Source organism: Pseudomonas sp. MMS21 TM103, from assembly GCF_022132145.1.
Classification (GTDB): Bacteria; Pseudomonadota; Gammaproteobacteria; order Pseudomonadales; family Pseudomonadaceae; genus Aquipseudomonas.
Window position 1 is genome coordinate 56644 of sequence record NZ_JAJISP010000001.1, and the last position, 920144, is coordinate 976787.

Sequence of the window (920144 nt, forward strand, 5' to 3'; positions counted from 1 at the left end):
GGTGCAGAACTACCGCCTGCGCGGCCAGTGGGACATCGACGACACGCGCAGCCTGAGCTTCGGCGTGCAGCGCTATATCGCCGACCTGGACCTGGCCGGCGCCCTCAGCGTCGCCGACTACAAGGACGACCCGCGCCAGTCCACGCGCGAGCTCGACCGTTTCGAAGGCGATAGCGACCGCGTCTGGGGCACCTACAGCCAGTACCTGGGAGCCATCGGCCCCTTCGATGCGGTGGAATTCAGCTGGACCAACTTCGCCCATCACAGCTATCGCAACTTCCAAGTCGGCCTGCCCTTCAACCCGGATGCCGAACCGACCACCTTTCAGGACGCGCCGCGCGACTTCCGCGTCTGGGGCAGCGAGCCGCGCCTGAGCCTGAGCATCGACGGCGATAGCGTCAGCCAGACCTGGCTGCTCGGCGCCCGCCTGGTCAAGGAAGACGTCGACTTTAAGGTCAACCGCGAGAACCTTGGCAGCGGCGCGCAGAGCGTGATCCGCGATTGGACCTTCGACGACGAGGCCAAGGCGGTGTACCTGAGCAACGAGCTGAAACTGCTCGACGGCCGTCTGACCATCACCCCCGGGGTGCGCTACGAACACGCGCGCATGGAGTATGCCGATGGCGTCAGCGGGATCGAGCGCGCAACCGTCGCCGAGGAATGGCTGCCGGGCCTGAGCGCCGGCTATCAACTCACGGACGACTGGTTCGTCTACGCCAACGCCCAGCGCTCGCTGCGCGTGCCGCAGATCACCGCGATCGTCAAGGACGGTGACGTCGCCGCCGAACTGGCCTGGAACTACGAAACCGGCGTGCGCTACACGCCCTGGAACGGCCTGCGCGTCGACCTCGGCCTGTACCGTATCGATTTCGACGATCAGATCGAATACAACCGCAGCAACGACCGCTTCGAGAACCTCGGCAGCACCCGCCACCAGGGCCTCGAAACCGAAGTGTTCTGGACCCCCACCGCGCTGCCGACCCTCGACCTGCATGCCGGTTATGCCTACCTGGACAGCGAACAGCGCAGCGGCGCGTTCAAGGGCAATGAAGTGCCCTTCGCCTCCGCACATCAGCTGACCCTCGATGGCCGCTACCGCTTCGCCGAAGCCTGGACCTACACCCTCGATGGCCTCTACGTCAGCAGCGCCTACACCGACGCGGCCAACAGCCACGCCGAGAATGCCGCCGCGACGGTCGGCGAGTTGCCCGCCTACTGGCTGTGGAATACCGCCATCGAACGCGAATTCAAGCTCGACGACGGCAGCCTGCTGACCACCTCCGCCGGGGTCAGCAACCTGTTCGACCGCCAGTATTACTTCCGCGGCATCGACACCAGCCCCTGGGGTCGTCAGCCGGCACCCGGCCGCACCCTGACCCTGGGCGTCAACTACAGCTTCTGATCCGCCCATTCGTACCCAGGCGATCGGCTGGTGTTTGCGCTGGCCGGAGCTACGCCTGGAATATCTCGCCGCGCGATGTCCTGATGCACGAGCCACCGGCCATGGTGTTTTTGCAAGACGAAAAAAAGCCCCGATGTGCCGGGGCTGAGGGAGTGTTGCGCCGTTGTGCGGCGCCACACTAAAGGGTCAATCAGACCAATGTGGTCAGCGCCTCGCGGCTGAACGGCAGGATGTCGCCTTCACGGCCTTCGCGCACCTTGAGCGCCCAATCCGGGTCGACCAGCAGGGCGCGGCCCACGGCCACCAGATCGAACTCCTGATTATTCAGACGCTCCAGCAGGTTTTCCAGACTGGCCGGCTCGGCGACCTTGTCGGTCTTGACCATGAACTGCAGGAACTCGCCGTCCAGGCCGACGCTGCCGACGGTGATGGTCGGCTTGCCGGTGAGCTTGCGGGTCCAGCCGGCCAGGTTGAGATCGGAGCCGTCGAATTCCGGCTCCCAGAAACGCCGGGTCGAGCAATGGAAGATGTCCACGCCGGCATCGCTGAGCGGCTTGAGGAAGGCTTCCAGGGCCTCCGGGGTTTCCACCAGACGCGCGCTGTAATCCTGCTGCTTCCACTGTGAGAAGCGGAAGATGATCGGGAACTCCGGACCGACTGCGGCGCGTACCGCCTGGATCAGTTCGATGGCAAAGCGCGAGCGCTGCGCCAGGTCACCGCCATATTCGTCGCTGCGCTGGTTGCTGCCGGCCCAGAAGAACTGATCGACCAGGTAGCCGTGGGCGCCGTGGATTTCCACGCCGTCCATGCCGATGCGCTGGGCATCCTTGGCGGCCTGGGCGAAGGCGGCGATGACTTCCTGGATATCGTCCTGGGTCATGCCGTGCACCACGACATTGCCTTCCTTGATCTTCTCGCTCGGACCATAACCCGGCACGGCGGCGTCCGGCTCGGTACCGAGCTTGCGCACATTACCCACGTGCCACAGCTGCGGGACGATCTTGCCGCCTTCGGCGTGCACCGCCTCGACCACTTTCTGCCAGCCGGCCAGGGCATCTTCGCCGTAGAAACGCGGCACGTTGGGGTAGCCGTTGGCGGCCTTGTGGCCGACGGTGGTGCCTTCGGTGACGATCAGGCCCACACCGCCCGCGGCGCGGCGACGGTAGTACTCGATGACCTTGCTGTTGGGCACCCCGCCCGGCGAGAAGGAACGGGTCATGGGGGCCATCACCACACGGGTCGGCAGCTCCAGCGCGCCCAGGCTGAAGGGTTGAAACAAGGCTTTTACCGGATCGTTCATCGTTGTTCCTCTGCCGGCCAGGTGACCGGTCGTCTACTTAATGGGGTTTTAAAAAATCAGGCCCGCAACAACAGCTGCAGGCGCTGCATGAAGTCTTCGAGGGCACAGGTGTTGTTTGCCACTTTCAGGCGCGTCAGGGCGCCCTGCCAGGCGCTGGTGATAAAACTCGCCAGGCCGCGGCAATCCTCATTGGCGGCCAGCTCGCCGGCATCCTGTGCCTGCTGCAGGCAGGCCTGCAGGATGTCCGCCGAGCGCTGCAAAATGGCGTCGATCTCGACACCCAGGGTGGGCGACAGTTCGGCCATCTCGAAACTCAGGCTGCCGATAAAGCAGTGGTATTCGAGCTTTTCCTGGCGGGCGAAATGCTCCACCAGTTCCGCGTAGTAGCCGACGATGCGCGCCCGCGGGCTCAACGCCGAGTTCGCCAGCGCCTGGCTATAACGCTGCAAACGCGGGCCATACACCTGCTGCAAGGCCTGCAGGGCGAACTCTTCCTTGCTGGCGAAGTAGTGATAGAAGGAGCCCTTGGGCACGCCGGCGGCCTGCACGATCTCCTGCACGCCGGCACCGTGATAACCGCGACGGGTCATCACCTCGGCGCCTTTGGCGAGGATCAGGTCACGTTTGTCGAGTCGTTGGTGTGCATTCATGCCGGCAAGGATATGACCGGTCGTCTCGCCCCGCCCAGCACTATTGATTTGCGTGATAAGCGCTTACACGGAGGAAGTAGGGAAAGCCTATAGCCCGGATCAGCCGCGCGATGCAATGCAATCCTAAGGCACGACTTCAGATTGAAGAGGTGCGACTCAACAGCTGGCGGGTTGTCGCTGCGCCATGAGCGGCCGGCGCCCCAAACAGCCCTGGACGCTGCGCGCAAAACGCGATTTGCCGCGAGCGCCTGGAGGTGGCCTAGCGACAACGCTCGATTGTTCCACTGCTGAGAGGCCTTTCAGCTCAGGGCTTTTTCGATAGCCTGGATCAAGGCGGGATCCTCCGGTACCGTACGTGGCGAGAAGCGCGCCAGCACCCGACCGTCCTGACCAACCAGGAACTTTTCGAAATTCCAGGTGATGTCGCCGGGAAACTCGGCGCCCTCGCCCGCTAGCAGGCGGTACAGCGGATGACGATCATGCCCATTGACTTCGATCTTGCTGCCCAAGGGGAAGGTCACCCCATAGTTCAGGCTGCAAAACTCGCGAATGGCCTCTTCACTATCAGGCTCTTGTTCGGCGAACTGGTTGCACGGCAGGCCGAGCACGGTGAAGCCCTGCGCGCGGTACTGCTGATGGAGTTTTTCCAGCCCGGCGTACTGCGGAGTCAGGCCGCACTTGGAGGCAACGTTGACCACCAGCACAACCCGCCCCTTTAAGGGTGCCAGCGGCAGTTCCTGACCATCCAGAGCACGCAGATTTAGGTCGTGAAAGGCACTCATGACTAGCTCCTTGGGAACGCTTCAAATTACCGGCAAAGGACAAAAAAGGCGCCTCTATGAAGGCGCCTTTCTCGTTTAACCCAGCTTAGCAGTCGCTGGCACAGTTGCTACAACCATAAGTCGTATTGCGCCCTCGACATTGCGGCAGTGGATCAGTGCTGATGGCCACCTTCGCCATGCACGTGGCCATGCGCAACTTCTTCATCACTGGCGTCACGCACTTCGATCACTTTGACCTTGAAGTTCAGGCGCTGACCGGCCAGGGGGTGGTTGCCGTCGACGATCACGTCGTCGCCCTCCAGCTCACGAATGGTGACGATCTGCATGCTGCCGTCCGGGCCGGAGGCGTGGAACTGCATGCCGATTTCCAGTTCGTCGACGCCTTCGAACATGCTGCGGTTGAGGGTCGCGACCAGCTCGGCGCTGTACTCGCCATAGGCATCTTCCGGCTCGACGGAGACATCCAGCTCGTCACCGGCCTGCTTGCCGAGCAGGGCTTTTTCCAGACCGCCGATGATGTTGCCGGCGCCTTGCAGGTAAACCAGCGGCGCGCCGCCAGCGGAGCTATCGATCACCTCACCGGCATCGTTGGTCAGGGTATAGTCGATAGAGACAGCCTTATTGGGGGCGATCAGCATGGGGCGAGACCTTCTGCATAGAAAAATAGAACGGACTAGTTTAACCAAGGGTGCGCGCGAAAGCGAACCCAGCCCTGACGGACGGCCGGACGCGGGCCTGGTGCGATTGATTGACTTTGGTCAGGACGCCGACGGTCATTGGCTGGCAATCTTGTCCTGTGGTCATACTCAACACCTGCGCCATCAGCCGCCGTGGCAAAATCGCACCTAGGTGCTCGACGCCAAACAACGCACTAGTCGCCTGGATCAGCCCTTCGCCTGCGGCTGGTGCATGGCAGCTGTCGAATCCGGCGCAGCCAACCCTGGCCGCCTGCCGGACGTGACACTGTCCTAGTGCGGGAAAACAATAATCGATCATTTCCGCACTACTTTCCGTTGCATAGAACGAGCATTCGCAGGGCGGCCTTCCGCCCCAACAGAGCGTAAAAACGGCTGCTATGCGGACCTTTCCTCGCTGCGCAAGGTCAAGTCCAACAGGCTGCTAGCGACACAGACAAGGAACGGTAAATGCCGGCACGCAATATTCTGGTAATCAACTGTGGCAGTTCGTCGATCAAGTTCGCCCTGGTCAATGAAGCCCACTCGCAATTCACCCTCAGCGGCCTGGCCGAACGCCTCGGCAGCCACGACGCAGTGCTGCACTGGCAGCGTGGCGGCGAGAAGGACAGCCTGATGATCCCCAATGGCGATCATCGCGCCGCCCTCGCCCAGCTATTGCCGCTGGTGCAGAGTGCCGCCGGCGGCAAGCTGCACGGTATCGGCCATCGCGTGGTGCATGGTGGCGAGCATTTCACCGCGGCCAGCCGCCTGGATGAAGCCACCTTGCGTGCCATTCACGCCACCGCGCCGCTGGCGCCGCTGCACAATCCGGCCAACCTGCAGGGCATCGAGGCGGCGATCAAGCTGTTTCCAACCCTGACCCAGGTGGCGGTATTCGACACTGCCTTCCACCAGACCCTGCCCGAACATGCATTTCGTTATGCCCTGCCGGACAACCTCTACCGCGAGCACGGCGTGCGTCGTTATGGCTTCCACGGCACCAGCCACCGTTACGTCAGTCATCGCGCGGCCGAACTGGCCGGCCTGTCGGTCGGCGACAGCAGTTGGCTGGTGGCCCACTTGGGCAATGGCTGCTCGACCTGTGCCATCGTCAACGGCCAGAGCCGTGACACCAGCATGGGCCTGACCCCGCTGGAAGGTCTGGTGATGGGGACGCGCAGCGGCGATGTCGATCCCAACTTGCACAGCCACCTGGCGCGCACCCTGGGCTGGAGCCTGGAGCGCATCGACCAGTTGCTGAACAAGGAAAGCGGCCTGCTCGGCCTTTCCGGGCTGTCCAACGACATGCGCAGCCTTGAGCGGGCCCGCGAACAGGGCCATGCTGGCGCCACCTTGGCCATCGAGGTGTTCTGCTACCGCCTGGCCAAATCGCTCGCCGCCATGAGCTGCGCCCTGCCGCAGCTGGACGGACTGATTTTCACCGGCGGCATCGGCGAAAACTCGCCCTTGGTCCGCAGCAAGACCGCGGCCCATCTCAAGCTGTTCAACCTGGCCCTGGATCAGGAGGCCAACGCCCGCACCATCCGCGGCGTTGCGGGCTCGATCCAGGCCTATGGCCACCCGCGTGTGCTGGTAGTGCCGACCAACGAAGAACGCCAGATCGCCCTGGACACCCTGACCCTGCTCGATAACTGACTGCTGATGACCGGGCAGGTTGGATTGCAGAGCGCAGGGACAAGCCCAACCTACGCGCCCACCAACCAGAGCCCGGCCACCACCAACAGCGCCTGCTGCCCAGCGCCCACCTATCTGTAAGCGCTCGCCCGACACGATTGGAGACTCAATGCACACCTTCTTTATCTCGCCCACCGGCTTTGGCGTCGGCCTCACCTCCATTAGCCTCGGCCTGGTTGGCGGCCTGGAGCGCGCCGGCCTCAAGGTCGGCTTCTTCAAGCCGATCGCCCAGCCCCATCAGGGCGACGCCGGCCCGGAACGCTCCAGCGAACTGATCGCCCGCACCCATGGTTTGCATTCGCCCAAGCCGCTGGCCCTGGCGCATGTCGAGCGCATGCTCGGCGACGGCCAACTGGATGAACTGCTCGAAGAAATCATCAGCCTGTATCACCAGGCCGCCGCCGGTAAGGATGTGATCATCGTCGAAGGCATGGTGCCGACCCGTCAGGCCAGCTATGCGGCGCGGGTCAACTTCCATCTGGCCAAGAGCCTGGACGCCGAGGTGATCCTGGTCTCGGCTCCGGAACAGGAAAGCCTGAGTGAACTGTGCGATCGGTTAGAAATCCATGCGCAGCTGTTTGGCGGTCCGCGAGACCCGAAAGTACTCGGGGTCATCATCAACAAGGTGCGCAGCGAAGATGGCGTCGCAGCCTTCTGCGAGCGCTTGCAAGAACACTCGCCGCTGCTCAAGAACGAAGACTTCCGCCTGCTGGGCTGCATTCCCTGGCAGGACGAGCTGAACGCCCCGCGTACCCGCGACATCGCCGACCTGCTCGGCGCCCGCGTGCTCAACGCCGGCGACTACGAACAACGGCGCATGCTCAGGATCATGCTCTGTGCCCGCGCCGTGGCCAACACCGTGCAACTGCTCAAGCCCGGCACCCTGGTGGTGACCCCTGGCGATCGCGACGACATCATCCTCGCCGCGAGCCTGGCGGCAATGAACGGCATGCCGCTGGCCGGCCTGTTGCTGTGCAGCGACTTCGTGCCCGATCCACGCATCATGGAACTGTGCCGTGGCGCGCTGCAAAGCGGCCTGCCAGTGATGACGGTACGCACCGGTTCCTACGACACCGCCACCGACCTCAACCGGTTGAACAAGGAAATCCCGGTGGACGACAAGGAGCGCGCCCAGAAGGTCGCCGACTTCGTCGCCAGCCATGTCGACCACGACTGGCTGCGCACCCGCTGCGGCACCCCACGGGAGCTGCGCCTGTCGCCCTCGGCGTTCCGCTATCAACTGGTCCAGCGCGCCAAGGCGGCGGACAAGCGCATCGTCCTGCCGGAAGGCAGCGAGCCACGCACCATCCAGGCGGCCGCCATCTGCCAGGCGCGCGGCATAGCCCGCTGCGTGCTGCTGGCCAAACCGGAAGACGTGCACGCCGTGGCCCAGGCCCAAGGCATCGAGCTGCCGCCGGGACTGGAAATTCTCGACCCGGATCTGATCCGCGAGCGCTATGCCGCGCCCATGATCGAACTGCGCAAGGGCAAGGGCCTGAATGCACCCATGGCCTTGGCTCAGCTGGAAGACAACGTGGTGCTCGGCACCATGATGCTGGCTCTGGACGAGGTCGACGGCCTGGTCTCGGGCGCCATCCACACCACGGCCAACACCATTCGCCCGGCCTTGCAGCTGATCAAGACCGCGCCGGGCTACAACCTGGTGTCCTCGGTGTTCTTCATGCTGCTGCCGGATCAGGTACTGGTCTATGGCGATTGCGCGGTCAACCCCGATCCGACTGCGACGGAGCTGGCGGAGATCGCCGTGCAAAGCGCGGCCTCGGCCGTAGCCTTCGGCATCGAGCCGCGGGTGGCCATGCTCAGCTACTCCACCGGCGACTCGGGCACCGGCGAAGAAGTCGAGAAGGTGCGCGAGGCCACGCGCCTGGCCAGGCTGATCAACCCGGACCTGCTGCTCGACGGCCCCCTGCAGTACGACGCCGCCGCGATCGAGAGCGTTGGACGGCAGAAAGCACCGAACAGCCAGGTGGCCGGCCGCGCCACGGTATTCGTGTTCCCCGACCTGAATACCGGCAACACCACCTACAAGGCCGTGCAGCGCAGCGCCGACTGCATCAGCGTTGGCCCCATGCTGCAAGGGCTGCGCAAACCGGTCAACGACCTGTCGCGCGGTGCGCTGGTCGACGACATTGTCTACACCATCGCCCTGACCGCAATCCAGGCCGCCAACTTGCCGCAGTAGCCGCCATAGGCAGGGGCTGCGGCATCGTCGGTGGATGGCTCATGTGCCATCCACCCTGGTGTCACGACAACGTTGAGATGTCGGTTAACCGCGGTCTTACCCATGTAGCGCGATCCCCTGGTGGGTGAGTAAAGCCCACGCAGCCGATGGCGATGAACCTGCAAGATCCGACAGTTCATGATTGATACGACACTCGCCACATTTCGGTGGCCTCCGAATTACACCAAGGCTTATTCGGGCTACTGGGTGGATTATTGATAACGAGTAATAGCGACAGCCCCGCAACATGACCTATCGGTCAGCTCCAGCACTTGCAGTCCAGTGCCCAGACGCTACCCTGTGCGCCGACCGACCCGTGGTAGAGAACCTCGGGCTATGAACAATCCGGGGCCGAGCCCCCCCTTTGCGGAGGCATCTGCCCCCATGCTGCATTGTCTGCCTGCCCCCCTGCGCGGCCTGATTGGCGCAAGCTTGCTGGCCCTGAATACCCTGTTCTGGTGCTGGCCGCTGTTTTTCCTGGCGTTGCTCAAACTGCTGTTGCCGATCCCGGCGCTACAACGCAGGGTGCGCGACCTCATGCATGTGATTGCCGAGTCGTGGATTGCCACCAATAAATTCTGGATGGATCTGCTTTCGCAGACCCGCTGGCACATCAATGGGATCGAGCGCTTCGACAAACAGCATACCTACCTGGTGACGAGCAACCACCAGAGCTGGGTCGACATACTGGTCCTGCAATACCAGCTCAACCGACGCATGCCGCTGCTCAAGTTCTTCCTCAAGCAGGAACTGATCTGGGTGCCGGTAATAGGCCTGTGCTGGTGGGCGCTCGAGTTTCCCTTCATGAAGCGCTTCAGCAAGGAATACCTGGCCAGGCATCCGGAGAAACGCGGCGAAGATCTGGCGACCACCCGCAAGGCCTGCGAGCGCTACAAGAGCAACCCGGTGTCGGTCTTCAACTTCCTCGAGGGCACGCGCTTCAGCCCGGCCAAGCAAGCCGCGCAAGGCTCACCGTTCCAGTACCTGCTCAAACCCAAGGCCGGCGGTATCGCTTTCGTGCTGGACGCCATGGGCGAACAACTGCACAGCCTCGTCAACGTCACCATTCATTATCCCCAGGGTAATCCGGGCTTCTGGCAACTCCTCAGCGGCGAGATCAGCGACGTGGTGGTGAGTTTCAACGAACTGCCGATCCCGCCACAGTTCATCGGCAGGAACTACGATCAGGACGAAGCCTATCGCCTCAGTTTCCAGCAGTGGGTCAACCAGTTGTGGCAAGACAAGGACGCCGAGCTGGCTCAATTGCATCGGCAATATGGGCCGCAACCACGTGCCTGAGGGCGGGTGACGCGTCAAGACGGCGCTCGATAGTTTGACAACGCCTGCACAACAAAAAAGGCCTCCCGGTGCGGGAGGCCTTTCGGGTGTCGCTGTGACGCGTTACTGCAGGGGACGCAGGTTGATCTCGACCCGACGGTTCTCCGCGCGGCCGGCTTCAGTGGCGTTGCTGGCAATAGGCTGGCTCGGCCCGGCACCGTAAGCTGAAATGCGTGCCGGCGAAATACCGTTGCTCGTCAGGTAGGAGGCGACACTTTGCGCCCGGCGATTCGACAGGTTCTGATTCAGTTCCATTGAACCGGTGCTGTCGGTGTGGCCAACGATGTCGATACCGTTCTTGTCGAACTCGTTGAAGACCTTGACCAGAGAATTGAGGGTCGGGTAGAAGCCGCTGGAAAGATCCGACGAGTTGCTGGCGAAGGTGATATTGCCCGGCATGATCAGCTTCAGGTCATCGCCATTGCGCTGCACCTGCACACCAGTGCCTTGCAGGGTCTCGCGCAACTTGGCTTCTTGAGTATCGGCGTAGTAACCATAGCCGCCGCCTGCGGCGCCGCCCACTGCCGCGCCGATCAGCGCACCTTTGGCCCGGTCTTTCTTGCTCGAAGTGGCGGCACCAATCACCGCGCCGGTTACAGCACCAATACCGCCGTAGATCCCGGCTTTACCGGCTTCACGTTCGCCAGTGTAAGGATTGGTGGTACAGCCAGCCAAGAGGGTAATGCCAACTGCTGCGAATGCCAGATTGCGCCATGTAGTCATCGTTATTCCTTTATTTTTCGTGTTGTGACAGATCTTCATCGGGTGTTGGAACCCGGACCTGCTGTTAAGTTCCTCACCAGCTTAACAAGATCCGCCACGATGAATGGCCAATCATGCCCGCACGAATGGGTTCTCGCGCATTTCATCGCCCAAACGCGTCTGCGCCCCGTGCCCGGTAATCACGGTGGCGTCCTCGTCCAGGCTATACAGGCGCTGCTTGATCGAACGTTCGATTGTCGGGTAATCGCCGCCCCACAGATCGGTGCGGCCGATGCCACGCCGGAACAAGGTATCGCCGGCGATCAGCAACTTGTCCTGCGGGAACCAGAAGCTCATCGAGCCTGGCGTGTGCCCCGGCGTGTGCAGCGCCACCCCGCAGCCGCAGTCCAGTGCCTGATCGTCGACCAGCCACTGATCGGGCGCGGGGACCGGCACATAGGGCACGCCGAACATGCGGCATTGCATTTCCAGGCTGTCCCAGAGGAACTGATCTTCCTTGTGCAGGTGCAGGGTCGCGCCGGTCTTCTCCTTCATCTGCCCTGAGGCGAGGAAGTGATCCAGATGGGCGTGGGTGTGAATGATGCTGACAACCTTGAGGCCATGGGCCTCCAGGCGCGCCATGATCAGCTCGGGATTGCCACCGGGATCGACCACGATAGCCTGCTTGGTCACGGGGTCACCGATGATCGTGCAGTTGCACTGCAAAGGCCCGACGGGGAAGGTTTCGCGGATTAGCGCGGTCGGCGCAGTAGTGCTCATCGTTTACTCCTCGGTGCGGTAATCACTGGGTAGCTTACCCATGCGCGACAAAAATTGAACGGTTCACGGCCGCCCTGCAGGCAGACAACCTGCATCGACCCTGGCGGGGCAATCGCGCTTGAAGCTGTGTATGGGCGTCAAGGCTGACAGTGTCTCGCAGGGCCGCTCCGCCGACACAGACTCACTGCGCGACTGGAGCCTCTTCGGCCACGCAGCGAACGGCCCGCTTGCGCTGGTCGACCAGCACGCCACTGAGGCCTTTCTGCTCCAGGTCGAACAGCACCAAGACGCCATCGACGCACTGCGCCACCTGGTTTGCCGGTTTGAGCGAGACCTTGTAGTCCTCGCCGGGAACGGTCTTGAGCATGGTGTAGTCGGAGAGCAGCAAGGCATCCTCCGGCTGAGCGAAATGCAGGTAGCCGTAATAAGCGAGGGCCGCCACTGTGGCGCAGATGCTGCCAATGCCAGTGAGGATCAGGGGGATGGGGTTCAGTTCACTCATTACAGACTCTCGAAGTTGGACGTTGCAGAAAAATAATCGCCTGGCGAACCAGATGGCCGGCTGACAGGTGCGCGATGCAGTGACACTGACAGTAGCGACAGGCGGCGCAGCTTGATACAAACGCAAGCCGTTGCAAAGTGGCGATCATTTACCGCCGGCGCGCACTTCTTCGCGGGCCTTGAAGGTCGCCTCGTAGATGCGCTCGGCCAGGCGCGAGAACGGCAGGCTCTGGACCCAGACCGTGCCAGTGCCTTTCAGGGTCGCCAGGACGATGCCCTCGCCGCCGAACAACATGCTTTTCAGCCCGCCCGCCAGGGCGATGTCGTAATCGATACCGCTGGTGAAGGCCACCAGGCAGCCGGTGTCGAGACGCAGGGTTTGGTTGTTCAGCTCCTTGCGAATCACCGTGCCGCCGGCATGCACGAAGACCAGGCCATCGCCCTCGAGCTTTTGCAGGATAAAACCCTCGCCACCGAAAAAGCCCGCGCCCAGGCGCTTGTTGAAACTGATTCCGACCGCGGTGCCGTAGGCGGCGCAGAGAAAGGCGTCTTTCTGGCAGATCAGACTGCCGCCGTGCTCGGCCAGCTGAATCGGCACCACGGTGCCCGGATAGGGCGCGGCAAAGGCGACCCGCGCCGGTGTCTTGCCGGCATTGGAAAAGTGCGTCATGAACAGCGACTCGCCGGTGAGCATGCGCTTGCCGGCGCTCCACAGCTTGCCCAGTACCCCGCTCGCCGCGCCGTCGCCCATGCGCGTTTCAAAGCGCACGCCGTCGGTCATGTAGTTCATCACCCCGGCTTCGGCGATCACCGTCTCCCCGGGGTCGAGGATGATTTCCACACTTTGCGCCGAGGCGCCGAGGATTTCGTAGTCGAGGGAATGGCTGGGCATACAAAGGCTCCTGGCAGTTCGCTTAGGCACTGTCCTGGGTGTTGATCGGGTGACCCTATCGCGCATGATCTGAAAGCGTCGCGAGCGAAGAGCAGGCAAGGCAAAGATGAGGCCGGAAAGCGGAGTTTACTGCTGTAAATGAGCATTTCCGGCCTCACCTTCAACGCAGCATGCTCGAGCGCAGCAGCTTTCAGAGGATGTTGGCGTAGTCGGCTTCGATGCGGTCAAGACTCAGGTGGTTGAGGAAGTTGGAGAAGCACATCCAGGCCGACAGGGCGTTGAGATCCTGGAACTGTGGCGGCAGGTATTTCGGCGCCACCACCAGGCCCTCGTCGACCAGCTGGCGCAGGGTGCGCATGTCTTCCAGGGTGGTCTTGCCGCAAAACAGCAGCGGTATCTGCTCCAGCTTGCCCTTGCGCACGGCCAGCTGGATGTAGTTGTAGACCATGATAAAGCCCTTCAGATAGGACAGATCCTTGGTGAAGGGCAGCCCGTTCGGGGTCGAGCCGCGGAACACCCGGCTGGCATTGCTGTAGCTGACTTCCATGTCGAAGCCCTGTTCGCGGTAGAACTCGAAGACCTGCAGGAAATCCGCCCCTTCCTCGGCCATGTGGATGGTGCGCGTGCGATTGGTCAGCTTGCGCAGACGGGTCGGATAGGACGCGAAGGTGATCACCTCCATCAGGATCGCCAGCCCCTCCTGGGTCACGGTGGATGAGGGCGGCCCCTTGGCCAGGAAGGTGCAGACCGGCTGATTCAGGCCATTGAGGGTGGTGCCGACATGCACCAGCCCCTCGTGTACTTCCAGGGCCCGGACGTCGCGCTCGTTGAACAGCGCGTCGGTGCGAATCTTGATGTAGTCGGCGCCGGCCGCCGCGTCGGCGAGAATGCCGTCGGACTCGAACACCCGAATGGTGTCCTCCGCTTCGCCAAACACCTTGTTCAGCCGTCCCTGCAACAGATTCACGGCCTGTTTGGCACTGAGGTTTTTCGGTTCGTCCTCGAGATCGCCGCGCCTGTCGATATTGTTCAGGTAGTCGGAAAACATCAGGCCCAGATCGGCCAGGGTCGGGTCACCGGCATGGAAGGCATCGGAGGCGGCGCCGTACAGGTCTTGCGAGATCAGGCCGAAATCTTCGGTACCGCGCGCCTCGAGCATGCGGATGACCATGCGGTATTCGCGGCACATGCGCCGCATGATCTGGCCCACCGGATTGAACTGGCCAAGCAGACGGGTAATGTCACGCTCGATGCTCTGGAATTCCTGCTTCTTCGCGGTGGCATCGAATGCCAACGGCAGATTGGCGTAATAGCTGCGGTCGACCGCCGGCATGGCCTTGCCCTTGGCCTTGAGAAAGCCCTGACGAATGCTGTCGTCCCATTTCACCGCATCCAGCACGCGGATTGGCGTCTGCGCCTCGACGATGCGGTCGGACAATGCCCGCACCATCAGCTGATAGTCGTCCAACCCAGTGAGACTGTTCATCGCTCCCTCATTATTTGCTCATTGACTGACTATGGACCGACGCGCTGATAGCGCGCGACCTCGATAAATACATCCGAATTGGCCTGGTCGTCGAGATAGGCGAATAGGGCATCCAGCGGGCTGGTAATCAGGACACCCTCGCCCTGCGTTGTATCGACTGACTTGCCGTGCAACGTGCCCGCCTCGAGTTCCTGGAGGATGCGTTCGACATCCAGGGCGTAGATCACCAGCTCATTGTCGACGGTCAGTTCGAAGCCGGCGATGGCGAAGTTGCCGCCCAGGCTCTGCGGCAGCCCCGCCGACAGGTACCAGCGCCGTCCATGACGGGCCACGGTGAAGCCGTACTTTTCCTCGCTGTCGAGGTTGTCCGGGCTGTCCTTGTAGGTTCTGGCCTCGTAGAGGCTGGGGCCAGCACGGGTAATGTCCAGATAGTACCGCTCACCCCATTCGTCCTTGCGTGACCATTCGCCGAGCAGGGGGATAGGCGCCGCTTCGTTGGCTGGAATCGGGTCGTAGAGGGTCACCAGACAGCCACTCAATAGCAGCAAGGACAAGGCCACCGCTACGCGCCAGGCATTCATTTCGCTCTCCTTGTGAAACAGTTCGATCACGCCGGCAGACAACCCGTGAGAGGCCCCACCCGCAGGGCGCGACTCAGAGTGCCAACACTACATGCATATAACGTTTAAGAATGGCCAACATGTCCTCATTATCCAACTGCTCGAGGCCATCGAGCAGGCCCTGATACTCCATCCAGCCGATAATCGCCGTCAACAGCCTGGCATCCTGCTCGGGCTGCGCCGACCCCAGCACCTGGCAAAACTGGCTGACGCCCTGCAAGAGAATCTGCCGATGGGCACGCACCAACTCGTGCAAGCGCGGATTGAGCAAGGCTTCCTGCTCGAAGGCCTGTTCGGCGAGCAAATGGTCGCGACGGTTAAGCAGTTGATGGCGCACGTACTCCAGCGCCAGGCGGGCAATCTCGTCCGCCAGGTGCTGGCGCGCCTGCACGCTGCCGTCGAGCGCGCCGAGCAACTCCTGTAACACACCCTCGGTGCTGCTCCAGAATTTGGCCATGTAGGCAGCGCTGCGCTCAACGAACTGGGCGAAGGTATCGGTGATCAGGTCATCGATATCCTTGAAGTAATAGGTGGTGGCCGACAGCGGCACCCCGGCTTCGGCGGCTACCGCACGGTGACGCACGGCTCGCACGCCATCGCGCACGATGATGGCCATGGCGGCATCGAGAATCGCCTGACGACGCTGCTCGCTGCCCCGCCGGCTGACTTTGCGACCCTGGTACTGCACGCTCTGGGCAACGGCATTGGCCACACGGGTGGCGCTAGCCGGGATGGGAATGGAGCTCACGTCTGGACGGTCCTCGCGCACGCTGAAAAGCAGCGACATCTCGTGTTAAGCAGTATTGCGCAGAATGAATCCAGCGTCAGATAACAAAAAGCCGCCCGAGGGCGGCTTGGCTTCACGCTTGCGGGCGCATGTGCGGGAAGAGGATCACGTCGCGGATCGACGGCGAATTGGTGAGCAGCATGACCAGGCGGTCGATGCCGATGCCTTCACCGGCGGTCGGCGGCATGCCGTATTCCAGGGCGCGGACGAAATCGGCATCGTAGTGCATGGCTTCGTCGTCGCCGGCGTCCTTGTCGGCCACCTGGGCGTGGAAACGCTCGGCCTGGTCTTCCGCGTCGTTCAACTCGGAATAGGCGTTGGCAATTTCACGGCCGCCGATAAACAGCTCGAAACGGTCGGTGACGCTCGGATCCTGGTCGTTGCGCCGGGCCAGCGGCGACACTTCGAACGGGTACTGGGTGATGAAGTGCGGCTGCTCCAGTTTGTGCTCGACCAGCTCCTCGAAAATCATCACCTGCAGCTTGCCCAGGCCTTCGAAGCCCAGCACTTTGGCGCCGGCCTGCTTGGCGATGGCGCGGGCCTTGTCGATGTCCTGCAGGTCCGCGGCGGTAAGCTGCGGGTTGTACTTGAGGATCGAGTCGAATACCGAGAGGCGCACAAAGGGTTCGCCGAAGTGGAACACCTTGTCACCGTAAGGCACGTCGGTGCTGCCGAGCACCAGCAGGGCCAGTTCGCGGAACAGCTCCTCGGTCAGGTCCATGTTGTCTTCGTAATCGGCGTAGGCCTGATAGAACTCCAACATGGTGAACTCGGGGTTGTGCCGGGTCGACACGCCTTCGTTACGGAAGTTGCGGTTGATCTCGAAGACCTTCTCGAAGCCGCCGACCACCAGGCGCTTGAGGTACAGCTCCGGCGCGATGCGCAGGTACATGCCCATGTCCAGCGCGTTGTGGTGGGTCTCGAACGGCTTGGCCGCGGCGCCGCCGGGAATGGTCTGCAGCATCGGCGTTTCCACTTCGAGGAAGTCACGCTGCATCAGAAACTGGCGAATGTGGGCGATCACCTGGGAGCGCACGCGGAAAGTGTCGCGCACCTCCTCGTTGACGATCAGGTCGACGTAGCGCTGGCGATAGCGCTGCTCGGTGTCAGTGAGGCCATGGTGCTTGTCCGGCAGCGGACGCAGCGACTTGGTCAGCAGGCGCACCTGGGTCATCTCGACGTACAGGTCGCCCTTGCCGGAGCGGGCCAGGGTGCCTTCGGCGGCAATGATGTCGCCCAGATCCCAGTGCTTGACCTCGGCCAGCTTTTCTTCCGGCAACGTCTTGCGGTTGACGTACACCTGAATGCGCCCGGTCATGTCCTGAATGACCATGAAGGCACCGCGATTGAGCATGATGCGACCCGCGACCTTGACCGGGATAGCGGCTGCGGCCAGCTCTTCCTTGGTCTTGTCGACGTACAGTTTCTGCAAGTCCGCGCAGTAGCTGTCGCGACGGAAATCGTTAGGGAAGGCGTTGCCCTGCTCACGCGCTGCGGCAAGCTTTTCCTTGCGCTGGGCAATCAGCTTGTTTTCTTCCTGTTGCAGTTCGTGGTGGTCGAGTTGTTGGTCGCTCATGGTCTCTGGTCTTTCCTGGTAATCGTAGGTTGGTGCTGAGCGCAGCGATGCCCAACATCCGGCCAACGGGCCGGCCTCCTACGCAAATGCAGCGCCGCTCGTTGGGCCTGACCGGCCCAACCTACATTGCGTGTTGTTAAAGCCCCTGTTTCAGGCTGGCCACCAGGTACTCGTCGATATCGCCGTCGAGCACGTTGACGCAGTCACTGCGCTCGATATTGGTGCGCAGATCCTTGATCCGCGACTGATCGAGCACATAGGAGCGAATCTGGTGTCCCCAACCGATGTCCGACTTCGAGTCTTCCAGCACCTGCGAGGCGGCGTTGCGTTTCTGCACTTCCTGCTCGTACAGGCGTGCGCGCAGCATCTTCATCGCGGTGTCTTTGTTGGCGTGCTGGGAGCGTTCGTTCTGGCAACAGACCACGGTATTGCTCGGCACGTGGGTAATCCGCACCGCCGAGTCGGTGGTGTTGACGTGCTGACCACCGGCACCCGAAGAACGGTAGGTGTCGATGCGCAGGTCCGACGGATTGATGTCGATTTCGATGTTGTCATCGATTTCCGGGGACACGAACACGGCCGAGAACGAGGTGTGACGGCGGTTGCCGGAGTCGAACGGACTCTTGCGTACCAGTCGGTGCACCCCGATCTCGGTGCGCAACCAACCGAAGGCGTATTCGCCCTTGATGTGCACGGTCGCACCCTTGATCCCGGCGACTTCACCGGCGGACAGCTCCATGATGGTGGCGTCGAAACCGCGCTTGTCGGCCCAGCGCAGGTACATGCGCAGCAGGATGTTGGCCCAGTCCTGGGCTTCGGTGCCGCCGGAGCCGGCCTGGATGTCCAGGTAGGCATTGTTGGCGTCCATCTCGCCGCTGAACATGCGGCGGAATTCCATCTTCTCGAGGATTTCGCGCAGGCGCTCGACCTCGGCCGCAACGTCGTCGACGGCGCCCTGGTCTTCTTCTTCGGCCGCCATCTGCAGCAGATCGCGGGAATCGCCGAGACTGCCGTCGAGGTCGTCGATGGTGTCGACGATCAACGCCAGAGCGGCGCGCTCACGCCCCAGGTTCTGGGCGTATTCGGGGTTGTTCCAGACGTTCGGGTCTTCGAGTTCGCGGTTTACTTCGACCAGCCGATCATGCTTTTGATCGTAGTCAAAGATACCCCCGAATAGTCTGGGTGCGCTCGGATAGGTCCTTGATGCTGTTCAGGATCGGGTTGATTTCCATGGCTGGCGGCACTCACAGGTAAAACTTTCGGAAAAGCCGGCGAGTATACCGTAGTCGCAGTACCTCTGGCAGCCCGCAAGCGGTCGTGATCGGCCAGCGGGTAGACCAGCGGGCACTTAGCCGGCCACCTCCTCGCTCACCGGCGGCGCCAGGGCAATCTCCAGGCCCGACCCGGCTTGCGACTCGAGAATCAATTGCGCGGCCTTTTCCGCGATCATCAGCACCGGCGAGCAGGTATTGCCGGAAACGATGTCCGGCATGACCGAGGCATCGGCGATGCGCAGCCCCGGCACGCCATGCACGCGCAACTGGGCATCGACCACCGCCGCGCGCCCCGGACCCATCTTGCAGGTGCCGACCGGATGAAAGATCGTGGTGCCGATCTCCCCCGCCGCCCGCTGCAGATCCTCCTCGCTCTGGTAACTCGGCCCAGGCTTGTACTCCTCGGGTTTGAAGGCCGCCAGCGCCGGCGCGGCGACGATGCGCCGGGTCAGGCGAATGGCATCGGCGGCCACCTGCAGATCGCGCTCGTCACTCAGGTAGTTGGGCTGAATCAACGGCGCCTGTGCGACCTCCAGCGAGCGGATTTCGACCTTGCCACGGCTGTACGGCCGCAGGTTGCACACCGAGGCGGTGAAGGCCGGGAAGTCATGCAGCGGCTCGCCGAATCGCTCCAGCGACAGCGGCTGCACGTGGTATTGCAGGTTGGCCGAGGTCTGCTCGGCACTGGACCGGGCAAAGGCGCCCAGCTGGCTCGGCGCCATGGCCAGTGGGCCGCTGCGCTTGAACAGATACTCCAGCCCCATGCCCAGCTTGCCCCGCAGGCTGCCGGCGACCTGATTGAGGGTCCGCACGCCGCTGACCTTGTAGATCAGCCGCAGCTGCAGGTGATCCTGCAGGTTCTCGCCCACCCCGGCCAGTTCGTGCTGCACGCCGATGCCCAGGCGCTGCAATAACGGCCGCGGACCGATGCCCGAACGTTGCAGCAGTGCCGGGGTGCCGATCGAGCCGGCGCACAGGATGATCTCGCGCCGCGCGCGGATCAGCCGTTCGCGTCCTTGCCAGCGCAGACTCAACGCATCGGCGCGTCCCTCGGCGAGCACCACCCGCTGCACCTCGGCGCCGGTCAACACACGCAGATTGGGGCGCTGACGAATATCGCGGAGGAAGGCTTTCGAAGCGTTCCAGCGGACGCCACGGCGCTGATTGACCTGGAAGTAGCTGCAGCCTTCGTTATCGCCCGCGTTGAAATCTTCGATGCTGGCGATGCCGCTCTGCCCGGCGGCCTGACGGAAGGCTTCCAGCACCTGCCAGGACAGGCGCTGGCGCTCGACCCGCCACTCGCCAGCGGCCCCGTGTACCTGGCTGCTGCCGGCAAAATGGTTCTCCGTGCGCCTGAACAGCGGCAAGACATCGTCCCAGGCCCAGCCGGGATTGCCGGCCGCCGCCCAGCCATCGTAGTCGCGGGCCTGGCCGCGCATGTAGATCATTCCATTGATCGACGAGCTGCCACCCAGCACCCGGCCACGCGGATAGTTCAGCGCACGGCCGTTCAGGCCGGGTTCGGCCTCGGTGGAATAGCACCAGTCGGTGCGCGGGTTGCCGATGCAATACAGGTAGCCGACCGGAATATGGATCCACGGATAGTTGTCACGCCCGCCGGCCTCCAGCAACAACACCCGCACCGCTGGATCGGCAGACAGGCGATTGGCCAGCAGGCAGCCGGCCGGGCCGGCCCCGACGATCAGGTAGTCGTAGCTGTCCTCGAGTTGTTGCATGGGCGCCCTCTGCTTGATCGTTACCTATGAATGGCCACCAGCCTAGCCGCTTGGCGCGCGCGACATGATGATCTTTTGGTCTGAGATAGACGCGGTGAATAACCGCACCCCGATGCAACCCGAGGATAGCTGCCCGCCGATAGCATCCGCGATCTCCCTGGGGCACCAGCGATGTCCCGCCGGAGGCTTTTTGCAGGATGAGCGGCCCCCACCATCCGGCGAACAGTATGTAGCCGGAAAATACCCAAACCACCCTCTTCCAAGCTGCATCCGGGCTACGACCGGATTTCAGCCGGCGTTCAGCTCCACGCGCACCTGGGCTTCCAGTTCGCTTTTCAGCGCCGGGTCGAGCTTGAGCTGACGGGCCAACTCCTCCAAGTAGGCGCGCTCCATGAAGTGCTCCTCATCGACCATCAGTACGCTGGCGATATACATCTCGGCGGCCATTTCCGGACTGGTCGCCGCGCGCGCCACGTCGGCCGGATCCAGCGGCTTGTTCAGCTCGGCCTCGAGCCAGCGCTGCAGTTCGGCGTCATGGGTCAACTTGACCAGCTCGCCTTCGATGAGCTGGCGCTCACGCGCATCGACATGCCCATCAGCCTTGGCGGCGGCCACCAGCGCCTTGAGAATACCCTGGCTGTGCACCTCGACCTGCGGCGCCGGCAAGCGATCGAGGGTTTGCGGCTCGCCCTGTGGCGCTTGCGCCTGCTGCGCCTGCCAGTTGCCATAGGCTTTGTAGGCGATCACCCCCAGCGCGGCCAGGCCGCCATAGGTCAGCGCCTTGCCGCCCAACTTGCGTGCGCTCTTGTTGCCGAGCAGCAAAGCCATGGCACCGCCAGCCAAAGCGCCGCCACCCGCACCGGATAGCAGACTGCCCAGACCGCCAGCAGCACCACCTGACAACAATCCATCCAAACCACCGGCGGCGGAACCCTTGCCGGCGCTTTGCCCAGCCTTCTTTTGCAGCAGATCCTGACCGGACTTGAGTAACTGATCGAGCAAACCACGGGTATTCATCGACAAGTCTCCTGGCTAACGAAGGTGCAAATAATAGCGCCAGACTAAATGGAAAATTCCTGTAGCCGCCGACAGATTGCGTCGAGATGTTGCCGCCGCGCGGCCTGGCGAGCCGCACACCGCGCGCACAAAGGAAAACATTTAGCGCTCTACAAAAACGAACGCAATGATGTACTTTCGACAAAACTGTACCGAAAGACTGCTCAGCACCCGGTTGGTAGCCCACGATGATGACCCTGCGCCAGATCCGCCACTTCATTGCCGTCGCCGAGACCGGCTCGATTTCCGCAGCAGCCCAGGCCGTGCACATCTCCCAATCGACCCTGACCCTGGCCATCCAGCAACTGGAGGAGGAGATCGGCGTCAGCCTGTTCAATCGCCACGCCAAGGGCATGTCCCTGACCCATCAGGGTCACCAGTTCCTGCGTCAGGCACACCTGATCCTGGCCACCGTCGACAACGCCAAACGCAGCCTGCAACAGAGCACCGATCAGGTCGCCGGCAGCCTGACCATAGGCGTGACCAGCCTGGTGGCCGGCTATTACCTGGCCGACCTGCTCACCCGCTTCCAGCGCGCCTACCCCAATGTGGAAATCCGCGTGATGGAAGACGAACGCCCGTATATCGAGCACCTGCTGGTCAGCGGCGAGATCGACGTCGGCGTGCTGATCCTGTCCAACCTGGAAGACCGCCACGCCTTGCAGACCGAGGTGCTGACCCACTCACCGCTGCGCCTCTGGCTGCCGCCGCAACATCCGCTGCTGGAACACGACAGCATCAGCCTGGCGGACATCGTCAGCGAGCCGCTGATCCAGCTCAATGTCGACGAGATGGAGCTGAACGCCCAGCGCATCTGGTCCGGCGCCGGCCTGCAGCCCCATATCACCCTGCGCACCGGCTCTACCGAGGCGGTGCGCAGCCTGGTCGCCGCCGGCCTGGGCCTGTCCATTCAACCGGACATGACCTACCGCCCCTGGTCACTGGAGGGCGACATCATCGAAGCCCGCGCCCTGGTCGACCTGACCCAGCCCCTTGACGTCGGCCTGGCCTGGCGCCGCGGCAGCGCACGACCGGCACTGGTCGACCCCTTCCTCAGCGTTGCCCGCGAGCAGCCTGCCGGACGCAAGCTATCTATTTAATCGAACGCAGCCTTCAGTATTAAGAATTTGTGAGCCTAAAGCCCAGGATCTAGTCTCTCCTTCGCACACTGAGAAGAGCGCACCGGGCCCGATCCTGCCTACAACAGCCCGCTGCCCCAAGAATAAGATGAGGGCACACCGAATGGCTGGCGCAACGACTCCCACGCCCCTTTTCCGTGAATTATTGATCGACGGCCAGCTGCTCGCCGGTGAGGGCGCTGGGGAAGCGATCCTCAACCCGGCAACCGGTGAAATCCTGACCCATATCGCCGAAGCCTCAAGCGAACAGGTCGAGGCTGCCATCCTTGCGGCACACCGGGCATTTTCCAGCTGGTCGCGGACCACCCCACAGCAACGCTCGCTGATCCTGCTCGGCATCGCCGACGCTATCGAACAGCGCGCCGACCTGCTCGCTCGCTTGGAAGCGCTCAACTGCGGCAAGCCGCTGCACCTGGCCCGTCAGGACGACCTCAGCGCCACGGTGGACGTGTTCCGCTTCTTCGCCGGCGCGGTGCGCTGCCAGACCGGCCAGCTGTCCGGCGAATACCTGCCGGGCTATACCAGCATGGTGCGGCGCGACCCGATCGGCGTGGTCGCCTCCATCGCGCCTTGGAACTACCCGCTGATGATGGCCGCCTGGAAGATCGCCCCGGCGCTGGCGGCCGGCAACTGCCTGGTATTCAAACCCTCCGAACACACCCCGCTGTCGATCCTGGCCCTGGCCCCGGTGTTCGCCGAACTGCTGCCGCGCGGTGTGCTGAATATCGTCTGTGGTGGCGGCGAAGGCGTCGGCAGCCACTTGGTCAGCCACCCCAAAGTGCGCATGGTCTCGCTGACCGGCGATATCGTCACCGGGCAGAAAATCCTCCAGGCCGCCGCCAAGACCCTCAAGCGCACCCATCTGGAACTCGGCGGCAAGGCGCCGGTGATCGTCTGCAACGATGCCGACCTGCAGGCGGTAGTCGAAGGCGTGCGCACCTATGGTTACTACAACGCCGGCCAGGATTGCACTGCGGCCTGCCGCATCTATGCTGAAGAAGGTATCCACGACCGCCTGGTGGCGGAGTTGGGTGATGCTGTGAACAGCCTGCGCTTTGCCCGCAAGACCGACGCGGATAACGAGATCGGCCCGCTGATCAGCGCGCGCCAGCGCGACCGGGTGGCCAGCTTCGTCGAGCGCGCCCTCGGTCAACCGCACATCGAACGGGTCACCGGCGCCGCCGCACACTCCGGCCCCGGTTTCTATTACCAGCCGACCCTGCTCGCCGGTTGCCGGCAGGGCGACGAGATCGTCCAGCGCGAGGTGTTCGGCCCGGTGGTCACCGTGACCCGTTTCGACGAACTGACGCAGGCGGTGGACTGGGCCAACGACTCCGAATACGGCCTGGCCTCCTCGGTGTGGACCGGCAACCTGGACAAGGCCATGCAGGTCGCCGCCCGCCTGCAGTACGGCTGCACCTGGATCAACAGCCACTTCATGCTGGTCAGCGAGATGCCCCATGGCGGCCTCAAGCGCTCCGGCTACGGCAAGGATCTGTCCAGCGATTCGCTGCAGGACTACAGCGTGGTGCGCCACATCATGGCCCGCCATGGCCAGCAGCTGGATTGAATGAGTAGTACCCACAAGTAGCCCTGACCGGGTGAGCAACACGACGTGCAACTGCCCCGAGCCCAACAATAGAAAAGAGGGAATTCCAATGTTCGTGCAAAAAACCGCTTTGTTCAGTGCGCTGGCCAGCGCACTGCTGGCCAGCACCAGCCTGCAAGCCGCCGAGCCACTCAAGGCCCTCGGTGCCGGCGAAGGACGCCTGGATATCGTCGCCTGGCCCGGCTATATCGAGCGCGGCGAGACCGACAAGGGCTACGACTGGGTCACCGGCTTCGAACAGCAGACCGGCTGCATGGTCAACGTCAAGACCGCCGCCACCTCCGACGAGATGGTCAGCCTGATGGCCAAGGGCGGCTATGACCTGGTCACCGCCTCGGGCGACGCCTCGCTGCGCCTGGTCGCCGGCAAGCGCGTGCAGCCGATCAACATCGACCTGATCCCCAACTGGAAGACCGTCGACGAGCGCCTCAAGCAGGCCCCCTGGCACACCGTCGCCGGCCAGCACTATGGCACGCCCTACCAGTGGGGCCCGAACGTGCTGATGTACAACAGCAGCGTGCTCAAGGACGCGCCGACCAGCTGGAAAGTGGTGTTCGAGGAGCAGACCCTGCCCGACGGCAAGAGCAACAAGGGCCGCGTGCAGGCCTATGACGGCCCGATCTACATCGCCGATGCGGCGCTCTACCTCAAGGCGACCAAGCCCGAACTGGGCATCGACGACCCCTACCTGCTCAACGAGGAGCAATACGCCGCCACCCTGGCCCTGCTGCGCCAGCAACACGACCTCATCCACCGTTACTGGCACGACGCCACGGTACAGATGAGCGACTTCAAGAACGAAGGCGTGGTCGCCTCCGGCTCCTGGCCGTACCAGGTCAACGCCCTGCAGGCGGAAAGCCAGCCGATCGCCTCTGTGGTGCCGGTCGAGGGTGCCACCGGCTGGGCCGACACCACCATGCTGCACGCCGATGCCAAGCACCCGAACTGCGCCTACCAGTGGATGAACTGGTCGCTGGAGCCCAAGGTCCAGGGCGACCTGGCTTCCTGGTTCGGCTCCCTGCCGGCAGTGCCCGCCGCCTGCCAGGGTAATGAACTGCTCGGCGCCGAAGGCTGCAAGACCAATGGCTTCGACAAATTCGACCAGATCGCCTTCTGGAAGACCCCGCAGGCCGAGGGTGGCAAGTACGTACCCTACAGCCGCTGGACCCAGGACTACATCGCGATCATGGGCGGTCGCTGATTGTGGCATCGCGAAGGCTGCGCGGCTCGGTGGAGCGCTGGTGTGAACCCTGCACCCGGACCGAGCTGATGGCGGCTGGATAAACCCTTATCCGGCCGAACATCCCGAGCAGTTGATTTCACCGTTTTACATCCATCCTGTCCTGGCGGTCCCGTGTCGGCAAAACCTGGCAGCCAGGACGGGATGGATGGTTTTTTCTCCTGGAGTTTTTTGACATGACCCTTGCAGTGCAATTCACCGGTGTCTCCCGCGTCTTCGGCGAGGTCAAGGCCGTCGACCGGGTGTCCATCGACATCCAGGATGGCGAATTCTTCTCCATGCTCGGCCCCTCGGGTTCGGGCAAGACCACCTGCCTGCGCCTGATCGCCGGTTTCGAGCAGCCCAGCGCCGGCAGCATCCGCATCCACGGCGAGGAGGCCGTCGGCCTGGCGCCCTATCAGCGCGACGTCAACACGGTGTTCCAGGACTATGCGCTGTTCCCGCACATGAACGTGCTGGACAACGTCGCCTACGGCCTCAAGGTCAAGGGGGTGGGCAAGGGCGAGCGCTACGCCCGTGCCGAAGAGACCCTGGCCCTGGTGGCCCTGGACGGCTATGGCGCGCGCAAGCCGGCGCAACTGTCCGGCGGCCAGCGCCAGCGCGTGGCCCTGGCCCGCGCCCTGGTCAACCGACCGCGGGTGTTGCTGCTGGATGAACCCCTGGGCGCCCTCGACCTCAAGCTGCGCGAGCAGATGCAGGGCGAACTGAAAAAGCTGCAACGCCAGCTCGGCATCACCTTCATCTTCGTCACCCACGACCAGACCGAGGCGTTGTCGATGTCCGACCGGGTCGCGGTATTCAACAAGGGCCGCATCGAGCAGGTCGACAGCCCGCGCAACCTGTACATGAAGCCGGCGACCGCGTTCGTCGCCGAGTTCGTCGGCACCTCCAACGTGCTGCGCGGCGAGCTGGCCAAACGCCTGACCGGCCAGGCCCTGGCCTGCTCGATCCGCCCCGAGCACATCCGCTTCGCCGACGACCAGGCGGCCAGCAGCGACGAGGTGGAAGTCAGCGGCCTGCTGCACGACATCCAGTACCAGGGCGCGGCCACCCGCTATGAGATCCAGCTGGAAAACGGCCAGAACCTCAGCATCAGCCAGGCCAACGATCAGTGGCAGGCCGGCACCCCGGTTTTTCAGCCCGGCCAGGCCGTGACCGCGCGCTGGGCCCGGGCGGCCATGGTGGCGCTGCAGGATCTTGCCTCCGGTGAGGGCCACTGAGATGGAGGCGTCCTTGAAATCCCGGACGCGGCAGCCGGCCCATGGCCCGCTGCACCGCCTGTCCAACCTGCTCTACCGCCGGCCCAACCTGTACCTGGCGCTGCTGCTGGTGCCGCCGCTGCTGTGGTTCGGCGCGATCTACTTCGGTTCGCTGCTGACCCTGCTCTGGCAGGGCCTGTATACCTTCGACGACTACAGCATGATGGTCACCCCGGACCTGACCCTGGACAACCTGATCGCGCTGTTCCGGCCCGCCAACTACGACATCATCCTGCGCACCCTGAGCATGGCCGTCGCCGTATCCCTGGCCAGCGCCCTGCTCGCCTTCCCCATCGCCTACTACATGGCGCGCCACACCAGCGGCAAGACCAAGGCGTTCTTCTATATCGCGGTGATGATGCCGATGTGGGCCAGCTACATCGTCAAGGCCTACGCCTGGACCCTGCTGCTGGCCAAGGGCGGGGTCGCCCAGTGGTTCGTCGACCAGTTCGGCCTGGCGCCGACCCTGCAACTGATCCTGAGCATTCCCGGGATCGGCGGCAGCACCTTGTCGACCTCGCACCTGGGCCGCTTCCTGGTGTTCGTCTACATCTGGCTGCCGTTCATGATCCTGCCGATCCAGGCCGCGCTGGAGCGCCTGCCGCCCTCGCTGCTGCAGGCCTCCGCCGACCTCGGCGCGCGCCCCTGGCAGACCTTCGTACAGGTGATCCTGCCGCTGTCGATCCCGGGTATCGCCGCCGGCTCGATCTTCACCTTCTCGCTGACCCTGGGCGACTTCATCGTGCCGCAACTGGTCGGCCCGCCCGGCTTCTTCATCGGCAGCATGGTCTACGTGCAGCAGGGCGCGGTCGGCAACATGCCGATGGCCGCCGCCTTCACCCTGGTGCCGATCGTGCTGATCGCCATCTACCTGTCCATCGTCAAACGCCTGGGGGCCTTCGATGCGCTCTGATTCCTCCTCCTACGATCGCGCTTCCTGGGGCCTCAAGCTGGCGGCCTGGGCGGGACTGCTGTTCCTCCATTTCCCGATCCTGATCATCTTCATCTACGCCTTCAACACCGAGGAAGCGGCCTTCAGCTTCCCGCCCCAGGGCTTCACCCTGCACTGGTTCAGCGTGGCCTTCGCCCGGGTCGACGTGCTCGAGTCGATCAAGCTGTCGTTGCAGATCGCCTGCCTGGCCACCCTGATCGCCCTGGTCCTCGGCACCCTGGCCGCCGCCGCGCTGTACCGCCGCGACTTCTTCGGCAAGGAAGGCATCTCGCTGATGCTGATCCTGCCGATCGCCCTGCCCGGCATCGTCACCGGCCTGGCCCTGCTGGCGGCGTTCAAGACCCTGGACATCGAGCCGGGCATTTTCACCATCGTCGTCGGCCACGCCACCTTCTGCGTGGTGATCGTCTACAACAACGTGATCGCCCGCTTCCGCCGCACCTCCCACAGCCTGATCGAGGCCTCGATGGACCTCGGCGCCGACGGCTGGCAGACCTTCCGCTACATCATCCTGCCCAACCTCAGCTCGGCCCTGCTGGCCGGCGGCATGCTCGCCTTCGCCCTGTCGTTCGACGAAATCATCGTCACCACCTTCACCGCCGGCCACGAACGCACCCTGCCGCTGTGGCTGCTCAATCAACTGAGCCGACCGCGGGATGTACCGGTGACCAACGTGGTGGCGATGTCGGTGATGCTGGTGACCATGCTGCCGATCCTCGGCGCCTATTACCTGACCAGGGGCGGCGAAGGCGTGGCCGGCAGCGGCGGCAAATGAGCCCGGCGCGGCGCGAACTCGCGACCTCGATGAATTCGTAGAAGCCCAACCAGAGGATTTCGCAATGCAAAGCAAACTGCTGATCAATGGCCAACTGGTACTCGGTGAAGGCGCCAGCCTGGCGGTGCTCAACCCGGCGCTCGGCGCCCCCCTGCTGCATATCAACGAGGCCAGCAGCGAGCAGGTCGATGCCGCCGTGCGTGCGGCCGATGCCGCCTTCGACGGCTGGTCGCAGACCGCGCCGAAAGACCGTGCGCTGTTGCTGCTGCGCCTGGCCGACAAGATCGAAGCCCATGCCGAGGAGCTGGCCCAGCTGGAGTCGGACAACTGCGGCAAACCCTACGCCGCCGCGCTGAACGACGAAATCCCGGCCATCGCCGACGTGTTCCGCTTCTTCGCCGGCGCCAGCCGCTGCCTGAGCGGTAGCGCCGCTGGCGAATACCTGCCGGGCCACACCTCGATGATCCGCCGCGACCCGATCGGCGTGGTGGCGTCCATCGCGCCCTGGAACTACCCGCTGATGATGGCCGCCTGGAAGCTCGCCCCGGCCCTGGCCGCGGGCAATACCGTGGTGCTCAAGCCGTCCGAGCAGACGCCGCTGACGGCCCTGAAGCTGGCCGAATTCCTCGCCGAGATCTTCCCCGCCGGGGTGGTCAACATCGTCTTCGGCCGCGGCACCAGCGTCGGCAGCCCGCTGGTGACCCACCCGCAGGTGCGCATGGTGTCGCTGACCGGCTCGGTCGCCACCGGCTCGAACATCATTTCCAGCACCGCCGCCTCGGTGAAGCGCATGCACATGGAACTGGGCGGCAAGGCGCCGGTGCTGATCTTCGACGACGCCGATATCGCCGCCGCGGTGGAAGGCATCCGCACCTTCGGCTTCTACAACGCCGGCCAGGACTGCACCGCCGCCTGCCGCATCTATGCGCAGAAAGGCATCTACGAGAAGTTCGTCGCCGAGCTGGGCGCGGCGGTCGGCAGTATCAAGCACGGCCTGCAGCACGACCCGGCCACCGAGCTGGGCCCGCTGATCACCGCCGAGCACCGCGAGCGCGCCAGCGGCTTCGTCGAGCGCGCCGCGGCGCTGGGGCATATCGAGGTGGTCACCGGCGGCAAGGCGGTCGCCGGCCCCGGCTTCTTCTACCAGCCCACGGTGCTGGCCGGCGCTCGCCAGGACGACGAGATCGTCCGCCGCGAAGTGTTCGGCCCGGTGGTCTCGGTCACCCCGTTCGACGACGAAGCGCAGGCGCTGGCCTGGGCCAACGACTCCGACTACGGCCTGGCCTCGTCGGTCTGGACCAACGACGTCGGCCGCGCCCACCGCCTCGCCGCGCGCCTGCAGTACGGCTGCACCTGGGTCAACACGCACTTCATGCTGGTCAATGAAATGCCCCATGGCGGGCTGAAGCTGTCCGGCTACGGCAAGGACATGTCGATGTACGGGCTGGAGGACTACACCGCCGTGCGTCACGTCATGTTCAAGCATTAGCCGTTGGTAAAAAAACCGGGCGGCCCCTATCGGGCCACTCACTCTGAGCTGGAGCACCAACAATGAAAAACGCATTGCGCAGTATCAGTTTCTTCATGCTGTTCGCCGCTGCCGGGCTGGCCCAGGCCGCGGATGACGCCAGGGCCATCGTCGATGGCTACATGGCCGCCTGGAATGCCCACGACGCCGACCAGGCCGCGACCTTCCTGGCCGAGGACGCGGTGTACTTCGATGCCACCGTCGGCACCCCGCAGAACGGCAAGGCGGCGGCGCGCGACAATGTGATCAAGGTGTTCATCGACGCGGTGCCGGACCTGACCTGGAAGATGACCAGCGAGCCGATCGTCGGCGCCGATGGCATCGCCTTCCAGTGGCAGTTCAGCGGCACCAACAGCGGCGCCTGGGGGCCGGACACCCCGGCCACCGACAAACCGCTGAGCTTCGAGGGGGTCAGCTTCATCCGCATCAAGGACGGCAAGATCGCCTATCAGGGCGACTACTACGACGCCCTCGGCTTCAACAAGCAGCTGGGCTGGTAAGCCCACCGCGCCGCCGGTCCGAACCGGCGGCGCCCTCCTGCGCAACGACCTCCCCGCCACAGTCACTACCCCCATGCAGTTCGTCGGTTAATCGGGGGAAATCCTCAAATAGTGTTTTCCATCACATACTGCCTCTATGCGCTCACTAATTGACGTCGGTAGGATGACGGCAAAACCGAGTAAAACTCGGCCAAGGCTATGGATGGCTCAACAGTCCAGCGCAGACCGCCTCCGACCATGCCCCGATTTTCCCTCAGCCTCGCCCGCACACTGCCCATTACCCTGGCAATCCTGCTGGCCATGGCCGGCAACCCCAGCCTTGGGGCCTCCCTGCCCGCCGCTTCCGCCCTCGACCAAGCCGTCGAGCAAGCACGACTGAGCAGTTGGCGCAGCCTCATCGAGCAGGGCAGCGCCCTGGGCGAGCGCAGCAAACTGCAAACGGTTAACGACTTCATCAATCGCTCAGTGAGCTATGGCAGCGATCGCGAAATATGGGGCGCGGACGAATACTGGGCGACACCGGCGCAGACCCTGGCGCGCGGCCGCGGCGACTGCGAAGACTTCGCCATCGGCAAGTACTTCACCCTGGTGGAGATGGGCGTGCCCAGCGAGAAGTTACGCCTGACCTTCGTCAAGGCGCTGGCGCTCAATCAGGCGCACATGGTGTTGGCCTACTACCCGAGCCAGACGGCGCAGCCCCTGATCCTCGACAACCTCGAGCCGCAGATCAAACCGGCCGGCGAACGGCGCGACCTGCTGCCCGTTTATGCCTTCAACAATCACGGGATTTTCCTGGCCAAGCAACCGCAGCAGAAGTCCGCGCAATCGCCGCAGCTGCTCTCGCGCTGGAGCGATGTCAGCGAGCGCGTCCTCGCCGATGAGCGGCGCCAGCAGGCGAACCAGGGCTGACAGCCTACGCTCCGCTCCATTACCTCGAGCAAGCCGCGCGCCGGGTGTCGCTCGCCGCCAGCAGTGCACCAGGGTTCAGCGGCGCGGTACAAAAGCTGGCGGGTTGTCGCTTCGCTCCGATCGGAACGCCGCCCGGACCGCCCTACCCGCCGGCAGTGCACTGTCAATTAGCGAGCGACAGCTCAGCGCGGCGCCAGGTGCGCCACCATCAGTTGCACGCTTTCCCGGCCACGGTACTCGTTGACGTCCAGCTTGTAGGCCAGCTCGACCCAGCGCACGGTGGGATTGGGCCAGACCTCGCGGTCGATGTTGAAGGCAATGCCGTCCAGGGTCTGGCCGCCGCACTCGGTCTTCAGCACCAGCTTGAGGTGCTTGTCGCCGACCAGGCGCTGCTGCACCACCTGGAACACCCCGTGGAACAGCGGCTCGGGAAAATGCTGGCCCCAGGGCCCGGCATTGCGCAGCTCCTTGGCCAGGGGCAGATGAAACTCCTCGACCGACAGGGCGCCATCGGACAGCAGGCGCCCGGTCAGGTCGTCTTCGTCCAGCTGGCGGCGCACCTCGGCATCGAAGGCGGCGGCAAAGGCACCGAAGTTGGCCTCGGGCAGCGACAAGCCCGCCGCCATGGCATGCCCGCCAAACTTGCTGATCAGCTGCGGATGCTTGGCCGCGACGGCGTCCAGGGCATCACGGATATGAAAGCCCGGCACCGAACGCGCCGAACCCTTGAGCACACCGTCGCCGGCGTCGGCGAAGGCGATGGTCGGCCGGTGGTAACGCTCTTTCAGGCGTGAGGCGAGGATACCGATCACGCCTTGGTGCCAATCCGCGTCGAACAGGCACAGGCCGAACGGCATATCCTCAAGCGGCAGCTCCTTGAGCTGGGCCAAGGCCTCGCGCTGCATGCCCTGCTCGATGGCCTTGCGATCCTGGTTGAGCTGGTCCAGTTCCACCGCCATGTCGCGGGCCAGGGCTTCATCTTCGCAGAGCAGACATTCGATCCCCAGGCTCATGTCATCCAGGCGCCCGGCCGCATTCAGGCGCGGGCCGAGAATGAAGCCCAGATCGGTGGAGGTGATGCGCTCCGCCTGCCGCCCAGCCACTTCGAGAATCGCGCGCAGACCCGGTCGTGCGCGGCCGGCACGGATCCGCGCCAGGCCCTGATGCACGAGGATGCGGTTGTTGGCATCCAGCGGCACCACGTCGGCGACGCTGCCCAGCGCCACCAGGTCGAGCAACTCGGCCAGATTCGGCTCCGGGCGCTGCGCACTGAACCAGTTCAGCTCGCGCAACCGTGCCCGCAGCGCCAGCAGCACGTAGAAAATCACCCCGACCCCGGCCAGCGCCTTGCTCGGGAACTGGCAACCCAGCTGATTGGGATTGACGATGGCATCCGCGACGGGCAGCTCGGCCCCCGGCAAGTGGTGATCGGTGACCAGCACCATCAGCCCCGCCGCCTTGGCTGCCGCCACGCCCTCGACACTGGAAATGCCGTTGTCCACGGTAATCAGCAAGTGCGGTTGGCGCTGCAGCGCCACCGCGACGATTTCCGGAGTCAGGCCGTAACCAAACTCGAAGCGGTTCGGCACCAGGTAGTCGACATGCGCCGCGCCGAGCATGCGCAAACCCAGCACACCAACGGTACTGGCAGTAGCACCATCGGCATCGAAGTCACCGACGATCAGCATCCGCTGGCCTTGCTCCAGGGCTTGCACCAGCAACTCGACCGCCGCCTCGATGCCCTTCAACTGCTGGTAAGGGATCAGCCGTGCCAGACCCTTGTCCAGCTCGGCCAGCGACTGCACGCCACGGGCGGCATACAAGCGGGTCAACAGCGGTGGCAGATTACCCAGATCGGGCAAGATGGCGGGTAGCGGTCGGGCTTCGATACGCATCTTCAGCTCATGTCAGAGGATTGTGTGGGCAGGAACCAGCTTGCTGGCGATCCGGCGATGGTCTCGGCAGGAACGCCAACCAGAAGCGGGCGTGCGCCCTGGCTCCGACACAAGAGGTCTTATCGCTCGCCTATCAGCCACTCGATCGGCACTTCATGCTGACCGCGCTCATCGGTTACAAACAGCTCGCCGTCGCTGATCATCACGCTCCAGCTCAGCGCCCGCGGCATATCCAGCGCCAGGCTGGCCAGCGCCTCCTGATCCAGCGCCACCACGTTGATGTTCTTCAGGCTGCGCACCGGAGCGAGCACCTTGGTCTGCCACACGCGCAAGTTGCCGTAGGCGACCAGGCTGAACTTCTCGGTGCGCCGTGAGCACCAGGTGATACGGTCGCTATCGGGTTGACCGACTTCGATCCAGTGCAGCACACGGTCGTCCAGGCTCTTTTCCCACAGCGCCGGTTCATCCACGTCCGACAGGCCACGGCCGAAAGCCAACTGCTCGTCATAGAACAGCGCGTAGGCAATCAGCCGCGCGGCCAGGCGTTCTTCGGTTTCCGACGGGTGCTTGGCCACGGTGAAGCGCAGGGTCTGGTAGATACTGCGGTCGATGTCGGTGAGGTTCAGATCGATCTTGTAGGTGGTGGAAGGCAGGGCCATTGGCGGGCTTCTTGGCTGAGCAAATAAGCCGGCAAGTCTACCCGATGCCGCCCGCTCACGTTAGAGTCGCGACCACAGCCTGATAGATGGAAGCGCCATGCACCTGCCCAGCAAACCCCTCACCGGCCTGAAAGTGATCGAACTCGGCAGCCTGATTGCCGGCCCCTTCGCCGCGCGCATCTGCGCCGAATTCGGCGCCGAGGTGATCAAGGTCGAGTCGCCCGATGGCGGCGACCCGCTGCGCAAGTGGCGCAAGCTCTACGAAGGCACCTCGCTGTGGTGGTTCGTGCAGGCGCGCAACAAACGCTCGATCACCCTCAACCTCAAGCACCAGCAAGGCCTGGAAGTGCTGAAGAAGCTGCTGAGCGAGGCCGACATCCTGATCGAGAACTTCCGCCCCGGCGTGCTGGAAAAACTCGGCCTCGGCTGGGAGGTGCTGCATGCGCTCAACCCCAAGCTGGTGATGGTGCGCCTGTCCGGTTTTGGCCAGAGCGGGCCGATGAAGGATCAGCCGGGCTTCGGCGCGGTGGGCGAAGCCATGGGTGGGCTGCGCTATATCACCGGCTTCGAGGACCGCCCCCCGGTGCGCACCGGCATTTCCATTGGCGACTCGATTGCCGCGCTCTGGGGCGTGATAGGCGCGCTGATGGCGCTGCGTCACCGCGAGGTCAACGGCGGCCAGGGCCAGGTGGTCGATGTGGCGCTGTATGAAGCGATATTCGCCATGATGGAGTCCATGGTGCCGGAGTTCGACGTGTTCGGCTTTATCCGCGAGCGCAGCGGCAATATCATGCCCGGCATCACGCCGTCCTCGATCCATACCAGCAGCGATGGCAAGCACATCCAGATCGGTGCCAACGGTGATGCGATCTTCAAGCGCTTCATGCAGGCCATCGACCGCCATGACCTGGCCGAAGACCCGGCCCTGGCCAGCAACGATGGCCGCGACGCCCGCCGTGACGAGCTGTATGGGGTGATCGACCGCTGGGTCGGCGGACTGCCGCTGGAGCAGGTGCTGGCCACGCTGAACCGGGCCGAAGTACCGGCCAGTCGCATCTTCAGCGCCGAGGACATGTTCAGCGACCCGCAATACCTCGCCCGCGAAATGCTCCTCAGCGCCAAGCTGCCGGACGGCAAGCCATTCAAGATGCCGGGCATCGTGCCCAAGTTGTCCGACACCCCGGGCGGTGTCGAGTGGACCGGCCCGCAACTGGGCGAACACACCGAGCAGATCCTCGCTGCGCTAGGCTATAGCAATGAAGTTGTTGCCGAACTGCGCCGCAACGGCGCCATCTGAATCCGCCCAGGAGCAGAGCCATGCTGGCCGATGAACCCTCACTGCCCGAGGACGTGCTGCTGGCTTTGCAGCAGGACAAGCGCGAGGAAGCCATCGAACTGCTGCAGGTACGCCAAGGGATAAGCGCGCAAGAAGCCGAGGAACGGATCAACCGCTATCAGGAGGACAACCCACCGATCTGCCTGCGCGGCCCTGGCATAGTGGCCCGCAGCAAGCTCAATGCCCTGATCTGGCTGGGTCTGATCGTGCTCATGGCGCTGACCTACCTGCTGCTGGTCGGCTGAGGCACCGGCGCGCCCAGATTCCACGCCGACGAAAAAGGCCGGCACCTTGCGGTGACCGGCCTTGGTCCAATCGCGCGCGCCCTTACAGCGGCTTGCCGCGATTGCCGTGCTGGGTGACAAAGCCCTGCACCGCTTTCAGGTCATTGGCCAGCACCGTGCAGCGCTCTTCGCGCTCGAACAGATCAGCCAGATGCGGCGGCAACGCCGGGGCCTGGCCGACACCGGCCTGCTCCACCGCCTCGGGGAACTTCACCGGGTGTGCGGTCCCCAGGATGACCATGGGCGTGGCCAGACTGCGCCGACATTCACGGGCGGCACGCACGCCGATGGCGGTGTGCGGATCGAGCAGTTCGCCGCACTCGGCGAACACTTCGGCGATGGTTTCGCAGGTCGCCTGGTCGTCTACCGCCAACGAATCGAACAACTTGCGCGCCTCGGTCCAGCGGTCTTCTTCCACGCTGAAACCGCCACCCTGCTTGAAGTTGCTCATCAGCTCGGCAATCGCGGCACCATTGCGCCCGTGCAGGTCGAACAGCAGGCGCTCGAAGTTCGACGAGACCATGATGTCCATGGACGGCGACAGCGTCGGGTAGAGATCGCCCTTGACGTACTGATTGCCGCTCATGAAGCGATGGAGGATGTCGTTGCGGTTGGTTGCGACGATCAGCTGGCTGATCGGCAGGCCCATGTTGCGCGCCAGGTAGCCGGCGAAGATGTCACCGAAGTTGCCGGTCGGCACCGAGAACGCAATGGAACGCGCCGGGCCGCCGAGCTGCAGGGCAGCGTGAAAGTAGTAGACGATCTGGGCCATGATCCGCGCCCAGTTGATCGAGTTGACCGCCACCAGACGCGTTCCCTTGAGAAAGCTCTGGTCAGCGAAGCTGTCCTTGACCATCTCCTGGCAGTCGTCGAAGTTGCCTTCAACAGCGATGTTGTGGATGTTCTCGCCGAGAATGGTGGTCATCTGCCGGCGCTGCACCTCGGACACCCGGTTGTGCGGATGGAGGATGAAGATGTCGACGTTGTCGCAGGCCTTGCAGCCTTCGATGGCCGCCGAACCGGTGTCACCCGAGGTGGCCCCCATGATCACCACACGCTCGTTGCGCTTGGCCAGCACGTAGTCGAGCAAACGGCCGAGCAACTGCAGGGCGAAATCCTTGAACGCCAGGGTCGGGCCGTGGAACAGTTCGAGCACCCACTCGTTGCCGTTCAGCTGGCGCAGTGGCGCCACCGCGCTGTGGGCAAACACGCCGTAGGTTTCTTCGAGAATTTTCTTGAAATCGGCATCCGGAATGCTGCCGGTAACGAACGGGCGCATCACCCGGAAGGCCAGCTCATGGTAGGGCAAGCCGGCCCAGGAGGCGATTTCTTCCTGAGTAAAGCGTGGCAGGTTTTCCGGTACGTAGAGACCGCCATCACTGGCCAGGCCAGCCAGCAGAACGTCTTCGAAATTCAGGGCCGGTGCCTGGCCGCGGGTACTGATATAGCGCATGTTTGGCAAACCTTCGGTTTGAGCTGCAAGCTTCAAGCGGCAGGCCGCACGCGCCAGCTGCGCGCGCGGCCTGCTGCGGGTTAGTTCAACTGTTCGACGCGAATGCGCATGACTTTGCCCACGACATCGTCCAGCGCTTCCAAGGCGGCCAGTGCCTCGTCGATACGCGCCTCGACCACACGATGGGTCACCAGAATCATCGGTACCAGGCCGTCGTGCTCTTCGACTTCCTTCTGCATGATCGACTCGATGTTGATGCCGCGCTGCGACAGGATGCTCGCCACCTGAGCCAGCACACCGGGATGATCCTTGGCCTGAATGCGCAGGTAGTAGGCGCTCTCGCACGCGGCGATCGGCAGAATCGGATGATCGGACAGCGAGTCCGGCTGGAAGGCCAGGTGAGGCACCCGATTGGTCGGATCGGTGGTCAAGGCGCGAACCACGTCGACCAGATCAGCGATGACCGAGGAAGCAGTCGGTTCCATACCGGCACCCGCGCCGTAATACAGGGTCGAGCCCGCCGCATCGCCATTGACCATCACCGCGTTCATCACACCGTTGACGTTGGCAATCAGGCGATCGGCCGGAATCAATGTCGGGTGCACGCGCAACTCGATACCGGCCTCGGTGCGACGCGCCACGCCCAGGTGCTTGATGCGATAACCCAGGGCTTCGGCATAGCCCACGTCAGCCGTGGTCAGCTTGGTGATGCCTTCGGTGTAGGCCTTGTCGAATTGCAGCGGTATGCCGAAGGCGATGGAGGCGAGTATGGTCAGCTTGTGCGCCGCATCGATGCCTTCAACGTCGAACGTTGGATCCGCCTCGGCATAGCCCAGGGCCTGGGCTTCTTTGAGCACGTCGTCGAAGGCCCGGCCCTTCTCGCGCATTTCACTGAGAATGAAGTTCCCGGTACCGTTGATGATCCCGGCCAGCCAGTTGATACGATTGGCGGCCAGCCCCTCGCGAATCGCCTTGATCACCGGAATGCCACCCGCCACGGCAGCTTCGAACGCGACTATCACGCCCTTCGCGCGCGCCCGGGCGAAGATTTCATTGCCATGCACCGCGATCAGTGCCTTGTTTGCAGTGACCACGTGCTTGCCATTGTCGATGGCCCTGAGCACCAGCTCGCGGGCCAGCGTATAGCCGCCAATCAGCTCGATGACGATCTCGATCTCGGGGTTGTCGACCAGCACGAAGACATCGTTGGTAATGGGGGTACCGGTAATGTCGCACTGCGGGTTCTGCGAACGCAGCGCAATCTGCGCCACTTCAATGTCACGCCCGGCACGCCGCGCGATTTCCTCGGCGTTGCGCTTGAGCACGTTGAACGTACCGCCACCGACGGTACCTAGCCCACAGATGCCTACTTTGACCGGTTTCACACTGAACTCCCCATCTGCACTGCGTAAAACGGCCGGAGCTAGCTCCGGCCGCAGAAAAGAAAAAAGAGCCGCACCTTACGAAGCGGCTGTTTATTAGTCAATCGGCCTGAGGCCTGCAATCACTCGGCTTCGAGCGCGAGCTTGGCCAGTTGCGGCGCTGGCTGGTAGCCAGGTATCAGCTTGCCATTGGCCAAGACGATCGCCGGCGTGCCACTGACCCCGATCATCTGCCCCAGGGCGTATTGCTTGGCCACGGGATTGTCGCATTCGGCAGCTGGTACCTCCTGGCGCGTCTTCGCCAGGTTCATGGCCGCCTGGCGATCCTTGGCGCACCAAACACTGACCAGTTCCTTATAGGCCGGGCTCTGCAAACCCTGACGCGGGAAGGCCACGTAGCGCACTTCAACGCCCAGGCGATTGAGCGCCGGAACTTCGCTGTGCAGCTTCTGGCAGTAACCGCAATCGGTATCGGTGAACACGGTGATATGGGTCTTGGCCTGCTCCGCCGCGAAGATCACCATTTCCTGGGTCGGAATGCCGTTGATCTCTTTGGCGATCTCTTTGGTTTCATGCTGCTCGGTCAGGTTGACAGCCTTGCCGTCCTGAATCTGGAACAGATAGCCCTGCAGGAGGAACTGGCCGTCGGCACTGGCATACAACTGGCGGCCGCCCTTGAGCTGAATCTGATACACGCCGGGCATCTGACTCTCGGCAATCGCTTCGATTGGCAGGTCTGGCTGGATCGACTTCAGGCTCTTGCGGATCATCTGGTCAGGGTCGGCGGCCAGGCTCAAGCTGCTGACAAGACCGAGGGCCACGGCTGCGAAAATGCGGGTCACGCGCATGCATACTCCTAACGAGCGTCGGGCAAACAAAGGTTGCAACAGCCTACCATAGATGCCCGCAAAGGCAGACCACAGCAGGTCGGACGGCCACTTCAGCCCCTCGGATGGTGCTGGGCATGCAACTCTTGCAGGCGCGCTCGTGCAATATGGGTATAAATCTGCGTGGTCGACAGATCGCTGTGCCCTAAAAGCATCTGCACCACCCGCAGATCGGCACCATGATTGAGCAAATGAGTAGCAAACGCATGACGCAAGGTATGCGGCGAGAGACTCTTGGCGATGCCAGCGACTCTGGCCTGCAGCTTGATCCGATGCCAAAAGGTCTGCCGGGTCATTTGCTCGCCGCGCGAACTGGGAAACAGCACATCACTCGGTTTGCCGCCCAGCAATAGATTCCGCGCTTCTTTATTGTAGCGCTCGATCCACAGGATCGCCTCTTCGCCCAGCGGCACCAGGCGCTCCTTGCTGCCCTTGCCGAACACCCGCAGCACGCCTTGACGCAGATTGACCTGCTCCAGGGTCAGACCGATCAACTCGCTGACCCGCAAGCCGCAGGCATAAAGCACCTCGAGCATGGCCCGGTCGCGCAGACCGATCGGATCATCCACTTCCGGCGCCGCCAGCAGTGCCTCGACATCCGCCTCCGAAAGGGACTTGGGTAGCGATCTGCCGAGCTGCGGCAAATCGACCTGCAGGGTCGGATCGGTGCCAATCAGCCCTTCACGCAACAAGAATCGATAAAAGCCGCGCAACCCCGAGATCAGCCGCGCCGTCGAGCGGGCCTTGTAGCCCTCACTCAAGCGCCAGGCCAGATGATCGAGGATCAGCTCACGGCCAGCGCTGGCCAACTCCAGGTCGCGCGCCTGCAGCCAACCATGGAATAACGCCAGATCGCTGCGGTAGGCCGCCCGAGTGTGCACGGACAAGCCTTTCTCCAGCCACAGGGCCTCGAGAAAACGGTCAATCAGTGGGTGATCGATAGCGGGCATGGGAGGCTATGGTGGCAATTGAAAGCGGGTTAGTCTTTCACAGCCTGGTCATGCCCGACTAGTAGTGTGCGCACAAGGATCACCGATGGACGAGCAACAAATTCTCCTTGCCTTCACGGTTATTGGTGCCGCCTCCCTCGCCTGTCAGTGGCTGGCCTGGCGCCTGCGCCTGCCGGCGATTCTGTTTTTGCTGATCAGCGGCATACTCGCGGGACCAATTCTCGGCTGGCTTGATCCACAGGTGCTGTTCGGCCCACTGCTATTCCCCATAGTCTCGATGTCCGTGGCGCTGATCCTGTTCGAAGGCAGCCTGACCCTGCATTTGTCCGAATGGCGCGAAATCGGCAGCGTGGTCAGACGCCTGGTAACAGTGGGCGCACTGACCACCTGGGCGACTATCGCCGTCACCACCCACTATCTGCTCGACTTCGCCTGGGACATGGCCCTGCTGTTCGGCACCTTGACCCTGGTTACCGGGCCCACGGTGATAGTACCGATGCTGCGCGTGGTGCGCCCGAAAGCCTCGGTGTCGAATATCCTGCGCTGGGAAGGCATTGTCATCGACCCGATTGGCGCACTGCTTGCCGTCGTCGTTTACAGCTTCATTATTGCCAGCGGTGACGGCGACGGCTGGAACCATGGCCTGGGCACCTTCGCCGGGGTGATCCTCTGCGGCAGCCTGTTCGGCGCGGCCGGTGGCTGGACACTCGGACAAGTACTGCGGCGGCAATGGCTGCCAGCCTACCTGCATAATCTCGCCGTACTGGCCACCGTCCTCGGGGTGTTCATTGGCGCCAACCAGGTCATGCACGAGTCCGGCCTGCTCGCCGTCACCCTGATGGGCATGTGGCTGGCTAACATGAAGGGCGTGGACGTCCGGGATATCCTCCACTTCAAGGAAAACCTCAGCGTGCTGCTGATTTCCGGCCTGTTCATTCTGCTCGCCGCGCGCCTAGACCTCGGCGCCCTGCTCGCAATGGGGCCGGCAGTACTGCTACTGCTTGCCGTCATTCAGTTCGTCGCCCGCCCACTCAGCGTGGCGCTATCTACCTTTGGCTCCAGCCTCAACTGGCGCGAACGCGCCCTGCTCGCCTGGATATCCCCGCGCGGCATAGTCGCCGCAGCGGTCTCGGCAACCTTCGCCATCCGCCTGAGCGAGTCCGGCCATGATGGTGCCCAGCTGCTGGTGCCCCTGACCTTTGCGGTCATCATCGGCACCGTGGTGCTACAGAGCGCCACCGCCCGCCCACTGGCGAAACTGCTCAAGGTGGCCGAACCATCGCCTAGCGGCTTTCTCATCGTTGGCGCTAACGCAGTCGCCCGGGCCGTTGGTAAGGCCCTGCAACAACTCAACTGTCGCGTACTGCTCACCGACTCCAGCTGGGAAAACATTCGCGCCGCGCGCATGGAGAACCTGCCGACCTATTTCGGCAACCCAGCCTCGCAACATGCCGAGGCCCATCTTGATCTGGTCGGCCTCGGCCACCTGCTGGCGCTATCGCCGGCCGGCGAACTGAACACCCTGGCGAGCATGCGCTTCCGCCATGAGTTCGGTGCCGCGCGCCTGTTCAGCTTGGCAAGCGGCCAGGAAAGTCGCCGCAGCGACAAACACCGTGCCAGCGATGAACACCGCGGCCGACCACTGGGCAGCCAACCCCTGACCTATCCTCATGCCGCCAGCCGCCTGTCCCACGGCGCCGAACTGTACATCACTGCCTTGACCGACGGCTTCGGCTGGGACGATTACCAGGCCCTGCATGGCACCCGCGCCACCCTGTTGTTCGCTCGCGACCGTGAGGGCTGGGTGCATGTGGCAACTCCAGACCACAACCTGCAACCGCAGACCGGCTGGACCCTGGTATCACTCATCGAAGCGCAAACGGCGAACACCGAGGACGCGGAGGAAAATAGCCTGCAGGCATCATGAGCAGCGACTGAACCAACCGGCACTAGTCGGGTGATCAACCAAAGCAGGCGTATTCATGCCCCGGCCGGAGGCAGATCAAAACGCGCATGACCAGCCCACCTCAGATGTTCCGCTCATCAGGGGCTCGGCAAGCGCCAGGCTCTTGGCAACAGCGAGCGCCAGCAGACGGCACGCCCGCCCCATAAACGCAAAAAGCAGCCCGAAGGCTGCTTTTCATAAGGACGCTGAGACTTAGCCCAGTTTTTCCTTGATACGTGCTGCCTTACCGGACAGGTCACGCAGGTAGTAAAGCTTGGCTTTACGCACGTCGCCGCGACGCTTGACGGCCAGGCTGTCGACCAGCGGGCTGTAGGTCTGGAAAGTACGTTCTACGCCAACACCGTTGGAGATCTTGCGCACAGTGAAGGCGCTGTTCAGACCACGGTTACGCTTGGCGATTACCACGCCTTCGAATGCCTGCAGACGCTCACGGTCGCCTTCCTTCACTTTCACCTGGACGATGATGGTGTCACCCGGGGCGAAGGGAGGGACTACTTTGCCCATCTGCTCAGCTTCGATTTGCTGAATGATCTTGTTGGTCATGCTGCGCTCCTAAGACAAGCCGTCTGGCCGGTCATCGATACATTAACTATCGTCCCGCTGGCGGATGTATTCCTCCAGCAGCTTTTTCTCTTCCCCAGAAAGCGAGCGGCTATCCAGAAGATCGACACGGCGTTCCCAGGTCCGACCAAGGGACTGCTGCAAACGCCAGCGCCGGATGTGTTCGTGGTTGCCGCCGAGCAGCACCTCAGGAACACGTTTATCCGCATACACCTCCGGACGAGTGTAATGCGGGCAGTCGAGCAGGCCATCCGTAAAGGAATCCTCCTCGGCCGAACTTGCATGACCCAATGCACCAGGCAAAAGGCGCGTCACCGCATCGATCAGCACCATGGCCGGCAGCTCACCGCCAGACAGGACGTAATCCCCAATCGACCATTCTTCATCGACATGCGCTTCAATGAAACGCTCATCGACGCCTTCGTAGCGCCCGGCAATGAGGATCAAAGCCTCCTCGTTCGCCAGTTCGCGTACGGCTGACTGCGTCAGCTGACGACCCTGCGGCGATAGGTAAATCACCTTCGCTTTTACACCTGCGGCCTGCCTGGCATCGAGCAAGGCATCCTCAAGCGGCTTGATCTTCATCACCATGCCCGGACCGCCACCAAAAGGCCGATCATCAACAGTGTGATGGCGGTCTGTGGTGTAGCTCCGTGGGTTCCAACAGGTCAATTGCAACAAGCCCTGTTTCACCGCACGGCTGGTGATGCCGTAATCGCTGATTGCGGTAAACATCTCCGGGAACAGCGTAATGACTTCAACGCGCAGATTTGGCATCAGGCTTAGAAGTCCGCATCCCAGTCGACCTGCATTTCGCCAGCATCAAGATCAATCGACAACACGCATTGTTCCGTATAGGGCAACAGGCGTTCACGATCATCCAGACTGTCGGTGCAGGGTTTGACCATAATCACATCGTTGGCACCGGTCTCGAACAAATGGTCGATCTTGCCGAGCAATTGCCCCGCCTGATCGATAACCTTGAGACCTTCCAACTGATACCAGTAGAACTCGCCCTCGCTCAGATCAGGCAACTGGCTTCGCGGCACACAAATCTCAAAACCGGCAAAGGTACGTGCTACCTCGCGATCATCGAGACCCTTGAGCCTTGCTACCAGAACCTTGCCTTGCAGGCGGCCACCAGCCACTTCGACTTGCTTGACCTCGTTGTCACGCCTGAGCGTCCAGCGAGGATAATTGAGCACGTTGGTCAAAGGATCAGTAAAGGAAAACACCTTCACCTCACCTTTTATGCCATGCACCGAGAATATCTTGCCAAGGACTACTAAATCCTCGGCGGGAGCTGGCTTCATGCTCATAAGGTTGCTTAGGCAGCAGCCTTGGCAGCTTCCTTGAGCAGCTGAGCAACACGCTCAGACGGCTGTGCACCTTGACCGAGCCAGTAAGTGGCGCGTTCCTGGTTGATCGACAGCTTGATTTCGGCACCCGAAGCAACCGGGTTGAAGAAACCAATACGCTCAACGAAACGACCATCGCGCGGATTGCGGCTGTTGGTCACGGTGAGGTGGTAAAACGGGCGCTTTTTGGAGCCGCCACGGGCAAGACGGATGGTTACCATTGAACTTCTTTCCTGTAGTCGGTGCTGCAAAACAAAAAAATGCAAGCATAGGGCACTAGGCCCGAAAGGCCGCATATTCTAAGGATTATCACTACTTTTGCAAAGCCTTTTTCCGAGAGGCAGAAAAGGCTTTGCAAAACAGCAGCAACAAGCTGCAGGCCGAGGTCTCTGGCTTGCAGCTTGTCGCTCACAGTTACATCTTCGGCATACCGCCCGGCATCATACCGCCCATGCCGCGCATCATCTTGGCCATGCCGCCTTTGGCCGAGAATTTCTTCATCATCTTCTGCATCTGCTTGTGCTGCTTGATCAGGCGACCAATGTCCTGCACCTGGGTCCCAGAGCCCATGGCGATGCGCCGTTTGCGCGAACCGCTGATGACATCAGGATCACGCCGTTCGCCCGGGGTCATCGAGTTGATGATGGCCTCCATCTGCTTGAACTGCTTTTCGGCTGCGCCCTGGGCGTTGCCCATCTGCGCCAGATTGACCCCACCCATCTGCGGCAACTTGTCCATCAGGCCGCCAAGACCGCCCATGTTCTTCATCTGCTGCAACTGGTCACGGAAGTCTTCGAGATCGAAGCCCTTGCCCTTCTTCAGCTTCTTGGTCAGCTTGTCGGCTTTCTCGCGATCGAGCGTCTGCTCGGCCTGCTCGATCAGGCTGAGCACGTCGCCCATGCCGAGGATGCGCGAAGCGATGCGATCCGGATGGAACGGCTCCAGCGCATCGCTCTTCTCGCCCATACCGATGAACTTGATCGGCTTGCCGGTGACATGCCGTACCGACAAGGCCGCACCACCACGCGCATCACCATCGACCTTGGTCAACACCACCCCGGTCAGCGGCAACGCATCACCGAAAGCCTTGGCGGTGTTGGCGGCGTCCTGGCCGGTCATCGCATCGACCACGAACAGGGTCTCTGCCGGCTTGATCGCCGCATGCAGCGCCTGAATCTCCGCCATCATTTCGGCATCGATGGCCAGACGACCGGCGGTATCGACGATTACCACATCGATGAACTTGAGCTTGGCTTCCTTGATGGCCGCCTCGGCAATCGCCACCGGCTTCTGACTGAGATCCGAGGGAAAGAAGGTCACCCCGATATCGGCAGCCAGGGTTTCCAGCTGCTTGATCGCAGCCGGACGGTAGACGTCGGCGGACACCACCAGCACGGTCTTCTTCTTGCGCTCCTTGAGGAAGCGCGCCAGCTTGCCGACCGTGGTGGTTTTACCCGCACCCTGCAAGCCCGCCATCAGCACAACGGCCGGCGGCGTGACATTCAGCACCAGGTCTTCATTGGCCGCGCCCATCAGCTCTTCCAGCTCGGCGCGTACGATCTTCACGAAGGCCTGACCCGGTGTCAGGCTTTTCGACACCTCGGTTCCGACCGCACGGTCCTTGACCTTGCCTACGAAGTCCTTGACCACCGGCAATGCGACGTCAGCTTCGAGCAACGCCATGCGCACTTCGCGCAGGGTGTCCTTGATATTGTCTTCGGTCAGCTTGGCTTTGCCAGTGACATTGCGCAGCGTCTGCGAGAGGCGGTCGGTAAGATTTTCGAACATGCACGTTCCTTTCGGGCCCTATCGAGCCGAGGGTGGGCTTGCAACAGACCAGCGATTATATCGAAGACTCCCACCGGCCGACACTGTCAGCGGTCTTTCGTGAAATGCTTGTTGTATGCCACACTCAGCGCCTTTCGGGCTTGCCTAACAAGGATTTATGCACCCTCTGCTTCCCAGCCTCGCTGCTGCCAGCCTTTATGCCGGCGCCACCTTCTACCAAGGCTTGCGCCTGAGCCAGCGCAGCACCCCCGACAAACGCCTGCTGGCGCTGCTGGGTGTGCTCGCCCTGCTCTTCCATGGCGCCAGCCTGTTCCTGCAGATGAGCCAGACATCCGGCCTGTCGCTCGACTTCTTCAATGCCGCCAGCCTGATTGCCTATGCCGTGATTGCATTGACCCTGCTCGCCTGCAGCCGCATTCCGGTGGAAAACCTGCTACTGCTGCTATTTCCGCTCGGCTGCCTGACGGTATTGCTGGCGCAGTTCATGCCGTCCGGCACCCTCCAGTCGATCAACGAAGCGCCGGGCATCCTCGCTCACATCCTGCTGTCGATCATGGCCTACGGCATGCTGACCATCGCCGTGTTCCAGGCGCTGCTGCTTTTGCTGCAGGATCATCAGCTCAAGCACAAGCACCCGTCCGGACTGATCAAGAACTTTCCTCCCCTGCAAACCATGGAAAGCCTGCTGTTTGGCTTTCTCTGGGCCGGCTGGATTCTGCTATCGCTGTCGTTGCTGTCCGGCGCGATCTTCATCGATGACCTGCTTGCTCAGCATCTTGTGCATAAGACCATCCTTTCCTTCTTCGCCTGGATCGTCTTCGCCGTACTGCTTTGGGGCCGACACCAGCTTGGCTGGCGCGGGCATAAGGCGATCCGCTGGACCCTGGCCGGTTTCTGCCTGCTGATGTTGGCGTACTTTGGCAGCAAGCTGGTTCGCGAATTCATTCTGCATATCTAGGCCATTTCCGTGGAAAACGCTCACCCTGGCTTTCTGATTGGCCTGTTGATCTTCCTGCTCGCCTGCTCGGCGTTCTTCTCCAGTTCAGAAACCGGCATCCTCAGCCTCAATCGTTATCGCCTGCGCCATATGGCCAAAGAAGGGCACCGCGGCGCCAAGCGGGTCAACGACCTGCTCAGCCGCCCGGACCGCCTGCTCGGCACCATTCTGATCGGCAACAACTTCGTCAACATCCTGGCCTCGGCCATCGCCACCGTGCTGGCCATTCAGCTCTGGGGCGAAGCCGGGATCGCGATTGCCACCATAGGCTTGACCCTGGCGCTGCTGATTTTCGGTGAAATCACCCCGAAAACCCTGGCCGCCCTGCACCCTGAAAAAGTTGCCTACCCGTTCAGCCTACCGCTGCTGATATTGCTCAAGCTGTTCTACCCGCTGGTCATTCTGCTTGGCTGGATCAGCAACGGCCTGCTCAAGCTACTGGGTGTCGACCCGGCCAGTAAAAGCAACGACAGCCTGACCACCGAAGAACTGCGCAGCGTGGTGCGCGAGTCCGGCCATGAACTGCCGAAGAACCGCCAGAACATGCTGCTCGGCATTCTCGACCTGGAGAATGTCACGGTCGACGACATCATGATCCCGCGCAACGAAGTTACCGGCATCGACCTGGAAGACGATATCGAAACCATCATCAATCTGCTCACCACCACCACCCACACGCGCCTGCCGGTGTTTCGCCACAACATCAACCAGGTCGAAGGCATCGTGCACATGCGCCAGATCGCGCGCCTGATGAGCCAAAACCAGCTGACCAAGGATGATTTGCTCGTCGCCTGCAACGAACCCTATTTCGTGCCGGAGAACACACCGCTTTCGACCCAGCTGATCAACTTCCAGAAGCAGAAACGCCGAATAGGCATCGTCGTCGACGAGTACGGCGATGTGATCGGCATCGTGACCCTGGAAGACATCCTTGAAGAAATCGTCGGCGACTTCAGCAACCAGAGCACCCTGCGCAGCCCGGACATTCACCCGCAAGAAGATGGCACCCAGGTCATCGATGGCGCCGCCTACATCCGCGAAGTAAACAAGATGCTCGGCTGGCACCTGCCCTGCGACGGCCCCAAGACCCTCAACGGCCTGATCACCGAAGCGCTGGAAAGCATTCCCGACAGCGCCGTATGCTTGAAGATCGGCCCTTACTGCCTGGAAATTCTGCAGTCGTCGGAGAACCGGGTGAAAAGCGTACGGGCCTGGAAGGCCAACGCCGCTTCGCCGAGCGAAACACCAACAGAGTAGTGGCTGGCGAGTTCAACCGGGGGGCTGCGACGAGTCATAGCCGCCATGGCGAGCAGCGGTAGCGCAGTATCAGGGTCTAGGGCAGCCGAAGCTGACTAATCGAACCGAGCGAACAGGCCACTAGCCGCCAGGCCCTCAGCCCAGACCCGATAACCGAGGCTCGACGGATGGTAGCCGTCGACTGCCAGGTAATCCGCGGAAAACTCCAGGCTCAGTGGATGATGCTCCGCGCCAAGGCGTGCGGCGAGCTGGCGCAAGCAGCTATCCAACAAGGCTGCACGCACGCCTAGCACCTGCCGCAGCAGACAGGGCAAGGCGCTGAAATGCTGCAGAGGCGGGACACCACTGAATGCCACCCGCGTACCACGGCGAGCCAGCGCCTCGGCCATGCTGCCGAGCGCAACGCGCCAGCGCGACAGCGAGGTGAGATGGGTGGCGTCGTTGACGCCGAAAACCAGCAACGCCAGATCGAACGGCTCATCCAGAACCTGTGGCAACAACCGCTCACACGCCTGCACGGCGGTGATGCCATTCTCACCACAGGCACGCCAGGCCACCGGCCGGCCTTGCCGAACGGCCAGCGCCTCGGCCAACTGCCCCACCAGCGCCGCACGCAAGCAGCTCACGCCAACACCCACTACCGTGGACTCACCCAACACCAGCAAGCGCAATGGCTCGCCCGCCAGGGCAGCCCCAGCCAACCCGCGCTGCGAACCTTCAGCTGGCGGCAGCCTGAGCGCCTGCTTGCGCGTGTGCATGGCCAGCGGCACCAGCACAGGCGACAGCGCCAGCACAGTCAGCCACCAGGCATAGGCGCGCAGAGGGCTCACAGCTCGACACTGACCGCCTGCGCCGCACGAGCGGCCTTGGCCCGCGCCGCCGGCAGCGACTCATCGCGCGCCAAGGCCACCCCCATGCGCCGCTGACCACTGACTTCGGGCTTGCCGAACAAACGCAGCGCCGTGTCAGACTCGGCCAGAGCCGCACCGAGATTGGCGAAACTGACCTGACGTGAATCACCCTGCACCAGCAGCACCGCCGAAGCGGAGGGACCGAGCTGACGAATAAGCGGAATCGGCAGACCGAGAATGGCCCGCGCATGCAGGGCGAACTCGGACAGATCCTGGGAAATCAGCGTGACCAGGCCGGTATCGTGGGGCCGCGGTGATACTTCGCAGAACCAGACCTGATCGCCCTTGACGAACAACTCGACGCCAAACAGTCCGCGACCGCCCAGCGAGTCCGTGACAGCCAGGGCAATCCGTTCGGCCTCGGCCTGGGCCTTCGTACTCATCGGCTGCGGCTGCCAGGATTCCTGATAATCGCCCTTGACCTGACGATGACCAACCGGCGCACAGAAGCTGGTGCCGCCGGCATGCCGCACCGTCAGCAGGGCAATTTCGTAGTCGAAATCGATAAAGCCCTCGACGATGACCCGCCCCCTGCCGGCGCGACCACCCGCCTGGGCATACTCCCAGGCAGCCGGCAGGTCTTCGATAGTTTTCAGCAGTGATTGACCTTTGCCGGAGGAGCTCATGACCGGCTTGATCAGACAGGGAAAGCCGATCTGCTGCACCGCCGCCCGGCACGCCTCGAGCGAGTCGGCGAACTGGTAGGGCGACGTTGGCAAACCCAACTCTTCGGCCGCGAGACGACGGATACCCTCGCGGTTCATGGTCAACTGCGCAGCACGTGCGCTGGGAATCACCGTAAAACCTTCGCTCTCCAGTTCGACCAGCGTCGCCGTGGCAATCGCCTCGATTTCGGGAACGATGTAATGCGGCTGCTCCAACTCGATCACCGCACGCAACGCCGCGCCATCGAGCATATCGATCACATGACTGCGGTGCGCCACCTGCATCGCCGGGGCATAGGCATAGCGATCCACGGCGACCACCTCGACGCCGAGGCGTTGCAGTTCGATCACCACTTCCTTGCCCAGCTCACCTGAACCACAGAGCAAGACGCGAGTCGCACTCGGCGACAACGGGGTTCCGATACGGGGCATGAAGACTCCTCGAACTAACAGGGATAAAAGACCACCAGGCGGCGGAGTTAGAGCAGTACACCCTGGGCTTTCGCCCGTGCATGACAGAGCAGCAGCACCTGGCGACGCTCGGCATTGTCCATGCGACTCCAGCGGGTGATTTCGGCAACGGTACGCTGGCAGCCGATACAGGTGTCGTCATCGTCCAGCGCACAGATCTGCACGCAGGGTGAGGCAACCGGGCGCTCGAGCTCCATCAGTCGTCCTGCTCGACCAAGTCGCGGGCGTAACGCTGTGCGTTATGCACATAGTGTGCAGCGCTGGCTTCAAGCATCGTCTTTTGCGCCTCGCTCAGCTCGCGCACCACCTTGCCCGGCGAACCGACCACCAGCGAACCGTCGGGAATTTCCTTGCCTTCGCCGATCAGGGTGTTGGCGCCGATGATGCAGTACTTGCCGATCTTCGCACCATTGAGCACCACCGCATTGATGCCGATCAGGCTGTAATCGCCGACCGTGCAGCCATGCAGCATGGCGTTATGGCCGATGGTCACGCCCTTGCCGAGCGTCAGCGGAAAGCCCATGTCGGTGTGCATCACGCTGCCGTCCTGCACATTGCTCTGCTCGCCGATGTGGATCAGCTCGTTGTCGCCGCGCAACACCGCGCCGAACCAGACGCTGGCGCCCTGCTCCAGCTTGACCTTGCCGACCAGCGTGGCATTCGGCGCCACCCAACTCTCGGGGTGGACGTCGACGCTGGATTGCCCCAGGCGATATTTCATTGATTGACCCTCGTCTCGCGATTGATCTCCGCTCTTGCGCAATTAGCGGAGCGTGATGAAGTGCTCAGGTGGCTGGTGCAGATTGATGTCGGCGTCATAGATCAGGTTGATCAATTCCACCAGCATGATCGCCGTAAGCCCCCAGATCTTGTATTCGCCATACCGGTAACTCGGCACGTACCAGCTCTGTCCGAGGTAGTCGATGCGATGGGTCATCTCGCGCGGATCGCCACGAAAGAATTCCAGGGGCACCGAGAACACCGAGGCGATTTCGTCATCATTGGCCAGGTATTCGACGTAATCCGGCACCAGCCCGACATAGGGTGTGACCTGAATGCCGTGACGCGAAACCAGGGTACTGAGCGGCCCGACCACCTCGACCAGCCCCGGCGCCAGGCCGATTTCCTCTTCGGCCTCACGCAGCGCGGTACGAATCAGATCGGCATCTTCCGGATCCCGTCGGCCGCCGGGAAAAGCCACCTCGCCACCGTGAGTGGACAGGCCACTGGCGCGCAAGGTCAACACCACTTCCGGTTGGTCGTTGCGGGTAACAGGAATCAACACCGCCGCCTCGGGGAAGCTGCGGTCGGTCTCCAGAAGACGCGGGTTGTAGCCGCGCACGCGGTGGAGCAGTTCGTCCAGCATGGAGATTCTCAGTCTTTATTCTTGTTTCGATGATTGCACGAAAGTCACCCTCGTCCCAAGCTCCGCAACGCTCGCGACGATCATTCGGGGTACCGAGGCAAGGTCGGATCACGCTTGCCGCCCAGCACCCTCGCGCGCCAAGATATTGGGTAACAAAGAGGATTCGCCATGAAGTTCTGCAGCCAGTGCGGCAACCCCGTAACCCTGAGGATTCCCGAAGGCGACAATCGCTTGCGCCATGTGTGCGAACACTGCCACACGATTCATTACCAGAACCCGCGCATCATTGCCGGCTGCTTGCCAGTGTGGGGCCAGCGCGTGCTGTTGTGCCGCCGCGCCATAGAACCGCGCCGCGGCTACTGGACCCTGCCAGCCGGTTTCATGGAGAACGGTGAAACCCTGGAGCAGGCCGCTGCGCGCGAAACCCACGAGGAAGCCTGCGCCCGAGTACGCGACCTGAGCCTCTATACCCTGTTCGACCTGCCGCATATCAATCAGGTGTACATGTTCTTCCGCGCCGAACTGGTTGACCTGAACTTTGCCGTCGGCGAAGAGAGCCTCGAAGTGCAGCTATTCGAAGAATCCGAGATCCCTTGGTCCGAGCTGGCTTTCCCGACCGTCGGGCGTACCTTAGAATGCTACTTCGCTGACCGGCAGCAGCATGTTTACCCGGTACGCAACGAGCCGCTGGAAGCCTTGCGCGCGCACTACAAGAAAGTTCATTGATCCCCGGGATACCGCTCCGATGCGCTTGTTGTTCATTCTGCTCTGCTTATCCCTTACCGCTAATGTCCATGCCACCGCCACGCCCGAGGCCCTGTCGATCGACAAGGTGCTGGTGGTCAAATCGGAACGCCGACTGCATCTGATCAGCCACGGCGAAACACTCAAATCCTACCGGGTGTCCCTCGGCAAGCAGGTCAAAGGCGCCAAACGGCGCGAGGGCGATCTGCGCACACCGGAAGGCATCTATTGGATCGATTGGCGTAAAACCAGCGATAAATACCAACTATCCATGCACATCTCCTACCCCAATGCCCGCGACCAGGCCTACGCCCGCGAGCAAGGCGTGCCACCTGGCGGCATGATCATGATTCACGGCACACCGCTGGATGAGGAGTACCCCGAGTGGTTCTTCCACACCCTGGACTGGACCGAAGGCTGTATTGCCCTGAAAAACGACGACATGCGCGAGATCTGGCAACTGGTCAAGGATGGCACCTTGATCGAGATCAGGCCCTAATAGCCGCAGGCCCAGTTCTTGTACACAACGCCGGGTTTCAGACCACTCCGCCCGACAGCTAGCTCGCGTCGCGCCTGCAAGATTTGCACACGCTAATCTTGCGCGATAACTTGTTGTGCTAATCACCTGATCGCGGGACCGCTCCATGACACAGCCGCAACCCTGCGCCGCGCTATTGCTGGACAATCAGCTGTGCTTCGCCCTGTATTCGACTTCCCTGCTGATGACCAAGGCCTACAAACCGCTGCTGCAGAGCATCGGCCTGACCTACCCGCAGTACCTGGCCATGCTGGTGCTGTGGGAACGCGACGGCATCACCGTCGGCGAGATCAGCGCCCGCCTGTTGACCGACCCCGGCTCGCTGACGCCACTGCTCAAGCGCCTGGAAGTCGAAGGCCTGCTCAAGCGCACTCGCAGCAGTGTTGACGAACGCGTGGTCGAGCTATACCTGACCGAGCGGGGGCGCGCCCTGCAGCAGCAAGCCAAGCGCTTCCCCGCCTGCATAGCAGAGGCCAGCGGGCACAGCACGGCCGAGCTAATGGCGCTCAAGGAAGAAGTGCTGGCGCTGCGCAGCAAGCTACAACAGTCGATCTGAGCCAGGTCCGGCGCCCCTGCAGGTCGCTGGCCTTTGCCTCTTTCCCTACCCCGCCAACGCCCCCTACCTCCCGCCTGAAATCCGCGCCCAGCCTGACTTATTCCATAAAATACATATCTGTATATCTAATAGTTCTTATAAATATATTGCGCACAAGATTTTATCGCACTAGATTGCAAGCCACGCACTTACTTAGCGCGCAATACTTTAGACAACAAACATAATCCGGAGACATCGCCATGCAAACCATCCAAGCCCTTTACACCGCTAGCGCCACCGCCACCGGAGGCCGTGACGGCCGCGCCGTTTCCTCCGACGGTATCCTCGACGTGAAACTGTCCACCCCGCGCGAATTGGGCGGCCAGGGCGGCGAAGCGACCAACCCGGAACAGCTGTTTGCTGCCGGCTACTCGGCCTGCTTCATCGGTGCGCTGAAGTTCGTTGCCGGGCAGAAGAAAATCGCTCTGCCGGCGGACACCTCGATCACTGGCAAGGTCGGCATCGGCCAGATTCCCGGCGGTTTCGGCCTGGAAGTAGAACTCGACGTCAGCCTGCCGGGTCTTGAACAGGCCGTCGCCGAAGACCTGGTCGGCGCCGCCCACCAGGTCTGCCCGTACTCCAACGCCACCCGCGGCAACATTGACGTGCGCCTGAACGTCGCCGTCTGAAACGCCCAGCTGCTGGCGTCAGCGGTTAAGTCGGATGCCTGAGGCAGTGGGTAGCGCGGGGCGTAACAGCGGCATGATCCATGACTGCGGCCTGCTCAACCTGATCCCCGCCGCTGCAGCAAGCGCGTGCAACGCTGACGAAACACCCGCACCAAGCCATCAATGCAAAAGCCCCAACTCGCCATAGGCGGGCCGGGGCTTTGGCATGTCTGCTTAGCCGTTCAGAACTGCAGGTCGGACAGGCGCCAGACCTCGAAGGCAGGCGTCTCATAGGGATGGGCCTTTTTCATCGCCTTGACCGAGTCGTGCAGCAGCTCGTCGGCCACCACCAGTTCGACTTTCCATTCCGCGACCTGGTGCACCTGTCCCTGCTGGCCGAGAAAAGGCTCGCTACCCTGCAAGGGCCGGTACTGGCCTTGGCCCAGGGCCTGCCAACAACAGCTGTCGTAGTTACCCATGCGCCCGGCGCCCGCCGCGAAAACAGCCTGTTTGATCTGTTCCAGATGGCTTTCCGGGACGTAGAAACACAGTTTGTACATCGAATTCTCCATAATGCGTTGACGCATATGGCAACCCAGAACCTCAGGATCACCCAGCCACAGCAATAATGGCATTTTGCCTTATTCAGCACCCATGGCCCAGCTCACAACTCTATATTGGAGCGCTGAAAAGACAGATCATCCATTCTCTTGCTAGAGCAATTGGTTATAAGAAACTTACAATCAATCACCCTTAGTGAAACGCCGCCAACGCGCCCACAAACCATCGACCGGTGGGTTGTGGCGGCCATCGCAATAGGGCAGGCGCTGCGACTGGCCACAGCGACAGAGCAAGAGACGCTGCTCGTGCTGCGGCTCGAGGCGCAGTCCAGCGCAGCATCCGGGGGAGCAATCGGGTAGCGCGGACGAATGCCCGCAACGGCACAACAGATGCGTCTCGCCTGGCTTGACCAGGCGGACCTCGGGGAGGATTGGCAAATCGGTTTCAGTCATCGACACCGCAAGCCCGGATGTACTCCGAGGACAATGGTTAGACCAACCCGGACAACATCCGGGTTGCCGCACTGCGCCACAAGGACCGGAGAATGGAGACGCCAGGGTGACGGCTGACCCTCTCCCGCAAGGGAGAGAGGGTCAGCAGAAGAGCCCAGGGCTCGCGGTCAGTCCACCCAGACCCGCGCATTGCGGAACATGCGCAGCCAACCGGCATCTTCCTGCCATTCTTCCGGCTGCCAGGAGTTCTGCACGGCGCGGAATACCCGCTCCGGGTGCGGCATCATGATGGTCACCCGGCCGTCGCGACTGGTCAGGCCGGTAATGCCGCGTGGCGAGCCGTTGGGGTTGGCCGGATAGGTCTCGGTGACCTTGCCGTGGTTGTCGATGAAGCGCATGGCCACGCAACCGGACAGATCGGCTTCGAGCAGGGCTTCTTCGTTCTCGAACTCGGCATGGCCCTCACCGTGGGCGATGGCAATCGGCATGCGCGAACCGGCCATGCCGCGCAGGAAGATCGAGGCCGATTCCTGCACCTGGACCATGGCCACCCGCGCCTCGAACTGTTCCGAGCGGTTGCGCACGAAGTGCGGCCACAACTCGCTGCCCGGGATCAGCTCATGCAGGTTGGACATCATCTGGCAACCGTTGCACACGCCCAGGGCGAAGCTGTCCTTGCGCTCGAAGAAGGCCTGGAAGCCATCACGGGCACGGCTGTTGAACAGGATCGACTTGGCCCAGCCCTCACCGGCACCGAGCACGTCGCCATAGGAGAAGCCGCCGCAGGCGACCAGCCCCTTGAAGGTCGCCAGGTCGACACGACCGGCAAGGATGTCGCTCATGTGCACGTCGATCGCGTTGAAACCGGCACGGTCGAAGGCGGCGGCCATTTCCACCTGGCCATTGACGCCCTGCTCGCGCAGTACGGCAATTTGTGGACGCAGCCCCTTCTTGATGTAGGGCGCGGCGATGTCCTGGTTGACGTCGAAATCCAGCGTGATGCTGAGGCCCGGATTGTCCTCCTCGAGCAGCGCATCGAACTCTTGTTCGGCGCACTGGGCGTTGTCGCGCAGGCGCTGGATCTGGTAGCTGGTTTCGCTCCACTGGCGCTGCAACAAGCGCCGCTGACCGGCGAATACCGGCTGATCGTTGAAGCTGATCCGCACTTCGCCATTGTTGACCGGCTGACCGACCACGGCGACGCAATCCAGCCCCGCCGCACTGAACTGCGTCAGCACCTGCGGCGTGGCGTCCTTGTGCACCTGAATCAGCGCACCCAGCTCTTCGTTGAACAGCACGGCCGCCAATTCCTCGGGGCTGCCGGCCAGTGAGTCGAGCGACAGATGGAGGCCGCAATGACCGGCGAAGGCCATTTCCAGCGCGCTGACCAGCAGGCCGCCGTCGGAACGGTCATGGTAGGCCAGCAGGTGACCATCGGCGTTCAACCCCTGGATCACCGCGAAGAATGCCTTGAGGTCTTCGGCGTCGTCGACGTCGGGGGCCTGCTTGCCGATCTGCCCGTACACCTGAGCCAGAATCGAGGCGCCCATGCGGTTCTGCCCGCGACCCAGGTCGATCAGGATCAGGTCGGTCTCGCCCTTGTCCATGCGCAGCTGCGGAGTCAGGGTCTTGCGGATATCGCTGACTGGGGCAAAGCCGGTGACAATCAGCGACAGCGGCGAGGTGACGCTCTTCTCCGCGCCGTCATCCTGCCAGCGGGTTTTCATCGACATCGAATCCTTGCCCACCGGAATGCTGATCCCCAGTTCCGGACACAGCTGCATGCCCACGGCTTTGACCGTGTCGTACAGGCGTGCGTCTTCACCGGGGTGGCCGGCGGCGGCCATCCAGTTGGCAGACAGTTTGATGTCGGAAATCTTCTCGATCCGGGCCGCGGCCAGGTTGGTCAAGGTCTCGCCAATGGCGATACGCCCCGATGCCGCCGCATCCAGCAAGGCCAGCGGCGTGCGCTCGCCCATGGCCATGGCTTCGCCGGTATAGACGTCGAAACTGGTGGCGGTGACCGCACAATCGGCCACGGGCACCTGCCACGGGCCAACCATCTGATCGCGCGCGACCAGACCGGTGATGGTGCGATCGCCGATGGTGATCAGGAAGCTCTTGCTGGCCACGGCCGGGTGATGCAGTACACGGGTCAGGGCATCGTCGATCGCCAGGCCACTGGCATCGAAATCATCGCCCTGCTCGGTTTCGTGGCTTGCCGAACGGTGCATGCGCGGCGCCTTGCCGAGCAGCACATTGAGCGGCATGTCCACCGCCTTGTTGCCGAAATGGCTGTCGGCAACGGTCAGGTGCGGCTCCTCGGTGGCCTCGCCGACCACCGCGAAGGGGCAACGCTCACGCTCGCAAATCGCCTTGAAGCGCTCGAATTCGGCAGCATCGACGGCCAGCACGTAGCGCTCCTGGGATTCGTTGCTCCAGATCTCATGGGGGGCCATGCCCGGCTCGTCATTGGGCACATTGCGCAGCTCGAAACGCCCGCCGCGACCGCCATCGTTGACCAGTTCGGGGAAGGCATTGGACAAGCCGCCGGCACCGACGTCATGAATAAAGCTGATCGGATTCTGCTCGCCAAGCTGCCAGCAGCGGTCGATCACTTCCTGACAGCGCCGCTCCATCTCCGGGTTTTCGCGCTGCACCGAGGCGAAATCCAGATCAGCCGAGCTGGTGCCCGTGGCCATCGACGAGGCGGCACCACCGCCCAGACCGATCAACATGGCCGGGCCGCCCAGCACGATCAACTTGGAACCAATGGTGATTTCAGCTTTTTGCACGTGATCGGCGCGGATGTTGCCCATGCCGCCCGCGAGCATGATCGGCTTGTGATAGCCACGCACCTCGAAACCGCGCGGAGAATCGACCGCCTGCTCGAAGGTACGGAAATAGCCGGTCAACGCCGGACGACCGAATTCGTTGTTGAACGCCGCGCCACCGAGCGGGCCTTCAAGCATGATGTCCAGCGCCGTGACGATACGCTCCGGCTTGCCATAGGGCACTTCCCACGGCTGTTCGAAACCGGGGATCTGCAAGTTGGATACGCTGAAACCGGTCAGCCCGGCCTTGGGCTTGGCGCCGCGGCCGGTAGCGCCCTCGTCGCGGATCTCGCCGCCGGAGCCCGTAGCCGCACCTGGGAACGGCGCGATGGCGGTCGGGTGGTTGTGGGTTTCCACCTTCATCAGGATATGCACCGGCTCCTGATGGGCGCCGTACTGACGGGTTTCCGCGTTCGGGTAGAAACGACCGGCAGTGTGGCCGACGATCACCGCGGCATTGTCTTTATAGGCCGAGAGCACGCCCTCGCCATGCAACTCGTTGGTGTTCTTGATCATGCCGAACAGCGACTTTTCCTGGCTCTCGCCGTCGATATCCCAGCTGGCATTGAAGATCTTGTGCCGGCAATGCTCGGAGTTGGCCTGGGCGAACATCATCAATTCGATGTCGTGCGGATTGCGCTTCAGGTCATTGAAGCTGCTGACCAGGTAATCGATTTCGTCCTCGGCCAGGGCCAGGCCCAGCTCGACGTTGGCCTGCTCCAGGGCGGCGCGACCACCGCCCAGCACATCCACCACAGTCAGCGGCTTGGGCTCGGCGTGACTGAACAGAGCAGCGGCGCCTTGCACATCGGTCAACACCAGTTGGGTCATGCGGTCATGCAGCACGTCCGCGACCAGCTGCATCTCGGCTTCGTTCAACTCACCGGTGATGTAATAGGCGATGCCGCGCTCGATGCGCTGGATCTTCGCCAGACCGCAGTTGCGCGCGATGTCGCTGGCTTTGCTCGACCAGGGCGAGATAGTGCCGAAACGCGGAATGGTCAGGAACAGACGGCCGCCAGGCTCCTGCACCGGCACACTCGGGCCGTACTTCAGCAGACGGGCCAGCACCTGTTCTTCATCGGTGCTGAGCGCCCCGGTGACATCGGCAAAATGCGCGAACTCGGCATACAGCCCAGTCACAGCGGGTACTTTGCTGGTCAGTTGCTCAAGCAATTTACCGTGACGAAAAGCAGAAAGGGCGGGAGCGCCGCGCAGGATCAACATGGAGAACAGCCTCTGAGAAGGGGGTGTACTTCGAACCGTCCCGGGTCTGCTGCGCGTCGGCCGGCCGGCGCTGAAGGTGGGTTCGGACTGCTCATTTACAACTCGTAAACGCCGCGTCCTCGTCCACCTTCGCCTTGCCAGGCTCTAACTCGCGAGCCCCAGAACAGGTTCTTGGAGGCCGTGCATTCTAGCCTAAAGCGCTCGCCGCGGCACCCATGACGGCGCCAGAACTGTCGTCTTCACTGCCGAGATATGGTGAGCGGCACGCTTTGCGTATACTGCGCCAATGTTTGCTCAATCTGCGTTCCGCACACGCTGCGCCCACTGGCTCTCGGCGATCGGAATCCTCCTAGTGCTCGCCAGCTGCGCTGAAGCCCCCAGCGCCCTCGAGCGCGTCAAGGCGGAGGGAGTACTGCGGGTGATCACTCGTAACAGCCCGGCCACCTATTTCCAGGATCGCAACGGCGAAACCGGCTTCGAGTACGAACTGGTCAAACGCTTTGCCGATGACCTGGGCGTGAAGCTGCAAATCGAGACCGCCGACAACCTCGATGCGCTATTCGCCAGCCTCGGCAAGGAAAATGGCCCGGTGCTGGCCGCCGCCGGCCTGGTAGCAAGCGACGGACGGCAGCAGCTGGCCCACTTCTCCCTGCCTTATCTGCAAGTCACCCCACAAATCATCTACCGCAACGGTCAGCGCCGCCCAACCCGTCCAGAGGACCTTGTCGGCAAACGCATCCTGGTCCTCAAGGGCAGCAGCCACGCCGAGCAATTGGCCAAACTGAAGATCAAACTGCCGGAACTCAATTACGAAGAATCCGCGGTGGAGGAAGTGGTCGACCTGCTGCGCATGGTCGACGAGGGACAGATCGACCTGACCCTGGTCGACTCCAACGAACTGGCGATGAACCAGGTGTACTTCCCCAACGTGCGAGTGGCCTTCGATCTCGGCGACTCGCAAAGCCTGGCCTGGGCCGTCGCCCCCGGCGAAGACAACAGCCTGCTCGAGGAGATCAACCGCTTTCTCGATCGCGCCCAGCAGAACGGCAGCCTGCAACGCTTGAAGGAACGCTACTACGGCCACGTCGACGTGCTGGGTTACGTCGGCGCCTACACCTTCGCCAAGCACCTGCAACAGCGCCTGCCCCGTTACGAGAAGGATTTCCGCAAGGCGGCCCAGATCAATCAGGTCGACTGGCGCCTGCTAGCCGCCATGGGCTATCAGGAATCGCTCTGGCAACCATCCGCCACCTCGAAAACCGGGGTGCGCGGCCTGATGATGCTGACCCTGCGCACCGCTCAGGCCATGGGCGTATCCAACCGTCTCGACCCCAAGCAGAGCATCGACGGCGGCGCCAAGTACATCGTCCACGTCAAGAATCAGCTGCCCGACAGCATCGAAGAACCGGATCGCACCTGGTTCGCCCTGGCCTCCTACAACGTCGGCGGCGGCCATCTGGAAGATGCCCGCAAGCTCACCGAGGCCGAGGGGCTCAATCCAAACAAGTGGCTGGATGTGCAGAAGATACTGCCCCGTCTGGCGCAGAAACAGTGGTACAGCAAGACCCGCTACGGCTATGCCCGCGGCGGTGAACCGGTGCATTTCGTGCGCAACATCCGCCGCTATTACGACATACTCACCTGGGTCACCCAGCCGCAGTTGGAAGGTAGCCAAATGGCCGCCAGCAACCTGCACACGCCCGGGGTGAACAAGACCCCGCCGCAGGAAGAACTGCCGCCGCTGTAACCCGAACCGCTCGCCCCAGCCGCTCGCCCTGCCCGCCTGCTCTAGCGACCCACAGGTTAGCCTTGAGCGAAGCGCATCCGCCTCGCTGCCCGGATCAACTCAAGGGGAACATCTCAGCCGTCGATCATCGCCCGGCTGGCGCTCAGGCTTATTCCGGCAACCCGCTAGCGGGCTGCGGGGAAGGACGACCTCTACCGCGTCGCGCGCCGCATCTTGAAGAACTCGCTGAGCACTGCGCCGCACTCCTCGGCCAGCACCCCACCCTCGATCAGCACCCGATGATTGAGAAACGCCTGGTTGAAGAACTCGCCACGACTCAGCGCCACCCCGGCCTTGGGCTCGGTGGCGCCATACACCACCCGCTGAATCCGCGCATGCACGATCAGCCCGGCGCACATGCTGCACGGCTCCAGGGTCACGTACAGGGTGCTGCCCGGCAGGCGGTAGTTGTCGACGGCCTGCGCCGCGGCGCGGATCGCCACCATCTCGGCATGCGCGCTGGGGTCGTGACTGGATATCGGGCAGTTGAAGCCGCGGCCGATGATCGCGCCATCCTGCACCAGCACCGCGCCGACCGGCACCTCACCCAGGGCTGCGCCTTCGGCGGCCAGGGCCAAGGCCTCGCGCATGAAATGCTGGTCGCGACTACGGTCGATGATCTTTGGCTGGCGCATCAGGCCACCTCGATCGCGGCCATCAGGCCGGTTTCCATATGATCGATGACATGACAATGGAACATCCAGATCCCGGGGTTATCCGCGACCAAGGCAATTCGCGCGACCTCGTTCTTGCCCAATAGATAGGTGTCGGTGAAATACGGAATGATCTTCTTGCGGTTCGAGTCGAGCACCTTGAACGACAGCCCGTGCAGGTGGATCGGGTGCAGGTACTGGGCCATGTTGCGCAGCTCGAAGATATAGTGACCGTCCTTCTTCAGGCTGGCGATGGGGCGATCCGCGCAGGTCTGGTCATTGATATCCCAGGCCTGGCCGTTGACCTGCCAATACTTGGCCGGGCCCTTGTCATCCACACCGGCCAGCTTTGCCGACCACTCGAAGTTGAAACGCAGGGTCTCGGCCCGCGCCAGATCGGGCTCCGCTACCGGGTTGCGCGGCAGCCGCGCCGGCCAGTCACCCGCGCCTTCAGTCGTCGCAGTGCTCTTCAGGGTGGCCAGGCGCATCGGCCCGTTGCGCAGCGACAGTTCCTGGCCGGCCGCCGGTACGCGCACAGCCAGATCGATACGCATACCAGGCCCCAGCCAGTACTCCTTGCCCAGCTCGCGCGGCTCGATCGGGTGGCCGTCCAGCGCATAAATGCGCGCCTCGGCGCCGGGCAGATTGAGCCGGTAGGTCACGGTGTTGTCCAGGTTCAGCACGCGCAGGCGCACCACCTGCCCGGCCGGCAACTCCAGGGTCGGCCGTGACTGGCCATTGATGCTGCTCAGGCGTCCGCGCGTACCCTCGCGGGCCGCCTCGCGCGACACACTGAAGGCGGTGAAGGCGCCCTGCTCGTCGACATGCCAGGTTTTCAGGCTCAGCGTGCGCTCATGCCTGAACCCGCTCGGTTCGCGCTCCTCGACGATCAGCGGGCCGACCAGCCCACGGCCCAGCTGCCCGGCGCTGGACAGGTGCGGGTGGTACCAGAAGCTGCCGGCGTCCTCGGTCTTGAAGCGGTAGTCGAAATACTCGCCCGGCAGTACCGGCAACTGCGAGACGTAGGGCACGCCGTCCATTTCCAGCGGCAAGCGAATGCCATGCCAGTGAATGGTGCTCGGCTCATCCAGATGATTGATAAAGCGCACCCGCAGCCAATCGCCCTGGCGCGAGCGAATTTCCACGCCCGGCGCCTGCCCACCGTAGGCCCAGGCCGGGGTCATGTGCCCGGGCACCAGCTCGATATCCTGGGGCGCAGCGATCAGTTCGTAGTCGTGGGTCGCCGCATTCTGCGGGCGACCCAGCCAGTAACGTACGCCGCCGGCACCGACGCCGACCACACCAAGCCCTGCCAGGCCGGCAATAACTTGTCTTCGGGTAACCGCCATATTCAATCCTGTAACCGAGCCATGTCATCAGCGGTGCAGCTGAGCGAGCTGAACCAGATGCAATTGCTAAATCTTCTCATTTAGAACACTGGTTGGCCAGCGCTTCTCTAGAGGCAAAGCACCGCACACGGCGCAGATAGCACAAGGGCAGCCTGGGCTGCCCTTGTGCTTCAGATCACTCCCACTCGATGGTGGCGGGCGGCTTGCTCGACACGTCGTAGGTGACGCGGGAGATGCCTTCGATCTCGTTGATGATGCGGTTGCTGACCTTCTCCAGCAGCTCGTAGGGCAGGTGCGCCCAACGCGCGGTCATGAAGTCGATGGTTTCCACCGCGCGCAGGGCCACGACCCAGGCGTAACGACGGGCATCACCGACCACGCCGACCGACTTGACCGGCTGGAACACCACGAAAGCCTGGCTGGTCTTGTGGTACCAGTCGAAGTTGCGCAGTTCTTCGATGAAGATATGGTCGGCGCGACGCAGAAGATCCGCGTACTCCTTCTTCACCTCACCGAGGATGCGCACGCCCAGGCCCGGGCCCGGGAACGGATGGCGGTAGACCATGTCGTAGGGCAGGCCCAATTCCAGACCGATGCGTCGCACTTCGTCCTTGAACAGTTCACGCAATGGCTCGACCAGCTTGAGGTTCATCTCCTCGGGCAGGCCGCCGACATTGTGGTGCGACTTGATCACGTGAGCCTTGCCGGTCTTGGCTCCGGCCGACTCGATCACGTCCGGGTAGATGGTGCCCTGGGCGAGGAACTTGATGTTGTCCAGCTTGCTGGCTTCGGATTCGAAGACATCGATAAAGGTGCGACCGATGATCTTGCGCTTCTTCTCCGGGTCGGCCTCGCCGGCCAGATTGCCGAGAAACTGCTCTTCGGCATCGGCGCGAATCACCTTGACCCCCATGTTCTCGGCGAACATGGCCATCACCTGCTCACCTTCGTGCAGGCGCAACAGGCCATTGTCGACGAACACACAGGTCAGCTGGTCGCCGATCGCCTTGTGCAGCAAAGCCGCGACCACGGAAGAGTCGACCCCGCCAGACAAGCCGAGCAGCACATTGGCGCTGCCCACCTGGGCACGCACCTGAGCAATCGCGTCGTCGACGATATGCGACGGCGTCCACAATGCTTCGCAGCCCGCGATGTCCAGGACAAAGCGCGAGAGGATGCGCCCGCCCTGCTTGGTGTGGGTCACTTCCGGGTGGAACTGCACACCATAGTAGCCACGCGTGTCGTCGCACATGCCGGCAATCGGGCAGCTCGGCGTGCTGGCGAGGATATGGAAGCCTTCCGGCAACGCCGTGACCTTGTCACCGTGGCTCATCCACACATCCAGGCCGAACACGCCATCGTCGTCGATGTGGTCTTCGATACCCTGCAACAGGCGACCTTTACCGACGATATCGACGCGGGCATAGCCGAACTCGCGCACATCCGACCCCTGCACCTTGCCACCGAGCTGCTCGGCCATGGTCTGCATGCCGTAGCAGATACCCAGCACCGGCACGCCAAGCTCGAACACCGCATGCGGCGCGCGCGGGCTGTCGGCTTCATGCACCGACTCCGGACCACCGGCGAGAATGATCCCGCGCGGAGCAAAGGCACGGATGTCCTCGTTGCTCATGTCATACGGGTGCAATTCGCAATACACACCAATCTCGCGCACACGGCGGGCGATCAGCTGGGTGTACTGGGAACCGAAGTCGAGGATCAGGATGCGGTGGGCGTGGATGTCTTGATGAGCCATGGCCATCTCTCGTAGCGAAATTCACAAATGACAAGGGGCTGAATCGAACAGCCCCGTGCTTACTTAATCTTCAATAATCGATTTGCCACGTCGCGAGCGCAGGAGCGGCGAGGAGGAAAGAAGCCAGAGCGCGAATTTTGCCAGAGCAAATCAGCATATCGAGCTTCTTTCCAACAGCGCACCGCCAGGCGCAGCAGCGGCAGATCGATTGTTAACCGACCCGGTAGTTCGGCGCTTCCTTGGTGATCTGCACGTCGTGTACGTGAGACTCAGCCATGCCGGCACCGGTGATGCGCACGAACTGCGGCTTGGTGCGCATCTCTTCGATGGTGGCGCAGCCGGTATAGCCCATGGAAGCACGCAGACCGCCCATCATCTGATGAACGATAGCGCTCATGGCACCTTTGTAAGGCACGCGCCCTTCGATGCCTTCCGGCACCAGCTTCTCGGCACCGGCCGAGGAATCCTGAAAATAGCGATCCGAGGAACCCTGGGCCTGGGACATGGCGCCCAGCGAGCCCATGCCGCGATAAGCCTTGTAGGAACGGCCCTGGAACAGCTCAACCTCACCCGGCGCCTCTTCGGTACCGGCCAGCATCGAGCCGATCATGACGCAGGATGCCCCCGCGACGACGGCCTTGGACAGGTCACCGGAGAAGCGGATGCCACCGTCGGCGATCAGCGGAACGCCGGTGCCTTCCAGTGCGGCGGCAACATTGGCCACGGCGGAAATCTGCGGTACGCCGACCCCGGCAACGATGCGCGTGGTGCAGATCGAACCTGGACCGATACCGACCTTGACCGCATCGGCGCCCGCCTCGACCAGCGCCCTGGCGGCATCGCCGGTGGCGATATTGCCGCCGATTACCTGGACTTCAGGGAAGCTCTGCTTGACCCAGCGGACCCGGTCGATCACCCCTTTGGAGTGGCCGTGGGCGGTATCGACGATGATCACATCGACACCTGCCGCCGCCAGTGCGGCAACCCGGTCAGCGGTATCAGCACCGGTACCGACCGCCGCGCCGACACGCAGGCGACCCTGGTCGTCCTTGCTTGCCAGCGGATAGGCCTTGGCCTTTTCGATGTCGTTGACGGTCATCATGCCCTTGAGGCGGAAGCTGTCGTCGACGATCAGCACGCGCTCGATGCGGTGCTTGTGCAGCAGCTTGCGCACCACCTGGGTGTCTTCGCCTTCCTTGACCGTGACCAGACGCTCTTTCGGCGTCATCACGTCGCGCACCTTGGCGCTCATGTTGGTCTCGAAGCGCACGTCACGCGAGGTGACGATGCCAACCAGATCGCCACCGGACAATACCGGTACGCCGGAGATGTTGTTCTGCCGAGTCAGGTCGAACAGATCGCCGACGGTGGCGTCGGCCTCGATGGTGATCGGATCCTTGACCACGCCGGACTCGTAGCGCTTGACCTTGCGCACTTCGAGAGCCTGCTGCTCGATGGTCATGTTCTTGTGAATAATGCCAATGCCACCTTCCTGGGCCATGGCAATTGCCAGACGGGCCTCAGTAACGGTGTCCATTGCAGCAGAGAGCAAGGGAATATTCAGCTCGATACCACGAGTCAAGCGAGTCTTGAGACTGACATCCTTCGGCAGAACATCGGAGTAACCAGGAACAAGTAGAACGTCGTCGAAGGTAAGAGCTTCTTGACTGATACGCAGCATGGCGGGGGCTCCCAGGCGGGAAATTGGAAGCGCGCCATTATACTCAGGCAAGCCCCTTCACTCAATGCAAACAATCGGTCGTAATGCCGCGCCCTGTCGCAGCCAGCGCACGCGGCGGCCAACCGGCTCTACAGCTTGACCTCAACCACGGAGACCGGATACCCCAGCCGGGCAGCGAATTCGTCGAGAAAGCTCTGCTTGAAACCCGCCTCGGCCCAGTTATTGAAGATAAAGCCCAGATTGGAAAAGCCGCAGGGCTGCAGAAACAGGAAGCCATTGATGTCGTCTTCGTGGCCGCATAGCGGGCAGACGAAGGTGTCGCTATGGCCGGGCATCCATTGCTCCAGACGATCGAACAGCTCCACGCCAACTTCCTGGCGACACTGCGGACAACCGGCCTCCTCGCGGAAGTCGTGCAGCGGGGTATAGATGCAGCGCTTGTAGACGATCTCCAGGCCATGGACCGGCCGGGCGAAAGGCAGTAATTGCGGCCGTTCGACCACCTGCCGGGCACCCGGGGCAATGCCATAGGCCATCTTGTTGAACGTGCGGCCACAGGTGCTCAGCTGCTCCTCGATGACATTCTGCTGCACCAGCCAGCGCACGATCGCCCGCGCCCTGGCTTCATGCCCGGGAAAGCTGGAGATTTTCGGCACTAGGATGGCTTGCTGTTCGCTCATGAAAAGACTCTGGTCCGAGGTAATAGCCGCGCAGCTTAATGGCCCGGCGCCGCGGGTCAAGGCAATCGGCCTATGGCAGGCCCGGCAAAGCCTTTATCATGCCGGACATGATCAAAGACCCGTTCCAACGCCTGAACCTCGACCGCGAAGTGCTCAGCGTCAGCCAGCTCAATAACCGCGCACGCTTGCTGCTGGAGGATGTGTTCTCCGGCATCTGGGTCGAGGGGGAAATCTCCAACCTGGCCAAGCCGGCCTCCGGGCATATCTACTTTACCCTTAAAGATAGCCAGGCCCAGGTACGTTGCGCGCTGTTCCGACAGAACGCCGCCAAGGTCCGCCAGGCCTTGCGCGATGGCCTGGCGGTCAAGGTGCGCGGCAAGGTCTCGCTGTTCGAAGGGCGTGGTGACTACCAGTTGATTATCGACAGCGTCGAGCCGGCCGGCGACGGCGCCCTGCGCCTGGCCTTCGAAGCCCTGAAAGACAAACTCAGCAGCGAAGGCCTGTTCGCCACTGAACGCAAAATCGCCCTGCCCGCCCATCCCAAGCGCATCGGCATCGTCAGCTCGCCGACCGGCGCGGTCATCCGCGACATCATCAGTGTGTTCCGCCGCCGCGCCCCGCAGGTCGCCCTGACCCTGATCCCCACGGCCGTACAGGGCCGCGAAGCCAGCGGGCAGATCATCCGCGCCCTGCAACTGGCCGACCGCCAAGGCTTCGACGCACTGATCCTGGCCCGTGGCGGCGGATCACTGGAAGACCTCTGGTGCTTCAACGAAGAAGCCGTGGCCCGTGCGGTCGCGGCCTGCGCCACACCGATAGTCTGTGCGGTGGGCCACGAAACCGACGTCTCCATCTGCGATTTCGTCGCCGACGTGCGCGCCCCTACACCCTCGGCCGCCGCCGAACTGCTGGCTCCCGATGCCAGCGAACTGGTGCAGCGCCTGCACAGCCTGCAGCGCCGCCTGATCATGCGCATGCACAACCGCCTGGAGCGCGAACGCCTGCGCCTGGATGGCCTGACCCGGCGCCTGCGCCATCCAGGCGAACGCCTGCGCCAGCACGCCCAGCGCCTGGACGACCTGGAAATGCGCCTGGCCCGGGCCTTCGAGCGCCAGTTGAACAATCGCCGCGAACGCCTCGCGCGCCTGCAAACCCGCCTGGCCGGCCAGCATCCCGAGCGCACACTGCAACTGCTGCGCCAGCGCCTGGGCAGCCTCGCCGAGCGGCTGCCACGGGCCATGCGCGAAGGCCTGAAACAGCGCCGCCTGCAACTGCAAAGCCAGGTGCAGACCCTGCATGCGGTCAGCCCGCTGGCCACCCTCGGCCGTGGCTACAGCATCCTCCTCGACGAGCGCGGCCGGGCCGTGCGCCGCGCCGCCGACACCCACACCGGCCAGCGCCTGAAAGCACGCCTGGGCGAAGGCGAGCTGGATGTGCGGGTCGAAGACAACTACGTGCAGCCGGCGACCCTGTCGCTGCTGGACTGAACAATCACCAGGTGGATGAGCACAACGGCATCCACCCCACACCCGGGATACCGCATGCGTTTTCTTGCCTTGCTAGCCAGTCTTTGCCTCGCCCTGCCCGTGCAGGCCGAAGGTTTTATCACCCGCCTGCTCAACCAACCGATACCCGGCGGCGTCGCCGTGATCGACCTGGGCCAGCAAACCAGCGCACCCCGCGCCACTTACCAAGGCAAGCCGCTGCTGGTAATCCACGAAGACGGCCAGCGCTGGATCGCCATCGTCGGCCTGCCCCTGACGACCAAGCCCGGCAGCCAGCAGATCGAGGTGAACGATACGCAGAGCCTGAGCTTCCAGGTCGCCGGCAAGCACTACGCCGAGCAGCGCATCACCATCAAGAACCAGCAACAGGTCAACCCAAACGCCGCCAACCTCAAGCGCATCAACCGCGAACTGGCGGAGCAGACCCGCGCCTACCAGCAGTTCAGTGCCCGCCAGCCGAGCAACCTGCTGTTCGACAAGCCGGTCAACGGGCCATTGTCCAGCCCCTTCGGTCTGCGCCGCTTCTTCAATGGCGAGGAGCGCAACCCGCACTCGGGTCTGGACTTCGCCGCCAACCACGGCACCCCGATCAAGGCTCCGGCGGCCGGCAAGGTGATCCTCACCGGCGACTACTTCTTCAACGGCAAGACGGTGTTCGTCGACCACGGCCAGGGCCTGATCAGCATGTTCTGCCACCTGTCGGAGATCGGCGTGAAGCTCGGCGACGAACTGCCGCGCGGCGGCGAGCTCGGCAAGGTCGGCGCCACCGGCCGCGCCACCGGGCCGCACTTGCACTGGAACGTCAGCCTGAATGATGCGCGGATCGACCCGGCCATTTTTATCGGCGCGTTCAAACCCTGAAAGATTGCCGTGCTCCAGTGACTTACCGAGGGACTGTTGATGCGAATCAAAGCCGAGACTTCAACCCTGCTGATCATCGATATTCAGGCCCGCCTGTTTCCGGTCATCCAGGACAGTGCGGCGCTGGCCAAAAATGCCTTGTGGGTGCAGCAGGTGGCGCAGCGCATCGGCGTGCCCGTACTTCTCACCGAGCAGTACAGCAAGGGCCTGGGGCAGACGATCCCGTCCTTGCGCGATGGCCACCCGGCCTCGGCCATCATCGAGAAGCTGCATTTCTCTGCAGTCAGCGAGGGCGAGTTGTTCAAGCGCGCCGGCGGTGAACGAGCGCAGTTCGTGGTGTGCGGCAGCGAAGCGCATGTCTGCGTGCTGCAAACCGTACTCGACCTGCTCGCCCAGGGCCGTCAGGTGTTCGTGGTGGCGGAGGCCGTCGGCTCACGCCAGGCCTCGGACAAGGCGCTGGCCCTGGCACGCATGCAGCAAGCCGGCGCCAGCATCGTCTCGCGGGAAATGGTCGCCTTCGAATGGCTCGAGCAGGCCGGCAACCTGCTGTTTCGCGAGGTGAGCAAGACCTTCATTCGCTGAACCCGCGGCATCCCCTGCCCCCTGAACACCGCGGACTGCCAGGCATGCCCGACGCATGCCCGCCCTACCCGTGCAACCCGGAGTTGAAGCATGCGTAACCAATTCAACGGCTGGCTCGACTGGCTCAACACCCACCCAGAACTGCAAACCCTGATCTTCTCCGCACTGCTGATCATCGCCGCCTGGCTTTCCAACTGGCTGGTCAAGCGCATCCTGGTGCGCGCCCTGTGCCGCCTGATCGACGCAACGACCCTGGGACGCAATGCGCAGGAACTCGATAACCAACTGATCAAGCGCTTGGCCAATATAGTGCCGGCACTGATTCTCTTCACCGGTGTCGGCCTGCTGCCGCATCTACCAGACGCCCTGGTGATCGTGACCCGCAACGTCTGCAGCGCCTTTATCGTGCTGACCGTCGCCCTGGCCTTGAGCACCCTGCTGGATATTGCCAACACGCTCTACCACCTGCGCCGCGATGCCCATCTGCGGCCGATCAAGGGCTACCTGCAGGTGCTGAAGATTGCGGTGTTCGCAGTGGCGGTGATCCTCATGGTCGCCACCCTGCTCGACCGCTCGCCGCTGATCCTGCTGTCTGGCCTCGGGGCCATGGCCGCGGTGCTGATGTTGATCTTTCAGGACACCCTGCTGTCGCTGGTGGCCAGCGTGCAGATCACCTCCAGCGACATCATCCGCGTCGGCGACTGGATAGAGATGCCGCAACTGAATGCCGACGGCGACGTGGTCGACATCGCCCTGCACACGGTCAAGGTGCAGAACTGGGACAAGACCATCACCAGCATCCCGACCAAGCGCTTCATCAGCGACCCGTTCAAGAACTGGCGCGGCATGCAGGAGTGCGGCGGCAGGCGGATCAAGCGCAGCCTGTACCTCGACCAGACCAGCATCGGCTTCCTCGACGCCCAGGCAATTGCCCGCCTGCAGCGCATCAGCCTGCTCAGGCAATACCTCAAGCTCAAGCACAGCGAACTGCTCAGCTGGAACAGCGCACTGGCCGATGATGCCCAGGAACCGGCCAACACCCGGCGCATCACCAATATCGGCACCTTCCGCGCCTACGTGGAATTTTACCTGCGCCAGCACCCGCAGCTTAACCAGGACATGACCCAACTGGTGCGCCAGCTCAGCCCGACGGCCAACGGCCTGCCGCTGGAACTCTATTGCTTCACCAATACCATTGCCTGGGGCAGCTACGAGAGCACCCAGTCGGATATCTTCGACCACCTGCTGGCGATCCTGCCCGAGTTCGGCCTGCGCGTGTTCCAACACCCCAGCGGCGCGGACATGCGCGAACTGGGACGCCGCCGAGCCGCACAAACGGAGTACTGAGACGGCCGCCCCGCGCGACTGGGCGGGGGCAAAGCACTGCACAATCGGCGAGCAGTGCAGCCCGCCTCCACGCAATAAAAATGCGCATAAAACACATACTCGATCGAAATCACTAATTTTATCGCAACGCTTGCCAGCTTTAAGCGCCACGGATAGGGTTTACGCCATGAACACTAACCAAACCCTGATTCTGCTGCGGCAACATGCCAACCTCTGCCTGGTCAGCCAGCGACTGCGTGACTGAACCGAAGCGCCGCAACCACCTCGATTTCGCCTGGCCAGCCTCTGCGGCCGCCGTCAAAAGGATTACCCCATGAGCATGCTCAAAGACCCGTCCAGCAAGTACCGCGCCTTTGCAGCCATCGACCTGCCTGATCGCACCTGGCCGTCGAAGACCATTACCGAGGTACCGGTCTGGTGCAGCTCGGACCTGCGTGACGGTAACCAGTCGTTGATCGAGCCGATGGACGCGGTGAAGAAGATGCGCTTCTTCAAGACCCTGGTGCAGGTCGGCATCAAGCAGATCGAGGTGGGCTTTCCCTCCGCCTCGCAGACCGACTTCGATTTCGTCCGCGAGCTGATCGAGGGTGGTCATATCCCCGATGACACCACCATTCAGGTGCTGACCCAGGCCCGCGAGGACCTGATCACCCGCACCTTCGAATCGCTGGTCGGCGCCAAGCAGGCCATCGTTCATGTCTACAACGCCACGGCGCCGAGCTTCCGCCGCATCGTCTTCAACCAGGACCAGGCCGGCGTGGTCGCCATCGCGGTGAATGCCGCGCAGGTCATCAAGAAACTGGCCGCGCAACAGCCGCAGACCCAATGGACCTTTCAGTACTCGCCGGAGATTTTCTCCTCCACCGAACTGGAGTTCGCCGTGGAAGTCTGCGACGCGGTGCTGGATGTGTGGCAGCCGACCCCTGCCAACAAGGTGATCCTCAACCTGCCGACCACGGTGGAAGTGGCCACGCCGAACGTCTACGCCGACCAGATCGAATGGTTCGGCCGCCATATCAGCCGCCGCGACAGCGTGCTGATCAGCCTGCACACCCACAACGACCGCGGCACCGGCGTGGCCGCCAGCGAACTGGGCCTGATGGCCGGCGCCGACCGCGTCGAGGGTTGCCTGTTCGGCAACGGCGAGCGCACCGGCAACGTCGACCTGGTCAACCTGGCGCTGAACCTCTACACCCAGGGCATCCACCCGGGTCTAGATTTCTCCGACATCGACAACGTGCGCAAGGTGGTCGAGGAATGCAACCAGCTTCCGGTGCACCCGCGCCACCCCTATGTCGGCGACCTGGTCCACACCGCCTTCTCCGGCTCGCATCAGGACGCGATCCGCAAAGGCTTCGCCCAACAGGACCCGGACGGCATCTGGGAAGTGCCCTACCTGCCGATCGACCCCGCCGATATTGGCCGCGATTATGAAGCGGTCATTCGGGTCAACAGTCAGTCGGGCAAGGGTGGGATCAGCTTCCTGCTGGAACAGGAATACGGCATCAGCCTGCCGCGGCGCATGCAGATCGAGTTCAGCCAGGTGGTGCAGAAGGAAACCGATCGCCTCGGCCTGGAAATGAATGCCGGACAGATCCACCAGCTGCTCGACCGCGAATACCTGCAAGCCACCGCGCCCTTCGCCTTGCAAGGCCATCGCCTGCAGGAAGAGAACGGCACCAGCGCGGTGGATGTGGAGGTCACCAGCAAGGGCGAGACTCAGCACTGGCGCGGCATCGGCAAGGGCCCGCTGGAAGCCCTGGTCGCCGGCTTGCCGGTGGCCGTGGAGATCATGGACTACAGCGAACACGCCATCGGTGCCGGCACCAACGCCAAGGCCGCGGCCTACATCGAGCTGCGGGTCAACGGCGGGCGGGCCCTGCATGGCGTCGGCATCGACGAGAACCTGACCACGGCAAGCTTCCGCGCCCTGTTCAGCGCGCTCAACCGCGCCCTCGGCCAGGCAGCCGAACAGGCGGCCTGAGTCAGCCTGCCCCCGCCCTGCCGCGGGGGCGCTGCTGGGCCGCTAGGTAATGCGCGGAGGCCTGCAATCCCTGGGTAATATCCGGCCAATAACAACAACGCCTGCAAGCCAGCGCGGCGCAGCAGTTGGCCTTAAAACAGCAGTCGGGGCACACCGACGCCTGACCCGGCAACTGACAACGCCGCCCGCCAGGTACAGGTTCAGCCGCACAGCTGGTGCAGATCCAAGGAGGATCCGCGCAGGCCAATCATTTAAGATCAAAGGGTTCGATTCGCCGGAAGAAAACCATGAAGCACCCAATTGCATGCTTGGCCCACCTGTCGCTGTTCTGCCTGCTGCACCTGGGCAGCGGCTCCAGCATGGCCGCCAGCGTGGTCATGGCCTTCGGCGAAAATATTCCGCCCTTCAGCTTCCCGGAGAGCGACAGCGGTATCGAACTGGACGTCATAGGCGAGGCGCTGGCCTTGCGCGGGCACACACTCGAACCCCGCTACTTTCCGCTGGCCCGGGTGCCCCTGGCATTTCGCCGTGGCGAGGTGGATGCGGCCATGACCGACCTGGGCCAGGATCTCAGCGATGCCGCCGCGCTCTACGGCAATCCCGCGGTGATTTACCACAACGTGTTCGTCAGCCTGAAGGGCCGCCACCTCGAGATCAAAACGCCTGAAGATCTCAAGGGCCTCAGCGTAGTGGCCTTTCAGGGCGCCGCCCAGCGCTACCCCGAATGGCTCGCCGCCAGCCAGAACGATGGCCTGTATTTCGAGCAGAACAACCAGCAGTTGCAGGTCCTGGGCCTGAACAAGGGGCGCTACGACCTGGTACTCAGTGACAAGAGCATTTTTCGCTACTTCGAGCTGTATCTGGAACGCACCAGCCTGTTCAAGGCCAAGAACACCGAGATGCATCAGTTCATCGAGGAAGATCCGCAGAATTATCGGCCGGTATTCCACGACCCGCAGATCCGTGACGACTTCAATGCCGGCCTCGAAGAGCTCAAGGCCAGTGGCCGCTACCAGGCCATCTATGACCACTACCTGACCCAGTAGCAGTCATTCGCTCACAGCAGGTTGAACGCATCGGCGTCCCGATACGCCGGGAAACGCTCACGGTAGGCCGCCAGCTCGGCGGCCTTGAGACTCAGCCGAAACACGCCATCGGCGTCGACCGCATCGAGCAGGGTCTCACCCTGAAAATCCAGCACCTGGCTATCGCCACTGTAGGCATGGCCCTTGCCGTCCTGACCAATGCGATTCACCGCAGCCACATAACAGAGGTTTTCGATCGCCCGCGCCGGCAGCAAACGGTTCCAGTGCTGGCGCCGCGCCGCTGGCCAGTTGGCGGTATACAGCAGCAGGTCGGTGGTGTGCGGGTCGCGGCTCCAGACCGGGAAGCGCAGGTCATAGCAGATCAGCGGACGAATCTGCCAGCCCTTGAGTTCGAACAGCACCTGCTCCTCACCGGCGGCGTAATGCTTGTGTTCGCCGGCCATGCGGAACAGGTGGCGCTTGTCGTAGTGCGCCAGCGAGCCGTCTGGACGCGCCCAGAGCAGACGGTTGCGGTAAGTGCCATCGGCCGCCTGGATGATCAAGCTGCCGCAGATCACCGCCTGCAGCCGCGCGGCCTGCTCCAGCAACCACTGGCAGGTTGGGCCATTCTCAGGCTCGGCCAGGGCCGCGGAGTCCATGGAAAAACCGGTGCTGAACATCTCCGGCAGCACGATCAGGTCGGCGCCCCGGGCCTGTTCCAGCAAGGCCTGAAAATGCGTGCGATTGGCTGCGGGGTCTTGCCAGGCCAGTTCGGTCTGGATCAGCGCCAGCCCAAGGTCGGGCAATGGGTTTATATCGCGCATAGTTTCTCCGCGGCCTGGCGCAGGGTCTCCTCGCGCTTGGCGAAGCAGAAGCGCAGCAGGCGCAAGCCCTGCGGCGGATGCTGGTAGAACACCGAAACCGGAATGGCCGCCACGCCATGCTCGCGGGTCAACCACTCGGCCATCGCCAGATCATCCAGGTCATCGCGAATCGTCGAATAATCGGCCAGCTGAAAATAAGTGCCGGCGGCGCGACTGAAGCTGAAGCGCGAGTCACCCAGCAGGTCGCAGAACAGGTCGCGCTTGGCTTGGTAGAACGCCGGCAGCTCCTCGACATGCTCGGGATATTCGGCCATGAAGTCGGCCAGCGCCCACTGCAGCGGGGTGACGCCACAGAAGCTGACGTACTGGTGCACCTTGCGCAGCTCGGCGCTCAAGGCCGGCGGCGCCACCACATAGCCGGTCTTCCAGCCAGTGACGTGATAGGTCTTACCGAACGAGCTGACCACCAAGGCGCGCTGGTACAGCTCTTCATGGGCCAGCACGCTGGCATGCCCGACCCCGTCGAATACCAGGTGCTCATAGACCTCGTCACTGACCAGGTAGATATCGCGCTCACGGATCAGCGTTGCCAACTGATCCAGCTCGGCCCGCGAGAGCAATGCGCCACTGGGGTTGTGCGGACTGTTGAGGATGATCAGGCGGGTCTTGTCGCTCAGCGCATCGGTCAAGGCCTGCCAATCGATGGCAAAGCCGGGCAAGGCCAGCGGCACATGCACGCAGCGCCCTCCGGCCAGTTCAACCGAGGGTTCGTAGCTGTCGTAGCAGGGATCGAAAACAATCACTTCTTCACCAGGATGAACCAGCGCCTGGATCGCACAGAAGATCGCCTGGGTCGCCCCCGGTGTAATGGTGACTTCAGTATCGGCATCGACTGTGCGGCCATAGCTGCGCGCGATCTTCGCCGCCACCTGGTCGCGCAGCGCCGGCAACCCGGTCATGGGCGCGTACTGGTTATGCCCGGCGGCTATGTGCCGGCCGACCGCCTCGCGCAAGGCCTGCGGGCCATCGAAGTCAGGAAAGCCCTGGGACAGGTTGAGCGCGCCGGTGGCCACGGCAAGCTGCGACATGCGGGTGAAGATGGTGGTGCCGACATTTGGCAGTTTGCTGATGATCATGGGACTCCAAGCCGGCCTTGAACCAGGCTCGCGGTGCTCAGCCTACGCAGCCCGACCCACGCGGCAAAGCGGCAGGTCAGAATGCTATCGATGCGGCAGGATAGCCCAACCTCGAGAAATGAAAAAGGCACCCGCAGGTGCCTTTATAGAGCGGCTGGGTATCAGCTCAACGCTTATCCTTGCGCTTCTTATCGGCCTTCTTGTGGTGGCTCATCATGCGGCGCTTCTTGTTCACCTGCCGGTCGGTGAGGGTGTTCTTGTTACCCTCGTAAGGGTTTTCGCCACCCTTGAACTCGATGCGGATCGGCGTGCCGACCAGCTTGAGTACACGCCGGTAGGTGTTTTCCAGGTAGCGTACATAAGACTTGGGTACCGCATCGACCTGGTTGCCGTGGATCACGATCAGCGGCGGGTTGGCCCCCCCGAGGTGAGCATAGCGCAGCTTGATCCGGCGGTTCCTGACCATTGGCGGCGCATGATCGCCGACCGCATCTTCGAGAATCTGGGTCAGGCGGTTGGTCGGCCAGCGAGTAATCGCCGACTTGAACGAGTCCTGCACCGACTTGTACAGATGACCAACACCGGTGCCATGCAAGGCCGAGATGAAGTGAATATCGGCGAAGTCGACGAAGAACAACCGACGCTGCAACTCGACCTTGACGTAGTCGCGCTCGCTGGGATCCATGCCGTCCCATTTGTTCAGGGCGATAACCAGGGCACGCCCGCTTTCCAGGACGAAGCCGAGCAGGTTGAGGTCGTGATCGACCACCCCTTCGCGGGCATCCATGACGAACACCACCACGTTGGAGTCCTGGATCGCTTGCAGGGTCTTGACCACCGAGAACTTTTCCACCGCCTCGAAGATCTTGCCGCGGCGACGCACGCCGGCAGTGTCGATCAGGGTGTACTTCTCGCCATCGCGCTCGAACGGGATGTAGATGCTGTCGCGGGTGGTGCCGGCCTGGTCATAGACGATGACCCGATCTTCACCGAGCATGCGGTTGACTAGGGTCGACTTGCCTACGTTGGGGCGGCCGATGATCGCCAGCTTGATACCGTCCTTCTCGCTCGGGCCTGGGATGCGCTTGGCTTCCTGACCTTCGAGGACAATTTCCTCTTCCTCACCCTCCGGCAGCTCGGTTGCATCCTTGGGGAAAGACCCCAGTACGGCTTCGAGCATCTGGGTGATGCCACGTCCATGGGCGCCGGCAATCGCCAGGGACTCGCCCATAGCCATGGAGGCGAACTCGGCACGTGCCATGTCCGGGTCGATGTTGTCGACCTTGTTGATCACCAGGAAGCTACGCTTGTTGCGCTTGCGCAGGTGCTCGCCAATCATCTGATCCGCCGCCGACAATCCGGCGCGGGCGTCCACCATAAACAATACGGCATCGGCCTCTTCAATAGCCTGCAGCGACTGCTCGGCCATCTTCGCGTCGATACCTTCTTCATCACCGGAAATACCACCGGTGTCGATGACGATATAGGTTCGCCCCTGCCACTTGGCCTCGCCGTATTGGCGATCACGGGTCAGACCGGACAGGTCGCCGACAATCGCGTCGCGGCTTTTGGTCAAGCGGTTGAATAGGGTGGACTTGCCGACGTTAGGGCGGCCCACCAGGGCAATTACGGGAACCATTAGGCTCTCCACTTCGTTATTTCAAAAAATACAAAAGCCGCTGCATGGGCAGCGGCCAGAATTTACAGGGCGAAACGGCCAACCGTACGGCATTGCCGTGCAGCATAGCCAAGCCCGTTAGCAGTGGCTCACTTGACGGTCAGTGCGACCAGTTTGCCACCATTGCCGAACGCATACAGCCAGGCCCCGACCACCAGTGGACGAGCACGCAAGCCATCGCTGTCAATGCGCGTACGCCCGACAAAACGCCCATCCACCTGGCTGATCAGGTGAAGGTAACCTTCCAGATCGCCAAAGGCTATATAGCTGGAAAACACTTCCGGCGCCGACAACTGGCGACGCGACAGCGCATCGTTGCTCCATAGCGCCGAGGAGGAACGCTCGTCGATGCCCTCGACCGTGCCATTGGCCAGGCTGACATAGACGTTGCCGAAACCCTGGGCTACGCCAACTGAACTGGAGGCTTCACGCTGCCACAGCACCCGCCCGCTTTCCAAATCCAGCGCAGCCACACGACCTTGGTAGCTGACGACATACAGCTTGCCACCCGAAAGCAGCAGGCCTCCGTCGATATCCACCACGCGCTCAAGCTCGGAGCGCCCTTGCGGAATCGCTACTCGCTGCTCCCAAACCGGAATACCGCGCTGGGCATCGAGGGCAATCACCTTGCCGCTGGACAGGCCGGCAATTGCCAGGCGGTTGGTCAGCACTGGGCTACCGGTGCCGCGCAGGGTCAGAACTGCCGGGGTGTTTTCAAAGATCCAGCGCTGGCTGCCGGTGTCAGCATCCAGGGCGACCAGACTATCATCCTGAGTCTGCACCAGCACGATGTCGCCATTGACCGCCGGAGCCGCGAGCACCTCACTGGCCACTTGCGCGCGCCACTTTTCCTCACCGGAGCTGGCATCGAGGGCAATGATCTCACCCTTGAGCGTGCCAACCACCACCAGGCCGTAACCGGCGCCCACGGCACCCGAAACCGGCAGATCCAGGTCCTGTTTCCAGATCACCTTGCCCGTCATGCGGTCGAGCGCCATGACCAGGCCTTCGACATCGGCCGCATAAATGCTGTCACCCTCGACAGCGGGCACCAGCATGTTGAAGGTTTTGCCCTGGCCTTGACCGATCGAACGGCTCCACTCCTTCTGCAGCACGACTTCCTCTTCGAAGTCGGGCAGATCGGCAGGCGGCAATTCCTTTTTACTGTTGCTGCTGCAACCTACGGCCAAAACGGCCAGGGCCAGCAGTGCGGCATTTTTCCAACGCATCACGTCACGCATCCCCTTTGGCCAAATCGTCGAGCTTCAATTGCAAGCCACCAACAGCGGCATCTTCGGCCAGCGCCGCCTTGGCTTTTACATAGGCGGCATAGGCATCATCGCTGCGGCCCAATTTCACCAACAGGTCGCCTTTAAGTTCTTCTCGGCTGGCGAGGTAGGCTTGATCGGCATCACCCTCGAGCAGCGTGAGTGCCTCATCGACTTTGTCCTGCGCAGCCAGAACCCGGGCCAGACGCTGCCGGGCCAGTTCAGCCAGCGTGTCGTCTACCGGCTTGTCGACAATCGCTTGCAACTCGGCCGCAGCATCATCCAGCTGGCCTGCTTCGACTGCGACCTTGGCCACGAACAGACTGCCGTACTGGGCATAGTGACTGCCGGAAAAATCGCTCTTGAGCTTGTTGGCCAACTCAGCGACCTTGCCCGGATCAGGCTGGCCACTCGGGGTCAACGCGGTCTCGAGCAATTGCTGATAGAGCATCGAGGCGCCATGAGCCTGGCTTGTCTGGTATTTCTGCCAGCCCTGCCAGCCAAACACCACCACCAGCGCCAATGCGCTGCCAGTGAGCAATGGCTTGCCGTTGCGCTGCCACCAATCCTTGATTACCGCCAGTTCTTCATCATCGGTACGCGAAACCACCCCAGATACTCCTATTCGCTAAATCGCTTAACAGCCTGTCAGGCCTGCAAGACGCAGGTCGCCAAATGGTCGGCCAGTGCCGGCCAGGCGATACTTTGTTGTTCGCCCTGGCCCCGTAGCGGCTTGCAACCTACCACTTGCTGGGCCAGTTCGTCTTCACCCATGACCAAGGCGTAAAGCGCGCCGCTCTTGTCGGCCTTCTTCAGTTGACTCTTGAAACTGCCTGCGCCGGCATTGACCTGCAAACGCAGAGCCGGCAGTTGATCACGCAGGCGCTCGGCCAGGGCCAGGGCTGCCAGTTCTGCCGGTTCACCCAGAGCACACAGGTAGACATCGACCTGCCGGGCGATTTCTGCCGGTACCTTGTCCAGGGTTTCAATCAGCAGCACCAGACGCTCGATGCCCATGGCAAAACCCACACCCGGGGTCGGTTTGCCACCCATCTGCTCGACCAGGCCATCGTAACGACCGCCGGCGCAGACAGTGCCCTGGGCACCGAGCTGATCGGTCACCCACTCGAACACGGTCTTGCTGTAGTAATCCAGGCCACGCACCAGCTTGGGATTGATCACATAGGGAACGCCAGCCGCATCCAGGCGCGCCTTCAGGCCGTCGAAATGCACCCGCGATTCGTCATCCAGGTAATCGGCCAGCTTCGGTGCGTCGGCCAGCAGCGCCTGGGTGTCCGGGTTCTTGCTGTCGAGCACACGCAGCGGATTACTGGTCATGCGCCGGCGACTGTCTTCATCCAGTTGCTCGGCGCGGGCCGTGAGGTACTCAACCAGGGCCTCGCGATAGACCGCGCGCGCCGCGCTGGTGCCCAGACTGTTCAACTCCAGGGTGACCGCATCGCGAATGCCGAGCAGGCCCCATAGACGCCAGGTCAGGATGATCAACTCGGCGTCGATATCCGGGCCGTCGATGTTGAAGACTTCGACACCGATCTGGTGGAATTGGCGATAGCGCCCCTTCTGCGGACGCTCGTGACGGAACATTGGTCCGATGTACCAGAGTTTCTGGGTCTGTCCGCCACCGGCCAGGCCGTGTTCCAGCACGGCCCGCACGCAGGCGGCCGTGCCTTCTGGACGCAGAGTCAGGGAGTCACCGTTGCGATCCTCGAAGGTGTACATCTCCTTTTCGACGATGTCGGTCACTTCGCCGATCGAGCGCTTGAACAGCTCGGTGAACTCGACGATCGGCATACGGATCTGCCGATAGCCATAGCCATCCAGCAGGCGCGCCACGCTGTCTTCGAAGTAACGCCAAAGCGGGGTCTGCTCGGGCAGGATATCGTTCATGCCACGAATGGCTTGCAGGGACTTGCTCAATTCATTTCCTTAACAGGGTTAGCTGCGCACGATGACCGCGGCGTCAGCAGCGACCTTCTCGGCCGCCTTCTGGCGTATCAGCTTTTCCAGCTCATCCACCAGGTTGTCGTTGTTCAGCTTTTGCGCTGGTTTGCCATCGATATAGATCAGGTTGCTCGGTGAGCCGCCAGTGAGGCCGATGTCCGCTTCCTTGGCTTCGCCCGGGCCGTTGACCACACAGCCGATCACCGCGACATCCAGTGGCACCAGCAGGTCTTCCAGGCGACCTTCAAGGTCATTCATGGTCTTCACCACATCGAAATTCTGCCGCGAGCAGCTCGGGCAAGCGATGAAGTTGATCCCTCGAGACCGCAGGCGCAGCGACTTGAGAATATCGAAGCCAACCTTGATCTCTTCCACCGGGTCCGCGGCCAGGGAGATGCGGATGGTATCGCCAATGCCCTCGGCCAGCAGCATACCCAACCCCACCGCCGACTTCACAGTGCCCGAGCGCAGACCACCGGCCTCGGTGATGCCCAGGTGCAAGGGTTGTTCGATCTGCTTGGACAGCAGCCGATAGGCCTCAACCGCCATGAACACATCGGAGGCTTTGACGCTGACCTTGAAGTCGGGGAAATTCAAACGGTCCAGATGCTCTACATGGCGTAGCGCCGACTCGACCAGTGCTTCCGGGGTCGGCTCGCCGTATTTCTTCTGCAGATCTTTTTCCAGCGAACCGGCGTTGACCCCGATGCGAATCGAGATCCCGCGATCGCGGGCCGCCTCGACCACCGCCTTGACCCGATCTGCACGGCCGATATTGCCCGGGTTGATGCGCAGGCAATCGACGCCCAGTTCGGCCACCCGCAGGGCGATCTGATAATCGAAGTGGATATCCGCCACCAGCGGCAGGCTGACCTGCTGCTTGATTCGGCCAAAGGCTTCGGCGGCGTCCATGTCCGGCACCGAGATACGCACGATATCCGCACCGGCGTCCTGCAGACGTCGGACTTGGGCCACTGTTGCAGCCACATCGTTGGTATCGGTATTGGTCATGCTCTGCACAGCGATGGGCGCATCGCCCCCCACCGGCACCGAGCCAACCCAAATCTTGCGCGTCAGACGACGCTTGATCGGCGATTCGCAATGCATCTTACTGACCACCCAACTTGATACGTGCGGTTTCACCCGAGATATAGGGCGCCACATCGACTGCCTGACCGTTGTAGCTCACCTGCGCACCACGGGCAAAGCCCAGGCGCAACTCCAGCGGCGCCTTGCCGGCCAGCTGCAAACTATCGCCTTTACGCTTGAGCGCACTGAACAGCACCTTGCCACTGGCGTCGGTCAATTGTGTCCAGCAGTCAGCGACATAGCTGACACTTACCGTGCCCTCGCCGGCAGCAACGACCAGCGACTCAGTAGTGTTGGCCGGTGCGGGACTGTCGGCAGCTGCAGGTTCGACCTGTAGCTCTTCGCCAGCCGGCTCAGCCACTGCCTGCTCGACGGCACCGTCCAATTCCGACGCCGCGGTTTCTTCGGCGATGACAGGCGTCAGGTTCAGCTCAGTCTCTCCCTGAGCCGCCAGCACGGCCTGATCCTCCGGCTCATCCAGAGGATGCAGCTGGGTCATGCCATCGGCACCGTCTACTTCAACCTGCTCGATACTGGTGACAGGCGACTCACCGGTATGCCGCGCGGCCTGCTCTTGCCACCAGTAAAAGCCGACGCCAGTCAGCGCCACCAGCAAGGCAAAACTGACGAATCGCAGGATGCTTTGCGAGTAACGTGCGGGCTCCTCGATATGGCCCAGGCTGTGTACATCACTGCCCACGGCATCACTGCCTGTGAACTGATCGAACTCCAGGACCAGACGACTCTGATCCATGCCCAGGAGTTTTGCATAAGCGCGAACATAGCCTCGGGCAAAGGTATTGCCCGGCAATTTATCAAAAGCGCCCGCTTCGATCTGACTCAGGCGCAGCGGCGTGAGATTCAGTTGGGCGGCCACTTCATCTACGGCCCAGCCCTTGCTCTCGCGCGCTTCGCGCAGTGACTCACCGGGATTGACGCGCTGGGTTGCTACAACTTCAGGATGCGCCACTTTCATCTGTGCTCCGACCGATATTGCTGATATTCCGGCGTACCGGGATAAAGACGTTTCAATTGCAGACCCAGGCTAGCTGCCGTATCGCGATCCTCGAAGATGGTCGCCAGACTCGCGCCGAGCAACAGGCTACGCGCATTCTGCTCGGCCAGCAGGCTGTAGCTATCGTAATAGCCGCGCGCCGGCACATATTGCTTGTCCTCGTAGAGCATGACCGCCATTTCGAGCAGTGCCCGGGGCTGGCGACTGTTCAGGCGTAGCGAGCGCTCGAAATAGGTTTTCGCCTGTTCGCGCTGATTGAGCTTCATGGCAGTCAGGCCAAGGTTCTCGAACACCCGTGAACGCTCGGGGTAAAGGGTATCGCGCGAAGCTTGCTGATAATGCTCGAGCGCCTCTTGATAGCGCTCCTGTTCGAACAGGAAACCACCGTAGTTATTCAACAGCCGGGCATCGTCGCGGCGTTGCGATAACGCGGTGCGATAATGTTCATCGGCCAGCTTGTATTCCATTTCGTGCTGAAATACCAACGCCAGAGCCGCATGCGCGTCCGCGCTGGAAGGGTCGAGGTCAAGTGCCTTTTTCAACGGCACCTTGGCCCGCTCACTTGCGCCTTGCTGCAGATAGCCGAGCCCCAGCTGAATGTAGGCATCACGTGCACCATCACGCCCCTTTTCGGTTCTCATCGGGTCGACGTCACCAGTCGACACACAGCCTGCCAACAGGCTGGCGATTAACAAGAACAGCGCTGGGCGCAGGGTCATGGGTATCCTCTCTTCAAGTTCGATTGGCGGCGGAACTCGGCGTCTCGGCCTCGCTACTCAACTCACGCACGGCAATGTAGCGTTCGCTACGACGAGTACGATCCATGACCTGGCCAACCAGCTGGCCGCAGGCAGCATCGATGTCTTCGCCGCGCGTGGTACGCACGGTGACATTGTGCCCGGCTTTGTGCAGCAGATCCTGGAAACGGCGAATGGCATTGTTGCTCGGCCGCTCGTAACCCGAGAAGGGGAAGGGATTAAACGGAATCAGGTTGATCTTGCAAGGTACATTTTGCAGAAGTGCGATCATCTGCTCAGCATGCTCGGGCTTATCGTTGACATCCTTGAGCAGGGTGTACTCGATGGTCAGTACACGTTTCTCGCCGAGGCGCGAGACATAACGCTGACACGCCGCCAGCAGCATCTCCAGCGGATACTTCTTGTTGATCGGCACCAACTGGTTGCGCAACTCATCGTTCGGCGCATGTAGCGACAATGCCAGGGACACGTCGATGACTTCGCCCAGTTTGTCGATCATCGGCACCACGCCCGAGGTGGACAGGGTCACCTTGCGCTTGGAGATACCATAACCGAGGTCGTCCATCATGATCTTCATGGCGGCGACCACGTTATCGAAGTTCAGCAGCGGCTCACCCATGCCCATCATCACCACATTGGTGATGGCGCGATCGACCCTGGCGGGCACGCTACCGAATGACTTGTTGGCGATCCACACCTGACCGATCACTTCGGCGGCCGTCAGATCGCTATTGAAACCCTGCTTGCCCGTGGAGCAGAAGCTGCAATCCAGAGCGCAGCCCGCCTGCGAGGAAACACACAGGGTGCCGCGCGTACCTTGCGGGATATACACGGTTTCCACACAACTGCCTGACGCCACCCGCACCACCCACTTGCGCGTGCCATCAGTAGAAATATCTTCGCTGACCACTTCCGGGCCACGAATTTCAGCACAGGTCTTGAGTTTTTCACGCAAGACCTTGCTGACGTTGCTCATGACATCGAAATCATCGACGCCAAAGTGGTGAATCCACTTCATCAACTGACCGGCACGGAAACGCTTCTCCCCGATGTCCTCGAAGAATTGTTCCATTTCTGCCTGGGTCAGACCCAGTAGATTGATTTTGCCGGTAGCTTCAGTCATGGCTTCACCCTCGCACGCGTCGCCTTAGCGAATGCGCGCACATACCTCGGTAGCGGAGAAGAAGTAGGCGATTTCACGAGCGGCGGAAGCCTCGGAATCGGAACCGTGTACCGCGTTCTCGTCGATGGATACGGCGAAATCGGCACGAATGGTACCGGCAGCCGCTTCTTTCGGGTTGGTTGCGCCCATCAGCTCACGGTTCTTGGCGATGGCATCTTCACCTTCCAGCACCTGAACGATAACCGGACCAGAAACCATGAAGGCGACCAGATCCTTGAAGAAGCCGCGCTCGCTGTGCTCGGCGTAAAAACCGCCAGCTTCGCGCTCGGACAGCTGGACCATTTTCGAGGCAACGACGCGCAGGCCGGCTTTTTCGAAACGGCTAACGATCTCGCCGATAACATTCTTGGCAACAGCGTCGGGCTTGATGATGGAGAAAGTACGTTGAACAGCCATGTGTAACTCCAGAAACGGTGGGTAATACGAAAAATTAAACCCGCGAATTATACGCGGGTTTGGGGGGAAAACATAAGAGCAGCGCCAAGCGACGCACCAGTAGGGCCAAGCAGGCGTCGACAGCTCGGGGAATCGCCAACTCGATAGAGGCTTGCCGCCTATGGCTTACAACCGGGTCAAGCCGCCTCTTCGATCCAGGCGGCCTGAATGGCTTCAAGCACTTTCTCGCCGCCACGCTGCGGATCGTCGGAAAAATCCGGCAACGCCAGCACCCAGCGATGCAGGTCGACGAAATTGACGAAACGCGGATCGATGTCAGGCTTGCTTTCCGCCAACTGGATCGCGATTTCCAGCACATCGGACCATTTGAGGCTCATGACCTGCTCCTTTGCCGAATATTCAATGTCCTTCGGACACTTGATTGATGGTGTACCTGGGAATCTCGACCACCAGGTCCTGCTTATCCACCACAGCCTGACAAGACAGCCGCGAATTAGGCTCCAACCCCCAGGCCTTGTCCAGCATATCGTCTTCGAGCTCGTCGGATGGATCCAGGGAGGCAAACCCCTCGCGAATCACCACATGACACGTCGTGCAGGCACAGGATTTCTCACAGGCATGCTCGATGTCGATACCGTTGCGCAGTGCGACGTTGAGCACGGTTTCGCCCGGCTGCGCTTCGAGCACAGCCCCTTCAGGGCAGTGGTCGGCGTTGGGCAGAAAAATCACCTGCGGCATACTTACTCCTCGATTTCATTAAGACTACGGCCAGCCAATGCGGCCTTGACCGTGGCATCCAGGCGGCGAGCGGCAAAGGCATCGGTCAACTGGGTCAAACGCTTGGTCTGCTGCTCGATGGCCAGGCCATCGTTACCCGCCATCAGCTCGCGCAACTGCTGCATTTGCGCATCGATAGCCAGGCGCTCATCGGCGTCCAGCAAACGTTCGCCATCGGCTTGCAAGGCAGCCTCTACCGCCTCGAGCAGACGCTGAGCATCCACCTGCAGCTCACGCAAGACACGGGCAACCTTGTCGTCACCGGCATTCTTGAACGAGTCCTGCAGCATTCGCGCGATTTCGCCATCGGTAAGCCCGTAAGACGGCTTGACCTGGATGCTCGCCTCCACACCCGACGCCAGCTCGCGGGCTGCTACGCCGAGCAAGCCATCGGCATCGACCTGGAAGGTCACACGGATCTTCGCCGCACCGGCGACCATGGGCGGAATACCGCGCAACTCGAAACGCGCCAGGGAACGGCAATCGCTGATCAGCTCGCGCTCACCTTGCAGCACATGAATCATCATGGCCTTCTGGCCATCTTTATAGGTGGTGAAGTCCTGGGCACGCGCCACCGGAATAGTGGTGTTGCGCGGAATCACCTTCTCCATCAGCCCACCCATGGTTTCCAGGCCGAGCGACAGCGGAATCACATCGAGCAGCAACAGCTCGTCACCCTCCGCACGCTTGTTCCCCGCCAGGGCATCGGCCTGGATCGCGGCACCTATGGCCACCACCTGATCCGGATCGATGTCGGTCAGGGGCTCGCGGGCAAACATCTCGGCAACCGCCTGGCGCACGCGCGGCACGCGGGTCGAACCACCGACCATGACCACGGCCTCGACCTCTTCCAGCTCGATGCCGGCATCGCGCACGGCACGCCGACAGGCCTTGAGGCTGCGCGCCAGCATCGGCTCGATCAACGCTTCGAACTGCTCACGACTCAACTGCCCCTGCCAGGCCCCATGACTAAGCTGGGCCGCAGCACAACTGGTCAGGGTTTCCTTGGCCACGCAGGCGGCCTGCAGCAGACTGCGCTGCTCGCCCGGATCGAGATCGGCAGACAGACCGGCCTGCTCGATTATCCAGCCTGCAATTGCATGATCGAAGTCATCACCACCCAAGGCACTGTCACCACCGGTGGCCATGACCTCGAAAACCCCGCCAGTCAGACGCAAAATGGAGATATCGAAGGTGCCGCCGCCCAGGTCATAAATCGCCACCACGCCCTCGGCATGCTGGTCCAGACCATAGGCCACGGCTGCGGCGGTCGGCTCATTGAGCAGGCGCAGCACATTCAAGCCAGCCAGACGCGCCGCATCCTTGGTGGCCTGGCGCTGGGAGTCATCGAAGTAGGCCGGCACCGTGATTACCGCACCGACCAGTTCGCCACCCAGGGCGGCCTCAGCACGCAGGCGCAACACCTTGAGGATATCGGCAGACACTTCGACCGGGCTTTTCGGCCCCTGCACCGTATCGATGAAGGGCATGTGCGACTCGCCTTCGACAAAGCGGTAGGGCAACTGCTCGCCCAACTGTTTGACGTCGGCCAGACCGCGCCCCATCAGGCGCTTGACTGACAGCACGGTATTCAGTGGGTCAGCCGACGCGGCCAGCCTGGCGGCCTCGCCGACCTCGACATGGTCGGCGTGATAGCGCACCGCAGAGGGCAGAATGACCTGCCCTGCAGCATCGGCGATCGGCTCGGACAGGCCGCTGCGCAGGGCAGCGACCAGCGAATTAGTGGTTCCCAGATCAATCCCCACCGCCAACCGACGCTGGTGGGGCTGGGGGCTCTGTCCGGGCTCAGCGATCTGCAGTAAGGCCATGAGTAATAAATGCTTATCTGTATATCAGGCGTGCCACGTGGGCTGCGCGAGGGTTAATCGTCGAGGCGCTCTTCCAGCTGGCGCACCTCGTGAGAAAGCTTGTCGAGAAACTGCATGCGGCGCATCAGGCGCTCGGCCTCCGCGCGACGCAACGAATCATCCCAACAAACGGCAAAGCTTTCATGCAACTCATCCTGAGCAATCTTCAGGCGGCACTTGAACGTCGCCACACCCGCCAAGTCAGCGCTGTCCTGCAGGTCTTCCAACTCTTCACGCCAATGCATCTGCTGCAGCAGGAAGTCCGGGTCTTGCACCGTGACCTCCAGCGGCAATTCCGGCCCACCCAAGGCCAACAGGTAGCGCGCGCGCTTGGGGGCACTTTTCAGCGTGCTATATGCCTCATTGAGGCTGGCCGAATGCTCCAGCGCCAGGCGCTGCTCACGATCAGGTGCATCGGCAAAACGATCCGGATGGACATTGCGCGCCAGCTCGCGATAACGCACGGCCAACTGCTCAAGATCCAGACGAAAGCTTGGCTGCAGATCAAACAGGGCGAAATGACAAGGACTACCCACAAATGCCTCAGATATTGAAGCTTTCGCCGCAGCCACACTCGCCGCGCACGTTAGGATTGTTGAATTTGAAACCTTCGTTCAAACCTTCCTTGACGAAGTCCAGTTCGGTGCCGTCGAGGTACACCAGGCTCTTGGGATCGATGATCACCTTGACCCCGTGAGTCTCGAACACCTGGTCTTCGCTGGCAGCCTCGTCGACGAACTCCAGCACATAAGCCAGGCCCGAACAGCCCGTAGTGCGCACGGCCAGACGGATCCCGTCGCCCTTACCGCGCCCTTCAAGCGAACGCCGCACATGCTGGGCGGCAGCTTCGGTCATGCTGATAGCCATCGACAACCTCCTTAGAGCAAACCTTTCTTCTGCTTGTAATCACGCACGGCCGCCTTGATGGCGTCCTCGGCGAGTACCGAGCAGTGAATTTTAACCGGCGGCAACGCCAACTCTTCGGCGAGGTGGGTGTTCTTGATGGTTTCCGCCTCATCCAGGGTCTTGCCCTTCATCCACTCGGTGGCGAGGGAGCTGGAGGCAATCGCGGAACCGCAGCCATAGGTCTTGAACTTGGCGTCTTCAATCACGCCCTGCTCGTTGACCTTGATCTGCAAACGCATCACGTCGCCGCACGCCGGGGCGCCGACCATGCCGGTACCGACATCCGGATCTTCCGCGTCCATCTTGCCGACGTTACGCGGGTTTTCGTAGTGATCAATAACCTTTTCACTGTAAGCCATGCTGGTATTCCTCTCTCATCAGGGGCTGCTCAACGGCAGCTTTAGTGTGCAGCCCACTCGACCTTGGACAGATCGACACCCTCTTTGAACATATCCCACAGCGGCGACAGTTCGCGCAGCTTGGTGACCGCCTCACGAACCTTCTGCGCGGCGTAGTCGACTTCTTCGTCAGTGGTGAACCGGCCGAAGGTGAAACGGATCGAACTGTGCGCCAACTCGTCGTTACGGCCCAGGGCGCGCAACACATACGACGGCTCAAGCGAAGCCGAGGTACAGGCCGAACCCGACGATACCGCCAGATCCTTGAGCGCCATGATCAACGACTCGCCTTCGACATAGTTGAAGCTGAGGTTGAGGTTGTGCGGCACACGCGAGGTCATGCTGCCGTTCACGTACAACTCTTCCAGGCCATTGACCTGCTCGAAGAAACGATCACGCAACGCCTGGATGCGCAGGTTTTCCTGGGCCATTTCTTCCTTGGCAATACGGAAGGCTTCGCCCATACCGACGATCTGGTGAGTCGCCAGGGTACCGGAGCGCATACCGCGCTCATGACCACCGCCATGGGTCTGGGCTTCCAGACGCACACGTGGCTTGCGCCGGACGTAGAGCGCACCAACACCCTTGGGCCCGTAGGTCTTGTGTGCCGAGAAGGACATCAGGTCGACCTTGAGCTTGTCCAGATCGATGGCTACCTTGCCGGTGGACTGCGCCGCATCGACGTGAAAGAACACGCCGTGCGAACGGGTCACTTCACCGATGCCCGCGATATCGTTGATGGTGCCGATTTCGTTATTCACATGCATGATCGACACCAGAATGGTGTCCTCGCGCAGCGCCGCCTCGACCATCGCCGGAGTAATCAGCCCGTCTTCACCCGGCTCGATATAGGTCACTTCGAAGCCTTCGCGCTCCAACTGGCGAGTGGTGTCCAGCACCGCCTTGTGCTCGATCTTCGAGGTGACGATGTGCTTGCCCTTGCCACTGTAGAAGTGCGCAATGCCCTTGATAGCTAGGTTGTTCGACTCGGTGGCACCGGAGGTCCAGACGATCTCGCGCGGATCGGCATTGACCAGTTCGGCGACCTGACGGCGACCATTCTCAACAGCCTCCTCGGCCTTCCAGCCAAACACATGGGAGCGCGATGCCGGATTGCCGAAGTTGCCATCAACCAGCAAACACTCACTCATCTTTTGCGCCACACGCGGATCGACCGGGGTGGTGGCGGAATAATCGAGGTAAATCGGCAATTTCATTGATCTTCTCCTAATCAGGTTTCTGGCCACGCGGGCCGGCACCCTACGTTCAATCGACGGTGGATGCTGCAATCTTGTCTAAGTGCGGCATCCTGCCATTAGTGCGCCGCTGGTCCTGACACTGCGCGATTTCCTGCACTTCGCGGCGCGTCACCAGATCAGCCAAACTGATGCCACTGAGGAACTCATGAATCTGCTGACTCAGGTCGCACCATAAATGATGGGTCAAGCAGGTATCGCCGCCATGGCAATCGCCCTGCCCTTGACAGCGCGTGGCATCGACCGACTCGTTGACCGCATCGATTACTTCGGCTACCTGGATACCCTGCATGTCGCGCGACAACTGATAACCGCCACCGGGACCACGCACGCTGGAAACCAGATTACTCCGGCGCAGCTTGGCGAACAGCTGCTCGAGGTATGACAGGGAGATACCCTGACGCTCGGAGATATCGGCCAGGGACACCGGCCCATGCTGCGCATGTAGCGCCAGATCGAGCATGGCGGTAACGGCGTATCGGCCTTTGGTGGTTAGTCGCATGAGGGAGTTACCACGGGATCACAATTTGCGGCGAGTATGCAATTCCCGAGTATTTAAGTCAACTATAAGACCAAGTGATTTACTCGGGATTGGCCGCAATCGGAGGGCGCCCAGCATAGCAAAGCGCTCGCCCCGACGCATCACACCGCCGGCTTGTCATCCTGATCCTTGCACACACCAACGAAGTCCTCGTCACGCAGCGCCGGCAACTCTTTGGCGCGGTAGTCACTGCCCAACTCGTTGAGCGCCTTGCACATACCCTCCAGACGCCCGTCAACCGCCTGCAAGTGATCGAGCAACTGACCAATGGCGCGCGCCACTGGATCCGGCATGTCCTGACCGACACCATAGGCATCGAAGCCCAATTTTTCCGCCATGGCCTGACGCTTGGCCGCCTGCTCATCATCCACCTTGACGATGATCCGCCCGGGAATACCGACTGCGGTCGCCCCTGCAGGCACCTCTTTGGTCACCACTGCGTTGGAACCGATCTTGGCCCCCGCGCCTACCGTGAACGGCCCGAGCACCTTGGCCCCAGCACCGACCACCACGCCATCTTCCAGCGTCGGATGGCGCTTGCCCTTGTTCCAGCTGGTGCCACCCAGGGTCACGCCCTGATACAGGGTGACATCATTGCCGATCTCGGCCGTCTCACCGATGACGATACCCATGCCATGGTCAATGAAGAAGCGTCGGCCGATTTTCGCCCCTGGATGAATCTCGATTCCGGTCAACCAACGCCCCAGGTTGGAGACCACCCGCGCCAACCACTTCCAGCCGGACGTCCACAGCGCATGAGCCAGGCGATGCAGCCAGACCGCATGCAGGCCCGGATAGCAGGTGACCACCTCAAGCGCATTACGCGCCGCCGGGTCGCGATGAAATACGCCCTGGATATCTTCCCGCATGCGCTCAAACATCAGTTTTCCCCTGCTTATGGTGCTCACCACGCGCCGCCTTGACGGTTTCCGTCAGAATGCCACGCAAGATATTCATTTCCAGTTTACTGATACAACTACGGCCGTACAGTCGCCGTAAGCGGCTCATCAAATGCCGCGGCTTGGCCGGATCGAGGAAACCGATCTCGACCAACGCGAGCTGCAGATGCGTATAAAAGGACTCCAGCTCGTCCGTCGTCACCGGCTGGGAACTCTGAATCGCCGTGGTCTCCAACTTTAGCGTCTTGGTCGGCTTATTCTGCGCCGCCAGCCAGGCCATGCGCACTTCATAGGCCAGCACCTGCACTGCCGCCGCCAGGTTTAGCGAACTGAAATCCGGATCGGACGGAATGTGCACATGAAAATGACAACGCTGTAGCTCTTCGTTGGTCAGGCCTGCATATTCACGACCGAACACTAGGGCCACTTCGCCACCCTGTAGAGCCTGTTCGCACGCTGCCAGCCCGCACTCGCGCGGATCGAGCAATGGCCACGGAATGCGCCGATCGCGCGCACTGGTACCCAGCACCAGACTGCAACCGACCAGCGCCTCTTCAAGCGTACCGACGACCTGCGCGGCCTCGAGAATATCAGTCGCGCCCGAGGCCCTAGCCACCGCATCGCCACTGGGGAAGTCAATCGGGTCGACCAGCACCAGACGCATCAGACCCATGTTTTTCATGGCGCGCGCAGCACCGCCGATATTGCCGGGATGACTGGTATTGACCAGGACCACTCGAATATTTTGCAGCAACGCAAACGCTCACATGGGCAGACAAGGGCAGCAAAGCTTACAGAACCACTCGGGGTAATGCCATGCAAGACACAGACGGCACTTCATCCACCAGCCTTTTCTGCTAATATGGCCGGCTTTCTTTAACGACCCAGGTGAATCACCCATGCACCCCATGCTGAATATCGCCCTGCGCGCAGCCCGTAGCGCCGGTGAAATGATTTTCCGCTCGATCGAACGCTTGGACGTCATCTCGGTCGACGAGAAAGATGCCAAGGATTACGTAACCGAGATCGATCGCTCGGCCGAGCTGCTGATCATCCAAGCCCTGCGCAAGGCTTATCCGACCCACGGCTTCCTCGGCGAGGAAGGCGGCCTGATCGAAGGCAGCGGCGAAGGCGCCGATTACTTGTGGATCATCGATCCGCTGGACGGCACGACCAACTTCATCCGCGGCGTGCCGCACTTCGCCGTCAGCCTGGCCTGCAAATACCGCGGCCGACTTGAGCACGCCGTGGTCATCGACCCGGTGCGCCAGGAAGAATTCACCGCCAGCCGCGGCCGTGGTGCCGCCCTCAACGGCCGCCGCTTACGCGTCAGCCCACGCAAGAGCCTGGAAGGCGCCCTGCTCGGCACCGGCTTCCCGTTCCGCGATAGCCAGTTGGACAATCTGGAAAACTACCTGGGCATGTTCCGCAACCTGGTTGGCCAGACCGCCGGCGTTCGTCGGGCAGGCGCTGCCAGCCTGGACCTGGCCTACGTAGCCGCAGGCCGCTACGATGCGTTCTGGGAATTCGGCCTGTCCGAATGGGACATGGCAGCCGGCGCGCTGCTGATTCAGGAAGCAGGCGGCCTGGTCAGCGACTTCACCGGCGGCCACGAATTCCTCGAGAAAGGCCAGATCGTCGCCGGCAACACCAAGTGCTTCAAGGCAGTCCTGACGGCCATCCAGCCGCATCTTTCCGCCTCAATGAAGCGCTGACTGCACGATAAATAAAAAAACCGGCCGCTGGCCGGTTTTTTATTACCCACAAAAAAGCGCCCCGCAGGGCGCTTTTCCATGTGCAGGGTTACTTGGCCGTTTCAGCCACTACCAACTGCCCATCCTTGACCGGAATCCGACTGCCGGGATCGCTGTCCATGCGCACCTGCCCCTCTTTACCATCCAACTGATACTTCACGTCATAACCAACCACTTTTTCGCTGGTATCGGTCACGGTGCGACAGCGGTTTTCAGTGGCGGTATAGGTGGCACCGGCCTGCATGTTCTCCTGCACCTTGTTGCCGGCGTAACCGCCACCAACAGCACCGGCTACGGTGGCTATCTTCTTGCCGGAGCCGCCACCCACCTGGTTACCCAGCAAACCGCCAACAACCGCACCGATCGCCGTACCGGCAATCTGATGCTGATCCCGCACCGGCTTCTGCCGGGTCACGGTGACATCCTCACAGACCTCACGCGGGGTTTTGATCGTCTGCTTGATCGGTTGCACAGCTAGAACTTCCGCGTACTCGGGACCACTTACCAAGTTGTAAGTGGCCACCGCACCGCCTGCCGTCACACCAACGGCACCCAGCACAGCACCAACGAGCATTGACTTGTTCATATGAACTCCTGGTTTTCGCTTATTCGGCGCATGGCACCTGATTTCCGGGTATTGGACAGACGCGATGCGCGGCAAGTTCAATACGCGAAGATCAGGCACCCACCCAGCTAGACTCAGGGACGCTCATCAACCTCTTCAGTCGGCACTGGCGGAATCAGATCTTCGACAGTCAGGTCGAGCCAGATCAGTGTCGCGTTGGAGATATAGATCGATGAATAAGTACCCACCAACACCCCCACGAACAACGCGATCGCAAAGCCGAACAGATTATCGCCGCCAAAAACCAGCAAGGCGCCAATCGCCAGCAAGGTCGAAATCGACGTGGCCAGAGTGCGCAACAGGGTTTGCGTGGTAGAGATATTGATGTTTTCGATCAAACTGGCCTTGCGCAGCACCCGGAAATTCTCGCGAACCCGATCGAAGACCACGATGGTGTCATTCAACGAATAGCCGATGATCGCCAACAGCGCCGCCAGTACTGTCAGGTCGAACGTGACCTGAAAGAACGACAGGATGCCCAGGGTGATGATTACGTCATGCACCAGCGAGATGAACGCGCCCATGGAGAACTTCCACTGGAAGCGGAAGGCCAGGTAGAGCATGACGCCACCCAGCGCCAGGAGCATGCCCAGGCCGCCCTGGTCACGCAACTCCTCACCGACCTGCGGGCCGACGAACTCGACTTTCTTCACCTGCAGCTTGTCACCAGACTGCTGCAGAATCGTAGCGACCTCGCTACCCAGGTCCGCATCGTCGCCCTGCATACGCACGACCACGTCGGTAGTTGCACCAAAGCTCTGCACCACAGCATTGCCATAACCGGCACCCGCCAGACTCTGGCGAATACTGGCGAGGTCCGCAGGCTGCTCATAAGCCAGCTCGATCTGAGTACCGCCGGTAAAATCCAGACCGAAGTTCAGGCCCTTGACCACCAGACTACCCAGCGCAATGAGCGTCAGCAGTACGGTGACAGCGAGCGCTATGTGGCGCACGCCCATGAAGTTGATTACACGATTCATCTCAGCCCCTCAAATCCACAACTTCTTCAGATCACGCCCGCCGAAGCTCAGGTTGACCATGGCTCGCGTCACCAGAATAGCGGTGAACATCGAGGTGAGAATGCCCAGCGACAGCGTCACCGCAAAGCCCTTGACCGGACCGGTACCCATGGCAAAAAGAATCCCGCCCACCAATAAGGTGGTCAGGTTACCGTCGATAATCGCCGAGTAAGCGCGATCGAAGCCCTCGTGAATGGCCCGTTGCACCGACATGCCATTGGCAATTTCCTCGCGAATCCGCGAGAAGATCAGCACGTTGGCATCCACCGCCATACCCATGGTCAGCACGATACCGGCGATACCCGGCAACGTCAGGGTGGCACTCAGCAGCGACATCAGCGCCAGCAGCAGCACCATGTTGAAGCCCAGGGCAATGGTCGCCAGCACCCCAAAGAACCGATAGATAACGACGATGAACAGCGACACGAACAACATACCCCAGAGGGCGGCATCGACGCCCTTGGCGATATTGTCGGCGCCCAGGCTCGGGCCGATGGTGCGTTCTTCGGCGAAGTACATTGGCGCCGCCAGGCCGCCGGCACGCAGCAACAATGCCAGCTCGGTCGACTCGCCCGGACCATCAAGGCCGGTAATGCGGAACTGGCTACCCAGCGGAGACTGGATGGTCGCCAGGCTGATAATGCGCTTCTCTTCGATGAAACTCTGGACCGCGACTTCCTTCTCGACACCATCGACAACCTGGCGCACGTAGCGCACGGTCGGCTTCTGCTCGATAAAGATCACTGCCATGCTGCGCCCGACATTGCTGCGCGTCGCGCGGTTCATCAACTCGCCGCCATGACCATCCAGGCGGATGTTCACCTGCGGACTGCCATTCTCATCGAAGCTGGCCTGGGCGTCGGTTACCTGATCACCCGTGATGATCAGCTCACGTTCCAGCTGCGCGGGTGGGCGCCCCTCCTCGCGAAACTCGAAGGCCTCGGTCGTGGCTCTCGATGCGTCGGGATCGGCTGCCAGACGAAATTCGAGGTTGGCCGTCTTGCCCAGAATGCGCTTGGCCTCGGCGGTGTCCTGCACACCGGGTAGCTCAACCACGATCCGGTTGGCGCCCTGACGCTGAACCAGCGGCTCGGCCACGCCCAATTCATTGACCCGGTTACGCACGGTCGTCAGGTTCTGCTTGATCGAGTATTCGCGGATTTCCGCGAGCTTGGCCTGAGTCAGGCTCAAGCGCAGCACCTGCAAATCGCTACGCTCGGTCGAACTCAACTCGAAATCGGAGAACTCTTTGCGAATCAGACTCTGGGCCTTCTCCAGGGTCGCCTCGTCGACGAAACCCAACTGAATCGCGCCGTTGAGCTCAGGCAGGCTGCGGTAGCGCACGCGCTCCTTGCGCAGCATGCTCTTGACCTCCCCCTCGTAGACCTTGCGCCGAGCGTCCAGAGCCTTGTCCATATCCACTTCCAGAAGGAAGTGCACACCACCGGACAAATCCAGACCCAGCTTCATCGGACCCGCGCCCAGATTGCGCAGCCAGTCAGGGGTGGTCTGCGCGAGGTTCAAGGCAACTACGAAGTCTTCGCCCAAGGTCTTGCGCACCACATCCTTGGCAGGCAGCTGATCGGCCTGCTTGGTCAAACGGAGCAGGCCGGCGCGGCCTTGCGCAGCCAGACTCGAGGCCTTGACCTCAATTCCTGCGGCCTGCAAGGCACGGGTGGCGCGTTCCAGATCAGCTTGTTCGACCTGCATGGCCGTGCTGGTACCGCTGACCTGGATCGCAGGATCATCTGGATACAGGTTGGGCGCAGAATAAAGAAAGCCGATCGCCAGCACAGCCAGGATCAGCAGATACTTCCAGAGGGGGAATTTATTCAGCATGACGCCGCCCGTTATGACGCGGGGCGCCTTAAGCGCCCCGTCAGATGGTAAGAGTGTGACGCTTAGATAGCTTTCAGCGTGCCCTTGGGCAGGGTCGCGGCGATGGCCACTTTCTGAATCTTCAGCTCGACTGTATTGGACACTTCCAGCACCACGAAGTCATCGCTGACCTTGGTCACTTTGCCGGCGATACCGCCGCTGGTCACGACCTCATCACCTTTCTGCAGGTTGCCGAGCAGGCTCTTGTGCTCCTTGGCGCGCTTGGCCTGGGGCCGCCAGATCATCAGATAGAAGATGACCAGAAAGCCGACCAGAAATACCCACTCGAAACCAGAACCTACAGCACCAGCTGGGGCCGCGGCATCGGCAAAAGCCTCAGGGATCAAAAAGCTCATTTAACACTCCTGTTAGAAACTACTCGAAAAAGTTGATTTATCAGTCCAGCGCCGGGACCGGCAGGCCTCGACGAGCGTAGAAGGCATCGACAAAGGCGGCCAATGTACCCTGTTGAATAGACTCGCGCAAACCAGCCATCAGCCGCTGATAGTGCCGTAAGTTATGGATTGTATTCAGCATACTGCCCAGCATTTCGCCACATTTATCCAAATGGTGCAGGTAGGCACGGGAGAAATGTTGGCAGGTATAACAATCACAGGTTGCATCGAGTGGCGAATCATCATGTCGGTGCACCGCATTACGAATCTTCAACACTCCGGTCTCGACGAACAGATGGCCATTACGTGCGTTGCGCGTCGGCATCACGCAGTCGAACATGTCCACACCGCGGCGCACCCCTTCGACCAAGTCTTCCGGCTTGCCAACCCCCATCAAATAGCGCGGCTTATCGGCGGGCAGCAGGGCGGGCAGATAGTCCAGTACGCGGATCATTTCTTCCTTCGGTTCGCCGACCGACAGGCCGCCAATCGCCAAACCGTCAAAATCCAGCGCATTCAAGCCCTCCAGCGAGCGCATGCGCAACTCTTCATGCATGCCACCCTGAACGATACCGAACAGCGCCGCCGTGTTGTCGCCATGCGCCTCTTTCGAGCGCTTGGCCCAGCGCAACGAGAGCTCCATCGAGCGCTTGGCCACGTCGAACTCGGCCGGATAGGGCGTACATTCGTCGAAAATCATCACGATGTCCGAGCCCAGGTCACGCTGCACCTGCATCGATTCTTCGGGCCCCATGAACACCTTGGCGCCATCCACCGGCGAGGCGAAATACACCCCCTCTTCCTTGATCTTGCGCATCGCCCCCAGACTGAACACCTGAAAGCCGCCCGAATCGGTGAGGATCGGTCCCTGCCACTGCATGAAATCATGCAAGTCGCCATGGCGCTTGATCACCTCGGTGCCGGGACGCAGCCACAGGTGAAAGGTATTACCGAGGATCATCTGCGCGCCAATCGCCTCGATGTCGCGTGGCAACATGCCCTTGACCGTGCCATAGGTGCCCACCGGCATGAACGCCGGCGTCTCGACCACACCGCGCGGAAAGGTAATGCGTCCACGCCGTGCCTTGCCATCGGTCGCCAGCAATTCGAAAGCCATCCGGCAGGTGCGCGTCATACGTGATCCTCTGGCCCGCGTGGCGCGGGGTTGCGGGTGATGAACATGGCATCACCATAACTGAAGAAGCGATAACCTTCGGCGATCGCGCTTGTATAGGCCGCCATGGTTTCGGGGTAGCCGGCAAACGCCGAGACCAGCATCAGCAGGGTCGATTCCGGCAAATGGAAATTGGTCACCAGGGCATCGACCACATGCAGCGGCCGACCCGGGTAGATAAAGATGTCGGTGTCGCCGCTGAACGCCTTGAGCTCGCCATCGCGCGCCGCACTTTCCAGCGAGCGCACGCTGGTGGTACCCACTGCCACCACACGCCCGCCACGGGCACGGCAGGCCGCCACGGCATCGACCACATCCTGGCCGACCTCCAGCCACTCGCTGTGCATCGGGTGATCTTCGATGCGTTCGACCCGCACCGGCTGAAAAGTCCCGGCCCCGACATGCAGGGTGACGAAGGCACTCTCCACCCCCATCCCGGCAATGCTCGCCAGCAGCGCCTGATCGAAATGCAAGCCTGCGGTGGGGGCCGCCACGGCACCGGCACGCTCGGCATAGACGGTCTGATAACGCTCACGATCGGCGGAATCGTCCGGGCGGTCTATATAAGGAGGCAGTGGCATATGACCAACCCGCTCGAGCAGCGGCAAAACCTCTTCGGCAAAGCGCAACTCGAACAGCGCGTCATGCCGCGCCAGCATCTGCGCCTCACCGCCGCCATCAATCAGAATCGTCGAACCCGGCTTGGGCGATTTGCTCGAACGCACGTGGGCCAGGACGCGGTGGCTGTCCAGCACCCGCTCGACCAACACCTCAAGCTTACCGCCAGAAGCCTTCTGGCCGAATAGACGCGCAGGAATCACCCGCGTGTTGTTGAACACCATCAAGTCGCCGGGGCGCAAATACTCCAGCAGATCACTGAACTGACGGTGCGCCAGCGCACCACTCGGCCCATCCAGCACCAGCAAACGGCTGGCACGCCGTTCGGCGAGCGGATGGCGGGCAATAAGAGCGTCAGGCAGCTCGAAATCAAAGTCGGCAACACGCATGTTCGGAGGAGGTCGTCTAGCAGGGCGGCAAAGCTTACCGGAAATAGTGCAATCTCGCCACGCAAGTGCATTGACCAAGGCCACCGGCATCCCTATACTTCGCCGCCATTGTGCCCCGGTGGCGGAACCGGTAGACGCGGCGGATTCAAAATCCGTTTTCGAAAGAAGTGGGAGTTCGAGTCTCCCCCGGGGCACCAATATTCAGCGTCAAGCAGTAGCAGAAACGCCCGAAGAACCGGCCCTAGAGCCGGTTTTTTATTGCCTTTTTTATCGCTCCCCCACCTCCCTCGTCAACCCAGAGGAATCTGAATAGATCTGCGAGCAGATCGCGTTCGGCCTAATAACCCGCTCTCGGCGGAGGCGATTCAAGCAACGGTTTGCGGTAAACATTCACGCACTGGCGAGCAACGCAACCCCCTTGCTGAATAGGCACAAATACCCCTTGATTACGCCTGAAACACCGGCCCGGCGGGGGTTGGCATTTGCCTTTTAGTTAGCGTAGAGTGCTTTCCACTGTGTTTGCATGGGTCGCCGTAATTCGTGGCCTGGTGCAGTAGATCGTCTAGATCCGCTACATCCCGTTCGACGTCGCATTACTCCTTGCAACCAGTCTCAGCCCTCTATCGCGTAGAGGCTGTCATTAACTACGGTTTCAAGGATATTAAGATATGTCGAATCGTCAGAGCGGTACCGTCAAGTGGTTTAACGACGAGAAAGGTTTTGGCTTCATCACTCCAGAAAGCGGTCCGGATCTTTTCGTGCACTTTCGCGCGATCGAGGGCGGCGGTTTCAAGAGCCTGAAAGAAGGTCAGAAAGTCAGTTTCGTTGCCGTACAAGGGCAAAAAGGCATGCAGGCCGACCAGGTTCAAGTCCAGGAATAATCCTGCAGCTTTTAAGAACCCCTGATGGCAACGTCGGGGGTTTTTTTATGCACCCGATTACCGCGAACGGTCCCCTAAAGCCTTAGCGCCTTACTTTGCATATCGAGCCCCACATGCCCAAACACCTGCTGCGCCCGCAGGGTGATTTCCCCCCTGCAGGACTCATCCGCCGCCTGGCCGCCATGTTCTATGACTTGCTGTTGTGCCTGGCCCTGCTGATCGTCGTGACCTTTGCCTACAAGCTGATCCTGATGGGCTTTTACGGCGAAGCGCAGCTCAAGCAGCTCTCCGATGCCGGTGCACTGGATGGCGACCCGGTACTGTCTACCCTGCTGGTACTCAGCCTGTTCGGCTTCTTCAGCAAGTTCTGGACACACAGCGGCCAGACGCTGGGCATGCAGGTCTGGGGCATTCGCATCCAGAACGCCGACGGTACGGCCATCAGCCTATGGCAGGCATTGCTGCGGTTTCTGGTCGCCATCGCCTCCTGGCTGTGTCTGGGCCTGGGGTTTTTCTGGGTGCTCTGGGACAAGGACAAGCGCAGCTGGCACGACATCTATTCCGACAGCCGCACCGTGCAACTGCCGAAGAACGTCCACAAAAACCAGCGATAAGGCTTGCAAACGAAAAAGCCGGCAGTTAGCCGGCTTTTTATCGACTGCAGCAGCTACCCCGCGCGACGCAAAAGCCAGGCACCCGCCAATGCGCAAACCCCTGCAGGGATCAACACAGCAAACAAGGGCGAGAAACCGAACACCAGGCTGGAAGGTCCAAGCAGATCCTGGGCAATGCGGAACACGAAGCCCACGACCACGCCGGTGAAGACCCGCTGACCCAAGGTTACCGAGCGCAATGGACCGAAGATGAAGGAGATCGCCATCAACACCAGTGCGGCAGTCACCACTGGCTGCAGCACCTTGTTCCAGAACGCCAGCCAGTACTGACCATTGTTCAGGCCCTGCTCGCCCAGGTAGTGGATATATCGCCACAGGCCGGTTACCGACAAAGCTTCAGGCTCCAGCACCACAGTACCCAGCAGCTGCGGGTTCAGTTCGACATCCCAGCGCTCATTCGGCGCCTTGACCACCTCGGTACTGCGCTCACGAAAATGTGTGGTTGCCACATTCTCCAGCAGCCAGTGATCGCCCTGATACTGCGCGCGACGGGCAAAGCTGGAAGACAGCAAGTGACGCTGATCATCGAAGCGATAACGGGTTACACCGAACAACACGCCATCGGGCTGCACCGCATTGATATGCACGAACTCTTCGCCCTGGCGATGCCACAAACCGCGCTTGGAACTTTGCGCCTCGCCAGCGCCCATAGCCATGGCGCGATCGGCCTGAGCCTGATTTTCACTCCAGGGGGCCAGGTACTCGCCGATCAGAATGCCTGCCAGCATCAACACCAGCATCGGCTTCATCACTGCCCAGACGATGCGTCTGATCGAAACTCCGGCAGCGCGCATGATGGTCAGCTCACTGCTGCTGGCCAGGCTGCCCAGCCCGACCAGACAACCTATCAAGGCCGCCATCGGCAGCATCTCGTAGACGCGCCGCGGCAGAGTCAAGAAGACATACCAGGCGGCTTCCGGCAAACCATAACCCCCCTCGACATCGCCCATTTCATCGATAAAGGCGAACAGCAAGGCCAGCCCGACGAGGACGCCCAATACGGTGAGAATCGCGAAAAATACTTGGGTGCCGATGTAGCGATCCAATCTAAGCATGAGCCACCTCCGACCCGGTACGGCGGCTCGCCCACTTCAGGCGTATCGGCTCCCAATAAAGCAGTACAAGTCCAATCAACAGAAATACTCCATGTACCCACCACAACCCTATCGCCTGAGGGATTCGCCCTTTATCCAAAGCGCTGCGCGCAGCGATCAGCAGAGCCAGATAAGTCATGTACAAGAGGATTGCCGGCAGCAGCTTGAGAAAGCGTCCTTGCCGTGGATTGACCCGCGACAGCGGCACCGCCAGCAGGGTCACGATGAACACCAGCAGCGGCAGCGACAGACGCCACTGCAACTCGGACTGGAAGCGCGGATTGTCACTGCCGATCAACTCTGCGGTCGTCACGGCCTCACGCTCACTGATCTCGCCACTGACCGAGGGTTTGGGTAACAGCACGCCATAGGTGTCGTACTGAATCGCCCGGTAGTCGGCCTGACCTGGATTGCCGTCGTAACGGTAACCGTTCTGCAGAATCAGATAGCGACTGCCATCGGCCTGAATCTCCTGACGCCCGCTTTCCGCCACCAGCACGGTGATTCCGCGCTCCTTGTCGCCCGTCCGGGAAAACCGCTTCTCGGAGATGAAGATGTCGGCCAGCTCAGCGCGATCTGCCGACAACTCCTTGGTATAGGTCACCCGCGAACCATCCCGCATGGCTTGGAAACGCCCGGGCACCAGGGTATCGAACTCGGTCAGGGCGTCCTGTTGATTGAGAATGGTCGCGACCTGCGCTACCCCCTGCGGCGCCAGGCCCATGCTCAACCAGGCTACCAGCAGGGCCACCAACAAAGCCGGGGCCATGGTGTAGACCAGCAACCGCTGCTGACTCATGCCAGTGGCCGAGAGCACCGTCATCTCGCTGTCGAGATAGAGCCGGCCGTAGGCCATGAGGATGCCGAGGAACAACCCCAGCGGCAGGATCAGCTGCAGGAACCCCGGCAGACGAAAGGCCATGATCAGGAACAGCACACCCGGATCCAGCAATCCCTGGGCCGCCTGCGCCAGGTACTTGATGAAACGGCCACTCATTATGATCACCAGGAGCACGGCACTCATCGCACTCAAGGTAACCAGCACTTCACGAGACAAATAACGGAACACGATCAAACCAGACACTCCAGGGTTGTCAGGCTCAGGCGGCTACGATCACACTAGCCGCACTGTTTGCCGGTCCGCACACAGACGAACCATCGAAAAATAGCCGGCATTATCCTGCAATAACGACTCATTGTCTTGGGAACACCACGCCATGGAATTTATTGTCAAAAGCGCTCGCCCGGAAACCCTGAAAACTGCCACCCTGGTCATTGCCATCGGCGAAGGCCACAAGCTCGGGGAAACGGCGAAAGCGATTGATAACGCCAGCGCCGGCGCGATCAGTGCCCTGCTCAAGCGCGGCGACCTCGCCGGCAAGCTTGGCCAGACCCTGCTCGCGCACAACCTGCCCAATCTCAAGGCCGAGCGGGTACTGCTGGTCGGCAGTGGCAAGGAGGCTGAACTCTCTGACCTCCAGCTGCGCAAAATGCTCAATGCCGTGCATGGTGTATTGAAAACCCTGGGCGGCAGCGATGCCGTGCTTACACTGGGCGAACTCCAGGTCAAAGGCCGTGATGCCTATGGCAAGGCCCGCCTGATCGTGGAAAGCCTGGTCGATGGCGGCTATCAGTTCGACCAGTTCAAGAGCGAGAAGGCCGACGTCCCAGCCTTGAAGAAGCTGACCCTGCTCAGCGACAAGGCCGATTTGGCCGACGTCCAGCGCGCGGCCAAGCATGCCCAGGCGATTGCCTGCGGCATGGCATTCACCCGTGATCTCGGCAACATGCCACCGAACCTCTGCCACCCCAGCTACCTGGCTGAAGAAGCCAAGACCCTGGGCAAGACCTACAAGAACCTCAAGGTCGAGATTCTCGACGAGAAAAAACTCAAGGAACTCGGTGCCGGTGCCTTCCTCGCCGTGGCCCAGGGCAGCGACCAGCCTCCGCGGATGATCGTGCTCAACTACCAGGGCAGCAAGAAAACCGACAAGCCCTTCGTCCTGGTTGGCAAAGGCGTCACCTTCGATACCGGCGGCATCAGCATCAAGCCGGCGTCCGGCATGGATGAGATGAAGTACGACATGTGCGGCGCCGCCAGTGTGTTCGGCACGCTCAAGGCCGTGCTGGAACTGCAATTGCCGATCAACCTGGTGTGCCTGCTGGCCTGCGCCGAGAACATGCCCAGCGGGGGCGCCACCCGACCTGGCGATATCGTCACCAGCATGAGCGGGCAGACTGTGGAAATCCTCAACACCGACGCCGAAGGCCGCCTGGTGCTGTGCGACACCCTAACCTACGCCGAGCGCTTCAAGCCGCAGGCCGTGATCGATATCGCCACCCTGACCGGCGCCTGCATCGTCGCCCTGGGCGCCCACACCTCGGGCCTGATGGGCAACGACGAGGCACTGCTGCAACAGCTCCTCAAGGCCGGCCAGAGCGCCGACGACCGCGCCTGGCAGTTGCCGCTGTTCGACGAATACCAGGAACAGCTCGACAGTCCATTTGCCGACATTGCCAATATCGGCGGACCGAAGGCCGGCAGCATCACCGCCGGCTGCTTCCTTTCGCGCTTCGCTAAGAAGTATCACTGGGCGCATCTGGACATCGCCGGCACCGCCTGGATCAGTGGCGGCAAGGAGAAAGGCGCGACCGGTCGGCCGGTGCCGCTGCTGACCCAGTACCTGCTGGATCGCAGCAACGCCTGATGACGATTATTGCAGGCGCGACCGAACGCCATTCCGCCTCGGCCGCGCCTGCAGCTGCCCACATAACGAAATCACCATGCCCCGAATAGAATTTTATGTATTGTCCTCCGCCACCCCGGCAGACCGCCTGCGGGCCGCCTGCCAACTGGCGATGAAAGCCTGGCGCCATGGCCTGCCGGTGTTCCTGCGCGGTTGCGATACAGAACAATGCACGGCGCTCGACGAACTTCTCTGGCGTTTCAAGGCCGAAGCATTCGTACCGCACAACTTGCATCAGGACGACCCGCAAGCACCGGTGGTGATAGGCCTGGACGAAGAGCCGCACACCCAGCAAGGCGTGCTGATCAACCTGAACCCGACCCTTTCGCCCTTTGTCGAACGCTTCAGCCGGGTGATCGAGATCGTCAACCAAGAACCCGATCTATTGACCGCCTGCCGGGAAAACTTCCGCAGCTACCGCCAGCGCGGCTATGATCCGAAACGAGTCGAACTTTAAGTTCTGCACCATGGACATGCCAAAACCGCCGCAAAAGCCCACCCACCTGCTGGACGACCTCGAGTCGATCCGCCAACTGCTGGGCGACGAAATCCTTGATCCGCCACTGCTGACCGACTCGATCGACCCGGACACCATCCCCCTGCTCTCGGACATCGTCACCCCACCGCCGGCACCAGGCCATCCGCCAGTCGTGGAGGCCGCTCCGCTGCCGCAGGCCGCGCCCCTGCACAGCAGCATCCAGCAGACCCTCGACCGCAACAGCGACATGAACCGCCTGGATAACGAACTGCGCGCCGCCGCCGAGCTGATTCTGCAAGATGTCATCGACGACTTCGTGCCGCAGATCGAGGCCGAGCTCAAACGCCGCCTGCAGGCCCGCCTGAGCCGCCTGCTGCCGCCGCGCAAGTAGAAAAACACCAGTAGCCCAGCTGCAATTCGGGAAGGATTGCCCCACCCGTCAGTCACTCGCCCCACGCCGGCCTTACACCTCATGTGCCAGCCCGCTATACTTGCCGGCTTTTCCGATCAGCCGTCATAAGGGTCCCGCCGCGCATGGACAAGACCTACCAGCCGCACGCCATTGAAACCGCCCTCTACCAGAATTGGGAGGCGAACAACTATTTCGCCCCCCAGGGCTCGGGCCAGCCTTACACCATCATGATCCCGCCGCCGAACGTCACCGGCAGCCTGCACATGGGCCATGGTTTCAATAACTCGATCATGGATGCGCTGATCCGTTTCCGCCGCATGCAGGGCCGCAAGACCCTGTGGCAACCAGGTACCGACCATGCCGGCATCGCCACCCAGATGGTGGTCGAGCGGCAACTGGCCGCAGACGGCATCAGTCGCCACGACCTGGGCCGCGAGAAATTCCTCGAGAAAGTCTGGGAATGGAAGGAAGAATCCGGCGGCAACATCACCCGGCAGATCCGCCGCCTGGGCAGCTCGGTGGACTGGTCGCGCGAGCGCTTCACCATGGACGACGGCCTGTCCGAAGCGGTCAAGGAGGCCTTCGTGCGCCTGCACGAAGACGGCCTGATCTACCGCGGCAAGCGCCTGGTCAACTGGGATACCAAGCTGCACACGGCAATTTCCGACCTGGAAGTGGAAAACCACGACGAGAAAGGCAAGCTGTGGAATCTGCGCTACCCGCTGGCGGACGGCAACACGACGATTGACGGCAAGGACTACCTGATCGTAGCCACCACCCGCCCGGAAACCATGCTCGGCGACAGCGCCGTCGCGGTAAACCCCAACGACGAACGCTACCAGGCCCTGATCGGCACCTTCGTCGAGCTGCCATTGGTTGGCCGACGCATCCCGATTATCGCCGACGATTATTGCGACCCGGCGTTCGGCACCGGCTGCGTGAAAATCACCCCGGCCCATGATTTCAACGACTACGAAGTCGGCAAGCGCCACAACCTGCCGCTGCTCAACATCTTTGACAAGGACGCCGCCGTGCTCGCGACGGCCCAGGTGTTCAATGTCGACGGCAGCGTCAACAGCGAAGTCGATGGCCGCCTGCCCGCCGAATACGCCGGGCTGGATCGTTTTGTCGCGCGCAAACAGATCGTCGCCGCCTTCGAGGCCGCCGGTCTGCTGGAAGGAATCGACGACCATGCGCTGAAAGTGCCAAAAGGCGACCGCTCCGGCACCATCATCGAGCCCTGGCTGACCGACCAGTGGTACGTCTCCACCAAGCCGCTGGCCGAGCCGGCGATCAAAGCGGTGGAAGACGGCGCCATCCAGTTCGTGCCCAAGCAGTACGAGAACATGTATTTCAGCTGGATGCGCGACATCCAGGACTGGTGCATCAGCCGCCAGCTGTGGTGGGGCCACCGCATCCCGGCCTGGTACGACGAGGCCGGTAACGTCTATGTCGGCCGCGACGAGGCCGAGGTACGCACCAAGCACAACCTCGGCGAGATCAAGCTGCGCCAGGACGAAGACGTACTGGACACCTGGTTCAGCTCCGGCCTGTGGACCTTCTCCACCCTCGGCTGGCCGCAGCAGACTGAATTCCTCAAGACCTTCCACCCCACCGATGTACTGGTCACCGGTTTCGACATCATTTTCTTCTGGGTCGCCCGGATGATCATGCTGACCATGCACCTGGTGAAGAACGACGATGGCACGCCGCAAGTGCCGTTCAAGACCGTCTATGTGCATGGCCTGGTGCGCGACGGCCAAGGCCAGAAAATGTCCAAGTCGAAGGGCAACGTGCTCGACCCGCTGGACATCATCGACGGCATCGACCTGGACAGCCTGCTGGTCAAGCGCACCAGCGGCATGATGCAGCCAAAACTGGCAGAGAAGATCGCCAAACAGACCCGCGCCGAATTCCCCGAGGGTATCGCCGCCTACGGCACCGACGCCCTGCGCTTCACCAATCTGGCGCTGGCCTCCACCGGCCGCGACATCAAGTTCGACATGGGTCGGGTCGAGGGTTACCGCAACTTCTGCAACAAGATCTGGAATGCCGCCAACTTCGTCATCGAGAACACCGATGGCCAGGACACTGGTGTCAATGGCGAGCCGGTGGAGCTGTCTTCGGTGGACCGCTGGATCATCTCCGCCCTGCAGCGCACCGAAGCCGAAGTGACCCGCCAGCTCGACGCCTTCCGCTTCGACCTGGCCGCGCAAGCCCTCTACGAATTCATCTGGGACGAGTACTGCGCCTGGTACCTGGAGCTGGTCAAACCGGTGTTGTGGGACGAGAACGCCCCGCTCGAGCGCCAGCGCGGCACCCGCCGCACCCTGGTGCGCGTGCTGGAGGTGGCCTTGCGCCTGGCCCACCCGTTCATGCCATTCATCACCGAAGAAATCTGGCAGCGGATCAAGGTCCAAGCTGGCGTCAGCGGTGAAACCATCATGCTGCAGGCCTGGCCGGTGGCCAACGAGAGCCGCCTCGACGCCGCCGCCGAAGGCGACATCGAGTGGGTCAAGCAGCTGATGCTCGGCCTGCGGCAGATCCGCGGCGAGATGAAAATCTCCATGGCCAAGCGCATCGACATCATCCTGCAGAACGCCAGTGACGAAGATCAACGGCGCCTCGCCGACAACCTGCCGCTGCTGAACAAGCTGGCCAAGCTGGAATCGGTGCGCGTGCTGCAAGCCGGGGAAACGGCACCGATGTCCGCCACCGCCCTGGTTGGCGACATGCAAGTGCTGGTGCCGATGGCCGGGTTGATCGACAAGGACGCCGAGCTGGCGCGTCTGGACAAGGAAATCCAGCGCCTGGAAGGTGAAGTCCAAAGGGTCGGCGGCAAGCTTAACAACCAAGGCTTCGTCGCCAAGGCGCCCGCCGAGGTGCTCGACAAGGAGCGCGCCAAGCTGGCCGAGGCCGAGCAGGCCCTGAGCAAGCTGGCCGAACAGCGCGAGCGCATCGCCAGCCTGTAAGCCATACCCCGGCTGCAAATCCCCAGCCCGCCGTCACCAGACCGCGGGCTTTTGCCTTGCGCCAGCCCGCCGGATTTGTACCCCGCCCATGCGCCAGGATGCGCGGCCTTTGGCGAGCCACTCGGCAGCCAACAGTCCTTTCTTGTCGATCGTCAAGGTGACGCGACATTTAGTCACAATTTACGCCTCCAAGGCTCCCAACGCCTTCCAGTCGCCTGCCTATTGGTGCATTCTGCCGCCCAATATTTTTCTAATCATTTCAAATCTTAAACCTCTGACTGGAAACCTCGCCTATGTATGCCTACATGCTTATGGCCGCGATCTTCGTGCTCGGCTATCTATGCATCGCCTTCGAACACCCACTGAAAATCGACAAAGCCGCCTCGGCGCTGCTCACCGCAGTGCTGGCCTGGACGGTGTTGGTGCTAAGCGCCGACAGCATCCTGCCGCTGATTGAAGCCGGTGCCCACGCGACCAATAATACCGACTTGGTGGTTGGCGAACTGCGTCACCACCTCGGTGAAATCTCCGAGATCCTGTTCTTCCTGATGGGCGCCATGACCATCGTCGAACTGATCGACGCCCACGAAGGTTTCAAGGTCATCACCGACCGCATCCGCACCACCAAACGTGTGCACCTGCTGTGGCTGGTGGGGCTGATCACCTTCTTCCTGTCTGCCGCGCTGGACAACCTGGCCACCACCATCGTCATGATCTCCTTGCTGCGCAAGCTGATCGACGACAAGCACGAGCGCTGGTTCTACGCCGGCATCGTGGTGATCGCCGCCAATGCCGGCGGCGCCTGGTCGCCGATTGGCGACGTGACCACCACCATGCTGTGGATCGGCAACCAGATTACCGCTACCGGCATCATCTATAAGCTCTTCCTGCCGAGCCTGATCTGCCTGCTGGTACCGCTGATCATCATGAGCTTCGTGCTCAAGGGCGATATCAAACTGCCCAAGGTCAAGGAAAGCCGCGAAAGTCGTCGTGACCCGACCACCCCCTTCGAGCGCAACCTGGTGTTCTGCCTCGGCCTCGGCGCCCTGGTATTCGTGCCGGTGTTCAAGACCATCACCCACCTGCCGCCATATATGGGCATCCTGTTCGGCCTCGGCATTCTCTGGGTCACCACCGAAATCATTCACCGCAGCAAGAACAGCGAAGACAAGGACCCGCTCTCGGTGGTCGGGGTACTGCGCCGTATCGACGTCACCAGCGTGCTGTTCTTCCTCGGCATCCTGCTGGCGGTATCCAGCCTGTCCACCGCCGGCCACCTGACCCAGGTCGCGGCTTACCTGAAGGACAGCCTGGGCAACGTCTACACGATTGCCATGTCCATCGGCCTGCTCTCCGCCGTAGTGGACAACGTGCCCATGGTCGCCGGTGCAATGAAGATGTACCCGCTGATCGGCCCCGACGCATTGGCGGCAGCCGGCGGCAACGGTTGGCTGGGCAACTTCGTGGTCAACGGCAACTTCTGGGAAATGCTGGCGTACTGTGCTGGCACCGGCGGTAGCTGCCTGATCATCGGCTCCGCCGCCGGCGTGGCGGCCATGGGCATGGAGAAGATCAACTTCATCTGGTACGTCAAATACATCAGCGGCCTGGCCTTTGCCGGCTATATCGCCGGCGCCCTGAGCTACATCGCCCTGTTCGCCAGCTGACAGCCAACGCCTGACGGATTAAGGTAAGGGGCGCTCACCCTGCAGCGCCCCTTACCTTGCGACAGGAACACTCGGCCCGATGGACGTGAGCAAAACCAAAACCAGTTTCTACCGACGCCTCTATGTGGCCTGGCTGATCGACAGTGGCAGCGCCTGCAGCGTGCCGGCCCTGATGGCCGCCACGGGCATGCCCAGACGCACCGCCCAGGACACCCTGGCCGCACTCGCCGACCTGGATATCGACTGCGTCTTCATCCAACAAGAGGGCGAGCGCAACAACGCCGGGCATTACCTCATTCGCGACTGGGGCGCGATCAATCCACAATGGATCGCGGCCAACCTGGCGCCCATCAAGGCCATACTCGGTTATCCCTGAGCAAGAGGCTCGCCATGCGCAGTTCCCACCGACTGTTAGGCGTAATCGGGTTTCTCCTGGGCCTGTTCCTGCTGTTCGAAGCTCTGGGCATCCGGGCGCAGTTCAGCCTGCAAGCCCTACAAAGTCTGATCCTCATGCATCCGGTTATCGGCCTGCTGCTGTTCATCCTGCTGTTTGCCCTGGGCAACCTGATCCAGATCCCCGGCTGGATCTTCCTCGCCGCCGCGGTGCTGGCGCTCGGGCGGGTCTATGGCGGCATAGCCACCTATCTTGCCGCCATCGCTTCCTGCGTGTTCACCTTCCTGACCATCCGCTATCTGGGCGGCAACGCCCTGCGCGAACTGGATAACCGCCTGGCACAACGCCTACTGGCCGGTCTCGACCGCCATCCACTGGCCAGCATCATCGCCCTGCGCACGCTGTTCCAGACGGTGCCGGCGCTTAACTACACCCTCGCCCTGTCCGGCGTGCCTTTTCGTACCTACCTGCTCGGCACCCTGCTCGGTCTGCCGCTGCCGATCGCGTTGTACTGCCTGTTTTTCGATTACCTGGCGATGTGGCTGCATATCGCCTAGCCGGCAACTGGCTCCACACCCTCGAGCCCACTCTTTTTCAGCACAGCCGCGGCAGCTATGGGAAAATGCCGCGCTCCGCCCCTGCCGATACCGCCAGCATGACATCGCCGACCAAACGCCCCAGCCGTAAACCATCCGCGCCGCGCCCTCCTTTGCCGGCCAGGCCCGATGCCGCCAAGGGCCAGTTGCACCCGCGCAACCGCCACCAGGGTCGCTATGACTTTCCCGCACTGATCAAGGCCAGCCCGGAGCTGGCGGCATTCGTGATCATCAACCCCTACGGCAAGGAGAGCATCGACTTCGCCAACCCGGCGGCGGTCAAGGTGTTCAATCGGGCGCTGCTCAAACAGTTCTACGGCATCAGCCATTGGGATATTCCAGCGGACTACCTGTGCCCGCCGATTCCGGGGCGCGCCGACTATCTGCATTACCTGGCCGATCTGCTGGCGAGCTGCAATGGCGGCGAGATCCCCCGAGGCGCCCAGGTGCGTGCCCTGGATATCGGCGTCGGCGCCAACTGCATCTACCCGCTGCTGGGCAACCGCGAATACGCCTGGAAATTTCTCGGTTCTGACATCGACAGCAATGCCATTGCTGCAGCCAAGGCCATCGTGCAGGCCAATCCGGGGCTCAGAGATGCCATCGAACTGCGCCAGCAGAGCGATGCCGCGCATATTTTCCAGGGCCTGCTGCAGGCCGACGAGCGCTTCGACCTGAGCCTGTGCAACCCGCCGTTCCACGCCAGCGCCGAGGAAGCCAGCAGCGGCAGCAAGCGCAAATGGCGCAACCTGGGCAAGCTCGACCCCAAGCGCAAACTGCCGGTATTGAATTTTGGCGGCCAGGCGGCGGAGTTGTGGTGCCAGGGCGGCGAAGCGGCCTTTGTCGGCCGCTTGATCAAGGAAAGTGCCCAGCATGCCCAGCAGGTGCTGTGGTTCACCAGCCTGATATCCAAGGCGAGCAACCTGGCCGGCGTTTACAGCGCCTTGAAACAAGCCGGCGCGCTCGAAGTGCGTACCGTGGAAATGGCCCAGGGGCAGAAGCAGAGCCGCTTTGTCGCCTGGACTTTTCTGACCGCCGCACAGCAGCAGAGCTGGCGAACAGCCCGCTGGGCGCCAATAGCCCACGGGGCGTAGCGGCGGCTGCAACCTGCTAGGCTCCAGGCGCGCAGCGCTGCAGCTGCTCGAACAGGCTGTCGACCGCCACGGCCAGCAGGCCGATGAGGATGGCGCCCTGCAGAATAAAGGCGGTATTGCCGATGACCAGCCCCGAGATCACTGGATCGCCCAGGGTACTGGCGCCGATGGTGGAGCCGATGGCCGCGGTGGCGATGTTGATCGTCACCGAGGTGCGAATACCGGCCAGGATCACGTTCAAGGCCAACGGCAACTCCACCTGCCAGAGCACCTGCAGCGGCGCCATGCCCATGCCGCGCGCCGCCTCCAGCACCGCCGGATCGATGCCGCGCAAACCCGCCAAACTGTTGCGCAGAATCGGCAGCAGGCCATAGAGCATCAGGGCGAACAGCGTCGGCCCGCTGCCGAAGCCGAGCGCCGGCACCGCCAGGGCCAGCACCGCGACCGGCGGTATGGTCTGGCCGATCGAGGCGACCTGGCTCACCAGCGGCAGAAAATCCGCGCCCCAGCGCCGGGTCACCATGATCGCCGCGCCCACCCCGACCAGGCTGGAGACGCCGGCCGCCAGCGCCACCAGCAGCACATGACTGCCCAGCAGGTCGATGAAGGCGGCGCGGCCGTAGATCACCGTGCGACTGTCCGGCTCGATCAGGCGAAACACTCCTTCCAGTTCGGCCAGCCCCAGTGCCGCCGCCAGCAACAAGGCCAGCCACAGCAGCGGCTGCCAGTCGCCGCGAAGCAACGCGGGCGGGCTCACTGGGGGCGGCTCATCAGCGCATCCAGTTGCAGCACACCAACCTGCAGGCCCTGGGCATCGACCACCGGCAAGCTGCTTCGGCGATGCCAGAGCATCAACGACAGCGCCTGGCGCAGGCTGTCCGTGACCTTGAGCGCGGGACCGGCGGCGGGTATGGCAGCCGTGGCCAGCGCCTGCATCAGGCTATCGACGCGTAACAGCCCGGCCTGCTTCAGGCCACGCTCCTGGCCACCGAGCAGGTTCTCGACGAAGGCATTGGCCGGTTTGGCCAGCAGCGCCTGCGGACTGTCCTGCTGGACGATCCGCCCCTTGTCCATCACCACGATACGGTTGGCCAACTTGAGCGCCTCGTCCATGTCATGGGTGACGAAGACGATGGTTTTGCGCACCTGCTGCTGGATGCGCAACAGCTCGTTCTGCAGGCTTTCACGGGTGATGGGGTCGAGTGCGCCGAAGGGTTCGTCCATCAGCAGAATGTCCGGATCGCCGGCCAACGCCCGCGCCACGCCAACCCGCTGGGCCTGGCCGCCGGACAGCTGGCGGGGGTACTTGTCGGCAAACTCGGCGGGCGCCAGCTCGAGCAGCTGCAGCAGCTCCTCGACCCGCTGCCGGACACGTGCGGTCGGCCAACCGAGCAGGCGCGGCACCACGGCGATGTTGCGCGCCACCGTCCAGTGCGGAAACAGCCCAGTGCTCTGGATCGCATAGCCGATGCCGCGGCGCAGCTGCTGCGGATCGATCTGTTCGATGTCCCGGCCATTGATGCGGATGCTGCCGGCCGAATGCGTGATCAGGCGATTGATCATGCGCAAGGTGGTCGACTTGCCACAGCCCGAGGTACCGACCAGCACGCAGAGTTCGCCGGTTGGCACGGTCAGGGAGATGTCGTCCACCGCCCGGGTCTGGTCAAACAGCTTGCTGACGTTACTCAGCTCGATCATCGACTCACTCCCGAGTAAAAGTGTTCTGCCAACAGACTGAACAGGCTGTCCGCCAGCAGCGCCAGGGCGATGATGGGCAAGGCGCCGAGAATGATCAGGTCCATCGCCGACTGCCCCAGGCCCTGGAAGATAAAGGTGCCAAAACCGCCCGCGCCGATCAGCGCGGCGACCGCCGTCAGGCCGATTGCCTGAATGCTGGTAACCCGCACGCCCTCGATGATCAGCGGCATGGCCAGTGGCAGGCGTACCTGCAGGAACACCTGGGCGGGGCTCATGCCCATGCCGCGGGCGGACTCGATGACCCCGGCCTCGACTTCCTCCAGGGCGACGCAGGTATTGCGCACTATCGGCAGCAGGCTGTAGGCGATCAAGGCCAGCAGCGCCGGCGCCCAGCCGATACCGCGGATATTCAGCTGCTGCAGCAGGGGAAACTGCGCAGACAGGTAACTCAGCGGCGCAATCAGCAGGCCAAACAGTGCCAGGCTGGGAATGGTCTGGATAAAACTCAGCAGGCCGATACTGCCCTTTTGCGCCCCGGGATAACGTTGCAGCAACAGGGCAATGGCACTGCCCAAGAGCACGCTAAGCCCCACCGCCCCGCCGACCAGGCCCAGATGGCTAGACAAGGCCGCGGCAAATTGACTGCGGCGTGACCGGTACTCACGCAACAATGCCAACGGCTCCAGCCAATCCTGCGGGGCCAGCCACCACAGCAGCAGGGCCAGGGCGATGCCGCTGCCGAGCAGCCAGGCACGCGCCAGACGCAGGCGCTGCTGCAGCTCGATCAGCAGCAACCCCAGCAGGAACAGCAGGCTCCAGCAACCCGCGCCTATACCAACCCGCGCATAGGGCATGTCCGCGCCTATATGACGTTCGATGCTCCAGGCCAGGCTCAGGGGTAATTGCAGCACCAGCAGCGACACCAGCAACAGAATCGGCCAGTAGGCCGGATGCTGCGGCCGCAGCGCCAGCAACGCACAGGTCAGCAATGCCCCCGTTAGCGACAATGCCCACGGCAGCCCCACAGCGGCCAGCAGTCCCAGGCCATTGCCCGGGGCGATACGGTTGGGCTGAATACTGACGAAATCCAGGCTCCACAGCAGTGCCAGCGCCATCAGCGCCAGCGCAGCGATGACTCTATTGCCCCGCAGCGACCACCTCATGCCGATATCATTGGCCCAGGCTATCGAGGAACGCTGCCGCCACTTTCGCCGGCTCGGCGCCCTGCACCGCCACCTCGCCATTGAGCCGCTGCAGGGTTTGCAGATCCAGGGCGGCGAAGACCGGCTGGAGCAGCGCGGCAATCTGCGGATAGGCCTCCAGCACATCCGCGCGCACCACCGGCGCTGGCTGATAGACCGGCTGCACGCCGCGGGTGTCTTCCAGCACCTGCAGATCCAGGGCGCTCAATCCGCCATCGGTGCCGTACGTCATGGCCGCATTGACGCCATTGGTCTGCAACGACGCGGCGCGGATGGTCGCCGCGGTATTGCCGCCCGCAAGGATCAGCAGCTGATCGGCTGCAAGTTTGAAGCCGTAGGCCTCCTGGAAAGCCGGAAGCGCCGTTGGCGATTCGACGAACTCGGCGCTGGCGGCGAACTTGAAGTCACCGCCCTCTGCTAGGTAGCGGGCCAGATCATCCAGCGTCTTCAGGCCGTGGGCGCGTGCCAGGTCGCCACGCACGCTCATCGCCCAGGTGTTGTTGGCGTTGGCCGGTTGCAGCCAGACCAGCTGGTTGGCCGCCAGATCCAACTCCTTGACCTTGGCGTACCCCTGCTCGGCGTCTTTCCACAAGCTGCTGTCGGCGCTGTCGAAAAAGAACGCGCCATTGCCGGTGTACTCCGGGTAGATACTGACCTCACCGGCGATCAGCGCATTGCGCACGATATTGGTGGCGCCGAGCTGGGTGCGATCTTCCACCGGCACCCCGCCTCGCTTGAGTGCCTGATAGATCAACTGCCCCAGTACCGCGCCCTCGGTGTCGATCTTGGACGCGACCACCACGTTTGGCTGCGCCTGGGCAGCCCCCATTACGCCCCACAGTGCCAGCAGTGAAAGAACACGACCCAGCTGCTTGCCCAATAAAGACATGGTTTTTCCACCCTGATGGTTGACGATCTGGAACGCTCGACCCGGCAATATGGCCGAGCAGCCCCTTAAGGTTAACTGGCTAGCTGTTTATGACCATAGGCACGCAACATTCACAGAGCAAATCGTCGTCATCGCCGCGTTTTTTAAGCGGCCAGGGCATGCGCCGAATACTGAAGCACTGACCTGCGGGCGATACAGCACAATGCACATTGAGCAAAAATTGGCCAACGTGCCACTATGGCTGCAATGCCAAGCGAGTAGCGCCAATGAATGCAAGACGACTATGCATCAGCCTTTGCCTGCTGCTGTGCCTGAACACTCAGGCCGCCGAACCGCAAGTGCTGAACATCAGCGTCGGCGACTGGCCACCCTATCTGTCTGCCGACCTCAAGCACAACGGCGTGATTGCCCACCTGATCAGCGACCTGTTCGCCGATGAAGGCTATAGCGTCAGCTTCCACTTCCTGCCTTGGCCGCGCGCCTATGCGGCAACGGCCGCTGGCAGATTCGCCGCCAGCGCGATTTGGATGCACAAGAACGAGCGCGAGGCGGATTTCCTCTATAGCGCGCCGATCCTCGATGAACAGTTCGTATTTTTCCACCTGAAAAACTTTCCATTCGATTGGCAGAGCCCCTACGACCTGACCGGCATGACCCTCGGCGGCGGCCTGGGATACAGCTATGGCGCCAAATTCGATGAATTTCTGGACACCGGCAACGTGCGCATGGAACGGGTCTCCAGCGACATGCAGAACTTCGAGAAACTGCTGAAAAATCGCGTGGCGCTCTACCCGCAGGAAATCAACGTCGGCTACGCCGCACTGCACAACCATTTCTCCCCAGCCGACATCGCCAAGATCACCCACCACCGCAAACCGCTGCTCAGCAACTTCAGCTACCTGCTGCTCCCCAGGCGGCTCGAAGGCAGCCAGGAACTGCGCGAGCGATTCAACCGGCGCCTGCAGCAGTATCGCGACAGTGGCCGCTACCAGCAGTATTTTCGCGATCTCCAGCAGGGCAAATACCAACAGACACCCGGCCAGACCCTCGACTCCGAGGCCGATTCAGCCGCGCCCTAAGCCTCGGCCTCGCCTGGGCCGGACCGCGCAGGCGGCGAGTGGCCCTGCGCAAGCGCCATCTGCTCATGCAGCAGATCCGCCAGTGGCAAGGCCACCCCCAGCCGGCTGAGATTCCAGTAATGCCCTTCCAGGGTGCGGTTGACCAGCAGGGTGGCCGGCGCCGGTTGCAGGCTGCCAAGCGCGCCGAATACATCCGGCAACAGCGCCTGCACCTGTTGGTGCAGCGGGGTGGCGGCGAAATCCCAGCGTTTACCGCGCTGCAACAACGGCCCGAGCAATCCATGCAACTGACGATACAGACCATAAGGCGTGGTCGATTGCGGCTGGCGTGTGCCCAGTGCCTGGAAAGCCCGCTCCAGCTGTTCGCCATCGCGCGCCTGCAGCGCCCGGTAGGTTTGCACATAGGCGCCCAGCAACGCGGGCGACAATGCCTGCACGCAGCCGAAGTCATACACCACCAGCTCGCCGCTGGCGGTGTAGGCGAAATTGCCCGGATGCGGATCGGCATGCAGCAACCCCAGCCCGAAGGCCTGGGTACTCAGCCAGCGCACCAGGGTCAGGGCCAGGCGTTCGCGCACCTCGGCACTGGCCTGAGCGACGTCGGCAAAGGGCAAGCCAGGCTCTTCGCTCAATGCCAGTACGCCCGGGCGGCACAGATCTTCCTGCGGCTGCGGCAGGCGCAGCCCCGGCCAATCGGCAAAATACATACGGAACTGCTGCAGGCGGCGCATCTCCGCCGGGTAATCCAGCTCGGCCGCGATCACCGCCGCCAGTTCCTGATAGACCCCCTCCAACTGCTCGGCTGGTGCGCGGAACAAACGCCCCAGCGGCAGCAGACGACGCAGCTGGCGCAAATCCGCCGCGCAGATCTCGGCGATACCGGGGTACTGAATCTTGAGCACCAGCGCCCGCCCATCCAGTGCCACTGCACGATGCACCTGGCCTAGCGAGGCGGCGGCAAACGGCTGCTCCTCGATGCTCTGGAAGAACTGGCTTAAATCATCGCCATAGACCTGCTGCAAATGCCCTTTAAGGGCGCTGAAGGGCAGCGCCGGAACCCGGCTCTGCAGCTTGCCCAGGGCCTGGGCCACCGGTTCGGGGAGCACGTCGTGCCATTGCGAGGCCATCTGCCCAAGCTTGAGCACCGGGCCTTTCATCTCGCCGAGCACAGTGCCCAGTTGCTCGGCCACCGGCTGCCAATCGACAGCCGAGCGCCCCGGGCCAAGTTGTTGCCCCAGCAGCCCGCCACCGATGCGTGTCGCGGTGCCGGCCAGCTTGAAGAAACGCCCGAGCGCGGAGGCCGGGGGTGGAATTACCGGGGGCTTGGCCATGGTCGATGCTCATCAGAACCAACCCTGATCATGCGCCTGCAAGGGCCAGTAACCAACGGGCAAGCCTGTTAGCAAAGATGACAGCGCGGCAATGGCCTGGGCTATCGCGGTTTCCAGAACCGCTGCATTTCCACGAAGAGAAAGGACGCGGTCCAGGTAATCAGCACCAGCCCGGTGAGCGATTCGATGCCGGTCAGAAAGCGCAGATCGCCGTGCGGCTGGATATCGCCAAAACCAAGGGTGGTGAAGGTCGTGAAGGAAAAATACACCGAGTCCATCAAGCTGCCGTTGAAGTTGCCTTCCAGGTAGCCCCAGCCACCGGCGCGGTGCATCAGGTAGTAGGCGAAAGCGAATATCCACACCTCGGCCGCATGCGCCAGCAGAGCGCCGCCGACGCCCAACACGATGCGGAAGCGATGGCGCACCTGGATGCGTGGCAACAGCAGCGTCAGCCGATAGAGAAATTCGTAGTGAATGATGACGGCGACCATCACGATCAGGCTGTTGACTAGAAATACGGCAATCACTGGCAATCCTGCTGTGTAGGGTTTTGATAGGTAGAAGCGCTGCTTCGCTGCACCCACCTCGAGCATAGCCTCAGCAATGAGTCGCGGGTTAGAGCCACTGGCATCTGTGCCGCGACTGGCTGGTGACGCCTCCTGCGGCCTGGGGCCGTCGTGAAGCCTTTACCAGACCAGCATGCTTACCCCCGAGAGCCCTAAAGGCTTGAGGCCAGCGCTGGGCAGGCCCCCCGCCCCGCTGATGCAGCTATATTCATGGCAGTTAACTGACTGTCCAGCAGCACCAACATGGAACAGTTTGTCAGTTTTTCCAGTGAGAGGAACAACCCCATGGAGTTTCTACGCACCCCGGACAGCTGTTTTGCCAATCTGCCGGGCTATGCCTTCGCGCCCCATTATCTGCAGGTGGATGACTGCGAGGGCGGCCAGCTGCGCGTGCACTACCTCGACGAGGGGCCTGCCACTGCCGATCCGGTGCTGCTGATGCACGGCGAACCTTCCTGGAGTTACCTGTATCGCAAGATGATCCCTCTGCTCGTCGCCGCCGGGCATCGGGTGATCGCCCCCGACCTGATAGGTTTTGGCCGATCCGACAAGCCGACTCAACGCCAGGACTACAGCTATCAACGTCACGTTGACTGGATGCAATCGCTACTCGAGCAGCTCGACCTCAAGCGCGTCACCCTGGTCTGCCAGGACTGGGGCGGTCTGATTGGCCTGCGCCTGGTGGCGGAAAACCCGGAACGCTTTGCCCGGGTGGTGGCGGCCAACACCATGCTGCCGACCGGCGACCACAACCCCGGCGAGGCCTTCCGCAACTGGCAGAAATTCTCCCAGGAGGTGCCGGTGTTCCCAGCCGGCGGGGTGATCAAGGGCGGCACCGTGAGCGCCCTGCCCCAGGCGGTGATAGACGCCTACGACGCGCCCTATCCGGACGAGCGCTACAAGGAAGGTGCCCGTCAGTTTCCACTGCTGGTGCCAACCACCCCGGACGATCCGGCCGCAGCGGCCAACCGCGCGGCCTGGGCGGTGCTGGCGAACTGGTCCAAGCCGTTCCTGACCGCCTTCAGCGACAGTGACCCGATCACCGCCGGCGGCGACAAACTGATGCAGAAGCTGATTCCCGGCACCCAGGGCCAGGCCCATACCACCATCGTCGGCGCCGGGCACTTCCTCCAGGAAGACCAGGGCGAACGGCTCGCCGAGGTGGTCCTCGGGTTCATCGCCGCCACGCCCTAACCCGGCCGGCTAGACGGCGAAGCGCCGGTCAAGGGCGCTGTAGCCCATGCCCACGCTCTTGTGCACTTTCAATTGCACAGGAATCCGCTCCTTCATGGCCTCGACGTGGCTGATCACGCCGATCATCTTGCCGCTGGCATTCAGGCTGTCGAGGGCATCCAGGGCGATTTCCAGGGTTTCGCCGTCCAGGGTGCCGAAGCCTTCGTCGAGGAACAGCGAGTCGATGCTGGTCTTGTGGCTGACCAGGTCGGACAGGGCTAACGCCAGGGCCAGGCTGACCAGGAAGCTTTCGCCGCCGGACAGGGTCTTGGTGTCGCGGGCGACATCGGCCTGCCAGGTGTCGATCACCTCCAGTTCCAGTTCGCCGCTGCCACGCCGCGCCAACTGGTAGCGGCCATGCAGGCGTTCGAGCTGCTGGTTGGCCAGGTAGACCAGATGATCGAGGGTCAGACCCTGGGCAAACTTGCGGTACTTGGCGCCGTCGGCCGAGCCGATCAGGCTGTTGAGTTGCTGCCAGAGGTCGTACTCGACCTGCTTGGCGTCGATCTCGGCGAACAGGCTCTGCTGGCCCAGCCGCCGCGCATCGTCACCCTGCAACTGGGCGCGGATTTCGCCCTGGCGCTGGGTCAGGGTTTTCAGCTCGGCAGTCAGCAGCTGCAGGCGTTGTTCAAGCGGTTCGCGCTCAAGCTTGCCGGCCGGATTGGCTTGCAAGGTCGCCACCTGTTGCTCGGCGGCGGTTTTCAGTGCCTGGGCCTCGGCCAGGGATCTGTCCAGGCGCTCCTTGAGCCGGGACAGCGCAGCACGCTGCTGATCGTCCAGCAGCGCGGCCTGGAATGCGCCCTCGTCGCCAAACGGGCTGGCGGCCAGGGCCGCCGCCCACTGCTGCACGTTGACCTGCAGGCCATGTTGATCATCTTTCAGCCGCTGCGCCTGGGTCTGTTGCGTACCGTGCAATTGCTGGTGACGGTTCTGCTCATGGCTTAGCTGCGCCTCGGCTTGCTGCAGCGCGGCCCGCGCATCGGCAACCGCCGGCAGTGCCGGCAGTGCCGGCAGCGGTTCCTGCTGCTCTGCCGCCCAGCGCTGTAGCCAGTTGCCATGCAGTTCGCGGGCTAGGCCGAGGGCATGCTCCAGCTCGCGCTGCTCAGCCTCCAGCTGCTGGCGCCGCTGTTGCGCCTGCTGCCAGCTGTGCCACTCGACTTCGCGTTCGCGCAGCCAGGCGTCACCGTCGGCAGGCAGGCTGTAACCGATCGCGGCCAGCTCTTCGCCGAGGACGCTGTCGCGTTCGCGGCGCTGGCCCTGTAATTGCTCCAGGCGCGCGGCGAGATCCGCCAACTGGGTGTCCTGATGCTGGCGCTGCTGACTGGCCAGGGCCAGCTGTTGCTGCCTGGCGATGCACGCCTGCTCGAGCTGCTGACGAACCGTGCGTGCGCCTTCATGGGCGCACTTCACCTGATCGAGCCGATCCAGGCGGCGCTGGATGGCATCCAGTTCGCCCGCCTGCTGCTGCTCATGCGCGGCCACGGCGACGGCATCGGCCAGCGCGGTGCCGAGCTGTTCGTTCAACTGCTGCCAGCGTTGGTCCTGCTCAGTACGCTCCTGACGGCTGCCTTGCAACTGCTGCCGATGCTGTTCGAGCTGGCTGGTCAAGGTCGCCAGCTCGCTGGCCAGACGTTGACCGCTGCCGGTCAGGGTTTCCAGTTCGGCCTTCTTCGCCAGCAGGGTCTGCTGGGTGGCGGACACGTCCAGCGCCTGGTAGGCGGCAATCGCCGGGTGTTCGTGGGAGCCACACAAGGGGCAGGCTTGGCCCTCCTGCAGTTGCGCACGGTAGGTTTCCAGGGCCTGGATGCGCCGCTCCTGCTCCAGCAATTTTTCCTGGTCGCGCAGCTGTTGCTGCAGATCCTTGTAGCGCGCGCGCAAGGCGAGCACCTCGGCCTCCTTGGCGGTGTGCTGGGCGTGCAACTCGTTCAGCTTGCCGTCCAGCTGCGCCTGCTGTTCGGCCAGTTGCTGGCGAGCGCTGGCCAGCTGCTTGAGCTGGCCCAGCAGGCCGCTGCGCCGGTGCAGCAGCTGCCAGTCCTCGCGCAGGGCGGCTTCGCTGCGCCCGGCCAACAGGTCATCGACCAGCCGCTGCTGCTCGCCTTCCGCCCCTTGCGCTTCAAGCAGGCGCGCCTGCTCGGCGCTCAACTGCGCGGCCTGCTCGAGCAACTGTCGCTGCAGCACCTGCACGGCCTGGGCGGTCTGCTGCTGCTGGCTGCCGAGTTGGTCGATGTCCACGCCCAGCTGCAGGCGCGCCGCAAACTGGCCGCGCCATGCCACCAGCTGCTCACCGAGCCGAGCGTGTGGCGCCTGCTCGGCCAGGCGGGTTTGCAGCTGCTGGCGCTGCGCGGCCAGCTGATCGTAAGCGTGCTGCCGCTCGCCAAGCAGTTGCTGGCTGTATTGGTGAGCCTGCCACAGACACTCGCCGATGCGTTGCGCGGCCTGCTGCTGGGCGACCTGGGTCTGCTGCAAGGCCTGTTCAGCCTGGCCCACGGCCTGCTGCGCCTGCTGCCAGTCGCGATGAATCGGCTGCAGTTTTGCCGCTGGCTCGCTGGCGGCCAGCTGCGCCAGCTGTGCCTGGGCGGCCTGCAATTCGTCCCAGGCACGCTGCTCGGCCAGCGCCGTGCTGTGCTGCTGGCTCTGCGCTTTGGCCAGGTCATCGCGCCATTGGCGTTGGCGTTGCAGTTCGGCCTGCTCGGCATTCAGGCGGGCGTCTTCGGCGCCCAGGCGTTCGGCTTCGAGCTGCAACTGGCTACGCTGCTCGTCACCCAACAACTCGACGCCTGCGGCACGCGCACGCAGCTGGTCGAGCGTGCCTCTGACCTCGCGGGTCTGCTCGAACACCCGCTGGGAAATCTGCCCATAGATATCGGTGCCGGTCAGCTCTTCCAGCAGCTCGGCGCGCTGGTTGGCATTGGCCTCGAGGAAGGCGGCAAAACCGCCCTGGGCCAGCAGCATGGATTTGGTGAAGCGTTCGAAGTCCAGCCCCGTCAGGCGCTCGGTCTCGCGCAGCTTCTCGTTGATCTTGTCGGTGAGGATAGTGCCATCGGCCGCGGCCAGTTCCACCTTGGGCGCCTGCAGCGCGCCGCCGGCCTTGTCGCGGGCGCGGCGCTGGCTCCAGAAGGCGCGGTAACGCGCACCTTTGACCTCGAACTCGACCTCGGCCAGGCAATCGCCGGTGTGCCGGGTCATCAGCTCGTTGGCGCTGGCCGAGACGCTGCTCATGCGCGGCGTGCGGTGGTACAGGGCCAGGCAGATGGCGTCGAGCAAGGTGGTCTTGCCCGCCCCGGTCGGCCCGGTGATGGCGAACAGGCCGTTGTCCTTGAACGGCTCGGCGGTGAAATCGATCCTCCACTCGCCCTTGAGCGAGTTGAGGTTCTTCAGGCGCAGGCTGAGGATCTTCATGTCGGGGTCGATGACCGTCAGAAAAAGGCCATTCTGACATCGTTGGGGGGATTGTGCCGACGACTCATAAGCGGAAAAGTCGCCGGCGCTTGGCCCTGCTGCGAACTACGCAATGATCAGGGCGAAGCGCTGAAGACCTGGCCGGATATACGCATGTAACCCGCACTGACGACAGGGCAGCAAGAGCGTTACGAACTGCTTGCTGGGAGTGTCCAGATGCGCATTGTCAGGTGTTGCATTGTGATCAGCTTTTGCATGCCCACAGAAGCGCAAGGCTTATCAAGGCTAAAGGTGCTAACGGGTTTGCCCCCATCCTCACCTCTTTTCAGGCACCCCTCTGGTCCATTTGACGGTTGCGATCGTTGCGAGATCACCGGCTCCCAGCTAGACATAACAGTAGATGGTGCCGAAAGAGGGTCTTGGCAACCCTCTCATTTCCGGAAAAGCCGAGCCGTGGCGAGGTTTTTGTTATCTGCCGCTGGCAATTCCGAGCAGCGACGCTGGGCGGTTCAAGTATCGATTGAACGCAGGCGTCCTCACCAGATGAACACTTGCCCGCGTCAGCGATCGTGCCAGCTGCAAACGCTGGAGAGCACCGCCGGCGACAACTTGTATATCACTGGATCGATACAGATGTCTGATAAGGAACGGCCGCCCTTCACATCGAGCATCGCTTGGTGGTGGACAGCTGTGGTGATCGTCATCTTGGCTGTTGCCTCCTACATCCTGTTTCGGTTACTGAGTCCTGCGCCCCAGGCGGAGGGGATTCTCTACGGTAGCGGACATATCGAGGGAACGGAGATCCGGGTCAGCGCCGAAACCACCGGGCGTGTGCTCGATAACCGGATGGACGAAGGCCAACCGGTCCAGGCCAACGATCTGCTGGTACGCCTCGATGACCGTGAGCTGAGGATTCGCCAAGCGCTAACCGAAGCCGAACTGACGGCCATCCGCCAGGGGCGCCAGGCCCGGCAGGCACAACTGGATGTCTGGCGCCATCATGCCGATACGGCAGCCTCGGATTACAAGCGTTTCCTGAAACTGCGTCAGACCGGCGTCGCAACGCCTCAGCAGCTGTCCAGCGTCGAAGATCGCCTCAAGGAAGCGCAGGGCCAGGTCAAGTTTCTGCAGGCGCAACTGGCCGAAAGCGATGCCCGGCTACAGGCCGCCGAGCAAAGCCTGCGACTGCTGAAGCTGCAGCTGGAGAAGACCGTCATCAAGGCGCCCGTAGACGGCACCCTGATCGTCAAGGCGATCGAAACGGGAGAACTCGCCACTCCCGGTACCCCGATTGCGATGCTGGTGGACCTGTCGCACCTGCGGCTCAAGGTGTACGTTCCGGAACGGCTTATCGGCAGGGTCCGGCTCGGCAACCAAGCCCGGGTGCGGCTCAACGCCTTCCCCGAACGCTACTTCGAGGCCAGGGTCTCCGCGGTCGATCAGCGTGCCCAGTTCACGCCCCGGGACGTGCATCTGCCGGAGGAACGCGCGCGCATCGTCTTCGGCGTCGAACTCTCGCTGGATAACCCCGAAGGCTTCCTGAAACCCGGCATGCCGGCCGACGCCTGGATACGCTGGTCGTCGGAACAGCCATGGCCGCAACGGCTGGAGGTCCCACGATAGATGGTGACTGAGCTGAGCGCAGAGCGGATCATCGAAGCGCAGGGACTGGGCAGGCGCTTCGGCCACCAGGAGGCGCTGGCGGATATCGATCTGCAGGTGGAGCGTGGCGAAATATTCGGCATCCTGGGTCCCGACGGCGCGGGCAAAACCACCCTGATGCAGCTGCTCGCCGCGATCCTGGACCCCACCGCCGGCCGGTGCCGGGTGCTCGGCTTCGATACTGTGCGGGAGTCCTCCCAGGTAACCGACCGTATCGGTTACATGTCGCAGGGATTCACCCTGTACGACCGCCTGAGCGTCGAGGAAAACCTGGCGTTTTCTGCTCGCATTCGCGGTGTTCCCGATGCGGCTTACCGACTGCGACGCCAACGCCTGCTGCAAATGGCAGGTCTTCACGACGCCGTCGACCGAGAGGCCCGCGTGCTGTCGGGCGGCATGCGCAAAAAGCTGTCCCTGTGCACCAACCTGATTCATGAGCCCGAGTTGTTGTTGCTGGACGAACTCAGCCTCGGCGTCGACCCGTTATCGCGTCAGGAGCTGTGGAAGATGCTTCGCACCTTTCGCGATTCCGGCATGACCATCGTCCTGACGACCCCCTATATGGATGAAGCACAGGCCTGTGACCGGCTGGCCTTTCTGCATCGAGGACACCTGCTGGCGATGGACAGCCCCATGGCCTTGAGCGATCGGGCGCGTGGGCGGGTCTATGAGGTGGTGACAGCCCGTCTGGCTGAGGTACACGCTATTCTCTCCGCAGCCCCCGAAGTCATCAGCGGACAGTGGCTCGCCGATCGCTATCGCTTTCAACTCGACAATGATGATGGCCTGTCGGAAGCGCTGCGCATGAAGCTCCACTATCTGGGCGTCCCGCACCCGACCACGCCCGATCTGGAAAACGCCTTCGTCCAGTTGACGGCCCAGCCGACCGACCGCCTTGCGACAACCGATTCGCTTCACACTGCCTCCGCGCCGGCCGCTCCCGCAACTGCCATTGCCGCCACCGAGATCAGTGTTCGCTTTGGCAATTTTTCCGCCGTGAACCAGGTCTCCTTCCGTATCGCCGCTGGCGAGGTGGTCGGTTGGCTAGGGCCGAACGGGGCCGGCAAGACCACACTCATCCGCGTACTCTGCGGCTTGCAGCGCCCGAGCTCCGGCGAGGCCGAGATCGCCGGCCTGCCATTGGCGACCGCGTCGGCACAGATCAAGGCCCGCATCGGCTACATGTCGCAGCGCTTCTCACTCTATCCCGACCTCAGCGTGATCGAGAACCTGCGCTTTTTCGCCGGAGTGTATGGCCTTTCAGGGCAGCGTCGCCGCGATGCGATCCGCTGGGTCAAACCTCTGGTCGGTATCGACGATCTGGACGTTAGCCGCACCAACGCGCTTTCCGGCGCCATGCGTCAGCGGTTGGCACTGGCCTGCGCCATCATGCACCGGCCCTCGGTACTCTTTCTCGATGAGCCGACGTCGGGTGTCGATCCCATGGCACGCCGCCGTTTCTGGCAGCTGATCCAGTGGCTGGCCCGATCGGGCATGGCGATTCTGGTCACCACCCATTACCTAGAAGAGGCCTACTACTGTCACCGCCTCGGGCTGATGCACAACGGTCGCCTGATCGCCCTGGGTACCCTAGACGAACTACGAAGCGCACTGCAGCCCCCGGACCCAGGGGCACCCATGGACAGCGTTTTCATGGCCTATATCACCCGTCCATCCTCTACTGCCGGGGTGGTCGGATGAATCCCGCCCGCATCCGTGCCGTCATCGGCAAGGAAACGCGGGAAATCCTGCGCGACCCCATCACGCTGGGCGTGGCCCTGCTTATGCCCCTGGTCATGCTGTTTCTATTTGGCTACGCGATATCCCTCGACCTGCGCAGCGCCTCCCTGGGCGTGCTTGACGAGGACTACAGCCCCACCAGCCGAGCATTGATCGAGCACTTCAGCGCCAATGAGTCCTTCCGGCTCAGCCGCTCCCTGGAGTCAGCCCGGGAGGTCGAAGAGGCACTGCAGCGAGGTCAGGTCGATCTGGTGCTGGTGATTCCGGCAGGTCTGAGCAACAAGCTGCTGCGCGGGGAACAGCCGGACGTTCAGGTTCTCATCGACGGCACCTATTCCACCACCGCCCTGCTGGCGGCCGGCTATGCCGAGGCCCTGGTTACCAGTTTCGCCCCCCCCCCTTCCCGGGCGGCACTGAGGCTCGAAACCCGGGTCTGGTACAACCCCTCGTTGAAAAGCGTCAACTACATCGTGCCCGGTCTTTATGCCGTGATTCTGCTGGCCTTCCCACCGCTGTTGACCGCGCTGGGCATAGTACGGGAGAAGGAAACGGGCACCATACAGTCCATTTTCGCCTCGCCGCTGACCTCCAGCGAGTTCATTTTCGGCAAGCTGGTGCCCTACAGCCTGATCGCACTGCTGCAGATGCTCATCGTGGTGGCCTTCGGCTACTTCTGGTTCGGCGTGCCGTTTCAGGGCAGCTTTCTCTTTCTGCTGGCGGCCGGCCTTATCTACGTGCTCTGTACCGTCGGCATCGGACTGCTGGTGTCAACGCTGACCCGAACCCAGTTGACCGCCATGCTGCTGGCCTTGATCGTGACGCTGATGCCGTCCTTCCTGTTTTCCGGTCTGCTGTTTCCGATCTTCACGATGCCGGCGCTGCTACAGCTGTATGCCGCGATCTTCCCAGGGCGTTATTTCGTCGAAATATCCCGCGGCATCGCGCTGAAAGGCACCGGCATCGACATTGTCTGGCTCCAGGTAGCGGTGCTGGCCCTCTACACCCTGGCCGTGTTCCTCCTGGCCAGTCGACGACTGAAGAAAAAGGTGGCCTGATGCGACTCGGCAGCCTGTTGATCAAGGAGCTGATCCAGTTCTTCCGCGACCGGGTCATGCTGCTGCTGATCCTGTGGCTCTACACCGTGGAAGTGGTGATCTGCGCCTACGCATTGGGACTGGATCTTCGACATCTGCCGCTGGCCGTGCTCGATCACGATCGCAGCGCCTACAGCCGCCAGTTGGTCGATGCACTGACCAGTGGTGAGTCCTTCGCGTTCACCGGTTACCCCCGCGACATGAGGCAGGCCGAGGGCTGGCTGCAGGAAGGGCGCACCCGCGCCGTGCTGGTCATTCCCGGCGATTTTGCCGAAGCACTGGTACGCAATGAAACCTCGACCCTCCAGCTGCTGCTGGACGGTAGCGATGCCAATACCGCCGCGACCGCACGCAACTACATCCTGCGGGGGCTCTCGTTGCTGCAGGCCGACGCCGGTCCGAATCCGTCACCGGCCATTCGGCCAGTCATACGCATCTGGTACAACCCGGACCTGACCTACACGCGCTTCATGGTGCTGTCGATGATTGCGCTCGCCGCGCTGATGGTGGGCGTCATTCATCCGGCAGCGACCATCGTGCGCGAAAAAGAACTCGGTACCCTCGAGCAATTGCAGGTCACACCGATCCGAATCGGCGAACTCTTCGTCGCCAAGACGGTACCGACACTGGTGATAGGCACGCTATCGGTGTTTCCGAGCCTGCTGATCGTCCGCTGGTTCGACGTGCCCCTGCGCGGCAGCTTGACGTTGTTCGTACTGCTGACCGCCCTCTTCCTGCTCAGCGCCATCGCCATCGGCGTGCTGGTCGCCGCCGTCTGCCGGACATTGCAGCAGGCGCTGCTGCTGGCGTTCTTCGGTCTGTTTCCGATGATGTTCCTGTCCGGCACCCTGGCCCCGATAGCCAGCATGCCCGCAACACTGCAGTACCTGTCACTGCTCAGTCCCTTGCGCTACTACATGGACGTCATCCTCGGCATCTTTCTCAAGGGCAACGGCCTTGCCGATCTTTGGCCACAGGCACTGGCGCTGGCGGGGATCGGTCTGCTGTTGTTCGCATTGGCGGCGACCGTGTTTCGGCGTCAACAGCCGTGAACACCCACAGCATCACTACACGGCCTGGAGACAGCAGAACTGCCAGTTACCCTGTCAAATCTCCTTCAGGATGCAACGCCGTCGCGAAATGCTGATCTGCAACAGCCTTTGAGCGCATCGCCCCCGTCATGCGAACTACAGAATGGCCAAGGCGCTAGCCCACAACAGGCCGGATATACGCATGCAACCGCGCTGACGACAGGCTGGAAACGCTATTGCTAACCGCTTGTGCGGAGGGTCCATATACGCCTTGTTAGCCGCTTTAGAGCCCGCCAAAATGGATAAACCATGGACGTATATCCCGGCCTTTATGACCTTCATACTCCGACTTTCCTCTGAGCTGCTTCCGGCAACGAAACAGGCTGATCATTGCTGGAATCAATAACAAATTGAACAGCCATTGGCGTGCATCTGTCGACTTGAATACGATTGCTGCAGATGAGCTAATTAGAATAACGCCAATTATTAAAAGGTTGTATCTGATATGCCTGCGCCTGATTAAAGCAAAGCTCTCCCAATCGTAAACCAGCCAATCGTGGGAGAAATTAGCGCATTTAGGGCACTTATGGGTTGGAGGCAGGCTATCTGCGATATAACCACAGCTAGGGCATCTAACTTTCATGGCACTATCCTAATGCTCTCTCTGTAGGCTAACGCCTGAATTAACCGGAGCCGCCAAGCGGTTTCCGGTTGAATTTTTAGGCAGCGGTCTGGCTAGGGCCAACCACCAGGATATAGGAAGCCAGCATTGCCAAGATGAGCCAGCAAGACCAGTACAGCCACCTTTCCCAATGAGTCGGCATGCTACCCGCGGCCCTCTCCAGACGATGCCGGTAGTACATCGCAGCTGCATGCACCGCAAGACCGCCGAGCAAGAGAAGAAGCTTGAACGGCTCCAGCCAGGATTGGAGGAACAGAGCGATGCCGCCTGTGGCAATGCAGGCGCCGATGAGCGACAGCAGCTCCGCGTTCTTCAGTCGGTTGCGAGCATCTTTCATAGGCTGCCTAAGGTCAAAGATCAGGCGCGCCACTTTGCGGCGTCGACTGGAGCGCGTTGTTGGGCGGCACAATGACCACCGAGGGGACGCTCGATCATCATGCCGAGAAAGTCAGCTTGGTGCCCGCCATATTGAGCAAGAACTCCCGGTTCATTTCCTGTTCAATGTGCATCACCGCATTCCTGCCGGTACAGTGCGTGGGCACGATGTAGCGCGGACTGATGTCCTTTAACGCATCGGTGGTCGTGTTGATGATGGAAGCATAGTCGGGGCCAGTGAGATGAAAGCCACCCATCACGACAAAAACCTTCTCGATTCCCGTCACCTCTTGCGCGTACCGAACGGTGTTGATGATTCCGGAATGTGCGCACCCGGACAAAATGACCAGCCCCTGCCCCTTCACATTCGCCACAATCGCTGTGTCATCCTCAATCGAATCATGTTTCGCCTCCCCCTGATCTTCATAGAAGGCGTTTGGCATTCCCCTTTCGAAATCAGATGTCCTTGGTATTTCGCCTAAAAAGAGAATGAATCCATCCGCAAGCAGATGCGGTCCGCTTTTCTCTAGCAACGAAACTCCCATGTCCTTGACTGCCTCACGAGTAAAGGGGGGGAAATTGATTCTAATTTCCTCAGTAAACTTTATGTAGCGAGGATGTCTGAAAGCGGCAGGATGAACTACCAGTTTTATGTCTTTTCTGCCCACCTTTTCAACGAGCTGTCTCATGCCTCCGAAATGGTCAATATGGCCGTGTGAGAGAACGAGGGTCTCAACTTCCTTTAAATCCACATCTAAAGCGTCAACATTGAAGGCTGCCCCGTGTTCCGAAAATCCAAAATCGAAAAGGATACGATGTGTTCTCGCCCCCGTAAAAATGGTCACAAGGGCAGAGAAACCATGTTCGGCTAGGACACTGTTTTTTATTTCAGATCCCTTCACGGGTAAGGCCCGCTTCAGTATTTCTGTGCTGTCTCCGGAAACAAGGTCGATGTAGTTATCTTGAAGCGTCAGGATTTCCACCTTATCTGCTTCATTGACTGAAATCGTCATTGCGCTATCTCCTCATTGTATTTGCGGGTTTAAATTCAGGAGATACAAATATCCCCTCCCGCCCAACAGTGATTAGATGGAGCTCTTGATTAATCCGGTGGTAGTGAATTCTGTATAACCCCACACCACCCTGTCCTCTATTAAATAAAAATTACCTGCTAATCAATGCATTAGGCCATCAGCGCGAGCCTTGATCCGTACTCGTTTGATCACCGCATTTCGCTCTACCACTGGGCCAGGCCTTTACCCGAGTGTAGAGCCCGCTGGGCTAACCTGCGACTCAGTCCCGATCGGCCTGCAACGCTTCCAGCACCCCGCGATAAAGCGTCTGCAGCCGCTGCGCGTCCTCTGCGTCCAGCTGCTCTTGCTCCAACCGGCGGGCGAACACCTCCTCCACGCTCAGTTCGTCCAGGGTTTCCCGGGCTTGGCCCTGCAACGCGGCCACGGCATTGCCGCGCTCGCGTCGGATGCGCAGCACCTCGACCGGCAAGCCCTCGCACAGCGCGGCGATGCGCAGCTGCAGGTCGCTGAGGTAGTCATCGGTGCTCACCAGCACTTCCAGCCACACCGGTAACGCGCTGCTGCCCTGCTGTGCGGCCTCGACAATCGCCGGTTCCAGTTCCTTGAGCGATCCGCGCACGGACAGCAGGGGCTGGAAACGCGGCACCGGCAAGGCCGTGATGCCACGCAAGCCACTGCCATCCAGTTCGACCAGCAACACCTCCTTCTGCTGCCGGGCCTCATCGAAACTCAACGGGATCGGCGAGCCGCAATAGCGGATATGCTCCAGGCCGCCAACTTTCTGCGGCCGGTGGATATGCCCCAGGGCGATATAGGCCGCCGGCGGGAAGGCGCTGGTGGGGAAGGCCTCCAGGCTGCCGACGTAGATCTCGCGTACCGACTCGCTGGCGCTGGCGCCGACCGTGGTCAGATGCCCCGTAGCGATGATCGGCACGTCGCCGCCCAGCTCGGCGCGCATGCCGAGCGCCAGGGCATACAGCGCCTGGTAATGCTGCTGGATCGCCTGCTGCAACGACAGCTGCTTGTTCTGCGCACTCTGCCCGGCCTGGCTCTGCAGCACATCGCGCGGGCGGATAAAGGGGATGCCGCAGAGAATCGCCCCGGGCGCGCCGTCACGCCGGTGCAGCACCAGCAGTTGTTCGCGCAGATCCGCACAGACGCCGGGGATCACCCGGGTATCCAGCTGCGCCAGCAGGGTCTTGCTCTCGCCGAGCATGGCCACCGAATCGTGGTTGCCGCCGAGCACCACCAGCTCGCAGCCGCTGCCGCGCAGCTCGACGATAAAGCGGTTGTACTGCTCGCGGGCGTAGCTGGGCGGCGCGCCGGTGTCGAACACATCGCCGGCGATCAGCAGCGCATCGACCTCATGCGCGTGCACCTGCTCGATCAGCCAGGCGCAGAAGGCCTGGTGCTCGGCCTGGCGGGTCTTGCCCATGAAGTGCTGGCCGAGGTGCCAGTCGGAGGTGTGGAGGATGCGCATGCTCAAGCAATGCCCTTAGCTAGACGGCGGATGAAGGTGCGAACCATGTCATTTCTCTCCGGCCGAGCGCAAATCGGCCTCAACTGCGCCGGCCATCCGAGGCGCTGCCAGCGCCTTAATCACTGGCGCCAGAAACACACTCAGTGATGCCACTTTGCCATTGCGCACTGCCAAAACACGCCCTAAGATCGCCTCGCCCGCTCGCGGGCAAAGGATTAATCCACATAAAGGGAAGCACTACTGAAATGCGCAAACTCAACGTTCGATTCGCCTTGATCCCAGCTGCACTCGCCATTTTGAGTGGATGCGCCAGCATCGTCAGTGACTCGCAGTACCCCGTCAGCGTAATCACCACCCCTGCCGGCGCCACTTTCGAAGTCCGTAACCGCGCTGGCGATGTGATCCATTCGGGTACAACTCCAGGCAGCGTTACGCTCAAATCTGGCGCGGGTTACTTCAAGGGTGAGACTTACACCATCGCCTTTCGCAAAGAAGGCTTTGCCGATCAGCAAACCACGCTGAACTCCAGCCTGGATGGCTGGTACTGGGGCAACATCATCTTTGGTGGACTGATCGGCATGCTGGCCGTCGATCCCGCCACAGGCGCCATGTACAAGCTTCCAGAAAATACCGCGACGAGCCTGGCTCCGGTAACCGCAGACGCAAAAACCGCCGACAGCCTGACGCTAATCACCGTCGATCAGGTGCCCGAGGCACTGCGCGATCAACTGGTGCAGATAAACTAAACCTGCCAGCCGGAGCCTGGCTCCGGCTACCGCCCAGCTTGCGCGGCCCCCGCCTTCGTTTCATTTCAAGTCGTAGCGGTTACGCTCCGCTCACATTGCCCAATCCTTGACCACCACATGGGTCTTGACCTTCTGCATCCCGGGGTAGTTTTCGATCTCCCCGCGGATCTCGCTGAAGCGCTGCATCGAGGCGGCTTCGATATACACCAGCATGTCGGTCTCGCCGCTGATACCGCTGCAGCGACGTACTTCGCTGAAGCTGCGCATGCGCTCCACGTAGTTTTCGCAGCGCCCACCCTGATAGAACAACTCCAGGTAGGCCTTGATGCCCGCATCGGCCGGGTGGGCGATCTGGGCATGGTAGCCGCTGATGATGCCGCGCTGCTCCAGCTGGCGAATGCGCTCGCTCACCGCGGAACGCGACAGGTTGACTTCACGGGCAATCTGACTCACCGGCACACGCGCATCGGCGCGCAACAGGGCGAGAATCTGCTGATCGAACTTGTCCACTTGGGCTCTCGGGCAAAAGGCAATATGACAGTCAATTCCGCCAGTTCGTCGGACAAAGCCGACGCTTCGCCAGCATCCAGCAACAGGCGGGCGAATTATCATGACGAACGAAACCTCAGAGCATACAACATGAGCCGCCTGAACCAAGAACTGGGCCTGCTGCAGGGCATTGGCCTGCTGAGCACCTCGCTACTGGGCACCGGCATTTTTGTCGTGCCGGCGCTGGCCGCCACCGCGGCTGGCGAGGCTTCGCTGTGGGCCTGGATGATCCTCATTGCCCTGGTCCTGCCGATCGCCTTCACCTTCGCCCAGCTGGGCCGGCACTACCCCCATGCAGGCGGTGCGCCGCACTTGATCGGCCGCGCCTTCGGCCCGCGCATGGAGCGCCTCAGCGCCTGGCTGTTCCTCGCCGTGCTGCCGGTCGGCTTGCCGGCGGCACTGAATATCGCCAGCGGGTTCTGGCAGGCGGTGGTCGACTTGAGTCGCGGCCAGGCGCTGACCATCCAGCTCGCCACCCTCGGCGCCATCCTGCTGCTCGGCCAGCGCCCGGCCAAGGCCTCAGGGCTGGTGCAGGGCCTGATCGCCGTGGCGATTGTCGGCAGTGTCGGCCTGATCTGGTGGGTCGGCGACTTGCCGCTCAACAGTCAGCCGCTGCTGCCGCCGATCACGGGCTCCTGGCACCTGCTGCCCGCCGCGCTGGGGGTGATGTTCTGGTGTTTCGTCGGCATCGAGGCATTCACCCACATGGGCGAGGAATTCAAGCGTCCCGAGCGCGACTTTCCCCTGGCCCTGCTGCTCGGCGTACTACTTGCAGGCCTGGTGTACTGGGCCTGCTCGGTCGCGGTGCTGAGCTTTCAGGCATACGGCAATGTGCACAGCGACGCCGCCTCGCTGCCGCGCCTGTTCGACCTGCTGCTCGGCGAGCGGGCGCGCTGGCTGATCGCGCTGGTCGGCTACCTGGCCTGCTTCGCCTCGATGAATGTCTATATCCAGGGTTTTGCCCGGCTGATCTGGAGCCTGGCCGACGAAGGCAAGCTGCCCGCCCGCCTCGCCCAGCGCAATCACCACGGCGTGCCGGCCCGCGCCCTGCTGCTGGTGGTCCTGAGCTGCGCCCTGTGCGCGAGCCTGGCCGGCCTGTTCAACCTCTCGGTGGACGACCTGATCCGCTACGCCAACGGCAACTTCGTGGTCATCTACCTGCTGAGCATGGCCGCCGGCTGGGCACTGCTGCGCGGCGTCTGGCGCTGGCTCGCCGGCTTCAGCGCGCTGCTCTGCACCCTGGTGCTGTTGATGCTGGGTGTGGATGCCTGGTATGCCCTGGGGCTATTGGCCGTGCTGGCGGCACTCGATTACCTGCGCAACCCGCCGATGCAGACGGCAAAGGTGACCTGAGGCCCAAGAAGCTTCTATCCTTGGGGCGAACCCGCCGAAAGGAAGCCCCATGCCTCGCGTACTCACCGACCTGAAGATCATGTTGCTGGCCAATCTGTGGATAGTCCCAGTGGTCGCCGCACTGGTCGGCGCGGTGTTCTATTTCGTTGCCCCGCCGCCGCCGATGCACGCCAGCATGGCCACCGGCGCAGAGGGGGGCAATTACCGGATATTTGCCGAGAAACTCAAGACGCAACTGGCCAGGGAAGGCTTCGAGCTGACCCTGGTGCCCAGCGCCGGCTCGCGGGACAACCTCGAGCGACTGTTGGCGCAGGAGAGTCAGGTCGAGATCGCTTTGGTGCAGAGCGGCCTGGAGCGCCAGCTCAGCGCCGCCGACAAAACCCGCCTGCAAAGCCTGGGGGCGGTGTATCAGGAACCGCTGTGGCTGTTCTACCGCAAGGACATTGCCCTCGATCGCATCGCCGATCTGCTGCCGCTGCGCCTGGCCCTGGGTAGCGTCGGCAGCGGCACCCGCTCGGCCAGCGAGGCGATTCTCGCCGCCAATGCCATCGACCCGCAGCAGTACTCCGCGAACTGGCAGGATCTGGGCGGCAACAAGGCCGCCGCCGCCCTCAGCGCCGGCGAACTGGACGCCGCCTTTTTCGTCGGTCCGGCGGAGAATGCCCGGGTTCAGCAGCTGGCCGCCAATCCCGATCTGCGCCTGGCCAACTTCCGCCGCGCCGCCGCCTATGAAGCCCGCCTGCCGTTCTTCAAGCGGGTGACTATCGAGGAAGGTCTGCTCAACCTGGCGCTGAACAGTCCGCCACAGACCACCGTCACCCTGTCACCGGTAGCCACCCTGGTGATCAACCAGAACTTTCACCCGGGCCTGGTGCCGCTGTTCCTCGAGGCGAGCCGCGAGGTGATGAAGGACGGCACCCTGCTGGATCAGGCCGGCGCCTTCCCCAGCGCCGTGCCACGCACCTTCGAACTGTCCAGCGATGCCGAGCACTACTACAAGAGTGGTCTACCGCTGCTGCAGCGCTACCTGCCATTTCGCATCGCATCCTTGGCCGACCGCTACATCATCCTGCTGATCCCGCTGATCGTGGTGCTGGTACCGCTGCTCAAGGCGGTCGGCCCGCTGTATCGCTGGCGCATCCGCGCGCGCATCTACCGCTGGTACAAACACCTGCGCGAGATCGACCGGCAACTGGATGCCGGCACCCTGCCGGAACGCCTGGGCAGCGAGATCGAGCGCCTGGAACAGCTGCAGGACGAACTGGCCAAGGTCGAGGTGCCGCTGTCTTACTCCAACGAACTGTACGAGCTGCATGTGCACCTGCGCTATGTGATCGAACGATTGCAGACCTTGCAGCAGCGACGGGCGACCGAGGCCGAGACACTCGGGTAAACTGCGCAGCATTCCCGGGGCAGCGAAACCGGCCATCGCCCGTTGTCTGCGCCCCCGTTCACCGCTGAAGATTTTTGAGAGGCCGTCCATGCCGATCCGCCACTGCATCGTCCACCTGATCGACAAGAAACCCGATGGCACGCCCGCCGTGCTGCACGCCCGCGACAGCGAACTGGCTGCCTCGCAGGCCATCGAGAACATGCTCGCCGACCTCAACGAGAGCTACAACGCCAAGCAGGGCAAGGCCTGGGGCCTGTTTCACGCCGAATCCGGCGCCTACCCGTTCAGTGGTTGGCTGAAGCACTACCTCGACGCTGGCCAGGACTTCGCCGCGTTCAGCCGCCAGGCGGTCGAGCATCTGCAGAAGCTGATGGAGGAGTCCAACCTGTCCACCGGCGGCCACGTGCTGTTCGCCCACTACCAGCAAGGCATGACCGATTACCTGGTGATCGCCCTGCTGCATCACAGCGACGGCGTGGCGGTCAACGATGCACTCGACGTGACCGCCGCCAAGCATTTGGACCTGAGCCAGTTGCACCTGGCGGCGCGGATCAACATTTCCGAATGGCAGAACAACGCCAACTCCAAGCAGTACATCTCCTTTATCAAGGGCAAGAACGGCAAGAAGGTTTCGGAGTACTTCCGCGACTTCATCGGCTGCCAGGAAGGCGTCGACGGGCCGGGCGAAACCCGCACCCTGCTGAAAGCCTTCAGCGACTTCGTCGAAAGCGAGGATCTGCCGGAAGAAGCGGCGCGGGAAAAAACCAAGACCCTGGTCGACTACGCCAGCAGCCAGGCCAAGATCGGCGAGCCCATGGGCTTGCAGGAACTCTCCGGGCTGATCGACGAAGAGCGCCCGCGGGCGTTCTACGAGCATATCCGCAACAAGGACTACGGCCTGTCGCCGGAGATCCCGGCGGACAAGCGCACGCTCAGCCAGTTTCAGCGTTTCACCGGTCGCGCCGAAGGCCTGTCGATCAGCTTCGAAGCCCATCTGCTCGGCTCGAAAGTCGAATACGACGAGAGCCAGGGCACCCTGACCCTGCGCAACCTGCCGACCCAACTGACCGACCAGCTGAAACGCCGCAAGGACTGAAAGACTGAGCGCCGATGGCGGCCATCCGCGGGTGCTCGCGCCGATGCTGTGTTTGATGGTTTCATGACCTGCGAGGCACCGCGCCATGTCACGCCTGCCCGACAGTGTGCTCGACGACTGCCTGCTCGATCCGGCGGCCCCTTTTGCCCAGGATCCGGCGCGCGACTTCGGCCTGGAGAGAAAGACCGCGCAACTGGCCTTGGCCGAACTGCGCGCCTGGCTCAACGATCAGCAGCGCCGGCTCTGGGCCAACGGCCAGGACGCCCTGCTGCTGGTGCTGCAAGGCCCGGACTGCGCCGGCAAAGACGGCGTGATCAGGCGCGTGCTCAACAGCATTGACCCGCAAGGCCTGCGCCTGCACAGTTTCAAGCAACCGGATGCCTGCGAGCGACGGCATGATTTCCTCTGGCGCTATCGGCGGCGGCTGCCCGCTCCCGGGTTGCTCGGGGTGTTCAACCGCAGTTACTACGAAGGCCTGGCCAGCGACCTGTTCGACGGCCTGATCGGCACCGCCGAGTTACCCGCTCGACTGCAGCGCGTGCTGGCCCTGGAAGCGGGCCTGCCGGCGCAGCGCCTGCATCCGCTCAAGTGCTACCTGCAGATCTCCCGGGACGAGCAGAAGGCCCGCCTGCTGCAACGCCTGCAGCGCCCGGACAAGCGCTGGAAACTGCGCACCAGTGATCTGCTGGCCTACCGCAACTACGAGCTGCGCCAGCAACACTGGAGCGAGCTGCTGAGCGCCAGCCACAGCGAACAGGCACCCTGGTATGTGCTGCCGGCCGAACATCGTTGGCTGCGCGACTGGTTGCTGGCCAGCCTGCTGGCCCGCGAATTCGAACGCCTGCACCTCGAATGGCCGGATCGCCCTGCGCCTTTCACGGTGGACGATCTGCAAGGCGCGGACTAGGGCCCCTTCCCGCGGCTCGCCCGATCAAGCAGCGCGAGGCGCGCCATGAGCCGGTGCGCCCTAGGGCAGCGCTGCGCAACTGAAGCCGCAGCGGCGTACTCAATCCCAAGCACCACGGACTGCTACAGTCAGAAGTAATGGTTCCACCGTCTGCGCCGAGGAGTCGGGGATGAAACCGCCCTGCAACCAAGCAGGCCCTGCGACCCAGTGTCGCCGCCTGTTGGTGTACGCCACGCTATGCCTGGCACTGCTGGCCGGCGTGGCGAGCATGGCCACTGAAGAACCGCCACCGGAAGCCCTGCTCAGCGACAGCGCCCGGTTCGTCGCCGTGAATACCGGGTTCACCCTCTCCCACGAAATGGGTCACATGCTGATCGCCGAGCTGAATCTTCCGGTGCTCGGCCGCGAGGAGGATGCCGCCGATCAACTCGGCTTCATCAGCCTGTTCCTCTCCATCGGGCGTCAGCGCGACCCCGGTTTCTACGCCAAACTGCTGGACATCGCCGATTACTGGCGGCTGGAATGGCAACGGGCGAAGCCGGGGGATGAGCAAGTGTACGCCTGGGCCAGCCATAGCCTCGACGCCCAGCGTTTCTACAACTTGGCCTGCCTGATCTACGGCAGCGATCCGGATCGGCTGGAATGGGTACCCAAGATCACCGGTTTGCCGGTGGAGCGCGCTCTCTACTGCGACCAGGAATACGCCCAGGTGCGCAAGGCGTTGAGCTGGGTCGAGCAACTGCACGGTCGACGCCCCGGCGAGTCGATTGGCCATCGGATCCGGGTGATCTACGAGCCGCCGAATCTGCGCCCGGAAGAGAGTCAGCGTCTGCTTGAACAGATCCGCCGCTCTGGCGAAGTGGAGGCCATCGCCGCCCGCGCCAGCGAGACTTACCGACTGCCCCGTGACCTGGTACTGCGCCTGGTCAGCTGCGGCGCACCCGACGCCTGGTACAGCCGCACCGGCGGCGAACTGGTGCTGTGCTACGAACGCCTGGCACATTTCCAGCTACTGGCCTTGCAGTTACCGCACCTGCGCCAGGCGGCCATCCAAGCCTGCGACAGCTGTCGCAGGCCTTAGGGTCTGTTGCCGTTTCGTTGCGAGCCGCGTTGCCGCGACAAATTACGTCAGGCAAGGCGCAGGACGCCGGTAATGGTCGCTCCCTTGCCAAGTCCTGCAACACCGCCTGACGTAATTTGCCGCGCAACCCTACGGGCCGGGCCGGCTTTTGTGCGCCGCTGCGTTTCTCGTCGCTCATTTGGAACAACCAAACTACGCTCCTCGTGCCTTGCCGCGCGCAAAAACCGGCTCCGGCGCGGCCGCGACGAAACGGCAACAGACCCTGGGCTAGTGCGCCTCAGCGCGCCTCGATGCGAAAGCCCATGCGCGGGAAATGCACATGCACAAGTCCGGCACGCGGATCTGCGCGACGCAGGATCAGCTCTTCGCTGCCACAGAACAACAACTCGCCCTCGACCGGATCGACGCCGTAATCGATGGCCGCAATGGCCACCTGCTGGCCGAGCGTGAAACCATTCGGGTCAGTCAATGCCTCGTCGGGAAGGGCTGCAGGGGTGGCCTCACGCGCGATCGCCACGGCTTCTTCACCGCTCATCTCGCTGTGCGCACCATGGCCGAAGCCCAGCACCCGGCCGAGCCAGGCCGCCACGGCCGGATACTCGTCAACCAGCGGTGCAGTGACCGGGGTACCACGCAGGAACCACAGCGGATGGGCCATGGCGAAGTCGGCCAGCGACGGTTCGCCAAACAGGAAGTCACCCTGCTCACGCTCGAGTTGCTGCTGCAAACGGCTCATCAGCACCGGCCATTGATGCTTGGCCTGCTCCAGCGGCACGCGGCTGGCATTGCCGCCACTGAAGAGCGCGGTACGGTCGGCGATAAAGGTCTTGAGGAATTCCGGCGGCAGGCTACCGAAGCGCGCAGCGATGGACTCAGGCTGGAACACCAGGCTCACCGCATGCTGGAACACCAGCGCGCTGGCCCAGTGGGCGAAGCTGGCGACATTGAATTCCTGGCCTTCGGGGAACAACGCTGGCGTGGCTTTTTCCGCCTCCAGACGCCGGGCGATCAGCGCGGTATCGCAATAAATGTCGGCGCCGACCTGCAACACCGGCGTCTTGCGGTAGCCGCCGGTCAAGGCGGTCAGATCCGGCTTGGGCATCACCGCAGGGATCATCACCGAGCGCCAGGACAATTGCTTGAAGCCCAGCATCAGGCGCGTCATCTCGGCAAACGGCGAGGTGGGGTAATGGTGCAGGATCAACTCGTGCATGACAGGCTCCGCAACTATTCAGAAGACCCCAGCTTACCTGTGCACACCACTACGGCCTACCCACTCAGGGTGATAGCGTGTCATCAGCCACAGCGATAAGACTGCCGGCGGCCACCAGCACTTCCTTGGCCGGCTTGCCCAGGCGCTTGATCGCCCGCTCCCGGCGCAATGCATCGCCCTTGCCCGCGCAGGCTTCGATATAGACCAGTGCCTGCGCCGGGCTGGAATAGAAGAAACGGGCGCCTTTGCCGCTCTGATGCTGGGCGAAACGCCGCTGCGGGTTGTCGCTGATGCCGCAATACAGCGCGCCGTTCTGCGCCCGCACCAGGTAGACGAACCAGTTTTTGTCAGTGGCCTCAGTCATCGCCGGCACCACCCACCAACCGACTCAGGCGAACCATTCGCGGACCGTACGCCACAGGCAGATAGCGACGAAATAGACCGAGGCCAGACCCCAGACCGCCAGCAGCCAGGCCTGGTTGAGTGGGTACTGCACAATCAGCAAGGCACAGGCCGACATCCACACCAAGGTCACGCCGATATTCAGTGGCATGAACTGCTTGACCCGGAACGGGTGGAGAAACTTCATCGTGGTCAGGGTCAGACCCGACAACAGCACGATGGTGGCGAGGCTTAGCCAGGGGGCGAAGTCCAGCAGGTAGAGGTAGACGATCACCACATTCCAGGCCGCCGGGAAGCCGACGAAGTAGTTGTCCTTGCTCTTCATGCCGAGGTTGCAGAAGCAGAACAACGACGACAGCAGGATCACTGCGACCGATAGCAGCAGGCTGTACTCGGGCAGGGGGATGAAGCGATAGATGAAGATCGCCGGGATGAACACATAGGTGAGGTAGTCGATCACCAGGTCCAGGGTCGATCCATCGAAGTGCGGCAACACCACCTTGACGTTGAATTTGCGGGCCAGGGTGCCGTCCAGACCATCGACCAGCAAGGCCAATCCCAACCAGAGCAGACAGACCTGCGGCCGACCATCGAGCACGGCCAACAAGGCCAGCAAGGCCAGAATCACCCCACTGGCGGTGACCGCATGCGCGCCCCAAGCCTTGGCTTTTCTGGCGGACAGCACTATTACACTCATGATCAGGCTTCCTGGCGCGCGGGCTCTTCTCTGGCGGCTGGAGAACCACTGCACTCGGTGAGTGCCGCGTTCAGCAACGGTCTGTTATTCAACGAATGGCTCAAGTTTACGAGCTGCGCCTGATGTCGCCGGTGGTTCAGACCAGAAAGCCTACCATTAGGTTCGCTATTGCGGCTAAAAGCCCTGCATCGAGGGTTATCGTGAGGCCCTGAACTGCGCCAAGCCCTTGGCCGCCTGACGGCGAATGGCGCGCTGCACCGGCGGCGCCCAGCCCAGCAACAGCCCCTTCATCCCCAAGGCCTGACGCGCCCAACGCCACAGGTCGAAATGGTCGCGGTGCTCGACGATTGTGCCGTCGCGAAAGACGAAATGGGCCTCGATGCGGTTGACCACCGAATTGCCGGTCTGACTGAACAGGTAGGTCGCCACCCACTGCGCACGGCCCTGGCGCTCATCGGCCTGGACATGGTCGAAGGTCAGCGAAAAATTTTGCGCGCGCGCCGTCAGCATTCGCCACATGTCCGCCGCCTCACGGCCGCGCAGATCCTCGAACACCGGGTCACTGAAGCGCACCTCCTCGGCATAGCACGACGCCATGGCCTCGGCGTCACGCTGCTGGAAGGCCTGGTAGAAACGGCTGATGAGTTCGGCGTTGGGGTGAGTCATGGAAACGGCTCCAAGGGTAAGGTTGCCCTCAGTATTGCCGGCGAAGGGATCACTGGCGATTGGCGCGTACGCCAACCTTGTGTCAATAATCGCCACAAACCAGCAACGACTCACTCGCCATGCTCACCATCGCACTCTACGTCTGCCCGCAAACTGTCTGCTCCAGCCTGAGCATGGCCTGTGATGCCTTTGCCCTGGCCAACCGCCTGGCCGACAAGCCCCTGTTCAAGCTGCAGCGCTTCAGCCTGGATGCCCAGCCGGTCGACCTCGACTTCGCGCGGATCCAGGTCGACGGTGGCCTGGCACTGGCCGAACAGGCCGATCTGCTGATGCTGCCGGCCACCGGCAGCGCCATCGACCTGAGCCTCGCCGCCAATGCCGCCTTGCTGCCCTGGCTGGCGCAACGCCCGAGCAGCCAGGCAATCACCAGTCTGTGCAGCAGCGCCTTCCTGCTCGGCGCCGCCGGCCTGCTCGATGGCCGCCGGGCCACCACCCACTGGGCATTGGCCAGCCAGTTCCGCCAACGCTTCCCGCTGGCACGCCTGCAAATCGACGAACTGCTCTGCCACGACGGCAACCTGCACAGCTCAGGGGGCGCCCACGCCGGAGTCGATCTGTGCCTGTACCTGATTACCCGGCATGCCGGTGAGTGGCTCGCGCAACAAGTCGCCAACGCGCTGGTGTTCGACACCCAGCGCGGTCGCCAGTCCCGGTTTGCGCCGCTGCTGCCGGTCAGCAGCGCCGCTGACAGCCCACTGACCCCGCTGCTGGACTGGATGCAGCGCCATTACGCCGAGCCGATCGACCTCAAGCGCCTGGCCGCACAGGCCAATTGCTCGCCGCGCACCTTGTTGCGCCGCTTCAAGACGAGTACCGGACTGACGCCCAACGACTACCTGCAGCGCCTGCGCATCAGCGCCGCACAAAACGCCCTGCGCCTGCCCGCGCATTCACTGGAGCAGGTGGCCGAACAGGTCGGTTATGCCGATCGGGCGACCTTTGCCAAACTATTCAAGCAGCTCTGCGGCGAACCCCCGGGCGCATTCCGCCGGCGCATGCGCCAGGCGCCCTGAACGCCCGAACCGACCGGCGAGCATGGCCGGAGCGCGCGCCGGGGCGGCATTGAGCGCGCCTGTCAGCGCGCGTCGATTTGCTGCTGCAGGTTCTGGATCTGGTTCTGCAGGGTGCTGATAGTGCGGGTCATCTGCGCACGGAAGGCATCGAACTCGGCCGTGTTGCTTTTCGCCGCAGGGCGGTTGTCCAGTTCGCTGCGCAACACCAGCAGATCCTGCTCCAGACGGCCGATGGCCTGATTCGGATTGCCGATCTTTTTCAGCGCCGCGATCTCGTCACTCAGGCTTTGCAGTTGACCGTCGAGCTTGGCCGACCCGGCTTGCGCGGTTTTCAAGGCCGCCTGCTCGGCTTGCAACGACGCCTGGGCTTTTTTCAGCGCGGCCTGCTCGCTGCTCAGGCTTTTCAGGCTGCCATCGACTTGGCTGGTCGCGCCCTGCTGAGCCTTCAGTTCGGCGGCCAACTGCTCGATGCGCTTGTCCTGGCCACTCTGCTGACCGGCCACGCCCTGCTGCTGCTTGCTCAGTTCGGCCAGCTTGCTTTCCAGCTGCTTGACTTGCAGCTTGAGCGCTTCACTGCCGCTGGTGACCGTGGACTCGGTAGCCACCACCTTGCCGTTGATATCCTGGATACGCCCGGCAGCTTCCTCGCTGATACGCGCGAAGCTTTCTTGCGTGGCCACCAATTGCTGCTCCATCAGGCTGATCTGCTGAAAACTCCACCAGCCCAGCCCAGCGAGGGCGATCGTCAGGGCGCCGACCAATGCCCACAGCGCGCCAGTGCCGGCCGCCTTGGGTACTGCTGCCGTAGCGGTGCGCGATTGCGGCCGAAAGTCGGACTCCTGGTGACCCGTATCCAAATAATCACGATCACGCTGGTCGGTGGTCAGGCTGGGCACATGATCGATTTCGTCGTGGGCATCGTTACGCATGAGTAAACCTTTAGAAAACACTGAAGACACGAAATGCCGGCCAGTATAACGGTTAGCGCGCGACGCTTCAGCGTCGCGCCAAGCCAGTGCAAGGCGCACCGACGCAGAGCGCGGCACTGGCACAGAGACCGGCTGCAGGGCGCGCAGTTCCGCGTCATGTGAGCTGGTATGCGCTTTGCATTTATCTCTGGGCGACGCACCCACAGCGCTCGGGGTCAGGATCAATGGCGCTGGAGGCGGCGAGCTGAACGGTTTCTACCGACAGAACGAGCTTCGTGTCCTTCAGGATGAGGGACACCAGCCCACTCCACGCACAGGGGAAGGCATATGGAACTGAACAGAGAAGTGTTGGATTGCATGAAGCGTTTGCGCCGCAGGCTGCGCGAGGAACTGGCAGTGGATATCCGCATGAGCCAGCCGGATGCGATCAGCAGCATGCTCAGCGCTTGCCTGACGTCGACCAGCGAAGAGACGCGCCAGCTCGGCCAGCTCCTCGCCCAGTACAGTGATCGACCGTTCGCCCCTGCGGCCGAGGGTTCGACGCCCCGCTTGCAGGCTGGCCGTCCACGGCTGATTGAAGACCCTCAGGCCAAACCGCCGAGCGGTTCGCTGCGCATGTACCGCGGCCAGCGGGTCTACGCCTGAGAGGCTGCAGCCTGGACTGAGAGTCTTCAGCCGGGATGCTGGGCCTTCCACCACAGACAGAACTCATCCAGCGCCGTCCACAGGCTGACCTGCGGCTCATAGTCCAGGTACTGGCGGGCACGGCTGATATCCAGAGAAAAATCCTTGGCCATCAGCGCCACCCCCAGGCGAAACAGGGTTGGCTCGGGGCGACCAGGCAGCAGCTTGCACAGCCCTTCGTTGAGCGCCGCGGCGCCATAAGCCAGGGCGTAGGGCAAATGCCGGGTCGCCGGCGGCAGCTCGAGCTGGCGCAACACATAATTGATCGCATCCCACAAAGGGACCGGTGCGCCGTTGCTGATGTTGTAGGCCTTGCCCAGCGCCGGCTCGGCAGCCAGCAGGCAGCTGAACAAGGCGTCGTTGAGATTCTGCATGCTGGTGAAGTCGACCCGGTTCAGGCCGTTGCCGATGATCGACAGGCGTCCCTTGCGCTGCATATTGATCAAGCGGGGAAATAGGCTGGTATCGCCGGCCCCCGTGACCGAGCGCGGGCGCAAGGCCAGAACCTCGAGACCGAACTCCTGGGCGGCGAATACCTGCTGTTCGGCCAGGTACTTGGTCTTGCCGTAATGATCGAAGAAATGCGTGGGCAGCTGATCTTCCTTGATCGCCACGTGCGACTGGCCATCGAAATAGATCGACGGCGAGGACAGGTGCACCAAGCGCCGCACGCGCTGCTTCAAACAGCCGTCAATCACGTTCTCGGTCACCACCACATTGGCCTGATAGAAGTGCTGATAGCTGCCCCACACGCCAACGGCACCGGCGCAGTGCACCACCGCCTCGACGTCATGGCAGAGCCGCTGCACCAGCTCGGGGTCGGACAAGTCACCCTGAATGAACTCGGCGCCGCGCTTGACCAAGTGCTCCACCCCCTCTGCGCGGCGACCATTGATCCGCACGCTCAAGCCCTGCTCCAAGGCAAAGCGGGCGAAGCGTCCGCCGATAAAGCCACTTGCACCGGTAACCAGAATCTTCATTGCCACTCCCCGCCGTACTTGACCGTCTGCGCACTCTAGCAGTGCCGACGCGGGCTCGCCGTGTCGCAACTCGCCAGAACAGCGACCGGGCGAACCAGGCGGCTGCCACCGGGATAAACGACAGCCGGCATATAGCTACTACGCTGTTATGCAACGCATCCCCCACAGGAGTCAGGCATGACCGCGAGCAACTGGATGATCTACGGCGCCAACGGTTACACCGGCCACCTGCTGGCCGCCGAAGCGCAACGCCAGGGCCTGACGCCGATTCTGGCCGGCCGCAACCCGGCGGCGGTGCATGCCCTGGGCAGCTTGCTTGGCCTGGAATGCCGGATATTCGACATTGCCCAGCCCGAGCGTGCGCGCGAGGCACTGGCCGACGTAGCACTGGTCGTCCACTGCGCCGGCCCCTTTTCCGCCACCAGCGCACCGATGCTCGATGCCTGCCTGGCCAGCGCGACCCATTATGTCGATATCACCGGCGAGATTGGCGTGTTCGAAGCGGCTCACGGCCGTGACCGGCAAGCCCGAGAGGCCGGCCTGGTGGTCTGCCCCGGCGTTGGCTTCGACGTTATCCCCAGTGATTGCCTGGCCGCCTGCCTGCACCAGGCGCTGCCCGATGCCAGCCACCTGGCACTGGGTTTCGACAGCGTCAGCGGCCTGTCGCCGGGCACCGCCAAGACCCTGGTGGAGGGCTTCAAGTTCGGCGGCAAGGTGCGCCGCGCGGGCATCATCACCGATGTGCCGCTGGGCTATAGGCGCCGCCGGATCGACTTCGGCCGCGGCGAAAAATCCGCGGTCAGCATTCCCTGGGGCGACGTGGCGACGGCCTATTACTCGACCGGCATCGACAACATCGAGGTCTACCTGTCTGCCCCGCCGGCCCTGGCCATCGGCATGCGCCTGTTCGACCCGCTGCGCCCGCTGCTTGGCCTGGATGGCGTCCAGCACTGGCTCAAGCGCCTGGTCGACCAGCGCGTTTCGGGCCCTGACCAGGCCACCCGCGAGCAGCAGCGCACCTGGCTGTGGGGCGAGGTACGCAACGCCGCTGGCGAGATGAGAACCGCCCACCTGGAAACGGCCAACGGCTATGAGGTGACCGTGCATGGCGCGCTGCTGGCGGTACGTCACCTGCTCGCCTACAGCGGCCCCGGCGGCTACTTCACCCCATCCCGGTTGCTCGGCGATCGCTGCGTGGAGCAACTGCCCGGATTGGGCAAGATCATCATTGCCTGAGTACCCGGCTGGGTGGATTGCGCCCAGCCGGAGAGCCATCCGCCGTCAAGCACCGCATCGGTGCAAGGCGCGCTCACCTTGCCCTGAGCCAGCGAGCACCCGCCCCCTCTGTTCCGTCGACGCCGCGCGCCTCCCGACCCTGCGCAGCCAGGCAGGACGGCGACTGCACGAGTGCCGCTGCTTATTTTTTACACTCGTCAAGTAATTCGCACGAATCTTGCAGAATATTCAACAGCCCTCTCACTGTGTAACCCTTCTACCCGCGGAGCCACCCGAACATGCCATTACGCCTCAGACTCGCCCTCAGCTACCTGGCAATTGGCCTGATTCCGGTGCTCGCCATGGCTTTTACCGCCTACCACCAGGCCAGCCAGGCGCTCCAGGAGCAGACCCTCAACGCCCTGGAGGCTGTCGCGAATATCAAACAGCGGCAATTGCTGGACAACTGGCAGTCTCGCCACAACCAGCTCAGCACCCTGGCCAGCAACCTGGCCACCAGTTATCAAGGCCTGAACGATGCGGCTCTGGTCAGCGCGGCCAATTACGACCGGCCGATCTTCGAGAACTTCATCAAGACCTTCGGTTTCAGCGAGCTGAAACTGATCGACAGCGACGCCCGCGTGATCTTCAGCGTGCAGCGCGGCACCGACTACCAGCAGAACCTCGACGACGGTGCATGGCGCGACCTGCCCATGGCCCGGCTGGCCAAGGCCGCCCTGAGCAGCCAGCAGATCCAGATCGGCGACCTGGTGGTCAACCCGCAGAGCGGCGAACCCAGCCAGTTCCTGGCTGCGCCGATCATCTCCGACGGTGAGCTACTGGCCCTGCTGATGCTGGAACTGCCGATCACCCCGCTCAATCAGGTGATGCAGACCCGCCAGGGTCTCGGCGAAGCCGGGGAGACCTATCTGGTTGGGGCCGACGGCCTGCTGCGCTCCGACTCGGCACGCTTCGCCGAGCAACGGGTCAGCCGCGGCGAGCAGCCGGGCACTACACTCGCCGGCGCTGCAATCGCCCAGGCCCTGCAGGGACAGCAGGGCCGCCTGGCCGAACCTGGCCTGGACGGCCAGGCGGCCTTCAAGGCGTTCGTGCCGCTCGAGTTTGGTGGCCAGCACTGGGCGTTGATCGCCGAGATGGACCAGGCCCAGGCTTTTGCCGCGGTGCGCCAGCTGATGTGGCAGATGCTGGTACTCGGTCTGCTGACCATTGGCGCGGTGGCCCTGGCGACCTGGCTGGTCAGTCGGAGCGTGATGCGCCCCCTGGGCGGCGAGCCGAGCAGCATGGCGGCCCTGGCCCGCAGTCTGGCCGCGGGCGAACTGCGCCTGCCCGCGCAGGCGGCCGGTCACAGTGGTCTGATGCAGGCCCTGCATGAAATGGCCGGGGCCTGGCGCACGGTCATCGAACAGCTGCGCCACGCCAGCCAAGCGGTCGGCGATGCCAGTGGCGATATCCTCGGCGCCGCCGGCCAGACCAGCAGCCGCCTCGACCAGCAGCAGGAAGCGCTGGAGATGGTGGTCAGTGCGGTCGACCAGATGGCCGCCACCGTGCAGGAGATCGCCGCCAATGCCAGCCAGAGCGCCGATGGCAGCGCCGCGGCGCGCGAGGCCTTCACCACCATGCAGGACACCCTGCAGCGCATGATCGGCCGCCAGGACCAGCTGCTCGCCGGGCTGCGCCAGGCCGACGGCGTGGTGCACACCCTGGCCGCCAGCAGCCAGCAGGTCGGTTCGGTGCTGGCGGTGATTCGCGGCATCGCCGAGCAGACCAACCTGCTCGCCCTCAATGCCGCCATCGAGGCAGCCCGCGCTGGCGAACAGGGTCGCGGCTTTGCCGTGGTCGCCGACGAGGTGCGCAGCCTGGCCCTGCGCACCCGTACCGCCACCGAAGAAATCGAGCAGACCATCGCCAGCATCGGTGCCTCCTCCAACGAGGCGCAGAGCTGCATGCAGGGCTCGACCGCGCAGGCCCAGGCTTTGGAGGAGGAGACCCAGGCCGTGCTCGGCTCGCTCGCCCACCTCGACGACTCGCTGCAGGGCGTGCATGCCCTGGCCTTCCAGATCGCCGCGGCCGCCGAGCAGCAGGCGGCAACCACCCAGGAGGTCAATCAGCACATGCATCGCCTGCACCAGATGACCGGGGAAAACCGCCAGACCGCGGCCCATACCCGCGACTGCGGCGAGCACCTGAAGAAGGTCGCCAGCAGCCAGCAGCAGCTGGTGGCGCACTTCCAGCTCTAAACCGCGGGCGTCACCAGCCAGGCCTTCGCCGCCTGCCGCAGGTGGCGGGTCAGCGTCGCCATCAGTTCGCCGCCGTTGCGCCAGTGGTGCCAGTACAGCGGCACGTCCAGTGGCCGTCCCGGGAGGATTTCCTGCAGGGCACCGCTGGCCAGCGCCGGCTCGACCTGCAGTTCGGGCACCAGCCCCCAACCCAGGCCGGCACTGATCAAGCGCACGAAGCCCTCGGAGGACGGGCACAGGTGATGGGCGAAGCCGCCCGCCACGCCCAGGCCGGCCAGGTAGCGATGCTGCAGCTGGTCATCCGGGCCGAACACGATCGCCGGCACCCGCGCCAACTGCTGCGCCATCACGCCGTCCGGGAAGTGCCGGGCGATGAAGACCGGACTGGCCAGCGCCCGATAGCGCATGGCGCCCAACGCCAGCGAGCGGGCGCCGGCCAACGGACGTTCGGCGGCGCAGACGCAACCAGCCACCTCGCCGGCGCGCATGCGTTTGAGACCGACCTCCTGATCCTCCACCACCAGGTCCAGCAGGACCCGCTGCTCGGCGCAGAACTCGCCCAGCGCCGGCGCCCACCAGGTCGCCAGGCTGTCGGCATTGAGGGCGAGGCGCAGGCGCTCGGGCAGGCCGCCCTCGTCCAGCGCCGGCACCTGGTCCTGCAGGTCGCGCTCAAGCAGGCGCACCTGCTGCACGTGGTTGAGCAGGCGGCGACCGATCTCGGTCGCCGTCGGCGGCGTCGCGCGCACCAGCACCGGCTGGCCGACCCGTGCCTCGAGCAGCTTGATCCGCTGCGACACCGCCGACTGCGACAGGCCCAGCACCTGGGCGGCGCGCTCGAATCCGGCCTGCTCCACCACGGCAGCCAGGGCCGCCAGCAGCTTGTAGTCGAACAAATCACTTCTCCTAATGTGCGATTAGCAATATTGCTTTTTCTTATACAGGCGAACCCCGCAGACTGGCCACACCCAAACCACTGACCAGGGACCTGACCATGATCGGGGAAACCTCACTACCCACCCTGCTACGCAGCATGCAACCGCTGCTGAATGCCGGCGACTACGTCTTTTGCTGCATCAGCGACCCGAGCCGACTCCAGGGCGTGCAGCCACTGGGCAGCTTCCACGAGCGCGAGGGGCTGACCGTCATACTGCCGCGCCAGCAGGCCGAGCAACTGGGCCTGGACTTCGACTACGTGGCCGCCTGGCTGACCCTCGAGGTGCATTCGGCGCTCAGCGCGGTGGGCCTCACCGCTGCGGTAGCCAGCACCCTGGCCGAGGCCGGGATCAGCTGCAATGTGATCGCCGGCTACTACCACGACCACCTGTTCGTCGCCGCCGCCGATGGCCACCGTGCACAAGCACTGCTGCGCCAGTTGGCCGAACAAGGGGAGTGAGCGCCATGTGGCAGAGCTACAGCAATGGCTTGTTGGTCGCCGCCGGACTGATCATCGCCCTCGGCGCGCAAAATGCCTTCGTTCTGGCGCAAAGCCTGCGCCGCGAACATCACCTGCCGGTGGCCCTGCTCTGCGTGGCCTGCGATGCCCTGCTGGTGACTGCCGGGGTATTCGGGCTGGCCGCGCTGCTGGCGCAGAGCCCCCTGCTACTGGGCGTCGCCCGTTGGGGCGGCGCGGCCTTCCTGCTCTGGTACGGCGCCCAGGCCCTGCTGCGCGCCTGCCGGCCGCAGGGGCTCGAACAAACAGCAGAAGCCACCCCGCGTTCGTTGCGTGCCGTGCTGTTGGCGGCACTGGCGGTGACCCTGCTCAACCCCCATGTGTATCTCGACACAGTGCTGTTGATCGGCTCGCTCGGCGCCCAGCAAAGTGTGCCCGGGGCCTACGCCATGGGCGCTGCCAGTGCCTCGCTGATCTGGTTCCTCAGCCTCGCCCTCGGCGCCGCCTGGCTGGCCCCGCAACTGGCACGACCGCTAACCTGGCGCCTGATCGACCTGGCCGTGGCCTTGATGATGTTTGCCATCGCCTGGCAGTTGCTGGCCGCTCCCGCCGCTGCCTGAGTTAGGTGTCCGACAAGCCCGGGCTGGCTGCTTCAACTTGGTTTTCCACACAGTTCCCGCGTGTTTAAGCCGCGGACCCAATGCTATGATTCCGGGCTCGCGGCGCAAAGAGATAACCCCCGCCGCAGATATGGCCGCCCGTGATCGGCTTCGCGAACACCGCACCTGACCTGATTAGGAGATCAACCATGGCTTTCGAATTGCCGCCACTGCCGTACGCACATGACGCTCTGCAGCCGCACATTTCCCAGGAAACCCTGGAATACCACCACGACAAGCACCACAACACCTATGTCGTGAACCTGAACAACCTGGTGCCTGGCACCGAGTTCGAAGGCAAAACCCTGGAAGAGATCGTCAAGACCTCTTCGGGCGGCATCTTCAACAACGCCGCTCAAGTCTGGAACCACACCTTCTACTGGAACTGCATGAAGCCCAACGGCGGCGGTCAACCGACCGGCGCCCTGGCCGATGCGATCAACGCAGCCTTCGGTTCCTTCGACAAGTTCAAGGAAGAGTTCAGCAAAGTATCCATCGGCACCTTCGGTTCCGGCTGGGGCTGGCTGGTGAAGAAAGCCGACGGTTCCCTGGCCCTGGCCAGCACCATCGGCGCCGGCAACCCGCTGACCAGCGGCGACACCCCGCTGCTGACCTGCGACGTCTGGGAACACGCCTACTACATCGACTACCGCAACATGCGGCCGAAGTATGTCGAAGCGTTCTGGAACTTGGTCAACTGGGACTTCGTAGCCAACAACTACGCCGCCTGAGACCTGCCATTGCGTGGCCCTCAGGGTCCGCGCAAGTAGTAAAAAAAGCCCGGCTTCGCGCCGGGCTTTTACTTTCCACGGCGCGCCGCACAGTCGCGTTACCCGATGGCAGTGCCACCCGCACCTCGCCCTGACTACAGAGCAGGATCGATGCCGGACTCGACATGCCAGCCGGTTCGCCGGGCAGGCCGCGACGCAGTGGTCAATGAACGAAATCTGCAGCTACCGCTCAAGTATTAGGCCCATCGCACCGACATACTGGAGAGGCTGCCAACACCCTGCCGCAACCGTGCCAGCGCGGTTCACCCGGTAGACTGTTGGGTATTGATGTAATGGCCCTTTGACGGCAACCGCGAGTTTGCTAATACTCACAGCGGTCTGACGCCTCTGGCATCGAACAAGGAACCGCCATTTGAAGCTGGAACTCAAGAACAGCCTGTCTCTGAAGCTGCTACGTGTAGTGCTGCTTTCGGCGCTTGCCGTTGGGGTGGTATTGAGCTGCGCGCAAATTGTCTTCGATGCTTACAAGACCCGCCAGGCAGTGACCAACGATGCCCAGCGCATTCTCGGCATGTTTCGCGACCCCTCGACCCAGGCGGTTTACAGTCTGGATCGCGAAATGGGCATGCAGGTCATCGAAGGCCTGTTCCAGCACGAATCGGTACGGGTGGCGTCCATCGGCCATCCCAACGAGCCAATGCTTGCGGAAAAGTCCCGCGACCTGGCGCCACTGCCCACCCGCTGGCTGACCGACCCGATTCTCGGCCAGGAACAGAATTTCACCACCAAGCTGGTGGGCCGCGGCCCCTACAGCGAGTATTACGGCGACCTCAGCATTACCCTCGACACCGCGCGCTACGGCGAGAGTTTCATCACCAGCTCGGTGGTCATCTTCATTGCCGGGGTGCTCCGCGCGCTGGCCATGGGCCTGGTGCTGTACCTGGTCTACCATTGGCTCTTGACCAAACCCCTGTCGAAAATCATCGAGCACCTCAGTCAGATCAACCCGGATCGACCCAGCGCACACAAGCTGCCGATGCTCGCCGGCAACGAGAAAAACGAACTGGGCCTGTGGATCAACACGGCCAATCAGTTGCTCTCATCCATCGAGCGCAACACGCACCTGCGCCGCGAAGCGGAAAACAGCCTGCTGCGTATGGCGCAGTACGACTTCCTCACTGGCCTGCCGAACCGGCAACAACTGCAACAGCAACTCGACCAGATCCTCCATGATGCCGGCCGCCTGCAGCGCCGGGTTGCCATACTTTGCGTCGGCCTGGACGACTTCAAGGGCATCAACGAACAGTTCAGCTACCAGACCGGCGACCAGTTACTCCTGGCCCTGTCCGACCGCCTGCGCAGCCACAGCGGTCGCCTCGGCGCCCTGGCCCGCCTGGGTGGTGACCAGTTCGCCCTGGTGCAAGCCGACATCGAGCAGCCCTATGAAGCCGCCGAGCTGGCGCAAAGCATCCTCGATGACCTGGAGCGTCCTTTCATGCTCGATCAACAGGAAGTGCGCCTGCGCGCCACCATCGGCATCACCCTGTTCCCGGAAGACGGCGACAGCACCGAGAAGCTGCTGCAGAAAGCCGAACAGACCATGACCCTGGCCAAAAGCCGCTCGCGCAATCGCTACCAGTTCTATATCGCCAGCGTCGACAGCGAGATGCGCCGTCGCCGTGAGCTGGAGAAGGACCTGCGCGAAGCCCTGGCCCTCAACCAACTGTTCATGGTGTATCAACCCCAGGTGGACTACCGCGATCACCGGATAGTCGGGGTCGAGGCGCTGCTGCGCTGGCAGCATCCGCAACACGGCCTGGTACCGCCGGACCTGTTCATCCCGCTAGCCGAGCAGAATGGCACCATCATCGCGATCGGCGAGTGGGTCCTCGACCAGTCCTGCAGACAACTGCGCGAATGGCACGACCAGGGCTTCAGCGAGCTGCGCATGGCAATCAACCTGTCCACCGTGCAGTTGCATCACGCCGAACTGCCGCGGGTGGTCAACAACCTGATGCAGGTCTATCGCCTGCCACCGCGCAGCCTGGAACTGGAAGTCACCGAAACCGGCCTGATGGAAGACATCACCACCGCAGCCCAGCACCTGCTCAGCCTGCGCCGCTCCGGGGCACTGATCGCGATTGACGACTTCGGCACCGGCTACTCCTCGCTGAGTTACCTGAAAAGCCTGCCGCTGGACAAGATCAAGATCGACAAGAGCTTCGTCCAGGATCTGCTCGATGACGAAGACGACGCCACCATCGTGCGTGCCATCATCCAGCTCGGCAAGAGCCTGGGCATGCAGGTAATCGCCGAGGGCGTGGAAACGGTCGAGCAAGAGACCTATATCATTGCCCAGGGCTGCAACGAAGGTCAGGGCTACTTCTACAGCAAACCGCTGCCGGCCCGCGAACTGCTGCTCTTTCTCAAGCAGTCCCGGCGCATCAACCAGGCCGTCACCAACCCGGCCACCCTGTAGGCACCGGCTGCAGGCTGGGCCAGGCGGCGATCCGCCTTGGCCCAGCGCAGCGATCCGCGGCAGGCGCAGACCACCCCGGCTACAGCACCCTCACCCCGAGCAACCAGGCCGTCGCCAAAGCCCCGACCAGGCAGAGCGCGGCGGCGCCGACTGCCTGCCAATGGAAATACCGCGCCAGTTCGTCTTCGCCGGCATTGGCCAGGATGAACGGCCGCGACTCGGCAGGTTTGCCCAGATGGTGCTGCGCCGGCTGCGTACTCTGCTGACGGTGCCGGTCTTCGGCCTCCAGCTGCGCAGCCAGACGCACGCGGTGCCACTCCTGTTCGTCCAGCTGACCGTTGCGGTCACTGTCGAAACGCTGCAACAGACCACTGAATTCGCCCTTCCACTCACGGATCACGGCGCTCTGCGCCGCCTCCAGATCGCGGGCCTGACGACCGCCGCCACTGCTGCGGAAATCGCCTATGGCATACAGCGGCTGGCCGACCTGCAAGCGCTCCTCGCTGTAGCGATAACGCTTGCCGCTGCCCAACCAGCTGAGCGACCCACTCTTCGCTGACGCCATCGGGTGGCGCAGGTTGCCTTGCCAGACTTCGCGGATCGCCGGGCGAACCTCGGCGCCGCACGGATCGATCAGGCAGTCGCCGGTGCCATCGCGCAAGCGCAGCCAGGCTTCGCTGCTGGCGCTGTCGACCACCCGCCAACTGCGCTTCTTGCCGCTGGACTGGTACTCCTCGATCTTGAAGCGCCACCACAGGCACGCCTTGCCGGTCAGTGGCGCACGCAGTGGCGCATCGGCCAACTCGGCCAGCACGCCATAGAATTCGGCATAGCCCTGGGCCGCCGAACGGATCTTCGAGGTCGGCGTGTCCAGTAGATGGCGCGCCTGAGACCAGCGTTTAAGGCTCCACCAGGCGCCACCGAGAGTCGCGCCGCCGCTGAACAATAGGCTGAGCAATAGCCCTTCGAACGCCACGGCTTAACTGAACAGCGATTTGAGATCGACGTCAGCCTTCTCCGCATCGCTGAACTCCAGCAACTCGCCCGCCTTGAAGGCAAACCCCCGGGCGATCAATACATCTGGGAACTGCTCGATGCGCACGTTGTTCAGGTTGACCGCCTCGTTGTACAGCTCGCGGCGGTCGGCGATGCCGTTTTCCAGGCCACTGATGCGCAGCTGCAGGTGCTGAAAACTGTCATTGGCCTTCAATTGCGGGTAGTTCTCGGCCAGCGCAAAAAGCTGCCCAAGACCAGCACGCAAACCACTCTCGGCCTTGCCCAGCGCACCCAGATCATGCTGCTCGCGGGCACTGGCGACGGCATTGCGCGCGGCAATCACCCGCTCCAGGGTACGGCCCTCGTACTGCATGTACTGCTTGCAGGTTTCCACCAGCTTGGGCAGTTCTTCGTGGCGTTGCTTGAGCAACACATCGATATTCGCCCAGGCCTTGCTCAGCCCGTGCTTCAAACGCACCAGGGCGTTGTAGAGAATCACCGCGTAGGCGGCGATAAGGCTCAGAATCACGAGGACGGCAACAGTGGTTAGACTCATGCGGCTTGCTCCATAACGGCGGCCATGACTGCGAAGGGATGATGGCATTCTAACGGCACCGGCCTGTCGAGACAGAGACCCGGCGCACGAGTTTATGCGATTTAATCGCAATAACCCTTTGCGCAAAATGCAAATCTTTCGCATTATTGTGAAGCTTTGCGTACGCATCTGCGTATAGCCATCTCCTCTATGCAAAGGATTTCTTCATGATTCGTATGCCCCTGGCTTCCGCCGGCTTGCTGGCCATCGCTATTTCCCTCGCCGGCTGCGGCGAAGACAAGGCACCTGTCAGCCAAACCCCAGCACCTGTCGCCAGCACCCCGGCAGCCGCGACCAACCACTTCGACGAAGCCGCTGCCAGCGCCGTGGTCGCCCACTATGCTGACCTGGCTTTGGCCGTATTCAGCGACGCCGCCAGCACCGGCACGGCGCTGCAGACCGCGATCGACGCACTGCTCGCCAACCCGACTGACGCCACCCTGCAAGCCGCTCGCGCCGCCTGGCTGGCTGCACGGGTGCCCTACATGCAGTCCGAGGTCTTCCGCTTCGGCAATGCCGTGGTCGACGACTGGGAAGGCCAACTCAATGCCTGGCCGCTGGACGAAGGTCTGATTGATTACGTGGCGGCCGACTACCAGCATGCCCTGGGCAACCCGGGCGCCACTGCCAACATCATCGCCAACACGCAGATCCAGGTCGGCGAAGACATGCTCGACGTGACCACCATCACCCCGGAACTGCTCGCCAGCCTGAACGAACTGGGTGGCTCCGAAGCCAACGTCGCCACCGGCTACCACGCTATCGAATTCATGCTCTGGGGCCAGGATCTGAATGGCAGCAACCCGGGTGCAGGCGCGCGTCCAGCCACCGACTTCGTGGTCGGCGCAGGCGCCACCGGCGGCAACAACGAGCGCCGCCGCGCCTTCCTCAAGGCCGCCAGCGAACTGCTGGTCAGCGACCTGAAGGAAATGGTCGGCCAATGGCAGGCCGGCGTGGCGGACAACTACCGCGCCAGCCTGCAAGCGGAGTCGGCCGAGAACGGCCTGCGCAAGATGCTCTTCGGCATGGGTAGCCTGTCCCTCGGCGAACTGGCGGGTGAGCGCATGAAGGTCGCCCTGGAAGCCAACTCCACCGAAGACGAGCAAGACTGCTTCAGCGACAACACCCACAACTCGCATTTCTACGATGGCAAAGGCATTCGTAACGTTTACCTGGGCGAATACCTCAGGGCCGACGGCACAATCCTGACCGGCCCGAGCCTGTCCGCGCTGGTGGCCAAGGTGGATGCACAGGCAGACAGCACGCTGCAAGCCGACCTCGCCGCGACTGAAGCCAAATTGCAGGCCCTGGTCGACAGCGCCAATAACGGCCAGCACTTCGACCAACTGATCGCGGCCGACAACGCCGCCGGCCAGCAGATCGTACGCGACGCCATTACCGCCCTGGTCAAACAGACCGACGCCATCGAACAGGTCGCGGGCAAGCTGGGTATCGGCGATCTCAACCCGGAGACTGCCGACCACAGCTTCTAAGTCCGCCAGCCAGCCCGGGTGATCGCACGATCGTCCGGGCTGTTCTGTCTGCGACTTTTCGCCACCAACGCTAACGCAAATCCGTCTTATTTAATCTCAGGCAGCCTGCTAGGCTTGCCTGCCTGATTTTCCTGCCATGGACTCCTGTCGATGCGTGCCCCGCTCCCCCACCTGCTCCTGGGCCTGTTCCTGGGCCTGGCAGGCTGTGATCAGTCACCCCGTTTTACCCAGGCCGAGCCGGGTGAAGCGCTGTCGGCCGGCAATGCCACCGTGTTCAGGCACGACCAGAATGCCTTCTCCCTGCCCTCGGCCAATCTGCCACCCTCACGTCGCCTGGACTTCAGCGTCGGCAACAGCTTTTTCCGCAATCCCTGGGTGATAGCCCCGGCGACCACCATCGCGCGCGACGGCCTGGGGCCGCTGTTCAACACCAACGCCTGCCAGAACTGCCACATCAAGGACGGCCGCGGCCACCCCCCGGCGCCGGATGCCGTTAGCGCCGCCTCCATGCTGGTGCGCCTCTCGCTACCCGCGGGAAACGAGCACGCGGCAATCATCGAGCGCCTGGGCGTTCTGGCCGAACCGACCTACGGCAGCCAACTGCAAGACATGGCCAATCCCGGCGTTGCCCCCGAGGGCAAAGTGCGGGTCAGCTACAGCCTGCACAAGCTGTACTTGGCCGATGGCAGCGCGATTGAGTTGCGCCATCCGCAACTGGACATCAGCCAGCTCGGCTATGGTCCGCTGCATGCCGATACCCGCGTCTCCGCCCGCATCGCCCCGCCGATGATCGGCCTGGGACTGCTCGAAGCCATCCCCGCAGCGGCAATCCTGGCCAATGCCGACCCGGACGACAGCAATGGTGACGGCATCTCCGGGCGCGCCAACCGGGTTTGGGACGATGCCCTGGAGCAAACTGTCCTCGGCCGCTTCGGCTGGAAGGCCGGGCAACCGACGCTCAACCAGCAGAATGCCCACGCCTTCGCCGGCGACATGGGCCTGACCAGCTCATTGATGGCCGCGGACGACTGCACGCCAGCGCAAACCGATTGCCGTACCGCCAACAACGGCGGCGAACCGGAAGTCAGCGACAGCATTCTCGCCAGCGTGCTGTTCTACAGCCGCAACTTGGGGGTGCCGGCGCGGCGCGATGTCGATGCGCCTGCGGTACTCGAGGGCAAGAGCCTGTTCCACCAGGCGGGTTGTCAGCGCTGCCACAGCCCACAATTCACCACCGCCAGCGATGCCGCCGAGCCAGAGCTGGCTGACCAGCTGATTCGTCCCTACACCGACCTGCTGCTACACGACATGGGGGAAGGTTTGGCGGATAACCGCAGCGAATTTCTCGCCACTGGACAAGAATGGCGCACGCCGCCGCTATGGGGCATAGGCCTCACCGAAAGGGTCAGCGGCCACACGCAGTATCTTCACGACGGCCGGGCGCGCAACCTGCTGGAAGCGATTGCCTGGCACGGCGGCGAAGCCGAGACGGCCAAGCAGCAAGTACTGAGTTTTTCCGCCCAGCAGCGTGCCGCGCTGCTGGCTTTCTTGAATTCGCTGTAAGAGGGTGTTTACACAAGTAGCGAGCGATGGCCGGGCTGATTTCAACGCAACAGGGCCAAGCGCAGTAATGTGTAAACACTCGCCAAGGAGCCGCGCATGATCCGTTCACCCATCACCCTCGCCCTGCTGAGCCTGACACTCGCCGCCTGCACGCCCACTGATCCGCAGCAGGGTGTCAGCAGCGCCCTGGCCAACGGCGTACTGCTGCCGGCCTACAGCACCTGGACCGAAACCAACCGACAGCTGGCCAGCAGCGGCCGGGCCTTCTGCGCCGATGAGCAAACCCTGGGCGAGGCACGCCAGGCCTTCCTCACGGCGCAAAGCGCCTGGGCCAGCCTGCAGCCGCTGCTGATCGGCCCGCTGGCCGAGGGCAACCGTGCCTGGCAGGTCCAGTTCTGGCCGGACAAGAAGAATCTGGTGGCGCGCCAGGTCGAAGCACTGCTCAAGAACAAACCCGAGCTGACGCCCGCCGACCTGGATAAATCCAGTGTGGTGGTGCAGGGCCTGACCGCTTACGAATACCTGGTGTACGACTCGGCCATCGACCTCGGCAATGCCGAGCAGAAGACCCGTTACTGCCCCCTCCTGGTCGCTATCGGTCAGCACCAGCAAGCCCTGGCAGCCGACGTACTCGATCGCTGGCAAGCCGAGGACGGGATGGTCGCGCAGCTGCAAGGCTTTCCCAACGAGCGCTACGCCGAGCCTGGCGAAGCCGTAGCCGAGTTGCTGCGCACCCAGGTCAACGCCATCGACGGCCTGAAAAAGAAACTCGGCACCCCACTCGGCCGACAGAGCAAAGGCCAGCCGCAGCCGTATCAGGCCGAGGCGTGGCGCAGCCAGGCCAGCCTGGCCAACCTGGCGGCCGGCCTGGCCAGCGCCGAACGCATCTGGCGCGGCGCCGAGCAGGACGGCTTGCAAGCCCTGCTGAGCAGTGATCAGTCTGCCCTGCAACAGCGCATCGACGCCGCCTACAGCGATACCCGCCAACGCCTTGCCGCCCTGCAACGCCCCCTCGGCGAGCTGCTCGCCGACCCGGCCGGTCGCAGCGAGCTGAACGCGCTGTATGACAGCCTCAATACCTTGCACCGCCTGCATGAAACCGAGCTGGCAAAAACCCTCGGCATCCAGATGGGTTTCAACTCCCACGACGGCGACTAGGAGAACCCTCTGATGAAGCGCAGAGCCTTTCTCGGCCTGACCGGCGCAGCCCTGGCTGCCGGTGCCTTTGCCGGCTGGACCCTGAGCGACACCGGCGCGCAGCCCCTGCTGCTGTCGGCGCGCAACAATGCCGCCGGTAAACACTTTGCAGTGGGTTATCGCCTGGATGGCAGCCAGGTATTCGCCACCCCGGTCAGCGAACGCTGTCACGACGTGGTGCCACACCCCAGCCTGCCGCTGGCGTTGTTCGTCGGCCGCCGGCCCAGCACCCAGAGCTACCTGATCGATACCCGCGACGGCCACCTGCTGCAAACCCTGCACACACCGGCCCAACGGCACTTCTTCGGCCATGCGGTATTCCACCAAGACGGTGAGTGGCTGTACACCACCGAGAACGACACCAGCGATCCCGGCCAGGGGGTGATTGGCGTCTATCGCCTGCAGGCTCTACAACTGCAACGCACTGGCGAACTGTCGAGTCACGGCCTGGGTCCGCACCAACTGCTCTGGCAGGCCGATGGCGAGACCCTGGTGGTGGCTAACGGCGGTATCCGCACCGAAGCCGACAGCCGGGTGGAAATGAACCTCGACACCATGGAGTCCAGCCTGGTCCTGCTCCAGCGCGACGGTACCCTGCTCAGCAAGGAGCAGCTGCCCGAACGCATGAACAGCGTGCGTCACCTGGCGGTCGCCAGCGACGGCACTGTGGTCAGCGGCCAGCAATACATGGGCGAACCCGGCGACGTGGCGCCTCTGCTGGCGATCAAGCGCCCCGGCCAAGCCTTCCAGCCCTTCCCCCTGGCCGAGGCACAACGCCTGGAGATGAACCAGTACACCGCCAGCCTGGCGATCCACGACGACCTGCGCCTGCTGGCGCTGACCGCACCACGCGGCAACCGGGTGTTCATCTGGGACCTGGACAGTGCCGAGTTGCGCCTGGATGCGGCACTACCCGATTGCGCCGGCGTCGGCGCGGTGCCCGAGGGCTTCGTGGTCAGTGCGGGCATTGGCCGCTGTCGCCGCTACGATTGTCGCGGCGAACGGATTCTGACTCAGCCGCTGCAACTGCCGGCAGGCCTTTGGGACAACCACCTGCGCCTGACTTGACCGGCGGCGTTGATGACCAGCCGAAATCTGACGCGGCCAGCATTTAAGAATAGCCGCGCGATGCCGACATCTGACTAACAGTACCCCGCGCTGCGCTCACCGCACATGGAAGTCACATCGCCTCGATATCCTGACAGCCCGGACCCTGACTTCCTTTGCTACGACGAGGCATAGAGCATGTTAAAAAATTCACTACGCGGCCAGATCCTCACCCTCCTGGGTAGCAGCCTGCTGCTGGTTCTGCTGGTCGCACTGGCCAGCTTCAACTTCCTCTCCAATGGCATCGACGCTTACCGCGGGCTGATCAACGGACCTCTGCATGCCTCCCGGCTGGTGGACACTGCCAACGTTGAATTCAAAACCCAGGTTCAGGAGTGGAAGAACGTGCTGCTGCGCGGCAAGAACCCGGCCGACCTGGATAAATACTGGGGACGCTTCCAGGCGCAGGAAAGCAGGGTTCAGGATGTGCTGGGACAACTGCTGGAGGTCGCCGACCGCCAGCAGATTGCCGGGTTGCAACGCCAGGTCGAGCAACTGCGCAACGAACACCAGAGCATGGGGCGTGCCTACCGCCAGGGCTATGACGCCTTTGTCGCGGCGGGTGCCGACCCGAGCGCGGGCGATGCAGCAGTCAAAGGCATCGACCGGGCGGCCAGCGAGCAGATGAGCGCATTGGTGCAACAGCTGGGCGAGCAAGGGCTGACCCAGGCGGCGACGATCAGCGCCGCGGCCGATCGCACCCTGCAAATCGGTTTGGCGGTCATGCTGCTGTCCAGCCTGGCGGTAGGGCTGTTCAGCCTGTGGCTGGTCAATCGCAACCTGATCAACCCGATTCGCGAGCTGATCAAGCACATTACCCAGCTCAGCCACGGCAACTTCGGCCAGCAGGTCGATACCAGCCGTCACGACGAGCTCGGCCACCTGGCCGTGGCCGCCAACACCTTGCGTGATTTTCTCGCCGACACCTTCGCCCGCCTGCAGCGCAGCACCACCAACCTGGACAACGCCAGCGGCGACCTGAACACCATCGCGACACTGATGGCCCAAGGCACCCGCGATCAATTCTCGCGCACCGACCAGGCAGCCACGGCGATGAACCAGATGTCCGCCACCGCCCAGGAAGTCGCGCGCCATGCCGCCGAGGCCGCGAACGCGGCGGACGACGCCGACCGTTCCGCGCAACAGGGCGGACAGGTCATGCAGTCGACGATCACCTCTATCACCGCAATGCGCGGCGAGATTGCCAACACCGCCGAGGTGCTCCGTCGCCTGGAAACTGACAGCGGGCGCATCGGCAAGGTACTCGAAGTGATCCGCGGGATTGCCGAGCAGACCAACCTGCTCGCCCTCAACGCCGCCATCGAGGCCGCGCGGGCAGGCGAAGCCGGCCGGGGCTTCGCCGTGGTCGCCGATGAAGTGCGCACCCTGGCCCAGCGCACCGCCGAATCCACCGCCGAGATTCACCAGATCATCGACACGGTGCAGACCGGCGCGGTGAATGCCGTGCGCGCCATCGAGAGCGGCCAGAGCCGCAGTGACGAAGGCGTCGAACAGGTTACCGAAGCCGGCGTCATGCTGCAGCGCATCACCCAGGCAGTGGAAGCGATCCGCGACATGAATCGGCAGATCGCCACGGCCGCTGAGGAGCAGACCTCGGTGGCCGAAGATATCTCGCGCAACCTCACCGAGATCACCGCAATCGCTACCACCAACCAGGAAAACGTCCAGCGCACCGAAGCCGCCAGCCAGAACCTGAACGCGCTATCCAGCCAGCTCAGCGAAGTCACCCAACGCCTGAGCGCCTAACCCCAGTCCCTGCCCCGCTCAAGTGCGCTCACCGGTATTCAGCTCGCCCGTTATAAGCACCGGTCTCGACCGTGCGACGAGGCGCCAGCATGCCCAAGCACCTGGCTGGCACAGCAGTGCAACAGCCAAGGAGTGCCCGGCAGTTGATTGCAAAAAGCGGCGTTTTGACTTGTTTCGGCCGGAGTACTAAGGTGCCCTCTAGCCTATTCCCAGGTCCAATCTGTCTCGCCAAGGAACCGGAATATGTTGCTCCGCCGCATGTTGATCATGCTGGGCGTGGTTGCCCTCGTGGTGCTCGCCCTCGCCGCCTATAAAGGCCTGGCCATCTACCAGGAAGTCCAGCAATTTGCCGCCCCGCGGCCGCCGATCAGTGTCAATGCGGCAGAAGCCGTCGAGCGGCCCTGGCAGAGCCGCCTATCGGCCATAGGTACGCTGAAGGCCTTCCAGGGTATCGATCTGACTGTCGAAGTCGCCGGCATCGCGCGCGATGTGCTGTTCCAATCCGGCGAGAAGGTCAGTCTCGACCAACCGTTGATCCAGATGGACAACGAGGTGGAACAGGCCAGCCTGGGCACCGCCCTGGCCGAACTGGGCCTGGCGCGGGTCGAGTACCAACGCGGCCGCAACCTGGTCAACCGCCAGGCCATTTCCAGGAGCGAATTTGATCGGCTCTCCGCTGAACTGCAGAAAGCCAATGCCAGCGTCGCCCAACTGCAAGCCACCCTGGCCAAGAAGCGCATCCTCGCGCCATTCGCCGGCACTATCGGCATCCGCCAGATCGACGTCGGCGACTACCTGGAATCCGGCACCACTATTGCCACCCTGCAGGACCTGTCGAACCTGTTCGTCGACTTCTTCCTGCCGGAACAGAACGTGCCGCAATTGGCTATCGGCCAAGGTGTGCGCGTCCAGGTAGCGGCCTATCCCGACGAGGTGTTCGACGGTCAGGTCGTTGCGCTCAACCCCAAGGTCGAGGCGACCACGCGCAACCTGCTGGTGCGCGCCCGGCTGGCTAACCCGGACGAAAAGCTGTTGCCCGGCATGTTCGCCAACCTGCAGGTGCTGCTCGGCGACGAGACACCGCAGGTGCTGGTGCCGGAAACCGCCATCACCTACACCCTGTACGGCAATTCGGTGTACGTGATCGAAGCACAGCCTGCCGGTGAAGCCAGCCCGGCCAACGCCGCCGACGGTCAACCGATCCTGCAGGTCGAGCGCCGCTTCATCGAGACGGGCGAACGCCGCGAAGGCCAGGTGGTGATTCTCAAGGGCCTGCAGGCCGGCGAACAAGTGGTCAGCGCTGGCCAGCTCAAGCTGGATAACGGCGCCCGTGTAGTGATCGTCGCCGGTGCCGTCGAAACCGCCGAATAGCACAATCCAGCAAGCCGCGCAGGGCGCGGCTGGCGTAAAGGAACTGCCCCATGGCTTTGACCGATCCCTTTATCCGTCGCCCGGTGCTGGCGACCGTGGTCAGCCTGCTGATCATCCTGCTTGGCCTGCAGGCCTTCGACAAACTGACCATCCGCCAGTACCCGCAGATGGAGAACGCCCTGATCACGGTCACCACCGCCTACCCGGGCGCCAATGCCGAGACCATCCAGGGCTACATCACCCAGCCCCTGCAACAGAGCCTGGCCAGCGCCGAAGGCATCGACTACATGACTTCGGTGAGCCGGCAGAACGTCTCGACCGTATCCATCTATGCCCGCATCGGCGCCGACAGCGATCGCCTGTTCACCGAGCTGCTGGCCAAGGCCAACGAGGTGAAGAACCGGCTGCCGCAGGACGCCGAAGACCCGGTGCTGAGCAAGCAGGCGGCTGACGCCTCGGCGCTGATGTACATCAGTTTCTACAGTGATGAACTGTCCAACCCACAGATCACCGACTACCTGTCGCGGGTCATCCAGCCCAAGCTCGCGACCCTGCCGGGCATGGCCGAAGCCGAAATCCTCGGCAATCAGGTGTTCGCCATGCGCCTGTGGCTCGACCCGCTGAAGATGGCCGCCTACCAACTGACCGCCAGTGACGTCAACGCTGCGGTGCGCCAGTACAACTTCCTCGCCGCCGCTGGCGAAGTCCAGGGCGAATACGTGGTCACCAGCATCAATGCCGAAACCGACCTGAAATCCCCCGATGCCTTCGCCGCCATCCCGCTGAAAACCCTCGGCGACGGCCGGGTGCTACTCGGCGATGTGGCACGGGTGGAGATGGGCGCACAGAGCTACGACGCAATCAGCTCCTTCGATGGTACGCCCTCGGTCTATATCGCCATCAAGGGCACGCCGAGCGCCAACCCGCTGGACGTGATCAAGGAAGTCCGCAAGATCATGCCCGAGATTGAGGCGCAGCTTCCGCCCAGCCTCCAGGTGTCCATCGCCTACGACGCCACCCTGTTCATCCAGGTGTCCATCGATGAGGTGGTGAAAACGCTGCTTGAGGCGGTGCTGATCGTCATCGTCGTGGTGTTCCTGTTCCTCGGCGCGTTGCGCTCGGTGCTGATCCCGGTGATCACCATTCCGTTGTCGATGATCGGCGTGCTGTTCTTCATGCAACTGATGGGCTACTCGATCAACCTACTGACCTTGCTGGCCATGGTGCTGGCCATCGGCCTGGTGGTGGACGACGCCATTGTCGTGGTGGAGAACATCCACCGGCATATCGAGCAAGGCAAGACACCCTTCGCAGCCGCCATCGAAGGCGCCCGCGAGATAGCCATGCCGGTGGTGTCGATGACCATCACCCTGGCAGCGGTTTATGCGCCGATCGGCTTCCTCGAAGGCCTGACCGGGGCCCTGTTCAAGGAATTCGCCCTGACCCTGGCCGGCGCGGTGATCATCTCCGGCATCGTCGCCCTGACCCTGTCGCCGATGATGTGCGCCAAGCTGCTGCGCCACGACGAAAACCCCAGCGGTCTGGCCCATCGTCTCGATGTGCTGTTCGCGCGGCTCAAGCGGCGCTACCAGCACACCCTGCACGGCACCCTGGACACTCGCCCGGTGGTGCTGGTGTTCGCCCTGATCGTGCTGTGCCTGATTCCGCTGCTGCTGATGTTCACCAAGAGCGAACTGGCGCCCGACGAAGACCGGGGCATCGTCTTTCTCATGAGCAATGCACCGCAACCGACCAACCTCCAGTACCTGAATCGCTATACCGATGAGTTCGTCGAGATTTTCAAGGAGTTCCCCGAGTACTACTCCTCGTTCCAGATCAACGGGTTCAACGGCGTGCAATCGGGTATCGGCGGTTTCTTGCTGACCCCCTGGAACGAGCGCGAGCGTACCCAGATGGAGATCCTGCCGCAGGTGCAGGCGCGCCTCAGCCAGGTCGCCGGCCTGCAGATCTTCGGCTTCAACCTGCCGTCCCTGCCGGGTACCGGCAGCGGTTTGCCCTTCCAGTTCGTGATCAATACGCCGAACGATTACGAGTCGCTGCTGCAGGTTACCGAGCGGGTCAAGCAACGTGCCCTGGCCTCTGGCAAGTTCGCCTTCCTCGACATCGACCTGGCCTTCGACAAGCCCGAGGTGGTGGTCGACATCGACCGCGCCAAGGCGGCGCAGATGGGCGTGTCCATGGAGGATATCGGCCAGACCTTGGCCACCCTGCTCGGCGAGGGCGAGATCAACCGTTTCACCATCGATGGCCGCAGCTATAAGGTGATCGCCCAGGTCGAGCGCGCCTACCGCGATAACCCGGACTGGCTCGGTAGCTATCAGGTGAAGAGCGAAAGTGGCGAGATGCTGCCGTTATCGACCCTGATCACGGTGAGCGACCGTGCGCGCCCAACCCAGCTGAACCAGTTCCAGCAACTCAACTCGGCGATCATCCAGGGCATGCCTGTCGTCAGCATGGGTGAAGCGATCGCCACCGTGCAGCAGATCATGGCCGAAGAGGCTCCGGCCGGCTTCGCCGCCGACTATGCCGGTACTGCACGTCAGTTCATTCAGGAGGGCAGCGCCCTGTATGCCACCTTCGGCCTGGCCCTGGCGCTGATCTTTCTGGTACTGGCGGCGCAGTTCGAGAGCTTCCGCGATCCGCTGGTGATCCTGGTAACGGTGCCGCTGTCGATCTGTGGGGCGCTGATCCCGCTGTTCCTCGGCTTCTCCAGCATGAACATCTACACCCAGGTGGGCCTGGTGACGCTGATCGGCCTGATCACCAAGCATGGCATTCTGATCGTCGAGTTCGCCAACCAGCTACGCCGCAGCCAGGGCATGTCACGCCGCGCCGCAGTCGAGGAGGCGGCGGCGATTCGCCTGCGGCCGGTGCTGATGACCACCGCCGCCATGGTCTTCGCCATGATTCCACTGATCTTCGCCACCGGCGCCGGTGCGGTGAGTCGTTTCGACATCGGCCTGGTGATCGCCACCGGCATGACGATCGGCACCCTGTTCACCCTGTTCGTCCTGCCCTGCGTCTACAGCCTGCTGGCCAAGCCGGACGCAGAGCCTGCTGCGGTGTCGGCAGCCGTAAGCGGGGACGCGAGCCGGGGGTGATGCCCGGACTATTGGCGCTCGTGCGACTGGCGATATCAGCGCTGCAATGACAACAAGCCGATTGAACAGCCAGATAACCTGGTCAACAGAAAAAGAAATGCCATGCACTCGACTCGAGTGCACGGCATTGGCATGACCGTAGGATTTGTCAGGCGGACCGCTCGCTCACTTCTGCCCGGCCAGACTCTGCGACAGGCTGAACATGAACAGCAGCAAATCCTTATCCGGAGCGAGCTGTTGCGTCGCCATGCTGGCCTTGCGTGGCAGTGGGCAGTGCTCCGGGCCACCGGCACTACCCAGCATGACCGGGCCTGGCTCATGCCAGGCGGCCGCAGCCAATGAAGCCACGCCCAGCGCCGCGACGAGAAAAAAACCTCTAGCAATTTCTAACTTCATGATCGCAACCCCTTGATAGCGCTGCCAAACGCTTGCTGGTAAAGGTAGACCAGCCGCTCCCAATCACCAGCACTCCACGACGAATGGCGCTGAAGCTGCAGCATGTCGTGACGGGCGGCCTGCAACTTACTGATACGCCGCCGGCTTTTCTCCAGATCCAGCAAGGCCGTTTCGACCTCGACCCGCTCACCCACCTGCTCGACTCGCACGAACAGATGCTTTTGATAGAGGGAACCATGCTGCCAGCCCGCCCGATGAAACCGCGCCAGCATATCGGCCACTTGCGCCAGCAATTGCTCGTTCACCGCCTTGCCGAAACGCTCACGGCCACCCTCGGCATACCAGTGATCGAGCTGCTGAAAACCCTTGAGTGCCTCTGTCACCAGCAAACCGCGCCAGAGCCCGGCAGCATCGCGCTGCACGTCGCAATAGAACAGCTTCGCCGCCTTGACGCCAAGCAGCGGCAGGGCCAACAAGGCGTCGCGCTCGCGCAACACCGTGGGTCGTCCAAAGGGGTAACGCAGGCTGCGATAGACGTGCCCGACCTGGCGCTTGGCATAGAGCACTCGGCCATTGTCCTGATACAGACGCTGCACGCCGCTCTCGCCACCGCGCCGATGATTCGGTTCTTCGACCCATTCACCCTGCTGTTGCCACCACGTTTCGAACGCCAGCGCTGCTGTCATTTCATCCGCCTGTAAGCCAAACCTCAAGCTGACCGCACGCGGCCAGTAGACTGAGTCAGTCACCGTCAGTAACAGATAATCGGGTATGTAACCCCCGCCCATCTCTGTGCGTCATCGCCCCAAGCTGACACGGCCCAGCCTGCATGGCCGCAGCGACCCGTGGTTTTGCACTTATACCGGGACTGGAACTCCTAGCAAATTCCGCACCATAGCAAGGCACGCGTAGGCGTCAGGCGTTGAATCGTACCGCCCAGACAAGCGCTTCCAGATTGCACCGACGCGCACCCAGGCGATGAAACACAGCAAGCAATAGGCCGCGTCAGGGTAAATCGGCATGCCGCAGATAACCGAGGGCATCACCGCAAAAAACCAGCTGGCGCGAACCCGCCATGACCAGCACAACCGGCTTTATCTGGCGCACCAATAAAAAAACCCGCGCCGAGGCGCGGGTTTTTTCAAGGACTGCTGAGGAGCAGGCTGGCTTACATCATGCCGCCCATGCCACCCATGCCGCCCATACCGCCCATGTCCGGCATGCCGCCGGCCGCCTTGTCGTCGACAACCTCGGCGATCATCGCTTCGGTGGTGATCATCAGGCTGGCGATCGAGGAAGCCGCCTGCAACGCCGAACGAGTTACTTTGGCCGGATCGAGAATACCCATCTCGATCATGTCGCCGTATTCGCCAGTGGCTGCGTTGTAACCGTAGTTACCCGAACCTTGCTTGACCTTGTCGACCACTACACTCGGCTCGTCGCCGGAGTTGGCAACGATCTGGCGCAGTGGCGCTTCGACGGCGCGACGCAGCAGAGCAATACCAACGTTCTGGTCGGCATTCTCGCCTTTCAGCTCGCTGATGGCCTGCAGGGCACGTACCAGGGCAACACCGCCGCCAGGTACAACGCCTTCTTCAACGGCTGCACGGGTGGCGTGCAGGGCGTCTTCAACGCGGGCTTTCTTCTCTTTCATTTCCACTTCGGAACCAGCGCCGACCTTGATAACGGCAACACCGCCAGCCAGTTTGGCCAGACGCTCTTGCAGCTTCTCTTTGTCGTAGTCGGACGAGGTGTCTTCGACCTGCTTGCGGATCTGGGCAACACGCGCCTGGATATCGGCTTGCACGCCAGCGCCGTCGATGACGGTGGTGTTTTCCTTGCTGAGGATGACGCGCTTGGCATTACCCAGGTGTTCCAGGGTGGCGCTTTCCAGGCTCAGACCAACTTCTTCGGAAATTACGGTACCGCCGGTGAGGATGGCGATGTCCTGCAGCATGGCCTTGCGACGATCGCCGAAGCCCGGTGCCTTGACGGCAGCAACCTTGACGATACCGCGCATGTTGTTCACTACCAGGGTAGCCAGGGCTTCGCCTTCAACGTCTTCGGCAACGATCAGCAGCGGACGGCCGGCTTTGGCTACGGCTTCCAGTACTGGCAGCATTTCGCGAATGTTGGAGATCTTCTTGTCGACCAACAGGATCAACGGGCCGTCGAGTTCAGCGACCATGGTGTCCGGCTTGTTGATGAAGTACGGCGACAGGTAGCCACGGTCGAACTGCATGCCTTCTACAACCGACAGTTCGTTTTCCAGGCCCGAGCCTTCTTCAACGGTGATCACGCCTTCTTTACCGACTTTGCCCATCGCTTCGGCAATGATGTCGCCGATGGAGGTGTCGGAGTTGGCAGAGATGGTACCGACCTGGGCAATCGCCTTGCTGTCGGAGCACGGCTTGGATTGAGCTTTCAGCTGAGCAACGATGGCGATGGTCGCCTTGTCGATGCCGCGCTTGAGATCCATCGGGTTCATGCCGGCAGCGACGGCTTTCAGGCCTTCGTTGACAATCGACTGAGCCAGTACGGTGGCGGTGGTGGTGCCATCACCAGCGTCATCGTTGGCACGCGAAGCCACGTCTTTGACCAGCTGGGCGCCCATGTTCTCGAAGCGATCTTTCAGTTCGATTTCTTTGGCAACGGAAACGCCGTCCTTGGTGATGGTCGGAGCGCCGAAGCTCTTCTCGATGATCACGTTACGGCCTTTTGGCCCGAGGGTCGCTTTAACGGCGTCAGCCAGGACGTTTACACCGGCGAGCATTTTCTTGCGGGCGGAGTCGCCGAACTTAACTTCTTTAGCAGCCATGATGGATATTCCTCAAAATTCGTTTTGGTGGAGCGCGATACGTTGTGGCGGAGACGGAAATCAGGCTTCGACAACGGCCAGGATTTCGCTCTCGCTCATGACCAACAGCTCTTCGCCATCGACCTTGATGGCATTGCTGCCGGAGTAAGGACCAAACACTACCTTGTCACCAACTTTCACGGCCAGCGGGCGCACTTCACCGCTGTCCAGCACGCGACCAGTGCCTACAGCGACGATTTCGCCCTGGTTCGGCTTCTCGGCAGCGGAACCCGGCAGCACGATGCCGCCTGCGGTTTTGGTTTCTTCTTCGCTGCGACGGATCACGACGCGGTCATGCAAAGGACGAAGCTTCATTGTCGATCTCTCCCAAATAGGTTGTTTACATCAGCTGGCGTTCACACCAGCAGGTTGGCAAAGTCCGGCGGGGCCGGTTGCGTTGCACCGAAGTGCGACGCGGAAGTCTGTTCTGCCGAAACCAGCAGAAAACCTTGCGGTGACCGCTACATAAGGGCGCACAAGGGGATTTCAAGGGTTAGCGATGTTTTTTTTGCTATTGAGGGATGCCAACGACGCTGTCTCGACACTGGCCAGACAAGCGAAAATGCCACGCACAGGCCAGCCCCAAGCCCTGGCGTGGCACTGGGTCCTGTACAAGCATGTCAGTCGTGACGCTTGTACTCACCTTCCAGCACATTTGGCTGACCTGCACCCGGCCGGGTTTGCCCGGAGCGTGCCGCCAGATCATCGGCAAAGGCCCGCTGCCGCATGGCTTGCTCGGCCGCCCGCAGGCGAATCTTGTTGACCAGCAAGCGCCGGATGAAGGGGATCAGGCACAGCGCACCGACTATGTCGCTGATAAAACCCGGCAACAGCAGCAGACCGCCACCAACGGCAATCAGCAAGCCTTCGAGCATTTCCTGTTCGGGCAACTCGCCCCGTGCCAGCTTCTCGCGCGCGCGCCAGGCGGTGGCCACTCCGGCAACCCGCAGCAGAATGCCGCCCGCAATAGCCGTACCGATAACCAGCAACACCGTCGGCAGTACGCCAATCGCACTGCCGACCTGGATCAGTAGCGTCAGCTCGATGATCGGGAACAACAAGAATAAAAACAGAAAAACACGCATCAAGGATTCCTTAACGGAAGAACGGCTTCCAATAAGCTAGAAGTATGGGGCATTGCGCTGAATTCAAGCTGAAACGGCACCATCGGTCGGCCAGACTTCTGCCCGAGCCAGCTGAACAAAGGCCTGGCGCACCTCGCCGGGTGTGCTGCAGGGCGTTGGAAAGGCCAGCCAATACACGCCTTGGCCGATGCGCAGATGGAAACCTTCACTGTCGATGCCCACCAGTTCGGCTGGCACCTGGGACGGCAAGCCGGTCAGCGCGACATAATGGCCGATGGCACTGGCGTGGTCACGGTTCATATGTTCCAGCATGCCCTGCTCGCTTTCACCAGCATCGACTGTCGCCGCAAACGGGTTGCTCAGCGCCACTTGCTCCAGCCAGTGAATCGCGCCGAAACCGCCGATGTAGCGCCATCGCACCGGCGCCAGCACCCAGAAGTCGAAATCATGGGCGCGGTGATAATTCTGTGATTCGGGGAAATAGCGGTAATAACGCCGAGCGGCCGCCTCGACTGCGGCCTGGTCACACAATTGTCGTGCTTCGGCGAGTAGCGTGAGGCGACCGACCGCCTGCACGTCTTCGGCGCCACGCTCACCGACAAACAGCGAGCACTTGGCATCCTGCTTGAGGTTATGGGTGTGCTGGGCGATACGGCTGATCAGGATCAACGGCCGGCCCTGAGCGTCCAGGCAGTAGGGCACCACTGATCCGAAAGGAAAGCCCGGCATGGCCTTCGAATGAGTCGAGAGCACCCCTCGGTATTCCTTGAGAAGCAATTCTCGGGCATGCTTAGCGGCTTTCACGCTCACCTTATGACTCCTTGCAAAGAATCCGTCACAAACGGACAGGCGCCCTAGAATAGCTGTTACAGCGCGCCAGCGGGGCTACACGACACACCTTGAGGGGAAACGCGATGCAACTCAAAGACAAAGTTATCATCATCACCGGCGGCTGCCAGGGTCTGGGCCGCGCCATGGGCGAATACCTGGCGGAGAAAGGCGTGAAACTGGCGCTGGTCGATCTCAACCAGGAAAAACTCGACGAAGCCGTAGCCGCCTGCAAGGCCCTTGGCGCCGAGGCGCGCGCCTACCTGTGCAACGTGGCCAACGAAGAGCAGGTGACTCACATGGTCGCCCAGGTCGCCGAAGATTTCGGTGCGATCAATGGTCTGATCAACAACGCGGGCATCCTGCGTGACGGCCTGACCATCAAGGTCAAAGACGGCGAAATGAGCAAGATGAGCCTGGCCCAGTGGCAGTCGGTGATCGACGTCAACCTGACCGGCGTATTCCTCTGCACCCGTGAAGTGGCGGCGAAGATGATCGAGCTGAAGGATCAGGGCGCGATCGTCAACATCTCCTCCATCTCCCGGGCCGGCAACATGGGCCAGGCCAACTATTCCGCGGCCAAGGCCGGCGTCGCCGCCGATACCGTGGTCTGGGCCAAGGAACTGGCGCGTTACGGCATTCGTGTGGCCGGCGTGGCGCCGGGCTTCATCGAAACCGAGATGACCCTGAGCATGAAACCGGAAGCGCTGGAGAAAATGACCCTGGGCATCCCATTGCGGCGCATGGGTAAACCGGCCGAAATCGCCCATTCGGTGGCCTACATCCTCGAGAACGACTACTACACCGGTCGCATCCTCGAGCTGGATGGCGGCCTGCGCCTGTAACTCCAGTAATCGTCCGGCCTGCAGCCCGCACTAAACCGCACAACGCGGGGTAATCCGGGCGGGCCCAAGCGCAAAAAAATGCCGCATTCCCGTCGAAGGGAATGCGGCATTTTCATATAGGCGTCCTGCGCAACTGCTTACTGGCGCTGGCTCAGCTGGGCTGAACCAGATGCACCACGCGCTGCGGGAACGGAATGCCGATGCCGGCTTCGGTCAAACGCTCCTTGGCCAACTCGGTGAAGCTGAAGGTCACCGGCCAGAAATCCGGCGTGGCCACCCAGACGCGTAATGACAGGTTGACCGCACTGTCACCCAGGCCAGTGACGAACACCACCGGAGCCGGGTCGAGATGAATGCGCGGATCCTCGGCGATTTTCAGCAGCACATCGCGGGCTTTCTTGATGTCGCTGGAGTAGTCGATGCCCAGGTTGATGTCGGCGCGGCGCGTGGGTTCGCGGGAATAATTGGTGATATTGCCGTTGGACAGGCTGCCATTGGGCACAATGATCACCTTGTTGTCCGCGGTTTTCAGGGTGGTGTGGAAGATATGGATGCTGTCGACGCTGCCCGACACGCCCTGCCCTTCGATCCAGTCGCCGGCGCGGAACGGCCGGAACAGCATGATCAACACGCCACCGGCAAAATTCGCCAGACTGCCTTGCAGGGCCAAGCCAATGGCCAGGCCTGCGGCACCGATCACGGCGATGAAGGAAGTGGTTTCCACGCCGATCATCGAGGCGACACTGACCAGCAACAGCACCTTGAGAATCATGCTGGCCAGGCTGCCAATAAAGCTGTGCAGGGCGCGGTCGACATTGCGCCGATCCAGTACACCACTGACTCTATGGGTCAGAGTGTTGATGAACCACCAACCGACCAGCAGCGTGATGACCGCCAGGGTAAACTGGCCACTGTATTGCAGCACCGCCGGCAGCCAAGCCTCAGACAGCTTCACCAGTTGCTCGACACTCATCTCCATGTGACTCTCCTTTTACAACGTTTAAAACGCGCCCGCCATGGCAAGCCATGGCGGGCGCTTTACACTCACTGCTGGCGAGCCCGCAGGCCCGACAGGCTTGCCGCATCAGTCGCGGAAGTTGTCGAATTGCAGTGGCATGCCGAAGTCCTTGGCGCGCAGGGCGGCAATCGCTTCCTGCAGGTCATCGCGCTTCTTGCCGGTAATCCGCACCTGCTCCCCCTGGATGGCAGCCTGCACCTTGAGCTTGCTGTCCTTGATGTGAGCAACGATTTTCTTCGCCAGTTCCTTGTCGATGCCTTCACGCAGGGTCATTTCCTGCTTGACGCTCTTGCCCGAGGGATAGGCATCCTTGAACTCCAGGCACTGCACATCGATCTTGCGCTTTACCAGGCAGAGTTTGAGAATCTCGACCATCTGCTCCAGCTGGAAATCCGCATCGGCGGTCAGGTTGACCGTAAGGTCTTTGAGCTCGAAGCTGCCTTTGCCGCGCAGGTCATAACGACGTTCAAGTTCTTTGATGGCGTTGTCGACAGCATTGGTGACTTCGTGTTTGTCCAGCTCGGACACCACGTCGAACGAGGGCATGGGTTTTCTCCAGATAGACGGCGCGACCCAGATCACGGACGGGGCACGCGTGGCTTGATGACGATTGAAAAACCCGGCCATTATATAGCCATAGCGACAAACACTGCCTGGCGATGTACCGGGCTCATGCGAATCCCCCTACGAGCCTGCCCATGCCCAACCCCCATCTCAGTATCCTGGTGGTGGACGACGCCAAGTTCTCCAGCGCCATGATCGGTCGCGCCCTGAGGCAGGCCGGCTATCAGGATGTACGCTTTGCCAACAGCGCCGCAGAAGCCATCAGGCAGCTCGAACTGCGTCCGGCCAGCGTGCTCCTGGCGGACTGGCTGATGCCGGAAATGGACGGCCTGGAACTGACCGGGCGGGTTCGCCAGCTGGATGAAATGGCCGATCACTACACCTACGTCATGCTGCTGACCGGCAAGGAAGGTGAAAACGTACTGGGCGAAGCCTTCGATCGCGGGGTCGATGACTTCATCAACAAGGCGCAGATGAATGAACAACTGGTGCCGCGGGTCTTCGCTGCCGACCGCCTGTGCAACACCCTGCAACGCCTGCTGCAAGAAAACCGCCTGCTGACGGAAAACATCGCCAGCATGGAACAGCGCAACCTGGTCGATACGCTTACCGGCCTGGGCAACGCCCGCTACCTGCGGCAGAAGCTGCTCGATAGCCTGCGCCAGATCGAATCGCGCGGCGGCGCATTGTGTTACCTGTTGATCGGCCTGCAGGAGGCCGGCGAACTGCGCCAGCGTCATGGCAACGGCTTCTACAGCGAGCTGTTGCATGGCGTCGCCCGCCGCCTGCAGCAACTGGTGCGCCCGCTGGACGTGCTGGTGCGCCTGGACGACAACCATTTCGCCCTGATTACCCTGCTCGAAGACCTGCACGAGTGTTCGCCGAGCAGCTTCAAGCGCCTGCACGAAGGGCTCAACCTCAAGTCGTTCAAGACCAGCGAAGGCTTCGTCAACCTCAAGGCCGGGATCTGCCTGGTCGGCCTCGACGCCAAAGCCTTGCCCATCGGCCCGGAGAGCCTGATCGCGCATGCGACCAAGCTGCTGCCGGAATCCTATGTCAGCGGCCGGGTCGCCGCCATGCGCCTGCCGCATGCGACCTAGCAATCCGTTGAAAAACGCAGGCGAGGCCGGCAAGACAAGGCAAAGACGGCCGAGAAACGAACTGGGCTCGTACGCGAGTTCACGTGCTGTAAATGAGCATTTGATTCGCTTCGCTCACCGCCTCCGGGGCCGCGCTAAAGCGCGTTCAACGCTGCGCTTTTGTGAGGCCGTATTTAACGCAGTATTGCCAATGCAGGTAGTTTTCCAACGGTTTGCCAGGCGGTGCCGACAATGAGCTGGCATATCCTCGGCGCCGGCAGCCTGGGCTGCCTGTGGGCCGCACGCCTGGCGCGTGCCGGCGTGTCGGTGCAGTTGATCCTGCGCGACCCGGCTCGGCTCGGCGCCTATCAGCGCGCCGGCGGCCTGACCCTGGTCGAGCAGGGTCAGGCCCGACACTACCCGGTGCCCGGACAGACCGCCGCCGACCCGGCGCCAATTCAGCGCCTGCTGCTGGCATGCAAGGCCTATGATGCCGAAAGCGCCATTGCGGCGGTCCAGCCGCGCCTGGCGCCTGGCGCCGAGCTGATTCTTCTGCAAAACGGCCTGGGCAGCCAGGAGGCCGTGGCGGCCCGGGTACCCAATGCGCGCTGTATTCTCGCCTCAAGCACCGAAGGCGCCTTTCGCGATGGCACCGCCCCTGACGGAGAATGGCGCGTGGTATTCGCCGGCCATGGCCACACCTGGCTCGGCGATCCGCTCGACGACCACCCACCGGCCTGGCTGGCCGACCTCGAGCGCAGCGGCATTCCGCACCAGTGGAGCCCGGATATCCTCAGCCGGCTATGGCGCAAGCTGGCACTGAACTGCGCCATCAACCCACTGACCGTGCTCCACGATTGCCGCAATGGCGGCCTGGGCGAACACCCGGCCGAGGTGGCCACGCTCTGCGCCGAGCTCGGTCAACTGCTGCAAAGCTGTGGCCAGCCCGCTGCCGCACTGGACCTATATGCCGACGTGCAGCGAGTGATCCAGGCTACCGCGGCGAACTACTCCTCGATGCACCAGGATGTCGCCCAGGGTCGCCGCACCGAAATTGCCTACCTGCTTGGCCATGCCTGTGCCGCGGCGCAGCAGCATCGCCTGGCCTTGCCACACTTGGCGGCGCTGCATGAGCGCCTGGTGCAACACCTCGACGCACACGGATTGCCCAGCCATTAAGCCGCGCGTTACCCTGCTCGAACTTCCTCGCCACTGCGACGTGCCCGTCCATGCAATTGCGTCAGCGCCTCGAAAATCTGCCCGTCGGCCGCAAACTGCTCACCGCGCTCCTGGTATTGCTGGCCGCCGTGTTGCTGATGGCCAACCTGGCGTTTATCAGCGCGGCCTACTGGATTTCCCAGCAGAGCGTCGCCCCGCAGGCCTTGCACACCCTCGGCCGCCTGATCGCCGGCCCCACCCTGAGCCGGGAGGCGCTGAGCTCGGCGAGCGCTGCCCAAGCCCTGCTGCAGCGCCTGGATGACTACCCGCCACTGCGCGCCGCGGTGATCTATGACAGCAATGGCGTGAGCCTGGCACAGCTGCAACAAGGAGAATTCCTGGACTTGCCCCAGCGCCTTGAACAACTGGACAGCTGGCGCCACCGCGAATTGCGCACCAACCTGCTGATCGAGCTGCCGCTGCCCGACGCACCGCCCGGCCACCTGCTGCTGGTCGCCTCTGGCGAACTGCCCGGCGCCTTCTATACCGGCACCCTGAGCGCCAGCTTGGCGATTCTCGCGTTCAGCGTGCTGCTCTGGCTGCTGGTAGCGCGGCAGATCCGCCGCCTGGTGACCAAGCCGATTCGCCGGCTGGAAGAACTGTCACGCCAGGTCACCCGCGAGGAGAACTATTCCCTACGGGCCAGGCGCGGCAACCAGGACGAGATCGGCAGTCTGGCCGACGCCTTCAATACCATGCTGATGCGCATCGAGGCACGCGAGCAACAACTCAAACGCGCCCGCGACGACGCCCAGGCCGCGTTCGACCAGGCGCAGAGCCTCGCCGAGGAAACCCGCCACTTCAACCGCAAACTGGAGCTGGAAGTGCAGGTACGCAGCAAGATCGAGAGGAAGCTCACCGGCTTCCAGAATTATCTCAACAGCATCATCGACTCCATGCCCTCGGCCTTGATCGCCCTCGACGAACAGCTCTACGTCACCCAGTGGAACCAGGAGGCCAGCGCCATTTCCGGCACGCGCCTGGCCAAGGCGCTGAACCAGCCGGTGTTCCTCGCCTTCCCGCCGCTGAAACCCTTTCTGCCGATGCTCAGACGCACCGTCGAACAGCACAAGGTGGAAAAAATCGAGCGAGTGACCTGGAGCAAGGACGAAGAACCGCATCACTACGCCCTGACCTTCTACCCGCTGACCGGTGGGGCCGGGCGCGGCGTGGTGATCCGCATCGACGACATCACCCAGCGCCTGAGCCTGGAAGAGATGATGGTGCAGTCGGAAAAGATGCTCTCGGTCGGCGGCCTCGCGGCGGGCATGGCCCATGAGATCAACAACCCGCTCGGCGCCATCCTGCACAACGTGCAGAACATCCGCCGGCGCCTGTCGCCGGAACTGGAGAAGAACCGCGAACAGGCCGAGCAGATTGGCGTGTGCCTGGAAACCATCGACCGTTATCTGCACGCCCGGGAAATCCCGCGCCTGCTCGATGACATCCAGCGGGCCGGCACGCGTGCGGCGAAAATCGTCAGCCACATGCTCAGCTTCAGTCGTCGCAGCAACCGCCAACTGGCACCCTGCCAGCTGAGTGCCGTGATCGACCAGGCGCTGGAAATCGCCAGCAACGACTTCGACCTCACGGACAGCTTTGACTTCAAAAGCCTGGTCATCCGCCGCGAGTTCGACCCAAGCCTCGGCCCGGTGCCTGGCATCGCCAACGAACTGGAACAGGTCCTGCTAAACCTGCTGAAAAATGCCGCCCAGGCGATTCATCAGCGCGAAGACTGCAGCACGCCCGGACAGATCATCTTGCGTACCCGGCTGGCTCCGCCCTGGGCAGAGATCCAGGTGGAAGACAACGGCGTCGGCATGCCTGAATCGGTGCGCAAGCGCATCTTCGAACCGTTCTTCACCACCAAGGAGGTCGGCCAAGGTACCGGGCTGGGCCTGTCGGTCTCCTACTTCATCATCACCAACAACCACAAAGGGCAGATGGAAGTGCAGTCCAAGGAAGCCCAGGGCACCTGCTTCACCCTGCGCCTGCCCCTGGCTGTAGCCATCCCCCACACAGGTCATTGAACATGGGTTATCGACTGTCGAAGATTTACACACGCACCGGCGATGCCGGCGAAACCGGGCTGGCCGACGGCCGTCGGGTGGCCAAGGATCACCCGCGGGTGGAGGCCATGGGCGAGGTGGATACGCTCAACAGCCAACTCGGCCTGCTGCTGGCCGACCTCGCTGAAAACCAGGCGACCTGGCCGGGCTTGAGCGAGATCAGCGCGGTGCTCGCGCCCTGCCAGCACCGCCTGTTCGATCTCGGTGGCGAACTGGCCATGCCCGAGTACCAGGCCCTGCAACAGGCTGAAGTGGAACGCCTGGAAGCCGCCATCGATCGCTGGAACGAAGAACTCGGCCCGCTGCAGAATTTCATCCTGCCGGGCGGTACCCGCCTGGTCGCCCAGGCCCACGTCTGCCGCAGTCTGGCGCGCAGCGCCGAACGCCGCTGCCAGCAGCTGAACGCGCTGGAGCCATTGCGCGGCGTCGGCCTGGCCTATGTCAACCGCCTCTCCGATCTGCTGTTCGTGGCCGCCCGCCTGATCGCCAGGCGCCAGTGCATCGATGAGGTGCTCTGGCAGGCAGCGCCGAAGCAACCGGCGTGATCATCTGTTGATGTGCAAGCCCGGCGACAGCCCAAGGCCTCACGCGCCGCAGACAGCGCACCGGGGCTGATCGGCGGGCTGTCGCGGCACTCCGGACGGAACGCCCTGCAACCTTGAGCGATGGCGCCCCTGCTTCAAGGAGAAACGCTCAGAGCAGACTCAGCCGGCTCTCGAAGCGGCGCTGCTCGCCACTCAGTGGGTCGATGAAGGCCAGGCCCTGGGCCAGCAGCTTGAGCGGCCGGCTGTAATCGTCAGGCGCATCGGGCCCTTCACTGATGTCGGGGTAGAAGGGATCGTTGACGATAGGCGCACCCAAGGCGGCCATATGCACACGCAGCTGGTGCTTTTTTCCCGTTACCGGATAGAGCCCATAGAGCCAGTGCTCGCCCAACTGCTGCGCCACCTCGATGCGGGTCTCGGTATTCGCCATGCCGGCGACTTCCTGCATGCGGAAAAACGGCTCACCGGCCGCCAGTCGCGTGGCTCTTCGCACGGGAAAGTGCAGTCCAGGCAAGCCCGGCGCCAAGGCTTCGTAGCGCTTGTCCATCTGCCGCTCACGGAACAGCGCCTGATACTGGCCGCGGCTCTGCCGGTTACAGGAAAACAGCACCAGGCCGGCCGTATGCCGGTCGATACGGTGCAGCGGCACCAGGTCGGCATTACCCAGGCGCTTGGCCAGACGCGCCTGCAGCGTCTGCTCGACATATTCGCCAGCGGGCATCACCGGGAGAAAATGCGGCTTGTCGGCCACCAGCAGGTGCTCGTCGACATAAAGCACCGTTTCGACGAAGGGAATCGGCGTCTCCGCCACCACCTCGCGAAAGTAATGCACACGCAGGCCAACCCGATAAGCATGCGCCGGACCGATTGGCGCGCCATCGGCATCCAGCACACGCCCACGTGCCATGCGCTGCAGCCATACCTCGCGGCTGATCGCCGGGAAATGCGCACACAAGCAATCGAGCACCGTCGGCCAGTTGCCCTGGGGCAGATGCAGGGTGCTGGGGCGCATGTTGGAGGGGGAACGGGCAGACACAGGCATGAGGGGCTCGGCGGGCAGCGACAAAGGTAACCAGCGCCCATTAGGCCGCAGCCACTCGCCTGGCGTCAAAGGCCGGGACGGTTACAGCAGTATCACCGCCCAGACCAGGGCAATCAGGGTCATGGTAACCAATTGCGCGGCGCTGCCCAGGTCCTTGGCCTGTTTCGACAAGGGGTGCAACTCCAGGGAGATACGGTCCACCGTCGCCTCGATCGCCGAGTTGAGCAACTCGACGATCAGCGCCAGCAAACATACGCTGATCAACAGTGCACGCTCGACCTTGCCAACATCCAGGTAGAACGCCAGGGGCAGCAGCACGGCATTGAGCAGCAGCAACTGACGAAACGCCGCCTCGCCCCTGAACGCGGCCCACAGCCCCGCCCGGGAATAGCCGAACGCATGCACGATACGCCGCCAGCCGCTTTGCCCCTTCAGCGCGCTGCCATCGAGCACGCTGACAGCGACTTCAGAACTCATGGGAAACAGCCCCCACGGTAGCCATTGAACGATGGTAGGCCTCGAGCAACAGCTGCCAATCGGCAGCCGGCATGCCCCCACGATGGCGAGACAGTTGGCCCATGTCGCGCCGCGAAGCGGAGCGGCTGAACAACCGGCGACGACTTTTCTCCAGGTCGAGCAGCGCCACTTCGACACCACCGCCGTCGCCGACGGCCTGGGGCTTGATGAAGATGTGCTTGGGATACAAGCAGCCATGCTGCCAGCCGGCCCGGTGCAGGCGACTGAGCATCGCCGCCAGTTGTTCCAGCATGCACCGATTGAGTGGCGTGCCGCCATGCCGCAGCGCATCGCTGGTGTACCACTGCTCCAGGCTGACGAAGCCCTCCAGCGCCTCGGTGACCAAGAGCGCACGCCACTGTCCGGCTTGTTTTTGCGCAGCCGCATAGACCAGCTTCGGCACGCGGATGCCGAGGCGCTGCAGTTCCTCCATTGCATGCAATTCACGCAACGCCGTGGGCCGGCCCAAGGGGTGCAGCCAGGAGCGATACAGGTGCCCGGTCTGGCGCTTGAGGTACAGCAGCTGCCCCGCCTGGTTATGCCGGCGCTGCACTCCGCTCTCGCCGCCACGCCGCTGATTGGGCGCCTCCACCCACTCGCCCTGGACCTGCCACCAACGCTCGAATGTGCTGGGCACCGGCTCGGTCTGTACTCGCGTAATCAGGCTACTCATCTCTGTTGCCCTTGCGCAGGACATAGACCCGCCACATGGCATAGCCCGGGAGAAAGTCCTTGTGGCCGAGGATATCGAAACCGGCCTGCTTGAACTCCGCCTCGATGGTTGATCGGGCGATGACGAAACGGTTCTGATTGCTCGCCGTGCTGCTCTGCGCCGCACGTCGGGCCTCAAGGCGCCGGCGTTTCCAGGATTTATAGTTGCCATCGACCCACAGCGAAATGATCAGGGTATCGCGCGTCACCCGGTGCAATTCACGCAGCATGATCAGGCGATGTTCGGGCTCGGCGATGTGATGCAGCAGGCGCATGCAGAAAATACTGTCGACCGCATTGTCACCCAGGTCGATGGCGAAAGCCGAGGTTTGAAAGGGCTTTACCCGTGCCACGACATCTGCCGGTTGCCCGGCCATGGCAATTGCCAGCATGTCCGGTGAGTTGTCGGCAGCGAGGATCACCCGGTTCGGCTGCTTAGCCAGCAGCGGCCAGAAGCGACCGGCGCCGCACGGCAAGTCGAGCACCAGGTTGGGCTCGCCCGCCAATTTCAGGGCATGTCGTGCCAGTTGCTCGTCGCGCCAATGGGATAACCGGCGGGACAGGCCATCCTGATGCTTTGCCAAATACTGACGGGCGTGTTCGGGATCGTACTTGCGCGAGAAGTCCAACTCGACGGGTTTAGCGCTAGACATGACAACCTGCTCCACAGAGGAATCCACGGTTGCCAAACTAACGACCAAGGCATCAAGTTATCGTCAAAGGACTGTGAAAAAAACGTGAAGCACCGGTTGCATCGACCGCCGCTCGCGCGGCGGCGCCTTCAGCGGCGCAAGCTGACCTCGAATGCACTCCCCCGCGGGGGCAGGTCACGCATCTGCACCGTCCAGCCCTGATGCGTGCAGATCCGCTTGACCAGGGACAGGCCCAGCCCCAGGCCCTCGCCACGGGACTGGGCGCCGCGCACAAAGGGCTGGAACATCTGTTCCTGCTGATCCAGGGGGATGCCAACGCCGCTGTCCTCGACCCGAAAACCACCGTCCTGGAGGATCAGCCGCACCGTGCCCTGCTCGGTGTAGTGCAAGGCATTGCGCAGCAGATTGGAGATCACCGTACGCAGAAACGTCAGGTTGTAGTGCGAGTCATCCTCGCCCTCCTCGATCAACTGGAACTGCAAGCCCTTCTCGTGCATCAGGGGTGCCCAGCGCTTGCTCTGCTCATCGGCGACCGCAGCCAGGGTCGCGCTGCCGCCCTGGCTCGACTCCTGAGGCCTGGCGCGCGCCAGAATCAGAAAGGTCTGCACCAGATCACCCATTTCCTCGGTCGCGCGAGCGATGCGCTGGATCTGTTCAAGCTGGCGCGCATCCAGGTTGGGCGCCTCCGCAAGCAGCTCGCAGGAGCTGGCGATGATCATCAGCGGCGTGCGCAGCTCATGGCTGACATCACTGGTGAACAGCCGCTCGCGCTCCAGGGAATGGCGCAACTGGCCAAGGGTGCTGTCGAAGGCCGCCGCCAGGTGACCGACCTCATCATCCGGATAGTCCGGCGCCAGGGCCGGGGCCAGCGCATGCAACTGATCGCGATGACGCACCTGATTGGCCAGGCGTATCACCGGTGCCATCACCCGCCGTGCCAACAGCCAGCCAAGGCTCCAGGCGACCAGCATGCTGAGCAGAAAGCCGGCCAGCACCACATTGAACAGTACCTGTTCGCGGGCCTCGAACTCGTGCTGCTCCTGCACCAGCATGAAGTCCCGACCATTTTCACTGCGTTTGAACAGATAAAATGCCTGGTCACCCTCGACCACCTCGGAAAACCCGTCGGCCGCCTCGGCGAACTGCAGCGGCACCTCGAACTCAGGCAGATGCGAGGCGAAAAAACGTGTACTGGAATCCAGCCGCGGCCTTTGGCCACGCCGTAGATCTTCATCAATAACGATGCTCAATTCACGATCAAGCTCCTGGGACACCAGGTGCTCTTCGACGAAGTGCACAATCGCCACGATGCTCAACGAAAACACGCCGCTGACCACCAGTGTCATCAGCACGAAGGCGATCACGATGCGCCTCAGCAACGGTTGCTTAGACACCACTTGCGGACTCCGCCAGGCGATAACCGATACCGTGAATGGTGTGCAGCAAGGGTGTGGCGAAAGGCTTGTCGAGCACTTGGCGCAGCTGATGAATATGGCTGCGCAGGCTGTCGCTGTCCGGGCAATCGTCGCCCCACAGGGCCTCTTCAAGGGCCTCGCGACGCACCACCGCCGGGCTGCGCTGCATCAACACGGCTAGCAGCTTCAGGCCCAGGGGGTTGAGTTTCAACGGCTGACCGGCGCGACTGACATGCAGGGTGTCGAGGTCATAGACCAGCTCGCCGACTTGCAACTGGCGCTTACGATTACCCTGACTGCGCCGCAGGATCGCTTCGATGCGCGCCACCAGCTCGGACAGGGCAAACGGCTTGAGCAGGTAATCGTCGGCCCCCGCACTCAAACCATGCAGACGGTCGTCGAGGGCATCGCGCGCGGTCAGCATGATGATCGGCGTATCACGCCGGGCATCTTCACGCAGACGTTTGCACAACTGATAACCATCGATGCCCGGCAGCATGATATCCAGCACGATCAGGTCATAGTGCTCGGAGGCAGCCAGATGCAGGCCACTCAGGCCATCCTGCGCGCAGTCGACGCTATAACCCTTCAGGGTCAGGTAATCGAGGATATTGGCCAGAATATCCCGATTGTCTTCCACCACAAGAATGCGCATGTCGGTTCAATCCTCAAGCGTGCCGCTACGATTTGATGTTTTTTTCACGCGGCTTCTACATTTACCTCACATCCAGATCGGCAGAGTGCACGGCATCTTTCCGCTGCCGGATCATACGATGCCAGCCTTGAAGTTTGCTCAACTGCGTTACCTGGCGCTGATTCTACTGGTTTGGCTGACGATTTTTACCATGACCCGCAGTGCCTTGCTGTTCAGTCACCTCGGCGAAGCGGATCTCGGCTTGAGCGAACTGGCCCGTGTATATGCCACCGGCCTGGGCTATGACCTGGGCTTTGTGGTGTACGCGGCACTGCCGCTGGCCTGTTACCTGCTGCTGTGCCCACGACGTATCTGGCTGCAGCCCTGGCACCGCGGCCTGCTCCATGGCGTAGTGGCTGTCAGCCTGTTCGCCATGCTGTTTACCGCCGTGGCGGAGTGGCTGTTCTGGGACGAGTTTGGCGTGCGCTTCAACTTTATCGCCGTGGATTACCTGGTTTACTCCGACGAGGTACTCAACAACATCCTCGAGTCTTATCCGATCTACCCGCTGCTGGCAGCGCTTGCCGTCATCGCGGCGGTTGCCGCCATGCTCTTGCGCAGCGCCACAGACGCCGCCCTCAAGGCACCGCTGCTGAGCTGGCGCAACAGTGCCTGGGGCGCGGCCGGCATTGCCCTGATGGCCTGCGTCAGTAGCCTGCTGCTCGACCAGGATTTCCCCCGCGGCGCGGACGGCAATGCTTATCAACGTGAACTGGCCAGCAATGGCCCCTACCAATTCTTCGCCGCCTTTCGCAACAATGAGCTGGATTATCCACAGTTCTACGCCACCCTGGACCAGGACGAAATCGCCAAGCAGTTGCGCGCCGAGCTAAGCGAGCCCAACGCACGCTTTATCGGCAGCGAACCCATGGATATTCGCCGGCTGATAGATAATCCCGGGCAGGTACAGCGGCACAACGTGATACTGGTGACCATAGAGAGCCTCAGCGCCAAATACCTGGGCAGCTTCGGCGACACGCGCGGCCTGACCCCCAACCTCGACCGTCTACGCCAGCAGAGCCTGTTCTTCACCAACTTCTATGCCACCGGCACCCGCACCGACCGCGGACTCGAAGCCATCAGCCTGTCGATGCCGCCAACGCCCGGGCGCTCAATCGTCAAACGCATCGGCCGTGAAAGCGGTTTTGCCAGCCTCGGCCAACAATTCCAGGCCCTCGGCTACGACAGCGCCTTCGTCTATGGCGGGCGCGGCTATTTCGACAACATGAGTGCGTTTTTCAGCGGCAATGGTTACCGCGTGGTCGACCAGAGCAGCGTTAATGAGCAGGACATCCACTTCAAGAATGCCTGGGGCATGTCGGACGAAGACCTTTACTCCGAGACGCTGAAGCTGGCCGACGCCGACCATGCCATTGGCAAACCGTTCTACCTGCAGCTGATGACCACCTCCAACCACCGGCCGTACACCTACCCGAGCGGACGTATCGACATCCCATCGGGCTATGGCCGTGAAGGCGCGGTCAAGTACACCGACCATGCCATCGGCCTGTTTCTCGAGCAGGCGCGGCACAAGCCCTGGTTTGCCAACACCCTGTTCGTCTTCGTCGCCGATCACACCGCAGGTAGCGCCGGCACCGAAGACCTGCCGGTGGCCAACTACCATATCCCGCTGTTCATCTACGCCCCGGCCTTTATCCAACCACGCGAACATGCCGGCCTGGCCAGCCAGATTGATCTGGCTCCGACCTTGCTGGGCCTGCTCAATGTCGACTACACCTCGACCTTCTTTGGCCGCAATGTACTGCGCGCGGATGCAGCGCCTGGCCGCGCCCTGATTGGCAATTACCAGCACCTGGGTCTGTTCGACGGGCTTGACCTGGCGATTCTCAGCCCACGCAAGAGCATGCGCCGCCACGAGGACGCCCTGGGTCTCAGCCGCGAATCGAGTGCCAAGGCCGACGACCCGCTGCTCAAGCGCACTATCAGCTATTACCAGAGCGCCAGTTACGACTTCAGCCATCACCTGCTTGGCTGGCAGCAGACTCGCGCAATCGGCACCGAGCGACTCGCTACCACCCCGACCCGGACCAAGGATCGTGACCATGCGCTTTGAATTTCTCCCGGCCGGATCAAGACCGTTCACCTTCTACCTGGGCTTTGGCCTGCCCCTCGCGCTGATGCTGTTGCTGGCAGATCCAATCGCGCTCGACTTCGCCATCGCCCGCTGGGCCTACGACCCGCAGGCGGGCTTTATTGGTCGGCATAGCCGGTTTCTCGAAGACATCCTGCATGACCGTGCCAAGCAGGCAGTGATCACCATCGGCGTACTGGCCATTGTCGGTTTCGTGCTCAGTCTGCTGATCGGCCGCTGGCGGGCATGGCGACGACCGCTGGGTTATCTGGTACTGGCGATAGGGATGTCGACCAGCTACGTGACGCCGCTGAATGCCCTGACCGGCGTGCATTGCCCCTGGAGCCTCAGCGAATTCGGTGGAGAGGAAACCTACACGCCGCTGCTGAGCGCCCGGGAGCCGACCGACGAGCCCGGTCACTGCTGGCCAGGGCCGCGCTCGCCGTAGCCCTGACCTTGGGCATTACCTTCTCGGTCGGGCGCATGCTGCAGGGGGCGCACTTTTTCTCGCACAACCTATGGACGGCCCTGTTCGACTGGCTGATTAGCCTGGGCTGCTAACGGCTGCTGCTGTACCGACCGCTCCCCGCGCCAGTTGCCAGCCTCAACGCTCAAGCAGCAGCAGGCACAGCGACAAGCTGAGCAACGAGCCGAGCGTCGACAGCAGGATAGTGCTGGAGACCACCGCCGCGTCGCGGCGATAGAACTCGGCCAGCATATAGGGGCCTGTGCCGGTCGGCAGCGCGCTCAACAGTAAAGCCGCAGCGGCCCACATGGGGGGCAGTTGCAGTACATGGAACGCCAGTACCCAGGTAATCAGGGGGTGAGCGACCAGCTTGATCAGCACCAGGCCGACGCTACCCTCACTGCGGCCGACCTGCTTGTGAGCAAGAAACAGACCGAGGGAAATCAGCGCACAGGGCGCGGTGGCACTGGCCAGCAGGTCGATAAAGCGATGCAGCGGCTCTGGCAGCGGCTGGCCGCCCAGTGCCCACAGACCGCCGAGCAACGGCGCGACGACCAGCGGGTTCTTGGCCAACGCCAGCGACACCTTGGCTGTCGCACGCAGCAGGTTCTTTTCATCCTGCAGGGCGACCTCGATGCACACCACCGCCAGGGCGAACAGCACACAGATAACGATCAGACTGGCGATCAGCGCCGGCTGCAGCCCCTCGTCGCCGAATACCAGCAGGCACAGCGGAATGCCCATGTAGCCGGTGTTGGCGTAAGACGCGCTGAGTCCCTGGATGCTGGCATCGGCCAGATTGCCGACCCGGCGCAGACGCCAGAACAACGTCAGCAAGAACACCGCCAGGGTGCCCAGGCTATAGGCGAGGATGAACTGCGGCTGCCAGATCTGCGCCCACACCGCTGTGGCCGTAGCCTCGAATAGCAACGCCGGCAGGCATAGCCAGACCACCAGGCGATTGATTTCCGAGGCAGCGCTCGGCCCGAGAATGCCCGTGCGCCGGCACAGGTAGCCGGCCAGGATCAGGGCAAAGACCGGCAGGATAACGTTCAACACGGAGGCCATGGGCCGGATCACCTGCGAGCGAAAGTGATCGCGCAGGTTAAGGGCAGCCGCTCGATGTGTCTAACAGCAATTGCACGGGCTAGAGCACTTCAGTAGGCCTGCGCCCTCAATCCGCCGGCGATGGCCAAAACGCGCGGATACCGGCGATGCCCTGAGCGCCCACTTGCCATGCGTGAGCCAGGTGCTGCGGGCCAACACCGCCAAGCAGGTAGGCTGGCTGATTGAAACTGCGCAGCAATTCGCCGGCCAGAGCCCAACCCAGTGCAGGTGCATCAGGGTGAGTCTGGGTGGCCTGCAGCGGTGACAGGGTGACGAAATCCACCCCCATCCGCGTTGCCAGTGCCAGCTCTTGCGCCGAATGACAGGAGGCCGCCAACCAACGACCTGGGACCAAGGGTCGCCCCTGGTCGGCATAGCGGCGTAGCTGCTCGGCGGTCAGGTGCCAGCCCGCTGCGGGGAAGTCTGCCAGCCACTCCAGCGGTCCCTTGAGCATCAGCTGCGCCTTGCCCGCGCAGAGCCCCTGGATATCCAGGGCCAAGTCGCGGTACTGGGCATCGAACATACCCGGCGCACGCAGCTGGATCAGCCGGGTGCCGGCGGCCAGTGCCGCTTGCACCCCCTGCAACAACGCCTGCGGGGACAGCCCCTCTGGGGTGATCAGGTAGCGGTCGGGCAAACGGGCTGCGGCAATGATCGGCTGGTTCGCCGCTGGAAACTGATACTCGGTCAACTGCCGCGAACCGACCCAGGCCAGCGCCTGACCTTCGGCGCCGTGGGGTTCGCCGACGAAGGCCGAGACCTCCCAGACATCCAGCAATACCTGCTTGTCCGGGTAATCGTGATGCACCTGAATCAATGGCCGCGCATCGGTTGGGCGAATCCCCAGCTCCTCCTCCAGCTCGCGAGCCAGGGCGGCCTCCACCGCCTCGCCGGGCTCAACCTTGCCGCCAGGAAACTCCCACAGACCGCCCTGGTGCTTGTCGTCCGGGCGCTTGGCAATCAGGATGCGGCCATCTGCCGCGCGGATCACCGCGGCGGCTACATGAATGCGTTTCACTCCAACCGTTCCTCCTGAGCCGCCTGAAACCAGCGCTGGAAGGCCGGCCACTGATAGACCGTAGCCACATACGCCGCCGCCACCTCGGGCAACGCCACCCGGTAACTGCGCAGCCGAGCCGCGACAGGCGCGAAGAAGGCATCCGCCAGGCTGGCGTGACCGAACAGGAAGGGACCGCCCTCGCCGAAGTTGCCGCGGCACTCGGCCCAGAGCGCACAGATGCGCCGGATATCGGCCTCGGCATCAGCCGGCATTTCGTCTAATGCCTGATCGCGTTTGAGATCCATCGGCAGATGTGCGCGCAGCGCAGCAAAACCGCTGTGCATCTCGGCACAGACACTGCGCGCCACCGCGCGGGCGTATTCGCCGCGCGGCCACAGGTAGGCCTCGGGGTAGCTTTCGGCGAGGTATTCGCCAATCGCCAGGGAATCCCACACTGGCCCCTCCTCGGTCTGCAGCAACGGCACCTTGCCGGTCGGCGAGTGCGCAAGGATGCGCGCCCGGGTGTCCGGGCGATCGAGCGGGATCAGCACTTCGCTGTATGGCGCCTCGGCCAGTTCCATGGCCAAGGCGGCGCGCAGCGACCAGGAAGAATAGGTTTTGTCGCCGATGATCAGAACCAGGGACATGGGGGCACTCCTTGCGTGATGCGGTTGCTGAAGGGTCAACGGACATTAAGACGCACCGCCACCCAATAGCAAATTCCCGTTGTGCATGCCCCCATGAACAACGGGAATAGCCGGGCCCGATCGCCCCTACCCTGCGCCCTAAAGGCCGCAGGCTACCCTCAAGTCCTATATTCGGCGTTGATCTTCACGTACTCATGGGACAGATCGGTGGTCCAGATCGTCTCGCTGCAGGTGCCCCGCCCCAGCTCGATGCGAATGGTAATTTCCGCTTCGGCCATCACCGCCGCACCCTGCTCTTCGGTGTAGCTGGCAGCACGGCAACCATGACTGGCAATGCACACGTCGCCGAGGAACACGTCGATCAGGTTGACATCCAGTTGCGCCACACCGGCGCGGCCGACTGCGGCGAGGATGCGCCCCCAATTCGGGTCGGAGGCGAACAGCGCAGTCTTGATCAGCGGCGAATGGGCCACCGCGTAGCCGACGTCCAGGCACTCCTGGTGAGTCGCCCCGCCATTGACCTGCACGGTGACGAACTTGGTCGCGCCCTCGCCGTCACGCACGATGGCCTGGGCCACCTCCATGCACACCTCGAACACCGACTGCTTGAGTGCGGCGAACAGCGCGCCGCTGGCCTGAGTAATTTCCTCCAGCGGTGCCTGGCCAGTGGCGATCAACATGCAGCAATCGTTGGTCGAGGTATCGCCGTCGATGGTGATGCGGTTGAACGACTTGTTCGCCGCATCGCGCAGCAGATCCTGCAACACACTCTGGCTGACCTTGGCGTCGGTAGCGATGTAACCGAGCATGGTCGCCATGTTCGGTTTGATCATCCCGGCACCCTTGCTGATGCCGGTGACAGTGACGGTCACGCCGTCATGCACGAACTGGCGGCTGGCGCCCTTGGGCAGGGTGTCGGTGGTCATGATGCCGGTGGCCGCTTCAGCCCAGTGGTCCGCAGCCAGGTCGTCCAGGGCCGCCTGCAAGGCGCCCTCGATCTTCTCTACCGGCAAGGGCTCGCCGATCACCCCGGTCGAGAACGGCAGCACTGCCCCCTCCTCGACACCGGCCAGCTGCGCCAGGCTGGCGCAGCAGCGCATGGCATTCTGCAAGCCGGGCTCGCCGGTGCCGGCGTTGGCATTGCCGGTATTGGTCAGCAGATAGCGCACGCTACCCAGCACACGCTTTCGCGCCAGGATCACCGGTGCGGCACAGAAGGCATTGAGGGTGAACACCCCGGCCACGCTGGAGCCTTCGGCGCAGCGCATGACTACCACATCCTTGCGCCCGGGGCGCTTGATGCCGGCCGAAGCGATGCCCAGCTCGAAACCTGGAACCGGGTGCAGGGTAGACAGCGGGCCAAGACCAACAGCCATAGGGTGTGCTCCTTGAGGGATTTAAGTGTCGCGCCACAGGGCACGAGCGAATTCGATGGTAAAACGCCGCGAGCGGCCAAGCCGTTCGCGGCGTTGTAGGTAGCATGAGCAATCTACCCGTTCAAGCCGGTGACCAACAGGCCGCTGAGAAACCTGGCGCGCCAAGCCCGCCGTGGTTTATCAACGAGTTTGTCAGTTGACCTGGCCGTGACAATGCTTGTATTTCTTGCCGGAACCGCAGGGACAAGGCTCGTTGCGGCCGATCTTCGGCTCGGAACGCACTGGCGGCGGCGCAATTGCCACATCACCATCTTCAACCACGGCGGCGGCGGGCTGCATCAGGGCAGAAGCCTCGGCGTGTTGAAACTGCATGCGTTCGGCCAGCGCCTCGGCTTCGCGGCGCAGACGTGCCTCTTCCTCGACCGGGTCATCGCGACGCACCTGAACATGGGACAAGACCCGGATAGTGTCGCGCTTGATCGAATTGAGCAGCTCCTGGAACAGGGTAAACGACTCGCGCTTGTACTCCTGCTTGGGGTTCTTCTGCGCGTAGCCTCGCAGGTGGATACCGTGGCGCAGGTGATCCATGGTCGACAGATGGTCTTTCCACAGGTCGTCGAGCACGCGCAGCAGAATCTGTTTCTCGAAGCTACGCAGAGCCTCGGCGCTGGCCAACTCTTCCTTCTCGTTGTAGGCCGCGATCAGCTCTTGCAGAATGCGCTCGCGCAGGGTTTCTTCGTAGAGCTTGTGGTCGTCGTCGAGCCACTGCTGGATCGCTAGCCTGAGGTTGAAGCCGGCGTACAGCGCCTCTTCCAGACCAGCGATATCCCATTGCTCGGGCAACGATTGCGGCGCGATATGTTCGTTGATGATGCCTTCCAGCACTTCCTTGCGGAACTCGGCGATGGTTTCGCCAATGTCATCGGCAGCCAGCAGGTTATTGCGCATGTGATAAATCACTTTGCGCTGCTCGTTGGATACGTCATCGAATTCCAGCAGCTGCTTGCGCATGTCGAAGTTACGTCCCTCGACCTTGCGCTGCGCCTTCTCGATGGCGTTGCTGACCATGCGATGCTCGATCGCCTCGCCGGGCTGCATGCCCAGGGCCTTCATGAAATTCTTCACCCGATCCGAGGCGAAAATGCGCATCAGGTTGTCTTCCAGCGACAGGTAGAAGCGGCTGGAGCCCGGGTCGCCCTGACGTCCGGAGCGACCGCGCAACTGGTTGTCGATGCGCCGCGACTCGTGACGCTCGGAGGCGATCACATGCAGGCCGCCGGACTCGATCACCTGCTGATGGCGCTTCTGCCAGTCGGCCTTGATCTGTGTAATCTGCTCGTCGGTGGGGTTTTCCAGGGCAGCCACTTCGACCTCCCAGTTACCGCCCAGGACGATATCGGTACCGCGACCGGCCATGTTGGTGGCGATGGTCAGCGCGCCTGGACGCCCTGCCTGAGCGATGATCTCGGCCTCTTTTTCATGGAACTTGGCATTCAGTACCTTGTGCTCGATGCCTTCCTTGGTCAGCAGGCGTGAGACATATTCGGAACTGTCGATGGTCGCCGTACCGACCAGAATCGGCCGGCCCAGGGCCTGGCATTCCTTGATATCGGTAATGATCGCCGCGTACTTCTCTTCCTGGGTCAGATAGACCAGGTCGTTGAAGTCCTTGCGTGCCATCGGCCGGTTGGTCGGAATCACGATCACCGCCAGGCCGTAGATCTGATGGAACTCGAAGGCTTCGGTGTCGGCGGTACCGGTCATACCGGACAGTTTGTTGTACAGGCGGAAGTAGTTCTGGAAGGTGGTAGAGGCCAGGGTCTGGCTCTCGGCCTGGATCGGCAAACCTTCCTTGGCCTCGATGGCCTGATGCAGGCCCTCGGACAGGCGCCGGCCCGGCATGGTGCGACCAGTGTGTTCGTCGACCAGCAGTATCTGATCGTTCTGCACAATGTATTCGACATTGCGGTTGAACAGCTTGTGCGCCCGCAAGCCGGAATAGACGTGGGTCAGCAAGCCGAGGTTATGCGCCGAATACAGGCTCTCGCCCTCGGCCAGCAAGCCAACCTCGGTGAGCATTTCCTCGACGAACTGGTGGCCAGCCTCATTCAGTTCGACCTGACGGGTCTTCTCGTCGACCGTGTAATGGCCTTCCTGAGTGACCACGCCTTCCTCTTCCTCGATGTGCAGCTTGAGGGTCGGAATCAGCTTGTTGATTTCGGTATACAGCTTGGAGCTGTCTTCGGCCTGACCGGAGATGATCAACGGGGTACGCGCCTCGTCGATAAGGATCGAGTCGACTTCGTCGATCACGGCGAAATTCAGCTCGCGCTGGAACTTGTCCTCCATGCTGAAGGCCATGTTGTCGCGCAGGTAGTCGAAACCGAATTCGTTGTTGGTACCGTAGGTGATATCGGCGGCATAGGCTTCGCGCTTCTCTTCCGGCGGCATAAAGGGCGTGACGATGCCCACCGACATGCCGAGGAACTCGTACAGCGGACGCATCCAGTTGGCGTCGCGACGGGCCAGGTAGTCGTTCACCGTGACCACATGCACGCCTTTGCCTTCCAGCGCGTTGAGGTAGACCGCCAGGGTCGCCACCAGGGTCTTGCCCTCACCGGTGCGCATTTCGGCAATCTTGCCTTCATGCAAGGTCATGCCACCGATCAGCTGCACATCGAAGTGGCGCATACCCATGACGCGCTTGCCCGCTTCACGGGCTACAGCGAAGGCCTCCGGCAGCAACTGATCGAGGGTTTCACCTTTGCCCAGGCGAGCTTTGAACTCGGCGGTCTTGGCACGCAGTTGCTCATCCGAGAGTGCGAGCATCTGCTCCTCGAAGGCATTGACGATCTGAACCGTCTTGAGCATGCGTTTGACTTCACGCTCGTTCTTGCTTCCAAAGAATTTTTTCAACAAAGGCGCAAACATATAGGCAGGGTCTTCCACGCGTATGGATGGAGGGCGGCCCATGAGTCGCCCATGCAGCCGTCATGGCTGCGTGCGAAGGGGGCATTCTACCCGGAAACGGAGATGAAGAAAGCGGCGTTATTCGACGTCGCTGACTCGAGCGATATAGCTGGTAGGATTGACCACCCGGCCATTTTTACTGACTTCGAAATGCACATGAGGACCGGTAGAGCGGCCGGTGCTGCCAACCTTGGCGATAACCTGGGCGCGCTGCACCAGATCGCCAACCTGCACCAGGTTGGCCTGATTGTGCGCATACAGGGTGACGTAGCCATCGGCATGGCTGATTTCCACGACATTACCGTAGCCCGAGCGCCGGCCGGAGGTGGTCACCACGCCAGCTGCTACGGCGACCACATCACTGCCGGCCTTGGCGGCGAAGTCCACGCCCTTATGCACGCTAAAACGCCCGGTAAGGGGGTCGGTACGTCGGCCAAATGACGAAGACATATAACCTTGCAGGACCGGACGCCCCGCAAGGTATTCGGCTTCATTGAGCTGGCGGTCGGCAAGCAGCTGCTCCAGCACCTCGAGCTGCTGCTCGCGGCTGTCCAGGCGCATAGCCAGGTCATCGAGGGTGCTGATGAATGACGGCGGCGCATAGGCCGCGCCGCCGAACAGTTCTTCGGGACCGCCCTGCCCCACGCTCAAGGAAAAATCAAATTCACTGGCATCCAGCTCGGCCAGCTCGGTCAAGCGCTCGCCCAATGCATCCAGACGGGTCAAACGGGACTGCAACTCGGCAACATGGGCACCGAAGGCATCCAGTTGACGCTGTGCATCGACCCGCACCGCACCCACTTCTGCTCGCTGCCGATTCAGTGCCTCGGTCAACTGCGCACTGCCTGGCGAGAGCTCGACTTGTTGCGGTATGACCCACGCTCCCACCGCGACCCCACTGCCAAGCGCCGCGGCTAACAGTATGAGCAGCGCCACCAGCAGCCAACGTAAATCAAGGCTCAGCGAACGCGCGGCGCCATGGCCGCGACTGAGTAGAATAATGTGCATGGCTTCCCCTTTAAGGTGGAGCCCAAGTCGGCAGCAGAGATTCTGCTACCATGGCGGCTCCACAATCTCAGGCGTCCTGCCATGTCGTTTCGTCCTTTGCCGGCTAAAGCACCCGCCGCGCTACTGCGCGAAGCGAAACCCTTGAAAGCGCTGTTCAACCAGGCGCAACGTATCGATCGCCTGCAGCACTTACTCGAAAGCCAGCTGCAACCCGCGGCCCGCGAACACTGCCATGTAGCGTCCTGGCGCGAGGGTTGCCTGCTTCTTATAGTCAACGACGGCCACTGGGCCACCCGCTTGCGTTATCAACAACGGCGCCTGCTCAGGCAACTGCAGACACTCGAAGAGTTCGCGACCTTAACCAAGATCCTGTTCAAGGTGCAACCGCCAACTGTCGAAAGGCGTGCACCCGGTCGCACAATCAGCCTTTCCAGCAGCGCTGCCGAGAATATCCAGGCAACTGCCGATGGCATAACCGACCCCAAGTTGCGCGCCGCCCTGGAACGCCTGGCCAAGCACGGCCAACCCCGCGAATAGCGCCATACCCAGCCAGGGTCGCGTCACCCCTGAAATGCCGAAACACTGAACGGTCGGCTAGCGGTGCCACGTGCTCAGCGAGCAGACGCCGCCATCGAGGCGCTCCGCGTAACGAATCTTGCCGGATCATCGCCATTGGCAGGGTTTGTCTAACCCACCCCCATGCCAGGCCGGTTACCCGCAGGTGGATCTCAATCGCACACCCGGCCAAAGCACGGGCTTGCGGCTGTTTCGCAGAAAAAAAGAAGCCACCCGCAGGTGGCTTCAAAAACAAAGGAAGAGAGAGTTTTTACTTACACCGCCGCAACCGGACGCATGTAGGAGATAGGCGCATTCTTGATGTCATCGAAGGTGACCACTTCCCAAGCGTCCGTCTGCTCGATCAACGCGCGCAGTAGACGGTTGTTCAGGGCGTGCCCCGATTTGAAGCCGCGAAACTCACCGATCAGGGTATTGCCCAGCAGGTAAAGATCGCCAATGGCATCAAGGATCTTGTGCTTGACGAATTCGTCCTCGTAACGCAGGCCGTCTTCGTTCAACACACGAAACTCATCCACCACGATGGCATTATCCACGCTGCCGCCGAGTGCCAGGTTCTGCGAACGGAGGAACTCGATGTCACGCATAAAGCCGAAGGTGCGTGCGCGGCTAACCTCCTTGACGAAGGAGGTGCTGGAAAAGTCCACACTGGCCGACTGGGTACGATTGCGGAAAACCGGGTGATCGAAATCGATCTCAAAGCTCACCTTGAAGCCTTCGAAAGGCACGAAGGTGGCGCTCTTGTCGCCCTCTTCGACCGTCACTTCGCGAAGGATGCGGATGAACTTCTTGTGGGCGTCCTGCTCTTGCAATCCTGCGGACTGAATCAGGAATACAAAGGGACCAGCACTGCCATCCATGATCGGTACTTCGGATGCGGAGAGCTCGACGTAGGCGTTATCGATGCCCAGGCCAGCCATGGCCGAAAGCAGGTGCTCTACCGTATCCACCTTGACGTCACCATTGACCAACGTGGTCGACATGGTGGTTTCACCGACATTGCTTGCCCGCGCGGGAATTTCCACGACAGGGTCAAGGTCGGTACGACGGAACACGATACCGGTGTCCACAGGTGCCGGCTTCAGGGTCAGGTATACCTTCTCCCCGGAATGCAGGCCGACGCCAGTGGCGCGGATAATGTTCTTCAGGGTACGTTGTCTGATCATGGCTTTGGCCGCTATAGCACTAGTTGCGAATTGTTTTCAACAATGGCCGGCGATAATAGCAGAACCGGCCTTTGCTGAACACCAATCGCCCCAATACTCCTGATACATTCCATCAATCGGCCTGACGACGCAGAAAGGCCGGAATGTCCAGATAATCCAAGTCATCCTGTGGGTTCAGTTTGGCCGCGGCCGCACCGCCAGCGTGGCTTTGACGCTGAACGGTTGGTCGTTCGTAGTCCTTGTAATTGACACTTTGCTCGCCACGCGAAGCTGGAGTCGCAGCCGACGAAGCAGCACTGCTGGTCGTGACCTGCACGGTATTGTCGATCACCTTGACCGGTTTCTCGATTTTCGCGCCCAGGCCAGTGGCGACCACGGTGACGTGCAGTTCGTCGCGCATGTCCGGATCGATCACGGTACCCACCTTGACGGTGGCGTGTTCGGACGCGAACTGTTCGATGATGTTACCCACGTCGGAGTATTCGCCCAGGGACAGGTCAGGACCGGCGGTGATATTCACCAGGATGCCACGCGCGCCCTGCAGGTTGACGTCTTCCAGCAGCGGATTGCGGATTGCCGCCTCAGTGGCTTCACGCGCACGGTTCGGACCGCTGGCGCAGCCAGTGCCCATCATGGCCATGCCCATTTCGCTCATCACGGTTTTCACGTCGGCGAAGTCGACGTTGATCATGCCCGGACGCTTGATGATGTCGGAGATGCCGCGCACGGCACCGGCCAACACGTCATCCGCCTTGGCGAACGCCGACAGCAGGCTGGCGTCTTTACCGAGGATGGTCAGCAGTTTCTCGTTGGGAATGGTGATCAGCGAGTCGACGCTTTCCGCCAGGGCACGAATGCCTTCTTCGGCGATCTGCATACGCTTGCGACCTTCGAACGGGAACGGACGAGTCACCACAGCGACGGTGAGAATGCCCATTTCCTTCGCCACTTGGGCGATCACCGGCGCAGCGCCAGTGCCGGTACCACCACCCATACCGGTGGTAATGAAGACCATGTCGCAACCTTGCAGTACTTCGGCGATGCGCTCGCGGTCTTCCATGGCAGCCTGGCGGCCGATTTCAGGGTTGGCGCCCGCGCCCAGGCCTTTGGTCACGCCAGTGCCCAGCTGCAGAATGGTGCGCGCACCGATGTTTTTCAGTGCTTGTGCATCGGTATTGGCGCAGATGAACTCGACGCCTTCGATGTTGTTCTTCGACATGTGGTTGACTGCATTACCGCCGCCGCCGCCCACGCCAATTACCTTGATGACCGCACTTTGCGGGATGTTGTCTACGAGTTCGAACATTTTCCCTCTCCTTTGCTTTCTAGTTGTAACGCCTACTGCATAAAACACTTTTCAAATCAGAAATTGCTCTGTACCCAGCGCTTCATGCGCTCGAATACGGGGGTCTTGGGTTCATCGTTGTAGCTGCCGATGCTCGACATCGAGATGCCGTCAGCCTGCTTCTGCAGGCCATACAGCAGCAGGCCCACGCTGGTGGAATAAATCGGGTTGCGCACCACGTCCGCCAGGCCCTTGACGCCTTGCGGCATGCCCAGCCGGACCGGCATATGGAAGATTTCCTCGGCCAGCTCGACCGCACCCTCCATCTTCGAGGTGCCGCCGGTGAGCACGATGCCCGCCGGGATCAGGTCCTCGTAGCCGCTGCGACGCAGCTCGGCCTGGATCAGGGTGAACAGCTCGTCATAGCGCGGCTCGACCACTTCGGCCAGGGACTGGCGCGACAGATCGCGCGGCGGACGATCGCCGACGCTCGGCACCTTGATGGTCTCGCCGGCACCGGCCAGCTTGGCCAGGGCGCAGGCATAACGAATCTTGATTTCTTCGGCGTACTGGGTCGGCGTACGCAACGCCATGGCGATGTCGTTGGTAACCTGATCGCCGGCAATCGGAATCACTGCAGTGTGGCGAATCGCGCCTTCGGTGAAGATGCAGATGTCGGTGGTACCGCCGCCGATGTCGACCAGGCATACGCCCAGTTCCTTCTCGTCGTCGGTCAACACCGCATAGGCCGAAGCCAGCTGCTCGAGAATGATGTCGTCGATCTCCAGGCCACAGCGGCGCACACACTTCTCGACGTTCTGCGCCGCATTCACCGCGCAGGTCACCACATGCACCTTGGCCTCCAGGCGCACGCCAGACATGCCCAACGGCTCGCGCACGCCTTCCTGATTGTCGATCACGTAATCCTGCGGCAGGGTGTGCAGCACCCGCTGATCCGCCGGAATCGCCACGGCCTGGGCCGCATCCAGTACGCGCTCGAGGTCGGCCGGGCTGACTTCGCGATCACGGATGGCCACGATGCCGTGGCTGTTGAGGCTGCGAATGTGATTACCGGCCACGCCGACAAAGGCCGAGTGGATGCGGCAACCCGCCATCAGCTGCGCCTCTTCCACCGCACGCTGGATTGACTGCACGGTCGATTCGATATTGACCACCACGCCCTTCTTCAGGCCGCGTGACGGGTGGGTGCCGATACCCACGATCTCCAACTGACCATCGGCAGTCACTTCACCAACCAGCGCCACCACCTTGGAGGTGCCGATATCGAGGCCAACGATCATCTTGCCGCTCTGCACGTTTACCATGGGTCTCGCCTTCTCCTGATTCACTGCACGACAGCGGTATCAGCCGCCGTGGGCGCAACCGGCTCACGCCACGCCACGGCCAGGCCGTTGGCATAACGCAGATCGATTCGCGCGATATTCGCTTGTTGCTCTTTCAACGCCTTGTCGTAGATGGCGATGAAACGACGCACTTTTTCCACCAGGTGATCGCGACCCAACAGCATCTCGATCCCCTGACCGGTGGAGAGGAACCAGCTGCCGCGCTCACGCAGCTCCAGACGCACCACGGAAAAGCCCAAGGGACGCAACATCTGGCTGAGCATCTGGTACTGCTGCATCACCTTCTGTTGTGCCCGCTTGGGGCCATAGAGTTGCGGCAGGTGCTGATAGTTCGCCTGCTCCTTGGGTGCGAAGGCCTTGCCCTGATTGTTCAACAGGGCCTCATCGCCCCAACGGGCGATCGGCAGGTGTTCCTCGAGGCGCACCACCAACTGGTCAGGCCAAACCCGCCGCACCTGCGCACTGGCGATCCAGGGCATCTGTTCCAGTTCATGACGCATGCCCGGCAAGTCGACACTGAAAAAGCTCGCTTTGACGAACGGCTCAATGTGCTGCTGAACCGCCTGCTGGCTGATGTAACTGAGATCGCCCTCGACGCTGATCTTGGCGATCGGCCGGTCCGCGTAGGGCAGCAGGCGTTGCGCCAACTCGTATGCCGCGAAGCCCAACACCAGCAACAACAGCGGCCAGGTGATGCGCTTGAGCAGAACGAAATTGGGTTTCGGCAAACGCAGGCTGATCGACTCCTTGGCCACCGGGCGGCTGGCACCGCGCTGCGCAGGCTTGCCGCGCAACGGTGCACGTGCAGAGCCTGGCTGGTGACGCAGAGTGGCGATCATGGTTTAACCCCGCGCCTCAAGGCTGTCGGCGAGGATCGCCAACACCAGTTGTTGAAAGTCCAGACCGGCAGCACGCGCCGCCATTGGCACCAGGCTGTGGTCGGTCATGCCCGGCACGGTGTTGACCTCCAGCAGCCAGAACTGTCCGGCCGCGTCCTGCATCACATCGACCCGCGCCCAGCCCTGGGTACCGACCGCTTCACAGGCCCGCACACTGAGGTTTTTCAGCTCTTCTTCCTTGGCCGCATCGAGGCCACAGGGAATGCGGTACTGGGTGTCGCTGGCCAAGTACTTGGCGTTGTAGTCATAGAACGAATGGGGCGTGCCCAGGGCAATCGGCGGCAGCACCTGGCCGCGCAGCAGGGCGATGGTGTATTCCGGACCGTGAATCCACTGTTCGACCAACACCTGCGAATCGTATTGACCGGCGTCCTGCCAGGCGGCGATCAAGGCGTCGACATCGGCCACCTTGGCCATGCCTATGCTGGAGCCTTCATGGGCCGGCTTGACGATCAGCGGGAAACCCAGCTCGACGGCGGCGGCGCGGCAGTCCTCGGCACTGGTCAATACCGCATGACGCGGCGTCGACAGACCGAGGCTTTGCCAGACCTGCTTGGTGCGCAGCTTGTCCATGGCCAGGGCGGAAGCCAGAATACCGCTGCCGGTGTAAGGGATACCGGCGCACTCGAGCAGGCCTTGCATGCTGCCGTCTTCACCGCCGCGACCGTGCAGCACGATGAAAGCACGGTCGATTTTCTCGGCCAACAGACGCTGCAGAAAATCGTCACCGACATCGATGCCAAAGGCATCCACGCCGGCACCTTGCAGAGCCTTGAGCACGGCATTACCGGAGTTCAGCGAGACTTCGCGCTCGGCGCTCTTGCCGCCGAATAGCACGGCGACGCGACCGAAAGCAGAAACGGGCAGGTGCGACTTCAAGGTTTCAGCGCTCATTTGGACTCCGCTTCTTTCGACTCGCCGGCAGCCGCGGCGAACAGCGTGCTTTGCAGCAGTTGCGGGGCCAGGCCCCCGATATCGCCGGCACCCTGGCACAGCAGGATGTCGCCAGCGCGCAACAGCGGTTTGACCAGGGGCGCCAGATCGACGCCACGCTCGATGTAGATCGGGTCCAACTGGCCACGCTGACGAATGCTGTGGCACAGGTGCTTGCTGTCGGCACCCGGGATCGGCTCTTCGCCGGCCGGATACACCTCCATCAGCAACAATACGTTGGTGTCGGCCAGGACCTGGACGAAATCCTCGTAAAGGTCGCGGGTACGGCTGAAGCGATGCGGCTGGTAGACCATCACCAGACGACGATCCGGCCAGCCACCGCGCACCGCCTTGATCACCGCCGCGACTTCGCGCGGGTGGTGGCCGTAGTCGTCGACCAGCATCACGCTGCCGCCGGCCACCGGCAGTTCGCCGTAGACCTGAAAGCGTCGACCGACACCCTGAAAGCCGGACAGGCCCTGGACGATGGCTTGATCGCTGATGCCTTCATCGGTGGCGATGGCGATTGTCGCCAGGGCATTTAGGACGTTGTGATTGCCCGGCATGTTGACCGAGACATCCAGCGGCTCGCAGTCGCGACGCAACACGGTGAAGAAGGTCAGCATGCCTTGCTGGCGCACGTTGATCGCTCGCACGTCGGCATCTTCGCCGAAGCCATAGGTCATGGTCGGTCGCGCCACCTGCGGCAGGATCTCGCGCACGATGGGGTCGTCGACGCACATCACCGCCAGGCCGTAGAACGGCAGGTTATGCAGAAACTCGACGAAGGTTTTCTTCAACTTGTTGAAGTCGCCCTCGTAGGTGCTCATGTGGTCCATGTCGATATTGGTGACCACCGCGACCATAGGCTGCAAATGCAGGAAGCTGGCATCGCTTTCATCCGCTTCGGCAATCAGGTAGCGGCTGGCACCCAGCTGGGCATTGGTGCCCGCCGCGTTCAGGCGACCACCGATGACGAAGGTCGGGTCCAGGCCACCGGCGGCAAACACCGAGGCCAGCAGACTGGTGGTGGTGGTCTTGCCATGAGTGCCGGCCACGGCAATGCCATGCCGGTAACGCATCAGCTCGGCGAGCATTTCCGCGCGCGGCACCACCGGAACACGTCGTTCCAAGGCGGCGGCCACTTCCGGGTTGGAGGTATTCACGGCACTGGAGACCACCAGCACATCGACGTTCTCGGCATTCTCAGCGCGATGGCCGATATGGATCTGCGCGCCAAAGCTCTGCAGACGTTCGGTGACCGCCGAAGCCTTGAGATCAGAGCCGGACACTTGATAGCCCAGGTTGAGCAGCACTTCGGCGATGCCGCACATACCGGCACCACCGATGCCGACGAAGTGGATGCGGTGGATACGGCGCATTTCAGGCTGCGGGAAAGTTTTGCGACTCTCAACCACGGGCCACCTCCAGACAAATATCAACAACAGTGCGGGTTGCATCGGGCTTGGCCAGACGCCGCGCAGTACGCGCCATTTCGTTCAATCGTTCAGGGTGCATCAAGACCTCGGACAGCTGTGCAGCCAACGTGGCGGCGTCTGTGGAGCGTTGCGGCAGAAGGACGGCAGCGCCCTCCCTGGCGAGATAGCCGGCGTTACGCGTCTGGTGATCATCGATGGCATGGGGCAGCGGCAGCAGGAACGACGGCAGACCGGCGGCGGCCAGTTCGCTGACGGTCAAGGCACCGGCGCGGCATACCACCAGATCGGCCCAGGCATAGGCGCGAGCCATGTCCTTGATAAACGGAGCGACCTGCGCTTCGACGCCGGCATCGCGGTAACGTTCGCCAGTAATGACATCGTGTTGCTTGCCGGCCTGGTGGAACACTTCCGGGCGCAGCTCGCTTGGCAGCATTGCCAGTGCCGCAGGCAGCAGTTTGTTGAGCGGCTCGGCGCCCAGGCTGCCACCGAGAATCAGCAGGCGCGGCCGGCGATCGCGTAGCGCTGCGCGCGGAGTTTCCAGAAACAGCTCCTCGCGCACCGGATTGCCCGTGGTGCGGCGCTTGGCCGAAGCGCCGAAGGTATTCGGGAAGGCCTCGCAAACGCGGCTGGCAAATGGCGCCAGGCTGCGATTGGCGGTGCCGGCCACGGCATTCTGCTCATGGATGATCAGCGGCGCCCCACCCAGCTTGGCCGCCAGGCCGCCCGGGCCGGTGACGAAGCCACCCATGCCCAACACGCACACCGGCTGCAGCTCACGTACCACTTTACGAGCCTGGAACAGTGCTTTGATAAGCTGGAACGGTGCCTTGAGCAGCGACAGCGTGCCCTTGCCGCGCAAACCCGTGACGTTGATCAGGTGCAACGGCAGGCCGGCGGCCGGGACCAATTCGTTCTCGATGCCGCGCGGAGTGCCCAGCCAATGCACGCGGTAACCGCGCGCCTGGAACTCGCGAGCACAGGCCAAGGCCGGGAACACGTGCCCGCCGGTACCGCCGGCCATGATCAGGACATTACCGGGCATTGGCAGGCTCCTGCGCATGCTTCTCGTCAAAAAAATCAGACTCGGTGAAATCGGCATCCTCGCTGCCCAACTGGGTGCGCCGCTCCCACTCGATCCGCAGCAGCAGCGCCAGGCTGACGCAGCAGATCACCAGGGAACTGCCGCCATAGCTGAGGAACGGCAAGGTCAGGCCCTTGGTCGGCAGCAGCCCGATGTTGACCCCGATATTGATCAGGAACTGGCCGATCCAGAGGAACGCCAGGCCGTAGGCGATATAGGCGGCGAAAAACTGTTTGGCCCTCTCGGCCCACAAGCCGATATACAGGGCACGTACGCCGACAAAGACGAACAAGCCAACGGTAATCAGAGCGCCCAGCATGCCCAACTCTTCAGCGAGCACGGCGAACACGAAGTCGGTGTGCGCTTCAGGTAAATAGAACTGTTTCTGAATGCTGTTACCCAGGCCGACGCCGAACCACTCGCCTCGACCGAAGGCGATCAACGCCTGGGTCAATTGGTAGCCGGAGCCGAACTGATCGGCCCAGGGGTCGGTGAACGTGATCAGGCGCTGCAAACGGTATTCCTGGGTCTGCACCAGGACGAAGATCGCCCCGACGGCCAGCCCGACCATCAGGCCGAAACGCAGCAGGCCGACGCCGCCAAGGAACAGCATGGCTGCTGCGGCGCCCATCATGACCACGGTGGCACCGAAGTCCGGCTCCAGCAGCAGCAAGCCCGCCATCGGCAGCAAGACGACGAAGGGCTTGAAGAACCCCGCCCAGCTTTCGCGCACTTCTGCCTGACGACGCACCAGGTAGCCGGCCAGGTAGATCACCACGAACAACTTGGCGATTTCCGAAGGCTGCACGTTGAATGCACCGAAGCCGATCCAGCGCATCGAACCATTCACTTCGCGACCAATTCCCGGTACCAGCACCAGCACCAGCATGGCGAAGGCGGCCAGCAACGCCGCCCCACTGAGACGCTGCCAGGTCTCCAGCGGGATCAACAGCACCACAATGGCGGCGCCGAGGCCGACCAACAGGTAGATCAGGTGACGGATCATGTAGTACAGCGGGCTACCCACATTCACTGCGGCCACCTCGGTAGAGGCGGAAGCGATCATCACCAGACCCAGGCCGAGCAGGGTCAGACAGCCGGCAAGCAACGGGAAGTCCATGTCCAGGCCACGACGGCTGAACAGCGGGGACGGGGATGGGCGCAGGAAGGCGAGCATCAGGCGAGCGCCTCCACGGCTTGGGCGAACAGGCGTCCGCGTTCTTCGAAATTCCTGAACATATCCAAGCTGGCGCAAGCCGGCGAGAGCAGCACGGCATCGCCCGGCTGGGCCAGTTCGGCAGAGCGCTGCACGGCCTCCTCCAGGCTGGTTACCCGGACCAGCGGCACGCTGTCGTCGAGCGCCGCAGCCAGGCGCTCGGCATCGCGGCCGAGCAACACCACTGCACGACAGTACTGCGCGACCGGCTTGGCCAAGGCGGTGAAGTCGGCACCCTTGCCGTCGCCACCGGCAATCAACACCAGCTTGCCGGCGATGTCCGCGCCCAGGCCCTCGATAGCGGCCAGGGCGGCGCCGACGTTGGTCGCCTTGGAGTCGTCGTAGTAGCTCACGGCGTTACGTTCACCGACCCACTGGCAGCGATGCGGCAGGCCTGCAAAGCGTTTCAGGGCCTCCAGCATCGGCGCCATCGGCAGCCCGACCGCATGCCCCAGGGCCAGCGCCGCCAGGGCATTGGACTGGTTATGCGCACCACGGATTTTCAGCTCGCGCACCGGCAGCAGCGCGTCGAACTGATAGGCCAGGTATTTCTCGCCGTTCTCCTCCAGCAGACCGAAGCGCTTGAAGTCCGGCTTGCCCAGACCGAACGACCAGCACGGCATGTCGTCCGCCACCAGTGGCCGCGACAAGGCATCGTCGCGATTGACCACCACCTGGCGCGCGCCGCGAAAGATCCGGTGCTTGGCCAGGTGATAGGCCGCCAACGAGGGGTAGCGATCCATATGGTCTTCGCTGATGTTCAGGCAGGTCGCCACTTCGGCGTTCAGCTGATCGGTGGTTTCCAACTGGAAGCTGGACAGTTCCAGCACATACAGCTCGACTTCGTCGCCGAGCAGATCCAGCGCAGGAGTACCCAGGTTGCCGCCTACCGCGACCTTCTTGCCGGCTGCCGCCGCCATCTCGCCAACCAATGTGGTAACGGTGCTCTTGGCGTTGGAACCGGTAATGGCCACGATGGGCGCCTTGGCATAACGAGCGAACAGATCGATATCCCCGGAAAGCTTCACTCCACGTCTGGCCGCTTCCTGCAGCGCCGGGGTGGCGATGGCCAGGCCCGGGCTGACCAGCAACTCGCTGGCACGGCAGAGGAAGTCCACGTCCAGTTCGCCGCAACGCACCTCCACCTGCGGGAACTGTTCGCGCAGGGTGCTCAGCTCCGGCGGATTGGCCCGGGTATCGACCACGGCAAAGGCCAGGCCCTGGCGCGCGAGAAAACGCACCAGGGACATGCCGCTCTTGCCGAGGCCGACAACGATGCGGAACTGGTCGGAAGCGATCAGGCTCATAGTCTCCTCAACGCAATTTCAAGGTGGCAAGACCGATCAGCACCAGAATCACGGTGATGATCCAGAAACGTACGATGACGCGAGGTTCGGGCCAGCCTTTCAACTCGAAGTGGTGGTGAATCGGCGCCATGCGGAACACCCGCTTGCCGGTCAATTTGAACGAAGCGACCTGGATGATCACCGACAGGGTTTCCATGACGAACACCCCGCCCATGATGAACAGCACCACTTCCTGGCGGACGATCACCGCAATGGTGCCTAGGGCTGCACCCAGCGCCAGCGCGCCGACATCGCCCATGAACACCTGGGCCGGGTAAGTGTTGAACCAGAGGAAGCCCAGACCGGCACCGACCAGCGCGGCGCAGAACACGATCAACTCGCCCGCACCCGGCAGGTAGGGGATAAACAGGTATTCGGCAAATTTCACGTTGCCCGACAGGTAGCAGAAGATCCCCAGGGCACCGCCGACCATAACGGTGGGCAGGATCGCCAGGCCATCCAGGCCATCGGTGAGGTTGACCGCGTTGCTCGAGCCAACGATGACGAAGTAGGTCAGCACCACGAAGCCGAAGCCCAACTGAATACTGACGTCTTTGAGCAATGGCAGGATCAGGGTGGTTTCTGCCGGGGTCTGCGCAGTCATATAAAGGAACAAGGCCGCAGCCAGACCGAACACCGATTGCCAGAAATACTTCCAGCGACTCGGCAGGCCGCGCGAATCCTTCTCGATCACCTTGCGGTAGTCGTCGACCCAGCCGATCGCGCCGAACAGCAGGGTTACTGCCAGCACCACCCACACATAGCGATTGTTCAGGTCCGCCCAGAGCAAGGTGCTGATCGCGATGGCAGAGAGAATCAGCGCGCCGCCCATGGTCGGCGTGCCCTTCTTCGACAGGTGCGACTGCGGCCCGTCGTTGCGCACTGATTGGCCGATCTGGCGAATCTGCAAGGTACGGATCATCCACGGCCCCAGCCACAACGACAGCGCCAGTGCGGTCAGCACACCGAGAATGCCGCGCAGGGTCAGGTACTGAAAGACCGCGAAGCCCTTGTGGAACTGTTGCAGGTACTCCGCCAGCAGCAGCAGCATTTAGTGACTCTCCCCGGATGTGCCACAGAGCGCCGCCACGACTTTATCCATCGCGGCGCTGCGTGAACCTTTGATTAGAATGGTGGTGTCGCCCTGTTCGCCGCGGAGCGCTTCGATCAGGCTGGCCTGATCGGCAAAGTGCCGGCCATCTGCACCGAATGCGGCAACCGCATGAGCCATCAGCGGGCCAACCGCATAGAGCGCGGCTACCTTGCCCGCCGCATACCGGCCCACCTCGCGGTGAGCTTGCTCGGCCCAGGCTCCCAGCTCGCCCATGTCCCCGAGCACCAGAACGGTGCGACCAGAGAAGCCGGCGAGTATATCAACCGCCGCGCACATCGACGCGGGGTTAGCGTTGTAACTGTCATCGATCACCCGCACGCCATTTGTCGCCAGCTGCGCTACAGCGCGGCCTTTGACCGGCTGCAGGTTTTCCAGGCCATTCTTGATATCGACCAACGGCACGCTCAGGGCCCACGCCGCCGCCGCGGCAGCCAAGGCATTGGCCACATTATGCTCGCCGAGCAGGTTGAGCTGGATACGTGCCAGGCCATCGGCGCAATGCAGGGTGAACGTCGAGCAACCGCGCGCATCGCGCGCCAGGTCGCTGACATGGAAGTCGGCTGCCGAATCGTGCAAGGCGAAACTGAGAACCCGCTTGTCGCCGGCGCGCCGCTGCCAGAGCGCAAAGGCCGCATCGTCACGATTGAGCACGGCAACCCCGCCCTCGCCGAGCCCTTCGAGGATCTCGCCTTTGGCCTCGACGATTTTTTCCGGCCCGCCAAACTCGCCAACATGGGCGGTGCCAGCGTTGGTGATGATCGCCACATGGGGCTGCGCCAGGCTGACGGTGTAAGCGATTTCACCGACGCGCGAGGCGCCCAGTTCGATCACCGCAGCCTTGTGCTGCGGCGCCAGTTCCAGCAGGGTCAGTGGAACCCCCAGTTCATTGTTCAGATTGCCGCGGGTGGCCAGCACGCAATTGCCCTGTTCGACGAACGCCGTGCGCAGAATGCTGGCCAGCATTTCCTTGACCGTGGTCTTGCCGCTGGAACCGGTGACCGCAACCAGCGGGCCGCCATAGGCCTGACGATTCAGGGCACCGAGCCGGCCAAGCGCCAGGCGCGTATCCGCCACCCGCAACTGTGGCAAAGGTGCGTCCGCCACTTCCCGCTCGACCAGTGCAGCCACCGCCCCCCTGGCAGCAACATCGGCCAGGTAGTCGTGACCATCGAAGTTCGGTCCGCTCAGCGCGATGAACAACTGGCCCGCTTGAATCGCACGGCTGTCGGTGCTGACCGCATCGAAGGCGCAATCTTCACCGATCAGGCGCGCATTCAGCGCCACGCAAATTTCGCTCAAGCGCAGGGCTTTAAGCATGTGCAACCTCCCATGCAGCCAGGGCTTTGCCAGCTTCGACCAGATCGGAGAATGGCTGGCGCACGCCGCTGATTTCCTGATAGTCCTCGTGACCCTTACCAGCCAGCACCAGCACATCGGCCGGTTCGGCGGCGGCGATCAACCGGGCAATGGCTTGGCCGCGACCATGGACGAACTGCACGCGGTCGGGCATGGCAAAACCTGCGCGAATATCGCTGAAAATCTGTTCGGGTGCCTCGCTACGCGGGTTGTCGTCGGTGACCAGCACGCCATCGGCGAGACGCTCGACCACGGCGGCCATCAGCGGACGCTTGCCGCGATCACGGTCACCACCACAGCCGAACAGGCACAACAGACGCCCTTTGACATGCGGCCGCAGGGCTTCGAGCACCTTTTCCAGGGCATCCGGGGTGTGCGCGTAATCGACCACCACCAGGGGCTGCGCGATCCCGCCCAAGCGCTGCATGCGCCCGACCGGCCCCTGCAACTGCGGGAGCACCTTGAGGATTTCGTCGAGCGGATAATCCATGCCCAGCAACGCACCGACCACGGCCAGCAGGTTGCTCAGGTTGAAGCGCCCCAGCAGGGCGCTGCGCACGTTGCCCTCGCCGCGCGGGGTGACCAGTTTGACCCGTACACCCTGCTCGTCGAACTGGGCGTCCCGGCAGAACAGATAAGCCGCGGGATCCTCCAGGCTGTAGCTGATCAGGCGCGAGTCATGCTCTATGCGGGCCAGTTCACGACCGAATGGGTCGTCCAGATTGAGCACCCGACAACGCAAACCCGGCCAGGCGAACAAGGCCGCCTTGACCGCGCCATAGGCGTCCATCGAACCGTGATAATCCAGATGATCGCGTGACAGGTTGGTGAAGACCGCCACATCGAACGCCAGCGCGGCGACGCGGCTCTGGTGCAAGCCATGGGATGAGACTTCCATCGCCACCGCGCGGGCACCAGCGTTCTTCAGGTCGGCCAGGGTGGCCTGCACGCCGATCGGATCCGGGGTGGTATGCCGACCGAGGGCCAAGGCGTTGTAAAAACCATTACCCAGGGTACCGACGATGCCGCAGCGCTCGCCCAGCAGATCAAGGGCCTGGGCCAGCAACTGGCTGACGCTGGTCTTGCCGTTGGTGCCCGTGATGCCGACCAGGTGCAACCTGCGGCTCGGTTCACCATAGAAGCGCCCGGCGATGGCCGACAGCTGACCGGCCAAGCCCTTGATCGCCACCAGCTCGGCGCCGCCGGCCGTCATGCTTGGCGCACCCTCGGCCTCATAGGCCACCGCAGCGGCACCGCGAGCAATCGCGTCGGCTATATGCATGCGACCGTCCTGCTGGCCACCCGGAACGGCCAGGAACAGATCACCGGGGCGCACCTTGCGACTATCCAGGGTCAATTCACGGATCAGCACCGCACTGGCGGCTTCAGGCAACAATTGATTCAGAGGCATGGGCATCAGATGCGCCCTCCCTTTACTGCGTTCACCGCCGTCGCTTGCGATTCGACCGGCGGCGCCAGGTTATCCGGTACGACATTCAGCAGCCGCAAGGCGCCCGCCATGACGTTGCTGAATACCGGCGCGGACACCAAACCACCGTAGTAACCACCCTTGCTGGGCTCGTCAATCACGATGGCAACGGCAATCCGCGGATCACTGACCGGACCGAAACCGGCGAACAATGAGCGGTAGGCATTATCTCGATAACCCCTCGAGTCTTTCGAAACCTTGCGCGCGGTACCACTCTTGCCCGCCACGTGGTAGCCCGGAACCTTGGCCCGGTACACGCCCGCAGGCGCTTCGATCACTTCCTGGAGCATGCCTTGCATGATCTTGGCGATAGTTTCAGGGATCACCTGCGCACCATCCGGCTTGCGATCAATTCGCGTCAACGACAAGGGTATGCTGCGACCATCATTGGCCAATACCGAGTAGGCATGTGCCAACTGCACAGCCGTCACCGACAAGCCATAGCCATAAGACAGGGTGGCGGTTTCGGCCTTGTGCCATTCGCGGTAATTGGGCAGATTGCCGACCCGCTCGCCTGGAAAGCCGAGACCGGTGTCCTGCCCCAATCCAACCTGCTGCATCAACGCGTAGATGGACTCGCCGCCAATATCGAAGGCGATCTTGCTCATGCCGACGTTGCTCGACTTGATCAGAATTTCAGTAAGGCTCAACGGCCCAGTGCTGCGTGAGACATCTCGAATCGTGTACCTGCCAATCTGCAGGGTGCCTGGAGACACATCGACGGTATCGGTCGGTTTCCAGCGGCCGCTCTTCAACGCGGCACTCATGGAAAATGGCTTCATGGTCGAGCCCGGCTCGAACACGTCGATAATGGCCCGGTTACGCATGGCGGCCGGCTGCATATCGCGACGGTTATTCGGGTTGTAGGTGGGCTGGTTGACCATCGCCAGCACTTCGCCGGTCTTCACATCAATCATCACCAGGCTGCCAGCCTTGGCCCCGAACTCGACCAGGGCGTTGCGCAACTCGCGATGTGCCAAATACTGCAGACGCAGGTCGATCGATAACGCCAGCGCTTTACCCGCCTTGGCATTCTGGGCGACCTGAACATCCTTGATCAAACGGCCACGGCGATCCTTGAGCACTTGACGCGTGCCCGGCACGCCGGCCAGCCACTCATCGTAAGCCAGCTCCATGCCTTCGCGACCGCGATCGTCGATATCGGTAAAACCGACCACGTGGGCGGTCACTTCGCCGCCGGGATAAAAACGCCGAAACTCTTCGATGGCATATACACCCGCCAGCTTCAGGTCGAGAACTCGCTGTCCTTGCTCCGGCGTCAGACCACGCACCAGATACAGGAATTCGCGCTCGGCATTGGCCTGCAGGCGCACGGCAAGCGCCTTTGGCTCTTGCCCCAGCGCCGCCGCCAAGGCCGGCCAGCGGGCCTTGCCTGCCTGCAACTCTTTGCCATTGGCCCACAACGTGGTGACCGGGGTACTGACTGCTAACGGCTCGCCATTGCGATCGGTGACCAAGCCACGATGCGCAGGAATCGGAATATGCCGCACGCTGCGCGCATCGCCATGGGCCTTGAGGAAGTCATGGTCGAAGACATGCAGATCGATGATGCGCCAGACAATTGCACCAACCATCAGCGCCAGAAGCAGCAGCACCAAGCGGAAGCGCCAGGGATAAAGTGCCCCTTCGAGCTTGATCATCGCGCCACCATGCGCACTTCGGCGGCTTCGGGAAGTCGCATCTTCAGCTGCTCGCGGGCCAGGGTTTCAATACGATTGGGGGCGGTCCAGGTGCTCTGTTCGAGAATCAAACGCCCCCATTCGGCCTGGGCCCTGTCGCGGGTGCTCATCTCGGCATACAGCCCATTGAGCAACTGACGATTCCAGTGCGCACAGTAAGAGACCGCCAACGCCGTACCAAGCACGCAAAGGAACAGCACCAGCATCAGCAGGCTGCCCTTTGGCAATGGCTTGGCGAAGACTGCGTTCATCGCATTTTCTCCGCCACACGCATGACGGCGCTACGCGAACGCGGATTGGCCTTCAGCTCGGCTTCGGACGCGAACTGCGGCTTGCCGATCAGCTTCAAACGGGGCTCGAAGGCCTTGGGGATGATTGGCAGATCGCGCGGATACTCGTCCCGCTCGCCCTTGGCATGCTTGCGCATGAACTGCTTGACGATGCGGTCCTCGAGGGAGTGAAAACTGATCACCACCAAGCGACCACCCACTTCAAGCGTCTCCAGCGCGGCGTCGAGACCACGCTGCAGATCACCGAGTTCGTTATTGATGTAGATGCGCAGCCCCTGGAACGCGCGAGTCGCCGGATTCTTGCCCTTCTCCCAGGCGGGATTGGCCACCGTCAGCACCTGGGCCAAGTCAGCGGTACGCTCAAAGGGCTGCTCCGCACGACGCAACACCACGGCGCGAGCCATGCGCTTGGCGAAACGCTCTTCGCCATACTCCTTGAAGACCCTGGCGATTTCTTCTTCACTGGCGCTGGCGATCCACTGCGCCGCACTGACGCCGCGCGAGGGATCCATGCGCATGTCCAGCGGACCGTCGTTGAGGAAGCTGAAACCACGCTCGGCATCGTCCAGCTGCGGCGAGGAAACGCCCAGGTCCAGCAGGACTCCACTGACCTTGCCAACCAGCCCGCGGACAGCAGCTTCCTCGCCAAGTTCCGCAAAACTGCGCTGCACAACGACAAAGCGGCCGTCTTCGGCCGCTAACTCATTTCCCGTGGCTATCGCCAAGGGGTCCTTGTCAAACCCCAGCAAACGCCCGTCTGGCCCGAGCCTTTCGAGGATCAACCGGCTATGCCCGCCGCGGCCGAAGGTACCATCCAGGTAACAGCCACCCGCACGCACGGCCAACCCATCGACAGCCTCGTCGAGTAGCACAGTAATATGGCGAAAGTTGCTGGTCATAGTCACAGGATCAAGTCACGTAGTTCGTCGGACAGAGCACCCGGCTGCTTGATGGCCGCCAAATCGGCATCGGCGACCGCATTCCAGGCATCTTCGTCCCACAATTGAAATTTATTTAGTTGGCCGACCAACATCGCGCGCTTATCCAGCCTGGCGTACTCGCGCAGACGCGGCGGTACCAGAAAGCGACCGCTTGCATCCAGCTCGAGGTCAACGGCATTGCCGATCAGCAGACGCTGCAAACGGCGGTTCTCTTCACGGAAGGAGGCCAATTCGCGCAGCTTGTTCTCGATCAGCTCCCACTCAGCCAGTGGGTAGACACAGAGGCAGGGGTCGATGGCATCGATAGTCACGATCAGCTGGCCCGCACAACGCGACACGAGCTCGTCCCGATACCGACTTGGCATCGCGAGTCGCCCTTTGGCGTCGAGACTGATGGCGTTGGCTCCACGAAACACAGCTGCGCTTCCCCTTAAATTAGCTATCCATGCCCAAAAAACCCCACTTCATGCCACTTCTTACCACCTGTGCACACTATAGGAACGCCCACACCCCACCGTCAAGGCGCGCCTGGAGGGAAAAACCCTTACAGAACGGCGATTTAGCAAACAAAAGAGGAGTAAGAGCGGAGCATCAGGCGGAGTTTTGCGAGGCAAATTGAGCGTGTACAGCAATCTGCACTTCGAACTTAAAGTGATTTGTTAAGAGTAAGATTTTTTTGGTCTTAGAAAAGCGAAGTAATGAGGGTGTCACGGATAGAGAGAAAAGGTGGAGAGTCGATCTGTAAGCCGGGTTCTGTCGAGGACAGTCATTCCTCTACGACGTACATCACTGCACGCCTTTAGCAACCTACCCGGTTCCAGCGCGGGCCACGCCAATGGAACCCTATTTGGTCTTGCTCCGAGTGGGGTTTGCCTAGCCACGGACTGTTACCAGCCGTGCGGTGCGCTCTTACCGCACCTTTTCACCCTTACCGGCGCCGAGGCGCTTAGGCGGTTATTTTCTGTGGCACTTTCCGTAGGCTCACGCCTCCCAGGCGTTACCTGGCACTCCGCCCTATGGAGCCCGGACTTTCCTCCCCCGCATTTCGCAGAACGAAACACGGCAGCGACTGTCCGATCGACTCTCCGCCGCCAAGGTTACCGGCACGCGCCCGATAGAACAAGGCTCAAGCGTCTTTCTGCCGCTCCAGTGCCGCCTGATAGAGCAAGTTCTTGCGCACCCCAGTGATTTCCGCCGCCAACGCCGCCGCCCGCTTGAGTGGCATTTCTTTGAGCAACAGCTCGAGCACACGCAGCGCTTCGGCACTGACTGCCGCTTCGCCCTCCGGCGCCTGCCAGCCAGCGACCAGGACCACACACTCGCCGCGCTGCTGATTGCTGTCAGCCGCCACCCAGGCGCGTAACTCGGCCAATGGCAGGCCTTTGAGCGTCTCGAAGGTCTTGGTGATTTCCCGCGCGAGCAGTGCCGGGCGCTCATCACCGAACACCGCCTGCATATCTTCCAGGCACTCGAGGATGCGGTGCGGCGCCTCATAGAAGATCAGCGTGCGCGGCTCTTCCTTTACCTGCTCCAGGCGCGCACGACGGCCGGCGGCCTTGGCCGGCAGAAATCCCTCGAAAATAAACCGGTCGGACGGCAATCCCGCCGCCGACAGCGCCGCAATCAACGCACAGGCTCCCGGCACCGGCACTACGGCAACCCCGGCGGCACGCGCCTGACGTACTAGGTGATAGCCCGGATCGGAAATCAACGGCGTACCGGCGTCGGAAATCAACGCCACGTCCTCGCCGGCCAGCAGCCGCGCTAGAAAGCGTCCGCCCTGATCGCGCTCATTGTGCTCGTGACAGGCGGCCAGCGGCGTGGCAATCCCGAAATGCTGCAGCAGACGCACGGAGTGGCGGGTGTCCTCGGCGGCGATCAAGGCCACATCAGCGAGCACCTTGAGCGCACGTGCACTGATGTCGTCCAGGTTGCCAATTGGTGTGGCGACCACATATAGGGTGCCAAGAGTGGAATTCAATGCACCGGGAGTGGTCACAGCACCAGCCTCATCAATCGGAAAAGCGCGCATTGTAGCCCGTTTCACGCCATCGACATCGCGTCGGGGCCAGGCCTTGGGTACAATTCGCCGTTCATTTGATCAAGTATCAGGAACGCTTACATGATCGCCTGCCTGCGTCCACTCCTCGTTCTCTGCCTTGCTGCCCTGCTTACCGCCTGCGCCAGCCCGCCCTCATCCAGCCTGGGAGAACTGCCACGCACGCCTCAAGCCAGCATCGAGCAACTGCTGCTGCAGGCCACCGAAAGCGAACCCGAACAAGCCGCCCTGCTGCGCCTCGCTGCCGCTGATCTGGCTTATCAGCAGAAAAATATCGCTCGTGCCGAGAGCATCCTCGAACAGGTGCCACTCAATGGCCTGAAACCGGCCCCGCAGATCTATGCCAGCACCTTGGCCGCCGAACTGGCCCTGGCGCGCGAAAAACCCAAAGCCGCCTTGAAGGCGCTCAGCCATCCCAGCTTGGAGCACCTAGGGGAACTGCCGGTCGAACAGCAAGTGCGCACCCAACTGGCTCGCGCCAATGCATTGCAGGCCGACGGCCAGATCCTTGCTGCGGCGCGCGAACGCGTGTACATCGCCCCGCTGCTCAGCGGCGAACCAGCCACACGCAACCACGAAACCATCTGGAGCCTGGTCTCCAGCCTGCCAAGCGAGCAACTGCAATCCAGCGACGGAGCCGACCTGACTGGATGGCTGGGCCTGGCCCGGGCCGCCAAGACCCCCGGCACCTTGCAGCAACAGCAAACAGCCATCGATGACTGGCTGGCACAACACCCGCAGCATCCCGCCGCCCTGCAATTACCGCCCGCGCTGCTAAAACTGCAAGAGTTGTCCAGCCAGCCCCTCCAGGAAATCGCCCTGCTGCTGCCACAAGAAGGCCCGCTTGCAGGCGTAGCGCGCGCCTTGCGCGACGGCTTTCTCTCGGCCCACTATCAGGCTCAGCAGGCCGGGCAAAACCCGCCAAACATCCAGTTCTATGACAGCTCAAGCATGGGCTCGCTTGATGAGTTCTACCGCCAGGCACAGACCGCCGGCGTGCAACTGGTTATCGGCCCACTGGAAAAACCACTGGTCAAGCAGCTCAGTGATCGCGAGCAATTACCAATCACCACCCTGGCCCTGAACTACGGCGACCCAGGCCAGGAAGGCCCGGTTCAGTTGTTCCAGTTCGGCCTTGCCGCCGAAGATGAAGCGCGCGAAGCGGCACGCCGCGCCTGGGCCGACGGCATGCGCCGGGCAGCAGCCCTGGTGCCGCGCGGTGATTGGGGCGACCGGGTACTCGATGCCTTCCAGCAGAGCTGGCAAGCCCAGGGCGGCACCCTGATCGCCGCCGAACATGTTGACCAGCCCGTCGAACTGGCGCGGCAAATCGCCAATCTGTTCCAATTGCGCGAAAGCGAAGCACGCACCAAGCAGCTGAAGAACACCCTGGGTGTTGCGGTGGCCGCGCAGCCAGTACGGCGTCAGGACATCGACTTCATCTTCCTTGCGGCCACCCCGCAGCAAGCGCAGCAGATCAAACCGATCCTGGCCTTCCAATATGCCGGGGACGTGCCCGTCTATGCCACTTCGCACCTGTTTACCGGCAACCACAGCGATGCGCAGTACCACGACCTGAACGGCATCCGCTTTTGCGAAACGCCCTGGCTGCTGAACGTCAACGATCCGGTACGCCAGCAAGTCGAAAGCCAGTGGCCACAAGCCGGCGGCAGTCTCGGCCGGCTCTATGCCATGGGTGCTGACGCCTATCTCCTGGCACCGCGCCTGGGTCAGCTCAAGGCCCTGCCGGAGACCCGGATCGACGGTCTGTCCGGCAGCCTCAGCCTCAACCCGGCGCAGCGCATCGAACGCCAACTGCCCTGGGCCGAGTTCCGCGACGGTCGCGTCGAGCGACTGCCAGACAGCCTCAATTGATCGACCATAGCAGCACGCAAAGCAGCGGCAAGGATGCCGAAGAACTGGCCCGCCTGCATCTGCAGCAACACGGCCTGAAGCTCCTGGCGCAGAACTGGAGCTGTCGCCGCGGCGAGCTTGATCTGGTCATGCTCGACGCCGATACAGTAGTATTCGTCGAGGTCCGCTACCGTCGGCACTCCGCTTGGGGCGGCGCCGTGGAGAGCGTCGACGCCCGCAAGCGCGACAAGCTCACGAAAGCAGCCATGCACTTTTTGCAGCAGGAATCGCGCTGGGCCAAACACCCTTGCCGGTTCGACGTGATTGCCATAAACGCCGAAGGCAACTCGACTCCCCGGCTGAACTGGATTCAAAACGCTTTTGATACCTGAACCGGCGCCACACTGAAGGTTAAATCTCTGATGGAAATGCAAGACCGTATCCGCCAACTGTTCCTGGCCAGCATTGAAACCAAGCAACAGGCTCTGGAAGTATTGGTTCCGTTCATCGAGCAGGGCAGCCTGGCCATGGTTCAGGCACTGCTCAGCGAGGGCAAGATTCTCACCTGCGGCAACGGCGGATCGGCGGGCGATGCCCAACACTTTTCTTCCGAACTGCTCAACCGTTTCGAGCGCGAACGCCCGAGCCTGCCGGCCATCGCCCTGACCACCGACAGCTCGACCATTACTTCGATCGCCAATGACTACAGCTACAACGAGATCTTTTCCAAGCAGATCCGCGCGCTCGGCCAGCCGGGCGACGTGCTGCTGGCGATTTCCACCAGCGGCAACTCGGCCAACGTGATCCAGGCCATACAGGCCGCCCATGACCGCGAAATGACCGTGGTCGCCCTCACGGGCCGCGATGGCGGCGGCATGGCCTCACTGCTATTACCGGAAGATGTGGAAATTCGCGTACCGTCGAAGATCACCGCGCGCATTCAGGAAGTTCATCTGCTGGTGATCCACTGCCTGTGCGACCTGATCGACAGCCAATTATTTGGGAGTGAAGAATGACCCGTTCACCACTGATCCTTGCCGGCCTGTTGTGCAGCCTGCTCCTTGCCGGTTGCGGCAGCCGCAGTATCGGCAACAAAATTGATGACCAGTTCATCGCCCCGCAAGTCAGCGCCAATATCTCCCGCGCTCATGCCGACCTGACCGAGCCGACCTCGCACATTGTTGTCACCAGTTACAACGGCGTGGTGTTGCTGGCCGGCCAGACGCCACGCAGTGAACTGAAAAGCACCGCCGAACAGGTGGCGCGCAGGGTCCAGAACGTCACAAAGGTGCATAACGAACTGCAGGTATTGCAGCCGACCTCGCTGCTCGCGCGCAGCAACGACACACTGCTGACCACCAAGATCAAGGCCCAGATGGTAACCGACGCCACCGTACCGGGCTCGCGGATCAAGGTGATCACCGAGAACGGCATCGTCTACCTGCTGGGCCTGGTTTCACGCCAGGAAGCCAGTCGGGCGACCAGCCTGGTACAGGGCACCTCCGGCGTGCAGAAGATCGTCAAGCTGTTTCAATACACCGACTGATCTTTGTCCGAACACAAAAAAGGCGATCCAGTGGATCGCCTTTTTTGTTTACTTGACCACCTTCAGGCTGGGCCGCCCACTGGGACGCGGCGGCTCGCCGTCTGGCGGCCCCTGATCATCCGGGCCATCGCCTTCTTCATCATCCGGCACCGGCGGCTCCAGATCGAAGACCATGCCCTGACCATTCTCCCGCGCATAAATTGCCAGTATGGCCCCAGCCGGGACATACAGACTGTACGGCGTCCCGCCGAAGCGCCCCTCGAAGCTCACCGCCTCGTTATCCATATGCAGATGACGCACGGCACTGGGCGAGACGTTAAGCACGATCTGCCCATCACTGGCAAAGCCTGGCGGGACTTGCACACCAGGAAATTCGGCGTTGACCAACAAATGCGGAGTGCAGTCGTTGTCGACGATCCACTCGTAAAGTGCACGGACCAGGTAAGGACGACTGGAATTCATCAAAGCCTCCTCAGCTTCAGCGCATATCGCGCTCAACGGGGGAAAGACTGACCTGAAAGGCCTCGCGGGCAAACTGACGGTCCATATAATCGAGCAACGGCTTGGCTGGCTTGGCCAATTCGATACCCAGCACCGGCAGGCGCCAGAGCAGCGGCAGCAAACAACAATCCACCAGGCTCATCTCATCACTGAGAAAGTAGGCCTTGTCGGCGAACAGCGGCGAAACGCCGGTGAGGCTCTCACGGAGTTCTTTGCGAGCCAGCACGCGAGCCGGCTCCTTGCTGCGCGGGTCGAGGATCAGGTCGACCTGAGCACACCAATCACGCTGAATACGATGAATCAGCAGGCGGCTATTGGCCCGCGCCACCGGATAAACCGGCAACAACGGCGGATGCGGATAGCGCTCATCCAGATATTCCATCACCACTGTCGACTCGTACAACGCCAAATCACGGTCGACCAGGGTCGGCAAGCTGGCATAGGGGTTCACCTCCAGCAGTCTTGCCGGATAACGGTCCTTTTCGACACTGATGATCTCGGCGCTGACACCCTTCTCGGCGAGCACGATGCGTACGCGGTGGGAATAGTGGTCGGCGGGGTCGGAGTAGCAGGCTAACCGGTTGGTCACGCTCATGGCGGTCCTCCTCGCTTATATAGGTTATTGGAAGCAGAAAAGACTGCGCGCCCAAAGGGGCGCGCAGGACAACAGTGAAGCGACAAAAAGTTAATGCACGTCCTTCCAGTACTCACGCTTGAGCAGGTAGGCGAAGACGAAGAAGAAGGCCAGATACAGCAGCACGTAGCCGCCGATACGCTGGCTTTCCAGCTTCACCGGATTAGCCGAGTAAGCCAGGAAGGTCACCAGATTCTTGATCTTGGTGTCGAACTCTTCTTCGCTGAGGGCACCGCTTTTCGGCTCGACGACCAACTGATCGCAGGCCTCATGCGTTATGGGTGTGCCCGACAACGGATCGAACTGCTTCTTACCATTCTCTACCACCTGAACCTGCTTGCAACCTATGTATTGACGCCCTTGCAGGGAGGCCAACACGTTCGGCATACCGACGTTCGGGAACACCACGTTATTGGCGCCCAGCGGTCGGCTCGGATCGTCGTAGAAAGTACGCAGGTAGGTATACAGCCAGTCGGTGCCCCGCACGCGAGCGACCAGAGTCAGATCCGGAGGCGCTGCCCCGAACCAGACCTTGGCATCTTCGACCTGCATGCCGATCTTCATGTGGTCGCCAATCTTGGCGTCGTTGAAGATCAGGTTCTCCTGCATCAATTCATGCGGAATACCCAGGTCATCGGCTACACGCTCATAGCGCTGGAACTTGGCGCTGTGACAACCCATGCAGTAGTTGGCGAAGGTCCGCGCACCATCCTGCATGCCGGCCTTGTCGGTCAGGTCAATTTCGACTTTGTCCAAATGCACGCCGGCTTCACTAGCGATAGCGAAGACTGGCAGCGCAGCAATAACAAACGCAGCAAATAGCTTTTTCATCAGCCAGTCACCCTTTCCGGAACCGGTTTGGTCTTCTCCATCCTGGTATAGAACGGCATCAGGATGAAGTACGCGAAGTACAGGAAGGTACACACCTGCGACAGCAGTGTGCGCCCCGGAGTCGGCGCCAGTACGCCCAGCACGCCCAGAATGACGAAGGACACGCAGAACACCAGCAGCCAGATCTTGCTCATCCAGCCCTTGTAACGCATCGACTTGACCGGACTACGATCCAGCCACGGCAGCACGAACAGCACGGCAATGGCGCCGCCCATGGCGATGACACCCATCAGCTTGTCGGGGATCGCACGCAAGATCGCGTAAAACGGCGTGAAGTACCAGACAGGGGCGATGTGTGCTGGCGTCTTGAACGAGTTGGCCACTTCGAAGTTCGGCTTCTCGAGGAAGTAACCACCCATTTCCGGGAAGAAGAACACGATGAAGCAGAAGATAAACAGGAACACCACCACGCCGACGATGTCTTTCACGGTGTAGTAGGGATGGAAAGGAATGCCATCCAGCGGTATCCCGTTCGCGTCTTTCTTCTTCTTGATTTCAACGCCGTCGGGGTTGTTCGAACCGACTTCGTGCAATGCCAGGATATGCAGGACAACCAGACCGAGGATCACGATCGGCAGCGCAACGACGTGCAGGGCAAAGAAGCGGTTCAGGGTGATCCCGGAGATAAGGTAGTCACCCCGAATCCACTGCGTCAGGTCCGCACCGATGACCGGAATGGCACCAAACAGCGAGATGATCACCTGAGCGCCCCAGTAGGACATCTGCCCCCACGGCAGCAGGTAACCCATGAAGGCTTCCGCCATCAGCATCAGGTAGATCAGCATGCCGAAGATCCACACCAGCTCGCGCGGCTTCTGGTAGGAGCCATAGAGCAGACCGCGGAACATGTGCAGGTAGACCACCACGAAGAATGCCGAAGCACCAGTGGAGTGCAGGTAGCGCAGAATCCAGCCGTACTCGACGTCACGCATGATGTACTCGACCGAAGCAAACGCCTCTTCAGCCGAGGGCGTGTAACTCATGGTCAGCCAGATGCCAGTGACAATCTGATTGACCAGCACCAGCAATGCCAGGGAGCCGAAAAAGTAGAAGAAGTTGAAGTTCTTCGGTGCGTAATATTTGCTCAGATGGTCTTCCCACATCTTGGTCGCCGGGAAGCGCGCATCCACCCATTCCATGAACTTACTCATCATGCTTGCTCCTGATCCACACCGATGATGATCACATCATCCGTCTCGTACGTGTGCGGCGGCACCGGCAGGTTCAAGGGCGCAGGCTGCGCTTTGTAGACCCGGCCAGCGAGGTCATAGCGAGAACCGTGGCAAGGGCAGAAATATCCCCCTACCCACTCGCTCCCAAGGTCTGCAGGCGCCACTTCCGGACGGAAGGACGGCGCGCAGCCCAGGTGGGTGCACAGGCCGACCAGCAGCAACAACTCCGGCTTGATCGAACGGGTTTTCGGATCGACATAGCTCGGCTGTACAGAGCTCTGCGATTCGATATCGGCCAGTTGCGGCTCGAGTTTTATCAGGTTGCTGAGAATTTCCTCAGTACGGCGCACGATAAAAACCGGCTGCCCCCGCCACTCGGCAACCATTTGCTGGCCAGGCTCGATCTTGCCAACGTTCACCCTCACAGGTGCACCGGCAGCTTTAGCCTTGGCGCTCGGGAACCATGACCCCACGAACGGGACCGCGGCACCCACCGCTCCAGCAGCACCCACCACAGAGGTGGCTGCCACCAAGAAGCGACGCCGGCCTGCATTCACGCCGTCATTGCTCATTCAGTCGTCTCCCATCAGCTTTGTGGCCTGTTGTCAGGCCTCTACTAGGTAAAAATCGAGTCGCGCAAAAAATCCGCCAAATGGTAAAGAAAAGCCCCTATTCTGACAAGGTAATTACCTTACAGGAAATAGCTCAATCCCTTACAGCGCGCGGCGCGCACAGCTGCGGCATGATGTCGCAGAGAACCAGTCGCCCAAAAAAAACGCCCAGCTCCAAAAGGAAACCGGGCGCTCTTGAACGCAGGTAGCGAATTAACGCTTGGAGTACTGCGGACGCTTACGCGCTTTACGCAGACCAACCTTCTTACGCTCAACTTCACGTGCATCGCGAGTCACGAAGCCAGCCTTGCGCAGAGCAGGACGCAGCGATTCGTCGTAGTCCATCAGTGCGCGAGTGATGCCGTGGCGGATTGCGCCGGCCTGGCCACTCACACCGCCACCGAGAACGGTGACGAAGATATCGAACTTCTCGGTCATCTCAACCAATTCCAGCGGCTGACGAACTACCATGCGGGCAGTTTCGCGACCGAAGAAACCGTCGAGAGTGCGGTTATTGATGGAGATTTTGCCAGTGCCCGCACGCAGAAAAACGCGAGCGGTTGCAGTCTTGCGACGGCCAGTGCCGTAATTTTGAGTCGCCGACATAATGAACTATTCCGTTAAATCTTCAGTTCTTGGGGCTGCTGAGCAGTGTGAGGGTGAGCAGCGCCCGCGTACACTTTCAGCTTACGGTACATGTCGCGACCCAGCGGGTTCTTCGGCAGCATGCCTTTGACCGCGGTCTCGATCACACGTTCTGGCGCCTTGGCGATCAACTTTTCAAAGCTGATCGACTTGATGCCGCCCGGAAAACCGGAGTGAGAGTAGTACATCTTGTCGGTGGTCTTGGCACCAGTCACACGTACCTGCTCTGCATTGATCACGACGATGTAATCGCCAGTATCTACGTGCGGAGTGTACTCAGGCTTATGCTTGCCACGCAGACGGCTGGCAATTTCGGTAGCCAGACGACCCAGTGTCTGACCCGCAGCGTCGACGACGAACCAGTCGCGCTTTACTGTTTCCGGTTTAGCAGTAAAAGTTTTCATTCTTTATAGCCTCAGGGGCCGCCCTGATAAATAAGACGGCGGATCTTACTGAATAGTGCTTACTTTGACAAGTCAAAGGCAGCCGAAAACAGGCGCTATCGGGGGCTCGGGTCAGCGCGTCCGTAATACGGCAAGATTCTTCGGCAGGCGGCGCATCACTTCCACTGCAGAAAGAGGTGCGCAATTATGCCGATTGCGAAAATAAATTCAACCTGCTTGTATGGTTGTTTTACAAAAAGGAGCTGCAAATGGATTATCGCCAGCTAGGCCGCACCGATTTGCGTGTCAGCGCCCTCTGCCTCGGCAGCATGACCTGGGGTGAACAGAACAGCGCTGACGAAGCATTCGCCCAGATAGAACGCAGCAAGGCCCACGGCGTCAATTTCCTCGACACTGCCGAGATGTACCCGGTGCCGCCGCGCGCCGAGACCTACAGCAAGACTGAGCAGATCATCGGCGATTACTTCAAACGTCACGGTGATCGCGCTGACTGGGTACTGGCGAGCAAGATCGCCGGCCCGGGCAACGGTATCGACTACATCCGGGGCGGCAACCTGAAATTCAACCGGGCACACCTGGTCGCCGCACTGGACGCCAGCCTGAAGCGCCTGCAGACCGACTGGATCGACCTCTACCAGCTGCACTGGCCCGAGCGCCCGACCAACTTCTTCGGCCAGCTCGGCTATCGCCATCAGGACAGCGAGTTCACCGCCCTGGAGGAAACCCTGGCGGTGCTCGACGAACAGGTCAAAGCCGGCAAGATCCGCCACATCGGCCTGTCCAACGAAACCCCCTGGGGCACCATGAAATTTCTCCAGCTGGCAGAAAGTCATGGTGGGCCGCGCGCGGCCTCGATCCAGAACCCCTACAACCTGCTCAACCGCAGCTTCGAGGTCGGCCTGGCGGAAGTCGCCATGCGCGAACAGTGTGGCCTGCTGGCATATTCGCCACTGGCCTTCGGCATGCTCTCCGGAAAATACGAAGGCGGCGCCCGCCCGGCCAATGCACGAATCAGCCTGTTCAGCCGCTTTACCCGCTACACCAATGCGCAATCCGAGGCCGCCTGCTCACGCTATGTCGCCCTCGCTCGCGAGTTCGGCCTGGATCCGGCGCAAATGGCCCTGGCCTTCGTCACCGCCCAACCCTTCGTGACCAGCAACATCATCGGCGCCACCACCATGGAGCAGCTGGAGGCCAACCTGATGAGCAGCGAACTGACCCTAGACGATGAGCTGCTGGCCGGTATAGAGGCGATCCACCAGACGCAACCCAACCCAGCACCCTGAACACTGCCGGAGCCAGGCGTAGGACGGACCAACACCCGCCCTACCTCCAGGCCCGTCCTTTCCCCTACAACGAACGGGCAATGATTTCCTTCATAATCTCGTTGGTGCCAGCGTAGATGCGCTGCACCCGGGCATCGGCCCAGGCGCGCGCCACCGGGTATTCCCACATGTAGCCGTAGCCGCCATGCAATTGCACGCACTCGTCTAGCACCCTGCACTGCAGGTCGGTGCCCCAGTACTTGAGCATCGCCGCAGTAGGCACATCCAGCTTGCCCTGCAGGTGCAATTCGAGACAGCGATCGACAAAGACCCGACCAATCTGAATTTCCGTGGCTATTTCCGCCAGTTTGAAGCGGGTGTTCTGGAAATCCGCAATGGCCTTGCCGAACGCCTTGCGCTCGCGGGTGTAGTCCAGAGTCCACTGCAAGGCTGCCTCGGCCGAGGCCAGGGCACCGACACCCACGGTCAGGCGCTCCTGGGGCAGCTCCTGCATCAGGTAGGCGAAGCCCATGCCGGCCTGACCCAGCAAATTCTCCTTGGGCACTCGCACATCCTGGAAGAACAGCTCGGAAGTGTCCTGGGCCTTCATACCGACCTTTTCCAGGCGCTTGCCCTTGGCGAAGCCCGGTGTGCTGGCCTCGACCAGAAACAGGCTGGTGCCCTTGGCCCCGGCTTTCGGGTCGGTCTTGGCCACCACGATCACCAGATCGGCCAGGTAACCGTTGGTAATGAAGGTCTTGGAGCCGTTGATCACATAGTCGTCACCATCCAGCACCGCAGTGGTTTTCACCCCCTGCAGGTCGGAGCCGGCGCCCGGCTCCGTCATGGCGATCGCGGTGACCATCTCACCGGACACCAGCTTCGGCAGGTATTTGTGCTTCAGCGCCTCTGAGCCGTAATGCAGGATGTAGGGCGCGACTATGTCCGAGTGCAGGGAGAAACCGATGCCGGTCAGCCCTAGACGACCGACCTCCTCGATCACCACCGTACTGTAGAGAAAATCGGCAGCCATGCCGCCGTACTCTTCCGGGATATGCGAACAGAGCATCCCCGCCTCGCCCGCCTTGCTCCACAGCTGGCGATCGATATGCCCGTCCTTTTCCCACTGCGCATGAAAGGGCACGGCTTCCTGCTCGAGAAACTTGCGTACGCTATCGCGGAAAAGCTCATGGTCGGAGCTGAACAGGGTTCTAGGGATCATGCTGGCACCTTGCGACGAAGCGGATTAAAGAAACCCTGACTTTAACCAAGCAAACGCTTGCTCGCACTGGACACAACCGCCAATAAATAAGACGATCCAGCCAGACGATGACCACTTAGCCTTGATAAGAACCCTAATTATGCTCACCCAGCAGCCACTGCCCTTGCGGCGCGTCAGTATTCTCGCCACCGAAGGGGTATTTGCCTCGACCCTGATGCAGGCCAAGGACTTTTTCCACATGGCCAGCCTGCGCTACGGCAAACAGCAGGGGCTCGGCCTGACCGAAACCTTCGAGATTCGCCTGGTCAGCCCGGACGGCCAGCCGGTGCGCAGCTTCAGCAACGTCATGATCCCGGTTGACGGCGGCCTCGACACGTCCGATGTGATTATCCTGCCCACCTTCTGGGATGATTTCGACGCCCTCTGCCTGCGCCACCCGCAGATACTCCACTGGCTACAAGAGTGCCACGCGGCCGGAAGCGCGATCTGCGGCGAAGCTAAAGGGGTGTTCTGGATGGCCCAGGCGGGCTTGCTCGACGGCAAGGAAGCCACCACCTACTGGCGCTTCTTCCGCGAGTTCGCCGAGCGCTTCCCCAAGGTACTGCTCAACCAGGAGAAACACTTGTCGGACGCCGACAACCTGTATTGCGCCGGCGGCGTGACCTCGGCCTGCGACCTCTACATCTACCTGATCGAGCGTTACTGCGGCGCCAGCGTGGCCCAGGGCGTGGCCCGCGACATCCTCTACGAAGTGCAGCGCAGCTACACCCCCGGCAGGATCGGCTTTGGCGGGCAGAAGCTGCACCACGACCTGACCATCCTGCAGATCCAACAATGGCTGGAAGAGCACTTCGCCGACAAGTTCCGCTTCGAGGACGTGGCCCGCGAACACGGCATGAGCATCCGCAACTTCATGCGCCGCTTCCAGGCCGCCACGGGCGACAAACCCCTGCACTACCTGCAACGACTGCGCATCGAAACGGCGAAAAGCCTGCTCAGTGCCACGCGCAAGAGCATCAAGACCATCAGTTACGAAGTCGGTTACGACGACGCCAGCTTCTTCGCCCGCCTATTCCGCCAGCACACGGAGCTGTCACCCAACCTGTATCGCCGACAATTCCAGCACAAGGACGCCCAGGTGTAAGCACGCCACCAGGGGGATCAGGGCGCGGCGACGGCGCGGCCACGCCCATGACTGGCCCTGAACACTCAAGGACTTGCCGCACAAAACCGTCGGTTACGGCTTATGCGGCCGCGACAGAAACTCATGGGACTGCATCTCGAGCAGCCTGCTCAGGGTGCGCTGGAACTCGAAATTCAGGCGGCCGCCGGTGTAGAGGTCCTTCAGTTCGACTTCGGCGGAAATGATCAGCTTGACGTTGCGATCATAAAACTCGTCCACCAAATTGATGAAACGTCGCGCCATATCGTCCGTATGCACATCCATCTGTTCGACATTGGCCAGCAATACCGCGTGGAATATCTTGCCCAGCTCGATGTAATCGTTCTGACTGCGCGGACCGTCGCACAGCTCGCGAAACTCGAACCAAGCCACGTCATCGCCGACCTTGCGTGCAGTCAGGCTGCGGTTCTCAACCATCAACGCCTCGTGCTCCTGCACCACACAGTGTTCGGGCAACAGGCTTCTGAAACTCTTCTCCAGGCTCTCTTCGGCCGCCGCATCCAGTGGCCAATGAAACAGTTCAGCCTGCTCCAGCGCCCGCAGGCGGTAATCGATACCACTGTCGACGTTGACTATCTCGGTATGCTCTTTGAGCAAGGCGATGGCCGGCAGGAAGCGCGCGCGCTGCAGGCCATCCTTGTACAGGCCGTCCGGCACTATGTTGGAGGTTGCCACAAGGCTTACGCCGTTCTTGAACAGCTCCTCGAGCAGAGTGGCGAGGATCATCGCATCGGTAATATCGGAGACGAAGAATTCGTCGAAGCAGATCACCCGCGCCTCGTCGGCAAAACGCTGGCCGATGATCACCAGCGGATTCTTCTCACCTTTGAGGCTGCGCATTTCTTCGTGCACGCGTTTCATGAAGCGGTGGAAGTGCGTCCGCATCTTGCGCTCGAACGGCAGCGAGTCGAAGAAAGTATCGACCAGATAGGTCTTGCCGCGGCCAACCCCACCCCAGAAATACAGGCCCTTCACCGGCCCCTGCGGCTTCTTGCCGAACAACTTGCCGAACAGACCTGACTTGCCCTGCTCGTCGGCGACCAGATCGTCGTACAGGCGCTGCAGATGACGCACCGCCGTTTCCTGGGCTGCATCATGGAAAAATTCGGGCCGCTCGAGATCGGCCTGGTAGCGCGCAAGGGGAGTCATATTCGTTAGCCGGGCCAGTAAAACGGGGGCGTAACTTTAACGACGCCCCCGCAACTTGGCAATCGGCTAGCCAGGTAGCAAGCACAGAGAAAAAGCCGCGCAGCCCTGGTGAGCTTCGTCGGGCCGCCCCTCAACGGGCACGGCCCGATCCGATCGAGCAGGCCTTATTCCTGCGGCGCCAGGGCCTCGCGCAATCGCTGGATCGCCGCCCGGCAGGCGCTGACATCGGCAAACGCCGGGCTTTGCGCCACGCACTCACCGTCTAGCCACACCGCAAAGCCGTCACCCTCTTCACGCAGATCCAGCGGCTCGCCCGACTGCAGGCGCTTGTTCACCTGCCCGGCAGACTTGCCGTCGGCAAACGACCTGGACAGCAGCAGTTGCTCGCCTGCGGCGTCCAGCAGACGGAAACGGAAGCTGCCGTCTTCGTCGCGAAAACTGACGAACCGCGCACTCTTGCTGGCCTTCTTCTTACCGCTCTCGGCGCCGATGGGCTGGCTGCGGAACGAACGCAGGCCTACCGCCTCGCGCAGCTCGCCGAGGAAGGGCGTGGCAATCCTGCGCGCCTTGGCCGCGCCGGCCAGCAGGATATCTTCCAGCTCGGCGGGCCGCTCGATCAGGGCGTGGTAACGCTCACGCGCCTCGCCCAGCTCGCTATCGAGCAACTGGAACAATTGCTGCTTGGCCTCACCCCAGGCCAGGCCCTTGACCAACTCGGCGCGAAAATCCGCCTGCTGGGTTGGTGCAGCGAAAGCCTGATACAAGGTGAACAGATGGGAACTGTCCGGATCCTTGGGCTCGCCGGGCAGCCTGGAGTCGGTAACGATACGCGCGATGGCGTCCTTGAGCTGTTTGGCAGTGCCGAACAGCGGAATGGTGTTGTCGTAACTCTTGCTCATCTTGCGCCCGTCCAGGCCCGGCAGAGTCGCTACGTCTTCCTCGATCACCGCCTCGGGCAGGGTGAACAGCTCCTTGCCCTGGCCGAACAGGTGATTGAAGCGCTGGGCGATATCGCGCGCCATTTCGACGTGCTGGATCTGGTCGCGACCGACCGGCACCTTGTGCGCGTTGAACATCAGGATGTCTGCGGCCATCAGCACCGGGTAGCTGAACAGGCCCATGGTGATGCCAGCATCCGGGTCCTCGCCCTGCTCGACATTCTTGTCGACCGACGCCTTGTAGGCGTGCGCACGATTGAGCAGGCCCTTGCCCGCGACACAGCTGAGCAGCCAGCACAGCTCGGGAATCTCCGGGATATCGGACTGGCGGTAGAAGGTCGCCCGACTCACATCCAGGCCGCAGGCCAGCCAGGTCGCGGCGATTTCCAGGCGCGAGCGCTGGATCCGCGCCGGATCATCACACTTGATCAGCGCATGGTAATCGGCGAGAAAGTAAAAGGAGTCCGCATCGGCGGCGCGACTGGCGACTATCGCCGGACGAATGGCGCCGGCGTAGTTACCGAGATGCGGGGTGCCGGTGGTGGTTATGCCGGTAAGGATACGAGTGGTCATGGCTATCGCTTATAGGGCTGCAATCAGTTCGAAAGGCGCGGCAGCAGCAGATCCTTGAGATCGGTCAGCTTGCCGTGAAAAAAGTGGCCGCATTCTGCCACTTTCAACAGCTCATGGGCACGCCCCAAGCCGGCGGACCAGGCATAAACCGCCTGCGGATCAATCACTTCATCGGCCTCGGGCTGGATCAACGTCAGCGGACAGCGCTGCGCCGGCGGATTCTCGGCGGTCAGCCGGCTGACCGCTGGCGCCACCATGAATAAATGCGCCAGCTCTATGCCCTGATGTTCCAGGCGCCCACCGAGACTGGCAGCGACAAAGCCGCCAAAGGAAAAGCCCAACAGGGTCAGGGGCAGCTGCGGATAGTGCTGACGCAGCCAATGAGCCACCGCCTCCGCGTCATCCACCTCGCCACTGTGCATGTCATGACCACCGGCACTGGCGCCGACACCCCGATAATTGAAGCGCAGGGTAGCCAGGCCGACGTCGCGGGCGGTGCGCTGCAGGGTCGAGACGACCTTGTTGAGCATGGTCCCGCCCTGCACCGGATTGGGGTGACAGATCAGCGCCACACCACGGGCGTCGGGGGTATCCAGCCACAGGGCTTCTAACTGGCCACAGGGGCCATCGATTAAAACGGGGGTTTCGCGGGTGAGCAACGGTGAACTCCGTGACCTCTTAGAGGGTCGACTCGTCTAGCTGACAGCCTGCGTCGCACAGCTTTACATTGCGGTATACAGCGCAGGTTCCAGCCGTTAACGTAAAGCAAAGCCGTTTAGAGAGGAAGGACTCGTGGAACAGACGCTCACAGCCTGGTTGTTACCGGCCATCACCCTGGTAGCCGGCATCGCCATCGGCTTCCTGATTGCTCGCCTTGCGCCTAATGCAGCCCCCGGCCGCACACAACGCCAGTTGGACGAGATTCAGGAACGCTTCGACGCCTACCAGAGCGAAGTGGTAACCCATTTCAACACCACCGCCAATCTGGTGAAGAAGCTCACCCAGAGCCATCAGGACGTGCAACAGCACCTGTCCGAAGGAGCCAACCGTCTGGCACTGGACGAACTGACCCGCCAGCGCCTGCTCGCCAGCCTGCACGCAGAAGACGGCGGCAGCGAACGACGCGAGCGCCTGAAACCTCCGGCTTCCCAGGAGATGCCCAAGGACTATGCACCGAAAAGCGCCGATGTACCGGGCATGCTCGACGAAAGCTACGGACTGAAGAACAAACGCTGAGCGCATTCGGAGCCGGGTGACAGTCAACCCGGCCCAATAAAGCTCTGGCTGGCAAACTGCTGCAACACGTTGGCGTTACCTGCCGCATGGGCAACCGTGGCCCAGCGGAAGCGCCAGGACGACGCTGCGCTTCAGTCGCGAAATCCGTGCCTAGGCAAATAGCATGGCCCCCCATAAGTACTCACATCCGCTCATCGCCAACAAAAAAGCCCCGCTCAAGAGCGGGGCTTTTTTGTTAGGCGTGCGACCCGTTAGATCGCGCCGCGCTCACGCAACAACACCAGCACCTGCCTGACGCTCTCTTCCAGCGACAAGCTCTGGGTGTCGATGACCAGGTCGGCATCCAAGGGCACGTCATAGGGGAATGACAACCCCGGAATATTGTCGCCAGCCGCCGCGTACAAGCCCTGAGGATCGCGTTCGGCACAGACCTGCGGAGAGGCCTGCACATAGACGGTGATCAAGCGCTCGGCACCGAGCAGCGCCCTGGCCTGCTCGCGGCCTTCGGCATCCGGCGCAACGAAAGCCGCCAGGGTCAGCAGGCCGGCCTCGTTGAACTGACGCGCCACATGGGCGGCACGGCGCCAGTTCTCGGTGCGTCCGGCGCGGTCCTGCGGCAAGCCCTTGTTCAGGTCGTGGCGCAGGTTCTGGCCATCCAGCACGTACACCGCACGCCCCTGATCGAACAGCTTGCGTTCGACGGCATAGGCCAGGGTGCTCTTACCGGCACCGGACAGGCCGCTGAACAGCACGGTGGCCGGCTGCTGACCCAAGCGCGCGGCGCGCTCTTCGGTCGACACGTGGGCCAGCTTGCCGTGGTGGCCATCGGCATGCTGCGCACCGACCGGGTCGGCGATGATCATGCCGGCACCCACGGTGCCATTGGTCAAGCGGTCGATAATGATGAACGAACCAGTGGTGCGGTTGTGCGCATAGCCGTCCAGGGCGATGGGCGCATCCAGGGCCACTCGCACCTGACCGATCTCGTTCAGGTGCAGGCTGCTCGCCGAACCATGCTCCAACGTGTTCACATCGACCCGGTGGGTGATGCTGGCAATCGAGGCCGGCACATAACTGGTGGCGCGCTTGATGTCGTATTTCTTGCCCGGCAGCATCGGCTCTTCGGCCATCCACACCAGCATGGCGTTGAAGCTGTCGACCACCTGCGGGCGGTTATCGGCGTGCACCAGCATGTCGCCACGGGAGACGTCGATCTCGTCTTCCAGGGTCAGAGTAATCGCCTGGCCTGGACCGGCATGCTCAAGCTCGCCGTCATAGGTGACGATGGACTTGACCTTGCTGCCCTTGCCAGACGGCAACACCACCACCTCGTCGCCCTTGCGCACAATGCCGCTGGCCAGGGTGCCGGCGAAGCCGCGGAAGTTCAGGTTGGGACGGTTGACGTACTGCACCGGGAAGCGCATGTCGGTGAAATTGCGGTCACCGGCGACTTCAACGGTTTCGAGGATTTCCATCAGTGACTGGCCGTCATACCAGGGCGATCGCTCGCTCTTGTTGACCACGTTGTCGCCCTTGAGCGCCGACATCGGCACGAAGTGCAGCGAGCTCGGCTTGAGAGCGATACCTTCGGCGAACTTCAGGTAATCGGCCTTGATCTGCTCGAATACGCCCTGATCAAAGCCCTTCAGGTCCATCTTGTTGATGGCCACGACTATATGCTTGATACCCAGCAGCGAGGCGATGAAGCTGTGACGTTTGGTCTGGGTCTGCACGCCATAACGAGCATCGATCAGGATGATCGCCAGGTCGCAGGTGGAAGCGCCGGTGGCCATGTTGCGGGTGTACTGCTCATGGCCGGGGGTGTCGGCAATGATGAACTTGCGCCTGGAGGTACTGAAATAGCGGTAAGCCACATCGATGGTGATGCCCTGCTCGCGCTCGGCCTGCAGGCCGTCGACCAGCAGCGCCAGATCGACCTCTTCACCAGTGGTGCCGGACTTCTTCGAGTCACGGGTAATGGCTTCCATATGATCTTCGTAGATCATCTTGGAATCGTGCAGCAGGCGGCCGATCAGGGTACTTTTGCCGTCGTCGACGTTGCCGCAGGTGAGAAAGCGCAGCAAATCCTTGCGTTCGTGCTGGGCCAGGTAGGCGAGGATGTCCTCGCTGATCAGATCGGATTGGTGCGACATCTTAAAAGTACCCCTGACGTTTTTTCTCTTCCATCGAACCGGCAGCATCGTGGTCGATGACCCGCCCCTGACGCTCGGACGTTCGGGTCAGGAGCATTTCCTGAATGATGTCGGTCAGGCTGGTGGCCGTGGATTCCACTGCACCGGTCAGCGGGTAGCAACCGAGGGTACGGAAGCGCACCATCTTCTTTGTGATACGGGCTTTTTCATCGTCGGAAAGGTGCTCGAGGATGCGATCGTCGTCGATCATGATCAGCGTGCCATTCTTCTCGATCACTTCGCGCTCAGCAGCGAAGTACAGCGGCACAATCGGGATCTGCTCCAGATAGATGTACTGCCAGATATCCAGCTCGGTCCAGTTGGACAGCGGGAAGACGCGGATCGACTCGCCCTTCTTGACCTTGCCGTTGTACACGTTCCACAGCTCGGGGCGCTGGTTCTTGGGGTCCCAGCGGTGCTTGCTGTCGCGGAAGGAGTACACCCGTTCCTTGGCCCGGGATTTCTCTTCGTCACGGCGCGCGCCACCGAAGGCGGCATCGAAGCCGTATTTGTCCAGCGCCTGCTTGAGGCCCTCGGTCTTCATCACATCGGTGTGCTTGGCACTGCCGTAAGTGAAGGGGTTCATGTCCTGGGCCACGCCATCGGGGTTGATGTGGGTGATCAGATCCAGGCCGTACTCCGTGACCATCTTGTCGCGAAACGAATACATCTCCTGAAATTTCCAGCGAGTGTCGACATGCATCACTGGGAACGGCAGCTTGCCGGGAAAGAACGCCTTGCGTGCCAGGTGCAGCATCACGGCGGAGTCTTTACCGATGGAATAGAGCATTACCGGGTTGTCGAATTCGGCGGCCACTTCACGAATGATGTGGATACTTTCCGCCTCCAGCTGTTTCAGGTGGGTCAGTTTTTCGAGCATGGTTACTCACGATTTGCAGTGTGGTTGGGCCGGCGGGCCGTGGACGATGGCGCACTTTAGCACAGCACCCGCTTCTAATCAGGGGGCTAGCTAGATCGAAACGATCTAGCTTTATACCCGCGTAATCGACCGCACACGGACATCAGATTGGATTGGGACAGTCGATAAACAGATGCTCGATGGCAAACCGACGCGCCAGGTAATCACCCAGCGCCTGCACGCCATAACGCTCGGTGGCATGGTGGCCGGCGGCGATGAAGCTGATGCCGTTCTCACGAGCGCTGTGAAAGGTTTGTTCGGACGCCTCGCCGGTCAGGTAGAGGTCAACGCCAGCCGCAATGGCCTGGTCGATATAGCCCTGCCCACCACCGGTGCACCAACCGATCCGGCGAACCACCTCCGGACCTTCGACCAACAAGGGCTCACGGCCGAGCACTTCCTGGACCCGGCGGGCGAAATCGCGGGGGCTCATGGGCTCGCGCAAAGAGCCCAGCAAACCAACTGTACGTGGGTCATCCGGATCGAGCGGCCCCTCGACGGTAATATCGAGCTGGGCGGCCAACTGCACGTTATTGCCGACCTCCGGGTGCAGATCAAGCGGCAGGTGATAGGCCAGCAAGCTGATATCGTTGCTCAGCAGGGTTTTCAAGCGGCGCTGCTTCATGCCGGTGATACAGGGATTTTCGCCCTTCCAGAAATAGCCGTGGTGCACCAGCAGCACATCCGCTTCAGCTTCCACCGCGGCATCGACCAGGGCCTGACTGGCGGTGACTCCGCTGACGACACGCCGCACCTGGGGCCGACCTTCGATTTGCAAACCATTCGGGCAGTAGTCACTGATCCGGGCGGCATTCAAGTAGCGCTGTGCTTCTTCCACCAGGGTGGTCAAGGCAATAGCCATATGGATTCCTCACCTGCGCTGCCTTATTGGCAATCGGCCCTCTATAATGGCGCACCTTAAGGGGCGAATCAGCCTCCCCGCAACCTTCAGGATTCCATTGATGTTAAAGGCCCTGCGTTTTCTCGGCTGGCCCCTGCTGGTCGGTGTGCTATTGGCACTACTGATTATTCAGTACTTTCCACAATGGGTTGGCCTGCCCATGCATGATGTGCGGCTACGCCAGGCGCCTGCCTATGGCCCCACGCAGGAAGGCCCGGTGTCCTACGCCGACGCAGTGGGCACTGCCTCGCCTGCGGTGGCCAACCTCTACACCACCAAATTCATCAACAAACCGCCTCAACCCATGCTCGAGGACGATAAATTCCGCAAGTTCTTTGGCGACAACCTGCCCAAGCAGCGGCGCATGGAGTCCAGCCTCGGCTCGGCGGTGATCATGAGTACAGAAGGCTACCTGCTGACCAACAACCACGTGGTGACTGGCGCCGACCAGATAGTGGTGGCCTTGCGCGATGGCCGCGAAACCATGGCCCGGATAATCGGCAGCGATCCGGAAACCGACCTCGCCGTGCTCAAGATCGATTTGCCTGATCTTCCAGCGATCACCCTCGGTCGCTCGGACAATATCAGGATCGGCGACGTCACCCTGGCCATCGGCAACCCCTTCGGCGTCGGCCAGACCGTGACCATGGGCATCATCAGCGCCACCGGGCGCAACCAGTTGGGCCTCAACACCTACGAAGACTTCATCCAGACCGATGCGGCGATCAACCCGGGCAACTCGGGCGGCGCGCTGGTCGATGCCCACGGCAACCTGGTCGGCATCAACACCGCGATCTTCTCCGATACCGGTGGCTCGCAAGGTATTGGTTTCGCCATCCCGGTGAAACTGGCGCTGGAAGTGATGCGGGCGATCATCGAGCAGGGTCAGGTGATACGCGGCTGGCTGGGCATCGAAGTGCAACCGCTGACCCCAGAGCTGGCAGAATCCTTCGGCCTTGAAGGTCGCCCGGGCATCGTCGTCGCCGGTATCTACCGCGATGGCCCGGCGCAGAAGGCCGGCCTGCAACCCGGCGACCTGATCCTCAACATCGATGGCGAAGCAGCCGGGGACGGCCGCCGCTCGATGAACCAGGTGGCCCGCACCAAGCCCGGCGAAAAGATCCGCATCGATATCATGCGTAACGGCGAACGACAGGAACTGAGTGCCGAAATAGGCGTGCGCCCACCCGTGAAAGAAGACTGACAACTTCCTCGCCGCGCGCTTTATCCCGCCGCTTGGCAACCGCCAAGCCGCGGCCTGTTCGCCTCACTGAGGGGCGGCGCGAATAGGCCGACCCCAGCTCACCCTACTTTGAGTTACAGGCTTGCGAGCGCATCCAGCAACGCCTGGTTCTGCTCCGGCGCCCCAATGCTAATGCGCAGGAACTGGGCGATCCGCGCCTGCTTGAAGTGACGCACGATCACACCCTGCTCACGCAGGCCAGCCGCCAGCGTCGCCGCATCCTTGTGCGGATGGCGAGCGAAGACGAAGTTGGCAGCCGAGGGCAGCACCTCGAACCCCAACGCCTGCAGGCCAACCACGGTGACTTCACGACTCTCGATGACCTGCTGACAGGTACGCTCGAAGTACTCGCGATCGTCGAAGGCCGCCGCCGCGCCGGCAATCGCCACGCGGTCCAGCGGGTAGGAGTTGAAGCTGTTCTTGATCCGTTCCAGCGCCTCGATCAGATCCGGGTGACCCACCGCCAGACCGACGCGCAGGCCAGCCAGAGAGCGCGACTTGGACAAGGTCTGGGTCACCAGCAGGTTCGGGTATTGGTCGACCAAGCTGATCGCCGTGGCACCGCCGAAATCGATATAGGCCTCGTCGACCAGCACCACGCTGTCGGGATTGGCCTTGAGCAGTTGCTCGACAGCCTCCAGAGCCAACAGGCAGCCGGTCGGCGCATTGGGGTTGGGAAAGATGATGCCGCCATTGGGCCGGGCATAGTCCTCGACGCGAATCTGGAACTGCTCGTCCAGCGCGATCACCTCCGAACGGATGCCATAGAGGCCGCAATACACCGGGTAGAAGCTGTAGCTGATGTCCGGGAACAGCAACGGCTTGTCGTGCTGAAACAAGCCATGGAAGGCATGCGCCAGCACTTCGTCGGAACCGTTTCCGACGAACACCTGATCGAGCCGCACAGCATAATAGTCGGCGACGGCCTGCTTCAGGCGCTCAGCATTCGGGTCCGGATACAGCCGCAGGGAGTCGTTGAGCTCGGCCTGCATCGCCGCAATCGCCTTGGGCGACGGACCATAGGGGTTTTCGTTGGTATTGAGTTTGACCAGCTTGGCCAGTTTCGGCTGCTCGCCCGGCACATAGGGCACCAGGTCTTTGACGAAGGGGCTCCAGAATTTGCTCATCTGCCCTTCTCTCCTCGAATTCGTTGGAATCGGCTTATATAGGATAGGAGCCAGCTTGCTGTGGTTCGGCGATCACATACTCAAGAGCATGGCCGGCAAGCTGGCTTCTAGGGATCGGTCTTAGGCCTTGATCCGGTACTCGGCACTGCGCGCGTGAGCGGTCAGCGACTCGCCACGGGCCAGCACCGAAGCGGTCTTGCCCAGCTCGGACGCACCGGCGGCCGAACACTGGATGATCGAGGAACGCTTCTGGAAGTCATACACGCCCAGCGGCGAGGAGAAGCGCGCAGTGCCGGAGGTCGGCAGCACGTGGTTCGGCCCGGCGCAGTAGTCGCCCAGCGCTTCTGCGGTGTAGCGGCCCATGAAGATCGCGCCGGCATGACGGATCTGCGGCAGATACTGCTCGGGATCAGCGACGGACAGCTCCAGGTGTTCCGGGGCGATGCGGTTGGCCACCTCGATGGCCTGGGCCATGTCGACCACCTGGATCAGCGCGCCGCGGGCTTCCAGGGAGGTGCGGATGATCTCGGCACGCTCCATGGTCGGCAACAGCCTGGCGATGCTCTCGGCCACACGGTCGAGGAAAGCCGCATCCGGGCTGACCAGGATCGATTGCGCATCCTCGTCATGTTCGGCCTGGGAGAACAGGTCCATGGCGATCCAGTCCGGGTCGGTCTGACCATCACAGACCACCAGAATTTCCGAGGGCCCGGCAATCATGTCGATACCGACCTTGCCGAATACATGACGCTTGGCGGTGGCCACATAGATGTTGCCGGGACCGACGATCTTGTCCACCGGCGGTACGCTCTCGGTGCCATAGGCCAATGCCGCCACGGCCTGGGCACCGCCGATGGTGAACACCCGGTCGACCCCGGCGATGCAGGCAGCCGCCAGTACCAGTTCGTTGATCTCGCCACGCGGGGTCGGCACCACCATCACCACTTCCGGCACCCCGGCGACCTTGGCCGGAATGGCGTTCATCAGCACCGAGGACGGATAGGAGGCCTTGCCACCCGGCACATAGAGGCCGGCACGATCCAGCGGGGTGACTTTCTGGCCGAGCACGGTGCCGTCGGCCTCGGTGTAGGTCCAGGAATCCTGCACCTGCTTCTCGTGGTACAGGCGCACGCGCTCGGCGGCGACTTCAAGAGCCTGGCGCTGCGCCGGGGTGATGCGGGTCAGGGCCAGTTCCAGACGCTCGCGCGGTAGGATCAGGTCGGCCATCGAGGCGACCTCGAGGCCGTCGAACTTCTGGGTGAACTCGACCAGTGCCGCGTCGCCACGCTCGCGCACGGCCTTGATGATCTCCAGCACGCGATGGTTGACAGCATCGTCCGAGACGCCTTCCCAGCTGAGCAGATGATCCAGATGACGGGCAAAGTCCTGGTCGGCGGCATTGAGTCGGCGGATGGCGATAGCAGCAGTCATAGCGGGCCTCATGATTGGCAAATGCTCGGGCGTCGACAGGCTACCAAGCCCACCGCATGGACGCCCGAGAAAATTGGCTATGACATGGATAGGCAGACGCGGCGTATTGCCGCGTTGAGGGTATTAGCTGGGGTGTCGTGCCTCTACGGCTTCGCGCAGGGTATCGATCAGCTCCTGGATGCGCGCGTGCTGCATCTTCATCGAAGCCTTGTTGACGATCAACCGTGAGCTGATGTGGGCGATCAGCTCCTGCGCTTCCAGGCCATTGGCGCGCAGGGTATTGCCGGTATCGACCACGTCGATGATCTTGTCGGCCAGCCCCACCAGCGGCGCCAGCTCCATCGAGCCATAGAGCTTGATGATATCGACCTGACGGCCCTGTTCGGCGTAATAACGCTTGGCCACATTGACGAATTTGGTGGCCACGCGCAGCCGGCCTTTCGGCTCGGGCGCACCGACGGCACCGGCGGTCATCAGCTTGCACAGCGCGATGCGCAGATCCAGCGGCTCATACAGGCCCTGGCCGCCGTACTCGAGCAACACGTCCTTGCCGGCCACCCCGAGATCGGCGGCGCCATGCTCGACATAGGTCGGCACATCGGTGGCACGCACGATCAGCAGGCGCACATCCGCCTGGGTGGTGGGGATGATCAGCTTGCGGCTTTTATCCGGATTCTCGGTCGGCACGATGCCTGCCGCGGCGAGCAGCGGCAGGGTGTCGTCGAGGATGCGGCCCTTGGACAGCGCAATGGTCAGCATGAAGCATATTTCCTTTGGAACGGGACCAGACCAGCCCTGCCGGGCTGGTTGTTGGGCATCGCTGCGATCAGCATCAACCTAACCCGGCACGCGGCGAATTTTAGCGCCGAGCATCTGCAGTTTTTCCTCGATGCACTCGTAGCCACGGTCGATGTGGTAGATGCGGTCGATCAGGGTATCGCCATCGGCGACCAGTGCAGCGATGACCAGGCTGGCCGAGGCACGCAGGTCAGTGGCCATGACTGGGGCGCCCTTGAGCTTGTCGACACCGGTGACGATTGCGGTATTGCCCTCGACCATGATCTGCGCACCCATGCGAGTCATTTCATAGACGTGCATGAAGCGGTTCTCGAACACGGTCTCGATTACCGTACCGGTACCTTCGGCAATAGCGTTGAGGGCAATGAATTGCGCCTGCATATCGGTGGGGAACGCCGGATAGGGAGCCGTTCGCAGGTTCACGGCTTTCGGCCGCTTGCCTTTCATGTCCAGCTCGATCCAGTCAGTACCGGTAGTGATTTCCGCGCCCGCTTCCTGCAGCTTGGACAGCACCGCTTCCAGCGTGGTCGGATCGGTGTCTTTCAGCTTGACCCGGCCGCCAGTCGCCGCAGCAGCCACCAGGTAGGTGCCGGTTTCAATACGGTCGGGCATCACATTGAAGCGCGCACCGTGCAGGCGCTCTACGCCGTCGATGGTGATGGTGTCGGTGCCGGCACCGCTGATCTTGGCGCCCATGGCGATCAGGCAATTGGCCAGGTCCACCACTTCCGGCTCGCGCGCGGCGTTTTCCAGCACGCTGCGGCCTTTGGCCAGGGTGGCGGCCATCATGATGTTTTCGGTACCGGTCACGCTCACGGTATCGAAGAAGAAATGCGCACCACGCAGCCCGCCCTCGGGCGCCTTGGCCTTGATATAGCCGGCCTCCACATCGATGGTCGCGCCCATGGCTTCGAGGCCGCGAATGTGCAGATCGACCGGGCGCGAACCTATCGCGCAACCGCCGGGCAGGGCGACTTCGGCATAACCGAAACGCGCCACCATCGGCCCGAGCACCAGGATCGAGGCGCGCATGGTCTTGACCAGTTCGTAGGGTGCGATCAGCGTCTTGATCGCCCGCGCATCGACTTCGACACTGAGTTTCTCGTCGATGACCGGCTCGATGCCCATGCGCCCGAACAGCTCGATCATGGTGGTGATGTCGTGCAGGTGCGGCAGATTGCAGATGGTCACCGGCGCATCGCCCAGCAGGGTGGCCGCGAGAATCGGCAGGGCGGAATTCTTCGCCCCGGAAATGCGGATCTCGCCATTCAGGCGCACACCGCCGGTAATAATCAGTTTGTCCATGTCTCTCTCGATTTAGGAGCGCGCGGCCCAATCGGCACGGCTGAAGAATTTCATGCTCACCGCATGGATACTGCCATCGGCAATCCAGGGATTGAGGTGAGCGTAGACCTGCTGTTGACGTTTGACCGGACCCAGGCCAGCCAACTCATCACTAATCAGATTCAGCTGAAAGTTACAGCCTTCGCCTTCAACTTCCACCTGGGTGTTCGGCAGTTTGGCCTCCAGGAGGCTTTTCACTTCTAAGGCCTGCATGCTCAACCTCGATCAACGCATTGAAAAACGACAGCAGAGTCTTGGGAGCTGGAGGACTTTTCCGCACTAGCACGGAGGCAAGCCCGACAGACTACAAAGCTCGCGGTCGCGCATCATACAAAAAAAGCCACTCGCCTGCGAACCCCGCGCGGGGCTATCCCGACCGGAGACGGACTCATTCTTCCAGCGGCAGCACATCCATCAGCCCGGAGACACTGGCTATCTCGCGCATATCCTCGGGCAGACCGCGCACCACCAAGCCCTTGCCTGCTGCCTGGGCATCGCGCATGAATGCCAGCAGCAGCGACAGGCCGACGCTGCTGGACTTGTCCACAGCCCCACAGTCGATCACGCAGCTTGCCGCCTGGCTGGCGGCAATCAGCCGCCCCCCCTGCTCGCGCAAGAGTGGACCACTGAGATAATCGAGCACGCCCGATAGCTGAAACAGCCCGGATGATTGTTCGACGATGGCGGCCCGACTCACGACTCACCCGTAGATTTAGGCTGACGGGCCTTGGCGACGGTATCGGTCCAGCTGTCGATAACCTTGTCCAGGTCATTGCTGTGGTCCTGCATGGACTGGGCGAACTGATCGCGAAACAGCTTGCCGACGTTGATGCCATTGATGATCAGGTTGCGCATTTTCCAGCCGCCATCCTGATTGACCATGGTGTAAGACAGCGGGTAGAGGGTGCCATTGCCGTCCTTGATCTCCATGTTCACCGATGTGCGCTGCGGATTCTGCTTGCCACTGGGTGGCAGCACGCGAATATCCTGATTATTGTATTCGAGCAGGGCGTTGCCATAGAACTGCATCAGACTGCGCTTGAAGCTTTCCTGAAAGCGCTGCATCTGCTCTGGCGTGGCCTGGCGCGAATAACGCACGGTCATCACCCCACGGGAAATGCCGTCAACATCCACCACCGGACCAAGAATCTCGTTCAGCGCGGCATAAAAAGCCGCTGGATCATTGCGGTATTTGTCTTTATTGACCTTGAGGTCTTCCAGCAGAGTGGTCGTGGTTTGCTCCACCACCTGATAGGCACTTGGCGCGGCGACAGCCAGCAGCGGCATGGCCAATAACAGAGTGATCAGACCGTTACGCAGGGTCTTGAGCATAGTGGTAGCCCTCATTAATTAGCCCCGTCTTTATTGACCGAATTGAGCAGGAATTTACCGATCAGATCCTCCAGCACCAACGAAGACTGAGTGTCGTAGATGGTACTGCCATCGACGAGCACCTCTTCATCACCGCCAACGCTGATACCGATGTACTTTTCACCGAGCAAACCGGCGGTCAGGATTGAGGCAGTCGAATCGGTGGGCAGGTTGTCCACGCTGTTATCCAGCAAAAGGGTGACACGCCCGGTGTAGGTGTCGCGATCCAGATCGATTGCGGTCACTTTACCGATGGTCACCCCTGCCATCGTCACCCTGGCCCGTACCGTTAGACCGGCGATATTCTCAAAGTGCGCATAGACCTTGTAAGTATCGCTGCTACCCACCGTCAGACCACTGACGCGCAACGCCAGCAGCAGCAGGGCCAATAGCCCGGCCAACAGGAACAGGCCGACACCAATCTCCAGTGTGCGGTTTTGCATCAGAAGTCTCCAAACATCAAAGCGGTCAGAATAAAGTCCAGCCCCAACACGGCGAGCGAGGCGTAAACAACTGTTTTAGTGGTAGCCCGACTGATGCCTTCCGAGGTCGGCTCACAGTCATAACCCTGGAAAACGGCAATCCAGGTAACGACAAAACCGAAAACGATGCTTTTGATCACACCATTGAGCACGTCTTCACGAAACGAAACACTGTTCTGCATGTTGGCCCAGAACGAACCTTCATAAACGCCGAGCCAGTCGATGGCGACCATCGCCCCGCCCCAGATACCGACCACGCTGAAAATCACCGCGAGCAACGGCATCGAGATGAAACCAGCCCACAGGCGCGGCGCCACGATGTACTTGAGCGGATCGACACCGATCATTTCCAGGCTGGACAGTTGCTCGGTGGATTTCATGTTGCCGATTTCCGCGGTCAACGCGGATCCCGCGCGCCCGGCGAACAACAAGGCGGTGACCACGGGACCGAGTTCGCGCAACAAGGTCAGGGCGACCATCTGCCCGACTGCCTGCTCCGAACCGTAGTCAGACAGGATATTGAAACCCTGCAGCGACAGAACCATGCCGATAAAAACCCCCGACACGACGATGATCGCCAGCGACATGACGCCAACCGCATACAACTGCTTAATCAGCAGCTGCAGCGGGCTGCCGGCAGAGTTGCGACCGAACAGTGCGCGCAGCAGGAACACCGTTGCACGCCCAAGCGTGGCTACTGCATCGATGCCGGCGCGACCAAACAGACGGATCCGCTCGAGCGTAGATGTCTTGCGCATCAGCGCCCCCCCAATAAATCGTCGCGGTAGTCTGCCGCCGGAAAGTGGAACGGCACCGGCCCGTCTGGAATGCCTTGCATGAACTGGCGAACACGCGGGTCATCCGAGTTCATCAACTCGTCTGGCGTGCCCTGACCCAGTACCTTGGTGTCGCCCACCAGGTAGATGTAGTCGGCAATGCTGGCGGTTTCTGCCAGGTCGTGGGACACCACGATACTGGTAATACCCAAGGCATCGCTGAGCAGACGAATCAAGCGCACCAGCACCCCCATGGCAATCGGGTCCTGGCCTACGAAAGGCTCGTCGTACATCAGTATCTGGGGGTCGAGGGCAATCGCCCGCGCCAGCGCTACGCGGCGCTTCATGCCACCGGACAGTTCATCCGGCATCAATTCCAGCGCACCGCGCAGACCTACGGCCTGCAGCTTCATCAGCACAATGTCACGAATCATTTCGGTAGAGAGCTGGGTGTGCACACGCAGCGGAAACGCGACGTTCTCAAACACATCCAGGTCAGTGAATAGCGCACCGCTCTGGAACAGCACGCCCATCTGCTTGCGCATGTCGAACAGCTCGCTGCGCGAAAGGCTCGGCAGGTTCAGCCCATTGACCCATACCTCACCCTTGCTCGGCCTGAGCTGCGCACCGATCAGGCGCAGCAGCGTGGTCTTGCCACAGCCGGAAGGCCCCATGATGCCAGTGACCTTACCGCGCGGAATGCGAATGTCTATATCTTTGAAAATCTCCCGGTCGCCCCGCTGAAAACTGAGGTTTTTCAGCTCGACCGCATATTGCTGCTCGGCACTCATCTCTGCTCCTTGGAATGCAGCCTCCCTGACAGACGCCCGCCAGCGTTGCTAAGACACCGCAGTTGCCGGACCGGGCGAAATGGCCGGGCACTATATCATTGCCAAATTAGCCTGCCCAAGGCCGAACATATGTTTACAAACCGGCGGCTACACAAGTGAACATTTGCCGGCTGGCGACCGTCAAAAATGCTCAAACCCAGCCACCGAACGATTCAAAGGTGAGTGCGCGAATCTTTCCCGCTATAATCGCCGCCTTTTATTCGACCCGCCTAAAAGATGCCGATGCCAATGAGCCAGTCCAACGAGCTGATCAAGTCCGCACAACGCACCATTCGCCTGGAACTCGAGGCGATTGAAGAGCTGCTGCCTCGCATCGACAGCAACTTTACTCGCGCCTGCGACCTCATCCTGGCCAGCAAAGGCCGCGTGGTAGTGGTCGGAATGGGCAAGTCAGGGCATATCGGCAACAAGATTGCTGCCACCCTGGCCAGCACTGGCACCACCGCATTTTTCGTTCATCCGGCCGAAGCCAGCCATGGCGACATGGGCATGATCACCCGCGACGATGTAGTGCTGGCCCTGTCCAACTCGGGCTCGACGGCGGAAATCGTCACCCTGCTGCCGCTGATCAAGCGCCTCGGCATCACCCTCATCAGCATGACCGGCAACCCGGATTCAGCGCTGGCCAAGGCCGCCGAAGTCAACCTGGACGCCCGCGTATCCCAGGAAGCCTGTCCACTCAACCTGGCGCCAACCTCTTCCACCACCGCCTCCCTGGTCCTCGGCGACGCCCTGGCCATTGCCCTGCTGGAAGCCCGCGGCTTTACCGCCGAAGATTTTGCCTTCTCCCATCCCGGCGGCGCCCTCGGCCGCCGCCTGCTGCTGAAAGTGGAGAACGTCATGCATGGCGGCGCCAGCCTGCCTAGCGTGCAGCGCGGCACCTCGCTGCGCGACGCCCTGCTGGAAATGACGCAGAAAGGCCTGGGCATGACCGTGGTAATCGAGGACGACGGACGCCTGGCCGGCGTCTTCACCGATGGCGATCTGCGCCGCACCCTGGATCGCGGCATCGATGTGCGCCAGTCGAGGATCGATGACGTGATGACCGTACACGGTAAAACCGCACGCGCAGAGATGCTCGCCGCTGAAGCACTGAAAATCATGGAAGACCACAAAATCAGCGGACTGGTAGTGGTCGACAGCGACGACCGACCGGTCGGCGCCCTGAATATGCATGACCTGCTACGCGCCGGAGTAATGTGATGAACCCTGTGGCAATGAACCCTGATCTGCAACAGCGCGCCCAGGCCATCAAACTGGCGATTTTCGATGTCGACGGCGTACTCACCGACGGTAAACTCTATTTTCTGGTCGACGGCAGCGAATTCAAGACGTTCAACACCCTCGACGGCCACGGCATCAAGATGCTGATCGCTTCGGGTGTGCGCACCGCCATAATCAGCGGACGCACGACCCCCGTGGTTGAGCGCCGGGCAAAAAACCTGGGCATCCAGCACCTGTATCAGGGCCGCGAAGACAAACTTGTGGCTCTCGACGAGCTTCTTGGCGAACTCGGCCTAAGCTATGAGCAAGTCGCCTATCTGGGTGACGACCTGCCCGACCTGCCGGTGATCCGCCGGGTTGGCCTGGGCATGGCGGTCGCCAGCGCAGACCCTTTTGTCCGCCAGCATGCCCACGGCGTGACCCAGGCCCGCGGCGGTGAAGGCGCAGCCCGTGAATTCTGCGAGCTGATCATGCGTGCCCAAGGCAGCCTCGACGCCGCCCAAGCCGCCTACCTGTAGAGCCCCCCTATGCTGCGCAAACTCCTGCCCCCCATCCTTTACGCTTTCGCGGCCGCACTGCTCGCCGCCGTCGGCTACTGGAACATCAACCCCGACAGCTTTTCCGAGCGCCCGGCCCAAGCCGGCGGCGAAAACGCCATCGACTTCTACGTGGTCAATGCCACTACCGTGCAATACCAGGCCGACGGCAAGCTGCATTACCAGATGACCAGCGACAAGCTGGAGCACATCAAGAGCAGCGACATCACCCTGCTGAGCAAGCCCTTCCTGCATCTGTATCGCGGCACCGAACTGCCCTGGAAGGTCAACAGCGAGCGTGCCGAAGTGGCGCCGCAAGGCAAGGAAGTGGAATTGATCGACAACGTTCGCGTTGAACGCACCGATGCCAAGGGTCGCCCGACGATCCTGACCACCAGTCGCCTGACCGTATTTCCGGATAAGGAATATGCGCAGACCCAGCAAGCCGTTAGAATCGTCGCGGCCAATGGAGTAACAACGGCACAAGGAATGAAAGCGTATTTGAATGACGGCAGGATGCTCCTGCTGTCCAACGTAAGAGGCCTGCATGAGGTTCGTTAAAACCTTCCCACTTTTGCTCAGCTTGAGCGCTGCGCTCGCGAGCACCTGCGCTTGGGCGCTGCCCACTGACCGAGAGCAGCCGATCCGCGTACAGGCCGACAGTGCCGAACTCGACGATCGACAAGGCGTCGCGGTCTATCGCGGCGACGTGGTGATCACCCAGGGCACCCTGAAGATCACGGGCGACACCGTGACCATTACCCAGAACGCACAGGGCGACATCGAAATTTTCACTTCAGTAGGCAAACCCGCCTATTACGAACAGAAGCCGTCCGCGGACAAACAGATCGTCAAGGCCTACGGCCTGACCATCCAGTATTTCGCCCGGAATGAACGCATCGTGCTGATCGACCAGGCCAAAGTGATCCAGGAAGGCAATACCTTCGAGGGCGAGAAAATCGTCTATGACACCCAACGCCAGATCGTCAATGCCGGCCGCGCCACCGGCACCAACATCACTACGCCGCGGCCACGCATCGACATGGTGATCCAGCCGAAGAACCCACCAGCCGAACAGCAGGCGCAGTAGCAATGGCCACTTTGACAGCCCAGCACCTGGCCAAGAGCTACAAAGGTCGCCAAGTCGTGCGCGACGTCAGCCTGAGCATCGACAGCGGGCAGATCGTCGGCCTGCTCGGCCCCAACGGCGCAGGCAAGACCACCTGTTTCTACATGATCGTCGGCCTGGTGCAGGCCGACCAGGGCCGCATACTGATCGACGACCTCGACGTCAGCCACCTGCCGATGCATGGCCGCGCCCGAGCGGGCGTCGGCTACCTACCGCAGGAAGCCTCGATTTTCCGCAAGCTCAGCGTGGCCGATAACATCATGGCCATCCTCGAGACCCGCAAGGAGCTGGACCGGGCCGGCCGTCGCAAAGAACTGGAAAGTCTGCTGCAGGAATTCCATATCAGCCACATCCGCGACAACCTCGGCATGAGCCTGTCCGGTGGCGAACGCCGCCGCGTGGAAATCGCCCGCGCCCTGGCCTCCAATCCCAAATTCATCCTGCTCGACGAACCCTTTGCTGGCGTCGACCCGATCTCGGTCGGCGACATCAAGCAGATCATCCACCACCTCAAGGCCAAGGGAATAGGCGTACTGATCACCGACCACAACGTCCGCGAAACCCTGGATATCTGCGAAACTGCCTACATCGTCAGCGACGGCCAACTGATCGCCGAAGGCGATGCCGATGCCATTCTGGCCAATCAACTGGTCAAAGACGTATACCTGGGACACGAGTTCCGCCTGTAACAGCGGTTTTTCTCTACCGAATAGCAGCCAGAGCTAGGCAAACCACTGCAGATCAGGCATATAATTTGCTTCCTTGTGGCGCCACGGCGCCCTGTAGTGGATTGCGCACAGACGCCGGCAAATAAGGTCTGCAATGAAACCATCGCTAGTCCTGAAAATGGGCCAGCAGCTGACGATGACCCCGCAGCTGCAACAGGCCATTCGCCTACTCCAATTGTCTACCCTGGATCTGCAGCAAGAGATCCAGGAGGCCCTGGAGTCCAACCCGATGCTCGAGCGTGAAGAAGACGGTGACGACTTCGACAACTCGAACCCCTTGGCCGATGGCGCCGAAAACCCGGCGCCCACCCCTCAGCAGGAAGAGTCCTACCAGGACAACAGCCATCAGGAAACTCCACAGACGGTGGACAACCTGGAAGAGGGTGAATGGAACGAACGCATTCCCAACGAACTGCCGGTCGACACCGCCTGGGAAGACGTCTACCAGACCAGCGCCAGTAGCCTGCCGAGCAATGACGATGACGAGTGGGACTTCACTACTCGCACTTCATCTGGCGAAAGCCTGCAGAGCCACCTGCTCTGGCAGCTCAATCTGGTGCCGATGTCCGACAAGGATCGGCTGATCGGGGTCACCCTGATCGACTGCATCAACTATCAGGGCTATCTGGAAGAAAGCCTCGAGGAAGTCGTCGCAGCCTTCGATCCGGACCTGGACATCGAACTCGATGAAGTGGAAGCAGTCCTGCACCGCATCCAGCAGTTCGAGCCGGCCGGCATCGCCGCCCGTGATCTGCGCGAGTGCCTGCTCTTGCAACTGCGCCAGCTCCCGGCCAAGACGCCCTGGCTGGCTGAGACTCAGCGCTTGGCCAGCGACTACCTCGATCTGCTCGGCAGCCGCGACTACAGCCAACTGATGCGCCGCATGAAGCTCAAGGAAGACGAGCTGCGCCAAGTCATCGAACTGATCCAGAGCCTCAACCCCCGCCCCGGCTCACAGATCGAGTCGAGCGAGCCGGAATACGTGGTGCCTGACGTCATCGTGCGCAAGCACAACGACCGCTGGCTGGTGGAGCTGAACCAGGAAGCCATGCCGCGCCTGCGGGTCAATGCGCAATACGCCGGCTTCGTCAAACGCGCCGACTCCAGTGCCGACAACACCTTCATGCGCAACCAGCTGCAGGAAGCGCGCTGGTTCATCAAGAGCCTGCAGAGTCGCAACGAAACCCTGATGAAAGTTGCCACTCAGATCGTCGAGCACCAGCGCGGCTTTCTCGACTATGGCGACGAGGCGATGAAGCCCCTGGTCCTGCACGACATCGCCGAAGCGGTGGGCATGCATGAATCGACCATTTCGCGGGTCACTACGCAAAAATTCATGCACACCCCGCGGGGCATTTACGAGCTGAAATATTTCTTCTCCAGCCACGTCAGTACCTCCGAAGGCGGCGAATGCTCGTCGACGGCGATCCGCGCCATCATCAAAAAACTAGTCGCCGCGGAAAATGCAAAAAAGCCGTTGAGTGACAGCAAGATCGCTGGTTTACTGGAGGCACAGGGCATACAAGTAGCCCGCCGCACAGTCGCAAAATACCGTGAATCGCTCGGCATAGCGCCCTCCAGTGAGCGCAAACGATTGATGTAAGGTGGCACTCGACGAAAGACCCACAAATAAGGCACACAGCATACCCGGCCTCGCTCTCTCGATAGCAGCCACACTGCCAAGACCCGAGCGACAGTGCCAGGCGCGCCTTGCCAGCGTCTTTCACGCCAAAGTATTCCGGTGACAGGCCCGATAGCCTGTCTCTCATACGCGGCAACAAGGAGAAACGGTATGCAAGTCAACATCAGTGGACACCAGCTGGATGTGACCGACGCCCTGCGCGACTATATCGACGAAAAACTCGGTCGATTGGAGCGCCATTTCGACAAGATCACCAACGTGCAAGTCACCATGGAGGTCGAGAAACTCAAGCAGAAAATCGAAGCCACCCTGCATATCGCCGGCGGTGAAGTGGTCGCCAATGCCGAACACGACGATATGTACGCAGCCATCGACCTACTGACCGACAAACTCGACCGTCAACTCATCAAGCACAAGGAAAAGCAGATCGACCGTCAGCAAGGCGCTATGGCCCGCTGAGATCGCCTCCCTCCTATGATCCGACTCGAAAATATCCTGACCCCCGGCCGTTCCCTGGTGAACGTGCCGGGAGGCAGCAAGAAACGTGTACTCGAACAGATAGCCAACTTGGTGGCACGCGAACTGCCTGACCTGGACGGCCAAGACATTTTCGAAAGCCTGATCGCCCGCGAAAAACTCGGTTCGACCGGTTTCGGTAATGGCATTGCCATTCCGCACTGTCGCCTGCCGGGCTGCAACGCACCGATCAGTGCCCTATTGCGCCTGGATTCAGCGGTGGACTTCGATGCCATCGACGGCGCCCCGGTCGACCTGCTGTTCGTCCTACTGGTACCGGAAGCGGCCACCGACGAACACCTGGAACTGCTGCGCCAGATCGCCAGCATGCTCGACCGCAGCGATGTGCGTGAGCGTTTGCGCCAAGCCCAGAGCAGCGACGCGCTGTATCAGGTCGTGGTGGACATACAAAGCCAGCTCAACCAGGCCTGACCATGCGCTTGATCATCGTCAGCGGTCGCTCCGGCTCCGGCAAAAGCACTGCCCTCGACGTCCTTGAGGACAACGGTTTCTATTGCATCGATAACCTGCCGGCCGGTCTGCTCCCCGAACTGGCGGAGCGCACTCTGCAGGATACCGAACTGCTCCACCCGCAAGTCGCCGTGTCGATCGACGCGCGCAACCTGCCCAGCCAGCTCAAGCGTTTCCCGGAAATTCTCGAGGAGGTGCGTGCGCGGCATATCAAGTGTGACGTGATCTACCTGGATGCCGATGAGGAAACCCTGCTCAAGCGCTTTTCCGAGACTCGCCGGCGCCATCCACTGACCAACGAGAACCGCTCGCTGGCCGAGGCCATCGCCGATGAAAGCCTGCTGCTCGGGCCGATCACCGACCTCGCCGACCTGCAGATCGACACCACCCATCTCAACCTCTACCAGTTACGCGACAGCCTGAAACTGCGCCTGCTCAATCAGCCCGAGCCAGGCACGGCCTTTTTGGTCGAGTCGTTCGGGTTCAAGCGCGGCATGCCGGTGGATGCCGATCTGGTGTTCGATGTGCGCTGCCTGCCCAACCCCTACTGGAAGCCGGACCTGCGCGATTTCTCCGGGCTCGATCAGCCGGTGGCCGACTATCTGGCGGCTCAGGCCGATGTCGAAGAAATGTTCCAGGACATCCTTGCCTACCTGAAAAAATGGCTGCCCCGCTTCGCCGCCAGCAACCGCGCCTATGTCACAGTGGCGATAGGCTGCACTGGCGGTCATCACCGCTCGGTATATCTGGCCAATCGCCTGGGCGAGACCCTGAAACCCATTCTGAAAAATGTCCAGGTTCGCCACCGCGACCTTAGCTAAGGATCCTGCCGCGATGCCTTCCTGCGAAATCACCATCATCAACAAGCTGGGCCTGCATGCACGCGCAGCAGCCAAGTTCGTCGGTGTCGCCGGGCGCTTCCCTTGCACGGTCAAGGTCGGCCGCGCACCGGAGAGCCTGGTAGACGGCAAAAGCATCATGGCGGTAATGATGCTTGCGGCTGGCAAAGGCACGCCGATTCACCTGCACACCGAAGGTGAGCAGGATGATGACGCACTCAAGGCCCTGATCGAACTGATCAACAACTACTTCGACGAGGGCGAATAACCGCTCAAATGCCAAGCTGCATACCCCCGCATTGATGCAGCTGAGCTTCTGCCTTGGTTGCCGCATTAGATTGCCTGGGACAGAGAACCTGAAGACACAGCCGAACAAAAGGGCGCCAATGGGCGCCCTTCGCTGTTAGTGCTAGCTGGCCGTCCAGGGCGGGTATCAGCTACCGGCCACCGTCATCTTCTCGATCAACACCGAGCCAGTGCGGATATTACTGCGCAGCTCGAGATCGTTGCCCACCGCAACTATCTGCTTGAACATGTCGCGCAGATTGCCGGCGATGGTCACTTCCTGCACCGGGAACTGGATCTCGCCGTTCTCCACCCAGAAACCGCCAGCCCCACGCGAATAGTCGCCGGTAACCATGTTCAGACCCTGCCCCATCAACTCGGTGACCAGCAGGCCACGGCCCATGCGCTTGAGCAGCGCGTTCTGATCCTCCGCGCCATGGCTGACGAACAGGTTATGTACACCACCGGAGTTGGCCGTACTCGGCATGCCCAGCTTGCGCCCCGAGTAGGTGCCCAGTACGTAGGAGACCAGTTCGCCGCCTGCGACAAAGGGCTTGGCATAGGTCGCCAGTCCATCGCCGTCGAAGGCCGCACTGCCCAGGGCACGCGGAATATGCGGGCGCTCGTCGAGAGTCAGCCAGTCGGGGAACAACTGCTGACCCAGGGCACCCTCGAGAAAGGATGACTTGCGGTACAGGTTGCCGCCGGAAATAGCCGCGAGGAAATGCCCGAACAGCCCGGTGGCCAATTCGGCGGAAAATAGCACCGGCACTTCGCAGGTCGGCACCGGTCGCGCCCCCAGGCGGCTGACCGCACGCTGCGCGGCACGCTGACCAATCCCTGCGGCATCGGCCAGCAGTTCGCCCTGACGATTGACGTCATACCAGTAATCGCGCTGCATCTGCCCGCCGTCCTCGGCGATCATCACACAGCTCAAGCTGTGCCGCGTGCTGGCATAGCCCGCGACGAAACCATGGCTATTGCCATACACCCGGCAGCCCTGGTGGGTATTGAGGGTGGTACCGTCGGCATTCTTGATCCGCTGATCCGCGGCAAAGGCGGCGGCTTCACAGCGCAGCGCCTGCTCGATGGCCTGCTCAGGGCTGATGGCCCAGGCGTGATACAAGTCCAGTTGCGGCAACTCGCGCGCCATTAGCGCGGCATCGGCCAAGCCCGCCGCCTCATCTTCCGACGCATGCTTGGCAATCGCCAGAGCCGCCGCCACGGTTTCCCGGATAGCGGCATCGCCACTCGCCGAGGTGCTTGCCGAGCCCTTGCGTTGGCCGACATACAGGGTGATGCCAAATCCCTGGTCACGATTGAATTCGACCGTCTCGACTTCGCCCTGGCGAACCGAGGTGGACAACCCTTGCTCCACCGACACGGCCACCTCGCAGGCACTGGCGCCTTGCTTCTTCGCCTCGGCGATGATCTGCTCGACCTGGGCCTGCAACTGCGGCACGGCCTCGGGGCCGACACTATCTACTGCACTCATAACAACTCCTAAAAATCTGTCCGGGATCTACTGCGGGCTTCGCACGTGATGCGGCGGGCCGAACGCTTGCGGTTGGATACTTGCTATCATGGCGGCGTTTTCCACTGGACCGCCCCCATGCCTGAATATCTTGATGACTTCTCCGGCGAGAAGAGTAAAACCCAGGTCAAGCGCGAGCTGCACGCCTTGCAAGACCTGGGTCAACGCCTGACCACCCTGAAGCCCGACCTGCTCAACAAACTGCCGATGACCGACGAATTGCGCCGCGCCCTCGAAGAGGCGCCCAAGCACACGGCCAATTCCGCAAAAAAACGCCATGTGCAGTTTATCGGCCGGCTGATGCGCGATCAGGACATCGACGCGATTCTTTCTCTGCTCGACCAACTGGACGCCTCGACTCGCCAGTACAACGAACGCTTTCATGGCCTGGAGCGCTGGCGTGACCGTCTCATCAACGGCACCGACGAGACCCTGGAAGCCTTTGTGGGCGACTATCCTGAAGCAGATCGGCAACACCTGCGTCAGTTGATTCGTCAGGCCCAGCACGAACTGGCGCAGAACAAAGCGCCAGCGGCCTCGCGCAAAATCTTCAAATACATCCGCGAACTGGACGAAGCCCAACGCGGATTGCGCTGATCCTGCCCCAAGGGTGGGTTAGGCCTCTGCCTAACCCACGTCCTAGGAGCCTGTGCCGCCAACGGTAATCGCATCGATCTTCAGGGTCGGCTGGCCGACGCCGACCGGCACCGACTGACCGTCCTTGCCGCAGGTGCCGACGCCGCTGTCCAGGGCCAGGTCGTTGCCGACCATCGACACCCGGCTCATGGCCTCGGGGCCGTTGCCGATCAGGGTGGCGCCCTTGACCGGCGCGGTGATCTTGCCGTCTTCGATCAGGTAGGCCTCGCTGGTGGAGAAGACGAACTTGCCGCTGGTGATATCGACCTGGCCGCCGCCGAGGTTGGCGCAGTAGATGCCTTTCTTCACCGAGCGGATGATTTCTTCCGGGTCGCTTTCCCCTGCCAGCATGTAGGTATTGGTCATGCGTGGCATCGGCAGGTGCGCGTAGGATTCGCGACGACCGTTGCCGGTGCGTGCTACCCCCATCAGGCGGGCGTTCAGCTTGTCCTGCATATAGCCCTTGAGCACGCCGTTCTCGATCAACGTGGTGCACTGGGTCGGTGTGCCTTCGTCATCCACGCTGAGCGAGCCACGCCGCCCGACCAGGGTACCGTCATCGACGATGGTGCACAGACTCGAGGCGACCTTCTCGCCCATGCGCCCGCTGTAGGCGGAACTGCCCTTGCGATTGAAATCGCCTTCCAGGCCATGGCCGACCGCCTCGTGCAGCAGCACGCCGGACCAACCGGCACCCATCACCACTGGCAGGGTGCCGGCTGGTGCGGGAATCGCTTCGAGATTGACCAGGGCCTGGCGCAGCGCTTCGCGGGCATAGCCCATGGCGCGATCCTCGGTCATGAAGTAGCGGTAGTCGCTACGCCCACCTCCACCATGGCTGCCGCGCTCGCGGCGGCCGTTCTGCTCGACGATCACGCTGACATTGAAACGCACCAACGGGCGAATATCGACGCCCAGGCCGCCGTCCTGCGCCACCACCAGGATGCGATCCCAGACCCCGGCGAGACTGACCGTGACCTGCTTGATCCGCGAATCAAGGGCGCGCGTGGCCACATCGATCTGCTTGAGCAACTCGACCTTCTGCGCCCGGCCGATCACGTCCAGCGGATTTTCCGGCGCATACAAGGCGGTGACCTGCGGGCTGCTGAAGGCCTGCACCCGCGCGTTCTGCCCGGCACGGGCAATCGAGCGGGCCGCACGGGCGGCCTGGGTCAGCGCTTCGGCGGTGATGGCGTTGCTGTAGGCAAACCCGGTTTTCTCGCCGGACTGGGCACGCACGCCGACGCCCTGGTCCAGGTTGAAACTGCCTTCCTTGACGATACCGTCCTCCAGCACCCAGGTCTCGGACACCTGGCTCTGAAAATACAGATCGGCAGCATCGATACCGGGGCCGGACAATTCGCCCAGCACCCCTGGCAGATGGTCGAGGGTCAAGCCGCCCGGGCCCAACAGGTGCTCACTGACGGATAACAACATCTCGCTCATAACAGCTTCATCTCGTTCATGTTTGCTCCAAACCAGGCAGCCGTGGTTCGGCCGCTGCAAAAAATCGTTTATGCCGGCTCACCGGCATGCGTTGGCGAATCGCTGCCTGCTCGACGGCATCGCGGCTAGCCAGCAAGACCGCTTCGCCTTGCGCCTGCTCGGCCAACACTCGGCCCCAGGGATCGACGATGGCCGAATGGCCGAACGTCTCGCGCCCGCCGGGATGAGAACCACCCTGGCCGGCGGCCAGCAGGCAACACTGAGTCTCGATGGCGCGAGCCCGCACCAGTACCTGCCAATGCGCCGCACCGGTCAGCGCAGTGAAGGCCGCCGGCACGCTGATCAACTCTGCCCCGGCTTCACGCAGGGCGCCATAGAGTTCAGGGAAACGCAGGTCGTAGCACACCGTCAACCCCAGGCGCCCAACGGGAGTGTCGACCACTACGATCTGACTGCCGTGGGCAAAATCATCGGATTCACGGTAACGGCCCTGGCTGTCGCCGACCTCCACATCGAACAGGTGCAGCTTGTCGTAGCGCGCGACCTGCTCGCCATGCTCGTCGAGCACCAGGCAACAGGCCCGCGCCTTGGCCTCGGACTGACCCTCAGGCGGCAAGGGCAAGGTACCGGCCACTATCCATAACTTGAGGTCACGGGCGGCCTGTTTCAACCAGGGCAGGATCGGCCCCTCACCGCGCGCTTCGCTGCGACCCAGCGCGGCCAAGTCGCGCCGGCCCATGGCGGCGAAGTTCTCCGGCAATACCGCCAGGCGCGCTCCGCCCGCCGCCGCCTGCTCGAGCAGGCGCCGGGCCTGGAGCAGATTGGCCGGCACGTCGTCCCGGCTGACCATTTGAATCACCGCGAGGGTCATGTGCGCTCCAGCTCGGTGAGTGGTTGGGTCTTCAGCTTACAAGCCATGGCCATCGACTGCATCGCCCAGCACAGCGGCTTTTGTTCCATGGCTGGTCAGCGCGACTTCTCGAAAGGCTTGTCGAAGGTAATCTGCGGATCCTGCCAACGGCCAGTGACGCTGTATTGCACACTGGCAAAACGTGCCACGCGATCGCCCAGCAGCTTGTCCACCAGGAATAACGCCCCGCCAATCGCCGGTGCGCCGACGATCAACGCCGCCAGCGGCAAGTTGTTGCTCAAGGGCAAGGTCACCCGCAGCTTGGCATCGACCAGATCATCAGCCAGGTTCAGGGTACCGTCCAGCTCCAGATTGCTCGATGGTCCGGTCAGGGTAATGGGTATGCGGGTGACGTACACCCCGTCGCTGGCGACCAGTAGTCCCTTGACCCGGTCATAGCTCAACCCCTTGTCGAGCAGGTCGGAAAAATCCAGACGCAGACGGCGGCCAATCGAGTTGAAGTTGAGCAGGCCGAATACCCGTAGCGCCGATGCAGGGCCTTGCACTTCAGTGAACTGGCCCTTGCGCAAGGTTGCATCCATGCTGCCGGAAAAACGCTTCAGACTGACCCACGCCGGCGAACCCGGCCAACGCCCGTCGACATCCAGGTGAAAGCTTTCACTGCTGGCCGTCGGCGCGAAGTCCCAAGCCAGCAGCACATCGGCCAGGTCCTCGCCCTGCAGGCGCCCCTTGTACCAACTGCTGCTGGCCTCTGCCGTGCCCTGCCATCCGGCACTGCCGGCCAGCTGCAAGCCTTTCAGATCCAGGTCCAGGTCGTTGAACTGCACCCCCGTAGCATTCGGCCGCGCTTTCAGCGACCACGCGCCCAGCACCTCGGCACCTTGCAGCACCTGATCGATCTGCAGATCGATGGCGGGAATCTGCCGCGGGTCGACGCCAAGTAGCGGATCTGGTCGCTCCTCGACCACGGCATCCTTGGCGGCAGCCGCCGGTAAACGCAGGTACTCCAGATTGACCGCGATAGGCGTCGCGTCGGCGTCCGGCAAGTCGACCCGGCCTTTCAGCAGCGGGCTATCCAGGTTAAGCAACCAGGCGGCAGGCGCACGTTTGAGCTGTACCCCGAGGTTATCGACAGTGCTGCCAAATCCGTGGAATCGACCAATCTGCAGCCGTGCATCCGTGAACACCTGCTGCGTATCCTCGCGCGCCACACCGACATAAGGCTTGAGCGCCGCCTGCCAGGCCGGCCAATCCAGCTCGCTGATTTGCCCACGCAAGCGTACCCCCTTCGCCGCCGGCAACAGCGCCGGGCCGTCGCCCAGGCGCAGTTCGCCGCGGCCCTCGGCCAACTGGCCGGGCGGTGCGGCGAAGGCCAAGCTCGCCAGATCGGCATAATCCAGCCAATAGCGCCGCTCGGCGCCACTCAAGGTCATGTGCCAATCGGCATAACCTTCCTCGGCGGCACTTTTGCCGAAAGGCGCCGGTAGGGCGACGGCTATCCCCTGAAGATTGGAATCCACGCGCAGTTTGCTGTCGACCCCATCCAGCGTCAGACGCAGGCGATAAGGCAAGGTCCCACTCACAGGCAGCGGCTCGGTCACGCCCAGCCAGGCAGTCAGGGTGCTCAGCGGCACCTGGCCACCAGCCTCGATCTGGGTACGCGCATGACCGCGGCTACCTTCTGCCCTTGCCTTGCCACGCACGGCATGACCGAGGACTTGCGCGCGAATATCCGGAGCACTCAAGCCACTGGCCGTGTCATAGCGAAAAGCCCCCTTCAACTGGCTAAGCTCCAGCTCGGGATTGGGCAGCTGCAGCCGTGCACCTTCGGTGGCGAAGTCGACAATCACGCCCAAATCCGAGGCTTGACCCTTGTGCAGCGGCAGGTCGAGTTTGAGCCTGCCCGATAACGGCCCCTCGCCCTGCCAGCCGGCGAACGACTCGGCCGTGCCCATGGGCGCGTCCTGGAGAATCTTCAGGGCATCGCCGACGCTGCTTTCCAGCTCGCTGTTCAACAGCAGCCGCAGTGCCTGCCCCGGCGCTGGGTGGGGAATGTCAGCCGCGGCGTTGCGCACCCGACTGTCGAGGATGCGCGCCTCGGCCACTCGCACCCGTACTCCGCTGTCTTCGATGAACACATCGCCACGCGCCTCGCGCAGTGCCGGCCAACCCGGCTGGAAGGCCAGTTCGGCATCCTCCACGGCGAAGAACAGGCTGAGACTGCGCGCGGCATCGGCAGCGCCCTTGTTCAGCGAACCCTGAAATTGAAAATAGCCTTCATTGACCTTGCCGCCGCGAATCGCGGTTTTCAACCAGTCGGACAGCTGCGGACTGAAGCCAGGGGCGCGGGTCGGCAGGTATTTCTCGGTATAGCGCGCGTCGCCGTTACGCAGTCCCACCCGCAGGTCCATGTAATCCTCGGCCTCGGGATCGAACATCAGGCGAATCAGGAAGTCACCGGCAACCGGCCCCTCCTCGCCGACCACTTGCAGATAGGGGCTGCGCAGGGTGAAGGCCTGCTCATCCAGTTGCCAGGACAGCCGGGCATTGGCCTGGCTGTACAGCCAGGGCTCGGGGAACAACGTGGCCAGATGCAGGGAAAAATTCTCCGCTGCCAGGCGCAGCTCACCCTGTCCGAGGTCACCGACCACACTGCCGCTGATATTTTCTGCCCCGGGCGAGGCCAGATGGGCGGCAAAACCGATGCGCTCGAGATTGGCGGCGAACTGCAGACGTTTGTCGCCTTCGGCCTGGGGCCGGTAATCGACCTGGATATTACGCAAGGCCCCATGCGGTTGCAGGCTAGCGAGCAGTGCCTGAGCCTTGTCCGGCAAGGGTGCCAGGGCCTCGACCAGCGGCAGCAGCGGCGCCAGGTCGAGGCGATCGGCAGCGAGCGACCATTGCTCTTCGACTTCAGCACTGTCCTGACGATGACTGATACCCAGCTGCACTTCGCCCCAGCGGGTCTCGCCCTGGCTCAGCGCCAGATCGTCCAGCAGCAGCTCGAAGCCCTGTTCGGTGCGCTCGAAATAGGCATTGAGGGCGAGGTTCTGCACCTGCGCCGCCTCACGTTCAAGATAGGCCCCCACCACTTGCGGCGCATGCAGGCGGCTGACGGCACGTTGCAAGGCACCATCGGCCCAGTCCAGCCAAACCTCACCACCGGCCTGCAACTGCTCGAGACGCCACTCGCGGGTCACGCTCGGCGGCAACCAGCGCGCCCAATCGCTTTGCGGCAGACTCAGGTACAGGTCGGCCTGCACCTCGCGCCAGCGCTCGGCTTGCATGCGCGTGCGCAGTTGCAAGGCAACCGGCTGGCCATCGGGGAGCAGCAGGCGCGCATCCAGACGCTGCCGACTGGCGCCATTGCGCAGGGTCAGGTTGACGTACGTCAGGGTAACGGCCGGCAGTTCACGGGCTTCCAGGGTCACCTGGCTGTTCAGCAGCGACACACGGTTCACCGCTTGCAACTGCTGCAATACCCGAGCGACATCAAGAGCCAGGGGCTCAGTGCGCTGCGGCAGCCCCTTCAGCGCCCAAGCGCCCTGCTCGTCCTGCAGCAGACTGAACTGCAAGCCTTCCAGTTCCAGATTGGCCAGCCGCGGCTCGCGCGCCGACAGGCTGGCGAGCACGTCCGGCACCAGGCGCACCTGATCCAGGCGCAGTGCGCTGGCACCTGTGCCCAATTGCACGTCATGGGCGATCAACAGTGGCGCCAAGCCCTGCCAGCGCCCTTCCAGACGGCCGATGCGCAGCGGCATGCCGAGTGCGGCGGTGGCCTGGTCTTCTACCTCCAGACGGTACTCGGCGACCCACGGCACCAACTCGCGGCCAAGGCTGACATAGAGCGCGGCCAGCACCAGGCCCAGCGCGCACAAGCTCAGCCCCCAGCGCAACGCCACCACTGACAAACGGGCCAGAAGCGCCATTCAGTTCATACCTTGAACACGACGGACTGATTCACAGAAGCACCACATCGTATTGCTCCTGGGAGTAGATCGTCTCGACCTGAAATTTGATGGTACGGCCGATAAAGGCTTCGAGATCGGCAACATTGCCCGACTCTTCATCGAGCAGGCGATCCACCACTTTCTGGTTGGCCAGTACGCGATAGCCCTCGGCCTGGTAGGCCCGCGCCTCGCGCAGGATCTCGCGGAATATCTCGTAACAGGTGGTTTCCGGCGTCTTCATCTTGCCGCGTCCCTGGCAGCAGCCGCAGGGCTCGCAGAGTATCTGTTCGAGACTCTCGCGCGTGCGCTTGCGGGTCATCTGCACCAGGCCCAACTCGGTGATACCGATGATGTTGGTCTTGGCGTGATCGCGCTCCAGCTGTTTTTCCAGGGTACGTAACACCTGGCGCTGGTGCTCTTCATCTTCCATGTCGATGAAGTCGATGATGATGATGCCGCCGAGGTTGCGCAGGCGCAGCTGACGAGCGATGGCCGTGGCCGCTTCGAGATTGGTCTTGAAGATGGTCTCTTCGAGGGTGCGGTGACCGACGAAGGCCCCGGTGTTGACGTCGATGGTACTCATCGCCTCGGCCGGATCAATGATCAGATAACCACCGGATTTCAGCGGCACCTTGCGCTCCAGCGCCCGCTGGATCTCGTCTTCGACGCCGTACAAATCGAAAATCGGCCGCTCCCCCGGATAGTGTTCCAGACGATCGGCAATTTCCGGCATCAACTCGGCGACGAACTGGGTGATCTTCTGGAAGGTTTCCCGCGAGTCGATGCGGATCTTCTCGGTGCGCGGGCCGACCAGGTCGCGCAGGGTGCGCAGGGCCAGGCTGAGGTCTTCGTAAATCACTGACGGAGCCGGCGCGCTCTGTTTCTGCGCCGCAATCTGATCCCACAGGCGGCGCAGGTAGCGGATATCCACCAGAATTTCGTCGGCACCCACACCATCGGCAGCGGTGCGCAGGATGAAGCCGCCGGCCTCGGCGATGCCTTCGGCCGCGACGCAGTCGGCCACCACTTGCTTGAGGCGCTCGCGCTCGCCTTCGTCCTCGATCTTCAGGGAGATGCCGACATGACTGGTACGCGGCATGTACACCAGGTAGCGCGAGGGGATCGACAGCTGCGTGGTCAGCCGCGCGCCCTTGCTGCCGATCGGGTCCTTAGTGACCTGCACCACCAGAGCCTGGCCTTCATGCACCAGGGCGCTGATGCTTTCCACCGCGCTGCCTTCGCGACTGGAAATTTCCGAGGCATGGATAAAGGCCGCGCGATCCAGACCGATGTCGACGAACGCCGCCTGCATGCCCGGCAACACCCGCACCACCTTGCCCTTGTAGATGTTACCGACGATACCGCGCTTCTGCGTGCGCTCGACATGCACTTCTTGCAGCACGCCGTTCTCCACCACCGCCACGCGCGACTCCATTGGCGTGATATTGATCAGGATCTCTTCACTCATGGCTCTATCTCTGTTCCGACGAAGCAGCAAGCCGGGGGGAACGTAAGCCTTCAGCGAAAGGATTCACTCACCCGCGGCCGGCGCTCTCTTGGCTATGGACTGGCAACGTCTGCCAGCACGGAATGCTAAATTCTGCGAGCAACGCGGCGGTTTCGCACAGGGGCAAGCCCACCACGGCCGAGTAACTGCCCTGCAACTGACTGACGAACACTGCCGCCAGCCCTTGAATACCATAACTGCCAGCCTTGTCCCGGGGTTCGCCGGTGGCCCAATAAGCCTCGATCTCTTCGCGGCTCAACTGCCGAAAGCTCACCCGACTGCTGACCACCCGCGTAGCCACCTTGGCGGTCGACGCCAGGGCCACGGCCGTCAGCACCAGATGCTCGCGACCGGACAGCGCGCTCAGGGTCGCCACCGCTTCGTCGCGATCCTGTGGCTTGCCGAGAATCTGCCCATCGAGGACCACGGCGGTATCGGCACCGAGCACTACAGCCTCACCCGGATCAACCAAGGTAGCCAGTGCGGCCTGCGCTTTGGCGCGGGCCAGACGCTCTACATAGGCGCAGGGAGACTCGTCTGGCAATAAACTTTCATCGACAGGGACGATTTGCGTGATGAAGGGCACACCGATCTGGGCCAATAATTCGCTCCGTCGCGGCGACCCGGACGCCAGGTAAAGGGTGGTCATACGGACTTCTCCCTGTCGGATTCGTGCGGGGCCTGCTGCACTCAATTGACGCTGAGGCGTTTGTGCACACCGCGCAGGATGACACAAACCCATGGCCACAACAGCGCGCTAACCAGTGCCGGCAAGACGAACGCCAGCGTGGGTGGGCGGTTACCGGTCAAGGCATTGAGCCACAGCTGGACCAGTTGAGCCAGACCGAACACCACCAACAGCACCATGCTCTGCTGCCACATGGGGAACATGCGCAAGCGTTGCTGCAGATTCATTACCAGGAAGATCACCAGAGTAAGAATCAGGGCATTCTGACCCAGTAGCGTACCGTTCAGCACATCGGCCAACAGACCGACGCACCAGGCCGTGGTCATGCCCACCCGATGGGGCAAGGCCAGCACCCAGTAGGTCAGGAACAACGCCAGCCACAGCGGCCGGCCAACCTCCATGAACTTGGGCAAGCTGGACACACTGAGCAGCAGGGCCAAGGCCAGGCTTAGCCAGATCACCCAGGTATTGCGCGCACGCAGGGCAATCATTGGCGAGGCTCCGCAGCAGGGGTGGATGAAGTGACTGGCGCAGCGCCCGCAGCCCCTTGGTGGGCGGACGGAAGCGAGGAGCCGCTCGCCGCAGGCTCGAGGGCCTGACGATCCGCCGCCTCCTGGGCCTCGGCCGAATCACTGGCGCGCTGTTCGGGGGTACGCGGGTCGGTGAAAACCAGCAGCATGTAGCGACTGCGATTCAAGTCGGCCGTCGGCATGGCACGAACAATCGCGAACGGCTGACCGGAGTCGTGAATCACCTCGGTGACCACCGCCACTGGATAGCCCGCCGGAAAATGTTGGCCCATGCCGGAGCTGAGCAGCAGATCGCCTTCCTTGATGTCCGCGGTATCGGCCACATGGCGCAACTCCAGGCGCTCCGGATTGCCGGTACCGGTGGCGATCGCGCGCAGGCCGTTGCGATTGACCTGCACCGGGATGCTGTGGGTGGTATCGGTGAGCAACAGCACCCGCGAGGTGTAGGGCATCACCTCGACCACCTGGCCCATCAGGCCACGTGCATCGAGCACCGGCTGGCCGAGCAACACGCCATCTTTGGCGCCCTTGTCGATCAGGATGCGGCGGGTAAAGGGATTGGGGTCGATACCGATCAGCTCGGTGGCCAATACTTCATCGTCGACCAGCGCCGACGAGTTGAGCAACTCGCGCAGGCGCACATTCTGCTCGGTCAACGCCGCCAGTTTCTGCAGCCGTCGCTGCATCATCAGGCTTTCGGCCTTGAGTTTTTCATTCTCGGCCGCCAGGTCGCTGCGCGAGCTGAGCTCCTGAGTGGTGCTGTCCCACAGGGTCACCGGCAAACGGCCGAGCCAGTAGACTGGCTCGACAATAAGCCCCAACTGGCTGCGCAACGGCTGCAACACGGTAAGTCGCGCATCCACCACCATCAGCGCAGCCGATAGCACAGCGAACACCAGCAGGCGTACGCCGAGCGAAGGACCTTTGGCAAATAGCGGTTTTATGGCGAGTTCCTCTCAAGCGTCAAGCAGCAAACAAAAAGCTGCAAGCGAGTGAAAACCCGGCTTGCAGCTCGAGACTTGGCGCAGACGGCTCACTCCGTGGACAGCAGGTCCATGGTGTGGCGATCCATCATGTCCAGGGCCTTGCCGCCGCCACGGGCGACGCAGGTCAGCGGGTCTTCGGCAACGATCACCGGCAGGCCGGTTTCCTGGGCCAGCAACTTGTCCAGATCACGCAGCAAGGCACCGCCACCGGTCAACACCAGGCCACGTTCGGCGATATCCGAAGCCAGCTCCGGCGGCGACTGCTCCAGCGCGCTCTTGACCGCCTGCACGATAGTGGCCAGGGATTCCTGCAGGGCTTCCAGAACCTCATTGGAGTTGAGGGTGAAGGCGCGCGGCACACCTTCGGCCAGGTTGCGGCCACGCACGTCGACTTCGCGTACTTCACCGCCCGGGTAGGCAGTGCCGATTTCCTGCTTGATCCGCTCGGCGGTGGATTCACCGATCAGCGAACCGTAGTTGCGCCGCACGTAGGTGATGATGGCTTCGTCGAAACGATCACCCCCGACCCGTACGGATTCGGCGTAGACCACGCCATTCAGCGAAATCAGGGCAATTTCCGTGGTGCCGCCACCGATATCGACGACCATGGAGCCGCGAGCTTCTTCCACCGGCAGGCCGGCACCGATAGCGGCAGCCATTGGCTCTTCGATCAGGAACACTTCGCGAGCACCGGCACCAAGGGCCGATTCACGGATGGCGCGGCGCTCCACCTGGGTGGATTTGCACGGCACGCAGATCAGCACGCGCGGCGAAGGCTGCAGAAAGCTGTTCTCGTGAACCTTGTTGATGAAGTACTGCAGCATCTTTTCGCACACGCTGAAGTCGGCGATCACGCCATCCTTCATCGGCCGGATAGCTGCGATATTGCCAGGGGTGCGACCGAGCATGCGCTTGGCTTCGGTACCGACAGCAACGACGCTTTTCTGGTTGCCGTGGGTACGGATGGCTACGACCGAAGGCTCGTTCAGGACGATACCGCGCTCGCGCACATAAATCAGGGTATTGGCAGTGCCCAGGTCGATCGACAGATCGCTGGAAAACATGCCACGCAGTTTTTTGAACATGGGAGAGGGACCCTAGGCAACGCGTGGGTAAAAGCAACGCGCGGGTAACGCGCAGATAATCAACCGCGCGGCGACGCGCGAATAAAAAGTGCGGCAAACTCTAACAACGACAGGGATTTTGAGCAAGGCGGCAATATGTTAGATTGCCTGTTTTCGGGGCTTTACGGCCCATCATCGCGGCCTTTGACCACTCGCTCACAAAATCCGTTCCCTGCACAGCTCAGCAGGGCCTTGAAATATGGAGCGGGTGAAGGCTGGGTCGGGGCGCATAGCCAGGCGAAGTCAGCCGAAAAGTGCAGTGTACGAGTTGTACATGCGCATTTTGACTGGGCTCGCACGCGAGGCTGAATTCAATGCCGCATAGCCGAGCTATGCAGTCATAACGGCCTGCTAGGCATGGCGCTCCCCGCACATTTCAATTGGCTGTCCTCTACTGGAGAACCTCAATGGCGCTTGAACGCTCCGAGGTGGAAAAAATCGCCCATCTGGCCCGACTGGGCCTGAATGAAAGCGAAATTCCACGTACCACCGAGACCCTCAACAACATTCTCGGTCTGATCGATCAGATGCAGGCGGTCGACACCACGGGTATCGAGCCACTGGCCCACCCCCTGGAAGCGACCCAGCGCCTGCGCGCCGACGTGGTGACCGAAGAAAACCACCGCGACGCCTACCAGGCGATCGCCCCGGCCGTCGAGAACGGCCTGTACCTGGTTCCCAAGGTGATTGAGTGATGCATCGACTGACCCTGGCTGAAATCGCCCGCGCCCTGGCCGCCAAACAATTTTCCGCCGAGGAGCTGACCCGCAGCCTGCTGCAACGCATTGGTCAACTCGACCCGCAGCTCAACAGCTTCATCAGCGTCACCGAAGAGCTGGCCCTGGAGCAGGCCAAGGCCGCCGACGCCCGCCGCGCCGCTGGTGAAACCGGCGCCCTGCTTGGTGCACCGATCGGCCACAAGGACCTGTTCTGCACCCAAGGCGTGCTGACCAGCTGCGGCTCGAAAATCCTCCAAGGCTTCAAGGCGCCCTATAACGCCACAGTGGTGGAGAAACTCGCCGCCGCCGGCAGCGTGACCCTGGGCAAGCTGAACATGGACGAATTCGCCATGGGCTCGGCCAACGAGTCCAGCCATTACGGCGCGGTGAAAAACCCCTGGGACCTGACCCGCGTCCCGGGCGGCTCCTCCGGTGGCTCGGCCGCAGCGGTAGCCGCACGCCTGTTGCCGGCCGCCACCGGCACCGACACCGGCGGCTCGATCCGCCAGCCGGCCGCGCTGACCAACCTCACCGGGATCAAGCCGACCTACGGCCGCGTCTCCCGCTGGGGCATGATCGCTTACGCCTCCAGCCTCGACCAGGGCGGCCCACTGGCCCGTAACGCCGAAGACTGTGCACTGATGCTGCAGGCCATGGCCGGCTTCGACCCGAAAGATTCCACCAGTGTCGACCAGCCGGTCGATGACTACCTCGCGGCATTGGCCAAACCGCTGAATGGCCTGCGCATCGGCCTGCCCAAGGAATACTTCGGCGCTGGCCTCGACAGCCGGATTGCCGAGGCGGTGCTGAGCGTGGTCGAGGAGCTGAAAAAGCTCGGCGCCACGGTCAAGGACATCAGCCTGCCGGCCATGCAGCATGCGATTCCGGCCTATTACGTGATCGCCCCGGCCGAAGCCAGCTCCAACCTGTCGCGCTTCGACGGCGTGCGCTTCGGCTACCGCTGCGAAAACCCGGTCAACCTCGAGGACCTGTACAAGCGCTCGCGCGGCGAAGGCTTCGGCGCCGAGGTCAAGCGCCGCATCATGATCGGCACCTACGCGCTGTCCGCCGGTTACTACGACGCCTATTACCTGAAAGCACAGAAGATCCGCCGACTGATCAAGAACGACTTCGTCGCCGCCTTCAACGAGGTGGACGTGATTCTCGGCCCGACCACGCCGAACCTGGCCTGGAAACTCGGCGAGAAGAACAACGACCCGGTCGCCGCTTACCTGGAAGACATCTACACCATCACCGCCAACCTCGCCGGTATTCCCGGCCTGTCGATGCCTGCCGGCTTCGTCGACGGTTTGCCGGTGGGCGTGCAACTGCTCGCGCCGTATTTCCAGGAAGGACGCCTGCTCAACGTGGCGCACCAATATCAACAAGTCACTGATTGGCACGCTCGCGCGCCAAGCGGATTTTGAGGACGACTCACATGCAATGGGAAACCGTGATCGGGCTGGAAATCCACGCACAGCTCAGCACCAAATCGAAGATTTTTTCCGCCAGCGCCATCGCCTTCGGCGCCGAACCCAATACCCAGGCCAGCCTGGTTGACCTCGGCATGCCCGGCACCCTGCCGGTGCTCAACGCCGAAGCCGTGCGCATGGCCTGCAAGTTCGGCCTGGCCATCGACGCGCACATCGCGCCGAGCAACGTCTTCGCCCGCAAGAACTACTTCTACCCGGACCTGCCCAAGGGCTATCAGACCAGCCAGATGGATCACCCCATCGTCGGCAAGGGCTTCCTCGACATCACCCTGGAAGACGGCACGCAAAAGCGCATCGGCATCACCCGCGCACACCTGGAAGAAGACGCCGGCAAGAGCCTGCACGAAGACTTCCACGGCATGAGCGGCATCGACCTCAATCGTGCCGGCACGCCGCTGCTGGAGATCGTCTCCGAGCCGGATATCCGCAGCGCCAAGGAAGCGGTGGCCTACGTCAAGGCCATCCACGCCCTGGTGCGTTACCTCGGCATCTGCGACGGCAATATGGCCGAAGGCTCGCTGCGCTGCGACTGCAACGTCTCAGTACGGCCAAAAGGCCAGGCCGAATACGGCACCCGCGCCGAGATCAAGAACGTCAACTCCTTCCGCTTTATCGAGAAGGCAATCAACCACGAGGTACAGCGGCAGATCGAGCGGATCGAGGACGGCGGCAAGATCGTCCAGGAAACCCGCCTGTACGATCCGAACAAGGACGAAACGCGCTCCATGCGCAGCAAGGAGGAAGCCAACGACTACCGTTACTTCCCCTGCCCCGACCTGCTGCCGGTGGTGATCGAGCAGAGTTTCCTCGATGAAATTCGCGCCAGCCTGCCGGAGTTGCCGGTGCAGAAGCGCGCGCGCTTCGAGGCGCAGTTCGGCCTGTCCGCCTACGACGCCGACGTACTGGCCGCCAGTCGCGAACTGGCCGACTACTTCGAAGCGGTCAATGCCGTGTGTGGCGACGCCAAGCTGGCCGCCAACTGGGTCATGGGCGAGCTGTCCAGCCTGCTCAACACCGGAAACCTTTCGATCGAACAGTCGCCGGTTTCCGCCGAGCAACTGGGCGGCATGATCCTGCGCATCAAGGACAACACCATCAGCGGCAAGATCGCCAAGATGGTGTTCGAGGCGCTGGCCGCCGGCGAAGGCACCACGGCCGACGAAGTGATCGAGAGCAAGGGGCTCAAGCAGGTCACCGACTCCGGCGCCATCGAAAGCCTGCTGGATGAAGTGCTGGCAGCCAACGCCGAGCAGGTCGAACAGTACCGCGCCAGCGACGACGCCAAGCGCGGCAAGATGTTCGGCTTCTTCGTCGGCCAGGCCATGAAGGCCTCGAAAGGCAAGGCCAACCCCGGCCAGGTGAACCAACTGCTGAAGAAAAAGCTCGAAGGCTGAACCTGACGCCAACGCATGCGTTGGCCCAGCGAGCGCCCGGCCATGAATGACCGGGCCGGCCCTCCCAGCAGGACACGGATGTCTCGACACACGCAACGCCGGGCCCGCCCGGCGTTGTTTTATCCGCAGGGTGGAAAACCGCGCAGGATTTCCCACCACAAGCCGGTGGATGCTCGACGTGCTGTCCATCCGCCCAAGGAGTCGCCATGCGCCTGCTCTTGATCGTGACCATCGCCCTGCTCCTCAGCGCGTGCGCCAGCCAGGGCCAGATAGACCCGCACGGTTACCGCGCCGAAGGTCAGGCGTCCTATTACGGCGCGCGCCACCATGGCCAGAAAACCGCCAGTGGCGAGCGCTTCGACCGGCACGCCCTGACCGCCGCGCATCGCAGCCTGCCCTTCGGCAGCAAGGTGCTGGTCACCAACCTGCGCAATGACAAGAGCGTAGTGGTGCGCATCAACGACCGCGGCCCCTATGCCAAGAAACGCATCATCGATCTCTCGCAAAAGGCCGCCGAACAGCTGGATATGCTGCGCGCCGGCGTGGTGCCGGTGCGCCTGCAGCAACTGGCCGAGTGAACATAGCTGTTTACAAAGAACACGCGATCGCCCTCTGGCGTCCTGCAAGCCGATGATTAAACTAGCGCCTCTTTTCTGGAGCCCCTTGCAATGACCCCGATAACCTTCGTCTACCTGATTGCCGGCCTGGTATTGCTGGTAGCCGGCGCCGAGGTGCTGGTCCGCGGCGCCGCCAAACTGGCAGCGCAATTCGGTATTCCGCCCTTGGTAATCGGCTTGACCGTGGTGGCCTTCGGCACCAGCGCGCCGGAAAGCGCGGTGAGTATCCAGGCCGCCCTGAACAACAGTGGCGACCTGGCCATCGGCAACGTGATCGGCAGCAATATCGCCAACGTCCTGCTGATCCTCGGCATGACGGCCCTGGTCGCGCCGCTGATTGTCTCCCGGCAACTGATCCGCCTGGATGTGCCGATCATGATCGGCGCCAGCCTGGTGGTGTATGCCCTGGCCTGGGACGGCAGTCTGAGCACGCTCGACGGCGCCCTGCTGTTCGCTGGCGTGGTGACCTACACCGGTTTTCTGATCATCAGCAGCCTGCGCGACAAGAGCACCGCCGAGGATGGTGAATTCGCCAAGGAGTTCGGCCTGCACGAAGTACCCAAACCCTATGCCTGGCTGATCAACCTGGCGCTGATCATCGTCGGCCTGATCCTGCTGGTGAGCGGCTCGCACTTCCTGGTCGAAGGCGCCGTCAGCCTGGCCCGCGCACTCGGCCTGTCCGAACTGATCATCGGCCTGACCGTGGTGGCCATCGGCACTTCGCTGCCGGAGCTGGCCACCTCGATCCTCGCCGCCATCCGCGGCGAACGGGATATCGCCGTGGGCAATATCGTCGGCAGCAACATCTTCAACCTGCTGTTCGTGCTGGGCCTGGCCTCGCTGGCCTCGCCGCTGCCGATCTCGATCTCGCCGAACGCCCTGGCCTTCGACTTCCCGGTGATGATCGCCGTGGCCGTGGCCTGCCTGCCGATCTTCTTTGCCGGGTACCGCATCAATCGCTGGGAAGGCCTGCTGTTCCTCGCCTACTACCTGGCCTACACCCTCTACCTGGCACTGTTCGCCACCGGCCGACCGCTGGCCCAGGTCTTCGGTGACGCCATGCTTGGTTATGTGCTGCCGCTGACGGCGGTGACCCTGGTGGTCATTGCCGGGCGTGCCTGGCAAAAACAGCGCACGGCCTGACCCTCAACCTGGAGCTGCATATGAGCGATAACTACGACAAGGGCCTGCAGGCACGCCGCGAGGTCATGGGCGACGCCTTCGTCGATCGCGCCCTGGGCAATGCCACCGCGTTCACCCAACCCCTGCAGGATTTCGTCAACGAACACGCCTGGGGCGGCGTCTGGACCCGCGAGGGGTTGGACCGCAAGACCCGCAGCCTGATCACCCTGGCGGCGCTGACTGCGCTGAGGTGCCCGCAGGAACTCAAGGGCCACGTGCGTGGCGCCCTGAACAACGGCTGCACGGTCGAGGAAATCCGCGAGGCGCTGCTGCACTGTGCGGTCTACGCCGGGGTGCCGGCGGCCATCGACGCCTTCCGCGCGGCGCAGGAAGTGATCGAGGCGCACCAGCAGCCCTGACCGACTAGCCGGACGCCGCCCGGCATTGCCGGCCTAGACCCAGCCGAGCCACTGCAGCAGGAACAGGCCGAGGTTGATCGTCACCACCCCGGCCAGGGTGGTGATCACGATGATCGCCGCCGCCAGCTGATGGTTGCCATTCACCGCCCGCGCCATGACGAAGCTGGCCGCGGCGGTGGGGCTGGCAAAATAGAGGAAGAGGATGCCCAGGTCGGCGCCGCGAAAGCCGCAGAGCCAGGCGCCCAGGGTGGCCAACAACGGCAGCCAGACCATCTTCATCAGGCTTGAACTGATGGCAATGCCGCTGCTGTTGCGCAACGAGGCCAGCGTCAGGGTGCCCCCGATGCAGATCAATGCCAGCGGCAGGGTCATCTGCGCGAAGTACTGGGTCGAGATCATCAGCCAATCCGGTAGCGGCAGCCGCCAGTAGGCGATCGGTATCGCCGCCAGCACACCGATGATCAGCGGATTACCGAGGATGCTCTTGCCGATGGCCCAGGGCCCGGACTTGACGTGCGGGCTGTAGATCGCCAGGACCATGGCCGACAGGGTGTTGTAGCAAAGGATCACCACCCCGCCCAATACCGCCCCGACCGACAGGCCGTAATCGCCGTACAGGCTGGTGGCCAGCGCCAGACCGACGATGCCGTTGTTGCCGCGAAACGCACCCTGGGTGTAGATCCCCCGATCCACCTGCGGCCAGCGCCAGATCGCCCAGCCCCAGGCGATCAGGAAACACATCAGGGTTGCCAGCACGAAGTAGCCGAGCAGCGCCGGCTGCAGCGCCGTGCTCAGGTCCGCCTTGACGATGCCGAGAAACAGCAACGCCGGCAGGGTGCCGCGAAACACCAGCGACGACGCGGTATTGATAAAGGCATCGTCGATCCAGCCCAGGCGCTTGAGCCCTACCCCGAGAAACAGCATGGAAAAGACCGGCGCAGTGATGGCGAGGGTTTGCTGAACGACGACGAGCATGACAGCCCCTGGCAGACGATTTACTTAGGGGGCTAATCATAGCAACAGAAGAGCTAGGGCAACCTGAGACTATCCACTTCGGCATGAGTCCGGGCTCAGCGTTGGGCAAACCAGGCCTCCGCGCTTGTCAAAATCGAGCGCGGTTACCAGGCCGCAGCCAGGCGTTCGTGGCAAGTCGGCGCGTCGCGCAGTGGTAAGCGGTGTTTTCTCACGGCCTCTCAGCGCTTGACCGGCCGCTTTTGCAATTTGCGCTGCAAGGTGCGCCGGTGCATGCCGAGGGCGCGGGCAGTGGCGGAGATATTGCCTTCGTGCTCGCTGAGCACGCGCTGGATATGTTCCCACTGCAGGCGGTCCACCGACATCGGATTTTCCGGCACCAGGGTATCCAGGTCGGCGTGCTGGGTCAGCAGCGCGGCCAGCACATCGTCGGCATCGGCCGGCTTGCACAGGTAGTTGCAGGCGCCGCGCTTGATCGCCTCCACCGCGGTGGCGATGCTCGAGTAGCCGGTGAGGATCACCACGCGCATCTCCGCATCCAGTTCCAGCAGCTTGGGCAGCAGTACCAGGCCGGAGTCGCCTTCCATCTTCAAATCGAGCACCGCGTAATCCGGCAGATCCTGCTCGGCCAGGGCCAGGCCTTCCTCGGCGGAACCGGCGGTCGACACACGCAGGCCGCGACGGCTCATGGCTCGCGCCATCACCCGGGTAAAAGTCGGGTCATCGTCGACCAACAGCAGGTGGGGCTGCTCTTCGCCTTCGAATAGGACTTCGTCACTCATGTTCAATACTTCCTCAGGCTCGGCCATAGGCGCGCGGCAACTTGAGCTCGGTGAGCGTGCCGCCCTCTTCGTGGTTATACAGCTTTACCGTGCCGCCGGCACGGGTGACGCTGGCCTGACTGAGAAACAGACCCAGGCCGAACCCCTTGCCCTTGGTGGTGAAAAACGGCCGACCAATCTGCTCGGCAATGACCAGAGGCACCCCGGCACCGAAATCGCGAATGCTCAGGCGCAGCCACTGGTGATCCCAGTCGAGGCGAATGTCCAGCTTGTCCGGGCAGGCGTCGGCCGCGTTGTTCAACAGGTTGAGCAGCGCCTGGGTCAGGTCCGCCGGCGGCATCAGGCGTGGCGGCGTGCCCAGCCCCAGGCACTGATAGCGGTAGCTGGCCTCCGGGCGCATCAGGTGCCAGCGATTGAGGGCGGTTTCCAGCCACTCCACCGCGGACTGCTCGACCACCGCCTGACGCCGGTCCGCTTCGGCGGCGCGCACCAGGTGCTGGAGGGTTTCCTTGCACAGCTTGACCTGTTCCTGCAGCACCGCCAGATCTTCCTGCAACAGCGGATCCTGATGCTCGCGGCGCAGCTCCTTGATCAAGACGCTCATGGTCGCCAGCGGCGTTCCCAGCTCATGGGCCGCACCGGCGGCCTGGGTGGCGACCGCGAGCAACTGCTGGTCACGCAAGCCTTCCTCACGGCGCTCGGCGCGCAGCTCCTCCTGATCACGCAGCTCCTCGGCCATCTTGGCGACGAAGAAGGTAATCAGTCCCGCGGCCAGGGCGAAACTCAGCCACATGCCATAGATCAACAGGCTTTCGCGCGGACCTGGCGGCAATTCAAGCGGGTGCGACCACACCAGCAGCAACGTGTAGCCGGCCAGTGCCAGGCCCGACAGGGTGATGGTGAACAGCCAGGGCAAGGTCGCCGCAGCGATCGTCAGCGGCACCAGGTAGTAGGAGACAAAGGGGTTGGTCGAGCCGCCCGAGTAATACAGCAGCACGCTGTGGATGATCAGGTCGCACCCCAGCTGCACCGCATATTCCAGCTCGGTGACCGGCCAGGGCCCGCGCAGGCGCAAGGCGGTCAGCAAGCACAACACCAGCGAGACACCCAGGGTGATGCTCAGCTGCTGCCAGGGCAACGGCAGCAGCCCGGAGTTGTAGGCCAGGCCCACCGAGCCCGCCTGGGCGGCCAGTACCAGGATCCGGATCAGGGTCAGGCGCCAGAGATTTTGCCGGCTGGCCGACAGCAACTGTACGGGTGCGAGCATGGGCTCTCCAAAAAGGTCTCGTGTGCCGAGCTGGCCGAGTATAACCAAGGCTCCGCCTGGCCCGCTGCGACAACTGGCCGCAGCCAAGACCGCCGTCAGCTACCAGGGCGGGGCGGACGGCGATCCGTTTCAGCCCGGCAACAACCGTCATCCAGGCAAACCACCCGCCCCACAGCAACGCATCGCAAGGTGACGGCCCGGGCCAAACAATGAACCGGATTTAACCCGAACAGTCGAATCGCTACGTCTACCCTTAGCAACACCCCGCACACTAAGGGGCCCCATCACGCACAAGGAAACGTCATGCAGTCATTGTCCCGTCTTGCCAGTGCCCTGGTCATCAGCGCCGCCGGATTGCTCAGCCTTGCGGCCCACGCCGAAGAGGTCCGCTACAACCAGATCTCCCTGCGCGCCGAGGTCAATCAGGAAATAGCCCACGACCTGATGCACGTCACCCTCTACAGCGAAGCGCAGGGCAGCGACCCGGCTGCCCTGGCGGCGCAGATCAGCAAGACCCTCAACGCCAGCATCGCCCAGGCGCGCAAGGCCAAGGGCGTCAGGGTGGCCATGGGCGGCCGCCGCAGTTATCCGGTCTACGATGACAAGGGCCAACAGATCACGGCCTGGCGCGAGCGTGCTGAATTGCGCCTGGAAAGCGCCGACTTCAGCGTCCTGTCCAAGCTTACAGGGGAGATGCTGCAAGACCTGAAGATGGGCGGAATGGACTTCAGCATTGCCAGTGCCACGCGCAAAACCCATGAGGATGCCCTGCTCAAGGAGGCCGTCGCAGCCTTCAAGGCCCGCGCGCAACTGGCCACCGAAGCCCTGGGCGGCAGCGGCTACAAACTGGTCAACCTGAACCTGAGCAGCGGCGGCTTTCAACCGCCGATGCCCATGCGCATGAACGCGATGAAAGGCGCGACCATGATGGATGCCGCCGTGACACCGGAAATCGAAGCCGGCACCACCCAGGTGACAATCAATGCCGACGGCGTGATCGAAGTGCAGATGCCCTGAACCACGCCTTGCAAGCATGCAGCGCCGCTATCGGAAGATAGCGGCGCTTTGCCATGTTATCGCCAGCCAATTACTTAGATGCGACAACCACGTACAACTCTCCCGCAGTTGCTACGCTAAATGCGTTACGTCCCTTGCCTGCGGCACATGCCCTGCATAGCTTCAGCCAAGGTCTCCACAAGAGTCCCCTCACGCGAACAACCACAATAATCAATGAGGTCACTATGCGTAAAAACGCCTTCATCCAGGCTTTTGTCATTGCTGGGCTGATTGCCGGCACCCCGCTGGCTCAAGCCGCGAGCAACCTGGTGTTCTGTTCCGAAGGCAGCCCGGCCGGGTTCGACCCGGGGCTGTACACCACCGGTACCGACTTCGATGCCTCCGCGGAAACCATGTTCAATCGCCTGACCCAGTTCGAACGCGGCGGTACTGCGGTCATCCCCGGTCTCGCGGAAAAATGGGACATCGCCGCAGATGGCCTGAGCTACATCTTCCACCTGCGTCCCGACGTCAAGTTCCACAGCACCGCGTACTTCACGCCGAGCCGCACCTTCAATGCCGACGACGTGCTGTTTACCTTTCAGCGCATGCTCGACAAGGAGCATCCGTTCCGCAAGGCCTACCCCAGCGAATTCCCCTACTTCACCGACATGGGCATGGACGCCAATATCGCCAAGCTGGAAAAGCTCGACGACATGACGGTCAAGTTCACCCTCAACGAGGTGGACGCCGCCTTTATCCAGAATCTGGCGATGAGCTTCGCCTCGATCCACTCGGCCGAATACGCCGGGCAGTTGCTTAAGGCCGGCAAGGCCGCCGATATCAACCAAAAGCCAATCGGCACCGGCCCCTTCGTGTTCAGCCGTTACCAGAAAGACTCGCAGATCCGCTTCAAGGGCAACAAGGACTACTGGAACCCGGATGACGTCAAGATCGACAACCTGATCTTCGCCATCAACACCGACGCCTCGGTGCGCATGCAGAAGCTCAGGGCCGGCGAATGCCACGTCACCCTGTTCCCGCGCCCGGCCGATCTCGACGCGCTGCGACAAGACCCGAACATCCAGATGCCCTCGCAACCGGGCTTCAACGATGGCTATATCGCCTACAACGTCAGGCACAAACCGTTCGACCAGCTCGCCGTGCGCCAGGCCCTGGACATGGCGGTGAACAAGCAGGCGATCATCGACGCGGTGTACCAGAGCGCCGGCCAACTGGCGGTCAACGGTATGCCGCCGACCCAGTGGTCGTATAACGACAGCATCAAGGACGCCCCCTACGACCCGGAAAAAGCCAAGCAACTGCTCAAGGAAGCCGGGGTCAAGGAAGGTACCGAGATCACCCTGTGGGCCATGCCGGTGCAGCGCCCGTACAACCCCAACGCCAAACTGATGGCCGAGATGCTCCAGGCCGACTGGGGCAAGATCGGCCTCAAGGTGAAGATCGTCAGCTACGAATGGGGCGAGTACCTCAAGCGCACCAAGGCCGGCGAACACGATGCCATGCTGATCGGCTGGAGCGGCGACAACGGCGACCCGGACAACTGGCTGGGCACCCTGTACGGCTGCGATGCGGTGGACGGCAACAACTTCTCCAAATGGTGCGATGCCGATTACGACAAGCTGATCAAGGCGGCCAAGCGCACCACCGACGTGGCCGAGCGCACCAAGCTGTACAAGCAGGCCCAGGTGATTCTCAAGAACGAAGTGCCGATCACCCCGATCGCTCACTCCACCGTGTATCAACCGATGCGCAAGAGCGTAAAGGACTTCAGGATCAGCCCCTTCGCGCTCAACGCCTTCTATGGGGTGAGTGTCAGCGAGTAACCCGCCCAGCGTGATCCCCCGGGCCGGTTATCCACCGGCCCGGGTTTCGTGCCAGGCGTGACCTATCCCGTGACGCCTGATTCGCACCGTCGTAGTTTGGGAACACCGAAGATGCCGATCCCCCTGTTTCTTCGCCTGCTGCTCTGTGGCGCCCTTGCCACTGCCAGCCAGGCCTATGCCGCCAGCGACAGCCTGGTGGTCTGTACCGAGGCCAGCCCGGAAGGCTTCGACATCGTCCAGTACACCGCGGCAACCACCGCCGATGCCGTGGCGGAAACCGTGCTCGAGCGCCTGGTCGATTTCGCGCCGGGCAGCACCGCGCTGATCCCCGGCCTGGCCGAACGCTGGGACATCTCCGCCGATGGTCTGAACTACACCTTTCACCTGCGCCGGGGGGTGAAATTTCACCGCACCGCCTGGTTCACCCCGAGCCGCGAGTTGAATGCCGACGACGTGCTCTGGAGCTTGCAACGCCAGCTCGACCCACAGCATCCCTGGCACCAGCTGTCCGTGCGCGGTTTCCCCTATGCCGAAGCCATGGGCATGGCGCAGCTGATCGAACGCATCGACAAGCTCGACGAACATAGCCTGCGCGTTGTCCTCAAACACCCCGAAGCGCCCTTCCTGGCCGACCTGGCCATGGGCTTCGCGTCCATCTATTCGGCCGAGTACGCCGGACAGCTACTCGCCCAGGGCAAGAGCGAACAGCTCAACCGCCTGCCGGTCGGGACCGGCCCCTTCATCTTCGAGCGCTATGCCAAGGACGCCCAGGTGCGCTTTCGCGGCAACCCGCAGTACTGGAATGGCGCGCCGGCACTCGAGCGGCTGATCTTCGCCATCACCCCCGAGCCCAATGTGCGCCAGCAGAGGCTCAAGGCTGGCGACTGCCAGATCGCCCTGTACCCGCGGCCGGTGGACATTCCGGCACTGAAGGCCGACCCCGAACTGCAGGTGCTGGAGCTGGACTCGCTGCTCACCGCCTATATCGGCATCAATACCCGTCACCCACCGCTGGACGATGTGCGCGTACGTCAGGCACTCAACCTGGCCTTCGACAAGAGCGCCTACCTGCGCGCGCAATACGGCGAGGGCGGCGCCAGCCCGGCCGTGGCGCCCTACCCGGCGACGCTCTGGGGCCACGACCCGGGCCTTACTGGCTGGCCCCATGATGTCGCGCGGGCCAAACAGTTGCTGCGCGAGGCCGGCCTCGGCGCCGGCTTCAAGCTGTCGATCTGGACCCGCCCCGGCGGCGGCCCGACCAACCCCAACCCGGGCATCGGCGCGCAGATGCTCCAGGCCGATCTCGCCGCCATCGGCATCCAGGCCGATATCCGCGTGTTCGAGTGGGGTGAGCTGATCAAGCGGGCCAAGCATGGCGAACACGACCTGGTGTTCATGGGCTGGGCCGGCGACAACGGCGACCCGGACAACTTCCTCACCCCCAACCTGTCCTGCGCCGCCGCCGAGTCCGGCGAGAACCAGGCCGGCTGGTGCGACCAGCAATTCGAGGCACTGATCAGCCAGGCCCGCCAGGTGCATGAACAGGCGCAACGGGCCGCGCTGTATCGCCAGGCCCTGACGATCTTCCACGAGCAGGCGCCCTGGATCGTCCTGGCCCACCCCAAGCAGTTCAGCGTCCTGCGCAAGGACGTCCGGGGATTCGTCCTCAGCCCCATGGGCTCGAACAACTTCGCCCGGGTGCAACGACCATGAGCAATCCCGCGCTTACTGAACTGCCTTCGCCGTCATTGCCGAATGCCGCCCCACCACAACAGCGCCGGGCCACGCAGCCCGGCGCACCGATCCAACCGTTGGAGTGCTGATAGCCCATGTTGTCCTTTATCGCTCGCCGCCTGGGGCTACTGATCCCCACCTTTTTCGGCATCACCTTGCTGACCTTCGCCCTGATTCGCATGATCCCCGGCGACCCGGTGGAAGTGATGATGGGTGAACGCCGGGTCGACCCGGTCATGCACGCCGAAGCCATGGAACGCCTAGGCCTGAACAAGCCGCTGTACGCCCAGTACATCGACTACATCGGCCAACTGGCTCAGGGCGATCTTGGCGAATCGCTGCGCACCCGCACCAGTGTCTGGAGCGAGTTCCTCACCCTGTTCCCCGCGACCCTGGAACTGGCCCTCGCCGCCCTGCTGTTCGCCGGTAGCCTGGGCCTGATCGCCGGGGTGGTGGCCGCCCTGAAACGCGGCTCGCTGTTCGATCACGGGGTGATGGGCATCTCCCTGGCCGGCTACTCCATGCCGATCTTCTGGTGGGGCCTGCTGCTGATCATGTTCTTCTCGGTGTGGCTGGGCTGGACCCCGGTGTCCGGGCGTATCGACCTGCTTTACGACATCCCGCCGGTGACCGGCTTCATGCTGATCGACAGCCTGCTCAGCGGTGAAGAAGGCGCCTTCGTCGATGCCCTGCATCACCTGATCCTGCCGGCCATCGTGCTGGGCACCATTCCCCTGGCGGTGATCGCCCGCATGACCCGCTCGGCGATGCTCGAAGTGCTGGGTGAGGACTATGTGCGCACCGCCCGCGCCAAGGGCCTGTCACCCGCACGGGTGGTGTTCGTCCACGGCTTGCGCAACGCGCTGATTCCGGTACTCACGGTGTTCGGCCTGCAGGTCGGCGCCCTGCTCGCTGGCGCGGTGCTGACCGAAACCATTTTTTCCTGGCCGGGCATTGGCAAATGGCTGATCGAATCGATCGGCGCCCGCGACTACCCGGTGGTGCAGAACGGCATCCTGCTGATCGCCTGCCTGGTCATCCTGGTCAACTTCGTCGTGGACATCCTCTACGGCCTGGCCAATCCACGCATCCGTCACCAGCGCTAAGGAGGCCTGATCATGACCGCTTCGACCGATACCCAGGCCCTCGACCCGGCCCTGCTCTACCCCTCGCCGCTCAAGGAGTTCTGGCAGGCCTTCGCCCACAACAAGGGCGCAGTAGCCGGAATGCTGTTCATGTGCCTACTGGTGTTTTGCGCGCTGTTTGCCCCCTGGGTGGCGCCGTTCGATCCCAGCGAGCAGTACCGCGACTTCATGCTGACCCCGCCAGCCTGGCTCGCCGGCGGCCAACTGCAGTTTCTCCTGGGCACCGACGAGCTGGGCCGCGACCTGCTCTCGCGACTGATGCACGGTGCCCGCCTGTCGCTGCTGATCGGCCTGGCCTCGGTCGTGCTGTCGCTGATCCCCGGCATCCTGCTGGGCCTCACCGCCGGCTTCTTCCCGCGCCTGCTTGGCCCCGCGATCATGCGCCTGATGGACATCATGCTGGCGCTGCCGTCCTTGCTGCTGGCGGTGGCCATCGTCGCCATCCTTGGCCCGGGGCTGATCAATACCATCTTCGCCATCGCCATCGTCTCGCTGCCCTCCTACGTGCGCCTGACCCGCGCCGCCGTGATGGGCGAGCTGAACCGCGATTACGTCACCGCCGCGCGCCTGGCCGGCGCCAGCCTGCCGCGCTTGATGTTCGTCAGTGTGCTGCCCAACTGCATGGCGCCGCTGATCGTGCAGGCCACCCTGAGCTTTTCCTCGGCGATTCTCGACGCCGCCGCCCTGGGCTTCCTCGGCCTAGGCGTACAACCGCCGACGCCGGAGTGGGGCACCATGCTGGCCTCGGCCCGCGACTATATCGAGCGCGCCTGGTGGGTGGTCACCCTGCCCGGCCTGACCATCCTGCTCAGCGTGCTGGCGATCAACCTGATGGGCGACGGCCTGCGCGATGCGCTCGACCCGAAGCTGAAGAATGCCCAGTGAGGACATCCAAATGAACATGACAGCTTTTGCAGGATCGGAGCCGCGCCCATGAGCCTGCTCGACATCAAGAACCTCAGCGTGCGCTTCGGCGACGCCAACGCCGTGCCGGTGGTCGATGGCCTCGACCTCTCGGTGGACAAGGGCGAGGTGCTGGCCATCGTCGGCGAGTCCGGCTCGGGCAAATCGGTGACCATGATGGCGCTGATGGGCCTGATCGATGCCCCCGGCATCGTCCACGCCGACAGCCTGCAATTCGACGGCACCGACATGCTCAGGCTCAAGGGGCGCCAGCGGCGGCACATCGTCGGCAAGGACCTGGCGATGATCTTTCAGGACCCGATGACCTCGCTCAACCCCAGCTTCACCGTGGGCTTCCAGATCGAGGAAGTGCTCCGCCAGCACCTCAACCTCTCCGCCAAGGCCGCCCGCCAGCGCGCCCTGCAACTGCTCGAACGGGTCGAGATTCCCGCCGCCGAAAGCCGCCTCGGCGCCTACCCCCATCAGCTTTCCGGTGGCATGAGCCAGCGCGTGGCGATCGCCATGGCGATTGCCGCCGAGCCCAAGCTGCTGATCGCCGACGAACCGACCACCGCGCTGGACGTGACCATCCAGGCACAGATCATGGCGCTGCTGCTCGACCTGCAACGCGAGCAGGACATGGGCCTGGTGCTGATCACCCACGACCTCGCCGTGGTCGCCGAAACCGCCCAGCGCGTCTGCGTGATGTACGCCGGCCAGGCGGTGGAGATAGGCCGGGTGCCGCAGCTGTTCGACGCGCCCAGCCACCCCTATACCGAGGCGCTGCTCGCGGCGATCCCCGAACACAGCCTGGGCGCCCGACGCCTGGCCACCCTGCCCGGCATCGTCCCCGGACGCTTCGACCGCCCCCAGGGCTGCCTGCTCGCACCACGCTGCCCCTACGTGCAAAGCAACTGCCAGGCGCAGCGGCCGACGCTGGCCCCCCAGATCCACGGCGCGGTGCGCTGCTTCTATCCGCTCAATCAGGAGGTCACCTGATGACTGACGCCCCGCGCAACAGCAGCGTGCTCAGCGCGCGCGAGTTGACCCGCCACTACGCGGTATCCCGCGGCCTGTTCAAGGGCCACGCCACGGTGCAGGCGCTCAATGGCGTGTCCTTCGAGCTGCAGGCCGGCAAGACCCTGGCCGTGGTCGGCGAATCCGGCTGTGGCAAGTCGACCCTGGCCCGTGCCCTGACCCTGATCGAGGAGCCCTCATCCGGCTCGCTGCAGATCGCCGGCCAGGAAGTCAGCGGCGCCAACAAGGCCCAGCGCAAGCAACTGCGTCGCGACGTGCAGATGGTCTTTCAGAACCCCTACGCCTCGCTCAACCCGCGGCAGAAGATCGGCGACCAGCTGGCCGAGCCGCTGCTGATCAATACCTCGCTGGCGCGCCTCGAACGCCGCGACAAGGTGCAGGCGATGATGCAGCAGGTCGGCCTGCGCCCCGAGCACTACCAGCGCTACCCGCACATGTTCTCCGGCGGTCAGCGCCAGCGCGTGGCCCTGGCCCGGGCCATGATGCTCAACCCCAAGGTGCTGGTGGCGGACGAACCGACCTCGGCGCTGGACGTGTCGATCCAGGCCCAGGTACTCAACCTGTTCATGGACCTGCAGGAACAGTTCGACACCGCCTACGTGTTCATCTCGCACAACCTCTCGGTGGTGCGCCATGTCGCCGACGACGTGCTGGTGATGTACCTCGGCCGGCCGGTCGAGATGGGCCCGCAGGAGCTCATCTATGCCCGCCCGCTGCACCCCTACACCCAGGCGCTGCTCTCCGCCACGCCGACCATCCACCCGGACCCGAGCAAGCCGAAGATCAAGATCGTCGGCGAACTGCCCAACCCGCTGGCGCCCCCCAGTGGCTGCGCCTTCCACCAGCGCTGCCCCTATGCGACCGAGCGCTGCGGCGTCGAGCAACCGCAGTTGCGCCTGCTCGATGCCCGGCAGGTGGCCTGCCATCACGCGGAGACGATCAACGGCTGAAAGGAGCCTGACTCCCCTTGTAGGAGCGGGCCATGCCCGCGAAAAACGCTCGAAGGGTATAGGTCGCGGCTGAACCCAGATCAGCGGCCAAAGAACCGATAGAACTCACGCACCTCGGCCTGGGCCTCGCCAATCTCGACCGGGCGGAAGCGCAGCTGGTGGTGCGGCGGGCACTGGGCCAGGCGCGCCTGGTCGAGCGGATGCAGCCAGCCGAGGATGGGGTAGCCGCCCATGGTCTGGTGGTCGGCCTGCAGGATGATCGGTTGACCGTCGGGCGGCAGCTGGATCGCCCCGCGGCCGACGCCTTGTGACCACTGCCGGCTCGGTGCGCGCAGGGCCTCGCCGAGCAGGCGTGCGCCCATGCGATCGGACTGCGGGCTGAGCTGCCAGTCCTGGCTGAAGAAGGCCTGCAACTGCTCGGGTGCGAAGCGCGGCGCATCGCCGCCGCTGATCACCCGCAAGTGAGCCGGTGCCCGGTAATCCGGCTGATACGGCCAGGGCACGCTGGCGCCGCGCGCCAAGCTGGCCGGTTGGCAGGACAGCAGATCGCCGGCGCGCAACGGCTCGCCCTTGCCCCGCAAGCCGCCCAGCCCTTCACGCAGTTGGGTGCTGACGCTGCCCAGCAGAGGCGGCGCAGCAAAGCCGCCGGCCACCGCCAGGTAGGCGCGCTGGCCGCTGCGGGCAAAGCCCAGGCGCAGGCGCTGCCCGGCCCTGAGCGGGAAGCGCGACCAGGGGGGCAGCGGCGCACCGTCGAGCGTCGCCGCGACCTGCGCGCCGGTCAGCGCCAGCCAGGTATCCAGCTCGCTCTCCAGCTCCAGATGACCCAGGGCGATCTCCAGCAGCGGGGTGCCCCAGGGATTGTCCAGCAGGCGATTGGCCCAAGCGGCGGCATGCAGATCCAGCGGCCCGGCCGGCGATACGCCGAGGTGCTGCCAGCCGTGCCGACCGGCGTCCTGCAACAGGCTCAGCGGGCCCGGTTTGAGTATCCGCAGGCCGCTCATAATGGCCCGCCCTCGGCGCGGAAGGTCTGCTCGTCGACTGCCACGAAACGCACCCGATCGCCCACTACCAGCGGGCACGGCGGCTCGCGCCGGACATCGAACAGCCGCCAGGGACACAGGCCGAGCAGGTGCCAGCCGCCGGGCGAGGCCTGGGGATAGACCGCGGTCTGCCGTTCGGCGATGGCCAGGCTGCCGGCTGGCACCAGGGTGCGCGGCGTGCTGCGGCGCGGCAGGGCCAGGCGCTCATGCAGGTCGCCCAGGTAGGCGAAGCCCGGGGCGAAACCGATGGCGCCGACACGGTACTCGGTGGCGCTGTGCAGTTCGATCACCTGTGCCACGCTCAGCCGGCACAGACGCGCCACCTCGGCCAGGTCGGCACCGGCATACCAGATCGGAATTTCGTGCAGGCGCCCCGGCTCGGCCGGCAGGGGCTCGGCGAGCCAGCGCTGCAGCAAAGGCGTCAGGCGTGCGGTCAGTTGCAGGTGATCGGTACGGGTCAGGTCGTAGTGCAGCAGCAAGCTGGTCCAGCTTGGCTCCAGATCACGTAGCAGCGGACCCAGTTCGTCACGGATGCGCTCGGCCAGCAGGGCGATGCGCAACGGCAACTGCGGGTCGGGCTCCTCGGCCAGCACCAGCAGGAGTGCTTCGGCGCCGGCCGGTTCGAGGCGCATCATGTGGCGTCCAGCAGCGCCCGCAAGCGCCGCAGCACGGCCAACGACTCGGCATTGTCGCCATGCACACAGAGGCTGTCGGCACAGAGTTGCAGCGGTTTGCCGTCGATATCGGCAAAGGCTTCACCCTGGGCGATGGCCAGGCCCTGATCGAGAATCCGCTGCGGATCGCGGTGCAGCGCATCGGCCAGCCGCCGGGGCGCCAACTGGCCGTCGGCCAGGTAGGCACGGTCGGCGAATGCCTCGAAGACCAGCGGCACGTCGGCGGCATCGGCAAACTCCAGCTCGCGACGGTTGTCGACCAGCGCCAGGACCATCAGCGGCAAGCCCTTGCGGTAGCTGGCGCAGGCATCCAGTACCGCCGCGAGCAGGGCATCGTCGCGCACCAGGTCGTTGTACAGCGCGCCATGGGGTTTGACGTAGGCTACCTGGGTGCCGGCGGCGCGGCAGAAGGCATCCAGCGCGCCGATCTGATAGAGCACCAGCGCGGTGACTTCTTCCGGCGAGCAGGCCAGATGCCGGCGGCCGAAGCCGGGCAGGTCGGGATAGGACGGATGGGCGCCAATGCTGACCCCGTGCCGCATCGCCAGGGTGACGGTGCGCTGCATGGTCAGCGGGTCGGCGGCGTGGAAGCCGCAGGCCAGGTTGGCCTGGTCGATCAGGGGCATGGCCAGCAGGTCGTCGCCCATGGTCCAGGCGCCGAAACTCTCGCCCATGTCGCAGTTCAGCAGGATTCGTCTGTTCATAGTTACCAGCTTAGAGCCGCATCGCCGTGGCGTGAAGCCCGGCAGTGCGCTCGGAGCGGGTAAAAGCAACCTAAGGTCGCGCTGGGCGCCAGGCGTCGAGCGCAGTGGGCAGGCGTTTTTTCACAGCCTTTCAGTACAGATCGCGGCGATAGCGGCCCTGCTCCGTCAGTTCGCGGACCCCGGCCGCGCCCAGTACGTCATGCAGCACCGCGTCCACCCCTGCCGCCATCCCTACCCGGCTGCCACACACATACACAGCCGCACCCGCGGCCAGCCAGGCGCGCAGCAGGTCGGCGGCTTCGCCCAGGCGATCCTGCACATAGAGCTTCTCTGCCTGGTCACGGGAGAAGGCCAGGTCCAGGCGCGCCAGCTCGCCGCTGGCCAGCCAGCCCTGCAGTTCGCCCTGGCAATAGGAGTCATGGGCGGCGTTGCGCTCGCCGAACAGCAGCCAGTTGCGCCTGTAACCGGAGGCAACACGCGCCTTGAGCAGGCTGCGCAACCCGGCCAGGCCGCTGCCATTGCCGATCAGGATCAACGGCCGGTCATCCGCTGGCGCATGGAAGCCGCTGTTGCGCCGCACTCGCGCCAGCAACTGGCCGTGCAGCGGTGCATGCTCGGTCAGCCAGCCGGAGCCGAGGCCAAGGCTGCCGTCGACCTGCCGCTGCTGGCGCACTATCAGCTCCAGCACGCCGTCGCTGGGCAAGGAAGCGATCGAGTAATCGCGCGCCGCCAGTGGCACCAGGGTATCCGACAGGGCCTGGGCAGACAGGCCGACCAGCTGAGCGACACTGTCCGGCAGCTGCTTGCCCAGCAGCGCCTGACGCAAGGGTTGAGGCCTGCCGTCGAGGCTGACCGACTCGCTACCCTCCAGGCCATGGGCCCGCAACCAGGCCTGTACCCGGCTCTCGGCCTGACGGGGCAGCACTTCGAGGATATCGCCGGCGCACCAGTCGACCGGCTGGCTGGGATTGAGGCCCAGCAGGTAGGTCGGCGCCCCCTGACTGCCCGGATTGAGCCGCTCGCGCCGACCCAGCGTCCAGCGGGCAAAAGGCGGCGCAGGGTTGCCGAGCGGCTGCGCGCCGGTCAACTCGCCGAGCTGGCGCTGCCACCTGGCCAGCGCGCTGGCGTCGCCGGCATCCACCTGCACCGGGGCGAACAGGCTGCGGGCGCCCTGACGGGCCAACCAGTCCTGCACGCGCAGGGCGAATCCGCAGAACTGCGCGTACTGACGGTCGCCGAGGGCGAGCATGGCGTAGCGCAGGTGTGGCAGCGCCAGGGCTTGGCCGAGCAGCTTGCGCTCGAATCCACGGGCACTGTCCGGCGCCTCGCCATCGCCGCAGGTGCTGAGCACGAACAGCGCGTGCTGCGCCTGGCGCAGCCTCTGTTCGTCGAGCCGGGCCAGCGGCTGCACCTCGACCGCCAGGCCGGCCGCCTGCAGTTGCCCGGCGGTCTGCCAGGCCAGGCGCTCGGCGAAACCGCTCTGGCTGGCGAAGCCGATCAGCCAGGCGCCGGCGCCGCTCGGAGTCGAGACCAGGGCGCCACGGGTCGCGCGCAGCGCCCGCTGGTTGCGCCGGCGCTCGAGGTAGAGCAGCCAACCGGTGATGGCGAACAGCGGCATGGCCAGGCTGGCCAGCAGCATCAGCAGACGCCCGGGCAGGCCGAAGTAGCTGCCGACATGCAGGGCATAGATGCTGCTCAGCAGCTGCGCGCCGAAGGGCTGGTCGGCATAGCGCTGGTGGCGCTTGACCTCGCCGCTCAGCGGGTCGAGCTGGAGCTGGTTGAACGCGCGCGAATGTGGGGCATCGTCGAGCAGGTAGAACACGCTCGCCGGTTGCCCGGCCGCCAGCGGCAGGCGCAGATTATAGGCGCTGAGCCGGGCGCCAGTGCTGCCCTGTATGCCGGCCCAGAGAGCCTGATAGTTGACCTCCGGCGGCTCGCCGCCAGCCGGCGACGGCCCCCGACGGCCGCGCTGCTGCCCGGCCGGCTCGTCACTGAGCAAGCGGGTCAGGCCTTCGCGGTACCAGTCGTAGGACCAGTACAGCCCGGTCAGCGCGGCGCACAGGTAGAACGCCAGGCACCAGGTGCCGGCCACCGCATGCAGGTCCCAGTTGAAGGCACGGCCGCGCTTGGCCCAGTCGAAGGTGAGCCAGACTCGCCAGTTCAGGGCCTGGCGTGGCCAGCGCAGGTACAGGCCGGACAGGCAGAAGAACAGCAGCGCCAGGGTGCAGGCGGCGGTGACCTGCTTGCCGTACTCGCCTAGTGCGAGGAAGCGATGCAGCCGCAGCATCAGGTCGAAGAAGCCCTGCCCGCTTGGCTCGGCGAGCAGCTCGGCGCGGTAGGGGTCGAAATAGCGCATGGGCCCGCGGCGTTCGCCGGGTGCCGGGGCGAAGGCCACCCGCGCGGCCTGGTCGCTGCCCGGCTGCAGCCACAGGCCGACCACCCGCTGGCCGCTGGCCGCCTCCAGACGTGGCACCAGCTCGGCCGGTGGCAGCACGACCGCGTCGCTCACCGCCACCTGCAGCACCTCGGGATTGAGCGCGCGCAGCAGTTCGTCCTGGAACGAATAGGCGGCGCCGGTCACGCCCATCAGGGCCAGCACCAGGCCGGCACTGATGCCGAGCAACCAGTGCAACTGGAACAGGATTTTCTTCACCACGGGATTCACCTTGCAGGAATGTCGGCACCAGAGGCACGGGAGCGCGCAGCGTCAGAGATCAGCCCAGCGCCGCAGCAGGTTGTGGTACACCCCGGTCAGCTGCACGCTGCTGGCATGCCCCGCGCCCAGTTCGCGGTTGAGTTGCTGGATGCTGCTGTCCAGGTCGAACAGCAGGCTGCGCTGGCCGTCGTCGCGGACCATGCTCTGCAGCCAGAAGAACGAACAGACCCGCGCGCCGCGGGTGACCGGATTGACCCGGTGCAGGCTGGTGGCGGGATAGAGGATCAGGTCGCCGGCCGGCAGCTTGACGCTGTGGGCGCCGTAGGTGTCCTCGACCAGCAGTTCGCCGCCGTCGTATTCGTCGGGGTTGGTGAAGAACAGCGTGGCCGACAGGTCGGTGCGCACCTTCAGGCCGCTGGCGCGGTCCTCGCGCACCGCGTTGTCGACGTGCAGGCCGAACGACTGGCCGCCCTGGTAGCAGTTGAACAGCGGCGGGAACACCTTGCTCGGCAACGCCGCGGCGATGAACAGCGGGTTGCGCTCCAGTGCGGCGAGGATCAGCTCGCCCATGGCCCTGGCCTCGGGGCTGTCCTGGGGCAACTGCAGGTTGTCCTTGGCCATCGCCGACTGGAAGCCGGCGGTCTCCTTGCCGTCGACCCACTGCGCCTGCTGCAGCAGCTGACGACACTCGGCCACCTGCGCCGGGCTGAGGACCTGGGGAATGCGCACCATCATGATTGGCGATCTCCGAGTACGCCAAGGCCCCGTCCTGCGACGGGGCCCCGGCTCTATGGCTGTGGCTTAGAAAGAGAAGTTGGCGGCGAGGATCGCCGTGCGCCCCTCACCCGGCACCAGCGCGGAGGATCGGGTGGCCGAACCGGTATTGCTGCGCACGCGGTCGTAGAACTCCTCGTTGAACAGGTTGCGCACGTTCAGCTGCAGGTCCAGCTGCGGGCTGACCCGATAGCCGAGCATGGCGCTGTGCACCCAGTAGTCCGGCACCTTGGTGGTACTGGCCACCGAGACGTTGCGCTGGCTGACGTACTGCGCGCCGTAGCCGAGCTGCACGCCGGCCGGCAGGTCGTAAGTGGTCCACAGGCTGAACGAGCGCGGCGGCGTGTTGGCCAGCGCCTGGCCTTCCTCGGCCGGGGTGTCGGACTTGATGATCTCGCTGTCGAGGTAGGTGAAATTGCTGAACAGCTGCCACTGCTCGGTCAGCTTGCCCGAGGCGCCCAGCTCGAAGCCGTCGACCCGCTGCTTGCCGTCGAGCACCACCGGGTCGGCCAGCGGGTCGTTGCTGTCGATCCGCCCGTTGCTCTTGGTCACCCGGAACAGCGCGGCGTTGAGCGCCAGGCGCTGGTCGAACAGCTCCCACTTGGTGCCCAACTCCCAGGTCTCGTTCTCTTCCGGGTCGAGGTTCTCGGTGCTGGCACTGAGGCCGGCGCCACGGGATACCAGATCTTCCGCCGAGGGGTTGAAGGAGTTGCCCCAGGCCAGGTAGATGCTGCCGTTGCGCACCGGCTTGTAGACCAGGCCGAGGCGGCTGCTGAGTGCCTCGTCGGTGCTGGCGAACCTGGTGTAGGGACCGGTAACGCCGCTGGCGATGGTGGCGCTCCTGGCCGTGCCCTCGATGTGGTCGTAGCGCAGGCTGCCGTTGACCTCCCAGTGCTCGCTGAGCTCGATGCGGTCCATCAGGTAGAGCGCCCGGCCGTCCAGGTCGGCGCTGGTCCTGGCGGTGTCGCGCTTGTTGGTGGTGCCGGCGTAGTAGCCCGGCGGGTTGTCCAGGTCGAACACCTGGCCAGTGAAGTCCAGGCCGTAGGTCAGGTTGGTGCGCTCGTAGCGCTCGCGGGAGACTTCCGCACCGCTGACCAGGGTGTGGGCCAGGCCGCCGGTGTTGAAGCGCCAGGTCAGGTTGGTCTGGTTGATCGCCAGCTTGGTGCTGTAGTCGCGGCCATAGCCCTGGGGCCCGGCCGGCACATACTGACCGGCGGCCAGGCCGTTGGTGTTGACGTGCGCGGCGGAGACCACGGTGAGGCGCTCGACTTCCGAATAGCGGGTCAGGTTCTGCAGGCTCAACTGGTCGTTGAACGCATGGTCGAACTTGACGGTGAAGGTCTCGGTGTCGGTCTCTTCGCTGTCGATGTTGCGGAAGCCGTAGTAGTTGTCGCGGTCGACGCCCGCCAGCACCTTGCCGTCGCGGGCCGGCAGGCCGTAGTCCGGCAGGTCCTGGTCGGACTGGCGGAAGTAGCTGAGGGTGAGCTGGGTCGGGGTGCCTATGCCGAAGGTCAGCGAGGGCGCGATGCCCCAGCGTTCCTGGTCGATCTGATCGCGCTCTGCCACATCGTTCTGATGGCCCATCAGGTTCAGGCGGAAGACCGCGCCGGCACCCTCCAGGGCGTCCAGCGGCTGGTTGATGTCGGCAGTCAGGCGCTGGTAGTGGTCGGTGCCGACGCCGATGCTGGCGTGATTGAAGGCGCGGGCCTGGGGCGTCTTGCTGACCAGGTTGATGCTGCCGCCGGTGGTGCCGGCGCCGCCGTATACCGAGTTCGGCCCCTTGATCACCTCCACCGACTCCAGATTGAAGGTGTCGGAGCGGCTGGTCTGGGCGGCGTCGCGCAGGCCGTCGATCTGAATGCTGCTGTTACCGCTGAAGCCGCGGATATTGATGCTGTCACCCAGGCCGCCCCCGCCTTCGCCGGCGGCGAAGGTGATGCCGGACACGTTGGACAGCACCTGGCGCAGGCTCAGGGCGTTCTGCTCCTGGATCATCGCCTCGGGGATCACCGTGATGGTCTGCGGGGTGTCGAGCAGCGGCGCGCTGTACTTGGGCGAAGACGCCTGGTCGACCTTGTAACCCTCCTCCTGCTGGCCCTTGACCGTGACGCTGCCGAGCTCGAGCGGATCGCGCTCGGCGCTCTGCGCCGCCAGGCTGCCGCCGGCCCAGGACGCCACGACCAGGCCGATCGCCGACGCCAGCAGGCGGCGTTGCGGTAGGCCGGCGAGGGTTCTTTTGTCACACATGCTCATGAGAATTACTCCCAGTTAGATTGGGCGAGATTCTATTCGATAAATGATCTCAATCAAGAATAGTTTTCATCTTTATCAGACTTTTCACCTGCTCTCTCTGCTGGGAAGCCAAAATGCAAAAACCCGCCAGAGGGCGGGTTTTTGTGGGAACGCGATGCTTACAGGTAGTAGGCCTTCAGCGGCGGGAAGCCGTTGAACTCCACCGCGCTGTAGCTGGTGGTGTAGGCCCCGGTGGACAGCCAGTAGAGGCGGTCGCCACTCGCCAGATTGAGCGGCAGGCCGTACTTGTAGTTCTCGTACATGATGTCGGCGCTGTCGCAGGTCGGCCCGGCGATGACCACTTCTTCCATCTCGCCTTTCTTCTCGGTGTAGATGGGAAACTTGATGGCCTCGCCCATGGTTTCGATCAAGCCGCTGAACAAGCCGACGTCGGTGTACACCCAGCGCTCGACTGCGGTACGCGACTTGCGCGCGACCAGCACCACTTCGCTGACCAGAATGCCGGCGTTGGCGATCAACGAGCGGCCCGGCTCGAGGATGATTTCCGGCAGGTCATCGCCGAAATCGTCCTTGAGGAAGCGGATGATTTCCTCGGCGTAGGTTTCCAGGCTGTTGGTGCGGGTGATGTAATTGGCCGGGAAGCCGCCGCCCATGTTGATCATCTTCAACTCGATGCCGTCTTCTTCCTTGAGACGCTCGAAGATCACCTTGACCTTGGCAATGGCCGCGTCCCATACGGAAATATCGCGCTGCTGCGAGCCGACGTGGAAGGATACGCCGTAGGGCACCAGGCCCAGTTGGCGGGCGAGGATCAGCAGGTCCATGGCCATGTCGGTCTGGCAGCCGAACTTGCGCGACAGGGGCCAGTCAGCCGTGGTCGAACCCTCGGTGAGGATGCGCACATAGATTTTCGAGCCCGGCGCGGCCTTGGCGATGTTGCGCAGGTCGGCTTCCGAGTCGGTGGCGAACATGCGCACCCCCTTCTCGAAGAACAGGCGGATGTCCTTGGCTTTCTTGATGGTGTTGCCGTAGCTGATGCGCTCCGGGCCGACACCACAGCTCATGACCCGATCCAGCTCGTAGATCGAGGCGATATCGAAGCTTGAGCCTTTGTCCTTGAGCAGGTTGATGATCTCGACCGCCGGGTTGGCCTTCACCGCGTAGTAGACCTTGGCGAATTCGAAACCAGCGCGCAGGTCGTCGTAGGCCTGATCGATGATTTTGGTATCGATCACCACGAACGGGGTTTCGTGTTGATCGGCGAAGGCCTTCATTTTCTGGAAGGTTTCTCGGGGGTAATAATCTTCGACCTGAATCGGCATGCGCGGGACTCCAAATGGCAAAACACACAAAGGTAATTAGGGGGGCCTTGCCAACTAATAGCAAGGCCGCGAACGCCTGATCAGTTTCCCCACTTTGGTTCGCCTACTTCCCAAGGCATGTCGCCGAGTATCGAAATCGATCTCTCGTCGTCAGTACTTGAGCCGGATGGATCGTTGCCAGCATGGACGTTCGGGCGCGAACTTTAGGACCATGGACAGCTTAGATCAATCAAAAATTGTCGTATTCCCACCCGGTTTTTTCGGCTGACTCATGGGTCGTTGCGGATTCAAAACAAGGCGTCGTGAAATGCTGCACAACGCCCGGCAAATTGCATGTTTCCCGCTCTGACTACAGGTCTCCGCGCTGAGGGCCGTTTACCGTTATAATCGACGCCTTTTTTGACAGACAGACTATCAGTCGACGGGTTCCCCCAGCATGAGCAACCAGGCCGCCGAAGTCGCCAAAAGGCGCACATTCGCCATCATCTCCCACCCGGACGCCGGTAAAACCACGATTACCGAGAAACTCCTGCTGATGGGCAAGGCGATCGCCATCGCCGGCACGGTGAAGTCGCGCAAGTCCGACCGCCACGCGACCAGCGACTGGATGGAGATGGAAAAGCAGCGCGGCATCTCCATCACCACCTCGGTGATGCAGTTCCCCTACCGCGAGCACATGATCAACCTGCTCGACACCCCCGGCCACGAAGACTTCTCGGAAGACACCTACCGCACCCTGACCGCCGTGGATTCGGCGCTGATGGTGCTCGACGGTGGTAAGGGTGTGGAGCCGCGCACCATCGCCCTGATGGACGTGTGCCGCCTGCGCGACACCCCGATCGTCAGCTTCGTCAACAAACTCGACCGCGACATCCGCGACCCGATCGAGCTGCTCGACGAAATCGAGGCGGTGCTGAAAATCAAGGCCGCGCCCATCACCTGGCCGATCGGTTGCTACCGCGACTTCAAGGGTGTCTACCACCTGGCCGACGACTACATCATCGTCTACACCCCAGGCCACGGCCACGAGCGCACCGAGACCAAGATCATCCAGCACCTGGACTCCGACGAAGCCCGCGCCCACCTCGGCGACGAGTACCAGCGCTTTGTCGACCAGCTGGAACTGGTCCAGGGCGCCTGCCACGAGTTCGACCAGGACGAGTTCCTCAACGGCCAGCTGACCCCGGTGTTCTTCGGCACCGCGCTGGGCAACTTCGGCGTTGACCACGTCCTCGACGCGGTGGTCGACTGGGCGCCCAAGCCGCTGCCGCGGGTCGCCAACGAGCGCACCGTCGAACCCGCCGAAGAGAAATTCAGCGGCTTCGTGTTCAAGATCCAAGCGAACATGGACCCCAAGCACCGCGACCGGATTGCCTTCATGCGCATCTGCTCGGGCAAGTACAGCCAGGGCATGAAGATGCGCCATGTGCGCACCGGCAAGGATGTGCGCATCGGCGATGCCCTGACGTTTTTCTCCAGCGAGCGCGAAATGCTCGTCGAGGCCTACGCCGGCGACATCATCGGTCTGCACAACCACGGCACCATCCAGATCGGCGACACCTTCACCGAGGGCGAGACGCTGGGCTTCACCGGCATCCCGCACTTCGCCCCGGAGCTGTTCCGCCGCGTGCGCCTGAAGGATCCGCTGAAATCCAAGCAGCTGCGCCAGGGCCTGCAGCAGCTGGCCGAGGAAGGCGCCACCCAGGTGTTCTTCCCCGAGCGCAGCAACGACATCATCCTCGGTGCTGTCGGCGTGCTGCAGTTCGACGTGGTCGCCAGCCGCCTGAAGGGTGAATACAAGGTCGAGTGTGGCTACGAGCCAATCACAGTTTGGTCGGCGCGCTGGATCGAGTGCAGCGACAAGAAGAAGCTCGAGGAGTTTTCCAACAAAGCGGTGGAAAACCTCGCCATCGACGGCGGCGGCCACCTCACCTACCTGGCGCCAACCCGGGTCAACCTGGCGCTGATGGAAGAGCGCTGGCCGGATATAAAATTCCGCGCCACCCGCGAACACCACTAAGCGCATGACCGGCGAGGGGCAACCCCTCGCCGTGTCCGGTACGGCCGGGCTAGGCCGCGACCGGCGTGGCGAACACAATCACCCCCAGAGCAACCAACAGCGCGGCGGCAAAGCCCCAGGCACGCCACCTGTCCCCCCGATGCTGGGCGGCCAGCGCCGCCTGCAAGGCCTGCAGGGCGTAGTAGATGACGAACATCTTCGAGGCGTAGGTGATGATCTCGTAGATATTCGCCGTCCAGGTGATGGCGATGGCCACCAGCGCAGTGATCAGGTTGCCCAGGCGCACCGGCACCCGCCCGCCCGAAGCACCGGCCAGCAAACCGCCGGCGCCGTTCATGTCGGCTACCGCCGCCGACAGCTGCGAGGCCAGTGCGGTGAGGATCAGTAGCGGCGCCACGGCGGTGCCCAGCGGCCGCAGCAGGTCGATGATCGCGGTTTCCCCACCCTGGGGTGGCAAGCCGTCGGTGAACAGACTGGTAATCAGCAACAGAAACGCCAGGTAGATCGCGGTGGCAATCCATTGTGACCAACGCATGCTGCGCACCCGGGTGGCCGGGTCATATTTGCTGCCCAGGTAGCGTGAAGTCTCGAAGCCCTGTACCAGAATCACCAGCCCCAGGAGAATCTCCAGCGCCTGCCAACCGTGCACATGTTGCTGGCCTACCCAGGCCAGCTCGCCCGCCGTGAACGCCGACAGGTTGACCTGCGCCAACACCGCCAGCAGACCGCCGATCAGTGACAGCTTCAGGGCGACCACCAGCACTTCGAGGCGCTCCAGTCCGGCGAGGCCGCGCAGCGCCCCGAGCAGGCCGATCGAGGCAATCACCGCAGTCGACACCAGGCGAATCCAGAACGGGTCGAGTACCTCGCCGAGACGCAGGCCAAAGGCGGCGAACAGATTGAGGTAGTAGGCCACCGAGACAAAATAGGCCAGCGACAAGGCCAGCTCGGAGAGACGCTCCAAACCTAGCTGATAGCGCGGTGGCTGATTAGTCAGGCTCGGCTCGACATACGTGATGTTGTAGCGAATGGACGCACCGAACCAGTAGCCCAGCGCACACAGGCCAAGTATGGCCAGCCAGGCCCAGTTGCCCACGGTATGCGCCAGGATCGGCCCGGCCACCAGGAAGCCCGAGCCGATGATCGAGGCCAGCGGCGTGACCGTCGCCCGCCACATGGGCGCAGCTAGCAGCCTGGGCCGAAACATCAGACAGGCGAACAACAGGGTCACGCCAATCTGTACGCCATTATTGATGCTCAGCATCGTGCCCTGCCATCCACCCGAATTCAGGGGCCGAATCCTGCCGTTCAGGGGCACGGCAAGGCAAGCGGAGTTTACGCACATCCCCCTGCCGGCCCGTGCTGGCGTTCGGCGCGCTACACTGACCATCCCAGAGCGCCTGCTATCCGGGGAAACCATGGAAACCCCCTCTCCACCTATTGCCCCGACCCCCACCCAGCGCCTGCGTGAGCGCCGCCGGCGGTTGCGCAGCCTGCGTCAGCGTGCGGCTTTCTGGATCGGCGCCTTGCTGGTTGGCTTGATCGCCCTGGCCTTCGCCTGGCTGGCCGACCATGCCTTCGAGCAGTTCGAATGGCTGCTGGAGCAGAGTGTCTACTGGCCCTGGCTGGTTACCCCGCTGGGCTTCGCCCTGCTCGCCTGGCTGACCCAGGGCTGGCTGAAGGAGGCCAAGGGCAGCGGCATCCCGCAGGTAATCGCCTGCCTGGAGCAACCCTCGACGCGCCTGCGCAACCAGCTGCTGGCCGTGCCGGTGGCCGTCGCCAAGATGCTGCTGACGGTGGTGGCACTGCTCTGCGGCGCCTCGGTCGGCCGCGAAGGCCCGACCGTGCACGTGGGCGCGGCACTGATGTATAACTTCGGTCGGCGCCTCGGCCTGCATGGTCGCCATGCACTGTCCGGGCTGATCATGGCCGGTGGCGCCGCCGGCATCGCCGCCGCCTTCAACACCCCGCTGGCCGGGGTGGTGTTCGCCATCGAGGAGCTCAGCCACCGCATGGAGCAGAACTTCAACGGCCTGATCCTGATGGCGGTGCTGATCGGCGGCATGGTCACCCTCGGCCTGATGGGCCACTACAGCTACTTCGGCGAGCTCAGCGCCGAGCTGCCACTGAGCCGCGCCTGGCTGGCGGTGCTGGTCTGCGGCCTGCTCGGCGGCGTGCTCGGCGGCCTCTATTGCCGCCTGGTGCTGCCGGCCAGGCGCGGTCCGCTAGCTGTGCTCGGCGCCTGGCGGGCGCGCCGCCCGGTGCTGTTCGCCGCGGCCTGCGGTCTGGTCCTGGTGGTGCTCGGGGTGATTTCCGGCCAGCACGTGTTCGGCACCGGCTATGCCGAGACCCGCGCCCTGCTCGAAGGCGAGCCGCAGACCGACGCCCTGTTCATCCTGTGGAAGTTCCTGGCCAACGTGGTGTCCTACCTGGCCGGGATTCCCGGCGGCCTGTTCTCGCCGTCGCTGGCGGTCGGTGCCGGCATGGCGCCCTGGCTGGTCGACTGGATTCCCGGGATCGACCTGCAGACCGCCGGCCTGCTTGGCATGGCCGCCTACCTGGCCGGCGTGACCCGCACGCCACTGACCGCCACGGTGATCACCATCGAGCTGTCGCACAGCCAGGACATGGCCCTGCCGATTCTCGCCGCCAGCCTGCTGGCCAGCAGCATCTCCGCACGCATCTCGCCGGTGGCGCTGTACCGCGCCTTCGCCGATCAGTTGCTGGACAGCATCGCGCCGCTGCGAGAAAAATCCAAATAAGCCGGTGAGCGCGCCAGAGGGGCTTTCGCCTCAGGCCACCGCATCGGCGAGCAGCGGCTGCACCTCGCCCCGCTTGATCAACGCATACACCACCCCGGTCAGCAGGCTGCCGGCGACTATCGCCAGCAGATAGAGCAGCGCGTGATTGATCGCATTGGGGATCAGCAGCACGAACAGGCCGCCGTGCGGTGCCATCAGCTTGCAGCCGAAGTACATCGACAGCGCACCGGTCAGGGCGCCGCCGGCGATGCTCGCCGGAATCACCCGGAACGGGTCCTTGGCCGCGAAGGGAATCGCCCCTTCGGAGATGAAGCACAGCCCCAGCACCCCGGCGGCCTTGCCGGCTTCACGTTCGCTCTGGGCGAACTTGTGCCGGGCGATAACAGTGGAGATGGCCATGCCGATCGGCGGCACCATGCCGGCGGCCATCACCGCGGCCATGGGCGCGTAGCTCTGCGACGCCAGCAGGCCGACGGAGAAGGCGTAGGCGGCCTTGTTGATCGGCCCGCCGAGGTCGACGCACATCATGCCGCCGAGCAGCAGGCCAAGCAGGATGGCGTTGGTGCTGCCCATGCTGTCGAGAAAGCTGGTCAAGCCGACCAGCATGCCCGCCACCGGCTTGCCGACCACATAGATCATCACCAGGCCGGTAAACAGGCTGGCCAGCAGCGGGATGATCAGAATCGGTTTCAGCGCCTCGACGCTGGCCGGTAATTGCACCCAGCGGGCGATGGCCTTGGCCGCATAGCCGGCGAGGAAGCCGGCGATGATGCCGCCGATGAAGCCCGCGCCCAGCGAGCTGGCGAGCAGGCCGCCGATCATCCCCGGCGCCAGGCCGGGACGGTCGGCGATCGAATAGGCGATGTAGCCGGCCAGCACCGGCACCATCAATTTGAACGCAGCCTCGCCACCGATCTGCATCAACGCGGCGGCCAGGCTGCCCTCCTGCTTGAACGCCTCGATGCCGAAGACGAACGACAGGGCGATCATCAGGCCGCCAGCCACCACCATCGGCAACATGAAGGACACCCCGGTGAGCAGATGCTTGTAGGCCCCGCCCTGTGCCGCGGGACCGGACTGCGCGGCTTCGGCGCTGCCGCCAGCGGCCAGGGGTTGTGCTTCGAGCAGGGCCCGTTCGAGGGTCTGCCGGGGCTGCTTGAGGGCCACCCCGGTGCCGCAGCGAAAGACCTTCTTGCCGGCGAAGCGGGCGGTGTCCACCTCGATATCGGTGGCCAGCAGCACCACATCGGCGGCGGCGATGGCGGCGTCATCCAGCACGTTGCGCGCACCCACCGAGCCGCGGGTTTCCACCTGCAACTGGTAGCCGAGCTGCTCGGCGGCCTGCTGCAGGGCCTCGGCAGCCATGAAGGTGTGCGCCACCCCGGTCGGGCAGGCGGTCACCGCGACCAGGCGTGGCCGGGCCGGCGCCTCGGCGAGTGCCGGCGCATCCTGCTGCAGGATCTCGGCGCATTCGGCGGCGGCGAGCAGGAACTGCTGCGGGTCGACCAGCGCTTCGGCCGGCGTGGATTGCACCAGGCGTTTGCCGACGAAACGTTGCAGCGACAGCTCGCCGGTCTTGACCACCACCACCAGTTCGGCGGCGGCGATGTCGGCATCGCTCAGCGGCGAACCTATCGCCTTGGGGTCGTGGACCTCGACCCGGCTCGTCCAGCCCAGACGCTGGGCGGCGGCTTCCAGTAAACGTGAGCAGAGCACGCTGGTAACCATGCCATTGGGGCAGGCGGTGACGATCAGCAGATTCATGGCAATGACCTCATTATTGTTTTAATCCAGGGACGCGACAGCCACGCCCGCTTCCAGGCGTGCCAGTTGGTCCCTGTCGTGAATTCCGAAACCGAGCTGGGTGACCGCCTGGGCGGCGATCGCAGTGGCCAGGCGCAAGGTGCGTTCGGCCGGCCAGCCACTCAGCAGGCCGTGCAGGGTGGCGGCCAGCAGCGAGTCGCCGGCGCCCACCGTACTGACCACCTCGACCCGCGGCGGCCGCGCCTGCAGCGCAATGTCCGGACCGAACCAGTAGACGCCCTCGGCGCCGCGCGAGAGCAGCACATGCTCCACGCCGGAGGCACGCAGGCGCAGCGCCGCGGCCCGCAACTCGGCCGCCGAGGACACCGACACCGCGCAGGCCTCGGCCAGTTCCTCCTCGTTGGGTTTGATCAGCCAGGGCGACACGCCAAGCCCGACGCGCAACGCGGCGCCACTGCTGTCCAGCGCCAGCGGCAGGCCGAATGCCTGCAGCTGGCGCAGCAGGCCGCCGAACCATGCCGGGCTGACACCCTGCGGCAGGCTGCCGGCGACCACGATGGCATCGTGACCGGCCACGATCTGCTCCAACTCCTCGAGCAACTCGGCCTGATGCGCCGCCTCGACCTGCGGCCCCGGACCATTAAGGTCGGTGATCCGCCCGCTGTGCTCGGCCAGTTTGATATTGCTGCGGGTTTCGCCGGGCACGCGGACGAAGGCGTCGACGAAACCGCGGCGCGCGAACAAGGCCTCGAAAGGCGCGGTGTTGGCCTGGCCGAGAAAACCGCTGACCGTGACCTTGTGACCCAGGTCGGCCAGCACCTGGGCCACGTTCAGGCCCTTGCCGGCGGCGTGAGTGTGCAGCCCCAGGCTGCGATTGACGGTGCCGGGCTGCAAGGCCACGAGCGACACGGTCAGGTCCAGCGCCGGGTTCAGGGTCAGGCTCAGAATACGCGCCATCAGCCGATCTCCTCGACCAGGGCGCGCACAGCCGCGGCGCTGTCCAGGCCGAGGGCCTGCCGGGCCAGCAGCTGGCTCTGGCTGAAATCCAGCTCACGCACCCGCGCCTTGACCAGGGCGATGCTGCGCGCCGAGACGCTCAACTCGTCCACCCCCAGGCCGACCAGCAGGGGCACCGCGAGCATGTCGCAGGCCAGCTCACCGCACACCCCGACCCACTTGCCTTGGGCGTGGGCGGCCTCGACGGTCATGCCGATCAGGCGCAGCACCGCTGGATGCAGGCCATCGGCCTGGGCCGACAGGGTCGGGTGGTCGCGGTCGATGGCCAGAGTGTACTGGGTCAGGTCGTTGGTGCCGATGCTGAAGAAGTCCACCTCGCGCGCCAGCACCGGTGCCAGCAGCGCCGCCGAAGGCACCTCGACCATGATCCCCAGCTGCAGGTCGGCCAGCGGAATCTCTTCGCGCAAGCGCAGCGCCATGTCGCGCGCGGTGCGCCACTCCTCGACGCAGCAGACCATCGGAAACATGATCCGCAGCGGCCGGCCATCGGCAGCGGCGAGCAAGGCGCGCAACTGGGTTTCCAGGATCTCCGGGCGCTGCAGGCTGAGGCGGATGCCACGCACGCCGAGGAAGGGGTTCACTTCCGCCGGCATCGGCCAGTAAGGCAGCGGCTTGTCGCCGCCGACATCCAGGGTGCGCACCACCAGCGGTCGCCCGTCGAGGGCATCGAGCACGCGCCGGTACTCGGCTTCCTGGGTCGCCTGGTTTGGCGCCTGGGCATGATCCATGAACACCAGTTCGGTGCGCAGCAGACCCACCGCTTCGCCCCCCAACTCGACCGCTGCGGCGGTCTCACCACTGGCACCGATATTGGCCGCCACTTCCAGGCGATGGCCGTCGCGGGTCACCGCTGGCTGCATGCGTTCGGCATGGGCGCGTTCGCGGCGGGCTTCGCTGGCCTCGCGCTGGCGCAACGCCTGCGCCAGGGTCGGCTGATCGGGCGCCACGCGAAGCAGGCCGTGATCGCCATCGAGCAACAGTACAGTGCCCTGGGCCAACCCCAGGACCGCCGCGCCAGCACCCACTACCGCCGGGATGCCCAGCGCGCGGGCGATGATCGCACTGTGCGCGGTGGCGCCGCCGCGAGCGGTGAGGATGCCGGCGACGCGCTGGCGATTGAGGCTGGCGACATCCGAAGGTGCCACTTCGTCCATCACCAGGATGTAGGGTTCATCCGGTTCCTGCTGCGCCTCGACGCCACACAGCCTGGCCAGCACGCGGCGGCCGATGTCCCGCAGATCGGCCGCGCGCTCGGCCAGCAGCGCATCATGCAAGGCTTCCTGCTGGGTCGCCGCCGCCTCGATCTCGCCAGCCCAGGCCGCCTCGGCGCTGAGCCCCTGGTTCAGACGCGCGGCCACGTCCTCGGCCAGGGCCGGGTCGCGCAGCATCGCCTGATGGGTGATGAATATCTCGCGGATATTGGCCTCGGCCGTGGCCTCGACCAGGCGCTGAATGTCGGCGCCGACCTGTTCCAGCGCCGCATTCAAGCGCTGCTGCTCCAGGGTCGCACCCTGGCCTTGTTGCGGATAATCGAGCACCGGCGGCACCCGCACCAAAGCCGGACCGATGGCGATACCAGGCGCGGCGGCAACCGCCTGCAGGCGCGCGCCGGCAGCCGGTGCTGGCAGCGTGGGCTCCGCGCTGAGCACCGGCGCAACGCTGGCGGCCGGCAAACTCGGCTCGGCCAGCGGCAAGGGCTCGAGGCTTTCGCCGAGACCGGCCAGTACGGCCGCTTCCAGGGCCGACAGGACCTCGTCGGCGATTGCCGGTTCGGCGCTGAACTCCAGCGCCTGACCACGCCGCGCGCCCAGTCCCAGCAGCTTGCTCAGGCTCTTGACCGAGACCCCGGCGCCCGCCTCGCCAGCCAGGCGCACCCGCACCTCGCCGGCAAAGGCCAGGGCAATTTCGCTCAAGGCCTTGGCCGGGCGGGCATGCAAACCATGGGTATTGGCCAGGACCACCGAGCGCATCGGCCAGTCGGCTGGCACTTCGCCGCCCAGGGCCTCGAGCACGCTACGGCTGCTGGTGGCCTGGCTGAAGGCCGCCGCACGGCCCTCGATCAGCAGATCGCACAAACGCTCGAGCAACTGCCGGTGCGCCTCACCCAGGCTGGCCAGGCAGAACAGGCCGGTCAATGGCTGGCCCCGGTAGTCGAGCGGCTGCGCCGGGGTGACGAACGCCAGACCGGGACTGAGCACCGCCTGATCGCTGTGCAACCACCACAGGCCATTGCCCAGCGGCAGCGGCTGGCCCTGGGCCAGGCTGTTGGCGAAGCCCGACTCGGCGCAACCGGCCTTCTTCAGCAGCCGCGCGCCCTGCCAGAGCAACTCGTCGAAATCCTCGACCGCCACGCCCAGGCCGATCAGTTGACTGTCCAGCGCCAGTTCCTGCGGCGCGCCCTGCAGCAGCGCGACTATCGCCTCGGGCGTCTGTGCCTCGCGCAACGCGGGGCCGAGATCGCCTTCGCCCAGGGCGCGGGTCAGCAGTTGCAGCAGGCGCAGGTGCTCATCCGAGCGGGCGGCGATGGCAATCGCCAGGTAGACCATCTGCCCATTACCCCAGTCCACCCCGTCGGGGAACTGGATCAGGCGCACCCCGGTGCAATGCACCTGATCGCGGGTTTCTGGCGTGCCATGGGGAATCGCAATGCCCTGGCCCAGGTAGGTCGAACCCTGCGCTTCACGCGCCTGCATCCCGGCGAGATAGCCGGGCGCGACCAAGTCATCGTGCACCAGGCGATCGGCCAGCAGCGCCAGCGCCGTCGGTTTATCCGGGGCGCTACGGCCCATCTGGATCTGCGTGACATTCAACTCGAGCATTGAAGATATCCTCTGGCAACTGACGGCGGCGCTAGCCTGAAGCCCCGACTACTCGCAAAGACTAGTCACTCTGGCGACTTGCTGAATCGTTTCACCTAACGACTGGCACGTTACCTGATAATCGGCGATCCTTGAAGCCCGGTCGTCATCCCACCCAGGACTCCACCTTGAAACTCAGCGATATCGCCCGCCTGGCCCAGGTTTCCGTGACCACCGCCAGTTACGTCATCAACGGCCAGGCCGACAAGCGGCGGATCAGCGCCGCCACCGTGGCGCGGGTGCTGGAAGTGGTCGAACGCCACGGCTACCGTCCCGACCAGCAAGCCGCCGGCCTGCGCCGCGGGCAGAGTCGCTGCCTGGGGTTTATCCTGCCGGATCTGGAGAACCCCAGTTACGCGCGCCTGGCCAAGTTGCTCGAGCAGCGCGCCCGCGCCGCCGGCTACCAATTGCTGATCGCCAGCTCCGATGACGACCCGGGCAGCGAGCGCCAGCTGCTCGAACTGTTTCGCTCGCGCCGCTGCGACGCGCTGATCGTCGCCAGTTGCCTGCCGCAGGACGAGCCGGCCTATCTGCGCCTGCTGGCTGCCGGCGTGCCGGTGATCGCGGTCGACCGCGCCCTCGATCCCGCGCACATCTGCTCAGTGGTCAGCGATGACCAGCAGGCCGGCGCCTTGCTCACCGCCAGCCTGCTCAGCCCACCACCGCGGCATATCGCCCTGATCGGCGCACGCCCGGAGCTGCCGATCAGCCAGGCCCGCGAACGTGGCTTTCGTCAGGCTCTGAACGATTTCGGCGGCACTGTCAGCGTCAGCCATGCCGAACAATTCAACCGCGCCTGTGGGTACCGGCAGATGCGCACCCTGCTGGACAACCCCGCCGACCTGCCGGATGCGCTGATCACCACCGCCTACGTCCTGCTCGAAGGGGTCTTCGATGCCTTGCAGGAACAGTCGGGGCCGGGCGTCGAGGGTCTGCGCCTGGCCACCTTCGGCGACACCCAGTTGCTGGATTTCCTGCCGCTGCGGGTCAACGTCATAGTCCAGCAACATGCCCACATAGCCGACCGCGTCCTCGATCTGGCCCTGCGCGCCATCGAGCAGGATGACTACCAGCCCGGTATCGAAGCCATCCCACGCCTGCTCAAGATCCGCCGCGCGTTGTAACAAGCGATGGCCGGCGCATCACCCATAACTCGAAAGGTTGGCGGCTGAAGCGGAACGCCGCCCGGCCACGCTTACCCGCCGCACCTACATGGGCCGGGCGGCATGCCGACTGGCGCAGCGCCGAGAAATCGCCGATGCTTTGCCCATGCGCCTGATCGATACCCACACCCACCTCGACTTCCCCGACTTCGACGCCGACCGCGCCGAGCTGCTCGCGCGTTGCCGTACCCAGGGTGTCGAGCGCCTGGTGGTGCTCGGCGTACACCAGGGCAACTGGCAGCGGCTGTGGGATCTGGTGCAGGGCGATGCCGGCCTGTACGCCGCCTTCGGCCTGCACCCGGTCTATCTGGACCAGCACCGCCCCGCGCACCTGGTCGAGCTGCGCGAGTGGCTGCAGCGCCTGGCCGGCCACCGGCAACTCTGCGCGGTGGGCGAGTTCGGCCTAGACTATTTCGTCGAACAGCTCGACCGTGAACGCCAACAGACGCTGTTCGAGGCACAACTGCGCCTGGCGCTGGAGTTCGAACTGCCAGCCCTGCTGCACGTGCGGCGCGCCCACGCCGCCAGCATCGCCACCATGAAGCAGCTCAAGCCCCAGCGCGGCGGGATCATCCACGCCTTTTCCGGCAGCTACGAGGAAGCCCGCGAATACCTCAAGCTGGGCTTCAAACTCGGCCTCGGCGGCGCGCCGACCTGGCCCCAGGCCAAGCGCCTGCGGCAGACCCTGGCGCGCCTGCCGCTGGAGGCCGTGGTGCTGGAAACCGACGCCCCGGACATGGCTCCGTCCATGCACCCGCACCAGCGCAACAGCCCGGAATACCTGCCGGAAATCTGCACCGAACTGGCGCGACTGATGAATGTCGAGCCGGAGCAACTGGCCGCAGCCAGCAGCCGCAATGCCGCCGAGTTGTTCGGCTGGGCATAAAAACTGGCGGGTTGTCGCTGCGCTCCGAAGCCGCCCTACCGTCTCGTAGCAATCCGCCCGAGCCGGGATGGCTAGCGATCCGTAGGGTGTACTCGCCGCAGGCAGTGCACCATGGTTCGTCGGCGCGGCACAAAAGCTGGCGGGCTGTCGCTGCGCCCCGAGGCTGCCCTACCCCCCGAACGAAACGCCGTCCGGCCGTGCTGCACAGCGGGCGTAAACGACAAGGCCCGCCAATTGGCGGGCCTTGTCGGTTCTGCAACAACCCTCAGACGCGGAACGCGCCGATCAACTGCTTCAGGCGTGACACCAGTACGGACAACTCGCGGCTGGCCGACTCGGTCTGGCTGGCGCCCGCGGCGGTGCGTTCGCCGGCGCGGTTGATCTCGACGATGTTCTGGTCGATATCGTGTGCCACCGCAGTCTGCTGCTCGGCGGCTGCGGCGATCTGCTGGCTCTGGTCGACGATCATGCCTACCGCGCCGAGGATGTTCTCCAGTGCCAGCTGCACCTTGTCCGACTCGCCGACCGTGCCACTGGCCATCTGATGGCTGGTGCCCATGGCTTTGACCGCCGCACCGACGCCGCCCTGCAGCTTGTCGATCATGTTCTCGATCTGCTCGGTGGACTGCTGGGTGCGCTTGGCCAGGTTGCGCACTTCATCGGCGACCACGGCGAAACCGCGACCCTGTTCGCCGGCCCGCGCCGCCTCGATGGCCGCATTGAGGGCCAACAGGTTGGTCTGTTCGGCGATGCCCTTGATCACGTCCAGCACCTGGCTGATCGAGGCGCTGTCGCTGGCCAATTGATTGATCACCGCCACCGACTGGTCGATCTCACCGGCCAGGCGCTGAATGCTGCCGACCTGGGACGCGACCAAGGCGCGGCCGCTGACGGTTTCGCGGTTCACACTCTGTGCGCTGTCGACCGCCGCGGCGGCGCTCCGCGCGACTTCCTGGGCGGTGGCAGACATCTGGTTCATCGCCGTCGCCACCTGTTCGATCTGGCTACGCTGCCCGGCGACCGCCTGGTTGCTCTCACCGGAGACCAACTCCACGCTGTCGGCCTGCCGCTCGACCTCGCCCACGGTTTGGCCAACCCGCTCGATCAGGTCATGGATCTTGCGCACGGTCTCGTTGAACACTTGCCCCAGCTCGCCCAGTTCATCCTTGCTCTGCGCGGTGAAACTGACCGTCATATCGCCGGCGGCGACCTTATTCATGACCTCGCCGAGGCTCTTCAAGGTGCTGCGGGTCGACACATAGAAGGCGCCATAGAGGTAGCCGATCAACAGGAACACCAGCACCAGCGCCGCGACCAACAGAACCATCTGCCCACGGTTTTCCTGCAGCCGCTCCTGCAGTTGCTGATCGAGGAAAGCCAGCACCGCATCGTTCAGCTCATAGGTCTTGCCCATGGCCGCGTCGACTTCTTCATAGAACTGCGTCCAGGGCGTATCCAGGGTATCGGCAATCACCACCTGGTCTTCGAACAGCACAGCGCTGGTCTTCAGGGTCGCCTGACTGGCCGTGGCCAAGGTTTCCAGTGCCGCGCGCGCAGCCGGGCTGCTGCTCAAGGCCTCCTGCAGGTTCAAGCCATATTCGGCGTGGAGTTTTTCCAGCTCCAGCAGCAAATCGTCGAACTTGGTACTGGTACCCGAATTGAGGAAACCCTGCCCCAGGGAAGCAGCCCCCATCGTCCGGCCTTCGCCCAATGCGGAGACCACCCGCGGCGTGATGCCGACGATCAGCTCGGTCATCTGCCGCACTTCGCGCTGACGATCCTGGCTGAGCCCGGCCTGAGCGGCGATCAGCTTGATAAATACCTGCGAACGGCCCAACAGCTTTTCGGCCATGGCTGCTTTGCCTTGCAGCGACGTCTCGCGCTGTACCGCGCCCAGGTCGGTAATCATTTCATCGCGTTTGGCCGTGAATTCGTCGATCTGCTCGACCTCGAGCGCCACCGGCGTCAAGTCGCGCAGGCGCTCCGCGATGGAGCCGTGGAGGCGCGTGATACGACTCTCGAGATCGCCGGCCTGACCGGACTGACCGATCATCACGTTGATTTCCGCCAGGTCGGAGAAGTCTTCCAGGTCGCGCCTTAAATTCAGCCCCTGACCGAGCAGGTCAATACTCTCCAGAGCCGCCTGGGTACTGACGAACTGGCGATAGGAGTCACGTACCAGATAGAAATTGGTGACCAGCATGGGCAGAAAGAACAGGACACTGATCAAGCTGAACTTCATGCCGAAGCTGAGGCGATTCATTAGCGCGATGGCCGGATACAGCACGGTCTTCACAAGACGTCTCCTGTTCTCATTATTGTTATGAAGCGTTACAAGGTTGACCGCGAATAGGCTCCCGCGGTGATGGTTGCATCCCTTGCAGCCCGCCCTGAAGCGTCCCGATCAATGCGCAACATGCCAGGCCGGCAGTTCCGCCTGAGCAACCGCCAGGCTGATCGATCGAGCACTGTCTGCCTGTATACCCGGTATCGACAGCAAACTCTGTAACTTAAGGTTAAGCGCCCCTTATCTTCTGGTCTGGATCCTCAGCAGGAGCGGAGCACTGGCCGACAGGGGCCGACTGACCGTCGAGCCATAAAATGACGCGACCGCGGAGACTGAGCGCAGCGATCGCCAACACAGCGATCTGGATCAACTGCGGGAAATCTGACGCCCGCGCAGCCGCGCGCCGGAGAGCGCCGGAGCTAATGCGTCGATGGACTGATTTGACCGATGAGGATGCCCGAGCGCCGATGGGTATCGCTACGCTCAGGCACATCCTAGAAAAGCCCGCGACCGCGAGCGATCAGTACAACAGCTCCCACAGGGCGAATACGACGTACCAGAGCACGGCGGCGCGCACCAACAGCTGCCACAAGCTGTCCAGGCTGCGCACCCCGTCTTCGCCGATCACCGGTTCCGGCGTCTCGCAGGCCGCGCGCCCGACGTCGATCACCAGCTGTGCGGCGCTGATGTCCCAGCTCAACAATTCATGCAGCAACGCCCGATTGACCGCCACGAAATGGCCGACCAGGGCGAAACTCGCCGCCAGTGCCCGCACGGGCATCCAGTCGAAGGCATGCCGCAGCTGCACGGCGCGCTCGCGCAAGACTTCCTGCTCGGAATGTTCGGCCAGCAGAGCCAGCAGCCGATAAGCCAAGGCCGCCAAGGGCCCAAGCAGTGCGTACCAGAAGATCACGGCGAAGAAACTCTGATAGGCCTGCCACACCAGATGACCTTGCACCTGTTGCAGCAGCACACCTTCTTCGTCGGCCTCCAGAGCCAGGTCACGCCGGGCGACCAGATAGGCCGCCTCACTGTCGCCGCGCCGCCAGCTGTCGCGAAACGGCCCGAGCGCCGCCTGCAAATCGCCACGCCCAAGGCTATAGATCAGCACCAGCAGGTGCACCGGCAACGCCAACCACCCATAAGCCAGCGGCTCGAGCAGCATCAGCACCAGCCCCAGCACCAGCAGCGGCAGAACCACCAGTATCACGATCGCCAGCCAGGGGCTCTCGATAAAGTCTGCTTGCCGCTCTGACCAGGCCAACAGCCGCAACCAGGGGCCGTCCTGCTGAATCTTGTTGCGCCAGGCCGAGAACTTCTCCACCCATAGCACCAGCAACAACACCAGAAAACTCATGATCTCTCCTTCCTATCCATCAGTGCGGCGCGCAGGCGCGGCCAATCGAACGCCGGGCCGGGGTCAGTCTTGCGGGTTGGGGCGATATCGCTGTGCCCGCAGATGCGCTCCAGGTTGAGCGCCGGATACACCCTTTGCAACTCGGCCGTCAGGCCAACCAAGGCAGCATATTGCGCATCGGTGAAGGGTTGCTCATCGGTGCCTTCCAGCTCGATCCCCAGAGAATAGTCGTTGCAGTTCTCCCGCCCGGCGAAACATGACTGCCCGGCATGCCAGGCGCGCTCGTTGCACGAGACGAACTGGGTGATGGCACCGTCGCGCTCGATCAGGAAATGCGCCGACACACGCAACGTCGCTATCTCGGCAAAGTATGGATGCTCATCGACGATCAGGCGATTCTGGAAAAACTCCTGCACCTTGCCGGTACCGAACTGCCCCGGTGGCAGGCTGATGTTATGGATCACCAACAGGGAAACCTCACCCTGCGGGCGCTCATTGAAATTGGGGGATGGGCAGTGGCGCACCCCTTGGCACCAACCACTGCGAAAATCCAGCTGCATAAAGGCTCCTTGAACGAGCCTCCACTCTAGAGCAGCCGGGTAGCAGGGCCAAGCACTGGTCATGCGCAGATGCACATTGCCGAGCGCCGCAGCCTCGCGAGTCGGTGACTACCTTGCAAGAGGAGCCCGGCGACAATTCGGGCGTAGGCCGGCTCGGCCAGCGATCCGCTCGGAGCGCAGCGACAGCCCGCCAGGAGTTGTGCAGCGCCGAACAACTATCGGTGCACTGCCTGCGGCGAGTACACCCTACAGGTTGTGGATAGCTCCACCAATCCGCCCATGGATCGCAGGCCGGCGCCCCAAGGGATGTGGCAACCGCCCCCGGCGCAAGGGCCAGAGAAACCGAGGGTTTTCAGGCGCCCTTGAGCTTGCGCAGGTTACCGATGACCGACTCCAGCGCCCGGTCGAACAGCAACGCATCGTCGAGCAGGCGGATGGCATCGCGGCGGAACTCGATCGCCAGGCCCATGCGAGTTTTTTCCAGGATCTTCATGCCGGTGCGGTTGACGAAGATGTACTTGCCAGTCGCCTTGATCACCGCGGCCAGCTTGCAGCGCAGCTTGTGTTCCGGGTCTTCCTGGAACTCGACCCAGCTACCTACCCGCAAGCTATCAACCCGCAGCAGGGCTTCGTCGTCATCTGCCAGGCAGATTTCAGGCTTGCCTGCATCGCTTTGCCCGGGGGCCAGCAGGACGATCTCCTCGACCACCTCGATCATCGCCGGCACATCCAGCTCTGCCGCTGACGACAGTTCCAGCGTGGCCAGTTCACTACCAGACTCATGCGCGTCACTGACGAGCATTGCCGGCTCTTCGGCCCGCTGCTGTTCGGCCGCCGGCATCACGCGCTTGAACCGCTGGAAAGCCTGCACATGCAGAATCTCCAGCTGACTGAAAAACTCGCCGGTGGAGAACGGATCGAACGCCGCGCTGGCCATGCCCTCGCGCAACGCCTTGAGCAGTCCCGGCACCAGCTGGAGCAGATGCAGACGCGCCTCCGGATCCTCGTGGGGCTGCGCACTCCAGACCAGATCGTCCATGGTCGCTAACGCCGCCCGCCACTCGGGCGAGTCTACGCCGTGCTTGAGGCAGGTCAGCAGCAGCACCTTGCTCCACGCTTCCTGCAGCAGGCGCACCACCACCTCGGGCAGGCGCTTGCCCAGCAAGCGCTCATTCAGTGCCAACTCGACCTGACGCCGAGCCAGCTCGGCCTTGGCGCTGCCCTCTTCCGCGTCGCGAGTTCGCTGCTCCAGCAGCTCGCTGCGCCGCCGCTCATTGCCGGTGAACGCGAGGAAGTCGGCCAGCAGTTCGGCAAAGATCTGCGGATCATCGACAAAGTCGTTGAGCAAGCGCTGCACCACTTGCTCGATTTTCTGATACAGGCTGCCGCGCTGCGTATCGTCCTGCTCACCCCAGCCCAGAGCCGCCGAGGCAATTTCATTGAGCAAGCGCCGGGCCGGATGACTGCCACGACTGAAGAAGGTCTTGTCCAGCACCGCGACCTTGAGCATCGGAATCTGCAGGCGCGCGATCAGCGCTTTCAGCGAATCCGGCAGGGTACGGTCATCGAGGATGAACTCGAACAGCATCGACACCAGGTTGATTACGTCCTCATCGACCTCGCCGACCATCCGCGCCTTGCCACTCCTGGCGCTGGCGCTGCTGAGCAGTTGTTCGAGCTGCTCGCGCAGATCGAACTGATCGCTGACCGGGGCCGGCGCATGCTGCTGCATATGGGAGAGCAGGCGCAGCAGATCGCGGCTGGTGATCGGCGCCGCATCGGCCGGCGTCTCGCGCCGCGGCAAGGCACGACCGCGCACCTGCGCCAGCAGATCCTGCAGCGCCACGAATACTTCCTGCACGCTGTCGCCAGTCTGCTCGCCAGCAGCGGTGCCCGCCTGGTGCGCAGGGTCGCGCACAGCCGCCGGGGAGTGATCCGGGTTGCGCCGCACCGGGGCCGACTGCAGTTCCGGCAACACCCCGGCTGCGACCAGCAGCTGATTGGCCTCGGCATAGAGCTGATCGAGGTCGGCCAGCACATATTTTTCAAACAGCTTGAGGATGATCAGCTTGACCTTGATCTCCACCCCCAGGCTGCTGCACGCCTCGAGAAAGGCCGCACAGAGCGCCGCGGGGCCGAGCGGGTTGGACTTGTCATCGAGCTTCTTGCTGACTAGGGCATTCAGGCGCGTGGTCAGGTGCCTGACCCCCATGCTGTCGCGGCTCATGACCTTGGCGATCATGGCCTCCAGCGCCACGGACTCTTCCAGCTCGTCGTGCTGGACCAACGCCAGGCTGTCGAACGAGACAGCCCCCAGCGGCGCCCTGCCGATCTCGTATTGATTGAAGGTGGCAAAAGGCTCGAAGACCTTTTGCAGGAAGCCACGCTCGATACTCTTGCGCTTCAAACGCAGATCGCGCATGGCTTCGAAGAAGGCATTCTGTTCGCCATTGCTGGCCGCCCGGTCCGCCATCTCGAACAGCGTATCGTCGGCATTGTCGAACAGGGTTTGCAGGGAATGTTTGAGCTGCTGCGCAGCCTTGTCGCGTAGGTGAATGAGCGCCACGGGCAGTCTTCCTACCGGCGAAGTGGGCGATTGCTCCGCGGCCACCTGGTTCAGGTGCACCACATTCGCATCAGTCTTCATTGCGACTCTCCTGCAGATTGCCCCCTCCTGGGCAAATCGATCTGCACAGCAACCAACCGAGCATCATCCCTAGCGTCAAGGTTATGGCGTCAACAATCATAAAGCTAAACCGATTATAGGTATCTCGGGGACACCCCAAGCAGACTTTTCCTGCAGATATGACACAGGTCACAGATCTACGACCCCAGCCCCGCAACCACGGGCAGCGCCCGACTGACGCACGCATCCAGGCAGATGATCACCTCATGCTGAGTCGCCTTGCGCGTCTCCCCCGCCCGGCCGAGCCCGCCCGCAGCAAGCCACCGAGCACCCACAATCAGCAATCTCGCTGCACCCGCCTTCGGCAATCCCTATAATCGCTCGACCCTGACTGTGGAGCCCATCATGCCGAACCTGACCCTCGCCGACCTGACTGCCGAAATCGAGGCCAATGTGCGTCGCGCGCTGACCGAGGATATCGGTAGCGGTGATATCACTGCCCAGCTGATCCCCGCCGAGCGCCTGGCCCACGCCACCATCATCACCCGCGAAGCTGCCGTGATCTGCGGCACCGCCTGGGTCGACGCAGTATTTCGCCGGCTCGACCCGCGTGTCGCCGTGCATTGGCAGGTGCGCGACGGCGAGCGCGTCAGCCCCAACCAGGCCCTGTTCCACCTCGAAGGCCCGGCCCGCGCCCTGCTCAGCGGCGAGCGCAGCGCCCTGAACTTCCTGCAGACCCTGTCCGCCGTCGCCACCCGCTGCCAGCATTACGCCGACCTGGTGCAAGGCACCGCGGTCAAACTGCTCGACACCCGCAAGACCCTGCCCGGCCTGCGCCTGGCGCAGAAATACGCCGTCACCTGCGGCGGCTGCCACAACCACCGCATCGGCCTGTACGACGCCTTCCTAATCAAGGAAAACCACATCGCGGCCTGCGGCGGCATCGCCGAAGCCGTGCAAGCCGCGCACAAGATCGCCCCCGGCAAACCGGTGGAAGTCGAAGTGGAAAGCCTGGAAGAGTTGCAACAAGCCCTCGACGCCGGCGCCGACATCGTCATGCTCGACGAACTGTCGCTGGACGACATGCGCCAAGCGGTCGCCATCACTCAGGGCCGCTCCAAGCTGGAAGCCTCGGGCGGCATCAATGAAACCACCCTGCGCGCCATCGCCGAAACCGGCGTCGACTACATCTCGATCGGCACCCTGACCAAGGATGTCAAAGCAGTGGATTTGTCGATGCGCCTGAGCCTGTAACTCAGACACTGCCAGGGCAGCGCCCTGCTAGCGGGCGACTCGGGCGGCGTTCCGCTCGGAGCGCAGCGACAGCCCGCCAGCTTTTGCGCCGCGGCGAGCGACCATCGGTCCACGGCCTGAGGCGAGTGACACCCCACGGACGGGTTATGCCGGGGCTTTTTCGGGTGGGGTTGGGGCGGGCTGGGGTTTGTGGGCAGCGTCGTCGAGGATTTTGAAGAACACGCTTTCCAGCGATACCGCCGGTTTTACCGTCAGCAGGTGGCCGCCGACCTGATTGAGCTGGACGATGAAGGCTGGGAGCGCGGCCTGGGTCAGTTCGCATTCGAACTCGCCGTCGCGCAATTGGCGGGTGCCGGGGGCGATGGCGTGTTCAGCATTGAAGCGCACCAGCATGTAATCCGCGCGCTCGGCCGCCAGTTCGCGCGGCGAACGCACAGTCAGCAGTTCGCCCTTGTTGATAAAGCCGAAGCGGTCGGCGATGCGTTCGACGTCGTGCAGCACATGGGAGGTGAAAAAGATCGCACCGCCCTGGTTCTTGTATTCGTTGAGGATATCCACCACGTCTTTGCGCCCGACCGGATCGAGGCCGGACAGCGGCTCATCAAGCACCAATAGCTTGGGCTGCACGACCATGGCATGGGCCAGGGCGACGCGCTGCACATTGCCCTTGGACAGCTCGCGGATACGCCGACTGGCATTCTCCGCCACCGAAAAGCGCTCCAGCCAGCTCATACACCAGGCCTTCTCATCGCGACGACGAATGCCGTACATCGACAGGGCCATACGCAGAACTTCCAGCGGGGTGAACTGCTCGTACAGCGCCGGAGTTTCCGGCACGTAGGCGATGCCTTCACGCGATTTCGGATCGCGCGAGGAGGTGCCGTAGAGCGTCACATGCCCCGAATAGTCGTTGATCAGGTCGAGCATCACCTTGATGGTGGTGGACTTGCCGGCGCCATTGGGCCCGACGAAGCCGAACACCTCGCCCTCGGTCACCCTGAGACTGACATCGCGCAGCGCCTGCACCGCCTTGCCCTTGACGCGAAAGGTCTGGCTGACGCCATGAAATTCCAGTGCAGCACTCACGACTGATCCTCCATACCGGCGATCTTCATTTTCTTCAAGATGATGCGCCCCTCGCGCAATTCGTAGCCGAGCCTGAGCGGGTCATCCGGCAAGGCCGGCAATAGTCCGACTTCAACCAGTTGTTCAAGCCTGACCAGCGCACCGTTTTTCGCCTCGAAGCGACGTTGCGCCTCGCGCAGGGCGACCAGACCTTGCAGGCGAACGACACGTTTGTCCAGCATGTCGCGCAGCTTGGGGTCGCTGGCGGCGTCGCGCTGTTGGGCCAGGTAATCCAGGGCCAGTTGTTCATCGGCGAAGGTTTCCGCCCGCAGCATCACTGCCAGCTTACGAAAGCCGGCGGCATTGCCGGTCGCCCGCTGTGCCGCCAGTTCTAGCGCACGGCTGGCCTCGGCAATATCCTTGTTAAAGAACGCCTGGTTGAAGCCATAAAAGAAGGCAGGCAGCTCATCCCAGAAGCGACACTGCATGGCCCTACGCAACACCTCGGTACCTTCGCGATCCGCGCCACCCCAGGTGAGCAGGCCGTTGGCCAGGTAATAGTTGTCTTCATGACAGGGGTTGAGTTCGGCCACCACCTGCTGGGCACGCACCAGATAGCCGGTATCAGCCTGCCCCCAGTCCACCCCGGTGGCGGCCAGGCGCATGGTTTCCAGGCTGGCCGCGAGAAAGCGGTCGCCGCCGAACAACACCAGCAACACCGGCGCGGCGATGACCACGCGGCCTTCGATCACCGGCGGCACAGGCGCAGGCGTGTGGGCGCGCCACTGCGAGGCGGCGGAGAACAGGGCAAAACCCAGCAGCGCCAGCAACAAGGGCCAGTAACGATGGCTAGGCATGATCAGGCGAAACGCTTGCGTTGCAGCGCCCAGACCGCCAGCGTCAGCAGGGCGAAGGCGTAGGCCAGATTACTCAGAAGTAACCAGGGCCAGTCGGCGGGGAGGAATTCCGGCTGGCCGTAGAGCGCCAGCATGCGCAGATCCAGCGCACCGAGATCCGGCAACAGATAACCCAGCACGCCGAGGCTGGCGCGATAGCCCTCGGTATTGCTCACCAGTCCTGCCTGACTGCCAAGCAGTTCGATAATGGCGCCATAGGAGCGCGCCACCAGCATAAAGCCGAAGGTGCCGATCAGGACGAAGCTCGGGGTCGAGGCGACTACCGCCAGCAGGGTCGCCAGCGCCGCCAGCACCAGCAGGTCGAGGGCCATAAAGGCGATCACGATCAGATAGGGCTGCCCCATGGCCACCGGGGTGGCTTGGGGGTAAACACCACCAATTAAGCCTACCAGCACAATCTGCAACAGGCCCAAGGCCAGCAGCAGGCCCAGCAGCAGCGCCAGCAGCGCGGCAAAACGGCCGAGCAGCAAGCTGCGCCGCCCGCGCGGATAGGTCAGCGAGTTGAGGTAATAGCGCTTATCGAACTCGCGCGACAGCAGCTCCTGCACCAGCAGCACGATCAGCAGCGGCACCAGCAAACGAATGGTCGAGAAGCCCACATCTAGCGCCACAGTCGCCGGTTGGCGGGCGCCGAAATAGGAGGATAAAAGCGTGGCCACCGCCACCACCAACACCACACCAGCGGCCATCCAGAGGAATTTTGCCTTGAACGCCAACCGCAGTGCAGTCAGAAAATCTCGGAAAATAGGCATATTAGACAGGACAAAATCTGAATGAAATAAAAATCGACATAACCCGAGGGGCTATTCGTCGAGCAAGTTGAAAAAAATAAGCATTAATTATTTAAGCAGAGAGCAATCAGATTGCGAAAAACGGATGCACCTCCAGCACTCCCAGTGCCTAGCTCATCAATACCGAAAATTGCTCGATAAGGAAGCCAGCTCGAATAACACCAAGTAAAAAGGGAGAGTTACCTCTCCCTCATCATCAGGACATTAGATAATTACTGTACGGCAGGCAAGTTAGCAGTTGCGCGAGCTTCAGCAAGGGCAGCAGTGCAGGCCGCACCGCCCGGATATTGCGAAGTGACAGTGCCCGCCAAAGTGGTCGCAGAAGCATAAGCCGGCCCAGTTGTTACTGCAGGAGCAGTAGTTGTGCAATCCTCAAGACCACCAACACCAGTATCCACGTTGTTATCTGCGTCAATGCAAACAGGAACAGAGCGCTGAGTTGTTCGGCCGGCAGTATGACAAGCGGTGACCGCAATAGCGCGGGCATTACAAGACACGCCCGCCGCAACCCCAGTACTCACGTTTATAGCGACGTCCTCATTCAACAGAGCACAATCAGCAATACGAACAGCCCCCGAAGCCGCAAGCTGTACAGCCGAAGCCATGCCGGATGCCATCAGGCCCACTAGCAACAAAGTAACTTTTTTCATTTCCATATCTCCAGAATGCCTATTAGCGCAGCGACGAAATGACAGCAGTGATACCGTTCTTGGCATCGGCTACTGCGGACGTATCGTTGGCCTTGGCGCGGTATTCGTTGAACTGCGGAATGGCGATGGCAGCGAGAATACCGATAATCGCGATCACGATCATCAGCTCGATCAGGGTAAAACCTTTTTGCTTCTTGAGAGACTTCATGGACAAGCTCCTGGTGTGGTTAAGGTCAGCGACCTGACAGGGGTAAAGCAGATGGCGTGCCAACTCGACAATACTCGCTGCACAAGGGATTGACTGCCACCCGCCACAAACTGCCCGCCCCCAAGCGGCAACAACTGACGTTTTTTGTCAGGCACGACTGCCGCGCTTGGGCTTGGCGCGCGATTAGGCTATAAGTCAGCAGCATCCGCCCCCTTCGATTAGCAGACTCGCAATGAACGACGCTCCGAATCTGACCGGCCTGGCTCGACAACTGGTTACCGCCGAACTCCTCGATGAACGTGCCGCCGCCCAGGCCCAGGCCCAGGCGCTGCGCAACAAGATCCCACTGGTGTCCTACCTGGTGCAGAACAAGCTGGCCAGCAGCCGGGCGGTGGCGGAAATCGCCTCCGAGCAGTTCGGCGTGCCGCTGTGCGACCTCAAGGCCATCGACAAGGACAGCCAGCCGCACGACCTGGTCAGCGAGAAGCTGTGTCGCCAGCACCGCGTGCTGCCGCTGTACCGGCGTGGCAACAAGCTGTTCGTCGCCCTCTCAGACCCGACCAACCACCAGGCGGTTACCGACATCCAGTTCAGCACCGGCCTGAGTACCGAAGCGCTGCTGGTGGAGGACGACAAGCTTGGGGATGCCATCGACAAGTTCTTCGAGGCGGCCAACAGCGGCATGGAAGACCTGGCCGACGTCGACCTCGACGGCCTCGACGTGCAGGCAGTGGATGACAACAAGGAAGAGGGTGTCTCTGGCGAAAGCGCCGACGACGCACCGGTGGTGCGCTTCGTCAACAAGATGCTGCTGGATGCAATCAAGGGTGGCTCCTCGGACTTGCACTTCGAGCCTTATGAGAAGGTCTACCGGGTGCGTTTTCGTACCGACGGCATCCTGCAGGAGATCGCCCGGCCGCCGATCCAGCTGGCGCCACGCATCTCGGCACGTCTGAAGGTGATGGCCGCGCTGGATATTTCCGAGCGGCGCAAGCCGCAGGATGGGCGGATCAAGATGCGCATCTCGAAGACCAAGTCGATCGACTTTCGCGTCAGCACCTGCCCGACCCTGTGGGGCGAGAAGATCGTGATGCGGATCCTCGACCCCTCCAGCGCGCAGATGGGCATCGATGCGCTAGGCTATGAACCTGGGCAGAAAGACCTGTACATGGCCGCGCTCAAGCAACCGCAGGGCATGATCCTGGTGACCGGGCCGACCGGCTCGGGCAAGACGGTGTCGTTGTACACCGGCCTGAACATCCTCAATACCGTGGACGTGAACATCTCCACCGCCGAAGACCCGGTGGAAATCAACCTGGAAGGCATCAACCAGGTCAACGTCAACCCCAAGCAGGGCATGGACTTCACCGCCGCGCTACGCGCCTTCCTGCGCCAGGACCCGGACATCATCATGGTCGGCGAGATCCGCGACCTGGATACCGCCTCGATCGCGATCAAGGCGGCGCAGACCGGGCACATGGTGATGTCGACCCTGCACACCAACAGCGCCGCGGAAACCCTGACCCGCCTGCGCAACATGGGCGTGCCCTCGTTCAACATCGCCACCTCGGTCAGCCTGATCATCGCCCAGCGCCTGGCACGCAAGCTGTGCGTGCACTGCAAGAAGGAAGTGCAGATCCCGCACGAGGCGCTGCTCGAGGAAGGCTTCCCGCAGGAGCAGTTCGGCAGCTTCAAGATTTATGCGCCGGTAGGCTGTGAAAATTGCAACGGCGGATACAAGGGCCGTATCGGAATCTATGAAGTGGTTAAAAACACGCCTGCCCTGCAACGGATTATCATGGAAGAAGGCAACTCCATTGATATCTCCGCGCAAATGCGCAAAGACGGCTTCAATGACCTGCGTACCTCGGCCCTGCTGAAGGCCATGCAGGGCATCACCAGCCTCGAAGAAGTGAACCGCGTGACAAAGGACTAACCGATGGCGGCCAAAGCATTAGCATCCAGCGTTTTCCTCTGGGAAGGCACCGACAAGAAAGGCGGCAAGATGAAGGGCGAGCTGATCGGACAGTCGCCTGCCCTGATCAAGGCCCAGTTGCGCAAGCAGGGCATCAACCCGCTCAAGGTGCGCAAGAAGCCCAAATCGCTGTTCGGCGAAGGGAAGAAGATCAAGCCCCTGGATATCGCCCTGTTCACCCGGCAGATGGCCACCATGATGAAGGCCGGGGTGCCGCTGCTGCAGTCGTTCGACATCATCGGCGAGGGCTTCGACAACCCAAACATGCGCAAGCTGATCGAGGAGGTCAAGCAGGAGGTCGCGGCGGGCAACAGCTTCGCCGCCTCGCTGCGCAAGAAGCCGCTGTACTTCGATGACCTGTATTGCAACCTGGTCGACTCCGGCGAACAGTCCGGCGCGCTGGAAACCCTGCTCGACCGGGTCGCCACCTACAAGGAAAAGACCGAGGCGCTCAAAGCCAAGATCAAGAAGGCCATGACCTACCCGATCGCGGTGATCGTGGTGGCGATAATCGTCACCGCCGTCTTGCTGATCAAGGTGGTGCCGCAATTCGAGAGCGTATTCGCTGGCTTCGGCGCCGAACTGCCGGCGTTCACCCAGGTGGTGGTCAATATGTCGCGCGGACTGCAGAAATGGTGGTTCCTGTTTGCAATTGGCATCTTCGCCATCGCCTTTACGTTCAAATGGGTGTTCAAGCGTTCGGAAAAATTCCGCGACTTCCTCGACCGCACCCTGCTCAAGGCCCCCATCGTTGGCGACATCATGTACAAGGCGGTGGTTGCTCGTTACGCGCGAACCCTGGCGACCACCTTCGCCGCCGGCGTGCCATTGGTCGAGGCACTTGACTCGGTGGCCGGGGCGACCGGCAACGTGGTGTTCCGCAACGCCGTGCACAAGATCCGCAATGACGTGTCATCCGGCACCCAGCTGAATTTTTCGATGCGCAGCACCGGCATCTTCCCGAGCATGGCGATCCAGATGACCGCCATCGGCGAGGAATCCGGCTCGCTGGACGAGATGCTGGACAAGGTCGCCGGCTATTACGAGGACGAGGTGGACAACGCCGTCGACAACCTGACCACCCTGATGGAGCCGATGATCATGTCGGTTATCGGCGTGCTGGTCGGCGGCCTGATCATTGCCATGTACCTGCCGATCTTCCAGCTAGGTTCGGTGGTCGGCTAACTCATGACGCTAGAGTTCCTGGCCGGCAACTTGCCGGCCTTTACCTTGACCTGCCTGGTACTGGGGCTGCTGATCGGCAGCTTTCTCAATGTGCTGGTGTATCGCCTGCCGGTGATGATGCAACGCGACTGGCAGGCCCAGGCCCGGGAGATCCTCGAGCTGCCGGCACCGCCGGACGCGCCGTTGTTCAACCTGATCCTACCCAACTCGCGCTGCCCGCACTGCGGCCACGAGATTCGCCCCTGGGAGAATATCCCGCTAATCAGCTACCTGTTCCTGCGCGGCAAATGTTCCAGCTGCAAGGCGCCGATCAGCCTGCGCTACCCGCTGGTGGAACTGGCCTGCGGGCTGCTGTCGGCCTATGTGGCCTGGCACTTCGGCTTTACCTGGCAGGCCGCCGGCATGCTGCTGCTGACCTGGGGCCTGCTAGCGATGAGCCTGATCGACGCCGACCATCAACTGCTGCCGGACTCTTTGGTGCTGCCGTTGTTGTGGCTGGGGCTGATCGCCAACTACTTCGGCCTGTTCACCAGCCTGGAAGCCGCGCTGTGGGGCGCGATTGGCGGCTACCTGAGCCTGTGGTCGGTGTACTGGCTGTTCAAGCTGGTAACCGGCAAGGAAGGCATGGGCTATGGCGACTTCAAGCTGCTGGCCATGCTCGGCGCCTGGGGCGGCTGGCAAGTGCTGCCGCTGACCATCCTGCTGTCGTCGCTGGTCGGCGCCGTGCTCGGGCTGATCATGCTGCGCCTGCGCAATGCCGAAACCAGCACACCGATCCCGTTCGGCCCCTACCTGGCCATCGCCGGCTGGATCGCCCTGCTCTGGGGCGAGCAGATCACCGGAAGTTATTTGCAGATCGCCGGGTTCGGCTAAGACCGGCTGATTACAACCCCGAACAACCCACAATCCGTAGGGCGTCACTCGCCGAAGGCAGTGCACCATGGTTGTTCGGCGCGCCACAAAAGCTGGCGGGCTGTCGCTGCGCTCCGAAGGGAACGCCGCCCGGGCCGCCCAACAAGCAAAAGCATCGCGCCGGGGCCGGCCCTCCTTCAAGAGCGGCAAACACCTCATTGGCCGCCTGATTCGCCAGGGCGCCGGCTCCTGCTCTACAATTGTGGCCCTGTTTATGGCCAACGAGAGCCGCACCCGAAGATGAAACCCTGGATTCTTGGCCTCACGGGCGGCATCGGCAGCGGTAAAAGCGCAGTCGCCCAGCACTTTATCGATCAAGGCGTGCATCTAGTCGACGCCGATCATGCGGCGCGCTGGGTGGTCGAGCCGGGCACGCCGGCGCTGGCCAAGATCGTCGAGCATTTCGGCGAGGGGGTGTTGCGGCCTGACGGTCAACTGGATCGCACGGCGCTACGCGGCCTGATCTTCCAGAACCCCGAGCAACGGCAGTGGCTGGAATCCCTGCTGCACCCGTTGATCGGCCAGGAAATCAGCCAATACCTGGCGCGTGCCGAGTCGCCTTACGCGATTCTGGTGTCGCCCCTCTTGATCGAGTCCGGCCAGCACCGTTTGACCCAGCGGGTATTGGTGATCGATGCACCCGAGCAATTGCAAGTGCAGCGCGCCATGCAGCGCGACCAAAGCTCGGCCGAACAGGTGCAGGCGATTCTCAAGGCCCAGGCCAGCCGCGAACAACGCCTGCAGCATGCCGATGACGTGCTGCTCAATGATCGCGACCTGACCTGGCTGAAAAGCGAAGTCGAACGCCTGCACAAATTTTACCTGACCCTGCGCGGAGGCCAATTATGAGCCAACTCACCATCGTCAAATGCCCTACCTGCGGCGCCCCGGTCGAATGGGGCCCGCAAAGCCCGCAACGGCCCTTCTGCTCGGAGCGCTGCAAACTGATCGACCTCGGCGCCTGGGCTTCGGAAGAACACGCCATCCCCGGCGACAACCAGGAAGACGAACTGTTCTCCAGCGATCTGGATCAGCCGCCGCGCCAGCACTGAGAAGCTGGAGCTGCACCAACAAGCCCACGCAGCGAGCACGACAATTGGTGCACACGCAGGACAGTGACATGATCCGGAGTGGTGCAACCGGGATCAGGGGCGCATGAAGCCGTAGTCGCGCTCATCGTCCAGGTTGTCGGCAAGGAACTGCAGTTCGGCGGCCAGATCCTGGGCATCGCGCCCAGCGCGACTGCGCTCAACCACCGCACCGAGCAAGGCGCGCAGGCTGAGCGCGGGATCGAAACCCTGCTCTTGCGCCTGGTGCAGGTTGTGTTCGATTTGTTGTTTGGCCCACTCGTGTACACCCATGAGATTGTCTCCACCGCTATGACCATCGACTGCGGACCCAGGACTGCTTAGGCCCGCAACTTGAATTCAAGGTGACCGGAGCGCCGCCCGACCACCCTCAGCGGCAGCCTGGCAGGCTGGCGATCCGGCCTGTTGATCTGGGTCAATGCCCCCACGCCCATCAGTTTGCTGAAGCCTGCGTTATCCACGCGGCAGGTTGTCGTCCTTCCAGGGCGCCGCCAGGTAGCGAGTGCGATTGAAGGTTTCCAGCCAGTCGGGGTAGAACACCACCAGCGCGGTGACGATCATTCCGTTGATGAAGGCCTCGGGGAAGATCACCATCCACAGGTAGCCGACGAAGTCCCCGAGCCACGGCGGCATCGGGAACAGGCCATCGACCCACAACACCCCCAGCCCGATCAGGATGCACAGCAAGGCGGCGAGGGCCGCGGGAAAAAAGCCGCTGAAAAAGATGTAAACGAACAGATTGCGCGACTGCGCGCGCTCGACCCGCAGCGCACAGAGCTCGGTGACCAGCACCGGAATCAGCACCAGAAGCACGCCGTTCACGCCCAGTGCGGCCAAATCCTGGCGACCCAACAGCAGCATGCCGAGCTGGGCGAAAAACCCGGCGATAATCGCCAGCGGCCAATCGAGCAGCAGGGTCACCGCCGTCATGCCGATGATGTGGTAAGACAGCCCCGAGGCGAAATCGCGACGCACCAGCCACAGCACGAACAGCGCGAGCACCGTACCGAAGACCAGGTGCTGACGCCGCAGGTCGCTGAACAACTCCAGCCACGGCGCCCGTCCTATGGCCCAGCAGACCAGCGGCAGATAAAGTGCCCAGCCGATGACCAGGCTGACGGGCGAGAGCAGTTCGGCAGCGATCATGGGTAGCGCCTACGCCTGAATGATGAACGTCGCCAGTTTACACCGGCGCCCAGGCGACAAAAAAAGCTGCGCGAGCGATCAGACACAACTCGCACTCTGTAGGGTGTCACTTGCTGAAGGCAGTGCGCCATGGTTGCTCGGAGCGACACAAAAGCTGGCGGGCTTTCGCTGCGCTCCGAGGCCGCCCTACCTCTGATCGTAACGCCGTCCGGGCCGCCCTATTTAGGCGTGAAACGATCCAGGGGTACCAAGCCCCCACGACTGCGGGCTAAGCTGTATGCATGGATGATTCCGACTATCTGCGCTTGCTCACGCATCAGGCCGAGCAGGCTAATGCGTTCCTTTCCAACGCCCGCAAGTGGGAGCGTGAGCGCTGGGTGTGCGAGCGTCTGCTGCAAGCCTTGAACGTCAGCCATCGAGTCGAGGAGTTCAGTGCGGCCGAACAGGAACCGCCGGACGTACTCTTTCGCGAAGCCAGCTTCGAGGTGTTTTTCGTGCTCGACGAAGGCCGGCGCCTTACCGAGGAGTGGCGCGCCGAACTGGAACGCCGGCGCAGTGCCTTCTCGCTCAGCCAACTGGTAAAGCGCGAGGCCAAGCCCAGACGTATTGGGGCCGCCGAGCTGCAAGCACTCCTGGCCCCGACCCTGCGCAAGAAAGCCCACAATTACAGTGAACGCGGCCTCGACCTAGGCGAACTGGACATGCTGGCGTTCGTCAGCCTGAAACGCGCCGTCGCCGACTTCAACAGCCACTTCCCGCCGCCCACCGAGTTCCTGCGCCAGGGCTGGCGTTCGCTGTCGCTGGTCGGCCCGACCTTCGCGCGGGTATTGTTCGCTCATCCCGATGCGCCAGAATTTCTGCGCAGCAACCTCGGCCGCAGCGTATTGTTCGATGTCGGCATCAGCCTGTGATGACCCGAGACACTGAAGCGCCCTGCAACCCGGCCCAGCCGATGACCGCACGCGAGAGACACTCTTCCGCCATGAGTCCATTACAAGAACTGCTCGCGGCCGTACCGCAACAAGGCCAGGTGCGCTGGATTGGCGTACGTCCTGCCTCGCGCGGCATCATGCTCGAACTGGAGGCGGTGGAGGCGCGCCGCGAAGCCGGTCTGACCGGCGACCACAGCCGTCCCGGGCCACGCAATGCGCGGCAGGTCACGCTGATCCAGTGGGAACACCTGGCGGTGATCGGCGCCCTGCTCGGCCGACCCGCCACACAACCGATCCAGCCGCAGGATTTGCGCCGCAATATCGCCATCAGTGGCATCAACCTGTTCAGCCTCAAGGGTCGGCGCTTTCGCATCGGCCAAGCCGTGCTGGAAACCACCGGTTGGTGCCAGCCCTGCGCGCGGCTCGAAGAGCGCTTGGGGCCAGGCACCTTCCAGGCGGTGCGCGGCCATGGCGGCATCACCGCCCGGGTACTGCAAGGCGGCATTATCCGTCTGAATGACGACCTGTGCGTTGAGCCCTTGTGAACGCCACGGCTAGAATAGCCACCATCCACAGGCCGGCCGAGAACCGCAGGGTTCCCCCAGGGTCTGATCCTTCGAGGTTTCTATGTCCAGCCGCCTGAATCCCGACGATCAAAAACTCGTCGACCAGTATTTAAGTGCCCCGCAACATCAAGTCGAACGTCAACCCTTCAAGGTGTGGCGCTTGCTGCTGATCATTGTCGGCGTGGTGATCGCCCTGGGCCTGCTGAGCCGCCTTCTAAGTCGCCTGGTGCTATGAGCTGCTTTGCGCTCGCCCAGCAAGACTTAACGAATTTTTTCCAAGCCTTGTGAGAGTGATCCATGTCCCATCGAATCCTGATCGTCGGCGGCGGTGCCGGCGGCCTGGAGCTTGCTACCCGCCTGGGTAGAACTCTGGGTAAACGCGGCAAAGCCAAGGTCACCCTGGTCGACGCCAACCTGACGCACATCTGGAAACCGCTGCTGCATGAGGTGGCCGCCGGCTCGCTGAACTCTTCGGAAGACGAGCTGAACTACGTGGCCCAGGCCAAGTGGAATCACTTCGAATTCCAGCTCGGACGCATGACCGGGCTCAACCGCGCCGAGCAGCGCATCACCCTCAGCGCGACGCTCGACGAGCGCGGCGAAGTGCTGGTGCCCGAACGGCAACTGGGCTACGACAGCCTGGTGATCGCGGTCGGCAGCACCACCAACGATTTCGGCACCGCAGGCGCCGCCGAACACTGCCTGTTTCTCGACACCCGCGAACAGGCCGAGCGCTTCCATAGCCAGTTGCTCAGCCACTATTTGCGCGCCCACGCCAGCCAGAGCGATACCACCGAGCAGATCAATGTGGCCATCGTCGGCGCCGGCGCCACCGGCGTGGAACTGGCGGCCGAACTGCACCATGCAGCGCATCAATTGGCGGCCTATGGGCTGGACAGTATCCACCCGGAAAACATGCGCATCACCCTGATCGAAGCCGGCCCCCGGGTGCTCCCGGCACTGCCGGAGCGGATTGGCAAACCGGTGCACAAGACCTTGGAAAACCTCGGCGTGACGGTCATGACCAACGCCTCGGTCAGCCAGGTGACCCGCGATGCCCTGCACACCGCCCAGGGCGACACCATCCCCGCCAGCCTCAAGGTCTGGGCTGCAGGGATTCGCGCGCCCGCCTTCCTCAAGGACCTCGACGGCCTGGAAAGCAACCGGATCAACCAGTTGCAGGTGCGCCCGACCCTGCAAACCACCCGCGACGACAATATCTTCGCCTTCGGCGACTGCGCCGCCTGCCCGCAACCCGGCAGCGAAGGACGCAACGTGCCGCCACGCGCCCAAGCCGCTCACCAGCAAGCCTCGCTGCTGGCCAAGTCGCTGAAACTGCGCGTCGACGGCCAAGGCCAGACTCTGCCGGAATACCGCTACCGCGATTACGGCTCGCTGATCTCGCTGTCGACTTTTTCGGCGATCGGCAACCTGATGGGCAACCTCACCGGCAGCGTGATGCTCGAAGGCTGGCTGGCGCGGGTGTTCTATGTCTCGCTCTACCGTATGCACCAGATGGCGCTGTACGGCCCACTGCGCACGATGCTGCTGATGCTCAGCGACCGCATCGGCCGCAGCACCGAGCCACGCCTGAAACTGCACTGAGTGTGGCGCGCCAGCGCTACGCGCTGGATGGCGCTGGCTGAGCTTGCGGGAGCGTCCAGGTGGCGTTCCGTGCCCCCGGCTCGATGCTTCCGCTTGTTGGGCGGGCCATATCCGCCATCGCCGCGGATCGCGGGGCCCATAGGGATGCGGAAAATGCCGCGAGCCCGTCGGGAACGGGCGCGGCCCTCCTACCGGGAATTGCGCTGTCGGCTGCGCTTGTAGGAGAGCCCGCGCGGCGCTCCGTGACCCTGGCGCGATGCTTTGGCTTGTTGAGCGGACTACGTCCGCTATCGCCGCGGGTCGCACCTCCTACAGGTAATGCGCTGCCTGCTGCTTTTGTCGGAGGGTCCGGGCGGCATCGCGCGACCCGCAGGGATGTGGGAAATGCCGCAAGCCCGTCGGAAACGGCCCTCCTGCAGTGGAGTTGTAGCGTTGCGGCAAATCGCGCCCATAAAAAAAGCGCCCCGGAGGGCGCTTCCTTTATGGTTGCTGATGAACATCTCATCTCAACCTTAAGATTCAACGCTGCAAACAACTGCAGGTGAAAATGGTGGGTCGTGTGGGATTCGAACCTACGACCAATTGGTTAAAAGCCAACTGCTCTACCAACTGAGCTAACGACCCAAAAATGGTCGGGGTAGGGGGATTCGAACTCCCGACATCCTGCTCCCAAAGCAGGCGCGCTACCGGACTGCGCTATACCCCGGTTGAAAGATTGGCTCCGCGACCAGGACTCGAACCTGGGACCCAATGATTAACAGTCATTTGCTCTACCGACTGAGCTATCGCGGAACTACGTGCTTTCAAATCTCTTTCTACTAGGCTTCGGCGTGAACCGTTTCCCGTGTCTGAGGCGCGCCATTTTACGTTTCCGCAGCCGCCTGTCAACCCCTTAAATTGCTTTTATGACAATGCTTTGCACGTAAGTGGCGTGCCTGCTATATCTTCCTTTAGTCTGATCAGCGCAGGATGTAAGCCACACGGCTCCAATCAGGAAAGTCCATGAGCAGCCAGGACATACCACCGAACCCGCCAAAAACTGCGCAGACCCTCGCCAGCCGTGGCATTCAGCCTCGCTTTGGCGAGCTGGTGCAGAGCTGTCGCACACTGGTGATGAATCGACTGGCAGAGCAACTGACCAGGGTTTTCGGTCAAGTCGATGACACCCTGTTCGAGTGCGCGGAAAAGGCCGAGAACAATCAGGTACAAACCCTGTTCTTCGACAGCATGCGCGAGATTCGCAAGCAGCGGCCGCAGATCGAACGAATCTACCACCAGACCATCTCGCAGAATTTCTCCGACTTTCTTGATGGCAAGCTCAAGCCAGCGCCCAGCACCAAGCAACTGGATGCCGAACAGCTCACCCTGGTGCAGGACGAGGAGTACGAGGAAAGCCTGCTGATCAGCGCCATGATCAGCCAGGTCAAATCACGCTGCACGCAACAACTGTTTGCCCTGGAGCAGCGCCTGGCCCTGCTCAACAATGGCAAACAGCTGATCGAGGAAAACAATCCCTTCGGGCCGCAGATGATTGCCCAGGCATTTCGTCAGGCCTTGGCGCCCAGCCCACTGCCGCTGCGGATCAAAGCCATCCTCTACCGCCTGTTCGACAAGTACGTGATGCTCAGCCTGGATACTGTATATAGCGCCCTGAACCAGCGCCTGATCGACGCAGGTGTACTGCCCACACTCAAGTTCAGCGCCCAGCGCGCCGAAAACTCCAAACGAGCGGACAAGCCACCCAACGCAGCCGCCACCGCGCCGCAACGCCCAGCCGACATTCCGGCCCAGGCCAGCGCCCCCCCCTCGACCAGCGCACCCGACGGCTCAGCCCCGCCACTGCCGTTTGACCTCAATGGCCCGCCCCCGAACAACCCCACAGCGCTGCTGCAGGGTCTGGCCGCGCTGCTCGGCGAGCATCGCCAGCGCGATATTGACGCGCCATTGCTCGGCGGCACACGCAGCATTGCCAGTTTTGCCCCGCGCGATGCCACCAGCACCTACAGCGCCAGCGATCTGCTCGACGCCCTGAACCGCATGCAGCGCCAGTCTGCCGAAGAGTTGGCGCAGCGTCTGCACAGCCCGCAGCAGGTCGAAGGCTTGAAGGCCGACTTGCAGCGGCAACTGGAAGCCTTCAGCCAACGCCCGGGCCAACAGAAACTGTCGGAGCAGGAGGCCGACGTGATCGACCTGGTCGGCATGCTGTTCGACTTTATCCTCGACGACACCTGCCTGATCGACAGCTACAAGACCACCCTCTCCCACCTGCACACGCCCTATTTGAAAGTGGCGCTGCAAGACAAAGCGCTGTTCACCCAGCACCAGCATCCGGCGCGCCGCCTGCTCAACAGCATGGCTCAGGCGGGCGTGCTCTACGGCGGTGAAACCAATGAACGTGCGCTGCTGGCCAAGATGCAGTGGGTAGTGGAACAGGTGGTCGGCGCCGGCAGCGGCGATCTCTTGCTGTTCGAGGGACTCCTCGTCCAATTCGACGCCTACACCGCCACCCTCAAGCACAAGGTCGAACTGCGCGAACGCCGCGCCGTGGAAGCCGTCAAGGGCCGCGACAAGCTGCTCGGCGCCCGCCAGCAGGCCATGGACGTGATTGCCCGCTGCCTGAGCCAGCGCCAGACACCCGCTATCATTCGCAACTTTCTCGAGCTGACCTGGACCGACGTCCTGGTCTTTACCCTGCTCCGCCATGGCGAGAACAGCAGCGAGTGGCAGCGCGCCGGGGAAGTGGCCGAACAACTGGCCTGGAGCGGTACGCCGCTGGATGAAAATGGCCGCCAACAACTGCAAGCGCTGCGCGTGGCACTGCTGGATGATTTGCGCAAAGGCCTGCAACTGCTCGGGGGCTACCACGAGGACGGCATTCGCCGCCTGCTGCAGGATCTGGTCGCCTGCCAATACGCTGCACAGGCCAAGCAACCGCAACTCGCCGATACCTTCGCCCCACAGCTCCAGCCGAGCACGCTGGGCGCCATGCTCGGCGAGGACGCCATGCTCGCCACTCTGGCGCCACGCGAATCCGGCCTGTCTGCCCGCGCGCAGGAATTCGCCCGGGAGCTGAGCCAGATCGAATTCGGCACCTGGTTCGAATTTCTCACCGACAACCAGCCCCACCAGCTCAAGCTCTCCTGGTTCAGCCCGACCACGCGCAATTACATGTTCGTCGATCACAGCGGCCAACGGGCGGCGATCAAACCATTGACCCTACTGGCCACTGAAATGGAACAGGGCCTGGCCCGCATCGTTCCACCCGAAAGCGATGCGCCGCTGGTGGATCGTGCCCTCAACGCCATCTATCGTGTATTGCAGCGCTTTAGCGGCCGCACGAGCAAACCCCGCTAACCTGCCAAGGAGCCTCCATGGAAGATCGTCGCCAGCACAGCCGGCGCAGTACCGAGCTGCAGCTGGAAGTCTTCGAACTGCATACCGGCCAACGCCTCGGGCGGGTGGCAGACCTCTCTGCCGATGGCTTCATGCTGTTCAGCGACAAGCCGCACCGAGCGGACAGCCTGGTCGAATGCCGGCTGGTCAGCGAAGAGGTGATCGAGGGCGTCGGCGAGATCCAGCTGAACGTCGACTGCTTATGGAGCCGCCCCGGCGCCGACGGCCAACACTGCTGGGCCGGTTTCCATATCATCGAGCTGGAACCAGACCAGTCCGCAGCACTGGCTGTGCTGCTCAAGCACCTTTAAGCGCCCGATGCCCCTGTGAGCCGCTGGATGGTGTTGAGCGCATCCAGCGCAGCCGTACCCACAGTCTCGCGACCACCCATGAGCGCATAAAAACGCCCCGCACGGCGAAGGCCGTGACGGGGCGTCGATATTGTGGCGAACTCAGACGAAGACGATTTCGTCGTTCTCGACTGTGCCGGTGATGGTGCTGCCAGGGCCGAACTTGCCGGCGAGGATCAACTGCGCCAGCGGGTTTTCGATCCAGCGCTGGATCGCCCGCTTCAGCGGCCGCGCACCATAGACCGGGTCGTAGCCGATGGCGACCAGCTTGTCCAAGGCCTCGTCGCTCAGCTCCAGACTCAGCTCGCGCTCGGTCAGGCGCTGGCGCAAGCGACCCAGCTGGATTTTCGCGATCCCGGCAATCTGCTCACGGGCCAGCGGCTCGAACACCACCACTTCATCGATCCGATTGACGAATTCCGGACGGAAATGCTTGCTCACCGCATCCATCACCGCCGCATGTTGCGCCTCGCGATCACCGGCCAGCTCCTGGATCTGCGCGGAGCCGAGGTTGGAGGTCATCACGATCACGGTATTCTTGAAGTCGACGGTACGCCCATGACTGTCGGTCAGGCGGCCATCTTCCATGACCTGCAACAGGATGTTGAAGACGTCCGGGTGCGCCTTCTCCACCTCGTCCATCAATATCACCGAGTAAGGCTTACGCCGTACCGCCTCGGTCAGGTAGCCGCCCTCTTCGTAGCCGACGTAACCGGGCGGGGCACCGATCAGCCGCGACACGGAATGCTTCTCCATGAACTCGGACATGTCGATGCGCACCAGCGCCTCCTCGGTATCGAAGAGGAACTCGGCCAAGGCCTTGCACAGCTCGGTCTTGCCCACCCCGGTCGGGCCGAGGAACAGAAAGGAGCCGCTCGGCCGGTTCGGGTCGGACAGCCCGGCGCGCGAACGCCGTACCGCACTGGCCACAGCGACCACCGCTTCATTCTGGCCGATCACCCGCTGGTGCAGCAGGCCTTCCATCTTCAGCAGCTTGTCGCGCTCGCCTTCGAGCATCTTCGAGACCGGGATACCGGTCCACTTGGACACCACCTCGGCAATCTCTTCCTCGGTGACCTTGCTGCGCAGCAGCTGGTTCTCGGTCTTGCCGTGCTGGTCGACCATCTGCAGGCTGCGCTCCAGATCCGGAATGATGCCGTACTGCAGTTCGGCCATGCGACTGAGATCACCCTTGCGCCGCGCGGCCTCCAGCTCCTGGCGCGACTGTTCGATTTTCTGCTGGATCTGTGCCGAACCCTGCACCTCGGCCTTTTCCGCCTTCCAGATGTCTTCAAGGTCGGCGTACTCGCGCTCCAGCCGGGCGATGTCTTCCTTGAGCTTGTCCAGGCGCTTGATCGCCGCCTCGTCGTCTTCCTTCTTCAACGCCTGGGCTTCGACCTTGAGCTGGATCAGCCGGCGCTCCAAACGATCGAGCACCTCCGGCTTGGAGTCGATTTCCATGCGGATACGGCTGGCGGCCTCGTCGATCAGGTCGATGGCCTTGTCCGGCAGCTGGCGGTCGGTGATGTAGCGGTGGCTGAGTTTGGCCGCGGCGATGATCGCGCCGTCGGTGATCGCCACCTTGTGATGCACCTCGTAGCGCTCCTTGAGGCCACGCAGGATGGCAATGGTGTCCTCCTCACTCGGCTCATCGACCAGCACCTTCTGGAAGCGGCGCTCCAGGGCGGCGTCCTTCTCGATGTACTGGCGGTATTCGTCCAGCGTGGTGGCGCCGACGCAATGCAGTTCACCGCGCGCCAAGGCCGGCTTGAGCATATTGCCGGCGTCCATGGAGCCCTCGGCCTTGCCGGCGCCAACCATGGTATGGATTTCGTCGATAAACAGGATGATCCGCCCTTCCTGCTTGCCCAACTCGTTGAGCACCGCCTTCAGGCGCTCCTCGAACTCACCGCGGAACTTCGCCCCGGCAATCAATGCGCCCATGTCCAGCGACAGCACGCGCTTGTCCTTCAGGCCATCCGGCACTTCGCCGTTGACGATGCGCTGGGCCAGGCCTTCGACGATCGCGGTCTTGCCCACGCCCGGTTCGCCGATCAGCACCGGATTGTTCTTGGTACGGCGCTGCAACACCTGGATGGTGCGACGGATCTCGTCGTCACGGCCGATCACCGGATCCAGCTTGCCCTCCTCGGCGCGCTTGGTCAGGTCGACGGTGTATTTATCCAGCGCCTGACGAGATTCCTCGGCATTCGGGTCATTCACCGCATCGCCGCCGCGCAGGTTGCTGATGGCGTTTTCCAGGGCCTTCTTGCTCACGCCCTGGGCGAGCAGCAGTTTGCCCAGCTTGGTGCCTTCGTCCAGGGCGGCCAACAGCACCAGCTCGCTGGAGATGAACTGGTCACCCTTCTGCTGGGACAGGCGGTCGGCCTGATTGAGCAGGCGCGCCAGATCCTGGGACAGGTTGATGTCACCGGTAGGGTTCTGGATCTTGCCCAGGCGATCGAGCTCTTTGCTCAGTGCCTGGCGCAGGCTGCTGACGTCGAAGCCAACCTGCCTCAGCAGCGGCATGATCGAGCCGCCCTGCTGGTCGAGCAGAGCCTGCATCAGGTGCAATGGCTCGATGGCGGCATGATCGAGGCCAACGGCCAGGGATTGGGCGTCGGATAGTGCAAGCTGCAGCTTGCTGGTTAAACGGTCGATTCGCATTGCGTCATCCTTCCTTTAAGAGCAGGCCGGCGCGATGGACACCCCTGTATTGAAAGCCTGCCGAGATGAAGACTAGATGAGGACGATTGTGCAAGTTTCAAGCGCGGCGACGTTGATCTGGGTCATACCCAGCAGTGGATGGGCGTTCCGCGCGGTGCGCCCGGACGGCAACTGGTTCGGCGCGTAGCGACAGCCCGCCAGCGTCTGTGTTGCGTCAATGAACCACGGCGCACTGCCGGCGGCGAGTGACAACCCATGAGAGCAGCAGGATCGGTCTCGCCCATAAAAAATGCCGCGCACTTGAGACAAGTGCGCGGCATCGATGCTGCAGCTCGCTGCTCAGGTATTCAGTCGAACAAGCCGAAGGTCATATAGCTGAACCAGGAACGCTTACGGCCCTGGGTTTTCTGGTTCGGCTGATCTGCGCCTGGCGACTTCAACTCCTCGGGAATCTGCTCTTCGGCGTCTTCATACTGGCGGACCACGTCCTGATTGGCGCGGGTTTCGCCCGGCGGCAACGGCGTATCGCTTTCGATCAGGCCGAGCGTGGCCTTGGTCAGCCAGGAACGGTTGTCGGCTTCCTCACGGGGCACGAACTCGCCATCGACCAGGCTTGGGTGATCCGGATAATTGAGCTTGAGGGCTTCCAGGCTGGTCGCGGCCAGTTCGTCCAGGGTCAGGCGCTGGTATGCCTCGGTCATCACTGCCAGGCCGTCGCCGACTGCCGGGGTTTCCTGGAAGTTCTCCACCACATAACGACCACGATTGGCGGCCGCCACGTACGCCTGACGGGTCAGGTAGTAGTGAGCCACATGGATTTCGTAAGCTGCCAGCAGGTTGCGCAGGTAGATCATGCGCTGCTTGGCATCCGGCGAGTACCGGCTGTTCGGGTAGCGGCTGGTGAGCTGGGCGAACTCGTTATAGGAGTCGCGGGCAGCGCCGGGGTCGCGCTTGCTCATGTCCAGCGGCAGGAAGCGGGCGATCAGGCCACGGTCCTGGTCGAAAGAAGCCAGGCCCTTGACGTAATAGGCGTAGTCGACGTTCGCATGCTGTGGATGCAGGCGGATGAAGCGCTCGGCGGCGGACCTTGCGGCTTCCGGCTCGACGTTCTTGTAGTAGGCGTAGATCAGCTCAAGCTGGGCTTGCTCGGCATAACGGCCGAACGGATAACGTGATTCCAGAGCCTTGAGCTTGGTCACCGCACTGGTGTAGCTCTTGCTGTCCAGATCGCTTTGAGCCTGCTGGTACAGTTCGGACTCGCTCAGGTTCTCGTCGAGTACGTCCTTGGACGAGCAGGCAGCGGTAAGGGCGAGGATGGCGATCAGCAGCAGGTGTCTCACTTGCATGGCGGCTTGCGTCCCTGTGACGGCGGCTGTCTTGAGCAAAGCCGTCCTGTTATGATGAGCGCCCCTGGTGACCCTGGGGCAAAGACGCCGTATTTAACCACAAGCGCGTAGCCGAAACCAAAAGTAGGGCCTGTTGACGCTGCATATTGCCACCACCTTCGGTGGTTATGCGGCAAATGCAGCCAGGCCGTATCGCGGGGCTTGCCACTGTAGCGATCATTCGGCGGCGTCCCACGCCTTGCCTGGGCTAAGTTGTCGCAGCAATGCAGCGTGCAATGAAACATCAACCGACCCACAGGTCCCCCACCGTTGCCGAGCATGTCCTCTATTATTAAGCAGACCATTGAACTGAACGCCGAGGTGCCCACTGACATGGGCGGCCAACGCCTCGACCAAGTCGCCGCCCAACTATTCGCCGAGCACTCGCGTTCGCGCCTGTCGGCCTGGATCAAAGAGGGGCGGCTGACTGTCGATGGTGTCGTGGTACGTCCGCGTGACATCGTGCATGGCGGTGCAGTACTGGCGCTGCGCGCCGAGCAGGAGGCCCAGGGCGAGTGGATCGCCCAGGACATCGCCCTGGATATCGTCTTCGAGGACGACCAGATACTGGTGATCAACAAGCCTGCGGGTCTGGTGGTGCATCCGGCCGCAGGGCATGCCGATGGCACGCTACTCAACGCCTTGCTGCACCATGTGCCGGACATCGTCAACGTGCCGCGTTGCGGCATCGTCCACCGCCTGGACAAGGACACCACCGGACTAATGGTGGTGGCCAAGACCATCGAGGCACAGACCCGCCTGGTCGATCAACTGCAGAAGCGTACAGTCAGCCGGATCTACGAGTGCATCGTGATCGGCGTGATCACCGCCGGCGGCAAGATCGACGCCCCCATTGGCCGCAGTGCGGCGCAGCGCCAGCGCATGGCCGTCAGCGACGGCGGCAAGCCGGCAGTCAGCCATTACCGGGTGCTCGAGCGCTTCCGCTCGCATACCCATGCGCGGGTCAAGCTGGAAACCGGGCGCACTCACCAGATTCGCGTGCACATGAGCCATGTCGGTTATCCGCTGGTCGGCGACCCCGTCTACGGCGGGCGCTTCCGCATCCCGCCTGCGGCCAGCCAGACCATGGTGCAGAGCCTCAAGGAGTTCCCGCGCCAGGCGCTGCATGCACGCTTCCTCGAACTGGACCACCCGATTACCGGGCAACGCATGAAGTGGCAGTCGCCGCTGCCGGATGACTTCGTCTGGTTGCTGACGCTCCTGCGTCAGGATCGCGAGGCATTTATCGGGTGAGCCGCTGGGCCCATGACTGGCTGACGCCAGAGTGGCCTGCACCCGCCTGGGTCAAGGCCTGCATCACGACGCGTAGCGGTGGCATCAGCGCCGCCCCCTTCGACAGTTTCAACCTCGGCGAGCATGTCGAGGACGATCCCGTTGCCGTGACGAAGAACCGCCAGCGCCTGGTCAGCCAGCTGGGCTGCAAGCCGGCCTGGTTGCACCAGGTGCATGGGGTTGCCGTGGTGCCTGCCGAGCCGGGCGAAGTGATTAGCGCCGACGCCAGCTGGACCGCCACGCCGGGGATCGCCTGCACCGTGATGACCGCCGACTGCCTGCCCGTGCTGTTTTGCGATCGTGCCGGCAGTCGCGTCGCTGCCGCCCATGCCGGCTGGCGCGGGCTGGCTGGCGGCGTGCTGGAGGCGACACTGGATGCGCTGGCCGTGGCGCCGGAGGACGTATTGGTCTGGCTTGGACCGGCGATTGGCCCGCAAGCCTTCGAAGTAGGCGCCGAGGTGCGCGATGTGTTCATGGCCGTGCATCCGCAGGCCGCCGACGCCTTCGTTGCCAGCGTCAACCCGGATCGCTATATGGCCGACATCTATCAGCTGGCACGTATCCACCTGGCGGCGCGTGGGGTTACGGCTGTCTATGGTGGCGGGCTCTGCACCTACAGCGACCCGCGCTTCTACTCTTATCGCCGCGCCGCCCAGACCGGTCGCTTCGCTTCGTTGATCTGGCTGGCCAGCTGATTCTTTAACGCCGTTCTTGTCGGCCGTCACTGGCCGCCGACCGTGCACCCTGGTTACTCGACGCGGCCTACAAGGCAGGCGGGCTGGCGCTGCGCTCCGAACGGATCGCCGCCCGAGCCGCCCTACCCGCAGGCAGTGCACCGGCGTGCATCGGCGCGGCGCAAAGCCGGCAGCCTGTCGCGGCGCGCTGGTCGGGACGCCTACATACTGCCCTGCACCTCAATCGCCGATCTGCCAGCCCGAGGTGATCGGGTAACGGCGGTCGCGACCGAAGCCGCGCTGGGTGACCCGTACGCCGACCGCGGCCTGACGGCGCTTGTACTCGTTGAGATCGACCAGGCGTAACACGCGCTTGACCGTATCCGCATCGAAGCCCTCGGCGATGATCGCATCGGCCGACAGGTCGTACTCGATGTACAGCTTGAGAATCTCGTCGAGTACCGGGTACGACGGCAGCGAGTCCTCGTCCTTCTCATCCGGCGCCAGTTCGGCTGAGGGCGGCCGGTCGATGACCCGCTGCGGGATCACCGGCCCGCAGCTGTTGCGGTATTCGCAAAGGCGAAACACCAGGGTCTTGGGCACATCCTTGAGCACATCGAAACCGCCGGCCATGTCGCCATAGAGGGTGGCGTAGCCGACCGCCATTTCACTCTTGTTCCCGGTGGTCAGCACCAGGTAGCCCGTCTTGTTGGAGAGGGCCATCAGCAGCGTGCCGCGGCAGCGCGCTTGCAGATTTTCCTCGGTGGCATCGCGGGGCCGGCCCTCGAAGACCGGAGCCAGGGTGGCCATGAAGGCCTCGACCATTGGCCCGATCGGCAGTACTCGATAGGTCACGCCCAGCGCACGGGCTTCGGCCTCGGCGTCCTCCAGGCTGATCTGCGCGGTGTAGCGGTACGGCATCATCACTGCTTCGACCCGTTTCGCACCCAGCGCATCGACTGCCACCGCCAGGGTCAGGGCCGAGTCGATGCCTCCGGACAACCCGAGCAGCACGCCCTTGAAGCCGTTTTTGCGCACATAGTCGCGCACGCCCACCACCAGCGCCTGATACACGCTGGCCTCCAGTTCCGGCAGCGGCACGCAATTGGCCGGCCGCGGCCTGACCCGCTCGCCATCGCACACCAGGTCCACCGGGTACAGGCCCTCGGTGAAGGCCGCCATGCGCTGACTTATTCGACCGCCGGCGTCGACCACGCAGCTGCCGCCGTCGAACACCAACTCATCCTGGCCACCAACCTGGTTGACGTAGACAATCGGCATCGCCCCTTCACGCGCACGATCGGCCAACTCCTCTTCGCGCTCGCGCTGCTTGTCGAGGTGGAACGGCGAAGCGTTCAGGCTCAGCATCACTTGCGCCCCGGCGTCGCGGGCCTGGGCCATCGGCTCGGCGAACCAGATGTCCTCACAGATACTCAGCGCCACCGCCACGCCCTTGATATCGACCACGCAGGGCTGGTTGCCGGGTTCGAAATAGCGCTTCTCGTCGAACACCCGGTAGTTCGGTAATTTCTGCTTGTAGTAGCGGGCCAGCAACTGGCCGTCGGCGATCACCGCGCAGGCGTTGTAGCGCAGTTCCTCCTCCAGCCAGGGATAGCCGACCACCAGATAGATGCCGCTGACTTCGTCCTGCAGGCGCTGCAAGCCCTGCTCGATACGCCGCTGCATGCTCGAGCGCAGCAGCAGATCCTCCGGCGGATAGCCGCAAAGCGTCAACTCGGGGAACACGATGACATCCGCCAGCCACTGATCACGGGCGTTGCATGCCGCCTCGATGATGCTCTCGGCGTTGCCGTGCACATCACCTGCGCGCAGATTCAACTGGGCCATCACGACCCGCAGGGTTTGGCTCATGGCTGCCTCCACCTCATAAGTCCCACTTCGACTGCGCCCGACGGCTCAGTCGTAACATTGCACCGTCCACTTCTCAGCATAGGGTTTAACCGGCGGTGAAGCATGTTGCGAACGCATTCACAGGCAAAACACCCGATTCCTAGACACCTCAGCCGCAAGGAGAACCGTCGGCCTCGGGTAATCCATGACCTCCGGCACGATCTGCAGCCCTGGCCGATGGTTGTTGCCAACCGGGAAGCAGAATAGCCGCTGTGCTGACGCCACATCCTTGGCTAAACTGCCAGGCTTTCCAATAAACTGCCTTTCCACCCAAGAAGAGAGCGTTATGGGCCTGTTCCGCCTGCTGTTCTGGATAGCCATTATCGCCGCCGCCTTCTGGCTCTGGCGGCGCGTTACCCGCCCCGCGCGGCGCTCCGAGCCAAAGCGGCAAAACCCCGCGCCCATGGTGCGTTGTGCCCACTGTGGTGTTTATCTGCCGCGCGAAGAAGCGTTGACCAAGGCTGACCAGTGGTATTGCAGTCAGGCCCATCTCAAGCAAGGCCCGAAACCTGGTGAGCGCTGAAGCCTTAGCGCTCAGCGGTATCCAGGGCCGTCGCGTACTGCGGCTCTACCACCTGTATCGCCTGACCATCGGCCTGGTACTGGTGCTGTTGATATCCAGCGACATGGATACTCAACTGCTGAAGCTGGCTAACGCCGAGCTGTTTCGCTATGGCAGCTGGTGCTACCTGATCCTGAATATTCTGGTGGCCGTGACAGTCCAGCGGCCCAAGCACCTGGCGCAGATATTCAGCCTGGCCCTGGTTGATGTGATCCTGCTGTCCGCGCTGTTCTATGCGGCCGGCGGCACGCCCAGCGGCATCGGCAACCTGCTGATCGTGGCGGTGGCCATCGCCAACATCCTGCTGCGCGGACGCATCGGCCTGCTGATCGCCGCCGTCGCTGCCATGGCCCTGATCTACCTGACCTTCTACCTCAGCCTGACCCGTCCGGAAGCCAGCGCCCAATACGTGCAGGCCGGGGCGCTCGGCGCCCTGTGTTTTGCTGCCGCCCTGCTCCTGCAGGGGCTGACTCGGCGCCTGCAAGTCAGCGAAAGTCTGGCCGAACAACGCGCGGCCGATGTTGCCAGTCTGGAAAACCTCAACGCTCTGATCCTGCAGCGCATGCGCACCGGCATCCTAGTGCTCGACGAGCAGCATCGGGTACTGCTGGCCAACCAGGGCACGCTACAGCTACTCGGTCGCGAGGCGCTGACCGGCAAGATCCTTGACCCGCATTGCCCGGAGCTGGTCAAACGCCTGCAGCAATGGCTGCACAACCCGACCCTGCGCCCGGCGAGCCTGCAGGCCTTTGCCGACGGCCCGGTGCTGCAACCGAGTTTCATTGCCCTGCAGCGCAGCGAAGAGCGGCACACCCTGGTGTTTCTCGACGATATTTCACAGATTGCCCAGCAGGCCCAGCAACTCAAGCTCGCCTCCCTCGGTCGTCTGACCGCCGGCATCGCCCATGAGATCCGCAACCCGCTCGGCGCCATCAGTCATGCGGCGCAGTTGCTGCAGGAGTCGGAAGACCTGCACGGCCCGGACCAGCGCCTGGCGCAGATCATCCAGGACCACTCGCGGCGGATGAACCTGGTGATCGAGAACGTTCTACAGCTGTCGCGGCGACGCCAGGCCGAGCCACAGCTGCTGGACCTGAAATACTGGCTGCACCGCTTCGCCAGCGAGTTCCGCAGCTCGGCGCCGCCGGGGCAGACACTCCACCTGGAGACCCAGAGCGGCACCGTGCAAACCCGCATGGACCCGCACCAGCTCACCCAGGTACTGACCAATCTGGTAGAAAACGCCCTGCGCTACAGCGCGCAAAAACACCCGCAAGGACAGGTCTGGCTGAAACTGTTCCGCGACGCGAGCAGCGACCTGCCGGTACTGGAAGTACTCGACGACGGCCCAGGCGTGCCGCCGGAGCAACTGCAAGACATTTTCGAACCATTCTTCACCACGGAAAACAAAGGCACCGGCCTGGGCCTGTATATTTCCCGCGAGCTGTGCGAAAGCAACCAGGCGCGACTCAACTACAAACCACGTGAAGGCGGCGGCAGCTGCTTTCGCATCACCTTTGCCCATCCACGCAAACTGAGCTGACCATGACCCGCCAGAGAGCCCTGATCGTCGACGATGAGCCCGATATCCGCGAACTCCTGGAAATCACCCTGGGCCGCATGAAGCTCGACACCCGCAGTGCCCGCAACGTCAAGGAAGCGCGCGAATGGCTGGCCAAGGAGCCGTTCGACCTGTGCCTGACCGATATGCGCCTGCCCGACGGCACCGGCCTGGACCTGGTACAGCACATTCTGCAGCGCCATCCGCAGGTGCCGGTGGCCATGATCACCGCCTACGGCAGCCTGGACACCGCGATCAACGCATTGAAAGCCGGCGCCTTCGACTTCCTGACCAAGCCGGTCGACCTCGGCCGCTTGCGTGAACTGGTGGCCACCGCCCTGCGCCTGCGCTCGGCGGACAGCGAAGAGCTGCCGGTGGACAGCCGGCTGCTCGGCGAGTCACCGCCCATGAAGGCGTTGCGCAAGCAGATCCTCAAACTCGCGCGCAGCCAGGCGCCGGTGTATATCAGCGGCGAATCCGGCAGCGGCAAGGAACTGGTCGCCCGCCTGATCCACGAACAGGGCGGTCGCAGCGAACAGCCGTTCGTGCCGGTGAACTGCGGCGCGATTCCGTCGGAGCTGATGGAAAGCGAATTCTTCGGCCATAAGAAGGGCAGCTTCACCGGTGCCATCGAAGACAAGCAGGGCCTGTTTCAGGCGGCCAATGGCGGCACCCTGTTTCTCGACGAAGTCGCCGATCTGCCCTTGCCCATGCAGGTCAAGCTGCTGCGCTCGATTCAAGAGAAAGCCGTACGCGCGGTCGGCGGCCAGCAGGAACTGGTGGTCGACGTGCGCATTCTCTGCGCCACCCACAAGGACCTGGCCGCCGAAGTCGCCGCCGGGCGCTTCCGCCAGGATCTCTACTACCGGCTGAACGTCATCGAACTGCGCGTGCCACCGCTACGCGAGCGGCGTGAAGACATCGCCCACCTGACCGAGGTGATGCTCAAGCGCCTGGCCGAAGGCCCCGGCCTGAGCCCGGCCAGGCTCGACGCAGAGGCGCTGGACAAGCTCAAGAGCTACCGCTTCCCCGGCAACGTACGCGAGCTGGAGAACATGCTCGAACGCGCCTACACCCTGTGCGAAGACGACCGGATCACTGCCGCCGACCTGCGCCTGGCCGACGCTTGCGGCGCCAGCGAAAACGGTGATGCCAGCCTCGCGCAGATCGACAACCTGGAAGATCACCTGGAAGACATCGAGCGCAAGCTGATCATGCAAGCCCTCGAAGAAACCCGCTGGAACCGCACCGCCGCCGCCCAGCGCCTGGGCCTGAGCTTCCGCTCGATGCGCTACCGGCTGAAGAAACTGGGCATCGATTGAGCGACTGCCGATGGCTATCGCTGCGCTCAACCGCATCCTAACAAGTCCCCAGGCCACCAACCCGCAGGATGGCGTGGAGCGCAGCGATACCCATCAGAGCGATCCGGATGTATCCGCGAAATCCACGCCGACACGAGCACTCCACGGATTATGCGGGGGCTTACTCGAGCCAAGTGATTGGTTGATGATCCGTGCGGCCACCGGTGGGCTGGAGCAGATCGCCGCCCGGCCCACCCATCTATTGCTCTGGTACCCACGCCGCGCGACCTGAGCGGGGTTACCACGCAGAGCATGGGAACCAGGCAAAGCCAAAGCATCGCGCCGGGGCGGCCCTCCTACAAAAAAGCAGCGAACACAGCATTCCCTGTAGGAGGCGCGACCCGCGGCGATGGCGGACAACGTCCGCCCCAAAAACCAAGGCATCGCGCCGAGGCAGCCCTCCTACAAAAGCAGCGAACAGCGCATTCCCCTGTAGGAGGCGCGACCCGCGGCGATGGAGGACAACGTCAGCCCCGAAAATCAAAGCATCGCGCCGGGGCGGCCCTCCTACAAAAAGCAGCGGACAGCACCTCCTCAGCCCAGGCGTCCTGCGGGCGCATAGGGTGCCGGATCGATGATCGGTTCGCGCCCGAGCAGCAGATCGCTCAGCAACTGGCAGGAGGCCGGTGCCAGGACCAGGCCATTGCGGAAATGGCCGCAGTTCAACCAGAGGCCTTCATGCCCCGGCACCGGGCCGATAAAGGGTAGGCCTTTCGGTGATCCTGGGCGCAAGCCGGCCCAATGGCCCACCACGTCGGCATCGGCCAGCGCCGGCAACAGCCCGACCGCCGACGCCTTGAGGCTGGTCAAGGCCTCTTCGGTAGGCGTCTTGTCGAACCCCACGTGCTCGAGGGTACTGCCGATCAGGATATGGCCATCGCGACGGGGAATCGCGTAACGCCCGTTGGCCAGCACGATACTGGTGAGGAAATCCTCGGCGCACTTGTAGAGGATCATCTGCCCCTTCACCGGCTCGACCGGCAACTCGATGCCCAGGCTGCGCAACAACTCGCCACTCCAGGCGCCGGCGGCAACCACGACGCGATCGCCACGCATCTCACCGGCTGAGGTGTGCACACCACAAATCCGCTCGCCCTCGCGGATAAATCCGCGCACCGCCGATTGCTCATGCACGGTCACGTTGGGCATTTGTGCCAGCGCCGCGCGCAACGCCTTGACCAGGCGCGGGTTGCGCACATTGGCCACATCCGGCATGTGCAGCGCCTGTGAGAAGCGCTTGGCCAACGCCGGCACCGCCCGATACACCGCCTCGACCGGCACCGCCCGCATCGGCCGCTGTTCACGCGCGGCCCAGGCCAGGGGGGCGGCTTGTTCCTGATCGAGCCAGTACAGGCCGGTGACATACACCTCGGGATCGATGCCGGTGTCGGCCAGCAACTGCGCCCCCAATTGCGGGTAGAAATCCTGCGACCAGTGCGCCAGGGCCGTCACTGCCGGGCTGTAACGCCAGGGATAGAGCGGTGAAACAATACCGCCGCCGGCCCAGGACGATTCACCACCCACCGCGCCCTGATCCAGCAGGCATACTTCGACACCGGCCGCGGCCAACAAACGCGCCGACAACAACCCGATAGCGCCACCACCCACCATCAAGACTCGCATAGCTTCTCCAAAAAAACGGGCCGCAAAGGCGGCCCGTTATACGTCATAAGCCCGCTAAATTTCTACCAGCACGCTTGCACGGTCCGGCTCGCGTCGTTCAGCGTTTGCGCACCAGTGTGGGCAATCCGGAAATCGCCACAGGGGTCGCCGGCCATGCGATTGACACGCGTGGCCTGCAGCAGGAAGGAGGTCGCGGTGGCTACACCTTGCACCGCCAGGGTGTAGTTAGCCGTGCCTGCATCCGGTACCTGGCTGGCGAATACCGCGGCCAGATCGCCACCCGCATCCAGATAGGAGCCCTGCAGCGAGTAATAGCGTTCCAGCGCCTGAGCGCCCGCCAGCAGCGCGGTCTTGGCCTCGGCGCGCTTGGCCCTGTTCATGTATTCCGTGTAGTTCGGGTAGGCGATCGCGGCGAGGAGGCCGATCACCGCGATCACGATCATCAACTCGATCAGGGTAAACCCCTTCACCCTGCTCATCGGATCTGATTCCATGACTGGCGGCCCTCGATGATGTTCAGGGTGTTGGCCGCCGGTACACAATCATCGATACCGGTGCCGCGACAGAGCCAGTACTTCTTGCCGTCGAGCAGGTCGAAGGAGCCGGTTGGGATGCCGGTGCTCGAACCTATGCCGGAAGCCGGCAGCGGGTTGCCATCAGCGTCGATAATGCTGTCTGCTGCGTCGAATTTGCCGTCCTTGTTCATATCGAACAGCACATATGACAAACGCCCCCCCGTCGCCAGATTGACCACCATGGTCCAGCCGGACCCACCGGCCTGACAGGGATCAGCCGAAGGAATGGCCGTCTCGAACACCAGGCGGTCGAGCAGAATCCGTGGGGCGAAGATCACCCGTTCGCCCTCTGCGCCCTTGACCGGGGATTGCAGATCCAGATACCAACCGCGCTTGCTCGCCCAATCGATGCCGTCAGGGCTTGCCGGCGCATCCAGGGCTCGTACCTCACGGCCGAACGCCGGACCCTCGAAGAGGATGGAGCGACCTTCCAGTTCCGTCCGCCCGCTGAAGGCGATCGAGGCACCCGCACTGCTGGGTTTGTCCCAAATGCCGTAGAAGGTTTGCCCGCTCGTGTCGCTCACATCGCCTGCGGTATACATGCGGCCGGTGCCGAAATAGACGATCACCCCCTTCACCACACCGCCGGGGTGGTAGGCAATTTCCGGCTTGACCGTGATCGGCTGGCGCTTGCCCGCCGCATCGGCCGCGATGTACAGCGGCTGCGGCTGCCCGCCCGATTTGAGGCTGACCTGGAAATCGTCCACCCCGTCACCCGTGCTCTTGAGCTCGAACTTCCACAGATTGCCGCCGAGATCCCCGGCGTAGACATCCTTGACATAGATATTGCCGCTGGCGTCCGCCGCATAGACGAAGGAAGGGCTGGCCAATCCGCCGGTTGCGCTGCCCGCCCTGACCTTGTTTACCGCGCCGCTGGTCAGGTTGACGATGAACAACACCGAGTCATCATTGGTGCTGCCATGACCATTGCCGAAAATCGCCGCCCAGCTACCGTCCTTCATCCGACCGATCAAGGGTTCGCCAAAGTTGTAACCGAGGTCGGCATCATCCTTGATCTCCCAGAGCACCTTGGCCGCGCCGAACCCGGCGCCACTGGTATCGGTCACATCCAGGGCGAACACACTCTTGCCGCCCGCGCCCAGGCTGCCCAACAGCACGGTCTTCCAGCCGCCATCAAGGACAGCATCGCGCACATGCAGTTTGCCGTCGACGTAGTAGCGGTGTTTGTAATTGCTGCTGGCCAGCTCCTTGATCGCAGGCAGGGCGCCATTGGGCATGTAGGCAAACAGTTCATTGCCCGCATTGGCGTTGAACGCATGCAGGAAGCCATCGTTGGCGCCGACGAACAGGGTCGGCACCTTGCTCGCCTTGGCGGCGACAAACTGGGCGTACGTCTGACCGCTGGCCGGCAGCGGCACTCGGCCATTGAAGCCCCAGTCCTGCTTGTTGGCGATGACCAGGGTGGAGTTGACAATATCGCCGAGCAGCGTGCTGCGCTTGCGATACTTGAGGCCGGCCGGCGCCTCATTCACGCGACTGCCCATCACATAATCGAATAACGCTTCGCTATTGTCGAAGTACGCTTTCATTGGCACCGCCAGACTGCCCCAGGACAGGGCTACACCGGCACTGCCATCATGCGAGAACAAGCGCCGTGACGGGTAACTCAACTGGCTGCTCGCCTCCCAGATCTGCTTGAAGTCGATGCCGGTGCTGGTCTGCGTTGGTTTTTTGGCCAGCAACTTGCCGGACCAGTCGGCGCTGGAATAAAGCGCCTCGTAGACCAGGGTATCGCTGTCCAGACGCCGAGCGGTCGGCACCGCGGCCGTACTCGACCCCGTGCGATTGGCGACCGAACTCAGGGTATCGCTCAAGGCGGTGGCGAACTGCTGAGGATCCCGGGCATTGAAGAAATCACCGCGGCTATTGATCCCGGCATGCAGCAGATCATCGATCTTGGCCGCGCTGTTGTCATCTGGCCGGGGATCCAGCCAATTGATCACAGCGCCAGTCTTGACGGCATCAAACCCTGTTTTAGACGCAATCGAGCCGCTGACGCCAAGACCAACGCCGAAGGTCACCATGTGCTGCCAGAAAGCGGGATCGGCCGGATCGGTCGGCACCCGGTTATCCAGCGTGGGATGAAGGTCGCGGTTCCAGTAATACATGGCCACATCGGCCAGGGTGTCGGGGTAGCTGTCGCTGAATGGCGACTTAGGCGCATAGCGGTAGGACTGCCCGTCAGGACCGGAGATGGTCAGGCCATTGAGGTTGTCCACGTTCTTTCGTGCATCGCCTGCCGAGGCGGAATCGCCATTCCAATAACCGTCGGTGGTCAGAATCGTATAGCTCTGCCGACAGGAGAACGATTCGCCCCCGGCCAGCCCTGGAGTCGAACTCCAGGGACCGTACTGGTCCTGTCGGGAAAAATACTCTCCGGCATCGCCAAGCGCCCGACGCAGCGGTGTACCACCATTGGCCTGAGTGGCGAACAGCCAGCTATAGAAATCCGTTCGCCCGGTATCCTCGAAGCGCCGCACCCCACGCTTAACGGTTGTGGTGCCAACCGTATCCACCGATACGCTGCCTTGGTTGATGGAGCCGTAACCAACCCGAATATCGCCGGGTTGTTTGGCAAAGGCATCGCTGACGCCGGCCTTGGCCGCCATCAGACGGGTACGATAATAGGAGAACCAGTTGGCGAAGTTTTGCTCGACAGCAGCGGAACTCGGCAGCGAGACCCGCTGATAGCAGGTGTCGGCGGTGGTGCTGCCGCAACCACTGATAAAGGAATAGTAGAAGGCCCTGCTGGAGCCGGACGCGGGTCCGACCACGAAACCCTTGTATCCATCACGGGACGGCCGGTAGAAGTCATCCATGATGGCCCGGTAGTTGTCACTCAGGTTGATCGCCGTACCCGACTGGGCGTAACCATCCAAATATGCCGAGCTGAAGATGGCATTGCTAGAGCGGGTCCCATCTGCCTTGAGCGGCGGCAGGTAACTGACATCAGGATTGTAATAAATCGTGTTCAGCTTACTGGAGACCAGGTAACGATGGCCCGTCTCGCTGCAGAAGTGGGTATAGGTTCCGGCGTAATTGCCACGATCTCGGCAGCCGCTACTGGAAGCTGGTCGCTGATTCACGTCCAGATAAGAAGGGCGCAACTCATCGGGCATAAAACCCCAGCGCATCGACCCGGAATCATCCAGCAGGAACATGACATTGGGTTCGACCTGCCCGCCCAGGCTCAAGGGCACCTGCGCCGGGGTGAAAGCGGCCACGGCACTCTGGCTGAGCGCGAACGTCAGCAGGCCGGCAAACAGCGCGCGAGCGGCGAACAAGCGTTTCGACATATTCATCTCAGGATCCTTCTGATCAATTCTGACCGCGAATAGCAATGGCAACGGTTGAGCGCAGGCGCACTTCGATATCGCCACTGCCATAGCCAGTGGCGTCGACATTGAACAGATAGGTCCGGCTCAGGCAGTCGAATGCCCGGTTCTCGGCGATCGAACCATCGGTCTCGCAGACATAGGACGTGGGACCGCCGGAGTTGCCGTAAAAGTTGCTTACCGCGCAGACCGGCTGCTTCGGCTTGCCGATCAGCTCGGCGGGCGGCGACCATTGCGCCGCGGTCACCGCCGGACAGGCACTGGCAGCCTGGAACAGCAAGCTCGGGTCGGTACTCGCCTCCACCTGCTGGCGGACATAGTCTTCGCCCACCCGCAACGAGGCCTCGGCGGCTTGAAACGCCTGGTTGTAATCGCGCGCACCGCCGGCCATGCGTTCCTGCAGCGTGCTGTTGGACATGGACGAAACCCCGATCATCGTCAACACCAGCAACATCACCAGGCAGAACAACAACACCGCACCCTCTTGTTGTCGCCTGGCCATCCCTTGTTTTTGCCTGCCCATCCGTTGCCTCGCTAATCGATTCGGTTACGTAGCGCCACCACGGTGCTGAACACCTGACGCATTCGCCCATCAGCCACCACGGCCATGCCATCAAACTCGATCGCCTGCTCCTGCGCGCCGGGTGTCCGACTATCGCTGACCATCAGCAAATCGACTTTCACCGTGCGCACATCGCCCCAGCGATTGGCGGCCTCGACCTCGGCCGGGGTCAGGTAGTCCTGCACCCCGACACTGCTCGCCGCCGCTACCCCGTAGCGGGTGCGCATCGACTCGACGCCCTCGACGACTTCCATGGTTTGCGCCGGAATCGTCGACACATCGCGCACGAACAGCGCGCGAATCGCCTGTCCGGCACTCCCCGTCCGCCCGGTCTCGGCGACATAGAAGATCTTGCTGCTGAAGCCGGAGACACGCGCGGGATCGGTGAAGGCGATATCGGCGAACTTGAAACCGCCACACTCGGCGTCCTTGTCGTTATTGCCGGCCGCGTGACTCAGCACCACCACGCCACTACCAGTGGCATTGGGCACATTGGTGACGCGGATGACCACGGCCTTTTCTATATCCATGACCATCACGGCACGATTCTGCTGCATGCTCGGGCAATAGCCGGTGACCTTGATATTGGCGTTGACGCCGGGCTTGAGAATTTCGCCCGCGGTCAGAAATGCCCCACAGTTGTCATTGATGAACAGGGCCATCTGGTCGGTGCCCACGGCGCCCAAGGCGCCAGTGGCCGTAATCCGCTGTCCCCAGACGGGTCGGTTCATGGCGTTCCATTCGCTCGCGGCACCATTGGTGGCGACCACGCAGATGCTCTCTTCCGGCAAGCGCACGCCCATGCCCACACCAGCCGGACGGATCTCGGCCGCCAGGTACTGCAGGGCAAATCGGCCGTTTTCCTGCAGGTGGCCGCTGGCGTTCTGCAGCAGGAAGGTGTTGTTGTTGCTGATAAACACTTGCAGGACTGCACCGCTGATCACCAATCCGATGACCATGGCCACCATCAGTTCGATCAGGCTCAAGCCTCGCTGAGACTGCATAGACACTCCGTCAGATCCGGGTCACGAAGGAAAAACGTTGGGCCGCACTGCCCTGCACCCGCTCCTCACTCCACTGCACGATGACAGTGAACTGATCGCCGTTCTGCACCACGCCGCCATCGCCATTGGGCAACTGCTGAGCCAGGTTGGCTCGCCACTCGGCCAGGTCGCGCTGAAATGGCAGACAGGCCTCCGCCGCCGGATTGCACGGTAACTCGGCACCCACCGCGATAACGTAATAGCCTGCCAGCGCATCGCCGCGGGCGGCGCGCATACGGTCGCCCATCTCGTAAGCGAGAAAGGTCGCATGGGAACGCACCGTAGCCGTCTGATTGGCCTTCAACGAGGTGAGCTGCATCGCGGCCAACCCCAGCAAGCCGACGGAGAACACCAGCACCGAGACCAGCACCTCGATCAGCGAGACGCCTCGTTGTGATTGCCTGTTCATTAGCAGCCCCTCTTTCTGACGGAGGCCGCACCGGACAACTCGACCACCACCGTGCGATTGAAGGTGGCGCAGTTGAGCTCGGGGTCTTTCACCAGCAGATCGAAAGTGACCGCAGCGCCGCTGATCAACTGCCCCTGTGAATCGAACAGAACCGTCTTCAGGCCTGCCGGATTGACGTCATAGGAAGACAAGGCCGGGAAGACCTGCAGCTCGAGGGCATCGGCATGCCTGAGCACCTGCCAACTGCCGTCGGCAGCCAGCGGTCCCTGCAACCTGGTGGCCTGGGCACGCTGCACGGCCTCGCGACGTGCATAGGCGAACATCCCTGAGAAGGAATTGATTTCAGTCGCCGCCCGATTGCTGCGCAACAACTGGCTGAGATTTGGTGCCGCCAAGCCAAGTAGCACCGCGAGCACTGCCAGCGTGATCATCAGCTCGATCAGCGTGAAGCCTTTCTGCGACATCGCATCCACTCCATAGATGTCATCTTGTATGGCGCGCAGAACCGCCCGCTCCCTCCCCTGCAAACGCCCATCCATGGACAAACGGTCAAAAATCACCGACTAACGGTAATTTTGCGCCTCGGGACTATACCTACTGGTACGCTCGTTTTGAATTTTTATTCCGAAGAACTGCGACATCGCCACACATCGGAGTGTGACCGAAGGCTCAATGCGCGAAGCAGGCTGGGCTTGGGGAAGGCGAAGGGATTATCGGGGGAGAAGGCGGGCACCGTGCCTAAAGGCTGAGGGAAACGGAGCAGTGGGCGGTGGCAGCAAGGGGAATGAGCCAGATCGGCGGAGGCCGGGGCTATGCATGAGGGCAAACAGGTCAGCCGCCCTTTGTGTCGAATCGCTGCTGCTTGATGGAGGGTGTGAAGGCTGCCAGCAGAGGCAGCCAGTTACACCAGTTGAGCGACAGGAAATGGCTCAGGAGCAGGTCGAGGTATTGGTCTTGGTCACTGATGCACGCCCTGTCGCAGTGATATTGACCACGCGCTCCTGAGCTCCAACGCCGGGGGTGGCGCGGCAGGCTGTCAATGTGGCCTGAGTAGCACCTACACCTGTGCCCTGAAAACGTACGCTGGCGACCGTCCCGGTAATTTTAAAACCGGAAGGGGCCGCCTGATGCTGCAGCAGCACCGACTCTCCTGCATCCAGCGCCCCGTCGTCGTCGGCATCGTGAAACACTACCCAGCCTTGCTCCCAGCCCCCAGCGATGCAGTTTTCACCATCGTCAGAGACGCACATCCGGACAGCGGAATTACGCTTGATCGCCTCACTGCGTGCCAGCAGGGTTCCCGCGACCAGATCGTTAGCCTGGGAACGCAGCTTGCTGCCCAGGGTCATGTCAGAGTACGACGGGACCATGATTGCCAGCAGCACCGCGAATACAGCAAGAGTGATCATCAGCTCGATCAGGGTGAAACCGTGCTGCCCAAACCTAGAAGCAGCAGCGCTCTTGGTCTGTCGTCCTGATTCCATGACAAGGTGCTCAATCATTGCTCGATATTCCAATACACACGACTCTTGTTAACTGCTGAGCCACTGGGTTCAGGCGCATAATCAACTTCCACAGGCGACTCTGGATTAGCTCCTATGACAAATGGTACATCAGTGCATACTCCATCACTGGTACACACAGTCACTATCCCTGACACTGGCGAAGGTGGCAGCCCGCCTCCATCAATAACTTGAAAACGATCCACTGCCTTAGCCGGTGAAGCATCCAGGAAGTTAATGTTATAAACCCGAGCCGTCCCCAGATTCGAACCGCAACTGGTCGACGATGCGACAGTTGGAGTATGGGTGCTGAAGGTTACCACCCCAAACACGACCACCGCAGATGTCACCACCTGCTCCTTATCGTGGACGGTATCTGCGGCGCCATATTGCAAATACCAACCTTTATTATCGGCAGCGTTTAGCTCGGCCTCTTGAGCAACCGTTAGCGCCGCACTATTAGCATCGATCTCCAACAACACATTGTCGTCGAGGCTAATCACATCCGGGTCGGCCGAACGATCATCCTTGATCATGAAAAAGGCGTTATTAACAGAAGCAGTTACGGCGTCAGTACTCAATGGATGCTCGCGATCGCCAGAGCCCAACAGCACAGCATTGAAGCCACTGGTAACCACGACCTCTGGAGCGAACAGGAACTTGCGATTGGCCAGCCCGCCTGGACAAGTCTCGGTATCACAGCCAAGCGCAGCGATTTTTTTAACCGCCCAGGTCGACGGAGCGCCGGAGATACTGATCCGATAGACATTACCGCCGGTATCTGCCGCATACGCGTACTGCGCCAATCCACTGCTATTGGTCACAACCGTAATGTCGCCCACTACGCTGCGGTCTGTAACCATAGTGAGAGCGTCATTCAACACGGTGCCGGTGTCTGCATCCAGCACATAGATATTGCTGCCCCGAGACGTGCCAGACGTACACGTATTGAGATCAGAGGCGATAGTGCCATCCTCGCAAGAGTCGTAACCGCCTCCCATGATCAGCATGGGCTTGTAGTTCGTAGTAGACGTTGTGACGCCATCGGCGTCTGTGGAACTGGTTACGCTGGTATACCCTGCCGCCTTAATGACCTTCGGCGCCGACCATGTCTGGCCAATATTGCTCAGCCCTGTTGTCGTACTGTCAGCCTTCCATTTCAGCCTTGGGTCGGTGAGGTTTGTGCCGGCACTGACATCGAATGCGTACACCGCACTGCCACCGCGGCGCATAGCGGCATAGACCCACACATTATCGCCATCTTTGTGCGCAGTGACTGGGCCGTCGAAGAAATAGTCCTTGCGCCTGGTTGTGAGTGTAGGCGTGCCGGGATAATACAACTCCGGGCTGTTTGAGCGCAGCCGCTCGAATTTGCTGTAATGCTCAGGTGCGACAAATGACCAAAGTTCGTTGCCGTCAGTACCGCCCTGATTGCCATTGATGGCACGCAATGTGCCGTCATTGGCACCATAGAACACCACTACGCCAGTACTGCCGCCGTAATCCACTGCTACCGGCCGGGAGTGCACTACGTCGCCATGCACCGACGGGCGCATATCATCCTCAGTCTGACCCGTTTTTTCAGGAGTAGCCGTGTTATCCGCGCCGGTAATCCAATCGGCAAGATCAGCAGGCAAACCAGAGTTGGTTGCGTTCATGTCAGGAAGCGATGCACCAGCTGAGCAGCCGTTACAGGTCTTGATATTGCGTGTAGTCGGCGTAAGCCCCCCACTCCGGAGGCGATATCCAGCCGCGCCCTTTTCGACAATATCGCCGTCAGGCGAGTTGGACCTATCCAAATTAGGGATAACCACTTCGTTGATAGTCGTACAGGTACCTTGCGGCAGGAACGACCAATAGCTGTCCGGGTCTTCAGGTGACCAGAAACTGCGAGCACAGGGCCTAAGGAAGCCTGTATTGGCGGTACTGATGGCAGGCTCGCCATCCGCATCGCCGAGGAACAACTTGAATTGGCCTCCCGAGGTATCCGCGACAAACTTATATTGCTTGAGATTCCCTGCCCAGCGCGGGTTGGCATCCGCGTCCGGGCGGAACATGCCAATAAACACTTGGTTCAAGTAGGTGCCTTGGGTACTGACGCTGATTGGCAAACTGGCCGACGCAAAAACGCTATTGACTGCCTGAATCTGGCTAAACGTATCCAAAATAGCAACCGTCAACTGATCCACATCACTGGCGGCAAAGTAGCTGCCATAGCCATAGTCGGCTATCGCCCTTATGAAGTTGGGGTAATTCCCGTCACTCGAAGCCCCCGTAACGGCAATCCCGTGGGTGATGATGCCCTGCGCGTCATCCTTATCGCTTACATCCGCCCCGCGCATATAGCGCGCATATTCATCGGCCCAGTTCCCCTGGTCACTGTTGCTGACTTCGCTGGTCGGGTAATTGATCTGCGTATAATCACCGCCCAAGCCGCTCAGGAGGTCACGCGCCTCATTGTTAGTTACCTCGCCAGCCCCACCATTGGCGATAAAGATGATGTGATTGCGCCCACAGCTACTAGCAGAGGGGCTCACATACTTTCCATCTTCTACGGCTGCTTCATCCCACTTGCTACCGGCGGTGCCCTTGTAGGGTGTTTCCCCCTTGAAATACAGGTAGGCTTCATGCAGTGTCTTGGCAAAGGCGGCATTGTTGCCTTTATCAGCATCAATGCTAAGGGCAGCAACTTTTGCCTTGAGAACTGCTTTGTTTGCCGTAGTCAGTGGCAAAAAGGCCTGACGTGGATAGCCGCCACTATTGGCAGCCGGAGATTCATTAAAAAGCATAAATCCAACATTGAACTTGGCGCCTCCATCTGCCTCGGTTGGCAAGGCATCAATTGCGTTGTAGAGCGCGCACTTCTCAATGGCTATTTTCTTACCTTGCTCAACACCTGGACTGTCTTTACCTTTTACACTGCCATCCGGCGGGCCGACAGGAGCTCCATCAGAAGTTTCTACAACCACCCCACCATCTTTATAATAACAATCAGCAACAGGAATATTGGCACCCCAATTCGCTGAGTTATCCAATACAAGCAATACATTGGGGAGCCCGGAGTTCGGCGGCGTGATGCCCGCAAACAGGTCAACGTCTTCCGCATAAGAATTGCAGTGCAGAACCAGTGCAGTCATACCCAACACGCTTTTCAGCCAAAAGCCTTTCATTATCCTTCTCCTAAGCGTCTATGCACTGCACTCAACTGCACTTTGCGAAATCCGGGTCAAGTTCACCCATGTACTTGCGCACGCCATGGCGCACGGTCACCGCCGCTCCCGACGCACTGTCGGCTACAACCGACTTGAGCTCCCAGAGTGTATAAAAGCCACTGGTACTGGGAATCCCGGAAGCGACGCCACTCAAAAGAGCCTCATCGACGGGAGCCGGAGTTGCCCTTCGGCAACCTTCCACTGTCACTGTCACCAGATATGGTGGGGTTGCCGGATCCCGATCAAAATCGAGCTCGTAGGGTTGAGCTGCTGTCAGGCTGGTGAAGTTAAGGCTTACCACCTGCTCAATGGCCGCGTTAGCCGCTGCAATAGCTTCGTCGCGAGACTGCATATTACCCACGGCCTTGAGATTGCTCCCGCTCATGGTGAATGCACTGGAAATCATCAGCGTGAACAGAAGCAGCATAATCAGGCCAATGATCAGGGTTGATCCACGCTGGGAATAGAGCGATCTGGGCAAAGTCATGGCGCCTCTCTTCTGCCAGATATATTGTTCAGGCGCACCGTGCTGGAAAATACGTGGCGCTTGAAATTGTCATTGAATGGCCCGAGCGTGGTGGTGCCTAGGCTATAGGTCTTGCCATCGGTATAACCCGGTGTTGCGGTAAGGCTGCGCACCAGCACATATACTTTGACCGCTACCACATTCGCCAACTGGTCTGCGGTACAGACAGTTGCGGCCGGATGGGTCGAGGGAGCAGTCGTATCGGCAGAGATATCTGCCAAGGGGCAACGCACATAGGTATCGGGAGCACCATCGACCGGACCGTCATCGATACCCAGTTCAACCCGAAAACCTTCCACACCTTCAATCATCGGCTCAGCGGCAAGATGCTTGTTTACGTCAAACAGTGAACGCATCAAGGTGTTATCGTCGCGAACATAATAAATATTCGACACAAACTTCCTTCTATCCGCAGAAGTCGCGCAGTCCATCTGGCGAAGATCATGTTCATCGGTATCAAGCACATAGGAATACGCTGTTTCAGGCAAGGTCGAACACGACGATGCCTGGAAATAAACTTTGCCAGCGGCATCGTCACAACCACCCACTCCAGCCACACAAGTTTCTGCGTGGCGCACCACCAAGAAATCGGTGTCGGCTTTTATATCTGTTCCTATCGCCGGTGAGGCACTGGTGCAACCCGTCGGCGCATCGTCGTATACCTGTACAGGGATACCTAGCAGATTGTTCTTATGTTCATCGGTCCAGTTTGAATCACTGTAAGCGACGCAGGGATTAGGCACCAAGGTAGGTGTATCACTAGCCACCGTGGTCAACGTCAAGTCGTCAAACTGCGGGACATAGCCGTCCCAAAACCCGCCATGCGAGAGGTCGCTCTGCAACAACTGAATAGCGAAACGACCATTCTCGATCTGGATATTGGTCTTGGCCATTTCATCGTTGGTGCGAGTGACATCCAGAAACAGTGTGAGTACCGCACCCATGATCAGCAAACTGATGACCATGGCAACCATCAATTCGATGAGACTAAAACCGGCTTGATGGCTCTGCCCAAAGAGCCTGCACAGCTTGCTTTGCACTTTTATTAAAGGTGTTCTCATAGTGTGGCAACCCGCACGATAGTAGTGACCACACGACGACAAACATCATCGGCACAGGTTGAACCGGCAGAACCATAACTATCTGCGCCACAGGCAACACCTGCCGAAGGAGCTGCAAGAGGGAACAAGCCCTGCCAGGCCACCGTGATCAAGTATTGACCACTGCCAAGGGATTCGACACAGCCTCGACCACCTAGCATCGCGCCGATCTTGTTGGCACCAACGTTTTCTGCCGCGCCCTGCAAGGCGGCACACCACTCGCTGGTGTCTCTTTGCTTGCGGCTACCTGAATTGCCTGGGCAAGTCATGCCGACACCAAGTGGGCTGGCCGCCCCCGTAACGTAGGTAGCTGCATTATTGCGATTGCTGGCAATGCGATTGGCCATGTCATTGAGCAGCAACAGAGCCTGGGAGCGCTGATAGGCCTCCATCTCAGACTGCTGCAACCGCGACTGCAGCCCCGCGATACCCAGCAAACCGATGGAAAGAATAATCACGGTGACCAGCACTTCGATCAGGGTGACGCCTCGTTGGTTGCGGAACGTTAGTGGCATAAACATGGTCACCACTTCTCCGGCGGCGTCTTGACCCCTTGACTATTCAGCGTCAGATTGCCATCGCCTGCCTGAGCCCCCGTCGGCACGAACGTAATCGTAAAGGAAGGCTCCGGCCCCGCACCCAGCTCGATTTTGAAGCCATATTTAGCGGACACGTCGGCGGGCAACACGTATCCGGTACTGGCTTGAAAGGCGGCAGCGTCGGCGGCGGCGACATAGGCGCGGTTAGCAAGCAGCAATTGCTGTTCGCGGTTGGCGATATCCATCATCGCCGCCTGCGCCGCGGCGCGGTTGCTCTTGATGATGTATTCCTGATAATTCGGGTAGGCAATTGCGGCCAGGATGCCGATGATCGCGATGACGATCATCAACTCGATAAGGCTAAACCCCCGCTGCCCAGTTCGCTTCACCATATTCCCTCTCGCGCTCGGTTTTAGTCACATGCCCTAGCCATGTGCCGCTAGGGTACGAATCATTGCACTGGAATACCGCTAACCAGTGCGGAGTTTCGACAGTTGGCGCTTTTCCGCTCACGGACGGCCATGTCCATCGACTCAGGCGAATCTAGCAGCTTCACTCGACAGCCTTTCTTGCTCTTTACTTGCAAAAAGCGGTTTACCGGCTAGAGCTTATAGGCCGGACGTTGAAAAGACCCCGGCTTACACGACCACCGGAGCCGAGGCGGAGACGACCGGCGCACTCCCTACCAGGATGGCAGGGTAACTCAAGAAAGAGGCACGGACGCCATGTACCGCCACGCCTTCGGTTTCACCCTTGTCGAACTGCTTACCTCGCTCAGCATCCTTACGTTGCTGGCGACTGTCGGCGTGCCGGGTGCGCAGCAGTTCATGGGCAATCAACAGTTGGTCAGCGCCAGCAATACCCTGGCGGCGAACCTGTCCCTGGCTCGCAGCGAATCGATCAAGCGGCGCCAGCCGGTGCTGGTCGACAACGTCGATGGCGACTGGGCCAGCGGCTGGCGGGTATTCGTGGACCTGGACAACAACGGTCAACTGGATGAAGGCGAACCCTTGCTCAGGCAGGAGCAGTCGCTGCCCAAGGGCGTGATTGCCAAGGGCAATACGCCAGTCAGGCGCTATGTCCGCTACACCTCGCTCGGCAACGCCAAGCTGCTGGGTGGTGCCTTTCAGGCGGGAACGCTGACGCTCTGTCACGCGACCGGCAAACAGGCGGTCAGGCGTTTGGTGTTGAGCGCCAGCGGCAGGCTGAGGCGGGCCAGGGATGAGCCGGATTATTGCTGAAGGGCCATGCAATCCGTAGGTACCGTCCGCCGCGGGCAGTGCACCGTGATTCACGTGATTCACTGGAGAGGCGTAGATCCTGGCGGGTTGTCGCTACGCTCCGAAGCTGCCCTACCCGTATACCGTGCACCACGGGTTGGCGGTGTGGCTTCGAAGTGGGCAAGCTGCTGCCGCGTTCCAAGCGGAACGCCACCCGGACCGCACAATTCGCCGTGCACAGCTCAGGCGGCTCAAAGCTGCTGGACGCGCAGCTCCTTGGGCATGGAGAAGGTGACGTTCTCCGGCCGCCCGGCCAGCTCGCTCTCGCCCGTCGCGCCCCAGGCTTGCAGCTGGCTGACTACGCCACGCACCAGCACCTCTGGGGCCGATGCACCGGCGGTAATACCTATACCGCTAACGCCGTCGAACCACTCGCGCTTGAGGTCTTCGGCGCCGTCGATCAGGTAGGCCGGGGTGCCCATGCGCTCGGCCAGTTCGCGCAGGCGGTTGGAGTTGGAGCTATTGGGGCTGCCAACCACCAGCAGCACGTCGCACTCGGCGGCGAGTTGCTTGACCGCATCCTGGCGGTTCTGGGTGGCGTAGCAGATGTCGTCCTTGCGTGGCCCGCCTATAGCTGGGAATTTGGCGCGCAGGGCGTCGATGACTTTGCTGGTGTCGTCCATCGACAAGGTGGTCTGGGTGACAAAGGCCAGGGCCTCGGGGTTGTGCACCTGCAGGCGCTCGACATCGGCCTCGTCTTCCACCAGATAGATGGCGCCGCCATTGCTGGCGTCGTACTGGCCCATGGTGCCTTCGACTTCCGGGTGGCCGGCGTGGCCGATCAGGATGCATTCGCGACCTTCGCGGCTGTAGCGCACCACTTCCATGTGTACCTTGGTCACCAGGGGACAGGTGGCGTCGAAGATCTTCAAGCCGCGCTGCTCGGCTTCACTGCGCACAGCCTGGGATACGCCGTGGGCGCTGAAGATGACGATGACGTCGTCGGGAATCTGATCCAGCTCTTCGACAAAGATGGCGCCACGTGCGCGCAGGTCTTCGACCACGAATTTGTTGTGCACCACTTCATGACGCACATAGATCGGCGGACCGAAGACTTCCAGGGCACGGTTGACGATTTCGATGGCGCGGTCAACACCGGCGCAGAAGCCGCGGGGATTGGCGAGTTTGATATGCATGGTGACTCTCGGCGCGCGGAAACTTGAGGGTGAAGAGTGTAACGCGAGACGCCTGCACGATCACAGGCTCCGGGTTCGAATCGGCACGCAGGGTGTAGCAACCATCGAAAACAGCAGGCACCGCGCTCCCCTGCAGGAGAGCCACGTCCGCTACCTACGGGCTTGCGGCATTTCCCACATCCATGTGGGTCACGCGCCTGGCGGCGATGGCGGACATAGTCCGCCCACCAAGCAAAAGCATCGCGCCGGGTCGGCCCTCCTACAAGAGCCTCAGAGCGCTTTGACCGCAATGATTTCGACGTCGAAGCTCAGGGTCTTGCCGGCCAGCGGGTGGTTGAAGTCGATGGTCACCTGGTTGTCGTCGAAGACCTTGACCACGCCCGGCAGCTCGGCATTGGCGGCGTCGTTGAAGATCACCAGCAAACCATCGGAGAGCTCCATGTCCTTGAACTGGCTGCGCGGCATGATCTGCACGTTCTGTGGGTTGGGCTGACCGAAGCCATGCTCCGGCAGCACCTGCACGGTGCGCTTGTCGCCGGCCTTGAAGCCGAACAAGGCGGACTCGAAACCCGGCAACAGATTGCCATCGCCGACCTTGAAGGTGGCAGGCTGCTTGTCGAAAGTGCTGTCGACCACGTCGCCGCTTTCCAGCTTGAGGGCGAAATGCAGGGTAACTTCCCTGTCCGGCCCGATACGTACATCAGTCATGGGGTGGTTTCTCCGGACTTGTTGCTTTTGAACATATCCAGCGCCAAGAGGATGGCACCGAGGGTAATAGCGGAGTCCGCGACATTGAAGGCCGGGAAGTACCAACGGTGCTGCCAGTGCACCAGAATGAAGTCGACCACATGGCCGAATATCACCCGGTCGACCAGGTTGCCCAGCGCGCCGCCGAGTACCAGCGCCAGTGCCATGGCCAGCCAGGTTTCATCCGGCTTCAGGCGCTTGAGCCAGACCACCAGCACAGCGCTGACAGCGATGGCGATCAGGGCGAACAGCCAGCGCTGCCAGCCCGAAGCGCCGGCCAGGAAGCTGAACGCCGCACCGGTGTTGTAGGCCAAGGTCCAGCCGAAGTAACCGGGGATCACCTCGATCTGCTGGTACATGGTCAGCGCGTTGTCGAAGTAGAACTTGCTGGCCTGATCGATCACGAACACCAGTAGGCTCAACCACAGCCAGGGCAACCTGCCGAAGCGGGCGCTCATGCCCTGCCTTCCTGCAGGAGCCAACTCGCTGGCGACATACCGCGAATCGCCGGGATGCCGGACAGCATTAGGCTGATTCCGGCGGTTACCGGAGCAATAGCGCGCGCGGCATCACGCATAGTGACGAACCTCGCCAGCGCCTTCGATGTTGTCCACGCAGCGGCCGCAGATTTCCGGATGCGCCGGCTTGATCCCGACGTCTTCACGGTGATGCCAGCAACGCGCGCACTTGGCGTGGCCGGACTTGAGCACTTTCAGCTTGAGGCCCGGCACTTCGGTTTCCACCGCATCGCTCGGCGCACTGCTTAGCGGCGCCAGGCTGGCAGTCGAGGTGATCAGCACGAAGCGCAGTTCATTGCCGAGCTTGTTCAGGTCGGCAATCAGGCTGTCTTCGGCGTAGAGCGTCACTTCGGCCTGCAGGTTGCCGCCGATGGCCTTGGCCGCGCGGAGGTTTTCCATTTCCTTGTTGACCGCGACCTTGACCGCCATGACCCGCTCCCAGAACTCGCGACTCAACTCGAGCCCCTCTGGCAACTCGCTCAGGCCCTGGTACCAGCCGTTGAGCATCACCGACTCGTTACGCTCGCCCGGCAGGTACTGCCACAGCTCGTCGGCGGTGAAAGACAACACCGGAGCGATCCAGCGCACCAGTGCCTCGGCGATATGGAACAACGCGGTCTGGCAGGAGCGCCGCGCCACGCTGTCGGCGGCGGTGGTGTACTGGCGGTCCTTGATGATATCGAGGTAGAAGCCGCCCAGCTCCTGCACGCAGAAGTTGTGCACCTTCTGGTAGACGTTCCAGAAGCGGTAACTGTCGTAGGCCTCCTCGATCTCGCGCTGCAGCAACAGGGCGCGATCCACCGCCCAGCGATCCAGGGCGAGCATGTCCGCGGCGGGCAACACATGCTGCGCCGGGTCGAAACCGCTGAGGTTGGAAAGCAGGAAGCGCGCGGTGTTGCGAATCCGCCGGTAGGAATCGGCGCTGCGCTGCAGAATCAGCTTGGACACGGCCATTTCGCCGGAGTAGTCGGTGGACGACACCCACAGGCGCAGGATGTCGGCGCCCAGGCTGTCGTTGACTTCCTGCGGTGCAACCACGTTGCCCAGCGACTTGGACATCTTGCGGCCGTTCTCGTCGACCACGAAGCCGTGGGTCAATAGCTCCTTGTAGGGCGCGTGACCGTCGATGGCGCTGCCGGTCAGCAGGGAGGAATGGAACCAACCGCGGTGCTGGTCCGAACCTTCCAGGTAGAGGTCGGCGCGCGGCCCGCTGGCGTGGCCGAGCGGATGGGAACCGCGCAGCACATGCCAGTGGGTGGTGCCGGAGTCGAACCAGACGTCGAGGGTGTCGCTGATCTTGTCGTACTGCGCGGCCTCGTCACCGAGCAACTCGGCGGCATCCAGCTTGAACCAGGCTTCGATGCCCGCCTGCTCGACGCGCAGCGCTACAGCCTCCATCAGCTCGGCAGTGCGCGGGTGCAGCTCGCCGCTCTCCTTGTGCAGGAAGAACGGGATCGGCACGCCCCAGTTGCGCTGACGCGAGATGCACCAGTCCGGACGGCCGGCGATCATGCTGTGCAGCCGCGCCTGGCCCCAGGCCGGAACGAAAGCGGTCTGCTCGATGGCGGCCAACGCCCGCTCGCGCAGGGTGTCGCCTTCGTTGGGCTGCTTGTCCATGCCGACGAACCACTGCGCGGTGGCGCGATAGATCAGCGGGGTCTTGTGCCGCCAGCAGTGCATGTAGCTGTGCTGGATGACTTCGTGCTTGAGCAGGCAACCGACTTCGTCGAGCTTGGCGACGATAGCCGGGTTGGCCTTCCAGATGAACTGGCCACCGAAGAACGGCAGCGCTTCGACGTAAACACCATTGCTCTGCACGGGGCTGAGAATGTCGTCATTGCTCATGCCGTAGCCCTTGCAGGAACGGAAGTCGTCTTCGCCGTAGGCCGGCGCCGAATGGACGATGCCGGTGCCAGCGCCGAGCTCGACATAATCGGCCAGGTAGACTGGGGCGAAACGCTCGTAGAACGGATGGCGGAAACGGATCAGTTCGAGCGCTTCGCCCTTGGCGATGGCGATTACCTCGCCCTGCAGGCCATAGCGCTGCAGGCTGCTTTCGACCAGCTCTTCGGCCAGCAGCAGAAGCTTGTCGCCGGTATCGACCAGGGCATAGTTGAACTCGGGATGCACGTTGAGCGCCTGGTTGGCCGGGATGGTCCAGGGCGTGGTGGTCCAGATGACGATGCTGGCGGGCTTGCTCAGGCTGGCCAGGCCGAAGGCGGCGGCCAGCTTGTCGGCGTCTTCGACCGGGAAGGCAACGTCGATGGCGTCGGATTTCTTGTCCTGGTATTCGACTTCGGCTTCGGCCAGCGCCGAGCCACAGTCGAAACACCAGTTGACCGGCTTCAGGCCCTTGAACACGAAGCCATGCTTGACCATCTCGGCCAGGGCGCGGATCTCGCCGGCTTCGTTGGCGAAGTCCATGGTCTTGTACGGGTTGCCCCAGTCGCCGAGCACACCGAGGCGGATGAAGTCGGCCTTCTGCCCTTCAATCTGTTCGCCGGCATAGGTGCGGCAGCGCTCGCGGGTCAGGTCGGACGGCTGGTTCTTGCCAAAGGTGGTTTCGACCTTGTGCTCGATCGGCAGGCCGTGGCAGTCCCAACCCGGCACATAGGGCGCGTCATAACCGGACAGGGTCTTGGAGCGGGTGATGATGTCCTTGAGGATCTTGTTGACCGCATGACCGATATGAATGCTGCCGTTGGCATAGGGCGGGCCGTCGTGCAGGACGAACTTCGGCCGGCCTTCACCCAGCTGCCGCAGCTTCTGATACAGACCCATGTCGTTCCAGCGCTGCAGAATCTGCGGCTCGCGCTGCGGCAGGCCGGCCTTCATCGGGAACTTGGTATCAGGCAGATTTAGCGTGGCTTTGTAGTCGGTCATTTCAGGCTCTTCACTTAAGCGGTTGACCCTGCCAATGGGCACGGGCGGCGGCAATATCGGCAGCAATTGCCGTCTTCAGTGCCTCGAGGGAGGCGAAACGCTGCTCTTCACGCAGCTTGTGGTGGAAAGCCACCGTCAAACGCCGGCCATACAGATCACCGGCAAAATCCAACAAATGCACTTCGAGGTGGGCGCTGCCATCACCGGCCACGCTCGGCCGTACGCCGATATTGGCGACACCCGGCCACGGCTGACCATCCACCTCGGTGCTGACCAGGTACACCCCGGTCAGTGGCACGCGCTTGCGCTTGAGCTGCACATTGGCGGTTGGCGCATCCAGCTGGCGCCCCAGCTTCTGTCCGTGCAGCACGCGCCCGGCGATCTGGAATGGGCGGCCGAGCAGGTGCTCGGCCAGGGCGAAGTCGCCTGCGGCCAGCGCCTCACGCACTCGGGTACTGCTGACACGCACGCCATCCAGCTCCACCGTGGCGGCAGCCTCGACGGTAAAGCCGTGGCGCTCACCGGCCTGCTCCAGAAAGGCGAAGTCGCCGACCCGGTCGCAACCGAAGCGGAAGTCGTCACCGACCTCCAGATGCCGCACATCCAGCCCGTCGATCAGGACTGCCTGCACGAATTCGGCGGCGCTCAACTCGCGCAAACGCGGATTGAAGCTCAGGCACAGCACCCGATCGACACCTTCGGCGGCAAGCAACGCGAGCTTGTCGCGCAAACGCGTCAGGCGGGCGGGCGCCGTGTCGGGACCAAAGAACTCGCGCGGCTGCGGCTCGAAAATCACCACGCAACTGGGCAGCGCCAACTCGGCCGCGCGCTCACGCAAACGCGCCAGAATGGCCTGATGGCCACGATGGACGCCGTCGAAATTGCCAATAGTGGCGACACAGCCCCGATGCTGGGGCCGCAAGTTGTGTAGGCCTCGAACCAGCTGCATAACGCGCTTCTTGCTCATAAAGTGGCCGATTATACCCATGCTCGGCCCTCGGGCGTAGGGTCGATCGGCAGACAAGCACAATGCCGCGCTAAAACCCTGCCACACCGGGCCACTAGCGGATCAATGACGCAGATGACGCAAGCGCAGCCCCAGCGCCAGCAAGGCCGCGACAAACGCCAGCAGACCGCCGCCGACCAGCAGGCTCAACCAGAGCACGCGCTGCTGCCAGCCCCAGACGAACCACTCGGCCGGCGCAACATTTAACCACCAGACCAGCGCCACCATGGCCGAACAGGCGCCCAACAGGCGCAAGCCGTACAACCCCCAGCCCGGAGCGGGGCGATACACGCCAATTTTGTACAGCCCCCAGAACAGCAGCACGGTATTGAGTAACGACGACAGCGAGGTCGCCAGCGCCAGACCAACATGCTTCAGGGGCCAGATCAAAATCAGGTTGAACACCATGTTCGCCACCATGCAGATGATCGCGATCCGCACCGGGGTTTTCAGGTCCTGCCGGGCGAAGAACGCTGGCGCCAGTACCTTGATCAACATGAAGGCCAGCACGCCAAGCGAATAGGCCCGTAGCGCGGCGGCCGACTGCAGCACGTCACGCTCGGTCATCGCCCCATAGTGAAACAGCGTGGCGATCAAGGGCTCGGCAAGGATCGCCAGCGCCAGCGCCGCCGGCACCCCGAGCAGCAACACCATGCGCAAGGCCCAGTCGATGGTGGCCGAAAATGCCTTGGGATCATCGCCGGCGTGCTGGCGCGACAGACTCGGCAGAATCACCGTACCAATGGCGATACCGAACGCCCCCAGGGGTAGCTCGGACAGACGGTCGGCGTAATACAGCCAGGACACGCTGCCAGTCTGCAGCAATGAGGCGAGCACGGTATCGAGCAGCAGGTTGATCTGACTGACCGACACCCCGAACAGCGCCGGCACCATCAACAGCATGATCCGCCGCACACCCTCGTCGCGGTGCACTTTGGGCGTGGGCAGCAGCTTGATCCGGGCAAGGAAGGGCAACTGGAACAGCAACTGGGCAACCCCGGCGATCAGCACCCCCCAGGCCAGCGCCATGATCGGCTGATCGAAATAGGGCGTCAGGTAAACGGCCGCCCCGATCATGCAGACATTCAGCAGTACTGGGGTAAACGAGGGCACAGCGAAACGCCCGTAGGCGTTCAATATGCCGCCAGAAAAGGCCGTGAGCGAAATCAGCAGCAAGTAGGGAAAGGTGATCTGCAGCAGATCCCCCGCCAATGCGAGCTTGGCCGGATCGCTGCGAAAACCGGGTGCGAACAGCATGATCAGATAGGGCGAGCCGACCACCCCCAGAGCGGTCAAAGCGGTCAGCGTCAGCCCCAGGTAGCCCGCGGTGCGATCGACCAGCTGCTTGACCTCGGCCAGACTGCGTTGCGTCCGGTATTCCGAAAGCACCGGGACAAACGCCTGGGCAAAGGCACCCTCGGCAAATAACCGGCGCAGAAAGTTGGGAATCTTGAAGGCAATGAAGAACGCATCGGCCGCCGAACCCGAACCGAAATAGGCGGCAACCACCATATCGCGTATCATGCCCAACACACGCGACAACAAGGTCATTACACTGACCACCGCGCTGGAACGTAACAAGCCGCCCTTCCCGGTACGCTCGGACATATGTAACCCCTTAGAAAAGGTCGCCGAGTTTACCGACCCGCATGGATACTGGGTAGAGCAAGCGGTGTGCCGTCGATTGTTGGCGACCAGCCGACAGACAGCAAGTAGATCCAAGCCAATAGGCTTGACAATGAGCAGAGGCCTCGGCATGATTCGCGGCCTTATTTGTTAGTAACCCCAGATTTCGAGGAGCTTGACGGTGGCCAATACACCTTCTGCCAAAAAACGCGCCAAACAGGCTGAGAAGCGTCGTAGCCATAACGCCAGCCAGCGCTCCATGGTTCGTACCTACATCAAGAACGTGGTCAAGGCTATCGACGCCAAAGATCTTGACGTAGCAAAAACCGCTTACACCCTGGCTGTGCCTATCATCGACCGCATGGCCGACAAAGGCATCATCCACAAGAACAAAGCAGCGCGCCATAAAAGCCGCCTGAATGGCCACATCAAGGCCCTCAGCGAAGCCGCAGCCGCCTAATAAGCGATTCGCGCTTTACTGCTAGTTCTTAAAGAACCGACCTCAGGGTCGGTTTTTTATTGCCCGTGCAAACCCAAAACTTGTCGCCTGAATGGGTCAAGGGCGTAATCCAGGGATTGTCTTGGCCGCAGATCGCGCAGGCGGGACGCAACCGCCACACGGAATGTCGCCGCACGCACGACTCGGTATATCCACCACCTGCCGGGTGCGACTCACCGAAGTGCAGTGCACCATGGCTGCTCTGCCCGCCGCGAAAGCTGGCGGGTTGTCGCCGTGCGCCGATCGGAACGCCGCCCGGACCGCCCTACGAAACACCAGCAAACTGCAAGATGGGCCGGTTCAGCGCTTTTCCGGCCAGGGCAGAATCGGAATAGCGGTTACCGCATTCTGCGGACTGCCCTCGATCACTCGATCGCTGTACACCAGATAGACCAGGGTGTTGCGCTTTTCATCGAAGAAACGCACCACCTGCATGGTCTTGAACACCAGCGAGGTGCGCTCGCGAAACACCTCCTCACCCTCTTCCAGCTCATCCTTGAAGCTGATCGGCCCGACCTGACGGCAGGCGATCGAGGCCTCGGCACGATCCTCGGCCAACCCCAGACCACCCTTGACCCCACCGGTCTTGGCGCGCGACAGGTAGCAGGTGACACCCACCACCTTGGGGTCATCGAAGGCCTCGACCACGATCTTGTCGTTCGGCCCCATCAACTTGAACACCGTGGACACTTCACCTACCTGCTCGGCCGATGCGCACATCGGCAGCACCAGCAGCGCACCCAGCAATCCCTTGAGCATTCGCATCACTACACCCTCAGACCAGAATCAGATTATCTCGATGGATCAACTCGGGCTCATCGACGTAACCGAGCAACCTTTCGATGGCATCCGACGACTGACCGATGATTTTTTGCGCCTCGAGCGCACTGTAATTGGCCAGGCCACGGGCGATTTCACGCCCATCCGGATCGACACAGATCACCATCTCGCCACGCCGGAAGCTCCCCTGGAGCGCCCGGACCCCGACCGGCAGCAGACTCTTGCGCCCAGTCGCCAAGGCCTTGACCGCCCCCGCATCCAGCACCAGGGTACCGCGGGTCTGCAGATGCCCGGCCAGCCATTGCTTACGCGCCGCCAGCAAGCCCCGCTCGGGCGCCAGCAGAGTCCCCAGGCGCTCGCCCGCCTTGAGCCGCGCCAACACCTGCTCGATGGCACCACCGACAATGACCGTGTGCGCACCAGAACGAGCCGCCAGCCGCGCCGCGCGCAGCTTGGTCTGCATGCCGCCGCGCCCCAACGCCCCACCCGCACCACTGGCCACGGCATCCAGCGCCGGATCATCCGCGCGCGCCTCGTAAATCAATTCGGCATCGGGATTATGCCGCGGGTCAGCGGTATACATACCGTCGCGGTCCGTCAGGATTACCAGCAGATCGGCCTCGACCAGATTGGCCACCAACGCCGCCAAGGTATCGTTGTCGCCAAAGCGAATCTCATCGGTGACCACCGTATCGTTCTCGTTGATCACCGGAATCACATCCAACTCGACCAGAGTACGCAAGGTGCTCCGCGCATTGAGGTAGCGCTTGCGATCCGACAGGTCGTCATGGGTCAGGAGAATCTGCGCCGTGCGCCGCGCATGCTCGCCAAAACTCGACTCCCAGGCCTGAATCAGCACCATCTGACCAATGGCAGCGGCCGCCTGCAGTTCATGCATGGCCTTCGGCCGCCCGCTCCAACCGAGGCGACTCATGCCTGCCGCCACCGCACCGGAAGACACCAGCACCAGCTCCACGCCCTGCTCGCGCAACGCCACCATCTGCTCGACCCACACCGCCATGGCCGCACGATCCAGGCCACGCCCGTCGGCGGTGAGCAATGCACTGCCGATCTTCACTACCCAGCGCCGCGCACTGGTCACCTTGTCACGCATGATCATCCAACCTTAGCCAGAAACCGCCCAACGGAACGGAAGCCACTGCGCTCGCAGCCCCCAATCACTCGCTCAAGACAAGAACGCCGCAATTAAGCGGCGTTCAACAAGTTGCTTAATCCCGGACGTAAATGATTTCCGGGCCATCCTCATCATCTTCTTCATCCCAGAAGCTGTCATCTTCCTCGACATCACCGACAGCCTTGACCCCCGTACGACGCAACGCGCGCTTGTCGTCCAGCTTCTGCAACTGAGCGCGCGCCTCATCCTCGATGCGCGTATCCAGCTCGGCCAACTCGGCGGCAAACTCGGGATTCTCCTGAATCCGTTCGGCGCGAGCCTCGAGGAAATCCATGATGTCGTAGCACAGCTGATCGGTGCCCTCGCGCGCCAGGGCGGAAATCACATACACCGGGCCCTGCCAGTCGATCCGCGCGACGATTTCGGCGACACGCGCCTCCTGCTCTTCGTCGAGGATCTGGTCGGCCTTGTTCAGCACCAGCCAGCGCTCGCGCTCGGCCAGGGAAGGACTGAACTTGGTCAGCTCGTCGACGATGGTGGCCGCCGACTCCGCCGGATCGGTCAGATCCAGTGGCGCCATGTCCACCAGGTGCAACAACAGACGGGTGCGCGCCAGGTGCTTGAGGAAGCGAATGCCCAGACCGGCACCATCCGAGGCACCCTCGATCAGCCCGGGAATGTCGGCAACGACGAAGCTCTTGTAGCGATCGACACTGACCACACCCAGGTTTGGAATCAGGGTGGTGAACGGGTAATCGGCGACTTTCGGCTTGGCCGCGGACACCGAACGGATAAAGGTGCTCTTGCCGGCATTCGGCAAACCGAGCAGCCCGACATCGGCCAACACCTTCAATTCCAGTTTGAGGTCGCGCGCATCGCCCGGCTTGCCCGGCGTAGTCTGCCGCGGCGCACGGTTGGTACTGGACTTGAAGCGCGTGTTGCCCAGGCCATGCCAGCCGCCCTGAGCCACCAGCAGGCGCTGACCAGCCCGGACCAGATCGCCAATCACTTCCTGGGTACCCGCATCGATCACGGTTGTACCAATCGGCACCGGCAGGATCAGATCCTCACCCTTGGCTCCCGTGCAATCAGTACTACCACCCTTGTCACCATTCGGCGCCTGGAAGCGACGGGTATAGCGGTAGTCCACCAGGGTATTGAGGTTGGCAAAAGCCTCGATATAAATCGAGCCACCATCACCACCATCGCCACCGTTGGGACCACCGTTTTCGATGAACTTCTCACGACGGAAGCTCATCATGCCGTTACCGCCATCACCGGCCTTTACAGAAATCGATACTTCATCGACGAATTTCATAGGTACGCCTCCCGCAACAAGGCGGGTTATCTAAAACGAAAAACACCAGGTTCTTGCAAAATTGACCTGCATTCAAATCGAACGCTACACCCAGGACAGTTTGGCAAGAACCCCAAGAATACAGAAACAAAAAAGCCCCGTCGCAAGGACGGGGCTTTCCCAGCAGTCGCGCGATTAAGCGGCAACGACGCTCACGTAACGGCGGTTGAACGCGCCTTTTACTTCAAACTTGATCACGCCTTCGATTTTCGCGAAGAGGGTGTGATCCTTACCCATGCCTACGCCGTAACCGGCGTGGAACTGGGTACCGCGCTGACGCACGATGATGTTGCCAGGAATGATTTTCTGGCCGCCATACATCTTCACGCCAAGGCGTTTGGCTTCTGAGTCGCGACCGTTGCGGGTACTGCCGCCAGCTTTTTTGTGTGCCATGAGTTCAATACTCCTATTAGAGGATCAGGCCGAAACGAATCAGGCTTGAATACCGGTGATTTTGATCTCGGTGTACCACTGACGGTGGCCCTGACGCTTCATATGGTGCTTACGACGACGGAACTTGATGATGGTGACCTTGTCGTGACGGCCTTGTGCAACGACCTCAGCAACAACCTTGGCACCTTCAACAACTGGCGCGCCGATTTGCACGTCGTCGCCGTTGCCGATCAGCAACACACGATCGAACGTAATGGCCTCGCCAGTGCCGATTTCAAGCTTTTCGACCTTGAGGAATTCGCCTTCGGTGACCTTGTATTGCTTGCCACCAGTAACAATCACTGCGTACATGGTAAATCTCCGTTAATCCTGCTCACCCAGCGCTTTATAGAAAGAGTTATTGGCTGGCATGGCTGCTTGGGGCCGGATAAGACACCCTTGCAATTGCGTAAGTCAGGGAAATACCCAGGGGGGAAGTTCAGGGTGCGCGATTCTACGCAAGCCATCGTCACGACGCAAGGCCCTCGAGCACTCGCCTTGACAGTCCCCAGCCTGCCCCATAGCATGCCGCGCAACCTTTGAGGAGCACGTGACGCTGATGCAACCCCAGGCTTTCTACCATGTGGTGGCGGATGACTTCACCGCCGTCGACGGCATCATCCGTCAACAACTCGTCTCGCGCGTGCCGCTGGTGGGGAAGATCGGCGACTACATCATCTCCGCCGGCGGCAAACGACTGCGCCCGCTGCTGGTGCTGCTCAGCGGCAAGGCCCTGGGCCTGCAAGGCGACAACCTGCGCTTGCTCGCCGCCACCATCGAGTTCCTGCATACCGCTACCCTGCTGCACGACGACGTGGTCGACATGTCCGACATGCGCCGCGGCCGCAGCACCGCTAATGCCCAGTGGGGCAACGCGCCCAGCGTACTGGTCGGCGACTTCCTCTATTCACGCTCGTTCGAGATGATGGTCGAACTCGGCTCGATGCCGGTGATGAAGATCCTCTCCCGCGCCACCCGGGTCATCGCCGAGGGCGAAGTGCTGCAACTGTCGAAGATTCGCGACGCCAGCACCAGCGAAGAAACCTACATGGAAGTCATCCGCGGCAAGACCGCGATGCTGTTCGAGGCCTCGACCCACAGCGCGGCAGCCCTGGCCGGCGCCACGCCCGAGCAGACCGAAGCCCTGCGTACTTTTGGCGACAACCTCGGGGTGGCCTTCCAGCTGGTCGACGACCTGCTCGACTACCGCGGCGATGCCACGACCCTGGGCAAGAATGTCGGCGACGACCTGGCTGAAGGCAAGCCGACCCTGCCGCTGATCTACTGCATGCGCGAAGGCACTGCCGAACAGGCCGCCCTGGTACGCCAGGCGATCCAGAAAGGCGGCATCGAGGACCTGGAAAGCATTCGCGATGCCGTAGAAACCGCCGGCGCCCTGGACTACACCGCCCGGCAGGCCCGCGACTACGCCGAGCGCGCCATCGCCTGCCTGGACGCCCTGCCCGTCAGCGAATACCGCGATGCCCTGGTCGAACTGAGCCGTTTCGCTGTCGCTCGCACCCACTGACGCCTGACGTAACAAGCGGAGCCCGTCCATGCGACGGGCTTTTTATTGCACGGTCAAGGGCAGCGATTAATACTTGCTATTAATTGAATAGGAATTATTCTCATCTAACCATTTGAAGGGAGATGAGTCATGACCTACTTGATCGACGCCTGGCTGGAGCGGCCACAGCCTTACCTGCGCATTCTCAATCGCAACACCGGCGAAGTCTGCGCGGTACTGGAAGAACAAGCGCTGGATGAACTACGCGATCAGGGCGACCTGGATCTGCATGAGCTGAACTCCAGCGAGCCGCTGGTGCTCAAGGAATTGGTGCGCAGCCTGTTTCTTTACTGCTATGCACGGGCCTTGCGCCCGTGACACAGAGATATCACGCCCCCGGATTGCAGCCGGGCGACGGGACGAACGTGGGGAGGGATGAACAGAGCGTCATCCACCCCACGTGAGCGCCGCTTAGAGAACGTCCAGCAGCTCGACGTCGAACACCAGCACGCTGTGCGGCGGGATGCTGCCAACGCCTTGCTCGCCGTAGGCCAGCTCGCTCGGCACGTACAGTCGCCATTTGCTGCCGGCATTCATCAGCTGCAGGGCCTCGGTCCAGCCGGCGATTACGCCACCAACAGGAAACTCGGCCGGCTGACCACGATCATAGGAGCTGTCGAAGACAGTGCCGTCGATCAGGGTGCCATGGTAGTGAGCGCGAATGGTGTCTTCGTGCGTCGGCATCGCGCCTGTGCCGGTGTTCAGCACTTCGTACTGCAGGCCGGAAGCCAATACGGTGATGCCATCACGCTTGGCATTCTCGGCGAGGAAAGCCAGGCCGGCACCTGCCGCGGCTTCGGCCTGGGCCTGAGCCTGGGCCTGCATGACGTCACGGATCACCTTGAAGCTGGCCGACAGATCGGCCTCGCTGACACGGCTGGGCAGCCCGGCGAAAGCATCGGAGATGCCGGCGATGATGGCTTCCAGGCTGGCACCCGGCGGCGGATTGTCGCGCAACTGACCGCCAAGTTGACGACCGATGCCGTAGCTGACGCGGGTTTCGTCAGTGGAAAGAGTAAGTTCGGACATGCAAAGGCTCCGCTGGGGCTAAAAAAGGGCGACCAGCCTAGCACAGCTGCGTCTACCGCCCTACCGCCGCCACACCCCGCGCGCGCGTCGCCGCGAATCCCGGGCAGTGACGGATCCAGCTTTCAGTGCGATGAGGTTGCCCCCGGCTTTATCCCCGGCTCATCGGCCATGCCGCACATTTCGTCATGCACTTGCGCCTGCACCAGGTGCAGCGATGGCAGTTGCGGCAGGGGCTGCAGCACCTCACGGGCATGCTCCAGCGAGCGCAGATGCAAGAGATGACCGTGGCCATCTTCAAGCGTGAATGGCTGACCGCTCACACGCGCTTCCAGCAGGTAATAGTTGCCCCCTTCAAGGGAGATCAGGTTCAACTCTTCGACATGACCGGCGCGGGCATGACTGGAAAGGTCGTGCAGGTTCATGGGGCTACCTCAGGCTAACGACACGTACAGATTCCATAAGAATAGTCGCTGCACAAGAGCCGAGAAGCACAAGGCACCACGCAAACCGCCCGCCCGTTTTGCAACGGCCGGGCGGCGGGTCAGGCGTATGCGGGGATCAGTCGGCTTGGAATTTGGTCAGCTTATCCAGATAACCCATGGCGAACGCCGATCCGACGAAAGTCAGGTGAATGATCACGTACCACTTGAGGTGCTCGACCTCATAGTTCTTGGCATCCATGAACACCTTGAGCAGATGAATCGAGGAAATCGCCACTATCGAGGCCGCCACCTTCATCTTCAGCGAGCCGGAATCCATCTTGCCCAGCCAGCTGAGCTTTTCGGTGCCCTCGTTGATATTCAACTGAGAGACGAAGTTCTCATAGCCCGACAGCATCACCATCACCAGCAAGCCGCCAACCAGGGCCATGTCGATCAACGACAACAGACGCAAGATCAGATCCGCTTCGCTCAGGGCGAAGATATCCGGCAGGATGTGGTAGACCTCTTGAAAGAACTTGATCGACAGCGCCAGCACCGCCAACGACAGCCCGAAGTAAATTGGCGCCAGCAACCAGCGCGAGGCGTACATCGTGTTCTCGATTAAGCGTTCCATGGGGTCTCGCAAAGGGCCAATAAAGCAGCGGCGAGTATACCCAGCGTTCCTCGGCAGACAAAGGTGCACGCAGGAACCACTGCATTTCGCTTATCCCCAGCAACTGTGGATAACCTTGTGGGCAGGCTCGGGATTAAAGCTGCCACCCCAGCTGCGACCGGCCTTGCTGGCGGCTGGTCAAAAGACGATCAGGCGGCAGTCAGTTATCCGGCTGAAACTGGAAGCAGCCCTGATGGCCGCACCGATCGCCATTCAAACGGCGCAGCTCGGCCTGGATATGCAGACGCCAGATCGGCAGCTCGGGGCATTCGTCGTACCCCTGGACCAGCAGGCTTTCGACAATCCCAGCGAGCACCCCTTCGGCGACAACAGGCCCACAGAACGGGCCTTGCGCCTTAATGACAGAGGGTTGAGCACCGGACAGGCCGGCGGCACAGATCAATGTCCAGAGGCCCTTATCGCCAGCCAGTGGCAATACCACGCACTCGATACGGGTAATCAGACCCAGACATTGACGGGTGAGACAGAGGCTGCGCGACATGACGGCGACCCTCGTGTGACCAGGTCTTCAGCCTACACCCGCATGGGCGGCGCAGGGAAGCCGCCAGTCAGTCCGGCCCTCTGTGGATAACTGTGTGGATGAAATCCTCCGTTCCCCGGGCGGCAGGGCCGCGCCGAAACCGCCGGTTGCGTCCGCAGCCCGCCAGGCAGCGGACGCATGGCGGGGTCAGGCAGCCGGCTTCTTTGCTCGCGGCTTTTTCTCCTTGGGCAGCGCCACCAACACTTCGCTCTTCAGCTCCCTGTCATCCTCGGCCATGTCGATTTCGGCGATCTCGCGCAATCGCTCGACCACACGTGCATTGACGCTGCCAGGCGGAAACTTACCTTCGGCGTTTGGCGTGCCGGCATCTTCGCCGACCAGCAGGCTCAACGCCTCGTCGACCTGGCGCACGGCGTAGATATGGAATTGCCCGGCCCGTACCGCCTGCAGCACGCGCTCATCGAGCATCAGGGTGGCGATATTGGAGTGCGGAATGATCGCCCCCTGCTCGCCCGTCAGACCTCGGGCCTCGCACAGGCGGAAGAAGCCTTCGATCTTCTCATTGGCACCACCGACCGCCTGCACCTCGCCGAACTGGTTGATCGAGCCAGTGATGGCGAAACACTGCTTGAGCGGACGGCGCGACAAGGCGGAAATCAGCGTGCAGACCTCGCCCAGCGAAGCACTGTCGCCGTCGACATAGCCATAGGATTGCTCCAGGGCAATGCTCGCGGAAATCTCCAGGGGAAACTCCTGGGCGTAGCGGCTACCCAGGTAGCCGGTGAGGATCATTACGCCCTTGGAGTGAATCGGCTGACCGAGGTTGACCTCGCGCTCGATGTCGACGATGCCCGAACCGCCGGGATAGACGGTGGCGGAAATCCGCGCCGGCACGCCGAAGGCCGAGTCGCCGACCTCCAGCACGGTCAAGCCGTTGCACTTGCCGACGGCGGCACCCGCGGTGTCGATCAGGATGACCCCCGCCAGCATGTCGTCGATGATCCGCGCCGACACACGGCCGGTACGGGTCGCCTTGGCTTTCAGCGCGCGCTCGATATGGCCGACGTCGGTTACTGCCTCACTGGCCAGCTGGCGGATGAAGTCGGCCTCGCTGACCAACTGGAACAGGTCGCCAATTCGCGCCGACAAGCGCCCCTGGTGCTCAGCCAGGCGCGCACTGAAGGTCGCCAGACGCGCTACCGCCGCTGCCGTCAGCGGCGCCATGCCTTCTTCCATGGTGCGGGTCTTCATCAACTGGGCGAACTGTTCCAGGCTCTCATTGGCCAAGGGAATGTCCTCGTCGAAGTCGACCAGCACGCGGAACATTTCCTGGAAGTCCGGATCGTGATCCTGCAACGCGTAGTACAGCTGGCGCGCGCCAATGATGATCACCTTGACCTGCAAGGGGATAACCTGCGGATTGAGGGTCACGGTAGCGATGCGACCGAGGTCGCCGAGCGGCGACTCCATCTTCAGCTGGCGCGAATGCAGGGCACGCTTGAGGGCATCCCAGACGAACGGCTCGCCGAGCATCTTCTCCGCCTCGAGGATCAGAAAGCCACCGTTGGCGCGGTGCAATGCACCGGGGCGCAGCTGCCGGTAGCTGGTGTAGAGCGCACCCTGGTCGGCGTTATATTCGATGCGGCCGAACAGGTTGTCGTAAGTCGGATGCGATTCAAATACCACCGGCGCGCCGCCATCGGCATGGTGGCCAACCACCAGGCTCGGGCAATACTGCTCTTCCAGCAGCATGCGGGTCTGCGCGTCGGCCTTCTCCACTTCGACCAACTGGTCGACCACGGTCTTCAGCAGGTTGACCTGCACCGCTTGCAGGTAGGCACAGACGCCGGCGTTTTCGGCGTATTTTTCCGACAACGGCGCCAGCAATGGCTGCAGCGCCACGGTGATGGTTTCTTCATTGAGCTGGCGCAGCTGGTTGCTCGACTCGCGCTTCCACTGCGGCAGGCTGGCCAACTCTTCGTTGAGCCGTTCTTCCAGGGCGGAGATGTCGAGATGGAAGCGCTCGCGCTCGGCCTCCGGCAACTGGGCGAACTCCGCCTCATCCAGGGCCTTGCCCTCGAGCATCGGGGTGAAGGCGATATTGCTGCTGTCGCGGTACAGCGCCACGTTCTTTTCCAGCGACAACTTCTCGATCACATCGAGCGCCTGGTCGTAGCGCTTGTTGAAGGCGCGATCGATGGCGCTCTTCTTCTGCTGGTAGGACGGGTGCTCGAACACCGCGGGAAAGGTCGCCAGCAAGTTGTCGATCAGCAGGTTGATGTCGCCGATGAACGCCCCGGCACTACCCGCGGGCAACTCCAGCGCGCGCGGCTCGCGCGGTTCATCGAAGTGATTGACGTAGACGTGATCCGCCGGGGTCGCCAGGCGCTTGGCTTCGGCTTTGAGGTAACGATTGACGAAAGAAAAGCGCCCGGTACCGGGCTCGCCCATGACAAATACGTTGTAACCGGGACGCGGCATCGCGACACCGAACTGCAGGGCTTCAACCGCGCGCTCCTGGCCCAGCACACCGCGAAAAGGCTCCAGGTCATCGGTGTTGGTGAAGTTGAACTGCTCGGGCGAGAACGGACGGGTGAGAGCTTCAGGTGCCAACCGCAAATGGGCTGTAACGGAGTCTGGCATTGGAAATCCTTGAACGGGGGGCTGGTGAAATCATGGCTGCATCGGCCGTCATCCACAAGCCGCATGGTTGGTCACGGGCACGCGAAAAAAGCCTGCGAGCATCACACCAGCAGCCATCCTCATGCGCCTACGCCAGTAAGACGCCATCCTGCGGGCCTTATCCACCCTGGCCTGCGGCATTGCGATCAAGCGGTGCCAGCCACTGGCAAGGCAACTGAAACAGAGCCTATGCAGCTCGGCTAGCCGGCGCTTACGTGATCGGCACAGGCCAGGCAATACTCGGCAGCCGGCAACACCTGCAAGCGCGCCGGCTCAATCGGGTCACCACAGCGCAGGCAGTCGCCATAGCTGCCTTCGGCCAGCCTCAACTTGGCCATGCCCACCTGGCGCATGCCCTTCTCGGCCTCGGCCAGCAGGGCTTCGAGTACCTCATCGTTTTGCCGTTGCAGGGCCTGTTCGGCAAAATCCGGCGAGTGGCTGCGGGCCAAGTCCCGACTAATCGCATTGGCCCGCGCACTGTACTCGGCGAACAGGGCATCGAGCGCCACTTGGGGATCAAAAGCAGGCATGGACATACTCCTCGGTGGTCAACGACGAGACAGCGCGGTCACAGCACCACCCCGCGGGGCACAAGGCAAGGCGTTGCAACTGCCGCCGGCCGGCCCGAAAGGTGTTCAACGGTCTATTCAGTGTGGACGCTGCCACACAGTCTGCATAACCGCCGACGAAAACTTGTGCCAGGAGCCTGCGCCTGGCAGGCCACGGCAGATTCCACCTGTTGGCCGGGGCGGCTTATGGGTGCATGCTGACTCGGTAGCGCCAGAACAATGGGCAAGGCCGGAAAACCCCATGAAGCACAGCTCACCGCAAATCCTCCAAGTCGCCAATGGCAAGCCGGTCAAACTCTGGACCCAGGGCGTGCCGCTCGAGGCGCAAGCCCGTCAGCAACTGCTGGAAACGGCAAGCCTGCCATTCATCTTCAAGCACTTGGCGGTGATGCCGGACGTGCACCTGGGCAAGGGCTCGACCATCGGCAGCGTGATCCCCACCATCGGTGCCATCATCCCGGCCGCCGTGGGTGTGGATATCGGTTGCGGCATGATCGCGGTGCGCACCTCGCTGCAGGCCAGCGACTTGCCGGACAACCTGCACCGCCTGCGTAGCGCCATCGAGCAGGCCGTGCCGCATGGCAAGACCTTCGGCAAGCACGACCAGGGCGCCTGGCAACGGGTGCCGGACGCCGCCGATAGGGCCTGGGCGGTGCTGGCCGGACGCTTCAGGGCCATCACCGACAAGTACCCGCGCCTGGAGAAGACCAATAACCGCGTCCATCTGGGCACCCTGGGCGGCGGCAACCACTTCATCGAGGTGTGCCTGGACGAGCAGGACCGGGTCTGGTTCATGCTGCACAGTGGCTCGCGCGGAGTCGGCAATGCCATCGGCACGTTGTTCATCGAACTGGCCCAGGCCGACATGCACCAACAGCTCGGCAACCTGCCGAACAAGGACCTGGCCTACCTCGAGGAGGGCAGCCGGCACTTCGCCGACTACGTGGAGGCGGTCGGCTGGGCCCAGGACTTCGCCCGGCAGAATCGTGCGCTGATGATGGAGGCGGTGATCGCCGCGGCGCGCCAGGTGATCGGCAAGCCCTTCGAGGTCAACCTGGAGGCGGTGAACTGCCACCACAACTACGTGCAGCGCGAGCACCACTTCGGCCAGGATGTGCTTATCACCCGCAAGGGCGCCTTGTCGGCGCGCAAGGGTGAGCTGGGCATCATCCCCGGCTCCATGGGGGCCAAGAGCTTTATCGTCCGCGGCCTGGGCAATCCGCAGGCGTTTAACTCCTGCAGCCACGGCGCCGGACGGGTGATGAGCCGCAGCCAGGCCAAGAGGCTGTTTACCATCGAGGACCAGATCCGCACCACGGCCCACGTCGAATGCCGCAAGGACAAGGCAGTGATCGACGAAATCCCCCTGGCCTACAAGGACATCGATGCGGTGATGCAGGCCCAGAGCGACCTGGTCGAAGTGGTGCATACCCTGCGCCAAGTGGTCTGCGTCAAGGGCTGAGGCCTGCCGGCCCCATAAAAAACGGAGCCCTAAGGCTCCGCTCCTGCTTGCTGCGGCGGATTACGCCAGCTTCTTGTGCCGGACCCGGTGCGGCTGGGAGGCGGCGTCGCCGAGGCGTTTCTTGCGGTCGGCCTCGTACTCGGTGTAGTTGCCCTCGAAGAACTCGATGTGCGAGTCGTCCTCGTACGCCAGGATGTGGGTGGCGACGCGATCAAGGAACCAGCGATCGTGGGAGATGACGATCGCCGCGCCCGGGAAGTCGAGCAACGCTTCCTCCAGCGAACGCAGGGTTTCCACGTCGAGGTCGTTGGACGGTTCGTCGAGCAGCAGGACGTTGGCGCCCTCCTTCAGGGTCAGGGCCAGATGCAGACGGCCACGCTCACCACCGGAGAGGTCCTTGACGAATTTCTGCTGGTCGCCGCCCTTGAAGTTGAAGCGCCCGACATAGGTACGCGAGGGGATCTCGTAGTTGCCGATGCGAATCTGGTCGGAACCATTGGAAATCATCTCGAACACCGACTTGCTGCCATCGAGGTCATCGCGACTCTGGTCGACGCAGGCCAGCTGCACGGTGTCACCGATCTCAATGCTGCCGGAGTCTGGCTGTTCCTTGCCCATCAGCATGCGGAACAGGGTCGACTTACCGGCACCGTTACCGCCGATCACGCCGACGATGGCGCCCTTGGGCATGCTGAACGACAGGTTGTCGATCAGCGCACGGTCGCCGTAGGCCTTGCTCACATTGACGAAGTCGATGACCTTGTCACCCAGGCGCGGACCGGCCGGGATGTAGATCTCGTTGGTTTCGCTGCGCTTCTGGAATTCCTGCGATTGCAGTTCCTCGAAGCGCTGCAGACGTGCCTTGGACTTGGACTGGCGGGCCTTGGCGCCTTTGCGCACCCACTCCAGCTCTTCCTTCATGGCCTTTTCGTGGGCCGACTGCTGCTTGGATTCCTGGGCTAGACGATCCGACTTGGCCTCCAGCCAGCCAGAGTAGTTGCCCTCGTAGGGAATGCCGGCGCCACGGTCGAGCTCGAGAATCCAACCGGCGACGTTATCCAGGAAATAGCGGTCGTGGGTGATCGCTACCACGGTACCGGGGAAGTCGTGGAGGAAATGCTCCAGCCAGGCCACAGAATCGGCGTCCAGGTGGTTGGTCGGCTCGTCGAGCAGCAGCATGTCGGGGGCCGACAACAGCAGGCGGCACAGCGCCACGCGGCGCTTCTCACCACCGGACAGCACGGCAACCTTGGCATCCCAGGCCGGCAGACGCAGGGCATCGGCGGCGACTTCCAGCTGGCGCTCGAGGTTGTGGCCGTCGCTGGCTTGCAGGATGGCTTCCAGCTTGGCCTGTTCGGCGGCCAGTTTGTCGAAATCGGCATCCGGCTCGGCGTATTCGGCATAGACCTGATCGAGGCGCGCCTGGGCGTCCTTGATCACGCTGACGGCCTCTTCGACCACTTCACGCACGGTCTTGTTCGGATCGAGTTGCGGTTCCTGCGGCAGATAACCGACATTGAGCTCGGGCATCGGCCGGGCCTCGCCGTCGAACTCGCTGTCGACACCCGCCATGATTTTCAACAGGGTGGATTTGCCCGAACCGTTGAGGCCGAGCACGCCAATCTTGGCGCCGGGGAAAAACGACAGGGAAATGTTCTTGAGGATTTCCCGCTTCGGCGGCACTACCTTGCTCAGCCGGTGCATGGTGTAAACGTAAGAGCCTGTTTTGCCTGCTTTGTCACTTTTTGACATGGTTTTACTCGCCTTTAATCCTGTGTTTTCAGTGCTTTATGGTAGCGACAAGTGCTTAAATTCTGGAAGGCAAAACGTTAGGTTTTGCGTTGACCTTAACTTGTTCCTGACTATACTTAAAAAAGTTATTTTTTATGAGGGAGCAATATGGGTCTCCAGGTCATAGAGCAGGTGGTGAATGGTGCTCGTAGAAAGCTGCTGGTGCAAGACTACATCCCGGTTTACTACCCCAACCTCTACATGACCATGGAGCACTCGGGCAAAGCACTGGAAACAACAAAGAAGTACCTTGAGCATCTGGTTGTGCTTGAGCAGTTTCTAGCTTTTTCCTCTATTGATCTGATTTCTCGCATCGAACAGCGCCCTGCCAGCCAATACCTGACAGACAGTGAGCTTTCCAGATTTGTGTCGGACGCGGGGTTTAGCAAGGAAACCTTGGCAATGAAGTATGCGGGGATGCGTTTGCTTCCGACTGCCTACATCTCCGTTGGCAAAGTCCATGCGCGGCAGCGAATCGAGGCGGTACGCGACTACCTGTCCTTCCTCTATGACAAGTTGGGTGATCACTCAACACGATATGAGGCGGTTGACGATGTGAAGAAGCGCATCAACCGCAAGATCAAAGCGGCCAGCCCTGCGTGGAAAAAAACGCGAACGGACGAAATGAAGGGGCTTACGAGTCAGGAGCGAACTCGCTTGCTGGAAATAATGCATCCGGATAGCGCCGAGAACCCCTTTTCAGATGAAGCCATCAGGCTGCGTAACTACATCATTTTGCTGCTGGGTCTCGACATGGGGCTGCGACGCTCCGAGATGCTGCTGATCAAGACCAGCGATATTCACTGGCACAGTCGTCAACTAGCGGTGGTCAACCTGGAGGATGAGAGCCTCGATCCACGAACGATGGCCCCGCAATTCAAAACCCACGAGCGCATGCTGGTGATGACTGACGACCTGTATGACGCAATCACTGAGTACGAATCGAAATATCGCAACAGAAAGCCCCGTAGCGGCGCATCGCAAGCGAGAAGCCATCCGTTTTTGCTGGTGGCGCACAAGCGAAATGAGGGCGGACCTCTGACCATCAAAGCAGTGGATGGCGTTCTGCCCAGGGTCCGAGAAATAGCACCGGAACTGGCTCATGTGCACCCGCATATTCTGAGGCATGACGCGGTCTACACGATGCTGGAAAGCATGCGTGAGGAACTGGCAGCGCTCACGCCGGAGGATCGCACCACGCAAGTTCAAAAGATCCTGACATACATGTTCGGCTGGAGTCCCGATTCGGACATGCCCGGCCGCTACGGCGCGAAATTCTGGAAGGAAGAGGCAGACAAAGCGATACAGAAACGGGCCGAGCGGTTTAAGGCCATCCGTCAGAACGCCGAGGCGACACAAGGAGGCTCAGAGTGAACATCGCCGTCGAAGCACTTCAGGCACCCACGAAGGACAGCCTCGATGCATGGCTGAACACGCCTCGCCTGGCGAAATGTGGGGAGATGTTCACACCCGCCGAACCGATGTGGAAACCGGATAAATCGGCTAGTCATTCAGTCAACTGGAAAGCGGCTATTGCCTGCGTCTCGCCGAATTGGCAGCCCTGGTTGCACGCCGCCCTGGCGTACCGAATGGCCGATATGGCAGCGGGCACGGTTGCTAAAGCCAGCAGTGTGTTGTCGCGGGCTGCTCAGGACGGTATTGACCCGCTCAACGAGGATCACCTGATCGCTCTGCGGGAGCGCTTTCAACCTGGTGAGTTTAGTGCCATTGCCGCTTTCATGGCGTTTTGGCACGACTGCGAATCCCTCGAACAGCGCCCGTCGCAACCCCTGTTCGATGCCTACCAAGCACTGCCCAGGAAAAAGCGTTCCAGCAGCAGTGTGATCCTCAGCCTGGACCCCGAACAAGGCCCGTTCACGCAGGTGGAGCAGGACGCGCTGCATCAATGGATACATGAGCAGTTTTGTCACGGGCAGTTAGATTTCGAGCCGTACCTTTACCTGCGCATGTTGATGATTTACGGGCAGCGTGGCGCTCAGGTGCGAATGATGGTTTTTGGTGATTTCACGAAGAGCGATCAGGGCTGCAAGATCAGGTTTCATTGGGCAAAGCAAAATGATGACGAGGCTGGTTGGCGAGCAAAGGCCGAAACATTCAGTCTGGATGAGGATCTCTACAACACCGTGCAGGCCTACAAGGCAATGGTTCTGGCGCAACTCTGGCAAACGTATCCAGACGGTGCCGACTGGAATGCAGCCATTGAGAATGTGCCCCTCTTTCGTAAGAAGCTGGATGATGATGAAGCAGTAGCTTGGGAGCGGGTGAATCCCCCTGTTTTGCTCGATAGCCCCCTTCAAAAAGCCCTCGAAGACGCGCCGCAGCCGACCTTTCATATCGGATCAAGCACGATCAAGCGTTGGCTTGAGTGCATCGAGCGGATGGAGGGCTTTCCGATTTCGCCTCGCACCCATCAGCCGCTGAAAGTGACGCGGGGGCACCGGTTCAGGCACACCCTCGGCACGGACCTTTCCAATGCGGGGCTGAATGAGTGGACGATGGCCCGCGCATTGATGCACAACAATACTCAGACAGTGCGAAAGTATCGCGCTGTTTCGGCGGAGTTGCTGGCGTTGATAGACGCGAAGATGAGCGACCATCTGGCCTTGGTTGTGAATGCGTTCACAGGGATCATCGTCACGGATCGCACCTCAGCGAAAAACGGGGATCGAGCGGATCGACAAATCGAGGATGTGGCAGTGTGCGGTGCCAGTGCCGCCTGCCATCTCGATGCGCCGTACACCTGTTACGCATGCGGAAAATTCCAACCCCTTCTGTACGCCAATCACCGCGCGATCCTTGAGCGATTGGAACGTCGTCGGGCGCAAACCATTGCCATAGATAAAACGACCGGTGTGCTCTGGGATCGGGCCATTCTGGCCTGCCGCAAGGTGATTCTGGATTGTGAGGCCATGCTCCGTTCATCGGACTCAAGGAGGACAGAAGAATGACCGAAGCGTTTGATTCTGAACCGACGAACAACATTGTTGATTTTAAGCCCAAGAGCCATCTGGATGCGGAGGCTCAACTCGCGGCGTTTATCGAATGGGCAAAACAGACCCTGCCCATAGGCATTCCCAATCGAGTGCACGCGAGTATTCGCTGGGAAGACAGCAGTTGGCACCCGCATGGCGTCCAGAACTGCGCCTTCACGGCGCTGGGATCAACCAGAACGGCCACAAAGGAGATGCAGGCATCCTTCATGGCGTTTGCCAAAGCCATGGCGGTGTACCGGCGAGTGTATTTGCAGAAAAAGTCAATTAGCGGCTTGCTGAATGCCCTGAAGGCGCTGGAAGTCGCCCTGTTCGAGTTGACTGGCACTCGGGATGTGACGCGGGTGTCAGCCGCAGCCTGTAATAAAGCGTGCGATTACCTGAACCTTCACTGTACAAAAGGCAACGCCGCATACGCTTACGGCCGGGCACTTGAGGGCGTCATTACGTTGATGCGGGCAAAAAGACTGCTCAAGTCGGATTTCCAGTGGACCTCTCCGCTGACGCTGAGGCCGCGTGGCACGCTCAAGCAGCAAAAAACGGATCGAGAACAGAAGCTCCCCAACCCTGAAGCGATCAAAGCCCTCGGGGAAGTGTTCAACAACAAATTGACCCGCCCCCTCGATATCGTTGTGACATCTGCCTGTGCGCTGTTGCTGAGTGCACCCAGTCGCGTGGGTGAATTGGCGGATATTGAATTGGATTGCCTAGTATTCAAAGAGGATACCAAGGGCAATCGGCGCATGTTCCTGCGCTGGTACGCGGAAAAGATGAACCAGGTCATGCTGAAGCCCGTCGTTTCGCCTGAGATGGAGCCGGTCGTCGAGCGGGTCCTCACGTTACTGAAACCGATCACCGATGAGGCGCGGGCTTACGCCGCCTGGCTGGAAGACCATCCCGATGAGTTTCCGCCCCATGAAGGACTGCCACCCAGAGGGCCTGATGAACCGCTCACATACGCCGAAGCCTGTGCCGCACTGAAACTCACCGTTAGTGAAGGCATCGGACCGCGAGCCACATTCAATAACACGCTCCTGAAATGCCTAGAGAAGAGAAAGGCGCTCAGCCCCGCCGCCCGAGCCCTCTTGGCCGAGATCCGTGAAGGGTGGGATTCCAGCGCAGGGAAACGCATATATGTTAAGAACAAGACAGGAATCCAGGGGTATGAATTTGACGACCTGTGTGTGATCACGCTGCGCAAACTCAATGTGCTGTTGCGTGAAAAGTATCTCCCGAAGGATTTTCCATACACCACGCCTTACACGGAGGGCAAAGCTCGGGTGAAGTACCGTGAGGCGTTGTTCACCGTGCGCACGGGAGCACTGGCTGAAGACTCAGCTGGCACTGCTGCGACACACAGGTTTGGCGTGGAAATCGCGGCGAACACTGCCCGAATGAATGTGCAATTAGGCGGTTCGAGCGAACCGAGCAGGAAAGACCTGTTCCAGCGCTATGGCTACTTAGGTCTCAAGGTCAGCACGCATGCGTTTCGGCACGAATTGAACACGCGGATGCACCAGGCCGGTCTGTCGCAACTCCTGATTGATGCCTTCTCCGGTCGCACGACGATGGGATCGGTCTACAACCATGAAGCCATCGAGGATCGCACCCAAAGGGTTGCGGCTTACCACCCCAAAACGAAGCACAGCACCGCTGCTCAGCGTCTGGACAAGGTCAAAACCAATCAGCCGCTGAACCTGGTTGAGGTGAGGGAACTGCACGAGGGTGAGCGGGACCGCATTATCCATCAAACCCATCTCGGCGTATGTGTGCATAACTTCGCATCCGAGCCATGCCCGAAAATGGGCGCCTGCTTAGACTGTGGGCGGCTCGGTTGCGTCAAAGGAGATGACGTGAAGCTGGGCAACCTCATGGAAGAACGCGACGACCTTAAACACCGCCTAGATAAAGCCATGGATGCGCAGTCTCGTGGTGTGTTTGGGGCATCGGAGTCGGCCAAAAAACTGGGTGAGAAGCTCTTTAAGTGCGAGTTGCTCATCCAAACACTGGAAAACCCCGAACTCGAAAACGGTGCCATTGTGTGGAACGCCGATAACGGTTGGACGCTGACCAAGAACGCCGCGGCTATGTTGGGGCTGATCGAAGTCAAAGTCATTGAAAAAAATCAGGCGCAAGAGGCGTTGCCATCGTTGGATGACGCCTTGGCCTTGCTGGATGAGATCGAGGGTTAACGATGGGGCATTTAACGCCAAAGGATGAGAAACGCATCATTAAGCTAATTGAGGAATGGTCAGAGCCGAAGCTGACCTGGCCTTTGCTCGTTGAGGCCTGCAAGGAAAAACTGGGTATCAGTCGTGCTCGCCAGTCCCTGATGAATCTACCTGCCGTGGATTTAGCGATGAAGAACTGCAAGGCGGCATTGAAGGCTCAGAAGCTGAAGCCGGGCTGGATTAGCGATATTCAGGCAGCCAACGAGCGCATTGAGGAACTGACAGAGAACAATCAGAAGCTGTCAGCTGCTGTTCGAGATATGTATCGCAGGTTTTTGATCTGGCAAGCCAATGCGGATATGCACGGGCTAACGCAATCGAAGTTGGAGCAGCCGGTTTCACAGCTTCAAAAGAAGACCTGATCCGGTGTTCAGAAACATATACCTGGAAAAACTCATGGCAGCTACACCCGGAAATTCGAGCACTCGGACAATGCTCCGCGCTACGCTCTGGAAGGGGACGAGTTGATGATCCAGGGCGTCGCGCCCCATAGGTGCCCAGAATGTTTGTTCAAGTGGAGTGCGCCAAGCACAGTCGCTTCGTTCAAACAATTGCAGCAATAAGGGCTTGGCCCTGGTTCTTCACATTGCCCACGGACCTGTCCACGCGAAACCAAGTGAACGCATCTGCTGGCAGGCCGGCCAGCGCCACGACCTCTTCAATCCGTTCTGCCGGGGTGGCGTTATCCAGCCACTCCGGCGCAACAGCTGTTGACAGAGCAAGTGGGCAACGGTCGTGAATATCTAATAGGCCTCCGCTTGCAGCGCCTGTCACGATGGCAAAGCCGTCATCATGCTGCTCAGCTCGGGTCTGCGTGGGGAACAGGCCGACAGCAGCGAAGTACAGTGGCGCCTTGTCAGCAGCATGGATGAAGTAGGGCTGCTTGCCCTCGGCCGCCACCCATTCATACCAGCCGTCGGCCGGCACTATAAGCCGATGGTGCCTTGCCGCCGCCCAAAACTTACTGGTCCATAGTGTTTCAGCCCTGGCGTTTATCGCCGGAGGCTTCCCACCTTTTGCCCAATGCGGTTCCCATCCCCAGCGCAGTGTCTGTGACCTGGCGCCGCCTTCCTCACTTGTCAGCACCCATACGCCGGTACTCGGCGCAACGTTGTAGCGCTCGATCGGGGTATCGCTGACCTCTCCGAACAGCTCGCCCTGCAGGCTGAGTGGTTTCACGTAGGCACCAGGTGCCGCTGCCTGCACAAAGCGTCCGCACATACATCCTCCCGTCACTCTCGTTTGACCGCTGCTCAAATGGCGAATACTGTACCCATATACAGTATTAAATTTAGGCAGCATCGCATGGGTAACGCAATCATCCTCGGCCCCATAGGTATCTCGACCACGGAGCTGTCTTTTTATTCGTCCCGCATTCCTGCTGGCTTCCCCAGTCCTGCGCTGGATCACATGGAGCAGAAGCTTTCCCTGGATGAGCTGCTAGATATCGATGCACCGCATACGTACCTGGTGCGCGTGACCGGCGACAGCATGACCGGCGTTGGTATATTCGATGAGGACATCTTGATAGTGAGCAGGGCCATCACGAAGAAGATAGGCCGGATCGTCGTGGCTGACTTGAACGGGGAAACCTTCGTGAAGCGGCTTACCCAACAGGATGACCAGTACGTGCTGCGGTCAGAGAACCCCAAGTACCCGCCGCGCTACATCATGGAAGGGGATGAGCTGGTGGCCTGGGGCGTGGTGAAAGCCAATGTCCACTTTCAACCCTGCCATGCATGAGCCAACCATTGCTCTGATCGACTGCAACTCATCCGGACCCTTACTAACCGTTAGTATTGATTTTATTCTTACAATTCAATGCTTTACTGTTTGTAACTATTTATAGATTTTTCGAGGTCCGTATTCTACTGAATCCAGCCAATGGCAAGGATCTGCATTGCGCTACTCGAAATGCTGCTTCCTTCATCGGCAGCAGTCGACGCAAAGCAGCCGGCCATGACGGACAGCAATCGACCCGGAGCTGCCGGCCGCGGCAGGCAGAAACCGGCCAGAAGCAGCCAATTCATTAACTGAATAATCTAATCTGCCCCCCTTTTCACGGCGTCCTGAATGTTGCTTGGGTGCTTCACGTGTCGCCAGGAACGCGCTGCGGTTCTATTCCGGCATACCACATGCTGCGGGCCGATTTCAGCCGAGCGCGACGCCAGACTGAGCAGACCAGGCCTGACCGTGCATAGCGACAGCCATTGCCAGCCGCCCGATAGGTATTCTGCGGCTCATCGTGATCTCCTTTTCGAGCGTTTCCTCTTGCGGCGTGCCTGTGTTGTGATAAGTTAGTAATTGATTACTTACTTCTGGAAGCGCAAGTGATGAGCGGACACCCTAAGCATCTACCAGCCGATGAGCGGCGTGTGGCCACCATCGAGGCAGTCGTCGACCTGGCTGCCGAACAGAATCCCAACGACATCACAACCACTGCCATCGCGCAGCGCATGGGGCTAACCCAGGGCGCACTGTTTCGTCACTTCCCGAATAAGGACGCCATCCTGCAGGCGGTGATGTCCTGGGTCACGGAACGCCTGCTGGCTCGGGTGGACAAGGCCGCAGAAGGCGCTACGTCACCGCTCGCAGCCCTTGAGGCGATCTTCAAGACGCACATTGACTTCGTGGCCGAACACCCGGGTGTGCCGAGGATGCTCTTCGGGGAATTGCAGCGACCGGGAGAGTCCCTACCCAAGAAAATGGTACAGACATTGACCCGCCAATATGGCGAGCGGTTGCGTCGACTGCTCGAAGCCGGCAAGGCGCGAGGCGAGCTGCATTCAGAACTGGATGTGGACGCGGCCGTCGTCTTATTCATCGGCACAATTCAAGGGCTGGTGATGCAGTCGTTGCTGGCGGGCGATGTGGCGCGCATCCGCCGTGACGCGCCTGGGGTGTTCGCCATCTACCGCCGTGGTGTCCGCCACTCGGAGGCCGGGCAATGAAGATCAATGGCCTTTCCAACAAAGCCAAACGTACCCTCGTCGTTGCCGCCATCGTCGCGATTGCAAGTGGTTCCGGCTTCTTCTTCTGGATGCAGCGCGCAGGTACTGATGACAGTCAGCTGCGCTTGTACGGCAACGTTGACATCCGCGAGGTGCAACTGGCCTTCCGCCAGCCTGGGCGCGTGACTGAAATGGCTTTCGATGAGGGCGATGCCATACGCGCCGGCGAACGCATGGCGGCGCTTGATGCGCAACCCTATCGGGAAGCCCTTGCGGCGGCGCAAGCCCAGGTGCAGGTTGCACAGGCGGAACTGGCCAAGCTGCGCCGTGGTCTGCGGCCGCAGGAAATCACCCAGGCGCGCGGGGCTCTCAGGCAGGCACAGGCGCTCGCCACCGAGACCGAGCGTAATTTCCAGCGCCAGAATGGCCTACTGGCATCGGGCGCCAGCAGCCAGCGTACGGTCGACGCCGCCCGCACGGCACGAGACCAGGCAGCCGCTGGCGTCGAAGCAGCCAAGGCGGCCCTGTCGCAAGCAGCCGAAGGCTTCCGCAAGGAAGACATCGCCGCGGCGGAGGCTCGCCTCGCGGCCGCGCAGGCTGCCGCAGCGCAAGCCACGACAGCCCTGGCGGACACCGAGTTGATGGCGCCCAGTAGCGGAACCGTCATCGCACGAGTGCGTGAGCCCGGCAGCATGGTTGGAAGCCAGAGCGCGGTCTACAGCCTGAGCCTGGACAAGCCGGTTTACGTGCGCGCCTACGTGGGCGAGTCGGACTTGGGGCGCATCGCCCCCGGAACTGTGGTGCGCGTCAAAAGCGATTCATCTGAGAAGCTCTATCGCGGCCAGATTGGCTTCATCTCGCCACGCGCCGAATTCACACCCAAGACGGTCGAGACGACGGATTTGCGCACGGATCTGGTGTACCGCCTGCGCATCGTCATCGACGAAGCCGATAGCGACGGGGCCTTGCGCCAGGGTATGCCGGTGACGATCGAGGTCGATGCGAAAGCCGGCACCAATATCCCGGGGGAGCGTTGAAATGCAGACAAGCCCTGCCATCACCGCCATGCCTGCTGGTGCGGGCGAAAACGCTGCCGTCGTCATCGAAAACGTGGACAAGCATTTCGGCGACGTAAAGGCCCTGCGGGGCTTGAGCGCGCGCATCTACTATGGGCGGCTGACGGGTCTGGTCGGCCCCGACGGGGCCGGCAAGACGACGCTGATGCGGATTCTGACCGGCCTCCTGGTGCCTAACGCCGGCCGCGTCACCCTGGCCGGCTTTGACGTGGTCAAGGACAACGATGCCATTCACGTCGCCAGCGGCTACATGCCGCAGCGCTTTGGTCTGTATGAAGACTTGTCGGTGATGGAGAACATGCGCCTGTATGCGCAGTTGCGCGGCATGGATGCAGACCGCAATGCCGACCTGTTTGCCGAACTGCTCGATTTCACGCGGCTCGGGCCCTTCACCAAGCGCCTCGCCGGCAAGCTCTCCGGCGGTATGAAGCAGAAGCTGGGCCTTGCCTGTGCGCTCATGGCGCGGCCCAAGGTGCTGCTGCTGGACGAGCCCGGCGTGGGTGTCGACCCGGTCAGCCGCCAGGACTTGTGGCGCATGGTGCAGGCGCTGACCGATGAAGGTATGGCCGTGGTCTGGTCCACCGCCTATCTCGACGAGGCCGAGCGTTGCGAGAGCGTGCTGTTGCTGAACCAGGGACAGCTCCTGTTCGATGGTCCGCCGCAAGCACTGACCGCGCAGCTCGAAGGCCGCAGCTTCCGGCTAGAAGACGTTGGTGCCGAGCGCCGAGCGGTCCTGACCCAGGCACTCGATCTGCCCAGTGTCAGCGATGGCGTCATTCAAGGCGCCGGCGTGCGCTTGGTGCTGCGCGACGGTGCACAATCCCGGGAGATCCAGTCGCTGGCGAATCAGGCACAAGTGCGGCTGGCACAGGTGCCTGCGCGCTTCGAAGACGCCTTCATCGATCTGCTCGGTGGCGGCCCCGGCGGCACTTCGACGCTGGCCGAGCGTCTGCCGCCGGTTGAGCTGGGTTCCGACATTGCCGTGTCGTGCCGCAATCTCACCAAGCGCTTCGGCGAATTCACCGCTACCGACAACGTCAGCTTCGAGGTGCAAAAGGGCGAAATCTTCGGTCTGCTCGGTCCCAACGGCGCCGGCAAGTCCACCACCTTCAAGATGCTGTGCGGCCTGCTGAAACCCACTGCTGGCGAAGCGCATGTGGTGGGTCACGATCTGCGCCGCGCCACCGGCGCAGCCAAGAGCCAGCTCGGCTACATGGCACAGAAATTTTCGCTTTATGGACTGCTGTCGGTGCAGCAGAACCTGGAGTTCTCGGCCGGGGTGTACCAGCTGGACGGGAGCACGCGGCGCGAGCGCATCGCCGAGATGATCGAAACCTTCGATCTGGGTGACTGGCTGTCCGCCACGCCCGATTCCCTGCCGCTGGGGCACAAGCAGCGCCTGGCATTAGCCTGCTCGCTCATGCACAGGCCCCCGGTGCTGTTTCTGGACGAACCCACTTCAGGGGTAGATCCCATCACCCGGCGCGAATTCTGGACCCACATCAACGGCCTGGCCCGCAAGGGCGTGACCATCATGGTCACCACCCACTTCATGGACGAGGCCGAATACTGCGACCGCGTGGCGCTGCTCTCACAGGCACAGTTGATAGCGCTGGATACGCCCGACGCGCTCAAACGTTTGGCGATCAACCCCGAACGGCCCGACCCGACCATGGAGGACGCCTTCATTCACTTGGTGGAGTCGGCAGACCGCGAGATGGAGGCCGCCACATGAACGGCGCCACAAAGCACAAAGGCGGGAGTGGACCACAGCAGACCGACTTGCGCCGTTTTGATCTGCGGCGCCTGATGGCCCTGGTCACCAAGGAAAGCTACCAGGCGCTACGCGACCCCTCGACGCTGCTGATCGCGTTCGTGCTGCCGGTGGTATTGCTGCTGCTGTTCGCCTATGCGGTGTCGTTGGATGCGAAGGATGTCCGTGTTGGCGTGGTCCTGGAGTCGCCCGGCGCATCGGCACAGTCGCTGGCCGCAGCGTTTTCGGGCACCCGCTTCCTGAACACGCACTTCGTTCATGACCGGCGCGAAGTGGCCGATAAGCTGGTCTCCGGCGACCTGCGCGGCTACGTGGTGATTCCGCAGGATTTCGAGCAGCGTCTGGCCCAGCGTGGCAGCGAGCCGCTGGTACAGATCATCACCGATGGCTCTTACCCCAATACGGCCAATTATGTCGAAAATTACGCCCGCGGCGTGGTGCAGTCCTGGCGTGCCGGGCTGGACGTTGCAGCACCGGCGCAGTCCATCGTGCTGGAGCCGCGCTACTGGTTCAACCCCGAGCTTGAGAGCCGCCGCGCGTTGATCCCCGGCGCCATCGCTATCGTCATGACCATCATCGGCACCATGCTCACCGCGCTGGTGGTGGCGCGCGAGTGGGAGCGCGGCACCATGGAGGCAGTGCTGTCCACTCCCGCCTCGGTGGCCGAAATCCTGATCGGCAAGCTGCTGCCGTACTTCGTGCTCGGCATGCTATCTACGCTGGGCGCGGCGGCTCTGGCCGTGTTCGTATTCGGCGTCCCGATGCGCGGCTCCTTGCCGGCCCTGCTGCTCCTGTCGGCGGTGTTCATGGTGCCGGCTCTGGGTCAGGGTCTGCTGATCTCGACGCTGGCGCGCAACCAGTTCCTCGCGGCGCAGATCGCGCTGTTCACGGGCTTCCTGCCGGCCTTCATGTTGTCGGGCTTCCTGTACGAAATCGATGCCATGCCCGCACCGATCCGGGCCATCACCCTGCTGGTTCCGGCCCGCTACTTCGTCGACTCGCTGAAGACCGTGTTCCTGGTCGGTGACATCTGGGCGGTATTCCTGCCAAACCTGGCGGCAATGGCGGCAATCGGGGCGCTGTTCTTCATGATCGCCAAGCGCGCCACGCGCAAGAACCTGGAGTGAAACGATGTTGACTTCCGCATTCTCGTTCACCCGCCTGCGCGCCCAGTTCATCAAGGAAGTGTTCAGCGTCCTGCGCGACCCGCGCAGCCGCATGGTCGTGTTCGTGCCGCCCATCCTGCAGTTGCTGATCTTCGCCTTTGCCGCGACGCTGGAAGTGCGCAACGTCGATATCGCCGTCTACAACCAGGATGCGGGGCGCTGGTCGCACGAACTGGTGCAGCGTCTGGACAGCGCAAAATTCATCGCCCGCGTGCGGCACGTGGATAGTCAACGGCACCTGCACGAGCTGATCGACCGGGGCGAGGTGATCGCCGCGCTCGCCATCCCGGTGGATTTCTCGCGCTCGATTGCTGCCGGCGATAGCGGCCGCGCGCAGGTGCTGGTCGACGGTCGGCGCAGCAACTCGGGCCAGATCACCGTGGCCTATCTTTCCACCATCGCCGCCGAGGTCGGCGCCGAGGTCGTGCCCGACGCCCAAGCACCAACGCCCGTGGTCGTGCGTCACTGGTTCAACCCGAACCTGGTCTACCGCTGGTTCATCGTGCCCGGGCTCGCCGGCATCCTGGCCCTGTTCAGCGCGCTCTTGATCACCTCGCTGTCGATTGCACGCGAACGTGAACTCGGCACCTTCGACCAATTGCTGGTGTCGCCCACTTCGACGCCGGAAATCATCATTTCCAAATCACTGCCGGCACTCGCAATTGGCACCGTGCTGGGCCTGTTCATGATCAGCGCAGGCGTATTCCTGTTCGGCATCCCGTTTACTGGCTCGTTTGCACTTCTGCTCGCCAGCCTGGTGCTGTTCATCCTGTCGGTGGTCGGCATCGGCCTGATGATTTCCGCGGTCAGCATGACCCAGCAGCAGGCCATCCTGGGTGCGTTCGCCATCGGCGTGCCGGCGGTGCTGATGTCCGGCTTTGCGACGCCTGTGGAAAACATGCCTGTCGTCCTGCAATGGCTGGCCCAGGCCATTCCGCTAACCCACTTCCTCATCATCGTCGAAGGCAGCTTTCTCAAGGCCATGCCGCCCGGTGACATTCTCGCCAGCCTGTGGCCGCTGGCGGTCATCGCCCTTGCCACGCTGACGATGGCCACCGTATTCGTCCGAGGACGCCTGCAATGAAATCCAAGACCCGCACTCCCTTTCTTCGCGCAACCGTCACCGGCCTGACCCCTGGGCGCGTGCGCCCGCTCGCGCTGGCCCTGTCCTGCGTGCTGCTGACTGCCTGTGCGACCGTGGGCCCCGACTATCGCGAGCCGCCGCCGGTCGACGTCGGCAGCGGCTGGACCTTGCCGTTGGCAAGCGAATCCCAGTCCGCAGACTTGAGCCACTGGTGGTCTGCACTGGACGATCCGATCCTCGACCGCCTGATGGCCACGGCGCTGGCACAGAACCTGGATCTGCGCCAGGCTGCGGCACGCATCGATGAGGCACGCGCCCTGCGCGATCGCGTGGCCGGCGAGGCATTGCCCACCGTCGGCGCTGGCGCGAGCGTCAACCGGCGCCGTCAAAGCGAGAACGGCCCCTTGCCCATCGGCTCCATTCCCGGTCTTGACGCCACGCAGACCATCTACGATGCGGGCTTCGACGCGGCCTGGGAAGCCGATTTGTTCGGGGCCAAGCGGCGCGCTATGGAAGGCGCCAGCGCCCGCCTGGAGGCGACCGAAGCCGAGGCACAGGGCGTACGCATGCGCATCGTGGCCGAGGTCGCGCGCACCTGGTTCACCGCCGCCGGCGCCCGCTACGAGTTGCACACACAACAGGCCACGCTGGATACGCTGCAGCAGACCTTGGAATTGGTGCGCCTGCGGCATGCGCTGGGCGACGCGTCGGCCGCCGACGTGGAGGCGGCGTACGCCCAATGGACAGCAGTCAACGCGCTTATCCCGGATATCCAGGCGCGTCAGCGCGCCGCGGTGCTCAGCCTGGGCGTGCTGTTGGGCACACCGCCGGAGCGGGAGCTGGCACTGCTTGATGGCCCCTTGACGCCGAGCACGCTGCGGGCGCTGCCGGTGGGCGAGCGCGCAGATATGCTGCGCCGACGCCCTGACGTGCTGGCTGCGGAACGTCGCCTGGCAGCGAGTTCTGCCGACATCGGCGTGGCCACAGCCGAGTTGTTCCCCAAACTCTCCATCGGTGTCGGCGGCGGGTTCCAGGCGCTCAGTACGGGCAATTGGTTCGATGCATCCAGCTCGCGTTTTTCCATCCTGCCGCTGATTTCCTGGCGCCTGTTCGACGGTGGCCGCGTGCGAGCCGAAATTCGGGCACGCGAGGCGGCCGAGCGGCAGGCTGCGCTGGCCTACGAGCAGGCGGTGCTGGCGGCGCTGGGCGATGCCGAGCGCGCGCTGGGCGACTATCACGGCGGGCTGGACACACTGGAGCGCCGCGGCATGGCACTGGATGCCGCGCGCGTGAGCTACGGCCACGCCAAGGCCCGCTACGCCGCGGGCGACATCGCCCTGGTCGAACTGCTGGCAGTCCAGCGCAGCCTGCACGAGGCCGAAACCGCAGCCGCGCGGGCGCATACCAACGCCGCCGTGCAATTGGTGGCGCTGTACAAGGCCCTTGGGGGTGGCTGGGGCGAGTCCATGGCTGTGCAGCAGCAAGTCAGCTGGCTCGCCACGGTGCTCGAGGACGGCTAAGCGCTGCGTTGGCTGGATTGTTTAGCGAATGGGCGATGAACATCTCAAGGATTTCGCGCCTCTCCACCATGCGCGAGTTGTCAACGTAGCGCCTTGCGTACGAAGACATCGAGCTTCCCAAGCCTGAATGCTTCTTGCACGAACATAGCAACCGTTCGTCAGACCCAAAGTCTTCATCAACAACATCAACGGAGAAACTCGTGAGTCAGCCCTTAAAACTAGGATCGTTCTTCGCCGTCTCGCTTTCCGTGATTTTGGCAACCTCCGCCACGTCACTTGGTGCGCAGTCCGTAGAGACGGCAAAGCCAATGGAGCTTCGGACCATAATGAAAAGACTTGACCATGATATGCAAGCCGTCACGGGCGCGATCTCCAAAGAAGATTGGTCATTGGTTGCCGAGTTGGCACCAAGAATTGCCAAGCATGCCGAGCCACCTATTTCGGAAAAGATGCGCATCCTCGCCTGGCTTGGAACAGAAGTCGGAAAGTTTCGAGGCTTTGATGGAAGGGTGCATGATGCCGCGACTGCCATGGGTGAAGCTGCTAAGCGGAGTGACGGCCAAGCAGTCATCGTGGCCTTCGCCAAAACACAGCAAAGCTGCCTAGCCTGCCACCAAAGTTTCCGTCCCTCGTTCGTTAAACATTTCTATGGGGAGCAGTAGCATGGGCGCACCTGTGCGGTCTGTAATAGCTTCGAGCCGGCGACGTGAGCCGCTATCCTCTGGCCGATCCCGGCCGGCGGACAGCGCATAATTGACGGTGCCATTTGAGCATTATCAGTAGCGGGTTTAGAGAATGACTGCTATCGGGATTACGTCAGAATATGCACGCGGCCAGATCAACCACCTTGGAGTCGCTCTGCTTTGCCTTTAGAACTCGGTTCTCGGCTATCAAAACCTCGTTGATGGAGGCTAGGCTGGCGACCTTGGCGCGCAGCTCCTCGATCTCCTGGCGAAGCGCGCGATTCTTCTCACGCTCCGCGCGGAGATCCTGGTGCTTCACATCGCGTTGGGCGCGACTGGAGCGCCCCTGAGCATCGCGGATCGCCTCGGCGATTATGGGGTAGTGGTTGTGGATCAGCGCCGTCGAAACGCCCGCCTCGCGCGCCACAGCGGCGATAGTGACCTTGGTTTCCCCAGTATGTGCCCGACCACGCTGGATGCGGGCGAGCGCGAGTTGCAAATCCCGCTCGCGGGCGTCCGAGGGCTTGCGTTTGGTCGTCATACTACATTCGTCTCCGGGGTGTATCCAAGCTGCCCGAGCACGTCACGGCAGCGCTCCAGGTCGCGCAAGACTCGCTGGCGGCCACCGTCACCAATGTCGTTGCAATCCTGCAACCCCTTCAGGTTGTCGTAAAGACGCTGGTATATGCCAATGTGGCTGCGCCCAATCACGGCATTTTGACAGTCGCCGCAGCGAGTCCGCTCTAATGTGTTGCCGACGTAACCGTCGTTGCTGGCGGTACACCAGGCGTGGCCATTGCTGCGGATCGCGGTGCTCTCGGCAATTGAGGTCACCATCGATGCATGGCTCTTGAAGATGGCGAGGTTTGCCGGATCGCGCCGCCAGCGTTTGATCGAGCGACCGTAGCCGCCGGCCAACGGTTCGTCCCCCATCCAGGTGTCAACGACGCCGAACTTGATGTCTTCGAGTTCTGCCTGGATGTCGTTGTACAACTCGATGTCGAGGTGCTGGCCCCAGTCCTGGTCCATGGCGTAGCCCAGCGTCATGTCCATGGACCAGTGCGCGTAGTGCTCGCGCAGGTAGCGCAGGTCGCCGAACTGGCTGTGCGCCGCGTAGTTGGCGAATTTGCGGCGGAACTGATGGCTGGCGAGGTTCCAGTCCAGCCCACCGCCCTGCGCGAACGCCTTGAGGGCATTGTTCCATGCGATGCCCGACAGGGTGCGAACCTGATTGCCCTTTGCAGGGCTCACCCCGAGAAAGAGCGCATGGTGATGCTTATGCGCCTTGGCGATTTCTGGGTCGCGCGGGTTGACCCTTCGCCGCTCGGCGATCTCGGCGGCGATCATAGCCTGATACGGCTCGGCCCAGCGCTCCATCAGGCGCAACACGCGCACGGCGACCTCGGGGATCATCCAGTCGTGGACCCCGGTGTCGGTCTTATCCGACCTGGAACGCATCCAGTGATAGATCGTTCCCTCATCGTCCTCGGTGCGGTGGTGCGCGCCCGACTGGACGTTGGCCAGTTCGTGGTTGCGGCAACCGGAGGTGCTGGCCAGCACGATGTAGCAGGCGGTTCGTAGATCAAGGATCGCCTGATTAAATGCCCCCAGGCCGCCTTCCCAGCCAAAAGCGGCGAGGTGGCGGTTTTTAGCCTCTATGACTGTTCTGGTAACCTGCCTTCTCCGTTCTGCTGCGACGGCATCGAGGGCATCGCGTAGATCGAGCAGGGCCTTGCCGTGCTGAACCTGCTCATAGGCTCTCTCGAACAGGGTGCAGAACACCTCATCCGGCATCAGCGGCGTTTTGCCGCCCTGCTTGCGAGCTGTGCCGCTGCCGGCCATCGCATTCGCCGAGGTATCAGGCCAGGGATGCTGAGGGACTGGGTCGTGGGTGTACTGGCTCAACTCATGAAGCGCCTCGACCGCCATGAAGCGACGCTCAAGGGCGCTCTGAGACAGCGGTTTACCCTGGCTTCGGCGCGTCTGCCGGTACGCCCGACACTCGGCAACGTAGTTCGCGCAGACCATGGGGGTCACCGCGCCGAAATGACCGAGCTTGAGCGCGTTTAGATGCCGTAGGAAGGGCAGCGCATTCTCAAAAAAATTGCGCAAAGTGCTCGCTCTGGGCCGCTTATGCCCCGCGCGGCCGCGCCGCAGGTAGCGGTACAGCAGGGCCTTCATCACCTCCTTAAACGCACAGGGCACGCGGCTGAAGTCCTGGTGCCGCAAGTTGTCTGGCACGTTGCTGGTAAAGCCGTCCAGTTGCCAAATGTCGTCGCCATAGCGGCTGAGGATGACCCAGTGCCCATCGACCTGGATGGCGCTCACGATGAGTGCGTCGCGGTCGCTCTCGGGTAGCTCGCGTACTTCCCCCGGCTGTGACTCGATGTTCGCCCAAGGCAGCGTGACCACGTTGTTGTCGCTCATGCAAAGATCTCCAGCTTCTCCACCACATCGGACGACCAGAACGGGTGCGGCTCGCGGCGCGCACGCTCGCGGGCGGCTTCGACGGCCGCCGGCTTGAAAGTCCCGCGCCGCAGCCCCTCGGCCACGATGTAGTCGTCAATCAATCGAGGAATGTGCGCGTATTCCTGCGCCCAACGCCGCTTGTCCATGCGCGTGCGCTCCGCGAATACACGGAAGTAGAAGCTGAATAGGCGGTGCAGATCTTCCCCCGTCACCGCGTAATGCTTGCAGCGCAGACAGTTGAGGAACGAGAAACACGCTGCCCCTTCACGTTTCGGTGCGTACTGGCCGTTTACCGGGTCGCCACAGCGCCCCATTGGGGTCGTCTGGTAGGTCGCGCCGATGCTGCGGGTCAGTAACTCTTGAACCAGTATCTCGCCCATGAACTGCCAGTTGCGCCTCGCGTCACCGCTAGGTGCCAGATAATTTCTCCCGGCCACCTGCGGCGTGTTGCCAAGCGCGAATGCCGTGGTCGCCAGGTCGCCCGCTAGCAACTCGAAAATTCGGTTGGCGAACGTTTTGCGTAGGCGAGAGACGTTGATGCGCAGCGGCTGGCCGTCGATATCGGTGAGCCCGTGGTCGGCCACGAGTTTCTTGATCGCCAGCTTCAACGTCCCGTCAGTCAGTGCATTGACCCTGCCGAGGCCTGGGCCGCGGTGCACGCGATACAGCCACACACGCTCCTTGAGGTCGTCCGGGGCCTCCGCGCGCAGCGGTTCGCTGTGGGCAAGGACGCGCCGGATCAGGCGCTCGACATTGGTCTTGACGGTTGGCGTGGACTCCAACAGGTGTGCAGCAGCGCTCTCGGCGCGCAGCGCCACCTTGTGGCTGGTGTGCCCGCGGCGCTTCCAAAGGACCAGGAATACGCTGTTATCCTTGGGGTGGGCGCGCAGGCAATCGCGCTCCATCTCCAGCAGCGGCGTGGAATTGCGCCCGGTGTGCAGCGCTACGGTCAGCAGGGCATAAGCCAACAACTCGCCGGTTACCGGGGCGTCGTCGTGCCAGATCGGCATGACCGCTTGCCTGAGCGCGGTGGTGAACGCCTGCCGCTGACGCTTCGGCAGCGGCGTTTCGCCCTTATGCTTGCCTCTGTTTGGGAACGGGTTTCGTGGGAAAGTCGCATCGTCCCCCGTGGTGACCAACGAAATCAGCCCACGCCGGCCCAACGCGTGAAGGACGGACTTCGTGCTGGTGTAGTGGCTCCTCTGACTAGGGGTGGTGATGCCCAGTCCGGCGAGGTGGCCAAGAAACCCGTCAATTACGGCGCGATCAATGTCGTCCAGGGTCAGCCCGCGCCTGAGCGCGGTTGCGCGCAGCACTATGTAGTTGAGGAAGTGACGTAAACCACCTTTACAGATGCTCGCTACGGAACTGGCCTCGAGCCCGCCGTCCTGCCGGGCCAGGAAGCGCTCAATCTGCCGCTGGCAAGCGTAGGTGATCGAATCGATGCCCGTGCCGTACCAGGGTGCGAAGTCGAAGCCCCGGGAGCGCGTGGCATTGCGCCCGAAGGCGACCGTAGTCTTGGCCGGCGGAATCGCCTCGGGGAGAACGACGACACGACCCGCCGAGTCGCGGTTGTGCTCGACCTGCGGGACGCTGAGGTCGGTCCTGTTGAATACCTTACGTTTGCCCATCAGACCGATCCCAACCCTTCGTTCAACTCATCGTCGTAGGCCAGAACCGCGTCGTCGGCCAGTTCGTTGACTAGGTGCAGGTACACCATCGTTGTCTGAATGGAGCTATGACCGAGCTGCCGCTGCACGAACACCAGCGGATCCACGCTGCCGCGGTTGCGCTGGAGCGTGACCAGGGTATGGGTGGCGTAGGTGTGGCGCAGCATGTGGGTATGGACCCTGATACCGGCCCGCTTGCCGATTTCCCGGACGATGCGCGCGATGCGCTTGCCATCATCGGCGAAGGGCTCACCAAACTGGTTCAGGAACAGCGGCTCGTGATTGGTACGGGTGCGGCTCAATGAGGCCCGCTCACCGCGAACCTGCACTACGTAGCGATGCAAATCGGCAAGGAAGCGGCGACTGATGTAGATGTCGCGCGGCTTGCTGCCCTTGGTGCGCATACCATGGCCATCGTGTGGATCGAGGTGAATCCGGATGTTGCGCTCGTGCCTACCGGCTTTATCCGGATCGAAGATGTAGGCAAGCGGGAAAGAGGCGATTTCCTCCCGGCGCAGTCCAGTCTGAAGCCCGAGCCGAATCATCATTCGGTGATGCGGATTTTCCTGCGTCGCCAGCAGCGCCTTGATCTCATCCATGCTCAGAAACTTCGGCAGCGCCCGATGCTTGCGCGGCATGATGTCGTTCACCATAGCCTTGCCGCCGCTGGCATCGACGTGGGCAAGGAAGCCGGGAGCGCGTTTGACCGTCCGTTCCTCATAGCCAAACGGCAGTCTGCTCACCCATCCCTGCTGCTGTGCATACTCGTAGAACTTGCACACATAGTGCAGCCGTTGACGGGTTGTTGATGGGGCAAACTTGCACTCCACCAGGCAGTAGTCCCGGTAGGCCGCTACGACACTCTTGGCCTCGCCACGGTCCACGTCGCGCCAGTCAAGGTCATGCGCTTGGAGGAAACTGAAAAAGTCGTACAGCGCACGCCCCGTGCTTGGCCATGACTTCCGTGACCCAATAGCTCCACGCAACAGGTAGTGGCGAAAGAATTCATTGGCGGGGACGCAACTGTCGAGCGTGTCCCAAAGCAGGATCGGAAAGCCTGGATAAGGACGACCGGCAATCACCAAATCCTCAGTAGCCCACACAAGCTCCATCAACCTACCCCCAACCGCTGACCTATCCCTATTGCTGCTAAAGCTATTTTTTAAATCATTGTTTATAAAGCTACTTAACTCCTAACCTTTAGCAAGCCCCGGAACAACAGCTTCTACGCCAGCTGCGAGCGGGTGTTCAGGCCGGACCTCCGGCGCACCCCGATTGTGGTGCTGAGCAACAATGACGGCTGCGTGATTGCCCGCTCAGCCGAAGCCAAGGCCCACGTAGAGATGGGCGCGCCCTGGCACAAGATTAAGAGGGACGTTCGCCGGCTTGGCATTGCGGTGTTCTCAAGCAACTACGCGCTGTATGGCGACATCAGCGAGCGCGTGATGAGCGTGATTGAAGGTATGGTGCCGGCGCTGGAGGTGTACAGCATCGATGAGGCCTTTGCCGATCTGAAAGGCATGCAAGGCTCAATGGAGGCGTTCGGTCGGGAGATCCGCGCCCAGGTGCTGCAATGCACGGGCATCCCCACCGGGGTGGGTGTTGCCAGCACCAAGACGCTGGCCAAACTGGCGAACCACGCGGCGAAGAAGTGGCAGCGCCAAACGGGTGGGGTAGTAGATATCCGCGACCCTGAACGCCGCGACAAGCTGCTGAAGATCACGCCTGTTGGGGATGTGTGGGGGGTTGGCAGTCGTATGGACGCGCACCTGCAGGGCATGAAAATTAATACGGCCTGGGAGTTATCGCAGGCAGACCCGTGGACCCTGCGCGAAAAATTCAGCGTGGTGATCGAGAAAACCGTGCGCGAGTTGCGCGGCACGGCCTGCCTAGAGCTGGAAGATATGGTGCCGGCCAAGCAGGAGATCTGCTGCAGTCGCGCATTCGGTGAGCGCCAACATGAGATTGAGCCCATCCGTGAGGCGGTGGCCACCTACGCCGCCAGGGCCTGCGAAAAGCTCAGGGCTCAGCACTCCCTCGCCAAGCGGGTGCGAGTGAGCATCCGCACCGGCATGTTTAACCCAGATGAGGTGAAGTATGCGAAGGGCATTGTCTGTGAGCTGCCGTACCCGACCGACGATACGCGGCTGATTACCCGCACGGCTGTGGCTGGGCTTGATCATCTGTTCCGGCCTGGCTTCGCCTACGCCAAGGCCGAGATCCTGCTGCTGGATCTACGCCAGCGCGGTGAGTTCACTGACGATATGTTCGCCGCGACTCAGCCCGTGGTGGCCGAGCAGGTGATGGACGTGCTTGATGAGATCAACGCCAAGTGGGGGCGCGGCACATTGAGGCCAGCTGGTGTGCCGTTGGCGCCAGCCTGGGGGATGAAGCGCGAAATGCTGAGCCCGAGCTATACCACCAGGTGGGATCAGCTGTGGACGGTGAGAGCAGTTTAGGAGAGGGCAAACTGAATCGACCTTAGATACGTAGACACCTTTGAGCAGCCGCTTTTGGCCGGAAGTACTCTCCGCAGAATCCGTGGTGGTTCAAGAAGATCATGAGGCTGGGCGCAGAGAATAGCGCTCAAACAGTGAGCGATAGAATCCAATGAGCATCTCTTCGGCGTCGGGCAGCCCGAGCTCATGAGCGCCAAAGCGATAGACCTCATACCCAGCAAGTCTCAGGACTCTGTCCGCCATCATCATCTCGGCGTAGAGCTTGGGACTTGCGAGCCCCTCCGGGTCGGAATAATGGTGTTTACCGTCGATTTCTATAACAACCCGCACCCCGCCAGGGAGAAGCAGTAGGAAGTCCATGCGAGACCTCAGCAAGGCTTCCTTGCCGCGTTGTGAGACCGTCTGGGGATCCCAGTGAAACCAGACCTCGGGTAACAAGACAGGAAGCTGGGGAATCGCTGTTGTAAAGGCTTTGAAGAAGCTCTCAAAAGCGAGTTCTTGAGGAGGCGACGACTTTGGCAGGCACGCCTTCAGGCGTCGATAAAGACGACTTTTGGCCTGGCTTTCCTCGATGTCGTAAGTCTGGGAGTACCAGGTCTGCAGATCACGCCACAGGAGCCCGGAACTAGCGATCGGGCGGTCATAGATAAGGACATCCGTGGGGTCGGACATTACCTCGATATCGTTATCCAGCGCGTTGCCCAGTCGCAGGTCTGGCTTCTTCGTGGAAGCAAAGATGAGGTTCTTGGGAGATGACTGCTTGCGTGATCCTATGGTGGCTAAAGTGGCCGTCAGGAACGCATCCTCTCCCATTCCGATTACAACGTGAACTCCGCACTCTCTGAGGGCGCCGTTAACTATTTCGATGAATTTTCGCTGAGCGGGCTCACTGGGCAGCACCCGCGATGAGGCCAACGCTTCAATGAATCGGCCAAATCGAGCATGCGAGGACTGAAACGCCCCGATCTTGTCGAGGAGCGTCACCGAATTCCAGTCGGGATTTTCGATGTAGTGACGGACAATTTCTTCACGAAGTGTTGGGGAGGACCAGGTGAAGTCCATGACCGACATCATGTCGAGTCGCCAGAACTCGCTGAGCACTTGCTCGAAGCCAGCCCTGTCCATATACAAGTCTGTGGTTATGAGCGCCTTCGCCAGTTCTCGTCGGTATCGACCAGGGATGACAGGTACTGTGCCATCGTCCCAAACAAGTTCTTGAAGCTGATCGCGTTCAAGAACGGGAAAGTCAATCAGCTCCAATGCCTTATGAGCGGCAGCCACCCTCTGGGCATCATTCGCAGCTTCTACCGATTTTTGCAGATGCTGCCTCTTGGAGCTGTACTCAGTGCAATCATCGAGCCCTAGTGTGAAGAGCAGCTCAGGGATCTGTGTGTCCGTGTAACGGCCTTTCTGATTTCCCAGGATCTGGCTCAGAGTGTCTCTTAGCATCGCGAGGTTTTGCTGGGTACGAGGCATGCGCTAGGAGTCGTCCTGATGTCGTTCTGGCGATGCTAACACTTACAGATAAGACGTTGAGTCGGGCCTAGCTGCCACAACCGCCTTCCACATGGCACCAGGCGAGGGGATGGACGTGATTGATCTGCCAGTGCGTGGATAGTGGCCAATTGCGGCCTGTGATGACCGGCAGCTGCCGGCCAATAGCTGCCTGTCGTAATCGGCTCAAATCGACTCAAAGCAGAAGCTCGATTTGGAAAGTCCGATGGCTGCTTCGCATCGGGAGCGATCGATCGTTAGGGTACTACGAACGCTAGCCACCGGCCGGAAGCTGCCGTCCGGGACAGCCAGCTCGAGCCAGCATGGCCCCCCTCGCTTGACATCGCCGCTGAATCTGCATGGCTTAGATTGAGTAGCCGTTCTTCGCCGTCTTCAAGAGAGACTGCCCGTAGCTGCTCGGTTGCTTGATCTGCCTGCTTGCGAACACGCTGATGTCCAGGTCCGGCTTCCCACGGGCAGTGGTGACCTGTTCGATGCCTACTGACGTCAGAACGAGGTAGCAACCCTCGCCCCACAGGGACTCCGCATCGATATCAACCGGGCCGGCATCACGCCACCAGCAGAGCCTTGCGACCACAGCGCCGCTCGGGTCGAGGAAGACGCTGGGCTCCTCGTCATGCGCGCTCCAGCGAAGCCGCTTCACCCAGTTCGGGCACAAAGCGAACGAATAGGCCGCTGCGTCAAAGCCCATGTCCACCGAGCAAACAACTCTCCTTACCAGCGTTGGCGCCAGATCATTGTCAAATGCGACGTACTGGCCAAGCCAAACAGCGATGGGCAGCCTGGCATAGCAGTCGTCGAAGTCTTCACTGTCAATCTCTGCCGAGGGTGCTCTAAAGCGGTAGAGGCGGTGCTCCGACAGTCGTGGCTTGAGGATCTTGAAGCGGGATACTTCGGCCACGACTTGGCCGTGGCGGTCTGCTGGGAAGGGGGCAACGTCACCGTCGACTTCGTCAATCCACTTCCGTTCTCGCTCGGACCAACCCGCACTTCGGTTCAACAGCGGCATTCGGATCCACTCGGGACGCCCTCTCGGGAGCTTCAGCGGTCGAGGCGGAAGCGGGCAGCCCAAACGTTCCAACAGCGTCGGCATGTCGCTGCCTTTCAATTTGCCGGCCAGCCGCAGTTCTCCCGCGACGTGGCGAAGTGCGGCAATTGCAATGTAGGCGTGGGGCTTCAGGTAAGTGATCTGCATGTCGAGCACGCGAAGCTGAGTCTCAAGCCTTTTGATGCCAGAGGGCCCGAATGCCTCAAGTCCACCCCAATCCTGGATGAACATCGCCGCGCGTCGGCGGACTGTCATCTCCTCAATGCCTGCCGCCTTCGCGATGTGACGTGCCGTCGAGCGCAACATCTCGGTCCAGCCAAGCGGCGACTCGACGCGCATTGCACCAGTTCTTTCGTCCGTGAATGCCTGGTCGCCCTCTGGCGGGTGCTCGAGTTCAAGGCGATAGAAGAGCGGCAGTGGTATCGCGTCCAAGGGGACAGCCTGCCTCCACCGATGCGACAAGAGCGCGGCTGACTCTGCCACCGCGATGTCACGGTGACTGACCAACGCAGCCACGGCGCTGCCCAACTCGGGGGCAAAGTCCGCGCTGTCAGCAGCCAGCAGCGTTCCGAGCGCCTGCAAGGGGGCATCTAATTCGCCGGCTATAAGTCGCCACATAAGGGACTTGAACAAAGCTTGGCCGAGTCCGGCTTGCCTTGCCAGGCTCAACGTGCAATTGCGTGCGTGTCGCTGAACTTCTGCAACGGGCAGCCGATAGGCAAAGTGCAGCAGATCCTCCAAAAGTTCCGTGTCGCTGAGCGGTAGCTCGCTCGGCTGGAAGGGTCGCCCCAGCTGGAACTCGCGAGTGCAGGCCATCTGCTCCTCAAGTAGCGACCAGATGGCCGGCCAATCCGGCGTCGCGCTGATTACCGGCAGTATCGAATCCAGCTCTGTCAGCAGTGACTGGGTGTTCTCCTGGCCCGCCGTTACTGAATCGACAATGTTCTCGAAGGCGGCTGGGCATGTGGATGGTCCCTGCAAGAGCTTCTTCGCCTCAAAGTAGAAGAACTTACCGCCACCCATCCCCTGGCTCCAGGAACTCCAGGGGTCCTTGCTTGACTCGTAGCCTTGCATCAGCTTCTTGGCGTACTCGACCTCCCCCGCCGCAGCCAACCTTTTAACCATCAGGAAGCGGCAGCGCGCGTCGTCTTGCAAGACCTGCCAGCGCTCAAATATCCTCCGCGCCAGATGAAGCGGGGCCGTCTCGGCCAGATCTCTGAAACGGTACGGGGCGTTGTAGTTCAGTTCGTCGCCATCCGCTTCAAACGCGCGCTCAAGCTGCTCGAGAGTGGTCTCCGAGTCGTACTTGCTTGGCGTATACGAGTGTCGAGGTTCCGGCGCTTCTGACGTCCACCGGGCTACGGCGGCGTCGAGCTCGGCAGATGAAAACCCATGTCTTCCGGCAGCGGTGCGAAGGCGCTGGAGCAGTCCGACCCTCTCGTGTGCCCTGCTGGCTACCTCGATCACCGCCAAAAACATCCGCGCGAGCGGTTCAATCTGTCTAGGTCCTGCGGCGTCGGCGGCGATGTCGATGAAGTCACCGACGTGGTGCGGGTCCCGGTAGTACGGTTCCATGTAGAACGGCAGACACAGACCGCACCAGAGCGTCGCGCAAGCCAAGACGAGTTCAGGGCTTCGCCGCACCATCCCCGTCATGAGCAGGTCAACACGGTTCGGCCAGCCAATCAGATTCCAATCCGCCAGTGTCTTTGACACCTCGAAGCCGAAGCGAGGTCCGACCTGCGTCGCTTCCTCGATTAGCGACATCGTCAAACGATGCGCGGCCGACGACCCTTCCGTTTCGGTCATGCCGCCGACCTGGCGCATTAAGGTCGATACTCGCTTGACCCGGTCCTCCGGGTCAGCGGCGTTCGCAAGGACCAGGATGTCTCGCCAGATTGCGTACTGCGGGTCTTTCTTGGGGGCCAACGCGTAGCCAAGGCATTGCTCGGGAACCGTCGCCAGCAACTGTTTGGCCCGCTCTAAGTCCCCGACCGCAGCCAACGCGATGGCCAGATCGGCCAACCCGTCGATCTGCTCGCTCGGCGTGCTCTCCTGAAGCTCCGCCACGAGTGCGTTGAGTCGATCGACGGCCGCCACCCGGTCACCGTCAACCCTATACGCATCGACGGCCAATCTGCGTCGCAGGTACGCAGTGCCCCCCAGCGTCGATGAGGCGATGGCTGCGTCAATTTCCCGAAGTACCGCACGGTACTCAGTCTCGCCGCGCTTGGCGCCGAGCCTCAGCAGCGCTGGCACGAGCATGGGGACCACTTTGAAGGCCTGCTGGATGCGATATGACTCGCTGCCGCCTTCTGATGTCAGACGTAGGACGTACCCAAGGGCAATGCGGGCTTCGTCCTGGATGCTGCCGGCCGGCACGGACGCGTTGTCGACGGCGGCGCGACCTAGAAGCACGCCTATCGTCGAGGCGTGCTGCTGGAACGGATGAAGGAAGGTGTGCTTCGACGGTGTCGCGCTTGGCAGCGGCTTATTGAGCAGCGTGCAAAGCCTCGCGTGATGCATCACCGCACCGACCAGATTACCCAGCCCAGCCAGGTCCGTCTCGTCGTCGCACATAGAGATCATCGGTGCGACCAGCTTGTCGAACAGGGCCTCGGCTAGGTCACGACGGTCAGCTTCGAATGCAATTAGTGCCATACGGCGTCGGTAGCCGTTGGGTACCTCTACGAAGCCAGGAAGGGCGGCGGCAGCATCAAACAGGGCAAGCGCTTGCGCAACGTCGCCACGCCGACTGGCCACAAGACCTGCGTGAACCATCACCGAAGGTTTGTCTTCGTTGGCTACCCCGAGCTTGCTGCAGAGGTCTTGTGGATCGGCGCCAACCTTCTGAAGGAGCATCGCCTCTGCGGCTTCCCTCCTCAGATGCAGTTGCAGCGCGGCGACAGTTTGCGGATCCACCTTTTCGGGCTGGCGTAGCCCCTCTGCGGCGAGGTGGTCAATCGCTATCTGGATCTGCTCGGTGTCTCGGAAGTGGACGGCGCGCCTTGCCCACCTCTCGAATTCCGTTATGTTGTGGTCGTGCCCGTGGTTCTGGAATTTGGACGTATGGAGCTGCGACAGTGGCTCGAGGCTTTCAAACAGTTCCTTCGCCCGCTGGAAGTCCCCTCGCACTAACAGGGCGTCGACGACCTCGTAGCCCTGGCTGGGGAAGTACTGCACGAAGGCCAGGGCTGCATCAATGTCCCCAACCGCCAGCATCGCCAGCGGAAGCTGGTTGGCGTACTCAAGGGCAGTTTCCCGCCGCCCCACTTCGTCACGACACAGCAGCAGCCGTGCGAAGGCGGTCGCGTCGTGCGTTCCACGCACTGCCAGCAGAGCCAGGCGGATATCAGCGTGGATCTCGGCGATAGAACGCCCGTCAGCCAGTTGCTGCCTGAAGCGAGCGGGCATCGCCAGTGCAAGTACATCGGCACCGTCGCCGGCACGGGCGCGGTAGCGCAACTCAAGCCAGTACTGCGCCGATTCGGGCGGCGCGTTCTTCGCCAACTGGGCGAGGTCGCGGTACACGCGCTGCGAGTATTCGGCATCGACGCTTCCGAGGCGGGTTCGAGGTTGAGCGATGACGAACAGCCGAAAGCTGTTGTGGAAGACGCTCCACCCCTGGGATGAACTGCGGAGCAGGTGCCGTGCAACGATCAGAGCGCGTTCAATCGCGGACTCCTTGACCATTGTGGCCAGCAGCCGCAGGTCCACAGGTGCCTCAGCACGAGCGATGTAGCCCAGCACGTCCATGGCATCGACATCGCTTGCGATCTCGCGCCAAGCAGCGGTGTACACGGTCTCAATATCGCCGTCGAACGGCATCCCGCCGCTGAGAAGGTGCTTACGGCCGGCTTCGTCCGCGTGCAACAGCGCATGAATTAAGTAGCGCGTTGCCAGCGGGTGGCCATGCGATAGATTGCTTAGATCCAATCTTGGAATCTCGGCAGGCAGGCCAAGCGCATCTGCCATCCGGGCGACCTCCTCGCGGCCGAGAGGTCCCATGAGAACCTGTCGCTCGCTTTTCTCCGCTTGCTCTCTTACGGCGGGCTTCAGATTCGCGAGATCCAGCCGCTGCGTGCCGAGGATGAACACAACCCCGCTGGGGATGGCAGAGGGAAGAGGCAGCTCGCCCAGAAGCGAATTGGTCGGCCGCTCTTCGCGAGGCACATGGTCGAGCCCGTCGACGACGATGATTGTTCGGATCCCGTCGTGGTAGAAGCGTTCACCAGCCTGCTGTACCAGGGCGCCGAACTGCTCTCGGCGCTCATGCAGCGAGTCGTCGCGAAGACGAAGTCCAACCAAACCGCTGTTGCGTAACTGCGTGCCGACGTCAGTCAGGAAGTTGTCGGCCTCCCCGCGACCCACGCCTTGAGCAGCACCCGGCACGTACGCCAAGTAGCGAACGAGCCGGATATTAGCCTCAGTGGCCAGCGCAACCTGCAGGAGAGTGGACTTCCCGGAGCCAGGCGGTCCTATGAGTGAGACGTAGCCCTGGTCGGCGGCATGCAGCGCGGCTAGCAGCTTGACCTCAGTGTCACGGTTGCGCTGAACATAGGCGCCGACCGGGAACCGGTGGATAAGCAGCGTCTTGGAGGGATCGCGCCAACCAAGCTCACGAAGCAGCTCGTCACGCGTCCACCTGTCTTTGTCGCGGGCATCGGCGACCAGCTTGGGCAGTACGCTTGCAATCTCGGATGCCTGCCGCGCCTGCTCGGCGTTCAATTTGTGCGACTGGATGAAGTCCGCCGCAGCTCCGCACACCACACGGAGGCTGTGCAAAAAATATTCGAAGTCGTCATCGCCCAGGCCGGCTTCACGGCGCAGGTGGTTGATCAGTCGACTCCATTCCTGCGTGTACCAATCCGCTAGCGGCCGATTTGGATGCTGTTGGAGTTCCTCAAGAAATGCCGCGCTGTGGGGCGGCGTGCCATCGCCTGGCTTGTCAGTAATCGACGGAAAGTCATTAACAACCAGGCGAATCTCGACCCGGCTTCCCGGGTTGTCCTTGCGCAGGCACTGCCAAGCATGAACCAGGGGCCTCAAGAGGCCGTTGGCACCAGTAAACAGCGTCTCAACAGTGAAAGTGCCTGGGAACTTGGACGTCTTGAACTGGTGGCCGACCACCAACCCATCGAAACCGAGCACCAAGTCGTCGGCAATACCCGCGTTGCGGTCTGCGACGCCAATCCAGAGCAGCTCGTCGCGCTCGAGCGCAGCATAAATGGCAGCGCCCGCCCGCTCGTACTGGCCAATGTATCCACGGAGTGCTCGACGTTCGCCTTCAGCCGGCGCAGTTGCAGGAGCTACAGAGGTTGATGGATTCGGTTTCTTGGACATTTTTGGAGCCATGTGAATGGACTAGGTAGTTGACGCCAACTGATACCAAGAAAACTGCTTCAGCATAACCCGAGGCGTCCAGCAACAGACGGTAGATGCGGCTAAGTCATTGAGCGCTGCTCTGAAACGAAGCATGGCCAGCCCCAATCGAAGCGGTCATTCACGAGATGGGTCGTGAATGACTAACATCAGCCTATTCCTGCCGTTCAGTCAGGAAATTCGAGCGACAGGTCGTGGCCGCTTTGAGCCTGTCGCATGGTGCAGGGGCCGGCCAAAAGGAGTCAGTCGGATGTGTCTACGAAACCAGGAGCGATTCAGTAGTGGCTTGGCTTCCCGATCCAGCAGCAAAGCGTTACGAATGCCTCAATCGATGCCCACGTAGACGGACGTAAATAGGGTTCATGATCACTGGCTGGCGACCCCAATGGCAGGAAGCTGTTGGAGCTTCCTGCCACGAGCGCGGGGAAATTGTGCCTACCTTTCGTCGGCAGATTTTTTCTGGATGCGAGATGGGATCCGCTTTAATATCTGGGACTCGATGCCGATAACCTCTACGTTGGACGCTTTCCAGGCCTGCCGGCCTTGCGAACGCTAAAGCCTGTGCTTCACTCACCTCGTGAATCGTTTGGATCAAACCTTCAACGCAATTGCGATGTCGTAACGATGAATTCTGTTGCATTCGTCGAGTGGTTCGTAGGAAAGTGAATTCCGGTGATGAGTTTTTGATCAATCGCCAGTAGAATCGTCGGTCGCTTCAGCTCACTGACGCCTGAAGCCACCCTTACTGACAGTTCGATTGTGTTCGATGATGCCTTCGACGCTCGCACCCTGAGTGCGAACCTGACGTGCCCTTTGGACGAGATAGCCATGAGCCTGCAAGCACTGATTTCCCTGTCCCGTAGCCCTAACAAGGTTGACGCTGATCGAAACGTCTCTAGACGCCTAGAGCAATCGCGCCGGCAGATGGAGATATACGACCGTGAAATCGAGACCCGTATCGCTGCGAAGGCAGTGACTAGCGAGCAGTTGGCGAAGACCTGCAGCCTCTAATCCCTATTTCAAGGAAAGCAGCCGAAAGGCTGCTTTTTTTATGTCTATGACTCCGTATCTCGTATCTCAATTTGCTCAGTCCACCATGACCAATCTGGTGCGCGAATGCTTTGGTTACGATTTTCCGGACATCCTGATAAAGCGCCAAGTAGGTTACATCTTCAATTACCTGAACCGGCTCGACGCGAAAACGGTACTGCTCGAATTTCAGTACGTGGACAAGGATTTCCTGGAAGATTTCTCGCGCTACTACGCCAAGCGTTATGGCAACGATGGACACAAATGCGCCCGGATGCATTTCTTCGCCTGCGCCCTGGATCACGGTATGGTTTTCGAGATCCTCGCTGGTGGCCCGAGAGCCGACGAGTTGGTGAAGACGCTGCAAGCTCATTACCTGGGGTTCATGGTGATCAAGCCGCTTCCCAAAACCTTTATTGGCAAAACCTGCCTCAAGGTGATGGAGGATGAGTCCACCGCGGCAAAACGCAAGCGCCGCCTCAGCCGAAAGTACAAGGTCGACCTTTTTGGGATCAGCCTAAGCGTCGAATCCCTCGCCTTCCAAGAGCAGGACAAGGTCATTGCCGCCTGTGCAACGACAGCCATTTGGTCTGCACTGCATGCCTTGCAGTGGCACAGCATTCGAAGCGTCCATTCGTGTAGCGAGATCACGATGAACGCCTTGAACGACCGCAGCGGTTCGTCAAACAGCTTCCCCAACACGGAGCTGAACACCGAGCAGATGCTGCGCTCCATTGATGCTGAAGGATTGAGACATCACCAGGAAAACCTTCGCGGCACCGATGAAAAACGCTTCTTTGAAACGGTAGTGAGCCACATCGATAGCCAGTTGCCCCTAATTTTCATTGGGGACGTTTACTCGTTGAGCGGGCCAGGCAAGAAAAGACCAACGCGTGAAGGTAACCATGCAATTTGCATCGTTGGCTACAAACAGGATCACGAAAAGATCCTATACATCCATGACGACCGGCTCGGTCCCTACGTCCGAGCAAAGCTGATCCCAACTGCTGGCTATTCCATGAAGCGAAAGCCGATGCGGGAGTCTTGGGCGTTGGCGCTTCAAACGATGAACGAGGATGGCACCTGGAGCGATCCCGTTGAGCTCATCGAGCCTGATGTCCTCATCGTGCCGACAGATAAAAAGGTTCGCCTACCCTTCTATTTTGCCTTGGAGACCTGCGACCGCATCAAAAAGCAGGTCGCCCTGGACTGGAAAACATGGTTCCCCGCAGAAGAGACCAATGTTGCAGATGGAATTTCCTTCCGTATTCGCTTAAGGGAAATTTCCCACATTCGTCAGGAGGTGATAGATCGGAACCTGGACTACAGAACCGTAGAAACACACCCAACAGATGATGACGTCATATCAGAATCAACCGAGCCTTTGATTAGCACGGAACCAGCTGAGCAGGGCCCAGTGACTCTTCAAGGCACCTCCGAGCCAACATCAGCAAACTCCGAGGATGCGTCGAAGCCAGAAGCTGAACCACACGCAGCGGAAGAAGAGCTCAACACTCCGCTCACTCCGTCTGCAGAAGAAACCGAACTGTGGCAAAAGGAAAAGGTTAAGTTCCTGACAAAGGGCTTTGCCAGGTTCCAGTGGGAGGCTCAGTTTCTATTCAACGGCCTGCCGATCTTCAAGGTTTTCATCGATGCTACAGACGTTCCTCAAGGTGACGCGGTCTCAGCCGTGTTCACTGATAACCTGATCCTCGGGACAGGCATACTGAGGCTGCTGCGGTTGAACCCAACGGCAGCAAGCTTCAAAGCAAAGGATGGCCAGTTCTTCCCGTCATTCATGCGCCGCCTCGTCGAAGTGGACGCGTCTATAGACGCCTACCTGGAGGAGACCTATGGGGGGCTAAGAGCTCCTCTCTACCTCAAGGCACAAGAAATTCAAGGCCAAGACATTTTCAATAACCCGACAGCTGTCCGGCTCTACGATGCTCCACGTATGCCTATCGTAGAGCTGAACAAAAAATTCGCCTCTCGCAGAACAACCTACCTAATTTGGGCTGTCGCAAAAGATGGAGCACTGCTAATCGGCAAGGAGTTCGAGGTGAAGATCGATGGTCGACTGGAGAAATGCGGGCACCCCAGCATCACCGCATTTCAACCTGCTCGGATTGCCGGAGAAATGCACAAGATTGGTAACGGTACTTGGCAGATCAACGCCAAATCGGGCCGCTACAGCGGGGACTACCCGAACAGGGATGATCTGCTCCAGAACGCCCTATATAAATTCCAACAGTTCTTCCCGGCTGAGGCATTTATTATCCAACCTGCTGCGAGCACTGCCGTTATGCCCTCGACCGGAGCTCCAGAAGACGAGCCAGGCACTGCGAGCGCGTGAAGCGATAAAAATCGGAAGCGAATCGGACGTCCATAATAGGACTCCATAATTGACTATAAACGCCTATAAAGCTCACCCAAGAGCGGTAAGCCCCTAGGCCGGCAAGCCGTGCTCGAGCGCGTGAATCACTTGCAGTACTGCCCTACGGCCCGGCTCAGTAACGAGCAGATCGATCGGCCGCTCGGAGGCTAGCGCCAGAATCGGTGAGGTCAGCCAGCGCAGCGCGCCATCGAGATCTTCCTCATGGAGTTCCAATAGGGCGTCCAAGGTCTCGACGAGACGACAAAACACCTCGCCTGTCCGGGCAGACATCACGGAGTGTCGAAACGAGGTTCCCACCCACCTTGCGACCTGTGTGCGACGCAACCCCAGTTCATGCGCCAGATCCGCAACCAGCGTGACCGGAAGCCCGGCCAGCAACGCCTGATGCATCCGGTAATGCGTTTTTGGCAAACCTAGCCGATCGTAGGGTAATCCCCCCTGAAATCAGTACTCGTCAGAAGTAGAATTTTCTCCTAATCGGATCAAGGAAATTTTGCGTGAAGACATCGCGTTTTTCGGACAGCCAAATCATCGCCATCCTCAAGCAGGCCGAGGCCGGCAGCCCAGTCCCGGAGCTGTGCCGCGAGCACGGCATCAGCTCGGCGACCTTCTACAAGTGGCGCGCCAAGTTCGGCGGTATGGACGCCTCGCTGATGGCCCGCCTGCGTGAGCTGGAGGAAGAAAACCGCCGGCTCAAGAAGATGTACGCCGAAGAGCGCCTGAAGGCCGAGATCATCCAGGAAGCCATGGCAAAAAAGTGGTGAAGCCATCTCAACGGCGAGAGATGGCGCAACAGGCCGTTCATTCTGGCCGGGTCAGTATCAAGCAGGCGTGCCTGGCCTTCGGGGTCAGCGTCACCTGCTATCGCTACCAGCGACGGTTGTCCTCGGAAAATGCCGAGATTGCCGATCACCTGATCCGGCTTACGCACAACCAGCGTAATTGGGGATTTGGCCTGTGCTTCCTATATCTGCGCAACGTGAAAGGCTACCGCTGGAATCACAAGCGGGTGTATCGGATCTATCGGGAGTTGGAGCTGAACCTGCGAATCAAACCGCGCAAATGCATCGTGCGGGAGAAGCCTGAGCCACTGGCGGTACCAGAGGCAATCAATCACTGCTGGTCGATGGACTTCATGCACGATCAGTTGGCCGATGGCCGCAGCTTCCGCCTGTTCAACCTGATCGACGACTTCAACCGCGAAGCCCTGGCCATGGACATCGACCTATCACTGCCGGCAGAACGCGTGGTGCGCGCACTGGATCAAGTGATCGAGTGGCGCGGCAAACCACAGACCATCCGTAGTGACAACGGCCCGGAGTACATCAGCAGTAAGCTTGTTCTGTGGGCGGAAAAGCACGGCGTTCGCCTGGAGTACATCCAGCCAGGAAATCCACAGCAGAACGCCTACGTCGAGCGCTACAACCGCACCGTGCGTTACGACTGGCTGGGGCATTATTTGTTCGAGTCGATCACCGAGGTGCAGGAACATGCCACTCGCTGGATCTGGACATACAATCACGAACGGCCAAACATGGCCCTGGGAGGCATCACCCCCAAACAGAAGCTGGCCCGCGCGGCCTAACCTCTACTTCTGGCGAGTACTAAAAATGGGGGGATTACCGTAGAGCTTTTGCATTAGTAGACCACTACAGTTGTTTCTACCAGCCGGGTCTGGAGTTGGGCGTGAAGCGCGTGTTTCCATGCGACCCCGGCAGCATAGCCCTTGAAGTGCTGAGGCGGATTCCAAACCAACTGAATCGCCCCTTTTTTCGTGGTCACCCACTGACCGGCTGCTTCTGGCCTTGAGGCGTCGGTCTCGACTGGCGGGAACCGGCCAAAAGTGGCCGTTCTCTGTGAGGGCTTTCGGCCCAAGCTCCATAAGGTTGATGAGCAGCATTCTAAGAATGCCTACTTAAAGATGCTGGCTGGTGAGATGTCGAACAACATGGCTCACAAACTCACCATGCGGGCTTCGTGCCTCATCCCATCTATTTTTCACGCATCTGGGTCGTGGGCGAAAATCCACAGTGGTGAGCACAAGTCGGTACTTGGCCCTCGAAACACCTACGAAGAACACACAACGCTCCTCGGCGAGCTTGCCCCAGAACGTCTGTTTCTCAACGCCGAGGACGATCACGGTATGAAATTCGAGCCCCTTACTCTTGTGCATAGTGAGGAACCGAACTGCTGAATCATCTGAAAGGCGTGCTAATGCTTTGATTAGATCAGGCTCGATTGCCAGATGTGCCCTGATACGGTCGCGAATATCACGGACAACCTCTACCAGGCGGGGCTTTGAACGGTAGTCGGCTGAGAGTGCTGTGACTGATGAGGTGCCCATGTTTTTGAGCAACTCGGAGGTCAGCGTCCACCATGATTGGTGCGGGGACTCAGCTTTGCGATCCTGCTTAACTCTCTTGAGATGAGCTAGGTAGGTCTCCTCGAAGATGCGAAGAGCGCTGCTGCGGCTGTCATCATCTTCAAAGGGCGCGAATTGCTCCATCAATCGTGACCATGCTCCAGGCTCGCCCTGGCCGTATAGACAAGTGAGATAGTCGACCACCAAGCGGACTGCTGGCTCTTTCAGCAGATCCTGAAGGTCGTGCTCGTTTCGATAGGAAATACCCCGCTCAGTGAGCTGCTGCATCAGTGACTCGCCATATTCTTCAACCTGGCGAGGCATCAAAATGGCGATTTCGCTGGGCGGAACATGTTCCTGCGTAATCCATTGCTGAATTAGGTTCACCAGAGCCTCAGCCTCTTCAGCTGAACTTGGAAAGTGCCCAGCCAAAATCTCCCCGCCTTCGCCTTGGGCGAGATCATCTGGCATCACTGCCGCGGCCTCGATCTCTCGGATGACATCGTTCTGCATTCGCAGCAGACTGGGCTGCGACCGGAAGTTTAGGAATAGCCTTAGCGGTCGTGCTTGAAAGTCATCAGCGTAGGTTTTGAAGATCCCATCGAGCGCTCCCGCCCACCCCATGATGGTCTGTTTGGTATCCCCTACGGCAGTAAGTATCGTCGGTGTGTCATGGAACAGCAGTTTGATCAATTCGTACTGATCTGCTGTGCAATCTTGGAACTCATCGAGGAACACGTGCGAATAGGTCTGGCGTATCGCATTGCGCGCAATCACGCTCTCTTTCACGATCCGGATGGCGAGCGGGAGAAGGTGCTTAAACGTGATCTGCTTGCCGCGGATGTAGTCAGGGCCAATTTCATAGTCTGGACTCAGGGCCTCGTCCACTAGGACTGGATGGAACCGGTCGATGATCCTCTTGGCAAAACCATGAAAAGTGACGCTGTCGAAGCGTGACGCGTAGTCCCAGCCACAACGAAGCTGCACCCGCTGCTTAAGGTTCCGGCTTGCGTCCGTCTTGAATGAGACAGCCAGGATACGTTTCGGGTAGCGGCATGCGTTCGTACGAAGAAGGAAGTCAGCTCGCTGCGCAAGCACCTCGGTTTTTCCCGCTCCAGGCCCGGCAGTCAGCACGACGGACTTTTCGCGCTCTTGAATAGCTTTCCACGCATTTTTTTCCAGCCGTATGCCTGGGGAGGGGCCCCAGCGTTCAGGCTTGATCATTCCGGCGACTCATCGAGGCGTGCGATGACTTGGTCTGCTAATCGGTTGAGTGATGCAGGCAGGCCAGCAAGAAGCTCCTCATCGGTGAGCCGTCCCAACGCGTTCAGGTGTGCAGCTGGTTTGCTGCTCAGTTTGAAAAGCTTGTGGTAAGCCGCAAACCAGCTCTGTTCCTCTTCGCTGTATTGACCTGGACTGAAATGGCTATCTCCCAATACCGTGGTATGGCTTTTCGGGGTCGCAGGGGCAGGTTCAGCCTCATAGGCAGCTGGGAAGGCACACAGCATGGAAAAATCGAGATCCAGAGGGTCGGAGAAGAAGACGTTTCGTTTTTCGAGCTCATTGAAGAGACTTACCTTCCCACTTTCGAACCAGTTATGAGTCCTCACAGGCGTATTGGGGTCGTTCCATTCATGGTACGGCCAGTCAGAGGGTAGGCTGTCTTGAGGGGCAAACTGGTCTAGCTGATTCCTTACATACTTCACGCGTCCCCAGCCTCCCTGATGACGACCTACGTCTAGATCCAGAAGCGTGATGTAAGGAGTGCCAATCGCCGCAAGCAGGCGCCAAAAATGGTTTACATGCCGACCACCCAACGGCGCAATTGCTACGGCAAACTCATCGACAGGTGCGCCTTTCGCCTGAAGGATTCTAGGGAGCACAATCTCTTCGCTATCTCCCTCTCCCAGAACTACCAAGCGAGCGAAATAGACCTCAGGAAAGGCTTGGACAGCCTCTCGAACAAACTTGTACGCGTCGGTAAGCTTCGGGGGAAGTTGAATAGTTGTGACGTGCGTACACCGATCACCATTGAGTCGAAGGTACCGAATGCTCTCAGGCTCAACCCGTCTAAGCATAGAAGGCGCTTGTGTTGCGATTAGAGCCTGGGCGTCGACGCCGACAGAGGACTTCAGTGAATTGACGATACGCCCTAGGTAGTGCGGCGAAAGGCTGTTCTCGGGTTCCTCCACAGCAAGAATCGTGAATGCCGGCGGTTTCAGCTTATGGGGATCAAAGGCCTTGTTCTTTCCGGATCTCACCTCCCGCCCTATCGTGAGCGCGGACAGCACTAGCGATAGGTAAAGCATGGATTTCTGCCCGTCGCTCAGGCGTGTAAAGTCCACCTGGTTCTCTCCATGCCCTGGGCTGAATGAGACGGTAAGGTGACGAAGCAATGCTTCGATTTCAGAGTTCTCAAAAGTCAGGCGGGGTGAGGCGAAGAAGTCCCCTTTGTGCAGGCGCTGCCAAGCAATGCTGAGGCTCGAACTCAGCGTTTTAACTGACTCGTTCTCGCTAAGGCACTCCGTGATTTGCTCCGTAAGATCTTTTATCGTCTCCCGGTCATCGCTCCAGTTGGCGGCACGTAGGAGCCTGCCCAGGAGTGCTGTCGCACCGTAGGCTACGTGATCGGAAGGGTCGCGCCTGGCAGGAAGGTAGTGGAGATGAATTGCGTCACGATGCCGCTTGGGAACCGTCTGGGTCGATACAGGCTTGTCTTCTTCATCAGTCTTGGTGACGAAGAGGAACCGCTCTTCGATCTCCCCATCTTCGTACATTGTTGCTTCTAGACGAAAGCGTACCCGCGGGAGCTCACCTGCTGTGCGCATCGCCATTTGTCCGAAGAACGGCGGCACTGTGTCGTGGTCCTCATCGTCGAGTGTTTCTTCGAACGTGAAGTCCGCTTCCAGCCAGAGCTGACGCTGTTCTGGCAGTTCCGCCTCGGTGGCAGGGACGTGAAAGTCTGAACGGCGGATTCGGCGCAAATTGGGGTCAAAAGCAAACATCCTGCAGAGCGCCTGCAGTGCGGCAGTTTTGCCCGCGCCATTGGGACCTAAGAGGTACGTTACATCCGAGAACGAAACCTCTTCCATGGTCGGTCCAAAGGATTGGAAGTTACTTACAAACAGACTGCACAGTCTCATCGTTCAGCTTCCCTTCTGATCTGTTTTTGGTTCGCTACTTTTAGGCCTGAAGGGCATGCGGATGACGCATCCGATAGCTTCCTGTTTGTATTCAGGGCTGTATTTCTTGCGCTTGGACATGAACACTCCTTTAGCTCGATGTGAGCTTACTCGAAAGTGTCCGTGTTAACGGGGTAGAACCCGAATGAGTTGGTCGGCAGTAGCATACAGGTGTGTTGAGTAGGGCTTTCTGTTGCATGCGTTAAGGACCGATATTCACCGTTTGCTAACGTCCGGTTTTGGCCGACTTCAGACTGTCACGGCTGGCAGTAGACGGCCATATACGGACTATCAAAGTGCCTGCTGCTGCAGCACCTAGGCGATGACAATCCAGTTCCAGCCCCGCACTAAGCCTTAGTCCCGCCCCGATATGGGGGCTGAAGCCTGACCTCAATGCTCACTTAATTTGCTGGCGCTTGCGCCACCGGACTCTCTGTGGCTATGCTACGGGCGTTCTCGAAAGGGCCCGCTGGAACTGGCCTGATCCAAGTGATACGTGAACAACTTACCCAGATCTTTGTTTCGGAAAGATCCAAAAAGGGCGGTTGCGCCCAGCGATCCAGCAGCGCCATTGCAGCCGTTATGCAGGTTCCCACCTGTGTCATCCCTTTCTGGAGCATCACCATGACACCGAAACGTCCCGTCGTCCGCCCGGTCGACTTCAAGAAATTCCATTCGATTGCCAAAATCTGCTTTGCAGATCTTCCTGAGTTCGACACCACCGACAAGCACAAGCTGAAGGATCTCTTCGCGCGTGCGCTCGGCTACACCAATGGTCTGCACGAGGCGCAGCAATGCGCTGAATCAGCACGACCACTCGCCGCCGGCAGTATCACTCGTTTTGATATCCAATACGCCGTTGCGACGGGGCTAAGTAAGCTCACGGGCCTGCCCCTAGACAAAGCAATGCGCCGCGCCATTCGCGCTCCACTGGAGCTACTGAGCATAGACAAGGCCACAGTTGAGTTCGCCGATGAATTGGCCGCTCGCAGTAGCACTGGGAAGTTGAGCGGTGCAGATAGGCATCGACTCGCGCTCAAACACGCCAGCACCGATAATCGCGGCGAACTGCTGGAAGCAGGCTCGCCTGGGTATCTGTTTGCTGTTCGCCCCGACGGCCTGTGCGTTGACTGGATGGAGCTTTCCGGCGTGATCAAAGCGCTGGAGGCCTCTGAAATGCCTTACCAGATTGGGAGAGTGGAGGCAGAGTCTTGGGTTTCGCTCTCCGAGCGGATGCGACAAGGCATGCGTATGCCGCTGCATGACTTGGTAGCACTGTTTGACGGAGATGGGGAGTACATTGGTTATGTGTTTCGCCACGCGGTTCATGGCGGCATCCTGCCAGACCTTATGGTCACAGCTGAGGATATCCACCAAGGCAAGATCGCCCTGCTGCTTGGAAAGCAAATACGACTCTCCGAGGGGCATAGTGTCTGGGGCGGAATGGGACGAGATGGTTCTCTTCCGATATTTGTCCTGAAAGATGGCATCACCCCGCCGAAACCACCTAGCGAGTCGTGGGATCGCCCCCAGGTTGACACCTCATACCTCGCTCCATTGCATGGAGTGACGGGCGATTACGAGCGCTACGTGAGGCTTAGCGGAGAGCAAGGCCAGAATATCTGGAGCCTCACTGGCAAACGTAAGGTTCGCCCCAGCATTGAAGACTTCAACGGGTACCGGCCGAACTGCACCTACCTAGAGACTGAAGACTGGTTAGGCCAGTCAGATGTCCCTCGGCTATTCACAGGGAGCACGGGCCGAGAGCTGCCTGACCGAGACAGATCGGATCCGTTCGGTCACAAGCAACTCACTTTTGTGCCGGAGTTCGCTCGTGAATTTCAACATGCTGCTGCTGGGCTGCTCGCCGATGAACTTGAAGAGTGCGATGTCATGCTCTCGACCTACGCTCGCGATGTACAGACGAAGTTTGATAGCGTCGACCCCGACAATTACCAACTTGTCGAGAACCTCGCCAAGTGTGCGCTGGGCGAATTAGCGCCTATTGCAAGCCTCACGGACGCCGCTTACCTAGCGATCTGTGATGAGCACCCGCTGTTCTCTCGGTTTGGCCCGTACACTTTCCGGCTTGCCCAGCAGCGCTGCGGTGCTGATTCGAGCCCTGGCCAGATACCAACAACCAGTATCCTGGCGGCACTGATCCTGTTGAGCGGGTGTGCTGCCACTGGCGATCCCGTTCCCGAAACAACAGCGCAGATCCAGTCTCTGGTACTGGGGCGCTGGATTGAGGGCCGGTGCACGCTGGAGGATATCCCTGCGTTGGCAGCAGAGTTCCAGTCGTACAAGGATAAGCTCGACAGGCAGGCCTCTCGCATTGCTGACCTGGACATGATTCTGGAGCATCGCACCAGGACGGATCGACGCGCTCGGGCGCTCCGCTATGCGTTTCTCTACGGCCATGTGATGTCCACTCGCGCCACACTCGGCGTAGACGAACCTGTACCAACAGCTAAATCGGTACAAGGTTGACCTATAGAGCCCCGAAAGGGGCTCTTTTTTACCGTTCTTTGCCCGTTACCTCTGGCAGCAATTGGCCGCTTGTTGCCTGTCGTGACAGGCCGTATGGATCGGTTGCGGTCATTCACGATTGGCCGCTTCCGACCGATTCTGTTGAAAAAGTCCTTTTACGATTTCTGCCCACAAAAGAGCGTTGCCTACGTTGAGATCTGAGCCGAACGGGAGACTGAACTGCCTTGGTTTTCACGCAGCAACGCTCAAGTCGTGCATTTTTTGAGCTCTGGAAAGGCTGCTCCGACCAAGACCGACTTTTTCAACAGAATCGACCCATTGCAGTCATTTGAGGCGCGAACAGGCCGTAACATCAGCAGAAGCTCTGGGAGCTGGGGTTGCCTTTCAACAGAGAGTTAGGATGTCTTTGACCGCGCAATGTGCTCGATAAGCAAATACCAAGGACAGCAATTGAACCAATGGCAATTTGATCTACCAGGGAGTCTGGCTGTAACCAGCGGGGACGAGGGGGCAGACCAAGACGGGGCAAGGGCAGTCGGCGTGCGCGACCGAGGAGAACTCCACCTGCACATGAATGGAGCGATTCCGGAATCGACAATTCGAGAGATCCTGGCCGACGAAGCAACGGTGTTGCCGTCTGGGTTCCTGATCGACCGGGACTTGCTTCGGCATACACCCTGCAAGTCGCTGGCGTCATACCTGTCCCCGTGGCAGGTGCTGCGGCTCTTTCCCAAAAAGCGCGAGAACCTGGATCGCATTTCCCTTGCGATCGTCGCGAGCCTCGTGGAGAACGGAGTACGCTTCGTCGAACTCCGAAGCAGCGTCTTGTACCTTGCCACGCTGCAGAAATGCTCGCCCACTCAAGCATTAGAACGCCTGATCGAATCAACCAGGGACGCCGCGCAGCGCCACGGCATTCGTCGCGGCCTGATTCTCACGGTGACGCGCGGCGACTATGGTGCGGTCGGCCTTTCCACACTTTTGCAGGCCTACCAGGATCTCGGTGAGCCGGACGATGTAGTGGGACTCGATCTTGCAGGCGATGAGGAAATTGCGTATCCAGTGGAATTGCCATCACTTTTTCGGGAGGCGAAAGATCGATTCGGACTTGGAATTACCATACATGCGGGCGAAACCGGTCGCGTGGAAAACGTACGGGCAGCCGTGGAATTGTTTGGCGCTGACCGCATTGGTCATGGGACAGCAGCTGGCAAGGATCCTCACTTGCTAGACCTCTTGGCAACGCAGGACATCTGCGTCGAAGTGTGCCCGATCAGCAACAGACTCACCGGCGCTGTTTCTGCCGACGAGGCCCATCCACTCCAGGAGTTCCGGCGATGCGGGGTTCCGTTCGTTATCTGCTCAGACAACCCAGCAATCCATCAGCGCGGGCTTGCGGACGATCAGGCGACTGCGATGGCCGAGGGCCTTTCCGCCAGTGAAATGTACCAGCAGTTCGAAGTAGCCAAGCGATACTCATTTATAGAGGATCTAGATTGAAAATCCGATTCATGTCTGGAAACAGGCACAAGGTCACCGAGGTGCAGCGGATCCTCGCCCCCATCGGCGTGGACATCGTGCCGGTGTCGAAGAAGATCGAGGAACTGCAGACCGAGGATGTCGACCGCTTAGTACGGGACAAGTTGACCAAAGCATTTGAGGCTATCGGTCGTCCTCTTTTCGTTGAGCACACAGGCCTCTACTTGAACGGCCTCAATGGACTTCCCGCGGGCTTGACTCAGATCTTCTGGGACAGGTTGGAGGCTGATCGTTTCGCCAACCTCGTTGCGGGACTCGGAGATGCCACCGTGACGGCGAAAACGGTACTCGGGTACTGTGATGGGCGCGAGATTCGCCTGTTTGAAGGCGCCATTGAGGGGACAGTGCCTCGCGTGCCGGCCGGTCCGGTGGACTTTCAATGGGACTGCGTTTTCGTCCCGAATGGGTACACCGAAACCTTCGCTGAAATGGGCGCGGCCAAGGACAATATTTCGATGCGTCGCAAAGCCCTTGACCAGTTCGCTGCGTACCTCAACTCTGTGAGAGGTATGAGATGAACGCCGAGTTGCTTCATGCACATCGCACCGACAAGCTGATGCTTTTTGTAGGCGCCGGAGTGTCTGCCAATCTCAACTTGCCTACTTGGAGCGAGCTGACAGCGCACATTGCTAAGGAACTGGGCTATGACCCAAAGATTTTCTCTACTTACGGCACGCCGCTAGCGCTTGCGGAGTACTACAAGAGGAAAAAGGGGAGTCTAGGTCCGCTTCGAAGCTGGATGGATCGCGAATGGCACAAGCCCAGCACAGATATTTCCAAGTCCGAGATCCATCGACTGATCACCCTTGGAAGATTCTCGCGGATCTATACAACGAACTACGACCGATGGCTGGAAATCGCCCATGACACGTTCGGCGTCCCGTACGACAAGGTCGCAAGCGTGGCCGACCTTGTATCCGTCGCAGAAGGCCGTCGTCAGATTGTGAAGTTCCATGGAGACTTCGATGACGACGCATCGATCGTCCTCGACGAGACCAGTTATTTCCAGAGGTTGAATTATGACTCTCCGCTGGACATCAAGCTCAGCAACGACGTCCTAGGGAATTCAGTCCTCTTCATCGGATACAGCCTGACCGACATCAACATCCGACTCCTGTTCTATCGACTGACAGAGATGTGGGGGCGCTCGGCCCTCTCATCTGCCAGGCCAAAGTCCTACGTGTTCACGAATCGACCGAACCCAGTCGCACAGGAGGTCTTGGGCCAGTGGGGAATCGAGATGATTGTTTCGGAGGATGACGACCCTAAGAAGGCGCTCACGGATTTCCTTCAGGAATTGGTGAGCTAGGCAAGTCTAGTCACGAGCTTGAAGGTTTAGCCCAACAGGCTCACGAGTCGACGTACCGTTTTCTGCGCAAACCATGCCTAACGGTGAGGCGGATATGGTTAAAGTCCGCTTGGCTCAAATGCTCAATCCGCTTAGGTAGGTGTGAGTAAATGTGGCTGGGTAGTGGATGCACTCAACGGGTGAGTACACTGTTCGGATGAGATCAGACGAACGGGCATAGCGTGATAAGGAATACCATGTATGGCGCCACAGATCCTCAAGCCAAGGCTTGATGCCGAGAAGCTGCGAGAGAATGCTCTTACTTCCATCCGGCTGGGTGTTGAAGACTTCGAGCGTTGCCGGGCGCCTGGTGACGGTGGCGATCCAGCCCGAGCGCTCTCGGCGATTCGGAACCTTTTCGCAGGAGTCCTTCTCCTCTTCAAATACAAAATCGCAACCTGCGTCGAAGCCCCCGATGATGCCGAGGCCCTAATCTTCAATCCTCCTGAGGTTATGCCCCATCCAGATGGAAATGGAGGTATTCATTGGGGACCGGTGGGCAAATTCAGGAATACCACGATCGATGTAGTGACGATACGAAAGCGCTTTGAGACTTTTGAGATCGAGGTCGATTGGGATGTGATTGAGAAGCTGCAGTCCTGCCGGAACCACCTTGAGCACCTCCATCCTGCGCATACTTTAGGTGAGGTCGCCGATTTCGTGGCGGAGTTGTTTCCAGTGCTCCAAGATTTCATTCAAACGGAACTGGGGGAAACACCCGCTGACATCCTCGGAGCGGCCTGGCAGACCATGCTGCTGCATCACAATTTTTTTGTGGAAAACACGCAGCGATGTGCTGATGCCTGGGCTGAGGCCTGCGTACCTGAGGGGATGGATACTTGGCTGAAAGCGTGCAAATGCCCGCAGTGTGCTTCGACCCTGCTAGCTCCCTTCCAAGCGAATTTGGACAATGGAGACACCGTTGAGCACAACGATGACAAATTTACGGCCGAATGTATTGCCTGTGGCCATTCGCTGCTAATAGCTCCGCTCATGATCAATGCAATTGAAAAAGACCATGGCTACGACCCACGCTCCGGCGAAGAGCCCACTTTAGAGAGCTGCGACCAATGTGGCCGGCGCGCATTTATAGTTCCCGATCAAGCTTGCCTATGGTGTGCCGGTGAACTCGAATACACAGAATGTGAAGACTGTGAGGAAGGACTGGGCCAAGAAGACCAAGACAACGGTGGGCGATGCTCCTATCACGCCCATGCATATGAGAAGTTCATGCGGGAGGATTGAGGCAGATGGAACCAGCCTTGCTCAGTGCTCCCCGAGTAATGCGGGTACTTTTCGAAAGGTGACCGGCAGAAACCGGCCAAAAGCAGACTTATTGCCTTAGCCACTTTGCCCCGAGATGAGACTCGGAGGCGTCTACGGAACTAGGGGCGATTCAGTAAGCCCTATTCATCCCCGGCAGCACACGTCGATCCTGCGAGAGCGCCAGCCGGTTCTAGCTCTTTTCCGCGTTGCGCAGCAATTTTGAAAAGCCGGCTGGTGCCATTCGGTTTCGCAAAAGCTTGCAACGCTTCCCTCTCAAACTGGGCCATCAGCGCATACTTTGCAGTCTTCTTTTTGCGCATATCACACCTCCGATGTTTGGTTCGCAGATCGGGGTTTAGTGGTAGACGCCGTGCTCGATGCGCATCATGAGATCAACCACTAATTCGTATCCGAACGGGTTCAAAAGCAGCTGAACTGGATTTTCTCCACCCAAACCTATTGCAGGCTCAAAAAACCAGCGAGATGCTGCACTTCGGTCCCTAAAAATGTCCTGTGCCTGTGTCAGGATCTGTGCAAAGCGCAGGGCACGAGCACCTTGATCGGGGTTAAGCAATTTATCTGGATGCTTCAATCTCCGCCTAACAGTATTTGGAGATTCTCCCAGAACGGCTGCGACTATCTGATTTTTGCGGGACACATCAGCGGATTTGGCCATCCGGGCTAGGTCATTAAGCGTCAGGCTCTCAACGAGCTTGTAGATTGAGAGGCTGTCAGAAATCGGCGCACGCCCATTGAGCAGGATCTCTAGGGGAGAGCCTGGAGCGGAGCAAGATCGCTGGGGCTGTGTCGAAGATGTCATATGGATGGCTACCTCGAATTGTAATGCAACCAGTTAAGAGCCGATCACCGGAGGTGCTTAGCAGCAGAAAAAATGGGTAGTGAAGACTCCCGGTCGCAGTTGTCCAGTTGAGCGAAGGTGGTGTATGTGCGCCCTCCTTCGACTTGGAAAATATAGCCGAGGGGCTTGTGCTCTCTATTTTTGGCAACGCTTAGCTCGATAAGCGGCTCCATCTGCCAGCGTCTGCTTCCATTTATATCGCTGGGCGTGACCACGAGCGCCTGGCTCAACCACATACCGCCATTGAGTTCTGCAAGCACCTGCTCAAGCGCTGGGACGTTCGGAATCATGAGCATGCTAGCCACGCGGTCTTCTTTACAAGCTCTCACCAACTCCACATAAAACCATGGCCAGATGGTGGACTGCTCTACGTACTCCCAGTACTGAATGTGTGCGTCTCGTGCTGGAGGAGTGAGCAATTCGGCATGCCTGTGTGTCAGGAACATGGTAATCACCACTGAAAATGAACACTATAGATTGTAGTCCTATAGTGTTCAACAGGGCTTCATCGTTGCTTTTGCGAGAGCGACGAAATGGAAGGAAAGCAAGCGTTTGGCGAGGCCCTTCGACGGGCGAGGAAGGGTAAAAAAATCTCTCAGGAAGCATTCTCGGAAATCAGCAGCCGAACGTACCTGAGCACTCTAGAACGCGGGCTGAAAAGCCCGACTCTTGATAAAATTGAAGCTATAGCATCCGTTCTAGAGCTACACCCGTTGACCCTCCTAACGAGCTATTACTTAATCAAAGATCCACGCTCATCAATTGCAGACATCCTCAACTTGGTGAGTTCCGAACTGACGACGTCCATGAATGAAAATTCCAGCGATTAGCGCACTGTCTTCTGCTTAGCTCTGGTGGTGTCTACGAAGCTAGGGGCGATTCACTCATCCTCAAAGCACAACAGGCAAATCCCCCAGTACTGGAAGAGCAAAACCGAACGCCCAATCCCGATCAAGGATGTGCAGGTAGGTGTAGAGAATGGAAAGTCGATCTTCTTCATCGACACCCAGGGGACGGTGGAACAGCTTGATCGCGGAAAGGCCCAGGAGCTCATCGAAAAGCTGGGGCGCACTGGCGCATATACTCATGATCTTGGGCGCTACTGGGTAATTCGAACGCTGCTTCAACAGCCTGCCATTCTGAGGGCATTGGCTACCCGCTAACCTAGACGTCCGTGATCACTTCACCAGCACTGCTAGAATTTTCTCAATCGCGTCGCGGAAGCCAGGCTTGTGGATACCCTGAGAAGTAATGAGCCTCTTATATAAGAAGAACTTTATTTGCTGCCTCATAACAGGAAATCGGCTGGCGATACCTGGCAAGAAGCGATCACAGGAACACTTCCAAAAAGTTAAGTTTTGGAGCCTAAATTTGACCCAAAAGCAGCAAAAGCTAACTAAAAGCTCTGTCTTGACACAGGATTGAGAGGAAAAACTTGCTGGAGAGGCTGGAAAACCAGTAGCCACGAGGGCTCGACTGCAGATCGTAAAACGTGACTAAAAGTTAATAGGGCAGATAGTTGAATTGGGCCATGAATAACCTTGGTTCTAAGACAGAAACTGAAAATGGCAGCAGGGAGTCGCGCGACGAACGCAAGACCATGGACGATGGCACCTGACAGAACACCCGGCCACCCACCAGCGGGCTTATCGAAAACGCCTATAACAGCTCCCGCGCGCATGCGACAAAGCTACCGGAATGCGCCGTGCAGGGCAAACGACGCTGGTCGGCGGCACTGGCACTTCGCCACGGTTATGGCATGCTAGCGCCCCGCGCGCGCGCCCGTTTTGCTCAGCAAGGCAGATACTAGAAGAAGACTTGGGCGCGCCCTGCTTTCATCGAGCCGTAATTGCAGGATCGTCATCAAGTGCCAAGCCACACATCACCACTGTTACCGCACCCATCAGGCGAGCCGCTGACGCCTCCCTGGCGCAGCTCCGTCAAGGGCGCCCTGGTCGCGCTGGTGCTGGGCATGTTGGGCTTGCTGCTGTGGCAACTGCAGCTGGAGTCGCGGCATTTGCTCGACAACCAGCGCCAACTCAGTCATGAATTCAACGCCCAGCTGGCCAATCACCTCAGCCTGAGCATGGAGCTCAAGGCGCAGGCCGGCATGGCGATGCTGCAACAAAACACCGCGGCGCCAAGCCCGGATGCGATCGACGAGAATCTGCTGCGCAGCCTGCAAGGGGTCTTTGTCAGACTGCACAGCCTGGCCTGGCTCGGCCCGCGCGGCAATATCCTGGCAGACACTCAAGCCCCGGCAGATGACCAGCAATACCTGGCTGACCTGATCCAGCGCAGCAACGGTTCGGCTTATCACTATGCGTTGAACACCCGCGATGGCGGGCTGATCTACCTGCTGCTGCGTCAGGACAAGGGAGGCGACCCGAGTGGTTACTGGGTCGTACGCCTGAACGCCGAAGCAGTACGCAACTGGCTGTATCAACAGCACCAAAGCCGCTATCGCTGGCAACTGGAAGACCGCCAGGCACAACGCGCGATTGCCAGCCAGCAGGGCGACCCTAGTGCCGACAGCGCAAGTGTTGCGCCGATAAGCGCTACCGACTTGCAACAGAGCATCCTCCTGACACCGCTCAAAGGCAGCGACTGGCAACTGCGCGCCCTGTTCGACGAGCGCAGTGCACGCGCCCAACTGCTACCCGCGCTGACCAGCAAATTCCTGCTGTTCATCCTCTGTTCCGTGCTCACCCTGCTCGCCCTGTATCGCCTGCTGCGCGAACAGCGCAGCCTGCTGGAGCTCAACGCGGCCTCGCGCCGCTCGCTACGTCAGGCGGCCGGTGCCCTAGGGGCCATCGAAGAGCGCGTACTGGTCACCGACAGCAATGGCCAACTGAGTTACCTCAACCCCCAGGCCGAGGAACTGTTCGGCTTGCGCAGTAAAAACGCACACGACTGGCACCTGCTGCAACTGCTGCCACGCCTCGATCCTCGGCTGCTGCAGGGCGGCGTCTTGCCTGACGATCATGGCGCCGACCTGGTGGAAATCCAGCAGGATGGCATGGCGCGCCTGTTCGCGATCAGCCGCAGCGAACTCGGTGAGCCGGTCAGGCGCTTGGGTTTCGTCTGGGTGCTGCGCGACGTCACCGAACAGCAGCATGCCACCCGCGTCTCGCAGGAAAGCCGTCGGCGCTACCAGGACATCTTCGAAGGCACCGGCACGGCGCTCTGCGTACTGGATCTGGCCGCGCTGCCGGAGTTCCTGCAACGGCAACAGATACATGACGGTGCGAGCCTTAGGCACTGGCTGCTCGCCCATCCGCAACGGCATGGTGAACTGCTGCACCTGCTGCGCTTCACCGAGACCAATCAGATGGCCCTGCGCCTGCTCGGCGTCGATTCCATCGAGCAAGCCTGGCAGCACCTGATCAACCGTGGCCCGCTGCGTCCCGAGGGCTTTCGCGTGCAGCTGCTCTGCGCCCTGCTCGAAGGCGCCGGCCAGCTCGAACTGGAAAGCCAGATCAGCACCCCCAAAGGCCACGAGCGTCACCTGTGGCTGGTACTGCGCCTGCCGGAAAGTGCCCAAGAACTGAATGCGGTAACTTTGAGTATCAGCGACATCACCGACCGCAAGCGCATCGAGCTGTCATTGATCGAGCGTAAGCGCTTCTGGGCAGATGTGGTGCGCGCGGTACCGGACACCCTCTACGTGCATGACCTATTGAATAAACGCGTGCTGTTCAGCAACCATCACCTGGGTTTGCAGCTGGGTTACAGCACGCTTGAGTTGGAAACGCTGGGCGAACACTTCTGGGAGCACATCCTGCATCCCGACGACAGCGACTACTACTGGCGCATCCGCAACCTGCAGCACGTTGTCGGCGAAGGCGTTCTGCTCGAATCCCAGCTGCGCTGGCGCCATCGCAACGGTGCCTGGCGCTGGTACAGCATCCGCGAACAGGCGCTGGCACGCGACCCACGCGGTCGCGTCAGCCGCCTGATCGGGGTGGCCAAGGACATCACCGAGCAGATCGAAAGCAGCGAATCGCTGCGCAACAGCGAGCAGCGCTACCGGCTGCTGGCCGAAAGTACCAGCGATGTGATTTTTTCCACCGACAGCAACCTGCACCTCAACTACGTCAGCCCCTCGGTGGAACCGGTGCTCGGCTATCAACCGGAATGGATTCTGGCCAACAGCTTCGACAGCCTGGCAGCCAACCCCCAGCAATTGGATGGCCTGTCGATATTGCTCGAGCGGATCCGCGGAGCGCTCGGCAGCCCCCTGCGGATGATCGAGTTGCGCGAGCAGTTCCAGCCGCAACTGTTCGTCTTCGACTGCCTGCGCGCCGATGGACGGAAAATCCCGGTCGAGCTGCGCCTGGTGCCGATGTGGGATGAGAACAGTCATTTCGAAGGCCTGCTCGGTGTGGTCCGGGACATCAGCCAGCAGCGCCGCTCGGAAAAAGACCTGCGTATGGCCGCCACGGTATTCGAACACTCCAACGCGTCGATCCTGGTGACCGACCCGGCCGGCTACATCGTCCAGGTCAACAAGGCCTTCTGTCGGGTCAGCGGTTACTCCTCGGCCCAGGTTCTTGACCAACTGCCGGGCATGCTCACCGCCGACCGCCAGCAAGCCAGCCACCTGAATTACGTCCTCAACCAACTCAATCAGCGCGGCAGCTGGGAAGGTGAAATCTGGCTCAAGCGCCGCGAAGGCGAGAGTTTCCCGGCCTGGGTCGGGATCACCGCCGTGCACGACGAAGAAGGCGACCTGGTCAGCTACGTGTGCTTCTTCAGCGACATCAGCGAACGCAAGGCCAGCGAGCAACGCATCCATCGCCTGGCCTACTACGACGCCCTGACCCTGCTGCCCAACCGCACGCTGTTCCAGGACCGCCTGCACACCGCCCTGCAACATGGCGAACGGCATCAGGAATGGGTGGTTCTGATGTTCCTCGACCTCGACCGCTTCAAGCCGATCAACGACTCCCTCGGCCACGCCGCCGGCGACCGCATGCTCAAGGACGTGGCGGTGCGCCTGGAAGCCTGCGTAGACGGCGACGATACCGTGGCACGCATGGGCGGCGACGAATTCACCCTGTTGCTGCAGCCATGCGCCATTCGCGAGGGTGCACTGAACCGGGCGATTCATGTCGCCGAGCAGATTCTCGCCTGCCTGGCCCAGCCGTTCGTCCTCGAAGGCCGCGAATTCTTCGTCACCGCCAGCATCGGCATCGCCCTCAGTCCGCAAGACGGCAACGAACTGAGCCAGCTGATGAAGAACGCCGACACGGCGATGTACCACGCCAAGGAACACGGCAAGAACAACTTCCAGTTCTATCAGGCGGACATGAACGCCAGTGCCCTGGAGCGCCTGGAGCTGGAGAGCGACCTGCGCCATGCCCTCGAACAGCACGAGTTCGTTCTTTACTACCAGCCGCAGTTCTCCGGCAACGGCCAGCGCCTGACCGGCGTCGAAGCCCTGTTGCGCTGGCAGCATCCAGTACGTGGGCTGGTGCCACCCGATGACTTTATCCCGGTCCTGGAAGAGCTCGGCCTGGTGGTGCAGGTCGGCGACTGGGTCCTGGCCGAATCCTGCCGCCAGCTGAAGAGCTGGCATGCGGCGAAGATCCGTGTGCCGAAGATCTCGATCAACCTGTCGGCCCGGCAGTTCTCCGAGGGCGCACTGGATCAGCGCATCGCCGCGATTCTCGAGGACAGCGGCGTGGCACCGGCCTGCGTGGAGCTGGAACTGACCGAAAGCATCCTGATGCAGGACGTGGCGAGCGCCCTGCGCACCCTCAACGACCTGAAAAGACTTGGCCTGTGCATCGCCATCGACGACTTCGGTACCGGCTACTCGTCACTCAACTACCTCAAGCAGTTCCCCATCGACGTGCTGAAAATCGACCGCAGCTTCGTCGACGGCCTGCCGCATGGCGAACAGGACTCGCAAATCGCCCGCGCCATCATTGCCATGGCCCATAGCCTGAACCTCTCCGTCATCGCCGAGGGCGTGGAGACCCAGGAGCAACTCGATTTCCTGCGCACCCACGATTGCGACGAAGTACAGGGCTACCTGCTCGGCCGCCCCATGTCCGCCCACCAGTTTGCCGCCCAGTTCAGTGGCGCCGCGCTGTTTATGCTCAGCTAGCGGAGCGGCCATGGGCACGCGGTTTCGCTGCAGGCAGTGCCGGGTCGATTATCGGCATGACACCCATCCGGCGGGCTCGACCAGCCTGGGCAGCGGGCAAGATGAACGCCACTTATCCGTCACATGACTGCGCTGCATACCCCTGGTTAACCGAGATGGGGTAGAATTTGCCCCCTCTTTCTACCGCCCAGCTGATTTTCTCAGGGGATTTGCCATGTTCAGCCGTGATTTGAACCTTGCTCGTTTTGACGCCGAACTGTTTACCGCGATGGAGCAAGAAGCCCAGCGCCAGGAAGAACATATCGAGCTGATCGCCTCGGAAAACTACACCAGCCCAGCGGTGATGGAAGCCCAAGGCAGCGTGTTGACCAACAAGTACGCCGAAGGCTATCCGGGCAAGCGCTACTACGGCGGCTGCGAGTACGTCGACGTGGTCGAGCAACTGGCCATCGACCGCGCCAAAGAACTGTTCGGCGCCGACTATGCCAACGTCCAGCCGCACTCCGGCAGCCAGGCCAACGCCGCCGTGTACATGGCCCTGCTGAACGCCGGCGACACCGTGCTGGGCATGAGCCTGGCCCACGGCGGGCACCTGACCCACGGCGCCAGCGTCAGCTTCTCCGGCAAGCTGTACAACGCCGTGCAGTACGGCATCACCGATGCCGGCCTGATCGACTACGACGAAGTCGAGCGCCTGGCCGTCGAGCACAAGCCGAAGATGATCATCGCCGGCTTCAGCGCCTACTCGCAGGTCCTGGATTTCCCGCGTTTCCGCGCCATCGCCGACAAGGTCGGTGCCTACCTGTTCGTCGATATGGCCCACGTTGCCGGCCTGGTTGCCGCTGGCGTCTACCCGAACCCGGTGCCGTTCGCCGACGTGGTCACTACCACCACCCACAAGACTCTGCGCGGCCCCCGTGGCGGTTTGATCCTGGCGCGTGCCAACGAAGCGCTGGAGAAGAAGTTCAACTCCGCCGTATTCCCGGGCGGCCAGGGCGGCCCGCTGGAGCATGTGATCGCGGCCAAGGCGGTATGCTTCAAGGAAGCCCTGCAACCCGAGTTCAAGGCCTACCAGCAGCAAGTGGTGAAGAACGCCCAGACCATGGCCGGCGTGTTTATCGACAACGGCTATGACGTGGTTTCCGGCGGCACCGAGAACCACCTGTTCCTGCTCAGCCTGATCAAGCAGGACATCACCGGTAAAGACGCCGACGCCGCCCTGGGTCGCGCCTTCATCACCGTGAACAAGAACAGCGTGCCCAACGACCCGCGCTCGCCCTTCGTCACCTCGGGCCTGCGCATCGGCACCCCGGCCGTGACCACCCGCGGCTTCAAGGAAGACGAGTGCCGCCAGCTGGCCGGCTGGATCTGCGAGATCCTCGCCAACCTAGGCGACGAGTCGGTTGAAGCGCGCATCCGCGAGCAAGTCAAAGCGCTCTGCGCAAAGTTCCCGGTCTACGGCAACTAAGCTCACCCGCAGTACGCAGAAGCCCGCCACTTGGCGGGCTTTTTACTGGCGTGCCAACAAGCGCCGCTCGGCCAGCGGCGGGTAAACCCCAGGCCCCGACGGGTATTGGGCCTTGTGTCCCCGGATGCGCCGCATAAAGCCAAGCCAGCCGCACCGGCGTTGGCTATAGTGGTCAAAACCGCGCAGGAGTGTATTTGCATGAGCGACACGAGCAACGAGCGTAGACGCTTTCAGCGCATCGCCTTCGACGCCCCCACCGAGCTCATTCAGGGGGAACGGCACTGGGTTGTCGAACTGCATGACGTCTCGCTCAAGGGGCTGCTGGTCAAACGTCCGCAACAGTGGAACGGCGATCCCAATCACCCCTTCATCGCCAGCATCCAGCTCGCCGAGGACGCCCGCGTGGAGATGGAAGTGGTCCTGACCCGCACCCATGGCGAGCTGCTCGGCTTTATCTGCCGACATATCGACCTCGACTCGATCAGCCACCTGCGGCGCCTGGTGGAGCTCAACCTCGGCGATGAAACCCTGCTGGAGCGTGAACTGGCGGCGCTGGGCGAAGGGGGCTGACTAGTCTGCAAAAAACGCTCGCCTACTACGTCTGCCTCAAAACGCCCGTTCTCAAGGGTGGTTCGGGCGGGGTTCTGCTCGGAGCGCAGCGACAGCCCGCCAAGCTTTTAGCAGCGCCACCCTACCGATCGCCAAAACGCCATGGCACGGCATTCGTGACTCTCCTTTCAGCACCTGTGGTTTCAGTCGAATAGCGCATCGAGCGCCTGTTCCAGGCGAGTTACCGCAATCACCTGCAAGCCTGCCGGCGCTTCCTTGGGGGCATTACCCTTGGGCACGATGGCGCGCTTGAAGCCGTGCTTGGCGGCTTCCTTCAGGCGCTCCTGACCGCTCGGCACCGGGCGCACCTCGCCGGACAGGCCCACCTCACCAAACACCAGCAAGTCATGGGCCAACGGCCTGTTGCGCAGGCTGGAGATCACTGCGGCCATCAGCGCCAAGTCGGACGCGGTTTCCAGCACCTTGACCCCGCCGACCACGTTGAGGAACACGTCCTGATCATGGGTGGGGATGCCGCCGTGGCGATGCAGCACGGCCAGCAGCATGGCCAGACGGTTCTGGTCCAGGCCCAGGGTGACGCGCCGCGGGTTGGCCATGTGGCTGGTGTCGACCAGTGCCTGCACCTCCACCAGCATTGGCCGGGTGCCCTCCCAGGTGGCCATCACCACGCTGCCCGGCACTTCTTCCTGGGCACGGGTGAGGAAGATCGCCGAGGGGTTGGTGACTTCCTTGAGGCCCTTGTCGGTCATGCCAAACACGCCCAGTTCGTTGATCGCGCCGAAGCGGTTCTTCACCGCCCGCAGCAGGCGCAGGCGGCCATCGGACTCGCCCTCGAAATACAGCACGGTATCGACCATGTGCTCGAGCACCCGCGGCCCGGCCAGCGAGCCATCCTTGGTGACATGGCCAACCAGAAAGATCGCCGTGCCGCTCTGCTTGGCGTAACGCACCAGCAAGGCCGCACTCTCACGCACCTGCGACACGCCGCCGGGAGCCGACTGCAATTGCTCGGTGAAGATGGTCTGGATCGAGTCGATCACCATGACCTTGGGCTTTTCCAGACGCGCAGTGGCGATGATGCTTTCGATGCAGGTTTCGGTCATCACCTTGAGCTTGTCTTCCGGCAGGCCCAGACGACGCGCGCGCATGGCCACCTGCTGCTGGGATTCCTCGCCGGTGACATAGAGCGCGGGAAAGCGCGTGGCGATATTGCACAAGGTCTGCAGCAGAATGGTCGACTTGCCGATTCCCGGATCACCGCCAATCAGCACCACCGAGCCGTCCACCAGACCGCCCCCGAGCACCCGGTCGAGTTCACCGGAAGCGGTGGAAAAGCGTGGCATTTCCTCGACACTGACTTCTGCCAGGGTTTTCAGCTGCGTCTGCTGACCCGTCCAGCCGCTGCGGCCGCTGGGGGCAACCGCATGGGCTTCGATCATGGTTTCGGTCAGGGTGTTCCAGGTGCCGCATTCGCCGCATTGCCCGGCCCACTTGGGAAAGGTGGCGCCACACTCGGTGCAACCGTACATGCGTTTGGCCTTGGCCATGGGGCGGACTCCCTCAAACGAAAGCGCGCATCATAGCCTTTACCAACCGTAAATCGGGAAGCCGGATCAGAGGCAGGGGAAATATCGAAGGCCGTCTCCAAAACGCCGTCGGACCGGCGATATTTTCACAGTCGCTTAACCCTTGCAGCAACCGCAGCACTGAGCAGCAGGAGGTGCGAGGCGCTTGGCCACCTGATCCTTGAGGTCTACACGCTCGCGTTTCAACACGGCCAAGGCGTCATCGGCCAGCACCTCGATGCCCTCTTCGACTCGGCAAATACGCTTATCCAGCGTCTCGTATTCATCGGCCAGACGCGCGAATTCAGAGTCGGCCTGACGCAAATCGTGCAACTCGGCACGCAGTTCGGGGAAATCATGAATCAAGGGGTGATGTTCGATATGCATGCTGATACTCCAAGGAATGACTGGATTCAGCATAGGCTCCCGCACCAACTCGCCCCTTGACCCGGATCAACCTGCCGCACCGTTGCGCAGCAAGGTCTCGATTTCGTCCTTGAGGGCGACCCTTTGCATTTTCAGGCCCTGCAGTTGCAACTCGTCCATCGCCAGCCGGCCACCTAGCACCTCATAGATGCGTTTATCCAACTGATCGTATTCCTCGACCAGGCGGGCGAAATGGCCGTCAACCTGTAACAAGGCGCGCATTTGTGTTTCAAACTGTGGAAACTCGCGGCTAAGTGGATGATATTGCAATGGCATGGCGACATCCTCCGAATGTATGTATCAGACTAGTTCAGCACGATGCTTCACACCGAAATCCTAGACCACTGGCGAACGGGCAGCACATGCACGGCATTTTTGCTTAGATTGGCTGCCAGCCCCACACGAGACAATGCGCATGAACACGTCCTCAGGCTGCTCCGCCTGCCTAGACGGGGAAAAACTGGAATTCCCCATTACCATGGCTTTCCAACCGATTCTCGACCTGGGCAAACAAGAGGTATTTGCCCACGAGGCCCTGGTGCGCGGTGCAACGGGGGAATCGGCCGGCAGCCTGCTGGCTCGAGTCAATGCCGACAACCGCTATGCCTTCGATCAGACTTGCCGGATCAAGGCGGTGGAGTGGGCGGCAAAGCTGAGGGTGCCGGCCATGGTTTCGATCAACTTCATGCCAAACGCCGTATACCGCGCGGAAACCTGTATCCGCGCCACCCTGGAAGCAGCTCGGCGCTACAATTTTCCACTCGAGCGGATCATCTTCGAGGTCACCGAGCAGGAGCAGGTGCTGGATATCGGTCACCTGACCGACATCCTCAGGGCCTACCGCAAGCAGGGTTTCATGACGGCCATCGACGATTTCGGTGCGGGCTATGCCGGCCTCAATCTGCTGGCCGACTTCCAGCCCGACCTGATCAAACTGGACATGGCACTGATCCGCGGCATCGACCAGGACAGCGTACGGCAGATCCTGGTCGAGGCAACCCTGCAGATGTGCCGCAAGCTGGATATCCGCGTGATCGCCGAAGGCATTGAAACCACTGGCGAGCTCGATGCGCTGCGCGACATGGGGGTGGAACTGTTTCAGGGTTACCTGTTCGCCAAGCCGGGTTTCGAGGCGCTGCCCGAAATACGCTTTCCCTACTGAGTTGTTCACAAGCGCTGAGCGCTCGCCTGGCAAGTGCGGCGCACTGCATTACACTCTGCAAAGCATCTACATCAGGGAGTGACACATGAGTATCGTCAGCGAATTCAAGGCCTTCGCCGTCAAGGGCAACGTGGTCGACATGGCCGTTGGCATCATCATTGGGGCGGCCTTCGGCAAGATCGTCTCCTCCTTCGTCGGCGACGTAATCATGCCGCCTATCGGCCTGTTGATTGGCGGCGTCGACTTCTCCGACCTGGCGATTACCCTCAAGGCCGCCCAAGGCGACTTGCCGGCAGTGCTCCTCGGCTATGGCAAGTTTATCCAGACCCTGCTGGACTTCCTGATCGTTGCCTTCGCCATCTTCATGGCCGTCAAGGTGATCAACCGGCTCAAGCGCGAGGAAGCCGTAGCTCCGAGCCTGCCGCCAGCGCCGAGCCCGGAAGAAACCTTGCTGACCGAGATTCGCGACCTGCTCAAGGCCCAGCAAAGCAAGGACTAGAGCGGCACGCCTGACCGGGCGGCCTCGCGAGTGGCCCGATGGACCGCCTCATCACCAGTAATTCTCGACTGCCACCTGGCCTGGCCGACGGTTCAGGCTCAGTTGCAAGTCGCGCTGTTTCAAGAGCTTGCGCGTGTCGTCGATCATCTGCGGGTTGCCACAGAGCATCAATCGCGAGTGTTCGGGGCTCAGGCTCAGGTCGGCAGCATGCTCCAGCGCGCCGCTGGTCAGCAGCGTGGTGATGCGCCCGTGCAGACAGCCTGGCGCCTGTTCGCGGGTCACCAGCGGCAGATAGGTGAGTTTGTCGGCGTACTCGGCCAGGTGCTCCAGCGCCGTGAGTCCGTGAATCAACGGCTGATAGGCCAGTTCGCCGGCGGTGCGCGCACTGTAGACCAGGACGATGCGCTCGAACCGCCGCCAGACCTCGAAGTCCTGGAGGATCGACAGAAAGGGCGCCAGGCCGGTGCCGCTGGCCAGCAGCCAGAGATCGCGGCCATCGACGAAGCGGTCGAGGGTGAGAAAACCATAGGCCTGCCGGTCCACCAGCAGGCTGTCGCCGGCCTGGAGTCGGCTCAGCTCGGAGGTGAACTCGCCGCCGGGCACGACGATGGAGAAGAATTCGAGAAACTCGTCATGGGGCGCCGACACCATCGAATAGGCACGCCAGACCACAGTGCCGTCGGCCTTCTGCACGCCGAGGCGGGCGAACTGGCCGGCGCGGAAACGATACCCGGAGTCGCGCGAACAACGCAGGCTGAACAGGCTCGGCGACCACACATGCACGTCACTCAATATCTGCCGGGTGAACTTGTCTTCACTGGCGGTCATACTTCACCCCCTCTGCTGTGCCGAAGATCTGGCAGGCCGTAAAAAAACGTAGCGAGCGAAGGCTAACTTCAACGCGGCATAGCCGAGCGCAGTAGTTTTTCAACGGCCTGCCACAGTGTCGCGCAAAGCGCCCTTAACAAACACCAGCAGTCTATATGCCTATATTCGTTACGCCTTTTGCCCAGCTCGACCTGATCCGCCAGCCCGAACAGCAGGCCGAACCCCTGCAGGCCTTCGATGCCGCCGACGAGTACCTGCTCAATCATCTGCATGAGCAGGGCTTGCCCGCGGATGCACGCGTATTGCTGCTCAACGACAGCTTCGGCGCCCTGGCGGCCAATTTGGCCGGCCGGGCCCAGGTCACCAGCAGTGGCGACTCGCACCTCGGCTACCTCGGCCTGCAAGCCAACCTGGCGCGCAATCACTTGCCGGCAGACGCGGTCCGCTTCGTACCGGCCAGCGCAACGGTGCAGGGTCCGTTCGATCGGGTCGTGATCCGCATCCCCAAGACCCTGGCACTGCTGGAAGAACAACTGATCCGCCTGCACGGTCAACTGGCACCCGGCGCCCAGGTGATCGCCGCCGCCATGGTCAAACACCTGCCGCGCGCGGCGGGCGACCTGCTGGAGCGTTATATCGGCCCGGTACAGGCCTCGCTGGCGGTGAAGAAAGCGCGCCTGCTGATAGCCACACCGACCGACAAACCGGTCCCGCTGTCGCCTTACCCAAGCCGCTATCGCCTGGACAAGCCGGCAATCGAATTGCTCAACCACGCCAATGTGTTCTGCCGCGAAGACCTCGATATCGGCACCCGCGCCCTCCTGCCCCATCTGCCCAAACACCTCAGTCGCATGCGCGTAGCGGATCTAGGCTGTGGCAATGGCGTGCTGGGCATTGCCTATGCCCTGGGCAGCCCGCAAGCCGAGCTGACCCTGGTCGACGAATCCTATATGGCGGTGCAATCGGCGCTGGAGAACTGGCGTGCGGCCCTGGGCGAGCGCCCGGTGGAGGTCCGCGCCGGCGACGGCCTGGCCGAGCAGGCGGCGGATTCGCTGGATCTGGTGCTGTGCAACCCGCCGTTCCACCAGCAGCAGGTGGTCGGCGACTTCCTCGCCTGGCGCATGTTCCAGCAGGCCCGCACCGCGCTGGTCACCGGCGGCGAGCTGTGGATAGTCGGCAACCGCCACCTGGGCTACCACGCCAAGCTCAAGCGCCTGTTCCGCGGCGTCGAGCAGGTGGCGGCCACGCCGAAGTTCGTGGTGCTTAAGGCGATTAAATAAGTCCGGCACGCCGCTGATCCGTAGGCTGGGTTAGCGGCACGGAACACCTTATGCACGAACAACAGCGCTATTCGGCTGCCGCGTAACCCACCAGACACAAGCCCGGGTCGCCGCCATGGTGGGTTACGGCGCAGCCAATACAGGCGCAACGCAGGACAATCCAGCCATGCGCCTGACCCACCCTACGAAAACATCGTGGATCGGCAGCCGATCAGGGCGTACCCATGCCCGCCGCCTGCATAAACAGGCGCAGCAACCCGGCCACCAGCCCCAGGGCCAGCACGCTTCCGGCCCAGATCGCGACCAGCCAGCCGAGACGCTGCCATAGCGGTTTGTTTTCCTGCGCATTCGGCATCGCCGGCCCCTCAGTGATAGCCGTCTTCCTCGCGTACCTTGCCGCGGAACACGTAGTAGCTCCAGGCGGTGTACATCAGGATGAAGGGGATGATGAACAGCGCGCCGACCAGGATGAAGCCCTGACTCTGCGGCGGCGAAGCGGCCTGCCAGATACTGATCGACGGCGGGATGATGTTCGGCCACAGGCTGATACCCAGGCCGCTGTAGCCGAGGAAGATCAGCGCCAGGGTCAGCAGGAATGGCGAATAGTGGGCGTTGCTGGCCACCGCCCGCAGCAGCGCCCAGGTGCACAGCAGCACCAGCAAGGGCACCGGGATGAACCAGAACAGATTCGGCAAGCTGAACCAGCGCGCGGCGATCTCGGCATGCGCCAGCGGCGTCCACAGGCTGACCATGCCGGTCACCGCCAACACCACGAACACCAGCGGCCGCGCCAGGTCGTGCATCTGCTGCTGCAGGCGGCCTTCGGTCTTCATGATCAGCCAGGTGCAGCCGAGCAAGGCGTAGGCGGCGATCAGCGCCAGTCCGCAGAACAGCGAGAACGGCGTCAGCCAGTCGAGCGCCCCGCCAACGTAGACCCTGTCCACCACCTCGAAGCCGTCGATATAAGCGCCCAAGGCCACGCCCTGGAAGAAGGTCGCGGTCAGCGAGCCGCCGATGAAGGCCTTGTCCCACAGATGGCGCTTGTGCGCCTTGGCCTTGAAGCGGAATTCGAAGGCCACGCCGCGAAAAATCAGCCCCAGCAACATGAATACCAGGGGCAGGTAGAGCGCGCTCAAGACCACCGCATAGGCCAGCGGGAAGGCGCCGAACAGTGCCGCGCCGCCAAGTACCAGCCAGGTTTCGTTGCCGTCCCAGACCGGCGCCACGGTATTCATCATCACGTCGCGCTCGCCTTCGCTCTTGACGAAGGGAAAGAGGATGCCCAGGCCTAAGTCGAAACCGTCCATGACCACATACATCATCACGCCGAAGGCGATGATCACGGCCCAGATCAGCGAAAGATCGATGCCCATATTCAACTCCTGCCACTCGGGGTGTCGTTATCGTCCAGGCCCTCATCCGCAGCGGACAACGGTCGTGACGGTGTGCGTTGCTGCCCAGGCCCACCTTCGACGGCCTGCCTGCCTTCGTCGGTGACCGGCCCCTTGCGCACCAGACGCATCATGTAACCGAGCCCGGCGCCGAACAGGGCGAAATACACCACCACGAACAGCATCAGGGTCAGGCTCATCTGCGCAAAGCTGTGCCCGGATGAGGCATCGGCGGTGCGCATCAGGCCCTGAATAATCCAGGGCTGGCGGCCGATCTCGGTGGTGTACCAGCCCGCCAGAATGGCGACGATTCCCGATGGGCCCATCCACACCGCCAGATGCAGAAATGCCCGCGACTGGAACAGTCGACCGCGCGTCCGTAGCCACAGCCCCCAGAGGCCGGTGAGAATCATCAGCATGCCCAGACCAACCATGACCCGGAAGGTCCAGAACACAATGGTCGAGTTGGGCCGGTCCTGCTTGGCGAACTCTTTCAGCGCCGGCACCTGCTTATCCAGACTGTGGGTCAGAATCAGGCTGCCGAGCGCCGGAATCTCGATCTTGAAGCGAGTCTCTTCGGCGTCCATGTCCGGCCAGCCGAACAGGATCAGCGGCGTCGGCTCTTCGCCATGGTTTTCCCAATGACCTTCGATCGCGGCTATCTTCGCCGGCTGGTGCTTGAGGGTATTGAGGCCATGAAAGTCGCCGATCAGCGCCTGGATCGGCGCAACCAGCAGGGCCATCCACATGGCCATCGACAACATCTTGCGGATCGCCGGATTATCCCGACCGCGCAGCAGGTGCCAGGCCGCCGATGCGCCGACGAAAAACGCCGTGGCGAGGAACGCCGCCGTGGCCATATGGGCCAGACGGTAGGGGAAGGACGGATTGAACACCACGGCGAACCAGTCCACCGGGATCACCCGCCCATCGATGATCTCGAAGCCCTGCGGGGTGTGCATCCAGCTGTTGGAGGCGAGGATCCAGAAGGTCGAAATCAAGGTGCCGAGGGCGACCATCAGGGTGGAGAAAAAGTGCAGACCCGGGCCGACGCGCTGCCAGCCGAACAGCATGACGCCGAGGAAGCCCGCTTCGAGGAAGAACGCGGTGAGCACTTCATAGGTCAGCAGCGGCCCGGTAATCGCCCCGGCAAAATCCGAGAAGGCGCTCCAGTTGGTGCCGAACTGATAGGCCATGACCAGGCCGGAGACCACGCCCATGCCGAAGTTGACCGCAAAGATCTTCGCCCAGAAGTGATACAGGTCGCGGTAGACCTCTTGCCGGGTCTTCAGCCACAAGCCTTCCAATACCGCCAGGTAGCTGGCCAGGCCAATGGTGATGGCCGGAAAAATGATATGGAAGGAAATAGTGAAACCGAACTGGATTCGCGCCAGGTCGAGAGCCTCTATGCCGAACATGGAGCATCCTCACTCAGGTTATTCGGGGCACAGCCGTATGCGCGCGCCTATCGATAGGGAGGGCGCAGAAGCGCTGTAATTGTTTTTGTCATTGCGCGGTGACGCCGCGTAGCGGACCCAGGCGGCCTCAGCAGAAGCCAGGGCGAACGTTGATCTGGATCAAGGAATGAGCAAAGAGTAACGCCTCACCCGATGCTTGCTGCTGTGGTTATTTGTCGCGCACGCCGCGTGCCCGGCTCGTCAGCCATGCTAGGCTGGCACAACTTAAGTAGCTAGCTATCTAAATGCCCATGAGCGTCCACGGCAAACTGCTCCTGCGTCACCAGCGTCCCTTCATCGCCTTCTGGCTGGCGCGTGTCGGCACCGCCAGCGGCTTCCAGATGCTCACCGTGGCCATCGGCTTCGGCCTGTCGACCTCGCCGTGGTTCAGCCTGGCGACGCTGGTGGTGCTGGGCGCAGCGGACATGGTCAGCATGGTGATCCGTGGCGCCTTCGTGCAGCTGCAGACGCCAGACGAAATGCGCGGCCGGGTCGGCGCGGTGAATGGCCTGTTCATCGGCGCCTCGAACCAGCTCGGCGAGTTCCGCGCCGGGGTCAGCGCGGCCTGGTTCGGCACCGTGCCGGCAGTGCTGATCGGCGGGGTCGGTGCGCTACTGGTCACCGGCGCCTGGATGAAACTCTTCCCCGCCCTGGCACAGCGCGATCACCTCAGCCAACAACACGGGCAGAACAACGCCGCCTGAACCCCTGCTCAGCGGTTGTGAAAAAATCGAGCGCCGTAGCGCAACGCCGCAGTGGGCGTTTGGAGGCGGTCGCTGAGGCAGTCGTAGTAGGCGAGAGTTCTTTCACACGCTCTCAATGCACCAGCAGCGCCTCGGCCACCTGCTTGCGCGTGCCCCTGCCGCGCAGGTGCTCGACCAGGGTCAGGGCGAATTCGAGTGCGGTGCCAGGTCCCTGGCTGGTGATGCAGTTGCCGTCGACCACCACAGGTTCATCGATGAAGGTGCAACCGCTGAGGCGCTCACTGAAGCTCGGGTAGCAGGTCATGCGCCGCTGCTGCAGCACACCGAACGCCTGCAAGGCCACCGCCGGCGCCGCGCAAATCGCGGCGAACAACTTGCCGGCCTTGGCTTGCCGGCGCACCCGTTCGGCCAGCGGCTCATGCTCGGCCAGGCGCTGGGCACCAGGCATGCCGCCGGGCAGCACGATCAGGTCGAATTCCTGGGCCAGGACGTCGACCAGCATGGTATCGGCGGTCAAGCGGGTACCGCGGGCGCAGGTGACCATGCGCCGGCCTTCGATGCTGGCGACCACCACCTCGACCTCGGCGCGGCGCAGCACGTCGATCAAGGTCACGCATTCGATGTCTTCGACGCCATCGGCAATGGTGACAAGGGCACGTGAAGTCATGTTTGCCTCCTCGAAAAACCCAACGAAAAGCGTCCGCAGGGTCATGTCTGCACCGCGTGCGGACGAGCTGTTATGATGCGCGCCTTTTTCCAGATCGCCAGCAAAATCATGCCTATGTGCTTTGCTTTGGGTCTGCACATCGAAGGCGTGACGGAGACACTTTCGACTGCTGTGGCTGCCTCCAAGTGCCCGCTATCATCACAACCTCTTACGCCATAGGGATCTCTGCATGCTGGAACGAATCTTCCACCTCAAAGCGCATCACACCACGGTACGCACCGAGTTCCTGGCCGGCCTCACCACCTTCCTGACCATGGCCTACATCCTCTTCGTCAACCCCAACATCCTGGCCGAAACCGGCATGGACAAGGGCGCGGTATTCGTCGCCACCTGCCTGGCGGCCGCCATCGGCTCGGCAATCATGGGCCTGCTGGCCAACTACCCGATCGCCTTGGCGCCGGGCATGGGGCTCAATGCCTTCTTTACCTACACAGTGGTGCTGACCATGGGTCACACCTGGCAGGTGGCGCTGGGCGCTGTGTTTCTCTCCGGGGTGATTTTCTTCCTGTTGTCGATCTTCAAGATCCGCGAATGGATCATCAACAGCATCCCCATGGCCCTGCGCGCAGGAATTGCCGCCGGCATCGGCCTGTTCCTGGCAATCATCGCGCTGAAGAACGCCGGCATCGTGGTGGACAATCCCGCCACCCTGGTCGGCCTCGGCGACATGAGCCAAGGCAGCGTGCTGCTGGCCTGCCTGGGTTTCTTCGTGATCGCCGCCCTGGCCTACCGCCAGGTCACGGGCGCGGTGATGATCGGCATTCTGCTGGTCACCGGCCTGTCGGTTGCCTTCGGCTTTTCACGGCTCGACGGCGTGGTATCGATGCCGCCATCGCTGCTGCCGACCCTGCTCCAGCTGGACATCGCCGGCGCCCTGGATATCGGCCTGCTCAGCGTGATCTTTGCCTTCCTCTTCGTTGACCTGTTCGACACCTCCGGCACCCTGATCGGGGTAGCGCAAAAGGCCGACCTGCTGGACAAGGACGGCAAGATGCCTAAGCTCGGCCGCGCCCTCCTGGCCGACAGCACCGCAACCATGGCCGGCGCCGCGCTGGGCAGCTCGACCACCACCAGTTATATCGAATCCGCCGCCGGTATCAGCGCCGGCGGGCGCACCGGCCTGACCGCCTGCGTGGTCGCCCTGCTGTTCCTCCTCAGCCTGTTCTTCGCCCCGTTGGCGGGGTCCATCCCGGCCTTCGCCACCGCTCCGGCGCTGCTGTTCGTCGCCGTGTTGATGATGAGCAGCCTGGCCCAGATAGACTGGGACGACCTCAGCGTCGCTGCGCCGGTGGTGATCGCCGCGCTGGCCATGCCGCTGACCTTCTCGATCGCCAACGGCATCGCCTTCGGCTTCATCAGCTGGACAGTGGTGAAACTGCTGGCCGGACGCTGGCGCGACCTCAACCCAGCACTGGTGGTGTTGTCGGTGTTGTTCGTGATCAAGCTGAGCTGGTTCGCTTAATGATTTGGTGGGCCAGCGGCGAACCGCTGTGGCCGCCCCGTGTAACCGCTGCCGGTGGGTTCAAGTCGAGCCTATGGGCCAATTCGCAAATGAGTAGTCCATGAGCCGTTCCCAGTTCGATCCCAGCACCTATGCCGCCCAACTCGCCGAAAAGAAAGGCCGCCTGGTCGAACTGCTGGCGCCCTTCGATGCCCCCGAACCGGAGGTCTTCGCGTCGCCACCCGAGCATTACCGCCTGCGCGCCGAGTTCCGCCTGTGGCGCGAAGACGGCGCCCGCCATTACGCGATGTTCGAGGCCGGCGACAAGTACACGCCGATCTTCTTCGAAGACTTCCCCATCGCCAGCCTGCAGATCAACGCGCTGATGCCGAAGCTGAAAGCGGCCTGGCAGGCCAGCGAGGTGCTGAGTTTCAAGCTGTTCCAGGTCGAGTTTCTCACCACCCTGAGCGGCGATGCGCTGATCACCCTGTGTTACCACCGCCCGCTGGACGCGGCCTGGCAGGTGGCGGCAGAACAATTGGCCGCCGAACTGCAGGTCAATATCGTCGGCCGTTCGCGCGGCAAGCGCCTGGTCATCGGCCGGGACTATGTGGAAGAAGAACTGCAGGTCGCCGGTCGCCGCTTCCGCTACCGCCAGCCGGAAGGCGCCTTCACCCAGCCCAATGGCGAGGTCAACCAGAAGATGCTCGGCTGGGCCTACGAGGTTTTGGGCTCGCGCGACGACGACCTGCTGGAACTGTATTGCGGCAACGGCAACTTCACCCTGCCGCTGGCCACCCGGGTGCGCAAGGTGCTGGCCACCGAGATCAGCAAATCCTCGGTGAATGCAGCACTGGCCAACCTGACCGACAACGCCGTAGACAACGTGACCCTGGTGCGCCTGTCTGCCGAGGAGCTGACCGAAGCCCTCAACGAAGTGCGGCCGTTCCGCCGCCTGGCCGGCATCGATCTGAAGAGCTACCAGTTCGGCAGCGTGTTCGTCGACCCGCCGCGCGCCGGCATGGACCCGGACACCTGCGAACTGACCCGGCGCTTCGAGCGCATCCTCTACATTTCCTGCAACCCCGAGACCCTGGCCGCCAACATCGCCCAGCTCAGCGATACGCACCAGGTCACGCGTTGCGCCCTGTTCGACCAGTTCCCCTACACCCACCACATGGAGTCGGGCGTGCTGCTGGAACGGCGCTAGGCGCCACCCGACCTGGCCCGTTTCAATCGCCTGCGCCAGCCGTCTTGTCGGGGTAGATCTTCTTCACCAGCGGGCCGATGGTCAGTCCCTGGATCAGGATCGAGCCGAGGACGATGATCAACAGCAGGTCGCGTTCAGGGCCGGCCGGCAGGGACAGCGCCAAGGCCACCGAGATGCCACCGCGCAAACAACCCCAGCATCCAGTAGGCCATGCCTGCAATCATCAGCGTCGAGAGCAGCACCCCCACAGTCGCCATGACCCCGATCGCCGGCGGCAGATTGGTGAAGCGATAGCTGAAGTAAGCCATCAGCGTCGTCAGGCAGATGAATGCCGCAGCCAACTTAAGCATTGCTTATCCTTACGGGTCCATCGGGCAATGAGGGAAGCGGCGCCCTGCAAGCCGCTCGCGCGGTGCGAAGATAACCCGCTCACATTGCGCCAGCGCAAATCGTCGGCCTCGCGTTATAGCCGCGACAGCCCGCGCAAGGCCCAGAAAGCCAACCCGGCGGACACCACCTCGACCAGCAATGCCAGCAGGTTGAAGGTTTGCTGGGCGCCGCCGTCCAGCCACAGCCCGCCGATGCGCGCCAGTGCCAGCGCGCTGTAGAGCAGCACCAGCAGGGTCAAGGCGGCGCGGCTCAGATCGAGACGACTGAGGGCCAGGGCCAAAAACGCCGCCAGACCGATCTGCAGGCCGCCGTAATAGGCGCGCACATCGGTCGCCGCAGCAGGCGCCATCAGCAGCATCCCACTGAGGTTGGCCATCTCGTGGGGACGGACGAAATACATCAGGCCCAAACCGGCCAGCGCCAGCATCTGAACAACCAGAATCACACGTGCAAACAACATCGCCAGCTCCCTGCCCCAAGAATCGTCAACGCAGCATAGGCTGCCCAGGGCATATCCGGATACAGCCGACTATTTGGCCCTTTGCCGGGACAGGGCTATGCTCGGCCAACGATTTACGGTGGAGTTCAAGCATGCGTCCATTAATCCTTATCGCCGGCCTCTTTGCCGGCCTGGCCCAGGCCGCCGAGCCGATCGACATCGACGTGCACCGCGATGCCAACTGTGGCTGCTGCAAGGCCTGGATCAGTCACCTGCAGGAGAACGGCTTCAACGTCATCGACCACGTCGAAAGCGACATGAGCGCAGTCAAGCAGCGCCTAGGCGTCCCGCCTCGTCTGTCCTCGTGCCATACCGGGGTGATCGACGGCAAGTTCGTCGAGGGGCATGTGCCCGCGGCCGACATCCTCAAACTGCGCCAGCAGCCTGATCTGCTCGGCGCCGCCGTACCCGGCATGCCGGCCGGCTCACCGGGCATGGAGGTGGATGACCGCCAACAGGCCTATCAGGTCATCGGCCTGGATCAGCAGGGCAAGGAACGCACACTCGGCAACTACCCGGGCAACTGACGGCGCCACTGGCGCACGTCCCTAAGAGCAACGACACTAAGCGCCTGCAGATGGCGAAGGGAGCCGGGCAATGCGCTGGAAACGGGCAAGACGCAGCGACAACGTAGTGGATGCGCGCGGCCGCAGTGGCGGATCACGCTTTGGCGGGGCCAAGGGTTTGAGTCTCGGCGGGATCGCCGCCGTGGTGGTCATCGGTTTGCTGATGGGCCAGGATCCGTTGCAGATCCTCGGCCAACTGGCCGGCCAGGCCACCCAGACCAGCTCGCTCGGCCAGCAAAACAGTGCACCTGCGGCCGGCAACGACGAACAGGCGGAATTCGTCCGCGCGATCCTCGGCGACACCGAGGACACCTGGCGCGAAATCTTCCAGAGCGCCCAGCGCCAATACCGCGACCCGACCCTGGTGCTGTTCCGTGGCGGCGTCGATTCGGCCTGTGGCTTCGCCAGTTCGGCGGTTGGCCCCTTCTACTGCCCCGGCGATCAGCGGGTCTACCTGGATATGGCGTTCTTCCGTGAACTGGAGCAACGCTTCGGCGCCGCTGGCGACTTCGCCCAGGCCTACGTGATCGCCCATGAAGTGGGGCATCACGTGCAAACCCTGCTCGGTGTCTCCGCCAAGGTGAATGCGGCGCGGCAACGGGGTGAAGCCATGGAGGGCGACAACGGCCTGCTGGTACGCCAGGAACTGCAGGCCGATTGCCTGGCCGGGATCTGGGCCCATCACGCCCAGCGCCGCCTCGACTGGCTGGAAGCGGGCGATCTGGAGGAGGCACTGAACGCCGCCAATGCCATCGGCGATGACCGCTTGCAGCAACAGGCGCGCGGCCAGGTGGTGCCGGACTCCTTCACCCACGGGACCTCAGCGCAGCGCGTGCGCTGGTTCAAGCTGGGCTTCGAACAAGGCCAGGTCGGCCGTTGCGATACCTTCCAGCTGGCACGTCTGTAGGGGCGGATTTTTCATCCACCATGGCGGCGACCGCCATGGATCGGAGAAATCGGGTTGAACCGGCGCGCCGTCTCAACCTTCGCCCAGCGTGCGGCCGACTATTGCGCCCAGGGCGGCGGCGGTTCTTCGCCGGCGGGCGCGTCCTCGGCATCGAGTAGCGCCAGCCGACGCGCTTCATCGGCCAGGGTGGCCTTGATCTCGCGCATCACCGCATCGATATCGGCGGCCTCTTCCGGGTCATCAAACTCGCCGGTTAGCACGCTGTCCGGGGTCAGCTTGCCGGCTTCGTACAGTGCCCACATTTCCTTGGCGTACTTGCTGTACTTGAGTTCCGGGGCGAACTGACCGAAGTAGGCGGACATATTGCCGACATCGCGCTCGAGCATGCTGAAGGCATGGCTATTGGCAGCGGCATCGACGGCCTGGGGCAGATCGATGATCACCGGGCCTTCAGGCCCCAGCAGCACGTTGAACTCGGACAAGTCGCCATGCACCAGGCCGGCGCAGAGCATCTTGACCACTTCACCGATCATGAAGGCATGGAATTCGCGGGCATCCTCCGGGTGCAGGTCGACATCGTTGAGGCGCGGCGCAACAGCGCCCTCATAGTCGAGGACCAGCTCCATCAGCAACACACCCTCGAGGAAGTCGTAGGGCTTGGGCACCCGTACCCCGGCGCCAGCCAGGTGGAACAAGGCGGCCACTTCGGCGTTCTGCCAGGAATCTTCCTGGCCCTTGCGGCCGTACTTGGTGCCCTTGGTCATGGCCCGCGTATCGCGGCTGCTGCGCACCTTACGGCCTTCCTGGTAGACCGCGGCCTGACGGAAACTGCGTTTATTGGCCTCTTTGTAGACCTTGGCGCAGCGCAGCTCATCACCGCAGCGCACCACGTAGACTTCGGCTTCCTTGCCACTCATCAGCGGGCGCATCACTTCGTCGACCAGGCCAGCCTCGACCAGGGGTTCAATACGTTTTGGCGTCTTCATTAGCTTTAATCGTGGGTCCTGTGTTGCCCTATTCGCGTATACCGCCCGTTATACGGCAATCCTCGGGCAGAGCCCAGCCCACGGAGCACCATGTGTCCCTCAGGCGAGCAATAAATGTTGCCGGAGCGCCTCGATGGCATAGCGCACCTTGGCCGGCTGAGCAGCGCGGCGCGGGGTGACCAGATAGATGCCGAACGGTGGCAAGCGCCAGTCCGGCAGCAGCACGCGCAGGCTGCCGAGCGCCAGCTCGTCGCGGATTTCCTGCTCCGGCTGCAGCGAGATGCCCATGCCCGCCAGGGTGAAATGGCGCACGGCGAGGATGTTATTGCAGTTCACCCGACTCTCGATACGCAGTTTCTCCACCGCGTCGCCGGGCCCTTGCAGGTTGAGCACGCTGTGCTGCGGGTCGCTCAGCACCAGCCAATCCTGGCCGACCAGGTCTTCGGGCCGGCTTATCGACGGCCTGCGCGCCAGGTAGCTCGGCGCCGCGCACAGCAGCATGCGCGAATCGCCAATATGCCGCGCCACCAGGCTGGAGTCCTGCAGGGTACCGACACGAATGGCCAGGTCGATGCGCTGCTCGATCAAATCGATCTGCTCGTCATGGAACAACAGGGTCAGGCTCAGCCCACTGTGCGCCTGCAACAGCGGCGCCAGCGCCGCGCTGATCGGCCGCCCGGAAAACCCCACAGGTGCGGCGATGCGCAACTCACCCACCGGCGCATCACGCAGCTCGGCCAGACGCTGCTCGGCCTGCTGGGCCAGCGCCAAGACCTGGGCGCAGCTCTGGTAGAACGTGGCGCCGGCCTCGGTCAGGGTCAGTTTGCGCGTGGTGCGGTGCAGCAGGCTGACCTGGGTGCTCTGCTCCAGCTTGCGAATCTGCTGACTGACCGCCGAGGCGGTCATGCCCAGTACCTCGGCGGCCGCGACCATCGAGCCGCGATCGACCACGGTGGCGAAAATCGCCATGCGCTTGAGCTGCTCCATTAGTAAGCCCTGCTTAATAGTGAAAGCCGTTTTAGCCTATTTTTCCGACCTTTATCCAGCTGCGATTATCTGTCTCCAGCAATATTACCGGGAGACCCCCATGAAACTCGCCCTGATCGGCGCCAGCGGCTTCGTTGGCGCAGCCGTCCTGCAAGAAGCCCTGAACCGTGGCCACCAGGTCACCGCCATCGTCCGCAACCCGCAGAAACTGCCGTAACACGCCGCGCTGACAGCCATGGCTGGCGATGTCTATGACACTGCAGCCCTGACCCGCACCCTGACCGACCACGATGCGGTGATCCATGCCTTCAACCCCGGCTGGGGCCAGGCCAATATCCGCGAGTTGTTTATCCAGGGCACCCGGTCCATCTACGCCGCGGTCAAGCAGGCCGGGGTCAAGCGCCTGCTGGTGGTTGGCGGTGCCGGCAGCCTGTATGTCGCGCCGAACCTGCAGCTGCTCGACACGCCGGACTTCCCCGCCGCCTACAAGGAAGGCGCCGAAGGCGCACGCCAGGCGCTCAACCTGATCCAGGGCGAAAACACCCTGGACTGGAGCTTCATCTCGCCACCGGCCCTGCTGCAGCCAGGCGAACGCAGCGGCCAGTTCCGTCTCGGCGGCGATCAACTGCTGATGAACGGCGAGGCGCCGGCCAGCATTTCCGTGGCCGACCTGGCGGTGGCAATCATCGATGAGCTGGAACGCCCGCAACATATCCGCCAGCGTTTCACCGTCGGCTATTGAGCCGGCGTCCTCACCCATAGAGATCCATGAGCGGCGCCAGATGCCGCAGGATCGGCCGGACGCGGTTGCGTTTTGGCCGCGAACCCGGTCGGCGCTCGACCTGTTTCGCGGCTCAATCCGCGCCTACAACGGTGCTCTTGCCCACACTCTGGAGATCCCATGACCTTGACCGCCACCACCCATGTGCCCACCGCGACCCCGGGGCGCTATATCGGCCGCCTGTGCAAGCACTTCGCCCACAAGATCCCGACAAGTTTCGACGAACAGCAAGGCCGCATCGCGTTCGCTTTCGGCCTGACACTGCTCAATGCCGAGCACGATGGCCTGCGCCTGACCGTGCAGAGCCGGGACCAGGCGCAACTGGACAAGCTCAAACATGTAGTCGCCAGTCACTTCGAACGCTTCGCCTGGCAGGAGGCGCTCAGCCTCGACTGGCACTGAGCGGCGAATGGCTGGGCCGCGGCTAACGCTGTTTGTAGGCCGTATCCGCCTGGATGAAGGGGCTTGAGGCGCAATCCGAACGCACGCTTTGAAAGTGCGATTGGTATTGGCGTGCCCGGCATCAGGGTCGACAATCGACTGATCATCCTGCGGAGCCGCGCCATGCCCGATACCGACCTTTGCTGGCAAGCCGTCTGCGCGCGCGATGCCACGCGCGACAATCAGTTCGTCTTCGCCGTGCGCTCCACCGGCATCTACTGCCGGCCGAGCTGCCCGGCGCGGCGGCCGCGACGCGACAACGTCAGCTTTCATGCCACCCCGGCGAGCGCCGAAGCGGCGGGGTTTCGCCCGTGCAAACGCTGCTCCCCACAGGGCGCCAGCCCGGCCGAACAGCTCGATCAACTGGTCGTCGCCGCCTGCCGCTTGCTGGTCGAACAGGACAAAACCCCCAGCCTCGCCCAGCTCGCCGCACGCATCGGCCTGTCGCCCTCGCATCTGGCCCGCGCGTTCAAGGCGCGCACCGGGTTGACGCCGAAGGCCTGGGCCGATGCCCAGCGGCGCGCACACCTGGAGGCCCGCCTGGCGCAGGCCGGGTCGGTGCTGGATGCCGCGCTGGCCGCCGGCTATTCCGACACTCGGGCGCTCTATCAACAGCGCGATGGCTTGAGCCCGGCGCAGCGCCGGCGCCAGGCCGCCGGCGAAACCCTGCGCTACAGCATCGCCGCCTGCCCGCTCGGCCAGTTGCTGCTGGCCAGCAGTGCCAAGGGCGTCTGCGCCCTGCTGTTCGGCGACGCCCCCGAAACCCTGGAAGGCGAGCTGCGCCAGCGCTTTGCCGCCGCCCAGTTGCAACGCGACGACGCCGGCCTGGGCGCCTGGCTGCAGCAGGTCATCGGCCAGATCGAGGAGCCGCAACGCGCCGCGCAGTTGCCACTGGACTTGCGCGGCACGGTGTTTCAGCAACAGGTGTGGCGCGCCTTGCGCCAAATCCCCGCTGGCCAGACCCGCAGCTATGGCGAACTGGCCGCCAGCATCGACAGCCACCCTCGTGCGGTGGCGCGGGCCTGTGCGAGCAACCCGCTGGGCCTGCTGGTGCCCTGCCATCGGGTGATCGGCGCCGACGGCGCGCTGAGTGGCTATCGCTGGGGGCTGGCGCGCAAGGCGGCGCTGCTGAAAGGCGAGGCGCAGGACGCGGACGAGTAACCGCACGCCGGCCGCAACGGGCGCTGATCCGCTCGCCAAGCGTTACCCGGCACCTGCTCCTGTTCGGCAACAGCCCACGGGGTTGGCAGCTGGCAGCTGGTCCAACCCCGTGAAACAATGCGCCTCCACCCCAGCGCATCTCCCCGGAGCCGCATGAACCTCACCGAACTCACCGCCCGTCTGCACGCCATCCGCGACCGCAATGACTGGCGGCAATTCCACAGCCCGAAGAACCTGGCCATGGCCGCCAGCGTGGAGATGGCCGAGCTGGTGGAAATCTTTCAGTGGCTGAGCGAAGACCAGTCGCGCCAGCTCGCCCCGGAGCAGCTGGAACATGCCGGCCAGGAGGTCGGCGATATCGTGCTCTACCTGCTGCTGATGTGCAGCGAACTGGGCATCGACATGGAGCAGGCGGTACGCGCCAAGCTGGCCGACAGCGAACGGCGGTTCGCACCATGACCGACCGGCATTTCGATGAACTGGCGACGCGCTTCGCCGAGAAGATCTACGGCGGCGCCAAGGGCGCTATTCGCCTGGCGGTGCTCCAGGCCGACCTCGCCGAAGCCCTGCCGGATCGACCGCTGCGGGTGCTGGACATCGGCGCGGGGCTGGGCCACATGGCGCTGTGGCTGGCCGAACGCGGCCACCTGGTCACCCTCGCCGAACCCGCCGAACCCATGCTCGCCGGTGCCCGCGAGCGCTTTGCCGGGGCCGGCCAACCGGCGAGTTTCATCCAGGCGCCCTGGCAGGAACTGCTCGGCCAGCTCGATCAACCCTACGACCTGGTGGTCTGTCACGCGGTGCTGGAGTGGCTGGCCGAGCCTGCGGCCATTCTGCCCGTGCTGCACCAGCTCTGCGCGCCGGGTGGCTGGCTGTCGCTGGCCTTCTACAACAAGGACGCACTGATCTACCGCAACCTGCTCAAGGGTCACTTCCGCAAGCTGCGCAAGGCCGAGTTCGCCGGCGAGAAACAGAGCCTGACGCCACAGCGACCGATCGATCCGCGCGAGCTGGCGACGCAACTCGAGGCGACTTGGCAGGTCGAAAACCAGAGTGGCGTGAGGGTTTTCCATGACTACATGCCCCACGAATTCCAGACCAAGGCCGAGCTGATCGACCTGCTGGAAATGGAGCTGGCCTACCGCCGCCACCCAAGCTTTGCCGGCCTGGGCCGCTACCTGCACTGGATCTGCCGACCACGCTGAGGGGAGGCATCGATGAACCGCATGGCGCTGTTATTGTGCCTGGCCCTGGCCGCCTGCCAGAGCCACAACCCTTATACGCCGCAGGCCAACCCGCTGCCGCCAGCCCCGGCGCAGGCCGCCCAGCACCTCGACCTCAGCGCCTACCCGGCGCCAGTGCGCGATTATGCGCGCTACCGCAGCTGGACCTGGTTGGACGGGCAGCAACCGGCCGGTAGCGCCTGGGCCAGTCCGGCTCAAGTGCAGGAGGCGCTGAGCCATGCTCTCGATCAGCGCGGCCTGCGCCCGGCACCACCCGGCAGCGCCGCCGACCTCGAAGTCAGCACCGAGCTGCACCTGCAGCGGCGCATTCGACAGGTTCGCGAGGACTACGACGGCTATTACGGCCACGGCGGCTATCGGCACGACTATGGTCTATGGGGCAGTGCGCCGCTGGTACGCACCTACGAGGAAGAAGTGCTGATCGTACGCATCGACCTGTTCGACGCTCGGGACGGCCAACCCGTGTGGAGCGGCAGCGCCGAGCTGCTCAGCGCCGGCCGCCAGGCCGAACGCAGCAAGGCGTTGCGAGCGGCCCTGCAACGTGCCCTGGAGAATTACCCGCCAACCTGATACACAGCAATCATCGGTTCTTGGCGCACGCACCGGTGTGCATTTGCCCAAGACCCTGGAGGTTCGATCATGCGTTTGCACCTGTTGCTGATTCCCGCCCTGCTCTTGCTCGGCGCCTGCCAAACCACCCAGCTCAATCGTGACTTCGACCCCAACCGCGACTTCGCCGCCTACCGCAGCTGGAACTGGCAGGCGCCGGCCGTGCAATACAAACCCGACGACCCGCGCCTGAAGAGTGACCTGACCGAACAACGCATCCGCAGCGCGGTCGCCGAACAGCTCGACCAGCGTGGCCTGCGAGCCGCGCCCAGCGGTTCGACGGGCGACCTCGGGGTGCAGGTCTGGTTGATCGTCGACCAGCGCCAGGACCAGGTCACCACCCAGTACGGCGGCGCCTGGGGCAGCCCATGGGCAGGCGGTTTCTGGGGCGGCCCGGGCTACAGCGAAACGCGCACGGTGGATTACCAGGTCGGCACCCTGCAGATCGACCTGTATGACAGCAAGGACGGCAAACTGGTCTGGCGCGGCAGCGCCCGGCAAATCCTGCGGGACAACCAGCCGAACCCGGGCGAACGCAGCGCGGCGATTCGCGAAACGGTGGCCAAGGTACTCAGCCAATACCCACCGCATTAGCCGAACCGCTGAACGGCCTGGCCATGACCGCAGCCGTCGTGGCGCGGCGGCTGCAGACCAGCCTTGGCTCGGCGAAATCATGTTCACTTGACGCAATACCCCACTGATCAGGACGCCCGATGAATCAGCCCGCAATGTTTAGCCACCGCCCCGCCAGCGCCGCCGACCTGAGCGCAATAGTCGCGTTCGCGCAGAGCGCCGAGGAGTTGTTCTTTGCCTACCCGAAGGCCGACTGGCCACTCAGTGTCGGCCAGTTGGCCGCGGCCATGGCCGAGCGCCGCGACAGCACTGTGGTGCTGCTGAATGGCCAAGTGGCCGGCTTCGCCAATTTCTACCAATGGCGGCATGGCGACTTCTGCGCCCTCGGCAACCTGATGGTCGCGCCCTGGGCACGCGGCCAGGGCGTGGCGGGCTATCTGCTGACGGTGATGGAGCAGCTGGCGCGCGACCACTACAAGGCCACCCGCATGCAGGTGTCCTGCTTCAACGCCAACAGCGCCGGACTGCTGCTCTACCCCAAGCACGGCTATCAGCTCAGCGCTGTGGTCGAGCGCCGCGACTCGCAAGGCGCGCGGGTGGCATTGATTCAATTCGCCAAGGCGTTGTAAGGCAACTCCCCGACCCTCCAATCCTGACTAAATAGGCAGCTTTACGGCATACTTGCGCGCCCGCGCTCTGGAGATACCCATGCCCGTCCCGATCTGGTGGTTACTCGCCCTGCCCTTTCTCGCCGGCGCCTGCCTGCCGCTGCAAGCGGGGATCAACGGCCAGCTGGCCAAGCAGGTGTCGAGTACCCTCAGCGCCGCCTTGATCTCCTTTCTGGTCGGCAGCCTGGCGCTGCTGCTGATGGTCCTGGTCCAGCGCGAAGCGCCCAGCCTCAGTGCCCTCAAGGGGATGACCTGGTGGCATTGGAGCGGCGGCCTGCTCGGCGCCTTCTTCATCTTCATCGCCGCCTTCGCCGGGCCGCGTATCGGCGCCTTGCTGCTGATGGCGCTGGTTCTGGTCGGCCAGCTGAGCATGGCCCTGACCCTCGATCATTTCGGCTGGGCAGGTTTTCGCGAAGCCCCGGTCAGCCCCGGCAAGATCGGCGGCTTGCTGCTGATCGTCGCCGGTATCTGGCTGATCAGGCGCGGTTAATCGGCCGCCGCAATCACTTGCGCTCGAATTTGTAGAACAGATTGGGTTCACTGACCAGGTACAGGTTGCCGCGGTCGTCCAGGGTCATGCCTTCGCCCTGCGGCACACTGTCTTGCAGGCCGGCGAAGCCGCCAAGCAACGAGCGGAAGCTGATCAGCTTGCCCTGGCCGTCCAGCTCCATCAGCAACTTCGACTCATCGCTGAGCAAGGCCAGATGACCGGTCTGTTCGTCGTAGTGCACTGAGGACAGGTCGGTGGCGAAGACATTCTTGATCCATTCCTCGCGGTCGATCACTTGGAGGTCGAAGTCGCCTTCGATGCTCGCTTTCAGCCCGCGGATTTCATAGAGCTTGCGCGGCGACTGCTCCTTGACCACGAACAGCCGGTCACCGCCGCGATCGTAGCCGGCACCCTCGAAGCCCTGATTGTCGCCCGCCTCGATACCCAGGGTCAGCGCCTGGAAATCCTCGCGAAACAAGGCGCCGGGCTGGTCCGGCACCTCGACCACCACCAGCGCCTGGTTACGCTCCTCGGCCAACAACAGCAGGTCGTCTCCCAGGTAGGTGATGCCCTCCACATCGCTGAAACCGCTCAGCGGATAGCGCGCCAGGACCTCGCCGTCCGTGCTCAGGGCCAGCAACTCTTCCGGGTTGTTGACCACCGCCCAGAGCTGGTCGCGGCGCTCGTCATAGGTCAACCCGGAGAGGTTATCGCTGACACCCGGCACAGCCTTGGCGTCGACCCGCACCCGGTATTTCGACAACCACAGGCTGCGGTCTTGCCACTCGGTTTCGTGCCAGGAGGTCTGGATCCAGAAGTACAAGCGGTCATCCAGGTGCAAGGTGCGCATTTGGTAAACCAGGCTCAGCAAGACCAACAGCAGCGCCCATGTCCATGGACTTAAGAGAGGTAGCCGTCCGAGCACCCCCTTGGCAGTTGACATCATCGCTGGTCACTCTCGCGTGCAGATGGGAGGAGGCAGTCTGCTCCGCGATTGTTGCAATCCGCGTAGCTCAGTAGCGTTCGGCACGCGTGCGCACAGAACTGAGAGCCCGCGCCAGTCGGCGCACGGGTTGGATCATGCGGCGCCGGCCAAGTTCCGCCACGCGCCGAAGATCAGCCGTGCGCGGGTGCGGGCAAACCCCGTCCGTGTTAAGGTGCGCGGCCTTTTTTTGCTTCGATGGATAGAGACAGGTCGTCATGACACTGGCCCAACCATTACGCTGCCTGCCTCAGCCGCCATAGCGTTACGCCCCTCCTGCATCGCCCCGCCGGTTTCCCGGCAGCTCGGTTGCGCGCCCTTGCGTATCAAAACGCTGTTCGGTCATGCGCTTGTTTTATTTTCAAATCTGCCATTCACCCTGTCCGCCCTGCGCTTATTCGCGCGGCAGCACAACCCAGTCCTTTGGAATTACGCCATGCTGCAAAGCCTGAAAAACACTTGGTTGTTCAACATCCGCGGCGACGTGCTCGCCGGCCTGGTGGTGGCGCTGGCGCTGATTCCGGAGGCCATCGCCTTCTCGATCATCGCCGGGGTCGACCCCAAGATCGGTCTATACGCCTCCTTCTGTATCGCCGTGGTGATCGCCTTCGTCGGCGGCCGTCCGGGGATGATTTCCGCCGCCACCGGGGCCATGGCCCTGCTGATGGTGACCCTGGTGAAAAACCACGGCCTGGAATACCTGCTGGCCGCCACCCTGCTCTGCGGCGTGCTGCAGATCGGTGCCGGCTACCTCAAGCTCGGCTCACTGATGCGCTTCGTCTCGCGCTCGGTGGTCACCGGCTTCGTCAACGCCCTGGCGATCCTGATCTTCATGGCCCAGCTGCCGGAACTGACCAACGTCAGCTGGCACGTCTACGCGATGACCGCCACGGGCCTCGCCATCATCTATCTGTTCCCCTATGTGCCGAAGATCGGCAAGGTCATTCCCTCGCCGCTGGTGTGCATCCTGTCGATGACTGCCGTGGCCATGGTCCTGGGCCTGGACATCCGCACCGTCGGCGATATGGGCGAGCTGCCGGACACCCTGCCGATCTTCCTTTGGCCGGACGTGCCGCTGAATCTCGAGACCCTGGCGATCATCTTCCCCTACGCCGCCGCCCTGGCCGTGGTCGGCCTGCTCGAGTCGATGATGACCGCAACCATCGTCGACGACCTGACCGACACCACGAGCGACAAGAACCGCGAGTGCAAGGGCCAGGGCGTAGCCAATATCGCCTCGGGCCTGCTCGGCGGCATGGCCGGTTGCGCCATGATCGGTCAGTCGGTGATCAACGTGAAATCCGGCGGCCGTGGTCGCCTGTCCTGCCTGACCGCCGGCGTCGTGTTGCTGCTGATGGTGGTGTTCCTCAGCGACTGGGTCAGCCAGATCCCCATGGCCGCCTTGGTCGCGGTGATGATCATGGTGTCGATCGGCACCTTCAGCTGGGACTCGCTGCGCAACCTGAAGCAGTTCCCACTGTCCACCAACATCGTCATGCTCGCCACGGTGGTGGTGGTGGTCTTCACCCACAACCTGGCCTATGGCGTGCTGGTCGGCGTGCTGCTGGCGGCGATGTTCTTCGCCAACAAGATCGGCCACTTCATGCACATCAGCTCGGAGGCCGACAACGACGGCACCCAGCGCCACTACAAGGTGGTCGGCCAGGTGTTCTTCAGCTCCGCCGACAAGTTCGTCGCTGCCTTTGACTTCAAGGATGCGGTTGATAAGGTGAGCATCGACCTGTCCCGTGCGCACTTCTGGGATATCACCGCCGTCGCCGCCCTGGACAAGGTGGTGCTCAAGTTCCGCCGCGAAGGCACCGACGTCGAAGTACTGGGCCTCAACGAAGCCAGCGCCACCATCGTCGACCGCTTTGGCGTCCATGACAAACCCGAGACCGTCGACCAACTGATGGGCCACTGACAAGGAGCACAGCATGACCCACGTAATGGCTTGTATCGATGGTTCGCAATCCGCCACCGGCGTCTGCGACTACGCCGCCTGGGCCAGCCAGCGCCTCGACGCACCGCTGTGCTTCCTGCATGTCCTGGATCAGGTCCAGTACCCACAGCAGAGCGACCTCAGCGGCACCATCGGTCTGGGCAGCCGCGAACACCTGCTGGCAGAACTGGCGGCGCTTGACGAAAAACGCGGCAAGCTGGCCCTGGAGCAGGGCCATCACCAGCTCGAAGCAGCCAAGGCCCGGGCCATCGCCGACGGCGTGAACAACCCGCAACTGCGCCAACGGCATGGCGATCTGGTGGAAAGTCTCGGCGAACTGCAAGCGGACATCCGCCTGCTGGTGATCGGCCGTCAGGGCGAAACCAGCGACAACCTCAGCCAACTGGTCGGCAGCCACCTGGAGAACGTGATCCGCACCCTGCAGCGGCCGATCCTGGTCAGCTGCGGCGAGTTCAAGGCGCCGCAGAGCTACCTGTTCGCCTATGACGGCAGTGCCACGGCGCGTAAAGGCATCGAGATGATCGCCGCCAGCCCGCTGCTCAAGGGCCTGCCGTGTCACCTGCTGATGGTCGGCGCCGATACCAGCGACGCCTGGGAACAGCTCAAGGCCGCCGAACGCGTACTGCAGGGTTCGGCCAGCGAGGTGCACCTGGCAATCCGCGCCGGCGAAGTCGAACCGACCCTGCACGCCTACCAGACCGAACACGGCATCGACCTGCTGGTCATGGGCGCCTACGGCCACTCACGAATTCGCCAGTTCCTGGTCGGCAGCACCACCAGCCACTTGCTGCGCACCAGTGTCAGCCCGCTGTTGATCCTGCGCTGAGTCGCCCGCTGCGCTCGGCGCTGGCCATAGGGGCGACGATCTGGATCTCGAACGCCTTCGTCGCCCCTGGATGAGCCGCAACGGCTGATCCAGGACGAGCACAATCACGAGCAGGCAGTCGAACGGGATCAGAGCAAGGTCCGCCGCCTGTCGTCCATGCTCAGTAGCCAAAAGCCATGCGCGAAGCCACGCCCGCGCGCGCAGCATCAGCGCATCCACCTGCAATGGCGCAGCTACGGCGGGTCGGTTGCACGCCTGGCGACCGACCCGCCAGGTTGCTGCGTATCCGCGCGTCAGCACGCGTGATGGCAAAGTGGCACTCCAGGCCCGACTGACGCATTATGGCGGGGCCCAGCGGTTTTTGTGATCACACATTATGAGCAACGCCGAAGTACCCCGCGACCCCCAGACCTTTGTCCTCTGGCGCGAAGCCCAGGACACACGAACCCGTACCCGCCTGGGCGGTATCTACTACCTGCTGGCGTGGTTGCTGACCTGGCTGTTCAGCGACAACCCGACCGAACTGCTGGCATGGGGACTGGCCGGAGCCGGCTGGTTCGCCCTGCTGCTGGCGCTGCGCCTGGTCCATCGCCTGCCCGCGCAGGAGACGCCACACGCACTGCGCACCTGGCTCGACCGCCACTGGGGCTTGGTTCTGCTGACCGCGCTGTCCTGGGGACTGGTGCATGCCTGGGCCCTCACCGAGCCGGCATTCGCCAGTTCCTGGCTGATCGCCACCCTCAGCACCATCGCCTTCAGCACGGCGATGGCCTTCAATTTCTCGATGCGCAAGGGCCGCGCCATTGCCGCCCTGCTCCTGCTCTATCTACCCGGCCTGGTCGCCCTGGCCCTGAACTGGCATGAACAGCACGCGATCCTGATCACCCTGGCCTTCTACTTGAGCTACCTGGTCCTGGCGCTCATCCGCAGCCACCGCGAGTACCACAACACCCTGGCGCTCGAACTCGAACTGCTGGAACAACAGCAAAGCCTGGAACAACTCAGCCGCACCGACAGCCTGACCCAACTGGGCAACCGCTATCTGTTCAACAGCCTGTTCCCGGTGATGGTTGCCAACGCCAAGCGCCAGAACGAGCCGATGTCGCTGGTGCTGCTGGACATCGACTTCTTCAAGCGCGTCAACGACGAACACGGCCATGCCTGTGGGGACAGCTGCCTCAGCGTTTTTGCCGAACGCATGCGCCAGATATTCCGCCGGGGCAGTGATGCCCTGCTGCGCCTGGGTGGTGAGGAGTTCGGCGTACTGATGCCCAATACCACGCTGGAACAAGCCTGCCTGCTGGCGGAGAGCTTTCGCCTGGAACTGACCCAACATGGCTTCGAAGTGCAGGGCAACACCCTGCCATTGACCTCCAGCCTCGGCGTCGGCTGCTTCGATCCGCAGCGCGACGACAACGCCGAAGCCTTCTTCAAGCGCGTCGACGATGCGCTCTACAAGGCCAAGGATACGGGCCGCAACCGCCTGGTCCAGGCCTGAGCAGAAGCGCCTGCGGCCCGAAGCCCCGATACGATCCGGACCGGGGAGATGACGCCCTGGTATCTCGACTGCCGCTCGCGTTGCGCACGACAACTAGTGCCAATTATCGACCGGGTTGCCCGGCACAATGGCCAGCGGGCCGACCAGAGCAAATGGCCATCGTTCGGCTAGGCTGAAACTGTAGTTCTCCGAGTACGACGCCGATGAAGCCTGAGCCTGCGGCCCCCAGCACCCGTCTCAGCTTGTGGCGGGAGGCAAGCGATACCCATGTCCGCTCCAGGTTTGCCGGCTATTACTACCTGCTGGCCTGGGGCCTGCTCTGGTTCACCAGCAGCGAGCCCTTGGAGAGCCTCTGGGCGTGGGCCGGTGGCAGCCTGTTGCTGCTGGTGTTCTTCGCCCTGCGCAGTCAGCATCGCCCATCCGCACAACTCGACCCGGCGCAGCTGCAGCGCTGGCTGGATTTACACTGGCTCACCATCCTCCTCCAGTCGATGACCTGGGGCCTGATGCTGGCGGGCCTGCAGTTGCTCCCAGGGATAGTCGCCTCGCACCTGCTGATCATGCTCAGCGCAGTGGTGTTCGCCACCGCCCTGGCGTTTACCTTCCCGATGCGCATGGGCCGTTGCACACTGGCGATCCTGCTGACCTACCTGCCCAGCACTGCGGTGAAGTTCCACCTGGGCATCGGCGATATCGGCGAATCCGTGGCATTGGTGGCTTACCTGGTCTATCTGGGTCTGTTCCTCTATCGCTGGAACCGCGAATACTATATCGGCCTCGAACGCGAACTGCGTCTGCTGCAGCACGGCGAACAGCTGGACCGGCTGAGTCGCACCGACGCCCTGACCGAACTGGGTAATCGTTATCAGTTCAATGCCCTGCTGCCTGCCTGGCTGGCCAACGCACGTCGACAAAACGGCCAGCTGACCCTGATTCTGCTGGATATCGATTACTTCAAGACGGTCAACGACCAATACGGTCACCGCACCGGCGACCTCTGCCTGCAGGCCTTCGCCGAACGCATGCGCCAGGTGTTCCGCCGCGACAGCGATATCCTGCTGCGCCTGGGTGGCGAGGAGTTCGCCGTACTGATGCCCGACACCCCCCTGGAGCAGGCCATCCCGCTGGCCGAGCGTTTTCGCACCTCGCTGGTCGAGCAGCCCCTGCACATCCAGGCGCAAGTGCAGGAGCTGCCGCTGACCTGCAGCCTCGGCATCGGCCACTTCCTGCCACTGTGCGACGACTCGGCGGAAACCTTCTACAAGCGGGTCGACGACGCCCTCTATCGCGCCAAGGCCAGGGGCCGCAATCGCCTCGAACCGGCCTAGCCTCTCAGTCCAGCACCCGCCAGATCTCGGTAGCGTATTCGCGGACGGCACGGTCGGCCGAGAACCAGCCCATGCGCGCGGTGTTCAGCACCGCCGAGCGCCACCACTGCTTGGGCGTGTTCCAATGCGCATCGACCAGGCGCTGGTGATCCCAGTAGTCATCGAAATCGGCGCAGACCATGTAGCTGTCATGCACGGTCAGGCCGTCCACCAGGCCGGCATAGCGCGACGGCTCGTCCGGCGAAAACACCCCGCTGCGAATTGCCAGCAGCGCCTCGGAAAGCCGCGGCGAGGCGGCAATGGCCGCCTCGGCATTGAGATCGCCAGCGCGCTGACGCGCCTCCACCTGGCGCACGGTGAGGCCGAAGATGAACATGTTCTCGTCGCCGACCCATTCGCGCATCTCCACGTTGGCGCCGTCCAGGGTGCCGATGGTCAGGGCGCCATTGAGGGCGAACTTCATGTTGCTGGTACCCGAGGCTTCCAGGCCGGCGGTGGATATCTGCTCGGACAGGTCGGCCGCCGGGATGATGCTCTCCGCCAGGGTCACGTTGTAGTTGGGGATGAAGACCACCTTCAGCAGTCCACGCACCGTGGGGTCGGCGTTGACCGTGCGGGCGATGTCATTGGTCAGCTTGATGATCAGCTTGGCCTGCAGGTAGTTGGCTGCCGCCTTGCCGGCGAAGATCTTCACCCGCGGCACCCAGTCGGTGCTCGGATCGGTGCGTATCGCCTGATACAGCGCCACTGTGTGCAACAGATTGAGCAGCTGGCGCTTGTACTCGTGGATGCGCTTGACCTGCACGTCGAACAGCGCGTCGGGGTCGAGGTCGATCCCCAGGCGCTCCCTGACCAGCGCGACCAGGGCCTCCTTATTGTGCCGCCGCTGCGCGGCGAAGCGCTTGCAGAAGGAGGCCTTGTCGGCGTAGGGCTCGATATCCCGCAAGCGGGCCTGCGGCGCATCCAGCAGCGCCGCACCGCCGACGTCGACCAGCAGTGCGGTCAGGCGCGGATTGGCCTGGTACAACCAGCGGCGAAAGGTGATGCCGTTGGTCTTGTTGTTGATCCGCGTCGGGTACAGCCGGTGCAGCTCGGCGAACACAGTGTTACGCATCAGCTGGGTGTGCAGCGCCGAGACGCCGTTGACGCTGTGGCAGCCGAGGAAGGCCAGGTTGCCCATACGCACGCGCCGCCCATGCTCCTCCTCAATCAGCGAGACGGCCCGCAGCAGCCCGAAATCATGGATGCCCTGCCCACGCAGGGCATCGATATGCTGGGCGTTGATCAGGTAGATGATCTGCATATGGCGCGGCAGCAGGCGCTCCATCAGCGCCACCGCCCAGGTTTCCAGCGCCTCGGGCAGCAGGGTGTGGTTGGTGTAGGCGAGCGTGCCGGTGGTTAGCGTCCAGGCCTGCTCCCAGGACAGGCCGTGCTCGTCCAACAGCAGCCGCATCAGCTCGGCCACGGCAATCGCCGGGTGGGTGTCGTTGAGCTGGATCGCCGCCTGCTCGGGCAGCGAGAGCAGGCTGCCATGCTGCGCCAGATGACGGCGCAACAGATCCTGCAGCGAGGCGGAAACGAAGAAGTATTCCTGGCGCAGGCGCAATTCCTGGCCAGCTGCACTGCTGTCGGCCGGATAGAGCACCCGTGAGATGCTTTCGGCGCGCGCCACCTCGACCACTGCGCCTATGTGGTCGCCGGCATTGAAGCGCTCCAGATGCAGGTTCTCCTCGGCCCGGGCGCGCCACAGGCGCAAGGTATTCACACTGGCCCCGCGCCAACCGACGATTGGCGTGTCGTAAGCGATGGCGCGCACCGTCTCGCCCGGCTCCCAGGTTTGCCGGACAACGCCCTGCCCATCGACCTGCGTCGTCACCGCGCCGCAGAAACCAACCGGGTAGTTCACCTCGGGCCGCTCGAACTCCCAGGGGTTGCCGAACTCCAGCCAGTTCTCGGTCTGCTCCTGCTGCCAGCCATCGACGATCTGCTGGCGGAACAGCCCGTGTTCGTAGCGGATGCCATAGCCGTGCGCGGCCACGCCGAGAGTCGACATGCTCTCCAGATAACAGGCGGCCAGGCGGCCGAGGCCGCCGTTGCCCAGCGCGGCGTCCGGTTCCAGGGTACGGATGCGTTCGAGGTCCACTCCCAGCTCCGCCAGGGCCGTGCGCGCCACCTCCAGCAGGCCCAGGTTGCTGAGGTTGTCGATCAACAGGCGGCCAATCAGAAATTCCAGCGACAGGTAGTACACCCGCTTCTGACCCTCGCGGTAGATCTGCCGGGTGTGGTCCATCCACTGGTCGACCAGGTGATCACGGGCAGCCAGGGCAATGGCCTCGAACCAGTCGTGGTCGAAGGCATGCTCGGGATCCTTGCCCACCGCATAGGTGAGCTTGGCCAGCACGGCGGCGCGAAAGGCCGCCACTTTTTCAGCGGAAACCAGCGACTCCTCAGACATAGTCGGCGACCTCGGCGACGGTGGACGAAGAACGGTGGGAGAGCCTCGCTTAAACTCTAGTTGATTCGACCCCAGGCCAGCGGCTCGGGTTCGGCACTCCGTCGCATCAGGGGCCGCCGGCCGACGAACGCCCTACAGCCTGAAGCTGCCCATCTGCCGCGCCAGATCATCCGCCAGGCCACTCAGGGTCTGGCAGTCCTCTCGACAACTGCGCACCTCGTCGGCGGTGGCATGCGCCAGGTCGGCGATGCCCTGCACATTGCGGTTGATCTCCTCGGTGACCGACGACTGCTCCTCGGTCGCCGCCGCCACCTGGGTGTTCATGTCGCTGATGGTTTCCACCTGCTCGGTGATCGCCCCCAGCGATTGGCCGGTGCGCTGGCTGGCCTCGACCCCGGTGCCGGTGGCGGCCTGGCCGGCATGCATGGAACTGACCGCGGTGTCGGCGCCCTGTTTGAGGCGCAGGATCATCTGCTGGATTTCGTCGGTGGAGCTCTGGGTACGGCTGGCCAGGGTACGTACCTCGTCGGCCACCACGGCAAAGCCGCGGCCCATTTCACCGGCCCGCGCCGCCTCGATGGCGGCGTTCAGCGCCAGCAGGTTGGTCTGTTCGGAGATGCCGCGGATCACCGCCAGCACCTGGTCGATGGACGCCACCTGCTCGGCCAGTTCACCCACCGCCGCGGCCGCGCTGCCAATGTCGGCGGACATCCGCTCGATGTGCTCGATCGACTGACCGACCACCACACGCGCCTGCTGCGCCTCATCACGGGCACCGTGCGAGGCCTGGGCGGCGCGGTTGGCATTGCCCGCGATTTCCTGCACGGTCAGGCCCATCTCATGCACCGCGGTGGCGACCATGTCGGTCATTTCCTGCTGCTGGCCGGCGCGCCCCGCGGTGTTCTCCACCACCCGGGCAACCTGCTCGACCGAGCTACGCAGGCGTTCGCTGGTGGCCAGGACATCGGCGATCAGGCTGCGCTGACTGCCGACGAAACTGTTGAAACCGCGGGCCAGATCGCCCAATTCGTCGGCCCGCGACTCATCCAGGCGGCGGGTCAGGTCGCCGCCGCCACCACCGATCTCCACCAACGCCGCCGTGACCTGGCGAATTGGCCGCACCAGTCCGCGTGCCAGCAGCACCACCAGGCCGAGGAACAACAACGCCACGCCGCCACCGATCAGGCTGCTCATCAACAGGGCCTGACGCGCCTCGGCATAGATTTCCGCCTCGGGTATCTCGCTCACCAGCAGCCAATCCAGGGTCTGCAGCGGCTGGGCGATGGCCAGGAAGCGCTCGCCATCACGCTGGAAGGACACCGCATCGCGGCCTTTGGCCAGCAACTCGCTCGCCGCCTGGTCACCGACCAGCTGGCCGAGGTCGCGGCTATTATTGAACTCGGACTGCGGGTGCACCTTGACCTTGCCGTCCGCGCTGACCAGATAGACCCGGCCAGCCTCGCCGAAATGGAAGTTGCGAACCATCTCGGACATCGCGCTCAGGCTGAAGCCCAGACCGGCCACCCCCAGCGTCTTGCCAGCGGCGACGACACGCTGGTTGATGAACAGGGTCGGTTCGCGGGTGGTCTGGTCGATGTCGATATCCAGCGAGCGCGCCTTGCCGCCATCGACGAAACCGTAGAACCAGGCATTCTCGGCCGGCCCGCGCGCCAGACTGCGATCGAGGCCCTTGCCGGTGAAATAGTGACCGCTGTCCAGGCCGACAATAAAGGTCGTCAGGGCTTTTTGCTGAGTCTGCACAGCGCTCAGGTAGCGCACGAACGCGGCCTGTTGAGTGGTGTCCTCGCCTTGCTCCAGCCAATCCACCACCAGGCTGTTCTCGGCAATGCCACGGGCAGCGGTCAGCGGCTCGGTCAGCACACGCTCGAGATCGTTACGGATGGCCAGGATGCTCGCCGGCAACGCCTCCTCGACCAGATAACGCTCGGCCAGACGGTTGACCACCGCCGAATAGATGCCCACCACGATGAGGATGCTGGCAAGCAACGCCGCGCCCATGCTCAGGATCAGTTGCCACTGAATGCTGCGTTGCCAGAAATGCATGGGAAGCCTGCCTTGTTATTGTTGTGGGTAGCCAGAAGAATTGCATACAGCATTGTGCACAATTTTCCAGGCAGTGACAGTCATTAGCCATTATCGAGCATCCGCACCGACAGCTGGATGAGCGGCCTACCCAGGACGAATCGAGTACCACCCCTTTCGACTGCCCCCTTTAGACCCACTCTTGGGCGGCGTGCCGCGCGCCCCCTAGCCTAGACTTTAGGCATCACCAACGATCACGCCGCCGCGTCTACTAGCGAAGGAATTCCATGAGCGCTACTGAAATCAAAGTCGGCCAACTTGGCATCAACTACGTCGTCGATGGCTCGCAAACAGCGAGCATCGGAATGTTTGAACTGACAGTGCCACCGGGCTCAAACGTTCCTCCGCCGCACAGTCATTCCAACAACGAAGAATGCCTGTACGTTCTGGAGGGAACCCTTCGATACACGGTTGGAACTGAGACGCGCGATCTGACGCCAGGGCAAAGCATGAGCACGCCAAAGGGCGTGGTTCATGCTTTCTCGAACCCTTTCACCGAGACCACTCGTGCCTTGGTCGTCCAGTCTCCGGACATCGGCGCCCAATACTTCAAAGATGTCGCCGCCGTGGTCAACGCCGGAGGATCGCCGGATAAAGCGGCCCTGGTGTCCGTGATGTCCAAGTACGGGCTTGTCCTGGCCACACCGAAGTGATGCCTTACCACTTCAAACCCCTGCAGTTTTAACTGCAGGGTGAGTTGGCTTTTAGCCTTGATTTGAGACCGGCTAGTGGGCGGCTCCTTTTTAGTCGCCTTTATCTGTCTTTTTCTTTCCTGGGCTAGTAGCGGCCGCTGCGGGCGAAGGTGTGGCTGAACTCAACCTCGGCGGTGGTTTCGGCGACCGGCCGGCCGTCGACGAACCACCAGCGCCGGCCAGAGAGCCCGCTCGTCCTCCGGCCACGGCAGGGAAAACAAGCGGTCGGTACTAAGCAGAAGCGTCAGAAACTGTATCGGCTGCATAACGACCCCTACCGAAGACGTATCCAGGCGAACAGCACTGCCCAGCAACCTGCTGACGCCCGATAAAGCCCTAACACCCTGTAATCAGGCGACTTTCATGGATAGTACAGCGGCAGCTTCGCACCCAAAGCATGCCATTTATCTGGCGCCGATTGTCTGCAATCTGCCTAATCATCAACCAGCAGCAGCCGATCGTCGGAATACTGTCGCAAAGCGCTTAAACACTGTTTCAGCTGCTTTACAACGTATCGGCGTCGATCTACACCCACATCAAACTGACACCAGGTTGATGTGGGCCGCGCTCCTGGGTCAGCACACGAAAGTCATCGGCCTCAACCTCAGCCTCAGGACTCCCAACCAGGGATCACAGGACACCGCGAAGCCGCCAACCCCGACCCGGGGCTGGCGGCTTGGGGCCGCTCAGGCCCACACAGGGAGCATCGCAGCGGAATGGTCTGACTAGTAGGAGAGGAGCGCTCTTTTACCGGACAGGACAACAATCATGGATTACATGCACCCAAGAAGTTCTCGGCAGGCAGCAGACCACAACCAGCTGACCGCAATGGATGCGGGCAGGCCTTTACGCGGCGGTATGGCGGTTTTACCTACCGCTCTGCTGTCGGCGGTGCTATTCGGCCTCAGCACGCCAACGCTGGCGGATCACACCGTCGAGCACGTCGTGACCAACCTCAAGGGCGGCCTTGGTGCCCTCGAGCAGCGGGTGTGGGATTGCGAACATGGCATCGGCGGCGCCTGCCCTGGCACCAAGGGGGAGAAGGGCGATACCGGCGAGCAAGGCATCCAGGGCGAGAAAGGCGACACCGGCGAACAAGGTATCCAAGGCATCCAGGGCAAGAAAGGCGACACCGGCGAACAAGGTATCCAAGGCATCCAGGGCGAGAAAGGCGACACCGGCCCGGAAGGCCCCACCGGCTTGGCCGCTTGGGAATCCGTATCCGTCGACTGCAACAACTCAGGCGGCAACGTAACCTGCACGGCGAACTGCACCGGGGACAAGAAAGTGCTCGGTGGCGGTGTTCTCAATACCAATGCCAACTGGTCCGTCATTGCAAGTTACCCAGTAACTGGTACGGGCTGGACAGCAGTGCTATCACGGCAAACCGGTTCGACCACTACCAGCGTCACCACTTACGCCCTTTGCGCGAACACCAACTAGTCCGACCCAGGAGGTATGAGTCATGAACAAGCTTTCGCTTTATATCTGGCCGGTCGTGGTGATGCTGATGGCCAGCCCCGCACTGGCCGATCATTGCGCCGCCGATGCGGCCGAAGCGCAAAACGCGGTCAACTATGCGGCCTATATCGAACCCAATGTTCTGGATGCGGTAACGGCCCTCTTCGACGACGCACTCGAGGCCTGTCGACAGGAGGAAGATCAACTGGCCACAGCGGAGTTCGGCTCGCCCATGCTCGAGCCGGATTATGTGTCGGTCGGCCAATCCATGCTGATCAACGTCACCGCACTGGTCAGCGCCCCATAGGTCGGCGGCGACAGCCGCTCCCGCCACCCGGGTGCAAGCGCCGCCACGGCCTTGCACCCTTCTTTCTGCAGTCTACCGTTCCAATTCTCCGGCACACCCCACGCCCCGGCTTGGTCTACTGCATGCACCGCACCAATTCGGTACACACTTTCCCCCGAATGCAACCCAGGAACAGGCAAAGCACTGACATCTGCCCCACAACCCAATACCCCTGCGAGCCCGCCCCAGCAATGGCACACTAGTGCCCTTTGCCGCAGCCAATGGATAACCATTGCGGGCGGCGTTCGGCAGACAGGTATTGTTAAATGCGGGTAGAAGGTTTTTTCGAGTGGCTCGGCCAGGTGTTCGGTGCAGTCATCCGCTTTGTCGTCGAGTCCATGAGCGGTTTTCTCGGCATGTTTGGCGATGCGTTCGGCGGTTTTATCAACGGCATGTCCAAGGCCCTGGGCATCACTCCATCGCTGCTGGGCATGCTGGTGCTGGTCATTGGCCTGCTGTTGCTCTACGCCGCCGTGCGCGCGTTCTTGCGCCGCTCGATCATTGCAGGGCTGATCTGGCTGTTCTTCGGCCTGTGGTTGCTCGGTGGGCTGATTAGCTAGTGGCCTCGCGTGCGCCGGATTGCATCCAGGCCACCCGAGCAAAACCTGGCCCAGAACAAATCCGCAGCTGTCGCTCAGGACACGGGATATGGAGGTCGAGAACAACGGGCAGTGGCCAGGTAACGGCGAACCTCGCCGGCATGTCGGTGCCGATGGCCCCGCGGGTACGACCTGCTGATCAACAGCTATTGCCACGAAGGCCGAAGCGTTCTGCGCTTCGGCCTTTTCATTGCTAACCCACCCCAAGCAGCCTTGGCCCCGACATTGCGCCCGGCACCGCACCGGCGCTGGGCGCTAGGCGGGCCATGGGCCCGAGTTCACGCGCAGAGGTCGCACACCTCGGCATTGGGCGCCAGTTTGAAGAACTCGTCGACCGGCATGTGCACCAGGCTTTCGTGATCCCCTGCTTCCAGGTAGATGTCCTGCTGGCGCACCAGCATCGGGTCGATCAGCATCTCCAGGCCATAGACCTCGCCCAGCGCCGGAATCGCGCCGCGCTCGCAATCCTTGAACAAACTCACCAGCGCTTGCTCGCCACTGAGCTGCCAACGCTGCGTGCCCTTGTGCACCTTGCTCAGATCCAATTGCCGATTGGCCGGTAACACGGCCATCAGGTAATGCCCGCGGCGATCGTCGAGAATCACCGATTTAGCCATTCGCGCAGGAGGAATCCCAGCCTTGCGCGCCGACTCCAGGCTGGTCGCCGAAGGCATGTGTTCGACCAGCTTGAACTGGCAGTGTGCCCGCTGCAGGCTGCGCTCCAGGGTTTGTGCCATATGCATGATCCACCTCCTCGACCGCTGGTTTGGCGGTCATTGCTGATTGCCTGCTTCAAGTCTAGTCAGCCTGGATGCCGGCAACGGCGCAGCCAAGAAACGCTTGCTGCTATAGCGCCTCAGGCATAGTCGAAACAGCACTATCGAACCCACCCTGGGGTCTGTGCCTATAATCGGCCTTTTCCCGGAGTCGCCATGTCCGCACTGCTCGATGCCTGGCAGCACGCGCCCACCCACAAACGGGTCTGGGCCCTGGCTGCGCCGATGATTCTGTCCAACCTGTCGGTTCCGCTGGTGGCGCTGGTCGACAGTGCGGTGGTCGGCCATCTGCCCCATGCCCATCAACTGGCGGCGGTAGCGATCGGTGGCAGCCTGTATACCCTGCTGACCTGGGCCGTGGGCTTTTTGCGCATGGGCACCACCGGCTTCGCCGCCCAGGCCGTCGGCCGCGGTGACGGCAGCGCGTTGCGTCAGGTGTTGCTGCAAGGCCTGCTGCTCGGCGGGCTGCTGGCGTTAGCCTTGATCCTGCTGGCGCTGCCGTTCAGTGCCGCCGCGCTGGGCCTGATGCAACCCTCGGCGGAGCTGGAGGCGCTGGCCCGCCGTTATTTCCAGATCCGCTTGCTCGGCCTGCCGGCGGCGCTGGCCACCTATGCCCTGATCGGCTGGCTGCTCGGCACCCAGAACGCCCGCGGACCACTGGCGATCCTGCTGACCACCAACCTGCTCAACGTGGCCCTCGACCTGCTGTTCGTGCTCGGCTTGAACTGGGGCGTGGCCGGCGCCGCCTGGGCCTCGGTGATCGCCGAATGGAGCGGCGCGCTGCTGGGTGTATACCTGGCGCGCCAGGCCTTACGCGCCTATGCCGGGCAGATCGACTGGCCGGCGCTGCGCCGCTGGCTGAACTGGCGACCGCTGCTGGCGGTCAATCGCGATATTTTTATCCGCACCCTGGCGCTGCAGTTGGTGTTCTTCCTGATCACCGTGCAGGGTTCCCGCTTGGGCGACGCCACTGTGGCGGCCAATGCCTTGCTGCTCAACGGCCTGCTGCTCACCGCCCACGCCCTCGACGGGCTCGCCCACGCGGTGGAAGCCTTGTGCGGCCACGCCCTCGGCGCCCGCGACCGCCAGGGTTTGCGCCGCAGCCTGATCGTCGCGGGCGGCTGGTCGCTGCTGGCCAGCCTCGGCTTCGCCCTGTTCTTCCTGTTCGCTGGCCACTGGTTCATCGGCCTGCAAACCGATATCGCCCCGGTGCGCGCCCTGGCCCTCGTCTACCTGCCATACCTGGCGCTGCTGCCGCTGCTGGCGGTGAGCAGCTACCTGCTCGACGGCCTATTCATCGGCGCCACCCGTGCCCGCGAGATGCGCAATGCCATGCTCCTGGCCGTCGCCTTGAGCCTGCCGCTGGCCTGGTTGCTGCAAGCCTTCGGCAATCACGGCCTGTGGCTGGCCTTCCTCGCCTTTATGCTGCTGCGCAGCCTCTGCCTGGGCACCTATGCCTACCAACTGACGCGAGCCGATCTCTGGTTTGGCCTACGTCCAGCACAAGGAGCTGCACATGCTCAGCCCTGAGATACCCGGCAACGAAGAGCTTCGCCAGCAGGTGCTGGATGATCAGGAACTGCTCGACACGCCCGCCGATCCTTATCTGGACACCCTGGTACGGGTGGTGCGTGAGTTGTTCGACGTGGAAACCGTGCTGGTCAGCCTGATCGACCACGAGCGCCAATGGTTCAAGGCGCGACTGGGCCTGGACATTGCGGAGACGCCGCGCACCGTGTCTTTCTGCGGCCATGCGATCCTCGCCAGCGACCCCTTTATCGTCGAGGATGCCAGTGCCGATCCGCGCTTCGCCGATAACCCGGTGGTCACCGGGCATCCGTTTCTGCGCTTCTACGCCGGCCAACCGCTGTTTTCCGAGAACGGCCAGGCGCTCGGCACCCTGTGCCTGATCCACTCGCAAGCCAAACAGCTGAACGACCGGCAAATCCGCCTGCTCAGGGACATGGCGACCCTGGTCGAAGGCTACCTCAAGCTGCGCAGCGTCAGTCAGCAGACGGTACAACTGCGCGCGGCACTCAGCCGCGAACAACGCAAGGCCATGCTCGACCCGCTGACTCAACTGTGGAACCGCGCCGGCCTCGAACACTTTCTCCAGCGCGAACTGCGCCTGGCGCAGGAACGCGGCCTGCAGCTCGGTTTACTGTTCTGCGACCTCGATCATTTCAAGGCAGTCAATGACACCCATGGCCACGGCGCGGGCGATCAGGCCTTGTGGGAAAGCGCCAGGTGCATTGCCGCGGCCGTGCGTCCACAGGACGTGGTGACGCGCAGCGGGGGCGAAGAGTTCGTCGTGCTGACCCAGGTGCATGACCAGCAGGAACTGCTGCGGATAGCCGAGCGCGTGCGCGGCCAGATCGACAAGACCCCGATCATTACTGGCGGCGTCCGGCTCGGCCTGACCGTCAGCATCGGCTGCGCCCTGGCCATGCCCGGCGAAACCCCGGATGCCGCTCTGGCCCGCGCCGACCGGGCGCTGTACCAGGCCAAACACAACGGCCGCAATCGGGTGGAGCTAGCCAGCGACTGACAGGCCGGCGAAACCGTACTGGCGCGGCGGAATAACCGCCGTGACCGATCCACAGGGCGCGCAAAGCGAGTCGAAAGCGCAGTGCATGAGCTGAAATGAACATCTTGATGGCGCGCCTGGTCTGGCGCCCGCATTCAAGGTCTGGAAAACGCCGCATAGTCGAGTGCAATCGGTATTCAACGCCCTTGCCAAGCGAATCACTGACCAGAGGGAACTCGCCATGGCCGAAGCCATAGCCGCCTACCTGCACTACCTGTCGATCTTCCTGCTGTTTGCCCTGCTGACCCTGGAGCACCAGCTGTTCAAACTGCCGCTGGATCTGTCGCGGGCGCGCAACCTGATCCGCATCGACATCGCCTATGCCCTGTCGGCCGGCCTGGTATTGGCCAGCGGCGCTGCGCGCCTGGTCTGGTATGGCAAAGGCCTGGCCTACTACCTGCACAACAGCCTGTTCCACGCCAAGCTCGGCCTGTTCATCCTGATTGCCCTGCTGTCGGTCCTGCCGACCTGGGTCTTCCTCAACTGGCGCAATGACCTGCAGGCCGGACAGGTGCCGCAGGTCAGCGCTCGCCTGGGCACGCTGGTGATCATGACCATGCGCCTGGAGTTGCTGTTGCTGCTGATCCTGCCGTTACTGGCAACGCTGATGGCCCGCGGCTTTGGCGCAATGGGGTAGGACAGAGGCTAGGACGCAGGGCATCTCGGGCAGAGATCCGCATGCAGCGCAGCGTCAGCTCGCCAGCTGTGCACTACGCTGGCGAACCATGGTGCACTGCCTGTGCCGAGTGACGCCGGCTTGGTTGTGGCAGGGCTGCCCTTCAGGATGACAGGTAGGACGAGCGGGTCAGGCCCAGACGCAGGGCGTCGAGGAACTGGGTGCGCTCGCGGGGGCTGATCTTGGCGCTGGCAACCTTGTCGCGGTAGTGGGTCATCAACTCCTCCGGCGACAGGTGCACGTAGCGCAGCATGTCCTCGATGGTGTCATGGGTCTCAATCCCGGCGTGGTACACGCTGCCATCCGGGTTCTGGTAGATGTTCACCGAGTCGGTATCGCCGAACAGGTTGTGCATGTCGCCGAGAATTTCCTGGTAGGCACCGACCAGGAAGATCCCCAGCAGATAATCCTCACCCTCGCGTACTTCGTGCACCGGCAGGCTGGTTTCGATGCTCTGCTCGTCGACGTACTGACGGATCTTGCCGTCCGAGTCGCAGGTCAGATCCTGCAGTACCGCACGGCGCATGGGTTCTTCGTCCAGGCGGTTAAGCGGCAGGATCGGCAGCACCTGGCCGATGGCCCAGGTGTCCGGCAGGCTCTGGAACACCGAGAAGTTGCAGATGTACTTGTCCGCCAGCTTGTCGTTGAGTTCGTCGAGCACCTGACGATGCGAGCGCTGGCGAGCCTTGAGCGAGTTGTACAGGCGCCGGCACAGGGCGAAATAGCACTGTTCACCCAGGGCCTTATCGGTCAGGCCGATCTTGCCATCGGCATACTGGCTGGCGATATCGCTCATGTAATGAGTGGCGCGCCAGTAGGTCTCGGTGACCATCTCGATGTCGGTCGGGCCCAGCAGATCGACCAGGTATTGCACGGTTTCCGGCAGGCTGGCGACATCGTCGATCTGCGGGATCTTATCGTTGTGTTTCTCCACGTCGGTGACCTGCACCACCAGCATGGCGTGGTGCGCGGTCAGCGAGCGGCCGCTCTCGGAGAAGATGTGCGGGTGCGGCAGTTGCTGAGCGTCGCAGAACTCTTTCAACATGCCGACCACCACGCCGGCGTAGTCGTCCATGTCGTAGTTGATCGAGCTGGCATTGCGCGAGTGGGTGCCGTCGTAGTCGACACCCAGACCGCCGCCGACGTCGATATGATCGACCGGCAAACCCAGGCCACGCAACTCGCCGTAATAGCGGATGGCTTCCTTGAACCCGTGCTGGTAGTCGGCCAGGTTGGCGATCTGCGAGCCCATGTGGAAGTGCAGCAGGCGGATGCCCTGATCCAGCTTGGCCTCGCGGAAACGCTCGACCACCGACAGCAGCTGTGCCGCCGACAGACCGAACTTGGACTTCTCGCCGCCGGTGTCGGCCCACTTGGAAGAGGCCAGCGAGGACAGGCGCACGCGCAGGCCGATCTGCGGGGCGACCTTGAGCTCGGCCGCCTCCTCGATCACCAACTGCACCTCGGACTCTTTCTCGATGACGATGAACACGTTGTGGCCGAGTTTCTGCCCCATCAGAGCCAGCTTGATGAACTCGCGATCCTTGTAGCCATTGCAGACGATGGTGCCGCCCTTCGGCGCCAGGGCCAGCACCGCCATCAGCTCGGGCTTGGAGCCGGCTTCCAGGCCGATGGAGACGTTCTGCGTGGCGATGATGTTCTCGATCACCGCCTCCTGCTGATTGACCTTGATCGGGTAGAGCGCGGTGTAGCGGCTCTGGTAGTCCAGCCGTGCGATGTTGGCGTCGAAAGCACCGGTCAACTGGCGCACGCGGTCCTGCAGGATGTCCGGAAATCGCACCAGCAGGGGCAGGCTGAGACCACTCTGGCGCAGCTCATCGATCTGCGCCGACAGGTCAAAGGGTGTGCTGTCGGGACCGTTCGGACGCACCTCGACGCGACCCTGGTCATTGATCGCGAAATAACCCGCGCCCCAATGGCGAATGCCGTAGACGCTGCGGCTGTCCGCTACTGTCCACTGGCTGCCGTCATCTTTGCGTGTGCGTCGTACAGACATCGAGGTCTCCCTTGCTGGCGATAAAAGCCCTGAATCCAATCGGTCAGGGCGAGAGCAGATTAGCAGTCATTGAGCCACTGCTGCGGGCTTTGCGCGCATGCAGACTCAACGACTGGTATTAAATTTGGCAACGAGCAATGCCCGGCAGCGGACTCATCTGCAACCGGAAGGTGGAGGTGAGTTGGAATCAGCCGCCGGATTTCTTGGCTTTGAAGCCACGTTTGAGCAGTTCTTCGAGCAACAGTTCGACGTGATCGCCCTGAATCTCGATCACCCCATCCTTCAACGAGCCGCCGCAACCGCAGCGTTTCTTCAGGACGCTGGCCAATTCTTTCAACGGCTCTTCGGCCAGGGCCACGCCACTGACGGTGGTCACCGTCTTGCCGCCACGGCCTTTGGTTTCGCGGCGCACGCGGGCGATGCCGTCACCGGCAGGGATCAGGGTGTGTTTGCAGGTGCAGGCATCCACCGGCTGACTGCAGCCCGGGCAATGCCGGCCACTGTCGGTGGAATACACCAGGCCGCTGAGGGCGGCGAATGACGAAGCTTTCTTGACCACCGGCTTTTCCTCATGTGGGGTCAGGATAGCGACTGGCCGATATGCATCGACCGCGAAGCCCCACTCTGGCAGGGGCGGCGCACCCGAGCTGGACGGCTCGGGCTTGAAGGGCGCGCAGTGTAACGGCAAAAAACCCGGATGCTAAGTGGCAAATTGCGCCATTGATCGCTGGATTGGCCATGCTGGAAGTGAGGGCGAACAACAGCACGCGCAATCGCGCACTGACAGAGGGGCTCGGGCAATGCAGGTCGGGGCGCCGCCGGCTGAGGAGCCAGGCCATAGCCTGCATGCTGGATAGCCCACGCTCAGCCCATCCTGCAGGCCAGGTAGCGCTCGAGCGCGGCCAGCGAGTCGGGGCAATAGGGCTTGCGTTTGGTATCGGCCAAGGCCTCGTCGATGGACATGAAGCGCGCCTCCAGCACTTCTTCTGGCTGCAGCACCAGCGGCGCATCGGACACTGCCGAGTATGCCCTGCACCACAAGCGGCTTTCGGGTGCGTCATAGAGAAAATGCGCATGTTCGACCAGCACCGCGCCTTCGATCCCAAGCTCCTCGGCCAGTTCGCGAGCAGCCGACTCGGCGTAACTCTCCCCCTCCAGCACCATGCCACCGGCGGCCACATCCCAATACCCCGGATAGAGCGCCTTGCTCAGGGTCCGCCGGTGCACGCACAGCTCACCGGCCGAGTTGAACAACAGGATGTAGGTGCCGCGGCCGAGCAGGCGGCGCTCGCGCAACTCCGCGCGCAACACCCCCCCTAGCGGCCGATCCTGCTCGTCGACCCAGGCGATCAGCTCGGCATCGGAGGCGGCGCGGTGCGCCCTCTCGGCGTCGGAAATAGCCATTGCCTAGCCCTGCGACAGCAGTTGACGCAGATCGATGAGCCCGGCGTTGGCGCGCGAAATATAGTTGGCCATGACCAGCGAATGGTTGGCCAGCAGACCATAGCCACTGCCATTGAGGACCATCGGGCTCCACAGGGTTTCCTGTGCGGCCTCCAACTCGCGGATGATCTGGCGCAGGCTGACGGTGGCGTTCTTCTTCACCAGGACATCGGCGAAATCCACTTCGATGGCGCGCAGCAAATGCGACAGAGCCCAGGCCTGGCCGCGGGCTTCGTAGAAGACGTTGTCGATCTGCATCCATGGCGTCTCGTAAGTGCCCTCGTTGACTTGCACCGCCTGGCCTTCGACCACGTCTTTCAGGTCGGTATCGGTGTTCAGGCGGATCTGACCGACGCTGGCCGACAAACGCTGCGACAGCGAACCCAGACGAGTCGCGGCATCGCCCAGCCAGGCGTTGAGGTTATCGGCACGTGAGTAGAACTGTGCGCTCGACTGACTGGGGTCGCCCAACCGCGCCAGATAGCGATCGAGTGACTTGATCGCTTCGCGATACTCCGCCTCGGATGCCGGCAGCGCCCAACTCTTGTTGTCGAAGTGGAAGCGCGGCTCGGCCTTGGCCAGGTCCGGATCTTCGGTGGACTGCGACTGCGAGCGGGTGAAGTCCTTGCGCAGGGCGCGCGCCATGTCACGCACCTGCACCAGCACACCAAATTCCCAGCTCGGCATGTTGTCCAGCCACAGCCCCGGCGGGGCGAGGTCGTTGGACAGGTAACCACCCGGCTTATCCAGCAAGGTGCTGACGACACGCCTCAGGGTGACCGCCGTGGTGTAGCCATTGCCCATCTGGTGCTGCGCCCTTTGCGCCGCTGCCTGGGCGCTCTGCTGCACTGAAAATTGCTCCGGCTCCTGACTCCAGTACCAGCCGACCACCAGCGCCAGCAACAGGTAGAGACCGAGCAAGCCGCCCACTGTCCGGCTGAGCCAGCCACCTCCCAGGTAACTGCGCACGTTATCCACAGAGTCATCGACGCTGTCGCGCGCGCCTGCAGCGCGTTTTTTCCAGTCCAGCATGGCAATGTCCTTTATCAACGCATTTGGCTGTTCGACCACAACCCTACACCCAAGGTTGCGCAACAGCCTTGCACTATAAATGAAGCGTAGGCCGATGCGCAGCGCTGGACCGTAATCTTGCCGACGCTGAAACTCCCGATCCGCGTGACGGTCAATGTGACCGAAGGCTCACGCTGACAGATCGGCGGTACTGCCGGGCAAACCAGCAGTGATAGCATGGGGCCACCACGGAAGACCGCTTCCTCCGCCCTCCACCGGAATCCGGGCCATGACCGAGCACGAAGACCCCAGTCTCGACCGACTCAAGCAGCACTTTGCCCAGCGCGTGATCCATCAGGCACGACAAATACTGGAAGTCTGGCAACGCCTGCAGCGCAACGAGTGGAACGAGCGCGGCATGCATGAGCTACGCAATGCCACCCTGCTACTGCAGCGCTATGCCGAGCGCTTCGAGCAGGCCGAGCACCGCCAGTTGGCCCAAGACATCGGCCATTGCCTGCAGGCGGTCGCGGACAATCGCGGCCGCCTCAACAGCGACCTGATCGGCCAGCTCAACCAGCTCATGCAGCGCCTGTCGCGTACCGGACTGCGCCGCGGCGACAGCTTCGAGCAGACGGCACTGCCGCCGCTACGCAAACCGGTGTACCTGGCCCTGCAACACCCTGAGCGGGCCGAGCACCTGGCGCAGCAACTCGAGTACTTCGGCATGACCGCGCAAGCGCTGGACACTGCCAATGCCTTCCGCTCGGCGATGCTCGAGCGCCACCCGGCCGCCATCCTCATGGATGTGGACTTCTCCGGTCCCGGAGCCGGCTTGCAGCTGGTCCAGACGGTGCAGGAAGACCTGGAAGAAAAGATCCCCCTGCTGTTCTACAGTCACCTGGATACCGACATGCCGGCCCGCCTGGCGGCGGTGCGCGCCGGCGGTCAGGAGTTTTTCACCGGCACCCTGGACGCTTCCAGCCTGCTTGAACGCATCGAAGTGCTCGCCCATGTGGCGCAGTACGAACCCTACAAAGTACTGATCGTCGATGATTCGCGCGCCCAGGCCACCTATACCGAACGGGCGCTCAACAGCGCCGGAATCCTCACCCGCACCCTGATCGAGCCGATCCAGACCATGGCCGAGCTGGCCGAATTCCAGCCCGACCTGATCATCCTCGACATGTACATGCCGGACTGCAACGGTGCCGAACTGGCCAAGGTAATCCGCCACAACGACCGCTACGTCAGCGTGCCGATCATCTACCTGTCTGCCGAAGACGACCTCGACAAGCAGCTCGACGCCATGAGCGAGGGCGGTGACGACTTCCTCACCAAACCGATCAAGCCGCGCCACCTGATCGCCACCGTGCGCAATCGCGCCGCCCGCGCGCGCAACCTCAAGGCGCGCATGGTGCGCGACAGTCTTACCGGCCTGTACAACCACACCCATACGCTGCAATTGCTCGAAGATACGCGCTTCCGCGCCCAGCGTGACCAGCAGCCGCTGAGCTTCGCCATGCTCGATATCGACTTCTTCAAGAAGGTCAACGACAACTATGGCCACCCCATGGGTGACCGGGTAATCAAGAGCCTGGCACTGTTCCTCAAGCAGCGCCTGCGCAAGAGCGACCACATCGGCCGCTATGGCGGTGAAGAGTTTGCCGTGGTCATGCCCAACACCGACGCCAGGGCGGCCCAGCTGGTGCTCGACGAGATCCGCCAGCGCTTTGCCGAGATAATCTACCCGGCGCAGCCGCTCGACCTGACCTGCACCTTCAGTTGCGGCCTCGCCCAGCTGCGGGGCGAGGCCAGCAGCCAAACCCTGACCCAGCAGGCTGACGAGGCGCTCTACGTGGCCAAGCACGGTGGACGCAATCGGGTCGAGGTGTTCAACGCCGACTGAGAACTCGCGCCTACGACGGCTGCCGCCACACGCTCACGGTGGCGCTGGCTATTTTCACACACCCGAGCCCAAATAAGACCCGCACCACCGCCTCCGTCACAACCCTGTCATGAAAACGCAATAACTTCAGCGCCATAGCGGTTGCGCCCGGATGTCATCGGGCGCACGCCAGCACCCTTCCGTCTGCGGTCGAGTCCTATGCGCCTGAAATCACTTACCAACCTCAATAGCCTGCTGCTGGTCACCGTCTGCGTGGCGCTGGCCGCCACCCTCTGGTGGTCGCAGCGCGCCCTGGAGCGCCCCTACCTGCTGATGGAGCGCTACCTGAGCCTGTCCCAGCAGTTCCAGCGGGAGGCGGCGCGCAACATCCTTGGCTACCTTGGCAGCGGTGACGCCCTGCAGCACAGCGCGGCGCTCCAGGCCCTGGAAGACCTGGCTCCCGTTATTGCCGAGCTGCCGCCACAACTGGCCGAGGGGGTGCGCCCCAGCCTGGCCGAACTGCAAAGTTTCAGCGCTAACCAGCTACTCGCGGCCGGCAAGCTGGCAGGCGACCCACAGGGTTTGCTGGTGCAGGCCGAGCGCGAGATGGCCAGCGCCCTGGAGCAACTGGCTCAGTATGCCGACAGCGCCAGCGGCAATGCGGCGAACGCGTACCGCCAGCCATTGTTTGTTGCAGCCCAGCACCTGACCCGCCTGGCCCACGCCCGCGACAAGCTGGTCAGCAGTGGACGCAGCGAACTGGCCGGCGCCGTCGAACGCGAACTGGCGGTAGTCGGCCTGCAGGCACAAGCCCTGGATGCCTTGCCCTTGCTCGGCGTCGCCGATGACAGCAACTCCGGCAGCGATGCCTTTTCCGCCCTGCTGGGCCTGGCCGACGACAGCGACAGCACGTCGGCAGAAGACCGCGGCATTGCCCTCAAACGCGATCTTGCCAGCCTGATCAAGCGTTACCCGAGCGAACTGCAGCGCACCCGCGACCTGATCGAACGGCGCACCGCCCTGGCCAGCGCCACCCGCAGCCAGGTCGACCGCGTACAACAGGCCCTTGCCACTCTGGAGCCGGCCGTGCGCGCCGAGCACGGCCGGATCCAGGCCGAAGTGCGCCTGCTCCAGGGCCTGATGATCGGCCTGATCCTGCTGATCGCCCTGGTCATCGATACCATTCAACGGCGCCTGACCAAGGTCCTCAACCACCTGGTCCCGGCGCTGTCGGCCTGGGCCCAGGGCGATTTCGCCGAAGATATCAAGCTCGGCTCACGCACCCGCGAACTCTGCGACATCGAGGCATCGCTGAACCGCCTGCGCGCCTACCTGGTCGACCTGGTTGGCAGTATTCGCCTGCATGCCGAACAGGTTGCCGGTTCCAGCCGCACCCTGGCCGATCTCAGCGGCGGCCTGCATGCCGGCGCCGAACGCCAGGCCGGCGATACCGCGCAGATTCGCGATGCCCTCGGCGAGCTGGAGGCAACCATCCAGCAAGTCGCCGGCGATGCCAGCCAGGCCGCCGGCGCCAGCCGCGACGCCGACCGCGCCCTGGAACAGGGCCAGCAGGTGATCGGCCAGAGCCTCAGCGGGCTGCATGCGCTGGTCGGCGAAGTGCAGGGCAACGCCCAGGCCATCGAACGCCTGGCCGAGGAAACCGCAACCATCGGCAATGTACTGACGGTGATCCGCGGCATCGCCGAGCAAACCAACCTGCTGGCCCTCAACGCCGCCATCGAAGCGGCCCGCGCTGGCGAAGCGGGACGCGGTTTCGCCGTGGTTGCCGATGAGGTGCGCTCCCTGTCGCAGCGCACCAGCGGTGCCACGGCAGAAATCCAGGAACTGATCGGCCGCCTGCAGCAGGCCGCGCGACAATCCGTCAGCGCCATGCGGACCCAGGTCGAACACGCCCAGGCCAGCGCCGGCCAGGCCGAGGCGGCCGATGGTGCGCTGGACGAAATCATCGCGGCGATTCGCACCATCGCCAGCATGGCCGAGCGCATCGCCGACGCCACCGCCCAGCAGAGCGGCGCGGTCAGCGAAATCCGCGGGCACAGCGAGCGCATCCACCAGCTCGGCGGCGACAACCTGGTACGCATCGGCGAAGGCCGCCAGCAAGGCGATCGGCTGCTGCAGGTGGGCGGCCAACTGCACACGGCGGTCCAGGCGTTTCGCCTGTAACGGGGCCGGCGAGGCGCCGGACAGACTAGCCGCGGCCATCTGTCGCAGGCGCCCAGACCGGCGTGATTAGCGGCCATTGATGCGCCTGACAAGACCGCTTACAGCCTGGACCTGCCGCTGGGGCGCCGGCTTGGTTATGATGCACTCACGTCCAACCTGCGAGACCGCCATGCGCCGCTTGCTCTACCTGATCCTGCTGCTGGTTGCCCTGCCCGCTGGCGCAGGCCTGTTCGACAACCGCCCCGCCCCCGCACCACTGGGTGCGTCGCTGAACAACAGCGAGGATTTCCTCCCTGTGCGCGAGGCGTTCAAGCTCAGCCTGATCGACAGCTCGAGCGACTCGATCAAACTGCGCTTCGTCGCTGCCGAAGGCTACTACCTCTACAAACACCGCTTCCAATTCAGCAGCGAGCCCGCCGATATCGCCCTGGACGCGGCGCAACTGCCAGCCGGCAAGGCCAAGGTCGACGACTATTTCGGCGATGTCGAGGTGTACTACGGCGTGCTGGATGTCGAGCTGCCACTGGATAATCCGGACAACCGCCCGCTCAACCTCAGCGTCAGCTACCAGGGCTGCGCCGACAAGGGTTTGTGTTACCCACCGGAAACCGAACAGCTGAAGATTGCCGGTGGCCTGCTGGCCACCCCCAGCATCACACTGCCCACCCCGGATGCTGCAAGCAACAGCTGGAGCTGGAGCGACCTGGCGCTGTTCTTCCTGGCGGGACTGGGCCTGACCTTTACCCCGTGCGTCTTGCCGATGCTGCCGATTCTCTCCGGCGTGGTGCTGCGTGGCCAGGTGGGTGGACTGCGCAGTTTCAGCCTGTCGCTGGCCTATGTGCTGCCGATGGCCCTCTGCTTCGCCTTGCTGGGCGCTCTGATGGGGGTATTCGGTGCCGGCCTCAACCTGCAGGCGCGCCTGCAATCGGCGTGGATCCTGGTGCCCTTCGCCGCCTTCTTCGCCTTGTTCGCCCTGGCCATGTTCGGCGTCTACGAACTGCGCCTGCCGCGCCGCTTCAGCGAACCGCTGGACCGCCTGGCCGGCAAGACCCGTGGCGGCTCTTACGCCAACGCCGCCGTGCTCGGCGTACTCTCCAGCCTGCTGGTATCGCCCTGCGTATCGGCCCCCCTGGCTGGCGCCCTGCTCTACATCAGCGCCAGCGGCGACGCGTTGGGCGGTGGGTTGAAACTGTTCGCCCTGGGCCTGGGCATGGGTGCGCCACTGGTGCTGTTCGCCACCGGTGGTGGCGCCCTGCTGCCGAAGTCGGGCACCTGGATGATTGGCGTGCGCAATGCCTTCGGCGTACTGCTACTGGCGGTCGCCGTGTGGCTGCTCGAACGAGTGCTGCCGGGTCAGCTGTCGCTGGCCTTGTGGGGCCTGCTCGCCGGTGGCGTCGCGCTGTTTCTCGGCGCCCTGGAACTCGGCCCGAAAACCCACAAGCAGAAACTCAGCCAGCTGGCCGGCCTGGTGCTGCTGGTCTATGCCCTGGCCGCCTGGACCGGTGCCCTGCAAGGTCAGAACGACCCCTTGCGCCCGCTCGGGCGCATGCCGCTGGCCGGCAGCGCAGGTGAGCAAGTGGAATCGAGCAACTGGCAGACCATCAGCAGCCCGGCCGAGCTGGATGCGGCCTTCGCCGCCGCGCAACGCGCGGGCAAGCCGCTACTGCTCGACTGGTACGCCGACTGGTGCATCAGCTGCAAGGTGATCGAACGCGAAGTGCTGAATGCCGCAGCAGTCGCCAGCCAGCTAGGCGACTACCGCCTGGTGCGCTTCGACATCACCGAGAGCAACCCGGCCCAGCGCGCCCTGCTCGATCGTTACCAACTGTTTGGCCCCCCGGCAATCCTGTTGTTCGATGCCACGGGTGACGAATGGCAGGATCTGCGCGTAGTTGGTGAAATCGACGCGGCAGACTTTGCCAGCCGCCTCAACCAGGCCAGCGAACGCTTCTAAGGCCCACAGTCACATAAATGACGCAAAATACCGCCATCGTGTCGACTATTGCGGGGAACTGGACAGCCTTGCGCCGTCTCCGGCATAGTCCGCCAGTGCAAACAACAAGGAACACCGGATCATGGCCACCCTACTGGTGCTGCACGGCCCCAACCTGAATCTGCTTGGCACCCGCGAACCGGGTGTCTATGGCGCCACCACCCTGGACCAGATCAACCTCGATCTGGAGCGGCGCGCCCGCGAGGCTGGCCATCATCTGCTCTACCTGCAAAGCAATGCCGAGTACGAGCTGATCGAGCGCATTCACGCCGCAAAAGGCGAAGGTGTCGACTTTATCCTGATCAATCCCGCCGCTTTCACTCATACCAGCGTCGCATTACGTGACGCATTGCTGGCGGTGAGCATCCCATTCATCGAAGTGCACCTGTCCAACGTGTACAAACGCGAAGCTTTCCGCCATCACTCCTACTTTTCCGATGTTGCAGTAGGGGTGATCTGCGGTCTTGGCGCCAGCGGTTACCGGCTGGCCCTGGAGGCCGCACTCGAACAACTTGAACAGCCCTGACCTCACTGGGAGTTGAGCCACTATGGATATACGTAAAGTCAAGAAACTGATCGAACTGCTGGAAGAATCCGGCATCGACGAGTTGGAAATTCGCGAAGGCGAAGAATCCGTGCGCATCAGCCGTCACGGCAAGCAACCGACCTACGCCCAGCAACCCATGTACGCCCCACAGCCAGCACCGGCAGCGCCTGCCGCTCCTGTTGCCGCCGCCGAAGCCGCCGCACCGGCTGCCGCCAAACTGAACGGCACCGTGGTGCGCTCGCCAATGGTCGGCACCTTCTTCCGGGCCGCCTCGCCGACCTCGGCCAACTTTGTTGAAGTGGGTACGAGCGTGAAGAAAGGCGACATCCTCTGCATCGTCGAAGCGATGAAGATGATGAACCACATCGAGGCCGAGAGCAGTGGCACCATCGAATCCATCCTGGGCGAGAACGGCCAGCCGGTGGAATACGACCAGCCCCTGTTCACCATCGTTTGAACCGCGGAGAGTCTCCGATGTTGGAAAAAGTCCTGATCGCCAACCGCGGCGAGATCGCCCTGCGCGTCTTGCGCGCCTGTAAAGAGCTGGGCATCAAGACCGTCGCGGTGCACTCCACTGCTGACCGCGAACTGATGCATTTGGCCCTGGCCGACGAATCGGTGTGTATCGGCCCGGCCTCCGGTGCCCTGTCCTACCTGAATATTCCAGCGATCATCAGCGCCGCTGAAGTCACCGGCGCCACCGCCATCCACCCGGGCTACGGCTTCCTCGCGGAAAACGCCGACTTCGCCGAGCAGGTGGAAAATTCCGGCTTCGCCTTCATCGGCCCAACAGCTGCGACCATTCGCCTGATGGGCGACAAGGTATCGGCCAAGGACGCCATGAAACGCGCCGGCGTGCCAGTGGTACCCGGCTCCGACGGCCCGCTGCCGGAAGACGAAGAAACCGCCCTGGCGATTGCCCGCGAAGTCGGTTACCCGGTGATCATCAAGGCCGCTGGCGGCGGCGGTGGTCGCGGCATGCGCGTGGTGCACAAGGAAGAAGACCTGATCAAATCGGCCAAGCTGACGCGCAGCGAAGCCGGGTCGGTGTTCGGCAACCCGATGGTCTACCTGGAAAAATTCCTCGGCAACCCACGTCACGTGGAAGTCCAGGTGCTCTCCGACGGCCAGGGCAACGCCATCCACCTGGGTGACCGCGACTGCTCGCTGCAGCGCCGCCACCAGAAGGTGCTGGAAGAAGCACCGGCCCCGTTCATCAACGAGAAGTCCCGCGCCGAGGTGTTCAAGCGCTGCGTCGATGCCTGCATCGAGATCGGTTATCGGGGCGCGGGTACCTTCGAGTTCCTCTATGAGGATGGCAACTTCTACTTCATCGAGATGAACACCCGTGTCCAGGTCGAGCACCCGGTCAGCGAAATGGTCACCGGCATCGACATCGTCAAGGAAATGCTCAGCATCGCCGCTGGCAACAAGCTGTCGTTCACCCAGGAGGACGTGGTGATCCGCGGCCACGCCCTGGAATGCCGGATCAATGCCGAAGACCCGGACAACTTCATGCCCTGCCCCGGCAAGGTCAAGCACTTCCATGCGCCTGGCGGCAACGGCGTACGGGTCGACTCGCACCTGTACAGCGGCTACACCGTGCCACCGCACTACGACTCGTTGATCGGCAAGCTGATCACCTACGGCGCGACCCGCGACGAGGCCTTGGCCCGCATGCGCAACGCGCTGGACGAGATCGTTGTCGACGGCATCAAGACCAACGTGCCGTTGCACCGTATGCTGGTCCGCGACAAGGGCTTCTGTGAAGGTGGCGTGAATATCCATTACCTGGAAAAGAAACTGGGCATGGACAAGCACTGATCCCATGACCAGCCGCACGTCGGCGATGCGCGGTTAACGCCGCCAGGTCATGCATCATGCATAAAGTCACGACAAGGGCTGCCATTGGGCGGCCCTTGTCGTCTCTGCGCGGTGCGGCGGTGGCAGCCGGGCCACCGCTTCAAGTAAGCTGCGCGGCCAATCGCACCATCACGCCACAGCGCTCACGAGGTTCCCCATGCCCTGGTTACAAGTCCGTCTCGCCATCACCCCGGATCAGGCAGAAACCTACGAAGACGCCCTGCTCGAGGTTGGCGCCGTATCGGTAACCTTTATGGACGCCGAAGATCAGCCGATTTTCGAGCCGGACCTGGGCACCACCCCGCTGTGGTCGCACACCCACCTGCTCGCCCTGTTCGAAGCGGACACCTCGGCCGATGCGGTGTTTGCCCACCTGCAACTGCTGACTGGCGCCGAGCTACCGGAACATCACGCCGAGGTGATTGCCGACCAGGACTGGGAACGCAGCTGGATGGACAACTTCCACCCCATGCGCTTCGGCCAGCGCCTGTGGATAGTGCCCAGCTGGCATGCGGCGCCCGAACCCGACGCAGTCAACCTGCTGCTCGACCCGGGCCTGGCATTCGGTACCGGCACCCACCCAACCACCGCGCTGTGCCTGGAATGGCTCGACGGCCAGGATCTGAGCCACTGCGACGTGCTGGATTTCGGCTGCGGCTCGGGCATCCTGGCCATCGCCGCCCTGCTCCTGGGCGCCCCCCAGGCAGTTGGCACCGATATCGACCCGCAAGCCCTGGAGGCTTCGCGCGACAATGCCGGGCGCAATGGCATCGACCCAGCCCGCTTCCCGCTCTACCTGCCCGCCGATCTTCCGCAGCAGCAGGCCGACGTCGTGGTGGCCAATATCCTCGCCGGCCCCCTGGTGGCTCTGGCGGCGCAGATCACCAGCCTGGCCAAGCCCGGCGGACGCCTGGCCCTGTCGGGGATTCTCGCCGAGCAAGCCGAAGAAGTGCGCGCAGCCTACGCTGACGCCTTCGCACTTGACCCGATTGCCGAGAAGGAGGGCTGGGTGCGTATCAGCGGCACTCGTCGCTAGCCCAGACACTGCCGCTTGTTCTGGCTCCTGCGTTAGACTAAACGCGTTACTTCACCTAATCGCAGGCCGCCGGATCGTCGCATGACCGAAAGTTTCGTCACCCAGTGCCCCCACTGCCACACCAGCTTTCGCGTCAGCCTCGTGCAGCTTGGGGCAGCCCGTGGTGCCGTGCGCTGCGGGGCCTGCCTGCACGTATTCAATGCCGCGCAGCAACTGCTCGAGCAGGGACAGCTACCCGGAGCCTCGCTCCAGACAGCACCCTTGGCGCCTGCGCCGACCAGCCTGGCCGCCGCGCCAGCGCCCCAGACCAAGCCCGGGCAGACCACTGCCCAGCACAAGAGCGACAGCGATACGCTGTGGATTCATGACGACCTGGACCTGGACAACCTCGACCTTGACGAAGAACTGGCCAAGCTGGAAGAACAGGAACAGCTGCTGGCCCAGCAGTTCCTCGCGCTGAACCAGGCACCCGCGCATACCGAGCCCTTCCGCGCCCCGGCGGAGACCGGCAGCCATGACGAAGCCTGGGCCGAGGCACTCCTGCAAGAAGACACGCCGCAGGCGCCGCCGAGCTTTTCTGCCATTCCACACGAAGACTCACCCCAGGCCCTGGCGCCAGCGGACGATCTGCCAGCGGCCGCGTCGTCCGACCCGGCGCAAGTGGATGACGCTGTTTACGACGCAGCGCCGCTCACACTCAGCGCACTGGACGCGGACAACCCGGAACCCGCACCGGACGAATCAAGCCAGCGCCCCCTGCGCAACGAACCCAGCATCGACGCAGACGCCCTCGACAGCCTGGACGAGCCCGCAACTGACTCCGCCGCGCCGCAGCCTTCCGAGAGAATATCGGCCCGGAGCGAGCCCGGCCTGCGCGACGAGCACCTGTTCGAGCTGCTCGACGAACCGCTGCAACTGGATGACTGGCAACCGCCACGCAAGCCCTGGGGGCGCTGGCTCGGCTGGGGCCTGCTGAACCTGCTGGCCGCGACCGCCCTGATCGGCCAGCACATCCACTACAACTTCGACGAGCTGGCACGCCAGGATCAATACCGGCCCTGGTTCGAACAGCTCTGCCCCGTTATCGGTTGCACCTTGCCGTCCAAGGTCGATATCAACCAGATCAAAAGCAGCAACCTGGTGGTGCGCAGCCACCCCGAGTTCAGCGGCGCCCTGGTTGTCGATGCGATCCTCTACAACCGTGCGCCCTTCGCCCAGCCATTCCCCTTGCTGGAAATGCGCTTTGCCGACCTCAATGGTCGGTTACTGGCCAGTCGTCGCTTCAAACCCAGCGAATACCTCGCCGGCGAGCTGGCCGGACAGCTGGAAATGCCGCCGCAGACACCGATTCATGTATCCCTGGACATTCTCGACCCTGGCGCCCAGGCGGTTAACTACAGCCTGAGCTTCCACTCGCCGGAGTAAAGAATCGGGCATGGGGCATCACGCCCCAGCATCCAGGCAACTCCGCCCCCACCCATCCCCTCTGGCTCCCAGCTGATCCCGCAGACTCTTTGGGCTTACTCAGGGGCGAATCCACCCGATGGCTATAAGCCAGCAACTGTTCAGAATTTGTTCAAAACAGCCTTTATCCGGTCATCCAGAGCGGGTATGATTCCCACCCTTTTTCGCAGTCTCCTATTGGTCTCAACAGTACGTCTCTTGAGCAGGGAAGCCCCATGTCGGCGTTATGCATCGGCCCCTATACATTGCCCAACTCGCTGATTCTCGCGCCCATGGCCGGAGTCACTGACCGGCCGTTTCGCCAGCTCTGCCACCGTATGGGCGCGGGCATGGTGGTATCGGAAATGGTCACTAGCGATGTGCGCCTGTGGAATACCCGCAAGTCGAGCCTGCGCTTGATCCATCAGGACGATGTCGAGCCACGCTCGGTGCAGATCGCCGGCGGCGACCCGCAGATGCTTGCCGAGGCGGCTCAGCGCAACGTCGAACTGGGCGCGCAGATCATCGACATCAATATGGGTTGTCCGGCCAAGAAGGTCTGCAACAAGGCTGCCGGCTCCGCCCTGCTGAAGGACGAGGACCTGGTGCGCGAAATTCTTCAGGCGGTGGTCGCTGCGGTGGATGTGCCGGTGACCCTGAAAATCCGTACTGGCTGGGACCGGCAGAACAAGAACGGCATCATCGTGGCGAAGATTGCCGAGCAGGCGGGGATAGTGGCACTGGCGGTGCATGGCCGTACCCGCGCCGACCTGTACACCGGCAATGCCGAATACGACACCGTCGCCGCGATCAAGCAGGCGGTATCTATTCCGGTGCTGGCCAATGGCGACATCGATTCGCCGGAAAAGGCCAAGGCGGTATTGACTGCCACTGGTGCTGACGGCCTGCTGATTGGCCGGGCCGCTCAGGGCCGGCCGTGGATTTTCCGCGAGATCGAGCACTACCTGCGCACCGGCCAGAAGCTGGCAGCACCGAGCCTGTTCGAGGTGGAACGTATTCTGCTGGAGCACATGGCCGAGTTGCACCTGTTCTACGGCGAGGTGATGGGGGTGCGCATCGCCCGCAAGCATGTCGGCTGGTACCTGGCTACCCTGCCGGGCGCCAGGGAGTTTCGCGCCCGATTCAATCGTCTGGAAAGTACGGACGCGCAGTACACCAACGTTCGCCAGTACTTCGGCGAACGGCATAATGATGGAGATGGGGTGGCCGCATGACGATGTTGACCGAGACGTTAGGAACTGGAATGGCTCCCGTGAGCGACAGTACAAGCTTGAAACAGCACCTCAATACGCCGAGCGAAGAAGGGCAAACCCTGCGCGGCAGTGTCGAGAAAGCCCTGCACAACTATTTTGCCCACCTCGAGGGCGCGGACGTCACCGACGTCTACAACCTGGTGCTCACCGAAGTGGAAGCGCCACTGCTGGAAACCGTGATGAATTACGTCAAAGGCAACCAGACCAAGGCCTCCGAACTGCTCGGCCTGAATCGCGGCACCTTGCGAAAAAAGCTCAAGCAGTACGACCTGCTCTGAAGCTGCAGACCGGGCATACGGCTTTTTCTTGAAGCTTGCCGCCTGCGGCTCACAGCTCCATACCAATTTTATTACGCCACCGGACCCGATCAATGACCGACCAGACCACCCGCCTCCCCGTCCGCCGCGCGCTGATCAGCGTTTCCGACAAGACCGGCATCCTTGAGTTCGCCCGTGAGCTCGTTGCTCTCAACGTGGAAATCCTCTCCACTGGCGGCACTTACAAGTTGCTCAAGGACAACGGCGTGGCCGCTGTGGAAGTCGCCGACTACACCGGTTTCCCGGAGATGATGGACGGCCGGGTGAAGACCCTGCACCCGAAGATCCACGGCGGCATCCTCGGTCGTCGCGACCTCGACGGCGCGGTCATGGACCAGCATGGGATCAAGCCGATCGACCTGGTCGCGGTCAACCTCTACCCCTTCGCCGCCACCGTGGCCAAGCCCGGTTGTGACCTGGCCGACGCCATCGAGAACATCGACATTGGCGGCCCGACCATGGTTCGCTCGGCAGCCAAGAACCACAAGGACGTGGCTATCGTGGTCTCGGCTGGCGACTACGCCGGCATCCTCGACAGCCTGAAAGCCGGCGGCCTGAGCTATGCGCAGCGCTTCGACCTGGCGCTCAAGGCCTTCGAGCATACCGCCGCCTATGACGGCATGATCGCCAACTACCTGGGCACCATCGACCAGCGCGCCGAGACTCTGAGCACCGAAGCCCGCGGCACCTTCCCGCGCACCTTCAACAGCCAGTTCGTCAAGGCCCAGGAAATGCGCTACGGCGAGAACCCGCACCAGAGCGCGGCGTTCTACGTGGAAGCGCAGAAAGGCGAAGCGAGCATCTCCACCGCCGTGCAGCTGCAGGGCAAGGAACTGTCGTTCAACAACGTCGCCGACACCGATGCCGCCCTCGAATGCGTGAAGAGCTTCGTCAAGCCGGCCTGCGTCATCGTCAAGCATGCCAACCCCTGCGGCGTCGCCGTGGCCCTGGACGAGCAAGGCGGCATCCGTCAAGCCTACGAACTGGCCTACGCCACCGATACCGAATCGGCCTTCGGCGGCATCATCGCCTTCAACCGCGAGCTGGATGCTGCCACCGCCCAGGCCATCGTCGAGCGTCAATTCGTCGAAGTGATCATCGCTCCGAAGATTTCCCAGGCGGCCCGCAATGTGGTGGCCTCCAAGGCCAACGTGCGCCTGCTCGAGTGCGGCGAATGGCCGGCCGAACGTAGCGCGGGCTGGGACTTCAAGCGGGTCAACGGCGGCCTGCTGGTACAGAGCCGTGACATTGCCATGATCACCGCCTCCGACCTGAAGATCGTCACCCAGCGCGCCCCCAGCGAGCAGGAAGTCCACGACCTGATCTTCGCCTGGAAAGTGGCCAAGTTCGTCAAATCCAACGCCATCGTCTACGCCAAGAACCGCCAGACCATCGGCGTCGGCGCCGGCCAGATGAGCCGCGTCAACTCCGCCCGGATCGCCGCTATCAAGGCCGAGCATGCCGGCCTGCAGGTGGCCGGTTCGGTCATGGCCAGCGACGCCTTCTTCCCGTTCCGCGATGGCCTGGACAACGCCGCCGCCAACGGCATCACCGCGGTGATCCAGCCAGGTGGCTCGATGCGCGATGCGGAAGTGATCGCCGCCGCCGATGAAGCGGGCATTGCCATGGTGTTCACCGGCATGCGCCATTTCAGGCATTAAAATCGGCCGCGATCGGACAGGTATCTGCGGCGTTGCCCGGCCCTTCCCCCATGCTCATTGCCAGAAGGCAACTCCGCTGGGTGAAGCGCCGGGCGCCTTGCATCTACCAGCCCGATCGCGACCTCGACATTCGTAGGGTGGATAGCGCATTTCCTATCCACCAAACGGGCCGCAGGCCCGCCTCCTGAAGGAGAACTCCATGAACGTACTGATCATCGGCAGCGGCGGGCGCGAGCACGCGCTGGCCTGGAAAGTCGCACAAGACCCGCGAGTAACCAAAGTCTTCGTCGCCCCGGGTAACGCCGGCACCGCCACCGAGGCCAAGTGCGAGAACGTCGCCATCGACGTGCTGGCCCTGGAGCAGCTGGCCGATTTCGCTGATAAAAATGTGCAGCTGACCATCGTCGGCCCGGAAGCGCCGCTGGTGGCAGGCGTGGTCGATCTGTTCCGCGCACGCAAACTGGACATCTTCGGTCCGACGGCCGGCGCGGCCCAACTGGAAGGCTCGAAAGCCTTCACCAAGGACTTCCTCGCCCGCCATCAGATCCCCACCGCCGATTACCAGAATTTCACCGAAGTCGAGCCGGCCCTGGCCTACCTGCAAAAGGTCGGCGCACCTATCGTGATCAAGGCCGACGGCCTGGCCGCCGGCAAAGGCGTGATAGTCGCCATGACCCTGGGCGAAGCCGAAGACGCGGTACGCGACATGCTCGCCGGCAATGCCTTCGGTGAAGCCGGCTCACGGGTGGTGATCGAGGAATTTCTCGATGGCGAGGAAGCCAGCTTCATCGTCATGGTCGACGGCAAGAACGTCTTGCCGATGGCCACCAGCCAGGACCACAAGCGCGTCGGCGACGGCGACAGCGGCCCGAATACCGGCGGCATGGGCGCCTACTCGCCCGCACCGGTGGTCACCGCCGCCGTGCACCAGCGGGTGATGGACGAGGTGATCTACCCCACCGTCAACGGCATGGCCAGCGAAGGCAACGTCTACACCGGCTTCCTCTATGCCGGGCTGATGATCGACAAGGCTGGCCAGCCGAAGGTCATCGAATTCAACTGCCGCTTCGGCGACCCGGAAACCCAGCCGATCATGGTGCGCCTGGAGTCATCGCTGGTCCTGCTGATCGAGGCCGCCCTGGCGCAGGCGCTGGACAAGGTCGAAGCGCGCTGGGACCCACGACCGACCGTCGGCGTGGTCCTGGCCGCTGGCGGCTATCCGGGCGATTACGCCAAGGGTGACGTCATCGAAGGCCTGGACGAGGCGGCCAAGCTGGATGGCAAGGTGTTCCATGCCGGCACCGCACTCAAGGACGGCCAGGTGGTTACGGCCGGCGGCCGGGTACTCTGCGCCACGGCCATTGGGGCCAGCGTTGCCGACGCCCAGCAGCAGGCCTACCGCCTGGCGGAGAAGATTCGCTGGAATGGCTGTTTCTACCGCCGGGATATCGGTTACCGCGCGATTGCCCGCGAACGCGGCGAGGGATAAAGGAAGGACGGCAAATCCGTTCAGCCGCCCAGTCGGACGGCGGGAACAGGGCACGACCCCCAGGCGGGTCGTGTCGCCAGCGCCAAGAGCGTCAACGCCAGGCAGCGACGGCGCCGCCCTGCCAGTGGTCGCTTTCACCGCGTCTGGACTGGCCATCCCGGCCATATTCCGCTACATAACGGCTTGGCTATAATCCGGCCACTTATCATTCAAAGGGAATTCAGCGTGCGCGGGCTCAGGATTGCCACAGGACTACTCGTCGGTTTGCTCATGGCCTGTCTGTTGCCGACAGCCATGGCCGAGAACGAACCAGACGCGTTTGACGCGCAGCCCGATAACTGGTCGTATCTGCTCGACCCGAGTGCTGCGCTAACCCTGGAGGATGTGCGGGCTCGCCACCAGCAGTTCCAGCCCCTCAGCCAACAGGCCTTCACCTTCCCCCCCAGCGAGCAGGCCGTTTGGCTGCATGTCGAACTGCCGCGCCACCAACAGCCGAACTGGCTGTGGATCTTCGCCCCGCGCGTGCAGTACCTCGACTATTACCTGTTGCGCGATGGCGCGCTCGAGCGCGAGGTCCAGACCGGCGAATCCAGGCCGATGAGTTCGCGACCGCTCGACTCCCGGGCCTACCTGATGGCGCTGCCGAACGATGACCAGCCGCGCGAAGCCTATGTGCGCATGACCTCGAACCATCCGCTGATGGCCTGGTTCAAGATCATTGACGACGCCGGACTGGTGGCCCAGGAAAAACCCGCCTACGTCTTTGGCGCCTTGCTCGGCGGCCTGCTGTTGCTTGCCCTGTACAGCCTCATCCGCTTTTTCTACAGCCGCGCCGCCTGCTGCCTGTGGTTGAGCGCCCTGCATTTCAGCCTGGCGACCTGTGCGGCGGCCAATCTCGGTCTCTTCGCCGTCTGGGTGCCCAGCCAGAGCTACAACCAGTCGCTGGTCGCCGACTTGTCGGCGCTGCTGGCCGCCTTCTTCCTGCAGATCTTCTGTCTCGATTTCATGCGGCAAACACCGGCCCAGCCGGGCAGGTTCAAACACCTGCTGCAAGGCAACGCCGTGCTGATCCTCGCCGTTGCGCTGGTGATCGCCAGCACCGGCCTGCTCTGGTACAGCACGCTGATCTACCTGCTGGTGCTAGTCAGTGCCTTGAGCGTCCTGCTGGTGGCTGGTCGTCTCTGCTACGACGGTTATCAGCCCGCGCGCTTCATCGTCGTCGGCATGCTGGTATTCATCCTCGGCTTCAGCGCCTGCATCCCGGTATTGCTCGGCCTCGACCAGCTCAATCCCGGCTGGCTGGTGATTGCCGTCTTCAGCATCGCCACCCTGGGCGGCATCTTCCTCAGCCTCTCGCTCGCCGAACGGCAACGCCAGATCCAGCGCAGCAAGTTCAGGGAAAGTACCACGCTGGCCGCCAGTGCGGCCGAACTCAAGGCCAAGGCCGACTTCCTCGCCAAGATCAGTCACGAGATCCGTACACCGATGAATGGCGTGTTGGGCATGACCGAGTTGCTGCTTGGCACCCCCCTGTCGGCCAAACAGCGTGACTACGTGCAGACTATCCACAGCTCGGGCAACGAACTGCTGGCGTTGATCAACGAGATCCTCGACATTTCCAAGCTCGAGTCCGGGCAGATCGAGCTGGACGACGTGCAGTTCGACCTCAATGCGTTGATCGAGGACTGCCTGGACATCTTCCGCGCCAAGGCCGAGCAACAGAAGGTCGAACTGATCAATTTCATGCAACCGCAGGTGCCACGGGTGATCAGCGGCGACCCGACGCGTTTGCGCCAGACCTTGCTGAGCCTGCTCGACAATGCCTTCAAGCAGACCGACGAAGGCGAAATCCTCCTGGTCGTGGCCCTCGATACCGCAGGCGAACAACCGCGCTTGCGCATCGCCGTGCAGGACAGCGGCCGCCCGCTGCAGGCCAGCGAGCGCGATGCCCTGCTCAATACCGAACTGCACAGCAAGGACTTCCTCGCGGCGACCAAGCTCGGCGGCCGCCTCGGCCTGATCATCGCCCGCCAACTGGTGCGCCTGATGCATGGCGAGTTTGGTATCCAGAGCGGCGGTGCCCAGGGTTCGACCCTGTGGCTGACCCTGCCCTTGGACAGCCAGCGTCTGGAACAGCCCACGGCCGACCTCGATGGCCCGCTGCAAGGCGCACGCCTGCTGGTGGTGGATGACAACGACACCTGCCGCAAGGTGCTGGTGCAGCAATGCAATGGCTGGGGCCTGCAGGTCAGTGCCGTGCCCTCGGGCAAGGAAGCCCTGGCCCTGCTGCGCACCAAGGCGCACATGCGCGAATACTTCGACGTGGTGCTCCTCGACCAGGACATGCCCGGCATGACCGGCATGCAGCTGGCGGCCAAGATCAAGGAGGACCCCAGCCTCAACCACGACATCCTGCTGATCATGCTCACCGGCATCAGCAATGCGCCGAGCAAGATCATCGCGCGCAACGCCGGGATCAAGCGCATCCTGGCCAAGCCGGTGGCCGGCTATACCCTGAAAACCACCCTGGCCGATGAACTGTCCCAGCGCGGCGGCGACAGCTCGCCGGTGTTCACCCCGACCCGGGTCAGCGCACCGCTGCATGTGCCGAGCGACTTCCGCATCCTGGTCGCCGAAGACAACACCATCTCGACCAAGGTGATCCGCGGCATGCTCGGCAAGCTCAACCTGCAACCGGACACCGCCAGCAACGGCGCAGAAGCCCTCAGCGCGATGAAGGCGCAGCCCTATGACCTGGTGCTGATGGACTGCGAGATGCCGGTGCTCGACGGTTTCTCCGCCACCGAACAACTGCGTGCCTGGGAAACTGCCGAGCAGCGCCCGCGCACGCCGGTGGTGGCATTGACCGCCCACATCCTCAATGAACACAAGGAGCGCGCGCGTGAGGCCGGCATGGACGGCCACATGGCCAAACCGGTGGAACTCTCGCAATTGCGCGAACTGCTCGAATACTGGATCGCCCAGCGGGAGATCCGCCAGCAACACTAAGTCCGGCCCTGAGCCACCCGGCAGCTGCCGGCGGCGACTGCGTTTCAGGCAAAGCGCAGCGCATGGATCGGCGGCAGGTTGGGGTGAAGCTGATACGTGCCCTGCGCCGCCCCGGTAGGCAGCCGCTGCCGACCGTGGTTAATCCAACCGGTATAACCGCCGCCGTTGGCGTGGTCCGCTTCGGCTGCCGAACGACTGCCAGGTTGCCGTGCGCAATTGCCGCAGCGGGCACTGGAGATCGGCACGACAATCCCGGATCATGCAGGCGGCGCCGGCAGTGCCGGCCACGCCCCTCCCCTCACCCAAGAGACGAGCCCAATCCATGGCGTCCGAGTTGTTCAGTCTGTATCTGAAGTTGCTGGTGCTCTACAGCCCATTCTTCGTGTTGTCCTGCTTTATCGGCCTGAGCCGTGGCTACACGGTCAAGGAGCGCAAGCGCCTGGCCTGGAAGGTCGCGCTTGGCGTACTGATTTCCAGCTTGCTGCTGTACCTGTTCGGCAAGCACATCTTCACCCTGTTCGGCATCACCATCGACGCCTTCCGGATCGGTGCCGGCAGCGTGTTGTTTATCTCGGCGCTGGGCATGGCCCAGGGCAAGTCGGCGGTGCAAAGCGACAACGTGCAGCAGGACGTGACCATAGTGCCGCTGACCATCCCGCTGACCGTTGGTCCCGGCACCATAGGGGCGCTGCTGCTGATGGGGGCCAGCCAGCCGCATTGGAACGACAAACTGTTGGCAGTAGTCGGCATCGCCCTGGCCAGCCTGACGGTCGGCGTGGTGCTGTACCTGTCGAACCAGTTCGAACGCCTGCTCGGCGATCAGGGCCTGCAGATCGTCAGTCGGCTGATGGGCCTGTTCGTCTGCGCCCTGGCCGCGCAGATCATCTTCACCGGGGTGAAGAACTACCTCTCGCTCTGAATCGGTGCGCAGTGGCCTGGCAGCCTGCTCCAGGCCCCTGGCGCGCACCAAAGCTGCGCATTCAGCGCCACATGAAAAATCCTGAAAACTTGTCCAGCCCTTATGAGACAAGGCTTTGCGAGCGTTGGCACGGATGCTGCCATTAGACTGGTGACCCTCCTGGTCCCACCCAATCGCTGCGCATGGAGCCATAACAATGAAGCGTCGTCCTCTCCTGAAATCCACCCTCGCTGCCAGCGCCCTGCTGCTCAGCGGCTTGTTCCCGTTCACCGTGCAGGCGGCCGAAACCATCAAGGTCGGCATCCTCCACTCGTTATCCGGCACCATGGCTATTTCCGAGACCTCGTTAAAAGACATGGCCCTGATGACCATCGACGAGATCAACGCCAAGGGCGGCGTACTCGGCAAGCAACTCGAACCCGTGGTGGTCGACCCTGCGTCCAACTGGCCGCTGTTCGCCGAACGGGCTCGGCAACTGCTGAGCCAGGACAAGGTCGACGTGACCTTCGGCTGCTGGACCTCGGTGTCGCGCAAATCCGTGCTGCCGGTGTACGAGGAGCTCAACGGCCTGCTGTTCTACCCCGTGCAGTACGAAGGCGAAGAACTCTCGCCGAACGTCTTCTACACCGGTGCGGCGCCCAATCAGCAGGCCATCCCGGCGGTCGAGTACCTGATGAGCGAAGACGGCGGCGGTGCCAAGCGCTACTTCCTGCTCGGCACCGACTACGTCTACCCGCGCACCACCAACAAGATCCTGCGCGCCTTCCTGATCAGCAAAGGCGTGGCCGACAAGGACATCGAAGAGGTCTACACCCCGTTCGGCCATAGCGATTACCAGACCATCGTCGCCAACATCAAGAAGTTCTCCGCCGGTGGCAAGACCGCGGTGATCTCCACCGTCAACGGTGACTCCAACGTACCCTTCTACAAGGAACTGGCGAACCAGGGCATCGACGCCACCGACATTCCGGTGGTGGCCTTCTCGGTCGGCGAGGAAGAACTGCGCGGCATCGACACCAAACCGCTGGTTGGCCAACTGGCCGCCTGGAACTACTTCCAGTCGGTGGAAAATCCGGTTAACAGCGCGTTCGTCGCCAAGTGGAAGGCCTATGCCAAGGCCAAGAACCTGCCGGGCGCGGACAAGGCGGTGACCAACGACCCGATGGAAGCCACCTACGTCGGCATCCACATGTGGGCCCAGGCGGTCGAGAAAGCCGGCAGCACCGACGTCGACAAGGTGCGTGACGCCATGGCCGGGCAGACTTTCGCCGCGCCGAGCGGTTACACCCTGACCATGGACAAGACCAACCACCACCTGCACAAGCCGGTGATGATCGGCGAGGTCCAGGAAGACGGCCAGTTCTCGGTGGTCTGGCAGACCGAAGGTCCGGTCCGCGCCCAGCCGTGGAGCCCGTACATCGAAGGCAACGACAAGAAGCCGGATTACGCGGTGAAGTCGAACTAAGCGGTGTCGTAGTCCAGATGCAATTCGGCAGAAGCTAACTGCGGATTGCATCCGGGCTTCGCTGAGCGCCCTCTTTGCCGCTTCGGCAAGGGGGGCTTGCGCTGTAGCCCCAAGGTTTCTTGCCATGCCCACTGCCTTGTACCGTGTGTTCCTATTCATGACCTTGCTGCTGCCACTCACCGGCCATGCCGGCGACGCCAGCGACTTCGTCGCGGCCAGCCCATCCAAGCAGGCAAAACTGCTGGCAACCTGGTCGGCCGCCCCCGACGCCACGCGCCTGCCGCTGCTCGAAGCCCTGCAACAAGGGCGCCTGGCCGCCGACAGCAGGAAAAATCCGTTCATCGAAGTGAATGGCGTGTATCAGTCCGCCGAGGGTGAGCTTGCGCCCGCGGAAACGCCGCGCAAAATGCGCCTGAACAACCGCCTGCGCGGCCTCATCGGCACTGCGATGGCCAGCCATCAACTGCTCGCCGAAGATCCGGCGCTGCGCCTGGCCGCCGCCAGGGAACTGCAGAAGCGCGCCAAGCCGGCGCAACTCGCCCTACTCAACGCCCGTACTGCCAGCGAAACCGACGATGGCGTGCGCGACGCCCTGAGCCTGGCCCTGGCCAACCTGCAACTGGTCGACCGCGACCCGGCAACCCGCCTGGCGGCCGTGCGCCTGCTTGGCGAAACCGGTGACCCGCTGGCGCGTACCCGCCTGGAAACCCTGCTCGATCCCGCAGTGGAGGACGATGCCGGCGTGCGCACCGCCGCGCAGACCAGCCTGGCCCAGGTCAAGCGCAAGCTGCTGATCGGCGAGCTACTCGGCCAGGCCTTCAGCGGCCTGTCGCTCGGTTCGATCCTGCTGCTCGCGGCCCTCGGCCTGGCCATCACCTTCGGCCTGCTCGGGGTGATCAACATGGCCCATGGCGAGATGCTGATGCTCGGCGCCTATGCCACTTACATGGTGCAGGTGCTGTTCCAGCGTTACGCCCCCGAGGCCATCGCCCTGTACCCATTGGCGGCACTGCCGGTGGCCTTCTTCGTCACTGCCGCCATCGGCATGGCCCTGGAGCGCACGGTGATTCGCCACCTCTACGGCCGGCCGCTGGAAACCCTGCTGGCGACCTGGGGCATCAGCCTGATCCTGATCCAGCTGGTGCGGGTGGTCTTTGGCGCGCAGAACGTCGAAGTGGCCAACCCCTACTGGCTGTCCGGCGGCATCCAGGTGCTGCCGAACCTGGTGCTGCCCTACAACCGCATCGTCATCATCGGCTTCGCCCTGTGCGTCGTGGTGCTGACCTGGCTGCTGCTGAACAAGACCCGCCTGGGCCTCAACGTCCGCGCAGTGACCCAGAACCGCAACATGGCCGCCTGCTGCGGCGTGCCCACAGGGCGCGTGGACATGCTCGCCTTCGGCCTCGGCTCGGGCATCGCCGGCCTCGGCGGCGTGGCCCTGAGCCAGATCGGCAACGTCGGGCCGGACCTGGGCCAGAGCTACATCATCGACTCCTTCCTGGTGGTGGTGCTCGGCGGCGTCGGCCAGTTGGCCGGCAGCGTGATGGCGGCCTTTGGCCTGGGCATCGCCAACAAGATTCTCGAACCGCAGATCGGCGCCGTGCTGGGCAAGATCCTCATCCTCGGCCTGATCATTCTGTTTATCCAGAAACGCCCGCAAGGACTGTTCGCTCTAAAAGGACGGGTGATCGACTGATGACTATGCCAATTCAGCCAATTAACCAAACGCTGCTGGCCCGCGCCAGCGCCAGGTGTGGGCCACAACTGTCGCTCGCCATCGGCCTGCTGGTACTGGCCGCGCTGATCGCCCTGCCGTTGCTGCACCTGCTGCCGGCGGATAACGCCCTGCACGTCTCGGCCTATACCTTGACCCTGGTCGGCAAGATCCTCTGCTACTGCATCGTCGCTTTGGCGCTCGATCTGGTCTGGGGTTATGCCGGCCTGCTGTCGCTCGGCCACGGCCTGTTCTTCGCGCTTGGCGGTTACGCCATGGGCATGTACCTGTCGCGCGAGGCCGCAGGCGATGGCCTGCCGGCGTTCATGAGCTTTCTCGCCTGGACCGAGCTGCCCTGGTACTGGTACGGCACCTCGAGTTTCCTCTGGGCGCTGTGCCTGGTGGTTCTGGCCCCCGGCTTGCTGGCCCTGGTGTTCGGCTTCTTCGCCTTCCGCTCGCGAATCAAGGGCGTGTACTTCTCGATCATGACCCAGGCCCTGACTTTCGCCGGCATGCTGCTGTTCTTTCGCAACGAGACTGGCTTCGGCGGCAACAACGGCTTTACCAACTTCCGCACCATCCTCGGTTTCGATATCACCTCGACCCACACCCGCGCGGTGCTGTTTCTCGCCACCGTGGCCCTGCTGGTGGCCAGCCTCTATCTCGGTTGGCGCCTGGCGCGCAGCAAGTTCGGCCGGGTGCTGACCGCACTGCGCGATGCCGAGAACCGTCTGATGTTCTGCGGCTACGACCCGCGCGGCTACAAGCTGTTCATCTGGGTGCTCAGTGCGGTCCTCTGCGGCCTGGCCGGCGCGCTCTATGTGCCGCAGGTGGGCATCATCAACCCCAGCGAAATGTCGCCGACCAACTCCATCGAGGCCGCCGTCTGGGTCGCCCTGGGTGGACGCGGCAGCCTGATCGGCCCGCTGCTCGGCGCCGGCCTGGTCAACGGCATGAAGAGCTGGTTCACCGTGGCCTTCCCGGAATACTGGCTGTTCGCCTTGGGTTTCCTGTTTATCGTCGTGACGCTGTTTCTGCCGAAAGGCGTGATCGGTTTGTTACGTAAAAAAGGAGAGCAATGATGCGCGCCACTCCGGTCCCCGAATTTATGCTCGAACCCGCCTTCGACCCCGCCGGCAGCGGCCGCGACGCCATCGGCGCCAGCACGACCGCCAGCCAGGGCCTGAACATTCGCCACGGCACCATCCTGACCCTGGAAGATATCAACGTCAGCTTCGATGGCTTCAAGGCCCTGAGCAACCTGAGCCTGTATATCGGCGTCGGCGAATTGCGCTGCATCATCGGCCCCAACGGCGCCGGCAAGACCACCATGATGGACGTGATCACCGGCAAGACCCGCCCCGACAACGGCGTCGCCTACTTCGGCGAAACCCTCGACCTGACCCGGATGAGCGAAGTCGAGATTGCCCAGGCCGGCATCGGCCGCAAGTTCCAGAAGCCCACGGTGTTCGAGGCGCTCAGCGTGTTCGAAAACCTCGAACTGGCGCAGAAGACCAGCAAGACGGTATGGGCCAGCCTGCGCGCCAAGCTGAGCGGCGAACAGCGCGATCGTATCGACGAGGTGCTCGCCACCATCAACCTGGACGGCTCACGGCAGCGTCCCGCCGGCTTGTTGTCGCACGGCCAGAAGCAGTTTCTGGAGATCGGCATGCTGCTGGTGCAGGACCCGCAACTGTTGCTGCTCGACGAGCCGGTGGCGGGCATGACCGACGCCGAGACCGAGTTCACCGCCGAGCTGTTCAAGTCGCTGGCAGGCAAGCACTCGCTGATGGTGGTCGAGCACGACATGGGCTTCGTCGGCTCGATCGCCGATCACGTCACCGTGCTGCACCAGGGCAGCGTGCTGGCCGCGGGCTCGCTGGAACAGGTGCAAGCCGACGAGCGTGTGATCGAAGTCTACCTGGGCCGCTGATTACGCTGATGGTTGCCACGCTCCGGCGTGGCAACCCCTACCTGGACGCAGAGCGCCGCCAGATGCATGCCCACGCCGAGCGTGGGAACGATCAGGGCCCGCCCTACAAGGACAGAACCATGCTGCAAGTTGAACAACTGCATCAGTACTATGGCGGCAGCCATATCCTCCGAGGCCTGTCGTTCGAGGCCAGGGTCGGTGAGGTCACCTGCCTGCTCGGCCGCAATGGCGTGGGCAAGACCACCCTGCTGAAATGCCTGATGGGCCTGCTGCCGACCAAGGACGGCACGGTGCATTGGGAGGACCAGGCGATTACCACGCTCAAGCCACACCAGCGGGTGCAGGCCGGCATCGCTTATGTGCCCCAGGGTCGCGAGATATTCGGCCGCCTGACGGTGGAAGAGAACCTGCTGATGGGGCTTTCCCGTTTCGGCGCCAAGCAAGCCAAGGTCGTCCCACCCTTCATCTACGAGCTGTTCCCGGTACTCAAGGAAATGCAGCAGCGCCGCGGCGGCGACCTCTCCGGCGGCCAGCAGCAACAGCTGGCGATCGGCCGCGCCCTGGCCAGCCAGCCGCGCCTGCTGATCCTCGACGAACCCACCGAAGGCATCCAGCCCTCGGTGATCAAGGAGATCGGCGTGGTGATCAAGAAGCTCGCCGAACGCGGCGACATGGCGATCCTGTTGGTCGAGCAGTTCTACGACTTCGCTGCCGAACTGGCCGACCAGTACCTGGTGATGAGCCGTGGCGAGATCGTCCAGCAAGGCCGTGGCGAGGCCATGGCGGCCGACGGCGTGCGTGGCCTGGTGGCGATCTGAGGCCGGCCAGCCTGCACCATTGGCAGGCAACCTGGACCTGACGCACGCCGCCACGCACCAGGACGGAGCACGACGCCCCAGGCGTGGGTCGGGCCGATCATGGGGCAAGCGGCCAGAGGGCCGGCCAATCCGCACTGTCCTGGCGCAGGAGGCACGGCAATTGCTCTGCCTTAACCATGACGCTGATTCCGGTAAGTCCATGAACGCACCCGCCGCCCTGTTCACCCCCAGCTGGCACGCCGAGCTGCAACTCGGCTATGCCCGCGACGGCGCCAGCACCCGCCCGGTGCTGCGCCGCCATCGGGGGCCGCTGCGGGTGCAGAAACACCTGTATGCCGAGGGTCCGCAGGTCTGCCAGCACATCATCGTCCATCCGCCCGGTGGCATCGCCGGCGGCGACCGCCTGGATATCAGCGCAACGGTCGGCGCGGGCGCCTGGGCGCAGCTGACCAGTCCCGGTGCGGCCAAGTGGTACCGCGCCGCCGGCCCGGCCTACCAGACCCTCAAGCTGCGCGTCGAGGCCGGGGCCACCCTGGAATGGCTGCCCCAGGAAACCATCGTTTACTCGGCGGCCCAGGCCGAACTGCAGACCGATATCGAACTGTTTGGCGATGCCAAGCTGCTGTACTGGGACCTGGTCGCCCTCGGCCGCCCGGCCAGCGGCGAACGCTTCGACGCCGGTCACTTCCAGGCCCGCCTGGACATCCGCCGCGACGGCCAGCTGCTCTGGCACGAGCGCCAGCGCATCGATGGCGACGACGGCCTGCTCGACTCGCCGATCGGCCTGGCTGGCCAGCCGGTATTCGCCACCCTGCTGATCAGCGGCGAAATCGACAGCGAACTGCTCGAACAGTGCCGGAACCTGGTCACGCCCGTGCGTGGCGACCTCAGCCAATTACCCGGCCTGCTGGTGGCCCGTTGCCTGGCCGGCGAGGCCCTGCAGGCCCGCGCCTGGCTGATCGAACTCTGGCACCTGCTGCGGCCCGCCCTGCTTGGGCGCAGCGCCGTCCCCCCGCGAATCTGGAGCACCTGATGGACCTGACCCCAAGAGAGAAAGACAAGCTGCTGATCTTCACCGCCGGCCTGGTGGCCGAGCGGCGCCTGGCCCGTGGCCTCCGGCTCAACTACCCGGAAGCCATGGCGCTGATCTCCGCCGCCCTGCTCGAAGGCGCCCGCGACGGCCAGACGGTGGCCGAGCTGATGCACCTCGGCACCACCCTGCTCAGTCGCGACCAGGTGATGGAGGGCGTGCCGGAGATGATCCCGGAGATCCAGGTCGAAGCCACCTTCCCCGACGGCACCAAGCTGGTCACCGTCCACCAGCCGATCGCCTGAACATGACTATTCAAGACGCCAAGGCCGCCGATCTGCCCGCCATTTTGGCTATCTACAACGACGCGGTGCAGAACAGCACGGCGATCTGGAACGACGACCCGGTCGACCTGGCCAACCGCCAGACCTGGTTCGCCGCCCGCACCCAGCAGGGCTATCCGGTCCTGGTGGCCACGGACGACGACGGCGAGGTGCTCGGCTACGCCTCCTTCGGCGACTGGCGGCCGTTCGACGGCTTCCGCCACAGCGTCGAGCACTCGGTCTATGTGCGCGCCGACCAGCGCGGCCAGGGCCTCGGCCCGGCGCTGCTGGGCGCGCTGATCGAACGCGCCCGGGCCTGCGCCAAGCACGTGATGGTCGCCGCCATCGAGAGCGGCAATGCCGCCTCGATCCGCCTGCACCAGCGCCAGGGCTTCGTCACCTGCGGGCAGATGCCCCAGGTCGGCTGCAAGTTCGGCCGCTGGCTCGACCTGACCCTGATGCAATTGACCCTCAACCCCGGCGCGGAGCCGCCGACTGCCGATACGGAGTGACCCAGGATGAACACTGCCCAGCTGCGTCGCGTCACCGCTGAAAGCTTCGCCCATTACCGCCCCGGCCTGATCGAGCTGTTGCTCGAAGCCGTCGGCCAGGGCTGGTCGTTAGGATTCAAGGCCGACCTAGATGCCGCGCAGGCGCGCGACTATTTCGACAAGGTACTCGGCGATATCCAGCAGGGCAGCCTGTTGCTCTGGGTCGTGGTCAGGGACGAACAAGTGCAGGCCAGCGTGCAACTCGAGCTGTGCCAGCAAGCCGACGGCTGCCACCGGGCGCAGGTGCAGAAGATGCTGGTACAACGACATGCGCAACGCCACGGTCTCGGTCAGCAGCTGATGACGGCCCTGGAGCAGGGGGCGCGGTACCACCGGCGCGGCCTGCTGACCCTCGACGTCCAGGTCGGCGCTCCGGCGGAAGCCTTCTACCGCGCGCTCGGCTACACCCGGGTGGGCGAGATCCCGGACTACACCTGCGGCCCCAACGGCGACTATCACTCGACCGCCCTCTACTTCAAGACCCTGCACGGAGCGAGCGCATGATTCCCGGCGAGTACCAGATCCAGGACGGCGAGATCGAACTCAACGCCGGCCGCCGCACCCTGAGCCTGAGCGTAGCCAACAGCGGCGACCGGCCGATCCAGGTCGGCTCGCACTACCACTTCTTTGAGACCAATGACGCCCTGAGCTTCGATCGCGCCGCCACGCGCGGCATGCGCCTGAACATCGCCGCCGGCACCGCGGTGCGCTTCGAGCCGGGGCAGAGCCGCGAGGTGGAGCTGGTCGAGCTGGCGGGTCATCGCCGTGTCTTCGGCTTTGCCGGGCGGGTGATGGGCGACCTGTAACACCGATGGTTCCCGTGCTCCGCGTGGGAACCCATGACTAGACGTTCTGCGTCCCTGTGACGCAGAACGTCGTCAGCCGCATTCCCACGCAGAGCATGGGAACGATCAAATTCGAGGAGTGCCGATGAAGATTTCCCGTCAAGCCTATGCCGACATGTTCGGCCCCACCGTCGGCGACAGGGTGCGCCTGGCCGACACCGAGCTGTGGATCGAGGTGGAGAAGGACTTCACCCACTACGGCGAGGAGGTGAAGTTCGGCGGCGGCAAGGTGATCCGCGACGGCATGGGCCAGGGCCAGCTGTGCGCTAAAGATGTGGTCGACACCCTGATCACCAACGCGCTGATCCTCGACCACTGGGGCGTGGTCAAGGCCGACGTCGGCCTCAAGGACGGACGCATCGCCGCAATCGGCAAGGCCGGCAACCCGGATATCCAGCCGGACGTGACCATCGCCATCGGCGCCGGCACCGAGGTGATCGCCGGCGAGGGCATGATCCTCACCGCTGGCGGCATCGACTCGCACATCCACTTCATCTGTCCGCAGCAGATCGAAGAGGCGCTGATGAGCGGGGTGACCAGCATGATCGGCGGCGGCACCGGGCCGGCCACCGGCACCAACGCCACCACCTGCACCCCCGGCCCCTGGCACATGATGCGCATGCTCCAGGCCGCCGACGCCTTTCCGATGAACCTGGGCTTCACCGGCAAGGGCAACGCCTCCTTGCCCGAACCGCTGATCGAGCAGGTCAAGGCCGGCGCCATCGGCCTCAAGCTGCACGAGGACTGGGGCACCACCCCGGCGGCCATCGACAACTGCCTGAACGTGGCCGACCAGTACGACGTGCAGGTGGCGATCCACACCGACACCTTGAACGAGTCCGGCTTCGTCGAAACGACGCTGGGCGCATTCAAGGGCCGCACCATCCACACCTACCACACCGAGGGCGCCGGCGGCGGCCACGCGCCGGACATCATCAAGGCCTGCGGTTTGCCCAACGTGCTGCCCAGCTCGACCAACCCGACCCGGCCGTTCACCAAGAACACCATCGACGAACACCTGGACATGCTCATGGTCTGCCACCACCTCGACCCGAGCATCGCCGAGGACGTGGCCTTTGCCGAGAGCCGCATCCGCCGCGAGACCATCGCCGCCGAAGACATCCTGCATGACCTCGGGGCTTTTTCCATGATCAGCTCCGACAGCCAGGCCATGGGCCGGGTCGGCGAGGTGATCCTGCGCACCTGGCAGACCGCGGACAAGATGAAGAAGCAGCGCGGCCCACTGCCACAAGACGGTGAAGGCAACGACAACTTCCGCGCCAAGCGTTACATCGCCAAGTACACCATCAACCCGGCCATTACCCACGGCATCAGCCATGAGGTGGGTTCGATCGAGGTGGGTAAATGGGCCGACCTGGTGCTCTGGCGCCCGGCGTTCTTCGGCGTCAAGCCGAGCCTGATCCTCAAGGGCGGGGCCATCGCGGCGAGCCTGATGGGCGACGCTAACGCCTCGATCCCGACCCCGCAGCCGGTGCACTACCGACCGATGTTCGCCAGCTTCGGCGGCAGCCTGCATGCCAGCAGCCTGACCTTCATCAGCCAGGCGGCGCTGGACGCCGGGGTACCGCAACAGCTGGGATTGAAGAAGCGGATCGCCGTGGTCAAGGGCTGCCGCGAAGTACGCAAGAGCGACCTGATCCACAACGATTACTTGCCGAACATCGAGGTCGACCCGCAGAACTATCAGGTCAAGGCCGATGGCCAGTTGCTCTGGTGCGAGCCCGCCGAGGTGCTGCCCATGGCGCAGCGCTATTTCCTGTTCTGAGCCTAGCGCCTGACCTCGATCAAACGGGGCGGCACACTCTGATTGGGAAACCAGCGCTGAAAGGTGCTGGTAAAACTGCCGTCGCGCTTGAGCTCATCCAGAGCGAGTTGCCAGCGCGCCACCACTGCCTGGTCCGTGGTGGGGGAAAATGCCAGGTACGACTCATGCTGGAGGAAGACGAACTGCGGCTCAACCTGATCGGGCGTCATTCCGACCATGGCCAAGAGGCCCGGCAGAGCGATATCGCTGACCGCCAGCGTATCGGCGCGGCCCTTGCTGAACATCTGCATCATCTTCTCGGCCGAAGTCACCGTATAGATATTGCTGAAACCCTGGGTCACCAGGTATTCGTAGCTGTACCACTGGCGCGGCAGGACCAGGCGCCTGGCTTGCGCCGCCTGCAGGTTGTGGATTTGCAGGGCGGAGCCCTTGCGGGTGTAAAAACGGTTAAGTGTCTGGGTCAACGGCCCGACCCACTGAAAGAGCTTTTCCCGCTCGGCGATGCGCGCCGTGGTAAAGACGCCGACATTCTGCTCGCTCATCGCCTTGCTGTAGCCACGGGTCCAGGGCCCCAGCTCAATGCGTACGGTATCTCCGGTACGCACCGCCAGTTGCCGGATGATCTCCGTGGAAAATCCCGTGGGTTCGTATCCCCGACTGAAGTTCAGTGGCGGATTTTCCTCGGTATAAAGCAGCAACTCGGTGGCCTGGGCGAGCGATACGCCACCCAGCCACAGACTGCAGACCAATAAGCTTCGCACCACCGCTCGTGGCCCTGCTGATAGCGCCATGCCCCAGACCCGGGCGCCCTGCGCCGCCGGATCACTTTGTTGTGCAGTCATCGACCGTCCTCTGGAGTAGCGGATGACACTCATTGCGACGAATTATAGAGGAGCCACCGATCATACTTCAGCATTACTTGGCTAGAGCAGGCGCCTGGAGACAGCGCTGAACCCAAGCGGGTCGATACCGCGACTCCGCGTTGCTGACTGGAGCGGCGCCTGGCGGAGTGCGCACGTCGCCCGGAAAGTCCGCCGGGCAAGCCAAAAATGGCAGAACCTCGCCACCGCCCAGGATTGCCCGGCACCAGGCCTGAGGCGATACTGCGCGCAGTACCCGCCAAGCAAGGCGCTCAGTAACTGAGCGGATCGCGCCGGAGAGCGTATGTGCATGACCTGCAATGAGCACCGGACATGAAGGCCCTGCTGCTGATCGGCGCGGCGTGCTGCTTGCCGATCTTGCCTGCCTCGGCGGCCGAGCCCATCACCGTGGCCTGGCGTGACAAGGCGCCCTACCACTACCTGGAAAACGGAATAGAGCGGGGCTTCCTGCTGCTACGCGCCAAACGCATATTTGCCCTGGCCGACGTACCCGCGGTGTTTGTCGAGCGCCCCTCCAAACGCATCTGGCGAGATTTCCAGCGGGGCAAAGCCCGCTACTGCTCGATCGGCTGGTATCGATTGCCGGAGCGCGAGCGAATTGCCCAGTTCAGCCTGCCGTTGCATGTCGACCCGCCGCAGATGCTTCTGGTCAGCCCCCAGGCATTCCCCGCGATCCAGGCCCACGCCAGCTTTGCCGCCCTGATGGCGGATCCGGACATTTCCCTCGGCGTGGTCGACGGGGTGTCCTACGGCCCCATTCTGGACCGGCAGATCACCCGCAGCGCCAATCGGATTGAGCGCGTCACGGTGTCGCCCGCCAGGATGATCGCCATGCTGGCGGCCAATCGCATCGACTACATGCTGGCGGACCAGGCCGACTGGCAATACCTGCGCAGCCAGGATCAGGCGCTGAGTCAGATCGCCGAATATCAATTCAGCGATATGCCGCCAGGGCTGGAACGCTACATAGTCTGCGGCAAGGATGTGCCGCCAGAGGTGATGGATCGGCTCAACCACGCCATTGCGACGCTACCCGAGCAATGATTGCCCCAACGTCGAGGCGGACGCGCTGACTGTTTACGGCCACCTCCGGACAGGCGCCTGGGGTTTACTACGAGCTCATGGCTCAAGCACAAATGTCAGTTCAAGGTCATCATCGACAACCAGCCCCGCGCCAGGGCAATAAATCTTGGTCGAGAGCGATTTCCTATCCAACTCGGTACTCTCTTCAACCTCAACGCAGCCCTCCATAGCTCCTGCTGCCACCTCTAGTGAAAGGTCAGCGGCAATGTGCTCGGCGCGATCCATGGCCACCTCGGGGGCGACTTCCTGAAAATACCGCGAGCCCAACAGGAACGCGCCGCCTGGCATGATGATGCCAGGCAATGCAGCGTCAGTACCGGCCAGCCATTCACCTTCATGGCTGACGATCACTCCAGCCTGGTAGATATCCACTTCTTCGCCGAAGTAGTAGACGTCCTGGCTAGCGGCGCACTCGGCAAAGAAGTTTCGGGAAATTTCCACCAGTTGCCCGTTGGCTGTTTCACGCTCCTCAACGATGCGGGTCGTCACCGTGGTGGCCTCGCCATTGATTGCGAGGGTGACATCGCGCGTGTCGTCAAGCACGCGGATGACCAACTCTTCGACCTCGGTGCACTCACCTTCGGCAACGCACTGGGCGTTGTTGAAGTGAGCCTCTCGGCCGGGCTGCAACGGAAAGTATTGGTTCTCGCCGACGCTGGCGAAATCACATTCGCCGAGTGGAAAGCTGTCGGTATATTCACGCTTGTCCTTGGCGAGCACTGCCGACTGGAGTAACAACAGTGCCAGGGCACCTAGCATAATTGACTGAAGTTTCATGGTGTCTACTCCTTTGTTCAGGAAAGACTTGCACGATCCCCCCGGCCCAGGGACCCGCCCCCATGCAGGCCCATGCTTGAAGACTAGCTCATTGGTATAGCCGTCGCGCCGCAAACGGCTACGGCAGATCCTTGATGGCCTTCAGCCTTGCTCATCAGCGCAACTGACTGTCCTTGCTACCCCGGCGGTTATAGCCGCCGCTGGTTTTCTGCGCCTGATCACGCGCAGTCTGACAGGCGACGCATAGGCGCACACCGGGGATGGCCAGTTGCCGCGCCTCGGGGATGGCAGCGTCACACTCCTCGCAATGGCTAAGGCTGTGACCACGCGGCAGTTGGCTGCGGGCGTGGGCGATAGCATCCTCGATGCTGCTGTCGATCTGTTCCTGCACGGCGCCGTCGCTGGCCCATCCGCCTGCCATGGTTTGACCCTCATCGATTAGTCTTCAAGTGCGCATATGCGCCACCCAAGCACTATTTGCAAGCGCCGGAGCGCACCGCTGGTCGTTCTGCTTTACTGCAAGTCAGTCATGCCAAGGGACACCACGTCATGAGCGACCCCAACCAAAGCCAGGAGGGCGGCTGCAGTTGCCGTCATGTGCGCTACCGCATGAGCGCAACTGCGCTGTTCGTGCATGCCTGCCACTGCAGCTGGTGCCAGCGCGAAAGCGGCAGCGCCTTCGCCCTCAATGCCCTGATCGAAAGCAGCCGGGTGGAGCTGCTCAGCGGTGACGTCATGCTGATCGACACACCGTCTGCCAGCGGCAAGGGCCAGCGCATCGCCCGCTGCCCGCGCTGCCACGTCGCCCTGTGGAGTCACTATGGGGCGGCCGGCGATAGCCTGTGTTTCGTTCGGGTGGGCAGCCTAGACGAACCGGGGCGCTGCCCGCCGGATATCCACATCCACACGGCCGCAAAACTGCCCTGGCTGGTGCTCCCCGCTGACATTCCAGCGGTGCCCGCGTACTACCGCAGCTCGGCCTTCTGGCCCGCTGCGAGCCTTGAGCGAATGGCCCGGCTCAAATCGGCACCGCGCTGAAATTCACCCCGCGCCGCCCATCGACCCCAGATGCCAGGCGACGCCGCCCTCGGCTAGCAGGACGTCATCGCACAACTTTGTCATGGTCCAACCGTCGGTTGGGCTGGCGGTCGAGGCTCAGGCAGGCGATGATCACCATTCATCCCTGCGCCTTGATCGACATGACCGATACCACACACAGCTCCACCGTTACACACAAGCCCCGCCCGCTTGTGGACTTGCTGGTCAGCATCCTGATTCCCTCACTGATCCTCATGAAGCTCAGCGGCGAATCCAGACTCGGTGCCGATGGCGCGCTGATCCTGGCACTGGCGTTCCCCCTCGGCTGGGGCACCTTCGAGCTGGTCAAGTACCGTAAATTCAACTTCATCGCCCTGCTCGGCCTGGTCAGCGTTCTGCTGACCGGCGGCATCGGCCTGCTCAAACTGGACAACCAGTGGCTGGCGATCAAGGAGGCGGCGGTTCCTGGTTTGATCGGCATCACCGTGCTGGTGTCGACACGCACCCGCTACCCGCTGATCCGAACCATGCTGTTCAATAAAAATGTGCTCAATGTCGACAAGATCCATGAGCGCCTGGAACAGGGCGGACATACCCAGCATTTCGAAACGCGCCTGCTGACCGCCACCTACTGGTTGAGTGGCACCTTCTTCTTTTCCTCGGCGATGAACTATGTGCTGGCCAAGTGGATCGTCATCAGCCCATCTGGCAGCGAGGCCTTCAATGCCGAATTGGGCCGCATGAATCTGCTCAGCTACCCGATGATCGCCATCCCCTCGATGATCATGATGATGGCGATCTTCTATTACCTGTGGCGCACCATCCATGGCCTGACCGGCTTGAAGCTGGAAGAGATCATGGCCGGTGTCGAGCAGGAATCGTAATTCTGCCTGCCGCTCCGGCGGCAGTGCCTAGTTCCCGCCAAGCAAGCCTCCAGTGCTGACGTTTTCCGCCTACCTGGGCCTGTTTCTCTCGGCCTTCGGCGCCGCTACCTTGCTGCCATTGGGCTCCGAGGCGGTGCTGGTCAGCCTGCTGCTCAGCGATGCCTACCTGTTGTGGCTTCTGGTGGCGGTGGCCAGCGTCGGCAATGTCCTCGGTTCGCTGGTCAACTGGCAGCTTGGACGCTACCTGGAGCACTTCCGCCAGCGCCGCTGGTTCCCGGTCAACGAGCATCGGCTGCAGCAAGCGCAGGGCTGGTATACGCGTTACGGACGCTGGTCGCTGCTGCTCAGCTGGCTGCCGATCATCGGCGATCCCTTGACCCTGGTCGCCGGGGTGATGCGCGAGCGCTGCTGGGTTTTCCTGTTGATCGTCAGCCTGGCCAAGACCGGGCGCTACCTGGCGCTGGCCGCTCTGACCCTGGGTTGGGGTTCATTCGTCGCGCCATAGCGCAATCGCGGCAGCATTGCGCGGACATATCCCATAGAATGCCCGGCCGTTTTTCCAGGAACAGCGCGCAGCATGCCTTTCTCCACTCCCGCCCGCGCCTGCGGCATCGACTTCGGCACCTCTAACTCCACCGTCGGCTGGCTTCGCCCTGACGCCGAGACCCTGCTCACCCTCGAAGACGGCAAGATCACCCTGCCCTCGGTGGTCTTCTTCAATCTCGAGGAACGCCGCCCGGTCTACGGCCGCCTGGCCCTGCAGGAATACCTGGAAGGCTATGAAGGCCGGCTGATGCGCTCGCTGAAAAGCCTGCTCGGCTCCAAGCTGCTGAAGAGCGAAACCACGGTGTTGGGGAGCTCCCTGCCGTTCAAGGACCTGCTTGGGTTCTTTATCGGCGAGCTGAAAGCTCGTGCCGAGGCCGTGGCTCAGCGACCCTTCGAGGAAGTGGTACTCGGTCGCCCGGTATTTTTCGTCGACGACGACCCGCTCGCCGACCAGGAGGCGCAGAACACCCTGGTGGCCGTGGCGCACAAGCTCGGTTTCAAGGAGGTGTCCTTCCAGTACGAACCGATCGCCGCGGCCTTCGACTACGAGTCGGGTATCGAGCGCGAGGAGCTGGTGCTGATCGTCGACATCGGCGGCGGCACCTCGGACTTCTCCCTGGTGCGCCTGTCGCCCGAGCGGCGCAGCGTCACCGACCGGCATGACGACATCCTCGCCACCGGCGGCGTGCACATCGGCGGCACCGACTTCGACAAGCAACTCAGCCTGCAGGGCGTGATGCCGCTGTTCGGGTACGGCAGCCGGATGAAGAGCGCCGCGCCGATGCCCACCAGCACCCACCTGAACCTGGCTACCTGGCACACCATCAACGCGGTCTACTCGGCGCAGTCGCAGCGCCAGTTGCAGAGCATGCGCTACGACATCGTCGACCCGATCGGCATCGACCGCCTGTTCAAGCTGATCGAGCGGCGCGACGGCCATTGGCTGGCGATGCAGGTGGAAGACAGCAAGATCGCCCTGACCGAGGAGGACGCCCGGCCCATCGACCTGAGCCGGGTAGAGCCCGGCCTGGTGGCCGAACTGACCCGCGAACTGTTTGAAAACGCCATCGAGCCGCTGCTCGAACGGGTGCGCGCCAGCGTGACGCAACTGCTCGGCGATGCCGGGGTAAGCGTCGAACAGGTCGATACGGTGTTCTTTACCGGCGGCTCCAGCGGCATCCCGGCCTTGCGCCAGAGTGTTGCGGCAATGCTACCCAACGCCCGTCATGTGGAAGGCAACACCTTCGGCAGCATCGGCAGCGGCTTGGCCATCGAAGCGAAAAAGCGCTACGGCTGAGCAAAAGCCGCTGCGCACCTTGCCAGCACAATGAAAAACGCCAGCACTAGGTTAGGCTGGCGTTTTTCTTTGCGGCGTATTCAATCAGCGCGGTACGGCTGGCTTCTTCGCTGGCTTCTTGCCTTTGCCCTTGGCGGCATCGGCGCGTTCCTTGGCGGCCTGCTGGTTGCGCACCTGGGCGGCGGCCTTGGCCTGCTCGCGCTTGTCCCAGGGGTTGCCCGCAGCGGCACCGGTGTCGCGCGGCGGCAGGCCGGTGTGCTGGGTCAGCAGCGGCCGGCTCTTGTCGCCAGGGTTGCGAGCGGCAGTGGCCCCACCGACCTTCTTGCTGCCGGCCGGGGTGGAGTTCTTGCGTCGCGCGCTCTGGTAGCTGTCGGCGGCCGGCTGATGCAGCGGGATCAGCTGGTTCTTGCCGGGCCCGATCAGGTCGCTGCGACCCATGCGCTCCAGCGCCTCGCGCAGCATCGGCCAGCCTTTCGGGTCGTGGTAACGCAGGAAGGCCTTGTGCAGGCGGCGTTGCGCTTCGCTCTTGACGATGGGAACGCCATCGCTCTTGTAGGTGACCTTGCGCAGCGGGTTCTTGCCCGAGTGGTACATGGCCGTGGCGGTGGCCATCGGCGAGGGATAGAAGGCCTGCACCTGATCGGCGCGGAAGCCGCTGCTCTTGAGCCACAGGGCGAGGTTCATCATGTCCTCGTCGCTGGTGCCGGGGTGCGCGGCGATGAAGTACGGAATCAGGTACTGCTCTTTGCCCGCCTCTTTCGAATACTTCTCGAACATGCGCTTGAACTTGTCGTAGCTGCCGATGCCCGGTTTCATCATCTTGTTCAGCGGGCCTTCCTCGGTGTGCTCCGGGGCAATCTTCAGGTAACCGCCGACATGGTGGGTGACCAGCTCCTTGACGTACTCCGGCGATTCCACGGCGAGGTCGTAACGCAGGCCCGAGGCGATCAGGATCTTCTTCACCCCCGGCAAGGCACGGGCCGAGCGGTACAGCTGGATCAGGGCCGAATGGTCGGTATTGAGGTTTTCGCAGATGCCGGGGAACACGCAGGACGGCTTGCGACAGGCGGATTCGATTTCCGGGCTCTTGCAGGCGATGCGGTACATGTTGGCGGTTGGCCCGCCAAGATCGGAGATCACCCCGGTAAAACCCGGCACCTTGTCGCGGATTTCTTCGATCTCGCGAATGATCGATTCTTCCGAACGGTTCTGGATGATCCGCCCCTCATGCTCGGTGATCGAGCAGAAGGTACAGCCGCCGAAGCAACCACGCATGATGTTGACCGAGAAGCGGATCATCTCGTAGGCCGGGATTTTTTCCTTGCCATAGGCCGGGTGCGGCACACGCGCATAGGGCATGCCGAACACGTAATCCATCTCTTCGGTGGTCATCGGAATGGGCGGCGGGGTGAACCAGACATCCACTTCGCCATGCTTCTGCACCAGGGCGCGGGCGTTACCCGGGTTGGTTTCCAGATGCAGCACGCGGTTGGCGTGGGCGTACAACACCGAATCGGCACGGACCTTCTCGAACGAAGGCAGGCGAATCACCGTCTTGTCGCGCTCCAGCCGTGGGTGCGGCAGCAACTGCACCACCTTGGCCTCATTCGGATCGTCCTGCGGGCCCTTTTCCTGCTCGATGGCGCAGGCCTGGGTGTCCTGGGTATTCACATAGGGATTGATGATCTTGTCGATCTTGCCCGGCCGGTCGATGCGGCTGGAGTCAATTTCCATCCAGCCGTCCGGCGTATCGCGGCGGATAAAGGCGGTGCCGCGAATATCGGTGATGTCTTCAATCTTGTGGCCGTAGGACAGGCGCTGGGCCACTTCGACGATGGCGCGTTCGGCGTTGCCGTAGAGCAGGATGTCGGCACAGGCATCGATCAGGATCGAGTGGCGGACCTTGTCCTGCCAGTAATCGTAATGGGCGATGCGCCGCAGCGAGGCCTCGATGCCGCCAAGCACGATCGGCACGTGCTTGTAGGCTTCCTTGCAGCGCTGGCTGTAGACCAGGCTGGCCCGATCCGGGCGCTTGCCGGCCAGACCACCGGGGGTGTAGGCATCGTCGGAACGGATTTTCTTGTCGGCGGTGTAACGGTTGATCATCGAATCCATGTTGCCGGCCGCGACGCCGAAGAACAGATTCGGCTCGCCGAGCTTCATGAAGTCGTCTTTGCTGCTCCAGTCCGGCTGGGCAATGATGCCAACTCGAAAGCCCTGGGACTCGAGCAGGCGACCGATGATCGCCATGCCGAACGACGGATGATCGACATAGGCATCGCCGGTGACGATGATGATGTCGCAACTGTCCCAGCCAAGCTGATCCATCTCTTCCCGGCTCATCGGCAGGAAAGGCGCCGGGCCGAAGCACTCGGCCCAGTATTTTGGATAGTCGAATAACGGCTTGGCTGCGTTCATGAAATGACCGAGATATCAGGAGTAAACGGTCGCGGAATATAGCACAAAATTTGACCAAGTCCGACCCTGATACTAGGACAAATCCATGTCACCGGCCCTACGCCGGCCACACGGCATTTGTGATCACATGCAGAGTTATGGCTATACTCGGCGATTGCCACCGGTAGCGGTGCCGGGCACAAGAGGTGCATGCAGTGCAGCGGATAGTCTCCTCATTCATTCTAGTGTTGAGCCTGACCTGCCTGCCCGCCGCGGCCAGTGCGGCGACCATCCTGCTCGACAGCGCCAGTAGCGGGCACATGCTCAACGGGCAGATCGAGCTGCTGGAGGACACCGGCGCTCGGCTGAACATCGCCGACATGGCGGATCCGGCCGTGCAAAGCCGCTTTCAACCGGCGAATGGCCGCGCCACCGTCGGCCAGAGCCGTCACCCCTGGTGGGTCAAGGTCACCCTGCAACGCGGCCAGGGCAGTCCCAGCCAGTGGTGGCTGGAAAACGCCGGCATCACCATCTACAACCTGCAACTCTATCTGCCCGATGGCCAGGGCGGCTGGCACAAACGCGTCACGGGCACCGCGGCGCCCTACGCCGAGGGCCGCGACTACGCCTATCGGCGCATGCTGTTCAAACTGCCCGAGCTGGGCGAAGCACCCCTGACCCTGTACATGCGCAGCCTCGACCCCGCCGGCAACTCCTTTCCGCTGACCATCTGGCAGCTCGGCGACCTCGAACAACAGGCCAGCAACGAGAACATCGGCTTCGGCCTGATCTACGGGATGATCCTGGCGCTGCTGCTGTACAACCTATTCATCCTGATTGCCCTGCGCGACAAGGCTTACCTCTGGTACGTGCTGGCCACCGCCTGCGTGCTGGTGTTCATCCTCAGCATGACCGGTCATGGCTTCCAGTACCTGTGGCCCGGCAGCGCCGTGCCCTTCTGGCTCGATCGCATCACCCTGCCCTCGCTCTGGGGCATTTTCGTCATGCGTTTCACCCAGGAGCTGCTCTACACCAAACGCGGACTGATCTGGCCGCATCGCCTGCTGAATGCCGGCTGCGTGCTGTATCTCATCGCCATCGCGATCAACGCCTTCGGCCATCGCGCCGAAGGCGCCCTGCTGATCGCCCTGACGCCACTCGTCACGGTGCCCACCGCCCTGTTCAGTGCCGGCGTGCGCTGCCGCCAGGGTTTCTTCCCGGCGCGCTTCTACCTGCTCGGCTACGGCGCCGTCCTCGGCAGCACCGTGGTGCTGGTGATGCGCGCGGCCGGGCTGATCGAGCCGCACAACTTCACCGCCTACCTGTTCCCGTTATCGATCGCCGCAGAAACCATCCTGTTTTCCTTTGCCCTGGCCTACCGCATCCAGATGCTCAAGCAAGAGAAGGCCGCAGCGCTAAGACAAGCCGACCGCGAGAAGACCGCCCGCCTGGCGCTGGTCCAGGGCAACGCCGACGAGCTGCAGCGCGCGGTGGAGCAACGCACCGCCGAGCTGGCCGCGACCAACCAGCGACTGCGGCAACGCGAACTGGAACTGCAGCACGCCGCCTTCCATGATCCACTGACCGAACTGCCGAACCGCCGCTATCTGATCGAACGCACCGAAACCGTTCTGACCCACGCCAAGCACCACGGCGAAAGCGTGGCATTGATGCTGATCGACCTCGACCATTTCAAGCCGATCAACGACCGCTTCGGCCACGATGCCGGCGACCTGATGCTGCAGGTGATTGCCCAGCGCCTGCGCGAGCATGTGCGCAGCGGCGATACCGTGGCCCGTCTGGGCGGCGATGAGTTCGCCGTGCTGATCTGTGGCGGCGAGGCCGAACGGCACGCCCGCGAGATTGCCGAGCGCCTGCTTGCCGAACTGGCGCAGCCGGTATTCTATGGTGCCGAACGGCTGACCGTGACCATCAGCATCGGCGTGGCCCTCTACCCTCAGCACGCCAGCCACTTCGCCAGCCTCTACAAGGCTGCCGACGAGGCGCTGTACAAGGTCAAGGCACGCGGCCGCTCAGGCTCGTGCGTCTGTGGCGACGACGGCGAACTGAGCGGCAGTGCACGCCTGCAACTGGATGTGATCAAGGTCACCAGCGGCCTGTAGCAGCCAAGGTTGCCAGCACCCGCTCAGGCGTTGCGATAACGCCGCGGTACGCGCTGGGTGACCTTGCTCAACAGCTCATAGCCGATGGTGCCGGCCGCCCGCGCCACCTCATCCACCGGCAGTTGGGCGCCCCACAGCTGCACGTCATCGCCAACCCGGGCAGCTGGCAGATCGGTTAGATCGACCGTCAGCATGTCCATCGATACCCGCCCCGCCAGCGCCACACGCTGACCACGCACCAGCAACGGCGTACCGCTCGGCGCATGGCGCGGATAGCCATCGGCGTAACCGCAGCTGACCGTGCCGATGCGCGACGGCCGCTGGGCCAGCCAGCTGGCGCCATAGCCGACGCTTTCGCCCACCGCCACTTCGCGGCAGGCAATCAGCTGCGCCGCCAGGGTCATCGCCGGCTGAAGGCCCAGCTCGGCGGCCCCCAGTTCGGCAAAAGGGGTGGCGCCGTAGAGCATGATGCCCGGCCGCAACCAATCCATGTGCGCCGCCGGAATGGTCAGAATGGCCGCCGAGTTGGCCAGCGAGCGCTGGGCGAAATCCAGATCGAGCACGTCAAGGAATACCTCGAGCTGCTGCTCGGTCATTTCATGGCCACGCTCGTCGGCACAGGCAAAGTGGCTGAGCAGGTTCAACTCGGCCACCGCCGCCGCGCCGTGCAGACGCGCATGCCAGGCGCGCAGGCCGAGTTCATTGAAGCCCAGACGATGCATGCCGCTGTCCAGCTTCAGCCAGATATTCAACGGCCGACTCAGCTTGGCCGCGAGAAAATCCGCCGCCTGCTGTTCGCCCTGCAGCACCAGATCCAGGCCCAATTGCGCCGCCAGTTGATATTCCGCTGCCTCGAAACAACCTTCGAGCAACAGGATCCGCGCCTCGCTGTGCAGCGCCCGCACCTCGACCGCCTCCTCCAGGCTGGCCACGGCAAAACCATCGGCCAGGTCAGACAACGCCGTCACCACCTCGCCCACGCCATGCCCATAGGCATTCGCCTTGACCACCGCAAAGGCCTGTCGGCCCGGCGCGCAGCGCTTGGCCACGGCATAGTTATGGCGGATGGCTGCAAGATCGATGGTGGCGATGAGGGGGCGCATGGGCGGAATGTCCTGAAAGCAAAACGGGCGACCAGTTTAACCACTGGCCGCCCGTTGTTATTGATCCTACTCGGCAAGAACATGCACTCACCCTACTGCAGGCTCAATCCTCGTCGAACTGGTAGCTGCCCGGCGCCAGGTTCTCGAAGCGCGAATACTTGCCGAGAAAGGCCAGGCGCGTGGTGCCGATAGGCCCGTTACGCTGCTTGCCGATGATGATTTCGGCCACGCCCTTGAGCTCGGTTTCCGGGTGATAGACCTCGTCGCGGTAGACGAACATGATGATGTCGGCGTCCTGCTCGATCGCCCCGGATTCACGCAAGTCGGAGTTGATCGGGCGCTTGTTCGGGCGCTGCTCCAGGGAACGGTTGAGCTGCGACAGGGCGATCACCGGGCAGTTGAATTCCTTGGCCAGGGCCTTGAGCGAACGGGAAATCTCGGAGATCTCGTTGACCCGACTGTCGCTGCTGGAGCCGGGAATCTGCATCAGCTGCAGGTAGTCGACCATGATCATGCCGATTTCGCCGTGCTCGCGGGCCAGGCGCCGGGTACGCGCACGCATCTCCGACGGCGAGATGCCGGCGGTGTCGTCGATGAACAGCTTGCGATCATTGAGCAGATTGACCGCCGAGGTCAGGCGCGGCCAATCGTCGTCGTCCAGGCGGCCGGCACGCACCTTGGTCTGATCGATGCGGCCGAGTGAGGCCAGCATCCGCATGACGATCGAATCCGACGGCATCTCCAGCGAATACACGACGATGGCCTTGTCGCTGCGCAACACGGCGTTTTCCACCAGGTTCATGGCGAAGGTGGTCTTACCCATGGACGGTCGACCGGCGACGATGATCAAATCCGCCGGCTGCAAGCCGCTGGTCTGCGCATCCAGATCGTTAAAGCCGGTGGACAGCCCGGTGATCGCATCGCCCGAGTTGAACAGGGTGTCGATGCGGTCGATGGCCTTGACCAGGATGTCGTTGATGCCCACCGGACCGCCGGTCTTCGGCCGCGCCTCGGCGATCTGGAAGATCAGGCGCTCGGCCTCGTCGAGAATCTCCTCGCCGGTGCGGCCCTGTGGCGAATAGGCGCTGTCGGCGATTTCGCCGCTGATGCCGATCAACTGACGCAGGGTGGCACGCTCGCGGATGATCTGCGCATAGGCCTTGATGTTGGCCACCGACGGAATGTTCTTCGCCAGTTCGCCCAGATAGGCCAAGCCCCCGACTTGCGACAGCTGCCCTTCCTTGTCCAACTGCTCGGACACGGTGACCACGTCGAAGGGGTGATTGCGCTCGGCCAGTTTGTAGATGGCGCGGAAGATCAGGCGGTGGTCGTGTCGATAGAAATCGCCATCGGACACCGCATCAAGCACCCGCTCCCAGGCGTTGTTGTCGAGCATCAGGCCACCCAGCACGGCTTGCTCGGCCTCGATCGAGTGCGGCGGCACTTTCAAGGCGGAGGTTTGCAGGTCGTATTGCTCGGGAATGTTGATGTCGTTCATAGGGCTCTGGGCAAAAAACGGATGCACTAAAAATCGAGAATTGAAAAACAAAGGGCACGGCATCGCTTGCGCAATGCCGTGCCCGATGTTAACGGCCTTGCACCTAAGCGCAAGCCCGTTGAGCGGCTAGCTTCAGAGCAAGGCTCTTAGACTGCTGCAACCACAACGACGCGGACGGTCGCTTCAACGTCGGAGTGCAGGTGCACAGCCACGTCGTATTCGCCAATCTGGCGAATGGTACCGTTCGGCAGACGCACTTCAGACTTGGCCACTTCCACGCCAGAGGCGGTCAGGGCGTCAGCGATGTCGTGCGTACCGATGGAGCCGAACAGCTTGCCCTCATCGCCCGCAGTAGCGGTGATGGTGACTTCCAGTTCAGCCAACTGAGCGGCGCGAGTTTCAGCAGATGCTTTCTTATCGGCAGCCAGCTGTTCCAATTCGGCGCGACGCGCTTCAAACGTAGCCACGTTGGCAGCGGTTGCAGCAGTAGCTTTGCCGAATGGCAGCAGGAAGTTACGGCCGTAACCGGCCTTAACGTTCACTTTATCGCCCAGGTTGCCCAGGTTGGCGATTTTTTCCAGCAGGATCAGTTCCATTTGGTAATAACCTCTTAACTTTTAACCTTCACCGTTCGCGGGACCCGAGCCTTGCTTGCGCTCGAAGCGACCACGAAAATCAAACAGGCTGTCGACAATGGCCAAGACCACCAATAACGGATAAGTCAGCTGCATGAACAGCAGCAGCGTGATGTACAACCCGACCAGCCAGAACTTGGCCAGTCGCCCTTGCACCACCAACCCGTGCAACAGGGCCACGGCGGCAAACACCAGCGGCACGCTGCACAGCGGAGTCAACATGGCCATCTGCGGTCCCAGATTGGGGCCCAGTAGCATGCCGACCAGCAGCAACATCGCCGGTGCCAGCGGCAGTCGCAGCGCGCGAAACTCGCGCCCGAAACCGCCAGGGTTATACAACAGCGCCTGCCAATAACGCCCAAGCATCAGGCTCAGCAGGCTGACAATCTGCAGCAAAGCCGCCAATAAACCGGTCAGCACCGGTGCAATCAGGCTATCCAGGCGCGCTCGCTCGTCCACCGACATCTGCTGGTGAACCCCATCGAGCATTTGCGGCAGGAGCTTTTGCAGCTCACCTGCCATCGCCGCGATGGGTTCGCGGAACACCGCACCCAAAACCAACCCGTACACCAGGCCCAAGGCCACGCTGCAAAGCAGCACACGGTTCCAGGACAGACTGGCGCGCAACAACAACGCCAGCCCCAGCGCACCGAGCAACACCAACAGGGTGCGCGGCTCACCGAAATACCACCAGCCAATCGCCGGCAGCAGGGCCCAAGCGAGGATGCCCAGGGCATCACTCAGACCGCGCCGCAGGAGCACCAGGCAACCTGCGGCAGCACTTAACCAGAACAGCAGCGGCAATGCCGCCGAAACAACCACCACGAGGATGGCCTGCATACGGCCGCGCATAATGAATTCAGCTAAGGCGCGCATGCGTTTTATCCCTTACTTCTTGTCGAACAACCGATCTCAGCGGCCGTGGCTGTCGGTGTAGGGCAGCAGGGCCAGGAAGCGGGCGCGCTTGATAGCGGTAGCCAGCTGACGCTGATAACGAGCCTTGGTACCGGTGATACGGCTAGGAACGATCTTGCCGGTTTCCGAGATGTAGGCTTTCAGGGTGTTGAGATCTTTGAAATCGATCTCTTTCACCTCTTCAGCGGTGAAACGGCAGAATTTACGACGACGGAAGAAACGTGCCATTTGATAGGCTCCTCAATAGATCCGTGGATTACTCGTCAGCGTTGTCGCTGTCGCTGTTGTTGTCGCTGTCATCGCTGCTCGAGTCGTCAGACTCAGCGCTTTCAGGACGGTCACGACGCTCACGACGCTCACTGCGGTTTTCTTCGGCCTTGAGCATCTCCGACTGTTCAACAACGGCTTCGTCGCGACGGATGACCAAGTTACGGATCACGGCATCGTTGTAACGGAAGTTGTCTTCCATCTCAGCCAGGGCTTTACCAGTGCACTCAACGTTGAGCATCACATAGTGAGCCTTGTGGACGTTGTTGATGGCGTAAGCCAGCTGACGACGACCCCAATCTTCCAGGCGGTGGATTTTGCCGCCGTCTTCTTCGATCAGCTTGGTGTAACGCTCAACCATGCCGCCGACTTGCTCGCTCTGGTCCGGGTGAACCAGAAAGATGATTTCGTAATGACGCATAAATGCTCCTTACGGGTTGTAGCCTGCCGCCAAACGCGGTCAGGCAAGGAGTGAATATCACTTGTGAGTCTTGCTGAAATAGCAGGGCGCAATAGCGCCTGCCGTCGCGGCAAGGGGCGCCATTCTAGAGAACCCCCTAGGCACAAGCAAGGTCGACTGGTGATTATTTGAACAGCAAGACTGAGCTGACGCGAATTACGTCTGAGCGGCGCCAGCTTGCTGGCGATCCGCCGCAGGAACAGCGAATCGCCAGCCAGCCGACACCTATGTGATTCAAGGCTTGCTCTTACCCTTGCTCTTGCTCTTGCTGCTGCGCTGGCGCAACGCCTCGAACAGACAGACCCCAGTCGCCACCGAGACGTTGAGGCTGCTGACGCTGCCGGCCATCGGCAGCTTGACCAGGTAATCGCAATGCTCGCGAGTCAGGCGGCGCATGCCCTTGCCCTCAGCCCCCATGACCAGCACGGTTGGCCCGGTCATGTCGTGCTGATACAACTCCTGCTCGGCCTCACCGGCAGTACCGACCACCCACAGGCCACGCTGCTGGAGCTTCTCCAGGCTGCGCGCCAGGTTGGTCACCGCCACCAGCGGAATCACCTCGGCAGCGCCACAGGCCACCTTGCGCACAGTGGCATTGAGCGTGGCGGACTTGTCCTTTGGCACTATCACCGCCAGCGCACCCGCCGCATCGGCAGTACGCAGGCAAGCACCGAGATTGTGTGGATCGGTCACCCCATCCAGCACCAGCAACAGCGGCGGACCTATGGCGCGATCGAGCAACTCCTCGAGCATCGCCTCACCCCACACCTGACTGGGACTGACATCGGCAACCACCCCCTGATGCACGCCCTCAACCCAGACATCCATCTCGCGCCGCTCGCACTGACTAACGGCGACCCGCGCCTCTGCGGCCAACGCCAGCAGGACTTGCACCCGTGGGTCATTGCGCCCTTCAGCCAACCACACCTGCTTGACCCGCTTGGGGTGATGACGCAGCAGCGCCTCCACGGCATGCACGCCGTAGACTTTTTCCAGTTGGCTCATGACTTCGCCTTACGCTTGCGTGGTCCGCCACCGGCGCTCGGCGCTCCGCTTTTTGGCGGCCCCTTGCGGTGCTTGGCGGATTTGGCGTCCGCGCTCGCCGGCTTGGCGGACTCGCTTTTAGCACCGCGCCCCTTGCCCTTGGATTCGGCTAGCAACGACTTTTTCAGCTCGCGGCTTTTCTCCACATCGGAACCGCCAGCAGCGACACCTCGCCCGTCCCGGCGCCCGGTTTTACCCGCGGACTCGAAACCACCGCGCCGACGCCCAACGGGCGCATCCACGACGCTCTGGGCCATTTCGAAGTCGATCTTGCGCTCGTCCAGATCAACCCGCATGACCTTGACCTCGACCGTGTCGCCGAGGCGGAAGTTACGCCCACTGCGCTCGCCGGCCAGACGATGATGAACCGGATCGAAATGGTAGTAATCGCCTGGCAAGGCGGTGACATGCACCAGACCTTCGACGTAGATATCGGTCAGCTCGACGAACAGACCGAAACCGGTCACGGCGGTGATCACCCCCGGGAAGGTTTCGCCGACACGGTCTTTCATGAACTCGCATTTCAGCCAGTTGACCACATCGCGGGTGGCCTCGTCGGCGCGCCGCTCGGACATCGAACACTGCTCGCCGAGCTGCTCCAGGATCGGCTCATCATAGGGATAGATGCGCGCTTTGGGCATGCTCGCCGCGCCCGCGCGCTTGACGTGCGGGGTGTCGAGCCTGGAGCGAATCACGCTGCGGATCGCCCGATGGATCAGCAGATCCGGGTAACGGCGGATCGGCGAGGTGAAGTGGGCATAGGCTTCGTAATTCAGACCGAAGTGACCCTGATTGTCCGCGCTGTACACCGCCTGACTGAGCGAACGCAGCATCACGGTCTGGATCAGGTGGTAATCCGGGCGACCACGAATACTTTCCAGCAGAGCCTGGTAGTCCTTGGGTGTCGGACCGTCTTTGGACTTGCCACGATGCAGGGACAGGCCCAGCTCGGTGAGGAAGGCCTTGAGTTTTTCCACGCGCTCGGGCGGCGGGCCATCGTGCACGCGATACAGCGCCGGGATTTCATGCTTCTGCATGAACGCGGCAGTGGCCACGTTAGCGGCCAGCATGCACTCCTCGATCAGCTTGTGCGCATCGTTGCGCTGGGTCGGCCGAATCTCGGCGATCTTGCGTCCGGCACCGAAGATGATTCGCGTCTCCTGAGTCTCGAAGTCGATGGCGCCGCGCTCGTGACGCGCCGCCAACAACACCTGATACAGGGAGTAGAGCTGCTTGAGGTGTGGCAACACTTCCTTGTACTCACCACGCAACACCTTGCCTTCGCTGCCTTTCGGCTCTTCGAGCATGGCACTGACCTTGTTGTAGGTCAGGCGCGCATGGGAATGGATCACCGCCTCGCAGAACTGGTAATCGATCATCTTGCCGGTCTTCGAGATGCTCATCTCGCAGACCAGGGCCAAACGATCCACCTGCGGATTCAGCGAGCAGAGGCCGTTGGACAGCTCCTCCGGCAGCATCGGGATCACCCGCTCAGGGAAATACACCGAATTGCCACGCACCTGCGCCTCGGCATCCAGCGCCGAATCGACTTTCACATAGTGGGAGACGTCGGCAATCGCCACGTACAGCTTCCAGCCACCGGAGAACAACCGCCAGTTGCTGCCGTTCTTCTCGCAATAGACCGCATCGTCGAAATCGCGGGCATCTTCGCCGTCAATAGTGACGAAGGGCAGATGACGCAGGTCGATGCGCTTTTCCTTGTCCTTGTCTTCGACTTCAGGCTTGAGCTTGCGCGCTTCCTTGACCACGGCCTCGGGCCAGACGTGGGGGATATCATAGCTGCGCAGCGCAACATCGATCTCCATGCCTGGCGCCATGTAGTTGCCAACCACCTCAACCACATCGCCCTGCGGCTGAAAGCGCGGGGTCGGCCAGTGGGTGATCTTCACCTCGACGAACTGGCCCTGCTTGGCGCCGGCATTACGCCCCGGCGTAACCAGCACCTCCTGCTGGATCTTCGGGTTGTCGGCGACCACGAAACCGATGCCGCTCTCTTCGTAATAGCGACCGACGATGGTTTCATGGGCACGGGTCAGCACTTCGACGATACCGCCTTCGCGGCGACCACGCCGATCCAGGCCGGTAACCCGCGCCAAGCCACGGTCGCCATCGAAGACCAGGCGCATCTGCGCCGGACTGAGGAACAGGTCATCGCTGCCGTCGTCCGGAATCAGAAAGCCAAAACCGTCGCGGTGGCCACTGACGCGCCCCAGGATCAGGTCCAGCTTGTCCACCGGCGCATAAGTGCCACGACGCGTATAGATCAACTGACCGTCGCGCTCCATGGCTCGCAGCCGACGACGCAGCGCCTCGATCTGCTCTTCGGTGGTAAGGCCGAACTCATCGAGCAACTGCTCACGGTTCGCCGGGGAACCACGCTCGGCGAGATGCTGCAGAATCAGCTCGCGACTCGGGATGGGGTTTTCGTATTTTTCCGCTTCACGAGCGGCCTCAGGGTCGAGGGATTGCCAGTCGGCCATTAGAGAGAGTTCACCTTTTCTATATAAATTCGGTTTTCCATGTGCCTATTGAAGCGCGAAACCACTATCCGGGTCAGCACAGCACACAGAATAAAATTTTTTGATCACAGGGCTTTACAAGTAAAAAGTCGATCCGTATTATGCGCGCCACAACGACGACAAACGTAGTTGTAGTTGATAGTAAATGAGCGATCATTGCAATCAAGCCCAGGTGGTGAAATTGGTAGACACGCCAGCTTCAGGTGCTGGTGACCTTACGGTCGTGGAAGTTCGAGTCTTCTCCTGGGCACCAATTCAAAAAACCGAGCCAAGCGCTCGGTTTTTTCTTGCCTGCGATTTAGTGCAGCAGACCGTCAAACGACCCGAACCCCATACCGCCTGACGGCAACTTGCAGGCTACAGCCCCGCAAACCAAGCCACCAGGCTTGCCGAGTGAAGCCTGACGGCCCGGCCCATTCGGCAATATTCGCCTTACCGGAGCAAAGTCTAAACGCGGAACTGCCCCAGACTGGCTTTCAGCTGCTTGGCCAGGCCATCCAGCACTCGCCCACTGTCGGCCGTGGCAGCCACCGCCTCGGCCGCATGCTGAGCTTCGGCATGAATCACCTCGACCCGCCCACGCACCGCATCGGCACCTTCCGCCTGATGCGCCGCCGCCTGAGTCGCCGCATTGATGGCGCCATGCACCTCCTCTACTGCCGCCTGCACCGACTGCTGCACCTTGGCGCTTTCCAGCAGCGCAGCCAGCCCCTGATCTGCCTGCTGACCCGCCTGCCCGATGGCGCCAACCGCCTCACGCGCCCCTTTTTGCAAGGCACCGATATGTGCCTGAATATCGCCGGTCGACTTCTGGGTCTTGCTCGCCAGTGCACGCACTTCATCGGCGACCACGGCGAAACCACGACCGCTCTCCCCCGCACGGGCCGCCTCGATGGCAGCATTCAAGGCCAGCAAATTGGTCTGCTCGGCGATACCATGGATCACCGTCAGCACCACTTCGATCTGTTCGCTCTGCCTGGCCAGTCGCTCGATCACCGCCGCCCCCTCACCAACCCGCAGCACCAGGGTCTCCATCGCGCCACCGACCCGCGCCGCAATCGCCGCATTATCCTGGGTAGACTGACGAATCGCGGCCACCCGGCGCAACGCCTCTTGCATCGCCTGGCTTTCCGCCTGCGCCTCGCCCGCCATCTGCGCCAATGCCTGCAGGCTACCCGCCACCTCGTCGCGCTGGCGCCCAGCGGCAGCCTCCGCCGCGGCACTGCGCAATGCCAGGCCGTCGATTTCCCGCCCGGTGAGTACCGCCACCTCGCCCGCCTCGCGCACAATGGGTTGCAACCTGGCGACAAACCGATTGACCGCGGCCGCCATTTCACCCACCTCATCACGACTGTCCAGCTCGACCCGCCGGGTCAGGTCCCCCTCACCCTCGGCCAAATCCTGCAAGGCCGCGATCAGTAATTGCAGGCGGCTCAACACCCGCCAACCAAGAACCAGCGCCACCGCCAGCAGCGCCAGCAAACCGACCACTAAGAGCCCGACCGCAATGCGCCAACGCAAGCTCTCGGCAGCAGCCCTAACCGAGCCCAGGCTACCCTGCGCCATACCCTCGGCCGCCTGCTGCGCATCAGCCAGGCGTCGCTGCAGCGCCTGAGTGCTTTCGCCTGCGGCGCCGGCCAGACTGGTATCGACCAACTCGCCTGCACTGTCCACCAGCGCAGAGAAACGCTGATCCAGCGATTGCAACTCCTGCTCCACGGCAGCCCTGGACAGACCCAACTGGACCTTGCCGAGTTGCGCCCCCATGGGGTTGATAGACGCCTCGACCATGTACACCTGCGGATCACGCGAGGCTGCATCGACCAGCTTATCCAGCTTGGTATCGCCCTTCCCCGCAGCCACCAAGGCCCGTACCCGCGCATCGCTGCGATTGAAATTGCGGGTCAGGCGCTGCCCCTGCGCATCGTAATAAACGGCGAACAGCACCGCAGGGTCGCGCTGAGCGATACGCGTGAACGCCGTCAGTGCCGGCTTATCGTCATCCCAGATGGCCTTGGGTGCGACGCCGGCCAGCAACTGTGCCATGGCGCTGCCAGACTGCTTGAGATTCTGTTCGAGCACGCCGCGCAACTGCTCCTGCTCGGCCTGAAGCCGCCCGGACAACGCCTTACCAAGGCTCTCTCGAGTATTTACCGACAGCGCCGCCAAGCTCTGCACCACCTCACGCTCAGCGGCGGACAACTCGCCACCCAGGCGCTGACTATCGCCCTCCAGGCGCGTTGCCAGGTCGGCAACCAAGTCATCGACAGTGGTACGGGTCAGCCATACGGCCAGGAATACCTGCACCAGCATGGCCACACCCAGGGCAATGAATACCGGACGCAACAAACGGCTGTGCAGCAATGCGAACATGGCGGACAAGGTCCCACTCCTTTCAAATCAGGCCAGCTTATAACCAGTAATCGGCCGCAAAATACAAAGCTGAAGCCATCGCCATAAAACGACAAAGGGCCGCCCATGGCGACCCTTTGCTGTACCGCTGATGACAATCAGGCGAACGGGTGACGCAGCACGATGGTCTCGTTGCGATCCGGCCCCGTGGAGATGATGTCGATGGGCGCACCGACCAACTCTTCCACCCGCTTGATATAAGCACGTGCGCTGGCCGGTAATTCTTCCAGGGTCTTGGCGCCCAGGGTCGACTCGCTCCAGCCTGGCAGCTCCTCATACACCGGCTGCAGACCCAGATAGCTGTCGGCATCGGTCGGCGCATCGACCAGCACCTCACCGTATTGATCCTTGTAGCCGACACAGATACGAATGGTCTCGAGACCATCGAGCACATCGAGCTTGGTCAGGCACAGGCCGGAAATACTGTTGATTTCGATGGCGCGACGCAGGATCACCGCATCGAACCAGCCGCATCGACGGGCACGACCGGTGGTGGAGCCGAACTCATGACCGCGCTTGGCGAGAAAAGCACCGGTTTCATCGAACAATTCGGTCGGGAACGGCCCGGAGCCGACGCGCGTGGTGTAGGCCTTGGTAATGCCGAGGATGTAATCCAGGTACATCGGACCGAAACCCGAACCGGTTGCAATGCCGCCAGCGGTGGTATTGGAACTGGTCACGTAGGGGTAGGTACCGTGATCAATGTCCAGCAGCGAACCCTGGGCACCCTCGAACATGATGTCCTTGGACTGGCGGCGCATCTCGTGCAGCACCGCGGTCACATCGGCCATCATCGGCTTGAGCAGCTCGGCGTATTCCATACACTCATCCAGGGTTTTCTGGAAATCGATGGCCGGCTCTTTGTAATAGTTCTGCAGCACGAAGTTGTGGTAATCGAGCAACTCACCCAGCTTGGCGGCGAAACGCTCGCGATGGAACAGATCACCAATACGCAGTCCGCGACGCGCCACCTTGTCTTCGTAAGCCGGGCCGATGCCGCGACCGGTGGTACCGATCTTGAGATCGCCACGGGCTTTCTCGCGCGCCTGATCCAGGGCCACGTGATAGGGCAGGATCAGCGGGCAAGACGGGCTGATACGCAGGCGCTCGCGCACCGGCACGCCCTTGCCTTCCAGCTTGATGATTTCCCGCATCAGTGCGTCAGGGGCAACCACTACGCCATTGCCGATCAGGCACTGAACGTTCTCGCGCAGGATGCCCGAAGGGATCAGGTGCAGGACGGTTTTTTCGCCGTCGATCACCAGGGTATGACCGGCATTGTGGCCACCCTGATAACGCACGACGGCTGCAGCCTGTTCGGTGAGCAGGTCGACGATCTTGCCCTTGCCCTCATCGCCCCACTGGGTGCCCAGGACTACGACATTCTTACCCATAACACTTGTCCTCTTCGCGCAAGCTTGATGTCGACCATGGCCGACGGAAACAATTTAGGCCGGCCCGTATGGGCGACCTGCTGGGGGATGGAGCCAGAGTGCCTGTCAGCTTAGACAGCCAACGGCGCCACCTGCCAACGACCATCACACAGCAATAATTGACGATCACAGCCCACCTCGCGAGCTTCGGCCAAAGCCTGCCCAGGCAGAGCCTGCACCACACGCTCGCCGTCACCCCGCAGTCGCTGCACCGCCTGCCACAGGTACACATCATGATGATCCGGCGCCCAGATGCCCGCAGGCAATTCGCCGAGCGGCATCTGCCCAAGACTGACCAGGGTTTTCAGGTCGGTGGAGAACCCGGTCGCTGGACGCGCCCGACCGAAATCCGCACCGATATCGTCATAGCGACCGCCCTGGGCAATCGACTGGCCGACACCCGGCACGAAGGCCGCAAATACCACGCCGGTGTGATAACGGTAGCCGCGCAACTCGCTCAGATCGAAGTACAGCGGCAACTCCGGGTAACGCAGGCTCAGCGCATCGGCAATCGCCAACAAGTCATCCAGCGCAGCATGTACATCGTCCGGTGCCTCGACCAGACAAGCCTGCGCCAGGTCCAGCACTTCACGACCGCCACAGAGCTCGGCCAGGGCGCGCAACATTTTGCACAACGCAGCCGGCAAGGCCTCGGTCAGCAGCACAATCTCATCCATAGCCTTGCGCTGCAGCGCATCGAACAGTTGCTGCTCAACCTCGCCAGACAGGCCGGCGGCACGAGCCAGGCCACGGTAGATACCTACATGACCGAGATCCATGTGAATGTCGGGCACCTGCGCCAGCTCCAGGGTGTCCACCAGCAGGCTGATAACTTCCACGTCACTGGCAGGACTGGCGTCGCCATACAACTCGGCCCCCAACTGGATCGGGCTGCGCGAGGTGGTCAGCGCGCGCGGCTGAGCATGCACCACGCTGCCGGCATAGCACAGCCGACTCGGCCCTTCGCGGCGCAGAGTATGCGCATCGATACGCGCCACTTGCGGCGTGATATCGGCACGAAAGCCCATCTGCCGACCCGACAACGGGTCGGTCACCTTGAAGGTACGCAGATCCAGATCCCGGCCCGCGCCAGTAAGCAGCGACTCCAGGTATTCGATATGCGGCGTCACCACGAATTCATAGCCCCAGCGCTGGAACAGGTCCAGAACCTGACGGCGCGCGACTTCAATGCGCGCCGCTTCCGGCGGCAGTACTTCTTCGATGCCATCTGGCAGTAACCAGCGGTCTACCGTTGCCATTTCGCCATTCCCCTCTTGAACCGGGCGGCACAAGCCTTCAGTGAAGCAGAAAAAGGAGAGCTGTACCCAGCAACATGCTGGCCAACCCCATCAGTCGCAGTCGTCGATCCGACAGCCTTGCAAGCTGTGCGACTGCCTCACGCCAAAGGCGCGGACAGAGGAAAGGCAGGATGCCTTCCAGCACCAGCAGCAGACAAAACGCAATGCCAAATTCCTGCCACATGTTACCCACAGACGCAAAAAAGCCGGGATTTTCCCGGCTGCCGCATGATACCACGTTTTCTTCAGCGGTCACCCCGACGGACGCCTCGCGCCCGCCGGAGTAGAGGTCAAGGCTTGGACTTTTCCAGGTAGCGGAAGAAATCACTGCTCGGATCAAGCACCAACACATCACGCTTGTCCGCGAAGCTCTCGCGATAAGCCCTCAGGCTGCGATAGAAGGAGTAGAACTCCTGATCCTGACCATAAGCCTTGGCGTAGATAGCCGCCGCCTGGGCATCACCATCACCGCGCAGCTCTTCAGCCTGGCGGTAGGCGTCGGCCAGCAGCACACGACGCTGACGATCGGCATCGGCACGAATACCTTCGGCCAATTCCTTACCCTTGGCACGATGCTCGCGAGCCTCCCGCTCACGCTCGGAGCTCATGCGGTCGAATACGCTACGATTCACCTCTTTCGGCAGGTCGATGCCCTTGACCCGCACATCCACCACCTCAATACCCAACTCGCTCTGTGCAGCACGATTGAGCGAAGCCGTAACGTCCGCCATCAGCGCATCACGCTCGCCGGAAACCGACTCGTGCAAGGTGCGCTTGCCGAATTGGTCACGCAGCGAAGCTTCCAGACGACGCGCCAGGCGCTCGTCGGCAATCTGCTTGATACCCGAAGTCGCGGTGTAGTAACGCTCGGCATCGAGCACTCGCCACTTGGCGAAGGCATCGACCATCAGCGCTTTCTTTTCCAGAGTGAGGAAGCGCGAGCTGGAGGAATCCAGGGTCAGCAGGCGGGCATCGAACTTGCGCACCTGATTGACGTAAGGAACCTTCACATGCAAACCCGGCTGCACATCCGGCTGAACGATACGACCGAACTGCAATAGCACGGCCCGTTCGGTTTGCGCCACGATATAGAAGCTGTTCCAGGCCACCAACGCCAGCACTACGCCAACAATCAGGGCGATCAGCGATTTATTGCTCATCAACGGCTCTCCCTTGTGCGCAGCTCAACCTGACGCGGGTCCATTTTCACTCGCGAACTTGCATCACTGACACCCGCAGCCGAGATCGAGCCGGACGCAGACGAACCGCGACCATCGATCATCTTGTCCAGCGGCAGATAAAGCAGGTTGTTCTGGCCCTTGTCGCCAGTCACCAGAACCTTGCTGGTGTTGCTCATCAACTCCTGCATGGTGTCCAGATACAAACGCTCACGCGTGACTTCCGGCGCCTTGCGGTACTCGGCAACCAGGGCGGTAAAGCGATCCGCCTCACCCGTTGCACGGGAAACCACTTCCTCACGGTAACCGCTGGCGTCTTCGATCAGACGCTGGGACTGACCGCGCGCTTCCGGCACTACGCCATTGGCATAGGTTTCCGCCTGATTCTTCTCACGCTGCTCATCTTCACGGGCGCGAATCACATCGTCGAAGGCCTCCTGCACTTCACGCGGCGCAGCCGCACTCTGCAAGTTGACCTGGGTAACGTTAATGCCGGTGCGATAGGTATCGAGGAAGCGCTGCAAGCGATCCTTGACCTCACTGGCCATCAGTTCACGGCCTTCGGTCAGCACCTGATCCATCTCGGTCGAACCGACCACATGGCGCACGGCGCTATCGGTGGCGTGCTGCAAGCTGACTTCCGGCTGATCGACGTTGAGCACGAAGTCCTGCAGATTGCTGATCTTGTATTGCACGGTCAGCGGCACTTCGATGATGTTCTCGTCCTCGGTGAGCATCTGCCCCTGCTTGCTGTAAGCACGCTCGCGGGTGACGTTCTCCTGGAACTTGCGATCAATCGGCGGGAAGTAAATGTTCAGGCCCGGCCCTACGGTTTCGTAGTACTTGCCGAAACGCAGCACCACGGCCTGCTCCTGCTCATCGATCACATAGATCGCGCTGTACAGCCAAACGGCCGCGAGCAAGCCCAGACCAATGAATAGCAGACCGAAACCACCGCCTTTACCAGCGCCGTCGTCACTGCCACGTTTCTTACCACCACCGAACAGCCCGTTGAGGCTTTCCTGCAGCTTGCGGAAGGCTTCATCGAGATCCGGTGGACCCTTGCGATCACCGCCTTTGCGGCCGCCCCAAGGATCCTGATTGTTCGAGTTGCCACCCGGCTCATTCCAAGCCATAGCGCTCTCCATCTAATAAAGCAAAGACGCGCCCACGGCGCGCCGACCAATGCTACCGAATGCCAGCCATCAGCGGCAAAACCACTGACGCAGGCTTTATTGCAAAGTGTGTTGCTCGATAAATTCCAGCGGTTTCAAACCTGCTCGGGTGACCAGTCGATTCAACTCAATTCGCGGCAGACGTACTGCCAGCAAACTACTGCCATCCTCGGCATGCTCCTCACTCAGCACCGCACCCAAGGCAAAAAACTGAGCACGTAGGCGCGCCAGGCCCTGCGGCAACTGCAAGGTAGCAATAAACAGTTCATCGCCCAACAACTCGGCAACGGCCTGCTTCAACAGAGGCAGGCCTCGCCCGTCGCGAGCAGACAACCAGACTCGCAGCGGCTTGCCATCGGCATCACGCTGAATCTGCGGTTCAACACCCTCGAGCAGATCCAACTTGTTGTACACCTCGAGAATCGGCAACTCGTGCGCGCCGATCTCACCCAGCACCGCCATGACCTGCTCGATCTGCTGATCACGTTCAGGCTCGTGGGCATCGATCACATGCAGGAGCAAGTCGGAATTGCTCGATTCCTCGAGGGTCGCACGAAAAGCTTCGACCAGTTTATGCGGGAGATGACGAATAAAACCCACGGTATCGGCTAACACCACCGGCCCCAGGTCATCCAACTCCAGCCGACGCAAGGTCGGGTCCAGGGTGGCGAACAACTGATCGGCAGCGTACACATCAGACTCGGTCAGCGCATTGAACAGGGTCGACTTGCCGGCGTTGGTGTAGCCGACCAGAGACACAGAGGGGATGTCTGCGCGCTTGCGTCCGCGCCGCGCCTGCTCGCGCTGACTGCGCACCTTCTCCAGCTTTTGCTTGATCTGTCGAATACGTACCCGCAGCAAACGGCGGTCGGTTTCCAGCTGAGTCTCACCTGGACCACGCAGACCGATCCCCCCCTTCTGCCGCTCCAGGTGAGTCCAGCCGCGAACCAGACGCGTGCTCAGATGATCCAGCTGGGCCAGCTCGACCTGCAGCTTGCCTTCGTGAGTTCGGGCGCGCTGGGCGAAAATATCGAGAATCAGGCCAGTTCGATCAAGCACCCGACACTCGAAAACCCGCTCCAGGTTGCGTTCCTGACTGGGCGTGAGGACGTGATTGAAGATAACCAGATCCGCCTCGAGGGTCTTGACCTGGTTGCGTAACTCCTCGACCTTGCCACTGCCAATCAGGTATTTCGCCGTCAGCCGGCTACTCGGTACGTTGAGGAAGGCAACAGTGTCAGCGCCAGCCGAAATGGCGAGCTCCTGAAACTCCTGCGGATCTTCGCGCGCCGCGGAGTCTTGACCATCCAGATGAACCAGGACAGCCCGCTCACCCCCTTCATGGCGCTCGAAGAACAATACGACCTCCTAAATCAGGCGTTGCCCGGCTCGTTTTCAGCAGCTTCAGCCAGCTCAGTCTCGGAAACGCTCGGCAAACGCACTGGTCGGCTCGGCACCACAGTGGAGATAGCGTGCTTGTAGACCATCTGGCTGACAGTATTTTTCAGCAGAATCACGAACTGATCGAAAGACTCGATCTGACCTTGCAGCTTGATGCCGTTGACCAGGTAGATGGAAACCGGGACGCGTTCCTTACGTAGGGTATTCAGGTAAGGGTCTTGTAGCGAATGCCCTTTTGACATGTGTCGCACTCCTTTGGAAAATCGATAATTAATAGTGTTAGTAAGGTAATAAATGACATCAGGCCGTAATACCCCCAAGGATAGACGGCCCAAGACAAGGTCTCAGGTCAATATGGAGGCCGCCGCCAGGTATTTCAAGGCGCGCGGCAAATTGTCACAAGCCAGACTGTCCAGCCAGTGCAAATCGGCCCAACTGCGCAACCAGGTAAACTGTCTCTTGGCCAGCTGACGCGTGGCGATGATGCCGCGTTCGCGCATCTGCGCCTCGCTCAGATTACCTTCCAGAAAATCCCACACCTGGCGATAACCCACCGCTCGTATAGACGGCAATCCCGGGTGCAGGTCACTTCTCTGACGCAGGCGTTCGACCTCGCCGACAAAGCCCTGTTCCAACATCAACTGAAATCGTTGCGCAATTCGCGCATGCAACATCTGGCGCTGCGCCGGAGCGATAGCCAAGTGCGCAACAGTATAGGGGAATTGTCCCGCACCTGAGGCGCCCAAGACATGATTTTGCTCAGCCTGGCGCTGGCGATGTGCGGTCATGCTCAAACCGCTGACGCGGTGCACTTCCAGCGCCCGAACCAGCCGCTGCGGGTCATTGGGATGGATACGCGCTGCGGACTCCGGATCGACCGCTTGCAGCTCGCGATGCAGGGCATCCCAGCCTTCGACCTGGGCACGCGCTTCCAGCTCGGCACGCACCTGCGGGTCGGCGCCTGGCATATCGGCCAACCCTTCGAGCAACGCCTTGTAATACAGCATGGTGCCGCCGACCAGCAGCGGGATGCGCCCACGCGCGCTGATCTCGGCCATAGCCGCCAGGGCGTCGGCACGAAATTCAGCCGCCGAGTAGCTTTCGGCCGGGTCGCGGATGTCGATCAGACGATGCGGGAACTCGGCAAGTATGGCTTTGTCGGGCTTGGCGGTACCGATGTCCATGCCGCGATAGATCAAGGCCGAATCGACACTGATCAGCTCGCACGGCAGTACCCGCGCCAGCTCGAGGGCCAGATCGGTCTTGCCGGCGGCGGTAGGCCCCATCAGGAAAATTGCCGGAGGCAGGCGTTCGGACATCGTCAATGCATCTCGGTATGGCGCGAGCGCCAATCGCCCGCTGCCCGGTCAGCGACCACGCAGGAACAGCTTATCCAGCTCGTCCATGCCCAACTGCGTCCAGGTTGGTCGACCATGGTTGCATTGGCCACTGCGCTCGGTCTGCTCCATGTCGCGTAGCAGTGCATTCATTTCCGGCAGACTCAGGCGTCGATTGGCGCGCACCGCGCCGTGACAGGCCATGGTACCAAGCAGCTCGTTGAGGTGTGCCTGAATCCGGTCACTGGTGCCGTACTCGAGCAGATCGGACAACACATCCGCCACCAATCGATTGGCCTCGGCCTGCTTGAGCAGCGCGGGAATCTGGCGGATAGCCAGACTTTCCGGCCCCAGACGCTGCAATTCGAAGCCCAGACGCTGGAACCAGGCCGCATGCTCCTCGGCGCAGTCCGCCTCGCGCTGGCTGACGGCAAGGGATTCGGGCACCAGCAATGGCTGCCCGCGCAAGCCTTCGCTGGCCATGGCGACCTTCAACCGTTCATAGGTAATCCGCTCGTGCGCCGCATGCATGTCGACCAGCACCAGACCCTGCACGTTCTCGGCGAGGATATACACCCCCTTGAGCTGGGCAATGGCATACCCGAGCGGCGGCACATCGCCCGACGCCTCGGGCAGGCTTGCCGACGCCACGCTCAGCGGCGCGAAATACTCGCGGTAGGCCCCTTGCGCCTCGGCAGCCGGCACTCCGACCTGCGGTCGCTGCCCCTGATAGCCAGCCCCCGGCGAGCGCCAGATCGTCCCGCTCGGCGCCGGCTCGAGCAAACTGGCCGCCAGGCCGATCTCGCCCTGGGCACCAAATTCGCCGGCCGCCTGCCCAACCGGGGCCAGCATGCCGCTCACCGCTGCCGGTGCCGCCAGCTGGTCTTCCGGACGCACATCGCCTAAAGCGCGATGCAGGGTGCCGTAAAGAAAATCATGGACCATGCGCCCGTCGCGAAAGCGCACTTCGTGCTTGGTCGGGTGGACGTTGACATCGACCACCGAGGGGTCGATCTCCAGGAACAGCACAAAGGTCGGATGACGGCCATTGAACAGCACGTCGCGATAGGCCTGGCGCACCGCATGGGCAACCAGCTTGTCACGCACCGTGCGCCCGTTGACGTAGAAATATTGCAGGTCCGCCTGGCTGCGCGAGAAGGTCGGCAAGCCGACCCAGCCCCACAGGCGCAAGCCATTGCGCTCGACCTCGATGGGCAGCGCCTGCTCGAGAAAGGCCGCACCACAGACTGACGCCACCCGTCGCGCACGACTGACATCGTCATGCGCCTCGTGCAACCCCAGCAGGGTCTTGCCGTTATGGCGCAAATGGAAAGCCACATCGAAACGCGCCAGTGCCAGGCGTTTGATGACTTCCTGCAGGTGATCGAATTCGGTCTTCTCGGTCTTGAGAAACTTGCGCCGCGCCGGGGTATTGAAGAACAGGTCGCGCACCTCCACCGAGGTGCCAACCGGATGCGCGGCCGGTTGCACGCGCGGCTGCATGTCGCGGCCTTCGGTTTCCACCTGCCAGGCCTGCTCGGCGTCAGCCGTGCGCGACGTCAGGGTCAGGCGGGCGACCGAGCTGATCGAAGCCAGCGCCTCGCCACGAAAGCCCAGGCTCATCACCTGCTCGAGGTCTTCAAGCTCTCGGATCTTGCTGGTGGCATGCCGGGCCAACGCCAACGGCAGATCGTCCGGAGCGATGCCACCCCCGTCGTCTCGCACCCTCAGCAGTTTGACCCCACCCTGTTCGACATCCACGTCGATGCGGCGGGCGCCGGAGTCCAGGCTGTTCTCGAGCAGTTCCTTGATCACCGAAGCGGGCCGTTCGACCACCTCGCCGGCGGCGATCTGGTTGGCCAGTCGCGGACTCAGCAACTGGATACGCGCGTCGTTACTCATGGTTGAGCCGCCAGCGCGGTGCTCGGAATCTGCAGGGTCTGGCCGACCTTGATCACGTCGGAGCGCAGCGAGTTGGCACTGCGCAGGGCGCCAAGGCTGACCTGATAACGCAGCGCAATCAACGCCAGGCTCTCACCGGAGCTGACCACGTGCTCGCGCGGCCCCTGGGCGATCTTGCCGTTATCGCGCTGCCAGGCGACGTAGCTGCCGGGCGGCGGGTTCTGCTGAAAGAACTGCCGCACGCCGGTCACGATAGAGCGTGCCAGCGCCTGCTGGTGGCCGACACTGGCCAGCTTGCGACCCTCACTTGGATTGGATATGAAGCCGGTTTCGACCAGGATCGAGGGCATATCCGGCGACTTGAGTACCATGAAGCCCGCCTGCTCGACCCGACGCTTATGCAGTGGGGTGATCCGCCCCATATTGTTCAGGACCTTATTGCCGACATTCAGGCTGGACGACAGCGAGGCGGTCATCGACAGATCCAGCAATACCCCGGCCAGCATGCGGTCCTTATCGTCCAGGCTGACATTGCCGGCGCCGCCGATCAGGTCCGACTGGTTCTCCGAGTCGGCCAGCCAGCGCGCCGTCTCCGAGGTGGCGCCGCGATCCGACAGGGCATACACCGACGCGCCAAAGGCCGCCGCCCGCGGCGCCGCATCGGCATGAATCGAAACGAACAGATCGGCACCCTTCTTGCGCGCGATGTCGGTGCGCTTGCGCAGTGGGATGAAGTAGTCGCCGGTGCGCACCAACTCACCGCGATAGCCTTTCTCGGCATTGACCTGGCGCATCAACTCCTTGGCAATTGCTAGGGTCACGTGCTTCTCGAACAGGCCCTTGACCGGTGACAGCGCGCCTGGATCTTCGCCACCGTGACCGGCATCAATGGCGATGACGATATCGCGCTTGCCACTGGGCAGCGGGGTCCACTTGGGCGGCGCCTGGGTCGGCGTTACCGGTAACGGCGGCGCACTGGCAACCTGCGTGACGGGCAGGCTGGGGGCCGCACCCGACTCCTGATCGAACAGATCAACCACCAGGCGATGGCCGTATTGCTGGTTGGGCGCCAGGACAAAACTCTTCGGCGTGACCTGCGCCGACAAATCGATCACCACGCGCAGATCTTCAGGCGTGCGTTGCGCCGAACGCACGCTGGTAATGGGGGTATTACTCAACGCCAGGTTATCGAAGCCAGTCACCAGCCTGGCACCGCTGACATCGATGACGATGCGATTCGGTGCCGTGAGGGTAAAGACACTGTGCTGCACCGGACCGGACAAGTCGAACACCAGCCGCGTGTTGTCCGGTGCACGCCACAGCCTTACGCTGCGCACATCCGAAGCGGCAAAAACCTCGACAGCCAGCGCCGCCAGCACCACTCCAACCGCGATGAAACGCGCGCCTATGCGCATACCCGACCCCATTTTGTTTTGATCATGCTCCGGAGGCCAAAGCGGCACACCAGGTTTTGCCAGGTTCGCCCTGCGCCTGCAGATGCAGGGAACGGCCAGTAGCTTGCGCGGTAATGGTAATGTCCATGTCGGCCTTTGGCAAAACGCCTGCGCCGCGTTCTGGCCACTCGATCAGGCACAAGGCATCACCCTCGAAGTAGTCGCGTATCCCCAGGTACTCCAGTTCCTCCGGGTCGACCAGGCGATACAGGTCGAAATGAAACACGCGCACCGCATCGATTTCGTAAGGCTCGACCAGGGTAAAGGTCGGACTCTTCACCGCCCCAACATGGCCCAGACCGCGAATGATCCCGCGCGACAGGGTGGTTTTACCAGCACCCAGATCGCCATGCAGATAGATCACCCCACGTCCGCCAGTCACCCGAGCGATCCGCGCCCCCACGTTCAACATCGCCGCTTCATCGGCGGCATACAACTCTAGTTCGGCCAAGCTGACTGCTCCTGCAACAATTGACGAATGGCGGCGCACAGGTCGCTCGCCGCCAACCCATTGCCCTGCTCGGCCAGACGCTCACCCGCACCTGCATGCAGCCAAACGGCCAGACTGGCCGCCGCCAGCACCGGCAGGCCCTGCGCCAGCAACGCACCAATCAGGCCCGCCAGAACATCGCCCAGGCCGGCGCCGGCCATTGCCGGATGGCCGCGATCACAGAGCAATAGCTGCCCGGCTGGGTCAGCCAGCAGAGTGCCCGCCCCCTTGAGCACACACACCGCCCCATAGCGCTGGGCCAGGGCCAGCGCAGCTGCCGGACGATTAGCCTGCACGGCGGCGCTACTGATACCCAGCAAGCGCGCGGCTTCGCCTGGATGCGGGGTGATTACACCACCTGCCGGCATCTTGACCACACCTGCGGCCATCAGGTTCAGGGCATCGGCATCCCACACCTGTGGCGCGCCGGTGATGGCCGCCAGCGACAACAGGCTGCGACCCCAGGCACCCTGCCCTAGGCCCGGCCCGACCACCCAGACACTGGCCGCTGCGCCCTGCGACCGTAACTGATTGGCCGAGGCCACGGCAAAGCCCATCACCTCGGGGATGCGCGCCTGCGCCGCGGCCAGATGTTCGCATCGGGTGGCCAGGGACACCATCCCGGCGCCAGCGCGCAATGCACTTTGCGCGGCGAGCAAGGCCGCGCCGGCAAAGCCGTGGTCACCGCCGACCACCAGCACATGGCCCAGCTGCCCCTTGTGCACGCTGCGCGGGCGCGGCGGCAAGCACGGTACATTCGCCCCAGCCAGGCGTTGCGCCACGCACGCCTGCCGAGCGACCAGCGCCGGATCGGCCTGCAGGTCATCAAATACCAGTTCGCCCACCCAATCGGGCGCCTCCCCGGTGAATAGCCCCAACTTCAGACCGATCAGGGTCACTGTCAGCTGCGCACGCACCGCCACGCCCAGCACCTGACCGCTGTCGGCACACAAGCCCGAGGGAATATCCACCGCCAGTACCGGCAGGCCACTGGCATTGAGCAGGCGGATCGCCTGGGCATAGGGTTCGCGCACCGCGCCGCTCAGACCGGTGCCGAGCAGCGCATCGAGCACAATGCCACTCAGCGCGGCGCACTCGCTCCAGGGTTGAACAATCACGCCTGCGGCCTGCGCCTCATCGCGCGCCTGCGCCGCAGCGCCTTGCAGCTGCAGCGGATCGCCCACGGCCAGCAGCTGCACCTGCCAGCCGGCACGCAGCGCCAGGGCCGCCACCAGGTAGCCGTCGCCGGCATTGTTGCCACGCCCAGCCAGCACCGTCAGCGCCCCGGCGTCCGGCCAACGGCGGCGCAGCGCCCGCCAGATAGCATGGGCGGCGCGGCTCATCAGCTCGAAGCCCGGGGTCCCGGCGGCGATCAGGCGCGCATCCAGCTCACGTACCTGGGCGGCGCTATATAGGGCAAGGGGAAGATTGTCTGGCGATTGCGGCATGCGTCGGCTCCGATGTCTGGCAGAATTATACTCACCTCCGCCCCGGTTACCCGCCCCATATGACAACTGCCGCACTCGACCTCGCCGCCCTCGCCCAATCGATCAAGGAGTGGGGCCGCGAGCTGGGCTTCCAACAGGTCGGCATCGCCGGGCTGGAGCTGGGTGAGCACGAGGCGCACCTGCAACGCTGGCTCGACGCCGGCTACCAGGGCGAGATGGACTATATGGCCGCCCACGGCAGCAAACGCTCACACCCTGACGAGCTGGTGCCTGGGACCTTGCGGGTGGTTTCGTTGCGCATGGATTACCTGCCCGGCGACACGCAGATGGCCCAGCGCCTGGGCGAGCCGGAGAAAGCCTATGTCTCGCGCTACGCCCTGGGTCGCGATTACCACAAGCTGATCCGCAAGCGTCTGCAGCACCTGGCCGAGCGCATCCAGCAACAGGTCGGCCCGTTCGGTTACCGCGCCTTCGTCGACAGTGCACCGGTACTGGAGAAAGCCATCGCAGAACAGGCCGGACTCGGCTGGATCGGCAAGAACACCCTAGTACTCAACCGCAGCGCCGGCAGCTACTTCTTCCTTGGCGAGCTGTTCGTCGACCTACCCCTGCCGGTCGACGCGCCGCACGCTACAGAACATTGCGGGCGCTGCAGCGCGTGCCTGGACATCTGCCCGACCGGGGCGTTTGTCGGCCCTTACGCGCTGGATGCACGGCGCTGTATTTCCTACTTGACCATCGAACTGAAAGGCTCGATCCCCGTGGAACTGCGCGCACCGATCGGCAACCGCGTGTTCGGATGCGACGACTGCCAGCTGGTCTGCCCGTGGAACCGCTTTGCCCGCCCCACCGAGCAGGGCGACTTCCAGCCGCGTCATCAACTGGACAACGCCGAGTTGGCTGCCCTGTTTCGCTGGAGCGAAGAAGAATTTCTCAGCCGCACCGAAGGCTCACCGTTACGCCGTGCCGGCTACGAGCGCTGGCTGCGCAACCTGGCGGTAGGCCTGGGCAATGCGCCCTCGAGCATCCCGGTGCTCGAGGCGCTGCAGGCCCGCCGCGAACACCCCTCGCCACTGGTGCGCGAGCATGTCGAGTGGGCGCTGGCACGCCACGCCGAGCGGGACGCACCCTGAAGCCAAGACTCAAGCCTTGATGAAGTGCTCGCGGTAGTACTTGAGCTCGGCAATGGACTCGCGAATATCGTCAAGCGCCTGGTGGCTGGCCTTCTTCTGGAACCCCTCCTTGAGTTTCGGCGCCCAGCGCTCGGCGAGTATCTTGAGGGTCGAGACATCCAGATAGCGGTAGTGAAAATAAGCTTCCAGATCCGGCATGTAACGATAGAGAAAACGTCGATCCTGACCGATGCTGTTACCGCAGATCGGCGACTGGCCCTTGGCCACCCACTGCTCGAGAAAGGCAATGGTCTGCGCCTCGGCCTCGGCCTGGCTGATCCTACTCTCGCGCACACGCTTGACCAGGCCGCTTTCGCCATGGGTGCGGGTGTTCCATTCATCCATGCCGGCTAGTGCCTCGTCACTCTGATGCACCGCAATCACCGGGCCTTCGGCCAGGATATTGAGGTCGCTATCGGTAATGATCGTGGCCATTTCAATGATCACGTCCTTTTCTGGATCGAGTCCGGTCATTTCCAGGTCGATCCAGATCAGATTCTGCGGGTTCTGCATGCTGTACTCCTCGGCTGATACCGGCAGTTTAGCGAATAAACAAGCATGCAAGCCTGCCGACTTGCCCTGGCACCCCCAGTCAGCCCCGACCAACGCCCGGCATCCGCCATAACAGCAGGCGCGAGTCGCGCCAGTCATGCAGCTCGACTTGCTGATCGGCCGGCACCCCGGGCACCTCGAAGCTGTTGCTCACCAGCCAGGCACCGCCGGTCATTTGTGCCACGGCCCTGGCCCAGAGCGCCGCCATCGGCGCGGGCGAGAGAAAGCAATAGACCACATCGAATTCCGCCAGCCCGGTCCGCCAGAGATTCTCGTAGCGAATCCGGCAGTTGTGCTGCGGCAATGCGCGCAGCCAGGCAATGGCAAACGGCAAGGGCGCGGTCTCCACTCCGACAAACTGCGCCTGGGGAAAGCGCCGCGCCAGCCAAAGCAAGGCTCCCGCCGGGCCGCAACCGAGATCGACGAAGCGGAAACTGGCTGGTTGCCGAACAAGCAACTCGGCCAGCTGCTGGCGACTGCGCGCCCCGGTCAGATACAGCGGCACCCGCTCGCCGACACTGTTCCAGTTGCCCAGCAATAGCAGCAGAAAGCCGGCAAGAAACACCCAGGACGGCAACGCCGCACCGCTGACCAGCAGCAACGCCGGGACAAACGCCAGGTTCAGCCACCACCACCAAGACGACAAACCGAACCCGCGACCGACACTCGCCGCCAACAAACCCAGGATCAAACCAGCGGCCAGGCCGCTGGGGCGCCAGCTCGAGTACTGCTGCGCCAGAACGATCACCCCGCCCACCACCAGCGCCGCGACCAGCTGCGCCAGCAACGCCAGCAGGGCCGGATAGCGGCCGGCCACTCGCCCCATCATCCGTACACGCGCAACCATTTCTCGCCCCTGCCTGCCTATCGTCACTGCACCGCAGTCTAACCCGCAGCGCGAGTCTGCCTGTACCACGTGCTAGACTCGCTGACGGATTTCACCGCAAGTCAACCTCGGAACTTTCATGGCCAAACGCCAACTCAACCGCCGGCAAAGCTGGCGCATCGACAAAATTCAGGGCGAGCGAGCCGCCCGCGCGGCCAAGCGCGAGTCGCAGGCCGTGCAAACCCTGGAGGGTGGCGACCTCGGGCCGGAACAGCTGGGCCTGGTCATCGCCCACTTTGGCGTACAGGTCGAAGTCGAAGCCACAGACGGCGAACTGGCCGGCCAGGTGTTTCGCTGTCACCTGCGCGCCAACCTACCAGCCATGGTCACCGGCGATCGAGTGGTCTGGCGTGCCGGCAATCAGGGCATCGGCGTCATCGTTGCGCAACTGCCACGCAAAACCGAACTGTGCCGCCCGGACACGCGCGGCCAGCTGAAGCCGGTGGCGGCCAACGTCGACCTGATCGTGATCGTCTTCGCGCCACTGCCCGAACCCCACGCCAACCTGATCGATCGCTACCTGGTGGCCGCCGAACATGCCGGCATTCGCCCCTTGCTGCTGCTGAACAAGGCCGACCTGATCGACGAGCAGAACGCCATTGCACTGAACGTCCTGCTCGGCGTGTATCGCCAGCTCGGCTACCCAGTACTGGAAGTTTCGGCCCATCAGGGCGACGGCATGGAACAGCTCAAGCAGCAGCTCGACGGCCATGTCAGCGTCTTCGTCGGCCAGTCCGGGGTTGGCAAGTCATCGCTGGTCAACAGCCTGCTGCCAGGGGTGGACACCCGGGTCGGACCGCTGTCGGAACTGACCGGCAAGGGCACCCACACCACCACCACTGCCCGCTTGTTCCACTTCCCCGGCGGCGGTGAGCTGGTCGACTCGCCCGGTATTCGCGAATTCGGCCTGGTGCATGTCAGCCGCGCGGATGTCGAAGCAGGGTTCATCGAGTTCAACGAACTGATCGGCCAGTGCCGCTTTCGCGACTGCAAACATGACCGCGAGCCTGGCTGCGCCCTGCTCAAGGCGCTGGAAGACGGTCGCATCCAGCCCCAACGGATGGCCAGCTACCGGCATATCCTGGCCAGCCTGCCCGAAGCCGATTACTGATACGACCAGGCCGCGATCATTCGCGGCCTGAAGCGTTCCAGCAGCGAATCATTCGCTCGGCTGATCTAACTGCAACACCCCGTCTTCGAAAATATTCAAGCGCTCACGCAACTCATCCGGGCCAGCCGGATCCGGCATGAGCGGCGGCACATCAGGCACCACGGCGCCGCCAGGCACTTCAGGCGCTGCATCGACGGCGCCATCCTGCTCGCCTTCAATCTCGCGCTGGGCCTTTTTCGTCAACACGACGATATCGATACGCCGATTGACCGGATTCAATGGATCGTCTCGATCGTACAACGCCGACGACGCGTAACCCACTACCCGGGCCACCTGCGCCTCGTCGTAACCGCCCGCGATCAAGGCGCGTCGAGCGGCATTGGCCCGATTCGCGGAGAGTTCCCAATTGCCGAACTCGCCATAACCCGCAAACGGCTTGGCATCGGTATGGCCGCTGATGCTGATTTTGTTCGGTACCGCCTTGATGGTGTCGGCCAGGGCCAGCAGGATGTCCTCGAATTGCGGCTGCAGGCGCGCACTGCCGCTATCGAACATCGGCCGGTTCTCGGCGTCCATGATCTGGATGCGCAAGCCATCCTGGGTGATCTCGAACAGGATCTGATCCTTGAAGCGCTGCAACTGCGGATTTTCCTCGACCTTGCTCTGCAACTCCTGCAGCAGCAACTCGAGACGCTCATGCTCCAGCTCCTCGGCCTTGGCGTCGGCCTCATCAGGGGCAGGGGCTGGCTGGGCCGGCTCGATCTCGCGCTCTTCGCCTTCGGTCTGGTCATCGATCGGCTGGTTGAGGGTGCGATCCGGTGCCGGCGTGGGCGAGCCACCGAGGTCGATGACAAAGGGGCTAGCGCTTTCAGAGAAACCGATCGGATCCTTGAAATAACCGGAAATCAGCTTCTTCTGCTCAGGCGTAGCCACGGACATCAGCCACATCACCAGAAAGAACGCCATCATCGCCGTGGCGAAGTCGGCAAAGGCGATTTTCCAGGCCCCGCCATGGTGGCCAGCGGCAACCTTCTTGACCCGCTTGACGATGATCGGCTGATTGTTGTCCATTTTCCGTTAGTTTCCGCGCATCGCCTGCTCGAGTTCGGAAAAACTCGGGCGATGGGCCGGATAGAGCACCTTGCGCGAGAACTCGACGGCCAGCGAGGGCGGCATGCCGGACGCCGAAGCGACCAGGCCGGCCTTGATCGCCTCGAATACGTTGATCTCTTCCTTGGCGTCATGCTCCAGCGCCGCGGCTAGCGGACCGAAAAAACCATAGGAGGCGAGAATGCCGAGGAAGGTGCCGACCAGCGCCGTGCCCACCTTCTGGCCGATCTGCGCATTGTCGGCTTCGGCGAGGACCGACATGGTGATCACGATCCCCAGCACCGCGGCGACGATACCCATGGCCGGCATGGCATCGGCGACCTTGGCCACGGCATGAGAGGGGTGCTCGAGTTCTTCCTTGAGGCTGGCGATCTCCATATCGAACAAGCCTTCCAGCTCATGCGGCGCCATATTGCCGGAGGACATGATGCGCAGGTAATCGCAGATATAGGCCGTTATCCGCTCGTCTTTGAGGATGCTCGGATACTTGCTGAAAATCGGACTGGCCGAAGGTTCCTCGATGTCGGCCTCGATGGCCATCATGCCTTCGCGGCGGCTCTTGTTGAGGATTTCGTAGACCAGCTTCAGCACGTCCAGGTAATAGCCGTGACTGAAGCGCGAGCTGAACATACTCAAGGACTTCTTGAACACGCGCATGAACATGCTGCCCGGATTGGCCTGCAGAAAAGCCCCCAGTGCGGCGCCGCCAATAATCAATACTTCAAACGGATGCACCAACGCCATGAACTGGCCGCCGGACAGAATAAATCCGCCGAGCACGCTAGCAATTACAACGATGATGCCAATGATTTTTGCCATAAAGAGGAAACTTGCGAGAGCCTGTGGTGTGGGTTATGCAAAACAACCCTTCTATTTATCGGAACTAATGCGCGAGACTATAGCCAGTCAAGTCTAAAAGCCAGCATGGCTAAGCACAGATGCCCACCTCAAAACCCCAACCGCGTACCCTTGAAGACTGGCTCGATCGGCTGGACAAGCAATTGTTGCCGGTGCCTGTTGAACACCACCTGAATGCCTGTCGCGCCCTGTCCGACAGCTGTCGTTCGCTGCGTGACATAGCAGAATTGATGCAGGCCAGCCCAGCCCTGGCATTATGCGTTCTACGCGAGGCCAATCGACAAGCCGGCAGTTTCAGCGCCCCTGCCGAAAGCCTGGAAAGCGCTCTCAGTCGACTCGGATTGCAGCGCACCCTTGAGCTGGTGAAACGCCAACCCGCCCGCCCTCTCGACGAAATCCCACTGGCACTGCGGCAGATCCAGCTAATCAGCCAGCACGCGGCGCAGCAGGCCAGCGGCTTGTTCAGTGGGCGCCTGGCGCGCCTGTGGCAGGAGATCCACTGGGGCAGCCTGTTGTTTCTCGCGCCGATCTGGTCGTTGCTGGCGGCCCATCCCGAGCTGTTCGAGCAATGGGAACAACGCGTACTGGCCCACGCCGAGCCGGCGGCCAAGGTCGAGCAGGATCTTCTCGGCGTCCCCCTGCTCGCTCTGTGCCTGGCATTGGCCAAGCGCTGGCGCCTGCCCGACTGGGTGATTCAAGGCTACCGCCTGCTGGTGGAAGATCGCCGCCAACTGGTCAAGGCCCTGCACATCGCGCGCGACAATCAGCACCCCCTGCATCAGCAGCACATGCTCGATGCCGATACACCTCTGCGGCGCTGGCTGACCCAGCCAGCCAACAGCATCCTGCTGGCCAACGGCCTGGCGCTGTCCGCCCACCAGGCGTGGAGCAGCCCGCACAGCCTACGCTGGCAGCTCCTGAGCGGACTCTACCTGCAGCTACCGTTGAGCGATGTGCAGCAACTCATCCACCAGCACGCAGCGCAGAGTGCGCGCCAGCAGGCCACGGCAGAGCTCTGGCATCCCGCCCAAGCCCTACTCTGGCCCTGGGATGCCCGGCGCTTGCATGGCAAAATCAGCGCCCCAGCGGCGACGACACCCCCTGCAGACAACGGATGGCGCCAGCATTGCGCGCAATTGCTTGCGCAGCCGAGTGCGTTCAACAGCCTCGACCAGCTCACCGCCGGCGCCACTCAAGCCCTGCAGGCCTGCGGAATGTCGCGGGTACTAGTGCTCCTGGCCGACCGCAGCCACAGCCGCCTGCGAGCGCAGCAACAGACCGGCCTGGACAAGTCGGCCAGCACCCTCGCCATCGACCCACAGCAGAGCCAAGTACTGCGGCGCCTGCTCAAGGCACCGGCACAGCTGCGCCTGACGCCGGCCAATATTGCGCAATTCTCGGCCCTGCTGCCAGGCTCGCTGAAGGCACTATTTCCCAGCGAGCACCTGCTGATTCGCTCACTGGCCAGCAACGACCGTGTGGTAATGGTCATCGTCGCCGACCAATCCGGCGCCGCACTGAGCGATAGCAGCGTGCAAGCCGCTGGTAAAACCGCGCAATGTATTCAACGGGCCCTGGACAGTTTTGCCAAACGTGAGCGTTGAGCTTTCCGTTACAATCCGCCCCTTCCCCCATGAAATGTAGAGGCCCAGCATGACTGCCTTCGCTGCGTTGCCGTTGGTAATTGAACCGGCCGAACTGGCCGAGCGCCTGGATGCGCCCGAACTGATTCTGGTCGACCTGACCAGCGCGGCGCGCTATGCCGCCGGCCATATACCCGGCGCGCGCTTCGTCGACCCCAAACGCACCCAACTGGGACAGCCGCCGGCTCCCGGCCTGCTTCCTGAGCTCGCGCAACTCGAACAGCTATTCGCCGAACTGGGTCATAACCCGGGCGCCGTCTATGTGGTCTATGACGATGAAGGCGGCGGCTGGGCCGGGCGCTTCATCTGGCTGCTGGATGTGATCGGCCACAGCCATTACCACTACCTCGACGGCGGCCTGCAGGCCTGGCTGGCCGAGGAACGCCCGCTGAGCAGCGAGCAACCCGCCGCATGCGCCGGCCCGCTCAAGCTGACGCTCAATGACAGCCCGACCGCCAGCCGCGACTACCTGCAAAGCCGCCTCGGCGCCGCTGACCTGGCGATCTGGGATGCCCGCTCCCCCGCCGAGTACCGCGGTGAAAAAGCCTTTGCCGCCAAGGCCGGGCACATTCCTGGCGCAGTCAACTTCGAGTGGACGGCCGGCATGGATCCCGCCCGCGCCTTGCGCATTCGCCAGGACATGCCCGCGTTACTCGCCAGCCTCGGCATCAGCCCGGACAAGGAAATCATCACCCACTGCCAGACCCACCACCGCTCCGGCTTCACCTACCTGGTGGCCAAGGCGCTCGGCTATCCGCGGGTCAAGGCCTACGCCGGTTCCTGGGGCGAGTGGGGTAACCACCCCGATACCCCCGTCGAACGCTGAGCCAGCGAGTCGCTACCATCCGATGCCGTCGAACCTTCAAGGGACACCCATGAAACAACGCCTGTTCATCCTCAGCCAGTACCTGCTGCCGCACCACCTGCTGTCGCGCCTGATCGGCTGCGCAGCCGAATGCCGCACGGACTGGTTCAAGAACCGCCTGATCACCTGGTTCGTCAAGCGCTACCAGGTCGACATGAGCGAGGCACAGGTCGAAGACGCGACCGCCTTCGAGCACTTCAACGCATTCTTCACCCGCGCCCTGAAAGAGGGTGTGCGCCCACTCGACGCCACCCCTGGCGCGATCCTCAGCCCGGCCGACGGCGCCGTCAGCCAGCTGGGCAAGATCGAGCATGGCCGGGTATTCCAGGCCAAGGGCCACAGTTTCAGCGTGCTTGAATTGCTTGGTGGCGACAGCGAACTCGCCAGCCCGTTCATGGGCGGAGAATTCGCGACCATTTACCTGTCCCCCAAGGACTACCACCGCGTGCACATGCCGCTGACCGGCACCCTGCGGGAAATGGTCTACGTGCCCGGCCGCCTGTTCTCGGTCAACCAGACCACCGCGGAAAATGTGCCGGAGCTGTTCGCCCGCAACGAGCGGGTCGTCTGCCTGTTCGACACTGAGCGCGGCCCCATGGCCGTGGTACTGGTCGGCGCGATGATAGTCGCTTCGATCGAAACCGTCTGGGCCGGTCTGGTCACGCCACCCAAGCGCCACCTGAAAACCGTCCGCTATGACGAGGCGGCGCGAGCGCCTATTGTCCTGGACCAGGGTGCGGAATTGGGTCGCTTCAAACTGGGCTCGACGGCTGTCGTATTGTTCGGCCCCGACCAGGTGCGCTGGGCAGAAGCACTGGGCGCCAACAGCAGCGTGCAGATGGGCCAACGCATCGGCAATAGCCAGGCCGACTGATCCGGACCTTGCCCGATCACGGGCAAGGCGCGGCCGGTTGGGAGCCGATAAATGCCGCTACCCGCCAGCTGGGCGAGCAGCGGCACGCCACTCAAGCAACCCTGCCGTTGCGAGGCTGCGGTCACAGCCAGATACTGCTAATGTTCGCAACATTGATCATCAAGAGAATGACTCGCCTGAGCTCAGGGCGTTGGAGTATCCAAGCTAGATGGATAAACAGACTTCCCACCTACTGCTCCGCGTTCCCATACCGCAAAAGCCAAGCCTGTCTTTCTGCGATGCCAGCCCGCGCGACCTCAAGCGCTGGATCGCCAACCTGCCAAAAGCCAATATCGGCGAAACCGCGCGCCAGCTATACCAGGCCCTGGTCGAGCTCAACCAGATGCGCACCGCCTCGGATAATCGCTTGCAGCTCCTGGAGCTACTGCGCCCGGAGGTTCACTTCGTCTGCAAACACCTGGAGCGCCATTTCCTCAACCAGGCGATTGTCCTCGATGAACGGCCACGCAAAGTCGCCAACCTCTGCCAGGCCCTGCAAAACCATCTGGCCGTCGGTTACAAACTGATCATCGCCAGCCTGGCTTCGCAAAACGCCAGCGAACGCAACCAGCTGCTGAGCATCGCCCTGCAGCGCGCCACCCACAGCCTCTGCGGCCCATTGATTCGCGCCAGCCAATTGTATTGCCCCGTGCCTGAAGGGCTCTGGCTGGAGTTGCACCAGATCTACCAGATCGCCCGTGAGCGGCGCCTGCACAAACTGGCGATCCGCGATCCACTGGCCCGCCACACGCAAGGTTTGAGCACCGAGCAGAGCTATGTGGTCGCCTTGCTGCTCGGCTGCGCCCGCTGTAACCAGATGCGGCAGAACGGCATTGCACGCCTCGCCGAAGTCCTCGAGCCTTGGAGCGCGCTGGTCAGCCTGCAAGCCGGCGATGCACCCTCGAGCCTGTTTGCGGTGGCCCCTCAAGTGGATGGCCCGCCGCGCTATAGCTCGCTGTTTCAGGATAAAGAACTGCATGCCGCGCTCGGCATCGACCCACACCCCCTGGTCGATGCAATCGAGGAGTACCTGCTGCTGCCTGCGGAAAGCGCTGGTCAGTCGCGCCTGCTGGTACCCGAAGGGTTCAGCCTGGATATGCTGCAACACCTGAGCGCCGCCTGGGGCGACATCTCCGAGCGGACCTTCAATCGCACTCATGGCCAGGGCAGCCTGACCCTGTGCATTGGCATGAGCGCGCTGCATTTCTTCCTGGCGAATGAGCGCCCTTTCAACGAGATCCTGCAACAGCCGAGCGAAACCAAAACGGCGGTATTCGACCCTGCCACTGGCGCAACGGCTGGCGCTCCGGATGTTTGGGCGAAAGCCTTTGATACAGAGAAGAATGCCCACTGGAACACTCGATTGCCCATGGAGGAAATCGAGTACGGCAAACCCACTCACCCAGAAACCCACACCGAGTCCGCCGAGGTAGAGAGCTACCCGACCTTCGTCCTGCCGATCGTCAACCACAGCCCGGGCGGCTACTGCCTGTCCTGGCCCAAAGAGGTGCCGAGCCAGCTGCAAGCCGGTGAACTGCTCGGCGTGCAGGATTCGCCAGAACAGGGTTGGAGCATCGCGGTGGTGCGCTGGATCCGTCAGGTACGCGGTGGCGGCACGCAGATGGGCATCGAACTGATTGCCCCGCATGCACAGCCTTGCGGCTTGCAATTATTGCGCAAGGCCGAACACAACAGCCTGTACCTGCGCACGCTGCTACTGCCGGCAATCAGCGCGATCTCCCGACCGGCAACCCTGATCACCCCACGCCTGCCCTTCCAGGAAGGCAACAAGGTGATGATCAACCTCAATGGCACCGAACGTCGCGCCGTGCTCAGCCAGCGAAAAACCAGCACCGGCAGTTTCAATCAGTTCGAATACCGCAATGTCGAGCAGCTCCCAAGCGATACCGCTAAACCCGTCACAACCCATGGCAGCCGCGACGCAGGGGGGGAGGAAGACTTTGACTCACTATGGAAGTCGCTGTAGATTGCCGGCACATCAATATTTGTCACCTTTTCATGCCCGTTCGCCACATATTTGACTCCTGATATGGCCATCGAAAAAAAAACCATTCGACTGCTGATTCTCGAGGACTCGCAGAACGAGGCCGAGCGTCTCGTCAGCCTGTTCCGCAACGCCGGCCGCGCTACGCGCGTGCATCGCCTGACCTCCAGCGATGACTTGGCCGAGACCCTGCAGCAGAGCTGGGATCTGTTGATCTGTGCGCCCAGTAGCGAACACCTCGATCCGGGCGAAGCGATCAACGCCATTCGCCGCCAGGCCAAAGATATTCCCGTCATCCAGCTGCTTGCCGACAACGACTCCGACAGCATCACCCAAGCCCTGACGCTGGGCGCCCAGGATGCGCTGCCGCAAGGCGAAGACGAGCGCCTGGTGCTGGTGGCCAAGCGCGAACTGGCCAACCTCGAAGAACGCCGTGCCCGGCGCGCCGCCGAAGTGGCCCTGCGCGAGGCGGAGAAACGCTGCCAGTTGCTGCTCGACAGCTCGGTCGATGCCATTGCCTACGTGCATGACGGCATGCATATCTATGCCAACCGCGCTTACCTCGAGCTTTTCGCTTATCAGGATGGCGATGAGCTGGAAGGCATGCCAATGATCGACCTGATTGCCAGTGCCGAGCAAAGCAACTTCAAGGATTTCCTGAAGAACTACCAGAGCGCCGAAGGCGACGCCGAGCTGGCCTGTACCGGCGTGCAGGCCAGCGGCCAGTCCTTCCCGGTGCGCATGAGTTTCTCGCCAGCCACCTACGACAGCGAACCCTGCATTCAGGTGGTCATCCAGGTAGAAAGCGGCAACGCCGAGCTGGAAGAAAAGCTCCGCGAAATCAGCAGCCAGGATCTGGTCACCGGCCTGTACAACCGCAACCATTTCCTCGGCCTGATGGATAGCGCCGCCGAACGTGCGGTGAATGCCGGCCAGCCGGCCAGCCTGGCCTATATCCGCATCGACCGTTATGCCAGCCTGCTGGCAGAAGTTGGTCTGGCGGGCATCGACTTGCTGCTCACCGACCTGGCCAATCTGCTGCGCGATCACTTTACCCAGGAAGCGCAACTGGCGCGCTTTGGTGATGACGTATTCACTGTCCTGCAGCCCGGCAAGACCCCGGAGCAAGCCGAGGCCGGCTTGGCGAGCCTGCTGAAAAAGGTCGAAAGCACTCTGTTCGATGTCAACGGCCGCACGGCACAGAGCACCCTGTCGATTGGCGTCGCCGGTCTCAACGAAAAAACCCCGAAAGCCCAGCAAGTGGTCGACCGCGCCCAGCGCTGCGCCGACGAACTGGAATCGGGTAACGCACTCAAGCTGTTCAACCCTGGCGATGAACTGGCCGCGGCGGCCAGCCGCGGCAACATAGTCGCCATGGTCCAGCAGGCATTGGAGCACAACAGCTTCCGCCTGCTGTTCCAGCCGATCATCAGCCTGCGCGGCGACAGCCATGAATACTATGAAGTCTTGCTGCGCCTGCTTAGCCCACAAGGCGAAGAGGTGCCGCCGCATGAGTTTCTCAACGCCGCGAAACAGGCTGGCCTGGGCGAGAAAATCGACCGCTGGGTGATTCTCAACTCGATCAAGTTGCTCGCCGACCACCGCAACAAGGGCCACAACACCCACCTGTTCGTCCACCTGTCGAGCGCCAGCCTGCAGGATCAGACCCTGCTGGCGTGGCTCAGCGTGGCCCTGAAGGCCGCACGCCTGCCCTCGGATGCACTGGTCTTCCAGCTCCGCGAACCGGATGCCATCGCCTACCTCAAGCAGGCCAAGGCACTGACCCTAGGCTTGAACGAACTGCACTGCAAGGTGGCGCTCAGCCAGTTCGGCTGCGCGATCAACCCCTTCAACACCCTCAAGCACCTGCACATCGACTTCGTCAAGATCGACGGCTCCTTCTCCCAGGACCTGTCCACCCCAGAAAGCCAGGAAGCGCTGAAAACCCTGCTGGCCAGCCTGCACGCCCAAGCCAAGCTGACCATAGTGCCCTTTATCGAGAGCGCCAGTGTGCTGGCCACGCTCTGGCAGGCCGGGGTCAATTACATTCAGGGTTACTACCTGCAAGGCCCCAGCCAGTCGATGGACTACGACTTCTCGGCGGGCGACGAGTAAGCCGCTCGCGGCCGCCAGGCAACTTGATGCCGCGAGCCCGAGTGTTTCGATGCCTTAGCTGCCTGGCAGAATCCTGGTGAGCATGATCGAAGCCGAAGTACTGGTCGCGCCCGGCCTGCAAGACCAGTCCATTGCCGCAACCGGCCTCAGCAGGACTATCTGCGGCACCGATGCGCGCGTCCTCATGAGCGAGTACCCGACATCGGCCACCACAGCGGATCATGGCCGGCGCAGCGAAGATCAAGGTCGACGGCAACGCGAGGCACTCAATGACCTGGGCGTGACCTACGAGCTGTTCGCCAACCAGTGCGACGAGGCACTCAAGGTGGCGATCAAGCCGTAGACACTACTCCAGACCATCGCGATCGCGGAAGCCGAGCAGATAGAGGATGCCATCCAGGCCCAGGGTCGAGATGGCCTGCTTGGCCGACTGCTTGACCAGCGGCTTGGCCCGAAAGGCCACGCCCAGGCCGGCGATGGCCAGCATCGGCAGGTCGTTGGCGCCATCACCGACGGCGATGGTCTGCTCCAGGCGCAACCCCTGTTTATCCGCCAGCTCGCGCAGCAGGTCGGCCTTGCGCTGGGCATCGACGATCGGCTCGACCGCCACGCCAGTGACCAGGCCATCGACGATCTGCAGCTCGTTGGCGAACACGTAGTCGATGCCCAGCTTGGCCTGCAACTGCTTGGCGAAGTAGCTGAAGCCGCCGGACAGGATCGCAGTCTTGTAGCCCAGGCGGTGCAACTCGCCGAACAGCGTCTCGGCCCCTTCGGTCAGGCGCAAGGAGGCGCCGATATCGGCCAGCACGGTTTCCGGCAAGCCCTTGAGCAGGGCCAGGCGCTCCCTGAAGCTGGCGGCAAAGTCCAACTCGCCACGCATCGCCCGCTCGGTAATCGCCGACACCTGCTCGCCGACCCCGGCGGCCTTGGCCAACTCGTCTATCACCTCGGCTTCGATCAGCGTCGAGTCCATGTCGAATACCGCCAGCCGGCGATTACGGCGGAACAGCGAATCGCGCTGGAAGGCGATGTCGACATTCAATTCCTGGGCCACGCTGAGGAACTCGGCGCGCAGCCCCGCCGGGTCGGCCGGGTCGCCACGTACGGAAAACTCGATGCAGCCCTTGCCCTGCTCGTCCGGCATATCCAGCGGCATGCGCCCGGACAGACGATCGATATGGTCGATGTTCAAGTCGTACTTGGCGGTAATGGCGCTGACCCGCTGCAATTGCTCGGCGGTGACCTTGCGGGTCAACAGGGTGACAATATGCCGCGGCTTGCCCTGACCACCGACCCACTGCTGGTAATCAGCCTCGGACACTGGCGTGAAGCGCACCTGTTGCTCGAGCTTGTAGGCGGCGAACAGCAGGTCCTTGAGTACCGAGGAGCCCAGTTCCGTAGGCGGAATCTCAACCAGAATGCCGAAAGACAGGGTGTCGTGGATCACCGCCTGGCCGATATCGAGGATATTCACCCCGCCTTGGGCCAGCACACCGGTGATGGCGGCAGTCAGGCCGGGACGGTCTTCGCCGGTAATATTAATCAGGACGATTTCGCGCAAGGCGCACTCTCCAGGGCTCGGTTAATGGTCAACAGCAGAGCAAGCTTGCTGAAAAGCCGCACATTCTACCCATTTTCGTGGCCATACGGACACGCACGGCGCTTTGCCCTATGCAGAGCGATCGCTATACTGCGCGGCACCTACAGTCGATAAGAGCCGAGCTCTGTGAACCGGCCCTCCCCTGTCAAACCCGATAACTTCTTCCTGCTGCTGTTCCAGGCCCTGCGTCAACGTCGCGTGCCCCTGGCCTTGCGCATCGCCAGCCATAGCCTGCTACTCGTGGCCCTGGCGCTGGTGATCTACGCCTGGGTGATCGGCATGCAGTTCAAGTATGCAATGGAGCAGCAGGCCGAAGCCCTGGGCACCAGCCTGATCACCCAGACGGCCACTTCCGCTACCGAGCTGCTGGTGTCCAATGACATCCTCAGCCTCAGCGTGCTGCTAAATAACCTGGTGAAAAACCCACTGGTAGCTCACGCCGCGATTTACAGCGTGGATAACCGCGTGCTCGCCGAAGCGGGTTCGCGCCCAAGCAAAACCATGCTGGGCGAGACCGAGGGCCTGTACTCGACCCCGATTACCTTTCAGGAGGTGATCGCCGGCCAATTGCTCATCAGCCTGGACATGCGTCAATTCCAGCAACCGATGACCATCAGCTTGCAGAGCATGGGCATCCTCAGCCTGATTCTGCTGGCACTGGCCTTGTCCCTGAGCATGCGCCTGGGCCGCCACATTTCCACCCCGCTGCTGCAGCTGCGCATCTGGTTGCGCGACCCGGATGACCCCGCGCCCGGTGCCGGCCGCCAGGACGAAATCGGCGATCTGGCGCGGCAACTGCAAAAACGCCTGGTACCGGAAAAACCCGAGCCTGAACCAGTGGCCGAAGACCTCCACGACGACGAAGATGAGCACGACTTCGGCGATGACGATGAGCCGACCTTCGAGGTACGCGACCTCCACGACGAGCGCTTCGACGCCCCCAGTAAAGTGGACGGTGACAGCGCACTCGGCCAGCCGAAGGATGATGACCCCTTCGCCGACCTGCGTGACCACGGCGAGGAGTCGGCCGCGATTCCCACGCTGACCGCCAATGCTCCACAACAAAGCGCCGTGCTGGCCATTCAACTGGGTGCCCAGGAGCAGCTCCGACGCTTGCCACGTGCGCGCCTGCTGGATCTGCTGCAGCGCTATCGTGACTGCCTGAATCAGGCCTCGGCACTCTACCAAGGCGAATTGCACACCCTCAGCGACGGCAGCAGCCTGATGCTGTTCCATCGCCAGGACAGTGGCGAGGACTACCTGACTCATGCCATCTGCTGCGGCGAACTGATGCGCGCGCTTGGCCACGCCTTGCAAATCGAGGTTGCCGACAGCGGCATCACCCTGCAGCTGCAATTGGGCCTGACCCAGGGTGAAGACCTGCTCGACCTGAGCCAGGGCGACCTGTTGCTCAGCGAGACCGCTCAGGATGCCCTGGCCCTGTCCCAGCACAGCCGCAACCTGCTGCTGCTCGAGCGGCGCGTGGGTGATGATGCGCTGGTCCGTCAGCGCGCGCGCATACGCACTATCGCCAGCCCGGAAGGTGCCTGCTGCGTGGAGCGCCTGCTGGAACCCTACCCGTCACTGCTGGAGCGGCAACTCGCGCATATGCACGAGCACCACCAGCACTGAGTATCGCGTCCGCCTCCAGGTGTCCTCCGCTGCGACCCATCACCCCAGGCAATCCGCGCCCCGTAGCGCGTCACTCGCCGCAGGCAGCCCGCCCTCGATAACCCGGTGGGCTGTCGCTTCGCTCACGGATCGCCCTGCGTCCTGCTTGGAGCGCCACGCTGCGCAAGACGGTGCTTAGGCTTTCAGCGAACGCATGGAGGCGGCCTCGCGCCGGCGCTCGATGGCCTTACAACCTGCGCGCAGAAACCGGTCGAGTCTCGTCACAGCTCCCGACCGGCGGCGCAGGCTTAGAAACGAAAGACTTCCACCTGCTTGGTAGGCTCGAGCAGCGGGGTCAGTGGTTTTTTCTCCGGGCGCTTCACCGGCGCAGTGACCACCGGCTTGCGCGGGGCAACTGCCTCGGCGACCGGCATGGACTTGATCGCACTCGCCAGCTCCCCAGCCAGCTGCTGCAGCAGGGTACTCTGCGCATGCACCTGATCGATCACCGTACCCGTGTGCTTCGCCTGCAGGCGCACAACCCGACTGCTACGCTGCACCCCGGCGGCATCGAGCAAGCGCCACTGCGCTTCAAGTACCGCAGGCTGCTGCACGCCCGAGTCCAGCCGGCTGATGCTCAGCACAACCTGTACCTGACTGGAGAAACCGACGCGATCCGGATACAGCGCAACACGGCTGGTATTGAGCTGTCCGGCCAGTTGGCGCAGCAGCAATTGGCCGACATCGTCCTGCAGACTACCGGCCCAGCGGATCTTCTGACTGAGCGTGAGGCTGTCATCGAGCTCGCGCTGCACCAGATTCTCGCGCTGCAGATAATCCGCCAGCTTGAGCGGGCCGAGCAGTAGCGCCGGCCCTTTATCGTTCTGCGGCAGCGCTGGATTGCCCTGCTCGAGCCGATAGAACTGCGTCGGCGCTTGCAGTGCAGCACAGCCTGACAGGGTCAAAGCCGCGAGAAGCAACATCGGCGGCGAGAAACGCAACAATCTCATGAAAACATTACCTTGATTTGCCAAATATGAGCGATTGGGGCTGCTGATCGAGCCCTTCCATGGTGCGCTGCAGGGCTTTTCCAGCCCGGCTGAGCTCCTGCAGGGCGCGCAATGCCTCGTACTGTACCTCGGATTCAGGGCCGAGACTGCGGCGACTGTCAGCCGCCAGGTCATTGATCTGCTGTAAAGCCTGCGCGGCATTCTGCGCCGCGCGACGGATTTCGCCCACTGCGTCACGCAGGGCAACGCTGCTCTGCTGAACATTCGCCATAATCGGCGGCAGTTGCTGCTCCAGGCGACCACTCAGACGATCGAGCTTCACCAGCATCTGACTCATGCTCACCAGGCCCTGCTGCAATTCCGCGGAGCTGGTCAGTTTCTCCAGGGATTGCAGGGCCCGCGTGGCCGAGACAACCATCTCCTGCAACGGCAATTCGCGCAGGTTGCCGGCCAACTCGCGCAGCACATCGGCAATCTCATCGATCCGCGAGGGCACGCTGGGGATGGTCGGCAGATCCAGCTCGTGCGGTGTGCGCACATAGCCGGCCTGATCTGGAAACATGTCCAGCGCGACTATCGCCTTGCCGGTCAGCAGACTGGGCGTCTGCAACTGGGCACGCAGACCACGCTCAACCAGTTGACCGATGACCTGATCGAAACCACGGGCGCTGGTCTGCTGCCGCTCCGGCGTATTGATGCGTAGCACCACTGGCATCAACACATCCTTGAGCTCAGGGTCGTAGGACAGGCGGATCTCACGCACCGTGCCGACCTTGACCCCGCGGTAGGTGACATCGGCACCGACATCCAGGCCGTCCAGCGCACCGGTAAAATACACCGCGTATTCGTTGGGTTGACTGAACCAGCTGTCGCGCGACAGCAGCAGCAGACCTGCGGCCAGCAGGGCCAGGCCGCCGAGCAGAAAGGCGCCAATCATAAAGGGTTTGCGCGCTTCGCTCATGCCGTCTCCATGCTGTGAGCCGGGTCACTCCGACGTAGAAAGCACTGAACCTGCTCCGGCCCATCGGCCAGCAATTCCTGCAGGGTGCCCAGGGCAATCTGGGTGTGGCTCTGATTATCGAGGAACAGACAACGGTCGGCCACCGCCTGGATGCTCGGCAGCTCATGGGTCACCAGCACGATGCTGGAACCCAGGCTATCGCGCAACTGCAGGATCAATGCGTCGAGGGATTGCGAACTGACCGGATCGAGGCCGGCCGACGGCTCATCAAAGAACAACACCTGCGGATCGAGTGCCAGCGCCCGGGCCAGCGCAGCACGCTTGCGCATGCCCCCGGACAGTTGCGACGGATACAGCTCATCGCAGCCGGCCAGCCCGACCAATGCCAGCTTCAACGCCGCCAGCTCGGCCAGTTCGGCCGGCTGCAGATGCTGGCGGTAGGCGGCCAGCGGCAGGCAGATATTTTCCCGCAGGGTCATTGAACCCCACAAGGCGCCATTCTGGTAAAGCACGCCGAAGTGCTGCTGCAAGGCGGCGCGCCTGTCCTCGTCGCCCGCCCAGAAATCCTCGCCATCGAACAGCACCCGCCCGGCCAGTGGCGCCTGCAGGCCGATCAGGTGACGCAACAGGGTGCTTTTGCCGCAACCGCTGGCGCCCATGATGACGAACACTTCGCCACGACGGATGGCGAAATTCAGGTCGCGCTGGATCACCAGGCTGCCGTATCCGGCACTCAGATCCTCGGCGACCAGTAGCGCATCGCTCATCTCATACCCCCAGCCGGGTGCAAATCAGGGTAATCAGCGCATCACTGACCACCAGCGCGACGATGATGCTGACCACCGCCCGGGTAGTCGCCTGCCCAACCGCTTGCGCATTGCGCCCGCACGCCAGGCCGTAGTGACAGCCGATCAGGCCGATCAGTATGGCGAACACCACGCTCTTGCCGATCCCCACCAGGAAATCGCTGAGGCTGAGCAGCTCCAGACTCTGCTTGAGGTAGAGCTGTGCGGAAATATCGAACAGACCGGAGCCGATGACGAAACCGCCGAGAATGCCGAGCGCATCGGCGAACACGCACAGCAGGGGCATGCTCAGCAACAGCGCCAGCACACGCGGTAGAACCAGGAATTCCAGCGGCGGGAACCCGAAGGTCTTCAGGGCGTCGATCTCCTCGTTGGCCTGCATGCTGCCCAGCTCCGCCGCGTAGGCCGCACCGGTGCGCCCGGCCATGATCACCGCGGTCATCAACGCGCCCATCTCGCGGGTCATGCCGATGGCCACCATATTGGCGATGTACAACTGGGCACCGAAGGCCTGCAGTTGGGCAGCGCCGACAAAGGCCAGGATCAGGCCGACCAGCATCGCAATCAGCGCCACTATCGGCAGCGCGCCCGGCCCGCACTGCTGCAGGGCCAGCCAGAAATCACCGCGGCGCATGCGTCCGCGACCGCGCAGCTGACGCCCAAGGGCCAGCACCACCTCACCGAGGAAGCGACTCGCCTGACCGACACTGGCCAGCACCCCGAGCAACAGCAGCCCCAGGCGGGTCACCGGACCATAAGCGGGAGCGGGCTCCTCCAGGGCCTGGGTCGACGGCCTGGCGGCCATCTGTAACAGCTGCTCGACACCGTCCGGCAGGCCCCGCCAGAGCAGCTCCACCTCCCGCGCCACGGCCAGGCGCTGCAGGCGGCGCAGCAGCGCCAGCAGACTGCTGTCCCAGGCGGCCACGGCGACATCTACATGAACCTGCGCGGGCAGTTGCCGCTGGCTGTACCAGATGGCCTCAAGGTCGGGCTTGGGCGCCTGCAGCAGCCAGGCACCGTCCACGCACAGGCGCGCCGGCTGGTCATCCGCTACCGTCCATCGCAAGCCTGCGCCCTGTGCGCCCCCTTCCATCCAGTCCTCCGTCAGTTAACCCTGCTGTTCAACCAGCAGCGCATCGACCCGCTGGAAGCCACGCGGCAGCTTGTTGCCACGGCGGCCCCGCTCACCCTTGTAGTGCTCCAGGTCATCTGCCTTGAGGGACAAGGTACGCTTGCCAGCCTGCAACACCAAGGTCGCGCCGCTCGGCAATACCGCCAGGTCAGTGAGGTATTCCTCGCGACTGGCGACCCGCTCGCCGGGGATGCCGATGATCTTGTTGCCCTTGCCCTTGCCCAGTTGCGGCAAGTCACGTACCGGGAACAGCAGCAGCCGGCCCTCGGTGGTCACGGCGGCCAGCCAGTCCTGTTCGCGACTGAGCAACGGCTTGGGCGCCAGCACCTTGGCGCCTGCCGGCAGACTGAGCAGCGCCTTGCCGGCCTTGTTCTTGGCTTGCAGGTCCTCGCCCTTGACCACGAAGCCGTAGCCGGCATCCGAGGCGACCACATAGAGGGCGCTGTCGTCCGGCAGCAACACACACTCGAAGGTCGCCCCCGGTGGCGGCGTCAGTCGCCCGGTCAGCGGCTCGCCCTGGCCGCGCGCCGACGGCAACGTATGCGCCGCCAGCGAATAACTCCTGCCGGTCGAATCGATAAACACCGCGAACTGGTTCGAGCGGCCCGGCGCGGCGGTCTTGAAGCCGTCGCCAGCCTTGTATGACAGGCCCGTGGCATCGATGTCATGGCCTTTGCCGCAACGCACCCAGCCTTTCTCCGAGATCACCACGGTGACCGGCTCGGTCGGCATCAGCTCGGTTTCCGACAACGCCTTGGCTTCGGCGCGGGCGACGATCGGCGAACGACGGTCGTCGCCGTAGGTCTCGGCGTCCTTGATGATTTCATCGCGCACCAGCTTCTTCAGCTTGGCTTCGCTTCCGAGCAGGGCCAGCAACTTGGCGCGCTCCTTGGCCAGGGCATCCTGCTCGCCGCGAATCTGCATCTCTTCCAGCCGCGCCAGCTGGCGCAGGCGGGTTTCCAGGATGTATTCGGCCTGCACATCGGTCAGACCGAAGCGCTCCATCAGCACCGGCTTGGGCTGATCCTCGGTGCGAATGATATGAATCACTTCATCCAGGTTGAGGAAGGCGATCAAGCGGCCTTCCAGCAGGTGTAGGCGGTGCTCGACCTTGTCCAGACGGAACTGCAGGCGCCGGCGCACCGTGCCCACCCGGTATTCCAACCATTCGCGCAGCAACTGGCGCAGGTTCTTCACCTGCGGCTTGCCATCCAGGCCGATGACATTGGTGTTGACCCGGTAGCTCGATTCCAGCTCGGTGGTGGCGAACAGGTGCTGCATCAGCTCATCGGCATCGACCCGATTGGAACGCGGAATGATCACGATGCGGCACGGGTGCTCGTGGTCCGACTCGTCGCGCAGATCGGCGACCATCGGCAGCTTCTTCGCCTGCATCTGCCCGGCGATCTGCTCCAGCACCTTGGCCCCGGACACCTGATGCGGCAGCGCGGTAACCACGATATCGCCATCCTCGACGCGATAGACGGCGCGCATGCGCACCGAGCCCTTGCCGGTTTCGTAGATCTTCAGCAAATCCGCACGCGGGGTGATGATTTCCGCCTCGGTCGGGTAATCCGGACCGAGCACATGTTCGCAGAGCTGCTCGACCGTGGCGTCCGGCTGATCAAGCAGGCGGATGCAGGCCGTGGCCACTTCGCGCAGGTTATGCGGCGGCACGTCGGTGGCCATGCCCACGGCGATACCGGTGGTGCCATTCAACAGGATGTTGGGCAGGCGCGCCGGCAGGGTCGCCGGCTCGTTGAGGGTGCCGTCAAAGTTCGGCACCCAATCCACGGTGCCCTGGCCCAGTTCGGTCAGCAGCACTTCCGAATAGCGCGACAGGCGCGCCTCGGTGTAACGCATGGCGGCGAACGACTTGGGATCGTCCGGCGCCCCCCAGTTGCCCTGGCCGTCAACCAGGGTGTAGCGGTAGCTGAACGGCTGGGCCATCAGCACCATAGCTTCGTAGCAGGCCGAGTCGCCGTGCGGGTGGAACTTGCCGAGTACGTCGCCGACGGTACGCGCCGACTTCTTGTGCTTGGAGTCGGCGTCCAGGCCCAGTTCGCTCATGGCGTAGATGATCCGCCGCTGCACCGGCTTGAGGCCGTCGCCGATATGCGGCAGGGCGCGATCCATGATCACGTACATCGAATAATTGAGATAAGCCTGCTCGGTGAAGTCGGCAAGGGAGCGGCGTTCAACACCGTCCAGGCTCAAATCGAGGGGTTCGCTCATGCGTGCCTCATGGTAGGAAAATTTAGTGAAGCGAAGTTGTCTGGCGCAGCACCAGGATGCCGTCGCGCTGGGTAAAATCGAGTTGTTTCAGGGCACTCATGCCCAGCAGTACCTCGTCGCCGTCCAGGCCCGGGGTGACCAGGGCGGCAACGTCACGCAACTGGATCTCGCCGAGCTGCAGGCTGGCCAACCGGGTCCGGTAGCCGGTGACGGTGCCATTGGCAGTACGGATCCGCACCGGCGCACCACGCTCCAGACCGAGGCGCTCGGCCAGGGCCGCTGGCACCGCGACGGCGGTGGCGCCGGTATCGAGCAGCAGGGTCACCCGGCTGCCGTTGATCTGGCCATCCAGCAGGTAATGACCACCGCGGCTGCTCAGCAGGCGCACCTCGATATAGCCATCGCCATGCACCGACTGCGGCGCCTGGTTGGGATTGTTGCGCCGCTCCTCCCATTTGCCGAAGAAGTGCGTGGCCAGCAGCAGCGCGGCGCCCCAGGCCAGCACCAGCATCACCCGTCCAACTCGCCGTCCCGCCGCTTGCGTGCTCACCGACGACCCCAGCCGCCCTTGGGTGCGGCGAAGCGCCAGACGACCGGGCGCTGCTCGCCATCGGCCCGGGTGTCCCGGCCATTGTCGCTGCCGATCCAGGCCCCCTGCTCGTCGATCCACAGCGCCTCGGCCAAGCCATAGGGCGGCGGATAACGCCGCGCATCGGTCAAGGCTTCGGCGGCGAACGACCAGCAGCGCTCGACTCCGCCATCGTTCAGATTGCGCCGACAGATGCGATGGGCCTGACGCTCGAGGGTGAAGAGTTTCTCCTTGTGCAACACCACGGCGGAAAAGTCCCGGGATTGCAGCTCACCGCCCAACTGCGCAGGTGCTGGCTCACTACCGCCTTCGCTCATCAGCACGCAACCACTGGTGCAGTGCCAGTTCGAACCGCGCTTGTGCAGCACCAGCAGGCCACGGCGATCGCGTTCGGCCGCTAACCACAGGCGCTCGCCGGCGGAATCGATCGCCACCCCCTCGAGCAGCGCATTGAAGTGCCAGAGCATGCTGCTGGCACGCGCCTGGCGCACCATGCCCTCGGGCAGCGCCAGCCACTGTGGCGCCCCCGCGGGAGGAATCTGCAACACGGCGGCGCGCGCCTCGCTGACCAGGTAGCGATTGCCGACGGCGTCGCAGGACAAGCCTTCAAAATCCAGGTTACCGCCACGCAGCAGACCGACAACCAAGGTGCGCATGCGCAGACCCCAGGGTAGCGGGGTCGAGGGCGGAGGCGGGGCGACAAAGCGTTCGGCCTCGGCCTGCCAGACGGCGTCGCCGCCAGCCAGACGATACAGCCGGTCATCCTCGCGATCGGAAACGGCCCAGAGCGCCTCGCCGCACCAGGCCAGCCCCGACAGGTTGCCGGCGGCGATGCCATCGATCGGGTGCTCGCTGACTAGCGTCAGCTCCTCCAGGGCCTGGGTCTCGGCCCATACCGGAGCGGCGACCAGCAACAGGGCGGCCGCCAGTCGCCGCATCAAAGCAGCACCTCGGCCAGGTTACCCTTCGACTCCAGCCAGGACTTGCGGTCGCCGGCACGCTTCTTCGCCAGCAGCATGTCCATGAGTTCCTGGGTGCCCGGGAAATCCGCCAGGGTCAGCTGCACCAGGCGCCGGGTATTGGGATCCATGGTGGTTTCGCGCAGCTGCGGCGGGTTCATCTCGCCCAGGCCCTTGAAGCGGGTGACCTGTGGTTTGCCGCGGCGCTTCTCGGCGACCAGACGGTCGAGGATGCCGTCGCGCTCGGCGTCGTCCAGGGCATAGAAGATCTCCTTGCCCAGGTCGATGCGGTACAGCGGCGGCATGGCCACGTAGATGTGTCCGGCATCCACCAGCGGCCGAAAATGCTGGACGAACAGCGCGCACAGCAGGGTGGCGATGTGCAGCCCGTCGGAGTCGGCGTCGGCGAGGATGCAGATCTTGCCGTAGCGCAGCTGAGTCAGGTCGTTGGAGCCCGGATCGATGCCGATGGCCACGGCGATGTTGTGCACTTCCTGGGAGGCCAGCACTTCGCCGACATCCACTTCCCAGGTATTGAGGATCTTGCCGCGCAACGGCAGGATCGCCTGGAACTCCTTGTCGCGCGCCTGCTTGGCGCTGCCGCCAGCGGAATCGCCCTCGACCAGGAACAGCTCGGAGCGCATCGGGTCCTGGCCGGCGCAGTCAGCCAGCTTGCCGGGCAGCGCCGGGCCCTGGGTGATGCGCTTGCGCTCGACCTTCTTGCCGGCCTTGAGGCGGCGGTTGGCGTTGCTGATCGCCAGTTCGGCGAGCTGCTGACCAAGCTCCGGGTGGGCATTGAGCCACAGGCTGAAGGCGTCCTTGACCACCCCGGAGACGAAGGCCGCGGCCTCCCGTGAGGACAGGCGTTCCTTGGTCTGACCGGAGAACTGCGCATCCTGCATCTTGGTCGAGAGGACGAAGGCGATACGCTCCCAGATGTCTTCCGGTGCCAGCTTGACGCCGCGCGGCAGCAGGCTGCGGAACTCGCAGAACTCGCGCATGGCGTCCAGCAGGCCCTGACGCAGGCCGTTGACATGGGTACCGCCCTGGGCCGTGGGGATCAGGTTGACGTAGCTTTCCTGCACCGTATCGCCGCCTTCCGGCAGCCACAGCAGCGCCCAGTCCACCGCCTCTTTATTGCCGCTGAGGCTGCCGCAGAATGGCTCGAGCGGCAGGCGCTCGAACTCGCTGACCGCATCCACCAGGTAGGAGCGCAGCCCCTCCTCGTACAGCCACTCGACCCGCTCGCCACTGGCCTTGTCCTCGAAGCTGACGTGCAGCCCCGGACAGAGCACGGCCTTGGCCTTGAGCACATGCTTGAGGCGGCTGACCGAATACTTGGGTGAGTCGAAATACTTGGTGTCCGCCCAGAAATGCACGCTGGTTCCGGTGTTGCGCTTACCGACCGTGCCGATCACCGCCAGATCGCTGGCCTTGAAGCCATCGGCAAAGGTCATGCGGTATTCGTTGCCATCACGCTTGACCCGCACTTCGACGCGGGTCGACAGGGCGTTGACCACGGAAATGCCGACGCCGTGCAAACCGCCGGAGAACTGGTAGTTCTTGTTGGAGAACTTGCCGCCGGCGTGCAGTTTGGTGAGGATCAGCTCGACCCCCGAGACCCCCTCCTCGGGATGAATATCCACGGGCATACCGCGACCGTCATCGACGACTTCCAGGGAATTGTCCTCATGGAGGATCACCTGGATCGTGCTGGCGTGACCGGCCAAGGCTTCGTCGACGCTGTTGTCGATGACTTCCTGGGCCAGGTGGTTGGGCCGGCTGGTGTCGGTGTACATGCCCGGGCGCTTGCGCACCGGATCCAGGCCGGAAAGGACTTCGATGGCGTCTGCGTTGTAACTGGCCATGGGGTCTCTGGTCGTGATTAAAGGTCGGAAAAGTCGGTATCGCGCCACAGGTTGGGCGCAATGCCAGCGAAGGCAAAGAGCGCGGGCAAGCGCGCGGCAAACCCCTGAAAGCCATGATCGCCACCGGCCTGGATGCGCAGGGCGCAGGCGCGGTAATAGGCTTGGGCATCCCGGTAATCGAGGGTTTCATCGGCAGTCTGCAGCCACACCTGGTAACGCGCGGGGTCTTGCGGCGGCGGCACGTCCAGTTCGGCCAGGGCCACCACATGATCGGCCGTCAGCTCCCAGGTTTCACCGCTGTAATAGTTGTGCTGCGGACCCAGGTAGCCATCGAAACGCAGATGCGGACGCACTGCCGGATTGATCAACAATGCGCGCAAGCCATGGCGCTCGGCCAAGTGGGTCGCATAGTAGCCGCCCAGGGAGCTGCCGACCAGCACAGGCCGGCCGAGCTCGGCGATCAGTGTCTCGAGCTGGGCAATCGCCCGGCGCGGATGATGCTCCAGCGCCGGCACCCGCAGTTGCTCGGCCAAACCAAGGCGCGTCATGGCGCGCGACAGCTGGCCGGCCTTGAGCGAAGCAGGCGAGCTGTTGAGGCCATGTATATAGAGAATAGATGCGGTCATGGAGCGGGAGGCTACTAGTGCCAAGCATCAGGCTGCAAGCGGCAAGTATGTACGCATGCTGCGCCAGCACTTACGGGGAGACTGCAGCGGCTAATAACCTTTCACCGTGTAATCCACCTCGAAATCGATCCCGGTCACCCGCGACACGCCGGTATCCAGCCGACCGTCGGCATGCAGACGCAGCCAGCGGTAACCGGGCGCCGTGGTGTCGACCTGAAATTCCTCACTGCCCGGGGCGAACTGCACGCAGGTGGACGGCGACGCCAGCAGGCGCAGACCTTTGTGCACTTGATCGAACTCCTGATGAATGTGCCCCCAAAGCACTGCACGCACCTGGTTGAAGCGCTCCAGCACGGCGAATAGCGCCCTGGGGTTGCGCAGGCCGATGGGTTCCATCCAGCGACAGCCGATGGACACCGGATGATGGTGCAGACAAATCAGGTGATGCCGCTCCGGCGCTTCGCTCAGCGCACGCTCCAGCAGGGCCAGCTGTTGCTCGCCCAGATAGCCCGGCACCGCGCCGGGAATCGACGAGTCGAGCAAGATGATGCGCCAATTGCCCAGGTCGATCACCGGCTCCAGCAGATCGCTACCGGCGCAGGCCACCTGCATGGCCGGGACGTCGTCATGATTACCGGGAAACCAGCGGGCCGGCGCCGCAAGCGCGGCGGTCATCTGCCGAAAGCGCTGGTAGGACGCCAGGCTACCGTCTTGCGACAGATCGCCGCTGGCGAGCATCAGGTCGACCTGCGGCTGCTCTTGCAGTACCCGCTCGATCACTTGCTGCAGGCTGTCCTGGGTATCCAGGCCCAACAGTTTGCCGGCCGCTTCGGCAAATAGATGACTGTCGGACAGCTGCACCAGCAGGACCGAGGAATCAGCAGCGGTATTGAGCTCGCTCGGCAAGGCCGTCTCCTTGAGCGGAATACGTGGATTATGGTGGCTAGTCCGGGCAGCGGTAAACCCGCGAAATGGGCATGGATCACATAAAAGCAGCTGCAAGCAGTCGGGTGACGTGCTCAGGCTACGCCGTGACGCTTATAGCGTGATCGTTTGAGTTAACTAAAACACCGGCTCCAGCTCATGGCCACAGGCCAGGCAATGACTCAGCCACTCACCGAGAAACAGGTTGAGCTGGGACTTTTCATCCGGCTGATGCATGGCGGCATTCGGATAGGGGTAGATGCTGCGAAAACGCCGGGCGTTCTGGGCGCCGATCACCTCGGCCATGCGCGCATCGTGGTACACCCGCACTTCCAGTTGCGGCACCGGCAACCAGGGCAGGCTGTGCTCCTGGCGGACCCGCACGGTCGAGGTATAGGGGCAGGTTTCCAGCACTTCCAGGGTCAGCACGCCAAGCAGGTGCTCGCCCTGACTCAGGGCAACCCGCCGCGCACATGACGCCACGCGCATGTCCGGCAGCAGGCGCATCAAGCGTGCGTAGTTGGCTTCACAGCTCGCCTGCAACTCGACCAAATCGACCCGGTAGCGCTCACGCAGCAGGTTCACGACCATAACCCCCTAACCTCGGCGCGGTTCAGCGCCAGCCACTGCAAGGCGATGATGCTCGCCGCATTGTTGATTCGCCCATCCTTGACCGCGTCCAGGGCATCCTCCAGCGGCAGGACATGCACCCGAATGTCCTCCCCCTCATCAGCCAGACCATGCACGCCCCCGGCCCCCAGGCTATTGCACCGCCCGAGGTAGAGGTAGACACGCTCGTTCGAACCACCGGGCGAAGGAAAGTATTCGCTAATCGGCCACAGCGAGGTCAGGGCCAGGTTGGCTTCCTCCACCGCCTCACGCAGCGCCACTTCTTCCGGCTGTTCATCAGTATCGATCAGCCCCGCGACCAACTCCAGCAGCCAGGGGCTGGCGGATTTGCCCATGGCGCCGACGCGGAACTGTTCGATCAGCACCACTTCATCGCGCTGCGGGTCATAGGGCAACACGCATACGGCATCGTGGCGGATAAACAGCTCGCGACTGAGGACCGGACCCATTTCGCCAGAAAACTGCACATGGCGCAGACGCAGGCGATCGAGGCTATAGAACCCACGGAAACAGGCTTCTCGCTCGATAATTTGCACCGCATCCGGGCCGGGTTTGAAGGTGTCGGTCATCCACGTCTCACTCAATCCGATAATCTGGGCTTTCGCGCATCCTACCCCTGCATCCAGCCTTGCGCAGCCTCTTTGCAGATTAGGCGCTGACTGGGATCATGCAGCGCTGCCGCAACGGGTTACCCTGGCGAACCACTGGGACAACCGGCAGTCCAACTCCGCGACCCTACCCTCTCTCCGTCTGGCGCAGAACTCAATGTTTGCACGTAAAAAACTCGTCACCATCAGTCTTGGCCTCCTGCTAAGCGCCTGCCAGAGCCTGCTGCCAGGCGATAGCCCATTGCCGGTGCAGCGTGTCGCCTGGGAGCGTATCCAGCCCGACTGCCAAGGCGATACCTGCCCGCTAGTCAACATCGACACCCTGATTTTTCCCGACGAACCGCCACTCAGCGCATTGATCGAACAACGCCTGCTGCAAATGACCACCGATTCGCCGGACGCGCCCCTGCCCGCTTCGCTGCAGTCCTACGAAAAGGACTTCCTGCATAGCGCCAAGCGCGGCTGGAACACCTACCTGCAAGCCAAGGTGCGCGAACAACATGACCAACTGGTGGTCATCGAATTTTCCAGCTACCTGTCCACGGGCGGGGCGCACGGCATGCCTGGGCGCGGCTTCATCAACTACGATCGCAGGCTGCAAAAGGCCCTGAGCCTGCAGGACATGCTACTGCCCGGCCAGACAGCCGCGTTCTGGAGCCTTGCCAGCCAGGCCCACCAGCGTTGGCTGGCCGCCAACCAACTGGACCAGGACCCCGAGTACAGCCGCAACTGGCCGTTCGAGCCCACCGAGAACGTTGCCCTCGGCCAGGCCGCAGTGCTGCTGAAATACAACGTCTACAGCATTGCGCCCTACTCCAGCGGGCATCCGCAGCTGACGATTCCCTACAGCCAGCTCCAGGGAATCCTCAAACCGCAATACTTTCCTGCCGGCGACTGAAGGCCCCGAAGACCAACTGCAGCCCACCGGCCAGTAACAACGCCGGCAGGGTCGCGCCGATATCGGGCCAGAAATTCGCCAGCACATGATAGATGGTCGCACCGCAAGCCCAGGCCAGCAGCGTATCCCAGCGCAGCGCCACGCGCGGCGCCAGCTCGGCCCGGCGACGGCGCAGGATGAAGTGATCGACCAGCACCACACCGAACAGCGGGGCGAACACCGAGCCAATCAGCAACAGGAAGTTCTGGTACTCGGCCAGCGGCGCGAACCAGGCGATCAGGGTGCACAGCGCACCAATCGCCAACGCCAGCAGCTCGACCCTGAACGGCAGCAGAATGCCGACGGAGACCGCCGCCGAATGGATGTCGGCAAAGGCGTTCTCTGACTCGTCGAGCAGGATCAGCAGCAACGGAATGCCCAAGCCGGCGCCCGCCAGGGCCAACAGCAAGGCGTTGACTTCACCGTTGTCGGCAAAGGCCAGGGTGTAGGCCACGCCCAGACTCATCAGCCAGAAGTTGCCGACGAAGAAGCCCAGCGCAGTGCCGCCAAACACCCGGCCAGCCGCCTTGCCGAAGCGCGAGTAGTCGGCGATCAGCGGCAGCCAGGACAGCGGCATGGCGATCGCAATGTCGAAGCCCAGGGCGAACGGCATCGAACCATCGCCGCGGCGCGCCCACAACGCCGCGAGATCGGCCTTGTCGAACAGGTTCCAGGTCAACCAGAGGCAGGCACCGAGCAGCAACCAGATCCCCCATTTGCGCAGGATCCGGCGCACGAAGGTCAGCGGGCCGGCTACCGCCAGCAGCGTCGCCAGCGCGCCAAACAACAGGGTCCACAGGCCCGGACTGTTCCACAGGCTGCCCTCGCCGAAGGCCCGCACCGCCAACACGCTGGCGGCATCGCGCATGACGATGATCTCGAATGCGCCCCAACCGACCAGTTGCAACAGGTTGAGCAAGGCCGGCACCACCGCCCCCTTGCTGCCCAGGCTGAGCTTCAGCGCCGCCATGGACGACAGCCCGGTATCGCTGCCGATTACCGCGACCGCACCCAACAACAGCACGCCGACGGCGGTGCCACAGGCGATCGCCAGCAACGCGCCGCCCAGGCCCAGGCCCGGCGCCAGCAGGGCGCCAAGTTGCAGCACCATCAGGCCGATCCCTAGGGAAAACCACAGGGAAAACATGTCGCGCGCGCCAAACACCCGCTGAGCGGCCGAGACCGGCACATGCGGTGAGTAACTAGTTGGGGGGTTCACTATGGGGAAGGTCTCAAAGAACTGAATAGGGAACGCCAGGAGCATGCTTGCTCCTGGCGTCGGGCAACGCTGTCAGACCTGCTTGTAGATCACCGAGCCTTCGTCCTTGAAGCGCCCGGACTGCTCCTTGAAGCCGGCCTCGATGGCCTTCTGCTCATCGGTCAGACCATTGAGCTTGGCGTAGTCGCGCACTTCCTGGGTGATCTTCATCGAGCAGAACTTCGGCCCGCACATGGAACAGAAATGCGCGACCTTGGCCGAGTCCTTGGGCAGGGTTTCGTCGTGGTAGCTGCGCGCGGTGTCCGGGTCCAGGCCGAGGTTGAACTGGTCTTCCCAGCGGAACTCGAAGCGCGCCTTGGACAGGGCGTTGTCGCGGATCTGCGCACCCGGATGACCCTTGGCCAGGTCGGCGGCGTGGGCGGCGATCTTGTAGGTGATGATCCCGGTCTTGACGTCATCCTTGTTCGGCAGGCCCAGGTGCTCCTTGGGCGTGACGTAGCAGAGCATGGCGCAGCCGAACCAGCCGATCATCGCGGCACCGATGCCGCTGGTGATGTGGTCGTAGCCCGGGGCGATGTCGGTGGTCAGCGGGCCGAGGGTGTAGAACGGCGCCTCGTCGCAGCACTCCAGCTGCTTGTCCATGTTCTCCTTGATCAGTTGCATCGGCACATGCCCGGGGCCTTCGATCATGGTCTGCACGTCATGCTTCCAGGCGATCTTGGTCAGCTCGCCGAGGGTTTCCAGCTCGCCGAACTGCGCCGCGTCGTTGGCGTCGGCAATCGAACCCGGACGCAGGCCATCGCCCAGCGAGAAGCTGACGTCGTAGGCCTTCATGATCTCGCAGATGTCTTCGAAGTGGGTGTAGAGGAAGTTCTCCTGATGATGCGCCAGACACCACTTGGCCATGATCGAGCCGCCACGGCTGACGATACCGGTAACCCGCTTGGCGGTCAGCGGCACATAGCGCAGCAGCACGCCGGCGTGGATGGTGAAGTAGTCCACGCCCTGCTCGGCCTGTTCGATCAGGGTGTCGCGGAACAGCTCCCAGGTCAGGTCCTCGGCCACGCCGTTGACCTTCTCCAGCGCCTGGTAGATCGGCACGGTGCCGATCGGCACCGGCGAGTTGCGGATGATCCACTCGCGGGTTTCGTGGATGTGCTTGCCGGTGGACAGGTCCATCACCGTGTCCGAACCCCAGCGGATGCCCCAGGTCAGCTTGGCCACTTCTTCCTCGATCGAGGAACCCAGCGCCGAGTTGCCGATGTTGCCGTTGATCTTCACCAGGAAGTTGCGGCCGATGATCATCGGCTCCAGCTCGGTGTGGTTGATGTTGGCGGGGATGATGGCGCGACCGCGGGCGATTTCCTCGCGGACGAACTCGGCGGTGATTTGCTTGGGCACACTGGCACCGAAGCTGTGGCCGGCGTGCTGCTGATCGAGCAGGCCGGCGGCGCGGGCCTCCTGCAGCTTGAGGTTCTCGCGGATGGCGACGTATTCCATCTCCGGGGTGATGATGCCCTGGCGCGCGTAGTGCATCTGGCTGACGTTCTTGCCGGCCTTGGCCCGGCGCGGGTTGCGCACATGGGCGAAGCGCATCTTGGTCAGCTCGGGGTTGACCAGGCGTTCCTGGCCGAAGTGCGAGGACAGGCCGTCGAGCAGCTCGGTATCACCACGGTCGTCAATCCAGGCCGAGCGCACGTCGCCCAGGCCCTGACGCACATCGATGGTCACGTTCGGGTCGGTGTAAGGGCCGGAGGTGTCATAGACCAGCACCGGCGCATTGATCTCGCCACCGAACTCGGTCGGGGTGATGTCGAGACTGATCTCGCGCATCGGTACGCGGATGTCCGCACGCGAGCCTTGCACGTAGATCTTCTGCGAGCGCGGAAACGGCTGGATCGACTGCTGGTCGACCTGGGCGGAATCGCTCAGATTGCTGGTGTTGAGATTTTTTTCTTGTGTGCTCATCGGCTGGTGCTCTCCTGGGACGAAATGTCGGAGCGAACCTGGGGCGGATGAGCGTACGGAGTGCACCGCTAGTGGTGCCGAGAGCACTCGCCGAGGGGCAGGCGAGGCCATCTTGTTCCCTACGCAGGCCTTAACCTGATCAGGTTCAACGGGATCCGGCAGCTGCCAATCTCAGCCCCGCAAATGGGGCACCCCGACAAGAACCTGGCCAGTCTAATCAAGACACCGCAATAAAACCAACCGGGGAGTCAAAAAAGCCTGACCCGCGCGTCGGATAGTGACGACAGCCTCCCAGCCAAGCAGATTGTTGCGCACAGGCAACATAGCTTGTTGCAAACTACACTCAGCCACATTAAGCATGCCTTGACCCCCTTGGCAGTGCCCCTTAGCCTTGCCGATTACCGCCAAAATCAGGATCTCCTCATGTTGCGCAGACTCTCCCTGACTCTTGCTGTGGCTGCTGCTTCCGTCGGCATGGCCTGGGCTGAACAGGCCCCGCTCTCCACCAAAACGGACCTCGTCACGGTCTATCAGGAAGCCGCCAACAACAACGCCGACCTGGCGGCCGCCCGCGCCGACTACCAGGCGCGCCGCGAAGTGGTGCCGCAGGCTCGTTCCGGCTTGCTGCCGAACCTCTCCGCCGGTGCCAACCTGAGCGACACCCGGACCGATGTGGATACATCGAACGGATCGCAATCTATTTCCCGCAGCGGCACGGTGTACCAGGCCAACCTCAGCCAGCCGCTGTTCCGCGCAGACCGCTGGTTCCAACTGCAGGCCGCCGAAGACAGTAGCGAGCAGGCCGCGCTGGAACTGTCCGCGATCGAACAGAATCTGATCCTGCAGAGTGCGGAAACCTACTTCGCGGTGCTGCGCGCCCAGGACACCCTGGCCTCGACCAAGGCCGAAGAAGCCGCCTTCAAGCGCCAACTCGATCAGGCCAACGAACGTTTCGACGTCGGCCTGTCGGACAAGACCGACGTGCTTGAGGCACAGGCCGGCTTCGATACGGCACGGGCCAACCGGATCATCGCCCAGCGCCAGGTCGAGGATGCCTTCCAGGCACTGATCACCCTGACCAACCGCGAATATGTAGCGCTCGAAGGAATCGAACACAGCTTGCCGATCCTGGCGCCGACACCGAACGACGCCAAGGCCTGGGTCGATACCGCCGCCGCGCAAAATCTCAACCTGCAAGCCAGCAATTATGCGGTGAGCGCCGCCGAGGAAACCCTGCGCCAGCGCAAGGCCGGACATGCGCCGACCCTGGACGCGGTGGCCAGCTACCAGAGAGGCGATAACGACAGCCTTGGCTTCACCAATTCGGGAACACCCGGGCAGCCGCGTTTCAGCAGCGATGCCGAACAGCGCTCGATCGGCCTGCAATTGAATATCCCGCTCTATAGCGGCGGTCTGACCAGCTCCCAGGTGCGCGAGTCCTACCAGCGCCTGACCCAAAGCGAGCAGTTGCGCGAAAGCCTGCGCCGTCAGGTGGTGCAAAGCACCCGCAACCTGCACCGCGCGGTAAACACCGACGTGGAAACCGTGCAGGCGCGCAAGCAGTCGATCATCTCCAACCAGAGCGCCCTGGAGGCCACGGAAATCGGCTATCAGGTCGGCACCCGCAACATCGTCGACGTGCTTGATGCCCAGCGCCAACTGTACAGCTCGGTACGTACCTATAACGATGCGCGCTATGACTACATTCTCAACAACCTGCGCCTCAAGCAGGCCGCCGGCACCCTGAGCCCGGCCGACCTGGAAGCCCTCGAGCAATACCTCAAGTCGGACTACGACCCAGACAAGGACTTCCTGCCACCCGACCTGGCCAAGGCCGCCGAAGCGCAGTTGCGCGGCAATCTGGATTATTAAGCCGCCCAGATTGAGCGGCTCACGTTTGAGTCGCTCGGATTGAACCGTCCTGCGCAACGAAGAAGCCCGACGCGAGTCGGGCTTTTTTGTGGGTACTGCGTGGAGACTCGTGGTGCGCACGGCGCACCCTACCCGATAGTCGCATTCCATCGCGTAGGGTGCGCCGCGCGCACCTCGTCTTTCATGAACGCGGCAGCAGGCCCGCCAGCCCCGCCAGCAAGCGAGCCAACGCGCCCTGGTTGGCCTGCATGACCGCCTGGCCCGCCTGGCGCATGTTCTGCGCCAGGGCAGGCTCGCGCCACAGCTGATCGACCCGGTGCGCCAGGCCCTCGGCATCCGCCACTTCGAGCAGCGCGCCGGCTTCACGCAACTGCGCGGCGATCTCGAGAAAATTGAACAGGTGCGGGCCGCTGAGTACCGGCTTGCCCAGCGCCGCCGGCTCCAGTAGGTTGTGCCCGCCATTGCCCACCAGGCTGCCACCGACGAAAGCCAGATCGGCCAGGGCATAGAGAAACAGCAACTCGCCCATGGTGTCGCCGAGCAACACCTGATCGCCCGCCGCCACCGCCTCGCCACTGGAGCGCCGGCGCGTGCCGAAGCCTTGGCGCTGGCACAACTCGAAGACCGAGTCGAAGCGTTCCGGGTGCCGCGGCACCAGGATCAACAGAGCCGCGGGCCACCGTTCGAGTAGCACGCGGTGCGCCGCCAGGACGATTTCATCCTCACCGGCGTGGGTGCTGGCGGCGATCCACACCGGCCGCTGCACGGCGCCCCACTGCTCGCGCAACGTGGCGGCGCGCATCAGCAACGCGGGGTCGATCCTCAGGTCGAACTTGATCGAGCCGGTCACCTCGACGCACTCGGGTCGCGCACCCAGGCGGCGAAAGCGCTCGGCCTCGGCGCTGGTCTGCACCGCAATCAGGCTCAACTCGGCCAGCATCGGCGCGGTCAGCTTGGCAAAGCGTGCATAACCACGCGCCGAACGTTCGGACAACCGCGCATTGGCCAGGACCACGGGTATGCCGCGGCGGGCACATTGATGGATGTGGTTGGGCCACAACTCGGTCTCCATGACCACCGCCAGTCGCGGCTGCGCGCGGTCGAGAAACCGTGCCGCGGCCCACGGCAAGTCATAGGGCAGGTAGCAGTGCTGCACGCGCCCGGCATAGTCGGGCCCGGCGAACATGGCCTGAATCCGTTCGGAGCCGGTCGGTGTCATGCAGGTGATGGTGATCGGCAGCTGCGGGTAGCGCGCCAGCAGTTCACGAATCAGCGGCGCGGCGGCAATGCTCTCGCCCACCGACACGGCATGCAGCCAGATGCCACCGGTTTGCAGGGGCGGCAAGCCAAGGGAGAAGCGTTCGCCAATCCGCTTGGCATATGCCGGTGCGCGCCACGCGCGCCAGGCCAGGCGCCCGGCGACCAGGGGCAGACCGAGATGCAGCAGCAGGGTGTAGAGGTGTCTGTTCATGGGCGCGCAGCTTAGCAGAGCGGCCGCGAGCAATCAGCCGATGGCTTGCAGGCGCTCGGCAAAACAGTCGGCCAGCCAGAGTGCCGCCGGCCCCAGGGCCTCATCGCGCCGGCAGACCAACTCCACCACCAGCGGCGGCGGGGTCCAGTCGCTGCGCAATTCAACCAATTGGCCCTGGTAGGTCGGGTACTGCACCACATGGCGCGGCAACCAGGCCCAGCCGAGGTTGCGCATCAACAACTCGGCCATGGCGTAGAAGCTGTCGGTGCGCCAGACCGAGGGGCTGATCTGCTCGCCGCCCGGATAGAGGCTGTCCTGCGGCGCCATCAGCAATTGCCGATGGCGCGCCAACTCGCGCCGATCGACATGCCCCGCCCCCGCCAGCGCATGCCCGGCACCGCACACGGTGACCATCTCGATAGTGCCCAATCGCTGGCGCTCCAGGGCTTCAGGCATCTGCTCGTGGTGAAACAGCAGCCCGAGGTCGGCGCGGCGCTCCAGCAGCTTGCGCGCGACATCGCCCTGGGCGCCGCTGGCCAGTTGCACCTCCAGCAGCGGGAAGGCCTGGGCCAGGGCCTCGAGGCTGTCGAGCACCGGCTGATAGGGCATGGCCTCGTCCTGGGCCAGACGCAGGCGCACTTCCTCACCGCGCACCAGCCCCAGCGCCCGGCCTTGCAAACGTTCGCACTGGCGCAGCACCTCGCGTGCTTCTTCCAGTAGCGACGCACCGGCGGCCGTCAGGTGTGGCTGGCGGCCACTGCTGCGCTTGAACAGCAGTACCCCGAGATCGGCTTCCAACATGGCAATCGCATTGCTCACCGCCGACTGCGCGCGATTCATCTGCCGGGCCACGGCAGAAAACGACTGGCCCTCGGCCACGCTGACGAACAGGCGGATTTGTTCAAGGCTCCACTGCACAACCAATCTCCATAGCAGATAGGTAATCACTTTACCCCATCAGCTGAACAACTAGAATGGCCGACAGATCAAACAGGAGGCCCACCATGAGCGGCTATCTTTATCTCGCTATCGCCATCACCGCCGAAGTCATCGCGACCACCTCGATGAAGGCACTGGACGGCTTCAACAAACCGCTCCCCCTGCTGCTGGTGGTGGTCGGCTACGCCATTTCCTTCTGGATGCTCAGCCTGGTGGTCAAAACCATTCCGGTCGGCGTTGCCTACGCCGTCTGGGCGGGCCTGGGCATCGTGCTGGTGAGCATTGCCGCGGTATACCTCTACCAGCAGCGCCTCGACCTGCCGGCCATGCTCGGCATGGGCCTGATCGTCTGCGGCGTGGTGGTGATTCAATTGTTCTCGCACAGCGTCGGCCATTGAGCTGGCGCTCGTGCCTGGAAGCCCGACACTAGCAGTTGCCGTTATACTGCGGGCCTGATCTCCAATGAGGCCCTCGCATGTCCCAGGCTCTGAGCACTGACATTCTGATCGTCGGCGGTGGTATCGCCGGCCTCTGGCTGAATGCGCGCCTGCGCCGCCAGGGCTTTGCCACCCTGCTGGTGGAAAACGCCACCCTGGGCGGCGGGCAGAGCGTCAAATCGCAAGGCATCATCCACGGCGGCGCCAAGTATGCCCTGCACGGCGCCCTCACCGGCGCCTCCGAAGCCATCGCCGACATGCCGCGTCGCTGGCGCGAAGCGCTGGCTGGTAGCGGCGAGCTGGACCTGAGCGGCGTGCGCCTGCTGTCCGATGCCCATTACCTGTGGTCGCCCGGCAGTCTGGCCGGCAATATCACCAGCTTCTTCGCCAGCAAGGCGGTGCGTGGCCGCGTCGACCAGGTCAAGGGCGAGCAACTACCGCCCGCCCTGCAACATCCGAAATTCAAGGGCAAGGTCTACCGCCTGGCCGAACTGGTGCTCGACGTGCCCAGCCTGATCGCGCGCCTGACCGAACTGGCCGCGGACGGTCTACTGGCCGCCGAGTCCATCGCGCCACTGCACGAGCAGGGTCAGCTGGTCGGCCTGGTCGTCGACGGTCGTGAAATCCGCGCGCAGCGCATCGTGCTTAGCGCCGGCCGCGGCAACGCCGAGCTGCTCGCCGCCCTGGGCCTCGCTCAGCCGGTGCAGCAACTGCGGCCGCTGCATATGGTGCTGGTCAAGGGGCCGACCCTGAAACCGCTGTATGCCCACTGCCTCGGCGGCGGACCGAAGCCGCGGGTCACCGTCACCACTCATCCGGCAGCCGATGGCGAATGGGTCTGGTACCTTGGCGGCGACATTGCCGAAGCGGAAGGCGTGACCCGTGACGCGGCCGCGCAGATCCGCGCCGCGCAGCAGGAAATCGGCGCCCTGCTGCCCTGGGTCGATCTCTCCAGCGCGCGCTGGGCAACGCTGCGCGTCGACCGCGCCGAGCCGGCGCAGGCCGGCCTGGTGCGCCCGGACAACGCCTTTCTGGCAGAGCAAGGGCCGCTCCTGGTCGGCTGGCCGACTAAACTGGCATTAGCCCCGGACTTCGCTGACCGCGTACTGGCGGCTCTCGACCGTGACGGCATCCAGCCCGCCACCCATGCGCCGCTCCCGGCCCTGCCGCGGCCGGCCGTAGCGCGCCCAGCCTGGGAGGAATTGTTCTAATGCACGCCTTGCATACCCTGCACAACCTCCACCGCCCGCTCGGTTCGACCGAGCTGCTGGTCTCGCCATTGGGCCTCGGCACAGTGAAGATTGGCCGCGACCAGGGCGTGAAGTACCCCAACGGCTTCACCATTCCGGACGACGCGACGGTACTTGAGCTGCTCGCCCAGGCCCATGACCTGGGGATCAACCTGATCGACACCGCCCCGGCCTACGGCAACAGCGAAAGTCGCCTCGGCCCGCTGCTGCGCGGCCAGCGCCAACAGTGGGTCATCGTCAGCAAGGTCGGCGAAGAATTCGTCAACGGCCATTCCAGTTTCGACTTCTCCCCGGCCCATACGCGCTTCTCGGTGGAGCGCAGCCTCAAGCGCCTGGAAACCGACTTCATCGATCTGCTGCTGGTGCACTCCGACGGTAATGATCTCGCCATCCTGCATGACAGCGGGGTCTACGAGACCCTCGCCGAGCTCAAGCGCGAAGGCAAGATTCGCGGCTTCGGCCTGTCCGGCAAAACCGTCGAGGGCGGTCTGCTGGCACTCGAGCAAGGCGACTGTGCGATGGTCACCTACAACCTCAATGAACAGGGCGAACTGCCGGTACTGGACTACGCTGAGCAACACGGCAAAGGCATTCTGATCAAGAAAGCCCTGGCCAGCGGGCATGCCTGCCTGGCCCCGGGGGAAGATCCGGTACGGGCCAGCTTCGAGCTGATTTTCGCCCACCCGGCGGTGAGCTGCGCGATCGTCGGCACCATCAATGCGCAACACCTGACCCATAATGTCGCGACTGCGGCGGCGGTCATTCAGGATATCGCTTGACGCCCATGACGCACTGCGCGTAAGTGCAGGAGCGGCCGGGCGGCGCTCCGCTTGAACCGCAAAAAACCACCCCTGCGACCACGCCCTGCAGCTCGATCGAGGCCTCGCCCTATCGGCCTGATGAGCTTGCCCGCCCCGAATTCCAGAGGAGTCGAGATGTCGCGCACGCTTAGCCGCCAAGACCCTGGCGCCTTCAAGACCCTGCCCTTGTTCGTCGAGGCCAGCGCGGACGGCCTCGCCTACCGCAGCCTGGGCCGCCCCCTGAACTTCAGCGAGATGCTTGAACGACGCCGCGCGATCGAGGTGGGCGACAGCCAGCGTTTCGCCGTTGAGCTGGCCAACCTGGGCGTTTCGGTACGCCTGACCCTGAGCTGGCAAGGCCGGGACTATTGGATACTGGTGCGCCAACGGCGTCTGGATCGGGGCGACGTGGTACTCAAGCTGATCTCCGGCTACGTGCCCGCCCACGAACTCAATCTGCCGCTGCTCACTGCCATTCAAGAGGTCGCCGAAGAGTGCCTACTGGAAACCCCGGAAGGCTGGCTGAGTGGCCGCTTCGGCGAAACCTGGCTGCCCTCGCCCTATCAGGGTGCCTTGCGCTACCGCGAGACCCTGCACTTTCAACTCAGCCCACTGTCCGGCGCGGCACGCCCGGTGCAATGCGCCAACCTGACCCTGCTGGAACGGCCGCGCGCCTACGTGCACCTGCCCACGGCTTCGTTGCAACTGGTCTATGACCTACGCCTGGAGCTGCCCAAGGAGGCCAGGCAGCTCAGCCTGTTCCACGTCGACGAACGCCTGGAGGACGGCAAGCTGGTCGCCCGCCTCGACCGCACGCGGCCGGACCTGTACCTGATACCGCTGCAACAAGGCCGGCCGACCGCCGAACTGCTGACGCTCAGAAAAGGCGTGTTGAAAGCCGCCAGCACCCGTGGCCTGTGGCTGGCCGAGAGCTTCGCGCCGCAGGATGGCTGGCTGGTACGTGACGAACGCATACGCTGGAGGGACTGGCTGAGCCAGCAAAGCCTCAGCGCCGCACCGGCAAAGCCACGAGCGCCGAAGGCGGCAGCGCCAGCCAAGCTGAATGCCGCCCAGCTGGGCTGAGCGGCAGACACTCGCCCGGATTCAGGTGCTGCGGATTTTCTCGACGATGGCGGTGGTCGAGCTGTTTTCCACCAGTCCCAGCACGCGGACTTCGCCACCGTAGGCGCTGACGATGTCGGCACCGACCACCTGATCGATGCCGTAGTCGCCGCCCTTGACCAGCACGTCCGGCTTGACCTCGCGCAGCAGGTTCTCCGGGGTGTCTTCGCTGAAACTCACCACCCAATCCACCGCGCCGAGGCCGGCGAGCACGGCCATGCGCCGATCCACCGAGTTGATCGGTCGACCGGGGCCTTTCAGACGACTGACCGAGGCGTCGTCGTTGACTGCCAGCACCAGGCGGTCACCCTGGCCGCGGGCCTGCTCCAGGTAAGCCACATGGCCGGCGTGCAGAATGTCGAAACAACCGTTGGTGAAGACGATCTTCTCGCCATGGGCGCGGGCGTCCTCGATGGCCAGCAACAGCTGATCCGAACTCAGCACGCCGCGCTCGGAACCGGCCTCGCGCTGGATCGCCCGGCGCAGCTCCGGCGCACTGATGGCAGCGGTACCCAGCTTGCCGACCACGATGCCGGCGGCCAGGTTGGCCAACGCCACGGCCTGGGGCAATTCCTCGCCAGCAGCCAGGGACGCCGCCAGGGTCGAGATCACCGTATCGCCGGCGCCGGTGACATCGAAGACTTCACGGGCGCGGGCCGGCAAGTGCAGCGCCGCATGCTCGGGACGCAGCAGGGTCATGCCGTGCTCGCCACGGGTAATCAGCAGCGCGCCCAGCTCCAGTTCGTGCATCATTCGGGCGCCCTTGGCCACCAGTTCGGCCTCATCGACGCAATGACCGACGATGGTCTCGAACTCGTTGAGGTTTGGCGTGATCAGGCTAGCGCCACGATAAATCGAGAAATCCTTGCCCTTGGGGTCGGCCAGCACCGCAACGCCCTTGGCCCGCGCCGCCTGGATCAGCACCTGATGATTCTTCAGCGCGCCTTTACCGTAGTCGGACAGCACCAGCACCCTGACCCCGGCGAGCAATGCCCCGACCTCGACCGCCAATGCCGCGGCATCGGTATTGAAGGGCTGTTCGAAGTCCATGCGCAGCAGTTGCTGATGCCGGCTCATGACCCGCAACTTGACGATGGTTGGCTGGCTGGCGATGCGCTGAAAGCGGGTTGTCACCCCCACGGCGGCCAGGCTGGCGCCCAGACTGTCGGCGGCTTCGTCGCTGCCGGTCACGCCCACCAACAGCGCCGGTGCACCGAGGGCGGCAATGTTCAACGCCACGTTGGCGGCGCCACCCGGACGATCTTCGATCTGCTCGACCTTGACCACCGGCACCGGCGCCTCCGGCGAAATCCGCGAGGTGCCGCCATGCCAGTAGCGGTCGAGCATGACATCACCGACCACCAATACGGCGGCCTGGTCAAAACGGGGCATGGACAACTTCATGTGAACTCCGATGGCCTCAAGTGGCGGGCGCGTAGTTTATCAGGCGATATCCAATGGCGCGCTTTCATCCAGCCCCAGCGCATGCAAGCGCGCATAGAAACCATTCTGCTCGAGCAGACTGGTATGGGTACCACGCTCGACGATCCGCCCCTGGTCCATCACCAGAATCAGATCGGCTTTCTCGATGGTCGACAGGCGGTGGGCGATGACCAGCGTGGTACGCCCCTTCATCACCCGGTCCAGGGCCGCCTGAATATGCCGTTCGGATTCGGTATCCAGGGCCGACGTCGCCTCATCCAGCACCAGAATCGGCGCGTCCTTGAGCAGTGCCCGGGCAATTGCCAGACGCTGACGCTGACCGCCGGAAAGCAGCACGCCATTCTCACCGACCTCGGTATCCAGCCCCTGCGCCAGCTTGTCGATGAATTCCTTGGCATAGGCCGCCTCGACCGCCTGCTCGATCGCCTCACGCGGCGCGTCGACCAAGTCGCCGTATGCAATGTTATTGGCCACACTGTCGTTGAACAGGGTCACCTGCTGCGTCACCAGGGCGATATGCCGGCGCAAATTGCGCAGCTTGTAGTCTTCAACATCCACACCGTCGAGCAGAATCTGTCCGGTCTCATGGTGATAGAAACGCGGAATCAGGCTGGCCAGGGTCGACTTGCCGCTGCCGGAGCGACCGACCAGCGCGATCATCTGCCCGGGCTCGGCGCTGAAGGAAATATCGCTGAGCACCGGCTTCTCGGCGCCAGGGTACTGGAAATTCAGATTGCGTACTTCCAGTCGACCACTGACCCGTTCAAGCTCGACAGTGCCGTGGTCGACCTCCGGCGCTTCGTCGAGCTGTTCGAAGATACTGTCGGCGGCAGCCAGGCCTTTCTGGATAGTCGCGCTGACCTCGGAAAGCTGGCGAATCGGCTTGGGCAGCAAGCCGGCAGCGGTAATGTAGGCAACCAACTCGCCGACCGACGCGTCGCCGCGCATGTAAAGCACCAGATACATCAGCACTGCCATGGCGCTGAAAATCACCAACTGCAGCATCGGGGTATAGACCGCCTGAGTGCGCGTCATCTTCAGCGACTTGTTCATATTGTCGGCGCTGGAGTGATGAAAGCGCTGCTGCTCATAGGCTTCACCGCCGAAACTGCGCACCACCCGATAGCCCTGAATGGTTTCGGAGGCGACATGGGTGACATCCCCCATCGCCTCTTGGATCTTCTTGCTTTGCTTGCGAAACTTCTTGCTTGCCGACCCCACCATCAGACCGATCACCGGCAGTATGCTGAGCAGCACCAGGGTCAACTTCCAGTTCATGTACAGCAGATAACCGAACAGAAATACGACCGTCAGCCCCTCGCGGATCACCACTTTGATCGCATCGGTCGCAGCGCCGGTGACCATGGTCACGTTATAGGTAATGCGCGAGATCAGATGGCCGGAGTTGTGGCTGTCGAAATAGCGATTGGGCAAGGTCAGCAGATTGTCGAACAAGGCGCAGCGCAGATCGTGCACCACGCCGCGGGCCACCTTGGCCAGGTAATAGTTGCCCAGAAATGAACCTATGCCCTGATAGAGAGCAATGAGTACAATCAGCAGCGGCACGCCAAAGATCATCGGCACCCCGAGCAAGGTAGCGTGCTCAGGGTTCTGCAAACCGTCCAGAAACAGCTTGAGCATATGCGCCAGCATCGGCTGACTTGAGGCAAATAGCAGAAAACCGATGATGCTAACGGCGAAAGCGCCCCAATAGGGGACGACATACTTCAGCAATCGCAGGTAGACCTTCAAACTGGATTGCTGTGCGGAGTTGGCCATTAGGCGAGCCTCGTACGACTGGCTAGAGAGACAAGATGCGGATTGTAACAGCGCAGGAACTGGAAAGCTGGCTGACCAGCGGCAAGGTACTGGAAAAGGATGCGCGCGGCCCCAAGGTGCTCGCGCTGCCCGATGGACACTTTCTGAAAATCTTTCACACCCGTCGCCATCCCCTACTGGCTCGCCTGCGGCCGGCGGCCAAGCATTTTGCTCGCAATGCACATCTATTGAATGCCTTGGGCATAGCGACGCCGACCGTTACCGAGACATTCTGGCTTGACCCAAAGTCGGGCCTGAGTGGCTGCCTGTACAGGCCCTTACCCGGTACTTCGCTGGAGAGTCTGTACACCGCTTCGCCTGAAGCCTTCAACGACTTACTCCCACGCCTCGCTATTTTTATAAGGACCCTGCACAGGAAAAAGATTTACTTCCGCTCCCTGCATCTCGGAAATATCCTGCTTCTGCCTGACGACAGCTTTGGACTGATAGACTTCCTCGACTTGAAGCGCAATGTTTTGCCGCTCAGTGCATGGCATACAAAACGCAACCTGAAACACCTCGAAAGCTATCTTAACAGGAAGAACCTCACTAACTTCCCGCTCAAAAAGCTCCTCAAGCTTTACAAAATATACAGTTAACGCCACAAGCCCCCAGCAGGATCACCGAACGCACACAACACCACGAGCGCCTGAACACTATAAAAACATCATGTTGAAATTATCACTTCTAGAGGACTACAACGGCATCAGATTGCCAGCCTTCGCCAAAATCACGTCACCGCACCTGACCAGTTGAAAAACAGCCGGAACAGTGGCAAGTGCAAGCAAGAAACACTCAAAACGCACCTTAAACGAGCAAATTACCGAGCGTAACTATGCGCTAATGTAGCGGCATTGCGCACGACTAACCTCGACACAGGCATAGTTACAGCCCTGAATCTCCAACCCATTAAGCGATTCGAGAAACCTCTCAGGGTCATCCATCGAAAGCGAAATTAGTATATCGTAATGAATATCCCACCATTGCGACGCGAGCAACTTGACAATCATTTCCTCACTAAACCGATACTTAATAATTTGCGCAGGATTGCCACCAACAATCGCGTAAGGCGGAATATCCTTTACAACAACAGCACCTGCAGCCACTACCGCTCCTGTTCCGATTTTTACCCCTGACATAATGAGAGCATCGCGCCCCACCCACACATCATGACCTATTGACACACAGGTCGATGCCGCCCGATGCGTCACGCACCCACTAAACTGAGCCATGGGATGGGTAGTCACCCAGTGAATGGGGTGCAAGTCTCGCGCCAACCCAACTGTTACGTTTATCCCAATAGAGCAGTAACGACCAATCGAGTCGACCTGAGCCAGCACACCGCCACTCCTGACATACGTACTATGCCCAATGATTAACTTTTTCGCCTGTATTTCAACATCCGAGATAGACACTCCAGGTTCCAAGCTAACCAATACTTCTCTAGGCAGCGCACTAAGGGCCACACTGAATTTGCAGCCACGCCGCCTGACCCAACGCTTCCAATATGAGTCTTTTAGAACTTTCATCAGCCTGCCTGGCATAAGCCCTCCAGTTCTCCACAACAACGCCAAGGAACACTCATAACCTTTAACTACAGACTTGACTTCGAGACACCACCATCCTAAATAAATGCTGCGCCTATCAGGGACTGCCCACGTCACTTAATAGCCTTGCATCACGCGCCTATTGCAAACTCACAGACTGATGAGCTACTCCTCCCCAGCCCCACAGCGGCACATACTCTGATTACGCTAACCAGTGAACCTGCGCACCAATATAGCCAACCGAAAAGCACAGAGATAAAGTAACGCGGATAATTGCTCCGGCAACTTACGCAGTCTGTACCATGCATTGCTTAGTTTGTTTTTCTTCTCGCGCACTCGCCAACTACCTGCATACAAGTGCCTGGCTATCGGCTGCACTCCGGACAACGACTGACTCCGTGCATCGGCAAACACCCCAATCGCCAGCGCCCTCTCCAGCCCACGCTGCTCGCTGCCCCCCCTCACCGCTAAAACCACACGCCAAGAGCAAGCGGCTTACCTCATTGACATTGACCAATGCAGACAAACGCGAGCGATCAAACACGGCTTCATCATAGTAGGACAGCATGCTGCGCGGCAGCCAATGTCCGGCCTGCACACCAATCACCGAGGTGGAAAATCGCTGGAAATCCTCCAAACCTATAAACAACTCGAGCCCCAGAAGGGCATCGAACCGGCCACAGACTTCCACGTCCACATCCATATAGATACCACCCTGCTGCAAGGCCAGCATGCGCACATAATCGGACACAAAAGCGTAGCGCCCGGCCTGATAAGCCGCCGCAGTGAACGGATGACTGGATGGGTCGAAGCTATGCTCATCCCAACGCACGATCTCATAGTCCGGCAAGAAATAGGACCATGAAGCCAGGCAACGACGTGCCTGTAAGGGCAAAGGCTTACCACCGAACCAGCAGTAATGGATTTGCCGCGGAATCATGGGAGGTTTCCTTTATAAATAACACAGACTTGCGAGCCACCATTAAACAACCGCTGCCCGCTAGCCCCGAGCGCCTGCCTCAGTTGATTAATTCGACCACCGGGACTTCGCATCCGCGAATAAATAATTTCCCCACATGCCAACTGACAAGGTTTTCGGGAAATAACTTGCTGACCTGCAATCAGCTTCCGCATGGCCTGCGAGAACGGCCAGCTTGAAAGCAACTGCGGCTGAGCTCGCCACTTGCGCTTACCAAGTCCTGAAGGCCATAACCAGGCATGGAGTTCGTCACCGTCATTATTGCTTCCAGCTGGATATGTTTTTTTGATCATGTTCTGCTCCCCTCTTGCAACAGCCGGCCGGATCATGAGAGTGCGCTGCCTCGAATGCGCCAACCCGGCAGCTATAAACGGCGTAATCGCCAGCAGTGATCAAAGATCGGGACGGCCATAACGCAATATGGCAAGCCAGCGCTGCAAAGCCTGACGAGTTTTCATTTTCGGTTTTCGTTCGACCTGCTCGATATCGCTGACATCCATCAGTCGTTGTTGAGCCAGCAGAGGTTTGACCATATAGGCGTTGATACTGGGCAAAAGCCTTTCTGAGTAGTACCAGTCGATTGGCAGCCCCGACGCCGGGGCCTCATCCAGAATCCGGCCGTAGACACTGGCATTGACGATGTATGCATGAGCCAGTCGCACCCGACTCACTGCCAGCAGATTTGCCGACACCGCCTTGTGCATCCCGCCCTTCTTTAGCGTCCCACCCAAGTAGCAAACATCCCAAGACCGATGCTGCAACTGCTCGCTTGCACGCTGGAGAACCACAGAGGTGTAGGGTTCGAACTCGCAGTCATCCTCCAGGATCAGCACGGAAGACAATCCAAGCTGCTGAGCCTGTTTGATTATCGCCAAATGACTATGCATGCACGCCCAGGTCGTTAGCAACTTGTGTTCTGCTGTGGGACGTGGCCCATCGACCCGTTGAAGAAACGCCCGCAACGCCTGCGGCGGCTGGTCTTGCCCAAGGTCTGCCACGCCAACGGCGGGAAAGCGCTCGGCCGTGATGCCGACCGCGGCGAGATTGGCCTCCATCTTGGCCCAGCGATCGGGCCTGCTGTCCAGGTTGATGACAAAGGCACCCTCGAAGCATGACATTTCCATTGCACCTACCAACTTAATCGAGTGAATCATGCTCAGTAGTTCCACACAGCCGCACACCCTCAATCCGTTTATTCAGCATAAGACGTTCCAAGAGTTCGCATGTCCGCTCGAGCCCATGCACACCATGAGCGAGGTGATATTCGGCGAAATCTTGCGACTGTCGAACATGCTGTAGATAGTTTTCGTTGATCGCAGCAACGTGACTGGCCAACTCACCGCCGGATCTGATCCGTGGACCAAAGTAGGCTTCCTGCGAAAAAATGTCCCGATCTTCGCCTGCATTGACGAAAAGAACCGGACGACGGGCCAGGGCAGCCTCAATAACGGCATTGGACATGATATTGACTACCAGCGAGGCCATTTCCAGCGCCTCTGCAAGGCCGCATTCGCCTGGCAGAACATGCAAATTTTCCAGCGTCGATGCCGCGTCCTGCCAGAAAGGTACCTGACTGCGCGGATGCGCCTTGATTAGCACACGGTATTGCGGATTATCGGCCGCCCAGTCACGCAACAAAGCATAGGTCTTCTGATAACCCGGTTCCTTTTCCCGGTCTGGGCCCACTCCGAGGATAAGCAGGCAACGCAGCGCCGGATCAGCGGGCGGCAGGTCGTACGCCGCATCGATCATATGCGAACCGGACAGCACGGCCTGCGAGCTACCGAAGCGCAACGCGCGCGCCTGCAGCGCCTCTAGCGAGCTTTGGCCGAACAGGAAGTAATAGTCATAGTCGTTCATCCCCAATCGCCGCGAACTCTCCACCGTCGAGGCATGAGCCAGATGCACCAGAGGAACTCCGCGCCGGTTCAGCGACAAGCGCAAGAACGGGCTGCACAGGCTGCCGTTGCGATCGTTGAGCAGCAGCCGGGGCTCATGCTTGGCCACCAGCCATTCGGCGTAGGCGGCATAGCCGAAATAACGCAGCGGTACCGCTTGCGGGGGGCGAGCGAGCAGGCGCTGGGCGATCACCGCTCGCGGCTCTTCCTGCGCACGTTCAACCAGCTGGTAGCCCTTATTGCGCAGGGTCTCGATCAGCAGTTTCTTGCGTTTCAAGGCGATGACCTTGGGTGCCCCCTGCAAAAGGAGGATGTCGCAGGGCTCCGCTGTGGGCGCAGCCGCGGGCAAGAGCAGGCGGGCCCGCACACCGAACAGCAGGTCGTACAACGCATCTCGGACGAAGCGCAGGGTTGCTCCCGGCAGCGCATGATGCTCACGCAGCAAGCGCCAGCGATAGCGATCCAGTTGCAGCGCTTTCACTTGCCAGGATGCTTCAGCTTTCAATGTTGTCGGCACCGAGCGCATGGAAACCCTGGGCATCGACCCGCCAGAGTTGTGATGCCGCCAATAATCCCAAGTTTTCATCTGGCTGCACGGAAAGAGCCCCCCATTCGCTTTTTTTCCATCCCAAAAAATGCAGGTAAGGGAACGTCATCGCCCCATCCTTGGCATTGCGCAAAATGCCTTTTCGCCACACCCAGTGCGAAGGAAACGCGCGTGTTCCGTCCCGCCAGAGTCGTGACGTGTTGGGCGTGCTGAATGCCTCCTTGAACTCGGCCATTCGCCTCCGGGGATTGAACAAGCCGACCAGTTTGAACAATGGTCTGGGGAAGTTCTTGCGCCACAGGAACAGACGGGTGAAGCCGCCCTCGTCCAGCGCATGATTTCTCTGATCCTGAAGCCGCCGTTGGAAATCGCGAATTTTCCAGAACAACTCGCGCAATGGTTTCTCGTTGCGAAGCAAACACAGATGGCCTGATACACGGCGTTCGTGAGTGGAAAAGAACTTATAGCGGCGCAGTTTCTCCGCGGTGAAATAGGCCCGTAAGTCGCCATAGATCAAGTCGAGATCACTGAACCCCCAGAAGTCATACCCCTGAATCTCGGGCTCATGAATGTACCCCAGGGCAGGCTTGAGGTCGCAGAGCTTGTAGGGATTTACCGGGGCGAACAGAAAACCCAATCGCGAAGAGACAAAACGGCAGTAGTCCTCGAAGCCGATACGCTGCTGACGGACATTGTCCGGCAGATCATCAAGCTCCGCGCAATCACCGATCAACAGCCAGTCGATATCCGGGTTGCACCGACAGCTTTCGATGAAAAAAGGCATCCAGAACGGCCACTGACCGAAATAAGGGATCAGCAAGATGATGCTCGGCGGGTTACGCACAGCTATAGTCCTCGGCATAAATCCCAGAAACGGGATCTGACGGCTTCATCGGCGAAGGATTCACGCAATCGCAGCAACGCTGGCTGCACCTGCGGTTCGGCCTTGGCAAGGGCCTGCAACTCGCCGGCAAGTGCCTCGGCATCGCCCCACGGAAACAACCGCCCGACTCCCTCCACCACTTCCCGCCCACCGCCGCAATCGCTGCAGACCAGCGGCACGCCCGCGGCCATGGCCTCAAGCAGCACCATACCAAAGGGCTCATGATCGGAACTCAGGACGAAGGCATCGAAAGCCTTGAAGTAACGCCGAGCATTTGGCACCTGACCGAGAAAACGCACCGACGCGACCACGTCCAGCTCCATCGCCAGCGCCTTTAATTCGGCCTCCAGGCGACCACTGCCGATGATCGCCAGCAGGCAGCCCATCGGCAGTTGCGGCAAGGCCTGGGCGAAGCCGCGGATCAGGGTGGCCTGGTCCTTGTCTGGATGCAGGCGACCGACGTTGCCGACGACCCAGGCATCCTGCGGCAGCTCGAGAGCTTCACGGGCTGACTCGCGACTAACCTGTTCGGCTTGTACCGCCTCAACATCGATGCGGTTGTACAGGGTTTCGATGCGTTCGGGCGCCCATCCAGGCAGGTGGCCGCGCATCTCGTCGCGCACCGCGTTGGATACACCGAGCAGCAACAGGCGCTGGCGGAAGCGGTTGATAAACAGGCGACGCGATAGGCGGCCGTATACACCAAAGGCATGGTGCACGCCGATCACCGGCAGCTTGCAGGCGAGCAAGCTGATGTAGATCGGTTTGAAGCGGTGGGCGACGCAGAATCTGAAATCGTGGCCCGCGAGGATTCGCCTGATATCGCGTATCGCTTTCAGCTTGAGGCCGCGAACCTCGCGGCTCGAGTAGTCGAGAAAGATCACTTCGTCGGACGCCGAGCCCGCCACTACTTCGGCACTGGGCGCGCCGGTCAGATAAACCGTCGTCACCTTGTATTCGCTGCCGGCGAACAGCACTGCGTACTGCCGGGCGCAGTCGAGGAAAGGCCCGTCATAGCCGTGACAGAGTTGCAGGACGCGTGGCTCAGGCCTGCTCATGCCAATCCATGCCGTCCTTCACCACCAGAATATCTTCCATGATCAGGTACTGCAGATCCGAGCCGTAGAACATGTTCAGCGCGTCGGTGGGCGAGCAGATCATCGGTTCGCCGCGGCGGTTCAGTGAGGTGTTCAGCGACACGCCGTTGCCGGTGAGTTTTTCCAGTTCAAGCATCATGTCGTAGTAGCGCGGGTTGTATTCGCGCTTGAGCACCTGGGCACGCGAGGTGCCGTCTTCGTGGACCACTTCGCTGACGCGGGTCTTCCACTCCTCGTTGACTTCGAAGGTGAAGGTCATGAACGGTGAAGGGTGGTCGACCTTGAGCATCTGCGAGCCGACGGTATCGAGCATCGACGGACAGAAGGGCCGCCAGCGCTCGCGGAACTTGATCTGCTCGTTGATCCGGTTGGCGACCCCGGGAATGCTCGGGCAACCGACAATCGAGCGACCACCAAGGGCGCGCGGACCGAACTCCATGCGCCCCTGGAACCAGGCCACCGGGTTGCCCGCGACCATGATCTCGGCGATGCGCTGCGGCATGTTGTCGATCTGCTTGAATACCGGTTTGCTCGGGTGCCTGGCGCAGGCGGCGATCACGTCTTCGTTGGAGAAGGAGGGGCCGAGGTAGACGTGTTCCATCTTCTCCACCGGCACGCCGCGAGCATGTGACACATAGGCGGCCGCGCCGACGGCAGTGCCGGCGTCGCCGGAAGCCGGTTGCACGAACAGCTCCTTGACCTCGTCGCGGGCGATGATCTTCTGGTTCAGCTTGACGTTCAGCGCACAGCCGCCAGCGAAGGCGATCTTGCCGGTTTCCTTGAGGATGTCGCCGAGGTAGTAATCCATCATCTGCAGCGCCAGCTTCTCGAACAGCGCCTGCATACTGGCGGCGTAATGGATGTAGGGGTCGTCGGCGATATCGCCTTCGCGCTTGGGCCCCAGCCACTCGATGAGCTTGGGCGAGAAGTAGAAACCCTTGCCCTTCTCTTTATAGCGACGCAGGCCGATGACGTTGGCGTATTCGGTGTTGATGATCAACTCGCCGTTCTCGAACTTGGCCAGGCGTGAAAAATCGTACTTGCTGGGGTCGCCGTAGGGCGCCATACCCATGACCTTGAACTCGCCGTCAAGCATCTCGAAGCCGAGGAATTCGGTGATCGCACCGTACAGGCCGCCGAGCGAATCCGGATCGAAGAATTCCTTGATCTTGTGGATCTTGCCGTTCTCGCCGTAGCCGAAGAAGGTGGTGGCGTACTCACCCTTGCCGTCGATCCCGAGGATCGCAGTCTTCTCGGTGAAACCCGAGCAATGGTAGGCGCTGGCGGCGTGAGCCAGGTGGTGCTCGACCGGCTCGATCTTGATTTTCTTCGGGTCGAAGCCGAGTTGCTCCAGGCACCAGACGATCTTGTTGCGGTAGCGCTTGTAGCGGCGATTGCCCATCAGGATCGCGTCCAGGGCGCGGTCCGGGGCGTACCAGTAGCGCTTGGCATACTTCCAGCGCGCCTCGCCGAACAGGCTGATGGGGGCGAAGGGAATCGCTACCACGTCGACGTCGCTCGGCTTGATTCCGGCCTGTTCCAGGCAGAACTTGGCCGATTCGTAGGGCATGCGGTTCTTCGCGTGCTTGTCGCGCACGAAGCGCTCTTCTTCGGCGGCCGCGATCAACTTGCCGTCGATATACAGGGCGGCGGAAGGATCGTGACTGAGAGCGCCGGACAGGCCAAGAATCGTCAGTGCCACAGGTGAAAACCTCTATTCAGGGCAGGTGCCGGGCACCTGCGGTAAACGTTCGTCGAGCAGCGTGAACAGCCTTGATTCGGCCGGCCAGTTGCGCAGAAAGCGGGCGCGATCGCGGGCATAGGCCCGGGCGAAACTGTGCGCACTCAGGTGTTGCTGCATGGCATCCAGATCGATCAGAACCCAGCGACCGTCCTGCCAGAGCAGGTTGCTACCCTTGAAATCGCCATGGCTGATGCGCTCGCGCAGCAGGGCCGCGAACAGCAGATCCAGGGCCTGGAGTTCGGTCTCGGGCGGCGAACCGGCCTCCCCTGGCGCGTCCAGGCAGGGTTTGAAGCGCGCGATTATATCCTCACCGGCCGCGTATTCGGTAATCAGATAGGCCCGCCGCCGCAGCCACAGGGTGCGCAACTCCAGCATGGCCAGGGGTTTGGGCGTGGCTATACCGAGAAAGTCCAGGCGATTGCCCTCCACCCAGCTGTGCCAGGCCCGGCTCGGCCGCCAGAAACGCTTGAGCCAATGGGCGAAACCCTTGATGTTGTAGCGCTTGACCACCAGCTGACGGCCAGCCTGCTCGACCAGCGCCACCGTCGACGTGCCACCGAGCTTGAGCGACTGGCCGGCGGCGATGGCCGCATCTGGATCGGCCAGCAATGGCCCCAAGCTGCCCTCATCCTGGCGCCGCACCACCTGAAGGATCGAGGCACCGCAGCGCGCGCTGAACAGGCTGCAGTCGCGGCCGATCTTGCGCAGGTAGTCGCGCAGGCGCCAGCGGCGAACCTTGTCTATCTCCTTGAGCAAGGCCTCCACCGGCAGGGCATGCTCGCCATTGGCCAGCAGGTAGTGCACCAGCAACTCCTCGATGAACGACTCCAGTTCGACCGGCAGCTGGGCGAAAAATACCCCGAGATTTTCCAGCACCTTGTCCCGCGACAGCGGCTGGCCGGGTGTTTCGCAGCGTACGCCGCCGCCATCGATCACATGCAGCTGGCCATCGTGACGCAGCAGGTTGTCCAGGTGCAGATCGGCTTGCCACAGGCCCTGGCCATGCAGCCTGGCCACCAGTGCCAGGGCCTTGCCGAGCACGGCCTGCTGGTCATCCGACAGCAACGGCTGCCCCGCAACCGCGCGCCAGGCATCTCCCAGGCTATCGGCGTTATCAAGGTACTCGAACAGCAGCCAGCCACCCTCGCCTTCGCGCAGGCCATCGGCCAGCAGCAGCGGCGTCGGCAAGCCCTGTCCGGCGAGCAGGCGGGCGCCGTCCAGTTCACGCTGGAAGGCGCGCGCCGCCTTGTCGCCCACCAGTAGCTTGGCCAGCACCTTGCGCCCGCGCCATTTGGCCACGCCGACATAGCGCTGCCCTGGCAGCACGCGCAACAGGTTTTCCAGCCCCAGTGGGGCCGGGCCGGCAGCATCCGCCAGCTCGATATGCAGCGGCAACTGCGGGCTGCGTCCACTGCGACTCAGTTCAGCGAGGGTCAAGGACGTGCCTCCTTGTTGCGCCGGCGGCTACCCAGGCGTTGCCACCAATGTTCGACATCAGCGTCCGCGCCCAGATAGGCGGCCAACAACTGGCGCACCTCGCTCTCGCTCCAGAGACTGGCGCGGCGCAGCAGCGGCTCCAGGTCCTTGATCCGATCACGCTCGCCGAACAGTAAAGTCCGGGTCTTTTCCAGGTCGATCAATTGCGCGCTGAATGCGTCGGCGTTTTGCCTGAGAAATATATGCTTGGGGTAGAAGCAGCCATGCATCTGCCCGGCGTCGTGCAGACGCCGCGCCAGGGCGCCGCAACTGCGCAGAATGCTCGCGCGCTCGCTCTCGGCGCGCTGCTGCCAACCGTCCAGCAGCGCCTCCAGATCCTGCCAGCCATCCAGGGCGCGGGTCAGCAGAACCGCCCGGCGCTCGCTGGCCACCCGCCGCTGGGCGAAAAAAGCCGCCTGCAACGCCGGAATCCCAAGGCGCTGGTAGCGCTGGATATTGCGAAACTCGCGGGCAAAGGTCGGCTCCCCCAGCGGGCAGGTCAGCCGGCGGGTCAAGTGATTGCTCTGGCGCTTGAGGTAGAACGCGGCCTCGCCCAAGTCCAGGCGATAGACACTGCTCCAGCCGCCGCGCTCGGTGTTCGGTTCGTCCACCGCTTCCAGCTTGAGCGCCCAGAGCGCGTCATAGCTGGCCAGACCATGACGCTCGAGCAGCGCGCGATCCTGTCCAGCGATAAAATCCTTCATTCGCGACCTTCGAAATAGTGAACGATCTGCCGCACACGGCGCTTGTCTGCCGCGTTCAGGCGCTGCCGCCCGCGGTACTGTAGGTAAAAACGCAGGCGCTGAGTGCGCGACAATCTGTACTTGGCCACCTTGTCCAGACAGGCCAGGTCCTTGACGATGCGATAGCGCAACAACGGCCCCCACCAGAAGGCGCCCGTTGGACAGTCGATGAGAAACAGCTCGGCCTGATCGTTGACCAACAAGTTGCGCCACTTCAGGTCGTTATGGGTGAAGTGATGGTCATGCAGGGTTCGGGTCGCTGCGGCCAGCTGCTGGCTGACCCGCGCCACCCAGGTACGGTCGCGCAGGCAGCCTGCATCGCGTTGCGCCAACTGCGCCATGTCCTCGGTGGCGAGCAGCTCGCGGGTAATCAGCGCGCCGCGAACGAAAGCGCCTGCCTTGCGCTCCAGCCCGTAGGCGACGATGGGCGCAGTGGCGATGCCCCACTTGGCGAAATACTTGAGGTTCTGCCATTCGGCCTTGACCCGTGGCCGCCCGAGGAAGCGGCGCAGCCCCTTGCCCGCGCCGTGATAGCGCTTGACGTAGTAGCGCACGCCCTCGTACTCGACGCGCAGCACCTCGGACAGCGGGTCATGGGTGATGCGCTCGCCTTGCAGGGCGAACACCGCGTTCAGATCGGCAAAGGCCGCCGCCACCCGCGGCGACACCTCCTCGCTCAGTCGCCACTCACTCATGACCGGCACCTGGGGCATATTTGCGCGCATAGCGGGCCAGCAACTTGTCCGCCTTGCGCTGCAACCAGGCCAGCAACTGCGCCTCATCATGCAGGATCTGCCGCAGCGAGGGCCCGCCCCGGGTTTGCTGGCCATTCATTGCCAAAAAATAACCCTTGAGAAAGCGCAGCTTGTCGCGCTGGGTAAGGCCGATATTCAGGGCCGAAAAGTACAGACCCGCCAGGTCCTTGTTGCGCCAGCGTAGCGGCAACCTGGCATGGATCTGCGCGCGGTGCAGGTCGATCAGTGACAGGCGCAAATCGCTCGCAGTGACCGGCCTGTCGGTGTGCAGCAGGAAGTGACAGATATAGCAGTCGCGATGATTGACCCCGGCGCGGTGCATGCGGCCGGTCATCTGCGCCACTTCGGCAATCAGCGCACGCTTTAGCGCGGGCGCGGGTGGGTTCTGCGGCCAGTCGAGACTGAAGTCTTCCAGGCTGACGGTGGGCGCCAGTTCCTCGGTGACGATAAAGGAATGCTGCCGTGCCGGGTTGCTGCCGCGCTCGCCATAGGCCACCGCGGTCATGGTCGCCACGCCGGCTTCCTGCAAGCGCTGGATCGCCCGCCACTCCTGCCCCGCGCCGAGCACCGGCAGCTTGGCGGTGAGCAGGTTCTTGGCGATCTCGCGCCAGCCGACGCCGCGATGGATCTTGACGAAGTAGCCACGCCCGGCCACTTCGGTGCGCAGGGTGCGGCGGCCCTCCAGCTCGCGGTAGACCTGGCCTTGCAAGGCCTCCACTGCGGCAAAGGCGTCCTTGTCGGCCCACAGGGTCTTGAACGGTTCGCTGAGCAACAACTTCATGGGTGCTCCGCCAGGATCACATCGGCAGCCTTCTGCGGCATGGAATAGAGGTCGGCACAGCCGGCGTAGGCCAGACCGTTACGACCCCAGCACGCACGGCGCTGATCGTCGGCCAGCATGTCGGCCAGGGTGTGATTGAGCTGTTCCTGCGCAAAGGGACTCGGCAGCACCCGCCCGGCATCCGCATCGCGAATGTAATGGGCGTAACCGCAGACATCGGTCACCAGCACCGGCAGGCCGGCGACCAGCGCTTCGAGCAGCACGGTGCCGGTGTTTTCGTTGTAGGCCGGATGGATCAGCAGATCGGCGCCGAGCAGGAAACGCGGGATATCGCTGCGACCCTTGAGGATCTGCACCTGCTCGGAAATCCCCAGGGTTTTGATCTGCAGCAGGAACGACTTGGGATCGTCCTGGCCGATGACGATCAGCCGGGTGCGCTGGCGCAGTTCGCGCGGCAGGGCGGCGACGGCTTTCAGGCTGCGATCCAGCCCCTTGGTCTTGAATCCGGAGCCGATCTGCACCAGCAACAGCTGGTCATCCGCCAAGCCGAATTCACGGCGGAATTCGGCGCGAATCTCGGCGGCATTGGCCGGCGCGCGGCGGTCTGGGGCGATGCCCGGTGGCAGCAGGTGAAAACGCTGCAGTGGGGTGTGGTAGTGCTTGATGAACAACGGCTGCTGCACCTCGGAGATCATCAGGATTTCGGTTTTCGACTCAGGGGCGAACACCGCCCGCTCGTAGTCGGCGAAATGCTTGTAACGACCCCACTTGCGGTAAATCGGGTTGCGCAGGGTCTGCGCCTTGTCCTCGAAGCAACCGTCAGCGGCGTAATACACATCCAGCCCCGGCATCTTGTTGAAGCCGATCACCCGGTCGACCGGACGCCTGGCCAGGTCGGCCTCGACCCAGGCGGTGAGTTTCTCGTTGCGTTTGTGGTTGAACAGCGCCTTGACCGGCACCACCACCACCTCGAAACCCTCGGGCACATCGCCTTCCCAGATCGGCGTATACACACGAATCGCGTGGCCGCGCTGCTGGCATTCCAGGGCAATGCGCAGGAAATCGCGCTGCAAGCCGCCAAAGGGGAAATATTTGTAGAGGATAAAAGCCAATTGCATCAGGCGTGCCCTTCAATCGCGTAGCCCGGATGCAACCCGGGAAAAATACTCGGCACTCGCATCAGACGGTGTCCTCAGCCAGCAGCAACGCCTGCAACTCGCTGACCACCCGTTCCGGCAACAGCGTCTCGAAACAGGGCGTGTTGCGGTCGCCCGAACCGGCACCCGGACCCGTGGCGCACAGGTGAACCTGGGAACGGCCATAGGCCCCTACCCGCCCCGGCAAGGTCGGTCCGTAGAGCGAGATGGTCGGGACATCCAGGGCCGCGGCCAGATGACCGAGCCCGGTGTCGACTGCCACGCAAGCGCTGGCACCGGCAATGACCTTGGCCACGCCGGCCAGATTCAATTTGGGCAGCAACGCGGCATTGTTCAGGCCGGCGACGATGCGCTCGGCGCGTGCCTTTTCGACCTCGTTACCCCACGGCAGGCGCACCGCCCAGCCGAGCGCGTTCATGCGTTCGGCCAGTTCGCGCCAGCAGGCTTCCGGCCAATGCTTGCTCGCCCAGGTGGTGCCGTGCAGGAACAGCAGATAAGGCTGCTCCACCGCGCCGGCCAGGCGCTCGCGATTGAGCCCATAGTCGCCAATACCCGCTGGCAGCGGATAGCCCAGCGCCTGGGCGAACAACTGCCGCACCCGCTCCAGCGCATGCTGCTCGCGCGGCACACTGTAGCGGCGGTCATAGAAGCGGCTGGCGATCGGCTCGCGCGCGGAGTCCGGCCCCAAGCCCGCCACCGGCGCCTTGACGTAACGGCTCAGCCAGGCACTCTTCAGCAAGCCCTGGGCATCGATCACCAGGTCGTAACGGGCTTCACCCAGGCGCGCCTTGAAGCGCCGCCATTCGCCATTTTTCAGGGTCTGCCAGAGGTGCTTGCGCCAACGGCGGATCGCCACCGGGATCACCTGGGCCACGGCGGGGTGCCAGGCCGGAATCTCGGCGAAGCCCTCTTCCACCACCCAGTCGAACTGGATACCGGGTATCGCCCGCGCCGCGTCGGTGAGCGCCGGCAAGGTATGGATGACATCGCCCAGCGAGGACGTCTTGATCAACAGAACCCGCACTATTCGACCTCAACCGGCTCGACCGGATCGGCCACCAGGCGATCCAGCGCCTGCAGCACCGGCCGCGCCGGCAACTCACGCAGGCAGTTGTAGTGGCCGAAGCGGCAGGTGCGGTCGAAGCAGGGACTGCATTCGATGCCCAGCCGGACGATCTCCACCTGCTCGGCCAGCGGCGGGGTGAACTGTGGCGAAGTGGAGCCGTAGACCGCCACCAGCGGGCGGTTCAACGCGGCGGCCACATGCATCAAGCCCGAGTCATTGGAGACCACGGCGCCCGCACAGGACAGCAGGTCGATGGCTTCAGCCAGGCTGGTCTCGCCGGCCAGATTCACCGCCTCCTCGCGCAGCCCGGGGATCAGCCGCGAGCGGATTTCCTCACCCACCGGGTGATCGTTCTTCGAGCCAAACAGCCAGACCTGCCAGCCACAGCGGATCTTCGCCTCGGCGACCTGGGCGTAATGCTCGCTCGGCCAGCGCTTGGCCTCGCCGAACTCGGCACCTGGGCAGAGCGCCAGCACCGGCCGATCCAGGCTCAGGCCGAACCTGGCCAGTGCCGCGGCGCGACTGCTTGCGTCGATATGCAGGGACGGCCGCGGATAAGGCCTGGTCAGCTCGGCCCCCGGCTCATAGGCCAGGGCCATGAAGCGTTCGATCATCAGCGGGTAGCGTTCTTTATCCAGGATGCGCACATCGTTGAGCAGGCCATAGCGCATCTCGCCCTTCCAGCCGGTGCGCGTGGCGATACCGGCAAAGAACGGCACCAGTGCGGACTTCAGCGAATTGGGCAACAGAATCGCCTGATCGTACTGACCCGCCAGGGATTTGCCGATCTTGCGCCGGGTCGCCAGCTGCAACACGCCATGGCCGAGCGGAAAGCTCAGGGCCTGGCGCACTTCGGGCATGCGCTCGAGAATCGGCCGGCTCCACTCGGGCGCCAGCACGTCGATCGCGCACCCAGGATGACGCTGCTGCAGGCACTGAAACAGCGTCTGCGCCATCACCATGTCACCGACCCAGCTAGGGCCGACAATCAGAATATTCATAGGGGCAGCCTCATGCCGCAAGCTGCAAGCTGCAAGCTAAAGCAGCCGGGGCGCTTGCAGCTTGCTACTTGCGGCTTGCTGCCTATTTAACCAGCGTGCGCCATTCGGCATGGTTGCTGGTCTTGCCGGCCACCAGGTCGAAATAGGCTTTTTGCAGTTTCTCGGTCACCGGACCACGGCGGCCGGCGCCGATCTGGCGGTCATCGACGTTGCGGATCGGCGTGACTTCGGCGGCGGTGCCGGTGAAGAAGGCCTCGTCGGCGATGTATACCTCGTCGCGGGTGATGCGCTTCTCGATCACCGGGATGCCCAGCTCGGCGGCCAGGGTCAGGATGGTGCTGCGGGTGATGCCGTTGAGACAGGAGGTCACTTCCGGGGTGTAGACCACGCCGTTCTTGACCAGGAAGATATTCTCGCCCGAGCCTTCGGCCACATAGCCTTCGGTATCCAGCAGCATGGCCTCGTCGGCGCCGCCGGAGATGGCTTCCTGCAGGGCCAGCATCGAGTTGATGTAGTTGCCGTTGGCCTTAGCCCGCGTCATCGAGATGTTGACATGGTGGCGAGTGAAGGAGCTGGTGCGCACCTTGATGCCGACCTGCAGGGCTTCATCGCCCATGTAGGCGCCCCAGTTCCAGGCCGCGACTATCACATGCACCTTCAGACCGCTGGCACGCAGCCCCATGCCTTCCGATCCGTAGAACACCATGGGGCGGATATAGGCGCTGTCCAGGTTGTTCTCGCGCACCGCGGCGCGGGTCGCCTCGTTGATCTCGTCTTTGCTGAACGGGATCTGCATATTCATGATGTGCGCCGAGTCGAACAGGCGATCGGTGTGCGCTTGCAGGCGGAAGATTGCCGCGCCGTCCGGGGTGTCGTAGGCACGCACGCCTTCGAATACACCCATGCCGTAATGCAGGGTGTGGGTCAGCACATGGGTGGTCGCATCACGCCACGGCACCAGTTTGCCGTCATACCAAATCACGCCATCACGATCGGCCATCGACATAGTTGCCTGCTCCTCAAATTCGATTCGTACTTAGTCGCCGGTGCGCTGCGCGCCGGCCAGCCTATACACCATTCAGTTCAATCCCAGCTCCCGCCAGATGCGCAGCACGCTGCGTCTTTGCTCCTGGAACTGATCGCCGCGTACCACCCCGGGCTGCTTTTGCAGTGCCTGGCGATGGGCTGCCGCGCGGTAGACCTTGTAGGCCTCTTGCAGCAGGCGGGCCTGCTCGGCAGTCAACAAGCCGAGACGCTCCAGACCTTCCAGGATGCGGATGTTATCGGTGAATTCCAACAGCTCGGGATATTGTCGCGACCAAGCCAAGGCCGCGTATTGCACCATAAATTCAATATCGACGATACCACCGGCATCCTGCTTGAGGTCGAACCAGACCGAGGCCTCGAAGGCATTCGCCGCGGTACCGGCAGCCGTAGCGCGAGTACCGAGGTTGTCGCGCATCTTCGTGCGCATCTCGCTGACCTCCGCGCGCAGCCGATCAAGGTCACGCTCACGGCCGAGTACCGCCGCGCGCACCGCCTCGAACGCCTTGCCGACCCGCGGGCAACCGACCAGCACGCGGGCGCGCACCAGGGCCTGGTGTTCCCAGGTCCAGGCTTCGTTTTCCTGATAGCGCTGGAAGGCGCCCAGCGAACTGACCAGCAGACCCGCCACCCCCGAGGGGCGCAGGCGCATGTCGACTTCGTAGAGCTGGCCGGAGTTGGTCTGGGTGGTCAGCAGGTGGATGATGCGCTGCCCCAGGCGATTGAAGAACTGCGCGCCGTCGATCGGCTTGGCGCCATTGGTCTCGGCCTGGGGATCGCCATCATGGATGAACACCAGATCCAGATCCGAGCCATGCCCCAGCTCGATGCCGCCAACCTTGCCGTAACCGACGATGATGAAGTCCGGATCGCACGGACTGCCATCGGCACGCTGCGGCACGCCGTATTTACTGGTGGTATGCCGCCAGGCCAGGGCCAGTACCTGATCGAGGATCGCCTCGGCCAACCAGGTCAGGTAATCACTGACCTTCATCAGCGGCAGGGTGCCGGCGATTTCCGACGCAGCCACGCGCAAGCGGTGAGCCAGCTTGAAGTGACGTAGCGCCTCCATCTGCTGCTCAAGGTCATCCTCGGGGATGCGCATCAACCGCTCACGCAGCTCGGCGGCCAGCTCCGGCGCCAGCGGCGGCTTGAACAGGCGCCCCTCGTTGAGCAACTCGTCGAGCAATAAAGGAAAGCGGGTAATCTGCTCGGCGATCCAGGGGCTGGCGGCGCACAGGGTCAGCAGACGCTGCAAGGCGCCTGGATTTTCCGTCAGCAGCACCAGGTAGGCCGAGCGCCGCGCCACCGCTTCGATCAGCGGCAGCACCCGTTCCAGGACCAGATCCGGGTTGTCGTGCTCCACCGCCTGCGCCAGCAGTCGCGGCATGAAGGCATCCAGGCGCTCACGGCCGAGACGCTGCATCGCCCGCACCTGATTGCCGTTGCGCAAGCCGGCCAGGCGCCGCCACGCCGACTGTGCCTCGGCGAACCCTGCTTCGGCCAGCTGCCGGCAGGCCGCCGCCTCGTCCTGGAGATCGCCCCACAGCGGCAGCCACTCCCCGCCGACCACTTCATCATCGGCGGTTGCGGCATCCTCATCCGGGTCGGCGATCACCTGGCGGAAATGCCAGTCGACCCGACCACGCCAGTGCATCAATTGCTGGTGAAACGCCTGCCAGTCATCGAAGCCGAGCATAAAGGCCACGCGCGCTCGATCCTGGTCGTTATCGGGCAGCATCTGCGTCTGCCGGTCGCCGATCGCCTGCAGGGCATGCTCGGTGTAGCGCAGGAACTCGTAGCCCTGGCGCAATTCGTCGACTACCGCGGCCGGCAGATAGCCCTGCCCTTCAAGCGTGCCGAGCACCTGCAACAGCGGCCGCTGCTGCAGGCTCAGGTCGCGACCGCCGTGAATCAACTGGAAGGCCTGGGCGATGAACTCCACCTCGCGAATACCGCCGGCACCGAGCTTGATGTTCTCGGCCACGCCCTTGCGCCGCACTTCCTGCTGGATCAGCTGCTTCATGGTGCGCAGCGCTTCGATCGCGGAAAAATCCAGGTAACGCCGATAGACGAAGGGCCGCAGCATCTCCAGCAACTGCGCCCCGGCGACCTGATCGCCGCCGACCACCCGCGCCTTGATCATCGCATAGCGCTCCCAGTCGCGACCCTGATCCTGGTAGTACTGCTCCAGCGCATTGAAGCTGAACACCAGCGAACCCGAGGAGCCATAGGGGCGCAGGCGCATGTCGGTGCGAAAGACGAAACCGTCGACCGTGATCACGTCGAGCGCCTTGATCAGGCGCTGACCGAGGCGAATGAAGAACTCCTGGTTGTCCAGCGGCCGCTTGACCCCTTCGGTCTCGCCACCCTCCGGATAGCCGAAGATCAGGTCGATATCCGAAGACAGGTTCAATTCAAAGGCGCCCAGCTTGCCCATGCCGAGCACTACCATGTGCTGCGCCTGACCGCTACGCCGCCCGATGGGCGTGCCGAACTGCGTGCAATGCCGAGGATAAAGCCAGTGATAGGCCAGATCGATGCAGGCGTCGGCCAGCGCCGAAAGGTCGCGGCAGGTTTCGATCAGGTCGGCTTGCCGACTGACGTCGCGCCAGATGATGCGCACCTGCTGGCGATTGCGAAAACGCCGCAGGCGCCGGCCCAGATCGTCTTCATCGGCACAATCGAGCAACGCGGCCGCCAGCTGGCCACGCAGCTCGCCGGCCTGCAGCGGGCGTTCCAACTCGCCGCAGGCGGCCAAGCCGAGGAACATCTGCGGATCGCGCTGGGCTTGCTCGACGACAAAATCGCTGGCCGCCGCCACGCGCCGGAGCACCTCGCGACGCGCGCTCGGCCAGGCGGCAAAATCGGCCACGGCAGCAGCGCAGCACTCGGCGAAAGCCACCTGCAAGGACTGTTCGGCACGCAGGGCCAGGGGAGCAAGAGCAGCAGGTAAAGAAGCCAACGTGGGCAGGCTCATGGTCTATCCTTTTTGGCGGACTGCAAGTGACACGCGGAAAGCCGGAAACCCTCTCGCTTGACGCGGCGCGCGTAACAAACAGACAAAAAAATTGTAGTTTTGCTACGAAAGATTGTATCCAAAGAGCTGAAATCGGCGTCGATATGTAGTAAAACTACACGGAGCCGGTCCTATCCCCGGTACATCCAAGAATTTACGTGCCCGCCCACAAAGCCGGTCACGAATCCTGGCCTCCGATTCTGGAAGCCTTTCCGCCCTGGAGCAAGCCATGCAAGACCTCGATCCCGTCGAAACCCAGGAATGGCTGGACGCCCTTGAGTCTGTTCTCGACAAGGAAGGCGAAGACCGCGCCCATTATCTGATGACTCGCTTGGGCGAACTGGCCACCCGCAGTGGTTCCCAGTTGCCCTATGCGATCACCACGCCGTACCGCAACACCATCCCGGTAACCCACGAAGCACGCATGCCTGGCGACCTGTTCATGGAACGCCGCATTCGCTCGCTGGTACGCTGGAACGCCCTGGCCATGGTGATGCGCACCAACCTGAAAGATTCAGACCTGGGTGGCCACATTTCCAGTTTCGCCTCCTCGGCGACCCTGTACGACATCGGCTTCAACTACTTCTTCCAGGCTCCCACCGAGGAGCACGGCGGCGACCTGATCTTCTTCCAGGGCCACGCCTCCCCCGGCGTCTACGCCCGCGCCTTTATGGAAGGCCGGATCAGCGAAGAGCAGATGAACAACTTCCGCCAGGAAGTCGATGGCCAAGGCCTGTCGTCCTATCCGCACCCCTGGCTGATGCCCGACTTCTGGCAGTTCCCCACCGTATCCATGGGCCTGGGCCCGATCCAGGCGATCTACCAGGCCCGCTTCATGAAGTACCTGGAAGCGCGCGGCTTTATTCCGGCCGGCAAGCAGAAGGTCTGGTGCTTTATGGGCGACGGCGAGTGCGACGAGCCGGAATCCCTCGGTGCCATTTCCCTGGCCGGCCGCGAGAAGCTGGACAACCTGATCTTCGTCATCAACTGCAACCTGCAGCGCCTCGACGGCCCGGTACGCGGCAATGGCAAGATCATCCAGGAACTCGAAGGCGTGTTTCGCGGCGGTGGCTGGAACGTCAACAAGGTGGTCTGGGGTCGCTTCTGGGATCCGCTCCTGGCCAAGGACACCCACGGTATCCTGCAACGCCGGATGGACGAAGTGATCGACGGCGAGTACCAGAACTACAAGGCCAAGGACGGCGCGTTCGTCCGTGAGCACTTCTTCAACAGCCCCGAACTCAAGGCGATGGTCGAAGACCTCTCCGACGACGAGATCTGGAAACTCAACCGTGGCGGCCACGACCCCTACAAGGTCTATGCGGCCTACCACCAGGCGGTCAACCACAAAGAGCAGCCGACCGTGATCCTGGCCAAGACCGTCAAGGGTTATGGCACCGGGGCGGGCGAAGCGAAGAACACCGCGCACAACACCAAGAAGGTCGACGTGGCCAGCCTCAAGCTGTTCCGCGACCGCTTCGACATCCCGGTCAAAGACGAGGAGCTGGAAAACCTGCCGTTCCTCAAGCCGGAGCCCGGCAGCGCCGAGGCCCGCTACCTGAGCGAGCGCCGCACCGCCCTCGGCGGTTTCGTGCCGCAGCGTCGGGCCAAGAGCTTCAGCATCCCGACCCCACCGCTGGAGACCCTCAAGGCCATCCTCGACGGCTCGGGCGACCGTGAAATCTCCACCACCATGGCCTTTGTGCGCATACTCGCGCAGCTGGTCAAGGACAAGGACATCGGCTCGCGCATCGTACCGATCATCCCGGACGAAGCCCGTACCTTCGGTATGGAAGGCATGTTCCGCCAGCTCGGCATCTACTCCTCGGTCGGCCAACTGTATGAGCCGGTGGACAAGGACCAGGTGATGTTCTACCGCGAGGACAAGAAGGGTCAGATCCTCGAGGAAGGCATCAACGAAGCCGGCGCCATGAGCTCCTTCATCGCTGCCGGTACTTCGTACTCCAGCCATAACCAGCCGATGCTGCCGTTCTACATCTTCTACTCGATGTTCGGCTTCCAGCGTATCGGCGACCTCGCCTGGGCCGCTGGCGACAGCCGCACCCGGGGCTTCCTGATCGGCGGCACCGCCGGGCGCACCACGCTCAACGGCGAAGGCCTGCAGCACGAGGACGGCCACAGCCATATCCTGGCGGCGACCATCCCCAACTGCCGTACCTATGATCCAACCTACGGCTATGAGCTGGCGGTTATCATCCAGGACGGCATGAAGAAGATGACCGAGCAGCAACAGGACGTCTTCTACTACATCACCGTGATGAACGAGTCCTACCAGCAGCCGGCCATGCCGGCCGGCGTCGAGGGTGGCATCATCAAGGGCATGTACCTGCTCGAAGAAGACAAGAAGGAAGCCGCGCATCACGTGCAGCTGCTCGGCAGCGGCACCATCCTGCGCGAAGTGCGCGAGGCGGCGAAGATCCTCCGCGAGCAGTTCAATGTCGGCGCCGATGTGTGGAGCGTCACCAGCTTCAACGAGCTGCGCCGCGACGGCCTGGCCGTGGAGCGCAACAACCGCCTGCACCCGGAGCAGAAGCCCAAGCAGACCTATGTGGAAGAATGCCTGAGCGGCCGCCAGGGCCCGGTCATCGCCAGCACCGACTACATGAAACTGTTCGCCGAACAGATTCGCCAGTGGGTACCGAGCAAGGAATTCAAGGTCCTGGGCACCGACGGTTTCGGCCGCAGCGACAGCCGCAAGAAACTGCGCCACTTCTTCGAAGTGGATCGCAACTGGGTGGTCCTGGCTGCCCTCGAAGCCCTCGCCGACCGTGGTGATATCGAACCTAAAGTGGTGGCCGAGGCCATCGCCAAGTTCGACATCAACCCGGAAAAACTCAACCCACTGGACTGCTAAGGAGACGCACTGTGAGCGAATTAATCCGCGTACCCGATATCGGCAGTGGTGAAGGCGAAGTCATCGAGTTGTTCGTCAAGGTTGGCGATCGCATCGAAGCCGATCAGAGCCTACTGACCCTCGAATCGGACAAGGCCAGCATGGAAATCCCGGCGCCAAAAGCCGGGGTGATCAAGAGCCTGAAAGTCAAACTGGGCGACCGCCTGAAAGAAGGCGACGAGCTGCTCGAGCTGGAAGTCGAAGGCGCCAGCGACGCTGTCGCAGCTCCGGCTGCAGCAGCGCCCACGCCTGCCGAAGCCCCCAAGGCAGCCGCTCCGGCACCAGCTGCAGCGGCACCAGCAGCGCCTGCAGCGTCGTCCGTGCAGGACATCCATGTCCCGGACATCGGCTCGGCCGGCACGGCCAAGGTCATCGAGATCCTGGTCAAGGCCGGTGACACAGTCGAAGTCGACCAGTCGCTGATCACCCTGGAATCCGACAAGGCCAGCATGGAAATCCCCTCGCCGACTGCCGGCGTGGTGGAAAGTGTCGAGGTCAAGCTGGACGCCGACGTTGGCACCGGCGATCTGATCCTCAAGTTGAAAGTGGCTGGGGCCGCAGCGCCTGCAGCGCCGACGGCAGCGCCATCGGCGGAGGTGCATAAAACCCCTGCTGGCGCCGACCCGGCGGTAGTCGCCGAAGTCAACGCCATCGCCAAGTTGGCGGCAGCCGCCGCCAGCGCTGCGGCCGCGCCTGCAGTCGCCAGCGGCAACAAGGTGCATGCCGGTCCGGCCGTACGCCAGCTGGCACGCGACTTCGGCGTCGAACTGTCTGCCGTTCCCGGCAGCGGCCCTAAAGGCCGGATCCTCAAGGAAGACGTGCAGGTTCACGTCAAGGCGATGATGCAGAAGGCCAAGGAGGCTCCCGCCGGCGCCACTGGCGGTGCTGGCATCCCGCCGATCCCGGTGGTGGATTTCAGCCGCTTCGGCGAAACCGAAGAAGTGGCCATGACCCGACTGATGCAGGTCGGCGCCGCCAACCTGCACCGCAGCTGGCTCAATGTGCCGCATGTGACCCAGTTCGACTCGGCTGACATCACCGAGCTGGAAGCCTTCCGCGTCGCGCAGAAAGCCGTGGCTGAGAAAGCTGGGGTCAAGCTCACCGTGCTGCCGCTGCTGCTCAAGGCCTGCGCCTTCCTGCTCAAGGAACTGCCGGACTTCAACAGCTCGCTGGCGCCGAGCGGCAAGGCAATCATTCGCAAGAAATACGTGAACATCGGCTTCGCCGTGGACACCCCGGATGGTTTGCTGGTGCCGGTAATCAAGAACGTCGACCAGAAAAGCCTGCTGCAACTGGCCGCCGAAGCCGCCGCACTGGCGGAAAAGGCTCGCACCAAGAAGCTCGCGGCCGATGACATGCAGGGCGCCTGCTTCACCATCTCCAGCCTTGGGCATATTGGCGGCACCGGCTTCACGCCGATCGTCAATGCACCTGAAGTGGCGATTCTCGGTGTGAGCAAGGCCACCATCCAGCCGGTCTGGGACGGCAAGGCCTTCCAGCCCAAGCTGATGCTGCCGCTGTCGCTGTCCTACGACCACCGGGTGATCAATGGCGCAGCTGCTGCTCGCTTTACCAAGCGCCTCGGTGATGTGCTGGCAGATATCCGCACCATGCTGCTGTAAGACTTAGCGGCAATTCGCGACAATTTTCGAGCACGCCACGCTCGTACCTCAACCCCGTCCTGTTTGGCGGGGTTTTTTTTGCCTATGTAGCCGTTATCTGTTGATGGAAAACGCAGGAGACTGGGCGGCGATCATCTTCAGCCCACCCCGCAGATTCGACTTGCCGCAGCGGAACAGGATCGGAGACTGGACAGCGACGCAAGCAGTCAGGCGCGCGGTTCGCTTTACGCCCTCGCCCGGCGCGGCATAACGGATCCAAGCGCGCTGCCATAGCGCTCACTCGCAGACGTAACCCTGCATATCCAGGGCTTCACGCAGATGATCCGCGAGGAAGGGATGCGCGATCAGGTACTCGGCGGTGTTCGGATTCCAGTCGTCCTGCGCCTGCTCGAGCAATTCCGGCCATTCCTCCAGCGTGCCGTCGCCACGTCCCAACCAGAGCAATGCCACGACCTGCTGCTGCTGGTCAGGCTCCAGGTCATCGACGATCGACTTGAACTCGATGAATACCTCGTCATCCGCATGGTCGGCGAGCACCTGCATCGCCCAGTCGTCACTGGGGCTGGTCGGCTCTTCAGGAATAACCACCGCCTCTTTGGCATGGAACACCTGGGCGAGGGCAATCAGTCGGCAAACTGTATCGGGATTGACGTCCAGCATCAGCATGCACTCCCACTTGGCAAGGGTCTGTTTAAAGCATCGCCCTGGGCAACGGAATTTTCCAGCTCCGACTCGACCTATAGTCGAAAAGTTTGCGGACGGCACATCGCCTCGACCTCGCAGAAGCAGAGCAAATATCGAGCGCCGTCACGAGCTCGTCGCCAGGCGCAACGCCGCAGCGTTCGCCTGGGGCGGCGGCAGTAGGCGAGCGTTTTTCCCAGCCACTCAGCCCTTCTGTACCTTGCGAATCAGAAAGCTCAGCGCCTTGGCCAGCTCGGCAGCCCCCTGGTGATCGCGCACGATGGTCAGCAGCGGACTGCCATCGACCGGGTTGAACAGCACGCAACTGATGCCGCTGGACGGGCAGTCGTAACGGATAAACGGATCGACCCCGAACAGTGCGATGCGCTGGTTGCGCACAGCCATGTCGCTGCCTTGCCCACGAATCTCCTCGCGCAGGATCAGCTCACCGGGCGCGCCAAGATGCAACTGGTAGAGCAGATCCTGACGTTGCGCCTGGCCCACCTGATAGCCGGCGCGCAGGGCGTAGCTGGTCAGCAGCGCATTGCAGTGCGAGAGCAATGCCTGGCGCTCGTCCTGACTCAGGTACAGGCGCTTCAAGCCGGCCAGATAACCGGCCTGTTCGGCGCTGCTCAACCCCGCCGCCGGCTCGCTGGCCAAGGCCGGCGGGACCACCAGACAGCCAAGCAAGCACACGGTATGAATTAGTTTTCTTGTCAGTCGCATATGCATGATGCACCCTTACTCGACGCTATAGTGAAGTGGGCCTAACCCTCGCCTCAGCCAGCATACTGGAAGCCAACCGCTTGATGAAAAGCCATCCCGATGCCATGAGCCGGTTAGCATCCGAGGTTGTGACACAGTTGCCAGTGCCGTCGAGGCTCGGCATGCTGCGCTTCGAGCGTTTGAACGAGGCCAGCTGGGCCTTGCTGTTTCTCGACCCGGCCTGCGAACGCCAGTTCGGCATTCCCGCCAGCGAACTCTGTGCACTGTTCGACGCCCCCTATGCCAGCCTGATGGAGCCCGAAGCTCGCCATCGGCTGCATGACAGCATTCAGCTGCAACTGGTGCAGCAAACGCATTATCTGGTGCATTACACCCTGCATACCGCGCACGGCCCTATCTACCTGATGGAAATGGGCGAGCCGTTCAAGCAACACGGTCGGCATCTGTTGCGTGGCTACCTGATAGCCACCGCTGCCAGCAGTGATTCACCTGCGCCCGCGGCAATCGCTGAAGCTCAGGAGCGCCAGCAGCGCTCGCACGCACAGCAAAACCTGATTGTGCACCTGGCGCGCCAGCGTTACATGACCAGTGATCCGCTACGTGAAGCCGCCGAATTGATCACTCGCACGGCCTGCAGCCTCTATAAGGTCGCGCGGGCGAGCATTTGGAATCTGAATGGCACCAGCCTTGAGCCCGCGGCCCTGTTTCGCCACGACATCGACTGCCATGAAACCGCCCTGCCGATCGCAATCGACGACTGCCCCGACTATCTGCAAGCACTGCAAGGCGGCCGCGCGATCGATGTCCAGGATGCTTTACACGACCCGCGTACCCGTGAACTGTGCAACAGCTACCTGCAACCCATGGGCATCACGACCATGCTCGATGCCAGTATCCGGGTCGGCGGTGAAGTGGTCGGCGTACTGTGCCTGGAACACACCGATTCTCGGCGCGTCTGGCAGGCCGACGAAATCGCCTTCGCCGGCGAACTGGCCGATCAGTACGCACAGGTACTGAGCCATCAGCAACGGCGCAGCGCTACCAGCGAGCTGCACCTGTTCAAGCGCGCGGTCGAGCAGAGCGCCAGCGCCTTTATCCTGGTCGACCGCGACGGGCTGGTGGAGTACGTCAACCCGAGCTTCACCGCCATCACCCTCTACAGTTCCGCCGAAGTGCAAGGCCGTCGCCTGTCGGAACTGCCGGCCCTGGAGAACCTCGGCGAACTGCTCTTCGATGCCCCCACCAGCCTCTGCGAACACAATAGCTGGCAAGGCGAGTTCAAAAGCCGGCGCAAGAACCTCGCCCCCTACTGGGGTCAGCTATCGATCTCCAAGGTGCATGCCGATGACGGCACCCTGACCCACTACATCGGCATCTACGAAGACATCACCGAAACCAAGCAGGCCCAGCAACGCATCGAGCGCCTGGCCTACAGCGACAACCTCACCGGCCTGGGTAATCGCTACGCCTTCATTCGCGCCCTGGAACACCGCTTTGCCAGCGCTGACGGCAAGCCGTTCTGCCTGCTGCTGGTGGACATCGACAATTTCAAGCGGATCAACGACAGCCTCGGCCATCAGACCGGCGACAAGCTGCTCATCAGCCTGGCCCGGCGCCTGCGCAACAGCCTCGCTCCGAGCGGCATACTCGCGCGCTTCGCCAGCAACGAATTCGCCATCCTGCTGGATGCCGCCGACCTGGCTGGCGCCCAAGAGCTGGCCCACCAGGTGCTGCACACCCTGGACAAGCCACTGTTCGTCGATAATCAATTGATCAGCGTCACCGGCTCGGTGGGCGTGGCCAGTACGCCTGAACACGGGGCGGATCCGCAAACCCTGATGAAGCATGCCGGCCTGGCGCTGCACAAGGCCAAGGCCAACGGCAAGCACCAGCTGCAGGTCTTCACCGAGGTACTGAACGCCGAGGCCGACTACATACTGTTCGTCGAAAACAACCTGCGCCGCGCGCTGACCCAGAACGAACTGGAAGTGTTCTATCAACCCAAACTGTGCCTGAAGACTGGCCAGTTGACCGGCATGGAGGCGCTGTTGCGCTGGCACCATCCGGATAAAGGCATGATCCAGCCGGACCAGTTCATCGGCGTGGCCGAGGAAACCGGGCTGATCATCCCCATCGGCAAATGGGTGGTGCGCCAAGCCTGCCACATGAGCAAGCAGTTGACCGCGGCCGGCCTGGGCAACCTGCAGGTGGCGATCAACCTGTCGCCCAAGCAGTTCTCCGACCCCGACCTGGTTGGCTCGATCGCCGCGATCCTGCACGAGGAACAGCTGGCGCCATCCTTGCTGGAGCTGGAGTTGACCGAAAGCCTGCTGCTGGAGGCCACCGACGACACCCGCCACCAACTCAGCCGCCTGAAGAGCCTGGGGCTGAGCCTGGCGATGGACGACTTCGGCACCGGTTATTCATCGCTCAGCTACCTGAAGAAATACCCCATCGACGTGATCAAGATCGACCGCAGCTTCATCAAGGACATCCCGGATGATCAGGACGACATGGAGATCACCTCGGCAGTGATCGCCATGGCGCATAAACTGAAACTCAAGGTTGTCGCCGAAGGCATCGAAACCGCCGCGCAACTCAGCTTCCTGCGGCGCCAGCACTGCGATATCGGCCAGGGCTACCTGTTCGACCGGCCGATTGCCGCAAGCGAGCTGATCGCAAGACTGCAACGCTACCCCTGCCGCTAGTCGGCTCCGGCCACAACCTGTAACGCCGCGGCATGCGCGCGGTCTATCGATACACCCGCTTATGTTGAGGAATTCGTTCATGGTTCTGCGTTCGCAAATTCTTGCCCACCAACTCGAACTGCCCAGCGCCGAGCAGGCGCTGCCCGGTCGTGAAACGCCGCTGCCAGTACCGGACGCCCATTACGTCAACGGCCACCCCCTGCTGGGGCCCTTCCCGGCCGGCATGCAGCAAGCGGTATTCGCCCTTGGCTGTTTCTGGGGTGCCGAGCGACGTTTCTGGCAGCAACCGGGCGTGTGGACCACCGCCGTCGGCTATGCCGGCGGCCATACGCCAAACCCGACCTACGAGGAAACCTGCTCCGGCCTGACTGGCCATACCGAAGCGGTGCTGGTGGTCTTCGACCCGCAACAGACCAGTTACGAGGCGCTGCTGAAGGTGTTCTGGGAAGCCCACAACCCCACCCAGGGCATGCGCCAGGGCAACGACATCGGCAGCCAGTACCGCTCGGCCATCTACTGCTATACCCCTGAGCAACTGGCCGCCGCCAAAGCCAGCCAGGCGCAATTCCAGGCCGAACTGGAACAGGCCGGCTTCGGCCCCATCACCACCGAGATCGCCGAAGCCCCACCCTTCTACTATGCCGAGGCCTACCACCAGCAGTACCTGGCAAAGAACCCCGGCGGCTACTGTGGCCTGGGCGGCACGGGCGTGTGCCTGCCGGCGTAGCCGGCAGCTGCAGCCTTGTCAGGGCGGGGTGATCTGCGCCGGTCAAGCGTTCAGCTGGAAGCCTATGGCTTGAAGCTTGCCGCTGCCGTTAAGGCTTACCGCCTGCAGCTTGCTCCTCGATCAGCCAGTCCATCCGCCAGCCGGCCTGGCTTTGCCCGAGCAAGGTGGTCAGCCAGGGCAGGATCTGCTTGAGTTCGTCCTCCAGACCCCAGGGCGGATTGCTGATCACCAGGCCGGAGCCGTTCAGGCGTTGCGCGTCGTCGGCGGGGTGCACATAGAGTTCGATGCGCAGCAGCTTGGGCGCATTGCTCTTTTCCAGGTCGCGGTAGAAGCGCCGAAGCTGACCCAGTTCCTTGATCGGGTACCAGATCGCCACCACCGCCTGGCGCATCCGGCCAATGGCTTCGTTCAGCGCCTGCACGCAACGCTCCGGCTCATCGGCCTGTTCGAACGGTGGGTCGATCAGCAGCAGCACGCGCTTCTCGCGGGTCGGCAGCAAGGCCCGTGACACGTGCCAGCCTTCACCCAGGTGCACGGCAACGCGGCGGTCGCCATGCATGTTTTCCTTGAGCAGGCGACCGTCTTCCGGGTGCTTCTCGTTGAGGTGCAGGCGATCCTGCTCGCGCGTCAGCATGCGCGCCAGCTCCGGCGAGCCGGGGTAATGACGCAGCACGCCATCGGGGTTCATGGCGCGAATGACTTCCAGGTAATCGACCAGTTGGTCCGGCACATCCTCGGCCTGCCACAGCCGGGCGATGCCCTGCAGCCATTCGCCGGTGCGGTTGGCCTGATCCCCGGCGAGGTCGTAGAGACCGACGCCTGCGTGGCTGTCGAGGTAGGCGAAGGGCGCCTCCTTGCGTGACAGCAGGGCGATCAGGCGACTCAAGATAACGTGTTTCAACACATCGGCATGGTTGCCGGCATGGAAGGCGTGACGGTAATTCATGGGCGGACTCCTGTGGCCGCACAGTTTAACAGGCCGCCAGCATTTGCACTGGCCACGGCCAGCGACAACTGGCTATGGTTATGCCTCCTGACGCCGCGAAACTGCATGGAGCGCAACCTTATGTCACTGCAACAACTGCTGGGTATCGACCTGCCCTTGATCCAGGCCCCCATGGCCGGGGTGCAGAATCATGCACTGGCGGTGGCCGTGTCGAATGCCGGCGGCCTGGGATCGCTGCCCTGCGCCATGCTCGATGCCGCCGGATTGCGCGCAGAGCTGACGGCGCTGACGGCCAAGACCACCAAGCCCTGCAACCTCAACTTCTTCTGCCACCCCCCGGCGCAAGCCGATGCGCCGCAGGAAGCGGCCTGGCGCAGCGCGCTGCAGCCTTACTACGCCGAGCTGGGCATCGACCCGGCAGGCATCGCCAGCGGCCCTGGCCGGCAGCCGTTCAGTGCCGAGATGGCGGATCTGCTGGATGAGTTTCGCCCGGCCGTGGTCAGCTTCCATTTCGGTCTGCCCAGCGCCGAGCTGCTGACCCGCGTCAAAGCCTGCGGGGCGAAAGTGCTCAGTTCGGCGACCACGGTCGAGGAAGCGCTCTGGCTAGAGGAGCATGGCGCCGATGCGATCATCGCCCAGGGCCTGGAAGCCGGCGGCCATCGCGGCCACTTTCTCGATATGGACCTGAGTCGCCAGTGCGGCACCTTCGCCCTGCTGCCGCAGATCGTCGACGCGGTACGACTGCCGGTGATTGCCGCGGGCGGCATTGCCGATGCCCGGGGCGTGCGCGCGGTCATGGCCCTGGGCGCGGCCGGGGTGCAGATCGGCACGGCCTACCTCTGTTGCCCGGAAGCGAGCACCAGCGCCATCCACCGCGCCGCCCTACAGAGTCCGCAGGCGCGGCATACCGCGCTGACCAACCTGTTCAGCGGCCGCCCGGCGCGGGGCATCGTCAACCGGCTAATGCGTGAGCAGGGGCCGATCAGCCCGGCGGCCCCGGGTTTTCCCTTGGCCACGGCCGCCATCGCACCCTTGCGCGCCAAGGCGGAGAGTCAGGGCTGCGGTGATTTCTCGCCGCTCTGGGCCGGACAGAATGCCAGCGGCTGCAAGAACATCGGCGCAGCCGAACTGACGGCGGAACTGGCTAAAGGCTTTGTGGCCCGGTAGCCGGTGACTTTAGCCGTTGCTCCAGGCTGGAGGAGCTGCAACCCTGCCCTACAGCCCGCTATCACGCTTATTGATAGTGCTGGGAGCACCGCCCGCGGCTGCTTAGACTCGGCGCATCCAAACCGGAGGTATACCCATGTCCGAGTCCCTGCTCAGCTCCCGCAACCTGGCCTTCGAGCTTTACGAAGTGCTGGACGCCGAAGCCCTGACCCAGCGCGAGCGCTTCGCCGAGCACAGCCGCGAAACCTTCGATGCGGCCATCGACACTGCACGCAGCATCGCCGAAAACCTGTTCGCCCCGCACAACCGCAAGAACGACGAACACGAGCCCGAGTACGTCGACGGCGCCGCAGTGCTGATCCCCGAGGTCAAGCCGGCGGTGGACGCCTTCCTCGAGGCCGGTTTCCTCAATGCCACCCGCGAGTTCGACGTCGGTGGCATGCAGTTGCCCAACCTGCTGTCGCAGGCCTGCTTCGCCCACTTCCAGTCGGCCAACGCGGCCACCACCTCCTACCCCTTCCTGACCATGGGCGCGGCCAACCTGATCGAAAGTTTCGGCAGCGAGGAACAGAAACAGCGCTTCCTGCAGCCGATGATCGACGGCCGCTTCTTCGGCACCATGGCCCTGACCGAGCCGCACGCCGGCTCATCCCTGTCGGACCTGCGCAGCAAGGCCGAACCTGCCGATGACGGCAGCTATCGGATCAAGGGCAACAAGATCTTCATCTCCGGCGGCGACCATCCGCTGAGCGAGAACATCGTGCACATGGTCCTGGCCAAGCTGCCGGACGCGCCGCCCGGAGTGAAGGGCATCTCGCTGTTTATCGTGCCCAAGTTCCTGATCAACGATGATGGCTCCCTGGGCAAGCGCAACGACGTGGTGCTGGCCGGCCTGTTCCACAAGATGGGCTGGCGTGGCACCACCTCCGCCGCGCTGAACTTTGGCGATAACGGCGAGTGCGTCGGCTACCTGGTGGGCAAGCCGCACCAGGGCCTGGCCTACATGTTCCAGATGATGAACGAGGCCCGCATCGGCGTCGGCATGGGCGCGGTGATGCTCGGCTACGCCGGCTACCTGTACTCGCTGGACTACGCCCGCCAGCGCCCACAAGGTCGCCTGCCGGATGGCAAGGATCCGACCTCGAGCCAGGTGGCGATCATCGAGCACGCCGACGTGCGGCGCATGCTGCTGACCCAGAAAGCCTATGTCGAAGGCGCCTTCGACCTTGGCCTGTATGCCGCGCGGCTGTTCGACGACACCCAGACCCTGGAAACCGAGGAGCAACGGCGCACCGCCCTCGAGCTGCTGGATCTGCTCACCCCCATCGTCAAGTCCTGGCCCTCGGAGTTCTGCCTCAAGGCCAACGAACTGGCGATCCAGATCCTCGGCGGCCACGGCTATACCCGCGATTACCCGGTGGAGCAGTACTACCGCGACAACCGCCTCAACCCGATCCACGAAGGCACCCACGGTATCCAGTCGCTCGACCTGCTCGGGCGCAAGGTGTCGATGAACGGCGGCGCGGCGCTCAAGCAGCTGGTCAAGCTGATTCAGGACACCTGCCAGCAGGCCAGCACATACGAGTCGCTGAACGCCCTGCGCCAGCCGCTGGAGCAGCTGCTTGCACGGCTGTCGGCGGTAACCCTGGCGCTGCTCGGCGACCTGATGAGCGGCAAGGTCAACCAGAGCCTGGCCAACTCGGCGCTGTACCTGAACGTCTTCGGCCATATGGTGATCGGCTGGCGCTGGCTGGAACAGGCGATCAAGGCCGAGCAGGGCCTGGCGGCCGGCAACCCGGCCGACGCCGACTTCTACCGAGGCAAGCTGCAGGCCGCACGTTACTTCCTGACCTGGGAAGTGCCGAGCTGCCAGCACGACCTGACCATCCTCGAAACCCGCGACGACACTTGCCTAGGCATGCAGGACGCCTGGTTCTAAGATAGCCAGGGTGAGTCAAGCAACGCCTCGCTTTCGCGGGGCGTTTTTTTTGACCGGCAGACCTGGGCAGCGGTTAGAATCCATGGCACGCACCATGCATAGCGATGCAGTCGCCCTTTAGCCCGGAGTACCTCCTTGGACGCCAGCGCCATCAATAATCTGTTCTTGATCGGTGCATTGCTGGTGGCCTTGAGCATTCTGGTCAGCGCCTTTGGCGCGCGCTTCGGCATTCCCATCCTTGTGATTTTCCTCGCGGTCGGCATGCTTGCCGGCACCGACGGTCCTGGCGGCATCCTCTTCGACAACTACCCACTGGCCTATCTGGTGGGCAACCTGGCCCTGGCGATCATCCTGCTCGATGGCGGCATGCGTACTCGCGTTTCCAGTTTCCGCGTAGCCCTGTGGCCTTCCTTGTCGCTGGCCACGGTGGGGGTATTGATCACCGCCGGGATGACCGGCATGGCCGCCGCCTGGCTGTTCAACCTGAGCTGGATGGAAGGCTTGCTGATCGGCGCCATCGTCGGCTCCACCGACGCCGCCGCGGTATTCAGCCTGCTTGGCGGGCGTGGTCTGAACGAACGGGTCAGCGCTACCCTGGAAATCGAATCGGGCAGTAACGACCCGATGGCGGTGTTCCTCACCGTAACCCTGATCGCCATGCTTGGCAGCGGCCAGGACGGCTTGAGCTGGTCGCTGCTCCTGCAACTGCTCGAGCAATTCGGCATAGGCGCGCTGTTCGGCCTGGGCGGCGGCTGGCTGCTACTCAACCTGGTCAATCGCATGGAGCTGGCCAACGGCCTCTATCCCCTACTGGTGGTCAGCGGCGGCTTGATCATTTTCGCCATCACCAATGCCGTCGGCGGCAGCGGCATTCTGGCCATCTACCTGTGCGGTCTGCTGCTCGGCTATCGGCCGATCCGCTCACGTCACGGCATCCTGCACATGCTCGACGGCCTGGCCTGGCTGGCGCAGATCGGCATGTTCCTGGTCCTCGGCCTGCTGGTCACCCCCCATGAACTGTTGCCGATTGCCCTGCCGGCGCTGGGCCTGGCCCTGTGGATGATTCTGTTCGCCCGGCCACTGTCGATTTTCATTGGCCTGCTGCCATTCAAAGGCTTCCATGACCGCGAGCGTGCCTTTATCGCCTGGGTGGGCTTGCGTGGCGCGGTGCCGATCATTCTCGCGGTGTTCCCACTGATGGCCGGCCTGGAGAATGCCCAACTGTTCTTCAATGTGGCGTTCTTCATCGTCCTGGTCTCCCTGCTGCTGCAGGGCACCAGCCTGCCGTGGGCCGCCAAGCTGATGCGCGTCACCGTACCGCCAGAGCCGGCACCGGTATCGCGCGCAGGCCTGGACGTGCACCCGACCAGCCAGTGGGAACTGTTCATCTACCGACTGGGCGCGGAGAAGTGGTGCATCGGCGCCGCCCTGCGTGAACTGAAGATGCCCGAGGGCACGCGCATTGCCGCGTTGTTTCGCGGCAAGGAACTGCTCCACCCCTCTGGCAGCACCCGCCTCGAAGCTGGCGATCTGCTCTGCGTGGTGGGCCACGAACACGACCTGCCAGGCCTGGGCAAACTGTTCAGCCAGGCGCCGAAGCGTGGCCAGGATCTGCGCTTCTTCGGTGACTTCGTCCTCGAAGGCGACGCCGAGCTCGCCGCGGTTGCCGCCTTGTACGGCCTGAAACTGGCTGACATCAACGGCCAGCAAGCGCTCGGCCGCTTTATCGCCCAGCAGATCGGCGGTGAACCGGTGATCGGCGATCAGGTCGAGTGGCAGGGCCTGCTCTGGACAGTGGCGGCGATGGAGGGGAACAAGATCCGCAAAGTCGGCGTCAAATTCCCCGAAGGTAGCCGTCCAGGGCCGGGGCTGTTTCTCTGACCGACTGCTGCAAACCTGCTGCGCCGCGCTTTTCAGCAGCCTGTTAGACTCAACCTCTTCTCGAGCAGCACGATCGCGACCATGCCCCCTTTTCGTACCTGTTTAGCCGTACTTCTGCTCGGGCTTTGCCTGAGTACGCCCCTGAGCCTCGCAGCCGAGTCGCCGCAACGCGCCGAGGTGCAGCGCAGCCTGGAAAAACTGGCCGAGAGCAAACTGCCGGAAGCCGAGCAGCTGGCGCTCAAGCAGACCCTGGAGCAAACCCTTGAGCTGCTCAACCAGCAAGCCGACAGTGAAAAACGCCTGGCCGACCTCAAACAGCAACTCGAGAAAGCGCCGCGACTGATCACTGAAGCCCAGCGTGAACTGACCCGCCTCAAGGCCAGCCCAGCCACCCCGGTTACCCAGCGCTATGCCAATGCGGCGGTGCCGCAACTGGAGCAACTGCTCAGTGAACGCAATGTTCAGTTGAATGACTGGCAGAAACAGATCATCGACGCCAACAGTCTGATCATCACTGCGCAGACCCGCCCCGAGCGGGCGCAGGGGGAGATCAGCAGCAACCAGGCGCGGATTCAGGAGATCAACAACGCCCTGAAAAACGGTAAGGAAGCCGGTAAATCGCTGACTGCCGAACGCCGTGACCTGCTCAGTGCCGAACTCGCCGCGCTCAATGCGCAGACCCTGCTGCGCCGCGAAGAACTGGCGGGCAACAGCCTGTTGCAGGATCTGGGCAGCAGCCAGCGCGACTTGCTCGATGAACGCATCAAGCGCCTGGAGCAGGAATTGCTCGACCTGCAATCGCTGGTCAACGAAAAACGCCGCGCACAGTCCGAGAAAACCGTCGCCGAGCAATCTCTCGAGGCAGAGAAAGCCGGCTCCGACAAGCTCCTGGCCAGCGTCAGCTCGCGCAACCTCAAGCTGTCCGACTACCTGCTGCGCTCCACCGAACGCCTCAATCAGCTGACCCAACAGAACCTGAAGACCCGCCAGCAACTGGACGCCCTCAACCAGAGCGACCAGGCCCTGGATGAACAGATTAGCGTGCTGCAAGGCAGCCTGCTGCTGTCGAAGATCCTCTACCAGCAGAAGCAGGCCTTGCCCAAGCTGACGCTGGACAAGGGACTGGCCGACGAAATTGCCGACATTCGCCTCTACCAGTTCGATCTGACCCAGCAGCGCGAGCAACTCAGCAACCCCGGCGCTTATGTCGAGCAGCTGCTCGCTGAGCAGCCCGCAGAGAACGTCACCCCGCAATTGCGCGCGACCCTGTTTGAACTGATGAGCAACCGCCGCGAGCTGCTCAACCGCATCAACCGTGAGCTCAATGCGCTGCTCAACGAGTCGATTACCCTGCAGCTCAACCAGAAACAACTGCAAAGCACCGCCGGCGCCTTGCGCGCGACCCTGGATGAGCAGATGTTCTGGATCCCCAGCAACAAGTCACTGGATCTCGACTGGTTCAAAAGCGTGCCACGCTTGCTGGAGCGGCAGATTGCCGACCTGCCCTGGGGATCCAATCTGCGTGAGCTGGGCGCCGGGCTGGTCGAGCGGCCGCTGCTGTTTCTGCCGCTGCTGTTGCTGATCGGCCTACTGCTGTGGAAACGCAGCTACCTGTACCACAAGCTGCACGAACTGCATCAGGACGTTGGCCACTTCAAGCGTGACAGCCAGTTGCACACACCCCTGGCCATTCTACTCAACATGCTGCTGGCGCTACCCGGCACCCTGTTCCTGGCGCTGTGCGGCTTTGCCTTGCAGATGGATGCCCGCGGACAGAATGCCTACCTCGGGGCGGCCATGTTTGAAATGGCCCAGGCCTGGCTGGTGTTCTACACCGTGTACCGGATCCTCGCCCCGGGCGGGGTGGCCGAACTGCATTTCCGCTGGCCGCGCACGCAGGTAAATTTCCTCCACCGACAGATTCGTTACCTGGGCCTGGTGGTACTGGCCCTGGCCGGCGTGGTCGCTGTCGCCGAACACCAACCCGCCAGCCTGGCCGATGATGTCATCGGCATTGCCGTGGTGCTGGGCTGTTACGGCCTGATGGCCTGGATTCTGCACAAGCTGCTGCTGAGTGGCCCGGCTCGCGAGCAAGCCTCGGCGTTCCGGATATTCCTCGGCCTGCTGTTCAACCTGCTGCCGCTGGCGCTGATCATCGCGGTCGGCTTTGGCTACTACTACACCGCGCTGAAACTCAGCGACCGGCTGATCGACACACTTTACCTGCTGATCATCTGGCTATTCGTCGAAGCCGCCTTCGTGCGCGGCCTCGGCGTCGCCGCCAGGCGTCTAGCCTACCAGCGCGCCACCGCCAAGCGCCTGGCTCAGGCCAAGGAAAACAGCGAGGGTGCCGAGGTGGTGGAAGAACCAACCCTGGACATCGAGCAGGTCAACCAGCAGTCGCTACGGCTGATTCGCCTGGCCCTGCTGGGCATCTTCATTGCCGGGCTGTACTGGGTCTGGGCCGACCTGCTTTCAGTGTTCGCCTACCTGGACAACATCAACCTCTATGAATACAGCAGCGGCAGCGGCGAAACCGCCAGCCTGATACCGATCAGCCTCAGCGACCTGATCGGCGCGCTGATCATCGTCGGCATCACCGCGGCGCTGGCACGCAACCTGCCGGGCCTGCTGGAAGTCCTGGTGCTGTCGCGCCTGCACCTGGCGCAAGGCAGCGCCTACGCCACCACCACCCTGCTGTCTTATGCGATTGTCGCCATCGGCTTCGTGGTCACCCTGTCGACCCTGGGGGTCAGCTGGGACAAGCTGCAATGGCTGGTGGCGGCGCTCTCGGTCGGCCTCGGCTTCGGCCTGCAGGAAATCTTTGCCAACTTCATCTCCGGCCTGATCATCCTGTTCGAGCGCCCGGTGCGCATCGGCGACGTGGTGACCATCGGCAATCTCTCGGGCACGGTGAGCAAGATCCGCATCCGTGCCACCACCATTACCGACTTCGACCGCAAGGAAATCATCGTCCCGAACAAGACCTTCGTTACCGACCAACTGGTCAACTGGTCGCTGAATGACACCATTACCCGCATCACCCTGACCATCGGCGTGGCTTACGGCTCGGACCTGGAACTTGTGCACAAGCTGCTGCTGCAGGCGGCCCAGGAAAACCCGCGAGTGCTGCGCGACCCGATCCCCCTGGTGTTCTTCCTGACTTTCGGCGAAAGCACACTGGATCACGAACTGCGCGTGCATGTCCGCGAGCTCGGCGATCGCAATGCCGCCACCGACGAGATCAACCGCGCCATTGACCGCATGTTCCGCGAGCACGGCATCGACATCGCCTTCCGCCAGCTGGATATCCATGTGAAGAACTTCACCGGCCAGGAACTGCAGCTGTCCAACCCGGCACCCAAACTGGAGCCGCCCGCCGACTCCGGCGACGATCCGTTATAACCCCCGACAGCGGCCTACCCCTTCCCCAAGCCTGCAATTCCTAGCAAAATACTCGGAATTGCAGGAGCCGCCCTTGAAAAGCCTGACCGACCTGACCTTCGACAATCGCTTCGCCCGACTCGGCGATGCCTTTTCCACCCACGTGCTGCCCGATCCTATTGCCGAGCCGCGCGTGGTGGTGGTGAGCCCGGCCGCCATGGCCCTGCTCGACCTCGACCCGAGTGAAGCCGAGAGCGAGGTATTCGCCCAGCTGTTCGCCGGGCACAAGCTGTGGAGCGATGCCGAGCCGCGGGCCATGGTCTATTCCGGGCATCAGTTCGGCGGCTACAACCCGCGCCTGGGCGACGGCCGCGGCCTGCTCCTCGGCGAGGTGGTCAACCAGGCCGGCGAATACTGGGACTTGCACCTCAAGGGTGCAGGGCAGACCCCCTACTCGCGCATGGGCGATGGCCGTGCGGTGTTGCGCTCATCGATTCGCGAATTCCTCGCCAGCGAGCACCTGCATGCCCTCGGCATCCCCAGCTCACGGGCGCTGTGCGTCACCGCATCGAGCACCCCGGTCTGGCGCGAGAAGCAGGAAAGCGCGGCCATGGTCCTGCGCCTGGCGCAGAGCCATGTGCGCTTCGGCCACTTCGAGTACTTCTATTACACCCAGCAGCACGACCTGCTGAAACAACTGGGCGAGCATGTGCTGGGCTGCCACTTCCGCGCCTGCCTGGAGCAGCCCGAACCCTACCTGGCGATGTTCCGCGAAGTGGTCGAGCGCAACGCCGAGCTGATCGCCCACTGGCAGGCCTATGGTTTCTGCCACGGGGTGATGAACAGCGACAACATGTCGATCCTCGGCATCACCTTCGACTACGGCCCCTACGCCTTCCTCGACGACTTCGACGCCAGGCACATCTGCAACCACTCCGACGACACGGGGCGCTACAGCTTCAGCAACCAGGTGCCGATTGCCCAGTGGAACCTCGCCGCCCTCGGCCAGGCATTGACCCCGCTGGTCGAGGTCGATGCCCTGCGCGAGACCCTGAGCCTGTTCCTGCCGCTGTACCAGACCCATTACCTTGACCTGATGCGCCGGCGCCTGGGCTGGCTCAGCAGCGACGCCGGCGACGACGCCTTGATCCAGCGCCTGCTGCAACTGATGCAAGACAGCGCAGTGGACTACAGCAACTTCTTCCGCGAACTGGGCGACAGCGCGGCCGAACAGTCTCTGGCCCGCCTGCGCGAGGACTTCACCGACCTCCAGGGTTTCGATGCCTGGGCCAGCGCCTACCGGATCCGCAGCGCACAGGACGGCGGAACCCAGGCCGAGCGCCGCACGCGCATGCACGCGGCCAACCCCAAGTACATCCTGCGCAATTACCTGGCCCAGCAAGTCATCGATGCCGCCGAGCAAGGCGACTACGCCCCGGTACGCGAACTGCATGCCGTACTCAGCCGACCGTTCGACGAGCAACCCGGCTTCGAGCGCTACGCCCAGCGCCCACCGGAATGGGGCAAGCACCTGGAGATCAGCTGCTCGTCGTAGGCGCGGCCAGACGCCCAGGCAAGGTGGTTGAGGCTTTTGTCATCCACCACCCGCTCAACGCAAACGTCAGTCACCCTGCAGCCACTCCAGCCCCATCGCCACGTGCAACTCGGTGCTGTCAAGCAACGGCAGCGCCGCGCACGCGCCCTCGAGCAGCAGGCCGATCTCGGTGCAACCGAGAATCGCCACTTCGGCGCCCTGCTCATGCAGCTGTGCCAGGCAGTCCAGGTAGAAGGCACGAGCCTCGTCATGGAACCGGCCCTGACAGAGCTCAGCGAAAATGACCCGATCGATTTCGTCCATCTGCGCGGGCATGGGCACCACCACCTGGATGCCGAAGCGCTCGGCCAGGCGCTCGCGGTAGAAAGCCTCCTGCATGGTGAAGCGCGTACCGAGCAAGGCCGCATGCTTGACGCCCTGACGCTGCAGCGCCTGGCCGACCGCATCGCCGATATGCAGCAGGGGAATGTCCAGCGCCGCCTCGATGGCCGGCGCCACCTTGTGCATGGTGTTGGTCGCCAGCAGCAGCGCCGTCGCACCGGCGCGCTCCAGCCCTTGGGCCGCAATCGCCAACTGCCGCCCGGCAGCATCCCAGTCGCCCAGTTGCTGCAGCGCGGCGATCCCGGCAAAGTCCACCGAATGCACGAGCAAGGGCGCCGAGTGCAGGCCACCCAGACGCTCACGCACACCCTGATTGAGCAGGCGGTAATAGCTCGCGGTGGATTCCCAGCTCATGCCACCGAGCAGGCCTAACTGGCGCATCGCTCATCCCCCTCTCGAAAACCCGAGCCTAACCGGCCAATGGCAGGCTGACACAGAGACAGTGCACCGCCAGGGTAGCGGTACAGCCTTATCTATTAAACCGAAAAAGCATATAAACCTTCTCAAACATTCTTAGACTCTCTAAGCCGCAACCCTTATCTTCAGCGCCTCGCGCGGCCGCCCTTGAGCGCGCCCGTCACCTCATACACGATTCGCACGCTAAGGACGCTCATGTTCTGGGACTCGCTGCCCCTGCCCTTGCTGTTTGTCGGCGCCCTGCTGGTCTGGGTGTTGTATGCCTTCGTGCGCGAGAAGTGGAGCCCGGACATAGTCGCGGCGATTGCCGTAGCGGCGCTGCTGGTCACGCAGCTGCTGACTCCCACCGAGGTCCTCAGCGTGCTGAGCAACTCGGCACCGGTGACCATCGCCTGCATGTTCGTGCTGTCGGCCGCACTGGAGCGCACCGGCTGCATCGACGCCCTGGGCAACTGGCTGGGCAACCTGGTCGGCACCAGCCCGATTCGCGTACTCACCGGCCTGACCCTGACCGCCCTGGTGATTTCCGCCTGCCTGAACAACACCCCGGTGGTGGCCATTCTCACCCCGGTGGCCATCGCCCTGGCCCGCCGCGCCAACACCCTGCCGTCGAAGCTGCTGATTCCGCTGTCCTACGCCACCATCCTCGGCGGCACCCTGACCATGATCGGCACCTCGACCAACATCCTGGTCGACGGCGTGGCACGCAAGGCCGGCCTGGAACCCTTCGGCATCTTCGAGATCACCGGCGCCGGGCTGATCCTCGCCACGGTCGGCATGCTCTACCTGCTGACCATCGGCCGCCACCTGCTGCCAGAACGCGAAACCCTGTCCAAACAGTTGCGCCCCGATCTCGACCGCACCTTCATGACCGAACTGCTGGTGCCGCACGACTCGCCGGTAGTCGGCAAGACCCTGGCCGAGGCCAACCTCAACGGCGGCAGCGGCCTGCAGGTGCTCAAGCTGTTCCGCGAGGAACAGGAGCTGACCGAACCGAGCCACGCCACCCTGCTGGCCAGCGGCGACCGCCTGGTGCTGCACGGCCAGGTGAAGAACGTGGTGGAACTGCGCGAGAGCGGTCACCTGTCGTTCAACCGCGGCGACGCCTTCGAAACCATCAGCAGCCACGACGTGATCCTCGCCGAGGCCATAGTCGGGCGCAACTCGCGCTACAGCCACCGGCCCATGCGCGACCTCGACCTGACCGCGCGCTACGGCATCGCCGTGCTCGCCGTGCACCGCCAGGACGAGAACATCCAGGGCAACCTCGACGACTTCGAACTGCAGTTCGGCGACGTGATGCTGGTCGAGGGCACCCCTTCGCAAATCAAACGCTTCGCCGACAATGGTGAACTGATCAGCCTCAACGCCGTGCAGGAGCGCGCCTTCCGCCGCGACAAGGCACCGATTGCGATCATTGCCACGCTGGCGGTGATGCTCCTGGCCGCCTTCGGCGTGATGCCAATCGAAGGCCTGGCGATCATCGGCGCAGTGAGCGTGCTGGCAACCCGCTGCCTGGACGTGGAAGACGCCTACAAGGCAGTGGACTGGAAGATCCTCAGCCTGATCTTCGGCATGCTGGCGATCAGCATCGCCATGGACAAGGTCGGCCTGGTCAAACTGATGGTGGAGAACGTCATGGGCCTGCTGCCTTGGGCCGGGCCACTGCTGATGCTGTCGTTCATCTACCTGCTGACCTCGATCCTCACCGAGATGCTCTCGAACAACGCCGTGGCGGTGCTGGTCACGCCCATCGCCATCGGCCTGGCCCAGCACTTGGGCGTCGACCCGCGACCCTTCGTGGTGGCGGTGATGTTCGCCGCCAGTGCCAGCTTCGCCACGCCCATCGGCTACCAGACCAACACCTTCGTCTACAACGCCGGCGGCTACCGCTTCACCGACTTCATGAAGATCGGCATCCCCCTCAACCTGCTGCTCTGGGTAGTGGCCAGCTTCGTGATTCCCTGGTTCTGGCCTCTGACGCCGGTGTGAGCGATGGCGCGACAGCAGGTCAACACCAATGGACTTGATGCCGCGCCAGTTTTATTGCTCAGATCATTGACCCGGATCGGCCTCTCTCTCCATGCTGCGACTCTTTCAAACGCCCCTGAAGGAACGCCCGCATGAAACTGGAAACCCTGGCCGTGCACGCCGGCTACAGCCCCGACCCGACCACCAAGGCCGTGGCAGTGCCGATCTACCAGACCACCTCCTACGCCTTCGATGACACCCAGCACGGCGCCGACCTGTTCGATCTCAAGGTCGCCGGCAACATCTACACGCGCATCATGAATCCCACCACCGACGTACTGGAAAAGCGCGTCGCGGCCTTGGAAAACGGGGTCGGCGCGCTGGCCGTGGCGTCCGGCATGGCTGCCATTACCTATGCCATCCAGACCATCGCCGAAGTCGGCGACAACATCGTCTCGGTGGCCAAGCTGTATGGCGGCACCTACAACCTGTTCGCCCACACCCTGCCGCGCCAGGGTATCCAAGTGCGCTTCGCCGCCCATGACGACATCGCCGCCCTGGAAGCGCTGATCGACGACAAGACCAAGGCGGTGTTCTGCGAGTCGATCGGCAATCCGGCGGGCAATATCATCGACATTCAGGCCCTGGCCGAGGCGGCCCACCGTCATGGCGTGCCGCTGATCGTCGACAACACCGTGGCCACGCCAATGCTCTGCCGGCCGTTCGAACACGGCGCCGACATCGTCGTGCACTCGCTGACCAAATACATGGGTGGCCACGGCACCAGCATCGGCGGCATCGTGGTCGACTCCGGCCGCTTCCCCTGGGCGCAGCACCAGGAGCGCTTCGCCCTGCTCAACACCCCGGACGCCTCCTACCACGGCGTGACCTACACCGAGGCCTTCGGCCCAGCCGCCTTCATCGGCCGCTGCCGGGTGGTGCCGCTGCGCAACATGGGCGCGGCCATCTCACCCTTCAACTCCTTCCTGATCCTGCAAGGCTTGGAAACCCTCGCCCTGCGCATGGAGCGTCACTGCGAGAACGCGCTCAAGGTGGCTGAATTCCTCAAGGCACAGCCACAGGTGGCCTGGGTCAAGTACGCCGGCCTGAGCGATCATCCCGAGCATGACCTGGCGCAAAAATACTGCCAAGGCAAACCGGCCTCGATCCTATCCTTCGGCATCGTCGGCGGCCAGGCGGCCGGCGCGCGCTTTATCGATGCGCTCAAACTGGTGGTGCGCCTGGTCAACATCGGCGACGCCAAGTCGCTGGCCTGCCATCCGGCCTCGACCACCCACCGTCAGCTCAACGACGAGGAACTGGCCAAGGCCGGGGTGCCGCGCGACATGGTGCGTCTGTCGATCGGCATCGAACACAGCGACGACATTGTGGCCGACCTGCAACAGGCACTGCAGGCTGCGGGGAGCTGAAGGCCAGGCTGCGGGATCAGCCTTGATAAGTGGACCTGCCGACTCCAGATAAGGGCTATCCCGTCTCTGGAGTCGCTCATGTCCAACCCGCTGCTGATCCCCTGCCCGAGCTGCAATGGCCTCAACCGCATCCCCGCCGAGCGCCTGGGCGACAACCCGCGCTGCGGACGCTGCAAGCATGAAGTCGTGGCGAGCACACCGTTCGAACTGACCCAGGCCAACTTCGCCAGCCAGCTCAAGGGCGATTTACCCTTGTTGGTGGATGTCTGGGCCGACTGGTGCGGACCCTGCAAGGCCTTCGCGCCAACCTTCTACCAGGCGGCCAGCCAACTGCAGGGGCGCTGTCGCCTGGGCAAGCTGGACAGCGAGGCCAACCCGCAACTGTCCAGCCAGCTGGGTATTCGCTCGATCCCCAGCCTGATCCTGTTCAAGGCTGGCCGCGAAGTCGCCCGCCAGAGCGGCGCCCTGCCACTGCCACAGCTACTGGCCTGGCTGCAGAGCCAAGGGCTCTGAGCGAAAGGGTCAAGCACGACGACAGTTACGGTCAGTTGCGCACCGCCGGCGACGCATTAGGCTGATCAGCACATCACCTGAGGCCGACCATCATGCCCCTGCCTGTCGCAATCGCCCGTCAGCTCACCGAAGAACAGATTGCCTTCGTCAAACGCAGCGGCCTCAAGGCCGAAGTGCTCGAGCCGGGGTATGTACGCCTGTGCATGCCCCTGGCCGGTAACCAGAATCACATCGGCAGCATGTACGCCGGCGCACTCTTCACCCTGGCGGAGATCCCAGGTGGCGCACTGTTTCTCACCAGCTTCGACAGCCAACGCTTCTACCCGGTGATCAAGGAAATGAACCTGCGTTTTCGCCGGCCGGCCGTGGCCGACATCCATGTCGAGGCCCGACTCGATGCCGAGCAGATCGACCGGCTGCAGCAAGAGGCGCAATCCCGGGGCAAGGCCGATTACCTGCTGGAATTGCAGTTGACCGACGCCAGTGGTGAAGTAGTGGCCGAGAGTCGCGGCCTTTATCAATTGCGCGCACGCTGACGTCTGGCCTTGTCTTGGGTCAAAAGATCGACTATTGCTTGATGGATAATAAATCGCCGACATCCATCGGCCGGAGATTTTCCACATGTTTACCAATATCCTCATTGCCCATGATTTGCGCGACACGGCCGATATGGCCCTGTGCCGCGCCACCCAGCTGGCGCAACAGCACAATGCCAAGCTGACGGTATTGCACGTTCTCGACCCCACCCAGAGCAGCCAGGAGCACGAAAAAGCCCATCAGTCCCTGGATCGCAGCCTGACCCGATTCGCCCCTCCGGGCAGCGAACTGCGCCTGATCGGCGGCAAACCGTCCGAGGTGGTGCTGCAGCAAGTGCAGGAACTGGCTTGCGACCTGCTGGTACTGGGCGCCCACCATCAGCGCCACGATTTCTTCTCCGGCACCAGCCTGGACCGTATTGCCAGGAACTGCAGCGTGCCGCTGCTGCTGGTAGCGCGCAACGACGCCAAACCCTACCAGCGCGCCCTCGCCGCCATCGACTTCTCCCTCTGCGCCTGCAGCGCCCTGGAGCAGGCCTACCGCCTGCTGCCGGCACAGGCCGAACTGCATGCACTGCACGTGTTCGAGCCGGACAAGGGCACAGCCAAACAAGTCGAGGCCCAGTTGCAGATCCAACGCGCCTTGATTGATCAGCTGATGCTGGACGAAGCGCAGAGCCTGCCCGCCAATGGCCCGACCCTGACCCATTCGGTGCAACAAGGCGGCATCCTGCGCAAACTGCAGGAACAGCTGAAAACCCGCCGCAGTGAACTGCTGGTACTCGGCAGCCATGGCCGCAGCGCCTTGTCCCAGGCACTGCTCGGCAGCCTGGCGCAGCATTTCCTGCACAAGGCACCCTGCGACATTCTGGTCGTGCGCTAAATAGCCATCACCCGGGCACAACAACAAAAAAGGCGCCACTGGCGCCTTTTTTTGGCTTATGCCCCCCTGTTGAGGGCCACAAGGGTTAGCCGCGGAGACTTGACCGGGGCTTGCTCACTTGCCGGTTATCCAGCCCGCTCAATCGGCCGCATTGAGCAAGTCGTGCAGCTCGACGAACTGCTGGGTCAACTTGTGCCGTGCATCCAGATAGATCAGCGGTGTGCAGGCCTGGTGCGATTCACGCATGCGCACCGAACTCATCAGGTTCACCGGCAACACCGGCAAGCCCTCGGCGATCAGTTCATCGAGCAACTGCTGCGGCAAGGTCGCCCGGGGCTGAAACTGGTTGACCACGATGCCCTCGACCTCCAGCCCTTCGTTGTGGTCTTCCTTGAGTTCCTCGATTTCCTGCAACAGGCCGTACAGGGCGTGACGCGAAAAACTGTCACAATCGAAGGGGATCAGCACCCGATCAGCGGCGATCAATGCGGAAACCGTATAAAAATTCAGCGCAGGCGGCGTATCCAGGTAGATCCGGTCGTAATCCCCGGCCAGTTCATCGAGTAATTTGCGCAGCTTGTTGATCTTGTGTTTCGATTCCAGCTTGGGCTGCAGATCGGCCAGTTCGGCCGTAGCCGTGACCACATGCAGGTTGTCGAACGGCGTCTCGTAGATATCGACCCGGCCCTTCTTGGAAAAAGGCCCGCTGGTCAGGCTGAGCTTGAAGAACTCGGCGATGCCCATGGGGATCTCATCGCCCGTCAGGCCGGTGAGGTAGTGGGTGGAATTGGCCTGGGAATCCAGATCGACCAACAGCGTGCGATACCCCTGCGAGGCGCTTACCGCCGCCAGGTTGCAGGCAATGCTGGACTTGCCCACTCCGCCCTTCTGATTGAATACCACACGCCGCATGACAAACCTCCCTGACTTCGTTGGTCTGGGATTCTATGCAAAGCGCATGACAAGGGCGAGGTCGGCGTCTGAAATCGCCCGCCCATCCATCAGAAGCGCTCCGGCAAAGTTTGCGCAGAATGCCGGCGACCTAGATAATGCGGGCACTTCGCCATGGCACCGCCGACAATTCAACCTGTCGCGCGGGACAGCCGCAGTTGACAAGGACGCCCACAGGGGCCGGGAAAATGCTTGGTGTGATGCATTTCAGGATCGAGCAATGGCGTGCCTGGGCCCCCGGCCTGGAGAGCAAGGATGAGTGGCGCACCTGGTGCGAGGCACCCGTGCGCGTGGCCGACGGCCAGCAGCAACCGGATGTCAGCTTCCTCCCGGCCATGCAACGCCGACGCCTCAGCCGCCTGGCACGGATGCTGTTCCAGGTTGCCTGGCCGCTGGCCGAAGCATACCCGGCCCTGCCCCTGATATTCGCCTCGCGCCACGGCGAGACGCCGCGCACCCTGGCCATCCTCAACGACCTGGCGCGCGATGAACCCCTGTCGCCGACCCAGTTCAGCCTTTCAGTGCACAACGCCATCATCGGTCAATGGTCGATCCTGCGTGGCGACACCAGCGAGATGACCGCCGTGGCCGCGGCTGGCGACGGCCTCGAACACGCCATGCTGGAAGCCAGTATGCTGCTCGGCGAGGGCGCTCCGGCAGTGCTGCTGGTGATCGCCGAGGAAGCACCGCCAGCGGTGTATGCGCCCTACGTCGACGACGTGCCGTTTCCCTACGCCGTTGCCCTGCTGCTCACCCCAGGTGACGACTGGCACCTGCGACTGAGCACCGGAGCCGGCCAAACAGCCGCATGGCCACACCCCATCAGCCTGCTGCGTGCGCTCTGCAGCGGACAGCCGACCCTCGTGCATCACTGGAAAAACCGCCAATGGATCTGGTCACACGACAAGGCCTGAGCCCCTACAGCGCGCCCTTCTGGTGGCGCCTGATCGCCACGGCGCTGAGCTTCACCCTGTTCGGCATAGGCGGCGTGCTGCTGCGCGTCCTGGTCTTCCCCGTGCTGGGGCTGCTGCCGGGCGACGCCGAGACGCAGCGCTACCGCGCCCGCGGCGTGATCAGCTGGGTGTTCCGGGCTTTCGTCCAGTTCATGTTCCGCAGCGGAGTGCTGACCTACGAGGTGGAAGGCGCCGACCGCCTGGGCCGACCGGGCCAGCTGGTGCTCGCCAACCACCCGTCGCTGATCGACGTGGTGGTGCTGATCGCCTTCATTCGCGACGCCAACTGCGTGGTCAAGCAGAGCCTGTGGGACAACCCCTGTATGCGCGGGCCGATCCGCGCCGCCCAGTACATCAGTAACAGCGGTAGCATGGACATGCTCGACGAGGCGGCGGCGGCCCTGCACGCCGGCCAGACCCTGGTGATCTTTCCCGAAGGCACGCGCACCACACCGGGGCAGCCACCCGAATTCCACAGAGGCGCGGCCGCCATCGCGCTGCGCGGCGCGCGCATCGTCACCCCGGTGGCGATCAGCGTAACCCCGACCACCTTGACCAAGGCCGAGCCCTGGTACCGTATTCCCGCGCGGCGTTTCCATATTCGCCTGCGCGTGGGCGAAGATATCGACCCGCAACTGTTCAGTGCACAGGGCGCGGCCCCCATCGCCTCGCGTAAACTCAACCAATTCTTGCACCGCCACTTCATTAAGGAGCTCGCCGTAGATGAGCGATTTACAGCTGGAAATCAAGCATCTGATCATTGAGGCCCTTGGCCTGGAAGACATGGTGGCCGCAGACATCGGCGCCGACCTACCCCTGTTCGGCGAAGGCCTGGGGCTGGACTCGGTGGACGCCCTGGAGCTGGGCCTGGCAATCCAGAAACGCTTCGGCATCAAGATCGACGCCGAAGCCAAGGACACCCGCCAGCACTTTGCCAACGTGGCCAGCCTGACGGCCTTCGTTGCAGCACGGCAAACGGCCTGAGGACTCAGCACATGCAAACCCGTGATGAGATCTTCGCCACCCTGCGCGACGCGATGGTCGAACTTTTCGAGCTGGACGCCGAGCGCGTAACCCTGACGGCCAACCTCTATCAGGACCTGGAAATCGACAGCATCGATGCCGTCGACCTGATCGACCACATCAAACGTCAGACCGGCAAGAAAATCGCTGCCGAAGAGTTCAAGTCGGTGCGCAGCGTGAGCGATGTGGTCGACGCCGTGTACCGCCTGGTCAACCCGGTCAACTGATGAAGAGTCGCCCATGAGCCGCCTGCTCGGCCTGCTGTTGGTCGTGGCCGGCCTGGCCTATCCCTTCGCCGTGTATTTCGGCATCGGACACCTGTCGCCCCGCGTCTTTGCCGCCCTGCTGGGCGGGCTCTGGCTGGCACGCCTGCTGGTTGGCAAGCAAGGCGCGGGCGGGCGCTGGATGGCCGCCGCGGTGTTGGCGTTCTGCCTGCTGCTGGGCCTGGCCGGCGAGCCGGCGCTGCTACGCTGGTACCCGGTATTGATCAACCTGCTGCTGCTCGGCCTGTTTGCCCTCAGCCTGAAAGTCGGCCCACCACTGGTGGAACGGCTGGCGCGCCTGCGCGAGCCGGAACTGCCCGAGGTGGCGGTGCGTTACACCCGCCAGGTGACCAAGGTCTGGGCGCTGTTCTTTCTCGGCAACGGCCTGATCACCACCGCCCTGACCCTGTGGGCGCCACTGTCCTGGTGGACCCTCTACACCGGCCTGGTCTCCTACGGCCTGATCGGCCTGCTGTTCGCCGGCGAATGGCTGGTGCGCCAGCGCGTAAGGCGGGCGGCATGAGCTGGATCGGCCTTGACCGCTTGCTGCTGAACCCCGACGCCAGCCGCCTGGTGACCCCGGACCTCGACCACGCCGAGCTGTGTCGGCGTGCGCTGCGCCTGGGCGGGCAGCTGCAGGGACAGAACGTGCAGCGCGTCGCGCTCTACCTGGAAGACGCCGCCGACCTGGCGACCGCCCTGCTCGGCGCCTGGCTGGCCGGCGTCCACGTACTGCTCCCCGCCGACGCCCAGCCGCAGACGCGCCTGCAGCTGGCGTGCCGGATCGACCTGTGGCTCGACGCCCTCGACGCCCTCGACCCCGCAGGCGCCGCCGCGCCGCTGCAGGCCCGCGCCCTGGACCTCGACCAGTGCCGACTGACCCTGTGCACCTCCGGCTCCAGCGGTGAGGCCAAGCTGATCGACAAGAGCCTGCGCCAGCTGAGCAACGAAATCGAAGCGCTGGAACAGCTGTGGGGCGAGACCCTGGGCGATGCCGTGATCATCGCCAGCGTCGCCGCCCAGCATATCTACGGCCTGTTGTTCCGCGTGCTCTGGCCACTGTGCGCCGGCCGCGCCTTCCTGCGCCGCGCGCAACCCTTCCCCGAGGACATGCAACGCACCAGCCTGGAACAGCCTGGATTCGCCTGGGTCGCCAGCCCGGCCTTGTTGAAGCGCATGGGCGACAACCTCGACTGGACGGCCCTGCAGCCCTTGCGCCAGGTGTTCTCCTCCGGCGGCGCCCTGCCCGTCGAGGCGGCGCAGCTGTTGCACGCCCAGCTCGGCCAGTGGCCAACGGAAATCTACGGCAGCTCGGAAACCGGCGGCATCGCCTGGCGCCAGGGCGATACCCCCTGGCAGCCGTTCGCCGGCATCGAGCTGGGGGTCAACGCCGAGGGTGCGCTCAGGCTCACCTCGCCCTACCTGCCGGCCGGCCACTGCGAGCAGACCGCCGATGCCATCGAGCTCCTGGCCGACGGCCGTCTCATCCTGCGTGGCCGTCTGGACCGCATCGTCAAACTCGAAGAAAAACGTATTTCCCTGCCGATGCTCGAGCAGGCCCTGCTGGCCCATGCCTGGGTCGACGATGCCCGCCTCGGGGTGATTCAGCAGGGCCGCGCCTTCCTCGGCGCCCTGCTGGCCTTGAGCCCGGCCGGCGTGCATGCCCTGCGCAACCAGGGCCGGCGCAGCGTCACCGAGACCCTGCGCCAGCATCTGGCCGGACACTGCGAAGCCATCGCCCTGCCGCGACGCTGGCGCCTGCTCGGCCAGTTGCCCTACAGCAGCCAGGGCAAGCTGGCCCAGGCCACGGTCGAGGCCCTGCTCGCCGCGCCGCGCCCGACCCTGGTCGAACCGTTGAGCGCCGTGGAGCGGGACGGCGAATGGCAGCTGGAACTGCAGGTGCCGCTGGACCTGGCCCACTTCAGCGGCCACTTCCCGCAGACCCCGGTGCTGCCGGGCGTGGTGCAGATCGACTGGGCCCAACAGCTGGCGCGGCAACTGATCGAGCAACTGCCGCCGCGCTTCGTCGGCATGGAAGTGCTGAAATTCCAGCAACTGGTACGCCCCGGCGACCCCCTGCAACTGTCGCTGCGCTTCGACGCCAGCCGCGGCAAGCTCTATTTCACCTTCCGCAACGGCGACAAGGCCTGCTCGTCCGGGCGCATTCTGCTGGGGGCCGCACAATGACCGGCGCTTACCGGCTGGCGGCGCCAGATGCATAAGCCCTGCGCGGTAATTCCGGTATACAACCACGAACACGCCCTGCCGGCGGTAGTGCAGGCACTGCGTGGCGCCGGGTTGCCCTGCGTGCTGATCGACGACGCCTCCAGCCCGGCCTGCGCCGCGATCATCGATCGCCTGGCCACGCAGGCGGACGTCTACCTGCTGCGCCTGCCCGTCAACCAGGGCAAGGGCGGCGCCGTGATGGCCGGTCTGCGTGAAGCGGCGCGACGGGGCTTCAGCCACGCCCTGCAGGTGGATGCCGACGGCCAGCACGACCTGAGCGGACTGGCGATCTTCCTCGACGCCTCGCAGGCCGAGCCGCAGACCCTGATCTGTGGCTACCCGCACTACGATGCCAGCGTGCCGAAAGGCCGCCTCTACGCGCGCTACCTGACCCATGTCTGGGTGTGGATCAACTGCCTGTCGCTGAGTATTCGCGACTCGATGTGCGGCTTTCGCATCTACCCGTTGCCCGCCACCCTGGCGCTGCTCGACGCGGTGGCCATCGGCCGGCGCATGGACTTCGACACCGAGATCCTGGTTCGCCTGTTCTGGCGCGGCCAGCCAATGCGCTGGCTGCCGGTGCGAGTGAACTACCCGACTGATGGCCTCTCGCATTTTCGCCTGTGGCACGACAACGTGCTGATCTCGAAGATGCACGCCAAACTGTTCTGCGGCATGCTGCTGCGCGCCCCGCAGCTGCTCTGGCGGCGGTGGCGTGCATGAGCGCGCAGCCAAACAGCCAGCACTGGGCCGCGCAGCAAGAGCGCGGCAGCTTCCTGCTGATGAAGTTCATCGCCCTGGCCGCGCGCCTGCTCGGTCGCCGCGCACTCAGCCCGCTGCTCTATGTGATTGTCCTGTACTTCTTCCTGCTCGGCGGCAAGGCCCGGCGCAGCATCTGGCACTACCAGCGCAACCTGGCCAACTGGAGCGGGCGCAGCGAACTGCAGCCCAGCCGCCACTCGGTATTCCGTCAATTCATGGCCTTCGCCGACTCCCTGCTGGACAAACTGGACGTCTGGAACGACAGGCTTGGCCTGCGGGACATCGACCTGGTTGACCGCCATGACCTGCACCAGCAGATGCAGGGCGCACGCGGACAGATGCTGATCGGCGCCCACCTGGGTAACCTGGAAGTCTGTCGCGCCCTGGCCGAACTGAACAATAAAGTGCGCATGAACGTACTGGTGCACACCAAGCATGCCAAGCAGTTCAACCGCCTGCTCGGTGAAGCCGGGGCCAGCAACCTGCGCCTGATTCAGGTCAGCGAACTGGACCCGGCGATCATGCTGCAACTGTCCGAACGCCTGGAGCGCGGCGAGTGGCTGGCCATTGCCGGCGACCGCGTGCCGCTGCACGGCGCCCGGAGCGTCACGGTGGACTTTCTCGGCCAGAGCGCCGCCTTCCCTCAGGGGCCTTGGTTGCTCGCCGGCTTGCTGCGCTGCCCACTCAACCTGATGAGTTGCCTGAAGATCGACGGCCGCTACCAGGTGCTGCTCGAACCCCTCGCCGACCGCGTGCAGTGGAAGCGCGGCGAACGCGACGCCGTGATCCACACCTGGGTCCAACGCTACGCGCAGCGCCTCGGCCAACTCTGCCTGGATGCCCCGCACCAATGGTTCAACTTCTACCCGTTCTGGAAGCAAGATGACGACATACCTGGCTGAACCCGTGGTGTTCGGCGAACAACCGCTGAGTATCGAGAACATCAACGTCCTGTCCCAGCGCCGCGCCCAGGTGCTGTTGCAGGACGATGCCGCCTACCGCGAGATGATCGCCAAGGGTCCGCGCTTCCTCGACACCCTGCTGGACAAGGAAGGCGTGATCTACGGCGTCACCACCGGCTACGGCGATTCCTGCGTGGTGGCCGTGCCGCTGCACCAGGTCGAGGCGCTGCCACGCCACCTCTACACCTTCCACGGCTGCGGCCTCGGCCAACTGCTCGACGAAGCGAGTACCCGTGCAGTCCTGGCCGCGCGCTTGCAGTCGCTGTGCCAGGGCGTATCCGGGGTGCGCGTGGAGCTGCTGGAACGCCTGCGGGCCTTTCTCGAGCATGACGTGCTGCCGCTGATCCCCGAGGAAGGCTCGGTCGGCGCCAGCGGCGACCTGACCCCGCTGTCCTACGTGGCCGCCACCCTCAGCGGCGAGCGCGAGGTGCTGTTCAAGGGTGAACGCCGCAGCGCCGCCGAGGTCCACGCCGAACTGGGCTGGACGCCGCTGGTATTACGCCCCAAGGAAGCCCTGGCCCTGATGAATGGCACGGCGGTGATGACCGCCCTGGCGTGCCTGGCCTTTTCCCGCGCCGAGTACCTGCTCAAGCTGGCCACGCGCATCACCGCGCTCAACGTGGTGGCACTGGAAGGCAACCCGGAGCACTTCGACGAACGCCTGTTCGCCGCCAAGCCGCACCCGGGACAGATGCAAGTCGCCGCCTGGCTGCGCCAGGACCTGGCCATCGACGCGCCGACCGCGCCGCTGCACCGCCTGCAGGACCGCTACTCGCTGCGCTGCGCACCGCATGTGCTCGGGGTCATGGCCGATAGCCTGGGCCTGCTGCGGCAGTTCATCGAAACCGAACTGAACAGTGCCAACGACAACCCGCTGATCGACGCCGAGGCCGAACGCGTACTGCACGGCGGCCACTTCTACGGCGGCCATATCGCCTTCGCCATGGACAGCCTGAAGAACCTGGTGGGCAACGTCGCCGACCTGCTCGACCGGCAGCTCGCCCTGCTGGTCGACAGCCGCTACAACCACGGCCTGCCGAGCAACCTGTCCGGCGCGCCAGCCGTCACCGCGATGATCAACCACGGCTTCAAGGCCGTGCAGATCGGCGCCAGCGCCTGGACCGCCGAGGCGCTGAAGAACACCATGCCGGCCAGCGTGTTCTCGCGTTCCACCGAGTGCCACAACCAGGACAAGGTGAGCATGGGCACCATCGCCGCGCGCGACGCCCTGCGCAGCCTGGAGCTCACCGAACAGGTCGCCGCCGCCACCCTGCTGGCCGCCAACCAGGGCGTGTGGCTGCGCCTGCGCGACGGCAAGAGCGACCTCCCCGCACCCGTGGCGGCCATGCACGAGCAACTGGCCACGGACTTCGCCCCGGTGATCGAAGACCGCGCCCTGGAAGGCGAACTGCGCCTGTGCCTCGAGCGCATCCGCAGCCAGCACTGGAGGTTGTATGCGTAGCCAAGGCGTCTTGCAGGCCGAGATCGAGATGGTCGTGCCCTTCTTCGACGTCGATTCGATGGAGGTGGTCTGGCACGGCCACTACGTCAAATATTTCGAAGTGGCGCGCTGCGCCCTGCTCGACAAACTCGGCCACAACTACACGCACATGCTTGCGGCGGGCTATGCCTGGCCGATCATCGACTTGCAGGTACGCTATATCCGCGGCGCCCGGTTCGGCCAGAAGATCATCGTGCGCGCCGACCTGATCGAGTGGGAGAACCGTCTGAAGCTCCACTACCTGATCTCGGACGCCGAGACCGGCGAACGCATGACCCGCGGCAGCAGCGTGCAGGTCGCGGTGCACATCGCCAGCCGCGAGATGCAGCTGGCCTCGCCCAGGGGCTTGGTCGCCGCCGTCGAGCAAGCCCTCACATGAGTCGCTGGTCAGGCTCCGCAAGGCGCGCCATCTGGGCCAGCGCCGCCGCCATCGCGCTGTTCGGCGCCAGCCTGGCACACGCCTTCGACCTCGCTCAGCTCAGTGCCCAGCTGGCCAAACCGGCGGTGGTGCGCGGCCCGTTCATCCAGGAAAAACACCTGCGCGCCCTGCCGCAGCCGCTAACCAGTCGTGGCCAATTCGTCCTGTCCAGCCAACACGGTCTGCTCTGGCAGTTGCGCAGCCCGCTGCAGCAGGACTACCGCATCGATGACCGCGGGATCGCCCGGCGCACCGCACAAGGCTGGCAGCAGCAACCCGGACAGGACGTGGCCGCGCAGCAGAGCCGGCTATTCCTCGCCGTGCTCAAGGGCGATCATGCCGGCCTGGCCGACGACTTTGAGCTGCAGTTGAGCGGCACCGCCGGGGCCTGGCAGCTCGACCTGACCCCGCGCTCGCGGCTGCTGAAGCAAATTTTCAACGTCATCCATATCCAGGGTGGCGCCTTGGTCGAATCCATCGAACTGGCGGAAACCCAGGGTGACAGCACCCTGCTGCGCCTGCCGCAGAGCCAGCCCGGCACAGCGCTGAGCGAAGCGGAGCGCCAAACCTTTGGCCCTTGAGCGCCCGGCACTGCAGCGGCTCCTGCCGCGCCTGTTCCTCGCCCTGCTGCTGGCGCTGCTCGCCCTGAGCGCCTGGCAGTGGCGCGCCGGCCCACCGCTGCAGGCGAGCATGCTCGCCCTGCTGCCGCAAGGCGCGGGCGACGAACTGGTGCAGCAGGCCGAACAGCGCATGCAGGAACCCCTGAATCGCGAGTTGCTGATTCTGGTCGGCCATGCCGAGCGCGAGCAGGCCATCGCCCTGGTGCAGAGCGTCGGCCGGCAATGGGCCGAATCGGAGCGCTTCGAGCAGGTGCAGTGGAACCTGCAGGCCGATCTCGCCACCCTGCGCCAGCAGTTGCGCACCAGCCGCCTGGCCCTGCTGCCGCGAGCAGACCGGCAACTGCTGATCGAGCAGCCCGACAGTTTTATCCAGCAACGCGTCGCCCAGCTGTTCGACACCTTCGCCGGCTTCAACCTGCTGCCCATCGAACAGGACTGGCTGGGCCTGGGCGCCCGCGCGCAACAGGCGCTCAACCCGCATCAGCGGGTCCAGACCGATCTCGGCAGCGGCGCGCTGCTGGTCGAAGACCGGGGCCTGACCTGGGCGCTGCTGCGCGCGCGCATCCGCGGCGACTCATTCGACCTGCAGGCACCGCCCGCGATCGCCGCGCAGGTGGCCAGCGCGCGTACGCTGGTGACCGCCCAGGGTGGCCAGCTGCTCGCCGCCAGCGGCCTGCTCTATGCCGCCGCCGGCCAGGCCAAGGCGAGCCGGGAAATCACCTGGATCGGTGGCGCCGCGACCCTCGGCATCCTCCTGCTGTTGCTGCTCAGCTACCGCCGCCTGCGCGTGCTGGTCAGCCTGCTGCCGATCGGCGTGGCGCTGCTGGCCGGCTGCGCCGCCTGCGTGCTGGTGTTCGGCCAGATCAATGCACTGACCCTGGTGCTCGGCGCCAGCCTGATAGGGGTGGCCGCCGACTATCCGCAACACTATCTGAGTAAAAGCTGGGGCAGCGTGCGCGACCAGGGCAACTGGCGCAGCTGGCCCGTCCTGGCTGCCACCCTGCCTGGCCTCAGCCTGAGCCTGGGCACCAACCTGATCGGCTACCTGGCGCTGGGCTTCACCCCGTTCCCGGTGCTGACCCAGATCGCCGTGTTCTCCGCCGCCGGGCTGATCGCCGCCTACCTGTGTGCGGTGTGCCTGCTGCCGGCCTGGCTCGACGGCCTGCAACTGCATCCCGCGCCCGGGCTGCTGCGCTTTAGCGCACAGCTGCTCGACGCGCGCGCGCGCCTGCTCGCCCGTACCGGCAACTGGAAACTGCTCGCGTTGCTCGTGCTGTTCTGCGCCGCCGGCCTGCTGCAGCTGCAGACGCAGAACGATCTGCGCCAGTGGCTGGGCGCAGAACCGCAGCTGCTCGACGACGCCCAGCGGATCGCCGAGCTGACCGGGCAACAGCCCACCAGCCAGTTCTTCCTGGTGCGCGCCGCCGATGAGCAACAGCTCCTCCAGCGCCAGGCAGCCCTGAGCGCGCAGCTGGATGGCGCCGTGGCCGACGGCACGCTGCTCGGTTACCGCGCCCTCAGTCAACTGGCCGCCCCGGCCACCCAGTTGCAGCCACTGCGCGAGGCGCTGCAAGGCTTGCCGCAACACTGGCAGCCGCTGCTGGCGGCCGGCATTCCCGAGGCGGCCCTGCACAAGGAGCTCGCGCAACTGCTGAACAGCGACCAACCGCGTCTCGAACAAGCCCTCGCCGGCCCGCTCGGCGAAGCCTGGCGACCGCTCTGGCTCGGCCACAGTGCCGGTGGTGTGGCTGGCATTGTGAGCCTGCAAGGCCTCAACGATACGGCCGCGCTGCACGGCATCGGCAGCGGGCTCGACGGCGTGCAACTGGTGGACCGGCTCGGCGAACTGAACAGCCTGTTCGGGGCCACGCAACTGAGCGCGGCGCAGCTCAAGCTGCTGTCCTGTGCGGCGATTGTGCTGTTGCTGTGCCTGCCGTTCGGTTTCCGCGGCGCCCTGCGGATCGTCTGCCTACCCTTGCTCGCCGCCCTGACGGCACTGGCCTGCCTCGGCTGGCTGGGCCAACCGCTGACCCTGTTCAGCCTGTTCGGCCTGCTGTTGATCAGCGCCATCGGCGTCGACTACGCGATCCTGATGCGCGAAAACATCGGCGGTCAGGCGGTGAGCCTGCTCGGCACCCTGCTCGCGGGCCTGACCAGCTGGCTGTCCTTCGGCCTGCTGCTGCTCAGCCAGACCCCGGCCATCGCCAACTTCGGCCTGGCCATCAGCCTCGGTCTGTTTTTCTGCTTCCTGCTGTCTCCTTGGGCCACCCCCACTCGCACCACCACCGTCGATCACGAGGCACGCCGCCCCCTATGAAGTCACTTGAAGTCGAAAAACGCCAGGTCGTGGTCATCGGCGCCGGGCCCTCTGGCGCCATCGCCAGTGCCCTGCTCAAGCGCAACGGCCATGACGTGCTGGTGCTTGAGCGCCAGCGCTTCCCGCGCTTCTCGATCGGCGAGAGCCTGCTGTCGCACTGCCTGGACTTCCTCGAGGAGGCCGGGATGCTCGAGGCGGTGCAGGCGGCCGGCTTCCAGATCAAGCATGGCGCGGCCTTCGCCTGGGGCGAGCGCTACAACGACTTCGACTTCCGCGACGGCTTCACCCCGGGCAAGAGCTCGACCTATCAGGTGCAGCGCGCCGATTTCGACAAGCTGCTGGCCGATCAGGCCGAGCTACAGGGCGTGGAGATCCGCTACGAGGAAGAAATAGTCGCGGCCGACTTCAGCGGCGCCTGCCCGCGCCTGTCGGTACGGCGCCTGGCCGACGGCCACGTCTATCCGCTCGACTGTGCCTTCGTCCTCGATGCCAGCGGTTATGGCCGCGTGCTGCCACGCCTGCTCGACCTCGACATCCCCTCGAGCTTCCCGGTGCGTCAGGCGCTGTTCACCCATGTCGAGGACCGCAGCGCCGACAGCGGCTTCGACCGCGAGAAGATCCTCATCACCACCCATCCCGACCTGCAGGATGTGTGGTACTGGACCATCCCCTTCAGCAACGGCCGCTGCTCGGTCGGGGTGGTCGCCGCTGCCACCCGCTATGCCGGTCGGCCAGACGATCTGGATGCCTGTCTCAAGCAATTCGTTGCAGAAACCCCCAGCCTCAACCGCATACTGGCCAACGCCGTATGGGATACCCCGACCCGGGCCCTCGGCGGCTACTCGGCCAACGTCAAACGCCTGCACGGGCCGGGCTTCGCCCTGCTCGGCAACGCTGCGGAATTCCTCGACCCCGTGTTCTCCTCCGGGGTGACCATCGCCATGCGCTCGGCGAGCATGGCCGCCGGCCTGCTGCACCGCCAGTTGAGCGGCGAGGCGGTGGACTGGGAAGCAGACTTTGCCGTCCCGCTCAAGCGCGGCATCGACACCTTCCGGGTCTACGTCGAGGGCTGGTACGACGGCTCCTTCCAGGATGTGATTCATTTCCCGCATGCGACGGTGGAAATCCGCCGCATGATCAGTTCGATCCTCGCCGGCTATGCCTGGGACATGAAAAACCCCTACGTCGCCGAGCCCAAACGCCGCCTGCGCGTACTCGCCGAACTCTGTGCCAGCAACTGATAAGGACATCGATGAACAACCCCGCCAGTCATTACGTTGAAGAAACCGCTTTCGGTTTCTGGTTCCTGCAGAGCCGTGTCTGGGAGCAGCACGTATTGCGCGTGGCGGTCGCTGACCTCAAGGGTCTGATCGACGCGCCGCTGCCCAGCGCTGCGGTGCTGCTGGATGCCGGCTGCGGCCAAGGCAAATCGTTCCGCCTGCTGCAGGAAGCGTTCGCCCCCGCGCAGCTGATCGGCCTGGATGCCGACCCGCACAGCCTCGCGTGCTCGGCCCGAGAAGCCGAACGCCAGGGCCTGTCCGTGCGCCTGATCGCCAGCGACTGCGCGGCGATCCAGCTGGACGATGCCAGCGTCGACCTGCTGTTTTGCCACCAGACCTTTCACCACCTGGTCGAGCAGCAACAAGCCCTCGCCGAATTCTGGCGCGTACTCAAGCCCGGCGGCCTGCTGCTGTTCGCCGAGTCGACCAGGTTCTATATCGATACCTGGGTGATCCGCTGGCTGTTCCGCCATCCGATGCAGGTGCAAAAAAGCGCCGAGCAATACCTCGATATGCTGCGCGACCAGGGCTTCGTGTTTGCCGAGCGCAACGTCTCTTACCCCTACCTGTGGTGGAGCCGCGCCAAGGATTTCGGCCTGCTCGAGCGCTGGGGCCTGCGCCGGCCCAAACCGCCCGGCCAGCGTGACGAAACCCTGGTCAACCTGGCTGCCCGCAAGCCACTGGAGCAACCCCGGCCATGAAGCGTCTACTACTCAGTATCTGCCTGCTACTGACAGCTTGCGCGACGCGCACGCCGTTGCCATTGATCCCGCCAATACTCGCCACGCCACTGCCGGCGACCCTGCAAATCCAGCGCGAGCAGGCCGGCGAGCAACAGTTCTGGTGGTTGGTGGTGCAGGCCGAGGGATCCGCCCTGCGTTGGTCGCTGATCGATCCGCTCGGCGTGCCCCTGGCGCGCCAACTGCTCCAGGACGGCACCTGGCGAGCCGACGGCCTGCTACCGCCACATGGCGAAGCACTCGAGCTGTTCGCCGCCCTGCTGTTCGCCCTGACCCCGACCGATGCCCTGGCCAGCAGCTTCGCGCCCGCGACCTGGCAAACGCTTGCCGATGGTCAGCGCCGGCTTACCCCCGACTGGCTAATCAGCTACCGTTCGCCCCTGGATTTCACCCTGAACAACGCGCACGACCTGAGTTATCGGGTCCACGTGCTCTCCGACCAAGAGATTCCCTGATGCCCGGCTACCTCAACGCCCTCGGGCTGATCTGCGCCCTCGGCCAGGGCAAGCAGGCTGTCGCCGATGCCTTGTTCGCCGGCGACAGCAGCGGCATGCGCGCGCAGGGCGGCTGGGTGAGCGACCGCGACCTGACGGTCGGCGCGGTGCATACCGAGCTACCGCCGATGCCGGACGGCATGCAGGCCTCGTTCAGCCGCAACAATCAGTTGCTGCTGGCCGCCGCGCTGCAGATCGAGCCGCAAATCCGCGCCGCCATCGCCGAGCACGGCGCCGCACGCGTCGGCGTGGTGCTCGGCACCAGCACCTCGGGCATTCACGAGGCCAGCCAGGGCATTGCCGAATTCGTCCACGACGGCGCGCTGCCGGCGGACTACTGCTATGCCCAGCAGGAAATCGCCGCCCCGGCCATCTTTCTCGCCGAGTGGCTCGGCTTGAGCGGCCCGGCCTACTGCCTGTCGACCGCCTGTACCTCCAGCGCCCGCGCCCTGCTCAGCGCCCAGCGCCTGCTGCAGCAGGGGCTGTGCGATGCCGTGCTCTGCGGCGGGGTGGACAGCTTGTGCCGCCTGACCCTCAACGGTTTCAGCGCTCTGGAAGCGGTGGCGGCCGAACGCTGCAACCCGTTCTCGGTGAATCGCCGGGGCATCAATATCGGCGAAGCGGCAGCGTTGTTTGTCATGACCCGAACGCCGCTGATCCACGGCGAGGCGGCAACTGCAGACGCGCCGATTGCCCTGCTCGGTGGCGGTGCCAGCTCGGATGCCTACCACATCTCCGCGCCCGAGCCCCAGGGCCTCGGCGCCCAGCAGGCGATGCGCAAAGCCCTGGCCGCTGCTGGCGTAACCGCCGAGGAAATCGACTACTTGAACCTGCACGGCACCGCCACCCAGCACAACGACGCGATGGAAAGCCTGGCGGTGCAGGCCGTGTTCCCCCAAGGCGTGCCCTGCTCCTCGACCAAGCCGCTAAGCGGCCACACCCTGGGCGCCGCCGGCGCGCTGGAGGCGGCGTTCTGCTGGCTGGCCCTGAGCCCCTACAACCGCGACCAACGCCTGCCGCCCCATCTGTGGGACGGCCAGAACGATCCGCAACTGCCGCGCCTGCAGCTGGTCGACATGCAGACCCCGCTCGCCAGACGCCCGCAGCGGCTGATGAGTAACTCGTTTGCCTTTGGCGGCAGCAACCTGTCGCTGATCCTCGGAGCCCTGCCATGAGCCTGTGGCCCATCGCCGAATTACTGCCGCATGCCGGCGACATGATCCTGCTCGACGAAGTACTGCGCTTCGCCGAAGACGATGTCGAAACCCGGCTGACCGTGCGCCCCGGCGGCCTGTTCAACCAGGACGACGGCAGCCTGCCGGCCTGGGTCGGGATCGAGCTGATGGCGCAAAGCGTGGCCGCCTACGCCGGCTGCCAGGCGCGCCAGATCGGCGTGCCGGTGGCGCTGGGTTTCCTCCTCGGCACGCGCAATTTCCAATGCAACGTCGAGCGCTTCCCCGCCGGCAGCGAACTGCACATCCAGGCCCAGCGCTCGCTGCAGGACGACAACGGCATGGGCGTATTCGAATGCCACCTGCGCGGCCCCGGCATCCATGCCCAGGCGCGCCTCAACGTCTTCTGCCCCCCGCAGGTGGCCAGCTACCTGCAAGAACAACCCGAGGAAGCCACGCCATGACCGAACCGATTCTGCTCACCGGCTCCGACGCGGCAAGTCGCCGAGCCTATATTCGGGAGACGGCACATGACTGATCCGATTCTGGTCACTGGTTCCAGCCGCGGCATCGGCCGCGCCATTGCCCTGCGCCTGGCCCAGGCCGGCTTCGATATCGTCCTGCACTGCCGGGCGCGGCGCTCTGAGGCCGAGGCGGTGCAAGCGCAGATCCAGGCGCTTGGCCGCCAGGCGCGCATCCTCCAGTTCGATGTCGCCGAGCGTGCCGCCTGCCGGGAAGTACTCGAAGCCGATGTGGAGCAGCACGGCGCTTACTACGGCGTGGTGTGCAACGCCGGCCTGACCCGCGACGGCGCCTTTCCGGCGCTGAGCGAAGACGACTGGGATCAGGTACTGCGCACCAATCTCGACGGTTTCTACAACGTCCTGCATCCGCTCACCATGCCAATGATCCGCCGGCGCCAGCCGGGCCGTATCGTCTGCATCACCTCAGTGTCCGGGCTGATCGGCAACCGCGGCCAGGTCAATTACAGCGCGTCCAAGGCCGGCGTCATAGGAGCGGCCAAGGCCCTGGCCATCGAACTGGGCAAACGCCGGATCACGGTCAACTGCGTGGCGCCGGGCCTGATCGACACCGAGATGCTCGACGACAACCTGCCGCTGGCGGACATCCTCAAGATGATCCCCGCAGCGCGCATGGGTACCCCGGAAGAAGTAGCCGGGGCGGTGAATTTTCTGATGTCCGAGGAGGCGGCCTACATTACCCGTCAGGTCCTCTCGGTAAATGGTGGGTTGTGTTGATGAAACGAGTCGTAGTCACCGGCATGGCCGGCATCACCTCGCTGGGCAGCGATTGGGCGAGCATCGAAGCGAACTTTCGGGCCGGCAAGAGCGGCATCCGCTATATGCACGAGTGGGATCGCTTCACTGAACTGAACACCCGCCTCGGCGGGCCGATCGATGACTTTGCGGTGCCCAAACACTGGACCCGCAAGCAGCTGCGCAGCATGGGCCGGGTGGCCAAGCTGGCGGTCCGGGCGGCCGAGCAGGCGCTGGACGATGCCGGCCTGCTCGGCGACGAGTCGATCAAGGATGGCCGCATGGGCGTGGCCTGCGGCTCCTCCACCGGCAGCACCGAGGAGATCAAGGCCTTCGGCAACATGCTGCTCAACTCGGTGGCCGATGGCCTCAACGCCAACTCCTATGTGCGCATGATGCCGCACACCACGGCGGCCAATATCAGCATCTTCTTCGGTCTCAAGGGCCGCCTGATCCCGACGTCCAGTGCCTGCACCAGTGGCAGCCAGGGCATCGGTTATGCCTATGAGGCGATCAAGTTCGGCCGCTTGCCGCTGATGCTCGCCGGTGGCGCCGAGGAACTCTGCCCGACCGAAGCCATGGTGTTCGACGCGCTCTACGCCACCAGCCTGAAGAACGACACCCCGCAGCGCTCGCCGCGCCCCTACGACAGCGCGCGCGACGGCCTGGTGATCGGCGAAGGCGCCGGCATGCTGGTGCTGGAAGAACTGCAGCACGCCCTGGCGCGTGGTGCCCACATCCACGCCGAGATCGTTGGCTTCGGCAGCAATGCCGACGGCCAGCACGCCACCAAGCCGGAGCTGGTGACCATGCGTGGCGCCATGCAGCTGGCCCTGGCAGACGCCAACCTGGAGCCCGCCGCGATCGGCTACGTCAATGGCCACGGTACCGCTACCGAGCAGGGCGATATTGCCGAGTCCCTGGCCACCAGCAGCCTGTTCGGCGCCCAGATGCCGATCAGCTCGCAGAAGAGCTTCCTCGGCCATACCCTCGGCGCCTGTGGTGCGCTGGAATCCTGGTTCAGCATCGAGATGATGAACTCGGACAGCTACGTGCCTACCCTCAACCTCGACGATATCGACCCGGCCTGCGGTGAGCTGGACTACCTGCGCGGCGAATTCCGCTCGATGAGCAACCAGTACGTGATGAACAACAATTTCGCCTTCGGTGGGGTCAACACCTCGCTGATCTTCCGCCGCTGGCCGCGCAGCTAGCGCATCCCCTACCGGACGCACGGGACACCGACAACAATGCCGTGGTCGAGATTGTCAGCTACTACAAACGCTGCGAGTTCCGCGACCCGCAGCACTATGAATGCCACGCCGGCACCTTCGTTGCGGGTGTCGCCCTGAAGGGGAAAATCGCCCATGTGGAATAAATTCGCCCGCGCCGGCTTGCTCGCCGGCCTCGGACTCCTCGCTACCGCCCCCGCCCAGGCCCAGGTCGACGGGCCCGCCCTGTACCGCCAGCACTGCGCCAAATGCCACGGTGACGACGGCCGCGCCAACAACATGCGCGGACGGCTGTTGTTCGCCCAGGACCTGGGCGACGCAAAATGGCAGGAGCACACCTCGGACGCAGAGATTCTCGCCGCCATCCGCAATGGCGCACGGATGATGTCGGGCTATGCCAGCAAGCTCAACCTCGAGCAGCAGCAGGCACTGGTACGGGCGGTGCGCGGGCTGGGTCAGCCCTAGCTCAGTTGCAGCAAGCAAAAGGCCGCTTAGAGCGGCCTTTTTTGTGCAGCGGGATCTGTCACTGGCGGTGGTACTGCGCCGACAGTTCATGCACCGCTTCGAGGAAGGCGCCGGCGTGGGCCGGGTCGACTTCAGGGGTTATGCCGTGGCCGAGGTTGAATACATGACCCGAGCCCTGGCCGTAGCTGGCGAGGATGCGCGCCACTTCGGCGCGAATGGCCGCAGGCTGGGCATAGAGCACGGTCGGATCCATATTGCCTTGCAGGGCAACCTGGCCACCGACGCGGCGACGCGCCTCACCGATGTCACAGCTCCAGTCCAGGCCGAGGGCATCGGCGCCAGTCGCCGCCATAGACTCCAGCCACATGCCGCCGTTCTTGGTGAACAGGATCACGGGCACCTTGCGCCCATCATGCTCGCGGATCAGGCCGTCGACGATCTTCTGCATATAGGCCAGGGAGAACTCCTGATAGGCCGCCGACGACAGGTTGCCGCCCCAGGTATCGAAAATCTGTACCGCCTGGGCACCGGCCAGGATCTGCCCGTTTAGGTAGCCGATGACCGACTGCGTCAGTTTGTCGAGCAGCGCATGCATGGCCTGCGGATTGTCATAGAGCATCGCCTTGGACTTGCGGAAGTCCTTCGACGAGCCGCCTTCGACCATATAGGTGGCCAGGGTCCAGGGGCTGCCGGAGAAGCCGATCAGCGGCACACGGCCGTTCAGCTCGCGGCGGATGGTGCGCACGGCGTCCATCACGTAGCCGAGGTCTTTTTCCGGGTCGGGGATCGGCAGCGCGTCGACATCGGCGGCAGTGCTGATCACTTTCTTGAAGCGCGGGCCTTCGCCCGTCTCGAAGTACAGGCCCTGGCCCATGGCATGGGGGATGGTCAGGATGTCGGAGAACAGAATGGCCGCGTCCAGTTGCGGGTAGCGATCCAGCGGCTGCAGGGTGACCTCACAAGCGAACTCGGGGTTCATCATCAGCTTCATGAAATCACCGGCCTTGGCCCGGCTGGCGCGGTACTCCGGCAGATAGCGGCCGGCCTGACGCATCATCCACACCGGGGTGACGTCGACGGGCTGCTTGAGCAGAGCACGCAGGAAACGGTCGTTCTTCAGGGCGGTCATGGCAATTCCTGAGCAATAAGTCGTCGGCATAAAAGTGCGGGCATTTTCGCAGACCGCAAAACAAAAGGCACGGCGGGTGCCGTGCCTTTTGTCCATTGCGACGATTTGCCACTACTTCACGCTAGGCGTCGCCAGTGCAGCAGCTCAGACACCGAGGTAATCGAGGATGCCTTCGGCGGCGTTACGCCCCTCGAAGATCGCCGTCACCACCAGGTCGGAACCACGCACCATGTCGCCACCGGCGAAGATCTTCGGGTTGCTGGTCTGGTGCTTGAACTGGCTCTGCTCGGGGGCAATCACACGACCCTGACTGTCGGTCGCAATGGTGAACTGCTCGAACCAGGGCGCCGGGCTCGGGCGGAAGCCGAACGCGATCAGCACGGCGTCGGCCGGGATGATTTCCTCGGACCCGGGAATCGGCTCGGGGCTGCGGCGACCACGGGCATCCGGCTCGCCGAGACGGGTTTCCACCACCTTGACGCCTTCGACCCGGTCCTCGCCCACGATGGCGATCGGCTGGCGGTTGAAGAGGAATTTAACCCCCTCTTCCTTGGCGTTCTTCACTTCCTTGCGCGAGCCCGGCATGTTCTCTTCGTCACGACGATAGGCGCAGGTCACGTTCTTGGCGCCCTGACGGATCGCGGTACGGTTGCAGTCCATGGCGGTGTCGCCGCCGCCGAGCACGACGATGCGCTTGCCTTTGGTGTCGATGAAGTCCTGGGCATTCTTCTCGAAGCCGAGGTTACGGTTGACGTTGGCAATCAGGAAATCCAGGGCGTCATACACGCCAGGCAGGTCTTCGCCGGGGAAGCCGCCCTTCATGTAGGTGTAGGTGCCCATGCCCATGAACACGGCATCGTATTCCGCGAGCAGGGCTTCCATGGTCACGTCCTTGCCGATCTCGGTGTTCAGACGGAACTCGATGCCCATGCCGGTAAAGACTTCGCGGCGATGGCTCAGCACGGTCTTTTCCAGCTTGAACTCGGGAATACCGAAGGTCAGCAGACCGCCGATTTCCGGGTTCTTGTCGAATACCACCGGGGTTACCCCGTTGCGCGCCAATACGTCGGCGCAGCCCAGGCCCGCCGGACCGGCGCCGATCACGGCGACGCGCTTGCCAGTCGGCACCACACCCGACATGTCTGGACGCCAGCCCATGGCAAATGCGGTATCGGTGATGTACTTCTCCACCGAACCGATGGTCACCGCGCCGAATCCGTCATTCAGGGTGCAAGCACCCTCGCACAGGCGATCCTGCGGGCACACGCGGCCGCAAACTTCCGGCAAGGTGTTGGTCTGGTGCGACAATTCGGCGGCGGCGAGGATGTTGCCCTCGGACACCAGTTTCAGCCAATTGGGAATGTAGTTGTGCACCGGGCACTTCCACTCGCAATAGGGGTTGCCGCAACCCAGGCAACGGTGGGCCTGTTCGCAGGCCTGAGCCGGCTTGAAGTTGTCGTAGATCTCGACAAATTCCTTCTTGCGCTGACGCAACAGCTTCTTCTTCGGGTCATTGCGCCCGACATCGATGAACTGGAAGTCGTTATTCAGACGTTCAGTCATAGCAAACCTCTTTACAGCAGCTGCAAGCTACAGCGTGCAAGCTGCAAAACTCATCATGTTAGCGGTATGCCTGGCGCTACTTCATAGCGCCAGGCATACCGCTTGAAACTGCGTTACTGCGGGTTGGCCCGGGTGCTGGAGAGCAGCGACTTCAGGCTCGCGGCCTTGGGTTTGACCAACCAGAACTTGCGCAGGTAATCGTCGAGGTTTTCCAGCAGGTTGCTCCCCCATTCGCTGGCGGTCTCCTGCACATACTCGGCGAGCACACGCTCCAGATGGCTGCGATAGGCCTCCATCGACTCGTTGTTGATCCGCTGGATCTCAACCAGTTCATGGTTGACCCGGTCGTAGAAGCTGTTGTCCTGGTCGAGTACATAGGCGAAGCCGCCAGTCATGCCGGAACCGAAGTTATAGCCGGTCTTGCCCAGCACGCAGACGAAACCGCCGGTCATGTATTCGCAGCAATGATCGCCGGTGCCCTCGACCACGGCATGCGCGCCGGAGTTGCGCACGGCGAAACGCTCGCCCGCGGTGCCGGCGGCGAACAACTTGCCGCCGGTGGCGCCGTACAGGCAGGTGTTGCCGATGATGGCGCTGTCCTGGGTCTTGAATGGGCTGCCCTTCGGCGGCACGATCACCAGCTTGCCGGCCGTCATGCCCTTGCCCACGTAGTCGTTGGCATCACCTTCCAGGTACAGGTTCAGGCCACCGGCGTTCCACACGCCGAAGCTCTGCCCCGCAGTGCCCTTGAAGCGGAAGGTGATAGGCGCCTTGGCCATGCCCTTGTTGCCGTGCACACGGGCGATTTCGCCGGATACGCGGGCCCCGATGGAACGGTCGCAGTTGCAGATATCCAGGGCGAACTCGCCACCGCTGGCGGCATCGATTGCCGGTTTGGCCAGCTCGACCATCTTCTCGGCCAGCAGGCCCTGGTCGAACGGCGGATTCCTGTCGACCTGACAGAACTGCGGCTTGTCGGCCGGAATGTGATCGCTGCCCAGCAACGGGCTCAGGTCCAGGTGATTCTGCTTGGCGGTCTCGCCCGGCAGAATCTCCAACAGATCGGTACGACCGATCAGCTCTTCGAGGCTGCGCACGCCGAGCTTGGCCAGCCACTCGCGGGTCTCTTCGGCGACATAGGTGAAGAAGTTCATCACCATCTCGACGGTGCCGATGAAGTGATCCTTGCGCAGCTTGTCGTTCTGCGTGGCCACGCCGGTGGCGCAGTTGTTCAGGTGGCAGATTCGCAGGTACTTGCAGCCCAGGGCGATCATCGGCGCGGTGCCGAAGCCGAAGCTCTCGGCGCCGAGGATGGCCGCCTTGACCACATCCAAACCAGTCTTCAGGCCACCGTCTGTCTGCACCCGCACCTTGCCGCGCAAGTCGTTGCCGCGCAGGGTCTGGTGGGTTTCCGCCAGGCCCAGCTCCCAGGGCGCACCGGCGTAGCGGATCGAACTCAGTGGCGATGCACCGGTACCGCCATCGTAACCGGAGATGGTGATCAGGTCGGCATAGGCCTTGGCCACGCCGGCGGCGATGGTGCCGACACCGGCTTCGGCCACCAGCTTGACCGAGACCAGTGCCGCCGGGTTGACCTGCTTGAGGTCATAGATCAGCTGCGCCAGGTCTTCGATCGAATAGATGTCGTGATGCGGCGGCGGCGAAATCAGGGTCACACCGGGTACGGCATAACGCAGGCGGGCGATCAGGCCATTGACCTTGCCCCCCGGCAGCTGACCACCCTCGCCGGGCTTGGCGCCCTGGGCCACCTTGATCTGCAGCACTTCGGCGTTGACCAGGTATTCAGGGGTCACGCCGAAACGGCCGGTGGCCACCTGCTTGATCTTCGAGCTGCGCACCGTGCCATAGCGGGCCGGATCTTCGCCGCCTTCGCCGGAGTTGGAGCGCGCGCCCAGGCGGTTCATCGCTTCGGCAATCGCTTCGTGGGCTTCGGGCGACAGCGCACCGAGGGAAATACCGGCGGAGTCGAAGCGGGTAAAGATGCTTTCCAGCGGCTCGACCTGATCGAGACTCAGCGGCTGCTCGGCCAGTTTCAGCTGCAGCAGATCGCGGATCATCGACACCGGGCGAGTGTCCACCAGGGCGCTGTATTCCTTGTACTTCTCGTAACTGCCCTGCTGCACCGCGACTTGCAGGGTGCTGACCACATCCGGGTTGTAGGCATGGTATTCGCCGCCATAGACGAACTTGAGCAGGCCGCCCTGCTGGATCGGCTTGCGGTTGTTCCAGGCCTCGGCCGCGAGCAATTTCTGTTCGGCTTCGAGATCGACGAAGCGGGCGCCCTTGATCCGGCTGGCCACACCACGGAAGCACAGGTCGGTGACTTCATCGGCCAGGCCGACCGCCTCGAACAGCTGTGCACCGCGGTAGGAGGCGACGGTGGAGATGCCCATCTTCGACAGGATCTTCAGCAGCCCCTTGGAAATGCCCTTGCGGTAGTACTTGAACACTTCGTAGAGATCGCCCAGCACTTCGCCGGTACGGATCAGGTCGCCCAACACTTCGTAGGCCAGGAACGGATAGACCGCCGAAGCGCCGAAGCCGAGCAGCACCGCATAGTGATGCGGGTCACGCGCAGTAGCGGTCTCGACCAGGATGTTGCAGTCGCAACGCAGGCCCTTCTCGGTCAGGCGATGGTGCACGGCACCGGTCACCAGCGCGGCATGGGCCGGCAGCTTGCCGGGGGCGATGTGGCGGTCGGTCAGGACCAGCAACACCTTGCCGGAGCGTACCGCTTCCTCGGCCTGGTCGGCCATGTTGCACACCGCCGCTTCGAGACCGAGCGACACGTCGTAGTTCATGTCGATCAGCTGACGCTCGAAGCCCGGACGTTCCAGGGTCATCAAGGTGCGCCATTTGGCCGGGGAAATGACCGGCGAGCTGAGGATCACGCGGGTGGCGTGCTCCGGCGACTCCTGAAAGATGTTGCGCTCGGCACCGAGGCAGATCTCCAGCGACATGACGATGGCTTCACGCAGCGGGTCGATCGGCGGGTTGGTAACCTGGGCGAACTGCTGGCGGAAATAATCGAACGGCGAGCGCACGCGCTGCGACAGCACCGCCATTGGCGTATCGTCGCCCATCGAGCCGACCGCTTCCTGACCCTGTTCGGCCAGCGGGCGCAGTACCTGATCACGCTCCTCGAAGGTGACCTGGTACATCTTCATGTACTGCTTGAGCTGATCGACGTCATAGAACGCCGAACCATGGTCGTTGTCTTCTAGGGTGGCCTGGATGCGCTGAGCATTCTTGCGCAGCCACTGCTTGTAGGGGTGACGCGACTTCAGGCGGTTGTCGATATCATCGGTGCCCAGCACCTGACCGGTTTCGGTATCCACGGCCAGGATCTGTCCCGGACCTACGCGACCCTTGGCGATCACGTCCTCGGGCTGGTAGTCCCACACGCCGATTTCCGACGCCAGGGTAATGTAGCCATTGGTCGTGGTCACCCAGCGCGCCGGGCGCAGGCCGTTGCGGTCGAGCAGGCAGACGGCATAGCGACCGTCGGTCAGCACCACTCCGGCCGGACCGTCCCATGGCTCCATGTGCATGGAGTTGTACTCATAGAACGCGCGCAGATCGGCGTCCATGGTTTCGACGTTCTGCCAGGCTGGCGGAATGATCATGCGCACGCCGCGGAACAAGTCGATGCCGCCGGTAACCATCAGTTCGAGCATATTGTCCATGCTCGACGAGTCGGAACCGACGCGGTTGACCAGCGGGCCAAGCTCTTCCAGATCGAAGATCTGGTCATTGCTGAACTTGCTGCGCCGAGCCTGGGCCCAGTTGCGGTTACCGGTGATGGTGTTGATCTCGCCGTTGTGGGCAAGAAAACGGAACGGTTGCGCCAGCGGCCACTTCGGCAGCGTGTTGGTCGAGAAGCGCTGATGGAACACGCAGATAGCGGTCTGCAGGCGCTCGTCACCCAGGTCCGGGTAGAACTGCTGCAGGTCGGCCGGCATCATCAGGCCTTTGTAGATGATGGTCTTGTGCGAAAAGCTGCAGATGTAGTGATCGCTGTCTGCCGCATTGCTCACCGATGAACGGCGGCGGGCACTGAACAACTTGATCGCGAACTCCCGATCGCTGAGCTCCTCGCCACCGATGAACACCTGCTCGATCTGCGGCAGACGCTCCAGGGCCAGACGACCGAGCACGCTGGTGTCGATCGGCACCTTGCGCCAGCCAACCAGGCTCAAGCCGGCCGCCAGAATCTCGCGATTCATGTTCTCGCGAGCAGCTTCGGCTTTGACCGGGTCCTGGTTGAAGAACACCATGCCCACGGCGTACTGCTTCGGCAGCTCGACTGCGAAGTGCTGCTGGGCCATGGCGCGCAGGAAGGCATCGGGCTTCTGAATCAACAGACCGCAGCCGTCACCCGTCTTGCCGTCGGCGTTGATCCCGCCGCGGTGGGTCATGCATGTCAGCGCTTCAATAGCGGTCTGCAGCAGGTGATGGCTGGCCTCGCCCTGCATATGGGCGATCAGGCCGAAGCCACAGTTATCCTTGAACTCATCAGGACGGTACAAACCTGCTTTCATAGGGACTCTCACCAGGCTGCCTCTCAAAAAGGCAAATTACGTTCTAATTCAAATACTTACCGTGCGCGCAGGGCATAACGCCAGCTTTGCGCAGGCAAAACGGAGGTCATTGTACATATCCACCAAGGCCGTCACAAATCGGCGTGACGACCCACTGCAAGCATATGTCGCGAAAACGAAGGAACCGACCAGGCAGTCATGCTACCGACCTGATAGTCATCAGGTACAGCCCAAGCCGAAGCTGGCACGCGGCCAGACAGATAGCGCCCGTTAGCGGAGCTGGGCGATCTCGTGCTTGATACTGGCAAACGTCCGCGGCCAAGGCTTACCTGCCTGCACCTTGCTCGGCAAGCTTTTCAAGGCAACTTGAGCCGCCTCGCGAGTGGCAAAACTACCATAGGTGACGACATACAGCGGCTGCCCCTGATGCTGCTTCTTGAAATAGTGATACTGCGCCCCGTGCTCACGCACGAACGCCTGAGCACTATCCTCGGCGCGCGCACCAAGTATTTGCAGGGTATAGCGCGAACCGGCCTGAGCAGCGTACCAATCATCGACTGCCACCGTTTTCGCCGGCGCAGTTGTTAGCGCCACCGGCTTCGACGCAGGCGCCACCGGCGGAGCGGGCTGCACGGCTGGCGCAACCGGCGCAGGTGCAGGTGCAGGTGCAGGTGCAGGTGCAGGTGCGACCGGCGCTGGGGTCACCGACGCCATCGGTGGCTCGCGCTCATCCACCAGCACACCAATAGCACTCGACCCTGCGACATCAGCGACATCGGCCTCCTCGACCCCGCTCAAGCCAGCAGCGCGCGCCAAAGGCTCGCGCATAACCGGCTGAGACTCACCCACCAGGGGCAGCGGGACGGGCTGATTGCCACCCTCGAACTCTATTGCCGGGGCGCCGGAAGCAGGAGCAGGCGCATCGACAACTGGTTGCTCGATCCGATCGAGAGGCAACTGCGTCGTGACAGCTATCTCTTGCGCTTCATCCGGACGGCCCTGCATCAGCCAGGCCGCCAGGACCCCAAGTCCAACCACCGCCAATGCCAGCAGATGCTTGCGCGGCAGGTTGAATGCAAAGCCTGCGCGCTTGGCGGCACCGCGCTGTGCCAGCATGGCCTCGATCAAGGTGTCGCGGGCAACCTGATTGATCGCCCCGGGCCAGCCCCCGGACTGCTCGTGAATGGCCGCGACCTGCTCATCCGATAACAACTCAAGCCCCTGCCCAGCGCCCTCTAACCGCTGAGCCAGGTACTCACGTGTTTCCTCTTCGCTGTAGGGCTGCAGCTCGATGGCATGGAAGCACTCTTCACCATCAGCCAGCAGTTCAAGCCGCGCAATCAACTCAGGCTCGCCAAACAGAAATACATGCGGCCGCCCCTCGCCACTCCCAGCCGCCAGAGCCAGCAAGCTGCCGAGCGCCGCATCACTCAACTGCTCCGCATCGTCGACCAGCAAGTAGACGTCCTGTCCCGTCAAGGCCAACTGGCCGACCTGCGCCAGAATCGCCTGCGACTCCGCCTGCTGCACCTGCAAGCCCTGCGCTACCTGCCGCAGAATGCCCGCCGTATCGGCTGCGCCCTGAGCGGAAACAACCACGCTATGCACTGCCTGCTTGTTGGTACTGGCCACCAGCGCCTGGCGTAGCAGGGTTTTGCCGCTCCCCAGGGGACCGCAGACCAACAGCAGCAACTGGCTGTATCGAGCCAGGTGATGCAACTGCCCCAAGACCGGCTTGCGCTGGGCCGGGAAAAACTTGAAACCCGGCACACGCGCCGCAAAGGGATCGTGACTGAACTGGTAGTGATCGAGGAAAGCCTCGTCAGCATGCAAACTGGTCATTGGACACTCATTAATGTTCAAGCTGATCCACCAGCGCGGCGTAATCTACGCTCAGCGTGGCATTCAAAATTTCGCGAGGGAAATCACCGGTAACCACGGCCTCGCCGATGTGACGCAACAACACCAGTCGCAACTGGCCATCCAGCACCTTTTTATCAACCGCCATATGCGCCAGAAACTGTTCGGCCGTCATGTCCTGCGGCGGCACAACGGGCAAGCCCGCCGCCTGAAACAGGCGAATGCCTCGATTGCGCTCGGCCAGTGAAATCCAACCCAGGCGCTGCGACATTTCCAGTGCCATGACCGTGCCCGCGGCAACCGCCTCCCCGTGCAACCAAACACCATAGCCTTGCTGCGTCTCGATGGCATGACCAAAGGTATGCCCCAGGTTGAGCGTGGCCCGCAGCCCCGCCTCCCGCTCATCAGCACCGACAATCCGTGCCTTGGCTGCACAGGAACGTTCGATCGCGGCAGTCAGCGCCTCTTGATCAAGCGCGCGCAGGGCAGGCATGTGCTGTTCCAACCAGGAGAGAAAAGGCTCGTCACAGATCAAGCCATACTTGATCACCTCGGCCAGCCCCGCCGACAACTCGCGGGCCGGCAAAGTGGCCAGACTGGTCGTATCGATCAAGACGGCTTGCGGCTGATAGAACGCCCCCACCATGTTTTTGCCGAGCGGGTGGTTGATCCCAGTCTTGCCACCCACCGAGGAATCGACCTGGGACAGCAACGTGGTCGGGATCTGGATGAAATTAACCCCCCGCTGATAACAGGCCGCCGCGAAACCGGCCATATCGCCGACAACCCCACCGCCCAGTGCAATCACGGTCGTATGCCGATCGTGCCGGGCGCCGAGCAGGCCATCAAAAATCTGCTGCAGGGTTTCCCAGGTTTTGAACGCCTCGCCATCCGGCAAGACAATCGCGGTCACCGCATAACCGCTAAGTGCGGCCTTGAGGGTATCCAGATAGAGCGGTGCGACTGTCTCATTGGTGACGATGGCCACTTGGCGGCCAATGATATGCGGCGCCAGCAAATCTGCACGACGCAACAGATCGGCACCGATATAAATGGGATAGCTGCGCTCAGCGAGATCGACCTGAAGAGTTTGCATGGAGCCCCCGACGTCAAAAGGGCTCTAGGATAGCGCAGATCAGCCTGCGCTTTAACGGGGAGAAAGCTCTTCCAGGCACTCCAGTATTTCCTGCACGACCAACCGCGGCGGGCGCTCATCGGTTTGCACGATGACATCGGCAATTTCGCGATACAACGGATCGCGAATCGCCAGCAGATCAGCGAGCACCTTACCCGGGTCGGCAGCGCGCAACAGCGGACGATTGCGGTCACGCGAAGTGCGATCGAGCTGCTGCTCGACCGAGGCATACAGGTACACCACACGACCACCACGTCGCAGTGCCGCGCGGTTATCCGGATGCTGCACCGCCCCTCCGCCAGTGGCCAGCACCAGACCGTCCAGCTCGCAGAGCTCGGCGATCACTGCCCGCTCGCGCTCGCGAAAGCCCTGCTCCCCCTCGACATCGAAGATCCAGGGAATATCGGCGCCGCTACGCTGTTCAATCTCCTTGTCGGAGTCCTTGAACAGCAAGCGCAACTCTTTGGCCAGCAGCCGCCCGATGGTGCTTTTACCCGCACCCATAGGGCCAACAAGAATAACATTGCGCATATATTTCAACGAGCTACCGCTACAGCCTGAGTATTCATGATGCGCGGCGTCAGGAAAATCAACAGTTCCGACTTGCTATCCTTGACCAGGTCACGCCTGAACAAGGCACCCAAGTATGGAATATCGCCAAGGAACGGTACCTTGTCTACCGACTTGCTCTGGGTGTTGGTAAACACGCCACCAATCACTATGGTTTCACCGTCAGCCACCAGCACCTTGGCATTCACCTCGTTTTTGGTGATCGCAGGCACCCCGCCGCTCGCCGCCGCATTGGAGAAGTCCGGTGCATCCTTGGTGACCTTGACTTCCATGATGATGCGGTTATCCGGCGTAATCTGCGGCGTCACCTCAAGCGACAAAGCCGCTTGCTTGAAGGAGGTGCTGGTGGCACCGCTTGAGCTCGCCTCTTGATAGGGGATCTCCGAGCCCTTGAGAATCTTGGCGGTTTCCTTGTCCGAGGTGACCACTTTGGGCTGGGAAATAACCTCACCGTTGCCGGTTTTCTCCATGGCGGACAATTCAAGATCCAACAAAGTGTTGTTGGTGATGAAGCCGAGGTTCAGACCCACATTCCTACCGGTGGCGCCCAGATCAACAAAAGTACCAGCATCAATCTCAAGCGGGTCAGAGTTTTTGACCAGGCTATTGCTCCCGCCGACGATAAAGTTGTTATCGCCGAGACTCACCCCACGCCACTCGACGCCTAGGGCTTTGTCGAAGTCGACATTTGCTTCGACGATGCGCGCCTCGACCATCACCTGACGCACCGGAATGTCGAGCTGCGCGACAATCCGGCGCAACTCATCCAGACGATCCTGAGTTTGATAAGCAATGATGCTGTTGGTTCGGTCGTCGACCGTTATCGAACCACGCTCGTCGGCACGGCCCTCGCCACTGGTGACCGACTGGAACAACTTGGCCATGTCGCTGGCCTTGGCATAGTTCACTTGGATCAGCTCGCGCCGCAGTGGCGCCAACTCTGCAATCTGTTTCTGCGACTCGAGTTCCTGACGTTCGCGCGCGGCAATCTCATCCGCTGGCGCCACCAACAGCACATTACCCACCTTGCGCTTGTCCAGGCCCTTGGTCTTCAGTACCAGATCCAGCGCCTGATCCCAAGGCACATTCTGCAAGCGCAAGGTAATGTTGCCCTGCACCGTATCACTGGCCACCAGGTTCAGATCGGTGAAGTCCGCAATCAACTGCAACACCGAGCGAACATCGATGTCCTGGAAATTCAGGGATAACTTCTCGCCAGTGTAAGCAAAACGCTCGCTTTTACGCGTTTCAACTTCATCCTGGGTCAACGGCTTGATGCTGAGCGTAAGTGTATTGTCGGTTTGATATGCCAGGTAATCGTAGAAGCCTGTCGGCTCGATCACGATACTTGCCTTGTCAGCCGAGCCCGTGGCGCTGACGAACTGTACCGGCGTAGCAAAGTCCTTGACGTCCAGGCGAACGCGTAGCGCCTCAGGCAACTGAGTCCTGGCGAAGTCCAGACGAATCTTGCCACCTTGTTCTTGAATATCAGGGCTTACCGAAGCATCCGACAGGGTAATGACAACATTCCCTTCGCCTTGCTCGCCCCGCTGGAAATCAATATTGCGAATAGCCTTGCCTTGTGCGGCATAGCTCTTGGTCGGCGCAGCGGTACTGACAACCGCCGCGGCAGTCGCCGGTCGCGCTGACGCGGAGCCAGATGCCCCTTCGCCAATCACGACATAAAGGTTGTTGCCATCAGCCCGCGTCTTGTAGGGAGCCAGGCTGGTCAGGTTGATGATCAACCGAGTTCGATCCTTCGCTTCGACCACGGTGACACTGCGCGCGTTACCCACACCCAGCTCTCGGTTCTTCGCACCCAACTTGCTGGAAACGCCTGGAAAATCCAGGGCAATCCGCGCCGGCTGCTCTATCGTATAGCCGCGCGGAGCAAGCACCGGCTCATCGAATGTCAACTTCAACTCAACGCGATCGCCCGGTAAGGCAGAAACATCAAGCCCCTGCAGGTCAGCGGCCAACAATGCTGGCGATAGCAACAGCACTAATAGAGAGATACCTAGATGCGATAAGGGGCTATTCATTCTCGGGTTCCGTTGGGCAGACCGGTTATTTTTTTTCATGATCATTCCGCTCATTCAAGAGCGCTCCTTGAGGGACAGGCTGCGCGGCCGCTCAAGCCAGCCACCCTCGCCGTCTGGAACAATCTCGACTACATCGATTTTTGCTTCATCTATCGCCAGGATGCGGCCGTAATTACGACCCAAATAATCCCCAACCTTGACGCGATGAACCCCGCCAGCCCCGTTCACCAAAGCAAACACACCGTTTGCATTGGCAAGCGTGCCGACCATTTCGAAGACCTCGATATTGAAACTCTCGAGGAACTGCTTGACCCGTGCTTCATCTGGCTTAATTTCCTGCGAGCCCTTTTGACGGCGCACCACGTCGATCTTGACCGGTGGCTGGAATGGGCTGCGCAGAGAAGAAGCCCCATAGGTGAATGCTTCATAAGGTTGAAATTTTGGCAAAGGCTCAATGACACCTTTCGGCCTGGCGCGAACCTCGTCCATGAATGCCTGCAAGTCGGAAAAATCGGCCCCCGAGCCACACCCCTGTAAGAACGACAACAAGCAGACAGATACAGCCAAACGAAGAATCTTCATTTATCCATCCCTTTATCGTTATAACGATACGTCTTCGCCATAACACTCATTCGAATAACAGAAGCGCTCTCCGTGCTAACCGGTTTAGTTTCGAAATCATGCAAGGTCACAATTCGCGGAAGACTGGCGACTCCACTGACAAAAGTCGCCAAGTCATGGTAGCTACCCACCACAACTACCTGAATAGGCAATTCTATATAAAATGGCTGCGTCACTTCAGGAAGCAACTTGATCTCTTCAAACTCAAGACCGCTGCCCAGACCGGTACGCGTAATATCCTCCAGCAGACCCGGCACTTCGGTATCGCTTGGCAGTTGGCGCAACAGGGTCCCGAAGGAAATCTCCATCTCCTTCATCTGCTCCTTATAGGCCTCAAGATTTGCAGCTTGGAAAGCCTTACTGGAAAATTGCTGTTTGAGGGCTTGTTCCTCGCCCTGCGACCGCTCCAGACTGGCCTGCAAGTCCTTCAGATGGAAGTTATAACCAAGCGCCAGCAGCACCACGAAAAACAAAACAAATACGACACCCTTGATGATTGCCGGCCATGAACCAATATTATTCAGATCAAGATTACTGAGTTCAATCTTGCGCAAGTTCTCGATGGATTCAGCCAGGCTCATTTTTCATCACCTTCTTTCGGCTCAACGCCAGGCTGCGTTTGCTTAACCGTCAGCTGGAACACATTAGCCTGATCCAGGGCACCTGCGGTGGTGGCTTTGACTTGCGTCAAGTTAGGCGCATCCAGCCAATCGGACGCATCCAGATTACGCATCAGGTTCGACACCCTATTGTTCGACTCGGCCGCCCCTACAATCGCGATATTCTTGCCTGTCATTTTGACGCTGGTGAAATACACACCATCCGGCAAGGTCCGCACCAACTGGTCGAATACTCGCCCGATGATCGGCCTGTTGCCCTGCAAGTCCTGAATAATCTTCATCCGCTCCAGCAATTGCTGGCGTCGGGTCTTCAGCTCGCTAATTTCCTTGATACGGGCATCCAGGACTGCAATTTCTTTGCGCACGAACTGGTTGCGTGAATTTTGCTGCTCGATTGCACCGCTCAGATACTGATCACCAAGGAACACCGTACCGGCAGCGACTACCACGACACCGGCTAGCGTCACCAGAAAGCGCTGCTTGCGCTCCTCGCGTAACTGCTCGCGCCATGGAAGAAGGTTAATCCGCGCCATTAATCGAAACTCCTCATCGCCAGACCACAGGCAATCATCAATGCCGGGGCATCACTGGCCAACGCTCCAGCATTGACCCTGCTGCTCAGCGCCATGTCCGCGAAGGGATTGGCAACCAGGGTTTGCGTGCCGATCTTTTGCTGAATCAGGCGGTCGAGGTCGGGAATGGAAGCCGTACCGCCAGCCAGAAGGATGTAATCGACATCATTGAACTGGCCTGCAGCAAAGAAAAATTGCAGGGAGCGAGAAACTTGCTGCACGACCGCTTCTTTGAACGGCTGCAAGACTTCACTGTCGTAGTCATCAGGAAGACCGCCCTGTTTTTTCGCGAGACCGGCCTCCTCCATGGACAGGCCGTAGCGGCGCTGGATTTCCTCGGTGAGTTGTTTGCCACCGAACAGCTGTTCTCGTGTGTAGATAGTCCGGCCGTTGTGCAGCACGCTGAGGGTGGTCATGGTTGCACCAATATCGACCACAGCCACCGTCAGTTCGTCATGCCCACTGCCAAGCTGCTCCGTGAGCAAGCCATAAGCACGCTCCAGGGCATAGGCTTCGACATCGACCACTTTGGCGACCAGCCCGGCCAGGGCCAGGGCAGCCTCGCGAACCTCTACGTTTTCCTTGCGGCAGGCGGCCAGAAGCACCTCGACTCGCTCAGGATTACGCGGCGAGGATCCTTGCACCTCGAAGTCGATAGCCACTTCCTCAAGCGGATAAGGAATGTACTGATCGGCTTCGATCTTCAGCTGATTCTCGAGGTCATCATCGGAAAGTCCGGACTCCATCTCGATGGTCTTGGTGATCACCGCGGAGCCAGCGACGGCAACAGCGACAGATTTCACACCGGTCTTGGCTTTGGCCAGCACGCGCGCAAGCGCCTGCCCGACCCCCTCAAGTTCGGCAATATTTTTCTCGACCACCGCATTTGGCGGGAGCGGCTCGACAGCGTAAGCCTCTACCTTGTAGCGGCTTCCTGAGCGACTCAATTCGAGGAGCTTGACGGAGGTCGAACTGATATCGATCCCCAACAGCGTATTCGCTTTCTTATTGAAGAGCCCTAGCACGACCGATTTCCTATTGGCATCCGCGACTTACGGACTATTTATGTTTTTTCACATTAAATAACAGTCTTGACAGAAGCGCAAATGGATCCCCGGGAAAAAAAACGCCTATAATGTGATCAGTTTTTCCCTTTTAGCATTGCCTTCCGCTTAACTCATTCTTTTATCTGGAAATCCAAAAATCTTGATGCGTTTGTTGAAGTTCATCTGCTGGTCTGGTGTCGCCACTTTTTGTGCACTGTTACTCAGTTTCAGTGGCGCCTTTCTCTATCTCAGCCCAAGCCTGCCGTCCATTGAATCGCTGCGCAGCATCCAGCTGCAGATCCCTCTCCGGGTATACAGCAGCGACGCCAAGCTGATTGCTGAATTTGGCGAAATGCGCCGATCACCGATCAAATTCGACGACATTCCGCCTGACTTCATCGGCGCCCTGCTTGCCGCTGAAGATGACAACTTTGCGAACCATTATGGCGTCGACCTTACCAGCTTGATGCGCGCTGCCACGCAAATTTTAACAAGCGGGCACATCCAGACCGGCGGCAGCACCATCACCATGCAGGTGGCGAAGAATTACTTCCTGACCAGCGAACGAAGCTTCTCACGCAAAATCAATGAAATCCTGCTTGCGCTGCAGATCGAGCGCGAATTGAGCAAGGATGAAATCCTCGAGCTCTATGTCAACAAGATCTACCTCGGCCAACGCGCTTACGGCATCGAAGCCGCCGCTCAAGTCTATTACGGCAAATCGATCAAAGAGCTCAGCCTGGCTCAACTGGCGATGATTGCAGGCCTGCCGAAAGCGCCTTCACGATTTAATCCAGTGGCCAACCCCAGCCGCGCCAAAGAACGCCGCGACTGGATTCTCGGACGCATGCACATGCTTGGCCGGATCGACCAGCAGAGCTATGAAACCGCCCTGGCCGAGCCTGGCGATGCCAGCCTCCACGCCTCCGCCCCCGAAGTCACAGCCCCCTATATAGCGGAAATGGTTCGTGCGGAAATGGTCGGCCGCTATGGCAGCGAGGCTTACACCGAAGGTTTCAGCGTCACCACCACCGTCCCAAGCGACCTGCAGAACGCGGCCAACACCGCCGTTCGTGAAGGCTTGATCGCCTACGACCAGCGCCACGGCTATCGAGGCCCAATACGCCGCCTACCCGAAATGAACAAGGCCGCCTGGCTGGATGAACTCGCCAAACGCAGCTCGCTGGGCGGCCTAGAGCCCGCTATCGTCAGCCAAATCGAAAAAAGCGGCATCCTCGTCCTGTTGCGCAGCGGCGAGGAAGAAGCGATCGCCTGGGACAGCATGAAATGGGCGCGACCGTTCCTCCACACCAATAGCCTCGGCCCACGCCCGCAACAGCCCAGCGATGTCACTCAGGTTGGCGACCTGATTCGCGTGCAACGCCAGAACGACGGCAGCTTGAGCTTCGCCCAACTACCGCTGGCGCAGAGCGCCCTGGTCTCGCTTGACCCAAATAACGGCGCGATTCGCGCGCTGGTCGGCGGCTTCTCATTCGAACAAAGCAACTATAACCGTGCAGCGCAAGCCAAGCGCCAGCCGGGCTCCAGCTTCAAACCCTTCATCTACAGCGCCGCCCTGGATCGCGGCTATACGGCCGCGAGCCTGGTAAACGATGCGCCGATCGTGTTTGTCGACGAGTACCTCGACCAGGGCTGGCGACCGAAGAACGACAACAACACCTTCCTCGGCCCTATCCGCATGCGCGAAGCCCTTTATAAATCACGCAATCTGGTGTCGATTCGCCTGCTGCAGGCCATCGGCATCGACTACGCCCTGGACTACGTCGCTCGCTTTGGCTTCGACAAGCAGGATCTCCCGCGCAACTTGTCGCTGGCACTGGGCACAGCCAACCTGACGCCATTGGAAGTTGCCCGCGGCTGGTCCACGTTTGCCAACGGCGGTTACAAAACCCAGCCCTATCTGATTGAGCGTATCGACGGTCGTTACGGCGACCCCCTGTTTATCGCCAACCCCGCCAGCACGCCAAAGGCCATCGACGCCTTAACCGCCGCTGCAGCCGACCCAGTAGCCGCTAGCGACAGCCCCGAGCAGTCGCCTGAGCAAGTGCCCGTGGCTAACGAGCCCGTTACCGCAGAGCGCATCATCGACGAACGCACTGCCTACATCATGACCAGCATGCTGCAGGACGTGATCAAGCGTGGCACCGGCCGCAGAGCCCTGGCCATGGGGCGTGATGATCTGGCCGGAAAAACTGGCACGACCAACGAGTCCAAGGACAGCTGGTTCTCCGGCTACAACGCCGATTACGTGACGACCGTCTGGGCCGGTTTCGACCAGCCGGAAAGCCTCGGCAGGCACGAATACGGCGGCACCGTCGCTCTGCCGATCTGGATGAGCTACATGGGCAGCGCCCTCAAAGACAACCCCAGTCATGCCCCTGCGGAACCCAAAGGCCTACTGACTCTGCGCATTGACCCCTACAGCGGTCGCGCTGCCGGGCCTGGCACCGTTGACGCCTACTTCGAGCTGTTCAAGAGCGAAGACTCGCCGCCACCGATGAGTGAACTGGATCCAGGCTATCGTGCCCCGGGCAGCCCGCTGCCAGCCGATGAATCGGCGCCGATCGACTTGTTCTAGCCAACGAGAATCCACCAACAAGCAAAAGACATCAGCACCTCATTGTGCCGGAGGGCCACCCCAGCACAATGCTTTTGCTTTGGCGCGGACGCGCCTGCCATCGCAGCAGGGGGCGCCCCTTAAAACCCAGTGCTGCGCCAGGCGATTTGTCAGGGCCTTGCCCGGATGCAACCCAGCTACCCGCCTTGCAGGCGGCGACTGTCAGTTCAGCACAGGCTTGACTTGCAACCATAAAAAAACCCGCCGAGGCGGGTTTTTTTTACGTGTGCGGCTTAGCCGTTGAACACATCATCCACCGACGTAAGCGGATAGTGTTTCGGGTAGGGCAGCGTTGCCACACCGCTTTCGATGGCGGCCTTGGCCACGGCATCGCAGACCACGGTGATCAGGCGTGGGTCCATCGGCTTCGGAATGATGTACTCACGACCGAACGAAAGCGCAATGCCACCGTAGGCATCGCAGACTTCCTGTGACACCGGCAGCTTGGCCAGGTCACGCAGGGCCAGGGCCGCTGCGATCTTCATCTCTTCGTTGATGCGAGTGGCGCGTACGTCCAGTGCACCACGGAAGATGAACGGGAAGCCCAACACGTTGTTGACCTGATTCGGGTAATCCGAACGACCAGTGGCCATGATCACGTCATTGCGTGCGGCATGGGCCAGCTCCGGGGAGATTTCCGGATCCGGGTTGGAGCACGCGAACACGATCGGATTGGCCGCCATGCGCATCAGGTCTTCCGCCGGGAGCAGATTGGCGCCGGACAGACCGACGAACACGTCGGCGCCCTCGAGAGCCTCGGACAGCGTGCGCTTGTCGGTCTCAGTGGCAAATATTGCCTTGTACTGGTTCAGATCGTCACGACCCGCGTGGATCACACCCTTGCGGTCGATCATGTAGATGTTTTCGACCTTGGCACCCATGCTCACCAGCAGCTTCATGCAGGAAGTCGCCGCAGCGCCTGCGCCCAGGCAGACGATCTTCGCCTGCTCCAGGGTCTTGCCGGCGATTTCCAGGGCATTGAGCATGCCGGCGGCGGTGACAATGGCGGTACCGTGCTGGTCATCGTGGAAAACCGGAATGTCGCACTGTTCGATCAACGCACGCTCAATCTCAAAGCACTCTGGTGCCTTGATGTCTTCCAGATTGATGCCACCAAAGGTGATGGAAATGCGCTTGACCGTGTCGATGAAGGCTTGCGGGCTTTCAGCGTCGACTTCGATGTCGAACACGTCGATACCGGCGAAACGCTTGAACAGCACGCCCTTGCCTTCCATAACCGGCTTGGAAGCCAACGGACCGAGGTTACCCAGGCCCAGAATCGCGGTACCGTCGGAAATCACCGCGACCAGATTGCCCTTACCGGTATAACGGTAAGCCAATTCAGGGTCACGGGCGATTTCACGCACTGGCTCGGCAACACCCGGGCTATAGGCCAGTGCCAGGTCGCGAGCAGTGGCAGTGGGCTTGGTCAGCTCGACACTCAGCTTACCCGGACGGGGCTTGGCATGATATTCGAGAGCGGCAGTTTTCAAATCAGACATAGGGGCATTTCCGCTTTTTTGGCTGTTGAACAGGCAGGCGGCCGAGGATACGCAAGTTGTATACATCTGCACAAGACTGTTAAGCCTTGCCCGGATCCACGTGACTAACGCACGACCTTGAGCCAGCTGCCAGGGGCTGGCTCACCTGCGGGATAGAGATTATTGAGCAGGCGCAGGGTCGCCTGGGCATCGCCCGGCAACTTGCTTCGTCTGGCCAGCGCCGCCATGCCCTGCCCGCCTTGCACCTTGACCAGATGCAGCCGCAGGGGCTCTGCCAGACGCTGCTCGGCCGCGGCTAGCGGACGCAAGCTCTTGATCACCTTGAGAAAGCTGTCATCGTGAGCGTCCAGTGACGTGCGTCCGCGGACTGCCGCAACAAACAGGTAAGCCCGCGCCCCCTGCAACAGCACCGCAACGCGCTTGGCGGCAGTGCCGGGAATGATGGCGCTGTAGCCTGACAGTCCGGTCTGATGCAATTCACTTTCAGCCGTCAAACGCTGTCCGCCGACGCGCTGACGCAACAGCTGAACGGCCGAGAGGTGCTTTGGATTGGCCTGTTGGGTCATGGCGATAAAGGCCTGCTGATCGGCACTGTGCCCGATCAACGCATCCGGCCGATTGACCATACCCCAGCCCAGGGGGAACTCCAGGGTCAAGCCCAGCCCAGCATGGTAGAAATGCTGGCCGCGGCGCACCCCGCTGGCGGCAGAATCACCAAATGGCAGCCCATTCAGATGCTTGATAAAGGCGTCGCGATTGATCTCTTGCTGCCCGGTTGCCAGCGCTCGCGCCGAACCCAGAACCTGCTGCAGACGCCGATCATTATCCGGATGGGTATCGAATACCCCGTGATAGCCGCCCGCCGGTTGCGCCTGCCCCCGCCTGGCCGCCTGTTCACGAGCGAAGTCTTCCTGATTTTTCAGCACCTTGACCACTTCGATCATCGCCTGAGGGTCGTAGCCACTGCGCGCCAGATACTGGGCCCCCAAACCATCGGCCTCCAACTCCATGTCGCGGCCGTAGCCACGCACGAAGGCACTGCCCAAGACACTGGTCAGGTCGGCCGCTGCACCGACACCGGTGCCAACTGCCAGGGCCTGACCGAGCATACCCCAGGCACTCGACTGACTTTGCTGCTGCACGCCATGTCGCGCGGTGACATGCCCAACTTCGTGGCCCAATACCGCGGCCAACTCGGCTTCCGAGTTGAGATAGGCGAGTAGCCCGCGGTGGATATAGATATAGCCACCCGGCAGGGCGAAGGCATTGATATCCGGGCTGTCCACCACGGTGAACTGGTAATTGAGCTGATTACGATGACTGTGCCTGGCCACTCGTTCGCCGACCTGCTGGACATAAGCCTGCAATTCCTCGTCGGCATAACGGGGGTATTGCTTGAGAATTTCCTGGCTGTAGCGCCGACCAAGATCCAGCTCCTGACGCTCACTCATCATCACGAAATTGCTGCGCCCGGTGGCGGGATTGACCGCACAACCCGCTAGCTGCCCGAGCATCAGCAACCCCGCCGCCACATAGCGCAGTTTCATGGCAACAGCTCCAGCATCGACTCATGGGTCACGGGCAACATCCAGCGAGCCTGGCCCGGCTTTACCGCTGCGCGGCGGGAACGGTCAATCACCCAGCCCCGGGCTGCGACCTGGCGCCCAGCCAAGCTGTGCAACCAACCGATATCGAAGCCATCCAGTGCCTGCGGCGGCACACGCAGGACCACTGCATCCCCCAGCGCCAACCAAACCCCACCGCGATTGCGCTCGACCCGCTCGACCCGCCCCTCGATCAGAGCAAAACCGCCGCGACTCAACTGTCCGGGCGTTTGCACCGGTGAGCGCCGCCAGAGGCCGACGCGCGATTGCCGGGCAACACGCTCGGCCGCCTGCTGGCATTCGACCAGCTCCACATTGGGCGCAATCGCCACCAGATAGCCCAGCCCCTCGGCCAACAGTTGCGCTTCGAGGTTGCGACCCTGGCCGTCGTAGACATGCGCCAGGGTGCGTCCGTAGTGATCCTTTGGCTCACGGCCCAGCTGCAAACCGACACGCCCGTCATTGGCCGCCACCAGCTCGCTCAAGCGGCGGCGCGCGGCCTCGGCAAAGGGTTCGGCGCTGCGCCCATCACGCCCGAGCTCGGGACTGTTCAGACCGATCAAGCGCACGCTGCGGCCATCCTGCAGGCGCAAGGTGTCGCCATCGACGATGCGCTGCACGCTGAAGCTCGGCAACTGGCCTGGCTCCGGACAGAAAGCCTGGGCGGAGGCCAGGCAAAACGCGGACACAAAAAAGGCGCCCACAAGGGACGCCTTTTTCAGTAGCGAAGAACCACCCACCAGGGTACCCGTCGCTGCGCGCAAACTTACTGCTTGGCGCCGAACATGCCGAAACGCTGCTTGAAGCGATCAACACGGCCGCCGGTATCCAACATTTTCTGCTTGCCGGTGTAGAACGGGTGGCACTCATTGCACACGTCCAGGCTCAGCGGCTTGGCCAGGGTGGAGCGCGTTTCGATCACGTTGCCACAGCTGCAGGTAGCAGTGAGGGCTTCGTAGTTCGGATGGATATCGGCTTTCATGGTGTATTCCTCGGGGCTGACATGCCGCCACCCGACACTATTGTCGAGTACCGCACTGAATTAGGCCGGGAATCATACCAGAGCCCAGCCACGACGCAAGCCACTGCTGACGCCGGCCGTCGTCAGGTCGCGTGCTAAGATCGCGCCCTTCTTCCTGGAGCCTACCGCGTGCCCGACGCCATCCTGCGCATTGCTCTGCCCTCGCCGCTACGCCGCCTGTTCGACTACCGTGCGCCGCCCGGAGTACCGCGCAGCGCCCTGCAGCCGGGCGCACGATTGCGCGTACCCTTTGGCCGGCGCGAGCTGATCGGCATTCTGATCGAGGTGACGGATCACAGCGAGGTTCCTGCCGGCAAGCTCAAGCCCGCCCTGCAACTGCTCGACGCCCAGTCGCCGCTGCCGCCAGCGCTGTTCAAGCTGTGCCTGTGGACGGCGCAGTATTACCAGCACAGCCTGGGCGACACCCTCAGCTGGGCGCTGCCGGTATTGCTGCGCCAGGGCGAGCCGGCGGAGGTTCGCCAGGAACGCTTCTGGCACCTGGTCGATGGCGCCCGACTGGATGACCCGCGCCTGAGCCGCGCGCCGCGCCAGCGCGAGGCCCTGCAGACCATCGCCCAGCACCCCCACGGCGTTGCTCATCAGCTGCTCGGCCAGCTGCAACTGAACAAGGACAGCCTGGGTCAGCTGCGCGAGAAGGGGCTGGTACGCGTCGAGATACGTCGGCATGCCGCCAGCGAACGCCACCTCAACTGGCTGGCGGAGCCGGAGTTACCCCTGAACCCGGAGCAGCGCGCGGCAGCCGAAGCTGTGCGCACCGGCTTCGGCCGCTTCAATGCCTTCCTGCTCGCCGGGGTCACCGGTAGCGGCAAGACCGAGGTCTACCTGCAACTGATCCGTGAGACCCTGGAAGCCGGCAAACAGGCCCTGGTGCTGATCCCGGAAATCAACCTCGGGCCGCAGACCCTGGCGCGCTTCGAGCGGCGCTTCAACGCGCGAATCGCCTTGCTCCACTCCGGGGTCAACGACCGCGAGCGCCTGGACGCCTGGCTGGCCGCCCGCGATGGCGAGGCCGACATCATCATCGGCACCCGCTCGGCGCTGTTCACGCCGATGCAGCGACCCGGCCTGATCATCATCGATGAGGAACACGACGCGTCCTACAAGCAGCAGGAAGGCCTGCGCTACCACGCCCGCGACCTGGCCGTGGTGCGCGCGCACCAGGAAAGCATTCCGATTCTGCTCGGCTCGGCCACGCCTTCCCTGGAAAGCCTGCACAACGCCCATAGCGGCCGTTACGCCATGCTGCACCTGCACCAGCGCGCCGGCGGCGCCCAGCAACCGCGGTTTCTGCGCCTGGACGTGAAGAGCCGGCCGCTCGACTCCGGCATTTCCGGCCCCATGCAGCAAGCCATCGCCCAGACCTTGGCGGCTGGTCAGCAGGTCCTGGTGTTTCTCAACCGCCGCGGCTTCGCCCCGACCCTGCTCTGCCACGACTGCGGCTGGCTGTCGGAATGCCCGCGCTGCGATGCGCGGATGACCGTACACCAGCGCTCCGGCGAGTTGCGCTGCCATCACTGCGGGCACCTCGAGCGCCAGCCGAGCAACTGCCCGAAGTGCAACAACGTCGACCTGCGCCCGGTCGGCGCCGGCACCGAGCGCGCCGAAGAGCGCCTGGGCATTCTCTTTCCGCAAGTACCGGTATTGCGCGTGGATCGCGACAGCACCTCGCGCAAGGAGGCCATGACCACCCTGTTCAACACCGTACAGCGCGGCGAACCGTGCATCCTGGTCGGCACCCAGATGCTTGCCAAGGGCCACCATTTCCCCCGCGTGACCCTGGTGGCGATCCTGGATGCCGACGGCGGGCTGTTTTCCGCCGACTTTCGCGCCAGCGAGCGCATGGCCCAGCTGATCGTCCAGGTCGCCGGCCGCGCCGGCCGCGCCGAGGAACCCGGCAAGGTGATCATCCAGAGCCACCTGGCGGATCATCCATTACTGGTGCAACTGACCGAACAGGGCTATTTCGCCTTCGCCGCGCAAGCCCTGAGTGAGCGCCGCAGCGCCGGCCTGCCGCCGTTCTGCCACCTGGCCCTGCTGCGAGCCGAGGCGCACAAACCGGGGCAAGCCGAAGGTTTTCTCGATGAGGCCTGCAGCGAAGCCGAACTGCTCGTCAACGAACTCAAGCTGAGCGGCATCGAACTGCTCGGTCCGGTACCGGCACCGATGGAACGCCGCGCCGGTCGTTACCGCGCCCAACTCCTAGTGCAAGCCAACGCCCGTGCGCCACTGCACCGCCTGCTCAGCACCTGGATGCTGGCGCTGGAGCAGATGCCCAGCGGTCGCGCGGTGCGCTGGTCGCTGGATGTCGACCCGATAGATTTGTTTTAAGCGGCAAGCCGCAAGCCTTGCAGGGCGGGGCGGACAGCGATCCACCCGCTCCCCGTGCACGCCGTCCATCGCGAACTGAAGCCCAGCCGACCCGCTTAAAGCTTGAAGCTGCGACCGTAGGGCGCCGATAATGCCCCGTTTTCAACCAGCGCCTCAGGGCACAGCCGCCTCAACGGCCGACCGAGCAGACCATGAAAGACAGCATTCGCCACCTGATCCAGCAAGCCCTGACCCGCCTGACTACCGAAGGCGTGCTGCCCGAGGGCCTGAGCCCGACGATCCAGGTGGAGAACACCAAGGACAAGAGCCACGGTGATTTCGCCAGCAATATCGCCATGATGCTGGCCAAGCCGGCCGGCTTGAAACCGCGCGACCTGGCCGAAAAGCTGATCGCCGCGCTGCCCAGCGATGAACAGATCAGCAAGGTCGAAATCGCCGGCCCCGGTTTTCTCAACTTCTACCAGAACAGCCAGGCCCTGGCCGGTCGCCTCGACGCCCTGCTGGCCGACGCCAAGCTCGGCGTACGCAAGGCAGGCGCCCCTCAGACCGTGGTGATCGACCTGTCCTCGCCGAACCTGGCCAAGGAAATGCACGTCGGCCACCTGCGCTCGACCATCATTGGCGACGCCGTGGCCCGGGTGCTGGAGTTTCTCGGCGACCGGGTGATCCGCCAGAACCACGTCGGCGACTGGGGCACCCAGTTCGGCATGCTACTGGCCTTTATGGAGGCCAACCCGGCCGCCGCCGAGAGTGAGCTGGCCGATCTGGAAGGTTTCTACCGCGCGGCGAAGAAGTGCTTTGACGACTCCGCCGAGTTCGCCGAGCGCGCCCGCGAACTGGTGGTGCAACTGCAAGCCGGCGACGCCGAATGCATGCGCCTGTGGCACCGCTTCAACGCGATTTCCCTGTCGCACTGCCAGAAAGCCTATGACCGCCTGGGCGTCAAGCTGACCCCGGCCGACGTCAAGGGCGAGAGCGCCTACAACGCCGAACTGCCTGGCATCATCGAGGCCCTGCGGGCCAAGGGCCTGCTAACCGAGAGCGACGGCGCCCAGTGTGTGTTTATGGACGAGTTCAAGAACGCCGAAGGCAAACCGCTGCCGGTGATCGTGCAGAAGGCCGGCGGCGGCTACCTGTATTCGACCACTGACCTGGCCGCCATGCGTTACCGCAGCCAGGTGCTCAAGGCCGACCGCGCGCTGTATTTCGTCGACCAGCGCCAGGCCCTGCATTTCCAGATGGCCTTCGAGGTGGCGCGCCGCGCCGGCTTCGTCCATGCAGGCATGCAACTGGAACACATGGGCTTCGGCACCATGAACGGCGCCGATGGCCGGCCGTTCAAGACCCGCGATGGCGGCACGGTGAAGCTGATCGATCTGCTCGACGAGGCCGAAGAGCGCGCCTACAGCCTGGTCAAGGGCAAAAACCCGGAGCTGGATGAAAGCGAGTTGCGCAGCATCGCCCACGCCGTTGGCATCGGCGCGGTGAAGTACGCCGACCTGTCCAAGCACCGCACCAGCGACTACCGCTTCAACTTCGAGCAGATGCTCAGCTTCGAGGGCAACACCGCCCCCTACCTGCTGTATGCCTACACCCGGGTGGCCAGCATATTCCGCAAGCTGGGCAAGAGTTTCGAGGAAGTCGACGGCCAGCTCGACCTGCAAGCCACCCATGAAATCGAGCTGGCCGGCAAGCTGGCACAATTTTCCGAAGTGCTGGGCGGCGTAGCCGAGAGGGGCGAACCGCACCAACTGTGCGCCTACCTCTACGATGTGGCCGGGCTGTTCTCCAGCTTCTACGAACATTGTCCGATCCTCACCGCCGAGGACCAGGCGACCCAGCAGAGCCGCCTGCGCCTGGCCGCCCTGACCGGTCGCACGCTCAAACAGGGCCTGGAACTGCTCGGCCTGGAAACCCTGGAGCGCATGTAAGTGGCAGCGCGCAAGAAGCCCCCGGCGAAACGCGGCGCCAGCCGCTACAAGGCACCGGCGAAGAAACCCGTGCCGGGCTGGATCTGGCTGGCCTGCGGCTTGGTCGTCGGCGTATTTGTCATGCTGCTGATGAACCTGCAGCCAGGTGGCGACGAGGTCAAACGCAACAAAGCCGAGACTGCGCGCGCCAGCAACAAGCCCAAGCCGACACCCACCAAGCAGGCGCCCACCAAGCCCAAGTACGACTTCTACACCCTGCTGCCCGAGTCGGAAGTCATAGTGCCGCCAGACGCCCTGCCGCCCCCCACACAACCCGCGGTGACGCCGGAGCAGGCGGCGAAGATCGACGCCGCGCGCGCCCTGGCCGCACTCAATGGCGAAACGCCGCCGCCCGCCCCGCCTGTAGCGCCAGCGCCCGCAGTTGCCCAGGCGCCACTCAGCACCCAGTTTTTCCTCCAGGCCGGCTCGTTCCGGCGCAAGGATGATGCCGAAGGCGTCCGGGCGCAGATCATCCTGCTCGGCCAGGACGTGCGGGTGGAGTCCGGCACGGTGCGCAAGGAGACCTGGTACCGCGTGCTGGTTGGTCCCTTCGCCAACCGCGAGCAACTCGCAGTCTCGCAAAAAGCCCTGTCGGCCAATGGCTTCAGCAATCTGCTCCTGCAGCAACGACAGAACCGCTGAGCCTCACCCCGACCGGCCCCCATGAGCCGGCCGGGGCTTTCTGCCGACCACCTAAGCCCAGCCTCGGCAATCTGCTGTTACAGCCGCGGCAACGCCGTTTGGTCGAGAATCATCCAGCGCAGGTTGAAAAGTCTCCCACGCCCCCCCATTTGAATCAGCATTGGGCATTTTCGCCCCGCTGCGTGGAGACTCCCCCTTGACCACCATCGTTTCAGTACGCCGCCACGGCAAAGTCGTCATGGGCGGCGATGGCCAGGTTTCCCTCGGCAACACCGTGATGAAAGGTAATGCGAAAAAGGTTCGCCGCCTCTATCACGGCCAGGTATTGGCCGGTTTTGCCGGTGCCACCGCGGATGCCTTCACCCTGTTCGAACGTTTCGAAGGCAAACTGGAAAAACACCAGGGTCACCTGGTGCGCGCCGCCGTCGAACTGGCCAAGGACTGGCGCACCGACCGCTCGCTGAGCCGCCTGGAAGCCATGCTTGCAGTAGCCAACAAGGACGCCTCGTTGATCATCACCGGCAATGGCGATGTGGTGGAGCCAGAACACGGCCTGATCGCCATGGGTTCCGGCGGCGGCTTCGCCCAGGCGGCAGCCATGGCCCTGCTGCAGAACACCGAGCAGATGTCGGCCCACGAAATCGCAGAAAAGGCGTTGAACATTGCCGCGTCCATTTGCGTCTTTACCAATCAGAATCTGACTATCGAGGAACTGGACTCGGCCATCTGAGCCGATTCCCGTTCGGAGCCGCCCGCTATGCCCATGACGCCCCGCGAAATCGTTCACGAACTCAACCGCCACATCATTGGCCAGGATGACGCCAAGCGTGCCGTGGCCATCGCCCTGCGCAACCGCTGGCGGCGCATGCAACTGCCGCTGGAGTTGCGTGCCGAAGTGACCCCGAAGAACATCCTGATGATCGGCCCGACGGGGGTCGGCAAGACCGAAATCGCCCGGCGCCTGGCCAAACTGGCCGGCGCACCTTTCATCAAGGTCGAGGCGACCAAGTTCACCGAAGTCGGCTACGTCGGCCGTGATGTCGAGTCGATCATCCGCGACCTGGCCGATGCGGCGATCAAGATGCTGCGCGAGCAGGAGATGATCAAGGTCCGCCACCGCGCCGAAGACGCCGCCGAAGAACGCATCCTCGATGCCCTGCTGCCGCCACCACGCGCCGGTTTCAATGAAGACCCGGCGCCGAGCGGCGACTCCAACACCCGCCAACTGTTTCGCAAGCGCCTGCGCGAAGGCCAACTGGATGACAAGGACATCGACATCGAGGTGGCCGACAGTCCCGCCGGCATCGAGATCATGACCCCGCCGGGCATGGAGGAAATGACGAGCCAGCTGCAGAACCTGTTCTCCAACATGGGCAAGGGCAAGAAGAAGAGCCGCAAGCTCAAGGTCAAGGAGGCGCTGAAGCTGGTGCGCGACGAAGAGGCCGCGCGCCTGGTCAACGAGGAAGAGCTGAAAGCCATGGCCCTGGAAGCCGTGGAGCAGAACGGCATCGTCTTCATCGACGAGATCGACAAGGTTGCCAAGCGTGGCAACGTCGGTGGCGCCGACGTCTCCCGCGAAGGCGTGCAGCGCGACCTGCTGCCGCTGATCGAAGGCTGCACGGTCAACACCAAGCTGGGCATGATCAAGACCGACCACATCCTGTTCATCGCCTCCGGCGCCTTCCACCTGAGCAAACCGAGCGACCTGGTGCCGGAGCTGCAAGGCCGCCTGCCGATCCGCGTCGAACTCAAGGCGCTGTCGCCGGAAGACTTCGAACGCATTCTCACCGAACCGCACGCCTCTCTGACCGAGCAGTACATTGCCCTGCTGAATACCGAAGGCTTGAAGATCGAGTTCGCTGCAGATGGCATCAAGCGTCTCGCCGAGATTGCCTGGCAGGTCAACGAGAAGACCGAGAATATCGGTGCGCGACGCCTGCACACCCTGCTCGAACGACTGCTCGAAGAAGTGTCCTTCAGCGCCGGTGACCTGGCCGCCCAGCATGACGAGAAGCCGATCTGCATCGACGCCGACTACGTCAATGGCCACCTCGGCGAACTGGCCCAGGACGAAGACCTCTCGCGCTATATTCTTTAACTCAACAGCCAACCTGTAGACGCCAGCTTGCCGGATCATCGCCAGCTGGCGCCTGCAACAGCGGGGCATCAATGATGCACATTCCCAGCGCAGTCAAACTGCACAAGGCATCGCGAACCCTGGAACTGCAATACGCCGGTGAAAGCTACAGCCTGACCGCCGAGTTCCTTCGCGTGCACTCACCCTCGGCCGAGGTGCAAGGCCATGGCAAGCCGATCCTGCAGACCGGCAAGCTGCACGTCGCCCTGAGCGGCGTCGAGCCGGCCGGTAATTACGCCCTGAAACTCTGTTTCGACGATGGCCACGACAGCGGGCTGTTCAGCTGGGACTACCTGTATGAACTGGCCATTCATAAGGATCGTTTATGGGCCGACTACCTGGCCGCGCTCGCTGCTGCCGGAAAATCCCGCGACCCCGACGAGTTCGTGGTCAAGCTGATGCTCTAGCCCAACAGGCGAGCCAGAGCCTCTGCACCTGATCCAGCCGCCTGCAACGGGCGGCCGGGTCCACCTCCAAGACCGTCCAGGCCGAGGTTAGAGCGCACTTTCTAATCTATCTCGGCATACTCACCACGCATTTGCCCGTAGTGCGGCAAGCTTGCGCAAATCAACAAACTCGGGTAACCAAGGAACTGGCAGGTTCCCTGCATCTGGCCAGACCAGGTGCATTGAGATTAGAAGCGGATCAGTTCCGCCCCCGGTAACCCGAGCAATACCCGGCCCTCGTCCCGTGTCGCCTTGCCCAGCAACACGCCGGTATTCGTCTCAGGACAATGGAGCGTCGTAGATGTCTGAAAAAAGCAATGATGATCTGAAACGCCAAGCTTCAGAGAACACTCTCGGCCTGAACCCGATCGTCGGCATCCAAAGCAAGGACCTGCTTACGTCGGCACGCACGGTGCTCACCCAGGCCATCCGGCAACCGTTTCACAGCGCCAAACACGTCGCTCATTTCGCCGTGGAGCTGAAGAACGTCCTGCTTGGCAAGTCCGAACTGCAGCCCGAGAGTGGCGACCGCCGCTTCGTCGATCCGGCCTGGAGCCAGAATCCGCTGTACAAGCGCTATCTACAAACTTACCTGGCCTGGCGCAAGGAACTGCATGACTGGGTCGAGCACAGCAATCTGTCGGAGCAGGATGCCAGTCGCGGCCACTTCGTTATCAACCTGATGATCGACGCCATGGCGCCGAGCAACAGCATGGCCAACCCGGCGGCGGTCAAGCGCTTCTTCGAGACCGGTGGCAAGAGCCTGCTCGATGGCCTGTCGCACCTGGCCAAGGACATTGTCAATAACGGCGGCATGCCCAGCCAAGTCGACATGAAGGCCTTCGAAGTTGGCAAGACCCTGGCCACCACCGAAGGCGCAGTAGTGTTCCGCAATCAAGTGCTGGAACTGATCCAGTACAGCCCGATCACCGAACAGGTACACGAGCGCCCGTTGCTGGTGGTACCACCGCAGATCAACAAGTTCTATGTGTTCGACCTGTCGCCAGAGAAGAGCCTGGCGCGCTTCCTGTTGCGTAGCGGCGTGCAGACCTTCGTGGTCAGTTGGCGCAACCCGACCAAGGCACACCGCGAGTGGGGCCTGTCGAGCTATATCGAAGCGCTCAAGGAAGCTATCGACGCGGTCATCGCGATCACCGGCAGCAAAGACATCAACATGATCGGCGCCTGCTCCGGCGGCATGACCACAGCCTCGCTGCTCGGCCACTATGCGGCGCTTGGCGAGCACAAGGTTCACGCCCTGACCCTGCTGGTCAGCGTGCTGGACAACAAACTGGACACCCAGGTCGCACTGTTCGCCGATGAGAACACCTTGGAGATGGCCAAGCGCCGCTCCTACCAGGCCGGCGTCATCGAGGGCAGCGACATGGCCAAGGTGTTTGCCTGGATGCGCCCCAACGACCTGATCTGGAACTACTGGGTCAACAACTACCTGCTCGGCAACGAACCACCGGTGTTCGACATCCTCCACTGGAACAACGACACCACCCGCCTGCCCGCCGCACTGCACGGCGAGTTCATCGACATGTTCAAGACCAATCCGTTGATCCGTCCCGGCGCGCTGGAAGTCTGCGGCACGCCGATCGACCTCAAGCAGGTCACCTGCGACGTCTTTTGCCTCGCCGGCACCACCGATCACATCACCCCCTGGGAGGCGTGCTACAGGTCGGTACACCTGTTCGGCGGTAAATGCGAGTTCGTCCTGTCCAGCAGCGGGCATATCCAGAGCATCCTCAACCCGCCGGGCAATCCCAAGTCGCGCTACATGACCAACACGGAAATGCCCTTCGAGCCGAAAGATTGGCAGGCAAGTGCAACAAAACACACCGACTCCTGGTGGCTGCACTGGCAGAAGTGGCTGACCGAGCGCTCCGGCCCTAGCAAAAAAGCGCCAACCAAACTGGGCAACAAACAGTTCCCGCCTGGCGAGCCAGCACCTGGAACCTACGTACACGAACGTTGATCGACTGCGCCCTGCGCACCACTGCCCGCGGCACTTGGAAGTGCCGTTCGCCCAACCGGCACATCCGCCAAGCAGGCGACCAGGTTTGTTCTGGGAGTGACCGGGACGGTCTCACCCAGTGTTTTCACTCATAGGGCTTGCGCGCATGTCGTTACCATTTGTATTCCGCTCCATTGACCTGGATGGTCAAACCATCCGTACCGCCGTTCGTCCCGGTAGTGGAAAGATGGCGCCGCTGCTGATTTTCAATGGTATCGGCGCCAACCTGGAACTGGTCATGCCCTTCGTTCGAGCGCTCGACAGCGATCTCGAAGTGATCGCCTTCGACGTGCCCGGAGTCGGTGGTTCCTCGACTCCCAGCACCCCGTACCGCTTCCCTGGACTGGCCAAGCTGGCAGCACGCATGCTGGATTACCTGGACTACGGCCAGGTCAATGTGATCGGCGTGTCCTGGGGCGGCGCCCTGGCTCAACAGTTCGCCCATGACTACCCGGAACGCTGCAAGAAGCTGGTGCTGGCAGCCACTTCGGCCGGCGCGGTGATGGTGCCGGGCAAGCCCAAGGTGCTCTGGCGTATGGCCAGTCCACGGCGTTATGTACAGCCGTCTTATGGCGTGCAGATCGCGCCGGACATCTACGGTGGCGCCTTCCGCCGCGACCCCAAGCTGGCCCTGGCACATGCCAGCAAGGTGCGCTCGGGCGGCAAGATGGGCTACTACTGGCAGCTGTTCGCCGGCCTTGGCTGGACCAGCATCCACTGGTTGCACAAAATCCGCCAACCGACCCTGGTGCTGGCCGGCGACGACGACCCGTTGATCCCGTTGATCAACATGCGCCTGCTGGCCTGGCGTATTCCGAATTCCGATCTGCATGTAATCGACGATGGCCACCTGTTCCTGGTGACCCGCGCCGGCGTAGTGGCACCGCTGATCATGAAATTCCTCGCCGAAGAGCGCCAGCCGGCAGTGATGCACCCCCAACCCGCACCTGCTCGCCAGAACTGACCCGCACCGAGAGCCTTCGAAAAATGCTCGCCTACTCCGGCCTTCTACGAACGCCCGCTGCATGATCGCACTACGCGAAAAGCCGGGGTATTCGGCGACAGACTCACGCCGCTGCTGGCGTTGCGCAACGCCCGGGCCTGGCCTCGCGACGGCAGCCGGAATCTTCACGGTCGCAGATCAGCGGGCAAATAACCCTCGCCCATCGAGCCCAATAGGTTCACGCTCACAGAGCCGAGTGGGGCACGCACGATGCCTGACCTCCCCATCTTGGTGCAGACCCGAGGGTTCTGGCGCTTGGTTGCCTACTCGGTCACATGCCTGGAATCAGGCTGGGCTAGTCTAGACGGCGAGCCCGCATCCTCTTGGTACAAGCCTTGCTGTACTGCTCCCTGATCACGGATAGTTTTGGAGTGTCGCCCAATGCGCAAACAACCTTCGACACGTAACCTTCCGGCCCCGGCCGGCTCGATGAACGCCCAGAGCGCGGTCGCTGGCCTACGCGCCAGAGACATGCTGTCCACCCTGCGCAGCCTGGCCTTGCAGGGCTTGCGCCAGCCGGTTCACAGCGCGCGACATGCACTGGCACTGGGCGGACAGCTGGGGCGCGTTCTGCTCGGCGACACGCCGCACAAGGTCAACCCGAAAGATTCGCGCTTTGCCGATCCGACCTGGCAACTCAATCCGTTTTACCGGCGCAGCCTGCAGGCCTACTTGGCCTGGCAGCATCAGCTGGATAACTGGATAGAGGAAAGCGACATGAGCGCTGACGATCGCACCCGTGCGCGCTTCGTCGTCAGCATCCTCGGCGATGCCCTGTCCCCCACCAACACCCTACTCAACCCATTGGCACTCAAGGAACTGTTCAACAGTGGCGGCAGCAGCGTGCTCAAAGGTATGGGCCACCTGCTCGACGACCTGCTGCACAACGACGGCCTGCCCAGCCAGGTCAACAAGCATGCCTTCGAAGTCGGCCGCAGCCTGGCCGCCACGCCCGGTGCGGTGGTGTTCCGCAATGAACTGCTGGAGCTGATCCAGTACAAGCCGATGAGCGAGAAGCAATACGCGCGACCGCTGCTGATCGTGCCGCCGCAGATCAACAAGTACTACATCTTCGACCTGTCGCCCGACAAGAGCTTCGTCCAGTACGCACTGAAGAACGGCTTGCAGGTGTTCGTGGTGAGCTGGCGCAACCCGGACGCACGTCATCGCGAGTGGGGCTTGTCGAGCTATGTGCAGGCGGTTGAGGAAGCCATCGATGTCTGTCGGGCGATCACCACCAGCAAGGACGTCAACTTGCTCGGCGCCTGCGCTGGCGGCCTGACCATCGCCGCCTTGCAGGGGCACCTGCAAGCCAAGCGGCAGCTGCGCAAAGTCGCCAGCGCCACCTATCTGGTCAGCCTGCTGGACAGTCAACTGGACAGCCCGGCCATGCTCTTCGCCGATGAAAAAACCCTGGAAGCGGCCAAGCGCCGCTCCTACCAGCAAGGCGTACTGGACGGTCGCGACATGGCCAGGGTGTTCGCCTGGATGCGCCCCAACGACCTGATCTGGAACTACTGGATCAACAACTACCTGCTCGGCAAGCAGCCGCCGGCCTTCGACATTCTCTACTGGAATAACGACAGTACCCGCCTGCCCGCCGCCCTGCATGGCGACCTGATCGACTTCTTCCAACACAATCCGCTGATCCGTGCCGGCGGACTGGAAATCTGCGGCACTCCGGTCGACCTGCGCAAGGTCACGGTCGACAGCTTCAACGTCGCCGGCATCAACGACCACATCACCCCCTGGGACGCGGTGTACCGCTCGAGCCTGCTGATCGGCGGCGACAAGCGCTTCATCCTGTCCAACAGCGGGCACATCCAGAGCATCCTCAATCCGCCGGGCAACCCCAAGGCCAACTACCTCGAGAGCGGCAAGCTCAGCGGCGACCCGCGCGCCTGGTACCATGACGCCCAGAAACACGACGGTAGCTGGTGGCCGCAATGGCTGAACTGGATCCAGGAGCACGCCGGCGAGCAACGCGATACCCAAGTAGCCCTGGGCAACCCGCATTACCCAGCAATGGAAGCGGCCCCCGGCACCTATGTGCATGTGCGCTGATAGCGCACGCCACCGAGCACCGGCCGAAGCCACCTTCGACCGGTTGTCTTCCAGCCTCCCCTGTCAGCATAAGAAGACCGGATGAAAACCCGTGACCGTATCCTCGAATGCGCGCTGATGCTGTTCAACCAGCAAGGCGAGCCGAACGTCTCCGTCCTGGAAATCGCCAATGAACTGGGCATCAGCCCGGGCAATCTGTACTACCACTTCCACGGTAAAGAACCGCTGATTCTCGGTCTTCTCGAGCGTTTCCAGGCAGAACTGGCGCCGCTGCTCAACCCGCCTGACGACGTACGCCTGGATGTCGAAGACTACTGGCTGTTCCTGCATCTGATCGTCGAGCGCATGGCGCACTACTGCTTCCTGTTCCAGGACCTGTCCAACCTGGCCGGGCGCCTGCCAAAGCTGGCACGCGGCATCCGTAACTGGCTGAACGCCTTGAAACGCACCCTGGCATCGCTGCTGGCACGACTGAAGGCGGAAAATCAGCTGGTCAGCGATACCAATGCCCTCGGCCAACTGGTCGAGCAGATCACCATGACCCTGCTGTTCTCTCTCGACTATCAGCGCATCATCGGCCGCGAGGGCGAGAGCCGACTGGTGGTCTATCAGGTGATGATGCTGGTGGCGCCACACCTGACAAGCGAATCACGTTTCGCTGCCGAACACCTGGCACAGCGCTACCTGGAAACCTGAGTCCGCACAGCTGAATCCAACGTAATGACAAACGCAAACGCCCGGCACTAGGCCGGGCGTTAGCGTTTACGGCTTTCAGTCTTTAGGACTGGCTGGCCGGTGTTGCAGGAGTAGCGGCGGGCGCCGGTGCCGGCGCGGCCGCTGGCTCAGCTACCACTGGTGCAGCAGCAGGCTTGACCGCCGGCTTGGCGACTGCTTTTGCGGCTGGCTTAGCGGCAGGCTTGGCCACAGCCTTGGCTGCAGGTTTCGCAACGGCCTTGGCCGCAGGCTTAGCGGCAGCTTTAGCGGCCGGTTTGGCAGCAGCTTTGGCTGCCGGTTTCGCGGCTGCTTTGGCTGCCGGCTTGGCGGCTGGCTTGACCGATTTGACTGATACACCGGTCAATTGCTCGATCTGCTTGGTCAGGCTTTCAACCTTGGCGTTGAGTGCTTTCACTTCATTGCGGCTCGGTACACCGAGACGCGAGATGGCATTGTTCAGACGCTTGTCGAACGCTTCTTCCAGCTCGCCCCACTTGCCGATTGCGCGGTCCTTGACTTCATCGACCTTGGACTTGGTGCTGCCCACCTTCGACTCGACAGTGGACTTCACTGCATCGACTTGCTTCTCGACTTCGCTCTTGGCCTGCTTCTCGGCCTTTTCGCCGTCCTTGACCAGCGTATCGAACAGCTTAGTGCCGTCCTTGCTGACTTTGGAGTAAGCACCCAGACCGGCCAACCAGATCTGCCGCGAGTATTTTTCAACTTCGCCGATCCAGGAGCTGGTCTGCTTTTCGGTTTTCTTTTTGACGGCCATGCTGTTCTCCTTATTTGGTACGCGCGACTTGCTCGAGCAACGCGCTCAGCTCATCAAGCTTAGCAGAGAGTGCTGCAACGTCCTGACGGGACGGGATGCCGATACGGTTGAGCGCACTGGCCACACGAGTGTCGAATGCCTTCTCGATTTTATCGAGCTGCACTTCGACTTTGCCTTTTACGCTACTGACGTTGCCGGTCACGCTGCTCTTGACTTGGTCGATCTGGCTGTTGGCTGCCTCGACTTGCTCGCTGACCAGCTTCTTGCCCTGCTCTTCGACACTTTCGCCGCTCTTGACCAGCTCCTTGAAATACTCGAAGCCTTCCTGCCCGGCCTTGGCATAGGCGCCCAGACCAGCCAGCCAGATCTTGCGGGCATAGACTTTGGCGTCGCTCAGCACGGTGGCTTTATCTTCGACTTCGACTTGAACCTTCTTCTTCACGATAGCTTTCGACATGGTGCACCTCACGCGCAGTGGTTTGAGGAAACGCCCACGGAATGCAGGCTTGAACACACGATATCGAGGAAAATTAGAAACCACATACTAGTCGCGAAAAAACATCAACCGAGCCTGCGTCGGTGCGCAACGTCAGCAGGGCGCGTCCACTAGCGGCGCGGCAGGCGAGAGTTTTTTCACCGCCGCTCAGGCCTTGAGGCTCTTATCCAGCACCTCTTCGATTTCTCGCTTGATGCTGCCGCTCATGGCAGACAACAGCAGACCGAGGTTGAGTTGCACACGCACCTGATCCTCGCCGACCTCGATACGACCATCGGCACCGCTGCGCTTGAATTCCAGGGTGTCGCCGTTCCAGCTGTAACGCACGGCGTATTCGCGGGCCAGGCGCTCGGCCAATTGCTCGGCTTTTTCCCGGGCGACCTCGCGACCGAGCGAATGGGGGCGTTGCACATCAATTCTGGCCATGGCGTTTCTCCTGAGCAAACCAACTGCGACCTTAAGTCGCGCGACTATAGCAATAAGCTGCCGCCGCTCGCTGCACACTGCATAGAGTGGCCAGGCATTTCACGTTGGAGCTACTTGCAGTTTGGCCCTTTCAGCTCAGCGCGGCCTTTTCGGTTTAGAATGGCCGCCACTTTGATTCAGCCTCTCTATATATTCAGGTAAGGGCGAGATGAACGACCCGCGCAAGAACAGCGACAGCGAACCCACCACGCACTTCGGCTTCCAGGATGTACCGGAAAGCCAGAAGGCGCAGAAAGTCGCCGAAGTGTTTCATTCGGTGGCCGCCAGATACGACCTGATGAACGACCTGCTCTCGGGCGGCATGCACCGTCTGTGGAAGCGCTTCACCATCGAATTATCCGGCGTACGCACGGGCAACCGGGTGCTGGATATTGCCGGCGGCACTGGCGACCTCGCGCGCAAGTTCGCCAGCCTGGTCGGGCCTACGGGCGAAGTGGTGCTGGCCGACATCAACGAATCGATGCTCAAGGTCGGCCGCGACCGCCTGCTCGACCGCGGCGTGGCCGGCAACGTCCGGTTCGTCCAGGCCGACGCCGAGAAGCTGCCGTTTCCGGACAATCATTTCGATTGCGTGACCATCGCTTTCGGCCTGCGCAACGTCACCCATAAAGAGGACGCCATCCGCTCCATGCTGCGCGTACTCAAACCCGGCGGGCGCCTCTTGGTGCTGGAATTCTCCAAGCCGTCGAGCAGCCTGCTGTCGAAGGTCTACGACACCTACTCGTTCAACTTCATGCCGCTGATGGGCAAGCTGATCACCAACGATGCCGAAAGCTATCGCTACCTGGCCGAGTCGATCCGCATGCACCCGGATCAGGACACCCTCAAGGCCATGATGATCGAGGCCGGTTTCGAGCGCGTCACCTACCACAACATGACCGGCGGCATCGTCGCCCTGCACCGCGGCATCAAACCCTGATGCTCAGCACTGCCCTGCTGGCCGGCGTCGAACGCGGCCTCAACCGGGTGCTGGCCCTGGACAGCACGGCACTGCCACGCCTGGCGCGCTTGAGCGGCAGGGTGATTGCGGTGGACTGTACGGCGCCGGCGTTGCAGCTGTTCATCCTGCCCAGCGGCGAAGGCCTGCAACTGGCCGGACAATGGGCCGGCGAGGCTGACTGCCGCCTGCGCGCACCCGCCGCGAGCCTGTTACGCCTGGCCACCAGCACGGACAAAACAGCGGTACTGCATAGCCCGCAGGTCGAACTGGACGGCGACAGCGCCGCCCTGCTGGATCTGGCCGGGATCCTTCAGGACCTCGAACTGGACTGGGAGTACGAACTGTCACGCTGGCTTGGTCCGCTCGCCAGCCAGTTGCTCGGCAGCCATATACGCAGCCGGGCCAGCTGGACCGGCAAGACCCTCGACAGCCTGCGCCTGAATCTGGCCGACTACCTCAACGAAGAATCGCGTAGTCTGGTCGGCCAACGGGAAGCCGAAGCCCGCTTCGCCGAACTCGACCGGCTCAAGCTCGACCTCGACCGTCTCGATGCCCGCATCGAACGCCTCATCCAACCGCATAAGTCCAACGCATGAAGCTGCTCGCCGTCCGTCGTCTGCTGCGCATTCAACGCGTGGTCATCCGCTACCAACTGGATGACCTGCTGTTCGCCCAAGCCCTGCCGCTCTGGCTGCGCGTTCTGCGCTATGCCCTGCCCTGGCGCTGGCTGCCGCGCAAGGCCCTGCACTTGTCGCGCGGCGCACGCCTGCGCCTGGCCCTGGAAGAACTGGGGCCGATCTTCATCAAGTTCGGCCAATTGCTCTCTACCCGCCGCGACCTGCTGCCAATGGATATCGCCGATGAGCTGGCCAAGCTGCAGGATCAGGTGCCGCCGTTCGACCCGGAACACTCGCGGGCGCTGATCGAAGCACAACTCGGCGCCAAGGTCGGCGACCTGTTCGCCCGCTTTGACGCCCAGCCGCTGGCCTCCGCCTCGGTCGCCCAGGTGCATGGCGCGCAACTGAAGAGCGGTGAGGAAGTGGTGGTCAAGGTGATTCGTCCCGGCCTCGAACCGGTGATTCGCCAGGACCTGGCCTGGCTGTTCCTGCTTGCCAAACTGGCCGAGAAGGCCTCTGCCGATGCACGTCGCCTGCGCCCGGTGGAAGTGGTCGGCGACTACGAAAAAACCATCTACGACGAACTCGACCTGCTGCGCGAGGCGGCCAACGCCAGTCAGTTGCGGCGCAACTTCGAGGGCTCGCCGCTGCTCTACGTACCCCAGGTGTACTGGGAGTTGTGTCGCCCCAAGGTGCTGGTGATGGAGCGTATCTACGGCATCCAGGTCACCGACCTGGTCACCCTCGCCGACCAGCGCACCGACATGAAGCTGCTGGCCGAGCGGGGCGTGGAGATCTTCTTCACCCAGGTGTTTCGCGACAGCTTCTTCCACGCCGACATGCACCCCGGCAACATCTTCGTCAGCACCCGCACACCCTGGAATCCGCAGTACATTGCGATCGACTGCGGCATCATCGGCAGCCTCACCGCGGAAGACCAGGACTACCTGGCGCGCAATCTGCTGGCCTTCTTCAAGCGCGATTATCGCCGCGTGGCGCAACTGCACATCGACTCAGGCTGGGTGCCGGCCGACACCAAGGTCAACGACTTCGAGGCGGCCATCCGCACCGTCTGCGAGCCGATCTTCGAGCGACCGCTGAAGGATATTTCCTTCGGCCAACTGCTCCTGCGCCTGTTCCAGACCGCCCGGCGCTTCAACATGGAAGTGCAGCCGCAGCTGGTTCTCCTGCAGAAAACCCTGCTCAACATCGAAGGCCTGGGCCGGCAGCTCTACCCGGACCTGGACCTGTGGACCACCGCCCAACCCTTTCTCGAGCGCTGGATGCGCGACCGGGTCAGCCCGCTGCACCTGCTGCGCAACCTGCAACAACAGGCCGAGCAAGTGCCGCACCTGTCGCAGATGGCCCGCGACACCCTGGAACGCCTCAACCAGCAACCGCGTGACAACCCCGCCGCATCCAGCAGCAACGGGCATTGGCCGGCGCGCCTGCTCGGCACCGTGCTGATTGGCGGCGCAGCCACCCAGGGCCTGCTGCTCAGCCTCGGTGCCTGGCCTAGCTGGGCGATGCTCGCTGGCGGCGTGTATCTGGTCATGCGCCGATAGCCACACCGCAGCCACGCTGGCACACTAGAACCCTATCCCACAGGCCCGTGACGGGCGGAAGCAGCGATGACCGACTGGCTCGACGAAATCAACTGGAACAGCGACGGCTTGGTGCCGGCGATTGCCCAGGATCACCAAACCGGCCGCGTGCTGATGATGGCCTGGATGAACCGCGAAGCCCTGGCCCTGACCGCCGCCGAACAGCGCGCAATCTACTGGTCACGCTCGCGCGGCAAGCTGTGGCGCAAGGGCGAAGAGTCCGGCCACGTGCAGAAGCTGCATGAACTGCGCCTGGATTGCGACGCCGACGTGATCATCCTCAAGGTCGAGCAGTTGGGTGGCATCGCCTGTCACACCGGCCGGCAAAGCTGCTTTTATCGGGTGTTCGACAACGGCACCTGGAAAACCGTCGATGCCGTGATCAAAGACCCGCATGCCATCTATGCCAAAGGACACAGCCATGACTGACACCCTGAGCCGCCTGGCCGACGTCCTGGAAGCACGCAAAGGCGCCGCGCCCGACAGCTCCTACGTCGCCAGCCTGTACCACAAGGGTCTGAACAAGATCCTCGAAAAAGTTGGCGAAGAATCGGTGGAAACCATTCTCGCCGCCAAGGACGCGGCCGTCAGCGGTGACTGCAGTGACCTGATCTACGAAACCGCCGACCTGTGGTTCCACAGCTTGATCATGCTTGCCGCCCTCGGCCAGCATCCGCAAGCAGTGCTGGACGAACTGGATCGCCGCTTCGGCCTGTCCGGGCATGCGGAAAAAGCCGCACGCCCGCAATCCTGAACAACCACTTACTGAGGAGTACGCATCATGGGTTTCGGTGGCATAAGCATTTGGCAACTCGTGATCATCCTGCTGATCGTGGTCATGCTATTCGGCACCAAGCGCCTGAAAGGCCTGGGTTCGGACCTCGGCGACGCGATCAAGGGCTTTAAAAAATCGATGGGTAACGACGACGGCGACAAGCCGGCGGTGGATGAGACCAAGGGCCAGACCATCGACGCCCAGGCGCGCAAGGTCGAAGACCCGACGAAGAAAGACTGAGCCATGTTCGACATAGGCTTTACCGAGCTGCTGCTGATTGGCGTGGTCGCCTTGGTGGTACTTGGCCCTGACCGCTTGCCCGGCGCCGTGCGCACGGCCGGGCTGTGGATCGGCCGGATCAAACGCAGCTTCACTGCGATCAAGGCGGAGGTCGAGCGCGAGATCGGTGCGGATGAAATTCGCCGGCAATTGCATAACGAACACATCCTCGACCTTGAACGCGAAATGAACGCGGTGAAGCAGAGCGTCAACGCGCCCCTCAGCAGCCTGGTCGACCCAGCCCCCGCCAGCGAAGCCGCCCCCAAGGCCGAGACAGGCACCAGCACCAGCCAGGATAAAAGCCCGCAACCATGAGCCGAGTTTCCGACAACGATCAGGAAATGCCCCTGGTCTCGCACCTGACTGAATTGCGCACGCGCCTGCTGCGTATTGTCGGCACCGTGCTGCTGCTGTTTTCCGGACTGTTCTACTTTTCCCAGGAGATCTACGCGCTGGTCGCCGCGCCTCTGCGGGCTTACCTGCCGGAAGGCGCGACCATGATCGCCACGGGCGTGGCCTCACCCTTTCTGACCCCGTTCAAACTGACCATGATGGTCGCCCTGTTTCTCTCGATCCCGATCATCCTGCACCAGATCTGGGGCTTCATCGCGCCAGGCCTGTACAAGCACGAGAAACGCATCGCCATCCCGCTGCTGATTTCCAGCATCCTGCTGTTTTACGGCGGCATGGCCTTTGCCTACTTCGTGGTATTCCCGATCATGTTCGGCTTCTTCGCCAGCGTGACCCCGGAAGGCGTGGCGATGATGACCGATATCGGTCAATACCTGGACTTTGTCCTCACCCTGTTCTTCGCCTTTGGCGTGGCCTTCGAGATCCCGGTGGCGACCTTCCTGCTGATCTGGGTCGGCATCGTCGATGTCGCCGCCCTGCGCAAAGGCCGGCCCTATGTCATCGTCGGTTGCTTCGCCGTGGGCATGGTCCTGACTCCGCCGGATGTGCTCTCGCAAACCCTGCTGGCCGTGCCCATGTGGCTGCTGTTCGAGGCAGGCTTGCTCTGCGGCTCCCTGGTCAAGCGCCGGGACGAACACGAGGCAGACGCAGACGCAGAGGCCGCCGAGCAAGAACACAACGACCAACCGCCTGCCCCTCAGCCGTGAACCTGCTGCTGCTGGAAGACGGCGACTTCGTTGCCCCGGACCGGGCGCTGCTGCATGGCCGCCGCCTTAAACACCTGCACGAAGTGCACCGTGCCGTAGCCGGTGACAGCCTGCGCGTCGGCCGCCTGGATGGCCTGATGGGCACGGGGCAGTTGCTGCGCCTGGATGCCAACGAAGCCGAGCTGAGCGTCGCGCTCGACCAGCCGGCCCCGGCCAAATTGCCCATCACCCTGCTGCTGGCCCTGCCGCGACCCAAGATGCTGCGCCGTATCGTGCAGACGATTAGCGCCATGGGCGTGCCCAGGGTGGTGTTGCTGAACAGCTACCGGGTCGAAAAAAGCTTCTGGCAAACGCCCTTTCTCGAGCCGGCGGCGATTCGTGAGCAGCTGATCCTCGGCCTGGAGCAGGCGCGCGATACCGTGCTGCCGGAAATCATCATCGAGAAACGCTTCAAACCCTTCGTCGAAGACCGCCTGCCAGCGCTGTCTGCCGGTAGCCTCGGCCTGATCGGCCACCCCGGCGCCTACCCGACCTGCCCGCGGGCAGTCGACCAAGCCGTGACCCTGGCCATAGGTCCGGAAGGCGGCTGGATTCCCTATGAAGTCGAAATGCTGCACAAGGCCGGCCTGCAACCGGTGCAACTGGGCGAACGTATCCTGCGGGTGGAAACGGCGGTTACCGCCCTGCTGGCGCGCCTGTTCTGAGTCTGCCCCTCGGCATCGGCGACCTGCTTGACGGGCCTGACGGCGCTAGAGCCCTCGACGAACAGCTCTGTCACCCGCGCACTGAGTTCTTCAGCACTCAGCCCATCCCCCATGCGCTCGCCCAGCTGCCGGTCTTGTAGCAAGTGGGCGAGGCCATGCACCAAGCTCCAGGCGGCCAGCGTTGCCACCAGCGGATCGCGCCCGGGCGCCGCGGCATGCACCGCTTGGACCAGGCGTTGATGCAGTCCAGCCATTGATCATTCTCTGGGGGCTCTATGCCGGCGAATGGGTCGGCCCTCCACGCGCCGAACAAGCCCCCCGGGGAGCCAGCTGAGTGAATGCCTATGGTCAGGCAAGCCGTGCTGGGTTTATGGTCCAACCAGGAACCTGCTTGGAGTCGAATGCCATGCGCCCCTTGACCATCGATCTACAGCGCCTCGAACAGGCCCTGCTCAGCCAGGATGATGCCGAGCAGTACCTGGACCTTGAAAGTGGCACGGTGCTGCGCATCGCAGCGGGTGCGCCTGCACCAGGAAGCGAAGAAAAATACCTGGTCCAACCTGACCGCTACCTGGCCATAGAATCCTTGGGGCTGGACGAACTTCTGGCCATGCGCGAGGCCTTCCTGTTCGGCCTGCACGATCCGCACGCCCATACCCTGCTCAGCCATGCCCTGAACGGGCGCAGACCCTTGCGCACCTTCGACTATGAGCTGGAAAAGTTGCCGCACCTGCAGCGCACCTGGCAGGCCTATCAAGCCCAACAGGCACGTGAGCGGGCGCTCGAGTGGCTACAGGCCAACGGCCTGGAGGCAGCGGACTAGCCCGGCGCGGGAACACGACAACCCCGCTATGGCGGCGCGCGGCTCAGATGCTTAACCAGCCGCGTTCCAGTGCATATTTCACCAGCCCGGCCGGCGTATCGACGCCCAGCTTGCGGCGAATGCTGAGCCTGTGGGTTTCGATGGTGCGTACGCTGATATCGAGCAGGCGCGCGATGGCCTTGTTGCTCAGCCCCTGCACCAGCATCTGCAAGACCTCGCGCTCACGCGGGGTCAGCTCGTCGTCGGCGGCCGGCGGACTCACGGTTTTTTCCAGCAGATCGGTGCTGTAGTAGCTACCGCCGGCGGCAATCGCATCGATGGCGGCGACTATCTCCCATGAGGCGGCATCCTTCAGCACGTAACCGCGGGCGCCGGCACGGATCGAGCTGGTCACGTATTCGGCGTGGTCGTACATGCTCAGAATCAGGATCTGCATGCCGGGGTACTGACGACAGAGGGTTTCGGTCAACTGCAGGCCGGTCATGTCTTTCATGCCGATGTCGACCAGCAGCAGATCGGGTCGGACCTGGCCGACCAAGATCAGCGCCTCGGCACCGCTGCTGGCCTCGCCCACCACCTCCAACTGCGGCATGGCCGTCAACAACGCGCGCAGGCCGTCGCGCACCAGTTCATGGTCATCGACCAGGGCCACACGGATAGGTTCGGGATGCGGGGATATGCTGGACATGGCTCAACCTGGTAGCGGCAGACTCACCATAAGCTCGGTGCGGCCGGGTGTTGAAGATAACGTAAAACGGCCGCCAAGGTGCTCGACTCGCTCGCGCATGTTGCGCAGACCTATGCCGCTACTGCGCGTCTGCTCGATCCGTGCAATGTCGAAGCCGACCCCATCATCGCGAACCCGCAACTGCAGCGTCGAGCCTTCCTGCAGCAGCGCGATGCTGACCCGGCCGGCCCGGGAGTGACGCGCGATGTTGGCCAATGCCTCCTGCACGATGCGAAACAACGCGACCGACTCGGCATCGGGTAGCCGAATCATGTCCAGGCTCTGCTGGTAATCGACCCGCAGCCCGCTGCGCTGCTCGAACTCGACCGCCAACTGGCCGATGGCCGCTGGCAGGCCGAAGCTGTCCAGCAGCGAGGGGCGCAGATCATGGGAAATGCGCCGCACCTCGGCAATCGCCCCACCCAGCCGGGACAGCCCGCCGCGCAGCGTCTCCAGCGCCTGGCTGCGCCCGCTTTCCAGCTCGTGACAGGCCAGTTCGAGGCGGAACTTGACCGACACCAGCAACTGGCTGATGCCGTCATGCAACTCGCGCGAAACCCGCGAACGCTCGTCTTCCTGGGAACTGACGATGCGTTGCGCCAACAGTTTCAGCTTGCGGTCGGCCAACCGCTGTTCACTGAAGTTGAGCGTCAACCCGCCGGCGGAGACCAGCAGCACCGCCACCAGCGCCACGCCCGCCAGCGACCACATGGTCCTGCGGATATTCTCCGCCACCTTGGCCCGTGCCTGCGCGGTGGCCTGTTCGACATCATCGAGATAGAGGCCGGTGCCGATCATCCAGTCCCAACGTTCGAGCATCACCACGTAAGCGAGCTTCTCGGTCAGTTGGCCGGTGGAGGGTTTCTCCCATTGATAGCGCTGAAATCCATCGCCGCTGCGCGCGCTGAGCAACAGTGACTGGATCGCCTGGACCCAGTGCGGATTGGTCATACTCACCAGATCGCGGCCGATCAGTTCCGGCTGGCGCGGATGCATCAGGCTGCGCCCCTTGCCGTCGTAGACGAAAAAATAGCCATCACTGCCATAGTCGAGGCCGAGCAGTATGTTCAGCACCTGCTGCTGGGTGACGCCATCATCGCGGCCACTGGCATACAAAGGCGCGACAGCGCTCAAGCCCAGTTCGACATAGTTCTGCAGTTCGGTCTTCTTGCTGGCGATGATGCTGGTTTCGATCAGCAATTCCTGCTGCTCGCCCAGGCTTTTGGCATGCGACAGTACCAGCGCGCCGATCACGATAATCGCCAACAGGAGCGGCAGAATGGCCAGCGCGACGAGTTTTTGTTTGAGTTGCATGCGGACCGTTCGTGGCGGCGTAGCTACGTTGCCTGACGTAGCTGCGCAGGGAAATCGCTGGAGTCTAACAAAGACTGCACGCCAGAGCGGCCACCGACCATCCCCTTGGCCTATCGGCGCAGGATGCCGTCAGACTTCCAGGAGAAAGGTCACCGGCCCATCATTGACCAGATGCACCTGCATATCGGCACCGAAACGGCCGCAGGCAACCTGCCCATGCTTAAGTCGCGCCTGCTCGACCAGCTGCTCGAACAAGGCGGCACCCAGGGCCGGCGGCGCCGCAGTGGAAAAACTCGGGCGCAGACCGTTGCGGGTGTCGGCCGCCAGGGTGAACTGCGAGACCAGCAGCAGGCCGCCGCCGACATCGCTGAGCGACAGGTTCATCTTGCCGTCGGCGTCACCGAACACTCGGTAGTTGAGCAGCTTGTGCAGCAGTTTGGCGACGCTGGCCGGATCGTCCTGCGGTTCGACCGCGACCAAGGCCAGCAAGCCCTGGTCGATGGCGCCGACGACCTCGCCGGCCACCTCCACCCGCGCGCCACTGACTCGCTGGATCAGCGCCTTCATGCTTCGTCAGGCGACAGATCGAGCAAGCGCCGGGCGATCTGATTGGCCGCTCGCACCAGGGCGTCGGTGATGCCCACTTCGGAGGCGGCATGGCCGGCATCGCGGATGATCTGCAGCTCGCTGTTGGGCCAGGCCTGGTGCAGCTCCCAGGCATTGTCCAGGGGGCAGATCACATCATAGCGGCCATGCACGATCACTCCCGGCAGGTGGGCGATTTTCGGCATGTCGCGGAGCAACTGGTCGGCGGCGAGGAAGGCGTTGTTGACGAAGTAGTGGCACTCGATCCGGGCAATCGACAGCGCCCGGTGCGAATCATTAAAGCGTTCCACCACCTGCGAGTTCGGCCGCAGCGTGGCGGTACGCCCTTCCCAGCTCGACCAGGCCTTGGCCGCGTGCATCTGGGCGATCTGATCGGACCCGGTCAGCCGCTTGTAATACGCCGGCATCAACTCGCCACGCTCCTCGACTGGAATCGGCGCCAGGTAGTCCTGCCAGTAGTCGGGGAACATGCGGCTGGCACCTTCCTGGTAGAACCAGTGGAATTCCTGCGGACGGCACAGGAAGATGCCGCGCAGGATCAGCGCCTGCACCCGCTCGGGATGGCTCTGCGCGTAGGCCAGCGCCAGCGTCGAGCCCCAGGAGCCGCCGAACAGCACCCATTTGTCGATGCCCAGGTGCTCACGGATGCGCTCGAGGTCGGCGACCAGGTCCCAGGTGGTGTTGTTTTCCAGGCTCGCATGGGGCGTCGAGCGGCCGCAGCCGCGCTGATCGAAAGTCACGATGCGGTAGAGGTTGGGGTCGAAGAAGCGCCGGCTCATGGCATCGCAACCCGCGCCCGGGCCGCCATGGATGAACACCACCGGCAGACCATCCGGGGTACCGCTCTCGTCCACATAGAGCACGTGCGGCGCAGCTACGGCCAGCTCGTGGCGGGCGTAGGGTTTGATCTCCGGATACAAAGTCTGCATGGTGCACTCCTGGATGTATACGTAGGGTACGGCGCCAACTCGTGTGCAAACGCCCCGCTAGTTTGCTGCCACTGGCGTCTCCCGCTCTGCCTCGCATCATAACCATGTAAAAGGAATTCGGCATGCCAGCTCGGCGATTTGCCTTACTTTTAGTGCTGCCTTTTATCCTGCTGACGGGTTGTAGCGCCAAGGATGACCCACAAGCGCGCCTGGAAGCGGCGGCCCAGCAGCTGCAGGACAACCTGGAAACGAAAGACACTGGCGCCGTCCTCGCCCAACTGCACCCGCAGTTCTCCGCCCAGCAGGCACTCGACCGCGACTGGGCCAGGCGCACCATGGCCCTGTCGTTTCTGCGCTACAAGCACGTCAAGGTGATCGCCCTGAGCAAGAATAGCTGGATCGATCCGACTTACCGCGAGAAAGGCCACAGCCAGGCGCAAGTCGCCCTGACCGGTGCCGCAGGCCTGATCCCCGACAGCGCGCGGCACTACGGGGTCAAGCTGGAGTGGTGGCGCGAAGGCGATGAATGGCAGCTGGCGCGTTTGCGCTGGGAATGACGCCAGTCGCGACGGGCACCCGGCTGGCATAAAGTTGCAGGCGCAACCTTATGCCAGCCGGGCCAGGTACTTACCAATCCCAGTTGAGGGACAGGTTGACGCCATGCTGGCGGTCGTCGGTGCCGCGGAACTGATAGGCCGCGCGCAGCTGCAGTTCCTCAGCCAAGGCATGACTGATACCCAGCCCGGCAAGGGTCTGGCCGCTGGCAGGGGTATGCCCCTGCAGCTCGAAGCTGTTGCCGGCTACCGAATTGAGGCCCATGCGCAGGTCGCGGCGATCATCCTCGAACTCACGCTCGCGGGCGATCTCGGCAAACACCTGGGTCGCCGCGGACAGCTGGTAATTGGCTTGCAGGCCCAGGCCCAGGCGCATGCTGTCGCGCTGCTGATCGCCGTAGTTGAGCGCAGTCGAACTGGCATCGCGCTCGCGATAACCGTCCACATCCACCCGGGCATAGTCGGCGCTGATGAACGGACTGACCCGCCAGCCCGTATCGGCATTGGCCAGGTCATAGCCCAGGCGTCCGGACAGGGCCCAGAGCTGACCATCGGTATCGCCTTTCTCGCTGCGCTCGGCGATGCCCAGGGCAAACTGCCGATTGAGGTCGCTGTAATCCAGATGACCCAGGCTGAGACTGGCGTCCGCCCACACCCGGTCCTGCTGATACTGGGCAAAGGCACTGAGCAGGTAGCTGCGCAGGTCGTACTCGGAGTCGGCCGCACCCACCTCGAGGGTCTGCTGCTGCAGGCCCAGGGCCAGGCCCAGGCGCCATTGCTCGCTCAGCCGGTAGCTGCTGCCCAGGTTCACGCCCAGGCCCGTGCTGTCTCCGCTGGCCACTGCCTCGCCGCGCTCGAACTGCTGGCGCTGACCACTGGCGCCGACGAAGCTGCGCCACTGGCCGATGGCTTGCCAGGCACCACGGTCGGCCTGCCATTCACTGCGCAGGTACTGCTGATGACCGTTGAGGCTGGCCATGGCCATTTCCGGCAGCAGGGACACTTCCCAGGGCGCGCCGAGAATCGAATAGATGTAATCGGCGCTGATCTGCTGCACGGCGGCGGTCGGGTGCACCCCATCATTGAACATCAAGCGGTCGGGGTTCGGCGTGAGCCCGCCCAACCCCCAGGTCGGATCGGCCAGACAGCTGGCGCCGCTGAAGCAGACATCGGTCTGGCTCACCAGCGGGTCGAAGCCGAAGGTGGCCAGGTCGCCCTTCACTTCGCTCAACAGACCGCGGAAGTTCAGGCGTACGACATTGCCGCCGAGGGCAGCCAATTGGACGCCCAGTTGATCGTTGAGCAGACCCGAGGCCGTTGACCAGGCCGTGCGAAAGCCACTGACGAATCCCGCCGGGGTCAGGCCGACGTCGGGCAGGTCGGAGACGATGATGGTGCGGGCGCCAGCCTGTTGCAATGCGGCAACGCCCGCCACCAGATCGGCCGCCGCCACGGCAGCGCTGGCCTGGTCGGTGACCACGAACTGCAGCACGTCGTTGCCGCCGCCGTTGATGTAGAACAAGGCCTCGGAATCGACTCGCGGCATATCCACCAGATAGCCGTTGCGGGTACGAATGGTCCCGCCACCGGCGTTCACCACCGAGCCATTGGCCGCCGTGATCGAATTTAGAATCTGATCGGTGCGGTAGCCGCCCACAGCATAGTTGGTGCCATCCAGGTTGCCGGTCAGCAGTTGCGGCAGGATCGGCGTCGAGGGCAATGCCTGCAGACCAAGCAACGCAGCCAGGCGCTGGGTGGCAACGGCGTCGAAGTATTCGGTGTTGTTGCTCAGGTGCGTCGGCCCGGTGCGGTTGGTGAAACGCAAGCCACCCGTCGGGTTACCGCCCAGCAAAGGGCTGCCGATGTCGGGGAACTGACCGCTGTCGCTCAGCGAGTCACCGAAGATGATCAGTTGTGAATACGGCATGGCGTGGGTTGCGGCGGGCAGGCCGGCGAACAGCACGGCGGCGGTCAGGACTTTCAGGCTGGGGGTCATGGATGCTCCTTCTTATTAGGCTTGCCTGCGAACAAGCCCGGAAGAATATCCACACCGGTCGAGCGACACAGCCACCCATATGGGTGAGGCGAGCGCATCCACCCATCACCCGCGACGCAACCCTGACGCCGACTGGAAAATCCGCGTAGAGGTTTTCCAGCACCGCATGGCCGCTAGCGGCCGTAGCGTTCGCGGCCCCAGGCCAGCATCGCCTCGAGCAGACCGCGAATCACTTCCTGGGTCGGCTCGGCGAGGTCCTGGCGATAGTCGAAGGGCAACTGCTCCTCCATATAGGTGCACTGCGCCAGCTCCAGCTGCACGGCATGCACATGCGCCTGCGGCTGGCCGTAGTGGCGAGTGATGTACCCGCCCTGGAAACGGCCGTTGAGCACGTGACTGTAGTCCTTGGCCTTGGCACAGACTGCCAGCAGGCGCTCGCTCAGTTGCGGGTCGCAGCTGGCGCCAGCGTTGGTGCCCAGGTTGAAGTCCGGTAGCAGGCCATCGAACAGCAGCGGCACGCTGGAGCGGATCGAATGCGCATCGAACAGCAGCGCATAGCCGAACTCGGCTTTCAGCCGCGCCAGTTCGCCGGACAGGGTCTGGTGGTAGGGTCGCCAGATCTCGGCCAGATAGCGCGCGCGCTCCTCGGTACTGGGCGTCATTCCGGCGCGGTACAACGGCTCGCCATCGAACAGGATGGCCGGGTACAGCCCGGTGGTGGCGCTGGCGTACAGCGGTGCGTCGTCCTCCGGGCGGTTGAGGTCGATGACATAGCGCGAGTAGCACGCCTCGAGGGTGCTGGCGCCCAGATCGGCGGCAAAGTCATACAGCAGGGGGATATGCCAGTCGGTGTCCGGACGCTCCTTCGCCTCCTCCACCAGCCCGGCCTCGACGGCAGGCGTCAGCAGGATGCCGGGGTGCGGCATGCTGATCAGCAACGGCAAGCGGCCACGTTTGAAGCTGAGTACGTTATCCATGGGTGATCTCCTCGCCATGACGAATGACCCGCTTGGGCAGATCGCCGCCCAGCCAATAGGCCAGTTGCGCCGGCCGCTGGATCTGCCAGGCAACGAAGTCGGCGACCTTGCCCACCTCCAGGCTACCGCGACTGGCCGCCAGGCCCAAGGCCTTGGCGGCATGCAGGGTGACCCCGGCCAGGGCTTCTTCGGGCGTCAGGCGAAACGAGGTGCAAGCCATATTCAGCATCAGGCGCAAGGACAGCGCCGGCGAGGTGCCGGGGTTGAGGTCGCTGGCCACCGCCATACATACGCCGTGCCGGCGCAGCAGCTCGATCGGTGGCAGCTGGGTCTCGCGCAGGAAGTAGAAGGCGCCGGGCAGTAACACCGCCACGGTGCCGGCCGCGGCCATGGCGATGGCGTCGGCCTCGTCCATGAACTCCAGGTGATCGGCCGACAGCGCCTGATAGCGCGCGGCGAGACTGGAGCCATGCAGCGAAGACAGCTGCTCGGCGTGCAATTTGACCGGCAGACCCAGCGCCTGCGCGGCGCGGAACACCCGCTCGACCTGGGCCGGGGAAAAGCCCAGGTGCTCGCAGAAGGCATCCACCGCATCCACCAGCCCTTCGGCCGCCAGCTCCGGCAGCAGTTCGCTGCAGACCCGCTCGATATAGGCGTCGGCCCGGCCCGCATACTCCGGCGGCAAGGCATGGGCGGCCAGGCAGGTAGCGCGCACGGTCAGCGGCAGCATCTCGCCGAGACGGCGGATAACCCGCAGCATCTTGCGCTCGCTGGCCAGATCCAGGCCGTAGCCGGACTTCACCTCCAAGGTGGTGACGCCCTCGCGCAACAACTGTCGCGCCCGCTGCAGCGCGCCGCTGAGCAACTCGCCCTCGCTGGCTTCGCGGGTGGCGCGCACGGTGCTGGCGATGCCGCCGCCGGCCGCGGCGATCTCGGCATAGCTGACACCCTCGAGGCGCTGCTCGAACTCGCCACTGCGGTCGCCACCAAACACCAGGTGAGTGTGGCAATCGATCAAGCCGGGGGTGAGCCAGGCGCCCTCGAGGTCATGCCGCTCGGCGTAGTCGCCGGCGGGCAGTTCGGCCCGCGGGCCGATCCAGGCGATCTGCGCGCCCTCGCTGACCAGGGCGGCGTCCTCGATGATCGAGTAGCGTCCGCCAGCCATGGTGGCTGCGTGGCAATTGAGCCATAGGCGTTGCATAAGGGGTGTTCCTCCTCGCGGCACAAATTGCGCCTGGCGGCCTGCAGCCTGGTGCAATGGCAAGCATCCGAACCGGGATGACCTTTACCACAAGCATGGCCGCCACCTCGACAAAGGCAATCGCTGCCCGATTTAAATGCTGGCAATACCGGTTCCGTCAGCCCGACTGAATGTGTGAACGCGACCTGTCGATCCTGTTTAATAGCCAAAGCGCGCCCATGCCCATCGCAATCGACGGGGCATGAGCACGCGGCAGGTGGCCTTAGGCCTGGGACGGCAGCAGCTGCGCCGGCAGCAACTCGCTCAGGCAGCGCGAGGCCAGCAGCGCGCTGGCGGCCTCGATATCCGGGGCGAAGAAGCGGTCCTGCTGGTAGTGCGAGACCCGCTCGCGCAGCGTCGCGCGCGCCTGCTCCAGTTTCGCCGAAGACTTGCGCCCTTCGCGAAAATCCAGACCCTGGCAGGCGCCGAGCCACTCGACGGCAAGGATGCCGCGCACGTTGTCGGCCATCTCCCACAGGCGCTTGCCGGCGGCCGGGGCCATCGACACGTGGTCTTCCTGGTTGGCCGAGGTTGGCAGGCTGTCAACGCTGTGCGGATGGGCCAGCGCCTTGTTCTCGCTGGCCAGCGCGGCGGCGGTGACCTGGGCGATCATGAAGCCGGAGTTGACCCCGCCGTTGGCCACCAGGAATGGCGGCAACTGTGACATGTGCTTGTCCATCATCAGCGAGATGCGTCGTTCGGAGAGCGCGCCGATTTCGGCGATGGCCAGGGCCAGGTTATCGGCAGCCATGGCCACCGGTTCGGCGTGGAAGTTGCCACCGGAGATCACATCGCCCTCGGCGGCGAACACCAGCGGGTTGTCCGATACCGCATTGGCCTCGATACCGAGCACCTCGGCGACATGGCGGATCTGATTGAGGCAGGCGCCCATCACCTGGGGCTGGCAACGCAGCGAATAGGGATCCTGGACCTTGTCGCACTGCTCGTGGGAGCGCGAGATCTCGCTACTGGCGGTCAGCAGGTCGCGGTAGGCGGCCGCCGCGTCGATCTGCCCACGCTGGCCACGGGCCGCGTGGATGCGTGCATCGAAGGGCGCCCGCGAACCGAGCATGGCTTCGACGCTGAGGCTGCCACAGACCAGCGCTGCGGCGAACAGGTCCTCGGCAGCGAACAGGCCGCGCAGGGCATAGGCAGTCGACACCTGGGTGCCATTGAGCAGGGCCAAACCTTCCTTGGCCGCCAGGGTCAGCGGCTCGAGACCGGCGACGGCCAGCGCCTCGCGGGCCGGCAGCCACTCGCCGCGATAACGCGCCTTGCCCTCGCCGAGCAGGACCAGCGACATGTGCGCCAGCGGCGCCAGGTCGCCGGACGCACCGACCGAACCCTTGAGCGGGATGTGCGGGTAGACCTCGGCATTGATCAGGGCGATCAACGCATCGATCACCACCCGGCGGATGCCGGAGAAGCCACGGGACAGGCTGTTGACCTTGAGCAGCATGATCAACCGCACCAAATCATCCTCCAGCGGCTGGCCGACGCCGGCGGCGTGCGACAGCACCAGCGAGCGCTGCAGGTTTTCCAGGTCTTCGCTGGCGATACGGGTCGACGCCAGCAGGCCGAAACCGGTGTTGATGCCGTAGGCGGTGCGGTTCTCGGCGAGGATCTGCTCGACGCAGGCGACGCTGGCCTCGATCGCCGCGGCGGCGCTCTCATCAAGGCTGACGCGCACCGGGCCCTGGTGGACCTGGCGCAGTTGGGTCAGGGTCAGCTGGCCGGGCAGAATGTTCAGTGTGCTCATGTTCAGGCTCCTTTAGCCGGGTTGATCATCGGCAGGTTGAGGCCCTGCTCGCGGGCACAGTCGATGGCGATCGGGTAGCCGGCATCGGCGTGACGCATCACCCCGGTGGCCGGATCGTTGTGCAATACACGGGCGATGCGCTCGGCGGCTTCATCGCTGCCGTCGCAGACGATGACCACCCCGGAGTGCTGGGAGAAGCCCATGCCCACCCCGCCGCCGTGGTGCAGCGAGACCCAGGTGGCACCGCTGGCGGTGTTGAGCAGGGCGTTGAGCAGCGGCCAATCGGACACCGCATCGGAGCCGTCCTGCATGGCCTCGGTTTCGCGGTTGGGACTGGCCACCGAACCGGAATCGAGGTGGTCGCGACCGATCACGATCGGCGCGGACAGTTCGCCACTGCGCACCATCTCGTTGAACGCCAGGCCGAGCTTGGCGCGCTGGCCCAGGCCGACCCAGCAGATGCGTGCCGGCAGCCCCTGGAAGGCGATGCGCTCGCGGGCCATGTCCAACCAGTGGTGCAGGTGGGCGTCGTCCGGGATCAGCTGCTTGACCTTGGCGTCGGTCTTGTAGATGTCCTGCGGATCACCGGACAGCGCGACCCAGCGGAACGGACCGACGCCGCGGCAGAACAGCGGTCGGATATAGGCCGGGACGAAACCGGGGAAGTCGAAGGCATGGCTCACGCCCTCTTCCAACGCCATCTGGCGGATGTTGTTGCCGTAGTCGAAGGTCGGCACGCCCTGCTTCTGAAAGTCGAGCATGGCTTGCACGTGTACGGCCATGGATTGCTTGGCGGCCTTGACCACCACCGCCGGCTCGCGCTGCGCGCGCTCACGGTACTGCTCCCAAGTCCAGCCGATCGGCAGGTAGCCGTTGAGCGGGTCGTGGGCGCTGGTCTGGTCGGTGACCATATCCGGGCGCACGCCACGCTTGACCAGTTCCGGCAGGATCTCGGCGGCATTGCCCAGCAGGGCAATTGAGATCGCCTTGCCTTCGGCGCAGTACTTGTCGATGCGCGCCAGGGCGTCGTCAAGATCCTTGGCCTGCTCGTCGACGTACCGGCTGCTCAGACGGAAGTCGATGCGGCTCTGCTGGCACTCGATGTTCAGCGAGCAGGCGCCGGCCAGGGTCGCGGCTAGCGGCTGGGCGCCGCCCATGCCGCCGAGGCCGGCGGTGAGTACCCACTTGCCCGTCAGGTTGCCGGCGTAATGCTGGCGCCCGGCCTCGACGAAGGTTTCGTAGGTGCCCTGGACGATGCCCTGGCTGCCGATGTAGATCCAGCTGCCGGCGGTCATCTGGCCGTACATGGCCAGGCCCTTGGCATCCAGCTCGTTGAAGTGTTCCCAGGTCGCCCAGTGCGGCACCAGGTTGGAGTTGGCGATCAGCACGCGCGGGGCATTGCTGTGGGTCTTGAACACGCCGACCGGCTTGCCGGATTGCACCAGCAGGGTCTCGTCGTCATTCAGGTTGGTCAGGCACTCGACGATCTTGTCGTAGCACGCCCAGTTACGCGCGGCGCGGCCGATACCGCCATACACCACCAGCTCCTTGGGGTTCTCGGCAACTTCCGGGTCGAGGTTGTTCATCAGCATGCGTAGCGGCGCTTCGGTCAGCCAGCTCTTGGCATTGAGCTGGGTGCCGCGGGGAGCGCGGATTTCGACATCACGGAAACGGCTTGAATTGCTCACAAGTAATCCTCCTGGGAAAAACCGCCGTCAGCCTGAGTAATGTGGTGCGTTACGGCTGGGCATTGGCAAATATAAACATGTATATACAACCTAGAGCAAGCAAAAATTCGTTCCGCTTATCGAGCGACCCGAGCCGTCCGCCCGCCCCTAGCAAAAATGACAGTGCAGCATCGCTGCCCGCATCAGCAACAACGGCGCCACGAATGCCTATGACCCAGTAATAAAGGGCCATTCAACGAATAAACACCACCCACCCACTCCACTGATAAGCATGAATAAAACCCTCCACTTGATCGCCAGACCACAACCACGGACCTTGGACACGGCCCTACCGCCCCTCTTCCTCACGCCGCGCACATACCAATTATGGCGCGGAAACGGCCCTTTCATCCAAACATGTCTATACATGTACGCCATATAGAGGTATATCTGCCAGCGGCTTCGGCCCTCCACATCCAATAAAAAGAGAACCTGCATGAAAAAGCTCTTTTCCGCACTACTGCTCACCGCCACCGCCCTGTCCGGACTGACCGCCCACGCCGGCGCCATCGACGACGCCGTCAAGCGCGGCAGCCTGCGGGTCGGCATGGACCCGACCTACATGCCCTTCGAGATGACCAACAAGCGCGGCGAGATCATCGGCTTCGAGGTGGATCTGCTGAAGGCCATGGCCAAGTCCGCCGGGGTCAAGCTGGAAGTCGTGTCCACCTCCTACGACGGCATCATCCCGGCCCTGCTGACCGATAAGTTCGACATCATCGGCAGCGGCATGACCCTGACCCAGGAACGCAACCTGCGCATCAACTTCTCCGATCCGTTCATCGTGGTGGGCCAGACGCTGCTGATCAACAAGGCGCTAGAGGGCAAGATCAACTCGTACAAGGACCTGAATGACGGCCAGTACCGGATCACCTCGAAGATCGGCACCACCGGCGAGATGGTCGCCAAGAAGCTGATTGCCAAGGCCCAGTACCACGGCTTCGACAACGAGCAGGAAGCCCTGCTCGATGTAGTCAACGGCAAGGCCGATGCCTTCATCTACGACGCGCCGTACAACGCCGTGGCGGTGAACAAGGCCGGCGCCGGCAAGCTGGTGTACCTCGACCAACCCTTCACCTACGAGCCCCTGGCCTTCGGCCTCAAGCGCGGCGACTACGACAGCCTCAACTGGATCAACAACTACTTGCACCAGGCCAGGGAAGACGGCACCTACGCGCGCATCCACGCCAAATGGTTCAAGAGCGTCGCTTGGCTGAAGGACATGGAATAGCCAGCCAGACCCGCCGCCGGACCGCGGCCTGGCCCTGGCTCGGCGGTTAGCGACCTTTAAGCCCGTGATCGAGATCTTCCCCATGAATATGCAGAAAGTACTCGCCCTGCCCTGGCAGGCACTGACTCGCCAGCCCGCAGCGCGCAAACGTCGGCGCCCGCGGCAGTGGCCCTGGCACACGCTGACCGCGCTGAGCCTGATTGCCCTGATCTATTGCATCTGGCTGTCCACCTCGATGATCGCCTACGAATGGCGCTGGAATCGCATCCCCCAGTATTTCGTCTACCAGGCCGAGGAGTTGGAGCGCGCCAGCGAGCCCGCCCGCATCGACTCGATTGAAACGCTCGGGCAAACCGCACGCGTGACCCTGGCCAGCGACAGCGGCGGCCAGCAGGTGCTGACGGTCGCCGCCGATAGCCTGCTGCTGGGCGAGGGTGACGAGGTCGACGAAGGCGATGCGCTGGGCTTTAACCGCCACTGGACGGCCGGCCCGCTGCTCTGGGGGCTGTGGAACACCCTGTGGATCTCGGTAGCGTCCGGCGCCGCCGGCCTGCTGATCGGCATGCTCACCGGGCTCTGCCGGCTGTCGCCCAATCCGACCCTGCGCGATCTGTCGACGGTGTATGTCGAAGTGGTGCGCGGCACTCCACTGCTGGTGCAGATCTTCATCTTCTATTTCTTCATCGGTACCGTGCTCAACCTGTCCCGCGAGTTCGCCGGGGTGGCCGCCCTAGCGCTATTCACCGGCGCTTACGTCGGCGAGATCGTCCGCGCCGGGGTGCAGTCGATTGCCAAGGGCCAGAACGAGGCCGCCCGTTCCCTGGGCCTGAGCGCCCCACAGGCGATGCGCCACGTGATCCTGCCGCAGGCCTTAAAACGCGTCCTGCCACCGCTGGCAGGGCAGTTCATCAGCCTGGTCAAGGACACCTCACTGGTGTCGGTGATCGCCATTACCGAGCTGACCAAGAGCGGCCGCGAGGCGATCACCACCTCGTTTTCCACCTTTGAAATCTGGTTCTGCGTCGCGGCCCTGTACCTGCTAATCAACCTGCCGCTGTCGCAGATCGCCAACCATCTGGAGCGGAGGCTCGCGCAAAGTGATTAAGGTCCAAGAACTGGTTAAAACCTTCAACGCCCGCGGCCAACTGGTGCGCGCGGTGGACAACGTCGACACCGCCGTGGCCCGGGGTGAAGTACTGGTGGTACTGGGCCCGTCCGGCTCCGGCAAGTCGACCTTCCTGCGCTGCCTGAACGGCCTGGAAACCTTCGACTCCGGCTCGGTGAGCATCGACGGCGTCGACCTGGCCGACGCCAGGACCGACGTCAACGCCTATCGCCGTGAAGTCGGCATGGTATTCCAGCACTTCAACCTGTTCCCCCACATGACCGTGCTGGAGAACCTCTGCCTGGCGCAGAAAGTGGTGCGCAAGCGCAGCAAGCGCGAGTGCGAGGACAAGGCGCGCGCCCTGCTGGAGAAGGTCGGCATCGCACAGAAGGCCAACGAGTACCCCTCGCACCTGTCTGGCGGCCAGCAACAGCGGGTGGCCATCGCCCGCGCACTGTGCATGGAGCCCAAGGTGATGTTGTTCGACGAACCCACCTCGGCACTCGACCCGGAGATGGTCGGCGAGGTCCTGGACGTAATGAAGACCCTGGCCCTAGAGGGAATGACCATGGTCTGCGTGACCCACGAGATGGGCTTCGCCCGGGAAGTGGCCGATCGCGTGCTGTTCTTCGACCACGGCAAGCTGCTGGAGGACGCCGCCCCCGCGCAGTTCTTCCAGCAACCCCAGGACCCGCGCGCCCAGGCCTTCCTGCGCCAGGTTCTGTAGCTGGACCGGGAGCCCCGCCGGGGCTCCCATTCGCTCGCCGCAGAGCCCGCTAGTGCGGGCTCAACTCGATCAGGCAGCATGCTCCGGGGGCGTCCGCCTGCAACTGCAACTCGACCAGGCCGGTGCCGCGCTCGATCTGCAGGCAGTCGTAGCGCCCCAGGCGGGCACAGCCGCCATCCCCGATGGTCAGCTCCAGCGCCTCGATGGCGCTGAACAGCAGCAGCGTGGTCGCCGAGGTGAACAACCGCTGCGGCTGCGCCAGGGCCAGCCACTGCACGCGCGCACTGTAGCGCTGCGGGGCATAGATCAGGTTGAAGTCACGGATGGCGCCGGCCAGCAACTGGCACTCCACCCGGCTGTCACCGGCGAAGGCGAACGGATCGAACGGTAACAGCGGCCGCGACGCCACCCCGTCGACCTGCAGGCACATGCCCGCGCCCTCCAGCACGGTGATGACGCGCTGGTAGCCGGCAAAGGCGGAAAAGCCGCCGGACTCAGCGATATCGGCGATCGACAGGCGCCAGCCGAATCCCTCCAGCCCTTCGCCCTGGTCGCGGGCGATTTCCAGGGTGCTGCCCGCGCCATTCTTCCACGGCATACGCGGATAGTCGGCCGCGCGCAGGATATGGATCTGGCTCATGAACTGAAACGCCCCTCCAGGCGATGGCGCGAGCCCGGATGCACCAGGCGCGCCGAGGTTACGGCCTGCGGACCGGACCAGGTGCGTCGACGAATCAACAGACAGGGTTCGCCACGCTCGATCTGCAGCAGCCGGCACTCCTCGGCATCGGCGAGAATCGCCTCGACCACGTGCTCACCCTCGGTCAGGGGCGCGACACGCGACAGGTAGGCATAGGGGGTGAGCTGGGTGAAATCTTGCTTGAGGTAATCCGGTGCCACGGCCGCATTGACGTAGCGGTCTTCCAACTGCACCGGCACATCATTCTCGTAGTGCACGATCAGCGAGTGGAATACCCGCTGGCCTTCACGCAGATCCAGCGCCATGGCCCGCTCCGGACTGGCCAGTTCCTCGCCCAGGCGAATCAGCTTGCACTGGTGACGATGGCCGCGGGCAGCGATTTCGTCGGCGATGTTGTTCACCGCAAACAGGGCCGAGCGCCCCTTGGGCTCGGCAACGAAGGTGCCCACGCCCTGCATGCGCAGCAGCAGGCCGTCATTGGTCAACTCGCGCAGGGCGCGGTTGATGGTCATGCGGCTGAAACCCAGCTGTTCCACCAGCTCGCTTTCCGAGGGCACCCGGTGGTGCGCCGGCCAGGCGCCGCTATGGATCTGCTGGACGATCATCTGCTTGACCTGGGCATACAGCGGTGCCGGTGCTTCACTGAGCTGACCGGCAAGCGCGGATGGCTTCGAGAATGCTTTTGTCACGTGTCTCTCCTTGTCGCCTGTCCGGCAGTTTACCTTCGCCACAAACACCTGTATATGTATATACAAATAAACACCAGCAAGTGGACAAGCATTATGCCTGCATTCTTCGCCCCCCGCGCCCTGCTCGCCCACGGCTGGGCACAGAACGTACGCTTGGAGGTCAGCGCCTCCGGCATCCTGGACAGCATCATCGTCGACGGCTCGACCGAGGGCGCCGAACGCCTGCGCGGCCCGCTGCTGCCGGGCATGCCCAACCTGCATTCGCATGCCTTCCAGCGCGCCATGGCCGGCCTCGCCGAAGTGGCCGGCAACCCCAACGACAGCTTCTGGACCTGGCGCGAACTGATGTACCGCCTGGTCGGCCAGCTCAGCCCCGAGCAGATCGGGGTGATCGCCCGCCAGCTGTATATCGAGATGCTCAAGGCCGGCTACACCTCGGTGGCCGAATTCCACTACGTGCATCACGACCCGCAGGGTCAGGCCTACGCCGACCCGGCCGAACTGGCCCTGCGCATCAGCCAGGCGGCCCTCGATGCCGGCATCGGCCTGACCCTGCTGCCGGTGCTCTACAGCCACTCCGGCTTCGGCGGCCAACCGGCGAATCAGGGCCAGCGCCGCTTTATCCACAGCAGCGACAGCTACCTGACCCTGCAGCAGCGCCTGCAGCCGCTGATCGAGCAGCACCCGACACAGCGCCTGGGCCTGTGCTTTCATTCGTTGCGCGCGGTCACCCCCGAACAGATCCAGACCGTTCTGGGCGCGACTGCCGGCGACTGCCCGGTGCACATCCACATCGCCGAACAGCAGAAGGAAGTCGACGACTGCCTGGCCTGGAGCGGTCGCCGCCCCCTGCAATGGCTGTATGAACAGGCGCCGGTCGATCAGCGCTGGTGCCTGGTGCACGCCACCCATGCGCAGGCCGACGAAGTCAGCCTGATGGCACGCAGCGGCGCCGTGGCCGGCTTGTGCCCGAGCACCGAGGCCAACCTCGGCGACGGCATCTTTCCGGCAGTGGATTTCCTCAGCCAGGGTGGTCGCTTGGGCATCGGCTCGGACAGCCATGTCGCGGTCAACATGACCGAAGAATTACGCTGGCTGGAATACGGCCAACGCCTGCGCGACCAGCGCCGCAACCGCCTCTACCGCAGCGATCAGCCGCTGATCGGTCGCAGCCTGTACGACGCCGCCCTTACCGGCGGCGCCCAGGCGCTCGGCCAGCCGGTGGGCGAACTGGCGGTCGGCAAACGTGCCGACTGGCTGGTGCTGGATGGTGACGACCCTTATATCGCCACTGCCAGCGACGACGCCTTGCTCAATCGCTGGTTATTCGCCGGCAACGAGCGACAAATCAGCGATGTCATGGTCGGCGGCCGCTGGGTGGTGCGTGACCGGCAGCATGCCGGCGAACTGGAAAGCGCCAGGGCCTTTGCCACGGTATTGCGCGAACTGCTGGGTTAACGCCACCAGTTCGAAGGGACGCAGGCCAGCAGCACATAGCGCGCTACCCGCAAAAAAATGCCGCTGTCCTGATCAAGGAAAGCGGCATTGTTTTCGAGTGAGCGACATCGCCCCTCGCAGGCACTTCTCAGGGTTGCGGCAACTGCTCGTCCGGTGTGCGCCAGATCAGCGCATCGGTGTCGTAGTCTTGCCCACGCGCGACTTCCAGCAACTTGTCGCGCACGGTGGGCGCCACTTGCGGGGTACGCGCCAGCAACCAGAGGTAGTCGCGGTTCGAGTGGCCAACCAGCGCAGTCTGGTAGTCGTCATCCAGGTACAGCACCCAATACTCACCCCTGGCGACGCTCGGCAGCAGACGGCTGAACCAGTTATCGAAGCGCACCCACAGCTTGTCGGTCTGACCCGCCACCTGCGGCACCGCCTGTCCCTTGACCTCCTGCCACTCACCTTCGAGGGTGCGACAACGGTTGCTTACATCGACGCTGCCATCGTCCTGTAGCTGATAATGCGCCTCGGATTGCACGCAGTTACGCTGGAAGAACATGGGCAGTCGTGCCAGCTCATACCAGGTGCCCTGGTAACGCTGCAGATCGACCTGGTCGACGGTTTTCGGTGGCACCGCTCCGGTACCCGAGTTGGCGCAACCCGCCAGCACTGCAACGGCTAACAACCCTGCGAATACGCGCACGCTCGACTCCTTATTTCAGACCTTTGCCCGAGAACATCACCACCTTGTCGCCAGCGAACTGCACGCTGACAAAACTCTTCTCGTCACCCCAGGTACAGCTGGTGAGGCCCAAGGCGCCGGCGCATTCGCTGGGCGCACCGAGCAACTGCTCGACCTCCGGCTTGGTCATCCCGGACTTGAGTTTGGAAAAATTGTCCTGATTGACCTTGCTGCACGCAGCCAGCAGTAAAAAGCACGACAACACGGCGAAATAGCGCAACGACATGGCGCAGGCTCCAGAAAGGAAAGAGGGGAGGAAAGTTTGCCACAGTGCCGCAACAGCTGCCCGATTGGACGTCAGAAACGCGAGCCAGGTTCCTGCAGGAAGGCCAACTCTTCCGGAGTCGAGGGTCGACCAAGCACGGCATTACGGTGGGGAAAGCGAGAAAAACGGTCAATTACCCACTGATGACGCTCGGCGTAATCCAGATAATCGGCAAACAATGCACGCTCGGCAGGGGGCGCGACGGACAGTAGTTGGGTGAAGCGGCGGACCGCTTCGTCCTGCAGGAGCAGATCTTCGGCATGCTCCAGGGCCAGGTAGACGAACACCCGCTGAATCGGCGTCAGCCCCTCTTCCTTCTCCCCGTCCAACCCCTCGAGCACCAGTTGCCGGGCTTTGCCGTCGCCAGCAAAGGCCCGCGGGCTATCGCGGAAGATCATCCGCGGCAACTGATCCAGCAGCAGAATCAGCGCCAACCAACCGTGCGGCGAGTCGGCCCAGCCATCCAACTTGCCGGCCAGGGCCTGCTCCACCAGCTCGCCGAATCGCTCACGCGCCTCGGTGTCCTGGCCATCCTGCTTGCCAAACCACAGCTTGGCGCGCGCCGCCGCCACCTCGGCGGCCGTTGTCCCGGTACCGAACCACCAGTCAAGCAACGGCTGCCAAGGTGTATTCATGGATCACTCCTGGTGGTAGGCGGTCACGCGCTCGACTTCTTCCTTGGAGCCAAGGAATACTGGCACACGCTGGTGCAGGGAAGTCGGCTGAATATCGAGAATGCGCTGGGTGCCATTGGTCGCAGCGCCGCCCGCCTGCTCGATGATAAAGGACATCGGATTGGCTTCGTACATCAGGCGCAACTTGCCGGGCATTGCAGGGTCGCGACCATCGCGCGGGTACATGAACACGCCGCCTCGGGTGAGGATGCGGTGCACGTCGGCAACCATAGAGGCGATCCAGCGCATGTTGTAGTTCTTTTCCAGCGGCCCGCTTTCGCCGGCCAGCAACTCGTTGACATAACGCTGCACCGGCGCCTCCCAGTGACGCTGGTTGGACATGTTGACCGCGAACTCCTGGGTGGTTTCCGGCACCTTGATGTCATCGTGGGTCAGCACGAAGCTGCCCAGCTCGCGATCCAGGGTGAAGCCCTTGACGCCATTGCCCAGGGTCAGCAGCAGCATGGTCTGCGGACCATAGATCGCATAACCGGCGGCGACTTGCTTGGTACCCGGCTGGAGAAAGGCCTCTTCGCCAAGATCACCGGTGGCGCCATTGCGGTCGGGGCAACGCAGGACCGAGAAAATGGTGCCTACCGATACGTTGACATCGATATTGGACGAGCCGTCCAGCGGGTCGAACACCAGCAGGTAAGCGCCTTTCGGATAGCGCCCGGGGATCTGGTAGGCCTGGTCCATTTCTTCCGACGCCATGCCGGCCAGGTGACCGCCCCACTCGTTGGCCTCGAGAAGGATTTCGTTGGACATCACATCAAGCTTTTTCTGCACTTCGCCCTGCACGTTCTCGGTGCCCATGCTGCCGAGCACGTCATCCAGGGCGCCCTTGGATACCGCATGACTGATCGCCTTGCAGGCCCGTGCGACCACTTCGATAAGGAAACGCAGATCGGCAGGAGTGTTGTGGCTGCGAGTCTGTTCGATCAGATAGCGGCTCAGGGTGATGCGGGACATGGACAGCTCCGGAAAGGAAAGAAATCGTGTGCAGTTTAACCCTATACGGGCGGTTGCGCCTCCAAGCCAGGATGGATGGAGCACATACTCGGTATGCGGAACAGCTTAAGCCTGCGCGCAGACCTGCACGCGGTTACGTCCTGCCCGTTTGGCCGCATAAAGTGCGACATCGGCCGCATGCAGGAGCTCATCCAGCGCGCGACCCTGCTCGGGCCACAGCGCCAGGCCAGCCGACAAGGTTACCGTGCGCTCACCGCTGCGCGTAGGCAGCGGGCTGCCGGCCAGGCCCTGACAAATCGACTCCAGGCACTTGCGCGCCTCCGCCGCATCGACACCCGGCAGGACCAACAAAAACTCCTCGCCGCCGATTCGAAACACCGCATCCGAGGCGCGCAGATTATCCAGCAAGTGCTGCGCCACGCCCTTGAGTACGTCGTCACCGGCCAGATGGCCGTATTCGTCGTTGAGCTGCTTGAAATGATCGAGGTCGATCAAGGCCAGCGCCAGCGACGTCTGCTCACGCTGCGCGCGGGACAGCTCGCGACTGAAAAACTCATCGAGGTAGCGCCGGTTGTACAGCCCGGTCAGCGGATCGCGCAGTGCCTGCTCTTGCAACTGCTCATGCAGGCTGGAGATGGTGCGCAGACGGTCCTCACTGATGGCCAGCGCCTCGGCCAGTTCAAGCTCGCCGAGATGGCGCTGGGTGACATCGCGCAGGTAGAGCATATGGCCGAGCACGATGATGCCGTGGCGGGTCTCACGCTCGATCACCCGAATGCGTACCTCGAAGTAACGCCCCGAACTGGCCAGGGAGAGCAATTGATCCTGACCCGCAGGATCCTGGCGCCGCATCACCCCTCGCAAGTCCCGGCCGAACACCGGCCAATCGCCCAACTTGCGGCCCTGCCAAGCCGTACTCAAGCCGGCCAGTTTGAGCGCCTCCGGATTAGCCTCGATCACCCGCATCTGCGGATCCACCACCAGCACCGGGTCAAGCAACGCGTCCAGCAGCAGATGCCGCGCCACCGGCAACAAATCGAACAGACGCACGCCGCCGATCAGCCAGGCAAATGCGACCAGGGTAAAGGCAAAGCTGAAGGGCGTCGGGTCGAAGCCGAAAACCGTCCAGCCGAAGCCGATGTAGCCGATATTGGCCGCCCAAGGCGCGGCAGTGAGCACCACGAAGGCCAGATAATGCCGACGATGGACGCCGCGGTTGAACGCTGCCGCACGGATGACCACGCCCAGGCTGAAGACCATGAACAGGTAAAGGTAGACCGCCGCCGCATAGAACAGCGGACCGTGCTGGTAACGTACGGGCGAACCCGGCTCAGCCGAAAGCGCCGCCGTCCCCGCGCCATAGAACCAGCCATGCCAAGGGTTGCTCAGAGCCACCAACCAGATCACCACCGGCACCACGGCCAGGCCCAGCGCGTGACGCAGAGGCAAAGGCTGTCGCACGCTATTGACGTACTGCCAGAGAAAAATCGACCAGAAAGCCGGTACAGAGAGGATGCCGGGCCAGGCCATGCTCGCCCAGAACACCTTGCACTCGGCCGCCTGCGCAGCCATTTCCAAGGCCGCGGCAAGCATCCACCAGAGACTCGCCGCATGCAGCAGGATAAAACTCTCGCGACCCGGGAAGTAGCGCTGCTGCTTGACCCAGCGCGTCAACAGCAACACGCCAATGCAGATCAGACTGGTCAGCACTACCGGCGCACTCAGCGCCCAGCCCGAACCCGCACACATGCTCATGGGCACAGCCACGGAGCTTGCGCCTGACAAGGCCACGCGTGAGGCGACAGCAGTGCAAGCGCATTCAAAGCAGACAGAGCACGATAAAGAGACATGCGTAAGAGGCCGTCCTGACCTGAAACGGTGATAAGAAAACACCCGAAAACTGCTGGCAGCGCCAAAGATACTGCACTTCAGCCAGTTTCTAGTATGGGTTTTATTGCCCTGAGTCCGCGGTCGCCGCAACAGCCAGTCCGGTTGCCGGCGAGAGCCAGGCAACGCTGCCAGGCCAGCCAAGAAAACCGACCAGCCGGCAGATGTTGGTTCACAAATCCGTCAACGCCGTTATCATCGCCCGCTGCCCAGCCAATACGCGCCTATAGCCCCATGAAGAACAACCTGATCGCCGCCGCCGAGATCGACCGCCTGGACACCTGGGCCAAGTACACCAGTGACATGTGCCACAGCTGCAACTCCAGCTGCTGCACGCTGCCGGTCGAGGTGCGCATCGGCGACCTGATCCGCATCGGTGTGGTCGACGACTTCGAGCGCGACGAACCGCCGAAGAATATCGCCAAACGCCTGCAGAAAGAGGGCATCGTCGAGCGGTTCAACCAGAAGTCGGGGATCTTTACCCTGATCCGCATGAGCAACAACGACTGCCTGTACCTGGATCGCAAGACCCGCCTGTGCACCATCTACGACAAGCGCCCGGACACCTGCCGCAACCACCCCAAGATCGGCCCACGGCCAGGCTATTGCGCCTACAAGCCGAAAGTCTGAGTCGGCTCGGCCACGGCCGCCTCGCGGCAATGCGACACATACAAGGTGGGCGCAACTCTCGCTAGACTGGCCGGCCAGGCCAGCCGCACAAGATCGCCGCGCATGAATTCGCCCCAAATGCACACCCCCAGCAGCCAGCATGGCCTGCGCTTCCACCCGGAACGCGAGGCCCTGTTCAACGAGTTGCACACCCGCCCCTTTCCGGTGCTGTCGACGCCTTCGCGCCTGACGCAACTGGTGCTGCTGCCCGACACCCAGCAGACGGACGCCGAATACCAGCACCTGCTGCGCCTGTGCGATCGTCACGCGGTGCTGCCGCCCGCGGCGCACTCCTCCTGCTATTACCAGGACTTCGGCGGCTTCGAACTGCGCTGGGAGCGCCATACCGAATTCTCCACCTACACCCTGGTGAGCAAGCAGGTGCAAGGCCCCCCCTTCAGCCAGGATGCCCTGGCCCTGCTCCCGGAACACTGGCTGCAGCAGCTGCCCGGGCAACTGCTCAGCTGCAACCACCTGGAAATCATCGCCGCGCCGGAGACGCAGCCGAGCCCGGACGAGATGCGCATGCACTTCGAAGGCCAGCGCCTGATCAGCTCCAGCGTCAGCGACGGCCAGGCCCGCCTGTGGAGCGCCTATCGCATCCACAGCGATGGCAGCGGCCGCATGCTGATCCACAATCGCGGCCTCAATCCCTGCCAGAGCGGGCGCCTGGTGCGCACCCTGCTGGAGATGGAAACCTACCGCATGATGCTGCTCCTGGCCCTGCCCCAGGCCAAGGCCATCGCCCCGCAGATCAAGGAGATGGAGCAGCAGCTGGCCGCCGCCATCCAGCAGATCAACCGGATCGGCGACCTCGGCGACGAACGCCGCCTGCTCGGCGAGCTGGGCAGCCTGGCGGCACGGGTCGAGCAGTTGATCGCCGCGCACAACTTCCGCTTCTCCGCCAGCCGCGCCTATTACGAGCTGATCATCAATCGCCTGGGCGAGTTGCGCGAACAGGAATGCCCCGGCCTGCAGACCTTCAGCGAGTTTCTCCAGCGCCGCCTGACCCCGGCCTGGCGCACCAGCGAGGCCGCCGAACAGGATCTCGACGACCTGGCGCGACGCATCGACAGGGCCAGTGAACTGCTGCGCACCCGTATCGACCTGACCATCGAAACCCAGAACCAGCAGCTGATGCAGGCCATGGACAAGCGCAGCCACCTGCAGCTGCGCCTGCAACAGACGGTGGAAGGCCTATCGGTGGCGGCCATCAGCTATTACCTGGTAGGGCTGTGCAAATACCTGGCAGAATCGGCCAAGGCCCTCGGCCTGATCGAAAGCAGCACCCTGGCCACCGGCATCGCCGTGCCAGTGTGCGTGGCCGCGGTATGGCTGGGCATGCGCCGGCTCAAGCGCAGCCTGCACCTGCCCGGCGAATCCGGCTAGCAGGCCATGGCGGCGGCAGCCCCCCCCACCGGCACGACGGAACCCTGCATGATCCAGGCCGACGACTTCCCCGATGACGCCCAGCAGAGCGAGCGTACCCGCGCCACGGTGATGCGCTATCACTACAGCTGGAAAGACCGCGACCTTGACGCCGTGATGGCGCTGTATCACCCGGATATCCAGTACCACGACTTCTTCCAGCAGCGCTGCATGGGCTTTGCCGAGCTGCGCGAGTACGTGCGCAACAACCTGCCGCGCCAGCCCGGTGAAGCCCTGGAGCACACCGACCGCATTCGCATCGATGGCCATACCGCGTTTATCCAGTACCGCATCAGCCTGCAGGGCAGTGGCGGTCTGCTGGCGTTTCGCACCGGCGAGGCGATCACCGTGCGCGATGGCCTGATCTGGCGTATCCATGAGTACGCCACGCTGATGCGCGAAGCGCGCGAGCAGCACGCCGCCGGCGACTCACGCCCGGCGCTTAGCCGCCTCGGCCTCAGCGCCCGCCAGCTGGGCCTGCTGGCGCAGGACCTGGAAGACTACATGCAGCGCGCCGAGGCCTACCTCGACCCGCAACTGAGCCTGCAGCAGGTCGCCGCCGCCACCGGCTACAGCCGCAACCAGATCTCCCACCTGCTCAACCAGGTGCTCGGCCAGAGCTTCTACCGCTATATCAACCACAAGCGCCTGCAGCACCTGCTCGACAGACTGGAGGCCGGCAAGGACCTGCAGCGCATCGACGACCTGGCCTTCGCCGCCGGCTTCAATTCGCTGTCGGCCTTCTACAGCTGCTTCCGCCGGCATACCGGGCTGTCGCCCAAGGCCTACCTCAAGCAGACTTCCTTGCGGGCCCGCACACACGACAAGCCCTGATCCGCCTCACTAATCTCTGCGCATCCCATTACCTGCCGGAGATCGACGATGAGCCCATGGCGCTCCCTCAGCCTGTGGATGGATCAGCTGGACGAACCGCTGACAGCCCGCCCGGCACTGACCGACGACCTGCACGCCGATGTGGCGATCATCGGCGCGGGCTACACCGGCCTGTGGACCGCCTATTACCTCAAGCGCCAGGCCCCGCAACTGCGCATCGTTATCCTCGAAGGCGAGATTGCCGGCTTCGGGGCCTCCGGGCGCAACGGCGGCTGGCTGATGGGCAACCTGCTCGGCGAGGATCGCCTGCTCGCCGACCAGCCCAGCGCCGCGCGCCGGAGCGCCTATGCACTGCTGCACGGGATTCCCGATGAAGTCGCCAGCGTGCTGGCCCGCGAAGGCATCGCCTGTGATTACCGCAAGGGCGGCGTGCTCTATTGTGCCGCGCGCTACCCCGAGCAGCTGGCCAGCCTGCAACAGCACCTGCTCGAACTGCGTGCCTTGGGCCTGGGCGATGACGCTTACCGCTGGTTAAGCGCCAACGAACTGCGCCAGCAACTCAGGCTGAACAATGCCTACGGCGCGATCCACGCCAGCCACTGCGCCACCATCCAGCCGGCCAAACTGGTGCGCGGCCTGGCCCGCTGCGTGCAATCCATGGGCGTGGAACTGTACGAACAGAGCCGGGTGATCGACTGGCAATCTGGCCTGGTGCGCACCGCCGCCGGCAGCGTGCGCGCCGACTGGATCGTCCCGGCCGTGGAAGGCTACGCCGCCAGCCTGCCGCCCCTGGGCAAGCATCAGTTACCGGTGCAGAGCCTGCTGGTGGCCACCGAGCCGCTGCCCAAGGACGTCTGGGCCGACATCGGCCTGGAGCGCGGCCAGGCCTTTAGCGAAAACAGCCGCCAAGTCACCTACGGCCAGCGTAGCGCCGACGACCGCTTGGTCTTCGGTGCCCGCGGCGGCTACCGCTTCGGCGGCCAGTTGCGTACCGATTTCAATCTCAGCGAGGACGAACGCGGCCTGCGCCGCTACCTGTTCGGCGAACTCTTCCCGCCGCTCAAGCAGGTGCGCATCACCCACGCCTGGGGCGGCAACCTGGGCATGGCGCGGCGCTTTCGCCCGCACATGCTGGTGGACCGCAAAAACGGCATCGCCCTGTCCGGCGGTTACGGCGGTGAAGGCGTCGGCGCGAGCAACCTCGGCGGGCGCACCCTGGCCGACCTGATTCTGCACCAGCACAGCGAACTGACCCGGCAACCCTGGGTGTGGGACGACCAGCCACTCAACAGCTTGCCGCGCTGGGAGCCGGAACCGCTGCGCTGGCTCGGCTACAACGCGATCATCCAGAGCTTCGTCCATGAGGACCGCGTACTGGCCGACCCGCACAGCCCCCCTTGGCGTCGGAAACTGGCCACTGGCCTGGCTGGCACCCTGGAAAAATTCATGCGTTAACGGAGCGATTGATGAGCATCCAACACTTCAGCAACACCGCCCAACTGTCCCTGATGGACGTCAGCCCGGTGGCAGTGCCGCTCGGCGAGCCGGTGGCGATCACCAGCAGCCAGGGCATCGAACAGGCCGACGGCGTCGCCGCCGGAATTTGGGAATGTACGCCGGGGCGCTGGCGGCGACAGATCGCCCAGCAGGAGTTCTGCCACTTTATCGCCGGGCGCTGCACCTTCACCCCGGACGGCGGCGAGCCCATGCAGATCCAGGCCGGCGATGCCCTGCTGCTACCGGCCAACACCTTCGGCATCTGGGATATCCAGGAGACCGTGCGCAAGAGCTTCGTCCTGCTCAGGTAACCGGCCCAGCGCAGACCGCCGCCTTTGACTTGCAACCGCCACTTCGACAACACCGACAAAAACGATGAGGTACTCCCATGTTGAAAAAACTGCTTCCCCTGCTGTTGCTAAGCAGCGTCAGCCAGGCCGCGGAAACCGTGCGCATCTACAACTGGACCGACTACATCGCCCCCGACACCCTCAAGCAGTTCGAGCAAGGCAGCGGCGTCAGCATCCACTACGACGTCTACGACAGCAACGAAACCCTGGATGCCAAGTTGATGGCCGGGCGCTCGGGCTATGACGTGGTATTCCCGTCCAACCACTATATGGCGCGGCAGATCTAGGGCGGCGCGCTGAAGAAGCTCGACAAGAGCCGTCTGCCAGGCTGGAGCCACCTCAATCCGATCCTGATGAAAGCCCTGGAAACCAACGACCCCGGCAACCAGTACGGTTTCCCTACCTGTTGGGCAGCACCGGGATCGGCTACAACGTCGCCAAGGTGCGCGAAGTGCTCGGCGAGGATGTGCCGCTCGACTCCTGGGACCTGATCTTCAAGCCCGAACACCTGGCCAAGCTCAGCCAGTGCGGCGTGGCGATTCTCGACAACGGCCCCGAGCTGCTGCCCATTGCCCTGCACTACCTCGGGCTGCCGCACCACAGCCAGAACCTCGATGACTACAAGAAGGCCGAAGCGCTGCTGCTGGAGATGCGCCAGAACGTGCACTACTTCCACTCCTCCAAGTACGTCGGCGATCTGGCCAATGGCGATATCTGCATGGCGGTGGGCTTTTCCGGCGACATCATGCAGGCCTCTAACCGCGCCAGCGAAGCGGGCACAGGCATCGCCATCCACTATGTGACCCCCAAGGAAGGCACGCCGATCTGGTTCGATATGGCTCGATATGGTTCGATATGGTTCGATATGGTTCGATATGGTGAGCATGCCGGCCGACAGCAACAACGAGCAGGCCGCCTACGCCTTTATGAATTACCTGCTGCAACCCGAGGTGATCGCGCAGATCACCAACCATGTGCAATACGCCAACGGCAACAGCGCCGCCGACGCCCTGATCGACCCCGGGCTGAAGGCCGATGCCACCGTCTACCCGCCACAGGAAGCAATGGACAACCTCTTCGCCCTGGAAGCCATGCCCCTGAAGATCGACCGCGTGCGCACGCGCCTCTGGAGCAAGGTCAAGAGTGGGATCTGACGCTGCAAAAAAACTGAATCAAAACCAATAAAAAGCCCCCGCCAACTCACGTTGGCGGGGGCCTTTTCACTCATGCAACCGAGTTATCAGTTGCCTTTCTTGGCCGCGCGGGTGCGCTCGCTTTCACCAAGAATTTTCTTACGCAGGCGAATCGACTTCGGCGTCACTTCACACAGCTCGTCGTCCTGGATGAATTCCAGAGCCTGTTCCAGCGTGAACTTCACCGGTGGAACCAGGGCGATGGTTTCGTCCTTGCCGGAAGCACGCATGTTGTCGAGCTTCTTGCCTTTGGTCGGGTTCACGCCCATGTCGTTGTCGCGGCTGTTGAGGCCGACGATCTGACCTTCGTAGATGTCCTGGCCGTGCTCGACAAACAACTTGCCACGCGCCTGCAGGGTTTCCAGCGAGTAGGTCAGCGCCTTGCCGGTAGCGACCGACACCAGTACGCCATTCTGACGACCGGACATGTCGCCGGACTTCATCACGTCGTAACGGTCGAAGATGCTGGTCATGATGCCGGCACCGGAGGTCAGGGTCAGGAACTCGTTACGGAAACCGATCAGACCACGGGCCGGGATATTGTACTCAAGGCGCACACGGCCCTTGCCATCCGGAACCATGTTGGTCAGGTCGCCTTTGCGCAGACCCATCTGCTCCATCAGCGCGCCCTGGGAAACTTCCGGCACGTCGATAGTGACGTTTTCAAAGGGTTCGTGCTTGACGCCATCGACCATCTTGATGATCACTTCCGGACGACCGACACCCATCTCGAAGCCTTCGCGACGCATGGTTTCGATCAGTACCGAGAGGTGCAGTTCACCACGGCCGGAGACCTTGAACTTGTCGGCAGTGTCGCCTTCTTCGACGCGCAGGGCCACGTTGTACAGCAGCTCCTTGTCCAGACGCTCCTTGATGTTGCGGCTGGTGACGAACTTGCCTTCCTTACCGCAGAACGGCGAGTCGTTGACCTGGAAGGTCATGGCAACGGTCGGCTCGTCCACGGACAACGGAACCATGGCCTCGACGTTCTGCGGGTCGCACAGGGTGTCGGAGATGAACAGCTGATCGAAACCGCTGATGCAAACGATGTCGCCAGCGGCGGCTTCGTCCACGTCGATGCGGTGCAGGCCGTGGTGGCCCATCAGCTTGAGGATACGACCGTTACGGCGCTTGCCGTGAACGTCGATCGCCACCACCTGGGTGTTCGGCTTGACGCGGCCACGGGCGATACGGCCAACGCCGATAATGCCGAGGAAGCTGTTGTAGTCCAGGGCGGAAATCTGCATCTGGAACGGGCCGTCGCGGTCGACTTTCGGCGCCGGCACGTGATCGACGATGGCCTGGTACAAGGGCACCAGGTCATCCGCCATGTCGGTGTGTTCCAGACCGGCAACACCGTTGATCGCCGAAGCAAATACGATCGGGAAGTCCAGCTGCTCTTCGGTAGCGCCAAGGTTGTCGAACAGGTCGAAGATTTGCTCGACAACCCAATCCGGACGCGCGCCCGGACGATCGACCTTGTTCACCACCACGATCGGACGCAGGCCAGCCTGGAAGGCTTTCTGAGTCACGAAGCGGGTTTGCGGCATCGGGCCGTCTTGGGCGTCGACAACCAGCAGCACCGAGTCAACCATCGACATCACGCGCTCGACTTCTCCGCCGAAGTCAGCGTGGCCGGGGGTGTCGACGATGTTGATGTGGTGGCCATTCCAGTTGATGGCGGTGTTTTTCGCCAAGATGGTAATGCCGCGCTCTTTTTCCTGGTCGTTGCTGTCCATCAGGCGCTCGGTGTCGAGCTCGTTGCGCTCAAGGGTACCGGACTGGCGCAGAAGGGCATCAACCAAGGTGGTTTTGCCATGGTCGACGTGAGCGATGATGGCGATGTTGCGTAGTTTTTCGATCACTTGTGTATCTCGATCAGAGGATTCGGTTTGCCGCATATTCTACGCGGCGGATATTAACTAAATACGAATTCGGCCAGACGGTGCAAAAGCGCAGCGGCTTTTACCCCGCCTGCAGGTCGGGAGGGCGATGGCGGATGCTGCCGCCATTCAACCCAGGCGTCTTATGCCGGACGATAAACGCGCACATTGGCATACCCCTCGCTAAGCAGGTGGTGGGCATGCAAACGGCTCATGATGCCTTTGTCGCAATACAGCAGGTATTGACGACTGGCATCCAGCTCTTTGAAGCGGCTGTTCAAGGCATAGAACGGCAGCGTTTGCACTTCGATACCGGGCAGCTCGAGAGGCTGCTCTTCGGCGTTATCCGGGTGACGGATGTCAATGATGACATGACTGGCCAGGGCTTCGCTGACTTCCTCGACCTTGATGTCCTTGCCCAGCTCGTCGATTACCTTGTCGATCGGCAGCAATGTCGCGCGCTCAAGGGCGCGCTCGAGAATTGCCATATCGAACTGACGCTCTTCATATTCGATGCGGTCTTTCTTCGCCCGGGTGGTCGGGTTCACCGAGATCACGCCGCAATACTCTGGCATGTGCTTGGCAAACTCGGCGGTGCCGATGGCGGTGGCAGTGTCGATGATGTCCTGCTTGTGGCTGGCGATCAGCGGCCGCAGCACCAGCATGTCGGTGGCCGAGTCGATCACCGAGAGGTTGGGCAGGGTCTGGCTGGAGACCTGGGAAATCGCCTCGCCGGTGACCAGAGCATTGATCTGCAGCTTCTCGGCCATGTGCGTGGAGGCGCGCAGCATCATGCGCTTGAGGATCACACCCATCTGGCTGTTGTCGACCTTGCCGATGATCTCGCCGAGCACTTCCTCGAAGGGCACGCTGATAAACAGCACGCGCTGCGAGCGGCCGAATTTCTGCCACAGGTAGTGAGCGACTTCCATCACGCCCAGCTCGTGAGCACGGCCACCCAGGTTGAAAAAGCAGAAATGGGTGACCAGGCCGCGGCGCATCATCTGATAGGCCGCGACCGTGGAATCGAAACCGCCGGACATCAGCACCAGGGTCTGCTCCAGCGAGCCGAGCGGATAACCGCCCAGGCCCTGGTGCTGATTGTGGATGACGAACAGGCGCTGGTCGCGGATTTCCATGCGCACTTCGACTTCGGGCTGCTTCAGGTCGATCCCGGCGGCGCCGCACTGCTGGCGCAATTGGCTGCCGACGTAGCGCTCGATGTCCATGGAACTGAACGCATGCTTGCCGGCCCGCTTGCAGCGCACGGCGAAGATCTTGCCCGGCAAGCGGTCGCCGAAGTGGTGCTTGCATTTCTCCAGCACGTCGTCGAAGTCGCCCAGCGGGTATTCGTCGACCTGGAGAAAATGGGTGATGCCTGGCGTGCAGCTGAGCCGCTCGATCATCGCCTGCAGGGTTTTCGCCTCGCTGATCGCGGTCTCGACTACCAGGTTGTCCCACACACCACTGACCAGCAGCTGCGGATCGAGATCGCGCAGCACCGAACGGATGTTTTTCGCCAATTGCCGGATAAAGTGCTTACGCACCGGCCGGCTTTTTATGGTGATTTCTGGGAAGACTTTAACGATCAGTTTCATTAAAACGGCACATGCCAAGACGACTAAAAAACAGGGGCGCGGATTATAGCGGAAATTGTGCAAGCTTTGACCAAAAATACTACCACCCCACAAGAGCGCACCTTAATAGAGCACAAAGAAACCTGAACGACCCATCTTGGTGCGCAAAATCTCACTTTGCTAATCCGCAGGCCTCGTCATGCTTGAGTTTCAGCCGCTTAACCCATTCCTGTGCACTGGCATGCAATTTGCTCCCTTGTGAGGCAGGTTATCCTGGCGGACTATCGCGCCCGGCCGCACCAATTATATAGAGGGCTCACTATTCCGAGCCTTATCCACCTGGAGGACAGCATGTCGAAGTCGATTCAACTGATCAAAGAACACGACGTGAAGTGGGTTGACCTGCGCTTCACTGACACCAAGGGCAAGCAACACCACATCACCATGCCGGCACGTGATGCCCTCGACGAAGACTTCTTCGAAATCGGCAAGATGTTCGACGGCTCCTCCATTCAGGGCTGGAAAGGCATCGAAGCCTCCGACATGATCCTGCTGCCGGTCGACGAAACTGCCGTACTCGACCCGTTCACCGAAGAGCCGACCCTGATCCTGGTCTGCGACATCATCGAGCCGAGCACCATGCAAGGCTACGATCGCGACCCACGCTCCATTGCCAAGCGCGCTGAGGAATACCTCAAGTCCACCGGCATCGGCGACACCGTATTCGTCGGCCCGGAGCCTGAGTTCTTCATCTTCGACGAAGTCAAATTCAAGTCCGACATCTCCGGCTCGATGTTCAAGATCTACTCCGAGCAGGGTTCCTGGATGTCCGATCAGGACGTCGAAGGCGGCAACAAGGGCCACCGCCCGGGTGTCAAAGGCGGCTACTTCCCGGTTCCACCGTTCGACCATGACCACGAAATTCGTACTGCCATGTGTAACGCCATGGAAGAAATGGGCCTGGTCATCGAAGTACACCACCACGAAGTGGCAACTGCCGGCCAGAACGAAATCGGCGTGCAGTTCAACACCCTGGTTGCCAAGGCTGACGAAGTTCAGACCCTGAAGTACTGCGTGCATAACGTGGCTGACGCCTACGGCAAGACCGCGACCTTTATGCCGAAGCCGCTGTACGGCGACAACGGTTCGGGCATGCACGTGCACCTGTCCATCGCCAAAGATGGCAAGAACACCTTCGCTGGCGAAGGCTATGCCGGCCTGTCCGATACCGCCCTGTACTTCATCGGCGGCATCATCAAGCACGGCAAGGCCCTGAACGGCTTCACCAACCCGTCGACCAACTCCTACAAGCGCCTGGTCCCGGGCTTCGAAGCTCCAGTCATGCTGGCCTACTCGGCGCGCAACCGCTCCGCCTCGATCCGTATCCCATACGTGTCCAGCCCGAAAGCCCGTCGTATCGAAGCACGCTTCCCGGATCCGGCTGCCAACCCGTACCTGGCTTTCGCCGCCCTGCTGATGGCTGGCCTGGACGGCATCCAGAACAAGATCCACCCTGGCGATGCGGCCGACAAGAACCTGTATGACCTGCCGCCGGAAGAAGGCAAGTTGATCCCGCAAGTCTGCGGCAGCCTGAAAGAAGCCCTGGAAGAGCTGGACAAGGGCCGCGCGTTCCTGACCAAAGGCGGCGTGTTCTCCGACGACTTCATCGACGCTTACCTGGAGCTGAAGAGCGAAGAAGAAATCAAGGTCCGCACCTTCGTACACCCGCTGGAATACGACCTGTACTACAGCGTCTAAACCGACAAGCAAGACAAGAGGCCACCTTCGGGTGGCCTTTTTTGTGACTGCACGCCAAGCGCTTACCCTTGGCCATCAATTTGTTGCGCCAGTCCTAATCGCCACACCAGCACCCTTGCCAGCGCGACCTGCCAATGCAAGTCTTAGCAGTACATCCATCGGGAGATTGACCATGCGCCGGATACTCACCTGCCTGCTGCTGAGCTTGGCATTGCCGGCCAGCGCCGAGATCTACAGCTACACCGACGCCAACGGCAATACGGTGTTCACCGACCAGCCGCCAGAAGGCGTGGCGGCGCAACCAGTGGAGCTGCCACCGACCAACACCGTGGAACCACAAGCACCAGCCACACCCACGATCAGCAAAAGCAGCGAAACCACGACCGAAGCCCCCTATCGACTTCTGCAATTGACCGGCCTGCCCAGCACTGATGCACTACGCGCCAACGACGGCACCTTCAGCGTCGGGGTTGCACTGGAACCACGCCTGGCATCCAATCACCGCCTGCGCCTACTGCTGGATGGCCAGCCTTACGGCCAGCCCAGTAATGTGCCGCGCCTGCAATTGACCAATGTCGAGCGCGGCGAACACAGCCTGGCGGTCGAAGTGCTGAGCGGCGATGAGACGATTCAACAGAGCGCCGCCGTCACCTTCGTTGTGCAGCGGGTCAATACCAGCAGCCCGGCGCTGCGCCCGCCAACCGCAAAACCAAACCCGGCCCCCTGAACCATGCGTAATCTGCTGCTTTGTTTGCTGCTGCTAAGCCTGCCGGCAGCCGCCCAGGTGTATACCTATCTAGATGCCGAGGGTAATCGGGTATTTACTGACAAGCCCCGGCAGGGTAATGCCGAACGCATCCAATTGGCGCCCACCAACGGCATGCACAGCGACACCCACGAATCACCGCCCGCAGTTGCACCACCTAGTGCACCGGCCCTCAGCTACCAGATGCTACGGATCCTGGTGCCGCAGCCCGACGCGACCATCCGCGACAACACCGGCAACCTGATCGTCACAGCCACCAGCGAGCCGTCGCTGCATCCGGGCCACGGCTACCGCTTGCTGGTCGACGGCCAAGCGACAGGCGAAACCGGACGCAGCCCGGTTTTTGCGCTGGAGAATATCGACCGCGGCACCCACCAGCTGGCCGTTGAAATCGTCGACGCCCTGGGCCGAACCGTAGATCGCACCCCCAACCAGCCGCTGCATATGCTGCGGATTTCCCTGACCCAGAAACGCCTGGTCAGACCCTGCAAGAAAATCGATTATGGTGTGCGCCCGGAATGCCCGCCCAGGGACAAGCCCGCGGAAAAGAAAGACATTCCCTTCGTACCCTTTTTCTGACCCTCCCGGCTCGCACCGTATTGGTGCGACACATTGCACCAGCAACTATACTTTCCCTGTTTTGGTTCACTCGTTCACCAGAGCACAGAACTAATACGCCCTCTTGTCGCCGCCAATGCTGATTCCGCGCGTCTTTTCGGGGCTTTGGTTTGCTTCTTGCATTTTCCAGCTGCAGCACCGCAAGCCTTAGGGTCTGCTGACATTATGTCGCGGCCGCGACCAAGGCCCGCCTGGCACGAGGCACGAGGAGTGAAGTCTGGTTATGCCAAATGAGCGACGAGAAACACCGGGCCATGCCAATCCGGCTCACTCCCTGTGGGCTGCACGCCCAATAGTGCCAGTCGGCGTTACGCGACCCGGCACAGGAACAACCATTGTCGGCGTCCCGCGTGCTGCCTGGCCCTGCCTGGTAACGCAACGCGGCTCGCGGCGAACCCTCAGCAGACCCTATATATGACTATCAAAGATGCACTGCACCGCCTGCTGCTGGACAACCTGACCACCGCCACCCTGCTGCTCAACGCCGACCTGCGCCTTGAGTACATGAACCCGGCGGCGGAAATGCTCCTGGCCGTCAGCGGCCAGCGCAGCCACGGACAATTCATCAGCGAACTGTTCACCGAGTCGGCCGAGGCCCTGAGTTCGCTACGCCAGGCCGTCGAGCAGGCGCATCCGTTCAACAAGCGCGAGGCCGTGCTCACCGCCGTCACTGGCCAGACCCTCACCGTCGATTACGCGGTCACGCCGATTCTCAACCGCGGTGAAACCCTGCTGCTGCTGGAGGTGCATCCACGCGACCGCCTGCTGCGCATCACCAAGGAAGAAGCCCAGCTGTCCAAGCAGGAAACCACCAAGATGCTGGTGCGCGGCCTGGCCCACGAGATCAAGAACCCGCTCGGCGGCATTCGCGGCGCCGCCCAGTTGCTCGCCCGCGAGCTGCCAAATGAAGACCTCAAGGACTACACCAATGTCATCATCGAAGAAGCCGACCGCCTGAGAAACCTGGTCGACCGCATGCTCGGCTCGAACAAGCTGCCGATGCTGGCCATGACCAACGTGCACGAAGTGCTGGAACGAGTCGGCAGCCTGATCGAAGCAGAAAGCCAGGGCAGCATCATTTTGGTGCGTGATTACGACCCGAGCATTCCCGACGTATTGATCGATCGCGAACAGATGATCCAGGCCGTGCTCAATATCGTGCGCAACGCCATGCAGGCCATCGGTGCGCAGAACGAAATGCGCCTGGGCCGCATCACCCTGCGCACCCGCACCCTGCGTCAATTCACTATCGGGCATATCCGCCACCGCCTGGTGGCACGCCTGGAGATCATCGACAACGGTCCCGGCATCCCGGCTGAGCTGCAAGACACCATCTTCTATCCCATGGTCAGCGGACGTGCCGACGGCACCGGTCTGGGCCTGGCGATAACCCAGAACATCATTAGTCAGCATCAGGGGCTGATCGAGTGCGAGAGCCATCCTGGTCACACCGTGTTCTCGATCTTCCTGCCGCTTGAACAAGGAGTAACTCCGTCATGAGTCGCAGTGAAACCGTATGGATCGTCGACGACGACCGTTCCATCCGCTGGGTGCTGGAAAAAGCCCTGCAACAGGAAGGCATGACCACCCAGAGCTTCGACAGCGCCGACGGTGTCCTCAGCCACCTCAGCCGGCAACAACCGGATGTGATCGTCTCGGACATCCGCATGCCAGGCTCCAGCGGCCTGGAACTGCTGGCGCGGATCCGCGAACTCTACCCACGTCTGCCGGTCATCATCATGACCGCCCATTCCGACCTGGACAGCGCGGTGGCGTCCTATCAGGGCGGCGCATTCGAGTACCTGCCCAAGCCGTTCGACGTTGATGAAGCGATCTCCCTGGTCAAGCGCGCCTATCAGCACGCGCAGGAGCAGCAAGGCCTGCAGGTGCCTATTGAGCAGCCGCGCACCCCGGAAATCATCGGCGAAGCACCGGCCATGCAGGAGGTGTTTCGCGCCATCGGCCGGCTCTCCCACTCCAATATCACGGTCTTGATCAACGGCGAATCCGGCACCGGCAAGGAGCTGGTCGCCCACGCCCTGCACCGCCACAGCCCCCGCGCGGCCTCGCCCTTCATCGCGCTGAACATGGCGGCGATTCCGAAAGACCTGATGGAGTCCGAGCTGTTCGGCCACGAGAAAGGTGCCTTCACCGGAGCGGCCAACCAGCGCCGCGGTCGCTTCGAACAAGCCGACGGCGGCACCCTGTTCCTCGACGAAATCGGCGACATGCCGGCCGACACCCAGACCCGCCTGCTGCGCGTGCTGGCCGATGGCGAATTCTACCGAGTTGGCGGCCACACGCCGGTCAAAGTGGATGTACGGATCATCGCCGCCACCCACCAGAACCTGGAAACCCTGGTGCAGGAAGGCAAGTTCCGCGAAGACCTGTTTCACCGCCTCAACGTGATCCGCATCCACATCCCGCGACTGTCCGACCGACGTGAAGATATCCCGACCCTGGCCCGCCACTTCCTCGCCCGCGCCGCACTGGAACTGGCCGTCGAACCCAAGCTATTGAAAAGCGAGACCGAAGACTATCTGCAGCATCTACCCTGGCCGGGTAACGTGCGCCAACTGGAAAACACCTGCCGCTGGATCACCGTGATGGCCTCCGGGCGCGAGGTGCATGTCGGCGACCTGCCCCCGGAACTGCTCAGCCAGCCGCAGGACAGTGCACCGGCGAGCAACTGGGAACAGGCGCTGCGGCAATGGGCCGACCAAGCCCTGGCCCGCGGTCAGTCGGACCTGCTCGACAGTGCAGTACCGGCCTTCGAGCGGATCATGATCGAAACGGCGCTCAAGCACACCGCCGGCCGCCGTCGTGACGCCGCCTTGCTGCTGGGCTGGGGCCGCAATACCCTGACCCGCAAGATCAAGGAACTGGGCATGAAGGTCGATGGTGCCGAAGACGACGACAGCGACGACGCCTGACCGCGATCCGAGGACAAAAAAACGGGCCGCTGGCCCGTTTTTTTTGTGCCCGGCAAATGCAGAGCCTGGCCCGAAAGAAACGCCCCTCCCCTGCTATGGCACGGGAGGCAAGGACGGCCCCCACCGGTGCGAGTTTGGCGCTTACCGATGGCGGCCCTTGACCCAGGCACAGGTGGCGCCATGCACCGGCCCTCGGCCGGCGCCAGGGCCAATGGGCATGCGGCGCTCCGAATCGGCGCCTGGGCGCACCTGAATGCACAGGCAAGGAACATTTTCGCCCACATAGCCACCGCCCCGAGCCCCTGCGACTGCCCTGCAACCCAGCAACAACAGGGATTTGCGTCGCCGTAATAAAACTGGCACACCCCCTGCATATGCTTGAGTAACTCCAGTTTTGGGGGCCTTGGTACAGGCAGGCCGGGGATTCCCCTCTTTTATTCGTACGCCAGGCTGACCGTCAGCCGCCAGCGCCCGTCCAGCTCCTCAGCGCGCCACTCGCCGCGCAACGGACGGGCTGCCACTACCCGCAACAGCAACTCCCGGCCCTCGCGCCGCACCCGCCAATTGACAACCTTGCCCTGCAGGCGCAGCTGCCCCTGGCGCTCGCGGCCCAGGCTTTCGACGCGCAGAAAAAACACACCGTCCATGTGACCGGTACGCACCTTCGGCTCGACGTTGAACCACAGCTGCAGCCCCTCATCCACTACCTCGACACTCGCCAGCCGCAGCGGGTCGGGGTGAAACATGCGGCCGATCATCAGCCCGATCAGAAAACCGAACAATGCCAGGGAGCCGATCACCCGCGCCCAGGGACGCGGCCGCGGGTCCGGATCAGGAGTAGAATACCGGCCGTCTTCAGGCTTGGAGCCGCGCATGTTTCACGTGATCCTCTTTCAACCGGAAATTCCACCGAATACCGGCAACATTATCAGGCTCTGCGCCAACAGCGGCTGCCACTTGCACCTGATCGAGCCCTTGGGCTTCGAACTGGATGACAAGCGCCTGCGCCGCGCCGGCCTCGACTATCACGAGTACGCCACCCTGCAGCGTCATGCCGATCTCCCCAGTTGCCTGGAGAGCCTCGGCCAGCCGCGCGTCTTCGCCTTCACCACCAAAGGCTCTCAGCTCTATCATCAGGTGCACTACGAGCCCGGCGACGCCTTTCTGTTCGGCCCGGAAAGCCGCGGCCTGCCGCAGGACATACGCGATGCCCTGCCCGCCGCACAATGCCTGCGCCTGCCGATGCGCGAAGGCTGTCGCAGCCTGAATCTGTCCAATACCGTGGCGGTGGCAGTCTATGAGGCCTGGCGCCAACAGGACTTCGCCACGCCTTGACAGGCCACCGGCAGGGCGGCTCAGCCCGCCTGGTGCCGCCACACTCGCGGCACAAAAAAGCGCCCCTAAGGGCGCTTTTTATCTGCGGCAACGGCTCAATGGGCCGGAGCAGCCTCACCAGCCTGCTGCTGGATGCGCTGCAGCTCTTGAGCATAGAGCGCGTCGAAGTTCACCGGCGCCAGCATCAGTGCCGGGAAGGAGCCGCGCACCACCAGACTGTCGAGGGTTTCGCGCGCATACGGGAACAGAATGTTCGGGCAGAACGCGCCCAGGGTGTGACTCATGGAGGCGGCGTCCAACCCCTTGACCAGGAAGATCCCGGCTTGCTGGACTTCGGCGATGAAGGCAGTTTCTTCACCATTTTTCACGGTGACCGAGAGGGTCAGCACCACTTCGTGGAAGTCGCCTTCGAGCGGCTTCTGCCGGGTATTCAAGTCCAGGGCAACGCTCGGGCTCCATTCCTGACGAAAGATCTCCGGGCTTTTCGGCGCCTCGAAGGACAGGTCGCGGACATAGATGCGTTGCAGGGAAAACTGCGGATTCTGTTCGCCTTGGGCGCCCGCGCCGTTGCTAGCTTGTTCAGTCATGGCAATGCCTTCTTGTCGTGGGTACTGGGTAGATGAGGGGGGTACTAAGCCTCGAGCAGCGCATCCAGCTTGCCAGCGCGCTCCAGGTCATACAGATCGTCGCAGCCACCAACATGGCTGCTGCCGATCCAGATCTGCGGCACCGAGGTCTTCCGCGCCTTACGCGTCATCTCCGCGCGCACCTCAGGCTTGCCGTCGACCTTGATTTCATCGAAGTCCACGCCCTTGCGGGCCAGCAACTGCTTGGCACGCATGCAGTAGGGGCACCAATCGCTGGAATAAATGACGACGGCAGACATATCACTTCACCAATGGCAGGTTGTCGCCACGCCAGCTGGCAATCCCGCCAGACAGCTTGGCCGCGTTGAAACCGGCTTTTTTCAAGTCACGACTGACCGAACCGGCATGCTGGCCCATGGCATCCACCACAATCAGGGTCTTGTCTTTGTGCTTTTCCAGTTCCGCGATGCGGCTGGTGATCTTTTCATAGGGAATATGCAAGGCGCCGACGATATGGCCGGCAGAGAAATCCTTTTGCCCACGCACGTCCAGGACCAAGCCCTGCTCGCTGTTGATCAAGGCGGTCAGCTCGCGACTGCTCAGGCTTTGCCCACCTTTACGCAGTTCCGTGAAGATCAGCAGCGCCAGCAGGACAACAAACAATCCGCTCAATTCATAGTGCGTAGAGGCAAATTCAATCAGTTTGGCAAGCATGAGGTGGTTCCGGGACGGTAAAATCCCGGCAGTATACACAGCCCCACAGGTCGGCCACACCCCGCCCGGCGGTGACGGGTCTGATACCAGGCCTTAAAATGCCCAGCCTTTTTGTCCCTCATGCACAGCGAGCCAGATTAATGAGTGCCACGCCCAAACCCTTGGTCCTGATCATTCTCGATGGCTTCGGTCACAGTGACAGCACCGAATACAATGCCATCCATGCCGCCAACACGCCGGTTTACGACCACCTGTGCGCCACCCAGCCGCACAGCCTGATCTCGGGCTCAGGCATGGACGTCGGCCTGCCGGACGGCCAGATGGGCAATTCCGAGGTCGGCCATATGAACCTCGGCGCCGGCCGTGTCGTGTACCAGGACTTCACCCGGGTGACCAAAGCCATTCGCGATGGCGAATTCTTCGAGAATCCGGCGATCACCCTCGCGGTGGACCAGGCCGTGAGTGCCGGCAAGGCCGTGCACATCCTCGGCCTGCTATCCGACGGCGGCGTGCACAGCCACCAGGATCACCTGGTGGCCATGGCCGAACTGGCCGCCCAGCGTGGCGCCGAGAAAATTTACCTGCACGCCTTCCTCGATGGCCGCGATACGCCGCCGCGAAGCGCCCAGGCCTCCATCGAACTGCTCGACACGACCTTCGCCAAGCTCGGCAAGGGCCGCATCGCCAGCCTGGTTGGCCGCTACTTCGCCATGGACCGCGACAACCGCTGGGACCGCGTCGAGCAGGCCTACAACCTGATCGTCAACGGCCAGGGCCAGTTCAACGCCGCCAGCGCGCTGGAAGGCTTGCAGGCCGCCTACGCCCGTGACGAAAACGACGAGTTCGTCAAGGCCACCACCCTCGGCGAGCCGGTCAAAGTGGAGGATGGCGACGCCGTGGTGTTCATGAACTTCCGCGCCGACCGCGCCCGCGAACTGACTCGCGCCTTCGTCGAGCCCGACTTCCAGGACTTCCCGCGCGCCCGACTGCCGAAACTGTCCAGCTTCGTCATGCTGACCCAGTACGCGGCGAACATTCCGGCACCCAGCGCTTTCGCTCCCGCCAGCCTGACCAATGTGCTTGGCGAATACCTGGCGAAGAACGGCAAGACCCAGTTGCGTATCGCCGAGACCGAAAAATACGCCCACGTCACCTTCTTCTTCTCCGGCGGCCGCGAAGAGCCGTTCGACGGCGAGGAGCGCATCCTGATCCCGTCGCCGAATGTCGCCACCTATGACCTGCAGCCCGAGATGAATGCGCCGCAAGTCACCGACCGGATCGTCGAGGCGATCAAGCAACAGCGTTATGACGTGATCATCGTCAACTACGCCAACGGCGACATGGTTGGCCATACCGGCGTGTTCGCCGCCGCGGTCAAGGCCGTGGAATGCCTGGACAGCTGCGTCGGACGTATCGTCGAGGCGCTGGACAAGGTCGGCGGCGAAGCCCTGATCACCGCTGACCATGGCAACGTCGAGCAAATGGAGGATGTCTGCACGGGCCAGGCGCACACCGCCCACACCTGCGAGCCGGTGCCCTTCATCTACGTCGGCAAGCGCCAGCTGAGGATGCGCGAAGGCGGGGTCCTGGCCGACGTGGCCCCGACCATGCTGACCCTGATGGGCCTGCCGATCCCGGCGGAAATGACCGGCACCAGCATTATCGAACTGAGCTAACGACGGCAAGCGGCAGGCGCGGCAATAACGGCTACCACCCGGCTGGCATGCCGCGCCCCTGCGATTTACCACTTGCAGCTTGCCGCGGCATTTTTAGGCATACTAGGCCAGTCTCCCGCCCAGGTATCGCCAGTACCATGTTTCGCCTCATTGCCTTGATATTCCTCGCCTGCCTGCTGACTCCGGCCTTTGCCGACGAGAAGGCTGACGCCCAGAAACAGCTGGAAGCAGCCCGCAGTGACGTGGCCGAGCTGAAAAAGCTGCTGGAGAAGCTGCAGCAGGACAAATCCGGCGTGCAGAAAGACCTGCGCAAGACCGAAACCGAAATGGGCGAGCTGGAAAAGCAGGTCAAGGACCTGCAAAAAAGCCTGGATGACGGCGAGGTGGAGATCCAGCGTCTCAATCAGGAGAAAAAAAAACTCCATGACGCGCGCCTCGAGCAACACCGGCTGATCGGTATTCAGGCCCGCGCCGCCTACCAGAGCGGCCGCCAGGAATACCTGAAGCTGCTGCTGAATCAGCAGAATCCGGAAAAGTTCTCGCGCACCCTGACCTATTACGACTACCTCAACGAAGCGCGCATGGAGCAGTTGGCCACGTTCAACGAAACCCTGCGGCAGCTGGCCAATGTCGAGCAGGACATCGCCACTCAGCAGAATCAGTTGCTGGAACACAAAGAGACTCTGGACGCGCGCGGCGAGCAACTCGCCCAGGCGCGCAAGGAACGCCAACTGGCCCTGGCCAAACTGAACCAGGAATATTCCGCCCGCGACCACAAACTCAAGGCCCGCCAGCAAGAGCAGGCGCAACTGGCCCGGGTACTGAAAACCATCGAAGCGACCCTGGCCCGTCAGGCACGCGAAGCCGAACAGGCGCGGCAACAGGCCTTGGTCGCCGCGCGCGAGCAACAGCGCAGCAGCACTGCAGCCGCCAGCAGCCCCAGCAACGGCCCGCGGGTCAGCTCCGGCACTACTTATGGCGGCCCTTTTGCCAAGGCCCGCGGCAAGTTGCCCTGGCCGGTCAATGGCCGCTTGGTCGCCCGTTACGGCACCCCCCGCGGTACTGACGCCCGGACCAAGTGGGACGGCGTCCTGATCGGCGCCAGCGCCGGCAGCCAGGTTCACGCCGTACATGGCGGCCGCGTGGTGTTCGCCGACTGGTTGCGCGGTGCCGGGCTATTGGTCATTCTCGACCATGGCAATGGCTACCTGAGCCTGTACGGACACAACCAGAGCCTGCTCAAAGACGCCGGCGACATCGTCAACGCCGGCGAGCCCATCGCCACAGTCGGCACCAGCGGCGGACAAGACACTCCCGCGCTGTATTTCGCGATTCGCCAGCAGGGTCGCCCCAGCGACCCTGCACAATGGTGCCGCACGCAAGGATAAGCGTTGCGCTCACCTCTCTAGGAGTTAGTTCGACATGCCGCATCCGTCTCGCCTCACCTTTCTGGCCCTGGCCATCGCCTTGCTCGGCGGCCCCCAGCTGCTCCAGGCCGCCGAAGCGCCACCTGTACCTGCCATCGCGAATGACAAGGCGCCGCTGCCGCTGGACGACCTGCGCACCTTCGCCGAGGTGATGGATCGCATCAAGTCAGCCTATGTCGAACCGGTCAGCGACAAGACCCTGCTGGAAAACGCCATCAAGGGCATGCTCAGCAACCTCGACCCACACTCCGCCTACCTCGACCCCGAATCCTTCCGTGAGCTGCAGGAAAGCACCAGCGGCGAGTTCGGCGGCTTGGGCATTGAAGTCGGCCTGGAAGACGGTTTCGTCAAGGTGGTCTCGCCGATCGACGACACCCCGGCCTCGAAAGCCGGCATCCAGCCGGGCGACCTGATCGTCAAGATCGACGGCCAGCCGACCAAGGGCCTGTCGATGCTCGAAGCCGTGGACAAGATGCGCGGCGAAGCCGGCAGCAAGATCCTTCTGACCCTGGTGCGCGAGGGCGGCAAGCCCTTCGATGTGGAGCTGACCCGCGCGGTGATCAAGGTCCGCAGCGTCAAGAGCCAGTTGCTCGACGATAGCTACGGCTATCTGCGCATCACCCAGTTTCAGGTCAACACCGGCGAAGAAGTCGGCAAGGCCCTGAACAAGCTGCGCAAGGACAACGGCAAGAAGCTGCGCGGCCTGGTGCTGGATCTGCGCAACAACCCTGGCGGCGTGCTCCAGGCCGCGGTCGAGGTTACCGATCACTTCCTCAAGAAAGGCCTGATCGTCTATACGGAAGGACGCATCGCCAATTCCGAGTTGCGCTTCTCTGCCGACCCGGCAGATGCCAGCGAAGGCGTGCCCCTGGTGGTGCTGATCAATGGCGGCAGCGCTTCGGCCTCGGAGATCGTCGCCGGCGCCCTGCAAGACCACAAGCGCGGCGTACTGATGGGCACCGACAGCTTCGGCAAAGGCTCGGTGCAGACGGTGCTGCCGCTGAATAACAACAGCGCCCTGAAACTCACCACCGCCCTGTACTACACCCCCAACGGCCGCTCGATCCAGGCCCAGGGCATTGTCCCGGACATCGAAGTCGCGCGGGCCAAACTGACCCAGGAACAGGGGGAGCGCAACATCAAGGAAGCCGACCTGCTGGGGCACCTGGGCAACGGCAATGGTGGCGCGGACAAACCCAGCAGTAGCAAAACCAGCAAGCGAGCGCGGCCGCAGGATGATGATTATCAGCTGAGCCAGGCACTGAGCCTGCTCAAGGGCCTGAGCATCACTCGCGGCAATTGACTCGCTGTCGCAGGTACGAAAAAGCCCGGACACCATGCCGGGCTTTTTTGTGGACTCTGAACTGGTTCGCAGCTGCAAGGCGCGGTGGTTGAGTGGGCCGCGCCACCAGGTTTACCCTCACCGTCCACAAGTGGTAGACGGCCTTAGGCTTGCCGGCCTGGATTAACTCCTACAGGTAGCTGTTGGTCATGTCCTCGATGAAGCCTTCACTGCGCAGCTCCTCCAACGCCTTCTGCAACCGCTGCACCACCTCGTCGGGGGTATCCTTGTTCAGCGCCAGGTACAACTCGGCCTCATTGAAGCGCAGCACGGTGGTCAGACCGCCGACGCCTTCCTGCTTGGCGAGGTAGCGGCCAACCGGGTCGGTGGTGGCCCACAGATCAATCTGTCCCTTGATCAGCTTTTGCACGTTCTGCTGGTCGCGTAGCGCGTTGATGGGCTCAAGCCCCTGGCTTTCCAGGTGCTGGCTGACCGCATCGTTCTTGTAGGCGCCGATCTTGTATTGCGCAGCCTCCTTCAAGCTCGCCACGCTGAGGTTGTTGCCTGGCGCGGCAAGCAGCACCCAGCCGGTGTTGGCGATTGGCCCCACCCACTTGAACAGCGGCTGACGCTCCGGAGTAAAGGTGGTGGAGAACAACCCGTAGTTGGGTTTATCCAGGGTCAGGCGGTACAGCCGATCCCAGGGAAAACGCAGGCTCAGGCTGTAGTCGATCTTGGCGCGCTTGAACATGGCCCGGACGATCTCGGCACTGATACCGTCGATACCGTCGTCACGGGCAAAGTTCTTGTCGTCGACCGACATATTGAACGGCGGGAAGTTCTCGGTCAGCAGCACCACCTTGTAGCCATAGGGCAACTCGGCATGGGCCGCGCAGGCGCTGAGTAGAAGGCCGAACAACAAACTGCTTTTGATGATTTTCAACATTAGTCTTCCCGCTCGCATGTGTTGTGATTATGGCTAGCGGCAGCTCGGCTCATGGCCAACCTGCTGAGTCATGTTTTACAGATAGCGGCCGAGGATGTCATCGACGAATCCTTCGCTGCGCATCCGGTCCAGTTCAGACTGCAGCTTCTGTACCACCTCGTCGGGCACCGCCGTGTTCAGCGCCAGGTATAACTCGGCGCTGTCGAAACGCAGGATGGTCTTCAGCCCGGAGACACCCTCCTGCTTCGCCAGGTAACGCCCGGCAGGATCCCCGGTGGCCCACAGGTCGATCTGCCCGGCCATGAGCTTCTTGGCGTTTTGCTGGTCACGCAACACGGTGACCGGCTGCAGACCCTGCTCGATCAGGTACTCGGCGATGGCATCGCCCTTGTAGGCCCCGACCCTGTATTGCTTGGCCTGCGCCAAGCTGGTCAGCTCGATGGGGCTGTCGCTTCTGCCGAGCAGCACCCAGTCATCCGGGCCGATAGGCCCGACCCATTTGAACAGGGCTTCGCGCTCGGGCAGACGCGCGGTGACGAACACCCCGTAACCCGGCTTTTCCAGCGCCAGCTTGTAGATGCGATCCCAAGGGAAGCGCAGGGTCATGCTGTAGTTGACCCCGGCACGCTTGAACATCTCGCCCACGATGTCCACGGCAATGCCGTCGAGGTTGTCTTCCTGGGCAAAGTTCTTGCCGTTGATCGCCATGTTGTAGGGCGGGAAGTTTTCCGTCAGCAATACCACTCGGTAGTTGGCATCCACTTCGGCGCGGGCACTGCCAGCCAGCACCATAAGGGTGCCAGCCAGCGCAATCAGCAGGCGCTTGCACATGTTGGGTTCTCTTTTTTAGTGGTGGCGAGTCGCCGCAGCATACTCAGCCCGACCAACTGCGCCCAGCCTCGAGCGGTCAAGCACTGACCGCTCGGTCCGCTGCAAGACCAGGAATGACGCAATTATGTATTTAAGCCCGGCGCGACCGCGGCTGGCTGCCCGCGACTCTAGCGTAGCGTCGCGGCCATTGCTGCCGACTCGCTCCCAGGTTTGCCGGGCAGAACGCCAGCGCCGCCCGCTCAGCGCACCACGATGCCGCGACTGGCCAGGTAGGCCTTGGCTTCCGGCACCGTGTACTCACCGAAGTGGAAGATGCTCGCGGCCAGTACCGCGTCGGCTTTCCCTTCCAGGATGCCGGCGGCCAGGTGTTCCAAGTTACCTACGCCGCCAGAGGCGATCACCGGAATACCGACCATCTCGCTGATGGCACGGGTGACGCCGAGGTCGTAGCCGCGCTTCACCCCATCCTGGTCCATGCTGGTGAGGAGGATTTCACCGGCGCCGAGGTCTTCCATCTTCTTCGCCCAGAGCACGGCATCCAGGCCGGTCGGCTTGCGCCCACCGTGGGTGAAGATTTCCCAGCGCGGGGGCTCGCCAGGTAACGACACGCACTTGGCGTCGATGGCGACGACGATGCACTGCGAACCAAAGCGCGCAGCCGCCTCGCCGACGAATTCCGGGGTGAAGACCGCCGCAGTGTTGATCGAGACCTTGTCCGCACCGGCATTGAGCAGATTGCGAATGTCCTGCACGCTGCGTACGCCACCGCCCACGGTCAGCGGAATGAAGACCTGACTGGCCATGCGCTCCACCGTATGCAGGGTGGTGTCGCGGCCATCGACGCTGGCGGTGATGTCGAGGAAGGTAATCTCGTCGGCGCCCTGCTCGTCATAGCGGCGGGCAATTTCCACCGGGTCGCCGGCATCGCGGATGTTCTCGAACTGGACGCCCTTGACCACCCGGCCGTTGTCCACGTCGAGGCAGGGGATGATGCGTTTTGCCAGTGCCATAAGAATGTTCCCGTAGGGTGCGCCATGCGCACCGAGAGCCAATCACTGGTGGAAAACGCTTCGCGACTTTCCACCCTACGTCTCGTTTAACCCTTGTAGGCGTCGCAGAGGGCCTGGGCTTCGGCCACGTCCAGGGTGCCTTCGTAGATCGCCCGGCCGGTGATGGCGCCGATGATGCCAGGAGTGCGCGCGTCGAGCAGGGCCTGGATATCACCGAGGTTGTGGATGCCACCGGACGCGATCACCGGGATCCGCGTGGCGTTGGCCAGGGCCACGGTGAAGGGCAGGTTGCAGCCCTGCATCATGCCGTCCTTGGCGATGTCGGTGTAGACAATGGCCGAGACGCCATCGGCCTCAAAGCGCTTGGCCAGGTCGATCACCTGCACCGTGCTGACTTCAGCCCAGCCGTCGGTGGCGACGAAACCATCCTTGGCATCCAGGCCGACGATGACCTTGCCCGGAAACGCCTTGCACGCTTCGGCGACAAACTCAGGCTGCTTGACCGCCTTGGTGCCGATGATCACGTAGCTCACGCCGGCCTTGACGTAATGCTCGATGGTTTCCAGCGAACGTATGCCGCCGCCGATCTGGATCGGCAGGTGCGGATAGCGCTTGGCGATGGCGGTGACCACCTCGCCATTGACCGGCTGGCCTTCGAAGGCGCCATTCAGATCAACCAGGTGCAGACGGCGACAGCCGCCCTCAACCCACTTGGCCGCCATGCTCACCGGGTCGTCGGAGAACACCGTGGAATCTTCCATGCGGCCCTGGCGCAGGCGCACGCAGGCGCCGTCTTTCAGATCGATAGCGGGAATAATCAGCATCGGTTGAACCTGTTCAAGTCGTTGGATTCGGTGAGGGTCAGCTCTTCTCGAGCGCCCAGAGGTCGCTTTCGATGCTCTCGAACCTGTCCTTGAGGACGGTCTGCACATCGAAAATCGCCCGGTTGTAATAGTGCGGCGCAATTTCGCGGGTAAACAGCTCGAGGATCTCCGCGACCTCGAACGAACCCAGTTGCAGCTCGAAGCGCTCCTCCATGAAACGCTTGAGGGCACTGGTCGCCTCACGCTCCTGCTCCGGAGTCAGGGTGAGGATCGGCGGCTTGCTCTTGGCCTTGCTCACCTACCAGCGCCCATCCCAGGCGGCGAAGTTCTGCAGCAATTGCAGGCCGTGGGTATGGCTCTTCTCCGGATGGAACTGCACGGCGAAACGCGAGCCCTCGGCCAGCGCCGCGGCGAAATCCTTGCCGTAATGGCCGCGGCCAACCACTTGCTGCGGCTTGCCAGCCTCGATGTAGTAGCTGTGCACGAAGTAGAAGCGCGCCAGATCCGGAATGTCGTGCCACAGCGGATGCTTGACCGTCTGCGCCACTTCGTTCCAGCCCATGTGCGGCACCTTCAGCTTTTCGCCGTCCTCGACCATATTCTTGCCGAAGAAGCGCACCTGGCCGGGGAACAGGCCGATGCAATCGACACCATCGTTCTCCTCGCTGCGCTCAAGCAAGGCCTGCATGCCGACGCAGATGCCAAGAAACGGCCGATCGACGCTGACTTCACGCACCAGTTCATCGAAGCCCAGGCGCTTGATCTCAGCCATGCAATCGCGAATCGCCCCGACGCCGGGGAACACGATGCGGTCGGCCTCGCGAATCACCTGGGCATCGCTGGTCACCAGCACCTTGCCGGCACCGACATGCTCCAGCGCCTTGGCCACCGAGTGCAGGTTGCCCATGCCGTAATCGATAACAGCGACCGTCTGCATTTAGAGAACGCCCTTGGTCGAGGGCATCTGCCCGGCCATCCGCGGATCCAGCTCGACGGCCATGCGCAGGGCGCGGCCGAAGGCCTTGAACACGGTCTCGATCTGGTGGTGGGTATTAGTGCCACGCAGGTTGTCGATATGCAGGCTGACCAGGGCATGGTTGACGAAGCCCTGGAAGAACTCCTGGAACAGGTCGACATCGAAGCCGCCGACCACCGCCCGCGTGAACGGCACGTGCATCTGTAGCCCCGGGCGGCCGGAGAAGTCGATCACCACGCGCGACAGCGCCTCATCAAGCGGCACATAGGAATGGCCGTAACGAGTCATGCCCTTCTTGTCGCCAATCGCCTTGGTGAAGGCCTGGCCGAGGGTGATACCGACGTCTTCGACGGTGTGGTGGTCGTCGATATGCAGGTCGCCCTGGCACTGGATATCCAGGTCGATCAGGCCGTGACGGGCAATCTGGTCGAGCATGTGCTCGAGAAACGGCACGCCAATAGCGAACTTGGCCTTGCCAGTACCATCCAGGTTGATCGAGACCTTGATCTGGGTCTCCAGGGTGTTGCGCTCGACGGACGCCGTACGTTCGGCCATCACCAACTCCACAAAATCGTTGTGCGAAAGGGCTGCCATTATAGGCGGCCCCGAGCCTGGGCGGCTACCGGCGGCGGTCGGCAAGCAAGGCTATCGGCCGGATTAACCGCGTTTGACGCTGCGCCGCGCCGCCTGAGTGCCAGCAATACATTGCTCGCTGAGGATTGCCGCTGACTAGCGCCTGACAGCAGCCACCACACCCAGGCAGGGGCCACAGCCGGACGCACAGCGCAAATACCAAGAACGCCCGCTCATAGCCACCAGGTAGATCTTGATATGCTCGACAGACGAATGCCGACTCGAGCAAAGAGCGGCAACCCAATCCGTCAAAGCCCAGCACCGAACCCGCCATGGACAGTATCGACACCTTGATTATCGGCGCCGGCGCCCTCGGCCTGGCCTGCGCCGCACGCCTGACCCGAGCGCGACAGAGCTGCCTGATCGTCGAGGCGGAACAGCTGATCGGCAGCCACACCTCCAGCCGCAATTCCGAGGTCATCCACGCCGGCATCTACTACGCCCCCGGCTCGCTGAAAGCCGAGCTGTGCCTGGAGGGCCGCGAGCGCCTGTATGCCTGGTGCGCCCAGCACCAGGTGGCGCACAACCGCATCGGCAAGCTGCTGGTGGCGGTCAGCGCAGCCGAACGCGGCAAGCTTGACGCCCTGGCCGCCAATGCCCAGGCCTGCGGCGTGCATGACCTGGAATATATCGAGCAAGCCCGGCTCGCCGAGCTGGAACCGGCCGTGCATGGCGTTGCCGCGCTGCTGTCGCCGAGCACCGGCATCATCGACAGCCATGCCTACCTGCAATCGCTGCTCGCCGCGGCAGAGAATCAGGGGGCACAACTGGTCCTGCAGACCCACGTCGACCACCTCGAACCCGGCCCTGACGGCTGGATCGTCACGGGCCGTAGCGCCGGCGAAGCTTTCCAGCTCAGGGCGCAGCGGGTGATCAATGCCGGCGGCCTTTTCGCCCAGCAACTGGCGCAGCATACCGCCGGCCTGGCAGCCACGCAGATCCCGGCCCTGCACCTGTGCCGCGGCCGCTACTTCGGCTATAGCGGCCGCTCGCCCTTCCAGCACCTGATCTATCCGCTGCCGGAGGCCAACACCTCGGGCCTGGGCATCCACGCCACCCTCGATCTCGGCGGCCAGGTGCGCTTCGGCCCGGACACCGAGTACCTCGACCATATCGATTACCGGGTCGACGAACAGCTGCGTGCGCCTTTTGCCGACGCTATCCGTCGCTACTTTCCGCTCCTCGACAGCACGCGCCTGGTGCCAGGCTACAGCGGCATCCGACCGAAACTGGCCGGCCCCGGGGAGCCCGCCGCCGACTTCATGATCCAAACCGCCAGCGATCACGGCCTGCCGGGGCTGATCAACCTGTTCGGCATCGAGTCGCCCGGACTGACCGCCAGCCTGGCGATTGCCGAGCGCGTGGCCCGCGAGCTGTAACAGCCACTTGCAAAATCACGCCATAAGCCGGACTTTCGCCGGTCTGTTACGACGGTCGGCGCTATACTCGCGGACTAAATTCAAGTTATCCGAAACAAGGAATCGTCCATGAAAGCGCTCGGCAAAATCCTGGGTCTGTTTTTTCTCGGGCTGTTGCTGATCCTGGTGGCGCTGGGCTTTGCCCTGACCCACCTGTTCGATCCCAACGACTACAAAGACGAGATTCGCCAGCTGGCCCGCGACAAGGCCAACCTGGAACTGACCCTCAACGGTGACATCGGCTGGAGCCTGTTCCCCTGGCTCGGCCTCGAGCTGACCGACGCCACCCTGGCCAGCGCCACCACCCCCGACCAACCCTTTGCCGACCTGCGCCTGCTCGGCCTGTCGGTGCGCGTACTGCCGCTGCTGCGCCGCGAAGTACAGATGAGCGACATCCGCGTCGACGGCCTCAACCTGAACCTGCAGCGCGATGAAAAAGGCCACGGCAACTGGGAGGATATCGGCCGCCCGCCGCAACCCGCGGTGACCGCGAGCACTCCCACCAGCGCAGCGCCTGCACAACCCAGCAATGACCCGCCTGCAAGCACGCGATCAGGCGCCGAGCCAATCAAGCTGGATATCGACAGCCTGATCGTCAACAGCGCACGCATCGATTACCACGACGCGCAGAAAGGCCAGCAATTCAGCGCCGAAAGCATTCAGCTGACTACCGGCGCGATCCGCGAAGGAGCCGCCGTTCCGATCAAACTCAGCGCCTTCTTCGGCACCAACCAACCGGTCATGCGCGCACGCACTGAACTGCAAGGAGAACTGCGCTTCGACCGCGCGCTCAAGCGCTACCAACTGGAAGACGCGAAGATCTCCGGCGAAGCCTCCGGCGAACCCTTCGACGGACAAACCCTGACCTACTCCTTGCAAGGTCAGTTGCTGGTCGACCTGGCCGCACAGGTCGCCGAATGGAACGGACTGAAACTCTCGGCCAACCAGTTGCGCGCCCTCGGCGAAGTGAAGATCCGCGACCTGGATACCCAGCCGAAACTGACCGGCGGCCTGTCCATCGCGCCGGTAAATCTGCGCGAGTTCCTCGCTACCATCGGCCAGACACTGCCACCGACGAACGACGCCAACGCCCTCGGCGAATTCGAGATGGTCACCCGCCTCAGCGGCAGCCCGACCAGCCTGACCCTGCAAGAGCTGAAGCTGAAGCTCGATGACAGCAGCTTCAGCGGCCAGATCGGCATCGCCGACTTCGCCACACAAGCCCTGCGAGTTCAATTGAAAGGCGACAGCCTGGATCTCGACCGCTACCTGCCGAAGCCCGCCGAGGACAGCCAGGGTGCCGGCGCCGCGCGCCAGGCCGAGGTCAAGGAAAGCGTCGCCAACGCCGGCCAGAGCGGCAGCACTCCGCTGCCCAAAGCCCCGACCCAGCACGCCTGGAGCGCCACAACAGCGTTGCCGATCGAGCGCCTGCGTAGCCTCGACCTACAACTGGCACTGAGCCTCGATCAGCTGATTTACCAAAAGCAGGCCATCAGCGCCTTCACCTTCAAGGCCAAGAGCAAGGCCGGCCTGCTGACCCTGGAAGAGATGCGCGGCAAACTCGGCAGCGGCAATTTCGACACCAAGGCGACGGTCGATGTACGCCCCAGCATCCCCCTGCTGAGCCTGCAAAATCAACTGAGCCGGATCAGCGTAGAGCCCTTCCTCAAGAGCGAACAACAGCCCTCGCCGGTCAGAGGACTGCTCGACCTGCAGGCCAACCTGAACACCAGCGGCAACAGCCAGAAAGCCTGGGTCGACGGGCTCAAAGGCACGGCCAGCTTCACCCTCAACGACGGCGTACTGGTCGGCGCCAACCTTGAACAACAACTCTGCCGCGGCATTGCCGCACTCAACCGCAAGGCACTGAGCAGCGAGCCGCGCGCCAAGGACACACCCTTCGAGACCCTGCAAGGCAACCTGACCTTCCTCAACGGCGTAGCTCACAACCCGGACCTCAAAGCCAGCCTCCCCGGCCTTCGCGTCAGCGGCAATGGCGACTTGGACCTGCGCGTACTCGGCCTCGACTATCGCATCGGCATCACCCTGATCGGCGACCAACGCGAAATGCCCGACCCGGCCTGCCAGGTCAACGAGCGCTATGTGGGCATCGAGTGGCCGATACGCTGCCGCGGTCCGCTGGAAATGGGCGGCAAAGCCTGCCGCCTGGACCAGGACGGCATGGGCAAGGTCGCCGCCAAGCTGGCCGGCGACAAACTCAACCAGAAGCTCGAAGAAAAGCTCGGTGACAAGGTCAGCCCCGAACTGAAAGATGCGCTAAAGGGCTTGTTCAACCGATGAATCCCGAGCAGTTCTCCGCAGCGGTCCTCGACTGGTACGACCGCCACGGACGCAAGGATCTGCCCTGGCAGCAGGGCATCAATCCTTACCGCGTGTGGGTCTCGGAAATCATGCTGCAGCAGACCCAGGTCAGCACCGTGCTCGGCTACTTCGACCGATTCATGGCCGCCTTGCCGACCGTGCAAGCCCTGGCTGAAGCGCCGGAAGATGAGGTGCTGCACCTGTGGACCGGCCTGGGCTACTACACCCGCGCGCGCAACCTGCAGAAGACCGCACAGATCGTCATGCGCGAACATGCCGGCGCCTTCCCCCTCGATGTCGAGCAATTGACCGAACTACCCGGGATCGGCCGCTCCACCGCCGGCGCCATCGCCAGCCTGAGCATGGGCCTGCGCGCGCCGATCCTCGACGGCAACGTCAAGCGGGTACTGGCGCGCTACGTGGCCCAGGAGGGCTACCCGGGCGAGCCGAAAGTGGCCAAACAACTGTGGGCGGTGGCCGAACGCCTTACCCCGCACACACGGGTCAACCACTACACCCAGGCGATGATGGATCTGGGCGCCACCCTCTGCACCCGCAGCAAACCCAGCTGCCTGCTCTGCCCGCTGCAAAGCGGCTGCCAGGCCCACCTGCTCGGCCTGGAGATTCGCTACCCAATCGCCAAACCGCGCAAGACGCTGCCGCAGAGGCGCACCCTGATGCCGATCCTGACCAGCCGGGCTGGCGAGGTCCTGCTTTACCGCCGGCCCTCCAGCGGCCTCTGGGGCGGCTTATGGAGCCTGCCGGAGCTGGACGACCTGCCCAGCCTCGACCTGCTCGCCAACCGCCACGCCCTGCAACTGGGCGAGCGCCGCGAACTGGCCGGTCTGAGCCACACGTTCAGCCACTTTCAACTGGCCATCGAACCCTGGCTGATCCGCGTCGAAGCCGCGCCATCGGCCGTGGCCGAGGCCGACTGGCTCTGGTATAACCTCGCCACACCGCCGCGCCTGGGCCTTGCCGCCCCGGTTAAGAAACTGCTGAAGCGCGCGGCCGACGCACTCGCGACAGAACAGAACACTGGAGAGCAGCCATGACCCGCACCGTAATGTGCCGCAAGCACAAAAAAGAACTACCTGGCCTCGACCGCCCACCCTATCCGGGCGCCAAAGGCGAAGACATCTACACCAACGTCTCCAAGCAAGCCTGGGACGAATGGCAGAAGCACCAGACCCTGTTGATCAACGAACGCCGCCTGAACATGATGAACGCCGAGGACCGCAAATTCCTCCAGGCCGAGATGGACAAGTTCCTCTCCGGCGAGGACTACGCCCAGGCCGAAGGCTACGTGCCGCCCAACGAGTGAGCGATCAGCGCCCGCCCGGAACCATCACGGCGGGCACCTTAAACCTCGCCGCTTTTCGTCTTGCGCCGCTAAGCGCCCGTAATAACTAAATATTTTTCAAACTCACGCTTGACACCTACCCTTCAAATCCGTCTAATAGCGCCCCGTTGGCCCAGGTAGCTCAGTCGGTAGAGCAGGGGATTGAAAATCCCCGTGTCGGCGGTTCGATTCCGTCCCTGGGCACCATTAATACCGAAAAAGGCTCACAGCGATGTGGGCCTTTTTTCTGTCCGCAGCAAAAAGCTGGCGACCTCGTTCGCCCCACCGTCAGCCACCAACGACGTCCGCTGCCATGCATGACCCGACTTCCCCCAGCACCGATGACGGCAAGCTCGTGCACCCCCTGCGCACCAGCGACGCCAGGATGGGCGGTGCGCGAAGGGCAATATTGCGTCTGCGCGACAGTCAACAACGGCCAGGCGACACCCACGGCACACCAGGCCATGCACGCACACCAAACGGCTTGGCGGCTGGCGAAACGCTATGCTAGCTTGACGCCTCGCCAGGAAGGCAAAGCTAGAGCCGGAGCGCATCCGAACAAGAAGAGGACACCCCATGGCCGAGGCCACGCCCGCGCTGGAAATCCGCAATCTGCACAAACGCTATGGCGACCTTGAGGTGCTCAAAGGCATCTCCCTCACCGCCCGCGATGGCGACGTGATCTCGATTCTCGGCTCATCCGGTTCCGGCAAGTCGACCTTCCTGCGCTGCATCAATCTGCTGGAAAACCCCAACCAGGGGCAAATCATCGTCGCCGGCGAGGAGCTCAAGCTCAAACCCGGCAAGCACGGTGAATTGGTCGCCGCCGATGGCAAGCAGATCAACCGCCTGCGCAGCGAGCTGGGCTTCGTCTTTCAAAATTTCAATCTGTGGCCGCACATGAGCGTGCTCGACAACATCATCGAGGCGCCACGCCGGGTGCTCGGCCTGAGCAAGGCCGAGGCCACCGAACGGGCCGAAGCGCTGCTGGCCAAGGTCGGCATCTCCGACAAGCGCCATGTCTACCCCAACCAGCTCTCTGGCGGCCAGCAGCAGCGTGCCGCGATTGCCCGCACCCTGGCCATGCAGCCGAAAGTGATCTTGTTCGATGAGCCGACTTCGGCCCTCGACCCGGAGATGGTACAAGAAGTGCTTAATGTGATCCGCGCGCTCGCCGAAGAAGGTCGCACCATGCTCCTGGTTACCCACGAGATGGGCTTTGCCCGTCAGGTCTCCAGTGAAGTGGTGTTCCTGCATCAGGGCCTGGTGGAAGAACAAGGCTCACCCGAGCAAGTGTTCGATAACCCGACTTCGGCGCGCTGCAAACAATTCATGTCCAGCAATGATTAAACACGGAGCAACTCTCGCATGCTGAATTACAAGAAAATCCTGCTGGCCGCGGTCGCCACCCTGACCTTCGGCTCCGGCGCCATAGCTGCCGAAAAACTCAAGATGGGCACCGAAGGCGCCTACCCACCCTTCAACCTGATCGACGCCAGCGGCCAGGTGGTTGGTTTCGACGTGGAAATCGGCCAGGCCCTGTGCGCCAAGATGGAAGCCGAGTGCGAAGTGGTCACCTCAGACTGGGACGGCATCATCCCGGCCCTCAATGCCAAGAAGTTCGACTTCCTGGTGGCCTCGATGTCGATCACCGATGAGCGCAAAGCAGCAGTCGACTTCACCGAGCCCTACTACACCAACAAGCTGCAATTCATTGCGCCGAAAGACAGCGACTTCAAATCCGACAGGGCCAGCCTCCAAGGCAAGGTGATCGGCGCCCAGCGCGCTACCATCGCCGGCACCTGGCTTGAAGACAACCTGGACGGCGTAGTCGACATCAAGCTCTACGACACCCAGGAAAACGCCTACCTCGACCTGACCTCGGGTCGCCTCGACGGCGTCCTGGCCGACACCTTCGTTAACTGGGAGTGGCTCAAGAGCGATGCCGGCAAAGACTTCGAGTTCAAGGGCAAGCCGGTATTCGACAACGACAAGATCGGGATTGCCGTGCGCAAGGGCGACCCCCTGCGCGAGAAGCTGAACACCGCGCTGCAGGCCATCATCGAAGACGGCACCTACAAGACGATCAACGACAAATATTTCCCGTTCAGCATTTACTGAGCAGCCTGCCCTGCGTCGCCCTCACGGGCGATGCAGGCTTCTGACCCCCCATGACTTTAGATCTCTACGGATTCGGCCCAGCCCTGGCCGCCGGCACCCTGATGACCATCAAGCTAGCGCTCAGCGCGCTGGCCCTGGGTCTGGTGCTCGGCCTGCTCGGCGCTTTGGCCAAGACTTCGCCGTACAAGCCGCTGCAGTGGCTTGGCGGCACCTATTCGACCATCGTGCGCGGCATACCCGAACTGCTTTGGGTCCTGCTGATCTACTTCGGCACCGTGCAGCTGATGCGCAACCTGGCCGACCTGCTGGGCATCGACAGCCTCGAACTGAGCGCCTTTGCCGCCGGCACCATTGCCCTGGGCATCTGTTTTGGCGCTTATGCCACCGAAGTATTTCGTGGTGCGATCCTCGCCATCCCCAAGGGTCACCGCGAAGCCGGCCAGGCGCTTGGCCTGTCCGTACCGCGGATCTTCTGGCGCCTGATCCTGCCGCAGATGTGGCGCATCGCCCTGCCCGGTCTGGGCAACCTGTTCATGATCCTGATGAAAGACACCGCCCTGGTTTCGGTGATCGGTCTTGAAGAAATCATGCGCCGCTCGCAGATTGCCGTGACCTCCAGCAAAGAACCCTTCACCTTCTTCCTGGTGGCGGCCTTGATCTACCTGGGCCTTACCGTGATCGCCATGATCGGCCTGCACTTCCTTGAACAGCGCGCCAGTCGCGGCTTCATCAGGAGCACCTCATGAACTGGGAAGTAATCATCAAGTGGTTGCCGCGCCTAGCCGAAGGCGCCGTACTGACCCTGGAACTGGTCGCCATCGCGGTAGTCGCAGGCCTGATCCTGGCAATTCCCATGGGCATCGCCCGCGCCTCCAAGCACTGGTTCGTCCGCGCCGTGCCCTACGGCTACATCTTCTTCTTCCGCGGCACTCCGCTGCTGGTACAGTTATTTCTGGTCTATTACGGTCTGGCCCAGTTCGACGCCGTGCGCGAAGGGCCGTTCTGGTTCTACCTGCGCGACGCCTACTGGTGCGCCATCCTGACCATGACCCTGCATACCGCCGCCTATATCGCCGAAATCCTGCGCGGCGCAATTCAGGCCGTGCCTCCGGGCGAAGTGGAAGCGGCGCGTGCCCTAGGCATGGCCCGCTGGCAGACCATGCTCTATATCGTCCTGCCGCGCGCCGCGCGCATCGGCCTGCCCGCCTACAGCAACGAAGTAATCCTGATGCTCAAGGCCAGCTCCCTGGCCAGCACCGTCACCCTGCTGGAACTGACCGGCATGGCGCGCACCATCATCGCCCGCACCTACCTCCCGGTAGAGATCTTCTTCGCCGCCGGCATGTTCTACCTGCTGATCGCCTTCATCCTGGTCCGCGGCTTCAAGCTGCTGGAACAGTGGCTAAGGGTCGACGCCTGCCAGGGCCGCTGAAGCGACGGGGCATTCACTGCCCCATCCAGGCCGGACGACACGAGCATGAACGACTCCCCCCTCAGCGGCGACAGCCTGCTCCAGCGCTTCCAGGCGCTGGATGCATTTCTGCTGCAGCACCAAGCACTCTGGCAACCGCGGCCATTCACCCACCAGCAACTGCCGTGGGAACGCCAGCACCCGCAACTCGCGCGCTGGCTCAGATCGCGCAGCCTGGAACAGGCCGAGACCAGCCACAACCGACCGCACCTGCTGGATGCCCCCGCGCCCTTTGCCGGCCTCGCCGCGCAGGCCGAGACCCTGAGCCGAGTCGGCGCCTTCACGTCACAGCCACTGCCGCCACTGCCGGCCCGTTTCTCGGTCGACGTGCCTGGGCGCAAATGGCAACAGATCCAGGCCTTCGCCGGCTGCCTGCAGTTTCACCAACCCGCGCAAAACTGGCTCGACTGGTGCGCCGGCAAAGGGCATCTCGGTCGCATGCTGGCGCATGACGGACGCCCGCTGACTTGCCTGGAACACAATCCCGAACTGGTACACAGCGGCCAACTGCTCAGCCAGCGCCTAAACCTCGACGCCCGGCATCTGCAGCAGGATGTACTCGGCGCCGATGCCGGCGCCCTGCTCCACAGCGAACACACCCCGGTCGCCCTCCACGCCTGCGGCGACCTGCATGTGCGCCTGATGCGACTCGCCAGCGCGGCGGGCTGTCAGCAATTGGCCATAGCGCCGTGCTGCTACAACCGCATCGCCACCCCCGGTTACCAGGCCCTCTCCTCAGCGGCCCAGGCCTCGGCCTTGCAACTCTCGCTGGATGATCTGGGCCTGCCCCTTAGCGAGACCGTCACCGCTGGCGCTCGCGTACGTCGTCAGCGCGATCGTTCCATGGCCTGGCGCCTGGCGTTCGACGTGCTGCAACGCGAACTGCGCGGCATCGACCAATACCTACCCACACCGTCCTTGCCGGCGACCTGGCTGGGGAAAGAGTTCACCGACTACTGCACAGACCTCGCCGCCCTGAAACAACTGCCCACACCTGACCCTTCAAGAGACTGGCAACAACTGCAGAACCAAGGCTGGCAACGACTGGCCCAGGTGCGCAACCTGGAACTGCTGCGCGGCCTGTTCCGTCGCCCGCTGGAACTGTGGCTGCTACTCGACCGCGCGCTCTACCTGCAAGATCAAGGCTTCAGCGTGCGCCTCGGCAGCTTCTGCCCGCGCCAGCTCACCCCGCGCAACCTGCTACTGCTCGCCGAACGCAACTGAGCATACAAAAGTTGCCCACATTATCTGTGGATAACTGTGTTGATAGATTCTGAGCAGTCTCACCAAATGCCTCTAGCATCGGCTCTCGCGGTGCCTGCTCATTTTTCGATCAATACATAAAAACCAACAAAAACATGCACTTATAAAATACCGAGAAATGCCTCACAAAAAGCAGGTGTACGCTCGCCAAATGACAGCCGCTTGTGCATAAGGATTTCGCAGCCAATCGCCAGAAGCCCAATAGACGACCCCACTCATCAGCCCAATTCCCAGGGCCCGCACCGCCTTCTCCTTGGCTGGCGAACCGCCCCGAGATGAGGCTTTGGGCTACTCGGCGCCCTGCAACCTACTGTCGCCGCGAGACGCTGGCGCCAAACCCGGGAGCATTTTCGAGAGCGCCCACTGCCGTCTAAAGGACGGGCCTGAGCACACCGCCCACGCATTGCTGCAATCAGGCTGGCTGAGGCTTGAAAATAATCAGGATAAACAATGCCTAGACGACTTTACTCGGCCAAATGAATGGATATAATGGCGCCCCTGAAATGCCGGTATAGCTCAGCTGGTAGAGCAACTGACTTGTAATCAGTAGGTCCCGAGTTCGACTCTTGGTGCCGGCACCATACAAATAAAAGGGTTACGTGAAAACGTAGCCCTTTTTTTGTGCCTGAAATTCGGCGCGGCGGGTCTCGGATCCCAAGGGCCAACCACTGCACGTCTGCCGGCATTCAGCGCTTGCGGCCGGGACGCTCAGCCGACAAGCTAAGTCGAATGCTCGAGTCATGTCGAAAAAGGCACTCTTTCATGCGGATTCTGCTCACCGGCGGTGCCGGATTTATTGGTTCGGCCCTGATTCGCCACCTGCTCAGCGACACCACGCACCAGGTCCTCAACCTCGACAAGCTGACCTACGCCGGCAACCTCGAGTCGCTCGCCAGCGTCGCGGACCAGCCACGCTATCAGTTCGTCCAGGCCGATATCGGCGACAGCGCGGCGGTGAGCCGGGCCTTGGCCGAGTTCCAGCCGGACGCCATCATGCACCTGGCCGCCGAGTCGCATGTCGATCGCTCCATCGACGGCCCGGCTGCCTTTATCCAGACCAATATCGTCGGCACCTATACCTTGCTCGAAGCCACCCGCACCTATTGGCTGCAGTTGGACGAGGCGCGCAGGCAGGCCTTTCGCTTTCACCATATTTCCACCGACGAGGTGTACGGCGACCTGCACGGGGTCGATGACCTGTTCACCGAGAGCACGTCCTATGCGCCCAGCTCGCCCTATTCGGCGAGCAAGGCGGCCGCCGATCACCTGGTGCGCGCCTGGCAGCGCACCTATGGCCTGCCGGTGCTGATCAGCAATTGCTCGAACAATTACGGCCCCTATCAATTTCCGGAAAAGCTGATCCCGCTGATGATTCTCAACGCCCTGGAGGGCAAGCCGCTACCGGTGTACGGTGATGGCCAGCAGGTGCGCGACTGGCTGTATGTCGAGGACCATGCCCGCGCCCTGCTCAGGGTGCTGACGCGGGGACAAGTTGGCGCGACCTACAACATTGGCGGGCATAACCAGCAGACCAATCTCGAGGTGGTGGAAAGTATCTGCGCGCTGCTGGATGAACTGAGGCCATGGCAAGACACAAGCACGGGTCACCCTCGCTCCTACAAGGAACTGATCAGCTTCGTCGCCGACCGCCCAGGCCACGACCGGCGCTATGCCATCGACGCCGGCAAGATCGAGCGCGAGCTGGGCTGGACGCCCGAGGAAAGCTTCGCCAGCGGCCTGCGCAAGACTGTGCGCTGGTACCTGGATAACCTCGACTGGTGCCGCCGCGTGCAGGATGGCAGCTATCAACGTGAACGACTGGGAGCTTCTCTTTGAAAGGGATGAAAGGCATAGTCCTCGCCGGCGGCTCCGGCAGCCGCCTGTATCCGATCACCCTAGGGGTGTCCAAACAGCTGCTGCCGGTCTACGACAAGCCGATGATCTATTACCCGATCTCGGTACTGATGCTCGCCGGTATCCGCGACATCCTGATCATTTCCACCCCCCACGATCTGCCGCAGTTCGAGAGGATGCTCGGCGACGGCAGTCAGTTCGGCGTGCGCTTCAGCTATGCCGAACAGCCGGCGCCGGAGGGGCTGGCCCAAGCCTTGCTGATCGGCGAGTCATTCATCGGCGACGACCGGGTATGCTTGATCCTCGGCGACAATATCTTCCACGGCCAGCACTTTACCGAGAAGCTCCTGCGCGCCGCCGCCGACCCCAGCGGCGCGACGATTTTCGGCTATTGGGTCAAAGACCCCGAGCGCTTCGGCGTGGTCGAGTTCGACGCCAGCGGCCGGGTCATCTCCATCGAGGAAAAACCGGCCAAACCGAAATCCAGCTACGCTGTCACCGGCCTGTATTTCTATGACAACGACGTGATCGAGATCGCCAGGGCGATCAAGCCCTCGTCACGCGGCGAGCTGGAAATCACCGACGTCAATAACGCCTACTTGAGACGCGGCGATCTGCATGTCGAGCGCTTCGGCCGGGGCTTCGCCTGGCTCGACACCGGCACCCACGACAGCCTGCTGGAGGCCTCGCAATACGTGCAGACCATCGAGCACCGTCAGGGGCTGAAAGTCGCCTGCCTGGAAGAGATCGCCTTCAATAATGGCTGGATCAACCGTGAACGCCTGCTCGAGCAGGCGCGAGCCTTCAGCAAAACCGACTATGGCCAGTACCTGTCCAGGCTGGCGCAGGAGCACGCATGAAGGTGATTGCCAGCGACCTGCCGGAGGTGCTGATCCTCGAACCCAGGGTGTTCGGTGATGAGCGCGGCTTCTTCTACGAGAGTTTCAATGCCCGCGCCTTCGCCGAAGCCACCGGCCTGAACCGCACATTCGTCCAGGACAACCACTCGCGCTCGCTGCGCGGCGTGTTGCGCGGCTTGCATTACCAACTGCAGCAGGCCCAAGGCAAGCTGGTGCGGGTCGTCGCCGGCGAAGTGTTCGACGTCAGCGTGGACCTGCGCCGCAGCTCGCCGACCTTCGGCAAGTGGGTCGGCGTCCATTTGTCCGCCGAGAACAAGCGCCAACTGTGGCTGCCGGAAGGCTTCGCCCATGGTTTTCTGGTGCTCAGCGAATACGCCGAAGTCGTCTACAAGACCACTGACTACTACGCGCCGACCTACGAGCGCTGCATCCGCTGGGACGACCCGGGCCTTGCCATCGACTGGCCCCTGGAGAGTGCGCCTCAGCTCTCGGCCAAGGACCAGGCCGGCCTCAGCCTGGCCGATGCGCAGCTGTTCCCATGAAGATCCTGCTGCTCGGCGAGCACGGCCAAGTCAGCCGCGAGCTGCAACTGAGCCTGCGCGAACAAGGCGAACTGACAGTGCTGGGCCGCGACCGGCTCGACCTGAGCCAGCCAGAGCAGATCCGCCGTCAGGTGCGCGAGCTGCGACCCGACTTGATCATCAACGCCGCGGCGTACACGGCGGTCGACCAGGCCGAGAGCGAGGCGCAGCTGGCCTTCGCCATCAACGCCACGGCGCCTGGCATTCTCGCCGAGGAAGCTGCTGCGCTGGGTGCGCCGCTGATCCATTACTCCAGCGACTACGTGTTCGACGGCACAAAAACCGCGCCCTATAGCGAGGACGACACGCCCAACCCGCTCGGGGTCTACGGTCGCAGCAAGCTGGCCGGGGAACAGGCAATCCAGGCGGCTGGCGGCGCCCACTTGATCCTGCGCACCAGCTGGGTCTACTCGCTGCACGGCAAGAATTTTCTGCTGACCATGCAACGTCTGCTGCAGGAACGCGCCAGCCTGAATGTGGTGGCCGATCAAGTCGGTGCGCCGACCTGGGCCGGCAGCATCGCCGCTGTCACAGCGCAGATGATCCACAACTGGCGCGCCGGCCAAGGCGGTCCCTGGGGGCTGTATCACCTCAGTGCTCAGGGCGAAGTCTCCTGGTTCGGCTTCGCCAGCGCGATCGCCGAGCAACTGCGCACCCAAGGCATAGCCACCGCGACCCTGCAGCCCATCCCCACCAGCGCATACCCCACGCCGGCACGGCGTCCGCTCAACTCGCGACTCGACTGCACACGCCTGCAACGCGACTGGCATATCCAGCTGAGTGACTGGCACAGCGCCCTGCTCGAATGCCTGCACAACCCGCCACAGTGCTGAGCGATTCAAGTCGCAATCCGGTTCGATAGAGTCTGGCAAGTCAGATAGTGGGCTGAAGATCCCCGCCCAACGCCACTGGCACATCCCTTGCTAAAGCTTGAAGATGCATACTACCTGCGACACTCAGGCGCCTGACCCATGACCGCAACCCTCCGCACTCCCAAACGTCTCCGCTGGCGCAGCCTGGTGCTCCTTGCTCTGCTCCTGACCCCGCTGCTCTGGCCGCTGCAACAACTGGCCGAGCGTTATTACAGCGCCGTGCTGAGTGAGCAGAACCGTCAGACCCTCGACCTGTACGTCGCCAACCTGCTCGGCACCCTGAACCGCTACGAGGTGCTGCCGCCGATCCTCGGGCAACTGCCGACCCTGCGCCAGCTGTTGCAGCAAAGCACCGATGAGCAGCTGCGCGACCAGACCAACCAGTTGCTGGCCGGCCTGCAGCAGCAGACCGGGGCCGACGTGATCTACCTGATGGACCCCGACGGCCAGACCCTGGCGGCCTCCAACTGGGATCAGGAAGACAGCTTCGTCGAGCGCAACTTTTCCTACCGCCCCTATTTCCGCGACGCCATGCAAGGCCGTTCCGGGCGTTTCTTCGGCCTCGGCACCACCTCCGGCAAGCGCGGCTACTTCTTCGCCGCCGCGGTACGCGAGGGCGCGCAGATCCTCGGCGTGCTGGTGGTCAAGGTCGACCTTGACCACACCGAAACCCTGTGGGGCAACCGCCCCGAGCAGTTGCTGGTCACCGACAACTACGGCGTGGTGATCCTCACCTCGCAGGCCGACTGGCGCTTCCATGCCACCCGCGAGCTGGACAATGCTGAACGTGTTGCGATTACCGCCACCCAGCCTTACCGCATCCAGTCGCCACCACCCCTGCAGCTCGAACCCACAGCCTGGCTTCGGCAGAGTCGCAGCCTCGACGATATCGACTGGACCGTAAGCATCCTGGCGCCGCGCCTGCTGCTCGATCGCCCCGTGCGCACCGCCGTGGCCATTGGTGGCGCGGCGCTGCTGGTGTTGATGCTGCTGCTCGGCCTGCTGGTGCAGCGCCGCCGTCATTACCTCGAGCGCATTGCCCTGGATGCGCGGGCCCGTCAGCAGCTGGAGCAGCGCGTGCAGGAGCGCACCCAGGACCTGGAGCGGCTCAACAGCCACCTGAAACAGGAAGTGCTGGAGCGCGAACACGCCCAGCAGGAACTGGTGCGCGCCCAGGACGAACTGGTCCAGGCCAGCAAGCTGTCGGCCCTGGGCACCATGAGCGCAAGCATCAGCCACGAACTCAATCAGCCGCTGGCGGCGATTCGCAGCTATGCCGACAATGCCGGCGTGCTGCTCGACCACCAGCGCAACGAAGACGCCCGCGCCAATCTCAAGCTGATCAGCCAGATGACCGAGCGCATGGCCTCGATCATTTCCCACCTGCGCGCCTTCGCTCGCCGTGACCGTCACGCCCCGGAAAGCGTGGCTCTGCAGCCGGCCCTGGACGACGCGTTGGCGCTGCTGGCCAAACGCCGCCGGGCGATGGAGGTCGAACTGATTCGCGACCTGCCCGAAGCCACCCTGTGGGTCCAGGCCGGCGAAACCCGCCTGCGCCAAGTGCTCGGCAACCTGCTGGCCAATGCCCTCGACGCCTTGGCCGAGAAAGCGCCGCCGCGGCGCATCTGGCTCAGCGCCGAACGCAGCACCGAGGGCGTCGACCTGCATCTGCGCGACAACGGCCCGGGATTCACTGCCGAAGCCCTGCAACGCGCCCGCGAACCTTTCTTCACCACCAAGACCAGCGCCCAGGGCCTGGGCCTGGGCCTGGCTATTTGCGATACCCTGATACGCGCCCTCGGCGGTGAACTGCTGCTGGCCAACCACCCCGACGGTGGCGCCCTGCTGACCCTGCGCCTGCGCGCCGCCGAACACGGCGTTAAAAACCAGTCGCCCGAGGACTTTTGCCTATGACCACCCTCGACCCACGTACCCAGGTGCTGTTGATCGACGACGACCCGCATCTGCGCCAGGCCCTGAGCCAAACGCTCGACCTGGCCGGGCTGCAAGTCGTCAGCCTGGCCGACGCCCGCGGCGTCGCCGCGCGCATCGGCCGCGACTGGGCGGGCGTGGTGGTCAGCGATATCCGCATGCCGGGCATCGACGGCATGCAGCTGCTCGAGCAGCTGCACGAGCAGGACCCTGACCTGCCGGTGCTGCTGATCACCGGCCATGGCGATGTCCCCCTGGCGGTGCAGGCGATGCGCGCCGGCGCCTATGACTTTCTGGAAAAACCCTTCGCCAGCGAAGACCTGCTCGACAGCGTACGCCGCGCCCTCGCTCTGCGCCGCCTGGTCCTGGATAACCGCAGCCTGCGCCTGGCCCTTGCCGACCGCCAGCAGTTGAGCGCGCGCCTGGTCGGACAGTCGCCGGCCATGGCGCGCCTGCGTGAGCAGATCGGTGCCCTGGCCAATATCAGCGCCGATGTATTGATCCTCGGTGAAACGGGGGCCGGCAAAGAAGTCGTCGCACGCGCCCTGCACGACCTGTCGAATCGCCGCGACGGCCCCTTTGTCGCCATCAACGCCGGTGCCCTCGCCGAGTCGGTGGTGGAAAGTGAACTGTTCGGCCACGAACCAGGGGCCTTTACCGGGGCGCAGAAACGCCGTATCGGCAAGTTCGAGTTCGCCAACGGCGGCACCCTGTTCCTCGATGAAATCGAGAGCATGAGCCTGGAAGTCCAGGTCAAGCTGCTGCGCCTGCTGCAGGAGCGGGTGGTCGAGCGCCTCGGCGGCAACCAGTTGATCCCGCTGAATATCCGCGTGATCGCCGCGACCAAGGAAGACCTGCGCCAGGCCGCCGACCAGGGCCGCTTCCGCGCCGACCTGTATTACCGCCTGAACGTCGCCCCGCTGCGCATTCCGGCCCTGCGCGAACGCGGCGACGACATCCTCGTGCTGTTCCAGCACTTCGCCGATGACGCCAGCACCCGCCACGGCCTGCCGGTACGCGAACTGCAGCCGGGGCAACGCGCCATGCTCCTGCGTCACCCCTGGCCGGGCAATGTGCGCGAACTGCAGAATGCCGCCGAGCGCTTCGCCATCGGTCTCGACCTGGGCCTGGATCTCGGCCTGGAGCTGAATCTGGACAACCCGCAGAGCGGCGTGCCGCCCAGCGGCAACCTCAGCGAACAGGTCGAAGCCTTCGAGCGGGCCATGATCGCCGCCGAACTGAGTCGTGCCCATGGCTCCCTGCGCAGCCTGGCCGAAGCCCTCGGCGTGCCGCGCAAGACCCTGCACGACAAATTGCGCAAGCATGGCCTGAGCGCGGCCGACACTGGCGGAAGCTCGCCAGACGACCTCGACTGACTGGCGGATTCCCGCCACCTCCACCTACTCCGGCACCGCATCACCCGCAGCAGCGACGCCGCAAACCACTAGCGGGAATCTATTGGTTCCCCGCACAAGCCAGCTGCCGCAAGGTGCCATCGCCTTCTGCCGAGGATGTTCCGCGATAGTTCGCAACCCCGACCTGCAATCTGGCATGGCGGTTGCTCTAGTACTTGCAGGTGATCCAGCAGGCACAAGTCCGGGCAATCGCTGCCCAGCGTCCGTCGTTTTCCGGCAGGCCGCCTAGACTTGATCTTGTTCGCCCGCTCTGCAGCGCTGCGGCGCATAACGAACCACAAAAACAAGAGGAAGCATTTCATGTTCAAACTGACTGCCAAGGCGCTGGCTTGCGCCCTGTCGCTGAGCATCGCCGGCATGGCCCAAGCGGCCGATCCGATTGTGATCAAGTTCTCCCACGTGGTCGCCGAACACACGCCGAAAGGCCAGGGTGCCGCGCTGTTCAAGAAGCTCGCCGAAGAACGTCTGGGCGACAAGGTCAAGGTCGAGGTCTACCCGAACTCCTCGCTGTTCGGCGATGGCAAGGAAATGGAAGCGCTGTTGCTCGGTGACGTGCAACTGATCGCCCCATCCCTGGCCAAATTCGAGCAATACACCAAGCAGGTCCAGGTGTTCGATCTGCCGTTCCTGTTCAAGGACATGGCCGCACTCGACCGTTTCCAGCAGAGCCCGCAAGGTCAGGCACTGCTGAAATCCATGGAAGACAAGAACATCACCGGCCTGGGTTACTGGCACAACGGCCTCAAGCAGCTGTCCGCCAACAAGCCGCTGCGTGAACCCAAAGATGCCCGTGGCCTGAAGTTCCGCGTACAGGCATCCGCCGTGTTGGAAGAGCAATTCAAGGCCGTGCGCGCCAACCCGCGCAAGATGAGCTTCGCCGAGGTTTACCAAGGCCTGCAGACTGGTGTGGTCAACGGTGCCGAGAACCCCTACTCGAACATCTACAGCCAGAAGATGCATGAAGTGCAGAAGTACATCACCGAGTCCAACCACGGTGTCCTCGACTACATGCTGATCACCAACACCAAGTTCTGGAACAGCTTGCCGGAAGATGTCCGCACCGAGCTGGACAAGATAATCGTGGAAGTGACCGCCGAGGTGAACAAGCAAGCCAACGAACTGAACGAGGGCGACAAGCAGCGCATCCTCGCCGCCAAGACCACCGAAATCATCAACCTGACCCCAGAGCAACGCGGCATGTGGCGCGATGCCATGAAGCCGGTATGGGCCATGTTCGAAGACGAAATCGGTGCCGACCTGATCAAGGCCGCCGACGCAGCCAACCAGTAGGGTGGGTCAGGCCGCGCAGGCCTAGCCGCATAGCGGCCTAACCCACCGGCAGCGGCGGCTGCTCGCCCCGCTGCCGGGCTACTGCGCCAGGGCACTGCCATCACAGGCGGCCCTGGCCCTCCCCTCCTCCACTGGAGATGCTATCGATGAACGCCTTGCGACGCGCGTATGATCACTTCGAAGAAGGCTTTATCGCCTTTCTCCTGGCGACCATGACGCTGGTGACATTCGTCTACGTGATCCTCAACAACCTCTACACCCTGTTCTACAACTGGGGCGATCGCTGGGAAGGCGCCAGCGACAACCTCTTCGCCATCGGCGACTTCATTCTCGGGCTGGCCCAGGACATGACCTGGAGCATCTCGCTGACCAAGGCACTGTTCGCCTGGCTGATCTTTTTCGGCCTGGCCTATGGCGTACGCACCGCCGGGCATATCGGCGTCGATGCGCTGGTCAAGCTGGCCAGCAAGCCGGTGCAGCGGATGATCGGCTTGATCGCCTGCCTGTGCTGCCTGGGCTATGCCGGGCTGATCGCGGTAGCCAGCTTCGACTGGATGCACACCCTGTTTGTCGCCAACATTGGCGCCGAGGACCTCGGTCACTACGGCATCAAGCAATGGCACATCACCCTGATCGTGCCATTCGGCTACGCCATGGTGTTTATTCGCTTCCTGGAAATCTTCGTGCGTATCCTGCGCCACCAGCAGACCGGACTCGGCCTGGCCGATGAAGCCGCCGAAGCCATGAAGCTGACCGAGCACGAGGAACCCAAGCAATGACCATTCTGTTCCTCTTCATTCTGCTGTTCGCGCTGATGTTCATTGGCGTGCCGGTTGCCGCGTCCCTCGGCCTGGCCGGCTCGGTGACCATCATGCTGTTCAGTCCGGATTCGGTGCGCTCGCTGGCGATCAAGCTGTTCGAGACCAGCGAGCACTACACCCTGCTGGCGATTCCGTTCTTCCTGCTGTCCGGCGCCTTCATGACCACCGGCGGCGTGGCCCAGCGCCTGATCGATTTCGCCAACGCCTGCGTCGGCCATATCCGTGGCGGTCTGGCGATCTCCGCGGTGATGGCCTGCATGCTATTCGCCGCGCTGTCCGGCTCCTCGCCAGCGACCGTGGCCGCCGTCGGCTCGATCGCCATCGCCGGCATGGTGCGCTCCGGCTACCCGCAAGCCTTCGGCGCCGGCATCGTCTGCAACGCCGGCACCCTGGGCATCCTGATTCCGCCGTCGATCGTCATGGTGGTGTATGCCGCCGCAACCGAGCAATCGGTCGGCAAGCTGTTCATGGCCGGTGTGGTACCCGGCCTGATGCTGGGCGTGGCCTTGATGGTGGCGATCTACATAGTCGCGCGCAAGATGGACCTGCCCTCCCTGCCGCGTGCCAGCCTCGGCGAACTGCTGAGAACCGCACGCAAGGCGATCTGGGGCCTGCTGTTGATGGTGATCATCCTCGGCGGCATCTACTCCGGCATGTTCACCCCGACCGAAGCGGCGGCGGTGGCGGCGGTCTACGCCGGTTTCGTCGCCCTGTTCGTGTACAAGGACATGCGTATCCGCGAGTGCCCCAAAGTGCTCCTGGAGTCCGGCAAGCTGACCATCATGCTGATGTTCATCATCGCCAACGCGATGCTCTTCGCCCACGTGCTGACCACCGAGCAGATCCCCCAGACCATCACCGCCCTGGTGATCGAGATGGGTCTGCAGCCGTGGCAATTCCTGCTGGTGGTGAACATCGTGCTGCTGGTCGCCGGCGCCTTCATGGAGCCCTCGGCGATCATCCTGATCCTCGCCCCGATCCTGTTTCCGATCGCCGTGCAGCTGGGCATCGACCCGATCCACCTGGGCATCATCATGGTGGTGAACATGGAGATCGGCCTGATCACCCCGCCGGTGGGCCTCAACCTGTTCGTCACCTCGGCGGTGACCGGCATGCCGCTGACCGCGGTGATCAAGGCCGCCTGGCCGTGGTTGATGCTGCTGCTGGGCTTCCTGATGATCATCACCTACGTCCCGGCCGTGTCCATGGCCCTGCCCAACTGGCTGGGCATGAGCTGATCGCGTTCGATTGAAGTGCTCCGCGTACCTTCTGCCCGGCCTCAGTGCCGGGCATTTTTTTGGGCATTATTCCGCTTACAGGTGGCACACGGGGAGTATTTTGCAGCTGCGGATGTAGCCGTGAAAGTCGTCTGGGCACAGTCAACAGGCGCGGCTGAGCCGCGGCCGCAGACGGCGACCGGACTCAACACCAAACAAGGACATCACCCGGGAGCATCCGGCCATCGGCTGACCACCTCGCCTCCCCTTGACCCAGGTCAGCACCGCCTGAGGGCCGACGTGGGTCAATGGCGATCGCCATACCCTCAAGGAGAGACACCATGCCCCAGGCTTCCACAAAATTGCGACTGGCCGCACTGGTCGCCCTGGTGGTGGGCTCGATGGTCGGCGGGGGAATCTTCTCGCTGCCACAGAACATGGCCGCCAGCGCCAGCGCTGGGGCCATCCTGATCGGCTGGGCCATCACCGCAGTCGGCATGCTGACCCTGGCCTTCGTCTTCCAGAGCCTGGCCGTGCGCAAACCGGAACTGGATGCCGGGGTCTACGCCTACGCCAAGGCCGGCTTTGGCGACTACATGGGTTTCTCCTCGGCCTGGGGCTACTGGATCAGCGCCTGGATCGGCAACGTCAGCTACTTCGTCCTGCTGTTCAGCACCCTTGGCTACTTCTTCCCGGTCTTTGGAAAAGGCAATACCTTGGCCGCCATCATCGGTGCCTCGCTGCTGCTCTGGGCCGTGCATTTTCTGGTGCTGCGCGGCATCCGCGAGGCGGCCTTGATCAACCTGGCGACCACCGTTGCCAAGATCGTGCCGCTCCTGCTGTTTGTCGTCCTCACCGCCATCGCCTTCAAGCTCGAGGTGTTCACCGCCGATTTCTGGGGGCGCGGCAACCTGGAGCTGGGCAGCGTGCTGGATCAGGTGCGCAACATGATGCTGGTCACCGTCTGGGTGTTTATCGGCATCGAAGGCGCCAGCGTCTATTCGGCGCGCGCCGAGAATCGCGCCGATGTCGGCAGGGCCACGGTGATCGGCTTCGTCGGCGTCTTGCTGCTGTTGGTGATGGTCAACGTGCTGTCCATGGGCATCCTCAGCCAGGCCGAACTGGCCGGATTGAAGAACCCCTCCATGGCCGGCGTGCTGCAACAGGTGGTCGGTCCCTGGGGCGCGGCGCTGATTGGCATCGGCCTGATCGTCTCGCTGCTCGGCGCGCTGCTGTCCTGGACCCTGCTGTGTGCGGAGATCCTGTTCGTCGGCGCGCGCGATCAGACCATGCCTAATTTCCTGAAAAAGGAAAACGCCAAGCACGTGCCGGTCAATGCGCTCTGGCTGTCCAACGGCCTGATCCAGCTGTTTCTGATCGTCACCCTGTTCAACGACGCCACCTACCTCAAGCTGCTGTACCTGGCCACTTCGATGATCCTGCTGCCATATTTCTGGTCCGCCGCCTATGCGGTGCTGCTGGCGGTACGCGGCGAGACCTACGAGGGCCAGCCCGGTGCACGGCGCAAGGATCTGCTGATCGGTCTGATCGCGGTGATCTATGCGGTGTGGCTGGTGTATGCCGGCGGGGTGCAGTACGTCCTGCTGTCGGCGCTGCTCTATGCGCCGGGCGTGCTGTTCTTCGCCAAAGCCAGGCGTGAGCAGGGCCAGGCTGTGTTCACCCGCGTGGAGCAACTGATCTTCCTGGCCGTGTTGACCGGTGCCGGCATTGCCGCCTATGGCCTCTATGCCGGCTTCCTCAGCCTCTAACAGAAGGATTCATGACATGAGTACTGGAAAACTCGGGGTGCACTCCGAAGTCGGCAAGCTGCGCAAGGTCATGGTCTGCTCGCCGGGCTTGGCGCACCTGCGCCTGACGCCGAACAACTGCGACGAGCTGCTGTTCGATGACGTGATCTGGGTCAGCCAGGCCAAGCGCGACCACTTCGACTTCGTCAGCAAGATGCGCGAGCGTGGCGTCGACGTGCTGGAGATGCACAACCTGCTGACCGATACCGTGCGCAACCCGCAAGCGTTGCAGTGGATTCTCGACCGCAAGATCACCGCCAACCTGGTCGGTATCGGCCTGCAGAACGAGGTGCGCAGCTGGCTGGAAAGCCAGGAACCTCGGGTTCTGGCCGAATACCTGATCGGCGGAGTGGCGGTGGCCGACTTGCTCAAAGGGCTGGGCGAAAGCGCCAGCCTGAAGATGCTCGGCGAGTTTATCGGCCCGGCCAGCTTTGTCGTGCCACCGCTACCCAATACCCTGTTCACCCGTGACACCAGCTGCTGGATATACGGCGGCGTCACCCTCAACCCGATGCATTGGCCGGCGCGCCGTCAGGAAACCCTGCTGGCCACGGCGATCTACCGGTTCCACGCCGATTTCGCCAACGCCGAGTTCGAGACTTGGTACGGCGACCCGGATCTCGACCACGGCTCGGCCAGCCTGGAAGGGGGCGATGTGATGCCAATTGGCAATGGTGTGGTGCTGATCGGCATGGGCGAGCGCAGTTCGCGCCAGGCCATCGGCCAGTTGGCGCAGAACCTGTTCGCCAAGGGCGCGGTCGAGCGGGTGATAGTCGCCGGCCTGCCGCAGTCGCGAGCGGCCATGCACCTGGACACGGTGTTCAGCTTCTGCGATCGCGACCTAGTGACGATCTTCCCCGACGTGGTCAACCAGATCGTAGCGTTCAGCCTGCGCCCCGACCCGAGCAAACCGGGCGGCATCGATATTCGCCGCGAGGACCAGCCGTTCCTGCAGGTGGTGGCCGAAGCGCTGAACCTCAAGCAACTGCGCGCCGTGCAAACCGGTGGCGACAGCTACGAGGCCGAGCGCGAGCAGTGGGACGACGGCAACAATGTGCTGGCCCTCGAGCCGGGCGTGGTGATCGGCTATGACCGCAACACCTACACCAATACCCAACTGCGCAAGGCCGGGGTGGAAGTCATCACCATCGATGCCAGCGAACTGGGCCGCGGGCGCGGCGGCGGCCATTGCATGAGCTGCCCAATCGCCCGCGATTCTGCCGATTACTAATTGCGCACGGCAGGCTTTACCCAGGCCTGCACGTCCATTTCTCACAAGGAAACTGTCATGGCGTTCAATCTGCACAACCGCAACCTGCTCAGCCTGATGCATCACAGCCCCCAGGAACTGCGCTATCTGCTGGACTTGGCCCGCGACCTGAAACGCGCCAAGTACACTGGCACCGAGCAGCAGCACCTGCAGCGCAAGAACATCGCCCTGATCTTCGAGAAGAGTTCGACCCGCACCCGCTGCGCCTTCGAGGTCGCGGCCCATGACCAGGGCGCCCATGTCACCCTGATAGAGCCGGGCTCCTCGCAGATCGGCCACAAGGAGAGCATGAAGGACACCGCCCGCGTGCTGGGGCGCATGTTCGACGCCATCGAGTACCGAGGCTTCGGCCAGGAAATAGTCGAGGAGCTGGCCAAGTACGCCGGCGTACCGGTGTTCAATGGCCTGACTGCAGAATTTCACCCGACCCAGATGATTGCCGACGTGCTGACGATGCGCGAGCACAGCGACAAACCGCTGCATGACATCAGCTACGCCTACCTCGGTGATGCCCGCTACAACATGGGCAACTCGCTGCTGCTGATCGGCGCCAAGCTGGGCATGGACGTGCGCATCGGGGCGCCCAAGCAACTCTGGCCGGCAGCCGAGTTTGTCGCCCAATGCCAAGCCTTCGCCGACGCCAGTGGCGCGCGCCTGACCCTCACCGATGACCCCAGGGAAGCGGTCAAGGGCGTCGATTTCATCCACACCGATGTCTGGGTTTCCATGGGCGAACCCGCGGAGGCCTGGGACCAGCGCATCGCCCAGCTGCTGCCCTACCAGGTGAATGCGCAGATGATCAAAGCCGCGGGCAATCCCCGGGTGAAATTCATGCATTGCCTGCCGGCCTTTCATAACAGCGAGACCGAAGTGGGCAAGGAGTTGGCCGAGCGCCACCCCAATCTGGCAAACGGCGTGGAAGTCACCGAAGAGGTGTTCGAGTCGCCGGCCAATATTGCCTTCGATCAGGCGGAAAACCGCATGCACACCATCAAGGCCATTCTAGTTTCGGCGCTGGCTGATATCTGACCACTGACCCGTCCGTGCGGCGGTCGCCGGACAGCCAGCGGGCTCCGCGGCTGCCCGGCCAGTCGCGGGCAGGCAAGGCCATCACCTTCCAGGAGACAAGCACCATGCGTATCGTCGTTGCACTGGGCGGTAACGCCCTCCTTCGCCGGGGGGAAGCCATGACCGCGGACAATCAACGGATCAATATCCGTATCGCCGCCGAACAGCTGGCCAAGATCGCGCCCGGTATCGAGCTGGTGGTGGCGCACGGCAATGGCCCCCAGGTCGGCCTGCTGTCCCTGCAGGCCGCCGCTTACACCGCGCTCAACCCCTACCCGCTGGATGTGCTGGGCGCCGAAACCGAAGGCATGATCGGCTACATGATCGAACAGGAGCTGGGTAACCTGCTGCCCGTCGAGGTGCCTTTCGCCACCCTGCTGACCCAGGTGGAGGTCGACCCGGCCGACCCGGCCTTTCAACACCCGAGCAAACCGATCGGCCCGGTCTACAGCAAGGCCGAGGCCGAGCGCCTGGCCGCCGAACATGGCTGGAGCATCGCCGCCGATGGCGACCGGTTTCGCCGCGTGGTCGCCAGCCCACGGCCGACACGGATCTTCGAACTCCGCCCGATCAAGTGGCTGCTGGAGAAAGGCACGGTGGTGATCTGCGCCGGTGGCGGTGGCATTCCTTGCGTCTACGATGCCAAGCGCAAGCTGCACGGCGTCGAGGCGGTGATCGACAAGGACCTCTGTTCGGCGCTGCTGGCCGAACAGCTGGAGAGCGATCTGCTGGTGATCGCCACCGATGTCAGCGCGGTATTCCGCGACTGGGGCCAGGCGACGCAAAAAACCATCAGCGCCGCCCACCCGGACGCACTGGCCGAGCTCGACTTTGCCGCCGGCTCCATGGGGCCCAAGGTTCAGGCCGCCTGCGAGTTCGCCCGCAATACCGGCAAGGTCGCGGTGATCGGCTCGCTGGCGGATATTGAAGCCATCGTCCAGGGCAAGGCCGGCACCCGGATCAGCACGGCGCAAACGGGCATTGTTTACCGCTGACTGCCACTATCCATACTCACAGGAGCCTCGCCATGAGCGAACCCGGCCATCTGCATATCACCCGTGCGCCCTTGCAGCCCAACGACTTTGGCTACGACATCAACCTCGAGTATCACGTGGTCAATGACCCCGCGACGGGCACGGCCATGCACTTCAGCATGCGCGGTGAAATCAACGGCACGGCCTTCACCGAGGAATTCGAACTGCCCAGGGACATGGCGTGCAACTTTGCCAGCAACTATTTCCACCTGGCGCAGAAACACGGCCTGCCGAAAACGGCGAATATCATTTCAATGCACCACAAATACGATGTCATGTTCGAAGACATCCGCCAGCGCCTCGACCTCAAGTCCGGTGAGGCGGTGCAACCTGAGCACCTGGCATAAGCCTCACGCTCTCGACCGCCTGAACCGGACAGCGCCTAGCGCGACGTCAGCGACTCGTACCCGGAGATCACCTCGAACAACTCGGCATCGATGCTGCTCTGGCGCAGGCTGTTGAAGCGATTGTGCAGCTGCGCCAACAGCTCCTCGATATTCTTATCCGCCCGCTGCATTGCCGTCAGGCGGCTGGCGTTCTCGCCGGCCAGCGACTCGGCGCAGGCGCGAAACAGCGAAATGAACAGGTATTCGCGGATCAGCGCGCGCAGGGTCTGCCGGGCATCGTGAAGAATTTCCGGCAGCGCGGCGCTGGGCCAGGGGAGCTGCGCCAGATCCTGCTGCCACTGCCGGTCCAGGGGCAACAGCCGCTGACTGACAGGTGCGTAGCTCATGCCGACCTGCGGACGATTACGAAACACATAAAAACGCGCCCGCTCATTGGTCAGGTGCGCCTCGCTGTCCAGCTGAATCTGCCCCACCAGCGGCGCAATGCCCTTGACCGAACTGGGCACCCGGAACAACCCCTTGAGCGGCAGACCAGCCTGCTCCAGGCAGCCATGCACACGCTCGCCCACCGCCCAGACCTGCAGGTCGCCGTGGATATCGGCGAGGGTCTGGATAGCGAATTCGGCCACCCGCTCATTGAACTGGCCCACCAGCCCCTGGTCAGAGCCAAACACGATAGCGCCGATGGCGTCCTTCGTTCCGGGCGCGGGCACGATGGCCCGGCGCGCCTGGGCCTGAGGTTGGCGCAGACACAGGCTCAGGCCCAGCTCGACGCTGCGACAGTACTCGGCCAGGGCCAGCACCGATTGCTCATACTGGCCGATGTTGGCGCCAGCCAGGGCTTTCATCGAACGCACCACCGACTGCAGGTCGGCGGCACTGGCGATGCTGCGGCGCAGGCTGGCCGAGGTATCGCTCATGGCCGGCTCTCGGCATGGCTATCCGGCTCAGCCGCCACCTGAGTGGCGGCCGCGGGTGCGCTCTCGGCCTGAAAGGCCTGCAGCGCCTGACGAGCGGCCTCGATAATGGCCTCGCGGACGTCATCGCGCAGCTTGCCCGCCGCCTACAGGCGCTCGCGCAGTCCCTCGGGCAAGTGCACTGCCGCCGCGGCGACCGCCACGCCCGATTTCGCTTCAAGGGCTTTGGCATCAGGCGCTGCAGGCCGGCTGTTCATGGGCTCAACTCGGTGGAACTGAATGAACACTATCTATCCGACGATAGCACAAGCAGCCACGGCCTCCCGCTCCTGCGCCCTGGGCCGCAGCTGCGACCGGCAGACCGTTATTGCGCTGCCATCCCCCTGGCCTGCTCGCGCAGGACGAACTTCTGCACCTTGCCGGTGGAGGTCTTCGGCAGGGCGGTGAACACCACGCAACCGGGCACCTTGAAACGCGCCATGCGTTGCTGGCAGAAGGCAATCACCTCGGCCTCCGTCAGCGCCACACCCGGCTTGGGGGTGACGAAGGCGCAGGGAGTTTCACCCCACTTGTCGCTGGGCATGGCGACTACCGCGGCCTCAAGAATCTGCGGATGGCGGTAGAGCACGTCTTCCACCTCGATCGAGGAGATGTTCTCGCCACCGGAAATGATGATGTCCTTGGAGCGATCCTTGATCTCGACGTAACCGTCGGCATGCCACACCGCCAGGTCGCCAGAATGGAACCAGCCACCAGCAAAGCACTCGGCAGTCGCCGTGGGGTTCTTCAGGTAGCCCTTCATCACCACATTGCCACGCATCATGATCTCGCCGATGCTCTGACCGTCCTTGGGCACCGGTTGCAGACTGTCCGGATCGGCCACCATCAGGCCGTCGAGCAGCGGCGCACGCACACCCTGACGGGACTTGAGGCGGGCACGCTGCTCGGGGGTTTCACTGTCCCACTCCGCCTTCCATTCGCAGGCCACGCTGGGGCCGTAGGTTTCGGTCAGGCCATAGACGTGGGTGACGCGGAATTCCATTGCTTCCATGGCCTCGATCACCGCCGCGGGTGGCGCGGCGCCGGCAGTCAGCACCTTGACCGGACGGGTCTTCAGCGCCTTCAGGTCATCGGCGGCATTGGCCAGCATGTTCAACACGATCGGCGCGCCACAGAAGTGGTCGACCGCGTGCTCGGCGATCAGCGGGTAGATGGCCTCGGCGCGCACATGGCGCAGGCACACATTGACCCCAACATAGGCTGCCAGCGCCCAGGGGAAGCACCAGCCGTTGCAGTGGAACATCGGCAGCGTCCACAGGTACACCGGGAAGCGGCTCATGTCCCAACACATGGCGTTAGACAGGGCATTCAGGTGCGCGCCGCGGTGGTGGTAGACCACGCCCTTGGGGTTACCGGTGGTGCCGGAGGTGTAGTTGAGCGAGATCGCCTGCCACTCATCGGCGGGCATCTCCCAGGCGTAGTCGGCGTCGCCTTCGGCCAGCAGTGCCTCGTAGTCGAACTGGCCGATCAGTTGGCCATCCTGATACTCAGGGTCGTCGATGCCGATAATCAACGGACGGCTGGGCAGGTGACTGGTGGCGCGCTGCACCAGTTCGCCGAATTCCTTGTCGACCAGCAGCACCTTGGCTTCGCCATGCTGCAGGATGAAGGCAATGGCTTCGGCATCCAGGCGGGTGTTGATGGCGTTGAGCACGGCGCCGCACATGGGCACGCCGAAATGCGCCTCGAACATCGCCGGGCCGTTCGGCGCGATCACCGCCACCGTATCGCCCAGGCCAATGCCGCGTTGCGCCAGGGCCGAGGCCAGGCGAATACAGCGGCTGTACGTCTCACCCCAGGTCTGGCGCAGGCTACCGTTGATCAGTGCCGTGCGCTGCGGGTAGACACTCGCGGCGCGCTCGAGAAAACTCAAGGGACTGAGTGCCTGGAAGTTCGCCGCATCGCGCGGCATGCCATATTCGTAGGGGTTGAGGCTGTGCATTATTATTCTCCAGCGGAACCTTGGACTGAAGAAACCTTAGCAGGAGTATGGTCTTACCGAAGCGCTACCTTGGTCGAAGCAGTGACTCACAAGTCATAAATCACGTCAGCATAATCACCCGAACAATCGAGCCACTGCTCGCCCCATTGAATGTCCCCCGTGTTTTCGGGTTCCTGGGCGAGCGACAAGCAGGTATCGCTTCATCTGAGCTTGTCCGGCGTATTTATTTGAAGGAGTTTCCCGCGTGAAGTCTCGCTTACCCGTGATTGTTGGTTTTGGTGGTTATAACGCAGCCGGCCGCAGCTCCTTCCACCACGGTTTCCGCCGTACCGTGATCGAGTCGATGGACCTGCGCGCACGTCAGGAAACCCTCGCCGGCTTGGCCGTGATGATGAAACTGCTGCAGGTAGTCGACGGCAGCTACCAGACCACCGACGGCACGCCGCTGAGCCTGGCCGAGATCGACAGCCGTTTTGCCGAACAGATCCTCGCCTCGACCCTGGTGCGGCGCATCGAAAAGCAGCACCTGGATGTCGACGCGGCCCATTGGCAGAAGAACATCAGCGTCAGCGCTACGCCCGATACCCCACTGAGCTTCATCAGCAACCGCAAGCAACTGCCCGAGCCACTGCCGGCCAACTGGTCGGTGGAGCAGCTCAATGCCACCGAGGTGCGCGTCAGCCTGCACGACAGCTGCGATTTCAAGGTCGACAGTTACCGCGCCTTGCCGGTGAAATCCGCCGGCCAGCTGCCTACCGGTTTCGAGCCGAGCGAACACTACAACTCGCGCTTCCACCCGCGCGGCCTGAGCATGGCCATCGTCGGGGTAACCGATGCCCTGCGCTCGACCGGCCTGCCCTGGCAGTCGATCGTCGACCGGGTACAACCGGACGAAGTGGCGGTGTTCGCCAGCTGCATCATGAGCCAACTCGACGAAAATGGTTTCGGCGGCATGATGCAGTCGCGCCTAAAAGGCGGCCGGGTCACCGCCAAGCAGCTGGCGCTGGGCCTCAACAGTATGCCGGCGGACTTCATCAACGCCTACGTGCTCGGCAGTGTCGGCAGTACCGGCAGCATCACTGGCGCCTGCGCCACCTTTCTCTACAACCTGCAGAAGGGCATCGAGCAGATCAGCACCGGCAAGGCCCGGGTGGTGATCGTCGGCAGCAGCGAAGCACCGGTCAATCAGGAATGCATCGAGGGTTACGGCGCCATGGGCGCCCTGGCCACCGAAGAGGGCCTGCGCCAGATCGAAGGCCAGCAACAGGTGGACTTCCGTCGCGCCAGCCGCCCGTTCGGCGACAACTGCGGCTTCACCCTGGCCGAGGCTTGCCAGTTCGTGGTGCTGATGGACGACGAGCTGGCCCTGGAGCTGGGTGCCGACATCCACGGCGCGGTGCCGGACGTCTTCGTCAACGCCGACGGCTTCAAGAAATCCATCTCCGCCCCCGGCCCCGGTAATTACCTGACCGTATCCAAGGCCGTGGCCAGCGCCGTGCAACTACTTGGCCTCGATGCCGTGCGCCAGCGCAGCTTCGTCCACGCCCACGGTTCCAGCACCCCGGCCAACCGCACCACCGAATCGGAACTGCTGGATCGCATCGCAGCCGCCTTCGCCATCGAGCAATGGCCGGTGACCGCGGTCAAGGCCTTCGTTGGCCACTCCCTGGCCACCGCCAGCGGCGACCAGGTGATCTCCGCGCTGGGCAGCTTCAAGTACGGCATCATCCCCGGGATCAAGACCATCGACGCGGTCGCCGACGACGTCCAGCAGAAGCACCTGAACATCGCCACCGAGGATCGCCAACTGGGCCAGCAGGCGCTGGACGTGTGCTTCATCAACTCCAAGGGCTTCGGCGGCAACAACGCCAGCGCCGTGGTCCTGGCCCCCCACGTGGTCGACAAGATGCTGCGCAAGCGTCATGGTGCCGAGGCCTTCGAGGCCTATTGCGCGCGCCGTGAACAGACCCGCGCCGCCGCCCGCGCCTATGACGAACAGGCCATGCAGGGACAACTGGAAATCATCTACAACTTCGGCCGCGACCTGATCGACGACAAGGCCATCGAGCTGGGCACCGACCAGATCAAGGTGCCGGGCTTCGCTCAGCCGCTGGTGTTCCGGCAGGATGATCGCTTCGCCGACATGCTCGACTGACAACCAACCTCGAGGCTGCGGACCTGCCCGGATCGCTCTTAGGGGTATCGAGTCATGCCGTTGCCTGCCAATAAAAATGCCGCTCACCGGGTTCAGGTGAACGGCATTGCGGTCTAGGGCCGGGATGGATGACTTGCCGCTGACGTGCGGCGCAATGGCTTACCAGCCGACACCAAAGCCCAGGCTATAGTGGGTTTCGTCTTTGTCGCCTTCCGAGCCACTGACTATATCTTTCTCGGCCTTCATGTTCAGTGAAGCCCAGTCGGTGACCTTGTAGCGCAGGCCGACCGCTGAATCCAGGGTGTAGTCGGCGACATTGGCCAGCGGCTTGCCGACCTCACCGTTGCTGAACAGCTCGACACTCTTGCCAACCAGATAGCGGTTGTAGTCCCACTTCATGCTCGCGGCATAGAAGTTATCCTTCCCGCCATTGGCATACAGGTAGTCGGTGCGGTTCATCAACCCGGTAACGGACAAGGCGCCTAATTCGTTATCCCAGAACTGGTAACCCGGACCGGTACCGACCGTGCGCTCGCGCCGCAGATCTTCGATCAGATCGCGCTTGTATTCGAGACGCCCCTCCCAGAACCAGTGTTCATCGAGGAAACGATCGAGGGCATACTCGGCACCCCAGTTATCGGTGGCCACTACGCCGTCCTGGAACTCGCGGTTGTAATCGGCCGCGGCATTGTGCCGCCAGAGACCGTGGCGCATCTGGGTTTTCAGGTCGACATCATAGTCATCGGTATCAGTTTCGGCGCGTTTGTAGTCCAGCGCCGCGTCGATATTGCCCTTCCAGGTCAGATCCTCGACCAGGGGCTTGGGCTTCATGATCCGCTCGATACTCGCCAGCTCGATGGTTCTCGGCCCTTCGCCATTGGCCAGGGTGACCTTGCCCTGCTCGGCAGCCAGCAGGGCTTTGGCCCGCTCACCGGTCAGCTTGCCTTCCTTGATCAGCAACTCCTGGTCGCTCTCGAGGGTGGCGATCTTCTTCCAGTCCAGCGCAATCGAGCCACCGTAATCGGTTTGCAGGAGCAGTTTTTTCCCTTCGAAGAATTTGATCGTACCGCTCAATCGATCACCGTTTTTCAACCACACGGTATCGGCCAGCAGAGGACTGGCCGCTGCCGAAAGGGCCAGGCATAGCAGGGTTCTGAAAATCATAAGAATGCTTGAAAAGCTCTGATTGAATAAACGCCGGGCATTATGCGCAAGCCCAAACTCTGAGCAAGAACTGACCGTCGGAATTAATCGGAGTTCAAGCCAAGCGACCGACGCCATACCGGCAAGAACCTACCAGCCGAACCCGAACCCCATCAGATAGTGGCGTTCGGATGAGGTGCGCCCCAGGCCACGGATTTGATCCAGTTCGTACAACAGCGACAGGCGGGCCCAGCTGTTGAGCCGATAGCGCAGGCCGAACTCGCTATCGAGCACATAGTCGATTTCAGCGATTTCGGGGATATGCAGTTCGGCGTTGCTATAGAACTCCAGGCGGGTGCCCCGCAGCAGGCGCTTGTAATCCCACTCCAGAGAGAAAGTGCTTAACGTCAGATCATCTGCGGTTGTATCGAAGTGAACACGATTGAACTGGCCGATCAGATCGAAGCGCCCCAACTCGTTATTCCAGAAGCGATAGCCGGGTCCGGTGCCGACCATCTGCTGACGTTTGAAGAACTCGAACTGATCTTCCTGCTGTCCGCCACCAACGCGCCAGAACCAGTGTTCGGTGAGGAAGCGGTCAAGGTCGTACTCCAGTTTCCAGTTATCGTCGACCTTGCTGCCGTTCTTGATCTCGTGTTCCAGATCGCCGATCAGGAGATGCCGCCAGCGACCATGCTCGATCCGGGTGTTGCCCTTGAGCTTCCACTCATCGGAGACATCCTCGTTGCGCTCCATATCCAGCTTGGCGTCAAGATTGCCCTCCCAGAGCCGATCTTGCAGCACCGCTCGTGGCGGCACCAGACGGGTAATACTGGCCAGCGGCACGGTCTGGACGGTCGCATTGATGACCCGCACCATGCCTTTGCCTGCCGCAGCCAACTGCTTGCTGTGCTCGCTGTCCAACCCCTGGCGACGCAGCAACAGGGGTTGGTCCGAACGCAAGGTATCGATATCCTTCCAGTCAATCAGCACCTGGCCCGCATAGCGGGTTTTCAGCGCCAGCTTGCCGCCGTCAAGCAGCAGGATATCGCCGCTCAGGCGGTCGCCATTATTCAGCCAGACTGTGTCCGCCGACACTGGCATGGCCAAGCCAACGAATGCAGATAACAGCAGGATGCGCACTAGCATGATCGGTCGACAACCACCAGGTCAGGGTGAGGCTGCCAATCATGCCGCTTCGCCCCGGTTAGCAGCAAGCCAGGAGGCACGACGCGAGGCGCTGTATATGGCGCTCGCACAGGTTCCTCCGGGCAAGGTAGTCAGCTATGGCCAACTGGCTGAACTGGCGGGCCTTGGCCGTGCCGCGCGCTGGGTAGGACGCAGCCTTAGCCAGCTGTCGCAGGGGACGACGCTGCCCTGGCATCGGGTAATCGCCGCCAGCGGTCGCCTGAGCCTGCCGGCGGGCAGTGATTCCGGCGCGGAGCAACGGCAGCGCTTGCGGGCCGAAGGCGTGCTGGTCATCAATGATCGTGTGGATATCCGACGGCACGGCTGGCGCCCAATGGAGCACAGCGGTTAGAGTGCGCCCAGAATCCACTTTCTCTTTGCCGACAGATACCCGCTCAATGCCCCGTAAAAGCTGGCGCGAAGCCATCGCCGCCTACTCAAGCCCCGCCACGTTGGTGCTGTTGCTCCTCGGGTTCGCCGCCGGCCTGCCCTATATGCTGGTGTTCTCCACGCTGTCGGTGTGGTTGCGCGAAGCAGGCGTGGCGCGTGAAACCATTGGTTTCGCCAGCCTGATCGGCCTGGCCTATGCCTTCAAATGGGTCTGGTCGCCACTACTCGACCAGTGGCGCCTGCCGCTGCTCGGCAGGCTCGGCCGGCGCCGCTCCTGGCTGGTCCTGGCCCAGGTGCTGATTGCCATCGGCCTGGCCGGCATGGCGTTGTGTGACCCGCAGACCAAACTGACCTGGCTGATCTCCCTGGCGGTGCTGGTGGCCTTCGCCTCCGCCACCCAGGACATCGCCGTCGACGCCTATCGCCTGGAGATCGTCGAGGACACCCGCCAGGCGGCCCTGGCTGCCAGCTATATGGCCGGCTACCGGGTCGCGGCGCTGCTGGCCACCGCCGGCGCGCTGTATTTCGCCGAAGGCTTCGGTTCTACCGTACAGCTCTACCAGCACAGTGCCTGGGCCGGTACCTACCTGGTGTTTGCCCTGCTGATGCTGCCGGGTCTGCTCACCAGCCTGTGGATGCGCGAACCGGCGGTACCGCTGGATACCCAGTTGGCCGCGGCGCGCTATGGTTTCAGCCATCAGATCGTCTCGGTGCTGGTGTTGATCGTGCTGCTGGTCTCGGTACCGGCAATGTTCACCCAGTTCTATTACACCGACTTCGCCAGCCTGGTACGGGGCGAAATCAGCCTGTTCGATCTGCTCCTCGTAGACCGCGCCTTCCTGCGCGCCTTGCTCTACACCATCCTCTCCACGCTGTGCCTGTCGAGCATGGGCCGCCGCGGCCTGGCACCGGTGCTGACCCCGATCAACGACTTCATCGTGCGCTATCGCTGGCAGGCCTTGCTGCTGCTCGGGCTGATCGCGACCTACCGCATGTCGGATACCGTAATGGGCGTGATGGCCAACGTGTTCTACATCGACCAGGGCTTTACCAAGGATCAGATCGCCAGCGTCAGCAAGCTGTTCGGCCTGGTCATGACCCTGCTCGGCGCCGGTTTTGGCGGCCTGCTGATCGTGCGCTTCGGCATCCTGCCGATCCTGTTCATCGGCGGTCTGGCCTCGGCCGCGACCAACCTGCTGTTCCTCATGCTCGCCGGTATGGGCGCCGACCTGCAGATGTTGATCGTCACCATCTCCGCCGACAACTTCAGCGCCGGCCTGGCCACGGCGGCGTTCGTCGCCTACCTGTCGAGCCTGACCAACCTGCAGTTCTCGGCCACCCAGTACGCCTTGCTCAGCTCGATCATGCTGCTGTTGCCGCGGCTGATCGGTGGCTATTCCGGGGTGCTGGTGGAGAATCTCGGCTATGCCGAGTTCTTCCTGATCACCGCCCTGCTGGGGATTCCAACCCTGGTTCTGATCGCCCTGCAATGGCAGCGCGAACGCCCGCAGGCCAATGGCTCGACGCCATCGGCAGCGGTCGACATCCCGCCGCTGTAGACCGTAGCCAACCCCTGGCCCACCGGCAATGGATGTAAAAAAGCCCCGGTACAAGACCGGGGCTTTGGCGTTGCAGGGTGGGGCTTAGAACTGCGCCGCATCCAGCAGGTACAGACTGTCGCTGCCAGCCTTGACCGACGCGGTCAGCGAGTGGATGCGCGGCAGGATGCGCGCGAAGTAGAAACGCGCGGTACCCAGCTTGCTGGCGTAGAAGTCGTCCTGACCCTCCTTGCCCAGCGCCGTCCTCGCCATCAGGGCCCACATGTAGGCGTACGCGGTATAGCCGAACACCTGCAGGTACTCGACCGAGGCGGCGCCGATTTCGTTGGGGTTGGCCTTGGCCCGCGCCAGCAGATCGACGGTCATCTGCTCCAGATTGCTGATGGCGCCGTTAAGCGGCTCGGTGAACTCGGCAAGCGATGCATCGGCCGAGTCGGTGAAGGCCTTGATCTCTTCGGCGAAGTGCTTGTAGAAGGCGCCGCCGCTACCGATCACCTTGCGCCCGACCAGGTCCAGCGCCTGGATGCCGTTGGTCCCTTCGTAGATCTGGGTGATGCGGCAATCGCGCACCAGTTGCTCCTGACCCCACTCGCGAATGAAGCCATGACCGCCGAACACCTGCTGACCGTGGATGGTGGTTTCCAGTCCCAGGTCGGTGAGAAAGGCCTTGGCCACCGGAGTGAGCAGCGCCACCAGCTCTTCGGCGCGCTTGCGCACGGTCGGCTCTTCGCTGAACTTGGCGGTATCGAGCTGCATGGCGACGTAGCTGGAAAAGGCGCGACCACCTTCGTTTAGCGCCTTCATGGTCAGCAGCATGCGACGTACGTCTGGATGGACGATGATCGGGTCAGCGACCTTGTCCTTGGCCACCGGCCCAGTCGGCGCACGGCTCTGGATACGCTCACGGGCGTATTCGATGGCGCTCTGGTAGGAACGCTCGCCAGTGGCCAGGCCCTGGATGCCGACACCCAGACGCTCGTAGTTCATCATGGTGAACATGGCGGCCAGGCCGCGGTTCGGCGCGTCGACGATCCAGCCAGTGGCACCGTCGAAATTCATCACGCAGGTGGCCGAGGCCTTGATGCCCATCTTGTGCTCGATCGAGCCACAGGACAGCGCATTATGCTCGCCCAGCGAGCCATCGGCGCCCACCATCAACTTGGGCACCAGGAACAGCGAGATGCCTTTCGGCCCGGCCGGGGCGTCCGGCAGCTTGGCCAGCACCAGGTGAATGATGTTCTCGCTCAGGTCGTGCTCGCCGCCGGTGATGAAGATCTTGGTGCCGCTGATCTTGTAGCTGCCATCGGCCTGCGGTTCGGCCTTGGTGCGGATGATGCCCAGGTCGGTGCCGGCGTGCGGTTCGGTCAGGCACATCGAGCCAGCCCAGATGCCGGCGTACATGTTCGGCAGGTATTTCTCTTTCAGTTCTTCACTGGCGTGGGCGTTGATCGACAGGCAGGCGCCCGCGGTGAGCATCGGGTAGAGGCCGAATGACAGGTTAGCCGAGTTGACCATCTCTTCCACTTGCGCGGAGATCACCTTGGGCATGCCCATGCCACCGAACAGCGGGTCGCCGCCGACCCCCACCCAGCCGCCTTCGGCGTAGGTCTTGTAGGCCTCGGGAAAGCCGGCCGGGGTCTTCACCGCGCCGTTGCTCCAGGAACAGCCTTCCTCGTCGCCGCTACGATTGAGCGGGGCAATGATGCCCGCGGTGACCTTGCCGGCTTCTTCGAGAATGGCGTTGGCAGTGTCTTCATCCACCACTTCGGCCAGGGCAGGTAATTGGGCCCACAGCTTGGAAACTTCAAACACTTCATTGAGCACGAAGCGCATGTCGCGCAGGGGAGCTTTGTAGTCAGCCATGGAAAATCCTCGAACGGAGCAACAGGGTTAAATCAGCCTTGGGAGTTTAACCGAGCAACACTACAGACATGTAGCGTCATGTTGTGACCAATAATTCACAAGAAGTTTGTATTTGCTTGATATGCAAAGACCCGCCGGCGGCGGGTCTTTTTTTCACACAACCGCTCGTCAGAGGGCGAAGTGCTCGGCCGGCAGGCTCATCATGCACTCGCTGCCCGCTTCGGCCGCCGCCAGGTGTGCGGCCGTACGCGGCAGCAGGCGCTGGAAGTAGAACCCGCAGGTGGCCAGCTTGGCCTGGTAGAAAGCCGCATCGCCGGCACCGGCGTCGAGCTTCTCCTGGGCCACCAGTGCCATGCGCAGCCAGAAGTAGGCGAGGATCACGTAGCCGGAGTACATCAGGTAATCCACCGAGGCGGCGCCTACCTCGTCGGGATTCTTCATCGCCGCCAGACCGATCTTCTGGGTCAGCCCGCCCCACTGGGTGTTCAGCGTCGCCAGTTGTGCCACATAGCCCTTGAACTGCGGATGCTCGGCCTGCGCCACGCACAACTTGTGCACGATCTTGGTGAAGCCGCTCAGCAGCTTGCCCTGGCTGCCGAGCACCTTGCGCCCGAGCAGGTCGAGGGCCTGGATACCGTTGGTACCTTCGTAGATCGGCGCAATCCGGCAATCGCGTACCAGCTGCTCCATACCCCACTCGCGGATATAGCCATGGCCGCCGAAAATCTGCATGCCGTGATTGGTCACCTCCAGCCCGGTGTCGGTCATGAAGGCCTTGCAGATCGGGGTGAGGAAGGCCAGCAGGTTTTCCGCTTCCTCACGCTGCTCGGTATTTTCGCTGAGGTGCGCGACATCCAGCAGCTGTGCGGTGAAGTAAGCCAGGGCACGATTGCCTTCGTTGAGCGCCTTCATGGTCAGCAGCATGCGCCGTACATCGGGGTGCACGATGATCGGGTCGGCCGGCTTATCCGGGGCCTTGGGGCCGGTCAGGGCGCGCATCTGCAAGCGTTCGTTGGCGTACTTGATCGCCCCCTGGAAGCTTGCTTCACCGAGGCACAGCCCCTGCATGCCAGTGCCCAGACGCGCGTGGTTCATCATGGTGAACATGCAGTTGAGGCCTTTGTTGGCCTCGCCGATCAGAAACCCTCTGGCGCTGTCGAAATTGATCACGCAGGTGGCCGAGGCCTTGATCCCCATCTTGTGCTCGATCGATCCGCAACTGACCGCGTTGCGCTCACCGGCCTGGCCGGCGGCGTCGGGGAGGAACTTGGGCACGATGAACAGTGAGATCCCCTTGGTTCCGGCAGGGGCATCGGGCAGCTTGGCCAGCACCAGATGAACGATGTTCTCGCTCATGTCGTGCTCGCCAGCAGAGATGAAGATCTTGCTGCCGCTGATCGCATAGCTGCCGTCGGCCTGGGGCACGGCGCGGGTCTTGATGATGCCCAGGTCGGTGCCGCAATGCGCTTCGGTCAGGCACATGGTGCCGGTCCAGAGCCCCTCGGTCATGCGGGTCAGGTAGGTCTGCTTCTGCTCTTGCGTGCCGTGGGCATGGATCGCCGACATGGCGCCCTGGGTCAACCCCGGATACATGCCCCAGGAGGTGTTGCTGGCGCCGACCATTTCACTGTTGAGCAAACCCAGCGAATGCGGCAGGCCCTGGCCACCGTAAGCCGGGTCGGCAGCCAAGCCCATCCAGCCACCCTCGGCATACTGGGCAAACGCTTCCTTGAAGCCCTTGGGCGTGGTCACTACACCGTTATCGAACTGACACTCTTCTTCGTCACCGGAACGGTTCAACGGCGCCAGCACCTGCTCGCAGAACTTGGCACCTTCTTCGAGGATTGCACCGACCATGTCCGGTGTCGCGTCGCTGGCGCCGAGGGCGGCGTAGCTGGTGTGGAAGTCGAAGACATCGTCGATCAAGAAGCGCATGTCGCGCAGGGGAGCCTTGTACTCGGGCATGGTCGTTCTCCGTCAGCAGGCGCGCAGGGCGCGGGTCAATTGCCCTAAGCTAGCGCCGAAGCCGGCTGATTCACAACAACCGTACGCCCGCTGAATGCGCCGTCATAAATGGCTGAAGCGCGACCAGCGGATGACCGCCACCGCGCCAAGCCATGGCCATGCCTGAGCTGACTGGTAGGGTGCCTACCCGTTGGCACCTGTCGATGCTGTGGGGTGAAACGGGCCTTGCTGGGCCATAACCCATAAAAAAGCCGCTACCCCGAAAGGTAGCGGCTTTTTTCAGGCGAAATCGCGGGAGGGCTTAGTAACCCAGCGCGAAGTCGTCCTCGTGCATGTCCATCAGGTTGCCGGCGCCGGACAACATGGTGGCCACGTGGGTGCGGGTACGCGGCAGGATACGGGCGAAGTAGAAGCGCGCGGTCTGCAGCTTGGCCTTGTAGAAGGCTTCGTCGGCAGCGCCGGCAGCAATCTTCTCGGCGGCCAGGCGCGCCATATCGGCCCAGAAATAGGCCAGGCAGACGTAACCGGAGTACATCAGGTAGTCCACCGACGCAGCGCCGACTTCCTCGCGATCCTTCATCGCCGCCATGCCGACCTTCATGGTCAACTCGCCCCACTCCTTATTCAGCTGGGCCAAAGGCTCGACGAAGGCCTTGACCGCCTCGTTGCCTTCGTTGGCCTGGCAGAACTTGTGCACGATCTTGGTGAAGCCTTTCAACGCCTCGCCCTGAGTCTGCAGCACCTTGCGGCCCAGCAGGTCGAGCGCCTGGATGCCAGTGGTGCCTTCGTACAGCATGGAGATACGGCTGTCGCGAACGTTCTGCTCCATGCCCCACTCGGCGATAAAGCCGTGGCCGCCATAGATCTGCACGCCGTGGTTGGCCGCTTCGAAGCCGACTTCGGTCATGAACGCCTTGGCGATCGGAGTCAGGAAGGCCAGCAGTGCGTCGGCCTGCTTCTTCTCGGCTTCGTCCTGGCTGTACTTGACGATGTCGACCTGCTTGGCGGTGAAGTAGACCATGGCGCGATTGCCTTCGGCGAAGGCCTTCATGGTCAGCAACATGCGCCGTACGTCGGGGTGCACGATGATCGGGTCGGCAGCTTTGTCCGGCGCTTTCGGGCCAGTCAGGGAACGCATCTGCAGACGCTCGCGAGCGTACTTCAGGCCGCCCTGGAAGCCGATTTCGGCGTGAGCCAGGCCTTGCAGCGCGGTACCCAGGCGAGCGGTATTCATAAAGGTGAACATGCAGTTCAGACCTTTGTTCGCCGCGCCGATCAGGTAACCGGTGGCACCATCGAAGTTCATGACACAGGTGGCGTTACCGTGGATCCCCATCTTGTGCTCGAGCGAGCCGCAAGATACGGCGTTACGCGCGCCAGCAGAACCGTCCTCGCTCACAGTGAACTTAGGCACGATAAACAGCGAGATACCCTTGGTGCCCTGCGGCGCGTCGGGCAGGCGGGCCAGCACGATATGGACGATGTTTTCGGCCATGTCGTGTTCGCCGGCCGAGATGAAGATCTTGGTGCCGGAAACCTTGTAGCTGCCGTCGGCTTGCGGCTCGGCCTTGGTGCGCAACATGCCCAGATCGGTGCCGCAATGCGGTTCGGTCAGGCACATGGTGCCGGTCCACTCGCCGGAAACCAGCTTGGTCAGATAAGCATGCTTCTGCTCGTCGGTGCCGTGCTCGGCAATGGTGTTCATCGCGCCATGGGACAGGCCGGGGTACATACCCCAGGACCAGTTGGCGGTACCGACCAATTCGCTGACCACCAGACCCAGCGACTCCGGCAAGCCTTGGCCGCCGTGGTCGACGTCATGGGCCAGGCTCGGCCAGCCACCTTCGACGTACTGCTTGTAGGCTTCCTTGAAGCCGGTCGGAGTCTTAACGCCGGACTCGCTCCAGGTGCAACCTTCGGTGTCACCCACACGGTTCAGCGGCGCCAGTACCTGCTCACAGAACTTGGCGCCCTCTTCGAGGATGGCGTCAACCATGTCCGGGGTAGCGTCTTGGCAGCCAGGCAGGCTCTGATAATGCGCTTCGTAGCCGAGCAGTTCGTCACGAACGAAGCGAATGTCACGCAAGGGGGCCTTGTAGTCAGGCATAGCGGATAACCTCTGCGGTGGACTGTTAGTGTGTTTGGGTGACCGAATGAATGGTCGCTTGGGGGATCACTCCCGACTGCATGGCGACATCTTGGTCACCCAGCAATCAAACAAGTGTTTGAAACATACGTTTACGACCCAACCTTGTCAAGCACTGCGGCAATAGCCATCTGTCGGAATCGGCCGTGCGCAGCGGAAAAACATCCGCGCGGACGCTCAGGGGTTGGGCTGGAGGCTTTGGCAAAAAAGCAGGGAGGGCTTCAGCCAGTGATCAGCCAAGCAGGTCGATCAGTGGCGCGGCGTCCGGCAACTCGGCGGTGCGCCGATACAGATCGAGATCGGCGGCAGAGGAATGCGACGGCTGACGTGACGCCGCGGGATCTCTGCCCCGCTCCGCAGACTCCGCCGCCTCGCTCGCTTGCGCGCGTTCGGTTTGCGCCACTGCGGCCTCGCTGCGCTGCAGCTCGGCCAGGTCGACGCGCGCCTGGACCTTCTGCGCCTGGGCTTGCGCCGCCACACGCAGATCCTGAGCGGAGGGTTCGGCCGGCGACAGGGCTGCACGCACGACGATGTCCATCTTGCTCAGGGTCGCCTGCGGATCGTTCGCCACCGCGCCGGTGTCGATACTGACCTCCCCCGCGACGGCATAGCGCTGGCCATCCGGCCCCCGTGTGTAGGTGAAGCTTGGTGCGCCGGCATAGCCGCCGCCAACCGCCGCGTGGGCCTGCTCGTGGGCGCGTACTTCGCGATCACGCGTGGCCAGTTCGGCAATTTCCAGTTGTTCGATGCGCTCTTGCTGTGAACTGGGCCCGGTCTTGTCCTGCTTGCCAGCGGACGGGGTCGACTGCTCGGCGGGCCGATCCGCCTCTTCGCGGGCAGACGCGCGCTGTTCATCGCTCAGGGCGGAAGACGGGGTAGCGGGCGCCTGGGCGGCGCGGGTCAGATCGGCGGAAACATCGGCAGAGGCGGCCGGCGCTAGTGGGCGCGTCGGCAATGATGGTGCCAGTGAAGGATAAGTTGGCCCAGCGCCGATGTGCATGCCGTACCTCCTTGTCGCGCATGTGTACGGGTCGCGGCAGCGACCTCAGGCCTTGGTGTCGATCAGCGTGCCCAGCACTTCATCGGCAGTGCGCACCACCCGCGCACCGGCTTGCGCCTCGTTCTGCCCCACGCGTAACGCGACCAGGCTTTCGGCCAGGTCCGCAGGATTCTGCCCGGCTGCTTCTGCTGACGGGTTGACCCGATTGAGCGCGGGGGTTTGCGTGGCCTGCTGGGGCCCTGCGATGGCGCTGCCGGCGATTTCGGCAGCAGCCTGATCGACCCGGCGCTGCCCCGACTGAATGGTGCTGATGCCCGAACTGAAGGCGTTAGCGGAGATTTGCATGAACCAGCTCCCGCAGGTGTACTCCATGAATGCACTGCATTGAAGCAGATAAGCGGTCGGAAACGTACTGGCAAATAGCTATGGCAACTGGCCTGCTTATAGCTCCAACTCCAGCAGCGCCAGGTCGAGACACTCGGCCACCGCCGCCGGCGTTGCTTTGGCCAGGCGCGGCACCTGCCCCAGGCAGGGCGCCGGCAAGCGCTCGGCGAGGGTCGCCAGGTTCTCCTCCAGGCGCGACGTTTTAGGGTCGACCACATTGGCCACCCAACCGGCCAGGGTCAGGCCGTCGCGGGCAATCGCCTCGGCGGTTAGCACCGCATGATTGATGCACCCCAGGCGCACCCCGACCACCAGAATCACCGGCAGGCCCAGGTTGATCGCCAGATCCGACAGCGCCGCCTGGCCGGCCAGCGGCACGCGCCAGCCGCCGGCGCCTTCGACCACGGTGAAATCCGCGCCCTTGTCGAGAATCTTCTGCACCGGCCCCTGCAGGGCGTCCACATCCAGGCGCACGCCAGCTTCGCGGGCCGCCAGATGCGGGGCGATAGGCGGGGCAAAGGCCAGCGGATTGACCTCCTCGTAACGCAGCGCCAGGCTGCATTCGCCGAGCAAGGCCAGGGCATCGTCGTTGCGCAGACCGGCGGCGGTCTTGTGGCAACCGGAGGCGACCGGCTTGGCGGCGGCGGTCGACAGCCCGGCCATGCGTGCGGCGTGGAGCAAGCCAGCGGCAATGGTGGTCTTGCCGACTTCGGTGTCGGTACCGGTGACGAAGAAGGCTGCTGTCATCTCAATTCTCTTTGCGTAAAAGACCGTAGACCACCTGATAGCTCGCCGGCAGGCCTTGCGGCTGACGGAATTGCTCATAGGCGGCGATCAGCGCCAGCATGCGGGCGCGCCCGGTCAGGCCACCCGGGCGGCCGGGGTTGAGGTTGTGGGCGCCCAACGCCTTGAGTTCATGGGTCAGGCTGCGCAGGTCGGCGTAATGCAGCACCTCTGCCTGGGTTTCCAGGCCGAGCAACTGCAGGCCGCTGCCCGCACAGAGCTGCTGGTAATCGGCGAAACGGCGGAAGCGGTTGACGTGGACGAAACCGTCCACTGCCTGCCAGCTATCACGCAACTCCTGCAAGGTGCCGACGCACAGGCTGCTGAAGGCCAGCACACCACCGGGGCGCAAGACCCGTCGGGCTTCGCTGAGCACCGCGGCAAAATCCGCACACCATTGCAGCGCCAGGCTGGAAAACAGCAGGTCGCAGGACGCGTCGCGCAGCGGCAGGCGTTCGGCATCGCCGGCGACGAACCGCTGCGCGCCACCCAGTGGCTGGGCGTGGCGCAGCATGCCCTCGGCAATATCCAGGGCCACCCCCTCGGCTGCGCCATAGCGCTCGCCCAGGGCACGACTGAAGTAGCCGGTGCCACACCCCAGGTCGAGCCAGCGTTGCGGGCTCAGACTGGCCGGCAAGCGCGTCAGCAACTCGCCGCCTACCTTGCGCTGCAGGGCCGCGACGCTGTCGTAGCTGTCGGCCGCGCGGGAAAAGGACGCCGCCACCTGACGCTTGTCCGGCAGACCGCTCAGCGGGTCTTGTGTCCACTCAGTCATCGCCGGCCTCGTGCAGAAAGGCCTGGATGGCCGCGGCGATCTCGTGGGGCCGCTCCAGGGCGAAGGCATGGCTGGCTGCATCGACCAGGCCGATCTCGACATCCGGCAGCAACGCCAGCAGAGCGGCCGCCGCATTCGCCGGCACCAGCGCATCGCGGCCGGCAAACAGATGCAGTTGCGGGCCGACGAAGGCCTGCACGGCGCCGCGGGTGTCCAGCGCGGCCAGCACATCCAGCCCCGCCAACAGACTCTCTGGGCGAGTCTGCGGCGCCGCACCCAGCAGCAGCCGTGACAACCCGCGCGGATCCGCAGCGCCCTGGGCGCAGAGCAGGGTAAAGCGCTTCAAGGTCGCGCGCGCATCCGCGGCGCAGCCCTGACGAAACACGCCGAAGGTTTCAGCCGCCATCGCGCTGGGCCACGTCGGCTCGGCGACGAAGCGCAGATTGCTGGCCAGGGTCAGCAGGCCGGCGCAGCGCTCGCCACGCCGCGCCGCCAGTTCGCCGGCGAGCATGCCGCCGAGCGACCAGCCGCCGAGCCAGGTGTCTTGCGGCAGGCTGGCATCGAGCTCATCCAGCCAGTCGGCGGGGTCGCCGGAGTCCAGTAGCGGCAGGGGTTCGATCTCGACCCGCAGGCGCGAATCGAGGCCACGCAAGGCCTCGGCCAGCGGTTCCAGCGGCGCACTGCCGAGCCCCCAGCCGGGCAGCAGAATCAGGCGATCACGCATTGCTGCTCTCCAGTAGCGTCCAACATTCGGCCAAGGCTTCCAGCAGCCGTTCGAGCTGGGCACTGCTGTGCGCCGCCGACAAGGTGACGCGCAAGCGCGCACTGCCGGCCGGTACCGTGGGCGGACGAATCGCGGTGACCAGCAGGCCACGCTCGCGCAGCAGCTGCGACAGGTGCATGGCGCGGCCGCTGTCACCGATGAGGATCGGTTGGATCGGCGTGGCGCTGTCCATCAACTCCAGGCCAATCGCAGCAGCGCCTTCACGGAAGCGTTTGATCAAGGCGTTCAAGTGCTCGCGTCGCCAATCCTCGCTACGCAGCAGCTCCAGGCTCTTCAGGGTGGCGCAGGCCAGCGCGGGCGGCTGGCTGGTGGTGTAGATATACGGCCGGGCGAACTGCACCAGGGTCTCGATCAGCTCCTCGCTGCCGGCGACGAAGGCCCCGGCAGTGCCGAACGCCTTGCCCAGAGTGCCGACCAGCACCTGGACATCGTCCTGACCCAGGCCGAAATGCTCGACGATACCGCCACCGCTGGCACCGAGCGGGCCGAAGCCATGGGCATCGTCGACCATCACCCAGGCGCCCTTGGCCTTGGCCGCCGCACACAGCGCCGGCAGGTCGGCCAGGTCGCCGTCCATGCTGAACACCCCGTCGCTGACCACCAGGGTATTGCCGACGGCCTTGTCCAGGCGCTTGGCCAGGCTGGCGGCGTCGTTGTGCAGATAGCGGGAAAAGCGCGCACCGCTGAGCAAGCCGGCATCCAGCAAGGAGGCGTGGTTGAGGCGGTCTTCCAGCACCGTATCGCCCTGCCCCAGCAGCGCAGTGACCGCGCCGAGGTTGGCCATGTAGCCGGTGGAGAACAGCAGCGCCCGTGGGCGCCCGGTGAATTCGGCCAGGGCCTCTTCCAGTTCGTGGTGCGGCGTGCTGTGACCGATCACCAGGTGCGAGGCGCCGCCGCCGACCCCCCAGCGCAGGGCGCCGGCGCGCCAGGCCTCGATCACCTGCGGGTGATTGGCCAGGCCGAGGTAGTCGTTGGAGCAGAAGGCCAGCAGCTCGCGACCGTCGACCGTGACCAGCGGCCCTTGCGGCGAGTCGAGCAGGGGCCGCTGCCGGTAGAGATGGGCGGCGCGGCGTTCGGCGAGGCGTGCGGCGAGATCGAAGGACATGACAAGACCCCGTGGATAACCGCAAGCGGGCTATCCACTCGACAAAGTGCTAGCTAGGGTGGATGCCGCGAAGCTCATCCACCGCCTGACTTCAGACCGCGGCGTTATAGAACAGCTTGGAATCACGCTGCTCGACCAGGGCCTGCTCGATGGCCGCCTGATGCACTTCGTCGCCATGCTCCTCGCGCTCTTCCGGCTTGATGCCGAGGCGGGCGAACAGCTGCATGTCCTTGCCGGCCTGCGGGTTGGCGGTGGTCAGCAGTTTCTCGCCGTAGAAGATCGAATTGGCACCGGCGAAGAACGCCAGGGCCTGCATCTGCTCGTTCATCGCCTCGCGCCCGGCGGACAGGCGCACGTGGGACTGCGGCATCATGATTCGCGCCACGGCCAGCATGCGAATGAAGTCGAAGGGGTCGACGTCCTGTTCGTCGGCCAGCGGCGTGCCCTTGACCTTGACCAGCATATTGATCGGCACCGACTCCGGATGCTCCGGCAGGTTGGCCAGCTGGATCAGCAGGCCGGCGCGATCGTCGAGCGACTCGCCCAGGCCGAGAATGCCACCGGAACAGATCTTCATCCCCGAGTCGCGCACGTAGGCCAGGGTTTCCAGGCGATCGGCGTAGGTTCGGGTGGTGATGATGTTGCCGTAGAACTCCGGCGACGTGTCCAGGTTGTGGTTGTAGTAATCGAGGCCGGCCTCGGCCAGGGCCGCGGTCTGCTCCTTGTCGAGCTTGCCCAGGGTCATGCAGGTTTCCAGGCCCAGGGCGCGCACGCCTTTGACCATCTGCAGGACGTAGGGCATGTCCTTGGCCGACGGGTGCTTCCAGGCCGCGCCCATGCAGAACCGGGTGGAACCGATGGCCTTGGCCTCGGCGGCTGCCTCCAGCACTTTCTGCACTTCCAGCAGCTTTTCCTTCTCCAGGCCGGTGTTGTAGTGGCCCGACTGCGGGCAGTACTTGCAGTCTTCCGGGCAGGCACCGGTCTTGATCGACAGCAGGGTCGAGACTTGCACACGGTTCTGATCGAAATGCGCGCGGTGCACGGTCTGCGCCTGGAACAACAGGTCGTTGAAGGGTTGTTCGAAGAGCGCCTTGACCTCGGTGAGGGTCCAATCGTGACGCAAGTGGGCAGCGGAGGTGGCGCTCATCAGTGATTCCTTGTTAGTTGTAGCGGCTGCTAAAGTCAGCCAGCACGACACGGATGTCCGGCATATTTAAGGAAGCCTTATGCGCTGTCAACCAGACGAGCGATTCCAGGTTTACAACTGGTTAAAAAACAAACAGCCCTGCCTACTCTGCGACGAGCCATCCGACAGCGCAAACAGCCTCTGCGTCAGTTGCGAAAGCGAACTGCCGTGGCTCGGCGCACGCTGCCAGGTCTGCGCCCTGCCGCTGCCGCACGCTGGACTGACCTGCGGTGGCTGCCTGAAACGACCACCGCGCTTTGATCGGGTCGAGGCGCCCTGGCGCTATGCCTTCCCCGTCGACAGCTTGATCACCCGTTTCAAGCACCAGGCCAAGTGGCCATTGGGACGTCTGCTCGGCGAGCTTTTGTCACAACACCTCTTGCACAGTTTCGCTGAGGGCCTGGCCAGGCCCGACCTGCTGCTGCCCGTGCCCTTGGCCGAACGCCGGCAACGCCTGCGCGGTTTCAACCAGGCGGCGCTGCTCGCCCAGTGGCTGGCCGAGCAGTTGCACCTGCCCTTGCAGCAACACTGGCTGCAACGGGTCATCGACACCCCGGCGCAACAGCAACTGGACGCCGCCACCCGTAAACGCAACCTGCGCCGCGCCTTTGCCCTGGCGCCCAAGAGCCAGGTCAGCGGCCTGCACCTGGCCCTGATCGACGACGTGCTGACCACCGGCGCCACCGCCGAGAGCCTGGCGCGCCTGCTGAAACAGGCCGGCGCAGCGCGGGTCGACATCTATTGCCTGGCACGCACACCGAAACCAGGCGACTGACGTCACAGGCGGCGCCGATCACGGCCGGGCAGCGCCCGGCCATGCATAAGCGCTACACTCTTCGGCCCAGAGATCGGAGCCGACCATGTCCCACCCATTTGCCGCACTTACTCCCGACCTGGTGCTGGATGCCGTGGAAAGCATTGGCTACCTCAGCGATGCCCGCATACTGGCGCTCAACAGCTATGAGAACCGCGTCTACCAGGTGGGTATCGAGGACGATACGCCGCTGATCGCCAAGTTCTACCGGCCGCAGCGCTGGACCGACGCGGCGATTCGCGAGGAGCACAGCTTCACCTTCGAACTGGCCGAATGCGAGGTGCCGGTGGTGGCGCCACTGGTGCGCGATGGCGAGACCCTATTCGAGCACGCGGGCTTTCGCTTCACCCTGTTCCCGCGGCGCGGCGGCCGCGCCCCGGAGCCGGGCAACCTCGAACAACTGTATCGCCTCGGCCAGTTGCTCGGCCGCCTGCATGCGGTCGGCTCGCTACGGCCCTTCGCCCACCGCGAAACCCTGCAGGTACAGAACTTCGGCCACGCCTCGCTGGCCACCCTGCTCGAGGGCAACTTCATTCCGCGCAGCCTGTTGCCGGCTTATGAATCGGTGGCCCGCGACCTGCTCAAGCGCCTTGATGACCTGTTCGCCAACAACCCGGCGCAGGCGATTCGCCTGCACGGCGACTGCCACCCCGGTAACCTGCTGTGCCGCGACGACACCTTTCATATGGTCGACCTCGACGACTGCCGCATGGGGCCGGCGGTGCAGGACCTGTGGATGATGCTGGCCGGCGAGCGCCATGAGCGCCTCAGCCAACTGTCCGAACTGATGGACGGTTACCAGGAGTTCCACGACTTCAACCCGCGCGAGCTGCCGCTGATCGAGGGCCTGCGCTCCCTGCGCCTGATGCACTACAGCGCCTGGCTGGCGCGGCGCTGGGACGACCCGGCATTCCCCCGCAGCTTTCCCTGGTTCGGCAGCGAACGCTATTGGGGCGAACAGGTGCTGATGCTGCGCGAGCAACTGGCCGCGCTGGATGAAGAGCCGCTGAGGCTGTTCTGATCTGAGGGGCAACGGCAAGCGCAACAACCCCTGGCCCGCCTGGGATCATCGAGCAGGCCGAGCGCATGCCGTCATCGCGGCTTGCGCCGGCACGGGCCAGGTTGGTGCGGGGGGTTGCGGCGGAACATAGGCTCCAGGGCTGTAACGCCCGCGTTACGCAAATCAGGGTTTCCCCTGACAGGAAAAACCTGAACCTGCAGACAAGAGTCGCGCCGCACGACTAGAATCCAGGGCTTTCGTTAGCAGCCTAAGCAAGGACTCTGCATGGCCACCGTCAACCCGCGCCGCGGGTACATTCTCGGCCTCACCGCCTACGTCATCTGGGGCCTGTTCCCGCTCTATTTCAAAGCCATCCAGAATGTCCCCTCGCTGGAAATCATCGTCCACCGCGCACTCTGGTCGGCGGTCTTCGGCGCCGCGCTGTTGCTGGTCTGGAAACATCCGGGCTGGCTGCGCGAGCTGCGCGACAACCCCAAGCGTCTGGCGGTACTGGCGCTAAGCGGCCTGCTGATCGCCAGCAACTGGCTGGTGTATGTCTGGGCGGTGAACCACGAGCGCATGCTTGAGGCCGCACTCGGCTACTACATCAACCCGCTGGTCAATGTGCTGCTCGGCATGCTGTTGCTCGGTGAACGCCTGCGCCGCCTGCAATGGCTGGCAGTCGGCCTGGCCGCCGCAGGCGTGGCGCAGCAAGTGTGGCAGCTCGGCAGCCTGCCCTGGGTGTCACTGGTGCTGGCGCTGAGCTTCGGTTTCTATGGCCTTATCCGCAAACAGGCACCGGTCGCCGCGCTGCCCGGCCTGGTGGTGGAAACCTGGCTGCTGTTGCCCTTGGCGATCGGCTGGCTGCTCTGGAATCCGGCTGCCATGAGCAGCCAGGGCGAATTCTGGAGCACTCCCGAGGCACTCTGGTTGATCGCGGCCGGACCCATCACCCTGATCCCGCTGGTGTGCTTCAACGCCGCCGCGCGCCACCTGCCCTACACCACCCTGGGCTTTCTGCAATACATCGCACCGACCCTGGTGCTGATCCTGGCGGTCGCGGTCTTCGGCGAGCGCTTCGATTCAAGCAAGCTGCTGGCCTTTATCTGCATCTGGGCGGGCCTGGCGCTCTACAGCCTCGATGCCTGGCTGACCCTGCGCAAGCGCGGCTGACGCCGGCCGGTGGGGCGGACACGTCCGCCCCACCCAACCACTGCGCCAGAGGCTGCACAAAAAACAACCAATACAGCGCACTCCACGGCGCGCCTGGGCTGCAGCCATCCATCCCAACCTTATCCACAGAAGCATCCCCGGCCTGTGTGCACAAGTTATTGAAATAGCTGCTTTTTCAACCAACTCCAGGAGAGCCGCGGGGGACTAGCAGGACAGCCGGGGCTCCCCAGCTTATCCACAGCGATACCCACGCCAGCTGGGGATATGTGCAGACCCGTCCAGAGACTGGTTGTGAACATATCAAACGCCGTCGCGCTCGTTTTCCGGCGTGCGCAGTAAGCGAGCGTTTTTCACCCGCGCTCAGGCATCGGTACGCAGATTGAGCTCCACCATCAGGTCATCGGCGAGGGTTTCCAGCTTGGCCTGCAACACATCCAGGGATAGCTCCTGTGGCACCGCCAGCTGCGCTTCGGCGTGGAACAGCAACTCGCTGCTCATGGGCGCCGGCGTCACTTCGGTGATCAGGCTTTCCAGGTTGACCCCGTGCTCGGCGAGCAAGCGGGTGATATCGCGGATGATGCCCGGACGGTCATTGCCGATCAGGTCGAGATGAATCGGCTTCCAGCTACCGGAGAGTTCAACGCCACCATGCTCCAGGAGCACGCGGATGCCCTCGACACTCAGGCCCTGCAGCGCCTCGACCAGTTCGGCGTGGGCCTTGGCCGGCACCGCAACGCGCAGAATCCCGGCGAACTGGCCGGCCATGCGCGACATGCGACTTTCCAGCCAATTGCCGCCGTGGTCGGCCACGCACTGGGCGAGACGCTCGACCAGCCCGGGTTGATCCTTGGCGATTACGGTAAGTACCAGATGATCCATGACAAGCCTCTCGTTGTTGTTCAGCAGTCAGGTAAGGGATAACCGTGCGCAGGGCAGCGGCTCCGTGTTCAGTCGCCGTCTGGTGGCGATAATTCCAGCCAGTAGGTGTGGAACAGCTCGTCGCGCACATAGCCGAGCCGCTCGTACAGCGCCTGCCCAGCCAGATTGCTCTTTGCCGTCTGCAACTGCAAACCACAGGCGCCGGTTGTTTCGGCATGGCGCCGGGCGGTGTTCATCAGCGCTTCGCCAACCCCCTGTCGCCTGGCGACTTCGCTGACATAGAGGTCGCTCAACAGCCAGGCCGGCTGCAGCGCCAGCGAAGCATGAAACGGGTAGAGCTGGACGAAGCCAAGCGCCCGCCCCTGCGCATCACGCGCCAGAAACAGCACCGAGTCGCCTCGGCTAAGGCGCGCCGCCAGAAATACGCGGATCGCCGCCAGCGGCTTGTCCTCCCTATAGAACTGCAGGTAGCCGGCAAACAATCGGGTCAGATCGTCGAGATCGGCCGAACTGGCCGCGTCTATGTGCATAGGTCCATTCCTCCGCTAACTCAGACCGCACCACATCCCTGCTGCGCTTGCGCTCGGCAAGTCAGTATCACCAAACCTTCTACTACGGTCGTCGGAGTATAGGCAGCCCGACAAACAGGCGCCGCAAGACTTGGCGCGAATAATGTGTACGGTTTTAATATTTTTATGAAACAATAATTGCCTATTTTGAGAACATAACGTCCTCACCGTGACTGCAAAGCGTCTCTTGGTCGTACAACGACGCACACCCACTGATTTTCCCAGAATCTTGATGTAGTATGCCGCGCCTTGGACTACAAGACTTTTTCCCCGGTCCGAAGCGGCTATCGAGTAGAGCTGAAGAGCTGAGCAGAGTGAGGCAAGTGATGACTGATCGCGTTCAAGTAGGTGGCCTGCAGGTCGCCAAAGTGCTGTTCGACTTCGTGAACAACGAAGCCATCCCTGGTACCGGCATCGCTGCCGACAAGTTCTGGTCCGGCGCCGAAGCCGTGATCAACGAGCTGGCCCCGAAAAACCGTGCCCTGCTGGTCAAGCGCGACGAGATCCAGGCACAGATCGACGGCTGGCACCAGGCCCGCGCCGGTCAGGCCCATGATGCGGCCGCCTACAAAGCCTTCCTCGAGGAGATCGGCTACCTGCTGCCGCAGCCGGCCGACTTCCAGGCCAGCACCGAGAACGTCGACGAAGAAATCGCCCGTCTGGCCGGCCCGCAGCTGGTGGTGCCGGTGATGAACGCGCGCTTCGCCCTCAACGCTTCCAACGCCCGCTGGGGCTCGCTGTACGATGCCCTGTACGGCACCGACGTGATTTCCGCAGAAGGCGGCGCCGAGAAAGGCAAGGGTTACAACAAGGTTCGCGGTGACAAGGTCATCGCCTTCGCCCGCGCCTTCCTCGACCAGGCTGCACCGCTGGCCGCCGGCTCCCACGTCGACGCCACCGGCTACCGCATCGAAGCCGGCAAACTGCTGGTCAGCCTCAAGGGCGGCAGCAACAGCGGCCTGCTCGACGACGGCCAACTGGCTGGCTTCCAGGGCGATGCCCAGGCGCCGATCGCCGTGCTGCTCAAGCACAATGGCCTGCACTTCGAAATCCAGATCGACGCCAGCACCCCGATCGGCCAGACCGACCCTGCCGGCGTCAAAGACCTGCTGATGGAAGCCGCACTGACCACCATCATGGACTGCGAAGACTCGATCGCCGCCGTCGATGCCGATGACAAGGTGGTGGTTTACCGCAACTGGCTGGGCCTGATGAAAGGCGACCTGGCCGAGAGCGTGTCCAAGGCCGGCCAGACCTTTACCCGCACCATGAACCCGGACCGGGTCTACACCCAGGCCGACGGCGGCGAGCTGACCCTGCACGGGCGCAGCCTGCTGTTCATCCGCAACGTCGGTCACCTGATGACCATCGACGCCATCGTCGACAGTCAGGGCTTCGAGGTTCCGGAAGGCATCATGGACGGTCTGCTGACCAGCCTGATCGCCATCCACAACCTCAATGGCAACACCAGCCGCAAGAACACCCGCACCGGTTCGATCTACATCGTCAAGCCGAAGATGCACGGTCCGGAAGAAGTCGCCTTCACCAGCGAACTGTTCGGTCGCGTCGAGGACGTGCTCAACCTGCCGCGCAACACCCTGAAAGTCGGCATCATGGACGAAGAGCGGCGCACCACGGTCAACCTCAAGGCCTGCATCAAGGCGGCCAGCGAGCGTGTGGTGTTCATCAACACCGGTTTCCTCGACCGCACCGGCGACGAGATCCACACCTCGATGGAAGCCGGCGCCATGGTGCGCAAAGCCGCCATGAAGAGCCAGAAGTGGATCGCCGCCTACGAAGACAACAACGTCGACGCAGGCCTGGCCTGCGGCCTGCAGGGTCGTGCGCAGATCGGCAAGGGCATGTGGGCCATGCCCGACCTGATGGCGGCGATGCTCGAACAGAAAATCGCCCACCCGCTGGCCGGCGCCAACACCGCCTGGGTCCCCTCGCCGACTGCCGCCGCCCTGCACGTGCTGCACTACCACCAGGTCGACGTGTTCGCCCGTCAGGCCGAGCTGGCCAAACGTGCGCCGGCTTCGCTGGACGACATCCTGAGCATTCCGCTGGCCGCCGAGACCAACTGGACGCCCGAGGAAATCCAGAACGAACTGGACAACAACTCGCAGGGCATCCTCGGTTACGTGGTGCGCTGGATCGACCAGGGTGTCGGCTGCTCCAAGGTGCCGGACATCAACGACATCGGCCTGATGGAAGACCGCGCCACCCTGCGTATCTCCAGCCAGCACATGGCCAACTGGCTGCGCCACGGCGTAGTCACCCTGGAACAGGTGGTCGAGAGCCTCAAGCGCATGGCGCCAGTGGTCGATCGGCAGAACGCCAGCGACCCGCTGTACCGTCCGCTGGCGCCGGACTTCGACAGCAACATCGCCTTCCAGGCGGCCCTGGAACTGGTGGTCGAAGGCACCAAGCAGCCCAATGGCTACACCGAGCCGGTTCTGCACCGCCGTCGCCGCGAATTCAAGGCCAAGAACGGCCTGTAATCCGCTGCTGCCGCAACACCGAGAAACCGCCCTCCGGGGCGGTTTTTTTATGCCTATGCCGTCAACGCCAGGCGGGGCTTCAGAAGTGCAACAGCCAAGCGCAACCGCGTCCGGTTCGGCTGCGTCGTGCCCAGTGCTGGTGAGCAGGCGTCCAGTTACACCCGACTGGTCACTGTTGGATTCAACGACTCATCGGCCCCAGCACCGGCTGGGCGCGGAAATGGCTGTGGCCACTGATCGGCGCGCCGGCCTGGCGCAGGGCCTCGCGCTGTTCGGCGATGGGCGTGCGCGCGGCGATCATCTCGTAGGCGCCGAGGCGAGCGAAGGGGGGCAGCGCCAGGGCCGTATCGACCAACGCGGCCAGCTTCGGCCAGCGCGCGGCGTCGACGCGGTAGCGGGCGAACTGGGCGTTGCGCATGAAGCAGGCGATGGCAATGTCGGCAATCGACAACTCGCCGAACAGCCAGCCGTGAGCCGGCAGCCGGGCCTCCAGATAGTCGAAGATGGCCGGCAGATCCTCGTCATAGGTCTTCTGCAGCAGCGCCTGGTCCGGCTCGCGACCCCACACCGCGCGGCCGATCACCAGCTGGTTGAACAGCTGCCAGATGACCACCTGGCCCATCCGGCTGTCGGCGTATTCCTCCAGCCAGCGGGCCTGGGCCCGCACGGCGATGTCCTCGGGGTACAGGCGCGGCTCGGGGTAGCGCTCCTCCAGGTACTGGCAGATCACCGAAGAATCGTTGAGCACCAGGTCGCCGTCCACCAGCACCGGAATCTGCCGCAGCGGGCTGAGGCGGGCGAACTCGTCGTTGCCGTAGAAGGGCACGATGGGATCAACCTCGTAGGCCACCCCTTTCAGTTCCAGCAACACCAGGGCCTTGCGCACATAGGGTGACAGGTAGGAGCCGATGATCAGCAGCGGTTGCGCCATGGGAATATCCTTGTTGTCGATGGATAGAACGCAGTTTTACTGCCAACTCCGCGCCTGTACAGCGCGTAAATCCAGGCCCTGCGGGACGGCCAGGCGACACCGACTAGACTTACGTCCAATGGGCACCCTGGCCGTTGCGGCCGACCATAGTCATTCACAGTTGCTTCGAGGCCGCGCGGCATGAGCAAATCGGACGCTTACACCCAGGCGGGCAAGACAGCGGTGCTGCAGAACATCCACGGCACCGTGGAGTTCCTGCAGAAATACCCCCCGTTCAACCAGATGGACATGGCCCACCTGGCCTATCTGGTGGAAAACTGCCAGCTGCGCTTCTACAGCGCAGGCGAGACCATCATCAAGCCGACCGACGGGCCGGTCGAATACTTCTACATCGTCAAGCAGGGTCATGTGCATGGCGAGCGCCCGCACTCGGCCAAACGCGGCAGCGAAACCACCTTCGAGATCACCAGCGGCGAATGCTTTCCGCTGGCGGCGCTGATTGGCGACCGGGCCACCCGCACCGAACACCTGGCCGCCGAAGACACCTTCTGCCTGCTATTGAGCAAGCAGGCCTTCGTCAAGCTGTTCTCGCTGTCCAACCCGTTTCGCGACTTCGCCCTGCGTGGGGTCAGCAGCCTGCTCGACCAGGTCAACCAGCAGGTCCAGATGCGGGCGGTGGAAAGCCTCGGCGCGCAGTATTCGCTGGACACCCGCCTGGGTGAACTGGCCATGCGCCAGCCGATCAGTTGCCCGCCCGCCACGCCGCTGCGCCAGGCCGTGCAGCTGATGCACGAACAGCACGTCGGCAGCATCGTCATCGTCGATCCGGCGCACAAGCCCCTGGGCATTTTCACCCTGCGCGACCTGCGCCGGGTGATCGCCGACGGCAGCTCGCTGGATCAGGCGATCGACAGCCTGATGACGCTCGAGCCGTTCTACCTGCCGCCCGACGCCAGTGCCTTCGAGGCGGCAATCGCCATGACCGAGCGGCATATCGCCCACATCTGCCTGGTCGACCACGAACGCCTGTGCGGCGTGGTTTCCGAGCGCGACCTGTTCTCCCTGCAGCGGGTCGACCTGGTCCACCTGGCCCGCACCATCCGCCATGCCGGCACGGTCGCGACCCTGGCCGCGCTGCGCAGCGATATCCAGCAACTGGTCGACCGCATGCTCGCCCACGGCGCCAGCTCGACCCAGATCACCCACATCATCACCCTGTTCAACGACCACACCGTGTGCCGGGTGATCGAACTGACCCTGGAAGACCTCGGCGATCCCGGCGTGCCCTTCACCTGGCTGTGCTTCGGCAGCGAGGGCCGCCGCGAACAGACCCTGCACACCGACCAGGACAACGGCATCCTGTTCGAGGCCAGCGACGCGGTGACCGCCGCCGACATGCGCCGACGCCTGCTGCCGCTGGCCGCCGAGATCAACCAACGCCTGGCCCTGTGCGGTTTCACCCTGTGCAAGGGCAACATCATGGCCGGCAACCCGGAGCTGTGCCTGTCACGCCACGAATGGACGCGGCGCTTCAACAGCTTTATCGATGAAGCGACCCCGGAAAACCTGCTCAAATCGAGCATCTACTTCGACCTGCGGGTGGTCTGGGGCGATCCCTACGGTTGTGACCTGGTGCGCCAGGGCCTGCTCAAGCAGGTCGCCGGCAACAGCCTGTTCCAGCGCATGATGGCCGAGAACGCCCTGCGCCAGCGCCCACCGGTTGGGCGTTTCCGTGATTTCGTGGTGGCCCGCAAGGGCGTCGAGAAAGACACCCTCGACCTCAAGGTGCAGGGCCTGACCCCTTTCGTCGATGGCGCCCGCCTTCTCGCCCTGGCCAATGGCATCGAAGCCTGCAACACCCTGGAGCGCCTGCGCGAGCTGATCGCCAAGGGGGTGATCGAGCCGCTCGATGGCGCGGCCTATGAAGAGGCCTATCACTTCATCCAGCAGACGCGCATGCAGCAACATCAACTGCAAGCCCAGCAGGATCGCCCCTACTCCAACCGGATCGATCCCGACAGCCTCAACCAGCTCGATCGGCGCATCCTGCGCGAGGCCTTTCGCCAGGCCCAGCGCCTGCAAAGCAGCCTGACATTGCGTTATCAGCTATGAGTCAGTTCACCTGGTTCACCGGCCGCGGTCCCGCCCTGCTCGAGTCGCAACTGGACCGCCGCCTCGGCCTGGCCGAGCCGGCCGCCCTCGACCACAGGCCGCTGCACGAACAGCGCCTGGTGGTACTCGACCTGGAAACCAGTGGCCTCGACACCAGACGCGACCAGTTGCTGTCGATTGGCGCGGTGGTGATCGAAGGCGGCGCCATCGACCTTGGCCAGCAGTTCGAATGCACCTTGCAGCGCCGCGACCACCAGGTCAGCGCCAGCGTGCTGATCCACGGCCTGGCGCCCAGCGACATCGCCGCCGGAATCGAGCCGGCCGAAGCCCTGCTGGACTTCATGGCGTTCCTCGGCGACAGCCCGCTGCTGGCCTTCCATGCCGGTTTCGACCAGCGCATGCTCGCCCGCGCCCTCAAGCAGAGCCTGGGCTACCGTCTGCGCCACGATTTCTTCGATGTCGCCGAACTGGCACCGATGCTCTGCCCACAAGCGAAGATCCCGCGCGGCGGCCTGGACGACTGGACCAGCTATTTCGGCCTGCAGGCGCAGCAGCGCCATCACGCCAGCGCCGACGCCCTGGTCACCGCCGAGCTGGCCCTGATCCTGTTCAGCAAGGCGCGCCGACAGCAACTGGACAGCCTGCTGGCCCTGCAACAACGCCTGGCCAGCTGGCGCCGGCGCCAGCGCGCTCACTCCCTTTGATGCGTAGGGCGCACGGCGCTCACGCCTAGGCTGTCACTCGCCGCAGGCAGTGCACCATCGGTTGCTCGTTGCGCCGCAATAACGGGCGGGTTATCGCTGCGCATCTGAGCGATCAGCGGTACGGCCGCCCCCCAGCAGGGCGACCCGGTAGATGATGCGCTTTTCATCCACCAACCCAGCACGCAGGTGGCGGGGTAAAGCGCCAGCCACCCTAGAGATCGCGCATCAGCAGTCCGTACTCCAGCTGCACCTCGACTGGCAGTGGCAGGTAGACCATGTGGCCGTCGCCCGGCGCCACGCCGATCGCCTGGCCCTGGCGATTTTCCAGGCTCTCGAGGCGCAGGCGCAGGTTGCCCTGGGGGGTCATCAGTTCCAGGCCATCGCCCAAGGCGAAGCGGTTCTTCACCCGCACTTCGGCCAGCTCGCCGCGTCGTTCGCCGGTCAGTTCGCCAACGAATTGCTGCTGCTCGGACACCGAACTGCCGCGTTGGTAATTCTGGTATTCGTCGTGCACATGACGGCGCAGAAAACCCTCGGTGTAGCCGCGATGGGCCAGGGACTCCAGGGTGCCCAGCAACGACTGGTCGAATGGCCGGCCGGCCACGGCATCGTCGATGGCCTTGCGGTACACCTGGGCGGTGCGCGCCACGTAGTAATGGGATTTGGTCCGGCCCTCGATCTTCAGCGAGTGCACGCCCATCTGCACCAGGCGCTCGACGTGCTGCACCGCGCGCAGGTCCTTGGAATTCATGATGTAGGTGCCGTGTTCGTCTTCAAAGGCGGCCATCTGCTCGCCGGGGCGGCTGCCGTCCTCCAGCAGAAACACCTGCTCGGTCGGCGCACCGGCGCCCAAGGTCGGCTCGACGAGGCGCACGATATCGCCCAGTTCGTTCTCCTGGGCGACCTCGGCCTTGTACTGCCAGCGGCAAGCATTGGTGCAGCTGCCCTGGTTGGGGTCGCGCTTGTTGATGTAGCCGGACAGCAGGCAGCGCCCGGAATAGGCCATGCACAGCGCGCCATGGACGAATACCTCCAGCTGCATGCCCGGCACTTCGCTGCGGATCTCGGCGATCTCTTCCAGCGACAACTCACGCGACAGAATCACTCGGGAGAGACCCTGCTGCTGCCAGAACTTGACGCTGGCCCAGTTCACCGCATTGGCCTGCACCGACAGGTGGATCGGCATCTGCGGAAAATGCTCGCGCACCAGCATGATCAATCCGGGATCGGACATGATCAGTGCATCCGGGCCCATCTCGATCACCGGCTGCAAGTCCTTGAGGAAGGTCTTCAGCTTGGCATTGTGCGGCGCGATGTTGACCACCACGTAGAACTGCTTGCCCTGGGCATGCGCCTCGGCAATGCCCAGGGCCAGGTTGGCGTGATCGAACTCGTTGTTGCGCACGCGCAGGCTGTAGCGCGGCTGCCCGGCATACACCGCATCGGCGCCATAGGCGAAGGCGTAGCGCATGTTCTTCAGGGTGCCGGCCGGGGACAGCAGTTCGGGGTGACGGGGTGAGGAGGCCATATGCCGCGCGCTCGAAAATCCAGGGCCCGCGATTCTAGGGGCTCGGCGGCCGCTCGGCCTTGATCTGCATCTATAAAAAGGGCGAATCGGGCAGACAGCAAAACGCCCCGTTGCCGGGGCGTTCTGTTTACCGCTTTAGCGCTTTAGCACTCAGTGATCGATCGCAGCACCTGCACCACGTGGGATGCGGATGTCTTCGATGATGTGCTGGATGTGCTCCGGCGGTGCAGCAGTTACCTGGGCCACTGCAATCGCAGTGATGAAGTTGAAGATCATGCCCAGGGTACCGATGCCTTCAGGCGAGATACCGAACCACCAGTCAGCCGGCCCGGCAGTCGGGAAGATGAACTTGTAGTAGACGATATAGCTGAAGGTGAAGGCCAGACCCACCACCATGCCGGCGATCGCGCCTTCCTTGTTCATCTTCTTGGAGAAAATCCCCATGACGATGGCCGGGAAGAACGAGGCTGCCGCCAGGCCGAAGGCGAACGCCACCACCTGCGCCACGAAGGCCGGCGGGTAGATACCGAACAGACCAGCCACCAGTACCGCTACAGCTGCGGCCAGACGTGCCGCGAGCAGCTCCTTCTTCTCGCTGATGTTGGGCATCAGGGTGCTCTTGAGCAGGTCATGCGAGATCGAGGTCGAAATCACCAACAACAAGCCTGCAGCAGTCGACAGTGCCGCCGCCAGACCACCTGCAGCGATCAAGGCGATTACCCAGCCCGGCAAACCGGCAATTTCCGGGTTGGCCAGAACCATGATGTCGCGATCCACGTAGAACTCAGTGGCAGCGGGAGTAGCAGCGTTAGTCACTACGCGCTCGCCATTCGCCCCAATTTCTGCGGAGAAGGTCGGAGCACCCACGAATGGAGCACCTGGGCCGTACTGGATCTTGCCGTCACCGTTCTTGTCCAGCCAGGCGATCAGACCGGACTTCTCCCAGTTTTTCACCCACTGCGGCGCTTCGCTGTATTGCAGCTCAGGAATGCTGGTCAACAGGTTGATCCGGGCAAAAGCCGCGATAGCAGGAGCGGTGGTGTAGAGAATGGCAATGAACAGCAGGGCATAACCGGCAGACTGACGGGCAGCACGCACGGTCGGGGTGGTGAAGAAGCGAACGATTACGTGCGGCAGACCGGCAGTACCGACCATCAACGCCATGGTGATGAAGAACACGTCGATAGTCGACTTGCTGCCATCGGTGTAGGTGTTGAAGCCCAGATCGGTGCTCAGGCCATTCAGGCGCTCGAGTACCGAGGTGCTGGTGCCGATCACGTCACTGCCGAAGCCCAGCTGCGGGATCGGGTTACCGGTGATCATCATCGAAATGTAAATCGCCGGCACCATGTAGGCGAAGATCATCACGCAGAATTGCGCCACCTGGGTGTAGGTGATGCCCTTCATGCCGCCGAGCACGGAGTAGAAGAACACGATGCACATGCCGATGATCACGCCGGTGTTGATGTCAACTTCCAGGTAACGGGAGAAGACGATACCGACGCCGCGCATCTGCCCGGCCACGTAGGTGAACGAGATGAAGATCACGCAGACCACCGCGACCAGACGCGCGGTCTGCGAGTAGTACCGCTCGCCGATGAAATCCGGCACGGTGAACTTGCCGAACTTGCGCAGGTAGGGTGCCAGGCACATGGCCAGGAGCACGTAACCGCCAGTCCAGCCCATCAGGTACACGCTACCGTCGAGGCCGACGAAGGAGATGATCCCCGCCATGGAGATGAACGACGCCGCCGACATCCAGTCAGCGCCGGTGGCCATGCCGTTGAGGATCGGGTGTACGCCCTTGCTGGCGACATAGTATTCGCTGGTGGAGCCGGCCCGGGTATAGAGGGCGATGCCGATATACAGCGCAAAAGTCGCGCCGACGAACAGATAGATCAGAGTTTGGGTATCCATGTTCGGCGCCTTATTCTTCGTGGACGTCGTGCTTGCGGTCGTACTGATTCATCTTCCACACATAGAAGAAAATCATCGCCACGAACGAATAGATGGAGCCCTGCTGGGCAAACCAGAAGCCCAGGGGGAACCCGAAGAACTGGATATGGTTGAGCTGATCGACGAACAGAATCCCGGCGCCGAATGACACTGCGAACCAGATGGTCAGCAGGATCAACATCAGTCGCAGGTTATCTTTCCAGTAGGCCTTGGCGGCCTCTTGCTTGGATACGGACATGTGAGGGACTCCTCGTTTTTGTTGTTTTGACCCTTGCAACTTAGCAGTCCCAGTGGCGGCCGCCAGTGAGACTTTGGTCGAGTGCCCGCATTCACCCCCTTGCATAAGGCATACAAGCCCCCATTGGCGCGGCTTTCAGACACAGAACCCGAGCCAGCGGATATTGCCGCCCCTACCAAGGTCGAATGCTCGGGCACCGCTCTAGTCCGGGATTCACGGACCAACCGGCGGTTGTCGCAGTGCTGGTGGCCGCAATCGGCAACCTTCAGCCGGTTTTTCGGTCCACAGCGCCATGCCCTGCGCCTTGGCGGCCGGCCAGGGCCGAGTCGGCAACCGATCGGCAGTGGTCATGCGTAACTGAGTCATGCAACCGTGGGACGAACGCAGTAGTCTTTCAACGATTGCGTTCAACAGCCTGTCAAGGAGGCCGCATGTCCAGCCCCAGCATGACCCTGTTCTACTCGCCCACCTCGCCCTTCGTACGCAAGGTCATGGTGCTGCTGCACGAAACCGGTCAACTCGACCGTGTGGCCTTGCACCAGATCCAGGCCACCCCGACCACGACCGACGCCGAACTCAACCGGCTCAATCCGGCGGGCAAGATCCCCGCATTGCGCCTGGCCGACGGCAATGTGCTGCACGACAGCCGGGTGATCCTCGACTACCTCGACCAGCAACATGTGGGTGACCCGCTGATCCCGCTGCTGGGGCCTTCGCGCTGGCGGCGCCTAACCCTGGCCTCCCTGGCCGACGCGATCCTCGACGCGGCCATACTGATCCGCTACGAGACCTTTCTGCGCCCGGCGGACTTGCAGTGGGCGCAATGGCAGGAAGGCCAGCAGGCGAAGATCGAGCGCGCCCTGCAACAGTTCGAAGATGAGGCCATTGCCGAGCTGGCTTGCCATTTCGATGTCGCCGCGATCGGCGTCGCCTGCGCCCTTGGCTACCTGGATTTCCGCCAGCCGCAACTGGCCTGGCGCGAACGCTTCCCGCAACTGGCCGGCTGGTATGCCGAGATCAGCCAACGACCATCGATGCAGGCCACCCAGCCGCCGGCTTGAGCCTGGCTGCAGGCCGGGTGCGAAATTCGGCGTATGCGCCAATATCGATGATTAGCAGAAGGTGATCTCGCACGCCAACGGCTGGTGGTAGTGCACTCCATGCCAAGCATGCCTCGACTGACGATCATCCGCGTACCGCGAATGGCGCGGGCCTCAGCCCCGCCCTTGGCCCGCGGCGCCGGGCCAGCGCATTCCCGCGGCCTGCGCCAGAACCCGGCTGCCGTGATGGCGAGCCTGCACAGCAAAACCTCAGCAACCCACCTCAAGGAGAACAGCTCCCATGGCTGAATATGTCGCCCAGGTAATCTGGCAGCGCGGCGAGCAGGACTTTCTCGGCAACCGCTATAGCCGCAAACATCTGCTGCGTTTCGATGGCGGCCTGGAGATAGCCGGCTCATCCTCGCCCCACGTAGTGCCCGTACCGATGTCGGATGAAACGGCGGTTGATCCCGAGGAAGCCTTTGTCGCCTCGATCGCCAGTTGCCACATGCTCTGGTTTCTTTCCATCGCAAGGCAACGCCGCTTCTGCGTCGATGACTACCAGGACGCCGCCAGCGGGGCGATGCAGGCGAACGGCGCCGGCAAGTTGTTTATCGCACGGGTCACCCTGCGCCCTGCGGTCACCTTCTCCGGCGAACGCCTGCCGACACGGCAACAGATCGAGCAGATGCACCATCAGGCTCACGAGGAATGCTTTATCGCCAACTCGGTGAAATCCGAGGTGCGCTGCGAGCCGCGCTTTGCCGGTTAACGGCCTAGGGGGTTGAACTATTCAACTGGTCGCAACCCGGCACGGCAGCATGAAAAAGCCCGCACCAGCCCCGCTAACTCCTGCTAGCGTTGTTTACCCATGACCGCCATGTGCGGGTCAGTCGGCGCGCTGCTGTACCTGGTGGTAAAAGCCCGGCGCCAGGACACCCCAGCGGCCCAGCCAGCAGCCTCGGTCTGCACCGGAGACACTCGCCGCCATGAGCACCCACAGCCTTCTCGCTTCGCTGTTCCAGTACAACGCCTGGGCCAACCATGAGCTGTTCGCCGAATTGCACGCGGCGCTGCGCATCCTCAACCACATCCATGTGGTCGAGCGGATATTTGTCGCCAACCTGCAAGGCCAGGCGCACGACTACAGCGCCACCAATACCCCCGAGACGCCAACCCTGGAGGCGCTCCACAAGGCGATGCAGGCCACCGATGCCTGGTATCTGGAGCATGTGGCGGGCTTGCGCGCCGAACAGTTGCACGAACGCCTGAGCTTCAGCTTTGTCGACGGCGATGCCGGCTGCATGAGCCGCGAGGAGATGCTGGCGCATATCATCAGCCACGGCGGCTACCACCGCGGCGCGGTGGGGCGAATCATGGCGCAGCTGGCGCTTGCCCCGCCGCGGGATATCTACACCCGCTTTCTCCATCAGGCCGAGCCCGAGCGCCGCCAGGTGAGCCCAGGCGGCACCCCTGAAGCCGCCTCAGCCAACTTCAGCGCCACCCCGACCAACCCTGGTGAATGACATGCCATCCATGCGAATTGCTGCGGCGCAGTGCTTGTCCGTCCCCGCCGACCTCGCCGCCAATGTCGACATCCATTGCAGCTTTATCGCGGCGGCCAGCGCCGCCAACGTCGATCTTCTGGTATTCCCCGAGCTGTCGCTCAGCGGCTATGAGCTGCCACTGCTGGGCAGTTGCACGGTTCAGCCTGAAGATGCAGTGCTAGCTCCCATTCGCCAACTGGCTCGTGCAAGAGCGATGACCGTGGTGATTGGCGCTGCGCTGCCAAGCACCTCAGCGCGCCCCTATATCGGCGCCATCACGTTCTTCCCGGATGGCCGTAGCAGTCGCTATTGCAAACAGTACCTGGATCCCAGCGAAGCGCCCTTCGCGACTCCGGGCGAGCGCGGCGCCAAGCGCCATGATCTGGCCGAGGAGTCGTTCACCCTGGCAATCTGTGCCGACACCACCCACGAGCAGCATGCGCAACGCGCCGCCGCCACGGGTGCATCGCTGTATCTGGCCGGTGTGCTGGTGTCGCCGAAAGGCTACCCGCTGGATTCCGCCAACCTCAGTCGCTATGCCGCCAGTTACGCCATGACCACGCTTATGGCCAATCACGGCGGCCCGTCCGGGCCCTATCTGTCGGCCGGCAGAAGCGCGATCTGGGCACCCGGCGGCAAGCTGGTGGTCGAGGCGCCAGGCCCAGGCAGTTATCTGCTGATCGCGACAAAAGAGTCTGCCCGATGGACCGGCGAGCTACGTGCGGGCGCAGCCTGACAGGTCGTTACCAATCCACGGCGGCGGCCAATAAATACAACGGCTATACCGGTAATCGACCAGCCAACCACTCATGGAGTCCTCATGACTCACCCGATACGCTGTAGTTGCGGCAAGTTCAAAGGCGCCCTCACCCGGACCCACCAAGAGAATCGCGGCATCTGTTATTGCACGGACTGCCAGGCCTTTGCCCGCTACTTGCGCCGTGCGGAGCAGATACTCGATCGCAGCGGCGGCACCGATATCATTCAAACCACGCCGAAGAACATCACCTTTACCGATGGCATCGAGTACCTTGCATGCATGCGCCTCACGCCGAACGGCCTGCTGCGCTGGTATGCCAGCTGTTGCAACACCCCCATCGGCAACACTTTGGCCAACCCCCAGCTGTCCTTCGTGGGCCTGGTGCACAACTGCCTGGCATCAACACCGGTATCGCTGGACGAGGCCTTCGGGCCAATCCGCATGCAGGTGAATACCCGGTCCGCCCTGGGCGAACCCAAGCCCAGAGCCTTCGGCTTGCCGGCCGCCATGTTGCGCATTACCGGCATGCTGCTCAAAGCGCGCCTGGATGGCAGCTACCGACGCACGCCGTTCTTTATCCCTAATTCGAACACGCCCACCGTCGTGCCCAAGGTGCTCAGTCCACAGGAAAAGGAGGACCTGATGCATGCAGACTGACCGGCAACTGCGCCTATGAAAGCCACGATCGAAGCCGTTGAGCTCAACCCTCAGGTGCAGCAGTTGCTCGCGGACTGCCAGTTGCCAACCGACGATCTGCAGGACGCCGCGAATCACCTGCAGCTGTTTGGCTGCCAGGCTGACGTCCGCCTCATCGGGCTGGTGGGCCTGCAGATGCATGGCGCGGATGCACTGTTGCGCTCCCTCGCCGTGGCCGACTCCGCGCGCGGCCAGGGGCTTGGCGCCGAATTGCTGGCCTATGCCGAACAGCAGGCTGCGGCCCATGGCGTGCAAACCATCTACCTGCTCACTACCACGGCCGAGGAGTTCTTTACCCAGCGCGGCTACCGCCTGGCCGAACGCTCAGCCGCACCTCCGGCGATTGCCGCGACCCGGCAGTTGCGCGGGCTTTGCCCGGCGACAGCGGCGTTTATGTGCAAGCGCTTGAGTGTCTAGGGAGGAATAGGACGAAATCTGGTCCTCCGGCCTGCCGGTTCCGTGGATCAATACAAGCCAGGAGCCTGGCAATGGCTACCCGTACCTGAATAGCACCATGTTTCCCCAGAGGCGCTTCTGGTTTAGCGGACAGAATGGTTTCTATGGGCGTTTCGGGCAGAGCGAAGCCTGGCCGGCGATGCTGGGCCACGCGCCCCGTGCCCGCGACTCGCGGACAGCAGGGTCTGGTATGCCTCGCGGTTCGACAGCCCTGACCCGCAGCATTCCCCTGCACGCCAGGCATTGCCGATTAGTCCCAGCGTTAGTCGCTAGCCTCGGACTCACGCTGCAAGCATTGGAGCTATTCGAGAGTTCAGAACACTAAAAGCTCAGGTTGAAATTGCCGGAGCCGAAAATCCCCACCAAACCAATGACGATCAAGTAGATGGCTACGATGTAATTCAACAACCGCGGCACTACCAGGATCAGGATGCCGGCGATCAGGGAAATCAAAGGGGTCAGTGCAAGAGTCATGGTGTCTTCCTGGCGAATGAGTGTGCGGATACTTCAGTACGCGGGCAGTATGCGCGTGAAACCCCCGAGGCAATAGCAACCATTGACTGATGATTGCCCGCCCTGGCTAACCTTCAATCCAACTGGAAGCGCCCGGTGTTCTGCGCCAGCACCTGGCTGCCGCGGCGCAATTGCTCGGCCGCCTCGCTCACCGCCTGCGCGCCGTCGAGCATGGCGCTGGCGCCCTGATCGACCTGCTGGATATTGCCGCTGACCTCGTCCGCGGTGGCCGCCTGCTGTTCGGCGGCGGTGGCGATCTGCGCCAGGCGGTCGCTGACCCGCTGCACCGACTCGACGATTCCGGCCAGATCCTCGCCCATGGCCAGCACGCTGCCGACATCACCCTCGGCCTGCTGCACGGCCGCCTCCATCAGGCTGACCGACTGGCCGACCACCCGGTGCAGATCGGCAACGGTCTGGGCGATTTCCGCGGTGGAGTTCTGCGTGCGTTGCGACAGCGAACGCACCTCGTCGGCGACCACGGCAAAGCCACGGCCCTGCTCGCCGGCACGCGCCGCCTCGATGGCCGCATTGAGCGCCAGCAGATTGGTCTGTTCGGCGATACCCTTGATCACATCGACCACCCGGGTAATCTGCTCGGTCTGCACGCGCAGCTGCTGCAGGGTCGCAGCACTGTCGCCCAGGCGGCTGCTGAGCTGACGCATGCTGGCGCTGGTCCGCACGCTGCGCTGGTTGCTCTGGTTGGCAATTTCACGGGTTTGCCCGGCTTCCACCGCGGCCTCCTCGCAGCTTTGCGCAACGCTTTGCGCGGTGGCCGCCATCTGCGTGGCGGCGGTGGCGATCTGGCTCATCTGCCCCTGCTGCTGTTCCACTGAGGTCAGCGCGCTCTGCGCCTGGCTGCTGAGCAACTGCACGGTGCCGCCGAGGCTCTGGCTTTCCTGATCGACGCCCTGCAGCGAGCCACGCAACTGGGCGACTGCGGCATTCAGCGCGCTGGCGATACTCGCCAGGTCGTCTTCGCCATGCACCTGCATGTGCACGCGCAAGTCACCGTCACGCAGGCCCTGCGCGGCATCGATGATGCCGGCGGTGCTGCGACGAATCGAGGCATTCAGGCAAAACAGCACGTAGAGCGCCAACAGGGTCAGCACACCGAAGACGGCGATCACCTGCCACATTTCGCGCTGCGCCTGCTGCCGGTAGTCACCCAGACTCTGGGTGAACTGCTGGTACAACACCTGCTGCAGGCCGCTCAGCTGGACCTGCAAAGCGTCTACCCGCTCGATGAACTGTTGCGGACTCAAGGCCATGGGGTTGGCCTCGAACATGTCGCGGTCGATCTCGAGGAGAAAGGTGTCGAAACCTTGCTCGGCCGCGACGAATGACGCCTGCAAATCGGCCATCGGCTGCGATGCCTGCTGTCCGAGAGTCGCACGTGCCTTGATCAACTGGCCGCGCGACTCCTCCAGAGTTCGGCGCAAATCGCGGATCTTGACCCGGCTTTGCAGGGTGAAGTGCTCCGAGAACACCGCCCCATAACCCTGGCTGGCGAAGCTGCCGAGGCTTTCCTGCAAGCGGGGCAAGGTGAAGGTCAGCTGCTCCATCATCAGGTAGGTGTCGAGATGCGGATCGAGGATCAAACCGCTGTCGGTGGCCACCTGCTCGCGCAGCGCCATCAGTTGCAACAGGGTCTTTTGGTAACGGTCCAGGGCATCCGGTAGCGCCATCTTGCCCAGTACCGCCACACTCAGTTCGGCGCGCAGCTCTTGCAGGGCAGCCAGTTGCTCACGTGTCTGCACGCTCGACGGGGTACTCGCGAGCTGGGTAGCGGCCTGTTCCAATGCCTGATCGAGGCCGCTTGCGCGTTGTTGCAGCAGCGCCTTGGCCGGTTCGTCGGTGCCCTTCCAGCGCGCCAGCAGGGTACGCTGGGCGATGATCTCACGCTGCACCTCGCCCAGCGCCTGCACCCCGCGCACGCCTTCCAGCTCATGGTCGATCAGCATCAGGCGGGCCAGATGGTCGCTAGTGATCACCCACAGCGCATAGCCCAGCGGCAGGGCGAATAATACAAACAGCAGCTGAAATTTACGCGCGAAGCTGAAACGCTCCAATACGCGTATACCCGGCTTGAGTACTCCAGTCATAACGACACCTCAACGAGCCCATCCACACCTGGCAACAAGTGTGGCAAAGAACATCATCTAGCAAGAATTACGCCGGGCTACTCGAGTCAAGCCAGGCAAGCAGCACGGACGGCGGCTTGCAGCATAGGCCAATTGCGTTTCAGCACTGCGGCTGATTGGCGGTATAGCGCTGCGCCGGATTGATCGCCACGCCGAAATCACGCAAGGCGCTGGTGCCGATCAACAGCGGATAATCGAAGTGGCTGCGGTCGGTGAGGTTGACCTCAACGGTGCGCAACTGGTTACCCAGACAGAGCTGCATATCGACCACCGGACGCTTGGCCACCGCCGGGCGGCTGGCCCCGCCCCGCTCTTCGGCGCGGCTCTTGATCTTGCTGACCCGGGCCAGGGGCTGCTCGAACTGGGTGTCGTCGGCACTCGCAGTGGCCAGGCGGAAACGCACCCAATCCTGGCCGTCACGGCGGAACTGCTCGATGTCCCTGGCCGACAGCGAGGCGGTCACCGCGCCGGTGTCCATCTTGGCTTTCAGGGTTTGCCCGACTTGTGGCAACTCGATGTATTCGTAGCGCCCGTAGAGCGCCGGTTGATTGGCCATCGCCGGCAACGCGACCAAGGCCAAGAGTGCAGCAACAATCTTCATAACCAGTCAGGACTCCGTTAAAACGTCAGGAACTCCGACCGGCTCAGCGGCAGTTGGTTCGACCGGATGTCGGCCTGCGGGGCGCCAGTTATCTGGCGGGCAAGCCCGTCCACATCTCATCGAGGTGGCGAAATCCCCAGTCGGCGGCGGATTCGCGACTGACGATCTTGTCGCGGCCGACCCATTCGGCCAGGTCGACGATGACCTGACGAATCGGGGCTTTCGAGGTGGCCGAGAAGAACACCTTGACCCTGGGCATCAGCAACGACGTGGCGTGCTGCTCCAGCACCACCCCGAGACGGCCGCTCTGCAGGCGCACCAGCGAACCGGTTGGGTAGATACCGACGGCCCGGACAAACGCCTGGAACACGCGCTCATCGAAATGCCCCTTGCTCCACTCCGCCATCTTGCGGATCGACTCAGCCGGTCCCCAGCCAGCTTTATAAGGACGGTTCGAGGTGATCGCGTCATACACGTCGCAGACCGCCCCCATCCGGGCGAACAGGCTGATCTGCTCACCGACCAGACGATGCGGGTAGCCACTGCCATCGACCTTTTCGTGGTGATGCAGGCACACATCCAGCACCTGCGCGCTGACCTGCCGGCTGTCGAGCAGAATCCGCGCGCCCTCCGTGGGATGGCTGCGCATCGTGGCAAACTCGCTGTCGCTCAACTTGCTCGGCTTATTCAGCAGCGCCGACGGTATGCGCATCTTGCCGATGTCATGCAGCAGCCCGGCCATGCCCGCCTCGCGCACCTGGGCCTCGGCCAGGTCGAGCTGGCGCGCCAGGGCGATCATCAGCGCGCAGACCGCCACCGAGTGCATGTAGGTGTATTCGTCGGCGCGCTTGAGCCGCGCCAGGCTGATCAGGGCACTGGGCTGACGCAATACCGAGGCGGAGATTTCATCGACCAGCTCGGTCACATGGGCCACGTCAATCGCCCGGCCCATGCGGGCATCGCCGAACATCTGCAGCACCGCCTCCTTGGCGGTGTCGCAGAGCTTGGCGGCACGGCCAACCTCCTCATCCAAGGCGCAGCGCCGGCGCTCGACCAACGGCTCGGCGGCCTGCAACACCGCTGCGGTTTCTTCCTCCACCTGTTCCAGCGTCTGCCCGCTCGGCAGATCCAGCCCCCTGCTGGTGTCGATCCACAGCTCGCTGATCCCGCTGTCGCGGATACGCTGCAGGTCCTTGGGGTTGTTCAGGAGAAAGCGGGGCTTCCAGAAAGGATGCTCCATCCATGAGCCGCACAGCTCATGGATGTACATACCCTCAAGCAACTCGGTGACGGAAATGCGCTTAAGCACGTTGGCGACCACGGCGACTATGGATGAACCCTGTAAGCATATGCCACTTCCGGCAGTGGCAGACTGACATCACCGAGCTATTTTCCGTCACCCATTGCGCTCTCTGTGGCGCTGAAAGTGCCTGGCGCCGTCGCGCGGCCAGCGCCGCGTTGCGCCCGATGATTCGCACCAGGCCCGGCCGGAGGGGCGATCCGGTCGGCGATCCGTTCGGAGCGCAGCGACAGCCCGCCAGCTTTTGTGCCGCGTGGAGCAACCATGGTGCACGGCCTGCGGCGAGTGGCACCCTACTAATCACGGATTGCCCGAGACACTGGTCAAAGCCTTGGGCGCCCCGTCATGAAGGCTGCCGGGGCGAATGTCATCATCGACACCCAGCCCCGTGATCTCGACCCGGCCCTGTGGTGCGGTGACGCCCTCGGTCGCACCAGCAGTAACGCCGGGGCCTGCGCCTGATACACTGCGCGTCATTTCGATTTGCAGGCCTGAACCGTGACCAACACCGCTTTCTCCTCACTGCCGCTGTCCGCCGCCATGCTGGCGAACCTCGAGTCGCTCGGTTACACCGAGATGACGCCGATTCAGGCGCAGAGCCTGCCGGTGATGCTCAAGGGCATGGACCTGATCGCCCAGGCCAAGACCGGCAGCGGCAAGACCGCGGCCTTCGGCGTCGGCCTGCTCAACCCGCTCAATCCGCGTTATTTCGGCTGCCAGGCGCTGGTCATGTGCCCGACCCGCGAACTGGCCGACCAGGTGGCCAAGGAAATTCGGCGCCTGGCGCGTGGCGCCGACAATATCAAGGTGCTGACCCTGTGCGGCGGCGTGCCTTTCGGCCCGCAGATCGGCTCGCTGGAGCATGGCGCGCAGATCATCGTCGGCACGCCGGGGCGCATCCAGCAGCACCTGGCCAAGGGCACGCTGAAGCTCGACGGCCTCAACACCCTGGTGCTCGACGAAGCCGACCGCATGCTCGACATGGGTTTCTACGACAGCATCGCCGATATCATCGGCCAGACCCCGAGCAAGCGGCAGACCCTGCTGTTCTCCGCCACCTACCCGTCGAGCATCAAGCAGCTGTCCGCAGCCTTCATGCGCAACCCGCAGCAGGTCAAGGCCGAGGCCATGCACGACGACGCGCAGATCGAACAGCGCTTCTACGAGATTTCCCCCGAAGAGCGCATGGATGCCGTGGTCAAGCTGCTCGCCAGCTTCCGCCCCGAGTCCTGCGTGGCCTTCTGCTTCACCAAGCAGCAGTGCCAGGAAGTGGTCGACCACCTGGGCGCCAACGGTATTTCCGCCGCTGCCCTCAATGGCGACCTGGAACAGCGCGACCGCGACCAGGTGCTGGCGATGTTCGCCAACCGCAGCCTGTCGGTACTGGTGGCCACCGATGTGGCCGCCCGCGGCCTGGACATCGACGCCCTGGACATGGTGATCAATGTCGAACTGGCGCGCGATTCGGAAATCCACATCCACCGCGTCGGCCGCACCGGCCGCGCTGGCGAGAAAGGCATGGCCATGAGCCTGGTCGCGCCCGCCGAAGGTCATCGCGCCCAGGCCATCGAGACCCTGCAGAAAAGCCCGCTCAACTGGCACCCGCTGAACAGCCTCAAGGCCAAGGCCGGCGAGCCCCTGCAACCGCCGATGATCACCCTGTGCATCAGCGGCGGACGCAAGGACAAGGTCCGCCCCGGCGACATCCTCGGCGCCCTCACCGGCGATGCCGGCATCCCCGGCAGCCAGGTCGGCAAGATCGCCATCTTCGACTTCCAGTCCTATGTCGCCGTCGAACGCAGCATGGCCCAGCAGGCTTTGAAACGCCTGAGCGAAGGCAAGATCAAGGGCCGCACGCTGCGCGTCCGCTCGCTGTAAGGCACTCGCCACGGCCCGCCGTGGCGACAGCTCTGGCCTTGAGGGCTGCCCGGCGGTCTGCATTCGCCGCGGGGCGCGCCTCCTACAAAGGCCTGGCGCTATCCGCGTACCTGTAGGAGGCCCGACCTCGGGGCGATGCTTTCCCTGGCACCCAGGTCCAGAGCAGCAGCCCTGCGGCCCGCATTCGCCGCGGGGCGCGCCTCCTACAAGAGCCTGGCGATACCCACGCACCTGTAGGAGGCCCGCCCCCGGGGCGATGCTTCTGCCCTGGCTCGCTGACCCAGTCATCCACCACCCCGCCCGCGCGCTTGTCGCCACCCCGCCCTTGGGCAATCATGACCTTTCCCGTCGGCTGTCGCCGGCATCCGCTTGATGCCCACTGCCGCGGGCGCCCCAGCCCAGGAGCCGCCGCATGTTCGAGGCTTTCGCCACACTCAAGCAGCACTTTGCCGCCCTGCACAGCGACGCCGAATACTGGTCGCTGCGCTATGTCCGCGAGGATCACCAGCAGTTGGCGATGCGCAAGCAGGTGGCCGAGCCGCCGCGTTTCAGCCGCGATCAGGGCGCCATGCTCAGCGTGCGGATGGCCGGGGTCGAGGCCTACGCGGCGACCAGCGACCTGTCCCGCCAGGGCCTGCAGGACGCGCTGGAACGGGCCACGGCGCTGGCCCGGCGGATCGCCCCGCAAGCCTTGCTCGATCAGCGCGCACGAGTGCCCTCCAGCGAACGCGGCGAGTACCGCTCGCCCGGCCTGGAGGAGGAGTTCCCCTCGCTCGCCGCCTGCTACCAGCTGCTCGCCGCCGAGTCCGCCGCCGTGCCCAACGATCCACGCCTGGTCAACTGGCGGGTCGGCCTCGACCTGACCAGCAGCGCGCAGCTCTACCTCAACAACAGCGGCGCCGAGTTGCACCAGGCCCAGCGTTTCGTCTACCCGCACCTCAGCGTCACCGCCTACGACGGCCAGGACAGCCAGACCCGCAACCTCGGCGGCGCCCACCTCGGCCAGCAGGGCGGCGCCGACGTGATCGAGCGCCTGGGCCTGATCGGCGCCGCGCCGCAGGTCGCCGACCAAGCCCTGCAACTGCTGCTGGCGGCCAACGCGCCGAGCGGCCCGCGCGACCTGCTGCTGATGCCGGATCAGATGATCCTGCAGCTGCACGAATCCATCGGCCACCCGCTGGAGCTGGACCGCATCCTCGGCGACGAGCGCAACTTCGCCGGCACCAGCTTCGTCAAGACCAGCGACTTCGGCCGACTGCAATACGGCTCCCGCCTGCTCAACGTGAGCTTCGACCCCCACGTCCCCGAGGAGCTGGCCAGCTACGCCCATGACGACGACGGCAGCCCGGCGCGCCGCGAGTACCTGATCCGCGACGGCCTGCTGCTGCGCCCCCTCGGTGGCGCCCTGTCGCAGTGGCGCAGCGGCCTGCCGGGCGTGGCCAACAGCCGCGCCTGCAACTGGAACCGGCCACCGATCGACCGCATGGCCAACCTCAATATCGAACCGGGCGATCAGAGTCTTGAGCAACTGATCGGCGGCATCGAGCACGGCATCCTGATGGCCAGCAACCGCTCCTGGTCGATCGACGACGCACGCAACAAGTTCCAGTTCGGCTGCGAATGGGGCCAGCTGATCGAGCACGGCCAGTTGCGCGGTGTGGTCAAGAACCCCAACTACCGCGGCATCTCCAGCCAGTTCTGGGGCTCGCTCGCGGCCGTCGGCGACGCCAGCACCCGCGAGGTGCTCGGCACCGCGCAGTGTGGCAAGGGCGAACCCAACCAGGTGGTGCGCGTCGGCCACGCCACCCCGGCCTGCGTATTCAGCCAGGTCGACGTATTCGGCGGAGCCGCCTGATGGACAACCTCAAGCAATTTTCCGCGCTGGCCGAATGGCTACGTGACGCGCTCAACCCAGGCGAAGAATTCAGCCTCGGCTACAGCGCCGAATCCTCCGAATTCATCCGTTTCAACCAGGCCAAGGTGCGCCAGGCCGGCCATGTGCAGCAGGCCAGTTTGACCCTGCAACTGATCCGCGACGGCCGCCATGCCGAGCTGCAGGTCACCCTCAGCGGCATGGCGGCGGACGACCGCCAGCGCCTGGCCGACGCCTTGCAGCACCTGCGCCAGACCCTGCCGCTGCTGTCGCCCGACCCCTACCTGCAGCTCAACCGCGAGGCCTGGCACAGCCATGTGCTGCAACTCGAAGCGCTGCCGGACAGCGCCGCCGTGGTCGAGCAGATCGGCCAGGCCGCGCAGGGCCTGGATCTGGTCGGCTTCTACGCCGCCGGCCCGATCAGCCGCGGCTTCGCCAGCTCCAGCGGCGCCTTCGGCTGGCACCAGGCGAGCAGCTTCAACTTCGACTGGAGCCTGTTCCACGCCAACGGCCAGGCACTCAAGGCGCAGTACGCCGGCCAGACCTGGCAGGCCGACGCCTTCGCCCGGCGCATGCAGCAGGCGCGCGAGCAACTGAGCTACCTGGGCCAGCCCGTGCGTACCCTGGCGCCCGGCAGCTACCGCGCCTACCTGGCGCCCGCCGCCCTGCAGGAAATTCTCGAACTGATGAGTTGGGGCGGCTTTTCCGCCCAGGCCCTGGCCGACAAGGACAGCCCGCTGCAACGCCTGCACGCTGGCGCCGCCCGCCTCAGCCCGCTGCTCAGCCTGCACGAGCAGATCGCGGGCTCGCTGACCCCGGCGTTTTCCAGCGAAGGCTACCCGCGCCACGACCTCAGCCTGATCCAGGCCGGCCAGCCCGGCGAGCAACTGGTCAGTTCACGCAGCGCTGCCGAATACGGCCTGCCGGCCAACGGCGCCAGCCCCTGGGAAAGCCCGCAGGCGCTGGCCATGGCCGCCGGCAGCCTGGAGCAGGACGAGATCCTCGCCCGCCTCGGCACCGGCCTGTACATCGGCAACCTCTGGTACCTCAACTACTCCGACCGCCCCGCCGGGCGCGTGACCGGCATGACCCGCTTCGCCACCTTCTGGGTCGAGGACGGCAAGCTCCAGGCGCCACTCGCCAGCATGCGCTTCGACGACAGCCTCTACGACCTGCTCGGCAGCCAGCTCGAAGCCCTGACCCGCGAACGCGAGCTGAGCCTGTCCACCAGCACCTATTACCAGCGCCACAACGGCTCGAGCCTGCTGCCCGGCGCCCTGCTCCGGCGCCTGACCCTGACCCTGTGAATGCCCGCTGCTTGCCGCCGGCGAGCAGCAGCCGGCCGCTATCGGCGGCAACGCCAAGGCACAGCCGCGGAGGATGGTGTTGCGCGCAGCGATACCCATCGATGGCGCCGCCTACCGTTGCGACAAAACACCCACGCCTGCCTGAGAGCTCAGCGGGCTTAGGCACGGCAACAAGCGCCCGCTACAGACCGTGCCGCTGCAGAATCGCCGCATAGCTGCCATCGGCGCGCATGGCGACGATGGCCTGGTTGAACGCCTCGGCAATCGCCTGATGCTGCGGATGACTGCGACGGATCAGGATATGCAGGCCGTTCTCGCTCAATGGCTGCCCGACGAACTCCAGCTCATCACGGATCTCCCTCAGCTCGCGGCCGAGGTGATAACGCGCGACTATCTCGTCCTCCAGGGTCAACTCGACCCGCTTGGCCTGCAGCATGCGCGCAGCGCTGTCGAAACTGCCGACGCCCACCTTGTACAGCAACGGGTCGCTGTTGAACGCGGCGGAATAGGCATAGCCACGCACCACCGCGATGCGCTGGATATACAGATCGGACAATTGCTCGAACCGGATGGCGCTGCCCTTGCGCCGCAGCAGGCGGATGCGGTTGATCAGATAGGGCTCGGAGAAGTAACCGAAGCCGGCGCGCTCCTCGGAATACCAGGCGTTGATCAGGACATCGTAATCGCTGCGCTGCAAACCGCGCACCGCCCGCTCCCAGGGCGCCTGCGCATAGGCCGTGGCATAACCGGCACGGCCCAGCGCGCTGCTCACCAGATCGGCCGCCACACCGTTATTCAGCAGGGTCTGGTCAGTGAACGGCGGCCAGGCGTTGGCCACCAGCCGCAGGGGCTGCGCCCATACGCCCAGCGGCACCAGCAAAAACGACAAGCACAACGCACGCAGTCCATTCATGACGGGCTGTCCACAAGGCAAGGATTCCAGACTGGTCATTACCCGCATATCCGGCGGGTCTGCCAGTCCTATTGGTTATAGCCGTACTGAAACACCCTGCAGGTGGCGAGGCAACCGCAACAGGCCGGTAGCCCGGCTTCGATTTGGCAGGACAAAGACGGATTGCTGCTCACACGGCAAATACTATAAGGTCGAACCACTTTAGCTGGCCCGGTGCCATCCTGCGCGCCCGCCGTTACCAAAGGGAGTTTGGTATGCGTTTCACCTCAACAGAATGCCCCAGGCTTGCCACACCGGCGCCCCGCCATAGTCCCCCTGTTAGCCGATGCGCGCCATCTGCGCCACACACCAGCGGCAAGCCCGCCAGGGAGCGCATGTCCACAGCCTATCGGCGGCACGAAAACACGCGGCCACGCGAATACCCACGGCTGACTGCCTTTACAGGCAATACCTTGATCAGCGGGGCTTTACGGCAGAGATCGTTAGTTTGCGTGCGGACTTATCTAGAATTCTGCGTTATTCAATAATGAAGAATTCCGTCTAATCTCTGTTAGCCGCAAGGAGGCATCAATGTCCCAATACAAGCTCACTGAAGAAATTCTGAAGCGTTCTCAGGCTCAAATTTTGGACATAGCAAAGCTAGAATGGAGCCTGTATCAAATATATGAGGCCGAAGAGCCTGAAACCTGTCTGTGCGGTCACTTTCCAATAATTGAAATATGCACACTGCATAATAAGCTAAACGGACAATTCGCAACCGTAGGCAACTGCTGCGTAAAGAAACTCATTGGCCTACCTTCCGACCTTATATTCCAAGCAGTGAAGCGCGTTCGGAAAGACAATCAAAAATCGCTTAATGCAGAAGCCATAAAACATGCGCATGAAAAGGGCTGGATAAACGACTGGGAATACAACTTCTCAATCGACACAATGCGAAAGAGAGTTCTCACTGGCAAGCAACTTCAAACACGCATGAAGGTCAATGAAAAAATGCTTGCCAACATGAAGCGAAATAGTGGCAACGGCTAACTAGCGGTTCAAATCGTTCGCTTCGCTCGCTGGGACGGGCTAAAGCCCGCCCCTTAACCAAACGTTATACACAAAACAGGGAAGTTTCAGGTGCGCTTTATCGAAAACAATATTAAATGGATTATGCTGATTACCGGGCTTATTACTTGCACGATGGTGCTTGCCCTAATCGCGCCTCGAATGGCACTTGAGCAGACCTTTGGCCAGTCGCTGGAAGGTCCTCTTGCCGAAATCGTTGTTCGAAGTTGGGGAGCGGTAATCACGTTGATTGGGGCAATGTTGGTCTTCGGCGCATTTTGGCCAGAGCATCGCAGCCTGGTTTTAGTTATCGCTGCAGTAAGCAAACTGATATTCGTTGGGTTAGTTCTTTCGATAGGCACTCAATTCCTCGGGAAAGCGGGTCTGACAATTGCATTTGACGGCGCAACAGCATTGATTTTTCTACTTTATCTGCTTGGCTCGAGGAACCGGAGCATCCGTGTATAACAAGTCGCTTAAATACGTTCCGGCCCTACGGCCTCCACCGGACGCCCTTGTCAGGGCGCCGCATAGCTTCGCGTTAGGCCCCGCACTAAATCCCACAAAGACATAAAGTTTCAATAGAAAGGATATCTATTATGAATAAGAAAATTTTGGCATTATTCGCAGCCAGCATCACAATGACCGGTTGTAGCATTAAGCAAACAGTAACCCCTGTTGAAAGCCTCACTGAAAAAGAAGTCTGCCTTATAGAAAATCCAAATGTAAAATCTGGATTTATTAAAGTATATAAACGTACACTTCTAGAAAAAGGATATCTTGTACGACAACTGAAGCCCTCAGCATCAATTATTGAGTGCCGTATAACATCAACATACAATGCCACATGGCGCTGGGACATGGCTTTATATATGGCACTTGCTGAAATTAAAGTTTACAACAATGGGAAGCCTATCGGCGAAGCCCATTATGACTCACAAAGCGGCGGAGCAAATATGGCAAAATTCATAAATGCGGAAAACAAGATCGTTGAGCTTGTAAATAAACTATTTCCCGGCGGCGCAGGCTCGTAATACTCATTACAATTCCTAAAGTTTAACAAGCGTATATCCGGCCTGTGTTGGGCTTCATCGCCCTGGCCATTCTGTAGTTCGCGCAGCGGGGGGCCAAGCGTTCAATCGATCACGGGGATCATGATTGTTATCGGCCTTATTCCGCTGCAGGACTCGCCTGTTGCGGCAGTTCTGCTGCTCACCACAACCACAAGAAACCCATCACCCCTTCCTGATTACCCCCGCCGTCAGGCGGGCTTTGCGCTTTGCCAGCTGCCGCTGAAACGCCTCTATGGGGATAAGCGCTGCATACATCCATGGCCCCCGACCATCGCAGCAAACAACAAACACCAAAGTACTATTCGTGTCGGGCGCCGGGCTTCGTACCCTGAAGCGATGATGCGTTTAATGCTGTTCCTCGCCCTGCCGGTCCGCCGCGTCCTGCCTTCTGCGCGCGGCGTGACTGCGGCGCTGATGCTGCTGGCGTTTGTCGGCGGTGCCTCTGCACTGGCCGCAGAATCGCCCGCGGCGGGCAGTGACCCGCTGCCGGTGCTGACCCTGAGCGTGCTGCAGTTCGGCACCGCGCACTGGGAGCTGGAGCATTTGCGGCGCCGGCAGCTGGACCGGGCGCAGGGCTTTGAACTCAAGGTCAGGCTGGTGGCCGATCTGCCGGCGTCGCGGCTGGCGGTGGCCAGTGGCAGCGTCGATGGGGCCGTGGGCGACCTGCTCTGGGCGCAGTCGCGCTATGCCGCCGGCACGCCCTACCTGTATCTGCCGTTTTCGGCGCAGATCGGCGAGATCGTGGTCGCCAGCGACAGCGCCATAACCCGCGTGGCCGATCTCGCCGGCAAGCGCATAGGCGTGGCCGGCGGGCCTGCGAGCCTCGGCTGGCTATTGCTGCAACAAGTAGCCCGCCAGCAGGGTATCGATCTGGCTCAAGAGGCCGAGGTGCAATTCGCCGCGCCGCCGCTGCTCAGCCAGGCCCTGCGCCGGGGCCAGGTGGATGCGCTGGTGACCTATTGGCACTTTGCCGCGCGGTTGCGCGCCGAGGGCGGCAGTCGTAGCGCGTTTGCCCTGGCGGACCTGCTGCAGGCGCTGGACCTCAACCCCAGCCTGCCGGTGCTCGGCTATGTCTTCCCGCAGGCCTGGGCGGCCCAACACCGGGCGTTGCTCGAGCGGTTCGAGCGGGCGCTGCGCCAGGGTAAAACCGAGCTGGCCGACACCGCGGCGCATTGGCACGCCCTCAGGCCCTTGATGCGCGCCGAGGACGACGCGGTATTTGCCGCGCTGCGGGGCGGCTTCATCGCGGGCATTCCCGCAGCGCTGGATGCCAGGCGCATCGCCGACCTGCGCCGCCTGCTGAGCCTGACCGGAACCCCGCCGGCGCAGCTGATGCCTGAGTCCTTGTTCTTTCGAGCCGGCCGATGAAACCGCCACGCTGGGCCTACTGGATCATGCTGCCGCTGGCCGTGGCGCTGTGGGCCCTGATTGCCGCGCTGCTGGAGACGCCATTGCTGCCCACCCCGAACGCCGTGCTCGGCGCGCTGTGGCAGTCGCTGCAGAGCGGCGACCTGCAGCAGCACCTGGGCGTGACCCTGCGCCGGGTCCTCATCAGTTTCGTCCTGGCGATGCTGCTCGGCGCGCTGCTGGGCGTGTGGATGGGCCGCTCGCCGCTGGCCAATGCGCTGCTCGATCCCCTGCTGGTGCTGTTCCTCAATCTGCCAGCGCTGGTCACCATCATCCTGCTGTATGTCTGGTGCGGCCTGGTCGAGGCCGCCGCCATCCTCGCGGTGGTGATCAACAAGGTGCCGAATGTCGCGGTGACCCTGCGCGAGGGCGCGCGCAGCCTCGACCCTCGGCTGGAACAGATGGCCCAGGTCTACGCCTTCAGCCGCTGGCAGCGGGTGGCGGATGTGTGGCTGCCGCAACTGTTCCCCTACCTGATGGCCGCGACCCGTGGCGGCCTGGCGCTGATCTGGAAGATCGTGCTGGTGGTCGAGCTGCTCGGGCGCTCCGACGGCATCGGTTTTCAGCTGCACATGGCCTTTCAGGTGTTCGATGTGGCGAGCATCCTGGCCTACAGCCTGGCCTTCATCGCGGTGGTGCAGCTGATCGAGCTGGCGCTGCTGCAACCCCTGGAACGCCGGGCCTCGCGCTGGCGTGAAGCGGGAGCGCAGCATGCTTGAGCTGCAGATCGACGGCCAGGCCAGCGGCCATCCGGTGCTGGGCGCCATCACGGCCCGGGTCGCCGAGGGCGATCGCATTTGCCTGCTGGGCCCTTCCGGTATCGGCAAGACCACCCTGCTCAACGGCATCGCCGGGCTGGACCGGCGCCTGAGCGAGCGGATGATCCAGCGCGGCGGCGAGCTGCGGGTCGGCTACCTGTTTCAGGAACACCGCCTGCTGCCCTGGCGCAGTGTGCGCCAGAACCTGGCCATGGTCGGGGCGAGCAATGCCGAGATCGACCGGCTGCTGGCCCAGGTCGGCCTGGCCGAGGTGGCCGAGGCGCTGCCCGATCAGCTGTCGCTGGGCATGGCCCGCCGCGCCGCGCTGGCCCGCAGCCTGGCGATCAAGCCGGACCTGCTGTTGCTGGACGAACCCTTCGCCTCGCTGGACCCCGATCGGGCCGCCGAGCTGCGCCGCCTGATCACCCGCCTGCTGGACGCGCACCCGCACATGGCGATGATCTGCGTCACCCACGACGCCCGGGACGCCGACGACCTGGCCAACCGGCTCTGGTACCTCGATGGCGCCCCCGCCGAACTGCAATGGGACCAGCCCCTGACCACGGTCAGCAGCGCCAGCCGTATCAGTGCGGCGTTGCGCGCGCCCTGCGCCTAGCCGCGAGTCGCGTGACGCCTGCTGCAGCAGGCCGTTGAACAGCTAGATGAGTCAGGGGCCCGGTTGCCCGGGCCCCGTCGTGGTGGTCAGAGACGCGCTTCGAAAATCAGGTTGAAGGGCGTCTCGGCCGCGCGCCGGAAGTGGCTGAAGCCGGCCTTGCGGAACACCTCGGCCAGGCGCGCCTCGCCGGCCTGCGCGCCGAGGACCAGCGTGCCGCCCTCCGAGATCGCATGGGCACAACAGATGGTGCTGGACGCTGCATAGTAGATCCGCGCGACCGGCGACAGGTTGTGCTCGACGCGGTCCTGGGCGAACGGCTCGACCAGCATCACCGTGCCATCGGGCGCCAGCACCTGGGCGGCATGGCGGGCCGCGGCGACCGGGTCGCCCAGGTCGTGCAGGCAGTCGAAGAAGCAGATCAGCCCGTACTGTTGGTCCGGGTAGTCCACCGCCCGCGCCACGTCGAAACTCACCCGCTCGGCGACGCCGGCATCGGCTGCGTTACGCCAGGCTTCGTCGAGCGAGGGCGCATGGACATCGAATCCATGGAAGCGCGACTGCGGGAACGCCCGCGCCATCAGCACGGTCGAGTGACCGTGGCCGCAGCCCACGTCGGCGACCGCAATGCCGGCCTCGAGCCGCGCGACGATGCCCTCGAGCGTGGGCAACCACTCCGGCACCAGACTGGCCCGATAGCCGTTGCGGTAGAAGGCCGCCGAGCCGCATTGCAGGCGGCTGTCGTGCTCGCCCCAGGCCACGCCCTTTCCGGTGCGGAAGGCGTCGAGGGTCTTCTCCTCGTCGAACCACATCGAGGCCGGTACCTGCCAGGCGGGGGGCAGGTACACCGGGCTCTCCTCGTCGGCCAGCACCAGCGCCTGCTCGGGTGACAGTTCGTAGGTATCGCTGACGGCGTGGTAGCCCACGTAGCCACCGGCGGCCTGCGCGTTCAGCCACTCGCGCACGTAGCGTTCGGCGCAGTCGGTGCGGGCGGCGAGTTCCCTGGCGCTGATCGGGCCGGCGCCCGACATGGCTTTGTACAGCCCGAGCTTGCTGCCTAAGCTGACCAACACGCCACCGTAGGCGGACGACAGGTCGCCAACGGCACGCATGACAAAAGATTCCAGCTTGGCTTGATCGATTGCAGGTGTATTCATGGTATTGCGCTCCTTTCTTGCACTATCGAGTGACTCAGAGGTCGCATTCATGATCACCGCCGCCGCCACTCTGGCGAAGAGTCGCATTCGCCTGGAATCGGTTCGTTTGTGCCACTGTGCGCCGCCCGCCAACGAGGAGGACCTCGCACCATGACCAGCCCCTCCAGCCCGTGCGGACCGAGTGCCTACCACGTCAGCCTGGTGGCCCTGCCCGACGCCGCGGTGTCCACCCTGGCCGGCCTCTTCGACGTGATAAACGGGATCGCGCTGATGGGCGTCGCGGTGCCCGTACCGTTTCGGGTCGAGATCGTCGGCGAGGCCGTGGGCCCCCTGGAGCTGGCGAGCGGCGTTCCGATCAGCGTGCAGCGCGCGATCGATACCGTCGAGAGCAGCGACATCGTGATCGTCCCGTCGGTGCTGCTGCGCCCGCAAGACTGGGAGCAAGGCCGCTATCCCCGCCTGGTCGAGTGGCTGCGCAGCATGCACGAGCGCGGCGCCATGCTCTGCTCGGCCTGCTCGGGGATCTTCCTGCTGGCCGAGACCGGGCTGTTCGATGGCAAGGACGCGACGGTGCACTTCGCCTACGCACGGACGTTCGCGGCCACCTATCCGGCCATTGCGATTCATCCGGAGCGCGTGCTGGTGATCTCCGGGCGGAGCGAGGAACTGGTCAGCTCGGGCGCCTCGACGAGCTGGCACGACCTGGTGCTCTACCTCATTGCCCGTTACGCCGGCCCGACCAGCGCCCAGGAGATCGCGCGCCTGTTCGCCCTGCAATGGCACCAGGACGGCCTCATGCCCTACATCGTCTTCGAGGGCAAGACCGACCACGGCGACGGCGAGATCCAGAGCGCGCAGCAATGGGTGAGCGGGCACTTCTCGGTGGCCAACCCGGTGGAGGAGATGATCAAGCGCTCGAAGCTCGCCGAACGCACCTTCAAGCGGCGCTTTGCCAGCGCGACTGGTCTCACCCCGCTCGCCTATGTGCAGCGACTGCGCATCGAAGATGCCAAGCGCCGGCTCGAACGGACCGACACGCCGATCGACGAGATCAGCTGGCGGGTCGGCTACGAGGATGCGGCCTTCTTCCGCCGCCTGTTCAAGCGCACCACCGGCCTCGCCCCGAGCGCCTATCGCAAGCGCTTCCGCATCCCCGACTTCGCCCGGCCGTAGCAGCACGAGCGACGCGGCAACAAGCGCTCCGACCGTGCCTGTGCGGCCGCCCGGTTCTCTGCGCAGCGTCGGCAAACATTGAGGCTACGGGCGGCGCCCGCTAACGGTTCGCGCCGAGGCACTTGGGGGTGTGCGCAGAAGCTAGACTCATAGGTGCAGTCCGGGCTGAGCTGACTGAGGCAATAGCGGCCAGCCGCACGCAAACCACCCACATTGCCGGAGGCCCAGGATGCCCACCACAGTCCGTGCCCTGCAGGGCGACATCACCCAGCTGCCGGTCGAGGCCATCGTCAACGCGGCGAACGCTTCGCTGCTCGGCGGCGGCGGCGTCGACGGGGCGATTCATCGCGCCGCCGGGCCGCAGTTGCTGGAGGAGTGCCGCCAGCTGGGCGGCTGCAGCACCGGCGAGGCCAAGCTGACCCAGGGCTATCGCTTGCCCGCCGCGTACGTCATTCACACGGTCGGGCCGGTCTGGCATGGCGGCAACTGCGGCGAGCCGGCGCTGCTGGCCGCCTGTTATCGACACTCGCTGGAACTGGCCGCCGCCCAGGGCATTCGCAGCCTGGCCTTCCCGAGCATCAGTACCGGCATCTACGGCTACCCGCTCGAACTCGCGGCGCAGGTCGCGATATGCACGGTGCGGGCGGCGCTAGAGGAGTTCACCGGTTTCGACGAGGTGATCTTCTGCTGCTTCTCGGCCAGCGACCTGCAGGTGTACCAGCGCCTGCTCGGCGAGTAACCCGGCGCCCGCCCAGCCCAGCCCCGCCCGGGCAGGCGCCAGGCGATTAGAAACTGTCCACCTGCAACAGCTCTATCGGCCGCTCATCCTGGCTCAGAGTTGTCAGCGGCAGTGTCTTCTCGTAGAGCGCGGCTTCCACTGCGGCGGCATCCAGGGCAAGGCCGCTGCCAGCCGTGCTGAGGTAGAGCGCGCCGGCTCCCGCCGTATGCGGCGATGCCATCGAGGTGCCGCTGTAGGTGGTGGTGCCGCCGCCTTTTTGGGTCGAGAGCACGCCGACGCCCGGCGCCCAGACGTCCACGCAGTTGCCATAGTTGCTGAAGGAAGCCTCCTGCCCGGCACTGTCGATGGCCGCCGTCGTCATCACCCCGTTATCGAGGCCCGCGCCCGCCCGTGCCGGCGATCCCAGGCAGGCGTTGCCGCCGTTATTGCCTGCCGCCACCGCATAGAAAACTCCCGCCGCCGCCGAGTTCAGCACCGCCGTATCCAGTGCCGTGCTGGCTCCGCCGCCCAGGCTCATATTGGCCACGGCCGGCAGCACGGCATTGGCCGTCACCCAGTCCACGCCGGCGATCACCCCGGAGGTACTGCCCGTGCCGCCGCAGCCGAGCACCTTGACGCCCACCAACTCGACTCCCGGTGCCATGCCCACTACATCCTGAGCGTTGTCGATCGCGCCAACGGTCCCGGCCACATGCGTGCCATGGCCGTGACAGTCCCTGTTCGGCCCGCCGGCAAAGTTCACATGGTCCACGACATTCAAGTCCGCGTGGCTGGTGTCGATGCCGGTGTCGATGATGTAGGCGAGCACGCCAGTCACACTGCCGCTGCCATTGCCCGCCTGGGTACTACTGATATCTGCCTCGACCGCATCGATCCCCCAGGGCAGCACTTGCGCCGCCGGGGCAGTGGACCCGCCGCCGCCGCGGTCCGGCTTGGCCCGCGTGCCAGGCTCCTGGGTCGGCTGCCCCATGACCGACATGGGCAGATCCGCCTCGATATAGGCCACCTGCATATCGGCGCTCAACGCCGCCAACTGCCTGTCATTCAGGTGCGCCGAGAACCCCTCGACGGCATGGCTGTAGACATAGCCCAGGCTGAAACCATGCAGACTGGCCAAGCGCTCAGCGGCGGCGCGCACTGCGGGTCGACCAGGGTCGCCGCTGCCGGGCCACTGTGACCCTGGTGCGGCCGCAATGGCCTCGGCCGCGAAGATCACGATATAGGGCGAAGCCGCCGTCTCGGCCGCCGCGCTGAGCGTAATGGACAACAATCCTGCACCCACGCACGCTAAAGCTTTCATATGCACCTCTTAGGCTTGGCGCGACACGAGCTGGGCATGCCGCCCTGAATTTCCCCTGCATAGAAGCGTAGTCAGCTTGTTGGCGGCCGAACCGGACCGGGGCCAGACTCATTGGCAATTGAAACGCAGCTTTTTATGAATTCGACTGGGCAGCGGCAAGGCCCGTGACGGCTCTTGCGCTTCGAGCGCAGCCAAGCCGCCCGGCGCCCGGCCTGACACGCCCCGGCCCGCTTCGGCTAAGATGCGCGCTGTTTGGCGCCGCGCTCGCGGCGCCTGGGCTGTTGTGGGGAAGTGGCTGTGCTGGTTACTCAAGTTGTGATTGTCGGCGCCGGTGCTGCCGGCCTTATGTGTGCATTGACCGCTGCCGGGCGCGGGCGCCGGGTGCTGCTGCTCGACCATGCGAACAAGGCCGGCAAGAAGATCCTGATGTCTGGCGGCGGGCGCTGCAATTTCACCAACCTGTACTGCGAGCCGGGCAACTTCCTCTCGGAGAACCCGCACTTCTGCAAGTCGGCCCTGGCGCGCTATACCCAGTGGGACTTCATCGGCCTGGTGGGCAAGCATGGCGTGGCCTACCACGAGAAGAAGCTCGGCCAGCTGTTCTGCGACCACAAGGCCAGCGACATCCTCGGCATGCTCCTCGACGAGTGCGCCCAGGCCGGGGTCGAGCTGCGCCTGGATACTTCGGTCAGCGAGATTGCCAAGCTCGAGGCCGGCTACCAGTTGCAGACCAGCGCCGGCCTGGTGAGCTGCGAGTCCCTGGTGATCGCCAGCGGCGGCCTGTCGATCCCGACCCTCGGCGCCAGCGGCTTCGGCTATCAGGTGGCGCGGCAGTTCGGCCACAGCGTGCTGGCGACCCGCGCCGGGCTGGTGCCCTTCACCCTTACCGATCCGCAGTTGAAGACCCTGTGCACCGAGCTGTCCGGCACCTCGGTGGAGGATTGCCTGGTCAGCTGCAACGGCCAGAGCTTTCGCGAGAACATCCTGTTCACCCACCGCGGCCTCAGCGGTCCGGCGATCCTGCAGATTTCCTCGTTCTGGCAACCGGGCGACACCGTGCACATCGACCTGCTGCCGCATATCGACCTGCCCGAGTGGCTGGCCGCGCAGCAGCGCGAACGCCCAAACAGCGAGCTGAAGACCCTGCTCGCCGAGCTGTTCACCAAGAAGATGGCCGGCCTGCTGGCCGACAGCTGGTTCGTCAGCAAGCCGATGAAGCAATACACCCCCGGCGAACTCAAGGCGATTGCCGACAAGCTGGCCGACTGGCAGCTGGTGCCGGCCGGCACCGAGGGCTATCGCACCGCCGAGGTGACCCTGGGCGGCGTGGATACCCGCGAGGTGTCGTCGAAGACCATGGAATCGCTGAAGTCGCCGGGGCTGTATTTCATCGGCGAAGTACTGGATGTCAGCGGCCACCTGGGCGGCTTCAACTTCCAGTGGGCCTGGGCCTCGGGCTATGCGGCGGCGCAGTACGTCTGAGGCGCCGCGCTGAGCCGCCATGAACCTGGCTCAGCGCGCTGCTACCCTTGCGGGTCCGCGGCAAATAGCATCGATATCGGCTGGGTTCAGGCGGGCTGGCCGAACAGCTGCCGGCGCGCCTCGGCACTCATGAGTGCCTGCGGATCGGTATTGACCTGCTCGACCAGGGCATAGGCACGCTGCACCGCCGGACGCGCCGCCATGCGCGCCAGCCAGAGCGCCATCTGCGGGAAGTCGTCGAGCTTCTGCTGCTGACGCTCCCATAGCTTGGCCCAGGGATAGATCGCCATGTCGGCAATCGAATAATCCCCCGCCACGTACTCGCGCCCGGCCAACTGCCGGTCCAGCACCCCGTACAGGCGCGCGGTTTCCTTGACGTAGCGCTCGATGGCGTAGGGGATTTTCTCTGCCGCGTACAGGTTGAAGTGATGGTTCTGTCCGGCCATCGGCCCGACTCCCCCCATCTGCCAGTGCAGCCATTGCAGGACCTGGAAGCGCGCGCGCAGATCCTGCGGCAGGAAGTGCCCGCTTTTCTGCGCCAGGTACTCGAGGATCGCCCCGGATTCGAACAGGGCCAAGGGTTCGCCGCCATCGGCCGGCGCCTGGTCGACTATCGCCGGAATCCGGTTGTTCGGGGCAATCTTGAGGAAATCCGGGTGGAACTGTTCGCCCTTGCCGATATGCACCGGGCGCACGCGGTAGTCCAGGCCCGTCTCCTCGAGCAAGATCGAGACCTTGTGGCCGTTGGGCGTCGTCCAATAGTAGAGATCAATCATCTTGCTGCTCCTATGCCGCCCGCTTGACCGGGCCCAGTTGCGCTTCGTATTGACCGAGCAGGCGCTGGAACCAGAGCCCAACCGGTGAGTCGCCCGGCCAGGACTGCTGGCCCAGGCTCCAGGCCCAGAAGAAGAACCCCGCCACCAGGTAATCGCTGGCAGCCGGCTCGGCACCGTCCAGATAAGGCTGCGTCGCCAGCACCGCGTCCAGCGGCCGAAGTGCCTGCTGCAACAGGGCTTGGCCGGCGACCGGATCGGCGAACTGTTCCAGTGACATGCCCAGCTTCTGCTCACGGCTCTGGCGGAAATAGTCGCGATCGGCCGGGTCGATGACCGCATGAATGTTCAGCAGCACGCCCTTGAGCAGAGCCGCCGGCAGAATGTGCCGGGTCAACTGGTCGATCAGCTCCAGGCGCGCGCTGCTCAGGGCATCGCCCAGCAGCGGCTTGGCCGGGTAGCGCTGGTCCAGATAGCGGAAGATCGCCAGGCTATCGCTGACCACCGCCTCGCCATCGCGTAACACCGGCACCAGCGGCTGACCGGAGAAGGCCAGCTTGGCCTTGTCGCTGAAGCGGATTGGCTGGCTGTCGAAACTCAGCCCCTTGTGCAGCAACGCCAGGCGGACCCGCCAGCAGTAAGGGGAAAACACCAGCGCCGGGTCACCGCCGCACAGCTCGTAAAGTTCGCGCATATCGCTCTCCTGACTATAGGACCGAACGGTCCAGATTTAAGCAAAAAAATTTACCGCAGCGTGCTCATGCTGAGTTCGACCACCGCCTCGATCGCAGGCTTCGCCGCCCCGGACTTGACCTGGGTGCGCAAGCCGCTCATCACGCAGTGCAGGTAGCTGGCCAGGGCGTCCACATCGGCCGTTGCGCTCAGCTCGCCGCAGGCCTGGGCGCGCTGCAAGGCTTCGCGCAGGACGCGCTGCATGCGCGCAACGCCACGTTGCAGCAGCTCGGCCACGGCCGGATCGGCCTGGGAAAACTCGTTGGCCACATTCACCAGCATGCAGCCGCGCGGGTTACCGTCGGCGCCGACATCATCCAGCACGCTGAGCAACCAGCCGCGCAGGAACTCCAGCGGCGATGGCGCCTGCAGCAGGCGGGCGCGCATCTCGCGGCTGCGCTGCTCGGTGTAATTGCAGAACGCGGCCTCGAACAAGGCCTGCTTGTTGCTGTAGGCCTGGTACAGGCTGCTCTTCGACAGGCCAGTCGCCGCCAGCAAATACTGCAGCGAGGTGGCCTCGTAGCCGTGCTGCCAGAAGACCTGCATGGCCTGTTCCAGCACGGTGTCGGGGTCGAATGATTTAGGGCGTCCGCGAGTCATTGGGCGAATTTAGGACCGCCTGGTTCAGAAGTCAAGCGAGAGGGCCACGAATAGGCGCGGCCCCATTCAGCCAACCGCTCGACGCAGCGCCGGGCGAAGGCATGCACATCCTTCGGCCAGCGCGCGGAGACCAAGCGGCCGTCGTGCAGCAGCCAAGGTGGCGAAGCGCACCCGATGACACTCCGCGCGCAGCATCTGCCAACAGATGGCAACTGCGCCGGGTTCGAAATCTGGTTTCGGCAGCGCGATCAGAACGCTCTTGGCGGGCATGGGCCGGGCACGCCCTGGCGAACCCTCGAGCTTGCACACCAACCCCGGACGAGTGGCCCGGCAGGCCAATCTGGCGAGCAGCCGGTAATTGAACTGACGCCCGGCCGTCTGCTCTGCTACAAAGCTAGCGACAACCCGACACGGCGCTCAACCGCGCCGCTATCCCGGCCCAATTGCACGAGGAGCGCTTGCCGCGTGACCCAAGACCAAGGTTTGATCTTCTCCATCCTCGCCGCCACCATCGGCATGTTTGTCTGGGGCCGCTGGCGCCACGACGTGATCGCCCTCGGTTCCTTGCTGGCCTGCGTCATGGTGGGTCTGATCCCGGACGCGGAGGCATTCAGCGGCTTCGGCCATCCGGCGGTGATCACCGTCGCCTGCGTGCTGGTGCTGAGCTACGGCCTGCAGATTACCGGCGCGGTGGACGCACTGGCGCAGCGCGTACTGCCCAGCAATGCCGGCCCCGTGTTCTCGATTGCCGCACTGACCGGGCTCGGCGCGCTGCTTTCGGCCTTTATGAACAATGTCGGCGCCCTCGCCCTGCTGATGCCGATTGCCTTGCAGATCGCCAGGAAACAGGAGCTGCCGCCCGGTCGCGTGCTGATGCCGCTGGCCTTCGGCACCATTCTCGGCGGGATGACCACGCTGATCGGTACGCCACCCAACCTGATCGTCTCCAGTTTCCGCGCGCAGAGCGGCGCCGGGCCCTTCAGCATGTTCGATTTCAGTCCCGTGGGCATCGCGGTGGCCCTCACCGGCGTGGTGTTCATCGCCCTGCTCGGCTGGCGCCTGGTCCCCAAGCGGGAGGTCAGCAGCGCGGCCAGCTTCGACACCGGCACCTACCTTACCGAGGCGCGGGTGAAGCCAGGCGCCAAGGCGGTGGGCAAGACCCTGAGGGAAGTCGAGCTGTTGCTCGACGAGGCGGACGCCCAGGTCATCGGCATGGTGCGCAACGAGCTGCGGCTGTCCGCGCCCAACCCGCGACGGGTCCTGCAAGCCGATGACGTCCTGGTGATCGAGGCCGAACCCGAGGCCCTCGGCGGCGTACTCGGCAAACTCGGCCTGCAGCTGGAGGCCGAGCACGAGGAGGACGCAGAAGACAAGAAAGACAAGAAAGACAGCACGCCAGCCGACCGCGGAGCAGCCAGAAACAAGCACGAGGACAGCAGCAGCGAGAAAAAACAATCCAGCGACGCTGCCGACGTGTTGCAGGAGTTGCTGGTGCGCCCCGACTCCCAGCTGATCGGCCGCTCGGCCAGCAGCACGCGCCTGCGTAGCCGCTACAGCCTCAATCTGCTGGCCATATCGCGCGCCAGTCATCGCTCGATCAAGCGCTTGCGCTCGACCCTGATCGAACGCGGTGACGTCCTGCTGATGCAGGGCGCACCCGGCGATATCAGCGAGTTTGCCGGCGACTATGCCTGCGTGCCGCTGGCCGCCCGCGCCATCAGCATTCCCAACCCTGGCCAGGCCGGCCTGGCCCTGGGGGTCATGCTGCTGGCCGTGCTGGCCGCCGGCTTTGGCCTGTTCTCCGCCGCAGTGGCCTTCGCCGCGGGCGTGCTGGTGTTCATGGTGATGCGCGTGGTGCCCCTGCGCGCGGTCTACGAGTCCATTGACTGGCCGGTGATCGTGCTGCTTGGCGCCCTGATTCCAGTGGCCGGCGCCATGTCCAGCAGCGGGGCGGCCGACCTGCTGGCGCGGTTGCTGATGGAGCATGTCGCCCAGGGCAATCCGGTGATCGTGCTGACCCTGCTCCTGGTGGTGAGCATGACCCTCTCGGACTTCATGAACAATGCCGCCACTGCCGCGGTGATGTGCCAGATTGCCCTGAGCGCGGCCAGCCAGCTGGGGGTCAACCCCGATTCGCTGCTGATGGCCGTGGCGATTGGCGCCTCCTGCTCGTTCCTCACTCCTATCGGTCACCAGAACAACACCCTGATCCTCAGTCCCGGCGGCTTCCGCTTCGGCGACTACTGGCGCCTGGGCTTGCCCATGGAAATCCTCGTGGTGCTGGTCAGTGTGCCGCTGCTGCTAGTGGTCTGGCCGCTGTGAAGTCTCAGGACGCCGGGGTCACGTTGAGGACGATATCGAATTGCGCGATCTGCTCACCCGCACGCGTACCGGCCACCGGGACGAAGGGCACGATCAGGCGTTCGCGCAGGCGCGGCTCGCGGATCGCGTTGAGCACCGCATCAGCCTGGTTCAGCCGCTCGCCGCGGATATAGCACTGGGTGGTGAAGCGCGGCTGGCCGGGCAGGGTCACGGCGAAATGGATATGCGGGGCGCGCCCCGGGTAGGGCACCGGACGCAGGGTGCGGAAGCGGTAGTGGCCATCGCTGGCAGTCTCGAAGCGGCCATAGCCCTGGAAGTTAAGGTCACGCCTGGCCCGGTCGCCGTCACGGCTGTGCAGGTAGATACCATTGGCATCGACCTGCCAGATTTCCACCAGTGCGCCCTTCAGGGGATTGCCGCGCGCATCGAGAATCTGCCCGTACAACTGCACGACGATGCCGCGGGCTAGCGTCGGCTGGTCGCCGACAATCAGCAGGTCATTGTCCTGATCCAGCGGCAGTCGATCGGGATAGAAGGGCCCCGGCGTCTGCGCCGGCGTCAACAGCAGCTCGGCGAAGACACCGGGACTGGACAGCAGCAAGGCGCCGCCGCCAAGCCCAGCCAACAACAGGCGACGACGATTGATTCGTGACAACCCCATGCCTGCCTCCGCAACGTCAAAGACGATGCTTACAGACTAGCTGGCATACCGCCGTTGGCAGGACTGGGGGCTCAATCCTGTCCGTCACGAAACCGGTGGATCTGCCGGCGCTGCTTCTTGCTCGGCCGGCCGTCGGTCTGCATGCCCAGGGCACCGGCCTTGCGCTGCGCAGCGGCCTGTTCGCGACGGACAATACTTTCCGCCGTTTCGCTGTACAGCGCCTGTGCCTCGGGGGCGCCGCGGCGCACCCCGGACAAGGCCTGAACGACCACGGTTCGCTCGTCGAAACCGATGCGGATCAGCAGTTCGTCACCGACCCTCGGCTCCTTGCCCGGCTTGCAACGCTCACCACGGCAATGCACCTTGCCGCCCTCGATCGCCGCCTTGGCCAGGGCCCGGGTCTTGAAGAAGCGTGCGGCCCACAGCCATTTGTCCAGGCGTACCTTGTCGTCTTCTTTGTCGCTCATCGCACTCTCGATCGAAACAACCCATTCATATGCATTTTGCCTGATGCAGTTGTCATTAGGCCCAACTAGAATGCCCGCAACTATAGGCCACTTCGGCTGCCCGGAATCCGCCCACCTTGAAGACCTTCGACCATCTAAGCGTGATCGGTCTGCGCGAATGGATCAACCTGCCGCAGTTGGGCATGATCGGCCTGCGCGCCAAGATCGACACCGGTGCCAGCACCTCCTGCCTGCATGCCAGCGATATCCAGCCATTCCAGCGTGATGGCGAGGACTGGGTACGCTTCACCGCGCACTTCGGCACCCTGGTCCACCGAGGGCATCGTTGCGAAGCTCGCCTGCTAACGGTGAAGAACATCAAGAGTTCCACCGGCCATGTGCAGAGCCGCTATGTGATCCGCACCGACCTGACCCTGGGCGATCGCATGTGGCCGGTGGAGTTCACCCTGACTTGCCGCAAGACCATGCGTTACCGCGTACTGCTGGGGTCCAAGGCGCTGGTCGACGGCCAGTTGGTGGTCAACCCGGCGCTGACCTATGTTCAAGACAAACCTGTGCTCCTCGACATCTCTGGTGCCCCATGAAAATCGCTGTGCTATCGCGCAACCCGCGTCTGTATTCCACTCGTCGCCTGATCGAAGCCGGGGAGCAGCGTGGCCATGAAATGGTGGTGATAGACACCCTGCGCGCCTACATGAACATCGCCAGTCACAAACCGCAGATTCACTACCGTGGCCAAGCCCTGGAGGGTTTCGACGCGGTGATCCCGCGCATCGGCGCCTCGGTGACCTTCTACGGCTGTGCAGTGCTGCGCCAGTTCGAGATGATGGGGGTGTTCCCGCTCAACGAGTCGGTGGCGATCAGCCGCTCACGCGACAAGCTGCGCTCGCTGCAACTGCTCTCGCGCAAGGGGGTCGGTCTGCCGGTTACCGGCTTCGCCCACTCACCCGACGACATCCCCGACCTGATCGACATGGTCAACGGCGCGCCCCTGGTGATCAAGTTGCTGGAGGGCACCCAGGGCATCGGCGTGGTCATGTGCGAAACCCAGCAGGCCGCCGAGTCGGTGATCGAGGCCTTCATGGGCCTCAAGCAGAACATCATGGTGCAGGAATACATCAAGGAAGCGGGCGGCGCGGATATCCGCTGCTTCGTGATCGGCGACAAGGTGATCGCGGCGATCAAGCGCCAGGCCAAGCCTGGCGAGTTCCGCTCCAACCTGCACCGCGGCGGTTCGGCCAGCCTGATCAAGATCACCCCGGAAGAACGCATGACCGCCGTGCGCGCCGCCAATATCATGGGCCTCAACGTTGCAGGCGTCGACATCCTGCGCTCCAACCACGGCCCGCTGGTGATGGAGGTGAACTCCTCGCCGGGACTGGAGGGTATCGAAACCACCACCGGCAAGGACGTTGCCGGGCTGGTCATCCAGTACCTGGAGAAGAACGGCCGACCGCACCTGACCCGCACCAGGGGTCGGGGTTAGACGGCCGGCGAAGGGCTCGCGCTTGAGCGCATAGCCGGTTGCAATGCCATCCACTCGATAAACTGCGCCTCGGCCAAGGGCCTGCTGAAATGGTAACCCTGGCCCAGGGCGCAGCCATGCTCACGCAATAGCTGAAACTGATGGGGGTTCTCGATGCCCTCGGCCACGCATTCCAGGCCGAGGTTGTGCCCGATCATCAGAATGGTCTGCACCAGCATCAGGCCATTGCCCTGCCCTTCCATGTCCCAGGTGAAACTGCGGTCGATTTTCAAGCGATCCAGCGGCAAGCGCTTGAGGTAGGTCAACGAGGAATAACCGGTGCCAAAGTCGTCGATCGCAAAACGCACGCCAGCGGCCTTGAGCGCCTGCATGTTGGCGATGCATTGCTCGACGTTTTCCAGCAGCACACCCTCGGTTATTTCCAGCTCCAACGCCGAAGCCGGCAGGCGATGACGCTCCAGACAGGCGCGGATGCGTTCGACGCAATCACCACGACGCAACTCACGCGGGCTCAGGTTGACCGCCAGGACCAACTGCGGCCAGCGTGGCAGCCAGCGCGCCAGGGCGGCGCACGCCTGTTCCAGCACCCAGTGGCCGATTTCCTGGATCAGCCCGGTTTCTTCGGCCAGGGCAATGAACTGCCCGGGCGGAATATCGCCATATTCCGGGTGGCGCCAGCGCAGCAACACCTCGGCGCCGACCACCTGCTCACTGGCCAGCGCCAGCTGCGGCTGGAACACCAGGTACAGCTGACCGCGCTCGATCGCCAGACTCAATTCGTTCTGCAACTGCAGGCGCTGGTCGATCGCCACCTGCATCTCGGGGGCAAAAAAATGCAGGGCATTACGCCCGGCACCCTTGGCCCGGTACATGGCGGTGTCCGCCTGTTTGAGCACATCGGCGGCCCCCTGGGCGTCAAACGGGTGCAGGGCGATGCCGATACTGGCGCTGATCGACAACTCATGGCCATCGACCCAGCAGCTGCCCTTGAGGCTCTTCAACAGCTTGTCGGCGGTCACGGCAGCATGTTCGGCGGCAACTTGCGGATCATTACCGAGGGCCTCGAGCAACACCACGAACTCGTCGCCGCCCATTCGCGCCAGGGTGTCCTCGGCGCGCAGCTCCCTGGCCAGGCGCCCCGAGACCTCGCGCAGCAGGCCATCGCCGACCAGGTGGCCGAGGCTGTCGTTGACCGTCTTGAAGTGGTCCAGATCGATGAACAGCAACGCGCCCAGGCTGCCCTCGCGCATCTCGCGATCCATCGCATGCTGCAGGCGGTCGAGTAACAGCCGGCGATTGGGCAGGCCGGTCAGTTCGTCGCTGTAGGCCAGGCGCTCGATCTCGCGCTGGTAACGCTGACGCTCGGAGATATCGGTAATGCTGCAGCGAATCAGCACCTCATCGCCCGGCATGCGCACCAGGCGCACCTCGCAAGGAATCTGCCGCCCGCGGCTGTCACGGTGCAGCCACTCGAACACCGGCGCCTCGCCGGCGATCGCCTGTTCCAGGTAGACCTTGCCAAACTCTGCCGAGGCCTGTCCATTGGCCTGTTTGAGCGGACTCAGCTCCTGCACCATCTTGCCCAGCAACTCCTCGCGCTGGTAGCCGAACAGGCACAGGGCGTTGTTGTTGCAGTCGACCATGCCACCGTGCGGGGTGAACAACATGATCGCTTCCGGGGCGTGCTCGACGATGGTGCGGTAGCGCGCATCGGCCTGGCGCCGAGCACTGACGTCCTCGACCAACAGCAGGAACATGCTCACCCGACCGTCCGTATGCCGCACCGCGCGCAGGTTGATACGGGTATAGACCAGCGAGCGGTCCGGTCGGATGAAGCGCTTGTCCATCTCATAGCCCTCACGGGCACCGCTGAGCACCTGATCCAGCAGCATCTGCTCGTCGGCCAAGTCGCTGGACGGGGTGATGTCGGCCCAGCTGCTGGCCTGCAACTGTTCGCGGGAACGGCCGAGAATGTTGCACAGCTTGAAATTGACCTCCTGCCAGGCAAAGGTCGGCGTGGTCAGGGCCATGCCGATCAGGGGCGCCTCGAAGAACAGCCTCAGGCGCTCGTCGCGCTCTTTGAGCAGCTGCTCGGCCCGTTTCTGCGCGCTGATGTCATGCAGCGCGCCATAGACCCGCACCAGTTGCTGACCATCGCGCTCGACCATGCCCTTGATCCGCACCCAGCGATGCTTGCCCTTGGCGGTCAACAGGCGCACTTCGATATCGAAGTGGTTACAGCCGTCGAGCAGTTGCTGGAGGGTCTGCTCGGCCATGGCCTGTCCTTCGGCATCCATATAGCCAAGCGCCTGCACGAATGAAGGGGCCTCCGTGTGCGATTCCAGTTCGTAGATGCGGAAGCAACCGCTGCTCCAGAACATGCTGTAGTCGGCCAGGTTCAGCACCCAACCACCAAGATCGGCGATGTGCTCGGTCTGACTGAACAGGTGGCTCTGTTGCAGCAACGCCTGGCGCTGCGCCGCCACCTGGGCAGCCAGTTGCTCGCGGGCCGTCACGTCATGTTGCAAGGCGACGAAGTGGCTGAGGCCTTCGGCGTCGTACATGGGCGCCAGGGTCAGCTCGTTCCAGAACAGCTGACCGTCCTTGCGGTAGTTGCGCAGCACTACCTGGCAGGCCGTGCCCTCGCGCAAGGCCTGTTTCAGCCGCGCCAGCTGCTGTTGCTGGCGATCATCGCCAAGCAGGAAGCGGCAGTTGCTACCCAGGCTTTCCTCACGGCTGAAACCGGTGATCTGTACAAATGCCGGGTTACAGTAGATCAGCGGCAGATCGGCCTGGCGCGCATCGGCGATGGTCACGCCCAGCGGGCTGGCCTCCAGGGCCAGGTTGGCCAGGGCCAACTGCTGCTGGACCTGCGCGCTACGCCCCAATGCCAGGCGCAAGTCGCTGAGGCTGCGGCCGACCATCAGGCTGGCGATCATGAACAGCAGGACGCTCAGGTGCAGCTCGAGGCGCTGTGGATCGAACCAGGTGGCGATATCGCCGAGTCCGCGCAGCAATGGCACGGTGAGCACCATCAGGGCACTCAGGATCGCGCCGCAGAGAGCCCCACTGAAGCCCCAGAACAAGGCCAAGGCGAGCATGACCACGCCGATCAACGGCAGATTCAGGGTCAGCGGCAACAACCCGAGCAATCCGGGCAAACCGACCAGCAGCAACAGCAACAGCGGCCAGGGCGGTAATTGGCGCAGGGCCGCAGGCACCTGTTCGGCCCCGGCGCGCTGTTGCGCGCGCAACCAGCCGCGGCGACGCAACCAAGGACTGAGGTAAGCCAGCAACGGCGTCGTGATGGCCAACACGCTGAGGCTATCGGCCAGCCACAGGTTCAGGCCGGCCACCCCCCAGTCGCCGGCGGGCACCTGGCCGCCTAGCCACAGCAGGGTCTGCAGGCCCAAGGCGATCACCACCGTCGGCAGCAGCACGCCGAGCAGGATAAACCGCAGCAGATGGCCGAAATGGTCCAAGGCGACATCGAATGTGCAACGTTGCAACAGCCACCAGGCCAGCCCGACCGCCAAGGACTCCGGCAACGCGTATAACGGCGCCCAATGCCAGTCCAATCCCCACAGGGGCACACTGATCAAGGCATTCAGGTAGAGCGCCGGCAACACCCGCGGCCCCCACCAGAGGCAGAACACCAGCCCCAGGGCAAACGGCATGTACCAGATTGCCGCCCCCTCGGTGAACTGGGTTGCCAGGGAAAGCCAAGTCGCCAGATGAAACAGCGGCAGTGGCAGCCACCAGGTCCATGCGGGCAGGCGATCGGAAACAGCAGGCATGTAGACCTCATGTCAATATGCTGAGTCAGCATAGCTCACGACGACACTGGCAGATAAGCCGCCGCTTGCCTTCGGGATCCAGGCCGTGTGCAGTCGCCCGGCGCGCGAGCTAGCCGGCGCCGCTACTGGATCGTTCAGCGGTTGTGAGCATCTCGCGCACCGTCGCAAGACCGTCTCCAGCCGTTCGCTGCGCAGCACCGCAGGCGTTTGCAGGCGACCTACGGAGGCGAGTGTTTTTCACACGCCCTCCGGGTCATACCGCGTCGCGTGGCAACAGCAGCCCCAGTGGCAGGCAGACCCGCGCCTCGAGGCCACCGCCGGAGCGGTTGCGCAACTCGACACTGCCGCCGTGCAGGGCGGCGATGCGCTTGACGATCGCCAGACCGAGCCCGGCCCCCTGGCCGCCGCGGGCACGGTCGCCACGAATGAAGGGGTTGAAAATGCTATCCAGCTCCGACGGGGCGATGCCGGCGCCACGGTCAAGCACACTGAGCACCACATAGGGCGCGTTGCAGTCGCCGGATACCGACACGGCGACCTCGACCGCATTGCCACCATAGCGCAGGGCGTTCTCGATCAGGTTGACCAGCAGGCGCTTGATCGATACCCGCCGCAGCGGGAACACCGGCACCGGTTCCAGGTACAGGCGCACCTGCTTCTGTTGCTGGTTATAGGGTGCCACCACCTCGCCGATCAGCTCGCCGAGATCGATAGGCTCCAGCGGCTCGTCGCGACCATCGCGGATAAAGGCGAGGAACTGGTCGAGGATCGCGTCCATGTCCTCGATATCACGGACCATGTCCTCGGTCAGCTCGGCGTCGCTGTTCAGCAGCTCCAGGGACAGACGCAAACGGGTCAGCGGGGTGCGCAGGTCATGGGACACCCCGGCCAGCATCAGCTCACGCTCGCGACCGGCCTGCTCGACGTCTTCGGCCATCTGGTTGAAGGCGCGATAGACCTCGGCCATCTCGCTCGGCGTATCGCTCTCCGGCAAACGCACGCTACGGCCCTTGCCGAGCTGGCGGGCGGCGAACACCAGGCGCTTCAGGGGGGCACTGAGCTGGCGCACGAAAATCCAGGCGGCGGCGGTGGAGAGCAAACCGATGCCCAGGAACCAGCCGAGCACCCCCCAGATCCGCTGGCCGCGCAGCGGGTGCGGATACAGCGGTACCCGCAGCCAGTCTTCGCCCAACGCCGGGGCATGCACCCACAGCGCGGGCGGACTTTTCGCACTCACCCGCACCTCGGTCTTGGGCCCGAGTTCGGACTGCATCTGCCGTTGAAAAATCTCGCTGTAGGGCCAGTGCTGTTCGCTGACCGGCACGGTGTCACGGGGTACCCGCTCCAGACCCGCAGCGGCGGCAATCTTGCCGCGATCTTCCGGATCGGCGGCCCAGTAGGCGCGTAGCGTCAGCGCCGCGCCATGGCTGTACTGGCGGTCGACCAACACGTCCTCGTTCATCATCAGATAAACCAGGGTCAGGGCCTTGGAGAACAGCACCACGATCAACACCAGCCAGAGGGTGCGAGCGAAGAAGCTTTGCGGAAACCAAAGAGGGGTTTTCATCGATACTCGAAGCAATTGTAGGGTGGATCGCGCTTAATCGATCCGCCGAACGGAGTCATGGAGGATGAAAAAGCGTCATCCACTTTACCGGTTACTTATTGCCATCCGGCACGAACACGTAACCCACGCCCCAGACCGTCTGGATATAGCGCGGCTTGGACGGGTCCGGCTCGATCAGCCGGCGCAGGCGCGATATCTGCACGTCGATGGAGCGCTCCAGGGCATCCCATTCGCGCCCGCGCGCCAGGTTCATCAGCTTGTCGCGGGTCAGCGGTTCGCGGGCATGCTGGACCAGGGCCTTGAGCACGGCGAACTCGCCAGTGGTGAGCATATGCACTACGTCACCCTTCTTCAGCTCGCGGGTGGCCAGTGACAGCTCATACTCGCCGAAGCTGACGCTCTCGTCCTCGGTGCCCGGCGCCCCCGGCACCACCGGCGCCTGGCGACGCAACACGGCCTTGATCCGCGCCAGCAGTTCGCGCGGGTTGAACGGCTTGGCCAGGTAGTCGTCGGCCCCCAGCTCCAGGCCCTGGATCCGGCTGGCCTCGTCGCCCTTGGCGGTGAGCATGATGATCGGCACCTGATTGTTCGCGGCCCGGAGTCGGCGACAGGCCGACAAGCCGTCCTCGCCCGGCAGCATCAGGTCGAGCACGACCAGATGGAACAGTTCACGCGCCAGCAGGCGGTCCATCTGCTCGACGTTTTCCACCGTACGCACACGATAGCCCTGCTCCTCGAAGAAGCGCTCGAGCAAGCGCCGCAAGCGGGCATCGTCATCGACAACCAGAATTTTCTCGCCTTCAAGCGGAAGTGCAGTGCTGCTCATAGAAGCTCCTTGACCAAGAATCTGTACCGCCCGCCGGGCGTACACAGTTTCCAACGCCGGCATTATGGCTCAGCCGCCGCGATCACCGGGGCAGCCATTGTTAGCAGATTTTTCCTCGCGAACCGGGGAGCAAGGAATCCCGCGGCCCCGCTTGCGCCCGAGCAACGCCCTCTAGCCCCATTCATGCGGCGGCTAATGGTTATAATGCCGCGCTCTATCGTCTGGCCTTTGGTTTGCGAGGCCGGTTTTTCGTTTCAGAGGTTGTGAAAATATCGCACGCCGTCGTGAGGCCGCCCCAGGTATTCGCGGCGTAGCGCAACGTCAGCAGCGGCGCCCGGAAACGGCCGCAGCAGGCGAGAGTTTTCACAGCCTCTCAGTGTGGGTAGCTTTTCATATGCTCAGCATCAACAACCGCATCGCCGAAGAACTGGGCGTGCGCCCGCAACAGGTCGCTGCCGCCGTAGCGCTGCTCGATGAAGGCTCCACCGTGCCGTTTATCGCCCGCTACCGCAAAGAAGTCACCGGCAGCCTGGATGACACCCAGCTGCGCAACCTCGAAGAGCGTCTGCGCTACCTGCGCGAACTGGACGACCGGCGCGCCAGCATCCTCGCCAGCATCGAGGAACAGGGCAAGCTGACCCCGGAGCTGACCCGCGAAATCAACCTGGCCGAGACCAAGACGCGCCTCGAAGACCTCTACCTGCCCTACAAACAGAAGCGCCGCACCAAGGGCCAGATCGCCCTGGAAGCCGGCCTGGGCGAACTGGCCGACGCGCTGTTCAACGACCCGAACCTGGCCCCGGAGACCGAGGCTGCTCGCTTCGTCGACGCCGAAAAAGGTTACGCCGACATCAAGGCGGTGCTCGAAGGCGCCAAGTACATCCTCATGGAACGTTTTGCCGAAGACGCCACCCTGCTGACCAACCTGCGCAGCTTCCTCAAGGACAACGCGACCCTCAGTGCCCGGCTGATTGCCGGCAAGGAGCAGGAAGGCGCCAAGTTCCGCGACTACTTCGAGCACGACGAGAAGCTGAAGAATGCCCCCTCGCACCGTGCCCTGGCGATTTTCCGCGGGCGTAACGAGGGCTTCCTCAGCGCCAGCCTGAAAGTCGGCGAAGAGCTGCCCGGCACCCTGCACCCTTGCGAGGGCATGGTCGCCGAGCGTTTCGGCATCAGCAACCAGGGCCGCGCTGCCGACAAATGGCTGGGCGAAGTGGTGCGCTGGACCTGGAAGGTCAAGCTCTACACCCACCTGGAAACCGACCTGCTCGGCGAGCTGCGCGAAGGCGCCGAAGACGAGGCGATTTCGGTGTTCGCCCGCAACATGCATGACCTGCTGCTCGCCGCCCCGGCCGGTCCACGCGCCACCCTGGGCCTCGACCCGGGCCTGCGCACCGGTTGCAAGGTCGCGGTGGTCGACGCCACCGGCAAGCTGCTCGACACCGCCACCGTCTACCCGCATGTGCCGAAGAACCAGTGGGACCAGACCATCGCCGTGCTCGCCGCGCTGTGCGCCAAGCACTCGGTCGACCTGATCGCCATCGGCAACGGCACCGCCAGCCGCGAGAGCGACAAGCTGGCCGCCGAGCTGATCAAGAAATACCCGGGCCTGAAGATGACCAAGGTGATGGTCAGCGAAGCCGGCGCCTCGGTGTATTCGGCCTCGGAGCTGGCCGCCAAGGAATTCCCCGACCTCGACGTGTCGATCCGCGGCGCCGTGTCCATCGCCCGCCGCCTGCAGGACCCGCTGGCCGAACTGGTGAAGATCGACCCGAAATCCATCGGCGTCGGCCAGTACCAGCACGACGTGTCCCAGCTCAAGCTGGCGCGCAGCCTGGACGCGGTGGTGGAAGACTGCGTGAACGCCGTCGGCGTCGACGTCAACACTGCCTCGGTCGCCCTGCTGGCGCGGATCTCCGGACTGAATGCGACCCTGGCGCAGAACATAGTCGCGCACCGCGATGCCAACGGCGCGTTCAAGACCCGCGACGCGCTGAAAAAGGTGTCGCGCCTGGGCGAGAAAACCTTCGAACAGGCCGCCGGCTTCCTCCGCGTAATGAACGGCGACAATCCGCTGGACGCCTCGGCGGTACACCCGGAAACCTACCCGCTGGTGCAGCGCATCGCCGCCGACACCGGGCGCGATATCCGCTCGCTGGTCGGCGACGCGAGCTTCATCAAGCGCCTCGACCCGAAAAAATTCACCGACGAAAGCTTCGGCCTGGTGACTGTCGGCGACATCCTGCAAGAGCTGGAAAAACCCGGCCGCGACCCGCGCCCCGAATTCAAGACCGCCGAGTTCCAGGAGGGCGTCGAAACCCTCAAGGACCTCGAACTGGGGATGATGCTCGAGGGCGTGGTGACCAACGTCACCAACTTCGGCGCCTTCGTCGACATCGGCGTACACCAGGACGGCCTGGTGCACATCTCGGCGCTGTCGGAGAAGTTCATCAAGGACCCGCACGAGGCGGTCAAGGCTGGCGACGTGGTCAAGGTCAAGGTGATGGAGGTGGACATCCCACGCAACCGCATCGCCCTGTCGATGCGCATGGGCGACACCCCCGGCGAAAAAATCGAAGGCCCTCGCGGTGGGCAACGTGGGGGTGGCAAGCGCGACACCAGTCCCCGCCCGTCGGCCAGCACCCCGCGCGCCGAGCCGCAACCGGCCAGCAACGCCGCCATGGCCGCGCTGTTCGCCAACGCCAAGCAGCTGAGAAAGTAAGCCGTGAACGAGCCGGTGGAAGAAGTCGGCAAGAGCAGCGTCTTCGGGCGCCTGCTCGGCCTGGAAATCGTCACGGCCGCAGGCGGCGAAGCCGTGCTGCGACTGAGCATGCACGACGGCCTGCGCAACCTGCATGGCAAGCTGCACGGCGGCGCGCTGTTCTCGCTGATCGACAGCGCCATGGGCCAGGCCAGCCACAGCCTGACCGATGGCACGCCGAGCAGCGTCACCCTGGAATGCAAGGTGAACTATATCCGCCCTGTCAGCGAGGGCGATCTGCTCTGCCGGGCCTGGCTGCTGCACAGCGGCCGGCGCACCCAGGTGATCGAAGCCGAAGTGCATCAGGGCGACAAGCTGGTCGCCAAGGCACAAGCCACCTTCGCCTGCGTGTAACTGTAGCGGCTCAAGCTGGGTTATAACTGGCACCATTCAGCCGGCAGGCTGCCGAAGCAGCGCGTCGCGAAGGCCAGACCAGGTCCCGCGAGCGCTCTGCGGCGGCCGGCCCGACCAGACGGCCAACGTCGGTCATCCGCCCCCTTGTAGAGCGCGCTACTCACCCCCATATTGGGGCGACCGATGCGTGAAGGAATACAATTTTGAGCGACCTGTTCTCCCGCCGCCTGGCCCTGCTCGGCGAGCGCGCCAATCTCCCCCTGCTTGCCCAGTGCTTGCACGGCATAGAGCGCGAATGCCTGCGCGTCGATGGCGATGGCCAGTTGGCGTTGACCCCGCACCCGTTAGCGCTGGGCTCGGCACTGACTCACCCGCAAATCACCACGGACTATTCCGAGGCGCTGCTGGAGTTCATCACCCCGGCCGAGCCTGACCCGGCGGCGACCCTGGCCGATCTCGAACAGATCCACCGCTTCGTCTACAGCAAACTCGACGGCGAATACCTGTGGAGTCCGTCAATGCCCTGCGCCTTGCCGGATGAGCAGACGATTCCGATCGCCACGTACGGCAACTCGCACATCGGCCAGCTCAAATACGTCTATCGCAAGGGCCTGGCGCTGCGTTACGGCAAGACCATGCAGTGCATCGCCGGCATTCACTACAATTTCTCCCTGCCGGACAGCCTGTGGCCACTGCTGCAGCAGGCCGAAGGCAATACGCGCAACGCCCGCGACTATCAGTCGGCCCGCTACATCGCCCTGATCCGCAATTTCCGCCGCTACAGTTGGCTGCTGATGTACCTGTTCGGCGCCTCGCCAGCCCTGGATGCAGGCTTTTTGCATGGTCAGCCGCACAAACTGCAGCAACTCGATGACGACACCCTGTACCTGCCCTACGCCACCAGCTTGCGCATGAGCGACCTGGGTTATCAGAGTAGCGCCCAGGCCGGCCTCACCCCCTGCTACAACGACCTGACCAGCTACACCGACAGCCTGCGCCAAGCGGTTGCCACGCCCTACCCGCCCTATGTCGAGATCGGCAGCAAAAAGGACGGTGAATGGTTGCAACTCAATACCAACATCCTGCAGATCGAGAACGAGTATTACTCGAACATCCGCCCGAAGCGGGTGGCCCACAGCGGTGAACGGCCGATCCAGGCACTGATGGCCCGTGGCGTGCAATACATCGAAGTCCGCTGCCTGGACATCAACCCCTTTCTGCCGCTGGGCATCGACCTGGTCGAGGCACGCTTCCTCGACGCCTTTCTGCTGTTCTGTGCCCTGCAGGAAAGCCCGCCCCTGGGCGGCGATGAATGCCACGCCTGCACCGACAACTTCCTCAACGTGGTCAAGGAAGGTCGCCGCCCCGACCTGCACCTTCAGCACCGGGGCCAACCCGTGGCGCTGCAGGCCTGGGCCCACGAACTGCTCGACAGCATTCAGCAAACCGCCACACTGCTCGACCAGAGCCATGGCAATGAAGCGCACAGCCAGGCCTTGCAGGTTCAGCGTGGCAAAGTCGACGATGCCAGCCTGACGCCTTCGGCCCAAGTGCTCGCAGTCCTGCAGCAAGGCGAAAGCTTCAGCCAGTTCGCCCTGCGCCAGAGCAAGCAGCACGCCGACTACTTCCGCAGTCAACCCTTGAGCGCAGAGCAGCAGGCCGCCTTCGAAGCCGCGAGCACGCGCTCACTGCGCGAGCAGGCGGAACTGGAGGCTCAGGAAGAGGGCGATTTCGACAGTTTTGCCGCGGCCTACCAGGCGAGCATCCTGGCCCCGGGAAATTAGTCGAGGCGGTCACAAAAACCGGCAATAACGCAAAAGCTGTGACCGGCGACCCAGCCAGGGAAGCCGGGCGCAACTAGCATAGGCACAGAGCAATCAACATGAGCCGTGCCCATGGAGCCCGACGCCCAGCCCAAGGATGACCGCCACTGGAGCCTGGAAAGCCTCAACAAGGCTTATCAGCAAGGCTATATGGCGGGCCTCACCGGCCACCCCAATACCCGTCACGACCACAGCGCCGAAGTGCTTGCCGCCGCCTGGGAGGCCGGCTGGGACGACGGCCATGAACAACTGCTGCGCCAGCAGAAGAGCGCTTGAGCCACTGAGCCAACCGGGCAACAGCAAAGCGCCTGCGCCGACCCGACCGGCTACCCACCTTCGCGCCACGATGAAGCCAATCTCGCCTCTTGAGCGGCAACGCATTCGGCGGCGGGCTACAACGCCTTCTCGAACACCTTGGAATTGCGCTGGAAGTTGTACAGCGAGGCGCGCGCTGCAGGCAGGCGGTCGACGCTGCTGGGCACGAAGCCGCGCTCGCGGAACCAGTGGGCGGTGCGAGTGGTGAGCACGAACAGATGCTTCAGGCCCTGGGCACGGGCGCGGGCCTCGATGCGTTCGAGCAATTCGTCGCCACGACCGCCGTGGCGATAGTCGGGATTGACGGCCAGGCAGGCCAGCTCGCCGTAGTCCGACTCGTCGACCTGGTAGAGGGCCGCGCAGGCGATGATCAGGCCGTCGCGCTCGACGATACTGAACTGCTCGATCTCGCGCTCCAGCACCTCGCGCGAACGGCGCACCAGGATGCCCTGCTCTTCCAGCGGACTGATCAACTCGATCAGCCCGCCGACATCGCCGATATTCGCCTCGCGCAAGGACTCGAACTGCTCCTGGTCGACCAGGGTGCCGCCGCCATCGCGGGTGAACAGCTCCGTCAGCAGCGAACCGTCCTCCACATAGCTGACCAGGTGCGCGCGCTTGACCCCGGCGCGGCAAGCCTGCGCCGCGGCATCGAGCAACTCGCCCTGGTAGCTGTTGCCCAGGCGCGCCAGGTAGACCGGCACCTGCTGCGGGTTCAGTTCGCGCACCAGCTTGCCCTCTTCGTCGAGCAGACCACGCTCGGCGCTGAACAACAGCAGCTTGTCTGCGCCCAGGTCGATGGCCGCACGGGTGGCCACGTCTTCGCAGGCCAGGTTGAATATTTCCCCGGTCGGCGAATAGCCCAGCGACGACAGCAGCACGATACTGCGCTCGTCGAGCAGACGACCAATGCCCTTGCGATCGACCCGGCGTACTTCGCCGGTGTGGTGATAGTCGATGCCGTCGACCACGCCAATCGGCCGCGCGGTGACGAAGTTGCCGCTGGCCACGCGCAGGCGCGCGCCCTGCATCGGCGAGGCGGCCATGTCCATCGACAGCCGCGCCTCGATGGCGATGCGCAACTGGCCGACCGCATCGATCACGCACTCCAGGGTCGGCCCGTCGGTGACGCGCAGATCACGGTGAAAGTGCGGGGTTATCCCGCGGGTGGCCAGACGTGCCTCGATCTGCGAGCGCGAGCCGTGCACCAGCACCAGGCGCACGCCGAGGCTGTGCAGCAGCACCAGATCGTGGACGATATTGCCGAAATTCGGGTGGGCGACGCCCTCGCCCGGCAGCATCACGACGAAGGTGCAGTCGCGGTGGGCATTGATATAGGGCGAAGCGTGGCGAAGCCAATTAACGTAGTCGTGCATTGCGCAGAGAACCTGTGAGTCGTGAAGATAACGCATGAACAAGGCGCGCGAGCGCCGGACGAGGCAGCCGGGAGCAGCGGGTTATCGTCGCAAGTAGGGCAGCTTCACGCGTTCGCTCCTCCGGTGGGTACAGGTCATGCCCGGATCAGCCGACCGGGCGTAGGCAGTAGTGTTGAATCAGCTCACGTAACAGACGCACGGTCGGTTCGAGACGTGACATTTCCAGGTACTCACCCGGTTGATGGGCACAGTCGATATCGCCGGGGCCAAGCACCAGGGTCTCGCAGCCAAGCTGCTGAAGATAAGGCGCTTCGGTGGCAAACGCCACCGAAGCCGCGGTGTGCCCGGTCAGGCGCTCGGCCAGGCGCACCAATTCGCAGTCGGCAACCTGTTCGAATGGCGGCACGCTGGGAAACAGGGGGGCAAAGTCGATCTTGACCTGGTGCCGCTCGGCCAGCGGTTGCAGCTTCTGCCGGATCGTCGCACGTAGCTGTTCCGGCTGCATGCCCGGCAAGGGGCGCAGGTCGAACTCCAGCGAGCACTGGCCGCAGATGCGGTTGGGATTATCACCACCGTGGATGCAGCCGAGGTTCAGGGTTGGCTGCGGCACACTGAACTGCGGGTTGTTGAATTCGCGCTGCCATTGGCCACGCAAGCCACGCAGCTCGCTCAGCACGTCCTGCATCGCTTCCAGCGCACTGTGGCCGAGGCTCGGATCGGAGGAGTGGCCGCTCTGCCCGAGGATGTCGATGCGCTCCATCATGATGCCCTTGTGCAAGCGGATCGGCTTCAGCCCGGTCGGCTCGCCGATCACCGCGGCGCGCCCCAGCGGCCGGCCGGCAGCGGCCAGGGCACGGGCGCCGGACATCGAGCTTTCCTCGTCGCAGGTGGCGAGAATCAGCAACGGCTGCTGGAAGCGCTGCTCCAGCAAGGGCTGCACCGCCTCGATGACCAGCGCGAAGAAGCCCTTCATGTCGCAACTGCCCAGGCCAACCCAGCGGCCATCGACCTCGGTCAGCTTGAGCGGGTCGCTCTGCCACAAGGCCGCATCGAAGGGCACGGTGTCGCTGTGCCCGGCCAGTACCAGGCCGCCAGGGCCGCTGCCGTAACTGGCGAGCAGGTTGAACTTACCGGGGTTGATTTCCTGCACTTCGCAGGCGAAACCGAGGTCGCCGAGCCAGCTCGAGAGCAACTCGATCACCGGCCGATTGGACTGATCCCAGTGCGCCTGGGTGCAGCTCACCGAAGGCGCGGCGATCAGCGCGGCGAATTGCTCTTTGAAGGAAGGCAGGGGCATTAGCGGTCTCCGCAGGCGTTGCCACCATCATAGGGGCAACGCCGCTGCGGAGGAAACCGTCGAGGCTATCTCAGAGGAAGATGCCGCGTAGGACATAGAAGAACACGATGGCCAGGGCCGCACCGACCGGCAAGGTGATCAACCAGGACATGAAGATCTTGCCGATCACGCCCAGGTTCAGCGCGCCAATACCCCGGGCCAGGCCGACGCCCAGTACCGCACCGACCAGGGTGTGGGTAGTGGATACCGGCAGACCGATGGCCGAGGCGCCGACCACGGTGGTGGCCGTCGCCAGTTCGGCGGCAAAGCCACGGCTCGGGGTCAGTTCGGTGATCTGCTTGCCGATGGTGGCGATCACCTTGTAGCCATAAGTGGCCAGACCGATGACGATACCCACCGCACCGAGCAGCAAGACCCAGGCCGGCAGAGCCGCCTTGGCACCCACGGCTTCACCGCCGGACTGGATCACGCCGACGATGGCCGCCAGCGGGCCGACGGCGTTGGCCACATCGTTGGAACCATGGGCAAAGGCCATGGAGCAGGCGGTGAAGATCATCAGCACGGCGAAGACTTTCTCCACGCTGGCGTAGTGGAAGCCCTTGTCCGCTTCGACGTCGATCTTGATCCGGCTGAGCAGGACGACACCCAGCAGCATCACCAGCGCGCCGATCCCCAGGGCGATAACCAGCCCCTCGGCACCGGAGAGGTTCAGGCCGATGTGCTTGAGACCCTTGGTCACGGTAACCAGGCTGACCATAAAGCCGGTCAGGAACATATACAGCGGGACGAAACGCTTGGCGTTGAGGAAGGGCTCATCGGTATCGATGATCAGCTTCTGCACGCTGACGAACAGACCGAAGGCGACGATGCCCGAGAGCACCGGCGAGATCACCCAGCTGGCGACAATAGGGCCAACACCGGCCCAGTTCACTGCATCCATGGACACGCCGACCGCGGCAAAGCCGATCACCGCACCGACGATGGAGTGGGTGGTGGAAACCGGCCAGCCACGCGTCGACGCTATCAGCAGCCAGGTTCCTGCCGCCAGCAGCGCCGACATCATGCCCAGCACCATCAAATCCGGGGTAATCAAGTTGGCATCGACGATGCCGCTCTTGATCGTTTCGGTTACTTGGCCGCCGGCCAGATAGGCGCCAGCGAACTCGAAGACCATAGCGATCAGGATCGCCTGCTTGATGGTCAGCGCCTGCGAGCCAACCGAGGTACCCATGGCATTGGCCACGTCGTTGGCACCCACGCCCCAGGCCATGAAAAAGCCGAAGAGGCAGGCAAGTAGCAGCAATACGAGGCCGTAGTCCGCAATCAAAGACATAAATAATTAATCCGTAGATTCCAGAAAGGACACTGGCGCTTAACGCGCCAGCAGTTGTTCCAGTCGGTTACCAACACGCTCGGCACGGTCGGCGACATCGCCGATCCACTCGAGGATCTGGTAGAGAAACATGACGTCGACCGGGGGAAGATCCTTTTCCAGTTTGAACAGGGCACGACGAACTTCGATTTGCATGCGATCGGTGTCCTGCTCGATCAATTCCAGCTCCTCGACCATGGATCCGACCAAGGCGGCTTCGCGCCCGCCAAAACCGGTCTCCAGCAGCTCATCCAGCTCGTTCATGGCTTTCAGCGCCTGGGCACTGGCATCCACGGTACGCTGCACAAAGGCGCGCATCAGCGGCTGCATAGCCTGCGGGATGGTCATTTCACGGCCCAGCATCAGGCCGGCGATGTCCTTGGCGCGGTTGGCAACTTTGTCCTGTACACTCAGCAGCTCAAGCAGGTCTGAACGCGGTACTGGCAGAAACAGGCTCTTGGGCAAGTGCAGCCGCACGCTTTTTTTGAGCTTGTCGGCTTCGTCCTCCAGCCGCGCCATGTCCTGTTGCACCTGCCCTACCTTGGCCCAGTCCTCAGCCATCACGGCGTCGAAAAAAGGCACCAGGAGTGCGGCGCACTCATGGGCTTTGGCGAAGTGCTTCTGCATCGGCCCAATTGGCGAGCGACCGAACAGGCTGGCGAATGGATTGAGTGGCATAGGGTGAACCCCGGCTTTAATGAAGGCGGCAAGTATACGGATCGCTCGAATAGCTCGCCAGCACGCATCATCAGACTGTCACAATTTCACAGTAGGCGCTTAAGCTCACCATCATGGTCAAAGAAACCGAAATCAAATTGCGGGTCAGCCGCGACACCCTGGCAGCCCTGCGCGAGCACCCGCTGCTGAAGAAGCGCAATAAGAGCGGCTGGGAACAGCGCGAGCTGTTCAATCAGTATTTCGACACGCCCGCCCGCGACCTGGCCCAGGCCAAGGTCGCCTTGCGCATCCGCCGCGATGGCGATGCCTTTATCCAGACCCTGAAAAGCCGTGGCCAGAGTGTCGCGGGCCTGTCCGAGCGCAATGAGTTCGACTGGCATCTGGATCAGGCCGAACTGGACCTGAGCAAGCTCGACGACAGCTGCTGGCCGGCGGCCCTGGCTGACCTGGACAAGAGCCTGCTGCAACCGATCTTCAGCACCGATTTCGTCCGCCAGCGTGCCGACATCGCCTGGGGTCGCGGCAAGGCCAAGGTGGTCATCGAGGCTGCACTGGATCTCGGCAAGGTCATCGCCGGCGAGCATGACGAGGAAATCTGCGAGCTGGAGCTGGAGCTGCGCCAGGGCGAACCCGAAGCCTTGCTGGAGCTGGCCGCCGAACTTGCCGCCGACCTGCCGCTGATGCCTTGCGACATCAGCAAGGCCGAGCGCGGCTACCGCCTGTTCGATGCCAACAGTTACAGCCTCAGCCTGCCAGCCCCCGAGCTGACCGGCGAAATGAGCCTGGATGATAGCTTTGCCGCGATTGCCTGGCACCTGCTCGGCAGCAGCCAGCGGCTGGCCGAGCAATACCGTTTCAATGGCCACTGGCGACTGCTGGTCGACTGGCTTGAACAACTGGTCGGCCTGCGTGCGCTGATCGGCAGCCTCGGCCAGGCGGCACCGCGTAGCAGCAGCAGCGAACTGCGCCAGACCCTCGACGCCCTGCTCCAAGACTGGCGCCCACGGGTCCAGGCCGGTCAACTCGACGATGCCGCGCGCCAGGCCGCGCCCGCGCAGTTCGCCGCCGAACTGCAAGGCACGCGCTGGGGTCAGTTCTCCCTGATCAGCTCGCGCTGGCTGTTGACCAAGGGCTGGACGACCAGCCGCAACAACCGCGGCAACCGTCAGGGCGCCGCACCGCTGGGCAACTGGCTGCCGACCTTGCTGGCCGAGGAAGGCCATGACCTGCAGTTGAACCGCTACCAGAAGCAGCCGGAAGACCTGGCCGAACAATTGCCGCGCATCGAGCGCCTGCTGGCCTGGCTGCGCATGGCCCGTGGCGTGTTGGAAGTGCCGGAAGTCGACCGCCTGTATGGCGAACTGAGCAAGCTGAGCGAACAGGCCAGTCGTGCCATCGACCCCGAGTCACTGGCCGCGCGGCAAGCCCAGGCCCATATTGTGGCCTCGCTGAAAGCCTGGAGAATGCTGGTGAAGTAAGCAGCAAGCAGCAAGCAGCAAGCAGCAAGCCAGTGTGACGTTTATGCATTGGCGCGCAACAGTGTTCGACTTGCTGCTTTAAGCTTGCCGCTTACCGCTATAACCGCAGGGAGTCCCATGTCCGCCATCATCTCGCCCACCGACCGCACCCTCGACCTCGGCGATCTGCTGCGCGAACTGGTCGCCCAGGGCCGGGTCGACCAGGACAGCGCCGAACAGTGCCTGGCGATCCGCCGCAGCGCGGTGAACAACCAGCAGCACCCGCTGGAATTTCTCGCCGCGCAGCAGGTCGACGACCTCAGCCGTCCGGGCCACAAGCACGACCTGGAAAATCTCACCGTCTGGCTGGCGGAGCTCGTCGGCCAACCCTACCTGCGCATCGACCCGCTGAAGATCGATGTCGCCGCTATTACCCCGTTGATGTCCTACGCCTTCGCCCAACGGCACAAGATCCTCGCCGTGGCGGTGGCGCCCGATGCGGTGACCATCGCCAGTGCGCAACCACTGATGCACAGCTGGGAAGCCAACCTGATCCACGTGCTCAAGCGCCCGATCAAGCGGGTGGTGGCCAATCCGGCGGACATCCAGCGTTTGACCGTGGAGTTCTATCGCCTGGCCAAGTCGGTCAGCGGCGCCAGCGTCGGCGACAGCAAGGTCAGCGGGGTCGGCAACTTCGAGCAATTGCTCAACCTCGGCGCCCAGGACCAGGAACCGGACGCCAACGACGCGCATATCGTCAACATCGTCGACTGGTTGTTCCAGTACGCCTTCCAGCAACGCGCCAGCGATATCCACATCGAGCCGCGCCGCGAGCAGGGCAGCGTGCGCTTTCGCATCGATGGCGTGCTGCACACCGTCTACCAGTTCCCGCCGCAGGTGACCATGGCGGTGGTCAGCCGCCTGAAGAGCCTGGGCCGGATGAACGTGGCGGAGAAACGCAAACCCCAGGATGGCCGGGTCAAGACCAAGACCCCGGACGGTGGCGAAGTCGAGCTGCGCCTGTCGACCCTGCCCACCGCCTTCGGCGAAAAACTGGTGATGCGCATCTTCGACCCGGAAGTGCTGCTGAAAAGCTTCGATCAGCTGGGCTTCTCGCCGGACGACATGAAGCGCTGGGCAGACATGACGCGCCAGCCCAACGGCATCATTCTGGTCACCGGACCGACCGGCTCGGGCAAGACCACCACCCTCTACACCACCCTCAAGCAACTGGCGACGGCGGAAGTCAACGTCTGCACCATCGAAGACCCGATCGAGATGATCGAGGGCGCCTTCAACCAGATGCAGGTGCAGCACAACATCGACCTGACGTTCGCCAGCGGCGTACGCGCGTTGATGCGCCAGGACCCGGACATCATCATGATCGGCGAGATCCGCGACCTGGAAACCGCCGAGATGGCGATCCAGGCGGCGCTCACCGGGCACCTGGTGCTTTCCACCCTGCACACCAACGACGCGCCCAGCGCCATTACCCGTCTGCTCGAACTGGGCGTGCCGCATTACCTGCTCAAGGCCACGCTGCTGGGGGTCATGGCCCAGCGCCTGGTGCGCACCCTGTGTCCGCACTGCAAGGCAGCGCATGAGCTCAGCGAAGACGACTGGCAGAGCCTGACCAAACCCTGGAACGCGCCATTGCCGACCGGTGCGCACAAGGCCGTGGGTTGCCTGGAGTGTCGTGATACCGGCTACCGTGGGCGCGCCGGGGTCTACGAGATCATGCAGCTCAACGATGCGATCAAGCCGCTGATCAACGCCGACACCGATCTCACCGCCTTGCGCCGCCATGCCTTCAAGGAGGGCATGCGCAGCCTCAGGCTGTCCGGCGCACAAAAAGTCGCCGCGGGCCTGACCACCATCGAGGAAGTGCTGCGGGTTACGCCGCAGAGCGAACAGCGCTGATACGCGGTGAAAAACGCTCGCCGACTGCGGCCGCTTCCAGCGACCGCTGCGAGGCGCAAATCCTTGCCCGCACCGAACCACTGACAGACCGTGTCGACCGCCGGGCCTTGCTCATTCAGGGCAGTAGCCTGTGGCAGGCCAAGCAGAACGGCCGCAACCGCAGCTGCGGGCCACTCGTCGAGTGCTGCCGAACCCTGCGCGCAGTCAACGCAGGCTGGCGAGCTGGGCCGACTTGCAGTTGAGGTAGGCCGAGCCCTGCAGCCAGTCTTGATCCGGATACCAGGCAAAGATGAACTGGCCACCCTTGAGCTGATCGACCACCATCCGCGCCACCTCCGGACGCACTGCCGGGCAACCGAGACTGCGACCGATCCGCCCCTGACTGCGCGCCAGGCGCGGGTCGACATAGCTGGCGGCGTGGATGACGATGGCGCGCTCGCGGGCACGGTCGTTCACCCCGGGTTCGAGGCCGTCCATGCGCAACGAATAGCCATGCTTGCCGCTGTAGCTCTCTGCCGCGCGGAACAAGCCCAGGCTGGACTGATGACTGTCCAGCGTGTTGGAAAAGTTCGTGGCCAGATTCTCGCCAGACATGCGCCCGTGGGCCACCAGGTCGTTCAACAGCAGCCGTGGCCGCTGCAAATCGAAGATCCACAACCGTCGCGCCGTGGAGGGCTGGGCGTAGTCGATCACCGCCAGGCGCTGTGCCGGCTCAGCACCATGGCTGACCGCACATTGCATGGCTGCCAGCGCATGCTCAAGCACCTGGCGATCGAGCGCGGGCGCGGCGCGCGTGAGGCTGTCGAGCAGGGGTCGTGGCGCGGATTGCGCCGCCAGCCAGGGCGATGCCAGCAGGCAAAGGCCAATCAGGTTGAGGCCGTGCCGGCGAAGTGATTTGATCATGTGCAGCAAGCTCCTGTGTACACTGCGGCAATACTGGCGAATGCCGCGAGTGCCCGTTTTTTTTAGGCGCTCCGGCGTGATACGAACCGACTGCTACAAGCCAATCGACCGCACAGCGGGTCGTTGAAAAATGTAGCGAGCGACGGCAAGACAAAGCTGCTCGACTCGCCTCAGCAACACTGAAACGCCGGCCGCAGAATTTTTCAAAGGCTTGGTGGAGTAAGCACGGAACGGGCGATCATGGACTTCAGCGCGCGATTGTACAAAAAAACCGCACATTTCCTGACCGCCGGCTATCTGCTGGCGATCACGATCCAGGCCTACGGCGCTGATGACAACGCCAGCCAGGCGATCCGCCAGAGCTTCGCGGCGCATCCAAGCGCCTGCGCCTCGACGCTCGCGGCCGCCGAGCAACAGAGCTCCAGTTTGCTGCACGAGTTCTATGCACAAGAGGCCTTCCTCCCACTCTGGCGTGAGCCTAGTCGACGTGCGGCGCTGCTGCATGAGCTGGAACAATTGGCCGATGACGGCCTCGACCCGAACGAGTATCGGCTCGACAGCCTGCGCACCCCGCTGCCGAAGGATATTCAGCAACGCACCTGCGCCGACCTCCTGATCAGTCACAGCTACCTGCAAGCCCTGCAACACTTGTCACGCGGGCGCCTGGCGCAGGAACCGCTGGAACCTTTCTGGCGCGCCCCCGACAGCGTCAGCCCGACACCACGCCCAAGCGTGCTCAGCCTGGCCATGCAGGGTCTCGACAACCTGCCGGCAGCCTTTGCCGCGGCACGCCCGGCCCTGCACCAGTACCAGCAACTGCGCCGCGCCTATGCCGAGCGGCGACGCTTGCCACTCGGCGAGTGGACGCCGCTTCCCAGTGGCCGGCTGCTGCGCCCGGACAGGCGCGATGCACGGGTTCCCCTGCTGGTCGACCGCCTGGTCGCAGAAGGCTATATAGAGGAACCAACTGCGGCCGCCAGCGATCGCTATGATGCCTCCCTGGTGGCCGCAGTGAAGCGCTTCCAGGCTCGCCACGGCCTGCAGGCCGACGGTGTGATCGGCCCGGACAGCCTGACCGCCCTGAACACCAGCGCCGCCGCACGCCTCGAGCAACTGCGGGTCAACCTCGAGCGCTGGCGCTGGCTGGCCGGCGATATCGAGGCCAATACCTTGCTGGTGAATATCGCCGGCGGCCAACTCAGCTATTACCGCGACCATCAGCTGCTGTGGCAGGGCCGTGCCCAGGTCGGGCGCCCGGAACGCCAGACGCCACAGCTAAAATCGCTGGTCAGCCGCCTGACCCTCAACCCAACCTGGACCGTGCCGCCGACCATCATGCGCGAGGACAAACTGCCGGAGATCCGCCGCGACCTCGGCTACCTGGCACTTCACCAGTTGCGCGTACTCGACCGCGCGGGCAACCCGCTCGACCCGACCAAGGTTGACTGGCAGCACCCCGAGGGGATCATCCTGCGTCAGGATGCCGGCCCGAAAAATCCCCTAGGGCAATTGGTCATCCGCTTCGCCAACCCGTTCTCCGTGTACCTGCACGACACCCCCAGCCAGCACCTGTTCAGCAAATCGCCGCGCGCCTTCAGTTCGGGCTGCGTGCGCATCGAAGGCATCATGGAGCTGCTCGATGTCCTGCTGCCAGCCGATGACTGCGCCGAGATCGCACGCCAGCTAGCCAGCGGCAAAACCAAGGAGTTCCCACTGCGCGAGCGTCTGCCGATCGTCCTGGCCTACTGGACCGCCGAGGTCGATGCCGACGGCGAACTGATCTTGCGCAACGACCTCTATGCCCGGGATCAAAAAGTGCTTGCCGCCTTGCAGCGCAACACATACTGATGCACAAGCCGGCCCTCACACGGGGCAAAAACGCGGCCAATAGGCTTACAATCGGCCGCTAACTTACAAGCTCCGCACAAGGAAATACGCCTCATGGAAATCGGCAGTGTGATCTTTCTCTTCGTCGGCCTGGCCGTCGCCGTGGTCTTTATGGGTTTCAAAGTGGTGCCCCAGGGTTCCCAGTGGACGGTCGAGCGTTTCGGCCGCTACACCAACACCCTCAATCCGGGCCTGAACATCATCGTGCCGGTGATGGACCGCATCGGCCACAAGCTCAGCGTCATGGAAACGGTGCTGGATATTCCGCCCCAGGAAGTGATCACCTCCGACAACGCCACGGTGCAGATCGATGCGGTGTGCTTCTTCCAGGTGATCAACGCCGCCCAGGCCGCCTACGAGGTGAACAACCTCACCCATGCGATCCGCAACCTGCTGCAAACCAATATCCGTACCGTACTCGGCTCCATGGAACTGGACGCCATGCTCAGCCAGCGCGACGCGATCAACGAGAAACTGTTGCGCACCGTGGATGAGGCGACCGCGCCCTGGGGCATCAAGATCACCCGCATCGAGATCAAGGACATCAGCCCGCCGGCCGACCTGATGGCCGCCATGTCCGGGCAGATGAAGGCCGAACGGATCAAGCGCGCGCAAATTCTCGAAGCCGAAGGCCTGCGCGCCGCCGCCATTCTCACCGCCGAAGGCAAGAAGCAGGCGCAGATCCTCGAGGCCGAGGGCGAACGCCAGGCCGCCTTCCTCGAAGCCGAGGCCCGCGAACGCGCAGCCGGCGCCGAAGCCGAAGCCACCCGGGTGGTCTCGGTCGCCATCGCTGATGGTAACGTGCAGGCGATCAATTACTTCGTCGCGCAGAAGTACATCGATGCCCTCGGCCAGTTGGCCAGCGCCAACAACAGCAAGGTGATCCTCATGCCGCTGGAAGCCAGCCAGGTGATCGGCGCGGTCAGCGGTATCGGTGAAATCGTCAAAGCCACCTTCGGTGACAGCAAACAGGGTTAAGCGATGTGGGACTACTTGCAGCACCTGTCGTATTGGAACTGGCTGGCCATCGGCACCCTGCTGCTGATCCTCGAGGTGTTCGGCGCGGGCGGTTACCTGCTGTGGATCGGCATCGCCGCCGCCAGCGTCGGCGTACTGACCTACCTGTTCCCGGCGCTGCCCTGGACCCTGCAGTTCATCCTGTTCGGTGCCTTCTCGGTGCTCACCGCAGTGTACTGGTGGCGCCGCCAACGCACCGCCGCCAAACCCTCCGATCAACCGGGGCTGAACCGCCGCGGCAGTGAACTGGTGGGCCGCCAGTTCGTCCTCCATGAAGCCATCAACGCTGGCCACGGCAAGATCAAGGCCGGCGACACCCTGTGGCTGGTCAGCGGCCCGGATTTGCCGGCCGGCAGCAAGGTCAAGGTGATCGGCCAGGACGGCGTGCTGCTGAAAGTCGAAGCCAGCGGGTGAATGCACGGCTCCTCGCGCCGCTAACGGCGGCGCAGGATGGTGCAGCCCTCGACCTGCTCGACCGGGCCTTTGCCGGCGACCCCACCCTCAGTTGGTATCTGTTCGCCGAACGTGCGGGGTTTGCCCAACGCCGCCGCGCCTACCTGCGGGCTTATCAATGCTTTCACCGCGCCAACGGCCTGCCGATCCTCGGCGCCTGGCAGGCCGGCCAGCTGACGCTGGCGGGGCTGCAGCAGTACTACCTGCAAACAGACTGCAGCGACTCGCTGGGTAGATTTCATCCAGGTTCCTGAGCGCGGCTAAACCGACAGGCTTCTGGAACCCCTGGCGGCAACCAGGACTCTCATATAGAGAGAATCATCCTGAGGAGTTACCCCTATGAATCGCCTTGCAGCCTTACTCTTCAGTGCGCTCTTCGTGTTCACTGCGCCGACATTCGCGGACAGCACGGTGCGCGACATCCTCTCGTCCGGCGCGACCACCGCCTCGACCTACCTGACCTTCAAGGACAAGAAGCTGATCGTGCCTGCGCGTGACGATGCCAGCAGCTATGTCGCCAGCGGCGGGGAAATTCGCGGGCCTTACCTGGAAGCGGCGCTCAGGCAATTACGCGCCGAACATCCCGACCTGCAGGCCAGCGACATGCAATTGGCCAGCGCCATCCTCGCCGCCGAGCAGCAGTAGCAGGTCCGCTGGACATGCCGCGGCCGCGTGACCAACCCTGACCAATTGGCGGCCGCGGCGGGTCAGGCCTCGCCCAGCTCGCGGATGCTCTCGCGCAGGTACTCGAAGTCGGACTCGGACAGGCCGACATACTCCAGCACCAACTGCTCGATGCTCTGCCACTCGTGGTCCGCGGCCTGGCCACCCAGCACCCGGTGGCTTTCACAGATGTGCTCGGCCATCTTCAGAATCGCCAACAGGGTCTTCAGCTGCGCATCGCGACCAGAGTCGTCGCTGAAAATCGCCAAGGCGTCGTGGTGACTGGCGATGGCCTCGCACAGGTGCAGCGGCAGGTTCCACGACTTGGCGGTGAAATAGCCGACCACCGCATGATTGGTATTGAGCAGGCGATTCTCGGTGTCGACCACCCGCAACCCGGCATTGGCGCTGTAATAGGCCTCCTCCAGCACCGTCATGAAACCGGGGAAACGCTTGACCATCAGCGGAATCCCGCAGTTATGGAACAGCCCGAGTGTGTAGGCCTCATCCGGCGACTGGTAGCCAATCCGCTTGGCCAGGGTCAGGCAGGTCATGGCCACGTCCTGGGCGGTATCCCAGAAGCGGTTGAGGGTGACTATCGCCTCGTCGCTGAGCTCGCCCTTGATCGACTGGGCATTGATCAGGTTGATCACCGTGTCGCACCCGAGCAGGTTGACCGCCTGCTGGATCGAGGCGATGCGGTTGGTCAGGCCGAAGAACGGCGAGTTGACGATCTTCAACAACGCTCCGGACAACCCGGGATCCTGGCTGATCAGCTTGGCAATGGCCTTCAGGTCGGGACTGGGCATGACCTGCTCCATCTGCAGGTCGACCATGATCTGTGGCTGCGGCGGCACGCTGATGCCTTGCAGGGCTTTGTGGATCTGTTCGGCTGAGAGCGCGTGGGCCATGGCTAGTCGACATTGATGGCAGAAGGCCAGAGTGTAGCCGGATTGCCCCCCACCCGAGCAAGCCGCAAACATTCAGCGGCTCGATGGAAAGCCCGTCCGACCTGCGCCTGCGCTTGGCGAACCAGCTATAATCGCGCTCTTTTTCTGGAGAACACCCCATGTCCCTGCCTAGCTTGCGGCTTAAAGCCAACGCCGATCGACGCCTGCGGGCCGGCCACCTGTGGGTGTACAGCAACGAAATCGATGTCGCCGTCACGCCGTTGCATGGCTTTGCCGCAGGCGATCAGGCGATCCTCGAAGCCGCCGGTGGCAAGCCTCTGGGGGTGGTCGCGCTGAGCCCGAACAACCTGATCTGCGCCCGCCTGCTGTCGCGCGACGTCAAGCATGTACTGGACAAGTCCCTGCTGGTACACCGCATCAACGTCGCCCTGTCCTTGCGCGAGCGCCTGTTCGACCAGCCCTGCTACCGCCTGGTATTCGGCGACTCCGACCTGCTTCCGGGTCTGGTGGTGGATCGCTTCTTCGACATCCTGGTGGTGCAACTGGCCTCCGCCACCATGGAGCGGCACAAGGATGAGGTGCTCGCCGCGCTGATCCAGGTGATCAAGCCGAGCGGCATCCTGCTCAAGAACGACTCCGCCGCCCGCGACGCCGAAGGTCTGGAGCGTTATGTCGACACCGTTTTCGGTGTGGTGCCGGAATGGGTGGCGCTGGAAGAGAACGGGGTGAAGTTCGAAGCGCCGGTGATCGAGGGGCAGAAGACCGGCTGGTTCTTCGACCACCGGATGAACCGTGCACGCCTGGCGCCGTACGTCAAAGGCAAGCGCGTGCTCGACCTGTTCAGCTATATCGGCGGCTGGGGTGTGCAAGCGGCGGCCTTCGGCGCCACTGAAGTGATGTGCGTGGACGCCTCGGCCTTCGCCCTCGATGGGGTGGAGCGCAACGCCGCCCTCAACGGCCTGTCCGAACAAGTTGCCTGCATCGAAGGCGACGTGTTCGCCGCCCTCAAGGAACTGAAAAACGCCGAAGAGCGCTTCGACGTGGTGATCGCCGATCCACCTGCCTTCATCAAGCGCAAGAAGGACCTGAAAAACGGCGAGGCCGCCTACCGTCGCCTCAACGAAGCGGCCATGCGCCTGCTCAACAAGGACGGCATCCTGGTCAGCGCCTCCTGCTCCATGCACCTGCCGGAAGACGACCTGCAGAACATCCTGCTGACCAGCGCCCGCCACCTGGATCGCAATATCCAGCTGCTCGAACGCGGCGCCCAGGGTCCCGATCATCCGGTCCACCCAGCCATCGCCGAGACCCGTTACATCAAGTCGCTGACCTGCCGTCTACTGCCCAACAATTGAGCCCCTGCACCTGCCGAGTGCGTTTCGGCAGGTACCTCCCCCTCCCCGTTGTTGTTACTACTTCTCCCACCCATCTAGCGCAAATCCCAAGCTGAACTAGGCTTAGGAACATGCGCGGCGCAGCCGTGCACGGTTATTGCTGGCTGGCGCGCTTATTGCTTTTGGTTATTTATATAACAGCGGTCCCACCCTCACGCAGGATGGGACCGCTGGCTGAAGCGTTCGGGTGAAAGCCACAAGCTGGACACCTGTTTTGATGGGAAGCTGGGGAGGATTATGGCTGAGCAAGCTGGGGACAAACCGTTTCTACAATTCACCAATGTGAAGAAGACCTACGACCACAAGACCCTGGTGGTCAAGGATTTCAACCTGGATGTGGCCAAGGGTGAGTTCATCACCCTGCTCGGCCCCTCCGGCTCCGGCAAGACCACCTGCCTGATGATGCTTGCCGGCTTCGAGGACGTGACCAGCGGCGAGATCCTGATCAACGGCCGTTCAGTCACCAGCATCGCGCCCTATGCCCGCAACATCGGCATGGTGTTCCAGCAGTACGCCCTGTTTCCACACATGACCCTGCGCGAAAACCTCGCCTACCCGCTGAAAATTCGCAAAAGGCCCAAAGACGAAATCAATACCAAGGTCGACGAGTACCTGTCGCTGGTCGAACTGCTGGATTTCGGCAACCGCTTTCCCGGGCAACTGTCCGGCGGCCAGCGCCAGCGCGTGGCCCTGGCCCGCGCGCTGATCTTCGCTCCGGATATCGTCTTGATGGATGAGCCACTCGGCGCCCTCGACAAGAAGCTGCGCGAACAGATGCAGTTCGAGATCAAGCGCCTGCACGAGCAGCTCGGCTTCACGGTGATCTATGTCACCCATGATCAGACCGAAGCGCTGACCATGAGCGACCGCATCGCCGTGTTCAACAACGGCATCGTCCAGCAATGTGCCGCGCCCCACGTGCTGTACGAGCGTCCGGCCAACCTGTTCGTCGCCGACTTCATCGGCGAAAGCAACAAGCTCAAGGGCACCATCGAGTCGGTTGGCAACGACACCGTCGACGTGCGCCTGGAAGATGGCGGCCTGATCAGCAGCCTGAAGGCCAACTGTTGCGAAGTCGGCCTGCCGACCACCGTCTCGATTCGTCCGGAAAAACTCACCTTCACCGACCGCCTTGGCACTGCCGGCAACCAGGTCAAGGCGCGCTTCGTGACCCGCCACTATGTCGGCGAATACATTCGCTACCACTTCGAGACCAGCGATGGGACCGAACTGGTGGTGAAGAACCTGAACGACAGCTCGGCCCCGCAGTTCAGCCACAAGGATGAGGTCGCTCTGGCCTGGCTCCCCCAAGACAGCCAGGCGCTCGACCGACCAGCTACTTAGACGACGCAATAACCACACAACTAAAAGCAATGGAGCACAGCAATGGCTAGATCACTGACCACCCGCTTTTCCACATTCGCTTTGGCTGCAGCGTTAGGCACGGCCACCTTCGCAGCCAGCGCTGAAGAAAGCCTAACCGTGGTCTCATGGGGCGGTGCCTATGGCGCGGCACAGAAAACCCACATGATCGACCCGTTCCAGAAGGACACCGGGGTCAAGGTGCTGTTCGAGGATTACTCAGGCGGCGTAGCCGAGATGAAAGCCCAGGTCGAGTCCGGCAATATTCAGTGGGACGTGGTCGACCTCGAAGTAATCGACCTCGAGCGCGCCTGCTCCGAAGGCCTGCTCGAGGTCATCCCGCATGAGATCCTGCCGGCCGGTGTCGATGGTACCCCCGCCGAGCAGGACTTCATCCCTGAAGCCCTGTCCAATGAGTGCGCAGTCGGCAATATCGTCTGGTCGGTCGTGTTCGCCTACAACAAGGACACCATCGGTGGCACCGAGGCCGCGTCGATCAATGACTTCTTCGACACCAAAAAAATCCCCGGCAAACGCGCCATGCGCAAACGCCCGCAAGTCAATATGGAGTGGGCACTGCTGGCCGACGGCGTAGCTCCAGCCGAGGTCTACGAGGTGCTGGCAACCCCCGAAGGCCAGCAACGCGCCTTCGACAAGCTGGCCTCGATCAAGGACGATGTGGTCTGGTTCGACTCCTGGTCGCAGGCCCCCCAGCTCCTCAACGACGGCGGGGCGGTTCTGGTGCAATCGGCCAATGGTCGCTTCTATGACGCCATCCGCCAGGAAGGCAAGCCCTTCGTCATCGTCTGGGACGGCCACGTCTATGACCTCGATGCCTGGGCTGTACTGAAAGGCTCGCCGAAGAAAGACCTGGCCTTCAAGTTCATCGCCTACGCCACTGAATCCAAGCCACTGGCCGGCATGTCGGATGTTGCCTACGGCCCGACCCGCAAGTCCTCCACCCCGATGATGGACCCTGCTGCTGCACCGCACCTGCCGACCGCACACCTGGATCAAGGCATCCAGGCCGGTTCGGAGTTCTGGGCGGATTACGGTGAGTCGCTCGGCGAGAAATTCAACGAGTGGCTGTTGAAGTAATACCTGCGTCTGCCCCTCTCCCGCAGAGAGGGGCACTGCCATTGCGCCGTCGAGGAGTCGCTGCTTGTCATCCCTTACCACCACCGAAGCCGGCCAAGCCGCCAGCGCCCGCAGCAAGAAACGCCTGACCGCCTTTCTTTTCGTGGTGCCGTTGCTGGCCTTTATTCTCCTGACCTTCGTTGCGCCTATCGGCAGCATGCTCTGGCGCAGCGCCTATCACCCGGCCGTGGCCGAACTGATCCCACTGACCCTGGCGGAACTGAAGCGCTGGGACGGTAAAGCAGTACCCGATGACACAACCCTGAACATATTTGCTCGCGAGCTGAATGGTCTGGCCAAGGAGCGCCTGTCTGGCAAACTGTCCGAGGAGTTCAACCGCGCCTACACCGGGATGTCCAGCGTGGTCAAATCCACTGCCCGACGCATCGGTCGGCTCAAGCCCGAACAGCTTGAGAGCGAGGGCGCCAAGACCCTGCTGCAGGCCCATCGCAACTGGAGCAAACCCGAGGTCTGGCATGCCATCCAACGTGCGGGCAAGGTCTACACCTACGACTATTACCTGACCGCCCTGGATCTGGAACTGGATCCGGAGCATGGCATCCAGGTGCGTGAAGACACGCAGATCTACCTGCAGCTGTTCGGCAAGACCCTGAACATGGCGTTGATCATCACCCTGTTCTGCGCCCTGCTCGGCTACCCGCTGGCTTACTACCTGGCCGGCCTGCCGGAAAACCGCGCCAACCTGATGCTGGTGCTGGTATTGCTGCCGTTCTGGACCTCCCTGCTGGTGCGTACTACGGCCTGGATCGCCCTGCTGCAGACCAACGGCGTGATCAATTCATTCCTGCTCGGCAGCGGCCTGATCAATGAGCCGTTCGAGATGCTCTACACCTCGTTCGCCACCATCATCGCCATGACCCATATTCTCCTGCCGTTCATGATCCTGCCGCTGTACAGCGTGATGCGCGGCATCGATCCCAGCTACCTGCGTGCGGCCATGTCACTCGGCGCCAAGCCGATTCCGGCCTTCGCCCGGATCTACTTCCCGATGACCTTGCCGGGCTTGAGCGCCGGCGGGTTGCTGGTGTTCATCATTTCCGTGGGTTACTACATCACCCCGGCACTGGTCGGCGGCACCGATGGGCAGATGATCAGCAACATCATCGCCTTCCACATGCAGCGCTCGAACAACTGGGAACTGGCCGCCGCGCTGGGCTCCTTGCTGCTCGGCCTGATTCTCGTGCTGTACTGGCTGTACGACCGTTTCGTCGGCGCCAGCAATATCAAACTGGGATAAGCAGACAATGAAAATCCCCAGCTACTTTGGCTTCTGGCACCACCTCGGCGCCTGGCTGTTGAAAACCAGCTCCTGGATGGTGCTGTTGTTCTTGATCATGCCAATCGTGGTGATCATTCCGCTGTCATTTAACGTCGAGCCGTTCTTCAGCTTTACCGAAGGCATGCTCACCCTGCAGCCGGAAGCCTATTCGCTACGCTGGTACCGGGAAATCTTCAATGACCCGAAATGGATCCTGGCGATCCAGAACAGCTTCCTGATCGGCGCCTGTGCCACCGTACTCGCCACCGTATTCGGCACCTGCGCCGCCGTTGGCCTATCCAGAGACGATATGCCCTACCGGCGCCTCATCACCGCCCTGCTGCTCTCGCCGATGATCGTGCCACTGATCATCACGGCTGCCGGGATGTTCTTCTTCTATTCCGACCTGGGTCTGGCCGGCAGCTACCTGGGCGTGATCCTGGCCCACGCGGCTCTGGGCACGCCCTTCGTGATCATCACCGTGACCGCAACCCTGACCGGTTTCGACTATTCCCTGGCGCGCGCCGCAATCAATCTTGGCGCCAGGCCGTTACGGGTATTTTTCGACATCATCATGCCGCTGATCCGCCCAGGGGTGATCAGCGGGGCGCTGTTTGCCTTCATCACCTCGTTCGACGAAGTGGTGGTCATCCTGTTCATGGCCGGACCGCAGCAACGCACCATTCCCCGGCAAATGTTCTCGGGCCTGCGCGAGCAGATCAACCCGAGCATCCTGGCCATCGCCACCCTGCTGATCCTGATCTCCATCGCCCTGCTGGTAACCATCGAGCTGTTGCGCCGCCGCGCCGAGCGCCTGCGGGGCGTCGAGTTGATCGAATGAGCCGCTCACGCTTTAACTAAGCACTCTGCGCTTTCGCCGCCACACCGCCTGGGCTTAGAATCGACGTTCTCCTGCCCCACCCCAGGCGGATTTTTGAGCCCAGCCGAGCCGGCGCCGACCCCGCGCCAACCTCCGCCCCAGCCCGGCAAATGGTCACTTCCGTTTGCCATGGGCCTGAACCCAGCTCAACATACGCACCAACAGCCCGTTGCGCGCCCAGTGCTGTCGCCCACACGATCACCACTGAACGCGCGACCTGAACAGCCTCTGCAGGACTTATCGCCATGCCTGATTACCGTTCGAAAACCTCCACCCACGGCCGCAACATGGCCGGCGCCCGGGCCCTCTGGCGTGCCACCGGGATGAAGGACGAGGACTTCAAGAAGCCGATCATCGCCATCGCCAACTCCTTCACCCAGTTCGTGCCCGGCCACGTGCACCTGAAGGACATGGGCCAACTGGTCGCCCGCGAGATCGAACGCGCTGGCGGCGTGGCCAAGGAATTCAACACCATCGCCGTCGATGACGGCATCGCCATGGGTCACGACGGCATGCTCTATTCGCTGCCCAGCCGCGAGATCATCGCCGACTCCGTGGAATACATGGTCAACGCCCATTGCGCCGACGCCATTGTGTGTATTTCCAACTGCGACAAGATCACCCCCGGCATGCTGCTGGCATCGCTGCGCCTGAACATCCCGGTGATCTTCGTCTCCGGCGGGCCGATGGAAGCTGGCAAGACCAAGCTGGCCAGCCACGGCCTGGACCTGGTCGACGCCATGGTGATCGCCGCCGACGACAGCGCCTCCGACGAGAAGGTCGCCGAATACGAGCGCAGCGCCTGCCCAACCTGCGGCAGCTGCTCCGGCATGTTTACCGCCAACTCGATGAACTGCCTGATGGAAGCCTTAGGGCTCGCCCTACCGGGCAACGGCTCGACCCTGGCCACCCACAGCGACCGCGAACAGCTGTTCCTGCAAGCCGGGCGTACCGCCGTCGAGCTGTGCAAACGCTACTACGGTGAAGGCGACGAGTCGGTGCTGCCACGCAACATCGCCAACTTCAAGGCGTTCGAGAACGCCATGACCTTGGACATTGCCATGGGTGGTTCAACCAACACCATCCTGCACCTGCTGGCCGCCGCCCAGGAAGGCGAGATCGCTTTCGACCTGCGCGATATCGACCGTCTTTCGCGCAAAGTGCCGCAGCTGTGCAAGGTCGCGCCGAACATCCAGAAGTACCACATGGAAGACGTCCACCGCGCCGGCGGCATCTTCAGCATCCTCGGCTCCCTGGCCCGCGGCGGCCTGCTGCACACCGACCTGCCGACCGTGCACAGCAAGTCCATGGCCGAAGCCATCGCCAAGTGGGACATCACCCAGACCGACGATGAGGCCGTGCACACCTTCTTCCGCGCCGGCCCGGCTGGCATCCCGACCCAGACCGCGTTCAGCCAGAGCACCCGCTGGGACACGGTCGATGACGACCGAGAGAACGGCTGCATCCGCAGCGTCGAGCATGCCTACTCGCAAGAAGGCGGCCTGGCCGTGCTCTACGGCAATATCGCCGTCGATGGCTGCGTGGTGAAGACCGCCGGGGTGGACGAGTCGATCCATGTCTTCGAAGGCAACGCGAAAATCTTCGAAAGCCAGGACAGCGCCGTGCGCGGCATCCTCGCCGACGAAGTGCAGGCCGGCGACATCGTCATCATCCGCTACGAAGGCCCGAAAGGCGGTCCGGGCATGCAGGAAATGCTCTACCCGACCTCGTACCTGAAGTCCAAGGGCCTGGGCAAAGCCTGCGCCCTGCTCACCGACGGGCGCTTCTCCGGCGGCACCTCGGGCCTGTCGATCGGCCACGCCTCGCCGGAGGCCGCCGCGGGCGGCGCCATCGGCCTGGTGCGCCAAGGCGACAAGATCCTGATCAACATCCACGAGCGCTCGATCAACCTGTTGATCAGCGACGAAGAACTGGCCGCACGCCGGGTGGAACAGGACCAGAAGGGCTGGAAGCCGGTGGAAAACCGTCCACGCAAGGTGACCACCGCGCTCAAGGCCTACGCCCTGCTCGCCACCAGCGCCGACAAGGGTGCGGTACGCGACAAGGCATTGCTGGACAAACTGGTGCCCTGACGCGCCACGCCCACCCAGAAGCCCGGCCTAGTGCCGGGCTTTTGTTTTCAGGCCCGAGGGTCTGTTGCCGTTTCGTTGCGAGCCGCGTTGCCGCGACGAAACGGCAACAGACCCTAGCTCACGCCCATGTAGCGCCCGGCGCGGTGATTGATCGCCAGCACCATGTTCAGCGCCACCGCGCCGAGGATCGACAGGGCGACCTTGTCCAGCGGCACGATGAACACCGCCGCCAGCACGATAGTCACGTCGATAGCCATCTGGATCTTGCCGGCGCGCAGGCCGAAGCGGTCCTGCAAGAACAGCGCGAGGATATTCACCCCCCCCAGGCTGGCGCGATGACGGAACAGCATCAACAGCCCCAGGCCCATGGCGAAACCGCCGAACAGGGCCGCGTAGACCACGTTCAGCTGGGCGAAGCCGATCCACTGCGGGGTCAGTTCGGCCAGCAGCGACACCAGGCCGACCGCGCAGAAGGTGCGCAAGGTGAACTGCCAGCCCATCTGCCAGATGGCCAGGGCATAGAACGGCAGATTGATCAGGAAGAACGACCAGCCAAATGACCAGCCGAGCAGGTACTTGAGCAGGAAGGCGATACCCACGGTACCGCCGGTCAGCAGCCCCGCATGGCCATACAAGGCGATACCCAGTGCGACCATCATGGTGCCCATCAGCAGCGCCAGGGCATCCTCCCACAGTGGGTGACGCATGAAAATCGCGGCGATGGCATCCGCCTGAGGGCTGTCGGAGTCGACTCCACGCATGCTGTATGACCTGTGATTGCTGTTGCAGGAGGGCCAAGCATAGCCCTGTCGTGCGCGCCCCGAATTGGCTGGGGTCAAGAAAACGGCAGAGCGCGGCGCCTCACTTCAGGCGCCACGCTCGATACACTCAACGCCGTGTCCAGGTCTCGAAGGTGTAGGCCGGTGATTGCGCCAAAGGCGCAAAGGTCTCGGCAGCCGTACGCTGCCAGGCGGCGGCGTCGAACTCGGGAAACCAGGCATCGCCCTCGGGGCTTATATCGACCCGGGTCAGATACAGCCGCGCGGCCAGTGGCAGCGCCTGTTGGTAGAGCTGCGCACCGCCGATCAGCATCAGTTCGTCGACACCCTGCTCGCGCGCCCACTGCTCGGCACGCACGATGGCCGCCTCGAGCGAAGCGAAGACTTCCGCGCCGTCGAACTGCAAGCCGGGCTGGCGACTGACCACCAGATTGAGCCGGCCCGGCAAGGGCCGGCCGAGCGAGTCCCAGGTCTTGCGACCCATGATGATCGGCTTGCCCAGGGTCAGCGCCTTGAAGTGTTTGAGGTCCGCCGGCAGGTGCCAGGGCAGTTGATTAGCGCGGCCAATCACGCGGTTCTGCGCGAGGGCGGCGATCAGGCAGAGGGGGAGAGTGTTTTTCATAGGCGCGAGAATACCGACTCCGCGGCGATCATTGAAGCCTTCCCTCCGTTCACCTGACCGTCCTGGCGCTTGCCGACCACGCGGTTACGCCCCTGCTCCTTGGCCAGGTACAGCGCGACATCCGCCAGACGCAAGGTATCGCTCAGGCTCTGATGAGGTTGCGGAGTGAGGTAGGCCATGCCGATGCTGAGCGTGACCACGCCGGCTGCATCCGAACAGGCATGGCTCAGGCCCAGAGCCTCGATAGCGCTGCGGATATCCTCCAGGATCGCCAGCAGCTGGTCTTCACCCAGGCCATACCAGAGACCCACAAACTCCTCGCCGCCATAGCGCGCCGTACAATCCAGCGGCCGCCGGGCATGCTCGCCGATCACCCGAGCAACCTGGCGCAACGCCTCGTCACCCGCGGCATGCCCATAGTGATCGTTGTAGCGCTTGAAGAAGTCCACATCCATCATCACCACACCCAGCGCCTGCTTTTCCCGCTGAGCCTGACGCCAGCTGCGCTCGGCACGCTCGGTGAAGGCGCGACGGTTAAGCAACCCGGTGAGGAAGTCCTTCTCGGCAAGGTCCTGCAACAGGCCATGGGCGAGGAAGTTCTGCCGCGTGGCATATTCCAGGGAATAGCAGCCCACCGAGCCGATAATATTGGCCAAGGCCAGAAACAGGGCATTGCTCAGCAGCAGTTCGCCCGCCAGGCCAATGCTCAGCTCCACGGCCAGATACGCCAGAAAGGTCAGCCAGCCGCATAGCACGGCAGTGGTACAACGTAGACCGGTCAGGAAATAGAAAAACACCGTGACCAGGATGATGCCCTCGTAGGGCAGAGCAAAGCCGTGATAGCGGGCCAAACCAATGATACCCGCCACCGCCAGCCCGCAGACTAGCGCCACAATGCCGCCGATCAGCTGCAGGTGGTCGCGCAGCCCACGCCGATAGGTGGCCAGCCAAGCCAGGAGCAGCAGCGGCTGCATCAGCCCCAAACGCAGGGCGAGTATCCGGCCACGCAGTGGGTCCGGCAGGCCGATCGCATCCAGCACCACAAACAGCAGCGCCAGCAACATGGCCACCAACAACGCCCAGCGCATGCGGCGCAGGAACACATTGGCGTGATAGCGCTTGAACGCCTGCTCCAGTTCACCGTCAAAACCAAGTGCCCGAAAGCCCTGCTGATGCTGACGCAGGTAGGGAGAATCCTGATTGACCCACTCCAGGTGCGGTAATTTCACGATGGCACTCGCTTTTATTGTTGGGCCTTGGGCGGTCGATACAACTGGATTCGGCAGAAATCGCAGCGACTGGCCACCAGCCTAGCCGGACTGACAAAAGAGTACACGTCCTTACTGCCGTGCCATCAATAGGCCGCTGCGGTTATCCTCTGTTTTCCACTCCCCTACGGAACGCCGTGTGAGCCCAATCGAGAAACCCGTGCTCAACCGCCTGCATCGTCTCTGGCTAAGCGAAACCATTCGCCTGCGCGAAGAGCACGCCGGCCCGCTGGAAGACAGCGAGGCCAACCGCCGCGCCCGAGCGGATGGCGGCACCTTGGCCCAGCGCATCCAGGCCCGCGCCCTGTTCCTCGCCCAGCGCGACGGCCAGGTGCAGGCACTGCAACACTGGCTACAGGGTGCGCAATTGGCGCTGGCCGCCTTGTTGCTGCTGGCCCTGCTCAGCGGCATCGGCCTGGCGGGCGCGGCCCTGGGTGATGGCCAGCGACCAGTCAACGTGTTCTGGGCCCTGGGCAGCCTGCTGGGCCTCAACCTACTGATGCTGCTCGGCTGGGTCCTCGGCCTGCTGCTGAGCCGGGACAACGCCGGCGCGCTGGGCCGGTTGTGGCTGTGGCTCAGCGAAAAACTCGCGCGTGACGCCAGCGCCGCGCAACTGGCGCCGGCGCTGCTGGTGTTATTACAGCGCCAACGCCTGAGTCGCTGGGGCCTCGGTGTGCTGGTGCATGGCTTGTGGCTGCTGGCCTCGCTCGCGGCCCTGGCGACGCTGCTACTCCTGCTCTCCACCCGCCGCTATGGTTTCGTCTGGGAAAGCACCATTCTCGGCGGCGAAACTTTTATCGGCCTGACCCAGGCCATCGGCACACTGCCGGCGCTGCTCGGTTTCGCCCTGCCGGATGCCGAGATGATCCGCGCCAGCGGCGACAGCGCCCTGCTCAGTGAAAGCGCCCGCCACAGCTGGGCCGGCTGGCTGGTTGGCGTGCTGCTGGTCTATGGCCTGCTGCCGCGCCTGCTGCTGGCCTTGCTCTGCCTGTGGCGCTGGCGTCGGGGATGCGCGGCCCTGCAGCTGGATACCGAGCTGCCTGGCTACGGTCTGCTGCGTGAGCGCCTGCAGCCGAGCAGCGAACGCCTGGGCATCAGCGATGCGGCGCCAGCGCAGTTGCATCAGCCGCAAGCCGGCACCGGCCCCCTGCAGAGCCAGGGCGCGCTGCTGGTCGCCATCGAGCTGGACAGTCACCGCGCGTGGCCGCCAGCGCTGCCCAAGAGCATCGCCAATGCCGGGGTGATCGACAACCGCGAGCAGCGCCAACGCCTGCTCGAACAACTCAGCCGCTTTCCACCGGCGCGCCTGGCCATCGCCTGCGATCCGCAGCGCTCGCCGGATCGTGGCAGCCTGGCGCTCCTCGCCGAACTGGCCCGTAGTGCCGGCGCCACACGCATCTGGTTATTACCGCCACCACCGGGCGCAGCCCTCGACAGCGCTCGCCTGGACGATTGGCACCAAGCCCTCGAACAGCTGCGGCTGGTGCACAGCGGCAGTGCCCCGCTCAACTGGCTGGAGACGGGCCATGACTGATCTCGAGTGCGGCGCAGCTCGGCTGCAATCCGGGCGACGAGAACCGGGTAGGCTGGATGACGCCTCGTTCATCCAGCCTCCTGTTCGGTGGATGGGTAACGCGTCATCCAGCCTACGGAGCCAACGATGAAGCACCCGCTCAAACTGGCCGTGGTCGGCCACACCAACGTCGGCAAGACCTCGCTGCTGCGCACCCTGACCCGCGACGTCGGCTTCGGCGAAGTCTCTCCGCGTGCCAGCACCACCCGCCATGTCGAGGGCGCACGCCTGTCGGTGGACGGTCAGGCCCTGCTGGAGCTGTACGACACCCCCGGCCTGGAAGACGCCATCGCCCTGCTCGACTACCTGGAACGTCAGGAACGTCCCGGCGAACGCCTGGACGGCCCTTCCCGCCTGGCCCGCTTTCTCGACAGCAGCGAGGCGCGTCAGCGTTTCGAACAGGAGGCCAAGGTACTGCGCCAGTTGCTCGCCTCGGACGCCGGCCTCTACGTGATCGACGCCCGCGAGCCGGTGTTGGCCAAGTATCGCGACGAACTGGCGATCCTCTCCATGTGCGGCCGCCCCTTGCTGCCGGTGCTGAACTTCGTCGCCGGCCGCCAGCACCGCGAAGACGACTGGTACCAAGCCCTGGCCCGTCTCGGCCTGCATGCGCGGGTCGCCTTCGACAGCGTGGCGCCGCCGCTGGATGGCGAACGGCGGCTGTACGAGAGCCTGGCCCTGCTGCAGGAAAAGGCCCGGCCACAACTGCAGCGGCTGATCGACGACCATGAAGTGCAGCGCCAGGCCCGCCGCCACAACGGCACCCGCCTGATCGCCGAACTGCTGCTCGACTGCGCCGCCTGCCGCCGCAGCGTGGCGGCCCAGCCAACCCTGGAACAGGGCGCGATCCGCGAACTGCGCGAAACCATCCGCCAGCGCGAACAGCGTTGCGTCGAAGCGCTGCTGCGGCTGTATGCCTTTCGCCAGGACGACGCCAAGGCCGAAGCCGTGCCCTTGCTCGACGGCCGCTGGGGCGACGACCTGTTCAACCCGGAAACCCTCAAGCAGCTCGGGGTCAAGGTCGGCGGCGGCATGGCCGCTGGCGCCGCCACCGGCGTCGGCATCGACCTGCTGGTCGGCGGCGTCACCCTCGGCGCCGCGGCCGCACTCGGTGCCCTGATCGGCGGCAGCGCGCAGACCCTGCGCGGCTACGGCGCCCGCCTGAAAGGCAAACTCAAGGGCCAGCGCGAGCTGACGGTGGACGACGCCGTGTTGCGCCTGCTCGCCCTGCGCCAGCAACTGTTGCTGCAAACCCTGGAAGCCCGCGGCCACGCGGCGGTGCAGGCCATCCAGCTGGCCGCGCCGCAGGAGGCGCTGTGGCGCGAAGGCAAACTGCCGGACGCCCTGCACAAGGCGCGCGCCCATCCTGAATGGTCGGCGCTCAATCCAGGCGCCCGCCTAGACCAGGCGGAGCGTCAGGAACTGCTCGACCGACTGGGCACGACGCTTACCGTGGCCTGAGCCCAGTGGATAGCGCCTGCCACGAGCGACGGCCGGTCGGACTGTGCATGTCCTGCGCGGCGTGATCGGGGCCGCAGCAGCGCCTCAGGGCGCCCCCAGGTAAAGCTGCAGTACCTTGCGCCAGTCATCGCCGGTCGTCATGCGCAGTACTTCCCGGCTGATCTGTTCGCGGTAGGCGCTGCCGTTGGCCAGGGCGAACGCGTAGGACTGGTTCTCGAAGGTGCCGGGCAGCAGGCGCAAACCGCCCTGGCCCAACTCGCCATTGCGGTACTGCAGGATCGGCTGGTCGTAGACCACGGCATCAGCCTCGCCCTGCTGCACCGCACGCATCGCATCGAGCAGGCCTGGATAATCGCTACGGCGAATCCGCTGGCTGTCCAGGTAGCGCGCACTGACGGTCTTGTCGATGGTCGCCACATGGGCGCGGCGCAGATCCTCCGGTCCCTGGATACCGCCCTGCAGGTTGCCCACGGTAAGCGCGCTGGTCACCGCCGCCGTGAAGGTCGACACCATGATCAGTCCGGCAAACATCCACACCAGGCCAATCAGCCGCCCGCCCAGGGTCACCGGCGACTTGTCGCCATAACCGACGGTGGTCATGGTCACCGCCGCCCACCAGAAGCTGGAGCCCAACCCCTGCACCGGTGTGCCGCCGAACTGCTGCTGGTTGCGCCGCCGCTCGAACAGCCAGACCAGCCCGCCGACCAGCAGCATCAACACCGCCAGGCCGAGGATCAGGCTGACGAACTGCCAGGACAGCAAACCCTTGACCGCGGCCCAGCCACTGCCCTCGCTGGCCGTGGGCACAGCGATAGCCAGTCCGGTGCGATAGAACGGATGAGTGAAGTCGAAGCGTTCCTCGCGTTCGGCGGTCATGGTCAGGGCGCCGACCACCACATCCAGCTGATCGTCTTCCAGGCTCGGCAACAGGCGCTCGAACGGCATCGGCAGCAGCTCGTAGCGATAGCCCGACTGCTCGGCGACCGCCTTCCACAGATCGATGCTGATGCCGCGCCAACTACCATCCGGCTCGCGGATGACGAACGGCGGCACTTCGTTGATACCCACCCGCAAGACCGGCGCGCTCGCTTCCTGCGCGGCGGCGGGCAACCCCAGCAGACACAGCAGCAGAATGATCAGAATCCTCGGCACAAGCACGCTCCTTCCCAATCGGCAAAACGCCAGGGTAGCAAAAATCACCGCCAGTGCCCGGTTACGGCCTGGCTCGCGGGCTCCTCGGGGTTGCAGGCGTCCCGTTTGATGCCGGTCAATATCTGCACCGCCAGCGCTGCCACACTGGCCGAGTCACTCTGCAGGATGCCATTCATGCCTCGCGACCTCCGCCCTTCGCGCCTGCTCATCGTGCCCCTGCTGCTTGGGCTGCTCGCCGCTGGCCTGTTCGGTTATTGGCTGTCGCTCAGGGAACGCCTGCCCGAAGGTCTGGCCATGGGCAATGGACGCCTCGAGGCCACCGAGGTGCAGATCGCCAGCAAGTACCCCGGGCGCCTGGCCGAGGTGCGGGTGCAGGAGGGCGACCGGGTGACCCAGGGCCAGCTGCTCGCCCGCCTGGATACCCGCACCCTGGAGGCCCAGCGTGCCCAGGCCGAGGCCGAGGTGCGCCGCGCCGAGGAGAATCTGGTCGCCAGCCAGGCCACCGTGCGCCTGCGCAACAGCGAGCGGCGGCTGGCCGAGCAGGACCTCAAGCGCTTTCGCGAGCTGTTCCAACGTGGCCACACCAGCCGCCAGCAACTCGACCAGCAGCAGTCGCGCTTCGATACTGCCGGCGCCGCCCTGGAGGCCGCCCGCGCCCAAGTTTCGGCGGCTCGCGCGGCGATCGGCGCGGCCCAGGCGCTGGTCGCCCAGCTGAGCAGCGAAATCGACGACAGCAACCTGCGCGCACCACTCGACGGCCTCGTCCAGCTGCGCCTGGCCGAACCCGGCGAAGTGCTCGGCGCCGGCGGGCGGGTGCTGCTGCTGATCAATCCCGACGAGCAGTACATGAATCTCTACCTGTCCGCCGCCCTGGCCGGCCGCCTGACCCAGGGCGACGAGGCGCGGGTGCTGCTCGATGCCCTGCCCGAGCGGCCGCTGCCGGCCAGGATCGCCTATGTCGCGGCCAAGGCGCAGTTCACCCCCAAGGAGGTGGAGACCCGTGACGAGCGGCAGAAGCTGGTCTTCCGGGTCAAGCTGCGCCTGAGCGAACCGGCCGCCGTGCCCCAGGCCAAGCCGGGCATGCCCGGCGTCGGTTATGTGCGCAGCGCCGAGGTCGCCTGGCCGGCCGAGCTGCAATGAGCGACTGGGCGATCCGCGCCGAAGGCCTGCAGCATGGCTACGGCAAACAGCTGGCGCTGGACGGCATCGACTTCGAACTGGCGGTCGGTGCGCGCTGCGCCCTGATCGGCCCGGACGGTGCCGGCAAGTCCAGCCTGCTGGGCCTGATCGCCGGGGTGAAGAAGCTGCAGCGCGGCCGCCTGGAGGTGCTCGGCGGGCCGATCGAGCAACGCCGCCACCGCACCAGCCTGTACCCGCGCATCGCCTTCATGCCCCAGGGACTGGGGCACAACCTCTACCCCGACTTGTCGATCGCAGAGAACATTCACTTCTTTGCCACCCTGTTCGGCCTGAGCCGCGCCGAGCGCCAGGCGCGCATGGCCAACCTGCTGGCGGCCACCGACCTGACGGCCTTCGCCGAGCGCCCGGCCGGCAAGCTGTCCGGCGGCATGAAGCAGAAGCTCGGGCTGTGCTGCGCGCTGATCCACGAGCCGGACTTGCTGGTCCTGGACGAGCCGACCACCGGGGTCGACCCCTTGTCGCGCCGGCGCTTCTGGGAACTGGTCGAGCAGGTACGCGCCGGGCGGCCACAGCTGACCCTGCTGGTGGCCACCGCCTACATGGAGGAGGCCGAGCAGTTCGACAGCTGCCTGATGCTCGACCGCGGCCGGCTGATCGCCGCGGGCCGTACCGCCGAGCTGGCCAGGGTCACCGCCAGCGGCCACCTGGACGAAGCCTTCACCCACTTCCAGGGCGGCGCGGCGCCGCGCCAGGCGCTGCTGATCCCGCCGCTGCCCGCGCAGTCTGCCGAGATCGCCATCGAGGCCCGCGAGCTGAGCCTGCGCTTCGGCGATTTCACCGCGGTGGACAAGGTCAGCTTCGCCATCCGCCGCCGCGAGATCTTCGGCTTCCTCGGCTCAAACGGCTGCGGCAAGACCACCACCATGAAGGTCCTCACCGGCCTGCTGCCGGCCAGCGCCGGCAGTGCCCGCCTGCTCGGCCAACCGGTGGACGCCGGTGACCTGGCCACGCGCAAGCGGGTCGGCTTCATGTCGCAGAGCTTCTCGCTGTACGGCGAGCTGTCGGTGCGGCAGAACCTGGAGCTGCACGCGCGCCTGTTCGACCTGCCGGCGACCGAGGGCCGCACGCGCAGCCAGGCGCTGATCGAGCGTTTCGGCCTGGCCGAACACGCCGGCGACGCGGCCGGCGAGTTGCCGCTGGGCCTGCGCCAACGGCTGTCGCTGGCGGTGGCGGTGATCCATGGCCCGGAGGTGCTGATCCTCGACGAACCCACCTCCGGCGTCGACCCGGCGGCGCGCGACGACTTCTGGCGCCTGCTGCTGGAGCTGTCGCGCGAGCAGGGGGTGACCATCTTCCTCTCCACCCACTTCATGAACGAGGCCGAGCGCTGCGACCGCATCTCGCTGATGCATGCCGGCCGGGTGCTGGCCTGTGACACCCCGGCCGCACTGCAGCAGCAGTTCGCCGCGCAGGATCTGGAGCAGGCCTTCGTCCGCTGCCTGGAGCAGGCCCAGGGCGACAGCCCCGTGCCGCCGCCAGCGGCTGTTGCCGCCGCGACCGCCGGCACGGCGCCGCTGCAGCCCGGCTTCAGCCTGCGCCGCCTGCGCGCCCTGGCCGTGCGCGAGAGCATGGAGCTGCTGCGCGACCGGGTGCGCCTGGCCTTCGCCTTGTTCGGCGCCTTGTTCATGATGGTGGTCTTCGGCTACGGCATCTCCCTGGACGTGGAGCACATTGCCTTCGCCGCCTTCGACCAGGACCAGTCGCCGCACAGCCGCGCCTACCTGGAGGCCTTCCGCAGCTCGCGCTACTTCGACGAGCGCGCGCCTATCGCCGACGCCGGCGAACTGCACCGGCGCCTGCAACGCTCGGAGCTGAAGCTGGCGCTGCAGATCCCGCCGGGCTTCGGCCGCGACCTGCTGGCCGGGCGCCAGCCGCAGGTGGCCGCCTGGCTCGACGGCGGCATGCCGTTTCGCGCCGAGACCAGCCGCAACTACGTCGAGGCGGTGCACCTAGCCAACCTCGAGCGCCTGGCCCGGGAGAGCAGCCCGGCCCTCGCCGCCCCAGCCGTCGCCAGCCTGCAGACGCGCTTTCGCTACAACCAGGACGTGGTCAGCGTGCACGCCATCGGCCCCGGGGTGATGGCGCTGATCCTGGCCTTCATCCCGGCGATGCTCACCGCCCTGGGCGTGGTGCGGGAAAAAGAGCTGGGCTCGATCAGCAACTTCTACGCCACCCCGCTGACCCGCCTGGAGTTCCTGCTCGGCAAGCAGCTGCCCTACCTGGTCATCAGCCTGCTCAACCTGGCCATGCTGGTGGCGCTCAACCGCCTGCTGTTCGGCGTGCCGTTCAAGGGCAGCGGCCTGACCCTGGCCCTCGGCGGCCTGCTCTACCTGCTCGCCACCACCAGCCTGGGCCTGCTGATCTCGGCCTTCACCCGCACCCAGATCGCCGCGATCCTCGGCACGGTGATCATCACCACCCTGCCGACCATCCAGTATTCCGGGCTGATCGTGCCGCGCTCCTCGCTGGCAGGCGGCTCGGCGCTGATGGGCCAGCTGTTCCCGGCCGGGCACTTTCTCGACATCGCCGTCGGCACCTTCACCAAGGCCCTCGACCTGCGCAGCCTGTGGCCGCAATGCCTGGCGCTGCTGGGCTTCTTCCTCATCGCCAGCGCGCTCAGCGTGTGGCTGCTGAAGAAGCAGGAGGTCTAGGGTGAACAAGCTGGCGCATATCTTCCGCCTCGGCCTCAAGGAGCTGACCAGCCTGCGCCACGACAGCGTGCTGCTGCTGTTCCTGCTGTATGCCTTCAGCGTGGCCGTGTACATGCCGGCCACCGGCTCGGTGATCGGCGTGCACCATGCCAGCGTGGCCATGGTCGACGAGGACCGCAGCCCGCTGTCGCGGCGCCTGGCCGAGGTACTGCAGCCACCGGAATTCCAGATCCCCGAGCTGCTGCCCTACGACCAGCTAGACGCGGCCCTGGACAGCGGTCGCTTCACCTTCGTCATCGACATCCCGGCGAACTTCCAGGCCGACCTGCTGGCCGGGCGCCAGCCGGCCCTGCAGCTCAACGTCGACGCCACCGCCATGAGCCAGGCGTTCATGGGCGCGCGCGATCTGGGGCGGATCCTGCAGCGCGAGTTGCTCGACTACGCCCATCCGGACGCCGCCGCACAGGCGCCGGTCGGGCTGACCAGCCGCGCGTTGTTCAACGCCAACCTGCAGGGCGGCTGGTTCCTCGCACTGCTGCAGATCGTCAACCACATCACCATCCTGGCCGTGTTGCTGACCGGCACCGCGCTGCTGCGCGAACGCGAGCACGGCACCCTCGACCACCTGCTGGTGCTGCCGCTGACCGCACTGGAGATCATGCTGGCGAAGATCTGGAGCAACGCCCTGGTGGTGGTGATCTGTACCTGGCTTTCGCTGGAACTGGTGGTCAAGGGTGCGCTCGGCGTGCCGCTGGCCGGCTCGCTCGCCTTGTTCCTCGCGGTGACCGCACTCTACCTGTTCGCCAGCACGGCCCTGGGCATCTTCCTCGCCACCCTGGCGCGCTCGATCCCGCAGTTCGGCCTGCTGGCGATCCCGGTGATCATTCCGATGCTGATGCTCTCCGGCGGCAGCACGCCGATGGAGAGCATGCCGGTGTGGCTGCAGCAGCTGATGCAGCTCTCGCCATCGACTCATTACCTCAGCCTGAGCACCTCGATCCTGTTCCGCGACGCCGGCCCGGGCGTGCTCTGGCCCGAGCTGGCGGCGCTGACGGCGATCGGCCTGGTGTTCTTCGGCCTGGCGCTACGACGCTTTCGCAGCAGCCTGACGGCCTAGGCTCTTAGACGGCGACCGGCGCGCTGATGTGCGGATGGGCCTGATAACCGAGCAGTTCGAAGTCCTCGAACCTGAAGGCGAAGATATCCTTCACCGCCGGGTTGAGCTGCATGGTCGGCAGCGGCAGCGGCTCACGGCTCAGTTGCAGGTCGGCCTGCTCGAGATGATTGGCGTACAGGTGGCAGTCACCGCCAGTCCAGATGAAGTCACCCGGCTGCAGGTTGCAGACCTGGGCCACCATCAGGGTCAGCAACGCGTAGCTGGCAATGTTGAAGGGCACGCCGAGGAAGATGTCGGCCGAGCGCTGGTACAGCTGGCAGCTCAGCTTGCCGTCGGCGACGTAGAACTGGAACAGCGCATGACACGGCGGCAGGGCCATCTGCTCGACCAGCGCCGGGTTCCAGGCCGAAACGATCAGGCGGCGCGAGTCCGGGTTGTGCTTGATCATCTCGATCAGCTTGCTGATCTGGTCGATCGACTGGCCGTTCGGCGCCGGCCAGTTGCGCCACTGATAGCCGTAGACCGGACCGAGGTCGCCGTTCTCGTCGGCCCACTCGTCCCAGATGCGCACGCCGTTGTCCTTCAGGTACTGGATGTTGGTGTCGCCCTGAAGAAACCACAGCAGCTCGTGAATGATCGATTTCAGGTGGCACTTCTTGGTGGTCACCAGGGGAAAACCGGCGGCCAGGTCGAAGCGCATCTGATGGGCGAACAGGCTGTAGGTGCCGGTGCCGGTGCGGTCGCTCTTGAAGGTGCCGGTGTCGCGCACCAGGCGCATCAGGTCGAGGTACTGCTTCATCGGGCGGCTCCCTGGACGGCTTGGCGGTGGTAGGCGAACCAGATCAGGCCCACGCCGAGCAGAATCATCGGCAGACTGAGCACCTGGCCCATGGTCAGCCAGTTCCAGGCCAGATAGCCGAGCTGCGGATCCGGCACCCGGACGAACTCGACGATAAAGCGGAACAGCCCGTAACAGGCGGCGAACATGCCCGACACCGCCATGGTCGGCCGCGGTTTGCGCGAGTAGAACCAGAGGATGGCGAACAGCGCCACACCTTCCAGGGCGAACTGGTAGAGCTGCGAGGGATGGCGCGCCAGTTGCTCGGGATCGGTGGGGAAGACCATGGCCCAGGGCAGGTCGGTGGCCTTGCCCCAGAGCTCGGCGTTGATGAAGTTGCCGATGCGCCCGGCGCCCAGGCCGATCGGCACCAGCGGCGCGATGAAATCCATCAACTGGAAGAAGCTCTTGCCATTGCGCTTGCCGAACCACCAGGTCGCCAGCATCACGCCGATAAAGCCGCCGTGAAACGACATGCCGCCCTTCCACACCTGCAGGATCAGGCTCGGCTGGTCGATATAGGCCGCCAGGTCGTAGAACAGCACATAGCCCAGGCGACCGCCGAGGATCACCCCCATGGCCACCCAGAACACCAGATCGGAGAGCTTTTCCTGGTTCCAGTTCGGCTCGAAGCGGCTCAAGCGGCGCGAGGCCAGCCACCAGGCGCCACCGATACCGATCAGGTACATCAGGCCGTACCAGTGAATTTTCAGCGGGCCCAGGGCAATAGCCACGGGGTCGATCTGCGGGTAAGGCAGCATGTTAATTCCTCACATCAAAAAATTCACGCCAACGCTGAACAGCAGCAAGGCGAACAGGCGCTTGAGCAGGCGTGGCGACAGACGATGCGCCAAGCGTGCGCCAAAACGGGCAAAGAACATACTGGTGAAGGCAATCCCGGCCATGGCGGGCAGATAGACGAAGCCCAGGCTCCACTGCGGCAATTGCGGGCTGTCCCAACCCAGCCACATGAAGGTCAGCGCACCGGCCACGGCAATCGGCAGGCCGCAGGCGGCGGACGTGGCCACCGCCTGCTGCATGGGCACGCTACGCCAGGTCAGGAAGGGCACGTTGAGCGAACCGCCGCCAATCCCGAAAATCGCCGAAGCCCAGCCAATTACGCCACCGGCGACGGTCAACACCAATTTGCCAGGGACCGAGCTGATGGCCTTGGGTCTAAGGTCCAGGGCCATCTGCAGGGAAACAAGGATCGCGAACACGCCGATGATCTTCTGCAGCTGCGGCCCCTTGATCGCCGCGGCGGTCATGGCCCCCAGGGCCGCGCCCAACAAGATACCCAGGGTCATCCAGACGAAGATCGGCCAGCGCACCGCTCCGCGCCGATGGTGTTCCAGTACCGAGTTGACCGACGTGAAGACGATGGTCGCCAGCGAAGTCCCCACCGCCAGGTGGGTGAGCACGTTCGGGTCGAAACCCTGGGCGGCGAAACTGAATACCAGCACCGGCACGATGATGATCCCACCACCGACACCGAACAGCCCGGCCAGAACGCCAGCAGCGGCGCCAAGCACCAAATACAGCAAGATTTCCATCGCCACCCCCGAAAACAATGCGCAATGGTAATCGCCGCAGGCTGATGCGGGAAGCGCGGAGCGGACTTGGGACTTGCACAATAGGACAGCTACGCTTCAATCTTAGTACCTCAAGCCTGCTGCCCCCGATAGGACTCCCATGTGCCTGATCGTATTCGCTTGGCGTCCCGGCCATGAGTTGCCGTTGGTCATGGCGGCCAACCGCGACGAATTCTATGAACGCCCCAGCCTGCCGCTGGCGCAATGGCCGGACCTGCCTGGAGTGATCGCGGGGCGCGATCAACAGGCCGGCGGCACCTGGCTGGGTGTCGGCCCCGGGGGCCGTTTCGCCGCGCTGACCAATATCCGCGACCCGCGCCAGCCGCCGCGAGGCCGCTCCAGGGGCGAGCTTCCCATCCAGTTCCTGAGTGGCCCGCTCGATCCGCAAGCCTTCTTGCACGACCTGACGCAACGCGCCGGCGACTATTCGGCTTTCAACCTACTACTCGGCGACCACCAGCAACTCTGGCTGCTGAACTCACGCGCAGGCGAGCCCGTGCAACTGACGGGGGGGCTCTACGGCCTGTCGAATGCCGAACTGGATACGCCCTGGCCCAAGGTGGAAAAAGCCAAGGCGTTGCTCGATGAATGCCTGATAGAGCCACAGATTCCGTCGCTACTGGACTTGCTCCATGACTGCCAACAGGTCGAAGACGCCCGCCTACCCGACACCGGTGTAGGCTTGAATACCGAACGCCTGCTCTCGAGCATTTTCATCGCCACCCACAGCTATGGCACCCGCGCCAGCACGGTGCTGCTGGTCAAGGCCGACGGTTCGCGAACCCTGGTCGAGCGCAGCTACGGCCCCTTTGGCGCCTACCTGAACGAGGTGAGGATCGAGCGCTAGGAGCTTCCCGCCTGGGATTCAGGCCTGGATATCCGACGCCGGATTGATCATACGGCCCAGGCCGAGGTTGCGCAGGGCCAGTTGCAGGGTGCTGTGGATCACCTGCGGATTGTCGATGGTCATCACCTGCGCCAGCAGCTCCTTGGCCTTGCCCAGGCTGATCTGACGCAGCAGCCACTTCACCTTGGGCAGGTTGGTGGCGTTCATCGACAGACTGTCGAAACCCATCGCCATCAGCAGCACTGCCGCCGCCGGGTCGCCGGCCATTTCGCCACAGATACTCACCGGCTTGCCTTCGGCATGGGCGCCTTCGACCACCGTGCACAGCGCTTGCAGCACTGCTGGGTGGAGAAAGTCGTAGAGATCGGCGACGCGCGGGTTGTTGCGGTCCACCGCCAGCAGGTACTGGGTCAGGTCGTTGGAGCCGACCGAGAGGAAGTCGACCTGACGCGCCAACTCACGAACCTGATAGACCGCTGCGGGGATCTCGATCATCACCCCCACCGGCGGAAGAGGGATGTCTACGCCCTCGTCGCGCACCTCGCCCCAGGAACGGTGAATCAGGTGCAGCGCTTCTTCCAGCTCCTGGATGCCGGAAATCATCGGCAACAGGATGCGCAGGTTATCCAGGCCTTCACTGGCCTTGAGCATGGCGCGGGTCTGCACCAGGAAGATTTCCGGGTGGTCGAGGGTGACGCGGATGCCGCGCCAACCGAGGAAGGGGTTTTCTTCCTTGATCGGGAAGTAGCTGAGCGCCTTGTCACCGCCGATATCCAGGCTGCGCATGGTCACCGGCAACGGATGGAAGGCCACCAGCTGCTCACGATAGATGGCCAGCTGTTCCTTCTCGCTGGGGAAACGCTCCTTGATCATGAAGGGCACTTCGGTACGGTACAGGCCCACGCCCTCGGCGCCGCGCTCCTGAGCGCGCTTCACATCGGCAAGCAGGCCGGTGTTGACCCACAGCGGCATACGGTAACCGTCCAGCGTCTCGCACGGCAGGCCACGCAAGGCATCGAGACCCTGGGTCAGCTGACGCTCTTCCTCGACCACCTCGGCATACTGCTTGCGCAGGAGCTCGCTGGGGTTGGTGAAGACCTCGCCATGGTAGCCGTCGACGATCAGCTGGATGCCGTCGATCTTCGAATAGGGCAGGTCGACCACCCCCATCACCGTGGGAATACCCATGGCGCGGGCGAAGATCGCCACATGCGAGTTGCCTGAGCCCTGCACCGAGATCAGGCCGACCAGCTTACCCTCGGGCACTTCGCCGAGCATGGCCGGCGACAGTTCCTCGCTGACCAGGATGCAATTATCGGGATACACCAGGGTCTGCTGGCGCGCCTGCTGCAGATAGGCGAGCAGGCGCCGGCCGAGATCCTTGACGTCGGAGGCGCGCTCGCGCAGGTAGGCATCGTCCATCAGCTCGAAGCGATTGACGTGCTCGCCGATCACCTGGCGCAAGGCCCCCTGGGCCCACTGCCCGGTCTTGATGACCTTGACCACCTCGTTACCCAGGGCGGCGTCTTCCAGCATCATCAGGTAGACATCGAACAGCGCGCGCTCTTCCGGACGCAACTGGCTGGCCATCTTCGCCGACAAGGCGCGCATGTCGTTGCGCACGCCGTCCAGAGCGGTGCTGAACAGCAGCAACTCGGCGGCGACGTCCTCGACGTGCTTGTCCGGCACCACCTCCAGGTCGGCCGCCGGCAGCACCACCACGGCCGTGCCCACCGCCGCACCGGGAGAACCCGGCACGCCAATGAACTTGGCCTCCTGGATGCCCTTGCCTTGCCTGCCCAGGCCACGGATCGAACCGGTTGCCTCGGCATGCGCGATAACCCCGGCGAGCTGAGCGCTCATAGTCACCAGGAAGGCTTCTTCGCCCTCGTCGAACTGGCGCCGCTCCTTTTGCTGGATCACCAGCACGCCCATCACCTTGCGGTGGTGGATGATCGGCGACCCTAGAAAGGAGGCATAACGTTCCTCGCCGGTTTCGGCGAAGTAGCGGTAGCGCGGGTGAGCGGCGGCGTCTTCCAGATTGAGCGGTTCTTCGCGGGTGCCGACCAGTCCGACCAGGCCCTCGTTGGGGGCCATGCTGACCTTGCCGATGGAGCGCTTGTTCAGGCCATCGGTGGCCATCAGCACGAAGCGATTGGTCTCGGGGTCGAGCAGGTAGACCGAGCAGACCTGGCTGCCCATGGCCTCTTTGACCCGCTGCACAATGATGCCCAAGGCCGCCTTGAGATCCTTGGCAGCATTAACTTCCTGGACGATCTTGCGTAGCGTATTGAGCATGGCTCGGCTCTAGTCCGTGTCAGTCCCGTGCCAGCAGGCGCGGAGCGAGTTCCTTGAGGGCGCGACGATAGACCTCGCGCTTGAATGTGACCACCTGGCCCAACGGATACCAGTAGCTGACCCAGCGCCAGCCATCGAATTCGGGCTTGCCGGTCAGGTCCATGCGGACCCGCTGTTCGTCGGACGTCAGACGCAGCAGGAACCACTTCTGTTTCTGGCCGATGCACAGCGGCTGGCTGTGGGTACGAACCAGACGCTGAGGCAGACGATACCTCAACCAACCCCGCGTGCAGGCGAGAATTTTCACATCCTGCTGTTCCAGGCCGACTTCTTCGTTCAGTTCGCGGTACAGCGCTTCTTCCGGTGACTCATAGTCGTTGATCCCGCCTTGCGGGAACTGCCAGGCGTCCTGGTTTATCCGACGCGCCCAGAGCACCTGGCCGACATCATTGGTCAGAATGATGCCGACATTGGGGCGAAAACCATCAGGATCGATCACGGCGCACAACCTCGTAAACGCATGTTTCAGCATTGTTCCACAAAGGTCGCAACAGCGGCAACGCGAGCACCCGAATGGGCAGGCCGGGGAAAAGTCGCTATCCTGACCGCCCTTCTAGATTTTGTTCAAAGGTGCCCTGTGCGTCTGGCTTTATTCGATCTCGACAACACCCTGCTCGGCGGCGACAGCGATCACGCCTGGGGCGATTACCTGTGCGAACGCGGCATTCTCGATGGTGTCGCCTACAAGACGCGCAACGACGAGTTCTACCAGGACTACCTGGCCGGTCGCCTGGATATCCGCGACTACCTGAACTTCAGCCTGGCCATCCTTGGCCGCAGCGAGATGGCGCAACTCGAGCAGTGGCACCGCGAGTTCATGCGCGACTGCGTCGAACCGATCATCCTGGCCAAGGGCGAAGCCCTGCTCGAGGAGCACCGCGCCGCCGGCGACAAGCTGCTGATCATCACCGCCACCAACCGCTTCGTCACCGCACCGATCGCCGCCCGCCTGGGCGTCGACACCCTGCTGGCCACCGAATGCGAAATGGCCGACGGGCGCTACACCGGACGCACCACCGACGTACCCTGCTTCAAGGAGGGCAAGGTCACCCGGCTCAACCGCTGGCTGGCGGAAACCGGTTTCAGCCTGGCCGACAGCTGCTTCTACAGTGACTCGATGAACGACCTGGCGCTGCTGGAGCAAGTCACCCACCCCGTAGCAGTCGATCCCGACCCGAACCTGCGGGCCGCAGCCGAACAGCGCGGCTGGCCGATCATTTCGTTGCGCTGAACAACCCGCTGAGCTTGCTTCGTAGGCCGCCCAGCGCTGGGCGGCCGGGCGGCGATCCGTTCGGCGCGCAGCGACGGCCCATCAAGGTTGCGCCGCGCCGGCGGACTGCCGGCGGGGAGAAGCGCCAACTGTCAGGCCGGCTTGGCGCCCATCAGGCCCATGATCACCAGCAACAGCAGGACGATCAGCCCGGCATAGGCGGCGGTAAAGCCCAGCAGGCGGCTGGACGCCGGCGCTTCACCCAGTGCCTGCCAGGCGGCCAGGCGACCGGCGAGCAGCAGACCGAAGAGCATCATCACCGCGAACAGGATGCTGCTACCCAGCAACCAGGTCTGGCCCAGCGGCCAACCGCGCATATTCACCAGCCCCCAGCCACTGACCGGCAGGCTCAGCGCCAGCAAGCCCAGCAGCGGCAGGCTGATCATGCGGGTGCGCCGCAGCTTGCGCTGCAAGATGTCAGCATCACCACCACGCCGGGCCTTCCACAACATGAAGACATGGGCCAGCACCCCGAGCAGCAGCAGAATGGCGGGCAGGCTGTGAGCAATTCGCAGAAGCAGGTATGAATCCATAATGCGGTTGTTCCCTGTCGGATGACCGACGCAATAAGTCGTTAAGCAATGCGGTGTACGACGGCCGGTCAACCCAGAAAGAGGGTGTACGCCGGGTTTTCACTTTCGTCCCAGTACGGATAGCCGATCGCATCCAGTGCCGCCGGCACCAGATGGCGCTCGGCCTCAGGCACTTGCAGGCCGGCGACCACCCGCCCATCGGCGGCGCCGTGGTTGCGGTAGTGGAACATCGAGATGTTCCAGCGCCCACCGAGTTTCTGCAGGAAATTGAACAGTGCGCCCGGCCGCTCAGGGAACTCGAAGCGCAGCACCACCTCGTCGCGCACCCGCGCGGCATGACCGCCGACCATATGGCGGATGTGCAGTTTGGCCAGCTCGTTATCGGTCAGGTCCACCACCGGGAAGCCCTGGCCTCGCAGGTTTTCCACCAGGGCGGCGCGCGGGTCGTTTTCCGGGTGGGTCTGCACGCCGACGAAGATGTGCGCTTCCTTGTCGCTGTGGTAGCGGTAGTTGAACTCGGTGATCTGGCGCTTGCCGATCGCCTCGCAGAAGGCCTTGAAGCTGCCCGGCTGCTCGGGAATGGTCACGGCAATGATCGCCTCGCGCTTCTCGCCCAGCTCGGCACGCTCGGCGACATGGCGCAGGCGGTCGAAGTTGACGTTGGCACCCGAGTCGATGCCGACCAGCACTTGACCACTGCTGCCTTCGCGCTCGATGTACTTCTTGATCCCGGCGACGCTCAGGGCGCCAGCCGGCTCGGTGATCGAGCGGGTGTCGTCGTAGATGTCCTTGATCGCCGCGCAGATCTCGTCGGTGCTGACGGTGATCACCTCGTCGACATGGTGCCGACAGACATCGAAGGTGTACTGGCCGATCTGCGCCACCGCGACGCCGTCGGCGAACAGCCCGACCTGTGGCAGCACCACCCGCTCGCCAGCAGCCATGGCCGCCTGCAGGCAGTTGGAGTCGTCCGGCTCGACGCCGATGATCTTGATCTCGGGCCGCAGGTATTTGACATAGGCGGCAATGCCGGCGATCAAGCCGCCGCCGCCGACCGGCACGAAGATCGCGTCGAGCTGACCCGGCTGCTGGCGGAGGATTTCCATGGCGACGGTGCCCTGGCCGGCAATGGTGTGCGGATCGTCATAGGGGTGGATATAGATGTAGCCCTTCTCGTCCACCAGTTTCAACGAATAGGCCAGCGCCTCGGGGAAGCTGTCGCCGTGCAGCACCACCTTGCCGCCGCGCGAGCGCACGCCCTGGACCTTGATCTCCGGGGTGGTCTTGGGCATCACGATGGTCGCCTTGACCCCCAGCACCTTGGCCGCCAGGGCCAGGCCCTGGGCATGGTTGCCGGCGGAGGCAGTAACCACCCCACGCGCACGTTCCTCGGCCGAGAGCTGCGCCAGCTTGTTGTAGGCGCCGCGAATCTTGAACGAGTACACCGGCTGCAAGTCTTCGCGCTTGAGCAGAATCTGGCTGCCCAGACGCTCGGACAATTGGCTGGCGGTTTGCAACGGCGTTTCCACCGCGACGTCGTAGACGCGCGAGGTGAGGATCATCTTGACGTACTGTTCGAGCATGGCGTTATCGCAGGCGGCTTTTCGAGGGAGTCCGCGAGTCTACCCCAGGCCCGCGCCGAACGACCATACGAAACCCGGGGTTTTGCCGGCGGGCAGCGCAGCCGGACGGCGATTCGCCGCCATCAGTCGCATGCAGGCCGCTGGAGAGCAGCCGGGGAACACCGAGCGACCAATTACCAGAGCGCCTGGCTCCCACGCAGGAGCGGCTTCAGTCGCGAACCGCCGCCCTCTATGGTTCAGGACTCCAGGCCTATTCCACGCAGAATCACACTGGTCACCGTCTGCACCGCCCGCTCGAACTGCAGGTCGGACAGCGGCTGGTGATCGTTGAGCACCCCGACCTGATGGCTGAAGTCGGCGTAGTGCTGGGTCGAGGCCCAGATCATGTAGAGCAGCGCGGACGGCTCCACCGCCAGGATGCGCTTGTCTTCGACCCACTGCCGGATCTTCGCCTCCTTCATCTTCGCCCAGCTGTACAGGCTGTCATCCAGGGTCGCGCCAAGCATGGGGGCGCCATGGATGATCTCGTCGGCCCAGACCTTGGAACCATGCGCGCGGGTGCGTGAGTGGTTCATCTTGGCGCGGATATAGGTAGTGAGCACCACCCGTGGATCGTCGTACATCTCGAAGCACAGCGCGTCCTGCTTCCACACCTCGAGCAGGCCGAGCAGCACCGCGCGATAGAGGTCGTCCTTGGTGCTGAAGTAATAATGCAGGTTGGAACGCGGCAGCCCGACCAGCTCGGCGATGTCGCCCATGGAAGTGCCGCCATAGCCCTTCTCGGCGAAGACCTGCTCGGCGGCCAGAAGAATCTTGTCGACGTTGCGCCGACGAATCGCGCTCTTGTGATTGCCCATGTTCGGTCCATTGCGGCGGAATTGGCCAAGGCTACCACCCACTTCCTTCCCGGGCGACGGAAAGCCTTGGGCTTGGCGCGCGGCATCGCTATAATCGCCAGGTTTCACACGATCGGCACAGCCCGGTCGCTCCCGCCACCTGTCCGAGGGGCGCTGCAGCAAACCCTGTCAATCTAGGGTTTTGTCAGGCTCGGATGGGGCGTTAACCATACGCATCAACGGCGCCCATTCGACACAAACGAATGGAGAACTCATTTATGAGCGCTGTACTGACGCCTGCCGATTTTACCGACTTCAAAGTCGCCGACATTTCCCTGGCCGCATGGGGCCGCCGCGAAATCATCATCGCCGAATCGGAAATGCCCGCCCTGATGGGCATGCGCCGCAAGTACGCCGCCGAGCAACCGCTCAAGGGCGCGAAGATCATCGGCTGCATCCACATGACCATCCAGACCGCCGTGCTGATCGAGACCCTGATTGCCCTGGGCGCCGAAGTGCGCTGGTCGTCCTGCAACATCTTCTCCACCCAGGATCAGGCCGCCGCGGCCATCGCCGCCGCCGGCATCCCGGTGTTCGCCTGGAAAGGCGAGACCGAAGCCGAATACGAATGGTGCATCGAGCAGACCATCCTCAAGGACGGTCAGCCATGGGACGCCAACATGATCCTCGATGACGGCGGCGACCTGACCGAGATCCTGCATAACAAATACCCGGCTATGCTCGACAAGATGCATGGCGTCACCGAAGAAACCACCACCGGCGTGCACCGCCTGCTCGACATGCTCAAGGCCGGCACCCTGAAAGTCCCGGCGATCAACGTCAACGACTCGGTGACCAAGAGCAAGAACGACAACAAGTACGGCTGCCGCCACAGCCTCAACGACGCGATCAAGCGCGGCACCGATCACCTGCTGTCCGGCAAGCAGGCGCTGGTGATCGGCTACGGCGACGTGGGCAAGGGTTCGGCGCAATCGCTGCGCCAGGAAGGCATGATCGTCAAGGTCTCTGAAATCGACCCGATCTGCGCCATGCAGGCCTGCATGGACGGCTTCGAACTGGTTTCGCCTTTTATCGATGGCATCAACGACGGCACTGCCGCCAGCATCGACGCGACCCTGCTGGGCAAGATCGACCTGATCGTCACCACCACCGGCAACGTCAACGTGTGCGACGCCAATATGCTCACCGCCCTGAAGAAGCGTGCCGTGGTCTGCAACATCGGCCACTTCGATAATGAAATCGACACCGCTTTCATGCGCAAGAACTGGGCCTGGGAAGAGGTGAAGCCGCAGGTGCACAAGATCCACCGCACCGGCAAAGACCTTGATCCGCTCAATGACGACTACCTGATCCTGCTGGCCGAAGGCCGCCTGGTCAACCTGGGCAACGCCACCGGCCACCCGAGCCGGATCATGGACGGTTCCTTCGCCAACCAGGTGCTGGCGCAGATCTTCCTGTTCGGCCAGAAATTCGCCGACCTGCCTGCCGCCCAGAAAGCCAAACGCCTGACAGTGGAAGTCCTGCCGAAGAAGCTCGACGAAGAAGTGGCGCTGGAGATGGTCAAGGGCTTTGGCGGCGTGGTCACGCAACTGACCAAGCAGCAGGCCGAGTACATTGGCGTCACCCAAGAAGGCCCGTTCAAGCCGGACGCCTATCGTTACTAATAGCCGCAGGACGGGTCGAGCCGCGCAGCGGCCCGCCCCATCGACAACCTTGGTGGGTTAGGTGCCGCGCAGATACCACGGTAAACCTTTGCTCAGGCGTCATGCGCCCTCCCACCCTACGCCCAAGCCTGGCTTGTTTTAACTGGAAAGCCCTATGTCTCAAGAACGCCGTTACAGCTTCGAGTTCTTCCCTGCCAAGACCGAAGCCGGGCATGAAAAACTGTTGAACGTGGCACGTCAATTGGCGAGCTACAACCCGGATTTCTTCTCCTGCACCTACGGTGCTGGCGGCTCCACCCGCGACCGCACCCTGAATACCGTGCTGCAGCTGAATAACGATGTCGGCGTGAGCACGGCGCCGCACCTGTCCTGCGTCGGTGATTCCAAGGCCGAACTGCGCGAGCTGCTGGGCCTGTACCAGAAGGCCGGGATCGAGCGCATCGTCGCCCTGCGCGGCGATCTGCCGTCCGGTATGGGCATGGCCAGCGGCGAGCTGCGCTACGCCAACGAACTGGTCAGTTTCATCCGCGAAGAAACCGGCGACCACTTCCATATCGAAGTCGCCGCCTACCCGGAGATGCATCCGCAGGCGCGCAATTTCGAGGACGATATCGCCAACTTCGTACGCAAGGCCAAGGCCGGTGCCAGCAGCGCGATCACCCAGTACTTCTTCAACGCCGACAGCTACTTCTACTTCGTCGAGCGGGTGCGCAAGCTGGGTGTGGATATTCCGGTGGTGCCAGGCATCATGCCGATCACCAACTACAGCAAGCTGGCGCGCTTCTCCGACGCCTGCGGTGCCGAGATTCCACGCTGGGTGCGCAAGCAGCTGGAGGCCTACGGCGACGACAGCGACAGCATCCGCGCCTTCGGCGAGCAGGTGATCAGCGAGATGTGCGAACGCCTGCTGCAGGGCGGCGCACCGGGCCTGCACTTCTACAGCATGAACCTGGCAGACCCCAGCCTGGCAATCTGGAACAACCTCAAGCTGCCGCGCTGAAGCTCTGGATTTCTGCGTGACGCCTCCGCCTGCCTGGTTGCAGGCAGACGGAGGCGCTGCAGGTCCGCAAGGGCGAGGCTTGCTGTCCGCAGCCTGTTAGGCTGAATGCAAACGCAGCCGTAAAGCGAGCCCGGCAGCATCGCCAATCCAGGGCAAACGCTGCGGGACTGCCCACCCCCATCTCATGACCGCGCCTCCGGCCCCATATGGCTTGAGCGGGATAACAACCATGGAGCGCCAGATGATCACAAGAAAAACCACCAACGCCACAGTGACCCCCAAGGGCAGCCTGGAAACCCTGTCGCAGTGCGAGGTGCAACAACTGCGCGAGACCGGTTCCGGCAGCGTCTACGCCCTGTTCCGCCAGTGCGCCCTGGCAATCCTCAATACCGGCTCGCACAGCGACAACGCCAAGACCATCTTGGAAGCCTACCCGGACTTTGAGATCCTCATTCATCAACAGGACCGCGGCATTCGCCTGGAGCTGTGCAACGCGCCAGCCGATGCCTTCGTCGATGGCGAAATGATCGCCAGCACCCGGGAAATGCTGTTCAGCGCCCTGCGCGATATCGTCTACACGCAGAGCGAGCTGGAAAACAAGCGAGTGGATTTCAGCAGCTCCAAAGGCATCACCGACTACGTCTTTCACCTGCTGCGCAATGCCCGCACTCTGCGCGCCGGGGTGGAGCCGAAAATAGTGGTGTGCTGGGGCGGCCATTCGATCAGCACCGAAGAGTACAAATACACCAAGGTGGTCGGCCATGAACTGGGCCTGCGCGGCCTGGACATCTGCACCGGCTGCGGCCCCGGGGTGATGAAGGGGCCAATGAAAGGCGCCACCATCTCCCATGCCAAGCAGCGCATCGTCGGCGGACGCTACCTGGGGCTGACCGAGCCGGGTATCATCGCCGCCGAAGCACCCAACCCGATCGTCAATGAACTGGTAATCCTGCCCGATATCGAAAAGCGCCTCGAGGCGTTTGTCCGCGTCGGCCATGGCATCATCATCTTCCCCGGCGGCGCCGGCACCGCCGAAGAGTTGCTGTACTTCCTCGGCATCCTGATGCACCCGGCCAACAAGGACCTGCCGTTCCCGCTGATCATGACCGGGCCGAAAAAAGCCGCGCCCTACTTTGAGCAACTGCATGAATTCATCGGCGCCACCCTCGGCCCCGAAGCGCAGCAGCGCTGCAAAATCATCATCAATGACCCGAGCCAGGTGGCGCGGGAGATGGCGCAAGGCATCAACGAGGTCACGCAGTACCGACGCAAAGAGAATGATGCCTTCCACTTCAACTGGCTGCTGACGATCGACGAGCACTTCCAGCATCCCTTCGAGCCCACCCACGAGAACATGGCCAGCCTCAAACTGACCCGTAATCAGCCGGTGCATGAACTGGCCGCGCATTTGCGCCGCGCGTTCTCTGGCATTGTCGCCGGCAACGTCAAAGACAAGGGCATTCGCCGGATTGAGCAGCACGGCCCCTACGAGATCACCGGCGACCAGGACATCATGCAGCCACTGGATCGCCTGCTGCAGGCCTTTGTCGAGCAGCACCGCATGAAGCTGCCGGGCAACACGGCCTACGTACCCTGCTACAAACTGGTGACCTGAGATATCGTCAACAAGCGTCCGCCTTCTGCGACCGCCTGGGGTCGGTTTCGCGATAGCGCTCGATATTTTCATACCCACTGAGCAGGCTCATCGCGCCCTCCCGGAAGGCGCGAGGGCCTTTTTTGTGAACCAAGCACGCGGGCTTGGCCATGAGGCCACTTTTCAGCGCCACGCTGGCCGGGTAATCTGGCGCAATGCCATTATTCCACCGCCAATTAATCGCCGCCCTGCTGTTCGCCTGCCTGAGCCTCGCGGCCCAGGGTCAGCCGCTGCGCATTGTCAGTGAAGCCTGGCCACCCTATATCCATACGGAGAACGGCGTACTGCGCGGCCTCGACTACGAAACCACGCAGATCGTCCTGCAACGCCTGGATGTCGAGGTCGAATGGCAACTGCTGCCGTGGCGACGCTGCTTGATGGCGCTGGAACAGGGCCAAGCCGACGGTATCCTGGGCATTTTCCACACCCCGGAGCGCGAAGCCTCGATGCTGTTTCCCGGCGAGCCACTGTCACAGATCGATTTTGTGCTGTTCTACGCCAAGGCCAACCCTCATCCCTTCCAGCACCTGACTGATTTGCGCGGGCTGAAAGTCGGGGTCTCCGCCGGCTACTGGTACAGCAACCGGGACTTCCGTGAATCCACGCTGTTTACCCGTGAGTCGGCCCCCAGCCACGCGGCCAACTTCGGCAAGCTGGTGCGCAAACGGGTCGACCTGGTGATCAACGACCGTCGAAGCGGCCACTTTATCCTGGCCCAGACCGGCCTCGAGGAGCAGATCCGGCATCACCCTCAGGTCATCAGTCGCAATCCGTTGTACCTGGGCCTGCGCCGCAACGCCGGGCACGATGAACTGGCCCAACGCTTCGCCAGTGAACTGCGGCGCTTCAAACAGGAACCGGCCTATGCCGCCTTGAAAGCACGCTACAACAGCCCGGATCGGCCCCGACGCGCAGCACAGCCCCCAAGCAAGACGGCAAACCATTAAGCAGGCGAACGCTGCGCAAGGGCATTGCTCTGCTATACTCCACCATTCCCGCCAGGCTTGCGCCCGGATGCTAGTCACCAGAGACCAGCAGTACCGGACGGGATTGCGCCCCCCAAGCGCGATTCAAGTCAGGCAATACACCCCATAGGGCCTCGCCCTCACTAGACAGGATTACTCATGTCCTTTGCCTCCCTCGGTCTCTCCGAGGCTTTAGTCCGCGCCATCGAGGCAGCGGGCTACACCCAGCCTACCCCGGTGCAACAGCGGGCCATTCCCGCCGTGTTGCAAGGCCGCGACCTGATGGTTGCCGCCCAAACAGGGACGGGTAAAACCGGCGGCTTCGCCCTGCCGATCTTGGAACTGCTGTTCCCCAACGGTCACCCCGATCGCGAGCACCGCCACGGCCCGAAACAACCCCGCGTACTGGTGCTCACCCCCACTCGCGAACTGGCCGCACAGGTGCACCAGAGCTTCAAGGTCTATGCCCGCGACCTGAAATTCGTCAGCACCTGTATCTTCGGCGGTGTCGGCACCAATCCCCAGGTGCAAGCCATGGCCAAGGGCGTCGACGTCCTGGTGGCCTGCCCTGGTCGCCTGCTCGACCTGGTCGGCCAGCGTGCCGTGGATTTGTCCCACGTGGAAATCCTGGTCCTCGACGAAGCCGACCGCATGCTCGACATGGGCTTCGTGCATGACGTGAAGAAAGTCCTGGCTCGCCTGCCCACCAAACGGCAGAACCTGCTGTTCTCGGCGACCTTCTCCAAAGACATCACCGACCTTGCCGGCAAGTTGCTGCACAACCCCGAGCGCATCGAGGTCACGCCGCCGAACACCACGGTCGAGCGCATCGAACAACGCGTATACCGCCTGCAGGCCAGCCACAAGCGCGCCCTGCTCGCTCACCTGATCAGCGCCGGCGCCTGGGAACAGGTACTGGTGTTCACCCGTACCAAACACGGCGCCAACCGTCTGGCCGAATACCTCGACAAGCATGGCCTGGCATCCGTGGCGATCCACGGCAACAAGAGCCAGAACGCCCGCACCAAAGCCCTGGCCGACTTCAAGGCCGGCGCCGTACGGATCATGGTTGCCACCGATATCGCCGCCCGTGGCCTGGACATCGACCAACTGCCGCACGTGGTCAATTTCGAGCTGCCAAATATCGAGGAAGACTACGTTCACCGCATCGGCCGTACTGGTCGCGCCGGGCGTAGTGGCGAGGCGATCTCGCTGGTCGCTCCCGATGAAGAAAAACTGCTCAAGGGCATCGAGCGGATGACCAAGCAGAAAATCGCCGATGGCGACCTGCTCGGTTTCGACGCCAGCACGGTCGAGGCGGAGCGCCCGGAAGTGCGCGAGCCACAGAAACCGCGCCAACCCCGCGGCGCCAAGCCTGAAGGCGAGCGCCATGGCGGCGGTCGCAAGGACAAGGGCAAGGACAGCGGCAAGTCCAAGCCTCAGGCGGCCCGCTCGCAGCAGCCGCGCAATACTCAATCCGGCCGGGCCGCGGCGCCGGCAGTACCCGCCCTGCCACCGGATCGGGCGCCGGATGAGTTCCGCGACGACGAAATCGATAACTTCGGTAATCGGGCCGACTATGTCAGCCCGAACCAGAACAAGCAGCAGAACCGTGGCCGTCGGCCCGGTGCGCCTGCTTCGGGTCCCAGTGCCAGCAATGGTGTTGGCCAAGCCCCACGCACACCAAGCAAGAACCCACGCAGCGGGGCAGGCGCCGGTGCTGGCGCTGCTGCCAACCAAGGCAAGCGCCAGGGTTCGGGCGGGCAAGGACGCAATGGCTCCGGCCGCGCCCGGCCGCCACGCGACTCGCGTGAGACCACCACCTCGCTCAACCGCGATGAACTGCCACGGCAAGAGGGCGCGGTAAAAAGCCCTCGTGACAAGCAGCCGGTGATCGTGCACAAGGGTTCGCGCAGCACTGAGCGCTTCCCCACTACCGAGCAACTCGACCAGCTGCCGAGCACTCGGCCGCGGGGCGAGAAGCCTGCCTTGCTGACGCGCAATCGCGAAAGCTAAGCAGCGCCTGCGAAAACAAGAACGCCGACCCTAGGGTCGGCGTTTTTGTTGCTGCGGCGCGTTCGACTTACTGGCGCACGCCTTCCACCGAGATGATCAGCTCGACTTCCGCAGAGGCCGGGCCAAGATCCTTCTCGATCGCGAAATCTTTCAGCTTGAGCGTAGTGCTGCCGGCAAAACCAGCGCGGTAGCCGCCCCATGGGTCATCGCCCTGACCGATAAAGGTGGCGGCAATCACCACTGGCTTGGTCACGCCATTGAGCGTCAGGTTGCCGGTGATGTCGGCCGTGCCTTCGCCGGTGGACTTCACCGCAGTGGACTCGAAGGTCGCCGTCGGATGCCGGCCGACGCTGAGGAAGTCATCGCTGCGGATGTGCTTGTCGCGCTCGGCATGATTGGTGTCGACGCTGACCGTATTAAGGGTGACGCTGACCTTGCTGGCTTCCGGGTTCTTGTCGTCGAAGCTGAAGCTGCCGTCGAAGTCCTTGAAGGTGCCGTACAGCCAGCTGTAGCCCAGGTGGCTGATCTTGAAATTGACGAACGCGTGCTGACCTTGCTTGTCGATGGCGTAATTGGCGGCCATGACATGGCCGGCACTGAGCAGGGCGGAACCGAGTGCCAGGGCGACGAGGGTTTTCTTCAACATGGGCAATCTCCTTATGAGGTTGAATAATTCGCCACGCGGGTCAATCCACGCGACAGTAGGGTTTCAGCGACCGAACATGCGGCTCAACGTGCGATCACGGTCGATAAAGTGATGTTTCAGGGCAGCCAGCGCATGCAAAGCGGCGAAAATCACCAGGGTCCAGCCAAGGTACTCATGCACCAGGCCGGCCACATCTTCCTGGTTGGCAATGCTGGTGAGGGTCGCCGGTACCTCGAACAAGCCGAATACACCGACCCCCCGGCCATCGGCGGTGGAAATCAGGTAGCCGGATACCATCAACACGAACAATCCCAGATAGAGAAACGCATGGCCGAACCTGGCGCCCTGCCGGGTTAAGCGGCTGTGATTGGCCAGGCTGGCCGGTGCCGGACTGAGCCAGCGCCAGAGGATGCGCACCAGCATCACCATAAATAGCAGGATGCCAATGCCCTTGTGCAGCTCCGGCGCGCTCTTGTACCAGCCACTGTAGTAGTCCAGGCCGACCATCCAGTAACCCAGCCCGAACAGACCAAAGACCGCGAGCGCCACCAGCCAGTGCAAGGCAATGCTGATCAACCCGTAATGTGAGCGAGTGTTGTGCCACTGCATCGAGAAGGTTCCGTACCAGGAGATCGACAAAAAAGATCGGGCAAGGGTAACGGCAAATCCATCGATTAAAAGCGGAATTTTTCGCTTTGAAATATCGGGAAATACGATATCAAAAGCCCGTACTTAACCCCCTACACAATGAGATCAGCCCAGCGGGCAGAGCGGCGGGCGATGCCTGTCGACGCTATCCCCGAGCGCGTAACCGGCACTGCCGCGCTCCACAACCCGCCAGGCTGTAGCACACATGTACGGGGAGGCATCTGATAGGCTTGCCGCAGATGACTGGGAGAGTGTTTCGATGAGCCTGAACGACCACTGGATGCAGCGCGACCTGAATGTGCTCTGGCATCCCTGCACGCAGATGAAAGATCACGAACAGCTGCCTCTGGTGCCGATCAAACGCGGTGAAGGGGTTTGGCTGGAAGACTTCGACGGCAAGCGCTACCTAGATGCGGTCAGCTCCTGGTGGGTCAACGTGTTCGGCCATGCCAACCCGCGGATCAACCAGCGCATCAAGGATCAGGTCGACCAACTGGAACACGTGATCCTCGCCGGTTTCAGCCACCAGCCGGTGATCGAACTGTCCGAGCGCCTGGTCAAGATGACCCCGGCCGGACTCGATCGGGTGTTCTATGCCGACAACGGCTCATCCTGCATCGAAGTCGCGCTGAAGATGAGCTTCCACTACTGGCTGAATGTCGGCCAGCCCGAGAAAAAGCGCTTCGTCACCCTGACCAACAGCTACCACGGGGAAACCATCGCGGCCATGTCGGTCGGCGATGTCGCGCTGTTCACCGACACCTACAAGGCGCTGCTGCTGGACACCATCAAGGTGCCCAGCCCGGACTGCTATTTCCGCCCCGACGGCATGAGCTGGGAAGCCCACTCGCGGGCCATGTTCGCCCATATGGAGCAGACCCTGGCCGAGCATGGCCATGAGGTGGCGGCAGTGATAGTCGAGCCGCTGATTCAGGGCGCCGGCGGCATGCGCATGTACCACCCGATCTACCTCAGGCTGCTGCGCGAGGCCTGCGATCGCTATGGCGTGCACCTGATCCACGACGAGATCGCCGTCGGCTTCGGCCGAACCGGGACGATGTTCGCCTGCGAACAGGCCGGCATCCGCCCGGACTTCCTCTGCCTGTCCAAGGCCCTGACCGGTGGCTATCTTCCGCTGGCCGCCTGCCTGACCACCGATACCATCTACCAGGCGTTCTACGACGACTACAACACCCTGCGCGCTTTCCTCCACTCGCACAGCTACACCGGCAATCCGCTGGCCTGCGCCGCGGCTTTGGCGACCCTGGATATCTTCGAACAGGACAACGTCATCGAGGCCAACAAGAAACTCGCCGCGCGCATGGCCAGCGCCACCGCGCACCTGGTCGACCACCCGCATGTCGCCGAGGTGCGCCAGACCGGCATGGCCCTGGCCATCGAGATGGTCCATGACAAGGCGAACAAGACCGCCTACCCCTGGCAGGAGCGCCGCGGCCTCAAGGTTTTCCAGCATGCCCTGCAACGGGGCGCCCTGCTGCGCCCGCTGGGCAGCGTGGTGTATTTCCTGCCGCCCTACGTGATCAGTGAAGAGCAGATCGACTTCCTGGCCGAGGTCGCCACTGAAGGCATCGACCTGGCCACCCGCAGTTCGGTCAGTGTGGCCGTGGGCAACAATCGCTACCCGGGCTTTCGCGATCCGGGCTAAGGCGCCGCTATAAGCTGCAAGCCGAAAGCATTAAGCTTGCAGCTCCTAACTTGCCGCGTGCAGCTTGCCCTTATGCGCCTATCCCGCTTCTTTATCGACGCCCCGCTCGCTCTCGGCCAGCATGAGCTGCCGGAAACCCAGGCCCACTACATCGGCCGCGTGCTGCGCCATGCTGTTGGCGATGCCGTGCAATTGTTCGACGGCAGCGGCAACGAGTTTCTCGGCGAGCTGATCGAGGTCGGCAAAAAGAACGTGCGCGTCGAAGTACGCGAGGTCTTCGCCGGTCTGGCTGAATCGCCGCTGCACATCCACCTGGGCCAGGGCCTGTCACGTGGCGAGCGCATGGACTGGGCGATCCAGAAGGCCTGCGAACTGGGGGCCAATGCGATCACCCCGATTGTCAGCGAACGCTGCGAGGTGCGCCTGAAAGACGAGCGGGCCGACAAGCGCATGGCCCATTGGCGCCAGGTGGCGATCAGTGCCTGCGAACAGTGCGGCCGCTCGGTGGTTCCGGTCATTCACCCGCCGCTCGGGCTGAGCGACTGGCTCGGCCAGAGCGAGGCGGAGTTGAAACTGGTGCTGCATCCAGTCGCCGAGCCGCTGGCCAGCCACGGCAAGCCGCAATCGCTGGCCTTCCTGATCGGCCCGGAAGGGGGCTTGGCGGATGCCGAGGTGGCGCAGGCGAAAAACGCCGGCTTCCACGCCGCGCGCCTGGGACCTCGGGTACTGCGCACGGAAACCGCGCCGGTGGTGGCGCTCAGCGTTGCGCAGCAATTGTGGGGCGATTTCTAAAAACTGCTCGCAGGTCGTTTTCAATGCAGGAACGGCACCGCAGGTAGTTTCACCGCCTGCTAGCGCCAGCCTAGGCAGACGGGGCGCAGCGACAGTCTGCCTGAGGTGTGTCGTACTTGTGATCGACGCTGCACTGCCTGCGGCGAGGGACACCCGGATCGCGGACTGCTCGAGGTAACGACTCGTAGTAGGCGAGCGCTTTTCACTCGCGCTCAGATCAACCCGGCATCTGCCAGTTTCTGCTCCAAGCCAACCAGGTCGGGAATCTTCAGCACATTCTCGCCAATGAGCACCGCATCCAGCTCCAGCGGCGCCAGTGGCACGTCGGCACGCAGCAACTCGGCACCAACCTTTACCGATCGCGGAATGCCCTGGACCAGGAGGGCAATGAACTTGACCTTGGCGCGCCCACCGAGGGCGTTGATGATCGCCACACGCGCAGCGGAACCGACCTGAGCCTGGCCATCGGAGGCCGCCTCGAACGACAGCAGCGGCAAACTCAAGTCACGCCAGCTAACCTGACCAAGAAACCAGGCCGGCATGCCAGCACTGACTTGCGGCGCGCGATAGGCAACCAGCTCGGCGACGGCCACGTTAGGCAGCAACAGGGTGCGATCGGCCAGTGGCACCTGCAGCGCAGTGAGGCTGTTGACGGTATTCGGGGTGGCTATGACTTGGCTCATGTAAAGGCTATGCCCCAATTATCTGTGGTGAAGATTCAAGCGCGGCGGTTTCATTGCACTGCTCGGCCAGCTGATTGACCAGCCCTGCGGCCAGCTCCCGGGGGTCGGCGCTGAAACTGCTGTATCCACCCTCGCGCAGGCTGTCCGGCATGCTCGGGCAGACACAGGTATCGCTACGCTGGGTCCAGATGGCCCCGCCCTGGCGCCGCACATAAGCCGCCGCGGCGCTGCCATCGCTGCCCATGCCACTGAAGGCAATGACGCCGCAAAGCCCGGCATAATGCTTGGCCAGATTGAGCATCATCTGATCGATCGATGGACTGTAGGGTTCCGGCCAGGCCCGTTCGCTGATGAGCATGGTTCCTTCTTCACTGAAACCCAGCTCGCGACTGATCGGCACTACCACCACCTCACCGCAACGTACCGAGTCGCCGTGACGCGCCGGATTGACACGCCACTGGCTATGTCGTCCGACCGCCTGCGGTAGCACCGACTCGAAACTGGGGTCAATATGCTGGGCATAGACAAAACCAACCGGCAGACCACCAGGCAAGGCGTCGAGGAAAGCCTTGATCGCAGCCGGGCCGCCGAGCGAAGCGGCCAGCAACCAGACCTGCCGAGCCGGCTCTCCAACCACCAACGGCGTATCTGCGAGCACCTGTGGCAGATCCAGACGAGTTGGCCGCTGCGCCTCGGCCAGCAAAGCCTGGAGACTGGGCCCAACCGCTTGCGATGGATCACCGATCAGCTTCTTCAACTTGCCAAACAGGCGCCGCTCCCAACGCGGGTAATTTTCCGAATGGCGCTCCGGGGCATGTCCCTCGCCAAACAGGATTGGCACGCAGGCGGTTTCCATCAGGTTGTCGACCAGCGGCAAATCCTCGGACTGGGCCAGATCGATCAGCCACAGGTCGGTCTCGCAAGCCGTCAACGTTGCCTCATCCAGGCGCGCCGGATCGCTGTTTAGCACGACCTGATAGCCGCTCCCGGTCAACGCCTGCTGCAGCACATGGCGCTGCAGGGAGGTATCGGCAATCACCGCAATACGTGCCACGCTGTTGTCCGTCATGCGCGCGTGTCCGGATGGCGTTCTACCGGGTGGCGATCCACCAACCTGGCAATGCTCTCGAGCAATAACGACTCCTGGTAGGGTTTACCGAGGTATTCGTTGACACCAATGGCCAGCGCTCGCTCACGGTGTTTCTCACCGGTACGCGAGGTGATCATGATGATCGGCAGGTTTTTCAGATGCTCGTCGTGACGCACCAGAGTTGCCACTTCGAAACCGTCCATGCGCGGCATTTCGATGTCCAGCAACATGATGTCGGGCTTGTGCTCCTGCAACTGGGAGATGGCGTCCACGCCGTCCTTGGCCGTCAATACGTTCATGCCGTTACGCTCGAGCAGACGACTGGTGACCTTGCGCACGGTGACCGAGTCATCCACCACCATGACCAGGGTCGGCCGATCCGCTTCAATTTCCGCGGCAGTCGCCGTATGGCCGACCATGCGTGGATGCAATTGGTTGAGCAGGTGCGCATGGAGCACGCGGATGGTGGCCAGCAGGTCGAGAATCACCACCACGCGACCGTCACCCAGAATGGTCGCGCCGGAAATGCCATGCACCCCGGCGAACTGCGGCCCCAGGCTCTTCACCACAATCTCGCGGGAGCCGGCCAGGGAGTCGACCTGCACCGCCACCGCGTGCTCGCTCGAGCGCACCAGGATCACCGGCAAGGGCAGGCTCTGACCGACCAGCTTGGGTTGCTGGCCGTTATTCAGCAGGTCACCGAGATAACGCAACTCGTAGGCCTGACCGGCGTACTCGAAACGCGGGGTCTCAGTCGCCGCCGAGCCACTCTGTTCATAGAGGGCTTCCAGCTCGTAAGGAGAAATCCGCACGATGCCTTCGATGGTGTTCAGCGGGATGGCATACAGGTCTTCGCCCGACAGCACCATCAGCGCACGGTTGACCGACACGGTGAACGGCAGACGAATGGCAAAGCGCGTGCCTTCGCCCGGGGTCGAATCGATGCTCATGGAGCCGCCGAGCTGCTTGACCTCGGAATGCACCACGTCCATGCCGACGCCACGCCCGGAAATCTGGGTGACCGCCTCGGCGGTGGAAAACCCAGCTTCGAGGATGAACTGGAGGATTTCGTGATCGGTCAGATCCGACTCCTGGTCCATCAGGCCACGCTCGATGGCCTTGCGCCGTACGGCATCGAGTTTGATCCCGCCGCCATCGTCGCTGAGGGTCAAGACGATATCACCGCCCTCGCGGCCCAGGTTCAGGCGGATAGTGCCCTGCTCCGGCTTGCCAGCGGCGCGGCGTAGCGCAGCCGGCTCGATACCATGGTCGACTGCGTTGCGCAGCATATGCTCCAGCGGCGCCACAATACGTTCGAGCACGGTGCGGTCCATCTCGCCTTCGGCATTACCAAGTACGAATTCGACCTGCTTGCCCAACTCACCGGCGACCTGACGGACAATCCGCCGCAGCCGCGGGACCAGCCGGTCGAAGGGCACCATGCGGGTGCGCATCAAGCCTTCCTGCAGCTCGGTATTGACCCGCGCCTGTTGCAGCAACAGGGTTTCCGCATCGCGGTTACGCATGGCCAGGGTTTCTTTCAGATCGAGCAAGTCGGAGGCGGACTCAAACAGTGCGCGTGAAAGCTGCTGCAGCTGCGAATGGCGGTCCATTTCCAGCGGATCGAAATCCTCGTAGCCGGCGCGCTCGGCCTCGGCCTGATAGCGACTGAGGATCTGCGCCTGGGTTTCGATGTCCAGGCGGCGCAGTTGGTCGCGTACACGGTCGATGGTCGCTTCCATCTCACTCAGGGTGAAACCGAAGTCGCTGACCTGTTGTTCGACCCGACCGCGAAAGATCGAAGTCTCACCGGCCAGGTTGACCAGACCTTCGAGCAGTTCCGCCGGCACCTTGACCAGCTCCTGTGGAGCACGTCGCGCGGCAGCTTCCTGCGCAGCTTCCTGCGCACGACGAACGAACGGCAGGACTTTCGCCACCTGCTCCCGCGCCGGCAATTCACTGGCCGCGACTATAGGTGCCAGCAGGCCGGGGACTGTTGCCGCCACGACCTCAACGCTGGCCGTCGCCTGGTCATCGTCGGCAAAACTGGCTTGCAGGCGCTGACGCAGTTGATCGAGCTCTTTCTGCAGCCCCTCGAAGCCGGACTGCACATCGAGGAACAGGCTTTCCGGCCATGGCGCACCTTGCAGCAGGGCCTCGCTCAGGTGTGCTTCAAGGTCATGGGTCAGATTGCCCAGACGGTTCTGGCCGGCCAGCCGCGCCCCACCCTTGAGGGTATGCAGGACACGCAACATGTCATCGATCGCCGCGCCATCGTCACGCTGCTGATCCCAGCGACCCATGGCGGCCTCCATCGCCTCCAACAGGTCGTCGGCTTCTTCCAGGAAGATATCGAGGATGTCAGACTCGTCATCGTCCTGATCCGGATGTTCCGCCACCGCCTTGAGTTGCACGGCAGACGGCATGCTCAGTTGCTGGTCCGGGTTGGCGCGAAAATGCTTGATCGTCTCGATCAGCGCATCGCCATCAGGCACCGGGCGCTTGCCGCGCACCGCATCGAGCATCTCCGCCAGGCGATCGTGGCAAGCCTGGAGCAGGCCGAACAGCTCCTGGCTAGGACGCAGCCGACCATCCGCGAGCCCTTCGTAGAGGAATTCGAGTTCATGGGCGAGGTCGCCAATCTCGCGTATTTCCGCCATGCGCGCACCACCCTTGAGGGTGTGCAGGTCGCGCTGCAGGGCTTCCAGTTCGAGGCTGTTGTCGACGTCATCCATCCAGCGCAGCAGCGCCGCGCCAGAACTGTCGATGATGTCGAAACCCTCTTCGAGGAAGATGTCCACCAGCTCCTGGTCGGGCTGATCGACGAACTCGGCTGCCACGGGCATAGCAGCATCGGTTGCCGCGGGTGCGGCGAGGGCCTCCGCTGGCGTCTCCCGCTCAACCTCGGCAAAATCCTGCTCAGGGTCTGCTTCCAGGCTCGGCTCTAGATCGTCCTCGCTGTGCAGCAATGACGACAGCACCTCTTCAACATCATCCTCCTGGTCGGCTTCGGCTTCGGCTTCGGCTTCGGCTTCGGCTTCGGCTTCGGCTTCGGCTTCGAGATCATTCTCGGCGGCCGTTGCCGCTACTGACAAACTGGGCACGCCCCCCCCCTGGCGGAAGTGACGTATCGCCTCGATCAGTTCGTGCGGAGACTGCATCACGGCCTGCTTTTGCAGCTGCTCCAGCAACATGGCCAGGCAATCATGGCTTTGCTGCAGCAGAGCGACGAGCGCCGGCGAATGGCTGAAGCGCCGATCCACCAGGCCTTCGTACAAGGACTCCAGCTCATGGGCGAGGTCGCCAATCGGACGAATCTCGGCCATCCGCGCGCCACCCTTGAGGGTATGCAAGTCACGCTGCAGGGACGACAGGGCGGCCTTGTTGCCCGGCTCGGCACTCCAGCCTTCCAATGCCTGACCGGCGCTCTCGAGGATGTCCACGGCTTCCTCGAGGAAGATCTCGACCATCTCCGCGTCGAGCGCCTCATAGCCAGAGGAAGCAGCAGGCTCGGACTCAGGCAAAATACCGATGTCCTCATCGACCTGCATCTCCACTGCTGTCACCGTCTCGCCGTCGCTCTCGTGCGCCCAGGGCGACTGCTCGAGCGCCGCAGTGGCGGCATCCAGCTCGACGGGCTGCAAATCCGCCTGCCCTTGCGCGGACAACAGTGCCAGTGCGCTCGGATCCAGCGCTTCACCGAGCAACCTGCGCAGTGCCTCGACCCGCGCCGGCTCGGCGCTGACCTGGAGGCCGGCGGCAACCTGATCCATCATGCTGATCAGGGCTTCATGCGCCTGTTCGGCCTCGCTGAAGAAGCGCTCGCTGACCGCCAGGCTGCCTTCTTCCACGGCACCATAGAGGTCGAGCAGGGCTTCGCAGAGTTCATCGATCTGCGGCAATTCGGCCATTTCCGCGCCGCGCCCCAGGGTCGTCAACTCGTCCAGCAAGGCACTCAGTTCCTGACGATCGGAGGGGTGCTCGCGCCAGCGCTGCAGCAAGGCCTCGGCATCCAGCAGGATGTCCATGCCCTCGGCGAGGAAAATGCCGATCAGCTGCGGATCGCGGGTTTCGCCCTGCTCGCTCTGGCGACTGCTTTGCGCGGCGTCGAGGCGATCCTGATGCAGTTTGTGCGCACGCTCGAGGAACTCCGGCGCACCGGACAGAGGAGCCAGCGGCTGAGTTTCCAGCTGCGCCAGGCCGAGACGGAACAGCTTCTCGGCAGCGCTCAATAATTCGGCTTCGGCCAGATCCATCGGGATCAGGTTGCTCTTGAACTCCTTGACCATTTTTTCCAGCGGTGCGGCGATCTCCGCCACCGGCAGAATTCCGGCCATGTAGGCACTGCCTTTGAGGGTGTGCAGGGCACGCTGCAGGTCGTCGGTGACCGGCTGTGGCAGTTCCTGGGCGCAATCGGCAAGAAAACCGACCAGGGTGTCGAGGTGGGTTTCGGCTTCGTTGCGGAAAATCTCCAACAGTTGCGGATCGAGGGGCTCGCCATAAAGGGGCTCGCCATCGAGCACTTCGCTCGGCTCAACGACTGACGCAACAGCCTCGGGCTCACCTTCAGGTGACGCGACCTGGACCGCCGGGGCATCGGCTTTTGTCAGGCTCTGCCCTTTCGCCAGCGCATGCGCGGTGGCGGCCAGCAGGTCGACATCGTCACGCTGGCGCTGGGCCTTGGCGGCGAACTCGGCGACCAGGGCCGGCATCAGCGCGACCACGTCGGCCACCACCTGCAACACGTCGGCAGTGGGTTCAATGCTGCGGTCGAGAACCCGATTGAGCAGGTTCTCGATCGACCAGCCCAACTCGCCGATGACCAGCGCCCGAACCATGCGACCACTGCCCTTGAGGGTGTGGAAGGCGCGGCGAATTTCGATCAATGCCTCTTTGTTGGCCGGGTCGGCACCCCATTGCGGCAGAAACTCGCCGATGGTTTCCAACACTTCGCCGGCTTCTTCGACGAAGACCTCCATCAACTCTTCATCGAACGACTCTTCATCGGCCGGTGGTGGCAGCAGACTCGGCGGCACATCGTGAGCCGGCGGATTGATCGCCTGCTGCGGTGCGGCCATGACATCGGCCAGCGACAGCGGCTTGTCGACCTCGGGGGCAGGTTCATCGACTGTCAGCGGCGCACTCGGCAGTTCAACTTCGGGCACACCCAGCGATGCCAGCTCGGCCTCATCCCAGTGGCCAGAGCCGTTCAGCTCGTCCAGACTCAGCTCTTCGAGCAGCATGGCATCCTGGCTGAAATCCGCCTGCGACGCTGGCGCTTCCTCACTGAGGTCGAGAGTCGGCAGGGGTTCGATTACCTCCGCCTCGAACTGCAGATCGAGCGCCTGTGGATCAGTTTCCAGCGGGGCAAGGCTCCAACTGTCATCGTCAAGCGGCGGCTGGGTCTCGACCGCCGCAGTGCCAGTCTCGGCGAGTTCGGCGCCCGGTTCCTCAAACGGCGCGGGCTCGATCTGCGCCTCCTGCTGTGCAACCGGCTCCAGAGTCTCGGCCTCGGCTGGCTCATCGGCCAGTACTTCGATGTCATGCAGCGGGTCGGCAAGCGAGGCGACATCTTCTTGCCGTGGATCTATCTGATCGAGGATCGAGGGCTTTTCTTTCAGGGGATAACCGAGACTTTCCAGGCTTTCCTCGGCCACATCGAGAATCAGGTCACCCTGGCTGCCATGGTCTTCGGCCAGGCGCTCAAGGTAGTACTCGACGCTGGTGATGGCATCGGCCAAGGTGTCCAGGCTCTGCCAGTTAGGCACGGCCTTGCGCGCCAGCAGCTGTTCCTGAATGTAGCGATTGCAGGCATTCAACAGCTCCGCGGCCCGCGCCAGCGGAATCATTGCCAGGCCGCCACGCACCTGGGTCAGCAGCGCCGGCACACGCGCCAGGTGCTCGTGATTCCACTGCGAGGCAATGAACTCGATGATCGCGTCCTTGGCCTGTTCCAGGCCGTTGCGCGCTTCCTTGATCACCAGCTGGTGAATCTGCGCCACGTCGGTGGTGGGCAGGTGGCTCTCTTCGCGAGAGCCGTCGGCAACCGGACCGACCATGCCGGCCAGGGTCGCCTCGACATACAGCAGTGCTCCGGCAACATCCATCAACACGGCATCGCTCGGCGCCTGCCGGCCAAGGGCCAGGCCGTGAACCACGTCGATCTGATCGAGGATGACTTTACGTGGCTGGCCGAAACCCAGCACGGCGAGGGTGTCGGCAATCTGCTTGAGCGGCGCCAGCAGGCTCTCCAGCTCGCCCACATGATTGCGATCACTGCGCACGAACAGGTCGAGGCTGTCCTTGACCCGCACCAGCTCCTCACACAGCGCGCCAACGACCGAGCGCATGGCATCGCGATCCGGACCGGCCAGACGGGCACGCTCCTCATTGACGATATCGGTGTTAGGCAGCGCGTCGTCGAGTCGGAACTGTTCCTTCAAGGCCCTGATACGCGGTGACTGCGCCGGTGCCTTGGCGACATAGAACAACAGATTCTTGGTCAGCTCGTCGGAGGCCGGCTGGTTGATGCCGTCGGCACCCTGATC

At 62.9% G+C, this 920144-nt stretch carries 815 protein-coding genes, 7 tRNA genes, 1 other RNA gene, 10 pseudogenes and 2 riboswitches (2 of these 835 only partly in view); of the genes and pseudogenes, 399 read left to right on the top strand and 434 right to left on the bottom strand.

What is annotated here, in order from left to right; genetic code table 11:
• Positions 1–1402, top strand: the 3' portion of a protein-coding gene (locus LJY18_RS00285) for a TonB-dependent receptor family protein (protein ID WP_238039723.1). It extends 683 nt beyond the left edge of the window; only the last 1402 of its 2085 coding nucleotides appear in the window; its start codon lies beyond the left edge, outside the window; it ends in the stop codon at positions 1400–1402.
• A 190-nt stretch (positions 1403–1592) separates the two neighbouring features.
• Here LJY18_RS00285 and LJY18_RS00290 read toward each other — a convergent pair whose 3' ends face one another.
• The 4 genes from LJY18_RS00290 to LJY18_RS00305 all read right to left on the bottom strand — a co-directional run bounded on the left by LJY18_RS00290 (position 1593) and on the right by LJY18_RS00305 (position 4772).
• The gene (locus LJY18_RS00290) at positions 1593–2702 is read right to left on the bottom strand and encodes an NADH:flavin oxidoreductase (protein WP_238039724.1); all 1110 of its coding nucleotides are present in this window, start codon (positions 2700–2702) and stop codon (positions 1593–1595) included.
• Between the two features lie 56 nt (positions 2703–2758).
• On the bottom strand, positions 2759–3352 hold the full coding sequence (locus tag LJY18_RS00295; protein WP_238039725.1) for a TetR/AcrR family transcriptional regulator: 594 nt from the start codon (positions 3350–3352) through the stop codon (positions 2759–2761).
• Between the two features lie 299 nt (positions 3353–3651).
• A complete protein-coding gene (locus tag LJY18_RS00300; protein ID WP_238039726.1) occupies positions 3652–4134 on the bottom strand; it encodes a glutathione peroxidase in 483 nt (160 codons plus the stop codon).
• Between the two features lie 152 nt (positions 4135–4286).
• The gene (locus LJY18_RS00305; RefSeq protein ID WP_238039727.1) at positions 4287–4772 is read right to left on the bottom strand and encodes an FKBP-type peptidyl-prolyl cis-trans isomerase; all 486 of its coding nucleotides are present in this window, start codon (positions 4770–4772) and stop codon (positions 4287–4289) included.
• On the opposite strand from LJY18_RS00305, the pseudogene LJY18_RS00310 reads away from it, so the two are divergent.
• The 4 genes and pseudogenes from LJY18_RS00310 to LJY18_RS00325 all read left to right on the top strand — a co-directional run bounded on the left by LJY18_RS00310 (position 4771) and on the right by LJY18_RS00325 (position 10047).
• Positions 4771–5106, top strand: a pseudogene (locus LJY18_RS00310) (DUF3565 domain-containing protein). The gene LJY18_RS00305 and the pseudogene LJY18_RS00310 overlap by 2 nt on opposite strands.
• 173 nt (positions 5107–5279) lie before the next feature.
• A complete protein-coding gene (locus LJY18_RS00315; RefSeq protein WP_238039728.1) occupies positions 5280–6467 on the top strand; it encodes an acetate kinase in 1188 nt (395 codons plus the stop codon).
• Positions 6468–6615: 148 nt separating this feature from the next.
• Positions 6616–8709: a phosphate acetyltransferase gene (pta, locus tag LJY18_RS00320; protein ID WP_238039729.1), complete on the top strand. Its 2094-nt coding sequence runs from the start codon at positions 6616–6618 to the stop codon at positions 8707–8709.
• Positions 8710–9132: 423 nt separating this feature from the next.
• Entirely contained in the window at positions 9133–10047 is a 915-nt protein-coding gene (locus tag LJY18_RS00325; protein WP_238039730.1) for an acyltransferase, read from the top strand.
• A gap of 102 nt (positions 10048–10149) precedes the next feature.
• On the opposite strand, the gene LJY18_RS00330 is transcribed toward LJY18_RS00325, so the two are convergent.
• From LJY18_RS00330 to LJY18_RS00380, 11 genes are all read right to left on the bottom strand, one after another.
• A complete protein-coding gene (locus LJY18_RS00330; RefSeq protein WP_238039731.1) occupies positions 10150–10809 on the bottom strand; it encodes an OmpA family protein in 660 nt (219 codons plus the stop codon).
• Positions 10810–10920: 111 nt separating this feature from the next.
• Positions 10921–11568: an MBL fold metallo-hydrolase gene (locus tag LJY18_RS00335; protein ID WP_238039732.1), complete on the bottom strand. Its 648-nt coding sequence runs from the start codon at positions 11566–11568 to the stop codon at positions 10921–10923.
• Positions 11569–11749: 181 nt separating this feature from the next.
• Positions 11750–12070, bottom strand: a complete 321-nt coding sequence (locus tag LJY18_RS00340) for a hypothetical protein (RefSeq protein ID WP_238039733.1) — start codon at positions 12068–12070, stop codon at positions 11750–11752.
• A gap of 144 nt (positions 12071–12214) precedes the next feature.
• Positions 12215–12961 carry a TIGR00266 family protein gene (locus tag LJY18_RS00345; RefSeq protein WP_238039734.1) on the bottom strand — a complete coding sequence of 249 codons (747 nt, stop codon included), beginning with the start codon at positions 12959–12961 and terminating at the stop codon, positions 12215–12217.
• A gap of 190 nt (positions 12962–13151) precedes the next feature.
• The gene (locus LJY18_RS00350) at positions 13152–14447 is read right to left on the bottom strand and encodes a flavohemoglobin expression-modulating QEGLA motif protein (protein WP_238039735.1); all 1296 of its coding nucleotides are present in this window, start codon (positions 14445–14447) and stop codon (positions 13152–13154) included.
• 29 nt (positions 14448–14476) lie between these two features.
• Positions 14477–15028, bottom strand: coding sequence for a hypothetical protein (locus tag LJY18_RS00355; RefSeq protein WP_238039736.1), 552 nt, complete (start codon positions 15026–15028; stop codon positions 14477–14479).
• 73 nt (positions 15029–15101) lie between these two features.
• A complete protein-coding gene (locus LJY18_RS00360) occupies positions 15102–15815 on the bottom strand; it encodes a TetR/AcrR family transcriptional regulator (RefSeq protein WP_238039737.1) in 714 nt (237 codons plus the stop codon).
• A gap of 112 nt (positions 15816–15927) precedes the next feature.
• A complete protein-coding gene (gene lysS, locus LJY18_RS00365) occupies positions 15928–17430 on the bottom strand; it encodes a lysine--tRNA ligase (RefSeq protein WP_238039738.1) in 1503 nt (500 codons plus the stop codon).
• Between the two features lie 136 nt (positions 17431–17566).
• Positions 17567–18662 (bottom strand): peptide chain release factor 2 gene (gene prfB / locus LJY18_RS00370; protein ID WP_238039739.1). Its coding sequence is split into 2 segments (ribosomal slippage): positions 17567–18589 and positions 18591–18662, totalling 1095 coding nucleotides; the frame shifts between segments, so codons are not numbered across the junction.
• A gap of 116 nt (positions 18663–18778) precedes the next feature.
• The gene (locus LJY18_RS00375) at positions 18779–20440 is read right to left on the bottom strand and encodes a GMC family oxidoreductase (protein ID WP_238039740.1); all 1662 of its coding nucleotides are present in this window, start codon (positions 20438–20440) and stop codon (positions 18779–18781) included.
• Positions 20441–20728: 288 nt separating this feature from the next.
• On the bottom strand, positions 20729–21457 hold the full coding sequence (locus LJY18_RS00380) for a tellurite resistance TerB family protein (protein WP_238039741.1): 729 nt from the start codon (positions 21455–21457) through the stop codon (positions 20729–20731).
• 227 nt (positions 21458–21684) lie between these two features.
• Between LJY18_RS00380 and LJY18_RS00385 the strand changes: the two genes are divergently transcribed.
• From LJY18_RS00385 to LJY18_RS00425, 9 genes are all read left to right on the top strand, one after another.
• Entirely contained in the window at positions 21685–22596 is a 912-nt protein-coding gene (locus tag LJY18_RS00385) for a LysR family transcriptional regulator (protein WP_238039742.1), read from the top strand.
• 142 nt (positions 22597–22738) lie between these two features.
• Positions 22739–24205: a gamma-aminobutyraldehyde dehydrogenase gene (locus tag LJY18_RS00390; RefSeq protein WP_238039743.1), complete on the top strand. Its 1467-nt coding sequence runs from the start codon at positions 22739–22741 to the stop codon at positions 24203–24205.
• Positions 24206–24293: 88 nt separating this feature from the next.
• Complete coding sequence (gene ydcS / locus LJY18_RS00395; protein ID WP_238039744.1) at positions 24294–25445, top strand: putative ABC transporter substrate-binding protein YdcS; 1152 nt, start codon at positions 24294–24296, stop codon at positions 25443–25445.
• Positions 25446–25660: 215 nt separating this feature from the next.
• Positions 25661–26704, top strand: a complete 1044-nt coding sequence (locus LJY18_RS00400) for an ABC transporter ATP-binding protein (protein WP_238039745.1) — start codon at positions 25661–25663, stop codon at positions 26702–26704.
• Between the two features lies 1 nt (position 26705).
• The gene (locus tag LJY18_RS00405) at positions 26706–27656 is read left to right on the top strand and encodes an ABC transporter permease (protein ID WP_238041081.1); all 951 of its coding nucleotides are present in this window, start codon (positions 26706–26708) and stop codon (positions 27654–27656) included.
• Entirely contained in the window at positions 27646–28470 is an 825-nt protein-coding gene (locus LJY18_RS00410; protein ID WP_238039746.1) for an ABC transporter permease, read from the top strand. The genes LJY18_RS00405 and LJY18_RS00410 overlap by 11 nt, the downstream gene beginning before the upstream one ends.
• A 64-nt stretch (positions 28471–28534) precedes the next feature.
• The gene (locus LJY18_RS00415; protein WP_238039747.1) at positions 28535–29959 is read left to right on the top strand and encodes a gamma-aminobutyraldehyde dehydrogenase; all 1425 of its coding nucleotides are present in this window, start codon (positions 28535–28537) and stop codon (positions 29957–29959) included.
• 62 nt (positions 29960–30021) lie between these two features.
• Entirely contained in the window at positions 30022–30498 is a 477-nt protein-coding gene (locus LJY18_RS00420; RefSeq protein WP_238039748.1) for an ester cyclase, read from the top strand.
• Positions 30499–30735: 237 nt separating this feature from the next.
• Positions 30736–31407, top strand: coding sequence for a transglutaminase-like cysteine peptidase (locus LJY18_RS00425; RefSeq protein WP_238039749.1), 672 nt, complete (start codon positions 30736–30738; stop codon positions 31405–31407).
• Positions 31408–31589: 182 nt separating this feature from the next.
• Here the strand turns inward: LJY18_RS00425 and recJ are convergent, their stop codons facing one another.
• Complete coding sequence (gene recJ / locus LJY18_RS00430) at positions 31590–33302, bottom strand: single-stranded-DNA-specific exonuclease RecJ (protein WP_238039750.1); 1713 nt, start codon at positions 33300–33302, stop codon at positions 31590–31592.
• 119 nt (positions 33303–33421) lie between these two features.
• A complete protein-coding gene (locus LJY18_RS00435) occupies positions 33422–33961 on the bottom strand; it encodes a YaeQ family protein (RefSeq protein ID WP_238039751.1) in 540 nt (179 codons plus the stop codon).
• A 97-nt stretch (positions 33962–34058) separates the two neighbouring features.
• On the opposite strand from LJY18_RS00435, the gene LJY18_RS00440 reads away from it, so the two are divergent.
• Positions 34059–35258 (top strand): CaiB/BaiF CoA transferase family protein, encoded by a 1200-nt coding sequence (locus tag LJY18_RS00440; protein WP_238039752.1) that lies wholly within the window; start codon positions 34059–34061, stop codon positions 35256–35258.
• Between the two features lie 20 nt (positions 35259–35278).
• Positions 35279–35542, top strand: coding sequence for a hypothetical protein (locus LJY18_RS00445; RefSeq protein WP_238039753.1), 264 nt, complete (start codon positions 35279–35281; stop codon positions 35540–35542).
• An 82-nt stretch (positions 35543–35624) separates the two neighbouring features.
• Here LJY18_RS00445 and thrC read toward each other — a convergent pair whose 3' ends face one another.
• The 4 genes from thrC to xerD all read right to left on the bottom strand — a co-directional run bounded on the left by thrC (position 35625) and on the right by xerD (position 40253).
• A complete protein-coding gene (gene thrC, locus LJY18_RS00450; RefSeq protein ID WP_238039754.1) occupies positions 35625–37034 on the bottom strand; it encodes a threonine synthase in 1410 nt (469 codons plus the stop codon).
• 80 nt (positions 37035–37114) lie between these two features.
• A complete protein-coding gene (locus tag LJY18_RS00455) occupies positions 37115–38419 on the bottom strand; it encodes a homoserine dehydrogenase (RefSeq protein WP_238039755.1) in 1305 nt (434 codons plus the stop codon).
• A gap of 119 nt (positions 38420–38538) precedes the next feature.
• Complete coding sequence (locus LJY18_RS00460) at positions 38539–39264, bottom strand: thioredoxin fold domain-containing protein (protein WP_238039756.1); 726 nt, start codon at positions 39262–39264, stop codon at positions 38539–38541.
• A gap of 92 nt (positions 39265–39356) precedes the next feature.
• Positions 39357–40253, bottom strand: a complete 897-nt coding sequence (gene xerD / locus LJY18_RS00465; protein WP_238039757.1) for a site-specific tyrosine recombinase XerD — start codon at positions 40251–40253, stop codon at positions 39357–39359.
• An 85-nt stretch (positions 40254–40338) separates the two neighbouring features.
• Here xerD and LJY18_RS00470 point away from each other — a divergent pair, with 85 nt between their 5' ends.
• Complete coding sequence (locus LJY18_RS00470) at positions 40339–42180, top strand: cation:proton antiporter (RefSeq protein WP_238039758.1); 1842 nt, start codon at positions 40339–40341, stop codon at positions 42178–42180.
• A gap of 231 nt (positions 42181–42411) precedes the next feature.
• Here LJY18_RS00470 and rplS read toward each other — a convergent pair whose 3' ends face one another.
• From rplS to ffh, 5 genes are all read right to left on the bottom strand, one after another.
• The gene (gene rplS, locus LJY18_RS00475) at positions 42412–42762 is read right to left on the bottom strand and encodes a 50S ribosomal protein L19 (RefSeq protein WP_238039759.1); all 351 of its coding nucleotides are present in this window, start codon (positions 42760–42762) and stop codon (positions 42412–42414) included.
• A 42-nt stretch (positions 42763–42804) separates the two neighbouring features.
• Positions 42805–43557 carry a tRNA (guanosine(37)-N1)-methyltransferase TrmD gene (trmD, locus tag LJY18_RS00480; RefSeq protein ID WP_238039760.1) on the bottom strand — a complete coding sequence of 251 codons (753 nt, stop codon included), beginning with the start codon at positions 43555–43557 and terminating at the stop codon, positions 42805–42807.
• Positions 43558–43562: 5 nt separating this feature from the next.
• Entirely contained in the window at positions 43563–44099 is a 537-nt protein-coding gene (gene rimM / locus LJY18_RS00485) for a ribosome maturation factor RimM (RefSeq protein ID WP_238039761.1), read from the bottom strand.
• Positions 44100–44107: 8 nt separating this feature from the next.
• Entirely contained in the window at positions 44108–44359 is a 252-nt protein-coding gene (gene rpsP / locus LJY18_RS00490) for a 30S ribosomal protein S16 (RefSeq protein ID WP_238039762.1), read from the bottom strand.
• Positions 44360–44552: 193 nt separating this feature from the next.
• Positions 44553–45926, bottom strand: a complete 1374-nt coding sequence (gene ffh / locus LJY18_RS00495) for a signal recognition particle protein (protein WP_238039763.1) — start codon at positions 45924–45926, stop codon at positions 44553–44555.
• 157 nt (positions 45927–46083) lie between these two features.
• On the opposite strand from ffh, the gene LJY18_RS00500 reads away from it, so the two are divergent.
• Positions 46084–46884, top strand: a complete 801-nt coding sequence (locus LJY18_RS00500) for a cytochrome C assembly family protein (protein WP_238039764.1) — start codon at positions 46084–46086, stop codon at positions 46882–46884.
• A gap of 9 nt (positions 46885–46893) precedes the next feature.
• Positions 46894–48180, top strand: coding sequence for an HlyC/CorC family transporter (locus LJY18_RS00505; protein ID WP_238039765.1), 1287 nt, complete (start codon positions 46894–46896; stop codon positions 48178–48180).
• A 95-nt stretch (positions 48181–48275) separates the two neighbouring features.
• Here the strand turns inward: LJY18_RS00505 and LJY18_RS00510 are convergent, their stop codons facing one another.
• From LJY18_RS00510 to LJY18_RS00530, 5 genes are read right to left on the bottom strand one after another with little or no spacing between them, the layout of a single operon-like run.
• Positions 48276–49010 (bottom strand): SGNH/GDSL hydrolase family protein, encoded by a 735-nt coding sequence (locus LJY18_RS00510; protein WP_442964463.1) that lies wholly within the window; start codon positions 49008–49010, stop codon positions 48276–48278.
• Positions 49007–50188 carry a formate-dependent phosphoribosylglycinamide formyltransferase gene (purT, locus tag LJY18_RS00515; protein ID WP_238039766.1) on the bottom strand — a complete coding sequence of 394 codons (1182 nt, stop codon included), beginning with the start codon at positions 50186–50188 and terminating at the stop codon, positions 49007–49009. Before purT ends, LJY18_RS00510 begins: the two co-directional genes overlap by 4 nt.
• Positions 50189–50235: 47 nt before the next feature.
• The gene (locus LJY18_RS00520; protein ID WP_238041083.1) at positions 50236–50427 is read right to left on the bottom strand and encodes a DUF1289 domain-containing protein; all 192 of its coding nucleotides are present in this window, start codon (positions 50425–50427) and stop codon (positions 50236–50238) included.
• A complete protein-coding gene (locus LJY18_RS00525; RefSeq protein WP_238039767.1) occupies positions 50424–50948 on the bottom strand; it encodes a gamma carbonic anhydrase family protein in 525 nt (174 codons plus the stop codon). Before LJY18_RS00525 ends, LJY18_RS00520 begins: the two co-directional genes overlap by 4 nt.
• A gap of 42 nt (positions 50949–50990) precedes the next feature.
• Positions 50991–51593 (bottom strand): CoA pyrophosphatase, encoded by a 603-nt coding sequence (locus tag LJY18_RS00530; protein WP_238039768.1) that lies wholly within the window; start codon positions 51591–51593, stop codon positions 50991–50993.
• Between the two features lie 168 nt (positions 51594–51761).
• Between LJY18_RS00530 and LJY18_RS00535 the strand changes: the two genes are divergently transcribed.
• The 4 genes from LJY18_RS00535 (at position 51762) to LJY18_RS00550 (ending at position 54099) form a co-directional block, all read left to right on the top strand.
• Positions 51762–52319: an NUDIX hydrolase gene (locus LJY18_RS00535; protein ID WP_238039769.1), complete on the top strand. Its 558-nt coding sequence runs from the start codon at positions 51762–51764 to the stop codon at positions 52317–52319.
• Between the two features lie 19 nt (positions 52320–52338).
• Positions 52339–52836 (top strand): L,D-transpeptidase family protein, encoded by a 498-nt coding sequence (locus LJY18_RS00540; protein ID WP_238039770.1) that lies wholly within the window; start codon positions 52339–52341, stop codon positions 52834–52836.
• A gap of 145 nt (positions 52837–52981) precedes the next feature.
• Positions 52982–53431 (top strand): MarR family winged helix-turn-helix transcriptional regulator, encoded by a 450-nt coding sequence (locus LJY18_RS00545; protein WP_238039771.1) that lies wholly within the window; start codon positions 52982–52984, stop codon positions 53429–53431.
• A gap of 239 nt (positions 53432–53670) precedes the next feature.
• On the top strand, positions 53671–54099 hold the full coding sequence (locus tag LJY18_RS00550) for an organic hydroperoxide resistance protein (protein WP_238039772.1): 429 nt from the start codon (positions 53671–53673) through the stop codon (positions 54097–54099).
• A gap of 221 nt (positions 54100–54320) precedes the next feature.
• Here the strand turns inward: LJY18_RS00550 and LJY18_RS00555 are convergent, their stop codons facing one another.
• The 3 genes from LJY18_RS00555 to purL all read right to left on the bottom strand — a co-directional run bounded on the left by LJY18_RS00555 (position 54321) and on the right by purL (position 59152).
• Positions 54321–54638 (bottom strand): Nif3-like dinuclear metal center hexameric protein, encoded by a 318-nt coding sequence (locus tag LJY18_RS00555; RefSeq protein WP_238039773.1) that lies wholly within the window; start codon positions 54636–54638, stop codon positions 54321–54323.
• Between the two features lie 183 nt (positions 54639–54821).
• Positions 54822–55091: a CDGSH iron-sulfur domain-containing protein gene (locus LJY18_RS00560; protein ID WP_238039774.1), complete on the bottom strand. Its 270-nt coding sequence runs from the start codon at positions 55089–55091 to the stop codon at positions 54822–54824.
• Between the two features lie 167 nt (positions 55092–55258).
• Positions 55259–59152, bottom strand: a complete 3894-nt coding sequence (gene purL / locus LJY18_RS00565) for a phosphoribosylformylglycinamidine synthase (protein ID WP_238039775.1) — start codon at positions 59150–59152, stop codon at positions 55259–55261.
• Between the two features lie 286 nt (positions 59153–59438).
• Between purL and mltF the strand changes: the two genes are divergently transcribed.
• Positions 59439–60899, top strand: coding sequence for a membrane-bound lytic murein transglycosylase MltF (gene mltF, locus LJY18_RS00570; protein WP_238039776.1), 1461 nt, complete (start codon positions 59439–59441; stop codon positions 60897–60899).
• A 191-nt stretch (positions 60900–61090) separates the two neighbouring features.
• Here mltF and tadA read toward each other — a convergent pair whose 3' ends face one another.
• The 5 genes from tadA to LJY18_RS00595 form a co-directional block, all read right to left on the bottom strand.
• Positions 61091–61573 (bottom strand): tRNA adenosine(34) deaminase TadA, encoded by a 483-nt coding sequence (gene tadA, locus LJY18_RS00575; RefSeq protein WP_238039777.1) that lies wholly within the window; start codon positions 61571–61573, stop codon positions 61091–61093.
• Complete coding sequence (locus LJY18_RS00580; protein WP_238039778.1) at positions 61573–62940, bottom strand: multicopper oxidase family protein; 1368 nt, start codon at positions 62938–62940, stop codon at positions 61573–61575. The genes tadA and LJY18_RS00580 overlap by 1 nt, the downstream gene beginning before the upstream one ends.
• 175 nt (positions 62941–63115) lie before the next feature.
• Positions 63116–64696, bottom strand: coding sequence for a glutamine-hydrolyzing GMP synthase (gene guaA, locus LJY18_RS00585; RefSeq protein ID WP_442964464.1), 1581 nt, complete (start codon positions 64694–64696; stop codon positions 63116–63118).
• 211 nt (positions 64697–64907) lie between these two features.
• Positions 64908–66377, bottom strand: coding sequence for an IMP dehydrogenase (guaB, locus tag LJY18_RS00590; protein ID WP_238039780.1), 1470 nt, complete (start codon positions 66375–66377; stop codon positions 64908–64910).
• 128 nt (positions 66378–66505) lie between these two features.
• A complete protein-coding gene (locus LJY18_RS00595; protein ID WP_238039781.1) occupies positions 66506–67057 on the bottom strand; it encodes a sugar ABC transporter ATPase in 552 nt (183 codons plus the stop codon).
• Positions 67058–67164: 107 nt separating this feature from the next.
• Between LJY18_RS00595 and xseA the strand changes: the two genes are divergently transcribed.
• The 6 genes from xseA (at position 67165) to LJY18_RS00625 (ending at position 74382) form a co-directional block, all read left to right on the top strand.
• On the top strand, positions 67165–68544 hold the full coding sequence (gene xseA, locus LJY18_RS00600; protein WP_238041084.1) for an exodeoxyribonuclease VII large subunit: 1380 nt from the start codon (positions 67165–67167) through the stop codon (positions 68542–68544).
• A 54-nt stretch (positions 68545–68598) separates the two neighbouring features.
• Positions 68599–69423, top strand: coding sequence for a M23 family metallopeptidase (locus LJY18_RS00605; RefSeq protein ID WP_238039782.1), 825 nt, complete (start codon positions 68599–68601; stop codon positions 69421–69423).
• A 39-nt stretch (positions 69424–69462) separates the two neighbouring features.
• Positions 69463–70005 carry a hydrolase gene (locus tag LJY18_RS00610; protein WP_238039783.1) on the top strand — a complete coding sequence of 181 codons (543 nt, stop codon included), beginning with the start codon at positions 69463–69465 and terminating at the stop codon, positions 70003–70005.
• A 90-nt stretch (positions 70006–70095) separates the two neighbouring features.
• Entirely contained in the window at positions 70096–71352 is a 1257-nt protein-coding gene (locus tag LJY18_RS00615) for a mechanosensitive ion channel family protein (RefSeq protein WP_238039784.1), read from the top strand.
• A gap of 313 nt (positions 71353–71665) precedes the next feature.
• Positions 71666–73336 carry a 2-isopropylmalate synthase gene (leuA, locus tag LJY18_RS00620; RefSeq protein ID WP_238039785.1) on the top strand — a complete coding sequence of 557 codons (1671 nt, stop codon included), beginning with the start codon at positions 71666–71668 and terminating at the stop codon, positions 73334–73336.
• A gap of 287 nt (positions 73337–73623) precedes the next feature.
• The gene (locus LJY18_RS00625; protein ID WP_238039786.1) at positions 73624–74382 is read left to right on the top strand and encodes a substrate-binding periplasmic protein; all 759 of its coding nucleotides are present in this window, start codon (positions 73624–73626) and stop codon (positions 74380–74382) included.
• A gap of 11 nt (positions 74383–74393) precedes the next feature.
• On the opposite strand, the gene LJY18_RS00630 is transcribed toward LJY18_RS00625, so the two are convergent.
• The 21 genes from LJY18_RS00630 to trmJ form a co-directional block, all read right to left on the bottom strand.
• Entirely contained in the window at positions 74394–75185 is a 792-nt protein-coding gene (locus LJY18_RS00630; RefSeq protein ID WP_238039787.1) for an amidohydrolase, read from the bottom strand.
• Entirely contained in the window at positions 75173–76321 is a 1149-nt protein-coding gene (locus LJY18_RS00635) for a pyridoxal phosphate-dependent aminotransferase (RefSeq protein WP_238039788.1), read from the bottom strand. The genes LJY18_RS00630 and LJY18_RS00635 overlap by 13 nt, the downstream gene beginning before the upstream one ends.
• Positions 76322–76487: 166 nt before the next feature.
• Entirely contained in the window at positions 76488–77960 is a 1473-nt protein-coding gene (gene der / locus LJY18_RS00640) for a ribosome biogenesis GTPase Der (RefSeq protein WP_238039789.1), read from the bottom strand.
• A gap of 128 nt (positions 77961–78088) precedes the next feature.
• On the bottom strand, positions 78089–79240 hold the full coding sequence (bamB, locus tag LJY18_RS00645) for an outer membrane protein assembly factor BamB (protein ID WP_238039790.1): 1152 nt from the start codon (positions 79238–79240) through the stop codon (positions 78089–78091).
• On the bottom strand, positions 79233–79877 hold the full coding sequence (locus tag LJY18_RS00650) for a tetratricopeptide repeat protein (protein WP_238039791.1): 645 nt from the start codon (positions 79875–79877) through the stop codon (positions 79233–79235). Before LJY18_RS00650 ends, bamB begins: the two co-directional genes overlap by 8 nt.
• 38 nt (positions 79878–79915) lie before the next feature.
• On the bottom strand, positions 79916–81205 hold the full coding sequence (hisS, locus tag LJY18_RS00655; protein ID WP_238039792.1) for a histidine--tRNA ligase: 1290 nt from the start codon (positions 81203–81205) through the stop codon (positions 79916–79918).
• Positions 81206–81223: 18 nt separating this feature from the next.
• On the bottom strand, positions 81224–82336 hold the full coding sequence (gene ispG / locus LJY18_RS00660) for a flavodoxin-dependent (E)-4-hydroxy-3-methylbut-2-enyl-diphosphate synthase (protein WP_238039793.1): 1113 nt from the start codon (positions 82334–82336) through the stop codon (positions 81224–81226).
• 1 nt (position 82337) lies between these two features.
• Positions 82338–83294, bottom strand: a complete 957-nt coding sequence (locus LJY18_RS00665) for a RodZ domain-containing protein (protein ID WP_238039794.1) — start codon at positions 83292–83294, stop codon at positions 82338–82340.
• Positions 83291–84052, bottom strand: coding sequence for a type IV pilus biogenesis/stability protein PilW (gene pilW / locus LJY18_RS00670; RefSeq protein WP_238039795.1), 762 nt, complete (start codon positions 84050–84052; stop codon positions 83291–83293). The genes LJY18_RS00665 and pilW overlap by 4 nt, the downstream gene beginning before the upstream one ends.
• Positions 84053–84065: 13 nt before the next feature.
• Entirely contained in the window at positions 84066–85214 is a 1149-nt protein-coding gene (gene rlmN / locus LJY18_RS00675; protein ID WP_238039796.1) for a 23S rRNA (adenine(2503)-C(2))-methyltransferase RlmN, read from the bottom strand.
• 24 nt (positions 85215–85238) lie between these two features.
• The gene (gene ndk, locus LJY18_RS00680) at positions 85239–85670 is read right to left on the bottom strand and encodes a nucleoside-diphosphate kinase (protein WP_238039797.1); all 432 of its coding nucleotides are present in this window, start codon (positions 85668–85670) and stop codon (positions 85239–85241) included.
• A gap of 176 nt (positions 85671–85846) precedes the next feature.
• On the bottom strand, positions 85847–86047 hold the full coding sequence (gene iscX / locus LJY18_RS00685; RefSeq protein ID WP_238039798.1) for a Fe-S cluster assembly protein IscX: 201 nt from the start codon (positions 86045–86047) through the stop codon (positions 85847–85849).
• Positions 86048–86069: 22 nt separating this feature from the next.
• On the bottom strand, positions 86070–86408 hold the full coding sequence (fdx, locus tag LJY18_RS00690) for an ISC system 2Fe-2S type ferredoxin (RefSeq protein WP_238039799.1): 339 nt from the start codon (positions 86406–86408) through the stop codon (positions 86070–86072).
• 2 nt (positions 86409–86410) lie between these two features.
• Complete coding sequence (hscA, locus tag LJY18_RS00695; protein WP_238039800.1) at positions 86411–88276, bottom strand: Fe-S protein assembly chaperone HscA; 1866 nt, start codon at positions 88274–88276, stop codon at positions 86411–86413.
• A gap of 53 nt (positions 88277–88329) precedes the next feature.
• Positions 88330–88851: a co-chaperone HscB gene (hscB, locus tag LJY18_RS00700; RefSeq protein WP_238039801.1), complete on the bottom strand. Its 522-nt coding sequence runs from the start codon at positions 88849–88851 to the stop codon at positions 88330–88332.
• Positions 88852–88858: 7 nt separating this feature from the next.
• The gene (gene iscA / locus LJY18_RS00705; protein ID WP_079203000.1) at positions 88859–89182 is read right to left on the bottom strand and encodes an iron-sulfur cluster assembly protein IscA; all 324 of its coding nucleotides are present in this window, start codon (positions 89180–89182) and stop codon (positions 88859–88861) included.
• An 11-nt stretch (positions 89183–89193) separates the two neighbouring features.
• Positions 89194–89580, bottom strand: coding sequence for a Fe-S cluster assembly scaffold IscU (iscU, locus tag LJY18_RS00710; protein ID WP_079203001.1), 387 nt, complete (start codon positions 89578–89580; stop codon positions 89194–89196).
• 41 nt (positions 89581–89621) lie between these two features.
• Positions 89622–90836, bottom strand: a complete 1215-nt coding sequence (locus LJY18_RS00715; protein ID WP_238039802.1) for an IscS subfamily cysteine desulfurase — start codon at positions 90834–90836, stop codon at positions 89622–89624.
• A gap of 49 nt (positions 90837–90885) precedes the next feature.
• A complete protein-coding gene (gene iscR / locus LJY18_RS00720; protein WP_238039803.1) occupies positions 90886–91377 on the bottom strand; it encodes a Fe-S cluster assembly transcriptional regulator IscR in 492 nt (163 codons plus the stop codon).
• Between the two features lie 140 nt (positions 91378–91517).
• Complete coding sequence (cysE, locus tag LJY18_RS00725) at positions 91518–92297, bottom strand: serine O-acetyltransferase (protein ID WP_238039804.1); 780 nt, start codon at positions 92295–92297, stop codon at positions 91518–91520.
• On the bottom strand, positions 92290–93069 hold the full coding sequence (gene trmJ, locus LJY18_RS00730; RefSeq protein WP_238039805.1) for a tRNA (cytosine(32)/uridine(32)-2'-O)-methyltransferase TrmJ: 780 nt from the start codon (positions 93067–93069) through the stop codon (positions 92290–92292). The genes cysE and trmJ overlap by 8 nt, the downstream gene beginning before the upstream one ends.
• Before the next feature lie 145 nt (positions 93070–93214).
• On the opposite strand from trmJ, the gene suhB reads away from it, so the two are divergent.
• On the top strand, positions 93215–94030 hold the full coding sequence (suhB, locus tag LJY18_RS00735; RefSeq protein ID WP_238039806.1) for an inositol monophosphatase family protein: 816 nt from the start codon (positions 93215–93217) through the stop codon (positions 94028–94030).
• 88 nt (positions 94031–94118) lie between these two features.
• On the opposite strand, the gene LJY18_RS00740 is transcribed toward suhB, so the two are convergent.
• From LJY18_RS00740 to queA, 6 genes are all read right to left on the bottom strand, one after another.
• Complete coding sequence (locus tag LJY18_RS00740; RefSeq protein ID WP_238039807.1) at positions 94119–94655, bottom strand: glycine zipper 2TM domain-containing protein; 537 nt, start codon at positions 94653–94655, stop codon at positions 94119–94121.
• 113 nt (positions 94656–94768) lie between these two features.
• A complete protein-coding gene (gene secF / locus LJY18_RS00745) occupies positions 94769–95674 on the bottom strand; it encodes a protein translocase subunit SecF (protein ID WP_238039808.1) in 906 nt (301 codons plus the stop codon).
• 9 nt (positions 95675–95683) lie between these two features.
• Entirely contained in the window at positions 95684–97552 is a 1869-nt protein-coding gene (secD, locus tag LJY18_RS00750; protein WP_238039809.1) for a protein translocase subunit SecD, read from the bottom strand.
• Between the two features lie 62 nt (positions 97553–97614).
• Entirely contained in the window at positions 97615–97947 is a 333-nt protein-coding gene (gene yajC, locus LJY18_RS00755; RefSeq protein WP_238039810.1) for a preprotein translocase subunit YajC, read from the bottom strand.
• A gap of 40 nt (positions 97948–97987) precedes the next feature.
• Entirely contained in the window at positions 97988–99103 is a 1116-nt protein-coding gene (gene tgt / locus LJY18_RS00760) for a tRNA guanosine(34) transglycosylase Tgt (RefSeq protein ID WP_238041085.1), read from the bottom strand.
• A gap of 14 nt (positions 99104–99117) precedes the next feature.
• Positions 99118–100167 (bottom strand): tRNA preQ1(34) S-adenosylmethionine ribosyltransferase-isomerase QueA, encoded by a 1050-nt coding sequence (queA, locus tag LJY18_RS00765; RefSeq protein ID WP_238039811.1) that lies wholly within the window; start codon positions 100165–100167, stop codon positions 99118–99120.
• Between the two features lie 112 nt (positions 100168–100279).
• On the opposite strand from queA, the gene LJY18_RS00770 reads away from it, so the two are divergent.
• The 3 genes from LJY18_RS00770 to LJY18_RS00780 all read left to right on the top strand — a co-directional run bounded on the left by LJY18_RS00770 (position 100280) and on the right by LJY18_RS00780 (position 101662).
• Positions 100280–100364, top strand: a tRNA-Leu gene (locus tag LJY18_RS00770).
• Between the two features lie 471 nt (positions 100365–100835).
• On the top strand, positions 100836–101048 hold the full coding sequence (locus LJY18_RS00775; protein WP_238039812.1) for a cold-shock protein: 213 nt from the start codon (positions 100836–100838) through the stop codon (positions 101046–101048).
• A gap of 113 nt (positions 101049–101161) precedes the next feature.
• Complete coding sequence (locus LJY18_RS00780) at positions 101162–101662, top strand: RDD family protein (protein WP_238039813.1); 501 nt, start codon at positions 101162–101164, stop codon at positions 101660–101662.
• Positions 101663–101715: 53 nt separating this feature from the next.
• Here the strand turns inward: LJY18_RS00780 and lptG are convergent, their stop codons facing one another.
• Together lptG and lptF are read right to left on the bottom strand one after the other, a co-directional pair.
• Positions 101716–102777: an LPS export ABC transporter permease LptG gene (gene lptG, locus LJY18_RS00785; RefSeq protein WP_238039814.1), complete on the bottom strand. Its 1062-nt coding sequence runs from the start codon at positions 102775–102777 to the stop codon at positions 101716–101718.
• Entirely contained in the window at positions 102770–103891 is a 1122-nt protein-coding gene (lptF, locus tag LJY18_RS00790) for an LPS export ABC transporter permease LptF (protein ID WP_238039815.1), read from the bottom strand. The genes lptG and lptF overlap by 8 nt, the downstream gene beginning before the upstream one ends.
• 142 nt (positions 103892–104033) lie before the next feature.
• On the opposite strand from lptF, the gene LJY18_RS00795 reads away from it, so the two are divergent.
• The 8 genes from LJY18_RS00795 (at position 104034) to rlmF (ending at position 113176) form a co-directional block, all read left to right on the top strand.
• Positions 104034–105524, top strand: a complete 1491-nt coding sequence (locus tag LJY18_RS00795; protein WP_238039816.1) for a leucyl aminopeptidase — start codon at positions 104034–104036, stop codon at positions 105522–105524.
• Positions 105525–105600: 76 nt separating this feature from the next.
• Positions 105601–106020, top strand: coding sequence for a DNA polymerase III subunit chi (locus tag LJY18_RS00800; protein WP_238039817.1), 420 nt, complete (start codon positions 105601–105603; stop codon positions 106018–106020).
• A gap of 10 nt (positions 106021–106030) precedes the next feature.
• A complete protein-coding gene (locus tag LJY18_RS00805; protein ID WP_238039818.1) occupies positions 106031–106432 on the top strand; it encodes a DNA polymerase III subunit chi in 402 nt (133 codons plus the stop codon).
• 143 nt (positions 106433–106575) lie between these two features.
• Positions 106576–109425: a valine--tRNA ligase gene (locus tag LJY18_RS00810; protein WP_238039819.1), complete on the top strand. Its 2850-nt coding sequence runs from the start codon at positions 106576–106578 to the stop codon at positions 109423–109425.
• Positions 109426–109718: 293 nt separating this feature from the next.
• Positions 109719–111092: a sodium:proton antiporter NhaD gene (gene nhaD / locus LJY18_RS00815; protein WP_238039820.1), complete on the top strand. Its 1374-nt coding sequence runs from the start codon at positions 109719–109721 to the stop codon at positions 111090–111092.
• Between the two features lie 79 nt (positions 111093–111171).
• A complete protein-coding gene (locus LJY18_RS00820) occupies positions 111172–111468 on the top strand; it encodes a winged helix-turn-helix domain-containing protein (protein WP_238039821.1) in 297 nt (98 codons plus the stop codon).
• 14 nt (positions 111469–111482) lie between these two features.
• Positions 111483–112043 carry a VTT domain-containing protein gene (locus LJY18_RS00825; protein WP_238039822.1) on the top strand — a complete coding sequence of 187 codons (561 nt, stop codon included), beginning with the start codon at positions 111483–111485 and terminating at the stop codon, positions 112041–112043.
• Positions 112044–112141: 98 nt separating this feature from the next.
• Positions 112142–113176 (top strand): 23S rRNA (adenine(1618)-N(6))-methyltransferase RlmF, encoded by a 1035-nt coding sequence (rlmF, locus tag LJY18_RS00830; RefSeq protein WP_238041086.1) that lies wholly within the window; start codon positions 112142–112144, stop codon positions 113174–113176.
• 16 nt (positions 113177–113192) lie between these two features.
• On the opposite strand, the gene LJY18_RS00835 is transcribed toward rlmF, so the two are convergent.
• From LJY18_RS00835 to osmF, 4 genes are read right to left on the bottom strand one after another with little or no spacing between them, the layout of a single operon-like run.
• Positions 113193–113933, bottom strand: a complete 741-nt coding sequence (locus LJY18_RS00835; RefSeq protein WP_238039823.1) for an ABC transporter permease — start codon at positions 113931–113933, stop codon at positions 113193–113195.
• The gene (locus LJY18_RS00840; RefSeq protein WP_238039824.1) at positions 113930–114874 is read right to left on the bottom strand and encodes an ABC transporter ATP-binding protein; all 945 of its coding nucleotides are present in this window, start codon (positions 114872–114874) and stop codon (positions 113930–113932) included. Before LJY18_RS00840 ends, LJY18_RS00835 begins: the two co-directional genes overlap by 4 nt.
• On the bottom strand, positions 114871–116037 hold the full coding sequence (locus LJY18_RS00845; RefSeq protein WP_238039825.1) for an ABC transporter permease: 1167 nt from the start codon (positions 116035–116037) through the stop codon (positions 114871–114873). The genes LJY18_RS00840 and LJY18_RS00845 overlap by 4 nt, the downstream gene beginning before the upstream one ends.
• Before the next feature lie 7 nt (positions 116038–116044).
• On the bottom strand, positions 116045–116965 hold the full coding sequence (osmF, locus tag LJY18_RS00850) for a glycine betaine ABC transporter substrate-binding protein OsmF (RefSeq protein WP_330872704.1): 921 nt from the start codon (positions 116963–116965) through the stop codon (positions 116045–116047).
• A gap of 266 nt (positions 116966–117231) precedes the next feature.
• On the opposite strand from osmF, the gene LJY18_RS00855 reads away from it, so the two are divergent.
• Entirely contained in the window at positions 117232–118044 is an 813-nt protein-coding gene (locus LJY18_RS00855; RefSeq protein WP_238039826.1) for a substrate-binding periplasmic protein, read from the top strand.
• Here LJY18_RS00855 and LJY18_RS00860 read toward each other — a convergent pair.
• Both LJY18_RS00860 and LJY18_RS00865 read right to left on the bottom strand, forming a co-directional pair.
• Entirely contained in the window at positions 118041–119375 is a 1335-nt protein-coding gene (locus tag LJY18_RS00860; RefSeq protein ID WP_238039827.1) for an ABC1 kinase family protein, read from the bottom strand. The genes LJY18_RS00855 and LJY18_RS00860 overlap by 4 nt on opposite strands.
• Before the next feature lie 101 nt (positions 119376–119476).
• Positions 119477–119902, bottom strand: a complete 426-nt coding sequence (locus LJY18_RS00865) for a potassium channel family protein (protein WP_238039828.1) — start codon at positions 119900–119902, stop codon at positions 119477–119479.
• A 324-nt stretch (positions 119903–120226) separates the two neighbouring features.
• On the opposite strand from LJY18_RS00865, the gene LJY18_RS00870 reads away from it, so the two are divergent.
• Positions 120227–121135, top strand: a complete 909-nt coding sequence (locus LJY18_RS00870) for a haloalkane dehalogenase (protein WP_238039829.1) — start codon at positions 120227–120229, stop codon at positions 121133–121135.
• Positions 121136–121144: 9 nt separating this feature from the next.
• On the opposite strand, the gene LJY18_RS00875 is transcribed toward LJY18_RS00870, so the two are convergent.
• On the bottom strand, positions 121145–124573 hold the full coding sequence (locus LJY18_RS00875; protein WP_238039830.1) for an AAA family ATPase: 3429 nt from the start codon (positions 124571–124573) through the stop codon (positions 121145–121147).
• A gap of 633 nt (positions 124574–125206) precedes the next feature.
• On the opposite strand from LJY18_RS00875, the gene LJY18_RS00880 reads away from it, so the two are divergent.
• Genes LJY18_RS00880 through LJY18_RS00895 form a run of 4 tightly spaced genes read left to right on the top strand, consistent with a single transcriptional unit; the run spans position 125207 to position 130121 of the window.
• Positions 125207–126196 (top strand): HlyD family secretion protein, encoded by a 990-nt coding sequence (locus LJY18_RS00880; RefSeq protein WP_238039831.1) that lies wholly within the window; start codon positions 125207–125209, stop codon positions 126194–126196.
• Positions 126197–127936 (top strand): ATP-binding cassette domain-containing protein, encoded by a 1740-nt coding sequence (locus LJY18_RS00885; RefSeq protein WP_238039832.1) that lies wholly within the window; start codon positions 126197–126199, stop codon positions 127934–127936. It abuts the gene before it with no gap.
• Entirely contained in the window at positions 127933–129030 is a 1098-nt protein-coding gene (locus LJY18_RS00890) for an ABC transporter permease (RefSeq protein ID WP_238039834.1), read from the top strand. Before LJY18_RS00885 ends, LJY18_RS00890 begins: the two co-directional genes overlap by 4 nt.
• A complete protein-coding gene (locus tag LJY18_RS00895) occupies positions 129030–130121 on the top strand; it encodes an ABC transporter permease (protein WP_238039836.1) in 1092 nt (363 codons plus the stop codon). Before LJY18_RS00890 ends, LJY18_RS00895 begins: the two co-directional genes overlap by 1 nt.
• Positions 130122–130819: 698 nt before the next feature.
• On the opposite strand, the gene LJY18_RS00900 is transcribed toward LJY18_RS00895, so the two are convergent.
• The 3 genes from LJY18_RS00900 to sbcD form a co-directional block, all read right to left on the bottom strand.
• On the bottom strand, positions 130820–131119 hold the full coding sequence (locus LJY18_RS00900) for a hypothetical protein (RefSeq protein ID WP_238039839.1): 300 nt from the start codon (positions 131117–131119) through the stop codon (positions 130820–130822).
• A 97-nt stretch (positions 131120–131216) separates the two neighbouring features.
• Entirely contained in the window at positions 131217–132170 is a 954-nt protein-coding gene (locus tag LJY18_RS00905) for an MBL fold metallo-hydrolase (RefSeq protein ID WP_238039840.1), read from the bottom strand.
• 280 nt (positions 132171–132450) lie between these two features.
• A complete protein-coding gene (sbcD, locus tag LJY18_RS00910; protein ID WP_238039842.1) occupies positions 132451–133671 on the bottom strand; it encodes an exonuclease subunit SbcD in 1221 nt (406 codons plus the stop codon).
• A 245-nt stretch (positions 133672–133916) separates the two neighbouring features.
• Here sbcD and LJY18_RS00915 point away from each other — a divergent pair, with 245 nt between their 5' ends.
• Entirely contained in the window at positions 133917–134417 is a 501-nt protein-coding gene (locus LJY18_RS00915; RefSeq protein WP_238039843.1) for a hypothetical protein, read from the top strand.
• 90 nt (positions 134418–134507) lie between these two features.
• On the opposite strand, the gene LJY18_RS00920 is transcribed toward LJY18_RS00915, so the two are convergent.
• Positions 134508–134927, bottom strand: coding sequence for an Lrp/AsnC family transcriptional regulator (locus LJY18_RS00920; RefSeq protein ID WP_238039845.1), 420 nt, complete (start codon positions 134925–134927; stop codon positions 134508–134510).
• 129 nt (positions 134928–135056) lie between these two features.
• Between LJY18_RS00920 and yjeH the strand changes: the two genes are divergently transcribed.
• The 5 genes from yjeH to LJY18_RS00945 all read left to right on the top strand — a co-directional run bounded on the left by yjeH (position 135057) and on the right by LJY18_RS00945 (position 140796).
• Entirely contained in the window at positions 135057–136319 is a 1263-nt protein-coding gene (gene yjeH / locus LJY18_RS00925; RefSeq protein ID WP_238039847.1) for an L-methionine/branched-chain amino acid transporter, read from the top strand.
• A gap of 49 nt (positions 136320–136368) precedes the next feature.
• Positions 136369–137712, top strand: a complete 1344-nt coding sequence (locus LJY18_RS00930) for a TAXI family TRAP transporter solute-binding subunit (protein WP_238039848.1) — start codon at positions 136369–136371, stop codon at positions 137710–137712.
• Between the two features lie 88 nt (positions 137713–137800).
• Positions 137801–138808 (top strand): nucleoid-associated protein YejK, encoded by a 1008-nt coding sequence (yejK, locus tag LJY18_RS00935; protein WP_238039849.1) that lies wholly within the window; start codon positions 137801–137803, stop codon positions 138806–138808.
• Positions 138809–138893: 85 nt separating this feature from the next.
• Complete coding sequence (locus LJY18_RS00940; RefSeq protein ID WP_238039850.1) at positions 138894–139715, top strand: hypothetical protein; 822 nt, start codon at positions 138894–138896, stop codon at positions 139713–139715.
• A 169-nt stretch (positions 139716–139884) separates the two neighbouring features.
• Positions 139885–140796, top strand: a complete 912-nt coding sequence (locus LJY18_RS00945) for a DUF4344 domain-containing metallopeptidase (protein ID WP_238039851.1) — start codon at positions 139885–139887, stop codon at positions 140794–140796.
• 277 nt (positions 140797–141073) lie between these two features.
• On the opposite strand, the gene LJY18_RS00950 is transcribed toward LJY18_RS00945, so the two are convergent.
• From LJY18_RS00950 to LJY18_RS00965, 4 genes are all read right to left on the bottom strand, one after another.
• The gene (locus LJY18_RS00950; RefSeq protein ID WP_238039852.1) at positions 141074–142009 is read right to left on the bottom strand and encodes a glutathione S-transferase family protein; all 936 of its coding nucleotides are present in this window, start codon (positions 142007–142009) and stop codon (positions 141074–141076) included.
• Between the two features lie 64 nt (positions 142010–142073).
• Positions 142074–142373 (bottom strand): GIY-YIG nuclease family protein, encoded by a 300-nt coding sequence (locus LJY18_RS00955; RefSeq protein ID WP_238039853.1) that lies wholly within the window; start codon positions 142371–142373, stop codon positions 142074–142076.
• Between the two features lie 24 nt (positions 142374–142397).
• Positions 142398–143108, bottom strand: coding sequence for a phosphatidylcholine synthase (pcsA, locus tag LJY18_RS00960; protein ID WP_238039856.1), 711 nt, complete (start codon positions 143106–143108; stop codon positions 142398–142400).
• Positions 143109–143303: 195 nt separating this feature from the next.
• Positions 143304–143774 (bottom strand): nuclear transport factor 2 family protein, encoded by a 471-nt coding sequence (locus LJY18_RS00965; RefSeq protein WP_238039857.1) that lies wholly within the window; start codon positions 143772–143774, stop codon positions 143304–143306.
• 119 nt (positions 143775–143893) lie between these two features.
• Here LJY18_RS00965 and LJY18_RS00970 point away from each other — a divergent pair, with 119 nt between their 5' ends.
• A complete protein-coding gene (locus LJY18_RS00970) occupies positions 143894–144847 on the top strand; it encodes a GlxA family transcriptional regulator (protein WP_238039858.1) in 954 nt (317 codons plus the stop codon).
• Between the two features lie 62 nt (positions 144848–144909).
• On the opposite strand, the gene LJY18_RS00975 is transcribed toward LJY18_RS00970, so the two are convergent.
• Positions 144910–145776 carry an ATPase gene (locus LJY18_RS00975; protein ID WP_238039859.1) on the bottom strand — a complete coding sequence of 289 codons (867 nt, stop codon included), beginning with the start codon at positions 145774–145776 and terminating at the stop codon, positions 144910–144912.
• Between the two features lie 327 nt (positions 145777–146103).
• On the opposite strand from LJY18_RS00975, the gene LJY18_RS00980 reads away from it, so the two are divergent.
• Positions 146104–146421: a hypothetical protein gene (locus LJY18_RS00980; RefSeq protein WP_238039860.1), complete on the top strand. Its 318-nt coding sequence runs from the start codon at positions 146104–146106 to the stop codon at positions 146419–146421.
• A gap of 26 nt (positions 146422–146447) precedes the next feature.
• Here the strand turns inward: LJY18_RS00980 and LJY18_RS00985 are convergent, their stop codons facing one another.
• Positions 146448–147440, bottom strand: a complete 993-nt coding sequence (locus tag LJY18_RS00985) for an NAD-dependent epimerase/dehydratase family protein (protein WP_238039862.1) — start codon at positions 147438–147440, stop codon at positions 146448–146450.
• 177 nt (positions 147441–147617) lie between these two features.
• On the opposite strand from LJY18_RS00985, the gene LJY18_RS00990 reads away from it, so the two are divergent.
• Together LJY18_RS00990 and LJY18_RS00995 are read left to right on the top strand one after the other, a co-directional pair.
• The gene (locus LJY18_RS00990) at positions 147618–148676 is read left to right on the top strand and encodes a saccharopine dehydrogenase family protein (protein ID WP_238039864.1); all 1059 of its coding nucleotides are present in this window, start codon (positions 147618–147620) and stop codon (positions 148674–148676) included.
• A gap of 278 nt (positions 148677–148954) precedes the next feature.
• Positions 148955–150913 carry a methyl-accepting chemotaxis protein gene (locus LJY18_RS00995; RefSeq protein ID WP_238039865.1) on the top strand — a complete coding sequence of 653 codons (1959 nt, stop codon included), beginning with the start codon at positions 148955–148957 and terminating at the stop codon, positions 150911–150913.
• Here the strand turns inward: LJY18_RS00995 and LJY18_RS01000 are convergent.
• The gene (locus tag LJY18_RS01000; RefSeq protein ID WP_238039867.1) at positions 150910–151806 is read right to left on the bottom strand and encodes a LysR family transcriptional regulator ArgP; all 897 of its coding nucleotides are present in this window, start codon (positions 151804–151806) and stop codon (positions 150910–150912) included. The two genes, LJY18_RS00995 and LJY18_RS01000, sit on opposite strands and share 4 nt — an antisense overlap.
• Positions 151807–151904: 98 nt before the next feature.
• Here LJY18_RS01000 and LJY18_RS01005 point away from each other — a divergent pair, with 98 nt between their 5' ends.
• The 4 genes from LJY18_RS01005 (at position 151905) to LJY18_RS01020 (ending at position 156172) form a co-directional block, all read left to right on the top strand.
• Positions 151905–152306: an ACT domain-containing protein gene (locus LJY18_RS01005; RefSeq protein WP_238039868.1), complete on the top strand. Its 402-nt coding sequence runs from the start codon at positions 151905–151907 to the stop codon at positions 152304–152306.
• Between the two features lie 5 nt (positions 152307–152311).
• Positions 152312–152923: a LysE/ArgO family amino acid transporter gene (locus LJY18_RS01010; RefSeq protein ID WP_238039869.1), complete on the top strand. Its 612-nt coding sequence runs from the start codon at positions 152312–152314 to the stop codon at positions 152921–152923.
• 188 nt (positions 152924–153111) lie between these two features.
• Positions 153112–153693 (top strand): superoxide dismutase, encoded by a 582-nt coding sequence (locus LJY18_RS01015; protein WP_238039871.1) that lies wholly within the window; start codon positions 153112–153114, stop codon positions 153691–153693.
• Between the two features lie 412 nt (positions 153694–154105).
• A complete protein-coding gene (locus tag LJY18_RS01020) occupies positions 154106–156172 on the top strand; it encodes a putative bifunctional diguanylate cyclase/phosphodiesterase (RefSeq protein WP_238039875.1) in 2067 nt (688 codons plus the stop codon).
• A 79-nt stretch (positions 156173–156251) separates the two neighbouring features.
• Here LJY18_RS01020 and LJY18_RS01025 read toward each other — a convergent pair whose 3' ends face one another.
• Together LJY18_RS01025 and LJY18_RS01030 are read right to left on the bottom strand one after the other, a co-directional pair.
• Positions 156252–157130, bottom strand: a complete 879-nt coding sequence (locus LJY18_RS01025) for an E3 ubiquitin ligase family protein (RefSeq protein WP_238039876.1) — start codon at positions 157128–157130, stop codon at positions 156252–156254.
• 21 nt (positions 157131–157151) lie between these two features.
• On the bottom strand, positions 157152–157724 hold the full coding sequence (locus LJY18_RS01030; protein ID WP_238039877.1) for a LemA family protein: 573 nt from the start codon (positions 157722–157724) through the stop codon (positions 157152–157154).
• 206 nt (positions 157725–157930) lie between these two features.
• Here LJY18_RS01030 and LJY18_RS01035 point away from each other — a divergent pair, with 206 nt between their 5' ends.
• The 8 genes and pseudogenes from LJY18_RS01035 (at position 157931) to LJY18_RS01065 (ending at position 169383) form a co-directional block, all read left to right on the top strand.
• Positions 157931–159256, top strand: coding sequence for an imelysin family protein (locus LJY18_RS01035; RefSeq protein ID WP_238039878.1), 1326 nt, complete (start codon positions 157931–157933; stop codon positions 159254–159256).
• A 150-nt stretch (positions 159257–159406) separates the two neighbouring features.
• Entirely contained in the window at positions 159407–160819 is a 1413-nt protein-coding gene (locus LJY18_RS01040; RefSeq protein ID WP_238039879.1) for a di-heme oxidoreductase family protein, read from the top strand.
• A 96-nt stretch (positions 160820–160915) separates the two neighbouring features.
• Positions 160916–161977, top strand: coding sequence for an imelysin family protein (locus tag LJY18_RS01045; RefSeq protein WP_238039880.1), 1062 nt, complete (start codon positions 160916–160918; stop codon positions 161975–161977).
• Between the two features lie 12 nt (positions 161978–161989).
• Positions 161990–163084 (top strand): DUF1513 domain-containing protein, encoded by a 1095-nt coding sequence (locus tag LJY18_RS01050; RefSeq protein ID WP_238039881.1) that lies wholly within the window; start codon positions 161990–161992, stop codon positions 163082–163084.
• Between the two features lie 762 nt (positions 163085–163846).
• Positions 163847–163957: pseudogene (locus tag LJY18_RS22610) on the top strand (hypothetical protein); the annotation flags it as partial.
• A gap of 228 nt (positions 163958–164185) precedes the next feature.
• Positions 164186–164890, top strand: a complete 705-nt coding sequence (locus LJY18_RS22615) for a methyl-accepting chemotaxis protein (protein WP_372866660.1) — start codon at positions 164186–164188, stop codon at positions 164888–164890.
• Positions 164891–165133: 243 nt separating this feature from the next.
• Entirely contained in the window at positions 165134–166261 is a 1128-nt protein-coding gene (locus LJY18_RS01060) for an efflux RND transporter periplasmic adaptor subunit (protein WP_238039884.1), read from the top strand.
• Positions 166262–166311: 50 nt separating this feature from the next.
• Positions 166312–169383, top strand: coding sequence for a multidrug efflux RND transporter permease subunit (locus LJY18_RS01065; RefSeq protein WP_238039886.1), 3072 nt, complete (start codon positions 166312–166314; stop codon positions 169381–169383).
• A gap of 165 nt (positions 169384–169548) precedes the next feature.
• Here LJY18_RS01065 and LJY18_RS01070 read toward each other — a convergent pair whose 3' ends face one another.
• The 6 genes from LJY18_RS01070 to LJY18_RS01095 all read right to left on the bottom strand — a co-directional run bounded on the left by LJY18_RS01070 (position 169549) and on the right by LJY18_RS01095 (position 174531).
• Complete coding sequence (locus tag LJY18_RS01070) at positions 169549–169779, bottom strand: hypothetical protein (protein ID WP_238039887.1); 231 nt, start codon at positions 169777–169779, stop codon at positions 169549–169551.
• Positions 169776–170465: a lipopolysaccharide kinase InaA family protein gene (locus tag LJY18_RS01075; protein ID WP_238039888.1), complete on the bottom strand. Its 690-nt coding sequence runs from the start codon at positions 170463–170465 to the stop codon at positions 169776–169778. The genes LJY18_RS01070 and LJY18_RS01075 overlap by 4 nt, the downstream gene beginning before the upstream one ends.
• Before the next feature lie 482 nt (positions 170466–170947).
• Positions 170948–172597, bottom strand: a complete 1650-nt coding sequence (groL, locus tag LJY18_RS01080) for a chaperonin GroEL (RefSeq protein WP_238039890.1) — start codon at positions 172595–172597, stop codon at positions 170948–170950.
• Positions 172598–172657: 60 nt separating this feature from the next.
• Entirely contained in the window at positions 172658–172951 is a 294-nt protein-coding gene (locus tag LJY18_RS01085) for a co-chaperone GroES (protein WP_238039892.1), read from the bottom strand.
• Between the two features lie 305 nt (positions 172952–173256).
• Positions 173257–173721: an FxsA family protein gene (locus LJY18_RS01090; protein WP_238039893.1), complete on the bottom strand. Its 465-nt coding sequence runs from the start codon at positions 173719–173721 to the stop codon at positions 173257–173259.
• Positions 173722–173784: 63 nt separating this feature from the next.
• Positions 173785–174531, bottom strand: a complete 747-nt coding sequence (locus tag LJY18_RS01095) for a HugZ family pyridoxamine 5'-phosphate oxidase (protein ID WP_238039895.1) — start codon at positions 174529–174531, stop codon at positions 173785–173787.
• A 104-nt stretch (positions 174532–174635) separates the two neighbouring features.
• On the opposite strand from LJY18_RS01095, the gene LJY18_RS01100 reads away from it, so the two are divergent.
• Positions 174636–175394: an SDR family oxidoreductase gene (locus tag LJY18_RS01100; RefSeq protein ID WP_238039896.1), complete on the top strand. Its 759-nt coding sequence runs from the start codon at positions 174636–174638 to the stop codon at positions 175392–175394.
• Positions 175395–175545: 151 nt separating this feature from the next.
• Here LJY18_RS01100 and LJY18_RS01105 read toward each other — a convergent pair whose 3' ends face one another.
• Complete coding sequence (locus LJY18_RS01105; protein ID WP_238039898.1) at positions 175546–176373, bottom strand: mechanosensitive ion channel family protein; 828 nt, start codon at positions 176371–176373, stop codon at positions 175546–175548.
• Between the two features lie 105 nt (positions 176374–176478).
• Positions 176479–176958, bottom strand: a complete 480-nt coding sequence (locus LJY18_RS01110) for a YajQ family cyclic di-GMP-binding protein (RefSeq protein ID WP_238039901.1) — start codon at positions 176956–176958, stop codon at positions 176479–176481.
• Positions 176959–177110: 152 nt separating this feature from the next.
• On the opposite strand from LJY18_RS01110, the gene LJY18_RS01115 reads away from it, so the two are divergent.
• The 4 genes from LJY18_RS01115 (at position 177111) to LJY18_RS01130 (ending at position 181887) form a co-directional block, all read left to right on the top strand.
• Complete coding sequence (locus LJY18_RS01115) at positions 177111–178076, top strand: GGDEF domain-containing response regulator (RefSeq protein ID WP_238039904.1); 966 nt, start codon at positions 177111–177113, stop codon at positions 178074–178076.
• Positions 178077–178307: 231 nt separating this feature from the next.
• On the top strand, positions 178308–179234 hold the full coding sequence (locus LJY18_RS01120; protein ID WP_238039905.1) for a putative 2-dehydropantoate 2-reductase: 927 nt from the start codon (positions 178308–178310) through the stop codon (positions 179232–179234).
• 50 nt (positions 179235–179284) lie between these two features.
• Positions 179285–181303 (top strand): ATP-binding protein, encoded by a 2019-nt coding sequence (locus LJY18_RS01125; RefSeq protein WP_238039906.1) that lies wholly within the window; start codon positions 179285–179287, stop codon positions 181301–181303.
• Positions 181304–181305: 2 nt separating this feature from the next.
• Positions 181306–181887, top strand: a complete 582-nt coding sequence (locus LJY18_RS01130) for a cob(I)yrinic acid a,c-diamide adenosyltransferase (protein ID WP_238039907.1) — start codon at positions 181306–181308, stop codon at positions 181885–181887.
• A gap of 148 nt (positions 181888–182035) precedes the next feature.
• Here the strand turns inward: LJY18_RS01130 and LJY18_RS01135 are convergent, their stop codons facing one another.
• The 6 genes from LJY18_RS01135 to LJY18_RS01160 all read right to left on the bottom strand — a co-directional run bounded on the left by LJY18_RS01135 (position 182036) and on the right by LJY18_RS01160 (position 186879).
• Positions 182036–182929 carry a pseudouridine synthase gene (locus LJY18_RS01135; protein ID WP_238039908.1) on the bottom strand — a complete coding sequence of 298 codons (894 nt, stop codon included), beginning with the start codon at positions 182927–182929 and terminating at the stop codon, positions 182036–182038.
• A gap of 81 nt (positions 182930–183010) precedes the next feature.
• Positions 183011–183406: a diacylglycerol kinase gene (locus LJY18_RS01140; protein WP_238039909.1), complete on the bottom strand. Its 396-nt coding sequence runs from the start codon at positions 183404–183406 to the stop codon at positions 183011–183013.
• Positions 183396–184118: a lipopolysaccharide kinase InaA family protein gene (locus LJY18_RS01145; protein WP_238039910.1), complete on the bottom strand. Its 723-nt coding sequence runs from the start codon at positions 184116–184118 to the stop codon at positions 183396–183398. Before LJY18_RS01145 ends, LJY18_RS01140 begins: the two co-directional genes overlap by 11 nt.
• Positions 184111–184809 (bottom strand): class I SAM-dependent methyltransferase, encoded by a 699-nt coding sequence (locus LJY18_RS01150; protein ID WP_238039911.1) that lies wholly within the window; start codon positions 184807–184809, stop codon positions 184111–184113. Before LJY18_RS01150 ends, LJY18_RS01145 begins: the two co-directional genes overlap by 8 nt.
• Positions 184810–184937: 128 nt before the next feature.
• Positions 184938–186206, bottom strand: coding sequence for a sensor histidine kinase (locus tag LJY18_RS01155; protein ID WP_238039912.1), 1269 nt, complete (start codon positions 186204–186206; stop codon positions 184938–184940).
• Positions 186196–186879, bottom strand: coding sequence for a response regulator transcription factor (locus LJY18_RS01160; protein ID WP_238039913.1), 684 nt, complete (start codon positions 186877–186879; stop codon positions 186196–186198). Before LJY18_RS01160 ends, LJY18_RS01155 begins: the two co-directional genes overlap by 11 nt.
• Positions 186880–186997: 118 nt before the next feature.
• On the opposite strand from LJY18_RS01160, the gene LJY18_RS01165 reads away from it, so the two are divergent.
• Positions 186998–188992, top strand: coding sequence for an LTA synthase family protein (locus LJY18_RS01165; RefSeq protein WP_238039914.1), 1995 nt, complete (start codon positions 186998–187000; stop codon positions 188990–188992).
• Positions 188982–189652: pseudogene (locus LJY18_RS01170) on the top strand (phosphatase PAP2 family protein). Before LJY18_RS01165 ends, LJY18_RS01170 begins: the two are co-directional and overlap by 11 nt.
• On the opposite strand, the gene LJY18_RS01175 reads toward LJY18_RS01170, so the two are convergent.
• The 6 genes from LJY18_RS01175 to LJY18_RS01200 form a co-directional block, all read right to left on the bottom strand.
• Entirely contained in the window at positions 189615–190544 is a 930-nt protein-coding gene (locus LJY18_RS01175) for an AEC family transporter (RefSeq protein ID WP_238039915.1), read from the bottom strand. The pseudogene LJY18_RS01170 and the gene LJY18_RS01175 overlap by 38 nt on opposite strands.
• 106 nt (positions 190545–190650) lie before the next feature.
• Positions 190651–191601 carry a Nudix family hydrolase gene (locus LJY18_RS01180; RefSeq protein WP_238039916.1) on the bottom strand — a complete coding sequence of 317 codons (951 nt, stop codon included), beginning with the start codon at positions 191599–191601 and terminating at the stop codon, positions 190651–190653.
• Positions 191598–192230 carry a glutathione S-transferase family protein gene (locus tag LJY18_RS01185; protein ID WP_238039917.1) on the bottom strand — a complete coding sequence of 211 codons (633 nt, stop codon included), beginning with the start codon at positions 192228–192230 and terminating at the stop codon, positions 191598–191600. Before LJY18_RS01185 ends, LJY18_RS01180 begins: the two co-directional genes overlap by 4 nt.
• 158 nt (positions 192231–192388) lie before the next feature.
• The gene (gene argJ / locus LJY18_RS01190) at positions 192389–193606 is read right to left on the bottom strand and encodes a bifunctional glutamate N-acetyltransferase/amino-acid acetyltransferase ArgJ (protein WP_238039918.1); all 1218 of its coding nucleotides are present in this window, start codon (positions 193604–193606) and stop codon (positions 192389–192391) included.
• A gap of 192 nt (positions 193607–193798) precedes the next feature.
• Positions 193799–196537 carry a preprotein translocase subunit SecA gene (gene secA, locus LJY18_RS01195; RefSeq protein ID WP_238039919.1) on the bottom strand — a complete coding sequence of 913 codons (2739 nt, stop codon included), beginning with the start codon at positions 196535–196537 and terminating at the stop codon, positions 193799–193801.
• A gap of 117 nt (positions 196538–196654) precedes the next feature.
• On the bottom strand, positions 196655–197584 hold the full coding sequence (locus tag LJY18_RS01200) for a M23 family metallopeptidase (protein ID WP_238039920.1): 930 nt from the start codon (positions 197582–197584) through the stop codon (positions 196655–196657).
• A gap of 81 nt (positions 197585–197665) precedes the next feature.
• Here LJY18_RS01200 and LJY18_RS01205 point away from each other — a divergent pair, with 81 nt between their 5' ends.
• On the top strand, positions 197666–198121 hold the full coding sequence (locus LJY18_RS01205) for a DciA family protein (protein ID WP_238039921.1): 456 nt from the start codon (positions 197666–197668) through the stop codon (positions 198119–198121).
• A gap of 293 nt (positions 198122–198414) precedes the next feature.
• On the opposite strand, the gene lpxC is transcribed toward LJY18_RS01205, so the two are convergent.
• The 18 genes from lpxC to rsmI all read right to left on the bottom strand — a co-directional run bounded on the left by lpxC (position 198415) and on the right by rsmI (position 217760).
• Positions 198415–199326 carry a UDP-3-O-acyl-N-acetylglucosamine deacetylase gene (gene lpxC, locus LJY18_RS01210; protein WP_238039922.1) on the bottom strand — a complete coding sequence of 304 codons (912 nt, stop codon included), beginning with the start codon at positions 199324–199326 and terminating at the stop codon, positions 198415–198417.
• Between the two features lie 112 nt (positions 199327–199438).
• Positions 199439–200632 (bottom strand): cell division protein FtsZ, encoded by a 1194-nt coding sequence (gene ftsZ, locus LJY18_RS01215; RefSeq protein WP_238039923.1) that lies wholly within the window; start codon positions 200630–200632, stop codon positions 199439–199441.
• Between the two features lie 56 nt (positions 200633–200688).
• Complete coding sequence (gene ftsA / locus LJY18_RS01220; RefSeq protein ID WP_238039924.1) at positions 200689–201936, bottom strand: cell division protein FtsA; 1248 nt, start codon at positions 201934–201936, stop codon at positions 200689–200691.
• A gap of 20 nt (positions 201937–201956) precedes the next feature.
• On the bottom strand, positions 201957–202814 hold the full coding sequence (locus tag LJY18_RS01225) for a cell division protein FtsQ/DivIB (RefSeq protein WP_238039925.1): 858 nt from the start codon (positions 202812–202814) through the stop codon (positions 201957–201959).
• Positions 202815–202817: 3 nt separating this feature from the next.
• A complete protein-coding gene (locus tag LJY18_RS01230) occupies positions 202818–203768 on the bottom strand; it encodes a D-alanine--D-alanine ligase (RefSeq protein WP_238039926.1) in 951 nt (316 codons plus the stop codon).
• The gene (gene murC / locus LJY18_RS01235) at positions 203765–205189 is read right to left on the bottom strand and encodes a UDP-N-acetylmuramate--L-alanine ligase (protein ID WP_238039927.1); all 1425 of its coding nucleotides are present in this window, start codon (positions 205187–205189) and stop codon (positions 203765–203767) included. The genes LJY18_RS01230 and murC overlap by 4 nt, the downstream gene beginning before the upstream one ends.
• Positions 205190–205217: 28 nt before the next feature.
• Positions 205218–206288 carry an undecaprenyldiphospho-muramoylpentapeptide beta-N-acetylglucosaminyltransferase gene (gene murG / locus LJY18_RS01240; RefSeq protein WP_238039928.1) on the bottom strand — a complete coding sequence of 357 codons (1071 nt, stop codon included), beginning with the start codon at positions 206286–206288 and terminating at the stop codon, positions 205218–205220.
• The gene (gene ftsW, locus LJY18_RS01245; protein ID WP_238039929.1) at positions 206278–207504 is read right to left on the bottom strand and encodes a putative lipid II flippase FtsW; all 1227 of its coding nucleotides are present in this window, start codon (positions 207502–207504) and stop codon (positions 206278–206280) included. The genes murG and ftsW overlap by 11 nt, the downstream gene beginning before the upstream one ends.
• On the bottom strand, positions 207504–208850 hold the full coding sequence (murD, locus tag LJY18_RS01250) for a UDP-N-acetylmuramoyl-L-alanine--D-glutamate ligase (protein WP_238039930.1): 1347 nt from the start codon (positions 208848–208850) through the stop codon (positions 207504–207506). The genes ftsW and murD overlap by 1 nt, the downstream gene beginning before the upstream one ends.
• A 7-nt stretch (positions 208851–208857) precedes the next feature.
• A complete protein-coding gene (mraY, locus tag LJY18_RS01255; protein WP_238039931.1) occupies positions 208858–209940 on the bottom strand; it encodes a phospho-N-acetylmuramoyl-pentapeptide-transferase in 1083 nt (360 codons plus the stop codon).
• Positions 209941–211320, bottom strand: coding sequence for a UDP-N-acetylmuramoyl-tripeptide--D-alanyl-D-alanine ligase (locus tag LJY18_RS01260; RefSeq protein WP_238039932.1), 1380 nt, complete (start codon positions 211318–211320; stop codon positions 209941–209943).
• A complete protein-coding gene (locus LJY18_RS01265; protein ID WP_238039933.1) occupies positions 211313–212776 on the bottom strand; it encodes a UDP-N-acetylmuramoyl-L-alanyl-D-glutamate--2,6-diaminopimelate ligase in 1464 nt (487 codons plus the stop codon). Before LJY18_RS01265 ends, LJY18_RS01260 begins: the two co-directional genes overlap by 8 nt.
• Positions 212776–214506, bottom strand: coding sequence for a peptidoglycan D,D-transpeptidase FtsI family protein (locus LJY18_RS01270; RefSeq protein WP_238041088.1), 1731 nt, complete (start codon positions 214504–214506; stop codon positions 212776–212778). Before LJY18_RS01270 ends, LJY18_RS01265 begins: the two co-directional genes overlap by 1 nt.
• The gene (ftsL, locus tag LJY18_RS01275; RefSeq protein ID WP_238039934.1) at positions 214506–214799 is read right to left on the bottom strand and encodes a cell division protein FtsL; all 294 of its coding nucleotides are present in this window, start codon (positions 214797–214799) and stop codon (positions 214506–214508) included. Before ftsL ends, LJY18_RS01270 begins: the two co-directional genes overlap by 1 nt.
• Positions 214796–215737 (bottom strand): 16S rRNA (cytosine(1402)-N(4))-methyltransferase RsmH, encoded by a 942-nt coding sequence (rsmH, locus tag LJY18_RS01280; protein WP_238039935.1) that lies wholly within the window; start codon positions 215735–215737, stop codon positions 214796–214798. The genes ftsL and rsmH overlap by 4 nt, the downstream gene beginning before the upstream one ends.
• Before the next feature lie 2 nt (positions 215738–215739).
• The gene (gene mraZ / locus LJY18_RS01285) at positions 215740–216195 is read right to left on the bottom strand and encodes a division/cell wall cluster transcriptional repressor MraZ (RefSeq protein ID WP_090447645.1); all 456 of its coding nucleotides are present in this window, start codon (positions 216193–216195) and stop codon (positions 215740–215742) included.
• 310 nt (positions 216196–216505) lie between these two features.
• An RNA gene (gene rnpB, locus LJY18_RS01290) (RNase P RNA component class A) lies at positions 216506–216864 on the bottom strand.
• A gap of 41 nt (positions 216865–216905) precedes the next feature.
• A complete protein-coding gene (gene rsmI, locus LJY18_RS01295) occupies positions 216906–217760 on the bottom strand; it encodes a 16S rRNA (cytidine(1402)-2'-O)-methyltransferase (protein ID WP_238041089.1) in 855 nt (284 codons plus the stop codon).
• Between the two features lie 141 nt (positions 217761–217901).
• On the opposite strand from rsmI, the gene LJY18_RS01300 reads away from it, so the two are divergent.
• From LJY18_RS01300 to LJY18_RS01315, 4 genes are read left to right on the top strand one after another with little or no spacing between them, the layout of a single operon-like run.
• Entirely contained in the window at positions 217902–219713 is a 1812-nt protein-coding gene (locus tag LJY18_RS01300) for a penicillin-binding protein activator (protein WP_238039936.1), read from the top strand.
• Positions 219710–220084: a YraN family protein gene (locus tag LJY18_RS01305; protein WP_269137655.1), complete on the top strand. Its 375-nt coding sequence runs from the start codon at positions 219710–219712 to the stop codon at positions 220082–220084. Before LJY18_RS01300 ends, LJY18_RS01305 begins: the two co-directional genes overlap by 4 nt.
• A 30-nt stretch (positions 220085–220114) precedes the next feature.
• A complete protein-coding gene (locus LJY18_RS01310; protein WP_238039937.1) occupies positions 220115–220708 on the top strand; it encodes a phosphoheptose isomerase in 594 nt (197 codons plus the stop codon).
• Positions 220705–221238, top strand: a complete 534-nt coding sequence (locus LJY18_RS01315) for a BON domain-containing protein (protein ID WP_238039938.1) — start codon at positions 220705–220707, stop codon at positions 221236–221238. The genes LJY18_RS01310 and LJY18_RS01315 overlap by 4 nt, the downstream gene beginning before the upstream one ends.
• Before the next feature lie 48 nt (positions 221239–221286).
• On the opposite strand, the gene LJY18_RS01320 is transcribed toward LJY18_RS01315, so the two are convergent.
• From LJY18_RS01320 to rplM, 7 genes are all read right to left on the bottom strand, one after another.
• Complete coding sequence (locus tag LJY18_RS01320; protein ID WP_238039939.1) at positions 221287–221700, bottom strand: ClpXP protease specificity-enhancing factor; 414 nt, start codon at positions 221698–221700, stop codon at positions 221287–221289.
• Between the two features lie 16 nt (positions 221701–221716).
• Entirely contained in the window at positions 221717–222334 is a 618-nt protein-coding gene (locus LJY18_RS01325; protein WP_238039940.1) for a glutathione S-transferase N-terminal domain-containing protein, read from the bottom strand.
• Between the two features lie 90 nt (positions 222335–222424).
• Positions 222425–223204, bottom strand: a complete 780-nt coding sequence (locus tag LJY18_RS01330; RefSeq protein ID WP_238039941.1) for a cytochrome c1 — start codon at positions 223202–223204, stop codon at positions 222425–222427.
• Positions 223204–224415, bottom strand: coding sequence for a cytochrome b (locus LJY18_RS01335; protein WP_238041091.1), 1212 nt, complete (start codon positions 224413–224415; stop codon positions 223204–223206). Before LJY18_RS01335 ends, LJY18_RS01330 begins: the two co-directional genes overlap by 1 nt.
• Entirely contained in the window at positions 224415–225008 is a 594-nt protein-coding gene (gene petA, locus LJY18_RS01340; protein ID WP_238039942.1) for a ubiquinol-cytochrome c reductase iron-sulfur subunit, read from the bottom strand. Before petA ends, LJY18_RS01335 begins: the two co-directional genes overlap by 1 nt.
• A 252-nt stretch (positions 225009–225260) precedes the next feature.
• A complete protein-coding gene (gene rpsI / locus LJY18_RS01345) occupies positions 225261–225653 on the bottom strand; it encodes a 30S ribosomal protein S9 (RefSeq protein ID WP_238039943.1) in 393 nt (130 codons plus the stop codon).
• A 14-nt stretch (positions 225654–225667) separates the two neighbouring features.
• Complete coding sequence (gene rplM, locus LJY18_RS01350; RefSeq protein ID WP_172144120.1) at positions 225668–226096, bottom strand: 50S ribosomal protein L13; 429 nt, start codon at positions 226094–226096, stop codon at positions 225668–225670.
• Positions 226097–226344: 248 nt separating this feature from the next.
• Between rplM and LJY18_RS01355 the strand changes: the two genes are divergently transcribed.
• Positions 226345–227382 carry an NADP(H)-dependent aldo-keto reductase gene (locus LJY18_RS01355; protein WP_238039944.1) on the top strand — a complete coding sequence of 346 codons (1038 nt, stop codon included), beginning with the start codon at positions 226345–226347 and terminating at the stop codon, positions 227380–227382.
• Positions 227383–227446: 64 nt separating this feature from the next.
• On the opposite strand, the gene LJY18_RS01360 is transcribed toward LJY18_RS01355, so the two are convergent.
• A complete protein-coding gene (locus tag LJY18_RS01360; protein WP_238039945.1) occupies positions 227447–228583 on the bottom strand; it encodes an acyl-CoA dehydrogenase family protein in 1137 nt (378 codons plus the stop codon).
• 238 nt (positions 228584–228821) lie between these two features.
• Here LJY18_RS01360 and LJY18_RS01365 point away from each other — a divergent pair, with 238 nt between their 5' ends.
• Positions 228822–229727, top strand: a complete 906-nt coding sequence (locus tag LJY18_RS01365) for a GlxA family transcriptional regulator (RefSeq protein WP_238041092.1) — start codon at positions 228822–228824, stop codon at positions 229725–229727.
• A gap of 93 nt (positions 229728–229820) precedes the next feature.
• On the opposite strand, the gene zapE is transcribed toward LJY18_RS01365, so the two are convergent.
• The 3 genes from zapE to LJY18_RS01380 form a co-directional block, all read right to left on the bottom strand.
• On the bottom strand, positions 229821–230915 hold the full coding sequence (zapE, locus tag LJY18_RS01370; RefSeq protein WP_238039946.1) for a cell division protein ZapE: 1095 nt from the start codon (positions 230913–230915) through the stop codon (positions 229821–229823).
• 164 nt (positions 230916–231079) lie between these two features.
• On the bottom strand, positions 231080–232426 hold the full coding sequence (locus LJY18_RS01375; protein ID WP_238039947.1) for a tryptophan--tRNA ligase: 1347 nt from the start codon (positions 232424–232426) through the stop codon (positions 231080–231082).
• 23 nt (positions 232427–232449) lie between these two features.
• The gene (locus tag LJY18_RS01380) at positions 232450–233085 is read right to left on the bottom strand and encodes an alpha/beta hydrolase (protein WP_238039948.1); all 636 of its coding nucleotides are present in this window, start codon (positions 233083–233085) and stop codon (positions 232450–232452) included.
• A 133-nt stretch (positions 233086–233218) separates the two neighbouring features.
• On the opposite strand from LJY18_RS01380, the gene LJY18_RS01385 reads away from it, so the two are divergent.
• On the top strand, positions 233219–233662 hold the full coding sequence (locus LJY18_RS01385; RefSeq protein ID WP_238039949.1) for a YhcB family protein: 444 nt from the start codon (positions 233219–233221) through the stop codon (positions 233660–233662).
• A gap of 251 nt (positions 233663–233913) precedes the next feature.
• Here LJY18_RS01385 and cysN read toward each other — a convergent pair whose 3' ends face one another.
• From cysN to LJY18_RS01400, 3 genes are all read right to left on the bottom strand, one after another.
• Positions 233914–235815, bottom strand: a complete 1902-nt coding sequence (gene cysN / locus LJY18_RS01390) for a sulfate adenylyltransferase subunit CysN (RefSeq protein WP_238039950.1) — start codon at positions 235813–235815, stop codon at positions 233914–233916.
• A 1-nt stretch (position 235816) separates the two neighbouring features.
• Positions 235817–236734 carry a sulfate adenylyltransferase subunit CysD gene (gene cysD / locus LJY18_RS01395; RefSeq protein ID WP_238039951.1) on the bottom strand — a complete coding sequence of 306 codons (918 nt, stop codon included), beginning with the start codon at positions 236732–236734 and terminating at the stop codon, positions 235817–235819.
• 142 nt (positions 236735–236876) lie between these two features.
• The gene (locus LJY18_RS01400) at positions 236877–237635 is read right to left on the bottom strand and encodes a Nif3-like dinuclear metal center hexameric protein (protein ID WP_238039952.1); all 759 of its coding nucleotides are present in this window, start codon (positions 237633–237635) and stop codon (positions 236877–236879) included.
• Between the two features lie 100 nt (positions 237636–237735).
• Here LJY18_RS01400 and algW point away from each other — a divergent pair, with 100 nt between their 5' ends.
• A complete protein-coding gene (gene algW / locus LJY18_RS01405) occupies positions 237736–238878 on the top strand; it encodes a Do family serine endopeptidase AlgW (protein WP_238039953.1) in 1143 nt (380 codons plus the stop codon).
• 113 nt (positions 238879–238991) lie between these two features.
• On the opposite strand, the gene hisC is transcribed toward algW, so the two are convergent.
• The 10 genes from hisC to LJY18_RS01455 form a co-directional block, all read right to left on the bottom strand.
• The gene (gene hisC / locus LJY18_RS01410) at positions 238992–240044 is read right to left on the bottom strand and encodes a histidinol-phosphate transaminase (RefSeq protein ID WP_238039954.1); all 1053 of its coding nucleotides are present in this window, start codon (positions 240042–240044) and stop codon (positions 238992–238994) included.
• Between the two features lie 120 nt (positions 240045–240164).
• A complete protein-coding gene (hisD, locus tag LJY18_RS01415; RefSeq protein ID WP_238039955.1) occupies positions 240165–241475 on the bottom strand; it encodes a histidinol dehydrogenase in 1311 nt (436 codons plus the stop codon).
• 123 nt (positions 241476–241598) lie between these two features.
• Positions 241599–242234, bottom strand: coding sequence for an ATP phosphoribosyltransferase (gene hisG, locus LJY18_RS01420; protein WP_172144084.1), 636 nt, complete (start codon positions 242232–242234; stop codon positions 241599–241601).
• Positions 242235–242312: 78 nt separating this feature from the next.
• On the bottom strand, positions 242313–243578 hold the full coding sequence (murA, locus tag LJY18_RS01425) for a UDP-N-acetylglucosamine 1-carboxyvinyltransferase (RefSeq protein WP_238039956.1): 1266 nt from the start codon (positions 243576–243578) through the stop codon (positions 242313–242315).
• A 12-nt stretch (positions 243579–243590) separates the two neighbouring features.
• On the bottom strand, positions 243591–243830 hold the full coding sequence (locus LJY18_RS01430; RefSeq protein WP_172144079.1) for a BolA family protein: 240 nt from the start codon (positions 243828–243830) through the stop codon (positions 243591–243593).
• Between the two features lie 175 nt (positions 243831–244005).
• Positions 244006–244314 (bottom strand): STAS domain-containing protein, encoded by a 309-nt coding sequence (locus tag LJY18_RS01435; protein ID WP_238039957.1) that lies wholly within the window; start codon positions 244312–244314, stop codon positions 244006–244008.
• On the bottom strand, positions 244311–244949 hold the full coding sequence (locus LJY18_RS01440; RefSeq protein WP_238041093.1) for an MlaC/ttg2D family ABC transporter substrate-binding protein: 639 nt from the start codon (positions 244947–244949) through the stop codon (positions 244311–244313). The genes LJY18_RS01435 and LJY18_RS01440 overlap by 4 nt, the downstream gene beginning before the upstream one ends.
• Before the next feature lie 14 nt (positions 244950–244963).
• A complete protein-coding gene (gene mlaD / locus LJY18_RS01445) occupies positions 244964–245431 on the bottom strand; it encodes an outer membrane lipid asymmetry maintenance protein MlaD (RefSeq protein WP_238039958.1) in 468 nt (155 codons plus the stop codon).
• Positions 245431–246228 (bottom strand): lipid asymmetry maintenance ABC transporter permease subunit MlaE, encoded by a 798-nt coding sequence (gene mlaE, locus LJY18_RS01450; protein WP_238039959.1) that lies wholly within the window; start codon positions 246226–246228, stop codon positions 245431–245433. The genes mlaD and mlaE overlap by 1 nt, the downstream gene beginning before the upstream one ends.
• The gene (locus tag LJY18_RS01455) at positions 246228–247037 is read right to left on the bottom strand and encodes an ATP-binding cassette domain-containing protein (RefSeq protein ID WP_238039960.1); all 810 of its coding nucleotides are present in this window, start codon (positions 247035–247037) and stop codon (positions 246228–246230) included. The genes mlaE and LJY18_RS01455 overlap by 1 nt, the downstream gene beginning before the upstream one ends.
• Positions 247038–247319: 282 nt before the next feature.
• On the opposite strand from LJY18_RS01455, the gene LJY18_RS01460 reads away from it, so the two are divergent.
• The 10 genes from LJY18_RS01460 to LJY18_RS01505 all read left to right on the top strand — a co-directional run bounded on the left by LJY18_RS01460 (position 247320) and on the right by LJY18_RS01505 (position 254450).
• Positions 247320–248300, top strand: a complete 981-nt coding sequence (locus tag LJY18_RS01460) for a KpsF/GutQ family sugar-phosphate isomerase (RefSeq protein WP_238039961.1) — start codon at positions 247320–247322, stop codon at positions 248298–248300.
• Between the two features lie 14 nt (positions 248301–248314).
• Positions 248315–248839 carry a 3-deoxy-manno-octulosonate-8-phosphatase KdsC gene (gene kdsC, locus LJY18_RS01465; RefSeq protein ID WP_238041094.1) on the top strand — a complete coding sequence of 175 codons (525 nt, stop codon included), beginning with the start codon at positions 248315–248317 and terminating at the stop codon, positions 248837–248839.
• A gap of 9 nt (positions 248840–248848) precedes the next feature.
• Complete coding sequence (gene lptC / locus LJY18_RS01470; protein WP_238039962.1) at positions 248849–249418, top strand: LPS export ABC transporter periplasmic protein LptC; 570 nt, start codon at positions 248849–248851, stop codon at positions 249416–249418.
• The gene (gene lptA / locus LJY18_RS01475; RefSeq protein ID WP_238039963.1) at positions 249405–249947 is read left to right on the top strand and encodes a lipopolysaccharide transport periplasmic protein LptA; all 543 of its coding nucleotides are present in this window, start codon (positions 249405–249407) and stop codon (positions 249945–249947) included. The genes lptC and lptA overlap by 14 nt, the downstream gene beginning before the upstream one ends.
• Positions 249948–249949: 2 nt before the next feature.
• On the top strand, positions 249950–250675 hold the full coding sequence (gene lptB / locus LJY18_RS01480) for an LPS export ABC transporter ATP-binding protein (RefSeq protein ID WP_238039964.1): 726 nt from the start codon (positions 249950–249952) through the stop codon (positions 250673–250675).
• Between the two features lie 133 nt (positions 250676–250808).
• Positions 250809–252317 (top strand): RNA polymerase factor sigma-54, encoded by a 1509-nt coding sequence (locus LJY18_RS01485; protein WP_238039965.1) that lies wholly within the window; start codon positions 250809–250811, stop codon positions 252315–252317.
• Between the two features lie 189 nt (positions 252318–252506).
• Complete coding sequence (gene hpf / locus LJY18_RS01490) at positions 252507–252815, top strand: ribosome hibernation-promoting factor, HPF/YfiA family (protein ID WP_079203139.1); 309 nt, start codon at positions 252507–252509, stop codon at positions 252813–252815.
• Positions 252816–252830: 15 nt separating this feature from the next.
• Positions 252831–253304 (top strand): PTS IIA-like nitrogen regulatory protein PtsN, encoded by a 474-nt coding sequence (gene ptsN / locus LJY18_RS01495; protein WP_238039966.1) that lies wholly within the window; start codon positions 252831–252833, stop codon positions 253302–253304.
• A gap of 2 nt (positions 253305–253306) precedes the next feature.
• Positions 253307–254164, top strand: coding sequence for an RNase adapter RapZ (gene rapZ, locus LJY18_RS01500; RefSeq protein WP_238039967.1), 858 nt, complete (start codon positions 253307–253309; stop codon positions 254162–254164).
• A 13-nt stretch (positions 254165–254177) separates the two neighbouring features.
• Positions 254178–254450 (top strand): HPr family phosphocarrier protein, encoded by a 273-nt coding sequence (locus LJY18_RS01505; RefSeq protein ID WP_238039968.1) that lies wholly within the window; start codon positions 254178–254180, stop codon positions 254448–254450.
• 165 nt (positions 254451–254615) lie between these two features.
• Here the strand turns inward: LJY18_RS01505 and pmbA are convergent, their stop codons facing one another.
• Complete coding sequence (gene pmbA / locus LJY18_RS01510) at positions 254616–255962, bottom strand: metalloprotease PmbA (RefSeq protein ID WP_238039969.1); 1347 nt, start codon at positions 255960–255962, stop codon at positions 254616–254618.
• A 117-nt stretch (positions 255963–256079) separates the two neighbouring features.
• On the opposite strand from pmbA, the gene yjgA reads away from it, so the two are divergent.
• On the top strand, positions 256080–256598 hold the full coding sequence (gene yjgA, locus LJY18_RS01515; protein WP_238039970.1) for a ribosome biogenesis factor YjgA: 519 nt from the start codon (positions 256080–256082) through the stop codon (positions 256596–256598).
• A 42-nt stretch (positions 256599–256640) separates the two neighbouring features.
• Here yjgA and tldD read toward each other — a convergent pair whose 3' ends face one another.
• From tldD to mreB, 8 genes are all read right to left on the bottom strand, one after another.
• Entirely contained in the window at positions 256641–258083 is a 1443-nt protein-coding gene (gene tldD, locus LJY18_RS01520; RefSeq protein ID WP_238039971.1) for a metalloprotease TldD, read from the bottom strand.
• A 16-nt stretch (positions 258084–258099) separates the two neighbouring features.
• Entirely contained in the window at positions 258100–258954 is an 855-nt protein-coding gene (locus tag LJY18_RS01525) for a carbon-nitrogen hydrolase family protein (RefSeq protein ID WP_238039972.1), read from the bottom strand.
• A gap of 95 nt (positions 258955–259049) precedes the next feature.
• On the bottom strand, positions 259050–262883 hold the full coding sequence (locus tag LJY18_RS01530; RefSeq protein WP_238039973.1) for a YhdP family protein: 3834 nt from the start codon (positions 262881–262883) through the stop codon (positions 259050–259052).
• Positions 262884–262914: 31 nt separating this feature from the next.
• Positions 262915–264372 carry a ribonuclease G gene (gene rng, locus LJY18_RS01535; protein ID WP_238039974.1) on the bottom strand — a complete coding sequence of 486 codons (1458 nt, stop codon included), beginning with the start codon at positions 264370–264372 and terminating at the stop codon, positions 262915–262917.
• 67 nt (positions 264373–264439) lie between these two features.
• Positions 264440–265060: a Maf family protein gene (locus tag LJY18_RS01540; RefSeq protein ID WP_238039975.1), complete on the bottom strand. Its 621-nt coding sequence runs from the start codon at positions 265058–265060 to the stop codon at positions 264440–264442.
• A gap of 41 nt (positions 265061–265101) precedes the next feature.
• Positions 265102–265590, bottom strand: a complete 489-nt coding sequence (mreD, locus tag LJY18_RS01545) for a rod shape-determining protein MreD (protein WP_238039976.1) — start codon at positions 265588–265590, stop codon at positions 265102–265104.
• A complete protein-coding gene (mreC, locus tag LJY18_RS01550) occupies positions 265587–266525 on the bottom strand; it encodes a rod shape-determining protein MreC (protein WP_238039977.1) in 939 nt (312 codons plus the stop codon). Before mreC ends, mreD begins: the two co-directional genes overlap by 4 nt.
• Positions 266526–266662: 137 nt before the next feature.
• Positions 266663–267700, bottom strand: coding sequence for a rod shape-determining protein MreB (gene mreB, locus LJY18_RS01555; protein WP_079203152.1), 1038 nt, complete (start codon positions 267698–267700; stop codon positions 266663–266665).
• 446 nt (positions 267701–268146) lie between these two features.
• On the opposite strand from mreB, the gene gatC reads away from it, so the two are divergent.
• The 6 genes from gatC to pcaC all read left to right on the top strand — a co-directional run bounded on the left by gatC (position 268147) and on the right by pcaC (position 273503).
• Complete coding sequence (gene gatC / locus LJY18_RS01560; protein ID WP_172144020.1) at positions 268147–268434, top strand: Asp-tRNA(Asn)/Glu-tRNA(Gln) amidotransferase subunit GatC; 288 nt, start codon at positions 268147–268149, stop codon at positions 268432–268434.
• Positions 268431–269885 (top strand): Asp-tRNA(Asn)/Glu-tRNA(Gln) amidotransferase subunit GatA, encoded by a 1455-nt coding sequence (gatA, locus tag LJY18_RS01565; protein WP_238039978.1) that lies wholly within the window; start codon positions 268431–268433, stop codon positions 269883–269885. The genes gatC and gatA overlap by 4 nt, the downstream gene beginning before the upstream one ends.
• An 11-nt stretch (positions 269886–269896) precedes the next feature.
• Entirely contained in the window at positions 269897–271345 is a 1449-nt protein-coding gene (gene gatB / locus LJY18_RS01570) for an Asp-tRNA(Asn)/Glu-tRNA(Gln) amidotransferase subunit GatB (protein ID WP_238039979.1), read from the top strand.
• Positions 271346–271551: 206 nt separating this feature from the next.
• Positions 271552–271923, top strand: coding sequence for a septal ring lytic transglycosylase RlpA family protein (locus LJY18_RS01575; protein WP_238039980.1), 372 nt, complete (start codon positions 271552–271554; stop codon positions 271921–271923).
• Positions 271924–272013: 90 nt separating this feature from the next.
• Entirely contained in the window at positions 272014–273105 is a 1092-nt protein-coding gene (locus LJY18_RS01580; protein WP_238039981.1) for a calcium/sodium antiporter, read from the top strand.
• Between the two features lie 20 nt (positions 273106–273125).
• Positions 273126–273503: a 4-carboxymuconolactone decarboxylase gene (pcaC, locus tag LJY18_RS01585; RefSeq protein WP_238039982.1), complete on the top strand. Its 378-nt coding sequence runs from the start codon at positions 273126–273128 to the stop codon at positions 273501–273503.
• Between the two features lie 33 nt (positions 273504–273536).
• Here pcaC and LJY18_RS01590 read toward each other — a convergent pair whose 3' ends face one another.
• The 3 genes from LJY18_RS01590 to LJY18_RS01600 all read right to left on the bottom strand — a co-directional run bounded on the left by LJY18_RS01590 (position 273537) and on the right by LJY18_RS01600 (position 276524).
• Complete coding sequence (locus LJY18_RS01590) at positions 273537–274478, bottom strand: AEC family transporter (protein ID WP_238039983.1); 942 nt, start codon at positions 274476–274478, stop codon at positions 273537–273539.
• Positions 274479–274696: 218 nt separating this feature from the next.
• A complete protein-coding gene (locus LJY18_RS01595; RefSeq protein ID WP_172143996.1) occupies positions 274697–275257 on the bottom strand; it encodes a response regulator transcription factor in 561 nt (186 codons plus the stop codon).
• Between the two features lie 13 nt (positions 275258–275270).
• On the bottom strand, positions 275271–276524 hold the full coding sequence (locus tag LJY18_RS01600; RefSeq protein WP_238039984.1) for an ATP-binding protein: 1254 nt from the start codon (positions 276522–276524) through the stop codon (positions 275271–275273).
• Positions 276525–276827: 303 nt separating this feature from the next.
• Between LJY18_RS01600 and LJY18_RS01605 the strand changes: the two genes are divergently transcribed.
• From LJY18_RS01605 to LJY18_RS01635, 7 genes are all read left to right on the top strand, one after another.
• A complete protein-coding gene (locus LJY18_RS01605) occupies positions 276828–277541 on the top strand; it encodes an SIMPL domain-containing protein (RefSeq protein WP_238039985.1) in 714 nt (237 codons plus the stop codon).
• A gap of 224 nt (positions 277542–277765) precedes the next feature.
• On the top strand, positions 277766–279367 hold the full coding sequence (locus tag LJY18_RS01610) for an ABC transporter substrate-binding protein (RefSeq protein ID WP_238039986.1): 1602 nt from the start codon (positions 277766–277768) through the stop codon (positions 279365–279367).
• 111 nt (positions 279368–279478) lie between these two features.
• Complete coding sequence (locus LJY18_RS01615) at positions 279479–281080, top strand: ABC transporter substrate-binding protein (protein WP_238039987.1); 1602 nt, start codon at positions 279479–279481, stop codon at positions 281078–281080.
• Between the two features lie 116 nt (positions 281081–281196).
• The gene (locus tag LJY18_RS01620; RefSeq protein ID WP_238039988.1) at positions 281197–282207 is read left to right on the top strand and encodes an ABC transporter permease subunit; all 1011 of its coding nucleotides are present in this window, start codon (positions 281197–281199) and stop codon (positions 282205–282207) included.
• Positions 282208–282219: 12 nt separating this feature from the next.
• Positions 282220–283131 carry an ABC transporter permease subunit gene (locus LJY18_RS01625; protein ID WP_238039989.1) on the top strand — a complete coding sequence of 304 codons (912 nt, stop codon included), beginning with the start codon at positions 282220–282222 and terminating at the stop codon, positions 283129–283131.
• 48 nt (positions 283132–283179) lie between these two features.
• A complete protein-coding gene (locus tag LJY18_RS01630) occupies positions 283180–284148 on the top strand; it encodes an ABC transporter ATP-binding protein (RefSeq protein WP_238039990.1) in 969 nt (322 codons plus the stop codon).
• Positions 284148–285137, top strand: coding sequence for a peptide ABC transporter ATP-binding protein (locus LJY18_RS01635; protein WP_238039991.1), 990 nt, complete (start codon positions 284148–284150; stop codon positions 285135–285137). The genes LJY18_RS01630 and LJY18_RS01635 overlap by 1 nt, the downstream gene beginning before the upstream one ends.
• Before the next feature lie 80 nt (positions 285138–285217).
• Here the strand turns inward: LJY18_RS01635 and LJY18_RS01640 are convergent, their stop codons facing one another.
• The 7 genes from LJY18_RS01640 to LJY18_RS01670 all read right to left on the bottom strand — a co-directional run bounded on the left by LJY18_RS01640 (position 285218) and on the right by LJY18_RS01670 (position 294560).
• On the bottom strand, positions 285218–286138 hold the full coding sequence (locus tag LJY18_RS01640; RefSeq protein ID WP_238039992.1) for a biotin-dependent carboxyltransferase family protein: 921 nt from the start codon (positions 286136–286138) through the stop codon (positions 285218–285220).
• Complete coding sequence (gene pxpB / locus LJY18_RS01645; RefSeq protein WP_238039993.1) at positions 286135–286812, bottom strand: 5-oxoprolinase subunit PxpB; 678 nt, start codon at positions 286810–286812, stop codon at positions 286135–286137. The genes LJY18_RS01640 and pxpB overlap by 4 nt, the downstream gene beginning before the upstream one ends.
• Complete coding sequence (locus LJY18_RS01650; RefSeq protein WP_238039994.1) at positions 286809–287555, bottom strand: 5-oxoprolinase subunit PxpA; 747 nt, start codon at positions 287553–287555, stop codon at positions 286809–286811. Before LJY18_RS01650 ends, pxpB begins: the two co-directional genes overlap by 4 nt.
• Before the next feature lie 130 nt (positions 287556–287685).
• Positions 287686–290211 (bottom strand): PepSY domain-containing protein, encoded by a 2526-nt coding sequence (locus tag LJY18_RS01655; RefSeq protein ID WP_238039995.1) that lies wholly within the window; start codon positions 290209–290211, stop codon positions 287686–287688.
• Between the two features lie 51 nt (positions 290212–290262).
• The gene (locus tag LJY18_RS01660; RefSeq protein ID WP_238039996.1) at positions 290263–290946 is read right to left on the bottom strand and encodes a Fe2+-dependent dioxygenase; all 684 of its coding nucleotides are present in this window, start codon (positions 290944–290946) and stop codon (positions 290263–290265) included.
• Between the two features lie 66 nt (positions 290947–291012).
• Positions 291013–293232, bottom strand: coding sequence for a TonB-dependent receptor (locus tag LJY18_RS01665; RefSeq protein WP_238041095.1), 2220 nt, complete (start codon positions 293230–293232; stop codon positions 291013–291015).
• A gap of 164 nt (positions 293233–293396) precedes the next feature.
• Positions 293397–294560 (bottom strand): type III PLP-dependent enzyme, encoded by a 1164-nt coding sequence (locus LJY18_RS01670; protein WP_238039997.1) that lies wholly within the window; start codon positions 294558–294560, stop codon positions 293397–293399.
• Between the two features lie 436 nt (positions 294561–294996).
• On the opposite strand from LJY18_RS01670, the gene LJY18_RS01675 reads away from it, so the two are divergent.
• Positions 294997–296580: a peptide chain release factor 3 gene (locus tag LJY18_RS01675; RefSeq protein ID WP_238039998.1), complete on the top strand. Its 1584-nt coding sequence runs from the start codon at positions 294997–294999 to the stop codon at positions 296578–296580.
• A 49-nt stretch (positions 296581–296629) separates the two neighbouring features.
• Here LJY18_RS01675 and LJY18_RS01680 read toward each other — a convergent pair whose 3' ends face one another.
• Complete coding sequence (locus LJY18_RS01680; protein ID WP_238039999.1) at positions 296630–297844, bottom strand: hypothetical protein; 1215 nt, start codon at positions 297842–297844, stop codon at positions 296630–296632.
• A gap of 154 nt (positions 297845–297998) precedes the next feature.
• Between LJY18_RS01680 and LJY18_RS01685 the strand changes: the two genes are divergently transcribed.
• The gene (locus LJY18_RS01685) at positions 297999–299342 is read left to right on the top strand and encodes a chloride channel protein (RefSeq protein ID WP_238040000.1); all 1344 of its coding nucleotides are present in this window, start codon (positions 297999–298001) and stop codon (positions 299340–299342) included.
• Positions 299343–299372: 30 nt separating this feature from the next.
• On the opposite strand, the gene LJY18_RS01690 is transcribed toward LJY18_RS01685, so the two are convergent.
• The 3 genes from LJY18_RS01690 to ptsP (LJY18_RS01700) are packed head-to-tail and all read right to left on the bottom strand — an operon-like array spanning position 299373 to position 304942.
• Positions 299373–301106, bottom strand: a complete 1734-nt coding sequence (locus LJY18_RS01690) for a fructose-specific PTS transporter subunit EIIC (protein ID WP_238040001.1) — start codon at positions 301104–301106, stop codon at positions 299373–299375.
• A gap of 21 nt (positions 301107–301127) precedes the next feature.
• Positions 301128–302063: a 1-phosphofructokinase gene (gene pfkB, locus LJY18_RS01695; protein ID WP_238040002.1), complete on the bottom strand. Its 936-nt coding sequence runs from the start codon at positions 302061–302063 to the stop codon at positions 301128–301130.
• Positions 302063–304942: a phosphoenolpyruvate--protein phosphotransferase gene (gene ptsP, locus LJY18_RS01700; protein WP_238040003.1), complete on the bottom strand. Its 2880-nt coding sequence runs from the start codon at positions 304940–304942 to the stop codon at positions 302063–302065. The genes pfkB and ptsP (LJY18_RS01700) overlap by 1 nt, the downstream gene beginning before the upstream one ends.
• A gap of 167 nt (positions 304943–305109) precedes the next feature.
• On the opposite strand from ptsP (LJY18_RS01700), the gene cra reads away from it, so the two are divergent.
• Together cra and LJY18_RS01710 are read left to right on the top strand one after the other, a co-directional pair.
• A complete protein-coding gene (gene cra / locus LJY18_RS01705) occupies positions 305110–306105 on the top strand; it encodes a catabolite repressor/activator (protein WP_238040004.1) in 996 nt (331 codons plus the stop codon).
• Positions 306106–306250: 145 nt separating this feature from the next.
• Positions 306251–307030, top strand: a complete 780-nt coding sequence (locus LJY18_RS01710) for a TatD family hydrolase (RefSeq protein ID WP_238040005.1) — start codon at positions 306251–306253, stop codon at positions 307028–307030.
• A gap of 265 nt (positions 307031–307295) precedes the next feature.
• On the opposite strand, the gene LJY18_RS01715 is transcribed toward LJY18_RS01710, so the two are convergent.
• From LJY18_RS01715 to LJY18_RS01730, 4 genes are all read right to left on the bottom strand, one after another.
• Positions 307296–309326 (bottom strand): methyl-accepting chemotaxis protein, encoded by a 2031-nt coding sequence (locus LJY18_RS01715; protein ID WP_238040006.1) that lies wholly within the window; start codon positions 309324–309326, stop codon positions 307296–307298.
• Positions 309327–309837: 511 nt separating this feature from the next.
• The gene (gene ampE, locus LJY18_RS01720; RefSeq protein ID WP_238040007.1) at positions 309838–310674 is read right to left on the bottom strand and encodes a regulatory signaling modulator protein AmpE; all 837 of its coding nucleotides are present in this window, start codon (positions 310672–310674) and stop codon (positions 309838–309840) included.
• Positions 310671–311234: a 1,6-anhydro-N-acetylmuramyl-L-alanine amidase AmpD gene (gene ampD, locus LJY18_RS01725; protein WP_238040008.1), complete on the bottom strand. Its 564-nt coding sequence runs from the start codon at positions 311232–311234 to the stop codon at positions 310671–310673. The genes ampE and ampD overlap by 4 nt, the downstream gene beginning before the upstream one ends.
• A gap of 352 nt (positions 311235–311586) precedes the next feature.
• Positions 311587–313881: a DUF1631 domain-containing protein gene (locus LJY18_RS01730; protein ID WP_238040009.1), complete on the bottom strand. Its 2295-nt coding sequence runs from the start codon at positions 313879–313881 to the stop codon at positions 311587–311589.
• A 384-nt stretch (positions 313882–314265) separates the two neighbouring features.
• Here LJY18_RS01730 and nadC point away from each other — a divergent pair, with 384 nt between their 5' ends.
• Positions 314266–315114, top strand: a complete 849-nt coding sequence (nadC, locus tag LJY18_RS01735; RefSeq protein ID WP_238040010.1) for a carboxylating nicotinate-nucleotide diphosphorylase — start codon at positions 314266–314268, stop codon at positions 315112–315114.
• A 144-nt stretch (positions 315115–315258) separates the two neighbouring features.
• Here the strand turns inward: nadC and LJY18_RS01740 are convergent, their stop codons facing one another.
• The 5 genes from LJY18_RS01740 to LJY18_RS22555 form a co-directional block, all read right to left on the bottom strand.
• The gene (locus tag LJY18_RS01740; protein WP_238040011.1) at positions 315259–316200 is read right to left on the bottom strand and encodes an ABC transporter ATP-binding protein; all 942 of its coding nucleotides are present in this window, start codon (positions 316198–316200) and stop codon (positions 315259–315261) included.
• Entirely contained in the window at positions 316197–317036 is an 840-nt protein-coding gene (locus tag LJY18_RS01745) for a hypothetical protein (RefSeq protein ID WP_238040012.1), read from the bottom strand. The genes LJY18_RS01740 and LJY18_RS01745 overlap by 4 nt, the downstream gene beginning before the upstream one ends.
• A 2-nt stretch (positions 317037–317038) precedes the next feature.
• Positions 317039–317848, bottom strand: coding sequence for an ABC transporter permease (locus tag LJY18_RS01750; protein WP_238040013.1), 810 nt, complete (start codon positions 317846–317848; stop codon positions 317039–317041).
• Positions 317849–318099: 251 nt separating this feature from the next.
• Positions 318100–318537 (bottom strand): hypothetical protein, encoded by a 438-nt coding sequence (locus tag LJY18_RS01755; RefSeq protein ID WP_238040014.1) that lies wholly within the window; start codon positions 318535–318537, stop codon positions 318100–318102.
• Positions 318538–318559: 22 nt separating this feature from the next.
• Positions 318560–318745 (bottom strand): prepilin-type N-terminal cleavage/methylation domain-containing protein, encoded by a 186-nt coding sequence (locus LJY18_RS22555; protein WP_330872705.1) that lies wholly within the window; start codon positions 318743–318745, stop codon positions 318560–318562.
• Between the two features lie 232 nt (positions 318746–318977).
• Here LJY18_RS22555 and pilB point away from each other — a divergent pair, with 232 nt between their 5' ends.
• The 5 genes from pilB to yacG all read left to right on the top strand — a co-directional run bounded on the left by pilB (position 318978) and on the right by yacG (position 323869).
• On the top strand, positions 318978–320681 hold the full coding sequence (gene pilB, locus LJY18_RS01765; RefSeq protein ID WP_238040015.1) for a type IV-A pilus assembly ATPase PilB: 1704 nt from the start codon (positions 318978–318980) through the stop codon (positions 320679–320681).
• Between the two features lie 3 nt (positions 320682–320684).
• Entirely contained in the window at positions 320685–321905 is a 1221-nt protein-coding gene (locus LJY18_RS01770; RefSeq protein WP_238040016.1) for a type II secretion system F family protein, read from the top strand.
• 3 nt (positions 321906–321908) lie between these two features.
• A complete protein-coding gene (locus LJY18_RS01775; RefSeq protein WP_238040017.1) occupies positions 321909–322778 on the top strand; it encodes a prepilin peptidase in 870 nt (289 codons plus the stop codon).
• A 279-nt stretch (positions 322779–323057) separates the two neighbouring features.
• A complete protein-coding gene (coaE, locus tag LJY18_RS01780; RefSeq protein WP_238040018.1) occupies positions 323058–323666 on the top strand; it encodes a dephospho-CoA kinase in 609 nt (202 codons plus the stop codon).
• Entirely contained in the window at positions 323663–323869 is a 207-nt protein-coding gene (gene yacG, locus LJY18_RS01785; RefSeq protein WP_238040019.1) for a DNA gyrase inhibitor YacG, read from the top strand. Before coaE ends, yacG begins: the two co-directional genes overlap by 4 nt.
• Positions 323870–323962: 93 nt before the next feature.
• Here the strand turns inward: yacG and LJY18_RS01790 are convergent, their stop codons facing one another.
• Positions 323963–324178 carry a hypothetical protein gene (locus LJY18_RS01790; protein WP_238040020.1) on the bottom strand — a complete coding sequence of 72 codons (216 nt, stop codon included), beginning with the start codon at positions 324176–324178 and terminating at the stop codon, positions 323963–323965.
• 180 nt (positions 324179–324358) lie between these two features.
• Positions 324359–325051, bottom strand: coding sequence for an energy-coupling factor ABC transporter permease (locus LJY18_RS01795; RefSeq protein ID WP_238040021.1), 693 nt, complete (start codon positions 325049–325051; stop codon positions 324359–324361).
• Between the two features lie 281 nt (positions 325052–325332).
• On the opposite strand from LJY18_RS01795, the gene LJY18_RS01800 reads away from it, so the two are divergent.
• The 4 genes from LJY18_RS01800 (at position 325333) to LJY18_RS01815 (ending at position 328154) form a co-directional block, all read left to right on the top strand.
• Positions 325333–325962: a DUF1780 domain-containing protein gene (locus LJY18_RS01800; protein ID WP_238040022.1), complete on the top strand. Its 630-nt coding sequence runs from the start codon at positions 325333–325335 to the stop codon at positions 325960–325962.
• A 71-nt stretch (positions 325963–326033) separates the two neighbouring features.
• Complete coding sequence (locus LJY18_RS01805) at positions 326034–326528, top strand: MOSC domain-containing protein (protein WP_238040023.1); 495 nt, start codon at positions 326034–326036, stop codon at positions 326526–326528.
• 82 nt (positions 326529–326610) lie between these two features.
• Positions 326611–326784 (top strand): DUF3094 family protein, encoded by a 174-nt coding sequence (locus LJY18_RS01810; RefSeq protein ID WP_238040024.1) that lies wholly within the window; start codon positions 326611–326613, stop codon positions 326782–326784.
• A 62-nt stretch (positions 326785–326846) separates the two neighbouring features.
• Entirely contained in the window at positions 326847–328154 is a 1308-nt protein-coding gene (locus tag LJY18_RS01815; protein WP_238040025.1) for an NAD(P)/FAD-dependent oxidoreductase, read from the top strand.
• A 548-nt stretch (positions 328155–328702) separates the two neighbouring features.
• On the opposite strand, the gene LJY18_RS01820 is transcribed toward LJY18_RS01815, so the two are convergent.
• The 3 genes from LJY18_RS01820 to LJY18_RS01830 form a co-directional block, all read right to left on the bottom strand.
• Positions 328703–328778: transfer RNA gene (locus tag LJY18_RS01820), tRNA-Lys, on the bottom strand.
• Positions 328779–328783: 5 nt separating this feature from the next.
• Positions 328784–328860, bottom strand: a tRNA-Pro gene (locus tag LJY18_RS01825).
• Positions 328861–328870: 10 nt separating this feature from the next.
• Positions 328871–328946: transfer RNA gene (locus LJY18_RS01830), tRNA-Asn, on the bottom strand.
• A 210-nt stretch (positions 328947–329156) separates the two neighbouring features.
• Between LJY18_RS01830 and LJY18_RS01835 the strand changes: the two genes are divergently transcribed.
• Together LJY18_RS01835 and LJY18_RS01840 are read left to right on the top strand one after the other, a co-directional pair.
• Positions 329157–331508, top strand: coding sequence for a DUF1631 domain-containing protein (locus LJY18_RS01835; protein WP_238040026.1), 2352 nt, complete (start codon positions 329157–329159; stop codon positions 331506–331508).
• A gap of 17 nt (positions 331509–331525) precedes the next feature.
• Positions 331526–331858: a PilZ domain-containing protein gene (locus LJY18_RS01840; protein ID WP_238040027.1), complete on the top strand. Its 333-nt coding sequence runs from the start codon at positions 331526–331528 to the stop codon at positions 331856–331858.
• A gap of 141 nt (positions 331859–331999) precedes the next feature.
• Here LJY18_RS01840 and clpB read toward each other — a convergent pair whose 3' ends face one another.
• Positions 332000–334564, bottom strand: a complete 2565-nt coding sequence (clpB, locus tag LJY18_RS01845) for an ATP-dependent chaperone ClpB (protein ID WP_238040028.1) — start codon at positions 334562–334564, stop codon at positions 332000–332002.
• 347 nt (positions 334565–334911) lie between these two features.
• Positions 334912–335910, bottom strand: a complete 999-nt coding sequence (locus LJY18_RS01850; protein ID WP_238040029.1) for an outer membrane protein assembly factor BamD — start codon at positions 335908–335910, stop codon at positions 334912–334914.
• Positions 335911–336228: 318 nt separating this feature from the next.
• Between LJY18_RS01850 and rluD the strand changes: the two genes are divergently transcribed.
• Together rluD and pgeF are read left to right on the top strand one after the other, a co-directional pair.
• Positions 336229–337203 carry a 23S rRNA pseudouridine(1911/1915/1917) synthase RluD gene (gene rluD, locus LJY18_RS01855; protein WP_238040030.1) on the top strand — a complete coding sequence of 325 codons (975 nt, stop codon included), beginning with the start codon at positions 336229–336231 and terminating at the stop codon, positions 337201–337203.
• Positions 337200–337937, top strand: coding sequence for a peptidoglycan editing factor PgeF (gene pgeF / locus LJY18_RS01860; RefSeq protein WP_238040031.1), 738 nt, complete (start codon positions 337200–337202; stop codon positions 337935–337937). Before rluD ends, pgeF begins: the two co-directional genes overlap by 4 nt.
• 219 nt (positions 337938–338156) lie before the next feature.
• Here pgeF and LJY18_RS01865 read toward each other — a convergent pair whose 3' ends face one another.
• The gene (locus LJY18_RS01865; protein ID WP_238040032.1) at positions 338157–339788 is read right to left on the bottom strand and encodes an NAD+ synthase; all 1632 of its coding nucleotides are present in this window, start codon (positions 339786–339788) and stop codon (positions 338157–338159) included.
• 325 nt (positions 339789–340113) lie between these two features.
• On the opposite strand from LJY18_RS01865, the gene LJY18_RS01870 reads away from it, so the two are divergent.
• The 4 genes from LJY18_RS01870 to LJY18_RS01885 are packed head-to-tail and all read left to right on the top strand — an operon-like array spanning position 340114 to position 343543.
• Positions 340114–340350, top strand: coding sequence for a PP0621 family protein (locus LJY18_RS01870; protein WP_238040033.1), 237 nt, complete (start codon positions 340114–340116; stop codon positions 340348–340350).
• Entirely contained in the window at positions 340340–341932 is a 1593-nt protein-coding gene (locus LJY18_RS01875) for an ATP-binding protein (protein WP_238040034.1), read from the top strand. Before LJY18_RS01870 ends, LJY18_RS01875 begins: the two co-directional genes overlap by 11 nt.
• Positions 341933–341934: 2 nt before the next feature.
• The gene (locus tag LJY18_RS01880) at positions 341935–343272 is read left to right on the top strand and encodes a sigma-54-dependent transcriptional regulator (RefSeq protein WP_238040035.1); all 1338 of its coding nucleotides are present in this window, start codon (positions 341935–341937) and stop codon (positions 343270–343272) included.
• A gap of 10 nt (positions 343273–343282) precedes the next feature.
• Positions 343283–343543, top strand: coding sequence for a hypothetical protein (locus LJY18_RS01885; protein WP_238040036.1), 261 nt, complete (start codon positions 343283–343285; stop codon positions 343541–343543).
• A 302-nt stretch (positions 343544–343845) separates the two neighbouring features.
• Here the strand turns inward: LJY18_RS01885 and thiO are convergent, their stop codons facing one another.
• From thiO to LJY18_RS01955, 13 genes are all read right to left on the bottom strand, one after another.
• On the bottom strand, positions 343846–344934 hold the full coding sequence (gene thiO, locus LJY18_RS01890) for a glycine oxidase ThiO (RefSeq protein ID WP_238040037.1): 1089 nt from the start codon (positions 344932–344934) through the stop codon (positions 343846–343848).
• Positions 344935–344996: 62 nt separating this feature from the next.
• Positions 344997–345413, bottom strand: a complete 417-nt coding sequence (locus tag LJY18_RS01895; protein WP_330872706.1) for a type IV pilin protein — start codon at positions 345411–345413, stop codon at positions 344997–344999.
• Positions 345410–348832 carry a pilus assembly protein gene (locus tag LJY18_RS01905; protein ID WP_238040038.1) on the bottom strand — a complete coding sequence of 1141 codons (3423 nt, stop codon included), beginning with the start codon at positions 348830–348832 and terminating at the stop codon, positions 345410–345412. The genes LJY18_RS01895 and LJY18_RS01905 overlap by 4 nt, the downstream gene beginning before the upstream one ends.
• A gap of 16 nt (positions 348833–348848) precedes the next feature.
• Entirely contained in the window at positions 348849–349367 is a 519-nt protein-coding gene (locus tag LJY18_RS01910; protein ID WP_238040039.1) for a pilus assembly PilX family protein, read from the bottom strand.
• A 32-nt stretch (positions 349368–349399) separates the two neighbouring features.
• Entirely contained in the window at positions 349400–350431 is a 1032-nt protein-coding gene (locus LJY18_RS01915) for a PilW family protein (RefSeq protein WP_238040040.1), read from the bottom strand.
• Positions 350432–350441: 10 nt separating this feature from the next.
• A complete protein-coding gene (pilV, locus tag LJY18_RS01920) occupies positions 350442–350879 on the bottom strand; it encodes a type IV pilus modification protein PilV (protein WP_238040041.1) in 438 nt (145 codons plus the stop codon).
• Positions 350879–351418 carry a GspH/FimT family pseudopilin gene (locus LJY18_RS01925; RefSeq protein ID WP_238040042.1) on the bottom strand — a complete coding sequence of 180 codons (540 nt, stop codon included), beginning with the start codon at positions 351416–351418 and terminating at the stop codon, positions 350879–350881. The genes pilV (LJY18_RS01920) and LJY18_RS01925 overlap by 1 nt, the downstream gene beginning before the upstream one ends.
• Positions 351419–351808: 390 nt before the next feature.
• Positions 351809–352381, bottom strand: coding sequence for a GspH/FimT family pseudopilin (locus LJY18_RS01930; RefSeq protein WP_238040043.1), 573 nt, complete (start codon positions 352379–352381; stop codon positions 351809–351811).
• Complete coding sequence (locus tag LJY18_RS01935; RefSeq protein WP_238040044.1) at positions 352378–355551, bottom strand: pilus assembly protein; 3174 nt, start codon at positions 355549–355551, stop codon at positions 352378–352380. Before LJY18_RS01935 ends, LJY18_RS01930 begins: the two co-directional genes overlap by 4 nt.
• A 31-nt stretch (positions 355552–355582) precedes the next feature.
• The gene (locus tag LJY18_RS01940; protein ID WP_238040045.1) at positions 355583–356080 is read right to left on the bottom strand and encodes a PilX N-terminal domain-containing pilus assembly protein; all 498 of its coding nucleotides are present in this window, start codon (positions 356078–356080) and stop codon (positions 355583–355585) included.
• Positions 356077–357180 (bottom strand): PilW family protein, encoded by a 1104-nt coding sequence (locus LJY18_RS01945; protein ID WP_238040046.1) that lies wholly within the window; start codon positions 357178–357180, stop codon positions 356077–356079. The genes LJY18_RS01940 and LJY18_RS01945 overlap by 4 nt, the downstream gene beginning before the upstream one ends.
• Positions 357177–357740: a type IV pilus modification protein PilV gene (gene pilV, locus LJY18_RS01950; protein ID WP_238040047.1), complete on the bottom strand. Its 564-nt coding sequence runs from the start codon at positions 357738–357740 to the stop codon at positions 357177–357179. The genes LJY18_RS01945 and pilV (LJY18_RS01950) overlap by 4 nt, the downstream gene beginning before the upstream one ends.
• Positions 357741–357742: 2 nt before the next feature.
• Positions 357743–358150 carry a type IV pilin protein gene (locus tag LJY18_RS01955; protein WP_238040048.1) on the bottom strand — a complete coding sequence of 136 codons (408 nt, stop codon included), beginning with the start codon at positions 358148–358150 and terminating at the stop codon, positions 357743–357745.
• Between the two features lie 333 nt (positions 358151–358483).
• Between LJY18_RS01955 and LJY18_RS01960 the strand changes: the two genes are divergently transcribed.
• Positions 358484–358999, top strand: coding sequence for a GspH/FimT family pseudopilin (locus LJY18_RS01960; protein WP_238040049.1), 516 nt, complete (start codon positions 358484–358486; stop codon positions 358997–358999).
• 230 nt (positions 359000–359229) lie between these two features.
• On the opposite strand, the gene ispH is transcribed toward LJY18_RS01960, so the two are convergent.
• From ispH to murJ, 6 genes are all read right to left on the bottom strand, one after another.
• Positions 359230–360174 (bottom strand): 4-hydroxy-3-methylbut-2-enyl diphosphate reductase, encoded by a 945-nt coding sequence (gene ispH / locus LJY18_RS01965; protein ID WP_238040050.1) that lies wholly within the window; start codon positions 360172–360174, stop codon positions 359230–359232.
• Positions 360175–360444: 270 nt separating this feature from the next.
• Complete coding sequence (locus LJY18_RS01970; RefSeq protein WP_238040051.1) at positions 360445–360882, bottom strand: FKBP-type peptidyl-prolyl cis-trans isomerase; 438 nt, start codon at positions 360880–360882, stop codon at positions 360445–360447.
• Positions 360879–361379, bottom strand: a complete 501-nt coding sequence (gene lspA / locus LJY18_RS01975) for a signal peptidase II (RefSeq protein ID WP_238040052.1) — start codon at positions 361377–361379, stop codon at positions 360879–360881. Before lspA ends, LJY18_RS01970 begins: the two co-directional genes overlap by 4 nt.
• A gap of 111 nt (positions 361380–361490) precedes the next feature.
• Positions 361491–364322 (bottom strand): isoleucine--tRNA ligase, encoded by a 2832-nt coding sequence (gene ileS, locus LJY18_RS01980; protein ID WP_238040053.1) that lies wholly within the window; start codon positions 364320–364322, stop codon positions 361491–361493.
• A 10-nt stretch (positions 364323–364332) separates the two neighbouring features.
• Positions 364333–365271 carry a bifunctional riboflavin kinase/FAD synthetase gene (gene ribF, locus LJY18_RS01985; protein WP_238040054.1) on the bottom strand — a complete coding sequence of 313 codons (939 nt, stop codon included), beginning with the start codon at positions 365269–365271 and terminating at the stop codon, positions 364333–364335.
• Positions 365272–365391: 120 nt separating this feature from the next.
• Complete coding sequence (murJ, locus tag LJY18_RS01990) at positions 365392–366936, bottom strand: murein biosynthesis integral membrane protein MurJ (RefSeq protein WP_238040055.1); 1545 nt, start codon at positions 366934–366936, stop codon at positions 365392–365394.
• A gap of 199 nt (positions 366937–367135) precedes the next feature.
• Here murJ and rpsT point away from each other — a divergent pair, with 199 nt between their 5' ends.
• Complete coding sequence (rpsT, locus tag LJY18_RS01995) at positions 367136–367414, top strand: 30S ribosomal protein S20 (protein WP_172143820.1); 279 nt, start codon at positions 367136–367138, stop codon at positions 367412–367414.
• 339 nt (positions 367415–367753) lie between these two features.
• On the opposite strand, the gene LJY18_RS02000 is transcribed toward rpsT, so the two are convergent.
• From LJY18_RS02000 to rplU, 5 genes are all read right to left on the bottom strand, one after another.
• Positions 367754–368218: a CreA family protein gene (locus LJY18_RS02000; protein WP_238040056.1), complete on the bottom strand. Its 465-nt coding sequence runs from the start codon at positions 368216–368218 to the stop codon at positions 367754–367756.
• Between the two features lie 10 nt (positions 368219–368228).
• The gene (gene proB, locus LJY18_RS02005; protein ID WP_238040057.1) at positions 368229–369347 is read right to left on the bottom strand and encodes a glutamate 5-kinase; all 1119 of its coding nucleotides are present in this window, start codon (positions 369345–369347) and stop codon (positions 368229–368231) included.
• A 115-nt stretch (positions 369348–369462) separates the two neighbouring features.
• Positions 369463–370686 (bottom strand): Obg family GTPase CgtA, encoded by a 1224-nt coding sequence (gene cgtA, locus LJY18_RS02010; protein WP_238040058.1) that lies wholly within the window; start codon positions 370684–370686, stop codon positions 369463–369465.
• A 174-nt stretch (positions 370687–370860) separates the two neighbouring features.
• Entirely contained in the window at positions 370861–371118 is a 258-nt protein-coding gene (gene rpmA, locus LJY18_RS02015) for a 50S ribosomal protein L27 (RefSeq protein WP_003176049.1), read from the bottom strand.
• 39 nt (positions 371119–371157) lie between these two features.
• On the bottom strand, positions 371158–371469 hold the full coding sequence (rplU, locus tag LJY18_RS02020; RefSeq protein ID WP_238040059.1) for a 50S ribosomal protein L21: 312 nt from the start codon (positions 371467–371469) through the stop codon (positions 371158–371160).
• A gap of 247 nt (positions 371470–371716) precedes the next feature.
• On the opposite strand from rplU, the gene LJY18_RS02025 reads away from it, so the two are divergent.
• Entirely contained in the window at positions 371717–372685 is a 969-nt protein-coding gene (locus LJY18_RS02025; RefSeq protein WP_238040060.1) for a polyprenyl synthetase family protein, read from the top strand.
• Positions 372686–372814: 129 nt separating this feature from the next.
• Positions 372815–373042, top strand: a complete 228-nt coding sequence (locus LJY18_RS02030; RefSeq protein ID WP_238040061.1) for a PA4570 family protein — start codon at positions 372815–372817, stop codon at positions 373040–373042.
• A 93-nt stretch (positions 373043–373135) separates the two neighbouring features.
• Here LJY18_RS02030 and LJY18_RS02035 read toward each other — a convergent pair whose 3' ends face one another.
• The 6 genes from LJY18_RS02035 to LJY18_RS02060 form a co-directional block, all read right to left on the bottom strand.
• Positions 373136–373753 (bottom strand): FKBP-type peptidyl-prolyl cis-trans isomerase, encoded by a 618-nt coding sequence (locus tag LJY18_RS02035; RefSeq protein WP_238040062.1) that lies wholly within the window; start codon positions 373751–373753, stop codon positions 373136–373138.
• A 122-nt stretch (positions 373754–373875) separates the two neighbouring features.
• Positions 373876–374175 carry a DUF6482 family protein gene (locus tag LJY18_RS02040; RefSeq protein ID WP_238040063.1) on the bottom strand — a complete coding sequence of 100 codons (300 nt, stop codon included), beginning with the start codon at positions 374173–374175 and terminating at the stop codon, positions 373876–373878.
• Positions 374176–374311: 136 nt separating this feature from the next.
• Complete coding sequence (locus tag LJY18_RS02045) at positions 374312–374809, bottom strand: TIGR00645 family protein (RefSeq protein ID WP_238040064.1); 498 nt, start codon at positions 374807–374809, stop codon at positions 374312–374314.
• A gap of 199 nt (positions 374810–375008) precedes the next feature.
• A complete protein-coding gene (locus tag LJY18_RS02050) occupies positions 375009–375350 on the bottom strand; it encodes a PA4575 family protein (RefSeq protein WP_238040065.1) in 342 nt (113 codons plus the stop codon).
• 186 nt (positions 375351–375536) lie between these two features.
• Positions 375537–377993 (bottom strand): Lon protease family protein, encoded by a 2457-nt coding sequence (locus tag LJY18_RS02055; protein ID WP_238040066.1) that lies wholly within the window; start codon positions 377991–377993, stop codon positions 375537–375539.
• A gap of 239 nt (positions 377994–378232) precedes the next feature.
• Complete coding sequence (locus LJY18_RS02060; protein WP_238040067.1) at positions 378233–378562, bottom strand: TraR/DksA family transcriptional regulator; 330 nt, start codon at positions 378560–378562, stop codon at positions 378233–378235.
• A gap of 280 nt (positions 378563–378842) precedes the next feature.
• Between LJY18_RS02060 and LJY18_RS02065 the strand changes: the two genes are divergently transcribed.
• Positions 378843–380063 (top strand): RtcB family protein, encoded by a 1221-nt coding sequence (locus LJY18_RS02065; protein WP_238040068.1) that lies wholly within the window; start codon positions 378843–378845, stop codon positions 380061–380063.
• Between the two features lie 60 nt (positions 380064–380123).
• Here the strand turns inward: LJY18_RS02065 and ettA are convergent, their stop codons facing one another.
• Positions 380124–381815 (bottom strand): energy-dependent translational throttle protein EttA, encoded by a 1692-nt coding sequence (gene ettA, locus LJY18_RS02070; RefSeq protein ID WP_238040069.1) that lies wholly within the window; start codon positions 381813–381815, stop codon positions 380124–380126.
• Positions 381816–381962: 147 nt separating this feature from the next.
• Here ettA and LJY18_RS02075 point away from each other — a divergent pair, with 147 nt between their 5' ends.
• Genes LJY18_RS02075 through LJY18_RS02090 form a run of 4 tightly spaced genes read left to right on the top strand, consistent with a single transcriptional unit; the run spans position 381963 to position 387458 of the window.
• Positions 381963–383228: a site-specific integrase gene (locus LJY18_RS02075; RefSeq protein WP_238040070.1), complete on the top strand. Its 1266-nt coding sequence runs from the start codon at positions 381963–381965 to the stop codon at positions 383226–383228.
• A complete protein-coding gene (locus tag LJY18_RS02080; protein ID WP_238040071.1) occupies positions 383225–384823 on the top strand; it encodes a tyrosine-type recombinase/integrase in 1599 nt (532 codons plus the stop codon). The genes LJY18_RS02075 and LJY18_RS02080 overlap by 4 nt, the downstream gene beginning before the upstream one ends.
• Positions 384820–387057: a hypothetical protein gene (locus tag LJY18_RS02085; RefSeq protein ID WP_238040072.1), complete on the top strand. Its 2238-nt coding sequence runs from the start codon at positions 384820–384822 to the stop codon at positions 387055–387057. The genes LJY18_RS02080 and LJY18_RS02085 overlap by 4 nt, the downstream gene beginning before the upstream one ends.
• A 2-nt stretch (positions 387058–387059) precedes the next feature.
• Positions 387060–387458: a hypothetical protein gene (locus LJY18_RS02090; RefSeq protein ID WP_238040073.1), complete on the top strand. Its 399-nt coding sequence runs from the start codon at positions 387060–387062 to the stop codon at positions 387456–387458.
• A gap of 181 nt (positions 387459–387639) precedes the next feature.
• Here the strand turns inward: LJY18_RS02090 and LJY18_RS02095 are convergent, their stop codons facing one another.
• On the bottom strand, positions 387640–388398 hold the full coding sequence (locus tag LJY18_RS02095; protein ID WP_330872710.1) for an SOS response-associated peptidase: 759 nt from the start codon (positions 388396–388398) through the stop codon (positions 387640–387642).
• 3 nt (positions 388399–388401) lie between these two features.
• Here LJY18_RS02095 and LJY18_RS02100 point away from each other — a divergent pair, with 3 nt between their 5' ends.
• From LJY18_RS02100 to LJY18_RS02135, 8 genes are all read left to right on the top strand, one after another.
• The gene (locus tag LJY18_RS02100; protein ID WP_238040075.1) at positions 388402–388839 is read left to right on the top strand and encodes a LexA family protein; all 438 of its coding nucleotides are present in this window, start codon (positions 388402–388404) and stop codon (positions 388837–388839) included.
• A gap of 632 nt (positions 388840–389471) precedes the next feature.
• Positions 389472–390047 carry a TetR/AcrR family transcriptional regulator gene (locus LJY18_RS02105; RefSeq protein WP_442964465.1) on the top strand — a complete coding sequence of 192 codons (576 nt, stop codon included), beginning with the start codon at positions 389472–389474 and terminating at the stop codon, positions 390045–390047.
• Entirely contained in the window at positions 390044–391084 is a 1041-nt protein-coding gene (gene hlyD / locus LJY18_RS02110) for a secretion protein HlyD (protein ID WP_238040077.1), read from the top strand. Before LJY18_RS02105 ends, hlyD begins: the two co-directional genes overlap by 4 nt.
• Before the next feature lies 1 nt (position 391085).
• Positions 391086–392858, top strand: coding sequence for an ATP-binding cassette domain-containing protein (locus LJY18_RS02115; RefSeq protein WP_238040078.1), 1773 nt, complete (start codon positions 391086–391088; stop codon positions 392856–392858).
• Positions 392855–394024, top strand: a complete 1170-nt coding sequence (locus LJY18_RS02120; protein WP_238040079.1) for an ABC transporter permease — start codon at positions 392855–392857, stop codon at positions 394022–394024. Before LJY18_RS02115 ends, LJY18_RS02120 begins: the two co-directional genes overlap by 4 nt.
• Before the next feature lie 4 nt (positions 394025–394028).
• Positions 394029–395147: an ABC transporter permease gene (locus LJY18_RS02125; RefSeq protein ID WP_102617802.1), complete on the top strand. Its 1119-nt coding sequence runs from the start codon at positions 394029–394031 to the stop codon at positions 395145–395147.
• Positions 395144–396667, top strand: a complete 1524-nt coding sequence (locus tag LJY18_RS02130) for an efflux transporter outer membrane subunit (RefSeq protein WP_238040080.1) — start codon at positions 395144–395146, stop codon at positions 396665–396667. The genes LJY18_RS02125 and LJY18_RS02130 overlap by 4 nt, the downstream gene beginning before the upstream one ends.
• 200 nt (positions 396668–396867) lie before the next feature.
• Complete coding sequence (locus LJY18_RS02135) at positions 396868–397329, top strand: cytochrome c (protein ID WP_238040081.1); 462 nt, start codon at positions 396868–396870, stop codon at positions 397327–397329.
• A 154-nt stretch (positions 397330–397483) separates the two neighbouring features.
• On the opposite strand, the gene LJY18_RS02140 is transcribed toward LJY18_RS02135, so the two are convergent.
• From LJY18_RS02140 to LJY18_RS02155, 4 genes are read right to left on the bottom strand one after another with little or no spacing between them, the layout of a single operon-like run.
• Positions 397484–397891: a TetR family transcriptional regulator gene (locus LJY18_RS02140; protein ID WP_102617800.1), complete on the bottom strand. Its 408-nt coding sequence runs from the start codon at positions 397889–397891 to the stop codon at positions 397484–397486.
• Positions 397888–399777, bottom strand: a complete 1890-nt coding sequence (locus LJY18_RS02145; protein WP_238040082.1) for an integrase — start codon at positions 399775–399777, stop codon at positions 397888–397890. The genes LJY18_RS02140 and LJY18_RS02145 overlap by 4 nt, the downstream gene beginning before the upstream one ends.
• Positions 399774–401450, bottom strand: a complete 1677-nt coding sequence (locus LJY18_RS02150; protein ID WP_238040083.1) for a hypothetical protein — start codon at positions 401448–401450, stop codon at positions 399774–399776. Before LJY18_RS02150 ends, LJY18_RS02145 begins: the two co-directional genes overlap by 4 nt.
• Positions 401450–402601 carry a tyrosine-type recombinase/integrase gene (locus LJY18_RS02155; protein ID WP_238040084.1) on the bottom strand — a complete coding sequence of 384 codons (1152 nt, stop codon included), beginning with the start codon at positions 402599–402601 and terminating at the stop codon, positions 401450–401452. Before LJY18_RS02155 ends, LJY18_RS02150 begins: the two co-directional genes overlap by 1 nt.
• 105 nt (positions 402602–402706) lie before the next feature.
• On the opposite strand from LJY18_RS02155, the pseudogene umuC reads away from it, so the two are divergent.
• Positions 402707–403948, top strand: a pseudogene (gene umuC, locus LJY18_RS02160) (translesion error-prone DNA polymerase V subunit UmuC); the annotation flags it as partial.
• Between the two features lie 99 nt (positions 403949–404047).
• Here the strand turns inward: umuC and LJY18_RS02165 are convergent.
• Complete coding sequence (locus LJY18_RS02165; protein WP_238040086.1) at positions 404048–405424, bottom strand: hypothetical protein; 1377 nt, start codon at positions 405422–405424, stop codon at positions 404048–404050.
• A gap of 382 nt (positions 405425–405806) precedes the next feature.
• Complete coding sequence (locus LJY18_RS02170) at positions 405807–411854, bottom strand: ATP-binding protein (RefSeq protein WP_238040087.1); 6048 nt, start codon at positions 411852–411854, stop codon at positions 405807–405809.
• Positions 411855–412989: 1135 nt separating this feature from the next.
• Here LJY18_RS02170 and LJY18_RS02175 point away from each other — a divergent pair.
• The gene (locus LJY18_RS02175) at positions 412990–415275 is read left to right on the top strand and encodes a hypothetical protein (protein ID WP_238040088.1); all 2286 of its coding nucleotides are present in this window, start codon (positions 412990–412992) and stop codon (positions 415273–415275) included.
• 93 nt (positions 415276–415368) lie between these two features.
• On the opposite strand, the gene LJY18_RS02180 is transcribed toward LJY18_RS02175, so the two are convergent.
• Positions 415369–415728, bottom strand: a complete 360-nt coding sequence (locus LJY18_RS02180) for an antitoxin Xre/MbcA/ParS toxin-binding domain-containing protein (protein WP_238040089.1) — start codon at positions 415726–415728, stop codon at positions 415369–415371.
• A gap of 86 nt (positions 415729–415814) precedes the next feature.
• Between LJY18_RS02180 and LJY18_RS02185 the strand changes: the two genes are divergently transcribed.
• A protein-coding gene (locus tag LJY18_RS02185) for an IS3 family transposase (RefSeq protein WP_238040090.1) occupies positions 415815–416902 on the top strand; the annotation gives its coding sequence in 2 pieces (ribosomal slippage) (positions 415815–416067 and positions 416067–416902; 1089 coding nt in all).
• A gap of 330 nt (positions 416903–417232) precedes the next feature.
• On the opposite strand, the gene LJY18_RS02190 is transcribed toward LJY18_RS02185, so the two are convergent.
• Both LJY18_RS02190 and LJY18_RS02195 read right to left on the bottom strand, forming a co-directional pair.
• Positions 417233–418903: a UvrD-helicase domain-containing protein gene (locus LJY18_RS02190; protein ID WP_238040091.1), complete on the bottom strand. Its 1671-nt coding sequence runs from the start codon at positions 418901–418903 to the stop codon at positions 417233–417235.
• The gene (locus LJY18_RS02195; protein ID WP_238040092.1) at positions 418900–420822 is read right to left on the bottom strand and encodes an ATP-dependent nuclease; all 1923 of its coding nucleotides are present in this window, start codon (positions 420820–420822) and stop codon (positions 418900–418902) included. The genes LJY18_RS02190 and LJY18_RS02195 overlap by 4 nt, the downstream gene beginning before the upstream one ends.
• 663 nt (positions 420823–421485) lie before the next feature.
• Here LJY18_RS02195 and LJY18_RS02200 point away from each other — a divergent pair.
• From LJY18_RS02200 to LJY18_RS02220, 5 genes are all read left to right on the top strand, one after another.
• The gene (locus LJY18_RS02200; RefSeq protein WP_238040093.1) at positions 421486–423351 is read left to right on the top strand and encodes a hypothetical protein; all 1866 of its coding nucleotides are present in this window, start codon (positions 421486–421488) and stop codon (positions 423349–423351) included.
• Positions 423352–423801: 450 nt separating this feature from the next.
• On the top strand, positions 423802–424851 hold the full coding sequence (locus tag LJY18_RS02205) for an adenosine deaminase family protein (protein WP_238040094.1): 1050 nt from the start codon (positions 423802–423804) through the stop codon (positions 424849–424851).
• Positions 424848–425408, top strand: coding sequence for a non-canonical purine NTP pyrophosphatase (locus LJY18_RS02210; RefSeq protein WP_238040095.1), 561 nt, complete (start codon positions 424848–424850; stop codon positions 425406–425408). Before LJY18_RS02205 ends, LJY18_RS02210 begins: the two co-directional genes overlap by 4 nt.
• The gene (locus LJY18_RS02215) at positions 425405–426199 is read left to right on the top strand and encodes an SIR2 family protein (RefSeq protein WP_238040096.1); all 795 of its coding nucleotides are present in this window, start codon (positions 425405–425407) and stop codon (positions 426197–426199) included. Before LJY18_RS02210 ends, LJY18_RS02215 begins: the two co-directional genes overlap by 4 nt.
• 240 nt (positions 426200–426439) lie before the next feature.
• Positions 426440–427483 carry a hypothetical protein gene (locus LJY18_RS02220; RefSeq protein WP_238040097.1) on the top strand — a complete coding sequence of 348 codons (1044 nt, stop codon included), beginning with the start codon at positions 426440–426442 and terminating at the stop codon, positions 427481–427483.
• A gap of 161 nt (positions 427484–427644) precedes the next feature.
• Here LJY18_RS02220 and LJY18_RS02225 read toward each other — a convergent pair whose 3' ends face one another.
• Genes LJY18_RS02225 through LJY18_RS02235 form a run of 3 tightly spaced genes read right to left on the bottom strand, consistent with a single transcriptional unit; the run spans position 427645 to position 428809 of the window.
• Positions 427645–427824: a hypothetical protein gene (locus tag LJY18_RS02225; RefSeq protein WP_238040098.1), complete on the bottom strand. Its 180-nt coding sequence runs from the start codon at positions 427822–427824 to the stop codon at positions 427645–427647.
• A 35-nt stretch (positions 427825–427859) separates the two neighbouring features.
• The gene (locus LJY18_RS02230; protein WP_269137658.1) at positions 427860–428324 is read right to left on the bottom strand and encodes an antitoxin Xre/MbcA/ParS toxin-binding domain-containing protein; all 465 of its coding nucleotides are present in this window, start codon (positions 428322–428324) and stop codon (positions 427860–427862) included.
• Positions 428325–428368: 44 nt separating this feature from the next.
• The gene (locus tag LJY18_RS02235) at positions 428369–428809 is read right to left on the bottom strand and encodes a hypothetical protein (RefSeq protein ID WP_238040100.1); all 441 of its coding nucleotides are present in this window, start codon (positions 428807–428809) and stop codon (positions 428369–428371) included.
• 87 nt (positions 428810–428896) lie between these two features.
• On the opposite strand from LJY18_RS02235, the gene LJY18_RS02240 reads away from it, so the two are divergent.
• Entirely contained in the window at positions 428897–429193 is a 297-nt protein-coding gene (locus LJY18_RS02240; RefSeq protein ID WP_238040101.1) for a helix-turn-helix domain-containing protein, read from the top strand.
• A gap of 60 nt (positions 429194–429253) precedes the next feature.
• Here the strand turns inward: LJY18_RS02240 and LJY18_RS02245 are convergent, their stop codons facing one another.
• Positions 429254–429490 (bottom strand): hypothetical protein, encoded by a 237-nt coding sequence (locus LJY18_RS02245; protein WP_238040102.1) that lies wholly within the window; start codon positions 429488–429490, stop codon positions 429254–429256.
• Positions 429491–430335: 845 nt separating this feature from the next.
• Here LJY18_RS02245 and LJY18_RS02250 point away from each other — a divergent pair.
• The 3 genes from LJY18_RS02250 to LJY18_RS02260 all read left to right on the top strand — a co-directional run bounded on the left by LJY18_RS02250 (position 430336) and on the right by LJY18_RS02260 (position 436516).
• Positions 430336–434478: a sensor domain-containing protein gene (locus tag LJY18_RS02250; RefSeq protein ID WP_238041097.1), complete on the top strand. Its 4143-nt coding sequence runs from the start codon at positions 430336–430338 to the stop codon at positions 434476–434478.
• Between the two features lie 214 nt (positions 434479–434692).
• Positions 434693–435946, top strand: a complete 1254-nt coding sequence (glyA, locus tag LJY18_RS02255) for a serine hydroxymethyltransferase (protein ID WP_238040103.1) — start codon at positions 434693–434695, stop codon at positions 435944–435946.
• 198 nt (positions 435947–436144) lie between these two features.
• Positions 436145–436516: a PilZ domain-containing protein gene (locus tag LJY18_RS02260; protein WP_238040104.1), complete on the top strand. Its 372-nt coding sequence runs from the start codon at positions 436145–436147 to the stop codon at positions 436514–436516.
• Positions 436517–436698: 182 nt separating this feature from the next.
• On the opposite strand, the gene radA is transcribed toward LJY18_RS02260, so the two are convergent.
• The 3 genes from radA to LJY18_RS02275 all read right to left on the bottom strand — a co-directional run bounded on the left by radA (position 436699) and on the right by LJY18_RS02275 (position 438783).
• Positions 436699–438063, bottom strand: coding sequence for a DNA repair protein RadA (gene radA / locus LJY18_RS02265; RefSeq protein ID WP_238040105.1), 1365 nt, complete (start codon positions 438061–438063; stop codon positions 436699–436701).
• A 135-nt stretch (positions 438064–438198) separates the two neighbouring features.
• Positions 438199–438468, bottom strand: a complete 270-nt coding sequence (locus LJY18_RS02270; protein ID WP_238040106.1) for a YdcH family protein — start codon at positions 438466–438468, stop codon at positions 438199–438201.
• A 66-nt stretch (positions 438469–438534) separates the two neighbouring features.
• On the bottom strand, positions 438535–438783 hold the full coding sequence (locus tag LJY18_RS02275) for a YdcH family protein (RefSeq protein ID WP_238040107.1): 249 nt from the start codon (positions 438781–438783) through the stop codon (positions 438535–438537).
• Positions 438784–438922: 139 nt separating this feature from the next.
• Between LJY18_RS02275 and LJY18_RS02280 the strand changes: the two genes are divergently transcribed.
• Positions 438923–439669 carry an EAL domain-containing protein gene (locus LJY18_RS02280; protein ID WP_238040108.1) on the top strand — a complete coding sequence of 249 codons (747 nt, stop codon included), beginning with the start codon at positions 438923–438925 and terminating at the stop codon, positions 439667–439669.
• A gap of 85 nt (positions 439670–439754) precedes the next feature.
• Positions 439755–440168: a large-conductance mechanosensitive channel protein MscL gene (gene mscL, locus LJY18_RS02285; protein WP_238040109.1), complete on the top strand. Its 414-nt coding sequence runs from the start codon at positions 439755–439757 to the stop codon at positions 440166–440168.
• Between the two features lie 51 nt (positions 440169–440219).
• Here mscL and LJY18_RS02290 read toward each other — a convergent pair whose 3' ends face one another.
• Complete coding sequence (locus tag LJY18_RS02290) at positions 440220–440996, bottom strand: ferredoxin--NADP reductase (protein WP_238040110.1); 777 nt, start codon at positions 440994–440996, stop codon at positions 440220–440222.
• Between the two features lie 155 nt (positions 440997–441151).
• Here LJY18_RS02290 and LJY18_RS02295 point away from each other — a divergent pair, with 155 nt between their 5' ends.
• Complete coding sequence (locus tag LJY18_RS02295) at positions 441152–442276, top strand: methyltransferase (protein WP_238040111.1); 1125 nt, start codon at positions 441152–441154, stop codon at positions 442274–442276.
• Positions 442277–442487: 211 nt separating this feature from the next.
• On the opposite strand, the gene LJY18_RS02300 is transcribed toward LJY18_RS02295, so the two are convergent.
• From LJY18_RS02300 to LJY18_RS02310, 3 genes are read right to left on the bottom strand one after another with little or no spacing between them, the layout of a single operon-like run.
• A complete protein-coding gene (locus LJY18_RS02300; protein ID WP_238040112.1) occupies positions 442488–442631 on the bottom strand; it encodes a DUF2474 domain-containing protein in 144 nt (47 codons plus the stop codon).
• 10 nt (positions 442632–442641) lie between these two features.
• Positions 442642–443649 carry a cytochrome d ubiquinol oxidase subunit II gene (cydB, locus tag LJY18_RS02305; protein ID WP_238040113.1) on the bottom strand — a complete coding sequence of 336 codons (1008 nt, stop codon included), beginning with the start codon at positions 443647–443649 and terminating at the stop codon, positions 442642–442644.
• A gap of 2 nt (positions 443650–443651) precedes the next feature.
• Entirely contained in the window at positions 443652–445085 is a 1434-nt protein-coding gene (locus tag LJY18_RS02310; RefSeq protein WP_238040114.1) for a cytochrome ubiquinol oxidase subunit I, read from the bottom strand.
• 395 nt (positions 445086–445480) lie between these two features.
• Here LJY18_RS02310 and LJY18_RS02315 point away from each other — a divergent pair.
• A pseudogene (locus LJY18_RS02315) lies at positions 445481–445828 on the top strand (MFS transporter); the annotation flags it as partial.
• A 112-nt stretch (positions 445829–445940) separates the two neighbouring features.
• Here the strand turns inward: LJY18_RS02315 and LJY18_RS02320 are convergent.
• The gene (locus tag LJY18_RS02320; RefSeq protein ID WP_238040115.1) at positions 445941–446495 is read right to left on the bottom strand and encodes a DJ-1 family glyoxalase III; all 555 of its coding nucleotides are present in this window, start codon (positions 446493–446495) and stop codon (positions 445941–445943) included.
• Between the two features lie 229 nt (positions 446496–446724).
• Between LJY18_RS02320 and LJY18_RS02325 the strand changes: the two genes are divergently transcribed.
• Positions 446725–448017 carry an NCS2 family permease gene (locus tag LJY18_RS02325; RefSeq protein WP_238040116.1) on the top strand — a complete coding sequence of 431 codons (1293 nt, stop codon included), beginning with the start codon at positions 446725–446727 and terminating at the stop codon, positions 448015–448017.
• Positions 448018–448117: 100 nt separating this feature from the next.
• On the top strand, positions 448118–449206 hold the full coding sequence (trmA, locus tag LJY18_RS02330; RefSeq protein WP_238040117.1) for a tRNA (uridine(54)-C5)-methyltransferase TrmA: 1089 nt from the start codon (positions 448118–448120) through the stop codon (positions 449204–449206).
• A gap of 22 nt (positions 449207–449228) precedes the next feature.
• On the opposite strand, the pseudogene LJY18_RS02335 reads toward trmA, so the two are convergent.
• The 3 genes and pseudogenes from LJY18_RS02335 to LJY18_RS02345 form a co-directional block, all read right to left on the bottom strand.
• A pseudogene (locus LJY18_RS02335) lies at positions 449229–449402 on the bottom strand (cation:proton antiporter); the annotation flags it as partial.
• Entirely contained in the window at positions 449341–449556 is a 216-nt protein-coding gene (locus LJY18_RS02340; protein ID WP_238041128.1) for a hypothetical protein, read from the bottom strand. The gene LJY18_RS02340 and the pseudogene LJY18_RS02335, both read right to left, overlap by 62 nt.
• 113 nt (positions 449557–449669) lie before the next feature.
• The gene (locus LJY18_RS02345; protein WP_238040118.1) at positions 449670–450056 is read right to left on the bottom strand and encodes a DUF4345 domain-containing protein; all 387 of its coding nucleotides are present in this window, start codon (positions 450054–450056) and stop codon (positions 449670–449672) included.
• A gap of 131 nt (positions 450057–450187) precedes the next feature.
• On the opposite strand from LJY18_RS02345, the gene LJY18_RS02350 reads away from it, so the two are divergent.
• Together LJY18_RS02350 and ypfJ are read left to right on the top strand one after the other, a co-directional pair.
• Positions 450188–450622, top strand: coding sequence for a DUF411 domain-containing protein (locus LJY18_RS02350; protein WP_238040119.1), 435 nt, complete (start codon positions 450188–450190; stop codon positions 450620–450622).
• A 70-nt stretch (positions 450623–450692) separates the two neighbouring features.
• Positions 450693–451568: a KPN_02809 family neutral zinc metallopeptidase gene (gene ypfJ / locus LJY18_RS02355; protein ID WP_238040120.1), complete on the top strand. Its 876-nt coding sequence runs from the start codon at positions 450693–450695 to the stop codon at positions 451566–451568.
• Positions 451569–451666: 98 nt separating this feature from the next.
• Here ypfJ and LJY18_RS02360 read toward each other — a convergent pair whose 3' ends face one another.
• Both LJY18_RS02360 and LJY18_RS02365 read right to left on the bottom strand, forming a co-directional pair.
• Entirely contained in the window at positions 451667–452554 is an 888-nt protein-coding gene (locus LJY18_RS02360) for a PA4780 family RIO1-like protein kinase (protein WP_238040121.1), read from the bottom strand.
• Positions 452555–452653: 99 nt separating this feature from the next.
• Complete coding sequence (locus LJY18_RS02365; protein ID WP_238040122.1) at positions 452654–453541, bottom strand: LysR family transcriptional regulator; 888 nt, start codon at positions 453539–453541, stop codon at positions 452654–452656.
• 100 nt (positions 453542–453641) lie between these two features.
• Here LJY18_RS02365 and LJY18_RS02370 point away from each other — a divergent pair.
• From LJY18_RS02370 to LJY18_RS02410, 9 genes and pseudogenes are all read left to right on the top strand, one after another.
• Positions 453642–454283: pseudogene (locus tag LJY18_RS02370) on the top strand (NAD(P)-dependent oxidoreductase).
• A 159-nt stretch (positions 454284–454442) separates the two neighbouring features.
• Positions 454443–454724, top strand: a complete 282-nt coding sequence (locus LJY18_RS02375; protein WP_238040123.1) for a DUF2218 domain-containing protein — start codon at positions 454443–454445, stop codon at positions 454722–454724.
• 162 nt (positions 454725–454886) lie between these two features.
• Positions 454887–455924, top strand: a complete 1038-nt coding sequence (ada, locus tag LJY18_RS02380) for a bifunctional DNA-binding transcriptional regulator/O6-methylguanine-DNA methyltransferase Ada (protein ID WP_238040124.1) — start codon at positions 454887–454889, stop codon at positions 455922–455924.
• A 153-nt stretch (positions 455925–456077) separates the two neighbouring features.
• The gene (locus tag LJY18_RS02385; protein WP_238040125.1) at positions 456078–456383 is read left to right on the top strand and encodes a nucleotide pyrophosphohydrolase; all 306 of its coding nucleotides are present in this window, start codon (positions 456078–456080) and stop codon (positions 456381–456383) included.
• The gene (locus tag LJY18_RS02390; RefSeq protein WP_238040126.1) at positions 456380–457129 is read left to right on the top strand and encodes a methyltransferase domain-containing protein; all 750 of its coding nucleotides are present in this window, start codon (positions 456380–456382) and stop codon (positions 457127–457129) included. The genes LJY18_RS02385 and LJY18_RS02390 overlap by 4 nt, the downstream gene beginning before the upstream one ends.
• 12 nt (positions 457130–457141) lie before the next feature.
• Positions 457142–457738, top strand: coding sequence for a DUF4136 domain-containing protein (locus LJY18_RS02395; protein WP_238040127.1), 597 nt, complete (start codon positions 457142–457144; stop codon positions 457736–457738).
• Between the two features lie 69 nt (positions 457739–457807).
• Positions 457808–458371 (top strand): DUF4136 domain-containing protein, encoded by a 564-nt coding sequence (locus tag LJY18_RS02400; protein WP_238040128.1) that lies wholly within the window; start codon positions 457808–457810, stop codon positions 458369–458371.
• Between the two features lie 119 nt (positions 458372–458490).
• Complete coding sequence (locus LJY18_RS02405) at positions 458491–458979, top strand: GNAT family N-acetyltransferase (RefSeq protein WP_238040129.1); 489 nt, start codon at positions 458491–458493, stop codon at positions 458977–458979.
• Positions 458980–459058: 79 nt separating this feature from the next.
• On the top strand, positions 459059–459508 hold the full coding sequence (locus tag LJY18_RS02410) for a DMT family transporter (RefSeq protein WP_238040130.1): 450 nt from the start codon (positions 459059–459061) through the stop codon (positions 459506–459508).
• A 13-nt stretch (positions 459509–459521) separates the two neighbouring features.
• Here the strand turns inward: LJY18_RS02410 and LJY18_RS02415 are convergent, their stop codons facing one another.
• Positions 459522–460454, bottom strand: a complete 933-nt coding sequence (locus tag LJY18_RS02415; protein WP_238040131.1) for an SdiA-regulated domain-containing protein — start codon at positions 460452–460454, stop codon at positions 459522–459524.
• 472 nt (positions 460455–460926) lie between these two features.
• Here LJY18_RS02415 and LJY18_RS02420 point away from each other — a divergent pair, with 472 nt between their 5' ends.
• The 4 genes from LJY18_RS02420 (at position 460927) to LJY18_RS02435 (ending at position 466105) form a co-directional block, all read left to right on the top strand.
• Positions 460927–462414: a SulP family inorganic anion transporter gene (locus LJY18_RS02420; RefSeq protein ID WP_238040132.1), complete on the top strand. Its 1488-nt coding sequence runs from the start codon at positions 460927–460929 to the stop codon at positions 462412–462414.
• A 13-nt stretch (positions 462415–462427) separates the two neighbouring features.
• Entirely contained in the window at positions 462428–463279 is an 852-nt protein-coding gene (locus LJY18_RS02425; protein ID WP_238040133.1) for a universal stress protein, read from the top strand.
• A gap of 376 nt (positions 463280–463655) precedes the next feature.
• On the top strand, positions 463656–464777 hold the full coding sequence (locus LJY18_RS02430) for a GGDEF domain-containing protein (RefSeq protein WP_238040134.1): 1122 nt from the start codon (positions 463656–463658) through the stop codon (positions 464775–464777).
• Between the two features lie 203 nt (positions 464778–464980).
• Positions 464981–466105 carry a GGDEF domain-containing protein gene (locus LJY18_RS02435; RefSeq protein ID WP_238040135.1) on the top strand — a complete coding sequence of 375 codons (1125 nt, stop codon included), beginning with the start codon at positions 464981–464983 and terminating at the stop codon, positions 466103–466105.
• Positions 466106–466109: 4 nt separating this feature from the next.
• Here the strand turns inward: LJY18_RS02435 and LJY18_RS02440 are convergent, their stop codons facing one another.
• From LJY18_RS02440 to LJY18_RS22625, 3 genes and pseudogenes are all read right to left on the bottom strand, one after another.
• Positions 466110–468560, bottom strand: a complete 2451-nt coding sequence (locus LJY18_RS02440; RefSeq protein ID WP_238040136.1) for a glycogen/starch/alpha-glucan phosphorylase — start codon at positions 468558–468560, stop codon at positions 466110–466112.
• 132 nt (positions 468561–468692) lie between these two features.
• On the bottom strand, positions 468693–469430 hold the full coding sequence (locus LJY18_RS22620; RefSeq protein ID WP_442964472.1) for a methyl-accepting chemotaxis protein: 738 nt from the start codon (positions 469428–469430) through the stop codon (positions 468693–468695).
• 126 nt (positions 469431–469556) lie between these two features.
• Positions 469557–470624 (bottom strand): annotated as a pseudogene (locus tag LJY18_RS22625) (HAMP domain-containing protein); the annotation flags it as partial.
• Between the two features lie 266 nt (positions 470625–470890).
• Here LJY18_RS22625 and LJY18_RS02450 point away from each other — a divergent pair.
• From LJY18_RS02450 to LJY18_RS02465, 4 genes are all read left to right on the top strand, one after another.
• Positions 470891–471316, top strand: a complete 426-nt coding sequence (locus LJY18_RS02450) for a cupin domain-containing protein (RefSeq protein WP_238040138.1) — start codon at positions 470891–470893, stop codon at positions 471314–471316.
• Positions 471317–472123: 807 nt separating this feature from the next.
• Positions 472124–472798: a collagen-like protein gene (locus LJY18_RS02455; RefSeq protein WP_238041129.1), complete on the top strand. Its 675-nt coding sequence runs from the start codon at positions 472124–472126 to the stop codon at positions 472796–472798.
• Between the two features lie 22 nt (positions 472799–472820).
• Positions 472821–473123 (top strand): hypothetical protein, encoded by a 303-nt coding sequence (locus LJY18_RS02460; protein ID WP_238040139.1) that lies wholly within the window; start codon positions 472821–472823, stop codon positions 473121–473123.
• A 305-nt stretch (positions 473124–473428) separates the two neighbouring features.
• Positions 473429–473722 (top strand): hypothetical protein, encoded by a 294-nt coding sequence (locus LJY18_RS02465; RefSeq protein ID WP_238040140.1) that lies wholly within the window; start codon positions 473429–473431, stop codon positions 473720–473722.
• A gap of 317 nt (positions 473723–474039) precedes the next feature.
• Here LJY18_RS02465 and LJY18_RS02470 read toward each other — a convergent pair whose 3' ends face one another.
• Positions 474040–474504, bottom strand: a complete 465-nt coding sequence (locus LJY18_RS02470) for an aminoacyl-tRNA deacylase (protein ID WP_238040141.1) — start codon at positions 474502–474504, stop codon at positions 474040–474042.
• Positions 474505–474693: 189 nt separating this feature from the next.
• Here LJY18_RS02470 and LJY18_RS02475 point away from each other — a divergent pair, with 189 nt between their 5' ends.
• The 3 genes from LJY18_RS02475 to LJY18_RS02485 all read left to right on the top strand — a co-directional run bounded on the left by LJY18_RS02475 (position 474694) and on the right by LJY18_RS02485 (position 477761).
• Positions 474694–476067, top strand: coding sequence for an MATE family efflux transporter (locus LJY18_RS02475; protein WP_238040143.1), 1374 nt, complete (start codon positions 474694–474696; stop codon positions 476065–476067).
• On the top strand, positions 476054–477085 hold the full coding sequence (locus tag LJY18_RS02480; RefSeq protein ID WP_238040144.1) for a GGDEF domain-containing protein: 1032 nt from the start codon (positions 476054–476056) through the stop codon (positions 477083–477085). The genes LJY18_RS02475 and LJY18_RS02480 overlap by 14 nt, the downstream gene beginning before the upstream one ends.
• A 220-nt stretch (positions 477086–477305) precedes the next feature.
• A complete protein-coding gene (locus LJY18_RS02485) occupies positions 477306–477761 on the top strand; it encodes a DUF2214 family protein (protein WP_238040146.1) in 456 nt (151 codons plus the stop codon).
• Positions 477762–477903: 142 nt separating this feature from the next.
• On the opposite strand, the gene speA is transcribed toward LJY18_RS02485, so the two are convergent.
• The 4 genes from speA to LJY18_RS02505 form a co-directional block, all read right to left on the bottom strand.
• Positions 477904–479817 carry an arginine decarboxylase gene (gene speA, locus LJY18_RS02490; protein WP_238040148.1) on the bottom strand — a complete coding sequence of 638 codons (1914 nt, stop codon included), beginning with the start codon at positions 479815–479817 and terminating at the stop codon, positions 477904–477906.
• A 187-nt stretch (positions 479818–480004) separates the two neighbouring features.
• Entirely contained in the window at positions 480005–480376 is a 372-nt protein-coding gene (locus tag LJY18_RS02495) for a translation initiation factor Sui1 (RefSeq protein WP_238040149.1), read from the bottom strand.
• A 305-nt stretch (positions 480377–480681) separates the two neighbouring features.
• On the bottom strand, positions 480682–481221 hold the full coding sequence (locus LJY18_RS02500) for an NUDIX hydrolase (RefSeq protein ID WP_238040150.1): 540 nt from the start codon (positions 481219–481221) through the stop codon (positions 480682–480684).
• A 3-nt stretch (positions 481222–481224) separates the two neighbouring features.
• Positions 481225–482292, bottom strand: coding sequence for a DUF2333 family protein (locus tag LJY18_RS02505; protein ID WP_238040151.1), 1068 nt, complete (start codon positions 482290–482292; stop codon positions 481225–481227).
• 268 nt (positions 482293–482560) lie between these two features.
• Between LJY18_RS02505 and LJY18_RS02510 the strand changes: the two genes are divergently transcribed.
• The 25 genes from LJY18_RS02510 (at position 482561) to ureC (ending at position 512359) form a co-directional block, all read left to right on the top strand.
• Positions 482561–484180 (top strand): response regulator, encoded by a 1620-nt coding sequence (locus LJY18_RS02510; protein ID WP_238040152.1) that lies wholly within the window; start codon positions 482561–482563, stop codon positions 484178–484180.
• Between the two features lie 1119 nt (positions 484181–485299).
• On the top strand, positions 485300–486343 hold the full coding sequence (locus tag LJY18_RS22630; protein ID WP_372866788.1) for a methyl-accepting chemotaxis protein: 1044 nt from the start codon (positions 485300–485302) through the stop codon (positions 486341–486343).
• Positions 486344–486512: 169 nt separating this feature from the next.
• Entirely contained in the window at positions 486513–488297 is a 1785-nt protein-coding gene (locus tag LJY18_RS02520; RefSeq protein WP_238040155.1) for a protein-disulfide reductase DsbD, read from the top strand.
• Positions 488298–488418: 121 nt separating this feature from the next.
• Entirely contained in the window at positions 488419–488862 is a 444-nt protein-coding gene (aroQ, locus tag LJY18_RS02525) for a type II 3-dehydroquinate dehydratase (protein WP_238040156.1), read from the top strand.
• A gap of 22 nt (positions 488863–488884) precedes the next feature.
• On the top strand, positions 488885–489340 hold the full coding sequence (accB, locus tag LJY18_RS02530) for an acetyl-CoA carboxylase biotin carboxyl carrier protein (RefSeq protein ID WP_238040157.1): 456 nt from the start codon (positions 488885–488887) through the stop codon (positions 489338–489340).
• A gap of 17 nt (positions 489341–489357) precedes the next feature.
• Positions 489358–490707 (top strand): acetyl-CoA carboxylase biotin carboxylase subunit, encoded by a 1350-nt coding sequence (gene accC, locus LJY18_RS02535; protein WP_238040159.1) that lies wholly within the window; start codon positions 489358–489360, stop codon positions 490705–490707.
• A 196-nt stretch (positions 490708–490903) separates the two neighbouring features.
• Complete coding sequence (prmA, locus tag LJY18_RS02540; protein WP_238040160.1) at positions 490904–491782, top strand: 50S ribosomal protein L11 methyltransferase; 879 nt, start codon at positions 490904–490906, stop codon at positions 491780–491782.
• A gap of 81 nt (positions 491783–491863) precedes the next feature.
• Positions 491864–493207: a DUF3426 domain-containing protein gene (locus LJY18_RS02545; RefSeq protein ID WP_238040161.1), complete on the top strand. Its 1344-nt coding sequence runs from the start codon at positions 491864–491866 to the stop codon at positions 493205–493207.
• 254 nt (positions 493208–493461) lie between these two features.
• On the top strand, positions 493462–494460 hold the full coding sequence (gene dusB / locus LJY18_RS02550) for a tRNA dihydrouridine synthase DusB (RefSeq protein WP_238040164.1): 999 nt from the start codon (positions 493462–493464) through the stop codon (positions 494458–494460).
• Positions 494457–494777: a DNA-binding transcriptional regulator Fis gene (gene fis, locus LJY18_RS02555; protein WP_238040166.1), complete on the top strand. Its 321-nt coding sequence runs from the start codon at positions 494457–494459 to the stop codon at positions 494775–494777. Before dusB ends, fis begins: the two co-directional genes overlap by 4 nt.
• 92 nt (positions 494778–494869) lie before the next feature.
• Positions 494870–496477: a bifunctional phosphoribosylaminoimidazolecarboxamide formyltransferase/IMP cyclohydrolase gene (gene purH / locus LJY18_RS02560; RefSeq protein ID WP_238040168.1), complete on the top strand. Its 1608-nt coding sequence runs from the start codon at positions 494870–494872 to the stop codon at positions 496475–496477.
• A 199-nt stretch (positions 496478–496676) separates the two neighbouring features.
• A complete protein-coding gene (gene purD, locus LJY18_RS02565) occupies positions 496677–497966 on the top strand; it encodes a phosphoribosylamine--glycine ligase (RefSeq protein ID WP_238040170.1) in 1290 nt (429 codons plus the stop codon).
• Between the two features lie 225 nt (positions 497967–498191).
• Positions 498192–500975 (top strand): response regulator, encoded by a 2784-nt coding sequence (locus LJY18_RS02570; protein ID WP_442964466.1) that lies wholly within the window; start codon positions 498192–498194, stop codon positions 500973–500975.
• A gap of 322 nt (positions 500976–501297) precedes the next feature.
• Positions 501298–501894, top strand: coding sequence for a MarC family protein (locus LJY18_RS02575; RefSeq protein WP_238040174.1), 597 nt, complete (start codon positions 501298–501300; stop codon positions 501892–501894).
• Positions 501895–502090: 196 nt separating this feature from the next.
• On the top strand, positions 502091–503359 hold the full coding sequence (gene urtA, locus LJY18_RS02580) for an urea ABC transporter substrate-binding protein (protein ID WP_238040176.1): 1269 nt from the start codon (positions 502091–502093) through the stop codon (positions 503357–503359).
• 124 nt (positions 503360–503483) lie between these two features.
• Positions 503484–505055: an urea ABC transporter permease subunit UrtB gene (gene urtB / locus LJY18_RS02585; protein WP_238040177.1), complete on the top strand. Its 1572-nt coding sequence runs from the start codon at positions 503484–503486 to the stop codon at positions 505053–505055.
• A complete protein-coding gene (gene urtC / locus LJY18_RS02590) occupies positions 505055–506155 on the top strand; it encodes an urea ABC transporter permease subunit UrtC (protein WP_269137659.1) in 1101 nt (366 codons plus the stop codon). The genes urtB and urtC overlap by 1 nt, the downstream gene beginning before the upstream one ends.
• A complete protein-coding gene (gene urtD / locus LJY18_RS02595; RefSeq protein ID WP_238040179.1) occupies positions 506155–507006 on the top strand; it encodes an urea ABC transporter ATP-binding protein UrtD in 852 nt (283 codons plus the stop codon). Before urtC ends, urtD begins: the two co-directional genes overlap by 1 nt.
• Before the next feature lie 119 nt (positions 507007–507125).
• Positions 507126–507824 carry an urea ABC transporter ATP-binding subunit UrtE gene (urtE, locus tag LJY18_RS02600; RefSeq protein WP_238041099.1) on the top strand — a complete coding sequence of 233 codons (699 nt, stop codon included), beginning with the start codon at positions 507126–507128 and terminating at the stop codon, positions 507822–507824.
• A gap of 199 nt (positions 507825–508023) precedes the next feature.
• Positions 508024–508857: an urease accessory protein UreD gene (locus LJY18_RS02605; RefSeq protein ID WP_238040180.1), complete on the top strand. Its 834-nt coding sequence runs from the start codon at positions 508024–508026 to the stop codon at positions 508855–508857.
• Positions 508857–509159 carry an urease subunit gamma gene (locus tag LJY18_RS02610; protein WP_238040182.1) on the top strand — a complete coding sequence of 101 codons (303 nt, stop codon included), beginning with the start codon at positions 508857–508859 and terminating at the stop codon, positions 509157–509159. Before LJY18_RS02605 ends, LJY18_RS02610 begins: the two co-directional genes overlap by 1 nt.
• Positions 509160–509161: 2 nt before the next feature.
• The gene (locus LJY18_RS02615; RefSeq protein WP_442964467.1) at positions 509162–509689 is read left to right on the top strand and encodes a GNAT family N-acetyltransferase; all 528 of its coding nucleotides are present in this window, start codon (positions 509162–509164) and stop codon (positions 509687–509689) included.
• A gap of 6 nt (positions 509690–509695) precedes the next feature.
• Positions 509696–510232 (top strand): GNAT family N-acetyltransferase, encoded by a 537-nt coding sequence (locus LJY18_RS02620; RefSeq protein ID WP_238040184.1) that lies wholly within the window; start codon positions 509696–509698, stop codon positions 510230–510232.
• Positions 510229–510534, top strand: coding sequence for an urease subunit beta (locus tag LJY18_RS02625; RefSeq protein WP_238040186.1), 306 nt, complete (start codon positions 510229–510231; stop codon positions 510532–510534). The genes LJY18_RS02620 and LJY18_RS02625 overlap by 4 nt, the downstream gene beginning before the upstream one ends.
• A 124-nt stretch (positions 510535–510658) precedes the next feature.
• On the top strand, positions 510659–512359 hold the full coding sequence (gene ureC / locus LJY18_RS02630; protein ID WP_238040187.1) for an urease subunit alpha: 1701 nt from the start codon (positions 510659–510661) through the stop codon (positions 512357–512359).
• 2 nt (positions 512360–512361) lie between these two features.
• On the opposite strand, the gene LJY18_RS02635 is transcribed toward ureC, so the two are convergent.
• On the bottom strand, positions 512362–513201 hold the full coding sequence (locus tag LJY18_RS02635) for a substrate-binding periplasmic protein (RefSeq protein ID WP_238040190.1): 840 nt from the start codon (positions 513199–513201) through the stop codon (positions 512362–512364).
• 351 nt (positions 513202–513552) lie between these two features.
• On the opposite strand from LJY18_RS02635, the gene LJY18_RS02640 reads away from it, so the two are divergent.
• Entirely contained in the window at positions 513553–514284 is a 732-nt protein-coding gene (locus LJY18_RS02640; RefSeq protein ID WP_238040192.1) for a substrate-binding periplasmic protein, read from the top strand.
• A 75-nt stretch (positions 514285–514359) separates the two neighbouring features.
• Here LJY18_RS02640 and LJY18_RS02645 read toward each other — a convergent pair whose 3' ends face one another.
• The gene (locus LJY18_RS02645; RefSeq protein WP_238040194.1) at positions 514360–515100 is read right to left on the bottom strand and encodes a hypothetical protein; all 741 of its coding nucleotides are present in this window, start codon (positions 515098–515100) and stop codon (positions 514360–514362) included.
• Positions 515101–515254: 154 nt separating this feature from the next.
• Entirely contained in the window at positions 515255–515521 is a 267-nt protein-coding gene (locus tag LJY18_RS02650; protein WP_238040196.1) for a DksA/TraR family C4-type zinc finger protein, read from the bottom strand.
• Between the two features lie 128 nt (positions 515522–515649).
• On the opposite strand from LJY18_RS02650, the gene LJY18_RS02655 reads away from it, so the two are divergent.
• The 4 genes from LJY18_RS02655 to LJY18_RS02670 all read left to right on the top strand — a co-directional run bounded on the left by LJY18_RS02655 (position 515650) and on the right by LJY18_RS02670 (position 518865).
• Entirely contained in the window at positions 515650–516138 is a 489-nt protein-coding gene (locus tag LJY18_RS02655) for a GFA family protein (protein ID WP_238040197.1), read from the top strand.
• 161 nt (positions 516139–516299) lie between these two features.
• On the top strand, positions 516300–517022 hold the full coding sequence (locus tag LJY18_RS02660) for a VC0807 family protein (protein ID WP_238041101.1): 723 nt from the start codon (positions 516300–516302) through the stop codon (positions 517020–517022).
• 52 nt (positions 517023–517074) lie between these two features.
• A complete protein-coding gene (locus LJY18_RS02665; RefSeq protein WP_238040199.1) occupies positions 517075–517527 on the top strand; it encodes a YqaA family protein in 453 nt (150 codons plus the stop codon).
• A gap of 72 nt (positions 517528–517599) precedes the next feature.
• On the top strand, positions 517600–518865 hold the full coding sequence (locus LJY18_RS02670; protein WP_238040200.1) for an Hsp70 family protein: 1266 nt from the start codon (positions 517600–517602) through the stop codon (positions 518863–518865).
• Positions 518866–518949: 84 nt separating this feature from the next.
• On the opposite strand, the gene LJY18_RS02675 is transcribed toward LJY18_RS02670, so the two are convergent.
• Positions 518950–521283 carry a YgiQ family radical SAM protein gene (locus LJY18_RS02675; protein ID WP_238040203.1) on the bottom strand — a complete coding sequence of 778 codons (2334 nt, stop codon included), beginning with the start codon at positions 521281–521283 and terminating at the stop codon, positions 518950–518952.
• A 194-nt stretch (positions 521284–521477) separates the two neighbouring features.
• Here LJY18_RS02675 and LJY18_RS02680 point away from each other — a divergent pair, with 194 nt between their 5' ends.
• A complete protein-coding gene (locus tag LJY18_RS02680; protein WP_442964468.1) occupies positions 521478–523385 on the top strand; it encodes a diguanylate cyclase domain-containing protein in 1908 nt (635 codons plus the stop codon).
• Between the two features lie 23 nt (positions 523386–523408).
• Here LJY18_RS02680 and alr read toward each other — a convergent pair whose 3' ends face one another.
• The 8 genes from alr to rnr form a co-directional block, all read right to left on the bottom strand.
• Positions 523409–524488, bottom strand: coding sequence for an alanine racemase (gene alr / locus LJY18_RS02685; RefSeq protein WP_238040207.1), 1080 nt, complete (start codon positions 524486–524488; stop codon positions 523409–523411).
• A 103-nt stretch (positions 524489–524591) separates the two neighbouring features.
• Positions 524592–525986, bottom strand: a complete 1395-nt coding sequence (gene dnaB / locus LJY18_RS02690; RefSeq protein ID WP_238040209.1) for a replicative DNA helicase — start codon at positions 525984–525986, stop codon at positions 524592–524594.
• A 146-nt stretch (positions 525987–526132) separates the two neighbouring features.
• The gene (gene rplI, locus LJY18_RS02695; RefSeq protein WP_238040210.1) at positions 526133–526582 is read right to left on the bottom strand and encodes a 50S ribosomal protein L9; all 450 of its coding nucleotides are present in this window, start codon (positions 526580–526582) and stop codon (positions 526133–526135) included.
• 21 nt (positions 526583–526603) lie between these two features.
• Entirely contained in the window at positions 526604–527497 is an 894-nt protein-coding gene (locus LJY18_RS02700; RefSeq protein WP_238040211.1) for a hypothetical protein, read from the bottom strand.
• A 36-nt stretch (positions 527498–527533) separates the two neighbouring features.
• Entirely contained in the window at positions 527534–527764 is a 231-nt protein-coding gene (gene rpsR, locus LJY18_RS02705; RefSeq protein ID WP_069519637.1) for a 30S ribosomal protein S18, read from the bottom strand.
• Positions 527765–527792: 28 nt separating this feature from the next.
• Positions 527793–528224, bottom strand: coding sequence for a 30S ribosomal protein S6 (gene rpsF / locus LJY18_RS02710; RefSeq protein WP_238040212.1), 432 nt, complete (start codon positions 528222–528224; stop codon positions 527793–527795).
• A gap of 273 nt (positions 528225–528497) precedes the next feature.
• Positions 528498–529268 (bottom strand): 23S rRNA (guanosine(2251)-2'-O)-methyltransferase RlmB, encoded by a 771-nt coding sequence (gene rlmB / locus LJY18_RS02715; protein ID WP_238040213.1) that lies wholly within the window; start codon positions 529266–529268, stop codon positions 528498–528500.
• Positions 529265–531808 (bottom strand): ribonuclease R, encoded by a 2544-nt coding sequence (gene rnr / locus LJY18_RS02720; RefSeq protein WP_238040216.1) that lies wholly within the window; start codon positions 531806–531808, stop codon positions 529265–529267. The genes rlmB and rnr overlap by 4 nt, the downstream gene beginning before the upstream one ends.
• Positions 531809–532013: 205 nt before the next feature.
• Here rnr and LJY18_RS02725 point away from each other — a divergent pair.
• Positions 532014–532100, top strand: a tRNA-Leu gene (locus LJY18_RS02725).
• A gap of 194 nt (positions 532101–532294) precedes the next feature.
• Here the strand turns inward: LJY18_RS02725 and LJY18_RS22635 are convergent.
• The 14 genes and pseudogenes from LJY18_RS22635 to LJY18_RS02790 form a co-directional block, all read right to left on the bottom strand.
• Positions 532295–533179 carry a methyl-accepting chemotaxis protein gene (locus tag LJY18_RS22635; protein ID WP_442964473.1) on the bottom strand — a complete coding sequence of 295 codons (885 nt, stop codon included), beginning with the start codon at positions 533177–533179 and terminating at the stop codon, positions 532295–532297.
• Positions 533153–534220 (bottom strand): annotated as a pseudogene (locus LJY18_RS22640) (HAMP domain-containing protein); the annotation flags it as partial. The gene LJY18_RS22635 and the pseudogene LJY18_RS22640, both read right to left, overlap by 27 nt.
• Positions 534221–534357: 137 nt before the next feature.
• Positions 534358–535653 carry an adenylosuccinate synthase gene (locus LJY18_RS02735; RefSeq protein ID WP_238040219.1) on the bottom strand — a complete coding sequence of 432 codons (1296 nt, stop codon included), beginning with the start codon at positions 535651–535653 and terminating at the stop codon, positions 534358–534360.
• 110 nt (positions 535654–535763) lie between these two features.
• On the bottom strand, positions 535764–536951 hold the full coding sequence (locus LJY18_RS02740; RefSeq protein WP_238040221.1) for an ATP phosphoribosyltransferase regulatory subunit: 1188 nt from the start codon (positions 536949–536951) through the stop codon (positions 535764–535766).
• Between the two features lie 37 nt (positions 536952–536988).
• Complete coding sequence (locus LJY18_RS02745; protein ID WP_238041102.1) at positions 536989–537174, bottom strand: DUF2065 domain-containing protein; 186 nt, start codon at positions 537172–537174, stop codon at positions 536989–536991.
• 106 nt (positions 537175–537280) lie between these two features.
• A complete protein-coding gene (gene hflC, locus LJY18_RS02750) occupies positions 537281–538150 on the bottom strand; it encodes a protease modulator HflC (protein WP_238040223.1) in 870 nt (289 codons plus the stop codon).
• On the bottom strand, positions 538150–539304 hold the full coding sequence (gene hflK / locus LJY18_RS02755) for an FtsH protease activity modulator HflK (RefSeq protein ID WP_238040225.1): 1155 nt from the start codon (positions 539302–539304) through the stop codon (positions 538150–538152). Before hflK ends, hflC begins: the two co-directional genes overlap by 1 nt.
• Before the next feature lie 96 nt (positions 539305–539400).
• Positions 539401–540702, bottom strand: a complete 1302-nt coding sequence (gene hflX, locus LJY18_RS02760) for a ribosome rescue GTPase HflX (protein WP_238040227.1) — start codon at positions 540700–540702, stop codon at positions 539401–539403.
• Positions 540703–540716: 14 nt separating this feature from the next.
• The gene (gene hfq, locus LJY18_RS02765) at positions 540717–540986 is read right to left on the bottom strand and encodes an RNA chaperone Hfq (protein ID WP_238040229.1); all 270 of its coding nucleotides are present in this window, start codon (positions 540984–540986) and stop codon (positions 540717–540719) included.
• Between the two features lie 102 nt (positions 540987–541088).
• Entirely contained in the window at positions 541089–542063 is a 975-nt protein-coding gene (gene miaA / locus LJY18_RS02770; protein ID WP_238040231.1) for a tRNA (adenosine(37)-N6)-dimethylallyltransferase MiaA, read from the bottom strand.
• 48 nt (positions 542064–542111) lie between these two features.
• Positions 542112–543983, bottom strand: coding sequence for a DNA mismatch repair endonuclease MutL (mutL, locus tag LJY18_RS02775; protein WP_238040232.1), 1872 nt, complete (start codon positions 543981–543983; stop codon positions 542112–542114).
• The gene (locus tag LJY18_RS02780) at positions 543980–545410 is read right to left on the bottom strand and encodes an N-acetylmuramoyl-L-alanine amidase (protein ID WP_238040237.1); all 1431 of its coding nucleotides are present in this window, start codon (positions 545408–545410) and stop codon (positions 543980–543982) included. Before LJY18_RS02780 ends, mutL begins: the two co-directional genes overlap by 4 nt.
• A gap of 10 nt (positions 545411–545420) precedes the next feature.
• Positions 545421–545888 (bottom strand): tRNA (adenosine(37)-N6)-threonylcarbamoyltransferase complex ATPase subunit type 1 TsaE, encoded by a 468-nt coding sequence (gene tsaE / locus LJY18_RS02785; RefSeq protein WP_238040242.1) that lies wholly within the window; start codon positions 545886–545888, stop codon positions 545421–545423.
• Positions 545876–547375 (bottom strand): NAD(P)H-hydrate dehydratase, encoded by a 1500-nt coding sequence (locus LJY18_RS02790; RefSeq protein WP_238040244.1) that lies wholly within the window; start codon positions 547373–547375, stop codon positions 545876–545878. Before LJY18_RS02790 ends, tsaE begins: the two co-directional genes overlap by 13 nt.
• A 59-nt stretch (positions 547376–547434) precedes the next feature.
• Between LJY18_RS02790 and queG the strand changes: the two genes are divergently transcribed.
• Complete coding sequence (gene queG, locus LJY18_RS02795) at positions 547435–548508, top strand: tRNA epoxyqueuosine(34) reductase QueG (protein ID WP_238040246.1); 1074 nt, start codon at positions 547435–547437, stop codon at positions 548506–548508.
• A gap of 9 nt (positions 548509–548517) precedes the next feature.
• Here the strand turns inward: queG and orn are convergent, their stop codons facing one another.
• Positions 548518–549060 carry an oligoribonuclease gene (orn, locus tag LJY18_RS02800; RefSeq protein ID WP_238040247.1) on the bottom strand — a complete coding sequence of 181 codons (543 nt, stop codon included), beginning with the start codon at positions 549058–549060 and terminating at the stop codon, positions 548518–548520.
• A 79-nt stretch (positions 549061–549139) separates the two neighbouring features.
• Positions 549140–549946, bottom strand: a complete 807-nt coding sequence (locus LJY18_RS02805) for a class I SAM-dependent methyltransferase (RefSeq protein WP_238040249.1) — start codon at positions 549944–549946, stop codon at positions 549140–549142.
• Positions 549947–550064: 118 nt separating this feature from the next.
• Here LJY18_RS02805 and rsgA point away from each other — a divergent pair, with 118 nt between their 5' ends.
• Complete coding sequence (gene rsgA / locus LJY18_RS02810; protein WP_238040251.1) at positions 550065–551096, top strand: small ribosomal subunit biogenesis GTPase RsgA; 1032 nt, start codon at positions 550065–550067, stop codon at positions 551094–551096.
• 48 nt (positions 551097–551144) lie between these two features.
• Here the strand turns inward: rsgA and motB are convergent, their stop codons facing one another.
• Both motB and motA read right to left on the bottom strand, forming a co-directional pair.
• Entirely contained in the window at positions 551145–552167 is a 1023-nt protein-coding gene (motB, locus tag LJY18_RS02815; RefSeq protein WP_238040252.1) for a flagellar motor protein MotB, read from the bottom strand.
• A 6-nt stretch (positions 552168–552173) separates the two neighbouring features.
• Positions 552174–553025, bottom strand: a complete 852-nt coding sequence (gene motA / locus LJY18_RS02820; RefSeq protein WP_238040254.1) for a flagellar motor stator protein MotA — start codon at positions 553023–553025, stop codon at positions 552174–552176.
• Between the two features lie 119 nt (positions 553026–553144).
• Between motA and LJY18_RS02825 the strand changes: the two genes are divergently transcribed.
• The 6 genes from LJY18_RS02825 (at position 553145) to LJY18_RS02850 (ending at position 560948) form a co-directional block, all read left to right on the top strand.
• Positions 553145–554668, top strand: a complete 1524-nt coding sequence (locus tag LJY18_RS02825) for an HDOD domain-containing protein (protein ID WP_238040255.1) — start codon at positions 553145–553147, stop codon at positions 554666–554668.
• 49 nt (positions 554669–554717) lie between these two features.
• The gene (locus tag LJY18_RS02830) at positions 554718–555533 is read left to right on the top strand and encodes a rhodanese-like domain-containing protein (protein WP_238040256.1); all 816 of its coding nucleotides are present in this window, start codon (positions 554718–554720) and stop codon (positions 555531–555533) included.
• Positions 555534–555582: 49 nt separating this feature from the next.
• Positions 555583–556446 carry an archaetidylserine decarboxylase gene (asd, locus tag LJY18_RS02835; protein ID WP_238040257.1) on the top strand — a complete coding sequence of 288 codons (864 nt, stop codon included), beginning with the start codon at positions 555583–555585 and terminating at the stop codon, positions 556444–556446.
• A 208-nt stretch (positions 556447–556654) separates the two neighbouring features.
• Entirely contained in the window at positions 556655–558472 is a 1818-nt protein-coding gene (locus tag LJY18_RS02840; RefSeq protein ID WP_238040258.1) for a molecular chaperone, read from the top strand.
• Positions 558473–558535: 63 nt separating this feature from the next.
• A complete protein-coding gene (locus tag LJY18_RS02845; RefSeq protein WP_238040259.1) occupies positions 558536–560605 on the top strand; it encodes an EAL domain-containing response regulator in 2070 nt (689 codons plus the stop codon).
• 76 nt (positions 560606–560681) lie between these two features.
• On the top strand, positions 560682–560948 hold the full coding sequence (locus tag LJY18_RS02850) for a hypothetical protein (RefSeq protein WP_238040260.1): 267 nt from the start codon (positions 560682–560684) through the stop codon (positions 560946–560948).
• 3 nt (positions 560949–560951) lie between these two features.
• Here LJY18_RS02850 and serB read toward each other — a convergent pair whose 3' ends face one another.
• A complete protein-coding gene (serB, locus tag LJY18_RS02855; protein WP_238040261.1) occupies positions 560952–562166 on the bottom strand; it encodes a phosphoserine phosphatase SerB in 1215 nt (404 codons plus the stop codon).
• Positions 562167–562331: 165 nt separating this feature from the next.
• Between serB and LJY18_RS02860 the strand changes: the two genes are divergently transcribed.
• The gene (locus LJY18_RS02860; RefSeq protein ID WP_238040266.1) at positions 562332–563837 is read left to right on the top strand and encodes a histidine kinase; all 1506 of its coding nucleotides are present in this window, start codon (positions 562332–562334) and stop codon (positions 563835–563837) included.
• Between the two features lie 287 nt (positions 563838–564124).
• Here LJY18_RS02860 and LJY18_RS02865 read toward each other — a convergent pair whose 3' ends face one another.
• The 12 genes from LJY18_RS02865 to LJY18_RS02920 form a co-directional block, all read right to left on the bottom strand.
• Entirely contained in the window at positions 564125–564826 is a 702-nt protein-coding gene (locus tag LJY18_RS02865; RefSeq protein WP_238040270.1) for a PqiC family protein, read from the bottom strand.
• 7 nt (positions 564827–564833) lie between these two features.
• Positions 564834–565787 (bottom strand): MlaD family protein, encoded by a 954-nt coding sequence (locus LJY18_RS02870; RefSeq protein WP_238040275.1) that lies wholly within the window; start codon positions 565785–565787, stop codon positions 564834–564836.
• Entirely contained in the window at positions 565784–566554 is a 771-nt protein-coding gene (locus LJY18_RS02875; protein WP_238040278.1) for an ABC transporter ATP-binding protein, read from the bottom strand. The genes LJY18_RS02870 and LJY18_RS02875 overlap by 4 nt, the downstream gene beginning before the upstream one ends.
• Position 566555: 1 nt before the next feature.
• Positions 566556–567686 (bottom strand): MlaE family ABC transporter permease, encoded by a 1131-nt coding sequence (locus LJY18_RS02880; RefSeq protein WP_238040281.1) that lies wholly within the window; start codon positions 567684–567686, stop codon positions 566556–566558.
• Between the two features lie 15 nt (positions 567687–567701).
• Complete coding sequence (gene parC, locus LJY18_RS02885; RefSeq protein ID WP_238040284.1) at positions 567702–569960, bottom strand: DNA topoisomerase IV subunit A; 2259 nt, start codon at positions 569958–569960, stop codon at positions 567702–567704.
• A gap of 22 nt (positions 569961–569982) precedes the next feature.
• Positions 569983–570471, bottom strand: coding sequence for a TIGR02281 family clan AA aspartic protease (locus tag LJY18_RS02890; protein ID WP_269137699.1), 489 nt, complete (start codon positions 570469–570471; stop codon positions 569983–569985).
• Between the two features lie 35 nt (positions 570472–570506).
• Positions 570507–571487, bottom strand: coding sequence for an esterase-like activity of phytase family protein (locus LJY18_RS02895; RefSeq protein WP_238040287.1), 981 nt, complete (start codon positions 571485–571487; stop codon positions 570507–570509).
• Positions 571487–573376 carry a DNA topoisomerase IV subunit B gene (parE, locus tag LJY18_RS02900; RefSeq protein ID WP_238040288.1) on the bottom strand — a complete coding sequence of 630 codons (1890 nt, stop codon included), beginning with the start codon at positions 573374–573376 and terminating at the stop codon, positions 571487–571489. The genes LJY18_RS02895 and parE overlap by 1 nt, the downstream gene beginning before the upstream one ends.
• Before the next feature lie 17 nt (positions 573377–573393).
• Entirely contained in the window at positions 573394–574002 is a 609-nt protein-coding gene (locus LJY18_RS02905; protein ID WP_238040289.1) for a YqiA/YcfP family alpha/beta fold hydrolase, read from the bottom strand.
• A 90-nt stretch (positions 574003–574092) separates the two neighbouring features.
• A complete protein-coding gene (cpdA, locus tag LJY18_RS02910; protein WP_238040290.1) occupies positions 574093–574908 on the bottom strand; it encodes a 3',5'-cyclic-AMP phosphodiesterase in 816 nt (271 codons plus the stop codon).
• A 156-nt stretch (positions 574909–575064) separates the two neighbouring features.
• Entirely contained in the window at positions 575065–575517 is a 453-nt protein-coding gene (locus LJY18_RS02915; RefSeq protein ID WP_238040291.1) for a DUF1249 domain-containing protein, read from the bottom strand.
• Positions 575508–576125 carry an NUDIX domain-containing protein gene (locus LJY18_RS02920; protein WP_238040292.1) on the bottom strand — a complete coding sequence of 206 codons (618 nt, stop codon included), beginning with the start codon at positions 576123–576125 and terminating at the stop codon, positions 575508–575510. The genes LJY18_RS02915 and LJY18_RS02920 overlap by 10 nt, the downstream gene beginning before the upstream one ends.
• A 196-nt stretch (positions 576126–576321) precedes the next feature.
• On the opposite strand from LJY18_RS02920, the gene LJY18_RS02925 reads away from it, so the two are divergent.
• Positions 576322–577062, top strand: coding sequence for an RsiV family protein (locus tag LJY18_RS02925; protein WP_238040293.1), 741 nt, complete (start codon positions 576322–576324; stop codon positions 577060–577062).
• Here the strand turns inward: LJY18_RS02925 and cytX are convergent.
• The gene (gene cytX, locus LJY18_RS02930) at positions 577031–578365 is read right to left on the bottom strand and encodes a putative hydroxymethylpyrimidine transporter CytX (protein WP_269137660.1); all 1335 of its coding nucleotides are present in this window, start codon (positions 578363–578365) and stop codon (positions 577031–577033) included. The two genes, LJY18_RS02925 and cytX, sit on opposite strands and share 32 nt — an antisense overlap.
• 27 nt (positions 578366–578392) lie before the next feature.
• The gene (gene thiC, locus LJY18_RS02935) at positions 578393–580288 is read right to left on the bottom strand and encodes a phosphomethylpyrimidine synthase ThiC (RefSeq protein WP_238040294.1); all 1896 of its coding nucleotides are present in this window, start codon (positions 580286–580288) and stop codon (positions 578393–578395) included.
• 99 nt (positions 580289–580387) lie between these two features.
• A riboswitch (TPP riboswitch) is annotated at positions 580388–580494 on the bottom strand.
• A 217-nt stretch (positions 580495–580711) separates the two neighbouring features.
• On the opposite strand from thiC, the gene LJY18_RS02940 reads away from it, so the two are divergent.
• Complete coding sequence (locus LJY18_RS02940) at positions 580712–582160, top strand: TolC family outer membrane protein (protein ID WP_238040295.1); 1449 nt, start codon at positions 580712–580714, stop codon at positions 582158–582160.
• A gap of 181 nt (positions 582161–582341) precedes the next feature.
• Here LJY18_RS02940 and waaA read toward each other — a convergent pair whose 3' ends face one another.
• Together waaA and LJY18_RS02950 are read right to left on the bottom strand one after the other, a co-directional pair.
• A complete protein-coding gene (gene waaA, locus LJY18_RS02945; RefSeq protein ID WP_238040296.1) occupies positions 582342–583631 on the bottom strand; it encodes a lipid IV(A) 3-deoxy-D-manno-octulosonic acid transferase in 1290 nt (429 codons plus the stop codon).
• Between the two features lie 33 nt (positions 583632–583664).
• Positions 583665–584549: a LysR family transcriptional regulator gene (locus tag LJY18_RS02950; RefSeq protein WP_238040297.1), complete on the bottom strand. Its 885-nt coding sequence runs from the start codon at positions 584547–584549 to the stop codon at positions 583665–583667.
• Between the two features lie 86 nt (positions 584550–584635).
• Between LJY18_RS02950 and LJY18_RS02955 the strand changes: the two genes are divergently transcribed.
• From LJY18_RS02955 to LJY18_RS02970, 4 genes are all read left to right on the top strand, one after another.
• The gene (locus LJY18_RS02955; RefSeq protein ID WP_238040298.1) at positions 584636–584968 is read left to right on the top strand and encodes a DMT family transporter; all 333 of its coding nucleotides are present in this window, start codon (positions 584636–584638) and stop codon (positions 584966–584968) included.
• A gap of 77 nt (positions 584969–585045) precedes the next feature.
• On the top strand, positions 585046–586218 hold the full coding sequence (locus tag LJY18_RS02960) for an FAD-dependent oxidoreductase (RefSeq protein ID WP_238040299.1): 1173 nt from the start codon (positions 585046–585048) through the stop codon (positions 586216–586218).
• Positions 586218–587036: an aldo/keto reductase gene (locus LJY18_RS02965; RefSeq protein ID WP_238040300.1), complete on the top strand. Its 819-nt coding sequence runs from the start codon at positions 586218–586220 to the stop codon at positions 587034–587036. Before LJY18_RS02960 ends, LJY18_RS02965 begins: the two co-directional genes overlap by 1 nt.
• 156 nt (positions 587037–587192) lie before the next feature.
• Positions 587193–588140: a metal ABC transporter ATPase gene (locus LJY18_RS02970; RefSeq protein WP_238040301.1), complete on the top strand. Its 948-nt coding sequence runs from the start codon at positions 587193–587195 to the stop codon at positions 588138–588140.
• Positions 588141–588161: 21 nt separating this feature from the next.
• On the opposite strand, the gene hldE is transcribed toward LJY18_RS02970, so the two are convergent.
• Together hldE and msbA are read right to left on the bottom strand one after the other, a co-directional pair.
• Positions 588162–589583 carry a bifunctional D-glycero-beta-D-manno-heptose-7-phosphate kinase/D-glycero-beta-D-manno-heptose 1-phosphate adenylyltransferase HldE gene (gene hldE / locus LJY18_RS02975; protein WP_238040302.1) on the bottom strand — a complete coding sequence of 474 codons (1422 nt, stop codon included), beginning with the start codon at positions 589581–589583 and terminating at the stop codon, positions 588162–588164.
• Between the two features lie 39 nt (positions 589584–589622).
• Positions 589623–591401 carry a lipid A export permease/ATP-binding protein MsbA gene (msbA, locus tag LJY18_RS02980; RefSeq protein ID WP_238040303.1) on the bottom strand — a complete coding sequence of 593 codons (1779 nt, stop codon included), beginning with the start codon at positions 591399–591401 and terminating at the stop codon, positions 589623–589625.
• A 35-nt stretch (positions 591402–591436) separates the two neighbouring features.
• On the opposite strand from msbA, the gene LJY18_RS02985 reads away from it, so the two are divergent.
• Positions 591437–592039, top strand: coding sequence for a lipopolysaccharide kinase InaA family protein (locus LJY18_RS02985; protein WP_238040304.1), 603 nt, complete (start codon positions 591437–591439; stop codon positions 592037–592039).
• Between the two features lie 234 nt (positions 592040–592273).
• On the opposite strand, the gene LJY18_RS02990 is transcribed toward LJY18_RS02985, so the two are convergent.
• From LJY18_RS02990 to glnE, 17 genes are all read right to left on the bottom strand, one after another.
• On the bottom strand, positions 592274–592969 hold the full coding sequence (locus tag LJY18_RS02990; RefSeq protein ID WP_238040305.1) for a CatB-related O-acetyltransferase: 696 nt from the start codon (positions 592967–592969) through the stop codon (positions 592274–592276).
• 361 nt (positions 592970–593330) lie between these two features.
• On the bottom strand, positions 593331–593927 hold the full coding sequence (locus LJY18_RS02995; protein ID WP_238040306.1) for a glycosyltransferase family 32 protein: 597 nt from the start codon (positions 593925–593927) through the stop codon (positions 593331–593333).
• On the bottom strand, positions 593924–594259 hold the full coding sequence (locus tag LJY18_RS03000; RefSeq protein WP_238040307.1) for a hypothetical protein: 336 nt from the start codon (positions 594257–594259) through the stop codon (positions 593924–593926). Before LJY18_RS03000 ends, LJY18_RS02995 begins: the two co-directional genes overlap by 4 nt.
• A 99-nt stretch (positions 594260–594358) precedes the next feature.
• Positions 594359–595120 (bottom strand): glycosyltransferase family 25 protein, encoded by a 762-nt coding sequence (locus tag LJY18_RS03005; protein ID WP_238040308.1) that lies wholly within the window; start codon positions 595118–595120, stop codon positions 594359–594361.
• Positions 595104–596405, bottom strand: a complete 1302-nt coding sequence (locus tag LJY18_RS03010) for a capsule biosynthesis protein (protein ID WP_238040309.1) — start codon at positions 596403–596405, stop codon at positions 595104–595106. The genes LJY18_RS03005 and LJY18_RS03010 overlap by 17 nt, the downstream gene beginning before the upstream one ends.
• Positions 596359–597255 (bottom strand): DUF6625 family protein, encoded by an 897-nt coding sequence (locus LJY18_RS03015; protein ID WP_238040310.1) that lies wholly within the window; start codon positions 597253–597255, stop codon positions 596359–596361. Before LJY18_RS03015 ends, LJY18_RS03010 begins: the two co-directional genes overlap by 47 nt.
• A 2-nt stretch (positions 597256–597257) precedes the next feature.
• Positions 597258–598352 carry a glycosyltransferase gene (locus LJY18_RS03020; RefSeq protein ID WP_238040311.1) on the bottom strand — a complete coding sequence of 365 codons (1095 nt, stop codon included), beginning with the start codon at positions 598350–598352 and terminating at the stop codon, positions 597258–597260.
• Positions 598339–600093, bottom strand: a complete 1755-nt coding sequence (locus LJY18_RS03025; protein ID WP_238040312.1) for a carbamoyltransferase family protein — start codon at positions 600091–600093, stop codon at positions 598339–598341. Before LJY18_RS03025 ends, LJY18_RS03020 begins: the two co-directional genes overlap by 14 nt.
• Before the next feature lie 12 nt (positions 600094–600105).
• A complete protein-coding gene (locus tag LJY18_RS03030) occupies positions 600106–601572 on the bottom strand; it encodes a lipopolysaccharide kinase InaA family protein (RefSeq protein ID WP_238040313.1) in 1467 nt (488 codons plus the stop codon).
• Complete coding sequence (locus LJY18_RS03035; RefSeq protein WP_238040314.1) at positions 601569–602315, bottom strand: lipopolysaccharide kinase InaA family protein; 747 nt, start codon at positions 602313–602315, stop codon at positions 601569–601571. Before LJY18_RS03035 ends, LJY18_RS03030 begins: the two co-directional genes overlap by 4 nt.
• A complete protein-coding gene (locus LJY18_RS03040) occupies positions 602312–603049 on the bottom strand; it encodes a lipopolysaccharide kinase InaA family protein (RefSeq protein ID WP_238040315.1) in 738 nt (245 codons plus the stop codon). The genes LJY18_RS03035 and LJY18_RS03040 overlap by 4 nt, the downstream gene beginning before the upstream one ends.
• Positions 603042–603890, bottom strand: a complete 849-nt coding sequence (gene rfaP, locus LJY18_RS03045) for a lipopolysaccharide core heptose(I) kinase RfaP (protein WP_238040316.1) — start codon at positions 603888–603890, stop codon at positions 603042–603044. Before rfaP ends, LJY18_RS03040 begins: the two co-directional genes overlap by 8 nt.
• Positions 603887–605008 carry a glycosyltransferase family 4 protein gene (locus LJY18_RS03050; RefSeq protein ID WP_238040317.1) on the bottom strand — a complete coding sequence of 374 codons (1122 nt, stop codon included), beginning with the start codon at positions 605006–605008 and terminating at the stop codon, positions 603887–603889. Before LJY18_RS03050 ends, rfaP begins: the two co-directional genes overlap by 4 nt.
• Positions 605009–605069: 61 nt before the next feature.
• Positions 605070–606071 (bottom strand): lipopolysaccharide heptosyltransferase I, encoded by a 1002-nt coding sequence (waaC, locus tag LJY18_RS03055; RefSeq protein ID WP_238040318.1) that lies wholly within the window; start codon positions 606069–606071, stop codon positions 605070–605072.
• Positions 606071–607114, bottom strand: a complete 1044-nt coding sequence (gene waaF, locus LJY18_RS03060; RefSeq protein WP_238040319.1) for a lipopolysaccharide heptosyltransferase II — start codon at positions 607112–607114, stop codon at positions 606071–606073. Before waaF ends, waaC begins: the two co-directional genes overlap by 1 nt.
• 82 nt (positions 607115–607196) lie before the next feature.
• Positions 607197–608120: a branched-chain amino acid transaminase gene (locus LJY18_RS03065; protein ID WP_238040320.1), complete on the bottom strand. Its 924-nt coding sequence runs from the start codon at positions 608118–608120 to the stop codon at positions 607197–607199.
• A 72-nt stretch (positions 608121–608192) separates the two neighbouring features.
• Positions 608193–611138 (bottom strand): bifunctional [glutamate--ammonia ligase]-adenylyl-L-tyrosine phosphorylase/[glutamate--ammonia-ligase] adenylyltransferase, encoded by a 2946-nt coding sequence (gene glnE, locus LJY18_RS03070; RefSeq protein ID WP_238040321.1) that lies wholly within the window; start codon positions 611136–611138, stop codon positions 608193–608195.
• Positions 611139–611406: 268 nt separating this feature from the next.
• On the opposite strand from glnE, the gene aceE reads away from it, so the two are divergent.
• Positions 611407–614052 carry a pyruvate dehydrogenase (acetyl-transferring), homodimeric type gene (gene aceE, locus LJY18_RS03075; RefSeq protein ID WP_238040322.1) on the top strand — a complete coding sequence of 882 codons (2646 nt, stop codon included), beginning with the start codon at positions 611407–611409 and terminating at the stop codon, positions 614050–614052.
• An 11-nt stretch (positions 614053–614063) separates the two neighbouring features.
• The gene (gene aceF, locus LJY18_RS03080) at positions 614064–615713 is read left to right on the top strand and encodes a dihydrolipoyllysine-residue acetyltransferase (protein ID WP_238040323.1); all 1650 of its coding nucleotides are present in this window, start codon (positions 614064–614066) and stop codon (positions 615711–615713) included.
• Positions 615714–615989: 276 nt separating this feature from the next.
• Here aceF and LJY18_RS03085 read toward each other — a convergent pair whose 3' ends face one another.
• Together LJY18_RS03085 and LJY18_RS03090 are read right to left on the bottom strand one after the other, a co-directional pair.
• A complete protein-coding gene (locus tag LJY18_RS03085) occupies positions 615990–616379 on the bottom strand; it encodes a DUF3775 domain-containing protein (protein WP_238040324.1) in 390 nt (129 codons plus the stop codon).
• Positions 616380–616598: 219 nt separating this feature from the next.
• A complete protein-coding gene (locus LJY18_RS03090) occupies positions 616599–617126 on the bottom strand; it encodes a hypothetical protein (protein WP_238040325.1) in 528 nt (175 codons plus the stop codon).
• A gap of 77 nt (positions 617127–617203) precedes the next feature.
• On the opposite strand from LJY18_RS03090, the gene LJY18_RS03095 reads away from it, so the two are divergent.
• Together LJY18_RS03095 and msrA are read left to right on the top strand one after the other, a co-directional pair.
• Positions 617204–619828, top strand: coding sequence for a putative bifunctional diguanylate cyclase/phosphodiesterase (locus LJY18_RS03095; RefSeq protein ID WP_238040326.1), 2625 nt, complete (start codon positions 617204–617206; stop codon positions 619826–619828).
• A gap of 79 nt (positions 619829–619907) precedes the next feature.
• On the top strand, positions 619908–620555 hold the full coding sequence (msrA, locus tag LJY18_RS03100; protein ID WP_238040327.1) for a peptide-methionine (S)-S-oxide reductase MsrA: 648 nt from the start codon (positions 619908–619910) through the stop codon (positions 620553–620555).
• A gap of 88 nt (positions 620556–620643) precedes the next feature.
• Here msrA and LJY18_RS03105 read toward each other — a convergent pair whose 3' ends face one another.
• Positions 620644–621501 (bottom strand): 23S rRNA (adenine(2030)-N(6))-methyltransferase RlmJ, encoded by an 858-nt coding sequence (locus LJY18_RS03105; RefSeq protein ID WP_238040328.1) that lies wholly within the window; start codon positions 621499–621501, stop codon positions 620644–620646.
• A 120-nt stretch (positions 621502–621621) separates the two neighbouring features.
• Between LJY18_RS03105 and LJY18_RS03110 the strand changes: the two genes are divergently transcribed.
• The 5 genes from LJY18_RS03110 (at position 621622) to selO (ending at position 631427) form a co-directional block, all read left to right on the top strand.
• A complete protein-coding gene (locus tag LJY18_RS03110) occupies positions 621622–622668 on the top strand; it encodes an NAD(P)H-dependent flavin oxidoreductase (RefSeq protein ID WP_238040329.1) in 1047 nt (348 codons plus the stop codon).
• Between the two features lie 136 nt (positions 622669–622804).
• Entirely contained in the window at positions 622805–624607 is a 1803-nt protein-coding gene (locus LJY18_RS03115; RefSeq protein WP_238040330.1) for an acyl-CoA dehydrogenase, read from the top strand.
• Positions 624608–624742: 135 nt separating this feature from the next.
• Entirely contained in the window at positions 624743–626488 is a 1746-nt protein-coding gene (locus LJY18_RS03120; RefSeq protein ID WP_238040331.1) for a potassium/proton antiporter, read from the top strand.
• 81 nt (positions 626489–626569) lie between these two features.
• Entirely contained in the window at positions 626570–629893 is a 3324-nt protein-coding gene (gene mscK, locus LJY18_RS03125) for a mechanosensitive channel MscK (RefSeq protein WP_238040332.1), read from the top strand.
• Between the two features lie 73 nt (positions 629894–629966).
• Positions 629967–631427, top strand: a complete 1461-nt coding sequence (gene selO, locus LJY18_RS03130) for a protein adenylyltransferase SelO (RefSeq protein WP_238040333.1) — start codon at positions 629967–629969, stop codon at positions 631425–631427.
• Positions 631428–631493: 66 nt separating this feature from the next.
• Here the strand turns inward: selO and LJY18_RS03135 are convergent, their stop codons facing one another.
• Positions 631494–632189 (bottom strand): aspartate/glutamate racemase family protein, encoded by a 696-nt coding sequence (locus tag LJY18_RS03135; protein WP_238040334.1) that lies wholly within the window; start codon positions 632187–632189, stop codon positions 631494–631496.
• Between the two features lie 231 nt (positions 632190–632420).
• Here LJY18_RS03135 and LJY18_RS03140 point away from each other — a divergent pair, with 231 nt between their 5' ends.
• The 5 genes from LJY18_RS03140 to LJY18_RS03160 all read left to right on the top strand — a co-directional run bounded on the left by LJY18_RS03140 (position 632421) and on the right by LJY18_RS03160 (position 637558).
• A complete protein-coding gene (locus tag LJY18_RS03140) occupies positions 632421–634217 on the top strand; it encodes an SLC13 family permease (RefSeq protein ID WP_238040335.1) in 1797 nt (598 codons plus the stop codon).
• Positions 634218–634348: 131 nt separating this feature from the next.
• On the top strand, positions 634349–635626 hold the full coding sequence (locus LJY18_RS03145) for a bifunctional O-acetylhomoserine aminocarboxypropyltransferase/cysteine synthase (RefSeq protein WP_238040336.1): 1278 nt from the start codon (positions 634349–634351) through the stop codon (positions 635624–635626).
• Positions 635627–635704: 78 nt separating this feature from the next.
• The gene (trxC, locus tag LJY18_RS03150) at positions 635705–636139 is read left to right on the top strand and encodes a thioredoxin TrxC (protein WP_238040337.1); all 435 of its coding nucleotides are present in this window, start codon (positions 635705–635707) and stop codon (positions 636137–636139) included.
• A gap of 92 nt (positions 636140–636231) precedes the next feature.
• A complete protein-coding gene (locus tag LJY18_RS03155) occupies positions 636232–636675 on the top strand; it encodes a PaaI family thioesterase (protein WP_238040338.1) in 444 nt (147 codons plus the stop codon).
• 85 nt (positions 636676–636760) lie between these two features.
• On the top strand, positions 636761–637558 hold the full coding sequence (locus LJY18_RS03160; RefSeq protein WP_238040339.1) for a universal stress protein: 798 nt from the start codon (positions 636761–636763) through the stop codon (positions 637556–637558).
• A 138-nt stretch (positions 637559–637696) separates the two neighbouring features.
• On the opposite strand, the gene LJY18_RS03165 is transcribed toward LJY18_RS03160, so the two are convergent.
• A complete protein-coding gene (locus LJY18_RS03165; protein ID WP_238040340.1) occupies positions 637697–638470 on the bottom strand; it encodes a ParA family protein in 774 nt (257 codons plus the stop codon).
• 239 nt (positions 638471–638709) lie between these two features.
• Between LJY18_RS03165 and LJY18_RS03170 the strand changes: the two genes are divergently transcribed.
• The 21 genes from LJY18_RS03170 (at position 638710) to LJY18_RS03265 (ending at position 656214) form a co-directional block, all read left to right on the top strand.
• Positions 638710–639423: a beta-ketoacyl synthase chain length factor gene (locus tag LJY18_RS03170; protein WP_238040341.1), complete on the top strand. Its 714-nt coding sequence runs from the start codon at positions 638710–638712 to the stop codon at positions 639421–639423.
• The gene (locus LJY18_RS03175) at positions 639396–640226 is read left to right on the top strand and encodes a lysophospholipid acyltransferase family protein (protein ID WP_238040342.1); all 831 of its coding nucleotides are present in this window, start codon (positions 639396–639398) and stop codon (positions 640224–640226) included. The genes LJY18_RS03170 and LJY18_RS03175 overlap by 28 nt, the downstream gene beginning before the upstream one ends.
• Positions 640186–640446: a phosphopantetheine-binding protein gene (locus LJY18_RS03180; RefSeq protein WP_238040343.1), complete on the top strand. Its 261-nt coding sequence runs from the start codon at positions 640186–640188 to the stop codon at positions 640444–640446. Before LJY18_RS03175 ends, LJY18_RS03180 begins: the two co-directional genes overlap by 41 nt.
• Before the next feature lie 11 nt (positions 640447–640457).
• Positions 640458–640712, top strand: a complete 255-nt coding sequence (locus LJY18_RS03185) for an acyl carrier protein (protein ID WP_238040344.1) — start codon at positions 640458–640460, stop codon at positions 640710–640712.
• Between the two features lie 13 nt (positions 640713–640725).
• The gene (locus LJY18_RS03190; protein ID WP_238040345.1) at positions 640726–641271 is read left to right on the top strand and encodes a hypothetical protein; all 546 of its coding nucleotides are present in this window, start codon (positions 640726–640728) and stop codon (positions 641269–641271) included.
• Positions 641268–642935 (top strand): acyl-CoA synthetase family protein, encoded by a 1668-nt coding sequence (locus LJY18_RS03195; protein ID WP_238040346.1) that lies wholly within the window; start codon positions 641268–641270, stop codon positions 642933–642935. The genes LJY18_RS03190 and LJY18_RS03195 overlap by 4 nt, the downstream gene beginning before the upstream one ends.
• A gap of 27 nt (positions 642936–642962) precedes the next feature.
• On the top strand, positions 642963–643697 hold the full coding sequence (locus LJY18_RS03200; RefSeq protein ID WP_238040347.1) for a glycosyltransferase family 2 protein: 735 nt from the start codon (positions 642963–642965) through the stop codon (positions 643695–643697).
• Positions 643694–644638 carry an LpxL/LpxP family acyltransferase gene (locus LJY18_RS03205; RefSeq protein WP_238040348.1) on the top strand — a complete coding sequence of 315 codons (945 nt, stop codon included), beginning with the start codon at positions 643694–643696 and terminating at the stop codon, positions 644636–644638. Before LJY18_RS03200 ends, LJY18_RS03205 begins: the two co-directional genes overlap by 4 nt.
• Positions 644619–646160: an HAL/PAL/TAL family ammonia-lyase gene (locus LJY18_RS03210; RefSeq protein WP_238040349.1), complete on the top strand. Its 1542-nt coding sequence runs from the start codon at positions 644619–644621 to the stop codon at positions 646158–646160. Before LJY18_RS03205 ends, LJY18_RS03210 begins: the two co-directional genes overlap by 20 nt.
• Complete coding sequence (locus LJY18_RS03215) at positions 646153–646578, top strand: acyl-CoA thioesterase (protein ID WP_238040350.1); 426 nt, start codon at positions 646153–646155, stop codon at positions 646576–646578. The genes LJY18_RS03210 and LJY18_RS03215 overlap by 8 nt, the downstream gene beginning before the upstream one ends.
• On the top strand, positions 646575–647198 hold the full coding sequence (locus LJY18_RS03220; RefSeq protein WP_238040351.1) for an outer membrane lipoprotein carrier protein LolA: 624 nt from the start codon (positions 646575–646577) through the stop codon (positions 647196–647198). Before LJY18_RS03215 ends, LJY18_RS03220 begins: the two co-directional genes overlap by 4 nt.
• Positions 647188–649554 (top strand): MMPL family transporter, encoded by a 2367-nt coding sequence (locus tag LJY18_RS03225; RefSeq protein WP_238040352.1) that lies wholly within the window; start codon positions 647188–647190, stop codon positions 649552–649554. The genes LJY18_RS03220 and LJY18_RS03225 overlap by 11 nt, the downstream gene beginning before the upstream one ends.
• Positions 649551–650795: an NAD(P)/FAD-dependent oxidoreductase gene (locus LJY18_RS03230; RefSeq protein ID WP_238040353.1), complete on the top strand. Its 1245-nt coding sequence runs from the start codon at positions 649551–649553 to the stop codon at positions 650793–650795. Before LJY18_RS03225 ends, LJY18_RS03230 begins: the two co-directional genes overlap by 4 nt.
• A gap of 11 nt (positions 650796–650806) precedes the next feature.
• A complete protein-coding gene (locus LJY18_RS03235; protein WP_238040354.1) occupies positions 650807–651535 on the top strand; it encodes a class I SAM-dependent methyltransferase in 729 nt (242 codons plus the stop codon).
• The gene (locus LJY18_RS03240; protein ID WP_238040355.1) at positions 651532–652029 is read left to right on the top strand and encodes a hypothetical protein; all 498 of its coding nucleotides are present in this window, start codon (positions 651532–651534) and stop codon (positions 652027–652029) included. Before LJY18_RS03235 ends, LJY18_RS03240 begins: the two co-directional genes overlap by 4 nt.
• Entirely contained in the window at positions 652029–653243 is a 1215-nt protein-coding gene (locus tag LJY18_RS03245) for a beta-ketoacyl-[acyl-carrier-protein] synthase family protein (protein ID WP_238040356.1), read from the top strand. The genes LJY18_RS03240 and LJY18_RS03245 overlap by 1 nt, the downstream gene beginning before the upstream one ends.
• A complete protein-coding gene (locus LJY18_RS03250; protein ID WP_238040357.1) occupies positions 653240–653704 on the top strand; it encodes a hotdog family protein in 465 nt (154 codons plus the stop codon). Before LJY18_RS03245 ends, LJY18_RS03250 begins: the two co-directional genes overlap by 4 nt.
• 66 nt (positions 653705–653770) lie before the next feature.
• The gene (fabG, locus tag LJY18_RS03255; protein ID WP_238040358.1) at positions 653771–654499 is read left to right on the top strand and encodes a 3-oxoacyl-ACP reductase FabG; all 729 of its coding nucleotides are present in this window, start codon (positions 653771–653773) and stop codon (positions 654497–654499) included.
• A complete protein-coding gene (locus LJY18_RS03260) occupies positions 654499–655731 on the top strand; it encodes a beta-ketoacyl-ACP synthase (RefSeq protein ID WP_238040359.1) in 1233 nt (410 codons plus the stop codon). The genes fabG and LJY18_RS03260 overlap by 1 nt, the downstream gene beginning before the upstream one ends.
• 41 nt (positions 655732–655772) lie before the next feature.
• The gene (locus LJY18_RS22465; RefSeq protein WP_269137661.1) at positions 655773–655895 is read left to right on the top strand and encodes a hypothetical protein; all 123 of its coding nucleotides are present in this window, start codon (positions 655773–655775) and stop codon (positions 655893–655895) included.
• Positions 655885–656214, top strand: a complete 330-nt coding sequence (locus tag LJY18_RS03265) for a c-type cytochrome (protein ID WP_238040360.1) — start codon at positions 655885–655887, stop codon at positions 656212–656214. The genes LJY18_RS22465 and LJY18_RS03265 overlap by 11 nt, the downstream gene beginning before the upstream one ends.
• A gap of 58 nt (positions 656215–656272) precedes the next feature.
• On the opposite strand, the gene hemE is transcribed toward LJY18_RS03265, so the two are convergent.
• From hemE to LJY18_RS03320, 11 genes are all read right to left on the bottom strand, one after another.
• Positions 656273–657343: a uroporphyrinogen decarboxylase gene (gene hemE, locus LJY18_RS03270; RefSeq protein ID WP_238040361.1), complete on the bottom strand. Its 1071-nt coding sequence runs from the start codon at positions 657341–657343 to the stop codon at positions 656273–656275.
• A gap of 144 nt (positions 657344–657487) precedes the next feature.
• Positions 657488–658906 carry an FAD-dependent oxidoreductase gene (locus LJY18_RS03275; RefSeq protein WP_238040362.1) on the bottom strand — a complete coding sequence of 473 codons (1419 nt, stop codon included), beginning with the start codon at positions 658904–658906 and terminating at the stop codon, positions 657488–657490.
• 113 nt (positions 658907–659019) lie between these two features.
• Positions 659020–663468, bottom strand: coding sequence for a glutamate synthase large subunit (gene gltB, locus LJY18_RS03280; protein ID WP_238040363.1), 4449 nt, complete (start codon positions 663466–663468; stop codon positions 659020–659022).
• Between the two features lie 270 nt (positions 663469–663738).
• A complete protein-coding gene (locus LJY18_RS03285; RefSeq protein ID WP_238040364.1) occupies positions 663739–665310 on the bottom strand; it encodes an AAA family ATPase in 1572 nt (523 codons plus the stop codon).
• A gap of 10 nt (positions 665311–665320) precedes the next feature.
• Positions 665321–666424, bottom strand: a complete 1104-nt coding sequence (aroB, locus tag LJY18_RS03290) for a 3-dehydroquinate synthase (RefSeq protein ID WP_238040365.1) — start codon at positions 666422–666424, stop codon at positions 665321–665323.
• Between the two features lie 51 nt (positions 666425–666475).
• Positions 666476–666994, bottom strand: a complete 519-nt coding sequence (aroK, locus tag LJY18_RS03295; protein ID WP_238040366.1) for a shikimate kinase AroK — start codon at positions 666992–666994, stop codon at positions 666476–666478.
• Between the two features lie 5 nt (positions 666995–666999).
• On the bottom strand, positions 667000–669075 hold the full coding sequence (gene pilQ, locus LJY18_RS03300) for a type IV pilus secretin PilQ (protein ID WP_238041104.1): 2076 nt from the start codon (positions 669073–669075) through the stop codon (positions 667000–667002).
• A gap of 54 nt (positions 669076–669129) precedes the next feature.
• Positions 669130–669657, bottom strand: a complete 528-nt coding sequence (pilP, locus tag LJY18_RS03305; protein WP_238040367.1) for a type 4a pilus biogenesis lipoprotein PilP — start codon at positions 669655–669657, stop codon at positions 669130–669132.
• Positions 669654–670277 (bottom strand): type 4a pilus biogenesis protein PilO, encoded by a 624-nt coding sequence (gene pilO / locus LJY18_RS03310; RefSeq protein WP_238040368.1) that lies wholly within the window; start codon positions 670275–670277, stop codon positions 669654–669656. The genes pilP and pilO overlap by 4 nt, the downstream gene beginning before the upstream one ends.
• Entirely contained in the window at positions 670274–670849 is a 576-nt protein-coding gene (gene pilN, locus LJY18_RS03315; RefSeq protein ID WP_238040369.1) for a type 4a pilus biogenesis protein PilN, read from the bottom strand. The genes pilO and pilN overlap by 4 nt, the downstream gene beginning before the upstream one ends.
• Positions 670849–671913 carry a pilus assembly protein PilM gene (locus LJY18_RS03320; protein ID WP_238040370.1) on the bottom strand — a complete coding sequence of 355 codons (1065 nt, stop codon included), beginning with the start codon at positions 671911–671913 and terminating at the stop codon, positions 670849–670851. The genes pilN and LJY18_RS03320 overlap by 1 nt, the downstream gene beginning before the upstream one ends.
• Positions 671914–672094: 181 nt before the next feature.
• Here LJY18_RS03320 and LJY18_RS03325 point away from each other — a divergent pair, with 181 nt between their 5' ends.
• Complete coding sequence (locus LJY18_RS03325) at positions 672095–674533, top strand: penicillin-binding protein 1A (RefSeq protein ID WP_238040371.1); 2439 nt, start codon at positions 672095–672097, stop codon at positions 674531–674533.
• A 272-nt stretch (positions 674534–674805) separates the two neighbouring features.
• Here LJY18_RS03325 and LJY18_RS03330 read toward each other — a convergent pair whose 3' ends face one another.
• From LJY18_RS03330 to rpmE, 4 genes are all read right to left on the bottom strand, one after another.
• Positions 674806–676074: a malic enzyme-like NAD(P)-binding protein gene (locus LJY18_RS03330; RefSeq protein WP_238040372.1), complete on the bottom strand. Its 1269-nt coding sequence runs from the start codon at positions 676072–676074 to the stop codon at positions 674806–674808.
• 104 nt (positions 676075–676178) lie between these two features.
• Positions 676179–677621 (bottom strand): M48 family metalloprotease, encoded by a 1443-nt coding sequence (locus tag LJY18_RS03335; protein ID WP_238040373.1) that lies wholly within the window; start codon positions 677619–677621, stop codon positions 676179–676181.
• Entirely contained in the window at positions 677618–678418 is an 801-nt protein-coding gene (locus tag LJY18_RS03340; protein WP_238041105.1) for a thermonuclease family protein, read from the bottom strand. The genes LJY18_RS03335 and LJY18_RS03340 overlap by 4 nt, the downstream gene beginning before the upstream one ends.
• Positions 678419–678444: 26 nt before the next feature.
• Positions 678445–678660, bottom strand: coding sequence for a 50S ribosomal protein L31 (rpmE, locus tag LJY18_RS03345; RefSeq protein ID WP_238040374.1), 216 nt, complete (start codon positions 678658–678660; stop codon positions 678445–678447).
• 168 nt (positions 678661–678828) lie between these two features.
• Here rpmE and LJY18_RS03350 point away from each other — a divergent pair, with 168 nt between their 5' ends.
• The 10 genes from LJY18_RS03350 (at position 678829) to LJY18_RS03395 (ending at position 692026) form a co-directional block, all read left to right on the top strand.
• A complete protein-coding gene (locus tag LJY18_RS03350) occupies positions 678829–681048 on the top strand; it encodes a primosomal protein N' (protein WP_238040375.1) in 2220 nt (739 codons plus the stop codon).
• 191 nt (positions 681049–681239) lie between these two features.
• On the top strand, positions 681240–682979 hold the full coding sequence (gene argS / locus LJY18_RS03355; RefSeq protein WP_238040376.1) for an arginine--tRNA ligase: 1740 nt from the start codon (positions 681240–681242) through the stop codon (positions 682977–682979).
• Positions 682980–683660 (top strand): SPOR domain-containing protein, encoded by a 681-nt coding sequence (locus LJY18_RS03360; RefSeq protein WP_238040377.1) that lies wholly within the window; start codon positions 682980–682982, stop codon positions 683658–683660.
• 196 nt (positions 683661–683856) lie between these two features.
• Positions 683857–684390: an ATP-dependent protease subunit HslV gene (hslV, locus tag LJY18_RS03365; RefSeq protein ID WP_238040378.1), complete on the top strand. Its 534-nt coding sequence runs from the start codon at positions 683857–683859 to the stop codon at positions 684388–684390.
• Positions 684391–684417: 27 nt separating this feature from the next.
• Positions 684418–685758 carry an ATP-dependent protease ATPase subunit HslU gene (gene hslU / locus LJY18_RS03370; RefSeq protein ID WP_238040379.1) on the top strand — a complete coding sequence of 447 codons (1341 nt, stop codon included), beginning with the start codon at positions 684418–684420 and terminating at the stop codon, positions 685756–685758.
• Between the two features lie 74 nt (positions 685759–685832).
• Complete coding sequence (locus LJY18_RS03375) at positions 685833–686204, top strand: gamma-butyrobetaine hydroxylase-like domain-containing protein (protein ID WP_238041106.1); 372 nt, start codon at positions 685833–685835, stop codon at positions 686202–686204.
• A 340-nt stretch (positions 686205–686544) separates the two neighbouring features.
• On the top strand, positions 686545–688224 hold the full coding sequence (phaC, locus tag LJY18_RS03380) for a class II poly(R)-hydroxyalkanoic acid synthase (protein WP_238040380.1): 1680 nt from the start codon (positions 686545–686547) through the stop codon (positions 688222–688224).
• Positions 688225–688369: 145 nt separating this feature from the next.
• Positions 688370–689227, top strand: a complete 858-nt coding sequence (gene phaZ, locus LJY18_RS03385) for a poly(3-hydroxyalkanoate) depolymerase (protein WP_238040381.1) — start codon at positions 688370–688372, stop codon at positions 689225–689227.
• A 420-nt stretch (positions 689228–689647) separates the two neighbouring features.
• Positions 689648–691330, top strand: a complete 1683-nt coding sequence (phaC, locus tag LJY18_RS03390; RefSeq protein WP_238040382.1) for a class II poly(R)-hydroxyalkanoic acid synthase — start codon at positions 689648–689650, stop codon at positions 691328–691330.
• 81 nt (positions 691331–691411) lie between these two features.
• The gene (locus LJY18_RS03395; protein ID WP_238040383.1) at positions 691412–692026 is read left to right on the top strand and encodes a TetR/AcrR family transcriptional regulator; all 615 of its coding nucleotides are present in this window, start codon (positions 691412–691414) and stop codon (positions 692024–692026) included.
• 82 nt (positions 692027–692108) lie between these two features.
• On the opposite strand, the gene LJY18_RS03400 is transcribed toward LJY18_RS03395, so the two are convergent.
• The 3 genes from LJY18_RS03400 to LJY18_RS03410 all read right to left on the bottom strand — a co-directional run bounded on the left by LJY18_RS03400 (position 692109) and on the right by LJY18_RS03410 (position 693741).
• On the bottom strand, positions 692109–692819 hold the full coding sequence (locus LJY18_RS03400; protein WP_238040384.1) for a phasin family protein: 711 nt from the start codon (positions 692817–692819) through the stop codon (positions 692109–692111).
• Positions 692820–692829: 10 nt separating this feature from the next.
• Entirely contained in the window at positions 692830–693276 is a 447-nt protein-coding gene (locus LJY18_RS03405; protein WP_238040385.1) for a phasin family protein, read from the bottom strand.
• Between the two features lie 186 nt (positions 693277–693462).
• Positions 693463–693741 carry a polyhydroxyalkanoic acid system family protein gene (locus LJY18_RS03410; protein ID WP_238040386.1) on the bottom strand — a complete coding sequence of 93 codons (279 nt, stop codon included), beginning with the start codon at positions 693739–693741 and terminating at the stop codon, positions 693463–693465.
• Positions 693742–693949: 208 nt separating this feature from the next.
• Between LJY18_RS03410 and ubiE the strand changes: the two genes are divergently transcribed.
• The 10 genes from ubiE (at position 693950) to LJY18_RS03460 (ending at position 700661) form a co-directional block, all read left to right on the top strand.
• Positions 693950–694720, top strand: a complete 771-nt coding sequence (ubiE, locus tag LJY18_RS03415) for a bifunctional demethylmenaquinone methyltransferase/2-methoxy-6-polyprenyl-1,4-benzoquinol methylase UbiE (RefSeq protein WP_238040387.1) — start codon at positions 693950–693952, stop codon at positions 694718–694720.
• Positions 694720–695337, top strand: a complete 618-nt coding sequence (locus LJY18_RS03420; RefSeq protein WP_238040388.1) for a ubiquinone biosynthesis accessory factor UbiJ — start codon at positions 694720–694722, stop codon at positions 695335–695337. Before ubiE ends, LJY18_RS03420 begins: the two co-directional genes overlap by 1 nt.
• Entirely contained in the window at positions 695334–696923 is a 1590-nt protein-coding gene (gene ubiB, locus LJY18_RS03425; RefSeq protein WP_238040389.1) for a ubiquinone biosynthesis regulatory protein kinase UbiB, read from the top strand. The genes LJY18_RS03420 and ubiB overlap by 4 nt, the downstream gene beginning before the upstream one ends.
• Before the next feature lie 66 nt (positions 696924–696989).
• Positions 696990–697391: a phosphoribosyl-AMP cyclohydrolase gene (gene hisI, locus LJY18_RS03430; RefSeq protein WP_238040390.1), complete on the top strand. Its 402-nt coding sequence runs from the start codon at positions 696990–696992 to the stop codon at positions 697389–697391.
• Positions 697384–697716 carry a phosphoribosyl-ATP diphosphatase gene (locus LJY18_RS03435; protein ID WP_238040391.1) on the top strand — a complete coding sequence of 111 codons (333 nt, stop codon included), beginning with the start codon at positions 697384–697386 and terminating at the stop codon, positions 697714–697716. Before hisI ends, LJY18_RS03435 begins: the two co-directional genes overlap by 8 nt.
• A gap of 27 nt (positions 697717–697743) precedes the next feature.
• Positions 697744–697977 (top strand): twin-arginine translocase TatA/TatE family subunit, encoded by a 234-nt coding sequence (tatA, locus tag LJY18_RS03440; RefSeq protein WP_238040392.1) that lies wholly within the window; start codon positions 697744–697746, stop codon positions 697975–697977.
• Positions 697978–697980: 3 nt separating this feature from the next.
• On the top strand, positions 697981–698331 hold the full coding sequence (tatB, locus tag LJY18_RS03445) for a Sec-independent protein translocase protein TatB (protein ID WP_238040393.1): 351 nt from the start codon (positions 697981–697983) through the stop codon (positions 698329–698331).
• Entirely contained in the window at positions 698328–699134 is an 807-nt protein-coding gene (tatC, locus tag LJY18_RS03450; protein WP_238040394.1) for a twin-arginine translocase subunit TatC, read from the top strand. Before tatB ends, tatC begins: the two co-directional genes overlap by 4 nt.
• The gene (locus LJY18_RS03455) at positions 699131–699838 is read left to right on the top strand and encodes a 16S rRNA (uracil(1498)-N(3))-methyltransferase (RefSeq protein WP_238040395.1); all 708 of its coding nucleotides are present in this window, start codon (positions 699131–699133) and stop codon (positions 699836–699838) included. The genes tatC and LJY18_RS03455 overlap by 4 nt, the downstream gene beginning before the upstream one ends.
• Before the next feature lie 406 nt (positions 699839–700244).
• Positions 700245–700661, top strand: a complete 417-nt coding sequence (locus LJY18_RS03460; RefSeq protein ID WP_238040396.1) for a UPF0158 family protein — start codon at positions 700245–700247, stop codon at positions 700659–700661.
• A gap of 43 nt (positions 700662–700704) precedes the next feature.
• Here LJY18_RS03460 and LJY18_RS03465 read toward each other — a convergent pair whose 3' ends face one another.
• The 4 genes from LJY18_RS03465 to pip form a co-directional block, all read right to left on the bottom strand.
• Entirely contained in the window at positions 700705–701349 is a 645-nt protein-coding gene (locus LJY18_RS03465) for a response regulator transcription factor (RefSeq protein ID WP_238040397.1), read from the bottom strand.
• A gap of 3 nt (positions 701350–701352) precedes the next feature.
• Positions 701353–702702, bottom strand: coding sequence for a cache domain-containing protein (locus LJY18_RS03470; protein WP_238040398.1), 1350 nt, complete (start codon positions 702700–702702; stop codon positions 701353–701355).
• 129 nt (positions 702703–702831) lie between these two features.
• Positions 702832–703269, bottom strand: coding sequence for a D-aminoacyl-tRNA deacylase (dtd, locus tag LJY18_RS03475; protein WP_238040399.1), 438 nt, complete (start codon positions 703267–703269; stop codon positions 702832–702834).
• Positions 703266–704237, bottom strand: coding sequence for a prolyl aminopeptidase (gene pip / locus LJY18_RS03480; RefSeq protein WP_238040400.1), 972 nt, complete (start codon positions 704235–704237; stop codon positions 703266–703268). Before pip ends, dtd begins: the two co-directional genes overlap by 4 nt.
• A gap of 122 nt (positions 704238–704359) precedes the next feature.
• Between pip and LJY18_RS03485 the strand changes: the two genes are divergently transcribed.
• Positions 704360–704794: a hypothetical protein gene (locus LJY18_RS03485; protein WP_238040401.1), complete on the top strand. Its 435-nt coding sequence runs from the start codon at positions 704360–704362 to the stop codon at positions 704792–704794.
• Between the two features lie 70 nt (positions 704795–704864).
• On the opposite strand, the gene LJY18_RS03490 is transcribed toward LJY18_RS03485, so the two are convergent.
• From LJY18_RS03490 to hutU, 5 genes are all read right to left on the bottom strand, one after another.
• Positions 704865–706787: an autotransporter domain-containing SGNH/GDSL hydrolase family protein gene (locus LJY18_RS03490; protein ID WP_238040402.1), complete on the bottom strand. Its 1923-nt coding sequence runs from the start codon at positions 706785–706787 to the stop codon at positions 704865–704867.
• 173 nt (positions 706788–706960) lie between these two features.
• Entirely contained in the window at positions 706961–707764 is an 804-nt protein-coding gene (gene hutG / locus LJY18_RS03495) for an N-formylglutamate deformylase (protein ID WP_238040403.1), read from the bottom strand.
• Complete coding sequence (gene hutI / locus LJY18_RS03500) at positions 707757–708965, bottom strand: imidazolonepropionase (RefSeq protein ID WP_238040404.1); 1209 nt, start codon at positions 708963–708965, stop codon at positions 707757–707759. The genes hutG and hutI overlap by 8 nt, the downstream gene beginning before the upstream one ends.
• Before the next feature lie 262 nt (positions 708966–709227).
• On the bottom strand, positions 709228–710763 hold the full coding sequence (gene hutH / locus LJY18_RS03505; RefSeq protein WP_238040405.1) for a histidine ammonia-lyase: 1536 nt from the start codon (positions 710761–710763) through the stop codon (positions 709228–709230).
• Between the two features lie 2 nt (positions 710764–710765).
• The gene (gene hutU, locus LJY18_RS03510) at positions 710766–712451 is read right to left on the bottom strand and encodes a urocanate hydratase (RefSeq protein WP_238040406.1); all 1686 of its coding nucleotides are present in this window, start codon (positions 712449–712451) and stop codon (positions 710766–710768) included.
• Between the two features lie 475 nt (positions 712452–712926).
• Between hutU and LJY18_RS03515 the strand changes: the two genes are divergently transcribed.
• The 3 genes from LJY18_RS03515 to LJY18_RS03525 all read left to right on the top strand — a co-directional run bounded on the left by LJY18_RS03515 (position 712927) and on the right by LJY18_RS03525 (position 715553).
• Positions 712927–713721, top strand: coding sequence for a transporter substrate-binding domain-containing protein (locus LJY18_RS03515; protein WP_238040407.1), 795 nt, complete (start codon positions 712927–712929; stop codon positions 713719–713721).
• Between the two features lie 88 nt (positions 713722–713809).
• Entirely contained in the window at positions 713810–714826 is a 1017-nt protein-coding gene (locus tag LJY18_RS03520; RefSeq protein ID WP_238041107.1) for an amino acid ABC transporter permease, read from the top strand.
• Entirely contained in the window at positions 714819–715553 is a 735-nt protein-coding gene (locus tag LJY18_RS03525; protein WP_238040408.1) for an amino acid ABC transporter ATP-binding protein, read from the top strand. Before LJY18_RS03520 ends, LJY18_RS03525 begins: the two co-directional genes overlap by 8 nt.
• Positions 715554–715602: 49 nt before the next feature.
• Here LJY18_RS03525 and LJY18_RS03530 read toward each other — a convergent pair whose 3' ends face one another.
• Together LJY18_RS03530 and hutC are read right to left on the bottom strand one after the other, a co-directional pair.
• Positions 715603–716193, bottom strand: a complete 591-nt coding sequence (locus LJY18_RS03530) for a HutD/Ves family protein (RefSeq protein ID WP_238040409.1) — start codon at positions 716191–716193, stop codon at positions 715603–715605.
• Positions 716190–716858, bottom strand: coding sequence for a histidine utilization repressor (gene hutC / locus LJY18_RS03535; RefSeq protein WP_269137710.1), 669 nt, complete (start codon positions 716856–716858; stop codon positions 716190–716192). Before hutC ends, LJY18_RS03530 begins: the two co-directional genes overlap by 4 nt.
• A gap of 177 nt (positions 716859–717035) precedes the next feature.
• Between hutC and LJY18_RS03540 the strand changes: the two genes are divergently transcribed.
• The gene (locus LJY18_RS03540; RefSeq protein ID WP_238040411.1) at positions 717036–718400 is read left to right on the top strand and encodes a formimidoylglutamate deiminase; all 1365 of its coding nucleotides are present in this window, start codon (positions 717036–717038) and stop codon (positions 718398–718400) included.
• A 127-nt stretch (positions 718401–718527) separates the two neighbouring features.
• On the opposite strand, the gene LJY18_RS03545 is transcribed toward LJY18_RS03540, so the two are convergent.
• From LJY18_RS03545 to LJY18_RS03565, 5 genes are all read right to left on the bottom strand, one after another.
• The gene (locus LJY18_RS03545) at positions 718528–719088 is read right to left on the bottom strand and encodes a lipocalin family protein (protein WP_238040412.1); all 561 of its coding nucleotides are present in this window, start codon (positions 719086–719088) and stop codon (positions 718528–718530) included.
• A gap of 10 nt (positions 719089–719098) precedes the next feature.
• The gene (locus tag LJY18_RS03550; protein ID WP_238040413.1) at positions 719099–719353 is read right to left on the bottom strand and encodes a hypothetical protein; all 255 of its coding nucleotides are present in this window, start codon (positions 719351–719353) and stop codon (positions 719099–719101) included.
• 71 nt (positions 719354–719424) lie between these two features.
• Positions 719425–720027: a DUF924 family protein gene (locus tag LJY18_RS03555; RefSeq protein WP_238040414.1), complete on the bottom strand. Its 603-nt coding sequence runs from the start codon at positions 720025–720027 to the stop codon at positions 719425–719427.
• A 3-nt stretch (positions 720028–720030) separates the two neighbouring features.
• Positions 720031–721038 carry a class 1 fructose-bisphosphatase gene (locus LJY18_RS03560; RefSeq protein WP_238040415.1) on the bottom strand — a complete coding sequence of 336 codons (1008 nt, stop codon included), beginning with the start codon at positions 721036–721038 and terminating at the stop codon, positions 720031–720033.
• Between the two features lie 105 nt (positions 721039–721143).
• The gene (locus LJY18_RS03565) at positions 721144–722793 is read right to left on the bottom strand and encodes a histidine kinase N-terminal 7TM domain-containing diguanylate cyclase (protein WP_238040416.1); all 1650 of its coding nucleotides are present in this window, start codon (positions 722791–722793) and stop codon (positions 721144–721146) included.
• Between the two features lie 366 nt (positions 722794–723159).
• Here LJY18_RS03565 and LJY18_RS03570 point away from each other — a divergent pair, with 366 nt between their 5' ends.
• The 6 genes and pseudogenes from LJY18_RS03570 (at position 723160) to LJY18_RS03595 (ending at position 728857) form a co-directional block, all read left to right on the top strand.
• The gene (locus LJY18_RS03570; protein WP_238040417.1) at positions 723160–723555 is read left to right on the top strand and encodes a YkgJ family cysteine cluster protein; all 396 of its coding nucleotides are present in this window, start codon (positions 723160–723162) and stop codon (positions 723553–723555) included.
• A gap of 102 nt (positions 723556–723657) precedes the next feature.
• Entirely contained in the window at positions 723658–724983 is a 1326-nt protein-coding gene (locus LJY18_RS03575) for a DUF3422 family protein (protein WP_238040418.1), read from the top strand.
• A gap of 48 nt (positions 724984–725031) precedes the next feature.
• A complete protein-coding gene (locus LJY18_RS03580) occupies positions 725032–725856 on the top strand; it encodes a helix-turn-helix domain-containing protein (RefSeq protein WP_238040419.1) in 825 nt (274 codons plus the stop codon).
• Positions 725857–725904: 48 nt separating this feature from the next.
• Entirely contained in the window at positions 725905–727311 is a 1407-nt protein-coding gene (locus tag LJY18_RS03585; RefSeq protein ID WP_238040420.1) for an NAD(P)/FAD-dependent oxidoreductase, read from the top strand.
• 11 nt (positions 727312–727322) lie between these two features.
• Positions 727323–727664: a cupin domain-containing protein gene (locus LJY18_RS03590; RefSeq protein WP_238040421.1), complete on the top strand. Its 342-nt coding sequence runs from the start codon at positions 727323–727325 to the stop codon at positions 727662–727664.
• Positions 727665–727741: 77 nt separating this feature from the next.
• A pseudogene (locus tag LJY18_RS03595) lies at positions 727742–728857 on the top strand (polyamine ABC transporter substrate-binding protein).
• A gap of 86 nt (positions 728858–728943) precedes the next feature.
• Here the strand turns inward: LJY18_RS03595 and typA are convergent.
• Positions 728944–730761 carry a translational GTPase TypA gene (gene typA / locus LJY18_RS03600; RefSeq protein ID WP_238040422.1) on the bottom strand — a complete coding sequence of 606 codons (1818 nt, stop codon included), beginning with the start codon at positions 730759–730761 and terminating at the stop codon, positions 728944–728946.
• Positions 730762–730922: 161 nt separating this feature from the next.
• On the bottom strand, positions 730923–732377 hold the full coding sequence (gene thiI / locus LJY18_RS03605; protein ID WP_238040423.1) for a tRNA uracil 4-sulfurtransferase ThiI: 1455 nt from the start codon (positions 732375–732377) through the stop codon (positions 730923–730925).
• A 330-nt stretch (positions 732378–732707) separates the two neighbouring features.
• On the opposite strand from thiI, the gene glnA reads away from it, so the two are divergent.
• From glnA to ntrC, 5 genes are all read left to right on the top strand, one after another.
• Entirely contained in the window at positions 732708–734114 is a 1407-nt protein-coding gene (gene glnA, locus LJY18_RS03610; protein ID WP_238040424.1) for a glutamate--ammonia ligase, read from the top strand.
• A 172-nt stretch (positions 734115–734286) separates the two neighbouring features.
• A complete protein-coding gene (locus LJY18_RS03615) occupies positions 734287–734841 on the top strand; it encodes a DUF4124 domain-containing protein (protein WP_238040425.1) in 555 nt (184 codons plus the stop codon).
• A gap of 3 nt (positions 734842–734844) precedes the next feature.
• Positions 734845–735459, top strand: coding sequence for a DUF4124 domain-containing protein (locus tag LJY18_RS03620; RefSeq protein WP_238040426.1), 615 nt, complete (start codon positions 734845–734847; stop codon positions 735457–735459).
• 453 nt (positions 735460–735912) lie between these two features.
• Positions 735913–736998, top strand: coding sequence for a nitrogen regulation protein NR(II) (gene glnL, locus LJY18_RS03625; RefSeq protein ID WP_238040427.1), 1086 nt, complete (start codon positions 735913–735915; stop codon positions 736996–736998).
• A complete protein-coding gene (gene ntrC / locus LJY18_RS03630; RefSeq protein ID WP_238040428.1) occupies positions 736995–738431 on the top strand; it encodes a nitrogen regulation protein NR(I) in 1437 nt (478 codons plus the stop codon). Before glnL ends, ntrC begins: the two co-directional genes overlap by 4 nt.
• A 434-nt stretch (positions 738432–738865) precedes the next feature.
• Here the strand turns inward: ntrC and LJY18_RS03635 are convergent, their stop codons facing one another.
• On the bottom strand, positions 738866–739306 hold the full coding sequence (locus tag LJY18_RS03635; RefSeq protein ID WP_238040429.1) for a hypothetical protein: 441 nt from the start codon (positions 739304–739306) through the stop codon (positions 738866–738868).
• On the opposite strand from LJY18_RS03635, the gene trmL reads away from it, so the two are divergent.
• Positions 739305–739766, top strand: a complete 462-nt coding sequence (trmL, locus tag LJY18_RS03640) for a tRNA (uridine(34)/cytosine(34)/5-carboxymethylaminomethyluridine(34)-2'-O)-methyltransferase TrmL (RefSeq protein WP_238040430.1) — start codon at positions 739305–739307, stop codon at positions 739764–739766. The genes LJY18_RS03635 and trmL overlap by 2 nt on opposite strands.
• Positions 739767–739861: 95 nt before the next feature.
• Here trmL and secB read toward each other — a convergent pair whose 3' ends face one another.
• Genes secB through LJY18_RS03655 form a run of 3 tightly spaced genes read right to left on the bottom strand, consistent with a single transcriptional unit; the run spans position 739862 to position 741067 of the window.
• Positions 739862–740353, bottom strand: coding sequence for a protein-export chaperone SecB (gene secB / locus LJY18_RS03645; protein ID WP_238040431.1), 492 nt, complete (start codon positions 740351–740353; stop codon positions 739862–739864).
• A 44-nt stretch (positions 740354–740397) separates the two neighbouring features.
• Positions 740398–740652 (bottom strand): glutaredoxin 3, encoded by a 255-nt coding sequence (grxC, locus tag LJY18_RS03650; protein WP_238040432.1) that lies wholly within the window; start codon positions 740650–740652, stop codon positions 740398–740400.
• A gap of 1 nt (position 740653) precedes the next feature.
• The gene (locus LJY18_RS03655) at positions 740654–741067 is read right to left on the bottom strand and encodes a rhodanese-like domain-containing protein (RefSeq protein ID WP_238040433.1); all 414 of its coding nucleotides are present in this window, start codon (positions 741065–741067) and stop codon (positions 740654–740656) included.
• Positions 741068–741207: 140 nt separating this feature from the next.
• Here LJY18_RS03655 and gpmI point away from each other — a divergent pair, with 140 nt between their 5' ends.
• The 3 genes from gpmI to LJY18_RS03670 all read left to right on the top strand — a co-directional run bounded on the left by gpmI (position 741208) and on the right by LJY18_RS03670 (position 745473).
• Positions 741208–742743, top strand: a complete 1536-nt coding sequence (gpmI, locus tag LJY18_RS03660; protein WP_238040434.1) for a 2,3-bisphosphoglycerate-independent phosphoglycerate mutase — start codon at positions 741208–741210, stop codon at positions 742741–742743.
• A 137-nt stretch (positions 742744–742880) separates the two neighbouring features.
• Entirely contained in the window at positions 742881–744131 is a 1251-nt protein-coding gene (locus tag LJY18_RS03665) for a murein hydrolase activator EnvC family protein (protein WP_238040435.1), read from the top strand.
• Between the two features lie 34 nt (positions 744132–744165).
• Positions 744166–745473, top strand: coding sequence for a S41 family peptidase (locus LJY18_RS03670; protein WP_238040436.1), 1308 nt, complete (start codon positions 744166–744168; stop codon positions 745471–745473).
• 169 nt (positions 745474–745642) lie between these two features.
• Here LJY18_RS03670 and LJY18_RS03675 read toward each other — a convergent pair whose 3' ends face one another.
• From LJY18_RS03675 to hisB, 7 genes are all read right to left on the bottom strand, one after another.
• Complete coding sequence (locus LJY18_RS03675) at positions 745643–746398, bottom strand: substrate-binding periplasmic protein (RefSeq protein WP_238040437.1); 756 nt, start codon at positions 746396–746398, stop codon at positions 745643–745645.
• 75 nt (positions 746399–746473) lie between these two features.
• Positions 746474–747229 carry a substrate-binding periplasmic protein gene (locus LJY18_RS03680; RefSeq protein ID WP_238040438.1) on the bottom strand — a complete coding sequence of 252 codons (756 nt, stop codon included), beginning with the start codon at positions 747227–747229 and terminating at the stop codon, positions 746474–746476.
• Positions 747230–747468: 239 nt separating this feature from the next.
• On the bottom strand, positions 747469–748239 hold the full coding sequence (gene hisF / locus LJY18_RS03685; protein WP_238040439.1) for an imidazole glycerol phosphate synthase subunit HisF: 771 nt from the start codon (positions 748237–748239) through the stop codon (positions 747469–747471).
• A gap of 86 nt (positions 748240–748325) precedes the next feature.
• Positions 748326–749063, bottom strand: coding sequence for a 1-(5-phosphoribosyl)-5-[(5-phosphoribosylamino)methylideneamino]imidazole-4-carboxamide isomerase (gene hisA, locus LJY18_RS03690; protein ID WP_238040440.1), 738 nt, complete (start codon positions 749061–749063; stop codon positions 748326–748328).
• A 37-nt stretch (positions 749064–749100) separates the two neighbouring features.
• Positions 749101–749361: a DUF2164 domain-containing protein gene (locus LJY18_RS03695; protein WP_238040441.1), complete on the bottom strand. Its 261-nt coding sequence runs from the start codon at positions 749359–749361 to the stop codon at positions 749101–749103.
• A complete protein-coding gene (gene hisH, locus LJY18_RS03700) occupies positions 749362–750000 on the bottom strand; it encodes an imidazole glycerol phosphate synthase subunit HisH (protein WP_238040442.1) in 639 nt (212 codons plus the stop codon).
• On the bottom strand, positions 750001–750594 hold the full coding sequence (gene hisB, locus LJY18_RS03705; RefSeq protein ID WP_238040443.1) for an imidazoleglycerol-phosphate dehydratase HisB: 594 nt from the start codon (positions 750592–750594) through the stop codon (positions 750001–750003).
• A gap of 350 nt (positions 750595–750944) precedes the next feature.
• On the opposite strand from hisB, the gene LJY18_RS03710 reads away from it, so the two are divergent.
• The 25 genes from LJY18_RS03710 (at position 750945) to LJY18_RS03830 (ending at position 776978) form a co-directional block, all read left to right on the top strand.
• Positions 750945–752051 carry an NAD(P)/FAD-dependent oxidoreductase gene (locus LJY18_RS03710; RefSeq protein ID WP_238040444.1) on the top strand — a complete coding sequence of 369 codons (1107 nt, stop codon included), beginning with the start codon at positions 750945–750947 and terminating at the stop codon, positions 752049–752051.
• A 108-nt stretch (positions 752052–752159) separates the two neighbouring features.
• Positions 752160–754391, top strand: a complete 2232-nt coding sequence (locus LJY18_RS03715) for an AsmA family protein (RefSeq protein WP_238040445.1) — start codon at positions 752160–752162, stop codon at positions 754389–754391.
• Entirely contained in the window at positions 754388–755467 is a 1080-nt protein-coding gene (gene mutY / locus LJY18_RS03720) for an A/G-specific adenine glycosylase (protein ID WP_238040446.1), read from the top strand. The genes LJY18_RS03715 and mutY overlap by 4 nt, the downstream gene beginning before the upstream one ends.
• Positions 755464–755736 carry an oxidative damage protection protein gene (locus LJY18_RS03725; protein ID WP_238040447.1) on the top strand — a complete coding sequence of 91 codons (273 nt, stop codon included), beginning with the start codon at positions 755464–755466 and terminating at the stop codon, positions 755734–755736. The genes mutY and LJY18_RS03725 overlap by 4 nt, the downstream gene beginning before the upstream one ends.
• Positions 755737–755885: 149 nt before the next feature.
• Positions 755886–755961, top strand: a tRNA-Phe gene (locus LJY18_RS03730).
• Positions 755962–756330: 369 nt separating this feature from the next.
• Positions 756331–757104 carry an ABC transporter ATP-binding protein gene (locus LJY18_RS03735; protein WP_238040448.1) on the top strand — a complete coding sequence of 258 codons (774 nt, stop codon included), beginning with the start codon at positions 756331–756333 and terminating at the stop codon, positions 757102–757104.
• A gap of 18 nt (positions 757105–757122) precedes the next feature.
• Positions 757123–757875: an ABC transporter substrate-binding protein gene (locus LJY18_RS03740; RefSeq protein ID WP_238040449.1), complete on the top strand. Its 753-nt coding sequence runs from the start codon at positions 757123–757125 to the stop codon at positions 757873–757875.
• Between the two features lie 50 nt (positions 757876–757925).
• A complete protein-coding gene (locus LJY18_RS03745; RefSeq protein WP_238040450.1) occupies positions 757926–758621 on the top strand; it encodes an ABC transporter permease in 696 nt (231 codons plus the stop codon).
• Positions 758618–759307 carry an ABC transporter permease gene (locus LJY18_RS03750; protein ID WP_238040451.1) on the top strand — a complete coding sequence of 230 codons (690 nt, stop codon included), beginning with the start codon at positions 758618–758620 and terminating at the stop codon, positions 759305–759307. Before LJY18_RS03745 ends, LJY18_RS03750 begins: the two co-directional genes overlap by 4 nt.
• A gap of 45 nt (positions 759308–759352) precedes the next feature.
• A complete protein-coding gene (locus LJY18_RS03755; RefSeq protein ID WP_238040452.1) occupies positions 759353–760570 on the top strand; it encodes a methyltransferase in 1218 nt (405 codons plus the stop codon).
• A 544-nt stretch (positions 760571–761114) separates the two neighbouring features.
• Positions 761115–761190 (top strand) — tRNA-Thr (locus LJY18_RS03760).
• Positions 761191–761371: 181 nt separating this feature from the next.
• On the top strand, positions 761372–762445 hold the full coding sequence (gene rfbB, locus LJY18_RS03765) for a dTDP-glucose 4,6-dehydratase (RefSeq protein ID WP_238040453.1): 1074 nt from the start codon (positions 761372–761374) through the stop codon (positions 762443–762445).
• Between the two features lie 5 nt (positions 762446–762450).
• Complete coding sequence (gene rfbA / locus LJY18_RS03770) at positions 762451–763323, top strand: glucose-1-phosphate thymidylyltransferase RfbA (RefSeq protein ID WP_238041108.1); 873 nt, start codon at positions 762451–762453, stop codon at positions 763321–763323.
• On the top strand, positions 763320–763865 hold the full coding sequence (gene rfbC / locus LJY18_RS03775) for a dTDP-4-dehydrorhamnose 3,5-epimerase (protein WP_238040454.1): 546 nt from the start codon (positions 763320–763322) through the stop codon (positions 763863–763865). Before rfbA ends, rfbC begins: the two co-directional genes overlap by 4 nt.
• Positions 763862–764737, top strand: coding sequence for a dTDP-4-dehydrorhamnose reductase (rfbD, locus tag LJY18_RS03780; protein ID WP_238040455.1), 876 nt, complete (start codon positions 763862–763864; stop codon positions 764735–764737). The genes rfbC and rfbD overlap by 4 nt, the downstream gene beginning before the upstream one ends.
• 138 nt (positions 764738–764875) lie before the next feature.
• The gene (locus tag LJY18_RS03785; protein WP_238040456.1) at positions 764876–766690 is read left to right on the top strand and encodes a sensor histidine kinase; all 1815 of its coding nucleotides are present in this window, start codon (positions 764876–764878) and stop codon (positions 766688–766690) included.
• Positions 766687–768084, top strand: coding sequence for a sigma-54-dependent transcriptional regulator (locus LJY18_RS03790; RefSeq protein ID WP_238040457.1), 1398 nt, complete (start codon positions 766687–766689; stop codon positions 768082–768084). The genes LJY18_RS03785 and LJY18_RS03790 overlap by 4 nt, the downstream gene beginning before the upstream one ends.
• A gap of 339 nt (positions 768085–768423) precedes the next feature.
• The gene (gene dctP / locus LJY18_RS03795) at positions 768424–769413 is read left to right on the top strand and encodes a C4-dicarboxylate TRAP substrate-binding protein DctP (protein WP_238040458.1); all 990 of its coding nucleotides are present in this window, start codon (positions 768424–768426) and stop codon (positions 769411–769413) included.
• Positions 769414–769559: 146 nt separating this feature from the next.
• A complete protein-coding gene (locus LJY18_RS03800; RefSeq protein ID WP_238040459.1) occupies positions 769560–770192 on the top strand; it encodes a TRAP transporter small permease in 633 nt (210 codons plus the stop codon).
• Positions 770189–771472 carry a C4-dicarboxylate TRAP transporter large permease protein DctM gene (gene dctM / locus LJY18_RS03805; protein ID WP_238040460.1) on the top strand — a complete coding sequence of 428 codons (1284 nt, stop codon included), beginning with the start codon at positions 770189–770191 and terminating at the stop codon, positions 771470–771472. The genes LJY18_RS03800 and dctM overlap by 4 nt, the downstream gene beginning before the upstream one ends.
• Before the next feature lie 320 nt (positions 771473–771792).
• Positions 771793–773220: an arginine-ornithine antiporter gene (arcD, locus tag LJY18_RS03810; protein WP_238040461.1), complete on the top strand. Its 1428-nt coding sequence runs from the start codon at positions 771793–771795 to the stop codon at positions 773218–773220.
• A 16-nt stretch (positions 773221–773236) separates the two neighbouring features.
• Positions 773237–774490 (top strand): arginine deiminase, encoded by a 1254-nt coding sequence (arcA, locus tag LJY18_RS03815; RefSeq protein WP_238040462.1) that lies wholly within the window; start codon positions 773237–773239, stop codon positions 774488–774490.
• 57 nt (positions 774491–774547) lie between these two features.
• Positions 774548–775558: an ornithine carbamoyltransferase gene (locus LJY18_RS03820; RefSeq protein WP_238040463.1), complete on the top strand. Its 1011-nt coding sequence runs from the start codon at positions 774548–774550 to the stop codon at positions 775556–775558.
• 104 nt (positions 775559–775662) lie between these two features.
• The gene (arcC, locus tag LJY18_RS03825) at positions 775663–776592 is read left to right on the top strand and encodes a carbamate kinase (protein WP_238040464.1); all 930 of its coding nucleotides are present in this window, start codon (positions 775663–775665) and stop codon (positions 776590–776592) included.
• A 32-nt stretch (positions 776593–776624) separates the two neighbouring features.
• Entirely contained in the window at positions 776625–776978 is a 354-nt protein-coding gene (locus LJY18_RS03830; RefSeq protein WP_238040465.1) for a DUF5064 family protein, read from the top strand.
• Between the two features lie 35 nt (positions 776979–777013).
• On the opposite strand, the gene LJY18_RS03835 is transcribed toward LJY18_RS03830, so the two are convergent.
• Both LJY18_RS03835 and LJY18_RS03840 read right to left on the bottom strand, forming a co-directional pair.
• Complete coding sequence (locus LJY18_RS03835; RefSeq protein WP_238040466.1) at positions 777014–777898, bottom strand: F0F1 ATP synthase subunit gamma; 885 nt, start codon at positions 777896–777898, stop codon at positions 777014–777016.
• A 361-nt stretch (positions 777899–778259) separates the two neighbouring features.
• Complete coding sequence (locus tag LJY18_RS03840) at positions 778260–779897, bottom strand: acyl-CoA synthetase (protein WP_238040467.1); 1638 nt, start codon at positions 779895–779897, stop codon at positions 778260–778262.
• A 244-nt stretch (positions 779898–780141) separates the two neighbouring features.
• Here LJY18_RS03840 and LJY18_RS03845 point away from each other — a divergent pair, with 244 nt between their 5' ends.
• Complete coding sequence (locus LJY18_RS03845; protein ID WP_238040468.1) at positions 780142–782052, top strand: beta-ketoacyl synthase; 1911 nt, start codon at positions 780142–780144, stop codon at positions 782050–782052.
• Between the two features lie 159 nt (positions 782053–782211).
• On the opposite strand, the gene LJY18_RS03850 is transcribed toward LJY18_RS03845, so the two are convergent.
• The gene (locus LJY18_RS03850) at positions 782212–783216 is read right to left on the bottom strand and encodes a DUF481 domain-containing protein (protein ID WP_238040469.1); all 1005 of its coding nucleotides are present in this window, start codon (positions 783214–783216) and stop codon (positions 782212–782214) included.
• Between the two features lie 129 nt (positions 783217–783345).
• On the bottom strand, positions 783346–784344 hold the full coding sequence (locus tag LJY18_RS03855; protein WP_238040470.1) for a DUF481 domain-containing protein: 999 nt from the start codon (positions 784342–784344) through the stop codon (positions 783346–783348).
• Here LJY18_RS03855 and LJY18_RS03860 point away from each other — a divergent pair.
• Entirely contained in the window at positions 784343–784735 is a 393-nt protein-coding gene (locus LJY18_RS03860) for an MGMT family protein (protein WP_269137662.1), read from the top strand. The genes LJY18_RS03855 and LJY18_RS03860 overlap by 2 nt on opposite strands.
• Positions 784736–784781: 46 nt before the next feature.
• Entirely contained in the window at positions 784782–786332 is a 1551-nt protein-coding gene (locus LJY18_RS03865; protein ID WP_238040472.1) for an AmpG family muropeptide MFS transporter, read from the top strand.
• Between the two features lie 84 nt (positions 786333–786416).
• On the opposite strand, the gene LJY18_RS03870 is transcribed toward LJY18_RS03865, so the two are convergent.
• From LJY18_RS03870 to bioB, 10 genes are all read right to left on the bottom strand, one after another.
• Positions 786417–788195, bottom strand: a complete 1779-nt coding sequence (locus tag LJY18_RS03870) for an acyl-CoA dehydrogenase C-terminal domain-containing protein (protein WP_238040473.1) — start codon at positions 788193–788195, stop codon at positions 786417–786419.
• A gap of 168 nt (positions 788196–788363) precedes the next feature.
• Positions 788364–790160: an acyl-CoA dehydrogenase C-terminal domain-containing protein gene (locus LJY18_RS03875; RefSeq protein WP_238040474.1), complete on the bottom strand. Its 1797-nt coding sequence runs from the start codon at positions 790158–790160 to the stop codon at positions 788364–788366.
• A 301-nt stretch (positions 790161–790461) separates the two neighbouring features.
• Positions 790462–792267 carry a phenylacyl-CoA dehydrogenase gene (locus tag LJY18_RS03880; RefSeq protein WP_238040475.1) on the bottom strand — a complete coding sequence of 602 codons (1806 nt, stop codon included), beginning with the start codon at positions 792265–792267 and terminating at the stop codon, positions 790462–790464.
• 271 nt (positions 792268–792538) lie between these two features.
• Entirely contained in the window at positions 792539–793306 is a 768-nt protein-coding gene (locus LJY18_RS03885; RefSeq protein WP_238040476.1) for a putative metalloprotease CJM1_0395 family protein, read from the bottom strand.
• A gap of 45 nt (positions 793307–793351) precedes the next feature.
• Complete coding sequence (locus tag LJY18_RS03890) at positions 793352–793651, bottom strand: hypothetical protein (RefSeq protein WP_238040477.1); 300 nt, start codon at positions 793649–793651, stop codon at positions 793352–793354.
• A gap of 96 nt (positions 793652–793747) precedes the next feature.
• Positions 793748–794437, bottom strand: coding sequence for a dethiobiotin synthase (gene bioD, locus LJY18_RS03895; RefSeq protein ID WP_238040478.1), 690 nt, complete (start codon positions 794435–794437; stop codon positions 793748–793750).
• A gap of 1 nt (position 794438) precedes the next feature.
• A complete protein-coding gene (gene bioC / locus LJY18_RS03900) occupies positions 794439–795248 on the bottom strand; it encodes a malonyl-ACP O-methyltransferase BioC (RefSeq protein ID WP_238040479.1) in 810 nt (269 codons plus the stop codon).
• Entirely contained in the window at positions 795241–795972 is a 732-nt protein-coding gene (locus tag LJY18_RS03905; protein WP_238040480.1) for an alpha/beta fold hydrolase, read from the bottom strand. The genes bioC and LJY18_RS03905 overlap by 8 nt, the downstream gene beginning before the upstream one ends.
• Positions 795965–797137: an 8-amino-7-oxononanoate synthase gene (bioF, locus tag LJY18_RS03910; RefSeq protein ID WP_238040481.1), complete on the bottom strand. Its 1173-nt coding sequence runs from the start codon at positions 797135–797137 to the stop codon at positions 795965–795967. The genes LJY18_RS03905 and bioF overlap by 8 nt, the downstream gene beginning before the upstream one ends.
• A 91-nt stretch (positions 797138–797228) precedes the next feature.
• The gene (gene bioB, locus LJY18_RS03915; RefSeq protein WP_238040482.1) at positions 797229–798284 is read right to left on the bottom strand and encodes a biotin synthase BioB; all 1056 of its coding nucleotides are present in this window, start codon (positions 798282–798284) and stop codon (positions 797229–797231) included.
• Between the two features lie 79 nt (positions 798285–798363).
• Between bioB and LJY18_RS03920 the strand changes: the two genes are divergently transcribed.
• The 3 genes from LJY18_RS03920 (at position 798364) to rarD (ending at position 801310) form a co-directional block, all read left to right on the top strand.
• On the top strand, positions 798364–799098 hold the full coding sequence (locus LJY18_RS03920) for a ComF family protein (RefSeq protein ID WP_238040483.1): 735 nt from the start codon (positions 798364–798366) through the stop codon (positions 799096–799098).
• 85 nt (positions 799099–799183) lie between these two features.
• Positions 799184–800158 (top strand): serine/threonine protein kinase, encoded by a 975-nt coding sequence (locus LJY18_RS03925; RefSeq protein WP_238040484.1) that lies wholly within the window; start codon positions 799184–799186, stop codon positions 800156–800158.
• A 264-nt stretch (positions 800159–800422) separates the two neighbouring features.
• A complete protein-coding gene (gene rarD / locus LJY18_RS03930; protein WP_238040485.1) occupies positions 800423–801310 on the top strand; it encodes an EamA family transporter RarD in 888 nt (295 codons plus the stop codon).
• A gap of 360 nt (positions 801311–801670) precedes the next feature.
• Here the strand turns inward: rarD and LJY18_RS03935 are convergent, their stop codons facing one another.
• Positions 801671–802189 (bottom strand): glycine cleavage system protein R, encoded by a 519-nt coding sequence (locus tag LJY18_RS03935; RefSeq protein WP_238040486.1) that lies wholly within the window; start codon positions 802187–802189, stop codon positions 801671–801673.
• Positions 802190–802257: 68 nt separating this feature from the next.
• Positions 802258–802719: a GNAT family N-acetyltransferase gene (locus LJY18_RS03940; RefSeq protein ID WP_238040487.1), complete on the bottom strand. Its 462-nt coding sequence runs from the start codon at positions 802717–802719 to the stop codon at positions 802258–802260.
• A 365-nt stretch (positions 802720–803084) separates the two neighbouring features.
• On the opposite strand from LJY18_RS03940, the gene LJY18_RS03945 reads away from it, so the two are divergent.
• Positions 803085–805262 carry a malate synthase G gene (locus LJY18_RS03945; RefSeq protein WP_238040488.1) on the top strand — a complete coding sequence of 726 codons (2178 nt, stop codon included), beginning with the start codon at positions 803085–803087 and terminating at the stop codon, positions 805260–805262.
• Positions 805263–805443: 181 nt separating this feature from the next.
• On the opposite strand, the gene LJY18_RS03950 is transcribed toward LJY18_RS03945, so the two are convergent.
• Positions 805444–806193, bottom strand: a complete 750-nt coding sequence (locus LJY18_RS03950; RefSeq protein WP_238040489.1) for a glutathione S-transferase family protein — start codon at positions 806191–806193, stop codon at positions 805444–805446.
• A gap of 180 nt (positions 806194–806373) precedes the next feature.
• Between LJY18_RS03950 and LJY18_RS03955 the strand changes: the two genes are divergently transcribed.
• Positions 806374–808305 carry a putative nucleotidyltransferase substrate binding domain-containing protein gene (locus LJY18_RS03955; RefSeq protein WP_238040490.1) on the top strand — a complete coding sequence of 644 codons (1932 nt, stop codon included), beginning with the start codon at positions 806374–806376 and terminating at the stop codon, positions 808303–808305.
• Entirely contained in the window at positions 808302–809009 is a 708-nt protein-coding gene (locus LJY18_RS03960; RefSeq protein ID WP_238040491.1) for a 3'-5' exonuclease, read from the top strand. Before LJY18_RS03955 ends, LJY18_RS03960 begins: the two co-directional genes overlap by 4 nt.
• A 211-nt stretch (positions 809010–809220) precedes the next feature.
• Here the strand turns inward: LJY18_RS03960 and trhP are convergent, their stop codons facing one another.
• The 3 genes from trhP to LJY18_RS03975 all read right to left on the bottom strand — a co-directional run bounded on the left by trhP (position 809221) and on the right by LJY18_RS03975 (position 812731).
• Positions 809221–810537: a prephenate-dependent tRNA uridine(34) hydroxylase TrhP gene (trhP, locus tag LJY18_RS03965; RefSeq protein ID WP_238040492.1), complete on the bottom strand. Its 1317-nt coding sequence runs from the start codon at positions 810535–810537 to the stop codon at positions 809221–809223.
• 150 nt (positions 810538–810687) lie between these two features.
• Positions 810688–812454 carry a sodium:solute symporter family protein gene (locus tag LJY18_RS03970; RefSeq protein WP_238040493.1) on the bottom strand — a complete coding sequence of 589 codons (1767 nt, stop codon included), beginning with the start codon at positions 812452–812454 and terminating at the stop codon, positions 810688–810690.
• Positions 812455–812464: 10 nt separating this feature from the next.
• Positions 812465–812731, bottom strand: a complete 267-nt coding sequence (locus tag LJY18_RS03975; protein WP_238040494.1) for a DUF4212 domain-containing protein — start codon at positions 812729–812731, stop codon at positions 812465–812467.
• A 431-nt stretch (positions 812732–813162) separates the two neighbouring features.
• On the opposite strand from LJY18_RS03975, the gene LJY18_RS03980 reads away from it, so the two are divergent.
• The 6 genes from LJY18_RS03980 to arsN2 all read left to right on the top strand — a co-directional run bounded on the left by LJY18_RS03980 (position 813163) and on the right by arsN2 (position 817191).
• Complete coding sequence (locus LJY18_RS03980) at positions 813163–813792, top strand: glutathione S-transferase (protein WP_238040495.1); 630 nt, start codon at positions 813163–813165, stop codon at positions 813790–813792.
• Between the two features lie 280 nt (positions 813793–814072).
• Positions 814073–814543, top strand: a complete 471-nt coding sequence (locus tag LJY18_RS03985; RefSeq protein WP_238040496.1) for an OsmC family protein — start codon at positions 814073–814075, stop codon at positions 814541–814543.
• Positions 814544–814760: 217 nt separating this feature from the next.
• The gene (locus LJY18_RS03990) at positions 814761–815297 is read left to right on the top strand and encodes a DinB family protein (protein ID WP_238040497.1); all 537 of its coding nucleotides are present in this window, start codon (positions 814761–814763) and stop codon (positions 815295–815297) included.
• Between the two features lie 10 nt (positions 815298–815307).
• Entirely contained in the window at positions 815308–816054 is a 747-nt protein-coding gene (locus LJY18_RS03995; RefSeq protein ID WP_269137713.1) for a carbon-nitrogen hydrolase family protein, read from the top strand.
• Positions 816055–816138: 84 nt separating this feature from the next.
• Positions 816139–816735 (top strand): DUF6151 family protein, encoded by a 597-nt coding sequence (locus tag LJY18_RS04000; protein ID WP_238040499.1) that lies wholly within the window; start codon positions 816139–816141, stop codon positions 816733–816735.
• Between the two features lie 15 nt (positions 816736–816750).
• Entirely contained in the window at positions 816751–817191 is a 441-nt protein-coding gene (arsN2, locus tag LJY18_RS04005) for an arsenic resistance N-acetyltransferase ArsN2 (RefSeq protein WP_238040500.1), read from the top strand.
• Positions 817192–817551: 360 nt separating this feature from the next.
• Here the strand turns inward: arsN2 and LJY18_RS04010 are convergent, their stop codons facing one another.
• From LJY18_RS04010 to LJY18_RS04025, 4 genes are all read right to left on the bottom strand, one after another.
• The gene (locus LJY18_RS04010; protein ID WP_238040501.1) at positions 817552–817704 is read right to left on the bottom strand and encodes a DUF3096 domain-containing protein; all 153 of its coding nucleotides are present in this window, start codon (positions 817702–817704) and stop codon (positions 817552–817554) included.
• A 113-nt stretch (positions 817705–817817) separates the two neighbouring features.
• Positions 817818–819848 (bottom strand): methyl-accepting chemotaxis protein, encoded by a 2031-nt coding sequence (locus LJY18_RS04015; RefSeq protein ID WP_238040502.1) that lies wholly within the window; start codon positions 819846–819848, stop codon positions 817818–817820.
• 139 nt (positions 819849–819987) lie between these two features.
• Positions 819988–820488 (bottom strand): retropepsin-like aspartic peptidase RloA2, encoded by a 501-nt coding sequence (rloA2, locus tag LJY18_RS04020; RefSeq protein WP_238040503.1) that lies wholly within the window; start codon positions 820486–820488, stop codon positions 819988–819990.
• Positions 820489–820576: 88 nt separating this feature from the next.
• Positions 820577–821797: an HD-GYP domain-containing protein gene (locus tag LJY18_RS04025; protein ID WP_238040504.1), complete on the bottom strand. Its 1221-nt coding sequence runs from the start codon at positions 821795–821797 to the stop codon at positions 820577–820579.
• A gap of 489 nt (positions 821798–822286) precedes the next feature.
• Between LJY18_RS04025 and dbpA the strand changes: the two genes are divergently transcribed.
• From dbpA to LJY18_RS04040, 3 genes are all read left to right on the top strand, one after another.
• The gene (gene dbpA, locus LJY18_RS04030) at positions 822287–823666 is read left to right on the top strand and encodes an ATP-dependent RNA helicase DbpA (RefSeq protein ID WP_238040505.1); all 1380 of its coding nucleotides are present in this window, start codon (positions 822287–822289) and stop codon (positions 823664–823666) included.
• Positions 823667–824078: 412 nt separating this feature from the next.
• Positions 824079–825521: a TldD/PmbA family protein gene (locus LJY18_RS04035; RefSeq protein WP_238040506.1), complete on the top strand. Its 1443-nt coding sequence runs from the start codon at positions 824079–824081 to the stop codon at positions 825519–825521.
• Entirely contained in the window at positions 825521–826846 is a 1326-nt protein-coding gene (locus LJY18_RS04040) for a TldD/PmbA family protein (protein ID WP_238040507.1), read from the top strand. Before LJY18_RS04035 ends, LJY18_RS04040 begins: the two co-directional genes overlap by 1 nt.
• Positions 826847–827027: 181 nt before the next feature.
• Here LJY18_RS04040 and LJY18_RS04045 read toward each other — a convergent pair whose 3' ends face one another.
• Positions 827028–827759 carry a substrate-binding periplasmic protein gene (locus LJY18_RS04045; RefSeq protein WP_238040508.1) on the bottom strand — a complete coding sequence of 244 codons (732 nt, stop codon included), beginning with the start codon at positions 827757–827759 and terminating at the stop codon, positions 827028–827030.
• Positions 827760–828329: 570 nt separating this feature from the next.
• Here LJY18_RS04045 and LJY18_RS04050 point away from each other — a divergent pair.
• The 6 genes from LJY18_RS04050 to LJY18_RS04075 all read left to right on the top strand — a co-directional run bounded on the left by LJY18_RS04050 (position 828330) and on the right by LJY18_RS04075 (position 832660).
• A complete protein-coding gene (locus LJY18_RS04050; RefSeq protein WP_238040509.1) occupies positions 828330–828788 on the top strand; it encodes a hypothetical protein in 459 nt (152 codons plus the stop codon).
• Positions 828789–828878: 90 nt separating this feature from the next.
• Positions 828879–829274 carry a hypothetical protein gene (locus LJY18_RS04055; RefSeq protein WP_238040510.1) on the top strand — a complete coding sequence of 132 codons (396 nt, stop codon included), beginning with the start codon at positions 828879–828881 and terminating at the stop codon, positions 829272–829274.
• Between the two features lie 131 nt (positions 829275–829405).
• Positions 829406–829840, top strand: a complete 435-nt coding sequence (locus LJY18_RS04060) for an Sbal_3080 family lipoprotein (RefSeq protein ID WP_238040511.1) — start codon at positions 829406–829408, stop codon at positions 829838–829840.
• Between the two features lie 453 nt (positions 829841–830293).
• On the top strand, positions 830294–831247 hold the full coding sequence (locus LJY18_RS04065; protein WP_238041109.1) for an ABC transporter substrate-binding protein: 954 nt from the start codon (positions 830294–830296) through the stop codon (positions 831245–831247).
• Positions 831244–832005: an ABC transporter permease gene (locus LJY18_RS04070; RefSeq protein ID WP_238040512.1), complete on the top strand. Its 762-nt coding sequence runs from the start codon at positions 831244–831246 to the stop codon at positions 832003–832005. Before LJY18_RS04065 ends, LJY18_RS04070 begins: the two co-directional genes overlap by 4 nt.
• Positions 831998–832660 (top strand): ATP-binding cassette domain-containing protein, encoded by a 663-nt coding sequence (locus tag LJY18_RS04075; RefSeq protein WP_238040513.1) that lies wholly within the window; start codon positions 831998–832000, stop codon positions 832658–832660. The genes LJY18_RS04070 and LJY18_RS04075 overlap by 8 nt, the downstream gene beginning before the upstream one ends.
• Before the next feature lie 86 nt (positions 832661–832746).
• On the opposite strand, the gene LJY18_RS04080 is transcribed toward LJY18_RS04075, so the two are convergent.
• Positions 832747–833799, bottom strand: a complete 1053-nt coding sequence (locus LJY18_RS04080; RefSeq protein ID WP_238041110.1) for a class I SAM-dependent methyltransferase — start codon at positions 833797–833799, stop codon at positions 832747–832749.
• A 165-nt stretch (positions 833800–833964) separates the two neighbouring features.
• Between LJY18_RS04080 and LJY18_RS04085 the strand changes: the two genes are divergently transcribed.
• Together LJY18_RS04085 and LJY18_RS04090 are read left to right on the top strand one after the other, a co-directional pair.
• Positions 833965–834987 carry a GlxA family transcriptional regulator gene (locus LJY18_RS04085; protein WP_238040514.1) on the top strand — a complete coding sequence of 341 codons (1023 nt, stop codon included), beginning with the start codon at positions 833965–833967 and terminating at the stop codon, positions 834985–834987.
• Positions 834988–835216: 229 nt separating this feature from the next.
• Positions 835217–835726, top strand: coding sequence for an O-acetyl-ADP-ribose deacetylase (locus LJY18_RS04090; RefSeq protein WP_238040515.1), 510 nt, complete (start codon positions 835217–835219; stop codon positions 835724–835726).
• A gap of 46 nt (positions 835727–835772) precedes the next feature.
• Here the strand turns inward: LJY18_RS04090 and LJY18_RS04095 are convergent, their stop codons facing one another.
• On the bottom strand, positions 835773–837026 hold the full coding sequence (locus tag LJY18_RS04095) for a S8 family serine peptidase (protein WP_238040516.1): 1254 nt from the start codon (positions 837024–837026) through the stop codon (positions 835773–835775).
• 297 nt (positions 837027–837323) lie between these two features.
• Here LJY18_RS04095 and LJY18_RS04100 point away from each other — a divergent pair, with 297 nt between their 5' ends.
• The gene (locus tag LJY18_RS04100; RefSeq protein ID WP_238040517.1) at positions 837324–838508 is read left to right on the top strand and encodes an NAD(P)/FAD-dependent oxidoreductase; all 1185 of its coding nucleotides are present in this window, start codon (positions 837324–837326) and stop codon (positions 838506–838508) included.
• Between the two features lie 86 nt (positions 838509–838594).
• Here the strand turns inward: LJY18_RS04100 and LJY18_RS04105 are convergent, their stop codons facing one another.
• From LJY18_RS04105 to LJY18_RS04115, 3 genes are read right to left on the bottom strand one after another with little or no spacing between them, the layout of a single operon-like run.
• Positions 838595–839284, bottom strand: coding sequence for a glutathione S-transferase N-terminal domain-containing protein (locus LJY18_RS04105; RefSeq protein ID WP_238040518.1), 690 nt, complete (start codon positions 839282–839284; stop codon positions 838595–838597).
• A 10-nt stretch (positions 839285–839294) separates the two neighbouring features.
• A complete protein-coding gene (locus tag LJY18_RS04110) occupies positions 839295–839975 on the bottom strand; it encodes a glutathione S-transferase N-terminal domain-containing protein (protein ID WP_238040519.1) in 681 nt (226 codons plus the stop codon).
• 50 nt (positions 839976–840025) lie between these two features.
• A complete protein-coding gene (locus LJY18_RS04115; RefSeq protein WP_238040520.1) occupies positions 840026–840559 on the bottom strand; it encodes a TetR/AcrR family transcriptional regulator in 534 nt (177 codons plus the stop codon).
• A 519-nt stretch (positions 840560–841078) separates the two neighbouring features.
• Here LJY18_RS04115 and LJY18_RS04120 point away from each other — a divergent pair.
• Positions 841079–842935, top strand: a complete 1857-nt coding sequence (locus LJY18_RS04120) for an SLC13 family permease (RefSeq protein ID WP_238040521.1) — start codon at positions 841079–841081, stop codon at positions 842933–842935.
• Positions 842936–842939: 4 nt separating this feature from the next.
• Here the strand turns inward: LJY18_RS04120 and LJY18_RS04125 are convergent, their stop codons facing one another.
• Positions 842940–843596: a protocatechuate 3,4-dioxygenase gene (locus tag LJY18_RS04125; RefSeq protein ID WP_238040522.1), complete on the bottom strand. Its 657-nt coding sequence runs from the start codon at positions 843594–843596 to the stop codon at positions 842940–842942.
• Between the two features lie 71 nt (positions 843597–843667).
• On the bottom strand, positions 843668–844063 hold the full coding sequence (locus LJY18_RS04130) for an RNA-binding S4 domain-containing protein (RefSeq protein WP_238040523.1): 396 nt from the start codon (positions 844061–844063) through the stop codon (positions 843668–843670).
• A 116-nt stretch (positions 844064–844179) separates the two neighbouring features.
• On the opposite strand from LJY18_RS04130, the gene rimB reads away from it, so the two are divergent.
• Both rimB and rimK read left to right on the top strand, forming a co-directional pair.
• Positions 844180–844647: a retropepsin-like aspartic endopeptidase RimB gene (gene rimB / locus LJY18_RS04135; RefSeq protein ID WP_442964469.1), complete on the top strand. Its 468-nt coding sequence runs from the start codon at positions 844180–844182 to the stop codon at positions 844645–844647.
• On the top strand, positions 844644–845549 hold the full coding sequence (gene rimK / locus LJY18_RS04140; RefSeq protein WP_238040524.1) for a 30S ribosomal protein S6--L-glutamate ligase: 906 nt from the start codon (positions 844644–844646) through the stop codon (positions 845547–845549). The genes rimB and rimK overlap by 4 nt, the downstream gene beginning before the upstream one ends.
• On the opposite strand, the gene LJY18_RS04145 is transcribed toward rimK, so the two are convergent.
• The 3 genes from LJY18_RS04145 to ompR form a co-directional block, all read right to left on the bottom strand.
• Positions 845546–849346, bottom strand: coding sequence for a bifunctional diguanylate cyclase/phosphodiesterase (locus tag LJY18_RS04145; RefSeq protein ID WP_238040525.1), 3801 nt, complete (start codon positions 849344–849346; stop codon positions 845546–845548). The two genes, rimK and LJY18_RS04145, sit on opposite strands and share 4 nt — an antisense overlap.
• A 253-nt stretch (positions 849347–849599) precedes the next feature.
• Complete coding sequence (locus LJY18_RS04150; RefSeq protein ID WP_238040526.1) at positions 849600–850913, bottom strand: ATP-binding protein; 1314 nt, start codon at positions 850911–850913, stop codon at positions 849600–849602.
• A gap of 91 nt (positions 850914–851004) precedes the next feature.
• Complete coding sequence (ompR, locus tag LJY18_RS04155) at positions 851005–851739, bottom strand: osmolarity response regulator transcription factor OmpR (protein WP_238040527.1); 735 nt, start codon at positions 851737–851739, stop codon at positions 851005–851007.
• 394 nt (positions 851740–852133) lie between these two features.
• Between ompR and LJY18_RS04160 the strand changes: the two genes are divergently transcribed.
• From LJY18_RS04160 to rmf, 4 genes are all read left to right on the top strand, one after another.
• Entirely contained in the window at positions 852134–854461 is a 2328-nt protein-coding gene (locus LJY18_RS04160) for a Tex family protein (RefSeq protein ID WP_238040528.1), read from the top strand.
• A 3-nt stretch (positions 854462–854464) separates the two neighbouring features.
• Complete coding sequence (locus tag LJY18_RS04165; protein ID WP_238040529.1) at positions 854465–854854, top strand: PaaI family thioesterase; 390 nt, start codon at positions 854465–854467, stop codon at positions 854852–854854.
• A 203-nt stretch (positions 854855–855057) separates the two neighbouring features.
• Positions 855058–856638: a glutamate--cysteine ligase gene (gshA, locus tag LJY18_RS04170; RefSeq protein WP_238040530.1), complete on the top strand. Its 1581-nt coding sequence runs from the start codon at positions 855058–855060 to the stop codon at positions 856636–856638.
• Positions 856639–856749: 111 nt separating this feature from the next.
• Positions 856750–856953, top strand: a complete 204-nt coding sequence (gene rmf, locus LJY18_RS04175; RefSeq protein WP_238040531.1) for a ribosome modulation factor — start codon at positions 856750–856752, stop codon at positions 856951–856953.
• Positions 856954–857069: 116 nt separating this feature from the next.
• On the opposite strand, the gene argA is transcribed toward rmf, so the two are convergent.
• The 4 genes from argA to LJY18_RS04195 all read right to left on the bottom strand — a co-directional run bounded on the left by argA (position 857070) and on the right by LJY18_RS04195 (position 861715).
• A complete protein-coding gene (gene argA, locus LJY18_RS04180) occupies positions 857070–858368 on the bottom strand; it encodes an amino-acid N-acetyltransferase (RefSeq protein ID WP_238040532.1) in 1299 nt (432 codons plus the stop codon).
• 145 nt (positions 858369–858513) lie between these two features.
• Positions 858514–859665 (bottom strand): acetylornithine deacetylase, encoded by a 1152-nt coding sequence (gene argE, locus LJY18_RS04185; RefSeq protein ID WP_238040533.1) that lies wholly within the window; start codon positions 859663–859665, stop codon positions 858514–858516.
• A 70-nt stretch (positions 859666–859735) separates the two neighbouring features.
• Positions 859736–860998 (bottom strand): inorganic phosphate transporter, encoded by a 1263-nt coding sequence (locus LJY18_RS04190; RefSeq protein ID WP_238040534.1) that lies wholly within the window; start codon positions 860996–860998, stop codon positions 859736–859738.
• 39 nt (positions 860999–861037) lie between these two features.
• Complete coding sequence (locus LJY18_RS04195; RefSeq protein ID WP_238040535.1) at positions 861038–861715, bottom strand: TIGR00153 family protein; 678 nt, start codon at positions 861713–861715, stop codon at positions 861038–861040.
• Between the two features lie 113 nt (positions 861716–861828).
• Between LJY18_RS04195 and LJY18_RS04200 the strand changes: the two genes are divergently transcribed.
• The gene (locus tag LJY18_RS04200) at positions 861829–863193 is read left to right on the top strand and encodes a CYTH domain-containing protein (RefSeq protein WP_238040536.1); all 1365 of its coding nucleotides are present in this window, start codon (positions 861829–861831) and stop codon (positions 863191–863193) included.
• 117 nt (positions 863194–863310) lie between these two features.
• Positions 863311–865092 (top strand): GspE/PulE family protein, encoded by a 1782-nt coding sequence (locus LJY18_RS04205; RefSeq protein WP_238040537.1) that lies wholly within the window; start codon positions 863311–863313, stop codon positions 865090–865092.
• A 204-nt stretch (positions 865093–865296) separates the two neighbouring features.
• Here LJY18_RS04205 and LJY18_RS04210 read toward each other — a convergent pair whose 3' ends face one another.
• A complete protein-coding gene (locus tag LJY18_RS04210) occupies positions 865297–865995 on the bottom strand; it encodes a murein L,D-transpeptidase catalytic domain family protein (protein WP_238040538.1) in 699 nt (232 codons plus the stop codon).
• A gap of 240 nt (positions 865996–866235) precedes the next feature.
• Here LJY18_RS04210 and LJY18_RS04215 point away from each other — a divergent pair, with 240 nt between their 5' ends.
• The 5 genes from LJY18_RS04215 (at position 866236) to LJY18_RS04235 (ending at position 869997) form a co-directional block, all read left to right on the top strand.
• Positions 866236–867843 (top strand): L,D-transpeptidase family protein, encoded by a 1608-nt coding sequence (locus tag LJY18_RS04215; protein ID WP_238040539.1) that lies wholly within the window; start codon positions 866236–866238, stop codon positions 867841–867843.
• A 93-nt stretch (positions 867844–867936) separates the two neighbouring features.
• A complete protein-coding gene (locus tag LJY18_RS04220) occupies positions 867937–868860 on the top strand; it encodes an SPFH domain-containing protein (RefSeq protein ID WP_238040540.1) in 924 nt (307 codons plus the stop codon).
• A 3-nt stretch (positions 868861–868863) separates the two neighbouring features.
• On the top strand, positions 868864–869313 hold the full coding sequence (locus LJY18_RS04225) for an NfeD family protein (protein ID WP_238040541.1): 450 nt from the start codon (positions 868864–868866) through the stop codon (positions 869311–869313).
• Positions 869310–869606 (top strand): hypothetical protein, encoded by a 297-nt coding sequence (locus LJY18_RS04230; RefSeq protein ID WP_238040542.1) that lies wholly within the window; start codon positions 869310–869312, stop codon positions 869604–869606. The genes LJY18_RS04225 and LJY18_RS04230 overlap by 4 nt, the downstream gene beginning before the upstream one ends.
• A gap of 85 nt (positions 869607–869691) precedes the next feature.
• Complete coding sequence (locus tag LJY18_RS04235) at positions 869692–869997, top strand: DUF2388 domain-containing protein (RefSeq protein WP_238040543.1); 306 nt, start codon at positions 869692–869694, stop codon at positions 869995–869997.
• 62 nt (positions 869998–870059) lie between these two features.
• Here LJY18_RS04235 and LJY18_RS04240 read toward each other — a convergent pair whose 3' ends face one another.
• Positions 870060–870872, bottom strand: coding sequence for an HDOD domain-containing protein (locus LJY18_RS04240; protein ID WP_238041112.1), 813 nt, complete (start codon positions 870870–870872; stop codon positions 870060–870062).
• A gap of 212 nt (positions 870873–871084) precedes the next feature.
• On the opposite strand from LJY18_RS04240, the gene LJY18_RS04245 reads away from it, so the two are divergent.
• The 6 genes from LJY18_RS04245 to ilvD all read left to right on the top strand — a co-directional run bounded on the left by LJY18_RS04245 (position 871085) and on the right by ilvD (position 879071).
• Positions 871085–872281 carry a class I SAM-dependent rRNA methyltransferase gene (locus tag LJY18_RS04245; RefSeq protein ID WP_238040544.1) on the top strand — a complete coding sequence of 399 codons (1197 nt, stop codon included), beginning with the start codon at positions 871085–871087 and terminating at the stop codon, positions 872279–872281.
• Positions 872282–872557: 276 nt separating this feature from the next.
• Positions 872558–873664, top strand: coding sequence for an ABC transporter ATP-binding protein (locus tag LJY18_RS04250; RefSeq protein ID WP_238040545.1), 1107 nt, complete (start codon positions 872558–872560; stop codon positions 873662–873664).
• Between the two features lie 42 nt (positions 873665–873706).
• Entirely contained in the window at positions 873707–874780 is a 1074-nt protein-coding gene (locus LJY18_RS04255; protein ID WP_238040546.1) for an ABC transporter substrate-binding protein, read from the top strand.
• 64 nt (positions 874781–874844) lie between these two features.
• A complete protein-coding gene (locus LJY18_RS04260) occupies positions 874845–876077 on the top strand; it encodes an ABC transporter permease (protein WP_238040547.1) in 1233 nt (410 codons plus the stop codon).
• A gap of 7 nt (positions 876078–876084) precedes the next feature.
• Positions 876085–876939, top strand: a complete 855-nt coding sequence (locus LJY18_RS04265) for an ABC transporter permease (RefSeq protein ID WP_238040548.1) — start codon at positions 876085–876087, stop codon at positions 876937–876939.
• 284 nt (positions 876940–877223) lie between these two features.
• Positions 877224–879071 carry a dihydroxy-acid dehydratase gene (gene ilvD, locus LJY18_RS04270; protein ID WP_238040549.1) on the top strand — a complete coding sequence of 616 codons (1848 nt, stop codon included), beginning with the start codon at positions 877224–877226 and terminating at the stop codon, positions 879069–879071.
• 113 nt (positions 879072–879184) lie between these two features.
• Here the strand turns inward: ilvD and LJY18_RS04275 are convergent, their stop codons facing one another.
• The 3 genes from LJY18_RS04275 to LJY18_RS04285 all read right to left on the bottom strand — a co-directional run bounded on the left by LJY18_RS04275 (position 879185) and on the right by LJY18_RS04285 (position 881701).
• On the bottom strand, positions 879185–879832 hold the full coding sequence (locus LJY18_RS04275) for a YitT family protein (protein WP_238040550.1): 648 nt from the start codon (positions 879830–879832) through the stop codon (positions 879185–879187).
• A gap of 127 nt (positions 879833–879959) precedes the next feature.
• The gene (locus LJY18_RS04280) at positions 879960–880472 is read right to left on the bottom strand and encodes a dihydrofolate reductase (protein ID WP_238040551.1); all 513 of its coding nucleotides are present in this window, start codon (positions 880470–880472) and stop codon (positions 879960–879962) included.
• Positions 880469–881701 carry a GGDEF domain-containing protein gene (locus tag LJY18_RS04285; RefSeq protein WP_238040552.1) on the bottom strand — a complete coding sequence of 411 codons (1233 nt, stop codon included), beginning with the start codon at positions 881699–881701 and terminating at the stop codon, positions 880469–880471. Before LJY18_RS04285 ends, LJY18_RS04280 begins: the two co-directional genes overlap by 4 nt.
• A gap of 187 nt (positions 881702–881888) precedes the next feature.
• Here LJY18_RS04285 and LJY18_RS04290 point away from each other — a divergent pair, with 187 nt between their 5' ends.
• Complete coding sequence (locus LJY18_RS04290; RefSeq protein ID WP_238041113.1) at positions 881889–883274, top strand: DUF2868 domain-containing protein; 1386 nt, start codon at positions 881889–881891, stop codon at positions 883272–883274.
• 126 nt (positions 883275–883400) lie between these two features.
• On the top strand, positions 883401–884774 hold the full coding sequence (locus LJY18_RS04295) for a GTPase/DUF3482 domain-containing protein (protein ID WP_238040553.1): 1374 nt from the start codon (positions 883401–883403) through the stop codon (positions 884772–884774).
• Between the two features lie 84 nt (positions 884775–884858).
• Here LJY18_RS04295 and LJY18_RS04300 read toward each other — a convergent pair whose 3' ends face one another.
• A complete protein-coding gene (locus LJY18_RS04300; protein ID WP_238040554.1) occupies positions 884859–885926 on the bottom strand; it encodes a transporter substrate-binding domain-containing protein in 1068 nt (355 codons plus the stop codon).
• A gap of 44 nt (positions 885927–885970) precedes the next feature.
• Positions 885971–886102, bottom strand: coding sequence for a hypothetical protein (locus LJY18_RS22470; RefSeq protein ID WP_269137665.1), 132 nt, complete (start codon positions 886100–886102; stop codon positions 885971–885973).
• Between LJY18_RS22470 and LJY18_RS04305 the strand changes: the two genes are divergently transcribed.
• The 3 genes from LJY18_RS04305 to LJY18_RS04315 are packed head-to-tail and all read left to right on the top strand — an operon-like array spanning position 886101 to position 890894.
• A complete protein-coding gene (locus LJY18_RS04305; RefSeq protein ID WP_238040555.1) occupies positions 886101–887066 on the top strand; it encodes an HlyD family secretion protein in 966 nt (321 codons plus the stop codon). The genes LJY18_RS22470 and LJY18_RS04305 overlap by 2 nt on opposite strands.
• A complete protein-coding gene (gene rbbA / locus LJY18_RS04310; protein WP_238040556.1) occupies positions 887063–889777 on the top strand; it encodes a ribosome-associated ATPase/putative transporter RbbA in 2715 nt (904 codons plus the stop codon). The genes LJY18_RS04305 and rbbA overlap by 4 nt, the downstream gene beginning before the upstream one ends.
• Before the next feature lies 1 nt (position 889778).
• Complete coding sequence (locus LJY18_RS04315) at positions 889779–890894, top strand: ABC transporter permease (protein WP_238040557.1); 1116 nt, start codon at positions 889779–889781, stop codon at positions 890892–890894.
• A 4-nt stretch (positions 890895–890898) separates the two neighbouring features.
• Here LJY18_RS04315 and LJY18_RS04320 read toward each other — a convergent pair whose 3' ends face one another.
• Genes LJY18_RS04320 through LJY18_RS04330 form a run of 3 tightly spaced genes read right to left on the bottom strand, consistent with a single transcriptional unit; the run spans position 890899 to position 893285 of the window.
• Positions 890899–891693, bottom strand: coding sequence for a thymidylate synthase (locus tag LJY18_RS04320; protein ID WP_238040558.1), 795 nt, complete (start codon positions 891691–891693; stop codon positions 890899–890901).
• The gene (gene lgt, locus LJY18_RS04325) at positions 891690–892493 is read right to left on the bottom strand and encodes a prolipoprotein diacylglyceryl transferase (protein WP_238040559.1); all 804 of its coding nucleotides are present in this window, start codon (positions 892491–892493) and stop codon (positions 891690–891692) included. The genes LJY18_RS04320 and lgt overlap by 4 nt, the downstream gene beginning before the upstream one ends.
• A gap of 9 nt (positions 892494–892502) precedes the next feature.
• Entirely contained in the window at positions 892503–893285 is a 783-nt protein-coding gene (locus tag LJY18_RS04330) for a sulfite exporter TauE/SafE family protein (RefSeq protein ID WP_238040560.1), read from the bottom strand.
• 139 nt (positions 893286–893424) lie between these two features.
• Here LJY18_RS04330 and LJY18_RS04335 point away from each other — a divergent pair, with 139 nt between their 5' ends.
• Positions 893425–894171: an NRDE family protein gene (locus LJY18_RS04335; protein ID WP_238040561.1), complete on the top strand. Its 747-nt coding sequence runs from the start codon at positions 893425–893427 to the stop codon at positions 894169–894171.
• A gap of 18 nt (positions 894172–894189) precedes the next feature.
• On the opposite strand, the gene ptsP (LJY18_RS04340) is transcribed toward LJY18_RS04335, so the two are convergent.
• Positions 894190–896469 (bottom strand): phosphoenolpyruvate--protein phosphotransferase, encoded by a 2280-nt coding sequence (ptsP, locus tag LJY18_RS04340; protein WP_238040562.1) that lies wholly within the window; start codon positions 896467–896469, stop codon positions 894190–894192.
• 19 nt (positions 896470–896488) lie between these two features.
• Positions 896489–896968, bottom strand: coding sequence for an RNA pyrophosphohydrolase (locus LJY18_RS04345; protein ID WP_079203695.1), 480 nt, complete (start codon positions 896966–896968; stop codon positions 896489–896491).
• Positions 896969–897106: 138 nt separating this feature from the next.
• Here LJY18_RS04345 and LJY18_RS04350 point away from each other — a divergent pair, with 138 nt between their 5' ends.
• On the top strand, positions 897107–897760 hold the full coding sequence (locus LJY18_RS04350; RefSeq protein ID WP_238040563.1) for an HAD family hydrolase: 654 nt from the start codon (positions 897107–897109) through the stop codon (positions 897758–897760).
• 131 nt (positions 897761–897891) lie between these two features.
• Here the strand turns inward: LJY18_RS04350 and LJY18_RS04355 are convergent, their stop codons facing one another.
• From LJY18_RS04355 to LJY18_RS04365, 3 genes are all read right to left on the bottom strand, one after another.
• Complete coding sequence (locus LJY18_RS04355) at positions 897892–898332, bottom strand: DUF2269 family protein (RefSeq protein WP_238040564.1); 441 nt, start codon at positions 898330–898332, stop codon at positions 897892–897894.
• A gap of 68 nt (positions 898333–898400) precedes the next feature.
• A complete protein-coding gene (gene ilvA / locus LJY18_RS04360; protein WP_238040565.1) occupies positions 898401–899915 on the bottom strand; it encodes a threonine ammonia-lyase, biosynthetic in 1515 nt (504 codons plus the stop codon).
• A gap of 236 nt (positions 899916–900151) precedes the next feature.
• Positions 900152–900772, bottom strand: a complete 621-nt coding sequence (locus tag LJY18_RS04365) for a TetR/AcrR family transcriptional regulator (protein WP_238040566.1) — start codon at positions 900770–900772, stop codon at positions 900152–900154.
• 139 nt (positions 900773–900911) lie between these two features.
• A riboswitch (S-adenosyl-L-homocysteine riboswitch) is annotated at positions 900912–901006 on the top strand.
• Between the two features lie 23 nt (positions 901007–901029).
• On the opposite strand from LJY18_RS04365, the gene ahcY reads away from it, so the two are divergent.
• The 5 genes from ahcY to LJY18_RS04390 all read left to right on the top strand — a co-directional run bounded on the left by ahcY (position 901030) and on the right by LJY18_RS04390 (position 908071).
• On the top strand, positions 901030–902436 hold the full coding sequence (gene ahcY, locus LJY18_RS04370) for an adenosylhomocysteinase (RefSeq protein ID WP_238040567.1): 1407 nt from the start codon (positions 901030–901032) through the stop codon (positions 902434–902436).
• Between the two features lie 154 nt (positions 902437–902590).
• Positions 902591–903436, top strand: coding sequence for a methylenetetrahydrofolate reductase [NAD(P)H] (metF, locus tag LJY18_RS04375; protein ID WP_238040568.1), 846 nt, complete (start codon positions 902591–902593; stop codon positions 903434–903436).
• Positions 903437–903677: 241 nt separating this feature from the next.
• Positions 903678–905051: a nucleotide 5'-monophosphate nucleosidase PpnN gene (gene ppnN / locus LJY18_RS04380; RefSeq protein WP_238040569.1), complete on the top strand. Its 1374-nt coding sequence runs from the start codon at positions 903678–903680 to the stop codon at positions 905049–905051.
• Positions 905052–905245: 194 nt separating this feature from the next.
• The gene (locus tag LJY18_RS04385; RefSeq protein ID WP_238040570.1) at positions 905246–906037 is read left to right on the top strand and encodes a substrate-binding periplasmic protein; all 792 of its coding nucleotides are present in this window, start codon (positions 905246–905248) and stop codon (positions 906035–906037) included.
• A 177-nt stretch (positions 906038–906214) separates the two neighbouring features.
• Positions 906215–908071 carry a DEAD/DEAH box helicase gene (locus tag LJY18_RS04390; protein WP_238040571.1) on the top strand — a complete coding sequence of 619 codons (1857 nt, stop codon included), beginning with the start codon at positions 906215–906217 and terminating at the stop codon, positions 908069–908071.
• A 67-nt stretch (positions 908072–908138) separates the two neighbouring features.
• Here the strand turns inward: LJY18_RS04390 and LJY18_RS04395 are convergent, their stop codons facing one another.
• Together LJY18_RS04395 and LJY18_RS04400 are read right to left on the bottom strand one after the other, a co-directional pair.
• Positions 908139–908717, bottom strand: coding sequence for a YceI family protein (locus LJY18_RS04395; protein ID WP_238040572.1), 579 nt, complete (start codon positions 908715–908717; stop codon positions 908139–908141).
• Positions 908718–908780: 63 nt separating this feature from the next.
• Entirely contained in the window at positions 908781–909326 is a 546-nt protein-coding gene (locus LJY18_RS04400; RefSeq protein ID WP_238040573.1) for a cytochrome b, read from the bottom strand.
• Between the two features lie 298 nt (positions 909327–909624).
• Between LJY18_RS04400 and LJY18_RS04405 the strand changes: the two genes are divergently transcribed.
• Positions 909625–911031, top strand: a complete 1407-nt coding sequence (locus LJY18_RS04405) for an adenosylmethionine--8-amino-7-oxononanoate transaminase (RefSeq protein ID WP_238040574.1) — start codon at positions 909625–909627, stop codon at positions 911029–911031.
• A gap of 72 nt (positions 911032–911103) precedes the next feature.
• Complete coding sequence (locus LJY18_RS04410; RefSeq protein ID WP_238040575.1) at positions 911104–911823, top strand: 16S rRNA (uracil(1498)-N(3))-methyltransferase; 720 nt, start codon at positions 911104–911106, stop codon at positions 911821–911823.
• Positions 911824–912035: 212 nt separating this feature from the next.
• Here LJY18_RS04410 and LJY18_RS04415 read toward each other — a convergent pair whose 3' ends face one another.
• The 3 genes in view from LJY18_RS04415 to LJY18_RS04425 are tightly spaced (at most 7 nt apart) and all read right to left on the bottom strand, a layout consistent with a single transcriptional unit that may run on beyond the window.
• Positions 912036–912506 carry a chemotaxis protein CheW gene (locus tag LJY18_RS04415; protein ID WP_238040576.1) on the bottom strand — a complete coding sequence of 157 codons (471 nt, stop codon included), beginning with the start codon at positions 912504–912506 and terminating at the stop codon, positions 912036–912038.
• Between the two features lie 7 nt (positions 912507–912513).
• Entirely contained in the window at positions 912514–913575 is a 1062-nt protein-coding gene (locus LJY18_RS04420) for a chemotaxis protein CheB (protein ID WP_238040577.1), read from the bottom strand.
• Positions 913572–920144 carry the 3' portion of a hybrid sensor histidine kinase/response regulator gene (locus tag LJY18_RS04425; RefSeq protein WP_238041114.1) on the bottom strand. It continues 750 nt past the right edge of the window, so 6573 of the gene's 7323 nt are visible here — the last part of the coding sequence; its start codon lies beyond the right edge, outside the window; it ends in the stop codon at positions 913572–913574. Before LJY18_RS04425 ends, LJY18_RS04420 begins: the two co-directional genes overlap by 4 nt.

What these genes read in the sequence shown, in the direction of transcription:
- LJY18_RS04110 (WP_238040519.1), bottom strand. Translation starts at nt 839,975, where the DNA reads ATGCGCGAACTTTACGAGCTGTGCGGCGGTGACCCGGCGCTGGTGTTT.
- LJY18_RS02310 (WP_238040114.1), bottom strand. Translation starts at nt 445,085, where the DNA reads ATGTTCGGCATAGAGGCTCTCGACCTGGCGCGAATCCAGTTCGGTTTC.
- LJY18_RS01065 (WP_238039886.1), top strand. Translation starts at nt 166,312, where the DNA reads ATGGCTTTGACCGATCCCTTTATCCGTCGCCCGGTGCTGGCGACCGTG.
- petA (WP_238039942.1), bottom strand. Translation starts at nt 225,008, where the DNA reads ATGAGCAATGACGGCGTGAATGCAGGCCGGCGTCGCTTCTTGGTGGCA.
- LJY18_RS00860 (WP_238039827.1), bottom strand. Translation starts at nt 119,375, where the DNA reads ATGGCCAAGCCCCCGGTAATTCCACCCCCGGCCTCCGCGCTCGGGCGT.
- LJY18_RS02830 (WP_238040256.1), top strand. Translation starts at nt 554,718, where the DNA reads ATGACTGCCTTCGCTGCGTTGCCGTTGGTAATTGAACCGGCCGAACTG.
- LJY18_RS00965 (WP_238039857.1), bottom strand. Translation starts at nt 143,774, where the DNA reads ATGACTCACCCCAACGCCGAACTCATCAGCCGTTTCTACCAGGCCTTC.
- LJY18_RS01090 (WP_238039893.1), bottom strand. Translation starts at nt 173,721, where the DNA reads ATGCGTGTTTTTCTGTTTTTATTCTTGTTGTTCCCGATCATCGAGCTG.
- LJY18_RS00545 (WP_238039771.1), top strand. Translation starts at nt 52,982, where the DNA reads ATGACACAGCCGCAACCCTGCGCCGCGCTATTGCTGGACAATCAGCTG.
- LJY18_RS02575 (WP_238040174.1), top strand. Translation starts at nt 501,298, where the DNA reads ATGGCGTCCGAGTTGTTCAGTCTGTATCTGAAGTTGCTGGTGCTCTAC.
- LJY18_RS01880 (WP_238040035.1), top strand. Translation starts at nt 341,935, where the DNA reads ATGACCCGCCAGAGAGCCCTGATCGTCGACGATGAGCCCGATATCCGC.
- LJY18_RS04320 (WP_238040558.1), bottom strand. Translation starts at nt 891,693, where the DNA reads ATGAAGCAGTACCTCGACCTGATGCGCCTGGTGCGCGACACCGGCACC.
- pmbA (WP_238039969.1), bottom strand. Translation starts at nt 255,962, where the DNA reads ATGAGTGCAGTAGATAGTGTCGGCCCCGAGGCCGTGCCGCAGTTGCAG.
- hpf (WP_079203139.1), top strand. Translation starts at nt 252,507, where the DNA reads ATGCAAGTCAACATCAGTGGACACCAGCTGGATGTGACCGACGCCCTG.
- LJY18_RS00355 (WP_238039736.1), bottom strand. Translation starts at nt 15,028, where the DNA reads ATGAATGCCTGGCGCGTAGCGGTGGCCTTGTCCTTGCTGCTATTGAGT.
- LJY18_RS00890 (WP_238039834.1), top strand. Translation starts at nt 127,933, where the DNA reads ATGAATCCCGCCCGCATCCGTGCCGTCATCGGCAAGGAAACGCGGGAA.
- LJY18_RS00385 (WP_238039742.1), top strand. Translation starts at nt 21,685, where the DNA reads ATGATGACCCTGCGCCAGATCCGCCACTTCATTGCCGTCGCCGAGACC.
- prmA (WP_238040160.1), top strand. Translation starts at nt 490,904, where the DNA reads ATGCCCTGGTTACAAGTCCGTCTCGCCATCACCCCGGATCAGGCAGAA.
- LJY18_RS01015 (WP_238039871.1), top strand. Translation starts at nt 153,112, where the DNA reads ATGGCTTTCGAATTGCCGCCACTGCCGTACGCACATGACGCTCTGCAG.
- LJY18_RS01505 (WP_238039968.1), top strand. Translation starts at nt 254,178, where the DNA reads ATGCCTTCCTGCGAAATCACCATCATCAACAAGCTGGGCCTGCATGCA.
- LJY18_RS03265 (WP_238040360.1), top strand. Translation starts at nt 655,885, where the DNA reads ATGTGGAATAAATTCGCCCGCGCCGGCTTGCTCGCCGGCCTCGGACTC.
- LJY18_RS02405 (WP_238040129.1), top strand. Translation starts at nt 458,491, where the DNA reads ATGAATCAGCCCGCAATGTTTAGCCACCGCCCCGCCAGCGCCGCCGAC.
- gatC (WP_172144020.1), top strand. Translation starts at nt 268,147, where the DNA reads ATGGCGCTTGAACGCTCCGAGGTGGAAAAAATCGCCCATCTGGCCCGA.
- LJY18_RS02985 (WP_238040304.1), top strand. Translation starts at nt 591,437, where the DNA reads ATGCGGATTGTAACAGCGCAGGAACTGGAAAGCTGGCTGACCAGCGGC.
- LJY18_RS00795 (WP_238039816.1), top strand. Translation starts at nt 104,034, where the DNA reads ATGGAATTTATTGTCAAAAGCGCTCGCCCGGAAACCCTGAAAACTGCC.
- LJY18_RS01360 (WP_238039945.1), bottom strand. Translation starts at nt 228,583, where the DNA reads ATGATCCCTAGAACCCTGTTCAGCTCCGACCATGAGCTTTTCCGCGAT.
- gatB (WP_238039979.1), top strand. Translation starts at nt 269,897, where the DNA reads ATGCAATGGGAAACCGTGATCGGGCTGGAAATCCACGCACAGCTCAGC.
- LJY18_RS02140 (WP_102617800.1), bottom strand. Translation starts at nt 397,891, where the DNA reads ATGACGACCAAACGCAAGCCCTCGGACGCCCGCGAGCGGGATTTGCAA.
- urtA (WP_238040176.1), top strand. Translation starts at nt 502,091, where the DNA reads ATGAAGCGTCGTCCTCTCCTGAAATCCACCCTCGCTGCCAGCGCCCTG.
- LJY18_RS04280 (WP_238040551.1), bottom strand. Translation starts at nt 880,472, where the DNA reads ATGAAAAACACTCTCCCCCTCTGCCTGATCGCCGCCCTCGCGCAGAAC.
- LJY18_RS01660 (WP_238039996.1), bottom strand. Translation starts at nt 290,946, where the DNA reads ATGATGGTGCGCATTCCCCAGGTCCTCAGCCCGGCGCAGGTGGCCGAG.
- ydcS (WP_238039744.1), top strand. Translation starts at nt 24,294, where the DNA reads ATGTTCGTGCAAAAAACCGCTTTGTTCAGTGCGCTGGCCAGCGCACTG.
- LJY18_RS01905 (WP_238040038.1), bottom strand. Translation starts at nt 348,832, where the DNA reads ATGAATATGTCGAAACGCTTGTTCGCCGCTCGCGCGCTGTTTGCCGGC.
- LJY18_RS01840 (WP_238040027.1), top strand. Translation starts at nt 331,526, where the DNA reads ATGGAAGATCGTCGCCAGCACAGCCGGCGCAGTACCGAGCTGCAGCTG.
- LJY18_RS00500 (WP_238039764.1), top strand. Translation starts at nt 46,084, where the DNA reads ATGCACCCTCTGCTTCCCAGCCTCGCTGCTGCCAGCCTTTATGCCGGC.
- accB (WP_238040157.1), top strand. Translation starts at nt 488,885, where the DNA reads ATGGATATACGTAAAGTCAAGAAACTGATCGAACTGCTGGAAGAATCC.
- LJY18_RS03035 (WP_238040314.1), bottom strand. Translation starts at nt 602,315, where the DNA reads ATGAAGGATTTTATCGCTGGACAGGATCGCGCGCTGCTCGAGCGTCAT.
- LJY18_RS03215 (WP_238040350.1), top strand. Translation starts at nt 646,153, where the DNA reads ATGCGTAGCCAAGGCGTCTTGCAGGCCGAGATCGAGATGGTCGTGCCC.
- speA (WP_238040148.1), bottom strand. Translation starts at nt 479,817, where the DNA reads ATGTCTGTACGACGCACACGCAAAGATGACGGCAGCCAGTGGACAGTA.
- suhB (WP_238039806.1), top strand. Translation starts at nt 93,215, where the DNA reads ATGCACCCCATGCTGAATATCGCCCTGCGCGCAGCCCGTAGCGCCGGT.
- LJY18_RS03165 (WP_238040340.1), bottom strand. Translation starts at nt 638,470, where the DNA reads ATGCGGCGTGTGGTATTCAATCAGAAGGGCGGAGTGGGCAAGTCCAGC.
- LJY18_RS00915 (WP_238039843.1), top strand. Translation starts at nt 133,917, where the DNA reads ATGCGCAAACTCAACGTTCGATTCGCCTTGATCCCAGCTGCACTCGCC.
- LJY18_RS01865 (WP_238040032.1), bottom strand. Translation starts at nt 339,788, where the DNA reads ATGAGCCAAACCCTGCGGGTCGTGATGGCCCAGTTGAATCTGCGCGCA.
- LJY18_RS00955 (WP_238039853.1), bottom strand. Translation starts at nt 142,373, where the DNA reads ATGACTGAGGCCACTGACAAAAACTGGTTCGTCTACCTGGTGCGGGCG.
- LJY18_RS03210 (WP_238040349.1), top strand. Translation starts at nt 644,619, where the DNA reads ATGACGACATACCTGGCTGAACCCGTGGTGTTCGGCGAACAACCGCTG.
- LJY18_RS01185 (WP_238039917.1), bottom strand. Translation starts at nt 192,230, where the DNA reads ATGTCCCTGGTTCTGATCATCGGCGACAAAACCTATTCTTCCTGGTCG.
- LJY18_RS03190 (WP_238040345.1), top strand. Translation starts at nt 640,726, where the DNA reads ATGAGCCGCCTGCTCGGCCTGCTGTTGGTCGTGGCCGGCCTGGCCTAT.
- LJY18_RS01580 (WP_238039981.1), top strand. Translation starts at nt 272,014, where the DNA reads ATGACCCCGATAACCTTCGTCTACCTGATTGCCGGCCTGGTATTGCTG.
- rapZ (WP_238039967.1), top strand. Translation starts at nt 253,307, where the DNA reads ATGCGCTTGATCATCGTCAGCGGTCGCTCCGGCTCCGGCAAAAGCACT.
- LJY18_RS02545 (WP_238040161.1), top strand. Translation starts at nt 491,864, where the DNA reads ATGACCGAAAGTTTCGTCACCCAGTGCCCCCACTGCCACACCAGCTTT.
- LJY18_RS02275 (WP_238040107.1), bottom strand. Translation starts at nt 438,783, where the DNA reads ATGCCATTGCAATATCATCCACTTAGCCGCGAGTTTCCACAGTTTGAA.
- dnaB (WP_238040209.1), bottom strand. Translation starts at nt 525,986, where the DNA reads ATGAACGACATCAACATTCCCGAGCAATACGACCTGCAAACCTCCGCC.
- LJY18_RS02240 (WP_238040101.1), top strand. Translation starts at nt 428,897, where the DNA reads ATGGAAGGAAAGCAAGCGTTTGGCGAGGCCCTTCGACGGGCGAGGAAG.
- aroB (WP_238040365.1), bottom strand. Translation starts at nt 666,424, where the DNA reads ATGCAAACTCTTCAGGTCGATCTCGCTGAGCGCAGCTATCCCATTTAT.
- ispH (WP_238040050.1), bottom strand. Translation starts at nt 360,174, where the DNA reads ATGCATATCAAACTCGCCAATCCCCGCGGCTTCTGCGCCGGTGTTGAC.
- LJY18_RS00540 (WP_238039770.1), top strand. Translation starts at nt 52,339, where the DNA reads ATGCGCTTGTTGTTCATTCTGCTCTGCTTATCCCTTACCGCTAATGTC.
- LJY18_RS03575 (WP_238040418.1), top strand. Translation starts at nt 723,658, where the DNA reads ATGAATTCGCCCCAAATGCACACCCCCAGCAGCCAGCATGGCCTGCGC.
- phaC (WP_238040380.1), top strand. Translation starts at nt 686,545, where the DNA reads ATGTCTGAAAAAAGCAATGATGATCTGAAACGCCAAGCTTCAGAGAAC.
- pilB (WP_238040015.1), top strand. Translation starts at nt 318,978, where the DNA reads ATGAACGACGCTCCGAATCTGACCGGCCTGGCTCGACAACTGGTTACC.
- LJY18_RS02650 (WP_238040196.1), bottom strand. Translation starts at nt 515,521, where the DNA reads ATGGCAGGCGGATGGGCCAGCGACGGCGCCGTGCAGGAACAGATCGAC.
- LJY18_RS01310 (WP_238039937.1), top strand. Translation starts at nt 220,115, where the DNA reads ATGGAAATGCAAGACCGTATCCGCCAACTGTTCCTGGCCAGCATTGAA.
- rlmB (WP_238040213.1), bottom strand. Translation starts at nt 529,268, where the DNA reads ATGAGCCAACTGGAAAAAGTCTACGGCGTGCATGCCGTGGAGGCGCTG.
- LJY18_RS03085 (WP_238040324.1), bottom strand. Translation starts at nt 616,379, where the DNA reads ATGCTGATGCTGGACGTCAATCCCGATACAGTTTGCCGACTGATTGCC.
- LJY18_RS02395 (WP_238040127.1), top strand. Translation starts at nt 457,142, where the DNA reads ATGAACCGCATGGCGCTGTTATTGTGCCTGGCCCTGGCCGCCTGCCAG.
- LJY18_RS00425 (WP_238039749.1), top strand. Translation starts at nt 30,736, where the DNA reads ATGCCCCGATTTTCCCTCAGCCTCGCCCGCACACTGCCCATTACCCTG.
- LJY18_RS04335 (WP_238040561.1), top strand. Translation starts at nt 893,425, where the DNA reads ATGTGCCTGATCGTATTCGCTTGGCGTCCCGGCCATGAGTTGCCGTTG.
- LJY18_RS04330 (WP_238040560.1), bottom strand. Translation starts at nt 893,285, where the DNA reads ATGGAAATCTTGCTGTATTTGGTGCTTGGCGCCGCTGCTGGCGTTCTG.
- LJY18_RS03870 (WP_238040473.1), bottom strand. Translation starts at nt 788,195, where the DNA reads ATGGCTGACTACAAAGCTCCCCTGCGCGACATGCGCTTCGTGCTCAAT.
- LJY18_RS00800 (WP_238039817.1), top strand. Translation starts at nt 105,601, where the DNA reads ATGCCCCGAATAGAATTTTATGTATTGTCCTCCGCCACCCCGGCAGAC.
- LJY18_RS02640 (WP_238040192.1), top strand. Translation starts at nt 513,553, where the DNA reads ATGAAGGCCCTGCTGCTGATCGGCGCGGCGTGCTGCTTGCCGATCTTG.
- kdsC (WP_238041094.1), top strand. Translation starts at nt 248,315, where the DNA reads ATGAACCCTGATCTGCAACAGCGCGCCCAGGCCATCAAACTGGCGATT.
- ftsA (WP_238039924.1), bottom strand. Translation starts at nt 201,936, where the DNA reads ATGGTAAACGTGCAGAGCGGCAAGATGATCGTTGGCCTCGATATCGGC.
- yacG (WP_238040019.1), top strand. Translation starts at nt 323,663, where the DNA reads ATGAGCCAACTCACCATCGTCAAATGCCCTACCTGCGGCGCCCCGGTC.
- LJY18_RS02375 (WP_238040123.1), top strand. Translation starts at nt 454,443, where the DNA reads ATGACCTTGACCGCCACCACCCATGTGCCCACCGCGACCCCGGGGCGC.
- LJY18_RS00930 (WP_238039848.1), top strand. Translation starts at nt 136,369, where the DNA reads ATGCCTCGCGTACTCACCGACCTGAAGATCATGTTGCTGGCCAATCTG.
- LJY18_RS03950 (WP_238040489.1), bottom strand. Translation starts at nt 806,193, where the DNA reads ATGGCGCAACCGCTGCTGATCATCGGCTCCTACCTGTCACCCTATGTG.
- LJY18_RS03680 (WP_238040438.1), bottom strand. Translation starts at nt 747,229, where the DNA reads ATGTGCAAGCGCCTGCTGATTGCGCTGGCTGGCACCCTTATGGTGCTG.
- LJY18_RS02050 (WP_238040065.1), bottom strand. Translation starts at nt 375,350, where the DNA reads ATGTCGCGCAGCCTCTGTCTCACCCGTCAATGTCTGGGTCTGATTACC.
- LJY18_RS02075 (WP_238040070.1), top strand. Translation starts at nt 381,963, where the DNA reads ATGGGTCTCCAGGTCATAGAGCAGGTGGTGAATGGTGCTCGTAGAAAG.
- cysD (WP_238039951.1), bottom strand. Translation starts at nt 236,734, where the DNA reads ATGCTCGAAAAACTGACCCACCTGAAACAGCTGGAGGCGGAAAGTATC.
- LJY18_RS22630 (WP_372866788.1), top strand. Translation starts at nt 485,300, where the DNA reads ATGATCGGCCTGATCCTGCTGATCGCCCTGGTCATCGATACCATTCAA.
- LJY18_RS01945 (WP_238040046.1), bottom strand. Translation starts at nt 357,180, where the DNA reads ATGAGAACACCTTTAATAAAAGTGCAAAGCAAGCTGTGCAGGCTCTTT.
- rpsR (WP_069519637.1), bottom strand. Translation starts at nt 527,764, where the DNA reads ATGGCACGTTTCTTCCGTCGTCGTAAATTCTGCCGTTTCACCGCTGAA.
- LJY18_RS04065 (WP_238041109.1), top strand. Translation starts at nt 830,294, where the DNA reads ATGCTGCTGGCGTTTGTCGGCGGTGCCTCTGCACTGGCCGCAGAATCG.
- ilvA (WP_238040565.1), bottom strand. Translation starts at nt 899,915, where the DNA reads ATGCTCGAACAGTACGTCAAGATGATCCTCACCTCGCGCGTCTACGAC.
- ntrC (WP_238040428.1), top strand. Translation starts at nt 736,995, where the DNA reads ATGAGTCGCAGTGAAACCGTATGGATCGTCGACGACGACCGTTCCATC.
- ptsP (WP_238040003.1), bottom strand. Translation starts at nt 304,942, where the DNA reads ATGCTCGAGTTGAATGTCACGCAGATCCAGATGGGCCGTAGCGCCCCG.
- LJY18_RS02475 (WP_238040143.1), top strand. Translation starts at nt 474,694, where the DNA reads ATGTCCGCACTGCTCGATGCCTGGCAGCACGCGCCCACCCACAAACGG.
- LJY18_RS02410 (WP_238040130.1), top strand. Translation starts at nt 459,059, where the DNA reads ATGCCCGTCCCGATCTGGTGGTTACTCGCCCTGCCCTTTCTCGCCGGC.
- LJY18_RS03160 (WP_238040339.1), top strand. Translation starts at nt 636,761, where the DNA reads ATGTTTACCAATATCCTCATTGCCCATGATTTGCGCGACACGGCCGAT.
- yjeH (WP_238039847.1), top strand. Translation starts at nt 135,057, where the DNA reads ATGAGCCGCCTGAACCAAGAACTGGGCCTGCTGCAGGGCATTGGCCTG.
- lptG (WP_238039814.1), bottom strand. Translation starts at nt 102,777, where the DNA reads ATGCTTAGATTGGATCGCTACATCGGCACCCAAGTATTTTTCGCGATT.
- iscX (WP_238039798.1), bottom strand. Translation starts at nt 86,047, where the DNA reads ATGAGCCTCAAATGGTCCGATGTGCTGGAAATCGCGATCCAGTTGGCG.
- LJY18_RS03200 (WP_238040347.1), top strand. Translation starts at nt 642,963, where the DNA reads ATGCATAAGCCCTGCGCGGTAATTCCGGTATACAACCACGAACACGCC.
- LJY18_RS01315 (WP_238039938.1), top strand. Translation starts at nt 220,705, where the DNA reads ATGACCCGTTCACCACTGATCCTTGCCGGCCTGTTGTGCAGCCTGCTC.
- LJY18_RS00990 (WP_238039864.1), top strand. Translation starts at nt 147,618, where the DNA reads ATGACCGCGAGCAACTGGATGATCTACGGCGCCAACGGTTACACCGGC.
- LJY18_RS02235 (WP_238040100.1), bottom strand. Translation starts at nt 428,809, where the DNA reads ATGTTCCTGACACACAGGCATGCCGAATTGCTCACTCCTCCAGCACGA.
- LJY18_RS03330 (WP_238040372.1), bottom strand. Translation starts at nt 676,074, where the DNA reads ATGTCTGATTTGAAAACTGCCGCTCTCGAATATCATGCCAAGCCCCGT.
- ubiB (WP_238040389.1), top strand. Translation starts at nt 695,334, where the DNA reads ATGAAGCTGCTCGCCGTCCGTCGTCTGCTGCGCATTCAACGCGTGGTC.
- LJY18_RS04000 (WP_238040499.1), top strand. Translation starts at nt 816,139, where the DNA reads ATGACTCACCCGATACGCTGTAGTTGCGGCAAGTTCAAAGGCGCCCTC.
- LJY18_RS04195 (WP_238040535.1), bottom strand. Translation starts at nt 861,715, where the DNA reads ATGCCACTCAATCCATTCGCCAGCCTGTTCGGTCGCTCGCCAATTGGG.
- LJY18_RS02190 (WP_238040091.1), bottom strand. Translation starts at nt 418,903, where the DNA reads ATGATCAAGCCTGAACGCTGGGGCCCCTCCCCAGGCATACGGCTGGAA.
- urtD (WP_238040179.1), top strand. Translation starts at nt 506,155, where the DNA reads ATGCGCGCCACTCCGGTCCCCGAATTTATGCTCGAACCCGCCTTCGAC.
- aroK (WP_238040366.1), bottom strand. Translation starts at nt 666,994, where the DNA reads ATGCGCAATGTTATTCTTGTTGGCCCTATGGGTGCGGGTAAAAGCACC.
- rmf (WP_238040531.1), top strand. Translation starts at nt 856,750, where the DNA reads ATGGAGCCCGACGCCCAGCCCAAGGATGACCGCCACTGGAGCCTGGAA.
- LJY18_RS03620 (WP_238040426.1), top strand. Translation starts at nt 734,845, where the DNA reads ATGCGTAATCTGCTGCTTTGTTTGCTGCTGCTAAGCCTGCCGGCAGCC.
- LJY18_RS01810 (WP_238040024.1), top strand. Translation starts at nt 326,611, where the DNA reads ATGTCCAGCCGCCTGAATCCCGACGATCAAAAACTCGTCGACCAGTAT.
- LJY18_RS03885 (WP_238040476.1), bottom strand. Translation starts at nt 793,306, where the DNA reads ATGCACATCGGCGCTGGGCCAACTTATCCTTCACTGGCACCATCATTG.
- LJY18_RS04090 (WP_238040515.1), top strand. Translation starts at nt 835,217, where the DNA reads ATGCCCACCACAGTCCGTGCCCTGCAGGGCGACATCACCCAGCTGCCG.
- yjgA (WP_238039970.1), top strand. Translation starts at nt 256,080, where the DNA reads ATGCCTGAATATCTTGATGACTTCTCCGGCGAGAAGAGTAAAACCCAG.
- LJY18_RS02025 (WP_238040060.1), top strand. Translation starts at nt 371,717, where the DNA reads ATGCAACCCCAGGCTTTCTACCATGTGGTGGCGGATGACTTCACCGCC.
- rfbD (WP_238040455.1), top strand. Translation starts at nt 763,862, where the DNA reads ATGAAGATCCTGCTGCTCGGCGAGCACGGCCAAGTCAGCCGCGAGCTG.
- LJY18_RS01940 (WP_238040045.1), bottom strand. Translation starts at nt 356,080, where the DNA reads ATGACTTTGCCCAGATCGCTCTATTCCCAGCGTGGATCAACCCTGATC.
- rfbB (WP_238040453.1), top strand. Translation starts at nt 761,372, where the DNA reads ATGCGGATTCTGCTCACCGGCGGTGCCGGATTTATTGGTTCGGCCCTG.
- LJY18_RS01815 (WP_238040025.1), top strand. Translation starts at nt 326,847, where the DNA reads ATGTCCCATCGAATCCTGATCGTCGGCGGCGGTGCCGGCGGCCTGGAG.
- LJY18_RS01595 (WP_172143996.1), bottom strand. Translation starts at nt 275,257, where the DNA reads ATGAGTGACGAAGTCCTATTCGAAGGCGAAGAGCAGCCCCACCTGCTG.
- xerD (WP_238039757.1), bottom strand. Translation starts at nt 40,253, where the DNA reads ATGCCCGCTATCGATCACCCACTGATTGACCGTTTTCTCGAGGCCCTG.
- LJY18_RS01970 (WP_238040051.1), bottom strand. Translation starts at nt 360,882, where the DNA reads ATGACTGATGTACGTATCGGGCCGGACAGGGAAGTTACCCTGCATTTC.
- LJY18_RS03520 (WP_238041107.1), top strand. Translation starts at nt 713,810, where the DNA reads ATGCAGAAAGTACTCGCCCTGCCCTGGCAGGCACTGACTCGCCAGCCC.
- LJY18_RS03935 (WP_238040486.1), bottom strand. Translation starts at nt 802,189, where the DNA reads ATGGATCATCTGGTACTTACCGTAATCGCCAAGGATCAACCCGGGCTG.
- LJY18_RS04415 (WP_238040576.1), bottom strand. Translation starts at nt 912,506, where the DNA reads ATGAGCCAAGTCATAGCCACCCCGAATACCGTCAACAGCCTCACTGCG.
- motB (WP_238040252.1), bottom strand. Translation starts at nt 552,167, where the DNA reads ATGGACAACAATCAGCCGATCATCGTCAAGCGGGTCAAGAAGGTTGCC.
- LJY18_RS03550 (WP_238040413.1), bottom strand. Translation starts at nt 719,353, where the DNA reads ATGTCGTTGCGCTATTTCGCCGTGTTGTCGTGCTTTTTACTGCTGGCT.
- parE (WP_238040288.1), bottom strand. Translation starts at nt 573,376, where the DNA reads ATGGCCAGTTACAACGCAGACGCCATCGAAGTCCTTTCCGGCCTGGAT.
- tatB (WP_238040393.1), top strand. Translation starts at nt 697,981, where the DNA reads ATGTTCGACATAGGCTTTACCGAGCTGCTGCTGATTGGCGTGGTCGCC.
- aroQ (WP_238040156.1), top strand. Translation starts at nt 488,419, where the DNA reads ATGGCCACCCTACTGGTGCTGCACGGCCCCAACCTGAATCTGCTTGGC.
- bioB (WP_238040482.1), bottom strand. Translation starts at nt 798,284, where the DNA reads ATGAGCGCCACCTCCGCTGCCCACTTGCGTCACGATTGGACCCTCACC.
- rplM (WP_172144120.1), bottom strand. Translation starts at nt 226,096, where the DNA reads ATGAAAACTTTTACTGCTAAACCGGAAACAGTAAAGCGCGACTGGTTC.
- LJY18_RS02250 (WP_238041097.1), top strand. Translation starts at nt 430,336, where the DNA reads ATGTTGGGCTTGCTGCTGTGGCAACTGCAGCTGGAGTCGCGGCATTTG.
- LJY18_RS00405 (WP_238041081.1), top strand. Translation starts at nt 26,706, where the DNA reads ATGGAGGCGTCCTTGAAATCCCGGACGCGGCAGCCGGCCCATGGCCCG.
- LJY18_RS01265 (WP_238039933.1), bottom strand. Translation starts at nt 212,776, where the DNA reads ATGCCCATGCCTCTGAATCAATTGTTGCCTGAAGCCGCCAGTGCGGTG.
- urtC (WP_269137659.1), top strand. Translation starts at nt 505,055, where the DNA reads ATGACTATGCCAATTCAGCCAATTAACCAAACGCTGCTGGCCCGCGCC.
- LJY18_RS04105 (WP_238040518.1), bottom strand. Translation starts at nt 839,284, where the DNA reads ATGATTGATCTCTACTATTGGACGACGCCCAACGGCCACAAGGTCTCG.
- LJY18_RS01670 (WP_238039997.1), bottom strand. Translation starts at nt 294,560, where the DNA reads ATGCCGATTCAGGTCGAAGATTATTACCCCCGAGAAACCTTCCAGAAA.
- LJY18_RS03490 (WP_238040402.1), bottom strand. Translation starts at nt 706,787, where the DNA reads ATGACCCCCAGCCTGAAAGTCCTGACCGCCGCCGTGCTGTTCGCCGGC.
- LJY18_RS00580 (WP_238039778.1), bottom strand. Translation starts at nt 62,940, where the DNA reads ATGGCGGTTACCCGAAGACAAGTTATTGCCGGCCTGGCAGGGCTTGGT.
- LJY18_RS01070 (WP_238039887.1), bottom strand. Translation starts at nt 169,779, where the DNA reads ATGAAGTTAGAAATTGCTAGAGGTTTTTTTCTCGTCGCGGCGCTGGGC.
- LJY18_RS03090 (WP_238040325.1), bottom strand. Translation starts at nt 617,126, where the DNA reads ATGCATATGCGACTGACAAGAAAACTAATTCATACCGTGTGCTTGCTT.
- ptsP (WP_238040562.1), bottom strand. Translation starts at nt 896,469, where the DNA reads ATGCTCAATACGCTACGCAAGATCGTCCAGGAAGTTAATGCTGCCAAG.
- LJY18_RS04160 (WP_238040528.1), top strand. Translation starts at nt 852,134, where the DNA reads ATGCTCAGCATCAACAACCGCATCGCCGAAGAACTGGGCGTGCGCCCG.
- urtB (WP_238040177.1), top strand. Translation starts at nt 503,484, where the DNA reads ATGCCCACTGCCTTGTACCGTGTGTTCCTATTCATGACCTTGCTGCTG.
- LJY18_RS02400 (WP_238040128.1), top strand. Translation starts at nt 457,808, where the DNA reads ATGCGTTTGCACCTGTTGCTGATTCCCGCCCTGCTCTTGCTCGGCGCC.
- LJY18_RS01105 (WP_238039898.1), bottom strand. Translation starts at nt 176,373, where the DNA reads ATGGAGATGAGTGTCGAGCAACTGGTGAAGCTGTCTGAGGCTTGGCTG.
- LJY18_RS00855 (WP_238039826.1), top strand. Translation starts at nt 117,232, where the DNA reads ATGAATGCAAGACGACTATGCATCAGCCTTTGCCTGCTGCTGTGCCTG.
- LJY18_RS03925 (WP_238040484.1), top strand. Translation starts at nt 799,184, where the DNA reads ATGTCCCACCCATTTGCCGCACTTACTCCCGACCTGGTGCTGGATGCC.
- LJY18_RS02620 (WP_238040184.1), top strand. Translation starts at nt 509,696, where the DNA reads ATGAACACTGCCCAGCTGCGTCGCGTCACCGCTGAAAGCTTCGCCCAT.
- LJY18_RS03960 (WP_238040491.1), top strand. Translation starts at nt 808,302, where the DNA reads ATGAGTCAGTTCACCTGGTTCACCGGCCGCGGTCCCGCCCTGCTCGAG.
- LJY18_RS01365 (WP_238041092.1), top strand. Translation starts at nt 228,822, where the DNA reads ATGGCCAGCCTGCGCTACGGCAAACAGCAGGGGCTCGGCCTGACCGAA.
- purD (WP_238040170.1), top strand. Translation starts at nt 496,677, where the DNA reads ATGAACGTACTGATCATCGGCAGCGGCGGGCGCGAGCACGCGCTGGCC.
- fis (WP_238040166.1), top strand. Translation starts at nt 494,457, where the DNA reads ATGACGATGTTGACCGAGACGTTAGGAACTGGAATGGCTCCCGTGAGC.
- LJY18_RS01005 (WP_238039868.1), top strand. Translation starts at nt 151,905, where the DNA reads ATGATCGGGGAAACCTCACTACCCACCCTGCTACGCAGCATGCAACCG.
- LJY18_RS03735 (WP_238040448.1), top strand. Translation starts at nt 756,331, where the DNA reads ATGGCCGAGGCCACGCCCGCGCTGGAAATCCGCAATCTGCACAAACGC.
- LJY18_RS01175 (WP_238039915.1), bottom strand. Translation starts at nt 190,544, where the DNA reads ATGGCCTCCGTGTTGAACGTTATCCTGCCGGTCTTTGCCCTGATCCTG.
- hflC (WP_238040223.1), bottom strand. Translation starts at nt 538,150, where the DNA reads ATGAGCAATAAATCGCTGATCGCCCTGATTGTTGGCGTAGTGCTGGCG.
- bamB (WP_238039790.1), bottom strand. Translation starts at nt 79,240, where the DNA reads ATGCGTGACGTGATGCGTTGGAAAAATGCCGCACTGCTGGCCCTGGCC.
- nhaD (WP_238039820.1), top strand. Translation starts at nt 109,719, where the DNA reads ATGTATGCCTACATGCTTATGGCCGCGATCTTCGTGCTCGGCTATCTA.
- LJY18_RS00330 (WP_238039731.1), bottom strand. Translation starts at nt 10,809, where the DNA reads ATGACTACATGGCGCAATCTGGCATTCGCAGCAGTTGGCATTACCCTC.
- LJY18_RS02350 (WP_238040119.1), top strand. Translation starts at nt 450,188, where the DNA reads ATGCGTCCATTAATCCTTATCGCCGGCCTCTTTGCCGGCCTGGCCCAG.
- LJY18_RS03250 (WP_238040357.1), top strand. Translation starts at nt 653,240, where the DNA reads ATGAGCCTGTGGCCCATCGCCGAATTACTGCCGCATGCCGGCGACATG.
- LJY18_RS01930 (WP_238040043.1), bottom strand. Translation starts at nt 352,381, where the DNA reads ATGATTGAGCACCTTGTCATGGAATCAGGACGACAGACCAAGAGCGCT.
- LJY18_RS01230 (WP_238039926.1), bottom strand. Translation starts at nt 203,768, where the DNA reads ATGAGCGCTGAAACCTTGAAGTCGCACCTGCCCGTTTCTGCTTTCGGT.
- LJY18_RS01430 (WP_172144079.1), bottom strand. Translation starts at nt 243,830, where the DNA reads ATGCAGGCCTTAGAAGTGAAAAGCCTCCTGGAGGCCAAACTGCCGAAC.
- LJY18_RS02890 (WP_269137699.1), bottom strand. Translation starts at nt 570,471, where the DNA reads ATGCTGGTGCTGGCCTGGGGCGCCGCGCTGCTGCTGGCCACGCACTTC.
- LJY18_RS02295 (WP_238040111.1), top strand. Translation starts at nt 441,152, where the DNA reads ATGCCTATATTCGTTACGCCTTTTGCCCAGCTCGACCTGATCCGCCAG.
- LJY18_RS00945 (WP_238039851.1), top strand. Translation starts at nt 139,885, where the DNA reads ATGAAACCGCCCTGCAACCAAGCAGGCCCTGCGACCCAGTGTCGCCGC.
- iscA (WP_079203000.1), bottom strand. Translation starts at nt 89,182, where the DNA reads ATGGCTATCAGCATGACCGAAGCTGCCGCCCAGCATGTGCGGCGTTCG.
- LJY18_RS03830 (WP_238040465.1), top strand. Translation starts at nt 776,625, where the DNA reads ATGAGCGAACCCGGCCATCTGCATATCACCCGTGCGCCCTTGCAGCCC.
- mreD (WP_238039976.1), bottom strand. Translation starts at nt 265,590, where the DNA reads ATGATTGCCCTGCGTGCGCGCAATACCTGGGTGATCTGGCTAAGCCTG.
- LJY18_RS03670 (WP_238040436.1), top strand. Translation starts at nt 744,166, where the DNA reads ATGCCGCATCCGTCTCGCCTCACCTTTCTGGCCCTGGCCATCGCCTTG.
- LJY18_RS00805 (WP_238039818.1), top strand. Translation starts at nt 106,031, where the DNA reads ATGGACATGCCAAAACCGCCGCAAAAGCCCACCCACCTGCTGGACGAC.
- LJY18_RS02420 (WP_238040132.1), top strand. Translation starts at nt 460,927, where the DNA reads ATGCTGCAAAGCCTGAAAAACACTTGGTTGTTCAACATCCGCGGCGAC.
- LJY18_RS02415 (WP_238040131.1), bottom strand. Translation starts at nt 460,454, where the DNA reads ATGATGTCAACTGCCAAGGGGGTGCTCGGACGGCTACCTCTCTTAAGT.
- LJY18_RS04410 (WP_238040575.1), top strand. Translation starts at nt 911,104, where the DNA reads ATGCGCCTATCCCGCTTCTTTATCGACGCCCCGCTCGCTCTCGGCCAG.
- cytX (WP_269137660.1), bottom strand. Translation starts at nt 578,365, where the DNA reads ATGCTCCTGGCGTTCCCTATTCAGTTCTTTGAGACCTTCCCCATAGTG.
- LJY18_RS01085 (WP_238039892.1), bottom strand. Translation starts at nt 172,951, where the DNA reads ATGAAGCTTCGTCCTTTGCATGACCGCGTCGTGATCCGTCGCAGCGAA.
- LJY18_RS02425 (WP_238040133.1), top strand. Translation starts at nt 462,428, where the DNA reads ATGACCCACGTAATGGCTTGTATCGATGGTTCGCAATCCGCCACCGGC.
- LJY18_RS02090 (WP_238040073.1), top strand. Translation starts at nt 387,060, where the DNA reads ATGGGGCATTTAACGCCAAAGGATGAGAAACGCATCATTAAGCTAATT.
- groL (WP_238039890.1), bottom strand. Translation starts at nt 172,597, where the DNA reads ATGGCTGCTAAAGAAGTTAAGTTCGGCGACTCCGCCCGCAAGAAAATG.
- tgt (WP_238041085.1), bottom strand. Translation starts at nt 99,103, where the DNA reads ATGGCTTTCGAATTGCTGGCGACCGATGGCAAGGCACGGCGTGGACGC.
- LJY18_RS00350 (WP_238039735.1), bottom strand. Translation starts at nt 14,447, where the DNA reads ATGAACAGTCTCACTGGGTTGGACGACTATCAGCTGATGGTGCGGGCA.
- LJY18_RS02170 (WP_238040087.1), bottom strand. Translation starts at nt 411,854, where the DNA reads ATGTCCAAGAAACCGAATCCATCAACCTCTGTAGCTCCTGCAACTGCG.
- LJY18_RS02635 (WP_238040190.1), bottom strand. Translation starts at nt 513,201, where the DNA reads ATGACTGCACAACAAAGTGATCCGGCGGCGCAGGGCGCCCGGGTCTGG.
- LJY18_RS03405 (WP_238040385.1), bottom strand. Translation starts at nt 693,276, where the DNA reads ATGTCGAAAGCTATCGTGAAGAAGAAGGTTCAAGTCGAAGTCGAAGAT.
- LJY18_RS00460 (WP_238039756.1), bottom strand. Translation starts at nt 39,264, where the DNA reads ATGCGCGTGACCCGCATTTTCGCAGCCGTGGCCCTCGGTCTTGTCAGC.
- LJY18_RS03530 (WP_238040409.1), bottom strand. Translation starts at nt 716,193, where the DNA reads ATGAGCCAGATCCATATCCTGCGCGCGGCCGACTATCCGCGTATGCCG.
- LJY18_RS04255 (WP_238040546.1), top strand. Translation starts at nt 873,707, where the DNA reads ATGGCTAGATCACTGACCACCCGCTTTTCCACATTCGCTTTGGCTGCA.
- LJY18_RS01685 (WP_238040000.1), top strand. Translation starts at nt 297,999, where the DNA reads ATGGAAACCCCCTCTCCACCTATTGCCCCGACCCCCACCCAGCGCCTG.
- LJY18_RS02865 (WP_238040270.1), bottom strand. Translation starts at nt 564,826, where the DNA reads ATGAGATTGTTGCGTTTCTCGCCGCCGATGTTGCTTCTCGCGGCTTTG.
- LJY18_RS01060 (WP_238039884.1), top strand. Translation starts at nt 165,134, where the DNA reads ATGTTGCTCCGCCGCATGTTGATCATGCTGGGCGTGGTTGCCCTCGTG.
- hslU (WP_238040379.1), top strand. Translation starts at nt 684,418, where the DNA reads ATGCCCATGACGCCCCGCGAAATCGTTCACGAACTCAACCGCCACATC.
- gltB (WP_238040363.1), bottom strand. Translation starts at nt 663,468, where the DNA reads ATGAAAGCAGGTTTGTACCGTCCTGATGAGTTCAAGGATAACTGTGGC.
- LJY18_RS03395 (WP_238040383.1), top strand. Translation starts at nt 691,412, where the DNA reads ATGAAAACCCGTGACCGTATCCTCGAATGCGCGCTGATGCTGTTCAAC.
- LJY18_RS04390 (WP_238040571.1), top strand. Translation starts at nt 906,215, where the DNA reads ATGTCCTTTGCCTCCCTCGGTCTCTCCGAGGCTTTAGTCCGCGCCATC.
- LJY18_RS00555 (WP_238039773.1), bottom strand. Translation starts at nt 54,638, where the DNA reads ATGTACAAACTGTGTTTCTACGTCCCGGAAAGCCATCTGGAACAGATC.
- LJY18_RS02435 (WP_238040135.1), top strand. Translation starts at nt 464,981, where the DNA reads ATGAAGCCTGAGCCTGCGGCCCCCAGCACCCGTCTCAGCTTGTGGCGG.
- LJY18_RS02845 (WP_238040259.1), top strand. Translation starts at nt 558,536, where the DNA reads ATGGCCATCGAAAAAAAAACCATTCGACTGCTGATTCTCGAGGACTCG.
- LJY18_RS03485 (WP_238040401.1), top strand. Translation starts at nt 704,360, where the DNA reads ATGCCAGCTCGGCGATTTGCCTTACTTTTAGTGCTGCCTTTTATCCTG.
- pilV (WP_238040041.1), bottom strand. Translation starts at nt 350,879, where the DNA reads ATGAACAGGCAATCACAACGAGGCGTCTCGCTGATCGAGGTGCTGGTC.
- LJY18_RS02340 (WP_238041128.1), bottom strand. Translation starts at nt 449,556, where the DNA reads ATGCTTAAGTTGGCTGCGGCATTCATCTGCCTGACGACGCTGATGGCT.
- LJY18_RS03195 (WP_238040346.1), top strand. Translation starts at nt 641,268, where the DNA reads ATGAGCTGGATCGGCCTTGACCGCTTGCTGCTGAACCCCGACGCCAGC.
- secD (WP_238039809.1), bottom strand. Translation starts at nt 97,552, where the DNA reads ATGCTGAATAAATTCCCCCTCTGGAAGTATCTGCTGATCCTGGCTGTG.
- LJY18_RS02660 (WP_238041101.1), top strand. Translation starts at nt 516,300, where the DNA reads ATGACCGATACCACACACAGCTCCACCGTTACACACAAGCCCCGCCCG.
- LJY18_RS01675 (WP_238039998.1), top strand. Translation starts at nt 294,997, where the DNA reads ATGAGCAACCAGGCCGCCGAAGTCGCCAAAAGGCGCACATTCGCCATC.
- LJY18_RS03750 (WP_238040451.1), top strand. Translation starts at nt 758,618, where the DNA reads ATGAACTGGGAAGTAATCATCAAGTGGTTGCCGCGCCTAGCCGAAGGC.
- LJY18_RS02300 (WP_238040112.1), bottom strand. Translation starts at nt 442,631, where the DNA reads ATGCCGAATGCGCAGGAAAACAAACCGCTATGGCAGCGTCTCGGCTGG.
- LJY18_RS01135 (WP_238039908.1), bottom strand. Translation starts at nt 182,929, where the DNA reads ATGCCTGTGTCTGCCCGTTCCCCCTCCAACATGCGCCCCAGCACCCTG.
- LJY18_RS01130 (WP_238039907.1), top strand. Translation starts at nt 181,306, where the DNA reads ATGGGTTATCGACTGTCGAAGATTTACACACGCACCGGCGATGCCGGC.
- LJY18_RS02220 (WP_238040097.1), top strand. Translation starts at nt 426,440, where the DNA reads ATGGCGCCACAGATCCTCAAGCCAAGGCTTGATGCCGAGAAGCTGCGA.
- LJY18_RS03115 (WP_238040330.1), top strand. Translation starts at nt 622,805, where the DNA reads ATGTCCGAGTCCCTGCTCAGCTCCCGCAACCTGGCCTTCGAGCTTTAC.
- LJY18_RS02345 (WP_238040118.1), bottom strand. Translation starts at nt 450,056, where the DNA reads ATGTTGTTTGCACGTGTGATTCTGGTTGTTCAGATGCTGGCGCTGGCC.
- ileS (WP_238040053.1), bottom strand. Translation starts at nt 364,322, where the DNA reads ATGACCGACTACAAAGCCACGCTAAATCTGCCTGATACCAAGTTCCCG.
- ampE (WP_238040007.1), bottom strand. Translation starts at nt 310,674, where the DNA reads ATGAGTTTTCTGGTGTTGTTGCTGGTGCTATGGGTGGAGAAGTTCTCG.
- msrA (WP_238040327.1), top strand. Translation starts at nt 619,908, where the DNA reads ATGGTTCTGCGTTCGCAAATTCTTGCCCACCAACTCGAACTGCCCAGC.
- rpsI (WP_238039943.1), bottom strand. Translation starts at nt 225,653, where the DNA reads ATGTCGGCGACTCAAAATTACGGCACTGGCCGTCGCAAGACTGCAACC.
- LJY18_RS00400 (WP_238039745.1), top strand. Translation starts at nt 25,661, where the DNA reads ATGACCCTTGCAGTGCAATTCACCGGTGTCTCCCGCGTCTTCGGCGAG.
- LJY18_RS01955 (WP_238040048.1), bottom strand. Translation starts at nt 358,150, where the DNA reads ATGGTGAAGCGAACTGGGCAGCGGGGGTTTAGCCTTATCGAGTTGATG.
- LJY18_RS01895 (WP_330872706.1), bottom strand. Translation starts at nt 345,413, where the DNA reads ATGAGCAGGGTGAAGGGGTTTACCCTGATCGAGTTGATGATCGTGATC.
- LJY18_RS02120 (WP_238040079.1), top strand. Translation starts at nt 392,855, where the DNA reads ATGAACGGCGCCACAAAGCACAAAGGCGGGAGTGGACCACAGCAGACC.
- rnr (WP_238040216.1), bottom strand. Translation starts at nt 531,808, where the DNA reads ATGGCCGACTGGCAATCCCTCGACCCTGAGGCCGCTCGTGAAGCGGAA.
- LJY18_RS02940 (WP_238040295.1), top strand. Translation starts at nt 580,712, where the DNA reads ATGTTGCGCAGACTCTCCCTGACTCTTGCTGTGGCTGCTGCTTCCGTC.
- LJY18_RS01320 (WP_238039939.1), bottom strand. Translation starts at nt 221,700, where the DNA reads ATGAATTCCAGTCGTCCTTACCTGGTCCGTGCACTTTACGAGTGGATC.
- LJY18_RS01640 (WP_238039992.1), bottom strand. Translation starts at nt 286,138, where the DNA reads ATGAGCGGCCTGCGGATACTCAAACCGGGCCCGCTGAGCCTGTTGCAG.
- ribF (WP_238040054.1), bottom strand. Translation starts at nt 365,271, where the DNA reads ATGCAGCTGGTTCGAGGCCTACACAACTTGCGGCCCCAGCATCGGGGC.
- hisC (WP_238039954.1), bottom strand. Translation starts at nt 240,044, where the DNA reads ATGAGCAAATTCTGGAGCCCCTTCGTCAAAGACCTGGTGCCCTATGTG.
- LJY18_RS03170 (WP_238040341.1), top strand. Translation starts at nt 638,710, where the DNA reads ATGCATTTCAGGATCGAGCAATGGCGTGCCTGGGCCCCCGGCCTGGAG.
- hemE (WP_238040361.1), bottom strand. Translation starts at nt 657,343, where the DNA reads ATGACCGCCCTGAAGAACGACCGTTTCCTGCGTGCTCTGCTCAAGCAG.
- murC (WP_238039927.1), bottom strand. Translation starts at nt 205,189, where the DNA reads ATGCGCCGTATCCACCGCATCCACTTCGTCGGCATCGGTGGTGCCGGT.
- LJY18_RS01775 (WP_238040017.1), top strand. Translation starts at nt 321,909, where the DNA reads ATGACGCTAGAGTTCCTGGCCGGCAACTTGCCGGCCTTTACCTTGACC.
- LJY18_RS03905 (WP_238040480.1), bottom strand. Translation starts at nt 795,972, where the DNA reads ATGCGTGATCGCCTGATTCTGCTGCCCGGCTGGGGGCTCGGCAGTGCG.
- LJY18_RS03420 (WP_238040388.1), top strand. Translation starts at nt 694,720, where the DNA reads ATGCTCAGCACTGCCCTGCTGGCCGGCGTCGAACGCGGCCTCAACCGG.
- rpmE (WP_238040374.1), bottom strand. Translation starts at nt 678,660, where the DNA reads ATGAAAGCCGATATCCATCCGAACTACGAAGCCCTCACTGCTACCTGC.
- mscK (WP_238040332.1), top strand. Translation starts at nt 626,570, where the DNA reads ATGCCCCCTTTTCGTACCTGTTTAGCCGTACTTCTGCTCGGGCTTTGC.
- LJY18_RS01615 (WP_238039987.1), top strand. Translation starts at nt 279,479, where the DNA reads ATGCCGATCCCCCTGTTTCTTCGCCTGCTGCTCTGTGGCGCCCTTGCC.
- LJY18_RS01805 (WP_238040023.1), top strand. Translation starts at nt 326,034, where the DNA reads ATGAGTCCATTACAAGAACTGCTCGCGGCCGTACCGCAACAAGGCCAG.
- rpmA (WP_003176049.1), bottom strand. Translation starts at nt 371,118, where the DNA reads ATGGCACACAAAAAAGCTGGCGGCAGTACCCGCAACGGTCGCGACTCA.
- lgt (WP_238040559.1), bottom strand. Translation starts at nt 892,493, where the DNA reads ATGCTGCCTTACCCGCAGATCGACCCCGTGGCTATTGCCCTGGGCCCG.
- LJY18_RS02965 (WP_238040300.1), top strand. Translation starts at nt 586,218, where the DNA reads ATGCACGCCTTGCATACCCTGCACAACCTCCACCGCCCGCTCGGTTCG.
- LJY18_RS00740 (WP_238039807.1), bottom strand. Translation starts at nt 94,655, where the DNA reads ATGAACAAGTCAATGCTCGTTGGTGCTGTGCTGGGTGCCGTTGGTGTG.
- LJY18_RS03065 (WP_238040320.1), bottom strand. Translation starts at nt 608,120, where the DNA reads ATGTCGATGGCCGATCGTGATGGCGTGATTTGGTATGACGGCAAACTG.
- LJY18_RS03175 (WP_238040342.1), top strand. Translation starts at nt 639,396, where the DNA reads ATGGATCTGGTCACACGACAAGGCCTGAGCCCCTACAGCGCGCCCTTC.
- LJY18_RS02610 (WP_238040182.1), top strand. Translation starts at nt 508,857, where the DNA reads ATGGACCTGACCCCAAGAGAGAAAGACAAGCTGCTGATCTTCACCGCC.
- LJY18_RS22615 (WP_372866660.1), top strand. Translation starts at nt 164,186, where the DNA reads ATGTCCGCCACCGCCCAGGAAGTCGCGCGCCATGCCGCCGAGGCCGCG.
- LJY18_RS03970 (WP_238040493.1), bottom strand. Translation starts at nt 812,454, where the DNA reads ATGGATACCCAAACTCTGATCTATCTGTTCGTCGGCGCGACTTTTGCG.
- lspA (WP_238040052.1), bottom strand. Translation starts at nt 361,379, where the DNA reads ATGAGCGCCCGCTTCGGCAGGTTGCCCTGGCTGTGGTTGAGCCTACTG.
- LJY18_RS02455 (WP_238041129.1), top strand. Translation starts at nt 472,124, where the DNA reads ATGGATTACATGCACCCAAGAAGTTCTCGGCAGGCAGCAGACCACAAC.
- LJY18_RS02995 (WP_238040306.1), bottom strand. Translation starts at nt 593,927, where the DNA reads ATGATTCCGCGGCAAATCCATTACTGCTGGTTCGGTGGTAAGCCTTTG.
- LJY18_RS00380 (WP_238039741.1), bottom strand. Translation starts at nt 21,457, where the DNA reads ATGAATACCCGTGGTTTGCTCGATCAGTTACTCAAGTCCGGTCAGGAT.
- LJY18_RS02165 (WP_238040086.1), bottom strand. Translation starts at nt 405,424, where the DNA reads ATGCCTCGTACCCAGCAAAACCTCGCGATGCTAAGAGACACTCTGAGC.
- LJY18_RS02095 (WP_330872710.1), bottom strand. Translation starts at nt 388,398, where the DNA reads ATGCTGCCTAAATTTAATACTGTATATGGGTACAGTATTCGCCATTTG.
- tldD (WP_238039971.1), bottom strand. Translation starts at nt 258,083, where the DNA reads ATGAGCGAGATGTTGTTATCCGTCAGTGAGCACCTGTTGGGCCCGGGC.
- thiO (WP_238040037.1), bottom strand. Translation starts at nt 344,934, where the DNA reads ATGCGAGTCTTGATGGTGGGTGGTGGCGCTATCGGGTTGTTGTCGGCG.
- LJY18_RS02740 (WP_238040221.1), bottom strand. Translation starts at nt 536,951, where the DNA reads ATGGCAACGGTAGACCGCTGGTTACTGCCAGATGGCATCGAAGAAGTA.
- LJY18_RS22635 (WP_442964473.1), bottom strand. Translation starts at nt 533,179, where the DNA reads ATGGCGGCCGCGGTCAATCGGTTTGTCGCCAGGTTGCAACCCATTGTG.
- rfbC (WP_238040454.1), top strand. Translation starts at nt 763,320, where the DNA reads ATGAAGGTGATTGCCAGCGACCTGCCGGAGGTGCTGATCCTCGAACCC.
- LJY18_RS03875 (WP_238040474.1), bottom strand. Translation starts at nt 790,160, where the DNA reads ATGCCCGAGTACAAGGCTCCCCTGCGCGACATGCGCTTCTTGATCGAC.
- LJY18_RS04210 (WP_238040538.1), bottom strand. Translation starts at nt 865,995, where the DNA reads ATGATCAAATCACTTCGCCGGCACGGCCTCAACCTGATTGGCCTTTGC.
- LJY18_RS02460 (WP_238040139.1), top strand. Translation starts at nt 472,821, where the DNA reads ATGAACAAGCTTTCGCTTTATATCTGGCCGGTCGTGGTGATGCTGATG.
- LJY18_RS02280 (WP_238040108.1), top strand. Translation starts at nt 438,923, where the DNA reads ATGAACACGTCCTCAGGCTGCTCCGCCTGCCTAGACGGGGAAAAACTG.
- LJY18_RS00980 (WP_238039860.1), top strand. Translation starts at nt 146,104, where the DNA reads ATGGAACTGAACAGAGAAGTGTTGGATTGCATGAAGCGTTTGCGCCGC.
- ffh (WP_238039763.1), bottom strand. Translation starts at nt 45,926, where the DNA reads ATGTTCGAAAATCTTACCGACCGCCTCTCGCAGACGCTGCGCAATGTC.
- LJY18_RS03880 (WP_238040475.1), bottom strand. Translation starts at nt 792,267, where the DNA reads ATGCCTGACTACAAGGCCCCCTTGCGTGACATTCGCTTCGTTCGTGAC.
- LJY18_RS02150 (WP_238040083.1), bottom strand. Translation starts at nt 401,450, where the DNA reads ATGGGCAAACGTAAGGTATTCAACAGGACCGACCTCAGCGTCCCGCAG.
- grxC (WP_238040432.1), bottom strand. Translation starts at nt 740,652, where the DNA reads ATGTCTGCCGTCGTCATTTATTCCAGCGATTGGTGCCCCTACTGCATG.
- LJY18_RS02060 (WP_238040067.1), bottom strand. Translation starts at nt 378,562, where the DNA reads ATGCCTGCTTTTGATCCCCAAGTGGCGCTCGATGCCCTGTTCGCCGAG.
- LJY18_RS02915 (WP_238040291.1), bottom strand. Translation starts at nt 575,517, where the DNA reads ATGGTCGTGAACCTGCTGCGTGAGCGCTACCGGGTCGATTTGGTCGAG.
- LJY18_RS02905 (WP_238040289.1), bottom strand. Translation starts at nt 574,002, where the DNA reads ATGACCGCATCTATTCTCTATATACATGGCCTCAACAGCTCGCCTGCT.
- rsgA (WP_238040251.1), top strand. Translation starts at nt 550,065, where the DNA reads ATGGCCAAACGCCAACTCAACCGCCGGCAAAGCTGGCGCATCGACAAA.
- LJY18_RS01665 (WP_238041095.1), bottom strand. Translation starts at nt 293,232, where the DNA reads ATGTGTGACAAAAGAACCCTCGCCGGCCTACCGCAACGCCGCCTGCTG.
- LJY18_RS02880 (WP_238040281.1), bottom strand. Translation starts at nt 567,686, where the DNA reads ATGGAAGGGGGCGCACAGGGCGCAGGCTTGCGATGGACGGTAGCGGAT.
- LJY18_RS02675 (WP_238040203.1), bottom strand. Translation starts at nt 521,283, where the DNA reads ATGAACGCAGCCAAGCCGTTATTCGACTATCCAAAATACTGGGCCGAG.
- ypfJ (WP_238040120.1), top strand. Translation starts at nt 450,693, where the DNA reads ATGCGCTGGAAACGGGCAAGACGCAGCGACAACGTAGTGGATGCGCGC.
- LJY18_RS03800 (WP_238040459.1), top strand. Translation starts at nt 769,560, where the DNA reads ATGAACGCCTTGCGACGCGCGTATGATCACTTCGAAGAAGGCTTTATC.
- LJY18_RS02035 (WP_238040062.1), bottom strand. Translation starts at nt 373,753, where the DNA reads ATGTCCGAACTTACTCTTTCCACTGACGAAACCCGCGTCAGCTACGGC.
- LJY18_RS01160 (WP_238039913.1), bottom strand. Translation starts at nt 186,879, where the DNA reads ATGCGCATTCTTGTGGTGGAAGACAATCGGGATATTCTGGCCAATATC.
- trxC (WP_238040337.1), top strand. Translation starts at nt 635,705, where the DNA reads ATGTCCAACCCGCTGCTGATCCCCTGCCCGAGCTGCAATGGCCTCAAC.
- LJY18_RS02085 (WP_238040072.1), top strand. Translation starts at nt 384,820, where the DNA reads ATGACCGAAGCGTTTGATTCTGAACCGACGAACAACATTGTTGATTTT.
- LJY18_RS01590 (WP_238039983.1), bottom strand. Translation starts at nt 274,478, where the DNA reads ATGCTCGTCGTCGTTCAGCAAACCCTCGCCATCACTGCGCCGGTCTTT.
- hisB (WP_238040443.1), bottom strand. Translation starts at nt 750,594, where the DNA reads ATGGCCGAACGTACGGCGTCCGTCGAGCGCAACACCCTGGAGACCCAG.
- LJY18_RS01755 (WP_238040014.1), bottom strand. Translation starts at nt 318,537, where the DNA reads ATGAAAAAAGTTACTTTGTTGCTAGTGGGCCTGATGGCATCCGGCATG.
- LJY18_RS03850 (WP_238040469.1), bottom strand. Translation starts at nt 783,216, where the DNA reads ATGATTTTCAGAACCCTGCTATGCCTGGCCCTTTCGGCAGCGGCCAGT.
- LJY18_RS00885 (WP_238039832.1), top strand. Translation starts at nt 126,197, where the DNA reads ATGGTGACTGAGCTGAGCGCAGAGCGGATCATCGAAGCGCAGGGACTG.
- LJY18_RS00340 (WP_238039733.1), bottom strand. Translation starts at nt 12,070, where the DNA reads ATGAGTGAACTGAACCCCATCCCCCTGATCCTCACTGGCATTGGCAGC.
- LJY18_RS02430 (WP_238040134.1), top strand. Translation starts at nt 463,656, where the DNA reads ATGAGCAACGCCGAAGTACCCCGCGACCCCCAGACCTTTGTCCTCTGG.
- LJY18_RS01710 (WP_238040005.1), top strand. Translation starts at nt 306,251, where the DNA reads ATGCGCCTGATCGATACCCACACCCACCTCGACTTCCCCGACTTCGAC.
- pilO (WP_238040368.1), bottom strand. Translation starts at nt 670,277, where the DNA reads ATGAGCCTGGCTGAATCCATCGAGAACTTGCGCAAGATTGAACTCAGT.
- LJY18_RS03580 (WP_238040419.1), top strand. Translation starts at nt 725,032, where the DNA reads ATGATCCAGGCCGACGACTTCCCCGATGACGCCCAGCAGAGCGAGCGT.
- LJY18_RS03435 (WP_238040391.1), top strand. Translation starts at nt 697,384, where the DNA reads ATGACTGACACCCTGAGCCGCCTGGCCGACGTCCTGGAAGCACGCAAA.
- thiC (WP_238040294.1), bottom strand. Translation starts at nt 580,288, where the DNA reads ATGAGCACACAAGAAAAAAATCTCAACACCAGCAATCTGAGCGATTCC.
- LJY18_RS04095 (WP_238040516.1), bottom strand. Translation starts at nt 837,026, where the DNA reads ATGAAAGCTTTAGCGTGCGTGGGTGCAGGATTGTTGTCCATTACGCTC.
- rfaP (WP_238040316.1), bottom strand. Translation starts at nt 603,890, where the DNA reads ATGAAGTTGTTGCTCAGCGAACCGTTCAAGACCCTGTGGGCCGACAAG.
- ftsZ (WP_238039923.1), bottom strand. Translation starts at nt 200,632, where the DNA reads ATGTTCGAACTCGTAGACAACATCCCGCAAAGTGCGGTCATCAAGGTA.
- LJY18_RS01030 (WP_238039877.1), bottom strand. Translation starts at nt 157,724, where the DNA reads ATGAGTCTAACCACTGTTGCCGTCCTCGTGATTCTGAGCCTTATCGCC.
- tatA (WP_238040392.1), top strand. Translation starts at nt 697,744, where the DNA reads ATGGGTTTCGGTGGCATAAGCATTTGGCAACTCGTGATCATCCTGCTG.
- LJY18_RS01460 (WP_238039961.1), top strand. Translation starts at nt 247,320, where the DNA reads ATGCCAATGAGCCAGTCCAACGAGCTGATCAAGTCCGCACAACGCACC.
- LJY18_RS03860 (WP_269137662.1), top strand. Translation starts at nt 784,343, where the DNA reads ATGATCGGTCGACAACCACCAGGTCAGGGTGAGGCTGCCAATCATGCC.
- LJY18_RS02790 (WP_238040244.1), bottom strand. Translation starts at nt 547,375, where the DNA reads ATGCCGCAATCGCCAGACAATCTTCCCCTTGCCCTATATAGCGCCGCC.
- fabG (WP_238040358.1), top strand. Translation starts at nt 653,771, where the DNA reads ATGACTGATCCGATTCTGGTCACTGGTTCCAGCCGCGGCATCGGCCGC.
- LJY18_RS03945 (WP_238040488.1), top strand. Translation starts at nt 803,085, where the DNA reads ATGACTGATCGCGTTCAAGTAGGTGGCCTGCAGGTCGCCAAAGTGCTG.
- rlmF (WP_238041086.1), top strand. Translation starts at nt 112,142, where the DNA reads ATGACATCGCCGACCAAACGCCCCAGCCGTAAACCATCCGCGCCGCGC.
- LJY18_RS00345 (WP_238039734.1), bottom strand. Translation starts at nt 12,961, where the DNA reads ATGCCCAGCCATTCCCTCGACTACGAAATCCTCGGCGCCTCGGCGCAA.
- LJY18_RS02485 (WP_238040146.1), top strand. Translation starts at nt 477,306, where the DNA reads ATGGCCGAAGCCATAGCCGCCTACCTGCACTACCTGTCGATCTTCCTG.
- ompR (WP_238040527.1), bottom strand. Translation starts at nt 851,739, where the DNA reads ATGAGCAGCACTGCACTTCCGCTTGAAGGCGAGAAAATTCTGGTTGTC.
- LJY18_RS03285 (WP_238040364.1), bottom strand. Translation starts at nt 665,310, where the DNA reads ATGACCAGTTTGCATGCTGACGAGGCTTTCCTCGATCACTACCAGTTC.
- arcD (WP_238040461.1), top strand. Translation starts at nt 771,793, where the DNA reads ATGCCCCAGGCTTCCACAAAATTGCGACTGGCCGCACTGGTCGCCCTG.
- LJY18_RS03135 (WP_238040334.1), bottom strand. Translation starts at nt 632,189, where the DNA reads ATGCGCCAGTTAGGCCTGCTCGGTGGCATGAGCTGGGAATCCACCGCG.
- LJY18_RS01540 (WP_238039975.1), bottom strand. Translation starts at nt 265,060, where the DNA reads ATGACCACCCTTTACCTGGCGTCCGGGTCGCCGCGACGGAGCGAATTA.
- rluD (WP_238040030.1), top strand. Translation starts at nt 336,229, where the DNA reads ATGTCCTCTATTATTAAGCAGACCATTGAACTGAACGCCGAGGTGCCC.
- hutG (WP_238040403.1), bottom strand. Translation starts at nt 707,764, where the DNA reads ATGGATAACGTACTCAGCTTCAAACGTGGCCGCTTGCCGTTGCTGATC.
- LJY18_RS02970 (WP_238040301.1), top strand. Translation starts at nt 587,193, where the DNA reads ATGTCGCGCACGCTTAGCCGCCAAGACCCTGGCGCCTTCAAGACCCTG.
- LJY18_RS03635 (WP_238040429.1), bottom strand. Translation starts at nt 739,306, where the DNA reads ATGCGCGGCTCCAAGCCTGAAGACGGCCGGTATTCTACTCCTGATCCG.
- LJY18_RS00605 (WP_238039782.1), top strand. Translation starts at nt 68,599, where the DNA reads ATGCGTTTTCTTGCCTTGCTAGCCAGTCTTTGCCTCGCCCTGCCCGTG.
- LJY18_RS01600 (WP_238039984.1), bottom strand. Translation starts at nt 276,524, where the DNA reads ATGCTCGCACCCGTACAGTTGCTGTCGGCCAGCCGGCAAAATCTCTGG.
- LJY18_RS03980 (WP_238040495.1), top strand. Translation starts at nt 813,163, where the DNA reads ATGTCCAGCCCCAGCATGACCCTGTTCTACTCGCCCACCTCGCCCTTC.
- LJY18_RS04265 (WP_238040548.1), top strand. Translation starts at nt 876,085, where the DNA reads ATGAAAATCCCCAGCTACTTTGGCTTCTGGCACCACCTCGGCGCCTGG.
- rimM (WP_238039761.1), bottom strand. Translation starts at nt 44,099, where the DNA reads ATGAGCATGAAGCCAGCTCCCGCCGAGGATTTAGTAGTCCTTGGCAAG.
- LJY18_RS03240 (WP_238040355.1), top strand. Translation starts at nt 651,532, where the DNA reads ATGAAGCGTCTACTACTCAGTATCTGCCTGCTACTGACAGCTTGCGCG.
- bioF (WP_238040481.1), bottom strand. Translation starts at nt 797,137, where the DNA reads ATGTCCTTCGATCTCGCCGCACGCCTCGCCGAACGCCGCGCCGCCCAT.
- LJY18_RS01010 (WP_238039869.1), top strand. Translation starts at nt 152,312, where the DNA reads ATGTGGCAGAGCTACAGCAATGGCTTGTTGGTCGCCGCCGGACTGATC.
- LJY18_RS02990 (WP_238040305.1), bottom strand. Translation starts at nt 592,969, where the DNA reads ATGAAAGTTCTAAAAGACTCATATTGGAAGCGTTGGGTCAGGCGGCGT.
- msbA (WP_238040303.1), bottom strand. Translation starts at nt 591,401, where the DNA reads ATGGCCAACTCCGCACAGCAATCCAGTTTGAAGGTCTACCTGCGATTG.
- LJY18_RS01100 (WP_238039896.1), top strand. Translation starts at nt 174,636, where the DNA reads ATGCAACTCAAAGACAAAGTTATCATCATCACCGGCGGCTGCCAGGGT.
- LJY18_RS02805 (WP_238040249.1), bottom strand. Translation starts at nt 549,946, where the DNA reads ATGGTTGCGCGTGTACGGATGATGGGGCGAGTGGCCGGCCGCTATCCG.
- LJY18_RS04305 (WP_238040555.1), top strand. Translation starts at nt 886,101, where the DNA reads ATGCCTCGCGACCTCCGCCCTTCGCGCCTGCTCATCGTGCCCCTGCTG.
- LJY18_RS02505 (WP_238040151.1), bottom strand. Translation starts at nt 482,292, where the DNA reads ATGCTGGACTGGAAAAAACGCGCTGCAGGCGCGCGCGACAGCGTCGAT.
- LJY18_RS00315 (WP_238039728.1), top strand. Translation starts at nt 5,280, where the DNA reads ATGCCGGCACGCAATATTCTGGTAATCAACTGTGGCAGTTCGTCGATC.
- LJY18_RS02040 (WP_238040063.1), bottom strand. Translation starts at nt 374,175, where the DNA reads ATGAACCTGCACGACCTTTCCAGTCATGCCCGCGCCGGTCATGTCGAA.
- LJY18_RS01800 (WP_238040022.1), top strand. Translation starts at nt 325,333, where the DNA reads ATGGATGATTCCGACTATCTGCGCTTGCTCACGCATCAGGCCGAGCAG.
- LJY18_RS22555 (WP_330872705.1), bottom strand. Translation starts at nt 318,745, where the DNA reads ATGAAGTCTCTCAAGAAGCAAAAAGGTTTTACCCTGATCGAGCTGATG.
- rpsF (WP_238040212.1), bottom strand. Translation starts at nt 528,224, where the DNA reads ATGCGTCATTACGAAATCATCTTTCTGGTTCACCCGGACCAGAGCGAG.
- cysN (WP_238039950.1), bottom strand. Translation starts at nt 235,815, where the DNA reads ATGTCGCACCAATCCGATCTGATCAGCGAGGACATCCTCGCCTACCTG.
- thiI (WP_238040423.1), bottom strand. Translation starts at nt 732,377, where the DNA reads ATGAAACTGATCGTTAAAGTCTTCCCAGAAATCACCATAAAAAGCCGG.
- LJY18_RS02955 (WP_238040298.1), top strand. Translation starts at nt 584,636, where the DNA reads ATGAGCGGCTATCTTTATCTCGCTATCGCCATCACCGCCGAAGTCATC.
- LJY18_RS04010 (WP_238040501.1), bottom strand. Translation starts at nt 817,704, where the DNA reads ATGACTCTTGCACTGACCCCTTTGATTTCCCTGATCGCCGGCATCCTG.
- ftsW (WP_238039929.1), bottom strand. Translation starts at nt 207,504, where the DNA reads ATGCTCGCCTTCCTGCGCCCATCCCCGTCCCCGCTGTTCAGCCGTCGT.
- LJY18_RS02465 (WP_238040140.1), top strand. Translation starts at nt 473,429, where the DNA reads ATGCGGGTAGAAGGTTTTTTCGAGTGGCTCGGCCAGGTGTTCGGTGCA.
- LJY18_RS01035 (WP_238039878.1), top strand. Translation starts at nt 157,931, where the DNA reads ATGATTCGTATGCCCCTGGCTTCCGCCGGCTTGCTGGCCATCGCTATT.
- LJY18_RS01050 (WP_238039881.1), top strand. Translation starts at nt 161,990, where the DNA reads ATGAAGCGCAGAGCCTTTCTCGGCCTGACCGGCGCAGCCCTGGCTGCC.
- sbcD (WP_238039842.1), bottom strand. Translation starts at nt 133,671, where the DNA reads ATGCGCATCCTCCACACCTCCGACTGGCACCTCGGCCAGCACTTCATG.
- LJY18_RS22470 (WP_269137665.1), bottom strand. Translation starts at nt 886,102, where the DNA reads ATGAATGGCATCCTGCAGAGTGACTCGGCCAGTGTGGCAGCGCTGGCG.
- LJY18_RS00995 (WP_238039865.1), top strand. Translation starts at nt 148,955, where the DNA reads ATGCCATTACGCCTCAGACTCGCCCTCAGCTACCTGGCAATTGGCCTG.
- pilN (WP_238040369.1), bottom strand. Translation starts at nt 670,849, where the DNA reads ATGGCGCGGATTAACCTTCTTCCATGGCGCGAGCAGTTACGCGAGGAG.
- LJY18_RS00905 (WP_238039840.1), bottom strand. Translation starts at nt 132,170, where the DNA reads ATGACGATTTCAGTCAATGAAGCAGATAAGGTGGAAATCCTGACGCTT.
- LJY18_RS01075 (WP_238039888.1), bottom strand. Translation starts at nt 170,465, where the DNA reads ATGACAGCAGCGCTGGCGTTCGAAACGTGGTGGCAACAGCAGGGTGAA.
- pilV (WP_238040047.1), bottom strand. Translation starts at nt 357,740, where the DNA reads ATGTTTATGCCACTAACGTTCCGCAACCAACGAGGCGTCACCCTGATC.
- LJY18_RS04200 (WP_238040536.1), top strand. Translation starts at nt 861,829, where the DNA reads ATGGTCAAAGAAACCGAAATCAAATTGCGGGTCAGCCGCGACACCCTG.
- argJ (WP_238039918.1), bottom strand. Translation starts at nt 193,606, where the DNA reads ATGGCTGTTGGTCTTGGCCCGCTGTCTACCCTGCACCCGGTTCCAGGT.
- LJY18_RS03820 (WP_238040463.1), top strand. Translation starts at nt 774,548, where the DNA reads ATGGCGTTCAATCTGCACAACCGCAACCTGCTCAGCCTGATGCATCAC.
- LJY18_RS01910 (WP_238040039.1), bottom strand. Translation starts at nt 349,367, where the DNA reads ATGGCCAGGCGACAACAAGAGGGTGCGGTGTTGTTGTTCTGCCTGGTG.
- LJY18_RS03040 (WP_238040315.1), bottom strand. Translation starts at nt 603,049, where the DNA reads ATGAGTGAGTGGCGACTGAGCGAGGAGGTGTCGCCGCGGGTGGCGGCG.
- LJY18_RS04205 (WP_238040537.1), top strand. Translation starts at nt 863,311, where the DNA reads ATGTCCGCCATCATCTCGCCCACCGACCGCACCCTCGACCTCGGCGAT.
- LJY18_RS02615 (WP_442964467.1), top strand. Translation starts at nt 509,162, where the DNA reads ATGACTATTCAAGACGCCAAGGCCGCCGATCTGCCCGCCATTTTGGCT.
- mraY (WP_238039931.1), bottom strand. Translation starts at nt 209,940, where the DNA reads ATGCTGCTGCTGCTGGCGGAGTACCTGCAACAGTTCCACAAGGGCTTC.
- LJY18_RS03275 (WP_238040362.1), bottom strand. Translation starts at nt 658,906, where the DNA reads ATGACTGAACGTCTGAATAACGACTTCCAGTTCATCGATGTCGGGCGC.
- LJY18_RS03975 (WP_238040494.1), bottom strand. Translation starts at nt 812,731, where the DNA reads ATGTCCGTATCCAAGCAAGAGGCCGCCAAGGCCTACTGGAAAGATAAC.
- LJY18_RS03110 (WP_238040329.1), top strand. Translation starts at nt 621,622, where the DNA reads ATGTCACTGCAACAACTGCTGGGTATCGACCTGCCCTTGATCCAGGCC.
- LJY18_RS03010 (WP_238040309.1), bottom strand. Translation starts at nt 596,405, where the DNA reads ATGCCCAGGGTTTCCATGCGCTCGGTGCCGACAACATTGAAAGCTGAA.
- dtd (WP_238040399.1), bottom strand. Translation starts at nt 703,269, where the DNA reads ATGAAGGCGCTGATCCAGCGAGTCAGTGGCGCGCGGGTGGAGGTGGCC.
- LJY18_RS02625 (WP_238040186.1), top strand. Translation starts at nt 510,229, where the DNA reads ATGATTCCCGGCGAGTACCAGATCCAGGACGGCGAGATCGAACTCAAC.
- cydB (WP_238040113.1), bottom strand. Translation starts at nt 443,649, where the DNA reads ATGGGCATCGATCTTTCGCTGATCTGGGCCGTGATCATCGCCTTCGGC.
- LJY18_RS00375 (WP_238039740.1), bottom strand. Translation starts at nt 20,440, where the DNA reads ATGCAACAACTCGAGGACAGCTACGACTACCTGATCGTCGGGGCCGGC.
- LJY18_RS04400 (WP_238040573.1), bottom strand. Translation starts at nt 909,326, where the DNA reads ATGCAGTGGCACAACACTCGCTCACATTACGGGTTGATCAGCATTGCC.
- LJY18_RS03710 (WP_238040444.1), top strand. Translation starts at nt 750,945, where the DNA reads ATGGACAGTATCGACACCTTGATTATCGGCGCCGGCGCCCTCGGCCTG.
- LJY18_RS00290 (WP_238039724.1), bottom strand. Translation starts at nt 2,702, where the DNA reads ATGAACGATCCGGTAAAAGCCTTGTTTCAACCCTTCAGCCTGGGCGCG.
- ureC (WP_238040187.1), top strand. Translation starts at nt 510,659, where the DNA reads ATGAAGATTTCCCGTCAAGCCTATGCCGACATGTTCGGCCCCACCGTC.
- LJY18_RS02895 (WP_238040287.1), bottom strand. Translation starts at nt 571,487, where the DNA reads ATGCGGCGACTGGCGGCCGCCCTGTTGCTGGTCGCCGCTCCGGTATGG.
- LJY18_RS02270 (WP_238040106.1), bottom strand. Translation starts at nt 438,468, where the DNA reads ATGCATATCGAACATCACCCCTTGATTCATGATTTCCCCGAACTGCGT.
- rplS (WP_238039759.1), bottom strand. Translation starts at nt 42,762, where the DNA reads ATGACCAACAAGATCATTCAGCAAATCGAAGCTGAGCAGATGGGCAAA.
- LJY18_RS03205 (WP_238040348.1), top strand. Translation starts at nt 643,694, where the DNA reads ATGAGCGCGCAGCCAAACAGCCAGCACTGGGCCGCGCAGCAAGAGCGC.
- hisI (WP_238040390.1), top strand. Translation starts at nt 696,990, where the DNA reads ATGACCGACTGGCTCGACGAAATCAACTGGAACAGCGACGGCTTGGTG.
- LJY18_RS03570 (WP_238040417.1), top strand. Translation starts at nt 723,160, where the DNA reads ATGAAGAACAACCTGATCGCCGCCGCCGAGATCGACCGCCTGGACACC.
- LJY18_RS01835 (WP_238040026.1), top strand. Translation starts at nt 329,157, where the DNA reads ATGAGCAGCCAGGACATACCACCGAACCCGCCAAAAACTGCGCAGACC.
- LJY18_RS03865 (WP_238040472.1), top strand. Translation starts at nt 784,782, where the DNA reads ATGCCCCGTAAAAGCTGGCGCGAAGCCATCGCCGCCTACTCAAGCCCC.
- LJY18_RS02130 (WP_238040080.1), top strand. Translation starts at nt 395,144, where the DNA reads ATGAAATCCAAGACCCGCACTCCCTTTCTTCGCGCAACCGTCACCGGC.
- LJY18_RS04365 (WP_238040566.1), bottom strand. Translation starts at nt 900,772, where the DNA reads ATGGGCAATCACAAGAGCGCGATTCGTCGGCGCAACGTCGACAAGATT.
- LJY18_RS03260 (WP_238040359.1), top strand. Translation starts at nt 654,499, where the DNA reads ATGAAACGAGTCGTAGTCACCGGCATGGCCGGCATCACCTCGCTGGGC.
- LJY18_RS02365 (WP_238040122.1), bottom strand. Translation starts at nt 453,541, where the DNA reads ATGGAGCAGCTCAAGCGCATGGCGATTTTCGCCACCGTGGTCGATCGC.
- LJY18_RS03180 (WP_238040343.1), top strand. Translation starts at nt 640,186, where the DNA reads ATGAGCGATTTACAGCTGGAAATCAAGCATCTGATCATTGAGGCCCTT.
- LJY18_RS01485 (WP_238039965.1), top strand. Translation starts at nt 250,809, where the DNA reads ATGAAACCATCGCTAGTCCTGAAAATGGGCCAGCAGCTGACGATGACC.
- hisD (WP_238039955.1), bottom strand. Translation starts at nt 241,475, where the DNA reads ATGACTGCTGCTATCGCCATCCGCCGACTCAATGCCGCCGACCAGGAC.
- LJY18_RS04040 (WP_238040507.1), top strand. Translation starts at nt 825,521, where the DNA reads ATGGACAACCTCAAGCAATTTTCCGCGCTGGCCGAATGGCTACGTGAC.
- LJY18_RS03990 (WP_238040497.1), top strand. Translation starts at nt 814,761, where the DNA reads ATGAGCACCCACAGCCTTCTCGCTTCGCTGTTCCAGTACAACGCCTGG.
- argE (WP_238040533.1), bottom strand. Translation starts at nt 859,665, where the DNA reads ATGCCCCTGCCTTCCTTCAAAGAGCAATTCGCCGCGCTGATCGCCGCG.
- mlaE (WP_238039959.1), bottom strand. Translation starts at nt 246,228, where the DNA reads ATGCGCAAGACATCTACGCTCGAGCGGATCCGTCTGTTTGGTCGCGCC.
- LJY18_RS00870 (WP_238039829.1), top strand. Translation starts at nt 120,227, where the DNA reads ATGGAGTTTCTACGCACCCCGGACAGCTGTTTTGCCAATCTGCCGGGC.
- hldE (WP_238040302.1), bottom strand. Translation starts at nt 589,583, where the DNA reads ATGAAGTTGTCCATGCCCCGTTTTGACCAGGCCGCCGTATTGGTGGTC.
- LJY18_RS02920 (WP_238040292.1), bottom strand. Translation starts at nt 576,125, where the DNA reads ATGACCGACACCTTCAAACCCGGCCCGGATGCGGTGCAAATTATCGAG.
- hisA (WP_238040440.1), bottom strand. Translation starts at nt 749,063, where the DNA reads ATGCTGATTATTCCCGCTATCGATCTGAAAGACGGCGCCTGCGTGCGC.
- LJY18_RS04225 (WP_238040541.1), top strand. Translation starts at nt 868,864, where the DNA reads ATGTGGGACTACTTGCAGCACCTGTCGTATTGGAACTGGCTGGCCATC.
- LJY18_RS03675 (WP_238040437.1), bottom strand. Translation starts at nt 746,398, where the DNA reads ATGTTGAAAATCATCAAAAGCAGTTTGTTGTTCGGCCTTCTACTCAGC.
- LJY18_RS02875 (WP_238040278.1), bottom strand. Translation starts at nt 566,554, where the DNA reads ATGAGCGATGCGCTACTGGTCGCCGAGGATCTGAGTGCCGGATACGGC.
- argS (WP_238040376.1), top strand. Translation starts at nt 681,240, where the DNA reads ATGAAAGACAGCATTCGCCACCTGATCCAGCAAGCCCTGACCCGCCTG.
- LJY18_RS03155 (WP_238040338.1), top strand. Translation starts at nt 636,232, where the DNA reads ATGCCCCTGCCTGTCGCAATCGCCCGTCAGCTCACCGAAGAACAGATT.
- glyA (WP_238040103.1), top strand. Translation starts at nt 434,693, where the DNA reads ATGTTCAGCCGTGATTTGAACCTTGCTCGTTTTGACGCCGAACTGTTT.
- LJY18_RS04275 (WP_238040550.1), bottom strand. Translation starts at nt 879,832, where the DNA reads ATGCGTGGAGTCGACTCCGACAGCCCTCAGGCGGATGCCATCGCCGCG.
- LJY18_RS04385 (WP_238040570.1), top strand. Translation starts at nt 905,246, where the DNA reads ATGCCATTATTCCACCGCCAATTAATCGCCGCCCTGCTGTTCGCCTGC.
- LJY18_RS00530 (WP_238039768.1), bottom strand. Translation starts at nt 51,593, where the DNA reads ATGCTGGACGAACTGCTCCACCGCGTGCGCGGCTACAACCCGCGTCTT.
- LJY18_RS02870 (WP_238040275.1), bottom strand. Translation starts at nt 565,787, where the DNA reads ATGAGCGAAGCGCGCAAACCCTTTATGATTGGCGCCTTTCTGCTCGGC.
- LJY18_RS03655 (WP_238040433.1), bottom strand. Translation starts at nt 741,067, where the DNA reads ATGCTTGCCAAACTGATTGAATTTGCCTCTACGCACTATGAATTGAGC.
- lptA (WP_238039963.1), top strand. Translation starts at nt 249,405, where the DNA reads ATGAGGTTCGTTAAAACCTTCCCACTTTTGCTCAGCTTGAGCGCTGCG.
- LJY18_RS01650 (WP_238039994.1), bottom strand. Translation starts at nt 287,555, where the DNA reads ATGAACAGACGAATCCTGCTGAACTGCGACATGGGCGAGAGTTTCGGC.
- osmF (WP_330872704.1), bottom strand. Translation starts at nt 116,965, where the DNA reads ATGTCTTTATTGGGCAAGCAGCTGGGTCGTGTTCTTTCACTGCTGGCA.
- dctM (WP_238040460.1), top strand. Translation starts at nt 770,189, where the DNA reads ATGACCATTCTGTTCCTCTTCATTCTGCTGTTCGCGCTGATGTTCATT.
- LJY18_RS02100 (WP_238040075.1), top strand. Translation starts at nt 388,402, where the DNA reads ATGGGTAACGCAATCATCCTCGGCCCCATAGGTATCTCGACCACGGAG.
- LJY18_RS04190 (WP_238040534.1), bottom strand. Translation starts at nt 860,998, where the DNA reads ATGTCTTTGATTGCGGACTACGGCCTCGTATTGCTGCTACTTGCCTGC.
- trmL (WP_238040430.1), top strand. Translation starts at nt 739,305, where the DNA reads ATGTTTCACGTGATCCTCTTTCAACCGGAAATTCCACCGAATACCGGC.
- LJY18_RS03220 (WP_238040351.1), top strand. Translation starts at nt 646,575, where the DNA reads ATGAGTCGCTGGTCAGGCTCCGCAAGGCGCGCCATCTGGGCCAGCGCC.
- LJY18_RS02670 (WP_238040200.1), top strand. Translation starts at nt 517,600, where the DNA reads ATGCCTTTCTCCACTCCCGCCCGCGCCTGCGGCATCGACTTCGGCACC.
- lptC (WP_238039962.1), top strand. Translation starts at nt 248,849, where the DNA reads ATGCTGCGCAAACTCCTGCCCCCCATCCTTTACGCTTTCGCGGCCGCA.
- LJY18_RS03465 (WP_238040397.1), bottom strand. Translation starts at nt 701,349, where the DNA reads ATGTCCAGCATATCCCCGCATCCCGAACCTATCCGTGTGGCCCTGGTC.
- LJY18_RS02030 (WP_238040061.1), top strand. Translation starts at nt 372,815, where the DNA reads ATGACCTACTTGATCGACGCCTGGCTGGAGCGGCCACAGCCTTACCTG.
- trmD (WP_238039760.1), bottom strand. Translation starts at nt 43,557, where the DNA reads ATGCCAAATCTGCGCGTTGAAGTCATTACGCTGTTCCCGGAGATGTTT.
- LJY18_RS03560 (WP_238040415.1), bottom strand. Translation starts at nt 721,038, where the DNA reads ATGTCCCGCATCACCCTGAGCCGCTATCTGATCGAACAGACTCGCAGC.
- LJY18_RS03665 (WP_238040435.1), top strand. Translation starts at nt 742,881, where the DNA reads ATGTTTCGCCTCATTGCCTTGATATTCCTCGCCTGCCTGCTGACTCCG.
- LJY18_RS02320 (WP_238040115.1), bottom strand. Translation starts at nt 446,495, where the DNA reads ATGACTTCACGTGCCCTTGTCACCATTGCCGATGGCGTCGAAGACATC.
- LJY18_RS00875 (WP_238039830.1), bottom strand. Translation starts at nt 124,573, where the DNA reads ATGAAGATCCTCAGCCTGCGCCTGAAGAACCTCAACTCGCTCAAGGGC.
- yejK (WP_238039849.1), top strand. Translation starts at nt 137,801, where the DNA reads ATGCCGATCCGCCACTGCATCGTCCACCTGATCGACAAGAAACCCGAT.
- LJY18_RS02055 (WP_238040066.1), bottom strand. Translation starts at nt 377,993, where the DNA reads ATGCCAGACTCCGTTACAGCCCATTTGCGGTTGGCACCTGAAGCTCTC.
- secF (WP_238039808.1), bottom strand. Translation starts at nt 95,674, where the DNA reads ATGAATCGTGTAATCAACTTCATGGGCGTGCGCCACATAGCGCTCGCT.
- LJY18_RS01330 (WP_238039941.1), bottom strand. Translation starts at nt 223,204, where the DNA reads ATGAAAAAGCTATTTGCTGCGTTTGTTATTGCTGCGCTGCCAGTCTTC.
- alr (WP_238040207.1), bottom strand. Translation starts at nt 524,488, where the DNA reads ATGCGCCCCCTCATCGCCACCATCGATCTTGCAGCCATCCGCCATAAC.
- LJY18_RS00975 (WP_238039859.1), bottom strand. Translation starts at nt 145,776, where the DNA reads ATGCGTAACGATGCCCACGACGAAATCGATCATGTGCCCAGCCTGACC.
- LJY18_RS03955 (WP_238040490.1), top strand. Translation starts at nt 806,374, where the DNA reads ATGAGCAAATCGGACGCTTACACCCAGGCGGGCAAGACAGCGGTGCTG.
- rimK (WP_238040524.1), top strand. Translation starts at nt 844,644, where the DNA reads ATGAAAATCGCTGTGCTATCGCGCAACCCGCGTCTGTATTCCACTCGT.
- waaA (WP_238040296.1), bottom strand. Translation starts at nt 583,631, where the DNA reads ATGAACAGACACCTCTACACCCTGCTGCTGCATCTCGGTCTGCCCCTG.
- rsmH (WP_238039935.1), bottom strand. Translation starts at nt 215,737, where the DNA reads ATGACCAGCAACTTTCGCCATATTACTGTGCTACTCGACGAGGCTGTC.
- LJY18_RS04085 (WP_238040514.1), top strand. Translation starts at nt 833,965, where the DNA reads ATGACCAGCCCCTCCAGCCCGTGCGGACCGAGTGCCTACCACGTCAGC.
- LJY18_RS00295 (WP_238039725.1), bottom strand. Translation starts at nt 3,352, where the DNA reads ATGAATGCACACCAACGACTCGACAAACGTGACCTGATCCTCGCCAAA.
- LJY18_RS04150 (WP_238040526.1), bottom strand. Translation starts at nt 850,913, where the DNA reads ATGAAAACCCCTCTTTGGTTTCCGCAAAGCTTCTTCGCTCGCACCCTC.
- LJY18_RS00840 (WP_238039824.1), bottom strand. Translation starts at nt 114,874, where the DNA reads ATGATCGAGCTGAGTAACGTCAGCAAGCTGTTTGACCAGACCCGGGCG.
- bioD (WP_238040478.1), bottom strand. Translation starts at nt 794,437, where the DNA reads ATGACAGCAGCCTTCTTCGTCACCGGTACCGACACCGAAGTCGGCAAG.
- rloA2 (WP_238040503.1), bottom strand. Translation starts at nt 820,488, where the DNA reads ATGAAGATTGTTGCTGCACTCTTGGCCTTGGTCGCGTTGCCGGCGATG.
- rbbA (WP_238040556.1), top strand. Translation starts at nt 887,063, where the DNA reads ATGAGCGACTGGGCGATCCGCGCCGAAGGCCTGCAGCATGGCTACGGC.
- lpxC (WP_238039922.1), bottom strand. Translation starts at nt 199,326, where the DNA reads ATGATCAGACAACGTACCCTGAAGAACATTATCCGCGCCACTGGCGTC.
- LJY18_RS00895 (WP_238039836.1), top strand. Translation starts at nt 129,030, where the DNA reads ATGCGACTCGGCAGCCTGTTGATCAAGGAGCTGATCCAGTTCTTCCGC.
- LJY18_RS00880 (WP_238039831.1), top strand. Translation starts at nt 125,207, where the DNA reads ATGTCTGATAAGGAACGGCCGCCCTTCACATCGAGCATCGCTTGGTGG.
- LJY18_RS03230 (WP_238040353.1), top strand. Translation starts at nt 649,551, where the DNA reads ATGAAGTCACTTGAAGTCGAAAAACGCCAGGTCGTGGTCATCGGCGCC.
- purT (WP_238039766.1), bottom strand. Translation starts at nt 50,188, where the DNA reads ATGCCCCGTATCGGAACCCCGTTGTCGCCGAGTGCGACTCGCGTCTTG.
- LJY18_RS03985 (WP_238040496.1), top strand. Translation starts at nt 814,073, where the DNA reads ATGGCTGAATATGTCGCCCAGGTAATCTGGCAGCGCGGCGAGCAGGAC.
- algW (WP_238039953.1), top strand. Translation starts at nt 237,736, where the DNA reads ATGTTAAAGGCCCTGCGTTTTCTCGGCTGGCCCCTGCTGGTCGGTGTG.
- accC (WP_238040159.1), top strand. Translation starts at nt 489,358, where the DNA reads ATGTTGGAAAAAGTCCTGATCGCCAACCGCGGCGAGATCGCCCTGCGC.
- LJY18_RS00715 (WP_238039802.1), bottom strand. Translation starts at nt 90,836, where the DNA reads ATGAAATTGCCGATTTACCTCGATTATTCCGCCACCACCCCGGTCGAT.
- LJY18_RS01630 (WP_238039990.1), top strand. Translation starts at nt 283,180, where the DNA reads ATGAGCCTGCTCGACATCAAGAACCTCAGCGTGCGCTTCGGCGACGCC.
- leuA (WP_238039785.1), top strand. Translation starts at nt 71,666, where the DNA reads ATGAGCATGCTCAAAGACCCGTCCAGCAAGTACCGCGCCTTTGCAGCC.
- LJY18_RS00630 (WP_238039787.1), bottom strand. Translation starts at nt 75,185, where the DNA reads ATGCGCGATATAAACCCATTGCCCGACCTTGGGCTGGCGCTGATCCAG.
- LJY18_RS01400 (WP_238039952.1), bottom strand. Translation starts at nt 237,635, where the DNA reads ATGGCTATTGCCTTGACCACCCTGGTGGAAGAAGCACAGCGCTACTTG.
- phaZ (WP_238040381.1), top strand. Translation starts at nt 688,370, where the DNA reads ATGTCGTTACCATTTGTATTCCGCTCCATTGACCTGGATGGTCAAACC.
- glnA (WP_238040424.1), top strand. Translation starts at nt 732,708, where the DNA reads ATGTCGAAGTCGATTCAACTGATCAAAGAACACGACGTGAAGTGGGTT.
- LJY18_RS01375 (WP_238039947.1), bottom strand. Translation starts at nt 232,426, where the DNA reads ATGACCACTCGTATCCTTACCGGCATAACCACCACCGGCACCCCGCAT.
- LJY18_RS02000 (WP_238040056.1), bottom strand. Translation starts at nt 368,218, where the DNA reads ATGCGAATGCTCAAGGGATTGCTGGGTGCGCTGCTGGTGCTGCCGATG.
- pcsA (WP_238039856.1), bottom strand. Translation starts at nt 143,108, where the DNA reads ATGAGTGTAATAGTGCTGTCCGCCAGAAAAGCCAAGGCTTGGGGCGCG.
- LJY18_RS04245 (WP_238040544.1), top strand. Translation starts at nt 871,085, where the DNA reads ATGTCCCTGCCTAGCTTGCGGCTTAAAGCCAACGCCGATCGACGCCTG.
- LJY18_RS00560 (WP_238039774.1), bottom strand. Translation starts at nt 55,091, where the DNA reads ATGACTGAAACCGATTTGCCAATCCTCCCCGAGGTCCGCCTGGTCAAG.
- murD (WP_238039930.1), bottom strand. Translation starts at nt 208,850, where the DNA reads ATGAGCCTGATCGCTTCCGACCAGTTCCGCATCGTTGTCGGCCTCGGC.
- rplU (WP_238040059.1), bottom strand. Translation starts at nt 371,469, where the DNA reads ATGTACGCAGTGATTGTTACTGGTGGCAAGCAATACAAGGTCACCGAA.
- LJY18_RS03050 (WP_238040317.1), bottom strand. Translation starts at nt 605,008, where the DNA reads ATGCAATTGGCTTTTATCCTCTACAAATATTTCCCCTTTGGCGGCTTG.
- LJY18_RS00775 (WP_238039812.1), top strand. Translation starts at nt 100,836, where the DNA reads ATGTCGAATCGTCAGAGCGGTACCGTCAAGTGGTTTAACGACGAGAAA.
- LJY18_RS00535 (WP_238039769.1), top strand. Translation starts at nt 51,762, where the DNA reads ATGAAGTTCTGCAGCCAGTGCGGCAACCCCGTAACCCTGAGGATTCCC.
- secA (WP_238039919.1), bottom strand. Translation starts at nt 196,537, where the DNA reads ATGTTTGCGCCTTTGTTGAAAAAATTCTTTGGAAGCAAGAACGAGCGT.
- phaC (WP_238040382.1), top strand. Translation starts at nt 689,648, where the DNA reads ATGCGCAAACAACCTTCGACACGTAACCTTCCGGCCCCGGCCGGCTCG.
- LJY18_RS02745 (WP_238041102.1), bottom strand. Translation starts at nt 537,174, where the DNA reads ATGTGGCAGGAATTTGGCATTGCGTTTTGTCTGCTGCTGGTGCTGGAA.
- LJY18_RS03375 (WP_238041106.1), top strand. Translation starts at nt 685,833, where the DNA reads ATGCACATTCCCAGCGCAGTCAAACTGCACAAGGCATCGCGAACCCTG.
- rarD (WP_238040485.1), top strand. Translation starts at nt 800,423, where the DNA reads ATGGCCACCGTCAACCCGCGCCGCGGGTACATTCTCGGCCTCACCGCC.
- LJY18_RS00420 (WP_238039748.1), top strand. Translation starts at nt 30,022, where the DNA reads ATGAAAAACGCATTGCGCAGTATCAGTTTCTTCATGCTGTTCGCCGCT.
- LJY18_RS04035 (WP_238040506.1), top strand. Translation starts at nt 824,079, where the DNA reads ATGTTCGAGGCTTTCGCCACACTCAAGCAGCACTTTGCCGCCCTGCAC.
- LJY18_RS00470 (WP_238039758.1), top strand. Translation starts at nt 40,339, where the DNA reads ATGGACGAGCAACAAATTCTCCTTGCCTTCACGGTTATTGGTGCCGCC.
- LJY18_RS00440 (WP_238039752.1), top strand. Translation starts at nt 34,059, where the DNA reads ATGCACCTGCCCAGCAAACCCCTCACCGGCCTGAAAGTGATCGAACTC.
- LJY18_RS00665 (WP_238039794.1), bottom strand. Translation starts at nt 83,294, where the DNA reads ATGAAAGTGGCGCATCCTGAAGTTGTAGCAACCCAGCGCGTCAATCCC.
- LJY18_RS01790 (WP_238040020.1), bottom strand. Translation starts at nt 324,178, where the DNA reads ATGGGTGTACACGAGTGGGCCAAACAACAAATCGAACACAACCTGCAC.
- LJY18_RS03095 (WP_238040326.1), top strand. Translation starts at nt 617,204, where the DNA reads ATGAAAAGCCATCCCGATGCCATGAGCCGGTTAGCATCCGAGGTTGTG.
- radA (WP_238040105.1), bottom strand. Translation starts at nt 438,063, where the DNA reads ATGGCCAAGGCCAAACGCATGTACGGTTGCACCGAGTGTGGCGCCACC.
- hlyD (WP_238040077.1), top strand. Translation starts at nt 390,044, where the DNA reads ATGAAGATCAATGGCCTTTCCAACAAAGCCAAACGTACCCTCGTCGTT.
- LJY18_RS04045 (WP_238040508.1), bottom strand. Translation starts at nt 827,759, where the DNA reads ATGAATGGACTGCGTGCGTTGTGCTTGTCGTTTTTGCTGGTGCCGCTG.
- LJY18_RS01620 (WP_238039988.1), top strand. Translation starts at nt 281,197, where the DNA reads ATGTTGTCCTTTATCGCTCGCCGCCTGGGGCTACTGATCCCCACCTTT.
- LJY18_RS00550 (WP_238039772.1), top strand. Translation starts at nt 53,671, where the DNA reads ATGCAAACCATCCAAGCCCTTTACACCGCTAGCGCCACCGCCACCGGA.
- LJY18_RS02510 (WP_238040152.1), top strand. Translation starts at nt 482,561, where the DNA reads ATGACCGAGCACGAAGACCCCAGTCTCGACCGACTCAAGCAGCACTTT.
- LJY18_RS02385 (WP_238040125.1), top strand. Translation starts at nt 456,078, where the DNA reads ATGAACCTCACCGAACTCACCGCCCGTCTGCACGCCATCCGCGACCGC.
- LJY18_RS02195 (WP_238040092.1), bottom strand. Translation starts at nt 420,822, where the DNA reads ATGAGACTGTGCAGTCTGTTTGTAAGTAACTTCCAATCCTTTGGACCG.
- LJY18_RS00615 (WP_238039784.1), top strand. Translation starts at nt 70,096, where the DNA reads ATGCGTAACCAATTCAACGGCTGGCTCGACTGGCTCAACACCCACCCA.
- mutL (WP_238040232.1), bottom strand. Translation starts at nt 543,983, where the DNA reads ATGAGTAACGACGCGCGTATCCAGTTGCTGAGTCCGCGACTGGCCAAC.
- ahcY (WP_238040567.1), top strand. Translation starts at nt 901,030, where the DNA reads ATGAGCGCTGTACTGACGCCTGCCGATTTTACCGACTTCAAAGTCGCC.
- LJY18_RS02260 (WP_238040104.1), top strand. Translation starts at nt 436,145, where the DNA reads ATGAGCGACACGAGCAACGAGCGTAGACGCTTTCAGCGCATCGCCTTC.
- LJY18_RS04235 (WP_238040543.1), top strand. Translation starts at nt 869,692, where the DNA reads ATGAATCGCCTTGCAGCCTTACTCTTCAGTGCGCTCTTCGTGTTCACT.
- LJY18_RS02480 (WP_238040144.1), top strand. Translation starts at nt 476,054, where the DNA reads ATGCTCAGCCCTGAGATACCCGGCAACGAAGAGCTTCGCCAGCAGGTG.
- trhP (WP_238040492.1), bottom strand. Translation starts at nt 810,537, where the DNA reads ATGGCCTCCTCACCCCGTCACCCCGAACTGCTGTCCCCGGCCGGCACC.
- pcaC (WP_238039982.1), top strand. Translation starts at nt 273,126, where the DNA reads ATGAGCGATAACTACGACAAGGGCCTGCAGGCACGCCGCGAGGTCATG.
- LJY18_RS02215 (WP_238040096.1), top strand. Translation starts at nt 425,405, where the DNA reads ATGAACGCCGAGTTGCTTCATGCACATCGCACCGACAAGCTGATGCTT.
- tadA (WP_238039777.1), bottom strand. Translation starts at nt 61,573, where the DNA reads ATGCGCCAGCCAAAGATCATCGACCGTAGTCGCGACCAGCATTTCATG.
- ampD (WP_238040008.1), bottom strand. Translation starts at nt 311,234, where the DNA reads ATGCAGCTGGATTTTCGCAGTGGTTGGTGCCAAGGGGTGCGCCACTGC.
- LJY18_RS01935 (WP_238040044.1), bottom strand. Translation starts at nt 355,551, where the DNA reads ATGAAAGGCTTTTGGCTGAAAAGCGTGTTGGGTATGACTGCACTGGTT.
- LJY18_RS03725 (WP_238040447.1), top strand. Translation starts at nt 755,464, where the DNA reads ATGACCCGCACCGTAATGTGCCGCAAGCACAAAAAAGAACTACCTGGC.
- mutY (WP_238040446.1), top strand. Translation starts at nt 754,388, where the DNA reads ATGAATCCCGAGCAGTTCTCCGCAGCGGTCCTCGACTGGTACGACCGC.
- LJY18_RS04355 (WP_238040564.1), bottom strand. Translation starts at nt 898,332, where the DNA reads ATGGATTCATACCTGCTTCTGCGAATTGCTCACAGCCTGCCCGCCATT.
- LJY18_RS02155 (WP_238040084.1), bottom strand. Translation starts at nt 402,601, where the DNA reads ATGGAGCTTGTGTGGGCTACTGAGGATTTGGTGATTGCCGGTCGTCCT.
- rlmN (WP_238039796.1), bottom strand. Translation starts at nt 85,214, where the DNA reads ATGACTGAAGCTACCGGCAAAATCAATCTACTGGGTCTGACCCAGGCA.
- guaB (WP_238039780.1), bottom strand. Translation starts at nt 66,377, where the DNA reads ATGCTGCGTATCAGTCAAGAAGCTCTTACCTTCGACGACGTTCTACTT.
- LJY18_RS00305 (WP_238039727.1), bottom strand. Translation starts at nt 4,772, where the DNA reads ATGCTGATCGCCCCCAATAAGGCTGTCTCTATCGACTATACCCTGACC.
- LJY18_RS03400 (WP_238040384.1), bottom strand. Translation starts at nt 692,819, where the DNA reads ATGGCCGTCAAAAAGAAAACCGAAAAGCAGACCAGCTCCTGGATCGGC.
- hscA (WP_238039800.1), bottom strand. Translation starts at nt 88,276, where the DNA reads ATGGCCTTACTGCAGATCGCTGAGCCCGGACAGAGCCCCCAGCCCCAC.
- motA (WP_238040254.1), bottom strand. Translation starts at nt 553,025, where the DNA reads ATGGCAAAAATCATTGGCATCATCGTTGTAATTGCTAGCGTGCTCGGC.
- LJY18_RS03105 (WP_238040328.1), bottom strand. Translation starts at nt 621,501, where the DNA reads ATGAATTACCGTCACGCCTTCCATGCCGGCAACCATGCCGATGTGTTG.
- LJY18_RS01110 (WP_238039901.1), bottom strand. Translation starts at nt 176,958, where the DNA reads ATGCCCTCGTTCGACGTGGTGTCCGAGCTGGACAAACACGAAGTCACC.
- orn (WP_238040247.1), bottom strand. Translation starts at nt 549,060, where the DNA reads ATGCAGAACCCGCAGAATCTGATCTGGATCGACCTGGAAATGACCGGA.
- LJY18_RS02470 (WP_238040141.1), bottom strand. Translation starts at nt 474,504, where the DNA reads ATGCATATGGCACAAACCCTGGAGCGCAGCCTGCAGCGGGCACACTGC.
- LJY18_RS02360 (WP_238040121.1), bottom strand. Translation starts at nt 452,554, where the DNA reads ATGAAGACGCCAAAACGTATTGAACCCCTGGTCGAGGCTGGCCTGGTC.
- der (WP_238039789.1), bottom strand. Translation starts at nt 77,960, where the DNA reads ATGGTTCCCGTAATTGCCCTGGTGGGCCGCCCTAACGTCGGCAAGTCC.
- LJY18_RS01610 (WP_238039986.1), top strand. Translation starts at nt 277,766, where the DNA reads ATGCGTAAAAACGCCTTCATCCAGGCTTTTGTCATTGCTGGGCTGATT.
- LJY18_RS02520 (WP_238040155.1), top strand. Translation starts at nt 486,513, where the DNA reads ATGCGCCGCTTGCTCTACCTGATCCTGCTGCTGGTTGCCCTGCCCGCT.
- LJY18_RS02225 (WP_238040098.1), bottom strand. Translation starts at nt 427,824, where the DNA reads ATGCGCAAAAAGAAGACTGCAAAGTATGCGCTGATGGCCCAGTTTGAG.
- LJY18_RS03995 (WP_269137713.1), top strand. Translation starts at nt 815,308, where the DNA reads ATGCGAATTGCTGCGGCGCAGTGCTTGTCCGTCCCCGCCGACCTCGCC.
- LJY18_RS00595 (WP_238039781.1), bottom strand. Translation starts at nt 67,057, where the DNA reads ATGAGCGAACAGCAAGCCATCCTAGTGCCGAAAATCTCCAGCTTTCCC.
- LJY18_RS00825 (WP_238039822.1), top strand. Translation starts at nt 111,483, where the DNA reads ATGCGCAGTTCCCACCGACTGTTAGGCGTAATCGGGTTTCTCCTGGGC.
- LJY18_RS01680 (WP_238039999.1), bottom strand. Translation starts at nt 297,844, where the DNA reads ATGCTGAGCATCAATAATGGCGTACAGATTGGCGTGACCCTGTTGTTC.
- arcC (WP_238040464.1), top strand. Translation starts at nt 775,663, where the DNA reads ATGCGTATCGTCGTTGCACTGGGCGGTAACGCCCTCCTTCGCCGGGGG.
- LJY18_RS02500 (WP_238040150.1), bottom strand. Translation starts at nt 481,221, where the DNA reads ATGGCTATTTCCGACGCCGAGAGGGCGCACCGCGCCGCCTCCGATGCC.
- hisH (WP_238040442.1), bottom strand. Translation starts at nt 750,000, where the DNA reads ATGCAGACGGTCGCTGTTATCGATTACGGCATGGGCAACCTGCACTCG.
- LJY18_RS00970 (WP_238039858.1), top strand. Translation starts at nt 143,894, where the DNA reads ATGCTCACCATCGCACTCTACGTCTGCCCGCAAACTGTCTGCTCCAGC.
- LJY18_RS03460 (WP_238040396.1), top strand. Translation starts at nt 700,245, where the DNA reads ATGCGCCCCTTGACCATCGATCTACAGCGCCTCGAACAGGCCCTGCTC.
- cysE (WP_238039804.1), bottom strand. Translation starts at nt 92,297, where the DNA reads ATGTTTGAGCGCATGCGGGAAGATATCCAGGGCGTATTTCATCGCGAC.
- LJY18_RS02390 (WP_238040126.1), top strand. Translation starts at nt 456,380, where the DNA reads ATGACCGACCGGCATTTCGATGAACTGGCGACGCGCTTCGCCGAGAAG.
- LJY18_RS00390 (WP_238039743.1), top strand. Translation starts at nt 22,739, where the DNA reads ATGGCTGGCGCAACGACTCCCACGCCCCTTTTCCGTGAATTATTGATC.
- LJY18_RS00415 (WP_238039747.1), top strand. Translation starts at nt 28,535, where the DNA reads ATGCAAAGCAAACTGCTGATCAATGGCCAACTGGTACTCGGTGAAGGC.
- LJY18_RS03740 (WP_238040449.1), top strand. Translation starts at nt 757,123, where the DNA reads ATGCTGAATTACAAGAAAATCCTGCTGGCCGCGGTCGCCACCCTGACC.
- ilvD (WP_238040549.1), top strand. Translation starts at nt 877,224, where the DNA reads ATGCCTGATTACCGTTCGAAAACCTCCACCCACGGCCGCAACATGGCC.
- hflK (WP_238040225.1), bottom strand. Translation starts at nt 539,304, where the DNA reads ATGGCTTGGAATGAGCCGGGTGGCAACTCGAACAATCAGGATCCTTGG.
- hisG (WP_172144084.1), bottom strand. Translation starts at nt 242,234, where the DNA reads ATGCTGACCATTGCGCTGTCCAAGGGCCGCATCCTCGACGACACCCTG.
- LJY18_RS02065 (WP_238040068.1), top strand. Translation starts at nt 378,843, where the DNA reads ATGAAGCACAGCTCACCGCAAATCCTCCAAGTCGCCAATGGCAAGCCG.
- LJY18_RS03855 (WP_238040470.1), bottom strand. Translation starts at nt 784,344, where the DNA reads ATGCTAGTGCGCATCCTGCTGTTATCTGCATTCGTTGGCTTGGCCATG.
- tatC (WP_238040394.1), top strand. Translation starts at nt 698,328, where the DNA reads ATGAGCCGAGTTTCCGACAACGATCAGGAAATGCCCCTGGTCTCGCAC.
- LJY18_RS00625 (WP_238039786.1), top strand. Translation starts at nt 73,624, where the DNA reads ATGAAGCACCCAATTGCATGCTTGGCCCACCTGTCGCTGTTCTGCCTG.
- LJY18_RS03555 (WP_238040414.1), bottom strand. Translation starts at nt 720,027, where the DNA reads ATGAATACACCTTGGCAGCCGTTGCTTGACTGGTGGTTCGGTACCGGG.
- pilP (WP_238040367.1), bottom strand. Translation starts at nt 669,657, where the DNA reads ATGAAGATTCTTCGTTTGGCTGTATCTGTCTGCTTGTTGTCGTTCTTA.
- yajC (WP_238039810.1), bottom strand. Translation starts at nt 97,947, where the DNA reads ATGAGCTTTTTGATCCCTGAGGCTTTTGCCGATGCCGCGGCCCCAGCT.
- asd (WP_238040257.1), top strand. Translation starts at nt 555,583, where the DNA reads ATGAAACAACGCCTGTTCATCCTCAGCCAGTACCTGCTGCCGCACCAC.
- pip (WP_238040400.1), bottom strand. Translation starts at nt 704,237, where the DNA reads ATGCAGACTTTGTATCCGGAGATCAAACCCTACGCCCGCCACGAGCTG.
- LJY18_RS01525 (WP_238039972.1), bottom strand. Translation starts at nt 258,954, where the DNA reads ATGACCCTCGCGGTGATTCAAATGGTCAGCCGGGACGACGTGCCGGCC.
- LJY18_RS01635 (WP_238039991.1), top strand. Translation starts at nt 284,148, where the DNA reads ATGACTGACGCCCCGCGCAACAGCAGCGTGCTCAGCGCGCGCGAGTTG.
- LJY18_RS02200 (WP_238040093.1), top strand. Translation starts at nt 421,486, where the DNA reads ATGACACCGAAACGTCCCGTCGTCCGCCCGGTCGACTTCAAGAAATTC.
- LJY18_RS03235 (WP_238040354.1), top strand. Translation starts at nt 650,807, where the DNA reads ATGAACAACCCCGCCAGTCATTACGTTGAAGAAACCGCTTTCGGTTTC.
- lysS (WP_238039738.1), bottom strand. Translation starts at nt 17,430, where the DNA reads ATGAGCGACCAACAACTCGACCACCACGAACTGCAACAGGAAGAAAAC.
- LJY18_RS03145 (WP_238040336.1), top strand. Translation starts at nt 634,349, where the DNA reads ATGAAACTGGAAACCCTGGCCGTGCACGCCGGCTACAGCCCCGACCCG.
- LJY18_RS01165 (WP_238039914.1), top strand. Translation starts at nt 186,998, where the DNA reads ATGCCAGCCTTGAAGTTTGCTCAACTGCGTTACCTGGCGCTGATTCTA.
- LJY18_RS00325 (WP_238039730.1), top strand. Translation starts at nt 9,133, where the DNA reads ATGCTGCATTGTCTGCCTGCCCCCCTGCGCGGCCTGATTGGCGCAAGC.
- LJY18_RS01125 (WP_238039906.1), top strand. Translation starts at nt 179,285, where the DNA reads ATGCAATTGCGTCAGCGCCTCGAAAATCTGCCCGTCGGCCGCAAACTG.
- pta (WP_238039729.1), top strand. Translation starts at nt 6,616, where the DNA reads ATGCACACCTTCTTTATCTCGCCCACCGGCTTTGGCGTCGGCCTCACC.
- LJY18_RS03790 (WP_238040457.1), top strand. Translation starts at nt 766,687, where the DNA reads ATGACCACCCTCGACCCACGTACCCAGGTGCTGTTGATCGACGACGAC.
- LJY18_RS02780 (WP_238040237.1), bottom strand. Translation starts at nt 545,410, where the DNA reads ATGGGGTCGGGTATGCGCATAGGCGCGCGTTTCATCGCGGTTGGAGTG.
- LJY18_RS02960 (WP_238040299.1), top strand. Translation starts at nt 585,046, where the DNA reads ATGTCCCAGGCTCTGAGCACTGACATTCTGATCGTCGGCGGTGGTATC.
- aceE (WP_238040322.1), top strand. Translation starts at nt 611,407, where the DNA reads ATGCAAGACCTCGATCCCGTCGAAACCCAGGAATGGCTGGACGCCCTT.
- rpsP (WP_238039762.1), bottom strand. Translation starts at nt 44,359, where the DNA reads ATGGTAACCATCCGTCTTGCCCGTGGCGGCTCCAAAAAGCGCCCGTTT.
- mreB (WP_079203152.1), bottom strand. Translation starts at nt 267,700, where the DNA reads ATGTTCAAAAAACTGCGTGGCATGTTTTCCAGCGATCTGTCGATCGAC.
- LJY18_RS04075 (WP_238040513.1), top strand. Translation starts at nt 831,998, where the DNA reads ATGCTTGAGCTGCAGATCGACGGCCAGGCCAGCGGCCATCCGGTGCTG.
- mscL (WP_238040109.1), top strand. Translation starts at nt 439,755, where the DNA reads ATGAGTATCGTCAGCGAATTCAAGGCCTTCGCCGTCAAGGGCAACGTG.
- LJY18_RS02045 (WP_238040064.1), bottom strand. Translation starts at nt 374,809, where the DNA reads ATGGAACGCTTAATCGAGAACACGATGTACGCCTCGCGCTGGTTGCTG.
- LJY18_RS02325 (WP_238040116.1), top strand. Translation starts at nt 446,725, where the DNA reads ATGCTGGAACGAATCTTCCACCTCAAAGCGCATCACACCACGGTACGC.
- proB (WP_238040057.1), bottom strand. Translation starts at nt 369,347, where the DNA reads ATGCGTGACAAGGTGACCAGTGCGCGGCGCTGGGTAGTGAAGATCGGC.
- LJY18_RS00900 (WP_238039839.1), bottom strand. Translation starts at nt 131,119, where the DNA reads ATGAAAGATGCTCGCAACCGACTGAAGAACGCGGAGCTGCTGTCGCTC.
- LJY18_RS00950 (WP_238039852.1), bottom strand. Translation starts at nt 142,009, where the DNA reads ATGCACGAGTTGATCCTGCACCATTACCCCACCTCGCCGTTTGCCGAG.
- rplI (WP_238040210.1), bottom strand. Translation starts at nt 526,582, where the DNA reads ATGGAACTGATCCTGCTGGAAAAAATCGCCAACCTGGGCAACCTGGGC.
- LJY18_RS01770 (WP_238040016.1), top strand. Translation starts at nt 320,685, where the DNA reads ATGGCGGCCAAAGCATTAGCATCCAGCGTTTTCCTCTGGGAAGGCACC.
- zapE (WP_238039946.1), bottom strand. Translation starts at nt 230,915, where the DNA reads ATGACTCCCCTTGCGCGCTACCAGGCCGATCTCGAGCGGCCCGAATTT.
- LJY18_RS01530 (WP_238039973.1), bottom strand. Translation starts at nt 262,883, where the DNA reads ATGGCGCTTCTGGCCCGTTTGTCAGTGGTGGCGTTGCGCTGGGGGCTG.
- iscR (WP_238039803.1), bottom strand. Translation starts at nt 91,377, where the DNA reads ATGCGACTAACCACCAAAGGCCGATACGCCGTTACCGCCATGCTCGAT.
- LJY18_RS00445 (WP_238039753.1), top strand. Translation starts at nt 35,279, where the DNA reads ATGCTGGCCGATGAACCCTCACTGCCCGAGGACGTGCTGCTGGCTTTG.
- miaA (WP_238040231.1), bottom strand. Translation starts at nt 542,063, where the DNA reads ATGTCCGAACGCCTGCCTCCGGCAATTTTCCTGATGGGGCCTACCGCC.
- LJY18_RS01040 (WP_238039879.1), top strand. Translation starts at nt 159,407, where the DNA reads ATGCGTGCCCCGCTCCCCCACCTGCTCCTGGGCCTGTTCCTGGGCCTG.
- LJY18_RS04060 (WP_238040511.1), top strand. Translation starts at nt 829,406, where the DNA reads ATGAATAAGAAAATTTTGGCATTATTCGCAGCCAGCATCACAATGACC.
- gpmI (WP_238040434.1), top strand. Translation starts at nt 741,208, where the DNA reads ATGAGTGCCACGCCCAAACCCTTGGTCCTGATCATTCTCGATGGCTTC.
- LJY18_RS04050 (WP_238040509.1), top strand. Translation starts at nt 828,330, where the DNA reads ATGTCCCAATACAAGCTCACTGAAGAAATTCTGAAGCGTTCTCAGGCT.
- LJY18_RS00845 (WP_238039825.1), bottom strand. Translation starts at nt 116,037, where the DNA reads ATGAGGTGGTCGCTGCGGGGCAATAGAGTCATCGCTGCGCTGGCGCTG.
- clpB (WP_238040028.1), bottom strand. Translation starts at nt 334,564, where the DNA reads ATGCGAATCGACCGTTTAACCAGCAAGCTGCAGCTTGCACTATCCGAC.
- arsN2 (WP_238040500.1), top strand. Translation starts at nt 816,751, where the DNA reads ATGAAAGCCACGATCGAAGCCGTTGAGCTCAACCCTCAGGTGCAGCAG.
- ubiE (WP_238040387.1), top strand. Translation starts at nt 693,950, where the DNA reads ATGAACGACCCGCGCAAGAACAGCGACAGCGAACCCACCACGCACTTC.
- fdx (WP_238039799.1), bottom strand. Translation starts at nt 86,408, where the DNA reads ATGCCGCAGGTGATTTTTCTGCCCAACGCCGACCACTGCCCTGAAGGG.
- LJY18_RS03590 (WP_238040421.1), top strand. Translation starts at nt 727,323, where the DNA reads ATGAGCATCCAACACTTCAGCAACACCGCCCAACTGTCCCTGATGGAC.
- LJY18_RS02125 (WP_102617802.1), top strand. Translation starts at nt 394,029, where the DNA reads ATGTTGACTTCCGCATTCTCGTTCACCCGCCTGCGCGCCCAGTTCATC.
- hisF (WP_238040439.1), bottom strand. Translation starts at nt 748,239, where the DNA reads ATGGCACTGGCAAAACGCATCATCCCCTGCCTCGACGTGGACAACGGC.
- LJY18_RS01145 (WP_238039910.1), bottom strand. Translation starts at nt 184,118, where the DNA reads ATGAGTAGCCTGATTACGCGAGTACAGACCGAGCCGGTGCCCAGCACA.
- argA (WP_238040532.1), bottom strand. Translation starts at nt 858,368, where the DNA reads ATGCACGACTACGTTAATTGGCTTCGCCACGCTTCGCCCTATATCAAT.
- iscU (WP_079203001.1), bottom strand. Translation starts at nt 89,580, where the DNA reads ATGGCTTACAGTGAAAAGGTTATTGATCACTACGAAAACCCGCGTAAC.
- hutH (WP_238040405.1), bottom strand. Translation starts at nt 710,763, where the DNA reads ATGAGCACACTGAACATTCTGCCCGGCCAGCTGACCCTGACCCAACTG.
- LJY18_RS01120 (WP_238039905.1), top strand. Translation starts at nt 178,308, where the DNA reads ATGAGCTGGCATATCCTCGGCGCCGGCAGCCTGGGCTGCCTGTGGGCC.
- LJY18_RS00635 (WP_238039788.1), bottom strand. Translation starts at nt 76,321, where the DNA reads ATGATCATCAGCAAACTGCCAAATGTCGGCACCACCATCTTCACCCGC.
- hfq (WP_238040229.1), bottom strand. Translation starts at nt 540,986, where the DNA reads ATGTCAAAAGGGCATTCGCTACAAGACCCTTACCTGAATACCCTACGT.
- hutI (WP_238040404.1), bottom strand. Translation starts at nt 708,965, where the DNA reads ATGCAACGCCTATGGCTCAATTGCCACGCAGCCACCATGGCTGGCGGA.
- ispG (WP_238039793.1), bottom strand. Translation starts at nt 82,336, where the DNA reads ATGCATTGCGAATCGCCGATCAAGCGTCGTCTGACGCGCAAGATTTGG.
- LJY18_RS03585 (WP_238040420.1), top strand. Translation starts at nt 725,905, where the DNA reads ATGAGCCCATGGCGCTCCCTCAGCCTGTGGATGGATCAGCTGGACGAA.
- LJY18_RS01200 (WP_238039920.1), bottom strand. Translation starts at nt 197,584, where the DNA reads ATGCACATTATTCTACTCAGTCGCGGCCATGGCGCCGCGCGTTCGCTG.
- LJY18_RS00940 (WP_238039850.1), top strand. Translation starts at nt 138,894, where the DNA reads ATGTCACGCCTGCCCGACAGTGTGCTCGACGACTGCCTGCTCGATCCG.
- ada (WP_238040124.1), top strand. Translation starts at nt 454,887, where the DNA reads ATGCCCGATACCGACCTTTGCTGGCAAGCCGTCTGCGCGCGCGATGCC.
- LJY18_RS02825 (WP_238040255.1), top strand. Translation starts at nt 553,145, where the DNA reads ATGCCCACCTCAAAACCCCAACCGCGTACCCTTGAAGACTGGCTCGAT.
- LJY18_RS01850 (WP_238040029.1), bottom strand. Translation starts at nt 335,910, where the DNA reads ATGCAAGTGAGACACCTGCTGCTGATCGCCATCCTCGCCCTTACCGCT.
- pfkB (WP_238040002.1), bottom strand. Translation starts at nt 302,063, where the DNA reads ATGGCGCGTATTCTGAGCCTGACCCTGAACCCGGCGCTGGACCTGACC.
- LJY18_RS03785 (WP_238040456.1), top strand. Translation starts at nt 764,876, where the DNA reads ATGACCGCAACCCTCCGCACTCCCAAACGTCTCCGCTGGCGCAGCCTG.
- LJY18_RS01925 (WP_238040042.1), bottom strand. Translation starts at nt 351,418, where the DNA reads ATGGATGGGCGTTTGCAGGGGAGGGAGCGGGCGGTTCTGCGCGCCATA.
- LJY18_RS03140 (WP_238040335.1), top strand. Translation starts at nt 632,421, where the DNA reads ATGTTCTGGGACTCGCTGCCCCTGCCCTTGCTGTTTGTCGGCGCCCTG.
- murJ (WP_238040055.1), bottom strand. Translation starts at nt 366,936, where the DNA reads ATGTCCGAGCGTACCGGGAAGGGCGGCTTGTTACGTTCCAGCGCGGTG.
- murG (WP_238039928.1), bottom strand. Translation starts at nt 206,288, where the DNA reads ATGCCCGGTAATGTCCTGATCATGGCCGGCGGTACCGGCGGGCACGTG.
- LJY18_RS03185 (WP_238040344.1), top strand. Translation starts at nt 640,458, where the DNA reads ATGCAAACCCGTGATGAGATCTTCGCCACCCTGCGCGACGCGATGGTC.
- dusB (WP_238040164.1), top strand. Translation starts at nt 493,462, where the DNA reads ATGTCGGCGTTATGCATCGGCCCCTATACATTGCCCAACTCGCTGATT.
- LJY18_RS01355 (WP_238039944.1), top strand. Translation starts at nt 226,345, where the DNA reads ATGGATTATCGCCAGCTAGGCCGCACCGATTTGCGTGTCAGCGCCCTC.
- LJY18_RS02290 (WP_238040110.1), bottom strand. Translation starts at nt 440,996, where the DNA reads ATGACCGCCAGTGAAGACAAGTTCACCCGGCAGATATTGAGTGACGTG.
- LJY18_RS02655 (WP_238040197.1), top strand. Translation starts at nt 515,650, where the DNA reads ATGAGCGACCCCAACCAAAGCCAGGAGGGCGGCTGCAGTTGCCGTCAT.
- LJY18_RS04070 (WP_238040512.1), top strand. Translation starts at nt 831,244, where the DNA reads ATGAAACCGCCACGCTGGGCCTACTGGATCATGCTGCCGCTGGCCGTG.
- ettA (WP_238040069.1), bottom strand. Translation starts at nt 381,815, where the DNA reads ATGTCAAAAAGTGACAAAGCAGGCAAAACAGGCTCTTACGTTTACACC.
- pilQ (WP_238041104.1), bottom strand. Translation starts at nt 669,075, where the DNA reads ATGAATAGCCCCTTATCGCATCTAGGTATCTCTCTATTAGTGCTGTTG.
- secB (WP_238040431.1), bottom strand. Translation starts at nt 740,353, where the DNA reads ATGACTGAACAAGCTAGCAACGGCGCGGGCGCCCAAGGCGAACAGAAT.
- murA (WP_238039956.1), bottom strand. Translation starts at nt 243,578, where the DNA reads ATGGACAAACTGATTATTACCGGCGGTGTGCGCCTGAATGGCGAGATC.
- LJY18_RS01440 (WP_238041093.1), bottom strand. Translation starts at nt 244,949, where the DNA reads ATGCTCAAGACCCTGCGTAACGGTCTGATCACTCTGTTATTGGCCATG.
- ftsL (WP_238039934.1), bottom strand. Translation starts at nt 214,799, where the DNA reads ATGAACGCAGTCTTCGCCAAGCCATTGCCAAAGGGCAGCCTGCTGATG.
- LJY18_RS04220 (WP_238040540.1), top strand. Translation starts at nt 867,937, where the DNA reads ATGGAAATCGGCAGTGTGATCTTTCTCTTCGTCGGCCTGGCCGTCGCC.
- LJY18_RS01335 (WP_238041091.1), bottom strand. Translation starts at nt 224,415, where the DNA reads ATGAGTAAGTTCATGGAATGGGTGGATGCGCGCTTCCCGGCGACCAAG.
- LJY18_RS03715 (WP_238040445.1), top strand. Translation starts at nt 752,160, where the DNA reads ATGAAAGCGCTCGGCAAAATCCTGGGTCTGTTTTTTCTCGGGCTGTTG.
- LJY18_RS00410 (WP_238039746.1), top strand. Translation starts at nt 27,646, where the DNA reads ATGCGCTCTGATTCCTCCTCCTACGATCGCGCTTCCTGGGGCCTCAAG.
- LJY18_RS00780 (WP_238039813.1), top strand. Translation starts at nt 101,162, where the DNA reads ATGCCCAAACACCTGCTGCGCCCGCAGGGTGATTTCCCCCCTGCAGGA.
- LJY18_RS03920 (WP_238040483.1), top strand. Translation starts at nt 798,364, where the DNA reads ATGCGCTGTCAACCAGACGAGCGATTCCAGGTTTACAACTGGTTAAAA.
- xseA (WP_238041084.1), top strand. Translation starts at nt 67,165, where the DNA reads ATGATCAAAGACCCGTTCCAACGCCTGAACCTCGACCGCGAAGTGCTC.
- LJY18_RS03940 (WP_238040487.1), bottom strand. Translation starts at nt 802,719, where the DNA reads ATGCACATAGACGCGGCCAGTTCGGCCGATCTCGACGATCTGACCCGA.
- LJY18_RS00985 (WP_238039862.1), bottom strand. Translation starts at nt 147,440, where the DNA reads ATGAAGATTCTGGTTACCGGTGCAAGTGGCTTTATCGGCGGACGCTTC.
- mlaD (WP_238039958.1), bottom strand. Translation starts at nt 245,431, where the DNA reads ATGCAAAACCGCACACTGGAGATTGGTGTCGGCCTGTTCCTGTTGGCC.
- LJY18_RS04405 (WP_238040574.1), top strand. Translation starts at nt 909,625, where the DNA reads ATGAGCCTGAACGACCACTGGATGCAGCGCGACCTGAATGTGCTCTGG.
- LJY18_RS03835 (WP_238040466.1), bottom strand. Translation starts at nt 777,898, where the DNA reads ATGAGCGATACCTCGGCCAGCCTGCGCCGCAGCATCGCCAGTGCCGCC.
- dctP (WP_238040458.1), top strand. Translation starts at nt 768,424, where the DNA reads ATGTTCAAACTGACTGCCAAGGCGCTGGCTTGCGCCCTGTCGCTGAGC.
- LJY18_RS03020 (WP_238040311.1), bottom strand. Translation starts at nt 598,352, where the DNA reads ATGAGCAGGCCTGAGCCACGCGTCCTGCAACTCTGTCACGGCTATGAC.
- glnE (WP_238040321.1), bottom strand. Translation starts at nt 611,138, where the DNA reads ATGAGCCTGCCCACGTTGGCTTCTTTACCTGCTGCTCTTGCTCCCCTG.
- bioC (WP_238040479.1), bottom strand. Translation starts at nt 795,248, where the DNA reads ATGACTGAGTGGACACAAGACCCGCTGAGCGGTCTGCCGGACAAGCGT.
- LJY18_RS04250 (WP_238040545.1), top strand. Translation starts at nt 872,558, where the DNA reads ATGGCTGAGCAAGCTGGGGACAAACCGTTTCTACAATTCACCAATGTG.
- LJY18_RS01870 (WP_238040033.1), top strand. Translation starts at nt 340,114, where the DNA reads ATGGGCCTGTTCCGCCTGCTGTTCTGGATAGCCATTATCGCCGCCGCC.
- LJY18_RS02700 (WP_238040211.1), bottom strand. Translation starts at nt 527,497, where the DNA reads ATGCGCGCCTTAGCTGAATTCATTATGCGCGGCCGTATGCAGGCCATC.
- LJY18_RS01150 (WP_238039911.1), bottom strand. Translation starts at nt 184,809, where the DNA reads ATGTCTAGCGCTAAACCCGTCGAGTTGGACTTCTCGCGCAAGTACGAT.
- LJY18_RS03000 (WP_238040307.1), bottom strand. Translation starts at nt 594,259, where the DNA reads ATGATCAAAAAAACATATCCAGCTGGAAGCAATAATGACGGTGACGAA.
- LJY18_RS04145 (WP_238040525.1), bottom strand. Translation starts at nt 849,346, where the DNA reads ATGCCTGCTGTTTCCGATCGCCTGCCCGCATGGACCTGGTGGCTGCCA.
- LJY18_RS03615 (WP_238040425.1), top strand. Translation starts at nt 734,287, where the DNA reads ATGCGCCGGATACTCACCTGCCTGCTGCTGAGCTTGGCATTGCCGGCC.
- LJY18_RS03755 (WP_238040452.1), top strand. Translation starts at nt 759,353, where the DNA reads ATGAACGACTCCCCCCTCAGCGGCGACAGCCTGCTCCAGCGCTTCCAG.
- LJY18_RS03515 (WP_238040407.1), top strand. Translation starts at nt 712,927, where the DNA reads ATGAAAAAGCTCTTTTCCGCACTACTGCTCACCGCCACCGCCCTGTCC.
- LJY18_RS01140 (WP_238039909.1), bottom strand. Translation starts at nt 183,406, where the DNA reads ATGAGTTCTGAAGTCGCTGTCAGCGTGCTCGATGGCAGCGCGCTGAAG.
- LJY18_RS01260 (WP_238039932.1), bottom strand. Translation starts at nt 211,320, where the DNA reads ATGCTTAAAGCCCTGCGCTTGAGCGAAATTTGCGTGGCGCTGAATGCG.
- LJY18_RS04295 (WP_238040553.1), top strand. Translation starts at nt 883,401, where the DNA reads ATGAAGCACCCGCTCAAACTGGCCGTGGTCGGCCACACCAACGTCGGC.
- LJY18_RS01045 (WP_238039880.1), top strand. Translation starts at nt 160,916, where the DNA reads ATGATCCGTTCACCCATCACCCTCGCCCTGCTGAGCCTGACACTCGCC.
- queA (WP_238039811.1), bottom strand. Translation starts at nt 100,167, where the DNA reads ATGCGTGTTGCCGACTTTGATTTCGAGCTGCCTGACGCTCTTATTGCC.
- LJY18_RS01915 (WP_238040040.1), bottom strand. Translation starts at nt 350,431, where the DNA reads ATGCAGTCTCAGCGAGGCTTGAGCCTGATCGAACTGATGGTGGCCATG.
- LJY18_RS01625 (WP_238039989.1), top strand. Translation starts at nt 282,220, where the DNA reads ATGACCGCTTCGACCGATACCCAGGCCCTCGACCCGGCCCTGCTCTAC.
- LJY18_RS03840 (WP_238040467.1), bottom strand. Translation starts at nt 779,897, where the DNA reads ATGCACAGCCTCAACCCCTACGAATATGGCATGCCGCGCGATGCGGCG.
- LJY18_RS02145 (WP_238040082.1), bottom strand. Translation starts at nt 399,777, where the DNA reads ATGAGCGACAACAACGTGGTCACGCTGCCTTGGGCGAACATCGAGTCA.
- coaE (WP_238040018.1), top strand. Translation starts at nt 323,058, where the DNA reads ATGAAACCCTGGATTCTTGGCCTCACGGGCGGCATCGGCAGCGGTAAA.
- rng (WP_238039974.1), bottom strand. Translation starts at nt 264,372, where the DNA reads ATGAGTGAAGAGATCCTGATCAATATCACGCCAATGGAGTCGCGCGTG.
- arcA (WP_238040462.1), top strand. Translation starts at nt 773,237, where the DNA reads ATGAGTACTGGAAAACTCGGGGTGCACTCCGAAGTCGGCAAGCTGCGC.
- LJY18_RS02645 (WP_238040194.1), bottom strand. Translation starts at nt 515,100, where the DNA reads ATGAAACTTCAGTCAATTATGCTAGGTGCCCTGGCACTGTTGTTACTC.
- LJY18_RS03335 (WP_238040373.1), bottom strand. Translation starts at nt 677,621, where the DNA reads ATGAAACTGCGCTATGTGGCGGCGGGGTTGCTGATGCTCGGGCAGCTA.
- purH (WP_238040168.1), top strand. Translation starts at nt 494,870, where the DNA reads ATGACCGACCAGACCACCCGCCTCCCCGTCCGCCGCGCGCTGATCAGC.
- LJY18_RS02735 (WP_238040219.1), bottom strand. Translation starts at nt 535,653, where the DNA reads ATGGGTAAGAATGTCGTAGTCCTGGGCACCCAGTGGGGCGATGAGGGC.
- LJY18_RS01750 (WP_238040013.1), bottom strand. Translation starts at nt 317,848, where the DNA reads ATGCCTATTTTCCGAGATTTTCTGACTGCACTGCGGTTGGCGTTCAAG.
- LJY18_RS03470 (WP_238040398.1), bottom strand. Translation starts at nt 702,702, where the DNA reads ATGCAACTCAAACAAAAACTCGTCGCGCTGGCCATTCTGCCGCTCCTG.
- LJY18_RS00820 (WP_238039821.1), top strand. Translation starts at nt 111,172, where the DNA reads ATGGACGTGAGCAAAACCAAAACCAGTTTCTACCGACGCCTCTATGTG.
- metF (WP_238040568.1), top strand. Translation starts at nt 902,591, where the DNA reads ATGTCTCAAGAACGCCGTTACAGCTTCGAGTTCTTCCCTGCCAAGACC.
- LJY18_RS00610 (WP_238039783.1), top strand. Translation starts at nt 69,463, where the DNA reads ATGCGAATCAAAGCCGAGACTTCAACCCTGCTGATCATCGATATTCAG.
- queG (WP_238040246.1), top strand. Translation starts at nt 547,435, where the DNA reads ATGACAACTGCCGCACTCGACCTCGCCGCCCTCGCCCAATCGATCAAG.
- LJY18_RS01795 (WP_238040021.1), bottom strand. Translation starts at nt 325,051, where the DNA reads ATGATCGCTGCCGAACTGCTCTCGCCCGTCAGCCTGGTCATCGGCTGG.
- LJY18_RS02840 (WP_238040258.1), top strand. Translation starts at nt 556,655, where the DNA reads ATGGATAAACAGACTTCCCACCTACTGCTCCGCGTTCCCATACCGCAA.
- parC (WP_238040284.1), bottom strand. Translation starts at nt 569,960, where the DNA reads ATGAGCGAACCCCTCGATTTGAGCCTGGACGGTGTTGAACGCCGCTCC.
- LJY18_RS01605 (WP_238039985.1), top strand. Translation starts at nt 276,828, where the DNA reads ATGCAGTCATTGTCCCGTCTTGCCAGTGCCCTGGTCATCAGCGCCGCC.
- LJY18_RS01575 (WP_238039980.1), top strand. Translation starts at nt 271,552, where the DNA reads ATGCGCCTGCTCTTGATCGTGACCATCGCCCTGCTCCTCAGCGCGTGC.
- waaF (WP_238040319.1), bottom strand. Translation starts at nt 607,114, where the DNA reads ATGAATATTCTGATTGTCGGCCCTAGCTGGGTCGGTGACATGGTGATG.
- pxpB (WP_238039993.1), bottom strand. Translation starts at nt 286,812, where the DNA reads ATGATGCGCCTCGAACCGGCCGGCGCCGAAGCACTCCTGCTGGTGCTG.
- LJY18_RS00435 (WP_238039751.1), bottom strand. Translation starts at nt 33,961, where the DNA reads ATGGCCCTGCCTTCCACCACCTACAAGATCGATCTGAACCTCACCGAC.
- LJY18_RS00810 (WP_238039819.1), top strand. Translation starts at nt 106,576, where the DNA reads ATGGACAAGACCTACCAGCCGCACGCCATTGAAACCGCCCTCTACCAG.
- LJY18_RS02230 (WP_269137658.1), bottom strand. Translation starts at nt 428,324, where the DNA reads ATGACATCTTCGACACAGCCCCAGCGATCTTGCTCCGCTCCAGGCTCT.
- LJY18_RS01205 (WP_238039921.1), top strand. Translation starts at nt 197,666, where the DNA reads ATGTCGTTTCGTCCTTTGCCGGCTAAAGCACCCGCCGCGCTACTGCGC.
- LJY18_RS02450 (WP_238040138.1), top strand. Translation starts at nt 470,891, where the DNA reads ATGAGCGCTACTGAAATCAAAGTCGGCCAACTTGGCATCAACTACGTC.
- LJY18_RS04125 (WP_238040522.1), bottom strand. Translation starts at nt 843,596, where the DNA reads ATGGGGTTGTCACGAATCAATCGTCGTCGCCTGTTGTTGGCTGGGCTT.
- LJY18_RS03410 (WP_238040386.1), bottom strand. Translation starts at nt 693,741, where the DNA reads ATGGCCAGAATTGATGTGCAACGCCCCCATTCGCTCGGTCGCGAGGTC.
- cgtA (WP_238040058.1), bottom strand. Translation starts at nt 370,686, where the DNA reads ATGAAATTCGTCGATGAAGTATCGATTTCTGTAAAGGCCGGTGATGGC.
- LJY18_RS02175 (WP_238040088.1), top strand. Translation starts at nt 412,990, where the DNA reads ATGACCAATCTGGTGCGCGAATGCTTTGGTTACGATTTTCCGGACATC.
- LJY18_RS04215 (WP_238040539.1), top strand. Translation starts at nt 866,236, where the DNA reads ATGGACTTCAGCGCGCGATTGTACAAAAAAACCGCACATTTCCTGACC.
- LJY18_RS04115 (WP_238040520.1), bottom strand. Translation starts at nt 840,559, where the DNA reads ATGCAGGTCTTCTGGCAGCACGGCTACGAGGCCACCTCGCTGCAGTAT.
- thrC (WP_238039754.1), bottom strand. Translation starts at nt 37,034, where the DNA reads ATGCGCTATATCAGTACCCGCGGCCAGGCACCGGCCCTGAATTTCGAA.
- LJY18_RS03745 (WP_238040450.1), top strand. Translation starts at nt 757,926, where the DNA reads ATGACTTTAGATCTCTACGGATTCGGCCCAGCCCTGGCCGCCGGCACC.
- LJY18_RS03540 (WP_238040411.1), top strand. Translation starts at nt 717,036, where the DNA reads ATGCCTGCATTCTTCGCCCCCCGCGCCCTGCTCGCCCACGGCTGGGCA.
- mltF (WP_238039776.1), top strand. Translation starts at nt 59,439, where the DNA reads ATGTTTGCTCAATCTGCGTTCCGCACACGCTGCGCCCACTGGCTCTCG.
- LJY18_RS01300 (WP_238039936.1), top strand. Translation starts at nt 217,902, where the DNA reads ATGATCGCCTGCCTGCGTCCACTCCTCGTTCTCTGCCTTGCTGCCCTG.
- lptB (WP_238039964.1), top strand. Translation starts at nt 249,950, where the DNA reads ATGGCCACTTTGACAGCCCAGCACCTGGCCAAGAGCTACAAAGGTCGC.
- LJY18_RS01960 (WP_238040049.1), top strand. Translation starts at nt 358,484, where the DNA reads ATGTACCGCCACGCCTTCGGTTTCACCCTTGTCGAACTGCTTACCTCG.
- pilW (WP_238039795.1), bottom strand. Translation starts at nt 84,052, where the DNA reads ATGACCCTGCGCCCAGCGCTGTTCTTGTTAATCGCCAGCCTGTTGGCA.
- guaA (WP_442964464.1), bottom strand. Translation starts at nt 64,696, where the DNA reads ATGGCTCATCAAGACATCCACGCCCACCGCATCCTGATCCTCGACTTC.
- LJY18_RS04015 (WP_238040502.1), bottom strand. Translation starts at nt 819,848, where the DNA reads ATGACTGGAGTACTCAAGCCGGGTATACGCGTATTGGAGCGTTTCAGC.
- LJY18_RS01690 (WP_238040001.1), bottom strand. Translation starts at nt 301,106, where the DNA reads ATGAATCTGCTGATCGTCACCGCCTGCCCCAATGGCATGGTTACCAGC.
- LJY18_RS22620 (WP_442964472.1), bottom strand. Translation starts at nt 469,430, where the DNA reads ATGACCGACATGGTCGCCACCGCGGTGCATGAGATGGGCCTGACCGTG.
- LJY18_RS03565 (WP_238040416.1), bottom strand. Translation starts at nt 722,793, where the DNA reads ATGAGCATGTGTGCGGGTTCGGGCTGGGCGCTGAGTGCGCCGGTAGTG.
- LJY18_RS01325 (WP_238039940.1), bottom strand. Translation starts at nt 222,334, where the DNA reads ATGAGCGTGACCAACCGGTTAGCCTGCTACTCCGACCCCGCCGACCAC.
- LJY18_RS04130 (WP_238040523.1), bottom strand. Translation starts at nt 844,063, where the DNA reads ATGAGCGACAAAGAAGACGACAAGGTACGCCTGGACAAATGGCTGTGG.
- trmA (WP_238040117.1), top strand. Translation starts at nt 448,118, where the DNA reads ATGAGCCGTTCCCAGTTCGATCCCAGCACCTATGCCGCCCAACTCGCC.
- glnL (WP_238040427.1), top strand. Translation starts at nt 735,913, where the DNA reads ATGACTATCAAAGATGCACTGCACCGCCTGCTGCTGGACAACCTGACC.
- LJY18_RS01745 (WP_238040012.1), bottom strand. Translation starts at nt 317,036, where the DNA reads ATGCCTAGCCATCGTTACTGGCCCTTGTTGCTGGCGCTGCTGGGTTTT.
- LJY18_RS00335 (WP_238039732.1), bottom strand. Translation starts at nt 11,568, where the DNA reads ATGAGCACTACTGCGCCGACCGCGCTAATCCGCGAAACCTTCCCCGTC.
- LJY18_RS04395 (WP_238040572.1), bottom strand. Translation starts at nt 908,717, where the DNA reads ATGTTGAAGAAAACCCTCGTCGCCCTGGCACTCGGTTCCGCCCTGCTC.
- urtE (WP_238041099.1), top strand. Translation starts at nt 507,126, where the DNA reads ATGCTGCAAGTTGAACAACTGCATCAGTACTATGGCGGCAGCCATATC.
- ndk (WP_238039797.1), bottom strand. Translation starts at nt 85,670, where the DNA reads ATGGCTGTTCAACGTACTTTCTCCATCATCAAGCCCGACGCTGTTGCC.
- LJY18_RS01730 (WP_238040009.1), bottom strand. Translation starts at nt 313,881, where the DNA reads ATGAAGACTGATGCGAATGTGGTGCACCTGAACCAGGTGGCCGCGGAG.
- LJY18_RS03005 (WP_238040308.1), bottom strand. Translation starts at nt 595,120, where the DNA reads ATGATTCACTCGATTAAGTTGGTAGGTGCAATGGAAATGTCATGCTTC.
- LJY18_RS02115 (WP_238040078.1), top strand. Translation starts at nt 391,086, where the DNA reads ATGCAGACAAGCCCTGCCATCACCGCCATGCCTGCTGGTGCGGGCGAA.
- LJY18_RS03890 (WP_238040477.1), bottom strand. Translation starts at nt 793,651, where the DNA reads ATGCAAATCTCCGCTAACGCCTTCAGTTCGGGCATCAGCACCATTCAG.
- LJY18_RS00300 (WP_238039726.1), bottom strand. Translation starts at nt 4,134, where the DNA reads ATGAGTGCCTTTCACGACCTAAATCTGCGTGCTCTGGATGGTCAGGAA.
- LJY18_RS00525 (WP_238039767.1), bottom strand. Translation starts at nt 50,948, where the DNA reads ATGAAATATCGCCTGGGGCAATCCAGCGTCGACGTCCACCCCGAGAGT.
- LJY18_RS03245 (WP_238040356.1), top strand. Translation starts at nt 652,029, where the DNA reads ATGCCCGGCTACCTCAACGCCCTCGGGCTGATCTGCGCCCTCGGCCAG.
- LJY18_RS01885 (WP_238040036.1), top strand. Translation starts at nt 343,283, where the DNA reads ATGGCTATCGCTGCGCTCAACCGCATCCTAACAAGTCCCCAGGCCACC.
- LJY18_RS04420 (WP_238040577.1), bottom strand. Translation starts at nt 913,575, where the DNA reads ATGACGGACAACAGCGTGGCACGTATTGCGGTGATTGCCGATACCTCC.
- LJY18_RS01455 (WP_238039960.1), bottom strand. Translation starts at nt 247,037, where the DNA reads ATGAGTGCCGAGCAGCAATATGCGGTCGAGCTGAAAAACCTCAGTTTT.
- LJY18_RS02925 (WP_238040293.1), top strand. Translation starts at nt 576,322, where the DNA reads ATGTTTGCACGTAAAAAACTCGTCACCATCAGTCTTGGCCTCCTGCTA.
- ptsN (WP_238039966.1), top strand. Translation starts at nt 252,831, where the DNA reads ATGATCCGACTCGAAAATATCCTGACCCCCGGCCGTTCCCTGGTGAAC.
- rfbA (WP_238041108.1), top strand. Translation starts at nt 762,451, where the DNA reads ATGAAAGGCATAGTCCTCGCCGGCGGCTCCGGCAGCCGCCTGTATCCG.
- purL (WP_238039775.1), bottom strand. Translation starts at nt 59,152, where the DNA reads ATGTTGATCCTGCGCGGCGCTCCCGCCCTTTCTGCTTTTCGTCACGGT.
- nadC (WP_238040010.1), top strand. Translation starts at nt 314,266, where the DNA reads ATGCCGAACCTGACCCTCGCCGACCTGACTGCCGAAATCGAGGCCAAT.
- hutC (WP_269137710.1), bottom strand. Translation starts at nt 716,858, where the DNA reads ATGATCGTCCAGCAGATCCATAGCGGCGCCTGGCCGGCGCACCACCGG.
- ppnN (WP_238040569.1), top strand. Translation starts at nt 903,678, where the DNA reads ATGATCACAAGAAAAACCACCAACGCCACAGTGACCCCCAAGGGCAGC.
- recJ (WP_238039750.1), bottom strand. Translation starts at nt 33,302, where the DNA reads ATGCGTATCGAAGCCCGACCGCTACCCGCCATCTTGCCCGATCTGGGT.
- LJY18_RS02440 (WP_238040136.1), bottom strand. Translation starts at nt 468,560, where the DNA reads ATGTCTGAGGAGTCGCTGGTTTCCGCTGAAAAAGTGGCGGCCTTTCGC.
- LJY18_RS02605 (WP_238040180.1), top strand. Translation starts at nt 508,024, where the DNA reads ATGAACGCACCCGCCGCCCTGTTCACCCCCAGCTGGCACGCCGAGCTG.
- LJY18_RS01225 (WP_238039925.1), bottom strand. Translation starts at nt 202,814, where the DNA reads ATGATCGCCACTCTGCGTCACCAGCCAGGCTCTGCACGTGCACCGTTG.
- LJY18_RS01115 (WP_238039904.1), top strand. Translation starts at nt 177,111, where the DNA reads ATGCCCAACCCCCATCTCAGTATCCTGGTGGTGGACGACGCCAAGTTC.